Origin of the sequence: Sphingomonas sp. PP-F2F-A104-K0414, assembly GCF_004340945.1 — a bacterium.
GTDB lineage: Bacteria > Pseudomonadota > Alphaproteobacteria > Sphingomonadales > Sphingomonadaceae > Sphingomonas.
This window is the reverse complement of the sequence record NZ_SLYD01000001.1, coordinates 169,475-933,402: the sequence shown is the minus strand read 5'-3', so window position 1 is coordinate 933,402 and position 763,928 is coordinate 169,475. Positions and strand designations below refer to the sequence as shown.

The window sequence follows — 763,928 nt, the reverse complement described above, 5'->3', positions numbered from 1 at the left end:
AGCCGGGCGTTCTCCTCCTCGAGCGCCCGCAGCCGCTTCGCATCGGACACCTCCAGACCGCCGAACTTGGCCTTCCAGGCGTAGTAGGTCGCGCTCGACATCCCGTGCCGTCGGCACAGATCCGTCACAACCGCGCCCGCTTCGGCCTCCTTCAGGATGCCGATGATCTGCTCTTCCGAAAACTGCTTCCGCTTCATCTGTCCGTCCCTTTCCGGGGTCGGACTCTAGCTTCAACTGGAGGAAAAAACGGGGGTCACGTCACAGCGTCGCCACAGTGCTGCATAAGCTGGAATTGTTCGACGGTCGGTAATTCGAGCGATCCGTCTCGTTGCTCGTACTTGAAGATCTCGCCCGTGATCAGGTGGGTGAGCTGGATCCGGCCGTGAGCATAGGCAGGATAATATTCAGCTCCGCGGACATCGACGACCGCGCCGGGTGAAAAGCGGATATACGCCATGAGATTCTATCCGTTCTGGCCGCGCCGGAGGGTGGCCGGCATCGAGATGATGCCGGCAACAAGCGCGGGTGGGATCAAAAATGGATTGTTGCCGGGCCTGCTGTGGACATCAGGTCCTGGGCAACTGCTACAGCTCAGTGAATGGTCACCGGCGTCGAATCCATCAGCGGACGGGTGAGGTCGAGTTCAATCCGACGGGCCACTGTTAGCGCCTGAAGCACTGCTTCGCCGGTGCGAAGGCACTGGGGGGCAATCGCGTTGGCTGTGCTGCCGAACGTCGCATCCATGCCTACCTGCCTTGCGTGAGCCTCCAGGTGCTCAACATGCTCCGGGAGGACCGTCACGAACCTACGCGAGCAAAACAGCGTGACGTTGCGACGGTGGACGAGGCTGTTCCAGATTTGATGACGGAAGACGATCCTGAACCGGATGCCATGCTCTTCGCAGACTTCGCGGACAGCCGCTAATTTCGCGCGGTATTCCGGGTCGGTAAAGTCTCGCTCGTCGCGTTTGATTTCGATGAGTGTGACCGTGCCATCGGATGCAAGCAGTTCGACATCGACGGTGTAGATCTGCTTTTTACCGTGCCGCGTGAATTCGAAGCGTACCGACTCCGATGCCACCCGTACCACGGGGAACTCGACCTCGGCGCGTGTTAGGAAATCGTACTGTGCCGCGCCTTGCCAGTGGAGGACGCGCCGTGCCTTACGGCTAGTGTACCAGCCATTCTCGTGGGCAAGCCCGCCGTTGAAGGTGCGCAGTGCGCCGCCGTCTTCGGCTCGGATCATCTGCACGTAATGCGCATCGCTGTGTCTGTCGCGAGTGAACCTGGGAGGTGGGCTGCCATTTTGGCTGAGCACTGGCTCGGGCACCTGATCGTCATCTGCGGCATCGAATTTCATCGATCGTTCCTTCCATCTCGCAATCGGATGCGATGGACGTGAGGGGGCATGATCCGGGACGGCCCCGAACCTTGACAGATTTCACGGAATGAAGGAGATCAGGGGTCGTAAGGTCTCTGATCTTTTATGGGCCTCGCTGGGTGCAACCGGCGGGGCCTTTTCACTTCCGTAGCTTGGGAATGTTTCCGCGCGTCAGCGCGACCATTTGCTACGACATCATTGTTCTCCTCCCGCTGGTTGCGGATAATGCGTGGGCCAGAGCTGGGCAGGCGTAAAGGCTGCCGCCGCCGCTATGGCCTCTTCGACTCGGCGCGAGCGCACGAGGCCTTTGGAAACTCTGGTGACGGTGCTGGGACTGACGCTTAGATCACGAGCGATCTGTGAGAGCGACGTGCCACGGCGTTCCAGCACCCATTTGATGTGTCCGTGCCAATTTTCGCCGCCCATTGCCTGCCTCACCGGGAAGTCATTTGCGCTAAGTCGCAAAGCCGTTTTTGCCCTCACGACTTGTATGCGATTCGAATCATAATTGAAGAGTTCCGTCAAGCTCTCTCAATCTATTGACGGCTATTGACAGACACCGCGACCTCGTAAGCGCGAGAATTTTGATTTGTCCGAGATTCAAAAAACTTTTTGGAGTTTCGGACATGCACACGTTTGGTCAGTACTTTCCCATCTTGGTATCAGAAGCATGGAGACGTGAAACATTCGTAAGATAATCCCGATCACCCACACGCTTAAATGCAGTTCCAACACGGCTATAAGGTAGTTGTTACTACCATTATTATTACTATTGCAGGACGGCGTCCATTCAAGGCGAAGGCGGGAGGTTCGATTGCGTAATAATGGTGGGAAGCGGCCCGTCCGCTTTCGGGTGCCGACCGGAAAACGCCGACGCTCGTTCAGTCGGCAAGGAGGGAGCCTCAAACGTCCGCGGATGCGTGGAAAATGGAATGGCCCCTTTTCAGTGTTGGGATGAGCTAATTCGCCTCTCGTTCAAGCGCTCGGAAGGCGAACCGCCTCTGCCAACGGTTTAATAGATGCAATGCACTTGCCACAGAGCGGCGCAGCATCAATCATCTGTCAGACTTGCGGAAACGTAGCCAAGCGTTTCGCGGGAGGCTTAGGTGGGCCAGCCTCCACTTCCGCGGCAGAAAACATTATCTAATCGGCTGGGTATCCCGTGGCGGCTCTTAAAAGCCGATAGCGCATGGCCGCCGCGCTCACCCTGAAGCGCCTGGCAAGGATGCCGATCTCGTCCTCGTCCTCGAAGTCTATGGTTCGTCCCGCTAGAGCCTGACGCAGGAGGTCCGTCGGTATGAGCAGCTCGGATGCGAAGGCGTTCGCCTCGACCTCGCGTTCGTCTACGCCCTGCGAGGACATCCAGTCCCGTCGGAGCGAGCCACGATCAAGATGCACGGCGTGCTCTAGTTCCTCGTGGTGAAGGCGATGATGCGCGAGCTCGTGGGCCAGGGTGAAGCGCTGCCGCACGGTCGAGTGGAGCGAGTTCACGCCGATCATCCTCACGCCTTCCGAGATGAACGCCATTCCCGAAAGGTCGCCATCGAAAGGCGTATAGGTCACCTGTATGCCGAGGCGGCGGGCTATTTTCTCCACCGGCACGGGTGCCGCGACGATCTTGAACTGCGCGATGAGGCCGAGAGCGTCCGCCCTCGCGGCCCGGGTGTTCGCCATCAGGCCCGCCGCCGGGCGCCACGTGCGCTCTCAAGCGCTATCCGGACCGCGTCGCGGACCTGGGCGGCCTGGATGGAATTGAGATCGGATCCAAGTGGGACGCTGGACGCCTTCCTCTGCGGGAACTCCAGTGGGATCAGTTCGGAGAGATCCCCGAGGTCGAGCGCGGACCCTAGCGCGTAGAGCTGTTCGAGCGTCACCCTCTGCCGACCTGCCTCGATGCTGGCGACCGTCGCGCGCGTGAAGTCGCTCCGGGCTGCCAGGGTCCCCTGGGTTATGCCGATCGCCTTTCGCCGCTCAGCGACACGGCGGCCGAGCGCCGCGTAGAGATCCTGCATTTCCATTCTTCCCTTGGATCCGACTCGTGGGTTGCAGTCAATCACCAATGTCAACCTCGGTCACAGGATTTGTGCACCACAGTCACACGCGAAATTTTTTAGATATTTTGCTTGACGTTTTGTGGATGGCTTCCCACTCTCCAGATCGTTCAGGGGGGACAAAGCCAGGGAGGCCGAAATGCAACACATCCATGCCCGCCAATATCTTCGCGGCGGCGCAGCCGTACGCATCGACTGCGATCATCAGTGCAACGTCCTTGTCATGGACGACCACAACTACAGCCTGTACCGCCACAACGCCTCGTACCGCTATCACGGCGGCTTCTACGAGCGGCTTCCCGCTTCCGTCGAGGTTCCCTCGACGGGGCACTGGAACGTGGTGATCGATCTTGCGGGTGGTCGAGCGAACATCCGGTACGACATCCGGTACTTCGAATAGTCTCGGCTCGCGCCATTTTGGAAGCAGGTCTGTCGAAGCCATCGTTCCAGGCCATGTGATGAAGTTCGATGGAATAGCCGGGGCCTGACAGGCGGCGCCCCTATGGAGACCACTGTGACCCAGCTCACCTTCTATCCCCTTGGCTGCGCCGACACGACCCTCGTGGAGTTCAAAGACGGCCGACGGATGCTCGTCGATTACGCGAACGTCGCCTCAAAGAATGCGGACGACAAGCGCTGCGATCTGCCGGCGGAACTCAAGTCTGACCTCAAGGCCGCGGGCCTCGACAGCTATGCGATCGTGGCGTTTACGCACCTGGACAACGACCACTGCTGCGGAGCGGGCGACTTCTTCTGGCTTCGGCATGCCTCCAAGTATCAGGGCGCAGGTCGGCACAAGGTCGACGAGATCTGGGTGCCGGCCTGCGCCATCACCGAGGAAGGGCTCGAGGACAGCGCCCGCGTCATCCGGCAGGAAGCGCGCCATCGGTTGAAGCAGGGCAGCGGGATCAAGGTCTTCTCGCGGCCCGAACGGCTCACCGACTGGCTGAAGTCCGAAGGACTGACCGTCGAGTCCCGCAGGGGCTGCTTCGTCGATGCAGGCAAGCTCGTCGACGGATACAATCTCGAAGGCGACGGCGTCGAGTTCTTCGCCCACTCGCCGCACGCCGTCCGGACGAACGATCGGGGTCTGGAGGACCGCAACGGCGACTCCATCGTCTTCCAGGCGCGCTTTCGCGTGGAGGGCGCGGATACCGACGTGATTTTCACCGGCGACATCGATCATGCTGTGATCGCCGAGATCATCGACATCACGCGTAAGCACGGCAACGGCGATCGGCTGCACTGGAACGTCTACCATCTGCCGCACCACTGTTCGTACAAGTCGATCGGCCCGGACAAGGGCGTCGACAAGACCAAGCCGATCGACCAGGTGAAGTGGCTCTGCGAGACGCAGGGTGAGGCGCGCGGCTACATCGTCTCGCCAAGCAAGCCGATCCCCTTCAAGGGGTCGGCCGAGGACCTCGACGTCCAGCCGCCGCATCGTCAGGCCGCGGCATACTACAAGGAGGACGTGCTCGAGGACGGCAGGAACCTGCTGGTCACGATGTCGGAACCCTCGTCGACCGGTCCGAAGCCCATCGTCGTGATGATCACGCGCGACGGTGCGGTTAAGGACACGTCGGGCGGCGGCGGCACCCGTGCGGCGGTCAGCGTGATCGCACCTCGCGCCGGCCGGTAAGCATGTTCGAGCGGTTCCTCGACGAGCTGTTTCCCGAGACGGTAAGAGCGAGCGCGCTCGTCCGGCGCGGCGCTGCCGCGCTTGCGTCTCTCTTGGCGTCCGCGCGGTACGACGGTGCCCGCCTCGTCCGCTGCGCGCGGCGACAGGATGGCGCGGAGCTGCTGTTCCTCGACGTCGACGTTCCGCTTGGGCAGCGCAGACCGGTCAACGACATCCGCACCACCGAACGCATTGCCGTCCTCTACCCGGGCGACGGCAGGCTGCCGATGGCCTACGTGCTGCGCGACGACTTTCCCGACGTGCCGCACCTCAACATCGCCCACGAAGGCGAGCCGAGGTCCCTCTGCCTGTTCGAGATGCCGGCCGACGAGGCGCTGCGCATCGCGACACCGTACGTGCTGCTCGAGCGTGTGCGCCACTGGCTGCGGGAGACGGCGCACGGACGTCTGCACGGCGAGGATCAGCCGCTCGATCCGCTGTTCGCCGGCAGCAGCCACACCGTCGTCCTGCCGCCGGACGGAGTACGGGAGGGCGGGATCCTCGTCGGCTTCCGCCGCAGCGACGACGACGGCTTTCCGATCCTGCTCGAGCGGGCACGTTCGGGCTCCGCAAGCAGCCGTGTCGGTACGGCGACGTTCGCCTGCCTCAGCATCGTCACGCCGCCGCTTGCGCACGGACGGATCCGCGCCCTTCCGCGGACCGTCGCCGACTTGATGGGGGTGTACGAGGCACTGGGCGTCGATCTGCGCGACCTTCTGCGCGAAGGGCTCACGGCCTGGGTCAAGGATTCTGCGCTCGCTCCGCTGCTCGAACGGCAGTGCCTGCTGCTGGTGACGACGCCGATCGAGCGGACGTCCGGTCAGGTCGAGGCGCTGGCCACGAAAGGCTTCTTCCTGGAGGCGAAGGCCGGCCAGCTCGGAGAGAGCCTGGGTGCCGTAGCCCGTAGCCCGGAGGGCAAGTTCGGCATGGTGCTGGTCGGCCGGCAGCATGACGAAGGCGCGCTGCGCACGATGCCGGTGAACGCCGTCGATATCCGGCACGGCTTCGACCGGGCGCTGGCGCGGGCCGCTTCGGGCTATGCCGAACTCGGCAACGTGACGAAGATCGCCCTAGTCGGCGCCGGCGCGCTTGGCTCGCAGGTCGCTCTGAACGCTGCGCGTGGCGGCATCGGCCAATGGACGATCATCGATCCGGACCATCTTCTTCCTCATAACCTCGCGCGGCACGCTCTCACCGCAGAGCACGTCGGAAGGCCCAAGGCCGAGGCTCTCGCCGAGGTGCTGGTCGATCTGCTCGGCACGGCCGCAGCCACGTCGTCGGTGGCCGACGTGCGGGACGGCGCCGCCGGCACCGGAGTCGGCGAAGCGGACATGGTGATCGACGCGTCGGCGTCGGTCCCCTGCGCGCGCTGGCTCGCCTGCACGTCCACGCATGGCAGCCCGACCTCGTCCGTTTTCCTCAGCCCATCGGGCGGCGATCTCGTCGTCCTGCGCGAGGCGGAAGGCCGTGCGGTCAGACTCGATCACCTCGAGATGCTCTTCTACTGGCTGCTGGTCACGGAGCCGGCTCTCCATGGACACCTGCGCGGCGGCGGTACAATCATGCCCTCAGGCGGATGTCGGAATCCGAGCGTGCAGCTGGCGCAGTCGGTCGTCGGCGCGCATGCCGCTCATGCCGTCCGCGAACTGTTCGACGCTCCCGCCGCCCCGGCCGGCAGCATGGTGATATGGCACGAGACCAAGGCTGGCGATCTGCGGGTCGAGGTGCCCGGCGAGCGCTTCGTGGAAGTCGTCATCGGCGGCTGGACGGTGGCGGTACGTGCATCGGTCGTCGCCGGCATACGTAGCGCACGGGCATCGGCGGGCGGCCTGGAAACGGGCGGAATCCTCGTCGGCGGCTGGGATCGGCAGCAGCGCAAGGCCTGGGTAGTGGCTCTCCTCGATCCGCCGCCCGACAGCGAGCATTCGCCGACCGGCTTCGTGCGTGGCCTCGTCGGCGTCCATCGGACGCTGGAACACATCGAGACGACGACCGCGGTGAACCTGACGTACGTAGGCGAGTGGCACACTCATCCGAGGGGCCACAGCAGCAGCCCGAGCGAGGACGACCGGCTGCTGATGCGCTGGATTGGCGATGCGGTCGCCTATTCCGACGTGCCGCCGGTGATGATGATCGGCGGCGAGGACGGCGTTCGGCTGATGCTGGAGACGGTCGGCTGCCATGCGCTTCTCGAGGTGCCGGGCGGCGGCGACGACGAGGGCGAAGGTGCCTCGCACGGCACCAGCGGCGGGACGCCGAAGCAAGGGGAAATACGATGACCGCGACATCCATCGAGCTCGAGATGTTCGAGGTTGGTCTCGGCAGCTCGATCTATGTTCGTCTGAAACGCTCCGACGGCGACGTGCGCATCCTCGCCGATGGCGGGGTCGATCGCGGATATGCTCACGATCACGTGCAGATAAAGCTGGATTCGCTGTTGCGCGAGGAAGGCGCGGAACGGATCGATCTGATCGTCGGCACCCACTATGACGAAGATCACCTGCGCGGCCTCGTGCCGATCGTCGCCAGCGGCATCGAGGTCGGCGAACTCTGGCTTCCGCCGGTCGCGGACGACGTGGCGGACGGGATCGGTGACGTGCGGCCACGTCGCTACGATATGCTCGGAGCGAAATTCGCTGCTGATCCAGAGTATGTAGGTAAGTACGTCGCCGCGAAGCGCGCGGTGATCGAGAGATGCCGTGAACTGGAGCATGCTCTTGGAGCCGAGCGTCGGGTCGGATGGTCGAGCCATTCCCCCGTTCGAGACGTCGGGTTCGCCGATGCGCAAGATGATCCCGTCGCCGCACTGCGCCTCGAACTCGGCGTCGAGGGAACGGATGCCTGTCATGAGGACGGGTGCGAGCACGTCGACGTTGCGGACGCGGTGACCGAGCCGAACGTAGGTATCGACCACGACTATCTCTTCTACGGGCGCTGGTCGTACTTCTCGGGAATGGGGTTCGTTGACCCGTCGTTCGGGCTTCTTGACTATGCGGAGATGCTCAGGTCGGCGGGAGAGAGTTCGCCGGCAGCCTATTCCGTCGCACGGATCAGGAGAGCCGCAGCGAAGGACGCCATCAACGCGACCGCGCTCGACGAGCTGGTCCAGGCCGCCGTCCGTCGCGGGATCGAGATCCGCTACCATCACATCCCGAAGGGACGCCCCGCGCCCTTCCGCTGGCATCCCTCGAGAAGGAGGTTTCTTCGCGGCCGGGCGTCGCACGCGGGTGCGACCGGCCTGATGCTGCTCGGCCCTTCCGATCATCTGATCCGCAAACATGCACATCGGCTGCCGATCGACGACCGCCTCGTTCTCGGACTGATCTCGCGCATCCCGGTGAAGTCGATCTCGCCCAGCAACCAGCTGAGCTACGTGGTGAGGGTCGATCATGCCGAGCAGCGGATCCTGATCTGCGGAGATACCGGCTTCAGCGACTTCATGGCCTCGCGCACTGTGGCGGAGCCGCTGCTGCTCGCCGAGTTGACGGGGCTCGACGTCGTCCAGGTCGCGCATCACGCGGGCAACAACCAGTGGTTCTACGGTGTCCTGATAGAGGCATGGCGTAGCCGCGCCGCGCCGCCTCCAGTCATGCTCGTATCACATGCGAAACGGGATCGGCACCGTCCTAATGATCAGTTCGCCGACTTCGTGGAGCACGTCGCGATGCCAGAAGGCGATCCCTTCGTTGTGTTCACGTCCACGCCCCAGCCGACGAAGGTCGCCGCCTTTAGGTGCAGTGTCATGCCTCCGCAGGGGACGGTAGGCGAGGTCGGTGACGTGCGGCTGGAGCTGACCGACGGTCGATGGACTCTCGCACGGCATGCTGTCCAGGTTTGACGATCGACGCCGAAAGCCACGCCACAGTATACGACCGGCTCATCCCTGGCGATCTCCTGTCAGGGTCGGATATCGATCTCGTAGTACAGTTCCGTCTGCGTAAGCTCGCGCGCGAACCTCGCTACCGCCGCGCCGCCGTTCATGACCGGATCGAAAGGCCTATCCGCACGCAGGACTCGCCCGCCGGTATGGCGATCAAGAGCCTTGACGAGCGACGGAAGAGGCATGCGTCCCCAGCCGACCTTCTGTGCGAGCACCTCGTCCGTCGGGATGAAGGCCACCAGGTCGTCAGACATGGTCTCCAGGCCCTTCTCGCGCAGGGTCGCATTGTGGCTGCCGTGATGCCCCACCTTCAGGAACGCGGTACTTGCGAGGAGGTGCCTGGCCGTGACTTCCTCGCCATCCACGGTCCAGGCGAGTTCTTGCCAGGACAGCCAGCTGCCCACCTGCGCGTCGGCGGCGAACAGCAGCGTTCTTCCACTCCGTTCGAACTCTAGCGCCAGGACGAGGCTTGTGTTGTTCGTGGCGTTGTCGAGCTTGAGGGCGAACTCGCGGGAGCCGGTGAGCCAGTCGCCGTCGATCCGCCGCCAGGACTGGTCGCCTCCATCTGCGGCCGGACCCCAGTAGGCGTCCTTGAAGAAGTCGCCCGTGGCAGGCGGCGTCGCCTCGCCGGAAGAAGGTAACCGAAAATAGGGAGCGCCAATGCGGAACCCTTCCTCGAACGGCTGGCTCCTGTCGCACTGGGTTGGATCGGTCCCGCCAAGCGCGTCGAGGAGGGCGAGCTGCGCACTCGAGGCCCCCATTCCGTACGTCTGATCGTCGTCCGCCAGCTGGTAGAGCCTCGCGGGATCGAGCGGCGGACCGAGAACATATGCCCGGATCCCCGGCGTCAGGGCGATCGGCTCGTCCGAGGGACGGCAGTAGCGGGGGGTAGCCACGAGCGACCTTGCGAAGTCGATCGCGTCGGCCGTCGTCCGCCGTGCGCCGCCGAAGAAGCCGAGCACACTTTCGAGCCCGCTGGCGAGTTGGCCGGCGGCCTCCGAACCGGCGGCGGCGAAGCCTGATGCGGCATTGAGGGCAAGGGCGACCCGCTTCACCATCGCGCCGCGATTGGCGACGATCCGGCGGGCAGTGGTATCCGCAGGATCCTCGGTCCATCCCATCCAGACGGCGCCGACCGACAGTTTGCCGGTCTTGTCCGCTTCGTCATGGGCCGCGAAGAGGGCCTTCGCCTGGTTGAAGCCGGAGACGTGATCCCAATGCTCGTGCGTGACGGCAAGGACGTCGACATGCCCGCCCGTCTCGTCGATGACGTTCTGTACGATGCGCCGCATCGTGTCCGCGCCGCCGCCGGCCGTCTGGTAGACGCCGCAGTCGATCAGCATCCGGAAGACGGGGGCGCCGCCGTCGATGACGGTGACGAGGTGACAGTCGCCAAGCCCCTGCCGATACATGCGGATCCGGACGACGACATCCTCGTGACCACCCATCAGAACCCCCGGTGCAGCAGGGCGAACGGCTCACCGCCACCATCGCCGAAGTAGAGACTGGCGAGGGATTGGCTGTTCTCGCCACCCATGAAGGCGGACTGCCGCTCGCGTCGTCGCGAGCTCGTGACGGATTTCGATATGCAGTAGCGCACCCGCTCGCGGCCTTTCCGCGTGTCAATGAGGAGAGTGCTGCCTCCACGCATGAAGAAGCCGTCCCGCGATGCTTCTGAGAAGCGGGTGCAGCGCCGCTGCGCCACGACGACCACGAGATCCGTCACGAACGAGCCGTCCGGCGCCACGCGCCGGGCGGGTCTTACGGAATGCACTTCGAAGCGGAAGCGGGGATCGGGAACTTCGGGAGCGAAGACCTCGCACAGCGCGTGTCCGCGATCGGTACCTCCTGGGCCGAGGGTACTGTCGAGGCCAAGCTGCCTCGACAGGGTCTCGGTCATCCGCGAGCTCAGGAACTCGTGGACCTTCATATTGTTGCCGAGCGAGTGCTCATGGGCCTGCCGGCGATCGGACGCGAGGTCCCAGCCGAGGTCAAGCGACGCGATGAGTTCGGGGAGTCCGTCGATCTCGAAGGTGGGCTCCTGCCAGCGAAGCGACTCGGTGGAGATCGTGCGCAGGTCGTCGGGGTAGATCCCGCGGGCGCGAAAAGCCTCCAGGAAGGCGGTGCGATAACCGATGTCGTCGTCGGGCACGAGGTCGGAGTCAGCGGTGATGATCGCGCGCAGGTACTCGCCGAAGGTGATGTCCACGGGCGGGCAGTAGTCGAGAGCGCGGATGCACATCCGCAGGACGTGCGAGGCCGCCTTGCGGGCTTCGGCGGCGAGACGTCCGACGAGATCCGGATGGATGGCGCCCGCCTCGAGCACGCCCGTGCCGCCGGTCGCGATCCGGAACAGGTCGTCGGATCGCCGACGGTAGATCCCGAGGTATGCCGCGAACACCGCCGAGACCAGGATGGCCCCCCGGTCATGTGGATCGGTCCTCGACCGGTAGTCGCCGCCGGCCTCGCCGATCGCGGACCGCAGAGCCTTCGACCGCCCGACGCCCTGACCGAACTGGCGGGCCAGCGACGCGAGGTACTCGGCGACACCGAGATCGCCGCGGGTGCCGCGGATCTCCTGCTCCAGCAGCCCGGGCAGACTGAAGTGCTGGAAGATCGCGACGATGTCCGCGAACGCCTCGTGAAAGGCCGCGACGTCGGGGTTGGTCGATTCCTGGAAGCGCCGATGCAGACCGTCAAGCAGCGCATGAGTCGTCTCGTGCGCGATGACGTCGTGGCTGAGGCAGGTGAAGACCATGGTGCCCGGCACCAGGCTTCCGCTCTTCGCGTCTGTCGGGAAGTAGCCGAACAGCAGCGCCTTGTGCGCCGGACTGTAGTAGGCGTTCGCCTCCCTTAGCGCGTGCGGGTAGATCCTCAGGCGTCGTACGAAGTCGTCGCGGTAACGCGTCTTTCCCTCGGCGTCGGTCCATCGCTGCCGATGGGGACCCCATAGAGCGACCCGGCCCAGCGCACGTTCGAAGTGCCCGATCGTCGTCATGGCCACCGCGTAGACCATCTGCTGATGGAACTGCGGCTCGCTCTCGGAGGGCGAAAGCCCGTCCGAGGCGAGCAGGAACGGATCGTTGAGATCGATCGGCTCGTAGGCGCAGCCGCTGGCCGGATCGACGTCGACGACCTCCACGTACTCGCCGACCGGCCCGGGCCTGAGCGGCTCGGCCTCTGTGCCTTCCCAAGGGATGGCGACGGTCGCTTCGCTGAGGTGCAGCGTCTCGAGGCTGTCACGCAGGGTCGGATCCGACGCGAAGACGCGCAGGCGGCGATGCGGCGGTCGCTGCGCCACCCTTCGGCGCGATCTTGCGGCCGTCGTCTCCGCTCGAGCCTCATTGCCCGGCGAGGTCTCGCCGGTCATGGCCGACTTTCCGGGTACGGGAAGGCCGCAGGCTGCGGCAGGCCTGGATCGACGTAGGTCCGGATCGCCGCATCACACACGGCATAACCCCAGTTGATCAGGCGCTCCTGCGTCCTGGCATCCATGCGCTTGAGGCGCGTCGGCACCGACGCGAGCTCGGCGGTCGCCTCCGCCGAACAGAACAGCCCAGGCGACCGGTTCGCGTAGCGCTCCTGTGGGGTCCCGATGCCCCAGTAGGCGCCTCGGCGACCGTCGGTGCCTGCCTCGAACGCCGCGACCACCTGTCTCTTGCGCAGGGAGCGGACCTGACTGTCGACCAGATCCAGCACACGATAGGCATGCCTCGCCCAGTCCCGCTTAGGCTCCTCCTCGGCCTGCATCGCCGCGCCCGCGTCGCTGACGTACACGGTGCGGAACTGCTTCCAGACGGTCTCCAGCCCCATGTTGTCGTAGATGCCGCCATCGGCGAGGACCACCTCGGTCGTGAACGGCGGTCGCTCGAGATCCGTGCCGCTGCCGGGTCTGATCGCCCCCTCCTCCAGTGTGAGATCGACGGGCGACAGGACCGGCGGGAACGCCGATGAGGCCGCGACCGCCTTGGCGAGGGGCACGTCTGGATCGAAGACCCGCCCGACGCGATAGTCTCCCATGTACGGCTTTGAAAACCGCCAGAGCACCCCCGACTGCACGTTCGTCGCGTTGATAACGAACCGGACGCCGTCGGGAAGGTCCTGCAGCGTCGCGTCCCCGAAGAGATGGCGCCGATACTCCGCGGCGACATGATCGCCTATACTTCCGGGAAGCGCGATGCCACCGATGATCGCGCGGTCGTCGAGCGTCCGGCCCGCGAGAGCTCTGACGGGGCGGACCACCAGCTCCTCGAAACAGTCCTCGCCTCGCGCACGCGCCGCCGCCAGCCGGTCCCAGGCGAGCGCGAGCGCCCCTGCGGTGATCGATCCGCCAGACACGCTCGAGATCCGGGAAAGCCGCGGCAGGATTCCCGCCTCGTTCAGCCGCCACAGGGTGCCGAGGTGGAACACCATGGCCCGGTATCCCCCGCCCGACAGACAGAGCGCCTCGTCGTCTAGGAGCAGCGAGGTGCCATCGCCGTCATTCAGCGGGTCTGGTGCGTCGGACAATAGGGCCTCCTCAACGAGATGCGCTTCAATGCTTTAACGCAGAAGTCGCACAGCCTGAAGGCAGATTGCGATCGCGCGATCACGGAAGGAGCGTGCAACAGTCTAGCCTGCGCGCGGCACTTGCAATCCAACGTGGGGTCCAAGGACGAGATTGTCCGTCGGGTTGCGGGAGGCACTTATGCCTTCGTGATCACTGTCAACGAATGTCCGGGAACGGTCTGTCCGTCTTGACCTCAAATGTCTGCTTCTTGGTCGACATCCCCAGATGGTCGATCGTCACTACCATTCTTGACGGCATACGGGCCGAACGCGTTCTATCTCACCGTTAGGATAAACAGAACTTTTTCCCGACCTCTCTGCGGACGACGCGCCCTCCAGCAGCCTTGAGTGTTACCCAGGCAGTTCGGAACAAAATTCTAACGTCACGACCGCGCTGGGTCGGCACCGAGGAAAAGCTCGCCGGAAGCGTGCTCCTGTCACGAAGGTCAGGTTTCGGTGTCAAAGGAGAAAGCGCTGGATGCCCCGTGAGGATTCGAACCTCAATAGGCGGTATCAGAAACCGCAGTCTTACCATTAGACGACGGGGCATCAGCGAGGGCGCGATCTAGGCGGCCGGTTTCGCGCTGTCAACGCCAAGATGATGCCGATCCGCCAGTTCGCTTGCGTAATCGCGCCGCCGCGCTACATTCGTCGTCAAGCACCGGGCGGGTATTTTCCCGCAGCGGCAGATATAGATAGCGAGTTTTGCGGCGATGGGGGATGTTTCCACCCGAATGCCGTTCCGGCAGGGCTCTCCTGCCCGTCCGGCGGCGACCCGGCCCGGTCGAGGGCGGTGGGCCGATGCGCAGGCGTTTGCCGCGCTGGATCTCGGCACCAACAATTGCAGGCTATTGATCGCGCGACCGCAGGCTGGCGGCTTCGCGGTAATCGATGCGTTCTCGCGAATCGTCCGGCTCGGCGAGGGCCTGGCGTCGACCGGCAAGCTGAGCGATGCGGCGATCGAGCGGACTATCGCCGCCTTGCGCGTGTGTTCGGAGAAGCTTCAGCGCCGCAACGTCACGCTCGCGCGGTCGGTGGCGACGGAGGCGTGTCGGCAGGCATCGAACGGCCCCGCGTTTATCGCACGCGCACTGGCCGAGACGGGGATCCATCTCGACATCATTTCCGCCGAGGAAGAGGCGCGGCTGGCGGTGCTCGGCTGCCACGCGCTGATCGAGCCGGGAGAAGACCCCGCGCTCGTGTTCGACATCGGCGGCGGGTCGACCGAGCTCGTGCTGGTGGACACATCGACGCCGATCCCGACCGTGCTCGACTGGCATTCGGCGCCGTGGGGCGTGGTGTCGCTGACCGAACATGCCGGCGGTGGCGAGGGCGAGGACGGTCGCCGCGCTGCCTATGCGCGGATGCGACAGGTGGTCGCAGACAGTTTCGCGGGGTTTGCGAGCCGCCTGCCCCGGCATATCGAGCGGCCGCGGCTGCTCGGCACCAGCGGCACGGTGACGACGCTTGGCAGCGTGCATCTCGGGCTCAGCCATTACGACCGCTCGGTGGTCGATGGGCTGATCGTGCCGGCCTCCGCGATGCGGAAAATCAGCGCCGACCTTTCCCATATGTCGATCACGGAGCGCGCCAAGCTGCCGTGCATCGGCAACGAGCGCGCCGACCTGGTGGTCGCGGGCTGTGCCATTCTGGAGACGATCATGGATTTGTGGCCCGCCGAACGGCTCGGCATCGCCGACCGCGGCATCCGCGAGGGTATTTTGCGCGGCCTGATGGGTTCGCCCAAGCCTGGCAAAGCCACCGGAGTGGCGGCATGAGCCGGGGCGGTTCCGGCGGGCACGTCCGCGTCCTCACTGCGCGGAAACGGACCGCGCAGTCGACGCGCTGGCTCGAGCGGCAGCTGAACGATCCGTATGTGAAGCGCGCCAAGGCCGACGGGTATCGCAGCCGTGCCGCGTACAAGCTGATCGAGCTGGACGAGCGGTTCGAGCTGATCCGCGGATCGAAGCGCGTGGTCGATCTCGGCCTCGCGCCGGGCGGCTGGGCGCAGGTGATCCGACGGCGGATCCCCAAGGCGACGGTCGTGGGCATCGATTTGCTCCCGGTCGATCCGATCGAAGGCGTGACGATCTTCGAGATGGATTTCCTCGACGACGCCGCGCCGGGCAAGCTGATCGAGGCACTGGGCGGGGCACCGGACCTGGTGCTGTCGGATATGGCGGCGAACACGGTCGGGCATCCGCAGACCGATGCGTTGCGGACGATGGCATTGGTGGAAACCGCGCTCCACTTTGCCTGCGAAGTGCTCGAGCCGGGTGGCACGTTCGTGTCGAAGGTGTTCGCGGGCGGCGCCGATTCGGAGCTGGTCGCGGAGATGAAGCGCAACTTCAAGACGGTGAAGCATGCCAAGCCGCCGGCGAGCCGCAAGGGGTCGGTCGAGTGGTTCGTGGTAGCGCAGGGGTTTAAGGGTCGGTCAGCGGATTAGCGTGGCTAATACGCGTCGCGGACCGACCCCGGCCAGCGTTGCGCAGCAACGACTGACGACGCGGCTTTGCCGTGGCGCCCTGCCTGAGGGTAGTCGCAAACGATGCGGCTGTGATGAAGCATAAGCATGTTTCCCCGCGAAGGCGGGGATCCAGACTGGGCTCCCGCCTTCGCGGGAGAACAAGCGAGTGGGTCAGGCCAACGGCTTCGAAGCGCGTGCTCCTCACCCTTCCCACGGCAAGCGCCGCGGGCCCCTTCCCTCTCCCCTCCAGGGAGAGGGTATAGAAAAAGCCCGCGAACCTCTTGGGTCCACGGGCTCTCTCTGTTTCGCGCGCCGCGGCAAAGCCGCGTCGTCGGTCGGGCTAAGCCCGCCGGCCGGCATTCGCCTGATCGCCGTCTAACACTAGAGCGTTAGACGGCTGGCTCATGCTCAACCCTCGTAATCCGCCCCAAGATTCTGGTTCCGCGGCGGCGCAGCGGCGGTAAGCCGCAAAGCCTCGGCCGAAGCGGCCAAGCTGCCGACGGCATCGACTTCGTCGTCATCGTCGACGCGAACCTTCTGCAGGCCCTGGATGACCTGTTCCTTGAGATGCGCCGGCTTGACGTTCTCGTCGGCGATCTCGCGCAGCGCGACGACCGGGTTCTTGTCGCGGTCGCGGTCGAGCGTCAGTTCGGCGCCGCCCGAGATCTGGCGCGCACGCTGGGCCGCGAACAACACCAGGTCGAACCGGTTGGGGATCTTGTCGACACAATCCTCGACGGTAACGCGCGCCATGCGGCTTCCTTCGTAACAACGATAGAATGAGAATGCGTCGCCTACGGGGGGTGGCCCGCAAAGTCAAGAATTGCGCCGCCCCCGCATCGTGGAGCCCGCCGCGGGTTGCCACCCGTACCCCGCTTGTCCATCACGCACGCCATGGACGATCCCACCGAACAGCCGACATTCGCCGTCGACGGCAACCAGATGACGCTGCTCGATACGGGTCCTCGCCGTCTCGACGCGGTGCTTGCGCTGATCGACGGCGCCGAACGGACTCTTCGCGTGCTGTATTACATCTACGCCGACGACGAGTCCGGCAAACGCGTCAACGCTGCGCTCATTGCCGCCGCCAAGCGCGGTGTAGACGTCGCGCTGATCGTCGACGGGTTCGGCAGCGACGATGCGCCGCATGCCTTCTTCGAACCGCTCGAAGCCGCCAACATCTCCGTGTGCCGGTTCTCCGCCAGGTTCGGTCGCCGCTATCTCCTTCGCAACCATCAGAAGCTCGCGCTCGCCGACGAAGCGCGGATCATCATCGGCGGCTTCAATATCGAGGACGATTATTTCGGCACCGCCGCCGAGCAGGCCTGGCGCGATCTCGGTCTGCTGGTCGAAGGACCGGCAGCGGGGCGGCTCGCCGGCTATTTCGATGCGCTGAAGGACTGGATCCACGAGCCCAAGAACAAGCTGCGGCGCCTGAACGCCGCGCTGTCGCACTGGAGCGAAACCAAAGGCGCGACCCGGTGGCTGATCGGCGGCCCAACGCGCAAGCTGTCGCCTTGGGCACGTGCGGTCCGCGACGACATGCGCGCCGGGCGCCGTATCGACATCATCGCCGGCTATTTCACGCCTAGCCCCGCGCTCCTTCGTCGGCTCGACAAGGCGGGACGGCGGCAGGCGGACGTGCGGATCGTCACCGCGAGTAAATCGGACAACAACGCGACGATCGCCGCCGCGCGGTTCACCTATGCGGGGCTGTTGCGGAAGGGCGTGCGGTTGTTCGAGTATCAGCCGACTAAGCTGCACACGAAGCTCTACGTGATCGACGACGCGGTCCATATCGGCTCGGCGAACTTCGACATGCGCAGCCTGTTCATCAATCTCGAGCTGATGCTGCGGATCGAGGATGCGGCGTTCGCAGGCCATGTTCGCGGCTATATCGACGGCGAGGTCGCAAAGTCGACCGAGGTGACCAAGGCGCTGTACCAGGCGAACACCGGCTGGCTGCAACGGATCAAGCAGCTCGGCGCGTATTTCGTGGTCGCGGTGGTCGACCCGAGCCTGTCGCGCGGGCTGAACTTCGGAATCGACGAATAGCGGGCGTCTGATCGACCTGCACAACCGCCGACCGCCTGATCCATCGTCACGCCCGCCCACAACCCGTCACCCCAGCGAAAGCTGGGGTATCCCCGTTGAAGCGGGCATGCGCTCGAACCGAGAGACCCCAGCTTTCGCTGGGGTGACGAAGCTTGGGGGGTGAGGTGTCGGGGTCGGGGCGAGCAATGGATTCTGGATGCGTTCGCGACGCCCTCAGCGCCGACGGCAAAGCCGCCGTCGGACGGGTTCGGCTTAGCCGACCCGCTGGCCGGGCCTGACGCTGCGCTCCGCTATCGCTTTGCGCACCGGCGCGGACGTCGCCGCGCCTGCGTCAGTCCTTCCATGCCCAATACAGCTGCGCCGGGGGCACATTCCACCACTCCATATCGTGGTCGATCGATGTGAAATGCGGGGTCAGGAAGTCCTTCACCTTGGGCGAGAACTGATAGACCAGAAATGCGCCGCCGGTGCGCAGAACCGAGTGAGTCGCGGTCGCGATCGCCGGGCCGACACCGGGGGGCAGCGTCGAGAACGGCAGCCCGGACAGCACGTAATCCGCCTTCTCGAAGCCGTGATCCGCGACGATCGTCTCGACCTCGTCCGCCGACCCCAGCACTGCGAAGAAGCGCGGGTCGGTGATCGTGTGGCGCAGATACTGGATGAACTCGGGGTTCGTATCGATCACCACTAGCTTGGCATCCGCCGCCATCCGGTCGAGGATCGGGCGGCAGAAGGTACCGACGCCGGGGCCATATTCGACGAACAGCTTGCAGTTCGCCCAATCGACTGGACCGAGCATTTTCCGAATCAGCTTGTCCGACGACGGCACGATCGATCCGACCATGACCGGATGTTTCAGGAAACCGGAAAAGAACATCTGCCACGGGGACGGCACGCCGGCAGGGCGGCTGCGTGCACGCCGGGTGGCGGTGGTCGAACTGGGCATCGTGTTCCTTACGATCAGGGGTCCCGCACGGTGGCGGAGCTTTGCCCCTCCCGTCGCACGAATTCCGAACGCGTTTCAAGGGCCGCGGGTTGCATGCGGCGACGAACCGAAGTGGAAGTCGTGCGGCGACAAGTGGTTCCGGCGATCGGCCAACGCCGTTGCCAAGCCCGCGCCATCGCTTAAGCACGGGCCATGCACGATGATAGAACAGGAGAGGTGGCGGTCATTTTCGTGTCGTTTCGTAACGGCGCGGACATGAACGGTTATGCCACGGCCGCCGCGGCGATGGATGCGCTTGCCGTCGCACAACCCGGCTATCGCGGGGTCGACAGCGCGCGCGAGACGGACGGCATGGGAATCACCGTCAGCTACTGGGCGGACGACGCCGCCGCGATCGCGTGGCGCGATCATCCCGAACATGCGGCGATTCGCGATCTTGGCCGAGCGCTCTGGTACGACCGCTATTCGGTGACGGTTGCGCGGGTAGAGCGCGCGTATCAGTGGGCGCGACCAGGATGGGCCCGATGAATAGCCCAGTGATCAGCGGGGCGCCCGAAGGCCCGAAGATCGACCGCCGCTTCGCGCTGATGTTTCTCGTGATGCTGACGATCGCGGCGGGCAACACCGCGCTGCAATCGGTACTGCCAGCGCTGGGGCGATCGCTCGGGGTCGCCGACAGCGCCGTGGCGGCGGCGTTCTCGGTCTCGGCGCTGCTGTGGGTGATCGCCGCGCCGTTCTGGGCGAATCGGTCGGACAAGCACGGCCGGCGCGCGATGATCCTGCTCGGCGTCGGCGGGTTCAGCGTCTCGCTGACCTTGTGCGGCGTGTTCCTGCTGGCCGGAATCAACGCCTGGATCGGCGGCACGACCGCGTTCCTGTGCTTCATCGGTGGCCGGCTGATCTACGGGACGTTCGGTGCCGCTGCCCCGCCCGCGGTACAGGCGCTCGTCGCCGGCGAGACGACGCGCGAGGAACGGACCAAGGCGCTGACCTTGCTCGCCTCGGCGTTCGGGCTCGGCACGATATTGGGGCCGGCGATCGCACCATATCTGATCCTCGGTTCGATCGGCGGAGTCGAGATCGGGCTCGCGGGCCCGGCGTTCCTTTTCGCGGTGTTCGGCGTCGCGGTGTGGATCACGGTGCGACAGATGCTGCCCGACGACAATATCGTCGCCCCGCACGAGACGCACGGCGCGAGTTCGGCCTATCCCTCGATCGGCGGCGCACCGACCGGCGCGTCGGTTGCGGCGGCGACGGGATCGCATGTCGAGCACGTCGGCTACACCGATCCCCGCATCCGCGCGTGGATGATCGCCGGACTGGTAATGGGCCACGCGCAGGCGATGACCGGGCAGGCGATCGGTTTCCTCGTGATCGACCGCCTCCACCTCGCCCCTGCCCTCGCGCTGGAGCCGACGGGCATCGTCCTGATGATGGGCGCCGGGGCTGCATTGCTAGCGCAATGGGGCATCATCCCGCGTCTCAACATGACCCCGCGTCAACTCGTGCTGACCGGGCTCGTGCTGGCGGCGGCGGGCACCGCGCTGACCGGTATCGCGACATCACTCTACACGATCGCCACCGCCTATGCGCTGGCCAGCCTCGGCTTCGGCTTCACGCGACCGGGGTTCACGGCGGGCTCTTCGCTCGCGGTGGGCGCCAACGCGCAAGGCTCGGTCGCGGGCAAGGTAACGTCGATTAACGGCGCCAGCTTCGTGCTGGGCCCGTCGATCGGCGTCGGATTATACGAGGCGCAACATTCGCTGCCCTATCTGGTCGCGGGCGCGGCATGCGTCGTGATGATCGCCTATGCCTGGGTGTCGCTGAAGGATGCCAGGGACAGTTAGAACGGATCGGCCCGAAACGTATTTGGGCGCACGCGTCATCGTTATGCGTGCGCCCTCCACTCGCTCAGGCAGCGCTCGTGTCCCGGTCTGCCGCCTCGCAACAGGCCGCTATTTCGCGAAAACCATGATGCAGTACAAAAGCACCGGCACGCCGATCAGCAGGATCATCAACAACAAGTTCATTTGGATAAGTCGGTTCAGCCATTTCGGCCGCTGCACGGAATGCTCGTCCGCATCTGCTTCCGAATAGTCTTCGACGATATCCATGTCGAACTTGTTGGAAAAGAAATGCCTTGGCCGCATTCGCAAGAAGGGGCGCGGCGAAGGAGCGTGATCGTCTACATCCTGGCGCACCGACGGATAGTCGCCGGATTTCGAGGCCGAGTCTGACATTATGTGGTTTCCGTTTTACTCGAGATCATGGGCATGCAGAGCACGGCCCAAAGGTCAGATCGAATAAAGCCCGAACTCGAACGGCCTATAGCCGCGAGCTCGGGCTAACCACGTGCGGCGAGTTGCCCGGAATGATCGCGGAAACGCTTATGTGTCGCAGGAGCGTACATGGAAGTTACATCGGAGCCGTATGACGTAATGTCAACGTATAGCGGCGCAGACACGGATCGCCGATGGGTAACCCCCCTCCGCCGGGAGGGGGGCGCTAGTCATTCCGCACGTTTCGCGGGAAAGGCGAAACCGATTGGCTGGATCGCCGTCGCGTCCTGCTTCAGGCGGGCAGCCATCTGTTCGTATTCGCGTTCGGTCTCCGGCGTGACGCTGGCGCGCGACTCCTTCAGCGCGCCCTCGAAGTCAGCCATCGTCACGTCTGTCGAGTCGATCGACCTACGCAATGCCACCAGGCCGGCGCGGCGGACGACGTCCTCCAGATCCGCACCGCTGAAACGGTCGGTACGGTCCGCGAGACGATCGAGATCGACGTCGGACGCCAGCGGCATCTTCTGCGTCTGGATACCGAGGATACGCCGACGCCCGGCCTTGTCAGGAACACCAACATAGACGAGCTCGTCGAACCGGCCTGGCCGCAACAACGCCGGGTCGATCAGGTTCGGCCGGTTGGTCGCGCCGATCACCACGACCGACTGCAACTCCTCCAGCCCGTCCATCTCGGCGAGGATCGTGTTGACGACGCGCTCGGTCACCTGCGGCTCGCCCGCGCCGCTACCACGTGCCGGCACCAGCGAATCGAGTTCGTCGATGAAGATCACGCACGGTGCGACCTGGCGTGCGCGCTGGAACAGACGGGCGATCTGCTGCTCGCTTTCGCCGTACCATTTGCTGAGCAGGTCCGACGATTTGGTGGCGATGAAGTTCGCCTCCGCTTCCCGCGCGACCGCCTTCGCCAGCAACGTCTTGCCGGTGCCCGGGGGACCGTAGAGCAGGAAGCCCTTGGCCGGGCGGATGCCGAGACGGCGGAACGCGTCGGGGTTCTTGAGCGGGAGTTCGACGCCCTCCTTCAACCGCATCTGCGCGTCGTCGAGACCGCCCACATCCGCCCAGCGCACGGTCGGCGCCTGCACCATCACTTCGCGCATCGCCGACGGCTGGACGCGCTTAAGTGCTCCCAGGAAATCCTCGCGCGTGACCGACAGCTCGTCGAGCACTTCGGGCGGGATCGTCCGCTCTTCCAAGTTGAGCTTGGGCATGATCCGGCGCACCGCCTCGATCGCCGCCTCGCGGGTCAGCGCGGCGAGATCGGCGCCGACGAAGCCGTAGGTGGTGCGTGACAATTCATCGAGATCGACACGATCGCCGAGCGGCATGCCACGCGTGTGGATACCGAGGATCTCGCGACGGCCACGTTCGTCCGGCACGCCGACGACGATCTCGCGATCGAACCGGCCCGGACGTCGCAGCGCTTCGTCGATCGCCTCGGGACGGTTGGTGGCCGCGATCACGACGAGGTTCGCGCGCGATTCGAGGCCATCCATCAGCGTCAGCAACTGCGCGACGAGACGCTTTTCCGCCTCGCCCGACACCTGGCCACGCTTCGGCGCGATCGAATCGATCTCGTCGATGAACACGATCGAAGGCGCTGCCTTCGCCGCTTCCTCGAACACTTCGCGGAGGCGCGATTCGGATTCGCCGTACGCCGAGCCCATGATCTCCGGGCCGTTAATCAGGAAGAACTGTGCATCGGATTCGTTGGCGACGGCGCGGGCGAGCCGCGTCTTGCCGGTACCGGGAGGGCCATGCAGCAACACGCCCTTGGGTGGATCGACGCCCAAGCGCTGGAACAGTTCGGGATAACGCAGTGGCAGCTCGACCATCTCGCGCAACTGGTCGATCGTCTGCGCCATGCCGCCGATGTCGTCATACGTGACGTCGGCACGGCGTGCGGCCTGCGGCTCTTCGTATTCGGAGCGCAGTTCGATCTCGGTATTCTCGTCGATATGCACCACGCCCTTGGGGCTGGCCGCGATCACCGCAAGACGGATCTCCTGGAGCGCGTAGGCGGGGGCGTTCATGAACTGCTGGACGTTGGGTGGCATGTTGCCGACGCGCTGATGCCCTGCGGTCGCGACGATATCGCCTTGGCAGATCGGCCGGCCGAGGAAGGTGCGCTTTAGCGCATTGGTCGAGCCCTGGAGGCGGAGGTTCTGCTGCGCGGGGGCGAACACGACACGCGTCGCTGGCTTCGACTCGGCCTTGCGCACTTCGACGAAATCGCCCGAGCCGACGCCGGCGTTCGCACGCTGGAGGCCGTCGATGCGGAGGATGTCGAGACCCTCGTCCTCGGGGTACGGGCCAACGGCGCGCGCGGGCGTGTTCTGCTTGCCGAGGATCTCGATGACGTCGCCTTCGCCGATGCCGAGCGTCGCCATCAGCGCGCGCGGAAGGTGCGCGAGGCCGCGGCCACTATCCTCGGGACGCGCATTGGCGACCTGGATTTTCCGCGTGGGGATTTCGCTGTCGGGCATGTCGACTCCATTCGAACTCGTAGCGCCTGAGATAGGGCGCCGGTTCCGATGGTTCGAGGCCTTGAAATCGCCTTCCCGGATGGAAAACGCACAAAAAAAGGGCCGGCCAATAAAGGCCAGCCCATGAAAGTTTTTAGGAGAGGATGCCTGAAAGGCGAGGTCTTTTTGCGGCGAGACGGTTCATGTTGCAAGTGCGAAGGGATCAGCTACGATTGCGCTAACTGCAATCGTATGGCTGAATGCGTCCTGCGGTCTTTGTCACACGCGTCGAGTCGAAAGAGGAATCATGCGCAGGCTGCCGCCACTGGGGGCTATCGAGGCGTTCGTGCAGGTCGCGCGGCTGGGGTCGATCAAGGCCGCCGCCGAGGATCTGGCGCTGTCGGCGCCTGCGCTCAGCCGGCGCGTGCAGAGCCTGGAGCGCTTCATCGCCAAGCCTTTGTTCGCGCGCAGGCATCAGGCGATGGTGCTGAATGCGGATGGCGAGCGGTTGCTGGCACAGATCGCGCCGGTGCTCGATTCGCTGTCGGACGCGGTCGAATCGCTGACCAGTACGACCGAGGTGCTGCGGCTGCGGCTCGGCATCCTTCCGCTCTACGCGTCGCAGAAGCTGTTTCCACGGCTGGGTGAGTTGCGCAACGCGCATCCCGAACTGCATCTCGACATCGATACCGCGGCGCATCTGGTGTCGCGGCTCGGCGACGGGCTCGACGCTGTGATCGCCCTGTCGCGCGAGATCGATCCAGCGTTCTACGCACGGCGGCTCGATCGCAATTCGGTGTATGTGATCGGTGCACGCAGCCTGCTCGACCGCGCCGATCCGATTACGCGCCCCGAACAGCTCGCGACACTGACCGCTCTGGTCCACCGCGACATGCCGGATACGTTCACCGCATGGCGGCATTCGGCGGGGCTCGACGATATTGAGCCGTTGGCGATCGATCATTTCGATTCGGGCGCGCTGATGCTGGAGGCCGCCGCGCAGGGCTTGGGCGTGGCGTTCATGCACGCAAGCCATTTCCAGGATGCGAACGATCCGCGGCTGGTGCGGCTGTTCGATATCGAGGTCGAGAGCCCGTACAGCTACTGGTTCGTCTGCCGCCCGCGGGCCTTGCAGAGCAAGCCGGTAAAGCTGTTCCATGACTGGCTGATCAGGACGGTAGCGGAAGTGTGACCGCTACTCCCCTCCCGCTTGCGGGAGGGGTCGGGGGAGGGGCGTGCCTCACTGACCGGACGCCAGTACGTACGTCACGCCCTTCCCTAGCCCCTCCCGCAATCGGGAGGGGGATTTAGCTCAAGTAGCGCGCGCTTGTTCGCTGCTGTCCGCTGCCCCCTGTCCGTCACCCCAGCGAAAGCTGGGGTATTCCCGTTGGGAAGCGGCGAGCCTCGAACCGGGAGATCCCAGCTTCCGCTGGGATGACGGGTGGGGTGGGCTTCGGCTGTCTCCGGCGCAGCTCCGCCGCGCCGGTGCAGCCTTCAGTTTGCGCGTGCCTTCACGATCTTGCCAGGCGTCTTCGGCGGCTCGCCCTTCGGCAGCGCGTCGATCAGGTCCATGCCGTCGGTGACTTCACCCCAGACGGTGTACTGCTTGTCGAGGAAGCGTGCGTCGTCGAACACGATGAAGAATTGCGAGTTCGCCGTGTCGGGCTGGTTGGTGCGCGCCATCGAGCACACGCCGCGGACGTGCGGCTCGGCCGAGAATTCCGCCTTGAGGTTGGGCTTGCTCGACCCGCCGGTGCCGTCGCCGCGACCACCGTCACCGCCCTGCGCCATGAAGCCCGGGATCACGCGGTGGAACGGCACGCCGTCGTAAAAGCCTTCGTTCGCCAGCTCGGCGATCCGCTCGACATGCTTGGGTGCGAGATCGGGGCGGAACTTGATCGTGACGTCGCCGCCCTCGAGGGTCAGCGTGAGCGTTTCTGGGGTGTCGGCCATTCATGTTCTCCTGAATTGATGCGCGGCAGATAGGGAGCCGCACTCCGGCTGGCAAATGCGCACGCGTCGCGTTAGGGCCCAACCGACCATCTTTTAAGGGAGGCAGCCATGAGCGAACTCGAGCTTCCCGAGCCCGAAACCGATACCGCGCCCGAGACTCAACTCGATCGCGACGACCATTTGCGGCCCGAATTCGTCCGGGCGGTGCTCGATGCGGTAGAGAACGGCAACGACGAGGCGGCGCGCGCCCTGGTCGAGCCGCTGCACCCGGCCGACATCGCCGATCTTTTCGAGCTGACCCCGCAGGAGGATCGCGCGGCCCTCGCACGTGCGGTCACCGATCTGCTCGGCGGCGACGTGTTCGCCGAGATGAACGATTATGTCCGCGAGGATCTGATCGATGCGCTCGAGCCGCACCAGGTTGCCGATCTCGCGTCCGAACTCGATACCGACGATGCGGTCGCGATCATCGAGGACATGGACGAGGACGAGCAGCGCGCGGTGCTGCGCGCGCTCGATCCGGACGATCGCGCGGCGATCGAGGAGGCGCTGAGCTACGCCGAGGAATCCGCCGGTCGCCTGATGCAGCGCGAGCTGATCGCTGTCCCTGAGCATTGGACCGTCGGCGACGCGATCGATTACCTGCGCGGGCATGAGGAACTGACGACCGATTTCTGGGAGATCTTCGTCGTCGACCCCGCGCACAAGCCGATCGGCACGTGCCAGCTGTCGTGGATGCTGCGCACGCCGCGCGGGATCGCGATCGCCGACGTGATGAAGCGCGAGCAGACGCTGATCCCGGTCGACATGGACCAGGAGGAAGTCGCGCTGCGCTTCCAGAAATACGCGCTGATCTCGGCGGCAGTCGTGGATCACGGCGGCCGGCTGGTAGGGATGATCACGGTCGACGACATCGTCCACATCATCTCCGAGGAGGCGGGCGAGGATACCCTGCGGCTCGCCGGTGCAGGCGATGGCGACATCAACGAGCCGATCCGGCTGACCGTGCGCACGCGGTTCACGTGGCTGGTGGTCAATCTCGGCACCGCTATGGTCGCGTCGTCGGTCGTCGGGCTGTTCCAGGGGACCATCGCGAGCTTTGCACTGCTCGCGGTGCTGATGCCGATCGTCTCTGGGATGGGCGGCAACGCCGGCACGCAGACCCTGGCGGTGGTGGTACGCGCCCTCGCAACCAATCAGCTGACGAGCTCGAACACCGCGCGGATGATCGGGCGCGAGTTTCGCATCGCCGCCGCCAATGGCGTGATGCTGGGGGCGCTGATCGGCTGCGGGACCTATGTGATCTTCCACAACGTCAATCTGTCGATTGTGATCGCCGCGGCGATGCTCACCAACAATCTGACCGCGGGCTTAAGCGGCGTGCTCGTACCGGTGACGCTCGACAAGTTCCGGATCGATCCCGCGGTGTCGTCGGCGGTGTTCGTGACGACGATGACCGACACGATGGGGTTCTTCTCGTTCCTCGGGCTCGCGTCATTATGGGGCCTGCACGGTTGATCGGCCGGTTTTAAGGCCCATTTCCAACGCCATGCCGCTCCACCTCACCAAAGTCGCGTTCGGCGCGGAAAGCGTCGACCATCTCGCCGAGCGACTCCGCCTGCGCGGTGAGGAAGGGCCGGTGTTCCTCACGACCCGGTATCTACCCAAGCGGCATGAGGAGGTCGCCGGCCAGGGATCTATGTTCTGGATCCTCAAGCACCAGCTGATCGCCCGCTCGCCGATCCTCGGCTTTGGTGAGGCGGAAGGCGGTCGCGCCGCGATCCACATCGATCCCAAACTGGTGCTGGTCCAGGCCCGTCCCAAGCGCGCGCACCAGGGGTGGCGGTATCTGGAGGACGCGGATGCGCCGCTCGATCTCGGCGGCGACGCGACCGGACTCGACGTGATGCCGCCGGCGTTGATGACGAAGCTGGCGGAATTGGCGCTGATCTGAGGGTGAGCGGTCGCCCCCTGTCATCCCAGCGAAAGCTGGGATCTCCCCGTTCGGCGAGCGTTGCGCGCCCCGTGAAATACCCCAGCTTTCGCTGGGGTGACGGACGTCAGGCAGAGTACGGGTTCATCCTCTTATCCGATTTGGAGAGCATAGCCTCCTTTACGGAGCAGACATCCCAGCCTTCCCACACACCACCGGCCCGCCAGCCGCTGCATCCACCCGGCATTTTGCATTACCGGCGACCGTCACGCTTCCCAGCCCGCTGTTCGTCACCTGCGCCGTATAGCGCGCCGCCGCCTTCGTCTCGCCGACGCCGTCGAGGTGGACGGTCAGATCGTTGACCACCAGCGCCGACGCGTCGATCGCGCCCGGTCCGCTCGTCACCAGTCTCGCCCGGGCGGCCCTGCCCGCGAGCGTCATTTGGCCGGTGCCGATCACCGTCGCGTTCAACTGGTCGGTATCCGCCGCCGCCAGCGCCAGGCTCCCGTTCCCGCTGACCGTTACGTCGACGCGCATCCCCCGCATCTTCGCGATCGTCAGCCGCCCGCCGGCCTCGACGCTGGCCGATGTCAGCCCGGGCGTCGAGAGCGTGATCACGATCGGACCCGAGCCCCCCTTGCGCGGCTGTTCGCCCCAGCCGCCGGTGCCTTTGCGTACCGACAACGTGGTGCCATCGACGCGGACCGCCACGCTTTCGGTCGTGCGGGAATCGCCCGTGATCGTCGCGCGCGGCGAGCCGATCGTGATTCGCACCTCGAACGGCCCCTCGACGCGGACCCGATCGAAGCTGCCGACCGACACCGTCCGGCTCGCCCCGGATTCTTGGGCGGATCCTTGCGCGAACGCCGGCGAGGACAGGAGCAGCAACGGCGCGAGCAGGTATCTCATGGGCCTACCGTCGCCGCTTCACCGCCCCCGCGCAAGTCGAACGACGCGACTCAGCGCCCGCAGCGCACGGTCCCCGAGCCCATCTTCGAAATCGTGCAGCGCGATTTCGGCCCGAGATCGACGTCGCCCGAGCCCATCATGTCGACCTTGGCCGGACCGTCGACGACCGCGCGGACGCTGCCCGATCCGGCGATCTCGACCTTGGCGGACTTCGCCTGGAGCCTCGACGCCTCGACATTGCCAGAACCCGCGATCTCGACGCTCAGATCGCGTGCGGACCCGCTGGCGCGTGCGGTGCCGGAGCCCGCGATCGAGAATTTCGCCGATTCCACCTGCACCGCAGCGATCGTCAGATTGCCCGACCCTGCGATGCCGCCCTCGAAGCCGCTACCCTCGACGCGGTCCACCGCCATGTTGCCGGAGCCCGAGACGTTCGCCTCGGTCAGCCGTGGCAGCGTGACGTACACCTTGACGTTCGGCCCCTTGCTCCAGCCGAAGCCCGTCCCGTTCTTACGGCCGATGTCGAGCGTCGCGCCGTCGCGTTCGATCCGGAGCCGGTCGAGCTGCTCGCTCGGCCCCTCGGCGCGGACCGAGAAGCCGGTGCCGACGCGGACGTCGACATCGTCCGAACCGCGCAGGTCGATCTGGTCGAAACCGGTGACCTGGAACGTGCGGGTCGTGCCCGCCCCCGACGCGGCGACCCCGGATCCCTCGCTGTCGCCGTTCCAGCTGAACGAGCAGGCGGCGAGAGGTATGATCAGCCCGAGCGCAAGAAAATTCATCGCATCCTCCTGTGTATTGTTCAAGCAATACACCTGATCGCAGAGGCTGCAAAGCGAAATTACACGGGCGGCGGATGTGGGCCCCCTAGAATCCTCCCCCGCCAGGGGGAGGTGTCGCCGAAGGTGACGGAGGGGGAGGATGCGGAACAGTCGTTTCCCTTTCCGCCCCCTCCGTCTGGCAAGGGCCAGCCACGTCCCCCTGGCGGGGGAGGAACCCCAGCCCTCAGCGGCGCTTGCACGGATAGGCGTCGCGCAGCGCATCGCGGACGACGAAGGACGGCGCCCCGGTGCCCGTCTTCTTGGCTCGTGCGCGCAGATACTTCCGCACCGTCGCCGCGACCTCGATGTTCGAGGCGCGGGCCGGCAGCGGGCAGATGTCGCCCGACGCCGACAGCGCGTCGAATTCGCCGAGGATATAGCCGGTACAGAAATTGGCGGTCGGATCGCCGTCCTTGCCCTGGCAATATTCCAGTAGCTGCTGGGTCGTGAGCGAACTCACCACCACCGGCCGGCTGGCAGGTCGACTGGCAGGACGATCGGCGGCGGCGAGTGCAAGCATCAGCAAAATCATGGCGGTCCCTTGGCGCCGGGCGTTCTAGCTGGCGGCGGCAGCGCTGACATAGGGCAGCAGGCGCACGCGGGGGAAGACGTCGTCGAGCGATTTTGTGTCGGGCAGGATATAGACGACCCCGCCCTTCTTCTGGAACAGCGGCGTGAGCTTGCCGGTATAGAATTTGGTGCCGACGTTGATGCAGCCGAAGCTGATCCGGTTGTCGTCGGGTGTCGGCGATTGCAGCCGCTCGACGCGGTGCTCGCTCTTGTGCGTGGTGATCACCGCATGCAGCGCGACCGAATTGGCATAATCGACCCAGATCACGCGCTGATGCCCGAAGGCTCGGCCGAACTTGCTGACGAAGCGGCCGGCCGGCGTGGTCCGCTCGGCAGGACCGATGTCGGCAAGATTCTTCGCACCCACCCCGGGAGACGAATCGTCCCCGATCCCGACGCCGAGCAATACCGGCGTCTGGCCGAGAAACTCACCCCTCGCGCTGAACAGGAGCAGCGACGCGGCCGGCTTGTCGATCACGACATAGGGCAGGCCCTTATTGTCGTGCTCGGCCGCGATCCAAGCGAGCATGCGACTCGCCGGTTCGGACTGCGGGGGGAGCAGCAATGGCGGCGCGACCACGGCCACGGCCTTTGCCTTGCTCTTGGTCCGCGAACGCGCCGGAACCTTGGCCTTGCGTGCCTTGGTCGCACCCGGGGCAGCCTTCGTCGACGCCGCCGACGCTGGTGCAACCAGCGCCAGCGACAACCCTGCGATCGCCGCCATATGGCGAACGCGACGAAACAGCCCCGTGGACCTGAAGCCCGGGATCAAAATGGGCGTGTCCAACAGGGCCGTCCGTTGATGCAAGCGCGTGCGAAGATAGACTTAGCCGCGCGGCTTGCGCTGGCGCTGCTTGGCCTGCATCTGGACCTGCTGGTCGATGCCGTCGACACGACCGGTCAGCTGGTCGATGCGCTGGCCGTTCTGCTGCGACTGGCCGGCAGCCGCCTGAGCCTGGGCAAGTGCCTGGCCGGAGGTGCCCTCGACCGTGCGCAACTGCCCATCCAGGCCGTCGATGCGCGTGTTGACCACGGCGATCTGCTCGCGGACGAAGCCCTTCGTGGCGCAACCGCTAAGGCCGATACCGGCGATGAGGATCAGGGCGACCGTCGGGTATTTCGGGAGATTCGTACGCATAGACTTAACCTTTCCAAACATGGATGGCGTCAGTCAGCGGAGAGTCGATGGAATAACAATCGATATCCGGCGAGACGTTCGCTCCGTGCGGCGAGAGTTGTCCGGCGATGGAGCCTGCGACTGGATTTGAGGCGTAACGAGACTGCCGGTCGCTTTCTTGATCTGTAGCAAGGTTACGTTCAGATTAGCGGAACGAGCGGCGCATATCGCAATGGATACTTGCAATACTTGCCCACCCCCACTTGCACCACCCCGGCGAAGGCCGCGGCCCAATTGCGAGACGTCGCCAACTTAAGGCCGCGCTCCGTCACTCCAACCTTTCCAATTGGGCCCCGGCCTTCGCCGGGGTGGTGGGAGAGGTGCGCTGAGATCCTCCCCCGCCAGGGGGAGGTGGCTGGCTCTTGCCAGACGGAGGGGGAGGTAAGGGCAACGTAGGTTCCGTGTCCTCCCCCTCCGTCACCTGCGGTGCCACCTCCCCCTTGCGGGGGAGGATCGTTGAGTTCCCTGCAAACGAAAAAGGGCGGCCCCGCTGGACCGCCCTTTCGTCTCGGCAAGGTACCCGGTAGTTAAGCCGGCACCTTGTCCTTGTTATAGATTGCCGCCGCAGCGCGGAGGATGTCGAGGATATTCTCCTGCGCCTTGGGCTCGTCGAGCTCTTCCATCGCGGCCAGTTCGCGCGCGAGGCGGCTGGTCGCGCCTTCGAAGATCTGGCGCTCGGAATAGCTCTGCTCGGGCTGATCGTCGGCGCGGAACAGATCGCGGACCACTTCGGCGATCGACACCAGGTCGCCCGAATTGATCTTCGCTTCATATTCCTGCGCGCGGCGCGACCACATGGTGCGCTTGACCTTGGGCTTGCCCTTGAGCGTGTCCATCGCCTCGCGCATCGTCTTGTCCGACGACAGCTTGCGCATGCCGACGCTTTCGGCCTTGTTGGTCGGCACGCGGAGCGTCATGCGCTCCTTCTCGAACCGGAGGACGTAGAGTTCCAGTGTCATGCCGGCGATTTCCGAGCGCTGGAGCTCGATCACACGGCCGACTCCGTGCTTTGGGTAAACGACGAAATCACCGACATCGAAGGACAGTGCCTTGGCAGCCATTTGGGGCCTTTCCGGATCAGGCCTCCACGCGACGCCTCGACGAAGGACTCGTCGCTGCTGCATCGGGGGAGGGATAGGTCTGTACGTCAAGCGGATGACGTAGATCATCGCGCCCGTCGCGGACCCATCTAGCAGCTTTGCAACAAAATTACCAGCCGAACGTGGCAGGCGGCTTGCCCTTTTCGGGATTCGCCGCCTCTTATCAGTCGCCTGCGCCGGGCTCGGGCGAGAAATACTTGTCGAACTTGCCCTCGACACCCTTCATCGCGTCGGCATCCGGCGGCGTCTGATTGTCGTTACGCGTGACGTTGGGCCATTGCGCCGAGAACGTCGTGTTCAGCTCAAGCCACTGCTCGAGGCCACTTTCCGTATCGGGCAGGATCGCTTCGGCGGGGCATTCGGGCTCGCACACGCCGCAGTCGATGCACTCGCTGGGATTGATCACCAGCATGTTCTCGCCTTCGTAGAAGCAGTCGACCGGGCACACTTCCACGCAGTCCATGTACTTGCAGCGGATGCAGGCATCGGTGACGACGTAGGTCATTGCAGAACTCCTGGGCCGGATTCCTTCCCGGCGACGAACGCGCCAGCGACTATGCGCGCACGCCCGTCGCGTCAATCATAGCAAGCCTTCTGCGAGACGTTATCAGGCTTTGTCGTTCCGATCACGCCCTGCCCAACACCCCTCCGTCATCCTGACGAAAGTCAGGACCCAGGATACCAAGGGCAGCGTCTCGTGGCTCTGGGTCCTGACTTTCGTCAGGATGACGGAGGTCGCTGTGACGGCGTCGTTCGATTTAACGATCGCGGCTGTCGATACGGCTAGTTCACTCGGAAGCCGGATCGCGCACCGCACCGGCAGGCGTCTTCCCAGCAATCAAATCCTGATAGCACCCTTGCGCCTCAAGCGCCGGCCCCCGCCGCGCCGGCAAAGCCTCGACCCGGATCACCCGAACCCGCTCCTCCACCGCAAACGTCAGCACATTCCCAACCCGCACCGGGCAATGCGCACGATCGATCGGCCTTCCATCGATGCGAAGATGCCCTTTCTCAGCAATCGTCTGCGCGGCACTCCGCGTTTTCGCGAGCCGCACGAACCACAGGAACCGATCGATCCGCATCGCGCCTTCAACCATGGCGGACCAGTGCGGCGAGCCCGGCAAACGCGTTCTGCCGCGAAGGATCGATCGGCGTCGGCGCCACGGCGCGAGCCGGCGGTCGACCGCGCCACACCCAACGGGGCGTGTCCCCCGCGAGTGCCTTGAACCCGAGTTCGGCCATCAACCGCTCCAGCGACGCCGGATCGACGCCGATCGAGGTCGCCAGCGCCGGATCGGGCGCGAACGGCGTCCGCCCCTGCCGCGAGTCGTGCGCGGCGCGGGCAATGCGCTCGATCAGGTCGACGCGCACCGCCTGAAGCCCGAGCGGACGGAACCCTGCCTCGAGAACCGCCCCTTCGCTGCCACGCGCCAGCACCGTAGCGCCCTCGCGCGGGGCGGTGATTGTCACACCGCGGGCTGCTGCGAGGATGCGCCGCCAGCGCGCCGACTCGGGCTTGAGCAATCGTGCATCGAACAGATCAAGCGCACCGACCGTGATGCCAACCTTGCGCAAGCGCTTGCGCTCGTCGGGATCGATCGCGTCGAGCGCCAGCCGCATCGGCAGCCGCGGCAGGATCCCGCCGGCCGCCTCGATCGCACTGGCGACCGCGCGCAATGCCGGCGTCGCGTTGGGATCGCGGCTCACCTCAGCGAGATGGACCAGCACCGCGATCCGCCGCTTGAGCATCGCCCCGAGCCACAGCGACAGCCGCGCTTCAATCCGCTCCCGCGCTGCCTTGTCGAGGCAATCGAGCGAGCGATCGAGGATCAGCTTCGGCCGCGCGAACGACGGCCCCGCCGCCAGCCGAGCCACCGCGTGCCCCGCCCAGATAACCTGCGCCGCATCGTCGAGCGCGATATCGACGTCCGGCGCGTCGACCAGCGATTGCCCGCGCCGAGACCGCTCACCGGTCAGCCGTTTTTCCGCAGCCGCCAGCAGCAACCTTTTGTCGCTCGCCCGCGCATCCGCCGCCACCGTGAACCGGAACCCGTCGAGGCGACCGATCGGATGATCCTCGACCATCACCTCGCCTTCGGGACCGATCACCACCGGCAACGCGCCCGCATCCGCGCCGATCTGGCGCATCAACGCAGTCGTACGCTTGTCGACGAACCGCTGCGTCAGGCTGGCGTGCAGCGCATCCGACAACCGCTCCTCCAGCGCCGCCGTCCGCGCGGCCCAAAGCGTCGGCTCGGCCAGCCAGTCCGCCCGCTGTGCGATATACGCCCATATCCGCGTCGCCGCGATCCGCCCCGCGATCACCGGCACGTCGCCCGCCACCGTATCTAGCCGCGCGATCTCGTCCGCGAACCACTGGTGCGGGATATGCCCGCGCCCCTCGCTCAGATGCCCGAACACCCGCGACACGAACCGCGCATGCGGATCGAGCCCGACTTTCCGAAAATCGGGCAAGCCACACGCCGCCCACAACCGCGCAACCATCGCCGGATGCCGCGCCCGCTCGCGCACCCAACCCTCCTCCGCCAACCGCTTCAACACCCCCAGGTCGAGCGCCTGAGGCGCGGCGCGCAAAACACCCGCGGGAGGCCTCGCCTCCAGGCTCGCCACCAGCGCGTCGATGCTGGAGAAATCAGGCTCACCCTGCCGCCAATACAGGTTCTCGAGCCGCGGAAACCGGTGCTCCTCGATCGCCAGCACTTCCTCGGGCAGGAACGCACCCGGCCCATCGTCGGACAGCGCGCCGAACGTGCCGTCGCGCTGATGCCGCCCCGCACGACCTGCGATCTGCGCCATTTCCGCGACCGTCAGGCGACGCTGGCGCTTGCCGTCGAACTTGTTGAGGCTCGCGAACGCGACATGCGCAACGTCCATGTTGAGCCCCATCCCGATCGCGTCGGTCGCGACCAGATAGTCGACCTCGCCCGCCTGGAACATCGCCACCTGCGCATTGCGGGTCCGAGGGCTGAGTGCGCCCATGACGACGGCCGCACCGCCACGCAGACGCCGCAACATCTCGGCGACCGCATAGACCTCCTCCGCCGAGAAAGCGACGATCGCCGAGCGCTTGGGCAGTCGGCTGATCTTCTTCGCGCCCGCATAGGTCAGCGTCGAGAAGCGCGGCCGGTTGACGATTTCTGCACCGGGCACGAGCTTCTTGATCATCGGCCGCAGCGCCTCGGAGCCGAGGATCATCGTCTCCTCGCGCCCGCGCGCGCGCATCAGGCGATCGGTAAAGACATGCCCGCGCTCCGGATCGGCGCCCAGTTGCGCTTCGTCGATCCCGACGAATGCGACGTCGCGATCGGGCATCGACTCGGCGGTACACAGGAACCAGCGCGCATCGGGCGGCACGATCTTCTCTTCGCCGGTGACCAGCGCCACGCGGTTCGCGCCCTTGATCGCGACGACGCGGTCATAGACCTCGCGCGCGAGCAAGCGCAGCGGAAAGCCGATCATGCCGCTGGAATGCGCGCACATCCGCTCGATCGCGAGGTGCGTCTTGCCCGTGTTGGTCGGGCCGAGGACCGCGGTCACGCCAGCGGAGACATCGTCGCTCATGGCCGACAACATCGGGGGTAAAGCGGGCGTGCGCAATGACCTGCGCGCAATTGCGTCGCCGGACGCCCCGCAGAGTCGGTCGGGTCGAGGCTGGCGCGCGTTGACCATCCCGGCCGACACGCTACGCCGGGACCATGGCAAAACCCGACCGCCTCGCCCGCCTCGACGCCCAGCGCGAGGATCTCGAAACCGACTATCGCGCAACCTTGATTGCGGCGCTGGAAAAGACCGCCGCCGGCGCGCTCGGGTTGTTCAATCGCACGCCGGACCGCCGCGTCCGCGCCGCGATCGCACCGACGATCGACGCGCTCACCGAGATGGGCGACGACATCGCCGCGATGCGCGAGCGGCTGATGCTCGAACCCTTCGCGCTCCACGCCGACTTCTTCGCCGCGCGCGGCCCGGTCAGCGCCAGCGCGGTCGGCGAACAGAAAGAAGCGCGGTTGTGGCTCGACCGGCTTAAGGCGCAGGATCCGCCCGCCGCCAACGCGTAGTTTTCGGGGTCGCCCTACCCTTCGAACCGCCACCCGACATTGGTCCCCGCCAGGAACGGCACCACCGCCGTTTCGCCGGCCCCGATCGACGCCGGCACCTCGGCATCGCCGCGCACCAGCGTCACCGTCCCCTCGTTGAGCGGCAACCCATAGAACCGTGCGCCATGCTCGGACGCGAACCCCTCGAACTTGTCGAGCGCCCCCTCCTCGTCGAACACGCGCGCATACGCCTCCAGCGCGAACGGCGCATTGAATATCCCAGCGCACCCGCACCCGGACTCCTTCGCCCCGACGACATGCGGCGCGCTGTCGGTCCCGAGGAAGAACCGAGGCGACCCCGACACCGCCGCCGCGCGCACCGCGAGCCGATGCGTCTCGCGCTTCAGCACCGGCAGGCAGTAAGCGTGCGGCCTGAGCCCGCCGTCGAACAGCGCATTGCGGTTGATCAGCAGATGCTGCGGCGTGATCGTCGCGGCGATCGGATGATCCGCCTCGGCCACGAAGGCGGCGGCCTCCGCGGTCGTGATATGCTCCAGCACGATCTTCAGCCCCGGATAGTCGCGCACCAGCGGCGCCAGCGTGCGCTCGACGAACACCGCCTCGCGATCGAAGATGTCGATCGACTTGTCGGTCACCTCGCCGTGGATCAGCAGCGGCATGCCGATCCGCTGCAACGTCTCGAGCACGCCCGTCAGCGCGCGGATATCGGTCACGCCGTGCGCCGAATTGGTGGTCGCATGCGCGGGGTACAACTTGCACGCGGTGAAAACGCCTTCCGCATAGCCGCGCTCGAGCTCGGCCGGATCGGTGCCATCGGTGAGATAGCACGTCATCAGCGGCGTGAAGGCGGCATCCCCCAACGCCGCCATGATCCGCTCGCGATAGGCCTTTGCGGCCTCGATCGAGGTCACCGGCGGCGTCAGGTTGGGCATGATGATCGCGCGCGCGAACTGCCGCGCGGTATACCCCGCGACCGCCTCCAGCATCGCGCCGTCGCGCAGGTGGACGTGCCAGTCGTCGGGGCGGCGGATCGTGAGGCGCTCGGTCATGAGGCCCTCCTATCGGCCTGCGCAGCGAGATGCCAGACGCCGCCCGCTTGGAAATCGCGCCCCGCACACTAGGTGGTAGGCATGGACCAACCCGCACCCGTAACGATGCCCGCAACGATGTTGCCAGATCGCAGCTTGATCCGCGTCGCCGGCGAAGACGTGCGGGGCTTCCTCCAGGGGCTGGTCACCGCGGACACCGCGTTGCTGACCCCCGACACACCCGCCTGGGCCGCACTCCTGTCGCCGCAGGGCAAGGTGCTGTTCGACTTCATTCTCTGGGCCGACGGCGACGACGTGCTGATCGACGCGGAGGCCGCGCAAGCCGAGGCGCTGACCAAGCGCCTGACGCTCTACCGGCTGCGTCGCAAGATGACGCTCCAGCCCGACGACGCCAGGGTCCACTGGTCCCCGACCGGCATTCAGGGCGTCCCCGACCCACGCCTCGCGGAACTCGGCCGCCGCTGGCTCGCCCCCGCCGGCGACCCGGCAACCGGCTGGCACGAACACCGCCTGTCGCTCGGCGTCACCGAAGGCATCGCCGAACTCGGCAATGGCGAGACGCTCTGGCTAGAATGCAACGCACGCGAGCTGAACGGCGTCAGCTTCACCAAGGGGTGTTACGTAGGCCAGGAGAACACCGCGCGGATGCACCACCGCTCCAAGGTCAACCGCCGCCTCGTCGTCGCGCCCTTCACCGAACCGAGCGCCCGCACACGGGTCATCTACCCCGACCTCGCCCTGATGGTCGAACACCGCCGCGTCGAGTCGCTCGGCGACGCGCTGACGCCACCCTGGCTAGCCGCAGCACTGGTAGAAACGCCCTAACAAGCCCCCCACGATCCTCCCCCGCCAGGGGGAGGTGGCACCGAAGGTGACGGAGGGGGAGGACACGAAACATGCGTGGCGCCAGCCTCCCCTCCGTCTGGCAAGGGCCAGCCACCTCCCCCTTGCGGGGGAGGATTACTGGCTCCGGCACTCAAGAGTTAGCGCGCGCCCAGGCGCCCGCATCCGCCACCTGCGCCGCATCGGGCGTCACCCCGGTATACAGCACGAACTGCTGCACCGCCTGCAACGTCGCGACATCCGCGCCGGTAATGCACCGCTTCCCCGCCGCCGCCGCCGCGCGCAGAAACGGCGTCTCGATCGGATACTGCACAACGTCGAACGCCACCTCGCAGGCCGCAATCATTGCCGCCGGAAACGCCAGCGCCTCGGCATCCGCTCCGGTCATCCCCAGCGGCGTGACGTTGATCAGCAACGCCACCTCCCCCTCGGCAACCGCCGCCCAGCGATACCCATAGAGATCCGCCAGCGCGCGCCCCGCCCGCTCGTTCCGCGCGACGATCGTTCCATCGCGGAACCCGCTGTCGCTCAGCGCCGCCGCGACCGCCTTCGCCATCCCGCCCGAACCCTGCACCACGAACGGCATCGCCCGATCGAGATTCGCGACCAGATCGACCACCGCGCCGTAATCCGTATTGTGCCCGGTCAGCACCCCGTCATCGTTGACGATCGTATTGACGCTATCGATCGCGCTCGCGGTCTGCGCCAGCCCGTCGAGCAGCGGGATCACCGCCTCCTTGAACGGCATAGAGATCGCACACCCACGGATCCCCAGCGCCCGGATCCCGCCGATCGCCGCGTCCAGATCGGTGGTTGAGAACGACTTGTAGACGAAATCCAGCCCGGTCAGTTCGTACAGCCGATTATGAAACCGCGTCCCAAAGTTCCCCGGCCGCGCCGACAGCGACATGCACAGCCGCGTATCCCGGCCAATCAGCGGCTTCATCTGCATCTCCTCGCCAAGCCCGTTGCACTACAACCGCGATCCGTCGTGGTGAAGCGTCGATAGATGTGTTCACGCGAAGACGCGAAGGCGCGAAGATGTCGGCCCCAGCCAAGCGCTCCGCCTCCCGCACCCGCGGCAGCACTGAAAATTACGTGAGAGAGCAATCAACGCCGCTACACGCGAACCCTCTTCGCGCCCTTGCGCCTTCGCGTGAACACATCGGCGTTCCGCCAAACGCCGCCGGTGCGAAAGGCCCAAGCGTTGATTTTGTTCGCGCGGAGGCGCGGAGCCGCGGAGAGTAAAAAGAAGGTTTGGGCGGCGCTTTCCGCCATCACCACGCTTTGAGAAGCCGATCATCCAAAGCCGCATTCGCGGGTGCGCTCACCCGGAAAGAGCCATCTCCACTCTTACTCTCCGCGCCTCCGCGCCTCCGCGCGAACAAAATCGACGCCGACCCAAGCCGCCGTCCCCGCGATCGGTCCAGACTCAAAACGCGACGCACAAAAGAAAAGGGAGGCCAGCTTGCGCTGACCTCCCCGATCTTCATTCCGTAATCGACCCAAGAGCCGGTTGGCGAAAGTCTTACTGGCCCGAACCCGGACCGTAGGTGACTTCCACGCGACGGTTCTGCACTTCGCGAACGCCATCGGCGGTCTCGACGCGCGGACGGCTCTCGCCGAATGCTTCCGTCGAGATGACGCTGTCCGGGATGGCATGCGAAGACAGATATGCCTTCACGCCATCTGCGCGGCGCTGCGACAGACCGACGTTGTACGAAGCCGAACCCGACTTGTCCGCGTGACCTGCGAGCATGACCTGTGCGTTGCCGCACGACTGGTACTGCGTGATCGCGTTGTCGAGGATCGACGCTGCCTCTGGCGTGATGTCCGACTTGTCCCATTCGAAGAACACGATGAACGGACCAGGCGAGCAGACCACTTCGACCGGCGCCGGCGGCGGCGGAGGAGGCGGGGGAGGCGGCGGCGGCGGCGGCGGCGGCGGCGGCGGAGCAGCAGGCTCGCCGAAGTTGTATGTCACACCACCAAGGATGCTGTGCGAACGATAGCGACCGTCGAACACGCGGTTCGAAACGTCGACCAGCTTGACGTTCTCGGCGTTGAAGAAACGATACTTCAGCGTCGCGTCGATGTGGTCGGTCAGCGGTGCGCGGATACCGGCCAGGCCCTGATACGCGAACACGGTGTCCGAGTCGTTCAGGAAGTCGCCGTTGTTGTTGAGTGCATACTGCGCCTTGACGCGAGCAACACCAACACCACCGCCGATGAAGCCCTGGATGCCATCGTCCGGACCGAAGTCCAGAAGGCCGTTCAGCATGAAGCTGAGAGCCGACGACGAACCACCAGCGTAATCATAGCTGTTTGCGCCTGCGTTGCCGCGGACGCCGGTCGGACCGAACACTGGCGTGGTCGTGGTCGACGAGTAGCCGTCCACGGTTGCCTTACGGTAGCCGACTTCGGTTTCGAGGCGGAAACCGCCAAAGTCGTAGCCCATTACGGCGTCGACATCGTAACCATAGTCATGATCGACCGAACCGGCATTGTTCAATGCGCCGATATCATAGTCGATGTCTTCAACGATCATCGCACCGCCTTCGACGCCTACGTACCACGACTTATCGCGGGCGAGGGCGGGAGTGGCGAGTGCGGTGGAGGCGAGTGCCAGAACGACGGCAAGCTTCCGCATACTAATCCCCTTTCATGAGTGTCACACGGACATCGCAAACTCCCTATCCTCGGGCTTGTTTCCACGCAAGTTCACAAAAGTTAGAGGTGTTGCCGGAACGACACAGTTTTTGGGGTGTTTGAGGCCCCAATCAACCCGTGGCCGCGTAAACGGCCCAATATGGCGATAATTGCCGCCCGCGCCTGACTGTCGACGACGGTGCCGCCAGCCGGATCGGGAATCGCCGCCCGACGCGCGCCGACCACGTCGACTCCACCGATCGAGACGCGCGACCCGGCCAGCACCCCGATCGTCCAGGCCCCGCCGCCGAACCGCGCATATTGGCCGTCGGCGATGCTCCACACCGTCATCCCCTCGCGCGGTACGACGAACCGCCACCCACCGCTCGTCCAGCCCGCGATCGCCCGCGCCTGCCCGGCCCAGCCACCGGTCGGCGCGGCACCCACGATCCACGCGCTGCCCGCCACCGGCGCGACCGGCGGCGCATTTGTTCCCACCGCCAGCACGCTCGCCTGCACCGCCAGGTCGAGCAGCGCGAGCGCCTCGTTATGCGTCGTTTCCTTCTGCGCCTGTCCCGGCTGCAGCAAAGGCAATGCCAGCCGCGCTGTGATGTCGTCGCTCATCATTCGTTCCCCCGTTCGATTTTCAGGCCCGTTCGGTTTTTTTAGGCTTGTTCGATTTCAGGCTCGTTCGATTTTCAGGCCGGTACGATCAGGTCCGCCGCCAGCGACTCGCCGAAGACGCCCCGCTGCCGGACAGACACGCTGGCAGAGGCAGCACGCTCGGCCGCGGTCACCGCCACGAACGGGACGGCCATCTCGACCTCGCGTGCGGTTCCCCCGGCGGTGACCGTCACCCGGTACGCCTCGACCTCCTCGGACAGCGGCGCGTCGACCCCGTCGATCCAGCGCCACCCCGCTCTGCTGCGTCGAGTCCACTTCACCGTCGCGCTCCCGTCCGCTTCGGCAAAGCAGCGCAGATGCACCGGCGAAGGCGGCACCACCGACGCCCCCCGCATCACGCACCGCGTCTCGACCGGCGTGGCATCGCCCACCCCAGACGCCATCACGCGCACCTCGCGCCCGAGCACCGACAGCGGCAGGTCGAACGTCCGCGCCGCCTCCGCCTGAAGCAGCACGAACCGGTCGCCGATCATTTGCGCGCCGGCCGCCGCCTCGCTCCCCCGCCGCCCGCGCAGCAAGTTATTCAGCCGCCACCGCGCGCCGCCCAGCGGTTCCGCCCGCCCGAACTGGACGAGTTCGTCGCCAATCAGCGCCAGATTGACCCCACGATCGAGCGCCGCCGCATCCGCATCCCCGAGTTCCATGTCCGCATTCGCCAGCACGACCTCGAACGCCCCCCGACGATCCACCAAAGTCGCTGGCGCCCCCGACGCCACCACCGCGATAGTCCCCAGCACCGCAGGCGCAGCCGTCGCTCCGGCCGCCACCCAACTCACCCCATCATCGACGCTGTAGAGCAGAGCCGCCTGCCGCCACGCCGCGCCCGCCCCTGCCGCCACCACGGTCATCCGCGGCGCGGTCAACGGCGTGTCCTCCAACCCGGGAACCTCGAACGCGCGCAGGATCGTCGCGCCGACGACCGCATCCACCGCCCCCGAAACCCGCCCGCTCGTCGCCGTCGCCGAAACCGAAGCCGCGACCAGCGGCACCAGCCCCAGCGTCGTGACCATTCCCTCGATGCTAACATCGGCCACCCGCCAGACGCCGCCCTCGCCCGCAATCGTCACGCAAGCGCCCGGCGCGATCGCCATCGCCCCGAACCCGGCCGCTACCGTCCGCCGCACCCGCCCGGCCTCGGCCCGCGCGAGCATCGCCTCCGCCACCGTCTTCGCTGCGCCCGCCTCGAGCACCGCCGGCACATCGGTCCGCTCATCGCGAACCCCCGCCCCCGGTCGCCGCGCGCGCTGCAGACCCGCCTGGTAATCCCGCGCCGCGTCATAATAGCCGACCGTCACCGTCCGCGGCACGGTCTCGATCGCCGCCACCGCGCGCGCACGCCGCACGCCCTTCCCCGACACGGCAAACCCCTCATCGGCCACAGCGACGGTCGCCCCCGCCGAGTCCCGCATGACCAACCCCGCCCCCGAAGGCGCAAACCAGGCCCCGCCAGCCTGCCCCAGCATCTCCAGCACCGCGCGAACGCTCCCGCCCGACGCCGCGAACCCGCCCACCGCCAGCGCCGCCGTCCCCGACACCTCGCCAGCAAGCGCCGTCGCGATCGTCGACACCAGCACCACCCCCTCGTCGGCAATCACCTCGAACGTCAGCGAGGGAATCCGATTCCCGAAATCCGCCAGTTCCAGCATCTCGAACACCGCGTACGCCGCGCCTCGATACGCCGGCGTCCCCGCCCCCTCCGCCGACGCGATCAACGGATCCGCCAGCTGATCCTCGCTCCCCAAATGCAGCCGGAACCCGGTCCGCGTCTTGAAGTCCCCCGCCGCCCCGCGCAGCAGCTTGCCCTCCGCCCAGATCCGCCCCACCCCCTGCACCGCGCGCGCCGACAACAGCACCGCAAACGATGCCGCATAGGAATAGGTCGAGACGCTAGGCTGCCCCTTGCCACTGCGCGACGGGGACCGACTCTCGATCAGGTCGGTCGCCCAGATCACCGTCCCCGCCACGCGCATCGTCCCGAACAGCTTCGGGATCTGGCTGCCATAGGACGAAGTCTGCACCGCCAGCTCGGTCAGCCGCGGCCCCTCCTTGCGCGTGCCGAACAGCGCATGATCGACCGACTGCCCGATCAGCGCACCGATCGCGCCGCCGACCGGCCCGCCCACCGCCGTGCCCACCGCGGTCAATACCAAGGTCGCCATGTCACACCCCCATCCGCCACACGCCAAGGATCGGCCAGGGCGGCATCCCCGGCCGCTCCACCACGCGCCGCAGTCCCGCATCCGCATGCACGAAGCCTGTCGCGGTCCGGATCCCCAGATGAATCTGCCCCGGCCCCGCCGCCATCAACAGCACGTCGCCCGGCGCCGCGCTGGCAACCCGCACCAGCACCCGGTCGAGCACGCTAGGATCACCGCCCCGCAAAGAATACCCGGTCGGAACCTCGCCAGCATACCCGCCGGCCCGCAACGCCAATGCCACCAGCCCGACACAATCGAGCCCGTCCAACCCCCGCCCATGCAACCGAAACCGAGTCCCCACCGCGGCAAGCGCAGCCTCCGCAACCCGGCTCAAGCCCCCGGATACCGCGTGAGGAGATCGATCCCCGGCAAAAACGGCTCCCCGCGAAAATTCACCGCATTCCCGAACCGCCCGGCACAGGTGGCCAGACTCTTGTCACACCCCTCGACGACCTCGACCAGCACCCCCGCCTCGACCACGAAAGCCGGCACCGCGCGCAACGTCACCGCCACCCCCGCACCCCGCGCGACAGCGCTCTCCAGTCCGCAATTCGTGCCCCCGAACCACCGCAACAGCCCACCCCCGAGCCCCTCCGCACTCGAGTCCATAGTCACCACCGCCCCCTCGCACGCCACGACCCGAGCAAACCGCCGCCGCCCCGCCATCGCCACCCGACACCGCCGATCCCCCAGCTCCGCCCGACACTCCGGCGAAGTCTCTTCGACCACCGCCGATCGAGCGCAGCACTCGCCCCGCGCAGCTCGGCGGTGAACCCGTCATCCCCCAGCTCGACCGCGCCGATCACACCCTCGCCCAGCTCCACCCGCGAGACCGGATCGGTCCAGTCGACCGCAAACAGCACCACCCGAGCCCCATCCCAGCGCCCCGCCAGCAAATCACGTTCCCCGATAGCGGCCGAGGTCAAAGCCCCCGCCACATCCATCGTATCCGCCTCCAGCCCATCCGCCCGCTGGATCGCCGAAGGCGTCATCCCCGGCGCCGCCCGGTGCACCAGCCCGCCCACCACCAGATCCCGATCATGCGCGGTCAGCCCCACCGCCACCCCATCCCGCCGCTCGATCAGCCAACACAGCGCGATCGTCGCCAGCTCGGCATCCAAAAACATGGGCGTCTCCTCCGAATTGAATTCCTCCCCTGCAAGGGGAGGTGGCATCGCGCAGCGCTGACGGAGGGGTGAGCCGCTCTCGATAGGGGCGACACCCCTCCGTCGCTGCGCGACACCTCCCCTCACAGAGGAGGATCAGACAGCTCTCTAAGCCTCGCGCACCTCGACCAAAGGCACACGCGCCGCCACCCCAGCCAGAAACGTCGCCCGCGCCACGCTCAACCGATCCTCGGCAAACCGCACCGGCACATCGAACGCAAACCCGGCGGTCACCGGCGCCCCAAGAGCAGGCGCCCCATCCAGCACCACCCACCCCCCAGCCTCCACGGAAAACGCCGAAGTCCCAACGCCCCCCACAGCCACCGAAACGCTCCCAGCAACCGGCCGAGTAATCCGCCGCGCCGCCGCGCCGTAAGATTTCACGAGAGCAAACCGCCGAGCTACCCCATCGCCAACCCCAACCACCTCCCCGACAGCGTCGAAGTCGAAAGGATCCCGCAACCGAAACCCCCGCGCCGCCCCCATCCGCGCCCGGAAGAACGCGAGCAGCACCCCGATATCCGCCTCGCTCCGAAGCCCCGGCCCGACATCATACGACGTCCGCGCCTCCGCCCACGCCGCATTGCGCGCCTCCCGCCCGCCCGAACTCGTCAGGATCGCGGTGGAAAACCCCGGCGCCACTTCCGCCTCGCGCCCCAGCGCCAACGGGAACAGCACGTCATCGAACGCGTCCACGGCATCCTCCTGTTCGGTATCGAAATGCACGAACCCATCCCGCATCACCTGCGGCAGCGCCCAGAGAAACGTCTCCGCCACCCCCCGCGCCCGAGCCACGTCCGCGGCCGCCTCGATCAGCCCCCACTCCGCCGCCTGATCCGGCCGCAACACGAACCCCGACAGATAATGCTGACGATCGACCGGATACCCCAGCCGCGCGAACGCCACCGCGACGCCCTCCGCCGACGACGCGGAATCCCCCGCCGTCACCCAGTCGTAATCCTCGAGCTGCAGCACATCGAACGCCGGGCTCGCCCACGGTGCCCTGCCCGGCGCCACCCTGCTCGATAGCGCCCTGCTCGACGACACCATGTTCGACTAACCTGTCCCCGACCCGCTTGACCTCCTTCGCCGCGATCCGTCGCGCCAGCGCATCGAGCTGCTTGATCAGCGCCGCATCGGTCTCCTCGGCCGAGGCTCGCGCCTTGCGCCCCCGCCCGCCGGCGACCCCCGCAACCCGGTCCGTGTTCCGCGCCAGCAACCGCAGCGCCAGATCGACGCTGGTAATCACCGGCTTGATCCCCGACGTACCACCCAGCGATCCCACGATCACCCCATCGCCAACGCCCACATGCGCTGCACCCCCGGCCCGGCGCCCGGCACCAGGAACCACCGCATCCCCGTCCCCGTCAGCCGCCCGAGCCGCCGCGTCCGCCCGCCGCCGCTCCGCTCCGAAGCCCTCAGTCTTCGCCTCGCCGCACGTCGCCGCCCGCACCTGTTCGATCCCCGCCTCGATCGCAGGCGCAGGATCGATCCCCTCCAGCGCCAGCGCCATCAGCGCCTGTTCGAGCCGCCCATAGCCCTCCGCCAGCGCCTCCTGCCACTGCGCCGCAAACACCGGATCGCGCCGCCGCAGATAATAGGCGCCGCAATCGGTCATCCCCATCGCCGCTGCCGAAGCCCGCACGTTGCACGTCGCGCTCAGCATCGCGAAGAATCCCTCGCGCCGCGCCTTGGTCCACCCATCCTTGCGCACCGCGGCGCACTGCACGATCCGATTAAGCTATTGCACTCAATGTGCAGAGATCACCGCATAAAGCGCGCGCATGGCATCATCATGCCCGATCACCCGACCAGCCTCGACGTCATTGAGTCCCCGCTGAATACCCGTGACGACGACAACCTCGCGATCGACACACCCCGGGACGGCTTCTCTAACGAGAGAACGAAGATGCCTTTCATGAAAGAAGGGAGAGTTAGTGTACATACGCTATTGACACCATGATCTATTATCGTATGTACGATAAATGTGGATTGATAACCCACATGAGGGACGCCGGAAGGGCCGACGGACCAATCCCTACCACGGAGCACCACCATGAATAGCGAAACGAAGAGCCTGCGGGCCATGGAGCGATGGGGATCAATACACCATGCGGTACAGTTACGACCAAGATAAGCGCAGCAAAGTACTCAAGGAGCGTGGCCTAGACCTAGCAGATGCATCGAAGGTCTTCGAGGGGTTCTATCTCTCACGTGCTGATGAAAAACACAGCGCCGTTGAGAAACGTGTGAACACACTAGGAATGCTGGATGGCGAGCTGGTGCTTGTAATCTGGACACCCCGCGATGGCGAGTGCCGTATCATTACGATGTGGAAAGCCAATGAGAAAGAGAGACGTAAATATCACGAACGACGTGACCGAAGCGGATGACGTGCGTCCCGTATTGAACGATGACTGGTTCGAAGAGGCTGATGCCTATCAGGGAGCCAAGCTCGTACGACGCGGCCGGCCGAAATCCGACAACCCGAAACAGCCCGTTACACTACGACTTGACCGAGACTTGGTCGATTGGTTCAAGAGTACAGGTGATGGGTGGCAAACCCGCATGAACGAACAACTCAGAAAGGCCGCTGGCATTTAGCCTGCGGCCTTTGCGCATTGGAGATGTCACCCATGCTTATGATCGTACAACTGAGCGGCTCAGCGCTCTTCACGGCTCAGGTAGACTGCGTGCCTACCGCGGGCTCGCTCGTGCGAGTTAAAACCGAGTCGTACAAAAAGGGCCTCTATCCAGGCTCGGTGATCGAGTTCGCCGTGACGAATGCCCAGCCACCGGAGTTCGATTTTGCGGAGACGCCTCCTGTCGCGTATCTAGACGCTAACGGGTACCGGGTAATCGTAGAGGGTACGGCGACCGACTGATGAAGGTATCAAATCTAGCTCGGTCCCTCCCGACCTAAGCGAAACGCTCCCACCGAAACGACTGCTACGCCCCTCACCGAGTAGGCACAGGCTCCGCGCCCGAATAATCATAAAACCCGCGCTTGGTCTTGCGCCCGAACCACCCAGCCTCGACATACTTCACCAGCACCGGCGCCGGTCGGAACTTCGGATCGCCCGTCCCCTCGAACAGCACGCGCGTGATCTCCAGGCACGTATCCAGCCCGATGAAATCCGCCAGCGTCAGCGGCCCCATCGGATGGTTCAGCCCGAGCTGGCACGCGAGATCGATGTCGCGCACGCTCGCCACGCCCTCGCCCAGCGCGAAGCACGCCTCGTTGATCATCGGCATCAGCACGCGGTTAACGATGAAGCCCGGCGCGTCGTTCGCATGCACCACCTGCTTGCCGAGCTTTTCCGCAAACGCCTCGACCGCCGCCACCGTCGCGTCCGACGTCGCGAGGCCGCGGATCAGCTCGATCGGCCGCATCACCGGCACCGGATTGAAGAAATGCACGCCCATGAACCGCGCCGCATCGGGCGCCGCCTGGGCGAGGCGCGTGATCGGGATCGACGACGTGTTCGACGCCAGGATCGCGTCCGGCCCGAGCACCTTGCCGACCTCCGCAAAGATCGCGCGCTTAACGGCCTCGCGCTCGGTCGCCGCCTCGACCACGATCGCGCAATCGCCCATGTCCGCCACGCTCGCGACCGGCTCGATCAACGCCAGCGCCGCATCGCGAGCCTCACCCGCGATCTTCTCCTTCTCGACCAGCCGGCCGAGCGCCTTCGCGATCCCCGCCTTGCCCTGGGTCGCCGCCTCCAGCGACACGTCGGCCAGCAGCACGCGGTACCCCGCCTGTGCCGAAACCTGCGCGATCCCCGCGCCCATCTGGCCTGCACCAATCACACCGATCGTCTGCACATCACTCTCCTGATTTGTTGCCCCCTCCCTAGCCGCTTTTCCCCGCGCTGCCAGCGCGCTAGGCTGCAACTATGCTGTGCAAACCGATCTTTTCCGCCCTCACGCCCCTCCTGGCCCCCCTCGTCATGCTGCCGCTGATGACGGCCTGTTCGCCGAGCCAGCCCACGCCGCACCCCAAGGCCGACTCCGCGCCCGAGGCCAAGACCAAGCCCGCTCCCGCAGCCCCGACGGCACCACAGCCGACCCCCACGACCGACACGCACGCGCCACCCAAGCCCGGCACGCTGAGGACCTTCACCGACTGGACCGTAGGCTGCGACAACGCCCTGCGCTGCACGCTCGGCTCGCTCCTCCCCGACGCGAGCATCGGCCAGGACAATCTCACACTTAACCTCGTGCGAGAGCCCGGCCCGGTCGCGAACGGCGGCGGCAAGATGTCGCTGGCGATCGAAACCCGCAACGATCAGGCCGCCACCAAGCGCCCGCCCGCCAGCTTCGTGGTCGACGGCAAGCCCATAGCCCTGCGCGACGCCGCCGCGCTCGCCGCCGCGATCGCCAACGCCCAGTCGCTGAAAATCCTCGACGCAAACGGCGCCACGCTCGCCACCGTCTCGCTGAAAGGCGCCGCCGCCGCGCTCCGCTACATCGACGCGCAACAAGGCCGGGCGGGCACCGTCGACGCCATCGTCGCCACAGGCCCCGCAGCCTCGCGCGCGCCGACGCCCGCCCTCCCCGTCATCGCCGCGATCGCGCCCTCGGGCGCCGCCGCCAAGCTCACCCCCGCGCAGATCGCGACGATGCGCAAACGCGGGTCGTGCGATATCGGCAACTTCCCCGATGGCGCCGACCCGACTCAGTTCGCCCCCGAAGTCCACGTGCTCGGCGGCGGCAAGTCGCTCGCGATCCTCCCCTGCTCAACCGGCGCGTACAATCTGATCGGCGCGCTTTTCATCATCGACGGCGCGACGATCACGCCGGCCCAGACCGACGCCCCCTCCGGCTTCGAGGAAACCGGCGCCGACTCCGCCACGCCGGTCAAGAGCGTCGTCAACGGCAGTTTCGAGAACGGCATCCTAACCAGCTACGCCAAGGGCCGCGGCCTGGGCGACTGCGGCGTGCACCAGAGCTTCGTCTGGGACGGCACCCGCCTGCGCCTGTCCGAGCAATCCGAAATGGGCGAATGCCGCGGCAACATCGACTACATCACGACCTGGCGCGCGAAGGTGGCGCGCTAACCCTCCTTCTTCGCTCAGGGCGCCGGCCGCTCCACCTGAGCCTCGGCCAGATACACCCCGAACAGCCCCTCGGGGTCGGTCCACGCCGCCACCGGCGTCCAGCCGCCCGACCGCAACAAAATCCGCGCATCCCGCGCGCCATATTTGTGGCTGTTCTCGGTGTGGATCGTCTCGCCCGCAGCCATCTCGAATGACCGCCCATCGACGGTAAGCGTGACGTCGCGCACCGCCTCCAGATGCATCTCGATCCGCGCGCGATCGTCGTTCCACACCGCCTTGTGGCGGAACGCGTCGACCGGAATGTCGCCGTCCAGCTCACGGTTGATCCGCTCGAGCAGGTTGAGGTTGAACGCCGCGGTCACGCCCTGCGCGTCGTCATACGCCGGCACCAGCACGTCCTCGCTTTTGATCCGGTCCATCCCGATCAACAGCATCGCGCCCACGCCAAGCGAGGTCCGCATCGCGCGCAGTAGGTCGACCGCCATCAGCGGGATCATGTTACCGATCGTCGACCCCGGAAAGAACCCGAGCTTCGGCGTGTCGGCAATCGTCTTCGGCAGGCTCAGCGGCCGCATGAAATCGGCCTCGAACGGCAGCACCAGCAGGTCCGGGAACTGCTCGCCCAGCACCTTCGACGATTCGCGCAGGAAGTCGCCCGAGATATCGATCGGCACGTAGACCGACGGCGCGACCGCATCGAGCAGGATCGGCGTCTTGGTCGAAGATCCCGACCCGAACTCAACGACCGCACGACCTTCGCCGGCCAGCGTCGCCACCTCCGGACACGCGGTCTCCAGGATCGCCCGCTCGGTCCGCGTCGGGTAATATTCGGGCAGGTCGGTGATCTTCTCGAACAGCTCCGAGCCGCGCCGATCGTAGAACCACCGCGCCGGGATTGCCCGCGGCCGCCGAGCGAGCCCGTCCAGCACGTCCGCACGGAACTGCGGATCGGCCAACGTCTGCTGGCCGTCCTCGATCTCAGGCTTCAACATCAGATATCTTTCGCGAGGCGCACGCCGGTGAACTGCCACCGTTGATGCGGATAGAAGAAATTGCGGTAGCTCGCCCGCGCATGGCCGCGCGGCGTCGCACAGCTCCCGCCGCGCAGGATGAACTGCGAACTCATGAACTTTCCATTGTATTCGCCGACCGCGCCCGCCGCCGTCACGAACCCCGGATAAGGCCGATACGCGCTGCCGGTCCATTCCCAGACGTCGCCGAAGAACGCCGGTCCGCCCGCGGAGGGCCGAGGCTCAACCGGTCCGGCGACATCCATCTGGTTGCCCCCGTTTTCGTCGTGCGAGGCCGCCGCCGCCTCCCATTCGAACTCGGTCGGCAACCGCGCGCCGGCCCAGCTCGCATAGGCATCCGCCTCGAAAAAGCTGACATGCGTCACCGGCGCTGCCGGATCGATCGCGCGCCGACCATCGAGCCCGAACCGCGTCCAGCCCGCCTCACCCTGTTCCCAATAGAGCGGCGCGACGATCCCCTCGGCCTTCACCCACGCCCAGCCATCCGCCAGCCAGTGCCGCGCCTCGGTATAGCCGCCATCGGCAATGAACGCCGCCCATTCGCCGTTCGTCACGGTCCGGTCCGCGATCGCGTGCGGCACCAGCAGCGCGCGATGTCGCGGCCCCTCACAGTCGAACGCGAAGCCCTCGCCGTCGTGCCCGACTTCGACGATCCCGCCCTCGTGCGCGATCCAGCCGATCGGCCCCGGCATCGCGACCGGGACTTTCCGTGCCGCCGGCCACATCGCCGGCTCGAGCGGGTTCTCCGAAAACATGTGGAGGATGTCGGTCACCAACAATTCCTGGTGCTGCTCTTCATGATGGCACCCGAGCGCCACCAAGTCTCGCGCCTCCTCCGGCAAATCCGGCAGCGCGTCGAGCAACGCCGCATCGACATGCGCGCGATACGCCCGAACCTCGTCGATCGACGGCCGCGTCACCATCCCACGCCGATCGCGCGCGTGACGCCGCCCCTCGGCCTCGTAATAGCTGTTGAACAGGAACGGGAAGCGCTCGTCGTGCAGCACATAGCCGGCGACATGATCGCGCAACACGAACGTCTCGAAGAACCACGTCGTATGCGCCATGTGCCACTTGGTCGGCGACGCATCGGGCATCGACTGCACCGTCGCATCCGCATCCGACAGCGGCGTCGCGAGCGCGAGCGTCAGATCGCGGACTGCGGCAAACCGCTCGGCCAACGGAGACGTTTCCGGCAGGCTTTCACGGTCGGGACGAACGGGATTGGGCATCGATCTCTCCTCAGTTCTACGTCGAGCGAAGCGACGTTGGAACGCGAGCGACGATACGCGCCTAGTCGCGCGTGGCCCCCGGTCGCCAAAGAACGTCTCCGGCGCCGTTTTGGTTCACCGCCCGCGATGCCACGAACAGGAAATCCGAAAGCCGGTTAACATACGCTAATGCGGCCGGATTGAGCGGCTGCGTCTCGCTCGCACCGACGGCGGATCGCTCCGCGCGCCGGCTGATCGCGCGCGCTAGGTGCAGCGCGGCGGCTTCGGCCGATCCTCCCGGCAGGATGAAGCTGCGCAACGGGGCAAGATGCGCGTTCAGCGCGTCGATCTCGCGCTCGAGCCGCTCGACCTGCGACGGCACGATCCGCAACACCATCTCGGACGGCGCGAACGGATCATCGCCACCCTCGTCCGTGCCGGCCGGCGTCGCCAGATCCGCGCCGAGATCGAACAGGTCGTTCTGGATCCGGGTCAGCGCCACCGCCATCGGCTGGTCGCCGAGCGCGATCACCGCCAAGCCGATCGCCGAGTTCGCCTCGTCGACATCGCCGATCGCCTGCATCAGCGCGCTCGATTTAGATACGCGCGATCCATCGACGAGCCCCGTCGTTCCGTCATCCCCCGTCCGCGTGTAGATCTTGTTCAGCTTGACCATGAATCTTCCAGATAGAAACGCAGTGAGGCCCCATCACCCAACGCTAACGCCACCCAACGACGAAGTCGGGACCCAACGACGAAATCCCGTACCCCACAGCCCCCGTCACCCCAGCGAAAGCTGGGGTATCCCTCGTGGTTCGCGACGCCCACCCAACAACGAGATTCCAGCTTCCGCTGGAATGACGGCAGAGTGCGAGCGACGTAGCCCCAATTGCAGTCGCCTTAGTTCCGCCCCGCCGCGAACAGGATCACCACCACGATCAGGATCGCGAGCGCCTGGAAGAAGATTCGCTGCTGCATCATCCGATTCGATTTCAGCGACGCGGCACTCGGACCGCTGCCGTCGCGGACCTGCGCCGTGCCCTCCTGCAGGAACGACACGACGCCCCGCACCAGAGCCACGACGGTCGCGATCATCGCCGCGATCAGGAGGATGACGAGGAATGTGTTCATGACCCGAGTGTAAGCGCGCACCGGCGGGGTAGCAATGGCGTACCCGATGCCGGGAAATGACCCATGTTGCCGGGAAGCGAGTTGCGGAACGCCGCGCAGCGGGCGCACATGGCGCATGCTCTATCTCGCGCTCAAAGCCCTGATTTCCGGTATCCTGATCGCCGCCGCATCGGAACTGGCCAAGCGCTATCCCGGCTTCGGTGCGCTCGTGGCATCGCTGCCGCTCGTCTCGGTGCTCGGCATGATCTGGCTCTGGCACGACAAACCCGATCCGCGAACCATGGCCGCGCACGCCGGCGCGACCTTCTGGTACGTGCTGCCCTCGCTACCGATGTTCCTGCTGATCCCCGCGCTGTTGCGACATGGTATACCCTTCTGGATGTCGCTGGTGGCGGGCTGCGTACTGACGATCGCGCTGTACGCGGCGATGACCTGGGCAGCGCCGAGACTGGGGATCGAGCTGTAAAAAGCACCACCCCGGCGGAGGCCGGGGCCCAATTGGGAAAGCAGAGGTAACGGAGCGATGCGTTACGCCAGCACCGTCCCCCAATTGGGCCCCGGCCTCCGCCGGGGTGGTACAACATTGGAGCCGCCGCGCTGCCACCATGTTTCCCCGCGAAGGCGGGGACCCAGACTGGGCTCCCGCCTTCGCGGGAGAACAAGGAAGTGCAGGGTGCGCGGCGTTGCGGCCGCACCGTGTTCGGGGGGTATCGGCACCACTCAGTTCAGGCGCTCACTTGGCTTTCGCTTAGCAGGCCGCGATCACCCCCCACTCCGCACCCGAGCCGCCAACACCGCCCCATCCTCCCCCGCCGCCCGCATTTCCGCCAACGACAACGCCCCATCGCGCTTAGCCAACCGCCGCCCCGCCGCATCCACCACCAGCGGGTGATGATGATAGCGCGGCACCGGCAACCCCAGCAGCGCCTGCAACACCCGATGCACGTCCGTCGCAGCAAACAGATCCACCCCCCGCACCACGTCCGTCACCCCCTGCGCGGCATCGTCGAGCGTCACCGCCAGGTGATAGCTCGCCGGCGCATCCTTCCGCGCCAACACCACATCCCCCTGCGCCAGAGGATCCGCCACGACCCACCCCGCCGCAGCATCATGCCAAGACAGCGCCCCCGTCTCGCCCACCGCCTTCGCCATATCCAGTCGCCAGCAACACGCCCCCGTCCGCGCCGCGATCTCCGCCGCCGACAGCCCCCGACAAATCCCCGGATAGACCGGCCCGACCTCCCCCTGCGGCGCAGAGGCACTCGCCGCGATCTCCGCCCGCGTACAGAAACACGGATACACGAGCGCGCGCGCCTTCAACCCTTCCATCGCCGCGTCGTACGTCGCCAGCCGCTCCGACTGAAACACGAGCTCGTCCCACCGCAACCCAAGCCACGCCAGATCCTCGAGAATCCCATCGACGAACTCCGGCCGACTCCGCGTCCCATCGATATCCTCGATCCGCAGCACGAACCGCCCGCCCCGCTCGCGCGCAAAGTCGTGCGCGCGGATCGCCGACGCCGCGTGGCCCAGATGCAGCCGCCCGGTCGGGCTCGGCGCGAACCGCGTCACGACACTCACCGCGCTTGACCGACCGCTACGCGCCGTGCTGTCATGGTGCCGTCATCGCTATCGTCCATAGGGCGCCATGCGAAGCCTGAGTGGGAGGAGCCGTGTTTCACCCCGATCTGATGCGTCACCCGGATGGTTGTCCGGCGCTTGTGCTCAATGCCGATTACACGCCGCTTTCCTACTATCCGCTCAGCGTCTGGCCGTGGCAAACCGCGGTCAAGGCTGTCTTCCTCGATCGTGTCGACATCGTCGCCACCTATGAACGCGAAGTCCGCAGCGCCAATTTCGCGCTGAAGCTGCCCTCGGTGATCGCGCTCAAGCAGTTCGTCCGACCGTCGCAATTTCCCGCCTTCACCCGCTTCAACCTGTTCCTGCGCGACAAGTTCACCTGCCAATATTGCGGCAAGCTGCGCGACCTCACCTTCGACCATGTCGTCCCCCGCGCGCAAGGCGGTCGCACCACCTGGGAGAACGTCGTCACCGCCTGCTCGCCCTGCAACCTCAAAAAGGGCGGGCGCACGCCCAAACAGGCGGCGATGCCGCTGCACATCGAGGCGATCCGGCCGACCAACTGGCACTTGCAGGAACATGGCCGCAGCTTCCCCCCCAACTACCTGCACGACACATGGCACGACTGGCTCTATTGGGACGTTGAACTGGAAGCGTAACGGCTTTCAAGACGACGGGAGATACTATGCAGGTGAAACTGGTGACGGCGCTTGCCGCGACGGGACTTTTTGTGTCCGCGTGCGGCAACAAGGACGAGCAGCGCGCGCAGGCCGATGCCAACGCGGTAGGCTTCGTGCCCCCCTCGGTAACGTCGCGCCTAGATTTCGGCGCCAGCATGGAACGCCGTTTCCGCACGCTCGACCGCAACGCCGACGACCGCATCACCAAGGACGAACTCCCCGCACCGAACGCGCGCATCAAGGCGTTCGACCGCAACAAGGACGGCGTCATCACCGCAATCGAGTGGAGCGAAGGCACGCTCGCCTGGTTCGACAGGATGGACCTCAACCACGACGGCACCGTCACGTCTGAAGAACGCGCGGAGTCACGGAAGCGCTGAGCCCAAACAGCCGTCACCCCAGCGAAAGCTGGGGTATCCCTCCGGGTTCGCGACGTACGCCCATCCTCATCCGTCACCCCAGCGAACGCTGGGGTATCTCTCGGGGGTTACGACACCCGCCACACGCGGAGATCCCAGCTTTCGCTGGGATGACGGAGTGGGGCTGGGATGACGCCCAGGGGCACCCAAAGACAATAATATTACGCCACACCAGCGCAATGCATTCGATTTCACGCCTCCCACCCGCCATTCCCGGTTGACCTGAACCCTGCCGCAGCGCAGCAAGGCGCCATGGCAAGCCTCCCCGCAATCGCGAACAATTCCGACATCCGCTTCCTCGGCAAACTGCTCGGCGACGTCATCCGCGCCTATGGCGGCGAGCGTCTGTTCGCGGCCACCGAGACGATCCGAAAAGCGTCGGTCGAGCGCCACCGCGACGCTTCCGAAGGCAAACCCGGCGACGATCGCGCGGTCGACCTCAGCCTCGAAAAGCTCAGCCTAGACGAGACGCTCGATTTCGTCCGCGGCTTCATGCTATTCTCGATGCTCGCCAACCTCGCCGAGGACCGCCAGGGCATCGCCGCGGAAGACGGCGCCGACCTCGCCTCCGCGATCGCACAACTCGAATCCGAAGGCATCGACCGAGCCCAGATCCGCACGCTGCTCGACCACGCGCTGATCGCCCCCGTGCTCACCGCGCACCCGACCGAAGTGCGGCGCAAAAGCATGATCGACCACCGCAACCGCATCGCCGAGCTGATGGGCCTGCGCGATCTCGGCCGCGACACCACTCCGGATGGCGACAGCGTCGACGACGCGATCCTCCGCCAGATCGCGCTGCTCTGGCAAACCCGCGTCCTGCGCCGCGACCGCCTCTACGTCACCGACGAGGTCGACACCGCGCTCAGCTACCTGCGCGACGTGTTCCTCCCCGCATTGCCCGCGCTCTACCAGCGCTGGGACCGCGCGCTCGGCGAACGCACGCCGAGCTTCCTGCGTCCCGGCAGCTGGATCGGCGGCGATCGCGACGGCAACCCGTACGTCACCGCCGACTCGCTCAAGACCGCGCTGTCGAAGGCGAGCGAGGCGGTGCTCGGTTATTATTGCGACGCGGTGCACGCGCTCGGCGCGGAACTCTCGATATCGACCGAACATGCGCCGGCCGAGGCCGCGGTGCAGGCGCTCGCCGACGCCAGCGGCGACGATGCCGCCAGCCGCAGCGACGAGCCCTATCGCCGCGCGCTCTCCGGCATCTACGCCCGCCTGTCCGCGACGCACGACGCACTCACGGGGAAGCACGCCCCCCGCCCCGGCCGCCTCGTCGGCGAACCCTATGCCAACCCCGCCGACTTCCGCGCCGACCTCGTCACGCTCGCGCACGGCCTCGGCATCGCGCTCAAGACCGGCGGCGCGCTCGGCCGGCTGATCCGCGCGGTCGAGACGTTCGGCTTCCACCTCGCCACGTTGGACCTCCGCCAGAACAGCGCCGTCCACGAACGCGTCGTCGCCGAACTGCTCAAGGTGGCCGGGGTCGAGGGCGATTACCTCGCGCTCGACGAGGACGCCCGCGTCGCGCTGCTCCGCCGCGAACTCGCCAACGCCCGCCCGCTCACCTCGCGCTTCGCCGAATATTCCGAGGAAACCGCTGGCGAACTCGCGATCGTCCAGGCCGCCGCCGACGCGCACGCCGCCTACGGTCCTCAGTGCATCACCAACTACATCGTCTCGATGGCGCAGTCGGTCAGCGACCTGCTCGAAGTGAACCTGCTCCTGAAGGAGGTCGGCCTCTACCGCCCCGGCGACACGCCGACGGCAGCGATCATGGCCGTCCCGCTATTCGAGACGATCGGCGATCTCGAAGCCGCCCCCGCCGTCATGACCGCGTGGTTCGCGCTCCCTGAAATCGCGACGATCTCGAAGGCGCGCGGCCATCAGGAAGTGATGATCGGCTATTCGGACAGCAACAAGGACGGCGGCTACCTCACCTCCACCTGGCAGCTCTCGAAAGCCTCGACCGCACTAAAACCCGTCTTCGCCGCCGCCGGCGTCGGCATGCAGCTCTTCCACGGCCGCGGCGGCGCGGTCGGGCGCGGCGGCGGCTCGGCGTTCCGCGCGATCCGCGCGCAGCCCTCGGGCACCGTCCAGGGCCGCATCCGCATCACCGAGCAAGGCGAAGTCATCGCCGCGAAATACGGCACGCGCGACGCGGCGATGACCAACCTCGAAGCCATCGCCTCCGCCACGCTGCTGGCAAGCCTCGAACCTGAACGCCTGTCGAACGCCGACAACGCGAGCTTCTCGGCCGCAATGGACACGCTCAGCGACACCGCATTCCACAGCTACCGCGACCTCGTCTACGGTACGGAGGGCTTCCGCACCTTCTTCCGCCAGATGACGCCGATTGCCGAGATCGCCGGCCTCAAGATCGGCAGCCGCCCCGCCAGCCGCACCAAGTCCGACCGCATCGAAGACCTCCGCGCGATCCCCTGGGTGTTCAGCTGGGCGCAGGCGCGCGTCATGCTCCCCGGCTGGTACGGGGTCGGCCGCGCGATCGCCGATTTCGAGGACAAGGCGCTGCTGAAGGACATGGCGCAAGGCTGGCCGCTCTTCGCGTCCGCGCTGGCGAACCTGGAGATGGTGCTAGCCAAGTCCGACATCGGAATCGCCGAACGCTATGCCGGGCTCGTCGAGGACGACAAGCTCCGCGAGATCTTCACCACGATCCGCGACGGCTGGCACCAGACCCACGACGGGCTCCTCACGGTAACAGGCCAGTCCCGCCTCCTCGAAAAGCACCCCGCCCTAGACGCCTCGATCCGCCTCCGCCTCCCCTATATCGAGCCGCTCAACCTCCTCCAAATCGAACTGATCAAACGCCGCCGCGCCGGCGAGGACGACCCGCGGATAGGCGAAGGCATCCTCCTATCCATCAACGCCATCGCCACCGCCCTGAGAAACAGCGGCTAATCCTCCCCGGAACGGGGAGGGGGACCAGCGAAGCTGGTGGAGGGGGCGGGCGGCAAACGTACCAGCCGTGAGACTCGCCTTACGCGATCGCAGCGCCCAGTACCGCTCCGACACAGCCGTAACGCTTGCGGCACTCCCCCTCCACCCCGCCGCTACGCGTCGCGGTCCCCCTCCCCGTTCCGGGGAGGATAAAACGGCGCAGCCACATCCTCGCGCACGCGCATCAACCGCCCGGTCGCCCGATCCAGCAAAGCCCAGGTCGTCACCGCCTCCAGCTTCACCCGCCCATCATCCCCGACAAACCGAACATGCCGATCGAACCGAGCCCCCTTAGGCGCCCCCTCGACCCACGTCTCGCCGACAACCGTCTCCCCCGCGACAACACTCCCGCGGTAATCGATCTCATGCCGCGTCACGACCCACACATACGCCAGCTTATGCTCGGCCGGCGCCACAGCCTCCCAATGCGCGGTAGCGATCGCCTGGATCCACTGCACCCAGACCGCATTGTTCACATGCCCAAGCTCGTCGATATCCGCGTCCTGCGCCGTGATCGAGAGCGTGAACCGGCTCACCCCGCGACGCCCAGCTGCCAAAGCACGAACGCATGCTCCTCCGCACCCTCCCGCAGCGATTCGAACCGCCCCGACTTGCCGCCATGCCCCGCGCCCATGTTGGTCTTGAGCAACAGCACGTTGTCGTCGGTCTTCATCAGCCGCAGCTTGGCCGCCCATTTCGCCGGCTCCCAATAGGTCACGCGCGGATCGTTCAGCCCGCCGCTGATGAACATCGGCGGATAAGCCTGCGCCTTGACGTTGTCGTACGGCGAATACGACCGGATCAGCTTGAACGCAGCCTCGTCCTCGATCGGATTGCCCCACTCCGGCCACTCGCCCGGCGTCAGCGGCAGGCTCTCGTCGAGCATCGTGTTCAGCACGTCAACGAACGGCACGTCCGCGATCACCGCGCCCCACAGCTCGGGATCAGAATTGACCACCGCGCCCATCAGCTCGCCACCGGCAGACCGCCCGGCGATCGCGATCTTGCCCGCCGACGTCCACTTGGCGTCGACCAGCGCCTTCGCCACATCGACGAAATCGTTGAACGTGTTCGCGCGCTTCTCGAGCTTGCCGTCAAGATACCATTGCTGGCCCAGGTCATCGCCACCGCGAATATGCGCAATAGCATAGGCGAACCCGCGATCGAGCAGGCTCATCCGCCCGGTCGAGAAGCCCGGCGGGATCGCATAGCCGTACGCGCCATAGGCATAGAGGAACAAAGGCGCCGACCCATCGCGCACGAACCCCGCCGGATACACGATCGAGACCGGTATCTCGGTCCCGTCCCGCGCGACGATCTTCAGCCGCTCGGTCGCGTATTTCGCCGCGTCATAGCCGCTCGGGATTTCCTGCACCTTGAGCATCGTCCGCTCGCCGGTATCGACGTCATAGTCATACACCGTCCCCGGCGTGACCATCGACTCATACCCAAGCCGCAACACCGTCATGTCGTACTCGGGATTGTCCCCCAGCCCCGCGACATAGCTCGCCTCTGGGAAGTCGATCCGCTTACCCTCGGTCGGCGTCTCGTACCGGTGGATCGCGATCTGATCGAGACCGTCCTCGCGCCCATCGACGACGAAGAAGTCCTGATAGCACTCCACGCCGGTCATGTAGAAATGTGGCGAGGCCGGAATCAGCTCGCTCCACGCATCCGGCTCCTCGACCAGCGCGGTGCAAAGCCGGAAATTCGGATCGACGTCGTTGGTGTGGATGAACAGCGTCCCATCATGCTCGTCGACATCATATTCGCGCCCAACCTTCCGCGCGGAAACGAGGATCGGCACCGCCAGAGGCTCGTGCGCGGGCAGCAGATAGAGCTCGCTCGTCACATGATCGCTCGTCGCGATCACGATCCACTTGCGCGAACTCGTCTCGCCGACGCCGACGCGAAAGCCCTCGTCTTCCTCGTGGAACAGCACGACGTCCTCGGAAATCGGCGTCCCCAACCGGTGGAACCGCGCATTGTCCGTGCGCCACTGCTCGTTCGCCAGACCGTACAGGAAGCCCGCATCGTCCGCGGTCCAGACGATCTCGCTGAGCATCCCCGGGATCACGTCGGGCAGATGCTCGCCGGTATCCAGGTCCTTGACCCGAACCTCGAACCGCTCGCTCCCATTGTCGTCGATCGCATAGGCAAGATAGCGCCCGTCATTGCTGATCGAGAACGCGCCGAGCCGGAAATACTCGTGCCCCTCGGCCAGCGCCGGCTCGTCGAGCAACAGCTCGTCGTCACCCCCTGCGACAGGTTTCCGCCACCATTTCTTGTACTGCCCGCCGGTCTCGTACGCGGTCCAGTAGAGCCAATCGCCATCCTTCTGCGGCACCGAGGATTCGTCCTCCTTGATGCGCGCCTTCATCTCTTCGTAGATCGTATCGACCAGCGCCGTGTGCGGCGCCATCTGCTCTTCGAAATACGCGTTCTCGGCGGCGAGATACGCGAGCACATCGGCGTCATCGACCTCCGGATAGTTCGGATCCTTCAACCACGCATAGGGATCCTCGATCGTCACGCCATGCGTGGTGAAGCTGTGCGGGCGCTGTTCGGCGATGGGGGGCGTGGTCATGCAGCGGTGTTAGCGGGGCGGAGGGAGGAAGCCAAACGCTGCGGCATCGTGGAGAACCGATCCCCGCCACAACCACCACCCCCACGCCACCACCCCGGCGAAGGCCGGGGCCCAATTGGAAAGGTCGCAGTAACTGCACGCAATCCCTCCTCACCATCGTCCCCCAATTGGGCCCCGGCCTCCGCCGGGGTGGTGACGATTGGTGTGAGCGACCGCACGCCCATCATGCACCCCCGCGAAGGCGGGGCCCCAGACTGGGCTCCCGCCTTCGCGGGAGAACAAGGAGCAGGACCGCGCGATAGCCGCTAAAAACACCACCCCGGCGGAGGCCGGGGCCCAGTTGGAAAGGTCGAAGTAACGACGCGCTGCGCTTAGTTAGCGACATCCCCCAACTGGGCCCCGGCTTCCGCCGGGGAGGTGACAAAAGTTCGCCGTAGACACAGCAACGGTGTTGAGCCCCGCCCGCACCCGCTGTCCTACACATCTGCATTCTGTCACAACGCCCGGCATGAACCATGACCGCCAATCCGCGCCCATACCCATACCGTCGCGCCCGTCCCCCACGCCCACCAGGGGCAAGTATTGAAACCTCGCCAGCGTCTGCACTTTCTATACTTCACTTTTGACGAGAGACCGAACCGATGAACCCGACCGCCCGCTTAGCCGACCGCCTCGCGGCCCTCCGCGCCCAGCTAACCACCGATAATCTCGACGGTTTCGTCATCCCGCTCACCGATGAACACATGAGCGAATATGTCGGCGGCTACGCGCAGCGCCTCGCCTGGCTCACCGGCTTCGGCGGCTCGGCCGGCACTGCCGTCGTCCTCGCCGATCGCGCCGCGATCTTCACCGACGGTCGCTACACGATCCAGGTCCGCGAACAGGTCGACGGCGCGCAGTGGGACTACGCCGACGTCCCCCAGACCAGCCCCACCGCCTGGCTCGCCAAGCACGCCCCCGAAGGCGGCCGCATCGGCTACGACCCGTGGCTTCACACCGGCACCTGGGTTGCGGAAGCTACCAAAGCCCTCGCCGACCGCGGCGCGACGCTGGTAGCGGTCCACACCAACCCGATCGACGCGATCTGGACCGACCGCCCCGCCCCCTCCCCCGCCAAGTTGACCGTCCAGCCCGACCAATTCACCGGCGCCTCCTCCGCCGAAAAGCGCGCGAAGATCGCGGACTGGCTTTCCGAGCACGACGCCGACGCCGTCATCCTCACCGCGCTCGATTCGATCGCCTGGACGCTCAACATCCGCGGCGGCGACGTCGACCACACCCCCGTCGCGCTCTCGTACGCGATCGTCGGCGCGGACGGCACCACCGACCTGTTCGTCGCCCCGGACAAGCTCGACAACGCGGTCTGCCAGCATCTCGGCAACGCCGTCCGCCTCCACGACCGCACCGCCTTCGCCGCAACCCTCGCCACCTATGCCGGCAAGCGCGTCGCCGCCGACCCCGAACGCGCCGTCGCGGCGATCACGCAGGCGCTCCAGGCCGGCGGCGCCAAGATCCTCCCCCTCCGCGACCCAGTCGTCCTCGCCAAGGCCATCAAGAACCCGGTCGAGATCGCTGGCCACCGCACCGCCTCTGCCCGCGACGGCGCCGCACTCGCGCGCTTCCTGCGCTGGGTCGAAACCGAATGCGTGAAGGGCGGGCAAACCGAACTCAGCGCCGCCGCCAAGCTGCTCGCCTTCCGCGAACAGACCGGCGTCCTGAAGGACACCTCGTTCGATACGATCTCCGCCACCGGCCCGCACGGCGCGATCCCGCACTATCACGTCACCGAGGAATCGAGCGCGCCGATCGAACCCGGCCAGCTCTACCTGATCGACTCCGGCGGCCAATATGCGGACGGCACCACCGACGTCACCCGCGTGATGCCGATCGGCGAACCGACCGAAGAGATGCGCGACCGCTTCACCCGCGTCCTCAAGGGCCATATCGGCATCGCCACCGCGGTCTTCCCCGACAGCACGATGGGCGGCCAGATCGACGCGTTCGCCCGCCGCCCGCTCTGGGAAGCCGGCCTCGATTTCGGCCACGGCACCGGCCACGGCGTCGGTGCGTATCTCGCGGTCCACGAAGGCCCGCAGCGGATCGCCGCGCCAAACTACCCCGGCGGCGCGGCGATGGAGCCGCTGCGCGCCGGCATGATGCTCTCGAACGAGCCCGGTTACTACAAGGCCGGCGAATACGGCATCCGCATCGAGAACCTGATCCTGATCGAACCCCGCGCAATCCCCGGCGCCGACCGCGCAATGCTCGGCTTCGAGACGCTCACCTTCTGCCCGATCGAACGCTCGCTGATCGAGCCGACGCTGCTGACCGCGGCAGAACGCCAATGGGTCGACGACTATCACGCGCAGGTGCTGGCTGTGCTGGCACCGGAGATGACCGACGCGGAGGATCGCGCCTGGCTCACCGCCAAATGCGCACCTCTCAGCTAGAAGGCTCGTCCTTCGACGCAGGCGCAGCCCCGACGGCTCGCGCCTGCGCCTTCCGCCGCCGCAGGTTCTCGCGCAGCGCAGCCGCCATGCGCTCAGCCTTCTCCGCCGCCTTCCGATCCCGATCGTCCATAAATACGTCCTATATCGGGCCGCGATGCCTTGACAACCGCGCCGCCCTCGTCTCTTAGCCCCACTCCGCCGGCAGCGATGCCAGCGAGTGCTGCCGTAGCTCAGTGGTAGAGCGCATCCTTGGTAAGGCTGAGGTCGTGAGTTCAATCCTCACCGGCAGCACCAGTTTTTTGACTTCTCTCCCGCAGCGGGCGCTCGACGAGCACCCTGCGGAGAGAACCGTCACCTTGCCACCTCATGCTCGTAAGCTCGGCATTTGGAGCCCGCCACCGGCAGAAATGCCGCTCGCGCGAGCGTTTTTAGCGTTCCTGGCTAACCCCGACCTTGTCGCCACGTAAGCACGGCACGCCTCCAGGGTAGGCCGCTCCGGTTTTATGTATCGGTTCGATGGCACGTGCTAGCATGTCCCGAAAGCTCTTGTGTTGCTCAAATACAACACCATCTTTGGCCAGATACCGAACCATCCCACAGGAATTCGTCATGAACATCGACAAATTCACCGACCGCGCGAAGGGCTTCCTGCAATCCGCGCAGACCGTCGCGATCCGCATGAACCACCAGCGGATCGCGCCCGAACATCTGTTGAAGGCACTGCTGGAGGACGAGCAGGGCATGGCCGCAGGGCTGATCGCGGCCGCGGGCGGCGACGCCAAGCGCGCGACCTCGGAAACCGATCTCGCGCTGGCCAAATTCCCCGTCGTGTCCGGCTCGGGCGCGCAGACCACGCCGGGGATCGACAACGACGCGGTGCGCGTGCTCGACCAGGCCGAGCAGATCGCGAACAAGGCGGGCGACAGTTTCGTTACCGTCGAGCGGCTGCTGGTCGCGCTCGCGCTCTCGCTCAACACCGCCGCGGGCAAGGCGTTGAAGGCCGGCGGCGTGACGCCGGAGGGGCTGAACACCGCGATCAACGGCCTGCGTCAGGGCCGCACCGCGGACACCGCTGGCGCCGAGGATCGCTATGATGCGCTGAAGAAGTTCGCGCGCGACCTCACCCAGGCGGCACGCGACGGCAAGCTCGACCCGGTCATCGGCCGCGACGAGGAGATCCGCCGCACCATCCAGATCCTCGCGCGCCGGACCAAGAACAATCCTGCGCTGATCGGCGAACCCGGCGTCGGCAAGACCGCGATCGCCGAGGGGCTAGCCTTGCGGATCGCCAATGGCGACGTGCCCGATACCCTGAAGGATCGCCGGCTGATGTCGCTCGATCTCGGCTCGCTGATCGCGGGTGCCAAATATCGCGGCGAGTTCGAGGAGCGCCTGAAGGGCGTGCTCGACGAGGTGAAGGCCGCCGAGGGCGACATCATCCTGTTCATCGACGAAATGCACCAGCTGATCGGCGCGGGTAAATCCGAGGGCGCGATGGACGCGGGCAACCTGCTCAAGCCCGCCCTTGCGCGCGGCGAGCTGCACTGCGTCGGCGCGACCACGCTCGACGAATATCGGAAGTACGTCGAGAAGGACCCGGCGTTGCAGCGGCGGTTCCAGCCGGTGATGGTCGGCGAACCGACCGTCGAGGACACGATCTCGATCCTGCGCGGGCTGAAGGAGAAGTACGAGCTCCATCACGGCGTGCGGATCACCGACGGCGCGATCGTCGCCGCCTCGACGCTGTCGAACCGCTACATCACCGACCGCTTCCTCCCCGACAAGGCGATCGACCTGATGGACGAGGCCGCGTCGCGGATCCGCATGGAAGTCGAATCGAAGCCCGAGGCGATCGAAAATCTCGACCGGCGGATCATCCAGCTCAAGATCGAACGCGAGGCGTTGAAGCGCGAAACAGACGACGCCTCGGTCGACCGGCTCGACACGCTGGAGGGCGAACTCGTCAACCTGGAGGAGCAATCCGCCGAGCTGACGACGCGCTGGAAGGGCGAGAAGGACAAGATCAACGCCGAGGCGCGGTTGAAGGAACAACTCGATGCCGCTCGGCTGGAGCTGGAGCAGGCGCAACGCTCAGGTGACTTGGCGAAGGCAGGCGAGCTTTCCTACGGGACGATCCCGGGGTTGCAGCGCCAGCTCGACGAGGCGGCGGGGGCGACCAAGGGCGCGATGCTCCGCGAGGAAGTGACCGCCGACGACATCGCCGGCGTGGTCAGCCGCTGGACCGGCATCCCGGTAGAACGGATGTTGCAGGGCGAGCGCGACAAGCTGCTGGCCATGGAAGCGACGATCGGCAAGCGCGTGATCGGCCAGGCGCACGCGGTGAAGGCGGTGTCGACCGCAGTTCGCCGTGCGCGGGCGGGGTTGCAGGACCCGAACCGGCCGCTCGGCTCGTTCCTGTTCCTCGGGCCGACCGGCGTCGGCAAGACCGAGCTGACCAAGGCCCTAGCCGAGTTCCTGTTCGACGACCCCAGCGCGATGGTCCGCATCGACATGAGCGAGTTCATGGAGAAGCACGCGGTCGCGCGGCTGATCGGCGCGCCTCCGGGCTATGTCGGGTACGAGGAAGGCGGCGTGCTGACCGAGGCGGTGCGAAGGCGACCGTATCAGGTGATCCTGTTCGACGAGGTCGAGAAGGCGCACGGCGACGTGTTCAACGTGCTGTTGCAGGTGCTCGACGACGGGCGGCTGACCGACGGCCAGGGGCGCACGGTGGATTTCAGCAACACGTTGATCATCCTGACGTCGAACCTCGGCAGCCAGTACCTCGCGAACATGGCGGAGGGCGACGACGTGTCCTCGGTCGAGCCGCAGGTCATGGAGATCGTCCGGTCGCACTTCCGGCCCGAGTTCCTCAACCGTCTCGACGAGGTGATCCTGTTCCACCGCCTCGGCCAGTCGCACATGGCGCCGATCGTCGACATCCAGGTGAGCCGTGTCGACAAGCTGCTGGCGGATCGCAAGATCGTCCTGGACCTGACGGACGCCGCGCGAGCGTGGCTCGGGCGCGTGGGCTACGACCCGGTGTACGGCGCGCGGCCGTTGAAGCGCGCGGTCCAGCGCTATCTGCAGGATCCGCTCGCCGACATGATCCTGCGCGGCGAGGTGAAGGACGGCTCGACCGTCAAGGTCGACGAAGGCGACGGCAAGCTGGTGCTCCAGGTCGCCTGATACGAAGAGGGGGCGGCGTCCTGCGACGCCGCCCCCTTTCGATTGCCGCAACGCCCGGGTTTAGAAGCCGAACTTCACGCCAGCGCGGAACTGACGGCCATAGATGCCCTCGCCCGCTTGCACTGGGTTGTAGAGATACGCGCCATACGTCGCCGGATCGATCGGCGGCAGATCGTTCAGGATATTCAGTACGTTGACGTAGAAGCTGAACTTGTCGGTTACCTTGACCGTGCCGACCATATCGACCGTGATGTAACCGTCGACGTTTGCGGGCAGATAATCGACCGCCAAGCCGCCATCGCCACGTACGCCGCCCTGGTCTTCTGCCGACAGGTTATATCCTGCAACATAGTTCACCGTGCCGCTGAGGCTGAACTCGTCGCGGATATCGATCGTGTTGGTAACGTTGGCACGCCAGCGCGGCGTCCCCGAGCCCGCGGTCAGATTGTAGTTGCCGAGCGTGCCGACATACTTTTCCTTGCGACCGCCGGGGAACGTGGTGCTGAGATCGAGCAGGATACTGCCCTCACCCGAGATCGTGTAGCGGATGTTGTCGTTGATATCGAACCGCGCGCTACCGCCCATGTCGATGCCCTGCGAATGGATCGTGTTGGCATTGACCAACTGCGACTGCACCAGCCCGACCCGCGGCGTAGCGCCCTCGAAACCGACGCCAACGGCATCCGGAGTCACCGTGAACCCTTCGGGGATCGGCTGACCCGAATAATAAGCGGCCAGTGCGTCGCCTGCGGTCAGCGAGGTAATCGCACCCGTCTTCTTGATGTCGAAGAAGTCGACCGTGAACGACACGTTACGGATCGGCTCGAACACGACGCCAGCCGTAAAGCTCCGCGACTTCTCGGGCTTCAGGTTTTGGCTGGCCAGAGTCGTCTGACCATAGCTGCCCTGACGAATATAGGTCGGGCACGAAGCGAACGTCGCCACAGTGCAACCATATTGCGCGAGATACCCATCGCTGAACAACGTCGCGTTGTTGGTGACATAGCCAGTCGTCGGCAATGCATTGGCCTCGCCAAAGCTCGGGATGCGGAAACCGCGCGACCATGTACCGCGGATCGCAAGCTGGCGGATCGGCGTGAACTTGGCGCCGACCTTTGGCGAGAAGTTGCTCTGGCCCGACGAATAATGATCGTAGCGGCCCGATGCGTTGACCAGGAACTGATCGACGATCGGCAGCTGCAATTCGGTGAATGCCGAGGAAACCGTACGATTGCCGCTGGTGCCGAACGCGTTGATCGAGAAATATCGCTGCGTTGGCCCATTCGTATCGGCGTTCGCCGATGGTGCGTCGATTGCCTCGTAGAAAATCGACCCGCCGACGGCGAGCTGTGCAGCACCACCCGGAAGCGTGAACAGCTCCTTGGTGACCGATGCCTGCAACTGATACAGGTCCGAGCTAGAGTCGTTGATGTTGTCTGGCGTCAGATAGCTGCGCGTTGCCTGCGAGTTGAGCGCAGGGTTGACGAAATTGTAGCTGCCGTCGTTGATCACATCGAGCAGGTGCTGGACGAAGACATAGCCCTTCTGCGTGCGACGCAGATCGCTATGCATCGCGGTCGCATCGACCCGGTAGTTCCAGTCGCCGGCAATCGTACCCTTGATGCCTGCAGCCGCACGGTACACCCGGTTACGCGTCCCGTTGAAGGTGACGGTATCGGGCAGCGCGCCGATCAGCAGCGCGTTCTGGCCCTGCGCAGCAAAGGGGTTGTTCGGGTTGAGACTCCCGTTTGCCGCCGTGCAGGTCACAGTGCCGCGTGGGCAGACATAGACTGGCAGTGACAGGGGCGCGGAACCCGCAGCATATTGCGCCGCTGCCGAGGACGTCGAATATTGCGGGAAAAGGATACCTGCCGGGGCATTGCCGCGAATGACCGACGGGTCACCGCTATAGCTCGACGAGGATTGCTGGAAATTGACTTCCATATACGCTTCGGCGGCATCGCCGACCTTGGCGGTGAACCGCGCCGAACCACCGAAGCGCTCGATGTTCGGTGCCACTACGCCATATTGGTTGACCAGGTCCTGCTGGCAAACGACGTTTGCGACGGCAGCGTTATTGGCCTGCGCGCGGTCGGCTGCAGTCGTCGAATACGGCGTACCGTTAAGGCAGCCTGGGGTCAGCAGCTGGAATTGCGAGCCGCCGACCGCGGTTGCGCCGTTGGCCGGACGGACGAAGAAGTTCGCACCGGCGACCGAGCCGTTGTTCGGAAGCAAACCATCGGCGCCGATGCCGTTGACGATGTTGTTCGGTCCACCCGTACCAACGCCGCGCTGATCCGCCGAATTAAACGGAGATGCCAGATCGCGGTTGTAGACGGCTTCGCTGCGGAAATAGAAGCCGCTGATATACGCGTTATAGCCTTTCGCATCGAGATCACCGGTGCCCGCGGTCAGCGTCAGACGCTGGTTGGCAGCGACGCCACGCTGGCTGATGCCCGCTTCGGCGCGGCCGCTGATGCCATTGAACGAGCGCTTGGTGATGACGTTGACGACGCCTGCGATGGCGTCTGCACCATAGCTGGACGATGCACCGTCACGGAGAACCTCGACCCGCTCGACGATGTCGTCGGGGATCGTGTTCAGATCGACGAAGTTGCGCGTCGCGTCATCGGCGAGCGGATAATAGGCGGCGCGCAGGCCGTCGAACAGGACGAGCGTCGAGTTGGTCGACAGGCCACGCAACGATACCGCGGACGCACCACCGGCAAATGCGCCGTTCGCGGTGAACGAGTTGGTCAGCGCCGGACCGTTGTTCGATGCGAGCGACTGAATGGCGCCCTGCACGGTGTTGATGCCACGCGCGTCGAGGTTGGCAGTCGTCAGCGTCGTGACCGGCGATGGCGTAGCATTGTCGGTTTGGCGAAACAGGGATCCGGTAACGACGATGTCCTGACCATTCGACGCTTCGTCGGCTGGCGGCGTCTGCGGTGCTGGAGCGGCCGCTTGCGCGTCTCCGGCGGTCGTCGGGTCCTGGGCAAAGCCAGTCGCAGTAGACAGGACCAGCGCTAATGGCGTCACTGCAGCAAGCAGCAGTGTCTTTGACGTAAATCGTGTCGTGGTAATCAAGACTGAACCCCTTGCATTGCGCACCGACCGCCCTGACGATCGGCTGCGAAAACACCTCAACTGCTGCTTTGCAAGCGTGCCGAGGACATGGGTTAAGAATGCAGGTGGGCGCCCAGCGTGTAAAGACAGGCATGACGCATCGTTCATTTTTGGTTGCAACCAGTGTCAAAAATGACACGAAAGCTGCCTCTTTTTTTCCGCTCGGTAATAATAGCAATTTCGCGCGATCGGAGTTGTAATAATGTAAGCCCGCCGTCTTACCCTATTTCGCCGGCCACCAGCAGCGGATCGAGTTTCGCGTCGTTCCAGCGCAGGCTCCAGTGGAGATGCGGACCGGTGGCGCGGCCGGTCATCCCGACCGCGCCGATCGGTTGCCCTTTTGTCACGTGATTGCCGGGTTTCACGTCGATGCGTGACAGGTGCAGGAACGCGCTGTTGAGGCCCATGCCGTGGTCGATCATCAGCAGATTGCCCTCCAGCGTGAACGGGTGATCTGCGGCCAGGATCACGACGCCATTGGCTGGCGCGCGCACGACCGTGCCCGTCTCGCGCGCGATGTCGATCCCCGAATGATAGGACCCCGCCTCGCCATTGCGGTAGATGCGTTGCGACCCGAACAGCGTCGAGATCCGACCCGTCACCGGCCACGCGAACGTCTGCCGCCATCCGTCGGACACTGCGGATCCTTGTCGTGCGGCCTTGATCTCGGCAAGTTCGCCAGGGCGGATGCGCGTGAATTCCGCTTCCGGAACGGGATATTTGGGCAGGGTGGACAGCCGCGAGATGTCCCAGCTTCGGGGTGCGATCGTCAGCGGCTGCTGGATCATGCGTCCGTCGGCAAGTGTCGCACTGAGCATGGCCTGCGGGCCGGCGTCGCGGTCGAAGCCGGCGAGAAAGCGGCCGTCGGGGGCCAGCGCGATCGGCTTGCCGTTCAGCATGACGGTGCGCGTTCCGGCGGGGGCGGTCCCGAGGATCAGCCCGCCCTGGCTGAGCGTGCCGGTCCAGCGAAAGGGGCTCGCAGTTGCGGTAGTTGGCGGCGGCGCTTGCTGGGCGGTGGCGCTGGTCGCGGCCAGCAGGATGAGCGCCGCCGCCCGGATCATCGCGGGGCCATCGCTTCGCTGGCGGCGGCGGCGGTGGAATAGGCTTCCTGCCGCGCGACGCTCCAGTAGCGCAGGTCTTCGAGCGCGATACGGTGGCCGGTCGCGGCGCACGCCACGTGGTCGCCGGGGCTGAGGACGCGGAAACCGTTGGCCATATAGTGCAGCCGCGCGGCGCGGTCGGAGTTGGACATCAGCATTGCTAAAACTCTTCTTTACAGCAGGGTGGGCTGGCGTGGCGCCGGGTCGGGCGCGGCCTTCGCCTTGGGAGCAGCATAGGTTTTGGCGGCGGGGCGCTCAAGACCGGTGTCCGTGACCGCGTCCAGCACGCCGTCGCGGAAGTGAAGCGTCAGCGTCCCCGCGTCGCGCGCCGATTTGGCGGAGGCAAGCGTCTCGCCGCCGGGGCGGGCGGTGACGCGAGCATAGCCGCGGTCGAGGATCGCGTCGGGGTTGAGCGACTGGACGAGGCGCCAGGTTGCATCGAGTTGCGCGCGCTTCGCTTCGAGTTTGCGTTCCAGCGTGGCCGGGCGGAGCGCGGCGCCCGAGCGATCGAGACTGCCGCGCGCGAGCGTCAGGCGACGCTCCAGCCCGCGATCGAGGCGCTGGCCGAAATCGTCTGCGCGCTGGCGCTGCGGCCCGAGCAACTGGTCGCGCTTCGGCAGCAGGCGCGCGAGCGCATCTAGCCGCTCGCGACCACGCTCGACGTGGCGGCGCGCGCAGCGCTCAGTGCGGTTGCGGTGGCTGTCGATCGTGAGGCGCAGGTCGGCGAGCACGGGCACCGCGATCTCGGCGGCGGCGGTCGGCGTCGGCGCGCGGAGGTCGGCGGCAAAATCGCACAAGGTCGTGTCGGTCTCGTGGCCTACGGCGGAGATGATCGGGATCGTGCAGGCGGCGACCGCGCGGACGACGACCTCCTCGTTGAACGACCACAGATCCTCGACCGAGCCGCCGCCGCGTGCGACGATGACGAGGTCGGGGCGCGGCACCGGGCCGCCGGGCACGATCGCGTCGAACCCGCGGACCGCGGCGGCGATCTCGGCGGCGGAGCCTTCGCCCTGCACCTTGACCGGCCAGACGATGACGTGCGTCGGGCAGCGATCCTCGAGCCGGTGGAGGATGTCGCGGATCACCGCACCGGTGCCCGAGGTGACGACGCCGATCACCTTCGGCATGAACGGCAGCCGCTTTTTCCGCGTGCCGTCGAACAGCCCCTCGCCCGCGAGCTTCGCCTTCAGTTTCTCGAGCAGCGCCATCAGCGCGCCGGCGCCGGCCAGCTCCATCCGCTCGATGACGATCTGGTATTTCGAGCGGCCGGGATAGGTGGTGAGCTTGCCGGTCGCGATCACCTCGATGCCGTCCTGCGGCACGAACGCGAGGCTCAACGCATTGCCCTTCCAGATGACGCCGTCGATCACCGCCTGGTCGTCTTTCAACGACATGTAGCAATGCCCGGAGGCGACGCGCTTCCACCCGGAGATCTCGCCACGCAGGCGGACATGGCCGAACTCGCCCTCGACCATCCGCTTCAGCTTGAACGCGAGTTCGCCGACCGACATGGCGAGTGCGTTGTCGCCGGCGACCGGCTCGGCTACCAGCCGCCCCATGTTTGCCACCATGTCGCTGGACAATTCATCGGAAAAGGGATCGGGCATGAACGTCCTGCTGCTGGGCTCGGGGGGTCGCGAACATGCGCTCGCGTGGAAGCTGGTGCAATCTCGCGGCCTCGATACGCTGTATGCCGCGCCGGGCAACCCCGGGATCGCACGGCTTGCGACGCTCGTGCCGCTGGATGCGACGGACCACGCCGCCGTCACGGCGTTCGTGCGAGAGCATGCGGTCGGGTTGGTCGTAATCGGACCGGAGGCACCGCTGGTCGATGGGTTGGCCGATAGTTTGCGCGCCGCGGATATCCCTGTGTTCGGGCCGTCGAAGGCGGCGGCGCAGTTGGAGGGTTCGAAAGGCTTCACCAAGGATCTGTGCCTGCGCGCCGGGATCCCGACCGCGGGCTATGTCCGTGTGAAAACGCGCGAAGAGGCAGATGCCGCGCTCGCCCGCACCTTCTCGCTGCCGGTGGTCATCAAGGCGGACGGTCTCGCCGCGGGCAAGGGCGTCGTCATCGCCTTCAGCGCGGCCGAAGCCGATGCCGCGCTTGACGCGCTGTTCGCCGACGGGGAAGCCGAGGCGGTGATCGAGGAGTTCCTCGAAGGCGAGGAGGCGAGCCTCTTCGTGCTGACCGATGGCGTGTCGCTGATGCCGTTCGGCTCGGCGCAGGATCACAAGCGCGTGGGCGAGGGCGATACCGGGCCGAACACTGGCGGGATGGGCGCGTACAGCCCTGCGCTCGTGCTGACGCCTACGCTGGAGAAGCGCGCGATCGACGAGATCGTCGCGCCGACGGTGGCGGCGATGGCGGCGGAGAACATGCCGTTCTCAGGCGTGCTATATGCCGGGCTGATGTTGACGCCGCAGGGGCCGAAGCTGATCGAATACAACGCGCGGTTCGGCGATCCCGAGACGCAGGTGCTGATGATGCGCTTCCAAGGTGATCTGCTCGCGACCATGCTGGCGACCGCGGAAGGGCGGCTCAGCGAGATGCCGGCGGCGAAGTTCAGCGACGAGACCGCGCTGACCGTGGTGATGGCGGCGGACGGCTATCCGGGTACGCCCAAGGCGGGCGGGTCGATCGTCGGACTGGATTCGGCACGGGCGGCGGGCGGCACGGTGTTCCATGCGGGCACGCGTCTTGAGGACGGCGGGCTGGTCGCGGCGGGCGGTCGCGTGCTCGCGGTGACCGCGACCGGCGACGATGTCGCAACGGCGCAGGCGAACGCCTACCGCGCGGTCGAGGCGATCGATTTCGCGGAAGGCTTCTACCGCCGCGACATTGGCTGGCGCGAGATCGCGCGCGGCGCGTAATCCAGTCCTTATCCTCCCCCGCCAGAGGGAGGTGGCTGGCGCTTGCCAGACGGTGGGGGAGGAAAGCGAAAACCCCTGTTCCGTGACCTCCCCCTCCGCCACCTTCAGCGACACCTCCCCCTTGCGGGGGAGGATCGTCAGGTACGAGCCAGCCGATTTGATCTCGCCGCCCGCAGCGCGCGGCGCTACGGTATAGGAATGAACGAAACTTCCGCGACTTCCGCCTCAGGTCTCAGCCTGCTGCCCGACGGCATCGCCACGCTGACCGCGATCCACTTCACGATCATCGCCGTGGTGGCGATCCTCGTCGTGATCGGCCTGATCTGGGGCATCCGGGCCAAGCGCAGCCGCACCAAGGCCACGCACGACGTGATCGCCAACGCCAAGGAGGCCGGCGTTCCCCCCGCGCCGATCGACGCTGAACCCGAAACGCGCACGGCCTCGCAGTCCCAGGTACAGGCGCAGACGGTGGCCCCGGTTACGCCGCCCCAGCCCCCGGTCCAGGCCCAGACCTCGATCCAGCCCCAACCCGAGCACACGCCCGCGGTTCGTACTGCGCCTGCGCCTGCGCCGATCGCCGACACGCCCGACTCTGACGTAGCGCCAATACCCGATCGTCTGGCGGACGAACCGATCGCCGCCGCCGCGCCGCTGGACGCCAGCCCGGCAACCGAAATGGCGCCGCCGACATCGTTCGAACCCGCCCCGATCGCGCCAGCGCCCGCACCCATCGGGTCGCCACAGCCAACACCATCCTATGCAGACGATCCCGTCACGCAGTTGAAGGGACTCGGCCCGAAGGTCGCCGCGCAGCTCGGCGCGCTCGGCGTTGCAACGATCGGCCAAATGGCGGCGCTGTCGGAGAGCGAGGCGCAGCGGATCGACGCGCAACTCGGCAACTTCACCGGACGGATGGGCCGAGATCGCTGGATCGAGCAGGCGCGGTTACTCGCGGCGGGCGACAAGGCCGGGTTCGAGGCGGTGTTCGGCAAGCTGTGAGCCACGCACTCGGACGCATGACAACGCATCGAAGGTGTGCCGCTGGCCTGATCAGTTAACCGCGACCCTCGGCGGAAATGACGATTGGCTCTATGCTCCACGCGCGCCGACGGGCATGTCGGGCGCGCCGCATCTCGATGTAGGAGAGCGGCGGATAACAGGGCGATGAGTGCACATGCTGGTAACGATGAGCGCAATGCTGTTGACGGCTGCCCCCGTTCACGTGACGGCCGCGCCGATATCGTTGCCCGGCGATGCCGCAAGTGCGGCGCTGGCCGGCGCGGTGCTGTCGCCCTTCGCGGGTGACTTCCCGGCCGCCGCGTCGATAGCGGTTTCGCCACTTGCTCTGGCCGTGTCGCTGCCGGCGATCGAGATTTTTCCCCAGGGGCTGCCGACGCAGGACATTCCGCCGGTCGGCCCCGCGCCGTTGGGGACCCCGCCTGCCCAGCGGACTCCCAACGACATCCCCAAGGATATCGTCGTCACAGGCCGCAAGGAGACCGCGGGAGATCCGTTGCGCGCGGTCAACGCCGAGTCGTTCGCGGTGACGCAGAAGGTCGACGACGCCGTGATCGGGCCGGTCGCGCGGACCTACAAGAACAACGTGCCGAGCCCGATCCGCCGCGGCATCCACAATTTCCTATACAATCTGCGCGAGCCGATCGTCTTCCTGAACTTCCTGTTGCAGTTCAAGCCGGGCAAGGCGGCGGAGACGGTCGGGCGGTTCGCGATCAACACGACCATCGGCGTGGCGGGTGTGCTCGACATGGCAAAGCGCAAGCCGTTCCATTTGCCGAGGCGCTCGAACGGGTTTGCCAACACGCTCGGCTATTACGGGGTAAAGAATGGCCCGTTCCTGTTCCTGCCGATCGTCGGGCCGACGACGATCCGCGACCTGTTGGGCGGCGCGGTCGATCGCCTGATCCTGCCGGTCGGCGTCGGTCATCCGTTCACCAGCACGTCGTACACGGTGCCGGCGGGTATCCTCGGCGCGCTAGATCATCGGTCGGAGTTCGACCAGACGCTGAAGGACCTGCACGACAACTCGCCCGATCCGTACGCAGCGACGCGGGCCTTCTATCTCAACCGGCGGCAGGCGGAGATCGACCATCTCCACGGCCGCGTCGAGGGTGATCCTGCGGGCATGTCCGGGCCACCGCCAAGTGTCGTGCCGTTCGTACCGAGCGACCTGGAGCCGGGGGCTAAGCCGGTTTCGGAAGTACCGGCGGAGAGTTCCAGCGCGCCTGCCGTTGGTGAACCCGGAGTTGACCCCGCGGTTGCGGCTCCAGCCGTCAACGCAAAGACCGAGGCCGAGATTCGCCCGTAAACGAGAGCAGAGGCTTACCATCCCCTTTCCGTTCGTGCTGAGCAGATATCTGCGCGCGGACCAAGACCACGATATCGGCCGCCCTTCTCCGTTCGTGCTGGGTAGAGACCGAGTAGCTCCGTCAGGAGCGTATCGAGGGCTCGTATCGAAGCATGGGTTCCGAGCGCCCACCCATCCTTCGATACGCGGCTTCGACAAGCTCAGCAGCTACTCAGGACGAACGGAAGGGAATCAGGACGGTCTGCGAACCGAGCAGGCGGCGAGAAAACCATCAATCCGCCCCTCCGGTACCGTACAAAAGCCCGTCACCCCAGCGTACGCTGGGGTCTCCCAATTGGGATCCGTCGCGCGCAAAACGGGGAGATCCCAGCTTTCGCTGGGATGACGGTTGTTAGGAAGTCTCGCCAGCCGGAGCGGAGCGGATCAGAAGTATCTGTACGCCGGTTTTGCATCTGAACTTCGCCCAAGCACCCACGCCCGGCGGAGTCCTCAGACTTCGCTCACCAACAACTTGTCGATGCGCCGCCCATCCAGATCGACGATCTCGAACTTCCAGCCCTGCTCGACAAAGCTCTCGCCCTCACCCGGCAGATGGCGAAACACCGACAGCGCCAGTCCCGCCACGGTCGCGTAGTCGCGGTCTTCAGGCAGGTCGATGCCGAGGCGATCGGCGAGCGAATCCGCCGCCATCGTGCCTGCCACCAGCAAAGAGCCGTCGTCGCGCACCACGACGGACGGCGCATCGTCCGGATCCGAGTCCGACTTGAACTCGCCTGCGATCGCCGCGAGCAGATCCGCCGGCGTGACGATGCCTTCGAAATGTCCGTATTCGTCGTGGATCAGCGCCATTGGCACTTCGGCTTCGCGCAGTGCGAGCAGCGCGTCCATCGCGTCGATCTGGTCGATCACGACGGGTGCTTTCCGCATCAAGGCGCGCAGGTCGATCGGCTCGCTGCGGAAAAGTGCGGCGGCGATGTCGCGCGCCTGGACGACGCCCTTGACCGCATCGATCGAACCTTCGCCTACCGGCAGCCGCGTATGCTGCGACGCAAGCAACGTCTCGCGGATTTCGTCGGGACCCCAGTCGCAGTCGAGCCAGTCGATTTCGGTACGCGGCGTCATCACTTCGCGGACCGGGCGATCCGCGAGGCGAACGACGCCCGAGATGATCGAGCGTTCATGCTCCTCGATGATCCCCGATTTCGACGCCTCGGCGACGATCATGTGGAGTTCTTCGGCGGTGACGTGCTCTTCCGATTCACGGTTGAGGCGGAGCGCACGGAATATCAGCGCGCTGGTCGAATCGAGCACCAGCACGATCGGCGCGGTGCCGATCGCGAGCCAGCGCATCACCGGCGCCATGAACGACGCGATTGCCTCGGGCGCCCGCAGCGCGAACTGCTTGGGGACGAGCTCGCCGATGATCAGCGACGCGTACGTGGTCAAACCGATGACGATCGCGAACCCGACGGTCTCGGCGGTCGAGGCGGACAGCCCCCACGCCTGCAACCTTGCAGCGGTCGGCATGCCCAAGCTGGAGCCCGAATAGGCGCCCGCCAGGATACCGATCAGCGTGATGCCGATCTGGACGGTCGAAAGGAACTTGCCCGGGTCTGCCGCAAGAACCAGCGCGGCGCGCGCGCCCTTCTTGCCCTGGCGCGCCATCGCCTCGAGCCGCGCTTTGCGTGCGGAGACGATCGCGAGTTCGCTCATCGCGAACACGCCGTTCAACGCGACGAGCGCGAGGATGATCGCGACGTCGATCCAGGGGAAGGGGGGAAGCGGTGCCATTGGCTCAGGCGCTCTTTGCAGGACAACGGTCCGTCGCACAACCGTCCTTACGTACTGGCTTGCGCATACTCGACATCGGACCGCGAAGATGGTCAGGCTCGGTTCAGTGCGCAGGCGGAACAATCGTCGTGACACCGGGTTATCGGCGGTATCGGGCGAAATGCCGTCATCCATCATGTCCCAGGGAGATTATCTATGAAAACCAAGATGTTCGCAGGTGCTGCGATCGCCGCACTAATCGCTACAAGCGGCTGCACCACCGATCCCGAGACCGGTCGCCAGACGATCTCGAAGACCGCACTGGGCGGTATCGGTGGCGCGCTGGGCGGCTATCTGCTCGGCGACGTGGTCGGTGGACGGCATGACCGGACCGAGAAGCTGCTCGGCGCGGGCATCGGTGGTCTCGCCGGGGCGGGGATCGGCGCGTACATGGACAAGCAGGAACGCGACCTGCGCGCGCGCACTGCCGGCACCGACGTGCAGGTGATCCGCCAGGGCGACGACCTGGTGCTCAACATCCCGTCGGGCATCACCTTCGCCTATGACAGCGCGAACGTGCAGCCGCAGTTCCAGCGGACGCTCGACCAGGTCGCCGACACGCTGTCGCAGTATAACCAGACGTATATCGACGTGTACGGGCATACCGATTCGACTGGCAGCGACGCGTACAACCAGACGCTGTCGGAGCGTCGTGCGCGGTCGGTCGCGGATTATCTGGCGGGTCACGGCGTGCAGACTGCGCGCATCGGGACGCGCGGGTACGGCGAAACGCAGCCGATCGCGTCGAACGACACCGATGCGGGCCGGGCGGCGAACCGTCGCGTCGAGGTGAAGATCGTGCCGATCTCGCAGAACGACATGCGGCAGTAAGGGTGTCTTCTGATCCTCCCCCGCCAGGGGGAGGTGTCGCCGAAGGTGACGGAGGGGGAGGACACGGAACAAAGGTTTTCCCTTTCCTCCCCCCGTCTGGCAAGGCCGGCCACCTCCCCCTGGCGGGGAGGATTATTGTTTAGAACAGCCGCCCGCCGTTCGTGACTTGCCCGGTCGGCGAGATCAAGACCACCTTGCCGTCCGCATCGGGGAAGCCGAGCGTCAGCACCTCGGACATCATCGGCCCGATCTGGCGCGGCGGGAAGTTCACGACCGCGGCTACCTGCCGGCCGATCAAAGTCTCAGGCGTATAGTGTTCGGTGATCTGCGCAGATGAGCGCTTCACGCCGATCTCCGCGCCGAAATCGATCCGCAGCTTGAACGCGGGCTTGCGCGCTTCGGGGAAGGGTTCGGCTTCGACGATCGTGCCGACACGGATGTCGACCTTCTCGAAGTCTGCGAACGTGGTTACCTCAGAAATCGACATTGTCGTAGTGCGCCGGCGGTGAGATCAGTTCCATCCGTTCGGACAGCAGCGGGCGGAAGCTCGGGCGGCTCTTGAAGCCGCGATACCAGCGCGCGGTCTGGTCGTGGCCCTTCCAGTCGATCCCGCCGAGATAATCGGTGACCGAGATTTGCGCGGCCGCCGCCAGATCGGCGAGGCTCATCGTTGCGCCGCCGAGCCAATTCCGGTGATCGAGCAGGTAATCCATGTAATCGAGATGCCCGACCGCAGCCTTCATCGCCTCGCGCAGGCCCTTGGCGTCAGGCGCAGTACGATGCGCGAGACGCTTGACCATGCGTTCGTGGAGCAGCGGCCCGGTGACGTCGCGGTAGAAATGCGTGTCGAACCACGTGACCAGCCGGCGGATCTCGGCGCGGTTGGTCGCGGTGCCGTTGATCATCGCCGCCTTCTCGACGGTTTCCTCGAAGAATTCGCAGATCGCCATCGAATCGATCAGCGGCGCGACGCCGCGCGACGCGTCGACCATCACCGGGGTCTGGCCGGCGGGGTTCATGTCCATGAACTCGTCGCGGCGATCCCAGGGCGATTCGCGCACCAGCTCGTAGCCGACCCCCTTCTCGCCCAGCAGCAGGCGCACCTTTCGCGAGAAGGGACACAGGGGGAATTGATAAAGCTGCCACATGCCATCCGTTTAGGCGGTGGGGGGCGTGTGTGTCACTAGCGCGGGTTGGCGTCGCGTAAGAAGATTTGGTTCACGCGGAGGCGCGGAGACGCGGAGGTGTTGCGCTCGCCGCGAGCGAAGCTCCTTCATCACGGATCGTATTAGGAGAGATGCAGAGGGACTTTAGCTCCGCGTCTCCGCGTGAAACCCTCTAACTTGCACCACCCCGGCGGGCGCCAGGGTGGTGTGAGGGCTTGGGCTTATTCCGCCGCGACCAGTTCTGCGCTGTCGTCCAGTGGGTGCGACAAGCGCGTCAGCATTTCCTTCGGCACGATCTGCCAGAAATGGCCGGCAACCCGGTCCCAGTCCTCCAGCAACCCCTTCGACCATTTGCTGTCGGTATGGTCCGCGTGATCGCGGACCAGGTCGAGCAGCACGTCGGCCCAGTGGAGCGACTTCACGCGGTCCCAGGTGATGTTCTCGGGGTTGGCGCGCTTCGCGAAGACGCCGTCGGGATCGTAGACGAACGCCATGCCGCCGGTCATCCCCGCGCCGAAGTTCGCGCCGACCGCGCCGAGCACCACGGCGATGCCGTTGGTCATGTACTCGCACCCGTTCGCACCGCAGCCCTCGACGACGACGATCGCGCCCGAGTTGCGGACCGCAAAGCGCTCACCCGCCTGCCCTGCCGCGAACAGCCGGCCCGACGTTGCGCCATACAGCACGGTGTTGCCGATGATCGTGTTGTCTTGGCTCGCCAGCGGCGAGCTCACCGCCGGCCGAACGATGATCGTGCCGCCCGAGAGCCCCTTGCCGACGTAATCGTTCGAATCGCCGAACACTTCGAGCGTGATACCCTTGCACAGGAACGCGCCGAGCGACTGGCCCGCCGACCCCCGCAGACGGATCGTCACGTGGTTGTCCGCGAGCGTCGACATGCCGAACTTCCGCGTGATCTCGCTCGACAGCCGGGTCCCCACCGCGCGGTGCGTGTTGCGCACCGAATAGGTCAACTGCATCTTCTCGCCGCGCGAGAACACCGCGGATGCGTCCTTGATGATCTGCGCGTCGAGGCTGTCGGGGACTTCGTTGCGGAAGGTCGACAGGCTGAACCGGCGCTGCGAATCATCCGCATCGACCTTCGCCAGGATCGGGTTCAGGTCGAGATCGTCGAGATGCTCCGCGCCGCGGCTGACCTGACGCAGGAACTCGGTGCGGCCGATCACGTCGTCGAGGCTTTTCACGCCGAGCCGCGCGAGGATGTCGCGGACTTCCTCGGCGATAAAGGTCATCAGGTTGATCACCTTCTCGGGCGTGCCGACGAACTTCTGGCGAAGCGCGTCGTTCTGCGTGCAGATGCCGACTGGGCACGTGTTCGAGTGGCATTGCCGCACCATGATGCAGCCCATCGCGACCAGCGACAGCGTGCCGATCCCGAACTCCTCCGCGCCGAGGATCGCGGCGATGACGATGTCACGCCCGGTCTTGAGCCCGCCATCGGTGCGCAGCCGCACGCGACCGCGCAGTCCGTTGAGCGTCAGCACCTGGTTGACCTCCGACAGCCCCATCTCCCACGGCGTGCCCGCGTACTTGATCGACGTCTGCGGCGACGCGCCCGTGCCGCCGACATGGCCGGCGATCAGGATCACGTCGGCATGCGCCTTCGCAACGCCCGCCGCCACGGTGCCGATGCCCGCCGACGAGACCAGCTTCACACACACGCGTGCGCGCGGGTTGATCTGCTTCAGGTCGTAGATCAGCTGGGCGAGATCCTCGATCGAGTAGATGTCGTGGTGCGGGGGCGGCGAGATCAGCGTCACGCCGGGCGTCGCATGGCGCAGCTTGGCGATGAACTCGGTGACCTTGAAGCCGGGCAACTGGCCGCCCTCACCGGGCTTTGCGCCCTGCGCGACCTTGACCTCGATCTCCTCGCACGCGTTCAAATATTCCGCGGTGACACCGAACCGGCCGCTCGCGACCTGCTTGATCGACGAGTTGGCGTTGTCGCCGTTCGCGTACGGCACGAAGCGCGACTTGTCCTCGCCGCCCTCACCCGAGACGGCCTTCGCGCCAATCCGGTTCATCGCGATCGCCAGCGTCTCGTGCGCCTCGGGTGACAGCGCGCCGAGCGACATACCGGGGGTGACGAAGCGCTTGCGGATCTCGGTGATCGCCTCGACCTGGTCGACCGGAACGCCCTCCGCGGGGAAGTTGAACTGGAGCAGATCACGCAGATACACCGGCGGCAGATCGGACACGCCGCGCGAGAATTGCAGATAGCTCGTATAGCTGTCGGTCGCGACCGCGGTCTGGAGCAGGTGCATCAGCTGCGCGGAATAGGCGTGCGTCTCGCCGGTGTGCCGTTGGCGATAGAAGCCACCGATCGGCAGCGTCGCAACCGCCGGATCGAACGCCGCCTCGTGGCGATCGGTCGCGTTGACGTGGAGCGAGGCATAGCCCTCGCCGCTGATCTTCGCGGGCATGCCGGGGAACAGGTCGTTGACCAGGCTGCGCGAGAGGCCGACCGCTTCGAAATTATAGCCGCCGCGGTAGGACGAGATGACCGCGATGCCCATCTTCGACATGATCTTGAGTAGCCCCTCCTCGACCGCGACGCGGTGGCGGCGGAGGCATTCGGCAAGGTCGAAATCGCCGAACAGCCCGCGCGACTGGCGATCGACGATCGCGGCCTCGGCGAGATAGGCGTTCACGGTGGTCGCGCCGACGCCGATCAGCACCGCGTAATAATGCGTGTCGAGGCACTCGGCCGAGCGGACGTTGATCGACGCATAGGAGCGCAGGCCCCGGCGGACGAGGTGGGTGTGGACCGCGGCGACCGCGAGCACGCCGGCAATACCGACGCGGTCCTCGCTGATCGCCTCGTCGGTAAGGAAGATCTCGCTCTTGCCCTGGCGAACGGCCTGCTCCGCCTCGTTGCGGATCCGCTGGATCGCCGCGCGGAGCTTTTCCGGGCCGCCACCGACGTCGAAGGTGCAGTCGATCTCGGCGACTGCGTTACCGAAATGCGCCTTCAACCGCGACCAATGTTCGCCGGTCAGCACCGGCGAATCGAGCACCAACACGCGCTCGCGCTGGTCGCGGACGTCGAGGATGTTGGCGAGATTGCCGAACCGCGTCTTGAGCGACATCACGTGGCGCTCGCGCAGCGGGTCGATCGGCGGGTTGGTGACCTGCGAGAAGTTCTGCCGGAAGAACTGGCTGATCAGCCGCGGCTTGTCGGAGATGACCGCGAGCGGCGTGTCGTCGCCCATCGAGCCGATCGCTTCCTTCGCGGATTCGACCATCGGCGACAGGATCAGTTCCATGTCCTCCATCGTCTGGCCCGCCGCGACCTGACGGCGCGCGAGTTCGGCACGATCATAGCGCACGATCGCGTCCTCGACCGAGGGCAGGTCGGCGAGCGTGTGGAATTCGCCGATCATCGCGGCGTAATCCGCCTCGCCCGAGATGCGATCCTTCACTTCGCGATCCTGGAGCAGGCGGCCTTCGTCGAGGTCGACCGCAATCATCTCGCCCGGTCCGAGCCGGCCCTTGGCGACGATCGTCGATTCGGGAACGACGACCATGCCGCTCTCGGAGCCGACGATCAGCAGGCCGTCCGACGTCAGCGTATAGCGGAGAGGGCGCAGCGCGTTGCGGTCCATGCCGGCGACCGCCCAGCGGCCATCGGTCATCGCCAGCGCGGCGGGGCCGTCCCATGGTTCCATCACCGACGCGAGATACTGGTACATCGCGGTATGTTCGGGCGGCATGTCCGGGCTGGCGGCTTCGGGGACTAGCATCAGCTTGGCGGTCGGCGCATCGCGGCCCGAGCGGCAGATCGCCTCGAACACGGCATCCAATGCGGCGGTGTCGGACGCGCCGGCGGGGATCACCGGCTTGATGTCCTCCGAATTGTCGCCGAACGCGAGGCTCGCCATGCGGATCTCGTGGCTGAGCATCCAGTTCTTGTTGCCGCGGATCGTGTTGATCTCGCCGTTGTGCGCTAGGCAGCGGAACGGTTGCGCCAACCACCATTGCGGGAAGGTGTTGGTCGAATAGCGCTGATGGAAGATCGCGACGCGGCTCTCGAAGCGCTGGTCGCACAGGTCCGGATAGAAGACCGACAGCGATTCGGCGAGGAACAGCCCCTTGTAGATGATCGAGCGGCACGACAGCGAGCAGATGTAGAAGCCCTGGATCTGCGCCGCGATCACGCGCTTCTCGATCCGGCGGCGGACGAGGTACAGCGTCTTCTCGAACTCAGCGGCGTCCTGTTCCTCGGGCAGCGGGCCGGCAATCATGATCTGCTCGATCTCGGGCCGCGTGGCTTGCGCCTTCTGGCCGATCACCGACACGTCGACGGGCACCTGCCGCCAGCCATAGATCGTGTAGCCCGCTTCGATGATCGCGCTCTCGACGATCGTCCGGCAATCCTCCTGCGCGCCGAGATCGGTGCGGGGAAGGAAGATCATGCCGACCGCGAGACGGTTCGGGCGCACCTTGTGGCCCGACGCGGCGACCGCGTCGTCGAAGAAGCGCAGCGGCAGATCGATATGCAGGCCGGCACCGTCGCCGGTCTTGCCATCCGCATCGACCGCGCCGCGGTGCCAGACGGCCTTCAACGCATCGACGGCAGACTGCACGACGCGCCGCGACGCGCGGCCATCGGTGGCGGCGACGAGGCCGACGCCGCACGCATCGCCCTCGAACTCGGGGCGGTACATGCCTTCGGAGGCGAGGCGGGCGCGTTCGGTTTCGTTGGTCATGCCAACCATTCCTTCTTGTCGACGTAGGTGAGCGCGCGCTGGGTAGCGGCGCGGAGAATGTCGGTGGCCTGGACCGCCTCGATCAGCTTGGAGAACCGTGCCTCGCTGGTCAGCGGATAGTCGTGGACCAGGCGATTGCGCAGTTTGACGACTGCCATCCAGCCGTCGGCGCTATCGATGATCCGCAGCGCCTCCATCCGGTTGGCGACATCGCGAGCGTACATATCCTTCGTATCCACCGCGCGTACCTGGAGGATGGTGCGGAACAGCCGCATCAACTGGTCTTCCAATTGCTCGACCGTTTTCAGCAGCGCGCGCGATCCGACGCGGCCGTGTTCCGTCATCGCCTCGAACGCCGGCAGATCGGTCGGCACGGTACCGAGCAACCGCATGTCCTCGTCGAGAGCGACGGTAAGCGACCGCACCCGCTCGCAGATGATTTCGAGGATGTCCTCTTCGGGTTCCGTCACAGCACGATCCCATCGCGATAGGCGATGCGCTCGAACCCACGCGGCGTACCGCCACGGATGGTGAGCACCACATCGACCTTTTGCGGATCGATCTGTTGAAACAGCCTGTCCTCGAATTTCCCGCGGGCACGCCCTTCGTCTGCAACGTCATCGACCTCGATGTGGAGATCGATGTCGCCGCCGCGCTCGCTGTCGTCGACCCGGCTGCCGAACAGGCGCACGACCGCAGTTTCGCCGAACGTCTCCGCAGCGGCCTCCTTGATCGCCGCGACCTCTTCGGGTTTCAGCCTCATGCCGCGATTCTCGCGTTGGCCGCCTTGGTCTTCAGCCATTTGTGCATCGTCGCGGCGACGTCGCGGCCGTCGCGGATCGCCCAGACGACGAGGCTCGCACCGCGGACGATGTCGCCCGCCGCGAACACGCCGTCGAGCGAGGTCATCAGCGTCTTGCCGTCGACCAGCACCGTGCCCCAGCGGCTCACGCCCAGTTCCGGCGTTGCGAACAGCGTCGGCAGGTCCTCGGCATCGAAGCCGAGCGCCTTGATGACGAGATCGGCGTTCACCGAATAATCGCCCGCGGGATCGGGTTCGGGTGCACGGCGGCCGCTCGCATCAGGCGCGCCGAGACGCATCTTCCGGACCTTCACGCTCGACACCGTGTCACCGCCATCGAAGCTCTGCGGGCCGGAGAGCCAGACGAACTCGACGCCCTCCTCTTCGGCATTCGCGACTTCGCGCTGCGAACCAGGCATGTTGGCGCGGTCGCGGCGGTAGAGGCATTTCACCGACTTGGCGCCTTGGCGAATCGCGGTACGAACGCAGTCCATCGCGGTGTCGCCACCACCGATCACGACGACGTCCTTGCCCTCTGCATTGAGGCTGCCGTCGTCGAATGCGGGAACGGCGTCGCCGAAGCCCTTGCGGTTCGACGCGACGAGGAAGTCGAGCGCCGCGACCACGCCGTTCGAACCGCCGCCGGGCAGGTCCATCGCGCGCGCCTTGTAGACGCCGGTCGCGATCAGGATCGCATCGTGGCGCTGGCGGAGATCGTCGAGGCTCGCATCGTCGCCGACCGCGAAGCCTTCGTGGAAGACGATGCCCGCCACCTTGAGCCGCTCGACGCGGCGCATGACGATGGGCTTTTCGAGCTTGAAGCCGGGGATGCCGTAGGTGAGCAAGCCGCCAGCGCGATCGTAGCGGTCGTAGACATGAACGTCGTAGCCATGACCGCGCAGATATTCCGCCGCGGTTAGGCCTGCCGGCCCCGCACCGATCACGCCGACTGACTGGCCGCGCGACTTGCCGGGCACCAATGGCTCGACCCAGCCATTCTCCCAGGCGGTATCAGTGATGAACTTCTCGACCGAGCCGATCGTGACCGCACCGTGCCCGGTGAATTCGATGACGCAATTGCCCTCGCACAGCCGGTCCTGCGGGCAGATCCGGCCGCAGATCTCGGGCATGGTGGAGGTCGCGTTGCTCAATTCATACGCCTCGCGCAACCGCCCCTCCGCGGTCAGCCGCAGCCAATCGGGGATGTGATTGTGCAGCGGGCAATGGACCGAGCAATAGGGCACGCCGCACTGCGAACAGCGTCCGGCCTGCTCCTCGGCGGGCTCGACCGCATAGCGTTGCGCGATCTCACGGAAATCGTCGGCCCGCTCGTCGGCGGTGCGTTTGTCGGGATAGGATTGTTCCCGGTCGACAAATTTGAGCATCGAATCGTTCGCCATGATAGCCTCCGACAGCCGCGTTATTGCGCGATCAGCGCCTTGTCACGACTAAATCAACATATATGACAGCTGCAATGTCCTATATACCTATTTTTTACGTCCTCTTCTTTCGCGGACATTCTGAACTGCAATTATTTGTACCGATCCGGACTTACTTGCTCAACAGCCAGATCAACGCCGCCGAACCGGCTACGACACGGTATAGCGCGAACGGGACAAAGCCGTGCTTGGTGACGATGCCAACAAACCACTTCACCACCAGCAGCGCCACGACGAATGAGACCGCCGCGCCAATCGCGATCGCACCCAGCCCGACGCCACCGCCGCTCGCGATCGCATCGCGGTTCTTCAGCAACTCAAGCGCACTCGCGCCCAGCATCGTCGGGATCGCAAGGAAGAAGCTGAACTCCGCCGCGGTCCGCCGCTCGACGCCAAGCGCCAGTGCGCCGAGAATGGTCGCGCCCGACCGGCTGACGCCCGGGACCATCGCCAAACACTGCAAGAAACCGATGCCGATCACCGTCTTCAGCGGAATGTCCGCGACGCCGCTGATATCGCTACGCGGCGCGAACCGCTCGACCGCTAGGATCGCGAAACCGCCGACGACCAGCGCGATCGCGACGACCTCGGCATTGCCGAGCAACGACTCGATATATTTGTGGAGCGCGAGGCCGATCACCGCCGCCGGAATGAACGCGACCACCAGATTGCGCAGGAACAGCCACGATTTCGGCTCGCGCTTGATCAGCCCCATGCCGACCGCCCAGAACGTCCGCCAGTACAATACGACGATCGCGAGGATCGCGCCGAGCTGGATGACGACGTTGAATACCTCCCAGCGGCCTGCATCATAGCCAAGCAGACGTGTGGCCAGGATCAGGTGGCCGGTCGACGAGACGGGCAGGAATTCGGTGATCCCCTCGACGATGCCAAGGAGGATGACGGTAAGAAGGTCGGTCAAGCAAGCGCTCCAGCGTCTTGGGTATCAGGCAGGCAGGGACAGCCTAAACGTCAGACTGCGCCGCGGCCGTCGAGCAATTCGGTCGGCGTCGCAGCGCGGGTCGCCGCACGACGGCCGAACCGCCCGGCCTTGCGAAAGCGCACCAGCCAGCCCGGCGCGACCGTCGACAGCGGCGTCGCCTCGATCCCGAAGGCCGCGAGACCATCGGTACCGGTAACGACATTGTCGCTCTGCAGCATCGTCCACTGATCCTTGGTGATCGGCATGCCGGGCAGGAAGCCGGCCTTGGCGATCATCGCGCCGGCAAAGTCCGGCAGCTCGACGATCGAGGGATTGCGGCCGATCGTCGTGGCGATCCAGCGGATGAGGTTACCCATCGTGATGATGTCGGGCCCGCCGAGTTCCAGCGTCTGGCCGCCGTACGTCTCGGGATCGGACGCCGCTGCAACCACCGCATCCGCGACGTTGCCGACAAACACCGGCTGGAACTTGGCGCCCGCGCGCAGCACCGGCACCACCGGCGCCTTGGCGATCATCCCGGCAAAGCGGTTCACAAACTGGTCTTCCTGGCCGAACACGATCGACGGTCGCAGGATCGTCGCGGTCGGGAACGCCGCGAGCACCGCCGCCTCGCCCTGCCCCTTCGACTTGCCGTATGCGGATGCGGACTCCGGATTTGCGCCGATCGCCGAAACATGGACGAGCGCACCGACGCCCGCCTTGGCCGCGGCTTCCGCAACCGTCTGCGCACCGAGCGCCTGTACGCGCTGGAAATCGCCGGCGAGCACGCCGACCAGGTTCACCACCACGTCCGAGCCGTGGATCGCATGCGCGATCGTCTCGGGCTTGGTGACGTCGGCGCCGACGAACTGCGTCTGGCCGAGCCCGCCGAGCGGTTTCAGGAAGAACGCCTGCCGCGGATCGCGCTGCGCGATGCGGACGCGTGCGCCCGTCGCCAGCAGCGCCTGTGCGACATAGCGGCCGACGAAACCGCCACCCCCGATCAGCGTCACCAGTTTGTCGTTCATCGCGCGTCCGTCCACTTTGTTTTGCCTACCAATCACGAATAACCCCTTGCCCCAGCAAGAGGCGTGTTGACAAGCATCGCGACCCTCCCCTAGAGGCGCCCTCCTACCCCGTGCCCGGATGGCGGAATTGGTAGACGCACCAGCTTCAGGTGCTGGCGATCGCAAGGTCGTGGAGGTTCGAGTCCTCTTCCGGGCACCATTTTCCAAATGCGTTTGGAAAATCCAGATGTCGCGCTTAGCGCACCGTTTTTGATTGGCTTAAGTCTGCGACCAGATGGAATCCGAGCGGTTCACGTGACACTGACTGAACTCTTGGCGCTATCAGGTCGACGCGGCCGCATGAGATCGCCGCGCACCAGCCCTGATCTGTCCGATCTGCACCTCGCGAACTACTGACACGGCGCGCCGGGACCTGTTCAATACGGATATGCCTATTCGGTAACTCCCGAAAAAGGCGCCACCGATAATCTGCATATGCTCGCTTCCGCCGGCGCCAACCATGCTCTTTACGTTGCGGGTTTACGTTGCCGGCGATGCCGACCGCATCAGAACGGCAACCAACGGCTCTTATGCGTGAGATTCATATACCCGACGTTCACGCCTGCGCGCCAGCCAACGCCTAGTCGGATCGGAATCAAGACGACGTTGCCGCGGCGAAGGTAGGTCGCAGCGAATCCCCCCACGAGATAAAGGCGCCCTTCGACCGCGGGAAACCGCTTGTAGAGTTCTTCCGTGTCATAAAGATTGTAGACGAGCACGAAGACCTTATTGGCGTCGCCACCGACATCGAAGCCCACCGAAGGCCCGGTCCAATAGACCGGCTGCTGGCCCTCGACCTTGTGGCTCATGATACCCGAGCCGTACCGCACGCCGAGAATGAACGCTCCAGAGGCCTCGCGCCCGGCGATATAAGCGTTGGGCTGACCTTGGTCCTTGAGTATCTTTTCAAGCAGCCCCCCAAGTCCGGCCGCCCCCTTGCCGAACACGCCTTCACCTGCCGCCAGCAGATCATCGCGCTCGTAGGTATCGGCGGCCTGCATCGTCGCTTCGGCGCGCGTTTCCGGGGCCTGCTGGCTAACAGGCGGAGCAGGTGTAGGAGTAGGACCCGCCTGAACAGGAGGCTCCACATAGGTAGGGCGCGACGGCTGCGTCGTCGCCTGGCCGCGTGATGGCGTGGAATATACCTGCGCGGAAAGGTCGCCATCGATCGCCTGGTTTGGATCGATCGTGCGGACCTGCGCCGACACGGTGCCCCCACAGAGGGCCGCCGCTAAGGCGCCAAGGCCAAGCCATAAGCTACGCATGTCGATCGATCCCCACACTATCAAGGCACCCTGCCGACGGTAGGTTAACCGACGCGTGCCTTGCCGTGCAATGAACGAGCGCCAAGTACGTGTCGAAATCGGGCGAAGTCGGGCCAATACGGGATGAGCGACGCGTTTGTCGCCCGCACCCACCAAACCGGCGGAATTCGCGCAAACCGCCATTACAGCCGTTGCTCAGTACGCCGACCCTCGCTATAGCCCCGCATCTGCTGCAGCCGGAGACGTGGGTGAGTGGCTGAAACCAGCGGTTTGCTAAACCGCCGTACCGGGTTTACTGGTACCGAGGGTTCGAATCCCTCCGTCTCCGCCACTTCTGTAATAAATTCTGCTTTTCCTTCGATAAGTCGCGCGGCGCGCCAAGGTGCCTATTGCTCCGCGGGCAGCATCAACCGTCAGCGAGTGATCCGCGTGACGTGGCCCATCTTACGCCCTGGCCGCGCGGTGCCCTTGCCATACAGATGCAGGTGGGCGCCGGACTCAGCCAGCAACGCTGCCCAGCGGTCGGCATCGTCGCCGATCAGGTTTTCCATCATCGCCTCACGCCCCGTCAAGGTCGTCGCACCCAGCGGCAAGCCGCAGATCGCACGGATGTGGTTTTCGAATTGCGAGCATTCGGCGCCTTCGATCGTCCAGTGGCCGGAATTGTGTACGCGGGGCGCCATCTCGTTGAACACCGGGCCGTCCGCACCGACGAAGAACTCGCACGCTAATATGCCAACATAGTCGAGTTCGGCCGCGATCCGCTGTGCCAGCGCTGCAGCTTCGTCGGCTTGGGCCAGCACGGCGGCGGGCGCGGGGACGGACGAGTGGCGGAGTATCGCGTCGCGGTGGACGTTGAGTGGCGAATCGTAGCGCGCGATGCTGCCGTCGAGGCCGCGGGCGATCAGGATCGAGAACTCGTGTTCGAACGGCACGAAAGCTTCCAGCACTGCCGGCCCGCCGATCGCGTCCCACGCGGCTTGCGCCGCGGCGGGCGTGTCGATCTTGACCTGACCCTTGCCGTCATAACCGAAGCGCGCGGTCTTGAGGATGGCGGGGGTACCGATCGCCTTCAGGCCGGCCTGCAGGCTTTCGAGGCTGTCGACCGCAGCCCAAGGTGCCGGGCGGCCGCCGACGCTCTCCACGAAGCGTTTCTCGCCGATCCGCTCCTGCGCCACGCGGAGCGCGCGCGGGCTCGGGTGGACGGGGACGCGGTCTGCGAGCCACTCTACCGGCTCGACTGCGATGTTCTCGAACTCGTAGGTGATGACGTCGCAGGCGTCGGCGAAGTCGGCCAGCACGATGCGGTTGTGGTAGTCGGCGCGCGTCATGGTCGAGGCGGACTGCGCGGCGACGCTCTCCTGGTCGGGCGCGAGGACATGCGTGTGATAACCGAGCTGGGCTGCGGCGGTCGCGAGCATGCGGCCGAGCTGGCCTCCGCCGAGGATGCCGATGGTCGATCCGGGGGGAAGCGGCGTCATGTCTTGGAGTCCTTGAGGCGGGCTTCAGGCGGGGTCGGTGGCGACGCCGTCGGTCTGTGCCGCGCGCCACGCTTTAAGGCGCTCGGCCAGCGCGTCGTCGGACGTCGCTAGGATAGCGGCCGCCAGAAGACCGGCGTTGATCGCGCCGGGCTTGCCGATCGCGAGCGTGCCGACCGGGATGCCGCCGGGCATCTGGACGATCGAGAGCAGGCTATCCATGCCCTTGAGCGCCTTCGATTCGACGGGTACGCCGAGCACCGGGAGATGCGTCATCGAGGCGGCCATGCCGGGGAGGTGCGCCGCGCCGCCGGCACCGGCGATCACCACCTTGAGGCCGCGGTCGGCGGCGGTGGTCGCATAGTCGTAGAGGCGTTGGGGCGTGCGGTGCGCGGAGACGACCTTGGTCTCGTAGGCGACGTCGAGCGCGTCGAGCGTCTCGGCGGCGTGGCGCATCGTCTCCCAATCGGAGGTGCTGCCCATGATGATGCCGACTAGAGCCATTTCCGTCCCCGGATCAAAGGAGCGCCGTGCCTAGCGACGTGGGGGGGATTGGGCAATGTTTTGGTGGCGTCGGGCAGCGACCAGCCAGCGAGCGCCATCGACATCGCCCCTGCCGCACCTCCCCGGCGGAGGCCGGGGTCCAGTTGGGGAACGTCGCTAACCGCGGACGGCGTTCCGTTATTGCCACCTTTCCAACTGGGCCCCGGCCTTCGCCGGGGTGGTGTTGCTTGCCGAGAAAGGCGTCAGCGCTCGCTTAGGTAGTAGCGGTCGGTGGCGGTCAGGTCGGCGTCGAGTTCGTAGACGATCGGCTGGCCGGTCGGGATCTCGAGGCTGGTGATCTCGTCGTCGGGGATGTTGGAGAGGTGTTTCACCAGCGCGCGGAGCGAGTTGCCGTGGGCGGAGATCAGAATGCGCTGACCGTCCTTGAGCGCGGGGGCGATCCGCTCGTCCCAATAGGGGAGCACGCGGGCGATGGTGTCCTTAAGGCTCTCGGTCCTGGGGATCGCGATGCCGTCGTAACGCCGGTCCTTGGACAGGTCGAACTCGCTACCGTCGTCGAGTACGGGCGGCGGGACGTCGAAGCTGCGGCGCCAGATATGGACCTGTGCGTCGCCGTGCTTGGCCGCGGTCTCGGCCTTGTCGAGGCCGGTTAGGCCGCCATAGTGACGCTCGTTCAGGCGCCAGTCCTTCTCGACCGGGAGCCAGAGCCGGCCCATCGCTTCCAGCGCGATGTTGAGCGTCTTGATCGCCCGGGTCTGGAGGCTGACGAAGGTCTGGTCGAAGTCGAGGCCCTTGGAGGCCATCAGCTCGCCGGCGGCCTTGGCCTCGGCCTCACCCTTGGCGGTCATGTCGACGTCCCACCAGCCGGTGAAGCGGTTCTCGAGGTTCCAGGTGGACTGGCCGTGGCGGATCAGGACTAGGGTCGGCATTCGGGCTCCTGGGATGGCGCGGGTTGGTATCAACAACTATCCGTCATCCTGACGAAAGTCAGGACCCAGGGTAACGGGACGTCGCCCATCTTGGCTCTGGGTCCTGACTTTCGTCAGGATGACGGCAGATACGGTATGCCGTGGGCGATCAGATTTCGTCGATCATGCCGGCGAGCGTCTCGAGTATCGCATGCGCGAGCTGTTTCGAGCGCTCGGGCGACCAGCCGAATTCGGGATCGGCGTTGGCGTCGTGATCCTTGAACGGCATCTCCAGCGTCATCGACACCGCGCCGAAGCGCTCGGCGAGCTGGTTGGTCGACATCGACAGGTTCGCCGAGCCCGGTGCGGACTTGGGATAGCCCTTCTCGGTCTGGAAATCGGGCGTGTGCGCCGCGAGCCGCCGGCCGTATTCGTAGAACTTGTCGCCGTGCGCGTCGGTCCAAGAGGGGATGCCTTCGAAACCGGCGATGAAGTTCGCGGGGATCGCCTCGTCGCCGTGGATGTCCATCGCGACGTCGACGCCGGTCAGGTCCATCGCGTTGCGGACGCACAGGACCTCGGGGCTCTTCTCAGGCGTCGGCGTGTGCCATTCGCGGTTGAGGTTCACGCCCACGGCATTGGTGCGCAGATGGCCCCGGCGCGTCCCGTCGGGGTTCATGTTGGGGACGACGTTGAAGGTCGCCTTAGCCAGTAGCGCGGCAGTGATCGGATCGGCCGGATCGGTCAGCCGCTCGAGCGCGCCTTCCATCCACCATTCGGTCATCGATTCGCCGGGATGCTGGCGTCCGTAGATCCAGACCTGCTTGGGCCCCGACCCGATCGTGAAGCAATCGATCGCCTGACCGTCGAGCGACTGGCCGAGTTCACGGTGCGTGACGCCCGGCAACAACGCGGTGCGGGCCACCAGCGCCTCGTGCATCTCCATCGTGTACGGCGCGAAATAGGCGAACCAGGCGAGATCGGTGTCCGCGGTAAAGTCGAACTCCAGTACGCCATTTTCATAGCGCGTCTCGATCATCCGCCACGCTTGGCGATCGGTGCTGGCGCGCGTCTTGTAGCCCGGCCAGCCGAACGGATAGGCCGACTTGCCCGCATTGAGAATGCGGTAGGTCAGTTTCCGCCCGGCCGTGCCCGCCACCCGGAAATAGAACCATTGGAAAAAGTCGGACTGGAAATCGGTGACGATCTCCAGGTCGATTCGATCCCCGTCGATGGCGACAACACGGATGTTGCCGCCATCGAAGGCTGCGTTGATGGTAACGGGAGTAGCGGCGGGACTCATGGGCTTGTCGTTCATTTCACCTGAATAGTGCGGCCGGACTCGCCGGGGAACCCCATGAACAAGGCCTGCGCCAGCTTGGTGGCCTGGATATCGGTCCGTGCGTCCTCCTTGCGGGCGTCGGCGAACGACTGTGCGCGACCTTCCCAGACGGGCGACTGGTCCGCGGTGCGCTTGATAGTCACCGATAGCTCTGAGACGAGGATCGCGGTGCTCCCGCCGCCGCCGATCGGGAAGCCGACCCCACCGCCGAGACCGACGCCGCCACCGCCACGACCGCCGCTAAAGCCGCCGCCGCCGAGGCCGATGCTGATCGGCGACCGCTTTGGTGGGCCAGCCTGGGTGGTGCGCGTGAAGCCGACGGTCGCGACCAGTAGCGGCTTAGCGCCCGGCGTCGGCACGCTGTAACCCGCCTTGAGCAACTCGCCCTGCACGGCGGCGGCGTAGGTCTTGAACTCGAGGCTGGCGGGGCCGCCGCCGGTGAGCGGCTGGACCGCGATCGTCCCGCGGTCGATCGGCTCGCCGAGATGATAGCGCAGCACCTCGGTCGGGGGCAGCGACGGGCCAGTCGCGCACGCGGTGAGGGATGCGCCTGCCAGCGCTAGGACCAGGATCGAACGTACCGCCATCGGGACTTCCTTAGAATGTTGCGCTATAGTAACGCTCTGACCAGCCGAGTGGGTTCCCGGATGGTCGGAGCGTGTCCGTTGCTTGACTTGGACACACCCCGCCATTAGGCGATCCCGTCTTTCCGCACACCTAGATTTGAAAAGAAGCGAATCGATCATGAAGATCCGCAATTCCCTGAAGTCGCTCAAGGATCGTCACCGCGATAACCGTGTGATCCGTCGTCGTGGCCGTACCTACGTCATCAACAAGACCAACCGTCGCTTCAAGGCACGCCAGGGCTAAACCCCTGGTTGCCGCCGTCATTTTTGACGTCGGTCGTGTTCTTTACGACTGGGATCCGCGGATCCTGTACGAGCGCCTGATCGATGACGATCGGGCGCTCGACGCGTTCCTGCGCGATGTCGTGACGGTCGACTGGCATTTCCAGCACGATGCTGGCCGCGACTTCGCCGACACCTCGGCGGAGCTGGCTGCGTTGTATCCGCAGCATGCCGCGCTGATCGCCGCCTGGGGGCCGCGATTCAACGAGAGCATCGGTGCGCGAATCGCCGGAATGCATGAGATCGTCGAGGAGCTGGACGCGGCCGGCGTACCGCTGTTCGCGATCACGAACTTCAGCCACGAGTTCTGGCCACCCTTCCGCACGCGTGAAGCCCATCTGTTCGACAGATTCCGTGACGTGGTCGTGTCGGGCGAAGAGAAGATGGTGAAGCCGGATGCGGCGATCTATCGGCTGGCGTTGGCGCGGTTCGGGTTGGCGGCGGCAGACGCGGTGTTTGTCGACGACAACGCGGCGAATGTGGCGGCGGCGCGAACGCTGGGGATCGAATCGGTGCTGTTTACGAACGCAGCGGATTTCCGTGCGCGATTGGTCGAGTTGGGGCTCCCGATCTCAGCGTAGCACTATCGCCTACCCGAAGCTTGTTTCCCCGCGAAGGCGGGGACCCAGCCTGGGCTCCCGCCTTCGCGGGAGAACAAGGAGGGGATTACTGCCCTCGCCTCTTTGCAATCACCGATCGAGCGAAACCGACTGGCGCAAATTGGCGATCGCGGTCTCCTGATCCGCAACCGGCGGCTCCGGGGCCACGCCACCCTCGAAATCATCCGTTACCGTCACTGTCGTCCCCAGCATCGTCACCCCGAACAATTGCTTCGCAAAGCCAAGCGGTACGCGGATGCACCCGTGCGATGCGGGGAAGCCCGGATTCCGGCCCGCGTGGATTGCAATCCCGTCCCAGGTCAGGCGCTGCATGAACGGCATCGATGCGTCATCGTACAGGCTCGACTTATGAACCGCGTTCTTCTGCAGGATCGGATACGTGCCGAGCGGGGTATCCTTGCCATCCTTGCCGCTCGAGATCGTCGTCGCCGCGATCATCGTCGCGCCACGATAGACGAACGCACGCTGCTCCAGCAGACTGATGACGATGCTGACCGGCTCGCTAGAGCCGTTGTCCTTCCAGACGAATTGGTTCGGCGAGAGCTCGGTCGCAGCCTGTTCGATCGGCATCGCCGCAATTACGGCGGCCGATGCGGCCCACGCGGGTTGACCCGCGAACAGTGCGAACATCAACCCCAATGCCGTAGCAGACTGCACGATCCTGCTCATCTCTTCGTAGCTCTCCGAGTCTCGATATTGCGTCCAACGCACGATTCTCCAGAACGTGCCGTCGCGCCGCTGAGTCGACGAAGCGACCCCAAGCCGGGGTAGTTCGAGGGAACGGACCCACAACCAGTGGAAATGGTTGCAGAATATTCACCGAAAATCGGCTATACGTTCGGTCACGGGAACTGGGGCAATTACGGGAAAATCGATGCACGACGAAGGTCTTGTGCGCGAACGACGCGCGCTTCTGAAGAACGGTTTGGTTTTGGCGGGAGCACTTGCGGTACCGGGGGCGGTATCCGCTACGCCACATCTTTCGCGGGCGCTGACCGCGCGCGATCTGAAGCCTATGACGCAGCCACCGCTGCCGCGGACCACGGTCGCGGTCACCTCGCCGCGGGTGGTCCGGCCCGATCTGCTGCGCCAGGCGATGGCGTCGCTGAGCCGTCACGGTAGCCGCATTCAGCATCACGACCGCATCGCGATCGCCGATTTCGCGGCACCGTCGGGCAAGCCGCGGTTCCACTTCATCGACCTCGCCAGTGGGCGCAGCACCTCGTTGCTGGTCGCGCATGGCAGCGGTTCGGATCCGGCGCATACCGGGTATCTGGAGCGCTTCTCGAACCGCTTCGGCTCGAACGCCTCGTCCGAGGGCGCGTTCGTCACCGACGACTATTACGTCGGCAAGCATGGCCGCTCGCAGCGTCTGATCGGGCTCGACCCGACCAACGACAACGCGCTCGATCGCGCCATCGTCGTGCATTCGGCGTGGTACGCGAACAAGGACATGATCGAGAGCCACGGCATGCTCGGTCGCAGCCAAGGCTGCTTCGCGGTCGGCGAGCGCGATCTCGACCAAGTGTTCGCACGGCTCGGTGCCGGCCGGATGATCTACGCGGCGAAGGTTTGAGCCGTCATCCCAGCGAAAGCTGGGATATCCCGTTTTGCGGGCGTCATCCACCTCGCGAGATACCCCAGCTTCCGCTGGGGTGACGGGATTTTGAAGCACATCGCGTACTCCAGACCCGTCATCCAAGCGAAAGCTAAGATATCCCCGTTTTGTGGGCGTCACCCACCTCGTGAAATACCCCAGCTTTCGCTGAGGTGACGGGATTTTGAAGCGACATCGCGTACCCCAGACCCGTCATCCCAGCGGACGCTGGGATATTCCGATTTGACGGGCGTCATCCGCCTCGTGAAATACTCCCGCCTTCGCTGGGGTGACGGTGATGGGTGAAGTGGCAATTTCTCCGGCGGATATGTTCGTCGTTACCCCATCGCGCGGCGCGGCCCTGCCCCGCCACCTACCCAGCGGTCTGTGCCATCCGGCTCTGCTCCATTCGCCGGCGCGCGCGGCGTACGCCACCGATAAACCCCGACCACAGCAGCGCCTCGAGCCCGGCATAGCCAAGCCCGAGATGATCGGGCCGCACCGCCAACACGTCGCCCAGCCGCACCGTCCCCGCGCGCAGCCCGGCGCGGCCAATGTCGCCCCAGCGTCGCGCCGTCTCCCAGCGGATCAGGCGGATATCGTGGGCCGAGCAGGCGTGCGTCGCGAGAAAATCCGCCTGGATCACGCCCAGCGCGCTCCCCAACGTCGCCAGCGCGGCGCGATCGGGAACGGGGCGCTTGGCCATGCTGTGCTGGACGATCAGACCTGCGACCCGCGCGGCGCGTTCGTCGAACAACCGCGCATAGCGTTCGGTCAGCACACGCACGGACGCCGCCTCCATGATGTCGACGAACCGCTTCGACACGCCGCCCGGATGGACGCGGTACAGCACCAGGGCCTCGTCCAGCCGCGCGATCGCGCCGAAATGCTGGATCCGCTGATACAAGTCGAAATCCTCGGCATAGAGGAGTTCGGGTCGCGTCACAGGATCGAGCCGCCGCGCAACCTCGGTCCGCATCATCGTCGACGACCAGACCAGCGGGTTCTCGATGCAGGTCAGCCACGCGACCAGCGCGGGCGTGGTGGTCGGCGCATAGCTGGACGGACCGACCACGCCTTCGGTCAACAACTCGGCGGCGGCGCCCAGCAATACCGTGTCCGGATGCGAGTCGAGATACGCCACCTGGCGCGCGAAGCGATCGGGGCGGCAGATATCATCATGGTCGAGCGCGGCGATGTAGCGCCCCCGCGCCTCCGCAAACCCACGATTTCGCGCCTTCACCGGGCCGCCGTTCTTCGCCATCACGACCAGCCGCACGCGCGGATCGGGCCAGGCGCGTATCACCTCGCGCGTGTCGTCGGTCGAGCAGTCGTCGACCACGATCACTTCGAAATCCCCGAACGTTTGCGCCGTGAGACTGGCGAGCGTCTCCTCGATCAACCCTGCACCGTTGTACGCCGCCATGACGACGCTGATCACCGGTACGCTCGCGCGCGCATCGACGGTCGGATCCTGCCGAATGTCGCTCTGCATTCCAGTCGAACTCACGCTGCTGCCATTACCTTCGATGTCATCACCTGATCGACGATCATGAGGCCCACATCGTTCTGCCATAACCACAAGCCATTCGCCTGCCCCGAAAAACTACGTTCCCCACCGAGCGGCCCCCACGGCACGAACCCGGCAGCGAGCCCAAGCCCGTACAGTCCTGAAATCGGCGCTTCGTCGGCATCGACGATCCGGCAATGGCGATCGACCATTGGTTTGCCGTCATGCGCCGCCAACGATATCGGCAGGCCGTCGCGGTCGACGATCGGCAGTGCGATCGGTCGATAACCGAGCGCCGCGATCACCAGATCCGCCTGTTCGACGACTGCGCGCGCGTCTTCGTCGCCGTCGACATCGCCGGCTATGCGGTGCAACGTCACGCGGGGATCGGGCGCACGACCGTCGATGCGGAGCATCCTCAGCACCAGGTCGCGCGCCTCGAGGCGAAAACCTGCAAGACGGTAGACGAACCCCGAGACCGGGCAGACGTCGTCGGGGCCGAAATCGGTAAACCCTTCGGCGTGCGCCGCTTCGACCGAATGATAGAAGGGGCGCAGCGGACGGCGATGCAACAGCGTGATGGCCCCCGCCCCCAGCGGCAGCGCCGGCTGACTCTTAAGCAGCAGCGCGATCGTCGTCAGCGCGCTGGTCGACCCGCCGATCACCGCGATCTTCGGGTTGCGCTTGCCGGTCAGGATATCGGCGACCTTCTCGAACCCGCCGACGGTCAGAACGTCGTCCGACTGGAGCAGCCGTCCGCTCGCAAGATCGACCAGGCTGCCGCCCGCAACGCGCTGCGTCGCGAGCCGGTCGAGCGGCTGGTGACCGCCGGTCGCGATGACGACGTTGCGCGCGAGCTGGTCGAAGACATGCCCGTCGGCCAGCCGGAGGACCTGTACGCTCCACAAGCCGTCGCCGACCCGTTTCGCGCCCAGTGCCTCATGCCCGGTCAGCACGGTGCCGCCATTCTCGCGGACGATGTCCGTCAAGCGATCGCCGGTCGCACGCAACAGCGGCCCGACCTCGGTCAGCGGTACGCCGAGCGCACCCTCATGCGCCGCGACCGCACGCCCGGCGGGGTGATCGACCAGCCGCGCGAGTTCGGGATGCACATTGTCGCGGACCGCGGTCAGGAAAGTCTGCGCGGTCGAATCGGAGGTGATCGCGTAGCGCCCGAGCCGCCCACCACCGATCGCATTGCTGCGCTCGATCACCATCAGCCCCGACGCGGCCAGATCGGGTAGCAGGCCACGCTTCGTCGCCGAGGTCAGCATCGCCGTCCCCGCAGGGCCACCGCCGACGACGATGACCGACGCGATCGCACCGCCGGGGCCGCGTACCGACGCCCGTCGGTCAAGCGGCTGGACGATCGCCGCGCACGCCGAGGCCAGCGCGGTCGCCGCCCGTCGCGCATCCTCGACCGACATCGCGTCGGTGATCGGCAACGACAGCATCCGCCCCGAGATCCTGTCCGCAACCGGCGTCGGCTCGATCATCGCGGTCGCCTGAAACCACGGCTGTTCGCCGAGATGCGGGCTGAAATAGCGGCCACAGCCGATCCCGTCCGCCTCGATGCTCTCGACGATCGCGTCGCGGTGATGCGCGATATGCTCGGGGAGCAGGACAGGCATGAATTGCATCGCACGGCGGCGGCCCGACACCGTCTGGAACTGAAAATCGGGCAGCGTCGCGCGGTAGGTATCGTCCAGTTCCGCACGATGCCCGGCAATCGCATCGATCTCGGCGAGCTTGGCCTGCGCGATGATCGCGGTGACCTCGGGCAGCTTGGCGTTGATCCCGGGCAGCGTCGCATTACGGCTGCCCTCGAACCCAAAATTTCCCATCGACCGCAATGTCGCGATCAGATCGACGTCGCCGCTGTGGATCAGCCCCCCCTCGCCGACCGCGAACGTCTTGGTCGCGTGCATCGAATGGACCACCGCGAACGGCGCGCGCGCGCCAAAGCCAACTCCCGCATCGTCGAGCGTCCCCAGCGACGAGGCCGCATCGACCACCACACCGACGCCGTAGCGCCGCTGGAAATGCACGTAGCGGTCGAGGTCGATCGCGTTGCCGAAGGTCGCATAGGGCACGACCACACCGATCCGCTCGCCGTGCCGCTGGAGCAGCCGCTCCTCTTCCAGCGCGCAGGCACCCCAATCGTCGGGATCGATATCGCACACCAGTGGCGTCAGCCCGGCCCATGCCGCCGCCTGCGCGGTCGCGGCGAAGGTAAGCGCGGGCATCAGTGCCAGCGTGCCCTGTTTCGGGTTCAGACCGCCCGTCCGCATCCCCGACGCGTGGCGGATTGCGAGCATCAGCCCGAGCGTGGCGTTGCCAACCGCGAGGCATGCACCGTGGCCGCCGAACAGCTTTTCGGTCACCCCGGCCTCGAACGCGCGAACCTCCGGACCGTTGTTGCTGAACACCCCCGATGCCTCGACCCGACGCAGCGCATCGAGATGCTCGCTCAGCCGCGGCGGGTTCGGCGCGATCAGGGGGAGGCGTTTCATCGGCGATCCGGTCTGTTGTGCGACAGGTCTATGACCCACCGCCTCCTAAGAACCAGTTACGCGAGCAAACGCCAATATATGCAAGATAGTCATTTCCTTACATCACCCCGGATCGCGTCCGGGGTGATGCAGGACTTTCAGCGTACCAGTGGCAAGCTGATATAGCTTTCGTCGGGGCCCGCGACGGTGATCTTCTGCGTCGCCTTCACGTAATCCTTGGGTTGCGCGAAGAAGATGTTCGGGACGAAGGTCTGCGGGTTACGATCGTAGAGCGGGAACCAGCTCGACTGCACCTGCACCATGATCTTGTGCCCCGGCAGGAACACATGGTTGGTGGTCGGCAACGCGAACTTGTACTTGAGCGGTACGTTCGCCGCGATCGGCTTGGCGACGGCCAGATCCTCGCGATACCGTCCGCGGAAGATGTCCATCGCGACCGACAATTGATACCCCGCCATCGCCTTGTCACCGGGATAGACGTCTGGATACACGTCGATCAGCTTCACCACCCAGTCGCTGTCGGTGCCGCTGGTCGCCGCGGTCAGGTTCACTTCCGGAACACCGGCGATCGTCGTCGGTGTGGTCAGCGCGTCGGTGGTGAAGGTCAGCACGTCGGGACGGCCGGACACGGCGCGCTGATCGTCGACGAGCCACTGTTTCCAGGTCGATCCGCTCGCATAGGTCGGCAGCGTCGGGCGCACGCGGTAGCTGACGGGGGCCGCCGGGTCGGAAATATAGTCCGCAGTCTCCGCAGCGCCGCCCGTCGCCTGGAAGCCGAGCGTGCCGCCGGGCTTGAGATAGAGCGGCGTGCCCGCGGTCGCGGCGGTTGGCCAGCTCTGGAGCTTCTGCCACTCGTTGCGGCCAGACTGGAACATCGTCACCGGCGCGACGTCCATCGCCGGCTGGTCGGTCTTCAGATAATGCGCGAGGAACGGCGCGAGCACGTGCCAGCGCCACCATTTGGCGGTGTCGGCATCCCATTTGATCGCGCCCAGCGCACTGCCGTCGCGCACCTCCTGGCCGTGATACCAAGGCCCCATCGACAGATAGACCATGTCGTTGGCGGTGTCCTTGGGCTCCAGCGCGCGGTAGACCGCGGGCGCGCCGTAGATGTCCTCCTGATCCCATAGCCCACCTACGACCAGCGTCGGCACCTTCAGCGGCTGGCCGGCGAGCACGGTGTCCATCGCCTGCGTGGACCAGAACGAGTCATAGGCAGGATGCTGCGTGATCTTGCGCCAGAAGCCGAGCTGTTCGAGCCCCTGCGCCTTGCCGATCGCGCCGGCCGAGCCGCCCTTGAGGTAATAGTCGTAGTCGTCGGCGGTGTCGGTGATCCACGGCGTGCCGGCGTCCTTGGTCGCCTCCTGGCCGAGCACGTACGGCATCATGCCCTCGCGGAAGGCGCCGTTGTGGAACCAGTCGTCGCCGCGCCAGCCATCGACCATCGGGTTCATCGGCACCGAAACCTTCAGCGCCGGATGCGGATTGATTAGCGCCATCAGCGGCAGGAAGCCGTCATAGCTTATCCCGCTGATACCGACGCGCCCGTTCGATTCGGGGACGTGCTTCACCAGCCAGTCGATCGTGTCGTAGGTGTCGGTCGAATCGTCGGTCTTGGTCGGGTTCTGCGCCGTGCCGGCGCGCGCCGGGTTCATCATGTAGATGCCCTGTGATCCGTGCATCCCGCGGACGTCCTGGATCACGCGGATATAGCCCGCCGCGGCGATCACGTCGGCCGCGCCGTCGCCGTTCTGCAGAATTCCCGCATAGGTGCCGCTGTCGACCTTGGTTTGGCCGTCGGCATCATAGGGTGTGCGCGTCATCAGGATGCCCGCGTCCTTCGCGCCCTTGGGCACGATGATGACGGTGTGCAGCTTCACCCCGTCGCGCATCGGGATCTCGACGACTTTGCGAACGTAATCGTAGCCGACGTCGCGCGGTGCCATCTTGGCGGGGCGCTCGTCGTAATTCTGTGCGGTCGCGGGGGTGGTCGTAGCGACGGCAAGCGTAGCAAGCGCGCAGGCTGTGAGCAGACGGGTCATCGATTTCATGTTCTTCTTCCTTCCCTCCCGGACCGAAAAAGAAAAAGGCTCGCCTTTCCGTGCGGAAATACGAGCCCCTCCCATGGTAGCTAGCGAATCGATCGCGTGATCACCCTCCGCCCAAGACGGTCACCCCAGCGGACGCTGGGGTCTCCCGCTTGGCGGGTGCCGGTGGCCGCTCGGTGAGATTCTAGCTTTCGCTGGGATGACGGGGCCTCGGGAGGGTCTGGTGCCACGCTCTTTCGACTACTCCGTTACGCGGTCCGCGTGCCGGTCAGCGGGAAGCTGCCGAACGCGCCGGCTGCGACGCTGCCCTTGAGGACGTCATCCTCAACGGTCGCCTTGCAGTCGAGCGTCATTGGCATCGGCACGGTCATGCTCTGCTTCCAGGTAATCGTGTCGCCATCGACCTCGCCGGTGACATCCATGCCGCCCATCGCGCCCGACACCGCACCGGTGAAGGTGCTGCCGGCGCTGTTGACGGTCAGCGTCATCTTCTGGTCGCCCAACGGCGATTTGACCACGCAATCCCAGCTGCCATCGACGTTTGCCATTATTTTCTCTCCTGAAGCACCGCCCGGAACGCCCGGGCTCTGCAATTATTTGGCGCCGGCAACCGACGCCGCGGGGATGACCTCGACCGGCAAACCGATGCTGTCAAGCTGCGGTCGCACCGTCTTCGCATCGCCGACCACGACCCAGATCGTCTTCTTCGGATCGAGCGCCTGCTGGATCGCAGTGTTGAGTTGCGGCAGGTTAAGTCCCTGGTATCGCTGCGTGATCGTCGCGTAGTAATCGTCGGGCCGCTTCAGCAGGTCGTTCTGCTGCATTGCGCTGAGCACCGCGTCGGACGTCTCGAAATTGCCCGACAGCGAACGGATCGCGCCGTTGATCGCACGGTCGAACTCGACCTGCGTCATCGGCTCCTTGCCGAGGAACGCGCCGATGTCGCCGCGCAGTGCCGCGATCGACGGGCCGGTCTGGTCCGCCTGCACCGGCGCCGACAGGACATAGGGCGCGGCCTGCTCGTTCTGCTGGAAGCGCCCCGACACGCCGTACGACCAATGCCTCGTCTCACGCAGGTCCATGTTGACGCGACCGAGGAAGCTGCCGCCGAGCGCATCGTTTGCGGTCGCGATCGGCAGCAGGTCCTGCGTGCCCTTGAGCCCGGTCGGCACGCCGGCGACGATCAGCGACTGCGGGCTGTCCGGCCGGTCGATCAACACGATCTTCGGCGCGGACGGCGTTACGGTCGCAGGAAAAGCCTTCACGCCGGGCGCGCCGGTGGGACGCCACGACCCGAACCGCGCATCGAGCGCCGCCTCCACCTCAGCGAGCGGACGATCGCTAACGACGAAGATCTTCGCCTTGTCCGGCCGCAGCCACGCCTGCTGGAACGCGACCAGATCGGCACGCGTCAGCGCCGCCACCGCCTTCGGATCGCCACTGCCCTGCGCCTTGGCATAGGGCGAAGTCGGCCCAAGCAGCTTCGGCAGCACGCGCGTCGCCAGCCCCTGCGGGCTGGTCAGCTCCTGCGCGATCTGCGCGAGTTGCTGGTTCTTGACGCGCGCGACCTCGGCATCGGCGAACGCCGGATTCTGCGCGATGTCGGCGAACAGGTCGACCGCGGGTGCGAGGTTCGCACTCGGCACCTGGAGCGACAGGAAGGTCCGGTCGTTCGACGCCCCCGAACCGATATCCGCACCGAGCCGCTCCTTGGCTTCGGCCAGCGCGAGTGAATCACGTGTCGCGGTGCCCTCGTCCATCATCGACAGCGTCAGCTTCTGCGTGCCGAGCTTGGTGGGCACGTCGGCAGCGACGCCGGCATCGAAGCTCAGCACCGCCTGCGTCACCGGCACCGCGTCGCGCTGCGCGTAGACCAGCTCGATACCGTTGCTCAGGCGGGTGCGCTCGACCTTCGGGAAGCTGAGCCCCGCTACTGTGCCGACCGCCGGCAAGGCGCCACGCGTGCCCTTTGGCGGCGCTTCGGGCGCGGGCACCACATCGGCCTTGGGCGGCACGACCGCATTGGCATAGGCATCGCGCGCGCCGGGCACGACGGTCAGCGAATAGGCGGGACGCGACAGCCACTTCGCCGCCGCCGTGCGCACGCTAGCGGGCGTCTCGGCCGCGAGCTGGAGCAGCTGTTTCTTGTAGAAGCCGGGATCGTTCGAATACAGCGCGCCTTCGGCGAGAGTCACCGCCTTGCCGCCGAACCCGCCGACGGATTCAAGCCCCTCCATCTTGCGCGCCGCCGTCGTTGTCGCGACGCGGCTGACCTCGTCGGCGGTCGGGCCGTTTTTGAGGAAGTCGGCGAGGATCTCGTCGATCCGCTTGGTTACCAGCGCGGGGTCGACGCCCTCGCGGACGATCGCCTGGATCTCGAACATGCCGAGCTGGCTGAAGCTGCTGTTCTCGGCGGAAATCCGCGTAACCAGCTTCTCCTTCTTGACCAGCGCGGTATCGAACCGGCTGCTGGCAAGCCCACCGAGTACGCCCGCCGCGACGTCCAGCGCGGTGCCGTCCTTGTCGTTCAGGCCGGGTACCACCCAGTTGCGGCTGATCATCACCGCGGCGACGCGGTCCTTGATCGTCTCGCTGACCGGCGCGGGCAGGGTCGGGATCGGCGCGGGCGGGACGATGCTCTCGGGGCCCTTGGGGATGCCGCCGAAATACTTCTCCGCGAGCGTTTTTGCGGTCGCCGCATCGACGTCGCCGGCGAGCACCAGCACCGCGTTGTTCGGGCCGTAATGATCCTTGAACCAGTCCTTCACGGTCTGCAGCGAGGCCGCGTCGAGATCCGCCATCGAGCCGATCGTGGTGTGGCCGTAAGGGTGATCCGCCGAGAACAGCCCTTCGGTGATCTTGTACTGTGTCAGGCCATAGGGCTGGTTGTCGCCCTGGCGCTTTTCGTTCTGGACGACGCCGCGCTGCTCGTCGAGCACGCCCTGCGTGATCGCGCCGGTAAGATAGCCCATCCGGTCGGATTCGAGGAACAGCGCACGGTCGAGCGCCGCGGTCGGCACCGTCTCGAAATAATTGGTGCGGTCAAAATAGGTCGTGCCGTTGAAGTCGGTGGCGCCGACCTGTTTCAACGGCTCGAAGAAATCGCCGGGTGCGTTCTCGGAGCCGTTGAACATCAGATGCTCGAACAAATGCGCGAAGCCGGTCTTGCCCTTCGGCTCGAACTTCGACCCGACGTTATACCAGACGCTGACCGCCACGACGGGCGCCTTGCGATCGGTATGGACGACAACGCGCAGGCCGTTCTTCAGCGTGAACTGCTGGTACGGAATATCGACCGACTTGACCAAATCGGCGACCGGAGCAGGGCGCGCTGCGGGCGTCTGCTGCTGCGCCTGTGCGGCGGGAACCAGGAAGGCCGCGAGCGATACGCCGGCCAGAACGGTAAATTTCGACATCATGTGCAATCATCACCCCGGTTTGTCTGTTGCAGGCAACATACGCACGCCGATCCCGACGGCAACAAGGATCGCGAAATCAATCGGTAACGGGCCGATCGGGTAGCTCCGCAGCAACCGGTCCGCTATCCAGCGGCATGAGCCGAGCGCCATCGAGCAGAACACAGCGCCTGAAGCGCGTCCTCACCCGGCGTAGCGGCCTCGCGGTGGGAACAGCCACCACTATCGTGTCGCACTACCCTGTTTCGACTGTCGCGATCGTACCACACAGGCGCGACAGATGATCCGCCCCGAGATTTCGGCGCGTCAGATCGGCATGCAGGATCAGCCGCTCGCGATCATCGATGGTTTTCATCCTGATCCCGATGCGCTGCGTACCCATGCCGCCACGCATGCGTTCGAGCAGGGTCGCAACCATTATCCCGGGCTGCGCGCGCCGCTGCCGGCGGGTTATCTGGCTGCGATCCGACCCGCGCTGACGGCGGTGTTGTCAGGAATATTCTATCACAATGCCGGGTTCGCGACGATCGACGCGAGCTATGCGATGGTGACCATACCGGCCGATCGACTCACGCTGGCGCAGCAGCTGCCGCATGTCGATGCGGTCGATCCTGGTCGCATCGCGCTGGTGCACTATCTCAGTCCCGAACGGCGCGACGGAACCGCATTCTATCGACACCGTGCGACGGGTACCGAAACGGTCGATGCCGCGCACGCACCGGACTATTATGCGCGCCTCAACGCCGAGCTGGCGCGCGACGGCCTGCCCAAGCCATCCTATATCGCCGGCTCGACCCCCTTGTTCGAGCAGATCGCGCAGGTCGAGGCTCGCTATAACCGGGCCGTGATCTATCGCAGCGCATCGCTGCACAGTGGCGTGATCGCACCGGACACCGTGCTGAGCGAGGATCCGCTGCAAGGACGCCTGACGATCACTGCGTTCCTGTTGCTCGACTAAAGCGGGGTCGCCGGACGCCACTCGGCGCCGGGCGGATCACCTGCGTGTTCGACGCGACGCGCCACCGCTTCATCGCGACGTGCCACCGGAATAGCGCCGTTTAAGTCGACTTTAGCATATTTTACGGCAGAGGACTGTCATCCGTGCACTGTGCGGCGATCCTGGTCGGCGATTCCTTGTCGGCGCCCCGGTTCGACGACCTCCTCGACTACCCCTTCAACCATCAAGGCAGCGCGCGTGTTTCTACGGGACGATCAGCGGTATGAACTGGCCGGCGTCGCGGTGACGCGGGGCCCTGTCTTGCGCATGCCGTCATCGGCAACACTGACGCCGCGCGAGTCGCCCGTCGACATTTTGCGCGGTGCGGCAACACGGATCGACTGGGTTCCGGACCTGGGCGCGCGGATCGGCAGCCTCGACTGGTGGCGCGGGTTGGCGACGTGCACGGCATTGTGCGCAGCAAGCTGGGCGTTGTCGCCGGGGATCAAACCGCTGGTCGGTGCGGTGCCGCCACCGCTTGCCGGCGCGGAATGGGACGAGGCCCGCGCACAGGGCATTACCGCGATCGGTCAGGGGGCAGCGACCGGCCGGCGAATGGCCGCCAACGACCTTGTCGCACCGCTTGCCGAGGTCCCCGAACGGCCGACGGTCGAGCTCTCTGCGACACTCGGCCAGGGCGACCGGCTCGATCGCGTCCTGATGCGCGCGGGGGTCGGTCGTCCCGATGCCGATGCCGCCGCCGCCCTGGTCGCGCAGGCGGTACCCCTCGACGACATCGCCGCGGGAACACGAATCGCGCTGACGCTTGGTCGACGCCCTGATCGCACCGTTACCCGACCGCTCGAAGCGCTCGACTTCCGCGCCCGGTTCGATCTGGGGCTGGCTCTGGCGCGCACCGCGACCGGGTTGGCGATGCACCGCAAGCCGATTGCGATCGACGCGACGCCACTGCGGATCCAGGGGCTCGTCGGATCGAGCCTGTACCGATCGATGCGCGCCGCCGGGGTGCCGGCCAAGGCGGTCGAATCGTACATCAAGGCTATTGCTACGCGCGTGTCGATCGGTCGCGACGTCGACCCGGCGGACAGTTTCGACCTGATAATCCAGCGCCAGCGCGCTGCGACCGGGGAGACGCGGATCGGCGACCTGCTGTTCGCCGGGATCGATCAGGGGCGACACAAGGTGCAACTCGTCCGCTTCGGGCCGGGCGGCGCGGATGCCGATGGCGGTGGCGACAGTGATGCCGGCGCCCCGCCGCGGACCGATGGCTGGTTCGACGCGAACGGCCAGACCGAGCGGCGCGCCGTGTCCGGCTTGCCCGTATCGGGGCGCATTACCTCGAACTTCGGCTTGCGAATGCATCCGCTGCTGGGCTTCACCCGCATGCACAAGGGCCTCGACATCGGCGCGCCCTATGGTGCGCCGATCCATGCCATGACCGACGGCATCGTCGCGTTCGCGGGACGGACCGGCGGCTATGGTAACTTCGTAAAGCTGATGCATGGCGGCGGCATGGCGAGCGGCTACGGTCATATGAGCCGGATCGCAGTGTCGTCGGGCACGCGCGTGCGGCAGGGACAAGTCATCGGCTATGTCGGATCGACGGGCATGTCGACCGGCCCGCATCTCCATTGGGAGGTGTGGAAAAACGGCGCCGCGATCAATCCGCGCAGCGTGTCGTTCGCCAGCGTCGCGCAACTGTCGGGCGCAAGCCTGCGCGCGTTCCGGGCGAAGGTGGCGGCGCTGCTAGCGGTGCGGACGGGGACCTGACGGCAACCCGTCAATCCTACCCCGCCAGAGGAGATGCCGCCGACAGTGGCGGAGGGGCGGATACGAAACACGGGGTCGTGCTTGCCACCCCCTCCGTCTGCCATGCGCCAGCCATCTCCCCCTGGCGGGGGAGTATCCGCAAATCGCGCCTAAGCTTTGCCCGCCATCTTCGCCTTGAGATCCGCGAACGCGTTGGCGGGGCGAAACTCGTCCTCGCTGATCACCCCCGCTGCCGCCAGCGCCGCCGCCGCATTGGGTCCGCGCGGGAACGGATCGATCGCCAGTGCCAGCGTGTCGGCCGCCGCTTCGCCCAGATCGATCGCGCCCCCCTCGATCGCCACCGTGTCGAGCGCATCGTCGGACAGTTCGACTTCGTCGCCTTCCGCCACCAGCTGTTCCACGAACAGCAGCGCGACCGGTTCGTCGATCCTGGTATCAAGCGGCTCGTCGGTAACCGAGCACGCCTGCACCGCAGCCCCGGTGACGCGCCCCTTCACGACGATGCCGCTGTCGGTCCGCTTGATCCCGAACCGTGCCTCGAGTCGCGCGATCGATACCATCGCGAAGCGCTTCGCCAGCGCGGCACGCTCGTCCTCGTTGGCGACGATCTCGACGATCCGCTCACGCTCGCCGATCGTGTCGAGGCGTTCGGGGCGGCTGAATTCAGCCTTGTTCATACCAGGCGTCACGGTAGCTCTCCTGCGAGCAGTTTCATCATTGGCGTATTTTCTAGCGCGGCATGAAACGCCATCAGCGACGTCCGCACATGCGCCAGCGCGGCATCGGCCGGCGCCACCCCTCGATACAGGTTTCGCAGCAGCGCTGGCGTAATATCTCCAGCCGCCAGTCCATCACGGTATGCGCCGAGTCGACCGCCGAGCATGCTCATCATCTTGCCGATATGCTTGCCGACGATGATGTCGCCGATCCCGATTTCACGCAATTGGCCGTCCATGTCGTCGACAAAGCGTTCGGCAAGGCGCGCCGCGGGCTCGCCACCGGCGGGTTCCGCCTCGAGCCGTAGCATGACGACCGCAAGCAGAGTCGCGATCATGTCGAACCGGCCGTCGACGGTGTCCGGCACCGCACCGTCCCGATACCAATGCTCGGCACGCGCCCGCGTCACGACCGCGGTATACAGCGGCAGCGCTTCGTCCGGCTTCTCGCCGAGCAGTCTTCCCAACCAGCTCAATCCGTCGTCCTTCGCCCATCGACCGCGCACCGACTTGTTTGCCCGCGCATCCTCGCATATCGAGGCGATCGGCGGCCGATGCAATCGCATCGCAACCGTCACGTGTTTTCGCGTGCCCCGGTTGGGAGTTTATATGAGCGTGTTTTCCGCCCGTACGGGTCTCGCCGCCGCGCTTGCGGTCGTTACGCTTGCCAGCGCAGGCTGCACCCAGTTGCGCTCGCATCAGGGGTATGTCGTCGACACCGACCTGGTCAACTCGGTCCAGCCCGGCGTGGATAACCGTCAGTCGGTGCTCCAGACGCTCGGCAAGCCGACGCTCGCGGGTCAGTTCGACCAGGGAGATTGGTATTATCTCGCACGCGACAGCCGCAACCTGGCGTTCCGCAATCCGCGGCCCAACGCGCAGATCACGCTGCAGATCAGCTTCGACCAGAAGGGGACCGTCACCGCGATCCGTCGCGGCGGGCTCGATCAGGTTGCCTCGGTCAAGCCGTACGGCAAGACCACGCCGACGCTGGGTCGCGAACGCGGCTTCTTCCAGGATCTGTTCGGAAACATCGGTACGGTCGGCGCTGCGGGTGCCGGCGGCGGCGGTGGCAATGGCGGCAACACCGGCGGTGGTGGGCGCGATCGTCCGTAATCAAGGCTGAGTCGCACCGGTTTGGCCGTACCGCCTGCTACGCATCGGTACGGCCGGGCCGGGAGTGGATCGGCGCCGATCCCGAAAGGGGGGTGGGATCGCGGACGTAACGCCTCGCGATGACGATGGTTCGCAGGCCCCGCCCAAACCTGCATATTTTGAGTGACTCAGCGTCATCACTTGCGCCGCGGAGGCCGCCAAACATCCGTTTCGGATCGGACTGAATCCGAAACGGACATATGCTGCTGTACCTCGTCGTCGGGGGTACGCCATGCTCGAGTCGTTCTGGATCATCGACGGCTTGGCGCGGGAAAGTTTGCTGTTTGCCGGAGTTGGGCTTTTTCTTGGCGGCATCGACGACCTGCTGGTCGACCTCGTTTTCATCGTCCGCCGGATCCGGCATGGCGCGCGTCCCCGGCTGACGCTCGCGACTCTGCCGCCGCCACGATGCATCGGCGCGATCGCAGTGTTCGTAGCGGCATGGGACGAGGTGTCGGTAATCGGCGGCATGTTGTCGACCGCGCTGGATCGCTATCGCCATGACGATTACCGGATCTATGTCGGTGTCTATCCGAATGATCGGGGCACGATCGATGCCGTTGCCGCGATCGCCGAGCATGATGCCCGCGTCAGGATCGTGATCGGGCCGCGCGACGGTCCCACGACCAAGGCAGATTGCCTCAATACGGTGTGGCATGCGCTCGGCCGCGACGATGCCCGTGAGCACCGGCATACCAAGGCGATCGTGCTGCACGACGCCGAGGATGTCGTGCATCCGCAGGAATTGCGTGTCTTCGATTGCCTGATCGATCGGTACGATGTGGTGCAATTGCCGGTCCTCCCGCTCGTCCATCACGGTGCTCGGCTGGTGTCGGGACACTATGCCGACGAGTTTGCCGAGTCGCACGCCAAGCAGATCGTCGTCAGGACCGCTTTGGGGGCGGGAATGCCGCTAGCCGGCACCGGCTGCGCGATCGCACCCGACATGCTTGCCAGGATCGCGTTCGCGCGCGGCGGCAATCCGTTCGACGCGACCAGTCTAACCGAGGATTATGAACTCGGCTTGCGGCTGGCGGAGCTAGGCGCGCGCTGTATCTTTGCGCGGGTAGCAGCGGACGATGTCGGTGCAGTCGTCGCGGTGCGCGCCTATTTCCCCGGTACGATCCGCGAGTCGGTCCGCCAGAAAACACGGTGGATGAACGGCATCGCGCTAGCCGGTTGGGATCGGACCGGCTGGGCGAGGCCCCGCGCCTTTGCCGACCACTGGATGCGAATGCGTGATCGGCGGGCACCGCTCGCCGTCGTCATTCTCGCGGTCGCCTATGTCGGAATGCTCGCCTGGGCATTGTCGATGGCGGCGCATCACTTTGCGGGTCAGGCAATGCCAGCGCTCGACCGGTCCCATCCGATCGCGCTCTGGCTGTTCATCGCCAACGCCGTCCTGCTGGCGTGGCGGCTGGGATCACGGATGGTGTTTACCGGTCGTAGCTACGGCGTTGGCGAAGCCTTTTGGGCGCTTCCGCGCTTCATCGTCGGCAACTGCGTCTCGTTGCTCGTCGCGCCCTGCGCGGTGGCGCGCTACATCGCCATGCTGCGGGGCGCAGCGCCGGTATGGGACAAGACCCGTCATGAATTTCCCGACGCCCCCGCAGCGTCGATCAGCGCATGCCACGGGTTCGGACCGAGCGTTCCAGCACCGGGATGACCGGCGGGCGGCCGTTGCGATTCCTCGCGCTGACGCTGGGTGGCTGGGTGTTGGTCAGGATTGCGGTACTGTTGTCTGAGATCGAGCCCCGTCAACCCTTGCCCATCCGCCCAACCTTAACGAAGATACTGGTACCGCCCGCCGTCGCGACGGTATTTCCCGCCGCCGCCGTATTCCCCGGTCCGCGCCAGATCGCATTCGTCATCCCGCCGTTGAGCGATACCGTCGTGACGCCCGCCCCGCCCGCCATCGTTTTCCGGGCGAAACCGCGTACGGATGTCGCGCTACCCCCTAGGGTATCCGGCTTGCCGGAAACCTGGTCGCTGGACCACATCGCCGCCCAGTCTTTCGGGCAGCAACCTCCCGGCCGAACCGACGCACCGCCTTTCCTGTTAGCGCCGTTCGTGGTTCGCGGCGCGAGTCGGCTGAACGGTAGTGCATGGCTGCTGGTACGCGGGGGCCCGGCCGGTACCGTCTCCGGCGGCCAGCTCGGCGCTTCGCAGGCGGGGCTGCGGATAACCTACGCGATCGATGCTGCCCGCCGGTTCGCACTGTCGGCCCGGGTCGCCGCCCCGCTCGAGGGCCGCGGACGCGAAGCCGCGGTCGGAATCGAGTGGCAACCGACGAGAATGCCTATCCGCCTGATCGTCGAGCACCGTTTCGTTCTCGATGGTGGTCGCAACGGACCGACGATCGGCGTGCTCGGCGGCTATGGTCCTGCCGACATAGTCCCCGGTGTCCGCCTTGAGACTTACGCGCAGGCCGGTGCGATCGCCCGCGACGGTCTCCAGACGTTCGTCGATGCCTCGGCTCGGCTGACCCATCCGCTCGGCACTGTCGCGACGGCCCGTCTCGATATCGGCATCGGCACATGGGCGAGCGCGCAACGGGCTGCCGAACGTTTCGACATCGGACCATCGGTCGTCGCCACGCTGCCGATCGCGCATAAATCGCTCCGCCTGACGCTCGACTGGCGCGAGCGGATCGCGGGTGGCGCGCGTCCCGGCTCGGGACCGGCGCTGTCGATCGGCAGCGACTTCTGATCCCGTGTCCAAACACCGGGATCGGTGCCCAGTCCAGCCTAGCCCCGCGCGCGCAATCCGGTGTAACGCTGCTAACGTGGATCTGTATCTCCCCGTCGCCAACCTGTCGGTCAACGCGCTAGTCATCATCCTGCTCGGCGGGGGCGTCGGGCTGTTGTCGGGCATGTTCGGGGTGGGTGGCGGGTTCCTGACGACGCCGCTGCTGATCGTCTACGGCATCCCGCCGACCGTCGCCGCCGCCTCGTCCGCAAGCCAGGTGACCGGCGCGAGCGTGTCCGGCGTGTTCGCGCATTTTCGGCGCAAGGGCGTCGATACCAAGATGGGCGGGGTGCTGGTCGCAGGCGGTATCCTCGGTTCATTCTTCGGTGCGTGGCTGTTCCGGCTGCTCCAGCAAAGCGGGCAGATCGATACGGTGATCGCGATCGTCTACGTTCTCATGCTCGGCTCGATCGGCGGCCTGATGGCGAAGGAGTCGATCGGCACGATCGGTCGCGCGCGCACCGGGCGTCCGCCGAAGGCGCGCAAACGCCGCCATCACCCGCTCGTCGCTGCACTGCCTCTGCGCACGCGGTTCTACGCCTCGGGGCTGTACATCTCGCCGCTCGCGCCGCTCCTGCTCGGCTTCTTTACCGGCATCCTGACCATCCTGCTCGGCATCGGCGGCGGCTTTATCCTGGTCCCCGCGATGATCTACCTGCTCGGCATGGCGACCTCCGTCGTGGTCGGCACCTCCTTGTTTCAGACGCTGTTCGTGACCGCGGTCGCGACGATGGTCCATGCGACGACCACCAAAGCGGTCGACATCGTCCTTGCCGGGCTGTTGCTGCTCGGCTCGGTGGTCGGCGCACAGATCGGCGCGCGGTTTGCGAGCAAGTTCCGCCCCGAATATCTCCGCCTCGCGCTTGCGGTGATGGTGCTGCTGGTCGGCGCGCGCATCCTGCTCGGGCTGGTCTGGCGGCCCGAGGAGATCTTCTCGGTCACGCTGTCTTGAGAAAGTGGCCAATTCTGGCGTTCGCGCCGCTGCTGATGGCGCAGGCGAAGCCCGTGCTCGTCCCGGACGTATCGCAGCGCAATATCGAGATCGCCTACAGCTTCACCGGCGCAGAACTCCTCCTGTTCGGGGCGATTCTCTATCCCGGTGGCCGCCTGCCAACCGGCGAGCAACCAACCGACGTCGTCGTCGTCGTGAAGGGGCCGACCCAGTCGATCCTGATGCGCGAGAAGGAGAAGGTCGCCGGAATCTGGGTCAACGCGTCAAGGCTGCGCTACCGGTCCGCACCGAGCTTCTACGCGATCGCCTCATCCAAGCCGATCGACCGCCTCGTCGATGACCGGACGCGCGCGATCTACGAACTCGGGCTCGACAGCCTGCAATTGTCGCCCGCCTCCAGCGCCCCCGCCGACACGCAGGACCGCTTCCAGAAGGGCCTCGTCGATCTGAAACGACGTGCCGGCCTCTATTACGAGGCGCCACGGGCGGTCGAGATCACCGACGGCGTGCTATACCGGGCGCGCGTCTCGATCCCGGCGCGCGTACCGGTCGGCCGCTTCACCGCGGAGACGTTCCTGATCCGCGACGGACGCGTGCTGGCAGCCGCCGTGCGCGACATCGACATCCGCAAATCCGGCTTCGAACGCTTCGTCGCTCGCGCCGCGGATCGCTCGTCGGTCGTCTATGGTCTGGTCGCGGTTGCCCTCTCGGTCTTTCTTGGTTGGGCGGCGGGCTGGATCGCACGAAGGGTTTAGCGTTCCTTCACCATCCTCACCGGATGTTTACGGTCTTGCGTGCAAGACATTGGGTAAATGACTGGGGATCTTGCCAGAATGAGTGAAATGCCGGGACCCGATGCCTTCCTGCGCGCGCCATCGCCGACCAGTGGTTCCGTCGGCATGGTACCGCCTGCCCCGATCGGCGTCGTCTTCGCGATCGCTGGATCGAGCAGCCGTGTGTTGCTCGACCGCGCGTCGATCGGTGCGCTGTGCGACGATCGCGACCCCGTTGTCGCGGCCGCAGGTCAGGTCGGCGGTCAGGTGAAGATGCGCGTTGGCACGACGTGGCTGGTCGCCAACATCCGGTCGCTCAAGCTCGAAGACAATGCCGGCACCTGCATCGCCGCCGACATCGACTTTCTCGGTGAGGGCGACGAGGAACGCCTGACCGGCAAGCTCTATCGGTTCCGCCGCGGTGTGACGCGGTATCCGATGCCCGGCGCCGAGGTGTACCCGATCACCACGTCGGACCTGCAACAGGTCTATGCCGCCGAGGATCGCGCCAACATCACCGTCGGCACGGTGTATCCGACCAGCGACATCCCCGCCGCGCTCTATGTCGACGCGATGCTCGGCAAGCATTTCGCGCTTGTCGGATCGACCGGTACCGGCAAGTCGACCAGTGCCGCCTTGATCCTCCACCGAATCTGCGAACTCGCGCCGCAGGGCCATATCGTGATGATCGATCCGCATGGCGAATATGCGGCTGCGTTCAAATCGAACGGTGCGTTGTACGACGTCTCGAATTTGCAGATGCCTTATTGGCTGATGAACTTCGAGGAGCATTGCGAGGTTTTCCTCACCAGCAGCGGATCCGCGCGGCAGTTCGATGCGGACATCCTCGCCAAATGCCTGCTCGCCGCCAAAGCCAAGAGCCGTCTCGGTCAGGAGATCGCCAAGCTGACGGTCGATGCGCCCATTCCCTATCTGCTCAGCGACCTGACGACGATCATCAGCGCCGAAATGGGCAAGATGGACCGCGCCGGCGACACCGCGCCGTATCTACGCCTGAAAACCAAGATCGACGAGATCAAGGCGGACCCGCGCTATGGCTTTATGTTCTCGGGGATGCTCGTCGCGGACACGATGGCGAGCTTCCTAAGCCGGATCTTCCGTCTGCCCGGCGACGGCAAGCCGATCTCGATCATCGACGTCTCGGGTGTGCCGTCGGACATTACGTCCGTGGTGGTCGCGGTCCTTGCGCGGATGACGTTCGACTTTGCGATTTGGTCGCGCAACGAACCGCAGCGCCCGATCCTGCTCGTCTGCGAAGAGGCGCATCGCTACATCCCCGCCGGCCAGGAGACGAGCAGTGCGGTCGGTCGCATCCTCGGCCGGATCGCGAAGGAAGGCCGTAAGTACGGCGTGTCGCTCGGCCTCATCACGCAGCGTCCGTCGGATCTGGCGGAAGGCGTGCTGTCGCAGTGCGGCACGATCATCGCGATGCGCCTCAACAACGACCGCGATCAGGCGTTCGTCCGCGCGGCGATGCCCGAGGGTGCACGGGGCTTCCTCGATTCGATTCCGGCGTTGCGCAATCGCGAATGCATCATCTGTGGCGAAGGCGTGACGATCCCGATCCGCGTGAGCTTCGACGGGCTCGAGGAGTCGAAACGTCCGGCGTCGGGCGACCCACTCTTTTCCGAACTCTGGCGCGACGTCGGTGGTGAAGACCAGATCATCGGCAGGACGATCCAGCGCTGGCGGGCACAGGGCAAATAGGCCGCCGGTTTAGCCCCGCGTGGTCAGTCCGCGTCGGGGCCTAAGGTCGGATCGAGATCGCGGGGGCGGATGAATCGGGTCAGGCGGGCGGTGGCCGACGTGATATCCGCCCAATCCCCTTCAAACTGGAGCTCGGCGATGGTGGCGGTCGGATATTTGTCCTCGACCGCATCGCGCAGCGGGTCAGCCCCGTCCGCCACCAGCATCAGGACGAGATCTTCCAACCCCGGATTATGCCCGACCAGCAGCGCGCTCTCGGCGTCGGCCGGAAAGCCGTGCACCACGTCGAGCAACGTCGCTGCCGACGCGAGATACACGCGACGGTCCAGCGTCGGCGCGATCATCCGGCCATAGCCCGATTCGATCTGCTCCAGCGTCTCCGACACGCGCACCGCGGGCGAGGCAATCGCATGATCGAACGCCAATCCCAGTGATCGCATATGCCGACCGACCATCGCCGCGGCGCGCTTACCCTTGGCGTTGAGCGGGCGGTCGAAATCGCGCGCAACCGGATCGTCCCAGCCGGACTTGGCGTGGCGCAACAGCGTCAACGTCTTCATGGCAATCCTCAAGCGGGTTGGCGGCTTTCATGCCCTACCGGGGCCCGTGAGGAAAGCCGGCTCGCGACTCGGGCCACCGCTTCTTCGAGCGTGACGCGGGCGATCGGCACGCCCGGCGGGAACGCACTGAGCAGCCGCGACGGCATTGCCGCGGACAGCATCACGAACACGCCCGAATCGTCGGCGCGGCGGATCAACCGGCCGAATGCTTGCGCGAGCCGCGCGCGGACGAGCCGGTCGTCATACGCCGAGCCTCCACCGGCCAGGCGCCGCGCCGCGTGCAGCACCGAGGGTTTCGCCCACGGGACGCCCTCCATCACCACGAGTCGCAGCGACTCACCGGGCACGTCGACGCCGTCTCGGAGTGCATCGGTGCCGAGCAGGCTCGCGCCCGGATCATCGCGAAAAATATCGACCAAGGTACCGGTATCGATAGGATCGACATGTTGCGCGTGGAGCGGCAGGCCTTCGCGCGCGAGTCGATCGGCGATGCGGCCATGCACGCCGCGCAACCGTCGGATAGCGGTGAACAGCCCGAGCGTCCCGCCGCGGCTGGCGACGATCAGTTGCGCATAGGCGTTGGCCAGCGCGCCGATGTCGCCGCGCTTCACGTCGGTGACGATTAGGACTTCGGCCTGACGCGTGTAATCGAACGGGCTCTTCGCCTCGAACCGGGCGGCGGGGCGGAGCAGATGCGGGGCGCCGGTGCGGGCTTCGGCCACCTCCCAATCGCCGCCGCCGGTCAGCGTTGCAGAGGTAACCAGTGCACCATGCGCCGGTTTCAACACGATCTCGGCGAAGGGTCGCGTCGGGTCGAGCCAGTGGCGATGCAGCCCGATATCGAATTCGCGGCCTTCGATGCGGTCGACCGCGAGCCAGTCGACGAAATCGCCATCGACAGGTCCGCCAACGCGCGCGAGCAGCGACAGCCACGACGCCACCGTCTCCGCGCGCCAACCGATCGAGGCGATCGCGCCCTCGACTCGTGCGCGGGCGGGCGCGTCCATCCAGTCGGGCGCTTCGGCGAGCACGGCTTCAAGCCGGCGACCGAGCGTGACAAGTGGGCGGACGAGCGCGTCGAGCGCGGCGGCAGCGGGCGCGGCGGCCTCGATCAGCGTCGCATCGGGTTCGGCGAGTTCGGTCTCCAGCCCATAGCCCGCGTCGCCCGGCTGTTCGGCCCGCGCGTAGGTGAGCCCGCGGACGGCGGCGAGAAGCGTCTCGATCGGCCCGAACGGCGCACCTTCGCCGAGCCTTTGCAGCCAGCCGTCGGACGCGAGCGCGCCCGCCGCGGTGACCGCATCGCTGATCGCCCGCGCGCCCTGTTCGTCATAGCTGGCGAGATCGGACAGGCGCGCGGCAAGCCCTCGCCGGCGGCCGCGACCGCTCGATTCGGGGCCGAGGATCCAGCGGCGCAGTTCGATCGTCTCCGCACCGGTCAGCGCGGTCGCGAACATCGAATCGGCGGCGTCGAAGATATGATGGCCTTCGTCGAACACGTATCGCGTCGGTCGGGTGGCGAGTTCGCGTCCTCTGGCGGCGTTGACCATCACCAGTGCGTGGTTGGCGATGACGATGTCGGCGTCGGACGAGGCGCGAGCGGCGCGCTCGATGAAGCATTTCCGGTAGTGCGGGCAGCCGGCATAGACGCACTCGCCGCGCCGGTCGGTCAGTGCAGTTGAACCATTGCGGCGAAACAGCGTCGGCAGCCAGCCGGGCAGGTCGCCGCCGACCATATCGCCGTCCGCGCTATACGCGGCCCAGCGTGCGACGAGATGCGCGAGGATCGCCGCGCGGCCTGCGAACCCGCCTTGCAGCGCGTCCTCCAGGTTCAGCAGGCAGAGATAATTCTCGCGGCCTTTTCGCGTAACGACCTTGGCCTTGCGGATCGCAGCGTCGGGATAAAGCCGCGCGGTTTCCTGCCCCAACTGGCGTTGCAGCGTTTTGGTGTAGGTCGAGATCCATACCGCGCCGCCGGCCTTCTCCGCCCAGAGCGACGCGGGAGCAAGATAACCGAGCGTCTTGCCGATCCCGGTCCCCGCCTCGGCAAGGACGAGATTGGGCGTATCGCGCATCGCGCGCGGCGCGAACGCGGCGGTGGCTGCGCCGGCATAGGCGCGCTGGCCGGGGCGTTCCTCGGCACCGTGGCCGGTAAGGTCGACGAGCCGCGCCTCCGCATCGCCCGGCTCGATCGTCACGGTGCGCGGCGCGGGTCGTGGCGCATGCTCCTCCCATTCGGGAAGCGACGAGAACAGCCAGCGTTCGTTGACCGCGGGCTTCTTCAGCCGCTCGGCGACGACCGGCGCCCACGGCCAGCGCAACCGGAACAGCGATTGCGCCGCAGTCCACGCCCCTTCCCGCTCGGGCCAGTCGCCATCGGTGAGCGCCAGCATCGCTTCGGCAGCGCGCAGCAGGAACGGCGCGACCGCCGCATCCTCGCTCGGCACATCGAGCCCGGTAACCCGCGCGATCCCCTTCGGCGTCGGCACCGCGAACTGCGCCGGGCGAAGGAACGCGTAGAGTTCGAGCAGATCGAGCCCCGACAGATCGGGATACCCGAGTCGCTGCCCGACCAGCGGCGCGTTGAGCATGATGACCGGCGTGTCGGCGGCGATCCGAATCGCCTCGCCCCGCCCGATCGGACGCGCACCCTCGGCGTTCGCGATCCAGATGCCGGCGTGGCTGGCGTGGAGGGCGGGATAGCGAAGCACTCCGCGACCTTGCTGCAACGAGAACGAAAGGGCAACCTTTTGTAGAAGGGGATATGGTCAGCGGTGTGCAGATGCGCCTGATCGGTGAGGCCCCTTCCCCCCCCTCCCGTCATCCCAGCGAAAGCTGGGATCTTAATGGGGCGGGTGCTGCGATCGCCACGGGGATATCCCAGCTTTCGCTGGGATGACGGGATGACGGGAGGGGTAAGGATCGCCCCATCATCCCCTTCATTGCTCAACCAAGCTCCACCGACGAAGCGGTCCGAGAGACTTTTCGCCAATCGCATCCCCCTCGCCCGCCGTTACGCAACCGGTACGGTTCACATGCGTTGCGCCCCTATCGATACCGAACTTTACCTACATCAACAGGGACGATCATCATGCGGAAGTTTCTCATGGCGCTGAGCGCGCTCTCGCTCGCAATCCCAGCCGCCGCCGTGATCCCTACGGGCAAGGCCGAAGCACGCTCGAAGCGTGAGTATCGCGGCCATGACCGTCGTTACCGCGCAAAGCGTTGCCGCCATTCGAGCGGCACGACCGGTCTTGTCGCAGGCGGCGTCGGCGGTGCGGTGCTCGGCAATGCGGTCGGCGGCGGCTTGCTCGGCACGCTCGCCGGCGGCGCAGCGGGTGCGCTCGGTGGCCGTGCGGTCGACCGGACGATCACCGCGAAGGATCGTTGCCGCTAAGACGCATGCGGCGGTGGGGTGACGGACACGGGCGCAGGCGCTAATCGCCGAACGCTATGACCGATGAAATCCGCACCGCCGCCCTCGAGTCCAAAGCCTGGCCATACGAGGAGGCGCGCAAACTCCTCAAGCGGTATCCGAACGGCAAGTCGGGCAATCCGATGCTGTTCGAGACAGGCTACGGACCGTCGGGCCTGCCGCATATCGGTACGTTCAACGAGGTGCTGCGCACGACGATGGTGCGCAACGCGTTCCACGCGCTGAGCAATACGCCGACTCGGCTGATCGCGTTCTCGGACGATATGGACGGTCTCCGGAAAGTCCCGGACAACGTCCCCAACGGCGACATGCTGCGCGAGCATCTCGGCAAGCCGCTGACGCAGATCCCCGATCCGTTCGGCACGCATTCCAGCTTTGCCGCACACAACAACGCGATCCTGCGCGAATTTCTCGACCGCTATGGCTTCGACTACGAGTTCGCGTCGTCGACCGAATATTACACCGGCGGGCGTTTCGACGAGGCGCTGAAGGGTGTGCTTCGCCACTTCCAGGGCATCCAGGACGTGATGCTCCCGACGCTGCGGGCCGAGCGTCGCGCGACCTATTCGCCGGTGCTGCCGATCTCGCCGACCAGCGGCATCGTGCTGCAGGTGCCGATCGAAGTGATCGACGCAGAGGCTGGACTGATCGCGTTCGAGGATGACGGCCAGCGGATCGAGCAGTCGGTGCTCGGCGGCAAGGCCAAGCTGCAGTGGAAGGTCGACTGGGCGATGCGCTGGGTCGCGCTCGGCGTCGATTACGAGATGGCGGGCAAGGACCTGATCGATTCGGTCACCCAGTCGTCGAAGATCGCACGCGTGCTCGGCGGACGCCCGCCCGAAGGCTTCAACTACGAGATGTTCCTCGACGAGAATGGCGAGAAGATTTCGAAGTCGAAAGGCAATGGTCTCAGCCTCGAGCAGTGGCTGACCTATGGCCCCGAGGAATCGCTGGCGTTCTACGCGTATCGCGAGCCGAAGAAGGCGAAGTCGCTCCACATGGGCGTGATTCCTCGCGCGGTGGACGAATATTGGCAATTCCGCGGCAATTATGCGGGCCAGGACCTGAAGCAGAAGCTCGGCAACCCGGTGCACCATATTCACGACGGCAAGCTGCCGACGGGCGAGCTGCCGGTGACGTTCGGGCTGCTGCTCAACCTCGTCGGCGTGATGGGCGATGCGAGCAAGGAGCAGGTCTGGGGCTATCTGGCCAATTACGTGCCCGATGCGTCGGCGGCGAAATACCCCGAGCTCGACCGACTGATCGGCTATGCGCTGGCGTATAGCCGCGATTTCGTCGCGCCGACGCTGAAGCGCCGCGCGCCCGAGGGTGTGGAGGTCGCGGCGCTGGAGCGGCTCGATGCGGAACTCGCCGCGTTGCCGGCGGAGGCGAGCGCGGAAGACATCCAGAACATCGTCTACGAAATCGGCAAGACCGGCGGGTTCGAAAACCTTCGCGACTGGTTCAAGGCGCTGTACGAGACGTTGCTGGGCTCGGAGCAGGGGCCGCGGATGGGCAGCTTCATCGCGCTGTATGGCGTGGCGAACTCCCGGAAACTGATTGTCGAGGCGTTGGCGCGGTAAGGCCGTACCCTAGAAGAATTATCCACCCCGGCGCAGGCCGGGGCCCAATTGGGACACGCGCTTAACGGAGCGCAACGTGTCGTTACTCTGACCTTTCCAATTGGGCCCCGGCCTCCGCCGGGGTGGTGATTAGCCCTCTGATCTCGCGCGCCACCTAGACGAAGGTATTGGAACATATTAGCAACAAGCCCGCCGCCCCCGATTCGGAATCCGGCATGTTTCATCGACCGATCGCCCGTCATCGCCTGTTCTTCGCGATCCGCTTACCATTTCCGCTAGCGCGCCAGATCACCGAGGCGGCGGCGTGGTTCGACGGTCCCGCGCAGAAGCTGCGCCCCGAGCATCTCCACGTCACAATCGACATCCTCGACGATCATGATCGCGTCTCGACCGCGCTGGAACGCGACCTGAAGGCGATCGGCGATGCGGTCGAAGCAGCGCCGTTCGCGCTCCAGTTCGACACCGCGGTCGGCAGCGAACGATCCATCGCGCTACGTCCGCGCCACAAGAACGCCTCGCTCGCCGCGCTGCATCAGCGGATCGCAGTAGCACGCGAGTCGGCGGGGCTGTCCCAGCGCAAAGGCTATCGGTTCAGCCCGCATATGACGCTCGGCTACCGCGACGGCGCGCCGTTCACGCAAGCCATCGCGCCGATCTGCTGGACCGCGGACGCATTCGTGCTGGTCCAAAGCCATGTCGGCCGGACGCGCCACGACGTGATCGGCCGCTGGTTGCTGAACGGCGACGACGATCGGCAACTGACGCTGTTCTAAGCGCTCGAATTTGCCGAACGCGCGCGACCCGGTAGGACCCATAGGGCGATCGGTCGGTTCTTCCCCCGTGACCGCTCACCAAGGAGCAACGATGCGACTGTTCTTCGACGAGTCCCAGCGGACCCACGCACCAGTCTGGGAACTGCACAACGGCGCATTCACGGCCTATGCGGAGGCTCCCGCGCGCGTCGATGCGATCCTGCGCGCGCTCGGTCCGGTCGAGGCGCCGGAAGATCGCGGCGAGGCGCCGATCCTAGCCGTCCACCCCGCGCCATACGTCGCGTTCCTAAAGGACGCGGCGCGACTGTGGCGCGAAGCCGGACGCGAGGGCGACGCGATCCCCTACACCTTCCCGATCCGTGGTCGCCGGCCGCTCGACCTCACCCGCATCGACGCGCTCATCGGCGCGCATAGCTTCGACGCGACCACGCCGATCACGCCGCAGACCTGGGCCGCCTCCTATGGCAGCGCCCAGTCCGCGCTCGCCGCGACGCACGCGGTCCTCGACGGCGACCGCACCGCGTTCGCACTCTGCCGCCCGCCCGGCCATCACGCGGGCGCAGACTATTGCGGTGGATACTGCCACCTCAACACCGCCGCGATCGCCGCGCAGGCCGCACGCGACGCCGGTGTCGACCGCGTCGCGATCCTCGATATCGACTATCACCACGGCAACGGCACGCAGGATATCTTCTACACGAGAGGCGACGTGTTCTACGCCTCGGTCCATGCCGATCCGAAGACCGACTATCCCTTTTACTGGGGCCACGCAGAGGAAACCGGCGAAGCCAACGGACTTGGTACGACGCTGAACGTGCCCCTCCCGCACGGCACGCAAATCGACGCGTTCCGGGCCGCGCAGACCACAGCGCTCGACGCGATCGCCGCGTTCGATCCCGGCCTGCTCGTCGTCAGCTTCGGCGCGGACACGTGGGAGGGCGATCCGATCTCGCATTTCAAGCTGACCACGCCCGACTATGCGGTGTTAGCCGCTGACATCGCGGCCCGCGGGTGGCCGACCGTCATCGTCATGGAAGGCGGATACGCAGTCGACGCGCTCGGCCACAACGTCGCGAGTTTCCTGCGTGGCTTCTGAAGCGCCGATTGCGCTGGGCACGCCCGCCTACCGTCGGCTGACGCTGGCGATGTTGTTCGCGGGGTTCTCGACCTTCTCGCTGCTGTATTCGGTGCAGCCATTGCTGCCGCTTTTCGCCGCGCAGTTCAGGCTGACCGCCGAGGGCGCGTCGCTCGCGGTGTCATTGGCGACCGGGCCCTTGGCGATCGGCATCCTGTTTGCCGGGTTCGTGTCCGACCGCGTCGGCCGGCGTCCGCTGATGATCGCGGCGATGTTCGCGGCGGGGGCGCTGACGCTGGCGGCGGCGGTTGTGCCGGGGTGGAGCGGGTTGCTCGTGTTGCGCTTCCTGACTGGTGTTGCGCTCGCAGGCGTGCCGGCGGTGGCGATGGCCTATGTCGCAGAGGAGGTTGATGCGGGCTCGGTCGGTGCGGCGATGGGGCTGTATATCGCGGGCAGCGCGCTCGGCGGGATGGCCGGGCGGCTGGTCGTCAGCATCGTCGCCGATCTCGAAGGCTGGCGCTGGGCGCTCGCCGCGGTCGGCGTCGCAGGCCTCGCGATGGCGGAGGCGTTTCGCCGGCTCGCGCCGCTCTCGCGCAATTTCACGCCGAGCGTGGGACGACCGGGCGCGTTATTGCGCAGTGCCGGGTCGCTGTTCACCGATCGCGCGATGCCTTTGCTGTATCTCGAGGCGTTCCTGCTGATGGGCGTGTTCGTCACGATCTATAACTATGCGGGCTTCCGGCTGATGAGCCCGCCTTACAGCCTCAGCCAGGCGGCGGTCGGCGGCGTGTTCCTGCTGTACGTGCTGGGATCGGTGAGTTCGGCGAAGTTCGGGACGCTCGCCGGACGACTCGGGCGGCGGAAGGTTTTCTGGATCCCCGTCGTCCTGCTGATCGCCGGCGTCGCACTGACCGCGATGACGCCGCTCGTGCTGGTGATCGCGGGGATCGCGGTCGTGACGGTCGGCTTCTTCGGCGCGCATTCGATCGCAAGCGCCTGGGTCGGCAGGCGCGCGCAGGGTTCGCGCGGGCAGGCGGCGGCGTTCTATCTTTTCTTCTATTATATGGGGTCGAGCGTACTGGGATCGGCCGGCGGCTTCGCCTGGACGCATGCCGGATGGCCGGGGGTGACGGCGTTCTGCCTGTTGCTCGGCGTGGCAGCGTTGGTGATCGGGCTGGTGCTGCGCACGGTGCCGCCGCTCGTGGTGGAGCCTCCTGCGGCGCAGCGGATGCCGGATCCGTGACATCTCTCCATCCGTCATTCCTCCATCCGTCATCCCGACCATTCCGTCATCCCAGCGAAAGCTGGGATATCATCGTTTGAGCCACGTCATCTGATACGGAGGAATACCCCAGCTTTCGCTGGGGTGACGGGATCTGGCGGGTTTGGTCGAAACTCGAGCAACGAGCACTCGCCCTTCTACCGCGACGCCACGTCCGTCGCATCGACCGGCGGCATACCCACCATCCCCTTCGCGACCGCTTCGACCCGCTCCATGACGCGGAGGACGTTGCCGCCGGACAGTTTCGCCAGATCGCCGTCGCTCCAGCCCCGCCGCGCCAGTTCCGCGAACAGCAGCGGGTAGCCGTCGACGCCCTTCATCGCGATCGGCCCGGTCCCTTGGATCCCGTCGAAGTCGCCGCCGATCCCGACATGATCGTGACCCGCGATCTTCGCGATATGCTCGACATGATCGGCGACCGTCGCGGCGGTGACCTGAGGCTCGGGATGCGCGGCGTCCCACGCCACCAGCGGCGCTGGCGATTTGGCGCCATAGACCCCTGCCGGCACGCCGACCGACTTCGCATAGGCCGAGCGCGCGACATCCCAGGCGCGCCATTCGGCCGACAGGAACGACGGGTAGAAGTTCACCATCACCATGCCGCCGTTCGCGCCGATCGCACGCAATAGAACGTCGGGAATGTTGCGCGGCGCGTCGGCGATCGCGCGCGCGCTGGAGTGCGAGGCGATCACCGGCGCCTTGGTCGCGGCCAAGGCCGCGGCCATCGTCGCGTCCGAGACGTGGCTGACGTCGACGATCATCCCGATCCGGTTCATCTCCGCGACCACCTGCCGCCCGAAATCGCTGAGCCCGTTGGCGCGCGGTGCGTCGGTCGAGCTGTCCGCCCAGTTCAGGCTCTTGCCGTGCGTCAGCGTCATGTACGCGACGCCAAGCGCGCGATACTGACGCAGCACCGACAGCCGCCCGTCGATCTGGTGCCCGCCCTCGACGCCGATCAGCGACGCGATGCGCCCCGCCTTCTCGATCCGTCGGATATCCGCGGCAGTGGTGGCGAGTTCGAACGTCGCCGGGTTCGCTGCGACGAAGCGGCGGACGATATCGATTTCCTCCAGCGTCATCTCGACCGCGCGCGGCGCGTCGGCGGGAATGTAGACCGACCAGAACTGACCGCCGACATGACCTTTGCGCAGACGGGGAATGTCGGTCTGCAACGGGTTCGGCAGCCGTGCGGTGTCGACCGAAAGATCGACCGCCTCGACCTTCGCGTCGTGCAGATCGCGGATCTCCCAGGCGAGGTCGTTATGCCCGTCGATCACCGGACTCCGCTCCAGCAGGCGTTCGACTCGCCGTGATACGGCAGCGTCCGGGCTAGCCTGCACGGCCAGCAACAGGAATGCGGCGATCATGTCTTGGTCCCCAATAGCGTCCGCTTCATCCTGAAGGAGCTGTTCGCGTGCGACAAGCCGGGTAAGGCGCTCGCCGGACGCAGACGGAGGGGCGTAATTGGACACGGGAACGGCCGGAACGGCGCGCGGGGCGGACAGCCGCCTCTCCACCGCGATCGCGATCGCGCGGCTGACCGGGATCATGGGGATCGTCTATGTCCACGCCTGGACCGGGCGGACCGCGGAAGAGCTGGCGGCGGTCGCGTTCAGTTGGCAGGCGGTTCTCCGTACCGTGCTGAGCGAGATGTTCGGGCGCAGCGCGGTGCCGCTGCTCGGCATGATCTCGGGCTGGCTGGTGGTCTCGACCGCGACGCGCCGAAGTTACGGCCCGTTCCTGCTCGGCAAGGCGCGGACGATCCTGCTCCCGATGGTCCTGTGGAATGCGATCGCGATTGTGCTGGTCGGGGCCGCGGCAACGTTCGGCGAGCTGAAGGCACCGACGCCGTCAAGCATCGGCTGGACGCTGAACGAACTCGTGCCGCTCGTCCACGCCAACGACATCAACGTGCAGATGCCGTTCTTACGCGATCTTTTCGTGTGCATGATGCTCGCCCCGCTGCTGGTGCGCGCGTCGAGCGCGTGGCTGGCGATGGTAGCCCTGATCGTGGTCGTATGGAGTGTGTCCGGGGTGCATGTCCCGCTGCTGTTGCGGCCGCAGATCCTGCTGTTCTTTACCGCGGGGATCGCCGCGCGGCGGCTTGGCGTGGCAGAGAAGGTGGCGGGGTGGCCTGTCGTCCTCTGCGCGCTGCCGTTCGTGGCGCTGATCGCGCCGCGGCTGTGGACGGCGTGGCTGGGGAACGTCTTCTTCGACGCGCATCCGCATGTGATGGCGGCGTTCGACATACTGTTTCGATTGGCGTCGGCGGTGCTGTTCTGGCGGGTCGCCTGGGCGCTGGCGGGAAGTGGCGTCGCGGAGCGACTGCGTGAGATCGAGCGCTATGGATTTCTCGCATTCTGCGATCACCTGGTGCTGTTGTGGCTGTTCGGGCCAGTGATCGGGCTGGCGACCGGTCCGCTGGGGGCGGCGCTGTATCCGGCGTATCTGCTGGTCCAGCCGTTGCTGGTGCTCGGGGCGACGGTTGCCCTTGGGCGGGGCCTGATGACGCTCTCGCCGGCGGTCGCGCGGGTGCTCAGTGGGGGGCGGCTGGGGCGGTAGGCTTCAGTTACTGCGTGACGGCGGACCGAGCTGGTTCACCCATTCCTGGTTGTGGACGACGGTCGAGCGGACCGGGCGGCCGGTGGCGTCGAGCCAGGGGCGGTAGCGGAAGCGGAGCTCGATCAGGCGGCAGGTGGTGGCGTCGAGCACGTCGTTTCCGCTGGAGCGCGTGACCATGCAGTGCGTGACTTGTCCGTCGGTTTCGACCGTGTAGCGCACGCCGACGATCCCGCCCGCACCGATCACCGCCTCGGCATTGGGAAAGTCCTTGTTCTTGAAGCGGCCTTTCAGGAGACGGGGCGGGGTTTCGTCGCCACCGTCGCCGTCGCCATTCCCGGAGCGACTGCTGCCGGTGCCGTTCCCCTCACCACCCGCGCCTGTGCCCGGTCCGGGGACTGGCGCGGCGCCGGTCGTGGGGTCGCTGCCGGGGCCGGGTTTTAGAGCAGCGATGACCGGCGGTGGCGGGACGATCGGGGGGATGATCGGTTTGGGGATGACGAGTTCGGTCGCCTTCGAGCGCAGGTTCGCAGGGGACGCTGCGCCTTCGGGGCGATGGCTTTTCGCGGGGCGGGGGATGATCTTTTCAGGCGGCGGCGGTGGAGGGGGTTTCGGGCCGACCGAAAAGGTCTTTAGCGCGTCTGGGATAGCAGTGGGGATGCTGACGCCGAGACCGAGGATCAGCGCATAGCCGATGACGGCGCAGAGCATCGCGGCGCTGGCGGCGGATATCAGGCGGTCGCGCGAGTTCGAGTGGACGCCGTACATGCTGGGTAATTGGGGAGGCGTGTGGGGGGCGGCAACTGGGCGTGACGGCGCGAGAACGATCTCGGTGTTCCGGACGTATTCGGTACTGATCCCGCTTCGACAGATGCACCTCCCCGGCGCAGGCCGGGGTCCAGATGGAAAGGTTGCTGTAACGAAGCACTACGCTCCATGAGCGACGTCGCCCAACTGGGCCCCGGCCTCCGCCGGGGTGATGCTCGCTTGCGTGCGAATAGACCTCAGTTTGTCGCGTATCGGTTCGAGATCCGCAGACCTGTACGTTCGGCAGACACTAGAACGGGCAGCGCGACCAAGTCACACCGCCCGTTTCTGGCACGCGCCGCGGGAGTAAATCCCGCGTCGTCGGTCGGCGCTTGAGCGCCGCCGGCCGGGTTTGCTGTTGCGCTTGGCTTCGCCTTGCGCAGCGGCGTTGCCTACAGCTTCGCCGTCAACTCCGGCACGATCTTGAACAGATCGCCGACCAAGCCGATGTCCGCGACCTGGAAGATCGGAGCGTCCTCGTCCTTGTTGATCGCGATGATGACCTTCGAGTCCTTCATCCCCGCGAGATGCTGGATCGCGCCGGAGATACCGACCGCGACATACACTTCCGGCGCGACGATCTTGCCGGTCTGGCCGACCTGATAATCGTTCGGCGCATAGCCTGCGTCGACCGCAGCGCGTGAGGCACCCACGCCGGCACCGAGCTTGTCGGCCAGCGGATCGATGATCGCGTGGAACTGGTCGCTCGAGGCGAGCGCACGGCCGCCCGAGACGATGATCTTCGCGCTGGTCAGCTCGGGACGCTCGTTCTTGGCGATCTCCGAGCCGGCGAAGGTCGACAGACCCTTGTCGCCGGTCGATGCGACTGCCTCGATCTCGGCCGAGCCACCCTCGGTCGCGGCCTTGGCGAACGCCGTGCCGCGGACCGTGATGACCTTCTTCGCGTCGGTCGACTGGACGGTTGCAATGGCGTTGCCCGCATAGATCGGCCGCGTGAACGTGTCTTCGCTCTCGACCGACAGAATGTCGCTGATCTGCATGACGTCGAGCAATGCAGCCACGCGGGGCGCGATGTTCTTGCCGTGCGTGGTCGACGGCGCGACGAAAGCATCGTGGGTGCCCATCAGCTCGACGATCAGCGGCGCGACGTTCTCGGCAAGCGCATGCGCGAACGCCGCATCGTCGGCGACGTGCACCTTGCCGACGCCGGCGATCTTGGCGGCTTCGGCAGCGACGCCGTCGACGCCTTGGCCGACAACCAGCAGATGGACTTCGCCGAGCTGCGATGCGGCAGTCACCGCCGACAGCGTGGCATCCTTGACGGCCTGACCGTCATGTTCGACCCAGACGAGCGTCTTCACTTGGCGACTCCCATTTCCTTGAGCTTGCCGACCAGCGCGTCGACATCGGCGACCTTGATCCCGGCCGAGCGCTTGGCGGGCTCGACCACCTTCAGCGTGGTCAGGCGCGGCGTCACGTCGACGCCGAAATCGGCCGGCGTCTTCTGCGCCATCGGCTTCGACTTCGCCTTCATGATGTTCGGCAGCGAGGCATAGCGCGGCTCGTTGAGGCGAAGATCGGTGGTGATGATCGCGGGCAGCTTGAGCGTGTCCGTCTCCGCGCCGCCATCGACTTCGCGAGTCACGTTGACCGAACCGTCGGCGATCTCGACCTTCGACGCGAACGTGCCCTGGCCCCAGTTCAGGAGGCCGGCGAGCATCTGTCCGGTCTGGTTGTTGTCGTCGTCGATCGCCTGCTTGCCGAGGATGACGAGGTCGGGCTTCTCTTCCTCGACGATCTTGGCGAGGATCTTCGCGACGCCGAGCGGCTCGACCTTGGTCTCGCTGACGACGAGGATCGCACGATCGGCACCCATTGCGAGCGCGGTCCGCAACGTTTCCTGGCTCTTCTGCTCGCCGATCGAGACGACGACGATCTCGGTCACGCCCTTGTCCTTGAGGCGGATGGCCTCTTCGACCGCGATCTCGTCGAACGGGTTCATGCTCATCTTGACGTTCGCCAGATCGACGCCCGTTCCGTCCGCCTTCACGCGGGGCTTCACGTTGTAGTCAAGCACGCGCTTGACCGGCACCAGCACCTTCATCGGGATTCCTTCCAAGGTGGATATAGTTCGTTCGCTGACGGCGTTACCCGGCGGCGTTGGCGCGACAGATGGCTGTTTTACGTCGTTTTCGCAAGTGCGGTATGGAACATCACCATGCCGTAGCGTCACGCCGATCCACCTGTCCGACCAGTCGTGATACCAACGAAAAAGGGCCCGGACGTTTCCGTCCAGGCCCCAATTTCGCACAATCAGTATGCAGTTGGTAGCGGTTAGGCCGCGACCTTCTGCACCTCTGCGACGATCTTCTTGGCTGCATCGCCAAGGTCGTTCGCCGGAACGATCGCGAGGCCGGAGTTCGCGAGGATCTCCTTGCCCTTCTCGACATTCGTGCCCTCGAGGCGGACGACGAGCGGCACCGAGAGGTTCACTTCCTTCGCTGCGGCGACGATGCCGTCGGCGATGATGTCGCACTTCATGATGCCGCCGAAGATGTTGACCAGGATGCCCTTCACGTTCGGATCCGCGAGGATGATCTTGAACGCCGCCGTCACCTTCTCCTTATTGGCGCCGCCGCCGACGTCGAGGAAGTTGGCCGGGAACATGCCGTTGAGCTTGATGATGTCCATCGTCGCCATCGCCAGACCGGCGCCGTTGACCATGCAGCCGATGTCGCCATCGAGCTTGATGTAGGCGAGGTCGTACTTCGACGCTTCGAGCTCGGCGGGATCTTCCTCGGTCTCGTCGCGCAGTTCGAGCAGATCCTTGTGGCGGAACAGCGCGTTGCCGTCGAACGCAACCTTCGCGTCGAGCACCATCAGCTTTGCCCCCGAACCGGTATCCTTGGTGACCGCGAGCGGGTTGATCTCGATCTGCTCGGCATCGGTGCCCATGAACGCGTCATACAGCTTCGACGCGGTGTTCGCGGCCTGCTTGGCGAGATCGCCGGTCAGCTTCAGCGCGGCAGCGACGGCGCGGCCGTGGTGCGGCATGAAGCCTGTCGCCTGGTCGATGTCGATCGACTGGATCTTCTCGGGCGTGTCGTGCGCGACTGCCTCGATGTCCATGCCGCCTTCGGTCGAGACTACCATCATCACCCGGCCGGTGGTGCGGTTGAGCGTCAGCGCGAGGTAGAATTCCTTGTCGATGTCAACGCCGTCGGTGACGTACAGGCGGTTGACCTGCTTGCCCGCATCACCCGTCTGGATGGTGACGAGCGTATTGCCGAGCATGTCGGTCGCCGCCGCGCGAACCTCGTCCTCGGTCTTAGCGAGGCGGACGCCGCCCTTGGCATCGGGACCCAGTTCGACGAACTTGCCCTTGCCGCGGCCGCCGGCGTGGATCTGCGCCTTGACGACATAGAGCGGTCCGGGAAGCTTCTTCGAGGCCTCGACAGCCTCCTCGACGGTCAGTGCCGCGAAACCGGCAGGCACGGGGACGCCGAACTTGGCCAGCAGTTCCTTGGCCTGGTATTCATGGATGTTCATCGGGAAGGCTCCACGCAATTTTTAGGAAACTCGGGAATTGGTTGGGCGTAAAGCACAGGGCGGCCAGCAAATCCACCCTTAAGGCATATGCACTTGCGTCTCGTTCTCAATAGACGCGTATCGGGCTGAGTTGATCTGGTTTTCTTGGGACAATTCGCCTTTCGCCGTCGCGCCTTACCGCCCCTATATGCAGGGCATGGCGATCTGGCTCGGCATCCTGCTGTTCCTCGGACCGTGATCGGCATGGAGGCGTTCGCCTATGCCGCGCACCGCTGGGTGATGCATGGCTTCGGCTGGTTCCTGCATGAAAGCCACCACCGTGCGCGCCATGGCAATTGGGAATTGAACGACCTCTACGCGGCGATCTTCGCGGTGCCGTCGTTCGTGCTGCTGCTCGGCGGCGTGCAGCTCGGCTGGTGGCCGGGGTTCGCGTGGATCGGCGCGGGAATCGCGGCGTATGGCGCGATCTATTTCGGGTTCCACGACATCATCGTGCACCAGCGCATCCCGACCCGATATCTGCCCAAGTCGAAATACATGAAGCGGATCGTTCAGGCGCACCGGCTGCACCACGTCGTCGAGACGAAAGAGGGCAATGTCAGCTTCGGCTTCTTGGTTGCACCCAAGCCAGAAGATTTGAAGGCCGAACTCAAGCGTCGGTCACGCGCGGGCATCCGCGCCCCGGTAAAGCGCGTGCTGCTACATCAAGCTGCCGAATCGTAGGGCGTTTGGAGATTGGTAACCACTTGGGGAGCAGTGTCCCGGACATGACACAGCCCGTCCCCATCCCTCCCGCCGAACCGAAGGGCGAGGAACTCCGCCAGGCGCTACGCAAGGCCGTCAAGATGCGCGCGCACCTGCGCGATCGGGGCCAGACGCGATTCGAAATCGAGGTCACCGACCTGTCGCTCTCGGGCTTTCGTGCGGAAACGAGCTTTACGCTGTGGCCGGGGACCGTGGTGTGGCTAACGCTGCCGGGTCTGGCGGCACTCGAAGCGGTGGTCGCATGGCGTGATAAGTTCAAATACGGCTGCGCATTCGCCAAGCCGCTGCATCCTGCGGTGTTCGATCACATCGTGGCGCTGAGCCAGCGATAGAACGCCAGCTTGTTCTCCTGCTGACGCAGGAGCCCAGGATTACGTAGCCCCGCCTTTGGTTAACCTGGATTCCTGCGTTCGCAGGAAAACCGCGAGGGACGTCAACAAAACCGACGTCGGTCGGTTCGGTGTTCCCGAACCGCCGGCCGATCCGGACGCTGCTCGCTATCGAGCACCGGCGCGGACGTTGCCGCGCCTGCGTCCGTCTTCAGTCGAACAAACTCGACACGCTCGTCTCATCCGCGATCCGCTTGATCGCCTCGCCCAGCAGAGGCGCGATCTGCAAGTGGCGGATCTTGCCGTGTGCGCCCTTGATGACGTCGTGGTTGCCGATCGAGTCGGTGATCACCAATTCGCGCAGCTCCGAGCCCTCGACTCGTGCCACCGCCCCGCCCGACAGCACGCCGTGCGTCACGTAGGCTACGACGTCCTCCGCGCCCGCTTCCTTCAACGCCGCCGCCGCATTGCAGAGCGTGCCCGCCGAATCGACGATATCGTCGATCAGGATGCAGAACCGCCCCTCGACCTCGCCGATGATGTTCATCACCTCCGACTCACCCGCACGCTCGCGGCGCTTGTCGACGATCGCGAGCGGCGCGTTATCGAGTCGCTTGGCGAGCACGCGCGCACGGACCACGCCGCCGACGTCGGGCGACACGACCATCAAATTCTTGCCCTTGAACCGCGCAAGAATATCCGCCGACATCACCGGTGCGGCATAGAGATTGTCGGTCGGGATATCGAAGAAGCCCTGGATCTGGCCGGCATGCAAATCGACCGATAGCACGCGGTTCGCGCCGGCGACGGTGATCAGGTTCGCGACCAGCTTGGCCGAGATCGGCGTGCGCGGGCCCGGCTTCCGGTCCTGCCGCGCATAGCCCATGTACGGGATCACCGCGGTGATGCGGCGCGCCGACGCACGCTTCAGCGCGTCGATCATGATCAGCAATTCCATGAGATTGTCGTTGGCGGGATATCCGGTGGACTGGATCACGAACACGTCCTCGCCGCGGACATTCTCGTTGATTTCGACGAAGACCTCCTCGTCCGCGAACCGCCGCACGCTGACGTCGGTCAGCGGAATCTCGAGATAGGCGGAGATTTCCTGCGCCAGCGGCAGGTTCGAATTGCCGGTCATCAGTTTCATGAAGCTATTTCCCGCTCGATATTCCGCACCCCTTAGGCGCAGCTTCCCGTTGGTGGAAGGGTTTGCCCGTCGCCGCGCCGCTCCGTACAGCAGCCACATGACCGTAATCACCCGTTTCGCTCCCTCGCCCACCGGCCGGCTGCACGTCGGCAACATCCGCACCGCGCTCCACAACTGGATGTTCGCGCGGGCCAATGGCGGCAAGTTCGTGCTCAGGATCGACGATACCGATCCGGAACGCAGCGAAGAGCGTTTCGTCGATGCGATCCGCGCCGATCTCGACTGGCTCGGGATGACGCCCCATGCGGAGGAGCGGCAGTCTGCACGGTTCGCGTTGTACGAGGCGCGGTTCGCGGACCTGGTCGCGAGCGGGCATGTGTATCCGGCGTACGAGACGACGCAGGAGCTCGACCTGAAGCGGAAAATCCAGGCCGGGCGCGGGTTGCCGCCGATCTACGATCGCGCAGCGTTGGCGTTGACCGAGGAGGCCCGCGCTAAGCTGGAGGCGGACGGCGTGAAACCGCACTGGCGGTTCAAGCTCGATTACGACTCGGCGATCGCGTGGGACGATTTGATCCGCGGCGTGGCGCATTTCGAGGCGAAGACGATGAGCGATCCGGTCATCCGGCGCGCGGATGGGTCCTGGCTGTATATGCTGCCCTCGGCGATCGACGATGCCGAGATGGGCGTGACGCACGTCGTGCGCGGCGAGGATCACGTGTCGAACACCGCGCTCCAATTGCAGATGTTCGCCGCGCTCGGTGTCAGGCCCCCACGGTTTGCGCATGAGGCGTTGCTGACAGGTGCGGAGGGCAAGCTGTCGAAGCGGCTCGGGTCGCTCGGCGTCGATCATTTCCGCGAGGTCGGGATCGAGCCCCAGGCGGTGCGCGCGCTGCTGGCCCGGATCGGGACGAGCGATCCGGTCGAACCGATCGCCGACGCCGCGCCGCTGATCGCGGGGTTCGACTTCGCACGGTTTGGGCGCGCGCCGGCGCGGTTCGACGAAGCGGAGTTGTCGGCGCTGAACGCGCGGATTTTACACGCGCTGCCGTTCGAAGCGGTGGCTGAGCGGTTGCCCGAGGGGATGGATGTGGCGGCCTGGGAGGCGGTGCGGCCGAACCTCGTGACGCTGGCGGATGCGGCGGATTGGTGGAGGGTGATCGAGGGACCGATCGTGGTCGAGGGCGACGTGGAGGCCGAGTATCTCGATCAGGCGCTGACAGCGGCGGGGGAGATCGATTGGTCGAGCGACCCTTGGCACGCGCTGACTGCGCGGCTGAAGGCGGAGACCGAGCGGAAGGGCAAGGCGCTGTTCCTGCCGTTGCGCCGTGCGCTGACCGGGCGCGATCATGGGCCGGACATGGCGGCCTTGCTGCCGTTGATCGGGCGCGAGCGGGCTTTGGAGCGACTCGCAGCGCGGTGATCTCGCGGTCACCGACAAAGTTCGACCCGTAAAAAGCATGTTCTCCCGCGAAGGCGGGAGTCCAGTCTGGGCTCCCGCCTTCGCGGGAGAACAAGAAGGGGCGGGCCGGCGGTCGATCCGAGCGAATCGGATCATCCCTCGTCGCGATAGGGAAGCCCCACCCCTTCCCAAGCACCACCCCGGCGAAGGCCGGGGCCCAGTTGGAAAGGTCGCAGTAACGAAGCGCCGGCTTCAGTTAGCAACGTCCCCCAACTGGGCCCCGGCCTCCGCCGGGGTGGTGGATGTATCGACGATAGGTGCTGCCCAACTGGCCGAGCCCGCACGTCAGACCTGTCCGTCGTGTCCGTCGTGTCCGTCGTGTCGCGGACGTCACTGGCGCCGATCAGACGCCGATTCGAAAGCACCCGCCTCGCCCCCCCCAACCCCCTTGCCTCTGAAATGTAATGATGTACCATCCCAAACGGCGGTACCTATCTCGCCGCCATCCTCAAGGAGAATCAGGGGAGACGGACCATGTACGCGGATCGACCAAACCGGACGGGCGGATTCAATCCCGGGAGCCTCGGCGTCGCGCTGACTATCAACTGCGCGGTGATCGGAGCCTTGTTCTTCGCGGCGCCTAACGTGCTGCCGTTCGTGCCCGACAAACCGCTCATAACCTATGTGCCGTACACTCCGCCGCCGCCACCCGAACCGGTGCCGCCCGCCGACCCGCCGATCCGCCAGCAACCGCGTCCCGCCCCACGTCCTGATGCGCCGATCACAATAGTGCAGATACCGCAACCCGACGGCTTCACGGTCGCCCCCGATCCGCTCCCCTACACGCCGCCGATCGGCATCGAAGGCACCGGAACAGGCACCGTCACGGTCGATCCGCCAAAGCTCGCACCGGTGTTCGTCCAGTCCGGCATCGATCCACGCTATGCCGCCGACTTCCAGCCGAGCTATCCGTCGGAGGAGCGCCGCGCCGAACGCGAGGGTCGTGTCGTCGTGCGCGTGCTCGTCGGCACCGACGGCCGCGTGAAGCAGGTCGAGCGGGTCAGCGCGACCACCGACGCGTTCTACCGCGCGACGCTGGACCGGGCGCTGGCCAAGTGGCGGTTCAAGCCCGCGACTCGCGACGGCGTTCCGGTCGAGGCATGGCGATCGATGGCGCTGACGTTTGTCCTCCAGAACTAAAGCTTAAGGGGCGCGGGGCTGGCCTAGCCGGCTCCGTCCCCCTATCTTGGCGCGCATGGGCTTTTTCAGTCGCTTCACGCCGATCGTCGCCTATCGCGACCTGCGGCTTTTCCTCAGCCAGCGCCGGCCGTACGAACTCATCTTTCTCGTGGCCGCGCTCGGCGTCACCAGCTTCCTGATCTACGCGTTCATGAAGGATTCGTACGTCGAGAAGGAATATCGCCCGAAGATCATCTATGTCGAGCAATGGCCCGCGGATCGCACAGACGCGCAGATCGTTGCGCAGCAAAAGATCGACGCGCCGATCAAGGCCAAGGCGCTCGCCGAGCAGAAGGCCCGCGAGGATGCGCAGCGCGCCTCGTTCAAGCGACTCGACGACAAGCTCAAGGCGATGGGAATCTGACCGACTCGCGCTGGATGGGGGCTGCACTGGCGCTCGCCGAGCGCGGTCGCGGCAGGACGGCGCCCAACCCCAATGTCGGCTGCGTGATCGCGCGCGACGGGCGCGTCGTTGGACGCGGCTGGACGCAGCCGGGTGGTCGTCCGCATGCCGAGGCAATGGCGCTGGCCGAGGCCGGTGCGAAAGCACAGGGGGCCACGGCTTACGTCACGCTCGAGCCCTGCGCGCATCAATCGTCACGCGGGCCGGCCTGCAGCGAGCTTCTGATCGAGTCGGGTGTGGCGCGCGTGGTCGCAGCGCTTGAGGATCTCGACGCTCGAACGGCCGGCCAGGGGTTCGCGCGGCTTCACGCGGCAGGCATCATCGTCACGCGCGGCATTCGCTCGGACGAGGCCCGTCGTTCGATGGCGGGGTTCCTGACGCGGCAGGCACTCGGCCGCCCCCATGTCACCTTGAAGCTGGCCACCTCGCTCGACGGCTGTATCGCGATGGCGGACGGATCGAGTCGCTGGATCACCGGTCCGCAGGCGCGGGCACACGCCCATCTCGAGCGGAGTCGGCACGAAGCGATCCTCGTTGGACGTGGGACGTATGAGACAGACGCACCGCGACTCGACGTGCGGTTGCCGGGCTTGGAAGAGCGCGCGCCGAAGCGCATACTACTGTCGACCACGCTTACCGTTTTCCCCTCCCCCCGTCATTCCAGCGAAAGCTGGAATATCCCCGTTGCCGGCCACGACGGAGCCTCACGGGGAGACCCCAGCTTTAGCTGGGGTGACGGAATTGGGGCGGGTGACAAAATAACGATTGCAGACGGAATGATCGTGGAGCGAGGAGTTGGAGCAGATGGCCACGCAAATTGGACCGTCATCCCCTCCCCTTCGGACATCGCCACCCTGCCCAACATCGACCACATCCTCGTCGAAGGCGGCGCGGCCGTAGCGTCGGCGTTCCTGTCCGCGGACTTGGTCGACCGTATCCTGCTCTACCGTGCACCGATCCTGATCGGCGGCAGCAAGCACGCACTCCGCGACATCGGCCTCACCGACCTGACCGAAGCGCATGGTCGCTGGGCGGTCGTCGATGCGCGGCAACTTGGCATGGACAGGCTCGAGGTCTACGAGCGCGAACGAAACGAGGCATAATGTTCACCGGAATCGTCACCGATATAGGCACCGTTACGCGCGTGGAGTCACCAGGCGATACGCGCGTCGTCGTCGCGACCGCCTATGATACCGCCACCGTCGATCTCGGCGCGTCGATCTCCTGCTCGGGCGTCTGCCTGACCGTCGTCGATAAAGGCCCCAATTGGTTCGCCGTCGACGTCTCCGGAGAGACGATCAGCCGTACCGCCAAGGACCAATGGACCGAGGGCCGCAAGTTCAACCTAGAACGCGCGATGAAGCTCGGCGACGAGCTCGGCGGCCATATCGTCACGGGCCATGTCGACGGCCTCGGCACCGTCGTCGCGCTCGCGGAGGAAGGCGGCTCGCACCGCGTCACGATCCGCGCCGGCGCAGACATCGCGCCATTCATCGCGCCCAAGGGTTCGGTCACCGTCGACGGCGTCTCGCTCACCGTGAACACCGTTCAGGACATCGATGGAGAGGTCGAGTTCGGCCTCAACATCATCCCGCATACCTGGAGCGTCACTACGCTCGGGACGATCCACGTGGAACAGTCGGTCAACATCGAGATCGACGTCCTCGCCCGCTACCTCCAAAGAATGGAGCATTACCGTGCCGCTGCCCGCTGAACTCGCCCGTCTGAAGCATGGGTATCTCTCCAGCCCCGAAGAGATCATCGACGAGGCGCGCAACGGCCGGATGTTCATCCTGGTCGACGACGAGGATCGCGAGAACGAGGGCGACCTCGTCATCCCAGCGCAGATGGCGACCCCTGAGAAGATCAACTTCATGGCGAAGTTCGGTCGCGGGCTGATCTGCCTCGCGCTGACGAGGGAGCGGACCGAGGAGCTTGGGCTCGAGCTGATGAGCCGCAACAACGGGACGCGGCACGAGACCGCGTTCACCGTCTCGATCGAAGCGCTCGAAGGCGTCACGACGGGCATCTCGGCCGCCGACCGTGCGCGCACGATCGCGGTCGCGGTCGATGCGACCAAGGGCAAGCCGGATATCGTCACCCCCGGCCATGTCTTCCCGCTGGTCGCGCGCGATGGCGGCGTGCTGATCCGCGCCGGCCATACCGAGGCGGCGGTCGACGTCGCACGGCTCGCCGGGCTCAACCCCTCGGGTGTGATCTGCGAGATCATGAACGAGGACGGCACGATGGCGCGGATGGACGACCTCGTCACCTTCGCGCAGTTCCACAACGTCAAGATCGGCACGATCCGCGACCTGATCGCCTATCGCCGCCGCCACGATCACCTCGTCGAGAAGCGCGCCGAAGCGAAGTTCACCTCCGAATGGGGCGGCGACTGGAGCGCGCTGACATTCTGGAACAAGGCCACCGGCACCGAGCAGGTCGCGCTGGTGAAGGGCAAGATCGACCCCGCCAAGCCGACGCTCGTCCGCATGCATGCGCTGTCGCCGTTCGCGGACATCTTCGGCGAATCGGGCGATCGTGGCCGTATCCTCGCGCGCTCGATGCAGATGATTGCCGACGAAGGCACCGGCGTGATCGTCGTGATCAACCGTCCGCGCAGCAATACCTTCACCTCCGCGGTGATGAAGAAGGCGGGTGCGGAGATCACCCCGGACATGGAGGAACTGCGCGACTACGGCGTCGGCGCGATGATCCTGACCGAGCTCGGCGTCCACGACATGGTGCTGATCACCAACACGCATCACACGCTGGTCGGGCTCGACGGCTATGGGCTGTCGATCGTCGGCGAGCGCCCGATCGCGTCCCTGAACACGGAAAAGAACAACTGATGGCGCATCTCCTCATCGTCGAAGCCCGGTTCTACGATCACCTCAACGACCTGCTGGTCGAGGGTGCGAAGGCAGCGATCGAAGTCGCCGGCCACACGCACGAGACGATCACCGTCCCCGGTGCGCTCGAAGTCCCCGGCGCGATCGCGCTGGCGGCTGAGAGCGAGACGTTCGACGCCTATGTCGCGCTGGGCGTCGTGATCCGCGGCGAGACCTATCATTTCGAGATTGTCGCGGGCGAGAGCGCACGCGGGATCATGCAGCTGACGATGGACGGCTTGGCCGTCGGCAACGGCATCCTGACGACCGAGAACGAGGCGCAGGCGCTCACGCGTGCGCGTCCGACCGAGGGCGACAAGGGTGGTGGTGCGGCCAATGCGGCGCTGGCGATGCTGGCGTTGAAGGACCGGTTCATCGCGTGAGATGCGCGCGTGGGTGAGGTGATCAACCTGCGGCTTGCGCGGAAGCAGCGGGCACGGGCCGCGGCTGCGGTGCGCGCGAACCAGAACCGGCGGGTGTTTGGACGGACGACCGCGGAGAAGGCAGCGGAAGCGGCTGTGAAGGCTCGGATGGACAGGACGCTGGATGGTGCAAAGCTAGAAAGCCCCGCACCCGACAAACCTCCGGAATAACCTCAACGTCACCCTTCCCCTTACGAACGATGAGCGTGGTACTCAGCGTTGTCCCTCGTAATTCTCTTCGCGAACGCCGCGTCTGCGATCCTCCCCCGCCAGGGGGAGGATCGTTTGAGTGGCGTCGTGCGGCACGATGCCCTTCCTTGTTCTCCCGCGAAGGCGGGAGCCCAGTCTGGATCTCCGCTTTCGCGGAGAGACAAATCTTAGGATAGCAGCCAACAGCCACACTCTTCGCCGCCCCTCCACAGGAACGTCGCGACCGCCGCGCCGTTATGCCCCCGTAACAAAGGGGCCATCATGATTTCGGATGCGAATGCGACGCTGCTCGCCAAGCTCGGCTTTGCCGCGCGCGGGGTGGTGTACATCCTTGTCGGCTGGTTCGCGGTTGATGCAGCGCTGCACGGCGGCGAGATTGCCGACAACCAAGGCGCGATCGGGTCGATGGCAGGCGGGCCGCTCGGCCCCGTACTGCTGGCGATCGTCGCGGCGGGGCTGCTCGGCTACGCGATCTGGCGGCTGACCGAAGCCGCAGCGAACCCGGAGCAGATCACCCGCGATGCCAAGGGAAGTCTCAGGCGGATCGGCCATGTTGTCAGCGGCATCGCGCACTTGATACTCGCCTGGACTGCGACCCGGCTCGCACTCGATCTGGGCAAGGGCAAGATCGCCGTCTCGCCCGGCGACGAGAGTGCGCGCGACTGGACCGCGTTGTTGCTCGACCAGCCCGCCGGACGCCTCCTGGTCGGCGCGGTCGCGATCGGGATCCTCGTCGCCGCATTCCAGCAGGCGCAGAAGGCGTGGCGCGGCGACTTCATCCACGACCTGCGCGGCGATGCCCCTGCCCCCGGCTATGTCTGCACGATGGGCCGGATCGGCTACGGCGCGCGCGCGCTCGTGTTCCTGATCGTTGCCGGGCTGTTCGCCCTTGCGGCGTGGACCGCGCACGCCAGCGACGCAGGCGGGGTGGCTGAAGCACTGGAACGGCTGCAATCACAACCGGGCGGCAAATGGCTGCTCATGCTGACCGGGATCGGGCTGGCGCTGTTCGGCGCATACAGCTTGGTCGAGGCGCGCTTTCGCCGGCTTCACGTCGACCTGCCGGGCACCGACTAAACCGAACGACAGCATATCGTTAAGATGCGGCGCTTAACGAAGATCAGTATGTACACGATCGCCTTCGACGTTCCGACCAAGACGCTCACCATCGTCACCGAGGGGTTCTGGTCGCTCGCGACGACCGCGGCGTTCTCCGCCGAACTACTGGCGCGGGGTACGGCTGCCCGCCTGTATCACGGCCGGTTCGTCGTGCTCGCCGACCTGCGCAAGGCGGCGATCCAGCCGTTGAAGGTGGTCGATGCGCTCGAAGCGATGATGCCCAAGGCGCTCAAGGTGACGTCCGCGCCGATCGCGGCAGTGGTGGCGTCGCATTTGGCCAAGCTCCAGACCGAACGCTATCTGAAAGCCGAGAACTGCCGGACCTTCCTCGACATCGACGAGGCAAAGGCCTGGCTTGCGGGTGATAGCCACGCCGCCTGACGGGCTTCAGTCCTGCGGTGCGGTCTCGAGCAACGCCGCCTCGACCTCTTCGATCGTGATGCCGAATGCGCCGGCAAGCCCCGACAAGGACGCGCCACGATCGGCGAGCGTGCGGATTCTGGCAGTATCTACGATCGTCTTGTAGCTGCGCGTGTCGCGGTCGGTCTTTGACTCCGCGCCACTACGCGCGAGCGCGCCCGAACGGCGGCGTTTGGAGATCTTCAGCGCCTCGACGTCGTTGGTCGGCGGCGCATCGAGCCGCGCTTTGATCCGCTGATCCTCCTCGATCCGCCGGCTTTCGCGGGCGCGTTCGCGCTCCTGGGACTGGAGGTCACGTTGTGCAGCACGCGATTCGGATCGCTGTTCGGACGCGGCAAGCCGCTCCTTCGCGCGCTGCTCGCGGCCGTCGGCACGCTCCTCCGCGCGCTTTGCGGCACGGTCGGCGGTGCCGGGCATGAGCGGCCCCGTTCCCCTGCCGCCGCTCGGCCAGCCGTCGCTCATTACGCATCCTGTCGTCACCGGTGCGCCGTACGACGCGGAGGCGCGCTGCTAGGCGATGGTGGCGCGGGTGACTAGGGGGTCGTCCCTCACGATCCTCCCCCGCCAGGGGGATGTGTCGCCGAAGGTGACGGAGGGGGAGGACACGGAACGACGGTTTGCGCGGGCCTCCCCCTCCGTCAGGCTGGCGCCTGCCACCTCCCCCTTGCGGGGGAGGATCGAGCGTCGCCCGTCGTCAGGCGTTCGCAGTCTCGAGCGCGGGGTAGTCGATATAGCCCTCGGGACCCTGGCTGTACCACGTCTTCGCATCGTCCTTTGCGAGCGGCGCGCCGGTGCGCAAACGCTCGGGCAAGTCGGGGTTCGCGATGAACGGACGACCGAAGCTGATCGCATCGGCATCACCCGTGTCGAGCTCAGCCTGCGCCTTTTCCAGCGTATCGTAGTCCGAGTTCACGATCAGCACGCCCTTGAACACTTTCCGGATCGCCGGGCTGAGCTTTGGCACATCGGTCTTGCCGAACGTGCCGTCGGGGCCAGGCTCGCGCAGTTCGAGGAACGCGATGCCGAGATCGGACAACGCCTTTGCGGCCGCGGTGAACAGCGCCTCGGGGTTGCTGTCGTCAACGCCCTGCGAATCGCCGTTCGGCGACAGGCGGACGCTGACGCGATCAGCGCCGGCGACCGAGATGACGCGCTCGGCGACCTCGCGCAGCAGACGGACGCGGTTCTCGATCGAGCCACCATATTCGTCGGTGCGGAAGTTCGCGTTGTCGCGCAGGAACTGGTCGATCAGATAACCGTTCGCCGCGTGGATCTGCACGCCGTCAAAGCCTGCCGCGAGCGCGTTCCTGGTCGCCAGCTCGTAGTCGGCCAGCAGGCGCGGGATCTCGTTGGTCTCGAGCGGACGCGCGACCTCGAAATCCTTCTTGCCCTCGAACGTGTGCGCCTGGCCTTCGGTCGCGGTTGCCGACGACGACACGGGCTGCGTCTCGTACACCGACGAATGGCCCTGGCGACCCATGTGCCATAGCTGCGCGACGATCCGGCCGCCGGCGGCGTGGACCGAGTCGGTGACGGGCTTCCAGGCGGCAACCTGCGCATCGGTCCACAGACCCGGCGCGAACGGCCAGCCGAGGCCTTCGCGGCTGATGCCGGTGGCTTCCGAGATGATCAGGCCGGCGCTCGCCCGCTGCGTATAATACTCGACCATCATGTCGGTCGGAACGGCATCCTTGTCGGCACGCCCACGCGTGAGCGGCGCCATGATGATGCGGTTCGGCGCGTCGACGGCGCCAAGGGTAATCGGATCGAATAGGCTAGGCATGGAAGCTCCTTATTGGCCTGACGGGGGGAAGATAGGAGGCTACAGCGCGGCATGCATCGCCCCGACCCGCAAAGATTATCTAGCGCGCCCGATACGCCGCGCGGTTTGACGACGGAGGCGAACAGTGTCGCTGCGCCGGGCCTGATCGCGTTCGCGGCGCTGGTGGTGGCGAACGTCGCACTCGCATTCGGGCCGTGGTTCGTCCGCGCGACCGAGGTCGGACCGGTGGCGGCGGGGTTCTGGCGGCTGACGCTCGCGGTGCCGTTCCTGGTCGTCCTCGCGGTCCAGCAGGGCGCGCGACCCAGGCGGCTCGGGTGGAAATTATGGGCCGGGCTGCTCGCGGGCGGGGTTTGCTTCGCGGCCGATCTCGGTACCTGGCACCTCGGGATCCTGCGGACGACGCTCGCCAACGCGACGCTGTTCGGCAACGTCGCGACGCTGATCTTTCCGATCTACGGCTTCCTGATCGTACGAAGCTGGCCGACGCGGACGCAAGGGTTCGCGCTGGCGCTGGCGGCGGCAGGCGGCGCATTGCTGCTCGGGCGGTCGTACCAGCTCGATGCGAAGAACCTCGCGGGCGATCTGTTCTGCCTGCTCGCGGGGCTGCTCTACACCGTCTATTTCATCCTGATGGCGCGCGCCCGGGCGACGCTCGCCCCGGTTTCCGCGCTGACCTTGTCGACGCTGGCGGGGATCGTGCCGCTGCTGGTGTTCGCGCTGGCGATGGGCGAACGCGTGCTGCCGACGCACTGGGGGCCGCTGATCGGGCTCGCTTTGTGCAGCCAGGTGCTCGGCCAGGGGCTGATGATCTATGCGCTCGGCCGTTTCACGCCGCTGGTGATCGGGATCGCGCTGCTGATCCAGCCGGTGGTGGCGGGGCTGGTCGGCTGGCTGGTGTATGGCGAGCGGCTTGGGACGGCGGATCTGGTCGGCGTCGTGATGGTCGCGGTCGCGCTGGTGCTCGTGCGTCAGGGCCCTCCCCCCGAATTACCTCTTGAAGACGCGCTTGATACGCCTGATTTTGGACGGCAGGAGACGGTATGACCCAGGACCTTACGCTCGACGAAATCCGCGCCCTGCTGGCGCCCGGCATCGCCGCCAACGCGGCGTTCGACGGCTGGAGCGACGCCGCGCGCGACATGGCCGCACAGGCCGAGGGGATCGACACCGACATCGCCGCGCTGGCGTTCAAGGACGGCCCGGTCGACATGATCGACGCGTGGTTCGCGCATATCGACGGCGTGATGCTCGCCGCAGTGCCGCCCGAGCGGTTGGCGCTGATGAAAATCCGCGAGAAGATCACCGCATTGGTCGAGGCGCGACTCGACGCCACCTCGATCGATCGCGAGTCGCTGCGGCGCGCGCTGGCGATCCTCGCGCTGCCGCAGAATCTGGCGAAGGCGACGCGGCTTGGCTGGCGGACGGTCGATACGATCTGGCGTGCGGCCGGCGACGTCTCGACGGATTATAATTACTATACCAAGCGGACCATCCTTCTCGGCGTGTACGCGTCGACGATCACGGTATTCCTCGACGACGAGAGCGAAGGCCTCGCCGACACGCGCGCGTTTCTCGGTCGCCGGATCGGCGGGATCATGCAGTTCGAAAAGGCTAAGGCCGGATTCCTCAAGCGCACCGAACATGGTTTCAGCCTGTCGAGATTCGTTGGCCGGCTTCGCTATCCGACGGCCTGAAGCTGCCAATGATACGCTAAGTAACTCTGTCTCCTGAATTTCGCCCAGATGGCGAGACGTTGGGGCGGTAGTAACCGACGACGGTTAGTGCTTCCCTTTCCCGAGCGTTACTGATAATCACTCGCATCATGGACACTCGCCCCGATCGTTCCGTCAGCCTCGAAACCCTGCCGCGCAAGCAGCACGCGATTGTTGCGGCAATCGAGTGGGCGCGACTTGCCGGGCCCGAAGCGCGGCGACTGCGCGAACTCGGCTTCGACGAGGGCGTCGATGTCGAAGTCCTGCACCGCGCGACGCTGGGCCAGGGCCCGATCGCCTGCCGGATCGGTCGCATGACGGTCGCGCTGCGCCGTGCCGTCGCCGGCGCGATCCAGGTTTCTCCCATGCCTGCCGCGGCCGAATAATCCTTTAGAATGAACGCAGCACCGCTGGTTGCGCTGGTCGGCAATCCCAATGCCGGCAAGAGCGCGCTGTTCAACGCGCTCACCGGTGCGCGGCAGAAGGTCGGCAATTATCCGGGAGTGACGGTCGAGCGGAAGGTCGGGCGGCTGATGCTCGACGACGGTCGTCCCGTAGAGCTGGTCGACCTGCCCGGCGCGTATAGCCTCGAACCCTCCTCCCCCGACGAGCGCGTCACGCGCGACGTCGTCACCGGGACGCAGGACGGCGAGCGCCTTCCCGATGCGCTGGTGGTGGTCGTCGACGCCGCCAATCTCGACAATCACCTGCGATTCACGCTCCAGCTGATCGCGCTCGGCCTGCCGGTCGTCGTCGCGCTCAACATGGTCGATCTCGCCGAGCGAGACGGGCTGAAGCTCGATCCCAAGGTTCTCGAACGCGAACTCGGCGTGCCGGTGATCCCGACCGTCGCGGTGCGCAAGCGGGGGCTCGACGAGTTGAAGGCGGCTCTCTCCAGCATCGTCGTCAACGGCCCGATGCGGCTGCGGAAGTCGGACGGCAGCGTGCAGGACGATATCGTCACGCTCCAGCGCCGCGCGCGCCAGATCGCCACCTCCGCGACCGTCTCCGAGACGCAGGTCCGCCGCTGGACGCACATGCTCGACGCGGTCGCGCTGCACCCCGTCGCCGGGCCGATCCTGCTGCTCGCGATCATGTTCCTGATGTTCCAGGCGGTGTTCAGCTGGGCACAGCCGTTCATGGACGCGATCGATGCGGGCTTCACCGCGTTGCAGGGGTTCCTGACCGCCGAAATGCCCGATTCGCTGCTCCGCTCGCTGCTGGTCGATGGCGTGATCAAAGGCGTCGGTGCGGTGATCGTGTTCCTGCCGCAGATCCTGATCCTGTTCCTCTTCATCCTCGTGCTCGAGGCCAGCGGTTATATGGTCCGCGCGGCGTTCCTGATGGACCGGGTGATGGCGAGCGTCGGGCTCTCGGGCCGCGCGTTCATCCCGCTGCTGTCGAGCTTCGCCTGCGCGATCCCCGGGATCATGGCGACGCGGACGATCGACGACGAGAAGGACCGGCTGACCACGATCCTGATCGCGCCGCTGATGACGTGTTCCGCGCGTCTGCCCGTCTACACGCTGATTATCGGCGCGTTCATTCCCAACACGAAGATCCTGCCGTTCGTGGGGCTCCAGGGCATTGTCATGCTCGGGCTGTACGTGATGGGCATCGTCGGCGCGTTCGTCGCCGCGCTGGTGCTGCGCCGGACGGTGACCAAGGGCGTGTCGTCGGGCTTCATGATGGAGATGCCGAAATACCAGTGGCCGCAGTGGCGCGACGTCGGCATCGGCCTGTGGAGCCGCGCGCAGATCTTCCTGAAGCGCGCCGGCGGGATCATCCTGACCTCGACGATCATCCTGTGGGTGCTGCTGAGCTTCCCCAAGCCACCCGAACAGCCCGCCGGTGCGCCGAAGATCTCGGCGGTCGATTATTCGGTCGCCGGGCGCATTGCGAACGGCATCGCGCCGATCTTCGCGCCGATCGGCTTCAACCGCGACATCGTCCTCGCGCTGATCCCGGCGATGGCCGCACGCGAAGTCGCGGTCGCGGCGATCGGCACCGTCTATGCGATCGACGATCCCGAGAGCAACCAGGGCGGCAAGGCGATGGTCGAGAACCTGCGCGGCCGCTGGAGCCTGCCGACCGCGCTCGCCTTCCTGATGTGGTTCGTGTTCGCGCCGCAGTGCATTTCGACGATCGCCGTCACCCGTCGCGAGACCAATGGGTGGAAATGGCCCGCCTTCATGGTTGGCTATTTGTTCGCCGCCGCCTACATCATGGCTGGCATTACATACTGGCTGGCGGTGTTCGCCGGCCTCTGAGGGGCATCATGGCAGGCAGCGTCAACAAGGTCATCATCGTCGGCAATCTGGGTCGCGACCCAGAGAGCAAGGCGTTCCAGAACGGCGGCAAGGTCGTCAATCTGCGCATCGCGACATCGGAGTCCTGGAAGGACAAGATGTCGGGCGAGCGCAAGGAAAAGACCGAATGGCATTCGGTCGCGATCTTCAACGAAGGTCTCGCGAACGTCGCCGAGAAGTATCTCCGCAAGGGCTCCAAGGTCTATATCGAGGGCGCGCTCCAGACGCGGAAGTGGCAGGACGCGCAGGGCCAGGACAAGTATTCGACCGAGATCGTGCTGCAGGGCTTCAACAGCGTGCTGACGATGCTCGACGGTCCGAACGGCGGCGCGGGCGGTGGTGCAGGCGGCGGTGGTGGTAGCCGCGGCGGTGGCGACGACTGGGCCGGCGGTGGCGGCGGCAACGACTTCGGCGGTGGCTCGTCGGGCGGCGGCGGTTACGGCGGTGGTGGCGGTGGCAGCCGCGGCGGCAGCGCACCGTCGGGTAGCGGAAGCGGTGGCGGCGCCCGCGGCGGCAGCTTCGGCCAGACCGGCGGCTTCTCCGACGATCTCGACGACGACGTGCCGTTCTAAGTTCAATGACGACGCTGTATTCCGTTCCTACGACCGCCACGTTCGACGAGGCCGAGCGCTCCCGCGTGATCTCGGCCTACGACGTTGCCGGTGCGCGCGCGAAAGGCCAGCTGGACGACATCGTGTCGTTCGCGGCCGAATTGTGCGACGCACCGGTCGCGTTGCTGAGCCTGGTCGAGGAGGAATATCAGCGGTTCCTCTCGCGCACCGGCACCGATCTCGAACAGACGCCGCGCAGCATGTCGTTTTGTGCGCACGCGATGCACCATCACGAAGTCATGGAGGTGGCCGACGCGCGCACGGACCCGTGCTTTACCGACAATGCGCTGGTGACGGGCGAACCCTATGTGCGTTTCTATGCCGGTGCGCCGCTGGTCTCGAGCGAAGGCGTACCACTCGGTGCGCTGTGCGTGCTGGCGCCCGATCCGCGCGAGGGGCTAACCCGGTTCCAGCGCGACGGCCTGACCCTGCTCGCCAAGGCGGCGATGGGGCGGCTCGATGACCGCCGTACCGCGCGCGAACAGGCGTTTGCCGAAGCCGAGGCGCGGCGGACGCTCGAGGCGAGCGACCTGCGGTTCCGGACACTCGCCGACACCATGCCGCAGATGGTGTGGTCGACGCTCCCCGACGGCTTCCACGATTATTTCAACGCGCGCTGGTACGAATTTACCGGCACGCCCGTCGGGACGACCGACGGCGAAGGCTGGAACGACATGTTCCACCCCGACGATCAGGACCGCGCCTGGGCCGTCTGGCGCCAGTCGCTCGACACCGGCGAGCCGTACAATATCGAATACCGGCTCCGGCATTTCGACGGCACGTATCGCTGGGTGCTCGGCCGTGCGCTGCCGGTGCGCGACGAAAACGGCGCGATCCAGCGCTGGTTCGGGACGTGCACCGATATCCACGAACAGAAGCTCGCTTTTGAAGAGCGCGAGATCATCAGCCAGGAGCTGAGCCACCGGATCAAGAACATCTTCGCGGTGATCGCCGGGCTGATCGCGTTTTCCGCGCGGGGCAAGCCGGAGTTCGCGGGCATCGCGACGGACTTGCGCCACCGGATCAACGCGCTTGGCCGCGCGCACGACTTCGTCCGCCCGCACAGCGCCAACTCGCGTCCGGCTGCTGCGCAGAACAGCCTGCACGGCCTGTTGCGGGAACTGTTCGAGCCGTATCAGCGGATCGACGGCGCACGTCTCAGCGTCACCGGCGACGACGTTCAGATCGACGATCGCTCGGCCACGCCGCTCGCCTTGCTCTTCCACGAGCTTGCCACCAACGCGACGAAGTACGGCGCGCTTGCGACCGAACTCGGCACGGTTCGGATCGCCGTCACGGCGAACGACGACACGGTGAGCTTGAACTGGTGCGAACAGGGTGGCCCGTCAGTCGCCAAGCCTACGACGCCAGCGGGTTTCGGTACGCAGTTGATCGAGATGAGCGCCGTGCGTCAGTTAGGCGGCAGCGTGAACCGGACTTGGAACGACGATGGCCTGATCGTCGACCTGACGATCCCGAAGGCTGCGTTCAGCCGCTGACCACGCGAATGACGTCGTCATGGCCGATCGGATCGTCGTTGCAGGCCAGCGCCGCAGCCGCCAGGATCGCGGCATCACTGAACGGCTTGCGGATATACCCAAGGCACTCCGCATCGCCGATCTGCGCAGGATTGGCGGTCACGAACACGACCTTGACGCCGTAGTCCTGCGCCATCCGCCTGGCAATTTCCGGCCCGGTCGGTCCGTCGCGCAGGTTGATGTCTACGAACGCGAAGTTGCATCCCGGTGCCGCCGCGATCGCGCTGTCGCGGTCGGCCGCGATCCCCGCGACGCCGTAGCCGGCATCCATGAGGATTCTCTCGAGGTCGAGCGCGACGAAGATTTCGTCTTCGACAATGAGGGCGGTCTTGGTCATCGGCGAAGTAACCAGTCGCCCGCTGATCGGTTCCGCCAAATCGGTGATTTAGATCAACCGCTTGTCCCGATATGGCCTGATTCCCGCAAATTCCTGCAATCGATTACCGTCGCAGCAGGAACACCGCGTGCTCGGCGAGCAGGTTGGCACCCCCCGCGCCGGTGCGCTTGTCGCCAGACAGAAACCACGCATCCTCGACGATGATCCCGCGTGCTTTCACGAAGGCGCGGAAGTCGTCGATCGTGACGTGGTGGATGTTCGGCGTGTCGTACCAGCTCTCGGGCAATTGCCGCGTCACCGGCATCCGTCCGCCCCACAGCAGCGACAGCCGCACACGCCAATGCGCGAAATTGGGGAAGCTCACGAACGCGCGCCGGCCGATCCGCAGCAGGTGATCGAGCACGAGATCGGGCGCGCGTGCAGTCTGCAACGTCTGGCTGAGGATCGCGTAATCGAAGCTGGCGTCGGGATAGCCGGCAAGGTCGATATCCGCGTCGCCCTGGATCACCGACAGCCCGCGGGCGACCGCCGACGCTACGTTGTGCGCATCGATCTCCAGCCCACGTGCATCGACATCCCGCGTGTCGCGCAATGCGGCCATTAACGCGCCATCGCCGCAACCGATGTCGAGCACCCGGCTGCCCTGTGCGACGTTCTCGGCGATGACGGCAAGATCGGTCCGCAATGTCTCGGGGGGCGTCATGGTGCGGTCCGTAGCTGCTCGGCGAGGCCAGGGGCGAGCCGTTCCATGTAGCGATCGGCGCGGACCAGCGGGTGGAAGCCGAGCCCCGCATAGACGCCGTGCGCGTCGGCAGTGACGAGGCCAATCCTCCGCAGTCCTGCGAACGAGGGGTGATCAAGGAACCAGCTGACCATCCGCCGCCCCAACCCCTGCCCGCGCACGGACTCCTCGACCCAAACGTCGGCGAGCCACGCGAATGTCGCGTGATCGGTGATCATCCGAGCGAACCCGACTTGCGTTTCGCCCTGATACGCACCGAGGCAATGCGACCCCGCGATCGCGCGTTCGACCAGCGACCGCTCGATCCCCGGCGACCAATAGCTGCTCGCCAGCCAGCCATGGATGCGGTCGATCTGCAGCTTGTCCACGTCGTCCGAAAGGAGGATCGTCATCGCCCCGCCCTCAAGAAGCCGTCGACGACCCGGTTGAGATCGGGGGCCTCCAGCAGGAACGCATCATGGCCGTAGGGACTCGACAGCTCGACGAAGCTCACCGGCGCGCCCGCAGCGTTCAAGGCTTGGACGATCGCGCGGGATTCGGCGGTCGGGTAGAGCCAGTCGGTGTCAAAACTGACGAGGCAGAACCGCGCCTTGGTCGCGCGGAACGCGTTGGCGAGCATCCCGCCATGCTCCTCAGCGAGATCGAAATAATCCATCGCCCGCGTGATGTAGAGATACGAGTTCGCGTCGAACCGGTCAGTGAAGGCGAGGCCCTGGTGCCGCAGATAGCTCTCGACCTGAAAATCCGCGTCGAACCCGAATGATTTCGCATCGCGTGCTTGCAGCCGACGCCCGAATTTCTCGGTCAGCCCGGCTTCGGACAGATAGGTGATGTGCGCTGCCATCCGCGCCACCGCGAGCCCGGCGGTCGGCGCGTCGTCGTCGTGATACTCGCCCCCGCGCCAGTTCGGATCGGCCATCACCGCCTGCCGGCCGACCTCGTGAAACGCGATGTTCTGCGCGGTATGCCGTGCGGTCGAGGCGATCACGACGCACGCCTTCACGCGGTTGGGGAAGGTCGCGGGCCAGCTCAGCGCCTGCATCCCACCCATCGATCCGCCGACCACCGCGTGGAGCACGCCGATGCCGAGATGGTCGAGCAGCATCGCCTGCGCGCGTACCATGTCGCGAATCGTGATGACCGGAAAACTCATCGCCCAGGGCCGCCCGGTCGCCGGGTTGATCGTCGCCGGACCTGACGAGCCCATGCAGCTGCCCAGCACGTTGGCGCAGACGACGAAGTGCCGCGCAGGGTCGATCGGCTTCCCCTCGCCGACCATCCGCGTCCACCAGCCGGGTTTGCCGGTGCGCGGGTGGTTCGACGCAACGTGCTGGTCGCCGGTCAAAGCGTGACAGATCAGGACCGCGTTCGACGCATCGGCGTTGAGCGTGCCGTAGGTCTCGTAGGCGATATCGACCGGCGACAGCAGCACGCCGCCGTCGAGCCGCAGCGGCCCCGGCAACGTGACGCGCCGCGCAAGGCCGAAGCGCTGGTCGGTGTCGTGGCCGATGCTGGGGTCGATGGCAGGCGTGTCGAGCATGCCGCGCGCTACCATAAGCGGCCGCGAACATGCCAGCGCTGCGTCCTCAATCCTCCCCCGTAAGGGGGAGGTGGCTGGCCCTTGCCAGACGGAGGGGGAGGACAGGAACACAGCTGTTGCGTCGCCCTCCCCCTCCGTCGCTTCGCGCCACCTCCCCCTGGCGGGGGAGGATCGTGAAGTGCCGTGATCGACACGCCCGCCCACGCACAAACATTGCCACCGCGGCACCGTGCCCGCTATGTCCCGCGACCATGACAAACATCATGCCCGCACCCGCGCCGAAGCCCTGGATCATGGGGATCGCGCCGTACACGCCCGGTCGCTCGACGACCGACGATGGCCGCACGGTGATCAAGCTGTCGTCGAACGAAAACCCGCTCGGCACCAGCCCCGCCGCGAAGGCCGCGTTCGATGCCGCCGACCGGACGCTGGAGCGCTATCCCGACGCCGGCGCGACCGCGCTGCGCGAGGCACTGGCGGCGCATTACGATCTAGATCCAGCACGTGTGATCTACGGTACCGGTTCCGACGAGATCCTGCATCTGGTCGCGGGCGCCTATGCGGGCCCCGGCGACGAGATCATCCACGTCCGCTACGGCTTCGCGGTGTACGAGATCGCGACGCGCCGGGTGGGGGCGGAACCCGTCATCGTCGACGACCGCGACTATGCGACCGACGTCGACGCGATCCTTGCCGCGGTCACCGAGCGCACCCGCGTGGTGTTCGTCGCGAACCCGAACAACCCGACCGGCACGTTCACGCCGCGGGCGGAAATCGCGCGGCTGCATGCAGGGCTCCCGAAGTCGGTGCTGCTCGTACTCGACCAGGCCTATGCCGAATATCTGTCGCCCGAGGAGGACGATGCGGGTTTGGCACTCGCGATGACCGAGGCGAACGTGCTGGTCACGCGGACCTTCTCGAAGATCCACGGGCTGGCCGCCGAGCGGATCGGCTGGGGCTATGCCTGCGCGCCGATCATCGACGCGATGCACCGCATCCGCGCACCGTTCAACGTCACCACCGCGGGGCAAGCGGCCGCGGTCGCCGCGATCGGCGACACCGCGTTCGTCGACGCGACGCGCGCGCATAACGACACGTGGCGGAGCTGGTTCGTCGAGCAGATCGGGCAGATGGGCAACGCCGGTTTGCGTACGGTGCCGTCGAAGGCGAACTTCGTGCTGGTACTGTTCGAGGGCAAGCTGACCGCCGACGCCGCCTATCATGGCCTGATGGACGCGGGCTACATCGTCCGCTGGCTGCCGGGCCAGGGCCTGCCCAACGCACTGCGCATTACGATCGGTACCGAGGAGGAAACGCGCGGCGTCACCGCGGCGCTGCGCAACCTGGTCGAAAACGCCTGATGCTCCCGTTCGCGCGCGTCACGATCATCGGGCTGGGACTGATCGGCTCGTCGGTGGCGCGCGCAATCCAGGCGACGATGCCGACGGTGCGCGTCACCGGCTACGACGCCGACGCGAACGTGCGCGAGGCGGCCGACCGGTTGCAGTTCTGCGACGACGTTGCGGACTCGGCGGGGGCGGCAGTGATCGACGCCGACCTCGTGATCCTGTGCGTCCCCGTCGGAATCATGGGCGATGTCGCCCACGAGTTCGCGGCCGAACTTCCCGCCGACGCGGTCGTCAGCGACGTCGGCAGCTGCAAGGCCGAGATCGTTCGCGCGCTTACCGAGGCGCTGCCAAACGCGACCATCGTCCCCGCGCACCCGGTGGCCGGCACCGAGCGCTCAGGCCCCGAAGCCGGTTTCGCGACGCTGTTCCGCCACCGTTGGTGCATCGTCACGCCCCCCGAAGGCGCCGACCCGGTCGCGGTCGAGCGCGTGTCGGAGTTCTGGCGGCGGCTTGGCGCGCAGGTCGAGACGATGGCGCCCGAGCATCACGACCGCGTCCTCGCCGTCACCAGCCATCTGCCGCATCTGATCGCCTATACGATCGTCGGCACTGCTGGCGATCTCGAGGAAGTGACACAGTCCGAGGTCATCAAATATTCCGCTGGCGGCTTCCGCGACTTCACGCGGATCGCGGCGTCGGACCCGACGATGTGGCGCGACATCTTCCTCAACAACCGCGAGGCGGTGCTGGAGATGTTGCAACGCTTCTCGGAGGATCTGAGCCATCTCCAGCGCGCGATCCGCTGGGGTGACGGCGACGCGCTGTTCGACCTGTTCACGCGGACCCGGGCGATCCGGCGGAGCATCGTCGAACAGGGTCAGGACGACGACGTGCAGGATTTCGGCCGCACGCACGGCTGAAGAGGCGCTTGCTTCCCCGAACTTTACCACCCCGGCGGAGGCCGGGGCCCAATTGGTGAGGCCGGAGTAACGACGCACAACGCACGTCAAAGAGGTCCCCCAATTGGGCCCCGGCCTCCGCCGGGGTGGTGAACTGGTGGGGGTCGCCTCCCCGACCTAATCCAGCGCGTTCATCGCCGCGTGAACCCGCTCCTCCGCCTCCTCGCGCGGCAGACCCGGCGGCACCACCTTGCCAAACCGGAACGTGATCACCCCCGGCAGCTTCGGCCCCTTTTTCGGCCACACCAGCCCACTGTCGCACGCGATCGGCACCGTCGGCATCTTCAACGCACGGTACAGCCCGGCAAACCCCGGCTTCAATGGCGGATGCTCGCCCGGCAATACCCGCGTCCCCTCCGGAAAGATCAGGATCGAGCGCCCGGTCGCCTTCGCCGCGGTCGCCTCGCGCATCATGCTGCGCAACGCCGTCGCCGACGCCTCGCGGTCGACCACGATCGCGCCGTAGCGCCGCGCCGCCCAACCCCAGGCCGGGATATCCGCCAGTTCGCGCTTCAGCACGATCGCAGGGCCGTCGAGCAGCGCCTGCAATTCGAGCGTCTCGAACATCGCCTGATGCTTGCACGCATAGAATGCCGGTTCGGTCGGCCGCGTGCCCTCGATCCGGATATGCACGCCGAGAATCACTCGCGCGCACCAGCGATGGAAGCGCGTCCAGATCGTCGAATGCACGATCACCGCGCGCGATCCGAACAGCGCCGAGATCGGCACGGTCACCACGATCGGCACCGAGATCGTATAGAAAACGAGCATGAACGCCCAGTTGCGCAACCAAATCATCCGCCAAATCCAATCCACAACGCGATCCGGCGAAGGATCAACTTGTTGTATTCGTTGACCAAGGTCCCGAGCCGCGGCGTCCCCGGCACGCCATCGCCGAGAATCACGACATTCTTGTCGAGCGCCGCCGACAGCTCCATCCGCGCCCGCGCCACATGCCAGTCCGACGTCACCAGCCGCACCGACCGGTATTTGTGCACGCGCACCCACTGCGCGGTCTCCTCGGCATTCGACCGCGTATCGACCGCGTCGGCCCCGAGATCGATGCAGCACGCGAACAGCGCGGGCGACGTCCGGTATTCGAGCGCGAGATCGATCGGTCGCACCCCCGGCGCGACGCCCGTCACCAGCATCCGCTTCGCCTGGTGATCGCGGAGCAACGCGATGCCGCGGTCGATCCGCCCTGCTCCGCCGGTTGGCACGACGATCGCATCCGAGGTGAACCCGTTCAGCGGCTTGGGCAGCATCAGCATGAACAGCGCAAAGCCGAACGCCCAGGCGAGCGCCATGATGCCGAACAGCCGGACGATCACAGGATATGCCTCAGCGCGCGGACGATCGTGACACGCGCGGCGAGCGTGGCGAGAACGACGAACGCGACGGGCAACAGCGCGAGCACCACCCAGTCGACCCCGCCAAGCGTCACCCCGCCGAGCAGGTCCGAACCGAGCCCGTGGAACCGGATGCCGATGAACGTGACGATCAGCAACGCCGCGACACCACCACCCACGCCGCCGATCGTCGCATCGAGTGCGATCCGCCGCTGGAACAGCCGCGCGACCTGAAGATCGGTCGAGCCGAGCATGTGCATCACCGCGATCGTGGCGCGATGCGTCTGGAGCCCCGCACGGGCGGCGAGCACCACCACCGCGGCGGTCGCGCTCGCCATCAGCAGAACCAGCGCCAGCGCGAGGAACGTCAACGTGCGCATCACGTCGTTGACCGGCGACATCCAGCTTTCGTGCCGGTCGACGCGGACACTTGAATTCAGACGCCGAACGTTAGCCGCAACGCGCAACGCGGCTGCCTCGTCATGATCGGCGACGTCGACGTCGATCATCGCCGGCACGGGCAATTGCGGATCGGCGCCGTCGGAGCCAAGCCAGGGCTGCAGCAACCGTGTCAGCTCCGCGCGATCGACCGGCGTCGCCGTCGCCACCGCCGGCATCGCCCGCAAGGCAGCAAGGACACGGGCAGCGGCAACGTCACGCCGCACCGGATCGCCATCGACGATCTGCACCGTCAACCGCCCCGCCAACTGCCGATCGAGCAACCGCGCCGCACCCGCAGTCGCGAGGCCAAGTGCGGCGGCGAGCATCGTCAGGAACAGCATGATCGCCATCACCCACGTCATCGCACGCAGGCCGCCCGCTTCGTCGAGCACGCGGCGCTCTGCCGAGGACCGCGCTTTGGTCGCGCGACTCATGAATCGGGCCGCGTCGGCGGATAGCGGAGCGCGCCCGTCGGATCGAGCAACCGCCCACGATCGAGCCGCATCATCTGCGCGCCCGGTATCCGCCCCAGCAGATGGAAGTCATGCGTCGCGACGACGACCGTCGTCCCCAGCTTGTTGAGCGATTCGAACAAATGCAGCAGTCGCTCGGCCATGTCGGGATCGACGTTGCCCGTCGGTTCGTCCGCAACCAGGATCTCGGGGCGCGCAATCACCGCGCGCGCGATCGCGACACGCTGTTGCTCGCCGCCCGACAATGTCGCCGGTCGTGCATCTGCGCGGTCGCCGAGTCCTACCCAGGTGAGCATCTCGCGCACCGGTTGCTCGATATCCGCCTCGGGCATCCCCGCCACGCGCAAAGGCAACGCGATATTGTCCCAGGTCGACAGGTGCGGAACCAGCCGGAAATCCTGGAACACCACGCCGATCCGCCGCCGGAACCCAGGCAGCCGATCGCGCGACAACACCACCGCATCCTCGCCGAACAGCCGGATCACGCCGCGCGTCGGACGTTGCGCGAGATACAGCAGCTTCAGCAACGAAGTCTTGCCGGCACCACTCGCGCCGGTGAGGAAATAAAATGCACCACTGCGCAGCGTGAAGCTGAGGTCGGACAACGTCTCGGGACCTGCGTCCGGACCCAAGCCGTATCGCAGCCCGACATTTTCGAATTGGACGATATTCGCCATGACGTGGTTGCGCCCGCTCTCGCCCGCTTGATGTCCGTGCAAATGCCCGTATCGGCGCTTTCGCATGAAAGCGCGCGCCGCTTCAAGCTTGCCACCGATACGGGCAGCGTGCTTATTCGGCACAAGATACGGTCGCGCTCCGGCGGCCGCTGGTGAAGCGTCTCCATGATCCTCCAATGTCCCGAGTGCAGCACGCGCTATCTGGTCCCCGACAGCGCGATCGGCGGCGAGGGACGCACCGTGCGCTGCGCCAATTGTCGACATAGCTGGTTCCAGGCGCCCGCACAGGTGATCGAGGATGCGCTGGAAATCCCGGCCGCGACGCCGCTCGCGCCCGTGCCGCCGCCGCTCGCGCCGCTGATGCGGACGCCGGACCCGGTCGAGGGGTTCACACCGTTTGCCGCTGCGCCCCCGGCCCCGACCCAGACCCAGATCGCGCCGGAACCAGCCTTTGCGCCTCCCGAATTCATAGTCCCGGATTACACGTCGGTCGTTGAGCAGCCCCCGTATACGCCGCCGCTGAAACCTCGGCGCAATACGGCACGGTGGTGGACCGTTGCCGCGGTCCTGGCCGGGCTGTTGATGCTGATCGCGGTCGGATCGATCGTTTATCTCGGCGCGCCAGGCGTGGTGGCCAAACTAGGGTTCGGGCTCGGCAGTGCGGAGACGCCGCTGCGACTGCGCGACAATCCGATCGAGCGGCGCGAACTGGAGAACGGCTCTGAGCTGTTCGCGGTCAGCGGCCAGGTGACCAATCCATCGGACCAGCGCCAGCGCGTCCCCGACATCCGCGCCGAACTCCGCGATGCGCAGGGACGGCTGGTGTATAGCTGGACGATCACGCCGCAGCAGCGGACGCTGGCACCGGGCGGTGCCGTCGATTTCAACTCGGCGACGCTGAACGTGCCGCCCAACTCGAAGCGGCTCGAACTGAGCTTTGCGGGTGAGGCGACGCGCTAGCTTTGCGATCCTCCCCCGTCAGGGGAGGGTCACGTCAGCCCTCCCCGTCAGGGGAAGATCGAGTCAGCGCCGCAATCGTCGGCTGACGATCCAGAAGCGGCCGCCGTGCAGGATCGCGGCAGTCAGCATGCCAAGGCCAGAGGCGTAGACCAGCGCCATCGGGCCGACACCAGCGTACACCATCCACCAGCCCGCGCCGCCGGTGACGACGAAATACGCGACGATGCTGTTCACGCCCGCGACGACCTGATCGCCGAGCGAGCGGAGCGCGTAGACCAGCACCACTTGCGCACCGTCGAACAGGATGAACGGCGCCCAGACCGGTAGCATCGCCAGCGCGACAGTATGCGTGGCGAGGTCGGCCGGAAACGCCGCGACGATCGGCCCGCGCGCAACGATCAGGACGATGCCGCACAGACCGAGCGCGAGCATCGACAGCCCGGTCGCGATCAGCGCGCGGGAGATGCCCGCTTTGGGATCGCCCTCACCGACTGCATTGCCGACGCGGACACCGCAGGCGGAGCCGAGGCCGAGCGCCAACCCGAACGTGACGTTGTGGACCGAGAACACGATCTGGAACGCATGCGCGACATCGTCGCCGAACTGCGTCGACAGCGCGATCAGGATCGAGAAGCCGGCAAGTTCGAGCCCGGACGCGACGGCGGGGACGATTCCGAACACCGCGAGTGCGGCGATTCCGGCCGGCACTCCGCGCCATGCCGCGAGGTCGATTCGCCGGACTCCACGCTCCTTGGCGCGCGGCAGGGTCAGTGCCGCAGTAATCATGCCGACCGCGCCAAGACCCGACGCGATCGCGGTGGCCGTCGCCGCCCCGACTGCGCCCGTCGCCGGCAGCCCGAGATGGCCGCCCGACATCGCCCAGGCGAGCACAGCGTTGAGCGGCAGGATCGATAAATTCACGACCGCGACACGGCGCGGCCGGCTGACGCCCTCCAGGAAGAAGCTGGCGGCGACGATCATCAATTGCGGCGGATAGGTGAACGCCATCACCCGCACGACCCGCCCGGCCGGCTCGACCAGCGCAGGCGCGACACCGATCCCGGCGAGCATCGCGTCCGCGAAGACGAACATGACGACTCCTACGACGAGCCCGAGCAGTAACCCCAACACCAGCCCTTCGCGGAGCACCTGCCCGGTACGCGGCAGATCCCCCGCCCCATCGGCACGTGCGGTATGGACGAGGACGCCCGACAACCACGCAAGCCCGGTGACGATCGCGATGAACGTCAGCGAGCGGCTCGCGCCGAGCGCCGCCACCTCGTGCGCGCCGACCAGCCCGACGACGATCACGTCTGTGACGTGCAGGATCGTCCAATTGAGGCTGGTCAGCATCACCGGCCACGCGAGCGCGAGCACGCGCCGCGTTTCGGCTCTGGTATCGGTTGAAAAAAGGAAGCGGGGCATCGTTTGCGGTACCGAACGAACGGTTTTTCGCAAAGGCCGTTGCGTAGCGTTCAAACCCTTGCTAGTGGCGCTCGCCTACCAGATGCCGGGTCCGCCCGGTGATGTTTCATGGGCGGCCATGGCGGAACTGGTAGACGCGCAACGTTGAGGTCGTTGTGGGCGAAAGCCCGTGGAAGTTCGAGTCTTCTTGGCCGCACCATTTTTTCTGACGAGAGTAAATACCCCCTTCGAGGGTCCCCCTTGCTGCGCTTGTGCGTTGGCTTTGGTTGAAGAGATTTGGGCCCGCGTGGAGCAATTTGCATGAGTTCGATCGACGACACGATCATCGACACGCCCGAAGGCCCGATGACATTCGCGCAGTGGAAAAAGAAGAACCCGGTCCAGCTGCCCTCGCGCCGGACCAAGGGAAAGAAGCTGCCCAACAAGGTGAAGTTGACCACCGACGAGAAATAGGCGGGCAACATTCCCCTCCCCGCAAGCGGGAGAGGAGACGGTTAGTGCCGCTCGTCCGAACTCCACGACCCCTGCTTCGCGCGGATCATCCGCGCCTGAAATTTCACCCGCTGCCAGAACGTCGCATCGTCTAGCCGCCATTGGCGAATCGCCTGCGTCGCCAGCGTCTCGATCAACGCCTCACTCGTCGCTGCGTCCTGCATCGCGAATGCTCGTGCGAGATCCTCGACGCACGGACCATGATCGGTAAAGTCGCGCGGCAGCGGCATGGGGGTGGGCTGAATCGGCATCGGCATAGGTCTTTCTCCCTGTATTATCCCCGCCCGCCGAACAGCGCGCGCGTTGCGCCACCGATCGTCGCTTGGTCGAATTTCAGCCGCATCGTCACGTACGGCCCCTGCCGCGTGTAGCGGTCGTCCTCGAAATCGCGGTCGCGGTAGCCCGACACGTTATAGCCTGCGGTGATCCACGTGTTCTGCGCAGGCGACACGCCGACCGACGGCCCGCCGCTCCACGACCAGGCGCCGCGCGACCAGGCATGCTGCGCCGATCCGCTCACGCCGATATCGAACCGCGTGCCGACATCCTGGCGCAGCTCGAACCCGGTGACGTCGATATACCCGTCATAGGTGTCGTCGGCGAACCGCCCCGCGACGTATTTCGCGCCGTAATACAGCGTCGCCTCGGTCCCGTGGCCGAGCCCTTCCGGACCGGTGCGATAGTTCACCGCGAGGTTGTTGATGATCCGCGACGTGACCTGATCGCCGCCGCCATAGGCGGGTACGCCGAGGGCATTGGAGTCGGTGAACCCCGCATCCGCGCTCTCATGCCGCAGCTCGAGCCGTTCGAGCACCGACCAGCGGCTGTCGAGCGGGCGGAACGCAAGCGCCAGATCGGCGGTGGCATAGGTCGCGACCGCGCCGCTCTTGTCGGTGATCGTGTACGCCTTGATGCTCGACGCGAGCGTCTTGCCCTGCCCCAGCGTGCGCAGGAAGTTGGTGGTGATCCCCCAGCGATCGCCGCTGTCGGCATTGCGGTATTCGAGCCGCCCGTTCACCGACCAGCGTGCGTGGCGATAGGTCGCCCCCAGCGTCATCGCGGCGTAATCGCCGTTGGTCTGGTCCTGCCCGACATAGCCGCCCGAGGTGACCGGCTGGAACGCGTTGACCACCGCACCGTCGGGAATCTTGCCGTTCAGCGTGTTGCTGGCATCGAGCGTGCCGTCGACCGTCCAGTGCTTGCCGAGCGGCACCGATTGGCTGAGCCCATATTGCGCATAGGTCCGCGCACCGTTTTCGCCGATCGCCTGCTGGTTGAGCGTGCTCATCAGCTTGGCGCCGGTCCAGGGCGCGACGTCGACGCCGAACTGCTTGGTATGCGCGACATAGCCGTCGCCATTGGCGATCTCATACCCGCCGATCAGGCGGATGCCGGGCTTGATCCGGTAGGCGAGCTGAATCTGGTGGCGCACCGGGAAGTCGATGCTGTCGCTGTCGCCGCCGGGTGCAAACTGCGTCTGCCCGGTCACCGTCAGCTTGTCGCCGAACAGCGCCTGGCTGCCGCCGAGCGTGAGCAACCGGCTGTCGCGGTCTTTGCCGTCGACGCCGCGATCCGCCGCATACTGGCCGCCGACGAAGATCGTGCCCGTGTTGCGGCGATATTCGAGGCGGACGTCCGCGGCGGTCCGCGTCCCCGCGCTGTCGAGCTGCTGCTGGTGCCAGGCGACCCCCGTCAGGCTGATGCGGTCGGTCAGCCGCAGACGACCATCGAGCCCGAATTTGCGCGTACCCGCTTCGACAAGGTTCTGCTGGCCAACGCCGAACGCGGTATCCTGCTGACGTGCATAAGCGAGCAGGTCGAGCTTCGTCCCATGATGATCGACCTCGGCGAGATAGGCGAGCCCCTGCCCCAGCCCCTGCCGCCCACCCTTGGCGATCTCGCCGCGCAGTTCGGTGGTGGCGGTCACGCGCGCCTTGATATCGGCGCCGAGCACGGTGGCCTTGCCAACGGTCTCGTCGCGGATGACCGCGACGCCGACCTCGACCCGGCCATCGGCCAGCTTGGTCGCGACGCGCCCGGCAGCGGCGAGCTTCGACGACTTGCCTCCCTCGACCTCATAATCCGCGACGATGAAGATCGGATTCAAATTGCCGTCGCGGCTGAGGATCGGCTGGCGGAAGCGGACCGTGCCCATCGACGTGTCGATGTCGTAGTCGATGTGGCGGGTCAGTTCGGTGCTCGAGACGATCAGCTCGGAGCGGAAGCGGTCGCGCGTCTCGAGCCGCAATTTGTCGCTATTCGGGACGATGTTGCGCCCCGACAGCCGGTATGGTCCGCTCAGGCCGTTGCCCTGGATCTCATCGCGCGAATACAGCGTGTCGGTGTTCGCCGCGAACCCGGTCGCGCGCACCCGCTTGCCCTCGTACGCCGCCTTCACGCCGTTGAGCGTACGGCTGTAGCGGGTCAGCTGCGCGTCGGTGAAGCCGGTCTCGAAATCGCCGAACAGCGCATAGAATTCGCGACGCTCGAGCCGCAGGTACAGCTTCCGCCGGGTTGCCGCATCATAGCCCTGACGCGAACCGTCGCCATAGACGGTGTAATAGCGGTCGGGATCGATCGTGCCGAGCAAACCGCGGTCGGGATCGTATTTGCGATCGCTGTCATAGGCGATCGTCGCCAGCCATGAGCCCTTGACGCGACCCTTGGCGTAGAAAGCGAGCTGGCCGTCGGTGACGACGCTGTTACGCTGCGACCGCGGCAGGCCCGATTGGCGCTTGCTGAGCATGTCGTAGCCAAGCGAGCCCGCGCCGAACCCGACCACGACCCAGTCCTTGGCGGACGCTGCGAGCCAGGCGCGAACCTCGTTGGCGTGGACGACCTTATCCTCGGTCAGCGAGACGACGACGTGAACCGCGCCGGCCTGCGTGGTCGGCTGGAGGGCGATGAAGGCTAACCCGTCGTCACCGACCACCTGCGCAGTGGTGGACGAGCGTTCGCGGCCGGCAAGCTGACGCCCCTGTTCGAGCTCGGCCTCGACTGCGGCGGTATAGGGCTGGTCGACGGTGAACGGGACGAGCGTGCCGGCGCGAACCGGGCGACCGGTCTTGTCGGTGACGCGGATCGCGATCAGCGGGCGGGTCAGGCCATCGGCGACGAGCCGGCTGCTGGCCGCGTCGAATACCGCGCGGACGCCGGGGCCGGAATAATACACGACGCGCTGGAGGGTCTTCACGACGCTGCCGTCGGCGGCAAGAATGCGGGCATCGAGGCGATTGTCGCCGTCGATCAACGGGATACCCGTCCAGCGCGACACCGCGATATCGGTGCCATCGCGTGTGTCGGTACCGTCGAACGCGAGGGGCTCGACCTGCTTGCCGTTGATCGTGAGCGCGACGCGCTGGCCGGGCATGTGCTTGATGACCGCACGGATGATCGGCGCGCGTGGGTTGTGGTCGGCGGTCGGGAACAGCCAGTCGATGCCGGCCGCCTGTTCACCCGTCAGCCAATCGCGGCTCCCCGCGGCGATGGCGGCATCCGGGACCGCGACGGGAAGCCCGGCATCCGCCGCCTTGGCCTTGCCGGTCGGCTTCAGCTGGAAGTCGACGCGCTTCAGCAACCCGCCATCGCCCTCGACGAAGCGCGAGATCGGGCTGTTCGCTTGGCGTGTGTCGATATCGCAGGCGACCGGCACGTGCGTCGCGGGGATGCTCGACGTGTCGATCTGGACGACGTGACGCCCAGCGCGGACGCCCTCGAAATGGTACAGCCCGTCGCGGTCGGTGGCGACGAACGTGCCGTCCTCCATCAGCAGGCGGATTCCGGGCACGCCCTTGCGCTTGTCGACGGGATCGCCGCAATTCCCCTCGGTGACGCGGCCGATGATCGTCATCGCGTCGGTGAACAGCAGCGGGCGTAGACGCACGGACGCCGCGGCTTCGTTGCTGGTAATGGTACCCTGCCCGGCGACGCGCGCACGATTGAGCGCTTCGCCGGTCGGGGCGCCCGGTGCGATGCTGACGACGTATTTCAGCTCGGTCGAGGCACCGGCGGCGAGCACCGGGATGACGAAATCGAGGTTGCGGCCATCGCTCGACACGGTCGGCTCGTCCCCGCCGCGCGCGGAATTACGTTCGTAGCGCAGACCGCGGGGCAGCGTGTCGGCGACATGGAGCCCGCGGGCCGGGACAGAGTCGCGGTTGGTGATCCGCAGCAGATACTGGACGAAATCGCCCGGCGACGCCTCACGCACCGAGGCGACTTTGGTCAGCAGCAGCGTGCCCGCGCCGGGGCTGTCGAGCGGAATGTCAGCGGAGAACGGCTCGGGTGTCGACAGCGTCAGCGAGCCGCCGAAACTCGTGTCGTTGAGAATGAACGGCCTGCCCTGCGGGTCCTTGAGCGCGGCCAGCGTGGCGCGGTCGACGGTGGAGGGCGCGGTATAGGTACCGGGTGGCGCGACCTTGATGAAATAGCGCCCCGGCGCCGTCAGCGGGAAACGATAGCGCCCGGTCTCGCCAGGATAGACGCGGCCGCCGGCGTCGGTGACCGCTTCGCCGGTGACGACGGTGGAAGGATAGCGGCTGACGCCGTCGTCCCCGAACACGGTCGCGGGCTGGCCTGTCTCGTCGACCAGCGACACGGTCGTGCCGTCGATCAGCGCGCCGGTCCGCGAATCGAAGGTGTAGCCGGCCGGGTCGATCAGCAGCGACGCCATTGAAGCGAGGCTGTAGCCGTCTTCGGAAAAGCTGAGCTTGATCGTCGCGCCGCGCTGGTTGCGAATGTCGCATGCGGCGAGTTCGGGATGCTTGCCGGTCGCGCTGGCGGGGATGCCGCCGGCGAAGATCCCGCTGTCGACGGCGGTTTCGGTCAAGGTCAGCGTCGTGTGGATCGTGCCGACGTCGACATCGATGACCGACGTCTCGCGCAGATCGGGATCGTGGTTGCCGGCCTGGTTGTCGAGCACGAGGATCATGTCCGCGTAGATGTCGACCGCGGCGACCCAGGGTGATGCGGCGTAGGTCGCAGCGTCGATCGGCGACGGCGTGAACAGGAGCGATGGCGCGGTCTGGCACTTGGCGCCGGTCAGCTCGTAATTCGGCGGCGGCAGGTGAAAGGTAAGCGTCGTCGGACGCTTGGCGCGGTTCACGTCGAGCGCGACCGTATTGGACGGGATCGCACGCACGCCGGAGTCGCTGGCCGCATCGTCGAACGACAGCGTCGCGGTATTCTGGATACGCGTCTGGGCGCTCGCCGGCAGGATACCGATGACAAGCCCGATCAGCGTCAGGAATAGGGCGCACAGGCGCAAGAGGCGGCGGAAGCTGGGCATCAAGGGTCCGCTCCCGGCACGCGTCCTTCACGCGCGCCGGGATCGGTCGGTCCTTTCGGGTGCGAGGGTATGGGTTTAGTTGATCGTCACGCGGAACGTCGCTGCGACCGATGTCCCGCCGAGCAGGACCGGGATCGTCGCATTCACCGTCTTCGTGTTCGTGTTGAACGAGCCGGTATAGTTGAGCACCGGCACGGTCACCGATCCGTCGTCCGCCAACGGGACGCCGCCGACGATCCCCGTCAGCAGGCATGTATTCCCGAGCGCGATCGCGCCGATCGCGAGCGAGTTGGTGACATAGGTGGTGTTGGCCGGGATGACGTCGGTGAGCACGACGTTGGACGCCGGCGTGCCGACCGTGCCGTTGTTGACGATCAGGCAATATTGCACGACCGCGCCCGGGATAGCTTTTGGCGAAAGGGCAAGGTTGACCGGATCGTTCAGCACCAGTTGCGACTTGGCGACGCTCAAAGCGACATTGCGCGTGGTGATCTCGTAGCCGAGCGACGCGCGGCCCTGCCCGTTCAGCGCAACGTCGCCGCCGAGGCCATCGGAGTCGTTGTCGGCAAAGACCACATCGACGACAGCATCGTCGTTCGGGGCGACGCTGGCCGCCAGCGGCAAGCCCTGCGCGGCTGCATCACCACCCGCCGCGACCTGTGCGATCAGCGTGATGCCGGCAAGCGCGTTAGCCTGGTTGTTGGGAATGTCGGCGACGATGAAGACGACCGCCGACTGATCGGCACCGAGCTCGTTGATGTAGGTCACGGTATCGGTCCCGGCGTCATAGGTGCCGTTGCCGTTCGAATCGACGTAGATGTGGATATTGGTCACGTCGAAATTGTCGCCGGTGAACAGGTTCGTGATCGGCGTCTGGCTCGACGACAACAGGAAATCCTGCGTGCCGTTGGTGTTGTTGGTGACCTTGAACGTCGTAACCGCCGCGGTCTGGCCGATCGCCACCTGTGTGTTGTTCGGCTGGTTCGCGATCACGGTCAGGTTGACCTTGCGATCGACCACGAAGCTCGTCGTGTTCGACGTCGCCGACTGCTGGACGCCGTTGACCGAGTAGCTGGCCTGCGCAGTGTTGGTGACCGACGTGCCGGCGGCAGTGCCGGCGGGCCCCGGTGCCTGCGCACTGGCTGTATTGGTCGCGATACCAAGCGACACGACCGCAGCCGTTCCGGCCATCAGCGTGCGAATTACCCCTTTTGCGTACATTCCGAATTATTCCTTCTGTGTAGATTGCGAGAGCTGGGTCGACGGAGGCGCACTCATTTCAGGACGGCCTGGAACGCGAACTGACCTTGCGAACCGGCCGCTAACGGGCTTGCGAGGCGCCACCGGACGCTGGTGACATCGTTGGGGCTCGCCGGGCGCGTGCTGCCGTCGAGGCTGCGGACGCGCAGCGTGGCGAGCGAACCGAAAGTCTTGCCGTCGACCGACACGTCGGGTGCCGGCGAGCCGGGATTGGCCGAGCGATAGGCGATCTGCCGCGGCAACGGATTGTCGAGCACCACGTTGCTCAGTGGCTGCGTACCGGTGTTGCGATAGGCGAGTACGAAGATGACCTTGTCGCCCGGCGTCACCTTCGACGGTTTCACCAGCGCGATCCGCGTGGTGCCGTCGGCGGCTGCGGCGCGGCTTTCGACCAGGATACTGCTGGTGACCTGCAACGGCCCTGCGGCCGCGGAGGCGACGGCAGCAGTGGCCGCCAGGACGGCGGCAATCATCGGACGCGTGATCATGACTATGCTCCTCATTGAATCTTGGCTTTGAACTGGACGGTGTGGACGGACGCCGCGGCGACCTGCCCGAGCGCGACGGCGATGCCCGGACCTTGTGCGCCACCAGCCGGTGCGCCGCCGGTCGCATCGAAGCGGCCTGCGTCGCCGTCCGCGGCGTCGCTCAGCAGCGCGCCATCGAGCGTCAGGCTGCCGGGGACGAAAACCGTGCCCGCCGGGATTGGATCGGCGATCCGCGCGCCGGTGACGGCATCGGTGAAGCGCGCCTCGAGCGTATAGGTGATGACCGAATCGCGAACCGCGTTCTGCGATCCATCGGCGGCGCGCACCGACTGGCTCTTGATCAACGCAGGACCGGCACGTGCGCTGGCCAGTGGGACGACCACGCTGGCAGTGGCACCGGTCGGCCCGACGACCGCGTCGCCGCCACCGTCGCCGCGACCGGCATAGCCACTTCCTGGCACACCCGACCCGGTCAGCGCCCGCGCGGTCATGGTCAGTGTGGCATCGGCGACGGACTGTTCCGCGGTCCCGACCAGGACCGCGAACACCGTGATCGACTGGCCCGGCGCAAGCGCCGGTACCGTCGCGTCGACCGGTGGGAGGTCGATGGCAGGATCATAGCGTCCGTTGCCATCGGCATCGATCGCCAGCGTGCGCAACGTCATCGCTGGGGACGAGATGCTGGTCGCCAGCACGAACGATTCGGTCCCATTGTCGGCATTGGTCAGGACGAACGGGATGATCGTGGGCAGTGCGGGCGGCGGCGCAACCGTGATCACGCCCTGCCCTTCGCGCACCAGGCGGGTGTCGAGCCGTTCGGCGACGATCAGCGTGACCGTGTTCGAGGTGACGGACCGGGTGCCACCGTCCATGTCGTACCGAAGATTAGCGGTGTTGAAGATCACGGTGCCCGCTAAGCTTTCCGCACGTGCGGCGGACGGGGCGGCAGCCATAGCGAGGCCGGCCGCGATCGTGACGATCGCGAAGAGCGCAGCAACGCTCGCACGGGTCCGACTTGTATCAGCCCGTATCTTTAAGATGACGCCTGCGCGCAATGTGTTCCCCACCCTTTGATGGGGAACAGATCGAGCACTTGGCCTTAATCAAATGCTACGAAATCGTAACGGTATGTTTTATGAGCAAACTTGACATATTTGCGACTAAATCGGTTATGATAAATCAGTCAGGATCAATCGACCCGATCTGCTACGTTTTTGTCCCTATTCCGATATAAAGTCGAAATAGGCCTATCAAAATGCCCGGATCAACGGCGACGCAGCGCGCGAAGATAACCGCGCATCGCCTGGTCGCCACTATGGCTCAGCGAAATTTCGACACGTCGCCGATCTGTAGGGTCGATTACCCGATCGATGAGCTTCAGCTTGTGCAGATGTTCGATCCAGCGCTGGGACGTGGTAACCGGCGCATCGGACATGCTGACCAGCGCCTTGATGTTCATCGGCTGGCGTTCATCCCGCGATACGAACAGGGCGAGCAACATATCCCAGGCTGGCTCGTGAAATAGCTCGGGGGGTAGGAAACGACGTCGCAGCCGTCGATCGGCAAGCACCGCCTCGGCGTGCGCTACGAGTTCCGTCTCACTGGGCTCGGCACCGACCGGTTCCGGATCCGCAGCATGGGCAACGCGGCCGTTGAATTCTTCAGCGACCGCCGAAAGCTTGGCGGTCAGATCCTTGATCAAATCAACTACCGACTCGTTCTTCACCAAACACTCCCTTGTCCGTCTTCAACGAGGTAATCGACCCATTGATCCGGTACATCGGACGGGTCGCACCGCCTTTGCCGTCCTTTTCAGCGGGTAGCACCGCGGGATCATTGTCAGCGCAAACTCCACGTCAACATGACAGGATTATCGGCAGTTTCCATGCAAAAATGGACTGTTTCCGGTACAACCCTACACATTGAAGGGATATTTTCATATTTGACCGGGACATGCGCGCCATTGTGGGTGCAATAGATTGAATCTAACTAACCATTGTGGTTTTATCTGTATTGATTTGGCGCAATTCACACACTTATCCGCCATCAATACTATGGTATACTTTCGATCCACCGCGATAGGACGCCTGAAACCACCTGTGTTTGAGGACATCAGCTTGCAAGGGGATCCAACGATGGCCGCGACTCGAATATATGCGCTACTGCAAGAGGCGTGCGCTGCGCTGGAAGCGTCTGAGGACCATGCAATCGCGGCCTATGTTGGTTTCGCGATGGCGCTGGTCGAGGAAAAATACGGGGTCGGACACGACCATCTTGAAAGCGTCGGCTGCGACTGACCATGCGATCTCGCGTGACGGGGGTGGCTGCGGCAATTCGCCGTTTTACGACTTTTCAGGTGAGCATGACGGATTGCGACGCGACTTGTTTTCGGGGAAGCATGCGGATTGTCGGCCGCCGCGACGTCTATGTTCGTCGACCGTGCGTTGAGTGTTCGACCCGCGTGTCCTCGCACGTGGATGAAAGGACGTCGTACCCGTTTCCATGCCCGCTCCACCAACCACCGATACCTCTCAGCAACTGCCTGCGTATTTAAACGCTGTCGGGACCGCTGTTCCCGATCATGACATCCACGCGGCGTTCATCGCCTGGGCGCGCGAGCGGACCGGTGCGCGATCGACCAAGGTGTTCGACCGGATGGCCTCACGGTCGGGTATCGCGCATCGCTGGTCGGTCTTGCCGCCGACCGCGGATGGCGGCTCGCCAGTCGACGATGCTGGGTTTTACGCAACCGAACCGCATCCCGGGACGGCTGCAAGAATGACGCTGTACGCCGAGCATGCGCCCGCTCTGGCGATCCGCGCGATCGAGGCGTTGCGCAAGCAGATCGCCGTCGAAGGCATTACGCATCTGGTCGTGGCAAGCTGCACCGGTTTCGTCGCGCCCGGCATCGACCAGATCATCGCGCGCCGACTTGGGCTGTCGCCCAGCGTCGAACGGCTGCTGATCGGCTTCATGGGATGCTACGCGGCGGTCGTTGCGCTGCGTAACGCGCGTCACATCGTCCGCTCCGAGCCCAAGGCGCGCGTGCTCGTCGTGACGGTCGAACTCTCGACGCTGCATCTCCAGCCTGCCAACGACATCGAGCCGTTGCTGGCGATGCTCCAGTTCGGCGACGGCGCCGCGGCCGCGCTGGTCACTGCGGACGCGACCGGGATCGAACTCGGCACGCCGTTCGCCGCCGCGCTGCCAGATACCGAAACGCTGATCCGCTGGGACGTCACCGATGCGGGGTTCGCAATGCATCTGTCGGGCGAGGTGCCTGCGCGGATCGCGACCGCGCTCGCGGATGCCGCATTCCGCACGATCGTCAGCGACGGCCAGCCGCCCGAGACGATCGACGGCTGGGCGGTCCATGCCGGCGGGCGATCGATCCTAGACGCGGTCGAGCATGCGATGCATCTGAACCCTGAGGCGCTGGCGGCGTCGCGTCAGGTGTTGGCGGACAATGGCAATATGTCGTCGGCGACGTTGATGTTCGTGTTCGAACGCCTCCTGGCCAGGCCGCCGATCGGGCGCGGCGTCGCGCTGGCGTTCGGGCCGGGCCTCGCGGCGGAGGGCTTCGGGTTCCGGAGCGCGGTATGAGCCTCGCATCATCCAGCCTAGCCGTTCGCAGCCAGGCCGAAGAGCTGATGGACGCCGACGATCTCGACGCAGCGACTTATGCCGATGTGGTCGGCGATTTAGCGACCGTGAACACCGTGACGATGGCGCGCCGACCGACGCTCGATTTCCTCGATCGGGCGATCAAAGGGCGGACACGATTCCGGTTGCTCGATGTGGGTTTCGGTGACGGCGATATGCTGCGGCGGATCGCGCGCTGGGCAAAGGCGAAAGGCATCGAGGCTGATCTTGTCGGCGTTGATCTCAACCCGCGCAGCGAGCAGGCGGCGCGCGTGCATGGCGGCGATATCCGCTACGTCACAGGCGACTATGCCGATCTCGCCGACGAACCTTGGGACGTGATTGTCAGCAGTCTCGTCGCGCATCACATGACGCACGAGCAGCTCGTCGCGTTTCTACGGTTCATGGAGCGCCACGCGACCGCGGGGTGGTTCGTCAACGACCTCCACCGCCATGGGTTCGCACACTGGGGGTTCCCGATCCTGGCCACGCTCGCGCGCTGGCACCCGATCGTCCGGCACGACGGCACACTGTCGATCGCGCGCAGCTATCGTCCCGACGAATGGCCACCGTTGCTCGCGGAAGCCGGCGTCACCCGGGCGAAGGTCCGCCGCATCTTTCCGTTCCGGTTATGCGTCGAACACCTGCGCTGATCGTCGGCGGCGGGCTCGCCGGAGCCGCGACCGCAATCGGTCTCGCACGGGCTGGTTTGCCGCATCTGATCGTCGAGCGATCGCGTGAGACGGGCGATGCGATCTGCGGCGGGTTCCTGAGCTGGCGGACGCTCGAGACGCTGGCCGGGCTCGGGATCGATCCCGATACGCTCAATCCGCAGCGCGTGACGCGCGCACGTATCTTTGCAGGCAACCGCCGCGCGGAAGCTGCCCTGCCCCACCCGGCAGTCTCGGTATCACGCCACCGCCTCGATACCGTCCTACTGGCCGAAGCCAAGCGGCTTGGAACGCCGATCGAGCGCGGTGTCACCGTCCGCGAGATCGATGGCACGACCGTGCGCCTCGCCGATGGTGCGACGATCGCGACCGACGCGCTGTTCCTCGCGAGCGGCAAACACGACGTTCGCGGCATGGCCCGCCCCGAGGAGGCGCGCGGCGACGATCCGACCCTGGGAATACGGGTACGCGTCACCCCCTCACCGGCTCTGGCCCAATCGCTCGCGGGCAGCATCGAGTTGCATCTGTTCGACCGCGGCTATGCGGGACTGGCAATGCAGGAGGACGGCACCGCGAACCTGTGTATGGCGGTACACCGCTCGCGGCTTCAGGCCGCCGGATCCCCCACACAACTGCTCGAAGCTCTCGGCCGCGAGATGCCCGCACTTGGTGAATGGGTCGCGCTGATCCCCCCCAATGCCTCGATCGATGCGATCGCCAATGTCCCCTATGGCTGGCGCCAACGTACCGGCGTCGACGCGGTGTTCCGGCTCGGTGATCAGGCCGGCGTCATCCCCTCGCTCGCCGGCGAAGGCATGGGGATCGCGCTCGCCAGCGGAGTCGCGGCATCCGCCGCCTACGCAAAAGGCGGCTCCGAAGCAGGGGTCATCTGGCAGGCCGACTTCGCCCGCCGCCTGGCCCGCCCTATAGGTATCGCCAGCATCGTCCGCCATATCGCCGAGAGCGAACGCGCGACGTGGCTGCTACCGTTGCTGCGCCCCTCACTGATCCAGGTCATCGCCAACGCAACCAGAATGAGCCAGTCTTGAAATCCGTCCCGCCAGCACGAGATGCATAGTCATGGACCAGCTAAATCTTTCCGAGGCCGAGTGGCGCAAGCGGCTCACGCCAGAACAATATCACGTGCTGCGCGAGGCGGGCACCGAGCGTGCGTTCGCAGGGGCGCTCAACGACAACAAGGCCGACGGCATCTACCGGTGCGCGGCGTGCAGCAACGAGCTGTTCGACAGTGCAGACAAATATGATTCCGGTTCGGGCTGGCCGAGCTTTACGCAGCCGATCGGCCCCGACGCCGTCACCGATCACGCCGATCGCAGCCACGGCATGACGCGCATCGAAACGCGGTGTGCACGTTGCGACAGCCATATGGGGCATGTTTTCCCCGATGGCCCGCCACCGACCGGCCAGCGCTATTGCATGAATTCGCTGTCGCTCGAATTCCGACCGCGCAAAGCGAACGCTGCGGCCTGATCGCGCTTGTAGGGCAGCAACGGAACGCGTAATTCTGCGGCCACATGGCCCGTACGCGTTCTGCTTCACCGTCCCGTCGGCCCCCGTCTCCCCCGGCGTCACGCTGGCGTCGGCGGTTGGTCGTCTTTCTTCAGGTTTGCATAGGGGTAGGCCTGCTCGCGCTCGGCGCGCTGGCGATCGCGGTGTATGTCGCGATGTCGCAGCTGCCGAGCTTCGACAGCCTGAAATCGTCGCCCAACGGCCAGATGATCCGCGTCCATGCCGCCGACGGCACCGTGATCGTCTCGATGGGGCCGAGTTTCGGCGAATGGCTGCCCTATTCGCAGATTCCGCAGGTGATGCGTGATGCGACCGTGTCGGTCGAGGATCGCCGCTTTCGCTCGCATATCGGCATCGATCCGGTCGGCGTCGCGCGGTCGGTGAAGGTGCGGTACGATCGCGGCCACTGGACGCAAGGCGGGTCGACGATCACGCAGCAGCTTGCGCGCACCGTTTTCCTCAACAATCAGAAGAAATTCGGACGAAAATTCCGCGAGGCGATCCTAGCATTCGCGCTCGAATGGAAGTTTAGCAAGGACCAGATCCTCGAACTGTATCTGAACAAGGTCTATTATGGCGGTGGTGCCTACGGGATCGACGCGGCATCGCGGAAGTTCTTCGGCCACGGTGCGGATCATCTGAGCCTTGCCGAGGCCGCGGTGATAGCAGGCCTCGTGAAGGCGCCGTCGAATTACTCGCCGACCGCCGATGCCGAAGCTGCGGTGGGCCGCGCGGGCGTGGTGCTGGAGACGATGCGCGAGACGGGCGCGATCACCGCCGAGCAGGCCGCCGATGCCGATGTCAGCGGGCTTAAGCTTGCGCCGGAGCCCAAGCAGAACAGCGTCCGCTACTTTACCGACTGGGCGCTGCCACAGCTCGATACGCTGATCGACGAGACGACCGAACCGCTCGAAGTCTGGACCACGCTCGACCTGACGATGCAGCGCCAGGCCGACGATGCGATCCGCGCGAATGCACCACCCGGAGCTCAAGGCGCTCTGGTCGCGCTCGATCGTGGCGGCGAAGTGCGCGCGATGGTCGGCGGCAAGGATTACGTTTCGTCGATCTACAACCGCGCGACGCAGGCGGTCCGCCAGCCGGGCTCGTCGTTCAAGCTGTTCGTCTACCTCGCCGCACTCGAGGCGGGCCACAAGCCGGAGGACTCGATCGTCGACGAACCCGTCACGATACAGGGCTGGAGCCCGCGCAACGATTCCCGCCGCAATTCCGGCGCGGTCAGCTTGCGCACCGCGTTCGCCTATTCGCTCAACACGGTGGCGGCGAAACTCGGCCAGGAGGTCGGATTCAACACGGTCGCCGACATGGCACGGCGCTTCGGGATCACCACGCCGGTCAACGTGCATCCGTCGATGGTGCTCGGCACCTCGGAGGTCCGCGTGATCGACATGACGCGCGCGTTCGCGTCCGTCGCCAACAAGGGCGTCGCGGTGACGCCGTACGGGATCACACGCGTAACGGCGAACGGCCAGACGATCTACACGCACGAGGTCGACCGCAGCCATGTGCTGGTCGCGCCCTATGTCGCCGCCGAGATGACCGACCTGTTGCAGACCGCGGTCAACACCGGCACCGGCCGCGCCGCGCAGATCGGTCGGCCGGTCGCGGGCAAGACCGGCACGACCACCGCGTCGAAGGATGGCTGGTTCCTGGGCTTCTCGAGCGGCATCACGACGGGCGTGTGGATGGGGCGTGACGATGCCAAGCCGATTGCCGGCCTGCACGGCGGCACCGCACCCGCCAAGGCCTGGGCGGCGTTCATGAAACCTGCGACCGCAAGCCGTCCGATCGAACAGTTCGATACGCAGGTGACGTTGCCCGAATGGCAGCTCGAACCAGACGAGCAGAGCTATTTCGGCCAGCCCGACAATGGCCAGATGGCAGTCGACGCAGACGGCAATCCGATCGAGCAGGACGCGGCGCCCGTCCCAACCGATGCGCAGACCGGCGATACGATCCCGCGCCCCGATGCGGACCAGCCCGAAACGCCGGCGGCGCCGCCGCAGCAGTTGAACCAGGACTGGATCGATCGAGTGACAGGACGCGATCGGCCGCGTCAGGAGCAACCGGCAGGACGCCAGCCGCTAATCCGCGACGTACCGCGCGATCAGGTCCAGACGCAGCGTTTCCAGAGCGAGCGCCCTCAGGAAGACCGTCCAAACCAGTGAAGCTCCGCGCCATGCGTGCGTAGCCAGACGCGCGCGGGCGTCGGGTCTTCGCCGTAGAGCTGCTCGACCAGCGCGTGGAAGACCGGGGCGTGGTTCATGTGGACGCGGTGTGCGACCTCGTGCGCGACGGTAGCGCGGCGGACCCAACTTGGCGCGAGGATCAGCCGCCAGCTGTAGCGGATGACGCCGCTCGACGCGCAACTGCCCCAGCGGCCCTTGGCATCGCCGACCGCGACCTGCGCGACGCTGACCTTCGCCTTGGCGGCATATTCGGCGGTTTCGGTTTCCAGCACGGCGAGTGCGGTGCGCTTGATCCAGGCTTCGACGCGGCGCGCGATTGTTTCGGGCGGACCCGACAGCGACAGGACCGCCCCCTCGCGAACGACGGTGCGGCGGCTTCCGGGAGTCCATTCGATCGTCAGCGGTTCGTCAGCGACGGTGAGGACCGCACCGGGCACGAACGGACGCGGTGAGGGGAGCAAGGCGCGCTGTTCGGCGATCCAGCCCGCCTTATCCTCCGCCCAGGCCAGTGCCTGCTTCAGCGCCGCGCGTTTGGGCAGGACGAGCTTTGCCCGGCCGCTCGCGGGATCGATCGACAGTCGCGCGCGGCGGGCTCGCGGGTGGCGGACGATCTCCAGGCCTTCGATCACCGTCTTAAAGCTCGCGATCGATCACGTGATATTCGAGCTCACCGGCCTCGTCCTCGCTGATCGTCCAGCCGCGGACCGATTGCATGGCGCGGTGGACGGCCTCGCGGTCGCCACAGACGAGGTAATGCCATTCGGGCAATTGCTCGCCGGCCGCGCGCAGGCGGTAGGCGCAGGTCGAGGGAAGCCAGTCGATCCCGCGGACGTTGCCGGTCGTCAGCCGCACACACTCGGGAACATAGGCGTGGCGGTGACGGTAATCCGAGCATTGTCCGCTGCGCCGGTCGAGCAGGCGGCACGAGACGTTGGTCGCGACAAGCTCGCCGGTATCCTCGTCCTCGAGCTTGTGGATGCAGCATTTGCCGCAACCGTCGCACAACGCTTCCCACTGGCCGCGATCGAGCTGGTCGATCGGCGTATCTTCCCAAAAGCGCGCGCTCATCGGGCCCAGCGCTTGATTTCCGTCACCACTGCGTCGGGCCCTTGTTCCTGCGGCAGCAAAGCGAGGGGCTTGCCGTCCGGGCTCATCAAATAGGCCTGGCGCGAATGGTTTACGAGGTAGCCGCCACCCGGCGATGGATCGCCCTTGCTCGAATACACAGCATACTCGGTCTTGATCTTGGCGATCTGGTCGTCGGTACCGGTCAAACCGACCATCCGCGGGTGAAACGCCGAGACGAACTGCTTGAGCACCGCAGGCGTATCGCGCGCCGGATCGACCGTCACGAACACCGGCACGATCTTCGCGGCGAGCGCGGGGTCGCTGGTTTCAAGCTTTTTCACCGCGGCGCCGATCGCCTGGACATCCGTCGGACACACATCGGGGCAGAAGGTGTAGCCGAAATACATGATCCGGTATTTGCCGGCAAAGCTACGCTCGGTGACGGTCTGCCCGTTCTGGTCCGTCAGCGTGAAAGCGCCACCGATCCGCGCGCCCTCGAGCGGCGGTTTGGCAGGGGGAGCGGACGCGTTGCACGCAGATAGCGCCAAGATCGGCAGGGCGAGCGCGGAGAGGATGAAACGGGTGTTCATGATGCCTCCAGCCTTGATCTGTTCGCTACTGCGGCGCAAGCGTTGCCCCATATCCAGGACGAACCAAGGAAGTTTCTCGATGCGCATTCGCCTGATCCTCGCTGCTACCCTTCTGACGCCTGCGCTCACCTGCGTTGCGGTGCCCGCGTCCGCGCAGGGTCAGTCGGAGGGGTACAAGTTCCTGTCCGCCGTGCGCGACGCGAAGAACAACGAGGTGCTGGAGATGCTCGGCAAGCCCGGTAGCAACATCATCAACACGCGCGACGTGACGAGCGGCGAGGGTGCGCTCCACATCGTCATCAAGCGCGGCGACGAGGTGTATCTGCGTTTCCTGCTGCAAAAGGGCGCAGACGCGAACCTGCGCGACGGCAAGGGCAACACCCCGCTGCTGCTTGCAGTAACGCTTGGGCAGACGGGTATGATCCCGATCCTGACCGCGGCAGGGGCGAACCCGAACCTCGCCAACTCGGCGGGCGAGACACCGCTGATCCGCGCGGTGCAGCGCCGCGATGTCGGGATGATCCGGACGTTGCTGACCGAGGGAGCGGATCCCGATCAGGCGGATATCATGGCCGGCATGTCGGCGCGGGACTATGCCAAGCAGGATGGGCGTAACCCGATCGTTACTAAGATCCTCGCGGATGCGCCGAAGAAGGTGAAGAAGGCGGTGTCGGGGCCGAAGTTCTAACTTCTGATCCTCCCCTGGCAGGGGAGGTGGCTGGCTCTTGCCAGACGGAGGGGTGTTACGCTCTCGATGGCGCGCTACCCCTTCGTCAGCCCTGCGAGCTGCCCCCTCATAGGGGAGGATTGGGCCTAGAACGCCAACCCGTCCGCGTCCGGGTCCATCTGCGCGATCAATCGTCGCGCCGCACGTCGGGCAAACGCCAGCGTTCCGCGCTTACGAATATGCGCGGGGAGGGGGGCGGTATGCGCCTCGCGGACGATCGCCGCGTCATAGCGATCCGCAACGATGATCCCGGTCCGCTCGGGCAGAAAGGCGGATCCATGCAGCGGCCCGACATCGAACCCCGCCGGGACAGCCCAGAAATACCGGTCACAATGGCCGAGATAATCGGGCCACTTGCCGTCGCCGAGCAGGTCGGCGCGCGACACCTTGATCTCGACGATGACGATCTGCCCGCGTGCATCGACTGCCATCAGGTCGGCACGACGGCCGCCGTCGAGCGGGACTTCGGTCATCGCGGTCAGGTCGTGACGCAGTAACATCCGGATCACGCCGCGCGCCACGTCGGCAGCGCAAAGCGGCGATCCCGGTTCGTCGATGCAGGAGTCCGGCGGCATATCGAGCATGCCCCGGAAATAGAACAATCCGCGAACGAGGCAAGCTCATTCACGGATTGTGGTCGTGTTCTGGCGATTGTCGGCCCTCCCCCTTACCCGTTCGTGCTGAGCGAAGTCGAAGCACCTTCGCGTGGGGCACACCCTTCGACTTCGCTCAGGGCGAACGGGATTAGAGTGAGGGGGCAGACTGACTTGAGAGACCGTTAGGTCTCAGCGATAGAAGACGTGGTTGCCGATCGAGGCGACCTTGATCGCGCGAACCGATGGGCGGCGATCGGGCGTGTTGAAGTACAGCGCCTTGTCGGCAGGGCTGTTCCACGCGCTGGCAAGCGCGACCTTGGCGACCGCGATCGCGGTGCGATAGGCGGCGCCGGCGTTGATATTGGGGATCTGGCCGCCGCGAACGAAGCTGAACTGGCCGCGCTGCTTGACGACGCCGCAGACGTTGGTCGGGAAACGACCCGACTTGGCGCGGTTGATGATGACTTCGGCGACCGCGAGCTGACCAGTCAGCGGCTCGCCCTTCGACTCGAAATAGATTGCGCCGGCAAGGCACTGGAGCGCTTCGTCGGCGGCGGCGCTATCCTGCGCGGCAACGGCCTGGGCGAGCGTGTCGAATTCTTCTTCCTCGGAAGCAGCGACCGGCTCGACTGCTGCAACGGTGGCTGCGGCGGGAGCGATCTGCGGAACATTCTGCGGGGAGAGGGCGTTTAGATTTGCGAGAGCGGTAAGATTGACCGTGGAACGATCGAGACCAGTCGCCTGACCGGGTGCGCTGTTGCCGAGCAGGCCGGCGAGAGAGAATGTCATGGCTGCGATGGTCGCGGCCCGCTGCAAAATCGTCATTCAAACTTATTCAGGTGCGGTTGGACCGTGGAAGCAATCGTACGAGCCGATCGTCCAGGCATCCCCCCGACTGCGTAACCGATCCGGATCGCACCCGTCCCAGCACAACGCCAATCAATGTTGCAATTCCCCTCTATTGGGGGGGCTTTCGAGTCAATCGTCGAGGATCGTTTCAGCGGCGAACCGTTCCGCCGCTGCGATGTCCACCTCCACAACCCACAAATCGGGGTCGCAAGCACGCCTGCGCCGCCAATAGCCGTCGAGGTCTTCGGGCGGGGTCGAATCGATCAGCGCAGTCCGTCCATCGGGCCCGATTCCGCGCTCCAGCAGGCGGGGAGGGGCCCCTTTGTCGACCGCAATGACGAGGATCGCGCCGCCCTGCGCATCGCCTTTTGCCATCACCGCGCCGAAGCCGCCGGCGTCGTTGACCCGGCGAAGAAGCGCGCTGACGAGCACACCGCTGGGCAGCCGACCGCTCATGCCGGCGCGCGATACCCAGGGAGGCCGGCGAGTGCGATCCGCGAGCGCATGAACGTACCCGTACCGCGCGCCGCCTCTTCGCCTTCCGCATCGATCAGCCGGGCGTCGGCGACGAACACACGTCGCTTGCCGCTGATCCAGCGTCCCTCGGCAATCACCGGCCCGACCTTCAGCGGGCGGGTGAGCAGCAGGTTGAACGCGGTCGTCAGCAGGAAACGATCGGTAACGAGGCTGTTCGAGGCGTAGAATGCGGCGTCGTCGAGCATTTTGAAATAGCTCGTTCCATGCGCCGCGCCGCCCGCGTGATAATGGCGTTTGTCGATCGTGAAGTGGATCCGCGCGACGCCAGCTTCGGGAATCTCCAGCGACGATTCAAAGAACCGGTTGATCGGCGCCTGCGCATACAGCGATTCCAACGCGCGGAAATGCGCGTCCGCGCCTGCAGTGTTGGGAGTGTCAGACATCTGCGTCGCTCGCGAACAGCAAACTACCGTCATCCTGACGAAAGTCAGGACCGAGAGCCACGAAGCGCATCGATCGGTTACTCTGGGTCCTGACTTTCGTCAGGATGAGGGGGCAGGGCTCATGCGGCATCGCGGACCTCGTCGGCGGTAAACAGCGCATAGAGCGCGTCTGGTGAGCCTGCACCGCGCAGCTTCTCCAAGAACGCCTTGTCGCGCAGCCGCCGCGAAACACGCGCGAGCGCCTTCAGATGCACCGCGCCCGCATCGGTGGGGGACAGCAGCATGAAAACGAGGTCAACCGGCAGGTCGTCGACCGCCTGGAAATCGACCGCCTGCGCCAACCGCACGAACACGCCGGTAACCTGCGCCAGCCCGTCGAGTTTGGCATGCGGGATCGCTACGCCACCACCGAACCCGGTCGAGCCGAGTTTCTCGCGCGCGGTCAGTCGCTCGGCGATCATCTTTGGGTCGGCATCGATCATTTCGGCGGCGATGGCTGCGATATGTTGGAATACCGCTTTCTTGTTGGTGGCGATCACGCCCGTCTGCACTGCGTCGGGACGCAGCATATCGCTGAAATCGGTCATGGTCTTCATGTGTCTCGAGACGCCCCCGCGCGCGTCCGCCTTAGCGGGTTGCGCGGGGGCGTAAAGGCGTGGCTGAGAGACCCGCGCCTTTATGGACCCTTCTTTACTGGGGAGGGGAGGCCGCGCCGGTCGACGCGGCCCGCTGTGGCTCGACCCAACCGATTGTGCCGTCGCCGCGCTTGTAGACCATGTTGTGCGCGCCGGTACCCGCATTCTTGAACAGCAATGCGGCGGTGTTGCGCAGATCGAGCATCATCACCGCGTCGGACACGCTGGCCTCGGGAATGTCGACGCGCGTTTCGGCGATGATCAGCGGTGCATCCGCGACATCGTCCTCCTCGACGCTCTCCTGGAACAGCGTGTAGCCGGCGTTATCATAGCCGTTGCTCTCGGCCATCGCGACGGCCTCGCCGGCATGGCGATCCTTCAGGCGGCGCATGTAGCGGCGGAGCTGGGTTTCGATCTTGGCCGCGGCACCATCGAAGGCGGCGCGGGCGTCATATGCGTCGCCATGCCCTTTGAGCACGAGGCCCTTCATCACGTGCGCGACGATATCGCATTTAAAGCCGGCATCGTGCGGTCCCTTGCCGAACGTGACTTCGGCCGAGATGGCGCGTGAAAAATACTTGTCGGCGATACCCTGGAGTCGGTCTTCCACGTGGCTGTTGAGTGCTTCGCCCGTGTCAACCTGGTGACCAGAAATCCGGATATCCATTATCGTCTCCTTGTCGGCGTTACAGTCTCGAGCGGTCCTGTTGGCTCCACCCTGCCAGCGTCATCCGGACGCCACGGCCCCCCAAATCGGATCCTTGATCCCCTTCATAAACGCCGCATGGGCCGCAAGGTCTCCCTCGCTCACCGCGAAAACACGCGGCGGACGAACGACCCGAGGCGCCTGTGCGACGATCGGAGTCGACGCCGTGCTGCCGGTATCGCCGAGCAGGCCGAGCCCGATCTGGCGACCTCCCATCAACTCGACATACACCTGCGCGAGCAACTGAGCGTCGAGCAGCGCGCCGTGCAGGACGCGGTGGCTGCGATCGATTCCGAACCGCGAGCAGAGTGCGTCGAGCGAATGCTTGGCGCCGGGATGACGGCTGCGCGCGATCTGCAGCGTGTCGACCATCCGCTTCATATGGATGATCTGGCGCCCGCACTTGGTCAATTCGCCGTTGAGGAACGAGAAGTCGAAGCCGGCATTGTGCGCGATCATAGGCGCATCGCCGACGAATTCGAGCAGGTCCTCGACCGCGTCGGCGAACTTGGGCTTGTCGGAGAGGAACTGCGCGCTCAGCCCGTGGACGTTGAACGCCTCGACCGGCATGTCGCGTTCGGGCTGGTAATAGGCGTGGAAGGTGCGGCCGGTCTCGACCCGGTTGAGCATCTCGACGCAGCCGATTTCGACCATGCGGTCGCCGCCGGAAAAACTGAGGCCGGTGGTTTCGGTATCGAAGACGATCTCACGCATCCCGATGGTATCGGCTCAGATTTCCAAGGATGCAAGCACCGCCCGGACTTGCGCGCGTGTCGCGTCGAAGCTGGTGTCGGTGTTGATGACGTGATCGGCGCGGGCACGTTTTTCGGCGTCGGGGGTCTGGCGGGCGAGGATCGCGGCGAACTTGTCCGCGGTCATGCCGGGGCGGGCGAGGACGCGGGCGCGCTGGACGTCGGGGGCGGCGGAGACGACGACGATCATATCGACGTTGCGGTCGCCACCGGTCTCGAAGAGGAGAGGGAAGTCGAAGACGACGTGTTTGCCCGCGTGCTTAGCCAGGAAAGCGCCGCGCTCCTCGCCGACGGCAGGGTGGACGATCGCCTCAAGTCGCTTGATCGCGGCGTCGTCGCCGAACACCGCTGCGCCGAGTTTCGCGCGATTGATCGCGCCGTTCACGGTCGAGCCGGGGAAGGCGGCCTCGATTGCGGGGACCAGCCGGCCACCGACGCCCTGCAACCGATGCACGGTTGCATCCGCGTCGAACACGGGCATGCCTTCGTCCGCGAACATCGCGGCGACGGTGGACTTGCCCATGCCGATCGAGCCGGTCAGTCCGATGATCATTTGATCAACAGAGCCCGAAGATCCTCGTCTCGATCCCGCGGTGGTTCCACGTGGAACAATATCTCGAACGCGACCGCCGCTTGGCCGATCAGCATCTCCAACCCGTCGACCGTTTCCAGATCGCGCGCACGCGCCGCCTTGAGCAGACCTGTTGCGAGCGGGGAGTAGACGATGTCGTAGACCAGCGAGTCCGGATCGAGTGCGCCGAGATCGATGTCGAGCGGCGGCTGACCCGCCATGCCGAGCACGCTGGCATTCACCAGCAACCGCGAGGGCGGGGCGGCAGGACCGATCGGCAGTGCCTGCCCCTTGAGCCCGAAAGCCGACAGCAACGCCGCACCCTTCAGAGGATTGCGGTTGAGGATCGTCACCGGGCCAACACCCATCCGCGACAGCGCGAACAGGATCGCGCGGGCGGCACCACCTGCGCCGATCACCGTGACGGGCTGGCCGGCGATGTCGAGGTCGTCGATCGGTGCCCAGAATCCGGCGGCGTCGGTATTGGTGCCGATGCAGTCGCCAGCCTGGTTGCGGAACACGGTGTTGATCGCGCCGATCGTCCCGCGGACGTTGCCGGGGTCGGAGACGTGGTCGAGTGCGGCGAGCTTGTGCGGCATCGTGATGTTGCACCCACGCCAGGCGGGGTCGGCTTTGCGTTCGGCGAAATAGGCGGGGAGGGCGTCCGGGGTGACGAGCTTGTGGCGGTACTCCGCATCGATCCCGAGCGCGTCTAGCCAGAAGCCGTGGATCAGCGGTGATTTCGACTGTGCGATCGGATCGCCGATCACTTCTGCATAGGGACGGGTCATTCGAAGCTCCGTGTTTCCCCGCGGAGGCGGGGATCCAGTCTGGGCACCCGCCTTCGCGGGTGAACAAGGTTTAGTCTAGCGCGGGCGGATTGCCATGCGCGACGGTGCATTCAATCCTCCCCCGCAAGGGGGAGGTGTCGCCGAAGGTGACGGAGGGGGAGGATACGGAACATCGGTTGTTCCTTACCTCCCCCTCCGTCTGGCAAGAGCCAGACACCTCCCCCTGGCGGGGGAGGATTGAAAGCGTCGGGTTACGCCGGCAGCTCGCCTCGCACGCGGAGGAAGTCGAGGACGTTGAGCAGCGGCATGCCAAGTACCGTGAACTGGCTTCCTTCGATCCTGGAGAACAGTTGCGCGCCGGGGCCTTCGATGCGGTAGCAGCCGACGCAGCCCGCGATCGCGGGCCATTCCGCATCGAGGTACGTTTCGATGAACGCGTCGGACAGCGGGCGGACGTGCATCTTGGCGCGCTCGACGTGGCGCCAGATCGCCTGGCCGTTCTCGGCGATGACCGCGGCGCTCCAGAGATCGTGGCGCTTGCCGGACATCAGTTGCAGATGCACCGCCGCATCGGCGCGGTCGACCGGCTTGTCGAGGATGGTGCCGTCTTCCAGTGCGACCAGCGAGTCGCTTCCGAGGACGAGATAGCCGGGCATTCTCGCGGAAACCTTCAGCGCCTTCAGTTCGGCTAGCGCATCAGCCAGATCGCGCGGCGACAGGTCGCTCAGCGCCGCCTTCGCCGCATCCTCATCGACGCCGGCGAAAGTCGCCTCGAACGGCACGCCGGCGGCGGTCAGCATCGCGCGGCGCGAGGCGCTTTGAGACGCGAGGATCAGGCTCATGATTCGACCTTCGGAGCGGCGTCGGCGCGGCGCTGATTGCACAAGGCGATGATCGCCGCCGCGGTTTCCTCGATCGAGCGGCGCGTGACGTCGATCACCGGCCAGCCATTGTCGGCGAACATCCGGCGCGCGAAGGCGAGTTCGCGCATCACCGCTTCTTCCTCGACATACGACGTGTCGGGCTGCTGGTTGAGCGACAGCAGGCGGTTGCGGCGGACCTGGATCAGCCGATCCGCGCTGGTCGTGAGGCCGACGATCAGCGGGTTGGCGAGCTTGTAGAGGTTCAGCGGTGGTGGGCTTTCCACGACGATCGGGATGTTCGCGGTCTTGTAGCCGCGGTTGGCGAGGTAGATCGAGGTCGGCGTCTTCGACGACCGCGATACGCCCGCCAGGACGATATCGGCCTCTTCCCATTCTTCCGAGGCGATCCCATCGTCGTGTGCGATCGTCCACTGGATCGCGTCGACGCGCGCGAAATAGGCCGCATCTAGGACGTGCTGCCGGCCAGGTCGCGCCTTTGCCTGCTGCCCGAGCAACCCCGATAGCGCGTCGTTCACGGGGTCGAGCGGGGCCACGGCGGGCAGCCCTAGCGCCAGGCACCTCTGCTCGAGAATCCGCCGCGTTGCGGGGTTCACCAGCGTGAACACGACCAGCCCCGGGTTCTGCGCGATCTCCTGGAGGATCCGCTCGAGATGCGCCTCGGTTCGCACCATCGGCCAGAAATGGCGGACCGTCTCGACGTCGTCATATTGCGCCAGCGCCGCCTTCGCGATGTTCTCCAGCGTCTCGCCGGTCGAGTCCGACAACAAATGAAGGTGGAGCCGCATCATCGGCGTTTTATCCCCAGCGGGCGGACCTGTGGGCGTGAATCTGTGGATAACATGGGGAGAACGGCTAGCGTAACTCGTCCGCCTCGCCAAGCGACGGGTTCGCCGTGGATAACACCGATTCTATCCACATCGCCGCGCACAGGGCCAGATTTTATCCACAGGCTGTGGGTAACGGGGAGCCTTGAATCGAATCAGCGCGTTTGTGGCGGTGCGCGAGGGTCAAGCTGTTGGCAATTCCGGGAGCACCGCATAAGTCCCGGGTTCAACCGCCCAACCACTGCAACAACCTGTTTCTTGAATCTTCTTATAGTAGAAGAAGGGTGCTCCGCTGACCGATCCGACCCCCAACTCGCCTCCCATCAAGCCTCTCCTGGCGACCCTTCGCGGAGAGCGTCAGGCCGTGCCGCCGCTGTGGCTCATGCGGCAGGCGGGGCGGTATCTCCCCGAATACCGCGAACTCCGCGCGGAGAAGGGCGGGTTCCTCGCGCTCGCGACGGATCCCGACGCCGCAGCCGAAGTCACGCTCCAGCCGATCCGACGGTTCGGGTTCGACGGATCGATCCTGTTCTCGGACATCCTGATGATCCCGTGGGCGCTCGGGCAGGATCTGAGCTTCGGGGTCGGCGAGGGGCCTCGGCTCGAGCCGGCGCTGGTCGACCATGCGCTCGATCGGTTGCAGCCGGTGATGGGGCGGCTGGAGCCGGTCTATGGCACCGTCGCGAAGGTCGCGGCTGCCTTGCCACCCGAGACGACGTTCCTGGGCTTCGCAGGGTCTCCCTGGACGGTCGCGACGTATATGGTGGCGGGGAAGGGGAGCAAGGATCAGTCGGAGACCCGGCGTTTCGCGTATCGTGATCCCAAGGCGTTCGGTGCGATCATCGATGCGATCGCGGACAACACCGTCGAGTATCTCGCGCGACAGATTGAGGCGGGCGTCGACGTGGTGCAGCTGTTCGACAGCTGGTCGGGATCGCTATCGCCTGCGCAGTTCGAGCGCTGGGTGATCGCGCCGACCGCGTCGATCGTCCATCGGCTCCACGCGCGTTGCCCAGGTGTGCCGATCATCGGCTTTCCGAAGGGGGCAGGGGGCAAGTTGCCGGCCTATGCGCGCGAGACGGGCGTCGATGCGATCGGGCTGGACGAGACGGTCGATCCGGTCTGGGCACATGCGTCGCTGCCTGCGGACATGCCGGTGCAGGGCAATCTAGATCCGCTGGCGTTGATCGCGGGCGGGGCGGATCTCGATGCGGCGATCGACCGGATCCTCGCGGCGTTCGTCGAGCGTCCGCACGTCTTCAACCTCGGCCATGGCATCCTGCCCGACACGCCGATCGCGCATGTCGAGCAGTTGATCGCCCGCGTAAGGAGCACGACATGAGCGGTTTTCTCGGCGCTGCATACGACTGGGTGAAGGCGGCGCATCTGATCTTCGTGATTTTCTGGATGGCGGGGCTGTTCATGCTGCCGCGCTACCTCGTGTATCATCAGGAGGCGCTGGCGGCGGGCAACACGACCGAGGCGGCGAACTGGGTCGAGCGCGAGAGCAAGATCCGCCACATCATCCTGACGCCGGCGATGATCGTCGTCTGGGTGCTGGGGATCGCGCTGGCGCTGAACCTGGGGCTGGCGGACGGCGCGCCGGGGCTGGGGTGGCTGCATTTGAAGCTTGCGCTGGTGTTCCTGCTGACGGGCTATCACGGCTGGGCGGTCGGCTATGCGAAGAAGCTCGCCGCGGGGAAGCCGACGCTGGCGGGGAAGCACTTGCGGATGCTCAACGAGGTGCCTGCGCTGGCGGTGACGCTGATTGTGGTGCTGGTGATCGTTAAGCCGTTCTGACCGCGTGTTCTCCTGCGAACGCAGGAGCCCAGGATCACGAATGCCACCGCTTGTAACCCTGGGCTCCTGCGTTCGCAGGAGAACGGTAAGAGCGCCACGCACTCCCGCTTGACTAACCCGCCCCCCAATTCTAACTCCTTCTCCCAACACGGCCTCCTGGCGTCCTGCCCGGTCGTGGGTTCCAGTAGACTCGTCTCGCCCAGTTCCGCTTCCCAAGCGCACCGCCGATCGAGCGTTCTCCCGTTGATTGCTATCCGGAAATCCCCATGCATCTCAAAGACCTGAAAAAGAAGAAGCCTGCCGAGCTGGTCCAGCTGGCCGAGGAACTGGGAGTCGAGAGCGCCTCGACGCTGCGCAAGCAGGACCTGCTGTTCGCGATCCTGAAGGTCCAGGCGGACAATGGCGACCAGATCATGGGGCTCGGCACGATCGAAGTGCTGCCAGACGGCTTCGGTTTCCTGCGCTCGCCGGAATCGAACTATCTCGCCGGTCCCGACGACATCTACATTTCGCCGAACCAGGTGCGGAAGTTCGGCCTGCGCACCGGTGATACGGTCGAGGGCGAGATCCGCGGGCCGAAGGATGGCGAACGCTATTTCTCGCTGGTGAAGCTCACCGCGGTCAATTTCGACGACCCCGACGTCGTCCGCCACCGCGTCAATTTCGACAACCTCACGCCGCTCTACCCCGAGAGCAAGCTGACGCTCGATCCTGCCGACCCGACCGTCAAGGACAAGTCGGCGCGCGTGATCGACATCGTCAGCCCGCAGGGCAAGGGCCAGCGCACGCTGATCGTCGCGCCGCCGCGCGTCGGCAAGACGGTCATGCTGCAGAACATGGCCAAGGCGATCACCGACAACCACCCCGAGGTGTTCCTGATCGTCCTGCTGATCGACGAGCGCCCCGAGGAAGTCACCGACATGCAGCGCAGCGTGAAGGGCGAGGTGGTCAGCTCGACCTTCGACGAACCCGCGCAGCGCCACGTGCAAGTCGCTGAAATGGTGATCGAAAAGGCCAAGCGCCTGGTCGAGCACAAGAAGGACGTGGTGATCCTGCTCGACTCGATCACGCGTCTGGGTCGTGCCTACAACACCGTCGTGCCGTCGTCGGGCAAGGTCCTGACCGGTGGTGTCGACGCGAACGCGCTGCAGCGTCCGAAGCGCTTCTTCGGTGCCGCGCGCAACATCGAGGAGGGCGGTTCGCTCTCGATCATCGCGACCGCGCTGATCGATACCGGCAGCCGCATGGACGAGGTGATCTTCGAGGAGTTCAAGGGCACCGGCAACTCGGAAATCGTGCTCGATCGCAAGGTTGCGGACAAGCGCATCTTCCCGGCGCTGGACGTCGGCAAGTCGGGTACCCGCAAGGAAGAGCTGCTGGTCGACAAGGCCAAGCTCAGCAAGATGTGGGTCCTGCGCCGCATCCTGATGCAGATGGGCACGATCGACGCGATGGAGTTCCTGCTCGACAAGATGAAGGATTCGAAGACCAACGAGAATTTCTTCGACAGTATGAATCAATAACCGAGTGCGGCCTGCGCCAAGCTGGCGCAGGACTCGCACCGGTTCGGCCGGCGGGGCGTAAGCTCCGACCGACGACATGGGCTTTGCCCATGTCCGGCCAAGCAGACCAAAGCGGCACGCGAGAGCATGGCTTTCGCGTGCCGCTTTGCTATTAATCACTATGAAAACCGCCACTCCGCCCGCGGCGTGGCCCGTCACCGGGAGCTGACATCTTGAGTATCATCGCCATGCTGGCCACCGCCGCATCGGGAGTAGCCGGACCCGGCTCGCCGCTGGAGATCTGGCAGCACATCGTCGCCGACTTCTCCAACCTGGGCGACCCGAAGGCGCTCGCCGCGTTCGGATCGGTCCTGATGATCGATCTCGTCCTCGCGGGCGACAACGCGATCGTCGTCGGCGCACTCGCCGCCGGGTTGCCCACCGACCAGCGCAAGAAGGTTATCCTGATCGGCATCGGTGCGGCGCTGGTGCTGCGCATCTTCTTCGCGTTGATCGTGACGTGGCTGATGGGGATCGTCGGGCTGATCTTTGCGGGCGGCCTGTTGCTGCTCTGGGTAAGCTGGAAGTTCTGGCGTGAAATTCGCGAGGGCGCGCAGAACGCGGGCTCCGAGGAAATCGAGGGCGATGAGCGCTCGGGCATTCGGTCATCGAAGGGCTTTGCGAGCGCGGCCTGGGCCGTCGCTGTCGCCGACGTCTCGATGAGCCTCGACAACGTCCTGGCGGTCGCGGGCGCGGCGCGCGAGCATCCCGGCATCCTGGTCATCGGCCTGCTGCTGTCGGTCGCGATGATGGGCCTCGCCGCGAACTACATCGCGCGCGTGATCAACAAGTATCGCTGGATCGCGTATATCGGCCTCGCAGTGATCCTCGTGGTCGCGCTGAAGATGATCTACGAGGGCTGGGTCGGCACCGGCGAGACGCTCGGGATCATTTCGCTGCTGCGCTGATCGCGGGGGCAGTTGGGATAAGAAGGAGGCCTCGCCGGAACCGTCCGGCGAGGCCTTTTTCATGTCTGTCGTCGGCGCCCGTCACCCCGGAACACGGGTGACGGGGAGGGCGTGGTTAGCCCAGATTCTCCGCGAAGAACTTCGCCGTCCGCTCGTCCGCCAGCTTGGCCGACGCATCCGAGCGGCGCTCGCCGAACTCGGTCGCGAAGCCGTGGTCCTCGCCTGCGTAATCGTAGATCATCACCTTAGGGTGATCGTCGAGCCCCGCGTGCATTGCCGCCTGTGCGGCCTTGTCGACGAAGTGATCCTCCTCCGGCACATGCAACAGCACCGGGTGTGCGATCGCGTGCTTTTCGCCGAGCAGGCCGTCGATCCCGACGCCGTAATAGCCGACGCTCGCATCGACGTCGGTGCGTGCCGCGGTCATGAACGCCAGCCGCCCGCCGAGGCAGTAACCGACCACGCCGACCTTCGCCCCGTCGCCCAGTTCGCTCCTGACCGCGCGGATGCTCGCCTCGATATCCGCGATGCCCTTGTCCTGGTCGAACTGGCCCATGAGTTCGAGCGCGCGATCGAACTCGGGCTTGATGTCGGGATCGAGCTCGATGCCACGCTCGAGCCGCCAGAACAGGTCGGGCGCAATCGCCAGATAGCCGGCCTCGGCGAGCGTATCGCACTTGCGGCGTATCCCCGCGTTCACGCCAAAGATCTCCTGGATCACGATGATCGCGGCTTTGGGCGTGCCTGCGGGGACGGCGCGATAGGCGTGGAAGTCTGCATCGCCCTCGAGCGTGGAAATTGTAGTGGTGTTCGTCATAGCAATCCTCCTTGCGGCCGCTCGTGATCGAGCAGCTTGGATTTGGTGATGGGCCCGTTGCCCGCGGAATACGCACCAAGCGCCCCGCCGGCTCCAAGGATTCGGTGGCAGGGGACGACGATCGGAAACGGATTGCGCGCGCATGCTTGGCCAATCGCGCGCGGGCTAGACTGGATCGCCTTGGCGAGTGCGCCGTAGCTCGCGGTCGAGCCGTAGGCGATGTTGACGATGCCCTGACGTAGCACCGCGCCGCGTTCGGTAGGGGCGGGGGCAAGCGGTAGATCGAAGACCGTCAGTCGTCCTGCGAAATACGATTCGAGTTGCTTGAGCGCTTCCAGGATCGCCGGCGCATCGCTCGACGTGGCACCGCCGGTTGCCAGAATCTCGATCGCGTCGATCCGGTCCGCGGAGCCGGTCACGCGGACCAGCCCGATAGGCGTTGCGATCGAGGCTGCATCGCGCGCATACATTGCCACGCTATGCAGCGCGCGGATGGGCGGCTCAAGCGCCATCTGGGACGCGGTACATGAAGATGAACATCGAGATCGAATGCACGCCCGAAGAGGCGCGTCGCGCGGTCGGGCTGCCCGACCTGACGCCGATTCACGACCGCTATATCGCGATGATGATGGAGGCGATCCCGGACGGCCAGATGAAGCCGGAGATGCTCGAATCGATGATGCGTGGCTGGCAGCCGATGGGCGAGGCGGGGATGGCGATGTGGAAGCGACTGTTCGACAGCGCGACGAAAAGCGGCTGAGTTTCACGTGAAGACGATTTTCGCGGTATCGAGCGGACGGCCGCCAGCGGCGATCGCCGTTGTTCGGGTGAGCGGGCCTGAGGCGTTTGCCGCGGCCGAGGCGCTCGCGGGACCGTTGCCGGCGCCGCGCCATGCCAGCCTTCGGGGACTGCGGGACAACGATGGGGCGTTGCTCGATCGCGCGCTGGTGATCGTGTTTCCGGGGCCGGCGACGGCGACTGGCGAAGACCTGGTCGAGTTTCATTGCCACGGTGGTCGCGCGGTGATCGCCGCGGTCGAGCGTGTATTGTCGGTAATGCCCGGCCTACGTCATGCCGAACCCGGTGAGTTCACCCGCCGTGCGTTGACCAATGGCCGCATCGACCTGACCGAGGCGGAGGGCCTCGCCGATCTTCTCGAAGCGGAGACGGAAAGCCAGCGGGTAGCGGCGATGACCGCGGCGGAGGGTCGCGTGAGCCAGGCCGTCCGCGGCTGGATGGACTCGGTCGCGATGCTGTCCGCGCGGGTCGAGGCTATGCTGGACTTTGCCGACGAGGACGACGTCGCGAGCGATACTGCCGCGTTCGACGCGATCGTCTCGGAGATCGATACGCTCGCCGCGCAGATCGAGGCGGTGGTCGACGCCCCTCCGGTCGAGCGGCTCAAGGACGGCCTGCGCGTTGTCATCGGCGGTCCTCCCAACAGCGGCAAGTCGACGTTGCTCAACCTGCTCGGCGAGCGCGATGCGGCGATCGTCTCGCCAATCTCGGGAACGACACGCGACCGGATCGACGTGCCGGTGACGCGGAACGGTGTCGCCTATGTGCTGACCGACACCGCGGGTTTGATCGATACGCTGGACCCGATCGAAGCGATCGGCGTCACGCGTGCTGAGGGTGCGCTCGCCGCGGCGGACATCGTTATGTGGCTGGCCGATACCGCGCCGCCCCGCGGGGATGCGATCTGGATTCATGCGCGCGCCGATCTGCCGGGGCGGGGAGAGTTGCCGTCTGGTCGGACAGTGGCGGTCTCGCAAAACGACCGAGAATCGCTCGATGCCCTTTGGGATGAACTGCATCGGCGCGCGATTGCGATGCTGCCCCGCGGCGATGAGGTCGCATTGAAACAGCACCAGCGCCGGCAGTGTGCTGCGGCGGTTGAGGCTCTTCGGTATCGAAGTTCGGACGCGCTTATCGTCGCGGAACACCTTCGACAGGCTCGCGCGATTCTGGCTGGTGTACTTGGGCTCGACGCGACGGGGGAGATGCTGGACGCGCTGTTCGGACGTTTTTGCATCGGGAAGTGATGTTCCACGTGGAACATCTTTGACGCATCGGTCGCGGCGTTCTACGGCCGTGACATGTTCGATGTAGTGGTGGTTGGCGGTGGCCATGCCGGAACCGAAGCCGCAGCCGCGGCGGCGCGGAGGGGCGCGCGTTCCGCGCTCGTGTCGTTCGACGCTGCGCATATTGGCGCGATGTCGTGTAATCCGGCGATCGGCGGCTTGGGCAAAGGGCACATGGTTCGCGAGGTCGACGCGTTCGACGGGCTGATCGGACGGGCGGCCGATGCTGCCGCGATCCATTATCGGATGCTCAATCGCAGCAAGGGTTCGGCGGTGCAGGGGCCTCGGATCCAGGCCGATCGGCGCCTCTACTCGGGTGCCATCCAGGCGATGCTTGCGGCCACCGAGGGGCTCTCGGTCGTCGAGGGCGAGGCGACAGCGTTTCATTTCGACGGTGATCGCGTGGCTGGTGTCGTGCTGGCGGATGGCGCGATCGTGGCGGCACGAGCGGTCGTACTGGCGACCGGTACGTTCCTGGGGGGCCGTATCTTCCGGGGTGACGATCGCGAGGAAGGGGGCCGGATCGGCGAGCGTGCCGCCAAGCCACTCGCCGACCAATTGCGCGCGCGGGACCTGCCGATGGCGCGACTGAAGACAGGTACACCACCTCGGCTCGATGGGCGCACGATCGACTGGGGCGCGCTTGCCGAGCAGCCGTCGGACCTTGATCACTGGGCGATGTCGCCGATGACTCGGGGCCGTCCGCTGCCGCAGATCGCGTGCGCCATCACGCGCACAACCGATAGGACGCATGCGATTATTCGCGAGGCGTTCCATCGGTCGCCGCTGTTTACCGGCGCGATCGAGGCGGCGGGGCCGCGTTACTGTCCGTCGATCGAGGACAAGGTACATCGGTTCGGCGACCGCGACGGGCACCAGGTTTTCCTCGAACCCGAGGGGCTCGACGATGCGACCGTCTATCCGAATGGGCTGTCGACCTCGCTGCCGGTCGAGGTTCAGGCGGCTATGCTGGCCAGTATTCCGGGGCTCGAGCGCGTCAAGATGACGATGCCGGGTTATGCGGTCGAGTATGATTATATCGATCCGCGTGCGCTCGATACGCGGTTGGCGCTGGGTGCGATCGAGGGCGTGTTTTGCGCGGGGCAGATCAACGGCACGACGGGGTACGAGGAAGCGGCGGGGCAGGGTCTGGTCGCAGGACTCAACGCGGCGGCGTATGCGTGCGATCTGGCGCCGGTAATCCTCGATCGTGCGTCGAGCTATCTTGGGGTGATGATCGACGACCTGACGCTGCAAGGGGTGACCGAGCCGTATCGGATGCTCACCGCGCGGGCGGAGTTCAGGTTGTCGTTGCGCGCGGATAATGCCGAGACGCGGCTGGGAGGGATTGCGGCGGCCGCGGGGTGTCTTGGACCCGAGCGGCTGGCGCATCAGCATGCACTAGCCGAGGATCGTGCTCGCTTCCGCTCGGCACTCGATTGTGAGCGGACGGCGACCGAGGTTGCCGATCAGGGCGTTGCGATCGGCCGGGATGGTGCGCGGCGGACTGCGTTCGACTGGCTGCGGTTTGAGGGCGTGACGCTCTCGCATGTCGCACCGAATGCGGCGGTCGGCATCCCGGCGGCAGTCGTTGACGAAGTGTTAGAGGACGCGCGCTACGCTCCGTATATCGAGCGGCAGGCGCAGGAGGTCGCGCGGTTGCGGGCCGACGAGGCGATCCGGTTGCCGGAGGACCTTGCCTATGATCGCGTGCCGGGTCTGTCGAACGAGATGATCGATCGCCTGAGCGCGGCGCGGCCGACGTCGCTGGCGGCGGCGGCGCGGGTGCGGGGAATTACCCCGGCGGCTCTGTCGGCTGTTCTATTGCATACGAAACGAGTGTCAGCATGACCGAAGACGACGCACAGAGCTGGACCACCGAGCGGTTCGGGGCAGAGGCGACCGAGCGCTTGAACGCGTTCGTGGCGATGGTCGTCGAGGAAGCGCCGCACCAGAATCTGATCGCACCGTCGACGATCCCAACGATCTGGGACCGACATGTGGTAGACTCGCTTCAGTTGGTTGCGCTTGCAGGGGCGGATACGTCGGCGAAGCGCTGGCTTGATATCGGCACTGGCGGGGGGTTTCCCGGCATGGTCGTCGCGCTCGTACGCGAGGGGCCGGTCGATCTGGTCGAGCCCCGTCGGCGTCGCGCGGACTTCCTCCAGTTGTGTGTCGCTCGGCTTGGGCTCGGCGAGCAGGTCCGCGTCCATGCGTCGAAAGTCGAGAATGCGACCGCGGACGCATCGATCATTTCCGCTCGTGCGGTTGCGTCGTTGCAAAACCTTTTGCGTGGCGCGGCGCACTGCGCCACAACGGAGACGCGGTGGTTGCTTCCTCGGGGGCGTTTCGACGAGGAGGAGCTGGCCGCGCTCAAGCAGCATTGGCGGTTTATGTTCCACGTGGAACAAAGCGTCACGAACCCGGAGTCGTCGATCGTGGTTCTGGATCGGGTAAGCGCGCGATGATCACCATCGCGGTCGCCAATCAAAAGGGCGGGGTGGGCAAGACCACCAGCGCCATCAACCTCGCGACCGCGCTCGCGGCGACGGGGATGCGCGTGCTGCTGGTCGATCTCGATCCGCAGGGCAACGCGTCGACCGGGCTGGGCATCGGCCATTCGCAGCGCGAGCGGTCGAGCTACGACGTGCTGGTCGGCGAGACATCGATCGAGGAAGCGGTGGTGCATACGCGCGTCCCGCGGCTTGATATAGTCCCGGCGACGGTCGACCTGTCGGGCGCGGAGATCGAGCTGGTCGACTTCGATGCACGTACGCACAGGCTCGATCGCGCGGTAAAGGCGGCGCAGGGGCCGTGGGATATCGCGCTGATCGATTGCCCGCCGTCGCTGGGGCTGCTGACGATCAATGCGATGGTCGCGGCGGACTCGCTGCTGGTGCCGCTGCAATGTGAGTTTTTCGCGCTTGAGGGGTTGTCGCAGTTGTTGAGCACGGTCGAGCGCATCCGCCAGCGGTTCAATCCGGGTCTGTCGATCCTCGGCGTAGCGCTGACAATGTTCGATCGCCGGAACCGGTTGACCGACCAGGTCTCGGCGGACGTTCGCGCTGTGCTGGGCAAGGTCGTGTTCGAGACGGTGATCCCGCGCAACGTGCGGCTCTCGGAGGCGCCGAGCCACGGGTTGCCAGCCTTGATCTACGATCATCGCTGCTCGGGGTCGCAGGCGTATATTGCGCTGGCGCGTGAGCTGATCGGGCGGCTTCCGGCAACTGCGCAGGTTGCGGCATGAGCGACGGTAACAAACGCGGCCGGCCGGGGTTGGGCAGGGGCCTCAACGCGTTACTCGGCGAGATGGCGCGCGAGACGCCAGTGTCGGCCGATGGTGCGGCGCAGCAATCGTCGGGTGTGCGGATGCTGCCGGTCAGTTCGCTGTCGCCGCATCCCGATCAGCCGCGGCGGCATTTCGATGAGGCGATGCTCGACGAGTTGGCCGCGTCGATCGCGTCGCGCGGGCTGATCCAGCCGATCGTGGTGCGGCCGCACGGTCATGACTACCAGATCGTCGCGGGTGAGCGGCGCTGGCGGGCAGCGCAGCGTGCGCGGCTGCACGAGGTGCCGGTTGTCGTTCGCGACTTCGACGATGCCGAGACGCTCGAGATCGCGCTAATCGAGAACATCCAGCGGGAAGACCTCAACGCGATTGAAGAGGCGCAGGCCTATCAGCGGCTGGCGGGCGAGTATGGCCACACGCAGGAGGTGCTCGCCAAGATCGTCCACAAGTCGCGTAGTCATGTCGCAAACCTGCTGCGGCTGCTGGAACTGCCGGCGCAGGTGCAGTCGCAGGTGGTCGATGGATCGTTGTCGATGGGGCATGCTCGGGCATTGCTGGGGTCGCCGGATGTGGAGTCGCTCGCGGACCAGGTCGTGTCGCGGGGGCTGTCGGTACGCGAGACCGAGAAGCTGGCGCGGGATGCGAAGCCTGGGCGGAACCGTGGCGGCGGTGGTGGTTCGTCCGAGCCTCGGGTGCCGGATGCGGATATTGCGGCGTTGGAGCGGCAGTTGGCTGATTTGCTCGGGTTGCAGGTGAAGGTGGCGCATTCCGAGACTGGGGGGACGTTGACGTTGAGTTACTCGACGTTGGACCAGCTGGATATGGTTTGTCAGCGGCTTACGGGCGGGGCGATCTAATCACGCGCTCCGTTCGTGCTGAGCGAAGTCGAAGCACCTGCGTACCGGACCATCCTTCGACTTCGCTCAGGACGAACGGGGATAGGAAGGTGTGAAGGATGGAGGGTGGACCACAATCTCTGTAATTCCGGCGGAAGCCGGGACCCACGGTTGCGGTTCGCTTCGTTAGTGATCGCACCCTATCCATGGGTCCCGGCGTGCGCCGGGATGACGGAAGGTGGGGGGCGGGAAGCGGAGGCAGACGCAGACGCGAATGCGGTTGCGGATGCGCGTTAGTTTCGTCGGGCGATCGCTTGCGATAGCGCCACCACGGCTGCCTCCGCCACCACACCGCCAGCATTCCCCGACGCCATGATCGCGCGCTCGGCGGTCCGGACGCGCTGGATCGCGGTGGCGAGCATTACCGGTGACCAGCGGCGCAAGGACCTAGCCGTGCTGGCCTCTTCCTTGAAGAACACCCTGTGGCGTTTCATGACCGCGTCGACCGCTTCGCCGCGGTCGATTTCGCCGCGCATGTCGGCGAGCGCGATCAGGCGGCGGACGAGTTGGCGGAGCCACGGGATCGGCGACGTGCCGGCTTCTTCGAGCACGGCGAGTTCGGCGCCGAGATCGTCGACCCGGCCTTCGATCACCGCATCGATCGCGCGGCTCATTTCCGCATCGCCGAGGTCTGCGCCGACGGCATCGAGTGCGTGGTGATCGAGGTCCGTCGGGCGATCGGGGGCGGCGTCGAGGTATAGTGCGAGCTTCTCGATTTCTCGCGAAATGACGGCGCGGTCGCCGCCGGTCGTATCGACGAGGCGGCGGGCGACTCCGGGGGCGGGGCGGAGGCCGTTCTCGTTGGCGATCGTCGTCGCGAGGCGTTCGGCGTCCTGCGCGGTTGGGGCGTAGCAGGCGAACGCCATCGCGCGCGGCGAGTCGATCGCGAGCTTGACGATCTTGGCGGTGGATTTGACGGTCGGGGCGATCGCGACGACCGGGTTGCCGACGCGTTCGGCTGCGAGGAGGTTGGTGAAGGCTTCGAGGCTTTCCTCGCCGGCCGACGCGACGCGGACGAACCTTGCGCCGGCGAACAACGATAGCGAGGCGGCTTCGTCGGTCAGCCGGCCGGGGTCGCTTTTCAGCGTCGAGCCGTCGAGATCGACGCGCTCGGCATCCGCGCCCATCGCCTTGGCGAGCACGCGGGCGAGGTCGCTCGCGCCGGCCTCGTCGGGGCCGTGGAGCAGGTATAGGCGAATGTCGCCGCCCGGTTTGGCCAGCGCACCACGGATCTGGCCGGCGCTGGCCTTCACTTGGCGGGCGTAGTGGCCTGCGCCGCGGCGACCGCAGGCGTATTGCGCGCATACAGCGCAACGCGGGCGACGATCTGGTCGGCGACGATCTGCGACAGGCGTTCGAGCGCGGTGTTCTCCGCCGCAATCGTCGCATATTCGGAGCGGACGACGTCGATGCCGGCATCGGAGCCGGCGGTCGCGTCGAGCAGCACCGAATTGTCGCCGATCCGCACGAGCTGATAACGCGCGCGCAACGTGCGGCGTTCGCGCGAGACGCTGTCGTCGGTGCGGACGCCGAGACCGCTGATCGAATCGTCGAGGCGGATGTCGATCCGGTAGAGTGCGGGTGCGCCGTTCGACGGCAGGCGATCGCGCAGCGCGGTGGCCATCAGCCAGCCGTTCTTGCCCGCGATCGGCGCGATCTCGACCTGGCCGAGCGCGCCCGCGACCGGACCACTGCTGCCGCCAGCATAGAGCGGATGCAGGCCGCAGCCGGACAGTGCGGGGGCCAGCGCGAGCGCGCCGAGGATCGCTAGGCGCTTCATGCGACGATGTTCACGAGACGGTCGGGCACGACGATCACTTTCCGGGGCGGCTTGCCCTCGAGCAGGCGGACGATCTTCTCGGAGGCGAGCGCGGCGGCCTCGACCTCGTCCTTTGGTGCGCCCTTGGGGAAGACGAGCGTGTCGCGCAGCTTGCCGTTGACCTGCACCGCGATCGTGACCTCGTCGTCGACCAGCATGGCCGGATCGACGATCGGCCAGGCGGCGTCGGCTATCAGGCCGTCGTTTCCGGCGGTCGCCCAGGCTTCCTCGGCGACGTGCGGGACCATCGGGCTGACGAGCAGCAGCAGCGTGCGGATCGCCTGTTCGCGGTCTGCGGAAGGCGCTGCCTTCTCGATCGCGCTGCACAGGGAATAGAGTCGCGCGACCGCCTTGTTGAACTGCAAGGCGTTGATATCGTTCTCGATACCGACGGTCGTGCGGTGGCAGAGTTTACGCAGGGCGATGTCGTCGCCCTCGGCTTTGGCGGCGTCGTCGGACTCGATCAGGCGCCAGAGACGCTGGACGAACCGCCACGCGCCTTCGATGCCGGATTCGCTCCAGGGGAGATCGCGCTCGGGGGGCGAGTCGGAGAGCACGAACCAGCGCACCGCGTCGGCGCCGTACTGGTCGACGATCGGTTCGGGATCGACGGTGTTCTTTTTCGATTTCGACATCTTCGTCACGCGACCGACCGTCACGGGGCCGCCGGTCGCGATCTCGATATACCCCGCATCGGTCTTGCGGACCTCGTCGGGAGACAGCCACTTCGTCTTCACCGGCGCGTCGCTCGAATCGTCGTCGTCCGTATCGGCCTCCGCCTGCGCGTCGCCGGCGTCGCCTCGGCTATACGTCTCGTGCGTGACCATGCCTTGCGTGAACAGCCCGGCGAACGGCTCGGCGATGTCGAGCATGCCGATATGCTTCAGCGCGCGCGTCCAGAAGCGGGCATAGAGCAAGTGAAGGATCGCGTGCTCGACGCCGCCGATATACTGGTTGACCGGCAGCCACTTCTCCGCGCCCGTCCGGTCGAACGGTTTCGCGTCCGGCTGGCTGGCGAAGCGGATGAAATACCACGACGAATCGACGAAGGTGTCGAGCGTATCGGTCTCGCGTCGCGCCTTGCTGCCGCAGGACGGGCAGGGGACGTGCTTCCAGGTCGGATGGCGATCGAGCGGGTTGCCGGGGATGTCGAAGCTGACGTCCTCGGGCAGGACGATCGGCAGCTGGTCCTTGGGCACCGGCACCGCGCCGCACGCGTCGCAGTGGATGATCGGGATCGGCGTGCCCCAATAGCGCTGACGGCTGACGCCCCAGTCGCGCAGGCGGAACACGGTCGTGCCCTTGCCCCAGCCTTCGCCCTCGGCGCGTTCGATCACGGTGCGCTTGGCGTCCTCGATGTCCATGCCGTCGAGGAAGTGCGAATTGACCAGATTGCCGGCGCCGGTCCAGGCGGTGTCGCCGACGAACACGGGGGCCTCGTCATCGCCTTCGCTGACGACGCGCTTGACGGGCAGGTCGTATTTGCGCGCGAAATCGAGATCGCGCTGGTCGTGCGCGGGCACGCCGAACACCGCGCCGGTGCCGTATTCCATCAGCACGAAGTTCGCGATGTAGACCGGGAGATGCAACGTCTTGTCGAGGGGATGCACCGCGCGGATGCCGGTATCGAAGCCGAGCTTTTCCTGCGTGTCGAGTTCGGCCGCGGTGGTGCCGCCACGCTTGCAGAGTTCGATGAAGGATGCGGCTTCGGGATTCGTCTCGGCAATGGCGCGCGCGATCGGATGATCGGCGGCGACCGCGACGAAGCTCGATCCGAACATCGTGTCGGGGCGGGTGGTGAAGACCTCGACGAATTCCTCCCCGGAACGGGGAGGGGGACCATCCGCAGGATGGGGGAGGGGGCTGTCAACGGGCGCTGCCGTATGTGGCGCGCCCCCTCCACCCCCGGCTTCGCCGGCGGTCCCCCTCCCCGTGCCGGGGAGGATTGCGAACTTGAACTGCAGGCCTTGGCTGCGGCCGATCCAGTTTTCCTGCATCAGCTTGACCTTGTCGGGCCAGTGCTCGAGCGCGCCCAACCCGTCGACCAGTTCGTCGGCGAAGTCGGTGATCTTCAGGAACCACTGCGACAGCTTCCGCCGCTCGACCAGCGCGCCCGAGCGCCAGCCGCGACCGTCGATCACCTGCTCGTTGGCGAGCACGGTCATGTCGACCGGATCCCAGTTTACCGCGGATTCCTTGCGGTAGACTAAGCCCGCCGCGAACAGGTCGAGGAACAGCGCCTGTTCGTGGCCGTAATATGCAGGCTCGCACGTCGCCAGTTCGCGCGTCCAGTCGAGCGCGAAGCCCAGGCGCTTCAGCTGCGCTTTCATCGTCGCGATGTTGGCGCGCGTCCAGTTGCCCGGATGGACGCCCTTTTCCATCGCCGCGTTCTCCGCGGGCATGCCGAACGCGTCCCAGCCCATCGGATGGAGCACTTCCATGCCCTTCATCCGACGGAACCGCGCGAGCACGTCGCCCATCGTGTAGTTCCGGACATGTCCCATGTGGATGCGCCCCGACGGATAGGGGAACATCTCGAGCACGTACGAGCGCGGCTTGGTCGACAGGTCGTCCGCGGCGAACGTCTTGCGCTCGTCCCAGACCTTCTGCCACGCCGCGTCCGCCTTCAACGCATTGAAACGCGACGCCATTATATCAGTCCTCAGCCCGCGATCGAGGCGCGGCGCAGGTCGCGGGCCTTGGTCAGGATGATGTCCTCGAGCTTCTGCGTGGTCGCGGCCTGGACCGGCGACGAGACCCACTGGCCGTTGCGGTTGACTTCGCGGAGGGCGGCAACGCGCAGCGCATCGGCGCGCAGATCCTGGTCGAGGATCGAGACGGTCACCTTCATGCGCTCGGTCGGGGTCTGCGGGTTGATGTACCAGTCGGTGACGATCACGCCGCCATTGGAGTCGGTCTGGAGCAACGGCATGAAGCCAAGCGTGTCGAGGCTCGCGCGCCACAGGTAGCTGTTGACGCCGATCGTCGTGATCTTCGATGCGGCGAGATCCGCCTTGGGACGCGCCGAACCGCCGCCGCACGCGACGAGAGGCAGGGCAAACAGCACGACTGCGATACGCGAGCGGCGGAACATGGGCATCATCCTGGCAAGAAAATCAGCCCTTGCTCTACAGGCGTGCCCGCGCGCCCGCAAGCAGACGCCCGCATGCGTGAGAGGCGGGGCGTCGATCGGCCGATCCCCCTCTCGATATGCCCGTTTCGGTAGCGCTAACGCGGCGACATGTGTGCTGATTGCAACACTGTCCGACAATTCGGCGACGAAGGGTGGGAATGCGCGGTTCTGCGGCCTTTGCTGTGGATCAATTCATGTTAGATGCTGTTTAACAGGATCCGATTACGGGATTCGAAGGACAGATTCGTTGTGATGACGCGTGGGGGAATTTTCGGGGTGGTTGCCGGGGCGCTTGTCGCCACCGCCTCAATCGTCGCGCCCGCCTTCGGCGCCAGCGAACAGCCCGCCCGGATCGCCAAGCATAACGTCGCCGCGGTTCGCGGCATCGGATCGTTCACGCCAGCCGCCGCCGACCCCCGCCTTGCCGCGATGTTCGCGCGTGGTGGTTTCGATGCGGGCAGCTTCCGGTTTACGCCTGCCGAGACGCGCCAGGATAATCGCGCGGTGACCGTCGCTGTCCGTGCGCAGACCAACCGCGGTATTGCCAACACGGCCAGCCTCGCGTCGACCACGCCGACCGTCGGTATCGCGCCGATTGCGTATAACCTCGGCATGTCGGTCGGCTGGAAACGGTTCGCGATCTCGGGTGACGTGAACAAGCTCGATCTCGGCGGTCTGCCGGGTAGTCGCGAAGCCGCCGATCTGGCGGTAAGCTACAGCGCCAAGCGGTTCAGCGGCACGGTAAAGGCGGCGGCGGATCGTCCGTTGGCGAATGCACCGCGACTCGTCGAGGAAGCGCCGAGTTACTCGGTCGATCTAGGCGGGTCGTACGCGCTGACCCGGAGCCTCGCGGTCACCGCCGGCGTGCGTTACCGTTCGGACCGCGAGCGCTTCGTAAAGGTCGACGACGATCGCCGCGATAGCCAAGCCGTGTATCTGGGCACTGCCTTCCGCTTCTAAGGTTTGGCAGGCTTTGCCGTGGTTGCGGCGTAAACCTGCTTACTCGTTCTCAACCATCGTCGCCTCTGGCATCTCTGCCTCTCCCGTTGGGAGAGGGAACGGGGCCGCGGCCGCTTGGTCGTAGGAATGATGAGGCTGATCTGAACCCAGACGATTCGAAGCACCTTCCACAATTCGTCACCCTAGCGAACGCTAGGGTCTCTCTCGAAACAGATGACGCTAGCCTCAGGGACGAGATCCCAGCTTTCGCTGGGATGACGGGGTGGGGGGGTGTCTTGCCCCAATAGCGGGAGCGCGCAGGACTAGCGGAGCCACGCATCGATTGCAGCCCAGCCGTGAAACCCGAATCGCTGGATCCGCCGGCACCGCAGCGCGTCCATTCCACCCAACGCGATCACCGGTACTCCAACCCCACGGGCGATCCGCATCGCCCGCGCCGGACCCAGCCCAGCCGCCTCTGCGTGCGACCGCGTGGCATAGACCGGCGACACGAACAGCGCGTCCGCCTTGGCGCGCTGCCCGGCGAGCGCTTCGGCACGCGTATGCGCCGGCCAGGTCCTGATGCCGCGCGTCCTAGCCCGACCATGCACGCCGTCCGCCTGCATCGAAGACACCCCCGCGACCACGACGATCAACCGCCGCGCCTGCGCGAGTCGCCGGACTCGCAACAGCAACGCACGTCGCTCGGCCGCAGGCGTGGCATAATGCCGAAACACCACGCCCGCGCCCGGCGGCAATCGTCTCAGTGCCGGCCATAAAGCGTCGCCCATCCGCTCGTCGGTCATCAGCCAGCGTGAGGGAATGGGGTTACGGCGGGCCACGCCGCTGCCTATAGCGCGCGGCATGATAGCTGACGACACCACGCCGCTCGCATCCATCCGCACCCGGATCGCCAAGGCCGCCGAGATTGCCGATTGCCGGATCACAGACGTGACATTGATCGCGGTCTCCAAGACGCATCCGGTCGAGGCAATCGAACCGCTGCTCGTCGAAGGCCAGCGCGTGTTCGGCGAGAACCGTGTGCAGGAAGCCTCTGAGAAATGGCCAGCGTTGCGCGAGAAGTATCCCGACGTCGAACTGCACCTGATCGGCCAGCTTCAGTCGAACAAGGCCGCCGAAGCCGTGGCGCTGTTCGATTGCATCCATGCGGTCGATCGTCCGTCGCTGGTCAGCGCGCTGGGGAAGGCGATGGAGGCAAGCGATCGTCGGCCGGACTGTTTCCTCCAGGTCAACATCGGCGACGAGCCGCAAAAGGGTGGCTGCGCGATTGCTGACCTGCCGGCGCTGGTGGAGCAGGCGCGCGCTGCCGGCTTGCCGATCGCGGGGCTAATGTGTCTGCCGCCCGCCGATATCGAGCCGGCGCCGTATTTCGCGTTGCTTGCCAAACTCGCGCGCGATCACGGGCTGACCGGCCTTAGCATGGGCATGTCCGACGACTTCGAGACCGCGGTGACGATCGGCGCGACTCACGTCCGGATCGGCAGCGCGCTGTTCGGCGCTCGGGGGACGGGCGCATGAGCATTGCGGTCCGGTTCGACGCACTGCTGTTCGACTTCGACGGCGTGCTGATCGACAGCGAAGCGGTCGGAAACCGCCACATTGCGGAGTGGCTGACCGCCGCTGGGCACCCAACGACTCCCGACGAGTCGATGGCGAACTTTATGGGGCTTGCCGGCCCGCAGTTCATCGATGCGATCGAGCGCTGGATCGACCGGCCGCTCCCCGACGATTTCTACGCCGCGCGCAAAGCCGAAGATGCGCGCGTGATGGCGACAGGTGTCGACGCGATCGAGGGCGCGGTGTCGTTCGTCCGGTCGCTCCCCGCCGATCTACCCAAGGCGATCGTCTCGTCGAGCCCAGTTAGCTGGATCGCGAGGCACCTTGAGCATATCGGCCTGCGCGATGCGTTCGGAGACCACCTCTACAGCGGCCGCGAGCACGTGACGAACGGCAAGCCTGCGCCCGACCTCTACCTGTTCGGCGCACGGCAACTCGACGTGGATATCACGCGGACGGCGATCCTCGAAGACTCGCCGGTGGGTGCGACCGGCGCGGTGGCGTCGGGGGGCTATGTCATCGGTCTGTCGGCGGGATCGCACTGTAATGCGGAGCACGGCGCGCGGCTGAAGGCTATCGGCGTCGATGCCCTGGCGGAGAGCTTCGACGACGTTGCGCGGTTGCTAGGATAAACTAGATCCCGGTTCTTAAAGTCAAGGACAAGCCAGCCGGTATCCCGTTCCGATGATTACACCTCCCCGGCGAAGGCCGGGGTCCAGTGGCGGAACGGGAATAACGGCGAACGGACCTTCGTTACATCGGCCTTCCCAACTGGACCCCGGCCTTCGCCGGGGAGGTGCTCGCTCGAGGGATACGCAAACTCAACGCGTCCGCAGCGACCGCTAGCCCCGCCCCCGACGCCAGATCGCGCCGATCCCCGCGACCAAGTCATACGGGATCGCCGCCGCCTCTCGCGTCCGCATCTTGAGCTGGTACCGCCGACTCCCGCCATGCGGCACGTGGATCACGCTCGCGGACATGCCGAGCATCGCGAACAGCATGCGGATGCGCGGCTGGTGATAGCCGTCGGTGCAGATCATGCACTGCGCATACGCGCCGGCGCGGGCGAAAGCCGTCGCCGCGACCACGCTCTGCAGCGTATCCACGCTCGCCTCGTCGAGATAGATCCGCGACCGGTCGACCGTCTCCGCCAGCATTTCCGCCATTACCGAAGCCTCGGACGGCCCATGCGTGCCCTTCGCGCCCGAGCAGAACAGGTCTGCATCTACATACCGCGCCGCCGCCGCTGCCGCGAACGCGATCCGCCGCGCAAGCGTCGGGCTCGGACTGCCATCGGGACGAACGGCTGCACCGAACACCACGATCAAACGGCGTGAGGGAGGAATCTCGGTCAGAACTGATGCCCCGTACGATCGCGCTTGGTCGCGAGATACCGCGCGTTGTGCGGGTTTGCCGGCAGGAAATGCGGCACGCGCTCGATCACCGTTACGCCCGCCGCTTCAAGCCCAGCCACCTTCGCCGGGTTGTTCGTCAGCAACCGAATGTCGCGCTGCCCGAGCAGAGTCAGCATTCGCGCCGCCACCCCGAAATCGCGCGCATCGACCGCGAACCCAAGCCGCGTGTTCGCGTCGACCGTGTCATATCCCTGGTCCTGCAACGCGTAAGCGCGAAGCTTGTTGACCAGCCCGATCCCGCGCCCTTCCTGCCGCAGATACAGCAGGATACCCCAGCCACTATCCCGGATCGCGTGGATCGCGGCGTGCAGTTGTGGCCCGCAATCGCATTTGAGGCTGCCCAGCACATCGCCCGTCAGGCATTCGCTATGCAGCCGGACCAGCGGCGGCTGGCCGTTGGGCTGGCCGATCAGCAGCGCGATATGCTCGTCCGCACTCTCCGGCGAGCGGAACGCGACGATCTCCGCATCCTCCGCGCCCGCGACCGGGAGGCGCGCGCGGGCCGCGAGCGTCAGTCGTGTCGCGTCCTCGTGCGCTTCTATGTCCGCGCGCGTGATCCGAACCTCGGGCTCGCCGGTGCCGAGGAAGAAAGCGGGTAACAACCCGGCAATCCGCGCGAGCCGCAACGCCGCCGCCGCCGCGTCTGGATCGGTCAGCGCGACCGTCTGGAACGGCCCCTTCATGGGAGTCGCCAGATCGAATTGCGGATCCGCCAACGCGGTCGCGGCGGCGAAATCGATCCACGGCGCCCGATCGACCAGCACCGGCTCGGTCGGATCGGCGGCGGCCAGTTGGTTTGCGAGCTTCAGCGTCGCAGCTCGCCCCGACGAGATCAGCACGCCGCCATTTCCTTCCGGATCGAACGCGGCCAACCGGTCCGCATCCGCCGTTTCAACCGCCAGCAGCACCAGCCTGTCGATCGCGATCGGCCAACCGCGCCGGAGCGCATCGACCGCGCGGGCGGCGGCGCGCGGATCACTCAAAACGCGAACTCGGTCATGATCGGGACGTGATCGGACGGTTTCAGCCAGCTCCGGCAGCGTTCGTAGACGTGGTGCGACACCGCCGCCTCGGCAGCGGTACCCGTCGCCCACATGTGATCGAGTCGCCGACCGCGATCCGATGCTTCCCAATCCTTCGCGCGGTAGCTCCACCATGTGAACAACCGCGCGGGGGCGGGATGAAAGCGGCGGCCGAGATCGACCCAGTCGCCCGCCGCCTGCAACTTGCCGAGCGCTTCGACCTCCACGGGTGTGTGGCTGACGACGTCGAGCAACTGCTTGTGGCTCCAGACGTCCGATTCGAGCGGGGCGATGTTGAAGTCGCCGACCAGGATGGTCGGGCCTGGCAGCGTTTCGGACCAGGTCGTCATGCGCTCGATGAAATCGAGCTTCTGGCCGAATTTCGGGTTCACGTCGCGATCAGGCACGTCGCCGCCGGCGGGGACGTAAACGTTTTCGAGCCGCACGCCGTTTTCCAGCCGGACGCCGATATGGCGCGCCTCGCTGTTCGCCTGCCAGTCGAAGCGGTCGTCCTCGACGATCGGGACCCGGCTCAGGATCGCGACACCGTGGTGCATGCGCTGGCCGTGCAGGACGATATGCTCGTAACCAAGCGCGCGGAACGCCGCCAACGGGAAGTCGCCGTCGATGACCTTGGTCTCCTGCAGGCACAGGATGTCGGGCTGCTCGTCGCGCAGAAACTGTTCGACGATGGCGATCCGGAAACGGACCGAGTTGATGTTCCAGGAGACGATCTTCACGGCCGCGATGTAGCGTTGCAGGGGGGTGGGGACAAGGAAGCGTCTGGGGCTTTAGAAGAAGGGAGAAGGCGCCATCGGCAAAGCCGCTGTCGTCGACCGGGCCCTGAGAAGAGTGGGGCCCGTCGGCTGCGCTTGGGCGAGTCAGGCAAATCTTTTTGCCTGCCGCTCTACGCGAAAGACCCTCGCTCCGGGGGCATGGAGCGAGGGCCAACTCAGCGTTCGTCACGCAGGCAGACTGTGGGGAAACCATCCGGGCAACAGGGGGAAAAATCCCGAATGCCTCACATCCGCGAGCCACTCATTAGGGCGCGAAACCTGTCGCTGGCATGAATGACCAGAAAGTTTTGTTACTTTCTTCCACCCACGGTGCGTGGGTCGTTCCAGCGGAAGGTGTTGTCGCTGACGGCCACGCCGAATTTCTGGTTGGTCAGGCGGATCGTTGTCCGGTTGTTCTGGCTGTCGAGCGCGGCCCAACCCTGCAGCATCAGTCCGCCCGGCGCGCCCGCGTTGCGCACGAACACCAGCGTGATCCGGCCATATTCGGGGTGCTTCGGATCGTTCGCCTCGACCGACACAATCCGCTGGTCATAGCCGGGGACGAGCTTGGCATAGCGGGTGATGTCACGGGTCGGATCGAGCAGCACGCCCAACGGCGAATTCTTGATCGGCCAACGCTGCACCTGCTTCACCGAATAATCGATGAAGGTCAGCGCGCCGCCCTCCGCGACGATCAGGATGGGCACGCCCTTCTCGTACTGGAAGCGCAGCTTGCCGGGCTTTTTCAGCGTCAGCACGCCGGTCAGGACCTTGCCGTTGCGATCCGCCTGCGAGAAACTGGCGGTCATCGTCTCGACGGACTGCAGATGCTTCTGCACCGCGGCCAGATCGCCGGTAGCCTGCGCGGCGATTGGCGCGGGTATGGCGGCAACCGAGAGAGCGGCGATCGTCGCGATCACCGCGGGGCGGGAATTGAACATCATAATCTCCTTGGAACGCGGACGATTGCCCGCCCGCGCTTGAACCGCCACTGAATTCGATCTGCGGCCACCACACAACCGCATCCGTCATCCTGACGAAAGTCAGGACCCAGGATCAAGCAGGGCAGCGGGTGTTACTCGGGATCCTGACTTTCGTCAGGATGACGGGGGCGGAGGGCCCGCGGCATGTAAAGTCGATCGTCCGTTACAGCGTGATCGCAGCCTTCATTCCGAGCACGCCGACGTCGTTCGCGTCATGCACCCCGCCAGGATTGTGGATGAACTGCACGTTCGGCCGCAATTCGAGCCACCGCGTCGGGTGGACGCTGTAGTAGATTTCCGACGCATACTCCGCATCCTGCACGGCGGGCCGCGTCGGATCGAGTTCCTGGCCCTTCGCCACGCGTCCGTTGACGTTGGTCCGCGCCACGCCGAAGCCAAGGATATCGCCCGGCCGCCACGGCACCAGCCCCTTGTAGAACAGCCCGGCGGCGATCTGGTTGTCGGTGGTCGAGGTGGCACGATCGGCCTGCGTCGCGTTGAGGAACACGCTAAGCCCGGTGACGGACTTGCCGTCCTTCGAGGTACCGGTGACCTGTTGCTGGATGTTGAAATACACCCCGTAGCGCGCGCTGCGGCGGAGCGGTTCGAGCCCGGTGATCGCGATCGGCCGGCGGTTCAGATCGTAGAACACGTCGTCGCCGTTCGACGTGTTGACCCAGCCGCCGACCTTGTACGCGCCGACCCGGCCGTCATCATCGCCGCGCCGCCATTCGGCCTCGACCGGAATCAGCGCGCCGGTCGCGCCGTGGAACCGGCCGATCACGAAGTCCTTTTCGAGATTACGCGGGTTCACCTCGTAGGCGGCGGTCTTAAGCGTGAGATGGTCGTTGACGTCGTAGCGCAGCCGCGCACCCCATTGCCCGACCGGCCAGTTCTGCCAGTAATCGCCGACCAGGTTGCCCGGCTGCGCACCGCAAAAGCTGAGGTTCTGGAAATAGCACGAGAAGACCGCGAAATCCTCGCCGGGGTTGGTCCGGCCAATCTTCAGTTCGAGCTTTTCGCCAAGCGTCTGCTCGTACCAGAATTGCGTCAGGCGCAGCGTCTGGCCGCGGCCGTAAACCTCCTGCACCTGTTGCAGCACGCCCAGATTGGCGTCCGCGCCGAGATCGCGACCGCGGCGATAGGTGAGGGTGGCCTGGAACGCGCCGCCCTTGAGCCCGACGATCTTGTCGAGATCGAGCAATACGCCAACGTCGAACTGCCCCGTCTCGCGCAACAGTTTCCGATCGCCGCCCGCGAAATTATACCCGCTTTCCGATGCATAGCGTGCGCTGACGCCGATTCCGCGATCAGCCAGCCGCTTGCGGATGTCGAACCAGTCGGCGAACAGGCCGGGGGGCGGCGTACGCTGCGTATCGGCAGTCAGCGCGGACGGCGACAGATCGCTGTCACGGCGGACACCCGAGCGGGGGCGGTGCTGCGTATCTGTGCTGGTACTGCCCGGAGTCTGCTTGGGGATATCCTGCGCCGAAACCTGCCCGGACACGGCAAGCGCCAATGCCCCCGCACACAACCGCCGATACCCCATCACGCTCACCTGTTTTTCGTAACTTATATCAGCTCCGTATACCGGCCGTCGGTGGTTCGAAACCCTTGTCCGCGCGGGAAAGTTGGTGGCGGGCGGCCCCCTACTAGTTCTCCCGCGAAGGCGGGAGCCCAGGGTTCCAAACGACATCGTTCGTGGCTCCTGGACCCCCGCGTTCGCGAGGGAACAGAAGGTTTCTCGAAGGACGGCTGGTATCGGTTTCCCAACGCTAGATCGCATGCCCTTCGGTATCGCGGAGCACTTCGCGCCGCCCGACATGATCCGGGCGACCTACGATACCGTCCTTCTCCATCCGCTCGATCAACCGCGCGGCGGAGTTGTAGCCGATCCGCAACTGGCGCTGGAGCCACGAGGTCGAGGCCTTCTGCGATTCGCACACCAGCTGGATCGCCTTGCGATATTGCTGGTCCTCCGCCGAATCCTCCCCGGTCGGTGAGCCCTCCAGCGCGAAGCTCTCCTCGGGCTCCTCGGTCACGGAGGAGATGTAATCCGGCAGCCCCTGCGAGCGCCAGTGATCCGCCACCAGCCGCACTTCGTCATCGGTAACGAACGGTCCGTGCACGCGGACGATGCCCTTGCCGCCAGGCATGTAGAGCATGTCGCCCTTGCCGAGCAGCTGCTCGGCGCCCTGCTCGCCGAGGATGGTGCGCGAATCGATCTTCGACGTGACGTGGAAGCTGATCCGCGTCGGCAGATTGGCCTTGATGACGCCGGTGATGACGTCGACCGACGGCCGCTGCGTCGCCATGATCAGGTGGATGCCCGCCGCGCGCGCCTTCTGCGCGAGCCGCTGGATGAGGAATTCGACCTCCTTGCCCGCGGTCATCATCAGGTCGGCGAGCTCGTCGACGATCACCACGATCTGCGGCAGCACGTCGTATTCGAGCTTCTCCTCCTCGTACATCGGCGCGCCGGTGTCCGGATGATAGCCCGTCTGCACCTTCCGCCCCAGCGGCTGCCCCTTGGCCTTCGCACCGCGCACCTTGTCGTTAAAGCCGGCGAGACTGCGCACGCCCACGGAGGACATCTGGCGATAGCGATCCTCCATCGTCTCGACCGCCCATTTCAGCGCGCGCACCGCCTTGGCCGGATCGGTCACGACCGGCGACAACAGATGCGGAATGTCGTCGTACATGCTCAGTTCGAGCATCTTCGGATCGATCATGATCATCCGGCACTGGTTCGGCGTCAGCTTGTACAGCAGCGACAGGATCATGCTGTTCAGCCCGACCGATTTGCCCGAGCCGGTCGTGCCCGCGACCAGCAGATGCGGCATCGGCGCGAGATCCGCGATCACCGAATCGCCCGCGATGTTCTTGCCGAGGATGATCGGCAACTGCGCCGACTGGTCCTCGAACGTCTGGCTGCCGACCAGCTCGTGCAAAGACACCGCCTCGCGCCGCGCATTCGGCAGCTCGATACCGATCACGTTGCGCCCCGGGATCACCGCGACGCGGGCGGAGATCGCGGACATGTTGCGCGCGATATCGTCGGCCAGTGCGATCACCCGGCTCGCCTTGACGCCGGGGGCGGGCTCGAGCTCGTACATCGTTACGACCGGTCCCGGCCGTACCTCGATGATCGATCCCGTGACCTTGAAGTCGTCGAGCACGTTTTCGAGCAGCCGCGCATTGCGTTCCAGCCCGGCCTTGTCGATCACATTGCCCTGGCTCGGCGGCGATGGCGTCAGCAGGTCGAGGCTCGGGAGCGTGAAATTGTCGCGCAGGTCGAGCGACGACTGCCGCTCCTTGGGTTTCGCCTGCGACGGTGCGTTCTGGCGATCCGCGATCACCGGGGCAGGGCGCGGGTCGGGTTCGGCGATCGCGCGTGGCTCGACCGGCTTGCGCGTCAGCGTCAGCGGCTCGTCGTCGTCCTCGTCGATTTCCGCAAAGCCGTCATAGCCCAGCGCCTCGGTGCGATTGCGGCGTGGAAAACGCCATTTGCGCTCGCCAAGATCGATCTCGATGCTCTTGCCCCAGACGATCGCGCCCGCGATCGCCGCGACCAGACCGACCGCGCGGGCAGACCAGAGTTCGGCGACCGGCTGGCCGATGAAGCTCAAGCCCCAATGCACGACGCTCGCGACGGACAAGCCGATCACGCCACCCCAGCCGGCGGGCAGCGCCAGTACCGACGATCCCGACACGAACGCGAGCGCGCTCGCCATCAGCGCGACGCCGATCGCCGCGCCGCGCACCATCCGCAGCCAATGCCCCAGCGGCAGATCGCGCCACAGCCGCATCCCGAGGATCGGCCCGATCGGTAGCAGCAGCGCGACCGCCGGCCCGAACAGCGTCAGCGCGATATCGGCGAACCATGCGCCCGGCGGTCCCACCAGATTGTCGGGATAGGCGCCCGACGCGGTGTTGAGCGCAGCATCGCTCGGGTGATAGCTCGCCAGCGCCAGCGCCATCAGCAGCGTGCCGACGAACAACGCGATCGCCGCGATCAACGCGCCGCTGCGGACGGCACCCGCCTTCACCGTCTCACGCCACAAGGCTGGCTGCGCGCGGCTGGCCATGACCCGTATTCTCCAGTTGCAGTATAACGCAGAAATGCATCGCCCTCGGCAGGCTCAACGTCAAGGTAACCACGCGACAACACGCGTTAAGCTGCGCCCGGATCGTCGTTGGCAGCGACCGGCTGGCGGGATAAAGCGGCGTCATGGACACAGATGTAATCATCCTCGGTGGCGGGCTGGTGGGCGCGACTCTCGCCGTGGCGCTCGGCGTGCACGGTATCTCGACGATCGTGGTCGACCCGGCCGACCCCGCGGTGACGCTGGCACCGGGCTTCGACGGCCGCGCCTCCGCGGTGGCGAGCGCGAGCCACCGGATGCTCGATGCGATCGGCATCGGTGCAACACTGGCGGGGCAGGGCTGTGCGATTCGCCAGATCCGCGTCAGCGACGGACTGGAGCCGGGCAAGCTCGATTTCGTCCCCGACGCCGACGATGGCGCGCTCGGCACGATGTACGAGAACAAGTTGCTCCGTCGCACGCTGTTCGACGCCGCGACTGCCGCGCCGCATGTCGATCTGCGCATGCAGACCCGCGCGACGTCGGTCGATCGCGCCGAATCGGGCGTTACCGTCACGCTGGACTCGGGTGACACGATCCGCGCGCCGCTGATGATCGCCGCCGAGGGTCGCAACTCACCGACGCGCGAGGCTGCCGGGATCACCATCGCGCGCTGGTCCTACGAGCACACCGCGATCATCGGCGCGTTCCACCATGAATTGCCGCACGGCGATGTTGCATACGAGATCTTCTATTCGAGCGGCCCGTTCGCGCTACTCCCACTCCCCGACGATGCCGACGGCCACCGCTCCGCGATCGTCTGGACGGTCGATGCGAAGAACGCCCCCGGCATGCTGAAGCTCGGCGACCGCGCGTTCCTCGCCGAAGCGGAAAAGAGCATGGGGGGCTTCCTCGGCGCGCTGTCGATGGCCACGCCGCGCTCCTCCTATCCGCTCGGCTTCCACCACGCCGCCCGCATCACCGACACGCGGCTCGCGCTGGTCGGCGACGCCGGCCACGGTATCCATCCGATCGCCGGGCAGGGCCTCAACCTAGGCTTCCGCGACGTGGCAACGCTCGTCGAAGTCCTCGTCGAAGGCAAACGCCTCGGCCTCGACCTCGGCGACGCCGCGCTACTCGCACGCTACCAGCGCTGGCGCGGGCTCGATACGTTCATGACCGCCGCCGCCACCGACACGCTCACCCGCCTGTTCGGCCTCCCCGGTAAGACCGCCAGCGCTGTCCGCCGTTTCGGCATCAGCGCGGTCAACGCGATCCCGCCGCTGAAGGACCGCTTCATGGCGGAAGCACGCGGCGAAAGCGGCGACCTGCCTAAGCTGTTGCAGGGCCTTACCGAGTGAGGTCCGCGATCTGCCGATCGTGAATGCGGGACAGCAGGATCAACGCGAGACCTGCACCGATCAGGCACATCAGCATGTCCCATTGCGTATCCCAGGGATCGCCCTGCGTCCCGAGAAACGCGTCGGCGCCCTGACCAAGCGCAACGGCCGCCCCGAACTCGATCAGTTCGTATAGCGCGCTGACGGATAGGCAGTAGGCGAGCACTTTGATGGTGAGCAGGCGGCGCGACGCGATGCTGCCGGTTCGCACGAGCACTTCGCGTAAGGCGATGGCGGGGACGAATCCCTGCATCAGATGCCCGAACCGATCATAGGGATTGCGCGCGAGATGCAGCACGTCCTGGACCGTGAAACCAATCGGGACGCGGGCGTAGGTATAGGCACCGCCCAGCATCAGGACGAGGCCGTGCAGCGCGATCAGCAGCAGTGCCAGGTCCGTGAAGATGAAACGGCGGCGCAGTGCGATCAGTATCGGAAAGGCGACCAGGACGGGTGCGATCTCCATCCACCACGTCGCGCGGTCGAACGGCGCCCAGCCCGATCCGACAAGCCCAAGTCCCCAAACCGCGCCGAGAGTCCAAAGGCGGCGGTCGGTCGATGGCATCAATGCGCTACGCGTCCGCCAAGTTGCCGCGCTTCCTCGACAAGCATCACAGGGACGCCGTCTTTGATCGGATAGGCCAAGCCCGCGGTGTCCGAAATCAACTCGTGCGCCGCTTCGTCATAGCGCAACGGCGTCCGCGTCATCGGGCAGACCAGGCGTTCGAGCAGCCAGGGATCGAGCGTGCTCACTGCAGCGTCACCGATTCGTCGCCGTCGTGCCGGCCGAAAAACTGCATCAGCTGGATGATCAATTCCGCGCGCTGCTCTATATTCGGCGCTTCCAGCAACGCCTGTTTCGCGGCCGCATCGAACGGCGCGATTTGGGCGATGCCGTTGACAAGACTCTCGTCGTCGAGCCGTCCGACCGCATCCCAATCGACCGCATAGCCCTGCATGTCGGCGAACCGGCGCGACTCCATTTCCAGTGACGAGCGCCGTCCGAGCGACAGCGCGTCGTCCTCGATCAACGGCAGCAATTCCGCTTCGACCTGTCGGAACGCGGTCGTCACGTCCAACTCGCGGACGATCCGGAACAGCGCGATGCCCTCGAGCACGACGTTGTACCGCCCGTCGTCGAGCGCCTCGACCTCGGCGATCTTGCCGACACAGCCGATGTCGTACAGCGCGTCCGCGTCGTCGTGCGGTCCGCCGCGCGGCTGGATCATGCCGATCCGCCGATCACGCGCCATCGCGTCACTGATCATCGCCCGATAGCGCGGCTCGAACATGTGCAGCGGCAGGTGCATGCCGGGAAACAGCAGCGCTCCCGGCAACGGGAAGATCGACAGCCGGGTGGTGGCGCGAGGGGGCGACTCGGTGGTCATCCGAACAGGATCGCAGACAGACGCCGCCGCTGTCCAGACACCCACGGGTCTTCGAGCCCGACGACTTCGAACAATTTCAGCAGTTGCGTCCGCGCCGCGCCCTCGTTCCAGTCACGCTCGGTGGCAATGATGCCGAGGAACGTGTCCGCGGCGGCATCACGGTCGTTCGCCGCCATCTGGCCGTTGGCGAGCGCGAACCGGGCGTGCAGGTCGTCGGGGTTCGCCTCGACCGCGGCCAGCAGCGGCGACAGGTCCGCGACCGGCGGGGCCGACTGCGCGAGCGCGAGGGCGGCTTGCGCGCGGGTAATCGCGGGATCCTTGGCGATCGCCGGATCGAGGTTCGCCAGCCAGTCGCTCGCCTCGTCGAGCTGCCCGGTCGCGACCAGCGCGCGGACGAAGCCGGCATGGACCTGCGGATGCTCGGGCGCGATCTCGGCGATCTCGCGGAAAATCCCGAGCGCACGCTCGCCGTCACCCGCAGCGAGCGCCTCTTCGCCCACGGCGATCAAGGGCTCGACGTCGGGCGCGGCATCCGCCGGCCCGGCCTCGATCGGCAGCTGCTTGAGCAGCTGGTCGAGCAGCACGCGCAGCTGCGATTCAGTCCGCGCGCTGGTCATGTCGGCGACCAGCTGGCCCTGGAACATCGCATAGACGGTCGGGATCGACTTGATCTGGAATTGCGCGGCGATGAACTGGTTCTTGTCGGTATCGACCTTCGCCAGCACGACGCCCTTGTCGGTATAATCGGCGGCGACCTTCTCCAGCGTCGGCGTCAGCGCCTTGCACGGCCCGCACCATTCCGCCCAGAAATCGATGATCACGAGCTTCGTCATCGACGGTTCGACGACGTCGCGACGGAACGCCTCGACGGCGTCCTTCTCCGCGGGGGACATTCCAAGCGTGGCCAAGTTCAACTCCCGTGTGGTTCTAGCGCGCTATTTGGGGGGCGGCGGCGGCGAATGCCACCTCTGGAGCCAACCTGTAGAGCATCGCGGTCGAAATTCCACGCGCCGCCGCCGCCGTTGAAACGGCCCGTCGATCCTTGGTCGGTTACCGTCGGTACATCCCCATCGGCCCGTCCCCCTCAAACCCGTCACCCCAAACCCGTCACCCCAAACCCGTCACCCCAAACCCGTCACCCCAGCGAAAGCTGGGGTATCCCCGTGAGGCGCCGGTCGCGTGCCACGTGAAATACCCCAGCTTTCGCTGGGGTGACGGGCGTAAGATTCGAAACGGGATCCGCATCCGTGATGTGACCGGCAGCCGTGATCGGATTGGAATCAATGAAAGTCGCGCGACTTCGGCAGGACTCGTACGTCGCGGGGATGCGTCGCGCGCGGGTGGTGTGCGCGGGCATCCGGGCTGCGCGTGAGGACCGGGCGGATCACCTCGTCGACACGTGCGAGCGGCGGTTCCAGCGCGTGATCCTCCGACAACAGCCGCAGCATCTCGGTGCGATCCTGCACCCGCGCGGTCATCAGGTGCGTGACGCCTTCCTCGCTGCGCTGGATCACGCCCTCCAGCACCATCAGCCGTGACGCCATCACCGCGCGGCGGTTCGCCTCGAAATCTCGCGCCCACATCAGCCCGTTGGTGATCCCGGTCTCGTCCTCGATCGTCACGAAGATCGCATTGCCCTTGCCGGGCCGCTGACGAACCAGCACCACCCCCGCGACCTTCGCGCGCCGCCCGTCCTTGGTGGCGTTGGCCTGCGCACTCGACAGGATGCCTTCCGCTGCGAACCGCGCGCGCAGAAAGCTCATCGGATGCGCCTTCAGCGACAACCGCGTCGTCTGGTAATCCGCGGCCACCTGTTCGGAGAGCGGCATCGCCGGCAGATGCGCATCGGGTTCCTGGCCGAGTTCAGGCACGTCCGCGGCAGCGAACAGCGCAAGCTGCTTTGGCGGTGTCCGGCGGACGTCCCACAACGCCTCGCGGCGCTCCTTAGCGATCGATCGGAACGCGTCGGCGTCGGCGAGCAGGTTCATCGCGCGCTGTGGCAGGTTCGCCCGCCGCGCGAGGTCCTCGATGCTGGCGAACGGCGTGGTCCGGACGCGGACGATCTCGTCGGCCCAGTCCTGTCGAAACCCATCCACCTGCCGAAAGCCGAGACGCAAATCCCCCCCGGCACGGGGAGGGGGACCATCCGCAGGATGGTGGGGGGGGCGCGCCGCAGACGTCGCGCTTGGAAAAGTGGCAGCCGCAAGCGACTCGTCTGTGGACGCCCCCCTCCACCCCGCTTCGCGCGGTTCCCCTCCCCGTGCCGGGGAGGATTCAAGCGAATTATCCCAACCACTCGCATTCACATCGACCGGCAGCACGGTCACCCCATGCTCGACCGCATCGCGCACCAACTGCGCCGGCGCATAAAACCCCATCGGCTGCGAATTGAGCAACGCGCAGCAGAACACCGCCGGGTGAAAGCATTTGATCCACGACGACACGTACACCAGTCGCGCGAACGACAGCGCATGGCTCTCGGGAAAGCCGTACGACCCAAACCCCTCGATCTGCTTGAAACACCGCTCAGCGAACTCGCGCTCATACCCCCGGCCGACCATCCCGCCGATCAGCTTGGCCTGGAAATTATCCATGCCGCCGACCTTGCGGAACGTCGCCATCGCTTTCCGCAACTGGTTCGCCTCGTTCGGCGTGAACCCGGCCGCGACGATCGCCAGTTTCATCGCCTGTTCCTGGAACAGCGGCACGCCGTAGGTGAAGCGGAGCAGTTGCTTGAGTTCGTCGGGCGGCCCGAACTTCGGATCGGGCGAAGGATATTCGGCCACCTCCTTGCCGCTGCGCCGCCGGAGATATGGGTGCACCATGTCGCCTTCGATCGGCCCCGGCCGGACGATCGCGACCTGCACGACCAGATCGTACAGCACGCGCGGGCGCAACCGCGGCAGCATGTTGATCTGCGCGCGGCTCTCGACCTGAAACACGCCGATGCTGTCGCCCTTGCACAGCATGTTATAGACCCGGTCGTCCTCAGCGACTGCGATCGTATCGAGCTTGTGATCGCCGTGACCATGCTCGCGCATCAGGTCGAACGCCTTTCGGATGCACGTCAGCATCCCGAGCGCGAGGATATCGACCTTCATCAGCCCGAGCGCGTCGATATCGTCCTTGTCCCATTCGATGAAGGTGCGGTCCTCCATCGCGCCGTTATGGATCGGCACCATCTCATCGAGCCGCCCTTGGGTGAGCACGAACCCGCCGACATGTTGCGACAGGTGGCGCGGGAATTCGAGCAGCCGGTCGACCATTTCGCGCAGCCGCGCGATCTCCGGATTGTCGATGTCGAAGCCGGTTTCGGCAAACCGCTGTTCCTGGAAGCGGTTCGAGAAACTGCCCCACACCGTGCTCGTCAGCCGCTGCGTCACGTCCTCGGTCAGTCCCAGCGCCTTGCCGACCTCGCGTACTGTGCTCTTCGGCCGATAATGGATGACGGTCGCGGCGATCGCGGCGCGGTCGCGACCATAGCGGCGATAGATATACTGCATCACCTCCTCGCGCCGCTCATGTTCGAAATCGACGTCAATATCCGGCGGCTCGTCGCGCTCGCTCGACACGAACCGCGAGAACAGCAGGTCGTATTTCATCGGATCGACCGAGGTGACGCCGAGCAGGAAGCAGACGACCGAGTTGGCGGCCGAGCCGCGTCCCTGGCACAGGATCGGGGGATCCTGCGCGCGCGCAAACCGGACGATGTCGTGCACGGTCAGGAAGTAATAGGCGTATTTTCGCTCGCGAATCAGAGCGAATTCTTCGTGGAGCAGCGCCCGCATCTTCTCCGGCACGCGGTAATCGTAGCGTTCCAGCGCGAGCTGCCAGACATGATGTTCGAGCCAATCCTGTGCCTCCCAGCCGGCCGGAATCGGTTCGTGCGGATATTCGTATTTGAGATCGTCGAGCGTGAAGGCGATCCGCGACAACAGGCGTGCGCTCTGCGCCACCGCATCGGGGCGATCGCGGAACAGCCGGGCGATCTCGGTCTCGGGTTTCAAATGCCGTTCGCCGTTCGCGGCGAGCAACCGCCCGGCCTTGTGAATCGTCGTGCGCTCGCGGATGCAGGTGACGACGTCGTGCAGATCGCGGTCGTCGGGATAGGCATAGAGCGCGTCGGTCGTCGCGAGCACGGGAACGCCTGCCGCATCGGCAATCCGACCAAGCCGCGCCAGTCGCCGCCGATCGCGACCGCCGCGCGGCATCGTCACGCCGAGCCAGACCGCATCCGCGCCCAGTCGCCTGACCGCGCTAAGGACCGTCGCCAGATCGCGCTCTCTCCGTTCGGGCAGGGCATCGCCGTCCGGCAGCGGCGACACCGGCGTCGCGCCCCGCGCGCTGCTGTTAGGCATCACCACCAGCATCATGTCGGCATGATGCGCGATCAGGTCGCCGAGCCCGAGGATGCAGCCACCCTTTTCGGCACGCCGGTTACCGACCGTCAGCAGCCGCGTCAGCCGCCCCCAGCCACGACGGGTCGCAGGATACGCAACGATGTCGGGGGTGCCGTCCTCGAACACGAGCCGCGCGCCGACCACCAGCCGGAAGTCGATCGGTGGCATCGCCATGCCGAGCAGACCGTCGCGTGCCTTTTTCAGCGCCTGATGCGCGCGGACCACGCCGGCGACAGTGTTGCGATCGGCGATCCCGATCCCGCCAAGCTCCAGCTGTACCGCGCGCCCGACCATCGCGCCCGCATCGCTCGCCCCATCAAGGAACGAGAAATTGGTCGCCGCGACGAGTTCGGCGAACCCGGTCATGGCGCCGCGCCGCTCACGCGAAGACGCCGTGGAGGTACCAGCGCGGCGTCTCCATCTCGGAATACAGGCCGTGGCGGAAGATCCAGAAGCGGCGGCCGCGGCGGTCCTCGATACGGTAGTAATCGCGCGTCGGGATGTCCTGGCGGCGCCACCATTCGCCGGCGATCCGCTCCGGCCCTTCGCTATGTGCCACGTCGTGGACGGTGCGCCGCCAGCGAAAGCGGTGCGGCGGGCCGTCGGGGACCTCGGCCATCATCGACTCGATCGGCTGCGGCGGGTCGAACAGATAGATCGGGCGGAGCGGCGGTTCGCCGGTTTCGGGCGCGATCCACGGTGTCGGGGCAGGGGCCTCGGCGGCAGGCAGCATCAGCTCGGCCTGTTCGGGAATATGACTGTCGCGCGCCGAGAACCGGCGCACGCGCGTCCGGCCCAGCCGCGTGCCGAGCTGGTCGACGAGTTGCGCGACTTCTCCTTTTTGCGCCTCACCGCCTTCGAGCTTCAATTGCGAGGCGTCGAGTTTCTCGGCCAGGGCGACGTCAAGCCGGACCAAATCGTAGCCGAATCCTGGATCGAGCGGATCGGCGAGGCTGTCGATCCGTTCGCGGAACAGCCGCATCAGCAGCGCGACGTCACGTGTCGGCTGGCCAGTCTCGATCCGCAACCGTTGGACCAGACCGTCGGCGCGAAACAGGCGCGCCTCCCAGCGGCGACCGCCTTCGTGGCGCTCGGCGAGTTGACCCGCCGCTTCGCCCGCCAGGTCTGCCAGCATCTCCAGCGCATATTCGGTCCGCGCGATCGGTTCGGCGAAACGCCGTTCGACACCGATTTTCGGCACGGTGCGGCGCGCGACGATCGGCCCCTTCACCGACCCGTCGAGCCGGCGAATCATCATCGCCGCCTCTTCGCCGAACCGCGCCGCGATCGTCGCCAGCGGCCGCGCCATCACATCGCCGACCGTCTTCAGCCCCGCGCGCGACAAGGCGGTGGTCGCATCCTCGTCGAGCCCCAGTGCAGCCACTGGCAACCGCTTCACCGCGCGCTTTTCATCGGGGGCAGGTGCCCCCGCATACCGGGCCAGCGCGCGCGCGGTGTCGGGCGTGTCGCCGAACGCATGGCGCACCAGCAGCCCCCGCCGCGCGAGGCGCTCCTCGAGATCGGCGGCGAGGCGACGCTCGCCCTCGAACTCGTGCACGCACCCGGCGATGTCGAGGATCAGCCCATCGGGTTCGTCGAGCGCGACCGACGGCGTATAGCGCTGGCACCCGTCGGCGAGTCGCTCGAGCCATTCGTGATCAGCATGCGCGTCATGATCGTACACCTCCAGCTCAGGGACGCGCGCGCGGGCATCTGCTAACGTCAGCCCCGGAACGAGTCCTGCCCTCATAGCTTCTCGGTCGAGCGCCTTCAGCCTGACGCTGCCCGACACCGTCTCGACGAACGCGACCGGCGTCTCAGCCCGTCCGACGAACAGATGCGGCCGCATCGTCCGCAGCCGCTCGATCGGCAGCCACGGGAATACCAGCGCCAGGTATCGTCTTGGAACCACCAAAGGCGAAGGCGGTATTGTCGAAGATATACGCGTCACGGTCCCACTCCACACGCCAGCGAAGCCCGGCTTGGCCTCCGCGTCGACGCAGCAATTCGATGTCGAAGGTAGGTTTGCCCGGTGCGTCGGCCTCCAGCGGTCGAGATCGACACGCCGCAACCTGCCAGCGTGACGCCGCCGCGCTCGGCACCGGGTCTGCACCGATGCGCAGGCTGAGGATCGTCACGCCCGAGGCTTCGGCGGCCAGCATCAGCCGCCGCGTCGCGGTCAGGTCGATCTTCGGTGCACGTCCCCAGGACTCGATCAGCAGCGTACCAACCCCGTGGCACCGCGCGGCGTCGGCGGCGGCGCGCAGTAAATCCGTTTCGTCCTCGACCAGCCCAAGCACCAGCGACGACACGTCGAGACCCATCTCGACCAGCCCGGTCGCATGTAGCCGCCCGCCCTGGCGTTCGCTCGCCTCGGTCCGCAACCACATCACCGGCGCCGCCCGAGCCGCCAGAACTGACGCAACCGCGAACCCTGCGCCGCTGGCCGAGTCGTCTACGGTGGCGAAAATCTCGTGCAACTGCGCCTTCGCCAAACCGCCCGTCAGCCACGCATCGTCTGCACGATCATCCCCCTGAGCCGGTATACCGGTCGTGGCGATCCGCTTCAGGCGCTCAATCAGGGCGGACGACTCGTTCACAATTGTTCTTGTAATGTTCTAAAGGGGGAGTCGCCAAGCGGAATCTCGCATCGACTGATCGGTTGGTGCGGCGCACAATAAATTTGGCGAATTTCGCTATAATTTCGAAAAGGCGCTTGCCGATCTCGAAACCTCGGGCTAACAGCGCGCCTCACCCAGTCACCGTGTCGCTTCAGACCGGAGACATAGGCGCCAGAGCGGGCGTAGCTCAGGGGTAGAGCACAACCTTGCCAAGGTTGGGGTCGAGGGTTCGAATCCCTTCGCCCGCTCCAGTTTTCTACAGTGATACACACTTAGAGGCTGGCCGCCGGGGCCGAGGGTATCCTCATATAGCTTTTGGTAATCGAGGGTTATTGGCTTGCAAGCCCGAACCTGGCGCATTGCCGCTTGGATAACGACATCGTGAGCGTTGCACAGCCTCGCCAGTCTCGAGTTCGGTAAACGATAAGGGAAAATGGTGCCCGGAGACGGGGTCGAACCGCCGACACTGCGATTTTCAGTCGCATGCTCTACCAACTGAGCTATCCGGGCACGTCCGGTCTGGGACCGGAGAAGCGTCCGACCTTGCGATCGGAAGGGCGCGTTTAGTCGGGGTCTTCGGCGCTGTCCAGCCCCGTTTGCGAGATTGGGCGGCCGGGAATGCGATACCCTTCGCCGAGCCACTGCAACAGGTCGCGGTCGCGGTGGCGGCTCGAACAGAACGGCTTGTAGTCAGAGACTGCGGGCTGGTCGCAGATAGGGCATTTGACGGTTGTCATCGGGCGCTCTCCAGTTCGTGGACGACGCCGGTGCGGCGCGCGAGTTCCGCGAGCCAGTCGGGGCGCGTCATCAGACGCGTGTGGACTGCTGCGGGCAAGGTGTGGCGGCGCGAGGCGGTCGGCGGGGTGCGTTCGAGCGTGCGGATCGCCGCTCGGGCCGCTGCGCCGACCGGATCGGCGCGGAGGATTTCGGGGATCGACGCCCGCGGGCGTGCGCGGACGATCTGCAGGAAGCCGAAGCCGTTCATCGCGGTGCGCTCGAACGGTTGCGGCAGTGATTCGTCGATCGCGGCGGCAACGGCGCTGCGTTGCGCCTTGCCGGCGAGGGTCGGGAAATCGATGCCGATCGAGCCGCCGATGCCGTGTCGGCGAATCGCGCGCGCCACGGCATGCGCGGCGGCGATGGCGAGCGTATACAGCGGCGGTGCACCGTCGACATCGAACAACGTCATCGCTGGCGTCGGCGAGAGGCGGAGCGCGCCAAGCGGGAAGACGATCTCGCCACTCACAGCTTCGTCGAGCAGTTCGGACCAACCCGCTGCCTCTAGCGCGTCGAATTCATGCGCGCGGGGGCTGTGAACGGGCAGACCGGTCGCCATGAGGCGCTCGTACAGCGTCGGGGCGGGGCAGGGGGGCAGGTCGCTCGGAACCGCCTTAGCGAGCTTCGCGCGGCCGGCCTCGGGCAGCGCCTCGCGGACGATCTCGACAGTCAGGCTCGCGCCTTGTGTAATGCCGGGGGGGAGATAGTTGATCAGCGCCTCGCCGCCATCAAGCGTGACGCGACCACGACGACCCGGAAGCAGTTCGACCAGACGCGCGCGGGCGACGAGGCCGACCTTCAGCGCGGTGCTGTCGTCCAACTCGATCGCGGCTTCGAGAATCTGATCATCGTCCACCAGCGCAGCGCGCGCTTCGCCGATGCCGGCTTCGTAGAGCCATTCAGGCCCGGTTTCAGGCAAGCGCGACGCCAGCCGTTTTCAGCAACGCACGCGTTTCGAACAGCGGCAGACCGACGACACCCGAATGGCTACCCGACAGGAAGCGCACGAATGCCTCGGCACGGCCCTGGATCGCGTAGCCGCCGGCCTTGCCCAGCCCTTCGCCGCACGCGAGATAGTCGTCGATTTCGGCAGGCGACAGCGGCTTGAACGCGACGATCGTGTCGGCGATGCGCGTGCGCACCTTGCCGGTCGCGTCGATCACGCAGACCGCGGACAGGCAGTGATGACGCCGGCCCGACAGCTTGCCGAGCAGGTCGCGCTGGATCTCCAGCGTGTCGGCAGGCGGCAGGATGCGGCTGCCGAGCGCGATCGTCGTGTCGCCGGCGAGCACGATCTCGCCCTCGGCGCGCGCGACCGCACTGGCCTTTTCCACCGCAAGGCGGAGCGCATAGGCGCGGGGCAGCTCGGCCTTGCGCGGCATTTCGTCGATATCGGGAGAGGCCACGCGCGACGGTACGACGCCGAGCCGCGCGAGCAGATCGCGGCGGCGGGGCGAGGAGGAGGCTAGAACCAGCACAGGTGCCTCGATGCTTGGGCTACGCGACCGCGCGAACGGCGCGCGGCGCTTATTTGAAGCGGTAGGTGATGCGACCTTTGGTCAGATCGTACGGCGTGAGTTCGCACAGCACCTCATCGCCGACCAGCACGCGGATGCGGTTCTTGCGCATCTTGCCAGCGGTGTGACCGAGAATCTCGTGGTCGTTTTCGAGCTGAACCCGGAACATCGCGTTGGGGAGGAGTTCCACCACGCGGCCGCGCATCTCGAGCAGTTCTTCCTTGGCCAAATATAATCTCTGAATTGGGGGAATTTCGGGACGAGCGCCCTTACCGCAGGTTCGCGAAAAAGGAAAGCTGGACGCGCAACGCACGACGCTCGCGATATTACTCGCGGACGCCGCCTCATGCCTGCCACGTCAATATGGGGAAAAATGACGATTCGGCAATGGGCAGGACGATAACCCCGAGTTCTCAAGCGGCACGGCGAAGCGTGTGGCGATCGCCATCGACAGCGACATGGCCAAGCCGGGCAAGCGCAGCGAGCGTCGCGGCGATCCGCGGGCGAACCTTCTGGCCTTGCGCATACCGGCGTGCGATCTCGTCGCTGGTCAGCCCGACGCCACCGCGCAGATCGACGAGGACGGCCGCAGTCTGGCCGATCGCATCGCGCGGGAACTGCGGTTTGCGAAGTAGCGCGGCGGGTAGGTCCGCCTCGATCTGCTCGGCGCGCGCGGGCAGCGGCAGCGCGGTGAGCCCGGCGCGCGCGATCTGGTAGTTGGGGCGTAGCCAGCGGACGCGGCCCGCCTTTTCTTCGGCGTGACGCGCGGCGTTGAGCGCGACCAGGCGCGCGACGATGTCGGTGTCGCTAAGATCTGCAGGCCAGCCGTACGCGGTGGCGACGGCCGTATCGATGCGGTCGTGGAGTTGCGCGAGGATATCAACGCGATCGCGTTGGCGCTGGTCCTGTGCAACGGGATCGAACGCAGATCCCGAGCGAAGTCGTGCGAGCAGATTGTAGAGTCCGGTCATCGTCAGGTCGGTCTGCGTGTCGAGCACGTCCTTGCGCGCGACATCGAGTTCCTCCGCGAGGTCGCCGATCACAGTGCGCTGATCGGGCGGGGCATCGGGAAACGGAAACGGATCGGCAATCCGCGACTTGGTGTAGCGATGCCCCTGTTCGAACCGCGCGATGCCGATCAGTCCGCAATTGGCATAGGTCCATTGCAGGTGCGCGCGCGACGAGAGCACGCCCAGCGAGAACCCGTCGCCCAGCGCAAAGCAGACGACCATATGGTCGGGCGTCGTCGTTGCAGGCAGAAATTGCAGGATGCGGTGCTTGGCCGTCTCGGTCGTGACGATGTAACGCGAGAGGCCGAGCAGCGCGGGGCGGAACGTGCGGCGGGGCTCGCCGAATATCCACCACCGATCCTTGAAGCCGGTGCGCCGATTGGTATCGCGCACCGGCTTCACGGTCATCAACAAATGCTGGTAAATGGCTGGGAACATCGTGCGCAGAGCGGTCTCGTCATGACCATAGGCATCGATGATCCATCGGTTAGAGGAATGACGAACGAGATCCGCGCCGCCGACATAGGGCTTGATTATGCCGGTTGCCGCCGGCGGTGAGATCGCGAGCAGATGGCGCGCTTCTGTTGCCGACAGGACGAACCCGCGGGCTGCCAGCATCATGCCATTGCAGGACAACCCGTCATTGGCGACGAGCGCGAACGCCGCTGCCGCGTTTGCACCGATCGAGAGGTCCGCGTTGATCCTGCCGCTCGTGGCCGCGAAGCCGAGTATCGGGGCGTCGGTATCGAGCCCGTGTTCCGCGACGATCTGGAGACGCTGACCGACCGGCACGCCGCGTTCGACCACGGTCATCGCGATCCGCACTGCCGCGGCGTCGGTGGTCGCCTTGGTCCAAGGGTGGTCGGGGATCGCGAGCACGATACCGATCGGCACTTGGGCTGCGAGCCGTTTCGTGATGACGCGCCGGCTGAATTCCTGCGTGATCGAGTTCGTCGTGACGAAGCCGAACCGCTTTAGCCGCGTACCGGTCTCGGTCAGGCGTTCGGCGGCGCGATCCCACCAATACATCACGAAATCGGCCGATCGGTTGATCTGCGGATGCGCCGTCCACAGCGCCGTCAGATAGCGTTCGCCAAACGCGCTGCGCATCGCCGCACCCTTGCCGATAAAGGGCGGATTGCCGACGATATACTCCGCATCCGGCCAATCGGGGGGGCGCGGATTGGTCAGCGTGCCGTCTTCGGCGACACGGTCATGCGCGAGGACGGCGTCCATCGTCGCGATATTGTCGAGCTTCTCCAGCACCGGGTCGGCGATCGTCCGGCGATTGCGCAATTGCCACTGGAGATAGCCTAGCCACAGCACGAGCTCGGCGATCGCCGCCGCGCGCGGGTTCAGCTCGATCCCGAGGAAATGGCGCGGATGAACGGTGGCGGTCTCCAGCGCGAGCGCTTCCTGGCCACCGAGATCGGCGAGCACTTCGAGCACGTCGCCCTCCAGCCGCTTCATCAGTTCGAGCGCGACGTAGAGGAAGTTGCCGGTACCACAGGCGGGGTCGAGCACCGTCGTCGCGGCGAGACGTTCGTGGAAATCATGCACTGCCCGGATCGCCACCGCGGGACGCGACAACCGCTCGCGCTCGACCGTGCCGAGCACCTGCGTCTCCCATTCGCGCTGCAGCGGCTCGATGATCGTCGCGATCACCAGCCGCTCGACATAGGCGCGCGGTGTGTAGTGCGCACCGAGCCGCCGCCGTTCGACCGGATCAAGCGCCTGTTCGAGCAGCGTGCCGAAGATCGCGGGCTCGACCTCGGTCCAGTCGTGACGCGACGCTTCGAGCAGTTCGCCGATCTCCTCGCGTTGCAGCGGGATCGCGCTGCGTTCGGCAAACAGCCCGCCGTTGAAGCGCCGCACCGTGCGCCGCATTGCCAGCGAATACCCGCCGGTATTCATCGCGCTCCACAGATCCTCCAGCATCGGCGCGAAGCTCGACGGATCGTCGCGCGCGTCGATCAGCATCTGCGTGAAACTGCCGCGATCTAGCAGGTCGGCGCGCTGCGCGAACATCGTGAACAGGCAGCGCATCAGGAAATGCGCGACCGGCTCGGGCGCATGGCCACGATCCTCCAGCCGTTTGCTCACTTCGGCCAGGCGCCGGGCGATGTCGCGGGTGACGATCGCGGCGTGGCGGGCAGGGTCGAGCGCGTGCGGATCGAGCCAAATTTTCCGCAGGCGATCGCGGATCGCCGGATCGCGCAAATCGTCGAGATACAGGCGAAAGCCGGCGCGGTCGGGGAATTGCCGGTACGCCTTGCCCTGGCCCGAGAAGTCCGCGAACAATTCGATCGCGTGGCCGACGTCGCAGACCAGGATGAATGGCGGCCAGCCGTGATCGGTCGGGAGGGCGCGAGCATATTGTTCGGCCTGCTCGCGGGCGTTGCGCATCAGCACGTCCCAACTGCGATGCGCACTGCGCCGGCCGCGACGGTCGGAATCGTCGGGAGGCGGCAGGCCAGGCAGCGAGGCCTGTTCGGGGCTGGCGACTTCCTTGGGGCCGCCGCGTTCGCGGCTCTGCTTGGCTTCGAGGACGAAGCAGCCGCGGCGATACAGGTCGATTCGGCCGTTGCGCTGGAGACCGCCCAGATCCTCCAGTCGCACGGCGCGCTCGAACACATAGTCGTTGCGATCGTGCGTCGCGTCGGCGGGGTCGGGAACGGGCACGTCGATCAGCCGACAGAGCTCGGTGAGGAACAGCGGGAAGTTCGCGCGTTCGGCACCGCCTTCGTTGGCGCGCCAGCGGGCGATGAAAGCGTCGATCGCCGACAGGGCGGTATCGGGCGAGGCTGCGACCTGGGTGTTCATCCGGTCGCAGCGTAGATGCCGTCAGTGCGCCGTCATCCGGAGGTAGGTGCGATCCCGAGCAAATCCGGGAATGTTCTGCCGCCGACTGCTCCGAAACGGATCAGCTGGCTCCGCCACCGATAGCGTGGTCGGCAGTAGCGTGAAGAGTGTAGCGGCAAAGGCGCGCCGGACGGCGGCGTCGGTGTCCCCGCCGTCCGGCCGCGCTTGCTGCGATACGCGCTTCAGCCTCCGCCGCCAGCCAGGGCTGCCAGCAGGAGCAACGCGACGATATTCGTGATCTTGATCATCGGGTTCACCGCGGGGCCGGCCGTGTCCTTGTAGGGGTCGCCGACCGTATCACCGGTGATCGCCGCCTTGTGCGCCTCGGAGCCCTTGCCGCCGTGATGGCCGTCTTCGATGTATTTCTTGGCGTTGTCCCATGCGCCGCCACCGCTCGTCATCGAGATCGCGACGAACAGCCCCGAGACGATCACGCCCAGCAGCATCGCGCCAAGCGATGCAAAACCGGCGGCCTGGCCCGCGACCGCGGTGATGATGAAATACACGGCGAGTGGCGACAGCACCGGCAGCAGCGAGGGGACGATCATCTCGCGGATCGCGGCCTTGGTCACGAGGTCGACCGTCCGCGCGTAATCGGGGCGGCTGGTGCCGAGCATGATGCCGGGGTTGTTGCGGAACTGCTCGCGGACTTCCTCGACGACGGCGCCTGCTGCGCGACCGACCGCAGTCATGCCGAACGCGCCGAACAGATAGGGGAGCAGCGCACCCAGTAGCAGACCGACGATGACGTACGGGTTGGAAAGGCTGAAATCGACCGTGACGTCGGGAAAATACGTCGCGAGATCGGTGGTGTACGCACCAAATAGGACGAGCGCGGCAAGTCCGGCCGAGCCGATCGCATAGCCCTTGGTGACCGCCTTGGTAGTGTTGCCGACCGCGTCGAGCGCGTCGGTCCGTTGGCGGACGTCGTCGGGCAGGCCGGCCATCTCGGCGATACCGCCGGCATTGTCGGTGACGGGGCCATAGGCGTCCAGCGCGACGACCATGCCGGCCTGTGCAAGCATCGCGGTCGCAGCAAACGCGATGCCGATGATCCCGGCCAGCTGGTACGCGACAATCACCGCGACGACGATGACCAGCGTCGGCAGCGCGGTGGATTCGAGGCTGATCGCCAGGCCTTGAATGACGTTGGTGCCGTGGCCGGTCTCCGACGCCTTGGCGATCGACTGCACCGGGCGGTGGTTGGTGCCGGTGTAATATTCGGTGATCCAAACGATCAGCCCGGTCACGACGAGGCCGATCATCATCGACCAGAACAGGTCCATGCCGGTGAAGCTCTGCGTCAGCGACGGTGCCGCCTGCGTGGTGAGATCGTCAGTCGCGGGGTCAAGGAACCCCGCGCCGCCGATCACGCGGTGGAGGTCGCCGAGCACGTACTGCGTGGCGAGGTATATCGCCGGGATCGACAGGATCGTCGAGGTGAAGAAGCCCTTGTAGAGCGCGCCCATGATGCTGCCGCCGCCAAGCCGCACCATGTAGGTGCCGATGATCGAGGTGACGATGCACACCCCGCCGACGAGCAACGGGAGAGTCATCAGCCGCATCAGCTCGGCGCCGCTCGCCTGGATGAGCAGCGCGATCGAGATCATCGTCACGCCCAGCGTGACGACGTAGGTCTCGAACAGATCGGCGGCCATGCCCGCGCAGTCGCCGACGTTGTCGCCGACGTTGTCCGCGATCACGGCGGGGTTGCGGGGGTCGTCCTCCGGGATGCCGGCCTCGACCTTGCCGACCAGATCCGCGCCAACGTCCGCCGCCTTGGTGAAGATGCCGCCGCCCAATCGCGCGAAGATCGAGATCAGCGAGGCGCCGAACGCGAGCGCGGTGAGCGCCTCGACGATGATCCGGTCGTTGGGCGCATGGCCTGCGGGTCCGGTGAGGTACCAGAAGAACGCGCTGATCGCGAGCAGGCCGAGGCCCGCCACGAGCATGCCGGTTACCGCGCCCGATCGGAACGCCAGCGTCAGCCCGGCCTGCAGCGACGTGCGCGCGGCCTCCGCAGTGCGGACGTTGGCGCGGACCGAGATGTTCATGCCGACATAGCCGGCGACACCCGACAGCACCGCGCCGATGACGAAACCGATCGTCGAGATCATGCCGAGCGTGAACAACAGGATCGCCGCGACGATGACTCCGACGATCGCGATCGTGGTGTATTGCCGCCCAAGATAGGCCTTCGCGCCCTCCTGGATGGCGGCGGCGATGTCCTGCATCTTTGCGTTGCCGGGGGAGGCTGCGAGCACCTGTCGACTGGTGACGAAACCATATAGGACGGCGATGACGCCGCAGATCATGGCCAAATAGACGGTCGACATACGGCGCTATCCCTCTTGTCAGGTCCTCTCCGGTCCCGACTTTGCCGAGTCCCGAGGGGAGAGCCTATCAGTGCGGGGGTATTGCGCAAGTTATCCGCGTGGGCTGTGCTCGTAGCCTAGACTTGGCGGTAGCGGGACGGGGCGGCCCGAGTCGTGGAGGGTAAGCCCCGCGCCGGTCGAGAACGTGCCGATCCGAGCGGCGTCGGTAACGAAATCTTGCGGTGCAGCAAAAAGGAGTTGGTAGTCGTCTCCCGCTGTGACTGCGGCGAGGCGGTCGCCGGAGAACGCGCGATAGGCGTCGGAAAGCGGGATGCGCGCGAGGTCGATACTGACGGCGAGGTTGCTGGCGAGCGCCATGCGGGATGCGTCGATGAGCAGACCGTCGGACACGTCCATCATCGCGTGGACGTGCGGCGCGACGATGCGGCCGTCGGTGAGTCGCGGCTGCGGGCGGCGGTACGCGGCGAGAAGCTCGGCAGGTCCATCCGCGCCGAGCGCGATCGCGAGCCCCGCACCCGCGTCGCCAATCGTGCCGGTGACGTAAAGTGCGTCGCCTCCTAGCGCGCCGTTGCGGGCAGGGGCGGCGGCGTCGCTGCCGAATGCGGTGACTGTCAGGACGCGCGGGGCGTTCGTGGGGAGCGTGACGGTGTCGCCACCGATGATCCGCGTGTCGAAGGTCGTCAGGACGTCGGCGAGCCCCCCGAGGAAAGCGCGGTCCCACGCGTCGTCACCGAGCGAGTAGTTGAGGAGGATACCTTCGGGCTTGGCCCCCTTCGCGGCGAGGTCGGAGAGGTTGGTCGCGACCAGCTTCCACGCGACGTCCTGCACGGGGTCGGTTGGGAGGAAGTGGACGCCTTCGACCAGCGTGTCGGTAGTAACGACGAGCGGGCCCGCATCGAGCAGCGCGGTGTCGTCGTTGAGGCCTCGCGCGGCAGGATGCAGTGGGAGCCGGCGTAAGGCAGCAATGAATTCAGCTTCGGTCACACAAATCCTCCCCGGAACGGGGAGGGGGACCGTCCGCAAAGCGGAGGGTGGAGGGGGCGTGCCGCGAGCGTTACGCCAGCGGGGTGTCTTCCGGCCGCGAAAGAAGGTCCGTAACGTTCAGCCACCGGTACGCTTGCGGATGCCCCCCTCCACCATGCTGCGCATGGTCCCCCTCCCCGTGCCGGGGAGGATTTAGGCACGCACCTCTTTCGCGATGCCATCAAGCAACCCGTTCACGAACCCCGACTCCCGCTTGTCGTAGAACGCATGCGCGACATCGACATATTCGCTGATCACCGCGGCCACCGGTACATCCTTGCGCGCGAGCAGTTCGTACGTGCCGACGCGGATGATCGCCTTCATCGGCTTGTCGAGCCGCGCGAGCGTCCAGCCCTTGGCGAGTTTGCCCTCGATCAGCACGTCGATCTCGCCCGCCCGCGCGTTGGCGCCGGTGACCAGGTCGTCGAAGAAGTCGACATCGGCCTCGGCATATTCGACGTCTTCGATCGTCGCGCCGAGCCGGTGCTGGTGGAATTCGTTGAGCAGGACGGGCATCGCGGTGCCCTCCATCTCGTGCTGGTAGGTCGCCTGGACGGCGGCGAGGCGAGCGGCGGCACGCGCCTTGGTGCGGGGGGCGGTTCGAGTCATAAGCGGTTGCCTGTAGGCGCGGGGGGGCTGTGTGTCAGCCCTTTGCGTTTCGCACGCGTTGGCGAGGAAGAATGGTTCGCGCAGAGGCGCAGAGAGCGCGGAGGTGTATCGCTCGCCGCGGAGCGGCCCTCCCATCACCGTTCAGTGAGGAGATCGTAGCGGCTACGCCGCGCGCAACGCCTCCGCGCTCTCTGCGCCTCTGCGCGAACAATCTAACTGTTAAGCCGCAGCCGCAAAGCCACCGATTTTGCATGGGCAGGCAGGCCTTCGGCGTTCGCCAGCGCGACTGTGGCAGGGCCGAGTTCGCGCAACGCCGCCTCATCCAACGCCAGGAAACTGGTGCGCTTCATGAAGTCGAGGACCGACAGCCCGCTGGCAAACCGCGCACGGCGGCCGGTGGGGAGGACGTGATTGGGCCCGGCAACGTAATCGCCGATCGCCTCGGGCGTGTAGCGGCCGAGAAATACCGAACCCGCGTGGCGGATACGGTCGAAGAATCCCTGCGGGTCGGGGATCGCCAACTGGAGGTGCTCGGCGGCAAGGCGGTCAACCAGCGGGATCGCGGCATCGAGCGTATCGACGACAACGATCGCTCCATTGGTCTCCCAAGCAACGCGCGCGACGGCTTCGGTGGCGAGCTCGCTCAACTGGCGATCCACGGCCTCTGCCACCTTGTCGGCAAAGACAGCGTCGTCGGTGAACAGGATCGACTGGGTGGTCACGTCGTGCTCGGCCTGGCTGAGCAGGTCGGCGGCGGTCCATTCGGGGTCGTTGAGCGCATCCGCGACGACGACGATCTCGCTCGGGCCCGCGACCATGTCGATGCCGACGACGCCGTAGACCTGGCGCTTGGCTTCGGCGACCCAGGCATTGCCGGGGCCGGTGATCACGTCGACCGGCTCGATCCGGCCCGCGCCGTATGCAAGCGCCGCAACCGCCTGAGCGCCACCGACGCGCCACACTTCATCGACGCCGGCGAGATGCGCGGCAGCGAGAACGAGTGGGTTGATCTGGCCATCTGGGGTCGGCGTGACCATCGTCAGGCGCCCTACCCCCGCGACCTTAGCGGGGATCGCGTTCATCAGCAGCGACGAGGGATAGGCGGCACGGCCGCCGGGGACGTAGATGCCGGCTGCATCTACCGGTAACCAGCGCGCGCCGAGCCGGACGCCGGCGGAGTCAACCGAGTCGCTGTCGAGCGGGCGCTGTTTCTCGTGATACGCGCGGATGCGAGTTGCGGCGAGTTCGAGCGCGGCGCGGAGGTCCGGATCGAGTGCGTCGAACGCGGCCTTGCAGTGGGCGGGGTCGATCTGCCAGCCAGTGGCTTCCAGATCGTGGCGGTCGTGCTTCTGCGTAAGATCGCGGACCGCGGTTTCGCCATCGCGGCGGACCGACGCGATGATCGCGGCGACGTCCTGCGTGACGCCAGCGTCGGATTCACGGCGGTCCTCGACCAGCGCGGTGAAGCGCGTCGCGAAGTCCGAGTCGGATGTGGAGAGGCGGATCACATTCCCCTCCCGCTTGCGGGAGGGGTCAGGGGAAGGAATGACATAGCCTCGCACGGTGCGATCGGGGCGGGCGTGCCCTCCCCCGACCCCTCCCGCAAGCGGGAGGGGAGCAGAAGGTTAGCGCTCATGCCGCGATCTCCTGCGCTTCGACCGCACGGCGGAATGCCTCGACCAGCGGCACCACCCGGCTGCGCGTCTTCATCGCGGCACGGTTAACCACCAGGCGGCTCGTTACCTCCATGATCGTCTCGACCTCCACCAGTCCGTTCTCCAGCAACGTCCGCCCCGAAGACACGAGATCGACGATCCGCGGCGCCAATCCCAAGGTCGGCGCCAGTTCCATCGCGCCGTTGAGCTTCACGCACTCCGCCTGCACGCCACGGCTGGCGAAATGCGCGGCCGTCACATGCGGATATTTGGTCGCGACACGGACATGGCTCCAGCCGCGCGGGTCGTCCTGTGCGGCCATCTCGGCAGGTTCTGCGACCGACAGCCGGCAATGCCCGATACCCAGATCGACCGGCGCGTAGAGCTCGGAATAGCCGAACTCCGCGATCACGTCCGACCCGACGATCCCCAGTTGCGCTGCACCGTGCGCGACGAAGGTGGCGACGTCGAACGCGCGCACCCGGATCAGCGAGATCGCCGGATCGTTGGTCGCGAACCGCAACGCGCGTGAGTTCTCGTCGGAGAACGACGCCTCAGGATGCACCCCGGCGCGCGCGAGCAACGGCAGGGCCTCGGCGAGGATGCGTCCCTTGGGGACCGCGATGATGATCTGGGAGGGTGGGTAAGAATCTGGCACGTGCCGGGCTTTACGGGGGGGGCATGGCGGGTGCAACAACGTGCGTATGGCAAATGTAATGGCAAGTTGCTCCGCGTTCGGAATTCAGGCGGGCTATTGCGCCGCGATGGATGCGCCGATCACGGCGCGGGTTTGCAGCGCGCTGGCGGAGTCGCTCGATCGGGACAGCGAGACGGGGCGGCGGGTGCTCGACTGGGCGGGCGAGCCGGTCGCGGATGCCTTGGCGTTACGGCTGGTGGGTGGACTGCACGCACTGCATCGCGCGGGCGTCGATCCGGAGCTTTCTGCCGTATTCGCCGGCGTAGAAACCGACTCGGCGCGAACCGTCGCGATACTAAAGGCAACGCTCGTGACACAGGATGCGGCGTTGCTGCCGTGGCTCGACGGACCGCCGCAGACCAACGAGGCGGCGCGGTCCGCCGGAATGTTGACCGGAATATTGCATCTGGCCGAGCGGTACGGGCCGCGGTTCGAGGTGCTGGAGATCGGATCAAGCGCGGGGCTCAATCTGCTGATCGATCGCTATCGGTTCGATCTTGGCGGTGTGAATTTCGGGCCATCGGCATCGCCTGTGACTATCAACCCCGAATGGCGGGGCGCGCGGCCGCCAAGCGCTCCGGTCGAGATCGGGTCGACACGCGGCGTCGATATCCACCCGGTGGACGTCGCCGATCCGGCCGCAGCGGCGCGGCTCGAGGCGTATGTCTGGGTCGATGCGGTCGAGCGGCAGACGCGGCTCGCCACGGCGATCGCGATGGTGCGCGAGGGTGGCATCGATCTGGTCGAAGGCGATGCGGCGGACTGGGTCGAGGCTCGGTTGGCCGAACCGCAGCCCAAAGGCGTTACGCGCGTGCTGATGCATTCGGTGGTGTGGCAGTATCTGCCAGCGACCTCCCGCGAGCGGATCCGGGTCGCGATGGACGCAGCGGGCGCGCGCGCGACGGTGGAGCGACCGCTCGGCTGGGTGATGATGGAGCCGAATCGCGATCTGCACCGCCACGAGGTCCGCGTACGCGGCTGGCCGGGGGAACGGGGGATGGAACTGGTTGCGCTGGCGCATGCGCATGGCGCCTGGGTCGAGGGGCTCTCGGCGCCGCACGAGACACGAGACTATGTCATGCGACGTGGCGCCTATGAGAAGGACTGAGGCACCAGATACGAGGGCGGCCCGGGATCGCTCCCGGGCCGCCCAAACTTGGTAGAAGGTCTTAGTAGAAGAAGCCGTTATTGACCTGGGCGACGCGGCCGTTGCGCGTATCGACCAGGACGACGTCACGACCGTAGCGGACCCAGCGCTGATACCCATAGGCCGGGCGCGACAGGCGGTACGTCTGATAGTCGTTGATCCAGTATTGGCGACCGTAATAGTTCGGTGCGAACCGGTAGCCGACGCTCACCGGACGATAGCGATAGCCGCGCGGCCCGACATAGGCGGGGCGGCGGTAGACGTTACCGTGCGTGCGGCGATAGTCGCGCCAGTCCTCGCGCGCTTCGCGGCGATCTTCGCGCAGTTCCTGACGAGCTTCGCGGATGTCGCCGCGGTCGCCGTAGCGGCGTGCGCGCTGCAGGTCGCGCTGGCTCTCGCGGATTTCGCGCTGGTCGCGGCGGACTTCGCCGTAGCTCTGTGCGGTGGCGAAGCTGGGGACGAGGGTGGCGGCGGCAATGGCCGCGAGGATCATCTTACGCATGGCTGCTCTCCTGTGTTCGGTGCCGAATCAACGGCATGAACGGGGTTTTGCTCCCGCGCCGCTGAACGATCGCGAAATGTGGTCGTCAGGATTTAGACAGGTGGCGAAGGTTCGGTGGCGGTTCGGCAGTCGCTACATGCCGTCCGCCGCTTGCAGCTCGCAGCCCGCGCCTCTCGACCCGCCAGTCCCGTACGCCCCACCCGTCATCCCAGCGAAAGCTGGGATCTCCCCATTCGGGTCGCAGCACCCGCCACCATGAGATCCCAGCTTTCGCTGGGATGACGGGTGGGGGACTGGGGGAGGGCGGTTAGATTCCCCAGCGGCGCATGGCGGCGATCAGCGCGTCGGGTCTCTGCCACGGCACGAAATGACCTGCATCGATCTTCTCGATCGTGAGGTCGGGGACATACGCGGCGAGGTCGAGCTGGCTTGGGAGCAGCGCGCTGTCCTGCATACCCCAGATCACCAGTACCGGCATCGCGGTCGGCGGGAACGGTGCGTCGAGAAACGCGGGGCGGGGCGGCGTTTCGTCCATCGCGGGGACGACGATCGCGCTCGCGCGGTACCAGTTGAGCATCGCGGTGATCGCGCCGGGCTGGCCCCATTCGTCGAGATAGGCGGCCTTGTCCTCCGCCATCGCGGCGAGATCGGCGTGCTTCGAGAAACTCGTGTCGAAGAAGGTTTCGAGGCCGATCGACTTGATGTGCTTTTCGAGATCGGAATTGCGGAAGGCGCGGATATACTGACTGGCGGCGCGCTGATCGAGGTCGTCGAACATGGTCCGCTGGAAGACGAGCGGGTGGGGGGCGTTGATGATGACGAGCTTCGCGATGCGCTCGGGGTGGCGCAGCGCGGCCATCCAGGCGACCGCGCCGCCCCAGTCGTGGCCGACCAGCGTGAAACGGTCGATGTCGAGGTGATCGGCGAGCGCGATCAGGTCTGCGACGATCTTGTCGGGGGTGTAGTTGTCGATGCCGTCGGGTTTGGAGGAGCGCGCGAAGCCGCGTTGATCGGGGGCGACGACGTAGTGGTCGCGGGCGAGGTCCGAAGCGATGGCGCGCCAGGTGCGGTGCGATTCGGGGAAGCCGTGGAGGAGGATGACGGGCGGGTTCGCCGGGTCGCCGGTGATCGCGACGTCTAGGTCGACGCCCGTGGATAACGCGATGCGTTGCAGATCTGACATCATTCCCCTCCCGCTGGCGGGAGGGGTTAGGGGAGGGCCTACCCGTCGCGCTGCGGCTGGATCATGCCCTCCCCCGACCCCTCCCACAAGCGGGAGGGGAGCAGAAGATCTCTATCTCCCCTCCCGTTTACGGGAGGGGCTGGGGGTGGGCTCGCGGTCAGTCAAAAGCGGAGCGGGCGGCGATAGCGCGTGCCCACCCCCCTACCCCCTCCCGCGAGCGGGAGGGGAGGAGTCAGGGATAGCTGACCGTCTTTGGAATCGCGGGGATCTCGATCCGTTCTTTCTCGTCGCCGGGCACTTTCGGGAAGTTGCCCGCATTCCAGTCGCGTTTCGCCTGTTCGATGCGATCCCGGTTCGAGCTGACGAAGTTCCACCAGACGTGGCGCGGCGTCGTGAACGCGTCGCCGCCGCACAGCATCGCGCGGCCGCCATGCGCGGACCGCAGCGTCGCGGAAATGCCGGGGCGCAGGACGTACAGCACTTGCGGCTCCAGCTTCACGCCTTCCAGCGTCGCCTCGCCCATTGCGAGGTAGATCGCGCGCTCCTCGGCAGCTGCGTCGATCGGCACGCTCGCGCCCGGATCGAGCGCGATGTCGGCGTAGATCGTCCCCGAATAGGTCGTGGTCGGCGCGGTCTGGCCCCACAGGCTCCCCATGATGATCCGCGAGCGTGCGCCGTGCGCCTCGATCGTCGGCAGCTGCGCCTTGGTGACGTGCTCGAACGCCGGGTCGATCTCCTCGACCGCCTCGGGCATCGCCAGCCAGGTCTGGATCCCCGACAGGTTCGGCCCCTCGGCGCGTTCGTCGCCGGGCGAGCGCTCGGAATGGACGATGCCGTGGCCCGCGGTCATCAGGTTGACCGCGCCCGGCTCGATCCGTGCCTGCGTGCCGAGCGAATCGCGGTGGTCGATCGCGCCGTCGAACAGATACGTCACTGTCGACAGGTTGATATGCGGATGCGGACGGACGTCGATACCCTGGCCCACGTCGAGATGCGCCGGGCCCATCTGGTCGAAGAACAGGAACGGGCCGACCATCGTCCGCTCCTTGTTCGGCAGCGTGCGGTGGACCTTGAAGCCGCCAAGATCGTGCGTCGACGGCAGGATGGTCTGGAGGACGAAATCATCGAGCATGGCGTTATCCCTTGGCAGGTTCCGTGGCGTCGAGCAGTTCGACCAGGTCTGCTGGATAGAGCGTTTCGTCATGCGCGACGATGTCGTTTCGGGAAAACCAGCGGTGACCGACGAGCAGTTGCTTCTCCTGTTCGGTGAGATTGCCCGCCTTCACGTCGCAGGTGTCGACATCGATCCGGAAATAGCGTTCGTCGGCGGTGACCTCGACGCCTTCGAAGGTCAGGAAGTCGATGGTGCGTTGCGCGACCTCGGGGCCGCAGTCGATGTCGAGGCCGACTTCTTCCCACAGTTCGCGGCGGGCGGCGGCGGCGTAGCTCTCGCCCGGATCGACTGCGCCGCCCGGCGTGCACCAGAGCGGCGGACGGTCGGTGGGTGTGAAACGGAACATCAATACGCGATCCTGGCCGTCGACAAGGAGGATGCGCGCTGCTGGGCGTGGGGTCCTCATAACCCGGTGCACCACCCCGGCGAAGGCCGGGGTCCAGTTGGAAAGGTCGATATGGCGACGGGCTGCCCATCGTTACCCCTGACCCTCAACTGGACCCCGGCCTTCGCCGGGGAGGTGTTGGTTGGCGAGGTGCTGAGTGTTAGAACGCTGCCAAGCCTCATACCGCGTCGAGTTCCGGATAGGCGCGGAAGATGCCGTCGGTGTTGAACGCCAAGCGCCGGTCGCTTTTCAGATACGCCTTGATGCCCGGCAGTCCCGCGACCTGATCGTGGATGCGGACGAGGTTCGGGTGGTCGGGTTCGAGCGTCTTCATCCGCTTCGGGAACATGTACCGCAGCCCTTCGATCACCTGGAACAGCGAGGTGTCGGCATAGCTCCACTTGTGATCGATCAGCCAGTCGCCCGGATTGGCCTGCACCGCATCCTCCAAATGACCGAGATACTTCGGCAGCCGTTCCTCGCGGAACTGTTTCGCCGCCCGCACGGCTTCGGGTTTCTGGTCGTCGTAATAGTCCATCATCGCGACCGGATGGTGGACGTTGTGGACCTCCGCGACGAGGTCGGCGATCGTCAGTTGGAGTTGGTTGAGCCACAGCCGGTCCGCCATGGTCGACGGCGCGAGACCGTGACGCTCGCCGAGATACATCAGGATGTTGGCGACCTGCGCGATGACCAGACCGTCGAGTTCGAGATAGGGCGGCGCGAACGGCGTTCGACCCGTGCGGTCGTTGAGATCGGCCATCAGGCCTTCCTCGCCAACGCCGCGCGCGCAATCCTCATACGCGATCTCGGCGCCTTCAAGTGCGAGCCGGACGAACTCGCCGCGCCCCTGGATCGAGGGCCAGTACCAGAGCTTGTACGCCATCAGATTTCCCCAGGCGCGCGGGCCTTGATGGCGAGCGCGTGAATCTTCGTGCTCAACAGTTCGGCGAGCGCCTGGTTCACAAGCCGCTGGCGGGCGACGCGATTAAGCCCTTCGAACTGCGGCGTTTCTACCTCGACGCGAAAATGCGTCTCGCCGGTGCCGTCGTCGCCCATATGGCCGGCATGAAGCCCGCTCTCGTTGACGACGATCAGCTGCGTCGGGGCGAGGGTCGCGGTGAGGCGGGCGGTGATCTGGTCCTGTACGGAGCCGGTGGCGAGGTCTGTCATCGACCCTATATAGCCCGTTTTGGAAGCGCGGGGAGCCGGTGGCGGACGAGGATCGAAAAGAGCGGAAGGAGCGCCCCAGCCCACGGTTTCACGGCCGCGTGGAAGGGAACGGGCGCGTCTGCATGTGGCGCGACTGCGAGGAGGCCGGCGAATTTCGCGCGCCACCGCTCGAAGGGCCGAGCGAAGGTGGCCCGCCGCAGTTCCGCTGGTTCTGCCTCGAGCATGTCCGCGCGTTCAACTCGGGCTATAATTTCTTCGACGGCATGACCGCAGACGAGATCCACCACGCCCAGCGACCGATGGCGGGCTGGGAACGCGAGACACGGGCGTTCGCGCATGGCGGTGGTGATACCCCGCCGAAATGGGCGGACTTCGCCGACCCGATCGATGCGATCGGCGCGCGGTTCGGCGAACGCTTGGCGGCGGCGCGGAAAGACGGCCGCGTGCTGTCCGACGGCGAACGGCGCTCGTTGCGCGTGCTCGGATTGGGGACCGATACCGACCGCACGCAACTGCGCAAACGCTACAGCGAACTCGTGCGGCGCTTCCATCCCGACCGCAACGGCGGCGACCGCGCGCACGAGGCCGACTTGCAAAAGGTGATCGCGGCCTACCAGCACCTGAAGGGCGCAGCGGCGTTCGCATGATGCGTCGGCGTTTGGTTCGCGCCGCTGCCCCGCCGGATCAGGTTGGCTGGGCCCCGCCCATCGTCGCCGCCGCGGCGGCCATGTCCATGAAGAACGGTCCCCAGCCATGCCCGTCGAGGTCTTCGAAGGCGCGGCTGTACATGAAGCCCATGTCCTCCGGGTCGTGCAATTCGCGTCCACCCGCCGCCAGGGCCGCTTCCGTAATCGCATCGACCTCGGCTTGGCTGTCGAACGACAGGGCCAGCAGCACGCCGCTGGTCGTCTTCGCGTCGATGATCTGCTTGGACGTGAAGGTCGAATAAAACGCGCGATCGAGCAGCATCACGGAAATCGTGTCGGACCATGCCATCGCCGATCCCTGATCGTTGGAAAACATCGCGTTCCGCTCGAACCCGATCGCTGCATAGAATGCGGTCGCGGCCGCGACGTCGGCAACCGGCAGGTTCAAGAATATGGCCTTGCTCATGGCGGCTCTCCTGGTTCGACTCGGTTTCACACCGGTATTTGCAATGCATGCGCGCAACCGTTATTTAAAACAACTATGAAGTTAGAAAATGTAACCGAAGTCTCATCGAAGCGGTGGTATGACGATGCATGCGGCACCGCGATGGCGCTCGAACTGATTGGAGAGCGCTGGTCGCTGCTGGTCGTGCGCGAACTGATGTTCGGTCCGCGCCGGTTCGGCGAACTGAAGGCTGACCTCGGCGGGATCAGCGCGAACGTCCTGACGCAGCGGCTGGGGGGACTGGCGCGCGCCGGTATCCTGACCCGGCGCATGCTGCCGTCGCCGGCCAGCGTGCAGGTCTACGAACTGACGCCCTGGGGGTATGAGAGCGAGACCGCGATCCGCGAACTTGGTCGATGGGCGGCGCGATCGCCGGCGCATGATCCCACCCTGCCGCTCAGCGCGGCCTCGCTGATGCTGTCGTTCCGGACGACGTTCTCGCGGCAGCGCGCCGATGGCTGGACCGCGGTCGTCGGTTTTCGGCTGGGCGGCGAGGGGTTCGTCGGCCGGGTCGATGGCGACTGGATCCATGTCGTGCGCGCCGACCCGTCGGAAGCGGGCGTCACGTTCGACGGCGATCCGATGACGATCGCATCGCTCGTCTATGGCGCAAGGCCCTTTCGCGATGCGGAAGCCGCGGGCACATTGCAGATCACCGGGAACCGTGCGCTCGCCGAGCGGTTCGTCACACTCTTTCCGCTACCGGATAAGGTCGCGGTTGAGTAACGCCCCTCGCTTGTCCTAGAGCGGTCGGGAACACGAGGCCAACATGACCGATATCCCGAATACCCAGCCCGATAGCCGCGAGACCACGATCCTCGACGCACCCGACCGCATGGTGAAGGTGCGCGAGATGTTCGGGATCGATTCCGATATGGAAGTGCCGGCCTTCTCCGAAGCCGATGAGCGCGTGCCCGATCTCGATCCGGCGTACGTCTTCGATGCCGACACGACGCTCGCCGTGCTGGCGGGCTTCGCGCATAACCGTCGCGTGATGGTCCAGGGCTATCACGGCACCGGCAAGTCGACGCATATCGAGCAGGTCGCGGCGCGCCTGAAATGGCCGTGCATCCGCATCAACCTCGACGCGCACATCAGCCGCATCGACCTGATCGGGCGCGATGCGATTGTCCTCAAGGACGGCCAGCAGATCACCGAGTTCCGCGAAGGCCTGCTCCCCTGGGCGTTGCAGACCCCAACCGCGCTTGTGTTCGACGAGTATGACGCGGGCCGCCCCGACGTGATGTTCGTGATCCAGCGCGTGCTGGAGACCGAGGGCAAGCTGACGTTGCTCGACCAGAACCGCGTGATCCGCCCGAACCCGTGGTTCCGCCTGTTCGCGACCGCCAACACGGTCGGGCTCGGCGATACGAGCGGGCTGTATCACGGCACGCAGCAGATCAATCAGGGCCAGATGGACCGCTGGAACATCGTCGTCACGCTCAACTATCTGCCGGCCAAGGTCGAGGCGCAGATCGTGCTCGCCAAGTCGGGCGAGTACGACAAGCCAGACGGCAAGAAGGTCGTAGAGAACATGGTGCGGGTGGCGGACATGACTCGCAAGGGGTTCGTCAACGGCGACATCTCGACCGTGATGAGCCCGCGTACGGTGATCACCTGGGCGCAGAACGCGCTGATCTTCGGCGACGTCGGCTTCGCGTTCCGCCTGTCGTTCCTCAACAAGTGCGACGAGGCGGAACGGCCGCTGGTCGCCGAATATTACCAGCGCGTGTTCGGCAAGGATCTCCCCGAGAGCGTGGTGGGCAAGGCCTAAACCTTTGGCCAATGAAACCCCTCTCGATCGCTTCAAGGCGGTCCTCGCCGGTACCGCGCGTGCGATCGCGGAGGAGCCGGAGGTCGAGCTCGCCTTCACCGCGGATGCGCCGGCGCAGTCGGGCAAGCATATCAAGGTGCCGATGCCCGCGCGGGCTTTGCCAGCGGAGCAGGTGGCCGAGGCGCGTGGGTTTGCGGATGGCTTTGCGCTGCGGTTGAAGCTGCACGACATTGCTCTGCATAACCGCGCCGCGCCGGTCGAGGCGGTCGCGCGCGCGGTGTTCGATTCGGTTGAGACTGCGCGGGTCGAGGCACTCGGGTCGCGTGGCTATGCGGGGATTACCGAGAACCTCGAACGTGCGCTCGACGTTCGCCTCCGCGCCGACCCGATTACGCGCGCTCGCAATCGTGACGAAGTGCCGTTGTCGACCGCGCTGGGTCTGATGGTGCGCGAACGGCTGACCGGGCAGGAATCGCCGGCGATTGCCGCGCCCGGCCTCGCGCTGGTGCGCGAGTGGATCGAGAGCAAGACCGATCTCGACGCGCTGGCCTATGCGCTCGACGACCAGAAGGCGTTCCAGGGCCTTGCCCGGAAAATGCTGCAGGAACTCGAACTGGTCGAGGGTGATCAGGTCCCCGAGGAGAGTGACGAAGGCGGCTCCGAGGACGAGGGCACCGACGAGCAGCAGCAGGACGAGGGCGACGAAGGCGACGACCAGGGCGAGGACGGCCAGGGCGAAGTCGAGGCGCGCGGCGAACAGTCCGAGCAGCAGAACGAGGAAAGCGACGGCCAGGAGCAGAGCGACGAGTCGATGGACGACATCGACGGCGAGCCCGGCGACGACGGCGAGGAAGGCATGCAGCCGGTCCGCCCGAACCGTCCGTTCGCGGACATGGGCGGCGCGTTCGATTACAAGCCGTGGACGACGCAGTTCGACGAGGTGATCGCGGCCACCGAGCTGTGCGACGCCGACGAACTCGCACGCCTACGCGGCTATCTCGACCAGCAGCTCGTGCATCTGCAATCGACCGTGTCGAAGCTCGCCAACCGGCTCCAGCGGCGGCTGATGGCGCAGCAGTCGCGGTCGTGGGATTTCGATCAGGAGGAGGGCATTCTCGACGCGGCGCGGCTCGCGCGCGTGATCGTCAACCCGACCTTGTCCCTGAGCTACAAGGCCGAGCGGGAGACCGACTTCCGCGACACCGTCGTGACGCTGCTGATCGACAATTCCGGCTCGATGCGCGGCCGCCCGATCTCGATCGCGGCGATCAGCGCGGATATTCTCGCACGCACGCTCGAGCGGTGCGGTGTGAAGACCGAGATCCTCGGCTTCACGACGCGTGCGTGGAAGGGCGGGCAGAGCCGTGAGACGTGGCTGGCCGCAGGACGTCCGCCGCAGCCGGGTCGGCTCAACGACATCCGCCACATCGTCTACAAGCGTGCCGACGAACCGTGGCGCCGCGCGCGCAACTCGCTCGGCCTGATGATGCGCGAGGGGTTGCTCAAGGAGAATATCGACGGCGAGGCGCTGATGTGGGCGCATGCGCGTCTGGTCGCGCGGCCCGAGGAGCGCCGCATCCTGATGGTGATCAGCGACGGCGCGCCGGTCGACGATTCGACGCTCAGCGTGAACTCGGGCTCGTATCTCGAACGGCACCTCCGGCAGGTGATCGGCTGGATCGAGAGCAAGTCGCCCGTCGAGCTGGTCGCGATCGGCATCGGCCACGACGTCACCCGCTATTACGCGCGCGCCGTGACGATCATGGATGTCGAACAGCTCGGCGGCACCATCATCGAACAGCTGGCTTCGCTGTTCGACACCGAGTGATCTAGCGGTGATCGAAGCGCCCGCGGGCGGGTTCCACGGGCCCGTCAAGCGCTCGATCACGATCGCCGGCCACCAGACTTCGATCAGCCTCGAACCCGTCTTCTGGCAGGCGCTCGAAGCCGCGGCCGCGCGTCTCGCCCTGCCGTTGTCCGCGCTCGTCGCCGAAATCGACGCAATTCGCATCGTTGCGGATAATTCGCCGAACCTCGCTAGCGCGTTGAGAACATGGCTGTTCGATAACCCAGGTTGAGAACTACTCGCATTAGCGTTGACAGTGCGAACGACTCTCAATAGCGAGCCCCTCAGAACAAAGGGGTTTGTCTATGTCGCTACCTTCGCCGCGTGCATCGTTGCCGCGTTCGTCCACCGTGCCGGCCTTTCTCGCTTTGTCGTGCGTCGGCGCCTTCGCGACTGCGCCGGCCTATGCCGCGGATGCGGACAAGTCGGCCGCGCCGGTGACCGATGCGCAGCAGCGCGAGGAGGTCCTCGTCAACGGCCAGCGCCTGCACGACGAAGGTCCCAAACATGTCGCGCCGCTGGTCAACACGCCGCGTTCGGTGATCGTCCTGCCGAAGGAAGTGATCGAGCAGACCGGGTCGAACAGTCTCGCCGACGCGCTGCGTACCGTGCCCGGGATCACCTTCGGCGCAGCGGAGGGTGGCAATCCGATCGGCGACCGCCCGTTCATTCGCGGTTTCGATAGCCAAGGCAGCATCTATGTCGACGGCGTCCGCGATCTCGCCGCGCAGACGCGTGAAGTGTTCGCGGTCGATTCGGTCCAGATCGTCCGCGGCTCGGATTCGACGCTCGGCGGGCGCGGCTCGGCGGGCGGCACGATCAACATCCTGTCGCGCCTGCCGCAGCTCGATAATTTCGGATCGCTCAGCGCCAGCTACGGCGAGGCGGACTACAAGCGGATTACCGGCGACGTGAACCTCAAGGTCTCGGACACCGCCGCGTTCCGCATCGAGGGGATGTGGCACGATCAGGACGTCGCCGGGCGCGATGCGATCTGGCAGAAGCGCTGGGGCATCGCGCCATCGTTCGCGGTCGGGCTCGGCACGCCGACCCGGCTGACCGCCAGCTTCTATCACATGGAGAGCAGCGAACTGCCCGACAGCGGCATCCCGTATCTCTACACGATCAATAATCATCCCGGCACCGGCAACGTCACGACCCAGCCTGCGCTCGGCACCGTGACGACCGCCAGCGGCCAGACCGGCTACGTCTCGCGGAAGAACTTCTACGGGCTGGCCGCGCGCGATTTCCGCGATGCGACCACCAATCAAGCGACGCTCCGCGTCGAGCATGATTTCGGCGGCATCACGCTGCGCAACACCGCGCGCTACACGCACAGCGACCAGAGCTATATCTTCACGCTGCCCGACGACAGCCAGGGCAATGTCTATGGCACGACCGCGACCAACACCGGCGCGAACGTGACCAATGGCGGCTATGTCTGGACTCGCGGCAACACGCGCTACGGCTATAGCGAGAGTATCGTCGACCAGACCGACCTGTACGGGAAGTTCAATACCGGCGGTATCGAGCACAGCTTCTCGCTCGGCACCGAAATCTCGTGGGAAAAGACGAGGCGCGGTGCGTTCGTGTCGGCGAACGGATCGACGATCTCGCCACGTTGCAACACCGCGACGATCGCGCGCTCCTATTGCGTCAGCTTGTTCAATCCAAACCCCTATGCGCCGTGGGTCAATTACACGAGCGACACGTCGACCACTCCGACGCCGATCGTGAAGGGCGCAACGTCCGCTGAGACGCAGAACGACGCGAACACCAAGGCAGTCTATGCGTTTGATTCGATTACGCTGATGCCGGCGCTGATCCTCAACCTCGGCGCACGCTACGATCGGTTTCAGTCGACCGTCATCCTGCCGGGTGCCCAGCAGACCCGGATCAAGCGCGTCGACAACCTGTTCAACTGGCAGGCCGGCCTCGTGTTCAAGCCGACGCCCGAGACCAGCCTGTATGCAAGCTATGCGACTGCCGCGACGCCGCCCAACAGTCTGCTCGGCGAAGGCCGCGAGGATAATTCGATCACCGTCGCGACGCTCAGCCTGCTGAAGCCGCAAAAAACCAAGTCGTACGAGGTCGGCGCCAAGGCCAGCCTGTTCGGCGAGAAGCTCCAACTCGGTGCGGCGGTATTCCAGACCGAAATCTCGAACGCGCGCGTGCTCGACGACACCAACACCGCATCGTTCATCGGCGAGACGCGGATCCGCGGCGTCGAGTTCAACGTCAGCGGCACGATCCTGCCCGGCTGGACGGTGTTCGGGGGCTTCACGCATCTCGACCCGAAGATCATCGATGGCGGTTTCACGACGCTGACCGCCGCCGCGCTCCCCGGCGTGCAGCCGGCCCGGACGATCGGCGTCGTGTCGGTCAACACCGGCAAGCAGGTCCCGCAGACCGCGAAGAACAGCTTCACCGCGACGACCAACGTCACCGTGACCAAGCGGCTACAGATCGGCGGCACGGCCTTGTACATGGACGACCAGATCGGTGGCTATGCCGACAACCGCACCGCGACGCAGACTGTCGCCGGCGTCGTATCGGTCAACCCGGCGACCAAGGTCCTGACACGCAGCACGCCCGATTACTGGCGCTTCGATGCGCGCGCGAGCTACAAGCTGACCGACAATGTCGACCTCAGCGTCAACGCGCAGAATTTGACGAACAAGACCTACTTCTCGCAGACCTATGCCAGCCACTACGCCACGCTCGCCGCCGGTCGCACGATCTTCGGCACGGTGAACCTGCGTTTCTGAGGACGATATGACGGCGATCGACACCCTCACCCCCGACGCCATCGCCGCGCGCCTCTCTGGAAGTCCGCAGGAGCGCGCGGCGTTCGTGCGCGAGGCAGCGGACGCGGGCGTTGCCGAGGCGCAGGCGGTGTATGGGCAGATGTTGCTCGACGGAGTTGGCGTTGCGGTGGACCCGGTCGCTGCGCTGGGCTGGTTTACCAAGGCGGCAGCGCAGCATCACGTGATGGCGCTCAACATGGTCGGGCGTTGCTACGATCTCGGCTGGGGCACGCGGATCGACAAGACGCGCGCGGCGGAATGCTACCGCGTCGCGGCGGCGCGTGGGCTCGACTGGGCGATGTACAATTACGCGACGTTGCTTGCGCTGGGCGAGGGCGTTGCCGAGGACAAGCCGGCTGCGCTGGCGTTGCTGGAGAAGGTCGCGGCAATGCACTCGGGGCTCGCCAGTGCGAAGGCGATCAACTTCGTCGGCAGTTTCGCGGAAGACGGTTGGGCTTGCGAGCGCGACATGACGCGTGCCGCGGCATGCTATGCGACTGCGGCGGAAGGCGGCGATTTCCGCGGCTGCTTCAATCACGCGCGCATGCTTGGCGCGGCGGGGGAGATCGAAATGGCACTTGGTTGGCTGAGACAGGCGGGCGCACGGGGCAACGCGGCGTTCCTCGCCAAGGCCGAAGCGTGGCTGGAAGCGAGCGATATCCCGGCGTTCCGGACGTCCGGCGTGGCGGCATTGCGGGAGGCGGCGGCATGCTGATCGCCATTCCCGACGTGCTCGAGCCGGCTGACGTGACGCGCGTCCGAGCGCTGATCGACGCGGCCGAGTGGATCGACGGCAACGCCACCTCTGGCCCGCAATCGGCATTGGCCAAGCGCAACGAGCAACTGCCAGAGGACTCGGCCGCCGCGCGCGAGGCTGGCGGGATCATCCTCGACGCGCTCGGTCGCTCCGCGTTGTTCGTCGCCGCCGCGCTGCCGCTGAAAGTCTTCCCGCCGCTGTTCAACCGCTACGCCGGTGGCCAGGATTTCGGACTGCACGTCGATAATGCCATCCGTATCAAGCGCGGCTCCGACTTCCGCATCCGCAGCGACCTGTCGGCAACGCTGTTCCTCGCCGATCCCGAAACCTATGACGGCGGCGAACTGATGATCGAGGATCAGTTCGGCCCGCAATCGGTCAAGCTGCCCGCTGGCCACCTAGTGGTCTACCCCGCCTCCAGCCTGCACCGCGTCGCGCCGGTGACGCGCGGCGTGCGCGTCGCATCGTTCTTCTGGCTGCAGTCGATGGTCCGCGACGACGGCGCGCGGCGGATTCTGTTCGATCTCGACCAGGGCGTGCAGGCGGTCGCGGCCGCGCAGGGGCAGGGCGATCCGGCAACGGTGCGGCTGACGGGGGTGTACCATAATCTGCTGCGCCGCTGGGCGGATGTTTGAGCGCACATGACGGAAAGGGGATGGATGGACTTGGCTACGCCCGCCATGCCACGCTCCACGAACGGGGGAATATTCGATGAGTAAACTGGCGATGCGACGGGCCTGGTTTCAGGTCCATAAGTGGATCGGGCTGATCCTCGCGATCCTGATCATCCCGCTGTCGCTGAGCGGCGCGGCGCTGGTGTGGCATGATGCGCTCGACCGGATCGTCGATCCGAGCCGCTATGCGGTATCAGGGACGACAGTGCTCAGCCCGGACGCCTATGTCGCCGCGGCGGCGGCCCGGCTCACACACGGCGAGCGGATCGCGATGCTGACGATGCCCGAGGACGGCGGCCCGGTAGTGATTGCGGCAGCGGCGGCGGGGAGTGCGCCCAAGCGGCCGGGGCCACCGCAGCGGACGATGGTGTATCTCGATCCGCCGACCGCGCGCGTGCTGGAGGTTTCGCCCTCGAATGGTGGGCTCGTGCGGTTCTTGCACGTTCTGCATGGGAGCCTGCAGCTCCCCGGCGTCGGACGCTCGATCGTAGGCTGGATCGGCGTAGCGATGATGGTGTCGTGCTTTACCGGGCTGTGGCTGTGGTGGCCGACGATCGGCAAGTGGACGCGCGGGCTGCGGTATCGGCGCCATCGTAACGTCGATACCAACCTGCACCACCTGTTTGGGTTCTGGATCGCGCTGCCGCTGTTCGTGCTGTCGCTGACCGGCGCGTGGATCTCGTTCCCGCAATTCTTCGGCACGCTCACCGGCGAGGCTTCGCGGCCTAAAGGCGGTCCCGATCGCGGGGCGATGATGCGCGCGAAACCGCTCGCGAAACCCGCCCAGCCGCTCGACGTGGCGATCGGCAAGGCGCGGGCGCTGGCGGGTGGCGCACCGTTGCGGAGTGTTGCGTGGCCGACCGATCTCAGCGCGGACTGGACCGTGACGTTCGCGCGCGGAGGGACGCCGGTCGGGGTGAAGATCGCCGACGATACCGGTGGCGCGACCGCGGCGCCGGCGCGGCCTCGGGGCGGCGTGGGGCGGTGGATGCGGCGGATCCACGACGGCACCGACATGGGCGCGCTGTGGCAGGTGATCATCTTCATCGGCGGAATCCTGCCCGCGGTGCTGGCGGTGACCGGGGTGATCATGTGGTGGCGCGCGAGAGGATGGAAGGCTGAGCTGGCGGCACGACGCGCGGCGTAAGCTTTCCCTCTCCCCTGGGGGGAGAGGGAAGGAGGAGCCTCTTGGCGACGGGAGGGTGAGGGGCTGTTGGGATTAACGCCTGAGCCTCATGCCCCTCACCCTCCCACGCGAAAGTGCGCGCGGGCCCCTCCCTCTCCCCTGAAGGGAGAGGGGTTTTAGCTACCGCCCCAACAGCACGCGGGCTTGGCCGGCGATCTGTGCCAGCATCGCCGCATTTGGGACGGCCGCATGACGCGCGCGGTCGATGACGGCCTTGAACTGCGCCACGCGCGTGGCGTTCGCCGTGAGCCAAGCCTCCACCGCACCCTGCGGATCTTGCGCACCACGCCGCGCCAGGAACTCCAGCCGCAACTGCTGGAAATCGCGCGCCAGACCGGCGATCAGCAGGCGCTCCCACGGATCGGTCGGGCTGATCCGCGCCGCATTCGCCTGCGCCCAATCCAGCCCGAGCGCCTGCCCGAGGTGCGTGAACGCGCGCGTGAGGACCGCCTCGTCGAGCGTCATCCGCTCGCCGAGATCGGCCAGCCCGACCGCGCCGTCCATCTCGAACAGGCGGACCACCTTGCGCACCAGATCGCCCGGCGCACCGACCGCCTCGAGCTGGCTGGCGATGCGGCTGCTCTGCGCACTCGCCTCTTCGAGGAGCAGCGCCGCGGTCTGGCTGTCGAGCTGCGTGATGCCCTTCGCCAGCCGTGCGAGCACGTCGCCCGGTGCCGTCCCCGGCGCCGATACGCGCAACAGGTCGGCGATCTGCGAGCGCGTTGCGACCGCTACCTCGTCGAACAGCGCGATCCTCGCCGCCTCGGGCATCACCGCGGTCTCGATCTCCGCCCATAGCGCCGGCAGGTCGAACAGGCGCTCGGCGACGACGAACATCGCTGCGATATCGCCCATCGCTGCGCCTTCCTCTTCTGCCAGCTCGAACGGATAGAGAATGCCCAATCGGTTGACGATCCGGTTGGCGAGCTTGGTCGCGACGATCTCGGGCCGCAGCCGGTGCTCGTCGATCGCGGTCGCAAAGCGCTCGCGCATCGCTGCGGGGAAGGCGGCGTGGAGGTCGGGCTTCAGCGCATCGTCCTTGGCGATGTCGCCATGCTCGATCGCATCCTGCAACCCGAGCTTGGCGGTCGCGAGCAGCACGGCGAGCTCGGGACGCGTGAGCCCCAGCCCATCCTGACCACGACGGAGCAGGATATCGTTCGACGCGAGCCCCTCGACCGCACGATCAAGCCGCCCGCTGCCCTCGAATATCTCGATGACGCGGACATAGCTCGGCATCGCCACCGCGCCGTCCGCCTCGGCGATCGACAGCGCGAGCGTCTGGAGGCGGTTGTCCTCCAGCACCAGGTGCGCGACGTCGTCGGTCATGCTGGCGAGCAGCGTGTTGCGGTCCTCATAGTCGAGCCGCCCCTCGATCATCTCGCGGTTGAGCGCGATCTTGATGTTGACCTCGTTATCCGAGCAGTCGACGCCCGCCGAATTGTCGATGAAGTCGGTGTTGATCCGCCCCCCGCGTGCGGAAAACGCGATCCGCGCCGCCTGCGTGACGCCCAAGTTCGCGCCTTCGCCGATCGCGATCACGCGCAGGTCCTCGGCGTTGACGCGCAACCGGTCGTTGGCCGGATCGCCGACCGCGACGTTCGCTTCTGCCGCCGACTTCACATAGGTGCCGATGCCGCCGAACCAGAGTAGGTCCGCCGGCGCCTTGAGGATCGCCGAGATCAGCGCGCCCGGCTCCATCTCGCTCACCGTCACGCCGAGCGCAGCCTGCACCTGCGGCGACAGCTTGATGACCTTGGCGGTGCGCGCGAACACGCCGCCGCCCTTCGAGATCAGGCTGGCGTCGTAGTCCGCCCAGCTCGACCGCGGCAGCGCGAACATCCGGTTGCGCTCGTCCCAGCTGGTCGCCGGATCGGGATCGGGATCGAGGAAGATGTGGCGGTGATCGAACGCCGCGATGACCTTCAGCGTCTTCGACAGCAGCATGCCGTTGCCGAACACGTCGCCCGACATGTCGCCGCAGCCGACGACGGTGATGCTCTCGCTCTGCACGTCGAGGCCGCGTTCGGCGAAGTGCCGCTGGACGCTCAGCCACGCGCCCTTGGCGGTGATCCCCATCGCCTTGTGATCGTAGCCGACCGAGCCACCGGAGGCGAACGCGTCGCCCAGCCAGTAGCCGCGTTCGAGCGCGAGCGCGTTCGCCACGTCGCTGAACGTCGCGGTACCCTTGTCGGCGGCGACGACGAAATACGGGTCCTCGCCGTCGAGGATCGTCACCCCGTCGGGATGGACGACCTTGCCCTCGACGATGTTGTCGGTGATCGACAACAAGGTCCGGATGAAGATCCGGTAGCTCTCGGTACCTTCGGCCAGCCACGCATCGCGGTTCGACGGGGCAGGGAGCTGTTTCGGATAGAAGCCGCCCTTCGCGCCGGTCGGCACGATCACCGCGTTCTTCACGCGCTGCGCCTTCATCAACCCAAGGATCTCGGTGCGGAAATCGTCGCGACGATCGGACCAGCGCAGGCCGCCGCGTGCGACCGGGCCGGCGCGGAGGTGGATGCCTTCGACGCGAGGCGAATACACCCAGACTTCGCGCCACGGCACGGGGGCGGGGAGGCCCGGAATCAGGTGGCTGTCGAGCTTGAACGCGAGCGCTTCCGATGCGGCCGGCGTGAACGCGTTGGTCCGCAACGTCGCCGCGATCAGGTTGCGATACGCGCGCAGAATACGGTCGTCGTCGATCGCGGTGACCGCGTCGAGCCCGGCTTCGATCGCCTGGTCCGCCTCGATCGCGTTGCCGGGATGATCGGGGTGGTGGACTGCCGTGAACCGCGCGATCAGAGCGGCCGCAACTTTCGGCGCACGCCGCAACGCATCGACGACGGTGGTCAGGCCATACGGAAGCCCCGCCTGGCGCAGATACCGGAACCACGCACGGAACAGCACGATCGCCTCGGGACGCATCCCCAGTTCGACGATCAGCCGATTGAACGCATCGTTCTCGGCCGCGCCTTCGAGCACTGCCGCGATCGCACCTTCGAGTACGGGGGCGTCGCTTTGCTGCGCGGCGTCGTTCGCCTCCAGCACGAAGTCATGCACGAACGGCACGCTGTCGTCGCGCAACCGCGTCGGCAGCTCGCCGATCACGCGGAAGCCGAAATTCTCCAGCACCGGGACCGCGTCCGACAGGGGCAACGCGCCGCCGAGCTTGTAGATCTTGAGCTGCGGATCGGCGCCGGCCTCACCCGGGACGAGCCTCACACCGCGCGCGTCCGTATCGGCGAGCGCGGCGATGCGCTGGATATCCTCGGCGGCCTCGGCGGGCGTGCTGAGGTTGCGGTAATTCTGCGGGAACGCGGCGGCCCATTTCAGCGCCAGACGCGCGGCACGCGGTGGCGGCAACGTCTCGACCAGCGCGGCCTCGACGTCCGACACCCAGCCGCGCACCATCCGCTGCAACCGGAGCGCAAGCGGCGCGACGTCGGGCATCCGGCCATCGCCGCGCAGATCGAGCGTGTAGCGGATCATCGCAACCTCGCCGTCCTCCAGCGCGATCGACCAGTTGAGCACGCTCGCATTCGCCGCCTCCGCCAGCATGTCGCCGATCGCGACGCGGCGGCTGGTGGTGACGTCGTCGCGCGGCAGCCAGACGAACCCGAAGAGGTGACGGCCAAGCGCCGATTCGACGAGCACCAGCGCGGGGCGCGGCCGATCCGCGAGGCTCATCGCGGTCAGCGCCAGATCCTCCAGCGCATCGGGCGCGAACGCGATCACGAGATCGTGCGGGAGCGCGGTGAACGCGTGCGTCAGCGCCTTGCCGGCATGCCCGCGCGGATCGAAGCCGAACTTCGCCTTCATCGCCGCAAGGCGCGTGCGCAACACCGGCACGTCGCGCGGCATCGCAGCCAGCGCGGCGCTGGTCCACAAGCCGCTGTAGATCGACAGTCCGGCGACCGTCGCGCCTTCCATTACCGGCACGACGACGAGGTCGAGCGGCACGGCGCGGTGGACGGTCGAAATCAAATTCGACTTGAGTAGCAGCGGTGCATCGTTGCCCGCCTCGAACCACTTGATCGCGAGTGCGCGCGACGCCTGGGCGAGGATCGGTACGCGATGTTCGTTGCGCGCGATCCCCAGCGCGGCATGACCGCTGCCGTCACGGTGCCAGATCTGGTGCCCGAGCAGCGTCAGGTGCCCGCCCAGGAACCACTGCAACAGCGCCGCGCCCTCGCCCTCGGGCAGCTTGGCGATATCGTCATCGAGCGCCGCCTGCATAGCGCGCCAGTCGGTCACCGCCGCACGGACGTCGGCCAATACGGCCGTGAGGTCCTCGATCAGCCCGCGACGGTCACGAGCATCGGCACGCTCCATCTCGAGATAGATCATCGATTCGGGTCGGCCTGCGCCTTGACCATCCGCGTCGATCGCATGCAGCGTACCGTCGGGCGTCCGCGTCGTGCGGACGACGGGGTGGATGATGCGATCGACCGCGATGTCCTGCGCGCCGATCGCAGCTGCGATCGAATCGACCAAGAACGGCATGTCGTCGTTGACGATCGCGAGCCGCATCCGCCGCCGCGTGTCGTCCGCGCTGATCGGCTCGATCGCGATCGCCGGCGCACCGTCGTCGCGGTGCGCGGCGGTGGCGGCGACGAACGCCGCGGCCTGCGCGACCTCGCTCGCCCCGAAGTCCTTGAGTTCGCCCGGAAGGGCCCGTTCGGTCAACCGGCCTGCAAGGGTCTCGGTGAGCGTGTTCAACGATTGGTTCGCCATAGGTCAGGGCCTATGCGCCCCCCGTTCGCCTATCTCAACCCTTGTGGCAGGTGCGAAGAATAATGCCGCATCGCACCTAAGATACGGACCGTTCGGCGGTCGCGATCGACGCGAGATCGCCGTCGAACCCGCCCACAAAGCTTGCGAACCCGCCCGCCGGCACCTGATGCCTCTGGGCATGCCGCAACACTGTCGCGAACGTCTCCAGCCGCGTCGCCTCGAAAGTCGCGCCGAAGACCAGCGTAACGATCTGCATCATCACGTCGGCCTGGCCTGGCAGGCAGGCGGCCTTGAACAATGTGGCGAGATCGCCGTCGTCGTGCTCGGCCGACACTGCAAGATCATGCGCCCGCCCCAACGTACGGTGGAGCGCCGCCCGACTGCGCGCTTCGGCAGCCCGGACCTGCGCCGCACTCTCGCGCGCCATCGCCAGCCGCTCGCCGAGCGGACCAGCCACCACATACTCGGCCGGCAACGGATCATCGAGTACCAGCGTCTCCACGGGCGCCGGCTCGGCAGGCATGACATCGAACCCACCACTCGGACCATCGGCCCAAACCTGCGCGGCCGTTCCCGAGCCCTGCGGTGTCGCGTGAACCGCAGCATCCAGCTCCGCCGACAGCGCCGCCTGCAGATCGGCGTCCGCGAGTTCCTTCCAATTGATCACGCCGTAGATGAAGTCGATCGTCACGCCGCCCGATGCGAACGGCATCAGGATGCCGCGGTACAACGTCGTCCGCCCCCGGCTGCTGACGAATTCCGCCTCGAAGCCGATCGGCGCGCGATTGGCGATGATCTGCAGATAATGATCGGTCAGCCGCGACAGCAGCGAGCGGCTCGGCACGTCGGCGATCGTCGCGATCGGCCCCTCCAGCCCGCATTCCTCGCGCAGCGCACGGCCGAGATACGCGATCCTGGGGTCGCCCATGCCGTGGCTAAAATCGAGCAGCACGCTGTGCGGGCCGAAATCGGTGATCGTCTCGGGCTCGAGATCCGCGATCGACGGGTAGGGGCGGTCTTTCAGCAGCGACACCCAATGGTTGTACGCGCGCACATGCATCCGCCGCTCGTCGCCGCCGAGATCGAACATCACGTCGTTGACGCCGGCGTCGGTCGAATCGCGCGGGCCGGCGTCCGCCATCGGGCGCGTCGCGGTATTCCCGGGCGCCAAAATATCCGCGCCCGCTCCGCGTCCGTCCTCTACGCTGCGTGCCGTCGTCATGCCCAAAGATCCCCGTATCGTCGCCGCGCTTGTGCACCGCGCTTGGTAAACACCGAGTAAACCCGCAAACGGCTTGTCAGCCCGCCAAACCGCTGGTAGTTGCCGCCACCTCGACCGGATACGTCCGTCGTCGGGCCGCTTTAGCTCAGCTGGTAGAGCATCGCATTCGTAATGCGGGGGTCACAGGTTCGAGTCCTGTAAGCGGCACCATCGACATATTGTTGAAGTACAACGATCTTCCAGGCGGCTTCTTGCCCGTAAATCCGGTAATCCGGGTTTTGGTACCGCGGTCGTATCGCCAGCCTATTTTCCGGCGCCGGAGCAGGGTGCGACCTTGATTGGCAGCGTTACGACGGTCTCTCCGCCTCAAGACGATCTACCTTTACGAAGCGTCCTGCACGTCCTTCTCGATAACGAGTGCGAGGTAAAGATTTGCGAGCGCATAGTGGCTCGAACACGCGTTCGGGTCCTCCGTCGCGGCAGCCATCTCAAGCTCCATTTCGGCGCGACGCTCGTAATAGCGTCGATCCTCATCCGTCACCACAATCCGCCTCCTGCGCGGTTCGAGCCGCGCCCTTCCTTGTTTGCGCGATCGCTCGCGTTTGGCGGGTTCCTAAACCTTGGACTGGGCTATCACAAGGTTCATTGTTCACTTTCTGTTCTTGCGCTCTGCAGAGCTAACCGGAGAGGGATCGGCTCATGAGTAGCTTGCGGCTCCACCAAATACCGTTCGAGTGGCGTCTCGCGAAGTTCCGTTCTTCCCGTGTCGCACGTCGGCTAATTTCCCGTCGCCTGCGCACGGCGATATGGAGGAACCGAGCGATGGCGGGTGCCGGAATGAACGACGGCGATCTGGCGGTATCATGGCGATCGCGCCCGGCATTGCCTCGATCGCAATGTGGTCGCCCAATCTGGACCAGCACGGCAATTCGATGCTCAACGCCCGCACCGCTGGTCCGTCTTCGGTCCCCGGATCGTCTGAATGGAGCGTCTCCACACACGCTTGCCGACGAAGCCAAGCTCGCACATGATCGTGCAAAAGGGGGACGCGCGTGAACAAGTGGGTGCTGATAGTGGCGCTAGTCATGGCAACGCCGGTCACGGCGCGGGATCTGGGCGTGCCGGCCGACAAGGGCTGGAAACATGCCGAAACCGGCCTGATTCTCATGCCGCAACTGGCCGGTCTTTCGCGCACGACGCTGACCGATGCGACCGAGACCGAGCATGACGTGGCGGCGCAATATGACGTAGCGGACAAGAGCGTGTTCGCAACGATCTATCTCTTCCACCCCGCGATCCCCGATGTGGCGTTGTGGTTCGACCGGTCGCAGACCGCGCTCGAAACGCGCGACATCTTCCGCCATGCTGCTCCAGCCAGCGCCGATCCGATCGCCTTCGCCGCGACGAACAGTGGGACGGCGACGTCCCTACGCCAGGTCTATGCCACACCCGGCGGCGCCTATCGGAGCACCGCGCTCGCGGTCATGCCGGTCGGCGAATGGATCGTCAGCATCCGCATGAGTGCGAAGACACTGACCGCGGACCAGCTCGACGCCAGCCTGCAACAGGTGATCAAGGCCGTCCGTTGGCCGCCCTCCGCTACCATCGCAACCATCGCGGCGGCCCCGGTCACGCCGTGCACCACGCCGCTGACCTTCACCAAGGCCAAACAGGCCAAGCCGAACGGTGCCGACCTGCTGATGTCCCTGATGGCCAGCACCATGGCCACCAAGGCGAAAGCGGAAGAGAAGTCGGCGCCGCCCGTGGCGCATCCGAGCTGGTGTCGCGACGGCAGCGCGAGCACCGAATACGGCGTCTATCGGTCGAACGCGAGCACCGGCGGCTACGTCATGGCGCTTTACGATGCCGGCCGTGTCGTCAGCGTCTATCCCTCGCTGATGGGCCAGGTCGACAAGAGCGGGACGTATGCGGTGTCGCTGGAGGATGTCGAAGGTACGACGTCGGTCTTTCCGTCGTTCACCGCGCTGCCTTCGCCCAAGCAGGTGTGGGATCTGGTCGGAAGCGGCAAACGCAGCGGTACGATGAAGGGCAAACAGATGACGATCGACCCGAAGGCGCTCTGACCAGGGCGCCTGCTCGGACCGAAAGGTCAACCGCGATTGATGCGATCGATCAGCGCTGGCAGTTCGGCCAGGCTCTCCAGCGTCGCGAAACGATCCGAATCCTCAGGGGGCGTCGCATGTTCATGAGCCCACGCACCGTCCTGCGGAACATAGGCCGCCCACGCCCCAGCCTCCAGCGCCGGACGCACGTCGGAGCGTATCGAATCCCCTGCCATCACCGCCTCGGCAGGTTGCACCGCATATCGTTCGAACAGCCGCGTGAAGGTATCGGCGGTCTTGTCGCTGACGATCTCGACACCGGCAAAGCGATCGCCAAGACCCGACGCGGCAAGTTTGGCTTCCTGATGCAGCAAGTCGCCCTTGGTGACGAGCACGGGCCGACCGCGGTCCGCCAGATCCTCCAGCGTCTGCGCGATCCCGTCGAACAACTCGACCGGGTGCGCAAGCAGCGACCGGCCTGCCGCGAGGATGTCCGCGACCATCGTCGGTTTCAGATCGGCACCGCAAAGCTCGACCGCGGTCTCGATCATCGACAGCGTGAAGCCTTTCGCACCGTACCCGTAGAGCGGCAGGTTGCGCGCCTCGCACGCTTCCAGCGCCGGGCGGGCGACCTGCGCGTCGGCGAACGGCCGCAGCATCTCCAGCAGCGCATCCTCGGCCGCATTGAAGTGCCGCATGTTGTGCCAGAGCGTGTCGTCGGCATCGAGGCAGATAAGGCGTATCGTCATGGCCATGTTTTACACCCGGCATTTTGTCGCACCATGACTATTCACCGACAGCGCGCGCCGTAAACCGTCAAACCAGGCTGTTCGTGGGAGACCAACTATACTCACGCGGCAGGATCGATATGATTGCCACTATGCTCTGCGGGATCTTGCTCCGCGCCCAGTCGCGGGCAAAGTGGAACAGTCAACAGAATTTATCGTATAACAAAGTTTGCCTCCGTTTCAGTGCATACTGAGATTCATAATATCATTGAGACGAGTATTTTCCTCCCAGGGCGAATCGCCCAAAAAGGAGAGTATGATGCCAACGCAGAAACAGATCGCGGAACTTGCCCACTCGCTCCACGATCGGAAGATCATCAATCTCGATACATCGATGCGCGACGCCCTCAGTGTATCGTCGACGGTTCTGAACGATCCGAACGTCGTCGCCGACTGGAATGTCGTCGGTGGGTCCCACTATTTCCTGGTCACGGGAATTCAGGGTGGTCTGGAAAAGGTCGCAAACCCGTCGACCATCGGAAAGACGATCGCTCAGCATTGAGCGTCACGGACATAATGGCGTTTCGTCGTCGCATCATGGCCATGACGAAGCGCCATTATACATATGAGCAATGTCATGGCTGATAAGACCGTCGAAGACGAACGCATTACGATCGAACTGGTAAAGTACTTCTTGTCGGTCAGGCCGCTTATCGCCAAATTGGACGCGATAGACGCCGACACGTTTCAATCCCAAGGGTTGCGCGCATCGAAGGTCATTTCCGAAATCCTGCTGTTCTTCGAACTGGCGGAATCGGTCGTCACGCGCGCTGGGCAGCTTCGCGACCGCGTCGTGGTGTTCGTTTCATGGGCGGTGCATGAGGTGTGTACAGAGGCGTTTATTGCCAACGCGGAACGGCGGCCAGCCGAGGCAAGCAGGTTCGGTATCATTCTATTGTGCGCGCGACGCTATGGTGTGTGCTCGCCTATGCTGGCGCGGGTCGAGGCACTGATCCGGTCGCCCGGATATTTCGCCGTCGAGCGGCTCCCGTTCCGGCATCACGAAGCGACGTGGCTGTACGAGCGGGTGACGAACGTTGCCGTCGCCGAACATCTTGTATGCCGGTCATCACTTTTATCGCGATTTACGCACCCTTCGATGATGGCGAGGACGGATCTTTACGCAAAGACGCATTCGGCGATGTTCGAGACCGATTTTGGCCGTCGCCGATCGGAGCATTGTGCGATATTCCCCGACGTGGCGATCGCGCTGGATCACGATCTGGCCTATACGTTCTGCGATGCGGACTGGGATCTCGTCGGGGAAATCTGCCTGACGCAGGTGTTTCTGGAGTGTCGCGGACCGACTTTCCAACAGGCAGACGCTGCCTTGAGATCGATATATAAGAAGTTCGGTTTTATACCGTCGATTACATTCGACAGTAAGACGGCCAACTCTTTGCCGGAGCAGGACGACGATCTCTATCGCTTCATTCATTCCTATCATACGACGCTGGTATTCGGGTTGCTGATAGTGTGTGCCGCCAATGCCATTCCCGCCCGCATCGAGAATTCCGATATCGAACCGGCGAGCGGAAATGTCTTGGCTGCGATCGTCGAGAAATTCGGTGTTTCGGAATTGGACTATGGGCCGATGAACGAAGACTGGTTCTCGGACGATTTCGAGATGGGGTTGGACATGCTGATCGATGGCTATGCGACGCGATGCTACGTTAGTCACGGCCTTGGCGATGCTCGCGCATTGCTCGAGCAATGCGCGGAACACGCGGGACCATTATCGCGCGATTCACACGCCTTTTACGCGCGCTTCTGATCACCTATCGGTCGAAACTACGCCGATGCGTCGAACTCGTTAAACGCGGAGCGCACCTCGTCGGCGGTGGCGTCATCAGCGACGTCGACCGTGACCACGACCCTGCCGTTCAATGCGGCATCATCTCGCGCCTCTTGGCTTGATGTGCCAGCAGCGGCGTCGGCGCCGGCATCTTCGGTACCCGCGGAGTTCGCCTCGCCATCCGGGGCAACCAGGACCTTGGCACGATCTATGTTGAATTGCTGGACGAGCCGCTCGACGGTCATCTCGGCTTCACGGCGCGTATCGAATTTTCCGGTCAGTTTCATGGTCGTCTCTCCAGCCGGTATGGCTTTCTGGAACAACCATCCAGATCGCTGGCGGTGCCATGCGGCACGGCTTTTCGTCACACCAGCGCGCAGCGATTGACGTGATCTGTCGTCGGCTCTTACCGTGGCGACCATGCCAGGCTTTGAAAGCCGAACCCTGCTCGACTGGAAAAGTGCATGCCGCAACGCGCGCTCAAGCCCGACCAACGCCTTCGCGAACATCTCGAAGATGCGCTGGTCGAGGCGGAGCAGCTCGGCTGGACGGTCGTCGCGGCGCTTATATCCGAAGCGCTCGATGCAATGGATTCGCCGTTGGCAAATACAGCGTAAAATTGGGCTAAGTTTTTGGCAGATTGAACCCGAGAAGCTGTAGCAAATTGCATCGAAATGGAGGTTTCTGTTCGGTCGGTTTGCATTTGTACGAAAAAGAGACGGTTCACGCGTGATCCGGGCGAATGGCCAACCCCGATAGTATTGCCATATGAAAATGGTTTGCTAACCCGCCGCCGGGGGAGAGAAATATGCAGGCGGGGGCGGCGTTTGTCGTACATGGACGATCGGGACAGCGTGACGGTTCGGATCTAGGATCGGACCAGGCGACGACTGCGCCGGTGCATGGCACGCCATATCGTGGCGATATCGATGGTCTGCGCGCGATCTCGGTTATTGCGGTCATCATTTATCATCTGTTCCCGACCCGCTTCCCGGCGGGCGGGTTGGGTGTCGATATCTTCTTCGTCATATCGGGATATCTGATCGGCGGGATCGTCCTTGCCAGCGTTGCGGCGCGGCGGTTCACCTTTGGCGATTTCTATCTGCGGCGGCTGCGCAGGATCGCGCCGGCGTTCGTGGTGATGATCATCGCCACCACGTTGGTCTCGACGATCCCGCTCTATCCCCAGGAGCTGGCGAGTTTCGCCACCAGTGCGCTGGCGGCGCTGGCGTGTGTCGGCAACATATTCTTCTATTTCACATCGGACTATTTCGCGGCCGACAGCGCGACCTTGCCGTTGCTGCATACCTGGTCGCTGGGTGTCGAAGAACAATTCTACCTGGTATTTCCGTTCCTGCCGTTGCTGATCGCGCATTCCCGGTGGAAACGATGGCTGGTGCCGATCATGACGGCGACGGCACTGCTCTCGCTGGCGGTGAGCATCGCCTATGTACGAACGAACGCCGCAGCGGCATTCTATCTTCTGCCTAGCCGGTGGTGGGAATTGATGGTCGGCGTCCTCGCATCGCAGATGCGGGGGGACTGGCTGACATCCCGGCCGCTGACGCGCATGGCCTCCGCCGCGGCAGGGCTGGGTCTGATCGCCGCCTCCCTCCTGCTGGTACGGCCCGAGCACGGATTTCCGGGGCTGGTCGTCGTGCCGGCCTGCCTGGGGGCGGCGCTGGTTCTGATCACCGGTCAGGGCACATCGACGATGGTGCATCGCGCGTTGAGCGTTTCCCCGGCGCGCTATATCGGCCTGGCGTCCTATTCGCTGTATCTCTGGCACTGGCCGGTCATCGTTCTCTACCGCCAGCACCGACTGATCGGCAAACTGCTGATACGGGACGCGGTCATCGTTCTGATCGTGACGGCGATCCTCGGATTTGCGTCCTGGAAATTCATCGAAGGCCCCTTTCGCGGCAAGATGGCACCACGCCGACTGGGCGCATGGTGCGGCGGGCTGATCGCCATCGCAGCGCTGTTGCAGGTCGGTATCCTGGCGACCAGCGGCCTGCCGGAACGATTTTCCCCCACGGTTCTGGCGATAGCAAGCGCCGGGGGGCAGTCCGGATCGATGCCAAAGCCCAAGGCGAACTGCTTCCTCACCAATCAAAGCAGCGTTGGCGACTTCGACAAGATCCCATGTCTCGCGCGGGAACAGGGCAAGCCCAATTGGCTGCTGGTGGGAGACAGCCATGCATCGATGATGTGGCGTGGCTTATCGGTGGTGCTGCCACATGTGCATTTCCAGACTGCGGTCGTGTTCGGCTGTGAGATGCCGCTCGATCCGCAGCCGACCGGTCGCGTGTGCGACGACTTGATGCACCAGGTGCTGGTCCGCGACCTGGATATTGCGCGGCCCGATGCGGTGCTCGTGATCTGGCGCTGGATCCGGTTGGATATCCCCGCGCTGAAACGGCTGCATGATCGGCTTGCGGGCAAGGGCATCGCGCTGATCGTCATGGGGCCGACCCCGGAATATTCCATGCCGGTGCCGCGGATCATGGCGGAGAGCGTCAGGCGACGTGATCCGGGACTGCTGGCACGAACCATCGAACCGCGCCTGTGGAAAAACGATCGGGAACTCGCGGCGCAGGCGAAGGCGATCGGATATACCTATCTCTCTCCGCTCAAGGCGATGTGCCCCCAACGGCGCTGTATCGTCGAGAGCGCCGACGGCGGGCTGCTATATTTCGATGCCGGTCACTATAATCAGGTCGGTTCGCAGACCGCCGTGCGTCGCTTGATCGCGAACGACGCGTCGCAGGGATGGCCCTTGCGACAGGCGTTGGCCGACACGAGCGCGCCGACCTACTGAGCCCGGGGAGGGGGCGGAGTCGGGTGGTTCTCGTCGACCCGAAGCCCCCTCGGTTGGCGTCTCCCATCGATGGCGCGGGGGGCTGGAGGGAAGGCCCGGGTCATTCCCCCAGCAGGCGCCGATATTCGGCCTCCGCATGGCCATAGGTGTCCGCGGCGAGCAGCATCAACTTGGCGCGATCGCGAACGATCACGCGGCCACGGACCGCCCGGATCGCCTGTTCCTCCTCGAGTCGGTGGAGCGCATCGGTGATGCTGCTCCGACGGACGCCAAGCATCAGTCGAAACTCCTCATGGGTCATGCAGATGTCGTCGTCGCGGACGCGATCGTGATACAGCAGGATCCAGCGTGCCATGCGCCGCTCGATCGAATGCGCGAGCGACGAGACGATCGTCCGTCCCATCTGGATCATGAAGACGTTGACGAACCGCAACAGCGACAGGCGCAGCGTGGTGCTCTGCTCGGCGAGCATGACGAAGCGCTCGGCCGAAATCCGCAAAGCCTCGCCGCGTTCCGCCCGCATCACCACGTCGTAGGGCGATCGTCTCGTGCCGAGCAGCAACGGCCAGCCGATGCACCCTTCGGCACCGATCAGCCCGACGGCATAGCGATGCTCGCCTTCGAGCGCGTCGAGCACCCCGGCGATCCCCTCTTCCGGGAAGCACAGGCTGTCGATCGCATCCCCTGCATGCGACAGGGTATCGCCGATCGAAAACGGCACGCGGGTCAAATGCGGTGCAAGCAGCGCGAAGTCGTCGGTGCTTAGACTGCGCAGCAACAGGTTCTTGGTATCGCCCTGTTGGATGTGCTCGATCAACACATCGGGTTCGGCGGTTCCCAATACATTCCACGTCATCGTTGCTTCCTGGAAAAAGGCCCGCTCCTCAAAGGGATCGGGGCTGTGTCCGGTTCCGTACCGCAACCATTGTGTCAAGACCGGGGTTGCTGCCTCTAGATAACAGGAGGCCCAATGACCCTTTCCCTCAAGCAGTCGCTCGCCCGTAGCGTCTTCGCATCGTCGCTGGTGTTGACCGCTGGTGGCGCCATCGCGCAGTCGCCGCGGTCGATTTCCGCACCGCCACCAACACCGCCCGCCGCAACCGCGACGCAGCCCGCAAAGGCCGCGCCCGACATGCAACAGGTGCTCGATGCACTTGCGGCACTCGGCGGCAAGCCGATCGAGACGCTCACGCCGGCAGAGGCGCGCCAACAGCCGTCGGCAGCGGACGGCGCCAAGGCGGTGATGGCGAGCAAGGGCATGCCGACCACGCCCGACCAGAGCGTGACGACGCAGGACATCCCCTATGGTGCCGATCCCAAGCAGTTCGCCCGGATCTACAAGCCCGCGACCGCCCCTTCCGCAAATGGCGCGCGTGCAGCGCGCCTGCCGGTATTGGTCTATTATCATGGCGGTGGCTGGGTGATCGCCGACGTCGATACCTATGACGCGGCCCCGCGGGCGATGGCCAAGGCGCTCAACGCGATCGTGGTATCGGTCGAATACCGGCACGCGCCAGAGTTCAAATTCCCGGCGCAGCATGACGATGCCGCCGCCGCGTATCGCTGGACGTTGGCGAATGCCGCGTCATGGGGTGGCAACCCCGCGAAAATCGCGATCGCGGGTGAAAGCGCGGGCGGCAATCTGGCGGTCGCGACCGCGATCTACGCGCGCAACAACCGCCTGACGATGCCGTTGCATATCGTTTCGGTCTATCCGATCGCGAACAACGATGCGTCGTTGCCGTCGCGCCGCGATTCCGCGAATGCCAAGCCGCTCAACGCCGCGATGCTGCAATGGTTTGGCTATTATTATCAGTCGAGCAAGGCCGATGCGCAGGACCCCCGGCTGAATCTCGTTGCCGCCGATCTGCGTGGCCTGCCGCCGACTACGATCATCAACGCGCAGATCGATCCCCTGCGCTCCGACGGCGAGACGCTGGCGCAGGCGATGCGTTCGGCGGGGGACCGGGTCGAGCAGCGCACCTTCCCCGGTGTGACGCATGAATTTTTCGGGATGGCGAAGGTGGTGCGCGGCGCAAAGGACGCCAACGACCTGGCGGTTGCACGGCTGAAGGCGGCGTTTGCCGGCGCCCCGCGCAAGCGCTGAGGCCAACCGATAAGACCGGCCGATAGGACGCGTCGATGCTGGCGCGTCCTATCTCTTTACGATCACTGAAAGGCAAAGACATGGTCAACGGACCGATCCGCTATAGCGCCGACGTCGAGCAGGAGCAGGACGACGAGCAGGCGACCGTCGCCAAGCTCAACGACGCGTTCGATATCATCCTCGAGCGCACCGCGGAGGATTACGGCCATGCGGTTCGGTCGGTCCATGCCAAGTCGCACGGACTGCTCGAGGGCGAGCTGACGGTCGATGCGAACCTGCCCGCGGAGCTGGCGCAGGGACTGTTCGCCACGCCGGGTGTGCACAAGGTGCTGATCCGTCTCTCGACCAATGCGGGCGATATCCTGCCCGACGTCATCAGCCTGCCTCGCGGCCTGGCGATGAAGGTCTTCGATGTCGAGGGTGAGCGACTGCCGGGCGCCGAGGGCAGCGCGCAGGATTTCGTCATGGTCAACGGCCCGGTGTTCCAGGCCAAGACCGCGGAAAAGTTTCTCGGCAATTTGAAGCTTCTTGCCAGAACGACGGACCGTATGGAGGGCACCAAGACGGTTGCCTCCGCGGTGTTGCGCGGGGTCCGGCATGCTCTCGAAGCGGTCGGCGGCGAATTGCCGAGCGGACTGAACTCGCTTGGCGGTGCGCCCAATTCGGAGCCGCTTGGCGATACCTATTACAGCGCCACCGCGTTCCGGTATGGTGACTATATCGCCAAGTTCAGCCTGGCGCCGGTCGCACCGGAGATGACCGCGCTCACCGGCAAGGAGATCGACGTCGACGGGCGCGAGAACGCGATCCGCGAGGAGGTCCGTGCCGAGGTGCGTGGCATGGATCTCGAATGGGAATTCCGGGTCCAGCTATGCCGCGATCTCGACGCGCAGCCGGTCGAGGACGCGACCGTACGATGGGACGAGCAGGATGCGCCGTTCCTCCGCGTCGGCATGGTGCGCGCGGCGGCACAGGACAGCTGGAGCGACGATCATGTCCGTCGCATCAACGAGGAAAGCCGCTTCAGCGTGTGGACCGGCATCGCCGCGCATCGCCCGCTGGGCAACATCAACCGCGTCCGCAAGGACACGTATCGCCATTCGGCCGACTTCCGTGCGCGCACCAACGGATGCCCCTATCACGAGCCGGTCGCGCGCGACGCCGGGGCGGGGCAGGGCTGATGCGCGCCGCGCCGTTTCCGCCCGCGGACATGCCCGCCGAGCTGCGTCCGTTGCACGACGAGATGGGCGCCTACATTGCCGAGCATCTCAAGGGCTTCGTGTCGCGTAGGGACGATGGCGCCCTGATCGGGCCGTTCGCCCCGATGCTGCGCTTCCCCGCCTTTGGTCGCGCGGCGTGGACCTATACCAAGGCGCTGATCGACAACGCGACGCTACCCAAGGCCGCGCATGAGGTTGCGATCCTCGTCACAGGCGCGGCGTTCAATTCGCGGTACGAACTGTACGCGCATGAGCGGGTGGGGGCGGCCGTTGGCTTGAGTGATGCAAAGGTCGCGACGATCGCGGCGGGCCAGCGTCCTGCCGACCTGACCGAGGAAGAAGCAGCCGCCTACGACGTCGCGGCCACGCTGGCCGGCGGCCGCCAGCTCCCGGCAACCACCTACCGGCGTGCGGTTGCCGCATTCGGCGAGGATCGCACCGCCGAACTGATCTATCTGGTCGGCGGCTATTGCCTCGTCTCGCTGCTGCTCAATGCCTATGACATGTCGGTGCCCGGCCGCGAGGAAAGCCTGCCCGACGACCGGGGGGACGACGCATGAGCACCGGACGGACCATGGGCGCGGTAGCGGGTGGGCTCGTTGCCGGGCTGGCGATCACGGCCTTGCTGATGCGCGGCGAGAAGACGACCGGGACACCGTCGGAACTCGTCGACCTCGAACGGACGACCGCGCATAAGCTCGGGCTGGCGACTCCCCCGGCGGATCGGTTGGCGACGCCGGGCGAGCAGGCGATCGTGCAGGGCGGGCATCTGCTGCTCTCGGCGGGCGCGGCGATCGTTTATGCCGCGGCGACCGACGAGGACAGCGACGTGCTGGTGTCCGGGATCGGTTTCGGCCTGGCGTTTTACGGGGCGATGCACTGGCTGGTGGGGCCTTTGCTCGGCGTCAAACCTCCCGAATGGGACGCGGATTCGAGCACGATCGGCCTGCACACGCTGAACCATGTCGGTTTTGGCCTGGCAACCGCGGCCGGGGCCAAGCTGGCGACGCGCGCATGACGCCGCGATGGCCAACCCTGCGCACGTACGGAGCATGGCGCATGATGCCGAAACCCGAGTCCTGCACGCACGTTGAGGCGCACTGACATGCCGATCATCACCACCGACACGCTGGCGATCGCCTATACCGATACGGGCCCGCGCGCAGGGCCGCCGGTGCTGCTGATCCATGGCTGGCCGGACGATGGCTCGACCTGGGACGCGGTCCTGCCGATGCTCCATGCTGCCGGCTTGCGTACCATCGTGCCGACGCTGCGCGGTTTCGGCGAGACCCGGTTCCTGGCCGCGGAGACGCCGCGGACCGGCAACAGCGCGGTGCTGGCGATGGACATGATCGCGCTGATGGATGCGCTCGGCATCGAACGGTTCATGATCGCGGGACATGACTGGGGCTCGAATACCGCCGAAGCGCTCGCGGTCGGCTGGCCCGACCGGGTCGCGCGACTGGCGATGCTCGCCACGCCACCGCGTCTCGGCGGCATGCCGACGCCGCCGTTCGCGCAGGCGCAACGGCAATGGTATCACTGGTTCATGGCGACCGCGCGTGGTGCGCAGGCGGTCCGCGACGACCGCAACGGGTTCGCGCATATTCACTGGGAGAACTGGTCGCCGCAGGGCTGGTTCGACGAGGCGACGTTTCAGCGGGTCGCGCGATCCTTCGATACGCCCGATTGGGTCGACGTCACGCTGCACAGCTACCGTGCGCGGTGGGACGAAGCCGAGCCCGATCCCCGCAGCCAGTGGCTCGAGGACAAGGTGAAGGCGACCGAGACGCTGTCGTTGCCGGCGATCTATATCCAGGGCGCGCTCGATGGCGTGAATCCACCCTCCGCCAGCAAGGCGGTGCCGAGCAAATTCGCCGGTCCGTTCGCCTTTGTCGAACTGTCCGGCGTCGGGCATTTTCCCCAGCGTGAGAATCCGCGCGCCGTCGCCCGCCACCTGATCCAGCTTTTCACCGGCACCCCTGCCGATCTTTCCGATACCGTTGACCGGAGCCTTTTGATGTCCAAGACCAAGCCCTTCCTCGCCGGCGCTGCTGCAATCGCGGTGATCGCCGCCGCCGCGATCGGCGTCGCGCAGGCCCGGCCGCGCGGTGCCAGCGCGTTGACGCAAGTCGCGCAGTTCGATCACCAGGCGACCGGCGTCGCAGTCACCGCCGATGGCCGCCGCTTCGTCAATTTCCCGCGCTGGACCGACGACGCGCCGATCTCGGTCGCCGAAGTGATGAAGGACGGGTCACTAAAGCCCTATCCGGATGCCAAGTGGAACAGCTGGCGCAACGCCAAGTCGAACGAGATGCCGGTCGGCGATTATTTCGTCTGCGTGCAGTCGATCGTGCCCGATGGCCACGGCAATCTCTGGGTGCTCGATCCCGGCGCGCCCGGCAACGAGAAGATCCTCGAAGGCGCGCCCAAGCTGGTCAAGATCGATCTGGCGACCAACCGCGTGACGAAGGTCATCAAGGTGCCGCTCGACGTCGCATTGCAGGGCACCTACCTCAACGACATCCGCTTTTCGCCCGACGGCCGGACCGGGTACATCACGGACTCGGGCACGCGCGGTGCGATAATCGTCATCGATCTCGAAACCGGCAAGGGTTTCCGCGCGCTCGATGGGCACGGGTCGACGCAGATCGACAAGAGCGTGACGGTGATGACCGACGGCAAACCGCTCGTCCGCCCCGACAATCGCCAGCCGGCCTTTGCCGCCGACGGCATCGCGATCTCCAATGATGGCAAGACGCTCTACTACCAAGCGCTCACCGGCAAGACGCTGTATGCGATCGACACCGCGTTGCTGCGCGACGGCGTCAGCGAGACGGACCGCGCGGCGGGCGTGAAGACGGTGGCACAGACGCACGTCGCGGACGGTCTGTGGATGAGTAAGGCGGGGGTCCTCTATATCTCGTCGCCCACCGACAATGGCATCACCCGGCTGGTCGGCGATCATGTCGAGCCGGTGCTGACCGATCCTCGCCTGCGCTGGCCCGACACCTTCTCCGAAGGCGCGGATGGCCGCATCTATGTGACCGCGAGCCACATCCAGGACACGAGCTGGTTCAAGCCAGGGGCACCAGCATCGCTTCGCACCGAGCTGTTCTCGTTCGTCCCCGGCGCCAAGGGCAAATAAGGGTTACATGACCTGTCTGCGCTACAGCGACGCCATCGATACGATCCAGCCGAACGAGCAGGCGTCGATCGACGGTATCATCAGGGGCATGGCCGATCAGACCCGCACGGTCGAGACGCGCGAGCATCATGTAGTGCGGGCCAGCCATGCCAAGAGTTCCGCTTGTGTCGTCGGCGACCTGACGATCCACCCGGGTCTTCCCGCCGAACTCGCTCAGGGTCTGTTCGCCAAACCCGGCACGCAACCCGTCGCGGTTCGCTTCGCCTAAGGGCCGGGCGAGACGCTACCGGGGCACGACGTCGACATCCCCGCCTGATCACCGTTCCGTCGATGTCTTTTATCGGCGGAGCGGCCGGGCCATCATCGCTATGTTCAGGTTCGCGTGCTATATATTACGCGTGACAACAGCGATTCCCCATACCTACGCCATCGGCATAGAGCCGGACGACATCGACTTCATGGGTCACGTCAACAACGCGAACTATCTGAAGTGGGTCCAGGCCGCGGTGATCGACCATTGGCAGCGCCTCGCGCCGGCCGAGGCGGTGGCCGGGCACCTGTGGGTCGCGCTGAAACACGAGATTACCTACCGCAAGCCGGCGTTCCTGGACGACGACGTCATCGCGACGGTTTTGCTCGAGAAGGTCCAGGGCGCGCGCGCGTTCTACGAGACGATCATCAAGCGCGGCGAGGACGTGCTCGCCGAGGTGAAGTCGAGCTGGTGCTGCCTCGATGCGGAGACGCTGCGGCCATCGCGGCTGGCGAATAGCGTCGTGGAGCATTTCTTCCCGAAGGATCCGGCGGCGGCCTGATTGCGACCACCACCCCCGGCGGACTTACCACCCCGGCGAAATTACCACCCCGGCGAAGGCCGGGGCCCAGGTGGACAGGTCGTAGGAACGCTGGGCTGCCCCTTGTTATTGCCGTCCCCCGACTGGGCCCCGGCCTTCGCCGGGGAGGCGGCTCTGACATAAGCGTCCGTCACACCACCTCGTACGGCACCGCGCCGCGCCGGTCCGGATCGACCCGGATATCACTCGCCGCTGGTGGAAACGCCCGCTGGTCGCAATCCGTCCGCAAACAAACACGACACGAAGATCCGATCGGTGTCGCGATCCCGCCCGTCCCCAGCGCGTCCGCATAGATGAACTCCGACGCATTCGCCTCCTCGCACCCGAGCGCCACCGCATAGCGCCGCGCCGGCCGCGTATACGTCTCGGACGGCTTCACCAGACCCTTCGCCATCGAGACGTAGCGGATGCCGTCGGTCGTCTCGATCAGCTGCGTCAGGATCCGGTCCGGGATCGCAACCGCCTCGTGGACGATCCACAACGGACACGCCCCCCCGAACCGCGCGAACTGCAACCGCGTGGCCGAGTGCCGCTTGGTGATGTTCCCCGCCATGTCGACCCGGCAGAAGAAGAACGGAATGCCGAGCGCGCCCGGTCGCTGCAAGGTCGACAGCCGATGGCACGTCTGCTCGAAGCTCGTCCCGAAGATCCGCCGCAGCCGGTCGATATCGTGGCGGACACTCCGCGCCTCCGTCCGAAAGCGCGTATAGGGCATGACGATCGCCCCGGCCGCGTAGTTGGTCAGCCCCGCCGTCAGCAGTGCGCGCGCCGTCTCCGACGCCATCTCCGATGCCGCGACGATCCCGCCGATGACGTCGCCGAACTCGTGCCGCGCGACCTGATGCGCCAGCGAGAACAAGGTGGTCTCCCCTGGCTGCGACCCGTCGAGCCGCAAGGTCGCACCGTCATAATCGCGCAACGGTGCGGCGAGCGCGCCCGAGATCGCCACCGAAACTCCGCGGACCGCGAGCCTTGCCTCAAGCGCTGCCACGCGATCCGCCCCCAGCGTCTCGCCGATCTCCTCCGCCCGCCGATCGAGCGCATCGACATAATTGCCCGCCGCGTGAAACCAGTCGCGCACGTCCTCCCATGGCAGCAACCCAGGCGCCCCGGACCCCGCCACCAACCGGTCGTCGAGCGCGCGCAACTGCTCCTGCGCGCGCCGATACGCGTCGTGCATTGCGACGAGCCGTTGCGCCAACAACGGCTGGTGCTTCACCGCCCGCCGCACCGCGATCTCGTCGAGCGCAGGCGCCTCGACGCTCGTATCCGACACCGCCTCCAGCGTCGCGATCAGCAACGCCGTATCGTCCGCCGCGTCGATGCTCCCCCAATCCGCCGGAAACTCGCGCGCGAGCGTGATCAGCACACCCTCGGTCACTGGGCGGTCGCCATTCTCGATCTGCGAGAGGTAGCTCACCGACAACCCGATCCGCGCCGCCATCGCCGCCTGGCTGATTCCGAGCACGCGGCGCAGGTCGCGCAAGCGGTGTCCGACGAAGAGGCGACGTGCGGGCAGGGTCATCCCTCCGCCTAGTTTGCAAACATCACGTCGGCAAGTTTGCAACATTGCATTTGCGCATCGCATCCCGCTCTGTGAAGGCAATCAGCAGGACGGAGAGACGATGTCATCGACGATCGAAGAGCTTGAACGCCGCCGCGAAGCCGCCAGAGTCGGCGGAGGCCTCAAGCGGATCGGAGCGCAGCACGCCAAGGGAAAGCTCACCGCGAGGGAGCGCCTTGACGTGCTGCTGGACGAGGGTTCGTTCGAGGAGCTCGACATGTATGTCGAGCATAACTGTGTCGATTTCGGCATGCAGGACCAGGTGATCCCCGGCGACGGCGTGGTCACCGGCTCGGGCACGATCAACGGCCGCCTCGTCTTCGTCTTCAGCCAGGATTTCACCGTGTTCGGCGGTTCCTTGAGCGAACGTCACGCGCAAAAAATCTGCAAGGTGATGGACAGCGCGATGAAGGTCGGCGCGCCGATCATTGGCCTCAACGACAGCGGTGGCGCACGCATCCAGGAAGGCGTTGCCTCGCTTGGCGGCTATGCCGAGGTGTTCCAGCGCAACGCGCTCGCGTCCGGCGTCGTCCCGCAGCTCTCGTTGATCATGGGGCCGTGCGCGGGCGGCGCGGTCTATTCCCCCGCGATGACCGACTTCATCTTCATGGTGAAGGATTCGAGCTACATGTTCGTCACCGGCCCCGACGTGGTCAAGACCGTGACGAACGAGGTCGTCACGCAGGAGGCGCTCGGCGGCGCCGTCACGCATACGACCAAGACGTCGGTCGCCGACAACGCGTTCGAGAACGACATCGAGGCGCTGCTCGCGGCGCGCGATTTCTTCGATTTCCTGCCCGCGTCGAACCGCGAAGGGGTGCCGGAACGTCCGACCGCGGACGAATGGGACCGGATCGAGGAGAGCCTCGACACGCTGATCCCGGCGTCCGCGAACCAGCCCTACGACATGCACGAGCTGATCCGGAAGACCGTCGACGAAGGCGATTTCTTCGAGACCCAGCCGGCGCATGCCGCCAACATCATCACCGGCTTCGGCCGCATCGAGGGCCGCACGGTCGGCTTCGTCGCAAACCAGCCGATGGTGCTCGCGGGCGTGCTCGACATCAATTCGTCGAAGAAAGCGGCGCGGTTCGTGCGCTTCTGCGACGCGTTCGAGATCCCGATCGTGACCTTCGTCGACGTCCCCGGCTTCCTGCCCGGCACCGCCCAAGAGCATAACGGCATCATCAAGCACGGCGCGAAACTGCTGTTCGCCTATGCCGAGGCGACCGTGCCCAAGATCACCGTCATCACGCGCAAAGCTTACGGCGGCGCGTACGACGTGATGGCGTCCAAGCACCTGCGCGGCGACTTGAACTACGCTTGGCCGACCGCCGAAATCGCGGTGATGGGCGCGAAGGGCGCGGTGGAGATCATCTTCCGCGGCAAGACGCCGCAAGAGATCACCGAGCGGACGGCAGAATACGAGGCGCGGTTCGCGAACCCGTTCGTTGCCGCGTCGAAGGGCTTCATCGACGAAGTGATCCAGCCGCACTCGACGCGCCGCCGCATCGCGCTGGGCCTACGGAAGCTCCGCGGCAAGGCGCTGGAGAATCCGTGGAAGAAGCATGATAACATCCCGCTGTGACCCGGTACGTCACGTGGACCAGTCCTTGACGCGTCGACTCGGCGAAAGCCGGGGACTCGGGTCGCAGGGGACGGGCTTGCGGATTGAGGTCCCAGCCTCTGCTGGGGTAATGACGTCTACGGGGACGGAGGTTTGATGCTCGCGTTTCTCCTGCTCCTGCAAGCCACTTCGCCCACGCCCACGCCCACGCCAATCTGGAAGCTTGCCGACCGCACAAATTCGGCGGGCGTGCGCAGCATCTCGGCTTCGGTCACCGGTAACGACGGCCTCTCGCGCTTCGTCGTGAAGTGCGACGTCGCCTCCGAGCCGATCGTGTCGATCCAGTTCATCCAGCCGCAACCGCTCGGGTCGGGCGCCGACAAGCTGGTTGCGGTGCGCTTCGATGGTGGGCCGGCATTCACCTATAACTGGCAGTTTCCGGGGACCGGTACGTACATCGCCGATCCCGCGGCGATCACCAAGTTGACCAGTTTCCTGGTGAAATCGAAGACGGTACGGGTCGAGACGACCAACGGCGCCAGCTTTGCGGTACAGGCAAACTTCGTCGCGCCGACCGGTGATGCGATGATCCGGCAGGTGCTCGGCGTCTGTGGCTATACACTCGGCGTCGTCCCGCCGGTGCCGGCCAAGCCTGCCGCGGAGCCAGCGGAATGACGCGTTGTATCGCGATCGTCCGCACATTATCATGTCATGATAAGGAGTCGTGACATGCAGACCGAACGCGTGACGTTTTTGACCTCCCCCGATCATAAGGCAGCGCTCGATGCCTTTGCTGCCAGCAATGGTAAATCCGTCGGCCATGTCCTCCGGGAAGCTTCGACGCGATATCTCGCGGCGGAGGATCGCGCCGACGGGGAGGATGAGAAGGCGTTCGCGCTGATCCTGCCGGAGATCGAGGCGATGCTGCCGCAATGGCATGCGAAGATCGATTCGATGGAACAGTCGATCGACCGCGCGCTGGAAGCGATCGATCGTGCGCTGGCGGGCGACCCGGTGCCGATGAGCCACGCCGCATGAGCGCGACCGAAAAGGCGTTCGGCGTCATCAAGGCGTTGCTGACCTATCAGGAGCGGCTCGATGGGCTCGACGCGAAACTCACGGGGCTGAGTGCCGGCTTGGCGCGTCTGGCCGACAGTCACGTCGCCTTGCGCGAGCGTGTCAGCCGTATCGAAGGGTTGATCGAGGGCGCCGCGATGGCGCGCCGGACGCCCGACAGCCCGAGGATCGAAGGATGACCGCCATGCTGGGCCGGCTCAACCATGTCGGGGTAGCGACTCCGTCGATCGCGAAGTCGGTCGAGACGTATCGCCTGCTGCTCGGCGCGACCGCGATCGGCGAGCCGTTCGACTTGCCAGCGCAGGGGGTGAAAGTTTGCTTCATCGATGCGCCGAACACCCAGATCGAGCTGATCGAGCCGTATGACGAGAGCTCGCCGATCGCCGGCTTCCTGCGCAAGAACCCGGCGGGTGGGCAGCATCATGTCTGCTTCGAGGTGGCCGATATCCATGCGGCGGTCGCCGACCTGAAGGCGAAGGGTGCGACCGTGTTGGGCGAGCCGCGGATCGGCGCGCATGGCACGCCGATCGTGTTCGTGCACCCGAAAGACTTTGGCGGCATGCTGGTCGAGTTGATGGAGACGCCGGGCGATACCGGCGCGCACTAGGAGAGATCTGATGGCCGCGTACGAGCATATCCTGAGCGAACGGCGCGGCGACGTGCTGGTACTGACGCTCAACCGCCCCGACCGGCTGAACGCCGCACCGCCGGCGATGTTCGAGGAGTTGCGTGCGGCGCTAGGCGATCTGGATGGTGCGCGGGCGGTGCTGATTGCGGGCGCAGGCCGCGCGTTCTGCTCGGGCGCGGATGTCGGCGGCGGGGCGCTTGGTTCGGACAATCCGGGCGAGGCGACGTTCGCGGCGCTGACCGGCAGCTACAATCCAACGATGGCGGCGATCGCCGACCTGGCGGTGCCGGTGGTGAGCGCGGTGCGCGGGCCGGCGGCGGGCATCGGCTGCAGCCTCGCGCTCGCCGCCGATTTCTGCGTCGCGAGCGAAACCGCGTATTTCCTCCAGGCGTTCGTCAATATCGGGCTGGTGCCGGATGGTGGTGCGTCGTGGATGCTGCCCCGCCTGATCGGCAAGGCGCGCGCCACCGAGATGATGATGCTCGGCGAGCGGGTACCGGCGACCAAGGCGCTCGACTGGGGCATGGTGCACAAGGTTGCCGCGGACGACGCACTCGATGCGGAGGCGTTCGCGCTGGCTGAGCGGTTGGCGGCGATGCCGACGGTCGCGCTCGGGCTGATGCGTCGGGCGATAACCACGGCGTACGAGACGGATTACCCCACCGCGATGCAGGCCGAGGCGGCGAACCAGCGCGATGCGCGCGGCTCGGCGGACTCGATGGAAGGCGGTCGTGCGTTCCTCGAAAAGCGCAAGCCGGTGTTCACGGGCAAGTGATGGCTTCTGCTACTCGTTCCCCGGCGAAGGCCGGGGCCCAGGCTCGATGCGCAGCATCGAACGCGCTCCCGCGCGCGGTGTGTTTGAGGGGCTGGGCCCCGGCCTTCGCCGGGGAACTAGGTGCTAGGTAATGACTGACAAACCGAACCCAACCCTCGCCGACTGGCAGGCGCTCGCCGCCAAGGAAGTCAAAGGCGCCGACCTCATCTGGCCGACCCCCGAAGGCATAGACGTCAAGCCGCTCTACACCGCGGACGACGTGACCGCCGACCCCGGCCTCCCCGGTTTCGCGCCGTTCACCCGCGGCGTCCGCGCGTCGATGTACGCCGGCCGCCCCTGGACGATCCGCCAGTACGCGGGCTTCTCCACCGCCGAAGCCTCCAACGCGTTCTACCGCCGCAATCTCGCCGCCGGTCAGAAGGGCCTGAGCGTAGCGTTCGATCTCGCGACACACCGCGGCTATGATTCCGACCACCCCCGCGTCACCGGCGACGTCGGCAAGGCAGGCGTCGCGATCGACTCGGTCGAGGACATGAAGATCCTCTTCGACGGCATCCCGCTCGACAAGATGTCGGTCAGCATGACGATGAACGGCGCGGTGATCCCGATCCTCGCCTTCTTCATCGTCGCCGGCGAAGAGCAGGGCGTCGACCGGAAACTGCTCGACGGGACCATCCAGAACGACATCCTCAAGGAGTTCATGGTCCGCAACACCTACATCTACCCGCCCGAGCCGAGCATGCGGATCATCTCGGACATCTTCGGCTACACCAGCCGCGAGATGCCCAAGTTCAACAGCATCTCAATCAGCGGCTATCACATGCAGGAGGCAGGAGCGACGCAGCTCCACGAGCTCGCCTTCACGATCGCCGACGGCATGGAATATGTGAAGTACGGCGTCACGAGCGGGCTCGACATCGACAAGTTCGCCGGGCGCCTGAGCTTCTTCTTTGCGATCGGCATGAACTTCTTCATGGAGATCGCCAAGCTCCGCGCCGCCCGCGTGCTCTGGCATCGCGCGATGACGCAGTTGGGCGCACAGGACGAGCGCTCGAAGATGCTCCGCACGCACTGCCAGACCTCGGGCGTCTCGCTCACCGAGCAGGACCCGTACAACAACGTCATGCGCACCACGATCGAGGCGATGGCGGCGATGCTCGGCGGCACGCAGTCCTTGCATACGAACGCGCTCGACGAGGCGATCGCTCTGCCGACCGACTTCTCGGCACGGATCGCGCGCAACACGCAGATCGTGATCCAGGAAGAGACGGGGATGACCAAGGTCGTCGATCCGCTCGGCGGCAGCTATTATATCGAGAGCCTGACGCAGTCGCTGGTCGACGGCGCCTGGAGCCTGATCGAGCGGATCCAGTCCGAAGGCGGCATGGCGAAGGCGGTCGCGGCGGGCTGGCCCAAGGCGATGATCGAGGAAGCCGCCGCCGGCCGGCAGGCGCGGGTCGATCGCGGCGAGGACGTCATCGTCGGCGTGAACAAGTACAAGCTCGCCGAGCAGGACGCGATCGAGATCCTCGACGTCGACAACGTCGCGGTGAGGGCAGGCCAGATCGAACGCATCGAGCGGGTGAAGTCCGCGCGGGATGAAGTAGCGTGCCGCGCCGCGCTCGACGCCTTGCGGGAAGGCGCAAAGGGCTCCGAGAACCTCCTCGCGCTCGCCGTAGACTGCGCCCGCGCGCGCGCCACGCTCGGCGAAATCTCCGCCGCGATGGAGGACGTGTTCGGCCGCTATGGCACGCAACCCACCCCCGTCTCCGGCATCTACGGCGGCGCGTACGAGGACGACGCGCGCTGGACCCGCCTGACCGACGGCGTCGAAGCGACCGAACGCCGGATGGGCCGCAAACCTCGTATGCTAGTCGCCAAGATGGGGCAGGACGGCCATGACCGCGGCGCGAACCTCGTCTCTTCGATGTTCGGCGACCTCGGCTTCGAGATCGTTCCCGGCCCGCTGTTCCAGACCCCCGCCGAAGCCGCCGCGCTCGCGCTGGAAAAGGACGTCGACATCGTCGGCGCCTCGAGCCTCGCCGCCGGCCACAAGACGCTGATACCCGAGCTCATCGGCTACCTCCGCGAGGCGGGCCGCGCCGATATCAAGGTGATCGCGGGTGGCGTTATCCCCGCACAGGACTATCAGGCGCTGCGCGATGCCGGGGTCCAGGCGATCTTCGGCCCCGGCACCAACCTGATCCAGGCCGCCGAGGACGTGTTGAAACTCCTCGGCCACAACATGGCCCCGCAAGAGGAAGCCGCCAAATGACCGATACCCTCCTCCGTACTCTCGCACATGCCGTGGCTCCGAGCCTGGTGCGCGATGCTCCCGTTGCCCGCACCGACTGGACCCGGCCCGAGATCGCCACGCTGTTCGACCTCCCGTTCGACGAACTCATGTACCGCGCACAGACCGTCCACCGCGCGCATCACGCGATCGGCGAGGTCCAGCTCTGCACGTTGTTGTCGATCAAGACCGGCGGTTGCCCCGAGGATTGCGGCTATTGCTCGCAGTCCGCGTCGTCCGACTCCGGCCTGAAGGCGGAAAAGCTGATGGACGTCGACGCCGTCCTCGCCGACGCCGCGCAGGCCAAGGCCGCCGGATCGCAGCGTTTCTGCATGGGTGCCGCCTGGCGCAACCCCAAGCCGCGCGACATGCCGAAGGTCGTCGCGATGGTCGAGGGCGTCCGCGCGATGGGGCTCGAGACGTGTATGACGCTCGGCATGCTCGACGCGGACCAGGCGAAGCAGCTCGCCGACGCCGGCCTCGATTACTACAACCACAATATCGATACCTCGCCGGAGAATTACGGCAACGTTATCACCACGCGGACCTTCGGCGACCGGCTGGAGACGCTGGCGAACGTCCGTGACGCGGGGATCTCGGTCTGCTGCGGCGGGATCGTCGGGATGGGCGAGACGCGCAGCGATCGCGTCGGCTTCGTCCACGCGCTCGCCACGCTGCCGCGTCACCCGGAAAGCGTACCCGTCAACGCGCTGGTCCCGGTCAAGGGCACGCCGCTCGGCGACATGCTCGCCGGCACGCCGATGGCGCAGATCGACGACATCGAGTTCGTCCGGACGGTCGCGGTCGCGCGGATCACGATGCCGCTGAGCATGGTCCGCCTGTCGGCCGGGCGCGAGAGCATGTCCGAGACGACTCAGGCGCTCTGCTTCATGGCCGGCGCGAACTCGATCTTCACCGGCGACAAGCTGCTGACCACCGGCAACGCCGGCGACAGCGCCGATGCGACGCTGCTGGCGAAGCTGGGGATGAAACCGATGGTCGGCGCGGAGCCGATGAGAGAGGCCAAGACATGCTGTTGATCGCACTTTTGATGGCCGCCGCGCCGATGCAGTCGCAGGCGACGATGAACGCGTCCGCCGGTACGAGTTACGCGCGGGCGGATGCGGCGATGGCCGCGCAGTGGAAGCGGACCTACGCCTACATGAAGGGTCGCGACGCGCAGGACGGGTCGCGCGGCGGCGGGTTCGGCTATGCGGCCGCGCTGCTGGAGAGCCAGCGTGCGTGGCTCAAGTTCCGCGATACGCAGTGCGTGATCGAGGGCGGCCAATATGCCGGCGGTTCGGCGCAGGGCATGACGATTGCCGGGTGTCGGGCCGACCTGACGCAAGCGCGCACGAAGCAGCTCAAGACGATGATGTGGTACCAATAACCAGTCCGCACCCGGACCGCGTCCGGCAAGACGGCACAGAGTAGGGCGAGTGATGTTCAAGAAAATCCTGGTCGCCAATCGGGGCGAGATCGCGTGCCGCGTCATGCGGACCGCCAAGGCGATGGGCATCAAGACCGTCGCGGTCTATTCGGACGCCGACGCACGCGCGCCGCATGTGCTGATGGCCGACGAGTCCGTCCGGCTCGGGCCGGCACCCGCCGCCGAAAGCTATCTCAAGGCCGAACTGATCCTGCTGGCCGCCAAGGAAACCGGCGCGGACTGCATCCACCCGGGCTACGGCTTCCTCTCCGAACGCGAGAGTTTCGCGCTGGCCTGCGCCGAGGCCGGGATCGCCTTCGTCGGGCCTCCCCCGAACGCGATCGCCGCGATGGGCGACAAGATCGAATCGAAGAAGCTCGCCAAGGCCGCGGGCGTCAACGTCGTGCCGGGCTATCTCGGCGAGATCGTCAGCACGGACCACGCGGTCGAGATCGCCGGCGGCATCGGCTACCCGGTGATGATGAAGGCGTCGGCCGGCGGCGGCGGCAAGGGCATGCGGCTCGCCTACAGCGAACAGGACGTCCGCGAGGGCTTCGAGGCGACCAAGCGCGAGGGGCTCGCCAGCTTCGGCGACGACCGCGTGTTCATCGAGAAGTTCATCGAAAGCCCGCGTCACATCGAGATCCAGCTGATCGGCGATCAGCACGGCAACATCGTCTATCTCAACGAGCGCGAATGCTCGATCCAGCGCCGCCACCAGAAGGTCGTCGAGGAGGCGCCGTCGCCGTTCGTGACGCCTGCGATGCGGAAAGCGATGGGCGAGCAGGCGGTCGCTTTGGCGCAGGCTGTGGGGTATTATTCGGCGGGGACGGTCGAGCTGATCGTCTCGGGTGCGGACACGACGGGGGAGGGGTTTTACTTCCTCGAGATGAACACCCGGCTCCAGGTCGAGCATCCGGTGACGGAGGAGATCACCGGGCTTGATCTGGTCGAACTGATGATTCGTGTTGCGGCTGGGGAGCCTCTCGGGTTCACGCAGGATGACGTGAAGCTCAACGGCTGGTCGATCGAGAACCGGGTGTATGCCGAGGACCCGTATCGCGGGTTCCTGCCGAGCATCGGGCGGCTGGTTCGGTACAACCCGCCCGAGACTTCGCCCCTCCAAACCCCGTCACCCCAGCGAAAGCTGGGGTATCCCGGTAATGGAGAAGGCGGCTCGAACGGGGAGACCCCAGCTTCCGCTGGGGTGACGGACATTATGGGGGCGGATGGGATCGGTTCCGGGGGACACGGCACCGCCGTGGAACCTCGCGTCCGTGTCGACGACGGCGTCCGCGAGGGCGGCGAGGTCAGCATGTTCTACGACCCGATGATCGCCAAGCTCATCACCTGGGCCCCAACGCGAGACGGTGCGATCGCCGCGCAGATCGCCGCACTCGACGCGTTCGAGCTCGAAGGCCCCGGCAACAACATCGATTTCCTCTCGGCGATCATGCAGCATCCGCGCTTCCAGTCGGGCGCACTCACGACGGGGTTCATCGCCGAGGAATATCCCGAGGGCTTCCACGGCGCCCCCGCCAACGCCGAACTCCTCAAGACGCTCGCCGCAGTCGCCGCCTTCGCCGCCACCGCGGAAGCCGATCGTGCGCGCCGTATCGACGGCCAGCTCGGCAAGCGCCTTCGCCCGCCGGCGGATTGGGTGGTGACGATCGACAAGACCGACCACGCGGTGACCGTCTCGACCGACGGCATCATGGTCGATGGCGAAGACCTCGATCTTGCGCTCGAATACACGCCCGGCGACCGCATGGTCGTCGCGGACGGCCATGGGATCGACGGCGACGAGCACCTGACGATCCGCATCGCCAAGGCCCGCGCCGGCTTCAAGCTCACGACCCGCGGCGCAAGCCACGTCGCGCGCGTGTTGCCCGCCCGCGTCGCGCCGTACACCGCGCACCTGATCGAGAAGGTCGCGCCCGATCTGTCGAAGTTCCTGATCTGCCCGATGCCAGGGCTGCTGGTGCGGCTCGACGTCGCGGCCGGTGACAAGGTCGAGGCGGGGCAGCCGCTGGCGGTGGTCGAGGCGATGAAGATGGAGAACATCCTCCGCGCCGAGAAGACGGGCACGGTGAAGTCGGTTGCCGCGAAGACGGGTGATAGTCTCGCGGTGGATCAGGTGATCCTCGAACTGGACTAAGCGACGCGCCGTCCAGTTCTGCTTCAGCCAACGTCTGTAGTTACCGCCCCGTCATGCCGGGCTCGTTCCGGCATCCACCGTTCCGCACATCCGATCGAACTGGGTATGCGGAAAGGTGAGCCCCGGCCTCCGCCGGGGTGACGGAGTCGGGGCGAGGGGCGTGCTCTCCTGCAAGCGGGCCTGGATAAGGCTGACCACCCTATCTGTTTCCCCGCGAAGGCGGGGACCCAGACTGGGCTCCCGCCTTCGCGGGAGAACAATGAAACGCGGGGCGCGATCGTGTGTCCGGGATCGCCCTCCAATAGCTCCACCCCGGCGGAGGCCGGGGCCCAGTTGGGCGCCGGTGATGATGAAGGCCGGCGCTCCGTTACAGCGACCTCTCCAACTGGGCCCCGGCCTCCGCCGGGGTGGTGCGGGTGGTAGGCAAACGCACACCCCAAAGCGGAGCAGATAGCGGCGGCGATAGTGCCCCGACCCAAGCCCAACGCCGCCCCCTCCCGTTTCCCTCCTCGCCGCTGTACAGCACCCCGGATGACCCTCCTCCGCTACCTCGCCGCGCTCCTCCTCGCGGTCACCGCCGTCACCGCGCTCCCCGCGATCGCGCAGGACGAGGCGAAGGTCGCGACCGTCGCCGCCAGCCTGACCCAAGCCTCGGCCGAGCTCCAGGCGATCGACGACGCCACCCCCGCGGCGCGCGACGACAAGGCGCGGCAGGCGTTGCGGGATCGCGCACAGGTCGTGCAGACCACCGCGGCCGACGCGGTCCGCACGCTCACCCCCGAGATGGCGCTCGTTCAGGCGCGCGTGACCGAACTTGGCGCCGCCACCCCAGGCGTTGTCGAAGCGCCCGAGATTCGCCAGCAACGCAAACTCCTCGCGCAGAGCCAGTCGGCGATCGACTCGGCGATCAAGCGCGCGCGCCTGATCGGGATCGAGGCCAAGCAGCAGATCGACGATATCGGGGCGGCCGAGGCGGAGGAACTCGGCCAGCAATTGTCCGAAAACACTGGTTCGCCGCTGTCGCCGACGCTGTGGGCCGCGATCGTCGATCACCTGCCGCGCGACACCGCGCGACTGACGCGGTTCGCCAATGTCGAGGTGCGTCAGTTCGGCACGCGGTTCGATACGCGCGCGGGTACCGGCCTGCTCGTCGGGATGCTCGCCGCGCTGGTGCTGATCGTGCCGCTGCGGCGCTGGCTGCACGGCGTCGGTAGACGCTATGCGGCCAACCATACGCCCGGCGGCCGTCTGCGACGTTCGGCCTATGCACTGTGGCTGGTCGTGATCGGGACCGCGCTGCCGGGGTTTGCGGCGTGGGCGATCGTCGCATCGCTGCGCTGGGGTGGGCTCGTCTCGCCCGCCTGGAGTCGGTTCGGCGCGATCTTCGTCGGGATCTCGTGGTTCTGCGCGTTCGTGTCGTCGCTCGGTGGCGCGCTGTTGCTGCGGACCCAGCCGACCTGGCGGTTGTTGCCGATCGGCGACGCCGCTGCGCAGGCACTCAGGCCGTATAGCTGGATGGCGGCGGCGCTGATCTTCTTCGGGCAGTTGCTGATCGCGACCAATCTGCTGATCGGCGTCAGCGCGCCCGCGTCGAGTGCGGCCAACGCGGTCGTCGCGCTGCTCCACATCGTCCTGCTCGGTGCGATCCTGGTGACGCTCGGCCGGTTGCGCGCCGCCGCGCTGCCCGATCCGTCCAAGCCTGCGCGCAACACGCTGCTCGCGATCGTCGCCACGCTGGTCTGGCTGGTCCTGATCGTCGCGCTCGGCGCCGGGCTGATCGGCTATGTGAACTTGGCGCTGAAGGTTGCGACGTGGCTGGTCTGGGGCGCGATCGTCGGCGCGAGCCTGTACCTGATGATGACCTTCACCGACGATGCGTGCCGGACGCTGCTGTCGAGCGGGAACCGCCTGGGTCGCTCGGCGAACAGCGGGTTCGGCGTCGACAACAAGACCGTCGACCAGATCGGCGTGCTGCTCTCGGCGGTGCTGCGGCTGTTGCTGATCATGCTCGCGGTCGGCGCGGTGATGGCGCCGTTCGGGGCAGGGGTGGGCTCGGTGTTCGAGCTGTTCGGCACGGTCGCAAGCGGCATCACGATCGGCCAGGTTACGATCTCGCCGGGGGCGGTGCTGCGCTCGATCGCGGTGCTGTTCGTCGCGCTCGCGATCATGCGCGGGCTGCAGCACTGGCTGGTGAACAGCTATCTGCCGACCACCGCGATGGACGCCGGCGCGCAGAATTCGGTGACGATGGTCGCGCGCTATGCCGGCATCATCGCCGCGGTGCTGTGGTCGCTCGGCGCGCTCGGGATCGGCATGGAGAAGCTCGCCGTGGTGCTCGGCGCGTTGTCGGTCGGGATCGGCTTCGGTCTGCAGGCGATCACGCAGAACTTCGTCTCGGGGCTGATCCTGCTCGCCGAGCGCCCGGTGAAGATCGGCGACCTCGTCCGGATCGGCAACATGGAGGGCGACGTGAAGCGGATCAACGTGCGCTCGACCGAGATCCAGGTCGCGGATCGCTCGACGCTGATCGTGCCGAATTCCGAACTGATCACCAAGACGATCCAGAACATGACGCTGGCCGCGCCGATCGGCCGGATCCAGCTGCAATTCTCGGTCCCCCTCGAGGAGGATCTCGACGCGGTGCGGACGATGCTGTTCGCGGCGTTCGCGGAGAAGCACGAGGTGCTCGACGATCCCGAATCCAAGGTGTTCATCGATTCGATCGACGCCGGCCGCGCGAAGTTCAACTGCTTCGCCTATGTCGCGAGCCCGCGCGATGCCTATCCGATCCGCAGCGAACTGCTGTTCACATTGCTCCGCCAGTTCCGCGAGGCCGGGATCGAGGTCGGCTCGACCGCGACCAAGATGGAGCTGATCGGCGCGCTGCCGGGCTCGCCCGTTGCCGATCAGAATACTGGTCAGAGCTCCGATCAGAACTCCGATCAGAACAGGGCGTAAGGTAGCGACACGCTGAAGCTCGACCCTGCCGCCATCGTCCCGCGCGGGCGGATGCGGATGGTGGTGACCGCCTTGGGTGTGGTGGTCGGATCATAGGTCCAGCTCGTCCCGCCGTTCGCCGAGAAATCGACGTCGTCGGTCGCGCTCGCGGGGGTGGCATAGGTCACCGCCAGCGACGACGCAGGCGATCCCTCCGCGGTGGTCACGAACGCGGACGAGGCGGTTCCGTCGCCGTCCAGCGCGACTGCGGCACGGGTGGGGGTCGGGAGCACCACGGCAACCGAGTTGGCGTCGACCGCGACGATGTCGGGGTTGGTCAGCGTAATCGTCGTGCGCTGTTTGCTGCCGGGGATCGCGCGCGGATTGTTGGTGGTCGAGATCGGATCATAGGTCGTGCGCGTGGTGATCACGACCGCCACCGGCCTGGCCGAGACGATCATCGTCACGTCGACCTTGGCCGAGGTGACGGCGCTGCTCTGGTCGAGCGTACCCGCACATAGCGAACCGACGCCAAGCAGCGAACAGAAGCGCCATTCCCAGCCGATCGTGAAGCTGCCCTTGTACGTACCCGGCGCGACGGCGGTCAGCGACGAGGGGCGGACATGGACCTGGACGTTGCGCGCCGATCCACCCAGCAGTCCGAGCAGGTTGATGATGCCGCCATTCATGTAGACGAACGGCGTGCCCGGCGTGAACGGATAGGTCCCGGCGCTGTCCGCAGCGACGACGTAGCGTGCGGTGACGGTATCGGCGAGGTTGGTCGAGGTCAGCTTGAACCCGTCCGCGCTGGTCACCGTCGCGCGCAGGAAATTGCCCGTCAGCAACGATATGACCGTGGAGGGGCAATCGAAGCCGCCCGGCACGGCGCTGTACGGCGGCGCACCAGCGACCAGCGCCGGGGGGGAATAGGTGCCGAGCGCGGTCGGGCCGGTATTGGTGACCGCGCACGCCGCCCAGGCCGAGGACGGCGTGCAGGCCACGAGGGTGAAGAATAGTTTCGTCAATCCGGTCGTCAACGCGTCGGCCCCCAGGCACAAGATAGGCGGAGATCCTTGGCCGGCATTCGTTAATGCGTTTTGAAGAACCTGTTTCGGGTCTTTCCGCAGGTCGAAATGGCCTGCGATGGCCTTGCCGGGGCCGCCGAAACATTCGAAACAGCCGACATGACGATCGCCCCCTCCAAAACCCGCTCCAGCACCGTCCTCATAGCGAGCGTCGCCACCGCGGCGCTGGCGGGGCTGTTGTTCGGCTTCGACACCGCGGTGATCGCGGGCGTCACCGGCGCGCTGAAGGCGAAGTTCGCGTTGAGCGAGGCGTGGCTCGGCTTCACCGTGTCGTCGGCGCTCTGGGGAACGCTGATCGGTGCGCTGTTCGTCGGTATGCCCGGCGATCGCTATGGCAGTCGCAACGTGCTGCGGATGCTCGCCTTCCTGTATGTCGTCACCGCGCTAGGCTGTGCATTGGCGTGGAACTGGCACAGTTTCATCGGCTTTCGCTTTATCAACGGCATCGCGATCGGCGGCTCGTCGGTGCTCGCACCCGCCTATATCGCCGAGCTCGCACCGCCAGCACAGCGCGGGAAGATGGTTGGCGGATTTCAGTTCGCGGTCATCCTCGGCATCCTGCTCGCCTATGTCTCGAACGCGATCCTCGGGTCGCTCGATCTCGGCGATATCGAGTGGCGGTGGAAGCTCGGGATCGTCGCGGCGCCGTCGCTGGTCTTCTTCGCGCTGCTGTTCCGCATCCCCAATTCGCCGCGCTGGCTGCTCGCCAAGGGACGCGATGCGGAGGCCAGGGACGTGCTGGCGCTGGTTGGCATGAGCCCGGACATCGCGCGGCAGGATCTCGATGCGCCGAAGGGCGACGCTGCGCTCTCCTGGACGCGCCACCGCAAGCCGATCACGCTCGCCTTCCTGGTCGCGATGTTCAACCAGTTCAGCGGCATCAACGCGTTCCTCTATTACCTCAACGACATCTTCAAGGCGTCGGGTGGCAGCCTGTCGCCCGATCTCCAGGCGGTGATGATCGGGGTCGCCAACATGGTCTTCACGCTGCTCGGGATGCTGCTGATCGACCGGATCGGGCGGCGCACGCTGCTGCTCTGGGGCTCGGCGGGGATGACCGGCGCGCTCACCGTCGGCGGGCTCGCCTTGCTTGGGGTAGTGCCGCACGGGCTGCTGCTGCCGTCGCTGATCGTCTTCATCATGTTCTTCGCGCCGGGCTCGGGCGCGGTGATCTGGGTGTATATCTCGGAGGTCTTCCCGCAGAACGTCCGCGCGCGTGGATCGAGCATCGGCTCGTCGAGCCATTGGGGCTGGAACGCGGTGATCGCGCAGGTCTTCCCGATCGCCGCGGCATGGTCGGCCGGACTGCCGTTCCTGTTCTTCGCCGCGATGATGGCGGTGCAGTTCGTGACGGTGTTCCTCTACTTCCCCGAGACCAAGGGCGTGCCGCTGGAGGAGATGGACGCGCTCATGGCGCGCTGATCGGTCGTCGAACCGGCATAATCCTGCGACAATTCGCGGCTAGGCGGGCACCGGATCGACGGTCGATCATCGGGGTGACGGGTATGCGTAAACTGGGTCTGGTTCTGGCGGTAAGCATGCCCGCGATGGCGGCGGCGCAACAGGCGCCGTCGACACCCGCCGCCGATGCCGCGTCCGCCCCGCAGACGCAGACGCAGACGCAGACGCAGGAGCAGGACGAGGGCGCCGAATCCGAGGAGATCGTCGTCACCGGTTCGCGCAAACTGCCCGGCGCGGTGATTGGCGACATTCCCCCCGACCAGACGCTGGGCCAGGCCGAGATCCGTTCCTACGGCGTCAGTTCGATCTCCGACTTGCTGAGCGAACTGAGCCCGCAGACCACCAGCGGACGCGGCAGCGGCGGCGCGCCGGTGGTGCTGCTCAACGGCCGCCGCATCTCCAGCTTCAGCGAAATCCGCGACATCCCGACCGAGGCGATCCAGCGCGTCGAGATCCTGCCCGAGGAGGTCGCGCTCAAATACGGCTATCGCGCCGACCAGAAGGTCGTGAACTTCGTGCTGCGTCGCCGTTTCCGCGCGGTGACCGCCGAGGCGGTCGACAAGATGCCCACCGAAAGCGGCAGCAATTCGCCCGATGCCAAGCTCGACCTGCTCAGCATCGCCCGCGATCGCCGGGTCAATCTGCATGCCGAATACACCTCGACCTCGGCGCTGACCGAATCCGAGCGTGACATCGCAGCGCCGACGGCGACCGCGACCAGCGCGGTCGGCGCGGACAACGCGATCGTCGATCAGCGACCGTTCCGCACGCTTCAGTCGGCCAGCAGCACCTTCACCGTGAACAGCGTGTATGCGCGCAACATCGGCAAGGTCGGCGCGACGATCAACGGTCGCCTCGAATCGACCGACAGCCGCAGCCTGAACGGCCTGCCGGTCGCGACGCTCGATGTCGGCGGCACCACCCCGGTGTACCGGGCGCTCAACGACGATGGCTTCCTGCCGCTCACCCAGCGCACCGCGTCGATCGCGGCGCATCTCGGCACCACGCTCAACGGCGATATCGGCACGTGGCGCTGGAACGTCACGGGCAATTACGACCGTAGCGACACGCAGACCTTCACCGAGAATGGGGTGGACGCCAGCGCGTTCCAGGCACGGCTCAGGGCCGGCGATCCGACCGCCAATCCGTTCGCGCGGCTCACCGTCGGCGATATCGGTGCCGCCGCCGGCAACCGCGCCTATGCGACGCAAAACACCGGCGAGATCGACGCGGTCGCGAACGGCAACCTGTTCAGCCTGCCCGCGGGCGCGGTCTCGACGACGATCAAATTCGGCGGACAGACGGCGGATTTCGCCAGCCGTTCCTACCGCGCCGGCCTGACGCAGCGTGGCCAGGTGTCGCGCGATACCGTCAACGGCCAGGTCAATGTCGATCTGCCGCTGACCCGCCGGTCGAAGGACGTGCTGCCGTTCCTCGGCACGCTGTCGGCGAACTTCAACCTCGCTGAGGATCATCTGTCGGACTTCGGCACGCTGACGACGCTTGGCTATGGTGCGAACTGGTCGCCGATCGAGGGCGTGCGCGTGATCGCCTCGGTCACCGATACCGACGAGGCACCGACCGCGCAGCAGCTCGGCAACCCGTCGATCACCACGCCCAACGTCCGCATCTTCGATTACGTCCGCGGCACCACCGCGACCGTGACGACGATCAGCGGCGGCAATCCCGGGCTCGTGTCGGACAACAACCACGTCAAGAAGGTCGGGCTGACGTTGAAGCCATGGTCCGCCAAGGACCTGTCGATCACCGCGAACTATGTCGAGAGCCGGGTTGACAATCCGATCGCCGCCTTCCCGTCGGCGACCGCGGCGATCGAGGCGGCATTTCCCGATCGGTTCACGCGCGATGCTGCGGGCAACCTGCTGCAGGTCGATAGCCGTCCAATCAATTTCGCGCGCAGCGACCGCTCCGAACTGCGTTGGGGAATCAATTTCTCCGCGCCGCTCAAGTCGAAGATCCAGAAGGAGCTGGAGGCGTATCGCGCCGGCACCGGCCCCAATCCGTTCGAGGGGATGCAGCCGCCCGGCGGTTTTCGTCGTCCGGAAGGGGCGGGCGGCGATGGCCCGCGCGGTGGTCCAGGCGGGGGCGGTCCAGGCGGGGGCGGACCTGGCGGGGGTGGTCCGGGCGGCGGCGGCGGCGGCGGCGGCGGCGGCGGCGGGCGCGGCTTCGGTGGCCGTGGCGGCCAAGCCGGTGGGCGTATCCAGTTCGCAGTCTACCATACCTGGCATTTCACCGACCGTGTGCTCGTCGCGAACGGCGGCCCGAGCCTGAACCTGTTGAACGGCGACGCGATCGGCAACAGCGGCGGTCAATCGCGCCATGAACTGGAAGCGCAGGCGGGCTATACCAACAACGGCCTCGGCGCGCGGATATCCGCCAATTACGCGACCGGCACGCGCGTCAACGGCGGCACCGCGGCGGCGCCCGAGACGCTCAACTTCGGCGGTCTCGCCACCGCCAACGCGCGGCTGTTCGCCGACCTCGGCCAGCGGCTCGAATGGGTGAAGGCGCATCCGTGGTTGCGCGGCATGCGGATCAGCCTGTCGGTCGACAACGTGCTCAACACCCGCCAGCGCGTGACCGACGCGACGGGGGCGACCCCGAACAACTACCAGCCGGATTACCTCGACCCGCTGGGCCGCACCGTCCGCCTCAGCATCCGCAAGCTCTTCTTCTAAAACGAGGCCCTCTCCCCTGCGGGGAGAGGGAGGGGCCCGCCGCTCTTGCGGTGGGAGGGTGAGGGGAGTGAGGCACGGGACGTCGACCCAAACCACCCCTCACCCTTCCGTCGCCGAGCGGCTCCTCCCTCCCTCTCCCCAAAGGGGCGAGGGCAGTTACAGTCCCACCTTCGCCGCCAGCCACCGCGCCGCCGCCTCGGGCGTCTGCTTGTCCGCATCACGATCGACCCGGTAGTTCGCCGCGCGCATCGCCTCCACCGGGATCCGCCCGACCAGCGGCTTCAGTGCACCCACGAACTTCGCATCCGCGGCCCGCTTCGGTGCGACCATCAGGATCGCGTCATACCCCGGAATCGCCCGCCGCGGATCGCTCAGCACCGCCAGACCATCGGCGGCGATCCGCCCATCCGACGAGAAGGCCGAGATCACATCGACATTCCCGCTCTCCAGCGCGCGGTACATGAAGGTCGGGCTGTACGGCGTGGTCTTGGCGAACCGCAGCGGATAGGCACGCTTGACCGCTGCCCATTCGGGCCGCTCGAGAAACTCCAGATCGCTGCCCAGCGTCATCGCCGGCGCGGCCTTCACCAGATCGTCGAGGCTGGCGATGCCCTTCGCCTTGGCCACATCGCCCTTCATCGCGAACGCATAGGCATTCTCGAACCCGAGCGACCCGATCAGCCCGACCCCGTGCTCGCGCTTCGCCCATGCACCGATCGCCGCGACCATCGCGCCGTGCTCGGGCACATCGTTGCGCTTCATCTCGTTCGCCCAGATCGTCCCGGCGTAATCGACATACACATCGATATCACCGCCCGAGAGCGCGCCGAACACCACCGCGGAGCCCAGCCCGTCACGATACTCGACGGTATAGCCGGCCCGCTCGAGCCGATCGCCGATCAGCCGCGCAAGGATATATTGCTCGGAAAAGTTCTTCGCGCCGACCACCACCGTCCGGTCGCCACCACTTTTCGGCCAGAGCGGCAGCGTCGCCACCGCGGTTCCCGCCACCAGTACCGCGGTGCATGCGATCCACAGCCACCGTTGCCGCGCGCGAAAACCATATTCGATTCCGCCGATCAGCGCGTCGACCGCCAGCGCCAGCGCCGCCGCCGACACGCAGCCGGCAAGGACCAGCGCCCAGTTCTGCGTCTGGAGCCCGGCGAAGATCATGTCGCCGAGACTCGGCTGGCCGACCGTCGTCGACAGCGTCGCCGCGCCGATCGTCCAGACCGCCGCGGTGCGGATACCGGCGATCAGCACAGGCGCGACCAGCGGCGCCTCGACCAGCCGCAGCTTCTGCGCGGGCGTCATGCCGACCGCATCCGCCGCCTGGATCACGGCGGGGTCGATCCAATGCAACCCCGCCACCGCGTTCCGGATAATCGGCAGCAATGCATATAGCGTCAGCGCAATCAACGACGGCAGGAAGCCGAGCGCCGGGATCCCGCCGCCGACCAGCGCGGACAGGCTGAGCAACAGCGGATAGAACAGGGCCAGCAGCGCGAGGCTCGGGATCGTCTGCACCAGGCTCGCAAACCCGAGCGAGACGCGCGCGACAGTGGCGTTGCGCGCCGACCAGATCCCCAGCGGCAGACTGATCGCGATCCCCAGCAGCAGCGCCGATGCCGACAACAGGACATGCGCGGCGAGCAACGGCGGCACGCGACCCAGAGCGTCGAGAAACGCGCTCATGCGACCCCCCTCACGAAACGAGCGCCTGCAAGCGTTCGGCCTGCGCGCGCGGCACCCGCACCAGCGCCTGCGCATCGTCGCCACCCTTGCCCGCGACCAGCTCGGCGGGGGTCGCATCGGCGACGATCCGCCCCGCCTTCATCACCAGCACGCGGTCCGCCAGCAGCAGCGCCTCCGCCATGTCATGCGTCACCAGGATCGTCGTCAGCCCGAGCCGATCGTGCAGCTCGCGGATCCGCGTCCCCAGCGCATCGCGCGTCACCGGATCGAGCGCGCCGAACGCCTCGTCGAGCAGCAGCAATTTCGCGCCCGGCGCGAGCGCCCGCGCGATCCCGACGCGCTGTCGTTGGCCGCCCGACAGCGCCTCCGGCATCCGCTCGGCGATATCGCGCGGCAGGTCGACGAGATCGAGCAGTTCGCCGACCTTCGCCCCATCTCGAACGGCATCCTTGCGCCCCGCAATCCGCAATCCGATCGCGATATTCTCGGCGATCGTCATGTGCGGGAACAGGCCGATATTCTGGAAGACATAGCCGATCCGTCGGCGCAGGTTCGGCGCGGGCTCGGCGGCGACGTCGGCGCCATCGATCGTCACGCGGCCCTCGCTTGGCTCGACCAGCCGGTTGATCGTCTTGAGCAGCGTCGACTTGCCCGATCCCGACGTCCCGACCAGCGCGACGAAGCTGCCGCCGGCGATCGCCAGCGAGACCGCATCGACCGCGATCGTCGACCCGTAGGTCTTGGTGACGCGTTCGAAAGCGAGCGCGGGGGAATTGTCTGGCATCTGCCTGCTGGATGCGGGAAACATACCGGAAAATCAAATCATAGAGAGAGGCGTCATGACCGAGCAGAGCATTTTCATCACCGGCGGGGGATCGGGGATCGGTCGTGCCACCGCGCAGCTGTTCGCGCGGAAGGGCTGGCGCGTCGGGCTGGCGGACGTCAACGTTGCCGGCCTCGCCGAAACCGCCGCGCTGCTCCCTGCGGGCATGGCGACCACCTACCAGATGGACGTGCGCGACCGTGATGCGTGGGTGGCCTGCCTCGACGCGTTCGTCGCGACCACCGGCGGGCGCCTCGACGTGCTGTTCAACAATGCCGGGATCGGCTCGGGCGGGCCGCTCGCGGAGACCGACTTCGCCGAGATCGACCGGGTGATCGCGATCAACCTGGTCGGCGTGCTGAACGGTGCGCGGATCGGCTATGCGTATCTCAAGCGCACGCCGGGATCGTGCCTGCTCAACACCGCCTCCGCGTCGGCGATTTACGGCTCTTCGGGGTTGGCCCCCTATTCGGCAACCAAGTTCGGTGTTCGCGCGATCACCGAGGCGCTCGACGGCGAATGGGCAGCGGACGGCATCAAGGTGCGTTCGATCGTGCCGAGCTTCATCGACACGCCGTTGCTCGATTCGGGCGCGGGGGGAAGCAACCACTCGATCCGCGAGACGGTGACGGGCGCGGGGCTCGAACTGACCGGGGTCGACAAGGTCGCGGACGCTGCCTGGGCCGCAGTCCACGGCGACAAGGTCCACACCTATGTCGGCAAGACCGCCCACCGCATGGCGTTCGCGGCCCGCTGGATGCCGGGCGCACTTCGCAAGCGGATGCGCCGGGATCTTCGCGAGAAATGACTCTCACCCTCCCCTGTGAGGGGAGGTGGCAGCCACTTGGCTGACGGAGAGCGCGCTATCGACAGCGGATCACCCCTCCGTCTGGCTGCGCCAGCCACCTCCCCTGCAAGGGGAGGGTCGGAAGGTCAGGCGTCGCCGACGATCGCGTCGATCGCTTCGGCCATCTCGATATCGCGTGGGGAAAGGCCGCCCGCGTCGTGCGTCGTCAGCAGAATCTCCACCCGGTTCCACACGTTCTTCCACTCCGGATGGTGGTTCGCCCGCTCGGCGATCAGCGCGACCTGCGCCATGAAGCCGAACGCCTCGACGAAATCGGCGAACACGATCGTCCGCGTGATCGCATCGCGCGCATCGTCGTAATCCCACTCGTCGAGCCCATCGAGCGCCTCGGCCCGCTCGGTCTCGTTCAGCGCTTCGATCATTCGCGTGTCCCTTGCCGCTATCCTCGGGCAACGACTATGGCTGGCGGCATGAGCGGGCAAGCAGCAATACGGGCAGAGGCGCGCGGAGAAGCACCGGACGCCGACGCGATCGAGGCAATCGCGCGTGCGACGATCGCCCGGTTGCCGGCGCAGTTCGCGATCCATCTCGGCGACATCGTCTTCGCGGTCGAGGAATATGCCGACGACGAGACGCTCGCGGCGCTCGGCCTGGAGCACCCGCTCGATCTGTCGGGCCTGTATCATGGTCGTCCGCTCGGCGAGAAATCGTCGATGGATACCGCCACGATGCCCGACCGCATCGTGCTGTACCGCCGCGCGATCCTGGAGGAGTGGATCGAGACCGGCGTCCGGCTCGACGATCTCGTCGCGCACGTCACGATCCACGAGATCGGCCATCATTTCGGCCTCAGCGACGACGACATGCACGCGCTGGAAGACGCGGCGGAAGATGCTGCGGAAGATTCGGCCACGTGACCCTCGGCTTTCGCGACGTCGCGTGCGTGCGGGGCGGAAGGTTGCTCTTTTCAAACGTCTCGTTCGATCTCGGTCCCGGCGATGCCGCGATCGTCACCGGGCCCAACGGTATCGGCAAGTCGAGTCTGATCCGCATCGCCGCCGGCCTGCTCGCACCGTTCGAGGGTGGCGTGACGTGCGATGCGGACAAGGCGCTCCTCACCGAAGCGAGCGCGCTCGACACCGACCGTCCGCTCGTCGCCGCGTTGCGCTTCTGGGCGAGCCTCGACCGCGCGCCCGATCCAGACGCGCGCGCCGCCCGCGCGATGCAGGCGCTCGATCTCGAAGCGCTCGCCGACATTCCCGTCCGGCTCCTGTCCACCGGCCAACGCCGCCGCGCCTCGATCGCCCGCGTCGCCGCGACCGACGCGCCGGTGTGGCTGCTCGACGAACCCGCCAACGGGCTCGACCTGGCCTCGATCACGCGGCTCGAAGCGCTGATCGCCCGACATCGGTCAAGCGGCGGCATCGCGCTCGTCGCCACGCATCTGCCGCTGTCGCTACCCGGCGCGCGGGAGATCGCGCTGTGATCGCGCTGATCCGTCGCGATCTCCGCCGCAGCGTATCGAGCGGCAGCGCGACCCTGGTCGTGGCGTTCTTCCTGCTGGTGGCGACGCTGTTCCCGTTCGCGATCGGCCCCGACGCCGCGCTGCTCGCCAAGATCGGCGGCGGCGTGATCTGGACCGCGGCATTGCTGGCCGCACTACTTCCGGTCGAGCGGCTGGTCGGTCCAGATCTGGAGTCCGGCGTATTCGATCAGTTCGCGGTGCGCGGGATGTCGATGACCGCGGTCGCGGCGGCCAAGACGATCGCGCACTGGCTGAGCTTCGGCCCGCCGCTGATGCTCGCCGCGGTCATCGCCGCGGGGCTGCTCAACCTCTCGGGCGACACGCTGCTCCGCGTCGAGATCGGCTTGCTCATCGGCACGCCGGGTCTTGCGGCACTCGCGGTCGTCACCAGCGCGCTGGTCGCCGGCGTGCGCGGCGGCGGTGCGGTCACCGGGCTTGTGATGCTCCCGCTCGCGGTGCCGCTGCTGATCTTCGGCGCCGGTTCGCTCGATCCGGCGGGCGGCGCAGGCGCGATAAAACTGCTCGCCGCGGTCAGCCTCGTGCTGGTCGCGGGCGCACCGTTCATCGCCGCCGCCGCGATCCGGGCCGCGCTCGATTAAGCCGCGACCGGCGCGCCCGGGTAGTCCTCACCCTCGCCGCCTCCAGCGTCTCGCCCTCTCCCGGGGGGAGAGGGAAGGCGCGCGCGCTTAGTTGAGCGTCGTCATCTCGACGGGCTTGCCCTTGGTGGTCGGGTTGGACGCATTGGCCTTAGGCGCTTTTTCGGCCTTGGGTTTGCGGACTTCCTTGCTCGACTTCTTCTGGCTCTTGGCCATGACGACACCTCATGGGGCGGAAGGCCCCACACCATCCTACACCGTTGCGACAGCGCGCGCGCCTCTTATCGAACGACGCTTATTGGAGCCTGTGCAAGGTCGCCTCGTCCGCCGACCCGTCGAAGAACCGGTCGAGTGCCGCGCGGAACGGCGTCGGGTCATCGGCGACCGCCGCGAACAGCGTCATCGACGATCGCAGCTTCACCGCATCGATATCACCGAGGATCGTCTCGGCCGAACCGTGCGCTGCGGTCACCGCCTCGGTCGCTTCGAGCAGACGCGGCCCGAGGACCGGATGCGCGAGATACGCCCGTGCCTCGCTCGCATCGGCGATCGCATAGGTCCGCGCCGTCATGCTCTGCCCCAGGCCCGCGATCTGCGGGAAGATGAACCACATCCAGTGGCTGCGTTTGGCACCGGCGTGCAGTTCGGCAAGCGCCCGCGGGTACACGCCGTGCTGTGCGGTAACGAAGCGGGTCAGATCGTGCAGCATGTCCTCGAAATGGTCGCGATCCTCCTCGACGCAACCCCCGACAAGGCCGATGCGTTGATTGCTCAGAAGAGGAATGCGCATGAAGACGATGGTGCTGATCGCGATGCTCGCACTTCCGCTGCTGAGCGGCTGCGGCAAGAAGGACGATCCGACCGATACGCTCGCCGCGAGCAACTTCACGCCGCCGCAGACGCGCGCGCCGACACCGATCCCTGGCCAGGCACAGACCACGCCGATCACCGCCTATGTCGGGAAATACCCGCATGACGCGGTCGGCGGCGTCGATTTCTTCGACCGTACCGATGTCGCGTCGGGGCTGGTCATGGCGGTTGGCGATGCGAAACTGCGCGAGACGATCCGCGGTCGCTCGGGGCCCGAAACGCCGGTGTTCAAGATCGGCGAGCGCGTCGCGGCCTGGGGCTGCGAGGAGCATAATTGCGGCGATCACAACTGGACCGTGATCGTCGATAGCAAGGCCGCCAAGACCCAGGTCTGCTACCATGATGCTGCGAAGATGGGCACGCGGAGTGACTGGTATGACGGCGCCGCCCCCGTACGCCGTGCCGAAACCTGCCCTTCGGAAGGATAAGCGATGCTCGAACACATCCCGGCGTGGCTCGGCCACGCGATGAGCGGTCTGCGTGCGGGCGCCGAAAAGCTCGCCATCGTCCAGCTTGGCAACCGGTTCGAGACGCTCGACCTGACCAGCCCGGCATTCGCGCATGAGAGCCGGATGCCGCCGCGTTTCACGGCCGATGGCGAAGGCGTGTCGCCGCCGCTCGTCTGGAGCGAACCGCCGGCCGGCACCACGCATATGGTGCTGATCGTTGAGGATGCCGATGCACCGACGCCGCAGCCGCTCGTCCATGCGATCGTCTGGGGGCTCGAAGCCGATGCCGGGCGTCTTGCCGAAGGGGCGATCGCCGCCGATGCGGAGGGCGATGCGGCAGGACGCGACGTTGGCCGTAATTCCTATCTTCGCGAGGGATGGCTGCCACCCGATCCACCGAGTGGGCATGGCGATCATCGGTATGCGTTTCAGATGTTCGCGGTTGGTGCGGGCGCGGAAGACGTCGGCGCGACACCCGGACGCTCTGCGGTGATCGACGCCATAACCGGCCATGTGCTGGCAGCGGGATTGTTGATCGGTACCTATTCGCGCGAGGCGGAGGCACCGGTCGGGCCGGTGGGCTTGGGTGCGCCTGCATGACGCACGGCGGCGGTGGCGGTTTGGCCCTGGGGCTGAACCGACGCTGCCGAGGTCGGCTCAGACCAGCGTCGGCCCGCTATGCGTGACGATCAGCAAAAGGGTGGTCGAGAAGGCGGCAAGGCCTATGAGAATGCTGCGACCCATGATGGTTCTCCGTGACGTGAGGATCAGGCGATCGGGATGATCGGCGTGGCGGTGCTGACGGCGATCGCGGCGAAGACGATCGCACCGACGAACGAGCAAGCAATACGCTGGACGGTTTCAAAACGGATCGACATGGGATTTTCCTTCGAGTGTCGGGCGCCGGACCATCCGGCCGCCGATATCGAATGAATTGCACGGTGCGTGCCAGTTTCGTAACGTGTTGAACCGCCGTGGATTTCTGATTTGCCGACGCTTCGAGTGGTAAAACGCACCACGAAACCATCGTAAATTCCGCCAACTTACGGGATCAACCGGCGCAGACCCGATCGCGCCCCTGTTTCTTGGCGGCGTACAGCAAGCGGTCGGCCCGCAAGAAGGCGATCTCGGCGACCTCGTCGGCATGGATCGCCGTCACGCCCGCGGAAAACGTGATGGTCCCGAGCGCGGTATCGGTCTCCCGGTTGCGGAAGCGCTTCGCGGCCACGACCGCGCGGACCGTATCGAGCAACTCGGCCGCCTCTGCCAGGCTCAGCCCCCCGAGCAGCACGGCGAATTCCTCGCCGCCGTGGCGGACGACCAGGTGCGGCGCGCATTCTGCGGCCATGGCTTGGCCGATCGCGACGAGCACCCGGTCGCCGACGCCGTGGCCATGGAGGTCGTTGACGCGCTTGAACCGATCGATGTCGCAGACCGCCAGGCAGTACGGACCTGCGTCCAGATCGCGCGCGGCATAGGCTTCTTCGAAGGCGCGTCGGTTGGGCAGGCCGGTCAAGACATCGCGTCGTGCCGTATCCCGGGCTTCGGCCAGTTTGGCGCGTAGCGCATCGGTTTCCGCCGTGGCCAGCGCCAGCCGCACCTCGCTGTCGTGGATTCGCGCGATCATCGAGCTCGTGATGCGGCTGATCTCGTCGAGTTCGGCCAGATGCGTGATCGCCGCCGCACTTTGCGCGAGTTCATGGCCGAAACCTTCGGTCTCGGCCTGCATCGTTCGCACGATCTGCGCGAACCCGTCGACCTGCTGCTGCGTCTCGATCACCAGCGCGATCGCCGTGTCGGTCCGCATCTCGAGACTGGGCTTGGCGGGCGCCGCTGCATCGGCGTCGGTGCGCGACAGGACGACGGGAGGGCCCTTCACCACCTGCCCGCCAAGTCGCTCGATATCGTGTCGGGTCAATCTGATGCCGAGGTCGGTCTGCTGCCGTACGGCTTCCGCCAACTCACTGTCAGGCGACGATAATACGGCAAAGGCGAAGGCGTAATGGGCGGGATCGGCGCTGAGTTTCTGCGCGTCGAGGAACCTGCCGATCCGTTCGAATATCGTCTCGTTCGGAAATGACCCGGCCGTAGTTCTGGCCGCCTGTACGTCGCGCATCTCGTCCCCCGAGTTCTCGCAGTCTCCGATAAACCCGAAAGCGTTAGGATTAAGTCACCAAACCGGCAGGTAATTGCCGGTTCGATGACTATAGGCCGGTGACGACCGAGCCCGATCCATCAAGCGAGAACAACGCTCCGTGTTCGATGGCTTACTTGCCGTTGAGTTTCTCGACTGCGGCAAGTGTCGTCGAGACGTGCGCCGCGGGGTTCATATCGTCATGGACGAACGCGATGCGACCGTCTTTGGCAATGACGTAGCTGGTCCGCTTGGTGATGTCGCGACCGGCCATCTGCTTGCCGAGCGCGACGTCGTAGCCCTTGACCACGCCCGGCCCTGCGCTCGCGACCGCGAACTTGCCCGCGCACTTCTCGGCCGAGAACTTGCTCAGTGTCTCGACATTGTCCGCCGACATGCCGATCACCGTCGCGCCAGCCTTGGTAAACGCCGGGATCGCCTCCGCAAAGGCATGCGCCTCGGCGTTGCAGCCGCCGGTGTACGCGGCGGGGAAGAAGTACAGCACGACCGGGCCCTTTTTGAGCTGCTCGGCGAGGTGCACCGTGAACACCTTGCCGGCGATCGCGCCCCGCGTCGTAAAGTCCGGAGCCCGGGCGCCGGGTGCGAGCGCGGCGAAGGCGGGCGTTGCGGCGAGAAGAGCGGCGGCGGCGAGAGTCGAGACGAGGCGCATGGACGATACTCCGGTTGGATTGCAACGACCTACGCCGACGTGAGCGTTCCGTCCATTGCTCCCTGCGCCAGGGGCCGATAGGCAGGGGCCATGCCAGTCACCCAAGCCGATATCGACCTCGCGCACCGCCTCGCGGATGCTGCGGGCCACGTCATCCGACCCTATTTCCGCCACGAGCACGGCGTCGAGATCAAGGACGACCAGTCCCCGGTCACGCGCGCCGACCGCGAGGCCGAGGCCGCGATGCGCCGGCTGCTCGACGCCGAGCGCTCCGGCGACGGCATCATCGGTGAGGAGTTTGGCGAGAAGGCCGGCGTCACCAACCGCAAATGGGTGCTCGACCCGATCGACGGCACGCGCAGCTTCACCGTCGGCCGCGCGATCTTCGGCACGTTGATCGCGCTGGTCGAGGATGGCTGGCCGGTCCTCGGGATCATCGACCAGCCGGTTCAGCGCGAACGCTGGGTCGGTGTCGCGGGCCGCCCGACGACGCTCAACGGCGTGCCGGTTCGCACTCGCGCGTGCCGCGAACTCGCCGGCTCGACGATCGCCACCACCAGCCCGCATCTGTTCGAGGACGGCGATGTGCAGCCCTATCTCGCGCTGGTCGCGGCGATCTCGGGCGGCAATCCGCGCCAGGGCCCGGTCTATGGCGGCGACTGCTACAATTACGGCCTGCTCGCGAGCGGCCATCTCGATGTTGTGTGTGAGTCGGGCCTAAAATTGTACGACTTCGCCGCCCTGGTGCCGGTGGTCGAAGGCGCTGGCGGCATGATGTGCGACTGGAACGGCGACCCGCTGACCGCCGCCAGCGAAGGCCATGTGTTGGCGATCGGCGACCCGGCGCGCATGGATGACGTGCTCGAGGCGATGCACCGGTTGCAGGGTGAGGCGCACGATCACGACGATCACGACGGCCACGATCACGGATAGAGATTCCCCTCCCGCCTTCGGGAGGGGCTAGGGGAGGACACGACGTACGTACGGGCGTCCGGCATGCGATCAGCCCTCCCCAACCCCGCAAGCGGGAGGGAGCACTAAAGCGGTATCGCAAACCGCAAAGCCCCCACATCATCCCCCCTTCCGTCATCCCGGCGGACGCCGGGACCCATGGACGCGGAACGCTAGCCATCTACGCGTGCCCACCATCGGCAACGGTACCCGCTTGACGCCAGGATGAGCGATCTAGGGAAGGGGGGACCGTACAGTTGGTCCCCACGCCCTCAGAAGATCCCCAGAAACTTCTTCCGCTGTGCCTTGCCCTCGGAGCGGGTTGGCTTCCCGTCCTCGGCCTTGGCCGTCGTCCCATGCCCCACATCATCGCGCGGCTGACCCTTGGTGGTCCGCTGCGCCGCCGCCGTCGCGCCTGCCAGCACCGGGCCGCATGCGGTCGACTTCGCATCGCCGACATCGACGAACGCCAGGATGCCCGCCACCGGCGTCGCGACCAGTGCCAGCCCCAAGCCGCTGCCGACCCTCGCGAGAAGGTCCTTCGAGATCACGTTGAGCTTCGGCGCGGCGAACATGCCCTCGACGCCGACCGGCGACTGTCCCGCGAACAGGCTGAACTTCTTCGAGTCCGCGCGGAAGGCCAGGTCGAGCGCTTCGTTGCGGAAGCTGAACCCACCGCGGCCGACGATCACGTTCTTGCGCGTGTCGATCAGGATCGGATCCGCCGCCGCGACGCCACCGCGCACCGTGAAACCGATCAGTCCGCAATTCATCTGCACCGGCTCGTCGAGCTTCCCCTGGAACATGCGCTGCGCAAACGTGCCGATATCGAGCTCGGCAAGCTGCACGTTGCGCACCGAAAGCGCCCCCGACGGCAGCACGAACGCGATCCGCCCGCGCGAAGAGGCGAGCGAATCATGGATGGAATCGCCGCGCCCGTCGAGCTTGATCCGGCCCTTGACCGTGCCGGTCGTCCCGGCCTCGGTCAGCCCATAGCCCTTGAGCAACCGACCCAGTGGCGTCGGCGCGAGGCGGATGTCGTAGGAGACCGCGCTCGGCCGCGCGCGCGTATCGAAGATGACGTCCGAGGCCACGTTGCCGCGCGCCATCGAGAAGGTCAGCGGCGACAAAGCCAGCCGACCGCGCTCCAGGTCGAGCGTCAGGTCGATGTCGGAGATCGGCAGGTTGCGCGACTTCACCGTGCCGATCGTCCATTTCAGGTCGGCATCGAAGATCTGCATCGTCGCGACCGGCAGGTTCCCGTCGGGCAGCAGGCGTTGCGGTGCGGCGCCCGTTGCGGCGGCGGCGGCTACCGCACCCTTCGATTCGACGATGTCGGGATTGAAACCGATGAACGGCGCCGCATCGATGATGTCGAGGCTTTTGGTCGTGAGCACCGAGTCGAGATGGATGCGCTCGCCATTGGTGATCGTCAGCTTGCCCGCGAGATCGGTTCGGCCTGCAAAGCCGCGCAGATACGTGAAGGCATATTCGTCGCCCTGCTTGATCAGCTGCGCGCGCAGTTTGTATTTCCGCGTGTTCGGGATCGCGACGTCGATCACGCCCAGCAGCGTCGACAGGTTTGCACCCCGCGCGGTGACGGCAAGCGGCACGTTCTCGACATCGGCGATGCTCGGCAGTGTGCCTGCGACGTCGATGATGTTCCCCGCCGCCCGCGCTCGCGCGACCAGCTTGTTCTGCCCGCGATTGGCGGTCGCATCCGGCGACAGCAACTGCGCGGTTACGGTGAACGGCGTTTCGCGCAGACGGCCTCGGCCCGTCAGCCCGACCGCGCGCCCGATCGTCGCGTCGACCGATCGGATGTCGGCGATGTCGAGGTCCGCGACGATCCGCATCCGCGGGTCGAGATAGCGCACCGACGTGCCGGTCACCGTCGCCACGTCGATCCGCGGAAACTCGAGCGGCTTGCCGCCTTTCTTCTCGGAGAACGTCCAGGTGTTCGCGGTGTGCGGCTTGTTCCACTCCAGATCGACCGCGCCGTTGACGAGGTCGAGCCAATACAGCCGCCGCTTGCCGAAGATCAGCGACAGGGGCGCGATCCGCGTGTCGAGCTTGTCCGCGCGGAACAGGTTTGGCCGGCTCGCCCAGTCCGGGTTCGAAAGCGTGAAGTTCTCCGCGTACAGCTTGATGCGGAACGGGGCGAAATAGAGCTGGAAATCGCCACGCACGGTCAGCGTCCGGTGCGTGAGCGAGCCGACGACGCGCTCGAACGGATGCTTCAGGAAGCGTCCCTTGGTGATGTACAGCACCAGCCAGATCGCAACGAGGACCGCGACGATCCCAAGCAGGATGTTGCGGATGATCCGCCGCTTGCGACGTTTTCGCGTCTCCGCTGCACTCGGCGCGGGTGCGGGAGCCGGGGAGGGGGCGTCGATCGGCGGCGTCGGGCTGGCGTCCATGCAGGCCCTATCGCATGGCAATCGCGCGAGTTCCACAATGCGGGGTCCGCGACGGTTGATATTTGCGACCAATGCGGATAGTGCGCCCGCTTCCTCGAAGGGAACGCGTTCGACGAATCGCCCGGCCAGTGTGGGCTGCCGCGGCGATTTCAGCGTCCTCCTTCGTAACCGAAAGGATAAAAATGCCCAAGCTGAAGACCAAGAGCGGCGTCAAGAAACGCTTCAAGCTCACCGCCACCGGCCTGCTCAAGCACGGCGTCGCCGGCAAGCGTCACCGTCTGGCGCATCACAACGGCAAGTACATCCGTCAGAACCGCGGCACCAAGCTGCTGTCGAAGGCCGATACCGCAGCAGTGAAGGCCTGGGCGCCTTACGGCCTGCGTTGAGCTGAGAAGGAATTAGACAATGGCACGCGTAAAACGGGGTGTTACCACCCGCGCCAAGCACAAGCGTATTTTGGTTCAGGCGAAGGGCTATTATGGCCGTCGCAAGAACACCATCCGCATCGCCCGTCAGGCCGTCGAGAAGGCCGGACAGTACGCTTACCGCGACCGCAAGGTTAAGAAGCGCACGTTCCGTGGCCTCTGGATCCAGCGCATCAACGCCGGCGTCCGCGCCGAGGGTCTGACGTATTCGCAGTTCATGCACGGCGTGAAGCTTGCAGGGATCGAACTCGACCGGAAGGTCCTGGCTGACATCGCCATGCACGAGGGCGCTGCATTCAGTGCCATCGTCGCACAGGTGAAGGCGGCTCTCCCCCAGGCCGCGTAATCCGCGACTGAGGTGAGTTTCGGGAGGGCGTCGGTGGAGATACCGGCGCCCTTTCTGCGTTTGGGGCGGGGGGCGCTGGAAGGAACGCGTAGTTTCTCAGGCTCAAGCTTCGATACCGATCCCCAACTATGATCACCCCTCGCCCCTCCTCCGTCATCCCGGCGAACGCCGGGACCCATGGTTACGGCGGACCCGGCGATAACGTGCTACCATCACCCGCCCGCTACCGTGGGTCCCGGCGTCCGCCGGGATGACGGGGCTTTTGATGACGGAGCTCTAGAGCGCCGAGCTTTAGAGCGATCGAGCGGCGATCAGGGGAGCACGAAATGCGCGAAACCTTCCAGCCGTGCGTCTACATCCTCCACTCCCGCCGCCACGGCACGCTCTACATCGGCGTCACCTCAAACTTGCTCGCAAGGCTGGTTCAGCACCGAGAGGGGTTGATCCCCGGCTTCACTCGCCGGTACGGCATCAAGCGTCTCGCCTATTACGAGATGTTCGACACGATGGAGGCCGCGATCGTTCGCGAGAAGCGGCTGAAGGACTGGCGAAGAGCGTGGAAGATCGACCTGATGGAAGCGCGCAACGAGAATTGGGACGATCTGGGTATCGGCCTCGGGCTGCCCCGCCTGCCCGAACTACCGACCGAACCCGCCCTGGGAGTATGACGTGACCGAAGACCTGAACCAGATGCGCGACCACATGCTGACGGCGATCGCCGCCGCATCCGGGCTCGATGCGCTCGATGCGTGCCGGGTCGAGGCGCTCGGCAAGCAGGGCACGATCACCGCGCTGCTGAAGACGCTCGGCAAGATGACGCCGGACGAGCGCCTCGTCCAAGGCCCGCTGATCCAGGGCCTCCGCGAAGCCGTCGCCAACGGCATCGCCGAGCGCAAGGCCACGCTCGAACGCGCCGCGCTCGACGCGCGCCTCGCCAGCGAAACGCTCGACATGACGCTCCCCGCCGACGCGAAGCCCGCCGGCACGATCCACCCCGTCAGCCAGGTCATGGACGAACTCGCCGAGATCTTCGCCGACCTCGGTTTCGCGGTTGCGACCGGTCCCGAGATCGAGACCGACTGGCATAATTTCACCGCGCTCAACATCCCCGAGACGCACCCCGCGCGCGCGATGCACGACACTTTCTATCTCCAGCAGGGGATCGACGCGAAGACCGCCGGCACCGCCGACGAGAAGACGACCTTCTCGCTGCTCCGCACGCACACGTCGCCGGTCCAGATCCGCACGATGTTGAGCCAGAAGCCGCCGATCCGCATCATCGCCCCCGGCCGCACCTACCGATCGGATTCCGACGCGACGCACACGCCGATGTTCCACCAGGTCGAGGGCCTCGTGATCGACAAGGGCATCACGCTCGGCCACCTGAAGTGGACGCTCGAAACCTTCGTGAAGGCGTTCTTCGAGCGCGACGACATCGTGCTCCGCCTGCGCCCCAGCTACTTCCCGTTCACCGAGCCCTCGGTCGAGATCGACGTCGGCTACACCCTGGTGAAGGGCAAGCGCGTCGTCGGGGGCGCCGAGCCCGATGGTTGGCTCGAGATCCTCGGCTCCGGCATGGTTCACCGCAAAGTCATCGAAGCCTGCGGGCTCGACCCCGACGAATGGCAGGGCTTCGCGTTCGGCTGCGGCATCGATCGGCTGGCGATGCTCAAATACGGCATGGACGATCTCCGCCCGTTCTTCGACGGCGATATCCGCTGGCTCAAGCATTACGGCTTTTCGAGCCTCGACGTCCCGACCCTCAGCGGGGGCGTCGGCGCATGAGTTTGGTCTATCGGCACGCGGGCCCGTCCCGTCACCGCACCCAAACCAACGACCGTCACCCCAGCGAAAGCTGGGGTCTCCCCGTTGGCGGCCGCAGCAACAGCCCCATCAAGATCCCAGCCTGCGCTGGGATGACGGCAGCAATCGATATGACGGAAGCCTGGTCATGAAGTTCACGCTCAGCTGGCTCAAGCAGCACCTCGAAACCACTGCGACCCTCGACCAGATCGTCGAGGCGCTGACCCGCATCGGCCTCGAAGTCGAAGGCGTCGAGAACCCCGGCGAGAAGCTGGCCGCGTTCAAGATCGCCAAGGTGCTCAGCGCCGAACGCCATCCGCAGGCCGACAAGCTCCAGATCCTGTCAGTCGACGCCGGTAACGGTCCGCTCCAGGTCGTCTGCGGCGCCCCCAACGCCCGCGCCGGGCTGGTCGGCGTGTTCGGCGCGCCCGGCGCGTACGTCCCCGGCCTCGACGTGACGCTGAAGCTGGCCAGCATCCGCGGCGTCGAATCCAACGGCATGATGTGCTCGACGCGCGAACTGGAACTCGGCGAAGATCACGACGGCATCATCGAACTGCCCGAAGACGCACCGATCGGCACGGCGTACCCGGACTATGCCGGCCTCACCGACCCGGTCATCGACGTCGCGATCACGCCCAACCGCCAGGACTGCATGGGCGTCCGCGGCATTGCGCGCGACCTCGCCGCCGCCGGCCTCGGCACGCTTACGCCGCTGACGTTCGACGCGTTCACGAGCGAGGGCGCAGGCCCCGACGTCCGCACCGACGATACCACCGGCTGCCCCGCGTTCTTCGCGCAGACCGTCACGGGCGTGACCAACGGCGACTCCCCCGAGTGGATGCGCCGCAGCCTGCTCGCGATCGGCCAGAAGCCGATCTCCGCGCTTGTCGACATCACCAACTATCTGATGATCGACCTAGGCCGCCCGTTGCACGTATACGACCGCGCCAAACTCTCCGGCGGCCTCGTCGCGCGGAAAGCAAACGACGGCGAGCAGGTCGTCGCGCTCAACGGCAAGACCTACACGCTCGACGCGACCATTACCGTCATCGCCGACGACACCGCCGTGCACGACATCGGCGGCATCATGGGCGGCGAGCATTCGGGCGTTTCCGCGGATACCACCGACGTGCTGATCGAATGCGCGTATTTCGATCCCGACCACATCGCGCGCACCGGCCAGAAGCTGACGCTCACCTCCGACGCGCGCAGCCGCTTCGAACGCGGCGTTGATCCGGCGTTCCTCGAAGACGGCCTCGCGATCGCCACCGCGCTCGTGCTCCACATCTGCGGCGGCACGGCCAGCGACGTCACCCGCTCGGGCGAACCCCCGCTAGACCCCCGCGTGATCCACTACGATCCACGCCTCAGCGCGGACCTCGGTGGTCTCCATGTCGCCCCCGAACGCCAGGCGCGGACATTGTTGTCGCTCGGCTTCACGGTCGGCGCGATCAAGTCGGCCGACGCGTTCAGCGACGCGCTGTTCTCGACGATCGAGGGCAAATGGCCGGTCACGGTCCCGACCTGGCGCCGCGACGTCGATGGCCCCGCCGACCTCGTCGAGGAGGTCGTCCGCATCGAGGGCATCGACTCAATTCCTTCAACGCCCCTCCCGCGCATGCCCGGCGTCGCCAAGCCGACCGCCACGCCCGAGCAGAAGCTCGAACGTAGGGCGCGTCGCGCGGCGGCGGCCCGAGGGCTCGACGAAGCGGTAACGTGGAGCTTCCTCTCCGAAGCCGAAGCCGCCCCGTTCGGCGGCGGCGCGTGGACGCTCGCCAACCCGATCAGCGAAGACCTAAAAGTCATGCGCCCCTCGCTGCTCCCCGGTCTTCTCGCTGCCACCGGCCGGAACCTCAAGCGCGGCCAGCAGAGCGTCCGCCTGTTCGAGATCGGCCGCCGCTATCTGGCCGACGCCGAACGCGCGACGCTAGGCGTAGTCCTCGCCGGCGACCGCCGCCCCCGCGGCTGGCGCGATGGGAAAGCGGCGACCTTCGACGCGTATGACGCGAAGGCCGAAGCGCTGGCGCTTCTCGCCGCGTCGGGCGCGCCGGTCGATAACCTGCAAGTCATGGGTGAAACTGGCAACGCTTGGCACCCCGGCCAGTCCGGTACGCTCCGCCTCGGACCGAAGACGGTTCTGGCAAGCTTCGGTATGCTCCATCCGTCGGTGCTGAAGGCGTTCGACCTCGACGGCGCGGTTTCCGCGGTAGAAGTCTACCTCGACGCGATCCCGCCCAAGCGCGCGTCTGGCTTCACCCGCCCTGCCTACACGCCGCCAGCGCTGCAAGCCGTCCGCCGCGACTTCGCCTTCCTCGTGCCGGCGGCGCTCGCCACCGACACGCTGGTCCGCGCGGTCAAGGGGGCGGACAAGGTGGCGATCGTCTCGGCGCGCGTGTTCGACGTGTTCACCGGGGTAGGGGTCGAGGACGGCCACAAGTCGGTCGCGGTCGAGATCGTCCTGCAGCCGACCGCCAAGAGCTTCACCGACGAAGAGATCAAGGCGATCGCCGACAAGGTGGTCGCCGCGGCCGCAAAACAGGGCGCGACCCTCCGCGTCTAAGCGTGCCTTCACCCTTCCCTCTCCCCGAGGGGAGAGGGAAGGGTGAAGGCGGCGAGGGTGAGGGCACGCACTGGCTTCCTCATACCACCCCGGCGAAGGCCGGGGCCCAACTGGCAAGGCCGGTGTAACGGAGCGATGCGCGTCGTTGGCAACGTCCCCCAATTGGGCCCCGGCCTCCGCCGGGGTGGTGCTGATGTCGCGGGTCGTTTTGTGAGCGTTACGCGGCCTCGCGCGTTAAGAATGACGGAAGGAACCTCATGACCGACCTGATCACGATCGCCAACGACCACCTCACTGCGCAGATCAACCCGCACGGTGCCGAGCTCACCCACCTCCACGACGCCGACGGCCGCGAACTGATGACCAACGCCGACCCGGCCTTCTGGACCGGTCACGCGCCGATCCTCTTCCCCGTCGTCGGTGTCGTCAACGAAGGCGTCATCCGCCTCGACGGCCAGGCCTACCCGATGCAGAAGCACGGCTTCGCGCGCCATTCGACGTTCGACGTCGTCGCGCAGTCGGAAACCTCCGCCACCTTCCGCCTCACCGACAGCAAGGAAACCCGGAAGGCCTACCCGTTCGCATTCGCACTCGACATCGTCTTCACGTTGGACGGCGCGACGCTGACGCTCGAGGCGCACATCCACAACCGCACCGACGCCGCGATGCCGGCAAGCTTCGGCTTCCACCCCGCCTTCGCGTGGCCACTCCCCTACGGCGAACCCCGCGCAGACCACCGCATCACGTTCGACACCGACGAACCCGGCAAGCTAAAAGCGATCAGCACGGATGGCCAGATCGCCGTCGATGAACGACCTTCGCCAGTCGAGGATCGCGTCATCGCCCTGCGCGACGAGCTGTTCGCGAAGGACGCGCTGGTCTGGGATCCGATCCACTCCGACGCCGTCACCTATGGCGCCGAGACCGGCCCGCAATTGAAGATCGCCTTCCCCGATACGCCGAAGCTCGGCATCTGGACCAAGCCCGGCGCGGCCTATGTCTGCGTCGAACCCTGGCACGGCATCGCCGATTCCGAAGGCTATACCGGCGATTATCGCGACAAACCCGGTGTGTTCGAGATCGCTGCCGGCGGTACGAAGCGCATCGAAATGAGCGTGACGCTGGTGACTACCACCGGTTGAACCGACCCTCCGCGATCCTCCCCCGCCAGGGGGAGGTGTCTGGCGCTTGCCGGACGGAGGGGGCGGAAAGGGGGAACCTCTGTTCCGTGTCCGCCCCCTCCGTCACCTTCGGTGCCACCTCCCCCTGGCGGGGGAGGATCGGACCGTGAAACGCGATCCCAACTTGGAGCCTTGAGGGACGTCCCTCTGTCCTCGACGCGCTGCATCTGCCAAGAGCAGCGGCATGACTGCCGGTATTCCGGCTCACCCTATCCACCGAGCCCAGACTCGGCGCACCGGACTTTATCATGACCCAATTTCCCCGCCGCACCTTCGCGATCATCTCGCATCCCGATGCCGGCAAGACCACGCTCACCGAGAAGCTCCTGTATTTCGGCGGTGCGATCCATCTCGCCGGCGAGGTGAAGGCGCGCGGCCAGACGCGTCGCGCGCGCTCCGACTGGATGAAGATCGAGCAGCAGCGCGGGATCTCGGTCACCTCGTCGGTGATGACGTTCGAGCGTCAGGGAATCACCTTCAACCTGCTCGATACGCCCGGCCACGAAGACTTCTCCGAGGACACCTACCGCACGCTGACCGCGGTCGACTCGGCCGTCATGGTGATCGACGCCGCGAAGGGCATCGAGCCGCAGACGCGGAAACTGTTCGAGGTCTGCCGCCTGCGCAACGTGCCGATCATCACCTTCGTCAACAAGGTCGACCGCGAGGGGCGTGATCCATTCTCGCTGCTCGACGAGGTGGCCGAGATGCTCCAGCTCGACGTCTGCCCGATGAGCTGGCCGGTCGGCATGGGCGGCGAGTTCGAGGGCGTCTACGATCTCTACGCCAACACGCTAAGCCGCCCCGAGGGCGACAGCCGCGAATTCATGGGCAAGGCGATCCCGTTCACCGGCATCGACGATCCCGAACTCGCCAAGATCCTCAGCCCCGAAGCGATGGTCCGCCTGAACGACGAAGCCGAACTCGCGCAGGGCGGCTATTCGAGCTTCGACCCCGAGGCCTATCGCGCGGGCAATTTGACGCCGGTCTATTTCGGCTCGGCGCTGAAGGACTTCGGTGTCGCCGAACTGATCGCCGCGCTCGCCGACTATGCCCCGCCACCGCGCGCGCAGCCAGCCGAGCCTGCGCCCGTCTCGCCGGACGAGCCCGAAGTCACCGGCTTCGTGTTCAAGGTGCAGGCCAACATGGACCCCAACCACCGCGACCGGATCGCGTTCATGCGGCTATGCTCGGGCGTGTTCAAGCGCGGCATGAAGCTCACCCCGACCGGCCACGGCAAGCCGATCGCGGTCCATTCGCCGATCCTGTTCTTCGCGCAGAACCGCGAGCTGGCGGACGAGGCATTCCCCGGCGACATCATCGGCATCCCCAACCACGGCACGCTCCGGGTCGGCGATACGCTCAGCGAGAAGGCGGCGATCCGCTTCACCGGCCTGCCGAACTTCGCGCCGGAAATCCTGCGCCGCGTCGTGCTGAAGGACTTCACCAAGACCAAGCAGTTGCGCAAAGCTCTCGACGACATGGCCGAGGAGGGGGTCACGCAGGTGTTCTATCCCGACATCGGCTCGAACTGGATCATCGGCGTGGTGGGACAGCTCCAGCTCGAGGTGCTGCTGTCACGCCTCGATGCGGAGTACAAGGTCGCGGCGGGGCTCGAGCCTGCACCGTACGAGACCGCGCGCTGGATTTCGGCGGAAGACCCGCTCGAACTCAAGACCTTCGCCGAGATCAACCGCGGTGCGATGGCAAAGGACCGCGACGGCAACCCCGTCTTCCTCGCCAAAAGCGCCTGGGAAGTGAACTACATCGCCGAGCGTTATGCGAAGATCCGCTTCGCCGCGACGCGCGAACGATAGGTTGTTACCCGCTAATCCTCCCCTGCAAGGGGAGGTGGCAGTCCGCAGGACTGACGGAGGGGTATCCGCGCTATCGAGGGGGTTGTCACCCCTCCGTCGGGCAAGTGCCAGCCACCCCCCCCTTGCAGGGGAGGGTCACGCGGAAAAGTCAGTCCGCCGCCAGCGCCTCGGCAAGCATGTCCCGGATCGCACGCAGCGCGGTCATCGGCGACTCGGCCTGCGCGACGATCTCGCCCGGTCCCGGTATCGCACCCGCGTCCTTCTCCCCCGCCAGCAACTGCTGGACGCCGCGCACGGTATACCCCTCGCGGTTCAAATACTGGTCGATCCGTCGCACCAGCGCGACGTCCTCGGCGCGGTAATAGCGCCGGTTGCCCGCGCGTTGCAGCGGCTTCAGCTGGGGAAAGCGCGTTTCCCAATAGCGGAGGATGTGCTGCGGAAGGCCAGTGTCGCGCGACAGTTCGCCGATCGTCCGAAACGCCGCACTGGCCTTTTGCCCCCCGGCATCGGGCAGTGCGTCGTCGGTATCAGGCATATCGGGTGTCAGTCGGCACCGACGATGCGTTCCCGCATCATCTGGCTTGCGCGGAACGTCAGCACGCGGCGCGGCGCGATCGGTACTTCGATGCCGGTCTTGGGGTTGCGGCCGACGCGCTCGCCCTTGTCGCGCAGCACGAACGTGCCGAATCCCGAAATCTTGACGTTCTCGCCCTGCGACAGCGCGCCGCACATCTCGGTCAGGATCTGTTCGACGATCTTGGAGGAATCCGAACGTGACAGCCCGACCTCCTTGTGGAGCGATTCAGCCAAGTCGGCCCGCGTCAAAGTACCCGTCGTCATGATCTTCAAGCTCCCACACTCGGCGAACCTCCTACACAAGCACGTCGGCGACCGGAAGAACTTTTGTTCTACAAGCGAATCGATATGTTTCGAACGGCTTAGAAGCGGATAACTGCAGCGCCCCAGGTGAAGCCGCCGCCCATCGCTTCGAGCACTATGATCTGCCCCTGCTTGATCCGTCCGTCGCGTACGGCGACGTCCAATGCGAGCGGTACGGAAGCAGCCGACGTGTTGGCATGCTGGTCGACGGTGACCACGACTTTCGCCGGGGCAAGGCCCAACTTCCGCGCGGTCGCGTCCAGGATACGCGCATTGGCCTGATGCGGCACGACCCAGTCGACCTGGTCCGACGCCAGCCCCGCCATCGCCAGCGACTCGGTCATGACCGACGCTAGATTGGTCACCGCATGGCGGAACACCTCGCGGCCCTTCATGCGGAGCTTGCCAACGGTCCCGGTCGTCGAGACGCCGCCATCGACGTAGAGCAATTCGTTGTGACGGCCATCCGCGTGCAGCTTGGTCGTCAGGATGCCGCGACCGCCTTCGTCGGCGGTGTCCTGCGCCTCCAGCACGATCGCGCCGGCGCCGTCGCCGAACAGCACGCAGGTCGTCCGGTCTTCCCAGTCGAGAATGCGGCTGAACGTCTCGGCGCCGATCACCAGCCCGCGCTTGGCGACACCGCTGCGGATCATGCTGTCGACGACCTGCACCGCGTAGAGGAAGCCCGAGCAGACGGCGGCGACGTCGAACGCGACGCAGTCGTCGATCCCGAGCATCGCCTGCACCTTGGTGGCGCTCGACGGAAAGGTCTGGTCGGGGGTCGCGGTGGCGAGCACGATCAGGTCGATGCTCTGCGCCTCGATCCCGGCCGCAGTCAAAGCCGCGCGGCACGCGTCGGCAGCAAGCGTCGCGGTCGTCTCGCCTTCGCCGGCGATGTGGCGGAAGCGGATACCGGTGCGCTCGACGATCCACTCGTCGCTGGTGTCGACCTGCTCTGCCAGTTCCGCGTTGGAGACGCGGCGCGCGGGCAGGGCGGAGCCGGTGCCGATGACGACCGAACGGATCATGCCGCCTTCTCCACATTGCCGAGATCGTCGGCGATCCGCCGGATCAGATCGTTGCGGACCATCTTGGCGGCATTGCCGATCGCGGTCGCGACGCCGCGATCGGTCGCGCCGCCGTGGCTCTTCACGACGATACCGTTGAGCCCGAGGAATACCGCGCCGTTGTGGTTGTTGGGATCGAGATGATCGCGCAACAATTCGGTGGCGGGGCGCGAGATCAGGAAGCCGAGCTTCGAGCGCACCGAACTGCGGAACGCGCGCTTGAGCAGGTCGGCGACGAATCGCGCGGTGCCCTCGGCGGTCTTCAGCGCGATGTTGCCCGAGAAGCCGTCGCACACGACGACGTCGACTTCGCCGCGCGATAGCCGGTCGCCCTCGATGAAGCCGTTGAACTGCATGTCGACCGCCGGGGTCGCACGCAGCTGCGCGGCCGCATCGCGGATCTCGTCCGTGCCCTTCATGTCCTCGCTGCCGATGTTCAGCAGCGCGACACGAGGATGCGGGATGTCGAGTGCGGTGCGCGCATAGGCAGCGCCCATGATCGCGAACTGGACGAGGTTGCGCGCATCGCACTCGGTATTCGCGCCGAGGTCGAGCATCACCATGTCGGTATCGCCCAAGGTCGGCAGACGCGCCGCGAGTGCCGGCCGGTCGATCCCGGGCAGCATCCGCAGCGACAGCTTCGCCATCGCCATCAGCGCGCCGGTATTCCCCGACGACACAGCAGCGGCGGCGCGACCCTGTTTGACCAGGTCAATCGCGATGCCCATCGACGTCTTCTTCGCACGCCGGATCGCCTGGGTCGGCTTTTCGCTCGACCCGACGACCTCTGGTGCGTGGACGATCTCCGAATTCTGCGACAGGTTCGGATGAGCCTTCAGCCCCTCGCGAATCGCAGTTTCGTCGCCGACCAGCAGAAAGCGCATGCCCTCGAATTGATGACGCGCGAGCGCGACACCGGCGAGCATCACTGCCAGCCCGTCATCGCCACCCATCGCATCGACCGCGATCCAGCCGCTGTCGGGCATCATCAATCCTTCGTTCAAGTTAGAGGTTCCGGATGGAAGCCTCAGCCCTCGATCGAGAGGATTTCACGACCGTTATAGTGACCGCACGAACCGCACAGGTTGTGCGGGCGCTTCAGTTCGCCACAGTTGGGGCATTCCTGGAACGACGCGATCGTGAGCGAGTCGTGGCCACGGCGCATGCCGCGCTTGGAGGGCGAGGTTTTTCTTTTGGGGACGGCCATTTCGGCACCTTGTTCAATCTAAAGGTCGGGGCTCCGAGTACGCCCGGACACGGAACTCGGCAACCGACATGAATGCCGGCCGCCTGAAGCAACCCATGCGGCCTGACGCTCGCGAAGCGTGGCGCTATAGCGATTTCGTCCCGCGTTGCAACCATTGGTCACCAGTGGCAGGACCTCGGCCGACATCCAACGAGGGGCAACGCCGTGATATTACCCGTAACGCTGACGATCGCCGCGGCTGCCGCCGTCGTCAATCTCTGGCTCGCCTTCCGAATCGTGCCGATGCGCGTGAAGGGCAACGTCCTGATCGGCGACAATGGCGACGCGCTGTTGCAGGGGCGGATGCGCGCGCATGCGAACTTCACCGAATATGCGCCGTTCATTCTGATCCTGATCGGGCTGATCGAACTGGCGGGGGGATCGACGCTCTGGCTGTGGATCGCGGGCGCGGTGTTCGTGATTGCACGTGTAGCGCATGCGTTCGGGATGGACCGGACAACGTCGAGCCTGCCGCGGGCAGGCGGCGCGCTGGCGACGTGGGCGCTGATGGCGCTGCTTGCCGGCTGGGCGCTGACGATCGCGTATCAAACGAACGCGGTGCCGGCCGCCAAGACCTTCCAGGTCGTGCCGTCGGGGTCGCAGGCATGAGCGCGCGCTATCTCATTGCCGCCGCCACGCTGCTCGCCGCGTCGCCTGCGGTTGCACAAGTTTCTCCCGGACGCCTGTCGGCCGACGTAAAGACGCTCGCCTCCGATGCGTTCGAGGGGCGCGCGCCTGGCACGCCCGGCGAGACGAAGACGATCGACTGGCTGATCGCGCAGTTCAAGGCGATGAAGGCACAGCCCGGTGGCCCGAACGGCAGCTGGACGCAACCCGTTCCGCTCGTCCACACCCGGATGGGTTCTGGCACTGTCCGCGCTGGCGATATCGCGCTGGTGCAGGGGCGTGACGTCTATCTCAGTACCGTCCGCGGCGTCGACCGGGTCGCAATCGCCAACGCGCCGATGGTGTTCGTTGGCTACGGCGTCACCGCGCCGGAGCGCGGCTGGGACGACTTCAAGGGGCTCGACCTGAAGGGCAAGGTGGCGGTCTTCCTGGTCAACGATCCCGATTTCGAAGCGGTCGCAGGCTATGATGCGAAGGGCAAGTTCGGCGACCGCCGGATGACCTACTACGGCCGCTGGACGTACAAATACGAAGAAGCCGCGCGACGTGGCGCGGTCGGCGCGCTGATCGTCCACGACACGCCGGGCGCGGGCTACGGCTGGAACACCGTCACGGCCCCCGCCGGCGAGAATTACGACATCGTCCGTAAAGATCCCGAGTCGCGGGTGCTGCTCCAGGGCTGGCTGGAGGGCGGCGCGGCGACTCGTTTGTTCGCAGCCTCGGGCCTCGACTTGGCGGCGTTGCGCAAAGCGGCGCGGCGGAGCGACTTCCGCCCGGTCGCGCTGAATCGGGCGTTCACCACCGACCTGCCGGTGAAGCACGACACCGCCGTGAGCCAGAACGTGCTCGCGAAGCTCCCCGGCACGAAGCACGCGGACGAGGTCGTGATGTTCGGCGCGCACTGGGACGCCTACGGCATCGGCGCGCCCGATGCGCAGGGCCGGACGATCCGGCCTGGCGCGAACGACGACGGCCTCGGCGTGGCGGGCGTACTCGAGCTCGCGCGCAATTTCGCCAAGGCCCCGCGGACCGACCGCAGCCTCGTCTTCGCGCTGTGGAGTGGCGAGGAGCGTGGGTTGCTGGGCTCGGAGACCTATGCGGTGAACCCGGTCTATCCGGCCGCCAAGACGGTCGCCAACCTGACGCTCGATATCCTCCAGACGGCAGGGCCGGCAAAGGACGTCATGCTGGTCGGCGCCGGCCAGAACAGCCTCGAGGACATGCTGGGTGACGCCGCGAAGGCGCAGGACCGCGTCGTAACTCCCGAAGCCCTTCCCGAACGTGGCCTGTTCTACCGCGCCGACCATTTCTCGGTCGCGCGGCGCGGCGTGCCGACCTTGCTGCTGATGGCGATCAGTGGTGCGCCCGATCTGGTTACGGGTGGTCGGACCGCGGGGCAGGCGTGGCTCGACGGCTATATGAAGTGTTATCACCAGACGTGTGACGCGTGGGGCGCCGACTGGGACCTGCGCGGTGCGGCGCAGGACGTGGATCTGTTCCAGACGATCGGGACTAAGCTGGCGAGCAGCCGGTTGTGGCCGGAATGGCGCGACGGGTCGGAGTTCAAGTCGGTGCGGGGTGAGACGGCGGGGGAGCGGAAGTAAGCCCGTACCCTGCTCTGGCAACCACCCCGGTGAAGGCCGGGGCCCAATTGGAAAGGTTTCAGTAACGGAGCGCTACCTACCCAATCTACGTCCCCCAATTGGGCCCCGGCCTCCGCCGGGGTGGAGTGATTGGGAGGGTGGCGCTTCTTCTTCTCGTTCTCCCGCGAAGGCGCGAGCCCAAGGTTACGGGCGCTATCGCGTGGTATCCTGGACCCCCGCCTTCGCGGGGGAACAGCTTAGGGGGAGGGTAGCAGCTACGCCGCCAAAGCCCGATCGCTCACGAACATATTCGTCGCCCGCTCATGCGCGAACGTGCTCGCCGGCCCATGCCCCGGAATGAAGCTCGTATCGCTCCCCAGCGGCCAAAGCTTCTCGACGATGGACTTCACCAGCGTCTGGTGATTCCCCCCAGGCATGTCCGATCGCCCGACCGACCCCTGGAACAGCACATCCCCGACCTGCGCGAATTTCGATGGCGCATGGTGGAAGATCACATGGCCCTCGGTATGCCCCGGCGTCTCGTACACATCGAGCACCAGATCCCCGATCGACACCGTATCGCCCTCGACCAGCCACCGGTCCGGCTCGAAATTCACGCCCGAAATCCCGTATTTCGGCCCATCCTGGTCGAGCCGCTGCAACCAGAAGCGATCCGCCTCGTGCGGTCCCTCGATCGGCACGCCGAGATCGTTCGACAGTCGCTTGGCGCCCCCCGCATGGTCGATATGCCCATGCGTCAGCAGGATCTTCTCGACCGTGACCCCGGCCTGTTCGACCGCCGCCATGATCCGCGGCAGGTCGCCACCCGGATCGATCACCGCCGCCTTCATCGTCGCGGTGCACCAGAGGATCGTGCAATTCTGCTGGATCGGCGTGACCGGCACGATGGCAGCACGGAGCGGGGGCGCAGCGCGGAGGGGAGGATTTGTCATGCCGCTGAAATAGGATAGCGCACCGGTTGGAGCAATCGCCGCTTGCGGTTTGCCCCGTGCCCCGTGCAACAGTCGCGGCGATGTGGACCGCGCCCTTCGTTTTGTTCGATGACGCCCGCGAGGGGGGCGCTCCGGCACGACTGTACCGCGATCCCGTCCGGATCGTCCGCGCCGATACGCTCGCCGAGGTTGGCCCCGCGCTCGACGCGCTCCGTGACGCCCGCGGGGAAGGGCTCCACGCCGCCGGGTATCTCACCTACGAAGCCGGCGCCGCGCTCGCATCGAAGCCGGTCGACGTCCGCACCGAAGGACCGCTGCTGTGGTTCGGTCTGTTCGCCGGCTATGAAACGATCGCCGCGCAAGACGTCGCCGCACTGCTCCCCGATCCCGCGGGCGCATGGACCGGCACACCCCGACCGCTGATCGACCGCGACACCTACGACGCGAGCCTGTCGCGCGTTCTCGACCTGATCGCCGCAGGTGATATCTACCAGGCGAACCTCACCTTTGCCGCCAGCGTGCCGTTCGTCGGCAACCCGCTCGCGCTCTATGCCCGGCTGCGGCGCCAGGCGGGGGCGGGGTACGGCGCGCTGATCGACACCGGCGAGACGCGCTTCCTGTCGCTCTCCCCCGAACTTTTCTTCGCACTCGACGGCGATACGCTCACCTGTCGCCCGATGAAGGGAACGGCACCGCGAGGCGATACGCCCGACGCCGACCGCGCGCTCGCCGAAGCGCTCGCGGCGGACCCGAAACAGCGCGCCGAAAACCTCATGATCGTCGACCTGATGCGCAACGACCTGTCGCGGGTCGCGCGCCACGTCGCGGTCCCGGACCTGTTCACCGTCGAGACCTATCCGACCGTCCACCAGATGACCTCGACCGTCACCGCGACCCTGAAACCCGATTGCGACGCGGTCGACGTCCTGACCGCATTGTTCCCGTGCGGATCGATCACCGGCGCCCCCAAACAGCGCGCGATGGAGGTCATCGCCGAAGTCGAGCACGCGCGCGTCCGCAGCATCTACACTGGCGCGATCGGCCGCCTCGATCCGAACGGCGACGCGATCTTCAACGTCGCGATCCGGACGTTGGCAATTCAAGACGGCAAGGCGATGATGAGTCTCGGCTCGGGCATCGTAGCCGACAGCGACGCCGACGCGGAATGGGCGGAATGCCATGCCAAGGGCGCGTTCGTCACCGCCGGCCAGCGCCCCTTCGACCTGATCGAGACGATGGCGTTCGACCCTGACGAAGGCCTGACCCGCCTCGAAGCCCATCTCGCGCGGATGAAGGCTAGTGCCGAGGCGCTCGGCTTCACCTTCGACCGCCACACCGCGCGCAACGAACTGCAAGCCGCAACCTTCCGGTTGCGCGGGCCCCGCCGCGTCCGCCTGCTACTGAGCCCATCGGGCGCGATCGCGATCGAATCCGCGCCACTGCCGCAGTCCCCTGCGCAGGCAACCGTCGCGATCGTGCCCTTGCCGGTCGCCGCCGCCGACTTCCGCCTGCGTCACAAGACGTCCGCGCGAGACTTCTACGACGATGCTCGCAAGGAAGCGGGGACGTTCGAAGTCGTGTTCGAGGATGCCGACGGCTTCTTCACCGAAGGCAGTTTCACGTCGCTGTTCGTGCCACGAGGCGACGGCCTCGTCACGCCGCCGCTACGGCATGGCCTGCTCCCGGGCATCCTCCGGGCCGATCTGCTCGAATCGGGCCGCGCAACCGAGGCGCCGATCAACCGGGCCGACCTGACCGCCGGCCTCTTCATCGGAAATGCGGTTCGCGGGCTGATTCCGGCTATCGTTACGGTTGCGAATTCGGCCAAGCGGAGCGTATAGCGCCCGCGAATTCCGCGGCGACGCTCGCGGACAACCGCAAAGGTTACACCATGCACGCATCCGCCGCGCTCGGCCGCATCAGCCCCTCGCCGACGCTCGCGATCACGTCGCGCGTTCTCGAACTGAAGCGCGCAGGCGTCGACGTGATCGGGCTTGGTGCGGGTGAACCCGATTTCGACACGCCGGACTTCGTCAAGGAGGCCGCGATCCAGGCGATCCGCGACGGCAAGACCAAGTACACCAACGTCGACGGCACGATCGAGCTGAAGCAGGCGATCGTCGCCAAGTTCGCGCGCGACAACAACCTCACCTACACCACCGACCAGATCAGCGTGAACGTCGGCGGCAAGCACACCCTGTTCAACGCGATGGTCGCGACGATCGATCCCGGCGACGAGGTTGTCATCCCCGCGCCCTACTGGGTCAGCTATCCCGACGTCGTCCAGTTCGCGGGCGGCGTGCCGGTGATCGTCAAGGCGGGCCCCGAGGTCGGCTACAAGCTCGATCCGGCGGCGCTCGATGCGGCGATCACGCCGAAGACCAAGTGGGTGATCCTCAACTCGCCGTCGAACCCGACTGGGGCCGGCTACACGATCGACGAGCTGAAGGCGCTCGGCGCGGTGCTCGCGCGGCACCCGCACGTCTGGATCTTCGCGGACGATATGTACGAGCACATCGTCTATGACGGCTTCAAGTTCGCGACGATCGCCGAGGCATGCCCCGAGCTGTTCGAGCGCACGCTGACCGTCAATGGCTGCTCGAAGGCGTATGCGATGACCGGCTGGCGGATCGGCTACGGCGCCGGCGCGTCGTGGCTGATCAAGGCGATGGCCAAGCTCCAGTCGCAGTCGACCTCGAACCCCTGCTCGATCGCACAGGCCGCCGCTGTCGCCGCCCTGAACGGCGACCAGTCGTTCCTCGCCGAGCGCAACACCGCGTTTCAGGGCCGCCGGGATCTGGTCGTGTCGATGCTCAACGAGATCGATGGCATGCACTGCCCGACGCCGGAGGGTGCGTTCTACGTCTACCCGTCGTTCGCCGACCTGATCGGCAAGACGACGCCGAACGGCCGATTGATCGACACCGACGAGGCGATGGTCGGCTATCTGCTCGACGACGCGAAAGTGGCGGTGGTGCAGGGTGCGGCATTTGGTCTCAGCCCGGCGTTCCGCATCAGCTATGCCACCTCGGACGCGCTGCTCCGCGAGGCCTGCACGCGCATCCAGACGGCCTGCGCCGCGCTGAAGTAACAGCTCGATCCTCCCCCGCCAGGGGGAGGTGGCGCGGAGCGACGGAGGGGGAGGCAGACGGCAACGTCTGTTTCGTGTCCTCCCCCTCCGTCTGGCAAGAGCCAGCCACCTCCCCCTTGCGGGGGAGGATTCTAGGTTCGAGCAACATTCGAGACACGCGGCGACATCGCCCAGCAATCCTGTCGGGCGATGCCTGCTGCACGATGAACGCATCGGCCACGGCGCGTTAATCGAGAGTTTCTAAAAACGACATTGTGGTTGGCCGGCATCTCTACGACATGCCGGTACGTAGCTGATCCCGACCTATCCGGTTGGTGTCGGCAAAATTCATTGGGATCGCATCATGCGCAGCATCATAAAGTCGAGTTTCTTCTGGCAGTTCAGCGGCGGGTTCGTCTTGGGTGCGCTCGGATTGCTCGTGATGCAGCCTGCCGAAGCGCGCCAGACCTTCGCCAGCCATTTCGAACACAGCGTCACGCGCTGACGGCTACTTGGCGAAGGCTTGCGGCAACACCATGTATCCACACATGAAAAAGCCGCTCCTCGCCACGCTCGCCGCCGTCGGTATCGCCGGTGCATTCATGTCCACCGGTGCCGCACAGGGCGCCCGCGCGATCGTCATTCCCGCCGTCAAGACCGACCTTCCCGCGACCCCCGGTCTCCAGACCGCGGTACTCGCCGGCGGCTGCTTCTGGACGATGGAGGCGGTGTTCGAGCACGTGAAGGGTGTGAAGGCGGTAACGACGGGCTATGCCGGCGGCACCAAGGCAACTGCGACCTACGACCAGGTCTCGGCCGAAACGACTCGGCATGCCGAAGCGATCAAGGTCGCGTATGACCCTCGAGTCGTGAGCTATGGCACGTTGCTGCGCGTCTATTTCTCGATCGCGCATGATCCGACGAGCTTGAACCGCCAGGGACCGGATAGCGGCACCAGCTATCGCTCGGCGATCTTCCCGCAGTCGCCGGCGCAGGCGCAGGTCGCCCGCGCGTACATCGCGCAGCTTGGCGCCACGCATGCGTTCTCCGGGCCGATCGTGACGAAGCTGGAGACGGGCGCGTTCTACCCGGCCGAGGCGTATCACCAGAATTTCTACGACCGGAACCCGACGCATCCGTACATCGTAATGTGGGACAAGCCGAAGGTGACAGCCTTCCGCGCGGCGTTTCCGACGATTTCGAGCTGAGGCGATAGGCTTAAGAAGACGCCCACCCCAAGTCCGTCATTCCAGCGAAAGCTGGAATATCCCGGTTTGGCGGATGTCCCGAGCCACGCGGGAGACCCCAGCTTTCGCTAGGGTGACGTGCGCGGGCGCGGTAGCGGATTGGGTCTGAACGTAGGGAGCTTGGGAATGCGCGGAAAGAACGCCGGCGACTAAGCAGCCACCGGGAACCGCAGCATCCGGTCCGCCACCGGCACCATGGCCTCCGCACCAACGCCCACCGCGCGCACGATCTCCGGATGGTTGACATCCAGCCCCCCCGTCAGCGACCCGAACGCGGGCAATATCAGCTTCGTCGCGGTCGTCACGAAACAGCGTCGCGCGACCGACTTTCCCCGCACGCGCAACCGCAGCTTCGGATGGAAATGCCCCGACAGTTCGGGCCGCGTCTCCGCCCGGTCGGCCTCGTGGCGCAGCATCAGTCCGTCGACGACGACCTCGTCCACGACCTCCCCGCCACACCGATCGAGGATCGCCGGATCGTGATTGCCCGTGATCCACGTCCAGCGCGTCCCGTCGGTCAGCGTTCGCAGCATATCCTGCGCGCGCTGCGGCAGCCGCTCGCACCCGTCACTATCGTGGAAGCTGTCGCCCAGGCACCAGACCTCGCGCGCGCCGGTTGCCGCAACCAGCGCGGTGAGATCGGCCAAGGTCGCGATCGAATCATAGGGCGGCAGCATCTGGCCGCGCCCCGCGAACCAGCTCGCCTTCTCGAAATGCAGGTCGGCGACCAGCAACGCGCGCCGCTCCGGCCAGAACAGTGCGCCTTGTGGCAACGCCAGAAGCGCATGTCCGCCGAACGAAAAGGGAACCATCCTTCCGCCATGCCGCCCCCGTCGCACCGAATCAACCCGCCATCGTCGCGAACCGGGTGGGGCTTGCGCATGCCTCCAATCGGCGTAAAGCGCGCCGTCCCCTCAGGAGGAGCGCTCTTCGCGCCATGACGTCCGTAGCCGGAACACCCCAAACTGCCGTCGTGACCGAACCGACCGCCGAGCAGGCGGCGGCGCAAGCGTGCGCGCCCTCCGATCTTTCCGCAGCGCATCTGCATCCGCACCCGGCGCTGGCCGCGCTGACCGTCGGCGCGATCGGCGTGGTGTTCGGCGATATCGGCACCAGCCCGCTCTACGCGTTCCGCGAGGCGCTCGGCCAGACGTCCGCCGGCGGCATCGATCCGACCGAGATCCTCGGCGTGCTGAGCCTCGCGCTCTGGTCGCTGTTCCTCGTCGTCACCGTCAAATACGTCATCTTCCTGATGCGCGCCGACAACCAGGGCGAGGGCGGCGTGCTCGCGCTGGCCGCGCTCGCGCGTCGCGCGCTCGGCATGCGGTCGCGGATCGCGATCGTGCTCGGCGCGGCGGGCGCGTCGCTGTTCTACGGCGATGCGATCATCACGCCGGCTTTGTCCGTGCTGTCGGCGATGGAAGGCCTCAGGACGATCCCGAGCGCGGCGCACATCTTCAACGAAGGCGTCGTCCGCGCATTGACGATCGGCATCCTGATCGCGCTGTTTATGATCCAGGCGCGCGGGACGGCGCAGGTGTCGAAGCTGTTCGGCCCGGTCTGTATCCTATGGTTCGTCGCGATCGGTGCGCTCGGCATCTGGCACATCGCCGACGAGCCCTCGATCGTCCGCGTCTTCCTGCCGACCTACGGCATCTCGTTCCTCGCGACGCACGGCGTGACAGGGCTGTTCGTGCTTGGCGCGGTGTTCCTCACCGTCACCGGCGCGGAAGCGTTGACCGCCGACATGGGCCATTTCGGCAAGCTGCCGATCCGCATCGGCTGGTTCTTCCTGGTGTTCCCGGCACTCGCGCTCAACTATCTGGGACAGGGGGCGTTCGCGCTCGCCAAGCTCGAGGATGCGGCACGACAGGGCATTCCGTTCGTCAATCAGGACTGGTTCTTCCTGATGGCGCCCGAATCGCTGCGCCCGGCGCTGATCATCCTCGCGGGCTTCGCGACGGTGATCGCCAGCCAGGCGGTCATCACCGGTGCGTTCAGTTTGACGCAGCAGGCGATCCAGCTCGGCCTCCTCCCGCGCCTGCGCATCCGCCAGACCTCGGCGGTGTTCGCCGGCCAGATCTATCTGCCCGCGATCAACTGGCTGTTGCTGATCGGCGTGCTCGTGCTGGTGATCCAGTTCAAGACGTCGTCGGCGATGGCCGCCGCGTACGGCATCGCGGTGACCGGCACGATGGTCGTCACCACCTTGCTGGCGTACATCGTCGTCCGCCATCGCTGGAACTGGTCGCGCCCGCTCGCACTGGCGGCGATCCTGCCGTTCCTGACGCTGGATCTCATTTTCTTCGGCGCGAATATCCTGCGCGTGATCGAGGGCGGCTGGGTGCCGCTGGTCATCGCCGCCGCGATCGGGTTGATTATCTTCACCTGGGTGCGCGGCAAGAAGATCGTCAGCGCGTTCGAGAAGCGCCAGAGCATCCCGCTGAGCGACCTCGCCGCCGCGCTGGAGAAGCGTCCGCCAGAGCGGGTGTCGGGGACCGCGGTGTTCCTGACCGCGAACCCGCATGCGACGCCCGGTGCGCTGCTGCATAACCTCAAGCACAACAAGGTGCTCCACGAGCGTAACCTGATCGTCAGCATCCGCACCGCCGACCGGCCGTTCGTCGAGGAGTCCGCGCGCGCGAAGGTCGAACGCGTCGACGACAATTTCTCGATCGTCGTGCTGACCTACGGGTTCATGGAATCGCCCGACGTCCCGCGCGATCTCGGCGTCGGGAACAAGACCGAGCAGCTCGGGCTCGACCCGATGCGGACGTCGTTCTTCATCGGTCGCAACACGCTGAAGCCCGATGCCGAGAAGGGCATGCCGCCATGGCAGGACCGGATCTTCCTGTTCCTGCAACGCAACGCGAGCGACCCGACCGACTTCCTGAAGATCCCGCCCGGCAAGGTGCTCGAGCTGGGCGAGCAGGTCACCGTCTAACCTCCCTCGCCCCGCCGGGGAGAGGGAAGGGGCCCGCGGCACTTGCCGTGGGAAGGGAGAGGGGAGTGAGGCTCGGGACGTGGATCCCAACTACCACTCTCCCTTCAGTCGCCTAAAGCTCCTCCCTCCCTCTCCCCGGAGGGGCGAGGGAATACGTCGTTACCCCGCGAAGGCCTTCACGAGGTCGAAGAGGTAGTCTCGGCCGTCATACAGGGAATTCACACGAATTCGTTCGTTGAGGCCGTGGATGCCGCCCATGTCCTTGTCGATGAAGACGCCCGGTGCGCCGTAGACCGGGATGCCGATCGCCTCGAAGAAAATGCCGTCCGTCGCCCCGGTCGACATCAGTGGGAGAATCGGCAGGCCGGGGAAGTGCTTCGCCGCGACCTTGGTCACGGGCCCCATGATCTTCGGGTCGAGCGTCGGCGGGATCGCGGTCGGGCGGACCGGCTGGTTCGCCGTCACCGTCACCTTCGCCCCCGCCAGTTCCTTCAGCTTGGCGAGCGTGCCGTCGACCGTCTCGCCCGGAAAGATGCGGCAGTTGATGTTCGCCGTCGCGCGCTGCGGCAGTGCGTTCTCCGCATGACCCGCGTTCAGCAACGTCGCCACGCAGGTCGTGCGCAACGTCGAATGCATCGCCTTGTCACGACTGACGATCGCATCCGCCGCCTTGTCCTCGGGGTTCGCGAGCAGCTTCGTGATCGCATCCCCCATCTCGCCCGGCATCGCCTTCGCACTCGCCGCGAAGAACGCCTTGGTGGTGTCGGTGAACTTCACCGGGAACTCGTAGCCCTGGACTGCCTTCACCGCATCGGCGAGTTCGTAGATCGCGTTCTCGGGAATCGGCTGCGAGCTGTGCCCGCCCGGGTTGGTGGCGAGGAACGTGTAGTTCTGCGCCGCCTTCTCGCCGACCTGGATCGCCAGCAGCTGGCGCTTGCCGTTGTCGTCGAGCCGCCCACCGCCGCCCTCGTTCAGCGCGAACTCGGCCGCGATCAGGTCGGGTTTCGACTTCGCCAGATACTGCGCGCCGTTCCACGCGAACGTCGTCTCCTCGCCGCAGGTGAGCGCCAGCTTGATCGTCCGCTTCGGCTTGTAGCCGCTCGTCTTGAAGCGGATCATCGCGTCGGACCAGATCGCCGCCTGCGCCTTGTCGTCGACGGTGCCGCGCGCGTAATAATAGCCGCCTTCCTCGATCAGCTTGAACGGATCGCGCACCCAATCCTCGCGCTTGGCCTCGACCACGTCGAGATGCGCGAGCAGCAGCATCGGCTTGAGCGCCGCGTCCGACCCCTTCAGCACCGCGACCAGCCCGCCGTCCTTGGGATGCTCGGGCACCGAGAAATAGGTGATGTCGGCGTCCGCATAGCCCGCGGTCTTCAGACGCGCGCCGATCTGTGCCGCGGCCTGCGTGCAACTGCCAGAGGATATGGTCGTGTTGGTCTCGACCAGCTCCTTGTAGAGCCCAAGAAACGCCTTCTGGTCGGGCCGCGATTGCGCCTGTGCAGTAACAGGCGTGGTCAAAATCGCCGCCGTGAGTAGCCAGCCAGTTGCGCGCATCGTCGTCCCCTTGTTCGTTCCGGCACAGAGAGTTGCAGCGAACAGGCGCCGACGCAACCTCGACGCCGCGGCGCTCACCGTCGGCGTGTTCCGCGCGGCAAAGTGAGCCGCACCTCGCGGTTGGCAAAGTCGATGTCGACGCGGCGGAACAGTTGCAGCACGTCCATCCCGAGCAGCATCGCCGGGCGCTCCGACAAGCCGAACTGGCGGAACGGCGGCGCATCGATCGCGGTGAAGGCGACGGGCAGGTCGCCGAGGGTCAGGCTGCCGATCGAAACGCGGTCGATCGTGGTGTAGTCCGCGACCACGGTTTCGCCGGTGACGCCGGTCAGCGACACGGGCTGCGACGCGCCCGCACTGCCGAGGCCCTTGCGCGTCACCTTCCGGCGGAGCGCGGCATTGGCCATGCTGACCGAGGTGCCGGTGTCGAGAATCACGCGAATACGGATGCCGTTGCAATAGGCGTCGGTGACGACGAGTTGGCCGAACAGGCTCCGCGCCCGGATGACGATCTCGTCGGGGGCGGCGCGTTCGCGATTCTGGCGTTTGCGCGAGGGGGTGACGGTCATCGTCTTCGTGTCGAAGTCGATCCCCACCGCATGATCCTGCAACGTGTCGATCCCGAGCAACCCGCGCGCGCCGAGGTTAATCGCGCTGATCGCAGGGGCCTCGATCGCGGCGCTGCCGATCACGCTGACTTTGAGTGAGGGGATGATGACCGTGCCGATGCTGTCCGAACCGGTCATGCCGGTGACGCGGACGGTCCGGCCTGGGGCAAGGCCGAGCGTGGCGGCGAGTTCGCGGGCGATGACGGTACGCTGCGCGCCGGTATCGACGATGAAGCGGAAGGGGCCGGCACCGGCGATCGTTACGGGCACCGTCATGCGGGTCTGGTCGTCACCGAACAGGAGCGTAGCGGGGTCGGGCTCTGTTGCGGATGCTGCACTTGGCGAGGGTGCAGCATTCGTGCGCGGGAACGCTGCGTCCTGGGCGCTGGCCTGGGCGGCGATGGCTAGCAGTAGAGGGGCTAGCCACCTGTGCATGCTGCAAATGCTGCGCCTGAATTCGTCCATGCGCAACTACCGTTGTTAAGCCCGAACATCCCTCCCAAACGCTACCACCCCGGCGGAGGCCGGGGCCCAATTGGGGGGGATTGCTAATGGAGGGCAACGTTCCGTTACGATCACCTTTCCAATTGGGCCCCGGCCTTCGCCGGGGTGGTGTTTGAACGTGGGCAGCCGCAGCCGCTCAATCCGGCCGCATCGCGTCGGCGATCATCGCTTCCGCCTCAATCAGCAGCGCGTCATCCGAGCTGTTCGTCGCCACCTTCTCCCGCCCGATCAGCGTCAGCACCGGCACCGCCAGCGGCGTCACACGCTCTAGATCGACATGCACCATCGTCGCCGCGGCGCGGTCGAGCAGCGAGGCCAGCCGCCCGACATCGGTCATCCGCGCCCGCGCATCCGCCCACGCCGCCTCCAGCAGCAGATGCGTCGGCTCGTACTTGCGCAGCACGTCGTAGATGAGGTCGGTCGAGAACGTCACCTGCTTGCCGGTCTTGCGTTTGCCCGGATGCTGGCGCTCGACCAGCCCGCCGATTACCGCAACCTCGCGAAACGCGCGCTTGAGCAGGTGCGATTGCTGCACCCATTCGACGAACTCATGCTCGAGGATATCCGCCGAGAACAGCGACGCCGGATCGGTGATCTTCTCCAACCCATACACCGCCAGCGCATAATCATTGGCGACGAAGCCGAGCGGCTTCAGCCCCTGCGTTTCCATCCGCCGCGTGATCAGCATGCCGAGCGACTGGTGCGCGTTCCACCCCTCGAAGCTGTACGCGACCATGTAGTGCCGCCCCTCGCGCGGGAACGTCTCGACCAGCAGCTGGCCGGGCTCGGGCATGACCGATCGATACGCCTGCATCTCCAACCATTCGCGCACGTCGTCGGGGAAGCGCGCCCAGTCGCCGGGATGCGCAAGGAACCCGCGGACGCGGTCGGCGAGGTTGGTCGACAGCGGCATCCGGCTGCCGCCATAAGTCGGGATGCGCGCTGGCTTCGATGTCGCGCGGACGACCAGATCCTCGAGGTCGATCTTCATCACCTCCAGGCTCAGCCCTGCGAAGAAGAACGTGTCGCCGTGGCTCAACTGCGCCGCGAACGCCTCCTCGACGCGGCCGAGCACGCGGCCATTGCCGAACCGCACGTTGAGCATCGTCGCCTCGACGATGATCCCCGCATTCAGCCGGTGCTGGCCGATGAATTTGGGGTGGCTGACGCGCCACGTCCCGTCCGCATCCTTCGTGAGCCGCTTGAACCGGTCATAGGCCTTGAGCGAATAGCCGCCGTCGCTGATGAAGTGCAGTACGCGCTCGAACGTCTCGGTCGGCAGCGCCGAATAGGGGAGGGCAGAGCGGATCTCGTCGAGCAACGCAGCTTCGTGGAACGGCGCTGCGCACGCGCATGCCATGACGTGCTGCGCGAGCACGTCGAGCGCACCGACGCGGAAGATATCCGCATCGAGCTCGCCCGCCTCGACCGCGTCGAGCGCCGCGCGCGCCTCCAGATACTCGAACCGGTTGCCCGGCACGACGATCGCCTGCGATGATTCGTCGAGCCGGTGGTTGGCACGACCGATCCGCTGCAACAGCCGCGACGATCCCTTCGGCGCGCCCATCTGGATCACGCAATCGACATTGCCCCAGTCGACCCCCAGGTCGAGGCTCGACGTCGCGACCAGCGCGCGCAGCTTCCCCTCCGCCATCGCATTCTCGACTTTCCGGCGTGCTTCCTTCGCCAAGCTGCCGTGATGGACGCCGATCGGCAGATTGCCCGCATTCACCTTCCACAGGTCCTGGAAGATGAGTTCCGCCAGGCTGCGCGTGTTGCAGAACACGATCGAAGTCTCGTGCGCCTCGATCTCCGCCATCACCTGCGCGGCGGCATAGCGGCCCGAATGCCCCGACCACGGCACGCGGCCCTCGGGCAGCAGGATCGCGATGTTGGGATCCGCACCCGCCTCGCCGCGGACCATCGCGACCTGATCGATATCGCCGTCGGGCGCGAGCCACGCGCGATAGCCGTCGGCATCCGCGACCGTCGCCGACAGCGCGACGCGGCGCATCCCCGGCGAAATCTTCTGGAGCCGCGCCATGCAGAGCGAGAGCAGGTCGCCGCGCTTGCCCGTCGCGAACGCGTGGACCTCGTCGACGACGATCGTGCGGAGGTTTTCGAACATCGTGATGCTGTCCGGATAGCTCAGCAGCAGCGACAGAGATTCAGGGGTCGTCAGCAGGATCTGCGGCGGCTTGATCCGTTGGCGGGCTTTGCGATCCGAAGGAGTATCGCCGGTGCGAGTCTCGACGCGGATATCGACGCCCATCTCGTCGATCGGCGTCAGCAGATTGCGTTGCACGTCGACCGCCAGCGCCTTCAACGGCGATACGTAGAGCGTGTGGAGACCGGTGGTCGGGGCCTCGATCAGCTCGGCAAGCGTCGGCAGGAACCCGGCGAGCGTCTTGCCCGCGCCGGTCGCCGCGACCAGCAGGGCATGATGCCCCGCGCGGCCCTCGGCGAGCATCTCGAGCTGATGCCGCCGCGGCCGCCAACCCCTCGCGACAAACCAGTTTTCCAAGGGGAGGGGGAGGTCGCTCACGGCCTGTTCACGCATCGTCGTCATATGGGGGCGTCGCGCCGCACCGCTATGGACCGCGTGCGGAACGACCGCCACTTTGGCTAAAGCTCTGTTGTGAAAGACGATCGGTGTCGCTTTTTCGTTATCTCCTGCCCCTACCGTTGCTCGCACTCCTGCCGTTCGCCAATGCCACTGCCGCCAGCAAGTCGTTCGTCGGCGGGGGCGGGATGGTCCGCTTGTCCTATGCCTCCAGCCTGACGCCGACGCGCAATTTCGCGGGTCGCGCGCTGATGAACAGCGGCTGGCGACAGATGTGGGATGGCGCCCCGGTCGGGCGCGGCGTCGGCATCGTCCGCTTCTGGGAGGTCGCCAAGCCGACCGATGGCCAGGGCCAGGTGACCGAGATGATCCAGGTCGGCTTCAGCCGGAGCGCGGCCGTGGTGGCGACCTGCGGCACGGCGGGGATGGTCTCGGGCCATGCGAAGCGCTTGCCGAACCGGATGCTCGGCGGCCACCGCTGGACGGTCTATACGAACGGCGATGCGGGCATGAGCCAGCAGGTCAACGCGACCAACTTCCGCAGCGTCATCAACGGCGCCTGCTACGCGATCGACCGCGTCACCTATGCGGTGAAGGCGGCGGCGCCCGCGGGTCGGAATGCGCCGACCCAGGCGGTTGCGGCGGCGCGGATGGATGCGATCCTCGCGACGATCAAGGTCGGCGGACGGCGCTGACCGATCCTCCCTTTGGCGGGGGGCGATGACGTAAGGCCGTGCATACGCTGCCGACGGCACCGCACCGCCGCGTCACGCGTTACCTGATCATGGCAAAACTTGGCGACTGGCTCGAACCGCATCCGCACGGCATCCTCGTCAAGCCGATCGACGCGTGGATCGACCCCTCGATCCCGACCGCGAAGGCGCTTGTCACGCACGGTCACGCCGATCACGCGCGTGGCGGTCATGAGGCGGTCTGGGCCACGCCGGAAACGCTGGCGATCATGGACGCGCGCTACGGTCCGCAGGCCGGCAACCCGGTCGCGTATGGCGAGACGATCCGGATGGGAGAGGTCGATATCGGCTTCGTTCCCGCCGGCCACGTCCTTGGCTCCGCGCAGATCGTGCTCGATTATCGCGGCGAGCGGATCGTCGTCTCGGGCGACTATAAGCGCCGCCCGGACCCGACCTGCACGCCGTTCGAACCCGTCAAATGCGACGTCTTCATCACCGAGGCGACGTTCGGCCTCCCCGTGTTCCGCCACCCCGACACGGGCGACGAGATCGACAAGCTGATCGCCGCGCTGCACGCCAACCCCGATCGCTGCGTCGTCGTTGGCGCCTATGCGCTCGGCAAGGCGCAGCGCGTGATCGCCGAACTGCGTGAGCGTGGGCATACCGCCCCGATCTACATCCACGGCGCGCTGCAAAAGCTGTGCGACCTGTACGCCGAGCACGGCGTGCGGCTTGGCGAACTCCTGCCCGTGGCAGACGCGAAGAAGGCGGACATGGCGGGGCATGTCGTGATGTGCCCGCCCGGCGCGCTCAACGATCGCTGGTCGCGGCGGCTGCCCGATCCGATCACCGCGATGGCGAGCGGCTGGATGCGCGTGCGCGGGCGGGCGCGCCAGAAGAACGTCGAACTGCCGCTGATCCTCAGCGATCATGCCGATTGGGACGAACTCACCACGACACTGACCGAGATCGCCCCGCAGGAGGTGTGGGTCACGCACGGGCGCGAGGATGCGCTGGTCCACTGGTGCATGACCCGCCAGATCAAAGCGCGCGCGCTGGCGCTGGTCGGGTTCGAGGACGAGGACGACTGAGGCCTTGCGCTTTGCGGAGGCTGCGGCAGGATAGGGCATTGCTTCTGTCGCAAGGATATTCCGTGGCCCGTTCGACCAAGTTCGCCGCTCTGTTGGTATTAGCGCTCTCGACCACTGCCATCGCGCAGGACGCGCCGAAGAAGGACAAGTCCGAGAGCAACGCCGATCGGATGAAGGCCGAGGCGGAGGCGGATTACGCCAATGCGCCGGTTGCCGAGCAGGAGGTCAAGTCGAAGGGGCGCGTCACCGTCGGCGGCAAGTCGCTCGGCTATACCGCGACCGTCGGTACGCTGACGCTGCGCGATACCGAGGGCAAGCCGACCGCGAGCCTGTTCTTCACCGGCTACACGCTCGACGGGGTGAAGCCCGGCACCAAACGGCCGGTGACGTTCTTCTACAATGGCGGGCCGGGATCGCCCAGTTTCTGGCTGCACATGGGCTCGTTCGCACCGGTCCGGCTACGCACCGCCAACCCCGAATACATCAAGCCCGCGCCGTACGACTTCGGGCCCAACCCCGACACGCTGCTCGACAAGACCGACATGGTGTTCATCGACGCGGTCGGTACCGGCTATTCGCGGCCGCTCGGCGACACGAAACCGTCCGCCTTCTACGGCGTCGACGAGGATGCCGACGCGTTCGCCAAGGGTATCCTGCGCTACGCCACGAAATACGGCCGCTGGAACAGTCCGAAATTCCTGTTCGGCGAGAGCTATGGCACCACGCGCTCGGGCGCGCTCGCCTACCAGTTGCAGGATCGCGGGATGGCGCTGAACGGCGTCGTGCTGCTGTCGTCGATCATGAACTATGGCTACCGCCAGCCGGGGCTCGACGAGATCTATCTCAACTACCTGCCGAGCTATGCGGCGAGCGCCTGGTACCACAACCGCCTGCAGAACCGTCCCGCCGATGTCGCGACCACGGTCGCCGAGGCGCGCGCGTTCGCGACCGGGCCGTACGCGGCGGCGCTGTCGAAGGGGCAGACGATCTCGGATGCGGAGCGCGATGCGGTCGCCACCCGGATGAGCCAGTTGATCGGCATCTCGCCCGACTTCATCAAGCGCGCCAACCTCCGCATCGATCTCGCCCGCTTCCAGAAGGAGCTGTTGCGCGACCAGCGGCTGACGCTCGGGCGGTTCGATTCGCGCTACACCGGCGTCGACAGCGATGCGGCGGGCGAGCGGCCCGAGACCGACGCGTCGGACACCGCGATCGCCGGCGCGTTCATCGCGACCTTCAACGATTACGTGACACACACGCTCGGCTACAAGACCGAAATGCCGTACCGCCTCAGCGCGCGCGATGCGCCCGGCTGGACGTGGAACTGGAAGCACGACGCGCCGGGTCGTGGCGGCCAGTCGCAGAACAACCCCAACACCGCGGTCGATCTGGCGGCGGCGATGCGCGAGAATCCGTATCTCAACGTGCTGTCGATGAACGGCTATTACGACATGGCGACGCCGTTCTTCGGGACCGAGAACGATCTGGGACACATGATGCTCGATCCCGCGCGGCAGCGGAATCTGGCGTTTCGGTACTATCCGGCCGGGCACATGACGTATCTCAACCCCGAGGCGCTGCACCAGATGAAGGCGGACTTGGCGCGCTGGTACGATCAGGCGGTCGGCGAGGCGCGGAGTGCGACGCCGCCAGGTGGCGCGAGTGTTTCGGGTGCGGCGGGTTCGGGGCAGGTGCCGAACTAACCCAACACGCTCCGTCATGCCGGGCTCGTTCCGGCATCCACCGTTCCGCACAATCGAGAGACGTGAGATCGCGGAACCGTGGACCCCGGAACAAGTCCGGGGTGACGGAGTGGTTGGCGCACGCGGTCATCCGCACCCAAGCCGACAGCCTACCGAACCCCTTCCAGCGCCTTCGCCCGGCGGCGTTGCACCGAACTGCCGATTCCCAGCGCCTCGCGGTATTTCGCGACCGTCCGCCGCGCGATGTCGAAGCCTTTGGCGTTGAGCAACTCGACCAGCGTATCGTCCGACAGGATCTTCGCGCCCTCGGTATCGATCAGCGCCTTGATTGCGGATTTCACCGCTTGAGCCGACACCGCCTCGCCGCCGTCCGCCGACTGGATCGCGCTCGTGAAGAAGTATTTCAGCTCGTACAGCCCGCGCGCGCACGAGACGTATTTGTTGCTCGTCACGCGGCTGACGGTCGATTCGTGCATCTCGATCGCGTCCGCCACCTGGCGCAGCGTCAGCGGGCGGAGATGTGCGACGCCCTTCAGGAAGAACGCCTCCTGCTGCTTCACGATCTCGGTCGCGACCTTGATGATCGTCCGCTGGCGCTGGTCGAGCGCCTTCACCAGCCAGTTCGCGCTCGCGAGGCAGTCCGACAGCCACGCCTTCGACGCCTTGTCCTGCTGCCCGCCCGACAACTCGGTGTAATAACTCCGGTTGACCAGCACGCGCGGCAAAGTCGACGCGTTGATCTCGATAGCCCAGCCTGCTTTCGTCCGCGCCACGAACAGGTCGGGGGTCACCGACTGCGACGGCTCGCCGCCATAGCGACAGCCGGGCTTCGGATCATAGCCGCGCAGCTCGCGGATCATGTCGGCCATGTCCTCGTCGTCGACGTCGCACATCCGCTTGAGCCGAGTCAGTTCGCCACGCGCGAGCAGGTCGAGATTGTCGATCAACCGCGCCATGCAGGGGTCGTAACGATCCGCCTCGCGCGCCTGCAATGCAAGGCACTCGGCAAGATCGCGTGCGCCGACGCCGGTCGGGTCGAACGTCTGGATCGTCGCCAGCACGCCCTCGACACGGACCAGCGGCACGCCAAGCCGGTTGGCGATGTCGAGCAGCGACACGGTCAGGTAGCCCGCCTCGTCGATCTGGTCGATCAGGTGCGCAGCGATGAACGCGTCCTCGTGCGGAATTGCGGGCCCGGCTTGCGCGAGCAGGTGATCCGCGAGGCTCAGGCTGGTATCCGCGAACGCGTCGAGATCAGGGCCGTCCTCGCCGCCGGCACCGCCCGCGCTCGCGCCGGTCATCGAGAGCGCGCCGTCCATCCCGCTGCCGCCGTCGGCGACGCTGTCCTGCTGGTGGCTTTCGGTGGCGTAGTCGACGTCGAGCGTCGGTTCGTCGCCACTACCCGTGCCCGCGACGAGTTCGTCGGCGGCGACGCGTTCGTCGCGGGCTTCGGGGGCGGGTTCGCGGTCGGGGGCGTCACTGTCTTCGGCGGCGCTGGCCTCAAGCAACGGGTTGCGCTCGACTTCCTCGGCGATGAAACCCTCGATCTCGAGGTTCGACAGCGCCAGCAGCTTGATCGCCTGCTGGAGCTGCGGGGTCATCACCAGCGATTGCGACTGGCGGATGTCCAGGCGGGGGGCGAGGCTCATGCCGGGGAGTCCCGCAGAGAGCCGAACAACTCAATTCCGTCACCCCAGCGAAAGCTGGGGTCTTCCACGATCAGAGCGCGCGCCCTCACCGGGAGATCCCAGCTTTCGCTGGGATGACGGGTGGGGGTGGGGGCTGGGAGGGAGGGCGGCATAAGCTTAAAGCGAGAAGCCTTCGCCGAGATACAGGCGGCGGACATTGGCGTCGGCGACCAGTTCTTCCGGCGAGCCCGAGAACAGCACCCGGCCGTCATAGATGATGTACGCGCGGTCGACGATTTCGAGCGTCTCGCGGACATTGTGGTCGGTGATCAGCACGCCGATATCGCGCCGCTTCAGGTCCTTCACCAGGTCGCGAATGTCGGCGATCGAGATCGGATCGATGCCGGCAAACGGCTCGTCGAGCAGCATGATCGAAGGATCCGCGGCCAGCGCGCGCGCAATCTCCGCACGTCGCCGCTCGCCGCCCGACAGCGCCATCGCCGGCGCCGCGCGCAGCCGGGTCAGCCCGAACTCCTCCAGCAGCGTATCGAGTTTCCGCTGGCGCGCCGCCTTGTCGGGCTCGGACAGCTCCAGCACGGTCAGGATGTTCTTCTCGATCGTCAGCCCGCGGAAGATCGACGTTTCCTGCGGGAGATAGCCGAGCCCGAGGATCGCGCGCCGGTACATCGGCAGCTTCGTGATGTCCTCGCCGTCGAGCATGATCCTCCCTGAATCAGGCTTCACCAGACCCATCACCGAATAGAAGCACGTTGTCTTACCCGCGCCGTTGGGCCCGAGCAGGCCGACCACTTCGCCGCGCCCGACCGACACCGACACGTCGGTCAGCACGACGCGCTTGTCGTAGGACTTGGCGATCGAGACGACCTGGAGCCCGTTGCTCACCGGCGGCTCGGAAATCGGTTCTACCGCTTCGATCGGGGGCAGCGTGGTGGCGTCCATGGGATCAGGCCCTCGCAAAAGTCAGTCGCCGGCGCTCCGACTGGAGGTTGGCGGCAAGAGGTTGGCAGGAAACATGCATGAGCGCGCCGCCGGAGGGAAGCCCCCGCGGACACGCTCGAGCGATCAGTTGCGCTTGGGGACCGAGAAGGTGCCGGTCACGCGTCCGCCCGACTGCGTCACCGTGCCGCCACCGGTGGTCGCGCCCGTGCTGCCACCGACCGACGAGCCGTCGATCACCGCGCGACCGGTGTCGAGATTCATCGTCAGGCGCCCGCCATTGACGACGTTGCCGCCCTGGTTGAGCGTCACCGCGCCGAGCATCGTGATCACGCGCTTGTTGAGGTCGTAGATCGCGTACTGGCTCTTGGCGGTCTGGTCGGGGCGCCTGACCGTGACGCCGCCCGACGCGTCGAGCCGCGAGACCTGCGGGTTCCCGCCGATCACCTGGCCGGTATACGCAACCGTCATCCGCGCCGAGTTCAGCGTCATCTCGGCCTGCTTGACCGCGACGTTACCGGTCAACAGCGCACGGTTCGCCTTGTCCTGCAGCTCGATGTGATCCGCGCCGAAATCGATCGGAGCGTTGGAATTGTGCGCCTGCTGCGCGACCGCGGTCGTGGACAGCAGCAGGGCGGACAGGCCGGCAAGGATGTGGGTGGCGCGCATGGCGGCTATTTCGGCCCTCTGGGGATGATCCGCAAGCGCGCATTGCCATCGAGCGTCACGGTGCGCTCTTCGAGGTTCGCGCGCAGCTTGTTCGCGCTGAACGTCCCCTGCTGGACGGTGCCGGTCGCAGCCCCCCCGCTTTCGAGCGTGCGCGCCTTCATGTCGATCGTCGCGTTGGTGGTCTTCAGGTCGTAGCCGCCCGCCGCGGTGGCGTTGAGCGGGCCGAACAGCTGCACCTTCTCGGTGTCCATGTCGTAGCGACCGGTGTTCGCCTTGATGTTGGCGGGGCCGTCGGTCAGCTGGATCTGCGCGGCGAGCTGATTGAGCTGGACGATCGGTTCGGCCGAGCTCTTCTGGATCGCGGACTTCGCATCGAGCGTGAACGACTGGCCCTTCGAATCCTCGCCACGATAGCGCGCGGACTGGATCTTCATCCGCTCCTGCGCAACGTCGACCTTGTTCTTGTCGAGCAGGAACGACACGTCGCCGCCCGCGGTCAGCGGCGCCATCACCAGGAACGCCGCCAGCACGCCGATCGCGGTCGGCAGCGCGACGCGCGCGATCGCCACGAATCGATCGTGGCTGCCACCGGGCGCGGCCCAGTCCTGCCGCGCGGTACGCGTGCGGCGAGCGACAGGTGAGGGCGGCGGAACGTCCATCAAGCGTGCGCGAAAATGTCGATTTCGGGCCAGCCGGCGAGGTCGAGCGCGGCGCGGGTCGGCAGGAAGTCGAAGCACGCCTGCGCGAGCTCCATCCGGCCTTCGCGAATCAGCCGCTTGTCGAGCTCGGTCCGCAAGCGGTGAAGGAAGCGCACGTCGGACGCCGCGTAATCCTTCTGCGCGTCGGACAGCTCGGGGCTGCCCCAGTCGGACGATTGCTGCTGCTTCGAGATGTCCTGGCCGAGCAATTCGCGGACCAGTTCCTTGAGACCGTGGCGATCGGTATAGGTGCGCACCAGCCGCGAGGCGATCTTGGTGCAATAGACCGGCGCTGCGACGACACCGAGATAATGCTGGACCGCGGCGATGTCGAACCGTCCGAAATGGTAGAGTTTCACGCGCGCCGGATCGCCCAGCAACGCCTTCAGATTGGGCGCGTCATAGCCGGCACCCGCGGCGAAGCGGACGAGATGCTCGTCGGGGCCGCCATCCGACAGCTGGACGAGGCAGAGCCGATCGCGCGGGGTGATGAGACCCATCGTCTCGGTATCGACGGCGATCGCGGCGCCGGCCGCGAACAGATCGGCGGGTATGTCGCCTTCGTGGAGATAAACTGTCATGACGGTGGCCGTAGCGGTCCGCGGCTGAACGCTCAATGGCCCAGTCATAGGCAGTGGTGTCGAATCGGGCGATAAGATGGCCTGCCTAGCGCACCTGCGACGAGCCGTGGCTTACAAGCGACACTTGCGCCAGTATCGATCCAAATCGCGCGGCGTAGGACAAGAATCTATTCGCGACGGCTTGTAATTTGCGCTAAGGGTCTCCTCAAGGCGCAAAAGGTTTCGCGCTGGAAAACCCGCGTTCGTCGTCCGGCACAAGGGTTTTGAGAAATTTGCGGGCGAACCGGGAAGACGAACAGAGCTTATGGGTTTCGATAAAGGTGGCCGCGGGAACCGTGGCGGGCGTGGCCGCGACAAGCGCGACAGCTTCGGCGGCGGCGACAACGAGTTCGGCGGCGGCAGCAGCTTTGGCGGTGGCGGCGATCGGTTCGGCGGCGGCGGTAGCAGCTATGGCGGCGGCGGTGGCTCGAGCTACGGCGGCGGCGGTGGCAGCAGCTACGGCGGCGGCAGCAGCTTCGGTGGCGGCAGCGGCGGTGGCGGCGGTGGTTACCGCGGCGGCGGCGGTGGCGGCGGCTTCTCAGGCGGTGGCGGCGGCGGCGGTGGTCGCGGCATGCCTCCCCAGGTGGTCGGCGAAGGCACCGGCGTCGTAAAGTTCTTCAACGCACAGAAGGGCTTCGGCTTCGTCGTTCGCGATGACGGCGGCGAGGACGTGTTCGTCCACATCAGCGCAGTCGAGCAGGCCGGTATGGTCGCTCTCGCCGAGGGTCAGCCGCTCGGCTTCACGCTCGTCGACCGCGGTGGCCGTATCTCGGCAACCGACCTGAAGATCGACGGCGAGCCGATGGCCGTCACCGATCGCGGCCCGCCGCGTGACCGTGATGCCGGCCCGGGCGCGCCCCGTGGTGGCGATCGCGACCGTGACGGTGGTGCAGGTGGCGCACAGCGTCAGCTCACCGGCGAGAAGGCGACCGGTACGGTCAAGTTCTTCAACGCGATGAAGGGCTTCGGCTTCATCCAGCGCGACGACGGACAGCCTGACGCCTTCGTCCACATCTCGGCCGTTGAGCGCGCCGGCATGGCGACGCTGAACGAGGGCGACAAGCTCGAGTTCGAGCTCGAGGTCGATCGTCGCGGCAAGTACGCAGCGGTAAACCTGAGCGCAGGCGGCTGATAGCTGGCTGCCCCAGAACGCTGATCGTACCGTGTTCGGTAGGATAATGATTGCGGCCGGTCTCGCTATGGCGGGGCCGGCCGTTCTCGTTTCATCGTCTTTTTCGTCAGCCGCGCCTGCGCAGACGCGCGTGCCGGTGCTGTCGGCGACGATCGTCGCGCGCTATCCGCACGACCGCACCGCATTCACCGAAGGGCTGCTCTGGCACGACGGCGCGCTCTACGAGAGCACCGGGCAGGAGCGCCAATCCGACGTCCGCCGCGTGTCGCTCAAGGACGGCAAGATCTTGGCGAAGGCGCAAATCGACCCCGCGCAGTTCGGCGAAGGCCTAGCGCTGTGGAAGGACGAACTGGTCAGCCTCACCTGGCACGACGGCATCGCCCACCGCTGGGACATCCGCACGTTGAAGCCCAAAAGCCAGAACCGCTACACCGGCGAGGGTTGGGGCCTGACGAGCGATGGCGTGTCGCTGCTCCAGTCCGACGGCAGCCCCGACATCATCTTCCGCGATCCGGTGACGCTCGCTGAGCGCAAGCGCGTCGCGGTGACGATCGACGATCGCCCGTTGCGCGACATCAACGAGCTCGAATACGTCGACGGCGCGCTGCTCGCCAACGTCTGGCATACCGGCTTCCTGGTCCGTATCGACCCGAAGACCGGCAAGGTCACTGCAGTGGTCGACCTGCGCCCGTTGGTCGCCGAAGTGGCTGCTACCGACCCCGAGGCGGTGCTCAATGGCATTGCGTGGGATGCAAAGGCAAACCGGCTATTCGTGACGGGCAAATATTGGCCAACGCTGTTCGAGATCAAGATCGCCGCTACGCCGTAAGCGACGCTTGTTGCGGCGCTATCGCCCAGGGGCATGGCTGGCCGATCAAGCGATCAGTTGCCGGCACCTGCGCCTGGCGTTCGAAGATCTCAGACTCCGTCCGCCGCGGATGTCTCCGGCGCGACGATCTCGGGAACCGGCGTCGGGATCACTACCGGGGCGGGTTGTGGCTGACCCGCCTGGCCGATCAGCGCGGTGTTCTCGATCACGTCGAGCGCCTGGCGTGCGGTGACGTAGCGGCGGGCGGCGTCCATCCAGTTGCCGGCCTGCGCCGCCCCGGGCAAGCGCGCCACTTCCGCCCTTGCCGCCTCGACCTGCCCCGCTTCGAGCAACCGGCGAACGCGCGCGAGGCGGTCGGCGGGCATCGGCGAGGGCGTGCCGGCCTTGCGCAGTACCACCAGCGAATCGATCTGGTGCTGGATCGTGTCGAGCCAGCCCTCGCCGGTCGAGGTCGTGATGTCGGGCGCGATCGTGTCGAGGCCCTGGCGGAGGTCCTCCAGCGTCACCGGCTGACGCGCGGCCTGGATCAGCAGCATCGTCGCGCGCGGCTGGGCCTGGCCGAAGCGCAGGCGAAGCTGCTCCTCGAGATAGCCGAGCCCGACCCCGCGATCGAGCGCGCGTCGTGCGGCGAACGCGACCATCAGCCCTTCGGCGCGCGTCGCCTGCCCGCCGGCGGCACTGGCATCGGTGGTGATCGCCGCGGTGCGCGCCTCGAGCGCGGTCAATTGCGCCGCCAGCGTCGCCTCGCGCGTCGCCAACACTGCGGTATCGACCGGCGCAGCGGCCTGCGGCTGGCCATCGGGGCCGAGCGGCTGCGACGGGATATACCCGGTCGCGGACGACGAAGCCTTTTGCTGCGCAGTCGTTGAAGCGGCGGTCGAATGGGTGAAGCCGAACCAGGGCACCGTCTTGGCCGCATACGCCATCAGGCCAAGGCCCGCGACGAACGCAAGCCCGACCAGGACAAGGATGACGCCCATTTTGGGTCCGCGTGCCCGTGGGCGATCGGTAGGCACGTAGTCGCTCATGGCGTGCTTATCCCCGTCGCGCGCCGGATGGTCAATCGTGCGTGTGTTCGCAGACGCAGCAGCGGTTGCGACAACCGCGGAATCGCTCAGTTCGGGCGCGATCGACATGGCGCCCCAGCCTGTCCCGGCGGCGTCGCCGACCGCTTGGCTGATCGCGACCAGCGCGATGCGAGACCGGTCCGCGCCGGCGCCATCGGCGAGTTCGGCCAGCCGCGTTGCAGCGCGCGCGGAATGCACCAGGACTACCGTATCCTCGAACGACCGCGCGACGTCAGCCGGCACCGGGACGGCCTCGCTCGCATAGACGGTGACCGCCTCGACGCCGTCCTCGGTCGGCGCCCGCTCGCGCCCGGCGAGATGCAGCAACCGCGCGAAACCCCGGTCCCGCGCCTCGGCCACTACTGCGCGCGCATTCTCGCCGCCCGTCACCGCGACCGCGAACCCGGCCTCGCTCGCTGCCGCCGCGGTCGAGGCACCGACCGCGACGACCGGCAACCGCTTGAACAGGTCCAGCCCCGTGCCGCCATGCCGCACCGCGTTCGCGCTCGTCAGCAACAGCCCGTCGAACCCGGTCGGGTTGGGCGGCGTCCAATAGACCGGTACTACCGCGAACAGCGGGACCTGCCGCACCTCCAGCCCGAGCGTACGCAGCGCCGTCGCGGTGCGCGTATTGCCGGGCTCCGGCCGCAGCACCACGACCATGCGGGTCATCGGGGCATCATGCGGCGAACAGTCGCCGGACGCTGGCGGGCGCGCGGGTCAGCAGATCCTCCGCCAGCGCCGTCCCGAGATCGTCGTCGACCGTGCCCTCGATTGATCCCGCGACGTCGCACGCGCCGTCCTCGGCGATCAGTTCGGCGCGCAACGTCAGCGTCTCGCCCGCGAGCGACGCCAGCGCTGCGACCGGCGAATGGCAATCCGCCCCCAGCCGCGCGAGCAGCGCGCGCTCGGTCAGCACGCACAGGCTCGTATCGCGGTGGTCGATCGCCGCGACGATCTCGCCCGCCGCGCTCCCGGCGAGCACTTCGACCCCGACCGCGCCTTGGGCAGGGGCCGGCAACATCACGTCGGTCGGGATCGCATGGCCGTCGTCGCGTCCGAGACGGTCGAGCCCGGCGGCGGCGAGCAACGTCGCATCCATCTCGCCGCTCGCGACCCGGCCGAGCCGCGTGTCGACATTCCCGCGGATCAGCACGATCTCCAGGTCGGGTCGCAGCCGCAGCATCTGCGCGCGCCGCCTCGGCGAACTCGTGCCAACCACTGCATGCGGGCGCAGGTCGGCGAGCGTCTCCGCGCCGATCAGCCGGTCTCTGACGTCGGCCCTCGGGAGCATCGCCGCGATCTTCAGCGTCGCGGGTCGGATCGTCTCGACATCCTTCATCGAATGCACCGCGCAATCGATATCGCCGTCGTGCAGCGCGCGATCGAGTTCCTTGGTCCACAGCGCCTTGCCGCCGATCTCGGCGAGCGCGCGATCCTGCACGCGGTCCCCGGTCGTGCGGATCACCACGATCTCGACCATTTCGGGCGACCAGCCATGCGCCGCGCACAGTGCATCGCGCACCATGCCCGCCTGGGTGAGCGCCAGCGGCGAACCGCGCGTACCGAGCCGAAAACGAGTCATCCGATGGGCCATGCAGAAAGGAGCCGCCTTCGACAAGCTTCTCGCACCCCTATACAGACACGCGATGATCATTCTCGGCATCGAATCCTCCTGCGACGAAACCGCCGCCTCGCTCGTCACCGGCGACCGTCAGGTCCTCGCGCACCGCCTGCTGGGGCAGGAAGCCGCGCACGCCCCGTTCGGCGGCGTCGTCCCCGAAATCGCCGCGCGCGCGCATGTCGAGGCGCTCGAGCCGCTGATCGTCGCGGCGTTGGCCGACGCGAAGTTGACGCTCGCCGACGTCGATGCGATCGCCGCGACCGCAGGGCCGGGGCTGATCGGCGGCGTTATGGTCGGGCTCGTCACGGGCAAGGCGCTCGCGCACGCTGCGGGTAAACCCTTGATCGCGGTGAACCATCTCGAAGGGCACGCGCTCTCGCCGCGGCTGTCCGATCCCGATCTCGAATTTCCCTATCTGCTGCTGCTCGTGTCCGGCGGCCATTGCCAGCTGCTGCTGGTCGAGGGCGTCGGCGCGTATCGGCGGTTGGCGACGACGATCGACGATGCGGCGGGCGAAGCCTTCGACAAGACCGCCAAGCTGCTCGGTCTCGGCTTCCCCGGCGGCCCCGCGGTCGAACGCGCTGCGGCACTCGGTAACCCCAAGGCGGTCCCGCTGCCCCGTCCGCTCAAAGGCTCGGCCGAACCGCATTTTTCGTTCGCGGGCCTGAAGAGCGCGGTCGCGCGCGTCGTCGGCCAATATTCGCCTGAGGACCTCGCCGCCTCGTTTCAGGCCGCGGTCGTCGACTGCCTGATCGACCGCACGACCAAGGCGTTGCGGACCGCACACGGCGCCACCGCGCTGGTCGTCGCGGGCGGGGTCGCCGCGAACACCGCGGTCCGCTCGGCATTGCAGTCCCTTGCGAGCGCACACGGCCTCCGCTTCGTCGCGCCGCCCTTGTGGCTCTGCACGGATAACGCCGCAATGATCGGCTGGGCGGGCGCCGAGCGCTTCGCCGCCGGTCTCACCGACCCGCTCGACGTCGCTGCGCGCCCGCGCTGGCCGCTCGATCCGAACGCCGAAGCCGTGCGTGGCGCAGGAGTGAAGGCATGAAAATCCCTGCTATGAAAATAGGCGTCATCGGCGGCGGCGCTTGGGGCACCGCGCTCGCGCAGGTCGCCGCGCACGAAGGCCGCGACGTCATCCTCTGGGCACGCGAAACCGCCGTCGTCGAGTCGATCAACGCCCACCACGAGAACAGCCTCTTCCTCGCCGGCGTCGCGCTCTCCCCGACGATCCGCGCCACGGATGATCTCGCCGCACTCGCCGACATGGACGCGATCCTCGTCGTCGCGCCCGCACAGCACGTCGGCAGCGTCCTTGCCGCCGCTCCGGTCGGGCGCATCCCGCTCGTCCTGTGCGCAAAAGGCATCGAAGCCGGCACCAAGCGCCTCGTCGGCGAGGTCGCCCGCGCTGTCCATCCCGACGCGCCGATCGCCGTCCTCTCCGGGCCCACCTTCGCGCATGAGGTCGCCGCTGGCCTCCCCACCGCCGTGACGCTCGCCTGCGAAGATGCCGACCTCGGCGAACGTCTCGCGACGCGGTTGGCAGCGCGCCATTTCCGCACCTACGCCTCGACCGACGTCGCCGGTGCGGAGATCGGCGGCGCGGTAAAGAACGTCCTCGCGATCGGCTGCGGCGTGGTCGAGGGGGCAGGGCTCGGCCAGAACGCGCGCGCTGCCTTGATCGCGCGCGGATTCGCCGAAATGACCCGCTTCGGCCTCGCTCGCGGTGCGCGCGCGGAAACGCTCGCCGGGCTATCGGGCTTGGGCGATCTCGTCCTAACCTGCTCCTCGACCAGCTCGCGCAACTTCTCGCTCGGCGTCGGTTTGGGGAGAGGCGACTCCGCCGCGATGCTACTCGCCGACCGCCGCACCGTCGCGGAAGGCGCCTTCACCGCCCCCGTCCTCCGCGAAGCCGCGCGCGACGCCGACGTCGATATGCCGATCACCGAAGCCGTCTGCCGCCTGCTGGAAGGTGCCCCGGTCAGCGACGTAATCGGCGACCTGCTCGCCAGGCCACTCAAGGGCGAGGCGGGCTGACCGCCAACCTTCGTCATGCCGGGCTCGTTCCGGCATCCACCGTTCCGCACACTCAGACAGCGTCGGTTCGCGGCACCGTGGACCCCGGAACGAGTCCGAGGTGACGGCGTGGGGCGGGTCTGACCTGCTACCGCAACACCCGCGCCGCCAACCCCGAACAATCCGCATCGCTCGCCGTCGGCCCCTGATTACCCGAAATCGCGCGGCCGATCGCCTTGAAGATATTCCCCACCGACTTCACCTCGGGCGGGATCGTCACAGTCGGCCGCTCGATCGTCCCGGTCATGTACGCCGACCCCGGCAACCGCAGCAGCGCATGCTGTTTCGGCGTGCCCGTCAGCCGGATGTTCAGCGTCTCCCCCGGAAACACCACGCTCCCCTGTCCCCGCAACTGGCTGGCGGTAGTATCGACGATCATCGGATCGACCCGCCCTTGCCCGCGCGTCACATCGAGCTTCAGCACCACGCAGCGCAGCCCCGCGCGCTCGCCATCCTTCGCCAGCAACGCCCGCGCCGCATCGAACCCGAGCGCAGCGGCGATACCCTGCGGCAACTGACCATCCCGCGCGACGAACCCGATCGTCCCGTTCGACCGCCCGACCGCCGCGCGGATCGTCTCGCCCGGTCCCTTCAGCCGCACCCGCGCGCTGACGTTACCGCTGAAATCGCCACCGCCGCCCGCGATATCCTGCACGCTGCTGCCGCGCAGCCTGAGGTCGATATCGACCGTCGGCACCTTCCGGTCGCCGCGCTGGTCGACCGTCACCTTGCCCGTCACGTTGCCATGCGGCAGCAGCGCGACCAGATCGCTCAGCGTCAGAAGTTGATGATCGATCGCCAGCGTGCCCTTCGCGGACAGGATCGGTGACTTGCCCTTGCCGCTGACGATCCGCCCGATCCGAAACACCATCCGCGCGTCCGTCGTATCGATCTTGCCGATATCGATCCGCGTGTTCGGCACCAACCGCGGCCCGATCGCGCGTTCCAGTGCGGCACCCTCCGCCTTGCCCTCGTCCGACGCGAGATCGCCGAAATCGAACTGCCGCGAGACGATGTCGCCATCGACCTTGCTGCGCCCCGCCTGCTTGTCGACCGTGACATGCCCCGCGAAGTCGGAGCGCCCGACCACGCCCTTCAATTGCGTCACCGTCCATTTCGGCTGATCATGACGGACATGCGCGCGGAACGATACCGGCTGCGTCCGGAACAGCCCCGCCTCGATCACCGCATCGATCAGCTTGAGATCGGTCGCGCGCGCCGTCACGTCGAGGCTCATCGCGTCGGTATCGAGCGGCCGGTCCATCAGCCCCTTGGCGGCAATCGAAAGAGCATCGCCGTCGATCGACGCGGTGAACGGCCACGGCTTGCCCTGAAACTTTGCCACCGAAGGCCCCGCAACAGCGATCCGCACCGCTGCCCCGCGGATCGTGCCGCTCCCGTTCGCGCGGATACCGTGGACCGGATCCGACACGAACCGCGCGGTGACGAAGCGGTCCTGCTTGTCGTCGCGATACTCGATCACGCTGTCGCTGATCGTCAGCCCGTCGAGATCGGTCGAACTGCCGCCGCCCTTGGGTTTGCCCGGCCGCTCCCAGTTGGTCCGACCGTCCTTGTCGCGCACCAGCACCAGATGCAGCCCGCGCGCCTTCACGTCGCGTGGGCCGAACGCGCCCTTTAGCAGGCTGATGCCAGAGAACGTCGCTTCGGCCTCGCGCAGCTGAACGAAGTCGCCTTTGCCCGCCCATGCCGCCTGCGGAATGCGCACGTTCGTGATCCGGATCGTCGGATTGAACCCGAACGCGTCGACCCGCTCGATCCCGCCGATCGTCACCGGCCGCCCGAACCGCGCGGTCAGCTGCCGCTCGATCACGCCTTTCAGCGACCCCCACGGAAACGCGGCAAGCCCCACCAGCCCCAGCACGAGCACACTCGCGACGACGATGCCGGTGATTTTCACCCAGCGTTTGCGAAAGAATCCCCTCATCGAAACGGCGACGCGCCGGGCGCGCATTCGTTCCGCCTGCGTCAGGACCGCTGCCGCAGATTTCGCGCGTCATCTTGAAACCGAACACCACCCCGGCGAAGGCCGGGGCCCAATTGGAGAACGTCGCTAACGAAGGGCAGCGCTACGTTATGACCACCTTGCCAATTGGGCCCCGGCCTTCGCCGGGGTGGCGATAGGTATTGGGTGCGGTAAGCCCCTCAGAAATCGATCGCCATGCCCTTCAGCTCCCAATCGCCATAGCGCGTAGGATCGCGCGGCTCGGGGTCCTTGTCCGGTACGATCGCCTCGGGCTTCGGCACCGGCGTATTCTTCGCAAGATATTCGGGTGGCTTCAGATGATCGGGGCGCTGGCCCATCGCGGCTCTCCGGATTTGCGTGTTGGCGTCGTAACCGCCACATGGGCCCTGTCGCGCCGCTTTGCCATAACAGCCGCGCGACAAACCGAACGCGAAGGACCTTGATATGCCCGACTATACCCACGCCCCCGAGCCGCTCGGCGTCCCGACCCGCCGCGCCGCGCTCCGCCTGCTAGACGCCGTCCTGCGTCGCGGCGAGTCGCTCGAATCCGCATTGCCGGCAGCCACCCGAGCAATCCACGGCCCTGACCGCGGCCTCGCCCACGCGATCGCCGCCGAGACGCTGCGCCGCCTGCCCGATCTCGACGCGATGATCGATTCGGTCACCAAGACCAACCTCCCCGACGACGCAAAGGCGCGCATGGCGCTGCGGATCGCGCTCGTCCAGGTGCTGATCCTCGGCACGCCGTCGCACGCCGCGATCTCGACCGTGTTGCCGCTGGTCGACGGCGGCCCGCGCAAGCTCGTCCACGGCGTGTTCGGCACGCTGTTCCGCGCCAACATGCTGCTCCCCGAGGTGCCCACGCTGCCGGCCCCGGTCGAACTGCGCTGGGAAGCCGCGTGGGGTGAGGAGATGGTCGACGCCGCAGGTCGCGCGATCGCGCAGGTACCGCCGCTCGACCTGACGATCGCCGACCCGTCCGAAACCGAAGGCTGGCGCGAGAAACTCGGCGGTGAGAGCTTCATGCCCGGGCATCTGCGGTTAGGCGACCACGACTCCGTCCCCGACATGGCGGGCTTCGGCGACGGCGCGTGGTGGGTGCAGGACATCGCCGCCTCGCTCCCCGCGCGGTTGCTGGGGAAGGCCCCGTCAGAAGGTGGCGGCCACGTCCTCGATCTCTGCGCAGCCCCCGGCGGCAAGTCTCTGCAACTCGCGAGCGCGGGCTGGACCGTCACCTCGGTCGACAATTCGCAAAGCCGGATCAAGCGCCTGCGCGAGAATCTCTACCGCACGCACCTGAAGGCCGAGGTCGTCAACGCCGACATCCTCGAATGGGCGCCGACCGAGCCCGCCGACGCGATCCTGATCGACGCGCCGTGCAGCGCCACGGGCATCTTCCGCCGCCACCCCGACGTCCTCCACCGCGTCCGCCCCTCGATCATCGCCGAAACCGCGGCGTTGCAGGCGCGGATCTTCGCGAGGGCGGCGGACTGGGTGAAGCCGGGTGGCACGTTGGTGTACGCCACCTGTTCGCTCGAACCATCGGAAGGCGAGGCGCAACTGGACGCGTTTCTCGCGGCGCGCAGCGACTACACGATCGCGCAGGTCGACCAGTCCGAACTCCCCGCCGGCATCACGCCCACGGAGGCGGGTACCGTCCGCACGCTTCCCGGCATGCTCGCCGACCAAGGCGGCTGCGACGGTTTCTTCATCGCGAGACTGAAACGTAGCTAACCAACAAGGCCGTTCCCCCGCGAAGGCGGGGGCCCAGGATTACTCAGCGGGCCGTTCGTAACCCTGGATTCCTGCCTGCGCAGGAAAACATGAGGGGCTGGTACAGCGTACCGGTCCCGCGCTAGGACAAAACCATGCAACCCGTCCGCATCGCCCCCTCGATCCTCTCCGCCGACTTCTCGAAACTCGGCGAGGAAGTCCGCGCCATCGACGCGGCCGGCGCCGACTGGATCCACATCGACGTGATGGACGGCCATTTCGTCCCCAACATCTCGTTCGGCCCCGCGGTCATGAAATCGGTCCGCGGCGTCACCACCAAGCCGTTCGACGTCCATTTGATGATCTCGCCCGTCGACGCCTATCTCGACGCGTTCGCGGAGGCCGGTGCCGACTGCATCACCGTGCATTACGAGGCCGGCCCGCACATCCATCGCTCGCTCCAGCACGTCAAGAGCCTCGGCAAGCGCGCGGGCATCGTGATCTGCCCCGGCACCCCCGCCAAGATGCTCGACTACCTGATCGACATGGTCGACCTCGTCCTCGTGATGAGCGTCAACCCCGGCTTCGGCGGCCAGAGTTTCATCCCCAGCCAGCTCAAGAAGATCAGCGCGATCCGAACGATGATCGAAAAGAGCGGCCGCGCGATCGATCTCGAAGTCGATGGCGGCGTCGATGCGGAGTGGGCCAGGCGCTGCATCGAGGCCGGTGCCGACGCACTGGTCGCGGGCACTTCGGTCTTCCGCGGCGGACCATCGCAATACGCTGCCAACATCGCCGCGTTGCGGGGGTGAACGAAGCCCCCGATCATGTAACCGATCCCGCCCCCGACGGGATCGACGAAGGCCGCCGCCTGATCCGTCTCGGCGGCGACAAGGGGCTGTCGCTCGCCGACCGGCTGGCCGAGCGCTTCCACCGCCTGACGTGGCGCACCCCGCTCCACACGCTGCGCCTCAAGGGGCGCTATCCGCTGAAGCTGATCGCAGTCCCCGACGACCCCATTCTCGGCGATATTGCGCGCGGCACGATGCTGCTGGAGGGCGTCCTCTCGTTCCGCGGCGAAGCGCGCGATATCGAGACGCTCGATCTTTCGAAACCGCTCCCAAAGCCCTTCGCCGAATATTTGCACAGTTTCGCGTGGCTGCGCGATCTCTCGACCGTCGCGACCCGTGCGCGGGGTGCGCCGATCGCCGAATATCTCATGGGTCTCTGGCTGACCGCGCACGCCGACACGCAGGGTGGGATCGCATGGCGTCCCGACATGTGGGGACGCCGCATCCTCGCCTGGACCGCGCATGCGCCGCTGATCCTGTCGTCGTCCGACCAGATCTACCGGTCGAAGGTGTTGAACGCACTTGCCAAGGGCGCACTCCACCTCGATCGCAATGCCGACAAGGCCCCCGCCGGTGCCCCCCGCATCGCCGCCTGGTGCGGAGTCGTCGCGGCCGGGCTGCTCATCCCCGGCGGCGAGCCGCGGCAGGCGTTCGGTGAGGCCGGCCTGCTCCGCGCGCTCGGCACCGGTCTGTTCGACGATGGCGGCTCGGTCTCGCGCAGCCCGGCGATGCTGCTCGATTCGATCCAGCTGCTCACCTTGCTCCAGGAAAGCTACGCCGCCCGCAGCGCCGAACTCCCCGAGACGGTCGCGGTCACGCTCACCCGGATGGTTGCGGCATTGCTCGGCGTCGCGCACGCCGACCGCGGCCTGTCGAGCTGGCAGGGCGGCGGTCCGGCCAGCGAAACGCAGGTCGCCGCAGTCATCGAAGCCAGCGGCGTCCGCACCCGCCCGCTCCGCCAGGCGCGCGACTGGGGTTATCAACGCCTCGCTGCCGGCACCGCGGTGCTGATCGTCGACGCCGCCCCGCCGCCGATCGCGCGCCTCGTCGAAGGCGGCTGCGCCTCGACGCTGGCGTTCGAATTCTCCGATGGCCCGGCGCGGATCGTCGTCAATTGCGGCGGCGCACGCGCCGGTATCGCGCAACTCCCGCCCGCGATGGTCGAGGGTTTGCGCTCGACCGCCGCGCATTCCACGCTGACGATCGCCGACAGCAATTCGACCGCGATCCTCGCCGACGGCACGCTCGGCCGCGGCGTGGGCGAAGTCGAGCTCAGCCGCCAGGAATCGGATGCCGCCAGCCGGATCGAGGCGAGCCACGACGGCTATGTCCGCCGCTGGGGCTCCCTCCACCGCCGCCAGCTGATGCTCACCGGCGACGGCCGCGAACTCCGCGGAGAGGACGCGTTGTTGCCGCAGGGGCGCAAGCGCCGGGCGGGGTTGTCGCTGTTCGCGATCCGTTTCCACTTGGGGGAGGGCGTGCAGGTTTCCCCTACGGCGGACGGCCTCGGCGCGATCCTCCGCCTTCCCGGTGGCCCCTTGTGGCAATTCCGCTGCCGCGGCGGCGCGCTGGTGGTCGAGGACAGCGTCTGGATCGACGCCGACGGCCGCCCGGTCGCGACGCAGCAACTGATGATCACGGGGGAGGCTGCGGCCGGCGGCGCGAGTGTGAGCTGGGCCCTGAAGAAGGCCTGACCCAACGTCTGCCGGCGTGCAGTTTGAAGACTTACGCTCTCCAACCCACCTCAGTCATCCTGACGAAAGTCAGGACCCAGGATACCAAGCGACTCCCTTCGTGGCTCTGGGTCCTGACTTTCGTCAGGATGACGGGAAGAGTGAGAGTGAGAGCGAGAGAAGAGTGAGAGCGAGATCAGACAAGGCTCGCCCCCTGTTCCCCGACGTCAACCAACGCTAAGGCACCGCCGTACGGCGACTCCCGACGAAAGACCCCTCATGACCAGCATCCCGATCAAGCGCGCGCTCCTGTCCGTCTCCGACAAGACTGGGATCGTCGATCTCGGCAAGGCGCTGGCCAGCCATGGCGTAGAACTCGTCTCGACCGGCGGCACCGCCACCGCCCTCCGCGCGGCCGGCCTCGAAGTCCGCGACGTCAGCGAACTCACCGGCTTCCCCGAAATGATGGACGGCCGCGTCAAGACGCTCCACCCGATGGTCCACGGCGGACTGCTCGCGGTCCGCGACGACGCCGGCCACGCCGCCTCGATGGCCGAGCACAAGATCGGCGCGATCGACCTCGTGATCGTCAACCTCTACCCGTTCGAGGCCACCGTCGCGAAGGGCGCCGACCGCGACACCGTGATCGAGAACATCGACATCGGCGGCCCCAGCATGGTGCGCTCGGCGGCCAAGAACCACGCCTATGTCGCGATCGTGACCGACCCCGCCGACTATGCGCTCGTCTCCGGCGGCACGACGACGCTCGACGACCGCAAGAAACTCGCCGCGAAAGCCTTCGCCACCACCGCCGCCTATGACTCCGCGATCGCGACATGGTTCGGCACGGTAGATCAGGCCGAGGAATTCCCCGCCACCCTGCCGATCACGCTTAAGCGTGGTGACACGCTTCGCTACGGCGAGAACCCGCACCAGTCCGCCGCCTTCTACACCGCAACCGGCTCGGTCCAGGGCATCGGCCAAGCCCGCCAGCTCCAGGGCAAGGCGCTCAGCTACAACAACCTCAACGACGCCGACGCCGCGCTCGAACTCATCGCAGAATTCCGCGACGCCGAGCCCTCGGTCGTGATCGTCAAGCACGCCAACCCCTGTGGCGTCGCCACCGGCGCCACGCTCGCCGAAGCCTATGCCGCGGCGTTCGCCTGCGACACCGTCTCCGCTTTCGGCGGCATCATCGCCGTGAACCGCACGCTCGACGCCGAGACCGCGCGCCAGATAACCGGCATCTTCACCGAAGTCGTCGTCGCCCCCGACGCCGACGAGGACGCGATCGCGCTGTTCGCCGCCAAGAAGAACCTTCGCTTGCTGCTCACCGGCGACCTCCCCGATCCCGCGCGCCTCGGCCTGACGGCAAAGTCGATTGCTGGCGGCTGGCTCGTCCAGGGTCGCGACAACGGCACGCCGGGTGAGCTGAAGGTGGTCACCTCGCGCCAGCCGACCGAGCAGGAACTGATCGACTGCCGCTTCGCCTGGACGGTGGCCAAGCACACCAAATCCAACGCGATCGTCTACGCCAAGGACGGCAGCACCGCGGGCATCGGTGCGGGCCAGATGAACCGCCTCGAATCCGCGCGCATCGCCGCGTGGAAGGCGAAGGACGCGGCGGACAAGGCCGGCTGGTCGACCCCGCGCACGATCGGCTCGGCGGTCGCGTCGGACGCGTTCTTCCCGTTCGCGGATGGGTTGCTGGCGGCGGTGGAGGCCGGCGCGACGGCAGTGATCCAGCCCGGCGGCTCGATCCGCGACGCCGACGTCATCGCGGCAGCGGACGAAGCCGGCCTCGCGATGGTCTTCACCGGCATGCGCCACTTCCGCCACTGAGTTCGACATGGGGCTGGGGGCAAGCAAACCCCGTCGCCCCACCCACCCCGTCGCCCTCCCACTCCGTCATGCCGGGCTCGTTCCGGCATCCACGGTCCCGCAAACCAAACGCTCGTGAGTACGCGGCGCGGTGGATGCCGGAACAAGCCCGGCATGACGGAAAGATAGCTGCCCGTTTTTCGAGCACCCGCACCGCACTGCACAAGTTTTAACCGCCAATTCCCCTCTGCGCGCCCCCGCAAGCACACCTCACCCCTCCACACCGCAACTGGCACGCACATTGCGAGGCCCCTTCCGTAACAAGGGGAAGGGGCGCGATGAAACTCGTCATTGCCATCATCAAGCCGTTCAAGCTCGACGAGGTGCGCGAAGCGCTCACCACGATCGGCGTGGCGGGCATGACGGTCACCGAGGTCAAGGGGTTCGGCCGTCAGAAGGGCCAGACCGAGATCTACCGGGGGGCCGAATACAGCACCAACATGGTGCCGAAGATCAAGATCGAGGTGGTCTGCGCCGCCAGCCTGTCCGACCGCGTGGTCGAGGCGATCCAGGCATCGGCCAACACCGGCGCGATCGGCGACGGCAAGATCTTCGTGCTCGACGTCGGCCAAGCCGTGCGGATCCGCACCGGCGAAACTGACGATTCAGCGCTCTGAGGGGGGACATGATGAAGCATGACATGAAGACAGCCGCCTCGGCGGTTCTGGGGTTCGGCGCGGCGATGATCGCCGCCGCACCCGCTTGGGCGCAGGACGTCGCGGCACCCGTGGCCCCGGTCGTCGCGCCCGTGGTGGCGACCGTGAACAAGGGCGACACCGCCTGGATGATGACGTCGACGCTGCTGGTTTTGATGATGATCGTCCCCGGCCTCGCGCTGTTCTACGGCGGTCTCACCCGCGCCAAGAACATGCTGTCGACGATGACCCAGATCGGCGCGGTCGCGTGTCTCGCGATGCTGCTGTGGGTGATGTACGGCTACACGATGGCGTTCGGCGACGGCGGCGGCGAGTATATCTCGGGCTTCGGCAAGGCACTGCTTCGCGGCATCACGCCCGACTCGACCGCGGCCACCTTCACCGCAGGCGTCGCTATCCCCGAATATGTCTTCATCTGCTTCCAGATGACGTTCGCCGCGATCACCGTCGCGCTCGTGCTCGGCTCGGTGGTCGAGCGGATGAAATTCTCGGCGGTGATGGTGTTCGCCATCGTCTGGCTGACGATCGTGTACTTCCCGGTCGCGCACATGGTGTGGGCATCGGGCGGCAAGTTCTTCAAGATGGGCGCGCTCGATTTCGCCGGCGGCACCGTGGTGCACATCAACGCCGGTGTCTCGGCACTCGTGGCGGCGCTGATCCTCGGCAAGCGGATCGGCTATCCCACCGATCGTATGGCGCCGCATTCGCTGACGATGACCGGCATCGGTACCGGGCTGCTCTGGGTCGGCTGGTTCGGCTTCAACGCCGGCTCGGCGCTCGAGGCGAACGGTTCGGCTGGGCTCGCGATGCTCAACACCTTCGTCGCCACCGCCTCGGCGGGCCTCGCCTGGATGCTGATCGAGCGCGTCAACGGTCACAAGGGGTCGGCACTCGGCTTCTGCTCGGGCATCATCGCCGGCCTCGTCGCGGTCACGCCGGCAGCCGGCAACTCGGGCCCGTTCGGCGCGATCATCCTCGGCGCGGTCGCCTCGGTGGTCTGCTATTACGCAGTGACGGTCCTCAAGCCGAAGCTCGGCTATGACGATGCACTCGACGCGTTCGGCATCCACGGCATCGGCGGCATAATCGGCGCGATCGGCACCGGCATCGTCTACTCGCCAGCGTTCGGCGGCCCCGGCAAGCCCGATTTCGACATGGGCCACCAGTTGTTCGTCCAGGTCGCGGCGGTCGCCACGACCATCGTCTGGGCGGCTGTCGGCACCGTCATCGCGATCTTCATCGCCAAGGCACTGACCGGCTTGCGGGTCTCCGAGGAAGTCGAGCGCGAAGGCCTCGATCTCGGCGAGCACGGTGAACGCGCCTACGACTAGTTCGGTAGCGGGCCGACCGAGCTCGCACCCACGACGTTCCTCCTGCGGACAACCTTGGCTCGGTGTGGCAACACACCGGGCCATTTTTTTGGTCGATCGAAGTGATACTTCGATCGAGTCCAAAGGGGGCGTGAGCATACTATGTTCTCCCGCGAAGGCGGGAGCCCAGGACCAAGCAAAGCGACGACGGTCAAATCCCCCTCCCGCTTGCGGGAGGGGTTAGGGGAGGGGCCGACGTACGTACCGGCGTCCGGCTTATGAGGCTAACCCCTCCCCCGCCCCCCCCCGCAAGCGGAAGGGGAGCAGAGGAGTGCCGTCTCCCCGCATCGGTCGACACTCAAGTCCTAAGCGCAGGCACCACCCCGGCGAAGGCCGGGGCCCAGTTGGAAAGGTCGTGGTAACGAAGGGCAACCGTCACTAGCACCGTTGCCCAACTGGACCCCGGCCTCCGCCGGGGAGGTGTTTCCGCCAAGCGATTGTCCTTAAGGAATATTGCCTCGAGTTGATTTCCTCAGCGCAGACTCCCACCCCAACCCGTTCGTGCTGAGTAGCGACCGAGTAGCTCCGTCAGGAGCGTATCGAGGGCGCGTATCGAAGCACAGGCCCCGAGTGCCAACTTGTCCTTCGATACGCCGCTTCGACAAGCTCAGCAGCTACTCAGGACGAACGGAGGGGGAGAGCGGGGTGAGAGAGAGGGGACGGGGACGCGTAAGCAGCAACCCCAGTCAAAAACGCGCGCCTAAACCCGAACGCTCTTCGGCGCCAACCGGCGGATATCCAGCACGTCGACCTGCGCCAGCATCACCGCCCCCAGCGCCTTGTCCCCCGTCTCCACCAGAATCCCCTCGCGGGTCGCGCGCACCGTCCGCCAAGACACCTCGCGCACCGCCAGCCGCTTGCCAATCCGCTTCACCGCAGCAACCCGCCCGTCATCCGCGATCGCCAGCGCGCCCTGGCCATCGGCACCCACGACAGCGCCCGCCACTGCAAACCCGGCAAGCTGCGCCTGCGCCGCGTCCGCCACCTCTTCCGGAGTCTCGATCTTAACGACCCGCCGCATCCGAACGACTACCCAGCCCAGGCCGGCGAGCAGCAGCACAACGACGGCCACGATGCCGCCGACGATCGCAGGCGTCATCGCGGCCCTGCGAGCGCATCCAGCATCGGTCGGATTCCGCGTAGGTCATAGCCAGCGTCCTCGGCCTGCGCCAGCAGCAGGTTCGGATTCCGCCCCGCCTTCGCCGCCGCCAGCGCCCACAGATTGCAGCTCCGCGTCCCCGACCGGCAATAGGCGAGCACGGGCCCGTCCGAATCCGTCAACGCCTGCGTCATCGCGTCGATCTGCGGATGCGAGAACCCCGCATGCGTCACCGGGATCGAAACATATTTCAGCCCAGCCGCTTCCGCCGCCGCGCGGATCGCGTCACCCGAAGGCTGCCCCGCATCCTCGTCGTCCGGCCGATTATTGACGATCGTCTTGAAGCCCGCCGCGGCGATCTCCGCGACCTGCTCGACCGCGATCTGCGGCGCGACCGAAATACTTTCGTTGATGTGCCGTATCATGCGAGCTCGCGGACAACCTGGAGGAAGGCATCCCCATAGGCGTCGAGTTTCCGCGCGCCAATGCCTGATAACAGGCTGAGCTCGGCACGCGACGACGGCCGCTGCCGCGCAATGTCACGCAGCACCGAATCGTGGAAGATCACATACGGCGGAACGCCCGCTTCCTTCGCCAGATCGCGCCGCCGCACGCGCAACGCCTCGAACAGCGGATCGTCGACCGGGTTCGGCGTAGCGCCCACCGCCCCCTTGCGCCGCCGCTCGCGCTTGGGCGGCACGACGATCGACACCGCCGCCTCGCCCTTGAGGATAGCCTTCGCCGCCGGCCCGAACTCCAGCCCCCCATGCGGATTGGTCCTGAGCGCATCCTTCAGCATCAGCGCCCGCGACACGGGCTTCAGCAACGCAACCTCGTCGCCATCGACGATCCCGTACACCGACAGCGCCTCATGCCCGTTCATCAGGCTCCGCTCCGACGACACCCCGGTCAGGATACCCTCGATATAGCCGACCCCGTACATCTGCCCGGTCCGGAACACCGCCGACAGGAATTTCCGCGCCGTCTCGGTCGCGTCGACCGCATCGACATTGCCGAGGCAATTGTCGCAATTCCCGCAATCCTCGAGCCGCTCCTCGCCGAAATGCTTGAGCAGGATCCGCCGCCGACACCCTGCCGTCTCGACCAGCCCGCCCATCGCCGTCAGCCGCTGCCGCTCGCCCGCCTGCCGCTCGGGCTCGACCTCGCCGATCCGCTGCCGAGCCCGCGCGAAATCCTCCGCACCCCAGAACAGGTGCGCGATCGCCGGGTCGCCGTCACGCCCCGCGCGCCCGGTTTCCTGATAATAGGCCTCGATCGATTTCGGCAGCCCGGCATGGCACACGAACCGGACGTCGGGCTTGTCGATACCCATCCCGAACGCGACCGTCGCGCAGATCACCATGTCCTCGCTCGCGACGAAATCCGCTTGGTTCTTCGCGCGCACCTGCGGATCGAGGCCCGCATGATACGCTCGCGTCGGCCGCCCGCTCCGCCCCAGCGCCTCCGCCAGCTTCTCGGTAGCCGCCCGCGTCTGCGCGTACACAATGCCCGGTCCCGGGATCTTCTCCAGGATATCCGCGATCTGCCGGTTGACGTTGTCGCGCCCCGAAATCGCATAGCGGATGTTCGGCCGGTCGAACCCCGACACGATCAGCCCCTCTTGCGAGATCCCCAGCTGCTCTAGAATATCAGCCCGCGTATGCGCGTCTGCCGTCGCCGTCAGCGCCAGCCGCGGCACGTCTGGAAATCTATCGAGCAAGGGCCGCAGCAACCGATAATCCGGCCGGAAGTCGTGCCCCCACTCACTCACGCAGTGGGCTTCGTCGATTGCGAAGAGCGACAGTTTGGCCTGGCTCAGCAGGTTGCGAAAACTCTCGTTCGAAGCCCGCTCCGGCGCGACATACAGCAGGTCCAGGTCGCCCGCCCGAAACCGCGCGATAGTCTCCTCGCGGTTCGTATCGACGCTCGTCAAAGTCGCCGCCTTGATCCCAACCGCTGTCGCCGCGCGCAATTGGTCATGCATCAACGCGATCAGCGGCGACACGACCACGCACGTCCCCTCCAGCATCGTCGCCGGCAACTGGTAACACAGCGACTTCCCCGCGCCGGTCGGCATCACCGCCAGCGTCCGCTGCCCGGCGAGCACTCGGTCGACGACATCGCGCTGCACGCCACGAAAATCGGGAAAACCAAAGATACGCTGGAGATCGGGAAGGGGGTCGAGTGCCATCGACCCGGACCTAGGGTTCGTTCCCCGCCGCCGCAATGCATGATCCGCGATCCTGCCCGATCCTGCCGCTTTCACGACTAGATCGAAATCGGAGCAGATTGTTTCGGTACCGTCATGGACCACCCGAACTTCCCTGCGCATCCTCCCCCGTTCAATCCGGGGGGACGCGCATGGAACTGAGTATCAGGCTGGCCGAGCTGCAGAAGCGGACGATCGAACACCGCGAGGTTCTGCTGACCGAGGAAGCGGCGAAGACCGCGCTGGTGATGCCGTTCCTGCAGTCGCTCGGCTACGACGTCTTCAACCCGTCCGAGGTCGTTCCCGAATTCACCGCCGACGTCGGCACGAAGAAGGGCGAGAAGGTCGACTATGCGATCTGCGCGGGCGGGAAAGTGTCGATCCTGATCGAGTGCAAGCCCTCGTCGGTGCAGCTCAACGTCAACCATGCGGGCCAGCTGTTCCGCTATTTCAGCGTCACCGATGCGCGGCTAGCGGTGCTCACCAACGGCGTCGTCTACCAATTCTACTCGGACATCGAGCGCCCGAACAAGATGGACGACAAGCCCTTCTTCACCTTCACGATGGACGCGATCAAGCCCGGCGACATCCGCACGCTCGAGAAGTTCACCAAGGCCGCATTCGACATCGACAAGATCGTCCAGGAGGCCGGCAACCTCAAGACGCAGTCGCTGATCCGCCTCGAACTGGAGAAGGAGTTCGCCGAGCCGTCGGACGAGTTCGTCCGGATGATGGCGCAGCGTGTCCATGGCGGGCGCCTGACGACGGCGATCAAAGACGGGTTCGCCAAGCTGCTCGCGCCAGCGATCGCCGCGCTGATCCGCGATTTCGTCAACGAACGCCTGTCGTCCGCACTGAAGGCGTCGAGCCCGGTCGAGGACCTGCCGCCGGGTGCGTCCGACGACCCCTCCGACGGCGACGGCATCGTCACCACGCAGGAGGAGATTTCCGGCTTCCACATCATCCAGGCGATCGCCTCGCGACTCGTCGACCCGAAACGCGTGATCGTCCGCGACGCGAAGTCGTACTGCGCGATTTTGCTCGACGACAACAATCGGAAAACGGTCGCGCGGATGCATTTCAACGGGATGACCACCAAGTATCTCGGCATGTTCGCGGGCAAGGACGAGACGCGGCATCTGCTGTCCGACCTGACGCACATCTACCAATATTCGAGTGCGATCGAGGCAAGGTTGCGCGAGTTGGATCCCTCGATCCCGGCGTAGTCCGGCATGGAATGAAGCAACGCCTCACTTCCGTTCCCCCGCGAAAGCGGGGGCCCAGGACCAAGCCGTGCCATCGCCCCTGATTCCTGGGCCCCCGCGTTCGCGAGGGAACAGAAGCGTTAGTGCACTCCGCGCTACTCGCCGTTAGCGCTCCACCCAGCACCCAACCACCACCCACCCCGGCGAAGGCCGGGGCCCAATTGGAAAGGTGGCAATAACGACGCGCTGCCATCAGTTAGCAACGTCCCCCAATCGGGCCCCGGCCTTCGCCGGGGGGTGGCGGGGGTGAGTCTACTCTCCGTCATGCCGGGCTCGTTCCGGCATCCACCCGTCCCAGAGCTCGAAACGTGAGAGTGCGCGGAACAGTGGACCCCGGAACAGGTCCGGGGTGACCGAGAATAGTGTGGCGAGTGTTCGCCGTTACAACAACCGCGGTGGGCCGCCCCTACTCCGCCGCCAACGCCCCATCGTCATCCCCCGCGCGCTCCTGCGCCTGCCGGTTCCACATCTCCGCATACACGCCGCCCTGCCGCAGCAGGTCCGCATGCGTCCCCTTCTCGACGATCCGCCCCGCCTCGAGCACGACGATCTGGTCCGCATGCACCACCGTGGAAAGCCGGTGCGCGATCACGATCGTCGTCCGGCCGCGTTCGATCGCCTCCAGCGTATCGAGGATCTCCGCCTCGGTCCGGCTATCCAGCGCCGACGTAGCCTCGTCCAAAATCAGGATCGGTGGGTTCTTCAACAGCGTCCGCGCAATCGCCACGCGCTGTTTCTCGCCACCCGACAGCTTCAACCCGCGCTCGCCCACGCGCGTCTCATACCCCAGCGGCTGGCGCTCGATGAACCCCGCAATCGCCGCACCCTTGGCGGCAATTTCGACCTCAGGCATCTCCGCCCCCTCGCGACCATAGGCGATGTTGTACCCGATCGTGTCGTTGAACAGCACCGTATCCTGCGGTACGATCCCGATCGCCGCGCGCAGCGAAGCCTGCCGAACCTCGGAAATATCCTGCCCGTCGACGGTAATCCGCCCGCCCGTCAGGTCGTAGAACCGGTACAGCAACCGCGCGAGCGTCGACTTCCCCGCCCCCGACGGCCCGACCACCGCCAGCGTCGATCCCGCCGGCACGTCCAGTTCCAGGTCACGCAGGATCGGCCGCCCGGCGTCATACCCGAACGACACCCCCTCGAACCGCACATGCCCCGCGCTCACGGCCAGCGCAGGCGCACCCGGCGCATCCACCACGGTCGCGGGCGTATCGATCAGGTCGAACATCGCCGCCATGTCGAGCGCACCCTGCCGGATCGTGCGATACACCATCCCCAACAGGTCGAGCGGCCGGAACAGCTGCGCCAGCAGCGTCGACACGAACACCACGTCGCCCGCCGACGCCTCGCCGCGGCTCCACCGCCACACGACGAAGCCCATGCCACCCGCCAGCATCACATTGGTGATCAGCGCCTGGCCGAGGTTCAGCCACGCGAGCGAATTCTCGCTCTTCACCGCAGCCTCGGAATACGCCGTGATCGCGCTGTCGTAGCGCCGCGCCTCACGCTCCTCCGCGCCGAAATACTTGACCGTCTCGAAGTTCAGCAGCGAATCCACCGCATGCGCGACCGCGCCGGTATCGAGGTCGTTCATCCGCGCCCGCAGCGCATTGCGCCAGTCGGTCACCATCCGCGTGAAAAGGATGTAGCCGACCACCATCACCACGGTCGCGACGACCAGCGGCCAGCCGAACTTGGTCCAGAACAGCCCGAGCACCAGCACCAGTTCGAACACCGTGGGCGCGATGTTGAACAGCAGAAAATACAACATCGTATCGATGCTCTTGGTGCCGCGCTCGACCACCTTGGTGACCGCACCCGTCCGCCTGGACAGGTGAAAATCGAGGCTCAGCGCATGCAGATGCCGAAACACCTGCGCCGCCAGCCGCCGCGACGCATCCTGCCCGACGCGCTCGAACACCGCGTTGCGCAGATTGTCGAACAGCGTCGTCCCGAACCGCGACGCCGCGTACCCGACCACCAGCAGCACGACGAGCGTCAGCGCGGTACGGTCGTTCCCCGCCATCCGGTCGACCGCGTATTTCAGCGTGAACGCCGCGCCGAACACCTGGATCAGCTTCGACGCGATCACGAGCAGCATCGCGACGACGATCCGCGCCTTCAGCTTGGGCTGCCCCGCCGGCCACAGGAACGGCAGGAAGCGGCGGAGCGTCGGCAGCAACGGCTGGTCCGCGCGGGTGGAGGTGTACGTATCGGGTGGCATGGATCGATGCGATGTAGGCGCAGTCAAGCCCCGGCGAAAGCAGTTGGGGGAACAATCCTGCCGCTTCGTCGCTTTTATCGGTACGTCCTGCCGCAACGGCACGCTCGTAATTGGCCCCGCAACCGGAGAGTGAAATGGAACCGCTGTTCTACGTCATGGCGATCATGGGTTGCGGCGACGGCAACGTGAACTGCACCGAGGCACGCGTGATCCCGGCGCGCTACGAGACGATGGCGCAGTGCCGCGCGGCGTTACCCGACCAGCTTGCGCAGAACACCGACGTTCCCTACCCGATGATCGGCGCGAATTGCCGTGCGAGCGGCATGGCCATGGCGAAGGTCGGCAAGGCCAAGCCGCAGGGCTAAACTGTTTCCGCGAAGGCGGGGACCCCGACTGGACTCCCGCCGTCGCGGGGAAACAAGCTACACGCCGGTAGTTAGCGAGGCCGCGTCCACAACCGCGCATCCCTCGGCGCTCGCGGATACAGCGTATTCCGCCGCGCCGCCTCCCGTGCCGCCTTCGCGATAAATCCCAGTTTCTGCATCCCCGACGTCGTCACCCGGTGGTCCCACGCATGCTCGCCCCGAGCGGCCACGGTCCGCCCGATCGCGCCGTAAATCCCCGCCGCCGACAGCACCGCCCAGGCCGAGCGGAACGACAGCGCCGGCGTCCCCTCGCGCGCACTCGTCTCGAACGCCGCAGCCCGATCCGCCATCCGCTTTGTCAACACCGCGAGCCGAGACCGAAACGGCGGCTTCATGTGCTGCCCCGGCGGAAAGTCCATCTCGACCAGCCAGTCCTCGGGCAGATAACACCGCCCGACCCGGTCATCCTCCTCGACGTCGCGCGCGATATTGGCCAGCTGGAACGCCATCCCCAAATCGCACGCACGATCGAGCGTATCCTCGTCGTCCGGGTCGACGCCCATCGCGATCGCCATCATGCACCCGACGACGCCCGCGACATGGTAGCAATATTTGTAAAGGTCGTTCTCCGACCGCGGCCGCCACTCGCGCGCATCGAGCGCAAACCCCTCGACCAGATCGCGCGCGAACCGCTTCGGCAGCCGGGTTTCGGCGGCGAAGATCCGCAGCGCATCGAACGCCGGTTCGCCGACGATTTCGCCTGCCAAGGCCTGCTCGGTCATCGCCGACAGCGCAACGAGCCGGGCAGGGGCATCCTCGACCACGGTCATGCCATGGCCATGATCCTGCCCATCGGCGATATCGTCGCACCGCCGGCACCACGCATATAACAGCCAAGCCCGCTCGCGCGTCGGCTTGTCGAACAACAGGCTGGCCGCCGCAAAACTCTTCGACCCGCGCGAAATCGATTCGTGCGCGGTAGCCACGATCGCCTCGCGGGAGGGGACGGGGTGGGTCACGACCTACCCCCCAGCGCTACCACCATTGCAGGCACCACCCCGGCGAAGGCCGGGGCCCAGTTGGGGGACATCAATTGGCTGGCGCTGCGCGTCGTTACTGCAACCTTCCCAACTGGGCCCCGGCCTTCGCCGGGGTGGCGGCGAACATTGGGATGGCGGCAGGTGATGGAGTGAGCCGTCAACCTCACAAATCCGACGCGTTCATCCGCACGATCGGCTGCGTCGGAACATGGTCGGCCATCCGGTCGAGCAGCACGTCCAGCGTATCCGCCACGATCAGCAGATCACGGTGTTGCGGCCGCAAAAACCCAACCTCGCCCATCTTCTCCCAGAACGCGATCAGGTGATCGTAATACCCAGCGGTATTCAGCAGCCCGACCGGATCCGCATGATACCCAAGCTGCGCCCAGCTCAACGCTTCCCACAGTTCGTCCATCGTCCCCGTCCCGCCCGGAATCGTCACGAACCCGTCGCTGAGATCGGTAAACATCTGCTTGCGCTGATGCATGCCGGTCACGACATGCAACTCGGTCAGCCCGCGATGCGCAACCTCCGCATCCACCAGCGCCTGAGGAATAACGCCGATAACCTCGCCACCGCCCTCCAGCGCGGCATCCGCGATCGCGCCCATCAGCCCGGTCCGCCCACCGCCATAAACGAGGCCAATCCCCCGCGTGGCAAACGCGAGCCCCAGCGCCCGAGCGCCCTCGATATAGACAGGATCAGCCGGCGTCGCCGACCCGCAATACACAGCAAGTCTCTTCATCCTGCCTCGCTAGGGGATGCGCGCAGGGTGCGGCAAGGGAAGATTTTGTTCGCGCAGAGGCGCAGAGGCGCGGAGATGTAGCGCTGGTCGCGCAGCAACTGCCCGATCACCTTCGACGAACAGATAGTTGTGTCTGCCGACCGAAAAACCGGATGCAACAATCTCCGCGCCTCCGCGCCTCTGCGCGAACAAATTTCTTACTTCTCGCCCTCAAGCATCAACCGAGCAGTCGCCTTCGCACTCCCGACAACCCCCGGAATCCCAGCCCCCGGATGCGTCCCGGCGCCCACGAAGTACAAATTCGGAATATGCTCGTCGCGATTATGCACGCGGAAATACGCGCTCTGCGTCAGCACCGGCTCCAGCGAGAACGCGCTACCCAGATGCGCGTTCAGATCCTGCGCGAAATCCTTCGGCGCGTACGAGAACTTCGTCACGATCCGCTCATGGATGTCCGGGATCAACCGCCGCCCGATCTCGTCGAGGATGCGCTTCTCCAGGATCGGCGCGATCTCGTCCCAGTCGACCGGGAACTTGCCCAGATGCGGCACCGGCGCCAACGCATAGAAGGTCGAATGCCCCTCGGGTGCCAGAGACGGATCGGTCACCGTCGGATGATGCAGGTACAGCGAAAAATCCTCGCTCAGCACGCCGTGGTCGTAAATGTCCTCGAGCAGCCCCTTATAGCGCGGCCCGAACAGGATCATGTGGTGCGGGATGCCCGGCCACGTACCCTTGATCCCGAAATGCACCACGAACAGCGACGGCGAATATTTCTTCCGCTCGAGCGACCCCGTCTTGCGCTTGGCGCTGCGCGAGGTCGCCAGCAGGTCGCGATAGGTGTGCATGATGTCGCTGTTCGCGGCCACCGCATCCGCCTGACCCGACCAGCCGCTCGCCGTCGTCACACCGGTCGCGCGGTCGCCCAGAGTCTCGATCGACGTCACCGGATCGTCGAGCCGCAGCACGCCGCCCAGCCGCTCGAACTGCGTCACCAGCGCCGCCACCAGACGGTTGGTCCCGCCGCGTGCGAACCACACCCCGCCGTCGCGCTCCAGCTTGTGGATCAGCGCATAGATCGCGCTCGTCGTCATCGGATTGCCGCCGACCAGCAGCGTATGGAAAGACAACGCCTCGCGCAATTTCTCCGACTTCACGAAGCTCGACACGATCGAATAGACCGACCGCCACGCCTGGTATTTCGCCAGCGCCGGCGCCGCCTTGATCATCGACCCGAAGTCGAGGAACGCGACATGGCCGAGCTTTTCATAGCCCTCGTGAAACACCCCGGCGGAGTAATCGAGGAACTTCAGATAGCCTTCCCAGTCGCCCGGATGCAGCCGCTCGATCTCCGACCGCATCAGCGTGTCGTCGTTGGTGTAGTCGAAGTTCGTCCCGTCGGGCCAGTTCAACCGGTAGAACGGGAGCACCGGATCGAGCGTCACGTCCTCGCTCATGTCGCGCCCGGTCAGCGCCCACAATTCGCGCAGGCAATCCGGATCGGTGATCACCGTCGGCCCCGCATCGAACGTAAAGCCGTCGCGCTCCCAATAATAGCCGCGTCCGCCCGGTTTATCGCGCGATTCGACGATCGTCGTCTGCACGCCCGCGGATTGCAGCCGGATCGCGAGCGCCAGCCCGCCAAACCCTGCGCCGATGACTATTGCGGTCTTCATGATGACATACTGCCTGCGATGGCGCGGACGGCGCGCACGATGGGGACGGGGGGCTTGCCGGTCAGAACGCGCGCCTTGTCGGCAAGGGTCGAACGTCCGGCATAGAAACGGCCGATGAGCGATGGTGAGAGGCGGTAGAAGCGCTCGAGGATGCGGTAGCGTTCCTCTGGTTCCGCCGCGCGGAACAACATCGTGTCGAGCATCCGGTAGAAGCCGCGCGACTGCCACGTCGCGCGCGCCATCGCATGCGTCGCGTCGTGGAGTTTCGCTCCTGAGAAATCATTGCGCCCCGCCAGCATCGACGCGGTCCGCACCGCGTCGGGCAGCGAATACCCGGTGGTGGGGTGGAACATCCCTGCGCGCATGCCAGCTTTGGCGACATGCGCGCCGCCCGAGCGCCAATAGGCCTCGAAATCGCCGCCCATCGCGACCGGCAGCACGCCGGACTCTTCGCGCACGACGTTGTCGACCGACCAGCCGCGCGCCGCGACATACGCGTCAATCCGATCGCCCAGCACCGGGATATCGAGATCGGGCGTGTCGCTATAATAGGTGTCCTCGACGAACATCCGGTCCGCGCTGAACGGCAGGCAATAGACGAAGCGATACCCGTCGATCTGCGGAATGGTCGCGTCCATCACCATTGGCTTTGGCGCCTCGTGCGGCGCGCTCAACGCGAGTTCGCGCCCGAGGAACTTCTGCCATGCGAGATCGAGCAGCGACAGGTCGCCGGGTCCGCGCGCGTCGATCACGCCGGTGGCTTCGATCCGGTCGCCATCCGCCAGCACCACCGCGGTTGCACTCGCCCCCGACACCTTCCGCCCGAGCATCAGCGCATGCGCAGGGAGCACCCGGCGGACCTCGTGGTCGAGCCGCTCGCTCTCGATCGAATAATAGGTCTCGTCGATCGTCCGCGCATGCGCTGGAAAGCGCACGTCGTAGCCCTGCCACGCATGCACCACGAGCGGGGCGACGATCCAGCGATCTCCTTGCGCCACGTCGCTGCCGAAGAACGACCACAGGTGATTGCCGCCAACGACCTGCGCGGAGTCGATCAGTCGCACGTCGAGCGCAGGATGCTTGGCCTTGAGCGCCAGCGCGATCATCCCGCCGGCCAAACCCGCGCCAACGATCGCGACGTCGCAGGAGATCGTCGATGCCATGCCTCCGACTAGCGCAAAGCGAGAGGCTCGAAAACAACCTTTGCAAACCAATCACCGCCGAAGACAACCTGCATCGTCGGGAGGGCGGGTGAGGGGGCTGACATATGATCCTCCCCCGCCGGGGGAGGATCGAAGGATTGCGGCGCCTTTGCCGTGAGAAAGGCGAGGGCAGGGGGTGTTCCCCTCCACCCACCAATGCCGCTAGCCTGCCTCCATGCGCACACTCACATCCGCCCCGACACTCACCACCGCCCGCCTGACCCTGACCGGCCACGCCGCCACCGATCTCGAAGACTGCGCGGCGATGTGGGCCGATCCGCGCGTCTACACGATGATCGGCGGCCAGCCACGATCGCGCGAAGACGTCTGGATCCGTCTCCTGCGTGCGATCGGCCAATGGACGCTGTTCGGGTATGGCAGCTGGGTCGCGCGCGACGCAGCCGGCCGCCTGATCGGCGAACTCGGCCTGATGGAAGCGCGACGGGCGATTGAACCCCCAATCGACGCGACTCCCGAAGTCGGCTGGACCCTCACCGGCGATGCGCAAGGTCAGGGCTACGCCTCCGAAGCGCTCGCCGCGATCCTCGCCTGGACCGACGCGCGTATCCCCGCGACGACCTGCATCATCGACCCCGCCAACGCTCCCTCGATCCGTCTCGCCGAACGGCTAGGCTATCGCCTGCGCACGCAAGGCACGTACCGCGATGCGCCGATCCTGATCTTCGACCGCACCGCGCGCCGAGAGGATCCCGCGATCAGCGCTGCGCAGTAACGACCGGTTTCTGCACCGAGGCGATCGGCATCGGATCGCCCGCGCGGTCGTAGAACGCCATCAACACCAGCCCCAGGGCCAGGATGCCGCCTGATATCACGTAGATCAGCCCCTTCTTGTTATTGCCCGTATCCAGGTCGGTATCCCCGCGCGCGGCGCTGTGGTCTGCCATGCATCACTCTCCGAATAGGCAGGTCATCCTGCTCTGACACGAAGGCTATCACGATTCCGAGCGCTGCATAGAGCCTATTGCAACGGTAGGAGGGTCGCCCGGATAACGTACCAAGCCTCGGCACCCGCGGAAGGCAGGGTATGTCGAGATGCAGGCGGCCCCAAAGGAACTTGCCCGGACGAACCAGGCCAGCATGTCCTCTACATATCCCGGTTGCGGATCTCGGTCCCAGACGCGCCTCGCCGTCACCACCCCTTTTATGGATTGACGGCATACCTGCCCCAAACCGCCGAATGCGTCCGAAGGGTCGATGTGCGCCTCGAGACTATGTAAACTGACGGAAATCGACGTTTATAAGTATGGATGGCGGGCAGCAATGCCTCTGGCCGTTACCGCCCATGACACCCGCTCGGAATTTGCCGCATACAGATCGGTCATAACCGACGTATGCCGCAACGCATTTCGAACGGGTGCCACGACATCGCGGGCTTAGTTGGCCGTGACCGTAAAGAACGGATCATAGGAATATGTCTTGCCCGACATCGAAATGTTCAGGCTGTACTGGTATTTTGCAGATGCCGTTCCCTCATTGATGACGCATGTCCAGTAATCGACGCCCGCAGGTGTTTTCTGCTGTTCGAGATTCTGGAAGATTCCGTCGTTGACGCACTGTCCGGTGAACCCGGTGATCGCGATATTGTCGCTCGGATTGATCGGGTAAATCGTCCAGACGGGTACGTCGCCCGCGTCGCACGGCGTGTTCAATTCGTTCCCTGCTTCGGCCGTACCTTCATACCCGGTCGTATCGATCATATATAACCCCTGGGTTATAGTCGTTCCGCTCGCAGTGGACTGTGCAGTTTCGACGTCAACGGCAATCATGATGTTGATCGTGGACATGCTTTATCTCCTAAGCTTCTTGTTAGAAGATAATAGATCAGCATCAATTACGACTCTAATCAAATGTGCGGTCAATGTTCAATTCGGATTATGTTGTTAGATATCTACGCAATTTGAGAAAATAACTACTGAATAAATGTAAATCTATTTAAACAATTCATAATTAATGAACGCGTCAATTTTATTAGCATGTACTTCGGCGCCAGAATAAGTCTTTTGATCACCAGGCTTTAACCGGCGCTACGCTGGCTGGTGCTAGCAGGGTATGCGGATGGCGCGCTTCGGAACACTATTGTTCCATCGCCGATACGCTATGACGGCCCCCTGAAAACCGATCGGTATCGGTTCGATTCGGTGGCTCGGTCCGTTCCGGCAATATCGACTCCGATCGATGGGCCCCAGCCGGTTATGCCATTACCCAAAACCCCGAATTCCCGTATAAGCCCCTCATGAGGCTCGCCATCGTCCTCTCCGCGATCGCGATGACCGCGATCGTCGGCATCCGGTATCTCATCGTCTCCGGCGCGTTCGCAGCCGCGACGCGCGCGCGTCATCCCGGGCTCTATCGCGGGCTCGACGCGCAGATGCGGCGCGAGATCTGGTGGAGCATCGCCTCGGCGGCGATCTACGGCGGGCCCGCAGGGATTGTCGCCTGGGGCTGGCAGAATCGCGGCTGGACGCAGATTTACCCCGACGTCCACGCCTACCCGCTCTGGTATCTGCCGGTCTCCGTGCTTGCCTTCCTGTTCGCGCACGACACCTGGTTCTACTGGACGCATCGCTGGATGCATCGGCCGAAGCCGTTCAAGCTCGCGCACGCGGTGCATCACGCCAGCCGCCCGCCGACCGCGTGGGCGGCGATGGCGTTTCACCCGATCGAGGCGATCACCGGTGCTGTGATAATTCCGCTACTGGTGTTCCCAATTCCGATCAATGTCGGCGCACTGGGTCTGGTACTGACGATCATGACCGTTATGGGGGTAACCAATCACATGGGGTGGGAGGTTTTCCCCCGGTTCATGTGGCGGGGCGCACTGGGCGGCTGGCTGATCACGGCGAGCCATCATCAGCGCCATCACGAACAATACGGGTGCAACTATGGCCTCTATTTCCGCTTTTGGGATCGGCTCTGCGGCACCGACAAGGGACTCGGCGACTTCACCAAGGCGCACGCTAAAGCTGCCGCTCGTAGTAGCGGGCACGCTGGCATGGCTGACGCTGGCAGCGGCGGCTCCCGTCACGCGGCTTGACGTCGAGATCGACAATCTCCGCTCGGCAAAGGGCATGATCCGGATCTGCCTCACCGCCGACCCGGACAATTTCCCCGCCTGCGTCGACGATGCCAATGCGCTGACCCGGTCGATCCCGGCAAACGTCCATACCACCAGCTTTCCCGGCCTGCCGCAGCGCGGCTATGCGCTCGCGGTCATCCACGACGAGAACAGCAACGCGAAGCTCGACACGATCGCGGGGATCCCGCGCGAAGGCTATGGATTCTCGCGCAATGCCGCCGTCCGCTTCGGTCCGCCGCGCTTTTCGGCGGCCCGGTTCATGGTCGCCGGTGATGCCGAAATGCAACAGGTGAAAATGCGTTACATCTTCTGACCGATCGTAACGGACCGAAAACGAAGGCGCTGCGTTTTGCGCTGGAACCTTTTTGTCCGGAGCATTTCCTTGCGCGCATTCTCTTTCTTCACGTCTGCCGCAATCGCGGTGCTTGGCATCGCCACGCCCGCCTTCGCCCAGACCGACCCGAACCCGTCGCCGACGATCACCGATCCCAAGGACAATAACCGCGTCACGGTCGCGCTCGGCGTGGTGTCGATGCCCGATTACGAAGGTGCGGACAGCAATTCCTTCACCCCCGCCGGCGCCTTCGTCGGCACGGTGCGCGGGCATGACTTCTTCCTCCGCGGCACGCAGCTCTATTTCAACCTGATCCCGAACACGGGTGAGGTCGGCACCAATTTCGAGCTGGGCGTGATCGGTGGCGTCCGCCGCGACCGCACCGGCGATATCGACAACCGTCAGGTCCGCGCGCTCGGCAAGATCGATACCGCCTATGAACTGGGTGGCTATGTCGGCGTCGCCCGGACCGGCGTCATCACCAGCGACTATGATACGCTCACCGCGCGTGTCGCCTATGTTCATGACGTCTCGGGCACCTATGACAGCTACGTCATCACGCCGCAGGTGAATTACACCACACCGCTGTCGGTTCGTACGCTCGTCTCGCTCGGCGTCGCCGCGGATTACGCCGGCAAGGGCTTCGGCCGGACCTATGCGGCGGTGACGCCGATCGGTACGCTCGCCAGCGGCCTGCGGACCTATGACGTCAACGATAGTGGCTTCCGCCGCGTCAACGCATCGCTGTTCGTGGTGCAGAGCCTGTCGGGCGACCTCCGCCACGGTTTCGGCGTCGGTGCCGGCGTGCTCTACGGCCGCATGGTCGGCAAGTACAAGGACACCCCGATCGTCGCCGACGTGGGCAGCGCGGATCAGTGGCTCTACGCGCTGGGGCTGACCTACACCTTCTGATCTGAGGCCGGCTGATCCGAGGCTGGCCGATCCGAGGCCGGCCCAAATGATACTGGGCAAACTTCGAGACCCATCGATCCTCCCCCTGGCGGGGGAGGATCGTGTGGTTCGAACGTCCGCATTCCAGCACATCGTGTCCGAGCGGCTTCCGGAAGCGCCAACCCCAAGCGTCACTCCGCCACGCTAACCAACCAAGCGTGCGAACTGCCCAGCCGGAGCTTCCGAAGCTCCCGCAACCCAACCCCCCGAGCGCCTCGCAAGATCACCCCGCCGCCGCTCCACCACACCTGAAAATTATTTCACAGCATTGCCGTTAAGGCTGCGTCCATTTCCCGCTTGCGTCCGTTACTCAAGCTGGACGGCATCATTATGCCCGCAATAGAGCGCGTTACGAGTTGGGCCTTGGCGACAGGGTGTTACTCTCATCGGTCCGGATTGTTCGATTGTTTCAATAACTCCGACGTCTGCAACTACAAGGGGAGGACCCTGATATGACCGAGAGCGTGCACCTGATCGAAGCCCTCGATGCGCGAGTTGAACGGCGCAGCGAGCGGCGTGAATTCTTCAAGACTGCGCTCGGCGCCGCTGCGGTCACCGCGGCCGGTGCGACCGCATTGTCCTTTTCCAGCTCGGCGGCGGCGCAGACCATCACCGACGCGGACGTCCTGAATTTCGCGCTCAACCTCGAATATCTCGAGGCGCAATTCTATTCCTACGCCGCCTATGGCACCGGCCTCGACAACAGCCTGCTCTCGGGCATCGGCACGCAAGGTGCCGTCCGCGGTGGTCGCCAGGTCAACTTCACCGATCCAATCGTGCGCCAGTATGCACGTGAGATCGCGCAGGACGAGATCGCCCACGTCAAGTTCCTCCGCACCGCACTCGGCACCACCGCCGCCGTCGCGCAGCCGGTGATCGACGTCAGCGTCTCGCCGACCAGCGCCTTCTCGGTCGCGGCCCAGGCCGCTGGTCTCGTCCCCGCCGGCACCGCGTTCGATCCCTATGCGTCGGACGAGGCATTCCTGCTCGGCGCGTTCATCTTCGAAGACGTCGGCGTGACCGCATACAAGGGCGCCGCCCCGCTGCTCACCAGCAAGGCGTACCTCGAGGCGGCTGCCGGCCTGCTCGCGGTCGAGGCGTATCATGCCGCGATCGTCCGCACGACGCTGTACGGCAAGGGCATCGCGACGCCGTCGCTGCGCACGTCCGCAGATGCCATTTCGAAGGCGCGCGACAGCCTCGACGGCGGTGGTGCGAACACGACGATCTTCGGCACCAACGATATCGACCAGGGCATCTCGTCGTACAGCGCGACGCCGATCAACCTCGCCACCACGCAGGCGGCAGTGACCGTGTCGAACATCGTCCCGCTCGACAGCAACGGCGTCGCCTACAGCCGCTCGGCCAGCCAGGTGCTCAACATCGTCTATCTCAACAGCGGTGCAGCGTCGGCAGGCGGGTTCTACCCGAACGGCATGAACGGCAACATCAAGACGAGCACCGCGGCAGCCTGATCTCAATCGGCCTCGCCCAACGCTCTTCTTCGCTATTCAGGGGATTAACCCAATGACCGATTTCAATACCAAGCTGGAAATATTCGACGCGATCGCCAGCCGTCGCAACGAGCGCCGCAGCTTCCTCCGCTTTGCCGGTGGCTCCGCTCTCGCCATCGGCGGCGCAAGCCTGCTTTCGGCATGCGGCAACGACGATTCCGATCTCGCACCGACCCCGACTCCGGGACCGGCGCCGGTCGCCGCGCTCAACGACGCCGACGTGCTCAACGTCGCGCTGAACCTCGAATATCTCGAAGCGCAGTTCTACGCGTTCGCGGCATTCGGCGTCGGCCTGAACGCCAGCCTGCTGACCGGCATCGGGACGCAGGGCGCAGTCACCGGCGGCGCACAGGTGCCGTTCCAGGATGCCGTGGTGCGTGAATATGCACGCGAAATCGCGATCGACGAAGTCGCGCACGTCGCCTTCCTGCGCACTGCACTCGGCAGCGCAGCCGTCGCTCAGCCGGCGATCGACATCTCGGTCGGCACGGCAGCCGCACCGGGCGCGTTCACGGCGGCCGCCCGCGCGGCTGGCGTCATCGGTGCGACGGGTGTGTTCAACCCCTATGCCGACGACAACAGCTTCCTGCTCGGTGCGTACATCTTCGAGGACGTCGGCGTGTCGGCCTACAAGGGCGCAGCACCGCTGATCGCCAACAAGACCTATCTCGAGGCCGCCGCCGGCATCCTCGCGGCAGAGGCGTATCACGCAGGCCTCATCCGCACGATCCTGTACCGCAAGGGTCTGCAGACTCCGAACGGCACGCCGGCGCTCATCACCGCCGCGAACCAGATCAGCGACGCGCGCGACAGCCTCGACGGCACCGTCACCAACACGACGACCGGCGTGATCGGCGACGACGATCAGGGCATCACCGGGTCGGATCCGACGATCTCGAACATCGTGCCGACCGACGCCAACGGCCTGGCCTACAGCCGCTCGGTCGCGCAGGTGCACAACATCGTCTACCTGACGCCCACTGCGAAGATCGGTGGCGGCTTCTTCCCCAACGGGACCAACAACCGCCTCGATTCGCTGCGCACGAGCGGCGCCAACGCGTGATCGTCGTCACGAACTGAAACAGGAAAATCCGGGTCGCGGCGCTCATCAAGAGCGTCGCGGCCCCTCGTTTGGGGAACGACCATGACCAACTTCACGAAGCTCACCATGCTCGCCGGCCTCGCCGCCGCGGGCATTTTTGCCGTTCCGGCCGCCGCGCAGGACATGACCACCGACCGCGACAGCAAGCCGTTCTCGGGCGTCTATATCGGCGCCGCCGGCGGCTATGACGTCCAGGGCAACGACATCGGCTCGTCGATCCTGTTCGACCGCAACAACGACGGCAATTTCAGCGACAGCGTCAACACCATCACCGGCGCCAATGCCTTCTCGCCGGGCTTCTGCAACGGCTCCGCCCGCACCGCTGTGCCGGCCTATGGCTGCCGCAACGACGATGACGGCTGGTCGTATTACGGCCGCGCAGGCTTTGACGTGCAGCGCGGTCCGTTCGTGGTCGGCATCGTCGGCGAATTCGGCAAGTCCGAGATCACCGACAGCGTCGCCGCCTTCTCGACCACGCCCGCCAGCTATACGATGGCGCGCAAGCTGAAGTGGGAAGGCTCGGCCCGCCTCCGCGCCGGTCTCGCTGCGCGCAACACGCTGTTCTACGCCACCGGCGGCGCCGGCTATGCCAAGATCGACAACCTGTTCTTCACCACCAACACCGCCAACGCGTTCGCAGCCACCGGCTCGGACAAGCGCTGGGGCTATGTCGGCGGCGGCGGCATCGAGCAGAAGCTGACCAAGAACATCTCGATCGGCATGGAATACACCTACCACCAGTACAAGGACGACGACGCCCGCGTCCTCGTCACGGCTGGCAGCGCGATCACCGGCAGCCCGGTCCTGCTCGCCAACAACCCGTTCGTCCTCGCCCCCAACACCGCGGGCACGGCCTTCCGCCGCAGCGACGAGAACTTCCGCTGGCACTCGCTGCGCGGCACCGTGAGCTTCCGGTTCTAAGGCGCAGGGCGGCTTGCGCCGACCCGGCGCAAGACTCGCCCAAGCCCGGCCAGCGCAGCAAAGCACGCCACAAGGCGTAGCTTAGCTACGACTGACGGCGCGCGGAGTTACGCGGAGTTAGATGAAAGGCCGTTGCCCCAACCAGGGCAGCGGCCTTTTCTCGTTAAGGGACCCCCACCCCAACAACAAACACCACCCCGGCGAAGGCCGGGGCCCAGTTGGAAAGGTGGCTATAATGGAGCACATCGCGTCGTTAGCGCCGTCCCCCACCTGGGCCCCGGCCTCCGCCGGGGTGGTGAACTTTCGATCGGCAGGATGCCCAACCAACTCCAAGGCGCACCGCCCCCCGCGCACCCCGAACCGCCAAGTTTCCCATTGCACCCCAACCACACCCCCCTATGCTCACCCCACCCCGGGGGAGCGCTAATCCGCGCTTGAGAGGAAGGCAGGAGCCTTCGACCCGCTGAACCTGATCCGGTTGATACCGGCGGAGGGAGGGAGCGGTCGCCACAGAACCGTAAACCTTGCTCCGAGACCCGTAGGAGCAAGCGCATGGCCGATTTCGAAGCAGGCACCCCGACAGCAGACATTGGCGTAACCACTGGCCCGATCCGAGGCTCACGCAAAATCCACGTCGCGGTTCCCTCCAGCCCAGACGTCCGCGTTGCTATGCGCGAGATCGTCCTGGACCCAAGCTGCTCCGAGCCCCCCTTGCGCGTCTACGATACCAGCGGCCCCTACACCGACCCGCGCGCGTCGATCGACATCAACGCCGGCCTCCCCCAACTCCGCCGCGCCTGGATCGAAGCCCGCGGCGACGTGGAATCCTACGACGCGCGTGAAATCCGCCCCGAGGACAACGGCCAGCTCGGCCCCGACCGCTCCGGCGGCGTCCCCCAGTTCCCCGCCACCATCAAGCGCCCCCTCCGCGCGCGCGCCGGCGCCAACGTCAGCCAGATGCACTACGCGCGACGTGGGATAATCACCCAGGAGATGGAATACGTCGCCACCCGAGAAAACCTCGGCCGCGCCATGCTCAAAGACTATAAGCGAGACGGCGAAAGCTTCGGCGCGCAGATCCCCGACTTCGTAACCCCCGAATTCGTCCGCGACGAGATCGCCCGCGGCCGCGCGATCATCCCCAACAACATCAACCACCCCGAATCCGAACCGATGGCGATCGGCCGCAACTTCCTCGTCAAGATCAACGCCAACATCGGCAATTCCGCGGTCGCCAGCAACGTCGCCGCCGAAGTCGACAAGCTCGTCTGGTCGATCCGCTGGGGCGCCGACACGGTCATGGACCTCAGCACTGGCCGCAACATCCACGACACCCGCGAATGGATCCTCCGCAACTCGCCCGTGCCCGTAGGCACCGTCCCGATCTACCAGGCGCTCGAAAAGGTCGGCGGCGTGGCCGAGGACCTCACCTGGGAGATCTTCCGCGACACGCTCATCGAGCAGGCCGAACAGGGCATCGATTACTTCACGATCCACGCCGGCGTCCGCCTCGCCTACATCCCGATCACCGCGAAACGCGTTACCGGCATCGTCTCGCGCGGCGGCTCGATCATGGCGAAATGGTGCCTCAGCCACCACAAGGAGAGCTTCCTCTACGAGCGCTTCGACGAGATCACCGAGATCATGAAGGCGTACGACATCGCCTACAGCCTCGGCGACGGCCTGCGCCCCGGCTCAATCGCCGACGCCAACGACGAAGCGCAGTTCAGCGAACTTTTCACGCTCGGCGAACTGACGCACCGCGCCTGGAAGAGCGACGTCCAGGTCATGATCGAAGGCCCCGGCCACGTGCCGATGCACAAGATCAAGGAGAACATGGACAAGCAGCTAGAAGTCTGCGGCGAGGCACCGTTTTATACGCTAGGGCCGCTCACCACGGACATAGCCCCCGGCTACGACCACATCACCAGCGGCATCGGCGCCGCGATGATCGGCTGGTACGGCACCGCGATGCTTTGCTACGTCACGCCGAAGGAGCATTTGGGCTTGCCGGATCGCGACGACGTGAAGGTCGGCGTGGTCACCTACAAACTAGCCGCCCACGCCGCCGACTTGGCAAAGGGACACCCCGCCGCCCAAATGCGCGACGACGCCCTGTCACGTGCGCGCTTCGAGTTCCGCTGGCGCGACCAATTCAACCTGTCGCTCGATCCCGATACGGCGGAGTCGTATCACGACCAGACGTTGCCGGCGGAAGGGGCCAAGACCGCGCATTTCTGCTCGATGTGCGGGCCGAAATTCTGCTCGATGAAGATCACGCAGGAGGTGCGGGACTTTGCCGCCAAGCAGAACGCGCCAGCGGATACGTTTCTAGCGGCGGACGTCGATGCTGGGGATGCCGAGCGGGCGATCTTCGCGACGGGCAGCCACGCCGACGCGGAAAAGGGCATGGCTGACATGAGCGAGAAATTCCGCGCGAAAGGCAGCGAGATCTATCTGCCGGCGGAGTGATCGCAGACACGGTGCGATCCTCTCCCGCCAGGGGGAGGTGGCGCGAAGCGACGGAGGGGGAGGACGGAACTGACGTGGTCGTTTACCTCCCCCTCCGTCTGGCAAGCGCCAGCCACCTTCCCCTGGCGGGGGAGGATCAGTATTAGCGATCAAGTCAGGCTGGCGCGGCCGCCGGCGTGGCGGTCGAGGCGGCCGGCGAGTTCGAGCTCCAATAGCACCGTGTGGACGACGGCGGGGCTCCGGCGCGACTGGCGGATGAGTTCGTCGATCGCGACGGGGACGGGGCCGAGCAGGTCAGTGATCCGGCGCCGGTCGGTGTCGGTGGCGTCTTCGGCGGGGGAGCTTGCATAGGCGTCGATCGGCGAGCGGACCGAGCGCGGGTCGAACGGGCGGATCTGCTCGAGGATATCGGCGGCCGATTGCACCAGCGTGGCGCCTTCGCGAATGAGCAGGTTGCAGCCCTGCGCGCGGGGATCGAGCGGGCTGCCGGGGACGGCCATGACCTCGCGGCCGGACTCGTTGGCGAGCCGCGCGGTGATCAGCGAGCCGGATTTGGGGACCGCCTCGACCACTACCGTGCCGATCGCGAGGCCGGCGATGATGCGGTTGCGCGAGGGGAAATTGCGCGCCTTCGGTTCGGTGCCGGGGGGCTGTTCGGCGAGCAGCAGGCCGTCGGTGGCGATGCGCTCCTGCAGGCCGATATTGTCGGGCGGGTAGGCAATGTCGATGCCGCTGGCGATGACGCCGATCGTCGCGCCGCTCGAGCCCGCGCCGAGCGCGCCGATGTGCGCGGCGGTGTCGATGCCGCGGGCCAGGCCGGAGACGATCGTCGTACCCTCTTCGGCGAGTTGCAGCGCCAATTGTCTCGCGAAGCGGCAGGCGGCGGCGGACGCGTTGCGCGCGCCGACCATCGCGATGCAGGGGCGGGTGGCGTGGGTGAGGTTGCCGCGGAAGATCAGCGCTGGCGGGGCTGTCTCGATCTCGGCGAGCAGGCTGGGATAGTCGGCGTCGTCGAGGAAGAGATAGCGCGCGCCGAGTTTTGCGGTGGCGGCGATTTCGCGTTCGGCCAGCGCCGTGTCGGCGATACGGGGGCTGCGTCCGCCGCCGCGTTGGGCGAGCATCGGGAGCGCGTCGATGGCGGCGTCCGCGCTGCCGAAGCGGGCGATGAGCTGGCGATAGGTGACCGGTCCGATCCCGGTCGTGCGGATGAGCCGAAGTCTTGAGACCGTCGGGTCAGTCACTCGTTTTCCGGCTGGAGCCGATCCGCGGCTCGGTCCCCGAGAACAGGCGCTCGACGTTTTCGCGGTGCTTCCACAGCACGATCAGCGCTAGTGCGAGGAGGAGGAGGACGAGGTCGAAACGGCCGAACAGCGCGGCGGCAAACGGTGCGCTGAGCGCAGCGGCCATGCCGGCGACCGAGGAGATGCGCAGGCCCGCGAGTAGGCCCAGCCAGACGACAGCGTAGACCAGCCCGAGCGGCCAGTAGAGCGCGACGACGATTCCCATCAACGTGGCGACGCCCTTGCCGCCCTTGAACTTCAGCCAGACGGGGTAGCAATGGCCGATGAACGCACCGGCGGCCGCGAGCATGGCGTTACCGGGGAACAGGTGTGCGACCAGCAGCACGGCGACCGCGCCCTTGGCCATGTCGAGCAGCAGCGTGGCAGCGGCGAGGCCCTTGCGTCCGGTGCGAAGGACGTTGGTCGCGCCGATGTTGCCCGAGCCGATCGTCCGCAGATCACCTGCGCCGCCGAGCCGCGTCAGGATGACGCCGAACGGGATCGAGCCGAGCAGGTAGCTGAGCACGAGTGATAGCGTGGGCGCGACCCAGAGAATTTCCGTCTGCAAGTATGTCCCCCGTTCCGAGGGCGCTTATAAACGACGCGGGGCTGACGGCAAATGGCGTCGAGTGGGTGCCGACCTCACAGCACCTCCCGTCATCCTGACGAAAGTCAGGACCCAGAGCCATGGAGGACAACGCTTGTAACCCTGGGTCCTGACTTTCGTCAGGATGGCGGGGGGAAGGCTCTGGTTTGCCTAAGGCGTTCCGTCCTAAGGCGCATGGATGGACACGCGCCCCATCCTGTTCTTCGATTCCGGTGTCGGCGGGTTGTCGATCGTCGGGCCCGCGCGCGGGGCGCTCCCCGATGCGCCGTTCGTCTACGCCGCCGACTCGGCCGGGTTTCCCTACGGCACGAAGAGCGAGGCGGAGATCGCCGCCCGCGTGCCGGTGTTGCTGGGGCGGTTGGCGGAGCGGTATCGGCCGCGGTTGATCGTGATCGCGTGCAACACCGCCTCGACGATCGCGCTGCCGGTAGTGCGCGCGGCGCTCGACCTGCCGGTGGTCGGGACGGTACCGGCGATCAAGCCCGCTGCCGCGCTGTCGGTTACGCGGACGATCGGCGTGCTGGGGACCGAGGCGACCGTGAGGCAGGCGTATGTCGATGATCTGGCTGCGAGGTTTGCGGGCGATTGCACGGTGCTCCGCTACGGGTCGGCGGCTTTGGTCGAGATGGCGGAGGCCAAGTTGCACGGGCGAGCGGTGGCGCCTGACCGCTATGCGGCGGTGCTCGACGGGCTGTTCTCGCAACCCGGCGGGGAGCGAATCGACGTGATCGTCAACGCCTGCACGCATTTCCCGCTGGTCGAGGCGGAGCTGGCCATGGCGGCACCCGGTGTGCGGTTCGTCGACGGTGGTCCCGGGATCGCGCGGCGGATCGTTCACCTGATGCAGGGCGAATCATGGTCGGGCGCGGGCGAGGGCACCGCCGTCTTTACCCGGTTGGGTGACGAGGAGCGGGCGCTGGCACCTGCCCTAGCGGCGCGAGGATTTGCGCGGATCGAGCAGCTTTAGGCGTTAACCTGGGACAATGTGGCACCTTGCTTCGCGGGCGCATCGTGGCAATGTGCACCCCGGATGAGGAAAGCGATCACCGTAAGAGCGGTATTGCGCTGGAAACGAGTGAAAGCGAGGCGTAGTGCCCAAGCCTATGATTACCAACGGCATCACGGCAACGGAGTCCATCTCGGGTCCGCGAGTCGATTATTCGCGCGTGTTTACGCAGGCGATCGACCGGTTGCATGCCGAAGGGCGCTACCGCGTGTTCATCGACATCCTCCGCAACAAGGGCGCTTTCCCGAACGCGCGCTGTTTCGCCGGGCATAACGGGCCCAAGCCGATCACGGTGTGGTGCTCAAACGATTATCTCGCGATGGGCCAGCACCCCAAGGTGATCGCGGCGATGGAAGAGGCGCTGCACGACGTCGGCGCGGGCTCGGGCGGCACGCGCAACATCGGCGGCAACACGCATTACCATGTCGACCTGGAGGGCGAACTCGCCGACCTGCACGGCAAGGAAGCGGCGCTGCTGTTCACCAGCGGCTACGTCTCGAACGAGGCTACGCTGGCGACGTTGGCGAAGGTCCTGCCGGGCTGCATCATCTTTTCGGACGAGTTGAACCATGCGTCGATGATCGCGGGGATCCGGAATTCGGGCTGCGAGAAGCGCGTGTTCCGCCACAACGATCTCGCGCATCTCGAAGAGCTTCTCGCGGCGGAAGACCCCGCGGCGCCGAAGCTGATCGCGTTCGAGAGCGTGTATTCGATGGAGGGCGACATCGCGCCGATCTCGGCGGTGTGCGACCTCGCCGACCGGTACAACGCGCTGACCTATTGCGACGAAGTCCATGCGGTCGGGATGTACGGCGCACGTGGCGGCGGCATTTCGGAGCGTGACGAGGTGGCGCACCGAATCACGATCCTCGAGGGGACGCTGGGCAAAGCATTCGGCGTGATGGGGGGCTATATCGCCGCCGATCGCACGATCGTCGACGTGATCCGCAGCTATGCGCCGGGGTTCATCTTCACGACTTCGCTGTCGCCGGTACTGGTCGCGGGCGTGCTGGCGAGCGTGCGGCATCTGAAGGCGTCGAGCGTCGAGCGCGAGGGGCAGCAGGCTTCGGCGGCGATGCTCAAGGCGATGCTGAAGGGCGCCGGGCTGCCGGTGATGATCGGTGATACGCATATCGTGCCGCTGATGGTCGGGGATCCGGTCAAGGCGAAGAAGATCAGCGACGTGCTGCTCGCCGAATACGGCGTGTACGTGCAGCCGATCAACTACCCGACCGTGCCGCGCGGCACCGAGCGGCTGCGGTTCACGCCGGGCCCTGCGCATACCGAGGCGATGATGCGCGAACTGACGGATGCGCTGGTGGAGATCTGGAGCCGGCTGGACTTGCGCAAGGCGGCTTGAGGCTCAGTCGACGACGATGTCGAGGTGCAACTCGGGGATCGCGATAGGCTCGCCGAACGGGATCAGCCTTTTGTCTTCGTAATCACCGGCGCGGGGCTTGGCCATCACGTGCGTCCTGCGCGCGTTGATATCGACGACCCAGTAATGCGGCACGAACGCCTCGGCATAGTCGCTTCGCTTGGCGCCGAGATCTAGCGCGAGGCTCGTATCGGGGATCTCGACAGCTAGGAAAAGCGCAGCGCGGTCGAATAAGGTCGCGCGGAGATCGGGATCGCGAAGCACCGCCACATCCGGTTCGCGCAGCGTGTCGGCGGCCAGGCGGACAGTGGGCTCCTGCCCGACAATCCATTCGGTGCCGAGCGCGGCGAAGGCGGACTGCAATCGGAGGAACGCGATGCGCTGCGCGTTCCAGTGCGGTATTTTTGCCGGTGACATCCGCATAATCTCCCCGTTGACCAGTTCGACCTTGCCTAGCCAGTCGGCGATCGGCGGATGACGGACGAGTTCCATGAACTCGGCGGTAGTGAATCGCGCAGGCCCGGAAGCCAGCTGGGTGATGTGCTCGGCGACGCTCATCGCGTTGGTATAGCATTTCCGCGCACGCGCGTCACAGTATAGCCGCTAGTAACGTCAAGATGCCGAGGCCGAGCGACAAGGGCACGCGCAACGCCATCCAGCCGGGCGGGGCAATGCCGGCTTTGACCAGCGCCCGGTCGACGAGCAGCGCAGCGATCAGGCTTATGCCGAGCACCACCAACGACGGGCCGGGCCAGCGCAGGCCGACCATCCAGGGCCACGCGGTGACCAGCGCGATCAGCGAGGGGGCGACGCTGGCGAACCAGAGCCAGCGCGGGGGCGAGTCGGTTCGGGCGGCGAGGCCCCACCATAGGCCACCTAGGAAGCTCAGGATCAGCGCGGCATAGGCGTAGGCGATCGCCAGCGCGGAATACCGGCTTTGCGGATCGCCGCTCAGCAGCAGCGCGACTGCCCCGAGCTGTGGGAGCAGGCCGCTCAGGCCGAGCAGCCGCGCGATCGGCGGGATGCCGCCGGTCGCGGCGGGTCGCACTGTCATCGGACGAGCATCAGACGGGCATCAGACGCGTGCGACCACGCCGGTGGCGACGACCGGGCCGGTCGGCAGGCCGGTCGGCGAGCCGCCGAGCGGTTCGACCGAGATCGCGAGCGTTGCGCCAGGGGCGATGCGACCGCGATCGACGCCCTTCGGTGCCAGCGACGTCGGACGTCCCGAGAGCAGGCCGAGCGAGTGCGGCACGCCGTCGCCGCCGATCACCCAGAGTTCCGCGACCCGCGCATTCGGAACGCCGGGACCTGCCGCGACGCGGAGCGCGCCGTTCGCAGGATCGAAGACCGCGGCGACGGGCGACTTTGCATCGCCGAGCATCGCGACGAGCACGCTCGACGCGCGGGCGACGGGAACCGGCTGGGCGACGGGCACGGTCGGTTCGGGGCGAACCATGACGAACAGCAACAGCGACGCGGCGATCGCGCTGGTGACGGCCGCGAGTGCGGGCCAGGCGAAGCGGCTGGTCTTGGCGGGAGTTGGACCGTCGAGGCTGGCTTCGATCCGCGCGGCGAGATGCGGCGGCGCGGCGCGTTCGGGCCAGAGGTCGAACAAGACAGCGAGGCGCGACCGCCACCATTCGACCTGGGCTGCGAAACCGGGCTCGGCGAGCACGCGGCGCAGAGCTGCCCCGCGTTCTTCGCCCTCGAGCAGGCCGAGTGCGAGTTCGGCGGCGGCGACGTCCTCGGGCACGCCGGTATCGGTGGTCGGATCAACCATCAAGGCAATCCTTCAGGCGAGCGAGGCCGCGGCGGACCCAGCTCTTCATCGTGCCCAGCGGTACGGCGCGCTTGATCGCGAGTTCGGCGTAGGTGATGCCGTCGAAGAATGCGGTGCGGATCGCGTCGCGCTGCTGCGGTTCGAGACCGTTCAGGCATTCGATCAGTTCGCGCGACGATTCGCTCGCCAGCATCCCCGCCTCGGCGCCCTCGCCGGGATCGGCGATGTCGGGCGCGTCGTCGAGCGGGCTCGTGCGGCGGACGCCCTGCGCGCGCTGCCAGTCGATGGCGCGGTTGCGCGCGATCGTCGCCAACCAGGTTATCGGGCTCGCGCGGCCGGGTTCCCAGGCACCGGCGCGTTTCCAGATCGTGAGATAGACCTCGTGCAGCACATCCTCCGCGGCTTGGGCGTTGCCGCAGATACGATGGGTGATGCCGAAAAGCTTCGCGCTGGTCAGCGAATAGAGCTCGCGAAACGCGTCGCGGTCTTCTTGCCCGGTGCGCAGGAGCACCTCGGAGAGATGCGCGCGCGCCGCGTCCGCATTTGAAAAGGCCATGGTCACGATCCGGAACCTAGCGGCTAAGTCGCTCGCGGCAATAGCCTTCGCCGGGCTTGACGGTCAGGCAGTCGGTTTTGCCGGAGAGATATTTCAGCCCGGTCGCGTCGCCATTGGTCGGGCGCAGCGTTTCGCGGATGCCGCCGCGATCGAAGGATATCGTGTCGCCGGTCGCGGTGCCGTCGAACTTGCCCTTGTTGTCGAGGTCCCACTGCATGGTCAGCGCGTAGTGGCCGGGGGTGGCGGTCGGCGCGACGTCGAGAACCATGCCTTCGACGCCGATCCAGCGGCCGACATAATTGGGCGCGGGTTTGGGCTTGGGGGCGGAGACCTTGCGCTCGACCGAGCCGGCGGACGTCATGTTGCCGTCGCTGCTGGTGTCGGGCGCAGGGCCGGAACAGGCGGTCAGCGCGACGGCGGCGAGCAGGGTGAGGGCTTTCATCGATGTCTCCTTCACGGTCGGCGTTCAGCGCAGATGCCGACCTTAGCGCGTCATCCTGACGAAAGTCAGGACCCAGAGCTACGGGTGATGCGCTATGTTACCCCAGGTCCTGACTTTCGTCAGGATGACGGAGCAGCCGCGAACAGGTGTGGCAAATTCCGGCTCGGGTGGGTAAGGGGCTGGGCACCCGATCCCCCGTCACAGGATTACGCCAGGTGCGCATCGCCATCGCGTCCGATCACGCCGCCGTTTCGTTGAAAGCGGTGCTCGCCGTCTGGCTGCGCGAGGCGGGGCATGACGTGCTCGATCTCGGGCCGGAGGGCACCGCCAGCGTCGATTATCCTGACTATGGGTTCAAGCTTGCTGCAGCGATTGCCGATGGCAGCGCCGACCGCGGTATCGCGCTGTGCGGCTCCGGGATCGGCATCTCGATCGCCGCCAATCGCAACCCCGCCTGCCGCTGCGCTCTCGTCTCCGAACCGCTGTCGGCGAGCCTCGCGCGCATCCATAACGACGCCAACGCGATCGCGATGGGCGCGCGCCTGATCGGCGAGGAAATGGCCAAGGCGTGCGTCGAAGCTTTCCTGTCCGCCGATTTCGCCGGCGGCCGTCATCAACTCCGTGTCGACAAGTTAAAGGTCCCCGCATGAGCACTCAGCCCCGCGAACTCCACGACGTCCAGCCCGATGGCTTTTTCACCCGCGGTCTGGCCGATGCCGACGCCGCCGTGTTTGCGGGCGTTGCCGCCGAACTCGAGCGTGAGCAGACGCAGATCGAGCTGATCGCGTCGGAGAACATCGTCTCGAAGGCGGTGCTCGAGGCGCAGGGCTCGGTGTTCACGAACAAATACGCCGAGGGCTATCCGGGCAAGCGTTACTACCAGGGCTGCGCGCCGTCCGACACCGTCGAGACGCTCGCGATCGAGCGCGCCAAGCAGATCTTCGGCTGCGGGTTCGTCAACGTGCAGCCGCATTCGGGCGCGCAGGCGAACGGCGCGGTGATGCTGGCGCTGGTGAAGCCGGGCGACACGATCCTCGGCATGAGCCTCGATGCGGGCGGTCACCTGACGCATGGCGCCAAGCCGGCGATGTCGGGCAAGTGGTTCAACGCCATTCAATACGGTGTCGACGCGACCACGCACCTGATCGACTACGACCAGGTCGAGGCGCTGGCGGTCGAGCATCAGCCGAAACTGATCATTGCGGGCGGCTCGGCCTATCCGCGGACGATCGACTTTGCGCGCTTCCGGGCGATCGCGGACAAGGTCGGCGCGTATTTCATGGTCGACATGGCGCATTTCGCCGGGATCGTCGCGGCTGGCCTGCACCCGACGCCGTTCGGCCACGCGCATGTCGTGACGACCACCACGCACAAGACGCTGCGGGGCCCGCGCGGCGGCATGATCATGACCAACGACGAGGCGCTGGCGAAGAAGTTCAACTCTGCGGTGTTCCCCGGCCTTCAGGGTGGGCCGCTGATGCATGTGATCGCGGCGAAGGCGGTTGCGTTCGGCGAGGCGCTGCAGCCCGATTTCAAGAGCTACATCGCCGCGGTCGTCGAGAACGCCAAGGTGCTGGCGGCGACGCTCAAGGAGCGCGGCTCGGACGTCGTCTCGGGCGGCACCGACACGCATCTCGCGCTGATCGACCTCACGCCGCTGGGCATCACCGGGCGCGATGCGGACGAGGCGCTGGAGCGGGCGGGGATCACCTGCAACAAGAACGGCATCCCCAATGATCCGTTGCCGCCGGTCAAGACCAGCGGCATCCGCGTCGGTTCGCCCGCGGGCACGACGCGTGGGTTCGGCCCGGCCGAGTTCCGCGAGATCGGCAACATGGTCGCCGACGTGCTGGACGGCCTCGCGAAAAAGGGCGAGCATGGGGACCCGGAAGTCGAGGCGGACGTTCGGACGCGTGTTCGTGCATTGTGCGCGCGCTTCCCGATCTATCAAGGATAAGCAGCATGTCGAAGTTCGACGACGTCCAGAACGACATCAAGGCGACCCCCGGCCTCGGCAAGAGCATGGCCAAGTGGAGCGCACTCGGTGCGGTCGTGGCGATCCCGGTGCCGGTGATCGGCCCGATCTTCGGTGCACTCGCGGGCGCGGGTTATGCCTATTACAAGGGCAAGAAGAAGGTCTGAATGCGCTGCCCCTTCTGCGGACATGAAGACAGCCAGGTAAAGGACAGCCGCCCCACCGAAGACGGGGCGGCGATCCGACGCCGGCGCCAATGCGAGGGATGCGCCGCGCGTTTCACGACGTTCGAGCGTATCCAGTTGCGCGAGCTGTTCGTGTTAAAGAGCGAGGGGCGGAGAGAGCCGTTCGATCGGGAAAAGCTGCTCAGGTCGTTGTCGATCGCGACGCGGAAGCGGGCGATCGAGGCTGGGCGGATCGAGAAGCTGGTGAGCGGGATCCAGCGGCGGCTGGAGACGCTGGGCGAGAACGACGTCACGTCGAAGCGGATCGGCGAGATGGTGATGGACGGGCTCAAGGGGCTCGATTCTGTGGCGTATATCCGGTTTGCGAGTGTGTACCGGGATTTTAGCGAGGCGAAGGACTTCGAGGCGTTTGCCGGGAGTGTGGAGGAGGTTGGGCGGGCGGAGTGATGCTGGCCTGTCTTGCGACTCAAGAAAGGTACCCTTCGACTTCGCTCAGGGCGAACGGAATGGGGGTGTACCTTTCGGTAGCAACCCGGCCTCTCCACCCCCGTTCGTCCTGAGCGAAGTCGAAGGACTTGTCCGAACACCACGCCCCCGCGTAAGCCGCGACCATGACATTCTGGGCCTATGTGGTGCGCTGCGCCGACGACAGTTATTACACCGGACACACCGATAACCTGGAACGCAGGATCGGCCAGCACAACCTCGGCGAGATTTCCGGCTACACGCAGACGCGCCGCCCCGTGACCTTGTTGTGGTGCCAGGATTTCGGCAGCCGGCAGGAAGCGCTCGCCGCGGAGTTCCAGGTGAAGGGCTGGTCGCGGCGCAAGAAGGAAGCGCTCGCGCGGGAGGATTGGGCGGACCTGCACGATGCGGCGATCCCCCCGCGGGAGCGTGCCCTTCGACTTCGCTCAGGGCGAACGGAAGAGGAGGATGGCCAATCGGAAGATAGGGCGGGTATCTCCTCGGAACAGGAAAAGAGCGTCACATCGGGTGGGGAGAACCATGTTCGATCGGAAGAGGGGAAGAGTGCCCTATCCTCCCCACCCGTTCGTGCTGAGCGAAGTCGAAGCACCTTGGTGGACGAAACCCCACCCCCCGTCATAGTCCTGGTCCGGCCCCAGCTCGGCGAAAACATCGGCAAGGCCGCGCGCGCCATGCTGAACTTCGGCCTCACCGAAATGCGCCTCGTCTCCCCGCGAGACGGCTGGCCCAACCCCTCCGCCGGTCCCGCCGCCAGCGGTGCCGACATCGTCCTCCAAACCGCGAAGGTCTACGACAGCGTCGCCGCCGCCACCGCCGATTGCGCGCAGATCTACGCCACCACAGTGCGGAAACGCGGCGTAACCAAGCCCGTCGTTACCCCCGAACAGGCCGCAACCGAGATCCACGCAGCCCCCGGCCGCTCCGCGATCCTGTTCGGGCCCGAGCGCTCCGGCCTCGAAACCGACGACGTCGCGGTCGCGCGGACGATCATCACGGTACCGATCAATCCAGAGTTCGGATCGCTCAACCTCGCCCAGGCGGTGATCCTGGTCGCGTATGAATGGTCGAAGGGGCTGACTGCGGAACGAGGTTTGTCGCAGCCGTCGATCAACCCGATCATGCCGCCCGCGCCGCAGGAGGAGCTCGACGGGATGATCGGGCAACTCGATGCGATGCTGATGGGCGCCGGGTTCTTCCACCTGCCCGACAAGATGCAGTCGACGCGGCGGACTCTCCGCACGCTGCTGACGAAACCGGGCTGGTCGAGCCAGGAGATTCGGACTCTCCGCGGCGTGTTGTCGTCGCTGGCGGGGAAGAGGCCGCGAGCCTAGCGCCGGTCGAAGGCGGCGAGTTCGTAGGCGATCGAGGCTTCGACCAGGCGTTCCCACAGATCCGCGATCACGGCCTCCGGAACGCCCAGTCTAACCGCCTCGGCCCGCGCATTGTCGATCACCTGTGTCTTCCGATCCTCGTCGCGGACGTGCCCACGCTCCGGCTTGATGCGTGCGGCGGCGTCCATGTACGCGAACCGCCTGGCGAGCAGCGCGACCAAGTCGCGGTCGAGCGCGTCGACGCCTGCGCGGACCTCGGTCATGGTGGTGCAATCTGGGCCGGGGAGAATGGTCATGCGCCGTCTCTTGCCGAGCCCCATCCGGCCTGTCCAGCTTGACTCTGGCGCGCCCCCCGTCTAGGCGCCCGCCTTCGCAATGGCCCTGCACCCCGGTGAAGCGGTGGCCCTGCCCTGTCTGGACATCCGTCTCGTACAGCCAGCAGAGCGATACCGGGACCAACGTTGTTAGCATTTGCCAAGGACTTACTATGTCGAAGCGTCAAAGCGCGAAGTACAAACTCGATCGCCGTATGGGCGAGAACATCTGGGGTCGTCCCAAGTCGCCGGTCAACAAGCGTGAATACGGCCCGGGCCAGCACGGCCAGCGCCGCAAGGGCAAGGTCAGCGATTTCGGTATCCAGCTGCGCGCCAAGCAGAAGCTCAAGGGCTATTACGGCGACGTGACCGAGAAGCAGTTCCGTGCGTGCTACCATGAGGCTGCGCGTCTGAAGGGCGATACCTCGCAGAACCTGATCGGCCTGCTCGAGCAGCGCCTCGACATGATCGTCTACCGCGCCAAGTTCGCACCGACGATCTTCGCGGCACGCCAGATCGTTTCGCACGGCCACATCCGCGTCAACGGCGTGAAGTGCAACATCGCCTCGCGTCGCTGCTTCGTCGGCGACGAGATCACGCTGGGTTCGAAGGCGCAGGAAATGGCGCTGGTCATGGAAGCCCAGAGCCTCGCCGAGCGTGAGATCCCCGACTACGTCGCCACCGACGGCGCGGCCAAGGTCACCTTCACGCGCGTCCCGACGCTCGACGAAGTGCCTTACCCGGTGAAGATGGAACCAAATCTGGTCGTCGAGTTCTACTCGCGTTAAGTTGAGTAAATTCGTCGATTGGCCGGCGGTGCTCAAGCACCGCCCGACGACGTGGCTTTGCCACGGCGCGGTTTGGAACGGAAAAGGGCGGTCCTGCGGGGCCGCCCTTTTTCGTTGCCCATTTCGCCGCGTGGACATGGGCCCCCAGCTTTGCCAGAACGCGCGCAACTCATCGGGGAAATGACCATGCGCGCTGCCATCCTGTCTCTGTTGCTGCTCGGAACCGCCGCGTCCGCGCAGACTACCCCTGCGATCTCGGTCGAGACGTTGAAGACCGTCACGCAGGTTCTGTCGTCGGACGCCTATGAAGGCCGCGCGCCGACCACGCCCGCGGAAGCGAAGACGGTCGCGTATATCGTCGAGCGGATGAAGGCGGCGGGGCTTAAGCCCGGCAACAAGGGGGCTTGGACGCAGGACGTGCCGATGGTCCAGATCACCGCCGGCAACGTGCAGCCCTATGTCTTCACCGGCGGCAAGACGCCGGTAAGTCTCAACTTCCGTACCGACATGGTCGCTGGCACCTATCGCGTCGTGCCGAAGGTTTCGGTGGCGAACAGCGACGTCGTGTTCGTCGGCTACGGCATCACCGCGCCCGAAAAGGGCTGGGACGATTATGCCGGCACCGACGTGAAGGGGAAGACCGTGGTCATCCTCATCAACGATGCCGACTGGCAGACGATGTCGCGCGAGGGGCCTTTCGAGGGCCGTGCAATGACGTGGTACGGGCGCTGGCCGTACAAGTTCGAGAATGCGGCCAAGCACGGCGCAGCGGCGGCGATCATCGTCCATGATACCGAGCCGGCGGCCTATCCGTGGGCGGTGGTCCAGTCGTCCTGGACCGGGCCGCAGCTCGAGCTGGACGAGAAGGGCGATCATCTCGACCAGTCGCAGATCGTCGGCTGGATGCAGCGCGCGGCGGCGGAGCGCGTGTTTGCGAGCGCGGGCAAGGATTACGCGACGCTGGCGGCGGCGGCGAAGGTGAAGGGGTTCAAGGCGGTGCCGCTCGGGCTGAAGTTCGGCGGTGGGTTCGACAACACGATCAAGCGGCAGGCGTCGAAGAACGTCATCGGCGTGCTGCCGGGGACGGCCGCGCCCAATGATTACGTGATGTATTCGGCGCATTGGGACCATCTCGGGCACTGCGATCCGGTCGATGGCGACGACATCTGCAACGGCGCGTCGGACAATGCGAGCGGGGTCGCCGGGCTGGTGGCCTTGGCCGAGGCTCAGGTGAAGGCGGGGTCAGCCAAGCGCTCGATCGCGTTCCTGGCGGTGACGGCGGAAGAGTCCGGGCTGCTCGGGTCGCGCTATTATGCCGAGCATCCGATCTATCCGCTCGCGCATACCGTCGGCGGCGTGAACATGGACGTGCTGAACGTCGACGGCCGCGCGAAGGACTTCGTGCTGACCGGCGCGGGGAAGTCGGAGATCGAGGACCTGGTGAAGCCGTTCGTCGCTGCCGAGGGCCGCGTGATCGGCGTCGAGGCGAATCCTGAGCGCGGCGGCTACTACCGCTCCGACCATTTCAGTTTCGCCAAGCTGGGCGTCCCGATGCTCGATGGCGGCAGCGGCGAGGATCTGGTCGTCGGCGGCACCGCGGCGGGGCATGCCAAGCGCGAGGATTATGTCGCGCATCGCTATCACAAGCCCGCCGACGAATATGACGCCAAGTGGGACTGGTCGGGTGCGGTCGAGGATCTGACGATCTATTACGGGCTAGGGCGCAAGCTCGCGGACGATACCAGTCTGTGGCCGAACTGGTATAAGACCGCCGAATTCCGCGGCATCCGTGACCGCGATCGCGCAGGAGCCAAGTAAGTGACCACGATTACGCCAGCAGAGTGGGCGCACCACAAGGCCGTCTGGATCGGCTTTCCAAGCCATGCGGACCTGTGGCTGGAGGATCTGGAGCCGGCGCGGGACGAGGTCGTCGCGTTCGCCAAGGCGGTGCATGCCGGCGGCAAGGGCGAGACGGTGATCCTGGTCGCCGCCGATGTCGGGTCGGCGACCACCGCCAAGCGGCTGGCGCCGTTCGCGGACGTGGTGGTCGAGCCGTTCGGCGATATCTGGCTGCGCGATACCGCGCCGATCATCGTCGGCGACGGCAGCGCGCGCGACTTCCGGTTCAACGGCTGGGGCGGGAAGTACGACCTGCCCGGCGACGACACGATCGGGCAGCGGCTGGCAGAAAGCCGGCACAAGCAGGTCGAGGCGTGCGACTGGGTTCTCGAGGGCGGCGCGATCGATGGCGATGGCACCGGGACGGTCGTGACGACGCAGCAGTGCCTGCTCAACCGCAACCGCAATCCGTCGCTGACCAAGGCGGAGATCGAGGCGCGGCTGGCGTCGGATCTTGGCTACACTCGCGTGGTGTGGCTGGGCGACGGGTTGGTCAACGATCATACCGATGGCCATGTCGACAACCTAGCGCGGTTCGTCGGCGAGGGGCGCGTGGCGATCCCCAAGGCGACCGACAACGATCCGAACTGGCAGGTGTACCAGAACGCCGCGCGTGATGCCGAGGCGGCCGGGCTGGAGGTCGTGACGATCCCGTCGCCGGGCCGCGTGCTGCGCGACGAAGAGGTCGTACCGGCGAGCTACATGAACTTCTATATCGGCAACGCCGCGGTGGTGGTGCCGTTGTACGGCGCCGAGAACGACCAGGCGGCGGTCGTGGCGATCCAGGCGCTGTTCCCGGACCGTGAGGTGGTGGGGCAGCGTGCGGACCATATCCTGACCGGGGGCGGGAGCTTTCACTGCATCTCGCAGCAGATTCCTGGCTGAGTCCTATTCTTGTTCCCCCGCGAAGGCGGGGGCCCAGGGTCACGAGCGATTTCGTTTCTGCCTCCTGGATCCCTGCCTGCGCGGAGGAACGGCGCTCGAGGCGCGCTCAACTATTGAATTAAAAGCACCACCCCGGCGAAGGCCGGGGTCCAGTTGGAAAGGTTGCAGTAACGAAGGACAGCGCGCAGTTAACTCCGTCCCCCAACTGGGCCCCGGCCTCCGCCGGGGTGGCTAGGTGGGCGGGCTCAGCGGCTCCAGCGGGCCCAGATTGCCGTCGGTAATACTAGGCCACGCGCTTCTTCGCGGACGCCGAGTTCACCGACTTCGACCTTGCCGGGCAAGTCCGCGAACACCTGGTTCAACAACTCGCCGATCGCGAGCGCGGACATCCGCACCGCGTAGACCGTCAGGAACAGGAAGCGGGAGTTCTCGTCGAGGAGTTTCCGACAGTCGGCGATAAGCTTGGGAAGGTCCTCTTCAAGCCGCCAGACCTCACCCTCCGGCCCACGCCCATATTTCGGCGGATCGAGCAAAATCCCATCATACCGCCGCCCCCTCCGAACCTCCCGCGCGACAAACTTCGCCGCATCATCCGTCATCCAGCGGATCGGCGCATCGGCCATGCCCGACAGTTTCGCGTTCGCCTTGGCCGCCTCGACCGACTTCTTCGAGGCATCGACATGCACCATGCGGACGCCCTTGGTCGCCATCGCCAGCGTGCCGACGCCGGTATAGCCGAACAGGTTCATGCATTCGGGCGACTCGAGCCCCGCGACGCGCTCGCGCATCCAGCTCCAGACCGGCGCCATGTCGGGGAAGAAACCGAGGTGGCGAAACGGCGTGGTCTGCGCGGTGTACGACACCTCGTTCCACTTGAGCGTCCAGCCTTCGCGGGGGACGGGCTCGGAGAACTCCCAGCGGCCGCCGCCATCTTCGTCGGAGCCGGGGACGAATTCGCCCTGCGCCTGCCAGTCGGTCGAGGCAGGGGCCCACATCGCCTGCGGTTCGGGGCGGATGAAGCGGAAGCGGCCATAGCGTTCGAGCTTCTTGCCGTGCCCGGAGTCGATCAGGCCGTAATCCGCCCAGGGCTCGCCGATGAGGGTTTCTAGCTTCATGCCGACGGCTTCGCGCGCTCGGTGATGTAGGCGGTGATCGCTTCGAAGGTCGCGGGCAGCGTGGCGTAGCGCTCCTCGCGGTCGAACAGGTCGCCGACGCGGGTTGGCAGCGAGGGGCGGACGCCGGTCGCGCGCTCGACCGCGTCGCCGAACTTGGCGGGGTGCGCGGTGGCGAGCGTTACGATGGGAGCGCCGGCGGGGACGTCGGTGCGCAGCGCGGCGGCGAGGCCGATCGCGGTATGCGGGTCGATCACTTGCCCGGCATGCTCGTGTGCCCAGCGCATCGCCAGCGTCATGTCGTCGAGGTCGATCCGCTCGCTCTGGAAGAGGGCGGAGGCACCTTGCGACTGCGCGTTGGTGAGGCGCATCGCTCCCGAGGATTCGAAGCCACCCATCTGTGCCGCCAACGCCGCGCCGTCGCGGTCGCCGAGGTCGAACAACAGGCGTTCGAAGTTCGAACTCACCTGGATGTCCATCGACGGGGTCGGGGTCTGCTGGACGCCGCCCTTCGAATAGTCGCCGGTGCTGAGCGCGCGGTGGAGGATGTCGTTGACGTTGGTCGCGACGACCAGCTTGGCCACCGGAAGCCCCATCTTTGCCGCGACATAGCCGGCGAACACGTCGCCGAAATTGCCGGTCGGGACGGCGAACGCGACCTCGCGATCCGGCGCGCCGAGGCGGACGGCGGCGTAGAAGAAATAGACCACCTGCGCCATCAGGCGGGCCCAGTTGATCGAGTTCACCGCCGACAGCGCGAACTTGGTCGAGAAGGCGCGATCGTTGAACATCGCCTTCACGAGCGCCTGCGCATCGTCGAAGCTGCCTTCGATGGCGATGTTGTAGACGTTGGGGCTGAGCACCGTGGTCATCTGGCGGCGCTGCACGTCGGAGATCCGGCCGACCGGGTGGAGCATGAAGATGTCGATGCCGTCGCGCCCCGCGACCGCGTCGATCGCGGCCGAGCCGGTGTCGCCGCTGGTCGCGCCGACGATCGTCAGGCGCTTATCGGTGCCGGCGAGGAAGCGCTCGAAGAACAGCCCGAGCAACTGGAGCGCGACGTCCTTGAACGCGAGCGTCGGGCCGTGGAAGAGTTCGAGCAGCCACTGGTCGTGGTCGAGCTGCACGAGCGGAACGACTGCGGCGTGCGAGAACCGGCCATAGGCCTGTTCGCAGAGTGCCTTCAGTTCCTCGCGCGTCATCGCGTCGCCGATGAACGGCGCCATTACCGCGACCGCGGTGTCGACATAGGACAGCCCGGCGAGCGCGGCGATCTCGTCGCGGGTCATCGTCGGCCACGCGTCGGGGAGGTAGAGGCCGCCATCGGAGGCGAGGCCGGCGAGCGTCGCCGCTTCGAAATCGAGGATCGGCGCCGAGCCGCGGGTGCTGATGTAACGCATGGCCAAGCCGGTTAGCGAATGGGGGGGGAGGCGACAAGCTTTCGGCGAGTACGGTGGGCGATCCCGTCGGTTCCCAGTCCCGAGTCCCTTACCTCAGCCGGCAGTCCGTTGCCCCTAGCCCCATTCCGTCACCCCAGCGAAAGCTGGGGTATCTCACGAGGCAGATGACGCGTGCCACACGGGGATATCCCAGCTTTCGCTGGGATGACGGTGTTTGGTTTATCGTACGTCTGGTCCCGTTCGTGACCTGCGGCGCAGCGCGAGGGCGTAGATGATCGCGGCGATGGCGGCGAAGAAGAACCACTGGCCTGCATAGGCGAGGTGGTTGTTCGGGACCGACGCGATGTCGGGCTTGCCGTTGGGGCTGAGGCCGGCCTGCGGGGTGTCGGCGACCAACATCAGGCGCTGCGGGGTGTGATCGAACAGCGATCCGATCAGCGAACGGCCGTCGGGGGCGTGGCTGATGTAGCCGGAGACTTCGCCGCCGGCCCAGGTGACCTCGGCCATCGGATCGCGCGTGGTACCGAGCTGGACGATCATGCCGGGGCCCTCGGCGCCGGTCCGGCACTCGGCGATCGCGCGGAAGCCCGACTTGCCGGCGCCGGCGAGTTTGATCCCGGTCGGCTGGAGGCAGAGGCCGGAGGCGCGGCGGAACAGGAGCGTCTCGTCGGGGAAGCGCGGGAAGGCCATCGTCGGTTTGGCGGGGTTGGCGGCGAGCTGGGCAAGGAACGCTTCCTTTTTCGGGAGGCGGTCGAGGAGTTGCCACAGACCGAGGCCGATCATCGCCGCAATTGCGAGCGTGACGAGGATGGTGGGGATGATCGGGATGCGTCTCGTCACGGGTCGATTCGGCCTTCGCGGGCTGCGTTGCGGTATTCGGCGGACATGAGGGCGCCCTTTGCCGCTCTTAGGGACAACACGACTCCGCCGGCGGTAAAGGGGATCCAGATCAGCATGTGGAGCCAGAGCGGAGGGTGGACCTTGAGTTCGAGCGTGATTGCGAGGGCCACGACGAGGGCGCCGAGAATCAGGGTCAGGAATGCGGCAGGGCCGTCGCCGACGTTGAACTTACTGAAGTCGAGACCGCAGTTCGGGCAACGGTCGGTGAAGTTGGACCATTTCTCGAAAAGCGTGGGCTTGCCGCAGCGAGGGCATATGCCTTTCAACGCGACCTGGGCGATCGTGGGGGCGGTGGCGAGGGGGTATGGATCTTCGGTCATGCGGTCAGCGCTCCACCTCTTTGTTTCCCCGCGAAGGCGGGAACCCAGACTGGGCTCCCGCCTTCGCGGGAGAACAAGGGGCGGCGGGATCGTTGGCTTGCGGCAGTGCGATACCGGCAAAACCCACCACCCCGGCGGAGGCCGGGGCCCAATTGGGGGACGTTGCCAACGGAGGACCGCGCTTCGTTACCGCAACCTCACCAATTGGGCCCCGGCCTTCGCCGGGGTGGTAATTAGTAACCCTCAACCCCCGTGGACGGGTGCGCCCCAGCCGCCCCAGACGTAGACGGTGACGAACAGAAACAACCACACGACGTCGACGAAGTGCCAGTACCAGGCCGCCGCTTCGAAGCCGAAGTGCTGGCGCGGGGTGAAGTCGCCCTTGTACGCGCGGACGAGGCAGACGATCAGGAAGATCGTGCCGATCAGGACGTGGAAGCCGTGGAAGCCGGTCGCCATGAAGAACGACGCGCCGTAGTTGATGCCCTTGAACGGGAACGGCGCGTGGGCATATTCGTACGCCTGGATCGAGCTGAACAGTACGCCGAGGATCACGGTCAGCCACAGGCCCTTGAGCACGCCGTCGCGGTTGCCGACGCCGATTAGGCCCCATGCACCGATCTTCTCGCCGCCGCGCTGGTTGTGGATCAGCGCGTGGTGCGCCCAGGTCACCGTCGTGCCCGAGGTCAGCAGGATCAGCGTGTTGAGCAGCGGCAGTTCGAACGGGTTGATGACCGTCAGGCCCTTTGGCGGCCACTGCGCGACGATCGCCGCGCCGCCTTCGACGGCGCGCGTGACGCTGCCGTCGGCATAGGTCATCGCGGTCGGGAACAGCGAGAAGTCGAAGAATGCCCAGAACCAGCCGACGAAGAACATCACTTCGGAGGCGATGAACAGGATCATGCCGTAGCGGAAATGGAGCTGGACGACCGGCGTGTGATCGCCCGCATGCGCTTCCTTGATGACCTGCGCCCACCAGCTGTAGAAGGTGAAGAGCAGCCCGGTCAGGCCGATGAAGAAGATCCAGCCGCCGCCATTGGGCTTTTCGATATGGCCGCCGTGCATCCACATGATGCCGCCGACCGCCATGATCAGCGCGGAGAACGAGCCGACCAGCGGCCAGATGCTCGGCGGCAGGATGTGGTAATCATGGTTCTTGGCGCCGGCCATCGGTACTCCCCTATTTTCTTTGGCGACGTTCTAGCTGGCTGTTTTGGCAGAATCCACCGGGTAAAACGTATAGCTCAGCGTGATCGTCTGGATATCGGCCGCGTCGGGGTCGGTCAGGATCTTCGGATCGACGAAGAAGATCACCGGCATCCGCGCGGTCTCGCCGGGCTTGAGCGTCTGCTGGGTGAAGCAGAAGCACTGGATCTTGGTGAAATACTTGCCGGCCTGCGCGGGCTGGACGTTGAACGTCGCGGTGCCGGTGAGTGGCTTGTTCGAGGTGTTCGTGGCGGTGAAGAACGCCATGTCGCGCGCGCCTACGTCGATCGTGTCGGAGCGATTCTCGGGCACGAACTTCCACGGGAGTTTCGGGCTGACGTTGGTGTCGAAGTCGACCGTGATCTTGTGATCGACCGCGCCGGGGGCGACGAGCCCGCGCTGCGTCGTACCGTTGAGGCCGGTGACCGAGCAGAACAGGCGATAGAGCGGTACGCTGGCCCAGGCGAGCCCGGTCATGAAGCAGATGAAGAGCACCGCGAGCGCCGCAGTACGGTTGGTCCGCGACATAGCCTTCCAGCCGGCCATCAGTGCGGCATTCCCGCGCGGATCTTGGCGATCGAGATGGCGAAGACCAGGATGACGAACGCACCGAGGAGCAGCGCCATGACGCGCGCGCGACCGCGCTGGCGGCTGCGGATCAGGTCGGGATCGGGCAGGCTCATGCGAACCACCGGTCGACGACCAGCGCGCCGAACATCACGAACAGATACAGGATCGAGTATTTGAACAAGGCCTTCTCCGGTTTCATCGCATCGTCGGCATGTGTGGTGCGTTTGGCGACGCGGACGGCAAGCACCGCGAACCAGCCGGTGAGCAACACAGCTGCGATCCCGTAGATCGCGCCGGTCAGGCCGAGTGGCCAGGGTAGGATCGCGACCGCTGCCATCGGGATTGTGTAAAGCCCGATCTGCGTCCGCGTGGTGCGCTCGCCCGAGACGACGGGGAGCATCGGCACGCCCGCGGCGGCGTAATCGCTCTTCATGAACAGCGCGAGCGCCCAGAAATGCGGCGGCGTCCAGAGGAATACGAACAGGAACAGCAGGACGGGGAGCAACGCGACATCACCGGTCGCCGCGGCCCAGCCGATCAGCGGCGGGAACGCGCCCGCGGCACCACCGATCACGATGTTCTGCGGCGTGCGGCGCTTCAGCCAGACGGTGTAGACCAGCACGTAGAACAGGATCGAAACCGTGAGGATCGCGGCCGCGACGAGGTTGACCGCGATGCCCATGAACAGGACCGAGAACGCGCCGAGCCCGACGCCGAAATGGAGTGCCGCCTGACGGTCCATGCGGCCATCGGGAAGCGGGCGCTTCTGCGTGCGGCGCATCACCGCGTCGATGTCCGACTCGTACCATTGGTTGAGCGCACCCGCCGCGCCGGCGCCGAGCGCGATGCAGAGGATCGCGGTGAAGCCGATCACCGGATGCACCGAGGTCGGCGCGGCAAGCATGCCGCAGAGACCGGTGAAGACGACGAGCGTCATCACGCGCGGCTTGGTCAGCGCCAGGAAATCGCGCCAATGCGCCGGTGGCAGAAGGGGAGTTGCGGGAGTCATGGTTCGGGTACGCTATACGCGTTGAAAGGCTTGGGGGAAAGCGGTGCTAGTGCGCGAGGAACGGCCGCTTCCCACGACCGTCACCCCAGCGAAAGCTGGGGTCTCCCGCGTTGTGCGTGACGGGAATCTCAGGATGAGACCCCAGCTTTCGCTGGGGTGACGGGATCAAGGCAGGGGTGCTGGCTTTTTCGCGCGCTAGCTCATGGGCTCGCTCGCTGCTCGTTAACCCGATAGCCCGCTAGCACGACCCTGCCAGATCGGCGAGCGGTCGACCCATTCCCACCGTCATCCTGACGAAAGTCAGGACCCAGAGCCATGGAGGGAGACGCTTTTGACCCTGGGTCCTGACTTTCGTCAGAATGACGTGGCGCGGCGGGGGAGCGTTCGCGTGTCGACGCCAGCGGGTACTGCCTTCCCTAATAAAAAACGCCCCGGGTTTCCCCGAGGCGTTCTTACCTTGGCTGGCCCCGACACGGGAGCAAGTCCCGTGTCGTCGGACGCGGCCTCGCCGCGCCGGCCGGGCGGGGGCCTGATGGCCCTGATCTGCCTCAATCGATCCGCGGCAGCGTCTCGAACTGATGGTACGGCGGCGGCGAGGAGATCGTCCACTCCAGCGTCGTCGCGCCGTCGCCCCAGGGGTTGTCGCCCGCCGGCTTGCCCGCGACCAGCGACCAGATCAGGTTGACGAAGAACACCACCATGCCCGCGGCCATGATCATGTAGCCGACCGACGCGACCGTGTTCCAATGCTCGTACTGCGGCGTGTAGTCCGGGATACGGCGCGGCATGCCCTGGAGACCCAGGAAGTGCATCGGGAAGAACATCACGTTCACGCCGACGAAGAACACCCAGAAGTGCAGCTGGCCGAGGAACTCGTTGTACATCTTGCCGGTCATCTTCGGGAACCAGTAATAGAACCCGGCGAACAGCGAGAACACCGCACCAAGGCTCAGCACGTAGTGGAAATGCGCCACCACGTAGTAGGTGTCCTGCATGTAATCGTCGATGCCACCATTGGCGAGCACGACGCCGGTCACGCCGCCGACGGTGAACATGAAGATGAAGCCGATCGACCACACCATCGGCGTCTTGAAGGTGAGCGAGCCGCCCCACATCGTCGCGATCCACGAGAAGATCTTGATGCCCGTCGGCACCGCGATGACCATCGTCGCCGCGGTGAAGTACATCTTGGTGTTCACGCTGAGGCCGGTGGTGAACATGTGGTGCGCCCACACGACGAACCCGACCACGCCGATCGCGACCATCGCGTACGCCATGCCGAGATAGCCGAAGACGGGCTTGCGGCTGAACGTCGAGATGATCTGGCTGACGATGCCGAAGCCCGGCAGGATCATGATGTAGACTTCGGGATGGCCGAAGAACCAGAACAGATGCTGGTACAGCACGGGATCGCCGCCGCCGGCCGGATCGAAGAACGTCGTCCCGAAGTTGCGATCGGTCAGCAGCATCGTAATCGCCGCGGCGAGCACCGGCAGTGCCAGCAGCAGCAGGAACGCGGTGACGAGCATCGACCACACGAACAGCGGCATCTTGTGCAGCGTCATGCCCGGCGCGCGCATGTTGAAGATCGTCGTGATGAAGTTGATCGCGCCGAGGATCGACGATGCGCCCGCGAGATGGAGCGCGAGGATCGCCATGTCGGTCGACGGCCCAGGCTCGCCATACGTCGAGAGCGGCGCGTAGAGCGTCCAGCCGTTACCAGCACCTCCGAAGAACGGTGAAGCCAGCAGCAGCGTGAAGGCGGGGATCAGCAGCCAGAACGACACGTTGTTCATGCGCGGGAACGCCATGTCCGGCGCACCGATCATGATCGGCACGAACCAGTTGCCGAAGCCGCCGACCATCGCCGGCATGACCATGAAGAACACCATGATCAGGCCATGCGCGGTGATCAGCACGTTCCAGAGATGGAGCGATTCGTCGAGGCTGGCGGGGCCGCCATGGAGCATGCTCGCCCAGCCCTGCAGATACTGGATGCCGGGATGCGCGAGCTCGGCGCGCATGAGCCCCGAAACCGAGCCGCCGATGATCCCCGCGACGATCGCGAAGATCAGGTACAGCGTGCCGATGTCCTTGTGGTTGGTCGACATGAACCAACGCGCGAAGAAGCCCGGTTTGTGATCGGTATCATGGTGATGGTCGTGCGCTTCGTGCGAAACGAACGCCGACGGATGGAGAGCGGTGTCGGTCATCTTACTGTCCCGCGTTGCCGGCGCCGGCCGGGTTTGAGGTGGCGCCCTGCGTCGTTGCGGGGGCTGCGGTTGTCACGTTCTCGACCGGGCCGGTAGCGTTCGCCGTCTCGGCGGCCTCCTCGACCTTCGCCGCGGAGCCGTCGGCGCCGGGCTGCGGGATGACCTTGTCGGACGCCTTGCCGGGAGTCGGCATCGTGCCGCCCTTGGCCTTGACCCAGGCCGCATATTCGGCGGGCGGAACCGCCTCGACCGCGATCGGCATATAGCCGTGGCGCGCGCCGCACAGTTCCGAGCACTGGCCGAAATACAGGCCGGGCTTGTCGATCGTGAAGCTGGTCTCGTTCAGGCGGCCGGGGATCGCGTCGAGCTTGATCCAGAACGCCGGCACGGCCCAGCTATGGATCACGTCGTTCGACGTCGTGATCAGGCGGATCGGCACGCCGACCGGGAGGACGATGCGGTTGTCGGTGGCGAGCAGCTTGGGGCCGTCGGCATCGGTGCGGCCACGCTCGCCAGCGGCGACGTCAGCTTTTTCCTTCAGCATGTTGGCGGTGATCTCGAAGCCGCCATTGTCCGGATACTGGTAGGTCCAATACCATTGGTTGCCGATCGCCTTCAGCGTCACCGCGCCCGACGGGGCCGGCTTGAACTGGGCTTGCAGCAGACCGATCGACGGGACCGCGATCAGGACGAGGATCACCACCGGGGCGAGCGTCCAGAGGATCTCGATCGCGGTGTTGTGGCTGGTCTTCGACGCGACCGGGTTGCGCGCCTTGCGGTAGCGGAACGACACCCAGAAGAGCAGCGCAAGCACGAACAGCGAGATGATCGTGATCGTCGGCACCAGGATCGAATTGTGCATCCAGTGCGCGAACTGGCCGTTCTTGGTGACCTGCGGCTGGAGCCCGAACAGGCCGTCCGTGGGCTGGCCGATCATCGGCTTGACCGTCATCGCGGGCGCACCGTCCATCGCGAGCTCGGGACTGGACGGGTTGGCGGTCGGGGTCGCAGCGGCGGTTGTCGGAGCGGTGTTCGACACGCCTCCCGGTGCCGCGGCAGCCTGCGGTGTGGGTGTGGCTGCTGGCGTCGTGCTCGCAGGCTGGGCCGCATGCCCGGCGACACCACCGAGACTCGCCAGTGCGAGCCCCGCTGCCATCGCAAATCCTCTCATCCCCATCTTGCGCATCGTTATTCTTGACCCCGGTTTATAGCGAACCCGATATCACGGACGCGCGGATGTCTGCTTATCATTTGGCAGGAGCTATACCCAGCGGGGGGGCTCGCCTCAAGTCTTGTCTGGTATGGGCCCTTCAGGCGCCCGTACTAACCCGCCGTCATCCTGACGAAAGTCAGGACCCAGGATCACGAACGCCGTCCCTTGTGGCTCTGGGTCCTGACTTTCGTCAGGATGACGGCTGGGGTGATGACGGGCTGGGGTGACGTGTGATGACCGAAGCACCGGTAGTCGTTGCGTGCGGTTTCCCGCGCTCGTATCAGCGCGGGCAGACCATTTGGAGCGATGACCCGCGATGACCGAAGACGACGTGCTCGCCGAATTCCGCGCTGCCGAAGCGTTGCTCGAAGGGCATTTCATCCTGTCCTCGGGCCTGCGCAGCTCGCGCTACCTGCAATGCGCGCGGGTGTTGATGGACCCCGCACGTGGTGCCCGGTTGTCGGAGGCGCTGGTGGCGTCGATCCCGAGCGAGTTGCGCGCGCAGATCGATATCGTGGTCTCGCCGGCGATGGGCGGCGTGATCGCCGGCCACGAGATGGGCCGCGCGCTGGGTGTCGAGGCAGTATTCCTCGAACGCCCCGACGGCGTGTTCGAACTGCGCCGCGGGTTCCGACTCTCGCCGGGCCAGCGCGTGCTGATGATGGAGGACGTCGTCACCACCGGGCTGTCGTCGCGCGAGGCGATCGCAGCGATCGGGCGAGCCGGCGGCGTGACGGTCGCGGCGGCGGCCTTGGTCGATCGCTCGAACGGGACGGCGGATCTCGGCGTGCCGTTCTTCCCGCTAATCCGGCTCGACGTGCCGACCTATCCGGCGGATGCCTTGCCGCGCGAACTGGCCGCGATCCCTGCGATCAAGCCCGGGAGCCGGGCGGCGGCATGATCCTCGCGCTGGCTCTTGCTGCTGCGAGCGTGTCGGCCAGGGTCGATGCGGTGGCCGCGCAGGCGAAGCTGGCGGGCGTCGTGCTGGTCGGGAAGGGTGACCGGGTGCTGGTGGAGCGGGGCTATGGTACGGTCGATCCGGCGGGCGGGAAGCGGAATGACCCGCGTGCGCGGTGGCGGCTCGCGTCGATCACCAAGCAGGTGGCTGCGGCGATGGTCGTGCGACGGCATCCTGGCGATCTCGACCGGCCACTTGGGACTCAAGGCTTTGCCCCGCTGGGCGGCTTGACGCTGCGCCAGTTGCTGACGCACCACACCGGGCTGGCCAATCCCGACGACACGCCCCTGCGTGATGGCGTGCCATCCTTCTATCGTGCGCCTGCGCCGGATAGGTCCTATTGCCTCACCACTCCTCCAAAACCCGGCGCGCCGTTCGCCTATAATAATTGCGACTATCTGATGGCCGTCGTCGGCATGTACGGGTCGGGCGCGCTGGCTTGGCCTGCCGGGATGGCGATGGCGAGAACCGGCGAGATGGGTGTTCCCGGTTTTGTCGCGGGCAAGGCCGAACCGCGGTACGAACTGGCGAGTTTCGGCGCGGCCGGCGGGTTGATAGGGACGGCGCGCGCCGTGTTCCGGTTCGATCGATCGCTGATGACCGGCAAGCTGATGACTCCCGCCGCGCGCGCCGAACTGTGGAAGCCCGAGGGCGGACGCAGCTATCAGGCGCTGGGCCAGTGGGTGTTCCCCGGCCGGCTGAAAGGGTGCGCGGCGCCGAAGCGGATCGTCCAGCGCGACGGCGAGATCGGCGGCGTCCAGACCCGCAACTATATCCTGCCCGACGACGACATCGCGGTCGTGGTCTTCACCAACCGGAGTTCGGACGATTTCGCGTTCGGCGAGATCTGGCAGAAATCCGGTTTCGCCTATGACCTCCTCTCGACGGTAGCATGCCCATGATACTCCGGACCGATTCGAACTCCGCCTTGCGCCTCGGCGTCAACATCGATCACGTCGCGACGGTGCGGAATGCGCGCGGGGCGGGGTATCCCGATCCGGTGCGCGCGGCGCTGGTCGCGGCGGCGGCGGGGGCGGACGGGATCACCGCGCATCTGCGCGAGGACCGGCGGCACATTACCGATGACGACATCGCGCGGTTGTCGGCCGAGCTGACGATCCCGCTCAACCTGGAGATGGCGGCGACCGACGAGATGCTCGGCATCGCGCTGCGTCACAAGCCGCACGCGGCGTGCATCGTGCCGGAGAAGCGCGAGGAGCTGACGACCGAGGGCGGGCTCGACGTCGCCGGGCATTACGACCGGATGGCGAAGCTGGTCGATGCGCTGGCGGGGGCGGGCATCCGCGTGTCGCTGTTCATCGAACCGGATGCGCGCCAGATCGAGGCGGCGGTGCGGCTCAAAGTGCCGGTGATCGAACTGCACACCGGGTTGTATGCGGAACTGTCGGGCGAGGCGCGGGTGGTGGAGCTGCGGCGTCTGAACGATGCGGCGGCGCTGGCGGCGAAGAACGGCATCGAGGTGCATGCGGGGCACGGGCTGACCTACGACAACGTCGCACCGATCGCGGCTATCCGGCAGGTTCGGGAGCTGAACATCGGGCATTTCCTGGTGGGCGAGGCGCTGTTCGTCGGGCTTGGCGAAGCGGTTCGGCTGATGCGCGAGGCTATGGATGCGGCGCGCTAATCCTCCCCGGCACGGGGAGGGGGACCATGCGCAGCATGGGGGAGGGGGCCCACCGCGGGCGGATCGTTCGTGGAGCCCCCCCTCCACCCCGCCGCTTCGCGTCGCGGTCCCCCTCCCCGTGCCGGGGAGGATTTTGTGATTATCGGACTCGGATCCGACCTGTGCAATATCGAGCGGATCGCCGCGTCGGTCGAGCGGTTCGGCGAGCGGTTCGAGCAGCGGGTGTTTACCGATGTCGAGCGGGCGAAGGCGGCGCGGCGGCCTTTCACCAAGGCCGGGACGCTGGCGAAGCGTTTCGCAGCCAAGGAGGCGTTTTCGAAGGCGGTCGGGACCGGGTTTCGCGCGGGCGTGTTCATGCGCGACATTGGCGTCGTGAACGCTCCGAGTGGCGCGCCGACACTGGCGTTGACCGGGGGCGCCAAAGCGAGGCTTGACGCGTTGACGCCCGAAGGCCACGCCGCACGCGTGCATTTGACGATGACCGATGATCATCCGTGGGCGCAGGCCTTTGTGATCATCGAAGCTATACCTCTGATATCCCCGGACATGCGCCAGGATACGAATCGATGAAGGACGCGGCGTTGGACGGCAACGAGTTCCCCGAAAAGCCCCTCGCGCAGACCGCGGCCGATACCGCGCCACCGGCCGCCACTACACCGGAAACGACCCGCCGCCGCGGCACCGATTGGTGGGGCGAGGTGAAGGGGATATTCTGGCTGATCCTGGTCGTGCTCGGCTTCCACAGCTTCATCGCCAAGCCCTTCTATATCCCTAGCGAATCGATGCTCCCGGGCCTCCGCATCGGTGACCGGCTGGTGGTGACCAAGTTCGCGTATGGCTGGTCGTTCGTGTCGCCGACGATTCCCGACCCGATCGCGATCTTCAAGGGCGTCGTGCTGCGTCAGCAGGAAGAGAGCTGGAGCGTGCAATTGCCGTTCATCCACGGCCGCCTGTTCGGCTCGCTGCCGACGCGCGGCGACGTGGTGATCGTGACGCCGCCGGGGACGCACAACGACTATATCAAGCGCGTCATCGGGCTGCCCGGCGACAGACTGGCCGTGCGCGGCGGGATCGTGTTCCTGAACGGCGTCGCGGTGAAGCGCGGCCCCTTGCACGACACGTTGATCCCGGTCGACACCAACAGCCCGTGCAGCGAGATCGACTATCCCGGCGCGCGCGAGACGCTGCCCGACGGTCGCGAGATGTGCCGCCTGCCGACCTATACCGAAACGCTGCCCAACGGCCGCCGTTACGAGACGATCGATCTGGAATCGGACAGCCAGGGCGACAATTTCGCCGAGATCACGATCCCCGCGAACCACGTTTTCCTGATGGGCGACAACCGCGATCGCTCGGCCGACAGCCGGTTCGCGCTGAGCCAGCTCGGGCTCGGCGGGCCGGTGCCGTACGAGAATCTCGGCGGCCGTGCGGAGTTCATCACCTTCAGCCTCGACGGCGATGCGACGTTCAATCCGCTGACGTGGTGGAGCTCGCTGCGCCCGGATCGCGCCGGCACCTCGCTCCACCCTGCCAAGGTGAACTGAGATGGCCGAGACCAAGACCGTCGACGAGCTTAGCCCCGTCGAGATGCGCGATCCGTTCCTGCGCAAGGAACTGAAGCGGGCGATGATCTGGCTCGGGCTAGCCTGCGTGATCGCGTTACTGATCGTACTGGTCCAGCCATTGCTGATCATCTTTGCGGGCGTCGTGTTCGCGGCGTTGCTCGATGGCGGCGTGCGGTTGCTCGGGCGGGTGCTGCCGATCGGGCGCGGCTGGCGGTTGCTGATCGTCGTGCTGCTGACCTTCGCGTTCCTGGTGGGCACGTTCATCCTCACGGGCGTGCAGGTGACCGAGCAGGTGATGCAGCTCCGCTCGACGCTGGAGTCGCAGGCCAACCGCTTCACCAGCTATCTGACGTCGCAGGGGCTGATGCCGGGGGCGTCTGACGTCAACGGGATCGTCAAGCAGGCGCTCGGGTCGGTCGGGCGCGTGACGTCGTGGGTCGGCAGCGCGATCGGTGCGATCACGAGCATGTTCATGATCCTGATCCTCGGGCTGTTCATCGCGATGGACCCAGGCACCTATTCGCGCGGGCTCCAGTGGATGGTGCCGGTCGATCTTCGCCCCGAGTTCGCCAGGACGTTGCTCAAGATGGGGGCGACGTTGCGGCGGCTGCTCGCGGGGCGTCTGCTCGGCATGGCGGTCGAGGGGGTCGCGAGCGGCATTGCGCTGGCGGTCGGTGGCGTGCCGATGGCGATGTTGCTCGGCATCATCGCGGGTATCCTCGCGTTCATCCCGAACGTCGGCGCGATCGTGACGGGCGTGCTGATGGTCGCGGTCGGGTTCAGCGCGGGTGTCGATACGGGGTATTGGGCGATCGGGACGTATTTGATCGTCCAGACGATCGACGGGTATGTGATCGTGCCGATGGTGGCCAAGCGTACGGTCGACCTGCCGCCGGCGTTGACTTTGGGCGCGCAAATTCTGGCGAGCGCACTGTTCGGGATCTTGGGGCTGGCCTTGGCCGATCCGATGACCGCGATGATCAAGACCGCCCTCGAGCGGCGGTCGGAGCGGGAAGAGGAAAAGGCCGAGGCGGGTGAGGCTACGGCCTGATCTGATTTAGCGCCGCCTCCCACGTAATGCGGGTCCAAGCTCACCCCCCGTCATCCCCGCGGACGCGGGGACCCATACTGGCAAACCTCGGAGGATATGGGGCCCCGCTTCCGCGGGGATGACGGAAGGTGGGGGCCGGACCGCCAATGAGGCGGGGAAAGACGTAAGGCGCTACCGCCTTACCAATTGGTCGAAGAGCGCGAGATAGCGGTCGGCCGAGTCCGTACCGGGCTGCGGGACAGGCTCCGGCCGTTGCGCAGTCGGCGCTAGCCATGCATCCAACGCCGCGATCAGCCCCGCCGCATCGTCCCGCGCGACGATCGTACCGCGATCCGGGCGGTCGATGATCTCCGCCACCGCGGCGCTCGAATCGGTCGAAACCACCGGCGTGCCAACCGACAGCGCCTCGCGCAACACGCCGGGTACGCCTTCATAGTCCGAGGTCAGCACGACGACCTGCGCGCGGGCCATCACCGGCAGCGGGTCGGTGCTGTGCCCGAGCAGGCGAACACGGTCCCCCAAACCCAGCGCGCGAATCTGCGTTTCGATCGCCCCCCGCTCGTCGCCATCGCCGAGGATCAACAGTGGGATCGCCAGGTCCACCAGCAGCGGAAGCACGGCGATCAGGCGGTCCCAGCGTTTCTGCGGTTCGAGCCGCCCCACGCCGAGGATGTAGCGCGCGGGTAAATCCGGCATCTCCCCCGGGATCGGTACCGCCGGCGGGTTCGGGATGATGCTCGTGCGGCCGACCATGCGAGTCGCTCGCGCCGCCTCGTCCGCCGTTGCCGGAGTCATCGCGACGAGGTGATCGAGGAAGCTGCCATGCCGCGCGAGCCAGAGTTGGTGCGCGGCGTGCATCAGTCGGCCGTGATCGGCGCGGGCGGGGGCGTTGGACATCTTGGCGACGATCGGCGGGCAGGCCTTGCCGAGCCGCAGCCGGGTCCAAGCCGCTATGCCGGTGTAGAAATTGCCGGGGCAGAAGATCACGTCCGGGGCGAGCCGCTGCACGACCTTCGGGAACGCAAGCAGCCGCGAGGGCGAAACGATCTCAAGCCCCTCCGGCAGTTCCGCCGCCAGCGGCCCAGCAATATCCTCGATCGCCAGCGTCACCCGCCGCCCCGCCGCAAGCCAGCCGCGCGCGAGCCGCAGCTGCGCGCGCTCGACCCCGCCGCCGCGCAGGTCCTCGGCATAGGTCAGGATGTGTCGGGCGAGCGGTGGCGGGGACGTCACTGAAATATGGCGGTCATCATAATGCGCGATTGATAGAGCGGAGATCGCGACCGAATGAAACCGACTTTGCGTGCACGCGTGCCGACGGGCGGCTATTGGGCCGATCGAGGGGCGACGGAATGGCTTGAGGACCGGCGATTGAACACGCGTGCGAACACTGCCGACACCGAGGGCTATGCCGATATCGCCCGGGCCGGCCTGGAGCCGCTGAAGACGATCGGCAGCCGCTGGCCCGCGATCATCGGCGCGGTTCTCACGCTGGCGATGATCGCCGGGCTGGGGCGCGAACTGCTCGGGCATGGGCTGGCGGGACTCACGCGCTCGGTGCCGCACGATCCGCGTTTCTACCTGTGTTTCGGCCTGCTCTATATGTCGCCGCCGACCGGGGATTACGTCATCTTCCGCAGGCTGTGGGGCATCCCGCTCGGCGGCCTCGTCGCGCTGATCAAGAAGCGGATCGCGAACGAGGTGGTGTTCGGATACTCGGGCGACGCGTATTTCTATGCCTGGGCGCGCGCTAAGGCACGGATGGTGGCGTCGCCGTTCGGTGCGGTGAAGGACGTCACGATCCTGTCGGCGATCGCGGGCAATGCGATCACGCTGCTGCTGGTGGCGATCGCGTTGCCGCTCGGCCGGCATCTGCTGACGCACGATCAGTTCCGGACGGTGCTGGCATCGGCGGGGGTGACGCTGGCGATCTCGCTACCATTCCTGATCTTCTCGCGCCGCGTATTCTCGTTGCCGAGGGCGAAGCTGTGGTGGGTGTTCGGGATCCACTGTATCCGGCTGCTGTGCGGATCGGTGCTGATCGCGTTCGCGTGGCATTTCGCGCTGCCGGGCGTGCCGATGGGGATGTGGCTGTTCCTCGCCGCCGGACGCCTGCTCGTATCGCGCCTGCCGCTGGTGCCGAACAAGGACCTGTTGTTCGCCAATATCGCGATCCTGTTGATCGGGCAGGATCAGGCGCTGTCGGAATTGATCGCGTTTACGGCAGCGGCGACCTTGCTCGTGCATGTCGGTCTGATCGTGCTGTTCGGCATCCACGCGGCACTCGACAGGATTCGTGCATGATTCGCTATGGCTTGGCTCTGGTTGCTTCGGTCGTCTCGGTGGGATCGGCAGGCGCACAGGTTCTGGGCAGCGATGCGGCGGCGTGCCGGCCGGGGGAAGGCCCGGCGATCGCGGTCGAGATTACCGGGCTGAAGGATCGCACGGGCGAGTTGAAGCTCGAACTCTATCCGGGCGAGGAAGCGGATTTTCTCAAGGACGACCGCGTGCTGATCGCGGCGGGCAAAACGTTTCGGCGGGTCGTGGTGCCGACGCCGCCAACCGGGTCGCCGATCCTGTGCATCCGGGCGCCGCGGCCGGGCCGCTATGCGCTGTTGCTGACGCATAATCGCGACGGGAAGAACAAGTTCAGTGTCTGGACCGACGGCGCCGGGTTCGCGAGTAACGTGAAGCTTGGTCGGTCGCGCCCCAAGGTCGAGCAGGCGCTGGTCGAGGTCGGCGCGGGGGTGACGAGCGTGCGGATCACAGCGCAATATCTACGCGGGCTCGGCGGGTTCGGGCCTGTCACGCCATGAGGGCCGAGGGGTGAGAATCGTCCCATGAGAATCGTCGACGTCAACGAGTTCTACTCGCCGACTGGTGGCGGCGTGCGGACCTATGTCGATCGGAAGATGGGGATCATGGCCGACATGGGCCATGAACTGATCGTCGTCGCGCCCGGCAGGGAGGACCGCGTCGAGGAACGGCCGGGCGGCGGGCGGATCCTCTACCTCAAGTCGCCGGGCATGCCGTTCGATCGCAACTACGGGTTGTTCTGGGATCGGGCGGCGATCCACCGCGTGCTTGACGATCTCGATCCGGACGTGGTTGAGTGCTGCTCGCCGTGGCGGCCAGCGTGGTTCGTCGGAGACTGGGAGGGACGCGCGGTAAAGTCCTTCTTCATGCACAACGACAATATCGCGGCGTATGCCCAGCGCTGGTTCGCCGGCGTCGCGAGTTACGATCAGATCGAACGCGGCTTCGCTTGGTACAGCCGGTACATGAAGCGCTTTCTAGAGAAATACGATGTCGTCGTCACTAACGGCCCGGCGCTGGAAAAGCGATTGCGCGCGCGCGGGGTGCGGATCGACGCGGCGATGCCGCTGGGGATCGAGCGCGGGCATTTCTCTCCCGATCTGCGCGATACGCGGTTGCGCGCGGCGTTGCTGCAGCAGTGCGGGTTGCCCGAGGACGGCATGCTGCTGCTCGGGCTCGGGCGGCATCACGGCGAGAAGCGCTGGCCTTTGGTGGTCGATGCGGTGGCGTGCGCGGGGGCGACTTTGCCGGTCGGACTGATCCTGATTGGTGCGGGTGCGCAGACCAAGGCGATCCAGCGGCGGATCGGCGGGTCGCCGCATATCCGGATGTTCGCGCCGGTGTACGATCGGGAGCGGCTCGCGCGGATCATGGCGAGTTGCGATGCGCTGATCCACGGGTCGGAGGCGGAGCCGTTCGGGCTGGTCGCCTCGGAGGCGATGGCATCGGGCCTGCCGCTGATCGTGCCGGATACGGGTGGCTGCGCGGAAGTCGCCGACCGCCACGCCAGCGAGCTTTACGCGGCGCGTGATGCGGAGAGCGCGGCGGCGGCGATTGGGCGGTTGTTCGCGCGCGACCCCGCGTTGCTGCGGCGCGCGGCGGCGGTGGCGGCGCGGCACGTCCGCAGCGACCGCGAGCATGCGGTCGAGCTCATGGACTATTATGCGGGGCTGGTCGCGGCGAAGCAGGGGTGTGGGCTGGCGGCGTGAACGCGGTGAAGCGCGTGCCGGGGATCGGGATCGGCTCGTAACCGGCGTCGCGTGCGGCGGTGGCGAGGGCTTGGTCGAGGCTGGCATCGCCGCTTGTCGCGGGGCCTTCGCCTCCGGTTAGGATCGTCGATCCGTCGAGTTTCATGCGCGCTCGCGAGATCAGGTGGAGCGCGTGTTCTTGAGATCCGGTTAGCAGGTGCGTGCTGCGGAAATAGAAGGGGCCGGTGGCGAAGGCGGGGTTGGGCAGGCGGTTCGCTGGGGGGAGGATTTGCGGGGATAGCGTCGCGATCGGTCCTGCGAGTCCGTGTTGGTCGAGGACGCGGCCGACCGCTCGGCCTTCGCGGAGGGCCTGTGTGAGCGACAGGCCATCCGAATCTGCCAGCGCTGCGATGGAGGGGGCGATGCCGGCGGCGGCGAATACGGCGAACGCGATTCGCCACGCGCGGCTCGGGGGCGGGATCAGCGATAGGCGGACGAACAGGGCTGGCAAGGCTGGGAGGAGATATTGCCGCCAGGTTGGAAACGGCAGGAGTGCGGCGATCAGGCCGGCGAGGATCAGCCAGTCGAGCAGGTCTACCGTGCGGCGGCGCCATGCGTCGCGCGCGACCAGCGCGAGCGCGGGCAGGGCTGCGCCGAGCGCGAGGAACTTGAGCGTGTCGATTGCTTTTGCGGAAAGCGACATCTTCCACGGGCGCAGCGCGTAATATTCGGCGGGGCCGCGCGCCGGGAAGGTGAAAGTGCCGAACACGAAGCCGGCCGGGCTGGCGGCATAGGTCCAGGCGACGAAGGCGATAACCGGGAGCGTGCCGAGCAGGACCGCGGCGGGGCGATGGCGGCGGTCGACCAGCGCGTAGAGGCCGTAGGCGAGCGCGGGAAACGCATAGGAGATCTTCGCGGCGGCGGCGCTGGCGAGGAGGAGGCCGGCGAGCGCGGCGGTTTTGCGCGTGGTGGCGGGGCGGACGATCAGGGGGAGGGCTGCGGCGAGCAGGGCTGCGGGGAGCGCGTCGTTGCGGGCTGTGCCGATGCTGAAGAGGAGGATGTCGCAGGTGGCGAACACGGCTGCGCAGGTGAGGGCGGCTTTGGGTTTGGCGCCGAGGGTGCGGGCGGCGGTGTGGACACAGGCTATCGTTGCGATGCCGAGCAGGGCGTTGAGGATGCGGAGGGCTGGCCAGGTCCAACTGCCGGCTAGAAGTGCGACGGGCGCGAAGAGATAGGGTTGGAGAGGGGTCTGTAGGTACGCGAAGTCCCGGTAGGGGAGGAGGCCGTGGGCGGTCAGCGCGGCGGCGGCGACGTATTGGCTCTCGTCGTGGTCCACCGAGCGTAGGAGCGCGAGGGTGGTGAAGAGGATCGTCAGCGCTGCGAGCATCAGAAGTATGTTCACCCGCGAAGGCGGGTGCCCAGACTGGGCACCCGCCTTCGCGGGTGAACAATTTTGGGGAGTGCTTCGGCTCGTCATTCGGCCCCACCCCGGCGGAGGCCGGGGCCCAGTTGGGGGACGGTGATGATTAGCGATCGCGCTTCGTTACCCTGGCGTTCCCAACTGGGCCTCGGCCTTCGCCGGGGAGGTGGCGTGTGGGCCACGAGTCAGGCTTTTACCGCGGTCAGGAAGTAATCGAGGCTCGTCGAGTCACTCAGCGTGAAGCCAGTCGCGGGCGAGAAGCTCAGCCCCCGCGTATCCGTCACGCGGAGACCCGCGTCTTTCAGCAGTGCGGTCAGTTCCTCGGGCGTCAGGAACTTGTTCCAGTCATGCGTACCCTTTGGAATAACCCCAGCACCCTCCGCCACCGTGATCATCGCGAGCCGCGACAACGGCGTCCGGTTGGGCGTCGAAAGAATCAGCAACCCGCCCTCTGCCAAAGTCCGCGCTAGACCGCGCACGAAGCCCGCAGGGTCGCTGACATGCTCGATCACCTCAAGGCTGGTGACGAGGTCGAATTGTCCGGCTAGCCCCTCGACGCCTCCCGCGCGGTAGTCGATCGCAAGACCACTCTGAGCCGCATGGATCTCCGCCACCGCGATATTCTCCGGCGCGGCGTCGATCCCCGTCACTGTGGCGCCGAGCCGGGCCAACGGCTCGCACAGCAACCCCGCGCCACAGCCGACGTCGAGCGCGGTCTTCCCCTCCAGCGGCGTGAAGGTCGAACCATCGCTCCCCCAATGCGCGTCGACCTGCTCGCGAATATAGCGCAGCCGCGGCGGGTTGAGCTTGTGGAGCGGGGCCGAAGAGCCCTTTGGATCCCACCAGTCCTTCGCCATCGTGCCGAAATGCGCGGCCTCGCGCGGATCGATTGTTGCGTTATTGTGCGTGTCGCTTGCCAGTATCATGCGCGCTACCTATCAGGGCCGCCGCTTCGACCCAAAGGGATTTGCGCTGCCAATGGCCCGTATCGTGATGAAATTCGGCGGGACGTCGATGGCTGGGATCGAGCGGATCCGCAACGTCGCCGCGCGCGTGAAGCGCGAAGTCGACGCTGGCAACCAGGTCGCCGTCGTCGTCTCCGCGATGGCGGGCGAGACCGACCGGCTGGTCGGCTTCTGCCGCGAGGCGTCGTCGCTGTACGACGCGAAGGAATATGACGTCGTCGTCTCGGCCGGCGAGCAGATCACGAGCGGCCTGCTCGCGATCGCGCTCCAGGCGGCGGGCTGCAAGGCGCGTTCGTGGCTTGGCTGGCAGTTGCCGATCAACACGTCCGACGCGCACGGATCGGCGCGGATCGGCGAGATCGATACGGCCGCGCTCGATGCGAGCCTCGCCGACGGTGTCGTCGCCGTGATCCCCGGTTTCCAGGGCGTCGCGGACGGCCAGCGCGTCACGACGCTCGGTCGCGGCGGCTCGGATACGTCGGCGGTGGCGATGGCAGCGGCGATGAAGGCCGACCGCTGCGACATCTATACCGACGTCGACGGCGTCTACACGACCGACCCCCGGATCGTGCCGCGCGCGCGGAAGCTGAGCAAGGTCACGTACGAAGAGATGCTGGAACTCGCCAGCGTCGGTGCCAAGGTGTTGCAGACGCGCTCTGTCGGCCTGGCGATGAAAGAGAATGTGCGCGTGCGCGTATTGTCCTCGTTCGAGGATGGCGACACCAATGACGGACACCGCGGCACGTTGATCGTGGGCGAAGAGGAAATCGACGATATGGAACGCCAGCTCATCACCGGCATCGCGCACGACAAGAACGAGGCGAAGATCACCCTGACGCAGGTCAGCGATCGGCCGGGCTCGGTCGCGGCGATCTTCGCGCCGCTCGCGGATGCGGGGATCAACGTCGACATGATCGTGCAGAACGTTGCGCATTCGACCGGATCCACGGACGTGACCTTCACGGTGCCGGCGGCCGATCTCGCGCGCTCGCTCGACGTGCTCGACAAGGCGAAGGACGCGATCGGCTATGCGACGATCGTCCACGACACGCGCGTCGCCAAGGTGTCCGTCGTCGGCGTCGGGATGCGCAGCCATGCGGGCGTCGCCTCGACGATGTTCACGACGCTCGGCGAGCGCGGCATCAACATCCAGGCGATCGCGACGTCGGAGATCAAGGTCAGCGTGCTGATCGAAGAGGATTATACCGAGCTGGCGGTGCGTGTTCTGCACACGGCGTACGGGCTTGATGCTGAGGATGCGGCTTGAGTTACAACACCGTAACCCCAGCCCACACCGTCACGCCAGCGAAAGCTGGGGTCTCCCGCGGCAAGGGCCCACGCTATCACCGGGAGATCCCAGCTTTCGCTGGGATGACGTATAGAGTTGGGATAGCGGACGTGATTGCAACGACAAACAAAGTTGCGACGACAAACAGGGTTGCGACGACGGGGATGGATGCATGACGATCGGTACTGAGCGGCTGGCCCGCCGGATGGCGCGTGGCGCCGCATTTCTGGGCAGCGAGGTCGCGATTCTCGGCGGTGCGATGTCCTGGGTGAGCGAGCGGCACCTCGTGTCGGCGATCTCGAACGCGGGCGGGTTCGGCGTGATCGCGTGCGGCGCGATGACTCCCGCGCTGCTCGATACCGAGATCGCCGCGACCAAGGCTCTCACGACCAAGCCGTTCGGCGTGAACCTGATCACGATGCACCCCGACCTGTTCGAGCTGATCGCGGTCTGCGCCAAGCATCAGGTCGGCCACGTCGTGCTCGCCGGTGGCCTGCCGCCCAAGGGCAGCATCGAGGCGATCAAGGAGACGGGTGCCAAGCTGATCGCGTTCTCGCCCGCGCTGGCGCTTGCGAAGAAGCTGATCCGCTCGGGCGTCGACGCGCTGGTGATCGAGGGGATGGAGGCCGGCGGCCATATCGGCCCGGTCTCGACCAGCGTGCTCGCGCAGGAGATGCTGCCCGAGATCGCCGAGCAGGTCCCCGTGTTCGTCGCCGGCGGGATCGGTCGCGGCGAGGCGATCGCGGGGTATCTCGACATGGGTGCGGCGGGCGTCCAGCTCGGCACGTTGTTCGTCTGCGCGACCGAGTCGATCGCGCACGCCAATTTCAAGAAGGCGTTCATCCGGGCGTCGGCGCGCGACGCGATTGCCAGCGTGCAGATCGATGCGCGGCTTCCGGTGATTCCGGTGCGCGCGCTGAAGAATGCGTCGAGCGAGCTGTTCACGGCGAAGCAGCGTGAGGTTGCGGGCCACCTGGACGGTGGCCGGGTCGAGATGGCCGAGGCGCAGTTGCAGATCGAGCATTATTGGGCGGGTGCGTTGCGGCGCGCGGTGATCGACGGCGATGTCGAGCATGGCTCGGTGATGGCGGGCCAGTCGGTCGGCATGGTCAAGCGCGAGGAGCCGGTCGCCGACATCATCGGCGGGCTGATGGCGCAGGCGGCCGCGGCGCTCGAGGCACGCGCGGTTTGACACACTTCTGATCCTCCCCCGGCGGGGGAGGTGGCAGCCCGCTTGGGCTGACGGAGGGGTGATCCGTTATCGAGAGGGCATCACCCCTCCGTCTGGCAAGCGCCAGCCCCTCCCCTTGCAGGGGAGGATTGCAGAGCACGCGTGTAATACGCTTGGTCATGCCTCGCTCCTAGACATTCGTCAGCACCACCCCGGCGAAGGCCGGGGCCCAATTAGGGGACGTTGCTGATCCACGTGGCGTTCCGTTACTGCTACCTTTCCAATTGGGCCCCGGCCTCCGCCGGGGTGGATTAGTCGAGCGCCACCACCCCCAACCCCGTCCCCTCTCCACTCGCCGCAAAGCGCGTACGGCTTACGTCTCGTTAACCTAATCCCCGCCATAGAGTGTCCCGTCGGGGGACGTCATGAGGTGGTTGCGATGAGTCGTCGGTTTGCTTTGCTGTCCGTTACCGCGCTGGTCCTGCTGGCCGGCTGCGCCCAGAAACCACGGACTGTGGCTGCCGTTGCGCCGCCCGTGATCATGGTGCCGGTGCCTGCCCCGGTGATGCCGAAGGGCGCGTCGCCTACGATCGTCATTCCGGTCGCCCTCGCCGACGGCACATATCCGACGCCCAATCGCAACCTGACGACGTCCGCCAAGGTCTGGCATCTCCGCGCCGCGCTCAACGTCGCCGCGCTGGCGTGCCGCGGGCCGCAGGAAGTGGTGATCGTCGCGGGCTACAACGCTCTGCTGTCGGCGCAGAAGCTGATGCTCGCCAAGGCCGAGGCGACCTATGCCAGCGAATACAAGTCGGGCGGCGGCGACTGGCAGGATCGCTACGACGATTCGATGACGCGGCTGTACAACTTCTTCTCGCAGTCGCCAGCGCGCGACGAATTCTGCGCCGCGGCGGGCGCCGTCCTAGCGCAGAGCGCAGGTCTGACGGCCGAGGCATTGCCCGCCTTCGCCGCCCAGAACCTGCCCGTGCTCGAGCGCCCGTTCACCGATTTCTACCGCGCGGTCGACGCGTGGCGCGGTCGCACCGTGCGTCCGGTCCAGCCGCAGCTGGTCGCCTCGCGCCAATATGCGTCGAACATGACCGTGCAGACGATCACGCAGGCGCGGCTCCAGCCGATCTCGCAGCCGGTGCCGCCGGCGCAGCCCCGCTTGAAGCTGGACCCGAGCGTCTTCCAGTAATCAGGTCTTGATGGGCGATCCGATCGACCAGCTATGGCCGAACGGATCGCGCACCTGACCGTAGCGATCGCCCCAGAACTGGTCGGCGACGGGCATCGTCACGATCGCGCCCGCTGCCACCGCGCGGTCCATCCAGGTATCGGTATCGTCGACCTGCAAGTGCAGCGTGATACCGGCGGGTTCGAGCTCTGCGTGCCCGCGCCATTCGGGAAACTCGTCGCACAGCATCAGCCAGCCATCGTTGATCCGCAGGCTCGCCTGCATCAGCCGGACGCCGTCCTCCGCGACGTTCGTCTCGACCAGGGTGGCGGCAAACGCGGCTTCGTAGAACGCCAGCGCCTCGCGCCCGCGCTTTTCGCGGATGATCAGGAACGGCGTGATTCCGCTGGTGGGACGATCGGCCATGCGAGTCTCCTGCGTTTGCAGCCGGCACGCTAGGCGCGTCGCACGGTGCCGGCCAGCGCGAACTGCGAAGGCAAAGCTTGGCTTCATGGCAAAGACTGGGTTAACAGCCGCGGGAATGGCTGAGGTTTCAGATCGTCCGGCGGAAGGCCGCTTCGAAGGGCGCGAGCACCGGTTTCCGGTGCGCGTCTATTTCGAGGACACCGATCTGTCGGGCGCGGTCTATCACGCCAATTACCTGCGCTACATGGAGCGCGCGCGGTCGGACATGCTGCGGGTCGGCGGGATCGACCAGCGCGCGACGTTCGAGGCGGGCGAGGGCTCCTACGCGATCGCCAGCGTCGCCATCCGCTACGCCGCGCCGGCGAAGCTCGACGACGCCTTGCTGGTCGTCTCGCGGATACGCCGTGTCCGCTCGGCCGGGGTCACCATTCATCAAAGGGTCATGCGCGACGGGCTTGTCTTGGCCGAGGCGGACGTGGTGGCGGCATTGGTCGCTCCCAACGGCCGCCCACGCCGCCAGCCGCGCGCCTGGATCGATATCTACGAACGCCTAGTCTGGCAGGGGGAAGCATGAATCCGGTGTTGACTATGGATAGCGCGACGCTGTCGCCGATCCACTTGTTCCTCCAGGCCGACTGGGTGGTGAAGGGCGTGATGATCGGGCTGTTGCTCGCCAGCATCTGGACCTGGGCGCTGATCGTCGCGTTCTGGCGGCGGATCGGCAAGACGCGCAAGGGCATGACGCGGTTCGAGCGCGATTTCTGGAAGGCCGAGGATATCGACGTCTTCTACAAGGCGGAGGGCGAGAACGACCTGCCGTCGGCGCGCGTGTTCGCCGCCGGGGTGACCGAGTGGCGGCGCTCGACCGCGGGCGGCACGATCGACAAGAGCGGCACGCGCGAGCGCCTCGCGACGACGATGGGCGCAGCGGTCGCAGGCGAGATCGACAAGCTGTCGGATCGGCTTAACGTGCTGGCGACGGTCGGCTCGGTCGCGCCGTTCGTCGGGCTGTTCGGGACGGTGTGGGGGATCATGCGGAGCTTCACCAGCATCGCGGCCGCGCAGAACACGTCGCTGGCGGTGGTCGCGCCGGGGATCGCGGAGGCACTGTTCGCAACCGCGATCGGCCTGTTCGCGGCCATTCCCGCGGTGATCGCGTACAACCGGTTCAGCCACGGCATCAACCGGATCGAGGCGAGCCTCAACCGCTTCGCTGACGGCTTCCACACGACGTTGTCGCGCCAACTGGACGGGTCTCGCTAAGGTGGCGATGAACCTTCCTTCGTCGCGGGGGCGTGGGCGGCGGGCGCCGATGGCGGATATCAACGTCACGCCGCTGGTCGACGTGATGCTGGTGCTGCTGATCATCTTCATGGTGACCGCGCCGTTGATGACCGCGGGCGTGCCGGTGAACCTGCCCGACGCGCGTGCGAAAGCGCTAGACCAGGAGCAGAAGCCCGTCGAGATCTCGATGGACGGCACCGGCGCGCTGTTCATCGACAAGGATCAGGTGACCGACGGCGCGCTGCCGGTTCGGCTTGCCGCGATCGCCGCCAGTCGTGCGGTCGGTGACGAGCCGCAGGTGCTGCTGCGTGCGGACCGGAAGCTCGATTACGGCCGCGTGATGCGCGTGATGGGCGAACTCAACCGCGCCGGGCTGAACCGCGTCGCGCTGGTGACCGTCGAGGGTAATCAGAACTGATGGCGCTGGCCTGATGGATCGCTCGGAGAAGATCGGCCTTGGCGTCGCGGTCGTCGGGCACGTCCTGCTGTTCGGCGCGCTGTCGCTTGGCTTTCTCGGTGCGCCCGAACTGCCGAAGAAGATCGAGCAGCAGCCGATCGACGTGAGCCTGGTGCCCGACGTCGCGCTGGAAGCAACTGCGCCGCAATCGGTGGAGACGCCGGCCGAGTCGGTCGCGCCGGACGAGGGTGCGCCCGAGGATGCCGCGCCGCCTGCTCCGGAAGAGGCCGAGCCCGAGCCGAAGCCCGATCCCGTGCCGCCCGCGCCGCAGCCCAAGCCCGCACCACCGAAACCTGCGCCGAAACCGCAACCGGCACCCGAGCCGAAGCCTCAACCCAAACCCAAGCCCGCGCCGCCGAAACCCGTCGCAAAGCCTGCGCCGGTTCCGAAGCCCGTCGTGAAGCCACAGCCCAAAGCCGAGAAGGCGCCACCCGCCAAGGCCGCGCCCGCGAAGTCCGCGCCGACCAAGGCTGCGGCGAAACCGAGCGCCGCGCCCGCGAAGACGTCGTCTTCCGCGTCGTCGGCCAAGCCCACGAAACCGTCCTCGACCAAGGGCAGCGGCTCGACCGCGGAGGCCAAGACCTCGCGGCCACGCGGGTCGCGGCTCGGCGACAATTTCCTGAAGGGGCTGTCGGCCGATCCGTCGCCGAGCAAGTCGGAGGCACCCAAGGCCGCCAAGCTCGGCGCACAGGCGGCGGCGAACATCGGTTCGGCGATCCTGCGGCAGGTGCAGCCCTGCGCCAACCGCCAGGTCACGCCGGGACCGGGCGCGGAGCGGATCCGCGTGACGATCAACCTGAAGCTCAACCGCGACGGCACGCTGAAGTCGCGGCCGACGATCAGCGGTCATGCCGGGGTCGACGACGACAACCGGCGCTATGTCGACCGCGTCGACGATCTGGCGATCGCGACCTTCGTCGGGTGTTCGCCATTACGCGGTTTGCCCGACGACCTGTATGACGTGCAGAACGGCTGGAGCAATTTCAGCCTGCGCTACAAACTTCCCGGCTGAGGATGTCCGTTATGACTCGATCGATCCTGGGGTTTTTCCCTTCAACGCTAGCCGTCACTCAAGCTGAACGCCTCCCCGGCGGAGGCCGGGGCCCAGTTGGAAAGGTCGATGTAACGATGCGCGGACCTCAGTCAGCAACGTCCCCCAACCGGGCCCCGGCCTTCGCCGGGGTGGTGTTGGGTGGGCGTATGGCTCGATCGGTTCTGGCTTCGGTTGGGCTGCTAGCGTTCGTCTCCGGCAGTGCAGCCAGCGCACAGGACGCACCCGCCCCGGCACCACAACAAACCCCCGCCGATCCAGCCGCCCCAGCCCCGGCAGGCGATCAGTCCGGCGGACTCGTGGTCGACGTCACCGGCGGCATTTCCGCACCGATGCAGATCGCGATTCCCGTGATGCCGACCGCTGCGGTGGTGTCGACGCCCGCAGGCTCGACCGACGTGCTCGGTCGCCAGCTCGCCGACATCGTCACCAACGATCTCCGCAATTCCGGTCTGTTCACGCCGCTGTCGCCCGGCCAACTCCGCCCGATCACCTTCCCCGAAGTCACAGCACCCGGGTTCGATTACTGGGGCAGCACCGGCGCGCAAGCGCTGGTTCAGGGCTTCATCCGAGCGAACGGCGACGGCAACCTGACCGTCGGCTGCTACCTCTACGACGTATCGTCGAAGGCCGAACTGACCCGCACCGGATTCGTCGTACCGCCCTCGGACTGGCGTCGCGCAGGGCATAAGTGCGCTGACATGGTCTACACCCGGCTGACCGGCGAGGGCGCGTATTTCGACAGCCGCGTCGTCTACGTGTCCGAGACCGGCCCCAAGGGCCACCGCATCAAGCGGCTCGCAATCATGGATCAGGACGGCGCCAATCACCGCTTCCTGACGAACGGCCAGTCGATCGTCCTGACGCCACGGTTCGCGCCGAACCAGCAGTCGATCGTCTATATGAGCTATCTCAACAATCGCCCGGCGATCTATGTCTATGACATCGGTTCGGGCAAACAGCGGCTGGTGGTCGCGAACGCGAACCTGACGTTTGCGCCGCGCTTCTCGCCGGATGGGCGCAACATCCTGTTCTCGATGGCGCAGGGCGGTAACACCGACGTGTACCGCGTGTCGTCGCAGGGAGGCACGCCGCAGCGCCTGACCAACTCGCCCGGCATCGACACCGGGGGCAGCTATTCGCCCGACGGCTCGAAGATCGTGTTCGAGAGCGACCGTTCGGGTGGCCAGCAGATCTACGTGATGAACGCGGACGGTTCGAACCAGCAGCGGATCAGCTTCGGTGGAGGGCGCTACGCCACGCCGGTGTGGAGCCCGCGCGGCGACCTGATCGCGTTCACCAAGCTCGGTGGCGGCTTCCGGATCGGCATCATGAGCCCGAGCGGCGGCGGCGAGAAGCTGCTGACCAACGACTGGCAGGACGAGGGACCGAGCTGGTCGCCGAACGGTCGCGTGATCAACTTCTATCGCTCGGGACGCGGCAGCGGCGGCAAGGCGGACCTCTGGTCGGTCGACCTGACCGGCGTCAACGAGCGGAAAATCCCGACGCCGCTCGACGGCTCCGATCCGGCATGGGGCCCCCTGCGGCCCTGAACCTGCTATGGGGGCACTAACGGGAAACGTGATTTTCTACGGGAGACTATCTATGTCGAAGCTTTCCAACATCTTGCTTGCGTGCACCGCGCTGATCGCCGTTTCGGGTTGCGCGAAGAAGCGTCCCGCGGTGCTGCCGCCCGCACCGGTCGACAACAACGCTGCGGTCGATCCGAATGCGGGGATGAACAACGGCAATGTCGGCGGGGCGATCGTGCCGGGGTCGGATGCCGACTTCCAGCGCTCGGTCAGCTCGAACACGGTGAATTTCGGGCTCGACATGTACGACATCGATCCGACCGCCCGCGCGATCCTCGACAGCCAGGCGCAGTGGCTGGCCAAGTTCCCGAACCAGCGGATCACGATCGAAGGCCATGCCGACGAGCGTGGCACGCGTGAATACAACCTCGCGCTAGGCGATCGCCGTGCGAACGCGACCAAGAACTATCTGGCCGCGAAGGGCGTGTCGTCTTCGCGGATGACGACGATCAGCTATGGCAAGGAGCGCCCGGTGGCGATGGGTTCGGACGACCAGAGCTGGGCGGCGAACCGTCGCGCGGTCACGGTGGTGCTGAACTAGCATTTGTTGCGGCAGCCCCTCTCCCCTGCGGGGAGAGGGAAGGAGGAGCCACTTGGCGACGGGAGGGTGAGGGGCTGTTGGGATGGACGGCCCGAGCCTCAAGCCCCTCACCCTCCCACGTGCAAGAGCCCGCGGGCCCCTCCCTCTCCCCGGCGGGAAGAGGGGTTTTAGCCCAGCGCCTTGTCGAGCAGTTTCGCCAGGCGGATACCCCCGCGGCGGATCTCTTCTCGCGACACCGGCACCATCTTGGCGATCGTGGCATCGTCCATTTTCACCCGCGCCGGAACCGTACCGCACGCGTCCCCGCCAAGCGCCGCCGCATACGCCTCATGCGAGGCTTCCCACGACTCCCGGCTCCAGTCGACGACCGTCCCCGCCCCGATCTTAGCCCGCTCGGCCGCAGGATACCGCCTTACCAGCGACGGCGGCGTCGAGATCGCGCGCTCCGCCAGCGGGCCGTCCCAGATCGAGTGCAGGTTGAACCGCGCTGGGCCGTAGATCCCGTAATCCGCCTTCACGTCGTTGCCACCCTTGTCATGGCGGTCGCCAGCGTGGAGCGGCTGGTGGAGATCGCCGACGAAGTGGATCAGGAACGCGAGCGCGACGACGCGATCGCGGGGCAGCGTCGACTTGTCGCGGAGCATCTTCACGTCGCGGTCGATCTGGTACGAGACGCAGTCGCCTTCCTTGCACGCGGGCGTCAGGTCGAACGGCGCGCAGATATCGACGTTCTGGTAATGCCAGCTGTACGCGAACCCGAAACGCGACTTGCCGTCGGCGGTCTTGAGCGGCTTGATGCAATCCGCCCAGACGCTCGCCTGCTCGATCGTGCTGGCGGGACATTCCGGCGTGTCGAGCAGCGCCTGTTTCGCGAGCAGTTTGCGGATCGCGGCCTTGGTCTTGGGCGTGACGTTGGCATAGGCGATCTGTGCGACGGTCTGGTGGCCGTACTCCCAGAACGCGGTGGCGGGGGAGGCGAGGCCGAGCGAGGCAATCGCGGCGAGGAGATAGCGCTTCATGCCGGCTCGTTAGCGTAGATCGCGACGGTCCGGCTACCCTCGGATGACGCGCGTCCACGGTACATGCCAACGGTGTTGAAACCCCATGCCATGTCGCCGTCCGGTCCCGCGACGATGACGCCGCCGGTGCCGCCTAGTGCCTTCACTTCGGCAAGGACGGCGTCGGCAGCGACTTGCAACGATTCGCCCGACAGCCGGACGCGCGCGGCGATTTCGTGGCCGACGCCGATGCGGAGGAAGAACTCGCCCGAGCCGGTGCACGACACGGCACAGGCGCGGTCGTCAGCGAAGGTGCCCGCGCCGATCACGGGCGTATCGCCGATCCGGCCCCAGCGCTTGCCGGTGACGCCGCCGGTCGAGGTGGCGGCGGCGACGTGGCCGTGCGTGTCGCAGGCGACCGCGCCGACGGTGCCATATTTCATGTCGACGTCGAACCCGCCGCCATCGGCCTGGAACTCGGCGAATTGTCGGCGGCGTTCGTCGGTGGCGAACCACGCGGCATCGGCTTGGGGAAGATCGCGTTCGAGCGAGAACGCATCCGCGCCTTTGCCGGCCAGGAAGACGTGCCGCCCGTCGTCGAGGATCGCGCGGGCCAGGCCGACGGGGTTGCGCGTGGCGGTCGCTGCGGCGACCGCGCCGGCCGCCCGCGTGCGGCCGTCCATGATCGCGGCGTCGAGTTCCAGCGTGCCGTCATGCGTGAAGACCGCGCCGCGCCCCGAATTGAAGTGCGGGTCGTCCTCCAGCACACGCACCGCCGCTTCGACCGCATCCAGCGCGCTGCCGCCGTCCGCCAGCACCTTCGAGCCCGTGTCGAGCGCGCGCGACAGGCCGGCTCTCGCGCCCGCATCCTGCTCCGGCGAGACCATTTCGCTGTCGAGTTTGCCGGCGCCGCCGTGGATGACGAGGGTCCAGGTCATGCTGAGTCTTTCGAGGGTAGGGCGCGAAGGCCGATGAGAGGACGGAGCGGCGCGATGCTGCGGCCGATGACGTAGAACGCGACACAGCCGATCGTCGTCGCGGCGAGCAGGCACGCGAACTCTACCCAGCCCGGCAGGCCGGCGGGGAGCAGCGCGTACATCACGAGGACGATGATCGTCTGGTGGATCAGGTAGAACGGGAAGACCGCCTCGGTCAGCGTGCGGCGCCAGCGGTAATCGCGGTTCCAGTGGCGCTCGGCGATTCCGATCAGCGCGACGATCGCGCCCCATTGCTCGAGCGCGTGGGCGACGCCGTAGCCGGGGTAGATCCAGCGCGGCGCGACGATGTCGCCGGGCCATTCGAGTTCGACGCCGATGATCGCGCCATAGCCGAGCACCGCGGCGACCGCGCCGACCTTCCACCAGCGCGCGATCGCCGCCATTGCGGGCTCGGAACGGGCGAGGCCGAAGCCGAACAGGAAGGCAGGGAAATAGGTGACGTGCGCGACCCAGTCGCCGAACAGGGCTTGCGATTCCGCGGCCATCTGGAACCACCAGGCGTGGACGAACACGAGCCACGCGACGGGGAGGACAAGCACCGCCCAGCTGCCGAAGACCCGGTCGAACGCGCGCTGAAGCCAGTCGCCGCGGACGACGGCCAGCCCCAGCGTCAAAACGCTCGTGTAGACCCAGAGGTAGACGACGAACCAGAGGTGGTTCCAGGTCGGCAACGACAGCCCGGCGAGCTTGCCGAAGCGGAAATAGTCATGGCTCCAGAACGTCAGATAGCTGCCGGCATAGGCGTGCTTGGTGACCAGCTCGACCCAGGGTTGCGGCGGCACGATCACCGCCATGCCGAACAGCAGCGGCACTAGCAGGCGGTAACAGCGGTTGGCAAAGAACCCGGCCGTGCCGCTCGACCGGGCAAGCAGCGCGCGGCTGGCATAGCCCGAGACGACGAACAGCAGCGTCAGCCGCCAAGCATTGCTCGCCAGCATCGGCAGCCGCACCCAGTCCTCGACATGGAGCGACTTCACATGGAAGTTCCACGGCACGAAGACCATGCCGATATGGTAGAGGATCAGCAGCGCGAACGCACCGATCCGCAGCCAGTCCATGCCGTAATGCCGGGTCATCGCGCGGCCCTACGGGGCGGGGGCCGGTGCCGCAAGCGTCGGGCGGCTAAGGCGTTCCCCGCGCCGGTTCACGCCTTCATGCGCGGCGTGCCCATGAAGTCGCGCTTGCCGATCGGCACGCCCTGCGCGCGGAGGATCGCGTATGCGGTGCTGGCGTGGAAGTAGAAGTTGGGCTGCGAGAACGAGAGCAGGAAGTTCGCGCCGGTGAACGGCATGACGAACGTGCCGAACTCGAAGGTCGTGTCGTTGTCGGCGAGCGCGTCGAACGTCTCCCGGTCGATCGCCTCAAGCTTGGCGATCGCGTCGCGTATCACGCTGTGGAGACCCGCGAAGTCGGTCGGCCAAGCCGATCGATCGGGCGAGAAGGTGCCGCAGCGGACGCCTTCGATTCCGCCGACCGAATGCGCTGCACACGACTTCACCTGATAGCCAAACGGCAGCATGTCGTCGGCGAGCTTCGCATCGATCAGCGTCGCGGGTTCGATACCCTTCTCGGCCGCGAACGCTTCCGCCTTGTCGAGCAGCGCGTCGACCGCACGCAGAATCTGGAGGTTCGAGGGAATCGTCGCATCGTACAGGGACAGGGTCATCGCGTTCGCTCCTAAAGCCGTGCGCCGCTATGGCCGACGTTCGCTACTCCGGCCAGCGATGTTCCGTTCCAGCGCGCAAGTCGCTATATAGGCCTCGAACTCCCGAGGAATCCCCATGTCCCTTCGTCCCTGGCGCGATATCACCCGCCGCAAGAGCCGCCAGATCATGGTCGGCAACGTCCCCGTCGGTGGCGACGCGCCGGTCACCGTGCAGACGATGACCAACACGCCGACCGACGACGTCCGCGCGACGGTCGACCAGATCCGGCGTTGTGAAGAGGCCGGCGTCGACATCATCCGCGTCAGCTGCCCCGACGTCGAATCGACCACCGCGCTGAAGCAGATCGTCCGCGCGAGCCGCGTGCCGATCGTCGCGGACATCCATTTCCACTATAAGCGCGCGCTCGAAGCGGCGGATGCGGGTGCGGCCTGCCTGCGGATCAATCCGGGCAATATCGGCTCGGCTGCGCGCGTGAAGGAAGTCGTCGACGCGGCCAAGTCCAATGGCTGCGCGATCCGGATCGGCGTCAACGGCGGCTCGCTCGAGCGGCACCTGCTCGAGAAATATGGCGAGCCTTGCCCCGACGCACTGGTCGAGTCGGCGCTCGATCATATCAAGCTGTTGCAGGACCATGATTTTCACGAGTTCAAGGTCGCGGTGAAGGCGTCCGACCTGTTCCTTGCGGTGGCGGCGTACCAACAGCTTGCCGAGCAGGTCGATTGCCCGCTGCATCTCGGCATCACCGAGGCGGGCGGGTTCGTCGGCGGCACGGTGAAGTCGGCGATCGGGATGGGCAGCCTGCTCTGGTACGGGATCGGCGACACGATCCGCGTGTCGCTCTCCGCCGAGCCAGAGGAGGAAGTCCGCGTCGGCTTCGAGATCCTCAAGTCGCTCGGCATCCGCAACCGCGGTGTCCGCGTCGTGTCATGCCCGTCGTGTGCGCGGCAGGGGTTCGACGTAATCCGCACCGTGCAGGCGCTGGAGGAGCGGTTGCAGCATATCCGCACGCCGATGTCCTTGTCGGTGCTCGGCTGCGTGGTGAACGGCCCCGGCGAAGCGCGCGAGACCGATATCGGCATCACCGGCGGCGGCAACGGCAAGCACATGGTGTATCTGTCGGGCGTCACCGACCACCACGTCCAGGACGCCGACATGGTCGACCACATCGTCCGGCTGGTCGAAGCGAAAGCCGCCGAGATCGAAGCGGCCGACGAGGCGATGGCTGCACTGGTGCCGGTGGCGGCGGAATAGAGGGCTACCACCACGCCCCGTCATCCTGACGAAAGTCAGAATCCAGGGTAACGAACGCGGACCTCCGTGGCTTTGGAGCCTGACTTTCGTCAGGATGACGAGGAATAGGGCGCAGGCTTCGTCTCGCTCTCCCGCGAAGGCGGGAGCCCAGGGTAACAGGCGATGACGGTTGCGGCTCCTAGAACCCCGCCTTCGCGGGGGAATAGTTATGCCGTACGACGATGGCGTGCCGGTACGATGCGGCGTATGGGATGCGCATGACGACGGCCGCCGATCTCGATGCACTGACCGCGCTGGATCAAGCGGCGACGCCCGGGCCTTGGTACGTGCGGGCGATGGATGACGAGAATGCAACGTGCGCGACCGCTGTTGCCACGAAGCCCAACACGTCCGGCGACAATGACGACCTTTCCGGTTCGACCTATCATGGCGTGGTAGCGGCAACCTCGATCCAGCATCACGACTATGTCGTTACCGCGGATGGACGATCGAGGGAAAATGCAGCGTTGATCGCGGCCGTCCGGACCGCACTTCCCGAATTGCTTCGACTGGCGCGGATCGGTGCGGCAGCCGATCGCGCCTGATATCCACCTGTTCCGATGACCTCGCGCACCGTTTCGCCTGCCCTGGCCTTCACGATCGCCGCGCTGGGCATCGGACTGTTCTCCATGATGGACGCGGTGATGAAGTCGCTCGTGCTGGCGATCGGCGTCTATAACGCGCTGCTGTGGCGGCAGATGATCAGCGTCGGCCTCGGTGCGGTCGCGTGGAAGCTCGGGAACAGCGGTCGGCCGAGCGGGCGGGCGCTCGAGCTGCATCTAGCGCGCGGGTTGGTGACGACCGCGATGGCGGTGCTCTTCTTCTGGGGGCTTGCGCGCGTGCCGATGGCGCAGGCGATTTCGCTGACCTACATCGCGCCGATCCTCGCGCTCCTGCTCGCGGCGGCTACGCTGGGCGAGCGGGTCGGGTGGAAGACGTTGGTCGCGTCGATCGCGGCGCTTGGCGGCGTGCTGGTGGTGATGATCGGGCAGGGGCGCGAGGTACCCGGACCCGAGACCTTCCACGGAACACTAGCGATCCTCGGCTCGGCGGTACTGTATGCGGTCAACCTGGTGATCGCGCGGCTGCAGAGCCAGGCGGCGCGGCCGGGCGAGATCGCGTTCTTCCAGGCGCTCGTCATCACCGCGACGTTGGCGCTCGCGGCGCCCTGGCTCGCGGTGGTACCCGAAGCGGTGCAATGGCCCAAGCTCGTGCTGGCCGCGGGGCTTGCGACCGCCTCGCTGTGGTTGCTCGGCTGGGCGTATGCGCACGGCGACACCGGGTTCCTCGCGACCACCGAATACACCTCGTTCGTCTATGCCGCAGTGCTGGGTTTTCTCGTGTTCGGCGAGCGGGTATCGGCGTTCACGCTGGCAGGCGCGGCGATCATTGTCGTCGCGTGCCTGTACGCGGCGCGGCGGCGTGACATCGCGCAGACATCGATCGAGGCAAGTGCATGACCCATATCCGTTCCGCCACAGCTGCCGATGTCGGCACGATCCTGCGCTTCGTCCGCGAGCTCGCCGCGTTCGAGCGCGAGCCGGATGCGGTCGAGGCTACCGAGCCGATGCTGGAAGAAGCCCTGTTCGGGGAGCGGCCTGCCGCGGAGGCTCTGATCGCGGAGAATGCCGATGGCCCGCTCGGTTTCGCGCTGTTCTTCCACAATTTTTCGACCTGGACGGGCAAGCGTGGGCTGTATCTGGAGGATCTCTACGTGACGCCGGAAGCGCGCGGGCAGGGGGTGGGTGGCGCCCTCCTTTCGCATCTGGCCGGCGTGGCGCTCGATCGCGGGTGCGCGCGGTTCGAATGGTCGGTGCTCGACTGGAACGCCGATGCGATCGCGTTCTACCGGAAGGTCGGCGCGGTCGGGATGGAGGACTGGACGATCCAGCGGATGACCGGGGATGCGCTGGTGAAGCTGGCTGGGCGGTAGGGCAGCAAACGATCCTCCCCCTGGCGGGGGAGGATTGTTGGTCACCCTGTTACGTCGATGTTCATCGCGATCGAGATGCGGTCGCCGGTGCCGAGGTGCGGGCGGACGCCGTGGCGGAGCCAGGCGGGGAACAGGACCAGATCACCCGCGTCGGTCGGCAGGCGGCGCTCGACCGGTTGCGGCTGGCCGTCGATGCCGAGCAGCCGAAAGCCGGGCAGGCGCATGAACGGCACCGGAAAGCGCGGGTCCTCGAAGAACAGCTCGCCGCCCGCTTCGCCTCCCGAGGGCGGGACTCCCATGTCGATATAATAGACCGCGGCCCACAGCACGCCGGGATGCGCGTGGCTCATGTTGAGCGCGCCGGGCGGGGAGACGTTCGCCCACATCTTGACGGTCCATTCGACCGTCGCCGCATCGCGCCCATCGAAATGCGACGCGCGCTTCGCCATCTTCACTGCGGTATCGGCGAGCGCCGCTGCTGCCGGTCCACCCCAGTCGAGCATGTCGGTGGCGGAATGCCAGCCACCGACATTGGACCGTGCGAGGCTGGGCGCGGCGGCGTGACGATCGAGGATCGCCGACCGGAGCGCGGCGTTCAGCGCCTCCGCATCGGCCAGCCGCCCGTGCAGGATCGGCGTCTCGTATAGTCCGATCTGCGCCGCGCGGACGCGGATGCCATCGAACGCACGAGACGCCGTTGTCATGCGATCAGCGCCCTGCGGTGTCGTCCGCGTTCATCGGCTCTTCGCCCTTGGCCTTCTCGGTGTTGTAGCGCTCGATCGCCTCGATCGTCACGCGCTTGGCTTCGTCGGCGTCGCCCCACTTGCCGACGCGGACCCACTTCGTCTTCTCCAGGTCCTTATAGTGCGTGAAGAAGTGCTCGATCTGCTCGAACACGATTTCCGGCATGTCGCCACGCTCGCCGATGTTCGCATAATACGGGAACACCGCGTCGACCGGCACGCAGACGAGCTTCTCGTCGCCGCCGGCTTCGTCCTCGAGGTTCAGCACCGCGATCGGACGCGCACGGACGACGCAGCCTGGGATGAACGGCGAGCGTGCGATCACCAGCGCGTCGAGCGGATCGCCATCGGGGCTCAGCGTGTGCGGCACGAAGCCATAGTTCGCCGGATAGCGCATCGGCGTGTGCAGGATGCGATCGACGAACAGCGCGCCGCTGGCCTTGTCGAACTCGTACTTCACGGGCTCGCCGCCGGTCGGGACTTCGATGATGACGTTGAGGTCTTCGGGCGGGTTCTTGCCGGTCGGGATGAGATCGATACGCATGGCGGTCCTTTCAGAATATGACGGTGCCGGCGCTCCTCGTCTGGGGAGCGACCGGCACCGGTAAGTCAGTGGCTGGTCAGCGCGGCGTCAGCAGCTTGTCGAGCCCACCGTCACCTGTACCGACCTTCTGAAGCCGCGGATAGCGCGGGCCGTCGTGGTAATCGAGCGAGATGTCACGGAATCGGTCATTGTTCTTTACAGTGAGACGAATCGGTAGCTTCGTCCCCTGCGCGGCGACGATCGCCGCCTTGATCCGGTCCGCCGAATAGGCCTCGCTGTTGACCGCCTCGATCTCGGTGCCGACGTCGAGACCCGCCTTGAACGCGGGGCTGTCCCAGATCGACGAGGTGACGACGCCGTCCTTGTTGATCACCATGCCGAGCGAATAGCTGACATCGGTGCCGCGCGTCTTCTCCGCCTGCTTCAGATACGGGCTCTGCTCGGGGCCGTAGACCAGCTTGTAGCCGTTCATCGCAAAGCCGTTGATCGGCGCGGGCTTGCCCGTCTCGGTCAGCCGCGTGTTCAGGAACGTCGCCCAGTCATAGGGGACGATGCCGTTCAGCGTCTTCGCGACATCGGCGAAGGTATAGGTCAGCTCGCCATAGTCGCCGTCACGAACGCCGAAGAAGGCACGCGCGAAATCGTCGATCGACTTGGTGCCGTTCGACTTCTGGCGGAGCATCGCGTCGACCTCCATCCAGACCATCAGGCCCTCGTTGTAGTAATCCTCCGACCGCTGCCAGCTCGTCCACCCCTTGGGCTTGCGCGCCGAGATGACGGGATCATTCGTCGTGTCGATCAGCGGACGCCACTGGCGGCCCGGCGCGGTGTCGTAAATACCGAGGATCGAGGCATAGCCGTCGAGCGTGTCCTGCTTGCTGACCAGCCCCGAGCGCGCCTGGAGCACATAGCCCCAGAACTGCGTCTGGCCCTCGTAGACCCACAACAGCGAATCGCGCATCGGCGTGCGGAAATCGGGCGTCCACAGGTCGGCGCCGCGGCGGAACTTGCCGTCCCAGCTATGCGTGTATTCATGCGGCAACAGGTTCCGCGCGGCGGCCCCCGTCTCCCATTCGGTGAAATAGCCGGGACGGACGCCGTTCTCGGAACTGCGATGATGCTCCAGGCCGATCCCGCCGAGCTGATCGGTGATCGACAGCAGGAATTCGTAATGATCGTAATGCTGCGCGCCGAACGTCTTCACCGCCTGGTCGACGAGGCGCTTGTGCGCATCGATCTGCTCGGGCTTGGCGGCGAGCTGGTCGGGGCTATCCGCGAATACGTTGAGGTCGACGCGGGGGGAGAGCGGCCAGACCTTGCCGTATTTGCCCGCCAGCGTCGGCGAATCGACGAGGATCTCGTAGTTGGTCGTGTCGTAGCTGTAGGTCGACCCCGACACCTTCGCCGGCACTGCGCCCGCCGCGGTCCAGCCGGTCGGGTAGGTGACGGTCATCTTGATCGGGATCTGGCGCGTGAAATAGCCGGCCGGATAGAGGCTGACGAGATTCGGCTCGAGGCTGATCATCGTCGGGGTCATCACCACGCGGCCCTGGTCGCCCTTGGTCGCGGAGATGAACTGGAACTCGGCCACCACCGACTTCGCGCCAGTCGGCACGTCGATATGGAACGCGAACACGTCGACGGGATCGCGCGTCCAGGGGAGGATCTTGCCGTTCGCACGGATCACGAGACCGGCGAGCTTCTCGATCTCGCCGCGTGGGGAATGCGCGCCGGGCAGCCACTTCGGGTAGAGCAGCGCCATCGGGCCGGACTTGGCGACCGGGATCGTCTGCTTGACGCGGAAGATGCCGCGCTCGGTATCGGTCGCATCGACGTCGAGCAGCAGCGTGCCCGGATAGGGCGTGTCGACCGCGTCGGGGATCGTGTCGACGAACGGTACCGGCTGTGGCGCAGTATTGCCGGCGGGAACCTGCGCCACCGCAGGAACAGCGGACGCGAGCAGGGATGCGACGAGAAGCTTGCGGATCAAAGGAAGGGCCTTCCGGCTGAGAGACGATGACACGAGGTGTAATCGCGATAAAGGGCAGCCGTCCAGTCCTTTACCGAGATGGGAAGGTGCGCCCCATCACGACACGGTCCGCAGCGATCGGCACTCCGTCCTTCAGTGTGCCTTGGGCTTTTTCACCGCATGCAGACCCAGCGCGATCGCACCACCCAGGATCAGTCCGACGATCCCCGAGAAGAACGCGTTCATCGCCCAGTTCACGGGGCCCTTGGCGAACGGCACTGCATGCGAAGCAGCCTCCGCGGTGTCGTGGATCCAGTGCGGGAGCGTCGTGAACCCGAACTCCTCGATCCCGTGGACGATGATCTGGCCGCCGACCCATACCATTGCTGCCGTGCCGATCACCGACAGCGCCGACATCACCAGCGGCATGCCCTTCACCAGCCCGCGGCCGATCGCCTGCACCGCCGCGCTGCTGCGCTGCGCCAGATGCAGGCCGATATCGTCCATCTTCACGATCAGCGCGACCACGCCGTAGACTCCGATGGTGATGACGATCCCGACCAGCGCCAGGACGATCGCCTGCTCCCAGATCGGCTTGGTCGCGACGTCGGACAGCGCGATCACCATGATCTCAGCCGACAGGATGAAATCGGTGCGGATCGCGCCCGAGACCTTCTGCGCTTCGAGCGTCGCCGCATCGACCGGCGCCTCGACGACCTCCTCGGCATGCCCGCCGCCGAACGCCTCGAGGATCTTCTCCGCGCCCTCGAAGCACAGATACGTACCGCCGAGCATCAGCAACGGCGTCAGCAGCCACGGCGCGAATGCGCTCAGCGCGAGCGCGGCGGGCAGGATGAAGACCAGCTTGTTGCGGAACGACCCAAGCGCGATCTTCCAGATCATCGGCAGTTCGCGCTTCGGCTCGAACCCGACCATGTAGCGCGGCGTGACGGCGGCATCGTCGACCACCACGCCGATCGCCTTGCTGCCCGCCTTGCCGGTGGTCGCGGCGATATCGTCCAGGCTGGCGGCAGCGAGCTTGGTGATCCCGGCGATGTCGTCGAGCAGTGCGACCAGTCCTGTGGGCATCGATGGTGTCCTTAGCGTAGGTTTACGCGCTCGGTAACGTGACAGGATTGTCATGCAACGGCTTTCGCACTTGCGGTAGTGCGCGGCGGGCGGAATGGTTGCAGCCGACGCGACCCAAGCGACAGGACGGATCATGACAGACGACTTCATCACGAACCTGCCAAAGGCCGAACTCCACCTCCATATCGAGGGCAGCCTGGAACCCGAACTCATGTTCGCACTGGCCGAGCGCAACAAGGTCGCGATCCCGTTCAAGAGCGTCGAGGACGTCCGCGCAGCCTACAGCTTCACCAATCTCCAGACCTTCCTCGACATCTATTATGCGGGCGCTGCGGTGCTCCAGACCGAAGAGGATTTCCGCGATCTGGCGGTCGCCTATTTCGACCGCGTCGCGCAGGACGGCGTCGTGCATGCCGAGATCTTCTTCGATCCGCAGACGCACACGCATCGCGGCATTCCGTTCGATGTCGTCGCGCGCGGTCTGTTCGCGGGGATCGACGAGGCACAGGCCAAGCACGGCATGTCGGTCGGCCTCATCATGAGCTTCCTGCGCCATCTCGACGAGGAGGACGCGTTCAAGACGTTCGCGCAGGCCGAGCCGTGGCTCGACCAGTTCATCGGCGTCGGGCTCGATTCGTCCGAGGTCGGCCATCCGCCGTCGAAGTTCGCACGCGTGTTCGGGGCGTCGGCGGACGCCGGGCTGATGCTGTGCGCGCATGCCGGCGAGGAGGGCCCCCCCGCCTATATCCACGAGGCGCTCGACATCCTCCAAGTCGACCGCATCGACCACGGCAATCGCGCGCTGGAAGATCCGGCGCTGGTCGCTCGCCTCGCACGCGACGCGATGACGCTGACCGTGTGCCCGCTGTCGAACGTCGCGCTGCGCAACGTCGACAAGCTGGAGAACCATCCGATCGACCGGATGCTCGATCTCGGCCTGCGCGCGACGATCCATTCGGACGATCCGGCCTATTTCGGTGGCTATATCGGCGAGAATTTCCGCCAGACGGCGCGTGCGAAGACCCTGTCGCGCGAGCAGGTCGTGACGCTCGCGCGCAACAGCTTCCTCGGCAGTTTCCTGGATGACGACGCGCTCAGCGGCCATCTCGCGACGCTCGACGCCTATGTGAAGGCGCATCCGTGATCGGGCGGTTCTTGGCGGTCTTCGAGCCGTTCATCCTGATGCTGCTCGGCACCGTCGTGCTGGCGAGCCTGCTGCCGGCACGCGGTGAGATGGCGACGATCGTCGGCTATGCGGCGGATATCGGCATCGTCCTGCTGTTCTTCCTCCACGGCGCGAAGCTGTCGCGCGATGCGATTCTGTCGGGGCTGCGCAACTGGAAGCTGCATCTGGCGGTGCTCGCCATCACCTTCGTCGCATTCCCGCTGTTCGGGCTGGGGCTGACCGCGTTGCCGTTCGTGACGGGGCCGCTCGCCGCCGGACTGTTGTTCCTGACGCTGCTTCCCTCGACCGTGCAGTCGTCGATCGCCTTCACCGCGATCGCCCGCGGCAACGTCGCGGCGGCGGTGTGCAGCGCGTCGTTCTCCAACCTGCTCGGTATTCTCGTAACACCGGCGCTGGTCGCGCTGCTGATGAACACTTCGGGCAGCGGCGGGATCTCGATCGAGAGTATCGAGGCGATCGTGCTGCAACTGCTGGTGCCGTTCGTCGTCGGGCATCTGTTGCGGCCGTGGATCGGTGCGTGGGTGACGCGCAACAAGGGCCTGCTGACCGTGGTCGATCGCGGCTCGATCCTGCTGGTCGTCTACAGCGCGTTCGGTGCCGCGGTGGTCGAGGGGCTGTGGACCAAATTGTCGATCGGCGACCTGATCCTGGTCGGACTGCTGTGCGCCGCGCTGCTCGCCTTCGTGCTCGGGCTGACGTTTGCCGTTGCCCGCCTGATGAAGCTGCCCCGCGAGGATGCGATCGTGCTGCAATTCTGCGGGTCGAAGAAGAGCCTTGCATCGGGCGTGCCGATGGCGGGCGTGCTGTTCCCGCCCGCGCAGGTCGGCGTGATCCTGCTGCCCGTCATGCTGTTCCACCAGTTGCAGCTGATCGCCTGCGCCGTGATCGCGCGCCGCTATGCCGAGTCCGCGCCGCAGTCCTGATCCTGATCAATAGGCCCATTGCGAGGGTATTTGCTTTGTTCCGCAATGACCGCCACAGCGGTTTTGCTGACTAGGGGGCCTTGGCCGATGACTGCGCAGAACGATGTAGACGCTACTGCGCTCGATCAGGCGCAGACCCAGGATAGCGGGCTGGACCTGACCGCGTGCGACCGCGAGCCGATCCACATTCCGGGGTCGATCCAGCCGCACGGCCTGTTGCTGGTCGCCGATCCGACCTCGCTGACGATCGTTGCGGGCGCGGGTGATATCGAGGGGCGGCTGGCGGCAGATTGGCTCGGTGCCGATCTTGCGCAGGTGTTGGCGCAGGCCGTGCCGGCGGACGACGTGGGGCCGGGGGGGATGGTCGGCGATCCGTTGATGGGATCGACCGAACGCTTCGAGGTGACGATCCACCGCAGCGGCGACTATCTGCTGGCCGAGCTCGAGCCGGTCGAGGCCGCGCCGATGACCGCGACGCAGATGCTCGGCCGGCTCAACCCGATGATCACGATGTTCGAGCGCGCGACCGATCTGAGCACGCTGTGCGACCGCGCCGCGATCGCGTTCCGCCAGCTCACCGGGTTCGACCGGGTGATGATCTATCGCTTCCTCGACGACGACGCCGGCCGCGTCGTGGCGGAGGATAAGGCCACGGGCCTGGGCACCTTCCTCAACCATCATTTCCCGGCATCGGACATTCCGAAGCAGGCGCGCGCGCTATACGTCCGCAACCGGACGCGGACGATCCCGACGATCGATTATGCGCCTGCCGTATTGCGTCCCGCCGGGTTCGAGACGCTCGATCTGAGCGACGTGACGGTACGCAGCGTGTCGCCGATCCACCTGCGCTATCTCGCCAACATGGAGGTTGCGGCCTCCGCGTCGATCTCGATCGTCAAGGACGGGCTGCTCTGGGGCCTGATCGCCTGCCACAACGCGACGCCGCGCGGCCTGAGCCCCGACGTCCGTGCCGCATCGGCGACGCTGGCCAGCGGCCTCGCACGCCAGATCCGCGCGAAGGAAGAGGCCGAGATCTACCGCGAACGGCTGCGGCTGCGCGGCGCCGAGGACGCGGTGGTCGCCAAGCTCGCGACCGAACCGGCGCCGCGCAGCATCGTCGTGACGTTGCGCGACGACCTGCGGCGGATGCTCGACGCCGACGGGTTCGCGTTCGTGCAGGGAACAATCGTCGACACCGACGGAGTCTGCCCCGCGCATGACGAGATCCGCGATCTCGTCGCCTGGGTCTGCGCACGCAGCGGTATCGAGCCGCTGGCGACGCACGAGCTCCCCTCGCTGCTGCCGCGTGCGGACGCCTATCGCGCCTGCGCCAGCGGGGTGCTGGCGATGCCGTTGATCGACGATGGCGCGATGCTGTTCTGGTTCCGCGCCGAACAGGCCGAGGAGGTCGAATGGGCGGGCAATCCGCACAAGGCGGTGTCGCTCGATCCGACCGCGGTGCTGACTCCGCGTACCTCGTTCCAGTCCTGGACTCAGGTCGTGTCGGGCCGATCGCGCCGCTGGACGCTGGAGGAGATCGAGGCCGCGCACCGCCTGCGTCGCGCGTTCCACGACGCGCATATCAACCAGCGGCTCCGCCTGCTCAACGCCGACCTGCAGCGCACGCTCGCCGACAAGGACGTGCTGATCGCGCAGAAGGACGTCCTGATGAAGGAGGTCAATCACCGCGTCCAGAACAGCCTCCAGCTGGTCGCCGCGTTCCTCGCGCTCCAGGCGAAGGCGTCCGACGATGCCAAGGTGAAGGAGCATCTCGCCGAGGCGCAGGCACGGCTTTCCGCGGTCGCTCTGGTGCATCGCCGGCTCTACCGCGACGATCAGGTCGAGTCGGTCGACCTCTCGCGCTATCTCGAGGAGCTGGCGGGCGACATGAAGACTTCGCTCGGCGCGGACTGGGCGGCGCAGATCCGGCTCGATCTCGCGCCGATTCTGGTGCCGACCGACCGGGCCGTGAACATCGGGCTGGTCCTCACCGAACTCGTCATCAACGCCAGCAAATATGCCTATGGCGGGCAGCCCGGGCCGATCCTGATCGCGCTCGAACAGCATCGCAACCGCCTCCGCCTGATCGTCGCCGACGATGGGTCGGGCAAGGTCGGGACGCGCGAGGGGTTCGGCAGCCGGATGATGAACGCGATCGTCGCCGGGCTGTCCGGCACGATCGAGCATGACGACAACATGCCCGGCCTGCGTGTGATCATGACCGCGCCGATCGTCGATACCGTCTGATCGGGCGGGTTGCCGGCGAACGCCCGCTTGGGCGCGGCTGATATTTGCTCGGGCACCCGCGGGTTGAAGCTTTATGCTGCACCTGCGAAATAAACCGGATGATCGATACCGACCAAACCGCCTCGTTTACCTCCCCTGTCAACGCGCGGTTGGCGCTGCTTGCGCTTGCAGTGGGTGGCTTCGCGATCGGGACCACCGAGTTCGCCGCGATGAGCCTGCTACCGCAGTTCGCGCGGGGACTCGGGATCGACGAGCCGACCGCGGGGCATGTCATCAGCGCCTATGCGCTCGGCGTAGTCGTCGGTGCGCCGACGATCGCGGTGCTGGCGGCGAAGATCGAGCGGCGCGTGCTGCTGATCGGGTTGATGACGTTTCTGGGGATCGCAAACGGGCTGTCCGCGCTCGCGCCGACCTATCACCTGATGCTGCTGGCCCGGTTCCTGAGTGGATTGCCGCACGGCGCCTATTTCGGCGTCGGGTCGCTCGTCGCGGCGTCGATGGTGCCGCGCGAGAAGCGGTCGCGCGCGGTATCGCGGATGATGCTCGGGCTGACGATCGCGACGATCGCGGGCGTGCCGCTGGCGAACGGCATCGGCCAGTGGTTCGGCTGGCGCTGGGGCTTCGGGATCGTCGCGATCATCGCCGCGGTGACGGTGGCGATGCTGCTGAAGTTCGCGCCGGTCCTGCGGCCTGCGAAGGATGCGAGCCCGCTCGGCGAACTGGCGGCGCTGCGCAACGGGCAGGTCTGGCTCACGCTGGCGATCGGCGCGGTCGGCTTCGGCGGGATCTTCTGCGTCTATACCTACCTCGCCTCGACGCTGACCGAAGTGACAGGCGTGTCGTCCGCGTTCACGCCGGTCGCGTTCGCGCTGTTCGGGGTGGGGATGACGATCGGGACGCTGGTCTGCGCAAAGGCGGCGGACGTGGCGCTGATGCCGGCGGCGGGGATCACGTTGCTGTTCGGGGCAGGGGCGCTCGCGCTCTACGCGCCGGCGACGCCGCATCTCTGGGCGATGTTGCCGGTCGTGGTGCTGATCGGGTGCGGCGGCGGGTTGTCGACGATCCTACAGACCCGGCTGATGGATGTTGCTGAGGAGGCGCAGACTCTGGCGGCAGCGCTCAACCATTCCGCGTTCAATACCGCCAATGCGCTGGGGCCTTGGCTTGGCGGGCTGGCGATTGCGGGTGGGTATGGGTTGCCGTCGACCGGCTGGGTCGGGACGGCGCTAGCGCTTGGCGGGTTTGCGATCTGGGCGCTGTCGTGGGGACTCGATCGCCGACGGGTCTGATTGTCCTCACCGTCATTCCAACGTTCGCCGGCTGACCGTCTCTCCCACCGTCATCCCAGCGAAAGCTGGGATCTCCCCGTTCCGGGTCGCAGCGCCCGCCAACAGGGATACCCCAGCTTTCGCTGGGACGACGGTTGCGTGAGGGGTGACGGTTTTGGACGGCGACGGTTTTGGAGGGGCTCAGAGATATTCCAGTCGCCACCACCCCGGCGAAGGCCGGGGCCCAGTTGGGGGACGGTGCTAACTACGGACGGCGCGCCGTTACTGCGGCCTTGCCAACTGGGCCCCGGCCTTCGCCGGGGTGGTGCCGCTCGGTAAGCCTTTCAGCCCCCAAACCTCAGCGCGCGATGTTGCGCTTCGCCAGTTCCTTGTTCAGCCCCAGTGCGATCAGCGTGAACACCGCGCCCGAGAACAGATACGCGCCGCTCGCCGCCAGCCCCAGCTTGCTCGTCAGCAGCAGCGCCGCCAGCGGGGCAAAGCCCGCACCGAACAGCCACGCCAGATCGGTCGTCAGCGCTGAGCCCGTGTAGCGATGCTGCGGCGACAGGCTCGAGGCGATCGCGCCCGAGGACTGACCGAACGACAGCCCGAACAACAGGAAGCCGATCCCCATGAACATCCGCTCGCCGACGTCGCCGCCATCGAGCAGCGACGGTGCGGCGATCGCGAACAGTGCGATCAGCACTGCGATCGTGCCGAGCATCGTGCGACGCCCGAACCGGTCTGCCAGCAGACCCGACACCAGCATCGCGCCGATCCCGATGATCGCGCCGATCACCTCCACCACCAGGAAGCGCGCGGGGGCCTCACGCGTGAACAATACGACCCACGACAGCGGGAACACCGTCACCATGTGGAACAGCGCGAAGCTGGCGAGCGGCACGAACGAGCCGAGCCAGATCGCCTTCCACTGCGACTGCACGGTCTCGACGACCGGTGCCGGCTCGAGCTCGCGCTTGGCGTACATCTCTTCGAACTCGGGCGTCACCACTAGGCGAAGGCGCGCGAACAGCGCGACGACGTTGATCGCGAACGCCACGAAGAACGGATAGCGCCAGCCCCAGGCGAAGAAATCCTCGGTCGGCAGCGCAGCGACGAAGAATGCGAACAACCCGCTCGCGACCAGCAGGCCGATCGGCGCACCAAGCTGCGGCAGCATCGCGTACCAGCCGCGGTGCTTCTCGGGCGAATTGAGCGAGAGGAGCGACGCCAGACCGTCCCAAGCACCGCCGAGCGCGATGCCCTGGCCGATGCGGAGCAGCGCGAGGATCGCGACCGACCAGTTGCCGACCGAATCATAGCCGGGGATAAACCCCATCGCGACAGTCGAGGTACCAAGCAGGAACAGCGAGATCGTCAGCTTGACGCTGCGACCGTAGGCGCGATCGACCGCGATGAAGATGATCGAGCCAATCGGGCGGGCGATGAACGCCAGCGCGAATACCGCGAATGAATAGAGCGTGCCCTGCAACCGGTCGACATACGGGAAGACTAGGGTCGGGAACACGAGCACCGAGGCGATCGCGTAGACGAAGAAGTCGAAGAATTCCGAGGTGCGGCCGATCACCACGCCGATCGCGATCACGCCGGGCGTGACGTGCTCGCCGTCGCTGTGGATACTGCGAGCATCGGCTTCGAAGCTCGTCTCGGGGATCGTATTAGCACTCATTCTTCAACTCGCTCTGCAGGGCGCTGACCCATCATACGCTGTTCGGGCGGATGCGGGCAGGGGCAATCTATGCTACCCTTCGTGATGATAAAGCCATGCCGATGTTGCAGTGCAGCGCCCATTGGACAAATTGTCCACTGTAGTGCGGCGCAACCGAGGCGTAGGGGACCAGCATGATCGTTGAGAAAACCGTTTCCCGCGCAAAAAAATGGTTGGCCGTGCTGCCGCTTGCGCTGCTCACCAGCGGCTGCGACTGGGTCGTGATGTCGCCGTCCGGCGATATCGCAGTGCAGCAGCGCGACCTCGTGCTGATCTCGACCGGGCTGATGCTGCTGATCATCGTTCCGGTGATCTGCCTGACGCTGTTCTTCGCGTTCCGCTATCGCCAGTCGAACAAGGCCGCCAAGTATGAGCCCAACTGGGATCACTCGGTTGGCCTCGAGTTGTTGATCTGGGGCATCCCGCTGCTGATCATCATCGCGCTCGGCGCGTTGACGTGGACCAGCACGCATCTGCTCGATCCGTACCGTCCCCTCGGCCGGATCAAGCCCGACGCGCCGACGCTCGCGAACAACGTGCCGGTCGGCAATCTGGTCGACAAGCAGCAGCTGGCGAACGGCGTCGGCAAGCCGCTCGAGGTGCAGGTCGTCGCGCTCGATTGGAAGTGGCTGTTCATCTATCCGGAATACGGCATCGCCACGGTCAACGAACTGGCTGCACCGGTCGATCGCCCGATCCGCTTCCAGATGACCTCGTCATCGGTGATGAATGCGTTCTACATCCCTGCGCTGGCCGGCATGATCTATACGATGCCCGGCATGCAGACGACGCTGAACGCGGTCATCAACAAGCCCGGCAATTACGAGGGCTTCTCGTCGCACTATAGCGGTGCGGGCTTCTCGGGGATGCGCTTCCGCTTCCACGGCGTGTCCGACGCGGGCTTCGATGCCTGGGTCAACCGGGTCCGGCAGAGCGGCGGCGCGATCGGGGCGGGCGGTCTCAACCGCGCCAGCTATCTCCAGCTGGAGAAGCCGAGCGAGAAGGTGCCGGTCCGCTATTACAATGCGGTCGAGCCGAAGATCTTCACGGCGATCGTCGAGCAGTGCGTCCAGCCGGGCAAGGTCTGCATGTCGCAGATGATGCATGGCGGCAAAGGCGGGGGGGACTCGCATGCCGGCATGGCGATGCCGGGCGTCAACGGCGGCAAGGGCCCGCAAGAGGCCTCCGAGCGCGTCAAGGGCGCGTTGCTGAAGGACGCCGATGAAAAGGGTAGCGGCGAACATTGGACCGCACCCGCCGATATAAAACGGGACGGCGCCAACAGCGTGCCCGGATCGGTATCGAACCGTAATCACACCATGCTGACCCCCTCCACACAGCCGGGCACGCGCCCCGTCGCGAACGGCTAGAGAAACCATCATGAACGACACTCTGTTGAAGACAATCTTCGGCCGCCTGACCCTGGAGTCGCTGCCGCTGCACGAACCGATCGTCGTCGCCACCTTTGGTATGGTGGCGATCGGCGGGCTCGGGCTCGTCGCCGCGCTGACCTATTTCAAGGTCTGGGGCTATCTGTGGAACCAGTGGTTCACCAGCGTCGATCACAAGAAGATCGGCATCATGTACATCATCCTGGCGATCGTCATGCTGCTGCGCGGGTTCTCCGACGCGATCATGATGCGCGCGCAGCAGGCGATGGCGTTCAACGGGTCCGAAGGATACCTGACCGCGCATCACTATGATCAGGTCTTCACCGCGCACGGCGTGATCATGATCTTTTTCGTGGCGATGCCGCTGGTCACGGGCCTGATGAACTATGTCGTCCCGCTCCAGATCGGTGCGCGCGACGTGTCGTTCCCGTTTCTCAACAATTTCAGCTTCTGGATGACCGCGGCGGGTGCCGTGATCGTCATGATGTCGCTGTTCATCGGTGAGTTTGCGCGGACCGGCTGGCTCGCGATGCCGCCCCTCTCAGGGTTGGCGTATTCGCCAGACGTCGGTGTCGATTACTATATCTGGGCGTTGCAGATCGCCGGCATCGGAACGCTGTTGTCCGGCGTCAATCTGATCGCGACCATCGTCAAGATGCGCGCACCCGGCATGACCATGATGAAGATGCCGATCTTCACCTGGACGGCCCTGTGCACCAACGTCCTTGTCGTCGCCGCCTTCCCGGTCCTGACCGCGGTGCTCGCGATGCTCTCGCTCGACCGTTACATCGGTACCGCGTTCTTCACGAACGACTCGGGCGGCAACCCGATGATGTACGTCAACCTGATCTGGATCTGGGGTCACCCCGAGGTCTACATCCTGATCCTGCCGGCATTCGGCGTGTTTTCGGAAGTCACCTCGACCTTCTCGGGCAAGCGCCTCTTCGGCTACAGCTCGATGGTCTACGCGACGCTCGTCATCACGATCCTCGCCTATCTCGTCTGGCTGCACCACTTCTTCACGATGGGGTCGGGCGCGAGCGTGAACTCGTTCTTCGGGATCACCACGATGATCATCTCGATCCCGACCGGGGCCAAGATTTTCAACTGGCTGTTCACGATGTACAAGGGCCGGATCCGGTTCGAACTGCCGATGATGTGGACGATCGCCTTCATGGTGACCTTCACGATCGGCGGCATGACCGGCGTGCTTCTTGCCGTGCCGCCAGCCGACTTCGTGCTGCACAACTCGCTGTTCCTGGTCGCGCATTTCCATAACGTGATCATCGGCGGGACGCTGTTCGGCATGTTCGCCGGCATCAACTACTGGTTCCCGAAGGCGTTCGGCTTCAAGCTGGACGAGACCTGGGGCAAGATCTCGTTCTGGTGCTGGGTCCCCGGCTTCTACTTCGCCTTCATGCCGCTCTACGTGCTCGGCCTGATGGGCGTGACCCGCCGGATGCGCTATTTCGACGATCCGAACCTGCAGATCTGGTTCATCATCGCCGCTTTCGGTGCAGCCATGATCGCCGCCGGTATCGGTGCCTTCCTGATGCAGATCTTCGTCAGCATCCGGAACCGCGAGAAGCTTGCCGATCTGACCGGCGATCCGTGGAACGGCCGTACGCTCGAATGGTCGACCTCGTCGCCGCCGCCGGAGTACAACTTCGCGTTCACGCCGATCGTCCACGACCTGGACGCCTGGTACGACATGAAGGAGCGCAAGGCGGTCCGTCCGGTCTCCGGCTTCAAGGCGATCCACATGCCGAGCGGCACCGGCACGGGCGTCGTGCTCGCCGGTCTCAGCGTGGCGTTCGGCTTCGCGATGATCTGGTACATCTGGTGGCTCGCAGGGCTCACCTTGGTCGGCATCTTCGCGACGACGATCTTCCACACCTTCAACTACAAGCGCGACTTCCACATCCCGGTCGAGGACGTGATCGCCAGCGAGGACGCGCGCACCCGCCAGCTCGCGACCCAGGGAGCCTGACGCGATGTCCGCAATACCCATGAAGGACGGTCTGAACGAGACCAAACCGGTCTCGTTCTACGACATCGACGAGCACGAACATCCCGACGGCGGCAGCACGATGCTGGGCTTCTGGATGTACCTGATGAGCGATTGTCTCATCTTCGCGGTGCTATTCGCGGCCTATGCCGTGCTCGGCAACAGCTATGCCGGCGGCCCCAGCCCGAAGGAGATTTTCGAGCTGCCGTTGGTGGCGGTGAACACCGCGATGCTGCTGTTCTCGTCGATCACCTACGGCTTTGCGATGCTGTCGATGGAGGAAGGTCGCCAGCGCGTCATGCAGATGTGGCTGGTCTTCACCGGCCTGTTCGGCCTCGCGTTCCTGTCGATCGAAATGTACGAGTTCGCCACCCTCATCCATGAGGGTGCGGGCCCGACCCGCAGCGCGTTCCTGTCGTCGTTCTTCACGCTCGTCGGCACGCACGGCCTCCACGTCACGATGGGCCTGATCTGGCTCGTCACGCTGATGGTCCAGGTCCAGAAGCACGGCCTGATCGCGGCGAACAAGCGCCGCCTGATGTGCCTCAGCATGTTCTGGCATTTCCTCGACGTCATCTGGATCGGCGTCTTCACCTTCGTCTATCTGATGGGCACCCTACGATGAGCGACACGCACGCAACCACGCATGATGCGCATGCGGATCACGGCGATCACGATCATGCCGCGCACGGCACGCGGGGCAGCTACATCAAGGGGTTCCTGCTCTCGGTCATCCTGACCGCTATCCCGTTCTGGGCAGTCATGACCGGCGCGTTCAAGGATCCGTCGACCGCCGCGCTCGTCGTGATGGTGTTCGCGGTCGCGCAGATCGTCGTCCACATGATCTACTTCCTGCACATGAGCGGCAAGTCGGAGGGCGGCTGGACGATGATGGCGTTGATCTTCACGATCATCCTCGTTGTCATCACGCTCAGCGGATCGATCTGGGTGATGTACCACATGAACACGAACATGATGCCGATGCAGGCCGCGGCGGATATGTGATGAGCACGCGACCGGGCCCTGCCGTCTACGTCGCAGGTCTGGTCGCGCTCCTGCTGTTCGCCGGGTTCATGGCGCTCGGCATCTGGCAGGTCGAGCGCCGCGCCTGGAAACTCAACCTGATCGAACAGGTCGCGGCGCGTGCACATGCCGCGCCGGTCGCCCCGCCCGGACCCGCCTCCTGGGGCGCGATCACCGCTACCACCGACACCTATCGTCGCATCCGCCTCGACGGCACCCTCGATAATTCGCGTGAGACTCTGGTCCGCGCCGCCACCGCGCTCGGCAGCGGGTATTGGGTCGTCACTCCCTTGCGGACCGCCCAAGGCTTCACCGTCCTTGTAAATCGCGGCTACGTCTCGCCCGAACAGCGCGTCGCGCATACCAAGCCGACCGGCCCGGTCACGATCACCGGCTATCTCCGCATCACCGAGCTCGGCGGAGGCTTCCTGCGCCACAACGACCCCGCCACCGGCAAATGGTATTCGCGCGACGTCGCCGCGATCGCCAAGGCCCGCGGCCTCTCGAACGTCGCGCCCTATTTCGTCGACGCGGACAAGTCCGGCACCGCCGCCCCGGTCGGCGGCCTGACGATCATCGCCTTCCCCAACAACCACCTCGTCTACATGCTGACCTGGTTCGCACTCGCCGCGATGACCATCGTCGCTTTCGTCGTGTTCGTCCGCCAGGATGCGCGCAAGCGGCGAGGGGCCCCAGACGCATGACAACGGGGGACGCATGACAACGGCGGGCGCACGCCAGGGCTGGCAACGTTGGCTCGCGCTCGCGACCGCGCGCACCGACGCGACCGGCAACGCCAACATGCGCCAGCTCGTGACGCTGCGCTGGATCGCAGTCGCCGGTCAGCTCGTCACCATCTTGTTCGCACGGTTCGCGCTCGGCTTCGACCTGCCGCTCGTCCCGATGATGGCCGCGCTCGCCGCCGCGGTAGGCCTTAACCTCGCGAGCATGCCGCTCTACGGCTGGCGCAAAGGCGCGAACATCCAGCTCTTGCTCGCGCTGTTGTTCGACGTCGGCCTGCTCACCACGCAGCTTTATCTCGCGGGCGGCGCCACCAACCCGTTCATTTCGCTCTACCTGCTCCACGTCGTGCTCGGCGCGGTGCTGCTCGATCGCTGGTCGAGCTGGGCGATCGTCGCCGTCACCGCTGCCTGTTTCGGGGTGCTCACGCTCTATTACCACCCGCTGATCCTGCCCCCGAACTACAGCGGCGAGTATTTCCTGCTCTACACGATCGGTTCGTTGCTCTGCTTCATGCTGATCGCGACGCTGTTGATGCTCTTCATGGCCCGCATCACCGGCAATTTGCGCGCCCGCGACACGCGCCTAGCTGACCTTCGCCAGCAGGCCGCGGAGGAGGACCACATCGTCCGCATGGGGCTCCTCGCATCCGGTGCAGCGCATGAACTCGGCACGCCGCTCGCGTCGATCGCGGTCATCCTCGCCGACTGGCGCCGCATGCCGACACTCGCCCAGGACGCCGACCTCCAGGCCGAGATCGTCGAGATGCAGTCCGAGGTGCAGCGCTGCAAGGCGATCGTCACCGGCATCCTCCTGTCCGCCGGCGAAGCGCGCGGCGAAGCGCCCGAGATCATGCCGCTGCACCAGTTCCTCGACGCGATCGTCGACGAATGGCGCGCGGTCCATGCGGGTGTAGAGTTCGACTACACCACGCGAGTCGGCGACGATCCGCAGGTCGTGTCCGACCCCGCATTGAAACAGGTGATCGCCAACGTGCTCGACAACGCCGCCGAAGCCTCGCCGCACTGGGTTGCGTTCCGCGGCGAGCGCAGCGACGGCGACCTCGCCCTGATCGTCCGCGACCGCGGCCCCGGCTTCAGCAAGGAACGCCTCGCCAGCTTCGGCAAACCCTATCAGTCGAGCAAGCGCGAACCCAGCCACGGTCTCGGCCTGTTCCTAGCCGTCAACGTCATGCGCAAACTCGGTGGTGGCGTATCCGTCGTAAACTGCGAAGGCGGCGGCGCCGAAGTCACGATCCGCATGCCCCTCTCCGCGATTGCGCTCTCGTGATGGGTACGGATCGACAGTCTGTTCGAGCTAAGGCTTCCGTCATGCCGGGCTTGTTCCGGCATCCACCGTGCCGCAAAATCGAGAGATTGCGGTTTGCAGAACCGTGGACCCCGGAACAAGTCCGGGGTGACGGAGTGGTTTGGGACAACCGTTGTCCAAACACGCGTGTCGGATCGGTGCGACCCAAATGACCGAACCCAAGCTTCTCGCCATCGTCGAGGACGACGAAACCTTCGCCCGCACGCTCCGCCGATCGTTCGAACGCCGCGGCTACGAAGTGATGCAAGCCGCCAGCCACGAGGAACTCGTCGAACAGCTAGCCGAGCGCACGCCCCGTTATGCCGTCGTCGACCTGAAGCTGGGCGGCGCCTCCGGCCTGGTCTGCGTCCAGACTCTCCACGCGCACGACCCCGAGATCCTCGTCGTCGTCCTCACCGGTTTCGCCAGCATCGCCACCGCGGTCGAGGCGATCAAGCTCGGTGCGTCGCACTACCTCGTCAAACCCTCGAACACCGACGACATCGAAGCCGCATTCGATCGCACGGAGGGCAGCGTCGACACCGAACTCTCCGAGCGCCCGACCTCGATCAAGACGCTCGAATGGGAGCGTATCCACACCACGCTCGCCGAAACCGACTTCAACATCTCCGAGACCGCGCGCCGCCTCGGCATGCACCGCCGCACGCTCGCGCGAAAGCTCGAGAAACGCCCGGTCAAATAGCGGCAACGCATCGGTGATGGCCGGCGTTGTCCCCCAATGCGTTCCCAAAAACTCTGGCAACCCCGCCGCCTGCTGGCGACCCCATCCGCGCTGACCTGGGAACATGGTGCCGAGATCGCCGCGCGGGCTACCGCACGCGGCGTACCGGTCACGGCGCTACCGAGCGACCGCCTCAAGCTCGACTTCCCCGCCGACTTCCGCCGCGCCTACGCGGAAGCAAAGGCAACGCTGGCGCTGGTCGTCGCGCCACCCTCGAAGCGCAAGCTCCAGCCGATCGCCCCCAGCGCCGACTGGCGGATCGACCTCGCCGAAGGCTGCCCTGCGCATTGCGGCTATTGCTACCTGGCGGGCTCGCTCAAGGGCCCTCCCATCACCCGCGTCTACGCGAACTTGCCCGAGATCCTCGCCGAACTCCCCGCGCATCTCGGCCAGGGCACCGTAACCTCGCGTTCGACCGCCCGCGCGTACGAGGGCACGACGTTTGAGGCGTCCTGCTACACCGATCCGCTCGGCATCGAACACGTCACCGGATCGCTGTCAGCGCTGATCGCACATTTCGGCGCGTGGGAAGCCGACGTGCAACTGCGCTTCACCACCAAGTTCGACGCGGTCGAGCCATTGCTGACGCTAGATCACCGCGGCCGCACCCGCATGCGCGCCTCGATCAACCCCGCCGCCTATGCGCGCTTCGAAGGCGGCACGAGCCCCGTCGCCGCGCGGCTGGTGGCGCTGCGCACGATGGCAGACGCCGGCTACAAGATCGGCCTCACGGTCGCCCCGATCATCGCCGCCGAAGGCTGGCGCGAGGCGTATGGCGAACTGTTAGCGGAGGCGGGCAGGGTGCTCGCCGACATACCCGACGTGACGATCGAACTGATCACCCACCGCTACACCCCCGGGTCGAAGGCGGTACTCGAAACCTGGTACCCCGGCTCGTCGCTCGACCTCAGCATGGCCAACCGCACGGAGAAACGCACCAAGTTCGGCTCGGTAAAATACGTCTACGACGCCGAAACGATGCGCGCGCTCCGCACCTTCTTCCAGGACGAGATCGCCGCCAAGCTCCCCCAGGCCCGGATCCTCTACTGGACCTGACCGCCGCGCCAACCGGCAACGCAGCGTTGCCATTCGCGGCCTTCCGATCGCCGCCACCGCCGCCTACTTCGAAGCCATGACAAACACCCGCCAGCCAACGCTCTTCATCCCGCACGGTGGCGGGCCCTGTTTCTTCATGGATGACCCCGCCGGCAACTGGACCGGCATGGCCGCATATCTCCGGTCGATCGCCGCCTCGCTGCCCGAAAAGCCCAAGGCGATCCTCGTCGTCTCCGGCCACTGGGAAACGCGGGGCTTCGCCTTCACCGGTGCTGCCACCCCGCCGCTGATCTACGACTATGGCGGCTTCCCCCAGCACACCTACGAACTGCGCTACGACGCCCCCGGCGACCCCGCGCTGGCAGCCCGCGCCGCCGACCTGCTCCGTGGCGCCGGAATGACCGCGACCATCGACCCCACGCGCGGCCTCGATCACGGCGTCTTTATCCCGATGAAGGTCGCATTCCCCGACGCCGACATGCCGGTCGTCGAGATGTCGGTCGACCGCGATCTCGACCCTACGCTACACGCCGCCGCCGGCCGTGCACTCGCCCCCTTACGCGACGAAGGCGTGCTGATCGTCGGCTCGGGCATGAGCTTCCACAACATGCGCGGCTACGGCGACCCGCGTTTTACCGCACCGTCCGAAGCGTTCGACCAGTGGCTGACCGCCGCAGTCGAGTCCGAACCCACCGCGCGCACCGCCGCGCTAGCCAATTGGGCCGAAGCCCCCGCCGGCCGTCTCTCGCATCCGCGCGAAGAGCATCTTCTCCCGCTGATGGTCGCCGCCGGCGCCTCCGACCAGCCCGGCGCACACGTCTACGGGGAGCGCGTCCTACAAACCGCAATCTCCGGCTACCGCTTTCCCTGAGTGTGGCGGCGCCCTCTCGATCCTCCCCCGCCAGGGGGAGGTGTCGCCGAAGGTGACGGAGGGGGAGGATACGGAACGACTGTTTCCCTTTCCTCCCCCTCCGTCTGGCAAGCGCCAGCCACCTCTCCCTGGCGGGGGAGGATCCATTCATCGTTCAATACGCTAAAGGAAATCCCATGGTTCTTCCCGTCCTGCTCGCTATCTCCGGCAGCCTGCGCCGCGGCTCGTACAATACCGCGATCCTGACCGCGCTTGGCGACGCGATCACTGACAAGGCCGCGCTGACGGTCTTCGCGCTGAACGACGTGCCCCTCTACGATCAGGACGCCGACACCGACACGCCCCCCGAAGCCGCCGCAGCCCTGCGCGCGGCGATCGGCGCGGCCGATGGGATCGTCATCGCCTCTCCCGAATATAATCACGGCATGTCCGGCGTCCTGAAGAACGCGCTCGACTGGGCCTCACGCCCGCACGGCAAGGCGACGCTCACGGGCAAGCCGGTCTTCACGTTAACCTCGTCACCCGGTGCGGTAGGCGGCGCGCGTGCGCACGCGCAACTCAACGAGACGCTGGCGTCGATCGGCGCCCGTACCGTCCTGCGTCCGCAAGCCGTCGTCGGCGCCGTGCACGAGAAGATCGTCGATGGTCGCCTCACCGATCAGCGCACCCTCGACTTCCTGAAAGGCGGCGTAGATGACCTGCTCGCCGACATCGCGCGCCCGACCGCTGCCGACCGCGAGGCGTCCTGACATGCGGCAGGTCCTCCACCAATACCCCGCCGAGCGCGACGACATCGCCGATCTCGTCACCCGCCGCCCGCTACCGGGGCCGGGCCTGGCACAGGTCGATCCGTTCCTGTTCCTCAACCATCACGGCCCACAGACCTATCGCCCCGGCAACACCGGCCTCCCGTTCGGCCCGCATCCGCACCGCGGCTTCGAGACAGTCAGCTTCATCCTGAAAGGCGAGATGGCGCACCTCGACAGCGGCGGTCACGAAAGCGTGATCCGCGCCGGCGGCATCCAGTGGATGACCGCAGGCTCGGGCCTGATCCACGCCGAAATCTCGCCCGCCTCGTTCAAGCGCGACGGCGGCCCGCTGGAGATCCTGCAACTCTGGGTCAACCTCCCCGGCCGGCTCAAAATGGCCAAGCCCGCCTATACCGGCCTCCAGCGCGAGGACATTCCCGCGATCCCGGTCGAAGGTGGCACCGTGAATCTGATCTCGGGCAGCTTCGGCGATGATCGCGGCCCGATCGAATCGCTGACCGATGTTGCGATGATGACCGTCGAACTCGAAGCCGGCGCCAAGCTCGACCTGCTAGCGCCAAGCGGCCGCGCGGTCTTCTTCTACGTCGTTGCCGGCTCGCCCTCGGCGAACGGCACACCGATCAAGCCGCATCATCTCGCCACGTTCGGCAGCGATGGCGACACGATCACCGTCGAAACCGAAACTCCCGCGACGATCCTCTACGGCCACGCCGACCCGATCGGCGAGCCCGTTGTCTCACACGGCCCGTTCGTCATGAACACGCGCGAAGAGATCGTGCAGGCGATCGAAGACTATAACGCAGGCCTGTTCGGCAAGCCGCCCGTCATCCGCTAGGGTGCTTTACGCACCGGTGGCAGCGCGGCGCAGATGTCCGCGCCGCCCGCCGGTACCGTGAAGAACGGCCCCGCCCGATTCTCCCGCGACGCGATCCACGCCACGAACCGCGCATTGTCCGCCGCGCGATATTCGAAATGCGGTCGCTCGGCGGCGGGCAGTTCGCTCGCGAGGCGGGCGGACACGATCGGGCTACGCTCCCCCTCGGTCTTGTAGAACCCCAGGTCTCCCGTCCCGCGCGGCAGCGACGACAGCCACTCGACCCCGTCGATCACGCGTCCGACCACCGCGATGTTCCGGTCGAGCGCACGCGGCGAATGGCCGATCACGGTATACAGCTCCGCGCCGCTTCCCGTGCTCGGCGCCAGATCACGCGCGACGCCCACCATCCCATAGCAATGCGGCACCCACTCGGTCGCGCCATTGCCCGCCAGCGGCCACCCGTCGCGGCTATACCCCGCCCATTCGGCATAGGGATCGCGCTGCGACAGGCGCGCCACGGTGGTCGGCCCGGCATGCGAGTATTCCGCCGGCGGATTCGCGACCACGCCAGCGACAAGCGGCTTCTTCTCGGTCGCATCGCCCCATTGCGCGACGTAATTGTCCTGCACCCGGTACACGCTAGTTCCCGTATCCCACCAATGCGCCGCGGCGAGCTTGCGGATGTTGGCGACGTGCACGGGCGCGTATCGCGGCGCCAACCGCACCGTGAAGCGATGCCCGTCGGCCAGCGTAAACACGAGCAGTTCGTCGTCCGGTACCGCCTTCCAGTCAGCCGGCAACGGATCCGAGGGAAGTGTCGCGGCGACCGGGGCTGGTGCAGCAACGGCCTGCGCGAGCGCGGCGGCAAGAAGGAGATTCAACATCCCCGAAGACTGCCCGAGTGCATCACCGCACGCAATCGCTTGCGCACACGCGAAACCCGCACTAGCAGACCCCCTTCCAGAGCAATGCGGAGCGGTGGCCGAGTGGTCGAAGGCGCTCGCCTGGAAAGTGAGTATACGTCAAAAGCGTATCGTGGGTTCGAATCCCACCCGCTCCGCCATTTAGTCCCAGAATTAGCGAACGCACGCCGACCGGCGCCCTGAAACGGCGCAGTTCGGCGCCTTTTTGCGTCTGCAACGGTACCCCAGAGATGTCAGTCAGACCGCAAACGCGCGCCACGCGCCTGCCTTTCTCTGCAGTCAGGGCAGCCAGTACCGTTTCCCTGCTATTCCCTGCCAACCCGTGCGTTCGCCATTTCGTGCAATGAATGATGCATTTCTTATCGAGAAAAGCGAGCAATCTGCGTAATTTAGCGGCAGCGTTCCCTGTAGTTTCCGGCAGCGAAAATAACGTGCCTTGGCAGCGTAAGCGCATGTCGGTTGCAGTGAATGTGCGTATTCCGCACCGACGAAAGTAAATTGGGCGGTTTGCCGGACAAATGTAAAGTATAGCCTTAATCGAAATAATTACATGTGGAGTATGAGAGGCTATTGACGTGATAAAATCTCGAGCTATCTCTGAAACCAGAAGACGAGGCCAAATGAGTGCGTGGTTGGCGTCTTCGTGAAACTTCGCGAGCCGCCTTTTTATGTGAGGTGATTGCGTGACGAAGGTAAAATCAGAACATGGCTCTAATCGGGCATCTGCGCTCGGCGAATGGGAGCTGGTGGCATTAGCAAACCTGACGCCTGCCGCTCGGCGGACCCGGACGCACAGTGGAAAGAAGCGGCAGATCGTTGAGGCAAGTATCCGTGAATACGGAATCCTCGATCCCATCACCATTAACAGCGCGAACGTCATCATCGACGGACACCTTCGTGTCGAAGTTGCGCTCAAGCTGGGCTTCAGGGAGGTCCCGGTTATTCGCATATCTCATCTGAGCGATGCCGAGTTGCGCGCCTATGCCATTGCAGCGAACAAGCTGCCCGGGGTGGCAAACTATGATCTCGACGCTTTGCGCATCGAGCTCGAGGAGATTCGCGCGGACGTGCCGACGCTGGATCTAACGCTCACCGGCTTCACCATTGGCGAGATGGATCGTCTCGATGGGCGCTACCTTGCCGGGCGGTATGATGATCTCGACTGTGACCTGCCCGAAATCGACGAGGAGCCGGTGACACGGCCTGGCGATCTTTACGCACTTGGGGATCACAGGATCATATGCGGCGACAGTCTAGAGCCGTCGGTCTACGTGAAGCTTATGGGTGCGGAACGGGCGGCGTGCTGCTTCACCGATCCACCGTACAATGTGAAGATCCAGGGGCACGTGACGAGCTCGGCAAAGCATGGTGACTTTGTCATGGCGTCAGGCGAAATGACGCAGGGCGAATTCGAAGGCTTTCTCGACACCGCGCTGGTGAATGCCCGCGAGCAGCTCACCGATGGCGCAATCGTTTTCGTCTGCATGGACCATGCTCACCTGCTCGAGCTGCTTCGCGTCGGCGAGCAGGTGTTCAGCGAGCGCCTGAACATCTGCATGTGGGACAAGGGCAGGGGCGGGATGGGCTCGCTGTACCGAAGCCAGCACGAATGCGTCGCGGTGTTCAAGAATGGCGCCGCCCCGCACATCAACAATGTCGCGCTTGGCAAGAATGGTCGCGACCGCACCAACGTCTGGTCGTTTCCTGGCATGATCGGATTTGGGCAGGCAAAGAACAAGGCGCGGGCGTTGCACCCAACCGTCAAGCCGGTCGTGCTTATGGCCGAGGCGCTGCTCGATGTGACGAATATTGGCGACCGAGTGCTGGACCCGTTTGGTGGCTCGGGCAGCACGCTGATCGCCGCCGAGCGTACGGGTCGTCATGCGCGGCTCATCGAATTCGATCCAATCTATGTGGATCGCACCATCGCGCGCTGGGAAAAGCTGACCGGCGGCAAGGCTCAACGGCTGCACCGTGAGCCTGATGCCGCCACCGAGACTGCCGATGCCGAGGAGAATGCATGATGGGACATTATGACGATCGCGATTATGCCGTCGGCAAGGGCAAGCCGCCGGCCGAACACCAGTTCAAGAAGGGGAAGTCCGGCAATCCAAGAGGACCAAGCCACAAGAAGAAGGCGCGGGACGCGACGCTCGAAGTGCTCGCGCACGAAGCGGTGAACGAAATGGTATCGGTTTTCATAAACGGACGTGAACGTCGATTGCCTAAGAAGCAGGCTATTGTTCTTGGTATCGTCAACGACGGACTGGCCGGAACACCTGCGCAGCGCCTCAAGGCGCTAAAGGCGCTGAAGGATATTGGTGCGTTCGACAGGACCATCGAGGATCACCGGCTTACCCCGGAGATGGAGCAGGAGCGAGCCATGGTGCTCCTCAATCTTTTGAGAGAAGAGGGTATGCGCGACGACGAGATGCGGCACCACTTTGCGGAATACAATCGATCGGTTCCGTGAACCTCGATGCTACCGGAAAGTAGCGGCCATTATAGGGCGCGGGCTATGGTCCAGTCGACGAGCCCGGCGTTGATGGCGAGGTCGGCAACCTCGCTGCCTTGTACCAGCTCGAGGCGACGGCTGCCTGTCGATGGCGGTACGACAAGAGTTCCGGCCGGCGAGTGACAGATGAGCATGATGCGTTCGCCGGCGTTTCGTTCGTCGAGCCGTCTGGCGTAATCGTCGACCACCTGCTGGTTCGCGCTCGATTTGATCTGCACCGCCATACGTTCGCGTGTGAAGGACTGTTCGACGACAAGATCGACGTCCTTCATCGTCCCGCCCAGCGATGACATCCGAACCCAGCCGGTTCGCGCCAGCGCTAGGTCGATCAGCTGCTCGAAGTCGTGCCATGTCAGCTGCTGGATGAGTGCCTGCAGATGCAGCCTGAGTTCCAGTCGCGCCGCGGCGACCGCGGCCTGGACGGGATCAGTTGTGGCGTTGATGTAGCGCCGGCAGAGCGCTTCCTGATCCTCCCTAAGGCTGCAGATAGTGCGCTGGTAGCCCTGAAGCTGTGAAAGGCGCGTGCTCAACCGCTCGAAGTCGAGCACGCGGCCGTCGATGTCGCGGTCGCTCCAGCCGCCGCGCGTCGCCCGGTAATATGCTGCATCGATGCCATTGCCGTCTGCCGCCACATGAACCTCGGGGTTAGCCAAACACCACCACATGCGGCCACGCGCGAACGTGATCCACATTGCGTCGGAATCGCCATCGAAGAAGGCGCGTGCCTCGTTTGTGTAGCCCGTCGCTGTCGACTGGATACGACCCTGCGCGATGTAGGCCTGGCTCACTGCCGCCCAGTCGCCGGTGAGTCCGGCAACATGGCGGTCGTCCTTGGTGCCCCATTCGAGGCGTCCACGATCCAGCGCGCCTTCCCACCGGCCACCGGCGCCAAGCTTGATGAAGCGAATCTTCGAGGGGCTGATCTGGTCCATGTCCACCGGCGTCGCTTGCGTGCGACAGCAAGTCCACTCGAAAATGATACTCATCGTCCGTGGTGCGACAGGCAACATCGCTGTTGATGCAACGGCGATGGATGTGCGCCAGCGCCTCGGACAAAACATACGCCGGCTTCGGCGCGCCAGGGGTTTGGCGCAGGAGAAGTTTGCGCTGCAGTTCGGGATCGACCGGACCTATGTCAGCGGCATCGAACGGGGCGCGCGCAACCCGACGGTCACCATCGTTCAGCGGTTTGCCGATGCGCTCGAAGTGCCTATCGCGGAGCTGTTCGCTGAGCACGAGTGACGACCATCTGCGACCGCGACAAAGCTGCGTCTCGACTTCCGCCGCAGGGTCGTCCTTCCTGTCGGCATGGACGATTGTGAAGAGCTTGTCTCAAGGCTGCTGACCTCGCGGGCGCTATCATGGAAGATGCCTCCGCCATCGCCATCATTGGTGAGGGTAACCTCCCGCTTGCCGAGCGTGCCGCTGTCGTATCCAGCGCCGCGGCGGATGCTGGGCTTCTCGCGCAAGCGGCAGCGATTGCGCTTCGCCGACGTTGAGCGTGTCGATAGTCAGTTTCGCCTACGTTGGTTCATTATCCGATTGCCCGTCCCGGCAACATCTCTGCCATCTGGGTCTGCCACTCAAGCGCAACGGCGCCCTCGACCGTTAGGCTGGCGGCGGTAACGCTGGCCCGCTGACGCCCGGCGAGTATCGCTTCGGTTACGGCCGGTGCGAGAAACGCGAGGCGAGTGACGCGTATGACATAGGAGTGTGTGACGCCTTCTCGAACGGCGAGTTCGCTCGCGCTTATCTCGCCGGCGCGCAGTATCGACCACCAGCGCCTTGCCTGGACGAGGAGCCGTACCAACGAGCGGTCAGGTGTCGCGTGCGCGACGCGGCCATTGTCCTGCACCAGCCGAAGCGCGCGTCCCGACCGCGTCAGCCGCGCGGCGCATGACGTTTCGATCGTCGTCGTTCCGTCATCAAGCCGGGCTATACCGAGCGATCTGGCAACCATCTCGCTGTCGCAGCTGACAGTCACGGTGGTGGCGCCCACCTCAACTTTGTGAACGATGCCCGCGAGCACGGGGGAGCGAGGCTCTCGCACATCGACCGATAGCTGGGTGCAGCGTGCGTGAAGCTCAGCGATCTGGTGAACCTGAACATCGAGGGATGTGAGGGCCGCCAGTTCCAGCGGGTGTGCAAACAGCTGTTGAACGCGCTCGGCGACGAGCGTCTCGATCTCGCGTGCGGGGATCCGCAATCCCGTCGCGGTCGTGCCGTGCTGCAGGCCACGACTAACATAATAGCGGTGGCGCATTTTGCCCTTATTGGCGTGTGTCGCCACCAGCGGTTCGCCCTCGGCATCGACGATCTTGCCGGCGAGCGGACTGGCCTCGCTTGCAGATGCACGTGTCCGGTGCCCCTGGACGTGGTCGGCGAGCATCGCCTGCACGGCGGCGAACGTCGGTTCATCAATGATCGCCGGGTGCAGCCCGGCGTGGACAATGCCCTTGTGACCGATCTTGCCTGCGTAGGTGACGTTCTTCAGAATCTGATAGATTTGACCGCGTGTGAAGGCACCGCCGCCCATCGGTTTGCCGCCAAGTGTCATCCGTCGGGGAAGGGTGACCGCGTCGCGGCTGAGCTCCCCCTGCAGGCTTCGTACGCTGCCGAGAGCCAGATATCGCGCGAACAGACCGCGGATGAGTTTCGCGTGCTCTTCGACAATGACGAGGCTGCGCTCATCCGGCGCATAGCCAAGCGGCGGCGTGCCGCCCATCCACATACCCCGCGCCTTGGACGCCGCGATCTTGTCGCGAATGCGTTCCGCGGTCACCTCGCGCTCGAACTGCGCGAACGACAGCAGCATGTTGAGCGTCAGCCGCCCCATGCTGGTGGTCGTGTTGAACGACTGGGTGACGGACACGAAGCTGGTGCCTGCCGCGTCGAACGTCTCGACGAGCTTGGCGAAGTCGAACAGCGAGCGGGTCAGCCGGTCGACCTTGTAGACGACGATGATATCGACACGGTCCGCAGCCACTTCGGCGAGCAGGCGCTTGAGGGCAGGGCGTTCGAGCGTGCCGCCGGACAAACCGCCATCGTCATAAATGTCGGGCAGCGCCAACCAGCCTTCGCTCGCCTGGCTGAGGATATAGGCCGCGCACGCTTCGCGCTGGGCATCGAGGCTGTTGAAGCTTTGCTCCAGCCCTTCATCGGAGGATTTGCGCGTGTAGATCGCGCAGCGGATCTGCTTCATTCAGCTACCGCCTTTGTCTTCAAACCGAAGAAGGCCGGACCCGACCAGCGCGTGCCGGTGATCGCGCGCGCAACCTCGGACAGCGAGCGCCAGTCGCGGTCGTCCCAGCGGATGATCCGATCCTCGCCGACGACGACGACGTGCACGCGTCCGCCCCATTCGCGGACCAACCGCATGCCTGCAACCACGGTCCGGGTACGGGTTTGGGCGCGGCCGAGCTGATCGAGCGTCCGGGAGCACGACCGCGACAGCCCACCCGATGCGCGTGCCTGGATCTCCCAGGCAAGTGCCAGGCGCAGCATCTTCGGGCTGACCCGCGGTGCTGGACTACCGACAAGCTCGTGCCAGCGCCCGCGGAGGGCCGCCGTCGCCTCCGTTTCCATCTCCGCTATAAAGACTGCGACGTCCATCATGCGGCAGCCATGATACGGTAGCCCGTGACGCCGCTGCATTTAACGCGCTCAACGGCGTGGCCTTTCTTGCGCAGCCCGGTAAGGGCCGCGCGCATGGTGTGCGGCAGCCAGCCGGTGGCCTCTGTTAGCTCGCTCGCCAGCGCGCCGTCTGGGCGTCCTATGAGCGCCAGAACGGTCGCGATCTTTGTCGGGGTTTTTCCCGCGTCAGCAATCTCGGGCGATGGCGCGGGGGTGGTGTTGGTAGTCTGCTCGCTGGCATCGGCCATGCCGATGGCGACCCTGCCAGCGGTCGTGACGAACAAACCGACGCTAATATCCCCATCAGTGCGGTGGACTGGCGCTCCACCGACGACTTCGCGTTCTTCGGCCAGTTGCTGCCGGAGAAGGGCAGCGACAGCCTTGGCGGCACCGCCGCCGGGCTTGATGCTCGTGGGCAGTGGCAGCATGCTGCCATCCGCCCGCTGGCATGCGGACGCGAGGAGGATGGCTTGTGTATCACTGAGTTTGGTCATGGTGCGGTCTCCGGTCAGGAGCAGCGTCGATGCTGCCCCACTGACCAGAGCCCCGGTGATGGATCACTCGGGGCGGTCGGGGCGACTCAACCCCCGCATTCGCGTGCCAACCCTGTCGCTCTGGGGCGCAACGAAGTCGAATGGAATGTGCAGCGTCAGAGCGCTACCGCGACATTCTGGTGGTTAGCGGTCTGACCGCTTTCGGCTACAGCGAGCGGTAAACCGCCGTTCATTCACCCTCGGTGATCACAGCTATCGGTCGGCTCGCGCGGCAAACCGCTCGCCGGGCGTCACCCGCTGCACGTTCGGCGTTCCACGTCCACGATAGACCCGTTGGTCGAGCCACTCGGTCTCTTCCGCGACGTCCACAAAGCCGACTTCGCGCGACCAGAACCGTCGATCGGAATTCCATCGGTAGCCGTGCGCTTTCAACACGTCCTTCGCATCGAAAGGAGCCCCGACCGCGTCTATTCGAAAACTATCCAGCATGCAGCGTTCCAACGGATGCGAAAGGATTGTACGTTCGTCCGTCGCGATCGTTTCAAGCAGGCTGGTGAGCGCCGAGACGTCGTTGCTGGCGCGGTGCCCGACGAAGAATCGGCCGCTCTGCATGACCAGATGCGCGAGTGAGCGGCCCTCGAATCCGAGCGCCGGCCAATCCAGCTGTGTGAGGCTACGCTGCAGGTCATGACTGTCACGAGCGTGTGGCGTCTGGAGCCTTTGGCGGCGTAGCTGGTGACGACCGGGCCCAGATGCGAAGCTGGAAGATATTCCGAACAACCGTCGGTGGAGATGCCGGCCTCCCGCAAGGCGCGGTCTTCTACCGCAAACCAAAGCGCCTCCTCGAAGCTGTGCCGCCCCCCTTGCATTCGGATCATTCCTCCGGGCAGCGCCCAAAGTCCCTCGAACTCGTAGCCCCTGCATAGTACCGGGGCCTTTCGGACGGCTGCAAAGCAATCGTCCCGCCGGGCGTAAAGGACGCTGCCCACGCGCCATGCCGCCTCTGGCGACGTCCCGAAGAAGCCGTCGTCCAAACTTACGCACGATGCCAGAAAGGTCCGATAATCCGTCAAGGCGTTCCCTCGCGCTGCTCAAGACGGATGGCGATCCGGTCTCCCGAGACCGGCCATTCGTCAAGCGCGATCTTTCCCGTTTCTCCGTCTCCGACAGTCCATTTCGGGAAAGAGAAATCGGGAACAGATTTTGGGAAACGGGGTGCCCCGGACGGCTCTGGCCGTGATCGCCAAGGCGACTGTCCCGCTATGGGTTCCTAATTGGGAAGGCTTCGGGCTTCCGCAGGATCGTAAGCAACTGGTCCATCATGGTCGAACCGTGTGCGTGCTGCCCTGAACTCCGAGGCATTGTCGATGATCCAGCTCCAAAGCGGCATCATCCCTACGAGCAAGCCCCGTCCCATGGGCGTCAGCGTGTAATCGACCCGTGGCGGCACCTCCCCGTAGTCGCGGCGGAGAATGAGCCCATCGCGTTCCAAGTGACGCAAGGATCGGGTCAACATGCGCTGCGTGACGCCTTCAAGCCGTCGCGCCAGTTCGGCGTGGCGTAGCGTACCGGCGACCCCCAAAGCATGGACGATGCCGAGCGACCATCGGTTGCCGGCATGGGCCAGCACTTCCCGCTTCAACCCGTCATCATCGTCGCTAAGCGCGTCGCAGGCTGCTTGCGAGCGGGCAATCACCGCATCGAAGTCCAAGTCATTAAACGGTATCACGCGTGTACCTTCTTCTTCATCCCGACCGTGCGCCTCATTTTGCCATCAGGATCATAAGGAGCACCTGATGCCAGAAACAAAAAACCCTGCCGCCACTACCCTTGTCATCGGCGCGGGAGAACTGGGACTGGCCGTCATCAACGGCCTGTTGGAGCAGAACCCGGAAGGCGCCGGATCGATCAGCGTCCTCCTGCGGCCAGCCGCCGATGCAGCCGGAGAGCAGGTCGACCGCCAGTTGCAGGACAAAGGACTCCAAATCGTTCGCGGCGATCTTGCGACGGAAACGGTCGATGGCCTTGCCGCCATCTTCGCCCCGTTCCATACGGTTATCTGCTGCACGGGGTTCGTTGGCGGCCCCGGCACGCAACGCAAGATAACCAAGGCCGTCCTGCAAGCCGGCGTGGAACGCTATGTGCCTTGGCAGTTCGGTGTCGATTACGACGTGGTCGGGCATGGCAGCGGACAACCGGTGTTCGATGGGCAGGCGGACGTGCGCGACATACTGCGCGGGCAATCCGCCACGGAATGGGTCATCGTCTCGACGGGCATGTTCACCAGCTTCCTGTTCGAGCCGGCCTTCGGTCTGGTCGATCTCGAACGCTCCAAGGTTCATGCGCTCGGTAGTTGGGACAACCGCCTGACCGTGACCACCTCGGACGATATTGGACGGCTCACCGCCGCGATCCTCGCGCATGAACCGCGCATCCGGGATGAGGTGGTGTACGTCGCAGGGGATACGTTCTCCTACGCCCAACTTGCCGACATGGTTGAAGGGCATTTGGGTCGCGATGCGGAACGGGTGTTGTGGGACATGGATCGGCTGCGGTCCGAAGTCGCGTCACATCCGGACGATGGGATGCGAAAGTACCGTCTTGCCTTTGCCCGCGACACCGGCGTCGCGTGGAACAAGGAGCAGACCTTCAATGCCGCGCAAGGCATTGAGGTCGTGGACGTGCCGGCGTGGCTCGATCAGCGGAAGGCCGCTTGATATGGCCGCCTTGTTGCCTGCCGATCCTTCGCGGCTACACGATGCTGCGGCGGTGGCCTTCGCGCGTCCTGATGTGCTGGTCAGCTCCGATGACGGTGCCGCTTCCATGCTCGCGGAACTCGCCGCGACCTATTACGGCTTCTGGAACAACGGCAGCACAGCACTATTCGAGGCGACCGTTTCCCCTGGCTACACAGATCGCACTTTGCCTGCCGGTCGGCAGCAAGGCCCGTCAGGTCTGGCCGATGCCGGGGCGGCCTTCTTCACGGCGTTCCCCGATGGCCGGGTGAAGGTTCTCCAACAGATGCTGGTTAGGGATCGTATCGTCAGCCATCTTCGCGTCACGGGCACTTTCACGGGAAGCCGCAGAGGCAGGGAAGGGGCCGGTCAGGCGATAGACTATCTGGCGACCGACATCATGCGGGTCGCTGACGGGCTGATTGTCGAAAATTGGCATGTCGAGGATCACGAGACGCTGCACCGGCAGCTCGCCGTCTCGGCATAACATTCCCGCAACACGGGTTTTGGGAGAGCTGAGGCTTTCCCATTTCTCGATCCCGATCGGGAAACGACAGGGCAGACCGCTCACGGTGACAAGCGCCTGATGATCGACTGTGCCGCCGTGAGAGGAAGGGACGCCGAGTCCGCCCGATCCATCGTCATCAGTTCCGAGGTGACGACCGGCGCCCCGCAGAAATCGAAGATGCCGTGCTCGATCTGGGTTTGCATGGCCTGACGATAGCCCCGCTTCGCGTAGGTCGCGCTGTCGGCTCCACCCAGTGCGATCAGGTGCACCTTCAACCGACCAAGTTTCTTGACGATGCCCTGCTCGGCATCCTCCGCGAAGGCCCATCCGGAAACGAACACCCGATCGATCCAGCCCTTAAGCAAAGCCGGCATCGACCACCAATAGACCGGATAGACCAGGACCAGATGATCGGCCCCGTCGATCCGTCGCTGCTCCTTCAGCACGTCATCCGGCATGGGGTCGCCGGCTGCGTAGGCTGCATGGTCGGCCGGGCCGAAAACCGGATCGAACCTCTCGGCTGCAAGGTCAGCGACCTCGGCCGTGTGGCCAAGGGCCTCGAGCGCTTCAACGACCGCAGCGGTGACAGAGCGAGTGAGCGAAGTCGCGGCCGGATGTGCCATGACCAGCACGACGTGCGCACGGCGGGACTCCTGTCTCTGGACGCTCATGCGACAGCAAGCGTCATAAGTTGTCCGCCCTCCTGCTCGAGGCGGCCAAGATAAGCGGCGTGGTTGATGATTTGGTACGGGAAGAACAGCCCCGCCGGCGTTGCGGGCTTGCCATCCAGTCCGACGAGACGCTCAAGCAGCATGCTAACGCCAAGTGCCGTCAACGGCGCCGCTCCGCCAGGATGGAAGACGGCGTGGCGGCTACGCAAAGGCGCATCCTGCGCGTCGACGCCGGTCAGTTCGATGATGATCTCGGTCGATTTCGCGCCGCCTGCGCGGCGGCTTGAGCTGACACCTGTGCCAATGGCGAACATGACATCGCGCGCGCCGGTCACCGCCGCGAGCCCCGCAATGTCGATGGACGAGAAGCCGGACGCCTTGATGGCGGTGCCATCGATGGCCCGGAAGGTAGAGCCCGCAGCATCTCCGTCACGCCAGACGAACGCACCACCCGTTCGTGCCAGAACAGAAGGCATGACCGCGGCAAGGCGTTCGAAATCCTCCGCGACTGCTGGGCCGCCCTGATCCTCCTCATCCACCAGCGCGCCGATCCTGATGCTTTCGACGCGGGCAAAGGACTTGGCACATGTGAGCGTCGCGATGGTGGTGGCACCGACCAGCCATTCGTAGCCAAGCACCATCGCGGCGGCATCGGGGCGCTGCATATGGATCGCGATCTCAGGTGCGATCTCGTAGATTCCGGACGAGATGCTGAGGTGCGCGATCCCGCGCGCATGAGCGTACCTCAACGCCGAAAGCTGATCGTCCGCATAGAAGACCGCCACTGCGCTGGTTTGCCGATCGCCAAGGCCAAGATGGTCGCTGCGCGGGTCGATGACCACCGCTTCCGCGTTGCCCAGGGCGCTCGCAACATGCTCCGCCTTGGGCTTGCTCCTCCCGCCGATCAGCAAAGGAACATCGGGGTATCGAGACCGCAGGGAGCGAGCAGTGCGCTGGCCGATTTCGCCCGCGCCGCCAATGAGTAAAATTGGGAGGAAAGACATTGACCCATCTCCTGTTTGAGCCGAGAACCTACTAACTGTAGGTTGCAATACCTACTATTAGTAGGTTTGGCAAGCAGGCGTTGATGATGTCCCATGAAAACGATGTTTCTCCGCTGCGTGGCGGCAGGCTTTCGAAAGCGGATCGGCATAGTCAGCTGCTGGGTTCGGCTCTTGAGGTCATCCGCAAGGAAGGTGCCGATCGCCTGACCCTTGGCCATCTTGCGACCCGTGCGGGCGTGTCGAAGCCAGTGGTCTATGATCATTTCGGCACACGATCCGGCTTGCTGATCGAGTTGTATCGATGGATCGATACCGAACGCATCGAGGCGTTCCGTCAGGCCATGGCCGCCGCTCCCAAGGACCGCAACAAGACGATAGCGTCGCTCGCGGATGCCTATATCCGCTGTGCGGCCGATCTGACGGGCGAGTTTCACATCGTTGGCGCCGCCCTGGCCGGAAGCCCGGAAAAGGCAGCGGTCTATGAAGAGCTGCTCGGCCAGTCCGTCGCGATGTTCGTGTCTGTCCTTCGCCCGTTCAGCGAACTGTCGGAAGAAGCCGCCACACGCCTGTGCACGGGCCTCGTCGGTGCAGGCGAAGCTCTGTCATCGGCAATTGTAAGGGGTAAGATGACAGAAGCCGATGCCATAGCGACGTTCGTGAATATCATCAGGGGTTCCCTGGCATAACCGCATCCGGATCAGCTTTCCCGAAACTCCATCCCTCGTGAGAAAGCCGGATCGGGCCAGAACGCCCACAACAGGACATTCAGGCTGATGATCGGGGCTTCTGATAACGGCCATTCGTTAAGCACGGTCTTTTCCGTTTCTCCGTCCGCGAAAGGCCATTTCGGGAAAGAGGAATTGGGGACTGATTTTGGGAGAGGGTGTGCCCCGGACGGCTCTCAGCGCGAACGCCCAAGCAACCTTCCCGCTAATGGTTCCTTGTGAGTTCCGTGGTCATATTCGTGCCGAACGTAGCTTCGCTAAGGACGTCGCCCATGACCGATTGTTCCTGACCAGCGACAGCCGCACCGTCGAGCGTAAGAAGTACGGCAAGGCGAAGGCCCGTCGCAGCTTCCAGTTCTCTAAGCGCTAAACGACCTTTCAGTATCGCGTACGAAATGGGGCGGTCCGGCAACGGGCCGCCCTTTTCCGTTCGGGGCTGGCACGCGGCCAGTCCCGAACGTTATTGGCGACGGTGGCGCGCGCATCATTCTGATTGCAGGAAATAATATTGATCGCATTTCGATGTATCTTCAAAGACCACGTTGACGGCTGCGATGAATTATCGAATTATATTTTTGTAAAAGTCGCGAATTAGTATCGATGTTCGGGGGTTAGTGTAATGCGTAAGCTGTTGTCCGGGGTTGCCGCGTGCAGCCTGATCGTCCTGATGTCCGGCTGCGGTAGCGACGACGGTTCGGCTACGACGCCGCCGATCACGACGGTCCCCGGTGCCACGCCGACGCCGACGCCGACGCCGGCACCGACGCCGGCTCCAACGCCAGCGCCGACCCCTACGCCGACGCCTGCCTCTTATGTCTCCCCTTGCGATTTCACGCGCAGCCAAGCGGTAAACCTGCTGTTTGGCGCCGAGGTGCAGGCGAAACCCACGTTCCCCTCGCCCAGCACCTATCGGTACGCGTCCGCGTCGGCTGCACTCGTGGATCTCGGAACGACCTCGTCATTCCAGCTCGATGCCGCAACCCGCAACGTTAGTTTGGTACGCAACGGCTCGACAATCGCCTCATTCACAGGGGCGCAGCGCAATATCCCGGAACCCGGTGACGAAGGTATCGCCTATAGCGCAGGCGCTAATCTTTTCGGATTTGGCTGCATTCCGTCCAGCCTCGCCCTCGCCTATACGGTGACGGCGGTGTACGCGGTCAATCTGGACCCGGTACCGCCTGCTGCGGATACGTCCGGTCTGATCCTGGTCGGCGGTACACCGACGGTATCGTTGAGTGAGCTGTCGACCGGCAGCTACGGCTCATTGGTTTCGCTCAGCATTCTGACGACCGGCTCCGACAATCCGGAAGACTCGACCGACGCCCGGAGCATCACCACCGTCACCTTCGACCTCGCGAGCGGCGTGCTGAAGGGGACCCTGACCGGGGTGGGCGATAAGACCTATACCGTGAATTTTACAGCCACGCTGATACCCGGAACGACGCGGTTCCAGGGCGTCGTGACGACCGCAAGCGGGGCGACCGGCAAGCTGAGCGGCGGGTTCTTCGGTCCGGGTGGCAGGGAATATGGCTTCACCCTAGCGGTCGACGACGGCACGGCGCACATCACCGGCGTAGGCTTGGGTAAAAGAAGCTAGACTGACACAGCATCACGGTTGCGGGATCTGCGCGGCGGCTTCGCCTTCGCACGGTCCGGCGCCGGAACGATATGCCGCGTCGGTTCGCGTGAGTAGCGCTCTCTCGCCCCTTTGCCCCGCACCCGGGTAAGGCTCGCGGTATGACCCGTGCTCGCCTTACGCTCTACAACAGCCTCTCCCGCCAAATCGAGCGCTTCATGCCGATCGATCCGGGCAATGTCGGCATCTATTCCTTTGAGCCGATGGTCTACAATCACGCGCATATCGGCAATTTGCGCGCCTACGTCTTCACGCCACGCTGTCGCGCGTGCTGACGTGGAAATCCTCGAAAGCAGCCCGTCCGCGTTCCTTCCCAGTTACGACGTTCATGCCGAAAAATCCGACTTAGATAGGCGTTAGCGTGGAAATGACGAAGTGTCTGACGTTGGGAAGCGGAGAAGGGCGCGCGAATGTTCGGGTATGGGGCCAGTTTGTCAGTGAGGCATGCGGTCTCGGGGCGTTACGGCGCGACGATTGCGGCAATCAGCGTCGCGAGGCCGTTATGGCGTTGCCGTAAGCGGCGACTGGTCCCAGACGATTTGCATCCGGCGCCTTTCGCAGCTGCATTGCAAGCTTGGCCGGCGTCTAGGGAATAGCGCCGTCTCGGTATGGCGGGACTGTGGAATGAACTTGTAAGCGACAGGTCGACATCATAGCACACGGTATCAGCGGGGGCTAAAATAGACGTGGGCACATTTTTCAGGTCGCGTTTTGCGAGTATACTCGCCGTGCTGGTCTCCAGCGGTGTGGCGTCTACTGTCTATGCTGGCGTCGACAGCAGTGACCCGGCGGCCGGTCCGATCAACCAACGGCCTACCAAGCTTGCCGCAACCAAGGCTGGCACTGCCACACCTATTGTCGCTGTCGAAGCCAGGGCCGGGTGGGTCCGCGATCGCGCTATTCCCGAAGCCACCGCCGCCCGCGTCGAACAGGCACAGAACGGCATTGCCTACCTGCTGACGGACGAGCAATACCGGACTAGGGCTGATGGGCATGACGACTGGTTCAGATCGTCCAGCAAGATCACCAACCGGAGCGGGCTTGAGTCCGCCGGGCAGATTGACTTAGCCTATAATCCGAGTTTCGAGAGCATCGAGCTCAATTTCATCCACCTGATCCGCGACGGCAAGGTTATCGACCTGACCCGCGAGACGCAGTTCCGCGTCGTGGAGCGTGAGAGTGAACTCGACGACGGCATCGTCAGCGGTACGCTCAAGGCGATCGGCAACCTGCATGACGTCCGGGTCGGCGACATCGTCGACTACGCGACGACCGTGCATACCAGCACGCGCCTGTGGCCGAACCACGCCTTCTATCATTTCTCGCAGCGTTATTCGGATCCGCTGGCGATGCGTGCGGTACGCCTCGTCTGGCCGGCGGGAATGACGCCGACCTACAAGCCGATCAACAGCGATATCGCATTCTCGATCAGCAAGTCTGCGGATGGTACCGAGTGGGAATGGATCGCGCAGGATCCGCCGGCCACGCGCGGAGAGGACGCCGTTCCTGCCACCGCCTTCCAATGGGGACGCGTCGACGTATCGACGATGAAGGAATGGTCGGAAGTGGCCCGCTGGGCGAGCGGACTATATCAGGGCGACGAAAGCCTGCCCGCCGATTTCGAGGCGCGTCTGAATGTGATCGCCGCGGCTTGGTCCAAGACGGGCGATCGGCTGACCGAGGCGATGCGCTATGTTCAGGACAATATCCGCTATGTCGGCGAGGAACTGGGCGAGGGCTCCTACGTCCCGCGTCGTCCCAAGACCGTGATCGAGCGTGGCTATGGCGACTGCAAGGACAAGAGCCTGTTGCTCGCGGTCGCCTTGGGGCGCCTGGGCATCGACGCTGTACCGGCGCTCGTTACTACTCGGGCCGGCGAGCGCCTGCCCGAACGATTGCCCTCGGCGCTTGAGTTCGATCATGTGATCGTGCGGGCGGTGATCGACGGCAAGCCGATCTGGGTCGATGCTACTGGTGCGCATCGCGGCGGTCGCGGTGTTAAAATCACACCATCAAACCTTGGCTATGCCTTGCCGATCCGCGTCGGTCAGAGTGCACTCGAACGGCTCGACGGCGTCGGCGAGCATAGCGGCCGCATGACCGTGCTCGAACGATTCACGATAGACGAAGCGGCTCCCGTTGCGCTGACCCTGCGGGTCGAGACGCGCTTCACCGATGCGCGTGCTGATACGACGCGCTCAAGCTGGGCCGCCAGTTCGCCACGGAAGCTCGCTGATGGCAATCTCGACTTCTACCGCCAGCGCTTTCCCGGCCTGGTCGAGAGCAAGCCGTTGGAACTCGGTGACGATCGCGACGGCAACGTGCTGACGATGGTCGAGAGCTACACGCTGCCGCACGGGGCGTTCGTCAAGGCGGGCCTCGGTACGAAGCTGGTGACGCGCGCTTACGCGGTGCAGGGCATCCTGCCCGACCGGCAAGCCAATCCCCGCGTCCAGCCGTTAGCGCTGAACGATCACATTGTGAACGATCAGACTATCGAGTTGCACGTCACCGATCGCGTGCTCGATGGCTTGGCCGATATCGATACGAAAGCCGGTCCGGCCGCGTTTTCACGCCAGACGAGCAAGCTGCCCGATGGGCTCCGCATCACCTACCGGATGACCACCGGAGATCGTTCCGAAGTAACGGCCGCTGACGCAGAATCGATTTACGCGCTGTCGGACCAGATCAAGGACGAGGTCGGCATCGAGTTCCATTTCGACAAGGCTCCGCGTTCATCGGCGACCCCGGTGGGTATCGACGTCGTGAGCTGGACGGCGATCAAGGCAGATATGGAGAAGGTCGTCGCGCTCATCCAGAAGGAGGACCAGCCATCCAGGCTGGAAGCGCTGTCATTGCTCGCCGATGCGTCTGCGAAGGTCGTGCATCCTTCGCCGGCTGCCGGCATGATCGACGGTATCAAGGGCGCGGTCCTGGCCGAGTTGCGGCGACCCCAGGTTACATTGGCTGCATTGCGGTCGGCTACCCAGCAATATGATGGCAATCCAACGGTATATCGTTTGTGGATCGGGTACGAACTCGATCTCGGTACGGGCGAGACGGTGGCGCAGGCGATGCGGCGGACCAGTAAGGTCCAGCCGACGGTCATCGCCACGCTCGATCCGCAATATACCCGTCTCGCGATGCAAAAGGCGCAGGCGCTGGCGCCCGAGAAGCGCGAAGCGGTCCGCGGCGATATCTGCATCGCGCTGGCCCAAAGTGGCTGGCAGCAGGCGCCGCGGACCTCGTTCGGCAATGCGATGCTCGGCTGTGCGATCACCGCGCATAGCCTGCGCGGCGAATTGACGGAGGCCCGCGCGCTTCTCGCCAAGGCTCCCTCGACCGATACGCTGGTGACGCTGGCGATCGATCGACGTCACCGCGCGTTGTGGCCCGACGTCGACCGGTTCGGTCAGGATGGTTTTCGCAAGAGCTTGGAACAGGAATCCGCGCGCGCGACGGCCGCAGTTGCTGCGGCGCCCGGGAATTACGAAACGGTAATGACCCGGATGCAAACTTTGCGCGCGCTGGGCCGGTTCGAGGAGGCGTTGATCGCGGGCAAGGCGCTCGCCGGCGACAAGGCGAAGGTCGAGGTCGCAGGCACTGACGGGTTCTGGCTGGTCAATGAATATGCCTACAACCTACGTGCGATCGGACGGATGGATGATGCGATCGCGGCGATAGACACAGTGCTGTCCCTTGGCACTGATCGTTACCCTGAACTCGTATCGATGGCGATCAACCGCGCCGAGATGCTGATCGCCGCAGGCCGCTACCAGGCCGGGCTCGACAGTCTGGCCGAGCTCGAAAAGCACCCCGAGCTAGTCAGCGCCTATGGGATGACGTGGATCTGGGCCAACCAGGCCTGTGGGATGCGCGGGCTCGGTCGGTTGGATGAGGCCGAGGCTAGGGAGGTCAAACTCGCAGCCAAGCCCTCCGACAATTGGAGCGCGGCCACCGCGGCTGCCACATGCCGGAACGACATCCAGGCGATCGCCGACCTACTCATCGCCCGCATGCGCGACGACGACGCGCGATCCGCCGCGATGGGGTTGTTCATCGGCTTCGCCGCGCCCGAGGCGCGCACGCCGTTAGAAACTCTCCGTCGCGATGCTTTGGCGCGCGCGCGCACCATGCCGGCCGTGCAGGCGGAATTCGTAAGATATGGCCGGACTGTCCGCTACGCCGGAACGACCCAGGGCTGGAGCGATTATTGAACGTCCGAACGTGACTAAGCGTTCGAACGGGCTTGGGGTCTGATATGGATCGCTTATGTGTTGGCGCGCTCCGGAGGCATCTGGCAAATCCGAATTGTTGCACGTGACAGCGCGATCCAGACAGCGACGATCTAGCGAGATAGAATATTCAAGATCGTCCGCATCACGATGGCGATTTCGGTACTTGAACTTGGCTAGCCGAAATAGATGATGATTTTTATGGAAGGCAAAAGGCTGGTTGCGCCCCTGCTGGTAAACCTCGCCAGGCATGGACGAATGTCCGCAGGTGCCAGACAAAAGGCCAATCTGAATGACGGAAAATGGGTCGTCGCTGCACAGGAAAAACGGCCGCTTTCTCCCATCCAAAACCGTGGCAGCGCTCACTCAGCAGTCCGCTATCTCAGGCGATTGAGCGAGGTCACGGGGCAGTTGTAAGACGTGACCTCGCTCCCGCGGTGTGAACGTTTGCGTCATGGAGGCAGCTCTCCGGTCCGCCACTTTTGCAGGATCAGGGAAGCGGTGTGCTCGGCGGAGCGATGAACCCTCCGGCCATTCGTCCGTTCGCATCGAGGAAAGCAGACATCAATACTCCACCGTTGGCGAAAACCAGATTGTAGACGTCGTCCCCCATTCTGCCCTTCCCCCGATACGTGATCGACTTCAACTCGCCCATGGATTTGAACATGGGTTGTGACATCGGCATATCACTGCGCACCAGATCGCCGAATTTCGGGGCAAGCTTGTCATAGTCCGGGGAGCCGCTCGCCAGACCAGCGACAAGGCGCCTTACTGCAGCTTCAGTGCCAGGTGATGGCGCCGCCGAGGAAGGAATGCGGTTGCCTGGTTGCAGTATGCCGCCCGCCATTCTGCCCTCGGCATCGAGCGTGGCCGACATCAGGACCTCACCGTTGGTGAAGACAAGGTTGTAGATGTCATCGTTCTTCATGCCGCGTGAGCGAAACGTCATAGATTTGAGCTCGCCGAGGGCCTTGAACATGGGGTGGGTCATGGGCAGGTCGCGGCGAACGACCTCAGCGAACCCAGGCGAAAGTTTTTCGTAATTAGGTGAGCCGCTCGCGAGACCGGCGACAAGCTGCCGCAGCACAGCTTCGGTGCCTGGTATTGGCGCTGCGGTCGCTGACGTTGCCGACGCCACATCGGCAACGGCGGGTGGAAATGCCTGTTGGCCGCCAGGGCCAGAGGCCTGGAGCCAGACGATGAGGGCGGCTGCCGCGACTAAAATCATGAGGATCGCTCCTGAGATCACGTAGATGGAGGGGCGCTGCTCACCCCGCGTGATCGACGGGTGCGGAATGGCGGCGGGAACCTCCTCAACGATCGTGCCGGTTCCGGAAAGGCCGGACGCTTGGGGTACCAAGCGGTTGGACTGGTCAACTGCTGCCACCAGCTTTGCCGCCTCAAGCGAGGACGACACCCCCAGCTTGGCTCGCGCCATCTTAAGGCGCTTTTCGACAGCGTGAGGAGAGACGCCCAGATCCAGCGCCATCTCCTTGGCCGTCTGATGATCCAGACAACGCTTCAAGCACTCCCGCTCACCTGTCGTCAGGCGCAAGATCGCGGCCCGCATGCTGTCGTCCATCTTGTCTGTCTTCATGCCGGCCATGGTAGCGCCTAAGGAAAAAGTACCAACCATGGCGTCTGGTACCGCTCTAGTACTCTGACTGGGTACCAGCCCGTTCCGGCGGCATTCCGCGCTTGCCGAGACACGACCGCGATACGTCGAGGCCGGTGGTACCGAGGTTGGTTTAGTCCATAATTGCATACCTTGCGAAGTTCATGTGCCGAACGAGCGGCGTGGTGATGCAGTCCGATCGATTGTCGTATCGCGCTTGTGTCAATGCCGGTTCGCGGTCATCCTGTTATAATGAAACTCTTGCTTCCCCTGGTCCTCCTCCTCACCGCTGCGACCGATCCGGCTCCACCGATTCTGTCCGCCGCTCGGATCAAGGCCGATGTCCGCACGCTCAGCGCGGATGATTTCCATGGCCGCGGACCGACCCAGGCCGGTGAAACGGTAACGCTCGCGTTCCTTGATGCTCGGTTCAAGCAGCTTGGTTTGAAGCCGGGCGGCGATGAGGGATATCGCCAGACGGTACCGATGCTCCGCTGGACCCGCGATCGTGCCAGTTTCACGCTTGATCTGGGAAGCGCCAAACGGGCGCTCACACCGGGCACCGACGTCGCGGCGAGTTCCCGGATCGTCGGTACCGCCGGGTTGGACCACGCAGCCATCGTCTTCGTTGGCTATGGCGTTGTCGAACCGCGCCTCGGCTATGATCCGTATCGCGGCGTGGATGTGCGCGGTAAGGTGGTCGTGGCGCTCGCGGGCGATCCGGATGTCGAGGCGGGGCGCGATCTCGGCTTCGGCGGCCGGGCCTCATCCCCCGCGGTACGCACAAAGCTTGCTGAGGCGCAGAAACGCGGTGCTGCCGCGTTCTTCCAGATCCACGACACCTTCCCGTCGAGTTACCCATGGCTTCAACTTGCAAAGGGCGATGCCGTCCCGGGATATGCGCTCGACACCGGCAGCGTGCCGGCTGCATTCGGTTTGCGTGGAACCCTGCGCAATGACCTCGGCATCGCGCTGCTCAAACAGGGTGGTCTCGACTATGCCGCCGCAAAGCTCGCCGCGCAGAAGGCCGATTTTGGGGCAGTCGAACTCAAGGGCGCGTATCTCACCGCGTCGACGACTGTCTCTCTTGACCGTGTCGTCAGCCACAACATCGTCGGTATCCTGCCCGGCACTGATCCAGCCGCCGGCAGTGTGCTCTACGGCGCGCACTGGGATGCGTATGGCGAGAACGCGTTCGATCCGCCCGCGGACCGCATCCGCAACGGTGCAATCGACAATGGTACTGGGACCGCGACGCTGTTGGAGATCGCCCGCACCTTCGTGAGTGTGAAGCGACCCCGGCGCTCGGTAGTGTTCGCCCTGTGGACGGCAGAAGAGAAGGGGCTGCTCGGCGCAAGCTGGTATGCCGAACACCCTTCGCTGCCGCTCGCAATCACGGCGGCGCAGTTCAATCTCGATCCGCATGTCGTCTTGGGCCGGACGCATGATCTCGAACTGATCGGTGTCGGTAGGACGCCGCTGGAAACCGACCTAGCGCGCGTCGCTGCTGCGCAAGGGCTGAAGATCGTGCCCGAGGAAAACACCGAGGCAGGCTGGTACTACCGGTCTGATCACTACGCCTTGGCACAGAAGGGCGTGCCCGGCGTGTATTTCCGTGCGGGCCGCGATCTTGTCAATGGTGGTCTCGTTGCCGGCGAGCGGGAGCGAGCGCGCTACAACGCGGCATGCTATCATCAGACTTGCGACGAATTCGATCCCCGCTGGGACATGACGGGGGCCGCGCAGGAGGGCAGCGTTGCCTATGAGCTCGGTCGCGAGATCGCCACGGGACGTAGTTGGCCTAGCTGGTCCGCGGCCGAGCCGTTTGCAGCGGAACGCGCAAAGTCGCAGGCAGCCCGACAGCCTTGAATAAATGGGACTTCTCGCGGCCACGTTTGACTGCGCCGGATAATTGGCAGGAGGAAGCGCGGAAAGTAGCGTTTGATTCCGGTACTAGGTATTGCCAGTCTATGCTCGGGCCGAGAACTACCTCTAAGGGCTGGTTCGACGCCAGCATCGACAGCAAGCCATGATTTGCATTTTCGCGTCACCGAGCAGGACCGGTCGGCTCGGTGGCCAGTTTCCGCTCGTTGACGAACCGGTCTGGAGATGGGCCTCATCCACACGCCTCGCATGCCGTCCTCCGGCCCGACGCCATCACCGTTTTACGGTCTCTAATCGGCCACGCGCAAACCCATGCGACGGGCGCCGTGCAGCGCGGACATCATATGCGCTCGTTGAAGTAGGTAGTGCCTATCCGACGCCGCTTCAGGATCGATTGGAACGCGCTCCGCATGCGCGTAGCGTGCTTGTCGGTGACGGATCCTACCCAGGCGGTCAGGACGAGCATCAGACAGGCAAGGAAGGGCAACAGCCTACGCATCGGTCAGCGGTTGAACACTAAATTTGTGTCCTCGAGTCACCATCACGGATATGCCAAAGCGTGTTGGTATACTGAACCGGGATGGCTGGCGTGAGTGAGATGGATGTGCGCGGTGCCCAGCGGCTTGCCGCACTGGCCTGCTATGAGGTTCTGGATACACCGCGCGAGCCCTCGTTCGACGAGCTCGCCGAGCTGGCCGCAAAGCTCTGCGACACGCCCATCGCGGTCGTGAACCTGATCGGTGATGAGCGTCAGTTCTTCAAGGCGGAAACAGGTCTCGGCGTACGCGAGACGCCCTATGACAGCTCGTTCTGCGCGAAGGCGATTCTGGAGGATGAGTTCCTGCTGGTGCCGGACACCACGCAGGATAGTCGCTTCGATCGCAATCCTCTGGTCGTCGGTGAGCCGCATATCCGGTTCTACGCGGGCGCCGTTCTGAAAACGGCGGAAGGCGTACCGATCGGCACGTTATGCGTGCTCGACTACCGCCCGCGAGATTTGACCGCGCTTCAACTGGAGACGCTACGCGTTCTGTCGCGTCAGGTCATGGCGCAACTGGACCTGCGGACCGTGATAGGCGCGTTTCACTACGCCCGGGACATATCGGTCAGGCTTCGCGCGGACGCCGAGCTCGCCGAGACTCAGGAGGCGCTGCGCCAAGCGCAGAAGATGGAGGCGGTTGGACAGCTGACCGGCGGGCTGGCGCACGATTTCAACAACCTGCTGACCGGGATGATGGGCAACCTCGAGCTGTTGCAGTTACGTGTCGCGCGCGGGCGGCACGACGACCTCGATCGGTTCGTCAACGCGGCACAGGGGGCAGGACGGCGGGCCGCGTCGCTGACGCAGCGGCTGCTTGCCTTCTCGCGCCGGCAGACGCTCGATCCGAAGCCGACCGATGTTAACAAGCTGATCTTCGGCCTCGAGGAAATGCTCCAGCGTACGGTTGGTGCGACGACCGATATCGAGATCGTCGGCGCAGTCGGGCTATGGACCGCCGAGATCGATGCGGGCCAGCTCGAGAATGCGATCCTGAACCTGTGCATCAACGGACGCGACGCGATGCCCGACGGTGGTAAGCTGACGATCGAGACCGCCAACAAGTGGATCGACGATCGGACCAGCCGCGAACGTGATCTGCCGCCGGGCCAGTATATCTCGCTGTGCGTGACCGATACTGGCACCGGCATGAGCGCGGAGACGATCGAGCGCGCGTTCGAGCCCTTCTTTACCACCAAGCCGATCGGCCAGGGCACCGGACTCGGCCTTTCGATGATCTACGGTTTCGCGCGACAGTCCGGCGGCCAGGTACGGATCTACTCGGAGATCGGCGAGGGCACGACGGTGTGCATATACCTGCCACGGCATCACGGTGATGCGCTGCTCGACATCGACACCCAGACTAGCGCGCTGGTCGATGGTGGAAACGGGCAGACGATATTGGTCGTTGACGATGAGGCGACCATCCGGCACCTGATCGACGAGGTCCTGGACGATCTTGGTTACACCGTCATCGGCGCGGGCGACGGTGCGGCTGGCATCAAGGTGCTGCAGTCCGGGGCGAGGATCGACCTGCTGATTACCGATGTCGGGTTGCCCAACGGCATGAACGGCCGCCAGGTTGCCGACGAAGCGCGACGGCTAAGGCCGGGATTGCAGGTGTTGTTCATCACCGGGTTTGCGGAAAATGCGGCCGTGGGGAACGGCCATCTGGAACCAGGCATGGAGCTTCTGACGAAGCCGTTCACGCTGGAAGCGCTCTCGTCGAAGGTCGCCACGATGCTGGCGAGATAGGGGGACTGTCGCTGTCCGGCTGACTGTCTTTGGTTGGCGCCGGCGCGACCCGACCAAATTAACGTAGGTCTCTTTCCGGAAAGTACGGATCGAACTCGGTCTCAATGTAGGTCGTGCAAGGCTTGCGACCGATGGGACGAGAGCAGGGTAATTGCCGCCCATCCTCGTCCCAGGGTCACATCATGCGCTTTGTCGCGCCGTGTTACGCAAGCTCGATCTTCCCGTTCATGCCGGGCCAGTCTGAGTAGCCGACGGAGCCGCCGCCATACCAATAGTCCTTCGGCGCTTCGGCCAACGGGGCGCCCGTGCGCAGCCGCTCGACGAGATCGGGATTGGCAAGGAAGGGCCGGCCGAAACTGAACAGATCGGCGTTGCCGTCCGCCAGCGTTTGCTCGGCAAGATCGAGCGTATACTGGTTGTTGGCGATGTAGGCGCCGGAGAAGCGCTTGCGCAGCTCTTGGAAGTCGACACCGTCCGGCACGTCGCGCGTCTGTTGGGTCACGCCTTCGATGTCGTGGATATAGAGTAGCCCGATCTCGGACAGCGCATCGACGAACGTGTCGAACGTACGGCCAACCTGGCTATCGAGCGGGGTCTTGCCAGGCTCGGTCGTCGCCGGCGAGATGCGGATGCCGACCCGATTGGCGCCCCATACATCGACCACGGCACGGACCACGTCGAGCGGAAAACGCAGGCGGTTCTCGATCGAGCTGCCATAGTCGTCGGTGCGCTCGTTGGTGCTGTCGCGGATGAACTGCTCGAGCAGATAGTTGTTCGCGGCGTGGACCTCGACGCCATCGAAACCGGCGGCCTTCGCCTGTACGGCGGCATGCCGATAGTCCTCGACGATCGCGGGGATCTCATCCGTTTCGAGCGCACGCGGCGTGACGAAATCCTTCAGGCCGTCGTTGGTGAAGGCCTGCCCTTCCGGCGCAATCGCGGACGGCGCCACCGGAAGCGCACCGCCGTGCAGATCGGGGTGCGAGATGCGGCCCGTGTGCCACAACTGAAGGAAGATCTTGCCACCACGCCGGTGGACCGCCGCGACGATCGGCTTCCACGCTGCGACCTGCGCATCGGACCAGATGCCGGGCGTCAGCGCGTAGCCACGCGCCTGTGCGGAGATGTTCGTCGCCTCGGTGATGATAAGGCCGGCATCCGCGCGCTGCGCATAATAATCGGCGGCGAAGGCGGGCGGTATGCCCTCCTCGTTCGAGCGACTGCGCGTGAGCGGCGCCATGACGATACGGTTTTGCAGGTGCAGGTCACCGATCGTGACGGGTTGCAGGACGGGGCTGGCAAGCTGATCGGACATGGCGGTATCTTCCGTATAATTAGGGAGAATTCGGGCGGGGCGAGGGTGTAACGCGCGAGCTGCTACTTGATCCCGACGCGACGCCGAGACGGTCGAAGTTTCGGGCAGCGTGCAGGTTAGCGACGGTTGTCGAGTTCCGGCGCACCGCTGCTCCGGTTGGCGTAGGCGGCGAGGAACGTCAGGCGACGCTGTAAGCGCTGCCAGAACGCGTCGGCATGCACATGCCGTTCTTCGAGCAGCATTGCATATGTGGACCCTCTACCAAGTGATCGGTAGCTAACCAAATATGGGCTTGCGTCCAACGCGTCAAGGTCTATCTACCACTTGGTTGGTTTGCAGGATGGGTAATGCGATTGGCGACTTCGAACTCCCGGGAAGCCGTGCTCGCCGCGGCAAGGCGTAGCGCGATGGCGCGCGGCTATAACGGCCTGAATTTTCGCGACATCGCAGCCGAGGTCGGGATCAAGGCGCCGAGCATCTATCATCATTTCGCGACCAAGGCCGATCTCGGCGCGGCGGTCGCGCGGCGCTATTGGGAGGACACCGTCGCGCAGTTGGCGGCGATTTCGGACGAGACGCCCGATCCGCTCGAAGCGTTGCACCGCTATCCGGAAATCTTCCGCAAATCGCTGTCGAACGACAACCGCATCTGTCTTTCGAGCTTCATGGCGGCGGAATATGACGATCTTCCGGACCCGGTGAAGATCGAAGTCCAGGGCTTCGCCGACGTCAACGTCGCCTGGCTGAGCAAACTCCTCGTCGACGCCAGGATCGTCGGATCGGCCGAAGGCGAAACCAGGGCGCGGGCCATCTACGCGGCCGTCGCAGGGGCGCAGCTCTTCGCGAGAGGCCGTTCGGATATCGCGCTGTTCGACACGATGATCGACAGCTACCGGTCGGCCGGACTCCTGCCGGCTTGATAGCGCAACCGCCGCGGGGTTAGTCTGTTACGACCGACCCTCGACAATCGACAGATATCCGTAAGTGCGTGGCCCCGATGCCGATGACCAGAGAAGACCTTGAAGCGGAAAATGCGCGGTTGCGCGCGCAAGTGGCGACGCTGGAGAGCAGCCTGAACGCGCTTGTCGCCAGCGCGGCGCGGCAGCGCGCGATCTTCGACAGTTCGACCGATTTCGCGATGGTCATCACCGACCCGAACGGGATCATCACCGACTGGAACACCGGCGCAGAGCATGTGATAGGCTGGGCTGCCGAGGAGATGATCGGCGACAATGCCGAACGGTTCTTCCTGCCCGAAGACGTCGCGAACGGGCGTGTCGACCACGAAATGACCCGAGCGCTGGAGGACGGCCGCGCGTCGGACGAGCGCTGGCATGTGCGCAAGACCGGCGAACGCTTCTGGGCCTCGGGCGAGATGATGCCGCTTCATGATGGCGGCAACGTGCATCTGGGCTTCGTCAAGATCCTCCGGGACCGCACCGAGGAGCATGTCGCCGGCGTCGCGCTCAAACAGGCCAAGGAGCGTTTCCAGACCATCCTGGAGACCGTCGATTCCGCGTTCGCGATCATACAGCTGAAGTTCGACGCCGATGATCGGCCGGTCGACTATCGTTTCATCGAAGCGAACCCCGCCTTCGCGCGTCAGTCGGGGGCCGATTTGCGGGGCAAATGGGTAACGGAGCACGCGCCCGATCTCGAACGGTTCTGGTTCGAGACCTATGGACGCGTCGCCAGGACGCGCGAGCCGGCCAATTTCGAAAGCTATGCCGAGGGCTTTGCGCGCTGGTTCGACGTGCGCGCCGTCCCGGTCGGCGATCCTGACGAGCTCCAGGTCGCGATCCTGTTCAACGACGTCACCGAACGTCGTGAGGCGGAAGATCGGCTCCGTGCCAGCGAAGCGCTGGCACGCGAGAATGTCGAGCGCGTGCAACTCGCGCTGGCCGCCGGTGCGATCGTCGGGACATGGCATTGGGACCTTCCCAGCGACCAGTTCACGATCGACGAGGCGTTCGCGCGCGCCTTCGGTCTGGACCCGGCGCTGGGCAGAAGTGGCATTCCGCTCGCCCAGATCGTGGCGACCGTCCATCCCGACGACCAGGAAGGATTGGCCGAGGCGATCAACGAGGTGATCGCCCGTGGCGGGGCCTATGCGCACCAGTACCGGGTTCGCCGCGTCGACGGGAATTATTACTGGATCGAGGCGAACGGGCGTGTCGATCACGCGCCGGACGGCACGCCGTCGAGCTTCCCCGGAGTCCTGATCGACGTGCAGGAGCGGCGTGCCGTCGCAGCCCAACGCGACAGCGCGATCGCGGCGCTGCGCGCGCTTAACGAAAACCTCGAGCAGCGCGTTGCCGAGCGCACCGGCGAGCTGATGAAGGCCAAGGATGCGCTGCGCCAGTCGCAGAAGGTAGAGGCGATCGGTCAGCTCACCGGCGGCGTCGCGCACGACTTCAACAATCTGCTGACGGTGATCCGCGGCTCGGTCGACCTGCTTCGTCGTCCCGGTGTGTCCGACGACCGGCGGCAACGCTATATCGATGCGATCTCCGATACGGCGGATCGCGCCACGAAGCTGACCGGGCAGTTGCTTGCCTTCGCTCGGCGTCAATCATTGACGCCCGAAGTGTTCGATGCCGCTGCCAGCGTCCGCACGATCAGCGACATGGTCCGGACGCTGACCGGATCGCGCATCAAGGTGTCGGTCCGGCTGCCGTCCGAGCCTTGCCATATCGACGCGGATCGCAGCCAGTTCGATACCGCGATCGTCAACATGGCGGTCAATGCGCGCGACGCCATGAAAGGCGAGGGCGACCTGACCATCACGGTGGCGGAGGCATCCCGGATGCCCGCCATTCGCACGCATCCGGCGGTATCCGGCGCGTTCGTCGCGGTCTCCCTCACCGACAGCGGGCCGGGCATCCCGACGGACAGGATCGACCAGATCTTCGAACCGTTCTTTACCACCAAGGGCGTGGGCGAGGGGACCGGCCTCGGCCTCAGCCAGGTGTTCGGCTTCACCAAGCAATCGGGTGGCGACATTTTCGTCGAAAGCACGGAAGGGGAAGGCGCCACCTTCACCATGTACCTGCCGCGCGTGGAGGGTCTCGGCGACGTCGCGGTCGAAGCGGGCGATACATCGCTACAGCTAGGCGAGGGCGCGTGCATTCTGGTGGTCGAAGACAATGCAGAGGTCGGGATGTTCGCGACGCAGGCGTTGGCGGAGCTGGGCTACAACACCGTCTTGGCGATGAACGGGGCCAAGGCGCTGGCGGAACTGGCGACCGGCGTCGAACGGTTCGACGTCGTGTTTTCGGACGTGATGATGCCCGGCATGTCGGGCGTGGAACTCGGCCAGGAAATCGCCCGCCTATATCCCACGCTGCCGGTCATGCTCACCAGTGGTTACAGCGAAGTGCTTGCGCAGAGCGGGACGCACGGCTTCGAGTTGCTGCACAAACCTTACTCGATCGATGCGCTGTCGAGGGCGATTCAGAAGGTTGCGCGGTACCGGCGACGATAGGCGGGCGCCATTGGGTTTGGGTCGGCCAGACCCCCTCGGTCACCGTCACCCCGGACCAGTCCGGGGTGACGGAGCGCTTTTGGATGCGGCCGCCAACTACGATCGTCGGGCCCTATCGCAAGACGTGCTCGGCACATTTGCGGACAAAGGCGGCGCTTGCCTGCGGATGTGCGACCGGAAGCATGTGGCCTCCGTCCGTCATCTCCAGCGTCGCGCCCGGAATGGCCTCGACCGCGCGGTCGCCGTCGATCGTCGGGGCGATCGCCTGGTCGTCACGACCATAGAGCAACGCAACCGGGATCGTCAGATCGGCATAACGGCTGACGATCGCGGTGAGGTCGATATCGGCGCTGGCCAACTCGACCAGCGCGGCGTTCACCGACACCGGGCGATCGCCTAGTCCGCCGCCGCCACGTGTGGCGAAATCGGCCGGGACCGGATCGGGCGCGAAGATCTTACCCCAGCGCAAGCCGTATGCCGCCCGACTGATCGGTGTGCCAAACAGATTGGCGAAAAGCGCACGCGCACCAGGGTTGCCTTCGATCGCGCTTGCCACCGGGGCAGGCATCGCTTGAGGCGGTTGTGTCATCGGGGCCAGCAGCGCGAGACCGGCTACCGAACCGGGATGATGCGTGGCGACGCCAAGCGCGACGGCACCGCTCAGCGAATGACCAACCAGAAGCGGCGGACGGTCGAGCCCGAGTTTGTCGATGAAGCGTGCGATGATCGCCGATTGGCCAAGGATGCCGGGCTGTTCGCCGGTCGGCACCGAATATCCCGAGCCGGGCCGGTCGACCAGAATGACCCGGTAATTCTCCGCCAGTGCATCGGCGACGCCGTACGAGAAGTTGCGGAGCTGCGCGCCCAGCCCGTGGACCAATACGATAGCGGGGCCTGTGCCGCGATCTACATAGTGAAGCCGCGCACCCGCAACGTCGATTAAATTGCCGTCCGCAGGCACGTCCTGTTCGATCCGCTTGGTCGTTACACGGGTATAGACCGCGGCCGCCGCTAGTGTTGCGGCGATCACGCCCGCCGAGCGCAGCGCGATCGAACGCTTAGGCGCATCCGAAACCGCTTTGGACGCGAAGAAGCGGCGCATATCCGCGAGCAGCAGATCGGGTTGTTCCAGCGCAGCGAAGTGCCCGCCGGCGCGCATCTCGGTCCACTGGACGATATCGTAGGTCTTCTGTGCCTGCGAGCGCGGCGGCGGCGGGAAGACCGGATCGGGGAACGCGGCAATCGCGGTCGGCACCGTGATCCGGGTTCCGGCCGGGAATTTGCCCGAACCCTCCAGCACGCGGCCACGGTACATCCAGGTCGAGGTCACGAACGACCCCTCGACCAGATACAGCATGATGTTGGTGATCAGCAGGTCCTCGTCGAACACCCGCCACACATCCGGGCGGCCCTCTGCTTCACGCGGTACGTCGGCCCACGCGCCGAACTTCTCCAGGATCCACGCCGCGACACCCACCGGGCTGTCCGACATAGCCACGCCGAGCGTCTGCGGGCGCGTGCCCTGCTCCTGCGAATACCCGGTTTCCTCCTTCGCGAGGTCGGCGCGCTTTGCGGCCCAGGCGAGCTCGTCCGGCTTTTTCGGCGCCGCGTCTTCGGCTTGGAGCAGCACCATGTTGAGGTGGAGACCGGCGATCGCCTCGGGATATTGGTGCGCCATCCACCCGGCGATCGCGGCACCCCAGTCGCCGCCCTGGACGAGATACCGGCGTGTGCCGAACAATTCGGTCATCAGGCCGTGCATGAGGTCTGCGGTTCGCTTCGGCCCGATCGGCGCTGTCGGGCGACCCGAGAAGGCGTAGCCGGGCAGCGACGGCACGACGACGTCGTGGCCGTCGGCGACGAGCGGGGCGATCAGTGCCTCGAATTCGAGGAACGACCCCGGCCAGCCGTGCAGCAGGAGCAGCGGGGGACGTGAGCCGTCGCCACGTGCGTGGATGAAGTGGAGGCGCTGGCCCTGCACCTCGGCGGTGAACTGCGGCAACGCGTTGAGGCGGCGTTCCTGCGCGCGCCAATCATACCGCGTCAGCCAGTGATCGACGAGCCGCTTGAGATCGGCAAGGCCGACGCCCGATCGCCAGTCGCCGGCATCCGGCATCATGCGCCAGTCGAACGCCTCGACCTTCGCGCGAATGGTCGCAAGCCGCTCGTCCGGCACGGCTATGAGGAACGGATCTGCCATGTCGAAGTCCTGCCGAAAAAGGGGGGAATCTCGCCTCTAAGATCGAGGCATCATGTCTAACGCGCGAAGCCTAGGTGCGTTCACGCGCGTCAGCGATTGCACGGAACCGAAGATTATGGCTCCTTCTCAAGGGGAAAGCGTTCTGAGGCGCTTGGATAAATTCGGACGGACGATCGGCGATGAAGATGCGGGATCTGACCGGTAAGGTCGCGGTGATCACCGGTGCGTCGAGCGGTATCGGCGAGGCGACCGCGCGTCTGCTCGTCGCGGAAGGCGTTCGCGTGGTGCTGGTGGCGCGGCGACGCGAGCGGATCGACGCGCTGGTCGCGGAACTCGGCGATGCGGCCCTGGCGTTGACCGCCGACGTCGGCGACGCCGCGGCGGTCGCGGACGTGTTCGCCGAGGTCGAGCGTCGGTTCGGCGGGCTCGATTTGCTGTTCAACAATGCCGGTCTCGGCGTCAACGCGAAGTTCGAGGCGAGCGATCCCGCCGACTGGAAGCGGATGATCGACGTCAACCTGTACGGCGTGCTTCACTGCACCCAGGCGGCGATCCCGTTGCTGCGCGGCCGGCCGGGCGCGATGATATCGTCGGTGTCCAGCGTCGGCGGGCGCTACGGCACCGAATCCTGGTCGGTCTATAGCGCCACCAAGTTTGCCGTGGTCGGCTTCCACGACGCGCTCCGCAAGGAACTGGGCAGCGAGGGCATCCGCGTGTCGGTGATCGAGCCGGGCGCCGTCTGGACCGAGTTCGGCCAGAACGTCAGCGACGCGATGCGCGACCGGCGCGAGAGCCTGGACGCGCTGACGTCGGAGGACGTCGCCCAAGCGCTCGTCTACGCGTTCGCGCAGCCGCCCCGCGTGCTGGTGGAGGAGATACTGATCCGCCCGGTCAAGCAGGTATCGCCATGACGAGATTGAGCGGTAGCTCGCTGTTTCCTTCATATGGCCAGGCGGATTGAGCCAATACCTCTACTATACCTTGCCGAAAATCGGGTGTCCGCGCCTGCTAAAGGACTTCGAACGGGAACCACGCACGCGTTCCGCCCCGTTGGTCTGGACGCCTGCGCGGCTAGCCGCCGTAGCGCTCGGTTTTGATGATGGAGGGGGGCAGGCCGGCCGCCAACGCGCCCTCCGTCGCGATGTTGACGAACCCGTTGGACCCGCAAACGAATACTTGGGTCGGCCTTCGGTGGAGACGGGCCACGATATCCCGGACCATCACGTCGTCGATCCGTCGTCCGAAGTCCGATGGACGGGTCGGTTCTTCGCGTGTGATCGCCAACGCTAGGACGAATGCCACATCGCTGATTTCGATGGAATGAAGCTCTGCCGAAAAGAGAACGTCCTCGGCGGTCCGTGCGGACAGGAGCAGCGCTGTCGGCACCGCCTGGGACAGCGTGCGGCGCTCCCGGATCATCGCCATCAACGGCACGACGCCGGAGCCGGCCCCGATCAATAACACTGCATCTGGGCCAGGGGCAGGGGCAGGCCACAGGAAATGGCCGCCGAGCGGACCGCGGAGTTCGATTTCGTCACCAATCGCCGCGACATCGTGGAAGAACGACGAGACTTCGCCATTCGGCAGGCGCTCGATCGCGAGCTCGATGATCGGGGATGAGGTCGCGGCAGAGGCGATCGAGTAGCTGCGCATCGCACTGTAGCCATCGGGCGCGGTCAGCCGGACATCGACATGCTGACCCGCAATGTGCGCGAACGGTGTGCTCAACCGCAGGAAGACGCTCTTGATGCTCGGTGTCTGCTGGACGATGCCCACGCAGGACTGCCACGACACGGTTTGCGCGCTGCCCTCAGTCATTGGTGTATCGCTGCTCGCGCCACGGATCGCCGTAAATATGGTAGCCGTGCCCCTCCCAGAATCCCGCCTCGTCGCGCGTCGTGAATTGCAGCGCATTCACCCACTTGGCGGACTTCCAGAAATAGAGATGCGGGACCAGAAGGCGCGCCGGCCCTCCATGATCGCGCGGAAGCGGCTTGTTCGCATAGGTGAGGGCGACCATCGCCTTGCCCGACAGAAGGTCGGCCAGCGGCATGTTCGTCGAATATTTATCGTAGCAGTGCGCCAAGACGAAATCGGTGGGCCGATCGAGCCCAGCATCGGCGAGTATGTCTTCGATGAGCACGCCCTCCCAAATGGTATCCAGCTTGGACCAGGAGGTGACGCAGTGAATATCCCGAGTCATCTGCGTCTTGCGCAGCGCGTTGAATTCGTTCCAGTTCCAGACCTTGACGGGCTTTGGACCGATCTTGACCGTGAATTTCCAATCGGAGGGCTCCACGTGCGGCGTGGGTCCGGCAGACAGGACGGGGAAATCCTCCACGGGATGCTGGCCCGGCGGAATCCGGCTGGACTGTTCGCCCGAGCCGCGACCGGTGAATCCTCTGGTGACCATTGCGAACCCCCTTGCTTGGAATGACAGGTTGGAACCAGCTTCCGGCTAATGTCTATTGCAAGGTCTTCACGTCCGCAATTGCCCAACGTAATCGATCGAATAAGGCAAAAACTTCCAGTGATCCTTTCGGATAAATATAATTTCGTTCGCTAAGAACCGTTATGCTGCTCTGGAACTATAATGTCGAGCTGAACGGTTTCCTAATATTCTGCTGCTATATTTTCTATAGCATCGACACAGCGCTCAAGATGGATCCTGCTCGTCGTCTATCTCAAATAACATCAGATAGGCTTAGGCCCGTCACTTCGACGCGAATTCGGTAATCCGGAACACCCCGCGATCCCCAATCTTGCTGATCAGAACAGGCGTACCGTACCGTTGGCGGAGGTGCTAGCGTCGCCGAACCGCGAACTCGGTGGTGACGCTGTCGGACATCTCCCGGGTTTTGGGCTTCCAACGGTAACCGCATCGACATCTGCCGACGTTTCTTCGCGACATGGTTCCTAGCGCGTACGGCGTCGATGTCGCCGCCCGCTTTCGCGGCCACAGCATTTAGGAGTGGGGGATGTCGGAATCCGGTGACGCGGGGTCTCTCGAGATGCGGATCTGGTGATCCAAGGGCGGCTAGGATCGGTTTTGCGTTGCTCATGAAATCGGGGAAGCGCTCGCCGTAGCGCGTTGCCGTTACCGGCGTTCCGCCGATATCCCTTCTCGTTCAGTCATGAATTCCAACAAAATATACTTGATATACGTTACCTTCTTATCATCGTTCAGAAAGTTAATATCCAAATTTATTCGAACTTTTCTAGCAAACCATGACGGTATATTGGAAATATTCAAAGTCCGTTCACAAAATATGTAAAATAGACTCGCTTGACGGGGAAGTATTTCGGACGTCTACTCCGCAAATACAAGAATCGATAGATATCACGTAATTACCAAAATGTGTCGACCCGATATGCAGTATCGGTCAGTCAAGCCATGGCTTTGTCAAATTTCGGGGAAGCAATGATGCGCTGTGAGCGGTCCCAAACTGGTGAAAGTCTTAAAGCACGTGGAGCGCGAGTCCGAGCTTCAGTCGGGGCGGGCGTGTAGGTCGTGCTCGATTACGAAACGCTTATCCAGCCATTCGACGGCGACAATCCATGCGGACCGGATCTGCGCGGTGACCCCGAGTTTCGCGATATCGAGGATGCCCCCGGCGACTTCGCAAACCAGAAGCCGCAAGAGTTGATACAATTGATCCAGCGGTGCGATGTCTTTCTACAACGTACCAAGGATCAGGCACCCGCACTGGTAGCATTGCAAGCAGCAGTGCGGATCGGTGACTTCGCGCTGGCAAATGCCGCGCTGGCACTGGTGAAGGGCTATGCCGCGCTGTTCTGGGAGGCGTTTCATCCCGGGCCCGCCGATGACATGGTGGTGGCCAGGATCAACGAATTGTCCGCGCTGGCGCGACCTGCTGCGCTGACGCTGCCGTTGCAGCGGGCCGCGATCGCAAAAATGCCGTCACCGGCGCAACAGGGCTTCACGCCGGCGATGATCGCCCAGTCGTGCGGGCCGACCGCGGAATGGTCTCCCGAGGACGAGGCCGCGCTTGCCGCGCAGGTTGAGAGCGGTAAGATCAGTGCCACCCAGGCGCGCACCGTCCGACCGAACCGCGACGGCGGCCGGACGCTGCGGATGATCCTGCGAGCACTGTCGGCTGACGCGCGTGCCGCCGATGCGGAGGCCGGAGTCGGCGGTGACGATACGGGGATCGCCCCCGAGGCGCTACAGCGTCTCGCGCTGGAGCTCCGCGAACAGGTTGAGGTGTCACGGGTGCAGTTCGCGACGCTGTCGGGCGGCTTGTACGAACTCAACGCCATCTACGACGCGCGAGCCGGCGACAGCGCGAGCCTCGGCCCGGTGTTAAATCTTCTCAAGGTGATCGTCGACGATTGCGACCGCTTGCTTGTCGTGTTTCCGAAGGATCAACCAGAGGCGCACGGTGTGGCGGCGGTCTATCCTGCCACCGCTGGCAGTGGAGCGGATACGGGCTTTGCCGAGGCTACGCCGAGGCCCAAGGGATTTGTCATCACCACGCCCCAGTCGCGTGGCGACGTCATCGTGACGATGGATGCGATCGCCCGGTTCTTCGTTGAACACGAGCCGACCAGCCCGGTGCCATTGATGCTGAGGCGCATCCGCGCGTGGGTCGAGATGGACTTTCTTCAGCTTCTTGGAGAAATCGCACCGAGTGCGATGGATGATGCACAAAGATTGTTGGCATTTACGGAAGAATCGGTGAATAGCGAAAGTGAACAATAACTTTAAAGTGCCACATCTGGCGGCTGTCAATAGTTCCTACATTTGCTAAAAAATATAAAATAACATGAATTAAGAAATATTGGGGGGTGTCATGGCGCAGGACGGACAGAAGTTCATCAAACGAAACCGTTCACCTAGGGTCCATATCGAATATGAGGTGCAAACCTATGGATCGGTCGAGAAGGTTTCGCTGCCGTTCGTGATGGGCATTCTATCTGATCTCTCGGGTAAGTCCGAAAAGGACAAGAAGCCGATGGCAGAGCGCGATTTCGTCAATGTCGATATGGACAATTTCGGCGACTTCCAGAAGGGGATCGCGCCGCGCGCGGCGTTCAACGTCGACAACACGTTGACCGGCGACGGCAAATTGTCGGTCGACCTGACCTTCAACGCGATGGATGATTTCACGCCGGGCGGCGTCGCCAAGCAATTGCCCGCCACTGCCAAGCTGCTTGATGCACGCCAGGAACTGTCCGATCTGCTGGCGTATATGGACGGCAAGGACAAGGCTGAGGACGTTATCAAGCGACTGCTGGCGAATCCGGAGTTGCTCGGGACGCTCGCCGCCGAATCCAAGGCGCGCGCAGACAGCGACGCCTAACCCTCCCGCGTGTTTCCCAAAGGGGATAGACCATCATGGCCAGCAATCCGAATCTTGCAACAGAGCTACAGACCGGCACCGCGGAAGATCTTAGCATCGACGACTTCTCGGCATTGCTGCAAAAGGAGTTCAAGCCGAAGTCCGACGAGGCGAAGAGCCGCGTCGAGATGGCGGTGCGGACGCTGGCCGAACAGGCGCTTGCGGGTTCGACCATCGTTTCGACCGACGTGCTCGGAACGATCGAGAGCATGATATCGTCGATCGACCGCAAGCTGTCCGAGCAGGTCAATCTCGTGCTGCATCACCCTGATTTCCAAGCGCTGGAAAGTGCCTGGCGCGGCCGGCTGGACAGTGGCGGGCCAATCCATCCTGTTCGCCACACCGCGCGACAGCGGTACGCGGAGGGTTTCGATGCCGATGACATCGGCGGGATTGACGAAAAAACTACGACATCCTTCTCGCACGCAGGACGAAATTCCAGCGTAGGCGGGGGCGCGGGGGGGCATACTAGATCGGTGCTCGCTTCCGCTGATGATCAGATCGGCGTGGCGACGTGATCGCCGCCACGCCCCGCGTGCAACGGCATCATGGCGACCGGCTGGCGGCGCTTGTCAGTCGCCAGGCCGTATTTTGCGATGCTGCCTACCTGATCGCCGATTGCACAGGTGTCGCTGCGCCGGCCCGCCCGGAGAATTACATCGTCCAGCGGTCGTCGCGACCGGCGACGATTTCCCTATATATTTCCCCATATAACGCGAGTGGATGCGCGGTCGGCTCCACACGGCAGGCGTGGTGCTCGTCGATTGACTCACCCATCGACGGACAGGCGCGCGCAGTCAGACCCTTGTTAGTTGAGCGGGTCGATACGGCCCTTACTACGCTCGACCCGCGTGGTTTGACGGTCGGACCCAAGCTTCGTGCTCGTATGCCCGGCGAAATCCGTCGCGCGCCGGGACGTCGCGATTCCGTTCGTGCTGTGTGTCGCGTCCGTCGGGTCCGGGGGCGTGGCGACGAAAGGGTGGCGACGGATCCAACGGCGCAATGCCGTCTAGGGGAACCGGGTTATTTCCGTCGCCACGCCGGCCAGGCGGCGCGGCGTCGGTCGCACTGCGTGGGGATATCGGAAAAGCACTGCGCGGGCGTACTTCGTTCGAGCACCGCGATATCGGCAAGCCCGGCGCGTCGCTTCGAATGGTCCCGGTGCCTCGTGTCGATTAGCGTAGCGACGGATTTGCGACCAATAAAAGCAAGAACCGTGGCGCGTGGTTCAATCACTGGCGTACGCCCCAGTGCGCGCGGGGCTGGGCGGAGCCGGCGCTGTACGACGATCTCCCAAGGTCATAGCCACAGCCATGGCTACACCCGCGATGACAGCTGCATCCGATCCCATAGCCCTGCGGACGGCCACAACCGCGTTCAGGCTGGAGCCGCGACGTGACCGCGACCGATCCACGTCTGCTTCGGCATTATAACGACGAGCTTCTGTATCTCCGTCGGCGCGCGGTCGAGTTTTCCGAGGAGCATCGCCAGGTCGCCGGTCGGCTGGGAATTGATGCGCCGACCGATCCCGACCCGCATGTCGAGCGCCTGCTGGAGGGGGTCGCGTACCTGAATGCCCGCGTGCAGTTGCGGCTGGATGATCAGTTTCCGGCGTTCACGCAATATCTGCTCGACGCGCTCTATCCACATTATCTGGCGCCGACGCCGGCGATGGCGATTTTGCAATATGTGCCGCGGGAGGGCGACGAGGCACTGATCAAGGGCGTGGTCCACCCGCGCGGATCGGCGATCCAGGCGTGGCTCGACGGCGATGCGCATGCGCGCGTCCAGTTCCGCACCGGGTTGGACGTCACCTTGTGGCCAATCCGGGTGGCGGCGGTGGAGTATCTGCCGACCCGCGCATCGGTCGCGGGGGCGACCGATGCGGCACAGGGCGCGGCGGGGTTGCGGATCCGGTTGGCGGCGACCAGCCCGGCGGCGCTGTCCGCGCTGGCGATCGATACGCTGCCGATGTTCGTCGATGGCGGGCAGGACATGCCGAACCTGTTGTTCCAGCAGATGATGACCGACTGTATCGGCGTGCGCGTCTGTTCGCCCGAGCGTGGTCGGCGCGATCCGTGGAGCGTGGCCGCGGGCACGGTCGAGGCGATGGGCTTCGGAGCGGACGAAGCGCTGCTGCCCGGCGATGCGCGGTCGTTCCGGGGCTATCGCCTGCTGTGCGAATATTTCGCGATGCCCGAGAAATTCCGGTTCGCGCGGCTGACCGGGCTGGCGGCGGGGTTCGCCAGGGCGGAGCGCGAGGTCGACATCGTGCTGGTGTTCGGACGGCCGGTCGACGCGCTGGTCGGTAGCACGTCGACCGATACGCTCAAATTGTTCGCGACGCCGGCAATCAACCTGTTCGAGCGCCGGTTCGACCGGGTAATCGTCGATCGCCGTCGCGAGGAGCATCTGGTGATCCCCGACCGGGTCGGACTGCTCGATTACGAGGTATACCGGCTGGGCAGCGTGACCGGATATGCGCGCGGCGAAGCACAGGGTGCGCCCGCGCTGCCGCTGTACGCGCGGCGCGCGCAACGCGGCGTGCGGCCGCTGTATTACGCGCTCAAGCGGCGGCTGCGACGGTTGAGCGAACTCGAGACCCGGCAACGCCGCGAGAGCGATTACATCGGCACCGAGACTTGGATCAGCCTGTCGTCGCCCGATGACCCGATGCTCGCGCGCAACGTCGCGGAACTGGGGATCACCGGGTTGGTCACCAATCGCGCGCTGGCGACTCGGTTGCGGCCGGGGCAGGCGAATTTGCGGATCCTGGTCGACGAGGCGCGTGGGGTCGGCGACATGCACGGTCGCGCCCTCGTCCCTTGCGCCGGTAACGAAGCTCGTGACGCGCTCGGCCTGTCGCGCGGACACGAGTGGGCCCATCTGCGTCGCGGGGTCGAGGCCGTGGCCAATTGCGAGGCCGTTCGCATAGGCGACCACACCCGCGATCACCTGGTCGTGGATCGAGCGGTGCACGTAGAGCCGCGAGCCGGCGATGCAGACTTGCCCTGCGTTGAAGAAGATCGCGTTGGCGACGCCGGGGATGGCGAGGTTGAGATCGGCGTCGGGCAGCACGATCGCGGGCGACTTGCCGCCGAGTTCGAGCGTGACGCGCTTGAAGTTGGTCTTCGCCGCATCGAGGATCGCGCGGCCGGTCTGGGTCGAGCCGGTGAACGCGATCTTGTCGACCCTCGGATGCGCGGCGAGCGCAGCGCCGGTCTCGCTGCCCAGCCCGGTGACGATGTTGAGCACGCCCGCGGGCAGCCCCGCCTGCGTCATCAGTTCGCCGAGCCGGAGGGCGCTGAGCGAGGTGTCCTCCGCCGGTTTCAGGACGATCGTGCAGCCGGCCGCCAGCGCGGGGGCGAGCTTCATCGCGGTCAGCACCAGCGGCGAGTTCCACGGCACGATTGCCGCGACCACGCCGACGGGTTCGCGGAGAGTCCAGGTCGAGATCTGCTTGCCCGCCGGCTGGTAATCGATCGAGCTTTCGATCGTATTGCCCTCGATCGCCATCGCCTGGCCGGCGAAAAAGCGGAACTGGTTGATCGCACCGGGGATCTCGGCCCAGCGCGCGACGAACAGCGGCTTGCCCTGGTCAAGCGTCTTCAGTTCGGCGAGTTCGTCGACATGCGCCTCGATTAGGTCGGCGATCGCCCACAATATGCGTGCCCGGTTGACCGGAGTGGTGGTGCGCCAGCCGTCAAAGGCCACGCGCGCAGCGATTACCGCCTGGTCGACGTCGCCCGCCGAGGCGGAGGCGATGCGGCCGATCTCTTCACCGGTCGCCGGGTCTAGCGTTCCGAGCGTACGCCCTCCCTCGGCCTACTGCCACGCGCCGCCGATCAGCAATCCTGACCCCGTCGCACGGCGATCGAGGAAGGCGCGCGTGTCGGCGCGAAGTTCGGGGCGGACGATCATGACGGCTTCTCCTGCAAGGCTAACACCGTGATGAACGTGGCCGCGCGTGACCAATCGCCACGCCCGAAAAGTCGCACAGCGGATAGTCGCGGTGACGCGGGCCAATCGCGTCATCGCGCGGTTCTAGGAAGGCCCCAGCAAAAGCGCCGGCCCGGATGGTGGCCGCGCGATCATCATAGCGGGGACATCATGGCTTATCGTTTGGGCGTCGATGTCGGTGGGACTTTCACCGACCTGCTGCTGCTGGATCAGGAAAGCAGCGGGTTCTGGCGGCACAAGACGCCGTCGACGCCGCACGACAGCTCGGTTGGTATCCTGACCGGGGTCGACGCGATCTGCGCGGAGGCGGGGATCACGCCTGCCGAGGTCGAGTTCTTCCTCCACGGCACGACCGTCGCGACCAACGCGGTGCTGGAAGGCAAGGGGGCGCGCGTCGGTCTCGTCACAAGCGAGGGCTATCGCCAGATCATGCAGATCGCGCGCAGCTTCGTGCCCGGGGGCCTTGCCGGCTGGATCGTCTGGCCGAAGCCCGAGCCGCTCGCCGCGCTGGAGGATACCGTCGAGATCGCCGGGCGGATGGATGCGCAGGGCAACGAGGTCCGTCCGATCGACGATGCCGATATCCGTGCGGCGCTGGAGGCGTTGAAGGCGCAAGGGATCGAGGCGCTGACGGTGTCGTTGATCAACGCGTATCTGAACGGCGCGCACGAACTGCGCGAGGCCGAGCTGGCGGCGGAGATCCTGCCCGACGTGCCGCTGTCGCTGAGCCATGTCGTGCTGCCCGAGATGCAGGAATACGAGCGCACGCTGACGACCGTCGCCAACGCCGCCGTTCGCCCGATCATGAGCAACTATGTCCGCAACCTGCGCACCAAGCTGCGCGACAGCGGCATGGCGGGGAGCCTATCGTTGCTGCGCTCCGATGGCGGGCTGATGTCGTCGGAAAAGGCTGAGGAGCATCCGGTGTCGCTGCTGATGTCGGGGCCAGCGGGCGGCGTGACCGGCGCATTGTGGGTCGGCAAGAACGCGGGCATCCGCAACATCCTGACGCTCGACGTCGGGGGCACGTCGACCGACGTTGCGCTGATCGAGAATCTCGAGGCGCGCCGAGTACGCACTACCGAGGTAGGCCATCTGGCGGTGCGAGCGTCCGCGCTCGACGTGAAGACGGTCGGCGCTGGCGGCGGCTCGATCGCCTACGTCCCCGAACTGACCAACGCGCTGCGGGTAGGTCCGCGGTCCGCGGGCCCGTGCCGGGGCCGGTTGCGTACGGCAAAGGCGGCGTCGAGCCGACCGTGACCGACACCAATGTCGTGCTCGGCTATCTGCCTGAATCGCTGCTCGGCGGCGCGTTCAAGCTCGACCGCGAGGGCGCCAAGATTGCCGTGCAGGGGATCGCCGACAAGCTCGGCATTGGCCTGATGCAGGCGGCGCGCGGGATCATCGATATCGTCAACGAGAACATGTTCGGTGCGCTCCGCATGATCTCGGTCCAGCACGGCTATGATCCGCGGCACTTCGCATTGATGGGGTTCGGCGGGGCGGGGCCACTCCACGTCAACGCGGTCGCGCGGTTGATGGGCAGTTGGCCCGCGGTGTCGCCAGTCAGCCCGGGCGTGCTGTGCGCGCTCGGCGACGCCACCACGCAGATGCGGACCGAGACCGCGCGCAGCTTCTCGCGCCGGTTCAACGAGACCGACGAGAGCGAAGTCCAGGCGATCCTCAACGAGATGGCCGCGCAGACCCGCGCCGAACTCGCCGCAGAGGGGATCGCGGACAGCGACATCACCTCGTTGTTCGAGATCGACGTTCGCTACGAAGGCCAGGCGTTCGAGGTGCCGCTGTCGATCGATGCCGAGACCCTCGCGCGCGACGGGCTCGCCGGCGTCGCCGCGCGGTTCGACGAAGAGCATCACCGGCTGTTCACCTTCAACATGGAAACCGCGCACGAACTCGTGAACTTGCGCGCCGTGGCACTCGGGCCGCTGCTTGATCTCAAGCCGCCCGTGCTGAGGGAAGGCAACGGCGACCCCATCGCCGCCAAACTGCGCGACCACGAGCTCTGGACCGACGGCGCGATGCGTCCTGCGGTCATCTACGACCGGTCGAAACTGCGCGCCGGCGACGTCATCCCCGGCCCGGCGATCATCGTCGAGATGGATTCCACGACGCTGATCGAAGGCGGCTGCACCGGCATCGTCGACTCGGTCGGCAACATCCTGATCAATCTGGCCTGAGAGGACCATCATGCCCGCACGCATCATCCAGGCCAACGCCACACCGTTCGAGACGGTGCCGATCGATCCCGTCACGCTGGAGGTGATCGAAAACGCGCTCCGCAACGCCCGCATCGAGATGGACGCGACGCTCGTCCGCACTGCGATGTCGCCCGGCATCCGCGAACAGGGCGACGCCTTCCCGCTGATCGCCGACAGCAAGGGCCGCAGGATCGTCGGCCAGTTCGGCTCGTATATCGGCCCGTTCCTAGAAAGCTATGACGGCACCGTCGAGGACGGCGACCTGATCTTCCTCAACGATCCCTATTCGGTGCAGGGCGCGATCAGCCACCTCAACGACTGGCTCGTCCTGATGCCGGTGCTCAAGGACGGCCGCGTCGTCGCCTACACCTCGATGTTCGGGCATATGAGCGACATCGGCGGCAAGGTGCCCGGATCGATGCCGATCGACGCGACCAGCATCTTCCAGGAGGGGATTCGCATCCCGCCGGTGAAGCTGTGGAAGCAGGGTGTCTACAACGAGGACCTGCTCAACCTGGTGATGCATCAGACGCGTACGCCCGACTGGTGCCGCGCCGATCTGAACGCGCTGATCGCCTCGTGCCGCGTCGCCTCGCGCCGGATCATCGAGATGTGCGAGCGGTTCGGCGACGACGTCTACGCGTCCGCCACCGACCTGCTGCTGGAGCGCAACTACCGCGCGATGAAGCAGCTCGTCGAGACCGCGATCGGCGAGGAGAAGGTCAGCTTCGAGGATTACATCTGCGACGACGGGCTCGACTACGGCCCATACAAGATCGAGTGCACGATGTGGCGCGAGGACGGCCGCGTCATCCTCGATTTCGACGGCACCGATCCGCAGAGCCAGGTGTCGATCAATTTCCTGCTCAACGAAAACATGATGAAGATGTTTTTCGGCAGCTACATGATCATGGTCTTCGATCCGCAGATCCTGTTCAACGACGGCTATTAGGATCTCATCGACGTGCGGATACCGGAAGGGTCGCTGCTCAAGCCGCGCTTTCCGGCGGCGCTGTCGGGGCGGACGCATGCGCTCGGCCGGTTGTTCGACATTCTCGGCGGGCTGCTCGGGCAGAAGACGCCGGAGTTTCTCAACGCCGCCGGCTTCTCGTCGTCGCCGCATCTGTTCTATTCGGGGCTCGACGAGAGCGGAAAATGGTTCCAGCTGTTCCAGATCGGCTTCGGCGGGATCCCCGCACGGTCGATGGGCGACGGGCCCGATGGGCACTCGCTGTGGCCCGGCTTTACCAACGTGCCGAACGAGTTCCTCGAACGCTATTTCCCGCTGCGGATCGAGACGTACGAGACGGTCGCGGACAGCGGCGGGGCAGGGCTGCACCGCGGCGGCAACGGCATCAACATGGTGGACCGCTTCCTCCAGCCCGGCGTGATCGCGATCCGCGACGATCGCTGGTTCGTGCCGCCCTGGGGCGTCAACGGCGGCGAACCAGGGACGCGGGCCCGGAAGGTGCTGGTCAAGAACGACGGGACCGAGATCGTGCTCGGCAACAAGCTGGAGGATTATCCGGTCGAGGCTGGCGAGCCCGCACGACGTAGTGTGCAAAGCCGATAGTCTCGTTTGGTCCTAATTCAATTAAAGCGGTCGATGCCGCAGTGGAAATCGACCGCCTAACGATCCGTAGCGACCCCCGCTGGATGTGTTATGTCCGACAATCTGCAGGCTGTGGTGGCATTGAAAATTTGAAAGTCGGATCGGCCGTCCGGGCTCCGCAGCCGACCGCTACGCTGCCAATACGCTTCTGTCGTGGCGCCCGCGGGGTTATTGACCCGTTAGTTCACAGGACCGAATGGCACGCCGCAACGTTCGAGATCGCCACGGCCTCACGCCCATACTGGTACGCCTTCGGTTGACAATTGCTCGGTTTGTCAGACATGTTATCGCTATCAAGGTGACAGCATCGGTAACAATGCGGCTTTCGGTGAGAGGAGAGGTCGATAGCCTTGGTCGCAAATGGCAAGCTCGAGATACGATGCCAAGGCGCAATGTCCCGAGCGGGCGATGCCAGACTCGACTGTTCAATGCTCATAACATTCCAAGATGCGACAACGCCCTTGAATTGCAGGTATCTGCATCGGCGTTGGTAGATCCGACGGCCAGTACCCAATTTGGATCTTACCTCATTCCTTAATTGAATAAATTCCTGTCTTATTTGGAGTCAAATAATGAAATCTCGATCGGCTCTGCTCATGCTGGCGGCCCTTGCAACTACAGCGGCAACGCCGGCGTTTGCCGATGCACCCTCCCTACGCAAACAGGGTAGCGCGACGCAGTTGATCGTCGGCGGCAAGCCAATGTTGATCATCGGCGGCGAACTGAGTAATTCGGCAGCGTCCAGCGCCGCCTACATGGCGCCGCACTGGAAGAAGCTGCGTGCGATGCATCTCAACACAGTGCTCGCGCCCGTGGCGTGGGAACTCATTGAGCCGCGGGAGGGGCGGTTTGACTGGAGTTCGGTCGATGCGATGGTACGTGATGCGCGTGCGGCCGACCTGAAACTGGTGATCCTTTGGTTTGGCGCGTGGAAGAATTCGATGTCGACCTACGTACCGTCGTGGGTGAAGCGCGACCAGGCGCGGTTCCCGCGGGCACAGGGACCCAACGGGCAGGGCGTCGATATTCTCTCGGCGTTTGCACCTGAGACGCTAAAGGCCGATCAGCGCGCCTACGCCGCGCTGATGACGCATTTGAAAGCGATCGACGGTACGCAGAATACCGTCGTTATGATGCAGGTCGAGAACGAGATCGGCATGCTGCCGGTCGCGCGCGATTACGGGCCGCTGGCGGAAGCGGCATATCGACAGCCGGTACCGGCCGACCTCGTCCAGTATCTGACACAGCACAAGGCAAGCCTTGTCCCCGAGATGCAGGCGATGTGGGTTGAGCGGGGCGCCAAGACGCAAGGGTCTTGGGAGGATTTGTTCGGCGAGGGTGACGCAGCCGCGGAGGTATTTACCGCGTGGTATTATGCACGGTTCGCCGATCAGCTGACCATGGCAGGCAAGGCGGCGTACCCGATGCCGATGTATGTCAACGTTGCATTGAATCGCCCCGGTCGCGCGCCGGGCGAATATCCGAGCGGCGGCCCATTGCCGCATTTGATAGATGTCTGGAAGGCGGGCGCACCTGCGATCGATTTTCTGGCGCCGGACATCTATTTCCCGAACTATGTCGACTTGGTGGGGCGCTATAAGCGTCCCGATAATCCGCTCTTCATTCCGGAGGCGAACAACGCAGACAATGCCGCGGTCCCCGCGAATGCCTTTTATGCATATGGCGAGCATGATGCGATCGGTTTTGGACCTTTCTCGATCGACTCGGTCGATGATGCGCCGGGCGATCTGGCCAAGGCCTATGACGTGATCGATCAACTTGCACCGGAGATCCTTGCGGCGCAGGGATCAAACCGTATGGCCGGCTTCAAACCGCGCGTGTTGTACGACGAGACCGTCGTCTACGAGCCTCAGGTTCGAGACATCGGCGGCTATCGCTTCACGGTTGCCTACGCCGACATTCAACGGCCCGTCGCAAAGCCTGATACCGCGAGCTATGGCGGGTTGATCATTCAAACCGGCGCTCAGGAATTCTTGGTCGCAGGCCAGGGTATCACGGTTACGTTCAAGCCTATCGGCGATGGACCGGCGCTCGTCGGCATCGATAGTGCCTTCGAAGGACGGTTCGACGCTGCAGGTCGCTGGGTTCCGGGGCGGCTGCTCAACGGCGATCAAACGCACCAGGGGCGCCATATCAGCTTGCCGGCTGGAGACTGGCAAATTCAGCGTATAAAACTCTACCGATACCGTTAGGTCGTCCAGTTGACAGAGCTGGTCAGGCCAATTATCACCGATACCGTGATAGCGCTATCAGGCGCAGATGGTTGACTTACCCCGACGACGAAGCGGGGAAGTTATGAGGAGAGGACCGAGAATGAATTTCATCGTACGCCGTCATCATGTTCGCGTGGCATTGCTTGCCGCGGTTGCGGTCACCGTCGTGGGCGGTGTTGCACCCGCCGCTGCGCAGGTCGCTTCGTCCAGCACGACAGCGCCGGTCGCGCCGGGTCAGCAGGGGATCACCGGTACAACCACCCAGGCCGAACCCGCTCCTGCGGATGCAACCGGGCAGAGCACGACCGCCGCTGACAATGGGCTCGGCGCGACCGACGAGATCGTCGTTACCGGGATTCGTGGCAGCCTTCAAAGCGCAACCAACGCCAAGCGTAATGCCGTCGCGTTTGGCGATTCGATCTTCGCCGAAGACATCGGCAAGCTGCCCGCTACCAATCTTGCCGAAACGCTGAACCGCATTCCGGGCGTCCGCTTGAACCGCGACATCACGGGTGAAGGCGTACAGGTCGCAATCCGAGGTCTCGGCCCGAGCTTCTCGAAGGTCCTGCTCAACAACACCCAGATCGCAATCGCATCTGACGGCGGCACGAACGGGACTGGTGGCGGCAACCGCGAGGTCGATCTCGACTTTTTCCCGTCCGAACTCTTCACGCGCCTCGATGTTCTGAAATCGCCGGTCGCATCGACTCTGGAGGGCGGGATCGCCGGTACGGTCAACTTGCGCAACGCGCGGCCGTTCGACAATCCCGGCACGCACCTGACGGTCGTCGGGCAAGGCCAATATAACGACACAAACAATCGCTTCGGCCCGCGTGGCGCGATCGTCGCCAGCAAGACCTGGGACAAGTTCGGCATCCTGATCGGCTTGCAGGGCGTGGACCAGAAGACCCGTGTCGATGGCTTCGAGACGGTCGGCTACACAGACGGCAACGTCCCGACCGGGCGGGCGGGTGTGGGTGACGTCGGCGGCAATGGCTTTGCCTATGCGCCGGTCGTGCCGCGCAACACTGGCTTTGGCCTGACGCCGGGTGCGCCGGTCAATCTCGCGGCGACCTCGGGGCTGACCGATACGCAGATCCGCAGCGCGCTGATCCCGCGTCTCGGCCGCAACAACGTGACGCAGGGGACCCGCTCGCGCTATTCGGCCTTGCTCGCACTTGAGTTCCGCCCCACCGACACGCTCAGCTTCGCGCTCGACGGCATCTACGCCAAGTCGAAGCGCGATTACGTCAAGTCGAACATGAACTGGTACGTTCGCAATTCGGGCCCCGGTACCGATCCGACCTCGACCGGCGGCATGGTGCCGATCGGCTTGACGGTGGACGCGAACAACGTCGTCACCAGCGGCACGTTTGCGAACTCGGTGTTCTTCCTTGAGGAGAGCATTTTCCGCCAGACCACCGAATTCTACAATGTGAACCCAAGCCTCACCTGGGCACCGAGCGACACGTTCAAGGTCGAGGCACAGGTCAATTACGGTAAGAGCACTTTCTACCGCGAACAGCCGAGCTTCCTGATCCAGACCCCGCGCGAGACCGGGATCAACGCGTTTTACGACAATACCGACAGCAACAATCCGCAGCCGGTCATCACCTCGAACGTCGATCTGGGCGATCCGAACCTCGGCTGGAAATGGTATCGCCAGAACGTCCAGAGCGTGCGCCGCAAGACCGAGACCAAGGGCGCGCATGTCGACTTCACCCTTGGCGACGCGACCATGAACTTGAAGTTCGGTGGCGCCTATGACAGCGCGCTGCGCAACGTCCGCGCGTACGACAACTCGACTGCCTACCAGACGTCGGTCTGCGGTGCGACGTGCGACGGCACCACCGGCAGCGTCACGAACGCGCAGTTGTCGCAGTATCTTGAGCGCCTGAACGTCACGGATATCGGCAAGCTATCGAAGGGCAATGTTGGGTATACCAGCATCATCTCGACGAAGCTGAAAGAGCTGCAAGCGGCGACCAACTACCAGTCTTTCCTCGACAACGCGCCCGAAGCCCGCGGTTCGGTAACCGGCGGGACGACCGGCGATATCCTCGAAAAGACGTTTGGCTTCTACATGGAGGGCAATGGCGTTACGGAAATCTTCGGTCGTGAACTGCGCGCCAACGCGGGCGTTCGCTACGTGCATACCGACCAACGCGTTGCTGGCCCGGTTCAAGTGGCGGCGGGACTCGTCGACGTGGTTCAGGACTCGTCTTACGAGAAGGTCTTGCCATCGCTCAATCTGACCTATGATGTGATGAGTCGCCTCAAGCTGCGTTTTGCGACCTCGATCAGCATGACCCGCGCCGATGCAGGATCGCTGCTGCCGGGCCTGACTTTCTCTGATCAGGGCGCTCAGGTTGCGACCGCAGGCAATCCGAACCTAAAGCCCTACACGTCCGAGAACATCGATCTCGGCGGCGAATATTATACCGGCGGCATCGGCTATGTCGGTGTATCGTATTTCCGCAAGAACATCGACGGGTTTACCGCCAACATCCAGTCGACGGTGCCGTTCTCGGCGCTGAACCTTGCTTTCAGCACGCTGACCACGACGCAGCAGCAGGCGATCAACGGTCGCGGTGGTCCCGACGTCGCGCAGATCGTCGTGACGCAGCCGGTCAATCTGAACCAGCTCAAGATCCAGGGCGTTGAGGCGACTTGGGTCCAGCCGCTCGATTTCCTAGTCCGCGGGCTCGGTTTCTCGGCGAACGGTACGCGGATCACCCAGAAGTCGGACACCGGGCTCGTCGCATCGGGCATCGCGCCATGGAGCTACAACCTCCAGGGCTTCTACGAAGGCCACGGCGTATCGCTCAGCCTGAACTATGTCTGGAACGACGAATCGATCGCCGCGAATGGCCCGCAGAACAACATTCCCGTGCCGCTTCGCGCCGATGCGCGCGGTCAGTTCGACATGTCGGTCGGATATCAGCTGCCGTTCTTCGACAACCGGTTGCGTCTTACTCTCGACGTTCTGAACATTACGAACGAGCCGCTGCGCACGACGTTTGGCTACGACAACGCCGCGTACAGCGTCTATTATCCAGGTCGCCAGTTCCTGGGTGGCATTCGCGCCAAGTTCTAAGCGTCAGCCGTTCGCTAAACTTATGAGGCCAGCCGAGGACGGCTGGCCTTTGGGCGCGATCGACGATCCTGCGCTATCCGACGAAGTCTTGGCGCAGACCCGCGCCTGGATCAATGAGCGCAGCGGAGAATCTATGTGATGACAGGAGCCCGTGCCGGCGACTTAGAAGGCCGACCGACGAGGGGTCGCGGGACTCTCCACGCCAGCAGTCACCGCTATGGCGGAAGTCGGCAGCGCAAGAGCACCCGCGGAGAGCCATAACCGGTCCATGTTCAATACGGGTCGTCGCTCGGGCTAACGTGCAGGCTCTCATTACGTTTCGGTTTCCTGCCTGAGCGAATTGGCAGCCTTGGCCTCGGCCTTCTCCAATCTTCGATGCTGTCGCCCGCGACGATATGATCGGCCAGCAGCATCAACTGATGACCCGTAGTCGACCCGTCCGACGCGTCTTCTCGAGGCGGAGGCGCCATCCCTTGGGCGGTTGCGAGGCACATTCAACGCAGCCCGCGGACCAGTAATCTTTCATTTTCGCCCAATACGCATCCGCCGCCGCCACCGCAGAGTCGGTCGTTGGGACGAAGGTGTTGATCGCATATTGGTGGACATAGGTAGCGGGCCTGCCGCCCTTCTCGCTGATCTTGGCGTTACCCTGCTCATGGAGCCCGCCGGCGGGGTTCACTCCGTTCTGCATTTTTATCCTTGGTCCGGCGAGAGCGGTTTGGAGCGGACCCGATTTTGTTGGGGCTGTCCCCGTAGAACATCTTGCGCTCCTTGTTCTCCCGTGGAGGCGGGAGTCCAGTCTAGGTCCCGCCTCCACGGGGAAATACGGCCGTCAGGCACGGCGCCCGTGGCTGTCAGGCATCGATCATCTCCGCGAGCGCTGGAGTGACGTACTCCTGCGGTTGGCCGTCGATCATCGCGACGAGCCGGGCGGCAATGCCGTGGTCGTCCGCGAGGCCCAGGCCGTCCGGGCCGAGGACGGTGAGCGCGGTCGCCCAAGCGTCGGCGTCCAGCGCGGTCTGGTGGATCACGCTGACGGATACGACACCCGTCTTGATCGGCCGACCGGTGCGTGGATCGAGCGGGTGGGCGCCGCGACGATAGTCGCCGGACGTCGCGACAGCTTGGCCGTGCAGCGCGATCCTGAGCGGCGGAAGCGTCAGGCCCTGTGGGCTTTCGAGGTCGACCCACCAGGGATCGCCGTCGGGCCGGATACCGCGCCCGACGAGTTCGCCACCGATCTCGACCAGTGCATGCAGGATGCTGGCGTCGCGCAACAGATCGGCGATGACATCGACCGCATGGCCCTTGGCGATCCCCGACAGGTCGAGCGCGGTGCCCCCGGGTTAGCGAAGATGCGCGCCGCCGGGAGCGAACGCCAGCTGCGACCAGCCGGATGTTGCGCGGGCCGTCTCGATTTCGGCTGTGCTTGGTGGGCAAGCGATGGGGACGGGGCCGAAACCCCAGGCATCGGCGATCGCCAAGCCGCGCGTCATGACATGCGCGAAGTCGGGTGGCAGCGTCGTCCAGGTGTCAGGCGCCGACCGGTTGAAGCGACACAGCAGCGAGTCCTTTGCCCAGTGGCTCATCTCCGCAACAAGCCTTGCCAGTCGCGCGACGATCGCGGAGCGGATCAGCGACGGATCGGCCCCCGCGGCCCCCGCGGGCGCCGCGAAGCGCACGCTCCACGACGTCCCCATCGTCTCGCCGTGCAGATCGAACACCGCCGCCGACGGATGGTGGGCCGCGAACGCCGCGGCGTCGATCGTCGGCGGCAGCGCGACCCTCATGACTTTACCCTCGGTAATCGTTCAGGGCGTCAGCACGTCGAGCGTCGTGACATAGCTCATCCGCCGCTCGGTGGCACGTGGGGTCGTTGCCTTGGCATCGGTCAGCGTGGCGTTGAGCCAGTACATGCCTGCGGTCTGCCATTCGACGCTGAGTACGCCGTCCGCACCGGTGGTAAGTTCGCGCGCCCTCGTCGTTGCGGTAGCGCTTACCGCCGGGGATCACCGTGACCTTCACGTCGGTCGCGTTGGCGGGGGGATGTCGCGGTCGTCAGCGGCGCGGGCGCGTTCGGCTGTAGCGGACCGCAACGACCGCCGATGCGCTTCTCGACGCCATCCACCTTGAAGCTGCCCATGACGGCGGACATCTCCGTGCCGATCTTCCAGGTGCCAGGCTTGTCGAGCTTCACGTCGAATACCGAGCGATAGCGCCCAGTCGCGCCGTTCTGGAGCATGCCCTCGCTGCCATCGGGCTGCCAGACCTTCATGCCGTCGAGCCGGAGTGGCTGGTGATCGAAGAAGAACAGGTCGTTCGAGACGGCGGCGTCGACCGTTACCCAGCCGTCGGTCCCCGAGAACACAGTGGCGGACGGCAGCAGCCACATACGGTGCGCCGACAGCGCGGCGGGGATCGACAACAGCGCGGCAGCGGCCATCAGGCGTGCGACAAAAGGCTTCATGATGTAATCCTTGGCGGGCGGAGATGGCGATAGCGCCGAGTTCGGTCTTGCCCGTGGTGCGAGCGCCGGCAGCAAGCGGTACGGAGACGAGTTCGGGACCGCCGGTTTCCCGCGCCGCCTCGACGTTCAGGACATACCGGCCGGGCTTGACGTCGGCGGGGATGGGGATGGTGTATTGGCCCGGCGCACGCGTCGCGCCGCTGACGCCGTCCGCGGGCATCGTCATGCTGCGGCCACTCTTGCGCCACCATGCGCGCAGGTCCGCGAGCCATTTGGTCCCGGGATCATTGCCGCGCTTCTTGAGATCGTACCACACTGCCAGAGTACGCGGCGCGCCGCCACCGACTGGCTCCAGCCACACGGCGACATAGGGCTTGTGATATTCCGCCACTCTCAGCCGCGGAATCGTGACGCTGACCGTTCCCGGCGGCGCGGCAAAAGCGGGCGGGGCGAACTGCAAGACCCGGAGACGTTCCACGTCGAGCTAGGGCGAGCGAGACAGAGTTGAGGGCGGCCCCATCGGCGAGCACATGTTCGCTGGCCGCCGAGCTTAGGTCTTTGGCCTTATGCCACCCCAACCTCGAAGCCCCGCGTTTGCGCCATCGTGTTTACGGCCGCGATCGACGATACTGCCAATGCATCGCCGATCAGCAGCAGCGAGGGATCGTTGTCGCTGATCGTCTCTACCAGGAACGCCAGCGCCGACAGCCGGCCGCGCAGGATGCGTTCGGTCGGGAGCGAGACGTTGACCGCGACCATCACCGGCGTGTCGGGCGCGCGCCCGGCGGCGATCAGTTCGCGTGACACTTCGCCGGCGGCGGCGCGGCCCATATAGACGGCGAGCGTAGCGTCGGGCGCGGCGAGCGCGGTCCAGTCGAGATCGAGCGCTTCGCCCGCGCGGGCGTGTGCGGTGACGAAGGTGAGCTTCCGCGCGAGGCCGCGCAGCGTCAGCGACGCGCCGCCCGAGGCTGCGGCGGCGCTGGCGGCCGTAATGCCGGGGCAGATACGAACGGGGATGCCGCTGGCGGCGAGGTGATCGACCTCCTCGGTCGAGCGGCCGAAGATCGACGGGTCGCCGCCCTTGAGCCGGACGACACGCTTGCCGTCGAGCGCTGCGCTGGCGAGCAAGGCGTTGATCGAGACCTGGTCCTTCGAATGCCGCCCCGACCGCTTTCCTACACCGACCATCTCGGCCCCGGGCGGGACGAGCGCGAGGACGCCTGGGCCGACTAGTGCGTCGTAGAAGACGATGTCGGCCGCCGCGAGCAGGCGTTCGGCCTTGCGCGTGAGGAGGTCGGGATCGCCCGGGCCGGCACCGACCAGCCAGACCGAACCGGGCGGGAAATCATGCGACATGGGCTGATCCTTCGTTGACGAGGAGTTTTGCAAGGGCGGGGCGGCACGATCCGCAATTGTTGCCGGCTTTCAGTGCCGCCCCGATCGCAGGTACGTCGGCGAGCTGCTGGTCGGCGATCGCGGCGAGGATGGTCTTCAGCCCGACGTCGAAGCACGCGCAGACGATCGGGCCACGATCGACCTGCACACCCGGCGCCCGGCCAGCGAGCAAGGTGGGCGCCGCGACCGCTTTACTCAGTTGCGCGACGAGCCAGTCGCGTGGTGGGAGCCTGCCGTCGCGCGTGACGAACAGCACCGCGGTCAGTTTGCCGTTGTCGAGGATCGCGATCCGGCGTGAGCCTCGCGCGGCATCGATCGCTTCGATCCGCTGGCCCTTGGGCAGCAGCGCGTCGAGTGCAGCAGGGTCGCCGTTGCCGGCCATGTCCCACGCGGTCCCACACGTCACTGCGACACGCGTGGCCCACAGGCAATCGGGGCGGGTCGCCAGTTCGCCGCGCACGACGACGAAACCGCGCCACTCGGTTGTGACCGGCTCGATCCGCACGGGCGTCGACTTGAAGCCCGGCTGACCGGAGATCGGATCGGCAAGCGGGCGCGGGAGCAGTCCGGCGCGGCCACCGGTCGCGGTGCGGTCGGTCCAGTGGATCGGCACGAACAGCTCGCCGACCCGCTGCGTCGCGATGACGCTAGCGCGGAACAGCGTGTCGTCCTGCGGTGTCGTCACGCGCGCCAGCCCGCCATCGACGATCCCGAGACGCGCCGCGTCGTCAGGATGTATCTCGACCAGCGGCTCCTCGCGGTGGCGCGCGAGCTTGGGTGACAGACCGGTGCGGGTCATGGTGTGCCACTGGTCGCGATAGCGCCCGGTGTTGAGCGTCATTGGCCACTGCGCGAGTGGCGTCGCGACCGGCTTCTGCGCCACCGGCACCAGCCGCGCGCGGCCGTCTGGCGTCGAGTACCGGCCATCCGCAAACGGTGTCCCGCCCCAGCGGAACGGGGGCATAGCGTCATACTCGGCGTTGCTCTTGGCCGAGTGACCGGGGAGCAAGAATAGCCGCGTGCCGTCATTCTCATAGGCCGACAACCGGCAATGCTCGCGCCAGATCTCGGCCGGGCGGTCATAGGAAAACGCGGTCTTCCACCCCATCCGCCGCCCGATTTCGGAGACGATCCACCAGTCCGGCTTCGCCTCGCCCGGCGCGGTCATGAACGCGCGCTGCCGGCTGATCGTGCGGTCGGAATTGGTGACGGTACCGTCCTTCTCGCCCCACGCCGCGGCGGGCAGGCGGACATGCGCGTGGACCGAGGTATCGGTGGTTTCGACCACATCGGACACGACGACGAACGGGCAACCGGCAAGCGCCTCACGTACGCGGCCCGCATCGGGCATCGATACCGCGGGGTTTGTCGCCATCACCCACAGCGCCTTGATCCGGCCGTTGCCGAGTTCGCGGAACAGGTCGACCGCCTTTAGCCCCGGCTTGGTCGCAATGTTGGACGCGGCCCAGAACCGGCCGACCCGCGCGACGTTTTCGGGCGCGAAATCCATGTGCGCGGCGAGTGACGACGCGAGTCCGCCGACCTCGCGCCCACCCATCGCATTGGGCTGGCCGGTGATCGAGAAGGGGGCCGCACCCGGCTTGCCGATGCGGCCGGTGGCGAGGTGCAGGTTGATAATCGCGTTGACCTGATCGGTGCCCGACAGCGACTGGTTCACGCCCTGGCTGAACATGGTGATGGTCTTTGGCGTCGCGGCGAACAGTTCGAAGAAGCGCCTGAGATCCTGCGGCGGGACGTCGCAGGTACGCGCGACCGACCAAAGGTCGCTGCCCTCGCCGATCTGGTCCCAGAACGCGTCGGGCGTGGCGACGTGCGCGGCGAGATAGTCGTAATCGACCACGCCCGCGTCACGGCACCACGCGAGCAAGCCGTTCATCAGCGCGACGTCGGTGCCGGGCCGGATCGCGAGGTGCAGGTCGGCCTCGTCCGCGGTTTCGGTCCGGCGCGGGTCGATCACGACGAGCTTGGCGCCCGCATCGCAGCGCGTGCGGATGCGTTGATAGACGATCGGGTGGCACCAGGCGGTGTTCGATCCGACCAGCACGATCAGGTCGGCGGCGTCGAGATCGTCGTAGCTCGCCGGCACGATATCCTCGCCGAAAGCTCGCATGTGCCCGGCGACGGCGCTTGCCATGCAAAGCCGCGAATTGGTGTCGATGTTCGCCGAGCCGATGAAGCCCTTCATCAGCTTGTTGGCGACGTAATAATCCTCGGTGAGCAGTTGCCCGGAGACGTAGAACGCGACGCTGTTGGGCCCGTGCTGCGCGATCGTGTCGCGGAAGCGTTTGGCGACGAGGTGTAGCGCCTTGTCCCAGGAGGCGCGGCGCTGGCCGATCATCGGGGTGAGGAGGCGGCCTTCGAGCCCGATCGTCTCGCCGAGGTGCGTGCCCTTCGAGCAGAGCTTGCCGGTGTTGGCGGGGTGGTCGGGGTCGCCCTTGATCGTGACGGACCGCTCGCCCGTCGGGGTCGCGAGAATGCCGCAGCCGACACCGCAATACGCGCAGGTCGTGCGGATATCCTCCCCGGCACGGGGAGGGGGACCATCCGATGGATGGTGGAGGGGGGCTCCCGCAGGCGTCCCCCTTCGTGGAGTCCCTCCTGCAGGCGTCTTGCTTTGTGGAGGCCCCCCTCCACCGCCTGCGGCGGTCCCCCTCCCCGTGCCGGGGAGGATCATGCGGCGGCTTTCATGGTCGAGGTGCGGCAGAGGAGCACCCGCCCACCGCTGACCTTCACCGGGATCACCGGCGTACAACCTTTGTCCTCGCCCAGCGCCTCGCCCGTATCCAGTGCGATCCGCCAGTTGTGCAGCGGGCACGCCACCGCGCCGCCGTGCACGATGCCCTGCGACAGTCGCCCACCCTTGTGCGGACAGCGATCCGCCAGCGCGAAGACCTTGCCGTCGCCGGTGCGGAAGACCGCGATGTCGTCGCCACCGGTGACCTGCACCGTCCGGCTGCCGCGGACCGGGATCTCGTCGACCCAGCCGATATCGAGCCATTCGCCGATCATGCCATTTCCCTCCCGAGAAAGACGGGCGTGTCCAGAGGTGTGAAGCGCGCCATCGGCGCATGCTGTTCGCGGTGCTCGCCCGCCGCACGGGCCGCCCACGGATCGTCCTGCGTGAACTGCTGCGAGAACAGGAACCGTGCCGCCAGCGCATCGCGGCCCGCCGGATCGTCCGCGATCCGCTCGCGGATATATTCCACGCCGATCCGCTCGATCCACGGCGCGGTGCGCTCCAGATAGCGCGCTTCCTCGCGGTACAACTGGATGAACGCGGCGCAGTAATGCATCGCCTCTTCTTCGGTCGCGACCTTGCACAGGAAGTCGGTCGCGCGGACCTTGATCCCGCCATTGCCGCCGACCGACAGCTCGTAGCCGCTGTCGACGCAGACCACACCGAAATCCTTGATCGTGGCCTCGGCGCAGTTCCGCGGACAGCCGCTGACCGCGATCTTGAACTTGTGCGGCATCCAACTGCCCCAGGTCATCCGCTCGACCTTGACGCCGAGCCCGGTCGAATCCTGCGTTCCGAACCGGCACCAGTCCGACCCGACGCAGGTCTTTACGGTGCGCAGCGACTTGCCGTACGCATGCCCGCTGACCATCCCGGCGGCATTGAGATCGGCCCAGACCGCGGGCAGATCCTCCTTCTTGATCCCGAAGATGTCGAGCCGCTGGCCACCCGTCACCTTGACCATCGGCGCGTCGTATTTCTCGACGACATCGGCGATCGCGCGCAGCTCGCGCGGGTTGGTCAGCCCACCCCACATCCGCGGCACGACCGAATAGGTCCCGTCCTTCTGGATGTTGGCGTGCACGCGTTCGTTGACGAAGCGGCTCTGCTGGTCGTCCTTGTAGTCGCCCGGCAACGCGCACAGCAGGTAGTAATTGAGCGCGGGGCGGCACGACGAACACCCGTCGGGGGTCGACCAGCTCATCTTCTGCATCACTTCGGGAATCGATCGCATGCCCTGCGCGACGATCTCGCGGCGGACGTCGTCGTGGCCGAAGCTGGTGCATTTGCAGACCGTCTTCACCGAACGTTCGCCCGAATATTCGTCGCCGAGCGTGACCGCGAGCAGCGTCTCGACGAGGCCGGTGCACGATCCGCACGATGCCGACGCCTTGCAGGTCGCGCGGACCGCGTCGAGCGTCGTATTGCCGGCGCCGATGCACGCCACGACCTTGCCCTTGGTGACGCCGTTGCAGCCGCAGATCTCCGCATCGTCGGAGAGCGCCGCAACGGCCGCCTTAGGGTCCGCCGCGCCTCCTCCCGAGGCGAACGACTGGCCGAAGATCAACATGTCGCGCACCGCCGAGATGTCCTCGCCGCGCTTGAGCAGATCGAAATACCAGCCGCCATCGGTCGTGTCGCCGTACAGCACCGCGCCGACGATCCGGTCGTCCTTGACCACGACGCGTTTGTAGATGCCGCGCGACGCATCGCGCAGGACGATGTCCTCTGCGCCTGCACCGCCGGAGAAATCGCCCGCCGAGAATACGTCGAGCCCGGCGACCTTCAACTTGGTCGAGGTCACCGATCCGCGATAGCCGCTGTGCTGCTCGACCAATCCGTCGGCGAGAGCGCGGCACATGTCCCACAGCGGCGCGACGAGGCCGTAGACGTTGCCGTCATGCTCGACGCATTCGCCGACCGCGAGGATCGACGGGTCGCTGGTGACCATGTGGTCATCGACCTTGATTCCGCGGCCGATATCGAGCCCGGCGTCACGCGCGAGCGCCACCGAGGGTCGGATGCCGACCGCCATGACGACGAGGCTCGCGGGGATCAGCGTGCCGTCTTTCAGCAGCACGCCCTCGACGCGGGTATCGCCGACGATCTCGGCGGTATTCGCTTCGGTGAGGATGACCTGGCCGCGCGATTCCAGCGCCGACTTGAGCAACCACCCCGCCGCCTCGTCGAGCTGCCGCTCCATCAGCGTCGGCATCAGGTGGATCACCGTGACCTTCATGCCGCGCAACGTGAGGCCGTGTGCGGCTTCCAGCCCGAGCAGCCCGCCGCCGATGACCACCGCTGCGCCGCCCTTGCCCGCAGCCTCCAGCATGTGATCGACGTCCGCCATGTCGCGGAAGGAGATGACGCCGGGGAGGTCCTTGCCGGGGACGGGGATGATGAACGGATCGGAGCCGGTCGCGATCAGAAGCCGGTCGTACGACACCGTCAACCCCGACCGCGCAGTGACGGTCCTGGCGGCGCGGTCGATCGCCTGGACCGGGTCGCTCGTCACCAGCTCTATGGTGTTGGTCGCGTACCAGGCGTGGTCGTTAATGACGATCTGCTCGAACGTCTTCTCGCCCGCCAGCACCGGCGACAGCATGATGCGGTTGTAGTTCACGTGCGGCTCGGCACCGAAGATCGTCACGCGGTACCGGGTCGGATCGCGCGCGATCAGTTCCTCGACTGCGCGACAGCCGGCCATGCCGTTGCCGATCACGACGAGGTGTTCGCGGGTGTCGGGGGAGGGGGTGATAGTCTGGTGTTCCATCAGTTCGTCCAGTCGGGTTGAAGCCGGGAATGGGAAGGCGTCACGCGGGGAGCGCGCCGTTGACCGAGCGGTCGCTGGTGCGGCGTGCGTCGAGCGCGGCGTTGAGCAGCGCGCGCTCGTTCGATTTGTGCGTGGCGGAGAAGCGGACGGCGAGCGCGCAGACCGCGGTGCCCGCAACGACGTAGCCGAGCACGATGAGGCATTGCTGCGGGGTGGCCGACGCCTTGTTGAGGAACCCCGCCGCGACCGCGCCGATGTTGCCGCCCGCGCCGATCAGCCCGGCGACACCGCCCAGCGCCTTGCGGTCGATGAACGGCACCAGCGCATAGGTCGCGCCGCACGCCATGTGCGTGAACAGCCCGAACATCGTCATCGCCAGGATCGCGAGTGTGACGCTACCGGCATGACCGAACAGCACCAGCCCGACGCCTTCGCCGAGCATCAGCGCGAACAACAGCAGCGCGCGGCCATCGAGGCCTTTGCTGAGCGCGATCCGGTCGCTCGCGATCCCGCCGAGCGCACGGGCGAACAGCGCAAGCCCGCCGAAGATCCCTGCTGCCAGCCCCGCATTGGTCAGCGAAAGCCCGAACCGATCGACGTAATAACTTGCGGCAATATTATGAATGAAGATCTCCACCCCGAAACACGCGCCATAGGTCGCGGCGAGCATCCAGGTCCGGTAATTGGCGGCGGCGCGGCGGAAGATCGCCATGCCGGTCGCCTTGCCGCCGTCCAGTTCGATGCCCGCCGCGCGGAGGTCGACGATATCGCCCTGCGGCGTGTCCTGCGTGTAACGCGCATAGACGAACGCCATCGCGACCATCGCGACGCCCGGCACGAACATCGCCGCGCGCCAGCCGAAGGCGTGCTCGACGCCTAGACCGACGAGCGCCGCGACGACCAGCGGCATCAGGCTCTGCGCCGCGCCGCCGCCGGCATTGCCCCAGCCGCCGACGGTCGCGTTGGCGGTGCCGACGACGTTGGGCGCGAACATCACGCTCGTATGATATTGCGTGATGACGAACGACGCGCCGATCGCGCCGATCGCGAGGCGGAAGAACAGGAACGTCTCGTAGGTCTGCGCGAACGCCAGCCCGAACACCGGGATCGCACCGATCAGCAGCAGCCACGTATAGGTGCGCCGGGGGCCGAACCGGTCGCAGAGCGGTCCGACCACCAGCCGCACCAGGATCGTCACGGCGACCGCGGCAATGTTGATGTTGGCGATCTGGTCCTTGCTGAGGCCGAATTCGGCCTTGATCAGCGGCATCAACGGCGCGGCGGCGAACCACGCGAAGAAGCATACGAAGAACGCCAGCCACGTGACGTGGAACGCGCGCATCTGCGGCGTGGCGGCACTGAACAGGTCGATCCTGGTAGCCTTCGGCGCGGTGATGTCGATTCCCGGTGATGCGAACAACATGGTCGGTCCCCCATCTGCGATGGACAAAGAAAAAGCCGCCCCGACGGCGACCTTGCGGACGCATCGGAGCGGCTTCGTTGCCTATGGACGATCGGTCGATCGTCCTACGCGGTCAGGTCCCGTCGTTGGAACCGGTCTCGCGATGATTTCGTGTCCGACTCCTTTGCCGAACGGTGTGAAGATGACCGAAGCGGCCCCATCGCGCAAGCGTCATTTCGCAGATGCAGCAGATTTGGGTTGAACGGCATCGCCACTACCCAAACGCAGATTGTTTCCCCGCGAAGGCGGGGACCCAGACTGGGCTCCCGCCTTCGCGGGAGAACAAGGAGGTGCAGGGCCGCTTGCCGTCAGGGCAGCCCCGCCAGATAACCTTCGATATCCTCCGGATCGAACGCGCGCCGATCGAAGAACGCATCGCGTCCGAGGATCAACCGCCCCTGCGTAGACCCCGCACCGATGCTGTCCGCGCCAATCGCCCCCTCCAGTTTCGAGCTCGCATTGGGCAACGGCGCGCCCGACCCGGCCAGCGCCGCGCGGTAAATGTCCGGACGGAACACGCCTTGCGCGACATTTGCCTCCTCGGCCGAGAACGGCGTGCCGTCCCACCGCACCATCTGCGAATACAGCCACGCCGCCTGACTCCGCCACGGGAAGTTCGCCGCCTCGCGGTACTGGAACATGAAGTCGGGAACGTGGATCGGCACGGCGTCCTTCACCAGCCGCACCCGGTCGCCGATCGCGCGGGCCACCGCATCAACCGGCGCATCGAGATAGTCCGCGCGAGAAAGTATCGCCGCATTCTCTTCAAGCGTGGCGGGATCTACAAACTGCGCAGCCGCAGCATGCAGCGCGCGGATCAGCCGGTGGACGACGTCGCCGCGCTCGACCAGCGTAGTCTCGCGCATCGCCAGCACCTTCTCGACCCCGCGCCGCCAGACCTGTGCGGTGACCAAGGCAATCCGCCCGACGCCGCGATCGACCGCGACGCCGTTCCAAGGTTCGCCGACACAGATGCCGTCGACTTCGCCGGCCGCCAGCGCATCCGCCGCGAAGGTCGGGCTGGTCGTTACGATCTCGACATCGGTATCCGGGCGGATGCCGACCGCAGCGAGCCAGTAGCGCAGCATGTAGTTATGGCTCGAATAGCGATGCACCACACCGAACCGCAACCGCCGCCCCGCCGCAGCGCGCGCCACCGCGACCGTCTTGAGCCGCGCACCGAGCACGACCGGATCGCCAAGCGCGTCCCCCTCCATCACCTGCGCCGCGAGCGGCAGCGACAACGTGATCGCGTTGCCGTTGAGCCCCAGCACGAACGGCACCGCCATCGGCACCGCTGGCCGCCCACGCCCCAGCGCCGTCGCGATCGCCAGCGGCGCGACCATGTGCGCGGCGTCGGTATGCCCGTACAGCAGCCGATCGCGCACCGTCGCCCAGGTCATGTCGCGGACCAGCTCGATCTCCAGTCCCTCGGCCTCCGCGAACCCACGTTCGCGCGCGAGGATCGGCAGCGCCGCATCGACCAGCGGCAGGAAACCAATGCGGACCCGGTCGAGCGCCATCACAAATCTCCCATGAGCGCATCGCTGGTGATGATCGCATCGGCGATCTCGGCGATCCGGCGGTTGGATCGCATCGCCTGCGCGCGGAGCAGGCCGTACGCGGTCGGCTCGTCGATACCCCGGCGTTTCATCAGGATCGCCTTGGCGCGGTCGACCGTCGTCCGATCGGCCAGCGCGCTGCGCGCTTCGTGCAACTCCGCCTGCAACCGCGCAAACGCCTGGAACCGCCGGATCGCAAGGTCGATAACCGGCTTGATCCGCTGCTTGGCCAACCCGTCGACGATATACGCCGACACCCCTGCGTCGACCGCCGCGGCGGTAGACTCTGCGTCGCTCTGGTCGACGAACATCGCGATCGGCCGCGCCAGCGCGCGCGACACCGCGAAAAACTCCTCGAGCACGTCGCGACTGGGATTTTCGAGGTTGATCAGCACCACCTCGGGCGCGGCCTTCTCGAGCGCCGCGACCATCCCCAACGTCCCGTCGATCACGACGATATCATCGAGCCCCGCTTCGCGTAGGCCATCAGAGATGATCGCCGCTCGCGTGGTGCTCGTGTCGATGATCGCGATCCGCATGCCATCGTCTTATGCAGTACCGTTTCCGATGGCGAGGGCGCATCGGTCCAGGTCAGCCGATGCCAAGCGGCATTTCACTACCTATTCGATGACGACCATCGACCCTCCCGTCGGCAAGCCCGCTGCGACCAGTCCGGATTCAGCGAAATGAACCGCTCCCGATCGCGGCGACCATTACCCTATCCGGTCACGAGTATGGGCCATGCCTGTTCCAAAAGCCGTGACGGTCCGGCCGGCCTCGCCGAGCACACAAGCAGAATTTTCTCATTCTAAAGCGCAATCGACTGTCAAATCCTACCAGCCCGATAGATATTCGATTTCCAACTGGAGGTGGCGATGCAGCGAGATGATCTCAGCGAAGCGGTACAGTGGCGGACGGTGCTCGTCGCAGCCGCAATATACAGCAGTTGGTTTGTCGTAACGGCGTTTCATGCCGTCCTTCCGTGGCCCTTGCTCATCCTTGTCGGCGGCTGGTTGCTTGCCTGGCATGGATCGTTGCAGCACGAGACGATTCATGGGCACCCGACGCGCAATCGCTCGATCAACGACGCGATCGGCTCTGTGCCCTTGTCGCTCTGGCTACCCTATCGGCTCTACCGTCGCAGCCACCGCGCCCATCACGCGGCCGAGGTCATCACCGATCCCCAGCATGATCCCGAGTCCCGGTATCGTAGCGCGACCGGTGGTATGGGAGCAGTATGTGGTCGGCTGCAATCGACGCTGCTCGGGCAGATGGTCTTCGGCCCGCCGATCCTAATTCTGCGTTTTCTTGCCGGGGAAGGGCGCCGTGCGATCCATCAACCGGTGCAGGTGGTTCGCGACTGGCTACCGCATCTCGCGGCGCTCATCGCAGTGCTCTGGTGGCTGGATCATGTCGGGCTGAGCGTGATCCGGTATGTCTTGACCTTCGTCTATCCCGGCATGGCATTGACCATGCTGCGGTCTTATGCCGAACACCGAGCAGATCTTGGCAGTCCCGGTCGAGCGGCCAGCGTGGAGGAGGGCGGCCTTTTGGCGCTGCTATTTCTCAACAATAATCTGCATGCGGCGCATCATGAGCGCCCGGCGCTCGCCTGGCATGACTTGCCGGCCTATCATCAAATCCACCGAGCACGGTTTGCCGCACACGGCGCCCCGATCTACCGGGGATATGGCGAGATCGTGCGACGGTTCGCGTTCCATCCGCATGACGACATGATCCATCCATCGCACCGGATACCGTTATCGTGACCCATCGGATTGCTTCGCTGGGCATGTACGATCACCCGGCACAAAGGAACGCCAACGATCAGCTCTGGACCGCGATCGCGCGCCTGCTTCGCGAGCGGGGCGTGGAGGACGTGCCGCCCCACCTCGATCGGACGCAAGGCGTGCAGGCGACCTGGCGCGACCCTCGGCTTTTATTGGCGCAGGCCTGCGGCTATCCGCTGGCCGTAGATACGACGCTGGCACTCCGTGGGGTCGCCCTTCCGGTCTACGATGCGCCGGGCTGCGTCGGCGCGACGCACACCAGCATCCTTGTCGCGCGCGCAAATGATGAGCGGGCGTCGATCGAGGCGTTTCGCGGCACCCGCGCGGCGATCAATGATGCGCACTCCAATACCGGCATGAATCTGTTTCGGGCGACGCTGGCGCCGATCGTGGGGTATTCATCGGCTACCGGCGGCTTTTTCCAAACCGTGATCGCGACGGGATCGCACCGCGGCAGCATCGTCGCGGTCGGTGCGGGGGATGCTGACATCGCCGCGATCGACTGCGTCACCTACGCGGCAATCGCCCGGTTCGAGCCCGAACTGATTGCGCGGCTGCGGATCCTCATGGGCAGTCCGGTGTCGCCCACGTTGCCGTTCGTGACCGCCGCCTCGACCAGCGCCGCCACGGTCGCCGCGCTCGAATTCGCTCTTAGGCACGTGATGCTCGACCCGGAACTGGCCGCCGTACGGGCATGCCTGTTCCTGGCGGACACCGCGCCGGCCGACGACGCCATCTCGGCACCGATAATGAGGCTCCAGTCAAATGCCGCACGCGCCGGATACCCGGACCTGCGCTGAGCCCAACAAGGATTTGATCATGTCGTTGACCGCACCGGATGCATCACCCGATCTCGCATCCACACTCGAAGAATTGCGCGCCGCCAGGACGACGTGGCGACTGGACGCCATTGGTGGGCACAATGTCGCGCGGTTTCCGTCGCGGGACGAGACCGTGCGCGTGATCGATGACTTGGTTGCAGCGCTTTTCCCTGGGCGGCTTGGCGCGTTTGCGGGGCCGGAAAGCATGGAGGATGCGTTCGTGGAGACGCATTTGCGACGCGCGTTGTCGGGACTGCAGCGACAGATCGAGAACGAGTTCGACTATTGGCAAGGCGAGGCGCTTCTCGCGTTCGACGTCAGTCAGGCCGCAATGATCGTCGGGCTTTTCGCTGCCGAACTGGGGCCGATCCGCGAACTGGTCGACGACGATGTCCGCGCGGCGTTTCTCGGCGATCCGGCGGCCCGCAGCGCGGACGAGATTCTGATCTGCTATCCTGGAATCGTCGCGATACTGTATCACCGGATCGCCCACGCGCTCTACGGTCTGGGAGCGCCGATCGTGGCCCGGATCATCTCCGAACTCGCCAACAACCGCACCGGTATCGACATTCATCCCGGCGCGACGATCGGGCGCAGCTTCTTTATCGACCACGGCACCGGTGTCGTCATCGGCGAAACCGCGATCGTCGGCGACCGCGTGCAGATCTACCAGCACGTCACGCTGGGGGCCCGCAGCCCGCTCGGCGTGACCGATGTCTCGGCGCGCGAGCGGCTGGCGCGGCATCCGATCGTCGAGGACGACGTGGTGATCTACGCGGGTGCGACGATCCTCGGCCGGGTAACGATCGGTCGGGGCGCGACGATCGGCGGCAATGTCTGGTTGCTGGAGGACGTGCCCGCGGGCAGCGTCGTCGCCCAGCCAACGGCGACGATCCTGGCAGGCGATGCCGCGGGGCATCTGCACGAAGCGCTGAGAGGTCGCTCAGGATAGGGCAGGTCCAAGCCCGCTAGAGGTGAGGGCTTGCCGGGTGCTTAGATGCCGCCTTATCCGATCCGGTATCGTCCGCCCCGATTGCCCGCTTTTACGTCTAGTGCTCACCCCCATCATGCTGTCGATCTGGGCTTAGCGTCCTCCTTCACAAGCGTATGACGAAGGGGGCGTATCTGGCGCTGTTCTGGTCGAATATGGCGTGGACGGCGATCAAGCTCGCATGTGTTGCGCCCCGTCTTGCGCTGCAGATCGCAAGGCTCACCGCTCGGGAGAAGGATAGGGTGCTCGACCGCATCGTTCCGAGCGGTTCAGTTCATCGATCGGATCCCGGACCCGGCCGCGATCGGTGGCGCGAGGTAGCGATCCAGGAACTGCTGGTGCGTCGGCATGCCAGAGACCATGCCGGCGATGTCGCTGCGGATCTTGGTCAATACGCTGGCGAGCTGTGGGCCACCCATGATGCTGCCCAGGCGATGGTGGTCGTGTGGAACGAGATGCTGGCCGAGCATCACCTGCACCCAGCTGGCGACGCGGAACAGGTCCTCACCGCCCTGATACGCCTGCGCGCCTTCGGCGAACAGCGCGATACGTTCGATCAGTGTGTCGGGGATCGGCATGTCTCTGCGCGCTGCCCAGAACGGCTCGGGACGATTGTTGAGGTGATAATGGAGGATGATGAAGTCGCGTACGTGCTCCAGCTCGGCCTGCGCCTGATCGTTGAACCGCGTCACCACCGCGGGGGCGATACCGCCGAACGGAAAGCTTTTCATCAACCGCAGGACGCCGGTCATGATCAGGTGGATGCTGGTCGATTCGAGCGGCTCGACGAACCCGCTGGCAAGGCTGAGCGCGACGCAATTGCCCTTCCATACCTGCCGCCGGCGACCGGTGCGGAAGCGGATCAGCCGCGGCTCGGTCAGCGGCGCGCTGCCGATCGCGCCGAGCAGACGGGCATGCGCCTCGTCGTCGGACAGATGCTCGCTGGCATAGACCAACCCGTTGCCGACGCGGTGCTGCAACGGAATGCGCCAGCGCCAGCCCGCGTCATGCGCGATCGCACGTGTGTAAGGATGCGCCGGACCCCTCGAAGCGGTCTGCACGGCCAGGGCGCTGTTGGTCGGCAGCCAATGCGACCAGTCCTCGTAACCGGCGGCGTAGGTGCCTTCAATCAGCAGCCCGCGAAAGCCGGTGCAGTCGATAAACAGGTCGCCGTCGACGCGCTCGCCGGAGTCGAGGACGAGCGCGCTGATAAAGCCGGTTTCGCCGTCGCGATCGACGCTGGCGATCCGTCCCTCGATCCGTTTCAGCCCGTTCGCCTCGCTGCGTGCGCGCAGGAACCGGGCGTAAAGGCCTGCATCGAGGTGATAGGCGTAGTTGATCTCGCCTTCGGACGGCAATGCGAACCGCTCCGCCTTGGCCGCCTGAAGCTCGAGGCAATAGTCGCCGATCTCGCTCGGATCGCCGGCGGCTTTGGCGGCAAGCCAGAAATGGTGGAAGTCGCCCATCCAGGTCGATTTGCCGAGGTCGCCGAACGAATGGATGTACCGATCGCCGTCATGTGCCCAGTTTTCGAACGCAATGCCGAGCTTGAACGTGGCCTGCGTCGCACGCATGAACTCGCGCTCGTCCAGCCCCAGGATCGCATGGAATGAGCGCATCGTCGGGATCGTCGCTTCGCCGACGCCGATGGTGCCGATCTCCTCGGATTCGACCAGCGTGATGTCGAGCAGCTGCCCCAATTGCCGCGACAAGGCGGCGGCGGTGAGCCAGCCCGCGGTGCCACCGCCGGCGATGACCACTTTCCTGACGCGCTGCTCGACCATGATCGGCTCCTATCGGTTGATGCGCTGGAGAATTTTGGCGCGCAAACGCCGCGCCGACAGCGCATCCAGCGGTGCAAGCTCGCCGTGCGCATGGTCGGGCAGGTGCGCTCTAGCCTGATCGGCAGGGCCAAAGACATAATAGTCGAACATCGCGCGCCACGCCCGCTTCTCGTGATCGGGCCGGTCGCGCAGCGACAGCAGCCCGTGGAGCAGCGTGTTCATCGGCGTATCCATGAACCGCGGCACCGCGTTCCACCAATAGTTAATCATCACGTTGAACGCGTCGAGCGCCTCGACATTGTGCCACCACAACGCCGGATAGAGCAGCACATCACCCGGCTCGAGTTCGGCAACCTCGGCATGCGCCAGCGCCTCGGAAAAGCGCGGGTAGCGGTCGAGATCGGGTGCGCGGAGGTCGACCATGCTGACGACCTGTCCGGCCGGCGTCGGCTCGAGCGGCCCGGGATAGAGGTTGGCGACCTGATCCGGCGGGAACAGCGTGAAGCGCCGTCGGCCGACAAGGCAGCAAGCCAGATTGTTCGACATGTCGTAATGCGTCGAGGCGACCGTCTGATTGCCGATCCAGATGCTGACGAGCGGCGGGTTCTCGACGAGTTGCGGATCGCCGAACGGCAACGCCGCCTGCGCACGAAGGCCGGGCAGATACAGATCGATGTCGGTCGAACCGATATAGATGGCGGGCGCATCCGGATCGTCGAGGCTGGCGAGGATCTGATCGAGATAGCCGGACAGCGAACCGCTCTCCCGCTTGAAGTTCAGCGCCGTGCAATCGTCCGAATAGCCGAACCGGCCGCCGATCGCCGGATCGCCGAGATACGCGGTGACCGGACGCCCGCCATCGAACTGCTTGAGCCACGTCATCGCCGGCTCTGCACCCTCGAGCCCGATCGCGACCAGCGGCAGGTCGCGCGCGATCCCGCGCAGGATCACCGGAAGGCCCTCGGCGATCAGATCGGCGATGGGCACGCCGGCCGCGTTCGCCCCCTTGATCACTCGCGTACGGCGTGTGATACCGGCCACCGCGCTCATCCGATCTGGCTCAGCAGCGGTTGCTTGCGGGCAATCAACTGCTGGATGTTGCCGAGCGATGCCGCGGCGAGGATGGCGAGGCGCAGCACACCCGATCGATGCAGCCGCTCAAGCGGTTCCCCGGTCAGCGCAGCGAGGTGCTCGACGTCCACGACCAGCACATCGGGAATGGTATAGCGGCGCTCTTCGCTGACATCGACGGTCAGCGTCACCGGCGTGAGGAGGCCCGCCTCGTCGAGCGCGGCATAGGCGGCCGGCGCGGTTTCGATTCCCTGGTACAGCAGCCGCAGCACGCCGGTGACATGATCGAGATACTGTGTGTTGCCACCATGTTCGAGGAACAGCGGCAGGCCTGCACTATCGCCGACCCGCGTATCGTCGAGATCGATGTGCAGCATCGGCTCGCCCACTTCGTCCCCGGATGATCGGACCATCCCGATCGAAAAGGGTCCGCGCTGGTGACTGGCTGGGACATAGCGGCTCGTCCAATAGTCGCCGGCGAGAAACAGATTCTCGTCGCGGTCCAGTCCCAACAAAGCGTAGGCCTGCAACCCTTCGTCGCGGCGACGGAATATGATCGCGAATTCGCGCTGTGCCTCTTCGAACTCGGCCGGGAATATCAGTGCCTGATTGGCGGCGTCGCCAAACGCACTACCTGCTCTCGGGCTGACGCGCAGATTGGCATGGTCGATATTATTGATCTGTACGGGGTTCATCCGCTCCGGTCCTGTTGTTGGATCAGGTCTATCAGCGCGATGGCGGCCAACAAAAGAAAAAGGCCGCCGCACGACGTCGCGGCGGCCTTTCATCGTGCCGGGAGTGGACCGCGATCCACGCCCGCTTTCGTCAGAAACGGTAGCGCGCGCCGAGATAAAAGCGCGGTTTGAGCTCCTGCACATAGACCAGGTTCGTCTCGGTGCGGGCATATTGACGGAACGGCTCGCTCGTCAGATTGACCGCTTCGAGCGACACCGAGATATTCTGCGTCACGTCGTAGCTCAGGCTCGCGTCCAGGGTGCCGAACGCCGCGGTGAAGAGCGGGTTGCGGTTGGTACCCTGGTTGGTAGCGGCGAGGTATTTATCGCGCCAATTATACGACACGCGGGCCGAAATTCCGTTCTTGTCGTAGATGGCGGTCAAGTTTGCGCTGTCGCCCAAGCCGCTCAGTGCGAAGATGTTCACGTTCGGATCGGCATAGGGGTCGACATTCACATCGCCGTTGACCTTGGTATACGAGGCCGCGAACCCAAAGCCGGTTTGGCCAAAGAAGTTGGTCCAGGCGACTTCGAAGCCGTGAATGTCCGCCTCGCGATTGTTGATCGGCTCGCTGATCGCAAAATTGACCAGCGGATCGTTGACGTCGCCGACAAGGTTAACGTCGAGTGCAAGTTGGTTGTAGAATGCACCGTTGAGTTTACCCGTTGCCGGATCGAGCGCGCCCTGGAAGGCCGCGGTTGCTGCTGCCTGGTTACCGGCATTCTTCTGCAGCAACGCGGTGTAGGCGAACAGATTTTCGTCGGTCTGGGCGATCCCGTTAGTCCGCAGATAGTCCAGCGCTGTCCCCGAGCGTGATCCCGCCGCCCCCGAACCCGGATCGCGCAACCCGAACAGATTGCCACTCGTCACCTGGTTACCGACGAAGTTTCGCACGTTCTTCTTGAAGAAGCCGACCGACACGAAGCTTGTTGGCTTGTAGTACCATTCGACCGACACGTCGAAATTGTCCGAAATCAGCGGCAACAGCGCTGGGTTCTGGCGTGAGGCCGGTGCTGCTCCTGCTCCCAGCGCGGTCGGGCGGTTGGGGGCGTTTGCGGTGACCGAGGCGAAGAGATTGCCGTAGTCGGCTCGCGCAAGCGTCCGGCTGAACGACGTACGCGCGACCACATTGTCGAGCACTTCGATGTTGAAGTCGAGCGACGGCAGCAGGTTGTTATACTTCGCCTTGACGTTGACAGCGCCACCGGTCGCTCCGCCGAGGATGGCGAAGTCGTTGTCCGATTGCCATTCCAGCGCCGTCGGGATCGACTGGATAGCTAGCGAGTCGACCCGGGTCTGCTCGTAGCGAACGCCGATCAGCGCGTTCGCGCGACGGCCGCCAATGTCGCCGGCCCATTTCATCTGACCATAGACCGCCCAGGTCTTCTCGCCGACGGTATCATCCGTGGCGCCCTGCAACACCCGGCCACGCCCCGGGACATTCGCATAATAGGGTGAGAAGACGTTCAACAGGTCGACCGCATTACCGCGGAACGCAACCAGCGCCGATCCGGTCGACGCCGGGTCGAACTTGTCGAATTTGCAGGTCAGGCAATAGGTGCTGACGAGGTCGCCGGCGAGCTGGCTGACCAGACCGGTGTCGGTGATGCCCCAGTCACCCAGCAGCTGCTGCGTGTTGGAACTGGCCGAGCGGGTCTTCGCATCCACATAATTGCCACCCAACACGAAGCGGCTCTCGTTGCCGAGATCCCAGCCCAATTCCCCGTTGAACTGATTGACCCGCGACTGCTGTTCGGAGAAGATTTCGCGCGCGATCTGCGTGCCGACATCCCCGATATCCAGGATGTTGTTGCAGTTACCACCGCGGCCGCCGTTGGTGGCGTTGCAGTCGTTCAGCGTTTCCGACTGTTGCGGGAAGCCGTTGGTGAAGTCGACCTTATGCGTTGCGCGGACCGGGGCGCCGATCGAGATCGTCGTTGCCGACGTGCCGTTCGCATTGTCCGGATCGGTCGTCGATTTCGAATGGTTCGCGTCGAGCTTAAGCGACAGGACGTCCGTGAAGTTCCATTTCACGTTGCCGCCAAACGAGTATAGCTCGGTCTTCGTTGCAAACCGCTGCTGCTCGTAGCCCTTGTCCGCCTGTTTCGATTCAGCCAGGATTACCGCAGTCTGCATCTGCTTGTTGTCGTCGAACGTGACTTCGGTGAAGGGACGCTGGAACCAGTTGGTCTGCTCGCTCCGCTCGTCGCTCAGCTTGTTCCGGGCATAGAGACCATCGATCGTGATCTCTAGCCGGTCGGTCGGCTTGAACTGGATGTTGGCCTGCCCGTTGAGCCGCTCACGACGGTTTTCCGAGAACTGGTACCGGCTGTCGTTCGGGATCTGTACATAGGCGGTGGTCGGCGTGTTCGTGATCTTCGTCGCCGCATCGGTGTAAACACCGTTGCGCGCCATGAAATCGGCGAGCGGTACGATGTTCCAATAGTTCGGATTGGACTGGACCGAGGTCGATTCACGCAGCTGGTAACTGCCGAAGAGGTTGACGCCGAAGGTTTCGCTCGGGTTCTTCCAGTTGATCAGTCCGGACAGTTCCGGAGTGACCTTTTTGAGATTGGCCTCCGCGTTCTCGACCGAGCTGTCATACAAGGCCTTGGCGCCGATTGAGCCCGAGAAGCCGTCCTCGCGGGAGTCGAGCGGCCGGCGCGTGACGACGTTGATGGCCGCGCCGATGCCGCCTGACGGGATGTTGGCCCGGCCGGTCTTGTAGACTTCCAGCGTTGCGACGCCTTCCGACGCCAGGTTCTGGAAGTCGAAGGAACGGCCGGTGCCGACCGCGAAGGCGTTGCCGGTGCTCGTATCGATGCTCGTCGACGCCAGCTGGCGGCCGTTCAATGTCACGAGGTTGAAGCCACCGCTGAACCCGCGCACTGCGACCTGGGAACCTTCGCCATTGGCGCGGGTGATCGACACGCCGGTGATCCGCTGAAGCGACTCAGCCAGGTTGGTGTCGGGAAACTTGCCGATATCCTCGGCCGAGATGGCGTCGACGACACCCGCGGACGTGCGCTTGATGTCGATCGCGCGGTTGAGACTGGCGCGGATACCGGTAACGACGATGTCTTCGGTCGTGCCTTCACCAAGCGTGTCGGCCGCGGGGGTCGCGCTGGGCGCCGTCTGCGCGCTGGGGGTTTGAACCGTTTGGCCGGTAGGAGCGGGGGCCGTCTGCGCTGCACCCGCCTGCGCGGGACCTGTCTGCGCGCTGCCCGTGTTGGAGGCTGCCAACCCGGCCACGACGGCGATGGTAGATACCGAATGCGCCAACGCGCGCGGAAATTTGATCATAGTCCCTCCCCTAATTCCGGCCGCCCTGATCAGGCCAGAGTGCACACGGTCGTTGCCGCTTATGATAGGGCTACCATTCAGAGAGATCGTGTCAACGGCGGGAACGTCGTAATTTAGATCCAAAACGACGAGGAACGGTGGAGCATCTCGTTCCGTTACAGGGGTTTGCGGAACGGCGACTGCTGATTACGCCCGAATCCGACGCGAAGCAGTTTTGCTTTTCTTATCAGTATTTCCGCTTTGTGACATAATTGGCACTGTTTCCAGCGGGCAATCACAGCAAATGGCCAATACAGTATTCGATAATCGGTAATATAGATCAACTATCGTGAGACGAGACTGTTGGTCCTCCTGCAAGAAAGGCTGCGAATGCCTGGATCTAGGTCTGATTGACGAAAATCGCACCTGTCCTGACCATCGCCATCCTTGTGCGTACGCTAAAATCTGTGTGCGCAAGCGTGCCGGGAGGGGCCTCTATGATAGCGATATCTCGGGCAGGGCCTGTACCACGCACGGATGACGCGGACCCAGACGTGCCGATGGGGCATCGCTAGCGATGGTCTTGGCTGGCGATCCGGTCACACCCTGATCGTCGGAGCGGATCAGCAAAACGCTTTCGCAAGACCTTGCTGGATTCACATAGCGCGGCGGGACGAGAAACCATGCTGCCGGCCCCCCGCGTATCGAGCCCATACCCGCCGACCAGTCCGCCGCCCGCGATCGCGCCATTCCAGGCAGTGACGATCATCGATTGCGCAACGTCCGCGGCCGAGCCTGCAGCGTGCGTAGAGGCAGTCTGAACAGCGTGAGCGCGCCGCCAAGGAACGTTCCCGCGGGTACGCGGAGCTAAAAGGCGAGCGGCGTGCCGTCACGTCGCGCCCAAGGTGCACGTATTCGTCGATCACATCGCGGCAACCTGTTCCGGCGCTGATCACGCTAGGCTGTCCTCAACCCACCGACCGGCAGGCGCCACCCAGAAACGCGAACAGCGCCTCGTCGTCGCACATCGCCACGTTGAACCGCAAATAGTCGCTCCACGCCCCGCTCGTGCTGAACACGTTGCCGGGCGCGAGCACGATGCCTTCTGCCAGCGCCGCGCGGGCGAGCGTGACCGCGTCCATGCCATCCGGGAGCCGCGCCCATAGGAAGATGCCGGCGTCGGGCTCGATCCACGGTTCGATCCCGACCGCGCGCAGTCGCTTCACCGTCCGCGCCATCGCGCGCGCCAGCCGGGCGCGGAGGGTCTCGACATGCCGGCGATAGCTGCCGTCGGTCAGTACGCCGTGGAGCAGATCGGCCGACAGCGGATTGCCCGACATCGACGTCGCGATCCGCAGGTCGGCAAGCGCCTCGACCCAGTCCGGTCGCGCGGCGATATGCCCGCAGCGGATGGCGGCGGACACAGATTTGGAGAAGCTGCCGATCCGGATCACGCGGTCGAGACCGTCGAACGCGGCCAGCCGGGGTGCGATCGCATGTTCGAAATCGGCGAAGATATCATCCTCGACAATCACCAGATCATGCGCGTCGGCAAGCTTCAGCAGCTTGTGCGCGGTCGTGGCGGTCAGCGTCACGCCGGTCGGGTTATGGACCGCGGAGTTGGTCAGGTAGAAGCGCGGGCGATGCTCGGCGAGTGCGGCGGCGAACGCCGCCACGTCCGGCCCGGTCGGCGTCATCGCCACGCCGACGACCTTGACGCGGTGCGCGCGCAGCAACGCGAGGAAGTTAAAATAGCAAGGATCGTCGACCAGCACGGTGTCGCCGGGTTCGAGCAGGAAGCGGCAGACGAGGTCGAGCGCATGCGTGCTGCTGTCGGTCAGCAGGATCTGGTCGGGCGCGGCATCGACGCCCTGTCCGGCGAGCCGTCGGGCGAGCAGCGCGCGCAACGGCAACGATCCCTGCGGCGAGGCATAACCGGTCAGCGCGCGATCGCGGGTGTCACGCGCGGCGGCCCGCAGCCCCTTGCGGATCGCATCGCCGGCCAGCCACTCGTCCGGCAGCCAGCCACAGCCAGGCTTGATGCGCTTGCCACCATCGGCGAGCGACTGGCGCAGCATCCACAGCGGATCGACTTCGCGCTCGACCGCACCACCCAATCGGTCAAGCGCTAGCGGGGCGAGCGGCGAGGCGACGTAGAAGCCCGATCCCGGCCGCGACCGGATCGTGCCGTCGGCGGCGAGACGATCATACGCCTCGACCACGGTGGATTTGGAAAACCCGATCGTCTCCGCCATCGCGCGCACCGACGGTAGCCGCGCGCCGGGTGTCAGCGTCCGCCGCTCGATCCGATCGCGGATGACGTGCATGACCTGTCCGGTCCGCGTCTCGAGCATGTTCGTCGCCATCGTACCGCTCTCTTGACCAATACAGTTCGCCTCGATCGTACGCATCCGTCCCTGTCCTGGCCAGCCGTAAATCGGCATCGGTGCGCCTGCACAGGAGGTTCTCATGACGACCAAAACTCTCGCCGCCTTAATGCTAGCCACGCTGTCCGCGCCAAGCATCGCGCGAGAAATGCGTATCGGCCCCGAGCGGTATGCCATCACGGTGCCGCGCGCGGACCTGTCATCGCCCACGCTGGCCTTGGCACGCCGTGCGCTGCGCCGGATCGATCGCGCGGCGACCGCGGCGTGCGGCGGGGCGGGCGGGAGCCTGCGCATAGTCACCAAGGCGGTCCAGGCTTCCGCCTGCTGGCGCGAGGCGGTCGGCGATACGGTCCGCCGGATCGACGCACCGCTCCTGACTCGAGCCTGGCAAGACCGCCGCCAACCGGAGACTCGCTCATGACCAAGTCCTTCAAGCTGGTCGACGTGTTCGGCACCGCGCCGTTCACCGGCAATCCGCTCGCGGTCGTCGCCGACGCGGAGGGTCTTTCGACCGACGACATGCAGCGCATCACGCGCTGGCTCAATTTGTCGGAAACCACGTTCCTGTTACCTACAACCGACCCCCTCGCCGACTACCGCGTCCGCATCTTCACGCTCGCGCGCGAACTGCCGTTCGCCGGGCATCCGACGCTCGGGACGTGCCATGCGTGGCTAGAGGCGGGGGGCACGCCGAAACGCGCGGGCTTGATCGTGCAGGAATGCGGCGTCGGTCTCGTCGAGGTCCGCCACGACAACAACCGGCTCGCGTTCGCCGCACCGCCGTTAATCCGCAGCGGCATGCCGACCGAAGTGGAAATCTTGGAAGTGGCCGACCTGCTGCGGATCGACCGCGCCGCGATCGTCGATGCGCACTGGGTCGATAACGGTCCTGGCTGGATCGCGGTGATGCTCGCCACCGCGGCGGACGTGCTGGCGGTCGAACCTGCGCGCCATCATTCCCGGCGCATCGACATTGGGATCGTCGGCCCGCACCCGGCTGGCAGCGAAGCCGCGTTCGAGATCCGCACGATCTTTAGCGACGCGCACGGCGCGCTGATCGAGGACCCGGTCTGCGGCAGCCTCAACGCCTCGGTCGGCCAATGGCTGTTCGCCAGCGGCCGTGCGCACGATCGCTATGTCGCCGCGCAGGGCTCGTGCATCGGTCGCGACGGACGCATCGACGTCGTACAGGATGGGAACGGACAGGTATGGGTCGGCGGTCGGACGACGACGATGTTCGACGGGCAAGCCCGACGCGAGTGCTAGTATTGAAACACCCATCGAAGCACGCGTTCGCGCGTGCCTGGCGTGCGCGATGACCGGCTCGACTTGGCTCAAGATGGTCGGATCAACGCCTTGTGCGCACGCTGTTCACCGCCGACGGGATGTCGAAGGTGGTCACTATGTTTGGTCTTGTCGATTTGGAACAGCGCCGCAGTCGTCGGCAGCTTGTCCTCGAAGCATTCCGTCGTCGCACGGACTGCGGCGGGGGAGGAGCAGAAACCCGGTCCTGAACCTGCGGTCGGTGTGTTGGTCGAATGGCGAACGAAATTCCTGTCATGATTGGCGCGTCCCGACGTAGATGAGCAAGACCGAATCCCCGGCCTGGCGCACGACCCTGCACGCTCTTTCCTTCCTCAAATGGATTCGCCGCCGTGTCCGCGCGAGCGAGGCTGCCTTCATCGTGCTGGCGACGCTCGTCGGCGCAGGGGCGGGGCTGCTCAGTGTTCTACAGGGCGCGATTGCGCGGACGTTGCAGCATGTGCTGTTCGGCCTGTCGTCGGCCGGGCGTTTGAGCGCGCTGCCGGCATTACCGGCGGGCGCACTCGTCGTGCTGCCGATCGGCGGGGTCGTGCTGGCGGCTTTTTCCTTGGCTGTCCGATCGCGCAATCGCCGGATGGTAGATGCGGTCGAAGCGAACGCGCTACACGGTGGTCGGATGTCGGTGTCCGACAGCCTCGTCATCTCGGTACAGACTATGCTGTCCAACGGGTTCGGCGCGTCGGTCGGGCTCGAGGCGGCCTATGCGCAACTGGGCGGCGCAATCGGATCGGTCGCCGGTCGTGTGTTCAACCTGCGCCGTGCCGACCTGCGGAATCTCGTCGGCGCCGGGACGGGGGCGGCGATCGCGGCGGCCTTCGGTGCACCGCTTGCCGGCGCCTTCTATGCGTTCGAGATCGTGATCGGTGCCTACACGCCGACCGCGCTCGCCCCAGTGGTGGCGGCGGCGCTGGCGGGGACGCTGGTCGCGCAGCTTCTCGGTATTCAGCCCTATGTTATCGATTCAGTCTCGACGATGCCGACCGAGACGCATCACTATCTGATCTATGCTGGGCTTGGCGCGCTGTGTGCCGGGATCGGTGTCGTCCTGATGCGCGCGGTGGCGCTGGTCGAAACCGCATCGCGGCGCGCGAAACTGCCGGAATGGTCGCGGCCGACAATCGGCGGCCTTTTGCTCATCCCCATCGCGCTGGTCTCACCGCAAGTCCTGTCTGCAGGACATGGCGCGCTTCATGCCGATCTCGCTTTGGGGGCATCATTGGCGTTCATCGCGATGATCTTCCTCGCGAAATGCGCGGCGTCGATCGTGTCGCTGGGCTTCGGCTTTCGTGGTGGGCTGTTCTTCGCGTCGCTGTTCCTGGGCACACTGGTCGGCCATTTGTTTGCCGGCAGCCTGGCTGCGCTGGCCGGGCAGGACGTGGTCGATCCGCGCAATGCCGCGCTGGTCGGGATGGCGGCGCTCGCGGTTGCGGTGGTCGGCGGGCCGATGACGATGGCGATGCTGGTGCTGGAGGCGACGCATGATTTTGCGCTGACCGGCGCGGTACTGGCGGCGGCGCTGGTCTCATCGACCATCGTGCGCGAGACCTTCGGCTACAGCTTCTCGACCTGGCGACTGCATTTGCGCGGCGAGACGATCCAGAGCGCGCGCGACGTCGGCTGGGTCAAGACGTTGACCGCGGGGCGGATGATGCGTCGTGATGCCAAGCCGTTGCCGGCGGGGATCATGATCGCCGAGTTCCGACGCCGCGTGCCGCTCGGTGCGACCAGCCGAACAGTCCTGATCGATGGCGAGGATCGGTATGCAGGCATCGTCCAAACCCCGACGGCCTATGCGGAAGGACTCGATCCGCAGTCGCCGGTCGGCCCGCTGGCGATCAACATCGACTCCGCGCTGACGCCGACCATGGATATTGCCGAGATCATGCGTCGCTTCGACGCATCGGGCGCCGACGAACTCGCAGTGCTCGACGACGACCGGCGAGTGCTCGGCATCTTGTCGGAAAGTTTCGTCCGACGACGCTATGCCGAGGAACTCGAAAAGGCACAGCGCGACCTGTTCGGGGAGCGGTGAAGCTACAGCGCTGCGAAGGCCGGCCTGGCTGCGCGGCGCGGCGGACACCGCCATCAGAACCAGAATCGTACGCCGGCAACCAGGCTGGTCGTCGTCACATCCTTGCCGTCGGCCCGCGCGTAATCGGCGGTGCGACCGGTCTTCGCCTCATAGGATATCCCGACATAGGGAGCGAACTCGCGCGCGATCTCGTAACGAAGGCGCAGGCCGAGTTCGGCGTCGGATAGTCCTGCACCGACCCGTGTTTCGGGAATATCCTGCGCGGCCAGATTGAATTCGACGCGGGGCTGCAGCACAAGCCGCTGAGCAAGGCGCTGGTCATACCAGCCTTCGAGCCGCCCGAGCACGTCCCCCTTGGTCGAGACGAAAACCGCCATCTCGGTATCGAACATGTACGGCGCCAGACCCTCGACGCCGATCGTCGCATAGCTCCGCGTCGGTGATGGTGCGAAGTCGTGGCGAATACCCGCCTGCACGTCGAAATAAGGGCCGATCGCATGGCTGTAGAGCGCCTGTACCTCGGCGGCCTCGACACCGCCTCGGACTGCGCCGGAGCCTTCGGTCTTGATGACCGCGCGGTCGATATCGCCACCGAACCAGCCTTCGCCGTCCCAGCGATAGCCGTCCTTGCCGTTGCGGATCTGATATTCGGCAAGATTGAACATTACCTGCGCCAGGCGTTGCGCACCGCTCTCCCGCATCATCTGGGCGCGAGCCGGCATCATTGCGGCAGCTCCGAACTGACGATCGGCAAAATGACCGGTTGGTAAGGGCGGGGCAGGGGCCTTGCCTGCCGGGAGCGCGGTACCCGTCGGCGCGATCGTGTCGGTGGCCATCGCGGGCGCAGTCATGTCATGACCGGCATGTCCGCCGGGCATGTCCATCTCGGGCGCCGTCATACCGGTGGCCGTCATACCGGTGGCCGTCATACCGGTGGCCGTCATACCGGTGGCCGTCATACCGGGCGCCGCCATCCCGGGCATCATCATGCCGGGCATATGCGCATGATCCATGGCCGGCATCGCGGGTTCCGTCGACGGGCGCGCAGCAGGGGCCGTCGGGCGGGCCGTCGAAGCCTTCCGCGCTGCGGCAGAGCGCGTCGGTGTCTTGGCAGTCGCACGCTTGGCAGGCTGAAGCTTGCGAGGCGCGAGTTTAGCGCGCTTCGGTTTTGCGGGCATCGCCAAACCGGGCATCGCCATACCGGGCATCGCCATACCGGGCATTGCCATACCGTGCATCGCGTGATCCTGCGCAAGGGCACGCGTTGCGATCGTTGCGCTGCCGAAAAGCAGTAGTGCGAGGACGCGGTTCATGCCGTGTCTCCCGCCGGACGGACGCTCACCGTCCGCATCATCCCGGCATGCATATGGTAGAGCATATGACAATGAAACGCCCAGTCGCCTACCGCGTCGGCGGTAAGATCCCAGCTTACCTTGCCGCCCGGCTGGACGATCACCGTATGCTTGCGCGGTGCATGGTCGCCGTGTCCGGTCACCAGTTCGAAGAAATGACCATGGAGATGGATGGGATGGGCCATCATCGTATCGTTGATAAGGGTCACGCGGACACGCTCGCCGAGGGTGAAGGGAAACGGGTCCATCGTGTCCGACATCTTCACGCCGTCGAACGACCACATGAAGCGCTCCATGTTGCCCGTCAGGTGTATGTCGAGCTGCCGGGTCGGCGCGCGGACGTCGGGGTTCCGCTCCAGGGCGACCAGGTCGCGATAGGTCAGCACCGTGTGCCCGACATTTTCCAAGCCTTGGCCCGGATAATCGGTGCGATCGATCGGTGCCATCGCGACCGTCTGAACGCCGGGGTTCCGATCGATCGCCGGCGCGTTCGAGAAGTCGCGCATCGACATCTTCATGTCGGCCATGTCGGCCATGTCGCTCTCGTGCATGGCCGAGGGCTGCCCCATTGCCATGGCCGAATGGTTCATGCCCGGCATCGCTTCATGATCCATGGCTGGGTCCATTTTCGACGTCGGTCCGGGCATGGCGGGCGCTGGCATAGCCATTGCGGGCGTTCCGGGCGTCGCGAGCTGCGTCGACGCATTTTGTTCGGCGGTCGGATCGACCCCGCGGTTTGGGGCGGCCCTCTCCATGCTGGCATGGCTCATTCCGCCCATGCCCATGTCGATCATCGTCGCCAATGGTCGTGCGCGCAGCGGTGGAACGGCGGCAGTCATGCCGGCGCGTGGCGCAAGTGTCGCGCGGGCCATGCCCGATCGATCGACGCTTTCACCGACCAGCGTGTAGGCCAGATCACCGGGAACCACGATCGCGTCATAGGTTTCGGCGACGCCGATCTGGAATTCGTCGACGGCGACGGGCCGGACGTTCTGCCCATCGGCCTGCACGATCGTCATCGGCAGGCCGGGAATGCGGACGTTGAAGGTCGTCATCGACGAGGCGTTGATGATCCGCAGGCGGACGCGTTCGCCCGGTGTGAACAATGCCGTCCAATTGTCGCGGGGGCCGTGGCCGTTGACGAGATAGACATAAGCAGCGCCGGTCCCGTCGGCGATGTCGGTTGGAGACATCCGCATCCCGCCCCAATTCAGCCGGTCCTTCAGCGGCTGGTCGCGGCCTGCCAGCGTTCCCGCGAGCGTCTGCTTCTGAAAGTCGTAATAGCCATCGCCAAGCTTCATCCGCCGGAAGATCGCGGCGGGCGACGACGGACTGTGATCCGACAGCACGATGACATGCTCGCGGGTCGACGCGACCGGATCGATGCCCGCGGGATCGATGACGATCGGACCATATAGCCCGAGCTGCTCCTGCAAACCCGAATGGCTGTGATACCAATAGGTGCCTGCCTGTCGGACCGGAAACTCCGCGACATAGGTCGATCGCGGGGCGATACCGGGAAACGAGACGCCGGGTACGCCATCATATTGCGCGGGTACGAGCAGCCCGTGCCAGTGCAGTGAACTGTCCTCGTCGAGGTCGTTGACGACCGACAGGCGCGCGGTTTGGCCTTCGCGCAGGCGGATCAACGGGCCTGGAACCGTGCCGTTGATCCCGATCGCCTTCATTACACGCCCATCGATCGTCATGCGTTGCCGCGCGATCGTTAGGCGGATGTCGTCGCCCGACACCGTTGGTAGCGGTGCTGTCAGCCCGGCCGAGACGGACTGCGCCCATGCCGGCATCCAGGTTGCAAACGCAGCGGCCCCGCCAGCGAGGCCGGCACCGCGCAACACCGTGCGGCGGGTAAGATGGTCGTGCATTCAGGCTCCAGAGTACCGCATGGGTGGTGATGATGGTACGCACGCCGGACGTCGTCCCCTCGACGGCGCGTGATTTTTCGACGTTTTTGACGTCAGAGGCGATCGAGCGCGGTTCGTAAAGCCTCCCGAGCGCGCCGAACACGTGTCTCCACCGCCTTGATGCTTATGCCAAGAATCATCGCGGCGTCCGCCTGGCTCATGCCGTCGATCGCGCAGAGGACCAGCGGCTCGCGCGTGGCGGCGGGAAGCGCGGAGATCGTGCGCAGGGTCCGCTCAAGGTCTTGCCGGTCGCCGGCTACGACGCCCTGATGCGGGGAGTCGTCGGCGACGCGATCATGCGCCTCGGCGGCGAACGGCATCAGATAGCGGCGCACCATCCGGCGCCGTATGCGGTCTCGACAGGCGTTCAGCACGATCCGTACGAGCCAAGGGCGCAACGGTCGTTCGAGATCGAACCGGCTGAGCGAACGATACGCGCGTACGAAACTGTCCTGGGTTGCGTCGAGTGCGTCGTCGGCATCCCCCAGGCTGGCGCGGGCGAGTCTGTAGAGCGCGGCACGATGCCGACGGACGATTTCGGCAAATGCGGCGTCCTCGCGTGCCAGCGCCAGCGTGACCAGCTCGGCATCGGACATCGAGGTGAACGCGGTCGTCACTTCGCGGCATGGGAGTCGTCGGTCAAGGCTTTGACCACCGCGGCATCGAACTGCGGGGCCTGTCTGGGCGTCAACACTTGGCGCATCGCAAAGATGTGGGCGAGTGTCGCCTTTTGCAGTTCCCCCATCGTGGCGTGCGTGCGGTCGACAGCGGCGGCGACGCCCGGACCATAGCCGTGCTCGGTCTCGATCGCGGCGGCGAGCACCGTGTTGTCGGCCCGCATCTGACGTTCGATCGCCGCGCGACGGACCGCATAGACATGCTCCAGCGCGTCGAGCCTTGTCGTCTGATCGGAATTCAGATCCATCCGGTCGTGCAGGACGGCGTGCAATTCGGCGGCGGGCGTCACGGCCGGGACGGTCAAGACGCGGCCCGCGATGACACCCGCGATTGCGGCCACGAAGGCCGCCAGGATGATGATCAGCACGCCGGTACGCGGCCTCATCACGATCCGCCCAGCAAGGTGGACGGCGCAAGGGCACTTGCCCCGCCCAGCATCTCGAACGCGCCGACCGCCCGCGTCGGTCGTGTCTGGTCAAGCGAACTGAGTCCGCCGAGCAGCAATGCGCCGGTGACGGCGGCGACGCCGAGACGAAGCATTGTGTCGGTCTGGGCCCGTTCGGTCGCTATCCGACCCAGCACGGCGTGTTCGAGACCCTCGAGTTCGTTGGTCAACGTCACCGAGGCAATACGCGCCAGCTGGACGTCCAGGTCGTCGATCATCATCGTTCCTTTGCCTATCCAGTACCTACGCGTGCCGTTGCCCGGCCCCTCGCTGGCGATCAAAAATCGTCGCCTCAGGGCAATGAGGCCTATCAGACCGCGTGCTCCTATGCGCACTGGCGATGCAGATCCTGTCACGATTGGGGAGGGGCGAGAGTCTCATCCACCGGTGGCAAACGCGCGGCGTAGTGCGGCGAGTTTGGCGTGGGTGAACTGCTGCGCTTGCGGCGTCTCCGGTGCGACGCGGTCGAAGCCGTGGAACGCGCCGGGGACGAGCAGGAACTCGGTGGCGACGCCGCTTTCGGTGAGGCGCCGCGCGTACGTCATGTCCTCGAGTGCGAACAGGTCGACGCCGCCGACCGCGATGAAGGCGGGCGGCAGGCGGCGCAGGTCGGCGACGCGCGCGGGGACGGCGGCGCTGGGTACCTGCGCGGTGCCCGGCGCCATGCCGAGGAACGAGCGCCAACCATATTGATTGGCCGGGCCATCCCAGCCGACCGCGCCGATGAACGGCGGCAGCCGGACTGCGCCGCCGGTGCGATCGTCGAGCATCGGATAGATCAGCGACTGGAACGCGACCGGCACCTCGCCGCGATCGCGCGCGACGATCGCAAGCAGCGCGGCATGACCGCCGCCCGCGCTTTCCCCCATCACCGCGATCAGGGTGCGGTCGACGCCCAGGATCGCGGCCTGTGCATGGAGCCAGCGCAACCCCGCGTAATTCTCCTCGATCGAGCCGGAGTAGCGCGTCTCGGGCGCCAGCCGGTATGCGACGGTGACGATGACGCAGTCGATGTCCTTGGCCAGTTGCTGAAGATAGGCGAGTTCCTGCTTTGCCGACCCGACGATGAAACCGCCGCCATGCGTATGCAGGATCGCCGGGCGCGCTGGACCACCGGGCCTCGCATTGACGACATAGACGGTGACGTCGGGCCGTCCGCGACCGACCACAATTTGCCGCGTCTGGACGGGTATGTCGGCAAGCGGCGGCTGGGCGCCGGCTGCGCCCATCGCGCGCAGCTTGGGCAGTTTGGCGTCGGTGAACGGGCCACCCTGTGCGGAGAGCAGCATGATCTGCCGCGCGGCCGGGCGCAGTTCGGGCGCGACATGCGCCAGCGCCTCGCTCGATGGCTGCGGCGTTGCGGCAGCGCCGGCCACGTCCGCCAGCATCGTGCCGGCGACGACCGCGCTGCTGGTGCGGAGCATGTCGCGCCTGGTCCATCCGGTCATGACGGTCTCCAATCCGTGTCAGGTCAAGCGGCAGCGACGCGGTCGGCGATCCAGCGCAGGAACAGGTCGGGCCAGGCGCTGGCCGGCAGGTCGGGCTCGCCGGTGCCGAAGCCGTGCCCGCCGCGCTGGAAGAAATGCGCCTCGACCGGGCGTTTCGCCGCCTGCATCGCGCGCATCATGATGACGCTGTTCTCTGCAGGCACCGCGGGGTCGTCCAGTGCGTGGGCGAGGAAGATCGGCGGGGTCGCCGCGGTGACGTGCTCGGCGGGTGAGCGGCGGGCGATCAGCGCGGCGTCGGGGGAGGGGCCAAGCAGCTTCAGACTCGAATCGGCATGGCCGATGCCGGGGACGTGGCTGATGACCGGATAGATCAAACCGACATGCGCAGGGCGGGCGTCCAGACGGTCGATCGCATCGCGCACCGGCGCCACCGCCTCGCCGAACCCGGTCGCGAGGCTTGCGGCAAGGTGCCCGCCAGCCGAAAAGCCGACCACCGCCAGCGTCGCGGGATCGAGACGATATTCGGCAGCGCGCGACCGGATCACGCGCACCGCACGCTGCGCATCCTGCAACGGCACGTCGGCGCGGTGTGTCCAGCCTTCGCCAGGCAGGCGGTAGATGAGCACGAACACCGTGTAGCCGAGTGCATTCATCCGGCGCGCGACGTCGATGCCCTCGTTGACGACCGAGACGAACGTGTAGGCGCCGCCGGGAATCGACAACACCGCTTGGCCGTTCGAACGCGCGGGGACGAATACGCGCAGCTCGGGCTGCGCCACGTTGCGTACGAAATTCTTGGGGTAATCGGATGGCTGCGGTTGCGCGACAAAGCCGATTTCGGGCGTGCCCTTCGGCCATAACGGTATCCGCGGCTGCTGATCCCATGATGCCGGCAGGCCAGGCGTCGCCGCCAGCGCGGGTGTGCTCGCCACCAACGCTGCCGAGGTGGCACCGGCGGCGATCAGGATGCTGCGACGACTCATAGGGGTTCGATCCATGGGGGGGGACATCGCGGCCTTCCGGTAAGAATGAACGATAGACGCTATGCGGCAATCACGACGTGAGCAATCGGCCTTGCCAACCGCGCCCAGATTTGAGCGAGGCCACGGCGCGCCCGGTCGCCCTGGCGCCTGCTATTCGGGCGTGTCGTCGACCCAGCATACCGGATCATCGCGAAGTGATCTTTGGTGCCAGCCGCATGCTCACCCACCTAGCGACGGGATGCGATAAAGCGGTCGGCGGTGCGAAGCGACAGCGCCATGATCGTCAGTGCGGGGTTCGCCGCCAGCGCGCTTGGAAAGATCGAGTTGTCGCAGATCAGCAGATTGGGAATGTCGAAACTTCGACCATCCGCATCGACCACCGCCTCGTCGCCGTCATGGCCCATGCGACAGGTGCCGATGGTATGCGCGGAGCGATCGATGGCGAAGATGTCTTTCGCATCTGCCGCCGCCCAGATGTCGCTAAGCGTGCGGCGGGCGTGGCGTTCGATGGCATGCTCGTTGGCGTGGTAGCTGAAGTCGATCCGCGCCTTGCGGTGGCCGAAGGCGTCGGTCTCGTCGGCGAGCGTCAAGCGATTGTCCGGATGGGGCAGGCATTCCCCGTTGATGCCGATCCCCGCCATATGATTGTAACCGCGCAAGATAGTCTGGAGGCGTTCGCCCCACATGCCTGCGCCGCGTGCGAGACCGGTGGCAAGATTGACTGGCAATACCCCCAGGCTCTGGATCAGATAGCCACCGGCGCAGTCGGCATCGTCGGGGCGCAGCATATCCTCGCTGATGAGCGACGACGGGTAACCGCGATTCATCCGCATATCGGCATCGAACCGGCCCCAAACCTGCGTCGCGACATGCGCCATGAAGTTGCGTCCCACCTGACCGCTCGAATTGGCGATACCCAGGTTGAGCAGCAGGCGCGGTGTTTCGACACCCCCAGCGCACAGGAAGACTGCCGAACAGCGCTGGCGGTGTTCCGCGTCACCCTGCCGGTACACGACCGCGCTGATCCGGCCGCCCGCGTCGAATTCGAACGACAGCACGCGGCACCCAGCGCGAATCTCTGCGCCATGGGCAGCGGCGAGCGGCAGATAGGTCGTGTCCATGCTCGTCTTGGCGGCGTTGCGGCAGCCCTGGTGGCAGGCGCCGCAATTCACGCAAGCCTGTCGCTGGCCCCAATGCGGCTGGTCCCGGTCGCGTGACACCAGTGCCGCCGGTGCGTCGGTTGCGACGATGCCGACTGCCGCACAGCCACGCGCCATCGCGGCGGCCGGAGCGTTGCGCACCACGGGCGGATACTCGTAGCGGCGGTGCTCGTCCCACGGATATCGCGCCGGGCCCGATACCCCGGTGAACTGCTCCACCTCTTCGATGTAGCGGATCAACTCGGCATGGTCGATTGGCCAGTCGGCGCCTTCGCCGGTCAGGGTCTTCAATTGCAGGTCGCGCGGGTCGGGACGGGGGCAGAACGCGCCCCAGTGCAGTGTCGACCCGCCAACCCCCATACCCGAATTGTTCGACCCGAACGCAGTGGGATTGGCGCCACCGCTCAGTCGCTCTTCCATCCAGTAGATGTCAGCGGCGACCTCGTCGGCGACATGGTCTTCCGGACGGAATACGCCGCCAGCCTCGAGCGCGACGACCGACAGGCCCGCCTTGGCGAGACGTGCGGTGAGCGGTGCTCCACCGGCTCCCGTGCCGATCACGACGGCATCGACGACGTCCGCCTCGCTGTGCCGATAACGCATCACGACGCGCCCTCCGACGCACGTTGCCAAGGTTCCAAGTCGTCCGCCGCTGTTCGTATATAGCCCTGCTTGCGACGCGCATCCCCGCCCACGGCAAACCCGTCATATCCGATTTCAGCCATCGTCGTCGGCAGCGACATCCAGACACGCACGACTTCCGCGCGAACGTCTTCGAACCACAGCGTCATCTGCGCGGGGGAAAGATACGCGTCGTCGTCTGCGCGGCCAGCCTCGCCCTCGGCAACCTTTTCGAGGAGGCTGGTCCAGGCGTGATCCTGCGCCGCAAGACCGTCCGTCAGCATGTGCAAGGTCGCCAAGCCGCGGGTCCAGGCTTCGCCGTCGGCGGGCAACGCAGCGAAGCGCCACCCATCGCCATCACCCTGGGCAACGCCGAATGCGATACGACGCGCCAGGTCGTGGTCGACGCCGCGATCCGGCAGGATCTGCCCGATCAAGACGGCAAGCGTGGCATAGTGATCGTCCGTCCAGTTCGCTGCGTCGCGGGCAGGGCGCAGCCTTTCCAGCATCGCGCTTCGAGTCCTCTGGCTGACCCGATCCGAGCCGAGGATCTGGGCAAAGTGCGCCGGCAGGATTGCGCCTGCAACCGACGCCGCGTGTTCGCGGATCAGGGCGGCAAGCGCTTCGGGTTGTTCGTAGGGGATCAGGTGTGCCGCATCTGCCACCACCCGCAATTCGGCGGTGACATAATGCGGCTGGTTCAGCCGGCGCTGTGCATCAGCGTCGAGATCACCGTCTTCGGCACCGGCGACGATCAGCGCCGGAAGAGTGATCCGTCCGGTGTCGCCGCTCCAATCCTCGCGGCTGCCACGCTCCAGCCATCCCAGCCACGCCGCTCTGTTCGAGCGCAAAACGTCGTCGATCGCCCTGTCGCGCAACACGTCCGGCAGCGGCGTAGCGGTATTGGCATCGACAAAGGTCGCGGCGTCCTCGCGTGACGCCTGACCATCGGCAAACCAGCCGATCATCTCGGCCCGCCGATCCTCTTCCATCGGCTCTGGACTAGGGGGCGACGCGGCAACCAGAACGACGCCCAGAACACTCGACAGGCCGATCTCTCCGGACGCGGCACGCGCTGCAACCAGCGACGCGATCTTGCCGCCCATGCTGTGTCCGACAAGGACGCACGGGTTGGGCTGGCGAGATCGTATTTCGTCCGCCAGCCAGTCGGTCATCGTGACGACATCGGCATGGCCAGTTTTTGCTGCGTTGCCGAACCCAGGCAGGTCGAGCGCCACGCAGTCGTACCCCGGGAGATGATCGATGACCTGCTCCCATTCACGCGCGCTGGCGCCTAGCGCGTGAAGAAACACCAATGTCAGTCCGGTCATGAAGCCTCGCGAGATACGTCCTTGCCGGACGTTGCAGGACCGTGTCCGTTCCCTCGGCTTGCCGCAAGGAAGGCAATCTCGATCAATTCGCTCGCACTTTGCGCGTTGCTGTAGGGATCATCGTGGACCGCGCAAACTCAACCCGATCATCAGCAGCCAGCTGAACCGTATCACCGTTGACTCTTAAATCTACATATGTTGAAAAAGCGAATGGTGCGCGATCGACGACCCTCGAAACAGATGCTCAAGCTACTCGCGGCGATGGCGGATCAGCCTCAGGACTGGCGGCATGGGTATGACCTGATGAAGGATACCGGCATCTCGTCGGGCACGCTCTACCCGTTGCTCGTACGGATGACGGAGCAGGGATTGTTGGAGGCCGAGTGGCGCGAACCGATACAGGCCGGGCGGCCCCCGCGTCATGTCTATCGCCTGACCGCCGCGGGAGTATCGCTTGCGCGCTCGATCGGGAATGACCGTGCGCAACCCGTCGGGGAAATGCTCTGGATATGACTGTCGCGTTGTCCCGGTGCCTGATGAAAATCGCGATCCGCTGCGTCGGTGCTCGTCGTCGCGATTGGGGGCTTGCGATGCTGGGCGAGTTCGAGGCGTCGATCGCCGATGGCAAGCCGTTGTCCTTTGCGCTTGGCTGCCTGCACGGCGCGTGGCGGATGATGCTCACCGACCCGGACGGGCGCTTTGCGCTTACGAGTTACGCGCTCGCGGTCGGACTGATCCTTCCCCTCGCCGCCGTGTTGACGATTGGCGCGATTGTCGGCTTCCCGTATCTCGATTTTGGGCATGACGACGTCGTTGGTATCCTGTCATTCGGTGATGCGCGCCCGACTCTTCTCGACGACGGCAACCGGGCGGCGGCATCGTCGCTGTCGCTAGCCGTGTTCCTGCTGGCCGGCGCGAGTGTCCTCATCGCCTGGGCGATCCTGGACCGTAACTGGGGCCGCGTCGCAGCGCTTGAGCGGTTCACCGCGGCGGCGACACTGACCCTGATAGTATTCGTTGCGCTGCTCGGGTTCGATGAGACCCGCATGGCGCTGCCGATCCTGGCGTTTGTCGCGCAGCATATTGCGATCCTGGTGCTCGTGCGATGGCATTGGTGCATAGATCGAGACACCGCGGATACGCAGTACGATCCTGGGTATAGTTGATCCGCTTGGTGTCGCCGATTACCGCAACCTCATAAAGGTGAAGCACCCGTGAGATCACCCGACAGGATATATTGCAATACTCTACGGGCTGGTCGTCTTTCTCTAGCGGTTCTCGCATTCAACTGGTCGGTGGCGGGTATTTGCCAGTCTGGGGCGCTTCCGGATGCGCCCGTCAACGCCGATCCCGATGCAACACCCGCCCGGCCCGACGCATTGGATACGCGTCACGATATCGTCGTCGTCGGCCGGCGCGGGCAGGTCGACACCGCGATCCTGCCGCTGGCGACGTTGGATGCGGGGGCGATAGCCGCCACCGGCGCGACCTCGATCGATGAACTGCTGCGTACCATTCGCGGGGTGACGCAATCGGGCGACGGGCAGGAGCCGATCTTCCTGCTCAATGCGCAACGCGTGTCGGGATATCAGGAAATCGGCAATCTGCCGCCGGAAGCGATCGAGAAGGTCGAGGTGTTTCCGGAGCCGGTCGCGCTTCAATATGGATATCCACCGACCCGGCGGATTGTGAACTTCATCACCAAGCGCCGGTTCCGCCAGCTGTCGCTGAAGCAGGCCGATGGTACGTCAACACGCGGTGGTGCGGACAATGCCAACGCGCATCTCGATTTCACGCGGCTGCGGGGCGACGGTCGCCTGACTCTGTCGCTGGATGCGCGTCACACCGATGCGCTGCTGCAATCGCGGCGTCGCGTCCTGCCCGATCCGGACGTGCCGTTTGATGCGAAGGGTAACATCACCGGTGTGCTGGCAGGGGGTGAGATCGACCCGGCATTGTCCGCCCTGGCGGGGCAGGTCGTCACGATCGTCCCGGTGCCGGCGGGGCCGCTATCGGCCGGCATGGTTGGACTGGACAGTTTTGCGGCGAACGCAAACCAGCCGCGGCTGTTCGATCTGTCGCCGCTGCGTACGCTCGCACCCGCGAACGACACGATCCACGGCGAGGCGGTGATCGCCAACCGGATCGGTCGAAAGCTGTCCGGTTCTCTGACGCTGACCGCGGACCATAGTCGCGAGCGGACCGTGTTCGGCCCCGCCAGCGCGACGTTCATGCTGCCTAGTGGCAATCCGTATTCACCGTTCAGCCGGGACGTGCTGCTCCAGCGCTACCTCGTCGAGGCGCCGCCGCTCAGCCAGCGCACCGATATCACCACGCTTCATGCCGGTACCGTGGTGCGTGGCGCATGGCGGGGCTGGCAATGGGACTGGACCGGTACGCTCGATATGCAGCACCGGGACGGCATCGTCGCCAAGGCGATCGACATCACCGCCGCCAATGCTGCGATCGCCGCCGGCGCCGATCCATTCCGGCCGTTCGATTCCGCGCTCCTTGCCACCCGGCTTGTCGATCATACCGTGCAATCGACCTATGGTGCCGGGACCAAATTCGTTGCGACCAACCGCCCGTTGCGCCTCCCCGCGGGCCGCGTCACGTTGACCGCCACCGTCGAGGGCGACCAGATCGGTACGGACAGCAGCACGCGCGGCGCCACGCCCTCCGCGATCGCCTTCGATCGCAGCCGGGTCGAGGGCGCAGTCGCGCTCGACCTGCCGATCGCATCACGCCGTGAGGATGTTCTGCCTTGGATCGGCGAGCTGTCGGCCAACACCTCCGCCAGCGTCCGCCAAGTCGGCGGTTTCGGCACTTTATCGGACTCTACGCTGGGCGTGAACTGGGCGCCGTTCACCGGCCTGCAGCTGTTGGCGCAGTTCAAACGGTCGGCCGTTGCGCCGACGCTGGACCAGCTTGCCGGGCCGCAGATTTCGGCGCCACAGGTCTCGTTGTTCGACTTCGCTACCGGCCGCTCGACGCTCGTCACGCTGTTTCTGGGCGGCAACGCGGCGCTGTCCGCGGAGCGTCGCCGGACGCGTTCGATCGGCGCGACCGTCAAACCGTTCGCCAAGAGCGAGCTTCGGATCGGCGCAACCTACGAGGCAACCGAGATAAGCGATGGCATCCAGACCATCTATGCGCTCACCCCCGCCATTCAGGCGGCGCTGCCCGACCTGTTCGTCCGCGATGGCGCCGGCGCACTGGTATCGGTCGCTTTCCGTCCGACCAACGTCTTCCGAGAGCGTCAGCGGACGCTGAACATCACACTCGCCGCCAACGGCCAACTCGGTCGAGCCAAGTCTCCTACGACGCCGGATGGTCGGCCGCCCGATCGCCCGACCTTCTACGGCGGGATCGGCCCGACGCTCCGCTTTGCCGACCGGATCGCGCTCAGGCCGGGGGCGCCGATGCTCGACCTGCTGGCCGGTGACACGCTGTCGGGTGGCACGACGCAGCGACTGGCCGGCTATGGCTATGGGGGTTTGAGCTATCTCGGCAATGGCGGCACGTTCGACTTTTACTGCACCGGCGGGGCCACCGTTCGCGGGACGGTCGCCGCATCGACCCTGACATTCGCGCCTCTGTGCAAGATCAATCTCAGCGGTTCGCTGAGCATCCACCATTTTCTGCCACACGAGAATTGGACCCGGCATCTCGGCTTCAAGCTCGAAGTCGCTAACATAACCGACGCGCGTCAACGCGTGCGTGATGCGACCGGCGTCGTTCCCTATCGTTATCAGCCGGATCTGCTCGATGCCGTCGGCCGCAGTGTAGTCCTGTCGCTCCGCAAACTGTTTTGACCTTCAGGGCAGTCGTCCAGCTGGAGATTTAGCACCGCCGGACTAACATCCCGTTAGCGGTGCGCCGATCAACGGAAGATCACGTTGGTTCGATGTCGTACGTCAGTAAAATATCGCTGGTCCCGCCCGTCACGACTGGCGCCACCGTGTTGCCGCAAATGCCCCGCATAATCCATAAAATCCGATGTCGCGCGGCGTTCGGATAGGAGCGGGAGATCAGGCGTGCGTTTCAGGAACGTCTCGACGGTGCCATTGCACTTGGGTCTGTTTAGTCTTGCCGCTACTGTTGCACAGGCGAACGAGGGCCGTAGCCTCGCTGCCCTCAAGGCAAAGGCGAGCGTGACGCGATCGTCTTCGGCCGATTGGCAGCCGGCGATGACGGGACGCCTGAAGAACGGCGTGCGCTTCGCTATTCTTCCCCGGCGCGGGGACGAACCCGGCATCGGCGTGCTGATGCGGAACGAGGGTGGCTTTATCGAGGAGCACCGCCCGGGCGAACGCGGGCTCACCCATCTGATCGAACATCTCGTCTTCACCAGTCCGACGATCGATACGCCCGACGAACTTCGGCATTTTCCCAAAGTCGGCTTGCCACTGACCTTTCCCGCGCCCTCCGCCGCGACGACGAGTTGGCGGGAATCCAATTACTTCGTCTCGACAAGAACGACCAGGATGACCGATCTCGACACGCTGCTGGGACTATTCCGCGAGGTGGCGACCGACTTGACGTTCCGTGCGGACGCGGTGGACGATCAGCGCGCGGACGTGACCCGTGAAATGGTCGAAAAAACGCTCGGGAACGATATTTACGCGAGGTATATCGCAGCCGTCGCACCTGGCTCTCCGACTGACGTGATCGACGCCCAGAATTCGGACGACGTACCGACAGCAAGCATCGCCACGATCAGGGCTCTCTATCAGCGGTTATACCAGCCCGAAAACATGATGATCGTGATCGTCGGAAACGTCGATCCGGTAAAGACGAAGGCGCTGATCCGCGAGCATTTCGGCAGTTGGCGGCACGCCGGGCCGGCTACCGCGCATGTCGCCGTGCCAGCGTTTCAATCCGACCGCATCGCACCGATCAGCGTCGCAGCGCTGCCCCAGGGACGACGGACTGCGCTGATGACGGTGGTGATGCCGACGGCTCCGCCGCTGCCGACCCGCGGACAACAGATCGACGCTATGCTGCTGGAGATGCTGGTGCTCCGCGCGGTCAACACGCGGCTGAGCGCAATGCAACCAGACAGTCCACCGGGCAAGGTTGGGCTCTACATCGAGAATGGTGAGCAGGGTCACCGGCTGATCATGCTCTGGGACAATTTCGTGGGCAACGCATGGCACCCTGCCATTGCCGGTCTGGCTCGGGTGAGGTGCGCGCTTGATAGTGGCGGCTTCTCCGATCAAGAATGGGACGCGGCACAGCGCGCTTTGATCCAGGATCTCGATCGGCGCACCAGCACCATTCGCCAAGTCCAGAACGTCGAACTCGCCAAGGACCTTTCTCACGCTTTTGCCGCGGGCAGGGCGCTGATCCCGCCTAGCGCATTATTGCGACGCGCGCAGACCCATCTTTCCGCGATCGATGCACAGGCGGGCAATCTTTGGTTGCGTCAGCAATGGCGAGCCGGGGTTCGCCATGTCCGGGTGGAATTGCCCGATCTCGCTCCAATGGCGGGTGACGGGAGCGCGATACGGACATCGATTGCTGAGGCATTCAAGACCGGCTGCGACGGTCTCTGAATTTTTCGGGACTTAGGAAAGGAGGTCGACATGGTGGGCGATCTGATCGTCATGGCCATCGCTGCATCGGCCGGGTCACAAACGGTTGTTCCCCTCGCGCTGGAATTCGACCTCGCCAAGGTTCGTCCCAAAGAGGTGACCTGCGCGGATCGAACCGGCTCTGACGACGTCGTCGTGTGCGCGCCAAAGGGGATGGATATCTGGCTCGGCGATGTCCAAGGTTTTGTGGCGAAGCCCGTTCGCGCGGAATTCACCGGCCCCCTGAAAGCCGAGACCACCATTCACGCGATCCAGCAGACAAGTCCGGTAGGCACGACGCCTGCCGCCGCCGTCACCTTCAAATGGCGATTTTAACGCCGCCGGATCACGACCGCCTGGCGCAGGGTCGAGCCCGCTAGATCGACTGCCGCCCCACCTCCGCGGAATACTATGCTGGTACTATGCGATCGGCGCGGATCGATCTCGAAGCGCTATGCCGTACCCCGTAAATGCCGGGGGCGGGCAGGACGCTCGCGATACGAAAGGTACCGAGGCGCGATGTCGTCTGAACCCATATCGGAGCCCGATCCTACCGGGCTCGTCATCTATGTCGGCCAGGATCGCGCGGGCCATTGGCTGGTCCAGGACAGCAGGCGCAGCCTGGAAGGCCGCTTCATCTCCTACGGCGCGGCAATGCGCTATGCGCAGGCCGAACGGGATATCTATCATGCGAGCGTCGAGATCGCCGACCTGCCGCTGACGCCGCTCGTGTCCTTTGCCCCCGTCGGTCGCGACGAGCGGGCGCTGCCACGTGCGGCTTGATCGGGAGATTGCGATGAACGTTCATGCTCTTCCCGTCCGGTTGCGGACGGCGGTCGGCGGTAACACGTCGCGGCACCCGTCAAAGACCGCCGTGCAGGACCCGCGCTGGCCCCAGATCGAGGCTGCCCTGTCGGCATTGCGGACGAATGGCCGACACGCAGTGCGCATCGTCGATGCCCAATGCGGTGCCGGGACGTTGCTGTTGCACGCCCTAGCGGAGGCGCGGCGGCTTGGTTTTACCGCGATCGAGGGACACGGCATCGACCGATCGCCGCTGTTGATCGGCCGTGCGCGGTCCGTCGCGCATCGCGTCGTCGACCCTGCGATCGGCTTGGAATTCGAGGCTGCGGACATGGTCACGGCCTTGCTCGACGAGCAGGACCTGCCCGCCGATATCGTGATCTGCCACGATCCCGCGCGGGCGCGGCAGCCTGACGCGCGGCTTGCGCTGTGCAAGGCCGGGCGGATCGTCATCGACGATCAGGCCGGTTCGCATGATCGGGATATCGCGGCATGACCAGGCGCGATATTGCGTGGCGTACGGTCGGGCTGGTCATGGCAGCCGGGGCTTGCGGCGTGGCCGCGGCGATGAACGGGTCGGCGCTGGCGATGCTGGTGTTTCCGATCGCGTTGCTCGGCCTGACGTTGGTGATCAACGGCAAGCGCGTGGCGGTGGTGCTGCGCGCCGAACGGCATGGCCACGGACACACCGCCGAAGCGATCCATGCCGTGCGCCTCCGTCGCACCCGCCGGCGCGCCGATCCGCCCTATTCCTGATTATCGGACACCGAACACCCATGACCTATTTCAGTCCGCGGGACGGCGTCCTGTGCGCCGAGCGCGTGCCGCTGCCCGTTATCGCCGAAGCGGTGGGCACCCCCGTCCATGTCTATTCCGCCGCCGCGCTGCGCGATGCGGCACAGCGGTTCAGATCGGCGCTGTCGATTCTGCCACGCGTGCGCGTTGCGTTTGCCGTCAAGGCGAACCCGAACGGCGCGGTGCTGCACCTGTTGGCCGGGTGCGGCTTCGGCGCCGACATCGTCTCGGGCGGCGAGATGCGGCGTGCGCTCGACGCGGGGATCGCGGCATCGGACATCGTCTTCTCGGGCGTCGGCAAGACCGACCGCGAACTCGCCGGCGCACTTACTGCCGGCGTCGGTCAGTTCAACCTCGAACTGGAGGAAGAGGGACAGGTGCTCGCCGCGCTGGCCCGTGCGCAGGGCAGGCGGGCGACCGCGGTGCTGCGCGTCAATCCCGACGTCGATGGCGGCACGCACGCCAAGATCTCGACGGGGCGGCGCGGCAACAAGTTTGGCGTGGCGATCGCCGACGTCCCGGCGATGTACGATCGCCTGTTCCGGCTCGAGGGTCTCGATCTGGTCGGGGTCGCTCTGCACATCGGCAGCCAGTTGCGCGATCTCGCCCCGCTGGAAGAGGCCTATGATCGGATCGGCCGCTTAGTGGCGGACTTGCGCGCGCGCGGTTATGTCGTCGTCCGCGTCGATCTCGGCGGCGGTCTCGGCATCCCCTATCGCGCCGACGACGTCGTACCGACGCTCGACGCCTATGCCGCGATGGTCGCGCGGGTCACGCGCGACTGGGATGTCGAACTCACGTTCGAGCCGGGGCGGGTGGTCGCGGGGCTTGCCGGCGTGCTGATGACGCGGGTGATCTGGGTAAAGCCGGGTGCGGACCATCCGTTCGTGATCGTCGATGCTGCGATGAACGACCTCGCGCGGCCGGCGCTGTACGATGCCTTTCACCGGTTCGAAGCGGTCATGCCCGACGGCGAGCGGATGGTCGCGAGCATTGCCGGCCCGGTCTGTGAAAGCGGCGACGTGTTCGCGGTCGCACGCGACATCGACCGTGTCCGTCGCGGCGACCTCGCCGTGCTGCACGCTACCGGAGCCTATGGCGCGGCGATGGCGTCAACCTACAACTGCCGCGCACTCAGCCCGCAGGTCCTGGTCGACGGCGACCGGTTCGAGATCGTCGCCGATCGCTATCTGCCCGAGGAGTTCGCTGCGTAGGGTGGCGTGATCAGGTGAGGTAGGCGTGGACGATCTCGACCAGTTCCTCGGCCGCGACCGTGCGCGGATCGTCGCGCGCGGTCGCAGGGTCGATCATGTGCTCGCGGATATGATCCTCGATCACCTCGGCGATGAACCCGTCGAGCGCGCCGCGACACGAGGTGGCTTGCTGCAGCACTCGCGCGCACTCACGGTCTTCCTCGATCGCGCGTTCGAGCGCCTCGATCTGTCCTTTCAGCCGCTTGAGCCGGTTGAGCAGCTTCTTCTTCTCTTTTTCGACATGGCTCATAGCCGAAATGCATCACCCTATTGATCTATACCCCCCTAGGGTATAGCGGGCGCTCGTCGCGACGCCAAGGGCGCCCGGCAGGTGGCGCAATCGCGGCACCGGTAACGAACAGGATGCACATGAAACCCCGATCTACCCCCTTGTCCGGCGATGGCGACAGTAAAGGCTTTGCCCTGCTGACGATCACGGCTGGACGTCCCGGGTTCGGGCACGCCGTTCACGAATCGCGAGTGCGATCCGGCTGAGCGTCTGTCCCGGACTCGGCCCACGAGCCCGGAAGAGACGCCTTATGACCAACGTAGTTTTCCGCACGATCCAGCATGATCGTGCCATCCACGCTGCGCTTGCCGCCGCACCGCTCCACCGTGGCCGCATCCTGCGTGGGTGGGCGGCGAGCGGAGCCCGCGCCGTGACCGAGCCGTCGGCATGACGCACGCCTGTCACGCGGCGACGCTAGCGCGTCCCGTCGATGGGGAGGGATCGCGTCGTGACTGATATCGTAGCGACTGCCGGCCGGGTCCGCTCGTTCTCGCGCATCCTCCGCCTGACCCAGCCCAATCGCGCCGACGTCATCGCCTTCGTGCTGCTGATCGGCATCGCCGCGCTGCTGGTGCGCGGCGCGGAGGGCGTGGCCGAGCCTTTGTCGCGCCTGCGTGTCGAGCCGGTCACGCTCGATCCGCGGTATTTGCCCTATTACGCGCTGCGTACCGTGATCCGGATGTTCGCGGCACTCGCGGCGAGTCTCGTCTTCACGCTGGTGTTCGCGACGCTGGCGGCACGTAGCCGCCGGGCCGGGCAGATCATCGTGCCGATGCTCGACATCCTGCAATCGGTGCCGATCCTCGGGTTCCTGACCTTTACCGTCACGGCCTTCATGGGACTGTTCCCCGGCCAGATCCTGGGCGTCGAGCTGGCCGCGGTGTTCGCGATCTTCACCAGCCAGGCGTGGAACATGGCGTTCAGCTTCTACCAGTCGCTGCGCTCGGTACCGTCCGACCTGGACGAGGTCACGCGCGGTTTCGCCTTGTCGCCGGTGCGGCGCTTCCTCCGGCTCGACTTGCCGTTCGCGACGCCGTCATTGGTGTGGAACGCGATGATGTCGATGTCGGGCGGCTGGTTCTTCGTCGTCGCATCCGAAGCGATCACGGTCGGCAACACGACCGTGACCCTGCCCGGTGTCGGCTCGTGGCTCGCGCTGGCCATCGCTCGCAAGGACTTCACCGCGATCGGGCTGGCCGTGGTCGCGATGGGGATCGTCATCCTGCTGTACGATCAGCTTGTTTTCCGGCCGGTGGTCGCCTGGGCGGATCGCTTCCGGTTCGAGCAGACCGCTAGTACCGAGCGGCCGCAATCCTGGGCCTATGACCTGTTCCGCCGCATGCGCCTGCTGCCGGTGTTGTTCGCGCCGGTCACCGCGCTTGGCCAGCTGCTGCTGACGCTAGATCGGGGCAGGGCGCGCGCGGGGCAGGCGCGCATTCGCGAACCGAGCATCGTGCTGGAACGGCTTTGGCAGGCAGTGGTCCTGATCGCCGTGGTTGCCGCGCTATGGCTCGCAGGACGCTATGTCTTCGCGACGCTGCGGCTGAGCGATGCGGTCGCGGTGTTCGGGCTGGCCTGCATCACCATGCTGCGCGTGATCGTACTGATCGCGCTGGCCAGCCTCGTCTGGGTGCCGATCGGCGTCTGGATCGGTCTCAACCCCAAATGGGCGGAGCGCCTGCAACCCGTCGCGCAGTTCCTCGGGGCGTTCCCCGCCAACGTGCTGTTCCCGTTCGCGGTGATCGGTATCGTCCACTGGCGGCTGTCGCCCGACATCTGGCTGTCGCCGTTGATGATCCTGGGGACGCAGTGGTACATCCTGTTCAACGTCATCGCCGGCGCCAGCGCGATCCCGACCGACCTGCGCGAGGCGGCGGGCATGTTCGGGGTGCGCGGCTGGCAATGGTGGCGACAGGTCGCGCTGCCCGGCGTGTTTCCCTATTACGTCACCGGCGCGCTGACCGCGTCGGGCGGATCGTGGAACGCCAGCATCGTCGCCGAAGCGGTCTCGTGGGGGACGCAGAAGGTCGAGGCGCACGGCCTCGGCACGTTCATCGCCAAGGCGACCGAGGCGGGCGATTATCCCCGCGTCGCGCTCGGCATCGCGGTGATGTCGATGTTCGTGATCGCCTTCAACCGGCTCGTCTGGCGTCCGATGTACGCCTTCGCCGAACGCCGTCTCCGGCTCGCCTGATGTCGAAAGGACAAGACATGGCAACAGCATTCCTCCGCGCTCCGGCCAGCCGCCCGCTCGTTTGGGTCGAGCATGTCAGTCATCGCTATGGCCGCGGCGATGGCGGCGCGCCGGTGCTCGACGACGTCAGCCTGACGCTGCACGAGGACGAGGTCGTCGGGCTGCTCGGTCGCTCGGGCTCGGGCAAGTCGACGCTGCTGCGTTCGATCGCCGGGCTGATCCGGCCCGACGAGGGGAGCGTACGGTTCGCCGACGTTTCCGACGGTCCCGCACATACGATCAGCATGGTCTTCCAGACGTTCGCGCTGTTCCCGTGGCTGACCGTGCTCCAGAATGTCGAGCTTGGCCTCGAAGCGCAGCGCGTTCCGGCGGACGAGCGGCGCACCCGCGCGCTGGCGGCGATCGACCTGATCGGCCTCGACGGGTTCGAGACCGCTTATCCCAAGGAATTGTCGGGCGGGATGCGCCAGCGCGTCGGGCTGGCGCGCGCGATCGTCGTCAATCCGTCGCTGCTGCTGATGGACGAGCCCTTCTCGGCGCTCGACGTGCTGACCGCGGAGACGTTGCGCACCGACCTGCTCGATCTGTGGGCGGAAGGGCGGATGCCGATCAAGTCGATCCTGATCGTCACGCATAATATTGAGGAGGCGGTGCTGATGTGCGACCGCATCCTCGTCTTCTCGTCCAACCCCGGTCGGGTAGCCGCCGAGATTAAGGTCGACCTGCCGCAACCGCGCGACCGGCTCGATCCCGCCTTCCGCAAGCTGGTCGACGACATCTATGCGCAAATGACCGCGCGCGCGCCCGCCGAGCCGGTCCGCGACGGGCTGTTCCCCGGCACCGGCATCCAGATGGTATTGCCGCGCGTCTCGACCAACGCGCTCGCCGGGCTGATCGAGGAGGTCGACGCCAGTCCGTTCGACGGCCGCGCGGCGATGGCGGATCTTGCCGACCAGCTCCAGCTGGAGGTCGACGATCTGTTCCCGATGGCGGAGACGCTCCAGTTGCTGCGGTTCGCCGAGTTGCAGGGGGCCGATATCCTGCTGACGCCGGCGGCGCGGCGCTATGCGCAGGCCGATGTCGACGCGCGGAAAGCGCTGTTCGCGCAGGCGTTGCTCGCGCACGTCCCGCTCGCGCAGCACATCCGCCGCATCCTCGACGAGCGCAGCGGGCATGTCGCTCCCGCGCGCCGGTTCCGCGATGAGCTGGAGGACCATATGTCGGAGGATTATGCCGACGAGACGTTGCGGACTGTGACGCACTGGGGGCGCTATGCCGAGGTGTTCGCGTATGACGAAGATGCGGACCGCTTCAGCCTGGACGATGCCGTGTGATCCAGCGGTTCGCCGCGGTGCGCGTGGTGGTTCAAGGGACCGCGGGGACGGCATGAGCCTCGGGTACCCGTTTTCAGTTGGGTTGCTCGGAGAGGCGTTTGTATAAGACGGGATGACCGACCCCATCATTCCGTCGACCAAACCACGAACGATCAGCGATCTTGCCAAGTTGGCGGGTGTGCACCCGGGGACGGTATCGCGCGCCTTGGCGGACAATCCGCTCGTGAACCCGGAAACGCGGGCGCGTATCCAGGCCTTGGCGCATGAGCATGATTTTCGCCTCAATCAGATGGCGAGCCGATTGCGGACGCAGAAGACCAACGTGATCGGCGTCGTCGTGCCGCTCGGCCATGAGCGCCGCCAGCACGTGTCCGATCCGTTCTTCATGGCGATCCTGGGGCATCTTGCCGACGCACTGACTGAAGCCGGGTACGACATCATGTTGTCGCGGGTTATCCCGGATGCGAACGACTGGCTCGAGCGGATCGTCGACTCCGGCATGCTCGACGGCGTGCTGCTGATCGGGCAGTCGGACCAGTTCGAGGCGATCGAGCGGGTGGCGCAGCGCTATCGGCCGCTGGTGGTCTGGGGCAGCCATATCGAAGGCCAGCATCATTGTGCCGTCGGCGTCGATAACCGCGCTGGTGGATTGCGTGCGGGACGACGGCTGATCGAACGCGGGTGTCGCCAGATCGCGTTCTTCGGCGAGATCCGCACGCTCGAACTGAGCGAGCGTTACGCCGGGCTGCAACAGGCGACGCAGGAGGCGGGGCTCTGCGAACCGATCCAATGCGCCACCCATCTGGCGTCCGATGTGATGTCGGACGAAATCGCCGGCCATCTCGATCGTCTCCGCGGCAGGATCGACGGCATCGCCGCTGCGTCGGACGTCATCGCGATGCACACGATCCGAGTACTCGCGGACCGCGGCATCGCCGTGCCGGGTGGCCTGCCCGTGATCGGGTTCGACGATCTGCCGCTCGCCAGCACGATCGTCCCGCGGCTGACGACGGTGCGCCAGGACATTCAGGAGGGTGCAGCTGCCATGATCGCCGCGCTGTTTGCCCGATTGGGGGGCGAAGACGCGCCATCGGTCGTCATGCCGGCCGATCTGATCCTGCGCGATTCAGCCTGACCGCCGCCCACTGCCAGTAATAATGATGCGAAAAAGTCACACCGGAAACGTTTGATCATCGCACCGCAATCGATTGTTGCAATCCATTGCATTGGCGCATACCGGCTCTGCATATCAGTCCGCGGTTACGGCGGATCCTGCAGGAGAGGGTATATGAAGACAGCATCCTATTGGCTCGTCGGCGCAGCGCTCGGCACGGTTTTGCCCTTTGCCGCCGCCGCACAGGTCGCGCCCGCATCGGCGCCTGCGCCGGTTGCCGAAACCACCACGGACACCGCCGAGGCCGGCAACGACGTCGTCGTGACCGGCACCTCGCGCCCCGAGCGTCGTCTCACCACCAGCATCACGGTCAGCGCGCTCGACGCGACGCAGATCGCCCAGGCCGCGCCGCTCGGCAGCGCCGATCTGGTCCGCAACATCCCGGGTCTGCGCTCCGAGGCGTCGGGCGGCGAAGGCAATGCCAACATCGCAGTGCGCGGCCTGCCGGTCGCCAGCGGCGGCGCCAAGTTCGTCCAGTTTCAGGAAGACGGTCTGCCCGTCCTCGACTTCGGCGACATCGCCTTTGCAACCGCGGACGCATTCGTGCGCCCCGACAACAACGTCCAGCGCGTCGAGGTCGTCCGTGGCGGCTCGGCATCGACCTTCACCAGCAACGCGCCGGGCGCGATCATCAACTTCATCAGCAAGACCGGCAAGACCGCGGGCGGCAACATCTCGCTGACCAAGGGCATCGATTTCGATCGGACCCGGATCGACGCCGATTACGGCGCGCCGATCGGCGACGACTGGAGCTTCCATGTCGGCGGGTTTTACCGGATCGGCGACGGCGTGAAGGACATCGGCTACAACGCCGAGAAGGGCGGTCAGATCAAGGCCAACGTCACGCGCACCTTCTCGAACGGCTTCGTCCGGATCAACGCCAAGTATCTCGACGACAAGGCACCGGTCTATATCCCGGTCCCGGTCAGCAACACTGGCACGAACAGCGATCCCAAGTTTGGTGGGTTTGCGAACTTCAACCCGAAGAGCGACACGCTCCAGTCGCCGAACTTCCGCTCGGATCTGTCGGTCGGCCTGAACGGTCGCCGTATCCGCACCGATATCGCCGATGGCTATCGGACCAAGGTGCGCGGCATCGGCGGCGAAGCGTCGTTCGATCTCGGCGGCGGCTGGACGTTCGACGACAAGTTTAACTACGCCAAGAATTCGGGCGGCTTCACCTCGCCTTACGCAGCAAACGTGAACACCGCCGCGTCGTTCGCGAACTCGATCGGCGGCGCGGGCGCGACGTTGCGCTATGCCACCGGTCCCAATGCCGGTCAGACGATCGCCAACCCGGCGGCACTGAACGGCAACGGCCTGGCCAGCAACTCGCTGCTGTTCAATGCGACGCTCGAAGACTTCACGAACATCACCAACATCCTGACGATCGGCAAGGACATCAACGGCGGCAGCCTCGGCACGGGCTCGCTCACCGCAGGCTATTTCAAGTCGCGCCAGGCGGTGAAGATGGACTGGCACTGGAACAGCTATCTGCAGGAGGTCAACGGCAACGAGCCTGCGCTGCTCGACGTCTTTAACGCGGCAGGCCAGCCGATCACGCAGAACGGGCTGATCGCCTATGGCGAGCCGGTGTACGGCAATTGCTGCCAGCGCTATTACGATGTCGATTACACCATCGACGCGCCGTATCTGGCGGCGACGTGGAAGACCGGTCGTCTCAACCTCGACGGCAGCGTCCGCTACAACAGCTCGAAGGCGAAGGGCATTTACGCGTCGAACGCGCTGACCGTGCTCGACGTCAATCAGGATGGCGTGATCCAGGTTCCCGAACAGACCGTCCCGGTCGTCAGCCTGTCCGCCGCCAAGCCGGTGAACTACCGCAAGAACTATTTCACCTGGTCGGTCGGTGCGAACTACGAGATCAAGAACGATCTCGCGCTGTTCGCCCGAGTCAGCCGCGGCGCGCGCTTCAACGCGGATCGCGTGCTATTCGGCGGCGGTGTCCGTGATGACGGCAGCATCGCCGACGACGTCGCGGTGAACTTCGTCAACCAGCAGGAGGCGGGCGTGAAGTTCCGCTCGGGTCCGTTCTTCGCCAACGTCACCGGCTTCCGCGCGACGACCGCGGAGTCGAACGAGATCATCATCCCGCAGCAGCGCACGATCAACAATCGCTACCGCTCCTACGGCGTCGAGCTCGAAGCGGGCGTCGATTACGGCGTGTTCCACCTGACCGGCGGCGCGACCTACACGCACGCGCGCATCATCGAGAGCGAGCTGACCCCCGCGCTGAACGGGAATACGCCGTATCGGCAGGCGGACCTGATCTTCCAGGCGTCGCCGTCGATCATCGTGGACAAGCTGACCGTCGGCGCCAACGTCATCGGCACGACGTCGTCCTATGCGTCGGATCTCAACCAGCTGAAGATGCCCGGCTATGTCCTGACCGGTGCGTTCGCATCCTATGCGATCACGCCTGCGGTCCATGTCTCGGTCAATGCGCAGAACCTGTTCAACGTGCTGGCGATCACCGAGCTGGGGCTGGCGACCGACACGCTGCCGACGAACGGTATCAACACCGCGCGGGCATTCCCCGGCCGCAACATCAGCGCGACGATCGGCCTGAAGTTCTGATGACAGGCCGTGGTCCCGGATGCCAAGGACGGCATCCGGGACCATCGTTAGACTGCCGCGGCACGGGCGATGTCCTGCCGCGCGAATACGAGGTGGACGGATTGGAACAGCAGACAGCCTTGCACCCGTCATGTCGGGCGTCATGCCGGGACTTCGGTCCGGCAGGCGCTGCCCGTCTCGGGCGGGGGGCGTGACCGTCATGGCCACCACATCGTCCGATCTGGACACCCGACTGCGCCAGCACGGTACCACGCTGCGTCGTCAGCTCGAGCGGCTGTACGGCGCCACGCACGACATCGACGCCTTGTGGTCGCGGATCGAGGCCGTGCTCCGCGACCGCATGGCCGAGCGTCCGGCGGTGATGCGGGCGCTCGACGTCACGCGCATCGCGGATCGCGACTGGTTCGTCGCGCCCGACATGCTCGGCTATTCGACCTATGTCGATCGCTTTGCTGGAACCGTGTCCGGCCTTACCCGAAAGGTTCAGTATCTCGATACGCTGGGGGTCCGATATCTCCATCTGCTCGCGTTGCTGAAGGCGCGTACCGGCGACAGCGACGGCGGCTTTGCGGTGGCGGATTATCTGAGCATCGAACCGACGCTCGGGACGATGGCGGATGTCGAGGCGCTCTGCGGCCGCCTGCGTGCCAGCCGGATCAGCCTGTGCGTCGACCTCGCGCTCAATCACACCGCGGACGACCACGTCTGGGCGCTGAAGGCCAAGGCCGGCGATCCGCACTACCGCGACTATTACATCGTCCTCGACAAGGCCGAGGCGGCGGCACGCGAAGCCGTATTGCCCCAGGTATTCCCGACCACCGCGCCGGGAAATTTCACGCACGTGCCCGAGATGAGCGGCGAAGTATGGACGACGTTCTACCCGTTCCAGTGGGACCTCAATTGGGCGAACCCCGAGGTCATGCTGGCGATGGTCGACACGATGCTGCGGCTCGCCAATCACGGGTTCGAGGCGTTTCGGCTCGATTCCACCGCGTTCCTCTGGAAGCAGGCGGGGACGGATTGCCGCAACCTGCCGCAGTCGCATTTCATCGTCCGCGCGTTGCGCGCTGCGCTCGACATCGTCGCGCCGGCGACGTTGCTCAAGGCCGAGGCGATCGTGCCGACCGCGTTCGTGCCGCCCTATTTCGGCGCGGACGAGGGCGAGGGGTTCGAACCCGAATGTCATCTCGTCTACAATAATTCGCTGATGGTCGCTGGCTGGGTCGCGTTGGCCGAGCAATCGGCGGCGTTGCCCGCCGCGATCGTCGACGCCAGCGGCGGGCTGCCGCACGGGGCGAACTGGCTGACCTATGCGCGCTGCCATGACGATATCGGCTGGGGCGCGGTACTGGGCGATCTACGCGGTATCGACTCCGATCCCGAAGCGCGGCTGACCGACGCCGCGCACTTCATCGAAGGTGCGGGCGATAGCTGGGCACGCGGCGTACCGTTCCAGTCGGATGGCTCGGTCCTGCACGGCACCAACGGCACGCTGGCGTCGCTTGCCGGACTCGAGGCGGCCACCGACGACGTATCGCGGGAGACGGCGTTCCGGCGTATCGCGTTGCTCAACACGCTCGCCGTCGCCAGCGGCGGCGTCGCGACGATCTACATGGGCGACGAGGCGGGGATGCTGAATGACTATGCGTATCGCGACGACCCCGACCGGGCGCATGAGGGCCGCTGGCTCCACCGGCCGCAGATGAACTGGTCGGCGCTCGATACCCCCGCGGCAACGCGGATCGCCCGCGACCTCGCCCGATTGCGTGCGGCGCGCGTAGCCGGTGCAGGAGCGGGTGCACCGACCCTGCTGGCGACCGACGCCTCGGTTCCGGCGCTGCTCGGGATCCGCTGCGGCACCGATCGCGTGTATCTCAACTTCTCGGATCGTGCGGTACCGTTGTCGGATACCGGCACCGACCGCCTGTCCGGCAGTGCTGCGGCTGCGACGCTCGCACCCTGGCAAGCCGTGTGGCTCATGGGAGATCGCGCATGAAACCCCGTCTGTCGCTGGCGCGCATCATCGAGATGAACCTCGGGTTCCTCGGCCTGCAATTCTCGTTCGGCTTGCAGCAGGCGAACATGGCGCCGATCTACGGCTATCTCGGCGCCGACGAGGCCTCGATGCCGCTATTGTGGCTGGCGGGACCAATGACCGGGCTGCTCGTCCAGCCGCTGATCGGCGCACTGTCCGACAAGACTACCAGCCGACTGGGACGGCGTACGCCGTATTTCCTGGTCGGCGCGATCCTGTGCAGCCTGTGCCTGTTGGCGATGCCGTACAGCCCGGCCCTGTGGGTCGCCGCCAGCCTGTTGTGGATCCTCGATGCCGCCAACAACGTCACGATGGAGCCCTATCGCGCCTATGTCGGCGACCGGCTGTCGGAGGACCAGCGGCCGACCGGCTTCCTGATCCAGGCGGCGTTCACCGGTCTCGCGCAGACGCTCTCCTATCTCGCGCCGTCGCTGTTGGTGTGGTGGGGGATGAACAAGGATGCGGTCGATGCCAACGGCATTCCCGATATCACCCGGATCGCCTTCCTCGTTGGTGCGGTGCTGTCGCTGTCGACGATCGTCTGGTCGGTGATCCGCGTCCCCGAACTGCCGCTGTCTGCCGAGGAGCGCGCGGCGATGCAGGCCGACAAGGTCACGTTCGGCAGTGCGCTGCGCGACGTCGTCGCCGCGATCCGCGATATGCCGCCGGCGATGCGCCAGCTCGGCGTCGCGATGCTGTGCCAATGGTATGCGATGTTCGCCTATTGGCAGTTCATCGCGTTCGCGCTGGCGCGTTCGCTTCACGGCACCGCCGATCCTGCGAGCCAGGGGTTTCGCGACGCCGCGCTGACCGTCGGGCAGATCGGCGCATTCTACAATGCGGTCGCGTTCGTCAGCGCGCTTATGCTGGTCCCGGTGACGAAGCGCTACGGCGCGCGCGTCGTCCACGCGGTGTGCCTCGCCGCGTCGGGTGCGGCGATGCTGGCAATCCCCGGCATCGGCGTCGAGGGCTGGCTGTACCTACCGATGATCGGGATCGGGCTCGGCTGGGCGAGCATGATGGGCAACCCCTATGTCATGCTGACCGATACCGTCCCGCCGGCGCGGTTCGGTATCTACATGGGCATCTTCAACATGTTCATCGTCGTGCCGATGATGATCGAGAGCCTGACCGTGCCGTTATTCTACCGGTCGCTGCTGGGCGGCGATGCGCGCGCGATGCTGTACGTCGCGGGGGCGCTGATGCTCGCCGGAACCGTCGCGACGCTGCGCGTGAACGCCGGGGGGCCGAAGCGGGCTGTCGCCGATCTGTAAGGTTATCGGCACGCACAAGGGCTGCCCCTGCAATCCTATTACCGATGGTCGACGACCCTGGTCGACAAGCACGAAGGATTTTCGTGGTGCGCGGCTGGAAGGTCGATAGGAAGACTGTACAGCCTTAAGCCTGCGGCGATGTCGGACCGGAATTTCCGAAGCGCGGGCAGCGAGGGAAGGGGACTGCGTGCGGCCAACGATCAACGATGTCGCACGACTTGCCGACGTGTCCATCAAGACGGTGTCGCGCGTCCTGAACAACGAGGCACGCGTGTCGGATGCGACGCGCGCGCGGGTGACGGCGGCGTTCGCGACGCTCAAATACCGGCCAAACATGGCGGCGCGGACGCTGGCGGGGCATCGCAGCTTCCAGATCGCGCTCGCCTGCGACAACCCCAGTCCGTATTACGTCTACGAGATGCAGTCGGGTATCCGCGACCGCTGCCTGCTCGATGGTGTGCGGATGATCGCGCAGCCCTATGACCATGATTCCGACCGGCTGATCGACGATATCGAGAGCCTGATCGATGGATCGGGTGTCGACGGACTGATCCTGACGCCGCCCGCTACCGACTATCCCGAAGTGCTGGCGCTCATGGCGCGTCGTAACGTCCGGTTCGTTCGCGTCTCGCCGGGCACCGATCTCGACCTCACCGCGTCGGTGTTCATCGACAATATCGGCGCCGCGACCGTGATGACGCGGCATCTGCTGGCGCTTGGCCACCGCCGCATCGGCTTCGTCTCGGGGCATGCGAGCTATGCGACCAGCGTGCAGCGACTTGCCGGCTATCGCGCCGCGCTCGACGAAGCCGAGATCGCGTTCGATCCGGTCCTGGTCCGCCCCGGCGACTATGACTTCGCATCGGGCGCCGACGCGGCCGAGGCGCTGCTCGCGCTCCGCCTGCCGCCCACCGCGATCTTTGCCTCGAACGACGACATGGCCGCCGGCGTGCTCAGCGTCGCACACCGCCGCGGGCTGTCGGTGCCGGCCGACCTGTCGATCGCGGGCTTTGGCGACGACGCGATCTCGCGCTTCGTCTGGCCGGCGCTGACGACGATCCGCCAGCCGACGCGCACGCTCGGCTACATGGCGGCGGATCTCCTGCTCGCCGCGGAGTTCGCGGTGAAGCGGATCGAAGTCCCGTTCGAACTGATCCGGCGCGACTCTACCGGGCCGGTTCGATCCGCGGGATGAGCAGCTGAATGAACCCCAGCGCCAGCAGATAGCTGACCGCGCAGATCGCCAACATCGGCGCATAGCCAAAGCCGTGGCCGAGCGACCAGGCGGACAGCTGGATCATGCCGATCGATCCCATATTGCCGCAGAACGCCGCGATCCCGATCGTCGACCCGACCGACCGCGCCGGCATGACGTCGGTGGTTAGCGCAAAGACGTTGGTCGAAAACCCCTGATGCGCGAACAGCCCGAGGCCGAGCACCAGCGCTGCGGTCCACGGGCTTTGCAGCGACAGCACGATCGGCACCGGCAGGATCAGCAGCGCATACAGGAGCAACGTGGATTTCCGCGCCCGATCCAGGCTCCAGCCGCGCGCCATCAACCGGGTCGGCAACCAGCCGCCGGAGAGCGCGCCACAGGCCGCGAGCGCATAGACGAGCGCGACGGGGAGTCCGACCTGACCCTGCGGGAGTCCGAACAACCGGTGGAACAGATCGGGCAACCACGACAGCATGAAGAACCAGACCTGATCCGACAGCACTTTGGCGACCGCGATGGCAAGCGTCCGGCGATCCTTGAACAGATCGATCCAGCGGATCGGCGCGGGGCCGCCGGTCTCGGCAATCGCGGCGGGCATCTTGAACGCGAACCACGCGACCACCCAGACCAGCCCCAGGCCACCGGCGACGAGGAACGCCGCGCGCCAGCCGAACGCGATCGCCAGCGCCGGGATGACGAGCGGGGTTATGACCGCACCGACATTGGGCGCGGTGTTGCCGATCCCCAATGCGATCGAGCGGTCCTTGGGGCCGAAATAGGTCGCTGCGGACTTGACCGCGGCGGGCGTGCCGATCGACTCCGCCGCGCCGAGCACAACGCGCGCGCCGATGAATCCGCTCACGCCCGACACGAACGCGTGCGCCATCCCGGCGAGGCTCCATACGAATACGCCTGCCGCAAAGCCGATCCGGAGACCGACCCGGTCGATGAACCAGCCGGTCCCCAGAAACGCGACCGCGGCGGCGAACTGGAACGCCGACGCCATGTTGCCGTAATCCTGATCCGACCAGGCGAACTCCTGCTCGAGCGTCGGCTTCAGCAACGCCAGGATCTGCCGATCGACATAGTTCAGCATGATCGCGAAGAATACGAGCGCCACGACCACCCAGCGCGCCTTGGACTGTGTGGGCGCGGGGGCGGGCGACGGGGCCGGGGAGGGGCTCTGTACGGTTTCCGTCAAAAGTTCAGCCTTGCGGTGATGCCGGCGTAGCGATCGGCCTCGCGCGGGATGATGTAGCGATAGGCGCCACCGGGCCCGCCACTGACGATCGACGAGGCGAAGCTCGTGTCGAGCACGTTCTTCACCTGGAGTATGATCCTGAACGCATCCTTCGCGTCGACGATGCCGGCCGAAAGATCGAGCAGGCCGTACGCCTTGATCGTAGTCGCATCGCGGATCGCGGCGCTCGCATCGAACTGCGAGATCTGGCTGGACTGGTAGGAGCCTTGCGCACCCAGCGTGAAATCGATGCTGCTGCCGGTGCGGATTCGGTAGTCGCCGCCGAGTGACCCCTTCCACCGCGGCGCATAGCCGAGTTGCGTGCCCGCGGGTACGACGCCGGTGGTCGAGCCGTTGGTCGGGATCTTGAACTGGTCGACATGCGCGTCGGTATAGGCGAGCCCGCCCGAGATGTTGAGATCGCGGACCGGGCGGTAGAGCAGGTCGAGCTCGCCGCCGCGGGTCGAGATGTCGCCCGCATTGGTGAAGCGGGTGACGAGCACGCCGGCGACCACGTCCGGGTTGTTGGCCTGGAAATTGTGATATTTGGCGTAATAGGCCGCGAGGTTGACCACCAGCTTGCCGCCGAACAGCGTGTTCTTCAGGCCGACCTCATAGCTGTCGGCGGTCTCCGGATCGATCACGTTGGTGCCGGTCGCGCCGAGATTGTAGAAGATGTTGAACGCCGGGCCCTTATAGCCGCGCGAATAGGTCGCGTAGCTGGTCGAGTGCGGCGTGACGTCGAACTGCAAGCCGCCCTTGCCCGACCAGTTGGTGTTGGTCGTCTTGCCCGCGAACGGCCCGAAGCTCGGATTGATGCCCGGCCCCGCCAGCGTGGTGACGCGGCTGTGGAAGACGTCGAGCTGGTCGCTGGTGTAGCGGACGCCGGCGATCGCGCGGAACCGGTCGGTGAGGTTGAAGACGCCCTGCCCGAAAAAGGCGAGGTTCTTGAAGGTCGAGCCGAACACCGCGGTGCCGGTCGGCCGGGTGACCGTCGTGCCCGCGGTCGAGCACGGGGTGAGCACGGTCGGCGTCGGCGTGGCGGTGCAGACGACGTCGTCGCGGCGGAACGTCCGCTCGGTTTCCGCGCGCGAGTAGAATGCGCCGACCACGTAGCTGAAGAACTGGTTCGACGGCGACGCGATCCGGACTTCCTGCGTGAAGGTGTTGCTCGTCTGCGGCCCGAAATCGTGCAGCTGGTTGGCGCCGACATACGCGGTCGGCAGCCAGTCGCCGTCGCGGATCTCGGTATTGTCGTATTCGCGGTACGAGCCGATGTACGTCACCGTCTGCGTGCCGAGCGTCGCGTCGGCTTGCAGCGAGACGCCCCAGCTCTTTTCGTCGGTATGCGTGATCAGGTCCTGGTTGACGGTCCGCGACTTGTTGCCGTTGCGATCGGGCAGGACGCTTGCGGTGAGCCCGGTGGTCGGCGTGGTGCCGATGACCTCGGCGCAGCAATCGTCGTTGCTCCGCCGATAGTCGCCGATCAGCGTGAAGGTCAGGTCGGGCGTGGCATCGGCGACGACCATGCCGCGGAAACCGTAATGCTCGTACCCGTTCACGCGCCGGTTATCGTGCGCGACGTTGCGGATGTTACCCGCGTAATTGCCGTAGAAGCCGGTGAAGCGGCTCTTGATCGTCTCGCTGACCGGAATGTCGAGCGCCGCGCGCGTCCGATACTCGTTGCCGTTGCCGGTGAAGAACGAGCCCTCGACCGACCCGGCGAGCACGTTGCCGGGACGCTGGGTGACGATGTTGATGACGCCGGCGCTCGTGTTCTTGCCGAACAACGTGCCCTGCGGACCGCGTAGGACTTCGATCCGGTCGATGTCGATCAGGTCGCTGAACGCCTCGCCCGCGCGGCTGTAGACGACGCCGTCGACGACCGTGGAGATCGATGGCTCGCCCGCGACCGAGAAGGTCGAGGTGCCGACGCCGCGCAGGAACAGCGACTGGTTGATCGTCGTGCCCGATTTGCGGAAGTTGAGCGTCGGCACGAGGTACTGCGCGCCTTCGAGGTTCACCGCACCCTGCGCGGCGATCTGCGCGCCCGAGATCACCGACACCGCGACCGGCACATCCTGCAGACGCTCCGACCGCTTCTGCGCGGTCACGACGATCTCGCCCGGCACGGACGCATCGGGCGGGCTGGCGGCGGCCTGGTCGTTCGATGTGTCCGATGCGGCCTGGATCGCTTGCGCATCCTGCGCCCAAGCCGGTGCGCTTAGCCCTGCGGCCAAGGCCACCCCCGTCAGCAACCAATGCGTTTTCATGCGCGTCCCCTCCACAATTCCTACTTCAATGGTAGGTTAAACGGTGTCCTGCGCTGTCATACACCAATTCGCCTTGGAGGGTGCAAAGTACCGCTTCATTCAAAACCCGAGTTCGGCCATTTCCACCACGCGCTTGGTGCGCGCGCTGACCTCCGCTGCGGTGCCGATCGCGACCGCCATGAGCCCATCGCGCGCGGTAACCTCGACGCCGATTTCGCCGCGCACCGCGGCGATGAACTTTTGGTGCTGATAGAAGGTCGAGCCGTGATGGCTGCCGGCGTCGAGTGCGGTCTGGTCGACCGCGATCACCTGACGCTCGACCCGTTTCGGATTGAGGAAACCGGTGCGCGGGCTGAATACCAACGCGCCTTCCGGGATCAGCACGTCGAGCCGCGCAGCGTCGCCGACCGCGGTGATCTCCTCCTGGTTCTCGGCGCCGTCTGCGAACATCGACAGGTCGAGCATCGCGCGGACGCCGTTGGCGAAATCCACCGTCGTATAGCTGTTGTCGATGATGTCGGGCCGTTCGCCGTCATAGCGCTCGTCGACATGGTTCACGTCCATCGCGCCCGAGCAATAGACACGGACCGGTTCCGACTGGACGATCAGCCGCATAAGGTCGAAGAAATGACAGCATTTCTCGACCATCGTCCCGCCGGTGTTGCGGCTGAAGCGGTTCCAGTCGCCGACCTTGGGCAGGAACGGAAAGCGGTGTTCGCGGATCGACAGCATCCGCAAGCGCCCGATCCGGCCGCCATGCACTTGGTCGATGAACGCCGCGGCGGGCGGCATGTAGCGATATTCCATCGCGGTCCAGAACGGTCGCGTCATCTGCGCGGCGCGATCGACGACCCAGCGCGCGTCCTCCAGCGTCGTCGCCAGCGGCTTTTCGCAGAGGATCGCCACGTCCGCATCGAACAGCGGCGCCAGCACGTCGCGGTGCGTGTAGTTCGGGCTGGCGACGATCACCGCATCGACTAGCCCGCTGCGCGCGAGCGCTGCCGCATCGGCAAATTCCTGCACGCCGTCGCCGCGCTTACCCAGCGCGTCGCGTGCCCAGCCTAGCGACGTACTCACCGGATCGGCGATCGCAGTCACCACCGCGCCGGGGGTGACCGCCAGGTTCTGGAGATGCTCGACCCCCATCATGCCGGTTCCGACCAAACCATAACGTACTTGCTCGACCAAGCCTATTACCCCTATTCGTGACAGCGATGTCGCAGCTTGATCCTACACCCAAAGCCATTCCCCTCGGCAAGAGCGGAATCCTTGTCAGCCCGATAGCCTGGGGCATGTGGCGGTTCGCCGGAGTCGGCGTCGCTGAAGGACGCACGCTGATCGAGGCGGCGTTCGAGGCGGGCGTCACGCTGTTCGACACCGCCGACATCTATGGGTTCGACGGCGCCGGCGGGTTCGGCGATGCGGAAGTGCTGCTCGGCCGCATCTTCGCAGACTCGCCCGGCCTGCGCGAGCGGATGGTCCTGTCCACCAAGGGCGGCATCCTCCCGCCGCTCCCGTATGATTCCAGTCCGGCCTATCTGGCGAAGGCGCTCGATGCCTCGCTGACCCGGCTCGGTGTCGAGCAGGTCGACCTCTACCAGATCCATCGCCCCGACATCCTCACGCACCCGCAGGAAGCGGCGCGCGCGCTCGAGGATATGGTCACGGCGGGCAAGGTGCGCGCGGTCGGCGTGTCGAACTACACGCCCGCGCAGGCCCAGGCACTGGCGTCGTTCCTAACGATTCCGCTCGTCAGCCATCAGCCGGAGTTCTCGCCACTCCACCTCGAACCGCTCGAAAACGGGCTGTTCGATCAGGCGATGGAGCGCGACATGGCGGTGCTCGCCTGGTCGCCGCTCGGCGGTGGCCGGCTTGGGGTGCCCGCCGACGCGCGCAGCGCAGGGGTGGCGGCGGCGCTCGATCGCAAGGCCGCCGAGACGGGCGCGAGCCGGGCGGCGACCGCGTATAGCTGGATCATGGCGCATCCGGTGCGGGCGATCCCGATTGTCGGCACGCAGAACCCCGCGCGCATCGCCGAACTGGCGCAGGCGTTCGCGATCACCTGGACGCGGCAGGACTGGTACGATGTCCTGGTCGCGGCACGGGGCGAGGCGCTGCCATGACCAGATCCTGCGAAGTCAGCTGGTTCTCGGCGCTGTGCGACGACGATTACGAGTTTCTCGGCATGCCCGATCCCCGGCTGCAATCGAGCTGGGAGCATTGCCGCGATATCGTCCTCCAGGCGGAGACCGGCGGCTACGACAACATCCTGCTCCCCTCGGGCTATGCGCTAGGGCTCGACACCACCGCGTTCGCCGCGGCGATTGCGCCGATGCTCCGGCGGCTGGCGCTGCTGATGGCGGTGCGCGTCGGCGAAAGCTGGCCGCCGCAACTCGCGCGCCAGATCGCGACGATCGATCGGATGCTCGGCGGGCGGCTCAACATCAACATCATCTCGTCCGACCTCCCCGGCGAGACGCTGGCGTCCGGCCCGCGCTACGCCCGCACGGTCGAGCTCATGCGCATCCTCAAGACGCTGCTGAACGGCGAGCCGCTCGATCATGACGGTGAGTTCTGGAAGCTGAAGCTCGACCCGCCGCGGATCGGCACCGTGTCGGGCAAGGCGCCGTTGCTGTATTTCGGTGGACTGTCGCCGGACGCGCGCGAGGCGGCAGCGAAGGAATGCGACGTCTATCTGATGTGGCCCGACACGCGCGAGAAGGTCGCCGACATCATCGCCGACATGACCGCACGCGCCGCTCGCCACGGCCGCACGCTGCGGTTCGGCTACCGCGCGCACGTCATCGTCCGCGAGACCGAGGACGAAGCGCGGGTATACGCTGATCGCCTGCTCTCGAAGCTCGATGCCGAACAGGGCGCAGCGATCCGTGCCAAGTCGCTTGACTCGGGGTCTGCCGGAGTCGCAGCGCAGGCGGCCCTGCGTGAGGGCGCGTCGGCCGATGGCTATGCCGAGGACAATCTGTGGACCGGCATCGGCCGCGCACGCTCGGGGTGCGGCGCGGCGATCGTCGGCGATCCCGATCAGGTGCTCGCCAAGCTCGCCATGTACCAGGAGATGGGGATCGAGGCGTTCATCCTCTCAGGCTACCCCCACGCCGCGGAAGCCGACCTGTTCGCGCGTCATGTGTTGCCCAGGATGACGCACGCGCCGCTATCGGTCGCGAACACCCTCTAGGTCAGGACGCCGTGCGATGGCCGGACTCCGGCTAGCGTGCGGCACGAACGTGCGAATGTTACAGCGTTTCCAGCACTAATCCCCAGGCGCCGGGCGCGGGCGGCGACGGGGGCCAGCACGCCGAGGAATTGCTCACCTCAGGTTTTGGCCGGTTGAATATGCAACGCGTCCTGATGCGCGATGTAGCTGTCGAGCGCACTCGCCGCGTTGAGCATGTGCGCGCGCATCCGGCGCGCGGCTTCGTCGCCGTCGCCCTCGGCGATCGCGCGCATCACCGCGTCATGTTCCGCACGCGACTTGGCGAGGCGGCGGTCCTGGCGAAGTTGCATGCGGCGGAATGCGTTCAGACGCGTGCGGACCGCGATCGCCTGCTCCGCGAGGAAGTCGTTGTGCGCGGCGCCGTAGATCGCCTCGTGGAACTCGCGGTTGAGCGCATCATACGCATCGACGTCGCCCGCCTCGACCGCCGCTTCGCTGGCTTCGTGGATGCGGAGCAGGCGACTGCGTTCGAGCGGCGTGATGCGGTAGGTGGCGAGGCGGACGCAGACCGCCTCGATCTCCGCCATCGTCTCGAACATGTCCATCACCTCCTCGGCGGTGACGTGGCGGACGATGACGCCGCGGCGCGGGCGGACCTCGACCATGCCGCTGGTCGCCAATTGCCGCAGCGCCTCGCGGACCGGCGTGCGCGACGCGCCGTAGCGGTCCGCCAGTTGCTGTTCGTCGAGCATCGTGCCCGGCGCCAGTTCGCCCGACGAGATCGCATCGGTCAGCGCATTGCGGATCCGGTCGGACAGCAGTCCGGTGTCTTCGATGTCGATACCCGCCACGTGCCGTCAGCCCCCCACGATCGCGCGGACGATCAGGTACAGGATCGACGGCGCCACCAGACAGCCTAGCCCGGTATGGAAGGTCGCGGTCAAGGCGCCATAGGGCACCAGCCGGCGATCGGTCGCGGCGAGCCCACCCGATACGCCGCTGACCGTGCCCATCAGCCCGCCGAAGACCATCGCGCTGCGCGGGTTGTTGAGGCCGATCAGCCCGGCGACCAGCGGCGTGCCGACCATCACCATCACCGCCTTGAACACGCCGGTCGCGATCGACAGCGCGATCACCGGGGAAGATGCGCCGATCGCCGCACCTGTGACCGGGCCGACGATATAGGTCACCGCGCCCGCGCCGATCGTCGTCATCGACACCGCATCGGTATAGCCGAACGACGCCGCGACCAGCGCGCCGACGATGAACGGCAGCACCGTGCCGAGCAGCAGCGCGACGACGCCGATCAGCCCCGCCTTCTTCGCCTGTTCGACATCGACTTCGCAGGCGGTGGCGACGATCGCGAAGTCGCGCAGCATCGCGCCACCCATCAGGCCGATTCCCGCGAGCATCGGCAGATCGGCGAGCCCCTTGTGCCCGCCGGTCGCGATCCCGCCCCAGAAGGCGAGCGCGAGGCCGATCAGGATCGCGATCGCCGAACCATGAACCCGGCCCATCGTCAGCTTGGCGGACAGCATGTTCGACAGCCACATGACGATGCCGACGACCGCGAACGCGGTGAGCAACGCGTTGGCGGTCAGCACCTTGGTGATCATTTCCATGTCGGTGCGCCTCAGTGCTGGGTTGCAGGGGAGGGGCGCGCGACGGCGGCAACTTCAGCCTCGCGGGCTTCGCGCGCCTCGATCTCGTCCATCGTCTCGGGCGTGCCCGACAGGCGGCTGATGAGCGCCACCGCGCTGAAGCACACCAGCAGCGCACCGACGCCGGCGATCAGCACCACCGGCCCGCCCTCGACCGCGGCAACGACGTCCTGCTGCGCCGCCATCGCGACGACGATCGGGATATACAGCGCACCCCAGAAGCCGATCCCGCGCGAGACGCCCTCGACGTAGCGGCCCCGCGACTTCAGCCACATCCGCGCGGTGATCAGCAGGATCATCGCGATGCCGACCCCGCCGACATTGGCCTTCACGCCGAGCAGCGCTCCAAGGCCTTCGCCGAGCAATTGCCCTATCAACGTGCAGATCGCGAGCAGCGCGACTCCGGCGATCATGCGGCGCGTCCCGGATTTGGAGCAGGAATGGGTAGGGACTGGCTCATGGCATATCCTCTCACTGTATTCGATCTGTCGTCTCATACGCCGTTAAGTATGCACAGGGTTGCGTTTGAGGCAATAGAGAATACAAGGAGTGCAGAATGAGCGTCAGGAGACGATGCGTGCGGCAGTGGAATACGCGGAAGGCTTTGCGCGAGGAGCGGATCGCGGCCGGGGCGAGCTTCGCCACCGGTAAGCTGGTCGATCCCGAGACGCTGGTCGATTTCCTCGAGGCGGTGCTGCGGCCCGGCGACCGGGTCTGTCTCGAGGGCGACAACCAGAAACAGGCGGACGTGCTGGCGAAGGCGCTGGCGGCGATGGACCCGGCGCGCATCCACGATCTGCACATGGTCCAGTCCGGCGTGGTGCTGCCCGAGCATCTCGACGTGTTCGACAGCGGCATCGCGAAGCGGCTCGATTTCTCCTATTCGGGCCCGCAATCGGCGCGGATCGCGAAGATGCTGTTCGGCGGCAAGATCGAGCTGGGCGCGATCCACACCTATCTCGAGCTGTTCGCGCGCTATTTCGTCGACCTGACGCCGCAGGTCGCGCTGATCGCTGCGGGCAGCGCGGATCGCCACGGCAATCTCTATACCGGCCCCAATACCGAGGACACGCCGACGGTGGTCGAGGCGACCAGCTTCGGTAGCGGCCTCGTGATCGCGCAGGTCGGCGAGATCGTCGACACGCTGCCGCGCGTCGACATCCCCGGCGATCAGGTTCATTTCGTGCTCGACGCGGGCAAGCCCTTCTATGTCGAGCCGCTGTTCACGCGCGATCCCGCGGCGATGACCGAGACGCAGATCCTCACCGCGATGATGGCGATCAAGGGGTTGTATCAACCCTATGGCGTCCGCCGGCTGAACCACGGCATCGGCTTCAATACCGCGGCGATCGAGCTGTTGTTGCCGACCTATGGCGAGAAGCTCGGGCTGAAGGGCAAGATCTGCACGCACTGGGCGCTCAACCCGCATCCGACGCTGATCCCGGCGATCGAGGCGGGCTGGGTCGAGCAGGTGCATTGCTTCGGCTCGGAGGTCGGCATGGAGGATTATCTTGCCGCGCGGCCCGACATCTTCTTCACCGGTCCCGATGGATCGCTCCGCTCGAACCGTGCCTTCAGCCAGACCGCGGGGCTGTACGCGTGCGACATGTTCATTGGCTCGACGCTCCAGATCGACCTGGCGGGGCATAGCTCGACGATCACTGCGAACCGGATCGCTGGTTTTGGTGGTGCGCCCAACATGGGCTCGGACGCGCGCGGCCGACGGCACCCGAGCGCGCCCTGGCTCCAGGCTGGGGCGGAGGCCGACCCGGATACGGCGGCGCCTTTGAGGCGCGGACGGAAACTCGTCGTGCAGATCGGCGAGACGTTCGGCGAGGGCAACGCGCCGCTGTTCGTCGAAAAGCTCGGTGCGCTCGAACTCGCCGAGAAGCTCGATCTCGATCTGGCGCCGATCATGGTCTACGCCGACGACACCACGCACATCGTCACCGAGGAGGGCATCGCCAACCTGTTGCTGTGCCGCACAGCCGACGAGCGCGAGCAGGCGATCCGCGGCGTCGCGGGCTTCACCGAGATCGGTCGTGGACGCGACAAGGCGATGGTCGAGCGATTGCGCGAACGGAAGATCATCCAGCGGCCCGAGGACTTGGGCATCGATCCGCTCGATGCGAACCGGAACATGCTCGCCGCCCGATCGATCAAGGACCTCATGCTCGCTTCGGGCGGGCTGTACCGGCCGCCGAGCCGCTTCCGGAACTGGTAGGACAATCATGGAAATTCTCCATTTCGATATCGCCGCGCCGACCCCGGCAGGCGGCACGCGGACAATGGCGCTGGTCGGCGTGGTCGCGTCGGGCAATCTCGAGGTGCTGGTCGAGCGCGGCGACGCACCCGATCGGTGCGCGATCGAGATCAGCACCGCAGCACATGGCTTTCGCGATCTGTGGGACGCGGTGGTCGCCGATTTCGTCGGCAGGCGTGCGGCCGGCGGCCTGCGGATCGCGATCAACGATGGCGGCGCGCGACCCGACACCGTGTCGCTGCGGCTCGCCCAGGGCGTCCGCATGATCGAGGAGCCCGAGGCATGAGCAATTTTCGCCAGAGCTGGTACGAGGCTGGGGCGCGCGAACGGATCGCGGCGCTGGTCGACACCGGCAGCTTTGCCGAGTTCGTCGGGCCCGAGCGGCGCGAGACGAGCCCGCATCTCGGCATCTTCGACCTTCCCGCGCAGTTCGACGACGGGATCGTGGTCGGCAGCGCGACGTTCGACGGCACGGCAATCCTAGTCGCCGCGCAGGAGGGCCGCTTCATGGGCGGCGCATTCGGCGAGGTGCACGGCGCCAAGCTGACCGGGCTGTTGCGCGCGGCCAAGGCGCTCGGGCGCGACGTGGTGATCGCATTCGATACGGGCGGCGTGCGCTTGCAGGAGGCCAACGCCGGCGAGATCGCGATCGCCGAGATCATGCGCGCGGTCGTCTATGCACGGATCGCGGGCGTGCGCGTGGTCGGGCTGATCGGCGGGCGTGCCGGATGCTATGGCGGCGGCGGGTTGATCGCGGGATGCTGCTCGACGCTGATTGTGTCCGAACAGGGCCGCATCAGCGTGACCGGCCCCGAGGTGATCGAGACCAACATGGGCGTCGAGGAGTTCGACTCGCGCGATCGCGCGCTGGTCTGGCGGACGATGGGCGGCAAGCATCGGACCTTGATCGGCGGCGCTGACGTGTTCGTCGACGACGACGCGGCGGCTTTCCGCGATGCCGCGCTTGCCGCATTGGCGCCCGCGGCTCGACCGCTGTCCGATCGGAGCGCCTCGCCCGACCCGTTCGCCCTGAGCGAAGTCGAAGGGCTTGGCTCGATCGACGGTGCTTCGACTTCGCTCAGCACGAACGGGGGGAGGAGGCGACCCAATCTCGATCTGGATACGTTGACGGCCGAGCAGGCACGGCTCGAACGCCGGATCGCGCGGTTTGGGGACGCAGCCGATGCGACCGACATCTGGTGCACGCTCGGGATCGACAATCCCAAGGCTATCCCCGACATGCCGGCCACCGCTTTCGTAACCCTTGCCGCCCAGTATCGGGAGAGCGCCGATGACGCCCGTTGAGATCCTCGCCTCGCTGTTTCCGTCCGGTCATTCGGTGACCGCCGAGGGTGACCTGCTGTTCGGGCAGGGAACATTGCCCGGTGGCGCGGTGGTCCATGTCGTCGGCGCGACCGCGCGTGCGCCGATCGGGATCGACCAGGCGATCCGGCTGTCCGCCGCGGTGCTGCAGATCGCGCGCAGTGACGACACCACGCCGATCCTGTTCCTCGTCGACAGCGCTAGCCAGCGGATGAGCCGCCGCGACGAACTGCTCGGGCTCAGCGAATACCTCGCGCACCTCGCCAAGTCGCTGCTGCTTGCCGAAGCGCGTGGCCACCGCACGATCGGGCTGCTCTACGGCGGCAGCGCGGCCGGCGCGTTTATTGCCACAGCACTCGCCTGCGGCACGCTGGTCGCATTGCCCGGCGCGCATCCCGAGGTGATGGACCTAGCCTCAATGGCCCGCGTGACGAAACTGCCGATCGACGTACTGGAGGCGAAGGCGAATACCACGCCGGTCTTCGCACCCGGCCTAGACAACCTCGTCAGCGTCGGCGGTATCGCGGCGGTCTGGGATCCGGACGACAGTCTCGCGGACCAGTTGCAAACGTTGCTCGCATGCTCGCGCAAGGGCGACGACCGGGCCTCCCTCGGCGCGGAGCGTGGCGGGCGGCCGAAATCGGCCCGCATCTCCGGTGAAGTGGCGGCGGCGGCGACGGCGTAATGCGGTTCGAGCGTCACCGATTGGTCTATCTCGATCCAGCCCATTGGAACGAGACGCTAGCCGCCTATCCGGCACTTCAGGCGATCCCCGTGGTGGTCGACTGGGTCGGCTCGGGGCGTCCGCTAATCGCGCGTCGCCCCGTATGCGAAGACATGGCGGGCCGCGTACCGCTCGGCCTGCCGTTGCCGCCATCGCTGGGAAAGCAGCGTCTGGCCTTTGCGGTGCCGCCCGGTGCGATCACGTCCGATGCGCCATCGCCGTTGCTCTCCGATGCGTTGCGGGAAGCGCCGACCGCGTGGCAGGCAACGATTGCGGCACTCGTCGTGCTAGATCCCGAGACGCGGTGCTTCGGCAGCCTGGCGTGGACGTACCTGACCGGCCTGCCGTATCTGTCAGAGACGTCCGATCTGGATCTCGTTTGGCACGTATCAAAAGCCGACCAAGTCGCCCGCCTGGTTGCTGCACTGGCGCGGATCGACGCGGCGGCGCCGATGCGGCTCGACGGCGAGATCGTGACGCCGACGGGGCTCGCGGTCCAGTGGCGCGAATTGGCTTCCGACGCGCCCGAACTGCTCACCAAGGCAGCAGACGGCAACCGCATGATCGCGCGAACCGAACTGTTTACATGACCGCGCTGGCCCGCTCGGCAACGGCGATCGACAGCGATGGCATCGGCCGGCTCGCGACCGACTGCCTCAAGCTCGAGATCGCGACCTATCCCAAGCCCGGCCTGGTCAGCCCGGTTGATACCGGCGCACACGACGACATGGACGCGGCGATGATGAACCGCAGCGCCGACGCGCTCGAACCGTTCTTCGCAAGCCTCGCCGAAGCGGGCGCGGCCGGTGCAGCCATGGACCGCCTCCGCGCGATCGGGATCGAGGCCGAAGTCGCGATGATGGCGGCCACCGGCGGCGTGAACACGCATCGCGGCGCGATCTTCGGCATGGGGCTGCTAGCCGCCGCCGCCGGGTTTCGCATGGCGTACGGCGCTCGCGGCACACTCGGCGTGATCGTCGCCCAACGCTGGGGCGCGGAGATCATGCACGGACCGGTTGCGCTGCACAGCCACGGCAGCAGCGTCGCGCGACGTCATGCCGCCGGTGGCGCGCGCGCCGAGGCGGCGGGCGGCTTTCCCTCGCTCTACCGGATCGCCGTGCCCGCGCTCGCCGAAGCGCGACATCGGAGCGCGGACGAAGAAGCCTGTCGCGTCCACGCGCTCATGGCGCTGATCGTCGGGGTCGACGACACCAATCTCCTTTACCGCGGTGGCGCAGAAGGGCTCTCCTTCGCGCAACGGCAGGCGCGCGCGTTCCTCGACGCCGGAGGGGTAGACGCTGCCGACTGGCGCGACCGTGCAACCAAAATCCATCACGCGTTCACGGCGCGACGGCTCAGCCCCGGCGGTTGTGCCGATCTGCTGGCAATGGCGCTGTTCGTCGAAACCACCGCAGCATGACGCTCGCGCTCTTGTGCTCAGGGCAGGGACGGCAGAGCCGCGCGATGCTCGACCTGTTCGCCGACGATGCGCGCGCCGCACCGATCCTCGCCGAGGCGAGCGACGTGCTGGGGCGAGACGTCTTCACGGTCCTGCGCACTGATGACGAGGCGACGCTGTTCGCCAACCGGACGAGCCAGATCCTCTGCGTCACCCGCGGACTCGTCGCGGCGGCCTGTCTCGCGCCGACGATGCCGTTTGTCGTCGCAGGATACAGCGTCGGCGAGATGACCGCATGGGGCATTGCGGGGATTTGGTCACCCGAACGCACGCTGCATCTGACCGCCGCGCGCGCCGAGGCGATGGATGCCGCGAGCGGTACCGACGACAGGCTAGGCTTTATCCGGGGGCTGCCACGCGAGCGCGTCGATGCGCTTGTCGCCCAGTTCGGCTGCGCCATCGCGATCGTCAATCCCGATCTGCTGTTCGTCATCGGTGGCGAGCGGGCCCACGTCGCGCAGTGTTGCAGCGCGGCTTTGGAGCAGGGGGCGACGTCCGCGCGATCGATCGCGGTGCACGTCGCCTCGCATACGCCACGTCTTTCGAACGCGGTCGCAGCGTTCCGTGCCGCATTGGACAGTTCGGAACCCGCGAAGCCTGCGCTAGGCCGCACGCTTATAGGTGCCGCGGACGCGTCGATCGTAAACGGGACACGAAGCATAGCCGGGCTGGCGGGGCAAATCGATACGATGGTCGACTGGGCGGCCACCCTTGAGGCGGTCCTCGAACGCGGTGTCGATCGCATACTCGAACTCGGGCCGGGCACCGCGCTTGCCGATATGGTGCGTGCGGTCGATCCGGCACTCGACGTCCGCGCCATCGATGATTTTCGCAGCGTATCGGGGATCAGGGACTGGCTGGCGCGGTGACCGCCGGGACTGGTAGCGCGCCTGAGAACAGTGCGCGAAGCCAGCCCCGATCGTCAGGCATTGGCAGACCGAGCCGCCGCCTCGATCGCCACGTCTGGCGGTCGGCGATCGCGTTTCGACGCGGAGTGCCTTGCGACGATCACCGCGACCAAGCCAAGCCCGGAGGCGGCGGCTCCCGCCAGCGCCACGGCGGGATAGCCGATGCCCGCCGCGATCACGCCGCCGCCCACCGCTGCGCCGATCGCGTTGCCTAGGTTGAACGCGCCGATGTTCATCGCCGACGCGAGGTTGGGCGCGTCCGCGGCAGCGTGCATCACCCGGACCTGGAGCGGCGGGACCAGCGCGAAGCTTGCGATGCCCCACAGGAATATCAGGATCGCGGTAGGTCCCTTGAACGGCATCAGCATCGCGAACCCGACGAGGATCGCGGCCAGCGCAGCGAGCGTCATGATCAGCGTCCGGTCGACCGAGCGATCGGCGAAGCGTCCGCCGAGCCAGTTGCCGATCGTCAGCCCGACACCGTACGTCACCAGCATCGCGGTGACATAGCCGAGCGAGGCGTGAGTCACCTCGCGCAGGATCGGGGTGATGTAGGTGAAGACCGTGAACATCGCACTCGCACCGATGACGGTGAGGCCCAGCGCGCCGAGCACCGGTCCCCGCGTCAGCACGCGGAGTTCCGCGATCGGATCGCTACCCACGGGCGCGGGCAGCGCCGGCAGCGTCAGGCGGAGCGCCACCATCGTCGCGATGCCGAGCGCGGAGATTCCCCAGAATGCCGAACGCCATCCGAGATGATCGCCGGCCCAGGTTGCAAGCGGCACGCCGACCACGTTGGCGATCGTCAGCCCCATGAACATCGCCGCGACCGCGCCCGCGCGGCGCTCGGCCGGGACGAGACTGGCCGCGACGATCGCGCCGACGCCGAAGAATGCGCCGTGATTGAACGACGTCAGGACTCGTGCCGCCATCAGCATGCCGTATCCGGTCGATACCGCCGCAAGCAGGTTGCCGATCGTGAAGATCCCGGCGAGCGCGATCAGCAACGTCCGCCGCGGCACGCGTCCGGTGGTCAGCGTCATCAGCGGCGCGCCGATCACCACGCCCAAGGCATAGGCACTGATCAACAGCCCGGCGGTCGGGATCGACACGCCAAGATCGGTGGCGATGACGGGGAGCAGGCCCATCGGCGCGAATTCGGTCACGCCGATGCCGAAGGCGCCGACGGACAGGGCCAACAGGCCGGGATTGAGTTTCATGATGGCGCTCCTCAAACCAGCGCGGGGTTCAGACGGGCGAAGCCCTCCTGCTGCCGATACGGCGTGTGGGGATAGGGGGGCAGGACGTCGCTGGCGGCATCGAGCGTGGCGACCTGATCCGCCGACAACGCCCAGCCGACCGCCCCGAGATTGTCACGCAACTGTTCTTCGGTGCGCGCGCCGATGATGACCGACGCCACGGTCGGACGCCGCAACAGCCAGTTGATCGCGACCTGCGGCACGGTCTTGGCGGTGTCCGCTGCAACCGCCTCGAGCGCATCGATCACGCGGTACAGATGGTCGGTCTCGACCGGCGGCGCGAATTGCTCGGTATCGTGGAGGCGGCTGCCTGCGGGGATCGGCCGATCCCGCCCGATCCTGCCCGTCAGTCGGCCCCAGCCGAGCGGACTCCACACCAGCGCGCCGAGACCCTGGTCGGCCCCGAGCGGCATCAGATCCGCTTCATAGGCGCGCCCGATCAGCGAGTAATAGACCTGATGCGCGACGAGACGCGGCCAGCCGTGACGGTCGGCAATCGCCTGCGCCTTCATCACCTGCCAGCCCGAATAGTTGGAGACTCCCGCGTAGCGCACCTTGCCGGCGGCGATCAGCGTGTCGAGCGTCCCCATCAGTTCCTCGGCCGGGGTGGACGCATCATAGGCGTGAACCTGGAGGATATCGACATGATCCGTGCCGAGACGTCGCAGCGACGCCTCGACCGCACGGATCAGGCGCGCGCGGGACGTGCCCCAGTCGCCGGGCCCGTCGCCCATCGGCAGTCCGGTCTTGGTCGACACGAGCACCTGATCGCGCCGACCCTTGATCGCGGCACCGAGTACCGTTTCCGACGCGCCGTTCGAATAGACATCGGCGGTGTCGAACAGCGTGACGCCGGCGTCGAGGCAGATGTCGACCATGCGGCGTGCTTCGGTCTCGTCGCTGTGTCCCCAGGCGCCGAACAACGGCCCGGATCCGCCGAAAGTAGCCGTTCCGAAGCTGAGGGCCGGGACGCGTAGTCCCGAGGATCCCAATTGCCGATAGTCCATATCCATATCCCCGCTATTAACCTGATGCATAGATGGGTGGATCGAGGCCAAGCTATTAGCAGCCGCGTGCGCGAAGGATTTGTGAGATGAACGCAAAGATAGGTCTGGGGGCTGATCGGGCACGCGCGCTCGAACTGTTCGCGACGGTGATGCGCGAAGGCAGTTTCTCCGGTGCGGGCCGGGTGCTGGGGCTGACGCCATCGGCGGTCGCCCGGTCGCTCGATCGGATCGAGGCGCGGCTCGGGGTACGGCTGCTGCTCCGCTCCACCCGCGCGTTGACGGCAACCGCGGAAGGGCAGGCCTATCTTCAGATGGCCCGGCGAATCCTAGCCGATCTCGACGATGCCGAGCAACAGATCGCCGATCAGGGCGCGCCGCGTGGACGGCTGCGGATCAGCGCTGCGCTGTCGCACGGGCGGTTGTGCATCGTGCCGCTACTCGGCGAATTCGCGCGCCTCTACCCGCATATCCTGGTGGACTTTGCGTTGACCGATACGATCGCCGACGTGGCCGCGGGGCAGGCGGACGTGGCGATCCGGTTCGGGCCGCTCGGTGACAGCCTGTTGACCGCGCGTAAGCTCGGCGAGAGCAGGCGGGTGATCGTCGCCGCACCCGACTATTTGGCGCGATGCGGCATGCCGATGCGTCCCGAAGATCTCCACCAGCATAATTGCCTCAACTTCAACTTTCGTCGGGTCGAGCCAGTCTGGCCGTTCCGCGTCGAAGGACGCGACGTCACCCTGTCGGTGAAGGGCAATATCGAAGCGAACAACGGCGAAACGCTCGGCCAGCTTGCCGCGGCGGGCGTCGGCATCGCGCGGGTCGGTGCGTTCAGCGTCGTCGACGATATCGCCGCTGGTCGGCTGATCGCCGTGTTGGACGATTTCAATCCCGGCGATGTCGAGCTGATCCATGCGGTATTCGTCGGCGGTGGGAACATGCCCGCGCGCGTTCGCGTGTTCGTCGATTTCCTGGCCGCCCGCCTCGCCGGCTGAGCTTTTATAGGCCCCAATCCCGAACCGGTAATCCTGCGGCGACGAGGCGGTTCATTCGCCCCGTCACGCCGCTCAGGACCGCATCAAGCGGCCTTGGCAGCCATGCGCGCGGCGATCTTCTCTTCCTCGGTCCAGACCTTGCGCTCACGCGGTGCCTTGGCGGGCTTGACCTGCTTGACTGGACCGCCGCCAAGGACGGGCGCGCGCTTGGTCGAGTGGCGCGCCACTTCGCAATGCCATTCATGGTCGTCCTGCACGGTCAGCGTGCGACCGATCTCGCGTTCGACATCGTGCAACCACGCGCGCTGCTCGGCATCGCACAGCGTGATCGCAAAGCCGCTGCGGCCGGCGCGACCGGTGCGGCCGATCCGGTGGACATAGCTCTCGGGCAGGCTCGGCAGATCGTGGTTGAAGACGTGGGTGACGGTATCGACGTCGATGCCGCGCGCGGCGATATCGGTCGCGACCAGCACCTGCACGGTACCCGCCCGGAACGCGTCGAGTGCACGCTCGCGCTGGCCCTGCGACTTGTTGCCATGCAGCGCCTCCGCGGTGATCCCCGCCTCGCCGATGAACGCGCACACGTCGTTGGCGATGTTCTTCTGCAGTGTGAACACCACTGCCTGGCCCATGTCGGGCGTCTTGAGCAACGCGAGCAACGCCGCCTTCTTGTCGGCGGCGTCGAGGAACATCACCGACTGGTCGATCCGGTCGACGGTGGTCGATGGCGGTGCGATCTCGACCTTGGCGGGATCGCGCAACAGGCTCTCGGCCAGCGCGGCGATCGACTTCGGCATCGTCGCCGAGAACAGCAAGGTGTGCCGGTCCGTCGGCAGCGTCGCGACGAGCCGCTCGATCGGCTTGGCAAAGCCCATGTCGAGCATCTGGTCCGCTTCATCCAGCACCAGTGCTTCGAGCTGCGACAGGTCGCAAACGCCTTGATCAACCAGGTCGAGCAGGCGTCCCGGCGCGGCGACGATGATGTCGACGCCAGTTTCCAGCGCCTTGACCTGGTGGAACTGGCTGACGCCGCCAAAGATCGTCATCACGCTCGGCTTCAGATGCCGACCGAAGCTTTCGAAGCCGGCGGCGATCTGCGACACCAACTCGCGCGTCGGCGCTAGGACGAGGATACGCGCGCCGCCCTTGGGCGCCGGCCGCGGATCGGCGGCGAGGCGGTGGAGCAGCGGCAGCGCGAACGCGGCGGTCTTGCCGGTCCCGGTCTGCGCCATGCCGAGCATGTCGCGGCCCTGCAGCAGCATCGGGATCGATTGTGCCTGGATCGGGGTAGGGCTCACATAGCCTTCCTCCGCTAGCGCCTGCAGCAAAAACGGCGCGAGGGAGAGATCGGCAAAGGTCATGGTCATGGTAACGCGGCGCCTCCGGCGCTGGGCAAGCTGCGCCAAAGGGCTTAGCGTTGGGTTGAGCGCGGGCAGCTAGAAGTGATGCTGCACTGCGTCAATGTAGAAAGCCGGGCGGCGGCATTTAATGCCCGGCTCCCCTACCAATTTGTGACGTCGCGAGAGGACCGCGCGCCCTGTCTCCGCGTTACTTCGTCAGATCGGTCAGCAGCGAGCGGTAATAGGTGATCGCCAACGGGATATTGTCGATCGGCGTGCGCTCGTTCAGGCCGTGGCTGAAGTCGTCCGACTGCTTGATGAAGGTCGGGCTCACGCCATAGCTCGGCACGCCGACCGAGCGATACCACATCGAATCGCTCGCGCCCGCCGACATGCTCGGAAAGATCGGCACGCCGGGACGGATCGCGCCCATCGCCTTCTTCACCGCACCGGTCAGGTCGGCGCGCAGCGGCGAGGCGTCGGTCGGGTTCGATCCCTCGGTGACGTCGCTGAACTTGACGCCGGGGTCGGCGGCGACCCTGGCGAGTTCGGCCATCACGGTCGCGGGCTTCACGCCAGGGAAGATCCGGCAATTGATGTTCGCGGTCGCGCGCTGCGGCAGCGCGTTGAGCGCATGACCGCCGTTGATCATCGATGTGACGCAGGTCGTGCCGATCTGGCCGACATACCCCGGATTGGCGGCAAGCGTCTCGATCGCCTTCTGGTCCTTCGGATTGGCGGCGAACGCGCGCATCGCCGCGCCGATCTCGGGCGTCTGGCGCGGTGCGACACCCTCGAAATAGCCCTTGGTGATCGGCGACAGCTGCGGCGTGAAGCGATAGTCGCCGATCCTGACCAGTGCTGCGGCAAGCTGGTTGATCGCGTTCACCTTCCGCGGCGCGGAAGAATGGCCGCCCGCGCTGGTGGTTTCGAGCTGGAAGTCGGCATAGGTCTTCTCGGCCGCGCCGATCGTGAAATACTCGGCCTTGCCGTCTTCGCCGTACAGCCCGCCGCCGCCATCGATGTTGAGCGCCATCTCGGCGTTCTTGAGCTGGTCGGCGAGCAGCGACGACGTCTTCATGACGGTTTCCTCGTCGCCCGACAGCGCGAGGACGATGCCGCGCTTGGGCGTGTACCCCGCCTTCTTCATGTCGAGCAGCGTCGCGATCGCGAGCGCCGCGTCGAGCTTCATGTCGGTCGCGCCGCGGCCGTAGAGATAGCCGTTCTCGACCACCGGGGCGAACGGATCACGCTGCCAGTCGGCGGGCTTGGCCTCGACCACGTCGATATGCCCGGAGATCACGATCGGCTTCAACGCCGCATCGCTGCCCTTCCAGGTGGCGATCAGATAGGCGGTATAGTCGACCGGCGTGACCGTCACGTCGCTCGCGGCAAAGCCACCCGCGACCAGCACCGACTTCAGATAGGCGGCAAGCTGCGGCGTCTGGTTGCCGGGGCCACGGACGCTACGAAACGCGATCATCTTCTTGGCGATCTCGAGCCCGTTGGTCGCGGCGGTCTGCGCCTGCGCGGCAGCGGGCAGGGCGGTCATCGCGGCGGTGCAGGCCAGGAGAAGCTTGAGCTTTGACGTCATCATCATCTTTCTTCGGAGAAAACGATCCTCCCCCTGGCGGGGGAGGATCGCAACGAGCCAGTCTTAGAACTTTGCCCCAGCGCGCAGCCCGATGGTCCGCGGCGTGCTGGTGACGATATAGGTCCGCTGGGAACACGTCCCGCACTGCTGATACCGCGACAGTTGCGCGCGTTCGTCCCACAGGTTCTGGACGAACACCTCGAAGGTGAAGTTCGAAACCTCCGCGCCGACCGAGGCATTGCCCGTGGTGTAGGCCTGAAGCCGTCCCAGCGTCGCCGCCTGCGCCAGTCGGATATCCGCCGACGCCGAACTCTGATGCGCGACCAGCCCCTGGATATACGCCTTCGCCGTGCCGATCGGCATGCTGTAGCGCGCCGTCCCGCTCGCCTTGAACCGCGGCGTGATCGGCAGGCGTGTGCCCGATGGTGCGAGCACATCGGTACCGTCGCCGCTACAGATCTGCGTCGCGCACAGATCGCTGCGCGTCTTGGCATCGGTGTACGCCGCCGCCGCGGTCAGCGACAGGCCGCCCGTCGAGAAGTTCGCATCCGCCTCCGCCCCCCTGATCCGCGCATTCGGCCCGTTCTGGATGATCGTGAAGCTGTTCAGCCCGAGGAACGAGAACTGGAACTTGTCCCACGCCTGCTGATAGATCGACGCATTGAACCGCAGCCGTTCGAACAAGGTGGTCTTCAAGCCGAGCTCGTAATTGGTCAGGAAATCCGCATCATACGGCGCGACATCGCCGCGGCGGTTGATCCCGCCCGGTCGGAAACCGCGCGAGAAGGTGGCATAGGCCATGACCGTGTCGGTGGGCTTGAACGTCAGGTTGAAGCGGTAGGTCGCGCCTTGCCCCTGCGTCTTCTTCGGGATCAGGCCGGTGGTCGTGTAGGTCGCCAGATTGGTACACGGCGAGCCCGACACGGCTGCGGGCAACAACGTCGAGGTGTCGCCACCGCTCAGATAGGCTTCCCGCAAGGTCTGGCCGTTCGCCAGATAACAGCCCGCGACGCCGGTCTGGCTGCTGCCCGCGGCATTGAACGGCGTGGCGGTGTAGGGCCGGCCATCGTCCGGATCGACCGCGGGATTGCGTCCGAACCCGTAGAAGCCGATCAGCGAATTGTCGTAGATGTACGCGCGGCCACCCGCCGTCGCGGTCAGGTTCGGCAGGATATCGAAGCTCGCCTCGCCGAACATCGCGTAATCCTTGTCGACGCGCTTCTGCTTGGTCAGCCACAAGGTACCCGGCGAGCCGTTGACCGACACCGCGGTGCCGAGATTGGCGATCTGGTAGTCCTGGAAGATCGCGTTGGTCTGGCGCTGATAGAAGGCGCCGGCGACGATCCGGAACCGGTCCTCGACGGGCGACGCGACGCGCAGTTCCTGACTGGTCTTCTTGAAGTGATCGGTGCCGATAATCTTCTGCCGCGGATCGATCGTCCGGCCGGCATTGTCCTGGTAATAGAAATAGCCGGCAAGCCCCCCGACCGAGGAATAAGCCGAGTCATACGCCTCGGCATAATCGGTATAGTCGCTCGACGTGTACGTCTTCCGGTCGAGATACGCGCCGGCATAGGTGACGTCCCAATTGCCGACCTTACCCTCGATCGTCAGCGCGCCCTGGATGAAGCGGTCGCGGCGGAACTCGGGGAAGAAATGCTGGACCTGCAAATCGCCGACCTTGGGGTCATAGCCATAGGTGCCGTGGTTGCGCTGTTCCTGGTACAGCACTGTCGGCGTCACGGTCCAGTTGCTGTCGAGATCGACCTTGAGCGCGGCGCGGCCGCCATAGGTCTCGGTGTCGTTATAGTTCTTCCTCACGAACGCGGCATTGTCGACGACCACGCCGCCGTTCGCCGAGGTGCATGAGGTCGCGGTCGGCTCGGGCAGATAGCTGCGACACCCGGCGACGTTGTCGATGAAGCCGGCATCGCGCTGATAGAAGCCGACCACGCGCAGTGCCGCGCTTTCGGACAGCGGCATGTTGAGCATGCCCTCGATCTTGCTGCCGATCCCGCCCGACTTGACGCTGTTCACCTCGCCGTCGACACGGCCGTAAAAGTCGCTGGTGTCGGGCTTGTTGGTGATGATCCGGATCGTACCCGCTTCGGACGACGCGCCGTAGAGCGTGCCCTGCGGCCCGGCGAGGCTCTCGATCCGCGCGATGTCGTAGATGTGGACGTCGAGCGTGCCGCCGATCGTCGTCACCGGCTGCTCGTCGAGATACGTTCCGACCGAGGGCAGCGGCCCCGAATGGTTGCCATCGCCGCCCGATGCGACGCCGCGCATATAGACGACCGTCGAGCCCGGCTGCGTCGTCTGGAACGACACCGACGGCAACAGCTGCGTGTATTGGTTGAAGTTCGAGATGTTCAGATCGTCGAGCCGCTTGGTGCCGATCGCCTGAATGCTGATCGGGACCGCCTGGATATTCTGGTCGCGCTTCTGTGCGGTGACGACAATATCGCCTTCATACTCGCCGGCCTGCGGTGCCGTCGCGTCCGGGGTCGGCGCAGCGATGGTCGGCGGGGCGGTGGTCTGCGGGGCGGTGGTCGGCGCGGCAGTGGTCGCAGTTTGCGCGAAGGTTGGCGTGACGATGGCCGATGACGCCAAGAGCGACGCGATCACTACGCGACGATCGATTATGTGCATGCTCGTTGCCCCCACGACGATTTGTGTCGGCAACCTGTGTTGCGGCGCAACAAACGTCAAACAAAGCTTTCGTGGAGAGAAACATTTTATGACGCACCCGTGACGTTTTCGCCACGGGTCAGGTCGTCGCGGCGAGTCCCAGGGCGGATCGCAACGGCCCGAGCCACTGGTCATAGGGACGCCACGCATCGACCCCGTCGCGATTGATCGGCCGGCGCACCTGTTCGGAGCTGGCGGTGCGGACCGCGCGCTCGGTCTCGTGGAAGGCGAGGCAGGCAGGCTCGAAATCCAGTCCGCAGGCGGCGAGCAACGCGCGGACTTCGGCCTCGGTATCGTCGAGCAAAGCCTCGTGATCGACGCGGTGGACACGGCCAGGCAGCACCGCGTCGACATGCGTCATCAGCCGGACATAGTCGGTGTAATAGCGGCCGAGATCGTCGAGCGAATAGCTAAAGGTCTGCCCCCGCGCGTAATGCTGCTTGAAGTTCGAGAAGCAGCAGTCGAGTGGATCGCGGCGCGCATCGATGATACGCGCATTGGGCAGCGCGAGATGTATCAGCGCGACATGCGCCCAGTTGTTGGGCAGCTTGTCGATGAAGAATGGGCGATCGGTGCGCCGCTGGATCGCGGCACGACGCAAATAGTCTTCGCCGATGTCGCGCAACGCGTCGGCGGACAGCGCCTCCAGACCCTGCGGATAGTGGGCGATGCGACGTGCCAACGCCGGCATGTCGGGCAGCTCGGTCGTCCCCTCGACCAGGCTGTGGCTGGCCAGGATCTGTTCGATCAGCGTCGAGCCCGCGCGCGGCATGCCGAGCACGAAGATCGGGTCTGGCGTGGTCGACCCATGATCGTGCCGAGCCGCAAGAAATTCGGGCGTCAACAGCGCGATGCTGCGATCGACGAACGCGCTCGTTTCGTCCGCATCATAGACGATCCGCGTCCGGCGAAGCGCGTTGCCCGCCGCGTAATGCGCGAACGACTGCACCGGATCGCGGCGGTCCTCGAACGCCTTGCCGAGCGCGAAATCGAGGTGGAAGCGGTCCTCGTCGTCCAGATCGTCGCGCGCGAGGGCGGCCTCCATCGCCGCGATATCATCGTCGTCGAACTTTACCGTCTTGAGGTTGGCGAGGCTCCACCACGCATCACCCAGCGTCGGCAGCAGCGACAGCGCGCGGCGATACGCGGCGATGCCGTCGTCGCGACGCCCGACCGTCTTGAGCATATGCCCATAGCTCAGCCACACGCGCGGCTGGCCGGGCGCGTCGCGCAGGACCTTCTCGTACAGCGCGATCGCATCCTCGAACCCGCCGAGCCGGCCAAGTGCGGCGGCCTTCAAATTCGCATGCCCCGGATTGTCCGGCTCGTCCGCGATCACCGCATCGAGCAAGGTCAGCGCCTCGGGTGCGCGGTTCTGGCGGTACAGCACGAGCGCGAGGTTTGCGCGCGCCGCGGTAAAGCCCGGCGCCAGCTCGACAGCGCGGCGCAGCAACGCCTCGGCATCGCCGTAGCGGCCGATCCGCCCTGCCAGTTCGGCCAGCATCCGGATCGCGCGCGCGTCGAACGGATCGCGCTTGAGATACGCCTTCAGCAACGGTTCGGCGACGTGAAGCTGGTTGTCGTGCAATGCCAGCGCCGCCTGCATCAGATCGTCAGGCCAGCGGGGGGGAGGGGTAGAAGCCATCGGTCCGGACAGTCGCGACGCGCGCCGTGGACGTCAAGCGCGCCGTCACGCGGCCCAGCGGTGCCGGATCTTTGCGCAGGTCACCCCCAGTCGCAAAGCTTTCCCATCGCATCGCGCGGCAGCACATTTCCGAACCGGATAAGCTTTGGCCGTTCGGGTCCCGTCAGTTGATCGGCCGCTGCCCGGTCGATCAGCCCGCGGAGTTCGTCGGCGTCGCAATCATCATCGTCCGGCACGATGAACGCCTTCAGCCGTCCGTCGACGTGCAGCCGCACCGCCGCGTCGGCGACCCCGTCGATCGCCCGCAGCCTGTCGGCGATGCGTCCGGGCCAGACATTGTGGCCGCCGACCTGCACCGCGCCGTCGCGCCGGCCGATCGGACGCAGGCTGCGGTCACCGATCCGCTCGATATGATCGGGCAGGTCATGATGCACACCACGCGCGTCACGCAGCTGCCATGCGCCGGTGCCGTCACCTTTTGCGGTGCCGGAGGGGATCAGCTGCCATCGTGGCAGCAACGCATACGCAGTGGCCGGCAGATCGCGCAGCGCGATACCGCTGGTTTCCGAGGAGCCGTAGATCTCGACCAGTCGCGTCAGCCCGACCGCGAGCAGGTCGGCCGCCAGCCGGTCGTTGAGCGGCCCTGCCGAGCTTACGCCGACGACGTCCGCGGGAAAACAGCGGGTCAGGCGCACGATCGCGCGCCACTGGTCCGGTACGGCGACGACGAGGTCTCCCGCGGTCAGATCGAGCGGCGTGCCGATCGTCCGAACGACGACCGGGACATCCAGCGCAGCCGGCAGCAGCGCGGTCCAGATGATTCCGTAGAGATGATGCGCGGGGACCAGCGCCACCACGCGGCGGCGTCCGGCAAGCTGCGTCGCGAGGAACGCGGCCTCGTCGAGCAGGTCGACGGTCGCATGGGCGCAAGGCTTGGGACTGCCGGTCGACCCCGATGTCCGGACGATCATCCGACTATCGGTCGCATCCTGTCCGAGCATGATCCAATCGATCCACTCGCCGACGATGCGCGGCGGTTCCCGGCCCAGCAGCGCGTCGTCGAGGCAGAACGTCTCCGCCAACGCGCCCAGCGCGCCCAATTGCTCCATCGAGTCCAGCCCCAGTCCGTCGTCGCCGATCGGCAGGGCTTCGGGCCAGTCGTCCGGCTGAACCGACGCGGCGCCGGTTGCGCGCCAGCGGCGCAGTTCTGCGGCAACGACGGCGCACGCGATCCGGTGGACGGCCGCGCGGGCGAGGGCGGCGCGGGAGAGGGCGGCGCGGGGTAGGGCGGTCACCGTCACGCGGCGCAGGCGGTGGACCGGTAGACCCGATTGCGTCCTTCGCGCTTGGCGGCATAGAGCCGCTTGTCGGCGAGCGCGATGACCGCATCGATCGATCCGCCGGCCTCGTCGAGCGTCGCACAGCCCAGGCTTGCCGTGACCTTCAGCGGCCCGCGCGGCGTATCCAATTCCAGCGCGGCGATGGCCTTGCGCATGTCGTCGGCCAACCCGATTGCCTGCTCGTGATCGAAGCGGGGCAGCAGGACGCCGAACTCTTCGCCACCCAGTCGCGCGAAGATGCCGCGGGGCGGCAGAAGCAGCGTGCAGACCTCGGCGACCCGACGAAGCAGGACGTCGCCGACCGGATGGCCATGCGTGTCGTTGACCGCCTTGAAATGATCGAGATCGAGGACGATCAGCGACAATGACTGCCGCAGCTCGCGCCAATGCGCCTGCTCGCGCTCCATGATCTGGCTGAAGTGGCGGCGGTTCGATGCGCCCGTCAGGTGATCGCAGGTCAGCAGCCGGCGCATGTCCTCGGCGGCGGCCTCGCGCCGCGGGACATCGCGCAGGATCACCGAAAAGCCGGTCGGCCGCGGACCATCGCCATCGGATCGCGCGACCACGAGGCGCTGGCACCAATAGCGTTCGCCATCGGCGCGCTGCTGCCACCCCTCCTGCAGATGCCAGCCATCCCGCGCGGCGATTTCGAGCTGCTCGTCGAGACGCAGGTCGCCGCCGGACGTGTCGCTATCGAGAACGTCCGCCAGATTATGGCCGGTCACCGCAGTGCAGTCATGACCGGTCTGCTTGGTGAAGCAGGCATTGGCCGACGCGATCCGGCCATCCGGCGTGATCGCGAGCGCGGCATATTCGTTGACCCCGTCCAGCAGTGTCGCGAACCAGGTATCCGCCTGCCGCAGCCGCTCCTCCTGGACGACCTGCTGGCTGATATCGCTCAGCGTCACCATCAGGCGATCCGGGCCCAGCTTGACGATCGTACAGGCGAGCACCTTTGGTGCCTGTGCGCGCCGGCCCTGACCGAGATCGACGAAGATCCGATGCCCGTCGCAGATCTTGCCGGTAGCGGCGGCATAGCCCGCGACGATGCTTCGCAGTTCAGGGGCGTGCTGCTCGAACGCGGTGAACAGATTGCCGGCATCGCGCGGCCCGGCAAGCGGCAGCAGATGCTGCATCGCATGCGGGTTCATCAAGGCGATGTCGCCGGTCAGGTCGCATTCGATCAACCCGACGGGGCACGCATACAGGAATTCTAGGAGCTGTTCCTCGCTCGACTTGCCGGTCATCGATGCAACCTCATCGTTCGATCAGGATGTAGCGGCGTGGCATCCCCGCGTGCGCGAGCAGCCGCAGGCGAACTTTCGTCGGGCGCATCCGCAAGGTCAACACATAGGGGACGATGTCATCGATATCCGGCTCGTCCTCGAACCGCTGCGCAACCAGGAAATTGTTCATGCACTGCGCGACGGCGTCGAAGAACGGCACACCCATGACCGTCGAAGGATCCAGTCCCGACATCCGCGCCTCGGTCGCGTTATAGGTCTGCACGATCGTGTCCGCCCCGAAGCCTACCACCCCGAACGGCAGTGCGTCGCGGTCTTCGTCGGACATGGACTCGAGATCGTTCAGCGAAACGGCGTCAAAACTCGCATCTTTGGTCGGCACGAACAATAACTCCCTCAACGGCTGGATGATGCCGCAAGATCGTTAAACTTCAGCTAAGAATAGTGTCGGGTTGCAGTGCGTTAGGGATCGCGCCGAGGGGCCGCACACGACCCGGCACTAGCGCGCGTTCGCCTCTGGGGTTGCGGGTGCGATCGCTCGGTTACGGCGGTTGGCGACGCTCCCGCTGTCCAAGCCAAGACGCCGCGCCCGATCGTCGGCTGGCGCGATTAGCGGTGCCGCGCCGCATAGGCGTCACGGTCGCGCGCGAGCTTGCCTGCGTCCTGCTTTACCACGGCATCCGCTTGCGCTCCCGCATCGTAGGAGTCTCGGACAGAGGTCCGCATCGGGGTGACGCCGCCCGCATCCTGATCTAGGTCGACGTCATGGCTGCGTTTCTCGATCGTCTGATGCCGGCAAAGCGCTGGACCCCGTCCCGCTATCGCGCGCTGCTGCGAGCGCGTGGTCCTCGCTCGGTCCAGTTCCGGACGCGCGCGGCCATCCTCGTCGGCGCGATCCTCGTCGGCATCGTTGCGACGCTGTTCGCCGAGGCGGCTGACCGGGCGGCGGCGATGTTCGCCGGCTATGCCCGCCGCTGGCACTGGTTGCCGCTGTTGACGACTCCTTTGACGTTCATGGCGCTGGTCTGGCTCACCCGTCGATACGCACCGTTCGCACGCGGATCGGGTATCCCGCAGGTCATCGCCGCGCAGGCCGATCCGAACGCCGCGACGCGGACGCTGATCTCGGTGCGCACGGTCGCGGCCAAGGCGGTGCTGACGATCGGCGCGGTGCTCGGTGGCGCGTCGGTCGGACGCGAGGGACCGACCGTCCAGCTTGCCGCCGCGGTGATGGGGGCAACGCACCGCATCCTGCGCGTACCGCTGCGTGGCGGCGTGCTGATCGCCGGCGGCGCGGCAGGCGTCGCCGCCGCCTTCAACACGCCGCTGGCCGGACTGATGTTCGCGATCGAGGAACTGGCGTCGGCTTATGAACAGCGCGTCACGCTGCTGGTGCTCGCCGCGATCGTGATCGCCGGGATGGTCGCGCAGTCCGTCCAGGGCGACTATATCTATTTCGGTGCGATCGGCGCACATATGCCGTTGCTGTCGGCGCTGCTCGTCGCGCCGGTCGCGGGGATCGCCGGCGGGATGGCGGGCGGCCTGTTCTCGCGCACGCTGCTGGCGATGGCGCTCGCTCGCAACCGGGTGACGCAGTGGACCCGCGCCAACCCGGTCGCATTCGCGGGCGGCTGCGGCGTGGTGGTGGCGGTTCTGGGCGTGGCGACCGGGTTGACCTGGGGTACCGGCTATTCCGCGGCGCGCGCGATGATCGTCGGGGTCGATGCCCCCTTGTGGTTCGGGCCGGCCAAGTTCCTGGCGACCGCGGCGACCGCGATCGCAGGGCTGCCGGGCGGGATCTTCGCGCCATCGCTCGCGGTCGGTGCAGGCGTCGGCAATCTGCTGCGGCAGGTGTTCCCCAGCGAGCCGGCCAGCGCGATCGTCATCCTCGGCATGGTCGCGTATTTCGCAGGCGTCGTCCGCGCGCCGCTGACCGCGGTCATCATCCTGTCCGAGACGACTGCGAGCCGGGGGCTGATGCTGCCGATGTTCGCGACCGCGTTCATCGCCGACGCCGCCAGCCAGTGGGTCTGCCGCGAGAAACTCTATCACGGGTTGTCCAGGACGTTCGCCGTCCCGGCCGCCCAGCCGTCCGCCGTCCCGCCCGTCACCCCGGCACGCTGACCGGCACCGCCGGTCACTCGATCCGCAACCCCTCGGTCAGCGCTTCGAGCAGCGCGTCGACCTTGGGCGTAAGCTGGCGGCTTCGGCGCCAGACCAGATGCAGCGGCAGGCCGACCGTCGCCAGTTCCGGGAGGATCTCGACAAGCTCGCCGCGATCTAGCTCGTCCTTGATCAGCCACGTCGCGAGCTGCGCGATCCCGAACCCTGCTTTCACCGCGCCGACCTGCGCTTCGGCGCTGCCGAGGACGATGCGGGCTTCCATCGGGTATTCCTCGATGCGCCCGGCGTCGCGGGCGAACCGCCAGTTGGCCGTGCTGCCATCGCCGCGGCCATAGAGGATGGAGTCGAACGCCGCGAGCGCATCGGCATTCGCAGGCGTGCCCCGCCGATCCAGATAAGCAGGGGCGGCGCAGATGATGACGCGCTCGCTGCCGAGGTAGCGGTGACCGAGATTGTCCGGCCAGGGTTCCCCCGCGCCGATCCGGATCGCGACGTCGACGCCCTCCTCGACGATGTCGATCTTGCGGTCGGTGAAGGTGATGCTCGGGCGTAAATTCGGGTGGCGTTCGGCAAAGGCGAGCAGCAACGGCATCGCCTGCATCCGCCCGAACGCGATCGGCACGTCGACCTTCAGCCGCCCGACGATCTCCGATCGATGCGCTGCAAGCACCGCCTCGGCATCGGCAAGCTCGCCAAGCACTCGCACGCATGTTTCATAGAAAGCGGCACCGACGTCGGTCAGCGTCAGGCGGCGGGTGGTCCGCTCGAACAGCCGACTGCCCAGCCGCGCCTCGAGCCGCGCGACGCTCTTGCTGACCGCCGAATTGGTCAGGTTGAGCCGCGCCCCGGCGGCCGTGAAGCTGCCCGCATCGGCGGTACAGACAAAGGCTTCGATGCCCTTGAGACGTTCCGACGGGATCATGGCAGTGCGTCCATTATGGAATAATTGTCGCTCTATGCACGAATTAATGCCGCACGACGTGCGTTTTCGTCGCGCGTAGAGAGGGCGCCATTCAGGAGCCCTTTGCCAATGTCGTCCCCCAGCCATCCTATCCACGCCGCCCCGGCGGGCACGAAGTCGGCGGGGCATGGCTTAGCCGTGCTGTTGCTCGCGATCTCCGCGTTCGTGATCGTCACCACCGAGTTCATCATCGTCGGTCTGTTGCCAAGCCTCGCGCGCGATCTCGGCATTTCGATCACGGTCGCGGGGCAGCTCGTCACGCTGTTCGCCTTCACGGTCATGCTCGCAGGGCCGTTCCTGACCGCAATGCTTTCGCACTTCGAGCGCAAGCGTCTGTTCGTCGTGATCCTCGTGATCTTCGCCGGTGCGAACGCTCTGGCCGCCGCAGCGCCCGATATCTGGGTCCTCGGCCTCGCGCGGTTCCTGCCGGCGCTGGCACTACCGGTGTTCTGGGGCACCGCCAGCGAAACCGCAGGCGAACTCGCAGGTCCCGAAAAGGCCGGCAAGGCGGTCGCCAACGTCTATCTCGGGATTTCCGGCGCGATGGTGCTCGGCATTCCGCTCGGTACGCTCGCCTCGACCGCGTTCGGCTGGCGCGGGACGTTCTGGGGACTGTCGGGACTGTCGCTGCTGATGGCGGTACTGTTGCTCGTCGTGATGCCGACGCTGGCACGTCCCGCGCGCGTCAGGCTGGCCGAACAGGCACGCATCCTCAAGGACCCGTATTTCCTCGGTAACGTCGTGCTGTCGGTCATCGTCTTCACCGCGATGTTCACCGCCTATACCTATCTCGCCGACACGCTCGAGCAGATCGCGCATATTCCGGCAGGGCAGGTCGGCTGGTGGCTGATGGGCTTCGGGATCGTCGGTCTCGCCGGCAATTGGCTGGGCGGGCAGTTCGTCGGCCGCGGGCCGCTGCTAGTGACGGCGATCACGGCGTTGGTGCTGGCGATCGGCATGGCGGCGACGACACTGGTCGCAGGCTCGACCGCCTGGCTGGCGATCGCGCTCGCGGTCTGGGGCATCGCCAACACCGCGCTCTATCCGATCTGCCAGGTGCGCGTCATGCAGTCGGCGAGCCATGCGCAGGCGCTGGCGGGCACGCTCAACGTCTCGATGGCCAATGCCGGCATCGGCCTCGGCGCGATCATCGGCGGCTCGGTGATCCAGCATCTCGGGCTCGGCGCGGTCGGCTATGTTGCCGCCGCGATCGCGATCCTCGCGGTGCTGGTGACGCCGCTGGTGCACCGGCTGAAGGTTCGGAGCGTCAGCTGATGGACACGCCGGACGCACTGGCACCGGATCTGGCCGGACACGCCGCCTATGCGCGCGTGTTCCAGCCCGGCCGGCTGACGCTGGGCTTCATTGCCCCGCTCGAAGCCTATCCGACCGCGCCGTGGCCGACGCTTGCCGATCACGCGGCACTGGCGCGAAAGGTCGATGCGCTCGACTTCGCAGCGATCTGGCTGCGCGACGTGCCGTTCTACGATCCGAGCTTCGGCGATGTCGGACAAGTCCTCGATCCGATGGTCTATGCCGGATGGCTCGCCGCGCAGACGACGCGGATCGCGATCGGCACGGCGGGTATCGTCCTGCCGCTGCGCGATCCGCTGATCGTCGCCAAGCAGGCGGCAAGCGTCGAGCAGTTGCTCGGCGGGCGCTTTCTGCTCGGGCTGTCGACCGGCGACCGGCCGTCGGAGTTCGCGGCGTTCGACAGCAATCTCGACGATCGTCCCGAACGCTACCGCGATGCGATCGACGTCATCCGCGCCGCGACCGAACGGTCGTTCGCCCGGCATGCGTCTGCGTATTATGGCACGCTCGACGGCAGCATCGACATGGTCCCCAAGCCAGTCGGACCGCGATTGCCGATCCTCGCGATCGGTCGCGCCGGGCAGACGCTGGACTGGCTCGGTGCGAACACCGATGGCTGGATCTGGCATCTCAGCGACGCGCGGCGCTTGCCCGACGTTCTCGCCCAGTGGCGAACGGCAACCGCCGCCGGCCCGTACAAGCCGTACGGCTATGGTGCGATGTTCGACCTGCTTGCGGACCCGGATGCACCGCTGGCCTATGCCAGCGGCGGTATCCGCAGCGGTCGCAACGCGCTGATCGACCTCTGGAAGCGGCAGCGGGACGAGGGCGTGGCGCACGTCGCACTCAACCCCAAGCCGTCGCGACGCCCCTTTGCGGACGTGGCCGACGAACTCGCGACACATGTCCTGCCGCACTTTCCCACTGACGCGCGTTAACCCCCCTCATCATCAGGATGTCACCCATGCCCAAGGTTTCCACCACGACCGATTACGCATCGCGCGACGCGAGTATCGCGATCAACAGCTACACGACCGTCCTGCGCCGCCCCCGCGTGCCGCACGACGTGTTCGCCACCTATTGGCGCGACGTCCACGGCCCGTTGTGTTCGCGCATTCCGGGTCTTGGCTGGTACGTCCAGAACCATCTGAACCGCGAACAGGATGCGCATCTCTGGCCGGCTATCGACGGCATCGCGCCGTTCGCGGATTACGAACTCGACGGCGGGGTCGAGATCGGGTTTGCGTCGAAGGCCGACCAGGACGTCTTCAACGCGGCGAGCCACATCCTGTTCGCCGACGAGCAGAACATGTTCGCGGCTACCGTCGCCTATGCGCTGCCCAACGGATCGCGCACGCTGGTCGACCGCATCGCCGACCCGATCCCCAATGGCGATGACGGCTTCGACCGTATCCACGTCCACTTCGGTGCCGCTGACGGCGACGCCGAGACGTTCGCCACGTTCATGACCGAGTTTGCCGAAACGCTCGCCGCCGACGCCGCGGTGTTGAAGCTTCGCCTGCACGTGCCGGACCGCTACGACAATGCCGAACCCGCCCCGCCGGCACCCAATGTCGATCATCTGGTACCCCCGGAGCGTGCACGGATCGCGGTGATCGAACTCGCCTTCGAAAGCCCGCTGACCCGGCGCGCGTTCTTCGAATCCGACGCGTTCACCGCAACGCACGCCGCGCAAAAGGCGCATATCGCGTATGTCTCGGCCTTCGCGGTCAGCGGCGTCTACACCTATGTCCGCGACAAGCAGCTCACCACCGCCGGGTTGCGCGGCAGCCGTCAGGCGCAGCTGATCGAGCGGCTCGGCGCCAACAATCAGGTCGCTGCCGACGTGCGCGGTCTGATGCACACGGGCTCCGTCGACTAGCGATCGTTGACGTCGCGGTGCGGGCGGATCGGGATCGGCGACGTCCGTGTCATTGATCCGACCCCGCGACGTCATCAAACTGTACCGGCAGGCTCATACCCGGTCGGGGGATGACTGCCGCCAACCTCACCGCGACCGATCCTGCGCCACGGGGCCTGTGGCAGGGGTGGTCGCGGTTGCGCGCGCAGGTCGAGCGGATGACGCGGCGCACGGATGGCGAGGATCTGCTCCATGACGCCTATGTCAGCATGGCGGGGCTGGCGACCGCGCCGCGCAACGACGAGGCGTTCCTGGTCCACGCCGCGGTCAACCGGGGTCGCGACGCGTTTCGCCGGGAGGCGGTGCGCGGGGCGTGCGAACCGGTCGAGGCGATCGACTGGCTACGCGACCCCGCACCGATCCAGGACGAGGTGATGATCGCCAAGGCACGACTGGCGCGAGTCCGCGAGGGTATCGACCGGCTGACGCCCAGGACCCGCGAGATTTTTCTGATGCAGCGGCTCGAAGGGTATAAATACCGCGAGATTGCCGAGCGGCTGGACATCAGCCAAGGCGCGGTCGAGAAGCACATGGCCAAGGCGATGACCTTCTTGGCCGATTGGACGGAGGGTTGGTAAGTTTCGCGATGCCCGGCCGCCGTCCCTCGAACAGCTTTGACGCGAACCCGGCTGCAACCAACCGAAGCGCGGCCGACTGGATCGCGCGGCTCAATGCCGACGACGCGACCGCGCAGGACGCGGCGAACTTCCGGCGTTGGCTCGCCGCGAACCCCGATCATGCCGAACGGTTCGAGCGCGCTACCGATCTCTGGAACATGGTACCGGGGACGGCGCCGTCGCGCGCACCGGTGACGCGGCGTCGCGCACTCGCCGGTCTCGTGGCGCTGACCGCGGCGACCGCCGGCGGAACGATCGCATTCCAGGCCGCGCATGCCGCGACGCCGTACGAAACGGGGATCGGCGAACAGCGGCGGATCGGGCTGCGGGATGGTTCGTCGCTGCTGCTCGACGCGGCTACGCGTGTTCGCCTGATCGCGACTGCCGAGCGGCGTCAGCTCTGGCTTGAGCGCGGTCGGGTCGACCTGACCGTGGCGCCGCGGACCATCCCGTTCATGATCGACGCGGGGCGAGGGGACATGACCGCAAGTGCAGGCCGGTTCGACCTGCGCCGCGACCGCGAAGACCGGATCGCGGTGACCGCGATCGAGGGCAGCGCTACAGAGACCACCGGCGGAGCAAGGCAGCTGACCGGTGGCGAGCGCCTGGTCGATGGCCGGATCGACCGCCCCGACCTCGCCGCGACGCAGGCCTGGACGAGCGGCCGCGCGGCGTTCCACGACGATACGCTGACCACAGTCGCCGAAGAGGCCAACCGCTACAGCACGACCCGGCTGATGATCGCCGACCCGGCGGTCGCCGGAGTGCGCGTCAGCGGGATGTACCGGATGGGCGACAATGTCGCGCTGGGCCGGTCGCTCGCCACGCTGCTCGCGCTGCGGGTGCGGACGATCGAGGGTGCGGTCCTGCTCGGCGGATAAAGTTCGCCGCAATTCGCCGCAATCCGCCGTGGGGGGGGTGGGGTAGATCGATCTTAGCCCGTCGAGGAGGTGCGGCATCATCGCCGCCTTCCTTGGGGGGATGAACACCGTGATCACCAATCGCCGGCGTCTGCGCCGATCGTTCGTGCTGGGCGCCGCCGTTGCTGCGCTGTCGACCGCCTTTCTCGCCACCGCCGCGACCGCGCAGGCGCGCGTAACGCTGCATCTCCCAGCCCAACCGCTCGGCAAGGCGCTCGAAGCGCTCGCCCGCCAGAGCGGCACCGACATCCTGTTCACGCCCGCCGCGGTCGCCGGAATGACCGCCCCCGCGCTCAACGGCACGATGGCCCCGCAGGCTGCGGTCGAGCGCCTGATCGCCGGCACGCGGCTTACCGTACGTCGCGAACCCAATGGCGCGCTGCTCGTGTCGGGTGCGATCGTCAGCAACGCGCCGCAGATAGTGGCGACCGAAGCGCCTCAAAACGACACCGCCGATATCGTCGTCACCGGCTATGCCAGCAGCCTGACCACCGCACTCGCGCAGAAGCGCAAGGCGACCAACGTCATCGACGTCGTCAAGGCCGAGGACATCGGCAAGTTCCCCGCGCAAAACATCGCCGAGGCGCTCCAGCGTGTCCCCGGCGTCTCGATCGTCCGCGATCGCGGCGAGGGCGTGTTCGTCCGCATCCGCGGGCTCGGCGCCAACTTCCAGGTCGTCACGCTCAACGACCGCTCGGTCGCGGTGAACGAGAATGTCCGCGACAGTGGCCAGAGCGGTCGCCAATTCCGCTTCGACACGCTCCCGTCCGAGCTGATGTCCGCGGTCGAGGTGATCAAGAGCCCGCGCGCGAGCCTCGACGAAGGCGGCATCGGCGGGACGATCAACCTGCGCACCTTCCGCCCGCTCGACCTGAAGAAGCCGGTGCTGTCGCTGTCCGCCACCGCCAGCTCGCCGCGGCTTGCCGATACGGTCGACCCGCGCCTGTCCGGCATGGCGAGCTGGGCGAGCCCCGACGGCAAGATCGGCGCGCTGATCGCCGCCGTCTATGACGAACGCACCACCCGTCAGGACCGCATCACCGGCGTCGGCTGGGCCGACGGCAAGATCGATACCGACGGCAACGGCTCGCTCGACAGCGAGACGATCCTGATCCCCACCGCGATCCGCCCGACGCTCGAGCAGGAGAAGCGCGACCGGATCGGTCTCAACGGCGCGGTGCAGTGGAAGCCCGACGACCGGTTCGAGCTGAACGTCGACGGGCTGTGGAGCCGGCTGAACGTCGCCTATGACGAGCTGACCTATTCGGCGGCGGATGGCGCCGGCCTGCCGCGCGGGATCGTGCCGGGTAGCGCGGTGATCGAGAATGGCGTGCTGACCGGCGCGACGACGACCGCCTCGACGACGCAGATCGGTCGCGAGACGTCGCTGCTCCAGTACAAGAACTGGCTGTTCGGCACCAACGCACGCTGGCAGGCTGACGGCTGGACGATCGCGGCGGATGGCAGCATCGGACAGGCCTATTCGAATACGCCGGAGCCGATCTATCGCACCCGCCTGCTCGGGACGGTCGGCGCGACGATTTTCGACTTCGGCAAGGCCGGCGACCGGCTGCCCAACGTCACGCTGCTGAACGCCGATCTGTCGAACCCGGCGCTGCTGCCCGGACGGCGGATCGAATACCGCGTCAACGACTCCAAGGACCGCGAGCGTGCCGCGAAACTCGACATCACGCGTGACCTCACCGGCGTCTTCAGCGCGCTGCATGCCGGTGCGAAATACCAGAAGCGGACGCGCGCCTATAATCGCCGCGACATCAACTTCACCAGCGGCATCACTGGCAAGTATTTCGACGCGAGCTATTTCGTGCCGTTCCCGGTCGACGACTTCCTCGACGGTGCCAAGGGCGATCTGCCGACGACCTGGGCGATACCGGACCCAGCCAAGTTCCTCGCCGCCGCCACCGGCAAGGAAGCGTTGCTCGCCGCCCCGCTCGCGCGCGGCGATCTGCGCAACAGCTATGCGATCGGCGAGGAGATCCTCGCGGGCTACGGCATGGCCGACTTCGCGTTCCCGATCGGCGGCATCGCGGTGCGCGGCGACGTCGGCGTGCGCTATGCCCGGACGCGCCAGACCTCGTCGGGCTATGCCGACGACGGCAAGGTCGCGCTGCCGGTCAGCTACGAGAAGACCTACGACAATTTCCTCCCCTCGCTCAATCTGGTCGCCGAGTTCACCCCCAAATTGCAGATGCGCTTCGCCGCCTCCAAAGTGATCACCCGGCCGTCGCTCGCCGATCTGGCGCCCCGCCTGACGATCAATTCGAGCCCGACCGTCCTCACCGCGGTCGGCGGCAACCCCGAATTGAAGCCGTTCGAGGCGTGGCAATATGACGGCACCGTCGAATGGTATTTCGCGCCGGGCAGCGCGCTGGTCGGCGGCGTGTTCTACAAGGACATCACCACCTTCGTGTTCCAGCAGACGCGCGACTTCGTCCTCGATGGCCAGACCTATCGCCTGACCGCGCCCAAGAACGGCGGCGACGCCTATGTCGCGGGGATCGAGGTCGCCTATCAGCAGCTTTTCAAGATGCTCCCCGCGCCGTTCGATGGTCTCGGCGCGCAGGCGAACTACACGCACACCGCGACCGGCGGCACCTATGCGCTGGCGACCGGCGGCACGTTCCGCGATGCGCTGGTCGACGTCGCCAAGGACAGCTTCAACCTGACCGCGTTCTACGAGAAGGCGCGCGTCGGCGCGCGCGTCAGCTACAGCTGGCGCGGCAACGTGCTGCGCGACGTCGGCGGGGCCGGGCTTGCCGCGAACAACGACAGCGCGTTCGGCAGCCTCGATTTCGACATGTCGTACAAGGTCACGCCGAACGTCACCTTCGTCGTGCAGGGCATGAACGTCGCCGGCGGCGTCCAGTGGCAATATGTCCGCGACAATCAGTTCGCGGGCTATACCGATTACGGCCGCACGTTCACCGCCGGCGTCCGGGCGAAGTTCTGATGCGGGTCGCACCGCTCGCAGCCGGCTTCGCACTGGTCGTCTCGACCATGGCGGGGGCGGTTGCGGCGCAGACCACACCGCCGCCGCCACGTGACAAGCTCGAACGCGTCGTTATCGTCATGCGCCACGGCGTCCGCAGTGCGATGTCGAGCCCGGAAGAGCTAGGCCGCTACAGCCGCCGGGCGTGGCCGCGGTTCGCGGTGCCGCCGGGCCATCTGACCGCGAACGGCGCAACACTCGTGACGATGCTCGGCGGCTGGTACCGCGCGCATTACCGCCAGCTCGGGCTGCTCAACGCAAACGACTGCGCAGTCTATTACTGGGCGAACCACACGCAGCGCACCGAGGCGACCGCGACCGCACTCGCCGCTGGCCTGACGCCGGGGTGCCCGGCAACGATCCACCAGTCCGCCGCGGCCCCCGATCCGCTGTTCGAGGCACCGCAGACGCCGCTCGCGCCACTCGACCCGCAGCGGATGCTGACGGCGATATCCGCGCGGGTCGATGGTAACCTCACCGCATGGGATGCGCGGCAGGCCCCCGATCGCGACCGGTTCGAGGCGCTGTTGCTGCAATGTCGCCGCATCCCCTGCTCGGCGGTCGAGCGGACCAAGGTGCAGCGCCGCTTAAACGACACGCCCGTCGCGATGCGGATCGACGATGGCAAACCGGACCTGTCATCCCCCAGCCTGCAAGTCGCCGGGATCGCCGAGAGCCTGGTGATGGCCTATGCCGACGGGCTCGCCTTCCCCGGATGGCGCGGGATCGATGCGGCGACGATCGGCAAGGCGCTCGTCGTGCACGGTGCCGGCATCGACCTGCGCACCCGCACCCCGGAAGTCGGACGCCAGACCAGCAGCTACCTCGCGATGCGGCTACTCGCCACGCTCCAGCGCGGTGCCTGCGCGACCGCGCTCGCCGATCCGATCGGCGAGGCGGAGAAGATCGTCGTCCTCAGCGGACACGACGGCACCGTGACGATGCTCGCCGGACTGCTCGGCCTGAACTGGAAACTGCGCGACTATGGCAAGGGCGAAGCTGCACCCGGTGGCGGGCTCGTGTTCGAGGTCTGGCGTCTCGCCACGACCGGCCAGCAGGTCGTCCGTATCAACTATGTCGCACAACGGCTCGACCAGATGCGATACCGCACGCCGCTGTCGATCGACGCACCGCCCGAGCTTGCCACATTAGCCATCGCAGGTTGCACCGACCCCTGTTCATTGCCGCGCTTTACGACGCACCTGCTCGGCACGGTGTCGGCCGACCCGCAACATTGACGGCGCGCGAAACGCAGGGCGCCGGTGCTTCTGCCGCCCTCAAGAATAACCGACGATAACGCCTCCGGAACGGCCGATCGAAGGACTCGATCGCTGTCATGGATATTCCCCGTTTCGAAAGCGGGCATCGTTCGACCAGGGACCGCGGCTCGCCGCACGTTCCGTGCGGGCACGCGTCTACGGGCGCGAGCACAGACAAAGGGTCCCGATGAAGAACTTGAACAGCCGTCAGGCGATGGCGGCGATGCTGCTTGTCGCAGCCTCGCCCAGCGCCCTCATCCAGCCGGTTGCCGCGCAGACGATGACGCCAGCCAACACGCAGGCCGAGACCCGCATGACCACCGCGGCCGCGCCGGTCAGCGCCGGCAAGCCCGCGCTCGCGCAGGCCGGTGTCGCCGGCACCGTCGATGCAAAGGGCGACGCCGGCAGTACGGCGGCCCCGCAGATGACGCGCGACAACGGTGCGCCGATCGGCGAGAACCGTAACTCGAAGGCAGCCGGCGATCTTGGTCCGGTGCTGCTCGAAGACACCACGCTGATCGAAAAGCTCGCCCGGTTCGACCGCGAGCGTGAACCCGAGCGCGTCGTCCACGCGCGCGGCACCGGCGCGCACGGCGTGTTCACCGCGACCGCCGATATCTCGAACATCACCAGCGCATCGCTGTTCGCGAACGGCAAGCAGACGCCTGTGTTCGTCCGCTTCTCGACCGTGATCCACCCGTCGGGCAGCCCCGAGGGCATGCGCGACCCACGCGGCTTCGCGACCAAGTTCTACACCGACCAGGGTAACTGGGACCTCGTCGGGAATAACCTGCCGATTTTCTTCATCCGCGACGCGATCCAGTTTCCGGACATGATCCATTCGCTGAAGCCCTCGCCGGTGACGAACAAGCAGGACCCCAACCGGTTCTTCGACTTCTTCTCGGCCACGCCCGAGGCGACCAACATGCTCGCCCACGTCTATTCGAACCTCGGCACGCCCGCGTCGTACCGGACGATGGACGGCAACGGCGTCCACGCATTCAAGCTGGTCAATGCGAAGGGCGAAACCGTGTTCGCCAAGTTCCGCTGGATCAGCCGCCAGGGTGTGAAGAATCTCAACGGCGCACAGGTCGCGACCGCGTCGTGGAACTACCTGACCGACGATCTCTACGGTGAAATTGCCAAGGGTGATTACCCGACCTGGGACCTGATGGTGCAGACGATGAAGCCGTCCGAGTTCGCCAAGCTCGACTACAACCCGTTCGACGACACCAAGGAGTGGCTGGGCGTGCCGTTTCGCAAGATCGGCGAGATGACGCTCAACAAGGTGCCGACCAACTTCTTCGAGTTCACCGAGCAGTCGGCGTTCGCGCCCGCCAACATGGTGCCAGGGATCGAGGCGTCGCCCGACCGCATGCTCCAGGGCCGGCTGTTCTCCTATTCGGATACGCAGCGTCACCGCATCGGCGCGAACGTCATGCAACTGCCCGTCAACCGGCCGCTCGCCAGCGTCGTCAACAACAACCAGGACGGTGAGCTCGATCACGCCACGCGGACCTCGGACGTCAATTATTTCCCGGCCGCAACCGCCGCGAAGTCGACCGACGCCCGCTACCGCGCCTCGACCTATGCGGTTGATGCGACGGTCGACGCCAAGCCGATCGCTAAGACCAACAACTTCGCGCAGGCGGGCGAGTTCTACCGCGCACTGAAGCCGCAGGACCGGACCGACCTCGTCACCAACCTGGCGGGCGACCTGAACGTCGTCACGTCGGCGCGGACGAAGACGATCATGGTCAGCTATTTCTACCAGGCGGATCAGGACTTCGGCACGCGCCTTGCGACCGCGGTCAACGTGCCGATGGCGGACGTGTCGCGCGCTGTCGCAGAGTACCGCACCGCCAACCCGGCGCAGACTTCGCGCCGCTGAGAAGCGGGCAGGGGGTGCGGCGTGATCCGTGCCCCCTCTATTCTGCTTCCAAGAACGAGACTGACGATGCTGATATTCTTTGCGGCGCTGGCCGCCGCCGCGACGCCACAAGTCGCGCCCGCCGACCGCCCGGCATCACCTGCGGTGGTCGCGCCATCGCCGGAGCGCCGTCAGCAATTGCTGTTCGATGCGGCCCGGCTCGGTCGCACCGACATGATCGATCCGCTGCTCAAGTCTGGTGCGGATATCAATGCGTATGACGATCGCGGATTCACGCCGTTGATTCTGGCCGCGTATAACGGGCAGGCGGCGACCGTCGATGCGCTGATCGCCAAGGGGGCGAACGCATGCCGCCCGGACCGCGATCAGGGCAACACCGCGCAGATGGGCGTCGCCTTCAAGGGTGAGGACGCGATCGCGGCGCGGCTGCTGAAGGCGGGATGCGACGTCAACGCGCGCAACAATGCCGGGCAGACCGCGCTGATGATGGCCTCGCTCTTCAACCGCACGCGGCAGGTCGACATGCTCCTCGCGACGGGCGCCGACCGGACAATCCAGGACGCTGCAGGTAGATCCGCAAGCTCGGTCGCCGCCGATCAGGGCAATGCGCCGATGGCCGTGCGGGTGAAGCGCTAGGGCGCCCTCATTCCGAACCGCCCCTATTCCTACCGCACGTGCCGGCCGTCGGCACGTGCGGTCCGCCGACCGCGCGCTGGTTAGCGACGATCGTCGAGTTCCGGCACGCCGCTGCTCCGGTCCGCATAGGCGGCGAGGAACGTCGGCCGGCGCTGCCAACGCTGCCAGAACGCATCGATATGCTCATACCGCTCGTCGAGCGGCATCGCGTTCACCTCGAACTTCGAGAACGCGATCGCGGTCGCTAGCGTGATATCCGAGAACGTGGGTTCGTCACCCCCGAGCAGCCACTCGCGGCCATCGGCCAGATGCCGGTCCACCAGCGCGGTATGCGCCAGCGCCTCCTTACGGCAATGCTCGCCCCACGCGGCGTTGGCGGTCAGTTCGAGCTTGGGGCCGAGACCCTGGTGCAGGACGTGGAACGCGGTCGTGATGCGGTAGAGGATATGGACCCAGATCCGATTGTCCCACATCGTGTCGAGACCCTGGTCTTCCGGTGTCTCGCCCATGATCCGCCGACCCGGAAACGCCTGGTCTAGATAGCGCACGACCGCCGCGGTCTCCGAGATGAAGCTGCCGTCCGCCAGTTCAAGCGTCGGCGTCTCGCCCCAGGGGTTCATCTTCAGATGCTTCCACTGCCGTTGCTCGCCGACCGGGGCCATGTCGTAGACGGTTTCGTCGAACCGGTCGGCGATGCCCTTTTCGTGCAGGAAGATGCGCAGACGCTGCGGGTTGGGGAACGCGGACGGCGACGTGAACAGGCGAAGCTTCGCGGGCGTGTTTGATTGGGTCGTCGCGGGCGTCGAGGGCAGCTGAGCAATCAAGGTTTCATCCCTACCAAGTGATCGGTAGCGCATTGAATGTCCGCATACCACGCTCGTGTCAATGCCTATCTACCACTTGGTTGGTCTGCTAGATGCCTAGTGCGAACCGTGCGGCCAGGTCCTTGCCGGCCTGATGACGGTCCGTGAGGAGTCCGATGCGCTCAACCACAGCAGAATCGGTAAGGCGGAGCACGCCGCAAAGCATGCTCCGCAGAGAAAGACCGGTTTGGCCAAAAAGGGGCGCATCCCGCGCCCCTGTCCGGATCAGTATTTCACGCGCAGGCGGGTGTAATAAAAGCCGCCGTTGAACCCGAACGGTCCGCCGTTCCGCGCATAGACCTGACCATCGGACGTTCCCCCGGTCAGCGGATAGATCTGCACCGTCGAATTCGCCGCAAGGCGATCGGGGTGCTCGTCGGTGAAGTTCTGCGCCCCGATCGACAGCGTGAAATGCTCGGCGAAGATGTAGCTCAGTTCGAGATCGGTGGTGAACTTGTCGCCGAACCGTTGATTGGCGTACCCCTCCGCCGGCGTCGTCGCGGTAGCCGCCTTGCTGACGGTCACCCCGTAATCCTGCGCGCTGGTCCACGAGCTGTAATAGTTTTCCCGCACGTTGAAGCTCAGATTGCCCAAGGACCAGTTCGCGTTTGCCACCAGGCGATGTTTCGGCGCCAGGTTTTCGGCATCGATCCGTTGCGCAAGCCCGATCACCTGCTGGTCGAACGATTTGAGCTTGGTGTTGTTGTAGTTGTAGGCCAGCGAGAAGTTGAGCATTGCCCCGCTGAACTTGGTGCGATAGGTGCCGACGAAGTCGACGCCGCGCGTCTGCGTCTTGAAGCCGTTGGTGAAATACTGCACCTGCCCGTCGACGCCGACCGCTTGCAGCGCGGGCTGCGCAGCGACCGCTGCCGCGTCGACGATGAACGGCGACGTCAGCCCGATCCGGTTGCGCAGATCGATCTGATAGCCGTCGATCGTGATCGTCATGCCGCGGACCGGCTCGAGGATGACGCCGGCGCCATAGTTGGTCGATTTCTCCGGCGTCAGGGCCTCCGCGCCGTAATATTGCGCCGGTGCGCTGTCGACCGGATAGGTGCCCGCCTGGAACGCGTTGCCGTTGTTGAACGATGTCGTGACGATCGAGACGTTCGACTGGCCCGGCGACGGCGCGTGGAAGCCGGTGCCGAAGCTGCCGCGGACCGAGAGGCCCTCGACGAGCTTGTAGAGCGCGTTGACCTTGCCGACCCAGGCGCTGCCGAAGGTGTTGTAATGCTCGTAGCGACCGGCGGCGCCGACCGTCAGCGCCTCGGTCAGATCGGTTTCGAGACCGACATAGGCGGCATAGGCCTTCTGGTCGAACTTGCCCGCGGTCGCCTCGCTGGTGCCGGCATAGCCGCTGGCGCCGACGCCTTGCGCCGCGGTGCTGCCGGACGCCGTGTACACGCCCGGCGCGGTCAGCGTGTAGAGCTGCTGCGCGACGGCATAGGGACCGGCGGCATAGGATTGCAGGTCGCCCGCGGTCTGCTCGTAAGTCTCCTTGCGGAATTCGCCGCCTGCCGAAATCGTCAACGGCGCCGCCAAGCCGACCTCGGCCGCATAGGTGAAGTCCGCGTTGAAGTTCACTTCCCGCTGGATCAGGTCCCCGAAATCGAAGCTCGTCTGCGTCGCCGGCCCGTAGGAGAAGTTGGCGGAGTCATACATCGACAGCGATAGCTTGTTGCGCGCCAGCGTTCCCGACAGGTCGTAGCTGAAGTCGCCGCTGGTCCCCTTGTAGCCGAGCACGCCGTAGAGCTCCTGCGTCTTGCCGACGAAGCGCGGCGTGAAGCCGGCCGGATAGAGCTGGTTGAACTTGAAGGTGTTGCCGTCCCGCACGAAGCCACCCGCCTTGCAGGTCGCGCTGCCAGCGGGGCAGGGGGTCAGGAAGAACGTGTTGTTGAACGCGCCATTGGCCCCCTGATTGCGCACGACGCCATTCGTGTCGACCGCGGTGCTGCTCACCGAAGCGCGATAGTTGAAGCTCTGGTTACCCTTGTTCTCGGCGTAGTTGCCGAAGAAATACAGCTTGCTGTCGGGCGTGACGTTGATCGCCGCATTGAGCACCGACTTGAACCCGTGCGACGGCGAATTGCCCCAGATCTGCACGGGCAGCGGGTAATTAGGCAGCTGCGACGCCAGTTCGGGGAAGTTCTGCGCGAAGTTCGCCGCCGACGGGCGGGTCCGGCCTAAGCTAGTCTGGCCCTCATCGACATATTCGCCGGTCGCGTTGATGAAGCCCCAATCGCCCTTGATGCCGGCATTGCCCGCGATCTGATAGCTTTCGCCGTCGCCGGCATAATATTGCCCGGTGCGTCCGACCAGTTCGATACCTTGGTCCTCGCGCAGCCCGTAGTTCAGCACGCCGGCGATCGCATCCGAGCCATATTGCGCGGTGGCGCCTTCGCGCAGCACCTGCAGGTTGCCGATCGCGAGCGACGGGATCGCCGAGATGTCGGGGCCCTGCGCACCGCGGCCGAGCCCGGTGTCGCTGCCGCCATAGACCTGCACCAGCGCCGATCGATTGTAGCGCTTGCCGTTGAGCATCACGAGGACCTGGTCGCCCGACAGACCACGCAGCGACGGCGAGCGGACGAAGGTCGAGGCGTCCGAGATCGAGTTCTGCCCGGCGTAGAACGACGGCACGATGTTCTTGAGCGCATCGATCATGTTCGCGGCGGGCTGCGTCGTCAGGTCGGCCGAACTGATGATGTCGACCGGCGAGGCCGAGTTTGCCAGCGTCCGATCGGTTCGGCGCGTACCCAGCACGAGAATGTCACCGGCGGGTTCGGCTTCGACTGGCGCGACGGCTTGCGGTGCCGTATCCTGCGCGGATGCGGGGACGGCGTCCTGCGGCGGTGCTCGGCCGACGGCATGTGCCTGGGATCCGGATACCAATGCGACCGCCATGGCGACGGTTGAGGTCGTGTACTTCATTATCCTTAGCCCCCTTGAAAAGTGGCTTTCAGGATCCTTCCCTAACGCGTCCTCGCTTTGGACCGCCGATTGCGCTCGGCGTGTTTGCAAGTGTCTTTATACTCGGTGCGACGGGCACGGCGCGGCAGCGCGCGCGGTGCGAGCCCCTCGGCCGAAACGGCAAACTGGGCACGATCTCGCGCGACGGTCGTGCGGCGATGAACACTGGCGGCGTTGTCGGCATGGGTCGGTGGAACAGGGACGAGAGCCCTGATCGAACCACATGCGGACGGCATCGGGCTGGGAGGACGAACGGCAGACTGCAACGCAAACCTTCCTTCCCGGGCCAAGGCGACAACCGATGGTTCCCGATCGCGTGGACCGAGAAACATTATTGCAACAATTCGCCATAGCGAGGCCGGTTTGACAATAGAAAATGCGGCAGAAGGCATTCCTTCTGCCGTTTTGTTGCATTTTTATCTCATGTGATGACGCGCGGGGGAGGCGCGCTCGAGCCGCACGAGCGACCTTGAAGACGCAACTACGCCGATCCGCCGACCTCCTTCGATCGCCGCCGAACACGCGCGGAAACGCAGGGCTTTCCGTCCTGGAACGGAAAGCCCTGCGGCGTGATATGCTACGGGGTCATCAGGCCAGCGGCCGGACGACGTGTCCGGATCAGCTGATGTGCACGGCCTTGGTGACGAGATGCGCGGCGATGCCCTCGGGACCGTCCTCGGATCCGTGCCCGCTTTCCTTCACCCCGCCAAACGGGCTGTCGGGATAGCTCAGCCGGACATTGTTGATCGCGATCATCCCCGCCTCGATCGCGTCGCCGAGCAGGTTCTGGCGACGGCCATTCTCGGTGAAGCAATAGGCTGCCAGACCGAACGGCAGGCGGTTGGCTTCGGCAATCGCCTCCTCGTCGGACCCAAAGCGGCTGAGCAACGCGAGCGGGCCGAACGGCTCCTCGTTCATCGCGCGCGCCGATAGCGGAACGTCGCCCAGCACCGTCGGCTGGAAGAAGAACCCGCCCCCTCCACCATAGTCGCCGCCCGCCAGCAGCTTGGCACCGTGCCCGGTCGCGTCGCCGACCAGCTCGGCGATCGCATCGGGGCGGCGGGCATTGGCCATCGGGCCCATCTGGCTTGCCGCATCCATGCCGTCACCGATCTTCAGCGTCCGCGTCCGCTCGGCAAAGCCCTTGGCGAACCGGTCGTAGATGCCGTCCTGGACGTGGAACCGCGTCGGCGCGACGCAGACCTGCCCGGCATTGCGAAACTTGTGCGCGACCAGCGTGTCGAGCGTCTTGTCGAGATCGCAATCGTCGAACACCAGCACCGGGCCATGCCCGCCAAGCTCCATCGTCGTCCGCATCATCGTGTCCGCCGCCAGCTTCATCAGCGCCTTGCCGACCGGCACCGACCCGGTGAAGCTCAGCTTCCGCGTGATCGGTGAGGCCAGCAGATGGCGCGACACCATGTCGGGTACGCCGAACACGCACTGCGCGACGTCGCCCGGCAACCCGGCATCCTGGAAACAGCGCATGACCTCGACCGCGCTACCCGCGGTTTCCTCCGATGGCTTGATGATGATCGTGCACCCGGCCGCGACCGCGGGGGCGATCTTGCGCACGACGTTCATGATCGGAAAATTCCAGGCGCAGAACGCCGCGACCGGCCCGACCGGCTGGTGCAGGACCAGGCTGCGCGACCCCGATGGGCGCGGCAGGACGCGACCATAGATCCGTTGCGCCTCGGCGGCGTGGAAATCGAGCAGCGCTGCGGCGAACGCAACCTCGCCCTTCGCCTCGGCCTGGATCTTGCCCTGCTCCAGCGTCGCGATGCGCGCGATATGATCGCCGCGTTCGCGCAACAGCTGCGCGGTCCGTACCAGGATCGCCGCACGCTTTTCGGGCGGCGTCGCGCGCCACGTGACGAACCCGCGCTGCGTCGCTTCGAGCGCGCGATCGAGGTCCGCGGCATTGGCGAGCGGCAACGCCGCCTGACCCGAACCGGTCGCTGGATTGAGCACGTCGCGCGTGTCGCGACCGTCACCGCTCAGCCATTCGCCGGCAATATACAGACCGAGCTTGGTATCATAGGCCGTCGTCATGAATCGTCTCCGTTGTGGCGTGAAGGTAGCTGAACGATGATGTCGTTTCGGGGATGTCGCTGTTCTGGATGTCGTTGTCCCGGTGCGCCACGATAAGCCCCGCTGCGCGATCAAGAGATCGTGCGTGGCAATCGCCCGACCGGTCGAGCGCGATCTCGCCCGCGGATCAGAGCCCGAGGTCCGAAAGGCCGGGATGGTCCGCTGGCCGAACCCCCGCGCGATCCCAGTGAAACAGGCGTTCGTCCGGGGTGATCGCGACGTCGTTTATGCTCGCGTGCCGTTCGCGCATGAGCCCGTCCGCGGCGAATGCCCAGTTCTCGTTGCCATAGGACCGGAACCAGTTTCCTGCGTCGTCGTGCCACTCATAGGCGAAGCGCACCGCGATCCGGTCGTCGGTGAACGCCCATAGCTCCTTGATCAGGCGATAGTCCTGCTCGCGGGTCCATTTGTCGGCAAGGAACGCGGTGATCGCGTCGCGACCGGTGATGAACACGTCCCGGTTTCGCCATGCGCTGTCGGCGGTATAGGCGCTGGCGACGCGTGAAGGATCGCGGCCATTCCAGCCATCCTCGGCCGCCCGGACCTTCTGGGTCGCGGTTTCGGCGGTGAAGGGCGGTATTGGCAGGCGAAGGTTGGTCATGACGGTTCCAAACGAGTTCGTGTCCGGTGCCGGTTATATCCTGCTCGACCACGAGCGACAGCGCCAGCTGGCGACATAGACGAATTACTGCGCTCCCCAAACGTCAAGTGCGAACGATTTGCATTAGCGTTCCAGCCCGGCTAGGGCGCAACCGCAATCGGGGGACATCATGCGGTACGGACTTCTCGGGATATTGACGCTGCCGATTATCGGCGCGACGGCGCCGGTGTCGGCGCAGCTCCCTACGGTTTCGGCGCCGGGCGATACCGAGGATCAACTCTCACCGGACATCATCGTCAGTGCGACGCGCAGCATCCTGCCGCCCAACGCATTGCCGCTGACGATCGACGTGATCGACCGTGCGGCGCTCGATCAGCAGGTCGCAATCGGCGGATCGGTGGTCGATGCGGTCTCGAACCTGACGCCCTCCTTCTCGCCGACGCGACAGAAGCTGTCGGGTGCGGGCGAGACGTTGCGCGGGCGCTCGCCGCTCTACGCGATCAACGGTATTCCGCAGTCGACGCCGCTGCGCGATGGATCGCGCGACGGCTTCACGATCGATCCGTTCTTCATCGACCGGGTCGAGCTGATCTACGGCTCGAACGCGTTGCAGGGGATCGGCGGCACCGGCGGGATCGTCAACCAGGGGACCGTGCAACCGCCACGCACCGAAGGCCTATCGGGCCGCGCGCTGGTGCAGGGGACGACCGACACCGGCTTCAGCGGTGACGGCAATGGCGGCAAGGTCGCCGGGCTGCTCGCGTGGAAGTCGGGGCGTTTCGACGTCATGGCGGGCGGCGCCTACGACAAGCGCGGTGCGTTCTACGATGGTCACGGCAACCGCGTCGGCACCGACCTGACGCAGGGCGAGACGCAGGATTCGCGCAGCTGGTCGGTATTCGCGCGCGCCGGCTATGCGCTGACCGATACCGCGCGGATCGACCTGATCGCCAATCGCTTCGAGCTGAGGGGCGGCGGCAATTACATCGCCAGCAACGGTGATTTCCGCACGAACCTGCCGACGACGTCGGTGCGCGGCACGCCGCCGGGCGACCCTGCCGAAAACCGGACCGAGAGCATCGCGCTGTCGCTCACCGATCCAGACCTGTGGGGCGGCAATCTCGTGACCCAGGTCTTCTTCAACCGGTCGCGCGACACGTTCGGCGGCGAGGTCGCGCCGATCGCGACGTTTCAGGACGTGCGGCTCGCACCCGTCGGCCATTTGTTCGATCAGTCGCAGAATCGCTCGCGCAAATATGGCGGCAAGTTCAGTTACGAGCGCGCCGTCCCCGGCTTCGAGGCGCTGACCGCAACGCTCGGCTTCGACGCGCTGTTCGACCGTACCGAACAACGCCTGATCGCGACCGACCGCGTCTGGGTGCCACCCGCGGATTTCCGCAGCCTCGCACCGTTCGGACAGGTCAATCTCGCGCTGTTCGACAAGGTCGTGCGGATCGCGGGCGGCGCGCGCTACGAGAACGTCGAGATCGTCATCGACGACTACACCACGCTCGCCTCCTACGGCAGCCATGCAGTGGCAGGGGGCAGCCCGAGCTTCAGCAAGGCGCTGTTCAACGGCGGCGTCATCGTCGAGCCGATCCCCGGCATCCGCGCCTATGGCAGCTATGCCCAAGGGTTTACCGTGCCCGATGTCGGCCGCATCTCGCGCGCGATCAACCGCGATGGCGTCGATCTCGACAACTATGTCGACATCGCGCCGATCGTGTCGAACAACCGCGAACTCGGCGTCGAGGTGAAGCGCGGACCGATGAACGCGAGCGCGACCTATTTCTGGTCGACCAGCACGCGCGGACAGGTTCTGGTGTTCACGGGCGGTGCGTATGAAGCGCAACGCCAGCGTGTCGAGATCCAGGGCATCGAGGTCAATCTGGAGGCGCGGATGCCGCTACCGGGGCTGACGCTGTCGACCGGGTTTGCGCATGTGGTCGGGCGGACGGACTCGAACGACGACGGCGCTGTGGATATCGATCTCGACGGCGCGAACATCTCGCCCGATCGGCTGAATCTCGCCGCCAGCTATGTCCGCGGCAAGGTGTCCGCCCGCGTCCAGCAGCAATTCTACCTCGCGCGCAAATATGCCGGGCTGCCCGCCGCCAATGACTTCAGCGGCTACACTGTCACCGATGCGTCGATACGCTACGCGTTGCCGATCGGCGCGCTGACGTTGAGCGCGCAGAACATCTTCGACCAGTTCTACATCGATTATTACAGCGACACGGTGCGGCCGACCGACAACGCGCATTTCTTCTCCGGGCGCGGCCGCAATTTCACGCTCGGCTGGGACGTCAGGTTCTAGCATGGCGCTGCTCGACACGTTGCACCGCTGGACCGGCGGGTTTCTCGGACTGGTGCTCGCGATCCTCGGGCTGACCGGCGCGATCCTCGTTCACCGCGATGCGTGGATCATGGTGCCCCATGCCGGTGATGCGCAGATCCAGCAGACGCGCCTGCTTGCCGAGACCACCGAGCGGTTGATGGCGAACCCCGCGACCCGGCCGCAGAGCATCACGTTCGCCAACGCCAATCTCGGCGTAGACCGGCTCGATTTCGGCAAGGGGGCAGGCGCCTATACCGACCAGGCCGGCACGATCGTCAGCCAGTGGCAGAGCCAATGGGCGCGGCCCGAATTATGGCTGTTCGACCTGCACCATCATCTCTTTTCAGGCGACACGGGCGAGACGATCATCGGTATCGCAGGCGTGGCGGGGCTGTTCTTCGTGATCACCGGCACGATCCTGTGGTGGCGGACGCGCAAGACGTTTGCGTTCCGGTTGCTGCCGAAGCGGCTCAGTCGTCCGGCGATCGTCCGACATCACCGCGATTTGGGGATCGTCGCGGCGCCGCTGCTGGTGCTGTCGCTGCTGACCGGCGCGACATTGGTGTTCCGCCCGCTGACCGCGGTGTTCCTCGGGCCCGCCGCACCCGCGACGATCGACGCGGCGCTGAAGCCGCCGACCGGCGCCAAGGTCGCGCTCGCCGACCATCTCGATTGGCGGGGCATGGTCATCGCCGCGCGGACGCGCTTTCCCGACGCCGAACTGCGCAGCCTGTCGCTTCCCCGCAACGGCAGCGGCGTCGTCACGCTGCGCATGAAGCGACCGGCGGAATGGCTCCCGAACGGCCGCACGACATTGTGGTTCGCCGCCGATGACGGCCATCTGCTGGCGGCACGCGACGCCGCGTCGCACTCGCGCGTGGTCGCGGCCTACAACATTCTGTACCCGCTCCATGCGGCGAAGGTCGGCGGTCTCGGCTACCGCCTCGTGATGACGCTGTCGGGGCTCGTGCTCGGCCTGCTCGGGACGCTCAGCGTCTGGAGCTTCTGGTTCAAGCGGCCGCGCCGTTGAGGGCGGCCCGGTACAAGGCTTCGCAGCGGTCCAGCCACCGGTCGCGCGTGAACGCCGCCTCGACCCGCTCGCGTTGCACCGCGCGGGGTGCATCCAGCGCAGCGACGATCGCGCGGGCCAGCGCCGCGACATCGCCCGCGGGCGCGAACGCTCCGGTTTCGCCGATGATCTCGCGGACCGCACCCGAATCGAACGCCGCGACCGGCAGGCCGCACGCCATCGCCTCGACCGCGACCAGCCCGAACGGCTCGTCCCAGCACGGCGTGAAGACGAAGACGGAAGCCCGTCCCAGCTCGGTCGCCAGCGCCGCGCCGCTAAGATGTCCGCCGTATCGCGCGTCGCCGTCGAGCAACGGCACCACCGCAGCATCCCAATAGTCGCGATCCTCGATCGGTCCGAACAGCGTCAGCGGGACTCCCGCGATCCGCGCCGCCTGGACCGCGAGGTGCGGTGCCTTGTCGGGCGTCATCCTGCCGGACCAGACCGCGCTACCGTCGCCCCGCGCGACGAACGGCCATGCGTCGGGATCGATGCCGTTGTGCAGCACCGAGGCTTCGCGCGGGGGGCCCTCCGGCCACCAGGCGGCGAGCTGGCGGGCCGAGGTCGCGGTCAGCCGGTGCGTCGGTCCCACGCTCGCCTGCACGAACCAGCGCAGCGCATCGTAAGGCGGCACGTGCAGCGACGTGACCGTCGGCACCATCGCGGTCCGCGCCGGCTCGAGCGGAAACCGGTGCAGGCTGTTGTTGTGCACCACGTCGAAGCCACCCGCGGCGATCCGGTCGCAGGCGGCTGCATACCCCCTATCGAGATGCGCGATCAGCGCTGCGACGCCGCGATGCTCGGCGCCGGGAAAGCTCCGTTCGTAAGCCTCCGGGATCACCGCATCGAGCGCAGATCGCGGGTCGCTGTCACCCGATGCGAACAGCACGACGTCATGGCCGCGCGCCTGCAGTCCTGCCGCCAGCTGCCAGCACTGCGATTCCATCCCGCCGGCAAAGGGCTGGGCGATCGGCTGGCGAACATGGCACAGGACGGCGATCCTCATTCGGCCGCCTCGGCGCTCTCGGTCGCCGCCAGCCGGTCTTCCAGCAGGCGGATCACGACCGCGGTATTGGCATAGGGCTGGTGGCTCTGCTGTCCGGTCAGCGCGAGATCGGCGGCATCGGGGCGTCGCAGGATCCGGATCGGCCGGCCCGGGGTGGGATCGATCAGCCCCATCAGCCGGAACGCCTGGAGCCAATGCCCCATCGTCCGATACCCCCATTTGGTCTCGAACAGCTCGGCGTTGCGCACCACGCTGTCGAGATGATGCACCGGCGGCATGTGGTGCGGATGATATTGGTGATACGCCAGACCGCCCTTGATCCAGGCGATCGGGATGCCCGCCTCGTCGAGTGCCTTGCCGAAATCGGTATCCTCGCCGCCATAGCCGACATAGCGTTCGTCGAAGCCGCCAAGGCCGAGGAACGTCGCCCGCCGCATCGCGAAATTGAGCGACCAGAAACAGCGATAATCGGTGCAGATCTCGATCCCCTGCGGCGGCGGGCCGCGACGATCCGAATGCTTAACCGCAATCTCCGCGAACCGCCCATACGACCAGTCGCCCGCGGTCGCGCCACCCGGCAGGTACAGGACCTCACCCATCAACAGACCGTCGAAGCTATCGAGGAACCCGGCATAATCGGCCAGCAAACTCGGCGTCGGAATGCAGTCCATGTCGAGAAAGACGATCGCCTCGCCGGTCGCTGCCCGCGCCGCGACGTTGCGCGCCGAGGCAAGCGGCAACGCGTCGGCGACGATCCGCATCTGGCGGATCGGGAACGGCGCCTCGGGCAGGTCGTACAGATCGTCCTGCATCACCGCGACGATCAGCTCGACCGGCATCAGCGTTTGTCGCATCAGTCCGCGGACCACGTTGACGAGATGATCGGGACGCCCCTTGCCCAGGGTGACGACGGAAACTTCGGTCATGATGATAGCTCTGCGTGAAGGGGAAGGGTGCAAAAGGGCAGGCGTGGCAGGCGGTCCGCTCGGTCAGCGCCGCGCGGTCTGGGGATTGGGGGCGATCATCGCGGGCACGGCGGCAATCCGGTCGTCGCACTCGGCATAAGGCCCGTCTTTCCACGGCAAGCAGTGTAATCCGCACAGGATTGCCGGATTGCGTCGAAAACCGCGATCGCGTCGAGAACCCGGATTGCGTCGAGAACGACGTGAAGGCCGACATGGTTGCCGAGCCAGAACGACCGACGAACAAAATCACCACCCCCGGTTTGGGCGGCCGCATTTTGCCCCGGATCTTCACACAGCCGACCGAGAGCGCCGCACGTCGCGGCGCTAGAGTCCCGCCTTTTCGAGCGCGGCGGCGATCTCCGGATCGATCGCGACACCCGTTTTCGGCGTCATGCGATTGAGCACTGTGTGGATCCGGCTCTGCGCGACCTGCAACGTCTTGTATCGGACTTCGCGGATCGCATTGGTGCGCCACGATGAGCTTTCCCCCAGCAGCGCCGCCCATTTCGCCTCCTCGCCCGCGAGGATCGACAGCGCCAGCCGCAACCCGTCGCGTCGGCCATGGGCATAATCGTCCGATGCCGTCTGGTGTGGCGAAGACGTCTTCATGCGGTTGCAGTCCTTCGGCGGATGATCGGATCGTGGATTTCGGTACGTGGTGAACGGTCGAGCAGATTGGCAAGCGTTACCGGGCGAAAGCCGCGCGGGTCGACGCCGACATCGAACTGGCGCAGCACCGGCTTGAGCTTGCCGTGGCTATGCCCGTGCAGATTGATCGACCGGCGATGCTGCCCGTTCCAGCGGCTGAACGGGTAATGGCACAGCACCAGAGCCGTCCCGTCGAGCGTCAGTTCGGCGTAATCCTGTACGCTGGCCCACCCTTCGGCCGCGTCGGTTGCGGGCGGATCGTTGTTACCCCGGATCAGATGCTTGGTCCCGTGCAATTGTGCCAGCAGGTCGGTTACGTCCGACGGGCGGCGCGCGACATCGCCGAGATGCCACACCGTGTCCGCGGGACCAACGACCGCGTTCCAGCCGGTGACGATCGCGGCGTCCATTTCGGCGACGCTGGCGAACGGACGACGGTGAATATTGAGCGTCCGATGATCGCCGAAATGCGTATCCGCCGTGAAATACACAGTCATCCGACGCTCACAGCATTTCGAGTGGTCGACGCGTCCGTGGCGCTGCGAACGCGGTATCCAGCGCGGCCAAATCGTCCGGCGACAGCAGCAGGTCCGCCGCACCACGATTGTCCTGCACATGCGCCACCGTGCCGGCCTTCGGAATTGCGATGACGCCATCACGGTTCAGCACCCAGGCGAGCGCGACCTGCGCCGGGCTCGCGCCGATCGTCCGGGCTATCCGCGCCAATGTCGGATCTGCGATCAACCGGCCCTGCTCGACCGGGCTATAGGCCATCACCGGGATGCTGTGCGCGGCCAGCCACGGCATCAGGTCGAGTTCGGGCCCGCGCCGCGAGAGATTGTAGAGGATCTGGTCGGTCGCACAGCGATCGCCGCCACCCTCGATCAGTTCGGCCATGTCGTCGGTATCGAGATTGCTCACGCCCCAATGGCGGATCTTGCCCGCCGCCTTGAGCGCTTCCATCGCCTCGACCGTCTCGGCGAGCGGCACCGATCCGCGCCAATGCAGCAGATACAGGTCGAGCCGGTCGGTCCCCAGCCGCTTGAGGCTCGCTTCGCATGCCGCCGCCAGCCGCGTGCGCGATGCGTTCTGCGGATACGCCTTGCTGACGAGAAATATGTCATCGCGCACGCTGCCCAGCGCTTCGCCGATCAACGTCTCGGCTGCGCCATCGCCGTACATTTCCGCGGTGTCGATCAGCGTCATGCCTAGCTCTACGCCGCGGCGCAGCGCGGCGATCTCGTCGGCACGGTGCGCGGCGCGCTCACCCATCATCCAGCTACCCTGGCCAAGCGCCGGTATCGTTTCTCCGCCTGGAAGCGTCACGCTCTTCATGGTCTGTCTCTCGAGATATCGGTTCCAGAGGATAACGCGGAAGGGGCCGTTCGGGCGCATAGCTCCACCCAGTCTCCGCAATGTCGACCCGCTCCGCCATAGGACGGACGCAGATCAGCGGGGCAGATCAGTGGGGCAGGGCGGCAGTCGAGGACGAAAACGGCCGGGCCTTCGCACGCTTGCCCCAGAGCTTGTTCGGCTGCGCGCCCATCACGAACCGCAATTCGCCACCCTGCCGGATCTCGTCGTCGCGCAGATAGCTGCGTGTGAGGGGCGTGCCGTTCAGCGTGACCGACCGGATATACGGGTTGGCGTCCGACAGATTGTCCGTCCGGATCGCGAACTGCTTGCCGCCGGGCAGTGCCAGCGTCGCCTGGGACAGGAACGGGCGGCCGATGACATATTCGTTCGACCCCGGCGCGACCGGATAAAAGCCGAGCGCCGTGAACACCAGCCATGCGGACATCTGGCCGAGATCGTCGTTGCCGCTGAGTCCTTCTGGCTTGGCGCCATATTGGCTCTGCACGATCTGCCCGAGCCGTTCCTGCGTCCGCCACGGTGCGCCGGCGTAACTGTAGAGATAGGCGACGTGATGGCTCGGTTCGTTGCCGTGGATATACTGGCCGATCAGCCCGGCGATATCCTCCGCATGGCTGTAATCGACCTTCGAATTGTCGAAGTCGAACATCGCGTCGAGCTTCTTCACGGTCTTCGCATCGCCGCCGAGCAGCTTGAACAAGCCTGCCTGATCCTGTGGCACGAACCAGCTATATTGCCACGCATTGCCCTCGGTATAATCCGAGCCGTAGTTGATCGCGGTCGGATCGAAAGGTGTGCGGAACGCGCCGTTCGCGAGCCTTGCGCGCAGCCAGCCGGTCTTCGCGTCGAAGCTGTTGCGCCAGTTGCCCGCGCGTTTCTCGAACCGCTCGGCGATGTCGGTCTTGCCCATCCGCCGCGCCATCCGCGCGATCGTCCAGTCGTCATAGGCATATTCAACCGTCTTGGATGCGGCCTCCGGCTCCTTGTCGATCGGGACGTAGCCACGCCGGATATACTCGCCGAGCCCGCCATAGGAGGCATGGTCGGCGCTCGCGACCATCGCCTGCAACGCGGCCTCGGCGTCGAAGCCGCGAATGCCCTTCATATACGCGTCGGCGATGACGGGGACGGCGTGATAGCCGATCATCGTCCACGTCTCGCGTCCGGCGAACTGCCAGACCGGCAGGATCCCGTCGGGGCTGTGCTGCTGGCTGGCGATCAGCGAGCGGACGATATCGGTATTTGTCTTCTCCGGCTGGATCAGCGTCAGCAGCGGATGTTCGGCGCGGAACGTGTCCCATAGCGAGAAGGTCGAGCGGACCGTGAATCCGTCGGCCTGATGAACCTGATCGTCGGGCCCGCGATACCGCCCATCGCTATCGCTCCAGACGCTCGGCGCGAGCAGGCTGTGGTACAACGCGGTCGCGAAGATCCGGCGCATCGGGGCCGCGGCCTCGAACTTGACCGCGCCCAGCGCATTATCCCAGTCGCCCTGCGTCTTAGCTCGGACCGCGTCGAAGCCGCCGGGCTCACTGTCGAGATTGGCGAGCGCGCCGGCTTCGTCGACCCCTGATATCCCGACCTTCACCTCGAGCGGTGCGTCGAGCGGACCGAAATCAAGCCGCGCTTCGAGTGCCTGGCCGAGCTTCTCCGCTAGCGTATCGCTGCCGCGGCCCGGACCCTGGAAACCCTTGTACGCGATGTCCTGCTCACGGTTGACCAGCGCATGGCCGACCAGCGGCGCGGAGAACCGCATCGCGAAGTAGAGCTTGCGCCCGGGCGCCCAGCCGCGCGTCTCGCGAAAGCCGGTGAGCACGCCGTCGTCCCTCATGTGCAGCCCCGACCACAGAATCTTGCCGGGGTAATTATAGAGCGAAGACCGCAGATCGACGACGATATGCGCGGCCTTGCCCTTGGGAAAGCTGTAGCGATGCACGCCGATCCGCGTCCCCGCTGTCATTTCTGCACGCACGCCGGGACCGTCCAGCGTGACCGCGTAATAGCCCGGCTTGGCGACCTCGGTGGCGTGCGAAAACCGCGAGCGATAGCCGGGCGCGGCGGGCGTGCCGGGGTCCATCGGCACCGTGTCGCCCGACACTGGCATGACGAGGATGTCGCCAAGATCGGAATGGCCCGCGCCAGAGAAATGCGTGTGGCTGAACCCCTCGATCGTGGGGTCGTCGTAGCGATAGCCGGCGGCGTGGCCGTAGCAGGTGCGGATCACGCAGGAGGTATCGGTGTCCGGCGACAACTGGACCATGCCGAAAGGCGCGACTGCGCCCGGGAACGTGTGCCCTTCGCCGCCCGTCCCGATGAACGGATCGACCGCATCGCTCGGTCTGGCCGCGTCCTGGGCGTAGGCGCTGGTGGAGAGAAACAAACCCAGCAAGGCGCCCGCGAGGCGTGATCGCTTGAAAACCGACATCGAGATCGCCCGTATGGAGGAAGGGATTGCTTCGGAATATTGCAGGCGAGCGTCGATCTGAGAAGCGCCGCCCGATTTAATCGATCAGCGGGCCGAAGCTGGCTGTGCAGTGCTGCCGCGGACGATCAGTTCGTGATCCAGCGTCACCTGTCGCGACGGGCTGTCGACGCCGCGCAATATGTCGACAAGCAACTCGACGGTGCGGCGGCCGATCATCGCCTTGGGCTGCGCGATGGTGGTCAGCGGCGGCTGAAAATAGCGCGCGAGCGGGAGGTCGTCGAAGCCTATGACGGAAACGTCTTTCGGGCATGACAGCCCGGCGTCGCCGATCGCGCTCAGTGCGCCCATCGCCATCTCGTCGCTGAAGCAGAAGATCGCGGTGACATCCTGCGCGATCAGGTCGCGGGTGTGATCGACCGCGGGGCCGGCGGAATAGTCGCCGATGCGGATGTGCAGGCTGTCGCGCAGGCCGGCACGGGTCGCGGCGTCGATTGCGCCGGCGAGGCGGTCGCGGCTGATCGGGCTGATCTCGGGGCCAGTGACGACGCCGATCCTGCGATGGCCGAGCGCGATCAGATGCTCGATCGCGTCGGCACTGGCGGCGGCATTGTCGATATGGACGCTCGGGACGCCGAGGTCGGGACTGTATTCGCAGCCGTTGACGATCGGCGCGGCAGTCCCTTTGCGCGCCATCAGCGGGGCGAGGCTGGTTGGCAGGCGGTGGCCAAGGAAGATCAGCCCGTCGACCTCGCGGCGGGAGAGCATGTCGGCATATTGGTCTTCAACGTCCGGATCGTGGCGCGTGTCGCCGACCACGACCGAGTAACCTGCGTCCCTTGCCGCCTCCTCGGCGCCGCGAATGACGCTGGCGAAGAACGCGTTGGAGATATCGGGGACGGTCAGCAGGATCTTCGCCGCGCGCAACGTCCGCAGGCTCCTCGCGGCGACGTTGGGCGCGTAACCGGACTCGCGAACGACCGCCAGCACGCGCGCGCGCGTTTCCTCCGACACCTGTTCGGGCCGGCTGAGAACGCGCGAAACCGTGGCGGTCGAGACGCCTGCGAGAGCGGCCACTTCGATGATCGTCGGCATAGGGTCGTCATGGATCCGGTCGTCGGCACTGTCGATATATATCCGATGTAATCCTTTACATTCGTATCGCGGCTCCGTAGCTTCCGGGTCGACAAGCAGTAAAACTGCGATCGGAGAGGTAGCGAATGGCGCGTGCAGACACTGGGCCCCAGGCCACGCAGGGCGGCCTGCTAACCGGCCGCCTGAGCGCCATGATGTTCATGCAGTTCTTCGTATGGGGCGCCTGGACCGTAACCCTCGGCCTCGTGATGCAGACGGTCGGGATCGGCAACCTCATCGGCAACGCGTTCTCGGTCGGGCCGATCGCGTCGATCGTCGGCTCGTTCCTGCTCGGCATGGCTGCGGCGCGTTATGTTAGCCCGCGGATGCTGATGGTGATCCTGCACTTGGTCGGCGGCGTGCTGTTGTTTTTGCTCCCATCGCTGGTGAACCCGGAGAACGGCCCGACCTTCGTCTGGCTGCTGCTCTGCTACATGATCCTCTACATGCCAACGGTCGGCCTCGCGAACACGATCGCGCTGAAGAGCTTTGGCGAGCGGACCGACAAGTTCCCGTTCGTCCGCGCGTTCGGTACGCTCGGCTGGATCACCGCCGGCCTGATCATCGGCTGGGCCGGCCTGTCGGCGAGCCCCGAGATTTTCCGCGTCGCAGGCGTGGTGTCGATCGCGCTCGGCCTCTACAGTTTCACGCTGCCGAACGTGACGGCAGACGCGCCGCGCGACGAGAGCGTGCTTCGCCAAGTGTTCTGCGTCGAGGCGTTCGGGTTGCTCCGCCAGCGCTCGTTCCTGATCTTCATGACCTGCGCGACGCTGATCTCGGTCCCGCTAGCGATGTATTACGCCTATGCGTCGCCCTATGTCGGCGCGACCGGCATCAGCAATGTCGGCGGTACGCTCGCGATCGGGCAGATGTCCGAACTCGTGTTCATGTTCTCGATGCCGTGGCTGTACCGAAGGTTCGGGGTGAAGCCGCTACTGCTCGTCGGCATGGCCGCATGGGCGTTGCGCTACGCCTTGTTCGCGATCGGCGACGGCGGGTCGTCGTTGTGGGCGGTGTATCTCGGCGTCGCGTTGCACGGCGTATGCTATGATTTCTTCTTCGTCGCCGGCGCGATCTACACCGGCACGATCGCTACGCCGAAGGGTGTGAACGCGCAGGCGCAGGGCATGCTGACGCTGTTCACCTACGGCGTCGGCATGCTGCTCGGGTCGCAGATCGGCGCGCTGCTGTATGCGCAACTGCCGGCCTCGCCGACCATCACCGACTGGCAGCATATGTGGTGGTATCCCGCCATCGCCGCCGCGGTGATCGCGCTGCTGTTCCAGTTCACGTTCCGCGACGACACCAGAAAGAGTGCAGCATGACCGGTATGAAGGGCCCCGGAATATTCCTCGCCCAGTTCCTTGGCGACGAAGCGCCGTTCGACACGCTCGACGGTCTGGCGGAATGGGCGGCGGGGCTCGGCTATGTCGGCGTCCAGATCCCCTGCAACGCGCAGTTGATCGACCTGAAGCTCGCCGCCGAGAGTAAGGCGTACTGCGACGATCTTCGCGGTAGCATTGCCAAGCACGGCATCGAGGTCACCGAATTGTCGACGCACCTGCAAGGGCAGTTGGTCGCGGTGCATCCGGCGTACGACACGCTGTTCGACGGCTTCGCGCCGCCCGAAGTTCATGGCAAGCCTGCCGAGCGCCAGCTTTGGGCGGTCGAGCAGGTCAAGCTCGCCGCGCGCGCCAGCGCAAATCTCGGCCTGTCCGCGCACGCCACCTTCTCCGGCGCACTGGCTTGGCCGTACGTGTATCCGTGGCCGCAACGTCCCGCCGGGCTGATCGAGGAGGCTTTTGCCGAACTCGCTCGCCGGTGGGTTCCGATCCTCGACGTTTTCGAGGAGGCCGGTGTCGACTGCGCATTCGAGGTGCATCCCGGCGAGGACGTCCACGACGGCGCGACCTGGGAACGCTTCCTCGCCGCGGTCGACAATCATCCGCGCGCGCGCCTGCTGTTCGATCCGTCGCATTTCGTGTTGCAGCAGCTCGATTATCTCGACTTCATCGACCGCTATCACGACCGGATCTCGTGCTTCCACGTCAAGGATGCCGAATTCAACCCGACCGGCCGAACCGGCGTGTACGGCGGCTACGAGAACTGGGTCGACCGCGCCGGCCGTTTCCGCTCGCTCGGCGACGGGCAGGTCGATTTCTCCGGCATCTTCAGCAAGATGGCGCAGTACGGTTATGACGGCTGGGCGGTGCTCGAATGGGAGTGCGCGCTGAAACGGTCCGACGACGGCGCCCGCGAAGGCGCGCCGTTCATCCGCGACCACATGATCCGCCTGACCGAACGCCCGTTCGACGATTTCGCCGCCAGCGGCATCGACCGCGCCGCAATCCGCAAGCTGCTCGGACTGTCCGAGGGGCAGGCATGAGCCGGCTTCGTCTCGGCATGGTCGGCGGCGGGGAGGGGGCCTTTATCGGCGCCGTCCACCGGATGGCGGCGGCGCTTGATGGCGATTGGGACCTCGTTGCGGGCGCGTTCAGCACCGATGGTGGGCGCAACACGCGCACCGGCGCGCTGCTCGGTCTGGATCCCCAGCGGGTCTACCCGACGCTCGATGCACTGATCGCGCACGAGATTACGCTGCCCGCGGACCAGCGCATCGACGCGCTCGCGGTCGTTACGCCGAACCATCTCCACGCACCGATGGCGATCGCCGCGCTGGACGCCGGCTTCCACGTATTCTGCGAAAAGCCGATGGCGATGAGCGTGGTCGAGGCCGAGGCGATCGCCGCCGCCGCCAAGGCCAGCGGCCGGCACTTCGCGCTGGCGTTCACCTACAGCGGCTACCCGATGGTCGAAGAGGCACGCGCACGGGTCGAGCGCGGCGATTTCGGCGCGATCCGTCTGGTCCAGGTCGAATATCTGCAAGGCTGGCTCAGCCAATCGATCGACACCGACGGCAACAAGCAGGCCGAATGGCGCACCGATCCCGCCCGCGCAGGGCTCGGCGGCTGTCTCGGCGACATCGGCACGCATGCGTTCCAGCTCGCCGAGCATGTCTCCGGCCTGTCGGTGCAATCGGTCTCGGCGGACCTCACGACGCATGTCGAGGGCCGCCGACTCGACGACGACGTCAGCGCGCTGCTCCGGTTCGAGGGGGGTGCCCGCGGCACGCTGAAGGCGAGCCAGGTCGCAGCGGGCGAGGAGAACGGGCTTCGACTGCGCATCCACGGCGAACGCGGCGGACTCGACTGGTCTCAGATGGAGCCCAACACGCTGACGCTGCGCTGGCTCGACCGCCCCGCGGAGAGCGTGCGGACCGGCGGTCCGGGCATGCTCGACACCACCGCGACGCTGGTGCGTACACCCGCGGGTCATCCCGAGGGCTATATCGAGGCGTTCGCCAACCTGTACCGCGCGTTCGCCTCGGCGATCCGCGGTGATGGCGGCGGCAATCGAGGAGACGGCCGCTGGTTTCCGGCCGTGACCGATGGCTTGCGCACGATGCGCTTCATCGAGGCGGTGATCGCCAACGCGGGCGCAGATCGGAAATGGACTTCAGTAAATCCGGGAGAGAATGAATGAAGCTGCTCATGGCTCTGGTCGCAGGAAGTATCGCGGCGGTTGCGGCCGTCACGGTCTCGGCGCCGACCACCGCGCAATCCACCGCGGCCGCACCGCCCGCCTTCGCCGCGTGCCGCGCGTGCCACACCGTCGTGAAGGGCGGCAGGAATGGCATCGGCCCGAACCTGTACGGCGTGGTCGGCCGCGCCGCCGCTGCGACGCCTGGGTTCAACTACTCGCCGGCGATGAAGGCATCGAAGCTGCGCTGGGACGAGAAGACGCTCAACGACTATCTCGCCGCACCGCAGAAGAAGGTGCCGGGCACGCGCATGCCGATCGCGACGCCCGATCCGGCCAAGCGTGCCGCGATCATCGCGTATCTCAGGGCCGAGGGCTCGAAATGACGGTAATGGTCGCATGACGCTCTCCCGTAGAAATCTGCTCGGGGCTGGGCTCGCGGCAGGCGCCGCCGCCTCGCTGATACCCGGCATGGCCGCAGGGCAACGCCGCAGCTCGAACGCCGCGCGCTTCTCGCTCGGCTACGCGCCGCACGAGGGCAGCTTTGCCAGCCGCGGTGGACGGATCGAGCAGATCGCCTACGCCGCCGATCAGGGCTTCACCGCCTGGGAGGACAACGAGGCGGCGACGCGGTCGGTGGCCGAGCAGGAGCAGATGGCCAAGGCGCTGGCGCAGCGCGGCATGACGATGGGCGTGTTCGTCGCCAGCATGCCCAAATGGTCGCAGTCGCGGCCGCTGCTCGGCGCCAATGACGGTGCCGAGCGCGAGGCGTTCCTTGCCGACATCCGCGCCTCGCTCGACGTCGCCAAGCGACTGAACGCGAAGCACATGACCGTCGTCACCGGCTTCATGGATCCGAAGGTGCCGGTCGATATACAGACGGCGCGCGTGATCGACATCATGCGCCGCGCGGGCGACATCGTCGCGCCATCGGGCACGGCGATGGTGATGGAGCCGCTCAACACGCGGACCAACCATCCCGGCGTCTATATGCAGTCGATTTCGCAGGGCTATGCGGTCGCGCGCGGCGCCAACAGCCCGGCGGTTAAGATCCTCGCCGACCTGTATCACGAGCAGATCCAGTCGGGGAATTTGATCCCGACGCTCGACACCTGCTGGAACGAGATCGGCTATATCCAGTTCGGCGACAATCCGGGCCGCAACGAACCCTCGACCGGCGAGATCAATTTCAAGTCAATCGTGAAGTGGCTGAAGGCCAAACGCTATTCGGGCGTGATCGGGATGGAACACGGCAATTCGATTGCAGGGCGTGCTGGCGAGGATCGCCTGATCGCCGCCTATCGCGAAATCGATGCAGCATGAGGGGGACGGGGATGAGGGGAAGACGCATGAACACCTGTTTGATGGCGAGCGCCGTCACGGCGATGACGCTGATGACGACGGCGCCGATCGCAGCCCAGGAGAAGCCCGGCTTCAAGGATACGCCGATGTTGCCCGGCGGCCAGTGGCGGGTGCACGACGCCGACCGCCCCGCGCCGGCCGTCGTCGCCCCAGCCGCGACCCCCGGCGGTCCGCCCGCCGACGCGGTCGTGCTGTTCGACGGGCGTTCGCTCGACGCATGGAAGCCCGATCGGATCGCGTGGCCGATCGCGAACGGTGCGCTGACCATTCCGTCGCGCGCGAAAAGCGGTGGCGAGAACAACCTCGTCTCGAAACAGAGCTTCGGCGACGTGCAGATGCATCTCGAATTCCGCTCGCCCAACCCGCCGACCAAGACGTCGCAGGATCGCGGCAACAGCGGCATCTGGTTCATGCAACGCTATGAATTGCAGATCCTCGATGGTTCGCAGAACCCGACCTACGCCGATGGCACCGTCGGCGCGGTCTATGGCTGGAAACCGCCGCTGGTGAACGCCGCGCGCCGGCCCGGCGAGTGGCAGACCTACGACATCGTGTTCGAACGGCCCCGCTTTGCCGCTGACGGCAGCCTGCTCCGCCCTGCGTACGTCACGGCGCTGCTCAACGGCGTTCTCGTCCAGAACCACCAGGCGATGCTCGGCACCACGATCTGGCGCAAGGTCGCCAGTTACACTGCGCACGCCGACGCCGCGCCGATCCAGCTTCAGGATCACGATTCGCCGGTGTCGTTCCGCAACGTCTGGGTTCGTCCGCTGCCCGAGGCGGCGATCGCGCAGGACCTGAAGAAGGACGGTAAATGATCGATCGCAGAACTGCACTCGCGGGTGTCGTCGCCATGTTCGGCACGGCTTTGTATGCGCCAATCGCCCGCGCAGCCGGGGTCGCGGCAACTTCGGGCGCAGCGGTCGGCATTCCCGTCATCAGCGAAGGCCCGCCCAGCGTCGCGGTCTTCACAGCCCCCCAGCGCGCGCTGATGACCGCACTCAGCGAACGAGTCCTGCCGACCACCGATACGCCGGGCGCGATCGCCGCGGGTGTCCCGGCTTATATCGAAAAGCTGCTCGCCGACTGGGCCGCGCCGGCTGACCGCGTGCCGATCCTCGCCGGGCTGGACGCGATCGAGGCGCGCAGCCTGAAGGACTATAAGGTCGCCGGCGCCAAGGCGACCGCGGCGCAGCAGGATGCGCTGCTCACGCTGGCGATGAACGATCAGATCCCGTCCGGCGGCGTCTTCTTCGAGGCGTTCCGTCAGCTTGTCGTCACCGGCTATTACACGTCGGAAATCGGCATGACGCAGGAGCGCGAATATCTGCCGGTGCCGGGCGAGTATAACGGCGCATTTCCCTATTCTCAGGTCAACAAGGTGTATTCCGCATGATCCTCAGCCGTAGAAACCTGCTCGCCGGCTCCGGTGCGGTCGCAGCGCTCGCGTTCGTGCCGACCGCATCGGCCGCACAGTTGAAGGCGATCGGCCTGCAACTTTACACGATCCGCGACATCTTCTCGAAGGACCCGGTCGGCACGCTCGGACAGGTCGCCAGAATCGGCTACCGCGAGGTCGAATTCGGTGGTGGCGGCTATGACGGCATGGATCATGCAATGCTGCGCCGGACGATGGACAAGCTCGGCCTGACCGCGCCCTCGGTGCATATCGGCTACGACGCGCTGCTCAAGCAGTTCGACCAGTCGGTGACGATGGCCAAGACGCTCGGCGCGACCACCGTCGTGCTGCCGTACATGACCGACGAGCATCGCAACGAAGCGGGCTGGGCCGCGGCGCTGCCGAACTTCAACCGGTTCGCGACCGACCTGAAAAAGGCCGGGCTGGGCTTCGCCTATCACAACCACGATTTCGAGTTCACCACCAAGCCGGGCGGCGTCAGCCTGTACGAGCGGCTGCTGAAGGAGACCGATCCCGCGCTCGTGAAGCTCGAACTCGATCTCTACTGGGCATTGCATGCCGGCGAAAACCTGACGACGCTGATCGAGCGGCTGTCGACCCGCCTCTACGCCTATCACGTCAAGGACATGCGTCCCGACCGGAGCATGACCGCGGTCGGGCAGGGCACGGTCGATTTCGGCGCGCTGTTCAAGCTGAAGGGCAGTGCCGGCGTGCGCCATTTCTACGTCGAGAACGATCAGGCCCCCGCGCCGTATCTGCCCGACATCACCACGAGCTTCCGGACACTGCGCGCGCTTCGTTTTTAAACGGACGAGCTTCGGACGGGGCGTGTTTCTGAGTATTAGGAGAGGAAGGTCATGGCTGAGACCAACAGGTTCGACGCGATCGTAATAGGTTCAGGCGTAAGCGGCGGTTTCGCTGCGAAGGAACTGACCGAAAAAGGCCTCCGCGTTCTGATGCTGGACCGCGGCAAGATGGTCGAGCACGGCGAAGGCTACACCTATGACGGCAAGCCCGCCTACGAGGTGCCGGCACGCAACATCATGCCCAAGGCATTGTTGGACAGCGATTATTTCATCGCTAAGCACGGCTATGTCCAGCCCAGCAACCGCGAGTTCCACAATGACGACCGGCTGAATCCGTACGCCTATGACGAGGGCAGCAAGTTCTACTGGATCCGGCCTGGCGCGGTCGGCGGCAAGTCGCTGATCTGGGGCCGCTGGTGCTTCCGCTGGAGCCCCGCCGATTTCGAGGCGAACAAGCGCGACGGCATCGATGGCGATTGGCCGATCCGCTATGACGACGTCGCGCCGTGGTACAGCTATGTCGAGAAATACATCGGCGTCTCGGGCTCGCGTGAGAACCTCGCCTATCTGCCCGACAGCGAGTTCCAGCCGCCGATGCCGATGAACGTCGCCGAGAAGTGGTTGAAGCAGAATCTCGAAAGCAAGTTTCCCGGCCGGAAACTGATCAACACCCGGCTGTCGAACATGACCGAGGACAAGCCCGATCAGAACCGCACGAAGTGCCAGTTCCGCAACCAGTGCGGCAATGGCTGTTCGTTCGGTGCGTATTTCTCGACCCAGGCCGTTACCCTGCCAGCCGCCCGCGCGACCGGCCGGCTGACGCTCAAGTCGGACTCGGTCGTCACCAACTTGGTGTACGACGCGGCACGCAAAAAAGTCACCGGCGTTCGCTATATCGACGCCAAGACCGGCCAGGCGGAAACCGTCAACGCGGATCTCGTCTTCCTCTGCGCCTCGGCGATCGCGTCCACACAGATCATGCTTAACTCGCGCGCGCCGGGCAGCGACCGCAGCTATTTCGACGAGAGCGGCACGCTCGGGCGCTATGTGATGGATCACATCTTCCGTGTCGGGGTCGAGGGCGACATCCCCGGGATGGAAGAGTTCATCGAATTCGGTCGTCGTCCGGGCGGCGTCTACGTCCCGCGTTTCCGCAATATCGGCGGCGACGAGGGCGTCGGCTTCAAGCGCGGTTATGGCTATCAGGGCAGCGCCTATCGCAACCCTGCCGCCCCTGTCGGGTTCGGCGCATCGATGAAGCAGGGCATGCGCAAATACGCGCCGTGGCGGTTCAGCATGGGCGCATTCGGCGAATGCCTACCCTATGCGGACAACAAGGTTTCGCTCCACCAGAGCAAGGTCGACCGGTTCGGGGTGCCGCTGGTGCGGTTCGACGTGCGCTTCCGCGACAACGAACTGAAGATGATGGCCGACGCGCGAACGCAGGGCGAGGCGATGCTGAAGGCGGCGGGCCTGACCAACGTCAAGAGTTCGGAAAGCGAGCACGTACCCGGCGACGCGATCCACGAAATGGGCGGCGCCCGCATGGGCCGCGACCCACGCACGTCGGTGCTTAACGAATGGAGCCAGGCGCATGCGGCGTCCAACCTCTACGTCACCGACGGCGCGCAGATGGCGTCGATCTCGTGCGTGAACCCGTCGCTGACGTTCATGGCGTTGACCGCCCGTGCCGCCGATCATGCGGTGCGCCAGATGAGAAAGGCCTGAGCGCGATCCCGTAATCCAGTGCGGTGGAGCCAGCGGCTTCACCGCATCAGGACTGCGGAGTCCGGTGCAGATCCCGTCGCGAAGCCGCCGACGATTTTCCAAGCGCGCAGATCGACGATTGCTACCCGGTCGTTCTGCAACGATGCATAGACCGTGTCGCCGACGATGTTCAGACCCGGTGCCGCCGCCGGAAGCGGGAGATAGTCCTCCTCAGCCAACGTCGTCGGGTTCAGCCTCGACAAGCTCTTGTCCTGCGTATTCGATACGATCAGCTTGCCGTCCGTCTGGGTCACGATCCTGACCGCCTCACCGCGCATCGTGCGTTGCATCCGCCGGGTCAGCGATGTCGCATCGAGAGCATGCAGCGTGCCGCTGGGACGATCGATGACGAACAGGGTCTGTTCGTCGGCGCTCAACGTCATCGCTTCGGGGGCGACGCCGATATGCTGGAGGACCGGGGCTACGCCGATGTCGTCCGTATCGACCATGATGACCGCACCGCTCAGCGTGTCGGCGACATAGCCGCGGGAGCCGTCGCGGCGGATGACCAGGTAATGGCTTCGCGCTCCATTGACCGGCACCAGTCGCGCGGGCGCATCGTCCGTCTGCGGGGTGTCGAACCGCGCCAACACGCTGTCTTTCTCGGACAAGACATACAACCGCCCCTTCGAGTCCATCCGCACCGCGTGCAGCCGGCCGAACGGGGTCAGGTCGATGGTTCGTGCAAGAGTCCTTTTCTCGAGATCGATGACCCAGACGCGATGACCACCGACGCCCGGCGCCTTCCAGCTTTCGACGCCATAATCGCCGACGAACGCATAGCGGCCGGCGGGGTCGGCGACGATCTCGTGCGGTTGCGTCCCCAATGGGACAACACCGACGCGCTTGCCGCCGGGAACCGCGTAGAAGGCCACGCGACCCTCGTTCTTTTCGACCACGGCAAGCGTTTCCATCTTCGCCGCTGGTTTCGCCAGGATCTGCGCGGCTGCGCGCGTACCGATCACGGTTGCGGCGAGGGCGCCCCCTGCAAGCGTCCACAGACCTTGACGGCGATTGATCAGCGACATGTCGAAACTCCTTGTTTGTCTTTCAAAGACATGAGCGACGGACGGGTTCCGCGACAATCGCGCGCCGTCGGGTCGACCATCGTTCCAGCCTCGGAGGCAAGTGCGAGCACGAAAGATGTCGCGCGTTGCGAGGTTCGGCCTCGGGCCGGTTCGTCGAACGGGCAGGAGACGATTGCAATGCATCCAGTGGCGGGCGACAAGCAGCCTGATCGGAGATTTCATGCGTCTAGCTTTCGCCCTCGTCCTGCTGCCGGCCGTTCCGCTCCTACAGGCCAATCTCGCGGCGCCGGATGCGGTAACGCGTTCGACCGTGCAGGATGCCGCACTGCTCGCGTTCCTCGATCGTGCGTATGACGAGCAACTCGCGCTCAGTCCGGAATCGCAGACCCAGCTGGGCCTGAAAACCAATTATGACCGGCTCGACGATTATACCGACGCCGCATCGCTGCGCGCCGAAGCGCTCGCCGAACGGCAGCTGGCGGCGATGCACGCTCAGTTCAAGCCGGAACAGTTGAGCGAAAGCGCGCGGGTGAGCTACCGCCTGTTCGAATATGAAGTCGAGCGCGGCCGTCAGTCGCTGCAATTTCGCAAGTTGCGGTTCCCCGTATCGACCAACGGCAGTCCGGCGGGCGAGATCCCCGTTCTGCTTATCAACAATCACAAGGTCGAGACGGTCGCCGATGCGACGGCGTACATCGCCCGCCTTCGCGATACCGAGCGGGTGATGCGCGAGGTGTCGGCGACGATGCGCGCGCAGGCGGCCTTGGGCATCGTCCCGAACAAGGTGAACTTCGCGCCGGCGCGCGGCGATGCGAAGGCGATCATAACCGGCGCACCGTTCGAGGCCGGCCCGGACTCAAGCGTGTGGGCGGACTTTCGCAAGAAGGTCGGCGCGTTGGCTGCGCCGGCCGCCGTCAAGGCGAAACTCCTGGCCGATGGCAGTGTCGCGCTGACGGGGCCGTTTCGCACGGGGTACGGCGTGTTGCTGACCACGCTCGACGAGATCGAACCCCAGTCCAAGGGCAATTTCGGTGCCTGGAGCCTGCCGAATGGCGCGGCCTATTATGCCGATCGGTTGAAGAACTCGACCACGACGGACCTGACCGCCGACCAGATTCACGCACTGGGTCTGAGGCAGGTCGCCGCGATCCGCCAGGAAATGGAGGCGGTCAAGCGCGAGGTTGGCTTCACCGGCACGCTCGAGGCATTCTTCGATCAGATTCGGACCGATCCGAAGTTCAAATATCCGAATACGGCAGAAGGTCGCGAACAGTATCTCGGCGATGCCCGCGGCGTGATCGCTTCGGTCATGGTCGCGGCACCGCGCTATTTCCGAAAGCTGCCAAAGGCGCCACTCGAGGTTCGCGCCGTTGAAAAGTGGCGCGAAGGTACCGCGTCGACCGCGTTCTACAATCCGCCGTCCGCGGATGGCACGCGTCCCGGCATCTACTACGTCAATCTGGTCGACATGAACCAGACGCAGAAGGTGCAGGTCGCCGGCATCGCCGCGCACGAGGGCGCGCCCGGTCATCACTTCCAGATCGCCCGCCAGCAGGAACTCGTCGGCATTCCCAAGTTCCGCAAATTCGGTGGGTATGGCGCGTATGTCGAGGGGTGGGGGCTGTACTCGGAACGGCTCGCGAACGAGATGGGGGTCTACAAGACACCCTATGACCGGTTCGGGATGTTATCGCTGCAGGTCTGGCGCGCGATCCGGCTGGTGCTGGACACCGGCATCCATTCGAAGCGGTGGACCCGTGACCAAGCGGTGGCGTACTTCAAGGCGAACAGTTCGGTATCGGATACGGATATCGGCCGCGAGGTCGACCGGTATTTCAACTGGCCTGGTCAGGCCACCAGCTACATGGTCGGCCAGCTCAAGATCACCGAACTGCGCGATCGTGCCAAGCGCGAACTCGGGGACCGCTTCGACATTCGCGACTTTCACGAGGCGATTTTGAGCCAGGGTGCGCTCCCGCTGGACGTGCTCGACGAACAGGTGAACCGGTATATCGCCGACCGCCGCCGCTGAAACCAGCCCCGATAAAGTCAGCGGTGCGTTCGGTCGCGGGGGTCAAACCGCCAGATCGTGCGTCTCGACATGGTCGGCGATGGCGCCAGCCGTCGTCCACCAGATGCGCGGATCGTTCGCCTCGCGAAGCTCCTCCAATATCCTGGCCAGCGCCGGGACGCGGTGTGCCTGTCCCATGATATAGGGATGCAGCGCGATCCCCAAAACGGAGGGGCGGCGGTCGGTTTCCGATAACAATTGCGTGACCGCGGCGCGGATCATCGCCGCAAAGTCATCGGCCTCGCGATGACGCTGGATCACCGCGGGCAAGTCGTTGATCTCCTGCGAATAGGGTATCGACAACAGGCCGGCGTGCGCCGTAGTGAGGCGGGTCGGCTGATCGTCATGTGCCCAGTCCAGCACATATCGATAGCCCTCCTCGGCCAACACATCGGGGGTATCCTTGCTCTCCGAAATCCAGGGGCCGAGCCACCCCGTCGGACGGACACCCAGCGTCGCCAGTCGCTGCGTCACATCGGCGATCATGGCGCGTTCGCTTGATCGCGACAGGGTCCCTTGCGCGGTCGCGTTAGTCCGGCCGTGTGCCGCAATCTCGTCGCCACGATCGCGACAGGCTTCGGCTAGGCCTGGACAGCGATCGAGTATGTCGGCGTTCAACAATGCGGTCGTGCGCAGATCGAGTCTGTCGAACAGGTCGAACAGCCGCCACGCGCCGACCCGGTTCCCGTAATCGCGCCACGCGTAATTCATGACGTCGGGCTCGGTCTGCGATGGCGCCAACTCGGCACCCAGTCCGCCGCCAAAGTCGAACACCTCGTGATTGACGCCGAAGTAGATCGCCAGTCGCTTGCCTTCCGGCCAGTCATAGTCGGGTCGATCGGTGATCGGACGATAGGGGTAGCGGACAGCAGGGGTGTGTCTCATCCCGTCGCAACGTGCCGCCGCGCGATGCGATGCGTAGAACTTGGAAAAATCGTCATGAGAGCGAGATGCCGAACAAACATGACAGAATGTTTATATTGATAGTGACTCGCAAAAGCGATTGATCTAGGAGCGCCTCCAACACGGGGGTTCAGAATGAGTGTAACGAGTATATTGCTGGCTGGCGCAGCGTTCGTCGGTATCCCGGACGCGGCCATATCGGCTGCGCCGGCGCGGGATTTGACCAATGCCGAAAGCCCCGACGACGCGCAGAAGTCGGACGAAATCCTGGTTCTCGGGAAGAGCTACGGTCGCGAGGTCGGCAAGACGGTCACGCCGCTTAAGGACACGCCCAACACCGTCACGGTGATCGAGCGCGACCAGATCGAGGCGCAGAACCTGTTCACGCTGGAGGATGCGCTGACCGCCACCAACGGCATCACCGTCAACGGCGTTGGCAGCGAGGATCCATCGTTCTTCTCGCGCGGGTTCGCGATCTCGAATTACCTGATCGACGGCGTCCCCACGTTCGCGTTCAACTTCCCGTCCGCCGTCCCGGACCTGTTCTTCTACGATCGGCTCGAGGTGTTGCGCGGTCCGGCGGGACTGTTCAGCGGTTCGGGTAATCCCGCGGGCAGCATCAACATGATCCGCAAGCGCCCGCTCGACTCGTTCAAGATGCAGGCGAGCGCGGGCTACGGCACCTACGACAATGCCCGGTTCGAACTCGATGTGTCCGCACCGATCGGTCCGAAGGCAGGGCTTCGCGTCGGCGTCATGGCGCAGGATCAGGACCAGTTCTTCGACACCGCGCACCGCAACCGCATCGGCGCATTCGCCGTGGGGTCGCTCGAGATCGGCGATCGCACCACGCTGACCGTCGGCGGCAATTACGATCGCTTTCGACCCGCGGTCCAGTCGGGACTGCCCGGCATCCTGGGTGGCCTGGACGGTAGCGACGGCCAACTGCTCGACGTGAAGCGCTCGACCTATCTCGGGGCCGACTGGAATCGGTTCAACGCCGAGACCTGGACCGGATTCGCCGAGATCACGCACAAGATCAGCGATCGCTGGACGCTGCGTGCGACGGGGTTGTTCACCGATGTCGATCGCGTCGACATCTATAGCTATATCGGCAACCAGCCGGTCACGGCGACCAACGGCACGACCAGCCACATCGCCTATCGTGGCGACAGCAAGCAGCAGACTCGCTCGTTCGATTTCAACGGCGTGGGCAGCTTTCCGCTGTTCGGGCGGGACCAGGTCCTCATCCTAGGGGCGGACTACCAGGCGAGTTCGGGAACCTCCTACGCCACGCGCCTGTCCAATTATGCGCGGATCGACGTGTACAACCCGGTCTCGCCGCTGGAACCGCCGCTCGACCCCTACGCGGCGTCGCCCTATTATCCGGTGCAAGGCAGTGGCGCGACGTGCCCCAATGCCAGTACCGCTATCGTCCCCGCGCCGGCGAATTGCGTGTTGCAGGTCTATGGCGGATCATCGACCGACATCGAGCAATACGGCCTGTACGGACAGATGCGGCTCAGTCCCGTCGATGGCGTCACGCTGATCGGCGGCGGGCGTCTGACCTGGTGGGATACGACGACCGCGACGCTGCTCGCACCGAGCGGGGTGCTGCCGGCGCCGACACGGTACGGAATCGACAATCGCTTCACGCCTTATGCCGGGCTGGTCTGGGACGTGACGCGCACCCTGAACCTCTATGCCAGCTATGCAGACAGTTTCACGCCGCAGGCAGCCCCGGTCGGACGGGCGCGGCCCGATGGTGGACGGATCGAACCACTGGTCGGTGCGCAATATGAGGCGGGGACCAAACTCTCGCTGATGAACGACCGGTTGCTGCTGTCGGCGGCGGTCTACCAGATCACGCAGACCAACCGGTTGTTCAACGATCCCGATATCGCGACCGTGGTACTCCAGACCGGCAAGGTCCGGGCGCGGGGTTTGGAGGCCGAGGCGTCTGGCGAAATCCTGCCCGGCTGGCGGATCAACGGTGGCTATACCTATACCAAGACTCGCTATCTGGAGGACCAGACCACCGCGAACGAAGGCCTGCCGCTGGTCCCGATCATCCCGAAGCATATGGCCAAGGCATTCACCAATTATGCGCCCACCAACGGCGCCCTGGCAGGCGTGAGCTTTGGCGGCGGCGTGACGTGGTTCAGCGGCACCTATGGAGGTGTCGCGGCGGGGGTCAACGCCAATGGATCGTTCCGTCCGTCGACGATCGTTCGCCAGGGGAGCTATGCGGTCCTCGACCTGCGAGCAGGCTACCGACTGAGCGAACGGCTCGGCGTATCGGTCAACGTCAACAACGTGCTCGACAAGACCTATTATGCGCGCATCGCCGCCACCGGCCGCGGCAATTACTACGGAAGTCCGCGCACCGCGTTCGCGACGCTTCGGTACACGTTCGAATGATCGCGGTCGGGGGGAGCGGCCGATGACCGCGGGCGATGCGCATGCCCGCGCACGTTGGGCACGGCGTGGCGATATCGGGTTGCGCGTCGTCGCGGCGGTACCGCTCGGCTATGCGACGGCCAGCCTTTGGGCGATGGCGATCGCGCGGCTGCTACCCGGCGACCGTGCCGAGGCGAGTGTCACCGCGTCGCTGATAGCCCTCATGCTGTGCGCGATCGCGGCGATGTGGGCGTTCGCAGCCCGTAGCGGCTGGCGCGCACTCTGGACCCTCGTCGTTGCCGGCGCGGTCGGTGGTGCGATCGCGTGGATCTCGATCGATGCGTCGGGGCGGCTATGAGCAAGGGGTTCCGACAGTCGCAGGCGTTCCTGCACACGTGGTCTGGCCTGTTGCTCGGCTGGATCCTGTTCCTGGTGTTCGTCGCCGGCACGATCGCGTTCTGGCGCGAAGGGCTGAACCGCTGGATGCGGCCCGAGCTCGCACGTGTCGAACAGCCGATGCGCGTGCTCGCCGGCTCGCAAGCGTTCCTCGCCGGCAAGGCGCCGGATGCGAAGAGCTGGATCATCGCCGTGGCGACCGACCAGTCACCGGGCGCACAGCTGTTCTGGATACCCCAGCCCAAGCCCGGTGAGACGGGCGGGCGTGGCCGGCGCGGCCGTCGCGATACGCAGGCATTGATCGGTGCCGACGGCAAGCCTGCGAACGCCCGCGACACGCGTGGCGGCGAGTTCTTCTACCGGTTCCATTTCGATCTTCAGTACATGCCGGTGATCTGGGCACGGTGGCTGGTCGGTTTCGCGACCATGATGATGCTGGTCGCGATCATGAGCGGGATCGTCACGCACAAGAAGATCTTCAAGGACTTCTTCACGCTGCGGCGTGCCAAGGGCCAGCGGTCCTGGCTCGATGGCCATAACGCCACCGCGGTGCTCGCACTGCCGTTCCATGTGATGATCACCTATACCGGGCTCGTCACGCTGATGGCGTTGCTGATGCCGTGGGCGGTCGTGGCGAACTACACCAGCGAACGTACCGTGTCGGAGACGCTGTTCCCCACCGCCGCTGCGGTCGATCGCAGCGGTCGGCCAGCACCGCTGATCGACCTCCGAACGATCGCTGCTGACGCCGAACGCCGGCTCGGCGCACCGGCTAGCTTCATCGAGGTGAGCGACCCCGGCGATGCATCGGCGCGCGTCTCGGTCAGTCAGAGTGCGCATTCGATGCTGTCGTCGCGGACACCCCGACTGACCTATGACGGTGTATCGGGACGCCTAGTGTGGCGTTCGCCTCCGCCCGGGGCGGCGGCCGAGACCGCGGGCGCGATGATAGGCCTGCACGCTGGACGGTTTGCCGGCTATGGCGGCCGCTGGCTGTACTTCCTGTGCGGGGTCGCCGGAACGCTGATGGTCGCGAGCGGGCTCGTTCTGTGGACCGTGAAGCGCCGTGAACGCCTCCCCGACCCGACCCGACCGCATTTCGGCTTTCAGCTGGTCGAGCGTCTCAACGTCGCGGTGGTCGGCGGCTTTCCATTCGGCATCGCCTGCTTCTTCTGGGCGAACCGACTGCTACCTCTGGCCCTGAGCGGTCGTGCGGCCTGGGAAGTCCACGCGCTGTTCATCGCCTGGGGTATCGCCGCGCTGGCCGCGGTTATCGCCAAGCCGTCACGGGTCTGGCCGACGTTGTTCGCCGCGACCGGCCTGCTGCTCGTCACGCTACCGCTGTATGACATCGTCGCGACGGATCGGGGGCTGTTCGCGATGATCGCGATCGGAGACCTCATGATCGCCGGAATCGACGCAACGCTGCTGGCGTTCGGCGTCACGTTCCTTCTGCTGGCCAGACGCGTCGCGAACTATCGCCCGCCGGCCCGACGAGTCCGACCGTCACGAACGCATGCGGTCCCCAAACTATTGGAATCGGTCGAATGAGTATCTTCGTCCTGATCCTGACGACTACAGCCTTCTTGCTGCTCGGCCTCGCCACCGACGCGCAGTATCGGCGCCGGTTCGGTACGGGACTTTCGCGCCGGCGACGCAGCCTGTTGCGGAACGGGGGGTGGGGCGTCCTGGTCTTCAGCGTCGCACCGGCGATATTGGCCCGCGGCTGGATCTTTGGTCCGATCTTTTGGATCGCTGCGGTGATGGCAGGGGCGGGGGTCGCGTTCCTGTCACTCAACTTGATCGTCTCGCGATCTCCACCGCGGTAACATACGACCATCTACACATACCGAGGACGCTACGGTTTCTAAGCGGGGGAGATGGCCCGTCGGGCCACTCCCCACGCCAACAGCCAAGGCGGCAAGCCAATGCCTGCCGCCTCGGATCGATCAGGTGAGGCTGTGCTTCAGCGCGCTCATCTTGTCGTGGCCTTCGCGGACCGACGCATAGCCGTCCGAGATCGCGCTCTGCGTTGCCGACGACAGGTCGGTGTCCTTCATGGCCTCTTCGTACTTGGCCTTAATGTGATCTTCGCCACGCTCGACTTCGAGGATGATCGCCTTGTCGTCCTTACCGGTCAGCGCCTGCTTCAGATCCATGAACGTGCGATGCGCTGCGGCCAGCATGCTCGACTCCATTTCCGGCTCGCCGCCGAGCGTACGGACCTGACCCTGAAGCTGCGTGGCAACCTGGGCCCGATCGCGCGCGAAGTCGGCGAACATCGTTGCATACTGCGTGCTCTCGGCATCCTTCGCGGCGTCCTCATACCCCTTCATGCTGTCGAGGGTGGTCTTGATCAGGCCGTTCAGGACGGACACGTCGTGGTCGTTGCTCATGGTAGCTCCTGTGATGAAGTCCGCTCAACGATCGCCCGGGAATTTAGTCGCGTGCCGAGTATCTCCTGCGATGAATTTTGCCAAAGTCGTCGCGAATCCGTCAGGCCGGCGCTCGCCCCTCCAGGTACAAGTCCACCGGGAGATCGGCTGGCACAGCCACTTCGGGCCGTGGTCGCGTTGCGGCCGCCTCGAGCCAGGCCGGACCATCGGGGCGGTGGCGTGTCGATCCGTCCGATCGCGTCGGTACCTTGCCGTAGACGGCGGGGCCCTCCCGACCGGGAGATCCCCCGCCGAACGAAGCCGCGATATTGCCATAGGTCGACGGATCGCGACCATCCAGGCTCAGTCGATCGTTGAGGTAGCACGCCGTCGCCCACGCGGTCTGCGGGTCCGGCGTCATGGCAATGATCCGCTTGCCCCAATACATCCGCAAATTGTTGTGCATCCAGCCATCGACGAGGAACTGCCGCTGACACGCGTTCCAGCTTTCGTCGCGCGTCTCGCCGTGCAGCAACGCGTCGAGCGTCTCGAGCTCCGGCCGCGGGTCCGCCGCATGCGCTTCAAGCGTCTCGCGTGCCCATCCGGAAATCCGATCGTAACGTTCCGGCTCCACCAGCGCGGACGCCTGATAATGGAACCATTCCCGCCACGTCAGCAACTCGTCGGCGAACTTGTCCTTGGCGCCGGCCGGTGCCGCGGCGGCCTCGACCGTGGCCATGATCTCGCGTGGGCCGACGACGCCGAAGTGAAGATAGGGCGACAGCGTACTGGCCCCGACCGGATTGGTCGCATCGTTGCGCACGGCGGCATAGGTCGGCAGCACCGTGTCCATCAGCCGTTCGAGCTTCTCCAACGCGCCGCCTCGACCAAGCGGGAACATCGGGCTCGGCGGCAGCGAATGGTCGATTGCGGCTGCGGCGACGAGCCGATCGATGTCCGCATCCGTGCTGGTATCGAGCCGATCGGGGACGAACGGGAGCGGGCCGTCATAGGGAGCTAGCTCGGCCATCAGGTCGGACGCGGTGAGCCAGTCCGCGCGCAACGGCTCATGACGGCGCCGGAACGCGGTCGTCGAACCAATGTCGTCGCCGAGTATGGCGGGTGGCACCAGGCAGGCAGCGTTGACCGCGAGGACGGCGCGATCCGTCCGCGCCGCAAAACGCTCCGACTGCCAGCGCGCGACGAACGTCGGCTGATCCTCGACCAGGACCGCGGCACTTTCTGCTGCCAGCCGATAGACCAGTCCCTTTTCGCGCTTCTCGGCTCGGTCGACATACTGGATGCACGCCACGCCACGCTGCCGACATTCCAGGGAAAGATCGCGGCTGGCCCCCAGGATGAACCGATGCAGGCGATCGGACGCGTAGGGATAATCCTCGCGCAACCCGTGATAGACGAGGACGGGAAGACCCAGATCGTTCGCGAGGCAGATCGCGGCATCGATCACCGGGTTGTCCCGCGCGCGCAACGCCTGCTGCAACCAGCACAGGACATAGCGCGCAGCGGGGCGGACACCGTGCGCGTTCAGCGAACGAACGCGCGCCGCCTCGGCCCAGGTTGCAAGCGCGTCGGGAAGAGGATTGGTCATGGCTGTCCAACCATTGGGGGCTGCGACCGATCCCCGGCCACGGTCGGTGTTAAGAACGTCCTACATCGGGCAAGCGCTGCGTCGCGTCTTGCCTCGAGTTCCGCGAGCGATATCCCAGCGAGATCGAAGCGGAGTTCGTGCATGTCCATGCCAGACCGGTAGCCGCCGGCCCAGACGCTGGTCAGTTCGAACCCGCAATGCTGGAAGAACGGCGACACCTCTGGCGACGTATCGACGGTAACGTAGCGCGTGGCCGGTTCGGCAGAGGTGGCGACGTGGAGCAGGCGTTCGAACAGCAGCAGCTTGCCGAGGCCAGCGCCGTGATAGGCGCGCGCGGCCATGCCCCAGAAGAGCAACGCCTTGTTGTAATGCTCCCAGATTTCGTAGCCGCCGAACGCGGCGGGGACGCCGTCGACGTCGACCACGAATGCCGGACCGTCGGGCTCGTCGAGCGTTTCCTCCAGCCATTCGCGGTCGCCGGCGCCGAAATACTCGGGGAGGTTCGAGTCGAAGATCGAGAGGACGGCGGCGCGGTCTTTTTCTTCGTAGTGGCGGGTCGGGATTCTGCTCATTACGGACTCCACTGCGCGATGGTTTCGATCGCGTCGGTGGTGGAACGGCTCCAGCAGCGCGAAGTGCCCTCGAAGGTCGCGGTCGCGTGGGTCGGATCGGTCACGACGGTTTCGATCGCCTCGGGGCGGATGCGGCGGGGCTCGCCGACGAGTTTCGCGTGCGCTTCCTTAATCGTCCAGCGGCGGAACCAGGCTCGGGGTTGGGCGAGGGCGGGCAGGCGGCGGAGCGCGTCGGCTTCGGTCGGGGTCAGCATGTCCCAGAGCGGAGCGTGGTCGTCGATGACCTCGCGGTCGACCGCGATCGGCTGGCGTGCAGCGCCGATCAGGGCGTGCGCGCCGCGGCTGGAGAGGCTGAGATACCAGCCGTTGGGGGCGGAAACGATCGGCGCGCCGGCCGGACTGCGTATCAGTCGAACGTCGTCTGTGTCGCCGGCCAGTTTGTGGATCAGGGCGGCGGCCAGACCCTGCCGAATCGCGCGCGCATCGCCTTGCAGGCCGGCGGCGTACGGTCCGGTCTCGGCAACACTCCATGCGACTGGCGACTGACCGTCCCAAGCAAGGTCGGAGAGCGGACCGTCGTGCCAGATCGGCGTCACGTCGCGACGGCGATCCGCGCCGGGCTCCCGTCCCAGCTCGTGCCGTCGGGCAAGGTCTCGCCCTTCATCACCACCGATAGATCGCCGAGCTGTGCATCCGCGCCGATTTCCGCGTCGTACAGCACGATCGCGAGCGAGCCGATCGTCGCGCGGTCGCCGACGCGGATCGCGCCGACCTTCATCACGCGGTCCTCGAACAGATGCGTCTGCAGGCCAGCGAAGTCGTTGAGCGCGACGTCGTCGCCGATGTCGACGAGGTCGTGCTCGGTCAGGTCGGTGGTGTCGATGTAGCAGCGCTTGCCGATCCGCGCGCCCATCAGGCGGAGGTACACGCCGATCCACGGCGTCCCGCGCAACGGTTCAAGCAGGTTCGCGACCGCCAGATTCTCGTAGGTCGCGGTGACGAGTTCGGTGCGCCAGACGAAAATGCTCCAGAGCGGCGCGGTGGTGACCTTGTAGCGGCCGACGACGAGCCATTTGAGTGCGAGGACGAAGATCCCGCAGGCGAGGCAGAAGCCGACATAGAGGAAAGGGAACGTCGCTGCGACGATCAGTGCGCCATTGTCGAGGTCGTCGAGGTCGCCGACCACCGACAGAAGCAAGCTGAAGAACACCAGGAACGCGGTCAGCGACAAGGTGGTGCGAACCGCCTCGATCGACAGGCGCGTGGCGATCAGCGCGCGCGACGGATTGAACCGCGCCCCCTCGTCGAACATCGTGTTGACCTGTCGCACCGGCAGCTTGATCGCGGGCGAGCCGAACCACGTGCTGCCCGCCTCGGTGGCGAGTGCGGGATCGCTCGGCGGCTTCGAGAGCACGCCGACGAGCACTTCGTCGCCGATCTGCGTACCGCTCGGCAGCAGTGCGGAATTGCCGATGAAGCTGCGGCGGCCGATCTTGGTATGCGCGAGCTCGATCGTGCCGTGGCCGATCCGCGCCGCGCCGAAGATCACCGAGTCCGCGATGAAGCTCTCCTCGCCGATCTCGACGAGGTCGGGGACGATCGCGCTGGCGGTCGAGATTTCCGCGCGACGGCCGACCTTAACGCCCAGCGCGCGGTACCACGGCACGACGTACAGCGTCGCGAAGATCGGGTGGAGCAGGCGAAGCGCGAGGTCGTTGATCTGCTGGACGAACCAGTAGCGGACGTAGAATCCGCTGTTCCGCGCATACACCGCGGGTCCGACGCGACCGAGGATCAGGCGCTTGGCCGCCACCGTCAGCACGCACATCATGACGACATAGGTGACCGCGAGCAGCGGCGCGACCGCGACATAGGCATAGCCGCTGGTCGCCCAGTCGAGCTCGATCAGCGCGATCAGCCCGGGGGCGATCGGCAGGATCGCGACCAACGGCAGGATCAGCGCGCACAGGAACAGGCCGATCGCCGGGCCGGCGTTGCGCGGGGCTGCGGTGGCCGGGCGGCGGGGCGCATCGCCGTCATGCGCGGCGGGGGACCCCGCCCAGCGCTGGCCGGCGGGGATCGTCGTATCCGCGGGCAGTGCGGACAGGTCGTCGAGCATCGCATCGTCGCCGAGCGCGGCGTTGCGGCCGACCACTGCCATCGACCCGACGAACGCACCCTTGCCGAGCTTTACCGTCCCTAGTCGGAGCAGCCCGCGCTCGACCGAGCTGGTCGACAGGACCGACTGATCGCTGATGATCGCATCGTCGTCGGCGTGGAGCAGGTCGGCGGTGTCGATGATCCCGGTGCCGATATGGACTCGCTGGCCGATCTTCGCGCCCATCATCCGATAATAGCCGCGGATCATCGGCGTGCCCGCGAGATACGGCGTCGCGGTGACGCCGATGATCCGGCGGACCAGCCACCAGCGGAAATAATAGCTGCCCCAGAGCGGGTAATCGCCCGCCTTGAAACGCCCGACGATCAGCCATTTGAGCGCGATCGACAGGAACATCGACGCGATCGGCACGACCGTGAAGAACAGCCCGCTGAGGATCAGCGCGTCGACCCGCGGCATGTCGCCGGCGAGATGCGTGTAGGCGAGATAGGGCGAGAACCACTGGAGCCCCGCCAGCGTGTAGATCGGCAGCAGCGCGAGCGTCTGCGCGGCGACGCACAACCGACGCTTCCACGGCGCGATATGGTGGAAGCTGGTCTCGTCTAGGATCGCGACGGGCGTGGTCCCGCCAATCCGCAGCGCGAGCGCGCGGATGGTCGGCGCGGCGTAGACGTCCTCGAGCGACAGCCCTTCGAGGCCGCGCACCTTTCGCGCGGCCGAAACCAGGCGTGCGGCCTTCAGCGAATGGCCGCCGAGATCTTCGAACAGGTCGTCGAGCACCGATACCGGCTGCGGCGCGAACGCCTCGGCCCAGACACGGTGCAGACTTTCCTCCATCGGCGTGGCGGGAGCGACCATCTCGCGGTCCGACGTCACGGTGATCTCGGGCTTGACCAGCGCCTTGCGGTCGACTTTCCCCGAGGCGGGGAGCGTCGGCATGTGCGACAGCAGCTGATACCCAGCCGGGCGCATGTAATTGGGGAGACGCTCGGCGACGCGGGCCTTGAGGCCGACCATGTCGATCTCTTCGGCGGGGCGGGCGATCAGGAAGGCGGCGAGGAACTCCGAGCCGTCATCGTCTGTGAACAGCTGGACGACGGTCTGCGCGACGCCCGGCCATTCGCCGATCACCGCCTCGATCTCGGCGAGTTCGACGCGAAAGCCGCGGATCTTTACCTGCGTGTCGATGCGCCCGACGAAATCGATGTCGCCCGCCGCGTCGAGCTTCACCAGATCGCCCGACCGGTAGATACGTTCCGGAGCACCGGAAGGCCCGTCGAACGGCGTCATGATGAACTTTTCGGCGGTTAGATCGGGGCGGTTGACGTAGCCGACGCCGACGCCGGGGCCGCCGATCACGAGTTCGCCTTCCTGGCCGTCGGGGACCGGCTGCATATGCTCGTCCACCACCCAGGCGGTGTAGCCGGGGAGGGGCTTGCCGATCGTGATGCGCTGACCCGGGAACACCTCGGTCCAGGTCGCGGTGACCGACGTCTCGGTCGGACCGTAGGTGTTGAGCAACCGCAATCCGGGACGCGCGAGCCGGCGTGGCAGGTCTGCCGGGCACGCTTCGCCGCCCATGTTGAGCAGGCGCAGCGTCGGCACCGGATGCTCGACCAGCGCGATCAGCGAGGGGACGACGTGCCAGATCGTCGTGTTCGCCTCGGCGAGCGCGATCGCCACGTCGGGGCCGCTGGTTGCCAGCGCCTCGGTCGCGACCAGCACGACCGCGCCGACGAAGAATGCGCTCCACATCGTCTCGACCGACATGTCGAACGCGAGGCTGAACCCGCCGAACACCACGTCGGCCGGGGTCAGATCGAGGATCGCGCTTTCCGATCGGACCAAGTGACACGCATTGCCGTGCGAGATCATCACGCCCTTGGGGCGCCCGGTCGTGCCCGAGGTGTAGATGATATAGGCGAGGTCCTGCGGATCGCTGTGCGTCACGTCGCGGCCGATCGGTTCGGACGGCTCAGCCGCGAGATCGCCCAGCGCCGCATCGAGGGCGAGCGTTTTCCCCTTGAGGTTGGCGACGCGGCTGGCGACGGTGATCGTCAGCGCGGCTTCGCTGTCCTCGACGATGAAGTCGATGCGGTCCTGCGGGTAGCCCCAGTCGACGGGCACATAGGCGGCGCCGGCGCGCAGCACGCCGAGGATCGCCATATATTGGTCGAGCCCGCGCGGCAGGCACAGCACGACGCGGTCGCCGCGGCCGATCCCCATCGCACGCAGGCGATGCGCGAGCGCGAGGCTGCGCGTGGCGAGATCGGTATAGCTCCAGGCGGTCTTGCGGTCGTATTCCTCGTCCGCACCGATCAGCCGCAGCGCGGTCGCGTCGGGATGCGCCGCGCGCGTCGCGTCGAACAGCTCGTGCAACAGTTCGTCACGCGCATACGGCTCGGCCGCACGCAGCGCCGGCGCGGGAGCAATCGAGGCGATGCCTGTGCGCTGCAAAATGCCCTCATCCGAGGGGCTTACCGAAGTAACGTCGTGCATCCAGCGGGCTTAGCCGAACTGTTGCGTAGTTTGCTACCTGTGTTGCGGCGTCGTCGCTCCGAACGCGATCTCGAAGCACAGCCCCGTGTCGCCGGGGCCAGGCATGACGTCGAGCAGGCCGTGATGCGCGCGGGCGACGCGGTCGACGATCGACAGCCCGATCCCCGATCCTTCCGAACGCGATCCGTCGGCGCGCCAGAACCTGTCCTTGAGCCGGGCGAGGTGCTCTGGTGCAACGCCGGGACCATCGTCGGCGACGGTAAGCCGTGCACCGGGTCCTACGCCAACGAGGATATGCGTGCCGATCGGCGTATGCCCCACCGCATTGCCGACCAGATTCTCGAGCGCGAGCGTTACGGCGCCCGGATAGCCGATGACCGGCGCGATCTCTGATGTCACGACGTCCAGCGCGATGCTCCGTCCGCTGGCGATGATCGCAGGCGCTTGATTGGCGACGAGCGCCTCGGCCAGCACGGCGAGGTCGAGCGGCTCGCCGGCGTCCTCGACCGGGCGTTCGAGATCGGCGAGCGCGAGCAGCTGCGTCACCACGCGGCCGGCGCGATCGACCGATGCGAGCAACGAAGCCTTCACCGGACCGTCCTCCACCGCATCGGCGCGCAGGCGGATCACGGCGAGCGGCGTGCGGAGTTCGTGGGCGATGTCGGCGGCGAACGCGGTCTGCGTGCGGAATCCTTCTTCCAGTCTGTCGAGCGCTTCGTTGGTGGCGGCGGCGAGAGGTTCGACTTCGGACGGCAGCGTACCACGCGGCAACCGCGTGTCGAGCGTGCGTGGGCCGATCGCGGCGGCGGTCGCCGACACCGCCTGCATCCGCCGGGTGAGGCGGCGGGTGAGCAGCGCACCGATCAGCGGCACCAGCGCGGCGATCGGCAGGACGAGCAGCGCGAAGCGTTTGAGGAAGGCGCTGACGATGTCGTCGGTGATGACTTCGGGGGCGGCGCTGTCCTGCGACGCGACGATCCAGCGGCCGCCGGCTATCGGCACGCTGTACGCCTCGATCACGCCGCGGCGTAAGAAGTGCGCGCCGTGGTCCATCGGCACGGCGGCAACGATCCGCGGCCGGGCGGGGCCCTTCGCCATCAGGACGGTGCGGCGGCGGTCGATGATCGCGACCGCCATGCCGTCGGTCAGGACGTCGCTGGGCAGCGTGATCGACGGCAGGGCATTCGCGACGATGGCGGCCTGCTGGCGGAGCAGGCGGCGCTGGTAGTGATCTGCGGTACTGTGGAGCAGCGCGGCGACGCCGAGCGACAGCGCGATCGTGGCGATCAGCGCCATCACGACGTGGAGGGCGACGAACTGCCCCAAGAGCGAACGCGGCAGACGCAGCCTCATGGCTTGGGGACGATGATGTAGCCGACGCCGCGCACCGTCTCGATCCGCGCGCCGCTCGATGCGTCGTCGAGTTTCTTGCGCAGGCGATGGACATAGACCTCGACCGCGTTCGAGCCGAGCTCGCCGCCAAGTCCGAACAGGTGATCCTCCGCGATCCGCTTCGGCACGACGTTTCCCGCGCGCCGCAGCAGCAGTTCGAGCAGCTCGGTCTCGCGTACCGACAGCGCGATCGTCGTACCCTCGACATGCGCGACGCGGATTTCGAGGTCGAACGTGAGGCGACCACAGGTCAGCGAGCGTCCGAGATATCCCCCTTGGCGACGCAGCACCGCGAGCAGGCGCGCGTGCAATTCGTCGACGTCGAAAGGCTTCACCAGATAATCGTCGGCGCCTTCGTTCAGGCCGCGAATGCGCGCGTCGATCGTGCCGCGCGCGGTGAGGATCAGCACCGGACTCGTGTCGCCGCGACCGCGCATACGGTGGAGCAGTGCAAGTCCATCCTCGTCCGGCAACCCGAGATCGAGCAGGATCGCGGCGTAATCGCCGTCTTTCAGATACGCCTCGGCCTCGTCGCCGCTACGCGCGAGATCGACCGCGAACCCGCGCGGGGCCAGCGCCGCGGTCAGCGCCTGCGCCAGGTCTGCGTCGTCCTCGATCAACAGCACCCGCATCGGACTCGACCTCATCTTGCCGCGGCGCAGCATCCGTAAGCGCGCTGTAAGCCAGCGGCGCTACCGGCTCCAGTCTAATCCCCAAGGGGCTGATTATGCACGCATCGACGACACCCGAAACGCTTCCTCCCGCCGCCAAGCTTTCGCGATCCGCGCAGATGCGCTGGCTCGGGATCGCGGCCGGCGTGATCGTCGGGCTGGTGCTGATCGTCGTGCTGATCGGCAAGCTCACGCATCACGAGCCTGCGCCCGCACCGGTGACGCCGGCGGGGACGTTCCGGCCGACCAAGGACCAAATGGCCGGGCTGACGACGATGCGCGTCGGCTATGGTGCGTCCGATGCGCGGACGTTGGCGAGCGGCGCGATCACCGTCGATGGCGACCGTAGCACGCCGGTGCTGATGCCCTATTCGGGGCAGGTGGTGCGCGTGCTCGCGGATGCGGGGCAGCACGTGACCGAGGGCCAGCCGCTGATGCTGGTGAAGACGAGCGATTTCGTCGATGCGCGTAGCGGCCTGTTCGCGGCGCGCGCCGGGTTGCAGAACGCGCAGGCGCAGCTTGCGACGGCGCAGCGGACCGCGGAACGCCAGCGGCTGATCTACGAGACGGCTGGCGGCGCGCTGAAGGACTATCAGCAAGCCAAGACCGATCTTGCCGCCGCACAGGCCACGGCCCGGACCGCGGCGGCGTCGCTCGGCGCGGCACGCGACAAGCTGGCGATCCTCGGCAAGTCGCAGGGCGAAATCTCGCGCCTGGAGAATGTCGGCGAAGTCTCCGGCATCCACGACGTGACGACGTTGCACGCGCCGATCTCCGGGCTGATCGCGACGCGCGACGTGTCCGCGGGGCAGTATCTCTCGCAGGGCGGCGACAAGCCGGTGATGACGATCACTGACCCCTCACACGTCTGGCTGATCGCGCAACTCGCCGAGAACGACGCGAGCGCAGTGCATCGCGGCGACAGCGTCACCGTGACGACGCCGGCGCTGCCGGGCCGCAGTTTCCACGCGACGATCGATCTGGTCGGTGCCGCGCTCGATCCGCAGAGCCGTCGCCTGCCGGTGCGTGCGACGATCGCCAACCCGGACGGCGCGCTGAAGCCGCAGATGTTCGCGAGCTTCTCGATCCAGCGCCCGCATAGCGGCGATGCGTTGCTCGTTCCCGCCGCGGCGGTGATCCACGAAGGCGACGACGCACGCGTGTGGGTGGTGCGCCCCGACGGCCTGCTGGTCGCGCGCAAAGTCACCGCCGGCGAGGAGCAGGACGGCAAGGTCGCGATCACCGCCGGTCTGCGATCGGGCGAGCGGATCGTCACCACCGGCGCGCTGTTCGTCAACGAAGCCGGTCTCGGCGAATGAACCGGATCGTCGAATTCGCGCTGCGTCAGCGGCTGCTGATCGTCGGTATCTTCGTCGCCATGCTGGTGGCGGGGGGCGTCGGCTTCTACAACCTCAACATCGAGGCGTATCCCGACCCGGTCCCGCCGATGGTCGAGATCATCACCCAGACCCAGGGTCTGTCGGCCGAGGAGATGGAGCGCAACGTCACCATCCCGATCGAGGTCGGCATGGCGGGCATTCCGCATCTGACCGCGATCCGGGCGATCTCGCTGTTCGGGCTGTCGGACATCAAGATCCAATTCAGCTACGACCTGACCAACGATCAGGCCAAGCAACAGGTCATCAACCGCCTCTCGCAGCTCCCGCCGCTCCAGGGTGGCGCGCAGCCGACATTGTCCCCGACCAGCCCGGTCGGCGAGATCTTTCGCTACAAGATCACCGCGCCGAAGGGCTATTCGGTGATGGACCTCAAGACGTTGCAGGACTGGGTCCTCCAGCGCCGGTTCAAGCGCATTCCGGGCGTGATCGACGTCACCGGCTGGGGCGGCAAGCTTCGCACCTACGACGTGGTGATCGACAACGACCGCCTCGCCGCGCACAACGTGACGGTGTCGCAGGTGCTGGCGGCGCTCGCCAAGAGCGACGGCAATGTCGGCGGGCAGACGATCAATTTCGGCGCGCAGGCGGCGATCGTCCGTGGCATCGGCCTGATCCAGTCGGTCGGCGGCATCGAGAACGTGCTCGTCGGCACCGGCGGCGGCCAGCCGGTGTTGCTGAAAGACGTCGCGCACGTCCGGATCGGCAACGCACCGCGGCTCGGCATCGCCGGCTACAACGACCAGGACGACATCGTCCAGGGCATTGTCCTGATGCAGCGCGGCGCGCAGTCGATGCCGACGATCCTCGCCGTGCAGAAGGAAGTGTCCGACATTAACGCGTCGGGCATCCTGCCGCCGGGCGTCCATCTCGACCGGATCTACGATCGCTCCGACCTGATCCACCTGACGATCCACACCGTGCTGGAAAACATGGTGGTCGGCATCCTGCTGATCTTCGCACTCCAGTGGATTTTCCTCGGCAATCTGCGCAGCGCGATCATCGTGTCCGCGACGATCCCGTTTGCGCTCGCCTTCGCGATCCTGATCCTCGTGTTGCAGGGCGAGAGCGCGAATTTGCTCTCGGTCGGCGCGCTCGATTTCGGGCTCGTGGTCGATGCCTGCGTGATCATGGTCGAGAACATTTTTCGCCACATGGTCGAGCGATCCGCGCATGTCGAAAGCGGGAAGGGGCACTACACGCTCGCCAACCGCTTCTCGGCGGTGCTCGGCGCCAGCTCCGAGGTCAGCCGCGGGATCTTCTTCGCCGCCGCGATCATCATCGCGAGCTTCCTGCCGCTGTTCACGCTGACCGGCGTCGAGGGGCACATCTTCGGGCCGATGGCGAAGACCTATGCCTATGCGATCTCCGGCGGCCTGATCGCGACCTTCACGGTCGCGCCGGTGCTGGCGACGCTGCTGCTGCCCGACAAGCTCTCCGAAGTGGAGACGTGGATCGTTGGCAAGCTGCGCCGCGTCTACGAGCCGGCGGCGGCGTTCGCGCTCGGCAACCGGGTCGTCGCGATCGGTGGCGCCGCGTTGCTGATGCTGCTCGCAGTGGTCGGCGTGCGCTCGCTCGGGATCGAGTTCCTGCCGCATCTCGAAGAGGGCAACATGTACATCCGCGCGACGCTGCCCGCGTCGGTCAGCCTCGAGGCGGGGCAGCCGGTGGTCAACGGCGTCCGCCGCATCCTGATGCAATATCCCGAAGTGCAGGCGGTGTTGTCCGCACACGGTCGCCCCGATGACGGCACGGACTCGACGGGCTTCTTCAACGCCGAATATTTCGTGCCCTTGAGGCCGTTCGACACCTGGCCGAGCGGCGTCACCAAGGAGACGCTGACCGAGGAACTGTCGAAGCGGCTGTCGGCCAAATATCCCGGCGTCGACTTCTCGTTCTCGCAGATCATCGAGGATAACGTCGAGGAGGCGGCGTCGGGCGTGAAGGGCGCGAACTCGATCAAGCTGTTCGGCCCCGACCTGACTACGCTCGAGAAATATGCCAACCAGATCAAGGCGCAGATGGGCAAGGTCCGCGGGATCGAGGACCTCGGCGTGTTCCAGTCGCTCGGCCAGCCGACGGTGCGGATCGACGTCGATCGCGCGCGTGCCTCACGCTACGGCCTGACCCCCGACGACATCAACGCGACCGTTGCCGCGGCGATCGGCGGGCAGTCGAACGTCGACCTGTACGAGAAGGGCACCGATCGCCACTTCCCGATCGTCGTCCGCCTGAAACCCGAACAGCGCGACACGATCGATGCGATCCGCCGGATCACGATCGGTGCGCCGTCGCCCGATGGCGCGGGCACGATCCAGGTGCCGCTGTCGGAGGTCGCCGACGTTAAGCTCACCAGCGGTGCGTCGTTCATCTACCGCGAGCATCAGGAGCGCTACATCCCGATCAAGTTCTCGGTCCGTGGCCGCGATCTCGGCGGGGCGGTGGACGAGGCGCATGCGCGGATCGAGCGGACCGTCCACCTGCCGTCGGGCTATCACCTCGAATGGGCGGGCGAGCTCGACAACCTCAACAACGCGGTCGCGCGCCTGGAAGTGGTGGTGCCGATCAGCCTGCTCGTGATCCTGCTGCTGCTCTACGCGAACTTCGGCTCGATCCGCGACAGCCTGCTCGCGTTCTCGGCGATCCCGATGGCGATCATCGGCGGCGTGCTCGCACTCGCGCTGACCGGGACCGCGTTCAGCATCTCGTCGGCAATCGGCTTCGTCGCGCTGTTCGGGATCGCGGTGATGGACGGGATCCTGGTGGTCACGACCTACAATCACGCCGTCGACGAGGGCGCGCGGCGGGAGAATGCGCTCGCGACGACGGTGCGCCACAGTCTGCGTCCGGTGGTGATGACCTGCCTGGTGGCGGCGATCGGGCTGCTCCCCGCCGCGCTGTCGAGCGGGATCGGCAGCCAGGTGCAGAAGCCGCTCGCGCTGGTCGTGGTCGGGGGCATGACGCTCGCGCCGATCCTGATCCTGCTGGTCCTGCCGGTGCTGATCGACCGCTTCTCGAAGCGCGTACCGCCCGAGGATCGCGGCGCACACGGACGCGACGTCGGCCATCACGCCCATCCGGAGGCTCAAGCATGAAGCGTCTCGCCATCCTCCTGCTCGCCGGCGTTACGAGCGCCTGCACGATGGGGCCTCACCATCTGGACGCACACGCCAGCCTGCCGCCGGCGCCCGCCGCGCAGACCTTCGCGCCTTCTAGTGGCGCGACCCAGGCTACCATGCTTCCGGCAGTACCGGCCGAATGGTGGCGCACCTTCGGCAGCGCGCAGCTCGACACGCTGGTGACCGAGGCGCAGGCGCACGCGACCGACATCGCCGTGGCAGAGGCAACGCTGCGGCAATACCGCGAGCAGGGCTCCGCCACGGCGGGCTCGGCGCTGCCGCAGGCCGACGTGAACTATCAGGCGGAGCGCACGCGGATCTCGAACGCGCTGTCGCCCGCGGTCGCGGACCAGAACCAGCAGCTCTACACGCTGCACACCGCGCAGGTGACGGTGAGCTATGCGCCCGACCTGTTCGGCGGCACGCGGTCGAAGATCCACTCCGCGCGCGCCGCGACCGAGACGCAGCGGCAGCGGCTCGCGGCGGCACGGACGACGGTAATCGCCAACCTGGTCGAGGCGGTGATCCAGCGCGCCTCGCTCGCCGAGCAGATCGTCGCGGCGCAGACCGCGATCGCGGTCAACCGCGACATCCTGCAGACACTGGTCAAGCGCCAGCAACTCGGCGCCGTCGGCGCCGCCGACGTCTCCACGCAACAGGCGGCACTCGCGACGGCCGAAGGCGCACTCCCCCCGCTGGTCCGCGCCGAAGCGCATCAGCGCGTGGTCATCGGAACGCTGATCGGGCGCTCGGCAGGTTCGGACATGCCGCCGCTACCGACGCTCGCGTCGTTGACCCTTCCACGCGATCTGCCCCTGATAGTCCCCTCCAATCTGGTCGCAAGACGCCCCGACGTGCTGGCCGCGCAAGCGCAACTCGAGGGGGCAGGGGCCGATGTCGGCACTGCCATTGCCGCACGGCTCCCCGCGATTTCGCTCAGCGGATCGGCGGGCGGCACATCCGAACGGTTCGGCGACATGTTCAAGAGCGGCAACCCGTTCTGGACGCTGATCGGCGGGATCACGCAGCCGATCTTCCACGCCGGCGCGCTCCGCCATCAGCAGCACGCCGCCGAAGCCGCGCTGGATGGGGCGAAGGCGCAATATCGTGCCGCGGTGCTCCAGGCATTCGGCGACGTGTCCGACGCCCTGACCGGTCTGCGCACCGACGCCGACGCGCTCGACTCCGCCACGCGCGCAACTGACGCATCCGGCCGTGCGCTGAATTTCGTCCGCCGCCAGCTCGCGCTCGGCGACGTCGGCACGCCCGCATTGCTCAACGCGACCGCCACCGACGCGCAGGCACGCGGCCAAGCCGTGCAGGCGCGCGCCGCCCGGTTGGCCGACACGGTTGCGCTATTTCAGGCCGCGGGCGGCGGCGTCACAGGAGGATAATCGATGGGCGGCATGATAGGCGCGACGAGCGGCAAGTTCGTCCTGATGGCGGCAACCCTGCTGTTCCACGGCCGGGTGGACAACGCGCCTACGACGATCGCCATCGTCCCCGGCGCGCCGCACTCGGCGATCGGCACGAGGCTGGCCGATCGGCTCGCACATCGCGACCGGGTCAAGATCGGTATCCGCGCGGAGTATCTCTACGCGCCGATCGCCGCGGTCGAATCGGCCCCGGCGGACGGTGCGGACCTGCGGATCGGCCAGGATATCCTCGACGCGCACCCGATCGAGATCGACTTCCCGCACCACGAACTTCGCCTGTTGCTGCCGGGCGAGGCAGCGCGTGCCGAACGCGGCATGACCGCAATCCCGGTCACGCACCAGGCGGACGGCACGATGACGGTGCCGCTGACGCTCGACGCCGCGCCACCGACCGCTGCGGTACTCGACCTTGCGCACGCCACCGTCGTGACCGCGCCGACCGTAGCCAGCGCCGTCGCGCTCGGCCATTCGATCCTCAAGAACCCCATGGTCGTGCACGGCGCCAGCCCGACGGTCGGGCTCAGCGCGTTCGAGGACATGCGGGTAATCTTCGATCTCGGCCACGACCGGATCTGGATCGCGATGTAACTAGGCTTGGCTTCGGGGCAAGGTCGGGGCTAACCGCGCGGTCATGGCCGCCCTGTCGATTTTCATCGTTCTTCATGACTTCGCCCTGGGCGGCACCGAACGCGTTGCCGTCCGGCTCGCCGAAGCGTGGGCAAAGCGCGGCGTCAAGGTCACCATCTTTGCCGGATCGGACGCAGGGCCGCTGCGCGGTCTGGCGGGGGACCGGGTAGACGTCGCGCTTGCCGATCCGCCGATTCCGCGCCGCCGCGGATCGCGCCGTCGTCTGGCGCACGCGGCCCGCGCCTTCGTCGCACTGCGCCGGTTCGACGGCGTCTTCATCCCCGGTAATTTCCACTGGCCCGTCGCCGCCGCGCTGGCCGGATCGGGGATACCCGTCGTCGCGCAGGTCAGCGCCGCGCTCGACAAGCCGCAGCGCGGTCGAGTGCGGCAATGGGCGTTCGAGCGTCGGATGCGATATTTGCTGCGGCACGTGCAGGCGGTGGTCGCGCTGTCCGATGTCGCGCGCGATCAGGCCGACCGGATCCTGCGCCGCCGTGTTGCGACGACGATCGCGTTGCCCGCGCTGACCGACGATATCGCGTCGCCGATCCCAATCCCGGAAACGCAGAGTCCGGCGATCCTGGCGGCGGGGCGTCTGGTGCCAGAGAAGGGGTTTGCGCGACTGATCGCAGCGTTCGCCGCGTTACCCGAAAAATCGGCCCGGCTGGTGATCGTCGGCGACGGCCCGGAAGCGCACGCGCTTCGGCGGCAAGCCGAGACACTGGGGATCGCCGATCGGATTGCATTCCCGGGCTATGTCGCCGACATCCGGCCCTGGCTCGATATCGCGCGGCTGTTCGTGCTGCCGTCCGATTTCGAGGGCTATCCGGCCGTGATGGTCGAGGCGCTGGCGGCGGGCAGGCCGGTCGTGGCGACCGATTGCACGCCAGCGACGCGATTGCTCGACGCACCGGGGGCGGGCAAGGTGGTACCGCTTGGTGACACCATCGCCCTGGCGCAGGCGATCACGCAGATGCTGTCCCAATCACCGCCCGATGCGGCGCAACTGGCAGCATCGGTTGCGCACCACCGGATCGGTGCGGTCGCTAAAGCCTATCTCGATCTGTTCGCGGCGGTGCGAGCGTGAGCGCCCTGCCGATGCGGATCGCCTATGTGATCAACTCGGTCGAAGGCGGCGGGGCCGCGTCGCCGGTGCCCGCGGTGCTCGGGATATTGCGCGACGGCGGGGCGGAGGTGGCGGTGTTCGCGCTGACCGCACGCGACCGCCGTGGCGAGACGGCGATGCGCGCCGCCGGGTTCGACGTGCAGGTGCGCGACGGCGGCGAGACCGATCATGTCGCGGCGCTCTGGTGGCTCGATGCGACACTCCGCGACTGGGCGCCGACGCATCTCTGGACGTCGCTGACCCGCGCAACCCTGCTCGGCCAGATGGTCGGCCTGCGTCGCGGCTGGCCGGTCGTCAGTTGGCAGCACGCCGCGTTCCTCAAGCCCGCCAACCGCGTCCTGCTGCGCGCGATGCAGCGTCTATCGCGGCTGTGGGTGGGTGACTCCACCGCGGTAACCCGGCTGACCGCGGAACGGCTTCACGTTCCCCCCGCGCGCCTGGTGCAATGGTCGATCTTCCGCGCCGATCCGAACGCACGACAGGCGTCCCCGTGGCAGGAAGGGCAGCCCGTACGCATCGGCAGCCTCGGGCGTCTTCACCCGGTCAAGGGCTACGACGTGCTGATCGAGGCGCTCGCCTTGATCGAAACGCGCACGCCGTACGAGATCGTCATCGCCGGTGACGGCGCGGAACGCGCGGCGCTCGAAGCCCGCGCCCAAGCGCTCGGGCTTACAACGCTGCGGTTCGCCGGTTACGCGGCCGACCCGGCAGCGTTCCTCGCCGACTGTCATGTCTATGTGCAGCCATCGCGATCGGAGGGGTTATGCGTTGCCGCGCACGAGGCGATGCAGGCGGGGTTGCCGGTCGTCGCCTCGGCGGTCGGCGAACTCCCCGGCACGATCGTCGAGGGCGAAACCGGCTTCACCGTTCCGCCCGGCGATCCCGTCGCGTTGGCACAGGCGCTGTCATCGATGCTGGCGAGGCCGGCGCAACTGGCGGCGATGGGCCAGGCCGCACGCACCCGCGTTCTCGCCACCTTCGGACCCGAGCGGTTCGCCGCGACCGGGCTGGCTATCCTCGAACGGATGCGCGCTTTCGGACTGCCCGACCGAGTTTCCTGACTTCGCGGACGGCTTCGATCGAGAGGCCGTGCAGCGACAACTCGGTGCGCTTCATATCGACCAACGTCACCGGTCCCGCTGCCGACAGCGTGTGGAACCCCTCGACATACGGCGCGCACGATACCGGCGGCACCAGCGCATCGCCGATCTCAGCCTCGAACCGCTCCGGCGTGAGCGTCGTTATCGTCAGCGGCCGGATCGCGCCGCCATAGGTCCGGCTGCAATCCTGCACCGGCAGTATGATGTGCCCATCGATCACCAGCGGCATCCCGCCGGGGCGGGCGCTCGCAACGTCCACGCGCACCGGATTGGCGGCATGCGGCATCCACGGGCCCGCCAGTCGCTCGGCATAGGCGACGTGCAGAGCACGCATCTTGTCCGGTTCGCGGTCCGCCGACGTATAGAACAGCCACCAGAGCCCGCCGTGAAGTATTGGCGTCGCATCGACCGCGACGTGATCGAGTTCGATCACGTGCGCCGGCTCCCACCGGGTCGGGAAGTCGACCGCACGGTACAGCGTCAGCCGGCGCGAGCGGTGCGCTTCGGGCAGCATCCACGTTTCCCCCTCCGCCTCGAACACCAGCGGATAGGAAAGATGCCAGGGCTCGTTCAACACCGGCTGGCGGTCGACCAAGCGGAAATCGGCATCATAGACCAGCACTTCGATCGCCCCGATCCGGACGCGGTAGTCGTAGGTCTCGACGAACACGTACAGCCGGCCGTCGCGCCACAACCCGAACGGGTCCGCAAGAAACTGGAAGCTGCCCATCGGCGGCAGCCACATCATCGGCAAGCCCTCGATCGAACCGCGTGCGACGATCGCCTCGGCAGTCGCCATCACGATGGCGGGGCGCCAGATATCCTTGCGTAGAGCCACGGTGGTCGATCGATCCCAAATGCCACGCCCGGCAAGGACGCCACGCCGGCCTTCTCGCGGCGGTTCAGGCTACGCGCAACCCCTGCAATCCGATCGCCGTCTCCGGTTCGCGTTCCGGCAGCACGCTCGGGATCGTATCGGCGAGCACGCTCATCACCGCGCGCGCCGCACGCACCGCGGAGCGCTCCGCGGTCAGCTCGAAGCTGCGCTGGAATAGCGCGCGCTGAACCGGACGGTAGCGATGATGCTGCGCCACCGCGCGGTCGAGTGCATCGCCGAGTCCCTCCGTGCCGGTCACGACCTCGCCCGCCTGCCAGTGCGCATAGTTCGCATCGCCGTCCCATTTGGTCGCATGCGCGTCGAGGAACAGGCACGGCCGCGGGGTGTGGAGGAACTCGTACACCTGGCTGCTGACGTCGCCGAGATAGATGTCCGCCGCCGCGGTGTAGGTCATGTCGGTCGAGGCCGCGCTGCCCAGATCGACATGGATGTTCGGCGCATCGACGAAACGCTGCTCGATCACGCCGGCACGGTCGATCCTGAACTTGTCGATCGTCAGCACGAACTTGCGGTGGAACAGCATGACGTGCGGCGCAAAGATCAAATTGTAGCGGTCGTCGTGGAGGAAATGCTCGAGCACCGCGCGGCCCTGCGCATACCAGGACGACAAATGCGGCGACGGATGCGGATTATACAGCACCGTAGGCTTGCCGTTCGCCTGGAACGGCAGACGCGGCGCAGGCTCCAGCATCAGATCGAACTTGGGATAGCCGATCAGGCTCATCCGGTTGAACGGTACGCCGGCCTCGCGGTGGAGGCGCTGGCGGATCTTGGTCCCGGAAACGAGCACGTGATCGAACGTCGCGCTATGCTTGTTGAAGCCGATCGCGCGGTCGCCGGCGCCATGCCTCGTATGGATGATCTTGAGATCGTCCAGACCGTAGCGCGTCTTCAGCAGCAGCGAGGTCTTCTCGGCAACGACCAGCGCATCGAGCGATCGAAAGAAATCGAGATTGTCGCGGTAGATGCCGATCTTGGTCACCGGCAGCGCCCATTCGAGCGTGTTCGCCAGCGCGCGCGTCGACGTGCGGCGAAGGCCGAGTTCGACGAGCGGAATGCTGACACCCAGCCTTGCGCACAGCCGCCGGACTTCGTCGGTCAGCCGGGCATTAGTGGTCGCGACGACGATCTCCGCATCCGGATAGCCCTCCGCCATCGCCAAGGCGGTTGGTAGGGCGTGCGCGACCTGATGCACTTGGTCGTGATTGAACAGAAAACCGATCTTCATGCCCGGTAGACGTTCCCGAAGCGGCCGACCCTCATTAAATATTTCGTCACTTTGCGGGTTGGGCGGAACTTTCTGTTCGTCGCTGCAACATGAGGAGTCTAAGCGCTCGCGATGCGCTCGCTCCTCAACCGTATGACGTCTCGTGAGGTGCGACCCGCGAAATCCGAACGGGCGTTCGAACGGACGGCTGAAACGCGGTCCGGCCTGTGGCTCATCCTCGCGAACCTTGGCCATCTGCTCGGGGGCAAGGCGGCCGCGGGGGTGATGAGCCTCGTTTATCTGGTGCTCGTGACGCACCGGCTGGGGGCGGCTGAGTACGGCGTGCTGGTGCTGGTCAACGCCTATGCGGTGCTGATCGGCAGCGTGCTGGCATTTTCGGGGTTTCACGGCGTGGTGCGCTATGGCGGGATTGCGCTCGAAGCGGGCGATCGTGCCGGGTTCGCGCGGATCGTCCGGTTCCTCGCTGTGATCGAACTTGGCTGCGGCGCGGTGGCGGTGATCGTCGCCGCGTTGCTGGTGCCGTTGATCGGGCCGCGGCTCGGCTGGTCGCCGGACACTATTCGGATTGCCATTCCATATAGTCTGGCGGTGATCGCGACGGTCCGTGCGACCCCGCAAGGCTTGCTCCAGATCGCCAACCGGTTCGACTTGATCGGCATCCACCAGGCGGTGTCGCCGCTGATCCGGCTCGTCGGCGCGCTCGGGGTCTGGGTCGCGGGCGGCGGGTTGATCGGCTTCATCGCGGTCTGGCTGATCGCGGCCGTTGCCGAGGGGTTGGCGATGTGGGGTTTCGGCTGGGTGGCATGGCGCAAGCTGGCCGCAGGTGAACCGTTGCGCGGCCCCTGGCGCCACGCCGCCCGCGACACCGATGGCCTCGGGCGCTTCATCCTCATCACCAATTTCGACATCACCGTGCGCGAGCTCGCGCCGAATCTCGCCCCGTTGACGGTCGGCTGGTTGCTCGGGCCGGCGGCCGCAGGTTTGCTCGCGCTAACCCAGCGCGCCACGTCGCTGCTTGCCCAGCCGACGGTGTTGCTCAGCCAGGCGAGCTACGCCGTGCTTGCCGCCCAGGTAGCCCGCAATGATCTGGCCGCGCTCCGGCATACCGTCTGGCGGAGCGCCGGTCTGGCACTCGCGATCGCAGCGCCGATCGTGGCGATCCTAGCATTTGCCGGCGATCGGCTCCTGGTCACGCTGGGCGGCGCGAGCTTCGGCGGCGGTACCGTCCTGCTGATCCTGATCGCCGGCGCGCGTGCCGCGGGGCTAGCAAGCGCACCACTCGCATCGGGTCTGACCGCGCTTGGCTTGCCGGGCCGATCGATGACCGTCGGGGTGGTGACCAGTCTCGCGCTGTACCCGCTGTTGCCGGCGATGCTCTGGGCGTTCGGCACCGATGGGGCCGGATGGCACGCGCTGCTCCAGAACGGTGCCGCGATCGTCGCGCTTGCGCTGATGTTCCGCAGCGACGCAAAGGGTCGACCGGCATGACCATAGGCGGGCTCCGTGCGGTTTTCCTCGCCGAGCGGGCGATGCTCCTGCGGTTGCTTATCGCGCGGCTCGGGAGCGTCGAGGAAGCGGAGGACGCGTTGCAGGATCTCTGGCTGCGGCTGGAGACGGTCACCGGCGGCCCGATCGCCGAACCGCTCGGTTATATCTGCCGGATGGCGAACAACATCGCGGTCGACCGGCGTCGTCGCGCGGTGCGGCGCACCGATCGCGATACCGACTGGCTCGAAACGCAGGCGACCGCGGACGAGCATCCGGACGCCGAACGCGCATTGATCGCCCGCGACCGGCTTGCACGGGTAGAGGCGACGCTTGCCGGCCTGCCCGACCGTGTCGCAACGGCGTTCCGCCTGTACCGGTTCGACGACCTGCCGCAGAAGGCGATCGCCGAACGGATGGGCATCACCGTCAGCGGCGTCGAGAAGCTGCTGCACCGCGCCTATCTGAGAATCCACTTGCAGCGCAGCAATTCCGGTGTGGATATCACGCCGGCCAAACGTCTCCCTCATGAGGAGGACCAGCGCGATGGTCGATGAGTGGACCGACCAGGGCAGAGCAGACGCAGCGGCGGACCAGGCGGTGGCGTGGCACCTTCGCTTGCCCTCCGCCGATGCGGACGACTGGCTGGCGTTCACCGCATGGCTCGAAGCCGATCGCGCGCATGCCGATGCCTATGATGCGCTGACCCGCGCCGATGCGGAACTGGGCGATGCGCTGACGCCACCCGACTGGTCGGAGACGACGCCCCGCGATTGGTCGGAGACGACGTCCCTCGTCGCGGCCAACGACGATCGCCCCGCACCGCGCCGTCGCTGGGCGCTTGCGGCATTGGGTGGTCTTGCCGCCGCGGGTATCGCCGGCGTGATGCTGCCCTTGGAGACCGACCCCGCGGTGCGGATCGTCGAGACGGCGCGTGGCGTCCGTCGCGCGGTCATGCTCGGCGATGGCAGCCGGATCGACCTGAATGGTGGCACGCGACTGGCGATCGACCAGAGTGCCGTACGGCGGGTGACGCTCGAGCGCGGCGAAGCGACCTTTCACGTCACGCACGATCCTGCGCACCCGTTCGTCGTCCAGTCGGGCGAAATGCGGCTCCAGGACGTCGGTACCGTCTTCAATGTCGCACGCGTCGGCGCGCATCTCGGCGTCCAGGTGGCCGAAGGTGCGGTGATGTTCCAGCCCGATGACGAGCGGATCATGCTGACCGCGGGCGCGGCCCTGTCGCATCTCGACGGTCAGGCGCCGCGTCTGTCGGGAGTCGCGGTCGACGATGTCGGCAGCTGGCGCAAGGGACGGCTCGTATTTCAGCAGACTCCGGTACGGCTGGTCGTCGCCGCGCTGGAGCGCAGCACCGGGACGGTTGTCAGGGTCGCACCGGCGCTGGCGGACACGCCGTTCACCGGATCGATCGGAGTCACGGGCGGCGCGGATCGCCTGATCCCCCGCGTGGCCTCGCTGATCGGGGCTCGGGCCGAGCACGTCGATGGTCGCTGGCGTCTGGTTGGAGGCCATGCCGGTCCGTAAACTTCGCCTGGCCATTTCGCTGCTCGTCGCCCCGTCGTTCGCATTGTCCGTGCCCGCTCCCCTCCAGGCGGCGGCGCGACGGCCGATCGCCATCGCGCCGGGTCCACTCGATCGTGCGATCGGTGTGCTCGCACAGCAGACCGGGGTCGATATCGGCAGTGCCGAGCCTGGGTTGGGGCAGGTCAGCGCGCGCGGCGTCCAGGGACGGCTGACCGTCGCCGATGCGCTCGATCGACTGCTCGCGGGTACGGGATACACGGCGCAACGGCTCGTCCCGGACAGTTTTCGGATCGTTCGTCGCCGGATTGCGCCACGTCCGGTGCGGCGTTCGCCCCAGTCCGTAGCGCCCGACCGGCCGCCGATCATGCCGGCCGTTGCCGAGCCGACGCCCGATGTGGTCGTGACCGCGACGAAGCGCGCGACCTCCCGCCTTCGTTTTCCGGGAGCACTGACGATCTTGCGCGCCGATGGCACCGCGCTGATCGGCGCCGACGCAACCGGCGGGATGGACCGCGCGATCACCGCCACGCCGATCCTCCAGGGGACCGCGCTAGGGGCGGGCCGCAACAAGCTGTTCATCCGCGGCGTCGCCGACAGTAGCTTTACCGGCCCGACGCAAGCGACCGCCAACGTCTATTTTGGCGAGGTGCCGGTCGCCTATAACGGCCCGGACCCCGGGCTGAACCTGTACGACGTCGATCAGGTGGAGGTGCTCGAGGGGCCGCAGGGAACGCTGTACGGCGCCGGTGCGATCGGTGGCATCGTCCGGCTTGTCCCGCACCCGGTCGATCTGACGCGTGAGGCCGGCAGCCTGTCGGGCGGCGTCAGCACCACCCGATCAGGGGCGCCGGGCGGTGATCTCGCCGGCATGATCAACCTGCCGATCCGCACTGGAGTCGTCGGCGTGCGCGCGATTGGCTACACCCACGTCGAAGGCGGCTATATCGACGACGTGCGCCGCGGCTTGCGCAACGTCAATCGTGTGGAGACGACCGGCGGACGCCTCGACGTGCGGGTCGCACCGGCGCGAGGCTGGACGATCGACGCCGGGATCGTCGGGCAAAACGTGTCCGCGCCCGACCTTCAATATGCCGAACGCGGTGCCGGTCCGCTGGCGCGGGCCTCGCTGCTCGCCCAACCCTTCGAGCAGCAGTATTTCCTCGGTCGCCTCGTCGTCGACAAGCAGTGGGACGACGGCCTGCATCTGGTCTCTGCGACCGGTCTGGTCCACCGTGACGCCGAAAGCCGGTTCGATGCCACCAAACCCAGCCAGCCGACCCTGCCGATCGCCTATGATACCGACGAGCGCAGCCGGCTGTTCTCGCACGAGGCGCGGCTGTCGCGGACGGGGACGAACGGCGCCGGGTGGCTGGTCGGGGTCGCGGTGATCCACGCCCGCGATGCCTATGCCCGTATGTACGGCGTTCCCGACCGGCTGCGCGATATCGTCGGCGTCACCAACCGGACGTTCGATGCCGCGATGTTTGGCGACGTCGGCGTCGCGATGACACCGGCGCTGACGATCACGGCTGGTGGACGCCTGACCCACCAACGGAGCGATGGCGATCCGATCGCCAGCTTGCGTACGACCAATTTCATCCGCGGCCGAAGCGTCACCCGGGTCGATCCGACGCTTGGCGCATCCTGGCTCCTCACTCCCGGACTTGCTGCGTTCGCGCGCTATCAGTCCGGCTTCCGGACCGGCGGGATCACCGTCGCCCCGGGTGTGGGCCGGGTCGCCGATCTGGTGCCCGACAGCATCCATGTGGGCGAGATCGGACTTCGCCGGGAACGCAAGGGGCCGCTTGGGTTGTCCGGATCGATCGGTTTTTCCGTGGCCGACTGGCGGCATATCCAGGCTGATCTGGTCGATCGATCGGGCTTCCCCTTCACCACCAATCTCGGCAACAGCCACATTCGTGGTGCCGAAGCGAGCTTCGACTGGGTACCGGTGGCGGGGCTCAGCCTCGACGCGGCGATGTTCCTCAACGACACGCGGGTCACCGACCCCAATCCCGCGCTGCGGCGTCAGGTCGGTACCAGATTGCCCAATACGCCGCCCTTCGCGGTATCGGGCGGCATAAGCTACACCTGGGTACTTGGCACTGAATCACACATGAGCACCAACGCCACCTGGCGCTATGTCGGCCGCTCGACGATCGGGACTCAAGCGCCGCTCGACGTGTCACAAGGCGAGTATGGCTCTACGCATTTCGGTACGACATGGTCGAAAGGACGCGTCCGGCTGAGCGGCACGATCGAGAACGTGTTCGACGTCAAGGGCGACCGCTTTGCCGGCGGTAACCCGTTCGTCCTGGCCGCGCGCACCGAATATACCCCGCTGCGACCGCGCACGGTTAGACTCGGTGGCAGCATCGCGTGGTGATGTCCTAGCGGATCGGCTTGAGCGACCCGCCCTGGAGATAGGTGAGCGTCACGGGGACGACCGTCATACCGTTCCCGACGCGGACCTGAACGGTTTTTGGATCTGGTTTGCGCGAGAACAGCATGTCGAACAACGTCACGTGCGGGTTGCCCGATGCGCCACCGCCGTCGCTGCGATCGGTCTTGCCGTTCGCATTATAGTCGTGGCGAACGTCGACCGCATACACGCCAGGCCGCGCGACCGGCATGCAGACCGCGACGATGCCGTCACGCGGTACGGCGATCTCAGTCCGCAGCAACGCATGCTTCTTGTCGAAATAGCTCGACGGCGCACCACCGAACACGCGCACGCGGACGGTCCCGGCGCGCGACTTGAAACCGGTGACCTCGACCAGAAGCGCGGGATGGGCGCTACCGGGCGCGCACTGTGCAGCGTCCGGGCCGATCGGCCGGACAGCCGCGCTCGGCGCCATCAACAGCGCCGCCAAATATAAGCTTACCATGGCTGTGGAAGTGGGGCGTCGGCAGCCTTGTGCAAGATGCGGAGCACCGTGCGCCTCTGTTACCCACCTCAGTCCGGGGTGCCGGCTTTGTGGTGCGCCGCTACCGGCGACGCACCCCGTCCGACATCAGAAGCTCACACGTCCGCCGAGCGACAGCACGACCGCCGAGGCGTTGCGCAGCGCACCCGATGTCAGGATGTTGGTCTGCGCGGCGGTGCCGACATACGCCGCCGTGATGCGGTCGATCGTCGTGTTCTCGAAGTCAACATATTGCGCGGCGGCGTCGAGCGCGATGTGCGGCGACAGCTGGTACGAGCCACCCGCTGCATAGGTCCAGCGATCGGCGTCGGGCACGCGTGCGTCGCGCGAGCCGTCCTGCGTCGGCGACTTGGTGCGCTGCAGACCTGCCCGCACGGTGAGCTTCGGCGTGACGTCATAGTCGAGGCCGCCCGCGAGGCTCCAGCTGTCCATGTAGTTCTCGGGGATCGCGGTGTTCAGCGGTGCGCCGAGATCGATCGTGTCGAACTTGCTCCAATTGTACGCGACGACCTGCGCGTTGAGCGTCAGCTTGTCGGTACCGCGGAACCGGCCTGCGACGATCACCTGACCCGGGGTGTTGAAGGCAGCCTTGGCGCCCGACACGGTCGTGTTCGATGACGCAAGCGGACCGACGAGGCCGCTGACGGTGAGATCACCCTTCAGATTGTGCCGGATGCTCGACTTGTAGCTAACGCCGACCGTCGCGAAGTCGTTGTGGAGCTGTACGCCCGCGGTCCAGCCGAAGTCCCAACCGTCGCCGCTCAGTTCCTGGCGACCATCGGGCAGCGCCGCGGAAAGGTTGGGGAGCGCGTTGCTAAGCGTTGCGTCGGTATATTCGACGTTCAGCGCACCACCGACGCGGAGCCAGTCGGTCACGACGATACCGACCGACGGCTGGATATCGATCGTCCGCAGCCGCGTCTTGTCGGCGCTGTAGCGGGCCCAGCTATCCCCATCATAGTTGGTTGTGAAGCTGAACGGCGAGGTCACCGCGAGGCCGACGGCGATCCGGTCGTTCAGCGGATAGGCGATCGACCCCGATGGCACGACACCTTTGTTGATCGGATCGCGCGAGTTCGACTGGCCGCTGATCCCGGTGCAGGCCTGGCCTGGGCGGCAGATCCGCGTGCCGGTGTCGACCACGTCGCCCTTCGGCAAAATTGCGGACGCGCTGAGCGTCGCGCTGCCGTCGCGGATGCCGGCGATCGCGGCCGGGTTCCACCACAGCGAGTCAGGACCTGTGTCGGCGCCTTCGCCCGAGAACGCACGGCCTGCGCCGCGTGCGGACTGCGCCTGGAGATAGAATGCGTCGGCATAGGCGGTGCTGGCGAAGCCGAAGGCGGACACGAGAGCGGATACCGCGAGAAGCGGAGCTTTGTTGCGAACTGTCATGGGTAAGGTCCTGAAAGCTGTACTGATAGGGGGAAGGCGAAGGCGGAGGCGTGGCCTCAGCGCACGCGCGTCCAGGTCTGCGTCTTGCAGAGCGGGAAGAACACGCAGCCGCGCAGCTTCAGCTGGTTCGCACCGAGTGGCGTGATCTTGCCGCTATAGGTCTTGCCGTCCTCGGCATTGTAGACCTGCCCGCTGCTCCAGACGCCGTCCTTGTCGGGCTTGAACCCGCTCAGCATCTGCATGCCCTGGATCGGGCGATTGCGCAGCGCAGTGTTCGAGTTGTTCGCGTCCTTCATCGAAGGATTGGCGCGGAGTGCGTCGGAGGTGAGGATCTTGCCGCAGATCGACGGGCCGCAGCGGGCGATCTCGACGATGGCGTTGTGCGTCTCGGTCTTCCAGCGACCGATGACGGTCTCGGGCGTCGCGGAAGCGCCAGCGAGCAGAGCACCGATAATCAACAGGGACATCTTCTATCCTCTCCTAGTGTCGTTTGATGGCGCCGTATGCGTACGGTCACCGAATGTCTCGTCAGGTCGTCGACGTTATCGCTACCTTGTTGCCGTATACGGCAGTTATTGGTCCCGACTAGAATTGTACGAAGACAAGTCAAGTCTTCTTACCGATTCCAGCGGGTGAAAAGTTTTCATGGACTTATCGTTCCTCCGCGCACGCGGGGGCCCAGGGCAACGAACGCGGCGCTGCTTGATCCTGGGCCCCCGCTTTCGCGGGGAAACAGGGTCAGTTGCGTAGCGGCTTGCCCGTCTGCAGCATGTGGACGACGCGGGCCTGGGTGCGCGGATCCTTGACGCTTGACATGAACGCCGCGCGCTCGAGGTCGAGCAACTGGTCCTCGGTCACGGTGTCAACCAGATCGGCTTCGCCGCCAGTCAGCACTTCCGCAAGGCGATCCGCGACGACGAGGTCGTACTCGGTCGCCATCCCCTTCTTGTGGAAGTCCGCCACCGCCATGTTCAGCCCCGTCCAGCCGCTCTCGCCGGCAAGGCGGAAGGTCGGCTTCTCCGGTGCCGCATAACCCTCGACCAGCGACAACGCCTTGGCCTTTGCATCGGCCAGCAACCGGTCGCGGTTCATCGTGATGCCGTCGTCCTTGCGCAGGATCATCATCTCCTTCGCCTCCGCCGCCGACTTGGCGACCTGCGCGGTGGAAACAGCCTGGAACACCTTGGTCAGCACCGGCATCGGCCCGTTCGGCAGCGTCCGCGACTTGGTCCAGCGGTCTAGCATCTCGCCATTGCCACCCCAGCCGGGAACCAGCCCGACGCCGCACTCGACGAGCCCTGCATAGGTCTCGGCATGCGCCTGCACCGCATCGGAGTGGAGCAGGATCTCGCACCCGCCGCCGAGCGCGAGCCCGGCAGGCGCGCTGACGACCGGGAAAGGCGCGTATTTGAGCGCCTTGTATGCCTGCTGACCACCCGAGACGCTAGCCTCGACCATGTCCCAAAGGCCCGCCCCGACCGCGAACATCGCTGCGCCGAGGTTCGCACCCGCCGAGAAGTTCGAGGCTTCGTTATACACCACCAGCGCCTTGAACCACTCGCGGACGACCGGGATCGCCTCGTTGATGAGCGCCACGACCTGATCGTCGAGCGCGTTCATCTTGGTGTGGAATTCGAGCGCCGCGACGCCGTCGCCGACATCCCAGAGCGAAGCCGACAGGTTCTGGAGGATCGGCTGCGAGCGGAGCTTGATGTCCTCCAGCAGTTCGACGCCGTCCGCGCGCGGCACGTCGGCATAGTTACCGTCAGACGTGAGATACTGACGCTGGCCGTTCTCGACGCGGTAGAACGGAAGATCGCCGGCGGTCGTCAGGATCGCAGGAACGTCGCGACCTTCCTCGGCGAGGCGCGCGGCGAGCACGCCGGGACCCATCCGGTCGATCAGCTCGAACGGCCCGTATTTCCAGTTATAGCCGAGCTTCATCGCGTCATCGATCGCGACGATATCGTCCGCCGCTTCACCAACGAGCATCGCTGCGTAAGACAAGACGCTGCCGAGTATCGTCCATGCATAGGTGCCGATCTTGCCCGGCTCCGCGATCAGCGCCGCGAGTTCCTTGCCGGTCTTGCCTGGCAGCTCAGCGGGCTTCGCTTCCGCACGGTACTCACCAGTCGCGAGATCGAGCGACAGCTTGGTCCGCGTCGCCTTGTCGAAGCGATAGAAGCCACCCTTGCCCTTGCGGCCGGTGAACCCTTCCGCGATCATCTTGTCGACCAACGGCAACTCGCGCACCGTATCGAAATAAGGATCGCCGGCCGGCAGCGTGGACGACAGGCTCTTGGACAGCAAAGGCATCAGATCGACGCCCACGAGGTCGACCAGCCCGAAGATACCGGTCTTCGGCACGCCCATGGGCCGCCCGCCGATCTGGTCCGCCTCCTCGACGGTCAGCCCCTGGTCCATCGCCGCGTTGATCGCGATCGCCAGCCAGTAGGTGCCGATGCGGTTGGCGATGAACCCCGGCGTGTCCTTCGCGCGAACGATCCGCTTGCCCATGAAGCGATCGACGAAATCTTCGACCTTCTCCGCGACCGCGATGTCGGTATGCTCACCGCGGACGATCTCGACCAGCCGCATGTAGCGCGGCGGGTTGAAGAAGTGCGTGATCAGGAAGTCGGCCTTGAACTGGTCCGAGCGTCCCTCGACGAGGTTGCCGAGCGGGATCGTCGAGGTGTTCGACGACACCGCGGTGCCCGGACGCTTCAGCGCTTCGAGCTTGGCATAGAGCGCCTGCTTGATGTCGAGCCGCTCGACGATCGCCTCGACGATCCAGTCGCACTCGGCGACCCGGTCGAGGTGATCGTCGATGTTGCCCGTCTCGACCAGCTTGGCCGCCCGCTTCGACATGAAGGGGGCGGGGTCGGTCTTGAGCATCTTGGCGACCGCGCCCTTGGCCACTGCATCGCGGTCGTCACCCTCGCGGGGTACGATATCGAGCAGCAACACCGGGATGCCGGCGTTGGCGACCTGCGCCGCGATGCCTGCGCCCATGACGCCAGCGCCAATGACGCAGACCTTTTTCACAGCGTCGACCATCATGCGCGCTCCAGCACCGTTGCGATGCCCTGACCGCCGCCGATGCACTGCGTTGCCAGCGCATAGCGGCCGCCCTCGCGCGCCAGCAGCGACGCCGCCTTGCCGACGATCCGAGCGCCGGTCGCGCCGAGCGGATGGCCGATCGCGATCGCGCCGCCGTCGAGGTTGATCGTCTCGTCCTTCAGGCCGAGGTCGCGGATGCAGGCGATCGCCTGGCTCGCAAACGCCTCGTTGATCTCGACCACATCGAGGTCCGCGACGGTGATCCCGGCACGTTCCAGCGCCTTCTTCGACGCACCGATCGGGCCAAGCCCCATCGTCTCGGGCGCGCAACCCGACACGCCGATCGACTTGATCCGTGCGAGAATCGTCAGCCCGTGCTTCTTGGCGAACTCTTCCGAGGTGACCAGCACCGCAGACGCGCCATCGGTCAGCGGCGAAGACGTGCCGGCGGTCACCGAGCCCTCCGCGCTGAACGCAGGCTTCAGGCCGGCGAGCGCTTCGGTGGTCGTGCCGGCGCGGATGGTGCCGTCCTGGCTGACCGGGCCCGCCTTGGTCTGGATCGTCACGATCTCGTCCGACAAGCGGCCATCGGCACGCGCTGCGGCGGCCTTGTCCTGGCTCTTCACCGCGAACGCATCCTGCTCGGCGCGCGTGATCTGGTACTGCCGCGCGACGTTCTCGGCGGTCTCGCCCATGCCCATGTACGCGCCGGCGCTCTTCTTCGCGAGCGCGGGGTTGGGGAGGGGGTTGTAGCCGCCCATCGGCACGCGGCTCATCGACTCGAGCCCTGCGCAGATGAACGCCTCGCCCGCGCCGACCGCGATCTGGCCATAGGCGATGTGGATCGCGCTCATCGACGATCCGCAGAACCGGTTGACCGTCATGCCGCCGACCGAGATCGGCAGGTCGGCGATCTGCGCGATCAGCTTGGCGACGTTGAGGCCCTGCTCGCCCTCGGGGAAGGCGCAGCCGAGGATGATGTCCTCGATCTCGGCGGGATCGACGCCGGTCATGTCGAGCAACCCGCGAATCGTCTGCGCGGCGAGATCGTCCGGACGGACGCGGGCGAGCTCGCCCTTGCCGGCGAGGTGGAACGGCGAACGGGCGTACCCGGCGATGACGACGTTGGTCACGATGATCCTCTCATATTGCGGTCGACCCGGTTAACGCTTGCGGGTTACCCTTAAGGTGCGATACCTCACCTTTACGTCAAGGTGAAGCGGCCGACAATATGGCTTACGCACATCGAGTAATGGAGAGCGAGATGCAGGACACTTCCGGGGGCAAAGCGATCGGTGTGCCGTTGCAGGGCGAGCCACGGCTGCTGGGCGACATGCTCGACGCGTCGGTCCGCCGGTTCGGATCGCGCAACGTCCTCGACTTCATGGGCCGGACCCTGACCTATGCCGAACTCGGCGAGTCGGTCGATCGGGCCGCCCGCGGGCTTCAGGATCTCGGCGTCGTGAAGGGGACCCGGGTTGCGCTGTGCCTGCCGAACACGCCCTATTACCCGATCCTGTTCTTCGCGATCCTCAAGGCCGGCGGCATCGTCGTCAACGTCAACCCGCTCTATGTAGAGCGCGAGCTGGCGCATCTGCTCGAGGATTCGGGCGCGACGATCATCGCCACCTGCGACATCGCCGAAATCCACGCGCGTGTGCTGAAGGTCGCCGGGCAGATGGGCGTGAAGCACGTCATCACCTGCCCGATCGCCGGTGCGTTGCCGACGCTGAAGTCGATCGCCTACCGCCTCTTCAAACGCGCCGAGATCGGCCACGCCCCGAGCGACGCGCGCCATTGCACGTTCGATTCGCTGTTGAAGGCGAAGGGCGCGCCGGTCCCGGTCGCGGTGTCGCCGACCGAAGTCGCGGTGCTGCAATATACCGGCGGCACCACCGGCGAGCCCAAGGCGGCGATGCTCAGCCATGCCAATCTGGTGTCGAACGCCGATGCGATGATGGTGTTCGTCGGCGGCGAGCAGCCCCATCAGGACCGGGTGCTCGGCGCGCTGCCGCTGTTCCACGTCTTCGCGCTGACGACAGTGCTGACCTATTCGATCCGCGCGGGCGCAGAAATGATCCTTATGCCGCGCTTCGAACTCGGTCAGCTGCTCAAGACGATCGCACGCACTAGGCCAAGCTATTTCCCCGCGGTCCCAACGATCTATGCCGCGATCACCACCGCCGCCGAAACGCAGACGATCGACCTGTCCTCGATCCACGCGTGCATCTCGGGTGGTGCGCCGCTGCCGGCGGAGGTGCGGATCGCGTTCGAGGCGGCGACCGGCGCGAAGCTGTGCGAGGGCTATGGCCTGTCGGAGGCTTCGCCGATCATTACGTGCAATCCGATCGATGGCCTCAACAAGCCCGGCTCCGCGGGGCTGCCCTTTCCCGGCACGACGATCGAGATCCGCGACCGCGAGGACCCGACGCGGCTGCTGCCGATCGGCGAGAATGGCGAGATCTGCGCACGCGGGCCCCAGATCACGCAGGGCTATTGGCACAAGCCCGCCGCCACCGCGGACCTGTTCGCTGACGGGGCGCTGCGCACCGGCGATGTCGGGCACCTCGACGAAGACGGCTATCTGTTCATCGTCGACCGGATCAAGGATTTGATCCTCGCCGGCGGCTACAACGTCTATCCGCGCGTGATCGAGGAGGCGCTGTACGAACATCCCGCGGTGCTCGAAGCGGTGGTCATCGGCGTGCCCGACAAATACCGCGGCCAGGCCCCCAAGGCGTTCGTCGTGCTGGCCGAAGGTGCGGTCGCTACCCCGCTAGAACTGCGCGATTTTCTTCGCGACAAGATCAGCAAGATCGAGCTTCCCCGCGAGGTCGAAATCCGCGACAGTCTCCCCAAGACGCTGATCGGCAAGCTCTCCAAAAAGGAGCTTGTCGCAGAAGAGGCCGCAAAGGCCGCAGCGACGGAGGCGAGGGGAGTGGACGCGTGAACGACCGACAGGACGATCTTACCGGCATACAGGAGGTCTCGCGCATGCTCGGCGTGAGCGCGCGGACGTTGCGGTTCTACGAGGACAAGGGGCTGATCGAACCGTGTAGGATCGGCACGACGCGGGTCTACACGCGGCGTGAGGTGGCGCGGATGCAGTTGATCCTGCGCGGCAAACGCCTCGGCTTCACGCTACGCGACATCGAGGAGTTCCTCGACCTCTACGATGCCGATCCGCAGCATGTGGAACAGATGCGCGCGCTGGCGGAACGCTGTCGGCAGCGTATCGACCTGCTGGATGCGCAACGCGAGGCGATCGTCCAGACGCGCGATGAGTTGGAGAAGATCGAGCAGGAGGCGCTGGCGCGGATTCCGGCAGGGTCGGTCTGACACCTGTGATCGCTCGTTAGGAACGAGCGCCAACCAATTGAAACGATAAGACCGCAACGAACATCTACCTCCCCGGCGAAGGCCGGGGCCCAGTTGGAAAGGTGGTAATAGCGACGCGCAGCACTCAGTTGGCGACGTCTCCCAACTGGACCCCGGCCTCCGCCGGGGCGGGGCACATCGTACCTTGGAGAATTCTTACAATCCTCCCCCGCCAGGGGGAGGTGGCTGGCGCTTGCCAGACGGAGGGGGCGGAAAGGGAAACCTCTGTTACGCATCCTCCCCCTCCGTCACCTTCGGTGCCACCTCCCCCTGGCGGGGGAGGATCGTACGGGCCTTCGATTAAAGCCCCACCACACCCCCATCGTTCTTCGTGATCACGATCGTCGCCGACCTCGGCCGCGACGGCGTCGTCACCGCACCTGCCTGGTTTGCCGGCCAGCTGCTCGTGATGTTCGTCGGCCCGCCATTCTCACCCGGATGCTGGATGTTGACGAACAGCGACCGGCCATCCGGCGTCGAGTGGATGCCGGTGATCTCGCACTCCTTCGGCCCCACCAGAAAGCGGCGCAGTGCCGCGCCCGGTGCCTTGCCGATCCGGGTCGTGACGCTGCCGGTCGCCGCGCCGATCGTGCTGGTCACCGTCCGCGTGCCACCGTCGTTGACGATCCCCGGGACCGACGCGAGCAGCATGCAGTTGGTGACGTCCGTGAATGCCCCATCGTCGGTCTCGATCCACATCACCGGCGCGATCGTCCCCGAGGCGTTGCTTGGCAGGCCGAACCACAGGCCGTCCGGCGATGAGAAGTCGTTGGTCGCATCGAGCCCCGACAGGTTGATGTTGGTAGCATCCAGATCGGAGCCCGCGCCGAACGCATAAATGTCCCAGGCGAATGTCAGCGCCTCGGACGTATCCCCCGTCTCGCGCAGGCGGATGATGTGCCCATTGGCGTTACCCGTGGTCTGCCCGCCGGTGGTCTTCGGATCGACATACGCGCGCGGGTTGGCTGCATCCGCGGTCGCCACGGTCCGAGACGAGTTGTTGGTCAGCGTGCAATACATCTCGCCCGTCGCAGGGTTGACCGCAGTCCACTCCGGCCGATCCATCCGCGTCGCACCCAGCGCATCGGCAGCGAGACGCGTGTTGATCAGCACATCGACCTGGCTAGCAAACGAATAGGCCGCATTGGCCGAGGTGAGGGGCCCCTGGCCGAACACCAGTGGCATCCACTGCCCGCTGCCATCCGCTGCGAACTTGGCGACGTAAAGCGTTCCGGTATCCAGATACTTGTCGCCGATCGCCAAGCGGTTCGCCGCGCTCGCATCCGCCGCAGACCACGGCGTGGCCGACACGAACTTGTAGATATATTCGTTCTGCGCGTCGTCGCCCATGTAGAAGGCCGGCTTCACGCCCGCGATCGTCCGGCCGATCTGGCAGCCCTCGTGGTTCATGCGACCCAGCGCAGTCCGCTTGCGCGGCGTCGAGGTAGCATCGAACGGATCGATCTCGACCACCCAGCCGTACTGGAAGATCTCGTTTCGGAAATCGCCCGAGCCGTCGGCGGGAGCACCGGCCTGCGCGGTGATGTTCCACCGCGAATACAACGTGCTGGTCGTGTCCGCCGGGGCCACTGTCGACCACCCGTAATTGCCGCCGGTATTGCTCTCGGACTTGCCATATCGCGTCAGCGACGTGTTGGCTTTCACACCAACCGCGCCGGTCGCCGCACGGCGCGCGGCATCGCCGACTTCACGCTTGAAATAGCCAACCCAGTTCTCTTCGTTCGTCAAATACGTGTGCCAAGGCATTGTACCATTGGCACAATTATTGATCGTGCCGCGACCCGTGGTGGCGTCGGGGGAGTAGCGCGTCTTGAGGCTGTCGGCGCCGCGCACCGGCCCCGAAAAGCTCATCGGCGTCAGCGGCGTGATCCGGCGGTTGAACGACGACGCGGTCGCGTAGCTCCAGGCGGCGGCGCGGTTGATCTCGATCACCGACACGCCGTGGCACTCCATCTCCTTGAGCGCTTCGGCCTCGGGACGGACCCCGCCGGTCGTGGTCGCACCGTTCGGATGCAGATACGCCTGCGTGATGTTCTCGTGGTTGAGCACGAGCAGACCACGCGTGTTGCCGTTCGCATCCGGCGTACCCGTGGCGGACATCCCGAAATAGCTCATGCCGTCATGATGATCGCCCGCGCGCTTCGAGAAGGTCGCATCGGTGCCGTCATTGACATAGGCGCCGACGCCGCTGCCGATCGGATCGCCGAGGCGATACAACACGGTGACGGCGTATCCCGACGGTACTGCAACCACATCGGCGAGACTCTTCGCAACCGCCGTGAAGCCCAGCGACGCCGCGCCGACCGTCACGCTGGTCGTCGCGGTCACCGATCCGCTTGCCGAAACGGCGGTGAACAGGAAGCTCAGCACCGTGCCCGCGGTGGCACCCGGCACGACGAACGTCGCAACCGTCGTCGTCGCGCCTGCCAGCGTTACCGTCGGTCCAGCCGTCTGCGTCCAGCTCACGCTGTCGACCTGGCCGATCGCGGCACCGGTCAGCGTCGCGACGCGGCCGGCGGTCGAAGTGCCCCCGGCGGTCGCGGTCACCGTGACAGGGTCCGAGCCGCCGTTATTGTCGTCGTCGCACCCGGTCAGCAACATGCCGCCGAACACCGCGGCGGCCGTCGCCGACATACCGCCCATCAAGGTCTGGCGCCGCGAATAGCGCACCTCGATCAGGTCGTTGAGATGCGGGTTCGCGGTCGGATTGGTATCGATATCGCCGTCGGTATAGATGGTCTCGAACGTCATGCTTGGTCCCCCCGGGGATGGTTGCGTGGTGTGTAACGATGCGTGAGAGTTAGAATTTCGCGCCCAGCTCGACGCCGTAGAAGCGTGGCTCGCCGGCGATGTAGGTCGGGATGCCGAAGCCCCCGCCGGTGTTGCCCGCGTCGATCAGGTAGCGCTTGTTGGTCGCGTTCCGGACGAAGCCGCCGACGCTGTAGCGCCCCTGCGCGACCTCCAGCCCGGCGCGGAGGTTGACCAGCGTATAGCCCCTCTGGCTGACCGCCTCGGTGTTCGGCAGCTCGAAGAAAACCTTCGATTTGTAGGTGACACTCGGCGTCGCGTAGACGGTCACGCCGCCCACTGGCGCGCGCAGGATCAGGCCGCCCGACGCCGTCGTCTTGGGCTGAAGGCGGAACTGGTTGCCGGCATAGGGGCCGTTCGCGACGTCGTCGCCGATACCGCCGTCGATATACGCAAACGTCGCGAATGCAGACAGATACGACGCGAGCTTCAGATTGCCTTCGAGCTCGACGCCGACGCTGTTCGCCGAATCCGCGCTGCGGACCGTCGTCACACCGTTGCTCGTCACCGAGAACTGAAAGCCGTCATACGTCTGGTAGAACACCGAGGCGGCGCCGCTGAACGGTCCAACCTGGCCCTTGATGCCGCCTTCGTAATTCCAGACCTTCTCTTCCGGAATGATCTGGAGGTTGGGACCGACGCCGAACGCGGTGCGCTGTGCGGCAAGCTGGACCACCGGCGAGCGCCGGCCCTTGCTGATCGTGCCGTACAGATTGACCGCGCTGTTGAGCTTCAGCAGCGCGTTAAAGCGCGGCAGGATCGCGGTGAAGCTCCTCTCGGCGACGAACTTGCTGCCGTTGGTGTTCGCCGTGCCGAGCAGGCTCGACTGGATACCGAGCGATGCGAGGATTACCGAGTTCGGCTGGACCGAGGAATACCCCGACTGGCGATCCTCGATCAGGATGCGGGCGCCGGCGGTCAGCTCGAGCGCGGGCACCGGGATATAGGTCGCATCGGCGAATACCGAGTAGGTATTGTTCCTGCCAAAGTTCGTGAACTCTGCCGCGTAAGGTATTGCGGTGGCACGTCCGCCGGTCAGGATCGACGTCGCGCGGGTGGCCGGGATCGTGCCGTTGGCGGCGACGCAGCCGGTCTCGGTCGGAATGCCCGCGCGGTTGAGCGCGGTCCGGATCGGCTGATACGCCGCGGCAACCGAGCAGGCGAGATACGTGCCCTCTTCCGTCGCGAACGGAACGCGCTGGAAGCCGTTCTCGAAGAACGCGTTCCAGCCGACCGAGGCGCGATACTTCGGCCCTTCGAAGGCGAACCGGCTTTCATGGCTCCACTGGTCGCCCTTCGCATCCTCGGCGAATTCGAGATAGGCGGCGGGCCCACCATCAGCGTCGAAGATCTCAAGTGCGTCGAACCGGCGATAGCCGTTGACGGTGGTGAAGGTGATCCCCGGCGACAGCTCCGCGGTGATCGTCAAATTGGCGTCGTAGACGTTGCGGTCGAGCCCGAGTTTCCGAGCGCCGAGCACCGCCGCGCTGTACGGCGAGCCCGACAGTTCGGCATAGCCATAGTCGCCGGTCTGGCCGCCGGTCGGGGCATGCGCGCGGCTCTTGAACGCGGTGCCGGGGTTGCGCTGGCCGTCATAGGTCAGGACGAGATCGGCGGTGATGCTGTCGCTCGGGCGATAGCGCAGCGATCCGCGGATGCCGCGCTGGTCCTGGCCGTTCAGATCGTCCTGATCGACACCGCCCTGGTTCTGGTTCGGCACGTTCGCGTCGCCGGCGATGTTGCGGACATAGCCGTCGCGGTATTTGTAGGCGAAGGCGATCCGCCCGGCGAGCACGTCGTTGCCGGCGTTGAGGAAGCCCGACACCTGCGTGCGGTTGAAATTGCCGTACGAGCCGTTGATCGCGCCCGACACGCCGGGCTGCGGTTTTGCCGAGATGACGCTGATCGCGCCGACCGCGGCGGCGGTGCCGAACAAGGTCGCCTGCGGGCCCTTCACGACCTCGATCCGCTCCAGATCGTACAGGTCCTGATACGCGCCGCGCGACCGGCTGATGTCGATGCCGTTGTAATAGAGCGTGACGCGGGCGCCCTGCTGCGACGATCCGTTGTCCGAGGTGATGCCGCGGATCACGAAGCCCGGATTGTTCGCGCTCTGCTCCTGGATCTGCAGGCCGGGAATATAGGCGGCGACCTCGGTCAGTGAATTGACGCCGATCGCGGCCATCTTCGCGCCGGTCACTGCGGTGACGGTGACGGGGACATCGGCGATCCGCTGTTCGCGCTTCTGCGCGGTGACGACGATCTCATCGTTTGGCGTGCTGGCCTGGACGTCGGCCCCTGCGGCCGCCTGTGCCGACGCCTGCGCGAGCGCGGCGGTCGAGCAGGTCGTGGCGAGCGTCGCAACTGCGAGCCGCGTGAAGATGCGTGTCATTAAGTCCCCCGTGTCGTTGGGGAGGCACTAGGGGCGGCGCGTGACGTTTCGACGTCGCAATGATGAAGGCAAGATGACTATTGCGTAACGCGCGTGTCACATCGCTGCCACCGGGGTGTCTTCGATCAGAGGTAGCAGGCGGCCAACACCCGACACGAAAGCTTGAGCCGATGACGATCAACCGCCGCGATGCCTTGAAGAACGCCCTCAAACTCGCCGGCTCCGGTGCCACGCTTGTGCTGCCCGCAGTCGCATCGCGGGCGGCGGGCGCAGTGAAGGTACGCTTCGATCACGGTGTCGCGAGCGGTGATCCCGCGATCGACGGCGCGATCCTCTGGACGCGTGCGACTCCGGCCGAGGCGACGCAAGCCCGCGACATCGCACTGACGTGGCACGTTGCGGAGACCGAGGGCGGCAAGTCGCTCCGTTCGGGCACCGTCAAGGCGCGTGCGGCACGCGATTTCACCGTTAAGGTAGACGCAACCGGGCTCCAGCCGGGCCGCGAGTATCGCTACTGGTTCGACGCCGCCGACGGCACGCGCTCGCCGGTCGGCCGGTTCCGCACGCTGCCGAAGGGCAAGGTCGCCGATGTCGTGATGGCCGTCGTCTCGTGCCAGCTCTACGCGGGCGGGCTGTTCAACGCCTATGACGCGATCGCCAAGCTCGATCGGCTCGACGCGGTGCTCCACCTTGGCGACTACATCTACGAATATGGCGTCGACGGCTATGGCGCAGACATCGCCAAGAAGATCGGCCGCCTGGTCGAGCCACGCCACGAGATCGTCAGCCTCGCCGATTATCGTATGCGCCACGCGCAGGTGAAGCGAGACGTCGACATGCAGGCCGCCCACGCCCGCGCCGCGTTCATCTGCGTCTGGGACGATCACGAAGTCGCCAACGACGACTGGATGCACGGTGCCGAGAATCACGATCCGAAGACCGAAGGCGACTGGGACGCGCGGAAGGCGGCGGCGATGCAGGCGTACTTCGAGTGGATGCCGATCCGCGATCCCAAGCCCGGCCAGCCCTGGGCCGCGATCAACCGCAGCTTCGACTTCGGCGATCTCGCGACGCTGGTGATGGTCGAGACGCGGCTGCTCGCGCGCAGCCATCAGGTCGTGTGGAAGGGCGAGGAGATCACACCCGCCGAATATGCACCGATGCTCGCCGAGCGCGCGCGCACCGATCGCGAACTGCTCGGACCGGCGCAATTGGCCTGGGTCGAGAAGACGATGGCGACCTCGGTCGCGGCGGGCAAGCCGTGGCAGGTGCTCGGCAACCAGGTGGTGATGGCGAAGGTCGCGGGCCCCGACATGGAGCGCCAGCTCGGACCGGTGAAGTTCGCCGAGACGATGGCGAAGCTGCCCGCGATCTGGCGCGAGCGGCTGACCGCGAGCATCGCCTCGTATCGTGCCGGCCTGCCGTTCGGGTTCGACAGCTGGGACGGGTATCCGCCCGCCCGCGAGCGGCTGTATGCGGCGTTCCAGCGCGCGAAGTCGCGGCCGATCGTGCTGTCGGGCGACAGCCACGCGGCGTGGGCGAACGACCTGCACGACGCGTCGGGCAAGCTGGTCGCCGCAGAATTCGGCTGCACCGCGATCACCAGCCCGTCCTACGGCTCGCTGCTCCCCGGCATCGGCACACTGATAGCCGACGCCAACAAGGGTGAAGTCCGCTTCTGCGACCAGGACGGCAAGGGGTTCACGCTGCTCACCCTCACGCCGGACCATGCGACGGCGGACTCGGTGACGGTGTCGACGGTAATGGCCAAGCCCTACACGCAAGCCACCGCCGCGCGTTTCCGTGCACATGCGAACCGTCCCGACGCGCCGCTCGAAAAAATCGCCTGAGCCCGCCGACGATGCCCTTCCTACGATCCTCCCCTTGGCGGGGGAGGGTCGATACGGTTCGGCGCATGGATCGCGATCGACGCGGATGTCCGACCACGGGGCCCCTAGGGGGCGTGCGACACGTCGATCGGAAATTCAGCTCGGGGAAGGGGGCACTTGCCCCGAAAAATCGGCAATGGTCGGGGCGATAGGATTCGAACCTACGACCCCTGGACCCCGAGACCAGTGCGCTACCAGACTGCGCCACGCCCCGACAACATTGCCGGTGAGCCCCCTAGCCGCGACAGCAAGTCCGGGCAAGACAAATATCAGCTGCTCCCTGTCGAGTGTTGGTGCGATCTATCGCACACGGAACGGCACTGCTAGGAGCGCGGCATGACTCCGCTCGACCGCATCCGCAATTTTTCCATCATCGCCCATATCGACCATGGCAAGTCGACGCTCGCCGACCGGCTGATCCAGGAAACTGGCGGCCTCACCGCGCGCGAAATGTCCGAGCAGGTGCTCGACAACATGGACATCGAGAAGGAGCGCGGGATCACGATCAAGGCGCAGACCGTGCGCCTCGCCTATCACGCGAAGGACGGTCTCGATTACGTCCTCAACCTGATGGACACGCCGGGCCATGTCGACTTCGCCTATGAGGTGAGCCGTAGCTTGGCCGCGTGCGAGGGCGCGCTGCTGGTGGTCGATGCCGCGCAGGGCGTCGAGGCGCAAACGCTCGCCAACGTGTACCAGTCGATCGAGCACGACCACGAGATCGTGCCGGTGATCAACAAGATCGACCTTCCAGCCGCTGAGCCCGAGAAGGTCCGGAAGGAAATCGAGGACGTGATCGGCATCGATGCGTCCGAAGCGGTGCTCGCGTCGGCGAAGTCCGGGATCGGCATCGTCGAGATCCTCGAGGCGATCGTCACCAAGATCCCGCCGCCCAGCGGCGACCCGGAAGCGCCGCTGAAGGCGATGCTCGTCGACAGCTGGTACGATCCGTATCTCGGCGTCGTCATCCTCGTGCGCGTGATCGACGGCGTCCTGAAAAAGGGCCAGCAGATCAAGTTCATGCAGACCGGGACGATGCACCTGGTCGACCGGGTCGGCTGTTTCCGTCCGAAGATCGAGCAGCTGACCGAACTCGGCACTGGCGAAATGGGCTTCATCACCGCGCAGATCAAAGAGGTCGCGCAGACGCGCGTCGGCGACACGATCACCGATGCGAAGCGGCCTGCGCTAGAGGCTCTGGCGGGCTTCAAGGAAGTCCAGCCGGTCGTGTTCTGCGGGATGTTCCCCGTCGATGCCGCCGAGTTCGAGAAGCTGCGCGAGAGCATCTCGAAGCTGCGCCTCAACGATGCGAGCTTCTCGTTCGAGATGGAAACGTCGGCCGCACTGGGCTTCGGCTTCCGCTGCGGGTTCCTCGGGCTGCTGCATCTGGAGATCATCCAGGAGCGGCTGACGCGCGAATATGATCTGGACCTGATCACCACCGCGCCTTCCGTCGTGTATGAGATCGAGCTGACCCACCCCGATCCTTCCGGCACGACGCATATCGAGCTGCACAATCCCGCCGACATGCCCGAGCCGAACAAGATCGCGACGATCAGCGAGCCGTGGATCGAGGCGACGATCTACGTCCCCGACGAATATCTCGGCAGCGTCCTGAAGCTCTGCCAGGATCGCCGTGGCATCCAGAAGAACCTGACCTATGTCGGCGGTCGCGCCCAGGCGACCTACGAACTGCCGCTGAACGAAGTCGTGTTCGATTTCTACGATCGCCTGAAGTCGATGTCGAAGGGTTATGCGAGCTTCGATTATCACCAGATCGGCTACCGCGAGGGCGATCTCGTCAAGATGGGCATCCTCGTCAACGAGGAGCCGGTCGACGCGCTGAGCATGATCGTCCACCGCGGCACCGCCGAAGTGCGCGGCCGCGGGATGGTCGAGCGGCTGAAGGAACTGATCCCTCGCCACCTGTTCAAGATCCCGATCCAGGCGGCGATCGGCGGCAAGGTGATCGCGCGCGAGACGATCAGCGCGATGCGCAAGGACGTGACCGCCAAATGCTATGGTGGCGACGCGAGCCGCAAGAAGAAGCTTCTGGAGAAGCAGAAGAAGGGCAAGCTGAAGATGCGCGAATACGGGTCCGTCAGCATCCCGCAGGAAGCGTTTATCGCGGCGCTCCGGATGGGCGACGACGCCTGAGGCCAAGCTTTGCTTGGACGAGGATAAGCGTCTAGCCGGACGGCGACCGGCCGAGCTCGTACTCGGTCGTGTCGTTCGACGGCGCGGCTTTTGCCGCGGCGCGACTGAGGCCGCGTTCGAACGACAGTCCGCTCTTGTTCTCCCATCGCCAACCGCCGTCACCCCAGCGAACGCTGGGGTATCTCCGGGGGGGCGTTCGGCTCGAACCGGGAGATACCAGCGTTCGCCGGCACGACGGGGGTAGGTATCGTTTACGCCCAAGCCGCTCTCTCATTATCTGGCCGTCGCCGTCACTCGTACGTTGCGATCCCAAACGCGATGTAGCCGACGCACAGGATAATCCGGGTCAGCCAGGCCGCTTCGCCGTGCAGTACGACGCTCGCCGCGATCGCCGCGATAAACGCCGCCATAATCGCCCAGGCCTGCCAGGCGAAAGGGAACGGGAAGAGGCCGCCGGTCGCACTGGGCTCGAACCAATCCGAACGCCGAATGGTCAGCCAAAATCGCATCACCAAGCCCATAGGGCGAAGCTAGCATGGCGTTCCCGCTCCCTGCCATCGGCAAAAATATCGCACCGTGTTGCAAACCGGCGCCGGCCCCAAAAACGCCGCAACCAACTGTCATCATCCTAACACAATCCTGACCTAACCGCCGGCCTGGGGAGTGAGCGTCGCGAGGCGTCGTCGTGCCGTCCGGGGAGGGTGGTCGAGGACGATCAACGACGTTGTATTTTGGGATGTGCGGCTCGTCGTCAGGGACGGCGCCGCATGATTGGGGAATATCATCTTGAAGATTTCGGTCGTTAAGTCGGCGCTGATGCTCGGCGTCGCGTTTGGTTCGGTTGTGGGTGGTACGGCCGCGTTCGCGCAGGCAGCGCCCGTTCAGGAGCAGGCTGCTCCGGCGGACGGTCTCGGCGATATCGTCGTCACCGCGGAGCGCCGGTCCGAGAACCTCCAGAAGGTGCCGCTCTCGGTCGGTGTCGCATCGGGCGACGCCCTGCGCGCGTACACCGCAGGCGGCGACGACACGCTGCTCGCGCTGTCGGGTCGCGTGCCCGGCCTGTACGTCGAATCGACGACCGGCCGCATCTTCCCGCGTTTCTACATCCGCGGTCTCGGCAACATCGATTTCTACCTCGGCGCGTCGCAGCCGGTCACGATCATCCAGGACGACGTGATCCTCGAGCATGTCGTGCTGAAGTCGAACCCGGTGTTCGACGTCCGCCAGGTCGAAGTGCTGCGCGGTCCGCAGGGCTCGCTGTTCGGGCGCAACACCACCGCCGGCATCATCAAGTTCGACACCAACAAGCCGACCAACGACTTCGATAGCCGGGCATCGGCGTCGGTCGGCTCGTACAACAGCGTCAGCCTGGATGCCGGTGTAGGTGGCCCGCTGATCAAGGACCTGCTGGCGATCCGTCTCTCGACGCTGATCCAGCACCGCGAAAACTATGTCGACAACCGGTTCGCCGGCGTCAGTGCCGACAACACGGCGACGCCGCGCGACAATGCGATGGGCGGCTTCGACGACCGTAACGTCCGCGTCCAGCTGATGCTGACCCCGGGCGAGCGCTTCACGCTCGACCTGTCGGGGCATGCCCGCTGGTATGACGGCACCTCGACGCTGTTCCACCGCGGCGCGCTCAAGAAGGGTTCGAACGACGTATCGGCCGAGCCGCGCAACGTGGTCTCGTACGACGAAGCGAACGACAATCCGCAGAGCTACAACACCTATGGCGGCTCGGCGCGCGCAGGCTACGACTTCGGTCCGGCCACGCTGACCTCGATCACTGCGTACGAGACGACGTCGGGCTTCAGCCGCGGCGATACCGATGGTGGTGCGGCCGTCAGCTTTCCGTTCAATGGGCGCGCGAACGGCTTTGGCGAGTCGCAGGGGCAGATCCGCGATCTTGACCAATGGTCGCAGGAACTGCGTATTGCCGGCACCCCCGGCGGCCGCTTCAATTGGCAGCTCGGCGGCCTGTATTTCGACAACCGCGACATCACCGATTTCTACCAGCGGACGTTCTTCCTGACCGCGCCGGACGTGAACGGAACCCGGCCGAACCCCAACAACTGGGTACGGCTGCACGACGTCAATACGTCGTGGGCGGGCTTCGGCCAAGTCAGCTACGAGCTGATGGACAAGCTGACGGTCACGCTCGGCGGTCGCATAACCGAGGACAAGAAGCGTACGCAACTGCTGAAGACCGTCCAGAATGCGCTGGGCGTCAACCAGTACCCGGCAGGCTTCCGTCGCGACGTCACGCTGAAGTCGACCAAGCCAAGCTGGGATGCGAGCATCCTGTATCAGGCGAACCCCGACATTAGCCTGTATTCGCGCGTAGCTCAGGGCTTCCGCGGACCGACGATCCAGGGTCGTTCGGCGGTGTTCAACTCCGACTTCTCGACCGCGAACTCGGAGACGATCCTGTCGTGGGAGACGGGGATCAAGACGCGTCTGCTCGACAACACGCTGAGCCTCAACGCGACGGTGTTCGGCTACCGCGTCAACGACATCCAGCTCAACGGCAACGATGTGAACGGCAACGGCATCCTGTTCAACGGCAACAAGGCCGAGGCCTACGGCATGGAAGCCGAAGCAAACTGGAAGCCTGTCCCGAACCTCACGCTGGGCGCAGGGCTCAGCTTGCTGCACAGCGCGATCCGCGACAAGACCACCGAGGTACAGATCTGCGCGCTCAACAGCGTCGTGGTCTGCACGCCATCGCGGACGCCGCGGGCGATCGTCGGTCCGTTCGGTACGACATACCTGGTCAAGATCGACGGCGAGCCGCTGCCGAATGCGCCGGAATACAACGTCGACCTCACCGCGCGCTACGACCAGCCGCTGGGCAATGGCGGTCGCGCGTTCATCGCGGGCGACTTCAACATCCAGGGCTACACGCAGTTCGTGCTGTACAAGACCAAGGAGTTCACCGCGAACGGCAACTTCGAGGGTGGCCTGAAGATCGGCTACGCGGCGCCGGACGATGCGTATGAGTTGGCGGTATTCGCGCGCAACATCACTGGCGAGAAGAACCTTAAGGGTGTGATCGAGAACTACATGGCGGCGGTGTTCAACGAGCCGCGGATCATCGGCGTCTCGCTCAGCGGCAAGTTCCGCTGATTTCTTCCCCTCTCCCGTAAGCGGGAGGGGGTTTTCTCCGCCCCCCTCCCGTAAGCGGGAGGGGGTGGGGGTGGGCTCGCGCTATCGTCAAGCGCGGCGTGTGTTCGAGCCGGGTGCCCACCCCTCGGTCCCCTCCCGCTTGCGGGAGGGGATGCAGTAGTAACCGCGCCGTTACCTAAACTATGCGTGACGCATTTTTCAGCAGCGCTCACGCAAACGGCATTGTAGCGAATTATTGCGGCGAGTTGCCGTTTTCCTTCGGCCGGTTGATACTCGCACCATGTCGCTCAATCCCGTATTCTATGATGCAAGCGGCCGTCGTCGGCGGCGGTTCACCTTCGGCGTCGCGGCGTTCATCGCGCTGCTGCTGCTGTCGATCGCGGTGTTCGCTGTTTCGATCGGTGCGGTGCCGACCGCGCCGCTTCTACCGATCGAGCCCGAGCACCCTGCGCTCCACAAGCTGCCCGCACCGCGTGGCGGCATCCTCCGCGAGACCCGGCGCGACCTCAATTACTACGCCAAGCAATTGTTCGGAACGAGCGCGGCCAAGCCCGGTGTCGGCAATGGCGCCAACCCTGCGCTCGCGATCGCCTTCCACGCGCCGTGGGACGAGGCGAGCACCGCCAGCCTCGCGCGGCACGTCGAACAACTCGACTGGCTGATCCCCGGCTGGGTCTCGATCACCGGCAAGGATCACCACATCACCGTGTTCCGCGACCAGGCCGGGCGCGACATCCTCAACAAGGCGGTCCATCGCCCGATGATCCTGCCGATGGTGCAGAACGCGGTCGACGGGAACTGGGACGGCGCCGGCAGCGCCGCACTGTTCGCCGATCCGAAGGCACGCGCGGCGTTCCTAGACAAACTCGTGCCGTTCCTGAGCGCGAACCATGCCGGCGGCGTGTTCTACGATTTCGAGGATTTGCCCGCATCGGCGCAGCCCAACTACCGCGCCTTCCTAGCCGAAACGCGCGCGCGGTTCGCGAACCGCGGCTGGGTGGTCGCGATCGCTGCGCCGGTCGGCAACCCCGACTGGAACCTGCCCGCCTACGCCAAGGTGACCGACAAGGTCTTCCTGATGGCGTATGACGAGCACGAGACCAGCGGCGCGCCCGGCCCGATCGCCTCGCAGCGCTGGTTCGCGCGCATGGTCGCCGACGCAGCGCGCGGTATCCCCCCGTCGAAGCTGGTCGTCGCGATCGGCTCGTACGCGTATGACTGGCACGCGGGCGCCGATGCGGGCAACGGCGATGCACTCGATGTCGAGGAAGCGTGGCAGAACGCGGCGGACTCGGGCACGATGCCGACCTTCGACAAGGCGAGCGGCAACAGCAGCTTCGCTTATTCCGAAGGCGGCGTGCAGCATCAGGTCTGGCTGCTCGATGCGGCGTCGGCCTACAACCAGATCGCGTTCCTGCAAAAGGCGGGCCTCGGCAGCGTCGCGCTCTGGCGGCTCGGCTCGGAGGATCCGGGGCTCTGGTCGATCTGGGGTCGCGAACATCGCAAACTGCCGATCCCCGATGCGATCGACAACATGCCGGCCGGCACCAATGTCGATATCGAGGGTAGCGGCGAAATCCTGAAGATCGCCGCCGAACCGGTCACCGGCATTCGCGACGCGGTGCCGGCAAAGGACGGTACGCTCGCCGACGTCGTCTTCAAACGGATGCCGTCGCCCTATGTGGTCGAGCGGACCGGCTATCGTCCGAAACAACTCGCGCTGACCTTCGACGACGGCCCTGATCCCGAATGGACCCCGCAGATCCTCGACGTGCTCAAGCGCGAGCATGCCCCAGCGACGTTCTTCGTGATCGGCGAGAATGCGCTGACCGAGCGGCCGCTACTCGAACGCATGGTCGATGAAGGTCATGAGATCGGCAGCCACACCTATACGCATCCCAATCTCGCCAACGTCTCGCAGCGGCAGGTGAAGTACGAGCTGAACGCGACGCAGCGGTTGTTCCAGGCGTTCACCGGCCGCTCGCTGCGCCTGTTCCGCGCGCCCTATTTCGGCGATGCCGAGCCGAGCACCGCGGACGAAATCCTCCCCGCGCTCGAAGCGCAGCAGCGCGGCTATATCTCGGTCGGCCTCCACGTCGATCCCGACGATTGGAAGCGCCCCGGCGTGCAGGCGATCATCGACCGGACCATTGCCGGCGTCGAGGCCGGCAATCCGGAACGCAGCGGCAACGTCATTCTGCTCCACGACGCCGGCGGCAACCGTGCGGAGACCGTCGCCGCGCTGCCGATCATCATCGAGCGGCTGCGCGCGATGGGCTACAGCTTCGTCCCCGTCTCCACGCTCGCAGGGCTGTCGCGCAACCAGTCGATGCCGGTGATCTCGTCGAGCGACCGCGTCGCCGCCGTCGCCGATCTGGCGCTGTTCAGCACGCTTGGCGGTATCGTCGTAGCGCTGCGCTGGATTTTCGGCATCGCGATCACGATAGGTATCATCCGCGCCTTGGCGCTGTCGGCGCTCGCCCTCATCCAGGCGCGGCGCGAGTTGAAGACGGTGTTCCCGGCGATCGATCCGTCGCGGTTCGTCACCGTGATGATCCCGGCGTTCAACGAGGAGCGCGTGATCGTCCGCGCCGTACAAGGCGTGCTTGCCTCTGCAGAGGTTGCGATCGAGGTTATCGTGATCGACGACGGTTCGAGCGACGGCACCAGCCGCGTCGTGTCCGAAGCGTTCGCAAGCGACGACCGCGTGCGCCTGCTGACGCTGGAGAACGGGGGAAAAGCGCGCGCGCTCAACCGCGGGCTCGAACTGGCACGTGGCGAAATCGTGATTGCGCTCGACGCCGATACGCAGTTCGAACCGATGACCATCGCGCGGCTGGCCCGTTGGTTCGACGATCCGAAGCTCGGTGCGGTCGCGGGCAATGCGAAGGTCGGCAACCGCGTCAACCTGATGACCAAATGGCAGGCGCTCGAATACATCACCGCGCAGAACCTCGAACGCCGCGCGCTTGCCCGGCTGAACGCGATGACGGTCGTGCCGGGCGCGGTCGGCGCGTGGCGGCTCGAGGCGATCCGCAGCGTCGGCGGTTATCCCGACGATACGCTCGCCGAGGACCAGGACCTGACGATCGCGATCCAGCGGCATGGCTGGACCGTCCAGTACGACCAGTTCGCGATCGCCTGGACCGAGGCGCCAGAGACGATGCGCGCGCTCGCCAAACAGCGGTTCCGCTGGGCGTTCGGGACGCTGCAGTGCCTCTACAAGCACCGCTCGGCGATCGGCCGGTCGCATCCGCGCGGGCTCGGCTGGGTCGGGTTGCCACAGGCGATCGTGTTCCAGATCGTGCTCGCGTCGATCTCGCCGATCATCGATCTCGCGTTGCTGGTCAGCTTCGCGTCGACCTATGTCGCGGTGCAGGCGCATGGCTGGGAGCAGACCAGCCACGACGTCTACACGATGCTCGCCTATTGGCTGATCTTCACCGCGATCGACCTGCTCGCCGCGACGATCGCGTTCGCATTGGAGCGCAAGGAACGCTGGCGGCTGCTCTGGCTGCTGATCCCGCAGCGGATCGGCTACCGTCAGGTGATGTACTACGTCGTGCTGAAGGCGATCGCGCAGGCTCTGCGGGGGCCGCTGGTCGGTTGGGGCAAGCTCGCGCGGACCGGACGCGTCACGGCGAACTAAGCGCGCAACATATCGAACCGGCTAGCGTTATGGTCCCGCGCTATATATCGGTATGCGCAAAGTTCGAGGGGCAAGCAGCATGCGGTATCTGACGTCGGCGCTGGTGATGACGGTCGGCCTTGGCGCGACGGGTGCCCAGGCACAGCAGCGCCCGCCGCTAGTGCTCGCTGCAGCCTCGCTACAGGAATCGCTTACTGCCGCTGCCGACGCATGGGCGAAGAGGGGGCATGTAAAGCCGACAATCTCGTTCGCGGCGTCATCGGCGCTCGCACGGCAGGTCGAGGCCGGTGCGCCCGCGGATCTGTTCGTGTCGGCGGACGAGGACTGGATGAACCAACTCGCGGCGAAAAACCTTATTGTCGCAAGCACCCGCGTCACGTTCCTCGGCAACCGCCTCGTCGTCGCGGCGCCAGCGGGCAGCAAGGTGCGGATCCCGGTGCGCCCGCCCGCAGCCCTTGTTCGCGTCCTCACGGCCGGACCATTGGCGATGGCGGATACTGCGGTCCCGGCCGGCAAGTACGGGCAGGCGTCGCTGGAGAACCTCGGCGTCTGGGCGCAGGTTTCGCCGAAAGTGGTGCGTGCGGAGAATGTCCGCGCGACGCTGGCATTGGTCGAGCGCGGCGCGGCGCCGCTCGCGATCGTCTACGCAACCGATGCCAAGGCATCGGCCAAGGTTCGTATCGCTGGCGTCTTCCCGGACGCAACGCACCCCGCGATCACCTATCCGATCGCGCGGCTGAAGACATCGACGAACCCGGAGGCCGAGGGCTTCCGTCGTTTCCTCGTTTCGCCCGCGGGCAAGGCGATCTTCGTCCGCTACGGATTTTCCGCGCGCTAGATGCTCGATGCAGCCGAATGGGGTATCGTCGCGCTGTCGCTCAAGGTCGGCGGCGTGGCGATGGCGGTGACCTTGCCGATCGCGTTCGCACTGGCGTGGCTGCTCGCGCGGGTCCGCTTTCCGGGTAAAGTCGTGGTCGACGCGGCGATTCATTTGCCGCTGGTGGTGCCGCCGGTCGTGACCGGCTGGCTGCTGTTGCTCGCGTTCGGTCCCAATGGCCCGATCGGCGCGTGGCTGCAGGACTGGTTCGGCGTCACGGTGTTATTCCGCTGGACCGGCGCGGCAATTGCGGCGGGCGTGATGGCGTTGCCGCTGATGGTGCGCGCAATGCGGATCTCGATCGAAGCGGTCGACCGTCGACTTGAAAATGCCGCGCGGACACTGGGTGCGGGGCCGTGGCGCGTCTTCTGGACGCTCACCCTGCCGCTCAGCGTGCCGGGTGTATTGGCGGGCGCGGTGCTCGGCTTCGCGCGATCGATCGGCGAGTTCGGGGCGACGATCACGTTTGTCTCGAACGTGCCGGGTGAAACGCAAACCTTGCCGCTCGCGATCTATTCGGCGCTCCAGCAGCCCGGTGCCGACGCGTTGGTATGGCGCTTATCGTGTGTATCAGTGGGGTTATCGCTGATCGCTTTGATCGCGTCCGAACTGCTGACGCGACGCGCGGGACGGGGGCTCCATGTCCTTTGAGATCGATATCGAGAAGCGTCTTGGCGATGCACAGGTCACGCTGACGCTGAACGCGGGGGAAGGCGCGACGGTGTTGTTCGGCCCGTCCGGTATCGGCAAGTCGAGTGTGCTCAACATGATCGCCGGACTGCTACGCCCGGACCGCGGCCGCATCGCGGTCGACGGCGACACGCTGTTCGGGGACGGCATCGACGTACCCCCCGAACGTCGCCGCGCCGGCTATGTCTTTCAGGACGCGCGCCTGTTCCCGCATATGCGCGTCCGGGCGAACCTCCTCTACGGCGCCGGCCGCGAGCATGACGCGTTCGAGGAGCAAATTGGATTCCTAGGCATCGGTCACCTCTTGGATCGCTGGCCGCGCACATTGTCGGGCGGCGAGGCGCAGCGCGTCGCGATCGGCCGCGCGTTGCTTAGCCACCCGCGCTTTCTGCTCCTCGACGAACCGCTGTCCTCGCTGGATCGCGCCCGACGCGAGGAAGTGCTCGTTGCGATCGAACACGTCCGCGACGTGCTGAAGCTGCCGATCCTGATGGTGACGCACGACCCGGCCGAAGCGGAACGGATCGGGACGCGCGTGGTCCGGATGTGAAACCGGCCTTCTCCCCACCTCGTAGGGTGGGGAGGACGCAAACCGCTTACCCGAGCGCGCGCTTGAATAGCCGGCTCAGCCGCGCCGAAAATGCTCGCGCATCGAGCGGCCGCTCGCCATCGGCGATCTGCGCTTCGTCGAACAGCAGGTGTGCGGCATCCTCGCGCAGCGCCGTCTCGTCCTCGCCGAGCGTGGCTAGCTTGGCGATCAACGCCGAGCGCGGGTTGATCTCCAGCACCGGCTTGGCGGCGGCCATCGCCTGACCGCTGGCCGCCAGGATGCGTTCGAGCTGGCGGTCCATCCCGCTGTCCGCCGCGACCAGGCAGACCGCGCTGTCGGTGAGCCGCTCGGACGCGCGTACCTCTGATACCGCATCCCCCAGCGTGGTCTTCACGAACGCGATGAAGTCCGCGACTGCGGGCGTGGCATCGGCGGTGGGGGCCTCCGCGCCATCGACCAGCGGGATCAGCCCGAGATCGGCAGCGCCCTGCGTGACCGACTTGAACGGCTTGCCGTAGGAGTCGATGCCCGCCGTCACCCAGAACCCGTCGACCGAGTCCGGCAGCAGCAAGACCTCGATGCCCCGCGCGCGGAACCCTTCAAGCTGCGGCGAGGCTTCAAGACGGTCGAGATCGGTGCCGACCGCATAATAGATCGCGGTCTGGTTCTCCTTCATCGCGCCGACATAGTCGGCGACCGAACGCCATGCGCCGCCGGACGTCGTGGTCTTGAAGCGCGCGAGCTTGAGCAGCGCCTCGCGGCGTTCGAAATCCTCGTACAGTCCTTCCTTCACGACCGCGCCGAAATTCTCCCAGATCTTTGCATACGCGTCGGCATCGCGTGTCGCGAGCTTGTCGAGTTCGCTCAGCACCCGGCCGGTCACGCCCTTGCGGATCGCGGCTAGCATCGGGCTTTCCTGGATCATCTCGCGCGAGACGTTGAGCGGCAGATCCGACGAGTCCACCAGCCCGCGCATAAAGCGAAGATAGCGCGGCAGGACTTCGGCATCGTCGGTGATGAAGACGCGCTTGACGTACAGCTTCATCCGGCCGTTGCGGTCGGGATCGAACAGGTCGAACGGCTTGGCGCCCGGCACAAACGCGAGCACCGAATATTCGTGCACGCCTTCCGCGCGGTAGTGGAGCGTCAGCGCGGGCTCGTCGAACTGGCCGGAGACGCTGCGGTAGAAATCGGCATAATCTTCCGTGCTGATCTCGGACTTGGGCTTGGTCCACAAGGCGGCGCCATCGGCGATGTCGACCGGCTCGGCATCGGGCTTTTCGCGCAGGGTGATCGGGACCGGGACATGCCCCGACTGATCCTTGATCAGCCGCTCGACGGTGAAGCGATCGGTGAACGACGTCGCGTCCTCGAGCAGATGGAGCACGACGCGAGTGCCGCGTGACGGTGCTTCGGCAGTGTCGATGGGTGCGATCGTGTAGGTACCGAGACCATCCGACGACCAGACCGACGCAGTGTCGGCGCCTGCGCGACGCGAGACGACGTCGACCTTTTCGGCGACCATGAACGCGGAATAGAAGCCGACGCCGAACTGGCCGATCAGCTGTGCGCCCTCGCTACCCGAGCTGGCGGCGATGCGGTCCATGAACGCCTTGGTGCCCGAGCGCGCGATCGTGCCGAGCGCCTCGCCCATGTCGTCGGCGGTCATGCCGATGCCGTTGTCCTCGATCGTGAGCGTGCGCGCTTCGGGATCGAGCGTGATCGCGATCCGCGTGCGGGTCTCGTCGCCGAGCAGTTCGGGCGCGCTCAACGCCTCGTAGCGCAGCTTCTCGCACGCATCGGCAGCATTCGAGATCAGCTCGCGCAGGAACACGGTCTTATCCGAATAGACCGAGTGCACCATCATGTGCAGCAGCCGCGCGACATCCGCCTCGAAGGCGTGAGTGTGGGGCGTCGTCGTCTGGGGTTCGATGGAAGCGGTGTCTGGAGTCATGGTACGGAACGACCTTCGCTGAATATTCGTGGCGGAGAGTTGGACGGGCACCGAAACGAATTCAAGAGGCGGCGGACGCACATGTCGACCATGCCTTGATCGTGCACCCTCGATAGCGACTGAAAAGGGGAGCTGCCGCTTTGCAATTGACGGCTGCGATGCGGGCAGGGGATGTTCGCGCCGATCATCCGTAGACATCATCCGCAGAGAAGAGTGTAGCGTGCCCATGCGAACAGTTTCGGCCTCTTGTCTCGCGGCGCTCATGGCGCTGGCCTTTCCCATCGCGGGCGTGGCTAAGGATATGCCGGCCAAACGTCTTGTCCTGATCGACGACGACGTGGTGGGACTGAACGGTGCCCCCGCGCTGCTGCTCCAGGCGCCCGATGTCGCCGTGCTGGGGATCACCACGACCAGTGGCTCGGTTTGGCGCGATACCGCGACCGCCTATGCCTTGCGAACGGTCGAGATCCTCGGGCGTACCGATGTGCCGGTGGTGCCGGGCGCGACCTTTCCGCTCCTCAACACGCAGGAGGCAACCAGGCGGTGGGAAGGGCAATATGGTCGGCTCGAATTCAAAGGGCCGTGGACCGAGCCTGCATCCGGCGCCGAGATCCAGCCGGCCCCGGGTACGCCGTCGCCCGCAATCGTCCCGAGCTTGCCGATCGGCGATCCGGTCACCAAGCCGTCGGGTGAAATCGCCGCCGCGTTTCTCGTCCGGATGGTGCGCGCACATCCGCACCAGATCACGCTGTTCGCGACGGGACCGATGACCAACATCGCGATCGCGCAGAGCCTCGATCCGGGCTTTGCTGCGAACGTGAAGGAACTGGTCTACATGGGCGGCAGTCTCCATCCGAGGCAGACGCTCGACACGCCGGCGGCTGCGGAATTTGCGCGCGAGTTCGTCAACACGCCGCGCCGCGAATTCAACATCCGTTGGGATCCCGAAGCGGCGCGGATCATGGCGCACGGGGCGTGGCCGAAGGTGACGATGGTGCCGATTGATCCGTCGACGGGGACGCAGTGGACGCGCGGCTTTCTGGACAGCGTGAAACCGGCGCATACCCCGCTCACCGATGCACTTCAGACCGGGCTCGAGCCGGGGTTTCCGATGTGGGACGAGATTGCGGCGATGGCCTGGCTGGAGCCCGCCATCGTCACGCGCGCCGAGACGCTCTACATCGATTTCGACACCAGCCAGACCGCCGGGTACGGCGATACGCTGTCCTGGCACGACGCGTACCGGCCCCACCTTGGCGAACGCGCGCAGACCGTCGTCTTGCAAGTCGACCGCGCGAAGATGGAGGCGGCCATGCGGACGCTGTATACCCGACCTCCGCAGCGCTGACCATCGCCGCGTCGGCAGCGCCGACGTTGACCATCACCGCGTCGGCAGCGCCGACGTTGACCATCACCGCGTCGGCAGCGCCGACTGGGGCAAAGATGTCGCGGTGCCCGGCAAAAATGCATCGTGCCCGATCGCGCCTATTGCAGCACGTTACAGCGGTGTTACCGATCGGGGACGGATCCGGGTCACACGGATCGACGCCGGAGGATGTTCGAAGCCCAAGGGGGGACCATCCATGATTCGCTTGCCCGTTCGTACGTCTGCCATCGCCCGGTTGTTGGCCGCCAGCGCGCCACTCCTCGTCTTCGCCGCGCCAGCCGTCGCGCAGCAACAAGCGCCAACTGGCCAGACTGCCAGCGATCCGGCCGGCGATCAGGGACTTGGCGAGATCGTCGTCACCGCGACACGCCGTCAGGAATCGTCGAAGGACGTGCCGCTCGCGGTCACTGCGATCAGCGGCGAGAAGCTCGACGTGCTCAATTCGAGCGGTCTCGATATCCGCTTTCTCGCTGGCCGCACGCCGAGCCTTCAGGTCGAATCGTCGTTCGGCCGCACGTTCCCGCGCTTCTATATCCGCGGCCTCGGCAACACCGATTTCGATCCCAACGCCGCGCAGCCGGTCTCGGTCGTGTACGACGACGTCGCACTCGAGAACCCGATGTTGAAGTCGTTCCCGGTCTTCGATCTGCAAAGCGTCGAAGTGCTGCGTGGGCCGCAGGGCACGCTGTTCGGGCGCAACACCCCGGCCGGCGTGGTAAAGATCGATTCCGCCAAGCCGAACCCCGACAAGGTCTCGGGCTATGCGACCGGATCCTGGGCGACCTACAACACGATCAACGGCGAGGCTGCGCTCAATCTGCCGATCGGCAACGGCTTCGCGTTCCGCGCCTCGGGCATCATCCAGTCGCGCGACGATTGGGTTAAGAACGACTCCACGACGGGCAACGCCGACCGCAAGCTCGAGGGCTATCGCGATGTCGCCGGCCGCTTCCAGCTTGGCTACACCAGCAGCGACTTCAACGCATTGCTGAACGTCCATGTTCGCGACCTCACCGGATCGCCGCGCATCTTCCGCGCCGGATTGTTCAAGCCGGGCACGAACGACTTCAACACTGGGTTCGACCCTAAGCACGCCACGCTCGACGGCTATACCAGCCAGAGCCTGACGCAGTGGGGCACCAACCTCCGGCTCGACTATCATCTCGACGGCATCGGCACATTCTACTCGGTCACCGGCTACGAGCAGGCTAAGGTCGAGAGCACGGGCGACGTCGACGGCGGCAACAACTATACGTTCCTTGGCGGCACGATCGGTGCGATCGGCGTCGGGCTGTTCCCGTCGAACACCGGTGGCCTGACCAAGCCCAAGGAGTTCAGCCAGGAACTGCGCTACGCGAGCGAGGACATGAACGGCATTCGCCTGCAGGGCGGGCTGTATTATTTCCACCAGACGCTGCGGTACCACCAGTACGACTATGCGTTCGGCGGTACCGGTTCGCGCGCGACCGACCTCGATCAGGATATCTACCACGACAACCGCAACGAGAATTACGGCGCGTTCGCATCGATCGAGGCCAAGCCGGTCGAGTTGCTGACGTTGCGCGCCGGCGTCCGCTATTCGCACGACTATCGCAACGACCTCGTCACCGCACCGATTCCGGGCAGCGGGATCAGCGACACGTTGCCGGCGCGTGCGGTCGTCCGTGGCTCGAACGTCACCTGGGATGCGAGCGCAACCTATGAACTGACGCCCGCGATCAACGTCTATTCGCGGCTCGCGACCGGCTATCAGGGGCCGGCGATCCAGGACCGCGTGACCTTCGGCAGCGTCCAGAGCACCGCGCCGAAGCAGACGACGTTCTCGGGCGAGAGCGGGTTCAAGGGCACGCTGCTTGATCGGAAGGTGAACTTCTCGCTCGACGCCTATTGGTACAGCACGAAGGACCTGCAGATCACCGCGGTCGGCGGCAGCAGCAATTCGGCGCGGCTGATCAGCGCGAACAAGGCGATCGGCTACGGCGTCGAGGGCGAGTTCGAGGCGCGGCCAGTGCCCGAGCTCACGCTGACCGCGAGCGGCAGCTACAACTTCACCGAGATCCGCGATCGGAACATCGGCGTCGGGGTGTGCGCGACCTGCACCGTGCTCGATCCGATCGTCAACGGCTTCGCGGTGATCGACGGCAACGACCTTCCCCAGGCGCCACGCTGGATCGCCAACTGGACCGCGCGCTACGGCATCCCGCTCGGCAATGGCGGCGAAGTCTACGCGTACACCGACTGGGTCTATCGCAGCCGTATCAACTTCTTCCTGTACGAAGCCGTCGAGTTTACCGGCAAGTCGTCGCTCGAAGGCGGGCTCAAGGTCGGCTACAAATCGCCGCACGGGTATGAGGTCGGCGCGTTCGTTCGCAATATTACCAACCAGTATCGCAGCATTTCCGCGATCGACTTCAACAACCTGACGGGCATGATCAACGAACCGCGGATCATCGGCGGCCAGTTCAAGGTTGCGTTCTGAGCTGACGAGGGCGGATCGTCGAGCGCGAGGTCAGCGTTCGATGATCCGGTCCGTGACGGGTTCGCGGTGCTGCCAGTCGCGGCGTTCGAGTTCGGGTATGGTCGAGGGATGCTCGGGATAGCCGAGGCAGAGAACCGCGATCAGCGTCCAGTCGCGCGGGACGTCGAGCATCGTGGCGACGGCGGCCGGATCGAGGATCGAAACCCAGCCGAGGCCGATCCCGCGCAGCCTTGCGGCCAACCAGAGGGTGTGGATCGCCATCACCGTCGAATAGCGCAGCGTGTCGTGCATCGTCGTCCGGCCCAGGCCGTGGCCGGCGAGCGGCGCCTCGTCCGAGAAGACGGCAACGATCACCGGGGCCTCGCGCAGCCCGTGGAGTTTTAAGGTGCGATAACGCGCGCGGCGGTCGAGGTCGGGCTGCGCATCTGCCGCAACGGCGTTCGCGGCATCGACGTGATCGGCAAGGTCTGCGCGGATGCTTGGCGAGCGAATGCGGACGAACCGCCAGGGCTGGGCGTTGCCGACCGATGGCGCGAGCGCGGCGGTTTCGAGCAGGGCGTCGAGATCGGCATCGGCGATCGCTGTCGGCAGGAAATGACGGACGTCACGGCGCCAGCGAAGCAGCGTGTCGAACTGCGCGGCGAAGTCGGCCTCGAACACCGGCGGGGTGCCGGCGGTCATACGCGGATCGGCGTGCGGCGCAGGAGGTAGGTGTCCATGATCCAGCCGTGGGAAGCACGCAGTCTCGCGCGCTCGCCGACGATGCGCGCGGCGACATCCGCGAGGGGGCCGGCGACGAGCGCTTCGTGCGGCATGCCGAGATAGGCGCCCCACCAGATCGAGACGCCGGCCGGGCTCAGCGTCTCGAACGTACAATGGCCGTCGAGCATGACCGCGAGCGTATCGACCGCGTCCGGCCAGCCGCTCTCGCGCAGGCGGCGGCCAGTGGTGATGAGCACCGGCGCGGCGAGATCGTTGAGCGGGATCGCATGCGCGGCGGTTAGCGCCTGGAGGCTGGTAATGCCGGGGACGACCGTCACCGTCATCGGCAGTCCGTCGTCACGCAGGCGGTCGGCGATCCTCAGCGTACTGTCGTAGAGCGAGGGATCGCCCCAGACGAGAAGCGCCAAGCGGCCACCGTTCGGAAGAAGCCGTGCGATCTGCTCGGCCCAGACGCCGGCGATCGCGTCGTGCCATCGATCGACGGCGTCGCGGTAGGGCGCGCCGGCATCGCGTACGGGAAGGTCGAATTCGACGACCTTCGTGGTGCCGATCAGGACGTCCGCGCAGATCGTCCGGCGAAGGTCGATCAGGTCGGACTTGGCGTCGCCCTTGCGGGGCAGGAGGATCAGGTCGGCGGCATTCATCGCCTTGATCGCGGCGCGCGTGAGGTGATCGGGATTGCCGGTACCGATACCGATCAGCAGGAGGTCGATCATTCCGCCTCCATCAGCGGACCGTAGAGGATCAGGGCGGGCCTGCCGGAGAAGCCGTCCTGCAACTGGGCGGCAAGCTCGGCGATCGTCGAGCGGGTCAGGGTCTGATCGGGGTGGCCGACATTCTCCGCGATCAGCGCGGGCGTGTCCGGCGACAGGCCATGCGCGATCAGTGACGCCGCCAGCGCGGGGAAGGTGCGCTTGGGCATGAAGACAACCGTGGTCGCGTCAGGATCGGCGAGCGCGGCCATGTTACGCTGTTCGGGCAGATCGCCGGTGACGTCGTGACCGGTCAGAAACTGGACGCGGCGCGCACTTAGGCGCCGGGTCAGCGGGATATTCGCGGCGGCCGCGGCGGCGCTTGCGGCGCTGACGCCGGGGATGATCTCGAACGCGATACCCGCCGCCCGCAGTGCGACGATCTCCTCTTCGAGGCGGCCGAAGATGCCCGCGTCGCCCGATTTGAGGCGGACGACGCGAAGACCGGACTGCGCGTATTCGACGAGCAGTTGCGAGACGTGCGCCTGGCTTGGCGACGGGCGACCCGCTCGTTTGCCTACCGCGACGAGATCGGCCCCCGCGCGCGCATGACCGAGCACGGCCGAAGACAGGTCGTCGAACAGCACGGCGTCCGCCGCCTGCAACCGTGCGACGGCCTTCAGCGTCAGCAGTTCGGGATCGCCAGGCCCCGAGCCTACGAACGAGACGAACCCGGTCATGACGCGGCGGCGATCATGTGGAAGAAGCTGCCGCTGACGTGCCCGCGATACGAGCCGGTCTCGGGTACCGCGTTGCCCTCGGCATCGGTGACGTGCGCGAGCGGCGCGTCGGGCTGGTCGATGATCGTCGAATAATGAAACTCGTGCCCGGACAGCGCTGTGTCAGCGGTGAAGCCGCCCATCGGCGCGTGGAGGGCCGCGCGACGATAGCCGAGATGCATTTTCCGCTGGGCGTAACTGGTCACAAGGCCGAGTAATCCCGCCATTCGATGACGCGTGCCGTCGGCATCGATCAGGCCTTCGCCGAGCGCCATATAGCCGCCGCACTCGCCGTGGACGGGGCGTGTGCGCGCGTGCTCGGCCAGACCTGCGCGGAACGTTGCGGCGGCGGCGAGCTTGCCGGCGTGGAGTTCGGGATAGCCGCCGGGAAGCCAGACCAGATCGGCGTGTGCGGCCGGGGCTTCGTCGGCGAGCGGCGAGAACGGCAGGATCTCGACGCCGGCTTTGCGCCAGCCTTCGAGGACATGTGCATATGTGAAGGAAAACGCTGCGTCTTGCGCGAGTGCGATCCGCTGGGCGGGCGGTCGGATCCAGGTCTGAGCGTTGACCGGACGCGAGACGGCCGAAGCGGCATCGCGGAGCGCAGGAATGTCGACATGCGCGCGCAGGAACGTCGCATAGTCGTTGATGCGGGCGTCGAGATCGGGGTGCTCGGCGGCTTGCACCAGTCCCAGGTGACGTTCGGGCAGCTTCAGGTCGCCGCGCCGTGGCAGCGACCCGAACACGCGGATGCCGACCGCCTCCATCCCGCTGCGCGCGAGCCGTTCGTGACGCGGGCTGGCGACACGGTTGAGGATGACGCCGGCGATCGGGACGCTCGGGTCGTAGCGGCTGAAGCCGAGCGCGGTGGCGGCGGCGGACTGTGCCTGGCCCGAGACGTCGATCACTAGCACCACCGGCCAGCCCGTCCGCCGCGCGATGTCTGCGCTCGCACCGTTGCCGGTGGCGCCAAGCTTCGCGACTCCGTCGAACAACCCCATCGAGCCTTCCGCGAGCGCGAAGTCGGCGTCGTCGGCCTTGGCGGCGAGCATGTCGAGCATCGCCGCCTCCATCGACCAGCTGTCGAGGTTGAACGACGCGCGGCCACTCGCGGCGCGGTGGAACGCGGGGTCGATATAGTCGGGACCGCTCTTGAACGGCTGCACCACGAGGCCATCGTCGCGAAGCGCGCGAAGGAGGCCGAGCATGACTGTGGTCTTGCCGGTGCCCGAGGCGGGCGCGGCGATGAGGAGGCCCGGGGTCATATCCGGGGTCATATGTCGTGTCCTGCGAACTTCGAGTCCGCCGATTGCGGGCGGAAGCGGCGGTCATAGCCTGCTGCGTAGAGGCTGCTTTCGACGAAGTCCTGCGCGGCGAGTGCTTGCCCGACGAGGATCAGCGCGGTGCGATCGGGTTTGCCTACAATCGCATCCGCGATCGTCGCAAGCGTGGCGCGCTCGATCTGCTGGTCGGGCCAACTTGCGCGCCAGACGATCGCGATCGGGCAGTCCGAACCGTAATGCGGCGTCAGATCCGTTACGACCTGCGCCAGATTATGCACCGACAGGTGGATCGTGAGCGTCGCACCGGTCGCGGCGAACGCAGTCAGCGTCTCGGCGGGCGGCATCGTGCTGGCGCGACCGGGCGTGCGCGTCAGCACCACCGACTGCGCGAGTTCGGGCAGCGTCAGTTCGACCTCCAGCGCGGCGGCGGCGGCGGCGAAGGCGGGCACGCCGGGGGTGATCGTGAACGGGATGTCGAGCGCACGCAGGCGGCGGAGCTGCTCGCCCATCGCCGACCAGATCGACAGGTCGCCCGAATGAAGCCGGGCGACGTCGTGGCCGGCTTCGTGCGCGCTTTGGATCTCGGCGATGATGTCGTCGAGCGACATGGGTGCCGTGTTGACGATCCGCGCGCCGGGGGGGCAGTGATCGAGCATCGCCGCCGGGATCAGCGACCCGGCGTAGAGACAGACCGGCGATCCTGCGATCCGGTCGCGCCCGCGGAGTGTGAGCAGGTCCGGCGCGCCGGGGCCTGCGCCGATGAAGTGGACGGTCATGTGGCAGGTCCTTGAGCAATGGCGCAGGTCGCCATCCGGTCGGGGGAGATGCGGCGAATGACGAGCAACCGCGCGCCGGGGCCGGCGGCGGCTAGCGCGCAGGCTTCGGCAACGCTGCCGGTCGCGCGCGCGGACAGGCTAGCGATCGACCTGGTCGGTGTCTGCGGTCCTTGCAGCGCGTCGGCCGATACCGCGATCACGGGCAGGCCCATCGCAGCGGCAAGCTCCGCGACCAATGCCAGCTTGTCGTCAGGCGCCGCCAATGCCGTGACCGGAGGGTGCCCCGCCTGCGCACTAGCAAGCGCGGCACGCAGCTCGGCGACGTCTGCCCCGCGGCGAAATCCGAAGCCGGCGACGATCACAGCACGACGCTCCACTGCACGACCGGATAGCTCGCCCGCCAGCCACGCCGCGTGCCGAGCGGGACGGCCTCGGACAGGTCGATGCGCAGGAGGCTGCCACCCTTCGCCGCCTGCCAGCGGGTGAGCAGCGCTTCGGACTCGAGCGTGACGGCGTTGGCGACTAGACGGATGCCGGACGCGCGCTCGGACCAGAGCCGTTCGAGCAGCACGTCCGACAGACCACCACCGATGAAGATCGCGTCCGGTTCCGGCTGACTTCCGAGGACGTCGGGGACGCGGCCTTCGACCACCCGCAGGCGATCGACACCCAGCGCGGCGGCGTTGCCTTGGATGCGACCGGCGCGGACTGGATCGGCTTCGAACGCGATTGCCTGCATGGATGGATGGGCGAGCAGCCATTCGATGCCGATCGAGCCGGAGCCTGCGCCGATATCCCACAGCGTTTCGCCCGGCTTCGGCGCGAGCGCGGACAGCGTCAGCGCGCGGATCGGGCGCTTGGTGATCTGGCCGTCATGCTCGAACCACGCATCGGGCAGGCCGGAAGCGTGGGGTAGAACCGCGCCGGTTCCTGCGAAGGCGATGCCGACTGCCACCGGGTGCGCGATGTCTTCGAACGCGGGGGCAGCGGCGACCATCTCGCGGATCCTTTCACGCGGGCCACCGAGCGCTTCGAGGACATGCAACTGCGACCCGCCGAAGCCGAGTTCGGTCAGATACCGCGCCAGTGCAGCAACCGCTTCGCCGTCGCGAACCAAAACCAAGGCGCGGCGGGTTGGCGCGATGTGTCGGCGTAGGCGCGCGAGCGGTGCAGCGTGCAGCCCGAGGCAGGCGGTGTCGTCGAGCGCCCAGCCGAGGCGTGCCGCAGCGAGGGCAAAGGTTGACGGCACGGGGTACGCGATCCAGTCGGTCGGCGCGAGATGGCGGGTGACGGACGTGCCTGCGCCGAACCAGAACGGATCGCCGGAGACCAGCATGACGGTTTTTCGGCAGCGGCGATCGAGCAGACCGGGGATGCCCGCGTCGAACGGGACTGGCCACGGCACGACCTCGCCCGTAAGCTCGGGGAGGAGCGCCAGATGTCGGGTCGCACCGGTCACCATCTCGGCCTCCGCCAGCGCCGCCTTTGCCGAGGCGGACAGGCCGGCCGCACCGTCTTCGCCTATTCCGACGATCGTCAGCCAGGGAGTGTCAGCCATGTCGAACATCCTGGTGCTGGGGGGCACGACCGAGGCTAGCGCGCTCGCGGCCTTGCTGGCGGCGCGAGGCGATGCGGCGGTGCTGAGCTATGCCGGGCGTGTTGCCAACCCGAAGGCTCAGCCGATCCCGGTACGCGTCGGTGGCTTCGGCGGCGTCGAGGGGCTGGTCGCGTATCTGCGCGCTCACCGCGTTACGCATCTGATCGACGCGACGCACCCGTTCGCGGCGCGGATGAGCGCGAATGCCGTCGTTGCTGCGGCACGCGCGGGCGTTGCCCACATCGCCTTGACGCGGCCGGCTTGGGCGCCCGTCACAGGCGATCGATGGACGTGCGTGGCCGACATCGAGGCTGCCGTCGCGGCGTTGGCTGGCCCCGCGCGGCGCGTCATGCTGGCGCTCGGGCGAATGCATGTCGACGCATTCGCGGTGCGGCCTCAGCATGACTATCTGCTGCGGTTTGTCGATGCGCCCGATCGTCCGCCGGGGTTGCCGCGGCACCATCTGGTCGTCGATCGCGGGCCGTTCGATGTCGCGGGCGACCGACGGCTGATGGCGGCACACGGGATCGAGATCGTGGTCTGCAAGAATGCGGGCGGGTCGGGCGCGCAGGCCAAGCTGGGCGCGGCGCGCGCGCTTGGGCTGCCGGTGATCATGATCGATCGTCCCGTCCTGCCTGCCCGGTTGGAAGTGCATGCCGCGGAAGACGTGCTGCGCTGGCTCGATCATGGCGCCGACCGCGGGGTGTAGAGGATCGGGCCCGCCGGGCGCTCGATGATGCGGGTCAAGCTGGAGCCGATAATGATCATTGTGCGCATGTCGGCCATCTCCGCGCGGGCTTCCGGGAGCGGGACGATGCGGAGCGCTTCCTCAGGCGTGGAGACGGCGCGGGCGAACAGGACGGGGCGGTCGTCGCCACAGGTCTCGCGGAGGATTTCGAAGACGCGGATCAGGGCGTCGGGTCGCGCCTTCGATCGCGGGTTGTAGAAGGCGATCGCGAAGTCGGCCTCTGCGGCGAAGCGCACGCGGCGTTCGATCAGCGGCCAGGGTTTCAGATTGTCCGACAGGTTGATCGCGCAGAAATCATGGCCGAGTGGCGCGCCGGCACGCGCGCTCGCGGCAAGCATCGCGGTGATGCCGGGGAGCACGCGGACGTCGATCTCGCGCCATTCCTGCGGGCCGGCTTCGAGCGCTTCGAACACCGCCGCGGCCATCGCGAACACGCCGGGATCGCCCGAGGATACGACGACCACGCGGTGGCCTTGGGCCGTCAGTTGGAGCGCATGCGTGGCGCGATCAAGTTCGACGCGGTTGTCGGTCGGGTGAAGCGTCAGGCCATCACGGGGCGCGATGCGAGCGACATACGGAATGTAGCCGATCACATCGGTCGCTTCGGCCAGCGCGGCGGTGACTTCGGGGGTCACGAGGTTCGGATCGCCGGGGCCGAGGCCTGCGATGGCGAGCCACCCGGTCATGGGCGACGCCCCTGGCCGTGGATCAGCAGGATCGAGAAATACGGCGTGATCGCGTCCGCCTCGCAGAGCCGCGTAACGCGCTGATCGGCCATTGCGGCGTATTCCACCAGCCACGCTTCGCCCTCGCGTCCGGCGGCGGCGACGGCACGGCGGAGTTTGTCGAGGTGGCGGCCGATCTTCATCACCACCAGCGCGTCGGTGTCGCGGATCCGACGGACCAGATCCTCCTCGGGGAGCGTGCCCATCAGGACCGTCAGGACGTCATCGCCCCACGTGATCGGCGCGCCGCTGGCGGTCCAGGCGCCGGACATGCCGGTGATGCCCGGGACAACCTCCACCGGGGCGATCGTCTGGAGGCGCGTGTAGAGGTGCATGAACGAGCCGTAGAAGAACGGATCGCCTTCGCAGAGCACGACGATATCCTCGCCGCTGCGGGCCAGCGACGCCAAATGTTCGATGCAGCCTTCGTAGAATGCCGACAAGCAGTCATTGTAGCGCGGATCGGAGACCGGAATCTCGGTAGTGACCGGGTATTCCATCGGGAACTCGATCACGTCGGCGCGAAGCATCCCGTCGACGATCTTCCGCGCCTGCCCGGCCCGACCCGCCTTGCGGAAATAGGCGACATGACGCGCGCCGCGAACGAGGCGATCCGAGCGGACGCTCATCAGGTCCTGCGCCCCCGGCCCCAAACCAACGCCGTGAATCGTACCGAGTGTCATTCGGTTCCGCTCGCGAGCGCGTTGATTGCGGCGACGGTGATCGCGCTGCCGCCCATTCGGCCCTCGACGACGACGCACGGCACGGGCTGATCGGTCCACAGCGCCGCCTTCGATTCGACCGCGCCGACGAAGCCGACCGGGCAGCCGATGATCGCCGCCGGACGCGGACAATCGGGGTATTCGAGCATGTTGAGCAGGTGGAACAGCGCGGTCGGCGCATTGCCGATCGCCACGACCGCACCGGCGAGATGCGGGCGCCAGAGTTCGAGGGCGGCGGCCGATCGCGTGTTGCCCATCGTCCGGGCGAGCTCAGGCGTTTCGGGGGCGTGGAGCGTGCAGACGATGCGGTTATCGGCAGGCAATCTGGCGCGGGTGATGCCCTCGGTGACCATGCGTGCGTCGCAGAGGATTGGCGCGCCGGCCTGCAACGCGCGACGTGCTTCGACCGCGAAGGTCGGCGAGAAGCGAAGGTGCTGGGCGAGCCCAATCAGCCCGGCGGCGTGTATCATGCGGACGGCCACCGGCTCTTCCTCGGGCGTGAAACGGGCGAGGTCGGCTTCGGCGCGGATCATCGCGAAGGATTGGCGGTAGATCGCCGCGCCGTCGGTTTCATAGGCGTACGGCATTCAGGCGGCTCCGAAATGAGCGAGGATCTGCGCGGCGTCGAGGCCCGCGCGGAACGGTGGCGCGCCAGCACGCGCGTCGAAGGCGAGGTCGTAGCGACCGTCGCGACCGGTCAGCGTCACGTCGGCAGCGCGCGCGCGGGCGCATCCCTTCGCGCATCCGGAGACATGGAGGCGGCCGGTGACATGAGGAGCGAGACGGTGGGCCAGGTCGCGGGTTTCTACCGTGGCTTGCAGGCACGACGGCGCGCCGACGCAAGCATCTACCAGGAGGATCGGCGCGGATGGAGCGGTGATGAAGTCGGCGGGGTCGGGCTGGACCGTAAGCAGCGTGACGCCCTCGCAGATCACAATATGCCACGGGGTCAGGCGGACCGCTTCGATTGCGCGTTCGGCTTCGAGGAGGCGGCGCAACGCCGACGCTGCAACGCGACCGAATGGCAGGCCGAGGGCAGTGCCGAGCAGGTGCCGGCCGGGCTGGGCCCGGTCGATGGATCCGGCGGAGGCTTCCGTTGCAGCGGCCCAATAGGGAAGCGCCGCGGCGTGTCGCGCCATGCGGCCACTAGCGGTCCCGCCGCTCTCGACGAACCAGCGGGCAAGCGCGATAAAATGGTCCACTTCGGTGCGGGGCGCCAACCGCGTACCAAGGTCGCGGCCGTCTGCGCGGAGGATCAAATGGCCGGAGGCGGCGCGCTCGACGCGGAAGTCTGCCGGGGCGTCCTTGAGCGTCGGCGCGGCGCCGGCGTCGATCGCGAAACCGACTTTGCCGGGAAGGTCCGGCAGTTCTGATAGGCGGGCGCGCAATGCCGCGGCGATGCGGTGCGTATCGTCGCCGGCGCGCCAATCGGGCGCAACGAGGATGTTGGCACGTGCCTCTCGGGTTGGATCTGGGTCGATCAGGCCGAGGTCGAGCAATGTATCGATCAGCGGACGCCAGCTATCCTCGCGGACGCCGCGGATCTGGAGGTTGGCGCGGGTGGTGGCGTCGATCTGGCCGTTGCCGTACGCCGTTGCCGCTTCGCATAAACCGAGCACCTGGACGCGTGTCAGCCGCGCGAGCGGCGGGCGAACGCGTACCAGCATGCCGTCGCCCGCCATCATCGGGCGCCAGGCATCGGGGCACCAGCTTTTGACCTCGAATGCGCTCACGACGGCAAATCCAGGCGCGCGAGGATCGAGTTGCGGCGGGTCGGCCAGAGGTCCGCGGCATGCAGTGCTGCGAAGCGCGCCTGCATCGCCGCCAGCGCGCCGGGGTTCGCTTCGGCGAGAAAGGCGCGGACGTCGTCGCGGCCCAAGGTCGCGTCGTAATAGAGGTCGATCAGTTCGGGACGAACGGCGCTGGCGAGATGCGCGAAGGCGCCGAGATGGTCGAGCGTGGCGGCGATCTCGGCACCGCCGCGAAAGCCGTGGCGCAGCATGCCGTCTACCCATGCAGGGTTGGCGGCGCGGGCGTGGACGACGCGTGCGATCTCTTCCTTGAGCGGGCGGGCCTTGGCTTGGGCCGGGTCGCGTGCGTCGAGATGATAGAGCGTGGCGCTGCCGCCTGCGACTGATTGCGCGGCGGCGAAACCGGCTTCGTGCGCGGCATAGTCCGCGGCGAGCAGGAGATCCGTCTCGGGCAGGTCCTGGACGTGGACGAAGGCGTCGGCGGCAGCGACGCGGTCGCGGATGCCGGTGGGGTCGAAACGGTCGGCGCCGTCATCGAGCGCATGGCTGGAGGCGGATAGCCACGCTCGGCCAGCGTCCAGTCGTGCCTCCGGCGTGTAGGTTTCGGCGGCGTCGCCCATGCTCAGGCCGTAGCGGCCGGGTTCGGGACCGTAGACTCGGGCGGAGGATGGCTTGCCGACGAACGGGTTCCAGTCCTGCGGTTCGTCGCGTGCAGCAAGGGCTCGGACGGCTTGGCCGAACATCGTGGAGAGCGTCGGAAAGGCGTCGCGGAACAGGCCGGATACGCGCAGCGTGACGTCAATTCGCGGACGGTCGAAGTTCGCCAGTGGCAGGATCTCGACGCCCGTCACGCGGTCCGACTGCATGTCCCACACCGGCTCCGCGCCAAGCAGGTGAAGCGCCATCGCGAACTCCTCGCCGGCTGTCCGCATCGTCGCGGAAGCCCAGAGATCGACGACGAGATTGCGGGGATAGTCGCCGTGATCCTGCAAGTGGCGGCGGACGAGTTCATCGGCAAGTTTTACGCCTTGCGTATGCGCGGCGCGCGACGGGACCGCGCGGGGATCGGTGGTGTAGAGATTACGGCCGGTCGGGAGGACATCGACGCGGCCTCGCCACGGCGAGCCGGACGGGCCGGACGCGACGCGCTTGCCCCGGAGGGCCGACAGAAGCCCGGCGCGTTCGGCGGCGCCGTGCTCGCCGCGGCCGTAGATGTGGAGGCCGTCGCCGTACTGGCTCTCCTTCACGTCGCAGACGAAGGTGTCGATGCGGGTGATGGCTTCCGATTGCGACTGTACGTCGTCGAGACCCAGCGTGGCGGCGAGGCCGGTGGCGGTGGCCTCGTCGCGAATGTCGCGCTGCAGGCGATCGCGCCGCGCCGGGTCGAGCCCGTCGGCGTTGGAGAATTCGTCGAGCAGCGCTTCGAGACGACCGAGGCCGGCACCGGTGCGCGTGCGTTCGAGCGGCGGCGGGACGTGGCCGAGTGTCACCGCACCGATGCGCCGCTTGGCTTGGGCGGCTTCACCGGGGTCGTTGACGATGAACGGGTAGATGACGGGCATCGCTCCGGTGAGCGCTTCGGGCCAGCAGGCGTCGGACAGTGCGACCGACTTGCCGGGGAGCCATTCGAGCGTGCCGTGCGCACCGACATGGACCAGCGCATCGTTGCCGCGCGTGCGGAGCCACAGATAGAAGGCGACATAGGCGTGGCAGGGGCAGCGGGAGAGGTCGTGATACTCCTCGGCACGGTGCTCTGTGCGGCCGCGTTCGGGTTGAAGGGCGACGAGCGCGCCGCCGTGGTCGATCGCGGTGAACGCGAAGTCTTCGGTCGGGTCGCCCCAGGTTTGTTGGAGGTCCTCGCGGAGGTCTTTGGGAAGATGCGCGAGGGCTTTGCAGTACTCGGTAAGCGGCCAGTGAATGCGTGACGTAGCGAGGTCGCTCGCTTCGGGGGCGATCGCGTAACCGGCCTGAGTAAGGTCGGCGAGGATCGCCTGCGTGGAGGCGAGTGCGTCGAGACCGACGGCGTGCGCCATCTGGTACGCCTTGCCGGGGTAGGTCGACAGGACGATCGCGATGCGGTGGTCGGCGACGGGTTTGCTGGCGAGCTTCGTCCAGGCTTCGATCCGCGCGGCGATGGCGGTGATGCGTCCCGGGTCGGTGCGGTGTTCGCGGCGGGTGTATTCAAGGTCGCCGTCCCTCGCCGCGGCTTCTTTGAAGCTGGCAACGCCGGCGAAGAGACGGCCGTCCACTTCGGGGAGGACGACGTGCATGGCCAAGTCGGCGGGCGACAGGCCGCGGGTGGCGCCGGCCCAGGCGGCGCGGTCGGAGGTGGCTAGCGCGATCTGGAAGACGGGTACGTTCGCGTCGTCGAGCGGCGTGGTATCGGCCGCGCTGCGGGCGGAGAAGGCGGTGGCGTTGACGATCGCAGCGGGCTTCAGGGCTGTGACCCAGCGGCTCATCCAGCCGGCTGCGTCCGGTGCCTTGAGCGAAGGCGCGAAGAGGCCGATAACGTCGAACCCTCTCGCGGAAAGTTCGGTGTGGAGCGCTTCGATCGGGTCGAGGTCCGCGGCGGTCAGATACGAGCGGTAGAACACGATCAGTACGCGGGGGCGTGTCGCGTTCAGGGCGAACGCGGCCGGGCATGTCACGCCGTCATGTGGCTGCCAGCCGCCGACATCGGCAATCGCGCGGACGCCGGTGACGGGGCCGGCGTAGCACCCCGCAGCCAGCGCGAACTGGGCCAGCGCCGCCTGCGCCGCGACCGCGCCGCCGGTGTCGCAGAGATGCGCCAAACGGCGCAGCGTCGACAGCGGGATCGTCGAGGCGGCGTCGAGGCGCGTGTCGATGCGGCCGTCTGCGGCGAGGACAGCGAGCGCGATGCCCTTCTCCCGCGCCAAATGCTCGACCTGTTGCAGGCCATAGCTCCAGTAGGAGCGGCCGCCGATCAGCCGGATCAGGATGCCCTTGGCGCCGGCCAGCGTCTGCTCGACATAGGTGTCGACCGAGAGCGGGTGCTGGAGTGCGGTCAGGTTGGCGAGGCGAAGCGAAGGCAACCGGCTTCCGGCAGCATCCGCACGTCTCCAACCCGCGGCGAATGCGCCGAGGTCGCCGTCGGAGAAGGAGAGGACGACGAGGTCCGCGGGGGATTGGGCGAGGTCCTGCGGGACCGCGCTTTCCTCCAGCCCGTGGGTCTCGCGGAAGACGACGTGCATTGTGAGCCTCAGCCGTCCAGCGCGGCCTTGATGCGGGCCTCGTCGATCCGGTCGTGCTCGGCGATCACCACGAGTTGCGTGCGGCGGGGTTCGCCGGCGCGCCATGGGCGGTCGTACTGCGTCCGGACACGCGCGCCGACGGCCTGGACGAGCAGGCGCATCGGCTTGCCGGTGACGGCGGCGTAGCCCTTAACGCGGAGGATGTCGGCGCTGCGGGCGAGCGCTTCGATCTTCGCGGTCAGATCGGCGGGGTCGGCGATCTCGCCAAGCTCGACGACGACGCTGTCGAAATCGTCGTGCTCGTGGTCATCCTCGCCGTCGTGATGCGAGGGCCGGCTGGCGATGTCGTCTTCGGCTGCGGCGTTGAGGCCGAGGATCACGCGCGGATCGATGATGCCGTCGGTCAGGTCGATCACTGCTAGCGGGCGAGCGGACTCGGCGGCGATCACCGCGCGTGCCTTGGCAACGCCCTCGGGTCCGGCGAGATCGACCTTGGTCAGCAGGACAAGATCGGCGCAGGCGAGCTGATCCTCGAATACTTCCGAGAGCGGCGTCTCGTGATCGACGCTTGGGTCGGCGGCGCGCTGGGCGTCGAGCGCGGCCACGTCGGGGGCGAAGCGGCCCGCGGCGACGGCTTCCGCATCGGCGAGCGCGATGACGCCGTCGACGGTGATGCGCGAGCGGATCGCGGGCCAGTCAAACGCCTTCAGCAGCGGCTTGGGCAGCGCGAGCCCGGACGTTTCAATGAGGATGTGATCGGGGCGCGGGTCGAGCGCGAGGAGCGCCTCCACGGTCGGGATGAAATCATCCGCCACCGTGCAGCAGATGCAGCCGTTCGCCAGCTCGATCACGTTCTCCGCCGGGCAATCGGGGATCGCACAGCCCTTGAGAATGTCGCCGTCGATGCCGAGCGTGCCGAATTCGTTGACGACGACCGCAAGGCGGCGGCCGTTCGCGTTGCGGATCAGGTGGCTGATGAGCGTGGTCTTGCCTGCGCCCAGGAAGCCGGTGACGATGGTAACGGGGACCTTTGAAAGATCGGACATGACTATTCTCCTCGACGTCTAAAGCACACGCACGCACGACCTTTCGGCCGCACGCGTTCGTCGCTCAGACGGAGTACCGTGCCGCGACCATCCCCTGGATCGTAGCAAGAGCGACCATAACGCTGGCAGGTCTCCTGGCTCGCGGGTCGAGGCTTGACGTACGCCTTCCCAGGTTTCCCCAGTGGCTGCCCTCCGAAACGAAGGACGTGTGCGTCTCGCTCACCGCTTACAGTTGCAGGGACAGCCGCGGCATTGGGAGGACTCCTCCCGCACCGCATTCCCATTCAAGCCCTTTCGGGCACCGGCGCGATCTATGAGGTTCGGTGCAACCGAGCCTCGGGGGTGGGTTAGAGGACTTTCCGCCACGCCGCCAGCTATCCGTGTACGACCTCGATCTCATCGAAGCGTTTCCAGCGATAGATGGCGAAGCTCAGGACCCAGCACAGCACGAACAGGCCGATGATCGCGAAGCCCAGGCCGTTGAAGTTCTCGCCGAGTGCGGCTGCCAGATCCCAGATACCGCCCGTCAGGCCGAGCTTTGCGCCAAGCAGCGCGAGCGTCTCGATCCCGCCGATCGCGATCGCGACGATCGCGGAGATCAGCGTGATCGTGATGTTGTAGTAGAGCTTGCGGATCGGCTTCACGAACGCCCATTCGTAAGCACCGAGCATGACGACGCCGTCCGCAGTGTCGACCAGCGCCATGCCGGTCGCGAACAGCACCGGGAGCACGAGGACGATGCCGATCGAGAGACCGTCGGCCGCCTGGCTGGCGGAAAGGCCAAGGATCGCGACCTCCGTCGCCGTGTCGAAACCGAGGCCGAACAGGAAGCCGAGCGGGGCCATATGCCAGCTCCGCGTGACCAGCCGAAACATCGGTCGGAACAGCCGCGCGAGCAGGCCGCGGTTGCCGAGCAGCAGGTCGAGGTCCTCCTCGACATAAATACCGCCGTTGCGGACATGACCGAAGGTACGCCAGACCGAGCGCAATATAATCAGGTTCATCGCCGCGATCGTGAAAAGGAACACCGCCGAGATGATGGTCGCTATCACGCCGCCAACCTGCTTGAATGCCTCGAACTGCGACAGCGCACTGGCGGTGAGCGCGATCGCGACGGCAGCGATCAGGACGATCCCCGAATGGCCGATCGCGAACCAGAAGCCGACCGCGATCGGGCGCTGGCCGTCCTGCATGAGTTTCCGCGTCACGTTGTCGATCGCGGCGATGTGGTCCGCATCGACCGCGTGCCTCAGGCCGAGGCCCCAGGCGAGTAGCGCCGTGCCGAGCATCAGCGGCTGCGCGTGGAACAGCGAGAACGCCCAGCACCACGCAGCGATGTTGGCCACGATCAGGCCCGAGAACATCCAGCCGATGCGTTTGCGTGTCGAAACCCGCGTCGGTCGCTCGATCGTCAAAGTCGTCATGCAAAAGCCCCGCAGCGTCCGACGAGGACGGGGACCTGCCGCGAACGGCCGGGCCGTGCGACGACCGGACGCCATGAGCGGCCGACGCACGACGCCGATGCGGCCCCCGCCACATGGTCGTCGCTCAGCCAGTGTCACGCAGGCGGCGTTCACCGTGCCTCGGCCACCCCCTGGACCGGGACAAGAGCGACCAGACGCCGGCAGGTCTCCTGGCTCGCGGGTCAAGGCTTGGCGCACCGCCTTCCCAGGTCTGAAACCCAGTGGCTGCCCTCGCGCAGAGGGCCCGTGCGCTTCGCTCGCCGCTTACAGTTGCAGGGACAGCCGCGGCATAGGACGGCGAACCGTCCGCACCGCATTCCCAATCAAGCCCTTCCGGGCACCGACGCGATCTAGCGAGCAACCGGTCGAACCGGCCGCTCGATCGTCGTGCTAGCCGGGTTCGTGCCGGGTGCCAATCGTCCTTCGCGGGTGTCGCCGCCGTTGCCAGCGCAGCAGTCCGGTCACGAACAGCGCGATCGGGACGATGCCGGCGATGAAGGCGAGGATGCGCCCCGCCAGTCCGAACGCCTCGCCACCGTGCAGCGGGTGGAGCCAGTTCATCACGATGTCGCCGCGTGTCTCGGCGAGTCCGTCGCGGGTCGCGAGGATGGCGCCGGTATAGGGATCGAGCCAGACGTTGGTGCGCGGAAAGCGGCGGCTTGGCTCGCCCGCCTGTGCGAGGTTGATCCGCGTGGTGCCGGTCGGTGAGGCGGGGGTTTCGATCCAGGCGAGTGCCGCACCGGGAAAGCGGTGCTCGGCGACCGTGACCAGTCGGTCGACCGGCAAAGGCTCGCCCGGCCCGACAACCTTGAGCGCCGGCATGCGATAGAGCCGCGAGACACGTGTGATGACTGCCCGCGTCTGGTCGGGGAGGTCGAGCATCACCCCGGTCGCGGTGACGACGAGCAGCAGGATCGCGCCGGCCAGACCAATTAGCTTGTGCCAGTCGTACAGCCGCCGGATCGGGGCGGCGTCGCGCTTGAAGCGGAGCGCGCGCCACCAGCCGCCGGCGCGCGGCCACCACGCCCAAATTCCGCTGGCGATCATCAGCAGCATGACGATCCCGGCGATCCCCATGACGATGCCGCCGGGTTTCTCCAGCAGCAGCCGGTAATGCAGGTCGTAGATCCAGGTGACGATGGTATCGCCCCAGAAGCCGGTGCGGATCGTCGTCAGCCGGACCGGGTCGATCCAGGCGAGCAGTGGCGCAAAGTCGCGGCCGGCGGTTTCCTTCGGCCGGTAATAGCGGACCGGGATCGCGCCGCCGTCGGTCGTGACTTCGATCCGCCATGCGCCGGTGCGGGCGGGATGCTCGCGGTGGAGCGTGTCGACGACCGCCTGCCACGATATCGGCCGCGCGCCGTCCGGCACTGCGCGCAACGCGGGGCTTAGGGCCGCGTCGATCTCCGGATAGAAGACCAGGATGCTGCCGGTCAGCCCGGCGAACGCGAACAGCGCGCCGATCGACAGCCCCAGCCAGAGGTGGATGCGCCGCACCATCACGCGCAGCGGCGGTCGACGTGTCATCAGAGCGTCAGCCGGACCGCGCCGAACAGCGATCGCGGATCGGCCGGTGCGTGCAGCCGCTGCGTGCCGTCGTACCAGACATATTCGTAACGCTCGTTGGCGAGGTTCTTGAGTTGCGCGGAGATCTCGATCCTCGGCGTGAGCTTGTAGGCCACCTCCGCGTTGAGTACGACGTAATCGCCGTAGCGGCCCTGCGTGTTGGCGGGGTCGAGTTCGTAACTCGACTGGCCGTTGCCCCACAAGGACAGCCGGAGCTTCGGATCGGGCGTGACGTCGAGCCCGCCCGAGAAGACGTTCTGCGGGACGTGGTCGATCGCGTTGCCGGCCTGCGACGGGGTGGCCGGGTCGGGCGTGACGATCCGCGCGGTCTGGTGCGAATAGCTGCCCCAGAGCGCTACGGTGCGGACCGGCTTCAGGTCGAGCTGCAGATCGATACCGCGGCGCCGCGTCCGGCCGAGATTGTCGACATCGCCCGACGGATCGTTCAGCCGTCGCTTCAGCTCGCCGCTCGCGGTCTGTTGCCACAGCGCGACGCGGGCTTCGAGCCAGCGGCCACGGGTCAGCTTTATGCCCGCCTCATAGCCTTCGTTGATCGAGGGCGCGACGTCGGTGGTCCTTGGCGGCACCAGATAGGCACCCGAGCCTGCACCGATCTGGAACGTTCGCCCGTAATTGGCATAGGCGGTGACGCCGGTCACGGGCGTGATCGCGACGCTCAGCTTAGGCTGGCTGATCGTGCCGTAGTCGTTGATCGGCGCGGTCGTGCCCGCCAGGCGATTGGTGAAGTCGCCGGCGACGCGGTCGAGCCGCCATGCCGGCGTGATCTTGAGCCAGTCGGTCGGCTCGATCACCGCCTGGAGATAGCCACCATAGACGGTCAGCCCGAAGCCCTGATCGCGAGTCTGGCGGGTGAGCGTGCGGCGGTCGGTCAACCAGCGCAGGCTTTTGTTGTCCTGCACCTGCACGTCGCCGCCCGCCTCGACCATCAGGCCGTGGAGGAAGTCGACCCGGGGATGATAATGCAGCGCAGCGGTCGCGCCATATTGCCATTCCTCGGTCAGGCGCCGCTGTTGCGGGACGCTGGCCGAAAAGCGGACATAGCGATCGTCGTGGAGGCTGTTGGCATAGCCCTTGGCGCTGAACGCAAGCGTGTCGGCCAGGTCGGAATCGAGATGCAGGCTGTATTGGCCGATCTTTCGCGTCCCGCCGTCGGTTTCCGAGACCGCGTAGGAGCGGGTGCGATCGGTATAGGCGTTGGCGTCGGTCAGATAGCCGGGTTCGTCGGCGGTCGCGGTCGAGTAGCGGACGATCGCGCCCAGGCGCGTCGACCCGAAATCATAGAACCATTTGCCCGCCAGGTTGAGGCGGTCAAGATCGGCATGGTCGCGATAGGCATCGGTCCGACGGTATCCGACCAAATAGTTCTGGCTGAACCCGCCGCGTTCGACTCCGGCGGAGACCTGTCCGTCGACCGTTCCGAACGCGCCGCCGATCAGTCGCGCGTCGAGGTAGGTGCCGCCGATCCGCGTCAGGATGTTGGCGCTGCCGGCGATCGCGTTCAGCCCCCAGCGCGGATCGGCGGTGCCGCGGACCAGCTCGATCGCGGCGATATCGAGCGGCGAGACCATGTCGATTCCGGTCATTCCGCCGGCATTGTCGTTGCTGGGAATGCCGTCGATCATCAGCTTGACCGCGTTGATCTCACCTTCGCCGTTGAACCCGCGGATCGAGAAGCGGCCCGAGGTGGTGCCTTGGTTGAAATCGGTCAGCACGACGCCGGGCAGCCGGGCGAACAGCTCCCACGTATTGTCGACCGACTGGCGCTGCGCGATGTCGCCGCCGAGGATGTCGACCGACGTCAGGATCGTCTCGGTCGATCGCGCCATGCTCCGCGCGGTGACGACGACATCGCCGATCGTGAAGCGCGTGTCGGTGTCTGCAGGGGCGGGGGTAGGGGCGGTTGTCTGAGCGACGGCGGGAGGTGCGACTAGGCAGGCGGGAACGGCGAGGACGACGGCCATCGCCGCCCCGAATGGAGGCGGAGTACGAAACATGTGCAGGAGCCTTCGACAGGCGCGCGACCGTGACGATGCGCGCCGGCAAATGTGGCGAGCCGCGTCCCTCGGGACGGGCGGCTCGGGTCAGATGGTCGAGACGGCTATCGGGGGGCCTCGTAAAGGCGGGCGCAGATAGGACGCGCGCGCTGGCACCAACCGGCAAACGGGGCGGACGCCGATCGCCATGGCGAACGCGATCGCCGCGACCAGCAGGATCGCATCGACGCCTGCGAGCGCCTGCGCCGAGAGCCCGGAGAACGCGCAGGCCATCTCCGTCTTGCCGTGGCTGGCAGAAGGATCGTGCTCCGGCATGGCATGGCCGGACATCACGTGATTGCCCATGACCATGTCCGGCGACGCCGCGTTCAATGCGCCGGTTGTAGAGGGGCCGGCCATCGACGGGGCGACACCCGAGCACAGGATGATCGCGACGCGGCCGCCTTCGCCGGAGATCATGTAGCCCGAGGGCACCAGCAGCTTCAGCGCCAGCGCCGCCACGCACAGCCATCCCATCAGCAGCGGGCGGGACAGGATAAGGCGGCGCAGTGCGGACACGGCGTACCGGTAGACGGCATGCCCATGGCTGTCACTGTGACATCCTGTCCACGTGGTCGGGGGCGATCGGGGCTGGCGATAGGTCAGGAATTCTTTCGTGTGCGTGGACCCAGGCTCTCGCAGCGTTCGTTAACTGCCCAGAACTCCGACTGATAACCAAGGATTTGCAATGAGCGACCCCGCAGAGCGCAATCCCGGCAATGGTGGCGAAACCCACCAGCGCGCCGGCGGCGACGTGCCCGTGCTCACGACCAACCACGGCGTGCCCGTCTCCGACAACCAGAACAGCCTGAAGTCCGGCGCGCGTGGTCCCACGCTGCTCGAGGATTTCGTGCTGCGCGAGAAGATCTTCCACTTCGATCACGAGCGGATCCCCGAACGGATCGTCCACGCCCGCGGTTCGGGCGCACACGGCTATTTCGAGGCGACCGACGACATCTCCGACCTGACCAAGGCGGCGGTGTTCAAGAAGGGCACCAAGACCGAGCTGTTCACGCGCTTCTCGACGGTCGCCGGTGGCGCCGGTTCGGTGGACACCCCGCGCGACGTGCGTGGCTTCGCGGTCAAGTTCTACACGACCGAGGGCAATTGGGATCTCGTCGGCAACAACATCCCGGTGTTCTTCATCCAAGACGCGATCAAGTTCCCCGACCTGATCCATTCGGTGAAGATGGAGGCCGACCGCGCCTATCCGCAGGCCGGCTCGGCGCATGACACGTTCTGGGACTGGGCGTCGCTGACCCCGGAATCGACGCACATGCAGATGTGGGCGATGTCCGACCGCACGCTGCCGCGCTCGTTGCGGATGATGGAAGGCTTCGGCGTCCACACCTTCCAGCTGGTCAACGACGAGGGCAAGTCGAGCTTCGTGAAGTTCCACTGGAAGCCCAAGCTCGGTCTCCAGTCGACGATCTGGGACGAGACGCTCAAGCTCCAGGCCGCCGACAACGACTATCATCGTCGCGACCTGTGGGAAGCGATCGATACCGGCGATTTCCCCGAGTGGGAGCTGGGCATCCAGGTGTTCGACAAGGCATTCGCCGAGGCGCAGCCCTATGACGTGCTCGATTCGACTAAGTTGATCCCCGAGGAGGATGTCCCCGTCCGGATCATCGGCCGGATGGTGCTCGACCGGAACGTCGACAATTTCTTCGCGGAAACCGAGCAGGTTGCGTTCCTGCCGACCAACATCGTGCCGGGGATCGATTTCTCGAACGATCCGCTGCTCCAGGGACGGTTGTTCAGCTATCTCGACACGCAGAAGTCGCGTCTCGGGACGACCAACTTCCACCAGATCCCGGTCAATGCACCGCGCAACGACGCGCAGAACTTCCAGCGCGACGGGATGATGCAGACCAAGGTGCCGAAGGGGCGTGCGAACTACGAGCCGAACAGCTTGTCGGTCGTGGGCGAAGACGGTGGGCCGCGCGAATCGCCGAATGGCTTCGTGACGACGACTAACCCGACCGGCGCGGACGAGCAGGGCGAAAAGCTGCGGATGCGCGCCGAATTGTTCGGCGATCATTATAGCCAAGCGCGGCTGTTCTGGGTGTCGGCGACCGACAACGAGAAGGCGCACATCGCCTCGGCGTTCACGTTCGAACTGTCGAAGGTCGGCCTCGCGCACGTTCAGGAGCGCACTGTCGCCAACCTGCGCAACGTGAACGAGGAACTGGCATCGCGCGTTGCCGACGGTCTCGGGATCGACCTGCCGGCAGCTAACCCTGCCTTCCGCGAGCCGGTCGACATGAAGCCTAGCGACGCCTTGTCGATCCAGAAGTCGATGAAGGAGACGCTCGCGGGTCGCCAGGTCGGCATCCTGATCGCCGATGGCTCGGACGGTGCGGAGATCGATGCGGTCGTCAGCGCAGTCGAGGGTGCAGGCGGCAAGGCCGTTCTGGTCGCGCCGAAGGTCGGTGGCGCCAAGCTTGCCGATGGCAGCAAGAAGAAGGCGCACGGCCAGCTCGCGGGCAGCCCGTCGCAGATCTTCGACGCAGTCGCGGTGGTGCTCTCGGAGGACGGCTGCAAGACGCTGCTCAAGGAGGGCGCTGCGGTCCAGTGGGTCATGGACGCCTTCGGGCATCTGAAGGCGGTTGCGGCTAACGCGGCGTCGAAGCCGCTGCTCGATAAGGCCGGCGTCGAAGCCGATGCCGGTGTCGTCGATCTCGGCAAGATCGCGACGGCGGGTACGAAGCGCTATTGGGATCGCGAACCCAACGTCCGCACGCTGGCCTGATCGCCAGGGGGAAACCTAGGCGACTGAATAAAAACCGGGGGTGCAGACGATGCGCCTCCGGTTTTTTTTATCGATATCTTCGGCAGTTATGACCACGGCGCTATGGTGGCGGAACCCTGCTTCGGATAAACCGGCAAGAACGATAAAATACCGAAATTCAGGAGATCGCGATGTCGATGATCATCAATGGGGCGGCGGCCGAACCGCCAGTCGATCCGCGCGTTTCTTTGCTCGATTTCCTCCGCGAACATCTCCATCTGACGGGCACCAAAAAGGGCTGCAACCAGGGCGCATGCGGCGCCTGCACCGTCCTTGTCGATGGCGAACGGATCCTGTCCTGCCTGGCGCTGGCGGTGCAATATACCGGCCGGAGCATCACCACGATCGAAGGGCTCTCGACCGAGGGCGCGCTGCATCCATTGCAGCAGGCGTTCATCGATCATGACGGGTTCCAATGCGGCTATTGCACGCCCGGGCAGATTTGTTCGGCGATCGGTATGGCGAACGAGGCCAAGCGGGGCTTGCCGAGTAACGTCACCGCCGATCTGTCCGCCTTCGTCACGCTGACCCGCGAAGAACTCCGGGAGCGCATGAGCGGCAATCTTTGTCGCTGTGGTGCGCATAACGGAATCATCGACGCTATCGCGGAGACTGTCGAGGCTGAGCAAATGCGCGCGGCGGAGGTCGCGGCATGACGCCGTTCACCTACGCACGCGCCGAGGATGTCGCCGATGCGGTGCGGCTCGGGGCCGATCCGGTAACCGCCTATCTCGGTGGCGGCACCAACCTGGTCGACCTGATGCGCGAGACGATCGCCCGGCCCGATCGCGTCGTCGACGTTACCGGCCTCTCCGCCGAGATCGCCGAAACGGAGGACGGCGGACTTTCGATCGGTGCCGCGGTCCGCAACACCGCACTCGCCGAGCATCCGGTGGTACGCGCACGCTATCCCGTGCTGGCGCGCGCGATCCTGGCGGGGGCGTCGCCGCAGATCCGCAACATGGCGACGGTCGGCGGCAATCTGCTGCAACGCACGCGGTGCACCTATTTCTACGATACCGACGGCTCGAACTGCAATAAGCGCCAGCCCGGGTCGGGGTGCGATGCGGCGGGCGGGTTCAATCGGATCCACGCGATCCTCGGCGCATCGCCCGCCTGCGTCGCGACGCATCCATCGGATATGTGTGTCGCCTTCACTGCGCTCGATGCGACCGTACATATCGATGGCGTCGCAGGCGCGCGAACACTGCCGTTCGTCGACCTCCACCGCCTGCCGGGCGATAGTCCGGACCGCGACACGGTGCTCGCGCCCGGCGAACTGATCACCGCGATCACAGTGCCGCCGATGCCGTTCGCGACCAACTCGACCTACCGGAAGGTGCGCGATCGGGCGAGCTATGCGTTCGCGCTGGTGTCGGTGGCCGCTGCGTTGCGGATCGACGATGGCCGGGTAGGCGACGTGCGGATCGCGCTGGGCGGCGTCGCGCACAAGCCGTGGCGTGCGCTGAAGGCGGAAGCGATCCTCCGCGGTGCGGTACCGAGCGAGGCGCTGTTCCGCGAGGCGGCGCTGGCCGAACTGGCCGACGCGCATCCCTTGCGCGACAACGGCTTCAAGATCGAACTCGTCAAGCGGACGCTGGTCGCCGTGCTCGGCGATCTCGCAGGAGCAAGCGCATGAGCATCGTCGACAGCGTCAAGGGCGCAGCACAGGCCGTGGTGCAGGGCGCGATGGAGAAGCTCGTGCCGCTGGCACCCGACAGCTGGATTCCAGGGGGCGTTCCCGATCCGTTGATCCGCCGCCAGCACGGGCTGATCGGTACGCCGGTGTCGCGTCTCGATGGCGCGGCCAAGGTGCAGGGTGCGGCGCGCTTTGCCGCCGAGGTGCCGCTGCCGGGGATGGTCTATGCCGCGCTGGCCTATGCGACGATCCCGCGCGGGCGGATTGCGCGGCTGGATACGGAAGCTGCCAAGGCCGCGACCGGCGTCGTGCTGGTGATGACGCATCGCAACGCGCCACGGATGAACCGGCCTGCGGTGTTCGGCTCGTCGCCGACCGCTGCCGGCCCCGCCGACCTGCCGATCATGCAGGACGACCGGATCCACTGGAACGGCCAGCCGATCGCGGTCGTGCTCGCCGAGACGCAGGAGCAAGCGGATCATGCCGCGTCGCTGATCGTCGCGGATTATGACGCGGAGCCGGCGCTGACCTCGTTCGACGAGGCCAAGGCCGCGGGGGCGGAGCCCGGTGCGTTCATGGGACAGGCGTTGCAGGCAGAGGTCGGTGACGCCGAGGCGATGCTGAAGGCGGCACCGCATGCGGTCGATAACGTCTATCGGACGCCGCGCCACAACCACAATGCGATCGAACCGCACGCGTCGACGGTGGTCTGGGATGGTGATCGACTGACGATCCACGATGCGAGCCAGCTGGTCACCGCGGAGGCCGCGACGATCGCCGACGTGTTCGATCTCGCCGCCGACCAGGTCCATGTCCTGTCGCCCTATGTCGGTGGCGGCTTTGGCGGAAAGTGCTTGTGGGATCACCAGATCCTCGGCGCGGCTGCGGCCAAGCTCGTGCAGCGGCCGGTGCGGATCGCGCTCAGTCGCGAGGGTGTCTACCGGATCGTCGGTGGCCGCACGCTGACCGAACAGCGGGTTGCGATCGGCGCTGCCGCCGATGGCCATTTCCAGGCAATGATCCACGCAGGCACGACCGCGACGACGCCGCACAACGACATGCCCGAGCCGTTCATCGTCGGCTCGAAATCGGGTTATGCGGCGGACAGCGTGAAACTGTCGGTCGAGGTCGTCCGGCTCAACATGCTCGCCAACACGTTCATGCGCGCGCCCGGCGAGTCGGTCGGCACCTTCGCGCTCGAATCCGGCATCGACGAACTTGCGGTAGAACTCGGTATCGATCCGATCGACCTCCGCATCCGCAACGAGCCCGAAACCGATCCGCTTTCGGGTCTGCCCTTTTCTTCGCGGCATCTGGTCGAAGCGTGGCGTGCGGGCGCGGAGAAGTTTGGTTGGGACCAGCGGTCGCCCGAGCCGGGCCTGCGCCGCGACGGCGAGTGGCTGATCGGGATGGGCTGTGCGACCGCCACCTATCCCTATTACCGGATGCCGGGCGCTGCGGCGCGGATCACGCTGTCGGCACCGGGGACGGGGGCCGCGACCGCGATCGTCGAAGTCTCCGCACAGGAGATGGGGATGGGCACCGCGACGACCACGGCGATGGTCGCCGCCGAACGGCTGGCACTGCCGATGGAGGCGGTCGAGGTGCGCTATGGCGATTCGATCATTCCCGGTGCGATCCTCGCCGGCGGATCGCAGCAGACCGCGGCGATCGGTGCGGCGGTGATCGCCGCGCACAATGCGCTGGTGAGCGAGCTGCTTAAGCTGGCCGGCAACGACTCCCCGCTTGCGGGCCTGTCGGCGGATGAGGTCGGCAGCGATGACGCAGGTCTTGCCAAACTCGACGATCCGACGCGGCGCGAAAGCTATGCCTCGATCCTCGCACGGGCGCAGCGCGACAGCGTGACCGTGACCGAAGAGGCTTCGCAGCCGCTCGAACTGATGCACTGGTCGATGCATTCCTACGGCGCGATGTTCTGCGAGGTGCGTGTCAACAGCGTGACCGGCGAGACGCGCGTCAGCCGCTTCCTCGGCTCGTTCGACACCGGGCGTATCCTCAACCCCAAGACCGCGCGCAGCCAGTTCCGCGGCGGAATCATCATGGGCCTCGGCATGGCGCTGATGGAGGAGACGCAGTTCGACGAGCGCAACGGCCGGATCATGAACGCGAGCCTCGCCGAATATCATGTGCCGGTGCATCTCGACGTGCCCGAGATCGATGTGATCTGGACCGACATCGCCGACCCGCACACGCCGATGGGCGCGCACGGGATCGGCGAGATCGGCATCACCGGCGTCGCCGCGGCGGTCGCCAATGCGGTCTACAATGCCTGCGGCAAACGCGTTCGCGACCTGCCGATCACGCTCGACAAGCTGCTCTAGCTTCTCACCTGCGTATCCTCCTCCTGGCGGGAGGATCGAGGCGAGCGACAACCACTCGGTTTACGCCGGGTGGCTGTCGCCGACCGCGCGGATCGGCGCTATGTCTGTCGTGACACCGCGCTTCGGCGCCAGACCGGAGCGCGTCCATCACCCGACCGATGATCATCCTCGCCATTCTCGGTTATGGCGCGCTGTTGTTCGGGATCGCGTGGGTGGTGGATCGGCGCGGGCTGTCGCAGCGGCTAGGGCGGATCGCGTATCCGTTGTCGCTGGCAGTCTATTGCAGCAGCTGGACGTTCTTCGGCGGGGTCGGCACCGCGGCGACGCGAGGGTGGGATTACCTCGCCATCTATCTCGGGCCGGCGCTGGTGTTCCTGCTCGCGCCGAAGTTTCTCGCGCGGCTGGTGCGGCTGGCGCGCGAGGAGGGATCGAGTTCGATCTCCGACTTCATTTCGGCACGCTACGGCCGCAGTCGGGGGACGGCGGCGATCGTCGCGGGGACGGCGTTGCTCGCATCGGTGCCGTATATCGCGCTCCAGTTGCGGTCGGTGACGCTGAGCTTCGGCGCGATTGCCGGCGTCGGCAGTTCGGCAGAGGTTGGCGTGCTGGTCGCGCTGCTGCTCGCCGTGTTCGCGATCCTGTTCGGCGCCCGGCGGTATGAGGTGGCGGGGCGCAACCCTGGGGTAGTCGCGGCAATCGCGGCGGAGTCGCTGATCAAGCTGTTGTGCTTCGTCGTACTCGGCGTGGTGACGCTGGCGTTGCTCGCCGATCTGCCGGCGGCGACGCTGGCGCCATCGCTCGCTCGACTTGAATCCGGCTTCACCTGGGGGGCGCTGACTTCCGATTTCTGGGTGCGGACCGTGTTGTCGGCATTGGCGATCCTGTGCCTGCCGCGGCAATTCTACGTCGGCGTGATCGAAGCGCGGGGCCCCGAGGCGGTCGCGCGCGCGCGCGCGCCGTTCATCGCGTACATGGTGGTGATCTCGGTGCTCGTGTTGCCGCTGGCGCTGGCGGGGATGACGCTGCTGCCAGGGGATGCCGAGCCCGATTTGTACGTGCTGACGGTACCGTTGCAGCAAGGGCATCATGTCGTTGCACTGCTTGCGTTTCTTGGCGGGTTCTCCGCCGCCACGGCGATGGTGGTGGTCGAGACGATCGCGCTGTCGACGATGGCGACCAATGACCTGCTCGCGCCGCTGCTCCTCCGGCGGCACGGCGAGGCGGGCGAGGGCGAGCTTGGTCGGCGGATGCTGCGCGTCCGGCGGGTCATCATCGCCGCGATCGTCGCGGTCGCTTTGATTTACGGGCGGAGTCTCGGCGCGGACCTGCCACTGGCGTCGATCGGGCTGATCGCGTTCGCCGGCGTCGCGCAGTTTGCGCCTGCGCTGATCGCGACGGTCGGCTGGAACTTCGCCAATCACACCGCGGCGCGCGCGGGGCTGATCGGGGGCGTGATCGTCTGGATCTATTGCCTGTTGCTGCCGTCGATCGGCGAGGGTGTCGGGCCGGCGATGGCGCAGTTCACGCTTGGCTGGCTCGATCCGGATGCGTTGCTCGGCTGGCGGATCGGCTCCCCGCTGGTCAACGGCACGGTGTGGAGCCTCGGTATCAACGTCGCGCTGATGGCCGGGCTGCACATGCGCGAACGGCATCGGGGGAACGCGGCGCTCGACCACGTCACGACGTTGGGCGAGCTGCGGATGCTGGTCGCGCGGTTCGTCGGCGATGGCGAGGCGGAGGCGATCGGTCTGGGGTCGCCGGACCTGCGCGCGCCGATCGACGGCCCTGCCGCACGTACCGCCGAGCGGCTGATCGCGGGCGTGATCGGTGCTCCTTCGGCACGCAAGATCGTCGCATCGAGCATCGCCGGGTCCGCGATCGACGTCAGCGACGTGGTCCGGCTGCTAGACCAGCGCGGGCGCTCGCTGCGGTTCTCGCGCACGCTGCTGTCGGCGACGCTGGAGACGATCGATCCGGGTGTGAGCGTGATTGACGCAGACCTAAGGCTGGTCGCGTGGAATCCGCGCTATGTCGAGATGTTCGACTATCCCGAGGGCTATGTCGTGGTCGGACGCTCGATCGCCGACCTGATCCGCTACAATGCCGAGCGCGAGGGGGTCGGTGATATCGCGGCGCATGTCGGTCGGCGGGTGGCACACCTCGCGCGCGGCACGCCGCACAGTTTCGAGCGGCAACGGCCATCGGGGCGCTGGATCAAGATGGTCGGGCGACCGATGCCGGGGGGCGGGTACGTCCAGAGTTTCACCGACATCACCGCGGAGAAGGAGGCGCAGGCCGATCTCGAGGCGCGGGTGGCGGCGCGGACGCAGGATCTCGCGCGGTCGAACCATATGCTTGGCGAGGCGCGCGCGATCGCCGAGACCGCGACGCGCGACAAGACGCGGTTCCTGGCGGCGGCGAGCCACGATCTGTTGCAGCCGTTGCATGCGGCGCGGCTGTTCTGCGCGGCGCTTGCCGAGGACAGGGCGCCGCACCAGGCGGAACTGGTGCGTGCGATCGATGGCGCGATCGGGTCGGCGGACACGTTGCTGCGCGCGCTGCTCGACGTGTCGCGGCTCGATGCGGGGGGCGTCGTGCCAAAGGTCGAGCGGTTTGCGCTGGGGGCGTTGATCGAGGAACTGGCGGTGCAGTTCCGGCCGCTGGCGGGCGAGCGCGGGCTGGTGCTGGCGGCGCATCCGGGGGCGTTCAGCGTGGCGACGGATCGGTCGTTGCTGCGCTCGATCCTGCAGAATTTCCTGTCGAACGCGGTGCGCTATTCGGCGGATGGGCGGATCTGGATCGGGGCGCGGCGCAGGGGTCACGATGTGCTGATTGAGGTGCGCGATAACGGGCCGGGGATTGCTGCGGGTGATCGCGAGCGGATCTTCGAGGAGTTCGAGCGGCTGGAGAGCAAGGGGAGCGCAGGCGGCGGCGTCGGGCTGGGGCTGGCGATCGTCCGGCGTATCGCGCGGTTGCTTGGGGCGGCAGTCGAGCTGCGGTCGGAGCCGGGGCGGGGAACGACGTTTGCGGTGCGGGTGCCGCTGGCGCCGGCCGGGCTGGACGTGGCGTTGCCAACGCCGTTGGCGACGCGTGCGCTGGTGCCGGGGTTGCGGGTGCTGTGTCTCGACAACGACGCGACGATCCTCGCGGCGCTCGATGCGGCGTTGCGCGCGCGGCGGTGCGTGCCGTTGCTGGCGGCGACGATCGCCGAGGCGATGGAACTGGCGGCGGACGAGGAGCCGGATGTGGCGCTGGTCGACTTCCATCTGGACGAGGCGGAGGACGGGCTCGACGTGGTTGCGCGGTTGCGGGCGATGGTGCCGGCGCCGGCGATTGCGCTGGTGACGGCGGATCGCGCGGTGGCGGAGGATCCGCGGTGTGTGGGGCTCGTAGTGCTGACCAAGCCGGTGGTGCCGGCGGATTTGTGGCGGTTTATCGAGGAGGCTTCGGCCGCCGCGGCGCGAGGGAGTTGAGTCTTCTCGATCCTCCCCGCCAGGGGGAGGTGGCAGGCGCTTGCCTGACGGAGGGGGAGGAAAGGGAAACGTCTGTTGCGAGGGCCTCCCCCTCCGTCGCCTTCGGCGCCACCTCCCCCTGGCGGGGGAGGATTGCAAGGTGCGGCATTCAGCCATGCGAGAGAAGCTTATATATCCCCGTCATGCCGGGCTCGTTCCGGCATCCACGGTGCCGCACATCGTCGGCCGCTGGTTTGCGGAGCGGTGGACCTCGGAACGAGTCCGGGGTGACGGAGTGGTTGGGGTAGTTGCGGTGCGCAGTTTCGGGGGGCGGTGGCCTCAGTCGGCGAAGTGGATATCCATCGCTCGTGCCGCCAGCACTGCCTGCGTCCGGTTCTGCACCCCGAGTTTGCGCAGGATCGCGGTCATGTGACCCTTTACCGTGCCTTCCGAAATGCCGAGGTCGAAGGCGACTTGCTTGTTCAGGCGGCCGGCCAGCACGCCGAGCAGGACTTTCAGTTCGGTCGGGGTGAGGCTCGCGACGCGTGTCGCCATGTCATCGACGGAAGCACCTTCGATCGGCGCGTCTCGTTCGCCAGCGAGGGCTCGGGCGACCGCGTTTTCCAGCGTGGCGAGGTCGGCGGTTTTCGAGACGAAGCCGATCGCGCCATAGGCCCGCGCACGCGGTGCTGCCTCGGCTTCGTCCGCCGAAGATATCACCATGATCGGCGTCTCGGGGCGCTCGGCGTGGAGCAGCGCCACCCCCGCGAAACCTTCCGAGCCCGGCATCCGCAGGTCCAGCAGAATCAAATCAAGCCGTTCCGCCGCGCGCACCGCATCGACCGCCTCGCAGAGCTGCCCCGCCTCTATCACCACCGCGTCGGGCGCGGCGCGGCCGACCGCCAGTTTGAGCGCCTGGCGGAACAGCGGGTGATCGTCGGCGATGAGGATCGTTCGGGTCATGCAGGGACTGGAATGGCCTCCTCGCGGCCGGCGATCAAGGCGTCGACCACCGCAGGATCGGCGAGCGTCGAGGTGTCGCCGAGCTGGTCGAGCTGGTTCTCCGCGATTTTCCTTAGGATGCGGCGCATGATCTTCCCCGACCGCGTTTTCGGTAGCGCGGGGGCGAACTGGAGGATGTCGGGGGTCGCGATCGGGCCGATCTCGCGGCGGACCCATTGGACAAGTTCCTTGCGCAGGTCTTCGCTTGGCTCGGCGTTCGCGTTCAGGGTGACATAGGCGTAGATGCCCTGGCCCTTCACGTCGTGCGGCATGCCGACGACCGCGGCCTCGGCGACCTTCGAATGCGCGACCAGCGCGCTCTCAACTTCGGCGGTGCCCATCCGGTGGCCGCTCACGTTGATCACGTCGTCGACGCGGCCGGTGATCCAGTAATAGCCGTCTTCGTCGCGGCGGCAGCCGTCGCCGGTGAAATACTTGCCGGGATAGGTCGAGAAGTACGTCTGGAAGAAGCGCTCGTGATCGTTCCACACGGTCCGCATCTGGCCGGGCCAGCTGTCGGCGATGACGAGATTGCCCTCGACCGCGCCGACCAGAACCTTGCCATCCGCATCGACCAGTTCGGGCAGCACGCCGAACAGGGGCTTGGTCGCGCTGCCGGGCTTCAGTGCGGTGGCGCCGGGCAGCGGCGAGATCATGTGGCCGCCCGTCTCGGTCTGCCACCAGGTGTCGACGATCGGGCAGCGGCCGTCGCCGACCACGTTGTGATACCAGTTCCACGCTTCCGGATTGATCGGCTCGCCGACCGAGCCGAGCAGACGGAGCGATTTGCGGCTGGTGCGCGTCACCCAGTCGTCGCCCTCGCGCATCAGCGACCGCAGCGCGGTCGGTGCGGTGTAGAGGATGTTGACCTGGTATTTGTCGACGATTCTCCAGAAGCGGCTGTGATCGGGATAATTGGGCACGCCCTCGAACATCACGGTGGTCGCGCCGTTCGCGAGTGCGCCATACAGCGAATAGGTGTGGCCGGTGACCCAGCCGACGTCGGCGGCGCACCAGAAAATCTCGCCGGGACGGTAGTTGAAGACGTATTCGTGCGTCATCGACGCCCACACCAGATAGCCGCCGGTCGAGTGGAGCACGCCCTTGGGCTGGCCGGTCGAGCCGCTGGTGTAGAGGATGAACAGCGGGTCCTCGGCGTTCATCGGCTCGGGTGCGCAGTCGGTCGACTGGCCCTCGACGCAGTCCGCATACCAGCAGTCGCGGCCTTCGGTCATGGTGACCTTGCCGCCGGTACGACGGACGACGATGACGGTCTCGACCGCGAGATCGCCGTGGTCAAGCGCGGCATCGACGTTTGCCTTCAGGGGCACGGTCTTGCCACCGCGCAGGCCTTCATCGGCGGTGATGACGATGCGGCTGTCGCAGTCGTGGATGCGGTTGCACAGGCTCTCGGGCGAGAAGCCGCCGAACACCACCGAATGGATCGCACCGATCCGCGCGCAGGCAAGCATCGCGAATGCCGCCTCGGGGATCATCGGCAGATAGATCGTGACGCGGTCGCCCTTCTTGACGCCCTTGGCCTTCAGCGCGTTGCCGAGCTTCGACACTTCGTGGCGCAGTTCGGCATAGCTGATCTTGCGGTCGTCGGCGGGGTCGTCGCCCTCCCACAGGATCGCGGTCGCGTCGGGACGCGCGTCGGCGTGGCGATCGACGCAGTTGGCGGCGACGTTGAGCTGCCCGTCCTCGAACCAGCGGATGTGGAAATCGCTCTCGTCGAACGAGGTGTCCTTGATCTTCGTCGGGGTGACGATCCAGTCGAGCCGCTTGGCCTCCTTCGCCCAGAACGCGTCGGGATCGGTGGCGGCCTCGGCATACATCCGGTCATAGGCGGCGGCGTCGATCAGGGCGTCCTTCGCCCATTCCGCGGGGACGGGATAGCTTGCCTCGGTCATCTGGCTCTCCTTTTGCCGCGCTGTACGCGGTCGTGTTCGGGCGATCATCCCGCACCAAAGTAAGGGATGGACGGGCGGACGCAATGCGCCATGATGACGACGCTAATTCCACGCGTAAGACCAGTGGAAGAGCGCGGAGACGGGGATGACACGGATGGCATTCAAGACGAGGCTGGCCTTGACGGCGTTGCTGGCGGGTACTGCGCTGGTACCGGGTATGGCGCAGGCGCAGACGGCACGCGAGATCGAGCTCGAGACGCGATTGAAGGCGCTCGAAGCCGCCGTGCAGGATCTGCGCGGCGAGCTGAATGCAGCGCGCGCGACCGCTGCGGCGCCGATCGCCCCGACTGCCATGAACCCGGCTCCCATGAACACCAATCCCATGACCGCGTCGTCGATGAGCGTGGCATCCGAGTCGCTAGGCCGATCGCCCGGCGCGACCAACGTGGCCCAGGCCAAGCCTGTCGCGGCAAATTCGGCACCGACCGACGGTTTCCGCGTCGGCAACACGACGGTCAAGCTCGGCGGCTTCGTTCGCCTCAACGTCATTGCCAGCCGCTACAGCGATGGCGAAGCCGCGGTCGGCGGGCTGGGCAAGGAGTTCTTCCTGCCGCAGCAGATTCCGGTCGGCGGCGGGTTCTCCACACAGGATCTGCTGCTCTCCGCACGCCAGACCCGCCTGCAGTTCAGCACGTCGACGCCGATGAACGGCACCGACATCAAGACGCTGGTGGAGTTCGATTTCGCGCTCGCGACGGCGCCGGTCGGCGCGCAGCGTGCGACCAATCCCTACACGCCCACCTTCCGCCGCGGCTTCATCGAATATGGCAACCTGTTGGTCGGCCAGGAATGGTCGACTTTCCAGAACATCGCGGTGCTGCCGGAGACGACGGATTTCGTCGGACCGCTGGACGGCACGGTGTTCAACCGCCAGGCCCAGGTCCGCTACACCATCCCGTTGCGATCCGGCCTGACGTTGCAGATCGCGGCCGAGAACCCCGAAACGGAAACCGCGCTGCCGGCCAATGCGGCGCTGGTCGACACGGATGACGATCGCCTGCCCGACGTGGTGGCACGCGTGAACTGGAAGCCGACATTCGGAGATTTCGCGCTGGCCGGTATCGCGCGTGAACTGCGCACCGATACGCTGGGCAGCGGCGATACCGCTTTCGGCTGGGGCGTTTCCGGGTCTGGCAAGATCCCGATCGGAAAGCGTCACGACCTACGCTTCATGGCGACCTACGGGCAGGGCATCGGCCGCTATCTGGGATTGGGATACGTCCCCGACGCGATCTACGGCGGCACCGCGACCCAGCTCGAGCGGATCGATAATTTCGCGGCCTTCGCGGCGTTCCGTATCGGCTGGACCGATGCGATCCACTCGACGCTCATGGGCAGCTACCAGTCGGCCAATTATCCGGCCGGCGTGATCGTCACGGGGCTGGCGAACGCCAAGTCCTATGGCGGCGCGGGCAACCTGTTCTGGTCGCCGGGCAAGGGCTTCGACATCGGCGTGGAATATCGCCACGCCGTGCGCGAACTCGTCTCCGGTGACACCGGCGCGCTCGATCGCCTCGAATTCGCATTCAAATACGGGTTCTGACTGCCCAACGCTGCAGAATCCCCACCGCACCACCTGAGAGGATACCGCCATGGCGACTACAACCGGGGACGCATCGACCCTTGGGCACGTGGAACAGAGCCAGCCGCTCATCATCATCGCATCCTCGTTGGGTGCGGTGTTCGAATGGTATGATTTCTATCTCTACGGCCTGCTGGCGACGATCATCACCGCGCAGTTCTTCTCGGGCGTCAACGAGACCACCGGGTTCATCTTCGCGCTCGCGGCGTTCGCGGCCGGGTTCGCGGTGCGGCCGTTCGGCGCGCTCGTGTTCGGACGGATCGGCGATGTCGTCGGGCGCAAGAACACCTTCCTCGTCACGATGGCGATCATGGGCCTGTCGACCTTCCTGGTCGGTCTGCTCCCGAGCTACGCATCGGTCGGCGTCGCCGCGCCGATCGCGCTGGTCGTGCTGCGCCTGTTGCAGGGCCTTGCGCTCGGCGGCGAATATGGTGGTGCCGCGACCTATGTCGCGGAACACGCACCCGACAAGAAGCGCGGGCTGTTCACCAGCTTCATCCAGACCACTGCATCGCTCGGGCTGTTCGCGGCGCTGTTGATCGTGATCGGCGTGCGGACTCTGGTCGGCGAAGAGGCGTTCGCGGCTTGGGGCTGGCGTATCCCGTTCATCGTCTCGATCGCGTTGCTGGCGGTGTCGCTCTGGATCCGCATGCAGCTCGAAGAGAGCCCGGTGTTCCAGAAGATGAAGGACGAGGGCAAGACCTCGAAGGCGCCGCTGACCGAAGCGTTCGGGCAGTGGAGCAACCTCAAGGTCGTGCTGATCGCGCTGTTCGGTGCGGTCGTCGGGCAGGGCGTCGTGTTCTACACCAGCCAGTTCTACGCGCTGTTCTTCCTCGAGAAAAACCTGCGCGTCGATGGGCCGACCACCAACATCCTGATCGCGATCGCGCTGCTGATCGCCACGCCGGCGTTCATCTTCTTCGGCTGGCTGTCGGACAGGATCGGGCGGAAATACATCATCCTGACCGGCTGCGCGCTCGCCGCGCTGACCTACATGCCGCTGTTCCACGCGCTGTCGAAGGCCGCCAACCCCGCGCTGTATGCGGCGCAGGCCAATTCGCCGGTGAGCATCGTCGCCAATCCCGACGAATGCTCGGTGCAGTTCGACCCGGTCGGCAAGAACAAGTTCGACAAGAGCTCGTGCGACATCGCCAAGGCGTATCTGGCGAAGGCCGGCATTTCGTACGCCAATGTGATCGCGCCCGCGGGCACCGTCGCGCAGATCCATATCGGCGGCGCGACCATCCCGGTCGTCAACCCGGCGGTCGTGTCTGGGCCTGATAAGGCGGCGGCGATCAAGGCGTTCCAGACCGAGGTGAAGACCGCGCTGACCGCGGTGGGTTACCCCGAAAAGGCTGATCCGGCGCAGATCAACAAGCCGATGGTCGTCGCGATCCTCGTGATCCTCGTGCTGTACGTGACGATGGTCTACGGGCCGATCGCCGCGTTGCTGGTCGAGCTGTTCCCGACGCGGATCCGCTACACCTCGATGTCGCTGCCCTATCATATCGGCAATGGCTGGTTCGGCGGGTTCTTGCCGACCGCGGCGTTCGCGATGGTCGCGGCGACCGGGGATATCTATTACGGGCTCTGGTATCCGATCGTCGCCTGCGCGGTGACGGCCTTGGTCGGGTTGGTGTTCCTGCCAGAGACGTTCCGTCGGTCGCTGCACGGCTGAGCTACTGCGTTACCGACAACCTGATCGGCCCCGAGGCGCTTAGGCGCGCCTCGGGGCCGAAATGTTTTGGGCGTCAGGTTCGAACTGGGGACCGCATGGGCGGGACGCCCTCAAACCGGCCATGTGTCGCAACGAAGTCGCCATGGCCGGGCAATGCCTGCGCCGTGCGCAACGTCGCCCCGCGGATCTGACGGACCGCGTCCGCAACGCGGTCGGCATCGAGCGCATCGACGATCGGGTCATAACCGACCGGGACGACATCCTGCCCGAGCAGCACCTGCACCCAGCTCGAAATCCCGAAAAGTTCATCGTCGTAGCGGAAGATGCGGGCGTTTTTGCGGAACAGCGTGAGCTTTCGCGTCAGGCTGTCGGGGATCGGCATCGTCCGGACATGCCGCCAGAACGCGGAATCGTCGCGCCGGGTGGCGTGGTAGTGCAGGATGATGAAGTCGCGGACCGAGGTGTAGGCGTCACCCATCAGGCGGTTATACTCGTCGCGTTCGACGGCGGAGAAACCGCGGTCGGGGAACAGCGCGAACAGCTTCGAGATGCCGGTCTGGATCAGGTGGATGCTCGTCGATTCGAGTGGCTCGAGAAACCCTCCCGCGAGGCCAAGCGCGACGACGTTGCCCTCCCACAGCCTTTCCCGGCGCCCCGCCTTGAACCGCAACTGGCGCGGCTCGGCGGTCGGTTTCGAGTCGAGGTTCGCGAGCAACGTAGCGGTCGCCTCGTCATCCGAGATGTGCGCGCTGGAATAGACATGGCCATTGCCGGTGCGATGCTGGAGCGGGATCCGCCATTGCCAGCCGGCGGTGCGCGCGGTCGCCCGCGTATAGGGCAATAGCGGCGTGCTCGGTTCGGTCGGCACCGCGACTGCGCGATCGCAGGGGAGCCAGTGCGACCAGTCCTCGAACGCCACGCCCATCGTTTCGCCGAGCAACAGGCTGCGGAAGCCGGAACAGTCGATGAACAGGTCGCCGTCGACCGATTGGCCACCTTCGAGGCGAACGGCGCGGACATGGCCGGTCAGTGGATCGCGATCGGTGCCGGTGATCCGCCCTTCGATCCGGGTGACGCCACCGGCCTCGGCACGGCGGCGGAGGAACGCCGCGTAGAGCCCGGCGTCGAAATGATAGGCGTAGGCGAGCGGTGGCTGGCCGCCAGGCTGGCCGAACTTGTGTAGATAGGCCGCCACCGCGGAGGGGGCATATTCCTCGAGCGCGCCGATACCGGGACGATCGCGCAATTTCAGCCAGAGTTGGTGGAAGGCGAGCCCCTGGATGTCGCGGCCATGCCCGCCGAAAGCGTGCATGTAGCGATCGTCGCCGGTGTCCCAGCCGACGAACTCGATGCCGAGCTTGAAGGTGGCGCCGGTCGCGCGGAGGAAGTCGCGTTCGTCGATCCCGAGCAGCGCGTTGAAGCCAAGGATCGGCGGGATCGTCGCCTCGCCGACGCCGACCGTGCCGATCGCGTCGGACTCGATCAGGACGACCTGGCGCTGGCCATCGTCTAGATAGCGGGCGGCGGCCGCGGCGGCCATCCAGCCGGCGGTCCCCCCGCCGACGATGACGACTTTGCGGATCGGGCCAGGGTTGGGATCGGTCATCGTGCACGCTCCAGTTGCGCGAGATACAGGGGATAGGGGGGCAGGCGCGCCGGCAACGCGGCGGTTGCCTCGGCGAGCCGTTTCAGCGTCGCGGCGATCGTGTCGGGCGGGCTGGCCGATGCGATCGGATCGGCGATGCGGGGGATGATGCCAAGACCGAGCAGCAGCCCGTGCCAGTCGTCCTTGTCAAAGCTTTCATCCTCGTAGAACGGCAGGCGACCACGATGCGCGAAATGTTCGAGCGTGTGTGCGAGGCTGTCCGGACGGGAGAGGCGGGACGCATGCTTCCAGAACGGACCGCGCGTGCGACCGGTCGGCAGGTAATGCGCCGCCTGGAAGTCGCGGACCCGAGCGGCCTGGCGGTAACTGCGCTGATTATATTCGGCGAGCTCGGTCGGCGCGCAGTCACGACCCGGCAGCAGGTCGATCGCGCGGAGGATCGCGGCATGGGCGAGGTGCAGGTTGGCGTCGGCAAGCGGATCGAGCACGACTGCGGCATCGCCCAGCGCGAGGACGTTGTGCTTCCATGGCTCGGGTCGCGCGCCCGGCGTGAGCGGCACGATGGTGTCGCCGGCCGGCAGAATCCGCCGCGCGCTGGAGTCGGAGGTCTGATCCGCCGCGTAGGCGAGCCCGACCAGCGTGCGGTCGCGCAACCGGCTTGCGAACCGCCAGCCGGCCGGCACCGCAACCAGATCGTCGGTCGGTGTCAGGGTCTGCACCGGCGCCGTCCCCAGCAAGAGACGGTCGACCGGCAGCCAGGTCCGCCAATCGTCCCATTGCGTATCCAGTGCCGACCGCAACGGGGCAGCGGGGCCGGAACAGTCGACATACAGATCGGCGACCAAGCGGCGGCCGTCTGCCAGCAACACCGCGGAGACCCTGCCGTCTTCACCGCGCTCGACACCCGCAAAGGCGCCGGGAACGGGGACGATGCCAATATGCCGGGCGAGCGCGCGCAACAGGTCGCGGTAGCGGGGCGGATCGAGCCGTAGCGCATAGCCGAAGCCCGAGATCGGCGAGTTCGGATCGTCGGACGGATGGACGAATTTCTCTGCGGCGGCGAGGACCGCGGGCACCGAGAAGGCATCGAACGCCGCTGTCTTCCCCGCGCGGCGTGCATTCAGCCAATGCTGGTGGAATGCGCCGGGAGCGATCGTCCCGCCGCGCTCGCCCTGCGCCAGCACGACGGGCGCCCCGTCCGCGCTCCAGTCCGACAGCCGCGTGCCGAGCCGGTGCGTCGCGCCCGCCGCGAGCAGATCGCGTTCGCGCAGGCCGATCCGATCGTGAAACGCGGTGATCGACGGCAGCGTGCCCGAGAGGCGATCGGTCAGCGCGGCAGCGTCATCCGGCGTCTCGATCAGGGTCACCGCCAACCCCGGCAGCGCGCGTGCGAACGCGATCGCCGCGGACAGGCCGACGACCCCGGCACCGAGCACGGCGATGCTCGCGATCGGCGTGCGGCTGGTCACGCGGCAATCGTCGCGTTGCGGCGGGCGATGAACGCGGCATGGTCGGGCATCGCCGAAGCAGTGGCGGCGACATGATCGCGCAGGCTGGCGACCGCGCGGTCTAGACCGTCGAGCCCGGGGCGATCGGCGCGCTGGTCCCAAGCCTGCGGGATGATGCCTTGCCCGAGATAGACCGCGATCCAGCTCGGTTCGAGGAACAGCCCCTCGCTATACTGCGTCACGCGACCGGCGCGGCGGAACAGCTCCATCTTGTCGGCAAGCGTAGCAGGGACCTCCATCGTCCGGACATGGTTCCAGAAGTCCGAATCGTCGCGGGTGGTGGCGTGGTAATGCAGGATCAGGAAATCGCGGATGCGGTCATATTCCATGTCGACCATCCGGTTGAACTCGGTCCGGTCGGTCGCGGAGATGCCCTCCGATCCGGCGCGCTGCGGAAACAGTTCGATCAGCTGCGTGATAGCCATCTGCGCGAGGTAGATGCTGGTCGATTCGAGCGGTTCGAGGAAGCCCGAGGCGAGGCCGATCGCGACGACGTTGCCGACCCAGCTGTTGCTGCGACGACCGGCGCGAAATTTGAGGAAGCGCGGGTCGGCGAGCGGCGTGCCCTCGACCGACGCGACCAGCGCATCGGCAGCGGCCTGATCCGCAATATGCGCGCTGGAATAGACATAGCCGTTGCCGACGCGGTGCTGGAGCGGGATCCGCCACTGCCACCCGGCCGGTTTCGCGGTCGCTCTCGTATAGGGTTCGATCGGTCCCTCGGGCGAGGTGCACGGCATCGCGACCGCGCGGTCGCACGGCAGCCAGCGCGACCAGTCCTCCCACGGCTCGGCCATCGCATTGCCGAGCAAAAGGCTGCGGAAGCCCGAGCAATCGACGAACAGGTCGCCCTCGACCGTCTCCCCACTGTCGAGGCGGACCGCACGGACGTCGCCGCTCACCGCATCCTGGTCGACCGATATGATCCGCGCTTCGGTCCGGCGTGCGCCGTGCGCTTCGGCAAAGCGGCGGAGATAGGGGCCGAACAAGGTCGCATCGAACTGATAGGCATAGCCGAAGCTCGCCGCGAGATCGTCCGCCGGGCCATCGGGAATGGCGAAGCGGTGCGCCTTCGCAGCGGCGACCGCGACCGAATAGTCGCCGATTGGCCCTGCGCGTCCCTCCGCCGCGAGCCGGAGCCAGTAATGGTGGAAGCCGACATCGTCGAGCGGTCGGCCGAACGTGCCGAACGGGTGGATGTAACTGTCGCCGATCGCGCCGAAGTCGCGGAAGTCGATTCCCAGTTTGAAGGTCGCATGCGTAGCCCGCATGAAGTCGGCCTCGTCGAGACCCAGTCGCTCCACGAAGGCGCGGATATGGGGCAGCGTCGCTTCGCCGACGCCGACGATGCCGATCTCTGCCGACTCGATCAGATGGACGCTGCACGCTGTCGGCAACAGCCTGACCAACGCAGCGGCCGTCATCCATCCCGCTGTTCCGCCGCCGACCACGACAACCCGCGTTCCGCCCGTCTCCATCCCCGCCTTAATCCTCTTGCCAGCACCGTTTGCACAGTCTCTTCCGACAGCCTCTTATCAGTAGGACCGTTCCGAGCCTGTTACACTTTGGCAACACCTCGGCAACGTCTGACAGATCTGTCTTTCAAATTGTCTTATTCGTCTTGTGATCCGTAATTTTGCTGCCTAACACCTTGGCAAGGCGAGCGAAGGACGTTCGTCGATCTGGAGATGTGCGATTAGATCGTCTGCTCGAAGAGCGGCGGCGATCGCGCTGAAGGATGCTTAGGGGTTTATCATGGCTGGTGTTGCATCATCGCGGGCGATCGCTCGCGCGTCGCGTCTTATTGGCGCAAGCGTTTCGGTAATCGCAATTGCCGTCATGGCCCCCTCAGCCTTCGCGCAGGTCGCCGATCCTGCCGCAGCTGATCCGCAGGCAGTGCCGGCGCCGGCCGGTTCGGGCGTCGCAAGCACGACGTCGGGTTCGGCCAGCCTCGACTCGGCAACCGCGGGCACGGCCCCCGGCTCGGCCAGCAACACCACCGGCACCTCGGGTGCGTCGCAGGACGCCGGTAATCCGACCCCGGACACCGACCGCGGCGAGATCGTCGTCACCGGTATCCGCCAGAGCCTCGCCAACGCGCAGAATATCAAGCGTAACTCGGACACCGTCGTCGACGCGATCACCGCGGAAGACATCGGTGCGCTCCCCGATCGCTCGGTCAACGAAGCGCTGCAGCGCGTTCCCGGCGTTTCGATCAGCCGTTTCGCCGCCCCCAGCGACTCGGCGCACTATTCCGCACAGGGCTCGGGTGTCGTGATCCGCGGTCTCAGCTACGTCCGTGGCGAGTTCAACGGCCGCGATGCATTCGCAGCGGGCGGCGGTCGCGAGATCGGCTTCAACGACATTCCGGCGGAAATCGTCGGCTCGGTCGAGGTCTTCAAGAATCTGACCGCCGATCTGGTCGAGGGCGGCATCGCCGGTACCGTCAACATCAACACGCGCAAGCCGTTCGACTCGAAGAAGGACCTGCTGTTCCTTTCGGCGGGCATGAACCTCGGCGATCTCGAGAAGCGCGGCGCGCCGCAGTTCGTCGGGCTCGTCTCGAAGCAGTTCGACCTGGGCAGCGCAGGCCGCTTCGGTATCCTCGCGAGCGGCACCTACCAGAAGCTCTACAGCCGTTCGGACTCGGTGTTCATCTCGTCGATGCTGCCGCGCTATAACGACGACAAGAACGGCAATGGCGTCCAGGATGCCGGCGAAGGCCGCGTGTTGAACGCGGGCACGCCGTACCAGTCGACGCTGTTCGATACCTTCCCGCTGCCGGCCGGTCGCAACGTCGTATATGCACCGCTGGGTGCGGGCTCGCGCTCGCAGGATTTCGACCGCACGCGCATCGGCTATTCGGGCGCCGCGCAATATGAGACCGCGTCGGGCAACCTGCTGGTCACCGCACAGTTCGTCCGCGCCGAATCGACCGACGACTGGCTCGAGCACACCGTCGAGCCCAACGTCTATTACGGCGATGCCAACACGGTGTTCCCGGTCGGTGGCTCGGACTTCACCTATGACGACAACGGCGTCTTCACGAGCGGCACGCTCGGCAAGCGCACCGGCGCGGTGCAGGGCAACGGCCCGAACGGGTACGGCGTGCTGAGCCAGTTTTCGCCGAACGGCGTGTTCACGACCGAATCCAACCGGCACTTCTTCTCGAAGTCGATCTCGCAGGATCAGTCGCTCAACATCAAGTTCGAGCCGATCGAGCGCCTCCACCTGAATTTCGACGGGCAATACGCCACTTCGAAGGTCAAGGTTCGCGACGACATCCTCGACACCGCGACGTTCAGTCAGACCGCGATCGACCTGCGCGGCAGCATCCCGCAGATCACGTCGATCACACCGGGCTTCGATACGACCAGCTATTTCGCCAACCCCAACTCGATCTATTTCCGCGACGCCTTCAATGGTCGCCAGGATAATGATGGCCACGAATGGGCCTTCCGCGGCGATGCGCAGTTCGACGTCAGCGACACCGCGTTCCTGCGCAACGTCCGCGTCGGTGGCCGGTATGCGGATCGCAAGCAGCTCGTGCGGTCGGCAGATTACAACAATTGGGGCTATCTGTCCGAGACGTGGTCGGCAAAGGGGCCGGTAAGCTATGCGGCACTTGGTCAGAACGAGCAGAGCCTGCACAATTTCACCAATTTCTTCCGTGGTCAGACCAACACGCCGCCCAGCGCGACCTTCGTCGCCGAAGACATTTTGCGCGATCACGACGCTTTCACCGACCTGCTGCGCAAGATCACGACCCTGGGCGGCGGCGGGTATACCGCGCTCGAAGATCGCAAGAACGGCGATGGCAGCCCGCTGAACGATGGCGCGTACCTGAACAGCGAACTCTATCGTAACCGCGAGCAGACCAAGTCCGCCTATGTCCGCGCCGATTTCGGCGTTGAGGATTTCGGCAACGGCATGAGCCTGACCGGCAACGTCGGCGTGCGCTTCGTCAATACCAAGGACAGCTCCAACGGCGCGATCACCTTCCCGAATCAGAGCAGCATCTTCGATGCGTCCAACCTGCCGGCGACCCCGACCGGTGGAGCGTATCCCCAGACGCTGGCCGGGTTCTGCCAGTCGCAGCGTGACAAGCCGCCGGCGTCGGGGACGATCAACGCGATCTGCACCGTGCCCGCAGCCCAGCAGGCGGCGATCCTCGCCTATGCGAACTCCGGATCGATCCCGGATGTCGCCAAGCAAAAGTTCAACTTCTGGCTGCCGAGCGCCAACGTGAAGCTGCAGGTCACGCCGACCTTGCTGTTCCGCGCCGCCGGATCGAAGGCGATCTCGCGTCCGAACTTTGGCGATCTGCGCAACTTCGTCGGCGTCGGTGTGTCGTCGGGTAACACCGCGGGCAACTACCAGTTCTCGGCGACGTCGCGGAACCCGTATCTGCGGCCGGTCGAGGCGTTGCAATTCGATCTGACCAGCGAGTGGTATTTCTCCAAGGTCGGCTCACTGACCGCGACGGTGTTCCACAAGACGCTGTCGAACATCATCGTCGACAATCTCGGCTACACGCGCACGCTGACCAACAACGGCCAGACGTTCGACGTCCAGGTCAACGGTCCTGCCAATGTCGACGGCAAGTCGCGGATCAAGGGTGCGGAAATCGCGTACCAGCAGACCTTCGACTTCCTGCCCGGTGCGCTCGGCGGTCTCGGCCTGCAAGCCAACTACACCTATGTGAAGGCGGGCAAGATCCCTAACCCGGTGCCCGCCAACGGCGCCGCGGATGGCAGCCGTCCGCCGCAGGACGTCGCCGGTCTGTACGACAACCTCCCGCTCCAGGGCCTGTCGAAGCATACCGTCAACGTCGCCGGCTTCTACGACAAGGGTCCGTTCTATGCCCGCGTCGCATATAGCTGGCGCTCGAAGTTCCTGCTGACCAACCGCGATTGCTGCTTCCCGTTCCTGCCGGTCTACGCATTGCCGACCGGACAGCTCGATGCCTCGGCGTTCGTGACGGTGAACGAGCATTTCAAGCTCGGCGTGACCGCGTCGAACCTGCTCGACGAGACGACCAAGACCAACTTCCTGCTGAACGGTGCAGGGCTCGAAGCGCCGCGGAGCTTCTTCAAGAACGACCGGTCGTACACGCTGTCGGCGCGCATGACCTTCTGAGGTAGCGGGATACGAGGCCAGGGATTACACGCACGCGATGAGTGAGATCCTTGGCCTTCCGGTTGCCGAAACCGGTGCGATCGATGCGGCGCGGTTCGAAGCCGCGATCGCGCACGGCTATCGCCCGGTGGTGATGCGCGGACTGGCGGCGGATTGGCCCGCGGTCCGGGCCGCGCGTCAATCCGATCGCGCGATCGGCGAGCATATCGTGTCGTTCGATGGGGGGCGCTCCGCCGACGTCATGGTCGCGCAAAGCGACGTGCGCGGGCGGTTCTTCTACAATGACGACCTGAGCGGCTTCAATTTCGAGCGCGCCAAGGCGCCGATCCCGACGCTGGTCGACCAGTTGATCGCGTTGCAGGGGGTGCCCGGCGCGCCGGCCATCTATGCCGGGGCGGCGGCGGCGGGGGAATTCCTGCCGGGCTGGGCTGAGGCGAACGTGTTGCCGCTGCCCACGCCCGATGCGGTGCCGCGGGTGTGGATTGGAAACGAGAGCCGGGTGTCGACGCATTACGACGTGTCGAGCAACGTCGCTGTCGTGGTGGCGGGGCGGCGGCGGTTCTGCCTGTTTCCGCCCGAGCAGGGGCCCAACCTGTATGTCGGTCCGCTCGATGTCACGATCGCCGGACAGCCGGTCAGCCTTGTCGATCTCGAAGCGCCCGATCTGGAGCGGTATCCGCGATTTGCCGAGGCGCGTGCGCAGATGCAGGTGACGGTGCTGGAGCCGGGCGATGCGATCTTCATCCCGTCGATGTGGTGGCATGACGTCAAGGCGCTTGGGCGGTTCAACGTGCTGGTCAATTACTGGTGGGGGCAAGCTGGCGCGGCCTCGCCGTTCCCCGCGCTGATCCACGCGATCCTGGCGATCCGTGACTTGCCAGAGGGCGAGCGCGCGGCGGTTCGGGGGTGGTTCGATCAATACGTGTTCGGAGACGCGGCGCAGGGCGCGGCCGCGCATCTGCCTGACGCGATGCGCGGCGTGCTCGGAAGCCCGTCGCCGGAGCGGACCGACGCGATCCGCGGATACCTCGCGCGGACGCTAGAACGGCTCTAGCGCCCTCGCGTCGCGTCGAGGAAGGCGGCGGTCCATACTAGCGGGGCGTTCCAGTTGATCGCGACTTCGTTGACGGTGAAGGCACGATAGTCGTCGATCCAGCAGGTTTGGGGTGCGCAGCCTTTCATCGGGCCGGGCTCGTTCGCGGCGGCCGAGTTGGGGCCGCCGGAGAGGACTCCGGTGGGCGGCGCGGGATAGCGTTTGTCCGCCGCGGCCGCCCAGAAGCGGTGGTGCGGGTGCTGCATCGGGCGCGTGCCGATACCGGTGACGTAGGATCGGTCGAGCGGATTGCGGCCGAGGATGTAGTCGAGGCTCGATACCACCGCGTCGCGATAGGCGGGCTTGCGGTCGATCTGCCACGCGACGCCGAGCACGATCGCGCGGTTGAGGATCGAGCTGTTCGAACCCCAGGGGTAGTTGGTGCCGCCAAATGGGATGCCGTAGCCGCTGCGCTTACCCTCGGCGACGAAGCCGTCGGCGAGCGCGGTGATCCGGGTGCGGAGTTTGGCACGGTCGTTCGCGGGTCGCGTGTCGGGCAAGGTGGCGAGCGTCAGCGCGCCGGCCAGTCTGAGCGAACCCCAGCCGATATCCGTGCCGGGATCGGTGAAGATGCCGTCCTTGCGCAGGCGATCGAGGAAAACCGCTTCGTTGGTGGTCGCGTAGAGTTGCGCGGCGGCGAAGGTGAACTCGTCACGGACATCCGGGTCGCCATAGCCCCCGCTACCCGTGAAGTCGGAACTGGTGAGGAGGTTCGGATGGCGGAGTGCCGCCGCCCAGCCACGTCGCGCCGCGGTGAGGCATTTGGTGGCGAAGGCCGGATCGATCGCCCGCCAAATCCGCGCGCACTGCGCCGCCACACCAACCATGTTGAGCGTCGCCGCAGTCGATGGCGGATACAGGAACCGAATCTCGTGATCGATAGCCGGCGCGGTCGGTATCCCCGTCCAGTTCTTGTCGGCGATCTTGGTATGAACCAACCCGCCCGCGTCGATCGTCTCGAACCGGGTGATCGCCTTGCCGGCGACGCCTGCGTCGGGCGCGATGGCCAGCTTGGTGCCGTCGGGGATCTGCATCGCGAGCAGGAAGGCGACCTCGACGCGCGCTTCGTCGAGCAAATCGTCCTTGCCGTTGGCTCGCTCGGGCAGCGCGAGCCGACCGTCGGCGAACGCGCCGGCGTCACCGAACGCGGCCAGGCGCTCGTGGAGGTCGAGCAAGGTCCAGGTCGAGACGCCGCCGTTGACGACGTATTTGCCTTGGTCGCCCGCGTCGTACCAGCCGCCGGTCGCGTCGATCTTGTAGTCGCAACCGGGCCATTTGACGCCCTTCTGGTCGCGCCCGCCGAAGCAGGTGGCGATGTCGGGGGCGTGGCCGGCGGGGCGGGCGAGGTCTTTGCGTTCGACGTAGGCGGGCAGGATGGGGACGCCACTGCGCTGTTGGTAGAAGAAGGCCATCGCCGCGGTCGCCACGCGCGCGAACGGGCGGTCGGCGATCGCGAAGGGGTGGCTGGCGTCGCTGCCGACGTGGAGGCGATAACCGGTGCCGGACGTCCGGAACGTGCCGAAGTCGATCCGCTGGACGCTTTCGCCCGAGGCTGGGTCGGGACCGACGGGTATCGTCTGGCCCGAAGCGACGGTCTTGCCGCGCGAATCGGTGAGCGTCCACGCGAGCGGCTTGGCCTGCGTCGATGGCAGGACGGCGATCTTCGGACCGCTCGTCTCGAACCCCGCCTGATCGATCCTGATCGGCGCGGGCGGGGCTTGCGTGGCGGCGGTCGTCAGCAGGACGGCCGCCGCACCGAGCAGGAGGCGGCTCAGTCGCCGCATTTGGTCATCGGTACCGGCGCGGAGTCGATCTTCACGTCGGAGATCGACAGGCCGAGCTTGCCGTCGGTGGCGACCACGAACGGCGCGGTGACGTGCGCCATGTCGATGCCGCGCTTGGCGAAGCATTGCAGCGGGACGATCACCTGTTGCCAATCGCCGGGCTTGCCCGCCGCGAGTGTCTTGGTGATCGGGACGGTGACCGCCTTGCCGTCGTTGCTGACCATGCCGAGACCGACGGGTGCGCTGCCTGCGCGATCGACGCGGACGTCGACGACGAGGCTCAGTTCGCCATTGCTCTCGCGCGTGAGGTCGAGCGGGCCCGAGGCCTCGACGCGGGCGTCCGCAGCGCCACCGGTCCAGACGAGCGCACGTGCGTCCTCCTGGCGACGGCGATCGACTGCGGAGGCGGTGAGGCGCTTGGTCGCGGTCGTCGCATTGACGCCGAGCAGGCGGACTTTCGACTGGTCTTGTTCGACCAGGGTGAGCGACCAGCCCTCGGGCACGCGGCCCTTGCCGAAGATCGTGCCATTCGACGATGCGGCCATGCCGGCGGGGCGGGTTTCGTCGAGCTTAGGGACGCTGCCCGGCTTGGCGTAGCTCAGGCCATAGCCAAACGCGAACAGCGGGTCGTAGCCGGGGTCGGAGCGGTTGAGGACATACTGGTCGGGGCGCTTGGGCCAGGAGAAGCTCAGTTTGCCGCGGAAGTCGTTGGCGATGCTGCCGTCCTTCTTGCGGAACAGCACGTCGGCGACGCCGCCGCCTTCGCTGCCCGGCAGGAACGCCGCGACGAACGCATCGGAGGCGTTCAACTCGGCGTTCACCCAGAGCGGGCGGCCCGACAGGAACACTGCGACGACCGGCACGCCTGCGGCCTTCAGTTTGCGCAGAAGTTCGAGGTCGGACTTGTCCTCGGCGCTGTATTCGAGGTTCGGGCGGTCGCCCTTGAACTCGGCATAGGGCTGCTCGCCGAACACGACGATCGCCGCGTCGGGCTTCTTGGCGAAATTGCCGTCCGCCGACAGCGTGGCGGTCCCGCCGGCATCCTTGACCGCGGTGCTGATGCCCGACCAGATCGTCTCGGCATTGGGGAAGTTCGCGTTGGTGGTGCCGCCGCCTTGCCACGTCAGCGACCAGCCGCCGGCCTGTTGCGGAATGTTGTCCGCACCGCCGCCCGCGACGAGGATGTTCGCAGACGGTTTCAGCGGGAGCAGGCCGCCCTCGTTCTTGAGCAGGACCATCGATTCGCGTGCCGCACGGCGGGCGATCGCGCGGTGGTCGGCGGCACCGATGAGGGTCATCTTGCCGGCGAGTGCGCGCGATGACGGGCGGCCGCGATCGAACGTGCCGGCGCGGATTTTCACGCGCAGGATGCGGCGGACGGCGTCGTCGAGGCGGGCGGCGGGGATCTCTCCGGATTGCGCTTGCTTCAGCGTGTTGTCGTAGAGTGTCTTCCACCCGCTGCCTGAATACATGAACATGTCGAGCCCGGCGTTAATCGCGGCCGCGCAACTCTCGTTCGAGCAGCCATCGACCTGGCCGTGGCCGTTCCAGTCGCCGACCACGAAGCCGTCGAAGTGAAGGCGGTCTTTGAGCACGCCGGTCAGCAAGCTCTTGTTGCCGTGCATCTTGGCGCCGTTCCAGCTCGAGAAGCTGGCCATCACCGACTGCGTGCCGGCCTCGATCGCGGCGGGGTAGCCGCCCAAGTGGATATCGCGCAGCGTGGTTTCGGGGATGAGTGCATCGCCCTGATCACGCCCGCCGGTGCCGCCATCGCCGAGGAAATGCTTCGTGGTCGCGATGACGTGGTCGGGTGCAAGGAATTCCTTGGTGCCGACCTTGCCCTGAACCCCTTCGATGACCGCGCCGGCGTAATCGGCCTGAACCTGCGGCTCTTCGGAATAACTCTCGTACGTGCGGCCCCAGCGGTCGTCGCGGACGACGGCGAGCGTTGGGGCGAAGGTCCAGTCGATGCCGGCGGCGGCGGTCTCGATCGCGGTGACGTGGCCGATCTCGCGCATCAGGTTGCGGTCGCGCGCAGCACCGAGGCCGATATTATGCGGGAAGAGCGTCGCGCCGGGAATGTTGTTGTTGCCGTGGACCGCGTCGGTGCCCCAGATCACCGGGATCGCTGGGCGGCCGTCGCTGCGGGCCATCGACGCGTCGTAGAATGCGTCGGCGAGTTTAAGCCACTCGACGGGTGGGGCAAGGTCGTTGCCTCCAGGGCCGGCATTGCCGCCGTTGAGGATCGAGCCGAGCTTGTAGGTGCGCAGGTCGGAGGGCTCGATGCTGGCGATGTCGACCTGGATCAGCTGGCCGATCTTGTCCTCCACGGACATGCGTTTCATGATCGCGTCGATCCGCGCCTCGACCTTCGGATCGCGCAACGGGCGGGCGTTGGCGGTCGGCCAGATCTCGGGATGCGCGACCGCAGACAGCGGCGCTGGTTGCGCTACCGGCGTCGCTGCGGATTGCAGCAGAAGCGCGATCGTGAACGTGGAAAACCCTGCCGACATCATACTCTCCCCGGACGGTGCGCGATCGTGATCCGCACCTTGGCATCCCTGCTACCGGGTTAGCGCTACAATGTGCAAATCATTTGCTTATTTCTTCGTCCAGATCTCCGGATGCGCGTCGATATAGGTCGATAGCGCCGTCGTGATCCGCGCATCGTCGGCGGTCGAAGGATGCGCGTGGCAGCCGGTGAAGGCGAGGCCGGTGACGGGGACGAAGGCGACGTTGCGCTCGCCCTCGGCTTTGAGGCGCGCGGCGACCTTGCCGACCTCGGAGGCTATCTCGCCGTCGGCCATGTCGGTGGCCCAGAGCACGACGTGCGCGCCCGGATTGCGCGCGCGAACGGCTTTGACGAAGGCGACGTACTTCGCCTCGTAATCGGCGTGGAGCGCGTCGCGCGTCTGCCAAGGCTCGCCGGGGTGGAGCCGTGTGGTGAAGTCGTTGGTGCCGAGCGCGATGACGAACAGGCGGGGGTGCCAGGCGGGGTCGGCGTAGCGCCTGGCCTTGTCGAACAGCGTGAAGGGGTAGGCGACGGGCAATGTGTCGGCGGCCATGCCGTCGTAATTGCGGACGATCCCGCGGCCCGAGATCGCGTTGACCTGGTAGTCGGCGTCGTAGCGGCGGGCGGTCAGCGCGGGCATGGCTTGCGCGGTGTCGGTGGTCGCCCAGACTTCATCCTGCGTACAGTCGCGCTTAGTGGAGATGTTGCCATAGCCGACCGTGTGCGAGTCGCCGATGAACTCGATCTGGCGCGCGCGGGCGGGTGCGGGGAGGGCACGCGTTCCCCGGTCGGCGTAGAAGCCGCCGAAGACGGTCGGGGCGGCCTGGCTTTCGCTTGCGACGTCGACGCGGATCGTGTGGCGGCCGTTCGACAGGCCGGCGACGCGGTAGAGGCCGGGCCTCGGCTTGACGAGCTTGGCGGCGGGGGTGCCATCGACGGACACGCGGAGGATGACGTCGCCCTGGCCGATGCTGAGCAGCGCGCTCGGGCCGCGGAATGCCGCCTCGAAATAGGTGCCCGGCCATTGGCGCTTAAAGCCATCCGCGGTCCGCTCGACGCGACCGCCGATGTGGACGGGGAGGGGCGCACCGGCTTTCGCGGTGGTCGGGGTCACGGTCGGCAGGGCGGCGATCGCCGAGGTCGCCAGCAATGTCGCGGCGATCAGGCCGAGGATCGTCTTCATGCCTTCACCTTCAGCGATGCGGGGAGTTCGTCCTTGGTGACGTAGCGGTTCGAGGCGAAGTCGCGGCGGAGCCGGTCGGGCGTGTTCTGGTCGGCGCCGGTCAGCCAGCGCGTGTGCCAGGTCATGAACCAGAGCCAGTCCGCCGTGGGGCCGAGCAGCGCGGGATCGGGAACCGGACCGTTCTCGTGCAGGCAGATCGGCAGCGTGTCGCCGACGATCGCCTTCACCTGCGCGAACATCGGGGCGAGGTTGCCGTGGTCGTTGGCGTAGATATCCGCGCCGGCGACATCGACGGTCGCGCGGCCGGGATACCAGGCGGGATCGACGTTCTGGCCTGCCCAGCCTAGCACCCAGATCAGGTTGTTCAGACCGTGAACGCGTGTGAACTGGTCGTGCATCAGCGCCCAGAGTGCCTTGAACGCGGCGGGGCCGTGCTTGCCCCACCAGAACCAGTCGCCGCTGAATTCGTGGAACGGGCGCCACAACACCGCGACGCCGCGGTCTTGCAGGACCTTCAACAGCCGCGCGACTTCGGTCATCTGGCGCATCATCGCGACGTTCTGCGGCGTCCCCGGTTTCAGCGCGGCGGCGACGTCGAAATCCTTCTTCGAATTCTCATAGCCGGTGCCGATGTCGGGCGCGCCCCAATGCCAGCACAGCGTGACGATCCCGCCCGACCGCGCCCAGGCGGTCGCCCGGTCGTTGACGGCGTCGTTGTCGCGCGGATCGATATAGTCGAGCCCGAGGATCGCGGGGAGCTTGCCCGTCACGCGCTGGAGATAGTCGAGTTCGCCGTTAGGGTTGGTCGGGCCGGAGCCCTGCTCCTGTTGCCCGGTCAGCGTCTTCCTGCCGTATTGGCTCCACAGATAGGCGTAGAGGTGGCGCGCGGCGGGCGAGGCTTTCGGATTGCTCAGACGGCGGTTCGGCACCGCTGCCAGCGCCGGCATGCCGTGCAGCAGACCAAGCGCCGCCGTCATCCCGAGCGTCTCACGACGGTTGAGCATCAGAGCGCCGCCATCGCCGCGGCGTGCGCGCGGATCACGGCCTGGGTCGAGGCATCGCTGTCGAACACGCCGTACCAGCCCTGCGGTTCATGCGGGGGGTCGCCCATATAGCCAAGGTCGCCGCGCTGGAACCGGTGATCGGCATGCGGTGTCCGCGCCTCGCCGTTCCAGGCCCAGAAGTTGGAGCCTGCAAGCGGCCCGCCGGCCTTCGCATTGGCCTCGATCGCGGCGTAGATCTGGCGGTAGAAGCGGTCCTTATATTCGGTCGTGATGAACGGATCATAGGCGGCCTGGCCGTCGCGCGGGTAGCCGAACTCCTCGATCACCAGCGGCTTGCCGAGCGTCGTGGCGAGCCGGATATGCACGTCGATATAGGTGGCCACCTTCGCCGCACCGGCGTCATAGGTGCCGGCGAGATTGCCTGCGTCCATCCAGGTCCAGTTGTTGGGCCAGATATGCGTGGTGAGGTAGTCGATCGAGGGCGACTTGTGGGCGGCGAGCACGACATCCTCGCGCTCGATCGAGCCCTTCAGTCCCTCCGAGCCGGTCGAGACGAGGTGATGGGGATCGAGCGTCTTGATGTAGCGCGCGGTCTCGTCGATCCAGCGATAGAAATGCGAGAGATTAGGCACCGCGACCTTGTCGCCACCAGCCGGGCGCGGTTCGTTCGCGAGTTGCCATGCCATGATCGTCGGATCCGCGGCATAGGCAACGCCCGTCACGGTGTTGGTGCGCGAGACGACCGCGCGGATGTAATCGCGGTACATCGCCTGCGCCTGACCGTTCGTATAGAAGGCGGCGTTCCAGTCGGCGAACTCGGGCCAGGGGTGCGCGGGGTCGTTCATGTTGATGAACTTGCCGCCGTTGACCCACGACAGATACGTCATCATCCCGCCCGACCATTCCCAGAAGTTGGTCAGGTAGATCACGCCGGTCATGTCGCGCTTCGCCATTTCGGCGAGCGTCCAGTCGAGGCCCTTCAGCAGGTCCTCGTTGTACGTCGCGCTTTGGTCGCGAAATCCCGGGGTGATCGAGTTCTTGAGCGGCGACAATTCGGCCGAGCCGAGGATGCGGAGGTTGCGGACGCCGAGCGCCTTCAGACGATCGAGTTCGCGCCCGAGCCGCGCACGATTGCCATAGGCGGTGTCCGCGCCGAGCCACGCGCCGTACCAGATGTTCGCACCCGCATAATGATACGGCTTGCCGTTGCGTTCGAAGCCATGCCCGACGACGGTGACGAACGCCGAGGGCTGGGCCCGACCAACTGGCTGCGTCACGGTTGCGCAGGCGGAAAGAAGCGCACCGCTGGTGATCGCTGCCCCGGTCAAAAGCGCCGTGCGCCGGTTCATCGTCATATCATACTCCCATCCATCCCACGCCGTGTCTGCTGCACGCATCGCGATATCTGCCGAATCAGACCAATGCGGTCTATGCGGATATCCACGAAAATAGAAATTCATTTGGGTAATTCGTAGGCACTTACGCACGGTCTCGTGCGGACAATGAATTTTTGGCCGTGCCAAAGCTTATAGCGCTCCAATATCCGACGCGATCGATGGATATTGATCGCGAAAGGCCACCGCGATGCAACGGAAACAACGACGCTCGACGATGTGCGGCCATGCCGCATGATGCGGTTTGCATGCTGCCGTAGCGATGACGGGCCGATCAAGCCCGTGATCGGCGTCCTGTGTTGTAACGAGGTCGCCGATCGCCCGATCCAGGCGGTCGCGACGCGGTTCGTCGAGCCGCTGGTCCGCTATGCCGGCGCGACCGTCCTGCTGGTGCCCGCGGTCGCGGACGCGATGGATACGCGCGCGCTGGCGGGGCGGCTCGACGGGCTGTTGCTGACCGGGTCGCGGTCCAACGTCGCGGGCGCGCGCTATGGTAAGACCGATGCAGCGGATGGCGCGGCGGACGATGCGCTCGATCTCGACCGCGATGCGGTAGCGATGGAGCTCGCAGGGCGGATGATCGAGGGCGGGCGGCCGGTGTTCGGGATCTGCCGCGGATTGCAGGAACTCAATGTCCTGTTCGGCGGCACGCTGACCGATACGCTCGACGCGGGACACCACCGGGCGACCGAAGACGCGACCGCGTATGAAACGCTGTTCGATCACGTCCACGACGTCGACCTGCAGGCGGGCGGGATGCTCGCGACGGTGACGCAACGGCGCAGCCTCTCGGTCACCTCGGTTCACCGCCAGGGGATCGATCGGCTCGGGTCCGGGCTCACTATCGAGGCGCTGGCGACCTCGGACGGCTTAGTCGAGGCGTTCTCGGCACGGCCGTGCGGCGGCGATGTGCTGGCGGTGCAGTGGCATCCCGAATGGGATGTCGCCGCCAGCGCCGCGAGCCAGGCCTTTTTCTCGCTTATCGGGCGATCGCTCGGGACCTGTCGGGACCGTTGATCGCCTTCATTCGTACCACACACCCAGAGGTCGTCGCAGAACGATCCACTATCAGGGACCATGACATGACTGCTTACCGTACCGCGTTGGCGCTCGCCGCGTCGACCTTCGCTCTCGTCATCGCGCAGGCCGCGTTCGCCCAAGACATGCCGGCCCAAGACGTTCGGGCCCAGGACGTGCCGGCCCAGACTGCCGCCGATCCTTCGGCCGATCCTGCCGCCGCGGCTGCGCCCGACACGCAGGACGACATCATCGTCACCGGTACGCGCGCGGTCGGCCGGTCGCGGCTCGACAGCGCGTCGCCGGTCGACGTGCTGAGTTCGGCCGCGATCCAGCGCCAGGGCACCACCGAACTCGGCGCGGCGCTGGCGGCGATCGCACCCTCGATCGACTTCCCGCGGCCCTCGGCGGTCGACGGCACCGATGCGATCCGCCCCGCGACGCTGCGCGGCCTGTCGCCCGACCAGACGCTCGTGCTGGTAAACGGCGTGCGCGGCCATACCGCGGCCTTGCTCAACGTCGGCGGCTCGGTCGGGCGCGGCTCGGCGGCGGTCGATCTCAACACCATTCCGACCGTCGCGCTCGACCGGATCGAAGTGCTCCGCGACGGCGCATCGGCGCAATATGGCTCCGATGCGATCGCCGGCGTGATCAACCTCCGCCTGCGCGAGGCGCGGTCGGGCGGCGCCGCCACGGTCAATTACGGCTTCTACAACACCGACATCGACACCGCGCGCGGTAGCCGCAGCAGGACCGGCGAACATGCCGTCACCGTCTCGGGCTGGCAGGGACTCGGCTTCGGCGAAGACGGATTTCTGACGCTGTCGGGCGAGTATCTGAACCGTGAGGCGACCAACCGCGCCGATTTCGATCCGCGCGTCCCCGGAACACGCGTGACGGGTCGGTTCGGCGATCCGGCAGTCGAGCAATACAGCATCTTCGCCAATGCCGGCACGACGCTGACGGGGACGTGGAAGCTGTATGGCTGGCTCGGCTATCAGGACCGCGACACGCGCAGTGCGGCGTTCCCACGCCTGGCGAACGCGACGACCGCGCTGGCCGGCTATCTGGATGGCTTCCTGCCGCTGATCAACACCAAGTCGCGCGACATCAATTCGGCGGTAGGCATCAAGGGCGTGGTCGCCGACTGGAACGTCGACCTGAACGCGAGCTATGGCCGCAACAAGATCGGCTTCCGCACGCTCAATTCGGCGAATTACGCGTTCGGCAGCACCACGCCGAAGGACTTTTCCGACGGCGCGCTGATCTATGACCAGTACATCGTCGGGCTCGATGTCGACCGCAAGTTCGACCTGTTGCAGGGCGTCAACGTCGCGTTTGGTCTTGAAGGGCGCCGCGAGGGGTTCAAGATCGAGGCGGGTGAGCTCGCCTCCTATGGCTATCCCGCGGCCGGCACGGTGACGGGGGCGGCCGCGACCGCTGCGCCGGGCGCGCAGGGGTTTGGCGGCTTCTCGCCCGCCAACGCGATCGAGCGCAGCCGGCGCAACGGCAGCGTCTATCTCGATGTCGAAGCGCAGGTGACCGACAAGTTCCTGGTCGGCCTTGCCGGACGCGGCGAGGATTATTCCGATTTCGGCTCGACCGCGACCGGCAAGCTTTCCGCACGCTATGATTTCACGCGCTGGTTCGCGCTGCGCGGCACCGCGTCGACCGGGTTCCGCGCGCCGGCGCTGCAACAGCAATATTTCACCTCGATCGCGACCGTCATCCAGAACGGCAATCCGATCCAGACAGGCACCTTTCCGTCGATCAGCCCGGTCGCCAGCCGGCTCGGCGGCCTTCCGCTCGAGCCGGAAAAGTCGACCAACCTGTCGGCTGGTGCCGTCATTCGTGCCGGCCGGTTCGATCTGACCGTCGATGCGTATCGCATCCACATCCGCAACCAGATCGGCCTGTCGGAGAATATATCGACGTCGCCGACCCAGTCCGTCGCGGTCAATACGCAGATCGCCAACCTTCTGGCGGGATCCGGCGCCACCGCCGCGCGGTTCTTCCTCAACGGCCTTGCCTCGACCACCAAGGGCATCGACGCGGTCGCGCATTACCGCATGCCGACCGACTCCGTGGGGACGTTCGACCTGACGATCGCCGGCAACATCAACGATTCGAAAGTCACGCGCGTGCCGACCTCGACATCGGCGCTCAATCCCGCGCCGACGCTGTTCGCGCGCAGTCGTATCCTGACGCTGGAGGACGGCACCCCCGGCGAGAAGGTGACCGGATCGATCGACTGGTCGCTCGAACAGTTCGGCGCGCTTGCCCGCGTGACCTATTACGGCGACGTCAACCAGCCGGGCACGACGGCCGCCGCCGACGTCCATAGCGGCAAGCACGTCATCACCGATATCGAACTCCGCTATCAGGCGACCAAGGGCGCGCAGTTGGGGTTCGGCGTCAGCAACCTGTTCGACGTGTATCCCGACGCGACCATCCCCGCGAACAACAGCACCGGGGTGATCGGCTTCCCCTATTACTCGCCGTTCGGGTTCAACGGTCGCTATCTCTATGCACGCGCCGGCTTGAGCTGGTGATAAATCCTATCTCCACGATAGGGTATTGCGCCGGGCGATCATCGGCGGTAGCTTTCGGTTCCAGAGCCAATGTTGCGCTATGCGACTGCAGTTCTGACGTCGTCACCACGGAGACCAGTTCATGAACAAAATCACGATCGTGCCCATGATTGCAGTCCTGGCACTTAGTCTTGCGGCCTGTTCGAAGACTGCCGAGCCGTCGAACGTTTCGGCTATCGACAGCAACACGGTCGTCGAGGAATCGGATGCGAACTTCTCAGCGGTCGATGGCGTCGCAACAGAAAATTCGACCGACCTGATCAATACGACCGAGACCAACACAACCGGAAACACGTTCTGATCGACCGGTCGTGGCGCGTTCTCGTAGGGCGCGCCAAGATCGGTAGACTTCGCCCTGAGCGGCTCGAACAGATAATGCCTCCCGATCAAAAGGGGGCATTATCTGTTTGTGTTTACAGTCTATGTCAGTGGTTTATTGGAAGCTTGCTCGGTCGTATTTTACGGTCGCTTCGTCGTACTCTTTGCGAAACTGTATTCCTATTTGATTGGTATGCATTACACCGAAGTAACGTCGAGGCGAAGTGAAGCTCCCTGGACGAATCCTCGTGGCCCGGCAGAACCCCTCTGCCGGGCCATTTTTCGTAATCGTCGTCTGGATCGCCCGGTCGGGCGCAGGCGGATTGACGCGGATCGCGCGTACGCACAGCGCTGATGGTCTCTATGGCGACGGTCGGCATGACCGCGCGCCCTTGTTGCAGAATGTCAAAGCCGATGCGTCTTCCTCGTCTGTTCAGCCGTGCTTCCAGTGACATGGCGATCGATCTCGGCACGGTGAACACCGTCGTCTATCTGCGCGGGCAGGGGATCGTGCTCAACGAGCCGTCGGTGGTCGCGATCGAGACGCGCGGCGGGGTGAAACAGGTTCGTGCGGTCGGCGCCGAGGCCAAGCTGATGATGGGCAAGACGCCCGACGGGATCGAGACGATCCGGCCGATGCGCGACGGCGTGATCGCCGATCTCGACGTCGCCGAGCAGATGATCAAGTTCTTCATCGACAAGGCGCATGGCGGGCATAGCCGGATGCCGCGCTATCCCGAGATCGCGATCTGTATCCCGTCGGGCGCGACCCTGGTCGAGCGCCGCGCGATCCGCCAGGCGGCGTCCAATGCCGGCGCGCGGAAAGTGTTCCTGATCGAGGAGCCGATGGCGGCGGCGATCGGTGCAGGGTTGCCGGTGACCGAACCGGTCGGCGCGATGATCGTCGATATCGGCGGCGGCACGACCGAGGTCGCGGTGCTGTCGTTGCGCGGGCTCGCCTACAGCACGTCGGCGCGGGTCGGCGGCGACAAGATGGACGATGCGATCGCGTCGATGATCCGCCGCAAGCACAATCTGATGATCGGCGAGGCGACCGCCGAACGCGTCAAGCTCGCGGTCGGGATGGCGCGGATGCCCGACGATGGGGTCGGCGAGATCATGCGCGTCAAGGGGCGCGACCTGCGCGCCGGCGTCCCGCGCGAGATCGAGGTGACGCAAGGCGATATCGCCGGGTCGCTGGGCGATCTGATCGGCCAGATCGTCGAGACCGTGCTGACCGCGCTGGAAAAGACCGAACCGGAGCTCGCCGCGGACATCTGCGACCAAGGGATCGTGATGACCGGCGGCGGGTCGTTGCTCGCGCGGATCGACGAGGTGCTGGCGGATGCGACCGGGCTGCCGGTGATCGTCGCGGAGAATGCGCTGACCTGCGTCGCGATCGGTGCGGGCCGGGCGATGGAAGAGCCGATTTATCAGGGCGTGATGACCGAGGCCTGACGCGTCGCGCAAGGCCGCCGGGGTAACCTGCGATAACACTTACGAAATATCACGATCACGGAGTGGGGAATTATTGCTTTAGCGCGTGTTGGCTAAGCTCGTAGGGCGCAGGATATGTATGCGTCGCTGACCTAGCTGTCGGAAGCGCGACTGTCAGCGGGAGAAGCGACATGGCGACCAAACGTCCAGACGGCATTGCCGACTATACCGGCCCGGCAGGGGGCTGGGGTGCGCTGAAAGCGGTCGCCGTTTCGCTGAAGGCGCAACAGATCGTCGTGCGCGGCGGCCAGACGCTGTTGAAGTCCAACCAGCCCGATGGCTTCGACTGCCCGAGCTGCGCATGGCCCGATCCGAAGCATACCTCGTCGTTCGAATTCTGCGAGAACGGCGCCAAGGCCGTCGCGTGGGAGTCGACCGCGAAGACGATCGGCGCGGACTTTTTCGCCAAGCACAGCGTGTCGGATATCTGGAAGCAGAGCGATCACTGGATCGAGGACCAGGGCCGCGTCACCGAGCCGCTTCGCTACAACGTCGCCACCGATCACTATGAGGTCGTGAGCTGGGCGGACGCGATGCGCGAGATCGGCGCGGGGCTGGCGGCCGTGCCCGATCCCAACCAGGCCGAGTTCTACACTTCGGGTCGCTGCTCGAACGAGGCGGCGTTCCTGTTCCAGCTGTTCGTCCGGCTGTACGGCACCAACAACTTCCCCGACTGCTCGAACATGTGCCACGAGGCGACCTCGGTCGGCCTGCCGAAGTCGATCGGGATCGGCAAGGGCACCGTCAGCCTCGAGGATTTCGACCATGCCGACCTGATCCTGTCGATCGGTCACAACCCGGGCACCAACCATCCGCGGATGATGGCGACGCTCCGCGAAGTGTCGAAGCGCGGTGGCAAGATCATCGTCTTCAACCCGCTCAAGGAACGCTCGCTCGAACGTTTCGAATCGCCGCAGTCGGTGGTCGAGATGGCGACGATGTCGGCAACCCCGATCGCGAGCAGCTATTACCAGGTTAAGGTCGGTGGCGACGCGGCCGCGCTGAAGGGCATCGCCAAGGCGCTGGTCGCGCTCGACGAGGCGGCCAAGATGTCGGGTGGCGAGCGCGCGCTCGATCACGCGTTCATCGCCGAGCATACCGCGGGCCTCGAAGACTATATCGCCGATCTCGCCACCACCGAATGGGCGGATATCGAGCGCTCCAGCGGGCTCTCGCGCAGTGATCTCGAAGAGGTCGCGCTGGCATACTCGAAGTCGAAGTCGACGATCTGCTGCTACGGCATGGGCGTCACGCAGCATCGCACGGGCACGACCAACGTCCAGCAGATCGCCAATCTGCTTCTGCTGCGGGGTAACATGGGCAAGCCGGGCGCGGGCATCTGCCCCTTGCGCGGCCACAGCAACGTTCAGGGCGACCGCACCGTCGGCATCACCGAGCGGCCGATGCCCTTGCTGCTCGACAACATGCGCGATGTGTTCGGGTTCGAACCTCCGCGCGAGCACGGCCATTCGGTGGTCGAGAGCATCGCGTCGATGCGCGACGGCCACGCCAAGGCGATCGTCTGCCTCGGCGGCAATCTTGCGATCGCCTCGTCCGATCCGCAGGCGTGCGCGGAAGGGTTCCGCAATCTCGATCTGGCAGTGCACATCACCACCAAGCTCAACCGCACGCAGTTGCTGATGGCGAAGGCGACTTATGTGCTGCCGTGCCTGGGGCGGACCGAGCTCGACATGCAGGCGACCGGTCAGCAATCGGTGACAGTCGAGGATTCGATGTCGATGGTCCACGCCTCGCGCGGCTTCCTGATGCCGCCGGGCGAGAACGTGAAGTCGGAGATCTGGATCGTCGGCGAGATCGCCAAGGCGACCTTTGCAGCCAAGGGCCGCGCGCCGGTGGATATCGACTGGGACGCGTATGTCGGCGACTACAGCCTGATCCGCGAAAAGATCGAAGCGGTGTTCCCTGCCTTTGCCGATTACAACGCACGGATCCGCAAGCCGGGTGGCTTCCACCTGCCGAACTCCGCGGCGATGCGCGAGTGGAAGACGGATAGCGGCAAGGCGAACTTCCTCGTCACCAAGGGCGTCGAGGAAGACGAGGGCGCAGGCGATCCGACCGTGCTGCGCCTGACCACGCTGCGCGCGCACGACCAGTACAACACTACCGTCTATAGCCTCGACGATCGTTATCGTGGCGTGTTCGGGCGTCGCGACATCCTGTTCATGAACGAGCGCGACATGGCGCGGCTGGGGCATAAGGAAGGCGATGTCGTCGATATTGCCACCGCGCTCCAGTTCGCGCGGCCCGACCGGGTCGTGCAGAAGCTGATGCTGGTGCAATACGCGCTGCCCGATGGCTGCGTCGCCTCCTATTACCCCGAGACGCAGCCGCTGATCGCGCTCGAGGATCACGATCCGCAGAGCTTTACCCCCTCCTACAAATCCATCCCGGTGACCGTCCGTCCCGCTGCTGCCGACCTCGGGTCGGATCGCGGCGTGGTGCGCGCGGGGATCGTCGGCCACGAGAGCAAAGTCCCCGCATGAGCACTGGTTATTCGTCGACGATCGACACCTACGCGACCCTCGCGGCGACCAAGGCCGAGGCGCTGCGGCGCTCGCCTGCGGGGTTCTTCGCGGGCGCGATCCTCGCCGGCACGTATATCGGCATCGCGATGATCCTGGCGCTGAGCACGGCGTCGGGGCTCGAGCCCGGCGTGCGTCCGCTGGTGATGGGCGCGACCTTTGGGCTCGGGCTGATCTTGACGGTGTTTGCCGGCGCGGAACTGTTTACCGGCTATGTGATGTATCTCGGGTTCGGTCTCGCGCGGCGGACGATCACGATCGGTGACGCGCTCAAGCTGGCGGTCGTGGTGTGGATCGGCAACCTCATCGGCGGCGTCGTGCTCTCGTTCGTGTTCGCGGCAGGCGGTGGCGGCGCGATCTTCGCCAACGCCGATGCGATGTTCCACGGCTATGTGCTGCACAAGGTGTCGGTCGACGCGACCGCGCTGCTGGCACGCGCGATCCTGTGCAACTGGCTTGTCTGCCTGGCGATCTGGACCGCGGCGCGGATGACCGGCGATGCTGCCAAGTGCATCGCGATGGCGTGGATCCTGCTTGCGTTCGTGGCTGCCGGGTTCGAGCATTCGGTCGCCAATATGACCGCGCTGACGCTTGGCCTGCTGGTGCCGCATGCGTCGATCGATCTTGCTGGAATGGTCCGCAATCTCGCGATCGTGACGGTCGGCAACACGATCGGCGCGTTGGTGTTCGTGGTCGGCGGGTATCTGGTCGCGTCGAAGACCGATGGGGTCGTTGCTCCCGCTAAGCGGAGATAATTCCATCCTCCCCCGCTAGGGGGGGTGGCGCTGAAAGCGGCGGGGGGGAGGACACGGAACAGCGGTTGCCTGTTCCTCCCCCTCCGTCTGGCAAGTGCCAGCCACCTCCCCCTGGCGGGGGAGGATTTAGCTACCGGATCACATCGCGCCGTCGCGGATCGTCTCCATCGCAACGAAGGTGGAGGTGCTGGCGACGTGCGGCAGGCTCGAGATGCGCTCGCCCAGCACCTCGCGGTAACGGCGGATATCGGGCGTGCGGACTTTCAGCAGATAGTCGAAGCTGCTGGCGATCATGTGGCATTCCTCGACCTCGCGGATCGCGAGTACCGCGCGGCGGAACGCGTCGAGCGCCGCCTCGCGCGTGTCGGACAGCTTTACCTCGGTGAAGGCGATGTGATCGAGCCCGAGCTTGACTGGATCGAGCACCGCGCGGAAGCCGCGTATATAGCCTTGGTCGAGCAGGCGTTTGAGCCGGACCTGGCAGGGCGTTTTTGACAGTCCGACGCGGCGCGCGAGTTCTGCTACCGACATCCGGCCGTCGTCGCGCAGAAGGTCGATGATGCGGCGGTCGAACTGGTCGATCTCACTGGCGTGATCCACTTTATCGGGCATTCCGCCGCTCCTGCCTCCTGAAAATGGTCGAACCGACCGATATAACGCCATCGATAAGGCGGATCGCCAATCGCGTCCATGCTACGGTCTAGTCAGGTTCCAGACGAGGCTCGCCGCATGCCGCACACATCTTCGCTTTCGCCATTGTTTGCCGATTTCGCCCCGCCGATCCGTGCGCAGAGCGATCTGCGCCGTGCGATTACCGCCGCGTATCGACGTCCCGAGGCCGAATGCCTCGCACCGCTGCTCGATCAAGCGACGCTCGACGACGCCACCGCGGCGGATGCGACGCGCACTGCGACATCGCTGATTACGGCGCTGCGGGCGAAAAAGCGCGGCGGCGGGGTCGAGGGGATCGTCCAGGAATATGCGCTGTCGAGCCAGGAGGGCGTCGCGCTGATGTGCCTGGCGGAGGCGATGCTGCGGATTCCGGATGCGGAGACGCGTGATGCGTTGATCCGTGACAAGATCGCGGGTGGCGACTGGACGTCGCATCTCGCCGAGGGGCGGTCGTTGTTCGTCAACGCTGCGACCTGGGGGCTGGCGCTGACGGGCAAGCTGACCGGGAGCGTCGACGACAAGGGGCTCGGTGCGGCGCTGACCCGGCTGATCGCGCGCGCGGGCGAGCCCGTGATCCGCGGCGGCGTGGCGATGGCGATGCGGATGATGGGCGAGCAGTTCGTCGCCGGCCAGACGATCGCCGAAGCGCTCAAGCACGCGCGTGGCCCCGAGGCGGAGGGCTTCCAGTACAGCTACGACATGCTCGGCGAGGCGGCGACGACCGCAGAGGATGCGCGGCGCTATCACGGCGATTACGTCGCGGCGATCCATGCGATCGGCAAGGCGTCGGCTGGGCGCGGGATCTATGGCGGGCCGGGGATCTCGATCAAGCTGTCGGCGCTGCATCCGCGTTATGCCCGGTCGCAGGCCGACCGGGTGATGGCCGAGCTGCTGCCCGACGTGAAGGCGCTCGCACTGCTGGCGAAGCGCTACGACATTGGTCTCAACATCGACGCGGAG

659 protein-coding genes, 10 tRNA genes, 11 pseudogenes and 3 riboswitches (1 of these 683 cut by a window edge) are annotated in these 763,928 nt (G+C 66.0%); of the genes and pseudogenes, 343 read left to right on the top strand and 337 right to left on the bottom strand.

Annotated features, from left to right (window positions below; translation table 11 throughout):
• The 5 genes from C8J46_RS04140 to C8J46_RS04115 form a co-directional block, all read right to left on the bottom strand.
• Positions 1 to 197, bottom strand: a 197-nt coding sequence (locus C8J46_RS04140; protein WP_132735216.1) for a transposase, incomplete at its 3' end; no start/stop codon positions are given.
• 56 nt (positions 198 to 253) lie between these two features.
• Complete coding sequence (locus C8J46_RS04135) at positions 254 to 457, bottom strand: hypothetical protein (protein WP_132735214.1); 204 nt, start codon at positions 455 to 457, stop codon at positions 254 to 256.
• Between the two features lie 134 nt (positions 458 to 591).
• Positions 592 to 1,359, bottom strand: a complete 768-nt coding sequence (locus C8J46_RS04130) for a TnsA endonuclease N-terminal domain-containing protein (protein WP_132735212.1) — start codon at positions 1,357 to 1,359, stop codon at positions 592 to 594.
• Between the two features lie 1,164 nt (positions 1,360 to 2,523).
• Complete coding sequence (locus tag C8J46_RS04120; RefSeq protein ID WP_132735208.1) at positions 2,524 to 3,054, bottom strand: ImmA/IrrE family metallo-endopeptidase; 531 nt, start codon at positions 3,052 to 3,054, stop codon at positions 2,524 to 2,526.
• On the bottom strand, positions 3,054 to 3,392 hold the full coding sequence (locus tag C8J46_RS04115; RefSeq protein ID WP_165886445.1) for a helix-turn-helix transcriptional regulator: 339 nt from the start codon (positions 3,390 to 3,392) through the stop codon (positions 3,054 to 3,056). Before C8J46_RS04115 ends, C8J46_RS04120 begins: the two co-directional genes overlap by 1 nt.
• Before the next feature lie 178 nt (positions 3,393 to 3,570).
• On the opposite strand from C8J46_RS04115, the gene C8J46_RS04110 reads away from it, so the two are divergent.
• The 4 genes from C8J46_RS04110 to C8J46_RS04095 all read left to right on the top strand — a co-directional run bounded on the left by C8J46_RS04110 (position 3,571) and on the right by C8J46_RS04095 (position 8,950).
• Complete coding sequence (locus C8J46_RS04110) at positions 3,571 to 3,831, top strand: DUF1883 domain-containing protein (RefSeq protein ID WP_132735204.1); 261 nt, start codon at positions 3,571 to 3,573, stop codon at positions 3,829 to 3,831.
• Between the two features lie 114 nt (positions 3,832 to 3,945).
• Complete coding sequence (locus C8J46_RS04105) at positions 3,946 to 5,073, top strand: hypothetical protein (RefSeq protein ID WP_207894083.1); 1,128 nt, start codon at positions 3,946 to 3,948, stop codon at positions 5,071 to 5,073.
• A gap of 2 nt (positions 5,074 to 5,075) precedes the next feature.
• Complete coding sequence (locus C8J46_RS04100; protein ID WP_132735200.1) at positions 5,076 to 7,391, top strand: ThiF family adenylyltransferase; 2,316 nt, start codon at positions 5,076 to 5,078, stop codon at positions 7,389 to 7,391.
• Complete coding sequence (locus C8J46_RS04095) at positions 7,388 to 8,950, top strand: hypothetical protein (protein ID WP_132735198.1); 1,563 nt, start codon at positions 7,388 to 7,390, stop codon at positions 8,948 to 8,950. The genes C8J46_RS04100 and C8J46_RS04095 overlap by 4 nt, the downstream gene beginning before the upstream one ends.
• Positions 8,951 to 9,009: 59 nt before the next feature.
• Here the strand turns inward: C8J46_RS04095 and C8J46_RS04090 are convergent, their stop codons facing one another.
• From C8J46_RS04090 to C8J46_RS04075, 4 genes are all read right to left on the bottom strand, one after another.
• Positions 9,010 to 10,440 (bottom strand): hypothetical protein, encoded by a 1,431-nt coding sequence (locus tag C8J46_RS04090; RefSeq protein ID WP_132735196.1) that lies wholly within the window; start codon positions 10,438 to 10,440, stop codon positions 9,010 to 9,012.
• Positions 10,440 to 12,362 (bottom strand): hypothetical protein, encoded by a 1,923-nt coding sequence (locus C8J46_RS04085; protein WP_132735194.1) that lies wholly within the window; start codon positions 12,360 to 12,362, stop codon positions 10,440 to 10,442. Before C8J46_RS04085 ends, C8J46_RS04090 begins: the two co-directional genes overlap by 1 nt.
• A complete protein-coding gene (locus tag C8J46_RS04080) occupies positions 12,359 to 13,501 on the bottom strand; it encodes a patatin-like phospholipase family protein (RefSeq protein ID WP_207894081.1) in 1,143 nt (380 codons plus the stop codon). Before C8J46_RS04080 ends, C8J46_RS04085 begins: the two co-directional genes overlap by 4 nt.
• 514 nt (positions 13,502 to 14,015) lie before the next feature.
• Positions 14,016 to 14,089, bottom strand: a tRNA-Gln gene (locus C8J46_RS04075).
• Between the two features lie 185 nt (positions 14,090 to 14,274).
• Here C8J46_RS04075 and C8J46_RS04070 point away from each other — a divergent pair.
• Both C8J46_RS04070 and C8J46_RS04065 read left to right on the top strand, forming a co-directional pair.
• A complete protein-coding gene (locus C8J46_RS04070; RefSeq protein WP_132735192.1) occupies positions 14,275 to 15,318 on the top strand; it encodes a Ppx/GppA phosphatase family protein in 1,044 nt (347 codons plus the stop codon).
• On the top strand, positions 15,315 to 15,986 hold the full coding sequence (locus tag C8J46_RS04065) for an RlmE family RNA methyltransferase (RefSeq protein WP_056487962.1): 672 nt from the start codon (positions 15,315 to 15,317) through the stop codon (positions 15,984 to 15,986). Before C8J46_RS04070 ends, C8J46_RS04065 begins: the two co-directional genes overlap by 4 nt.
• 429 nt (positions 15,987 to 16,415) lie before the next feature.
• Here C8J46_RS04065 and rpoZ read toward each other — a convergent pair whose 3' ends face one another.
• Positions 16,416 to 16,760, bottom strand: a complete 345-nt coding sequence (gene rpoZ / locus C8J46_RS04060; protein ID WP_055882033.1) for a DNA-directed RNA polymerase subunit omega — start codon at positions 16,758 to 16,760, stop codon at positions 16,416 to 16,418.
• A 141-nt stretch (positions 16,761 to 16,901) separates the two neighbouring features.
• On the opposite strand from rpoZ, the gene C8J46_RS04055 reads away from it, so the two are divergent.
• The gene (locus tag C8J46_RS04055; RefSeq protein ID WP_132735190.1) at positions 16,902 to 18,062 is read left to right on the top strand and encodes a phosphatidylserine/phosphatidylglycerophosphate/cardiolipin synthase family protein; all 1,161 of its coding nucleotides are present in this window, start codon (positions 16,902 to 16,904) and stop codon (positions 18,060 to 18,062) included.
• 331 nt (positions 18,063 to 18,393) lie between these two features.
• Here the strand turns inward: C8J46_RS04055 and C8J46_RS04050 are convergent, their stop codons facing one another.
• A complete protein-coding gene (locus tag C8J46_RS04050) occupies positions 18,394 to 19,008 on the bottom strand; it encodes a methyltransferase (RefSeq protein ID WP_132735188.1) in 615 nt (204 codons plus the stop codon).
• Between the two features lie 192 nt (positions 19,009 to 19,200).
• On the opposite strand from C8J46_RS04050, the gene C8J46_RS04045 reads away from it, so the two are divergent.
• Both C8J46_RS04045 and C8J46_RS04040 read left to right on the top strand, forming a co-directional pair.
• Complete coding sequence (locus tag C8J46_RS04045) at positions 19,201 to 19,536, top strand: antibiotic biosynthesis monooxygenase (protein WP_132735186.1); 336 nt, start codon at positions 19,201 to 19,203, stop codon at positions 19,534 to 19,536.
• Positions 19,533 to 20,855: an MFS transporter gene (locus C8J46_RS04040; protein WP_132735184.1), complete on the top strand. Its 1,323-nt coding sequence runs from the start codon at positions 19,533 to 19,535 to the stop codon at positions 20,853 to 20,855. The genes C8J46_RS04045 and C8J46_RS04040 overlap by 4 nt, the downstream gene beginning before the upstream one ends.
• A 108-nt stretch (positions 20,856 to 20,963) precedes the next feature.
• Here the strand turns inward: C8J46_RS04040 and C8J46_RS04035 are convergent, their stop codons facing one another.
• On the bottom strand, positions 20,964 to 21,248 hold the full coding sequence (locus C8J46_RS04035) for a hypothetical protein (protein ID WP_132735182.1): 285 nt from the start codon (positions 21,246 to 21,248) through the stop codon (positions 20,964 to 20,966).
• A gap of 269 nt (positions 21,249 to 21,517) precedes the next feature.
• On the bottom strand, positions 21,518 to 23,791 hold the full coding sequence (locus tag C8J46_RS04030) for a CDC48 family AAA ATPase (protein WP_132735180.1): 2,274 nt from the start codon (positions 23,789 to 23,791) through the stop codon (positions 21,518 to 21,520).
• A 286-nt stretch (positions 23,792 to 24,077) separates the two neighbouring features.
• Here C8J46_RS04030 and C8J46_RS04025 point away from each other — a divergent pair, with 286 nt between their 5' ends.
• Positions 24,078 to 24,962: a LysR substrate-binding domain-containing protein gene (locus C8J46_RS04025; protein ID WP_132735178.1), complete on the top strand. Its 885-nt coding sequence runs from the start codon at positions 24,078 to 24,080 to the stop codon at positions 24,960 to 24,962.
• Between the two features lie 302 nt (positions 24,963 to 25,264).
• Here C8J46_RS04025 and C8J46_RS04020 read toward each other — a convergent pair whose 3' ends face one another.
• Positions 25,265 to 25,723 (bottom strand): peptidylprolyl isomerase, encoded by a 459-nt coding sequence (locus tag C8J46_RS04020; RefSeq protein WP_132735176.1) that lies wholly within the window; start codon positions 25,721 to 25,723, stop codon positions 25,265 to 25,267.
• A 108-nt stretch (positions 25,724 to 25,831) separates the two neighbouring features.
• Between C8J46_RS04020 and mgtE the strand changes: the two genes are divergently transcribed.
• The gene (gene mgtE / locus C8J46_RS04015; RefSeq protein ID WP_132735174.1) at positions 25,832 to 27,241 is read left to right on the top strand and encodes a magnesium transporter; all 1,410 of its coding nucleotides are present in this window, start codon (positions 25,832 to 25,834) and stop codon (positions 27,239 to 27,241) included.
• A gap of 31 nt (positions 27,242 to 27,272) precedes the next feature.
• Positions 27,273 to 27,677: a DUF1489 domain-containing protein gene (locus tag C8J46_RS04010; protein WP_132735172.1), complete on the top strand. Its 405-nt coding sequence runs from the start codon at positions 27,273 to 27,275 to the stop codon at positions 27,675 to 27,677.
• A gap of 159 nt (positions 27,678 to 27,836) precedes the next feature.
• Here C8J46_RS04010 and C8J46_RS04005 read toward each other — a convergent pair whose 3' ends face one another.
• The 9 genes from C8J46_RS04005 to C8J46_RS03965 all read right to left on the bottom strand — a co-directional run bounded on the left by C8J46_RS04005 (position 27,837) and on the right by C8J46_RS03965 (position 35,815).
• A complete protein-coding gene (locus tag C8J46_RS04005) occupies positions 27,837 to 28,565 on the bottom strand; it encodes a DUF2807 domain-containing protein (RefSeq protein ID WP_132735170.1) in 729 nt (242 codons plus the stop codon).
• A gap of 50 nt (positions 28,566 to 28,615) precedes the next feature.
• Positions 28,616 to 29,371 carry a head GIN domain-containing protein gene (locus tag C8J46_RS04000; protein WP_347812369.1) on the bottom strand — a complete coding sequence of 252 codons (756 nt, stop codon included), beginning with the start codon at positions 29,369 to 29,371 and terminating at the stop codon, positions 28,616 to 28,618.
• A 199-nt stretch (positions 29,372 to 29,570) separates the two neighbouring features.
• Positions 29,571 to 29,918, bottom strand: coding sequence for a Rap1a/Tai family immunity protein (locus C8J46_RS03995; protein ID WP_132735168.1), 348 nt, complete (start codon positions 29,916 to 29,918; stop codon positions 29,571 to 29,573).
• 24 nt (positions 29,919 to 29,942) lie between these two features.
• Positions 29,943 to 30,680, bottom strand: coding sequence for a hypothetical protein (locus tag C8J46_RS03990; RefSeq protein WP_132735166.1), 738 nt, complete (start codon positions 30,678 to 30,680; stop codon positions 29,943 to 29,945).
• Between the two features lie 102 nt (positions 30,681 to 30,782).
• Positions 30,783 to 31,094, bottom strand: a complete 312-nt coding sequence (locus tag C8J46_RS03985; protein ID WP_132735164.1) for a hypothetical protein — start codon at positions 31,092 to 31,094, stop codon at positions 30,783 to 30,785.
• 566 nt (positions 31,095 to 31,660) lie between these two features.
• Positions 31,661 to 32,194: a CarD family transcriptional regulator gene (locus C8J46_RS03980; RefSeq protein ID WP_132735162.1), complete on the bottom strand. Its 534-nt coding sequence runs from the start codon at positions 32,192 to 32,194 to the stop codon at positions 31,661 to 31,663.
• Positions 32,195 to 32,396: 202 nt separating this feature from the next.
• Positions 32,397 to 32,738: a ferredoxin FdxA gene (fdxA, locus tag C8J46_RS03975; protein ID WP_031393648.1), complete on the bottom strand. Its 342-nt coding sequence runs from the start codon at positions 32,736 to 32,738 to the stop codon at positions 32,397 to 32,399.
• A 283-nt stretch (positions 32,739 to 33,021) separates the two neighbouring features.
• Positions 33,022 to 33,315, bottom strand: coding sequence for a S4 domain-containing protein (locus tag C8J46_RS03970; protein ID WP_132735160.1), 294 nt, complete (start codon positions 33,313 to 33,315; stop codon positions 33,022 to 33,024).
• 7 nt (positions 33,316 to 33,322) lie between these two features.
• Positions 33,323 to 35,815, bottom strand: coding sequence for a helicase-related protein (locus tag C8J46_RS03965; RefSeq protein WP_132735158.1), 2,493 nt, complete (start codon positions 35,813 to 35,815; stop codon positions 33,323 to 33,325).
• 134 nt (positions 35,816 to 35,949) lie between these two features.
• On the opposite strand from C8J46_RS03965, the gene C8J46_RS03960 reads away from it, so the two are divergent.
• Entirely contained in the window at positions 35,950 to 36,309 is a 360-nt protein-coding gene (locus C8J46_RS03960) for a hypothetical protein (RefSeq protein WP_132735156.1), read from the top strand.
• A gap of 14 nt (positions 36,310 to 36,323) precedes the next feature.
• On the opposite strand, the gene pyrC is transcribed toward C8J46_RS03960, so the two are convergent.
• The gene (gene pyrC, locus C8J46_RS03955; protein WP_132735154.1) at positions 36,324 to 37,358 is read right to left on the bottom strand and encodes a dihydroorotase; all 1,035 of its coding nucleotides are present in this window, start codon (positions 37,356 to 37,358) and stop codon (positions 36,324 to 36,326) included.
• Positions 37,359 to 37,439: 81 nt separating this feature from the next.
• Between pyrC and C8J46_RS03950 the strand changes: the two genes are divergently transcribed.
• On the top strand, positions 37,440 to 38,183 hold the full coding sequence (locus tag C8J46_RS03950) for a folate-binding protein (protein WP_243643203.1): 744 nt from the start codon (positions 37,440 to 37,442) through the stop codon (positions 38,181 to 38,183).
• 151 nt (positions 38,184 to 38,334) lie between these two features.
• On the opposite strand, the gene C8J46_RS03945 is transcribed toward C8J46_RS03950, so the two are convergent.
• From C8J46_RS03945 to C8J46_RS03915, 7 genes and pseudogenes are all read right to left on the bottom strand, one after another.
• Complete coding sequence (locus tag C8J46_RS03945) at positions 38,335 to 39,153, bottom strand: shikimate 5-dehydrogenase (protein WP_132735152.1); 819 nt, start codon at positions 39,151 to 39,153, stop codon at positions 38,335 to 38,337.
• Positions 39,154 to 39,729: 576 nt separating this feature from the next.
• Positions 39,730 to 40,851 (bottom strand): OmpA family protein, encoded by a 1,122-nt coding sequence (locus C8J46_RS03940; RefSeq protein ID WP_132735150.1) that lies wholly within the window; start codon positions 40,849 to 40,851, stop codon positions 39,730 to 39,732.
• Between the two features lie 80 nt (positions 40,852 to 40,931).
• Positions 40,932 to 41,474 (bottom strand): DUF2793 domain-containing protein, encoded by a 543-nt coding sequence (locus C8J46_RS03935; RefSeq protein ID WP_132735148.1) that lies wholly within the window; start codon positions 41,472 to 41,474, stop codon positions 40,932 to 40,934.
• A gap of 74 nt (positions 41,475 to 41,548) precedes the next feature.
• A complete protein-coding gene (locus C8J46_RS03930; protein WP_132735146.1) occupies positions 41,549 to 43,693 on the bottom strand; it encodes a phage tail protein in 2,145 nt (714 codons plus the stop codon).
• A gap of 1 nt (position 43,694) precedes the next feature.
• Positions 43,695 to 44,066 carry a peptidoglycan endopeptidase gene (locus C8J46_RS03925; RefSeq protein WP_132735144.1) on the bottom strand — a complete coding sequence of 124 codons (372 nt, stop codon included), beginning with the start codon at positions 44,064 to 44,066 and terminating at the stop codon, positions 43,695 to 43,697.
• Positions 44,063 to 44,859 (bottom strand): annotated as a pseudogene (locus tag C8J46_RS03920) (DUF2163 domain-containing protein). The gene C8J46_RS03925 and the pseudogene C8J46_RS03920 overlap by 4 nt, the downstream one beginning before the upstream one ends.
• Positions 44,860 to 45,006: 147 nt before the next feature.
• Positions 45,007 to 45,894, bottom strand: a pseudogene (locus C8J46_RS03915) (DUF2460 domain-containing protein); the annotation flags it as partial.
• A gap of 313 nt (positions 45,895 to 46,207) precedes the next feature.
• On the opposite strand from C8J46_RS03915, the gene C8J46_RS20700 reads away from it, so the two are divergent.
• The 3 genes from C8J46_RS20700 to C8J46_RS03905 all read left to right on the top strand — a co-directional run bounded on the left by C8J46_RS20700 (position 46,208) and on the right by C8J46_RS03905 (position 47,502).
• The gene (locus C8J46_RS20700; protein ID WP_165886444.1) at positions 46,208 to 46,861 is read left to right on the top strand and encodes a hypothetical protein; all 654 of its coding nucleotides are present in this window, start codon (positions 46,208 to 46,210) and stop codon (positions 46,859 to 46,861) included.
• A 148-nt stretch (positions 46,862 to 47,009) separates the two neighbouring features.
• Positions 47,010 to 47,291, top strand: coding sequence for a BrnT family toxin (locus tag C8J46_RS03910; RefSeq protein ID WP_132735140.1), 282 nt, complete (start codon positions 47,010 to 47,012; stop codon positions 47,289 to 47,291).
• Positions 47,206 to 47,502 (top strand): BrnA antitoxin family protein, encoded by a 297-nt coding sequence (locus tag C8J46_RS03905; RefSeq protein ID WP_347812368.1) that lies wholly within the window; start codon positions 47,206 to 47,208, stop codon positions 47,500 to 47,502. The genes C8J46_RS03910 and C8J46_RS03905 overlap by 86 nt, the downstream gene beginning before the upstream one ends.
• 354 nt (positions 47,503 to 47,856) lie before the next feature.
• Here C8J46_RS03905 and C8J46_RS03900 read toward each other — a convergent pair whose 3' ends face one another.
• Complete coding sequence (locus C8J46_RS03900; RefSeq protein WP_132735136.1) at positions 47,857 to 48,726, bottom strand: 3-hydroxyacyl-CoA dehydrogenase NAD-binding domain-containing protein; 870 nt, start codon at positions 48,724 to 48,726, stop codon at positions 47,857 to 47,859.
• A 125-nt stretch (positions 48,727 to 48,851) separates the two neighbouring features.
• On the opposite strand from C8J46_RS03900, the gene C8J46_RS03895 reads away from it, so the two are divergent.
• The gene (locus C8J46_RS03895) at positions 48,852 to 49,961 is read left to right on the top strand and encodes a DUF1176 domain-containing protein (protein WP_165886443.1); all 1,110 of its coding nucleotides are present in this window, start codon (positions 48,852 to 48,854) and stop codon (positions 49,959 to 49,961) included.
• A gap of 14 nt (positions 49,962 to 49,975) precedes the next feature.
• Here C8J46_RS03895 and egtD read toward each other — a convergent pair whose 3' ends face one another.
• The 4 genes from egtD to C8J46_RS03875 all read right to left on the bottom strand — a co-directional run bounded on the left by egtD (position 49,976) and on the right by C8J46_RS03875 (position 53,334).
• Positions 49,976 to 50,953 carry an L-histidine N(alpha)-methyltransferase gene (egtD, locus tag C8J46_RS03890; RefSeq protein WP_132735133.1) on the bottom strand — a complete coding sequence of 326 codons (978 nt, stop codon included), beginning with the start codon at positions 50,951 to 50,953 and terminating at the stop codon, positions 49,976 to 49,978.
• Positions 50,953 to 52,224: an ergothioneine biosynthesis protein EgtB gene (gene egtB / locus C8J46_RS03885; protein WP_132735131.1), complete on the bottom strand. Its 1,272-nt coding sequence runs from the start codon at positions 52,222 to 52,224 to the stop codon at positions 50,953 to 50,955. The genes egtD and egtB overlap by 1 nt, the downstream gene beginning before the upstream one ends.
• A gap of 61 nt (positions 52,225 to 52,285) precedes the next feature.
• The gene (locus C8J46_RS03880) at positions 52,286 to 52,879 is read right to left on the bottom strand and encodes a cob(I)yrinic acid a,c-diamide adenosyltransferase (protein WP_132735129.1); all 594 of its coding nucleotides are present in this window, start codon (positions 52,877 to 52,879) and stop codon (positions 52,286 to 52,288) included.
• Positions 52,880 to 53,103: 224 nt separating this feature from the next.
• On the bottom strand, positions 53,104 to 53,334 hold the full coding sequence (locus tag C8J46_RS03875; protein WP_132735390.1) for a twin transmembrane helix small protein: 231 nt from the start codon (positions 53,332 to 53,334) through the stop codon (positions 53,104 to 53,106).
• Between the two features lie 115 nt (positions 53,335 to 53,449).
• Here C8J46_RS03875 and C8J46_RS03870 point away from each other — a divergent pair, with 115 nt between their 5' ends.
• Positions 53,450 to 53,800, top strand: coding sequence for a DUF3147 family protein (locus C8J46_RS03870; RefSeq protein ID WP_132735127.1), 351 nt, complete (start codon positions 53,450 to 53,452; stop codon positions 53,798 to 53,800).
• A gap of 296 nt (positions 53,801 to 54,096) precedes the next feature.
• On the opposite strand, the gene gluQRS is transcribed toward C8J46_RS03870, so the two are convergent.
• Complete coding sequence (gene gluQRS / locus C8J46_RS03865) at positions 54,097 to 54,915, bottom strand: tRNA glutamyl-Q(34) synthetase GluQRS (RefSeq protein WP_132735125.1); 819 nt, start codon at positions 54,913 to 54,915, stop codon at positions 54,097 to 54,099.
• A gap of 92 nt (positions 54,916 to 55,007) precedes the next feature.
• On the opposite strand from gluQRS, the gene C8J46_RS03860 reads away from it, so the two are divergent.
• From C8J46_RS03860 to ppc, 3 genes are all read left to right on the top strand, one after another.
• On the top strand, positions 55,008 to 55,574 hold the full coding sequence (locus C8J46_RS03860; protein ID WP_128453801.1) for an HNH endonuclease: 567 nt from the start codon (positions 55,008 to 55,010) through the stop codon (positions 55,572 to 55,574).
• A gap of 26 nt (positions 55,575 to 55,600) precedes the next feature.
• Positions 55,601 to 55,975: a hypothetical protein gene (locus C8J46_RS03855; RefSeq protein ID WP_132735123.1), complete on the top strand. Its 375-nt coding sequence runs from the start codon at positions 55,601 to 55,603 to the stop codon at positions 55,973 to 55,975.
• A 291-nt stretch (positions 55,976 to 56,266) separates the two neighbouring features.
• Complete coding sequence (gene ppc, locus C8J46_RS03850; RefSeq protein WP_132735121.1) at positions 56,267 to 58,942, top strand: phosphoenolpyruvate carboxylase; 2,676 nt, start codon at positions 56,267 to 56,269, stop codon at positions 58,940 to 58,942.
• A gap of 152 nt (positions 58,943 to 59,094) precedes the next feature.
• Here ppc and C8J46_RS03845 read toward each other — a convergent pair whose 3' ends face one another.
• The gene (locus C8J46_RS03845) at positions 59,095 to 59,517 is read right to left on the bottom strand and encodes an acyl-CoA thioesterase (RefSeq protein ID WP_132735119.1); all 423 of its coding nucleotides are present in this window, start codon (positions 59,515 to 59,517) and stop codon (positions 59,095 to 59,097) included.
• Complete coding sequence (locus C8J46_RS03840) at positions 59,514 to 61,568, bottom strand: S9 family peptidase (protein ID WP_132735117.1); 2,055 nt, start codon at positions 61,566 to 61,568, stop codon at positions 59,514 to 59,516. Before C8J46_RS03840 ends, C8J46_RS03845 begins: the two co-directional genes overlap by 4 nt.
• A gap of 641 nt (positions 61,569 to 62,209) precedes the next feature.
• Here C8J46_RS03840 and C8J46_RS03835 point away from each other — a divergent pair.
• Positions 62,210 to 64,018, top strand: coding sequence for an aminopeptidase P family protein (locus tag C8J46_RS03835; RefSeq protein ID WP_132735115.1), 1,809 nt, complete (start codon positions 62,210 to 62,212; stop codon positions 64,016 to 64,018).
• Here the strand turns inward: C8J46_RS03835 and C8J46_RS20695 are convergent.
• Entirely contained in the window at positions 64,011 to 64,148 is a 138-nt protein-coding gene (locus C8J46_RS20695; protein ID WP_165886442.1) for a hypothetical protein, read from the bottom strand. The genes C8J46_RS03835 and C8J46_RS20695 overlap by 8 nt on opposite strands.
• A gap of 89 nt (positions 64,149 to 64,237) precedes the next feature.
• Here C8J46_RS20695 and C8J46_RS03830 point away from each other — a divergent pair.
• Both C8J46_RS03830 and clpB read left to right on the top strand, forming a co-directional pair.
• Positions 64,238 to 64,312: transfer RNA gene (locus tag C8J46_RS03830), tRNA-Thr, on the top strand.
• A 315-nt stretch (positions 64,313 to 64,627) separates the two neighbouring features.
• Complete coding sequence (clpB, locus tag C8J46_RS03825) at positions 64,628 to 67,207, top strand: ATP-dependent chaperone ClpB (RefSeq protein WP_132735113.1); 2,580 nt, start codon at positions 64,628 to 64,630, stop codon at positions 67,205 to 67,207.
• Between the two features lie 60 nt (positions 67,208 to 67,267).
• On the opposite strand, the gene C8J46_RS03820 is transcribed toward clpB, so the two are convergent.
• The 4 genes from C8J46_RS03820 to xseA all read right to left on the bottom strand — a co-directional run bounded on the left by C8J46_RS03820 (position 67,268) and on the right by xseA (position 73,043).
• Positions 67,268 to 70,294, bottom strand: coding sequence for a TonB-dependent receptor (locus C8J46_RS03820; protein WP_132735111.1), 3,027 nt, complete (start codon positions 70,292 to 70,294; stop codon positions 67,268 to 67,270).
• Positions 70,295 to 70,551: 257 nt separating this feature from the next.
• Positions 70,552 to 71,394 carry a M23 family metallopeptidase gene (locus C8J46_RS03815; RefSeq protein WP_132735109.1) on the bottom strand — a complete coding sequence of 281 codons (843 nt, stop codon included), beginning with the start codon at positions 71,392 to 71,394 and terminating at the stop codon, positions 70,552 to 70,554.
• Entirely contained in the window at positions 71,391 to 71,591 is a 201-nt protein-coding gene (locus tag C8J46_RS03810; RefSeq protein ID WP_056054286.1) for a DUF2093 domain-containing protein, read from the bottom strand. Before C8J46_RS03810 ends, C8J46_RS03815 begins: the two co-directional genes overlap by 4 nt.
• A 15-nt stretch (positions 71,592 to 71,606) precedes the next feature.
• Complete coding sequence (xseA, locus tag C8J46_RS03805; protein ID WP_207894077.1) at positions 71,607 to 73,043, bottom strand: exodeoxyribonuclease VII large subunit; 1,437 nt, start codon at positions 73,041 to 73,043, stop codon at positions 71,607 to 71,609.
• On the opposite strand from xseA, the gene purD reads away from it, so the two are divergent.
• The 3 genes from purD to C8J46_RS03790 all read left to right on the top strand — a co-directional run bounded on the left by purD (position 73,042) and on the right by C8J46_RS03790 (position 76,633).
• Positions 73,042 to 74,307, top strand: coding sequence for a phosphoribosylamine--glycine ligase (gene purD / locus C8J46_RS03800; RefSeq protein WP_132735107.1), 1,266 nt, complete (start codon positions 73,042 to 73,044; stop codon positions 74,305 to 74,307). The genes xseA and purD overlap by 2 nt on opposite strands.
• Positions 74,308 to 74,505: 198 nt before the next feature.
• A complete protein-coding gene (locus tag C8J46_RS03795) occupies positions 74,506 to 75,306 on the top strand; it encodes a hypothetical protein (RefSeq protein WP_132735104.1) in 801 nt (266 codons plus the stop codon).
• A gap of 187 nt (positions 75,307 to 75,493) precedes the next feature.
• Complete coding sequence (locus tag C8J46_RS03790) at positions 75,494 to 76,633, top strand: VacJ family lipoprotein (RefSeq protein WP_243643202.1); 1,140 nt, start codon at positions 75,494 to 75,496, stop codon at positions 76,631 to 76,633.
• A 489-nt stretch (positions 76,634 to 77,122) separates the two neighbouring features.
• On the opposite strand, the gene C8J46_RS03785 is transcribed toward C8J46_RS03790, so the two are convergent.
• Positions 77,123 to 78,424 (bottom strand): hemolysin family protein, encoded by a 1,302-nt coding sequence (locus tag C8J46_RS03785; RefSeq protein WP_132735102.1) that lies wholly within the window; start codon positions 78,422 to 78,424, stop codon positions 77,123 to 77,125.
• 195 nt (positions 78,425 to 78,619) lie between these two features.
• Here C8J46_RS03785 and C8J46_RS03780 point away from each other — a divergent pair, with 195 nt between their 5' ends.
• Complete coding sequence (locus C8J46_RS03780; RefSeq protein WP_132735100.1) at positions 78,620 to 79,294, top strand: OmpA family protein; 675 nt, start codon at positions 78,620 to 78,622, stop codon at positions 79,292 to 79,294.
• Between the two features lie 139 nt (positions 79,295 to 79,433).
• Here C8J46_RS03780 and C8J46_RS03775 read toward each other — a convergent pair whose 3' ends face one another.
• From C8J46_RS03775 to C8J46_RS03740, 8 genes are all read right to left on the bottom strand, one after another.
• Positions 79,434 to 79,781: a tRNA-binding protein gene (locus C8J46_RS03775; protein WP_132735098.1), complete on the bottom strand. Its 348-nt coding sequence runs from the start codon at positions 79,779 to 79,781 to the stop codon at positions 79,434 to 79,436.
• Positions 79,768 to 80,442: a glutathione S-transferase family protein gene (locus tag C8J46_RS03770; RefSeq protein ID WP_056054264.1), complete on the bottom strand. Its 675-nt coding sequence runs from the start codon at positions 80,440 to 80,442 to the stop codon at positions 79,768 to 79,770. The genes C8J46_RS03775 and C8J46_RS03770 overlap by 14 nt, the downstream gene beginning before the upstream one ends.
• Before the next feature lie 239 nt (positions 80,443 to 80,681).
• Complete coding sequence (gene gltB / locus C8J46_RS03765) at positions 80,682 to 85,190, bottom strand: glutamate synthase large subunit (RefSeq protein ID WP_132735096.1); 4,509 nt, start codon at positions 85,188 to 85,190, stop codon at positions 80,682 to 80,684.
• Positions 85,187 to 85,660, bottom strand: coding sequence for a hypothetical protein (locus tag C8J46_RS03760; protein ID WP_132735094.1), 474 nt, complete (start codon positions 85,658 to 85,660; stop codon positions 85,187 to 85,189). Before C8J46_RS03760 ends, gltB begins: the two co-directional genes overlap by 4 nt.
• The gene (locus C8J46_RS03755; RefSeq protein ID WP_132735092.1) at positions 85,657 to 85,953 is read right to left on the bottom strand and encodes a nucleotidyltransferase domain-containing protein; all 297 of its coding nucleotides are present in this window, start codon (positions 85,951 to 85,953) and stop codon (positions 85,657 to 85,659) included. Before C8J46_RS03755 ends, C8J46_RS03760 begins: the two co-directional genes overlap by 4 nt.
• Positions 85,950 to 87,392, bottom strand: a complete 1,443-nt coding sequence (locus tag C8J46_RS03750) for an NAD(P)-dependent oxidoreductase (RefSeq protein WP_132735090.1) — start codon at positions 87,390 to 87,392, stop codon at positions 85,950 to 85,952. Before C8J46_RS03750 ends, C8J46_RS03755 begins: the two co-directional genes overlap by 4 nt.
• Before the next feature lie 151 nt (positions 87,393 to 87,543).
• On the bottom strand, positions 87,544 to 88,353 hold the full coding sequence (locus C8J46_RS03745; RefSeq protein ID WP_132735088.1) for an undecaprenyl-diphosphate phosphatase: 810 nt from the start codon (positions 88,351 to 88,353) through the stop codon (positions 87,544 to 87,546).
• A 50-nt stretch (positions 88,354 to 88,403) separates the two neighbouring features.
• A complete protein-coding gene (locus C8J46_RS03740) occupies positions 88,404 to 89,381 on the bottom strand; it encodes a complex I NDUFA9 subunit family protein (RefSeq protein ID WP_132735086.1) in 978 nt (325 codons plus the stop codon).
• 112 nt (positions 89,382 to 89,493) lie between these two features.
• Between C8J46_RS03740 and C8J46_RS03735 the strand changes: the two genes are divergently transcribed.
• Positions 89,494 to 89,580: transfer RNA gene (locus tag C8J46_RS03735), tRNA-Leu, on the top strand.
• A gap of 346 nt (positions 89,581 to 89,926) precedes the next feature.
• Here the strand turns inward: C8J46_RS03735 and C8J46_RS03730 are convergent.
• Positions 89,927 to 90,685 (bottom strand): DUF1134 domain-containing protein, encoded by a 759-nt coding sequence (locus tag C8J46_RS03730; protein ID WP_132735384.1) that lies wholly within the window; start codon positions 90,683 to 90,685, stop codon positions 89,927 to 89,929.
• A gap of 238 nt (positions 90,686 to 90,923) precedes the next feature.
• On the opposite strand from C8J46_RS03730, the gene C8J46_RS03725 reads away from it, so the two are divergent.
• Positions 90,924 to 91,016, top strand: a tRNA-Ser gene (locus tag C8J46_RS03725).
• Positions 91,017 to 91,098: 82 nt separating this feature from the next.
• On the opposite strand, the gene C8J46_RS03720 is transcribed toward C8J46_RS03725, so the two are convergent.
• From C8J46_RS03720 to C8J46_RS03700, 5 genes are all read right to left on the bottom strand, one after another.
• Positions 91,099 to 92,166 carry a 5-(carboxyamino)imidazole ribonucleotide synthase gene (locus C8J46_RS03720; RefSeq protein WP_132735084.1) on the bottom strand — a complete coding sequence of 356 codons (1,068 nt, stop codon included), beginning with the start codon at positions 92,164 to 92,166 and terminating at the stop codon, positions 91,099 to 91,101.
• Between the two features lie 24 nt (positions 92,167 to 92,190).
• Positions 92,191 to 92,667, bottom strand: coding sequence for a 5-(carboxyamino)imidazole ribonucleotide mutase (gene purE / locus C8J46_RS03715; protein WP_132735082.1), 477 nt, complete (start codon positions 92,665 to 92,667; stop codon positions 92,191 to 92,193).
• A 242-nt stretch (positions 92,668 to 92,909) separates the two neighbouring features.
• Positions 92,910 to 93,596: a 2,3-diphosphoglycerate-dependent phosphoglycerate mutase gene (gene gpmA / locus C8J46_RS03710; protein WP_132735080.1), complete on the bottom strand. Its 687-nt coding sequence runs from the start codon at positions 93,594 to 93,596 to the stop codon at positions 92,910 to 92,912.
• 148 nt (positions 93,597 to 93,744) lie between these two features.
• Complete coding sequence (locus C8J46_RS03705) at positions 93,745 to 94,893, bottom strand: M14-type cytosolic carboxypeptidase (RefSeq protein WP_243643201.1); 1,149 nt, start codon at positions 94,891 to 94,893, stop codon at positions 93,745 to 93,747.
• Positions 94,890 to 95,504 (bottom strand): DUF4136 domain-containing protein, encoded by a 615-nt coding sequence (locus tag C8J46_RS03700; protein WP_132735076.1) that lies wholly within the window; start codon positions 95,502 to 95,504, stop codon positions 94,890 to 94,892. Before C8J46_RS03700 ends, C8J46_RS03705 begins: the two co-directional genes overlap by 4 nt.
• A gap of 157 nt (positions 95,505 to 95,661) precedes the next feature.
• On the opposite strand from C8J46_RS03700, the gene ykgO reads away from it, so the two are divergent.
• The gene (gene ykgO / locus C8J46_RS03695) at positions 95,662 to 95,787 is read left to right on the top strand and encodes a type B 50S ribosomal protein L36 (protein ID WP_003046794.1); all 126 of its coding nucleotides are present in this window, start codon (positions 95,662 to 95,664) and stop codon (positions 95,785 to 95,787) included.
• Between the two features lie 4 nt (positions 95,788 to 95,791).
• Positions 95,792 to 96,406, top strand: a complete 615-nt coding sequence (locus tag C8J46_RS03690; RefSeq protein ID WP_132735382.1) for an HAD-IA family hydrolase — start codon at positions 95,792 to 95,794, stop codon at positions 96,404 to 96,406.
• A gap of 108 nt (positions 96,407 to 96,514) precedes the next feature.
• Here the strand turns inward: C8J46_RS03690 and C8J46_RS03685 are convergent, their stop codons facing one another.
• On the bottom strand, positions 96,515 to 97,114 hold the full coding sequence (locus C8J46_RS03685; RefSeq protein WP_132735074.1) for a L,D-transpeptidase family protein: 600 nt from the start codon (positions 97,112 to 97,114) through the stop codon (positions 96,515 to 96,517).
• A 205-nt stretch (positions 97,115 to 97,319) separates the two neighbouring features.
• On the opposite strand from C8J46_RS03685, the gene C8J46_RS03680 reads away from it, so the two are divergent.
• Positions 97,320 to 98,021, top strand: coding sequence for a murein L,D-transpeptidase catalytic domain family protein (locus C8J46_RS03680; RefSeq protein WP_132735072.1), 702 nt, complete (start codon positions 97,320 to 97,322; stop codon positions 98,019 to 98,021).
• 394 nt (positions 98,022 to 98,415) lie between these two features.
• Here C8J46_RS03680 and C8J46_RS03675 read toward each other — a convergent pair whose 3' ends face one another.
• The 5 genes from C8J46_RS03675 to C8J46_RS03655 form a co-directional block, all read right to left on the bottom strand.
• Positions 98,416 to 99,537: a glycosyltransferase family A protein gene (locus tag C8J46_RS03675; RefSeq protein ID WP_132735380.1), complete on the bottom strand. Its 1,122-nt coding sequence runs from the start codon at positions 99,535 to 99,537 to the stop codon at positions 98,416 to 98,418.
• Positions 99,538 to 99,548: 11 nt separating this feature from the next.
• Positions 99,549 to 102,065: a DegT/DnrJ/EryC1/StrS family aminotransferase gene (locus C8J46_RS03670; protein WP_132735070.1), complete on the bottom strand. Its 2,517-nt coding sequence runs from the start codon at positions 102,063 to 102,065 to the stop codon at positions 99,549 to 99,551.
• 137 nt (positions 102,066 to 102,202) lie between these two features.
• On the bottom strand, positions 102,203 to 104,116 hold the full coding sequence (locus C8J46_RS03665) for a CocE/NonD family hydrolase (RefSeq protein WP_347812367.1): 1,914 nt from the start codon (positions 104,114 to 104,116) through the stop codon (positions 102,203 to 102,205).
• 245 nt (positions 104,117 to 104,361) lie between these two features.
• A complete protein-coding gene (locus tag C8J46_RS03660) occupies positions 104,362 to 104,661 on the bottom strand; it encodes a hypothetical protein (protein WP_056052504.1) in 300 nt (99 codons plus the stop codon).
• A 45-nt stretch (positions 104,662 to 104,706) separates the two neighbouring features.
• Positions 104,707 to 107,529 (bottom strand): pitrilysin family protein, encoded by a 2,823-nt coding sequence (locus C8J46_RS03655; RefSeq protein ID WP_207894075.1) that lies wholly within the window; start codon positions 107,527 to 107,529, stop codon positions 104,707 to 104,709.
• A gap of 280 nt (positions 107,530 to 107,809) precedes the next feature.
• Here C8J46_RS03655 and C8J46_RS03650 point away from each other — a divergent pair, with 280 nt between their 5' ends.
• On the top strand, positions 107,810 to 108,487 hold the full coding sequence (locus C8J46_RS03650) for a DUF6445 family protein (protein WP_132735066.1): 678 nt from the start codon (positions 107,810 to 107,812) through the stop codon (positions 108,485 to 108,487).
• A 237-nt stretch (positions 108,488 to 108,724) separates the two neighbouring features.
• The gene (locus C8J46_RS03645) at positions 108,725 to 110,257 is read left to right on the top strand and encodes a M23 family metallopeptidase (protein WP_132735064.1); all 1,533 of its coding nucleotides are present in this window, start codon (positions 108,725 to 108,727) and stop codon (positions 110,255 to 110,257) included.
• Between the two features lie 149 nt (positions 110,258 to 110,406).
• On the opposite strand, the gene C8J46_RS03640 is transcribed toward C8J46_RS03645, so the two are convergent.
• Together C8J46_RS03640 and C8J46_RS03635 are read right to left on the bottom strand one after the other, a co-directional pair.
• Positions 110,407 to 110,934 (bottom strand): DUF177 domain-containing protein, encoded by a 528-nt coding sequence (locus C8J46_RS03640; RefSeq protein ID WP_132735376.1) that lies wholly within the window; start codon positions 110,932 to 110,934, stop codon positions 110,407 to 110,409.
• 8 nt (positions 110,935 to 110,942) lie between these two features.
• Positions 110,943 to 111,449 carry a ubiquinol-cytochrome C chaperone family protein gene (locus tag C8J46_RS03635; RefSeq protein WP_243643200.1) on the bottom strand — a complete coding sequence of 169 codons (507 nt, stop codon included), beginning with the start codon at positions 111,447 to 111,449 and terminating at the stop codon, positions 110,943 to 110,945.
• 133 nt (positions 111,450 to 111,582) lie between these two features.
• Between C8J46_RS03635 and bamE the strand changes: the two genes are divergently transcribed.
• The 6 genes from bamE to C8J46_RS03605 all read left to right on the top strand — a co-directional run bounded on the left by bamE (position 111,583) and on the right by C8J46_RS03605 (position 118,329).
• Positions 111,583 to 112,089: an outer membrane protein assembly factor BamE gene (bamE, locus tag C8J46_RS03630; RefSeq protein WP_132735062.1), complete on the top strand. Its 507-nt coding sequence runs from the start codon at positions 111,583 to 111,585 to the stop codon at positions 112,087 to 112,089.
• A gap of 271 nt (positions 112,090 to 112,360) precedes the next feature.
• A complete protein-coding gene (locus C8J46_RS03625; protein WP_132735060.1) occupies positions 112,361 to 113,794 on the top strand; it encodes a glycosyl transferase family protein in 1,434 nt (477 codons plus the stop codon).
• A complete protein-coding gene (locus C8J46_RS03620) occupies positions 113,755 to 114,837 on the top strand; it encodes a hypothetical protein (RefSeq protein ID WP_243643199.1) in 1,083 nt (360 codons plus the stop codon). The genes C8J46_RS03625 and C8J46_RS03620 overlap by 40 nt, the downstream gene beginning before the upstream one ends.
• A 76-nt stretch (positions 114,838 to 114,913) precedes the next feature.
• The gene (locus tag C8J46_RS03615; protein WP_132735058.1) at positions 114,914 to 115,828 is read left to right on the top strand and encodes a sulfite exporter TauE/SafE family protein; all 915 of its coding nucleotides are present in this window, start codon (positions 114,914 to 114,916) and stop codon (positions 115,826 to 115,828) included.
• Between the two features lie 35 nt (positions 115,829 to 115,863).
• Positions 115,864 to 116,583: a TIGR02186 family protein gene (locus C8J46_RS03610; RefSeq protein ID WP_207894105.1), complete on the top strand. Its 720-nt coding sequence runs from the start codon at positions 115,864 to 115,866 to the stop codon at positions 116,581 to 116,583.
• 144 nt (positions 116,584 to 116,727) lie between these two features.
• Positions 116,728 to 118,329, top strand: coding sequence for a DUF87 domain-containing protein (locus C8J46_RS03605; protein WP_243643212.1), 1,602 nt, complete (start codon positions 116,728 to 116,730; stop codon positions 118,327 to 118,329).
• Positions 118,330 to 118,352: 23 nt separating this feature from the next.
• On the opposite strand, the gene C8J46_RS03600 is transcribed toward C8J46_RS03605, so the two are convergent.
• Positions 118,353 to 118,889: a histidine phosphatase family protein gene (locus C8J46_RS03600; RefSeq protein ID WP_132735052.1), complete on the bottom strand. Its 537-nt coding sequence runs from the start codon at positions 118,887 to 118,889 to the stop codon at positions 118,353 to 118,355.
• 8 nt (positions 118,890 to 118,897) lie between these two features.
• Positions 118,898 to 121,597 (bottom strand): ATP-dependent DNA helicase, encoded by a 2,700-nt coding sequence (locus tag C8J46_RS03595; protein ID WP_132735050.1) that lies wholly within the window; start codon positions 121,595 to 121,597, stop codon positions 118,898 to 118,900.
• Positions 121,598 to 121,977: 380 nt separating this feature from the next.
• On the opposite strand from C8J46_RS03595, the gene C8J46_RS03590 reads away from it, so the two are divergent.
• The 5 genes from C8J46_RS03590 to C8J46_RS03570 all read left to right on the top strand — a co-directional run bounded on the left by C8J46_RS03590 (position 121,978) and on the right by C8J46_RS03570 (position 126,996).
• Positions 121,978 to 122,283 (top strand): hypothetical protein, encoded by a 306-nt coding sequence (locus C8J46_RS03590; RefSeq protein ID WP_056053958.1) that lies wholly within the window; start codon positions 121,978 to 121,980, stop codon positions 122,281 to 122,283.
• Positions 122,284 to 122,339: 56 nt separating this feature from the next.
• The gene (locus tag C8J46_RS03585) at positions 122,340 to 123,905 is read left to right on the top strand and encodes a lysine--tRNA ligase (protein WP_132735048.1); all 1,566 of its coding nucleotides are present in this window, start codon (positions 122,340 to 122,342) and stop codon (positions 123,903 to 123,905) included.
• Positions 123,906 to 124,120: 215 nt separating this feature from the next.
• The gene (locus C8J46_RS03580) at positions 124,121 to 124,678 is read left to right on the top strand and encodes a 2'-5' RNA ligase family protein (RefSeq protein ID WP_132735046.1); all 558 of its coding nucleotides are present in this window, start codon (positions 124,121 to 124,123) and stop codon (positions 124,676 to 124,678) included.
• A gap of 91 nt (positions 124,679 to 124,769) precedes the next feature.
• Positions 124,770 to 125,774 (top strand): histone deacetylase family protein, encoded by a 1,005-nt coding sequence (locus tag C8J46_RS03575; RefSeq protein WP_132735044.1) that lies wholly within the window; start codon positions 124,770 to 124,772, stop codon positions 125,772 to 125,774.
• Entirely contained in the window at positions 125,764 to 126,996 is a 1,233-nt protein-coding gene (locus tag C8J46_RS03570; protein WP_243643198.1) for an MFS transporter, read from the top strand. The genes C8J46_RS03575 and C8J46_RS03570 overlap by 11 nt, the downstream gene beginning before the upstream one ends.
• 176 nt (positions 126,997 to 127,172) lie before the next feature.
• Here C8J46_RS03570 and C8J46_RS03565 read toward each other — a convergent pair whose 3' ends face one another.
• Complete coding sequence (locus tag C8J46_RS03565) at positions 127,173 to 128,402, bottom strand: dipeptidase (RefSeq protein ID WP_132735042.1); 1,230 nt, start codon at positions 128,400 to 128,402, stop codon at positions 127,173 to 127,175.
• A gap of 97 nt (positions 128,403 to 128,499) precedes the next feature.
• Here C8J46_RS03565 and C8J46_RS03560 point away from each other — a divergent pair, with 97 nt between their 5' ends.
• On the top strand, positions 128,500 to 129,597 hold the full coding sequence (locus C8J46_RS03560) for an acyltransferase (RefSeq protein ID WP_243643197.1): 1,098 nt from the start codon (positions 128,500 to 128,502) through the stop codon (positions 129,595 to 129,597).
• A 3-nt stretch (positions 129,598 to 129,600) separates the two neighbouring features.
• On the opposite strand, the gene C8J46_RS03555 is transcribed toward C8J46_RS03560, so the two are convergent.
• From C8J46_RS03555 to sucC, 4 genes are all read right to left on the bottom strand, one after another.
• The gene (locus C8J46_RS03555) at positions 129,601 to 130,362 is read right to left on the bottom strand and encodes an energy transducer TonB (protein ID WP_132735040.1); all 762 of its coding nucleotides are present in this window, start codon (positions 130,360 to 130,362) and stop codon (positions 129,601 to 129,603) included.
• A gap of 431 nt (positions 130,363 to 130,793) precedes the next feature.
• Positions 130,794 to 131,723: an electron transfer flavoprotein subunit alpha/FixB family protein gene (locus C8J46_RS03550; protein ID WP_132735038.1), complete on the bottom strand. Its 930-nt coding sequence runs from the start codon at positions 131,721 to 131,723 to the stop codon at positions 130,794 to 130,796.
• Positions 131,720 to 132,466 (bottom strand): electron transfer flavoprotein subunit beta/FixA family protein, encoded by a 747-nt coding sequence (locus C8J46_RS03545; protein ID WP_056064107.1) that lies wholly within the window; start codon positions 132,464 to 132,466, stop codon positions 131,720 to 131,722. Before C8J46_RS03545 ends, C8J46_RS03550 begins: the two co-directional genes overlap by 4 nt.
• A gap of 230 nt (positions 132,467 to 132,696) precedes the next feature.
• A complete protein-coding gene (sucC, locus tag C8J46_RS03540) occupies positions 132,697 to 133,911 on the bottom strand; it encodes an ADP-forming succinate--CoA ligase subunit beta (RefSeq protein WP_132735036.1) in 1,215 nt (404 codons plus the stop codon).
• A 196-nt stretch (positions 133,912 to 134,107) separates the two neighbouring features.
• Between sucC and C8J46_RS03535 the strand changes: the two are divergent.
• Both C8J46_RS03535 and C8J46_RS03530 read left to right on the top strand, forming a co-directional pair.
• Positions 134,108 to 134,634 (top strand): annotated as a pseudogene (locus tag C8J46_RS03535) (beta-carotene hydroxylase).
• A 44-nt stretch (positions 134,635 to 134,678) separates the two neighbouring features.
• Positions 134,679 to 135,008: a PilZ domain-containing protein gene (locus C8J46_RS03530; RefSeq protein ID WP_055874768.1), complete on the top strand. Its 330-nt coding sequence runs from the start codon at positions 134,679 to 134,681 to the stop codon at positions 135,006 to 135,008.
• A gap of 208 nt (positions 135,009 to 135,216) precedes the next feature.
• Here the strand turns inward: C8J46_RS03530 and C8J46_RS03525 are convergent, their stop codons facing one another.
• Complete coding sequence (locus C8J46_RS03525) at positions 135,217 to 136,155, bottom strand: ribose-phosphate pyrophosphokinase (protein WP_132735034.1); 939 nt, start codon at positions 136,153 to 136,155, stop codon at positions 135,217 to 135,219.
• Between the two features lie 97 nt (positions 136,156 to 136,252).
• Between C8J46_RS03525 and gltX the strand changes: the two genes are divergently transcribed.
• The 10 genes from gltX (at position 136,253) to C8J46_RS03475 (ending at position 144,222) form a co-directional block, all read left to right on the top strand.
• Complete coding sequence (gene gltX, locus C8J46_RS03520; RefSeq protein WP_132735032.1) at positions 136,253 to 137,578, top strand: glutamate--tRNA ligase; 1,326 nt, start codon at positions 136,253 to 136,255, stop codon at positions 137,576 to 137,578.
• A 513-nt stretch (positions 137,579 to 138,091) separates the two neighbouring features.
• The gene (locus C8J46_RS03515; protein ID WP_132735030.1) at positions 138,092 to 138,757 is read left to right on the top strand and encodes a TonB family protein; all 666 of its coding nucleotides are present in this window, start codon (positions 138,092 to 138,094) and stop codon (positions 138,755 to 138,757) included.
• A 55-nt stretch (positions 138,758 to 138,812) separates the two neighbouring features.
• Complete coding sequence (locus C8J46_RS03510) at positions 138,813 to 139,160, top strand: hypothetical protein (RefSeq protein ID WP_132735029.1); 348 nt, start codon at positions 138,813 to 138,815, stop codon at positions 139,158 to 139,160.
• A 14-nt stretch (positions 139,161 to 139,174) separates the two neighbouring features.
• Positions 139,175 to 140,302, top strand: coding sequence for a bifunctional diaminohydroxyphosphoribosylaminopyrimidine deaminase/5-amino-6-(5-phosphoribosylamino)uracil reductase RibD (ribD, locus tag C8J46_RS03505; protein ID WP_132735027.1), 1,128 nt, complete (start codon positions 139,175 to 139,177; stop codon positions 140,300 to 140,302).
• Entirely contained in the window at positions 140,302 to 140,913 is a 612-nt protein-coding gene (locus C8J46_RS03500; RefSeq protein WP_132735025.1) for a riboflavin synthase, read from the top strand. Before ribD ends, C8J46_RS03500 begins: the two co-directional genes overlap by 1 nt.
• On the top strand, positions 140,897 to 142,051 hold the full coding sequence (ribB, locus tag C8J46_RS03495) for a 3,4-dihydroxy-2-butanone-4-phosphate synthase (RefSeq protein ID WP_132735023.1): 1,155 nt from the start codon (positions 140,897 to 140,899) through the stop codon (positions 142,049 to 142,051). Before C8J46_RS03500 ends, ribB begins: the two co-directional genes overlap by 17 nt.
• Positions 142,051 to 142,473 (top strand): 6,7-dimethyl-8-ribityllumazine synthase, encoded by a 423-nt coding sequence (ribH, locus tag C8J46_RS03490; protein ID WP_132735021.1) that lies wholly within the window; start codon positions 142,051 to 142,053, stop codon positions 142,471 to 142,473. Before ribB ends, ribH begins: the two co-directional genes overlap by 1 nt.
• A gap of 9 nt (positions 142,474 to 142,482) precedes the next feature.
• Complete coding sequence (locus C8J46_RS03485) at positions 142,483 to 142,683, top strand: DUF4169 family protein (protein WP_132735019.1); 201 nt, start codon at positions 142,483 to 142,485, stop codon at positions 142,681 to 142,683.
• 300 nt (positions 142,684 to 142,983) lie between these two features.
• Complete coding sequence (locus C8J46_RS03480) at positions 142,984 to 143,799, top strand: DUF1206 domain-containing protein (protein ID WP_132735017.1); 816 nt, start codon at positions 142,984 to 142,986, stop codon at positions 143,797 to 143,799.
• Between the two features lie 48 nt (positions 143,800 to 143,847).
• On the top strand, positions 143,848 to 144,222 hold the full coding sequence (locus C8J46_RS03475; RefSeq protein WP_132735015.1) for a hypothetical protein: 375 nt from the start codon (positions 143,848 to 143,850) through the stop codon (positions 144,220 to 144,222).
• A 6-nt stretch (positions 144,223 to 144,228) separates the two neighbouring features.
• On the opposite strand, the gene C8J46_RS03470 is transcribed toward C8J46_RS03475, so the two are convergent.
• On the bottom strand, positions 144,229 to 144,723 hold the full coding sequence (locus tag C8J46_RS03470) for a hypothetical protein (protein WP_243643196.1): 495 nt from the start codon (positions 144,721 to 144,723) through the stop codon (positions 144,229 to 144,231).
• 232 nt (positions 144,724 to 144,955) lie between these two features.
• Positions 144,956 to 146,044 (bottom strand): alkene reductase, encoded by a 1,089-nt coding sequence (locus C8J46_RS03465; RefSeq protein WP_132735013.1) that lies wholly within the window; start codon positions 146,042 to 146,044, stop codon positions 144,956 to 144,958.
• A 51-nt stretch (positions 146,045 to 146,095) separates the two neighbouring features.
• Between C8J46_RS03465 and C8J46_RS03460 the strand changes: the two genes are divergently transcribed.
• The 6 genes from C8J46_RS03460 to C8J46_RS03435 all read left to right on the top strand — a co-directional run bounded on the left by C8J46_RS03460 (position 146,096) and on the right by C8J46_RS03435 (position 152,175).
• Positions 146,096 to 147,088, top strand: coding sequence for a DMT family transporter (locus C8J46_RS03460; RefSeq protein WP_132735011.1), 993 nt, complete (start codon positions 146,096 to 146,098; stop codon positions 147,086 to 147,088).
• The gene (locus C8J46_RS03455) at positions 147,085 to 147,738 is read left to right on the top strand and encodes a COQ9 family protein (protein WP_132735009.1); all 654 of its coding nucleotides are present in this window, start codon (positions 147,085 to 147,087) and stop codon (positions 147,736 to 147,738) included. The genes C8J46_RS03460 and C8J46_RS03455 overlap by 4 nt, the downstream gene beginning before the upstream one ends.
• A 128-nt stretch (positions 147,739 to 147,866) precedes the next feature.
• Positions 147,867 to 148,142 (top strand): FeoA family protein, encoded by a 276-nt coding sequence (locus C8J46_RS03450; RefSeq protein ID WP_055874807.1) that lies wholly within the window; start codon positions 147,867 to 147,869, stop codon positions 148,140 to 148,142.
• 9 nt (positions 148,143 to 148,151) lie between these two features.
• Complete coding sequence (locus C8J46_RS03445; RefSeq protein WP_132735007.1) at positions 148,152 to 150,026, top strand: ferrous iron transporter B; 1,875 nt, start codon at positions 148,152 to 148,154, stop codon at positions 150,024 to 150,026.
• Between the two features lie 8 nt (positions 150,027 to 150,034).
• Positions 150,035 to 150,637, top strand: a complete 603-nt coding sequence (gene ssb / locus C8J46_RS03440; RefSeq protein WP_132735005.1) for a single-stranded DNA-binding protein — start codon at positions 150,035 to 150,037, stop codon at positions 150,635 to 150,637.
• 5 nt (positions 150,638 to 150,642) lie between these two features.
• The gene (locus C8J46_RS03435; RefSeq protein WP_132735003.1) at positions 150,643 to 152,175 is read left to right on the top strand and encodes a PAS domain-containing protein; all 1,533 of its coding nucleotides are present in this window, start codon (positions 150,643 to 150,645) and stop codon (positions 152,173 to 152,175) included.
• Here C8J46_RS03435 and C8J46_RS03430 read toward each other — a convergent pair.
• The 4 genes from C8J46_RS03430 to C8J46_RS03415 form a co-directional block, all read right to left on the bottom strand.
• A complete protein-coding gene (locus C8J46_RS03430; RefSeq protein WP_132735001.1) occupies positions 152,165 to 152,551 on the bottom strand; it encodes a response regulator in 387 nt (128 codons plus the stop codon). The genes C8J46_RS03435 and C8J46_RS03430 overlap by 11 nt on opposite strands.
• 103 nt (positions 152,552 to 152,654) lie before the next feature.
• On the bottom strand, positions 152,655 to 153,254 hold the full coding sequence (metW, locus tag C8J46_RS03425) for a methionine biosynthesis protein MetW (protein ID WP_132734999.1): 600 nt from the start codon (positions 153,252 to 153,254) through the stop codon (positions 152,655 to 152,657).
• Positions 153,251 to 153,685 carry a GNAT family N-acetyltransferase gene (locus tag C8J46_RS03420; RefSeq protein ID WP_132734997.1) on the bottom strand — a complete coding sequence of 145 codons (435 nt, stop codon included), beginning with the start codon at positions 153,683 to 153,685 and terminating at the stop codon, positions 153,251 to 153,253. Before C8J46_RS03420 ends, metW begins: the two co-directional genes overlap by 4 nt.
• A complete protein-coding gene (locus tag C8J46_RS03415) occupies positions 153,682 to 154,833 on the bottom strand; it encodes a homoserine O-acetyltransferase (RefSeq protein WP_132734995.1) in 1,152 nt (383 codons plus the stop codon). Before C8J46_RS03415 ends, C8J46_RS03420 begins: the two co-directional genes overlap by 4 nt.
• A 263-nt stretch (positions 154,834 to 155,096) precedes the next feature.
• On the opposite strand from C8J46_RS03415, the gene hisC reads away from it, so the two are divergent.
• Complete coding sequence (hisC, locus tag C8J46_RS03410; RefSeq protein WP_132734993.1) at positions 155,097 to 156,194, top strand: histidinol-phosphate transaminase; 1,098 nt, start codon at positions 155,097 to 155,099, stop codon at positions 156,192 to 156,194.
• On the top strand, positions 156,194 to 157,102 hold the full coding sequence (locus C8J46_RS03405; protein ID WP_132734991.1) for a prephenate/arogenate dehydrogenase family protein: 909 nt from the start codon (positions 156,194 to 156,196) through the stop codon (positions 157,100 to 157,102). Before hisC ends, C8J46_RS03405 begins: the two co-directional genes overlap by 1 nt.
• A gap of 156 nt (positions 157,103 to 157,258) precedes the next feature.
• Here the strand turns inward: C8J46_RS03405 and C8J46_RS03400 are convergent, their stop codons facing one another.
• From C8J46_RS03400 to ftsE, 4 genes are read right to left on the bottom strand one after another with little or no spacing between them, the layout of a single operon-like run.
• Complete coding sequence (locus C8J46_RS03400; protein ID WP_132734989.1) at positions 157,259 to 157,939, bottom strand: lysophospholipid acyltransferase family protein; 681 nt, start codon at positions 157,937 to 157,939, stop codon at positions 157,259 to 157,261.
• Positions 157,936 to 158,472 carry a YdcF family protein gene (locus C8J46_RS03395; protein WP_132734987.1) on the bottom strand — a complete coding sequence of 179 codons (537 nt, stop codon included), beginning with the start codon at positions 158,470 to 158,472 and terminating at the stop codon, positions 157,936 to 157,938. The genes C8J46_RS03400 and C8J46_RS03395 overlap by 4 nt, the downstream gene beginning before the upstream one ends.
• The gene (locus C8J46_RS03390; protein ID WP_132734985.1) at positions 158,469 to 159,365 is read right to left on the bottom strand and encodes a permease; all 897 of its coding nucleotides are present in this window, start codon (positions 159,363 to 159,365) and stop codon (positions 158,469 to 158,471) included. Before C8J46_RS03390 ends, C8J46_RS03395 begins: the two co-directional genes overlap by 4 nt.
• Positions 159,362 to 160,081 (bottom strand): cell division ATP-binding protein FtsE, encoded by a 720-nt coding sequence (ftsE, locus tag C8J46_RS03385; RefSeq protein ID WP_132734983.1) that lies wholly within the window; start codon positions 160,079 to 160,081, stop codon positions 159,362 to 159,364. The genes C8J46_RS03390 and ftsE overlap by 4 nt, the downstream gene beginning before the upstream one ends.
• 165 nt (positions 160,082 to 160,246) lie before the next feature.
• Between ftsE and C8J46_RS03380 the strand changes: the two genes are divergently transcribed.
• Positions 160,247 to 161,041, top strand: a complete 795-nt coding sequence (locus tag C8J46_RS03380; protein WP_132734981.1) for an MJ0042-type zinc finger domain-containing protein — start codon at positions 160,247 to 160,249, stop codon at positions 161,039 to 161,041.
• Positions 161,042 to 161,104: 63 nt separating this feature from the next.
• Here the strand turns inward: C8J46_RS03380 and C8J46_RS03375 are convergent, their stop codons facing one another.
• A complete protein-coding gene (locus C8J46_RS03375; protein WP_243643195.1) occupies positions 161,105 to 162,466 on the bottom strand; it encodes an MATE family efflux transporter in 1,362 nt (453 codons plus the stop codon).
• A 112-nt stretch (positions 162,467 to 162,578) separates the two neighbouring features.
• Here C8J46_RS03375 and C8J46_RS03370 point away from each other — a divergent pair.
• A tRNA-Leu gene (locus C8J46_RS03370) sits at positions 162,579 to 162,665 on the top strand.
• 101 nt (positions 162,666 to 162,766) lie between these two features.
• A complete protein-coding gene (locus C8J46_RS20690; protein ID WP_165886441.1) occupies positions 162,767 to 162,919 on the top strand; it encodes a hypothetical protein in 153 nt (50 codons plus the stop codon).
• A 41-nt stretch (positions 162,920 to 162,960) separates the two neighbouring features.
• On the opposite strand, the gene C8J46_RS03365 is transcribed toward C8J46_RS20690, so the two are convergent.
• From C8J46_RS03365 to C8J46_RS03340, 6 genes are all read right to left on the bottom strand, one after another.
• Positions 162,961 to 163,215, bottom strand: a complete 255-nt coding sequence (locus C8J46_RS03365) for a hypothetical protein (RefSeq protein WP_132734979.1) — start codon at positions 163,213 to 163,215, stop codon at positions 162,961 to 162,963.
• 17 nt (positions 163,216 to 163,232) lie between these two features.
• Positions 163,233 to 168,245: a DUF11 domain-containing protein gene (locus C8J46_RS03360; protein WP_132734977.1), complete on the bottom strand. Its 5,013-nt coding sequence runs from the start codon at positions 168,243 to 168,245 to the stop codon at positions 163,233 to 163,235.
• Positions 168,246 to 168,320: 75 nt separating this feature from the next.
• Complete coding sequence (locus tag C8J46_RS03355) at positions 168,321 to 169,436, bottom strand: hypothetical protein (RefSeq protein ID WP_243643194.1); 1,116 nt, start codon at positions 169,434 to 169,436, stop codon at positions 168,321 to 168,323.
• An 83-nt stretch (positions 169,437 to 169,519) separates the two neighbouring features.
• Positions 169,520 to 169,993, bottom strand: coding sequence for a DUF11 domain-containing protein (locus C8J46_RS03350; protein ID WP_132734973.1), 474 nt, complete (start codon positions 169,991 to 169,993; stop codon positions 169,520 to 169,522).
• Positions 169,994 to 170,004: 11 nt separating this feature from the next.
• Positions 170,005 to 170,946: a hypothetical protein gene (locus C8J46_RS03345; RefSeq protein ID WP_132734971.1), complete on the bottom strand. Its 942-nt coding sequence runs from the start codon at positions 170,944 to 170,946 to the stop codon at positions 170,005 to 170,007.
• A 311-nt stretch (positions 170,947 to 171,257) separates the two neighbouring features.
• The gene (locus C8J46_RS03340) at positions 171,258 to 171,719 is read right to left on the bottom strand and encodes a hypothetical protein (protein WP_132734969.1); all 462 of its coding nucleotides are present in this window, start codon (positions 171,717 to 171,719) and stop codon (positions 171,258 to 171,260) included.
• Between the two features lie 373 nt (positions 171,720 to 172,092).
• Between C8J46_RS03340 and C8J46_RS20685 the strand changes: the two genes are divergently transcribed.
• The 6 genes from C8J46_RS20685 (at position 172,093) to C8J46_RS03315 (ending at position 178,022) form a co-directional block, all read left to right on the top strand.
• Positions 172,093 to 172,290, top strand: coding sequence for a hypothetical protein (locus tag C8J46_RS20685; RefSeq protein ID WP_165886440.1), 198 nt, complete (start codon positions 172,093 to 172,095; stop codon positions 172,288 to 172,290).
• A gap of 205 nt (positions 172,291 to 172,495) precedes the next feature.
• Complete coding sequence (locus C8J46_RS03335) at positions 172,496 to 173,596, top strand: type III polyketide synthase (protein ID WP_132734967.1); 1,101 nt, start codon at positions 172,496 to 172,498, stop codon at positions 173,594 to 173,596.
• A complete protein-coding gene (locus C8J46_RS03330) occupies positions 173,593 to 174,288 on the top strand; it encodes a methyltransferase domain-containing protein (RefSeq protein ID WP_207894074.1) in 696 nt (231 codons plus the stop codon). The genes C8J46_RS03335 and C8J46_RS03330 overlap by 4 nt, the downstream gene beginning before the upstream one ends.
• Entirely contained in the window at positions 174,267 to 175,355 is a 1,089-nt protein-coding gene (locus C8J46_RS03325; RefSeq protein WP_132734965.1) for an FAD-dependent monooxygenase, read from the top strand. The genes C8J46_RS03330 and C8J46_RS03325 overlap by 22 nt, the downstream gene beginning before the upstream one ends.
• 31 nt (positions 175,356 to 175,386) lie before the next feature.
• Positions 175,387 to 175,797: a peptide-methionine (R)-S-oxide reductase MsrB gene (gene msrB / locus C8J46_RS03320; RefSeq protein ID WP_056419196.1), complete on the top strand. Its 411-nt coding sequence runs from the start codon at positions 175,387 to 175,389 to the stop codon at positions 175,795 to 175,797.
• Between the two features lie 194 nt (positions 175,798 to 175,991).
• The gene (locus C8J46_RS03315; RefSeq protein WP_243643210.1) at positions 175,992 to 178,022 is read left to right on the top strand and encodes a PBP1A family penicillin-binding protein; all 2,031 of its coding nucleotides are present in this window, start codon (positions 175,992 to 175,994) and stop codon (positions 178,020 to 178,022) included.
• Here C8J46_RS03315 and C8J46_RS03310 read toward each other — a convergent pair.
• The 3 genes from C8J46_RS03310 to C8J46_RS03300 are packed head-to-tail and all read right to left on the bottom strand — an operon-like array spanning position 177,998 to position 179,701.
• Positions 177,998 to 178,672 carry a SprT family zinc-dependent metalloprotease gene (locus tag C8J46_RS03310; protein ID WP_132734961.1) on the bottom strand — a complete coding sequence of 225 codons (675 nt, stop codon included), beginning with the start codon at positions 178,670 to 178,672 and terminating at the stop codon, positions 177,998 to 178,000. The genes C8J46_RS03315 and C8J46_RS03310 overlap by 25 nt on opposite strands.
• 4 nt (positions 178,673 to 178,676) lie before the next feature.
• Complete coding sequence (locus C8J46_RS03305; protein WP_132734959.1) at positions 178,677 to 179,111, bottom strand: YcgN family cysteine cluster protein; 435 nt, start codon at positions 179,109 to 179,111, stop codon at positions 178,677 to 178,679.
• Positions 179,108 to 179,701 (bottom strand): SCO family protein, encoded by a 594-nt coding sequence (locus C8J46_RS03300; RefSeq protein ID WP_132734957.1) that lies wholly within the window; start codon positions 179,699 to 179,701, stop codon positions 179,108 to 179,110. Before C8J46_RS03300 ends, C8J46_RS03305 begins: the two co-directional genes overlap by 4 nt.
• A 79-nt stretch (positions 179,702 to 179,780) precedes the next feature.
• Between C8J46_RS03300 and C8J46_RS03295 the strand changes: the two genes are divergently transcribed.
• Complete coding sequence (locus C8J46_RS03295; RefSeq protein ID WP_132734955.1) at positions 179,781 to 180,389, top strand: ankyrin repeat domain-containing protein; 609 nt, start codon at positions 179,781 to 179,783, stop codon at positions 180,387 to 180,389.
• A 125-nt stretch (positions 180,390 to 180,514) separates the two neighbouring features.
• On the opposite strand, the gene C8J46_RS03290 is transcribed toward C8J46_RS03295, so the two are convergent.
• From C8J46_RS03290 to C8J46_RS03240, 11 genes are all read right to left on the bottom strand, one after another.
• Positions 180,515 to 181,012, bottom strand: a complete 498-nt coding sequence (locus tag C8J46_RS03290; RefSeq protein WP_132734953.1) for an MmcB family DNA repair protein — start codon at positions 181,010 to 181,012, stop codon at positions 180,515 to 180,517.
• Positions 181,013 to 181,213: 201 nt separating this feature from the next.
• Positions 181,214 to 181,813 (bottom strand): cell wall hydrolase, encoded by a 600-nt coding sequence (locus C8J46_RS03285; protein WP_243643193.1) that lies wholly within the window; start codon positions 181,811 to 181,813, stop codon positions 181,214 to 181,216.
• A gap of 189 nt (positions 181,814 to 182,002) precedes the next feature.
• Positions 182,003 to 182,329, bottom strand: coding sequence for a DUF1491 family protein (locus tag C8J46_RS03280; RefSeq protein ID WP_132734949.1), 327 nt, complete (start codon positions 182,327 to 182,329; stop codon positions 182,003 to 182,005).
• On the bottom strand, positions 182,326 to 182,793 hold the full coding sequence (locus C8J46_RS03275) for a PaaI family thioesterase (protein ID WP_132734947.1): 468 nt from the start codon (positions 182,791 to 182,793) through the stop codon (positions 182,326 to 182,328). Before C8J46_RS03275 ends, C8J46_RS03280 begins: the two co-directional genes overlap by 4 nt.
• Before the next feature lie 119 nt (positions 182,794 to 182,912).
• Entirely contained in the window at positions 182,913 to 183,380 is a 468-nt protein-coding gene (locus C8J46_RS03270) for a PTS sugar transporter subunit IIA (protein ID WP_132735360.1), read from the bottom strand.
• 103 nt (positions 183,381 to 183,483) lie between these two features.
• Positions 183,484 to 184,095, bottom strand: coding sequence for a ribosome-associated translation inhibitor RaiA (raiA, locus tag C8J46_RS03265; protein ID WP_132734945.1), 612 nt, complete (start codon positions 184,093 to 184,095; stop codon positions 183,484 to 183,486).
• A gap of 60 nt (positions 184,096 to 184,155) precedes the next feature.
• On the bottom strand, positions 184,156 to 184,848 hold the full coding sequence (dnaQ, locus tag C8J46_RS03260; RefSeq protein WP_132734943.1) for a DNA polymerase III subunit epsilon: 693 nt from the start codon (positions 184,846 to 184,848) through the stop codon (positions 184,156 to 184,158).
• Between the two features lie 15 nt (positions 184,849 to 184,863).
• Positions 184,864 to 185,439 (bottom strand): dephospho-CoA kinase, encoded by a 576-nt coding sequence (coaE, locus tag C8J46_RS03255; RefSeq protein ID WP_132734941.1) that lies wholly within the window; start codon positions 185,437 to 185,439, stop codon positions 184,864 to 184,866.
• Positions 185,436 to 186,248, bottom strand: coding sequence for a shikimate dehydrogenase (locus tag C8J46_RS03250; RefSeq protein WP_132734939.1), 813 nt, complete (start codon positions 186,246 to 186,248; stop codon positions 185,436 to 185,438). The genes coaE and C8J46_RS03250 overlap by 4 nt, the downstream gene beginning before the upstream one ends.
• 251 nt (positions 186,249 to 186,499) lie before the next feature.
• A complete protein-coding gene (locus tag C8J46_RS03245; RefSeq protein WP_132734937.1) occupies positions 186,500 to 187,090 on the bottom strand; it encodes a nucleoside triphosphate pyrophosphatase in 591 nt (196 codons plus the stop codon).
• The gene (locus C8J46_RS03240; RefSeq protein ID WP_093398203.1) at positions 187,087 to 187,920 is read right to left on the bottom strand and encodes a pyruvate, water dikinase regulatory protein; all 834 of its coding nucleotides are present in this window, start codon (positions 187,918 to 187,920) and stop codon (positions 187,087 to 187,089) included. Before C8J46_RS03240 ends, C8J46_RS03245 begins: the two co-directional genes overlap by 4 nt.
• 358 nt (positions 187,921 to 188,278) lie before the next feature.
• Between C8J46_RS03240 and hemE the strand changes: the two genes are divergently transcribed.
• From hemE to C8J46_RS03220, 4 genes are all read left to right on the top strand, one after another.
• Positions 188,279 to 189,298: a uroporphyrinogen decarboxylase gene (gene hemE, locus C8J46_RS03235; RefSeq protein WP_207894104.1), complete on the top strand. Its 1,020-nt coding sequence runs from the start codon at positions 188,279 to 188,281 to the stop codon at positions 189,296 to 189,298.
• The gene (locus tag C8J46_RS03230) at positions 189,295 to 189,756 is read left to right on the top strand and encodes a CopD family protein (protein ID WP_132734933.1); all 462 of its coding nucleotides are present in this window, start codon (positions 189,295 to 189,297) and stop codon (positions 189,754 to 189,756) included. The genes hemE and C8J46_RS03230 overlap by 4 nt, the downstream gene beginning before the upstream one ends.
• Before the next feature lie 266 nt (positions 189,757 to 190,022).
• Positions 190,023 to 191,279, top strand: a complete 1,257-nt coding sequence (gene rho / locus C8J46_RS03225) for a transcription termination factor Rho (RefSeq protein ID WP_031395107.1) — start codon at positions 190,023 to 190,025, stop codon at positions 191,277 to 191,279.
• A gap of 227 nt (positions 191,280 to 191,506) precedes the next feature.
• Positions 191,507 to 192,226, top strand: coding sequence for a TerC family protein (locus tag C8J46_RS03220; RefSeq protein WP_207894103.1), 720 nt, complete (start codon positions 191,507 to 191,509; stop codon positions 192,224 to 192,226).
• A gap of 115 nt (positions 192,227 to 192,341) precedes the next feature.
• Here C8J46_RS03220 and C8J46_RS03215 read toward each other — a convergent pair whose 3' ends face one another.
• Both C8J46_RS03215 and C8J46_RS03210 read right to left on the bottom strand, forming a co-directional pair.
• Positions 192,342 to 193,043 (bottom strand): dienelactone hydrolase family protein, encoded by a 702-nt coding sequence (locus tag C8J46_RS03215; protein ID WP_132734931.1) that lies wholly within the window; start codon positions 193,041 to 193,043, stop codon positions 192,342 to 192,344.
• Positions 193,040 to 193,513 (bottom strand): methylated-DNA--[protein]-cysteine S-methyltransferase, encoded by a 474-nt coding sequence (locus C8J46_RS03210; protein ID WP_132735356.1) that lies wholly within the window; start codon positions 193,511 to 193,513, stop codon positions 193,040 to 193,042. Before C8J46_RS03210 ends, C8J46_RS03215 begins: the two co-directional genes overlap by 4 nt.
• 56 nt (positions 193,514 to 193,569) lie before the next feature.
• Here C8J46_RS03210 and C8J46_RS03205 point away from each other — a divergent pair, with 56 nt between their 5' ends.
• From C8J46_RS03205 to C8J46_RS03180, 6 genes are read left to right on the top strand one after another with little or no spacing between them, the layout of a single operon-like run.
• Entirely contained in the window at positions 193,570 to 193,803 is a 234-nt protein-coding gene (locus C8J46_RS03205) for a DUF6489 family protein (RefSeq protein WP_056053820.1), read from the top strand.
• A 7-nt stretch (positions 193,804 to 193,810) separates the two neighbouring features.
• The gene (gene mnmE / locus C8J46_RS03200) at positions 193,811 to 195,088 is read left to right on the top strand and encodes a tRNA uridine-5-carboxymethylaminomethyl(34) synthesis GTPase MnmE (RefSeq protein WP_132734929.1); all 1,278 of its coding nucleotides are present in this window, start codon (positions 193,811 to 193,813) and stop codon (positions 195,086 to 195,088) included.
• Positions 195,089 to 195,142: 54 nt separating this feature from the next.
• Positions 195,143 to 196,978 (top strand): tRNA uridine-5-carboxymethylaminomethyl(34) synthesis enzyme MnmG, encoded by a 1,836-nt coding sequence (mnmG, locus tag C8J46_RS03195; RefSeq protein WP_132734927.1) that lies wholly within the window; start codon positions 195,143 to 195,145, stop codon positions 196,976 to 196,978.
• Positions 196,975 to 197,595, top strand: coding sequence for a 16S rRNA (guanine(527)-N(7))-methyltransferase RsmG (gene rsmG, locus C8J46_RS03190; protein WP_132734925.1), 621 nt, complete (start codon positions 196,975 to 196,977; stop codon positions 197,593 to 197,595). The genes mnmG and rsmG overlap by 4 nt, the downstream gene beginning before the upstream one ends.
• Positions 197,592 to 198,374 (top strand): AAA family ATPase, encoded by a 783-nt coding sequence (locus tag C8J46_RS03185; protein WP_056487592.1) that lies wholly within the window; start codon positions 197,592 to 197,594, stop codon positions 198,372 to 198,374. Before rsmG ends, C8J46_RS03185 begins: the two co-directional genes overlap by 4 nt.
• Entirely contained in the window at positions 198,371 to 199,273 is a 903-nt protein-coding gene (locus C8J46_RS03180) for a ParB/RepB/Spo0J family partition protein (RefSeq protein ID WP_132734923.1), read from the top strand. The genes C8J46_RS03185 and C8J46_RS03180 overlap by 4 nt, the downstream gene beginning before the upstream one ends.
• Positions 199,274 to 199,545: 272 nt before the next feature.
• On the opposite strand, the gene holA is transcribed toward C8J46_RS03180, so the two are convergent.
• Genes holA through C8J46_RS03160 form a run of 4 tightly spaced genes read right to left on the bottom strand, consistent with a single transcriptional unit; the run spans position 199,546 to position 204,225 of the window.
• Positions 199,546 to 200,565, bottom strand: coding sequence for a DNA polymerase III subunit delta (gene holA / locus C8J46_RS03175; protein WP_132734921.1), 1,020 nt, complete (start codon positions 200,563 to 200,565; stop codon positions 199,546 to 199,548).
• Entirely contained in the window at positions 200,562 to 201,092 is a 531-nt protein-coding gene (gene lptE / locus C8J46_RS03170) for an LPS assembly lipoprotein LptE (protein WP_132734919.1), read from the bottom strand. Before lptE ends, holA begins: the two co-directional genes overlap by 4 nt.
• Positions 201,089 to 203,782, bottom strand: coding sequence for a leucine--tRNA ligase (leuS, locus tag C8J46_RS03165; protein WP_132734917.1), 2,694 nt, complete (start codon positions 203,780 to 203,782; stop codon positions 201,089 to 201,091). The genes lptE and leuS overlap by 4 nt, the downstream gene beginning before the upstream one ends.
• An 11-nt stretch (positions 203,783 to 203,793) precedes the next feature.
• On the bottom strand, positions 203,794 to 204,225 hold the full coding sequence (locus tag C8J46_RS03160; RefSeq protein WP_056053843.1) for a DUF3576 domain-containing protein: 432 nt from the start codon (positions 204,223 to 204,225) through the stop codon (positions 203,794 to 203,796).
• 291 nt (positions 204,226 to 204,516) lie between these two features.
• On the opposite strand from C8J46_RS03160, the gene C8J46_RS03155 reads away from it, so the two are divergent.
• Positions 204,517 to 205,224 (top strand): hypothetical protein, encoded by a 708-nt coding sequence (locus tag C8J46_RS03155; RefSeq protein ID WP_207894072.1) that lies wholly within the window; start codon positions 204,517 to 204,519, stop codon positions 205,222 to 205,224.
• Between the two features lie 302 nt (positions 205,225 to 205,526).
• Here C8J46_RS03155 and C8J46_RS03150 read toward each other — a convergent pair whose 3' ends face one another.
• Complete coding sequence (locus C8J46_RS03150) at positions 205,527 to 206,069, bottom strand: thiamine phosphate synthase (RefSeq protein ID WP_243643192.1); 543 nt, start codon at positions 206,067 to 206,069, stop codon at positions 205,527 to 205,529.
• Here C8J46_RS03150 and C8J46_RS03145 point away from each other — a divergent pair.
• Positions 206,068 to 206,742, top strand: a complete 675-nt coding sequence (locus C8J46_RS03145) for a YggS family pyridoxal phosphate-dependent enzyme (RefSeq protein ID WP_132734915.1) — start codon at positions 206,068 to 206,070, stop codon at positions 206,740 to 206,742. The genes C8J46_RS03150 and C8J46_RS03145 overlap by 2 nt on opposite strands.
• On the top strand, positions 206,739 to 207,413 hold the full coding sequence (locus C8J46_RS03140; protein ID WP_132734913.1) for an HAD family phosphatase: 675 nt from the start codon (positions 206,739 to 206,741) through the stop codon (positions 207,411 to 207,413). The genes C8J46_RS03145 and C8J46_RS03140 overlap by 4 nt, the downstream gene beginning before the upstream one ends.
• A 210-nt stretch (positions 207,414 to 207,623) precedes the next feature.
• Here C8J46_RS03140 and C8J46_RS03135 read toward each other — a convergent pair whose 3' ends face one another.
• From C8J46_RS03135 to C8J46_RS03110, 6 genes are all read right to left on the bottom strand, one after another.
• Positions 207,624 to 208,100, bottom strand: a complete 477-nt coding sequence (locus C8J46_RS03135; protein ID WP_165886439.1) for a YdcF family protein — start codon at positions 208,098 to 208,100, stop codon at positions 207,624 to 207,626.
• Positions 208,101 to 208,132: 32 nt separating this feature from the next.
• Positions 208,133 to 209,179 (bottom strand): GTP cyclohydrolase II, encoded by a 1,047-nt coding sequence (gene ribA / locus C8J46_RS03130; RefSeq protein WP_132734909.1) that lies wholly within the window; start codon positions 209,177 to 209,179, stop codon positions 208,133 to 208,135.
• On the bottom strand, positions 209,176 to 209,958 hold the full coding sequence (locus C8J46_RS03125; protein WP_132734907.1) for an exodeoxyribonuclease III: 783 nt from the start codon (positions 209,956 to 209,958) through the stop codon (positions 209,176 to 209,178). The genes ribA and C8J46_RS03125 overlap by 4 nt, the downstream gene beginning before the upstream one ends.
• Before the next feature lie 347 nt (positions 209,959 to 210,305).
• Positions 210,306 to 210,935, bottom strand: a complete 630-nt coding sequence (locus C8J46_RS03120) for an outer membrane lipoprotein carrier protein LolA (RefSeq protein WP_132734905.1) — start codon at positions 210,933 to 210,935, stop codon at positions 210,306 to 210,308.
• Between the two features lie 205 nt (positions 210,936 to 211,140).
• Positions 211,141 to 212,526, bottom strand: coding sequence for a carbohydrate porin (locus C8J46_RS03115; protein WP_132735350.1), 1,386 nt, complete (start codon positions 212,524 to 212,526; stop codon positions 211,141 to 211,143).
• A gap of 226 nt (positions 212,527 to 212,752) precedes the next feature.
• A complete protein-coding gene (locus C8J46_RS03110; protein WP_132734903.1) occupies positions 212,753 to 215,065 on the bottom strand; it encodes a DNA translocase FtsK in 2,313 nt (770 codons plus the stop codon).
• Between the two features lie 143 nt (positions 215,066 to 215,208).
• On the opposite strand from C8J46_RS03110, the gene C8J46_RS03105 reads away from it, so the two are divergent.
• The gene (locus C8J46_RS03105; protein ID WP_132734901.1) at positions 215,209 to 216,423 is read left to right on the top strand and encodes a UbiH/UbiF/VisC/COQ6 family ubiquinone biosynthesis hydroxylase; all 1,215 of its coding nucleotides are present in this window, start codon (positions 215,209 to 215,211) and stop codon (positions 216,421 to 216,423) included.
• Here C8J46_RS03105 and C8J46_RS03100 read toward each other — a convergent pair.
• The 7 genes from C8J46_RS03100 to C8J46_RS03070 form a co-directional block, all read right to left on the bottom strand.
• Positions 216,413 to 217,027 (bottom strand): DUF2238 domain-containing protein, encoded by a 615-nt coding sequence (locus C8J46_RS03100; RefSeq protein ID WP_132734899.1) that lies wholly within the window; start codon positions 217,025 to 217,027, stop codon positions 216,413 to 216,415. The genes C8J46_RS03105 and C8J46_RS03100 overlap by 11 nt on opposite strands.
• The gene (locus C8J46_RS03095; protein ID WP_279388886.1) at positions 217,027 to 217,215 is read right to left on the bottom strand and encodes a Trm112 family protein; all 189 of its coding nucleotides are present in this window, start codon (positions 217,213 to 217,215) and stop codon (positions 217,027 to 217,029) included. The genes C8J46_RS03100 and C8J46_RS03095 overlap by 1 nt, the downstream gene beginning before the upstream one ends.
• The gene (locus tag C8J46_RS03090) at positions 217,212 to 217,850 is read right to left on the bottom strand and encodes an LON peptidase substrate-binding domain-containing protein (RefSeq protein WP_132734897.1); all 639 of its coding nucleotides are present in this window, start codon (positions 217,848 to 217,850) and stop codon (positions 217,212 to 217,214) included. Before C8J46_RS03090 ends, C8J46_RS03095 begins: the two co-directional genes overlap by 4 nt.
• The gene (locus C8J46_RS03085) at positions 217,847 to 218,743 is read right to left on the bottom strand and encodes a tetratricopeptide repeat protein (protein ID WP_132735346.1); all 897 of its coding nucleotides are present in this window, start codon (positions 218,741 to 218,743) and stop codon (positions 217,847 to 217,849) included. Before C8J46_RS03085 ends, C8J46_RS03090 begins: the two co-directional genes overlap by 4 nt.
• Positions 218,744 to 219,130: 387 nt before the next feature.
• Complete coding sequence (locus tag C8J46_RS03080; protein ID WP_132734895.1) at positions 219,131 to 222,616, bottom strand: error-prone DNA polymerase; 3,486 nt, start codon at positions 222,614 to 222,616, stop codon at positions 219,131 to 219,133.
• Positions 222,617 to 222,629: 13 nt separating this feature from the next.
• Positions 222,630 to 224,099 (bottom strand): DNA polymerase Y family protein, encoded by a 1,470-nt coding sequence (locus tag C8J46_RS03075; RefSeq protein ID WP_132734893.1) that lies wholly within the window; start codon positions 224,097 to 224,099, stop codon positions 222,630 to 222,632.
• Positions 224,068 to 224,850, bottom strand: coding sequence for a hypothetical protein (locus C8J46_RS03070; protein ID WP_132734891.1), 783 nt, complete (start codon positions 224,848 to 224,850; stop codon positions 224,068 to 224,070). Before C8J46_RS03070 ends, C8J46_RS03075 begins: the two co-directional genes overlap by 32 nt.
• Before the next feature lie 197 nt (positions 224,851 to 225,047).
• Here C8J46_RS03070 and C8J46_RS03065 point away from each other — a divergent pair.
• A tRNA-Gly gene (locus tag C8J46_RS03065) sits at positions 225,048 to 225,122 on the top strand.
• Positions 225,123 to 225,305: 183 nt separating this feature from the next.
• On the opposite strand, the gene C8J46_RS03060 is transcribed toward C8J46_RS03065, so the two are convergent.
• The 11 genes from C8J46_RS03060 to hisG form a co-directional block, all read right to left on the bottom strand.
• Positions 225,306 to 225,381 (bottom strand) — tRNA-Phe (locus C8J46_RS03060).
• A 53-nt stretch (positions 225,382 to 225,434) separates the two neighbouring features.
• A complete protein-coding gene (gene yacG / locus C8J46_RS03055) occupies positions 225,435 to 225,608 on the bottom strand; it encodes a DNA gyrase inhibitor YacG (RefSeq protein WP_132734889.1) in 174 nt (57 codons plus the stop codon).
• On the bottom strand, positions 225,605 to 226,567 hold the full coding sequence (locus C8J46_RS03050) for a ribonuclease (protein ID WP_132734887.1): 963 nt from the start codon (positions 226,565 to 226,567) through the stop codon (positions 225,605 to 225,607). The genes yacG and C8J46_RS03050 overlap by 4 nt, the downstream gene beginning before the upstream one ends.
• Positions 226,560 to 227,126, bottom strand: a complete 567-nt coding sequence (locus C8J46_RS03045; protein ID WP_132734885.1) for a nucleoside triphosphate pyrophosphatase — start codon at positions 227,124 to 227,126, stop codon at positions 226,560 to 226,562. Before C8J46_RS03045 ends, C8J46_RS03050 begins: the two co-directional genes overlap by 8 nt.
• Before the next feature lie 49 nt (positions 227,127 to 227,175).
• A complete protein-coding gene (gene infA / locus C8J46_RS03040) occupies positions 227,176 to 227,394 on the bottom strand; it encodes a translation initiation factor IF-1 (protein ID WP_031441079.1) in 219 nt (72 codons plus the stop codon).
• Between the two features lie 184 nt (positions 227,395 to 227,578).
• Positions 227,579 to 230,998 carry a DNA methyltransferase gene (locus tag C8J46_RS03035; protein ID WP_132734883.1) on the bottom strand — a complete coding sequence of 1,140 codons (3,420 nt, stop codon included), beginning with the start codon at positions 230,996 to 230,998 and terminating at the stop codon, positions 227,579 to 227,581.
• Between the two features lie 221 nt (positions 230,999 to 231,219).
• On the bottom strand, positions 231,220 to 233,373 hold the full coding sequence (locus C8J46_RS03030; RefSeq protein ID WP_132734881.1) for a sodium-translocating pyrophosphatase: 2,154 nt from the start codon (positions 233,371 to 233,373) through the stop codon (positions 231,220 to 231,222).
• Between the two features lie 90 nt (positions 233,374 to 233,463).
• The gene (gene thiL, locus C8J46_RS03025; protein ID WP_132734879.1) at positions 233,464 to 234,357 is read right to left on the bottom strand and encodes a thiamine-phosphate kinase; all 894 of its coding nucleotides are present in this window, start codon (positions 234,355 to 234,357) and stop codon (positions 233,464 to 233,466) included.
• Between the two features lie 192 nt (positions 234,358 to 234,549).
• On the bottom strand, positions 234,550 to 235,005 hold the full coding sequence (gene nusB, locus C8J46_RS03020; protein ID WP_056488135.1) for a transcription antitermination factor NusB: 456 nt from the start codon (positions 235,003 to 235,005) through the stop codon (positions 234,550 to 234,552).
• A 212-nt stretch (positions 235,006 to 235,217) separates the two neighbouring features.
• Entirely contained in the window at positions 235,218 to 236,513 is a 1,296-nt protein-coding gene (gene hisD, locus C8J46_RS03015; protein WP_132734877.1) for a histidinol dehydrogenase, read from the bottom strand.
• 124 nt (positions 236,514 to 236,637) lie between these two features.
• Complete coding sequence (hisG, locus tag C8J46_RS03010) at positions 236,638 to 237,318, bottom strand: ATP phosphoribosyltransferase (RefSeq protein ID WP_243643191.1); 681 nt, start codon at positions 237,316 to 237,318, stop codon at positions 236,638 to 236,640.
• 58 nt (positions 237,319 to 237,376) lie between these two features.
• On the opposite strand from hisG, the gene C8J46_RS03005 reads away from it, so the two are divergent.
• The gene (locus C8J46_RS03005; RefSeq protein WP_243643190.1) at positions 237,377 to 238,465 is read left to right on the top strand and encodes a DUF2332 domain-containing protein; all 1,089 of its coding nucleotides are present in this window, start codon (positions 237,377 to 237,379) and stop codon (positions 238,463 to 238,465) included.
• 61 nt (positions 238,466 to 238,526) lie between these two features.
• Here C8J46_RS03005 and C8J46_RS03000 read toward each other — a convergent pair whose 3' ends face one another.
• The 6 genes from C8J46_RS03000 to C8J46_RS02975 all read right to left on the bottom strand — a co-directional run bounded on the left by C8J46_RS03000 (position 238,527) and on the right by C8J46_RS02975 (position 242,921).
• A complete protein-coding gene (locus C8J46_RS03000; RefSeq protein WP_132734875.1) occupies positions 238,527 to 239,006 on the bottom strand; it encodes an RcnB family protein in 480 nt (159 codons plus the stop codon).
• 307 nt (positions 239,007 to 239,313) lie between these two features.
• Positions 239,314 to 240,189 carry an alpha/beta hydrolase gene (locus C8J46_RS02995; protein WP_132734873.1) on the bottom strand — a complete coding sequence of 292 codons (876 nt, stop codon included), beginning with the start codon at positions 240,187 to 240,189 and terminating at the stop codon, positions 239,314 to 239,316.
• 232 nt (positions 240,190 to 240,421) lie between these two features.
• Positions 240,422 to 241,321, bottom strand: a complete 900-nt coding sequence (locus C8J46_RS02990) for a pirin family protein (RefSeq protein WP_132734871.1) — start codon at positions 241,319 to 241,321, stop codon at positions 240,422 to 240,424.
• Positions 241,322 to 241,325: 4 nt separating this feature from the next.
• A complete protein-coding gene (locus C8J46_RS02985) occupies positions 241,326 to 241,769 on the bottom strand; it encodes an NUDIX domain-containing protein (protein ID WP_165886438.1) in 444 nt (147 codons plus the stop codon).
• 157 nt (positions 241,770 to 241,926) lie between these two features.
• Positions 241,927 to 242,634 carry a glutathione S-transferase gene (locus C8J46_RS02980; RefSeq protein WP_132734867.1) on the bottom strand — a complete coding sequence of 236 codons (708 nt, stop codon included), beginning with the start codon at positions 242,632 to 242,634 and terminating at the stop codon, positions 241,927 to 241,929.
• Positions 242,634 to 242,921: a BolA family protein gene (locus C8J46_RS02975; protein ID WP_132734865.1), complete on the bottom strand. Its 288-nt coding sequence runs from the start codon at positions 242,919 to 242,921 to the stop codon at positions 242,634 to 242,636. The genes C8J46_RS02980 and C8J46_RS02975 overlap by 1 nt, the downstream gene beginning before the upstream one ends.
• Positions 242,922 to 243,043: 122 nt before the next feature.
• Here C8J46_RS02975 and C8J46_RS02970 point away from each other — a divergent pair, with 122 nt between their 5' ends.
• Entirely contained in the window at positions 243,044 to 243,568 is a 525-nt protein-coding gene (locus C8J46_RS02970) for a J domain-containing protein (protein ID WP_132734863.1), read from the top strand.
• Between the two features lie 37 nt (positions 243,569 to 243,605).
• Here C8J46_RS02970 and C8J46_RS02965 read toward each other — a convergent pair whose 3' ends face one another.
• The gene (locus C8J46_RS02965; protein WP_132734861.1) at positions 243,606 to 244,034 is read right to left on the bottom strand and encodes a VOC family protein; all 429 of its coding nucleotides are present in this window, start codon (positions 244,032 to 244,034) and stop codon (positions 243,606 to 243,608) included.
• A gap of 75 nt (positions 244,035 to 244,109) precedes the next feature.
• Here C8J46_RS02965 and C8J46_RS02960 point away from each other — a divergent pair, with 75 nt between their 5' ends.
• The 8 genes from C8J46_RS02960 (at position 244,110) to C8J46_RS02925 (ending at position 253,078) form a co-directional block, all read left to right on the top strand.
• On the top strand, positions 244,110 to 244,799 hold the full coding sequence (locus C8J46_RS02960) for a winged helix-turn-helix transcriptional regulator (protein ID WP_132734859.1): 690 nt from the start codon (positions 244,110 to 244,112) through the stop codon (positions 244,797 to 244,799).
• Positions 244,800 to 244,842: 43 nt separating this feature from the next.
• Complete coding sequence (gene cobS / locus C8J46_RS02955; RefSeq protein ID WP_055874633.1) at positions 244,843 to 245,847, top strand: cobaltochelatase subunit CobS; 1,005 nt, start codon at positions 244,843 to 244,845, stop codon at positions 245,845 to 245,847.
• A gap of 4 nt (positions 245,848 to 245,851) precedes the next feature.
• Complete coding sequence (cobT, locus tag C8J46_RS02950) at positions 245,852 to 247,675, top strand: cobaltochelatase subunit CobT (protein ID WP_132734857.1); 1,824 nt, start codon at positions 245,852 to 245,854, stop codon at positions 247,673 to 247,675.
• A gap of 7 nt (positions 247,676 to 247,682) precedes the next feature.
• A complete protein-coding gene (locus C8J46_RS02945) occupies positions 247,683 to 247,925 on the top strand; it encodes a ribbon-helix-helix domain-containing protein (RefSeq protein ID WP_243643189.1) in 243 nt (80 codons plus the stop codon).
• A gap of 73 nt (positions 247,926 to 247,998) precedes the next feature.
• Entirely contained in the window at positions 247,999 to 250,461 is a 2,463-nt protein-coding gene (locus tag C8J46_RS02940; RefSeq protein ID WP_132734853.1) for a TonB-dependent receptor, read from the top strand.
• Between the two features lie 7 nt (positions 250,462 to 250,468).
• On the top strand, positions 250,469 to 251,215 hold the full coding sequence (locus tag C8J46_RS02935) for a tetratricopeptide repeat protein (RefSeq protein WP_132734851.1): 747 nt from the start codon (positions 250,469 to 250,471) through the stop codon (positions 251,213 to 251,215).
• Positions 251,209 to 251,892: a Fe2+-dependent dioxygenase gene (locus tag C8J46_RS02930; RefSeq protein ID WP_132734849.1), complete on the top strand. Its 684-nt coding sequence runs from the start codon at positions 251,209 to 251,211 to the stop codon at positions 251,890 to 251,892. The genes C8J46_RS02935 and C8J46_RS02930 overlap by 7 nt, the downstream gene beginning before the upstream one ends.
• 76 nt (positions 251,893 to 251,968) lie before the next feature.
• Positions 251,969 to 253,078 carry a PepSY-associated TM helix domain-containing protein gene (locus C8J46_RS02925; protein WP_132734847.1) on the top strand — a complete coding sequence of 370 codons (1,110 nt, stop codon included), beginning with the start codon at positions 251,969 to 251,971 and terminating at the stop codon, positions 253,076 to 253,078.
• Positions 253,079 to 253,237: 159 nt separating this feature from the next.
• Here the strand turns inward: C8J46_RS02925 and C8J46_RS02920 are convergent, their stop codons facing one another.
• Positions 253,238 to 257,854 carry an NAD-glutamate dehydrogenase domain-containing protein gene (locus C8J46_RS02920; RefSeq protein ID WP_132734845.1) on the bottom strand — a complete coding sequence of 1,539 codons (4,617 nt, stop codon included), beginning with the start codon at positions 257,852 to 257,854 and terminating at the stop codon, positions 253,238 to 253,240.
• 76 nt (positions 257,855 to 257,930) lie between these two features.
• Complete coding sequence (locus C8J46_RS02915) at positions 257,931 to 259,076, bottom strand: hypothetical protein (RefSeq protein ID WP_132734843.1); 1,146 nt, start codon at positions 259,074 to 259,076, stop codon at positions 257,931 to 257,933.
• Positions 259,077 to 259,210: 134 nt separating this feature from the next.
• Here C8J46_RS02915 and C8J46_RS02910 point away from each other — a divergent pair.
• Positions 259,211 to 259,286, top strand: a tRNA-Thr gene (locus tag C8J46_RS02910).
• A 172-nt stretch (positions 259,287 to 259,458) separates the two neighbouring features.
• On the opposite strand, the gene C8J46_RS20680 is transcribed toward C8J46_RS02910, so the two are convergent.
• Positions 259,459 to 259,620, bottom strand: coding sequence for a hypothetical protein (locus C8J46_RS20680; RefSeq protein WP_165886421.1), 162 nt, complete (start codon positions 259,618 to 259,620; stop codon positions 259,459 to 259,461).
• A 262-nt stretch (positions 259,621 to 259,882) separates the two neighbouring features.
• On the opposite strand from C8J46_RS20680, the gene C8J46_RS02905 reads away from it, so the two are divergent.
• Positions 259,883 to 260,107 (top strand): glutaminase, encoded by a 225-nt coding sequence (locus C8J46_RS02905; RefSeq protein ID WP_207894070.1) that lies wholly within the window; start codon positions 259,883 to 259,885, stop codon positions 260,105 to 260,107.
• Positions 260,108 to 260,128: 21 nt separating this feature from the next.
• Entirely contained in the window at positions 260,129 to 261,160 is a 1,032-nt protein-coding gene (locus C8J46_RS02900) for a hypothetical protein (protein WP_243643187.1), read from the top strand.
• A 26-nt stretch (positions 261,161 to 261,186) separates the two neighbouring features.
• On the opposite strand, the gene C8J46_RS02895 is transcribed toward C8J46_RS02900, so the two are convergent.
• Positions 261,187 to 261,888 (bottom strand): HAD family hydrolase, encoded by a 702-nt coding sequence (locus C8J46_RS02895; RefSeq protein WP_132734841.1) that lies wholly within the window; start codon positions 261,886 to 261,888, stop codon positions 261,187 to 261,189.
• Between the two features lie 298 nt (positions 261,889 to 262,186).
• Here C8J46_RS02895 and C8J46_RS02890 point away from each other — a divergent pair, with 298 nt between their 5' ends.
• Together C8J46_RS02890 and C8J46_RS02885 are read left to right on the top strand one after the other, a co-directional pair.
• Positions 262,187 to 262,429 carry a hypothetical protein gene (locus C8J46_RS02890; RefSeq protein WP_132734839.1) on the top strand — a complete coding sequence of 81 codons (243 nt, stop codon included), beginning with the start codon at positions 262,187 to 262,189 and terminating at the stop codon, positions 262,427 to 262,429.
• A 75-nt stretch (positions 262,430 to 262,504) separates the two neighbouring features.
• Positions 262,505 to 263,701 (top strand): hypothetical protein, encoded by a 1,197-nt coding sequence (locus C8J46_RS02885; RefSeq protein ID WP_132734837.1) that lies wholly within the window; start codon positions 262,505 to 262,507, stop codon positions 263,699 to 263,701.
• Positions 263,702 to 263,718: 17 nt separating this feature from the next.
• On the opposite strand, the gene C8J46_RS02880 is transcribed toward C8J46_RS02885, so the two are convergent.
• On the bottom strand, positions 263,719 to 264,009 hold the full coding sequence (locus C8J46_RS02880; protein WP_132734835.1) for a hypothetical protein: 291 nt from the start codon (positions 264,007 to 264,009) through the stop codon (positions 263,719 to 263,721).
• Positions 264,010 to 264,186: 177 nt separating this feature from the next.
• Between C8J46_RS02880 and C8J46_RS20675 the strand changes: the two genes are divergently transcribed.
• Positions 264,187 to 264,339 carry a hypothetical protein gene (locus C8J46_RS20675; protein ID WP_165886437.1) on the top strand — a complete coding sequence of 51 codons (153 nt, stop codon included), beginning with the start codon at positions 264,187 to 264,189 and terminating at the stop codon, positions 264,337 to 264,339.
• 191 nt (positions 264,340 to 264,530) lie between these two features.
• Positions 264,531 to 266,543, top strand: coding sequence for an acyltransferase family protein (locus tag C8J46_RS02875; protein WP_132734833.1), 2,013 nt, complete (start codon positions 264,531 to 264,533; stop codon positions 266,541 to 266,543).
• Between the two features lie 100 nt (positions 266,544 to 266,643).
• Here the strand turns inward: C8J46_RS02875 and C8J46_RS02870 are convergent, their stop codons facing one another.
• Positions 266,644 to 267,399 carry a Crp/Fnr family transcriptional regulator gene (locus C8J46_RS02870; protein WP_132734831.1) on the bottom strand — a complete coding sequence of 252 codons (756 nt, stop codon included), beginning with the start codon at positions 267,397 to 267,399 and terminating at the stop codon, positions 266,644 to 266,646.
• A gap of 114 nt (positions 267,400 to 267,513) precedes the next feature.
• Between C8J46_RS02870 and C8J46_RS02865 the strand changes: the two genes are divergently transcribed.
• The 7 genes from C8J46_RS02865 (at position 267,514) to C8J46_RS02835 (ending at position 273,830) form a co-directional block, all read left to right on the top strand.
• Entirely contained in the window at positions 267,514 to 268,650 is a 1,137-nt protein-coding gene (locus C8J46_RS02865) for an alpha/beta hydrolase (RefSeq protein WP_132734829.1), read from the top strand.
• A gap of 80 nt (positions 268,651 to 268,730) precedes the next feature.
• Complete coding sequence (locus tag C8J46_RS02860) at positions 268,731 to 269,831, top strand: catalase family protein (protein WP_132734827.1); 1,101 nt, start codon at positions 268,731 to 268,733, stop codon at positions 269,829 to 269,831.
• Entirely contained in the window at positions 269,831 to 270,430 is a 600-nt protein-coding gene (locus tag C8J46_RS02855; protein WP_132734825.1) for a 4-carboxymuconolactone decarboxylase, read from the top strand. The genes C8J46_RS02860 and C8J46_RS02855 overlap by 1 nt, the downstream gene beginning before the upstream one ends.
• Positions 270,427 to 270,888, top strand: coding sequence for a hypothetical protein (locus C8J46_RS02850; protein ID WP_132734823.1), 462 nt, complete (start codon positions 270,427 to 270,429; stop codon positions 270,886 to 270,888). Before C8J46_RS02855 ends, C8J46_RS02850 begins: the two co-directional genes overlap by 4 nt.
• A gap of 87 nt (positions 270,889 to 270,975) precedes the next feature.
• Positions 270,976 to 273,018: an alpha/beta fold hydrolase gene (locus tag C8J46_RS02845; RefSeq protein WP_132734821.1), complete on the top strand. Its 2,043-nt coding sequence runs from the start codon at positions 270,976 to 270,978 to the stop codon at positions 273,016 to 273,018.
• Positions 273,019 to 273,025: 7 nt separating this feature from the next.
• Positions 273,026 to 273,286: a hypothetical protein gene (locus C8J46_RS02840; RefSeq protein ID WP_207894068.1), complete on the top strand. Its 261-nt coding sequence runs from the start codon at positions 273,026 to 273,028 to the stop codon at positions 273,284 to 273,286.
• Between the two features lie 130 nt (positions 273,287 to 273,416).
• The gene (locus C8J46_RS02835; RefSeq protein WP_132734819.1) at positions 273,417 to 273,830 is read left to right on the top strand and encodes a thioesterase family protein; all 414 of its coding nucleotides are present in this window, start codon (positions 273,417 to 273,419) and stop codon (positions 273,828 to 273,830) included.
• Positions 273,831 to 273,999: 169 nt separating this feature from the next.
• Here the strand turns inward: C8J46_RS02835 and C8J46_RS02830 are convergent, their stop codons facing one another.
• The gene (locus C8J46_RS02830) at positions 274,000 to 275,394 is read right to left on the bottom strand and encodes a helix-turn-helix transcriptional regulator (protein ID WP_132734817.1); all 1,395 of its coding nucleotides are present in this window, start codon (positions 275,392 to 275,394) and stop codon (positions 274,000 to 274,002) included.
• Positions 275,395 to 275,494: 100 nt separating this feature from the next.
• Between C8J46_RS02830 and C8J46_RS02825 the strand changes: the two genes are divergently transcribed.
• The 11 genes from C8J46_RS02825 (at position 275,495) to C8J46_RS02775 (ending at position 288,318) form a co-directional block, all read left to right on the top strand.
• A complete protein-coding gene (locus tag C8J46_RS02825) occupies positions 275,495 to 277,021 on the top strand; it encodes an acyl-CoA carboxylase subunit beta (RefSeq protein WP_132734815.1) in 1,527 nt (508 codons plus the stop codon).
• 135 nt (positions 277,022 to 277,156) lie between these two features.
• On the top strand, positions 277,157 to 277,675 hold the full coding sequence (locus tag C8J46_RS02820) for a hypothetical protein (RefSeq protein WP_132734813.1): 519 nt from the start codon (positions 277,157 to 277,159) through the stop codon (positions 277,673 to 277,675).
• Between the two features lie 54 nt (positions 277,676 to 277,729).
• On the top strand, positions 277,730 to 278,038 hold the full coding sequence (locus C8J46_RS02815; RefSeq protein ID WP_132734811.1) for a hypothetical protein: 309 nt from the start codon (positions 277,730 to 277,732) through the stop codon (positions 278,036 to 278,038).
• Positions 278,035 to 278,256: a hypothetical protein gene (locus tag C8J46_RS02810; protein WP_055882014.1), complete on the top strand. Its 222-nt coding sequence runs from the start codon at positions 278,035 to 278,037 to the stop codon at positions 278,254 to 278,256. The genes C8J46_RS02815 and C8J46_RS02810 overlap by 4 nt, the downstream gene beginning before the upstream one ends.
• Before the next feature lie 5 nt (positions 278,257 to 278,261).
• Positions 278,262 to 278,684: a methylmalonyl-CoA epimerase gene (gene mce / locus C8J46_RS02805; protein ID WP_132735338.1), complete on the top strand. Its 423-nt coding sequence runs from the start codon at positions 278,262 to 278,264 to the stop codon at positions 278,682 to 278,684.
• Between the two features lie 10 nt (positions 278,685 to 278,694).
• Positions 278,695 to 279,480 (top strand): enoyl-CoA hydratase-related protein, encoded by a 786-nt coding sequence (locus tag C8J46_RS02800; protein ID WP_132734809.1) that lies wholly within the window; start codon positions 278,695 to 278,697, stop codon positions 279,478 to 279,480.
• A 130-nt stretch (positions 279,481 to 279,610) separates the two neighbouring features.
• Positions 279,611 to 281,755, top strand: a complete 2,145-nt coding sequence (gene scpA, locus C8J46_RS02795; protein WP_132734807.1) for a methylmalonyl-CoA mutase — start codon at positions 279,611 to 279,613, stop codon at positions 281,753 to 281,755.
• Positions 281,752 to 282,813: a biotin synthase BioB gene (gene bioB, locus C8J46_RS02790; RefSeq protein ID WP_132734805.1), complete on the top strand. Its 1,062-nt coding sequence runs from the start codon at positions 281,752 to 281,754 to the stop codon at positions 282,811 to 282,813. The genes scpA and bioB overlap by 4 nt, the downstream gene beginning before the upstream one ends.
• Positions 282,804 to 283,163: a lysozyme inhibitor LprI family protein gene (locus C8J46_RS02785; RefSeq protein ID WP_132734803.1), complete on the top strand. Its 360-nt coding sequence runs from the start codon at positions 282,804 to 282,806 to the stop codon at positions 283,161 to 283,163. The genes bioB and C8J46_RS02785 overlap by 10 nt, the downstream gene beginning before the upstream one ends.
• 52 nt (positions 283,164 to 283,215) lie before the next feature.
• Complete coding sequence (locus C8J46_RS02780) at positions 283,216 to 285,360, top strand: acetyl/propionyl/methylcrotonyl-CoA carboxylase subunit alpha (protein ID WP_132734801.1); 2,145 nt, start codon at positions 283,216 to 283,218, stop codon at positions 285,358 to 285,360.
• Positions 285,361 to 285,891: 531 nt separating this feature from the next.
• Positions 285,892 to 288,318, top strand: coding sequence for a DUF3772 domain-containing protein (locus tag C8J46_RS02775; protein WP_132734799.1), 2,427 nt, complete (start codon positions 285,892 to 285,894; stop codon positions 288,316 to 288,318).
• Here the strand turns inward: C8J46_RS02775 and C8J46_RS02770 are convergent.
• Complete coding sequence (locus tag C8J46_RS02770) at positions 288,303 to 289,322, bottom strand: protein CsuE (protein WP_132734797.1); 1,020 nt, start codon at positions 289,320 to 289,322, stop codon at positions 288,303 to 288,305. The two genes, C8J46_RS02775 and C8J46_RS02770, sit on opposite strands and share 16 nt — an antisense overlap.
• A 159-nt stretch (positions 289,323 to 289,481) precedes the next feature.
• On the opposite strand from C8J46_RS02770, the gene C8J46_RS02765 reads away from it, so the two are divergent.
• Together C8J46_RS02765 and C8J46_RS02760 are read left to right on the top strand one after the other, a co-directional pair.
• The gene (locus C8J46_RS02765) at positions 289,482 to 290,804 is read left to right on the top strand and encodes a sugar porter family MFS transporter (protein WP_132734795.1); all 1,323 of its coding nucleotides are present in this window, start codon (positions 289,482 to 289,484) and stop codon (positions 290,802 to 290,804) included.
• Positions 290,805 to 290,887: 83 nt separating this feature from the next.
• Positions 290,888 to 293,542: a TonB-dependent receptor plug domain-containing protein gene (locus C8J46_RS02760; protein ID WP_132734793.1), complete on the top strand. Its 2,655-nt coding sequence runs from the start codon at positions 290,888 to 290,890 to the stop codon at positions 293,540 to 293,542.
• A 156-nt stretch (positions 293,543 to 293,698) separates the two neighbouring features.
• Here C8J46_RS02760 and C8J46_RS02755 read toward each other — a convergent pair whose 3' ends face one another.
• Both C8J46_RS02755 and C8J46_RS02750 read right to left on the bottom strand, forming a co-directional pair.
• Complete coding sequence (locus C8J46_RS02755; protein WP_132734791.1) at positions 293,699 to 295,237, bottom strand: ABC transporter permease/substrate-binding protein; 1,539 nt, start codon at positions 295,235 to 295,237, stop codon at positions 293,699 to 293,701.
• A 10-nt stretch (positions 295,238 to 295,247) separates the two neighbouring features.
• Positions 295,248 to 296,021: an ABC transporter ATP-binding protein gene (locus C8J46_RS02750; protein WP_132734789.1), complete on the bottom strand. Its 774-nt coding sequence runs from the start codon at positions 296,019 to 296,021 to the stop codon at positions 295,248 to 295,250.
• Between the two features lie 55 nt (positions 296,022 to 296,076).
• Here C8J46_RS02750 and C8J46_RS02745 point away from each other — a divergent pair, with 55 nt between their 5' ends.
• Positions 296,077 to 296,868, top strand: a complete 792-nt coding sequence (locus C8J46_RS02745; RefSeq protein WP_132734787.1) for an SDR family oxidoreductase — start codon at positions 296,077 to 296,079, stop codon at positions 296,866 to 296,868.
• Between the two features lie 125 nt (positions 296,869 to 296,993).
• On the opposite strand, the gene C8J46_RS02740 is transcribed toward C8J46_RS02745, so the two are convergent.
• Positions 296,994 to 297,290 (bottom strand): 4a-hydroxytetrahydrobiopterin dehydratase, encoded by a 297-nt coding sequence (locus C8J46_RS02740; RefSeq protein ID WP_128453864.1) that lies wholly within the window; start codon positions 297,288 to 297,290, stop codon positions 296,994 to 296,996.
• Between the two features lie 36 nt (positions 297,291 to 297,326).
• On the opposite strand from C8J46_RS02740, the gene C8J46_RS02735 reads away from it, so the two are divergent.
• The 3 genes from C8J46_RS02735 to C8J46_RS02725 are packed head-to-tail and all read left to right on the top strand — an operon-like array spanning position 297,327 to position 298,992.
• Positions 297,327 to 297,785, top strand: coding sequence for a metallopeptidase family protein (locus C8J46_RS02735; RefSeq protein ID WP_132734785.1), 459 nt, complete (start codon positions 297,327 to 297,329; stop codon positions 297,783 to 297,785).
• Positions 297,782 to 298,354 (top strand): heme ABC exporter ATP-binding protein CcmA, encoded by a 573-nt coding sequence (ccmA, locus tag C8J46_RS02730; protein WP_132734783.1) that lies wholly within the window; start codon positions 297,782 to 297,784, stop codon positions 298,352 to 298,354. Before C8J46_RS02735 ends, ccmA begins: the two co-directional genes overlap by 4 nt.
• Positions 298,351 to 298,992 (top strand): heme exporter protein CcmB, encoded by a 642-nt coding sequence (locus C8J46_RS02725; protein ID WP_132734781.1) that lies wholly within the window; start codon positions 298,351 to 298,353, stop codon positions 298,990 to 298,992. Before ccmA ends, C8J46_RS02725 begins: the two co-directional genes overlap by 4 nt.
• Positions 298,993 to 299,079: 87 nt before the next feature.
• Here C8J46_RS02725 and C8J46_RS21380 read toward each other — a convergent pair whose 3' ends face one another.
• Both C8J46_RS21380 and C8J46_RS02720 read right to left on the bottom strand, forming a co-directional pair.
• Positions 299,080 to 299,205 (bottom strand): hypothetical protein, encoded by a 126-nt coding sequence (locus C8J46_RS21380; RefSeq protein WP_259457500.1) that lies wholly within the window; start codon positions 299,203 to 299,205, stop codon positions 299,080 to 299,082.
• Between the two features lie 79 nt (positions 299,206 to 299,284).
• On the bottom strand, positions 299,285 to 299,698 hold the full coding sequence (locus tag C8J46_RS02720) for a DUF1810 domain-containing protein (protein ID WP_132735336.1): 414 nt from the start codon (positions 299,696 to 299,698) through the stop codon (positions 299,285 to 299,287).
• 79 nt (positions 299,699 to 299,777) lie between these two features.
• Here C8J46_RS02720 and C8J46_RS02715 point away from each other — a divergent pair, with 79 nt between their 5' ends.
• Together C8J46_RS02715 and C8J46_RS02710 are read left to right on the top strand one after the other, a co-directional pair.
• Positions 299,778 to 300,287 (top strand): hypothetical protein, encoded by a 510-nt coding sequence (locus C8J46_RS02715; protein ID WP_132734779.1) that lies wholly within the window; start codon positions 299,778 to 299,780, stop codon positions 300,285 to 300,287.
• Between the two features lie 3 nt (positions 300,288 to 300,290).
• Complete coding sequence (locus C8J46_RS02710; protein ID WP_132734777.1) at positions 300,291 to 300,908, top strand: YbhB/YbcL family Raf kinase inhibitor-like protein; 618 nt, start codon at positions 300,291 to 300,293, stop codon at positions 300,906 to 300,908.
• A gap of 451 nt (positions 300,909 to 301,359) precedes the next feature.
• Here the strand turns inward: C8J46_RS02710 and C8J46_RS02705 are convergent, their stop codons facing one another.
• Together C8J46_RS02705 and C8J46_RS02700 are read right to left on the bottom strand one after the other, a co-directional pair.
• Positions 301,360 to 302,424, bottom strand: coding sequence for a GGDEF domain-containing protein (locus C8J46_RS02705; protein ID WP_132734775.1), 1,065 nt, complete (start codon positions 302,422 to 302,424; stop codon positions 301,360 to 301,362).
• 151 nt (positions 302,425 to 302,575) lie between these two features.
• Complete coding sequence (locus C8J46_RS02700; RefSeq protein WP_132734773.1) at positions 302,576 to 303,112, bottom strand: peroxiredoxin; 537 nt, start codon at positions 303,110 to 303,112, stop codon at positions 302,576 to 302,578.
• 90 nt (positions 303,113 to 303,202) lie between these two features.
• Between C8J46_RS02700 and C8J46_RS02695 the strand changes: the two genes are divergently transcribed.
• Positions 303,203 to 304,045: an inositol monophosphatase family protein gene (locus C8J46_RS02695; RefSeq protein ID WP_132734771.1), complete on the top strand. Its 843-nt coding sequence runs from the start codon at positions 303,203 to 303,205 to the stop codon at positions 304,043 to 304,045.
• Positions 304,046 to 304,335: 290 nt separating this feature from the next.
• On the opposite strand, the gene C8J46_RS02690 is transcribed toward C8J46_RS02695, so the two are convergent.
• Positions 304,336 to 306,483 (bottom strand): AsmA family protein, encoded by a 2,148-nt coding sequence (locus C8J46_RS02690; RefSeq protein ID WP_132734769.1) that lies wholly within the window; start codon positions 306,481 to 306,483, stop codon positions 304,336 to 304,338.
• 182 nt (positions 306,484 to 306,665) lie between these two features.
• Here C8J46_RS02690 and rpmI point away from each other — a divergent pair, with 182 nt between their 5' ends.
• The 7 genes from rpmI to C8J46_RS02655 all read left to right on the top strand — a co-directional run bounded on the left by rpmI (position 306,666) and on the right by C8J46_RS02655 (position 314,618).
• Positions 306,666 to 306,869, top strand: a complete 204-nt coding sequence (gene rpmI, locus C8J46_RS02685; protein ID WP_031395289.1) for a 50S ribosomal protein L35 — start codon at positions 306,666 to 306,668, stop codon at positions 306,867 to 306,869.
• A gap of 19 nt (positions 306,870 to 306,888) precedes the next feature.
• Complete coding sequence (gene rplT, locus C8J46_RS02680) at positions 306,889 to 307,254, top strand: 50S ribosomal protein L20 (protein WP_056054375.1); 366 nt, start codon at positions 306,889 to 306,891, stop codon at positions 307,252 to 307,254.
• Positions 307,255 to 307,580: 326 nt separating this feature from the next.
• Positions 307,581 to 307,922 (top strand): GIY-YIG nuclease family protein, encoded by a 342-nt coding sequence (locus C8J46_RS02675; protein WP_132734767.1) that lies wholly within the window; start codon positions 307,581 to 307,583, stop codon positions 307,920 to 307,922.
• Position 307,923: 1 nt separating this feature from the next.
• Positions 307,924 to 309,039 carry a phenylalanine--tRNA ligase subunit alpha gene (pheS, locus tag C8J46_RS02670; protein ID WP_132734765.1) on the top strand — a complete coding sequence of 372 codons (1,116 nt, stop codon included), beginning with the start codon at positions 307,924 to 307,926 and terminating at the stop codon, positions 309,037 to 309,039.
• Positions 309,040 to 309,205: 166 nt separating this feature from the next.
• Positions 309,206 to 311,620, top strand: a complete 2,415-nt coding sequence (gene pheT / locus C8J46_RS02665; protein ID WP_132734763.1) for a phenylalanine--tRNA ligase subunit beta — start codon at positions 309,206 to 309,208, stop codon at positions 311,618 to 311,620.
• A 257-nt stretch (positions 311,621 to 311,877) separates the two neighbouring features.
• Positions 311,878 to 312,762 carry an aldose 1-epimerase family protein gene (locus C8J46_RS02660; RefSeq protein ID WP_132734761.1) on the top strand — a complete coding sequence of 295 codons (885 nt, stop codon included), beginning with the start codon at positions 311,878 to 311,880 and terminating at the stop codon, positions 312,760 to 312,762.
• A gap of 287 nt (positions 312,763 to 313,049) precedes the next feature.
• A complete protein-coding gene (locus tag C8J46_RS02655; protein WP_120299555.1) occupies positions 313,050 to 314,618 on the top strand; it encodes a peptide chain release factor 3 in 1,569 nt (522 codons plus the stop codon).
• A gap of 148 nt (positions 314,619 to 314,766) precedes the next feature.
• Here C8J46_RS02655 and C8J46_RS02650 read toward each other — a convergent pair whose 3' ends face one another.
• From C8J46_RS02650 to rpmF, 5 genes are all read right to left on the bottom strand, one after another.
• The gene (locus C8J46_RS02650; protein WP_132734759.1) at positions 314,767 to 315,153 is read right to left on the bottom strand and encodes a MerR family transcriptional regulator; all 387 of its coding nucleotides are present in this window, start codon (positions 315,151 to 315,153) and stop codon (positions 314,767 to 314,769) included.
• Positions 315,154 to 315,161: 8 nt separating this feature from the next.
• A complete protein-coding gene (locus C8J46_RS02645; RefSeq protein ID WP_132734757.1) occupies positions 315,162 to 315,458 on the bottom strand; it encodes an integration host factor subunit alpha in 297 nt (98 codons plus the stop codon).
• Positions 315,459 to 315,556: 98 nt separating this feature from the next.
• Positions 315,557 to 316,525 carry a beta-ketoacyl-ACP synthase III gene (locus C8J46_RS02640; RefSeq protein ID WP_132734755.1) on the bottom strand — a complete coding sequence of 323 codons (969 nt, stop codon included), beginning with the start codon at positions 316,523 to 316,525 and terminating at the stop codon, positions 315,557 to 315,559.
• Positions 316,522 to 317,550: a phosphate acyltransferase PlsX gene (plsX, locus tag C8J46_RS02635; protein ID WP_132734753.1), complete on the bottom strand. Its 1,029-nt coding sequence runs from the start codon at positions 317,548 to 317,550 to the stop codon at positions 316,522 to 316,524. Before plsX ends, C8J46_RS02640 begins: the two co-directional genes overlap by 4 nt.
• A gap of 41 nt (positions 317,551 to 317,591) precedes the next feature.
• The gene (gene rpmF / locus C8J46_RS02630; protein ID WP_056054400.1) at positions 317,592 to 317,771 is read right to left on the bottom strand and encodes a 50S ribosomal protein L32; all 180 of its coding nucleotides are present in this window, start codon (positions 317,769 to 317,771) and stop codon (positions 317,592 to 317,594) included.
• Between the two features lie 204 nt (positions 317,772 to 317,975).
• On the opposite strand from rpmF, the gene C8J46_RS02625 reads away from it, so the two are divergent.
• Both C8J46_RS02625 and C8J46_RS02620 read left to right on the top strand, forming a co-directional pair.
• The gene (locus C8J46_RS02625; protein WP_132734751.1) at positions 317,976 to 318,419 is read left to right on the top strand and encodes an MAPEG family protein; all 444 of its coding nucleotides are present in this window, start codon (positions 317,976 to 317,978) and stop codon (positions 318,417 to 318,419) included.
• Entirely contained in the window at positions 318,416 to 320,041 is a 1,626-nt protein-coding gene (locus C8J46_RS02620; RefSeq protein WP_132734749.1) for a M28 family metallopeptidase, read from the top strand. The genes C8J46_RS02625 and C8J46_RS02620 overlap by 4 nt, the downstream gene beginning before the upstream one ends.
• Positions 320,042 to 320,295: 254 nt before the next feature.
• Here C8J46_RS02620 and C8J46_RS02615 read toward each other — a convergent pair whose 3' ends face one another.
• On the bottom strand, positions 320,296 to 320,973 hold the full coding sequence (locus tag C8J46_RS02615) for an MBL fold metallo-hydrolase (protein WP_132734746.1): 678 nt from the start codon (positions 320,971 to 320,973) through the stop codon (positions 320,296 to 320,298).
• A gap of 80 nt (positions 320,974 to 321,053) precedes the next feature.
• Between C8J46_RS02615 and pabB the strand changes: the two genes are divergently transcribed.
• From pabB to msrA, 4 genes are all read left to right on the top strand, one after another.
• The gene (pabB, locus tag C8J46_RS02610) at positions 321,054 to 322,814 is read left to right on the top strand and encodes an aminodeoxychorismate synthase component I (protein WP_132735334.1); all 1,761 of its coding nucleotides are present in this window, start codon (positions 321,054 to 321,056) and stop codon (positions 322,812 to 322,814) included.
• A 50-nt stretch (positions 322,815 to 322,864) separates the two neighbouring features.
• Positions 322,865 to 324,064 carry a pyridoxal phosphate-dependent aminotransferase gene (locus tag C8J46_RS02605; RefSeq protein WP_132734744.1) on the top strand — a complete coding sequence of 400 codons (1,200 nt, stop codon included), beginning with the start codon at positions 322,865 to 322,867 and terminating at the stop codon, positions 324,062 to 324,064.
• A 343-nt stretch (positions 324,065 to 324,407) separates the two neighbouring features.
• Positions 324,408 to 324,548, top strand: a complete 141-nt coding sequence (locus tag C8J46_RS20670; RefSeq protein WP_165886436.1) for a hypothetical protein — start codon at positions 324,408 to 324,410, stop codon at positions 324,546 to 324,548.
• Positions 324,549 to 324,591: 43 nt separating this feature from the next.
• Complete coding sequence (gene msrA, locus C8J46_RS02600) at positions 324,592 to 325,251, top strand: peptide-methionine (S)-S-oxide reductase MsrA (RefSeq protein ID WP_132734742.1); 660 nt, start codon at positions 324,592 to 324,594, stop codon at positions 325,249 to 325,251.
• Between the two features lie 188 nt (positions 325,252 to 325,439).
• Here msrA and pdeM read toward each other — a convergent pair whose 3' ends face one another.
• Positions 325,440 to 326,102 carry a ligase-associated DNA damage response endonuclease PdeM gene (gene pdeM / locus C8J46_RS02595; RefSeq protein ID WP_132734740.1) on the bottom strand — a complete coding sequence of 221 codons (663 nt, stop codon included), beginning with the start codon at positions 326,100 to 326,102 and terminating at the stop codon, positions 325,440 to 325,442.
• A gap of 230 nt (positions 326,103 to 326,332) precedes the next feature.
• On the opposite strand from pdeM, the gene C8J46_RS02590 reads away from it, so the two are divergent.
• Positions 326,333 to 328,234 carry a potassium transporter Kup gene (locus C8J46_RS02590; RefSeq protein WP_243643208.1) on the top strand — a complete coding sequence of 634 codons (1,902 nt, stop codon included), beginning with the start codon at positions 326,333 to 326,335 and terminating at the stop codon, positions 328,232 to 328,234.
• 159 nt (positions 328,235 to 328,393) lie between these two features.
• Here the strand turns inward: C8J46_RS02590 and C8J46_RS02585 are convergent, their stop codons facing one another.
• From C8J46_RS02585 to C8J46_RS02575, 3 genes are all read right to left on the bottom strand, one after another.
• Positions 328,394 to 329,791, bottom strand: coding sequence for a M20/M25/M40 family metallo-hydrolase (locus C8J46_RS02585; protein ID WP_132734736.1), 1,398 nt, complete (start codon positions 329,789 to 329,791; stop codon positions 328,394 to 328,396).
• A 74-nt stretch (positions 329,792 to 329,865) separates the two neighbouring features.
• Positions 329,866 to 330,675, bottom strand: coding sequence for a retroviral-like aspartic protease family protein (locus C8J46_RS02580; RefSeq protein WP_243643186.1), 810 nt, complete (start codon positions 330,673 to 330,675; stop codon positions 329,866 to 329,868).
• A gap of 364 nt (positions 330,676 to 331,039) precedes the next feature.
• The gene (locus C8J46_RS02575; protein ID WP_243643185.1) at positions 331,040 to 333,472 is read right to left on the bottom strand and encodes a ligase-associated DNA damage response DEXH box helicase; all 2,433 of its coding nucleotides are present in this window, start codon (positions 333,470 to 333,472) and stop codon (positions 331,040 to 331,042) included.
• Between the two features lie 83 nt (positions 333,473 to 333,555).
• Here C8J46_RS02575 and C8J46_RS02570 point away from each other — a divergent pair, with 83 nt between their 5' ends.
• The 3 genes from C8J46_RS02570 (at position 333,556) to C8J46_RS02560 (ending at position 336,952) form a co-directional block, all read left to right on the top strand.
• Entirely contained in the window at positions 333,556 to 334,161 is a 606-nt protein-coding gene (locus C8J46_RS02570; RefSeq protein ID WP_132734732.1) for a hypothetical protein, read from the top strand.
• Between the two features lie 89 nt (positions 334,162 to 334,250).
• A complete protein-coding gene (locus C8J46_RS02565; RefSeq protein ID WP_132735330.1) occupies positions 334,251 to 335,249 on the top strand; it encodes a ligase-associated DNA damage response exonuclease in 999 nt (332 codons plus the stop codon).
• A gap of 62 nt (positions 335,250 to 335,311) precedes the next feature.
• Positions 335,312 to 336,952: a peptidase S10 gene (locus C8J46_RS02560; RefSeq protein ID WP_243643184.1), complete on the top strand. Its 1,641-nt coding sequence runs from the start codon at positions 335,312 to 335,314 to the stop codon at positions 336,950 to 336,952.
• A 149-nt stretch (positions 336,953 to 337,101) separates the two neighbouring features.
• On the opposite strand, the gene rpoN is transcribed toward C8J46_RS02560, so the two are convergent.
• The 5 genes from rpoN to C8J46_RS02535 form a co-directional block, all read right to left on the bottom strand.
• On the bottom strand, positions 337,102 to 338,601 hold the full coding sequence (gene rpoN / locus C8J46_RS02555; RefSeq protein WP_132734730.1) for an RNA polymerase factor sigma-54: 1,500 nt from the start codon (positions 338,599 to 338,601) through the stop codon (positions 337,102 to 337,104).
• 156 nt (positions 338,602 to 338,757) lie between these two features.
• Complete coding sequence (gene lptB, locus C8J46_RS02550; protein ID WP_056474335.1) at positions 338,758 to 339,540, bottom strand: LPS export ABC transporter ATP-binding protein; 783 nt, start codon at positions 339,538 to 339,540, stop codon at positions 338,758 to 338,760.
• 123 nt (positions 339,541 to 339,663) lie between these two features.
• Complete coding sequence (locus tag C8J46_RS02545) at positions 339,664 to 340,206, bottom strand: LptA/OstA family protein (RefSeq protein ID WP_132734728.1); 543 nt, start codon at positions 340,204 to 340,206, stop codon at positions 339,664 to 339,666.
• A gap of 5 nt (positions 340,207 to 340,211) precedes the next feature.
• Positions 340,212 to 340,865 (bottom strand): LPS export ABC transporter periplasmic protein LptC, encoded by a 654-nt coding sequence (gene lptC, locus C8J46_RS02540; RefSeq protein WP_132734726.1) that lies wholly within the window; start codon positions 340,863 to 340,865, stop codon positions 340,212 to 340,214.
• Complete coding sequence (locus C8J46_RS02535; RefSeq protein WP_132734724.1) at positions 340,865 to 341,485, bottom strand: ribonuclease D; 621 nt, start codon at positions 341,483 to 341,485, stop codon at positions 340,865 to 340,867. Before C8J46_RS02535 ends, lptC begins: the two co-directional genes overlap by 1 nt.
• A 304-nt stretch (positions 341,486 to 341,789) precedes the next feature.
• Here C8J46_RS02535 and C8J46_RS21375 point away from each other — a divergent pair, with 304 nt between their 5' ends.
• Entirely contained in the window at positions 341,790 to 342,656 is an 867-nt protein-coding gene (locus tag C8J46_RS21375) for a cold-shock protein (protein ID WP_132734722.1), read from the top strand.
• A 46-nt stretch (positions 342,657 to 342,702) separates the two neighbouring features.
• Complete coding sequence (locus C8J46_RS02525) at positions 342,703 to 343,485, top strand: glutaminyl-peptide cyclotransferase (protein ID WP_207894066.1); 783 nt, start codon at positions 342,703 to 342,705, stop codon at positions 343,483 to 343,485.
• 89 nt (positions 343,486 to 343,574) lie between these two features.
• On the opposite strand, the gene C8J46_RS21155 is transcribed toward C8J46_RS02525, so the two are convergent.
• Both C8J46_RS21155 and hemC read right to left on the bottom strand, forming a co-directional pair.
• Positions 343,575 to 345,224 (bottom strand): uroporphyrinogen-III synthase, encoded by a 1,650-nt coding sequence (locus C8J46_RS21155; RefSeq protein ID WP_243643182.1) that lies wholly within the window; start codon positions 345,222 to 345,224, stop codon positions 343,575 to 343,577.
• A 7-nt stretch (positions 345,225 to 345,231) separates the two neighbouring features.
• Positions 345,232 to 346,137, bottom strand: a complete 906-nt coding sequence (gene hemC / locus C8J46_RS02510; protein ID WP_132734720.1) for a hydroxymethylbilane synthase — start codon at positions 346,135 to 346,137, stop codon at positions 345,232 to 345,234.
• A 64-nt stretch (positions 346,138 to 346,201) separates the two neighbouring features.
• On the opposite strand from hemC, the gene tsaD reads away from it, so the two are divergent.
• Positions 346,202 to 347,227, top strand: a complete 1,026-nt coding sequence (gene tsaD / locus C8J46_RS02505; RefSeq protein WP_132734718.1) for a tRNA (adenosine(37)-N6)-threonylcarbamoyltransferase complex transferase subunit TsaD — start codon at positions 346,202 to 346,204, stop codon at positions 347,225 to 347,227.
• A gap of 11 nt (positions 347,228 to 347,238) precedes the next feature.
• On the top strand, positions 347,239 to 348,216 hold the full coding sequence (locus C8J46_RS02500; RefSeq protein WP_132735322.1) for an NAD(P)H-dependent glycerol-3-phosphate dehydrogenase: 978 nt from the start codon (positions 347,239 to 347,241) through the stop codon (positions 348,214 to 348,216).
• Positions 348,217 to 348,343: 127 nt separating this feature from the next.
• Here the strand turns inward: C8J46_RS02500 and C8J46_RS02495 are convergent, their stop codons facing one another.
• Entirely contained in the window at positions 348,344 to 350,200 is a 1,857-nt protein-coding gene (locus tag C8J46_RS02495) for an AsmA family protein (protein WP_132735320.1), read from the bottom strand.
• A gap of 218 nt (positions 350,201 to 350,418) precedes the next feature.
• Positions 350,419 to 350,577 (bottom strand): DUF1674 domain-containing protein, encoded by a 159-nt coding sequence (locus tag C8J46_RS02490; RefSeq protein ID WP_082441494.1) that lies wholly within the window; start codon positions 350,575 to 350,577, stop codon positions 350,419 to 350,421.
• A gap of 106 nt (positions 350,578 to 350,683) precedes the next feature.
• On the opposite strand from C8J46_RS02490, the gene C8J46_RS02485 reads away from it, so the two are divergent.
• From C8J46_RS02485 to C8J46_RS02460, 6 genes are all read left to right on the top strand, one after another.
• Entirely contained in the window at positions 350,684 to 351,973 is a 1,290-nt protein-coding gene (locus tag C8J46_RS02485; protein ID WP_132734716.1) for a transcription antitermination factor NusB, read from the top strand.
• Positions 351,974 to 352,107: 134 nt separating this feature from the next.
• Positions 352,108 to 352,764, top strand: coding sequence for a ribulose-phosphate 3-epimerase (rpe, locus tag C8J46_RS02480; RefSeq protein ID WP_132734714.1), 657 nt, complete (start codon positions 352,108 to 352,110; stop codon positions 352,762 to 352,764).
• Entirely contained in the window at positions 352,761 to 354,497 is a 1,737-nt protein-coding gene (locus C8J46_RS02475; RefSeq protein ID WP_243643181.1) for a heparinase II/III family protein, read from the top strand. Before rpe ends, C8J46_RS02475 begins: the two co-directional genes overlap by 4 nt.
• A 258-nt stretch (positions 354,498 to 354,755) precedes the next feature.
• A complete protein-coding gene (gene purH / locus C8J46_RS02470; protein ID WP_132734712.1) occupies positions 354,756 to 356,318 on the top strand; it encodes a bifunctional phosphoribosylaminoimidazolecarboxamide formyltransferase/IMP cyclohydrolase in 1,563 nt (520 codons plus the stop codon).
• A gap of 317 nt (positions 356,319 to 356,635) precedes the next feature.
• Entirely contained in the window at positions 356,636 to 356,974 is a 339-nt protein-coding gene (locus C8J46_RS02465) for a P-II family nitrogen regulator (RefSeq protein ID WP_056053652.1), read from the top strand.
• Positions 356,975 to 356,985: 11 nt separating this feature from the next.
• Complete coding sequence (locus tag C8J46_RS02460) at positions 356,986 to 358,344, top strand: ammonium transporter (RefSeq protein ID WP_132734710.1); 1,359 nt, start codon at positions 356,986 to 356,988, stop codon at positions 358,342 to 358,344.
• A 739-nt stretch (positions 358,345 to 359,083) separates the two neighbouring features.
• On the opposite strand, the gene C8J46_RS02455 is transcribed toward C8J46_RS02460, so the two are convergent.
• Genes C8J46_RS02455 through recQ form a run of 3 tightly spaced genes read right to left on the bottom strand, consistent with a single transcriptional unit; the run spans position 359,084 to position 361,673 of the window.
• Positions 359,084 to 359,482: a hypothetical protein gene (locus C8J46_RS02455; RefSeq protein ID WP_132734708.1), complete on the bottom strand. Its 399-nt coding sequence runs from the start codon at positions 359,480 to 359,482 to the stop codon at positions 359,084 to 359,086.
• Positions 359,479 to 359,907 carry a TIGR01244 family sulfur transferase gene (locus C8J46_RS02450; RefSeq protein WP_056053640.1) on the bottom strand — a complete coding sequence of 143 codons (429 nt, stop codon included), beginning with the start codon at positions 359,905 to 359,907 and terminating at the stop codon, positions 359,479 to 359,481. Before C8J46_RS02450 ends, C8J46_RS02455 begins: the two co-directional genes overlap by 4 nt.
• The gene (gene recQ / locus C8J46_RS02445; protein ID WP_132734706.1) at positions 359,904 to 361,673 is read right to left on the bottom strand and encodes a DNA helicase RecQ; all 1,770 of its coding nucleotides are present in this window, start codon (positions 361,671 to 361,673) and stop codon (positions 359,904 to 359,906) included. Before recQ ends, C8J46_RS02450 begins: the two co-directional genes overlap by 4 nt.
• A 170-nt stretch (positions 361,674 to 361,843) precedes the next feature.
• On the opposite strand from recQ, the gene C8J46_RS02440 reads away from it, so the two are divergent.
• Positions 361,844 to 362,917 (top strand): type I restriction endonuclease, encoded by a 1,074-nt coding sequence (locus C8J46_RS02440; protein ID WP_132734704.1) that lies wholly within the window; start codon positions 361,844 to 361,846, stop codon positions 362,915 to 362,917.
• Positions 362,918 to 363,362: 445 nt separating this feature from the next.
• On the opposite strand, the gene C8J46_RS02435 is transcribed toward C8J46_RS02440, so the two are convergent.
• Positions 363,363 to 365,192, bottom strand: coding sequence for an ABC transporter ATP-binding protein/permease (locus C8J46_RS02435; RefSeq protein ID WP_132734702.1), 1,830 nt, complete (start codon positions 365,190 to 365,192; stop codon positions 363,363 to 363,365).
• Between the two features lie 134 nt (positions 365,193 to 365,326).
• On the opposite strand from C8J46_RS02435, the gene C8J46_RS02430 reads away from it, so the two are divergent.
• Positions 365,327 to 365,557, top strand: coding sequence for a hypothetical protein (locus C8J46_RS02430; protein ID WP_132734700.1), 231 nt, complete (start codon positions 365,327 to 365,329; stop codon positions 365,555 to 365,557).
• Between the two features lie 71 nt (positions 365,558 to 365,628).
• On the opposite strand, the gene C8J46_RS02425 is transcribed toward C8J46_RS02430, so the two are convergent.
• The 4 genes from C8J46_RS02425 to crtY all read right to left on the bottom strand — a co-directional run bounded on the left by C8J46_RS02425 (position 365,629) and on the right by crtY (position 370,181).
• Positions 365,629 to 366,576 carry a phytoene/squalene synthase family protein gene (locus C8J46_RS02425; RefSeq protein WP_132734698.1) on the bottom strand — a complete coding sequence of 316 codons (948 nt, stop codon included), beginning with the start codon at positions 366,574 to 366,576 and terminating at the stop codon, positions 365,629 to 365,631.
• A 184-nt stretch (positions 366,577 to 366,760) separates the two neighbouring features.
• A complete protein-coding gene (locus C8J46_RS02420; protein WP_132734696.1) occupies positions 366,761 to 367,342 on the bottom strand; it encodes a TIGR00730 family Rossman fold protein in 582 nt (193 codons plus the stop codon).
• A gap of 197 nt (positions 367,343 to 367,539) precedes the next feature.
• Entirely contained in the window at positions 367,540 to 369,018 is a 1,479-nt protein-coding gene (locus tag C8J46_RS02415; RefSeq protein ID WP_132734694.1) for a phytoene desaturase, read from the bottom strand.
• Positions 369,015 to 370,181 (bottom strand): lycopene beta-cyclase CrtY, encoded by a 1,167-nt coding sequence (crtY, locus tag C8J46_RS02410; RefSeq protein WP_132734692.1) that lies wholly within the window; start codon positions 370,179 to 370,181, stop codon positions 369,015 to 369,017. Before crtY ends, C8J46_RS02415 begins: the two co-directional genes overlap by 4 nt.
• Positions 370,182 to 370,395: 214 nt before the next feature.
• On the opposite strand from crtY, the gene C8J46_RS02405 reads away from it, so the two are divergent.
• Positions 370,396 to 370,953, top strand: coding sequence for a GNAT family N-acetyltransferase (locus tag C8J46_RS02405; RefSeq protein WP_132734690.1), 558 nt, complete (start codon positions 370,396 to 370,398; stop codon positions 370,951 to 370,953).
• Here the strand turns inward: C8J46_RS02405 and C8J46_RS02400 are convergent.
• Positions 370,937 to 371,125, bottom strand: coding sequence for a hypothetical protein (locus tag C8J46_RS02400; RefSeq protein ID WP_132734688.1), 189 nt, complete (start codon positions 371,123 to 371,125; stop codon positions 370,937 to 370,939). The two genes, C8J46_RS02405 and C8J46_RS02400, sit on opposite strands and share 17 nt — an antisense overlap.
• Before the next feature lie 489 nt (positions 371,126 to 371,614).
• Positions 371,615 to 372,025 carry a hypothetical protein gene (locus C8J46_RS02395; RefSeq protein ID WP_132734686.1) on the bottom strand — a complete coding sequence of 137 codons (411 nt, stop codon included), beginning with the start codon at positions 372,023 to 372,025 and terminating at the stop codon, positions 371,615 to 371,617.
• 449 nt (positions 372,026 to 372,474) lie between these two features.
• Here C8J46_RS02395 and C8J46_RS02390 point away from each other — a divergent pair, with 449 nt between their 5' ends.
• From C8J46_RS02390 to thiC, 7 genes are all read left to right on the top strand, one after another.
• The gene (locus tag C8J46_RS02390) at positions 372,475 to 373,275 is read left to right on the top strand and encodes a sterol desaturase family protein (RefSeq protein ID WP_132734684.1); all 801 of its coding nucleotides are present in this window, start codon (positions 372,475 to 372,477) and stop codon (positions 373,273 to 373,275) included.
• Positions 373,205 to 373,630 carry a DUF2141 domain-containing protein gene (locus C8J46_RS02385; protein WP_347812370.1) on the top strand — a complete coding sequence of 142 codons (426 nt, stop codon included), beginning with the start codon at positions 373,205 to 373,207 and terminating at the stop codon, positions 373,628 to 373,630. Before C8J46_RS02390 ends, C8J46_RS02385 begins: the two co-directional genes overlap by 71 nt.
• 69 nt (positions 373,631 to 373,699) lie before the next feature.
• Entirely contained in the window at positions 373,700 to 374,563 is an 864-nt protein-coding gene (locus C8J46_RS02380; RefSeq protein ID WP_132734682.1) for a MipA/OmpV family protein, read from the top strand.
• 491 nt (positions 374,564 to 375,054) lie between these two features.
• A complete protein-coding gene (locus tag C8J46_RS02375) occupies positions 375,055 to 376,077 on the top strand; it encodes a ferritin-like domain-containing protein (RefSeq protein WP_132734680.1) in 1,023 nt (340 codons plus the stop codon).
• Between the two features lie 52 nt (positions 376,078 to 376,129).
• Positions 376,130 to 377,179 (top strand): ferritin-like domain-containing protein, encoded by a 1,050-nt coding sequence (locus C8J46_RS02370; RefSeq protein WP_132734678.1) that lies wholly within the window; start codon positions 376,130 to 376,132, stop codon positions 377,177 to 377,179.
• Between the two features lie 81 nt (positions 377,180 to 377,260).
• Positions 377,261 to 378,139: an outer membrane beta-barrel protein gene (locus C8J46_RS02365; RefSeq protein ID WP_243643179.1), complete on the top strand. Its 879-nt coding sequence runs from the start codon at positions 377,261 to 377,263 to the stop codon at positions 378,137 to 378,139.
• A 403-nt stretch (positions 378,140 to 378,542) separates the two neighbouring features.
• Positions 378,543 to 378,652: riboswitch (TPP riboswitch) on the top strand.
• Positions 378,653 to 378,691: 39 nt separating this feature from the next.
• Positions 378,692 to 380,611: a phosphomethylpyrimidine synthase ThiC gene (gene thiC, locus C8J46_RS02360; protein WP_132734676.1), complete on the top strand. Its 1,920-nt coding sequence runs from the start codon at positions 378,692 to 378,694 to the stop codon at positions 380,609 to 380,611.
• A gap of 149 nt (positions 380,612 to 380,760) precedes the next feature.
• Here thiC and dprA read toward each other — a convergent pair whose 3' ends face one another.
• The gene (gene dprA, locus C8J46_RS02355) at positions 380,761 to 381,852 is read right to left on the bottom strand and encodes a DNA-processing protein DprA (RefSeq protein ID WP_132734674.1); all 1,092 of its coding nucleotides are present in this window, start codon (positions 381,850 to 381,852) and stop codon (positions 380,761 to 380,763) included.
• Positions 381,845 to 382,459, bottom strand: coding sequence for a glycerol-3-phosphate 1-O-acyltransferase PlsY (plsY, locus tag C8J46_RS02350; protein WP_132734671.1), 615 nt, complete (start codon positions 382,457 to 382,459; stop codon positions 381,845 to 381,847). The genes dprA and plsY overlap by 8 nt, the downstream gene beginning before the upstream one ends.
• Positions 382,460 to 382,676: 217 nt before the next feature.
• Between plsY and murI the strand changes: the two genes are divergently transcribed.
• Positions 382,677 to 383,465 carry a glutamate racemase gene (gene murI, locus C8J46_RS02345; RefSeq protein WP_132734669.1) on the top strand — a complete coding sequence of 263 codons (789 nt, stop codon included), beginning with the start codon at positions 382,677 to 382,679 and terminating at the stop codon, positions 383,463 to 383,465.
• Between the two features lie 136 nt (positions 383,466 to 383,601).
• Positions 383,602 to 384,864, top strand: a complete 1,263-nt coding sequence (gene hemA, locus C8J46_RS02340; RefSeq protein ID WP_132735312.1) for a 5-aminolevulinate synthase — start codon at positions 383,602 to 383,604, stop codon at positions 384,862 to 384,864.
• A 3-nt stretch (positions 384,865 to 384,867) separates the two neighbouring features.
• On the opposite strand, the gene C8J46_RS02335 is transcribed toward hemA, so the two are convergent.
• Genes C8J46_RS02335 through C8J46_RS02315 form a run of 5 tightly spaced genes read right to left on the bottom strand, consistent with a single transcriptional unit; the run spans position 384,868 to position 387,663 of the window.
• Positions 384,868 to 385,440 carry a Uma2 family endonuclease gene (locus C8J46_RS02335; RefSeq protein ID WP_132734667.1) on the bottom strand — a complete coding sequence of 191 codons (573 nt, stop codon included), beginning with the start codon at positions 385,438 to 385,440 and terminating at the stop codon, positions 384,868 to 384,870.
• Positions 385,441 to 385,471: 31 nt separating this feature from the next.
• The gene (locus C8J46_RS02330) at positions 385,472 to 385,936 is read right to left on the bottom strand and encodes a DUF3429 domain-containing protein (RefSeq protein ID WP_132734665.1); all 465 of its coding nucleotides are present in this window, start codon (positions 385,934 to 385,936) and stop codon (positions 385,472 to 385,474) included.
• Positions 385,937 to 385,957: 21 nt separating this feature from the next.
• Entirely contained in the window at positions 385,958 to 386,665 is a 708-nt protein-coding gene (locus C8J46_RS02325; protein WP_132734663.1) for an anti-sigma factor, read from the bottom strand.
• Positions 386,658 to 387,221 (bottom strand): sigma-70 family RNA polymerase sigma factor, encoded by a 564-nt coding sequence (locus tag C8J46_RS02320; RefSeq protein WP_132734661.1) that lies wholly within the window; start codon positions 387,219 to 387,221, stop codon positions 386,658 to 386,660. The genes C8J46_RS02325 and C8J46_RS02320 overlap by 8 nt, the downstream gene beginning before the upstream one ends.
• Positions 387,222 to 387,237: 16 nt before the next feature.
• Positions 387,238 to 387,663: a hypothetical protein gene (locus C8J46_RS02315; protein WP_132734659.1), complete on the bottom strand. Its 426-nt coding sequence runs from the start codon at positions 387,661 to 387,663 to the stop codon at positions 387,238 to 387,240.
• 215 nt (positions 387,664 to 387,878) lie between these two features.
• On the opposite strand from C8J46_RS02315, the gene rpiB reads away from it, so the two are divergent.
• The 5 genes from rpiB (at position 387,879) to C8J46_RS02290 (ending at position 391,640) form a co-directional block, all read left to right on the top strand.
• Positions 387,879 to 388,313 (top strand): ribose 5-phosphate isomerase B, encoded by a 435-nt coding sequence (rpiB, locus tag C8J46_RS02310; RefSeq protein WP_132734658.1) that lies wholly within the window; start codon positions 387,879 to 387,881, stop codon positions 388,311 to 388,313.
• Positions 388,310 to 389,620: a serine hydroxymethyltransferase gene (locus C8J46_RS02305; protein WP_132734655.1), complete on the top strand. Its 1,311-nt coding sequence runs from the start codon at positions 388,310 to 388,312 to the stop codon at positions 389,618 to 389,620. Before rpiB ends, C8J46_RS02305 begins: the two co-directional genes overlap by 4 nt.
• A 5-nt stretch (positions 389,621 to 389,625) precedes the next feature.
• Positions 389,626 to 389,805: a hypothetical protein gene (locus C8J46_RS02300; RefSeq protein WP_056053298.1), complete on the top strand. Its 180-nt coding sequence runs from the start codon at positions 389,626 to 389,628 to the stop codon at positions 389,803 to 389,805.
• Positions 389,806 to 390,270 (top strand): transcriptional regulator NrdR, encoded by a 465-nt coding sequence (nrdR, locus tag C8J46_RS02295; RefSeq protein ID WP_056487307.1) that lies wholly within the window; start codon positions 389,806 to 389,808, stop codon positions 390,268 to 390,270. It begins immediately after the preceding gene.
• Between the two features lie 164 nt (positions 390,271 to 390,434).
• Positions 390,435 to 391,640, top strand: a complete 1,206-nt coding sequence (locus C8J46_RS02290) for a TrmH family RNA methyltransferase (protein ID WP_132734653.1) — start codon at positions 390,435 to 390,437, stop codon at positions 391,638 to 391,640.
• Here C8J46_RS02290 and C8J46_RS02285 read toward each other — a convergent pair.
• Positions 391,637 to 391,936: a chorismate mutase gene (locus C8J46_RS02285; RefSeq protein WP_132734651.1), complete on the bottom strand. Its 300-nt coding sequence runs from the start codon at positions 391,934 to 391,936 to the stop codon at positions 391,637 to 391,639. The genes C8J46_RS02290 and C8J46_RS02285 overlap by 4 nt on opposite strands.
• A gap of 191 nt (positions 391,937 to 392,127) precedes the next feature.
• Here C8J46_RS02285 and rpsD point away from each other — a divergent pair, with 191 nt between their 5' ends.
• The 3 genes from rpsD (at position 392,128) to C8J46_RS02270 (ending at position 395,526) form a co-directional block, all read left to right on the top strand.
• On the top strand, positions 392,128 to 392,742 hold the full coding sequence (gene rpsD / locus C8J46_RS02280; protein WP_056053294.1) for a 30S ribosomal protein S4: 615 nt from the start codon (positions 392,128 to 392,130) through the stop codon (positions 392,740 to 392,742).
• Positions 392,743 to 392,928: 186 nt separating this feature from the next.
• Positions 392,929 to 394,560, top strand: coding sequence for a M28 family peptidase (locus C8J46_RS02275; RefSeq protein ID WP_132734649.1), 1,632 nt, complete (start codon positions 392,929 to 392,931; stop codon positions 394,558 to 394,560).
• Entirely contained in the window at positions 394,561 to 395,526 is a 966-nt protein-coding gene (locus C8J46_RS02270) for an agmatine deiminase family protein (protein WP_132734647.1), read from the top strand.
• 245 nt (positions 395,527 to 395,771) lie between these two features.
• Here the strand turns inward: C8J46_RS02270 and C8J46_RS02265 are convergent, their stop codons facing one another.
• From C8J46_RS02265 to coxB, 10 genes are all read right to left on the bottom strand, one after another.
• A complete protein-coding gene (locus tag C8J46_RS02265; RefSeq protein WP_132734645.1) occupies positions 395,772 to 396,641 on the bottom strand; it encodes a class I SAM-dependent methyltransferase in 870 nt (289 codons plus the stop codon).
• Positions 396,638 to 398,038, bottom strand: a complete 1,401-nt coding sequence (thrC, locus tag C8J46_RS02260; protein ID WP_132734643.1) for a threonine synthase — start codon at positions 398,036 to 398,038, stop codon at positions 396,638 to 396,640. The genes C8J46_RS02265 and thrC overlap by 4 nt, the downstream gene beginning before the upstream one ends.
• 219 nt (positions 398,039 to 398,257) lie before the next feature.
• Entirely contained in the window at positions 398,258 to 398,878 is a 621-nt protein-coding gene (locus C8J46_RS02255; protein ID WP_277984210.1) for an SURF1 family cytochrome oxidase biogenesis protein, read from the bottom strand.
• Complete coding sequence (locus tag C8J46_RS02250; protein ID WP_132734641.1) at positions 398,875 to 399,258, bottom strand: DUF983 domain-containing protein; 384 nt, start codon at positions 399,256 to 399,258, stop codon at positions 398,875 to 398,877. Before C8J46_RS02250 ends, C8J46_RS02255 begins: the two co-directional genes overlap by 4 nt.
• Before the next feature lie 243 nt (positions 399,259 to 399,501).
• Positions 399,502 to 400,428 carry a cytochrome c oxidase subunit 3 gene (locus tag C8J46_RS02245; RefSeq protein WP_132734639.1) on the bottom strand — a complete coding sequence of 309 codons (927 nt, stop codon included), beginning with the start codon at positions 400,426 to 400,428 and terminating at the stop codon, positions 399,502 to 399,504.
• Positions 400,429 to 400,458: 30 nt separating this feature from the next.
• Positions 400,459 to 401,010, bottom strand: a complete 552-nt coding sequence (locus C8J46_RS02240; protein ID WP_132734637.1) for a cytochrome c oxidase assembly protein — start codon at positions 401,008 to 401,010, stop codon at positions 400,459 to 400,461.
• Positions 401,010 to 401,147, bottom strand: a complete 138-nt coding sequence (locus C8J46_RS20665) for a hypothetical protein (protein ID WP_165886435.1) — start codon at positions 401,145 to 401,147, stop codon at positions 401,010 to 401,012. The genes C8J46_RS02240 and C8J46_RS20665 overlap by 1 nt, the downstream gene beginning before the upstream one ends.
• Positions 401,144 to 402,043, bottom strand: coding sequence for a heme o synthase (locus C8J46_RS02235; protein ID WP_132734635.1), 900 nt, complete (start codon positions 402,041 to 402,043; stop codon positions 401,144 to 401,146). The genes C8J46_RS20665 and C8J46_RS02235 overlap by 4 nt, the downstream gene beginning before the upstream one ends.
• Before the next feature lie 548 nt (positions 402,044 to 402,591).
• A complete protein-coding gene (gene ctaD / locus C8J46_RS02230) occupies positions 402,592 to 404,256 on the bottom strand; it encodes a cytochrome c oxidase subunit I (RefSeq protein WP_132734633.1) in 1,665 nt (554 codons plus the stop codon).
• Position 404,257: 1 nt separating this feature from the next.
• Positions 404,258 to 405,412, bottom strand: a complete 1,155-nt coding sequence (gene coxB, locus C8J46_RS02225) for a cytochrome c oxidase subunit II (RefSeq protein WP_243643178.1) — start codon at positions 405,410 to 405,412, stop codon at positions 404,258 to 404,260.
• A 373-nt stretch (positions 405,413 to 405,785) separates the two neighbouring features.
• On the opposite strand from coxB, the gene pyrE reads away from it, so the two are divergent.
• The 6 genes from pyrE (at position 405,786) to C8J46_RS02195 (ending at position 410,688) form a co-directional block, all read left to right on the top strand.
• Positions 405,786 to 406,370: an orotate phosphoribosyltransferase gene (gene pyrE, locus C8J46_RS02220; RefSeq protein WP_132734631.1), complete on the top strand. Its 585-nt coding sequence runs from the start codon at positions 405,786 to 405,788 to the stop codon at positions 406,368 to 406,370.
• The gene (locus C8J46_RS02215) at positions 406,367 to 407,329 is read left to right on the top strand and encodes a serine hydrolase domain-containing protein (protein WP_132734629.1); all 963 of its coding nucleotides are present in this window, start codon (positions 406,367 to 406,369) and stop codon (positions 407,327 to 407,329) included. The genes pyrE and C8J46_RS02215 overlap by 4 nt, the downstream gene beginning before the upstream one ends.
• A complete protein-coding gene (locus C8J46_RS02210) occupies positions 407,320 to 408,072 on the top strand; it encodes a pyridoxine 5'-phosphate synthase (protein WP_243643177.1) in 753 nt (250 codons plus the stop codon). The genes C8J46_RS02215 and C8J46_RS02210 overlap by 10 nt, the downstream gene beginning before the upstream one ends.
• A 135-nt stretch (positions 408,073 to 408,207) precedes the next feature.
• A complete protein-coding gene (gene acpS, locus C8J46_RS02205) occupies positions 408,208 to 408,642 on the top strand; it encodes a holo-ACP synthase (protein ID WP_056066237.1) in 435 nt (144 codons plus the stop codon).
• On the top strand, positions 408,639 to 409,616 hold the full coding sequence (gene lepB, locus C8J46_RS02200; protein ID WP_132734627.1) for a signal peptidase I: 978 nt from the start codon (positions 408,639 to 408,641) through the stop codon (positions 409,614 to 409,616). The genes acpS and lepB overlap by 4 nt, the downstream gene beginning before the upstream one ends.
• 1 nt (position 409,617) lies before the next feature.
• Positions 409,618 to 410,688 (top strand): AI-2E family transporter, encoded by a 1,071-nt coding sequence (locus C8J46_RS02195; RefSeq protein ID WP_132734625.1) that lies wholly within the window; start codon positions 409,618 to 409,620, stop codon positions 410,686 to 410,688.
• Positions 410,689 to 410,859: 171 nt separating this feature from the next.
• Here C8J46_RS02195 and C8J46_RS02190 read toward each other — a convergent pair whose 3' ends face one another.
• The gene (locus C8J46_RS02190; protein ID WP_132734623.1) at positions 410,860 to 411,918 is read right to left on the bottom strand and encodes a glycosyltransferase; all 1,059 of its coding nucleotides are present in this window, start codon (positions 411,916 to 411,918) and stop codon (positions 410,860 to 410,862) included.
• Positions 411,919 to 411,972: 54 nt separating this feature from the next.
• On the opposite strand from C8J46_RS02190, the gene C8J46_RS02185 reads away from it, so the two are divergent.
• From C8J46_RS02185 to C8J46_RS02175, 3 genes are read left to right on the top strand one after another with little or no spacing between them, the layout of a single operon-like run.
• A complete protein-coding gene (locus tag C8J46_RS02185; protein WP_243643176.1) occupies positions 411,973 to 412,989 on the top strand; it encodes a hypothetical protein in 1,017 nt (338 codons plus the stop codon).
• Entirely contained in the window at positions 412,986 to 413,501 is a 516-nt protein-coding gene (locus C8J46_RS02180) for a DUF2141 domain-containing protein (RefSeq protein WP_132734621.1), read from the top strand. Before C8J46_RS02185 ends, C8J46_RS02180 begins: the two co-directional genes overlap by 4 nt.
• 24 nt (positions 413,502 to 413,525) lie before the next feature.
• On the top strand, positions 413,526 to 414,710 hold the full coding sequence (locus tag C8J46_RS02175; protein WP_132734619.1) for a glycosyltransferase: 1,185 nt from the start codon (positions 413,526 to 413,528) through the stop codon (positions 414,708 to 414,710).
• On the opposite strand, the gene C8J46_RS02170 is transcribed toward C8J46_RS02175, so the two are convergent.
• Both C8J46_RS02170 and ubiG read right to left on the bottom strand, forming a co-directional pair.
• On the bottom strand, positions 414,652 to 416,091 hold the full coding sequence (locus C8J46_RS02170; protein ID WP_207894065.1) for a DUF2029 domain-containing protein: 1,440 nt from the start codon (positions 416,089 to 416,091) through the stop codon (positions 414,652 to 414,654). The two genes, C8J46_RS02175 and C8J46_RS02170, sit on opposite strands and share 59 nt — an antisense overlap.
• Positions 416,092 to 416,294: 203 nt before the next feature.
• Positions 416,295 to 417,035 (bottom strand): bifunctional 2-polyprenyl-6-hydroxyphenol methylase/3-demethylubiquinol 3-O-methyltransferase UbiG, encoded by a 741-nt coding sequence (gene ubiG / locus C8J46_RS02165; RefSeq protein ID WP_132734617.1) that lies wholly within the window; start codon positions 417,033 to 417,035, stop codon positions 416,295 to 416,297.
• A gap of 52 nt (positions 417,036 to 417,087) precedes the next feature.
• Here ubiG and C8J46_RS02160 point away from each other — a divergent pair, with 52 nt between their 5' ends.
• From C8J46_RS02160 to C8J46_RS02150, 3 genes are all read left to right on the top strand, one after another.
• The gene (locus C8J46_RS02160) at positions 417,088 to 418,341 is read left to right on the top strand and encodes an aspartate kinase (protein WP_056054666.1); all 1,254 of its coding nucleotides are present in this window, start codon (positions 417,088 to 417,090) and stop codon (positions 418,339 to 418,341) included.
• A gap of 193 nt (positions 418,342 to 418,534) precedes the next feature.
• Positions 418,535 to 419,554, top strand: coding sequence for a nitronate monooxygenase (locus tag C8J46_RS02155; protein ID WP_132734615.1), 1,020 nt, complete (start codon positions 418,535 to 418,537; stop codon positions 419,552 to 419,554).
• Between the two features lie 418 nt (positions 419,555 to 419,972).
• Entirely contained in the window at positions 419,973 to 420,731 is a 759-nt protein-coding gene (locus C8J46_RS02150; protein WP_132734613.1) for a hypothetical protein, read from the top strand.
• Here C8J46_RS02150 and C8J46_RS02145 read toward each other — a convergent pair whose 3' ends face one another.
• Positions 420,732 to 421,136 (bottom strand): VOC family protein, encoded by a 405-nt coding sequence (locus tag C8J46_RS02145; protein WP_132734611.1) that lies wholly within the window; start codon positions 421,134 to 421,136, stop codon positions 420,732 to 420,734.
• A gap of 115 nt (positions 421,137 to 421,251) precedes the next feature.
• Between C8J46_RS02145 and C8J46_RS02140 the strand changes: the two genes are divergently transcribed.
• From C8J46_RS02140 to pal, 6 genes are all read left to right on the top strand, one after another.
• Positions 421,252 to 421,710 carry a YbgC/FadM family acyl-CoA thioesterase gene (locus C8J46_RS02140; RefSeq protein ID WP_056487236.1) on the top strand — a complete coding sequence of 153 codons (459 nt, stop codon included), beginning with the start codon at positions 421,252 to 421,254 and terminating at the stop codon, positions 421,708 to 421,710.
• The gene (tolQ, locus tag C8J46_RS02135; protein WP_056053223.1) at positions 421,707 to 422,399 is read left to right on the top strand and encodes a protein TolQ; all 693 of its coding nucleotides are present in this window, start codon (positions 421,707 to 421,709) and stop codon (positions 422,397 to 422,399) included. The genes C8J46_RS02140 and tolQ overlap by 4 nt, the downstream gene beginning before the upstream one ends.
• A gap of 1 nt (position 422,400) precedes the next feature.
• Positions 422,401 to 422,838, top strand: a complete 438-nt coding sequence (gene tolR, locus C8J46_RS02130; protein ID WP_132734609.1) for a protein TolR — start codon at positions 422,401 to 422,403, stop codon at positions 422,836 to 422,838.
• 13 nt (positions 422,839 to 422,851) lie between these two features.
• Entirely contained in the window at positions 422,852 to 423,889 is a 1,038-nt protein-coding gene (locus C8J46_RS02125; protein WP_132734607.1) for a cell envelope integrity protein TolA, read from the top strand.
• 188 nt (positions 423,890 to 424,077) lie between these two features.
• The gene (tolB, locus tag C8J46_RS02120; RefSeq protein ID WP_132734605.1) at positions 424,078 to 425,481 is read left to right on the top strand and encodes a Tol-Pal system beta propeller repeat protein TolB; all 1,404 of its coding nucleotides are present in this window, start codon (positions 424,078 to 424,080) and stop codon (positions 425,479 to 425,481) included.
• A 52-nt stretch (positions 425,482 to 425,533) separates the two neighbouring features.
• Positions 425,534 to 426,061 (top strand): peptidoglycan-associated lipoprotein Pal, encoded by a 528-nt coding sequence (gene pal / locus C8J46_RS02115; RefSeq protein ID WP_132734603.1) that lies wholly within the window; start codon positions 425,534 to 425,536, stop codon positions 426,059 to 426,061.
• Between the two features lie 167 nt (positions 426,062 to 426,228).
• Here pal and C8J46_RS02110 read toward each other — a convergent pair whose 3' ends face one another.
• The 4 genes from C8J46_RS02110 to C8J46_RS02095 all read right to left on the bottom strand — a co-directional run bounded on the left by C8J46_RS02110 (position 426,229) and on the right by C8J46_RS02095 (position 429,723).
• The gene (locus tag C8J46_RS02110; RefSeq protein ID WP_132734600.1) at positions 426,229 to 427,080 is read right to left on the bottom strand and encodes a S1/P1 nuclease; all 852 of its coding nucleotides are present in this window, start codon (positions 427,078 to 427,080) and stop codon (positions 426,229 to 426,231) included.
• The gene (locus tag C8J46_RS02105) at positions 427,077 to 427,997 is read right to left on the bottom strand and encodes an isoaspartyl peptidase/L-asparaginase (RefSeq protein WP_132734598.1); all 921 of its coding nucleotides are present in this window, start codon (positions 427,995 to 427,997) and stop codon (positions 427,077 to 427,079) included. The genes C8J46_RS02110 and C8J46_RS02105 overlap by 4 nt, the downstream gene beginning before the upstream one ends.
• Positions 427,994 to 429,133: an acyltransferase family protein gene (locus tag C8J46_RS02100; RefSeq protein WP_132734596.1), complete on the bottom strand. Its 1,140-nt coding sequence runs from the start codon at positions 429,131 to 429,133 to the stop codon at positions 427,994 to 427,996. Before C8J46_RS02100 ends, C8J46_RS02105 begins: the two co-directional genes overlap by 4 nt.
• 68 nt (positions 429,134 to 429,201) lie before the next feature.
• On the bottom strand, positions 429,202 to 429,723 hold the full coding sequence (locus C8J46_RS02095; protein ID WP_132734594.1) for a DUF1993 domain-containing protein: 522 nt from the start codon (positions 429,721 to 429,723) through the stop codon (positions 429,202 to 429,204).
• A 115-nt stretch (positions 429,724 to 429,838) separates the two neighbouring features.
• Here C8J46_RS02095 and ispG point away from each other — a divergent pair, with 115 nt between their 5' ends.
• The 4 genes from ispG (at position 429,839) to C8J46_RS02075 (ending at position 432,947) form a co-directional block, all read left to right on the top strand.
• Positions 429,839 to 430,975 (top strand): flavodoxin-dependent (E)-4-hydroxy-3-methylbut-2-enyl-diphosphate synthase, encoded by a 1,137-nt coding sequence (gene ispG / locus C8J46_RS02090; RefSeq protein ID WP_132734592.1) that lies wholly within the window; start codon positions 429,839 to 429,841, stop codon positions 430,973 to 430,975.
• Positions 430,976 to 431,232: 257 nt separating this feature from the next.
• Complete coding sequence (locus C8J46_RS02085; RefSeq protein ID WP_207894063.1) at positions 431,233 to 431,559, top strand: hypothetical protein; 327 nt, start codon at positions 431,233 to 431,235, stop codon at positions 431,557 to 431,559.
• A 15-nt stretch (positions 431,560 to 431,574) separates the two neighbouring features.
• Entirely contained in the window at positions 431,575 to 432,474 is a 900-nt protein-coding gene (locus tag C8J46_RS02080; protein ID WP_132734588.1) for a DMT family transporter, read from the top strand.
• On the top strand, positions 432,471 to 432,947 hold the full coding sequence (locus C8J46_RS02075) for a GNAT family N-acetyltransferase (RefSeq protein ID WP_132734586.1): 477 nt from the start codon (positions 432,471 to 432,473) through the stop codon (positions 432,945 to 432,947). Before C8J46_RS02080 ends, C8J46_RS02075 begins: the two co-directional genes overlap by 4 nt.
• A 41-nt stretch (positions 432,948 to 432,988) precedes the next feature.
• Here C8J46_RS02075 and C8J46_RS02070 read toward each other — a convergent pair whose 3' ends face one another.
• The 4 genes from C8J46_RS02070 to C8J46_RS02055 form a co-directional block, all read right to left on the bottom strand.
• Positions 432,989 to 433,651 (bottom strand): TIGR02466 family protein, encoded by a 663-nt coding sequence (locus C8J46_RS02070; RefSeq protein ID WP_132734584.1) that lies wholly within the window; start codon positions 433,649 to 433,651, stop codon positions 432,989 to 432,991.
• Positions 433,652 to 433,655: 4 nt separating this feature from the next.
• Complete coding sequence (gene ppa, locus C8J46_RS02065) at positions 433,656 to 434,234, bottom strand: inorganic diphosphatase (RefSeq protein ID WP_132734582.1); 579 nt, start codon at positions 434,232 to 434,234, stop codon at positions 433,656 to 433,658.
• A 76-nt stretch (positions 434,235 to 434,310) separates the two neighbouring features.
• Positions 434,311 to 436,224, bottom strand: a complete 1,914-nt coding sequence (locus tag C8J46_RS02060) for a M61 family metallopeptidase (RefSeq protein WP_132734580.1) — start codon at positions 436,222 to 436,224, stop codon at positions 434,311 to 434,313.
• 132 nt (positions 436,225 to 436,356) lie between these two features.
• Complete coding sequence (locus C8J46_RS02055) at positions 436,357 to 437,292, bottom strand: DUF808 domain-containing protein (protein ID WP_132734576.1); 936 nt, start codon at positions 437,290 to 437,292, stop codon at positions 436,357 to 436,359.
• Positions 437,293 to 437,425: 133 nt separating this feature from the next.
• Between C8J46_RS02055 and C8J46_RS02050 the strand changes: the two genes are divergently transcribed.
• From C8J46_RS02050 to C8J46_RS02035, 4 genes are all read left to right on the top strand, one after another.
• Positions 437,426 to 438,436, top strand: coding sequence for an adenosine deaminase (locus C8J46_RS02050; RefSeq protein ID WP_132734574.1), 1,011 nt, complete (start codon positions 437,426 to 437,428; stop codon positions 438,434 to 438,436).
• Positions 438,433 to 439,401, top strand: a complete 969-nt coding sequence (locus C8J46_RS02045; RefSeq protein ID WP_132734572.1) for a bile acid:sodium symporter family protein — start codon at positions 438,433 to 438,435, stop codon at positions 439,399 to 439,401. The genes C8J46_RS02050 and C8J46_RS02045 overlap by 4 nt, the downstream gene beginning before the upstream one ends.
• 87 nt (positions 439,402 to 439,488) lie before the next feature.
• The gene (locus C8J46_RS02040; RefSeq protein ID WP_132734570.1) at positions 439,489 to 441,648 is read left to right on the top strand and encodes a histidine kinase dimerization/phosphoacceptor domain -containing protein; all 2,160 of its coding nucleotides are present in this window, start codon (positions 439,489 to 439,491) and stop codon (positions 441,646 to 441,648) included.
• A 98-nt stretch (positions 441,649 to 441,746) separates the two neighbouring features.
• Positions 441,747 to 442,937, top strand: coding sequence for an MFS transporter (locus tag C8J46_RS02035; RefSeq protein WP_132734568.1), 1,191 nt, complete (start codon positions 441,747 to 441,749; stop codon positions 442,935 to 442,937).
• A gap of 337 nt (positions 442,938 to 443,274) precedes the next feature.
• On the opposite strand, the gene C8J46_RS02030 is transcribed toward C8J46_RS02035, so the two are convergent.
• The gene (locus C8J46_RS02030; protein ID WP_132734566.1) at positions 443,275 to 444,606 is read right to left on the bottom strand and encodes an MFS transporter; all 1,332 of its coding nucleotides are present in this window, start codon (positions 444,604 to 444,606) and stop codon (positions 443,275 to 443,277) included.
• Between the two features lie 173 nt (positions 444,607 to 444,779).
• Here C8J46_RS02030 and C8J46_RS02025 point away from each other — a divergent pair, with 173 nt between their 5' ends.
• The 11 genes from C8J46_RS02025 (at position 444,780) to C8J46_RS01975 (ending at position 455,390) form a co-directional block, all read left to right on the top strand.
• Positions 444,780 to 446,015, top strand: coding sequence for a ubiquinol oxidase subunit II (locus C8J46_RS02025; protein ID WP_132734564.1), 1,236 nt, complete (start codon positions 444,780 to 444,782; stop codon positions 446,013 to 446,015).
• A gap of 10 nt (positions 446,016 to 446,025) precedes the next feature.
• Complete coding sequence (gene cyoB, locus C8J46_RS02020) at positions 446,026 to 448,026, top strand: cytochrome o ubiquinol oxidase subunit I (RefSeq protein ID WP_132734562.1); 2,001 nt, start codon at positions 446,026 to 446,028, stop codon at positions 448,024 to 448,026.
• A gap of 4 nt (positions 448,027 to 448,030) precedes the next feature.
• Positions 448,031 to 448,669: a cytochrome o ubiquinol oxidase subunit III gene (gene cyoC / locus C8J46_RS02015; protein ID WP_243643175.1), complete on the top strand. Its 639-nt coding sequence runs from the start codon at positions 448,031 to 448,033 to the stop codon at positions 448,667 to 448,669.
• The gene (gene cyoD, locus C8J46_RS02010) at positions 448,666 to 449,049 is read left to right on the top strand and encodes a cytochrome o ubiquinol oxidase subunit IV (RefSeq protein ID WP_132734560.1); all 384 of its coding nucleotides are present in this window, start codon (positions 448,666 to 448,668) and stop codon (positions 449,047 to 449,049) included. Before cyoC ends, cyoD begins: the two co-directional genes overlap by 4 nt.
• Complete coding sequence (locus C8J46_RS02005) at positions 449,049 to 449,771, top strand: SURF1 family protein (RefSeq protein ID WP_132734558.1); 723 nt, start codon at positions 449,049 to 449,051, stop codon at positions 449,769 to 449,771. The genes cyoD and C8J46_RS02005 overlap by 1 nt, the downstream gene beginning before the upstream one ends.
• Before the next feature lie 97 nt (positions 449,772 to 449,868).
• Entirely contained in the window at positions 449,869 to 451,098 is a 1,230-nt protein-coding gene (locus C8J46_RS02000) for an ATP-binding protein (protein WP_207894097.1), read from the top strand.
• A 187-nt stretch (positions 451,099 to 451,285) separates the two neighbouring features.
• Complete coding sequence (locus C8J46_RS01995; protein ID WP_056490014.1) at positions 451,286 to 451,819, top strand: response regulator transcription factor; 534 nt, start codon at positions 451,286 to 451,288, stop codon at positions 451,817 to 451,819.
• A gap of 36 nt (positions 451,820 to 451,855) precedes the next feature.
• On the top strand, positions 451,856 to 452,914 hold the full coding sequence (locus C8J46_RS01990) for a spore photoproduct lyase family protein (RefSeq protein WP_132734554.1): 1,059 nt from the start codon (positions 451,856 to 451,858) through the stop codon (positions 452,912 to 452,914).
• A 76-nt stretch (positions 452,915 to 452,990) separates the two neighbouring features.
• Positions 452,991 to 453,785: a class III extradiol ring-cleavage dioxygenase gene (locus C8J46_RS01985; protein WP_132734552.1), complete on the top strand. Its 795-nt coding sequence runs from the start codon at positions 452,991 to 452,993 to the stop codon at positions 453,783 to 453,785.
• Between the two features lie 176 nt (positions 453,786 to 453,961).
• On the top strand, positions 453,962 to 454,534 hold the full coding sequence (locus tag C8J46_RS01980) for an NADPH-dependent FMN reductase (RefSeq protein ID WP_132734550.1): 573 nt from the start codon (positions 453,962 to 453,964) through the stop codon (positions 454,532 to 454,534).
• 1 nt (position 454,535) lies between these two features.
• Entirely contained in the window at positions 454,536 to 455,390 is an 855-nt protein-coding gene (locus C8J46_RS01975) for a pirin family protein (protein ID WP_132734548.1), read from the top strand.
• Here C8J46_RS01975 and C8J46_RS01970 read toward each other — a convergent pair.
• Entirely contained in the window at positions 455,387 to 456,256 is an 870-nt protein-coding gene (locus C8J46_RS01970) for a peptidylprolyl isomerase (RefSeq protein ID WP_132734546.1), read from the bottom strand. The genes C8J46_RS01975 and C8J46_RS01970 overlap by 4 nt on opposite strands.
• 88 nt (positions 456,257 to 456,344) lie before the next feature.
• Here C8J46_RS01970 and C8J46_RS01965 point away from each other — a divergent pair.
• From C8J46_RS01965 to C8J46_RS01955, 3 genes are all read left to right on the top strand, one after another.
• Positions 456,345 to 456,435: transfer RNA gene (locus C8J46_RS01965), tRNA-Ser, on the top strand.
• Positions 456,436 to 456,978: 543 nt separating this feature from the next.
• On the top strand, positions 456,979 to 458,319 hold the full coding sequence (locus C8J46_RS01960) for a DNA methyltransferase (RefSeq protein WP_132734544.1): 1,341 nt from the start codon (positions 456,979 to 456,981) through the stop codon (positions 458,317 to 458,319).
• Positions 458,316 to 458,768, top strand: a complete 453-nt coding sequence (locus tag C8J46_RS01955; RefSeq protein ID WP_132734542.1) for a DUF5681 domain-containing protein — start codon at positions 458,316 to 458,318, stop codon at positions 458,766 to 458,768. The genes C8J46_RS01960 and C8J46_RS01955 overlap by 4 nt, the downstream gene beginning before the upstream one ends.
• 29 nt (positions 458,769 to 458,797) lie before the next feature.
• Here the strand turns inward: C8J46_RS01955 and C8J46_RS01950 are convergent, their stop codons facing one another.
• Positions 458,798 to 459,742, bottom strand: coding sequence for a restriction endonuclease (locus tag C8J46_RS01950; protein ID WP_165886434.1), 945 nt, complete (start codon positions 459,740 to 459,742; stop codon positions 458,798 to 458,800).
• Between C8J46_RS01950 and C8J46_RS01945 the strand changes: the two genes are divergently transcribed.
• Entirely contained in the window at positions 459,741 to 460,052 is a 312-nt protein-coding gene (locus C8J46_RS01945) for a helix-turn-helix transcriptional regulator (protein ID WP_243643174.1), read from the top strand. The genes C8J46_RS01950 and C8J46_RS01945 overlap by 2 nt on opposite strands.
• Before the next feature lie 292 nt (positions 460,053 to 460,344).
• Here C8J46_RS01945 and C8J46_RS01940 read toward each other — a convergent pair whose 3' ends face one another.
• The 5 genes from C8J46_RS01940 to C8J46_RS01920 all read right to left on the bottom strand — a co-directional run bounded on the left by C8J46_RS01940 (position 460,345) and on the right by C8J46_RS01920 (position 464,648).
• Complete coding sequence (locus C8J46_RS01940) at positions 460,345 to 462,012, bottom strand: recombinase family protein (protein ID WP_132734538.1); 1,668 nt, start codon at positions 462,010 to 462,012, stop codon at positions 460,345 to 460,347.
• Complete coding sequence (locus C8J46_RS01935) at positions 462,009 to 462,425, bottom strand: DUF2924 domain-containing protein (protein ID WP_243643173.1); 417 nt, start codon at positions 462,423 to 462,425, stop codon at positions 462,009 to 462,011. Before C8J46_RS01935 ends, C8J46_RS01940 begins: the two co-directional genes overlap by 4 nt.
• Entirely contained in the window at positions 462,422 to 462,937 is a 516-nt protein-coding gene (locus C8J46_RS01930) for a DUF3489 domain-containing protein (protein ID WP_132734536.1), read from the bottom strand. Before C8J46_RS01930 ends, C8J46_RS01935 begins: the two co-directional genes overlap by 4 nt.
• Before the next feature lie 252 nt (positions 462,938 to 463,189).
• Positions 463,190 to 463,549 (bottom strand): hypothetical protein, encoded by a 360-nt coding sequence (locus C8J46_RS01925; RefSeq protein ID WP_132734534.1) that lies wholly within the window; start codon positions 463,547 to 463,549, stop codon positions 463,190 to 463,192.
• A 658-nt stretch (positions 463,550 to 464,207) separates the two neighbouring features.
• Positions 464,208 to 464,648 (bottom strand): helix-turn-helix domain-containing protein, encoded by a 441-nt coding sequence (locus tag C8J46_RS01920; protein ID WP_132734532.1) that lies wholly within the window; start codon positions 464,646 to 464,648, stop codon positions 464,208 to 464,210.
• Between the two features lie 85 nt (positions 464,649 to 464,733).
• Between C8J46_RS01920 and C8J46_RS01915 the strand changes: the two genes are divergently transcribed.
• Positions 464,734 to 465,654 carry an aromatic alcohol reductase gene (locus C8J46_RS01915; RefSeq protein ID WP_132734530.1) on the top strand — a complete coding sequence of 307 codons (921 nt, stop codon included), beginning with the start codon at positions 464,734 to 464,736 and terminating at the stop codon, positions 465,652 to 465,654.
• A 1-nt stretch (position 465,655) separates the two neighbouring features.
• Positions 465,656 to 466,159, top strand: a complete 504-nt coding sequence (locus C8J46_RS01910; protein WP_165886433.1) for an ester cyclase — start codon at positions 465,656 to 465,658, stop codon at positions 466,157 to 466,159.
• 80 nt (positions 466,160 to 466,239) lie between these two features.
• Here the strand turns inward: C8J46_RS01910 and C8J46_RS01905 are convergent, their stop codons facing one another.
• Both C8J46_RS01905 and C8J46_RS01900 read right to left on the bottom strand, forming a co-directional pair.
• Positions 466,240 to 466,851: an NAD(P)H-dependent oxidoreductase gene (locus C8J46_RS01905; RefSeq protein ID WP_132734526.1), complete on the bottom strand. Its 612-nt coding sequence runs from the start codon at positions 466,849 to 466,851 to the stop codon at positions 466,240 to 466,242.
• Positions 466,848 to 467,855 carry an NAD(P)-dependent oxidoreductase gene (locus C8J46_RS01900; protein ID WP_132734524.1) on the bottom strand — a complete coding sequence of 336 codons (1,008 nt, stop codon included), beginning with the start codon at positions 467,853 to 467,855 and terminating at the stop codon, positions 466,848 to 466,850. The genes C8J46_RS01905 and C8J46_RS01900 overlap by 4 nt, the downstream gene beginning before the upstream one ends.
• 86 nt (positions 467,856 to 467,941) lie before the next feature.
• On the opposite strand from C8J46_RS01900, the gene C8J46_RS01895 reads away from it, so the two are divergent.
• The 6 genes and pseudogenes from C8J46_RS01895 (at position 467,942) to C8J46_RS20660 (ending at position 474,871) form a co-directional block, all read left to right on the top strand.
• Positions 467,942 to 468,541, top strand: a complete 600-nt coding sequence (locus tag C8J46_RS01895; RefSeq protein WP_207894061.1) for a TetR/AcrR family transcriptional regulator — start codon at positions 467,942 to 467,944, stop codon at positions 468,539 to 468,541.
• A 247-nt stretch (positions 468,542 to 468,788) separates the two neighbouring features.
• On the top strand, positions 468,789 to 468,950 hold the full coding sequence (gene rpsI, locus C8J46_RS21370; protein ID WP_279388885.1) for a 30S ribosomal protein S9: 162 nt from the start codon (positions 468,789 to 468,791) through the stop codon (positions 468,948 to 468,950).
• Positions 468,951 to 469,199: 249 nt separating this feature from the next.
• A complete protein-coding gene (locus tag C8J46_RS01885) occupies positions 469,200 to 470,180 on the top strand; it encodes a hypothetical protein (RefSeq protein ID WP_132734521.1) in 981 nt (326 codons plus the stop codon).
• A gap of 140 nt (positions 470,181 to 470,320) precedes the next feature.
• Positions 470,321 to 470,502, top strand: a pseudogene (locus C8J46_RS01880) (cysteine--tRNA ligase); the annotation flags it as partial.
• A gap of 463 nt (positions 470,503 to 470,965) precedes the next feature.
• The gene (locus C8J46_RS01875) at positions 470,966 to 474,436 is read left to right on the top strand and encodes a DUF3857 domain-containing protein (RefSeq protein WP_165886432.1); all 3,471 of its coding nucleotides are present in this window, start codon (positions 470,966 to 470,968) and stop codon (positions 474,434 to 474,436) included.
• A gap of 210 nt (positions 474,437 to 474,646) precedes the next feature.
• On the top strand, positions 474,647 to 474,871 hold the full coding sequence (locus tag C8J46_RS20660; protein WP_165886431.1) for a hypothetical protein: 225 nt from the start codon (positions 474,647 to 474,649) through the stop codon (positions 474,869 to 474,871).
• A gap of 73 nt (positions 474,872 to 474,944) precedes the next feature.
• Here C8J46_RS20660 and C8J46_RS01870 read toward each other — a convergent pair whose 3' ends face one another.
• Entirely contained in the window at positions 474,945 to 476,060 is a 1,116-nt protein-coding gene (locus C8J46_RS01870; protein ID WP_165886430.1) for a helix-turn-helix transcriptional regulator, read from the bottom strand.
• 261 nt (positions 476,061 to 476,321) lie between these two features.
• On the opposite strand from C8J46_RS01870, the gene C8J46_RS01865 reads away from it, so the two are divergent.
• Together C8J46_RS01865 and C8J46_RS01860 are read left to right on the top strand one after the other, a co-directional pair.
• Complete coding sequence (locus C8J46_RS01865) at positions 476,322 to 477,938, top strand: M28 family peptidase (RefSeq protein WP_132734515.1); 1,617 nt, start codon at positions 476,322 to 476,324, stop codon at positions 477,936 to 477,938.
• A 613-nt stretch (positions 477,939 to 478,551) separates the two neighbouring features.
• Positions 478,552 to 480,246 carry an ATP-binding protein gene (locus C8J46_RS01860; protein WP_243643207.1) on the top strand — a complete coding sequence of 565 codons (1,695 nt, stop codon included), beginning with the start codon at positions 478,552 to 478,554 and terminating at the stop codon, positions 480,244 to 480,246.
• 202 nt (positions 480,247 to 480,448) lie between these two features.
• Here the strand turns inward: C8J46_RS01860 and C8J46_RS01855 are convergent, their stop codons facing one another.
• Both C8J46_RS01855 and C8J46_RS21365 read right to left on the bottom strand, forming a co-directional pair.
• On the bottom strand, positions 480,449 to 481,561 hold the full coding sequence (locus C8J46_RS01855) for an alkene reductase (RefSeq protein WP_132734511.1): 1,113 nt from the start codon (positions 481,559 to 481,561) through the stop codon (positions 480,449 to 480,451).
• A 116-nt stretch (positions 481,562 to 481,677) separates the two neighbouring features.
• Positions 481,678 to 481,803, bottom strand: coding sequence for a hypothetical protein (locus C8J46_RS21365; protein ID WP_279388884.1), 126 nt, complete (start codon positions 481,801 to 481,803; stop codon positions 481,678 to 481,680).
• 105 nt (positions 481,804 to 481,908) lie between these two features.
• Here C8J46_RS21365 and C8J46_RS01845 point away from each other — a divergent pair, with 105 nt between their 5' ends.
• Both C8J46_RS01845 and C8J46_RS01840 read left to right on the top strand, forming a co-directional pair.
• The gene (locus C8J46_RS01845) at positions 481,909 to 482,481 is read left to right on the top strand and encodes a TetR/AcrR family transcriptional regulator (protein ID WP_132734509.1); all 573 of its coding nucleotides are present in this window, start codon (positions 481,909 to 481,911) and stop codon (positions 482,479 to 482,481) included.
• An 83-nt stretch (positions 482,482 to 482,564) separates the two neighbouring features.
• Entirely contained in the window at positions 482,565 to 485,045 is a 2,481-nt protein-coding gene (locus C8J46_RS01840; RefSeq protein ID WP_207894059.1) for a PAS domain S-box protein, read from the top strand.
• A gap of 112 nt (positions 485,046 to 485,157) precedes the next feature.
• On the opposite strand, the gene C8J46_RS01835 is transcribed toward C8J46_RS01840, so the two are convergent.
• Entirely contained in the window at positions 485,158 to 487,245 is a 2,088-nt protein-coding gene (locus C8J46_RS01835; RefSeq protein WP_132734505.1) for an alpha/beta fold hydrolase, read from the bottom strand.
• A gap of 179 nt (positions 487,246 to 487,424) precedes the next feature.
• On the opposite strand from C8J46_RS01835, the gene C8J46_RS01830 reads away from it, so the two are divergent.
• Positions 487,425 to 488,156, top strand: coding sequence for an SDR family oxidoreductase (locus C8J46_RS01830; RefSeq protein WP_132734503.1), 732 nt, complete (start codon positions 487,425 to 487,427; stop codon positions 488,154 to 488,156).
• Between the two features lie 160 nt (positions 488,157 to 488,316).
• On the opposite strand, the gene C8J46_RS01825 is transcribed toward C8J46_RS01830, so the two are convergent.
• Positions 488,317 to 489,063, bottom strand: coding sequence for a ferredoxin reductase (locus C8J46_RS01825; RefSeq protein ID WP_132734501.1), 747 nt, complete (start codon positions 489,061 to 489,063; stop codon positions 488,317 to 488,319).
• Entirely contained in the window at positions 489,056 to 489,658 is a 603-nt protein-coding gene (locus tag C8J46_RS01820) for a molybdopterin-dependent oxidoreductase (protein ID WP_132734499.1), read from the bottom strand. Before C8J46_RS01820 ends, C8J46_RS01825 begins: the two co-directional genes overlap by 8 nt.
• A 1,098-nt stretch (positions 489,659 to 490,756) precedes the next feature.
• Here C8J46_RS01820 and C8J46_RS01815 point away from each other — a divergent pair.
• The 4 genes and pseudogenes from C8J46_RS01815 to tssF all read left to right on the top strand — a co-directional run.
• Positions 490,757 to 491,968 carry a type VI secretion system ImpA family N-terminal domain-containing protein gene (locus C8J46_RS01815; RefSeq protein ID WP_132734497.1) on the top strand — a complete coding sequence of 404 codons (1,212 nt, stop codon included), beginning with the start codon at positions 490,757 to 490,759 and terminating at the stop codon, positions 491,966 to 491,968.
• Between the two features lie 91 nt (positions 491,969 to 492,059).
• Positions 492,060 to 492,569 (top strand): type VI secretion system contractile sheath small subunit, encoded by a 510-nt coding sequence (gene tssB / locus C8J46_RS01810; protein WP_132734495.1) that lies wholly within the window; start codon positions 492,060 to 492,062, stop codon positions 492,567 to 492,569.
• Positions 492,570 to 492,808: 239 nt separating this feature from the next.
• A pseudogene (locus C8J46_RS21460) lies at positions 492,809 to 492,910 on the top strand (type VI secretion system contractile sheath large subunit); the annotation flags it as partial.
• A 1,093-nt stretch (positions 492,911 to 494,003) separates the two neighbouring features.
• A pseudogene (tssF, locus tag C8J46_RS21150) lies at positions 494,004 to 495,362 on the top strand (type VI secretion system baseplate subunit TssF); the annotation flags it as partial.
• A 105-nt stretch (positions 495,363 to 495,467) separates the two neighbouring features.
• On the opposite strand, the pseudogene C8J46_RS20655 reads toward tssF, so the two are convergent.
• A pseudogene (locus C8J46_RS20655) lies at positions 495,468 to 496,373 on the bottom strand (aldehyde dehydrogenase family protein); the annotation flags it as partial.
• Positions 496,374 to 496,718: 345 nt separating this feature from the next.
• Between C8J46_RS20655 and C8J46_RS01795 the strand changes: the two are divergent.
• From C8J46_RS01795 to C8J46_RS01780, 4 genes and pseudogenes are all read left to right on the top strand, one after another.
• Positions 496,719 to 498,766, top strand: a pseudogene (locus tag C8J46_RS01795) (hydantoinase/oxoprolinase family protein).
• 10 nt (positions 498,767 to 498,776) lie between these two features.
• Positions 498,777 to 500,330 (top strand): annotated as a pseudogene (locus C8J46_RS01790) (hydantoinase B/oxoprolinase family protein); the annotation flags it as partial.
• Between the two features lie 641 nt (positions 500,331 to 500,971).
• On the top strand, positions 500,972 to 502,612 hold the full coding sequence (locus C8J46_RS01785) for a DUF5597 domain-containing protein (protein ID WP_132734489.1): 1,641 nt from the start codon (positions 500,972 to 500,974) through the stop codon (positions 502,610 to 502,612).
• 121 nt (positions 502,613 to 502,733) lie between these two features.
• Positions 502,734 to 505,730 (top strand): TonB-dependent receptor, encoded by a 2,997-nt coding sequence (locus C8J46_RS01780; RefSeq protein ID WP_132734487.1) that lies wholly within the window; start codon positions 502,734 to 502,736, stop codon positions 505,728 to 505,730.
• A gap of 412 nt (positions 505,731 to 506,142) precedes the next feature.
• Here the strand turns inward: C8J46_RS01780 and C8J46_RS01775 are convergent, their stop codons facing one another.
• From C8J46_RS01775 to C8J46_RS01725, 11 genes and pseudogenes are all read right to left on the bottom strand, one after another.
• Positions 506,143 to 506,421 carry a hypothetical protein gene (locus C8J46_RS01775; RefSeq protein WP_132734485.1) on the bottom strand — a complete coding sequence of 93 codons (279 nt, stop codon included), beginning with the start codon at positions 506,419 to 506,421 and terminating at the stop codon, positions 506,143 to 506,145.
• 163 nt (positions 506,422 to 506,584) lie between these two features.
• A pseudogene (locus tag C8J46_RS01770) lies at positions 506,585 to 507,430 on the bottom strand (FAD:protein FMN transferase).
• Between the two features lie 296 nt (positions 507,431 to 507,726).
• Positions 507,727 to 508,197 (bottom strand): DUF4198 domain-containing protein, encoded by a 471-nt coding sequence (locus C8J46_RS01765; protein WP_347812366.1) that lies wholly within the window; start codon positions 508,195 to 508,197, stop codon positions 507,727 to 507,729.
• A gap of 13 nt (positions 508,198 to 508,210) precedes the next feature.
• Positions 508,211 to 508,675, bottom strand: a pseudogene (locus C8J46_RS01760) (DUF2271 domain-containing protein); the annotation flags it as partial.
• Positions 508,676 to 508,761: 86 nt separating this feature from the next.
• The gene (cobA, locus tag C8J46_RS01755; protein WP_132734483.1) at positions 508,762 to 509,553 is read right to left on the bottom strand and encodes a uroporphyrinogen-III C-methyltransferase; all 792 of its coding nucleotides are present in this window, start codon (positions 509,551 to 509,553) and stop codon (positions 508,762 to 508,764) included.
• The gene (locus C8J46_RS01750) at positions 509,543 to 512,287 is read right to left on the bottom strand and encodes a nitrate reductase (protein WP_132734481.1); all 2,745 of its coding nucleotides are present in this window, start codon (positions 512,285 to 512,287) and stop codon (positions 509,543 to 509,545) included. The genes cobA (C8J46_RS01755) and C8J46_RS01750 overlap by 11 nt, the downstream gene beginning before the upstream one ends.
• A complete protein-coding gene (nirD, locus tag C8J46_RS01745) occupies positions 512,284 to 512,622 on the bottom strand; it encodes a nitrite reductase small subunit NirD (RefSeq protein WP_175518279.1) in 339 nt (112 codons plus the stop codon). The genes C8J46_RS01750 and nirD overlap by 4 nt, the downstream gene beginning before the upstream one ends.
• Complete coding sequence (nirB, locus tag C8J46_RS01740) at positions 512,619 to 515,123, bottom strand: nitrite reductase large subunit NirB (RefSeq protein ID WP_132734479.1); 2,505 nt, start codon at positions 515,121 to 515,123, stop codon at positions 512,619 to 512,621. Before nirB ends, nirD begins: the two co-directional genes overlap by 4 nt.
• Before the next feature lie 40 nt (positions 515,124 to 515,163).
• Entirely contained in the window at positions 515,164 to 516,546 is a 1,383-nt protein-coding gene (locus tag C8J46_RS01735; protein WP_132734477.1) for an MFS transporter, read from the bottom strand.
• A gap of 347 nt (positions 516,547 to 516,893) precedes the next feature.
• On the bottom strand, positions 516,894 to 518,108 hold the full coding sequence (locus C8J46_RS01730) for a CmpA/NrtA family ABC transporter substrate-binding protein (protein ID WP_132734475.1): 1,215 nt from the start codon (positions 518,106 to 518,108) through the stop codon (positions 516,894 to 516,896).
• Entirely contained in the window at positions 518,108 to 518,686 is a 579-nt protein-coding gene (locus C8J46_RS01725; RefSeq protein ID WP_060525221.1) for an ANTAR domain-containing protein, read from the bottom strand. Before C8J46_RS01725 ends, C8J46_RS01730 begins: the two co-directional genes overlap by 1 nt.
• 336 nt (positions 518,687 to 519,022) lie before the next feature.
• Between C8J46_RS01725 and C8J46_RS01720 the strand changes: the two genes are divergently transcribed.
• Genes C8J46_RS01720 through epsC form a run of 3 tightly spaced genes read left to right on the top strand, consistent with a single transcriptional unit; the run spans position 519,023 to position 521,710 of the window.
• Positions 519,023 to 519,916, top strand: a complete 894-nt coding sequence (locus tag C8J46_RS01720; protein WP_132734473.1) for a fatty acid desaturase — start codon at positions 519,023 to 519,025, stop codon at positions 519,914 to 519,916.
• The gene (locus C8J46_RS01715; RefSeq protein ID WP_132734471.1) at positions 519,913 to 520,737 is read left to right on the top strand and encodes a PhnD/SsuA/transferrin family substrate-binding protein; all 825 of its coding nucleotides are present in this window, start codon (positions 519,913 to 519,915) and stop codon (positions 520,735 to 520,737) included. The genes C8J46_RS01720 and C8J46_RS01715 overlap by 4 nt, the downstream gene beginning before the upstream one ends.
• Before the next feature lie 19 nt (positions 520,738 to 520,756).
• Positions 520,757 to 521,710 carry a serine O-acetyltransferase EpsC gene (gene epsC, locus C8J46_RS01710; RefSeq protein WP_132734469.1) on the top strand — a complete coding sequence of 318 codons (954 nt, stop codon included), beginning with the start codon at positions 520,757 to 520,759 and terminating at the stop codon, positions 521,708 to 521,710.
• Between the two features lie 308 nt (positions 521,711 to 522,018).
• Here epsC and C8J46_RS01705 read toward each other — a convergent pair whose 3' ends face one another.
• From C8J46_RS01705 to C8J46_RS01680, 5 genes are all read right to left on the bottom strand, one after another.
• On the bottom strand, positions 522,019 to 523,533 hold the full coding sequence (locus C8J46_RS01705) for a tryptophan halogenase family protein (RefSeq protein WP_132734467.1): 1,515 nt from the start codon (positions 523,531 to 523,533) through the stop codon (positions 522,019 to 522,021).
• 9 nt (positions 523,534 to 523,542) lie between these two features.
• Entirely contained in the window at positions 523,543 to 524,574 is a 1,032-nt protein-coding gene (locus C8J46_RS01700) for a cupin-like domain-containing protein (protein ID WP_243643170.1), read from the bottom strand.
• 5 nt (positions 524,575 to 524,579) lie between these two features.
• Positions 524,580 to 525,392 (bottom strand): SapC family protein, encoded by an 813-nt coding sequence (locus tag C8J46_RS01695; RefSeq protein ID WP_243643169.1) that lies wholly within the window; start codon positions 525,390 to 525,392, stop codon positions 524,580 to 524,582.
• Between the two features lie 37 nt (positions 525,393 to 525,429).
• Complete coding sequence (locus C8J46_RS01690) at positions 525,430 to 528,642, bottom strand: TonB-dependent receptor (protein ID WP_207894057.1); 3,213 nt, start codon at positions 528,640 to 528,642, stop codon at positions 525,430 to 525,432.
• A 947-nt stretch (positions 528,643 to 529,589) separates the two neighbouring features.
• The gene (locus tag C8J46_RS01680) at positions 529,590 to 531,032 is read right to left on the bottom strand and encodes a PLP-dependent aminotransferase family protein (RefSeq protein WP_347812365.1); all 1,443 of its coding nucleotides are present in this window, start codon (positions 531,030 to 531,032) and stop codon (positions 529,590 to 529,592) included.
• 58 nt (positions 531,033 to 531,090) lie between these two features.
• Between C8J46_RS01680 and C8J46_RS01675 the strand changes: the two genes are divergently transcribed.
• The 3 genes from C8J46_RS01675 (at position 531,091) to C8J46_RS01665 (ending at position 534,363) form a co-directional block, all read left to right on the top strand.
• On the top strand, positions 531,091 to 531,429 hold the full coding sequence (locus C8J46_RS01675) for a UrcA family protein (RefSeq protein ID WP_132734463.1): 339 nt from the start codon (positions 531,091 to 531,093) through the stop codon (positions 531,427 to 531,429).
• The gene (locus C8J46_RS01670) at positions 531,426 to 532,274 is read left to right on the top strand and encodes a PhzF family phenazine biosynthesis protein (protein WP_132734461.1); all 849 of its coding nucleotides are present in this window, start codon (positions 531,426 to 531,428) and stop codon (positions 532,272 to 532,274) included. Before C8J46_RS01675 ends, C8J46_RS01670 begins: the two co-directional genes overlap by 4 nt.
• Positions 532,275 to 532,590: 316 nt before the next feature.
• Positions 532,591 to 534,363 carry a chloride channel protein gene (locus C8J46_RS01665; RefSeq protein ID WP_132734459.1) on the top strand — a complete coding sequence of 591 codons (1,773 nt, stop codon included), beginning with the start codon at positions 532,591 to 532,593 and terminating at the stop codon, positions 534,361 to 534,363.
• A gap of 53 nt (positions 534,364 to 534,416) precedes the next feature.
• Here C8J46_RS01665 and C8J46_RS01660 read toward each other — a convergent pair whose 3' ends face one another.
• The 9 genes from C8J46_RS01660 to C8J46_RS01620 form a co-directional block, all read right to left on the bottom strand.
• The gene (locus C8J46_RS01660) at positions 534,417 to 535,676 is read right to left on the bottom strand and encodes a copper resistance protein B (RefSeq protein ID WP_132734457.1); all 1,260 of its coding nucleotides are present in this window, start codon (positions 535,674 to 535,676) and stop codon (positions 534,417 to 534,419) included.
• Positions 535,673 to 537,598 carry a copper resistance system multicopper oxidase gene (locus C8J46_RS01655; protein WP_132734455.1) on the bottom strand — a complete coding sequence of 642 codons (1,926 nt, stop codon included), beginning with the start codon at positions 537,596 to 537,598 and terminating at the stop codon, positions 535,673 to 535,675. The genes C8J46_RS01660 and C8J46_RS01655 overlap by 4 nt, the downstream gene beginning before the upstream one ends.
• Before the next feature lie 92 nt (positions 537,599 to 537,690).
• Positions 537,691 to 538,254, bottom strand: coding sequence for an RNA polymerase sigma factor (locus C8J46_RS01650; RefSeq protein ID WP_132734453.1), 564 nt, complete (start codon positions 538,252 to 538,254; stop codon positions 537,691 to 537,693).
• Complete coding sequence (locus C8J46_RS01645) at positions 538,251 to 538,700, bottom strand: periplasmic heavy metal sensor (RefSeq protein WP_132734451.1); 450 nt, start codon at positions 538,698 to 538,700, stop codon at positions 538,251 to 538,253. The genes C8J46_RS01650 and C8J46_RS01645 overlap by 4 nt, the downstream gene beginning before the upstream one ends.
• Positions 538,700 to 538,978 (bottom strand): hypothetical protein, encoded by a 279-nt coding sequence (locus tag C8J46_RS01640; RefSeq protein ID WP_132734449.1) that lies wholly within the window; start codon positions 538,976 to 538,978, stop codon positions 538,700 to 538,702. Before C8J46_RS01640 ends, C8J46_RS01645 begins: the two co-directional genes overlap by 1 nt.
• A gap of 159 nt (positions 538,979 to 539,137) precedes the next feature.
• On the bottom strand, positions 539,138 to 540,208 hold the full coding sequence (locus C8J46_RS01635; RefSeq protein WP_132734447.1) for an alpha/beta hydrolase: 1,071 nt from the start codon (positions 540,206 to 540,208) through the stop codon (positions 539,138 to 539,140).
• Positions 540,209 to 540,231: 23 nt separating this feature from the next.
• Positions 540,232 to 541,191: an alpha/beta hydrolase gene (locus C8J46_RS01630; protein WP_243643168.1), complete on the bottom strand. Its 960-nt coding sequence runs from the start codon at positions 541,189 to 541,191 to the stop codon at positions 540,232 to 540,234.
• 227 nt (positions 541,192 to 541,418) lie between these two features.
• Positions 541,419 to 542,954 carry a GMC family oxidoreductase gene (locus C8J46_RS01625; protein WP_243643167.1) on the bottom strand — a complete coding sequence of 512 codons (1,536 nt, stop codon included), beginning with the start codon at positions 542,952 to 542,954 and terminating at the stop codon, positions 541,419 to 541,421.
• Positions 542,954 to 544,303 (bottom strand): alpha/beta hydrolase, encoded by a 1,350-nt coding sequence (locus C8J46_RS01620; RefSeq protein ID WP_132734441.1) that lies wholly within the window; start codon positions 544,301 to 544,303, stop codon positions 542,954 to 542,956. The genes C8J46_RS01625 and C8J46_RS01620 overlap by 1 nt, the downstream gene beginning before the upstream one ends.
• Before the next feature lie 240 nt (positions 544,304 to 544,543).
• On the opposite strand from C8J46_RS01620, the gene C8J46_RS01615 reads away from it, so the two are divergent.
• The 9 genes from C8J46_RS01615 to lysA all read left to right on the top strand — a co-directional run bounded on the left by C8J46_RS01615 (position 544,544) and on the right by lysA (position 552,692).
• Positions 544,544 to 544,816 carry a PadR family transcriptional regulator gene (locus tag C8J46_RS01615; protein ID WP_132734439.1) on the top strand — a complete coding sequence of 91 codons (273 nt, stop codon included), beginning with the start codon at positions 544,544 to 544,546 and terminating at the stop codon, positions 544,814 to 544,816.
• A 23-nt stretch (positions 544,817 to 544,839) separates the two neighbouring features.
• Positions 544,840 to 545,469, top strand: coding sequence for a hypothetical protein (locus tag C8J46_RS01610; protein WP_132734437.1), 630 nt, complete (start codon positions 544,840 to 544,842; stop codon positions 545,467 to 545,469).
• A gap of 129 nt (positions 545,470 to 545,598) precedes the next feature.
• Entirely contained in the window at positions 545,599 to 548,118 is a 2,520-nt protein-coding gene (locus C8J46_RS01605; protein WP_132734435.1) for a TonB-dependent receptor, read from the top strand.
• Positions 548,119 to 548,340: 222 nt separating this feature from the next.
• Positions 548,341 to 549,861: an insulinase family protein gene (locus C8J46_RS01600; protein WP_132734433.1), complete on the top strand. Its 1,521-nt coding sequence runs from the start codon at positions 548,341 to 548,343 to the stop codon at positions 549,859 to 549,861.
• Positions 549,862 to 549,891: 30 nt separating this feature from the next.
• Positions 549,892 to 550,215: a hypothetical protein gene (locus tag C8J46_RS01595; RefSeq protein ID WP_132734431.1), complete on the top strand. Its 324-nt coding sequence runs from the start codon at positions 549,892 to 549,894 to the stop codon at positions 550,213 to 550,215.
• A gap of 183 nt (positions 550,216 to 550,398) precedes the next feature.
• Entirely contained in the window at positions 550,399 to 550,662 is a 264-nt protein-coding gene (locus C8J46_RS01590) for a hypothetical protein (protein WP_132734429.1), read from the top strand.
• 13 nt (positions 550,663 to 550,675) lie between these two features.
• Positions 550,676 to 551,179, top strand: coding sequence for a methyltransferase domain-containing protein (locus tag C8J46_RS01585; RefSeq protein WP_132734427.1), 504 nt, complete (start codon positions 550,676 to 550,678; stop codon positions 551,177 to 551,179).
• Complete coding sequence (locus C8J46_RS01580) at positions 551,176 to 551,439, top strand: hypothetical protein (protein WP_132734425.1); 264 nt, start codon at positions 551,176 to 551,178, stop codon at positions 551,437 to 551,439. Before C8J46_RS01585 ends, C8J46_RS01580 begins: the two co-directional genes overlap by 4 nt.
• A 20-nt stretch (positions 551,440 to 551,459) precedes the next feature.
• Complete coding sequence (lysA, locus tag C8J46_RS01575; protein WP_132734423.1) at positions 551,460 to 552,692, top strand: diaminopimelate decarboxylase; 1,233 nt, start codon at positions 551,460 to 551,462, stop codon at positions 552,690 to 552,692.
• Positions 552,693 to 552,702: 10 nt separating this feature from the next.
• Here lysA and C8J46_RS01570 read toward each other — a convergent pair whose 3' ends face one another.
• Positions 552,703 to 552,981: a metal/formaldehyde-sensitive transcriptional repressor gene (locus C8J46_RS01570; protein WP_132734421.1), complete on the bottom strand. Its 279-nt coding sequence runs from the start codon at positions 552,979 to 552,981 to the stop codon at positions 552,703 to 552,705.
• Between the two features lie 289 nt (positions 552,982 to 553,270).
• Here C8J46_RS01570 and C8J46_RS20650 point away from each other — a divergent pair, with 289 nt between their 5' ends.
• The 8 genes from C8J46_RS20650 to C8J46_RS01535 all read left to right on the top strand — a co-directional run bounded on the left by C8J46_RS20650 (position 553,271) and on the right by C8J46_RS01535 (position 564,824).
• Complete coding sequence (locus C8J46_RS20650; RefSeq protein ID WP_165886429.1) at positions 553,271 to 553,411, top strand: hypothetical protein; 141 nt, start codon at positions 553,271 to 553,273, stop codon at positions 553,409 to 553,411.
• A 57-nt stretch (positions 553,412 to 553,468) separates the two neighbouring features.
• Positions 553,469 to 555,214 (top strand): ABC transporter permease subunit, encoded by a 1,746-nt coding sequence (locus C8J46_RS01565; protein ID WP_243643166.1) that lies wholly within the window; start codon positions 553,469 to 553,471, stop codon positions 555,212 to 555,214.
• Positions 555,215 to 555,231: 17 nt separating this feature from the next.
• The gene (locus C8J46_RS01560) at positions 555,232 to 556,548 is read left to right on the top strand and encodes a nitrate/sulfonate/bicarbonate ABC transporter ATP-binding protein (RefSeq protein ID WP_132734416.1); all 1,317 of its coding nucleotides are present in this window, start codon (positions 555,232 to 555,234) and stop codon (positions 556,546 to 556,548) included.
• Between the two features lie 112 nt (positions 556,549 to 556,660).
• Positions 556,661 to 557,683, top strand: coding sequence for a substrate-binding domain-containing protein (locus C8J46_RS01555; protein WP_132734414.1), 1,023 nt, complete (start codon positions 556,661 to 556,663; stop codon positions 557,681 to 557,683).
• 153 nt (positions 557,684 to 557,836) lie between these two features.
• A complete protein-coding gene (locus tag C8J46_RS01550) occupies positions 557,837 to 560,320 on the top strand; it encodes a TonB-dependent receptor (RefSeq protein ID WP_132734412.1) in 2,484 nt (827 codons plus the stop codon).
• 199 nt (positions 560,321 to 560,519) lie between these two features.
• Positions 560,520 to 562,316 carry an alpha-amylase family glycosyl hydrolase gene (locus tag C8J46_RS01545; RefSeq protein WP_165886428.1) on the top strand — a complete coding sequence of 599 codons (1,797 nt, stop codon included), beginning with the start codon at positions 560,520 to 560,522 and terminating at the stop codon, positions 562,314 to 562,316.
• Positions 562,313 to 563,629: an MFS transporter gene (locus C8J46_RS01540; protein WP_132734408.1), complete on the top strand. Its 1,317-nt coding sequence runs from the start codon at positions 562,313 to 562,315 to the stop codon at positions 563,627 to 563,629. The genes C8J46_RS01545 and C8J46_RS01540 overlap by 4 nt, the downstream gene beginning before the upstream one ends.
• A gap of 187 nt (positions 563,630 to 563,816) precedes the next feature.
• Positions 563,817 to 564,824, top strand: coding sequence for a LacI family DNA-binding transcriptional regulator (locus tag C8J46_RS01535; RefSeq protein ID WP_132734406.1), 1,008 nt, complete (start codon positions 563,817 to 563,819; stop codon positions 564,822 to 564,824).
• Here the strand turns inward: C8J46_RS01535 and C8J46_RS01530 are convergent.
• The 3 genes from C8J46_RS01530 to C8J46_RS01520 all read right to left on the bottom strand — a co-directional run bounded on the left by C8J46_RS01530 (position 564,796) and on the right by C8J46_RS01520 (position 569,546).
• Positions 564,796 to 565,971 carry an MFS transporter gene (locus C8J46_RS01530; RefSeq protein WP_279388887.1) on the bottom strand — a complete coding sequence of 392 codons (1,176 nt, stop codon included), beginning with the start codon at positions 565,969 to 565,971 and terminating at the stop codon, positions 564,796 to 564,798. The two genes, C8J46_RS01535 and C8J46_RS01530, sit on opposite strands and share 29 nt — an antisense overlap.
• A 71-nt stretch (positions 565,972 to 566,042) precedes the next feature.
• A complete protein-coding gene (locus C8J46_RS01525) occupies positions 566,043 to 568,358 on the bottom strand; it encodes a TonB-dependent receptor (RefSeq protein WP_132734404.1) in 2,316 nt (771 codons plus the stop codon).
• Positions 568,359 to 568,457: 99 nt separating this feature from the next.
• Entirely contained in the window at positions 568,458 to 569,546 is a 1,089-nt protein-coding gene (locus C8J46_RS01520; protein WP_132734402.1) for a Gfo/Idh/MocA family oxidoreductase, read from the bottom strand.
• A 26-nt stretch (positions 569,547 to 569,572) separates the two neighbouring features.
• On the opposite strand from C8J46_RS01520, the gene C8J46_RS01515 reads away from it, so the two are divergent.
• Complete coding sequence (locus tag C8J46_RS01515; protein WP_132734400.1) at positions 569,573 to 570,481, top strand: aldo/keto reductase; 909 nt, start codon at positions 569,573 to 569,575, stop codon at positions 570,479 to 570,481.
• Positions 570,478 to 571,554, top strand: coding sequence for an LLM class flavin-dependent oxidoreductase (locus C8J46_RS01510; protein ID WP_132734398.1), 1,077 nt, complete (start codon positions 570,478 to 570,480; stop codon positions 571,552 to 571,554). The genes C8J46_RS01515 and C8J46_RS01510 overlap by 4 nt, the downstream gene beginning before the upstream one ends.
• Positions 571,555 to 571,691: 137 nt before the next feature.
• Here C8J46_RS01510 and C8J46_RS01505 read toward each other — a convergent pair whose 3' ends face one another.
• Genes C8J46_RS01505 through madL form a run of 3 tightly spaced genes read right to left on the bottom strand, consistent with a single transcriptional unit; the run spans position 571,692 to position 573,607 of the window.
• Positions 571,692 to 572,384 (bottom strand): GntR family transcriptional regulator, encoded by a 693-nt coding sequence (locus tag C8J46_RS01505; RefSeq protein WP_243643165.1) that lies wholly within the window; start codon positions 572,382 to 572,384, stop codon positions 571,692 to 571,694.
• Positions 572,385 to 572,390: 6 nt separating this feature from the next.
• Positions 572,391 to 573,155, bottom strand: a complete 765-nt coding sequence (madM, locus tag C8J46_RS01500) for a malonate transporter subunit MadM (RefSeq protein WP_093397717.1) — start codon at positions 573,153 to 573,155, stop codon at positions 572,391 to 572,393.
• 11 nt (positions 573,156 to 573,166) lie between these two features.
• Positions 573,167 to 573,607 carry a malonate transporter subunit MadL gene (gene madL / locus C8J46_RS01495; RefSeq protein ID WP_132734396.1) on the bottom strand — a complete coding sequence of 147 codons (441 nt, stop codon included), beginning with the start codon at positions 573,605 to 573,607 and terminating at the stop codon, positions 573,167 to 573,169.
• A gap of 164 nt (positions 573,608 to 573,771) precedes the next feature.
• Here madL and mdcA point away from each other — a divergent pair, with 164 nt between their 5' ends.
• The 7 genes from mdcA to C8J46_RS01460 are packed head-to-tail and all read left to right on the top strand — an operon-like array spanning position 573,772 to position 579,832.
• Positions 573,772 to 575,418, top strand: coding sequence for a malonate decarboxylase subunit alpha (gene mdcA / locus C8J46_RS01490; protein WP_243643164.1), 1,647 nt, complete (start codon positions 573,772 to 573,774; stop codon positions 575,416 to 575,418).
• Between the two features lie 7 nt (positions 575,419 to 575,425).
• A complete protein-coding gene (gene mdcC / locus C8J46_RS01485) occupies positions 575,426 to 575,743 on the top strand; it encodes a malonate decarboxylase acyl carrier protein (protein ID WP_132734392.1) in 318 nt (105 codons plus the stop codon).
• Positions 575,740 to 576,762 (top strand): biotin-independent malonate decarboxylase subunit beta, encoded by a 1,023-nt coding sequence (locus C8J46_RS01480; RefSeq protein WP_132734390.1) that lies wholly within the window; start codon positions 575,740 to 575,742, stop codon positions 576,760 to 576,762. The genes mdcC and C8J46_RS01480 overlap by 4 nt, the downstream gene beginning before the upstream one ends.
• Positions 576,749 to 577,465, top strand: a complete 717-nt coding sequence (mdcE, locus tag C8J46_RS01475; RefSeq protein WP_132734388.1) for a biotin-independent malonate decarboxylase subunit gamma — start codon at positions 576,749 to 576,751, stop codon at positions 577,463 to 577,465. Before C8J46_RS01480 ends, mdcE begins: the two co-directional genes overlap by 14 nt.
• Positions 577,465 to 578,094, top strand: a complete 630-nt coding sequence (gene mdcG, locus C8J46_RS01470) for a malonate decarboxylase holo-[acyl-carrier-protein] synthase (RefSeq protein ID WP_132734386.1) — start codon at positions 577,465 to 577,467, stop codon at positions 578,092 to 578,094. The genes mdcE and mdcG overlap by 1 nt, the downstream gene beginning before the upstream one ends.
• Positions 578,091 to 578,924, top strand: a complete 834-nt coding sequence (gene mdcB, locus C8J46_RS01465; protein WP_132734384.1) for a triphosphoribosyl-dephospho-CoA synthase MdcB — start codon at positions 578,091 to 578,093, stop codon at positions 578,922 to 578,924. The genes mdcG and mdcB overlap by 4 nt, the downstream gene beginning before the upstream one ends.
• Positions 578,921 to 579,832: an acyltransferase domain-containing protein gene (locus C8J46_RS01460; protein WP_132734382.1), complete on the top strand. Its 912-nt coding sequence runs from the start codon at positions 578,921 to 578,923 to the stop codon at positions 579,830 to 579,832. The genes mdcB and C8J46_RS01460 overlap by 4 nt, the downstream gene beginning before the upstream one ends.
• Before the next feature lie 53 nt (positions 579,833 to 579,885).
• Here C8J46_RS01460 and C8J46_RS01455 read toward each other — a convergent pair whose 3' ends face one another.
• Positions 579,886 to 581,091: an MFS transporter gene (locus C8J46_RS01455; protein ID WP_132734380.1), complete on the bottom strand. Its 1,206-nt coding sequence runs from the start codon at positions 581,089 to 581,091 to the stop codon at positions 579,886 to 579,888.
• A gap of 11 nt (positions 581,092 to 581,102) precedes the next feature.
• The gene (locus C8J46_RS01450) at positions 581,103 to 582,137 is read right to left on the bottom strand and encodes an aldo/keto reductase (RefSeq protein ID WP_132734378.1); all 1,035 of its coding nucleotides are present in this window, start codon (positions 582,135 to 582,137) and stop codon (positions 581,103 to 581,105) included.
• 86 nt (positions 582,138 to 582,223) lie between these two features.
• Here C8J46_RS01450 and C8J46_RS01445 point away from each other — a divergent pair, with 86 nt between their 5' ends.
• On the top strand, positions 582,224 to 583,132 hold the full coding sequence (locus C8J46_RS01445; RefSeq protein WP_132734376.1) for a LysR family transcriptional regulator: 909 nt from the start codon (positions 582,224 to 582,226) through the stop codon (positions 583,130 to 583,132).
• 83 nt (positions 583,133 to 583,215) lie between these two features.
• Here the strand turns inward: C8J46_RS01445 and C8J46_RS01440 are convergent, their stop codons facing one another.
• The 7 genes from C8J46_RS01440 to C8J46_RS01410 form a co-directional block, all read right to left on the bottom strand.
• A complete protein-coding gene (locus C8J46_RS01440) occupies positions 583,216 to 584,499 on the bottom strand; it encodes a DEAD/DEAH box helicase (protein ID WP_132734374.1) in 1,284 nt (427 codons plus the stop codon).
• Positions 584,500 to 584,680: 181 nt separating this feature from the next.
• Complete coding sequence (locus C8J46_RS01435) at positions 584,681 to 586,066, bottom strand: M20/M25/M40 family metallo-hydrolase (RefSeq protein ID WP_132734372.1); 1,386 nt, start codon at positions 586,064 to 586,066, stop codon at positions 584,681 to 584,683.
• A 63-nt stretch (positions 586,067 to 586,129) separates the two neighbouring features.
• Complete coding sequence (locus tag C8J46_RS01430) at positions 586,130 to 588,718, bottom strand: TonB-dependent receptor (RefSeq protein ID WP_132734370.1); 2,589 nt, start codon at positions 588,716 to 588,718, stop codon at positions 586,130 to 586,132.
• A 118-nt stretch (positions 588,719 to 588,836) separates the two neighbouring features.
• On the bottom strand, positions 588,837 to 590,402 hold the full coding sequence (locus tag C8J46_RS01425; protein WP_243643162.1) for a sulfotransferase: 1,566 nt from the start codon (positions 590,400 to 590,402) through the stop codon (positions 588,837 to 588,839).
• An 80-nt stretch (positions 590,403 to 590,482) separates the two neighbouring features.
• Positions 590,483 to 591,697 carry an AMP-binding protein gene (locus C8J46_RS01420; protein WP_132734368.1) on the bottom strand — a complete coding sequence of 405 codons (1,215 nt, stop codon included), beginning with the start codon at positions 591,695 to 591,697 and terminating at the stop codon, positions 590,483 to 590,485.
• Between the two features lie 2 nt (positions 591,698 to 591,699).
• On the bottom strand, positions 591,700 to 592,989 hold the full coding sequence (locus tag C8J46_RS01415) for a sensor domain-containing diguanylate cyclase (protein ID WP_132734366.1): 1,290 nt from the start codon (positions 592,987 to 592,989) through the stop codon (positions 591,700 to 591,702).
• 10 nt (positions 592,990 to 592,999) lie between these two features.
• On the bottom strand, positions 593,000 to 593,314 hold the full coding sequence (locus tag C8J46_RS01410) for a phosphonate transporter (RefSeq protein WP_132734364.1): 315 nt from the start codon (positions 593,312 to 593,314) through the stop codon (positions 593,000 to 593,002).
• A 437-nt stretch (positions 593,315 to 593,751) separates the two neighbouring features.
• Here C8J46_RS01410 and C8J46_RS01405 point away from each other — a divergent pair, with 437 nt between their 5' ends.
• Positions 593,752 to 595,110: a chloride channel protein gene (locus C8J46_RS01405; RefSeq protein ID WP_132734362.1), complete on the top strand. Its 1,359-nt coding sequence runs from the start codon at positions 593,752 to 593,754 to the stop codon at positions 595,108 to 595,110.
• Positions 595,111 to 595,123: 13 nt separating this feature from the next.
• On the opposite strand, the gene C8J46_RS01400 is transcribed toward C8J46_RS01405, so the two are convergent.
• On the bottom strand, positions 595,124 to 596,032 hold the full coding sequence (locus C8J46_RS01400) for a LysR family transcriptional regulator (protein ID WP_132734360.1): 909 nt from the start codon (positions 596,030 to 596,032) through the stop codon (positions 595,124 to 595,126).
• 108 nt (positions 596,033 to 596,140) lie between these two features.
• On the opposite strand from C8J46_RS01400, the gene C8J46_RS01395 reads away from it, so the two are divergent.
• The 9 genes from C8J46_RS01395 (at position 596,141) to C8J46_RS01355 (ending at position 607,639) form a co-directional block, all read left to right on the top strand.
• Positions 596,141 to 597,346 carry an MFS transporter gene (locus C8J46_RS01395; RefSeq protein ID WP_132734358.1) on the top strand — a complete coding sequence of 402 codons (1,206 nt, stop codon included), beginning with the start codon at positions 596,141 to 596,143 and terminating at the stop codon, positions 597,344 to 597,346.
• Positions 597,346 to 598,323 (top strand): TIGR03571 family LLM class oxidoreductase, encoded by a 978-nt coding sequence (locus tag C8J46_RS01390; RefSeq protein ID WP_132734356.1) that lies wholly within the window; start codon positions 597,346 to 597,348, stop codon positions 598,321 to 598,323. Before C8J46_RS01395 ends, C8J46_RS01390 begins: the two co-directional genes overlap by 1 nt.
• A 26-nt stretch (positions 598,324 to 598,349) precedes the next feature.
• Positions 598,350 to 599,267: a hypothetical protein gene (locus C8J46_RS01385; protein ID WP_132734354.1), complete on the top strand. Its 918-nt coding sequence runs from the start codon at positions 598,350 to 598,352 to the stop codon at positions 599,265 to 599,267.
• Between the two features lie 110 nt (positions 599,268 to 599,377).
• Entirely contained in the window at positions 599,378 to 599,884 is a 507-nt protein-coding gene (locus C8J46_RS01380; RefSeq protein ID WP_132734352.1) for a sigma-70 family RNA polymerase sigma factor, read from the top strand.
• Positions 599,885 to 599,892: 8 nt separating this feature from the next.
• The gene (locus C8J46_RS01375; RefSeq protein ID WP_132734350.1) at positions 599,893 to 600,804 is read left to right on the top strand and encodes a FecR domain-containing protein; all 912 of its coding nucleotides are present in this window, start codon (positions 599,893 to 599,895) and stop codon (positions 600,802 to 600,804) included.
• 100 nt (positions 600,805 to 600,904) lie between these two features.
• A complete protein-coding gene (locus C8J46_RS01370; protein ID WP_132734348.1) occupies positions 600,905 to 603,814 on the top strand; it encodes a TonB-dependent receptor in 2,910 nt (969 codons plus the stop codon).
• Positions 603,814 to 605,091 carry a histidine-type phosphatase gene (locus C8J46_RS01365; protein ID WP_132734346.1) on the top strand — a complete coding sequence of 426 codons (1,278 nt, stop codon included), beginning with the start codon at positions 603,814 to 603,816 and terminating at the stop codon, positions 605,089 to 605,091. Before C8J46_RS01370 ends, C8J46_RS01365 begins: the two co-directional genes overlap by 1 nt.
• A gap of 208 nt (positions 605,092 to 605,299) precedes the next feature.
• Complete coding sequence (locus tag C8J46_RS01360) at positions 605,300 to 607,003, top strand: catalase (protein ID WP_279388883.1); 1,704 nt, start codon at positions 605,300 to 605,302, stop codon at positions 607,001 to 607,003.
• 66 nt (positions 607,004 to 607,069) lie between these two features.
• A complete protein-coding gene (locus C8J46_RS01355; protein WP_132734344.1) occupies positions 607,070 to 607,639 on the top strand; it encodes an ankyrin repeat domain-containing protein in 570 nt (189 codons plus the stop codon).
• An 80-nt stretch (positions 607,640 to 607,719) separates the two neighbouring features.
• On the opposite strand, the gene C8J46_RS01350 is transcribed toward C8J46_RS01355, so the two are convergent.
• The 4 genes from C8J46_RS01350 to C8J46_RS01335 all read right to left on the bottom strand — a co-directional run bounded on the left by C8J46_RS01350 (position 607,720) and on the right by C8J46_RS01335 (position 614,167).
• Positions 607,720 to 608,463 (bottom strand): glutathione S-transferase N-terminal domain-containing protein, encoded by a 744-nt coding sequence (locus C8J46_RS01350; RefSeq protein ID WP_207894055.1) that lies wholly within the window; start codon positions 608,461 to 608,463, stop codon positions 607,720 to 607,722.
• A 264-nt stretch (positions 608,464 to 608,727) separates the two neighbouring features.
• On the bottom strand, positions 608,728 to 611,433 hold the full coding sequence (locus C8J46_RS01345) for a TonB-dependent receptor (RefSeq protein ID WP_207894053.1): 2,706 nt from the start codon (positions 611,431 to 611,433) through the stop codon (positions 608,728 to 608,730).
• Between the two features lie 657 nt (positions 611,434 to 612,090).
• Complete coding sequence (locus tag C8J46_RS01340; protein WP_132734340.1) at positions 612,091 to 613,527, bottom strand: NAD-dependent succinate-semialdehyde dehydrogenase; 1,437 nt, start codon at positions 613,525 to 613,527, stop codon at positions 612,091 to 612,093.
• Between the two features lie 166 nt (positions 613,528 to 613,693).
• Positions 613,694 to 614,167, bottom strand: a complete 474-nt coding sequence (locus tag C8J46_RS01335) for a nuclear transport factor 2 family protein (RefSeq protein WP_132734338.1) — start codon at positions 614,165 to 614,167, stop codon at positions 613,694 to 613,696.
• A 169-nt stretch (positions 614,168 to 614,336) separates the two neighbouring features.
• Between C8J46_RS01335 and C8J46_RS01330 the strand changes: the two genes are divergently transcribed.
• Together C8J46_RS01330 and C8J46_RS01325 are read left to right on the top strand one after the other, a co-directional pair.
• The gene (locus C8J46_RS01330) at positions 614,337 to 616,484 is read left to right on the top strand and encodes a TonB-dependent receptor (RefSeq protein ID WP_132734336.1); all 2,148 of its coding nucleotides are present in this window, start codon (positions 614,337 to 614,339) and stop codon (positions 616,482 to 616,484) included.
• Between the two features lies 1 nt (position 616,485).
• Complete coding sequence (locus C8J46_RS01325; RefSeq protein ID WP_132734334.1) at positions 616,486 to 617,535, top strand: PepSY-associated TM helix domain-containing protein; 1,050 nt, start codon at positions 616,486 to 616,488, stop codon at positions 617,533 to 617,535.
• Here the strand turns inward: C8J46_RS01325 and C8J46_RS01320 are convergent.
• The 7 genes from C8J46_RS01320 to C8J46_RS01290 all read right to left on the bottom strand — a co-directional run bounded on the left by C8J46_RS01320 (position 617,516) and on the right by C8J46_RS01290 (position 625,084).
• Positions 617,516 to 618,580, bottom strand: coding sequence for a glycosyltransferase (locus tag C8J46_RS01320; protein WP_132734332.1), 1,065 nt, complete (start codon positions 618,578 to 618,580; stop codon positions 617,516 to 617,518). The two genes, C8J46_RS01325 and C8J46_RS01320, sit on opposite strands and share 20 nt — an antisense overlap.
• Positions 618,577 to 619,506 carry a galactosyltransferase-related protein gene (locus tag C8J46_RS01315; protein ID WP_132734330.1) on the bottom strand — a complete coding sequence of 310 codons (930 nt, stop codon included), beginning with the start codon at positions 619,504 to 619,506 and terminating at the stop codon, positions 618,577 to 618,579. Before C8J46_RS01315 ends, C8J46_RS01320 begins: the two co-directional genes overlap by 4 nt.
• 363 nt (positions 619,507 to 619,869) lie before the next feature.
• Positions 619,870 to 620,154: a hypothetical protein gene (locus C8J46_RS01310; protein ID WP_132734328.1), complete on the bottom strand. Its 285-nt coding sequence runs from the start codon at positions 620,152 to 620,154 to the stop codon at positions 619,870 to 619,872.
• Positions 620,151 to 620,690: a metallophosphoesterase family protein gene (locus tag C8J46_RS01305; RefSeq protein WP_132734326.1), complete on the bottom strand. Its 540-nt coding sequence runs from the start codon at positions 620,688 to 620,690 to the stop codon at positions 620,151 to 620,153. The genes C8J46_RS01310 and C8J46_RS01305 overlap by 4 nt, the downstream gene beginning before the upstream one ends.
• Before the next feature lie 7 nt (positions 620,691 to 620,697).
• Positions 620,698 to 621,528, bottom strand: a complete 831-nt coding sequence (locus tag C8J46_RS01300) for an aldo/keto reductase (RefSeq protein ID WP_132734324.1) — start codon at positions 621,526 to 621,528, stop codon at positions 620,698 to 620,700.
• A gap of 127 nt (positions 621,529 to 621,655) precedes the next feature.
• A complete protein-coding gene (locus C8J46_RS01295) occupies positions 621,656 to 623,992 on the bottom strand; it encodes a GH92 family glycosyl hydrolase (protein WP_132734322.1) in 2,337 nt (778 codons plus the stop codon).
• Between the two features lie 84 nt (positions 623,993 to 624,076).
• Complete coding sequence (locus tag C8J46_RS01290) at positions 624,077 to 625,084, bottom strand: LacI family DNA-binding transcriptional regulator (RefSeq protein WP_132734320.1); 1,008 nt, start codon at positions 625,082 to 625,084, stop codon at positions 624,077 to 624,079.
• Positions 625,085 to 625,209: 125 nt separating this feature from the next.
• Between C8J46_RS01290 and C8J46_RS01285 the strand changes: the two genes are divergently transcribed.
• From C8J46_RS01285 to C8J46_RS01245, 9 genes are read left to right on the top strand one after another with little or no spacing between them, the layout of a single operon-like run.
• Positions 625,210 to 626,448 (top strand): MFS transporter, encoded by a 1,239-nt coding sequence (locus tag C8J46_RS01285; RefSeq protein ID WP_132734318.1) that lies wholly within the window; start codon positions 625,210 to 625,212, stop codon positions 626,446 to 626,448.
• On the top strand, positions 626,445 to 627,509 hold the full coding sequence (locus C8J46_RS01280) for a sugar phosphate isomerase/epimerase (RefSeq protein WP_132734316.1): 1,065 nt from the start codon (positions 626,445 to 626,447) through the stop codon (positions 627,507 to 627,509). Before C8J46_RS01285 ends, C8J46_RS01280 begins: the two co-directional genes overlap by 4 nt.
• Positions 627,506 to 628,666, top strand: coding sequence for a Gfo/Idh/MocA family oxidoreductase (locus C8J46_RS01275; protein ID WP_207894051.1), 1,161 nt, complete (start codon positions 627,506 to 627,508; stop codon positions 628,664 to 628,666). Before C8J46_RS01280 ends, C8J46_RS01275 begins: the two co-directional genes overlap by 4 nt.
• Positions 628,663 to 629,049 carry a c-type cytochrome gene (locus tag C8J46_RS01270; protein ID WP_132734314.1) on the top strand — a complete coding sequence of 129 codons (387 nt, stop codon included), beginning with the start codon at positions 628,663 to 628,665 and terminating at the stop codon, positions 629,047 to 629,049. Before C8J46_RS01275 ends, C8J46_RS01270 begins: the two co-directional genes overlap by 4 nt.
• A gap of 13 nt (positions 629,050 to 629,062) precedes the next feature.
• On the top strand, positions 629,063 to 629,986 hold the full coding sequence (locus C8J46_RS01265; RefSeq protein WP_132734312.1) for a TIM barrel protein: 924 nt from the start codon (positions 629,063 to 629,065) through the stop codon (positions 629,984 to 629,986).
• A gap of 26 nt (positions 629,987 to 630,012) precedes the next feature.
• Positions 630,013 to 630,843 (top strand): DUF1080 domain-containing protein, encoded by an 831-nt coding sequence (locus C8J46_RS01260; RefSeq protein ID WP_243643161.1) that lies wholly within the window; start codon positions 630,013 to 630,015, stop codon positions 630,841 to 630,843.
• Positions 630,840 to 631,421: a gluconate 2-dehydrogenase subunit 3 family protein gene (locus C8J46_RS01255; protein ID WP_132734308.1), complete on the top strand. Its 582-nt coding sequence runs from the start codon at positions 630,840 to 630,842 to the stop codon at positions 631,419 to 631,421. The genes C8J46_RS01260 and C8J46_RS01255 overlap by 4 nt, the downstream gene beginning before the upstream one ends.
• Complete coding sequence (locus tag C8J46_RS01250; RefSeq protein WP_132734306.1) at positions 631,418 to 632,251, top strand: sugar phosphate isomerase/epimerase; 834 nt, start codon at positions 631,418 to 631,420, stop codon at positions 632,249 to 632,251. The genes C8J46_RS01255 and C8J46_RS01250 overlap by 4 nt, the downstream gene beginning before the upstream one ends.
• Positions 632,252 to 632,302: 51 nt before the next feature.
• The gene (locus C8J46_RS01245) at positions 632,303 to 633,979 is read left to right on the top strand and encodes a GMC family oxidoreductase (protein ID WP_132734304.1); all 1,677 of its coding nucleotides are present in this window, start codon (positions 632,303 to 632,305) and stop codon (positions 633,977 to 633,979) included.
• A gap of 38 nt (positions 633,980 to 634,017) precedes the next feature.
• Here the strand turns inward: C8J46_RS01245 and C8J46_RS01240 are convergent, their stop codons facing one another.
• A complete protein-coding gene (locus tag C8J46_RS01240) occupies positions 634,018 to 635,046 on the bottom strand; it encodes a twin-arginine translocation pathway signal protein (protein WP_132734302.1) in 1,029 nt (342 codons plus the stop codon).
• 220 nt (positions 635,047 to 635,266) lie between these two features.
• Here C8J46_RS01240 and C8J46_RS01235 point away from each other — a divergent pair, with 220 nt between their 5' ends.
• Positions 635,267 to 637,078, top strand: a complete 1,812-nt coding sequence (locus C8J46_RS01235; RefSeq protein ID WP_132734300.1) for a DUF885 domain-containing protein — start codon at positions 635,267 to 635,269, stop codon at positions 637,076 to 637,078.
• 42 nt (positions 637,079 to 637,120) lie between these two features.
• Here C8J46_RS01235 and C8J46_RS01230 read toward each other — a convergent pair whose 3' ends face one another.
• Entirely contained in the window at positions 637,121 to 638,002 is an 882-nt protein-coding gene (locus tag C8J46_RS01230) for a polysaccharide deacetylase family protein (RefSeq protein ID WP_132734298.1), read from the bottom strand.
• Between the two features lie 153 nt (positions 638,003 to 638,155).
• On the opposite strand from C8J46_RS01230, the gene C8J46_RS01225 reads away from it, so the two are divergent.
• Genes C8J46_RS01225 through C8J46_RS01210 form a run of 4 tightly spaced genes read left to right on the top strand, consistent with a single transcriptional unit; the run spans position 638,156 to position 642,645 of the window.
• The gene (locus C8J46_RS01225) at positions 638,156 to 640,441 is read left to right on the top strand and encodes a TonB-dependent siderophore receptor (RefSeq protein ID WP_132734296.1); all 2,286 of its coding nucleotides are present in this window, start codon (positions 638,156 to 638,158) and stop codon (positions 640,439 to 640,441) included.
• A gap of 22 nt (positions 640,442 to 640,463) precedes the next feature.
• A complete protein-coding gene (locus tag C8J46_RS01220) occupies positions 640,464 to 640,778 on the top strand; it encodes a hypothetical protein (protein WP_132734294.1) in 315 nt (104 codons plus the stop codon).
• Entirely contained in the window at positions 640,775 to 642,367 is a 1,593-nt protein-coding gene (locus C8J46_RS01215; RefSeq protein WP_132734292.1) for a PepSY-associated TM helix domain-containing protein, read from the top strand. Before C8J46_RS01220 ends, C8J46_RS01215 begins: the two co-directional genes overlap by 4 nt.
• The gene (locus C8J46_RS01210; RefSeq protein ID WP_132734290.1) at positions 642,364 to 642,645 is read left to right on the top strand and encodes a DUF3325 family protein; all 282 of its coding nucleotides are present in this window, start codon (positions 642,364 to 642,366) and stop codon (positions 642,643 to 642,645) included. Before C8J46_RS01215 ends, C8J46_RS01210 begins: the two co-directional genes overlap by 4 nt.
• Positions 642,646 to 642,765: 120 nt before the next feature.
• Here the strand turns inward: C8J46_RS01210 and C8J46_RS01205 are convergent, their stop codons facing one another.
• The 7 genes from C8J46_RS01205 to C8J46_RS01175 form a co-directional block, all read right to left on the bottom strand.
• Positions 642,766 to 643,212: a PA2169 family four-helix-bundle protein gene (locus C8J46_RS01205; RefSeq protein WP_132734288.1), complete on the bottom strand. Its 447-nt coding sequence runs from the start codon at positions 643,210 to 643,212 to the stop codon at positions 642,766 to 642,768.
• Positions 643,213 to 643,312: 100 nt separating this feature from the next.
• Positions 643,313 to 644,800, bottom strand: a complete 1,488-nt coding sequence (locus C8J46_RS01200; protein ID WP_132734286.1) for a deoxyribodipyrimidine photo-lyase — start codon at positions 644,798 to 644,800, stop codon at positions 643,313 to 643,315.
• Positions 644,797 to 645,372: a GNAT family N-acetyltransferase gene (locus tag C8J46_RS01195; RefSeq protein WP_132734284.1), complete on the bottom strand. Its 576-nt coding sequence runs from the start codon at positions 645,370 to 645,372 to the stop codon at positions 644,797 to 644,799. Before C8J46_RS01195 ends, C8J46_RS01200 begins: the two co-directional genes overlap by 4 nt.
• On the bottom strand, positions 645,372 to 645,968 hold the full coding sequence (locus C8J46_RS01190; RefSeq protein WP_132734282.1) for a 4'-phosphopantetheinyl transferase superfamily protein: 597 nt from the start codon (positions 645,966 to 645,968) through the stop codon (positions 645,372 to 645,374). The genes C8J46_RS01195 and C8J46_RS01190 overlap by 1 nt, the downstream gene beginning before the upstream one ends.
• The gene (locus C8J46_RS01185; RefSeq protein ID WP_243643160.1) at positions 645,965 to 649,948 is read right to left on the bottom strand and encodes a Pls/PosA family non-ribosomal peptide synthetase; all 3,984 of its coding nucleotides are present in this window, start codon (positions 649,946 to 649,948) and stop codon (positions 645,965 to 645,967) included. Before C8J46_RS01185 ends, C8J46_RS01190 begins: the two co-directional genes overlap by 4 nt.
• 75 nt (positions 649,949 to 650,023) lie before the next feature.
• Positions 650,024 to 651,343 (bottom strand): HAMP domain-containing sensor histidine kinase, encoded by a 1,320-nt coding sequence (locus tag C8J46_RS01180; protein ID WP_243643159.1) that lies wholly within the window; start codon positions 651,341 to 651,343, stop codon positions 650,024 to 650,026.
• Complete coding sequence (locus tag C8J46_RS01175; protein WP_132734278.1) at positions 651,340 to 652,014, bottom strand: response regulator; 675 nt, start codon at positions 652,012 to 652,014, stop codon at positions 651,340 to 651,342. The genes C8J46_RS01180 and C8J46_RS01175 overlap by 4 nt, the downstream gene beginning before the upstream one ends.
• A 95-nt stretch (positions 652,015 to 652,109) precedes the next feature.
• Here C8J46_RS01175 and C8J46_RS01170 point away from each other — a divergent pair, with 95 nt between their 5' ends.
• The 6 genes from C8J46_RS01170 to C8J46_RS01145 are packed head-to-tail and all read left to right on the top strand — an operon-like array spanning position 652,110 to position 660,819.
• A complete protein-coding gene (locus tag C8J46_RS01170; RefSeq protein WP_132734276.1) occupies positions 652,110 to 653,372 on the top strand; it encodes an efflux RND transporter periplasmic adaptor subunit in 1,263 nt (420 codons plus the stop codon).
• The gene (locus tag C8J46_RS01165; protein ID WP_132734274.1) at positions 653,369 to 656,545 is read left to right on the top strand and encodes a CusA/CzcA family heavy metal efflux RND transporter; all 3,177 of its coding nucleotides are present in this window, start codon (positions 653,369 to 653,371) and stop codon (positions 656,543 to 656,545) included. Before C8J46_RS01170 ends, C8J46_RS01165 begins: the two co-directional genes overlap by 4 nt.
• A complete protein-coding gene (locus C8J46_RS01160; protein ID WP_132734272.1) occupies positions 656,542 to 657,963 on the top strand; it encodes an efflux transporter outer membrane subunit in 1,422 nt (473 codons plus the stop codon). Before C8J46_RS01165 ends, C8J46_RS01160 begins: the two co-directional genes overlap by 4 nt.
• 3 nt (positions 657,964 to 657,966) lie before the next feature.
• Complete coding sequence (locus tag C8J46_RS01155; RefSeq protein ID WP_132734270.1) at positions 657,967 to 658,593, top strand: hypothetical protein; 627 nt, start codon at positions 657,967 to 657,969, stop codon at positions 658,591 to 658,593.
• A gap of 43 nt (positions 658,594 to 658,636) precedes the next feature.
• Complete coding sequence (locus C8J46_RS01150; RefSeq protein ID WP_132734268.1) at positions 658,637 to 659,719, top strand: glycosyltransferase; 1,083 nt, start codon at positions 658,637 to 658,639, stop codon at positions 659,717 to 659,719.
• Positions 659,716 to 660,819, top strand: a complete 1,104-nt coding sequence (locus tag C8J46_RS01145; protein ID WP_347812364.1) for a glycosyltransferase — start codon at positions 659,716 to 659,718, stop codon at positions 660,817 to 660,819. The genes C8J46_RS01150 and C8J46_RS01145 overlap by 4 nt, the downstream gene beginning before the upstream one ends.
• Here C8J46_RS01145 and C8J46_RS01140 read toward each other — a convergent pair.
• Together C8J46_RS01140 and C8J46_RS01135 are read right to left on the bottom strand one after the other, a co-directional pair.
• A complete protein-coding gene (locus C8J46_RS01140; protein ID WP_132734266.1) occupies positions 660,770 to 661,696 on the bottom strand; it encodes a formyl transferase in 927 nt (308 codons plus the stop codon). The genes C8J46_RS01145 and C8J46_RS01140 overlap by 50 nt on opposite strands.
• 64 nt (positions 661,697 to 661,760) lie before the next feature.
• Positions 661,761 to 662,984, bottom strand: coding sequence for a hypothetical protein (locus C8J46_RS01135; RefSeq protein ID WP_132734264.1), 1,224 nt, complete (start codon positions 662,982 to 662,984; stop codon positions 661,761 to 661,763).
• Between the two features lie 111 nt (positions 662,985 to 663,095).
• Between C8J46_RS01135 and C8J46_RS01130 the strand changes: the two genes are divergently transcribed.
• From C8J46_RS01130 to C8J46_RS01115, 4 genes are read left to right on the top strand one after another with little or no spacing between them, the layout of a single operon-like run.
• On the top strand, positions 663,096 to 664,472 hold the full coding sequence (locus C8J46_RS01130; protein WP_243643158.1) for a lipopolysaccharide biosynthesis protein: 1,377 nt from the start codon (positions 663,096 to 663,098) through the stop codon (positions 664,470 to 664,472).
• Complete coding sequence (locus tag C8J46_RS01125; RefSeq protein ID WP_243643157.1) at positions 664,469 to 665,026, top strand: RNA polymerase sigma factor; 558 nt, start codon at positions 664,469 to 664,471, stop codon at positions 665,024 to 665,026. The genes C8J46_RS01130 and C8J46_RS01125 overlap by 4 nt, the downstream gene beginning before the upstream one ends.
• A complete protein-coding gene (locus C8J46_RS01120; protein WP_165886427.1) occupies positions 665,016 to 666,014 on the top strand; it encodes a FecR domain-containing protein in 999 nt (332 codons plus the stop codon). Before C8J46_RS01125 ends, C8J46_RS01120 begins: the two co-directional genes overlap by 11 nt.
• A complete protein-coding gene (locus C8J46_RS01115; RefSeq protein ID WP_132734260.1) occupies positions 666,001 to 668,400 on the top strand; it encodes a TonB-dependent receptor in 2,400 nt (799 codons plus the stop codon). Before C8J46_RS01120 ends, C8J46_RS01115 begins: the two co-directional genes overlap by 14 nt.
• A gap of 4 nt (positions 668,401 to 668,404) precedes the next feature.
• On the opposite strand, the gene C8J46_RS01110 is transcribed toward C8J46_RS01115, so the two are convergent.
• The 5 genes from C8J46_RS01110 to C8J46_RS01090 form a co-directional block, all read right to left on the bottom strand.
• Positions 668,405 to 668,902: a DUF2141 domain-containing protein gene (locus tag C8J46_RS01110; protein WP_243643156.1), complete on the bottom strand. Its 498-nt coding sequence runs from the start codon at positions 668,900 to 668,902 to the stop codon at positions 668,405 to 668,407.
• A 126-nt stretch (positions 668,903 to 669,028) separates the two neighbouring features.
• The gene (locus tag C8J46_RS01105) at positions 669,029 to 670,333 is read right to left on the bottom strand and encodes a porin (protein WP_132734258.1); all 1,305 of its coding nucleotides are present in this window, start codon (positions 670,331 to 670,333) and stop codon (positions 669,029 to 669,031) included.
• A gap of 56 nt (positions 670,334 to 670,389) precedes the next feature.
• A complete protein-coding gene (locus C8J46_RS01100) occupies positions 670,390 to 670,800 on the bottom strand; it encodes a DUF2147 domain-containing protein (RefSeq protein ID WP_132734256.1) in 411 nt (136 codons plus the stop codon).
• 271 nt (positions 670,801 to 671,071) lie between these two features.
• Positions 671,072 to 673,390, bottom strand: coding sequence for a 3-hydroxyacyl-CoA dehydrogenase/enoyl-CoA hydratase family protein (locus C8J46_RS01095; protein WP_132735268.1), 2,319 nt, complete (start codon positions 673,388 to 673,390; stop codon positions 671,072 to 671,074).
• Positions 673,390 to 674,526 carry a thiolase family protein gene (locus tag C8J46_RS01090; protein WP_132734255.1) on the bottom strand — a complete coding sequence of 379 codons (1,137 nt, stop codon included), beginning with the start codon at positions 674,524 to 674,526 and terminating at the stop codon, positions 673,390 to 673,392. The genes C8J46_RS01095 and C8J46_RS01090 overlap by 1 nt, the downstream gene beginning before the upstream one ends.
• A 131-nt stretch (positions 674,527 to 674,657) precedes the next feature.
• On the opposite strand from C8J46_RS01090, the gene C8J46_RS01085 reads away from it, so the two are divergent.
• Positions 674,658 to 676,343 carry a long-chain fatty acid--CoA ligase gene (locus tag C8J46_RS01085; protein WP_243643155.1) on the top strand — a complete coding sequence of 562 codons (1,686 nt, stop codon included), beginning with the start codon at positions 674,658 to 674,660 and terminating at the stop codon, positions 676,341 to 676,343.
• Positions 676,340 to 676,732: a MerR family DNA-binding transcriptional regulator gene (locus C8J46_RS01080; protein WP_121885031.1), complete on the top strand. Its 393-nt coding sequence runs from the start codon at positions 676,340 to 676,342 to the stop codon at positions 676,730 to 676,732. Before C8J46_RS01085 ends, C8J46_RS01080 begins: the two co-directional genes overlap by 4 nt.
• Before the next feature lie 339 nt (positions 676,733 to 677,071).
• On the opposite strand, the gene C8J46_RS01075 is transcribed toward C8J46_RS01080, so the two are convergent.
• A complete protein-coding gene (locus tag C8J46_RS01075; protein ID WP_132734254.1) occupies positions 677,072 to 679,543 on the bottom strand; it encodes a PhoX family phosphatase in 2,472 nt (823 codons plus the stop codon).
• A 49-nt stretch (positions 679,544 to 679,592) separates the two neighbouring features.
• Positions 679,593 to 681,992: a TonB-dependent receptor gene (locus C8J46_RS01070; protein WP_132734252.1), complete on the bottom strand. Its 2,400-nt coding sequence runs from the start codon at positions 681,990 to 681,992 to the stop codon at positions 679,593 to 679,595.
• A 170-nt stretch (positions 681,993 to 682,162) separates the two neighbouring features.
• Between C8J46_RS01070 and C8J46_RS01065 the strand changes: the two genes are divergently transcribed.
• Complete coding sequence (locus tag C8J46_RS01065) at positions 682,163 to 683,842, top strand: alkaline phosphatase D family protein (protein ID WP_132734250.1); 1,680 nt, start codon at positions 682,163 to 682,165, stop codon at positions 683,840 to 683,842.
• Between the two features lie 176 nt (positions 683,843 to 684,018).
• Here the strand turns inward: C8J46_RS01065 and C8J46_RS01060 are convergent.
• A tRNA-Pro gene (locus C8J46_RS01060) sits at positions 684,019 to 684,095 on the bottom strand.
• Between the two features lie 122 nt (positions 684,096 to 684,217).
• Here C8J46_RS01060 and lepA point away from each other — a divergent pair.
• The 6 genes from lepA to C8J46_RS01025 all read left to right on the top strand — a co-directional run bounded on the left by lepA (position 684,218) and on the right by C8J46_RS01025 (position 694,933).
• Positions 684,218 to 686,038, top strand: coding sequence for a translation elongation factor 4 (gene lepA / locus C8J46_RS01055; protein ID WP_056049136.1), 1,821 nt, complete (start codon positions 684,218 to 684,220; stop codon positions 686,036 to 686,038).
• Positions 686,039 to 686,854: 816 nt separating this feature from the next.
• Positions 686,855 to 689,167 (top strand): TonB-dependent receptor, encoded by a 2,313-nt coding sequence (locus tag C8J46_RS01045; RefSeq protein ID WP_132735264.1) that lies wholly within the window; start codon positions 686,855 to 686,857, stop codon positions 689,165 to 689,167.
• A gap of 280 nt (positions 689,168 to 689,447) precedes the next feature.
• Positions 689,448 to 692,816 carry a polysaccharide deacetylase family protein gene (locus tag C8J46_RS01040; RefSeq protein ID WP_132734246.1) on the top strand — a complete coding sequence of 1,123 codons (3,369 nt, stop codon included), beginning with the start codon at positions 689,448 to 689,450 and terminating at the stop codon, positions 692,814 to 692,816.
• 79 nt (positions 692,817 to 692,895) lie between these two features.
• A complete protein-coding gene (gene modA, locus C8J46_RS01035; protein WP_132734244.1) occupies positions 692,896 to 693,654 on the top strand; it encodes a molybdate ABC transporter substrate-binding protein in 759 nt (252 codons plus the stop codon).
• Positions 693,655 to 694,344: a molybdate ABC transporter permease subunit gene (modB, locus tag C8J46_RS01030; protein WP_132734242.1), complete on the top strand. Its 690-nt coding sequence runs from the start codon at positions 693,655 to 693,657 to the stop codon at positions 694,342 to 694,344. It begins immediately after the preceding gene.
• Complete coding sequence (locus C8J46_RS01025) at positions 694,334 to 694,933, top strand: ATP-binding cassette domain-containing protein (protein WP_132734240.1); 600 nt, start codon at positions 694,334 to 694,336, stop codon at positions 694,931 to 694,933. Before modB ends, C8J46_RS01025 begins: the two co-directional genes overlap by 11 nt.
• Positions 694,934 to 694,979: 46 nt before the next feature.
• Here C8J46_RS01025 and htpG read toward each other — a convergent pair whose 3' ends face one another.
• Positions 694,980 to 696,887, bottom strand: a complete 1,908-nt coding sequence (htpG, locus tag C8J46_RS01020) for a molecular chaperone HtpG (RefSeq protein ID WP_132734238.1) — start codon at positions 696,885 to 696,887, stop codon at positions 694,980 to 694,982.
• Between the two features lie 289 nt (positions 696,888 to 697,176).
• Between htpG and C8J46_RS01015 the strand changes: the two genes are divergently transcribed.
• Positions 697,177 to 698,235: a nucleoside hydrolase gene (locus tag C8J46_RS01015; protein ID WP_243643154.1), complete on the top strand. Its 1,059-nt coding sequence runs from the start codon at positions 697,177 to 697,179 to the stop codon at positions 698,233 to 698,235.
• 235 nt (positions 698,236 to 698,470) lie between these two features.
• Positions 698,471 to 700,753, top strand: coding sequence for a TonB-dependent receptor (locus tag C8J46_RS01010; RefSeq protein WP_243643153.1), 2,283 nt, complete (start codon positions 698,471 to 698,473; stop codon positions 700,751 to 700,753).
• Between the two features lie 30 nt (positions 700,754 to 700,783).
• Here the strand turns inward: C8J46_RS01010 and bluB are convergent, their stop codons facing one another.
• From bluB to cbiE, 7 genes are read right to left on the bottom strand one after another with little or no spacing between them, the layout of a single operon-like run.
• Positions 700,784 to 701,434, bottom strand: coding sequence for a 5,6-dimethylbenzimidazole synthase (gene bluB / locus C8J46_RS01005; protein WP_132734234.1), 651 nt, complete (start codon positions 701,432 to 701,434; stop codon positions 700,784 to 700,786).
• Entirely contained in the window at positions 701,431 to 702,192 is a 762-nt protein-coding gene (gene cobF, locus C8J46_RS01000) for a precorrin-6A synthase (deacetylating) (protein ID WP_132734232.1), read from the bottom strand. Before cobF ends, bluB begins: the two co-directional genes overlap by 4 nt.
• Positions 702,189 to 702,908, bottom strand: coding sequence for a uroporphyrinogen-III C-methyltransferase (gene cobA, locus C8J46_RS00995; RefSeq protein WP_132734230.1), 720 nt, complete (start codon positions 702,906 to 702,908; stop codon positions 702,189 to 702,191). Before cobA (C8J46_RS00995) ends, cobF begins: the two co-directional genes overlap by 4 nt.
• Positions 702,905 to 704,212, bottom strand: coding sequence for a cobyrinate a,c-diamide synthase (locus C8J46_RS00990; protein WP_132734228.1), 1,308 nt, complete (start codon positions 704,210 to 704,212; stop codon positions 702,905 to 702,907). The genes cobA (C8J46_RS00995) and C8J46_RS00990 overlap by 4 nt, the downstream gene beginning before the upstream one ends.
• A gap of 8 nt (positions 704,213 to 704,220) precedes the next feature.
• Positions 704,221 to 705,006, bottom strand: a complete 786-nt coding sequence (gene cobM / locus C8J46_RS00985; RefSeq protein WP_132734226.1) for a precorrin-4 C(11)-methyltransferase — start codon at positions 705,004 to 705,006, stop codon at positions 704,221 to 704,223.
• Positions 705,003 to 705,368: a cobalamin biosynthesis protein gene (locus C8J46_RS00980; protein ID WP_132734224.1), complete on the bottom strand. Its 366-nt coding sequence runs from the start codon at positions 705,366 to 705,368 to the stop codon at positions 705,003 to 705,005. The genes cobM and C8J46_RS00980 overlap by 4 nt, the downstream gene beginning before the upstream one ends.
• Positions 705,365 to 706,573: a precorrin-6y C5,15-methyltransferase (decarboxylating) subunit CbiE gene (gene cbiE, locus C8J46_RS00975; RefSeq protein ID WP_132734222.1), complete on the bottom strand. Its 1,209-nt coding sequence runs from the start codon at positions 706,571 to 706,573 to the stop codon at positions 705,365 to 705,367. The genes C8J46_RS00980 and cbiE overlap by 4 nt, the downstream gene beginning before the upstream one ends.
• On the opposite strand from cbiE, the gene C8J46_RS00970 reads away from it, so the two are divergent.
• Positions 706,563 to 707,312 carry a cobalt-precorrin-6A reductase gene (locus C8J46_RS00970; protein WP_132734220.1) on the top strand — a complete coding sequence of 250 codons (750 nt, stop codon included), beginning with the start codon at positions 706,563 to 706,565 and terminating at the stop codon, positions 707,310 to 707,312. The genes cbiE and C8J46_RS00970 overlap by 11 nt on opposite strands.
• Here C8J46_RS00970 and cobJ read toward each other — a convergent pair.
• The 10 genes from cobJ to C8J46_RS00920 form a co-directional block, all read right to left on the bottom strand.
• Complete coding sequence (cobJ, locus tag C8J46_RS00965; RefSeq protein ID WP_132734218.1) at positions 707,288 to 708,037, bottom strand: precorrin-3B C(17)-methyltransferase; 750 nt, start codon at positions 708,035 to 708,037, stop codon at positions 707,288 to 707,290. The genes C8J46_RS00970 and cobJ overlap by 25 nt on opposite strands.
• On the bottom strand, positions 708,034 to 708,759 hold the full coding sequence (gene cobI / locus C8J46_RS00960) for a precorrin-2 C(20)-methyltransferase (RefSeq protein WP_132734216.1): 726 nt from the start codon (positions 708,757 to 708,759) through the stop codon (positions 708,034 to 708,036). Before cobI ends, cobJ begins: the two co-directional genes overlap by 4 nt.
• The gene (locus C8J46_RS00955) at positions 708,756 to 709,385 is read right to left on the bottom strand and encodes a precorrin-8X methylmutase (RefSeq protein WP_132734214.1); all 630 of its coding nucleotides are present in this window, start codon (positions 709,383 to 709,385) and stop codon (positions 708,756 to 708,758) included. The genes cobI and C8J46_RS00955 overlap by 4 nt, the downstream gene beginning before the upstream one ends.
• On the bottom strand, positions 709,386 to 710,531 hold the full coding sequence (gene cobG, locus C8J46_RS00950) for a precorrin-3B synthase (protein ID WP_243643152.1): 1,146 nt from the start codon (positions 710,529 to 710,531) through the stop codon (positions 709,386 to 709,388).
• Positions 710,528 to 713,761 carry a cobaltochelatase subunit CobN gene (cobN, locus tag C8J46_RS00945; RefSeq protein WP_132734212.1) on the bottom strand — a complete coding sequence of 1,078 codons (3,234 nt, stop codon included), beginning with the start codon at positions 713,759 to 713,761 and terminating at the stop codon, positions 710,528 to 710,530. The genes cobG and cobN overlap by 4 nt, the downstream gene beginning before the upstream one ends.
• A gap of 8 nt (positions 713,762 to 713,769) precedes the next feature.
• A complete protein-coding gene (gene cobW / locus C8J46_RS00940; RefSeq protein ID WP_132734210.1) occupies positions 713,770 to 714,807 on the bottom strand; it encodes a cobalamin biosynthesis protein CobW in 1,038 nt (345 codons plus the stop codon).
• Positions 714,808 to 714,913: 106 nt separating this feature from the next.
• Positions 714,914 to 715,128, bottom strand: a riboswitch (cobalamin riboswitch).
• Between the two features lie 53 nt (positions 715,129 to 715,181).
• Positions 715,182 to 716,171 (bottom strand): HoxN/HupN/NixA family nickel/cobalt transporter, encoded by a 990-nt coding sequence (locus C8J46_RS00935; protein WP_132735258.1) that lies wholly within the window; start codon positions 716,169 to 716,171, stop codon positions 715,182 to 715,184.
• A gap of 241 nt (positions 716,172 to 716,412) precedes the next feature.
• Positions 716,413 to 716,630, bottom strand: a riboswitch (cobalamin riboswitch).
• Positions 716,631 to 716,660: 30 nt separating this feature from the next.
• The gene (locus C8J46_RS00930) at positions 716,661 to 717,797 is read right to left on the bottom strand and encodes a PepSY-associated TM helix domain-containing protein (protein WP_207894049.1); all 1,137 of its coding nucleotides are present in this window, start codon (positions 717,795 to 717,797) and stop codon (positions 716,661 to 716,663) included.
• Positions 717,797 to 719,851: a TonB-dependent receptor gene (locus C8J46_RS00925; protein WP_243643151.1), complete on the bottom strand. Its 2,055-nt coding sequence runs from the start codon at positions 719,849 to 719,851 to the stop codon at positions 717,797 to 717,799. Before C8J46_RS00925 ends, C8J46_RS00930 begins: the two co-directional genes overlap by 1 nt.
• An 87-nt stretch (positions 719,852 to 719,938) precedes the next feature.
• Positions 719,939 to 720,409: a hypothetical protein gene (locus C8J46_RS00920; RefSeq protein WP_243643150.1), complete on the bottom strand. Its 471-nt coding sequence runs from the start codon at positions 720,407 to 720,409 to the stop codon at positions 719,939 to 719,941.
• Between the two features lie 169 nt (positions 720,410 to 720,578).
• Between C8J46_RS00920 and C8J46_RS00915 the strand changes: the two genes are divergently transcribed.
• The 5 genes from C8J46_RS00915 (at position 720,579) to C8J46_RS00895 (ending at position 730,138) form a co-directional block, all read left to right on the top strand.
• On the top strand, positions 720,579 to 722,645 hold the full coding sequence (locus C8J46_RS00915) for a catalase (protein WP_132734208.1): 2,067 nt from the start codon (positions 720,579 to 720,581) through the stop codon (positions 722,643 to 722,645).
• Positions 722,646 to 722,815: 170 nt separating this feature from the next.
• Positions 722,816 to 723,340: a 2Fe-2S iron-sulfur cluster-binding protein gene (locus tag C8J46_RS00910; protein WP_132734206.1), complete on the top strand. Its 525-nt coding sequence runs from the start codon at positions 722,816 to 722,818 to the stop codon at positions 723,338 to 723,340.
• Positions 723,337 to 724,323 carry a xanthine dehydrogenase family protein subunit M gene (locus C8J46_RS00905; protein ID WP_132734204.1) on the top strand — a complete coding sequence of 329 codons (987 nt, stop codon included), beginning with the start codon at positions 723,337 to 723,339 and terminating at the stop codon, positions 724,321 to 724,323. Before C8J46_RS00910 ends, C8J46_RS00905 begins: the two co-directional genes overlap by 4 nt.
• On the top strand, positions 724,320 to 726,665 hold the full coding sequence (locus C8J46_RS00900; protein WP_132734202.1) for a xanthine dehydrogenase family protein molybdopterin-binding subunit: 2,346 nt from the start codon (positions 724,320 to 724,322) through the stop codon (positions 726,663 to 726,665). Before C8J46_RS00905 ends, C8J46_RS00900 begins: the two co-directional genes overlap by 4 nt.
• 158 nt (positions 726,666 to 726,823) lie before the next feature.
• Complete coding sequence (locus C8J46_RS00895) at positions 726,824 to 730,138, top strand: PAS-domain containing protein (protein ID WP_165886426.1); 3,315 nt, start codon at positions 726,824 to 726,826, stop codon at positions 730,136 to 730,138.
• Positions 730,139 to 730,456: 318 nt separating this feature from the next.
• Here the strand turns inward: C8J46_RS00895 and C8J46_RS00890 are convergent, their stop codons facing one another.
• Positions 730,457 to 731,080, bottom strand: coding sequence for a response regulator transcription factor (locus tag C8J46_RS00890; protein WP_132734200.1), 624 nt, complete (start codon positions 731,078 to 731,080; stop codon positions 730,457 to 730,459).
• Positions 731,077 to 733,032, bottom strand: coding sequence for an acetate--CoA ligase (gene acs, locus C8J46_RS00885; RefSeq protein WP_132734198.1), 1,956 nt, complete (start codon positions 733,030 to 733,032; stop codon positions 731,077 to 731,079). The genes C8J46_RS00890 and acs overlap by 4 nt, the downstream gene beginning before the upstream one ends.
• 154 nt (positions 733,033 to 733,186) lie before the next feature.
• Here acs and C8J46_RS00880 point away from each other — a divergent pair, with 154 nt between their 5' ends.
• Positions 733,187 to 734,635: a DcaP family trimeric outer membrane transporter gene (locus C8J46_RS00880; RefSeq protein WP_347812363.1), complete on the top strand. Its 1,449-nt coding sequence runs from the start codon at positions 733,187 to 733,189 to the stop codon at positions 734,633 to 734,635.
• Positions 734,636 to 734,684: 49 nt separating this feature from the next.
• A complete protein-coding gene (locus tag C8J46_RS00875; RefSeq protein ID WP_132734194.1) occupies positions 734,685 to 736,352 on the top strand; it encodes an MFS transporter in 1,668 nt (555 codons plus the stop codon).
• Positions 736,353 to 736,425: 73 nt separating this feature from the next.
• Here C8J46_RS00875 and C8J46_RS00870 read toward each other — a convergent pair whose 3' ends face one another.
• From C8J46_RS00870 to C8J46_RS00860, 3 genes are read right to left on the bottom strand one after another with little or no spacing between them, the layout of a single operon-like run.
• Positions 736,426 to 737,958 carry a tryptophan halogenase family protein gene (locus tag C8J46_RS00870; protein WP_132734192.1) on the bottom strand — a complete coding sequence of 511 codons (1,533 nt, stop codon included), beginning with the start codon at positions 737,956 to 737,958 and terminating at the stop codon, positions 736,426 to 736,428.
• Positions 737,955 to 739,427, bottom strand: coding sequence for a tryptophan 7-halogenase (locus C8J46_RS00865; RefSeq protein WP_165886425.1), 1,473 nt, complete (start codon positions 739,425 to 739,427; stop codon positions 737,955 to 737,957). The genes C8J46_RS00870 and C8J46_RS00865 overlap by 4 nt, the downstream gene beginning before the upstream one ends.
• On the bottom strand, positions 739,424 to 740,944 hold the full coding sequence (locus C8J46_RS00860) for a tryptophan halogenase family protein (RefSeq protein ID WP_132734188.1): 1,521 nt from the start codon (positions 740,942 to 740,944) through the stop codon (positions 739,424 to 739,426). Before C8J46_RS00860 ends, C8J46_RS00865 begins: the two co-directional genes overlap by 4 nt.
• 361 nt (positions 740,945 to 741,305) lie before the next feature.
• Here C8J46_RS00860 and C8J46_RS00855 point away from each other — a divergent pair, with 361 nt between their 5' ends.
• Both C8J46_RS00855 and C8J46_RS00850 read left to right on the top strand, forming a co-directional pair.
• Entirely contained in the window at positions 741,306 to 744,605 is a 3,300-nt protein-coding gene (locus C8J46_RS00855; protein WP_165886424.1) for a TonB-dependent receptor, read from the top strand.
• Positions 744,606 to 744,642: 37 nt separating this feature from the next.
• Entirely contained in the window at positions 744,643 to 745,659 is a 1,017-nt protein-coding gene (locus C8J46_RS00850; RefSeq protein ID WP_132734184.1) for a cupin-like domain-containing protein, read from the top strand.
• On the opposite strand, the gene C8J46_RS00845 is transcribed toward C8J46_RS00850, so the two are convergent.
• From C8J46_RS00845 to C8J46_RS00825, 5 genes are all read right to left on the bottom strand, one after another.
• Positions 745,656 to 747,482 carry a glycoside hydrolase family 9 protein gene (locus tag C8J46_RS00845; protein ID WP_132734182.1) on the bottom strand — a complete coding sequence of 609 codons (1,827 nt, stop codon included), beginning with the start codon at positions 747,480 to 747,482 and terminating at the stop codon, positions 745,656 to 745,658. The genes C8J46_RS00850 and C8J46_RS00845 overlap by 4 nt on opposite strands.
• Entirely contained in the window at positions 747,470 to 749,995 is a 2,526-nt protein-coding gene (locus tag C8J46_RS00840; protein ID WP_132734180.1) for an exo 1,3/1,4-beta-D-glucan glucohydrolase, read from the bottom strand. The genes C8J46_RS00845 and C8J46_RS00840 overlap by 13 nt, the downstream gene beginning before the upstream one ends.
• Before the next feature lie 87 nt (positions 749,996 to 750,082).
• Positions 750,083 to 751,177, bottom strand: coding sequence for an SGNH/GDSL hydrolase family protein (locus tag C8J46_RS00835; protein WP_132734178.1), 1,095 nt, complete (start codon positions 751,175 to 751,177; stop codon positions 750,083 to 750,085).
• Entirely contained in the window at positions 751,174 to 752,181 is a 1,008-nt protein-coding gene (locus C8J46_RS00830) for a glycosyl hydrolase (RefSeq protein ID WP_243643148.1), read from the bottom strand. Before C8J46_RS00830 ends, C8J46_RS00835 begins: the two co-directional genes overlap by 4 nt.
• Positions 752,181 to 753,536: a mannanase gene (locus C8J46_RS00825; RefSeq protein WP_132734176.1), complete on the bottom strand. Its 1,356-nt coding sequence runs from the start codon at positions 753,534 to 753,536 to the stop codon at positions 752,181 to 752,183. Before C8J46_RS00825 ends, C8J46_RS00830 begins: the two co-directional genes overlap by 1 nt.
• A 273-nt stretch (positions 753,537 to 753,809) precedes the next feature.
• Here C8J46_RS00825 and C8J46_RS00820 point away from each other — a divergent pair, with 273 nt between their 5' ends.
• From C8J46_RS00820 to C8J46_RS00795, 6 genes are all read left to right on the top strand, one after another.
• Positions 753,810 to 754,592, top strand: coding sequence for a gamma-glutamyl-gamma-aminobutyrate hydrolase family protein (locus C8J46_RS00820; protein WP_243643147.1), 783 nt, complete (start codon positions 753,810 to 753,812; stop codon positions 754,590 to 754,592).
• A 65-nt stretch (positions 754,593 to 754,657) separates the two neighbouring features.
• The gene (locus tag C8J46_RS00815) at positions 754,658 to 757,144 is read left to right on the top strand and encodes a TonB-dependent receptor (protein WP_132734174.1); all 2,487 of its coding nucleotides are present in this window, start codon (positions 754,658 to 754,660) and stop codon (positions 757,142 to 757,144) included.
• Between the two features lie 121 nt (positions 757,145 to 757,265).
• Positions 757,266 to 757,484 (top strand): hypothetical protein, encoded by a 219-nt coding sequence (locus C8J46_RS00810; protein WP_132734172.1) that lies wholly within the window; start codon positions 757,266 to 757,268, stop codon positions 757,482 to 757,484.
• Between the two features lie 431 nt (positions 757,485 to 757,915).
• Positions 757,916 to 758,959 (top strand): rod shape-determining protein, encoded by a 1,044-nt coding sequence (locus C8J46_RS00805; RefSeq protein WP_207894045.1) that lies wholly within the window; start codon positions 757,916 to 757,918, stop codon positions 758,957 to 758,959.
• A 170-nt stretch (positions 758,960 to 759,129) separates the two neighbouring features.
• Positions 759,130 to 761,502: an FdhF/YdeP family oxidoreductase gene (locus C8J46_RS00800; protein WP_132734168.1), complete on the top strand. Its 2,373-nt coding sequence runs from the start codon at positions 759,130 to 759,132 to the stop codon at positions 761,500 to 761,502.
• Entirely contained in the window at positions 761,499 to 762,296 is a 798-nt protein-coding gene (locus C8J46_RS00795; protein WP_132734166.1) for a formate/nitrite transporter family protein, read from the top strand. Before C8J46_RS00800 ends, C8J46_RS00795 begins: the two co-directional genes overlap by 4 nt.
• Before the next feature lie 138 nt (positions 762,297 to 762,434).
• Here C8J46_RS00795 and C8J46_RS00790 read toward each other — a convergent pair whose 3' ends face one another.
• The gene (locus C8J46_RS00790; RefSeq protein WP_132734164.1) at positions 762,435 to 762,908 is read right to left on the bottom strand and encodes an Lrp/AsnC family transcriptional regulator; all 474 of its coding nucleotides are present in this window, start codon (positions 762,906 to 762,908) and stop codon (positions 762,435 to 762,437) included.
• A gap of 117 nt (positions 762,909 to 763,025) precedes the next feature.
• Here C8J46_RS00790 and putA point away from each other — a divergent pair, with 117 nt between their 5' ends.
• Positions 763,026 to 763,928, top strand: the start of a protein-coding gene (putA, locus tag C8J46_RS00785) for a trifunctional transcriptional regulator/proline dehydrogenase/L-glutamate gamma-semialdehyde dehydrogenase (protein ID WP_132734162.1). 2,703 nt of this gene lie beyond the right edge of the window; 903 of the gene's 3,606 nt are visible here — the first part of the coding sequence; the start codon lies at positions 763,026 to 763,028; the stop codon falls past the right edge of the window.

Coding starts and splice junctions, on each gene's coding strand:
- C8J46_RS01100 (WP_132734256.1), bottom strand. CDS start 670,800: ATGTCCCTGTTGATTATCGGTGCTCTGCTCGCTGGCGCTTCCGCGACG.
- C8J46_RS01925 (WP_132734534.1), bottom strand. CDS start 463,549: ATGCAGAGCGGCCGATTCTTCGTCGGGCACCGCGCCAGCAACGACGTC.
- mnmG (WP_132734927.1), top strand. CDS start 195,143: ATGTTCGATGTAGTGGTGGTTGGCGGTGGCCATGCCGGAACCGAAGCC.
- C8J46_RS02565 (WP_132735330.1), top strand. CDS start 334,251: ATGGCAAAACTTGGCGACTGGCTCGAACCGCATCCGCACGGCATCCTC.
- C8J46_RS01160 (WP_132734272.1), top strand. CDS start 656,542: ATGAAGCGTCTCGCCATCCTCCTGCTCGCCGGCGTTACGAGCGCCTGC.
- C8J46_RS03545 (WP_056064107.1), bottom strand. CDS start 132,466: ATGAAGGTGCTGGTGCCGGTCAAGCGCGTGCTTGACTACAACGTGAAG.
- C8J46_RS03305 (WP_132734959.1), bottom strand. CDS start 179,111: ATGAGCGCGCGCTTTTGGGAAGATACGCCGATCGACCAGCTCGATCGC.
- C8J46_RS01560 (WP_132734416.1), top strand. CDS start 555,232: ATGGCAACAGCATTCCTCCGCGCTCCGGCCAGCCGCCCGCTCGTTTGG.
- C8J46_RS01460 (WP_132734382.1), top strand. CDS start 578,921: ATGACGCTCGCGCTCTTGTGCTCAGGGCAGGGACGGCAGAGCCGCGCG.
- C8J46_RS03470 (WP_243643196.1), bottom strand. CDS start 144,723: ATGAGCGACGGCTGGCCGAGCGGCGGCAGGGGAACGGGGCCGCTCATG.
- C8J46_RS01085 (WP_243643155.1), top strand. CDS start 674,658: ATGCAGGACACTTCCGGGGGCAAAGCGATCGGTGTGCCGTTGCAGGGC.
- C8J46_RS01675 (WP_132734463.1), top strand. CDS start 531,091: ATGACGACCAAAACTCTCGCCGCCTTAATGCTAGCCACGCTGTCCGCG.
- C8J46_RS01945 (WP_243643174.1), top strand. CDS start 459,741: ATGTCCACCGGCGTCGCTTGCGTGCGACAGCAAGTCCACTCGAAAATG.
- C8J46_RS01910 (WP_165886433.1), top strand. CDS start 465,656: ATGGCCGCCTTGTTGCCTGCCGATCCTTCGCGGCTACACGATGCTGCG.
- C8J46_RS03145 (WP_132734915.1), top strand. CDS start 206,068: ATGATAGCTGACGACACCACGCCGCTCGCATCCATCCGCACCCGGATC.
- recQ (WP_132734706.1), bottom strand. CDS start 361,673: ATGGCACTCGACCCCCTTCCCGATCTCCAGCGTATCTTTGGTTTTCCC.
- cyoC (WP_243643175.1), top strand. CDS start 448,031: ATGTCCGCAATACCCATGAAGGACGGTCTGAACGAGACCAAACCGGTC.
- lptC (WP_132734726.1), bottom strand. CDS start 340,865: ATGGACGTTCCGCCGCCCTCACCTGTCGCTCGCCGCACGCGTACCGCG.
- C8J46_RS02905 (WP_207894070.1), top strand. CDS start 259,883: ATGGAGGAACCGAGCGATGGCGGGTGCCGGAATGAACGACGGCGATCT.
- C8J46_RS02440 (WP_132734704.1), top strand. CDS start 361,844: ATGGAACTGAGTATCAGGCTGGCCGAGCTGCAGAAGCGGACGATCGAA.
- madL (WP_132734396.1), bottom strand. CDS start 573,607: ATGATCGCCGGAGTCGCGCTGCTCGCGATCTGCACGTTGATAGGGCAA.
- C8J46_RS02785 (WP_132734803.1), top strand. CDS start 282,804: ATGCTGTTGATCGCACTTTTGATGGCCGCCGCGCCGATGCAGTCGCAG.
- nirD (WP_175518279.1), bottom strand. CDS start 512,622: ATGATCGGCGAATGGCTCGATATCGGCTGGGTCGACGAGATCCCGGTC.
- lepA (WP_056049136.1), top strand. CDS start 684,218: ATGACTCCGCTCGACCGCATCCGCAATTTTTCCATCATCGCCCATATC.
- C8J46_RS01620 (WP_132734441.1), bottom strand. CDS start 544,303: ATGACCGGACTGACATTGGTGTTTCTTCACGCGCTAGGCGCCAGCGCG.
- cobA (WP_132734483.1), bottom strand. CDS start 509,553: ATGTCGCATGATTTCCCGCCCGGTTCGGTCTGGCTGGTCGGTGCCGGC.
- C8J46_RS02420 (WP_132734696.1), bottom strand. CDS start 367,342: ATGAAGAGACTTGCTGTGTATTGCGGGTCGGCGACGCCGGCTGATCCT.
- msrB (WP_056419196.1), top strand. CDS start 175,387: ATGGACCAGCTAAATCTTTCCGAGGCCGAGTGGCGCAAGCGGCTCACG.
- C8J46_RS01615 (WP_132734439.1), top strand. CDS start 544,544: ATGCTCAAGCTACTCGCGGCGATGGCGGATCAGCCTCAGGACTGGCGG.
- C8J46_RS02140 (WP_056487236.1), top strand. CDS start 421,252: ATGGCTGAGGTTTCAGATCGTCCGGCGGAAGGCCGCTTCGAAGGGCGC.
- C8J46_RS02325 (WP_132734663.1), bottom strand. CDS start 386,665: ATGGTTGATCCGACCACCGATACCGGCGTGCCCGAGGACGTCGCCGCC.
- C8J46_RS01345 (WP_207894053.1), bottom strand. CDS start 611,433: ATGAAGTACACGACCTCAACCGTCGCCATGGCGGTCGCATTGGTATCC.
- C8J46_RS02650 (WP_132734759.1), bottom strand. CDS start 315,153: ATGCCTGATACCGACGACGCACTGCCCGATGCCGGGGGGCAAAAGGCC.
- C8J46_RS03515 (WP_132735030.1), top strand. CDS start 138,092: ATGTACGCGGATCGACCAAACCGGACGGGCGGATTCAATCCCGGGAGC.
- C8J46_RS03580 (WP_132735046.1), top strand. CDS start 124,121: ATGTTTCATCGACCGATCGCCCGTCATCGCCTGTTCTTCGCGATCCGC.
- C8J46_RS03315 (WP_243643210.1), top strand. CDS start 175,992: ATGTCGCAGCTGCCGAGCTTCGACAGCCTGAAATCGTCGCCCAACGGC.
- mdcC (WP_132734392.1), top strand. CDS start 575,426: ATGGAAATTCTCCATTTCGATATCGCCGCGCCGACCCCGGCAGGCGGC.
- C8J46_RS01170 (WP_132734276.1), top strand. CDS start 652,110: ATGCACGCATCGACGACACCCGAAACGCTTCCTCCCGCCGCCAAGCTT.
- C8J46_RS03610 (WP_207894105.1), top strand. CDS start 115,864: ATGGCGCAGGCGAAGCCCGTGCTCGTCCCGGACGTATCGCAGCGCAAT.
- hisC (WP_132734993.1), top strand. CDS start 155,097: ATGCCCGCACCCGCGCCGAAGCCCTGGATCATGGGGATCGCGCCGTAC.
- C8J46_RS01120 (WP_165886427.1), top strand. CDS start 665,016: ATGGTCGATGAGTGGACCGACCAGGGCAGAGCAGACGCAGCGGCGGAC.
- C8J46_RS03790 (WP_243643202.1), top strand. CDS start 75,494: ATGAGCGCAATGCTGTTGACGGCTGCCCCCGTTCACGTGACGGCCGCG.
- C8J46_RS02155 (WP_132734615.1), top strand. CDS start 418,535: ATGACGATCGGTACTGAGCGGCTGGCCCGCCGGATGGCGCGTGGCGCC.
- C8J46_RS01315 (WP_132734330.1), bottom strand. CDS start 619,506: ATGACCGAAGTTTCCGTCGTCACCCTGGGCAAGGGGCGTCCCGATCAT.
- C8J46_RS04085 (WP_132735194.1), bottom strand. CDS start 12,362: ATGACCGGCGAGACCTCGCCGGGCAATGAGGCTCGAGCGGAGACGACG.
- C8J46_RS02740 (WP_128453864.1), bottom strand. CDS start 297,290: ATGATCGAAGCGCTGAACGAGACCGAGCGGGCCGAGGCGCTCGATGGG.
- msrA (WP_132734742.1), top strand. CDS start 324,592: ATGAAAAAGCCGCTCCTCGCCACGCTCGCCGCCGTCGGTATCGCCGGT.
- rsmG (WP_132734925.1), top strand. CDS start 196,975: ATGACCGAAGACGACGCACAGAGCTGGACCACCGAGCGGTTCGGGGCA.
- C8J46_RS02875 (WP_132734833.1), top strand. CDS start 264,531: ATGCAGGCGGGGGCGGCGTTTGTCGTACATGGACGATCGGGACAGCGT.
- C8J46_RS03415 (WP_132734995.1), bottom strand. CDS start 154,833: ATGCTCGACACGCCTGCCATCGACCCCAGCATCGGCCACGACACCGAC.
- C8J46_RS04120 (WP_132735208.1), bottom strand. CDS start 3,054: ATGGCGAACACCCGGGCCGCGAGGGCGGACGCTCTCGGCCTCATCGCG.
- C8J46_RS01070 (WP_132734252.1), bottom strand. CDS start 681,992: ATGACACGCATCTTCACGCGGCTCGCAGTTGCGACGCTCGCCACGACC.
- C8J46_RS03750 (WP_132735090.1), bottom strand. CDS start 87,392: ATGGCGAACGATTCGATGCTCAAATTTGTCGACCGGGAACAATCCTAT.
- ssb (WP_132735005.1), top strand. CDS start 150,035: ATGGCAGGCAGCGTCAACAAGGTCATCATCGTCGGCAATCTGGGTCGC.
- C8J46_RS03450 (WP_055874807.1), top strand. CDS start 147,867: ATGGACACTCGCCCCGATCGTTCCGTCAGCCTCGAAACCCTGCCGCGC.
- C8J46_RS01645 (WP_132734451.1), bottom strand. CDS start 538,700: ATGAGGCCGCGTACCGGCGTGCTGATCATCATCCTGGCGGCCTTCGTG.
- C8J46_RS03755 (WP_132735092.1), bottom strand. CDS start 85,953: ATGAGGCTGAAACCCGAAGAGGTCGCGGCGATCAAGGAGGCCGCTGCG.
- C8J46_RS00820 (WP_243643147.1), top strand. CDS start 753,810: ATGATGCGGTTTGCATGCTGCCGTAGCGATGACGGGCCGATCAAGCCC.
- thiC (WP_132734676.1), top strand. CDS start 378,692: ATGGCCGATTTCGAAGCAGGCACCCCGACAGCAGACATTGGCGTAACC.
- C8J46_RS03795 (WP_132735104.1), top strand. CDS start 74,506: ATGAACGAAACTTCCGCGACTTCCGCCTCAGGTCTCAGCCTGCTGCCC.
- lptE (WP_132734919.1), bottom strand. CDS start 201,092: ATGAAGCGCCTAGCGATCCTCGGCGCGCTCGCGCTGGCCCCCGCACTG.
- C8J46_RS01705 (WP_132734467.1), bottom strand. CDS start 523,533: ATGGTCGAGCAGCGCGTCAGGAAAGTGGTCATCGCCGGCGGTGGCACC.
- pyrC (WP_132735154.1), bottom strand. CDS start 37,358: ATGACCGAGCGCCTCACGATCCGCCGCCCCGACGACTGGCACGTCCAC.
- C8J46_RS01240 (WP_132734302.1), bottom strand. CDS start 635,046: ATGTCGCTGATCAATCGCCGTCAAGGTCTGTGGACGCTTGCAGGGGGC.
- C8J46_RS03465 (WP_132735013.1), bottom strand. CDS start 146,044: ATGCCTAGCCTATTCGATCCGATTACCCTTGGCGCCGTCGACGCGCCG.
- C8J46_RS01150 (WP_132734268.1), top strand. CDS start 658,637: ATGGCCGCCCTGTCGATTTTCATCGTTCTTCATGACTTCGCCCTGGGC.
- ispG (WP_132734592.1), top strand. CDS start 429,839: ATGTCCCTTCGTCCCTGGCGCGATATCACCCGCCGCAAGAGCCGCCAG.
- acs (WP_132734198.1), bottom strand. CDS start 733,032: ATGACCGAGGCAAGCTATCCCGTCCCCGCGGAATGGGCGAAGGACGCC.
- C8J46_RS01270 (WP_132734314.1), top strand. CDS start 628,663: ATGAAGCTGCTCATGGCTCTGGTCGCAGGAAGTATCGCGGCGGTTGCG.
- C8J46_RS02370 (WP_132734678.1), top strand. CDS start 376,130: ATGACCGATTTCAATACCAAGCTGGAAATATTCGACGCGATCGCCAGC.
- C8J46_RS04005 (WP_132735170.1), bottom strand. CDS start 28,565: ATGAGATACCTGCTCGCGCCGTTGCTGCTCCTGTCCTCGCCGGCGTTC.
- C8J46_RS01210 (WP_132734290.1), top strand. CDS start 642,364: ATGAGTATCTTCGTCCTGATCCTGACGACTACAGCCTTCTTGCTGCTC.
- C8J46_RS04095 (WP_132735198.1), top strand. CDS start 7,388: ATGACCGCGACATCCATCGAGCTCGAGATGTTCGAGGTTGGTCTCGGC.
- hemC (WP_132734720.1), bottom strand. CDS start 346,137: ATGACTCGTTTTCGGCTCGGTACGCGCGGTTCGCCGCTGGCGCTCACC.
- C8J46_RS02025 (WP_132734564.1), top strand. CDS start 444,780: ATGATCGTTGAGAAAACCGTTTCCCGCGCAAAAAAATGGTTGGCCGTG.
- cobW (WP_132734210.1), bottom strand. CDS start 714,807: ATGTCCGATCTTTCAAAGGTCCCCGTTACCATCGTCACCGGCTTCCTG.
- C8J46_RS03405 (WP_132734991.1), top strand. CDS start 156,194: ATGCTCCCGTTCGCGCGCGTCACGATCATCGGGCTGGGACTGATCGGC.
- C8J46_RS01405 (WP_132734362.1), top strand. CDS start 593,752: ATGGCTGCGTTTCTCGATCGTCTGATGCCGGCAAAGCGCTGGACCCCG.
- C8J46_RS01955 (WP_132734542.1), top strand. CDS start 458,316: ATGATGGGACATTATGACGATCGCGATTATGCCGTCGGCAAGGGCAAG.
- C8J46_RS01205 (WP_132734288.1), bottom strand. CDS start 643,212: ATGAGCAACGACCACGACGTGTCCGTCCTGAACGGCCTGATCAAGACC.
- C8J46_RS02085 (WP_207894063.1), top strand. CDS start 431,233: ATGACGACGGCCGCCGATCTCGATGCACTGACCGCGCTGGATCAAGCG.
- bluB (WP_132734234.1), bottom strand. CDS start 701,434: ATGACCGCCGGCACCCCGCCGGTGTTCGAGGCCGACTTCGCCGCGCAG.
- C8J46_RS03150 (WP_243643192.1), bottom strand. CDS start 206,069: ATGCCGCGCGCTATAGGCAGCGGCGTGGCCCGCCGTAACCCCATTCCC.
- C8J46_RS03685 (WP_132735074.1), bottom strand. CDS start 97,114: ATGAGCAGGATCGTGCAGTCTGCTACGGCATTGGGGTTGATGTTCGCA.
- C8J46_RS04040 (WP_132735184.1), top strand. CDS start 19,533: ATGAATAGCCCAGTGATCAGCGGGGCGCCCGAAGGCCCGAAGATCGAC.
- C8J46_RS01845 (WP_132734509.1), top strand. CDS start 481,909: ATGCGATTGGCGACTTCGAACTCCCGGGAAGCCGTGCTCGCCGCGGCA.
- C8J46_RS03730 (WP_132735384.1), bottom strand. CDS start 90,685: ATGCGTAGCTTATGGCTTGGCCTTGGCGCCTTAGCGGCGGCCCTCTGT.
- C8J46_RS03230 (WP_132734933.1), top strand. CDS start 189,295: ATGAGCGGTTTTCTCGGCGCTGCATACGACTGGGTGAAGGCGGCGCAT.
- C8J46_RS03390 (WP_132734985.1), bottom strand. CDS start 159,365: ATGAGTCGCGCGACCAAAGCGCGGTCCTCGGCAGAGCGCCGCGTGCTC.
- C8J46_RS01670 (WP_132734461.1), top strand. CDS start 531,426: ATGACCAAGTCCTTCAAGCTGGTCGACGTGTTCGGCACCGCGCCGTTC.
- mdcG (WP_132734386.1), top strand. CDS start 577,465: ATGCGGTTCGAGCGTCACCGATTGGTCTATCTCGATCCAGCCCATTGG.
- ftsE (WP_132734983.1), bottom strand. CDS start 160,081: ATGGCGAATATCGTCCAATTCGAAAATGTCGGGCTGCGATACGGCTTG.
- C8J46_RS01515 (WP_132734400.1), top strand. CDS start 569,573: ATGTCGCAGCTTGATCCTACACCCAAAGCCATTCCCCTCGGCAAGAGC.
- C8J46_RS00890 (WP_132734200.1), bottom strand. CDS start 731,080: ATGACCCGAACGATCCTCATCGCCGACGATCACCCGCTGTTCCGCCAG.
- C8J46_RS01235 (WP_132734300.1), top strand. CDS start 635,267: ATGCGTCTAGCTTTCGCCCTCGTCCTGCTGCCGGCCGTTCCGCTCCTA.
- ppc (WP_132735121.1), top strand. CDS start 56,267: ATGGCAAGCCTCCCCGCAATCGCGAACAATTCCGACATCCGCTTCCTC.
- C8J46_RS03245 (WP_132734937.1), bottom strand. CDS start 187,090: ATGAGCCTGATCCTCGCGTCTCAAAGCGCCTCGCGCCGCGCGATGCTG.
- C8J46_RS01480 (WP_132734390.1), top strand. CDS start 575,740: ATGAGCAATTTTCGCCAGAGCTGGTACGAGGCTGGGGCGCGCGAACGG.
- C8J46_RS02330 (WP_132734665.1), bottom strand. CDS start 385,936: ATGACAGTGCGACCCGCCGCGACCGGCGGCATCCCGCCGATCGCGCGG.
- ppa (WP_132734582.1), bottom strand. CDS start 434,234: ATGCGTATCGATCTCATCCCGACCGGCAAGAACCCGCCCGAAGACCTC.
- C8J46_RS20670 (WP_165886436.1), top strand. CDS start 324,408: ATGCGCAGCATCATAAAGTCGAGTTTCTTCTGGCAGTTCAGCGGCGGG.
- C8J46_RS03250 (WP_132734939.1), bottom strand. CDS start 186,248: ATGACCCGTCCCTATGCAGAAGTGATCGGCGATCCGATCGCACAGTCG.
- C8J46_RS04115 (WP_165886445.1), bottom strand. CDS start 3,392: ATGCAGGATCTCTACGCGGCGCTCGGCCGCCGTGTCGCTGAGCGGCGA.
- tolQ (WP_056053223.1), top strand. CDS start 421,707: ATGAATCCGGTGTTGACTATGGATAGCGCGACGCTGTCGCCGATCCAC.
- C8J46_RS02840 (WP_207894068.1), top strand. CDS start 273,026: ATGACCTGTCTGCGCTACAGCGACGCCATCGATACGATCCAGCCGAAC.
- C8J46_RS01915 (WP_132734530.1), top strand. CDS start 464,734: ATGCCAGAAACAAAAAACCCTGCCGCCACTACCCTTGTCATCGGCGCG.
- C8J46_RS00870 (WP_132734192.1), bottom strand. CDS start 737,958: ATGACCGATCCCAACCCTGGCCCGATCCGCAAAGTCGTCATCGTCGGC.
- C8J46_RS03835 (WP_132735115.1), top strand. CDS start 62,210: ATGAACCCGACCGCCCGCTTAGCCGACCGCCTCGCGGCCCTCCGCGCC.
- C8J46_RS01380 (WP_132734352.1), top strand. CDS start 599,378: ATGACTGCCGCCAACCTCACCGCGACCGATCCTGCGCCACGGGGCCTG.
- C8J46_RS02305 (WP_132734655.1), top strand. CDS start 388,310: ATGAGCACTCAGCCCCGCGAACTCCACGACGTCCAGCCCGATGGCTTT.
- C8J46_RS03210 (WP_132735356.1), bottom strand. CDS start 193,513: ATGTATGCGCGCGATGCAGCCTCGATCGCAACGCCTATCGGGCTGGTC.
- C8J46_RS03005 (WP_243643190.1), top strand. CDS start 237,377: ATGGCAAGTTGCTCCGCGTTCGGAATTCAGGCGGGCTATTGCGCCGCG.
- C8J46_RS03625 (WP_132735060.1), top strand. CDS start 112,361: ATGCTCGAGTCGTTCTGGATCATCGACGGCTTGGCGCGGGAAAGTTTG.
- C8J46_RS03970 (WP_132735160.1), bottom strand. CDS start 33,315: ATGCGGATCGATCGGTTCCTGTGGTTCGTGCGGCTCGCGAAAACGCGG.
- C8J46_RS01580 (WP_132734425.1), top strand. CDS start 551,176: ATGACCAGGCGCGATATTGCGTGGCGTACGGTCGGGCTGGTCATGGCA.
- C8J46_RS03205 (WP_056053820.1), top strand. CDS start 193,570: ATGAAGATGAACATCGAGATCGAATGCACGCCCGAAGAGGCGCGTCGC.
- C8J46_RS03280 (WP_132734949.1), bottom strand. CDS start 182,329: ATGAGCGGTCGGCTGCCCAGCGGTGTGCTCGTCAGCGCGCTTCTTCGC.
- C8J46_RS01340 (WP_132734340.1), bottom strand. CDS start 613,527: ATGACGACGGCCTATGATACCAAGCTCGGTCTGTATATTGCCGGCGAA.
- C8J46_RS00880 (WP_347812363.1), top strand. CDS start 733,187: ATGGCATTCAAGACGAGGCTGGCCTTGACGGCGTTGCTGGCGGGTACT.
- lptB (WP_056474335.1), bottom strand. CDS start 339,540: ATGGACGCCACCACGCTGCCCCCGATCGAAGCGGTAGAACCGATTTCC.
- C8J46_RS20650 (WP_165886429.1), top strand. CDS start 553,271: ATGACCAACGTAGTTTTCCGCACGATCCAGCATGATCGTGCCATCCAC.
- C8J46_RS03115 (WP_132735350.1), bottom strand. CDS start 212,526: ATGGGGTATCGGCGGTTGTGTGCGGGGGCATTGGCGCTTGCCGTGTCC.
- C8J46_RS02100 (WP_132734596.1), bottom strand. CDS start 429,133: ATGACCCGGCATTACGGCATGGACTGGCTGCGGATCGGTGCGTTCGCG.
- C8J46_RS20690 (WP_165886441.1), top strand. CDS start 162,767: ATGAGTTCGATCGACGACACGATCATCGACACGCCCGAAGGCCCGATG.
- C8J46_RS00830 (WP_243643148.1), bottom strand. CDS start 752,181: ATGCTCAACCGTCGTGAGACGCTCGGGATGACGGCGGCGCTTGGTCTG.
- C8J46_RS01750 (WP_132734481.1), bottom strand. CDS start 512,287: ATGATCCTCCCCGGCACGGGGAGGGGGACCGCCGCAGGCGGTGGAGGG.
- modB (WP_132734242.1), top strand. CDS start 693,655: ATGCTCGATGCAGCCGAATGGGGTATCGTCGCGCTGTCGCTCAAGGTC.
- C8J46_RS03120 (WP_132734905.1), bottom strand. CDS start 210,935: ATGTTCAATTCCCGCCCCGCGGTGATCGCGACGATCGCCGCTCTCTCG.
- C8J46_RS03285 (WP_243643193.1), bottom strand. CDS start 181,813: ATGACATTCTCTCTCGCCGGCCTGCTCGGCAACAGCGCACCCGGTCAG.
- C8J46_RS01275 (WP_207894051.1), top strand. CDS start 627,506: ATGAGCCGGCTTCGTCTCGGCATGGTCGGCGGCGGGGAGGGGGCCTTT.
- C8J46_RS04100 (WP_132735200.1), top strand. CDS start 5,076: ATGTTCGAGCGGTTCCTCGACGAGCTGTTTCCCGAGACGGTAAGAGCG.
- C8J46_RS01930 (WP_132734536.1), bottom strand. CDS start 462,937: ATGACCAAACTCAGTGATACACAAGCCATCCTCCTCGCGTCCGCATGC.
- C8J46_RS03030 (WP_132734881.1), bottom strand. CDS start 233,373: ATGTCGACCGTCTATTTGGCCATGATCTGCGGCGTCATCGCCGTCCTA.
- C8J46_RS04010 (WP_132735172.1), top strand. CDS start 27,273: ATGCCGCTCCACCTCACCAAAGTCGCGTTCGGCGCGGAAAGCGTCGAC.
- tolB (WP_132734605.1), top strand. CDS start 424,078: ATGGCTCGATCGGTTCTGGCTTCGGTTGGGCTGCTAGCGTTCGTCTCC.
- C8J46_RS02980 (WP_132734867.1), bottom strand. CDS start 242,634: ATGGCGTACAAGCTCTGGTACTGGCCCTCGATCCAGGGGCGCGGCGAG.
- metW (WP_132734999.1), bottom strand. CDS start 153,254: ATGACGCCCCCCGAGACATTGCGGACCGATCTTGCCGTCATCGCCGAG.
- egtB (WP_132735131.1), bottom strand. CDS start 52,224: ATGCCCAATCCCGTTCGTCCCGACCGTGAAAGCCTGCCGGAAACGTCT.
- C8J46_RS02215 (WP_132734629.1), top strand. CDS start 406,367: ATGATCCTCGCGCTGGCTCTTGCTGCTGCGAGCGTGTCGGCCAGGGTC.
- C8J46_RS01430 (WP_132734370.1), bottom strand. CDS start 588,718: ATGCACATAATCGATCGTCGCGTAGTGATCGCGTCGCTCTTGGCGTCA.
- C8J46_RS02185 (WP_243643176.1), top strand. CDS start 411,973: ATGAAACCGACTTTGCGTGCACGCGTGCCGACGGGCGGCTATTGGGCC.
- C8J46_RS01165 (WP_132734274.1), top strand. CDS start 653,369: ATGAACCGGATCGTCGAATTCGCGCTGCGTCAGCGGCTGCTGATCGTC.
- clpB (WP_132735113.1), top strand. CDS start 64,628: ATGAACATCGACAAATTCACCGACCGCGCGAAGGGCTTCCTGCAATCC.
- C8J46_RS03355 (WP_243643194.1), bottom strand. CDS start 169,436: ATGGCCGGAACGGCTGCGGTCGTGTCGCTTGGTATCGCGACCAATACA.
- C8J46_RS01730 (WP_132734475.1), bottom strand. CDS start 518,108: ATGGCGCTCGACCGGGTCCGCATTGGTTTCCTGCCGCTGGTCGATGCG.
- C8J46_RS01905 (WP_132734526.1), bottom strand. CDS start 466,851: ATGAGCGTCCAGAGACAGGAGTCCCGCCGTGCGCACGTCGTGCTGGTC.
- C8J46_RS02775 (WP_132734799.1), top strand. CDS start 285,892: ATGACCCTCCTCCGCTACCTCGCCGCGCTCCTCCTCGCGGTCACCGCC.
- C8J46_RS02400 (WP_132734688.1), bottom strand. CDS start 371,125: ATGGCAGACCACAGCGCCGCGCGCGGGGATACCGACCTGGATACGGGC.
- C8J46_RS00905 (WP_132734204.1), top strand. CDS start 723,337: ATGACGCCGTTCACCTACGCACGCGCCGAGGATGTCGCCGATGCGGTG.
- madM (WP_093397717.1), bottom strand. CDS start 573,155: ATGGAAATGATCACCAAGGTGCTGACCGCCAACGCGTTGCTCACCGCG.
- C8J46_RS01290 (WP_132734320.1), bottom strand. CDS start 625,084: ATGCCGACGATCATCGAAGTGGCCGCTCTCGCAGGCGTCTCGACCGCC.
- C8J46_RS02690 (WP_132734769.1), bottom strand. CDS start 306,483: ATGGACGCCAGCCCGACGCCGCCGATCGACGCCCCCTCCCCGGCTCCC.
- C8J46_RS01665 (WP_132734459.1), top strand. CDS start 532,591: ATGAGCAAGACCGAATCCCCGGCCTGGCGCACGACCCTGCACGCTCTT.
- pyrE (WP_132734631.1), top strand. CDS start 405,786: ATGACCGAAGACGACGTGCTCGCCGAATTCCGCGCTGCCGAAGCGTTG.
- leuS (WP_132734917.1), bottom strand. CDS start 203,782: ATGGCGTCGCGTTTCAATGCGTTGAAGGCGGACGCGGCGTGGCAGAAG.
- C8J46_RS03420 (WP_132734997.1), bottom strand. CDS start 153,685: ATGACGATCCTCCTTTCGGACGACGTGGACAAGCTGCAGATCGACCGC.
- C8J46_RS21380 (WP_259457500.1), bottom strand. CDS start 299,205: ATGGCCAAGAGCCAGAAGAAGTCGAGCAAGGAAGTCCGCAAACCCAAG.
- C8J46_RS04020 (WP_132735176.1), bottom strand. CDS start 25,723: ATGGCCGACACCCCAGAAACGCTCACGCTGACCCTCGAGGGCGGCGAC.
- C8J46_RS03480 (WP_132735017.1), top strand. CDS start 142,984: ATGATTTCGGATGCGAATGCGACGCTGCTCGCCAAGCTCGGCTTTGCC.
- C8J46_RS02050 (WP_132734574.1), top strand. CDS start 437,426: ATGACAGACGACTTCATCACGAACCTGCCAAAGGCCGAACTCCACCTC.
- C8J46_RS01395 (WP_132734358.1), top strand. CDS start 596,141: ATGTCGTCCCCCAGCCATCCTATCCACGCCGCCCCGGCGGGCACGAAG.
- C8J46_RS03705 (WP_243643201.1), bottom strand. CDS start 94,893: ATGAACGACAAGCCCATGAGTCCCGCCGCTACTCCCGTTACCATCAAC.
- C8J46_RS02920 (WP_132734845.1), bottom strand. CDS start 257,854: ATGGCGAACCAATCGTTGAACACGCTCACCGAGACCCTTGCAGGCCGG.
- C8J46_RS00825 (WP_132734176.1), bottom strand. CDS start 753,536: ATGACGATGAACCGGCGCACGGCGCTTTTGACCGGGGCAGCGATCACC.
- C8J46_RS01355 (WP_132734344.1), top strand. CDS start 607,070: ATGCTGATATTCTTTGCGGCGCTGGCCGCCGCCGCGACGCCACAAGTC.
- C8J46_RS02210 (WP_243643177.1), top strand. CDS start 407,320: ATGCCCATGATACTCCGGACCGATTCGAACTCCGCCTTGCGCCTCGGC.
- fdxA (WP_031393648.1), bottom strand. CDS start 32,738: ATGACCTACGTCGTCACCGATGCCTGCATCCGCTGCAAGTACATGGAC.
- C8J46_RS01435 (WP_132734372.1), bottom strand. CDS start 586,066: ATGACGTCAAAGCTCAAGCTTCTCCTGGCCTGCACCGCCGCGATGACC.
- C8J46_RS02430 (WP_132734700.1), top strand. CDS start 365,327: ATGGAACCGCTGTTCTACGTCATGGCGATCATGGGTTGCGGCGACGGC.
- cobF (WP_132734232.1), bottom strand. CDS start 702,192: ATGATCGACCTCCTGCTGATCGGTATCGGTACCGGCAATCCCGATCAC.
- rpe (WP_132734714.1), top strand. CDS start 352,108: ATGCAACCCGTCCGCATCGCCCCCTCGATCCTCTCCGCCGACTTCTCG.
- xseA (WP_207894077.1), bottom strand. CDS start 73,043: ATGCCCGATCCCTTTTCCGATGAATTGTCCAGCGACATGGTGGCAAAC.
- C8J46_RS02830 (WP_132734817.1), bottom strand. CDS start 275,394: ATGACCCTGCCCGCACGTCGCCTCTTCGTCGGACACCGCTTGCGCGAC.
- cbiE (WP_132734222.1), bottom strand. CDS start 706,573: ATGTTCGACATGGCTGACACTCCCTGGCTGACGATCGTCGGAATAGGC.
- C8J46_RS02080 (WP_132734588.1), top strand. CDS start 431,575: ATGACCTCGCGCACCGTTTCGCCTGCCCTGGCCTTCACGATCGCCGCG.
- C8J46_RS20665 (WP_165886435.1), bottom strand. CDS start 401,147: ATGAGCCTGCCCGATCCCGACCTGATCCGCAGCCGCCAGCGCGGTCGC.
- murI (WP_132734669.1), top strand. CDS start 382,677: ATGGACACGCGCCCCATCCTGTTCTTCGATTCCGGTGTCGGCGGGTTG.
- C8J46_RS02235 (WP_132734635.1), bottom strand. CDS start 402,043: ATGACTCCCGCAACTCCCCTTCTGCCACCGGCGCATTGGCGCGATTTC.
- C8J46_RS02095 (WP_132734594.1), bottom strand. CDS start 429,723: ATGACCCTGTCCCTGTACGATGCGACGATTCCCTCGAACCTCCAGATT.
- C8J46_RS03270 (WP_132735360.1), bottom strand. CDS start 183,380: ATGACCGATTTCAGCGATATGCTGCGTCCCGACGCAGTGCAGACGGGC.
- C8J46_RS03435 (WP_132735003.1), top strand. CDS start 150,643: ATGACGACGCTGTATTCCGTTCCTACGACCGCCACGTTCGACGAGGCC.
- C8J46_RS01625 (WP_243643167.1), bottom strand. CDS start 542,954: ATGCGTTATCGGCACAGCGAGGCGGACGTCGTCGATGCCGTCGTGATC.
- C8J46_RS01365 (WP_132734346.1), top strand. CDS start 603,814: ATGCGGGTCGCACCGCTCGCAGCCGGCTTCGCACTGGTCGTCTCGACC.
- C8J46_RS04045 (WP_132735186.1), top strand. CDS start 19,201: ATGCACGATGATAGAACAGGAGAGGTGGCGGTCATTTTCGTGTCGTTT.
- C8J46_RS01695 (WP_243643169.1), bottom strand. CDS start 525,392: ATGAAAGGCCGCCGCGACGTCGTGCGGCGGCCTTTTTCTTTTGTTGGC.
- C8J46_RS02850 (WP_132734823.1), top strand. CDS start 270,427: ATGAGCACCGGACGGACCATGGGCGCGGTAGCGGGTGGGCTCGTTGCC.
- rpmI (WP_031395289.1), top strand. CDS start 306,666: ATGCCCAAGCTGAAGACCAAGAGCGGCGTCAAGAAACGCTTCAAGCTC.
- cobI (WP_132734216.1), bottom strand. CDS start 708,759: ATGACACTCGGTACGATTCACGGCGTTGGTTTGGGGCCGGGGGCGCAG.
- C8J46_RS03220 (WP_207894103.1), top strand. CDS start 191,507: ATGCTGGCCACCGCCGCATCGGGAGTAGCCGGACCCGGCTCGCCGCTG.
- C8J46_RS03640 (WP_132735376.1), bottom strand. CDS start 110,934: ATGAACAAGGCTGAATTCAGCCGCCCCGAACGCCTCGACACGATCGGC.
- cyoD (WP_132734560.1), top strand. CDS start 448,666: ATGAGCGACACGCACGCAACCACGCATGATGCGCATGCGGATCACGGC.
- C8J46_RS03810 (WP_056054286.1), bottom strand. CDS start 71,591: ATGCTGATGTCCAACTCCGACCGCGCCGCGCGGCTGCACTATATGGCC.
- epsC (WP_132734469.1), top strand. CDS start 520,757: ATGTCGTTGACCGCACCGGATGCATCACCCGATCTCGCATCCACACTC.
- C8J46_RS03455 (WP_132735009.1), top strand. CDS start 147,085: ATGACCCAGGACCTTACGCTCGACGAAATCCGCGCCCTGCTGGCGCCC.
- bioB (WP_132734805.1), top strand. CDS start 281,752: ATGACCGATACCCTCCTCCGTACTCTCGCACATGCCGTGGCTCCGAGC.
- C8J46_RS02880 (WP_132734835.1), bottom strand. CDS start 264,009: ATGAAACTGACCGGAAAATTCGATACGCGCCGTGAAGCCGAGATGACC.
- C8J46_RS02285 (WP_132734651.1), bottom strand. CDS start 391,936: ATGACCATTCTCCCCGGCCCAGATTGCACCACCATGACCGAGGTCCGC.
- C8J46_RS03365 (WP_132734979.1), bottom strand. CDS start 163,215: ATGCCGATGCCGATTCAGCCCACCCCCATGCCGCTGCCGCGCGACTTT.
- rpsI (WP_279388885.1), top strand. CDS start 468,789: ATGGTTCCTTGTGAGTTCCGTGGTCATATTCGTGCCGAACGTAGCTTC.
- C8J46_RS01115 (WP_132734260.1), top strand. CDS start 666,001: ATGCCGGTCCGTAAACTTCGCCTGGCCATTTCGCTGCTCGTCGCCCCG.
- C8J46_RS03675 (WP_132735380.1), bottom strand. CDS start 99,537: ATGCAGAGCGACATTCGGCAGGATCCGACCGTCGATGCGCGCGCGAGC.
- C8J46_RS02985 (WP_165886438.1), bottom strand. CDS start 241,769: ATGAGGACCCCACGCCCAGCAGCGCGCATCCTCCTTGTCGACGGCCAG.
- C8J46_RS02760 (WP_132734793.1), top strand. CDS start 290,888: ATGCGTAAACTGGGTCTGGTTCTGGCGGTAAGCATGCCCGCGATGGCG.
- C8J46_RS02890 (WP_132734839.1), top strand. CDS start 262,187: ATGCCAACGCAGAAACAGATCGCGGAACTTGCCCACTCGCTCCACGAT.
- pal (WP_132734603.1), top strand. CDS start 425,534: ATGTCGAAGCTTTCCAACATCTTGCTTGCGTGCACCGCGCTGATCGCC.
- yacG (WP_132734889.1), bottom strand. CDS start 225,608: ATGACAACCGTCAAATGCCCTATCTGCGACCAGCCCGCAGTCTCTGAC.
- C8J46_RS01835 (WP_132734505.1), bottom strand. CDS start 487,245: ATGGCAGATCCGTTCCTCATAGCCGTGCCGGACGAGCGGCTTGCGACC.
- C8J46_RS02930 (WP_132734849.1), top strand. CDS start 251,209: ATGCTGATCGCCATTCCCGACGTGCTCGAGCCGGCTGACGTGACGCGC.
- plsX (WP_132734753.1), bottom strand. CDS start 317,550: ATGCCCGACAGCGGCTGGATCGCGGTCGATGCGATGGGTGGCGATGAC.
- C8J46_RS02300 (WP_056053298.1), top strand. CDS start 389,626: ATGTCGAAGTTCGACGACGTCCAGAACGACATCAAGGCGACCCCCGGC.
- C8J46_RS02195 (WP_132734625.1), top strand. CDS start 409,618: ATGGCCGAGACCAAGACCGTCGACGAGCTTAGCCCCGTCGAGATGCGC.
- C8J46_RS01425 (WP_243643162.1), bottom strand. CDS start 590,402: ATGGCTTCTACCCCTCCCCCCCGCTGGCCTGACGATCTGATGCAGGCG.
- C8J46_RS01900 (WP_132734524.1), bottom strand. CDS start 467,855: ATGTCTTTCCTCCCAATTTTACTCATTGGCGGCGCGGGCGAAATCGGC.
- C8J46_RS01305 (WP_132734326.1), bottom strand. CDS start 620,690: ATGACTGTGTATTTCACGGCGGATACGCATTTCGGCGATCATCGGACG.
- C8J46_RS01285 (WP_132734318.1), top strand. CDS start 625,210: ATGGCGCGTGCAGACACTGGGCCCCAGGCCACGCAGGGCGGCCTGCTA.
- tssB (WP_132734495.1), top strand. CDS start 492,060: ATGGCGCAGGACGGACAGAAGTTCATCAAACGAAACCGTTCACCTAGG.
- C8J46_RS02535 (WP_132734724.1), bottom strand. CDS start 341,485: ATGACAGTTTATCTCCACGAAGGCGACATACCCGCCGATCTGTTCGCG.
- C8J46_RS02995 (WP_132734873.1), bottom strand. CDS start 240,189: ATGTCAGATCTGCAACGCATCGCGTTATCCACGGGCGTCGACCTAGAC.
- C8J46_RS02275 (WP_132734649.1), top strand. CDS start 392,929: ATGCGCGCTGCCATCCTGTCTCTGTTGCTGCTCGGAACCGCCGCGTCC.
- C8J46_RS02865 (WP_132734829.1), top strand. CDS start 267,514: ATGACCCTTTCCCTCAAGCAGTCGCTCGCCCGTAGCGTCTTCGCATCG.
- C8J46_RS01195 (WP_132734284.1), bottom strand. CDS start 645,372: ATGAGCAGAATCCCGACCCGCCACTACGAAGAAAAAGACCGCGCCGCC.
- C8J46_RS01885 (WP_132734521.1), top strand. CDS start 469,200: ATGCGTAAGCTGTTGTCCGGGGTTGCCGCGTGCAGCCTGATCGTCCTG.
- C8J46_RS03180 (WP_132734923.1), top strand. CDS start 198,371: ATGAGCGACGGTAACAAACGCGGCCGGCCGGGGTTGGGCAGGGGCCTC.
- C8J46_RS01230 (WP_132734298.1), bottom strand. CDS start 638,002: ATGAGACACACCCCTGCTGTCCGCTACCCCTATCGTCCGATCACCGAT.
- C8J46_RS00835 (WP_132734178.1), bottom strand. CDS start 751,177: ATGAAGACGATCCTCGGCCTGATCGCCGCGACATTGCTGGCGACCTCG.
- C8J46_RS00800 (WP_132734168.1), top strand. CDS start 759,130: ATGGCGACCAAACGTCCAGACGGCATTGCCGACTATACCGGCCCGGCA.
- C8J46_RS00935 (WP_132735258.1), bottom strand. CDS start 716,171: ATGTTCTCGGGCCTGATCGTGGCCAACATCGCTGCGTGGTGCTGGGCG.
- C8J46_RS02335 (WP_132734667.1), bottom strand. CDS start 385,440: ATGAGCGTCGCCGAGCACATCACCCAGCTGGCTTCCGGGCCTGCGCGA.
- C8J46_RS03950 (WP_243643203.1), top strand. CDS start 37,440: ATGGACCAACCCGCACCCGTAACGATGCCCGCAACGATGTTGCCAGAT.
- C8J46_RS04135 (WP_132735214.1), bottom strand. CDS start 457: ATGGCGTATATCCGCTTTTCACCCGGCGCGGTCGTCGATGTCCGCGGA.
- C8J46_RS01200 (WP_132734286.1), bottom strand. CDS start 644,800: ATGACCAATCCTCTTCCCGACGCGCTTGCAACCTGGGCCGAGGCGGCG.
- C8J46_RS01610 (WP_132734437.1), top strand. CDS start 544,840: ATGAAAATCGCGATCCGCTGCGTCGGTGCTCGTCGTCGCGATTGGGGG.
- C8J46_RS01370 (WP_132734348.1), top strand. CDS start 600,905: ATGAACACCGTGATCACCAATCGCCGGCGTCTGCGCCGATCGTTCGTG.
- C8J46_RS04065 (WP_056487962.1), top strand. CDS start 15,315: ATGAGCCGGGGCGGTTCCGGCGGGCACGTCCGCGTCCTCACTGCGCGG.
- C8J46_RS02365 (WP_243643179.1), top strand. CDS start 377,261: ATGACCAACTTCACGAAGCTCACCATGCTCGCCGGCCTCGCCGCCGCG.
- C8J46_RS03380 (WP_132734981.1), top strand. CDS start 160,247: ATGATCCTCCAATGTCCCGAGTGCAGCACGCGCTATCTGGTCCCCGAC.
- htpG (WP_132734238.1), bottom strand. CDS start 696,887: ATGACTCCAGACACCGCTTCCATCGAACCCCAGACGACGACGCCCCAC.
- thrC (WP_132734643.1), bottom strand. CDS start 398,038: ATGCGTTACATCAGCACCCGCGGCTCGGCGCCGATCCTCGATTTCGAA.
- C8J46_RS01775 (WP_132734485.1), bottom strand. CDS start 506,421: ATGCAGAACGGAGTGAACCCCGCCGGCGGGCTCCATGAGCAGGGTAAC.
- C8J46_RS01225 (WP_132734296.1), top strand. CDS start 638,156: ATGAGTGTAACGAGTATATTGCTGGCTGGCGCAGCGTTCGTCGGTATC.
- C8J46_RS03815 (WP_132735109.1), bottom strand. CDS start 71,394: ATGATCCGGGCGGCGGCGCTCATCCTGCTGGCCGCGACCAGCGCCACC.
- C8J46_RS03300 (WP_132734957.1), bottom strand. CDS start 179,701: ATGAACACCCGTTTCATCCTCTCCGCGCTCGCCCTGCCGATCTTGGCG.
- C8J46_RS01325 (WP_132734334.1), top strand. CDS start 616,486: ATGGCGCTGCTCGACACGTTGCACCGCTGGACCGGCGGGTTTCTCGGA.
- C8J46_RS01155 (WP_132734270.1), top strand. CDS start 657,967: ATGGGCGGCATGATAGGCGCGACGAGCGGCAAGTTCGTCCTGATGGCG.
- C8J46_RS02925 (WP_132734847.1), top strand. CDS start 251,969: ATGAGTAAACTGGCGATGCGACGGGCCTGGTTTCAGGTCCATAAGTGG.
- C8J46_RS03945 (WP_132735152.1), bottom strand. CDS start 39,153: ATGCAGATGAAGCCGCTGATTGGCCGGGATACGCGGCTGTGCATGTCG.
- C8J46_RS01585 (WP_132734427.1), top strand. CDS start 550,676: ATGAACGTTCATGCTCTTCCCGTCCGGTTGCGGACGGCGGTCGGCGGT.
- cobM (WP_132734226.1), bottom strand. CDS start 705,006: ATGACCGTCCACTTCATCGGCGCAGGCCCCGGCGCGCCGGACCTGCTC.
- C8J46_RS03275 (WP_132734947.1), bottom strand. CDS start 182,793: ATGTCTGACACTCCCAACACTGCAGGCGCGGACGCGCATTTCCGCGCG.
- C8J46_RS02375 (WP_132734680.1), top strand. CDS start 375,055: ATGACCGAGAGCGTGCACCTGATCGAAGCCCTCGATGCGCGAGTTGAA.
- C8J46_RS00850 (WP_132734184.1), top strand. CDS start 744,643: ATGAGTGAGATCCTTGGCCTTCCGGTTGCCGAAACCGGTGCGATCGAT.
- lepB (WP_132734627.1), top strand. CDS start 408,639: ATGAAGGACGCGGCGTTGGACGGCAACGAGTTCCCCGAAAAGCCCCTC.
- C8J46_RS03345 (WP_132734971.1), bottom strand. CDS start 170,946: ATGGCTGCCGCCCCGTCCGCCGCACGTGCGGAAAGCTTAGCGGGCACC.
- C8J46_RS01595 (WP_132734431.1), top strand. CDS start 549,892: ATGGTGGGCGATCTGATCGTCATGGCCATCGCTGCATCGGCCGGGTCA.
- C8J46_RS01550 (WP_132734412.1), top strand. CDS start 557,837: ATGAAGACAGCATCCTATTGGCTCGTCGGCGCAGCGCTCGGCACGGTT.
- C8J46_RS03720 (WP_132735084.1), bottom strand. CDS start 92,166: ATGACGCCGCTTCCCCCCGGATCGACCATCGGCATCCTCGGCGGAGGC.
- C8J46_RS01690 (WP_207894057.1), bottom strand. CDS start 528,642: ATGATCAAATTTCCGCGCGCGTTGGCGCATTCGGTATCTACCATCGCC.
- C8J46_RS03140 (WP_132734913.1), top strand. CDS start 206,739: ATGAGCATTGCGGTCCGGTTCGACGCACTGCTGTTCGACTTCGACGGC.
- C8J46_RS03565 (WP_132735042.1), bottom strand. CDS start 128,402: ATGATCGCCGCATTCCTGTTGCTGGCCGTGCAGGCTAGCCCGGACGCT.
- C8J46_RS01095 (WP_132735268.1), bottom strand. CDS start 673,390: ATGGTCGACGCTGTGAAAAAGGTCTGCGTCATTGGCGCTGGCGTCATG.
- C8J46_RS03665 (WP_347812367.1), bottom strand. CDS start 104,116: ATGAAATCGATGACCCGTCTGCTCACAGCCTGCGCGCTTGCTACGCTT.
- C8J46_RS02075 (WP_132734586.1), top strand. CDS start 432,471: ATGACCCATATCCGTTCCGCCACAGCTGCCGATGTCGGCACGATCCTG.
- C8J46_RS03160 (WP_056053843.1), bottom strand. CDS start 204,225: ATGTTCCGCCGCTCGCGTATCGCAGTCGTGCTGTTTGCCCTGCCTCTC.
- C8J46_RS01825 (WP_132734501.1), bottom strand. CDS start 489,063: ATGACTGAGGGCAGCGCGCAAACCGTGTCGTGGCAGTCCTGCGTGGGC.
- C8J46_RS03935 (WP_132735148.1), bottom strand. CDS start 41,474: ATGAGCGACGACATCACAGCGCGGCTGGCATTGCCTTTGCTGCAGCCG.
- C8J46_RS20675 (WP_165886437.1), top strand. CDS start 264,187: ATGCCGCAACGCGCGCTCAAGCCCGACCAACGCCTTCGCGAACATCTC.
- C8J46_RS03075 (WP_132734893.1), bottom strand. CDS start 224,099: ATGCGGCCGCATCTGTTCGTCGGACGGGCTGAGACGCCGGTCGCGTTC.
- C8J46_RS03335 (WP_132734967.1), top strand. CDS start 172,496: ATGCCCGCTCCACCAACCACCGATACCTCTCAGCAACTGCCTGCGTAT.
- bamE (WP_132735062.1), top strand. CDS start 111,583: ATGAGCGTGTTTTCCGCCCGTACGGGTCTCGCCGCCGCGCTTGCGGTC.
- C8J46_RS20700 (WP_165886444.1), top strand. CDS start 46,208: ATGCGCTGCACCCCCGGCCCGGCGCCCGGCACCAGGAACCACCGCATC.
- C8J46_RS00855 (WP_165886424.1), top strand. CDS start 741,306: ATGGCCCCCTCAGCCTTCGCGCAGGTCGCCGATCCTGCCGCAGCTGAT.
- C8J46_RS00840 (WP_132734180.1), bottom strand. CDS start 749,995: ATGTCGGCAGGGTTTTCCACGTTCACGATCGCGCTTCTGCTGCAATCC.
- C8J46_RS02700 (WP_132734773.1), bottom strand. CDS start 303,112: ATGCGCCTCGTCTCGACTCTCGCCGCCGCCGCTCTTCTCGCCGCAACG.
- C8J46_RS03445 (WP_132735007.1), top strand. CDS start 148,152: ATGAACGCAGCACCGCTGGTTGCGCTGGTCGGCAATCCCAATGCCGGC.
- C8J46_RS02815 (WP_132734811.1), top strand. CDS start 277,730: ATGCAGACCGAACGCGTGACGTTTTTGACCTCCCCCGATCATAAGGCA.
- C8J46_RS02525 (WP_207894066.1), top strand. CDS start 342,703: ATGATTGCGGCCGGTCTCGCTATGGCGGGGCCGGCCGTTCTCGTTTCA.
- C8J46_RS02720 (WP_132735336.1), bottom strand. CDS start 299,698: ATGCTGCACGATCTGACCCGCTTCGTTACCGCACAGCACGGCGTGTAC.
- C8J46_RS01525 (WP_132734404.1), bottom strand. CDS start 568,358: ATGAAAACGCATTGGTTGCTGACGGGGGTGGCCTTGGCCGCAGGGCTA.
- C8J46_RS04050 (WP_132735188.1), bottom strand. CDS start 19,008: ATGCCCAGTTCGACCACCGCCACCCGGCGTGCACGCAGCCGCCCTGCC.
- C8J46_RS02465 (WP_056053652.1), top strand. CDS start 356,636: ATGAAACTCGTCATTGCCATCATCAAGCCGTTCAAGCTCGACGAGGTG.
- C8J46_RS01300 (WP_132734324.1), bottom strand. CDS start 621,528: ATGAAGAGCGTGACGCTTCCAGGCGGAGAAACGATACCGGCGCTTGGC.
- coxB (WP_243643178.1), bottom strand. CDS start 405,412: ATGGCAGCGGGGCTCGCACTGGCGAGTCTCGGTGGTGTCGCCGGGCAT.
- C8J46_RS02825 (WP_132734815.1), top strand. CDS start 275,495: ATGTCATCGACGATCGAAGAGCTTGAACGCCGCCGCGAAGCCGCCAGA.
- C8J46_RS02265 (WP_132734645.1), bottom strand. CDS start 396,641: ATGAAGCTAGAAACCCTCATCGGCGAGCCCTGGGCGGATTACGGCCTG.
- C8J46_RS01970 (WP_132734546.1), bottom strand. CDS start 456,256: ATGTTGAATCTCCTTCTTGCCGCCGCGCTCGCGCAGGCCGTTGCTGCA.
- C8J46_RS01010 (WP_243643153.1), top strand. CDS start 698,471: ATGATTCGCTTGCCCGTTCGTACGTCTGCCATCGCCCGGTTGTTGGCC.
- C8J46_RS02175 (WP_132734619.1), top strand. CDS start 413,526: ATGAGAATCGTCGACGTCAACGAGTTCTACTCGCCGACTGGTGGCGGC.
- C8J46_RS00955 (WP_132734214.1), bottom strand. CDS start 709,385: ATGCCGTACGCCTATGAAACCGACGGCGCGGCGATCTACCGCCAATCC.
- C8J46_RS01400 (WP_132734360.1), bottom strand. CDS start 596,032: ATGATCCCGTCGGAACGTCTCAAGGGCATCGAAGCCTTTGTCTGTACC.
- C8J46_RS00930 (WP_207894049.1), bottom strand. CDS start 717,797: ATGACACGTCGACCGCCGCTGCGCGTGATGGTGCGGCGCATCCACCTC.
- rplT (WP_056054375.1), top strand. CDS start 306,889: ATGGCACGCGTAAAACGGGGTGTTACCACCCGCGCCAAGCACAAGCGT.
- C8J46_RS03620 (WP_243643199.1), top strand. CDS start 113,755: ATGCCACGGGTTCGGACCGAGCGTTCCAGCACCGGGATGACCGGCGGG.
- C8J46_RS01995 (WP_056490014.1), top strand. CDS start 451,286: ATGACCGAACCCAAGCTTCTCGCCATCGTCGAGGACGACGAAACCTTC.
- C8J46_RS01895 (WP_207894061.1), top strand. CDS start 467,942: ATGTCCCATGAAAACGATGTTTCTCCGCTGCGTGGCGGCAGGCTTTCG.
- C8J46_RS01130 (WP_243643158.1), top strand. CDS start 663,096: ATGCGCTCGCTCCTCAACCGTATGACGTCTCGTGAGGTGCGACCCGCG.
- C8J46_RS02245 (WP_132734639.1), bottom strand. CDS start 400,428: ATGGCCGGCGCCAAGAACCATGATTACCACATCCTGCCGCCGAGCATC.
- C8J46_RS03185 (WP_056487592.1), top strand. CDS start 197,592: ATGATCACCATCGCGGTCGCCAATCAAAAGGGCGGGGTGGGCAAGACC.
- C8J46_RS01720 (WP_132734473.1), top strand. CDS start 519,023: ATGCAGCGAGATGATCTCAGCGAAGCGGTACAGTGGCGGACGGTGCTC.
- C8J46_RS00860 (WP_132734188.1), bottom strand. CDS start 740,944: ATGGAGACGGGCGGAACGCGGGTTGTCGTGGTCGGCGGCGGAACAGCG.
- C8J46_RS03700 (WP_132735076.1), bottom strand. CDS start 95,504: ATGGCGGTACGTTCGATCCTGGTCCTAGCGCTGGCAGGCGCATCCCTC.
- cyoB (WP_132734562.1), top strand. CDS start 446,026: ATGAACGACACTCTGTTGAAGACAATCTTCGGCCGCCTGACCCTGGAG.
- C8J46_RS01310 (WP_132734328.1), bottom strand. CDS start 620,154: ATGAAGACGTCTTCGCCACACCAGACGGCATCGGACGATTATGCCCAT.
- purD (WP_132735107.1), top strand. CDS start 73,042: ATGAACGTCCTGCTGCTGGGCTCGGGGGGTCGCGAACATGCGCTCGCG.
- C8J46_RS04070 (WP_132735192.1), top strand. CDS start 14,275: ATGCCGTTCCGGCAGGGCTCTCCTGCCCGTCCGGCGGCGACCCGGCCC.
- C8J46_RS01440 (WP_132734374.1), bottom strand. CDS start 584,499: ATGACCATGACCTTTGCCGATCTCTCCCTCGCGCCGTTTTTGCTGCAG.
- C8J46_RS03740 (WP_132735086.1), bottom strand. CDS start 89,381: ATGAACGACAAACTGGTGACGCTGATCGGGGGTGGCGGTTTCGTCGGC.
- C8J46_RS01385 (WP_132734354.1), top strand. CDS start 598,350: ATGCCCAAGGTTTCCACCACGACCGATTACGCATCGCGCGACGCGAGT.
- C8J46_RS02965 (WP_132734861.1), bottom strand. CDS start 244,034: ATGAGCAAGGCCATATTCTTGAACCTGCCGGTTGCCGACGTCGCGGCC.
- C8J46_RS00915 (WP_132734208.1), top strand. CDS start 720,579: ATGAGCGACCCCGCAGAGCGCAATCCCGGCAATGGTGGCGAAACCCAC.
- C8J46_RS01975 (WP_132734548.1), top strand. CDS start 454,536: ATGCGGCAGGTCCTCCACCAATACCCCGCCGAGCGCGACGACATCGCC.
- C8J46_RS03870 (WP_132735127.1), top strand. CDS start 53,450: ATGCTCTATCTCGCGCTCAAAGCCCTGATTTCCGGTATCCTGATCGCC.
- C8J46_RS03035 (WP_132734883.1), bottom strand. CDS start 230,998: ATGAACACCCAGGTCGCAGCCTCGCCCGATACCGCCCTGTCGGCGATC.
- C8J46_RS02975 (WP_132734865.1), bottom strand. CDS start 242,921: ATGACAGACCTCGCCACCGGCTCCGTACAGGACCAGATCACCGCCCGC.
- C8J46_RS00875 (WP_132734194.1), top strand. CDS start 734,685: ATGGCGACTACAACCGGGGACGCATCGACCCTTGGGCACGTGGAACAG.
- C8J46_RS02290 (WP_132734653.1), top strand. CDS start 390,435: ATGACATTCTGGGCCTATGTGGTGCGCTGCGCCGACGACAGTTATTAC.
- C8J46_RS02940 (WP_132734853.1), top strand. CDS start 247,999: ATGTCGCTACCTTCGCCGCGTGCATCGTTGCCGCGTTCGTCCACCGTG.
- C8J46_RS03575 (WP_132735044.1), top strand. CDS start 124,770: ATGCGACTGTTCTTCGACGAGTCCCAGCGGACCCACGCACCAGTCTGG.
- nirB (WP_132734479.1), bottom strand. CDS start 515,123: ATGGAACACCAGACTATCACCCCCTCCCCCGACACCCGCGAACACCTC.
- C8J46_RS03660 (WP_056052504.1), bottom strand. CDS start 104,661: ATGGCAAACGTCGATGGCAGCTGGGATTGCGTGGTCAAATCGCCGTTG.
- C8J46_RS02860 (WP_132734827.1), top strand. CDS start 268,731: ATGGTCAACGGACCGATCCGCTATAGCGCCGACGTCGAGCAGGAGCAG.
- C8J46_RS02315 (WP_132734659.1), bottom strand. CDS start 387,663: ATGAAAGCCCTCACCCTGCTCGCCGCCGTCGCGCTGACCGCCTGTTCC.
- C8J46_RS01375 (WP_132734350.1), top strand. CDS start 599,893: ATGCCCGGCCGCCGTCCCTCGAACAGCTTTGACGCGAACCCGGCTGCA.
- C8J46_RS02990 (WP_132734871.1), bottom strand. CDS start 241,321: ATGCTCGATGATTTCGTCCTCCAGACCATCCTGCCGTCGACGCACGAT.
- C8J46_RS03840 (WP_132735117.1), bottom strand. CDS start 61,568: ATGACCACGCCCCCCATCGCCGAACAGCGCCCGCACAGCTTCACCACG.
- C8J46_RS03350 (WP_132734973.1), bottom strand. CDS start 169,993: ATGATCACGCGTCCGATGATTGCCGCCGTCCTGGCGGCCACTGCTGCC.
- cobS (WP_055874633.1), top strand. CDS start 244,843: ATGACCGATATCCCGAATACCCAGCCCGATAGCCGCGAGACCACGATC.
- C8J46_RS01245 (WP_132734304.1), top strand. CDS start 632,303: ATGGCTGAGACCAACAGGTTCGACGCGATCGTAATAGGTTCAGGCGTA.
- gltB (WP_132735096.1), bottom strand. CDS start 85,190: ATGACCAACGAAACCGAACGCGCCCGCCTCGCCTCCGAAGGCATGTAC.
- mdcB (WP_132734384.1), top strand. CDS start 578,091: ATGACCGCGCTGGCCCGCTCGGCAACGGCGATCGACAGCGATGGCATC.
- C8J46_RS01830 (WP_132734503.1), top strand. CDS start 487,425: ATGAAGATGCGGGATCTGACCGGTAAGGTCGCGGTGATCACCGGTGCG.
- C8J46_RS02000 (WP_207894097.1), top strand. CDS start 449,869: ATGCGCCAGCTCGTGACGCTGCGCTGGATCGCAGTCGCCGGTCAGCTC.
- C8J46_RS03525 (WP_132735034.1), bottom strand. CDS start 136,155: ATGAAACTGATGACCGGCAATTCGAACCTGCCGCTGGCGCAGGAAATC.
- C8J46_RS01110 (WP_243643156.1), bottom strand. CDS start 668,902: ATGGTAAGCTTATATTTGGCGGCGCTGTTGATGGCGCCGAGCGCGGCT.
- lysA (WP_132734423.1), top strand. CDS start 551,460: ATGACCTATTTCAGTCCGCGGGACGGCGTCCTGTGCGCCGAGCGCGTG.
- C8J46_RS02845 (WP_132734821.1), top strand. CDS start 270,976: ATGCCGATCATCACCACCGACACGCTGGCGATCGCCTATACCGATACG.
- C8J46_RS02455 (WP_132734708.1), bottom strand. CDS start 359,482: ATGACGCCTGCGATCGTCGGCGGCATCGTGGCCGTCGTTGTGCTGCTG.
- C8J46_RS21155 (WP_243643182.1), bottom strand. CDS start 345,224: ATGACCCGCATGGTCGTGGTGCTGCGGCCGGAGCCCGGCAATACGCGC.
- pabB (WP_132735334.1), top strand. CDS start 321,054: ATGTGGACCGCGCCCTTCGTTTTGTTCGATGACGCCCGCGAGGGGGGC.
- C8J46_RS03325 (WP_132734965.1), top strand. CDS start 174,267: ATGCGTCGAACACCTGCGCTGATCGTCGGCGGCGGGCTCGCCGGAGCC.
- C8J46_RS03905 (WP_347812368.1), top strand. CDS start 47,206: ATGGCGAGTGCCGTATCATTACGATGTGGAAAGCCAATGAGAAAGAGA.
- C8J46_RS01215 (WP_132734292.1), top strand. CDS start 640,775: ATGAGCAAGGGGTTCCGACAGTCGCAGGCGTTCCTGCACACGTGGTCT.
- C8J46_RS01450 (WP_132734378.1), bottom strand. CDS start 582,137: ATGGACTATCGGCAATTGGGATCCTCGGGACTACGCGTCCCGGCCCTC.
- C8J46_RS03110 (WP_132734903.1), bottom strand. CDS start 215,065: ATGGCCAGCCGCGCGCAGCCAGCCTTGTGGCGTGAGACGGTGAAGGCG.
- C8J46_RS00790 (WP_132734164.1), bottom strand. CDS start 762,908: ATGCCCGATAAAGTGGATCACGCCAGTGAGATCGACCAGTTCGACCGC.
- C8J46_RS03100 (WP_132734899.1), bottom strand. CDS start 217,027: ATGCCATCGACCGACCGCCGCCTTTGGACTCTCGGCGCGGTTTGGGGA.
- cobJ (WP_132734218.1), bottom strand. CDS start 708,037: ATGACCGGGTGGCTCGCCATCGCAGGCCTCGGCCCCGGCGATCCGAAC.
- C8J46_RS02970 (WP_132734863.1), top strand. CDS start 243,044: ATGTGGCGCGACTGCGAGGAGGCCGGCGAATTTCGCGCGCCACCGCTC.
- C8J46_RS02620 (WP_132734749.1), top strand. CDS start 318,416: ATGAGCGCGCGCTATCTCATTGCCGCCGCCACGCTGCTCGCCGCGTCG.
- C8J46_RS02935 (WP_132734851.1), top strand. CDS start 250,469: ATGACGGCGATCGACACCCTCACCCCCGACGCCATCGCCGCGCGCCTC.
- C8J46_RS00925 (WP_243643151.1), bottom strand. CDS start 719,851: ATGTTTCGTACTCCGCCTCCATTCGGGGCGGCGATGGCCGTCGTCCTC.
- C8J46_RS03375 (WP_243643195.1), bottom strand. CDS start 162,466: ATGCCCCGCTTCCTTTTTTCAACCGATACCAGAGCCGAAACGCGGCGC.
- C8J46_RS03780 (WP_132735100.1), top strand. CDS start 78,620: ATGAAAACCAAGATGTTCGCAGGTGCTGCGATCGCCGCACTAATCGCT.
- dnaQ (WP_132734943.1), bottom strand. CDS start 184,848: ATGCGTGAGATCGTCTTCGATACCGAAACCACCGGCCTCAGTTTTTCC.
- C8J46_RS02820 (WP_132734813.1), top strand. CDS start 277,157: ATGCTCGCGTTTCTCCTGCTCCTGCAAGCCACTTCGCCCACGCCCACG.
- C8J46_RS01065 (WP_132734250.1), top strand. CDS start 682,163: ATGACGATCAACCGCCGCGATGCCTTGAAGAACGCCCTCAAACTCGCC.
- C8J46_RS02870 (WP_132734831.1), bottom strand. CDS start 267,399: ATGACGTGGAATGTATTGGGAACCGCCGAACCCGATGTGTTGATCGAG.
- C8J46_RS03980 (WP_132735162.1), bottom strand. CDS start 32,194: ATGGCTGCCAAGGCACTGTCCTTCGATGTCGGTGATTTCGTCGTTTAC.
- C8J46_RS01870 (WP_165886430.1), bottom strand. CDS start 476,060: ATGGCCGGCATGAAGACAGACAAGATGGACGACAGCATGCGGGCCGCG.
- C8J46_RS02390 (WP_132734684.1), top strand. CDS start 372,475: ATGAGGCTCGCCATCGTCCTCTCCGCGATCGCGATGACCGCGATCGTC.
- coaE (WP_132734941.1), bottom strand. CDS start 185,439: ATGATCATCGGACTGACCGGCTCGATCGGCATGGGCAAGTCCACCGTC.
- C8J46_RS02485 (WP_132734716.1), top strand. CDS start 350,684: ATGCCCGACTATACCCACGCCCCCGAGCCGCTCGGCGTCCCGACCCGC.
- C8J46_RS03000 (WP_132734875.1), bottom strand. CDS start 239,006: ATGCGTAAGATGATCCTCGCGGCCATTGCCGCCGCCACCCTCGTCCCC.
- C8J46_RS02405 (WP_132734690.1), top strand. CDS start 370,396: ATGCGCACACTCACATCCGCCCCGACACTCACCACCGCCCGCCTGACC.
- C8J46_RS02780 (WP_132734801.1), top strand. CDS start 283,216: ATGTTCAAGAAAATCCTGGTCGCCAATCGGGGCGAGATCGCGTGCCGC.
- C8J46_RS00895 (WP_165886426.1), top strand. CDS start 726,824: ATGATCATCCTCGCCATTCTCGGTTATGGCGCGCTGTTGTTCGGGATC.
- C8J46_RS01125 (WP_243643157.1), top strand. CDS start 664,469: ATGACCATAGGCGGGCTCCGTGCGGTTTTCCTCGCCGAGCGGGCGATG.
- crtY (WP_132734692.1), bottom strand. CDS start 370,181: ATGGCATCGACGATCTCCTGCGACGTCGCGATCGTTGGCGCGGGTTTG.
- C8J46_RS01950 (WP_165886434.1), bottom strand. CDS start 459,742: ATGGACCAGATCAGCCCCTCGAAGATTCGCTTCATCAAGCTTGGCGCC.
- C8J46_RS20660 (WP_165886431.1), top strand. CDS start 474,647: ATGATTTTTATGGAAGGCAAAAGGCTGGTTGCGCCCCTGCTGGTAAAC.
- C8J46_RS03555 (WP_132735040.1), bottom strand. CDS start 130,362: ATGTACGGCGTCCACTCGAACTCGCGCGACCGCCTGATATCCGCCGCC.
- ykgO (WP_003046794.1), top strand. CDS start 95,662: ATGAAGATCCGCAATTCCCTGAAGTCGCTCAAGGATCGTCACCGCGAT.
- C8J46_RS02605 (WP_132734744.1), top strand. CDS start 322,865: ATGCACGCATCCGCCGCGCTCGGCCGCATCAGCCCCTCGCCGACGCTC.
- C8J46_RS02495 (WP_132735320.1), bottom strand. CDS start 350,200: ATGAGGGGATTCTTTCGCAAACGCTGGGTGAAAATCACCGGCATCGTC.
- C8J46_RS01455 (WP_132734380.1), bottom strand. CDS start 581,091: ATGAAACTCAATCCCGGCCTGTTGGCCCTGTCCGTCGGCGCCTTCGGC.
- C8J46_RS01855 (WP_132734511.1), bottom strand. CDS start 481,561: ATGTCCGATCAGCTTGCCAGCCCCGTCCTGCAACCCGTCACGATCGGT.
- ribD (WP_132735027.1), top strand. CDS start 139,175: ATGGGGGCTGCACTGGCGCTCGCCGAGCGCGGTCGCGGCAGGACGGCG.
- C8J46_RS03400 (WP_132734989.1), bottom strand. CDS start 157,939: ATGATTTGGTTGCGCAACTGGGCGTTCATGCTCGTTTTCTATACGATC.
- rho (WP_031395107.1), top strand. CDS start 190,023: ATGCATCTCAAAGACCTGAAAAAGAAGAAGCCTGCCGAGCTGGTCCAG.
- C8J46_RS02110 (WP_132734600.1), bottom strand. CDS start 427,080: ATGAAGCGCTATCTCCTCGCCGCGATTGCCTCGCTCGGCCTCGCCTCC.
- C8J46_RS01820 (WP_132734499.1), bottom strand. CDS start 489,658: ATGGTCACCAGAGGATTCACCGGTCGCGGCTCGGGCGAACAGTCCAGC.
- C8J46_RS02035 (WP_132734568.1), top strand. CDS start 441,747: ATGATCGATACCGACCAAACCGCCTCGTTTACCTCCCCTGTCAACGCG.
- C8J46_RS02500 (WP_132735322.1), top strand. CDS start 347,239: ATGAAAATAGGCGTCATCGGCGGCGGCGCTTGGGGCACCGCGCTCGCG.
- C8J46_RS04025 (WP_132735178.1), top strand. CDS start 24,078: ATGCGCAGGCTGCCGCCACTGGGGGCTATCGAGGCGTTCGTGCAGGTC.
- C8J46_RS03650 (WP_132735066.1), top strand. CDS start 107,810: ATGATCCGCCCCGAGATTTCGGCGCGTCAGATCGGCATGCAGGATCAG.
- C8J46_RS01860 (WP_243643207.1), top strand. CDS start 478,552: ATGGATGTGCGCGGTGCCCAGCGGCTTGCCGCACTGGCCTGCTATGAG.
- C8J46_RS02460 (WP_132734710.1), top strand. CDS start 356,986: ATGAAGCATGACATGAAGACAGCCGCCTCGGCGGTTCTGGGGTTCGGC.
- C8J46_RS00970 (WP_132734220.1), top strand. CDS start 706,563: ATGTCGAACATCCTGGTGCTGGGGGGCACGACCGAGGCTAGCGCGCTC.
- C8J46_RS03995 (WP_132735168.1), bottom strand. CDS start 29,918: ATGATTTTGCTGATGCTTGCACTCGCCGCCGCCGATCGTCCTGCCAGT.
- C8J46_RS02415 (WP_132734694.1), bottom strand. CDS start 369,018: ATGAAGACCGCAATAGTCATCGGCGCAGGGTTTGGCGGGCTGGCGCTC.
- C8J46_RS01640 (WP_132734449.1), bottom strand. CDS start 538,978: ATGATCGACGACCTGGACGTCCAGCTGGCGCGTATTGCCTCGGTGACG.
- purH (WP_132734712.1), top strand. CDS start 354,756: ATGACCAGCATCCCGATCAAGCGCGCGCTCCTGTCCGTCTCCGACAAG.
- C8J46_RS01330 (WP_132734336.1), top strand. CDS start 614,337: ATGCGGTACGGACTTCTCGGGATATTGACGCTGCCGATTATCGGCGCG.
- pdeM (WP_132734740.1), bottom strand. CDS start 326,102: ATGGTTCCCTTTTCGTTCGGCGGACATGCGCTTCTGGCGTTGCCACAA.
- rpoZ (WP_055882033.1), bottom strand. CDS start 16,760: ATGGCGCGCGTTACCGTCGAGGATTGTGTCGACAAGATCCCCAACCGG.
- C8J46_RS04090 (WP_132735196.1), bottom strand. CDS start 10,440: ATGGGTGGTCACGAGGATGTCGTCGTCCGGATCCGCATGTATCGGCAG.
- C8J46_RS01630 (WP_243643168.1), bottom strand. CDS start 541,191: ATGAGTCGTCGCAGCATCCTGATCGCCGCCGGTGCCACCTCGGCAGCG.
- C8J46_RS03430 (WP_132735001.1), bottom strand. CDS start 152,551: ATGACCAAGACCGCCCTCATTGTCGAAGACGAAATCTTCGTCGCGCTC.
- C8J46_RS02320 (WP_132734661.1), bottom strand. CDS start 387,221: ATGGCCTTTTCAAATGCGGACGCGGCGCGCGCGCATCTCTCCGAGGTG.
- C8J46_RS02695 (WP_132734771.1), top strand. CDS start 303,203: ATGCCAGTCACCCAAGCCGATATCGACCTCGCGCACCGCCTCGCGGAT.
- C8J46_RS21365 (WP_279388884.1), bottom strand. CDS start 481,803: ATGCTGCTCGAAGAACGGCATGTGCATGCCGACGCGTTCTGGCAGCGC.
- C8J46_RS01335 (WP_132734338.1), bottom strand. CDS start 614,167: ATGACCAACCTTCGCCTGCCAATACCGCCCTTCACCGCCGAAACCGCG.
- C8J46_RS01445 (WP_132734376.1), top strand. CDS start 582,224: ATGAACGCAAAGATAGGTCTGGGGGCTGATCGGGCACGCGCGCTCGAA.
- C8J46_RS03600 (WP_132735052.1), bottom strand. CDS start 118,889: ATGAAGACGTTGACGCTGTTGCGCCACGCCAAGTCCGGCTGGGACGAT.
- C8J46_RS03895 (WP_165886443.1), top strand. CDS start 48,852: ATGCTGCCGCTGATGACGGCCTGTTCGCCGAGCCAGCCCACGCCGCAC.
- C8J46_RS03330 (WP_207894074.1), top strand. CDS start 173,593: ATGAGCCTCGCATCATCCAGCCTAGCCGTTCGCAGCCAGGCCGAAGAG.
- C8J46_RS03855 (WP_132735123.1), top strand. CDS start 55,601: ATGCAGGTGAAACTGGTGACGGCGCTTGCCGCGACGGGACTTTTTGTG.
- C8J46_RS03105 (WP_132734901.1), top strand. CDS start 215,209: ATGGACACAGATGTAATCATCCTCGGTGGCGGGCTGGTGGGCGCGACT.
- C8J46_RS02160 (WP_056054666.1), top strand. CDS start 417,088: ATGGCCCGTATCGTGATGAAATTCGGCGGGACGTCGATGGCTGGGATC.
- C8J46_RS03500 (WP_132735025.1), top strand. CDS start 140,302: ATGTTCACCGGAATCGTCACCGATATAGGCACCGTTACGCGCGTGGAG.
- gpmA (WP_132735080.1), bottom strand. CDS start 93,596: ATGCCGACCCTAGTCCTGATCCGCCACGGCCAGTCCACCTGGAACCTC.
- C8J46_RS03155 (WP_207894072.1), top strand. CDS start 204,517: ATGACGCGTGGGGGAATTTTCGGGGTGGTTGCCGGGGCGCTTGTCGCC.
- C8J46_RS02675 (WP_132734767.1), top strand. CDS start 307,581: ATGCGCGAAACCTTCCAGCCGTGCGTCTACATCCTCCACTCCCGCCGC.
- C8J46_RS03910 (WP_132735140.1), top strand. CDS start 47,010: ATGCGGTACAGTTACGACCAAGATAAGCGCAGCAAAGTACTCAAGGAG.
- C8J46_RS03090 (WP_132734897.1), bottom strand. CDS start 217,850: ATGACCACCGAGTCGCCCCCTCGCGCCACCACCCGGCTGTCGATCTTC.
- C8J46_RS01655 (WP_132734455.1), bottom strand. CDS start 537,598: ATGCACGACCATCTTACCCGCCGCACGGTGTTGCGCGGTGCCGGCCTC.
- C8J46_RS00805 (WP_207894045.1), top strand. CDS start 757,916: ATGCGTCTTCCTCGTCTGTTCAGCCGTGCTTCCAGTGACATGGCGATC.
- C8J46_RS02915 (WP_132734843.1), bottom strand. CDS start 259,076: ATGACGACGGCACGCAGCGTAGAGGACGGACGCGGAGCGGGCGCGGAT.
- C8J46_RS02545 (WP_132734728.1), bottom strand. CDS start 340,206: ATGCGCGCCACCCACATCCTTGCCGGCCTGTCCGCCCTGCTGCTGTCC.
- C8J46_RS01280 (WP_132734316.1), top strand. CDS start 626,445: ATGACCGGTATGAAGGGCCCCGGAATATTCCTCGCCCAGTTCCTTGGC.
- C8J46_RS03460 (WP_132735011.1), top strand. CDS start 146,096: ATGCATCGCCCCGACCCGCAAAGATTATCTAGCGCGCCCGATACGCCG.
- nusB (WP_056488135.1), bottom strand. CDS start 235,005: ATGACTCGAACCGCCCCCCGCACCAAGGCGCGTGCCGCCGCTCGCCTC.
- C8J46_RS03080 (WP_132734895.1), bottom strand. CDS start 222,616: ATGACCGGGTTCGCCGAACTCGTCGCGGCGACCAATTTCTCGTTCCTT.
- C8J46_RS02435 (WP_132734702.1), bottom strand. CDS start 365,192: ATGCCACCCGATACGTACACCTCCACCCGCGCGGACCAGCCGTTGCTG.
- C8J46_RS01075 (WP_132734254.1), bottom strand. CDS start 679,543: ATGACGTTCGAGACCATCTATACCGACGGCGATATCGATACCAATCCG.
- C8J46_RS21375 (WP_132734722.1), top strand. CDS start 341,790: ATGGGTTTCGATAAAGGTGGCCGCGGGAACCGTGGCGGGCGTGGCCGC.
- C8J46_RS01250 (WP_132734306.1), top strand. CDS start 631,418: ATGATCCTCAGCCGTAGAAACCTGCTCGCCGGCTCCGGTGCGGTCGCA.
- C8J46_RS03770 (WP_056054264.1), bottom strand. CDS start 80,442: ATGTGGCAGCTTTATCAATTCCCCCTGTGTCCCTTCTCGCGAAAGGTG.
- C8J46_RS03585 (WP_132735048.1), top strand. CDS start 122,340: ATGACCGATGAAATCCGCACCGCCGCCCTCGAGTCCAAAGCCTGGCCA.
- C8J46_RS01840 (WP_207894059.1), top strand. CDS start 482,565: ATGACCAGAGAAGACCTTGAAGCGGAAAATGCGCGGTTGCGCGCGCAA.
- C8J46_RS00815 (WP_132734174.1), top strand. CDS start 754,658: ATGACTGCTTACCGTACCGCGTTGGCGCTCGCCGCGTCGACCTTCGCT.
- C8J46_RS02030 (WP_132734566.1), bottom strand. CDS start 444,606: ATGAGTGCTAATACGATCCCCGAGACGAGCTTCGAAGCCGATGCTCGC.
- hemA (WP_132735312.1), top strand. CDS start 383,602: ATGATTACCAACGGCATCACGGCAACGGAGTCCATCTCGGGTCCGCGA.
- C8J46_RS02145 (WP_132734611.1), bottom strand. CDS start 421,136: ATGGCCGATCGTCCCACCAGCGGAATCACGCCGTTCCTGATCATCCGC.
- C8J46_RS02855 (WP_132734825.1), top strand. CDS start 269,831: ATGCGCGCCGCGCCGTTTCCGCCCGCGGACATGCCCGCCGAGCTGCGT.
- C8J46_RS02750 (WP_132734789.1), bottom strand. CDS start 296,021: ATGCCAGACAATTCCCCCGCGCTCGCTTTCGAACGCGTCACCAAGACC.
- C8J46_RS02250 (WP_132734641.1), bottom strand. CDS start 399,258: ATGACCGAAGATCCATACCCCCTCGCCACCGCCCCCACGATCGCCCAG.
- C8J46_RS01180 (WP_243643159.1), bottom strand. CDS start 651,343: ATGAGGCTGCGTCTGCCGCGTTCGCTCTTGGGGCAGTTCGTCGCCCTC.
- C8J46_RS02575 (WP_243643185.1), bottom strand. CDS start 333,472: ATGACGACGATGCGTGAACAGGCCGTGAGCGACCTCCCCCTCCCCTTG.
- C8J46_RS01590 (WP_132734429.1), top strand. CDS start 550,399: ATGTCGTCTGAACCCATATCGGAGCCCGATCCTACCGGGCTCGTCATC.
- C8J46_RS03295 (WP_132734955.1), top strand. CDS start 179,781: ATGCGCATTCGCCTGATCCTCGCTGCTACCCTTCTGACGCCTGCGCTC.
- C8J46_RS01390 (WP_132734356.1), top strand. CDS start 597,346: ATGGACACGCCGGACGCACTGGCACCGGATCTGGCCGGACACGCCGCC.
- C8J46_RS01765 (WP_347812366.1), bottom strand. CDS start 508,197: ATGAAGCCTTTTGTCGCACGCCTGATGGCCGCTGCCGCGCTGTTGTCG.
- C8J46_RS03775 (WP_132735098.1), bottom strand. CDS start 79,781: ATGTCGATTTCTGAGGTAACCACGTTCGCAGACTTCGAGAAGGTCGAC.
- C8J46_RS02960 (WP_132734859.1), top strand. CDS start 244,110: ATGAAGTTAGAAAATGTAACCGAAGTCTCATCGAAGCGGTGGTATGAC.
- C8J46_RS02580 (WP_243643186.1), bottom strand. CDS start 330,675: ATGACGGTGCCCGTAACGATCGCCGGTGCCGGCCCCTTCCGCTTCATC.
- C8J46_RS02125 (WP_132734607.1), top strand. CDS start 422,852: ATGGATCGCTCGGAGAAGATCGGCCTTGGCGTCGCGGTCGTCGGGCAC.
- C8J46_RS00810 (WP_132734172.1), top strand. CDS start 757,266: ATGAACAAAATCACGATCGTGCCCATGATTGCAGTCCTGGCACTTAGT.
- cobN (WP_132734212.1), bottom strand. CDS start 713,761: ATGCACGTCGTCTTCCGCGAGACCCACGGGCTGGAGGAAAGCGCGGTC.
- C8J46_RS02735 (WP_132734785.1), top strand. CDS start 297,327: ATGGCTGGCGGCATGAGCGGGCAAGCAGCAATACGGGCAGAGGCGCGC.
- egtD (WP_132735133.1), bottom strand. CDS start 50,953: ATGTTGAAGCCTGAGATCGAGGACGGCCAGCAGACGTTGGCCGATCCG.
- cobA (WP_132734230.1), bottom strand. CDS start 702,908: ATGACCGGGTTCGTCTCGTTCGTAGGCTCGGGGCCTGGCGATCCCGAA.
- C8J46_RS03880 (WP_132735129.1), bottom strand. CDS start 52,879: ATGGTCAAGCTGAACAAGATCTACACGCGGACGGGGGATGACGGAACG.
- C8J46_RS03785 (WP_132735102.1), bottom strand. CDS start 78,424: ATGGCACCGCTTCCCCCCTTCCCCTGGATCGACGTCGCGATCATCCTC.
- C8J46_RS00845 (WP_132734182.1), bottom strand. CDS start 747,482: ATGCGGCGACTGAGCCGCCTCCTGCTCGGTGCGGCGGCCGTCCTGCTG.
- rpoN (WP_132734730.1), bottom strand. CDS start 338,601: ATGAGCCTCGCCCCCCGCCTGGACATCCGCCAGTCGCAATCGCTGGTG.
- C8J46_RS20695 (WP_165886442.1), bottom strand. CDS start 64,148: ATGGACGATCGGGATCGGAAGGCGGCGGAGAAGGCTGAGCGCATGGCG.
- C8J46_RS03670 (WP_132735070.1), bottom strand. CDS start 102,065: ATGAAACGCCTCCCCCTGATCGCGCCGAACCCGCCGCGGCTGAGCGAG.
- C8J46_RS02395 (WP_132734686.1), bottom strand. CDS start 372,025: ATGTCCACGATCAACATCATGATTGCCGTTGACGTCGAAACTGCACAG.
- C8J46_RS01660 (WP_132734457.1), bottom strand. CDS start 535,676: ATGAACCGCGTCCTCGCACTACTGCTTTTCGGCAGCGCAACGATCGCA.
- C8J46_RS01545 (WP_165886428.1), top strand. CDS start 560,520: ATGGCCACCACATCGTCCGATCTGGACACCCGACTGCGCCAGCACGGT.
- C8J46_RS01990 (WP_132734554.1), top strand. CDS start 451,856: ATGCGTTCCCAAAAACTCTGGCAACCCCGCCGCCTGCTGGCGACCCCA.
- rpsD (WP_056053294.1), top strand. CDS start 392,128: ATGTCGAAGCGTCAAAGCGCGAAGTACAAACTCGATCGCCGTATGGGC.
- C8J46_RS03875 (WP_132735390.1), bottom strand. CDS start 53,334: ATGAACACATTCCTCGTCATCCTCCTGATCGCGGCGATGATCGCGACC.
- C8J46_RS02040 (WP_132734570.1), top strand. CDS start 439,489: ATGACTGCGCAGAACGATGTAGACGCTACTGCGCTCGATCAGGCGCAG.
- C8J46_RS01220 (WP_132734294.1), top strand. CDS start 640,464: ATGACCGCGGGCGATGCGCATGCCCGCGCACGTTGGGCACGGCGTGGC.
- C8J46_RS03960 (WP_132735156.1), top strand. CDS start 35,950: ATGGCAAAACCCGACCGCCTCGCCCGCCTCGACGCCCAGCGCGAGGAT.
- C8J46_RS01255 (WP_132734308.1), top strand. CDS start 630,840: ATGATCGATCGCAGAACTGCACTCGCGGGTGTCGTCGCCATGTTCGGC.
- C8J46_RS01540 (WP_132734408.1), top strand. CDS start 562,313: ATGAAACCCCGTCTGTCGCTGGCGCGCATCATCGAGATGAACCTCGGG.
- C8J46_RS00900 (WP_132734202.1), top strand. CDS start 724,320: ATGAGCATCGTCGACAGCGTCAAGGGCGCAGCACAGGCCGTGGTGCAG.
- C8J46_RS02705 (WP_132734775.1), bottom strand. CDS start 302,424: ATGCGCGACGTACAGGCGGCCAGAACTACGGCCGGGTCATTTCCGAAC.
- C8J46_RS03605 (WP_243643212.1), top strand. CDS start 116,728: ATGGTACCGCCTGCCCCGATCGGCGTCGTCTTCGCGATCGCTGGATCG.
- C8J46_RS02715 (WP_132734779.1), top strand. CDS start 299,778: ATGAAGACGATGGTGCTGATCGCGATGCTCGCACTTCCGCTGCTGAGC.
- C8J46_RS03510 (WP_132735029.1), top strand. CDS start 138,813: ATGGGCTTTTTCAGTCGCTTCACGCCGATCGTCGCCTATCGCGACCTG.
- C8J46_RS02655 (WP_120299555.1), top strand. CDS start 313,050: ATGACCCAATTTCCCCGCCGCACCTTCGCGATCATCTCGCATCCCGAT.
- C8J46_RS01980 (WP_132734550.1), top strand. CDS start 453,962: ATGGTTCTTCCCGTCCTGCTCGCTATCTCCGGCAGCCTGCGCCGCGGC.
- C8J46_RS00990 (WP_132734228.1), bottom strand. CDS start 704,212: ATGACCCCGGGCCTCCTCATCGCCGCGCCCGCCTCGGGCACCGGCAAG.
- rpmF (WP_056054400.1), bottom strand. CDS start 317,771: ATGGCCGTCCCCAAAAGAAAAACCTCGCCCTCCAAGCGCGGCATGCGC.
- C8J46_RS03590 (WP_056053958.1), top strand. CDS start 121,978: ATGCGGAAGTTTCTCATGGCGCTGAGCGCGCTCTCGCTCGCAATCCCA.
- mdcE (WP_132734388.1), top strand. CDS start 576,749: ATGACGCCCGTTGAGATCCTCGCCTCGCTGTTTCCGTCCGGTCATTCG.
- C8J46_RS04035 (WP_132735182.1), bottom strand. CDS start 21,248: ATGTCAGACTCGGCCTCGAAATCCGGCGACTATCCGTCGGTGCGCCAG.
- ctaD (WP_132734633.1), bottom strand. CDS start 404,256: ATGACCGACACCGCTCTCCATCCGTCGGCGTTCGTTTCGCACGAAGCG.
- C8J46_RS04030 (WP_132735180.1), bottom strand. CDS start 23,791: ATGCCCGACAGCGAAATCCCCACGCGGAAAATCCAGGTCGCCAATGCG.
- C8J46_RS03940 (WP_132735150.1), bottom strand. CDS start 40,851: ATGCGGAAGCTTGCCGTCGTTCTGGCACTCGCCTCCACCGCACTCGCC.
- C8J46_RS02105 (WP_132734598.1), bottom strand. CDS start 427,997: ATGACCTGGACCCTCGTCATCCACGGCGGCGCCGGCAAACTCGACAGC.
- C8J46_RS01410 (WP_132734364.1), bottom strand. CDS start 593,314: ATGTCCGACGAAGACCGCGACGCACTGCCGTTCGGGGTGGTAGGCTTC.
- C8J46_RS01985 (WP_132734552.1), top strand. CDS start 452,991: ATGACAAACACCCGCCAGCCAACGCTCTTCATCCCGCACGGTGGCGGG.
- C8J46_RS01780 (WP_132734487.1), top strand. CDS start 502,734: ATGAATTTCATCGTACGCCGTCATCATGTTCGCGTGGCATTGCTTGCC.
- C8J46_RS02640 (WP_132734755.1), bottom strand. CDS start 316,525: ATGATCCGTTCGGTCGTCATCGGCACCGGCTCCGCCCTGCCCGCGCGC.
- scpA (WP_132734807.1), top strand. CDS start 279,611: ATGACTGACAAACCGAACCCAACCCTCGCCGACTGGCAGGCGCTCGCC.
- C8J46_RS03530 (WP_055874768.1), top strand. CDS start 134,679: ATGACACAGCCCGTCCCCATCCCTCCCGCCGAACCGAAGGGCGAGGAA.
- C8J46_RS01510 (WP_132734398.1), top strand. CDS start 570,478: ATGACCAGATCCTGCGAAGTCAGCTGGTTCTCGGCGCTGTGCGACGAC.
- C8J46_RS03965 (WP_132735158.1), bottom strand. CDS start 35,815: ATGAGCGACGATGTCTCCGCTGGCGTGACCGCGGTCCTCGGCCCGACC.
- C8J46_RS02585 (WP_132734736.1), bottom strand. CDS start 329,791: ATGCGCGCAACTGGCTGGCTACTCACGGCGGCGATTTTGACCACGCCT.
- C8J46_RS01680 (WP_347812365.1), bottom strand. CDS start 531,032: ATGCGTACGATCGAGGCGAACTGTATTGGTCAAGAGAGCGGTACGATG.
- C8J46_RS00910 (WP_132734206.1), top strand. CDS start 722,816: ATGTCGATGATCATCAATGGGGCGGCGGCCGAACCGCCAGTCGATCCG.
- C8J46_RS02150 (WP_132734613.1), top strand. CDS start 419,973: ATGAGTCGTCGGTTTGCTTTGCTGTCCGTTACCGCGCTGGTCCTGCTG.
- C8J46_RS02450 (WP_056053640.1), bottom strand. CDS start 359,907: ATGATACGGCACATCAACGAAAGTATTTCGGTCGCGCCGCAGATCGCG.
- C8J46_RS02800 (WP_132734809.1), top strand. CDS start 278,695: ATGGCCGCGTACGAGCATATCCTGAGCGAACGGCGCGGCGACGTGCTG.
- C8J46_RS01360 (WP_279388883.1), top strand. CDS start 605,300: ATGAAGAACTTGAACAGCCGTCAGGCGATGGCGGCGATGCTGCTTGTC.
- C8J46_RS01725 (WP_060525221.1), bottom strand. CDS start 518,686: ATGCGGATCGCGATCATCGACACGAGCACCACGCGAGCGGCGATCATC.
- C8J46_RS01260 (WP_243643161.1), top strand. CDS start 630,013: ATGAACACCTGTTTGATGGCGAGCGCCGTCACGGCGATGACGCTGATG.
- C8J46_RS01320 (WP_132734332.1), bottom strand. CDS start 618,580: ATGAGGATCGCCGTCCTGTGCCATGTTCGCCAGCCGATCGCCCAGCCC.
- pheT (WP_132734763.1), top strand. CDS start 309,206: ATGAAGTTCACGCTCAGCTGGCTCAAGCAGCACCTCGAAACCACTGCG.
- modA (WP_132734244.1), top strand. CDS start 692,896: ATGCGGTATCTGACGTCGGCGCTGGTGATGACGGTCGGCCTTGGCGCG.
- C8J46_RS01940 (WP_132734538.1), bottom strand. CDS start 462,012: ATGAAGCAGATCCGCTGCGCGATCTACACGCGCAAATCCTCCGATGAA.
- C8J46_RS04130 (WP_132735212.1), bottom strand. CDS start 1,359: ATGAAATTCGATGCCGCAGATGACGATCAGGTGCCCGAGCCAGTGCTC.
- C8J46_RS04055 (WP_132735190.1), top strand. CDS start 16,902: ATGGACGATCCCACCGAACAGCCGACATTCGCCGTCGACGGCAACCAG.
- C8J46_RS02055 (WP_132734576.1), bottom strand. CDS start 437,292: ATGCCCACAGGACTGGTCGCACTGCTCGACGACATCGCCGGGATCACC.
- C8J46_RS01175 (WP_132734278.1), bottom strand. CDS start 652,014: ATGCGGGTGCTGTTGATCGAGGACGACGCAGACCTGGCGCAGGCGCTG.
- C8J46_RS01040 (WP_132734246.1), top strand. CDS start 689,448: ATGTCGCTCAATCCCGTATTCTATGATGCAAGCGGCCGTCGTCGGCGG.
- C8J46_RS02660 (WP_132734761.1), top strand. CDS start 311,878: ATGACCGACCTGATCACGATCGCCAACGACCACCTCACTGCGCAGATC.
- C8J46_RS03475 (WP_132735015.1), top strand. CDS start 143,848: ATGTACACGATCGCCTTCGACGTTCCGACCAAGACGCTCACCATCGTC.
- raiA (WP_132734945.1), bottom strand. CDS start 184,095: ATGGATATCCGGATTTCTGGTCACCAGGTTGACACGGGCGAAGCACTC.
- C8J46_RS02810 (WP_055882014.1), top strand. CDS start 278,035: ATGAGCGCGACCGAAAAGGCGTTCGGCGTCATCAAGGCGTTGCTGACC.
- C8J46_RS01045 (WP_132735264.1), top strand. CDS start 686,855: ATGCTCGGCGTCGCGTTTGGTTCGGTTGTGGGTGGTACGGCCGCGTTC.
- C8J46_RS01570 (WP_132734421.1), bottom strand. CDS start 552,981: ATGAGCCATGTCGAAAAAGAGAAGAAGAAGCTGCTCAACCGGCTCAAG.
- C8J46_RS01735 (WP_132734477.1), bottom strand. CDS start 516,546: ATGTTGTTCGCATCACCGGGAATCGACATCACCGCGCCGAAGGCTACC.
- C8J46_RS01295 (WP_132734322.1), bottom strand. CDS start 623,992: ATGTCGGTTTTCAAGCGATCACGCCTCGCGGGCGCCTTGCTGGGTTTG.
- C8J46_RS01135 (WP_132734264.1), bottom strand. CDS start 662,984: ATGAAGATCGGTTTTCTGTTCAATCACGACCAAGTGCATCAGGTCGCG.
- purE (WP_132735082.1), bottom strand. CDS start 92,667: ATGGCTCTAGTCGGCATCATCATGGGCAGCACCTCCGATTGGGAGACG.
- tsaD (WP_132734718.1), top strand. CDS start 346,202: ATGATCATTCTCGGCATCGAATCCTCCTGCGACGAAACCGCCGCCTCG.
- C8J46_RS03240 (WP_093398203.1), bottom strand. CDS start 187,920: ATGATGCGGCTCCACCTTCATTTGTTGTCGGACTCGACCGGCGAGACG.
- C8J46_RS01785 (WP_132734489.1), top strand. CDS start 500,972: ATGAAATCTCGATCGGCTCTGCTCATGCTGGCGGCCCTTGCAACTACA.
- C8J46_RS02645 (WP_132734757.1), bottom strand. CDS start 315,458: ATGACGACGGGTACTTTGACGCGGGCCGACTTGGCTGAATCGCTCCAC.
- C8J46_RS03215 (WP_132734931.1), bottom strand. CDS start 193,043: ATGACGAACACCACTACAATTTCCACGCTCGAGGGCGATGCAGACTTC.
- C8J46_RS02755 (WP_132734791.1), bottom strand. CDS start 295,237: ATGAGCGCGTTTCTCGACGCTCTGGGTCGCGTGCCGCCGTTGCTCGCC.
- C8J46_RS01415 (WP_132734366.1), bottom strand. CDS start 592,989: ATGACCGGCAAGTCGAGCGAGGAACAGCTCCTAGAATTCCTGTATGCG.
- gltX (WP_132735032.1), top strand. CDS start 136,253: ATGACCGTAATCACCCGTTTCGCTCCCTCGCCCACCGGCCGGCTGCAC.
- C8J46_RS04110 (WP_132735204.1), top strand. CDS start 3,571: ATGCAACACATCCATGCCCGCCAATATCTTCGCGGCGGCGCAGCCGTA.
- C8J46_RS02895 (WP_132734841.1), bottom strand. CDS start 261,888: ATGACGATACGCCTTATCTGCCTCGATGCCGACGACACGCTCTGGCAC.
- C8J46_RS00795 (WP_132734166.1), top strand. CDS start 761,499: ATGAGCACTGGTTATTCGTCGACGATCGACACCTACGCGACCCTCGCG.
- C8J46_RS02885 (WP_132734837.1), top strand. CDS start 262,505: ATGGCTGATAAGACCGTCGAAGACGAACGCATTACGATCGAACTGGTA.
- C8J46_RS03085 (WP_132735346.1), bottom strand. CDS start 218,743: ATGTCCCCCGCGGAGAAGGACGCCGTCGAGGCGTTCCGTCGCGACGTC.
- C8J46_RS03290 (WP_132734953.1), bottom strand. CDS start 181,012: ATGCTCGATATGCCGCCGGACTCCTGCATCGACGAACCGGGATCGCCG.
- ribH (WP_132735021.1), top strand. CDS start 142,051: ATGGCGCATCTCCTCATCGTCGAAGCCCGGTTCTACGATCACCTCAAC.
- C8J46_RS01025 (WP_132734240.1), top strand. CDS start 694,334: ATGTCCTTTGAGATCGATATCGAGAAGCGTCTTGGCGATGCACAGGTC.
- mgtE (WP_132735174.1), top strand. CDS start 25,832: ATGAGCGAACTCGAGCTTCCCGAGCCCGAAACCGATACCGCGCCCGAG.
- C8J46_RS03655 (WP_207894075.1), bottom strand. CDS start 107,529: ATGTCGAAATTTACCGTTCTGGCCGGCGTATCGCTCGCGGCCTTCCTG.
- C8J46_RS01265 (WP_132734312.1), top strand. CDS start 629,063: ATGACGCTCTCCCGTAGAAATCTGCTCGGGGCTGGGCTCGCGGCAGGC.
- C8J46_RS01555 (WP_132734414.1), top strand. CDS start 556,661: ATGACCGACCCCATCATTCCGTCGACCAAACCACGAACGATCAGCGAT.
- C8J46_RS02615 (WP_132734746.1), bottom strand. CDS start 320,973: ATGACAAATCCTCCCCTCCGCGCTGCGCCCCCGCTCCGTGCTGCCATC.
- C8J46_RS02240 (WP_132734637.1), bottom strand. CDS start 401,010: ATGGCCGGCTGGAAGGCTATGTCGCGGACCAACCGTACTGCGGCGCTC.
- C8J46_RS02005 (WP_132734558.1), top strand. CDS start 449,049: ATGAGCACGCGACCGGGCCCTGCCGTCTACGTCGCAGGTCTGGTCGCG.
- C8J46_RS02070 (WP_132734584.1), bottom strand. CDS start 433,651: ATGACAACGGCGTCTCGTGCGTTCGATGGCATCCGCGTCCGCGCGGCG.
- C8J46_RS03360 (WP_132734977.1), bottom strand. CDS start 168,245: ATGCCCAGCTTCCGCCGCCTCTTGCGCCTGTGCGCCCTATTCCTGACG.
- C8J46_RS03990 (WP_132735166.1), bottom strand. CDS start 30,680: ATGGCGGCGATCGCAGGGTTGTCGCTGGCGCTGGTTGCACCAGCGTCG.
- C8J46_RS01105 (WP_132734258.1), bottom strand. CDS start 670,333: ATGACAGTTCGCAACAAAGCTCCGCTTCTCGCGGTATCCGCTCTCGTG.
- C8J46_RS02745 (WP_132734787.1), top strand. CDS start 296,077: ATGACCGAGCAGAGCATTTTCATCACCGGCGGGGGATCGGGGATCGGT.
- C8J46_RS02490 (WP_082441494.1), bottom strand. CDS start 350,577: ATGGGCCAGCGCCCCGATCATCTGAAGCCACCCGAATATCTTGCGAAG.
- C8J46_RS03680 (WP_132735072.1), top strand. CDS start 97,320: ATGCACGACGAAGGTCTTGTGCGCGAACGACGCGCGCTTCTGAAGAAC.
- mce (WP_132735338.1), top strand. CDS start 278,262: ATGCTGGGCCGGCTCAACCATGTCGGGGTAGCGACTCCGTCGATCGCG.
- C8J46_RS02765 (WP_132734795.1), top strand. CDS start 289,482: ATGACGATCGCCCCCTCCAAAACCCGCTCCAGCACCGTCCTCATAGCG.
- C8J46_RS02710 (WP_132734777.1), top strand. CDS start 300,291: ATGCTCGAACACATCCCGGCGTGGCTCGGCCACGCGATGAGCGGTCTG.
- nrdR (WP_056487307.1), top strand. CDS start 389,806: ATGCGCTGCCCCTTCTGCGGACATGAAGACAGCCAGGTAAAGGACAGC.
- C8J46_RS03930 (WP_132735146.1), bottom strand. CDS start 43,693: ATGGCGACCTTGGTATTGACCGCGGTGGGCACGGCGGTGGGCGGGCCG.
- C8J46_RS03985 (WP_132735164.1), bottom strand. CDS start 31,094: ATGCGTACGAATCTCCCGAAATACCCGACGGTCGCCCTGATCCTCATC.
- C8J46_RS01935 (WP_243643173.1), bottom strand. CDS start 462,425: ATGATGGACGTCGCAGTCTTTATAGCGGAGATGGAAACGGAGGCGACG.
- ubiG (WP_132734617.1), bottom strand. CDS start 417,035: ATGATACTGGCAAGCGACACGCACAATAACGCAACAATCGATCCGCGC.
- C8J46_RS02180 (WP_132734621.1), top strand. CDS start 412,986: ATGATTCGCTATGGCTTGGCTCTGGTTGCTTCGGTCGTCTCGGTGGGA.
- C8J46_RS01865 (WP_132734515.1), top strand. CDS start 476,322: ATGAAACTCTTGCTTCCCCTGGTCCTCCTCCTCACCGCTGCGACCGAT.
- C8J46_RS01635 (WP_132734447.1), bottom strand. CDS start 540,208: ATGACCGGATGGACCAGGCGCGACATGCTCCGCACCAGCAGCGCGGTC.
- sucC (WP_132735036.1), bottom strand. CDS start 133,911: ATGAACATCCATGAATACCAGGCCAAGGAACTGCTGGCCAAGTTCGGC.